Source organism: Roseateles sp. UC29_93, assembly GCF_042695725.1.
Taxonomy (GTDB): Bacteria; Pseudomonadota; Gammaproteobacteria; order Burkholderiales; family Burkholderiaceae_C; genus Roseateles; species Roseateles noduli_A.
The window spans coordinates 1-914,075 of sequence record NZ_CP170545.1; the positions used below are offsets into that span (position 1 = coordinate 1).

Sequence of the window (914,075 nt, forward strand, 5' to 3'; positions counted from 1 at the left end):
TATTAGCCTGACGATGACCTACTTTCACACGGGAATCCGCACTATCATCGGCGCTAGTCGTTTCACAGTCCTGTTTGGGATGGGAAGGGGTGGGACCGACTCGCTATGGTCATCAGGCTTGACTGGTTGGCTTGCTGAGGAACTCAGCAGGCCCAATTCGGTAGAGTCAAATCAGCTTGGTTTGATTGCGTCTTCAGGTTTGAAGAACGGTTTTGATCGGGCATTCCCAGCATGAGCGGGATGCGCGTCGATCTGCGTGACCACTCACCTTGACGTTTTGAGTGTCAAAGTTATAGGGTCAAGCCTCACGGGCAATTAGTACTGGTTAGCTTAACGCATTACTGCGCTTCCACACCCAGCCTATCAACGTCCTGGTCTTGAACGACCCTTCAGGGGCTCTAGGCCCCGGCAGAACTGATCTTCGAGACGAGTTTCCCCGCTTAGATGCTTTCAGCGGTTATCTCTTCCGCACTTAGCTACTCGGCGATGCCACTGGCGTGACAACCGATACACCAGAGGTGCGTCCACTCCGGTCCTCTGGTACTAGGAGCAGGCTCTCTCAATCTTGCAGCGCCCACGGAAGATAGGGACCAAACTGTCTCACGACGTTTTAAACCCAGCTCACGTACCTCTTTAAATGGCGAACAGCCATACCCTTGGGACCGGCTACAGCCCCAGGATGAGATGAGCCGACATCGAGGTGCCAAACACCGCCGTCGATATGAACTCTTGGGCGGTATCAGCCTGTTATCCCCAGAGTACCTTTTATCCGTTGAGCGATGGCCCTTCCATACAGAACCACCGGATCACTTTGTCCTACTTTCGTACCTGCTCGACTTGTCAGTCTCGCAGTCAAGCACGCTTATGCCAATGCACTATCAACACGATTTCCGACCGTATTTAGCGTACCTTCGAACTCCTCCGTTACACTTTGGGAGGAGACCGCCCCAGTCAAACTGCCCACCATACACTGTCCCCAACCCGGATAACGGGCCAAGGTTAGAACCTCAAACACACCAGGGTGGTATTTCAACGTTGGCTCCACCTGATCTAGCGACCAGGTTTCAAAGCCTCCCACCTATCCTACACAGATCTGTTCAAAGTCCAATGTAAAGCTACAGTAAAGGTTCATGGGGTCTTTCCGTCTTTCCGCGGGGAGATTGCATCATCACAAACATTTCAACTTCGCTGAGTCTCTGGAGGAGACAGTGTGGCCATCATTACTCCATTCGTGCAGGTCGGAACTTACCCGACAAGGAATTTCGCTACCTTAGGACCGTTATAGTTACGGCCGCCGTTTACTGGGACTTCAGTCAAGAGCTTGCACCCCATCATTTAATCTTCCAGCACCGGGCAGGAGTCACACCCTATACGTCGACTTTCGTCTTTGCAGAGTGCTGTGTTTTTAATAAACAGTTGCAGCCACCGATTCTCTGCGGCCTCATTGGGCTAACCAAGTAAATGGATCACCTACTAAAGGCACACCTTCTTCCGAAGTTACGGTGTCAATTTGCCGAGTTCCTTCTCCAGAGTTCTCTCAAGCGCCTTAGAATACTCATCTCGCGCACCAGTGTCGGTTTGCGGTACGGTCGTCAATAGCTGAAGCTTAGTGGCTTTTCCTGGAAGCAGGGTATCACTCACTTCGTCTGCAAGCAGACTCGTTATCACCCCTCATCTAAGCCCGGCGGATTTGCCTACCAGGCACGACTACAGGCTTGAACCGGGACATCCAACACCCGGCTGAGCTAACCTTCTCCGTCCCCACATCGCACTATTGATCGGTACAGGAATATTGACCTGTTTCCCATCAGCTACGCATCTCTGCCTCGCCTTAGGGGCCGACTCACCCTACGCCGATGAACGTTGCGTAGGAAACCTTGCGCTTTCGGCGAGGGGGCTTTTCACCCCCTTTAACGCTACTCATGTCAGCATTCGCACTTCTGATACCTCCAGCAGGCCTCACGACCCACCTTCACAGGCGTACAGAACGCTCTCCTACCACGCACAGTAAACTGTGCATCCGCAGCTTCGGTAACTGGCTTAGCCCCGTTACATCTTCCGCGCAGGACGACTCGATCAGTGAGCTATTACGCTTTCTTTAAATGATGGCTGCTTCTAAGCCAACATCCTGACTGTTTTAGCCTTCCCACTTCGTTTCCCACTTAGCCAATTTTAGGGACCTTAGCTGGCGGTCTGGGTTGTTTCCCTCTTGAGTCCGGACGTTAGCACCCGGTGCTCTGTCTCCCAAGCTGTACTCTTCGGTATTCGGAGTTTGCATAGGTTTGGTAAGTCGCCATGACCCCCTAGCCTAAACAGTGCTCTACCCCCGAAGGTAATACTTGAGGCACTACCTAAATAGTTTTCGGAGAGAACCAGCTATCTCCAGGTTTGTTTAGCCTTTCACCCCTATCCACAGCTCATCCGCTAGTTTTGCAACACTAGTCGGTTCGGACCTCCAGCACCTGTTACGGTACCTTCATCCTGGCCATGGATAGATCACCTGGTTTCGGGTCTACACCCAGCGACTAAATCGCCCTATTCGGACTCGATTTCTCTACGGCTACCCTATTCGGTTAACCTCGCCACTGAATGTAAGTCGCTGACCCATTATACAAAAGGTACGCAGTCACCCTTGCGGGCTCCTACTTTTTGTATGCATGCGGTTTCAGGATCTATTTCACTCCCCTCCCGGGGTTCTTTTCGCCTTTCCCTCACGGTACTTGTTCACTATCGGTCGATTACGAGTATTTAGCCTTGGAGGATGGTCCCCCCATATTCAGACAGGATTTCACGTGTCCCGCCCTACTCTATTCGTGCCTAGTTCCACAATCGACATTTCTCATACGGGGCTATCACCCGCTATGGCCGGACTTTCCATTCCGTTCTGATATGCCAACTGCTAAAACACGAGGGCTACTCCGATTTCGCTCGCCACTACTTTCGGAATCTCGGTTGATGTCTTTTCCTCGAGCTACTGAGATGTTTCAGTTCACCCGGTTCGCCTCGCACACCTATGTATTCAGTGTGCGATACCTCTAAACGAGGTGGGTTTCCCCATTCGGAAATCTCCGGATCAAAGCTTATTTGCCAGCTCCCCGAAGCTTATCGCAGGCTATCACGTCCTTCGTCGCCTGTAATCGCCAAGGCATCCACCACATGCACTTAGTCACTTGACCCTATAACTTTGACATCCGCAGATGTCGTCAAGGACAGATGCTCAACAACTTGAGCATTTATTTGAGTATCACGCGTTCGCCGTTCTTCAATTTCTACTCTTTTCAGAGTTGAAGTTTGTTGACGCAATCAAATGTCGCTGGCGGCACGGTGCCGGTCACCCCTTTACGAGTGCCAAGCTTTCCGCCAGCAACGCTGATTCGACTCTACGAATTGTTAAAGAACAACAGCCGACTAAAAAGTCGAGACTGGCAAACCACAACGTCATGCTTGACGCTGTGGTTTGCCACCCTTGTGAAGTGATTGGTGGAGGATGACGGGATCGAACCGACGACCCCCTGCTTGCAAAGCAGGTGCTCTCCCAGCTGAGCTAATCCCCCAAGATCTTGACGATCCTCGTGGTGGGTCTGGCTGGATTCGAACCAGCGACCCCCGCCTTATCAAGACGGTGCTCTAACCGACTGAGCTACAGACCCACGCGTTTCATGCGTGCTCCTGTATCGCGCCAACCGGCAAGGCCAGCTCGCCAGGCTCACGCGTTTTCTCACTCACTGTTGTGTGTCTACAGCCGATAAGTGTGGGCGCGCTGAACTCGCATTTTTCGACTCGACTCTCCCGAGCTGCCTAGGCAACCCGACGGTCTCATCATTCTCTAGAAAGGAGGTGATCCAGCCGCACCTTCCGATACGGCTACCTTGTTACGACTTCACCCCAGTCACGAACCCTGCCGTGGTAATCGCCCCCCTTGCGGTTAGGCTAACTACTTCTGGCAGAACCCGCTCCCATGGTGTGACGGGCGGTGTGTACAAGACCCGGGAACGTATTCACCGCGGCAAGCTGATCCGCGATTACTAGCGATTCCGACTTCACGCAGTCGAGTTGCAGACTGCGATCCGGACTACGACCGGGTTTCTGGGATTAGCTCCCCCTCGCGGGTTGGCAGCCCTCTGTCCCGGCCATTGTATGACGTGTGTAGCCCTACCCATAAGGGCCATGATGACCTGACGTCATCCCCACCTTCCTCCGGTTTGTCACCGGCAGTCTCATTAGAGTGCCCTTTCGTAGCAACTAATGACAAGGGTTGCGCTCGTTGCGGGACTTAACCCAACATCTCACGACACGAGCTGACGACGGCCATGCAGCACCTGTGTCCAGGTTCTCTTTCGAGCACTCCCACATCTCTGCAGGATTCCTGGCATGTCAAGGGTAGGTAAGGTTTTTCGCGTTGCATCGAATTAAACCACATCATCCACCGCTTGTGCGGGTCCCCGTCAATTCCTTTGAGTTTCAACCTTGCGGCCGTACTCCCCAGGCGGTCAACTTCACGCGTTAGCTACGTTACTGAGAAGAAACCCTCCCAACAACCAGTTGACATCGTTTAGGGCGTGGACTACCAGGGTATCTAATCCTGTTTGCTCCCCACGCTTTCGTGCATGAGCGTCAGTACAGGTCCAGGGGATTGCCTTCGCCATCGGTGTTCCTCCGCATATCTACGCATTTCACTGCTACACGCGGAATTCCATCCCCCTCTACCGTACTCTAGCCATGCAGTCACAAATGCAGTTCCCAGGTTGAGCCCGGGATTTCACATCTGTCTTGCATAACCGCCTGCGCACGCTTTACGCCCAGTAATTCCGATTAACGCTTGCACCCTACGTATTACCGCGGCTGCTGGCACGTAGTTAGCCGGTGCTTATTCTTCAGGTACCGTCATGAACCCCCAGTATTAGTAGGAGTCTTTTCTTCCCTGACAAAAGCGGTTTACAACCCGAAGGCCTTCTTCCCGCACGCGGCATGGCTGGATCAGGGTTGCCCCCATTGTCCAAAATTCCCCACTGCTGCCTCCCGTAGGAGTCTGGGCCGTGTCTCAGTCCCAGTGTGGCTGGTCGTCCTCTCAGACCAGCTACAGATCGTCGGCTTGGTAGGCCTTTACCCCACCAACTACCTAATCTGATATCGGCCGCTCCAATTGCGCGAGGTCTTGCGATCCCCCGCTTTCACCCTCAGGTCGTATGCGGTATTAGCTGCTCTTTCGAGCAGTTATCCCCCACAACTGGGCACGTTCCGATATATTACTCACCCGTTCGCCACTCGTCGCCAGGTTGCCCCGCGTTACCGTTCGACTTGCATGTGTAAGGCATGCCGCCAGCGTTCAATCTGAGCCAGGATCAAACTCTACAGTTCGATCTTGAATAAACTCAACGGAATCGAACAAAGACTACTTTCATAGCTTCATTCATATCTTCCGTGAGCATCTAGCGATTTAACCTTCTCAGGTCGCTCGTCCAGACGCCCACGCTTATCGGCTGTAAATTCTTAAAGAACATCGAAGCAGCTTTCGCCTCAGGCTTTCCGCCTTGCTTCGTCGCACCGCTGATTTGTCGTCAGCAGCGCAGAGATGAGACTATAAACGAGTTCGTTTGAACTTGTCAAGCGTCTTTCACGATCATTCTCATGATCTGATCGACACCGCCTCAGCTCCAGAGATCAACGCTCCGCGAAGCGCTGATCTCTGCAAGCAGAGAAAGGAACGCCCGGTCATCCGACCGGGCGTCTCCGGATATTAGCCTGACGATGACCTACTTTCACACGGGAATCCGCACTATCATCGGCGCTGAGTCGTTTCACGGTCCTGTTCGGGATGGGAAGGGGTGGGACCGACTCGCTATGGTCATCAGGCTTGACTGGTTGGCTTGCTGAGGAACTCAGCAGGCCCAATTCGGTAGAGTCAAATCAGCTTGGTTTGATTGCGTCTTCAGGTTTGAAGAACGGTTTTGATCGGGCATTCCCAGCATGAGCGGGATGCGCGTCGATCTGCGTGACCACTCACCTTGACGTTTTGAGTGTCAAAGTTATAGGGTCAAGCCTCACGGGCAATTAGTACTGGTTAGCTTAACGCATTACTGCGCTTCCACACCCAGCCTATCAACGTCCTGGTCTTGAACGACCCTTCAGGGGGCTCTAGGCCCCGGCAAGACTCATCTTGAGACGAGTTTCCCGCTTAGATGCTTTCAGCGGTTATCTCTTCCGCACTTAGCTACTCGGCGATGCCACTGGCGTGACAACCGATACACCAGAGGTGCGTCCACTCCGGTCCTCTCGTACTAGGAGCAGGCTCTCTCAATCTTGCAGCGCCCACGGAAGATAGGGACCAAACTGTCTCACGACGTTTTAAACCCAGCTCACGTACCTCTTTAAATGGCGAACAGCCATACCCTTGGGACCGGCTACAGCCCCAGGATGAGATGAGCCGACATCGAGGTGCCAAACACCGCCGTCGATATGAACTCTTGGGCGGTATCAGCCTGTTATCCCCAGAGTACCTTTTATCCGTTGAGCGATGGCCCTTCCATACAGAACCACCGGATCACTTTGTCCTACTTTCGTACCTGCTCGACTTGTCAGTCTCGCAGTCAAGCACGCTTATGCCAATGCACTATCAACACGATTTCCGACCGTATTTAGCGTACCTTCGAACTCCTCCGTTACACTTTGGGAGGAGACCGCCCCAGTCAAACTGCCCACCATACACTGTCCCCAACCCGGATAACGGGCCAAGGTTAGAACCTCAAACACACCAGGGTGGTATTTCAACGTTGGCTCCACCTGATCTAGCGACCAGGTTTCAAAGCCTCCCACCTATCCTACACAGATCTGTTCAAAGTCCAATGTAAAGCTACAGTAAAGGTTCATGGGGTCTTTCCGTCTTTCCGCGGGGAGATTGCATCATCACAAACATTTCAACTTCGCTGAGTCTCTGGAGGAGACAGTGTGGCCATCATTACTCCATTCGTGCAGGTCGGAACTTACCCGACAAGGAATTTCGCTACCTTAGGACCGTTATAGTTACGGCCGCCGTTTACTGGGACTTCAGTCAAGAGCTTGCACCCCATCATTTAATCTTCCAGCACCGGGCAGGAGTCACACCCTATACGTCGACTTTCGTCTTTGCAGAGTGCTGTGTTTTTAATAAACAGTTGCAGCCACCGATTCTCTGCGGCCTCATTGGGCTAACCAAGTAAATGGATCACCTACTAAAGGCACACCTTCTTCCGAAGTTACGGTGTCAATTTGCCGAGTTCCTTCTCCAGAGTTCTCTCAAGCGCCTTAGAATACTCATCTCGCGCACCAGTGTCGGTTTGCGGTACGGTCGTCAATAGCTGAAGCTTAGTGGCTTTTCCTGGAAGCAGGGTATCACTCACTTCGTCTGCAAGCAGACTCGTTATCACCCCTCATCTAAGCCCGGCGGATTTGCCTACCAGGCACGACTACAGGCTTGAACCGGGACATCCAACACCCGGCTGAGCTAACCTTCTCCGTCCCCACATCGCACTATTGATCGGTACAGGAATATTGACCTGTTTCCCATCAGCTACGCATCTCTGCCTCGCCTTAGGGGCCGACTCACCCTACGCCGATGAACGTTGCGTAGGAAACCTTGCGCTTTCGGCGAGGGGGCTTTTCACCCCCTTTAACGCTACTCATGTCAGCATTCGCACTTCTGATACCTCCAGCAGGCCTCACGACCCACCTTCACAGGCGTACAGAACGCTCTCCTACCACGCACAGTAAACTGTGCATCCGCAGCTTCGGTAACTGGCTTAGCCCCGTTACATCTTCCGCGCAGGACGACTCGATCAGTGAGCTATTACGCTTTCTTTAAATGATGGCTGCTTCTAAGCCAACATCCTGACTGTTTTAGCCTTCCCACTTCGTTTCCCACTTAGCCAATTTTAGGGACCTTAGCTGGCGGTCTGGGTTGTTTCCCTCTTGAGTCCGGACGTTAGCACCCGGTGCTCTGTCTCCCAAGCTGTACTCTTCGGTATTCGGAGTTTGCATAGGTTTGGTAAGTCGCCATGACCCCCTAGCCTAAACAGTGCTCTACCCCGAAGGTAATACTTGAGGCACTACCTAAATAGTTTTCGGAGAGAACCAGCTATCTCCAGGTTTGTTTAGCCTTTCACCCCTATCCACAGCTCATCCGCTAGTTTTGCAACACTAGTCGGTTCGGACCTCCAGCACCTGTTACGGTACCTTCATCCTGGCCATGGATAGATCACCTGGTTTCGGGTCTACACCCAGCGACTAAATCGCCCTATTCGGACTCGATTTCTCTACGGCTACCCTATTCGGTTAACCTCGCCACTGAATGTAAGTCGCTGACCCATTATACAAAAGGTACGCAGTCACCCTTGCGGGCTCCTACTTTTTGTATGCATGCGGTTTCAGGATCTATTTCACTCCCCTCCCGGGGTTCTTTTCGCCTTTCCCTCACGGTACTTGTTCACTATCGGTCGATTACGAGTATTTAGCCTTGGAGGATGGTCCCCCCATATTCAGACAGGATTTCACGTGTCCCGCCCTACTCTATTCGTGCCTAGTTCCACAATCGACATTTCTCATACGGGGCTATCACCCGCTATGGCCGGACTTTCCATTCCGTTCTGATATGCCAACTGCTAAAACACGAGGGCTACTCCGATTTCGCTCGCCACTACTTTCGGAATCTCGGTTGATGTCTTTTCCTCGAGCTACTGAGATGTTTCAGTTCACCCGGTTCGCCTCGCACACCTATGTATTCAGTGTGCGATACCTCTAAACGAGGTGGGTTTCCCCATTCGGAAATCTCCGGATCAAAGCTTATTTGCCAGCTCCCCGAAGCTTATCGCAGGCTATCACGTCCTTCGTCGCCTGTAATCGCCAAGGCATCCACCACATGCACTTAGTCACTTGACCCTATAACTTTGACATCCGCAGATGTCGTCAAGGACAGATGCTCAACAACTTGAGCATTTATTTGAGTATCACGCGTTCGCCGTTCTTCAATTTCTACTCTTTTCAGAGTTGAAGTTTGTTGACGCAATCAAATGTCGCTGGCGGCACGGTGCCGGTCACCCCTTTACGAGTGCCAAGCTTTCCGCCAGCAACGCTGATTCGACTCTACGAATTGTTAAAGAACAACAGCCGACTAAAAAGTCGAGACTGGCAAACCACAACGTCATGCTTGACGCTGTGGTTTGCCACCCTTGTGAAGTGATTGGTGGAGGATGACGGGATCGAACCGACGACCCCCTGCTTGCAAAGCAGGTGCTCTCCCAGCTGAGCTAATCCCCCAAGATCTTGACGATCCTCGTGGTGGGTCTGGCTGGATTCGAACCAGCGACCCCCGCCTTATCAAGACGGTGCTCTAACCGACTGAGCTACAGACCCACGCGTTTCATGCGTGCTCCTGTATCGCGCCAACCGGCAAGGCCAGCTCGCCAGGCTCACGCGTTTTCTCACTCACTGTTGTGTGTCTACAGCCGATAAGTGTGGGCGCGCTGAACTCGCATTTTTCGACTCGACTCTCCCGAGCTGCCTAGGCAACCCGACGGTCTCATCATTCTCTAGAAAGGAGGTGATCCAGCCGCACCTTCCGATACGGCTACCTTGTTACGACTTCACCCCAGTCACGAACCCTGCCGTGGTAATCGCCCCCCTTGCGGTTAGGCTAACTACTTCTGGCAGAACCCGCTCCCATGGTGTGACGGGCGGTGTGTACAAGACCCGGGAACGTATTCACCGCGGCAAGCTGATCCGCGATTACTAGCGATTCCGACTTCACGCAGTCGAGTTGCAGACTGCGATCCGGACTACGACCGGGTTTCTGGGATTAGCTCCCCCTCGCGGGTTGGCAGCCCTCTGTCCCGGCCATTGTATGACGTGTGTAGCCCTACCCATAAGGGCCATGATGACCTGACGTCATCCCCACCTTCCTCCGGTTTGTCACCGGCAGTCTCATTAGAGTGCCCTTTCGTAGCAACTAATGACAAGGGTTGCGCTCGTTGCGGGACTTAACCCAACATCTCACGACACGAGCTGACGACGGCCATGCAGCACCTGTGTCCAGGTTCTCTTTCGAGCACTCCCACATCTCTGCAGGATTCCTGGCATGTCAAGGGTAGGTAAGGTTTTTCGCGTTGCATCGAATTAAACCACATCATCCACCGCTTGTGCGGGTCCCCGTCAATTCCTTTGAGTTTCAACCTTGCGGCCGTACTCCCCAGGCGGTCAACTTCACGCGTTAGCTACGTTACTGAGAAGAAACCCTCCCAACAACCAGTTGACATCGTTTAGGGCGTGGACTACCAGGGTATCTAATCCTGTTTGCTCCCCACGCTTTCGTGCATGAGCGTCAGTACAGGTCCAGGGGATTGCCTTCGCCATCGGTGTTCCTCCGCATATCTACGCATTTCACTGCTACACGCGGAATTCCATCCCCCTCTACCGTACTCTAGCCATGCAGTCACAAATGCAGTTCCCAGGTTGAGCCCGGGGATTTCACATCTGTCTTGCATAACCGCCTGCGCACGCTTTACGCCCAGTAATTCCGATTAACGCTTGCACCCTACGTATTACCGCGGCTGCTGGCACGTAGTTAGCCGGTGCTTATTCTTCAGGTACCGTCATGAACCCCCAGTATTAGTAGGAGTCTTTTCTTCCCTGACAAAAGCGGTTTACAACCCGAAGGCCTTCTTCCCGCACGCGGCATGGCTGGATCAGGGTTGCCCCCATTGTCCAAAATTCCCCACTGCTGCCTCCCGTAGGAGTCTGGGCCGTGTCTCAGTCCCAGTGTGGCTGGTCGTCCTCTCAGACCAGCTACAGATCGTCGGCTTGGTAGGCCTTTACCCCACCAACTACCTAATCTGATATCGGCCGCTCCAATTGCGCGAGGTCTTGCGATCCCCCGCTTTCACCCTCAGGTCGTATGCGGTATTAGCTGCTCTTTCGAGCAGTTATCCCCCACAACTGGGCACGTTCCGATATATTACTCACCCGTTCGCCACTCGTCGCCAGGTTGCCCCGCGTTACCGTTCGACTTGCATGTGTAAGGCATGCCGCCAGCGTTCAATCTGAGCCAGGATCAAACTCTACAGTTCGATCTTGAATAAACTCAACGGAATCGAACAAAGACTACTTTCATAGCTTCATTCATATCTTCCGTGAGCATCTAGCGATTTAACCTTCTCAGGTCGCTCGTCCAGACGCCCACGCTTATCGGCTGTAAATTCTTAAAGAACATCGAAGCAGCTTTCGCCTCAGGCTTTCCGCCTTGCTTCGTCGCACCGCTGATTTGTCGTCAGCAGCGCAGAAGCGAGATTATGAACGATTTCTTTCGAACCCGTCAAGCAGTCAGAGAAATTATTTTCATCAGCGACTGCGAGAATCTCGCCGTCAAATGAAACCCAGGACAAACCCGGTTAGTCATTCGACACCCCCGACAGTTCCTTCAGGGGCCGCTGCAAGACAGATGTCTGTGCAGCGAAGACAGCGACTGTAGCACGCTGATGAAGCGGCTCGCAAGAACTACAAGGGAAAGTTGTTGACAGCTGGCCGCGACTCGCACGGAGTACCGCTAAGCCCTTGTTTCTCCTGGAGGCCCAGCGGCGACACACCAAAGAAAAAGACCCGCCGAGGCGGGTCTTCGATGAAGCATGAGGGCGTCTGGCCGGTCAATCCGCGTCCTGGAACGCCTCGTCACGCTTGTTCTTGATGGACGGCAGCATCACCACCACCACCATCAGCGCCGCGGCGATCAACAGGCCCGCCGACAGCGGCCGGGACAGGAAGGTGCTCCAGTCGCCGCGCGACAGCAGCAGCGCGCGACGCAGGTTCTCTTCCATCATCGGACCGAGGATGAAGCCCAGCAGCAGCGGGGCCGGCTCACAGCTCAGCTTGTAGAAGAGATATCCGACCACCGCGAACGCCGCCGTCATGAACACGTCGAAGTTGTTGTTGTTCAGCGTGTAGGTGCCGATGCAGCAGAACACCACGATCGCCGGGAACAGGAAGCGGTAAGGCACGGTCAGCAGCTTGATCCAGATGCCGATCAACGGCAGGTTCAGGATCACCAGCATCAGGTTGCCGACCCACATGGAGGCGATCAGCCCCCAGAAGAGTTCCGGGTTGCTGGTCATGACCTGCGGACCGGGCTGGATGCCCTTGATCGTCATCGCACCCACCATCAGCGCCATCACCGCGTTGGGCGGGATGCCCAGCGTCAGCATCGGGATGAAGGAGGTCTGCGCGCCGGCGTTGTTGGCCGATTCCGGACCCGCCACGCCCTGGATGGCGCCCTTGCCGAACTTCTCCGGGTGCTTGGAGATCTTCTTCTCCAGCGTATAGGCCGCGAACGATGCCAGCAACGCGCCGCCGCCGGGCAGCACGCCCAGCACCGAGCCCAGGGCCGTGCCGCGCAACACCGCCGGCCAGGCGTCATGGAAGTCCTGCTTGGTCGGCCACAGACCCTTGACGCTCTTGGTGAAGACCTCGCGATGCTCGGCTGGCTGGCCGAGGTTCGCGATGATCTCGCCGAAGCCGAAGATACCCATCGCGATCACGACGAAGTTGATCCCGTCGGTCAACTCTGGAACATCGAATGAGAAGCGCGGCGTCCCCGAGATCACGTCGGTGTTGATCTGGCCGAGCAGCAAGCCCAGCAGGATCATCGAGATCGCCTTGACCAGCGAGCCCGAGGCCAGCACCACGGCGCCGATCAGGCCCAGCACCATCAGCGAGAAGTACTCGGCGGGGCCGAACTTGAAGGCCAGCTCGGTCAGCGGCGGCGCGAACGCCGCGATGATGATCGTGCCGACGCAGCCGGCGAAGAACGAGCCCAGGCCAGCGGCCGCCAGCGCGGCGCCGGCGCGGCCTTGCCGGGCCATCTGGTAGCCGTCGATCGCGGTCACGACCGACGAGGACTCGCCGGGGACGTTGATCAGGATGGCCGTCGTCGAGCCGCCGTACTGCGCGCCGTAATAGATGCCGGCGAGCATGATCAGCGCCGGCGTCGCGTCCAGCGAGTAGATCGACGGCAGCAGCATCGCGATGGTCGCGACCGGGCCCAGGCCCGGCAGCACGCCGATCAGGGTGCCGAGCACCGCCCCGCCGAAGGCATACAGGAGGTTCTCCGGCGTGAACGCCGTGCCGAACCCCATCATCAGGTTGTTGATCAGATCCATGCGTGACTCCTCAGCCGCCCAGGAAGGTTGGCCAGATGGGGATCACCAGATTCAGACCCCAGATGAAGATCGCGTAGCTGCCCGCGGTCAGGACCACGCTGCTGAGCAGCGCATCGCGCCAGCGGAACTCGTCGCTGGCCAGCGAAGCGATCGTGATCAGCAGCGGCAGCGTGATGATCATGCCCAGTCGCGGCAGGGCGAGGCCGAACACGATGATCGCGCCGACGACGATCACCAGAGGCTTCCAGGCGAAGGCGCCGACGGGCTGGCCGCCCTCCGACTCGATCGTCAGTGCCTTGAACAGCACCACCGCCCCCAGCAGCGCGAGCAGCACGCCCAGCCCGAAGGGGAAGTAACCAGGCCCGGGGCGGGCCGAGGAGCCAAAGCTGTAGTTCGTTGCCGAGCCCCACGCGAACGCGACGCCAACGACCACGAACATCAGCCCTGACCAGAAGTCGCGTTGACTCTTGATCTTCATCGAGGGAACCTCTATCGGCTTGAATGGGCGCGATTCTAGGAATCGGGTCCCCATCGAGGTCTGTGGTTATCACGTAAGGGGTGACGCCGCACCTCGCACGGGGCGTATGGCGATCTTCACGCGCCCGCTCGGCACGGGCCTTGCGCGTTGTCTGCGCGGGCTGCCGCCCCCACGAGCCTGGGGGGCGGCAAGCGGATGGATCCGGCTCCGGTCAGCCGGATCCGTTCAGGTCTCCCAGGTGGGCGGTGCTGCGCAGCACCTCATCCATGGTCGTCAGCCCCTCGGCGACCTTCATCGCACCGCCCAGGCGCAGCGGGCGCAGGCCTTCCTGCACCGCCTGCCGGCGCAAGGCTGTCATGTCGGTGTTCGGGTGCAGGTGCTTGCGGATGCTGTCGGTCAGCAGAAGCAGCTCGTACAGCCCGGCACGTCCCCGGAAACCGGTGTTGCGGCAGTCCAGGCAGCCCACGGGCCGGTAAGGCTTGACGCCTCCGTTCAGGCGCCAGGGCTTGAGCATCTCGTTGAGCGAATCGCGCGTGACCTCCGGATCCGGCTCCTTGCAGTTCGGGCACAGCGTGCGCACGAGGCGCTGAGCCAGCACGCCGATCACCGTCGCATCGATCAGGTAGTTGGGCACGCCCAGGTCCACCATGCGGGTGATCGCGGAGGCCGAATCGTTCGTGTGCAGCGTCGAGAACACCAGGTGACCGGTCAGCGAGGCCTGGATCGCCATCTCCGCGGTCTCCAGGTCGCGGATCTCGCCGACCATGATGATGTCCGGGTCCTGCCGCATCAGCGCGCGCAGTCCCTCGGCGAAGTTGAAGTCGATGGTCGGCTGCACCTGCGACTGGTTGAACGAGGGCTCGATCATCTCGATCGGATCCTCGACGGTGCAGACGTTGACCTCGTCGGTGGCCAGGCGCTTGAGCGTCGAGTAGAGCGTCGAGGTCTTGCCGCTGCCGGTCGGACCGGTCACGAGGATGATCCCGTGCGGCCGCGCGGTCAGTCGGTTCCAGCGTTCGGCGTCGTGGGTCGAGAATCCGAGCTGCGCCAGGTCCTTCACGGCGGTGTCGGGATCGAAGATCCGCATCACCATCTTTTCGCCGAAGGCGGTCGGCAGCGTCGACAGACGCATTTCCACCTCCTCGCCGGCCGGATTGCGCGTCTTGATGCGACCGTCGAGCGGGCGGCGCTTCTCGACCACGTCCATGCGTCCCAACAGCTTGATGCGCGCGGTCATCGCCCCCATCACCGTGGGCGGCAACTGGTAGACCGTGTGCAGCACGCCGTCGATGCGGAAGCGGATCACGCCCATCTCGCGGCGCGGCTCCAGGTGGATGTCGCTGGCGCGCTGGTCGAAGGCGTACTGCCAGAGCCAGTCCACGACCTGCACCACGCCCTGGTCGTTGGCGTCGAGCTGGCGGTTGCTGCGACCGAGCTCGACGAGCTGTTCGAAGCTCGCCTGCTGGCTTGCCTCGCCGGATTTCGTCGCCGCGCGCACCGATCGCGCCAACGTGAAGAACTCGGTCGTGAAGCGCGCGATCTCCTGCGGATTGGCCAGGGCCAGCTTCACGCGCTTGCGGGTGTGCGACTCGATCTGCGGAACCCAGCTGGTGTCCTGCGGTTCGGCGACCGCAATGGTCACTTCGGTCAGGCCGACCTGGATCGGCAGGCAGCGACGCGCCTCGGCGTAGCTGGCGGACATCACGTCGGCGACACGGCCGACGTCGACCTTCAGCGGATCGATGCGGACGTAGGGCAGCTTCAGGCGGCCCGCGAGCCATTCGGTCAGCGACTCGGTATCCAGCGATCGGCCATTGGTGATGCGCACGAGCCCGGCCGCGCCGAGCCGGGTCAGCGGATGCTGGGCGCTCTGGCTGGTGCCGAAGCGCGCCTCGGTGCGCTGGACCTGCTCCTGGTCGATCACGCCGTCCTCGGCCAGCCAGTGCAGCAACTGGCGCCAATCGAGCCGCGTGCCGCCGGCCTCGGCGGCCTTGGGCTTGGCGGGTGGGGCCGGCGGCGCCGGGAGGGGTGCGGCCGCCTTCGCTGCGGGAGCGGGAGCGGGCGCAGCGCTCTTGTCGCCGTGAGGCGTCGACGTGTTGTGTTTCATGGTCACTCGTCAGAGTCGACGGCCGCGGCCGCGTGGAGCTGATGGATCACGTTCATCGGCAGCGGCCGCACCAGCTTGAGCCACTTGGTGGCCGGCAGGTCATGGCGAGCCTCGATGTGGGCGGCGCGCTGTTCGAGCACCTCGCGCTCCGGCACCGCCACGCCGCGCCCCGCGACGACGATGGTATTGCCCTCGCGGGTCGGCGTCAGGTGCCAGACCTGGTCGGAGCCGAACACCTTCGCGATCCGCGCCGCGCTGCGCGTGAAGCTGGCGCTGCGGCCGAAGAGGTTGACCGTCATCAGCCCGCCGTCGGCGAGCACACGGTGGCAGTCGGCGTAGAAGGCCTCGTCGTCGAGGACCGGCGCGGCCGCCTCATGGTCGTAGAGGTCGACGTTGAGCACCTGCGCATTGCCCCAGTGGTCCGCGTCGGCCACCCACGCGCCGGCATCCTCGTTGATCACGCGCAGCCGGTCGTCGTCGTCGGGCAGGTGGAACCAGTGCCGGTTGGCGCTGATGACGGTCGGGTTGATCTCGACCGCCGTGGTCTTCATCTTCAACTGCTTGCGACAGAAGCGCGTCAGCGCGCCGGCGCCCAGGCCGAGCTGCACCGCCTGCCCGCTGGTCATCTCGCGGACATCGCGCCAGAGCATCCAGGCCATCATCCGCTGAACGTATTCCAGCTCGAGCTTCTCCGGCTTCTTGAGCCGCATGGCGCCCTGGACCCAGATCGAATCGAGGTGAAGGAAACGCACGCCGTCGAATTCACTCAGCGTCGCTTCCACCCAGTCGGTCCTTCTGCCGCTCTTGTCCTTCTTCGAGTCCCGTTGCTTGCTCACGGCTGTCGTTCCCATGCCGGGTCCGCGGGGCCCGGTCTCGTCATCTGTCGGTCGATGGCCCGGCGAGCTCTCGCCAGGCGCGAAGCTTGGCATCGTAGGGCATCGTGTAGGCCGGGCTGGAGCTGGGGAGCCCCAGCACACGGTAACGGGCTGCAAGAGGTCCGAGCTGCTTCAGCCCGAAGCGCAAGGCCGTGCCCCCGTTGAAGCCGATCGTGCGCAGCGCCGGCAGTTCCTGCAGCAGCCGGCCGAGGTCGCTGGCGAAAGGATTGCGGATGGCGCTGTCGAGGCTGCCTTCACGCTCGGTCTCGGTGATCACGTCCCAGACCGCGACGCGGTGGGCGCGCAATGCGGCGAGGCGCTCGGGGTAACCCATCGCGACGAGGTCGACGCCGAAGACCTCGCCGACCAGCCGCCAGAACTGGTTGCGCGGATGGCCGTAATACTGCTGCGCCTGCAGCGAGGCGACACCGGGAAAGCTCCCCAGCAGCAGCCATTCGGCGTCCGGCGCGTGGACGGGCGCGAGCCCCTGCCAGCGGGCAGGTTCGCGCAGGTCGGGAGCGCCGGGCGTGTCAGCCATTCGCGCGAGCGGCATCCAGCGCGCCCAGGCGCGGCAGCGCGGTGCGCGCATTGCGGCCCGTGATCTCGGCCGCTTCCTCCAGCGTCCAGCCCCGCAGCCCGGCGAGCACCGCGCCGATCCGTGGCAGCTCTCCCGGCTCGTTGCGAGAAGTGGCGCCTGCGGCGCGCTCCTCGGCCGTGCGGTACAGCCAGTGCGGCGGGATGTCCGGCGCATCCGTCTCGAGGACCAGCGCCTCCGCCGGCAGCTCCTCGGCGAGCCGGCGGATCTGCAGCGAACGGTCGAAGGTGAGCGTGCCGCCGAAGCCGAGCTTGAAGCCGAGGTCGATGAAGGCATCGGCCTGCTGCCGGCTGCCGTTGAATGCGTGACCGATGCCGCCGGTCTGCACGCCGATGCGACGCAGTCCACCGAGCAGTTGATCCGCGCTGCGACGCACATGGAGGATCACCGGCAGCCCATGCCGCTTCGCGAGCTTCAGCTGCTCGACGTAGAAATGCTGCTGCGTGGCCGCGTCGAGGTCCTTGACGAAGAAGTCCAGCCCGATCTCGCCGATGCCGACCAGGCGCGGGTCGTCGCGGCACTCGGCCAGCATCCGATCGAGGCGGCCGAGGTCCTCGTCGCGCGCGTGCATCACGTACAACGGGTGGATGCCCAGCGCGTAGCTCACGCCATGCGCATGCGCGAGTGCCCTCACCGACTCGAAGTTACCAGCGACCACCGCCGGGATCACGATCTGCGACACGCCCGCCGCCACGGCGCGCGCGACCACGGCGTCGCGGTCGGCGTCGAACTCCGAGGCGTCGAGGTGGCAGTGCGTGTCAGTCCACATGGCGACACCAGGAAAGGTTGGAAGAGACGCGGACCTTCGCGTCGCTCAGCGGAAGACCACCGTGCGATGGCCGTTGAGCAGCACGCGGTGCTCGGCGTGCCACTGGATCGCGCGGGCGAGCGTCACGCATTCGACGTCGCGGCCGATCGCCACGAGCTGGTCCGGCGTCATCGAGTGGTCGATGCGGGCGACGTCCTGCTCCACGATCGGCCCCTCGTCGAGATCCGAGGTCACGTAGTGCGCGGTCGCGCCGATCAGCTTGACGCCGCGCTCGTGGGCCTGGTGGTACGGACGCGCGCCCTTGAAGCTGGGCAGGAAGCTGTGATGGATGTTGATCGCGCGCCCTTCCAGGAAGCGGCACAACTCCGGCGACAGGATTTGCATGTAGCGCGCCAGCACGACGAGGTCGATCTGCTGCTCCTCGATCAGCTCGCGGAGCTTGCGTTCCTGCGCCTGCTTCTGCTCGTCGCTCGCCTGCAGCAGCGGCAGGTGGTGGAACGGGATGTCGTGCGACGCGGCCAGCTGATAGAAGTCGCGGTGGTTCGACACGATGGCCGGGATCTCGATCGCCAGATGACCGGTCTGCACGCGGAACAGCAGATCGTTCAGACAGTGGCCGAGCTTGGACACCAGCAGCAGCACGCGTGTCTTGCGCTGCGCGTCGACCAGTTCCCAATCCATGGCCAGCCGCGCCGCCAGCGGCGCGAAGGCGTCGCGCAGCGCGGATGCCGGACGGGCCTCGGCGCACTCGAACTCGATGCGCATGAAGAAGCGGCGGTGATCGGCGTCGCCGTGCTGGGCCGAGGTCAGGATGTTGGCGCCCTGCTCGAGCAGGATGCCGGTGACGGCGTGGACGATGCCGGCCTGGTCGGGACAGCTGAGCTTCAGGATGAAGCGGGTGGACGGGGATTCCGAGGAAGGCTTCGAGGCGGTCATGATGACGCGCATCGTAATGCAGTGGTCGTGCCGCACCGGCCCAGGCGCGGGCGGAACGAGCGGCCGCGGCCTCGCGATCGGGCAACCCAGCCTCGGCGGCAACGCCGAGGCGCCAGGTCCTCAGGCCGCGAGCGGCTGCAGCGCGCCGCCGACCAGCCGGCGCTGGTGCTCGCAACGGGCCGCCAGGTCCTGGTCGTGGGTCACCATCACGAAGGCGGTGCCCAGCTCGCGGGCCATCTCGAGCATCAGGTCGAAGACCGTTGCGGCCGTGGAGCGGTCGAGGTTGCCGGTGGGTTCGTCGGCCAGGACGCAGGCCGGGCCCGTGACCAGTGCGCGGGCGATCGCCACGCGCTGACGCTCGCCGCCGGACAGTTCGCCCGGTCGATGCAGCACGCGGGGGCCGAGCCCCACGCGCGTCAGCACCTTCGCGGCCTGTTCGCGCGCCTGCTCCTGCGGGACACGGCGGATGCGCAGCGGCATCGCGACGTTGTCCAGCGCGCTGAATTCCGGCAGCAGGTGGTGGAACTGGTAGATGAACCCGAGGTGCTGGTTGCGCCAGTCGCCGCGGGCCTTCTCGCCGAGCGTGCCGAGGTCGCGTCCCATCAGTTCGACGCGGCCGGCGGACGGCTTGTCCAATCCGCCGAGCAGATGCAGCAGCGTGCTCTTGCCCGACCCCGAGGCGCCGAGCACCGCCAGCGTCTCGCCCGCCTTCACGGTGACGTCGAGGCCGTGGAAGACCTGCACATCGAGCGGTCCTTCGACGAAGCGCTTGCCCAGCCCCTGCCCTTGCAACACCACCTGTCCGGCGGGGATGCGGGCGGCTGCTGGCGTTGCGTTCTTCTTGGCGTCATTCATAACGCAGCGCCTCCGCGGGCTGGACGCGGCTGGCGCGCCAGCTCGGATAGACCGTCGCGACGAATGCCAGGATCAGCGAGGTCACGGTGATGGGCACGATGTCGGACCACTGCGGGTCGCTCGGCATGTGGCTGATGACGTAGATGCTGGCCGGCAGGAAGGTGGTGTGCAGCAGCTTCTCGATGGTGGGAACGATCACGTCCAGGTTGTGCGCGACGACCAGCCCCAGCCCGAGTCCGCCCAAGGTGCCGATCACGCCAGCCAATGCGCCCTGGATCATGAACACGCCCATGATCGAACGCGGGCTGGCGCCCAGCGTGCGCAGGATGGCGATGTCGGCCTGCTTGTCGGTCACCGTCATCACCAGCGTCGACACCAGGTTGAACGCGGCCACCGCGACGATCAGCGTCAGGATGATGCCCATCATCCGCTTCTCGACCTGGACCGCGTCGTACCAGTTGGCGTTGGTGCGGGTCCAGTCGCGGACGTAGATCGCCTGCCCGGCCTGCAGCATCTCGCGCTGCAATTGCGCGCCGACCTGGCGGGCCTGTTGCACGTCGCGCAGCTTCAGCTGAACGCCGCTCGGCGTGCCGGTGCGGAACAGCTTGGCGGCATCGCCCACATGGATGAGCGCGAGGCCACTGTCGTACTCGTAATGCCCGGCCTCGAAGACGCCCACCAGCGTGAACTGCCGCAGCGTCGGCTGCACGCCCAACGGCGTCACCTGCCCCGACGGGATCGCCAGCGTGATCTTGTCGCCGCGCTGCACGCCCAGTTGCCGCGCCAGCTCGATGCCCAGGATGATGTTCCATTGGCCCGGCTGCAGGCGCTCCAGCAGGCCGTCCTTCGCCAGCTTCTCGGCGATCGGCGTCACCGTCGGCTCCAACGCCGGATCGATGCCCCGAACGATCGTGCCGCGCATGTCCGAGCCCCGCGCGATCAGCGCCTGGCCCGACACGAACGGCGCAGCGGCGGCGACCTCGGGATTCTTCTTCGCCTGGTCCGCAACCGCGCGCCAATCAGGAAGACCCTCGCCCGTGTCGCTCAGCAACTCCACGTGCGCAATCACGGACAGCATCCGCTCACGCACCTCCTTCTGGAAGCCGTTCATCACCGACAACACAATGATCAACGCGGCAACGCCCAGCGCAATGCCGAACATCGACACGCCAGAGATGAAGGAAATGAAGCGGTTGCGGCGCCCTCCACGCCCAGCTCGCGTGTAACGCCAGCCGATCTGCAACTCATAGGGCCAATTCATAGGGGGTGGATGCTAACCGCTCGCCCTACCCTCGCCGATTAGGACTGGCTGATGAGCAACGGACTCCGGGGCGGGCCCCAGGCCGTTGGCGCATCTCGCGGGGGGCGCCAACTCGCGCCGCTCACCTGCGGTTCGCTGTGCTCGGACAGACGGCGCCCCAGTCAGTTTTTTGGAGGCTCAATGCGCCAACGGCCTGGGGCCCGCCCCGGAGTCCGCGATGCGTCGAGGCCTGCGGAAGAGGAGCCATGCGGCGTCCTTCTTGCCCCCTCTCCCGCTTGCGGGAGAGGGAGGGGTGAGGGCCAGCGACCGTGGCAGTCAGTGCGCCTCGTCCCAGTTGGCGCCGACGCCAACTTCGGCCAGCAGCGGCACCTTCAGCGCGGCGACGCCGGCCATCAGCGTCGGCACCTCGGACTTCACCCAGTCCAGTTCCTCGTCCGGCACCTCGAAGACCAGTTCGTCGTGCACCTGCATGACGATCTTCGTCTTCTTGCCCTGCTCGTCCAGCGCCTGCTGCACGGCAATCATCGCCAGCTTGATCAAGTCGGCGGCCGTGCCCTGCATCGGCGCGTTGATCGCCTGACGCTCGGCGCCGCTGCGGCGCGGACCATTGCCCGAGTTGATCTCCGGCAGCCACAGACGTCGCCCGAAGACGGTCTCGACATAGCCCTTCTCCTTGGCGAACTGCTTCGTGTCGTCCATGTAGCTCCGCACGCCAGCGAAACGCGTGAAGTAGCGGTCGATGTAGTCCTTCGCCGCCTTCTGCTCGATGCCCAGCGACTGCGCCAGCCCGAACGCGCCCATGCCGTAGATCAGACCGAAGTTGATCGTCTTCGCATAGCGCCGCTGCTCGGGCGTGACGGCATCCAGGCCGCCGCCGAAGACCTCGGCCGCCGTCGCGCGGTGCACGTCCTGCCCTTCCTGGAACGCCTTCAGCAGGCCCGGGTCCTCGCTCATGTGCGCCATGATCCGCAGCTCGATCTGCGAATAGTCCGCCGACACGATGTGATGTCCCGTCGGCGCGATGAAGGCCTCGCGCACGCGGCGACCATCGGCCGTGCGGATGGGGATGTTCTGCAGGTTGGGCTCGTTGCTGGACAGGCGTCCCGTCACCGCCACGGCCTGCGAGTAGGTCGTGTGCACGCGGCCCGTCCGGGCGTTGACCATCAACGGCAGCTTGTCCGTGTAGGTGCTCTTGAGCTTGGACAGCGCGCGGTACTCGAGGATCTTGGCCGGCAGCGGGAAGTCCGCGGACAGCTTCTCGAGCACCTCCTCGTCCGTCGACGGCGCGCCGGTCGCGGTGCGCTTCACCACGGGCAGGCCGAGCCGGTTGAACAGGATCTCGCCGATCTGCTTGGGCGAGCCGATGTTGAACGGCTGCCCCGCGATCTCGTAAGCCGCCTGCTCCGCCGCCACCATGCGCTGACCGAGGTCGGCGCTCTGCGCCTGCAGCCGACCGGCATCGATCAGCACACCGGTGCGCTCGATCCGCGCCAGCAGCGCCGACACCGGCATCTCGATCTGCTCGTAGATGAACTTCAGGCCGGCGTCGGCCTCCAGGCGCGGCATCAGCGTCTGGTGCACGTGCAGGCACATCTCGGAGTCCTCGCAGGAGTACTCCGACGCCTTCGCCACCTCGACCTGCGCGAACGGGATCTGGTGCGCGCCCTTGCCGCACAGGTCCTCGTAGCTCAGGCCCTTGCGGCCCAGCACGCGATCGGCCAGGGCCTCCAGGCCGTGGCTGCGATGCGCCTCCAGCACGTAGCTCTCCAGCATCGTGTCGAAGGCGGTCCCCTGGACCGCGATGCCGTGGTTGGCCAGCACGTGGGTGTCGTACTTGACGTTCTGCGCGACCTTCTTCTTCAGCGGATCCTCGAGCCAGGGCTTGAGCTTCGCGAGCACCTCGTCCATCGGCAGTTGCTCGGGCGCGTCCGGGCCGTCGTGGCGGATCGGGATGTAGGCGGCCTCGCCCGGCTTCACGCTGAAGCTGATGCCGACGATGCGCGCCTGCATCGGATCCAGCGAGTCGGTCTCGGTGTCGAAGGCGGCCAGTTCGGCGGCGTTCAGCTGCTCGATCCAGGCGTCGAGCCGGGACCTGTCGACGATGGTCTCGTAGCGCTTGTCGACGGGGATCGCCGGATGCTGGGCCTCGGCATAGGGATCGGTCGGGCGCGCGGCACCGAGGTCCGCTTCCGGCGCGGCACGCTTGGGCGCCTCGCCGCCGAGCTTGCCTTCGAGGTCGCGCTTCCAGGTCTTAAAGCCGTTGCGCGTGTAGAAGTCCAGCAGGCCGGCTTCGTCGACCGGGTTGAAGGCCAGCGCCTCCAGCGCCGGCCAGCCCGCGACGTGCACGCACAGGTCGCAGTCGACCTTGACCGTCACCAGCTTGCGTCCCATCGGCAGCCAGTCCAGCGCCTTGCGCAGGTTCTCGCCGGCGACGCCCTTGATCTGGTCCGCGTGGGCGATCACGCCGTCCAGCGAGCCGTGCTCGGCGATCCACTTGGCGGCGGTCTTCGGGCCGACCTTCTCGACGCCGGGCACGTTGTCCACCGTGTCGCCCATCAGGGTCAGGTAGTCGATGATGCGATCCGGCGGCACGCCGAACTTGGCCAGCACGCCGGCCTCGTCCAGCTTCTCGTTGCTCATCGTGTTGATCAGCGTGACGTCCGGCGTCACCAGCTGCGCCAGGTCCTTGTCGCCGGTCGAGATCACCACCTGGTGGCCCGCCTGCGCCGCCACCCGCGAGAGCGTGCCGATGCAGTCGTCGGCCTCGACGCCGGGCACCGTCAGGACGGGCCAGCCCAGCAGCTTCACCACCTCGTGGATCGGCTCGATCTGCTCGCGCAGCGCGTCGGGCATCGGCGCGCGCTGGGCCTTGTAGTCGGGGTACCACTCGTCGCGGAAGGTCGGGCCGGACGCATCGAAGACGCAGGCGGCATGTTCGGCGCCGTAGTCGTCGCGCAGCTTCTTCAGCATGGCCACCATGCCGTGGATGGCACCGGTGGGCTGCCCGCCGGGACCGCGCAGGTCGGGCATGGCATGGAACGCGCGGTAGAGGTAGCTGGACCCGTCGACCAGCAGCATCAGAGGTTTGCTCATCCCGACATTGTTGCAGGCGCGCGGCGCCCGGACTGGCAGGAGACCGGGACTTCAATCGGCACTCGCCCGGGGGGCGGGGTTTTCCTGGGGCGAGCCTTAGAATCGGCTCCACCATGAAAACCACCCGCCTCGCCCCTCTGTTCGCCGTCCTGGCCGCCTTCGCGTTCCAGGCTCACGCGGCCGACGCGCCGGCTCCGGTCCCGGCCCCCGCCGAGCCCGCGAAGTTCCGCGACGTGCCCGAGGTGAAGGTCGAACAGCTCGTCAACGAAGACGACAAGGTCCGCATCGAGGAGACCCGGGTGAGGGGCCTGACCCAAAAGGTCGTGGTCAAGAACAAGGACAGCAAGGCGCCCGAGTACGAGATCCTGCTCGGCGACACCGGTCGCGACCTCCCCACCCGCCAGGGCGACGACCGCGGCAACGCGGGCGCGCGGGTCTGGCGCCTCTTCAATTTCTGACCCGTCGAGGCTGATCCGCCGCGGTCGGCCCCCGGTCCGTTCTTTTTCCTTTTCATGGCCGTATTCACCGACGTCTCGACCGAGCAGGCGCAAGCGCTGCTGGACACGCTGGCCCTGGGCGAACTGCAATCGCTCAAGGGGATCACTGCCGGTATCGAGAACACCAACTACTTCGTCACCACGACGCGCGGCGGCGAGCAGCACGAGTACGTGCTGACGATCTTCGAGCGCCTGAGCTTCGAGCAACTGCCGTTCTACCTGGAGCTGATGCGGCACCTCGCGCGCAAGGGCGTGCCGGTGCCCGCGCCGCAGCCCGACGCGCAGGACCGCATCCTGCACACCGTGGCCGGCAAGCCGGCGGCGGTCGTGGACAAGCTGCGTGGCGGGCATCAGCTGGCCCCGGACGTGTTCCATTGCGAGCAGGTCGGCGCCGGGCTCGCCCGGATGCATCTGGCCGGCCAGGACTTCCCGCTGCACCAGGACAACCTGCGCGGCCTGCCGTGGTGGCGTGAGACGGTGCCCGTCGTGCTGCCGCATCTGACGCCCGAACAGGCCGCGCTGCTGAGCGCCGAACTGGCCTTCCAGGAGCAGCTCGCTCCCGGCGCCGCGGCGCTGCCACGCGGCCCCGTCCACGCGGACCTGTTCCGCGACAACGTGATGTTCGACGGCCTGCCCGGGCGCGAGAAGCTCAGCGGCTTCTTCGACTTCTACTTCGCCGGCGTCGACAGCTTCCTGTTCGACCTCTGCGTCTGCCTGAACGACTGGTGCATCGACCTGGACAGCGGCCGCCTCGACGAGCAGCGCGCCGGCGCCTTCGTCAAGACCTACGAGTCGGTGCGCCCGCTCACCGGTGCCGAGCACCGCCTGCTGCCCGGCCTGCTGCGCGCGGCGGCGCTGCGCTTCTGGATCTCGCGGCTGTGGGACTTCCACCTGCCGCGCGAGGCCAGCCTCCTCAAACCCCACGATCCCACCCATTTCGAGCGCGTCCTGCGCGAGCGCATCGCCAGGCCCTGGCATGCGCTGGAGTCCTTGTCATGATCCTGCACCTGCAAACGGTCCCGCCGCGCAACGGCCTGCTCTGGGTGCGCCACGGGCTGAAGGTGCTGCGGCGCAAGCCGATCGCGCTGATCGGGCTGTTCGCCGTGTTCCTGCTGGTCTCGTCGGTGCTGCAGCTGGTGCCGCTGCTGGGTCAACTGGTCGTGCTGGCGGCGCTGCCGCTGGTGTCGCTGTCCTTCATGCTGGCGTCGCACCAGGTGCTGCAGTCGCATACGCCGACGGCCGCCGTCTTCGCGCAGCCGCTGCAGCTGACCAAGGAACGGCGCCGCGACCAGTTGATCCTCGGCCTGCTCTACGCGGTCAGCACGATCGCCGTGATGTTCCTGGCGCACTGGCTGGACGGCGGCGCCCTGGTGCGCGCGGTCGAGCAGGTGGCCGCGGCGGGCAGCGCCGCCAAGCCCGATCAGAAGGCGATCGAGGCCACCATCGCCGATCCCTCGCTGACCACCGGCATCGGCCTGCGGCTGCTGCTGACGGGCCTGATCTCGATCCCGTTCTGGCACGCGCCGGCGCTGATCCACTGGGGCGGCCAGGGCGTGCTGCAGGCCCTCTTCTCCAGCACGCTGGGGGTGTGGCGCAACAAGGGCGCCTTCGCGCTGTCGGGCCTGGTCTGGGTCGGCCTGACCTTCGGCGCGACGATGGTGCTGACCATCGTCGGCATGCTGCTCGGCCTGGCCAACCTGCTGCCCTTCCTGCTCGTGCCGCTGGCGATGATCCTGACGACGGCGTTCTACTGCTCGCTGTACTTCACCTTCATCGACTGCTTCATGTTCGGCGCACCGAAAGACCTGCCCGAGACGCCGGTCACGCCGGCCTGAACACAGGTCTGAACGCAGTCCCGAACCCAGCCCTGAGCGCAGACCTGGACGCAGATCGCCCGACGTCACCTGAAAGCAGGTGCCGGGTCTTGCCTCTGCGCTTGCCTCGGCGCCTGCCCGTCGCATCCCCGGTCATTGCTTCGCCATTCGCACGGACATGCGTCGAAGGAATTGCTAACGGCTTTTTCACGTCACCGTCACTTGCTCTTCGCAGAATCCGCCCGCCTTTCCATTGCAGCGGAGCCTTCACGAATGAGCAAGCAGCACGACATCGTTGCCAGCCAAGACAGCATCAACGAGTACGACGAGGACGCGGTCCTCAATCCGTCCGCCAACCCGCATTTCGATGACATCCTCGCCGCACGTCTGTCGCGGCGCGTCGCCCTCAAGGGCGGCATCACCACGGCGGCGTCCGCGCTCCTGGGCGGCTCGATCCTGAGCGCCTGCGGCAGCAGCGACGATTCGCCCGCGCCGGCCCCCGCGCCCGCCCCGGCGCCGCAGCCGGCCCCGCTGAAGATCGGCTTCACCGCCGTCGCCAAGAACAAGAACGACCTGGTGACCGTGGCCGACGGCTACAACGTCAGCATCCTGCACGCGCTGGGCGACCCGCTGCACTTCGGCGACACGTCCTGGCAGGACGACGGTTCCGAATCGGCCGAGTCCTACAACCGCCGTGTCGGCGACGGTCACGACGGCATGTACTGGTTCGGCCTGAGCGACGCCGGTGCCTTCGACGCCAAGCGCTCGGACCGCGGCCTGCTGGCCGTCAACCACGAGTACGTCGTCGCCCCGTACGGCCTGCACCCCGGCCGGCCGCGCCGCCGGCGCCGCGCGCAACGCCACCGAGGTCGAGAAGGAAATCTACGCCCACGGCATCTCCGTGGTCGAAGTCAAGCGCGACGCCACGGGCACCGGCATGAGCATGGTGCGCGGCTCGCGCTACAACCGCCGCGTGACCTCGGCCACGACGATGGACATCACCGGCCCGGCCAAGGGCAACGTCCAGCTGCAGACGCTGTTCAGCCCGACGGCTGTCCAGACCCGCGGCACCAACAACAACTGCGCCAACGGCTACACCCCGTGGGGCACCTACCTGACCTGCGAGGAGAACTACCTCAACGTGATCAGCCGTGCCGCCGGCGACGACGCGCAGCGCAGCGCCAAGGACGTGGCCAGTCTCAACCGCTACGGCCTGCCGCAGAACCGCAAGAGCCCCTACCTGTGGGAAACGGCCGGCACCGCCGACCTCTTCGCGCGCTGGAACTCGTCGGTCACCGGCGCCGCCGCGACCGCCGACTACCGCAACACGATCAACACCTTCGGCTGGGTGGTCGAGATCGATCCGTTCGCGCCGGACTCCGTCCCCGCCAAGCGCACCGCGCTGGGCCGCTTCAACCATGAAGGCGCCTGGCCCGCCGAGGCCGTCGCCGGCAAGCCGATCGTCATCTACATGGGCGACGACTCGCGCAACGAGTACATCTACAAGTTCGTCTCCAAGGCCAACTGGGATGCGGCCGACGTCGGCAAGGGCATGGCCGCCGGCGCCAAGTACCTGGACGAAGGCACGCTCTACGTGGCCAAGTTCAACGCCGACGGCAGCGGCACCTGGGTCGAGCTGAGCTTCGGCAAGAACGGCCTGGACGCCGCCAACGCGACCTACGCCTTCGCCGACCAGGGCGACGTGCTGATCAACGCGCGCATCGCGGGCGACATCGTCGGCGCCACGAAGATGGATCGTCCGGAGTGGGGTGCGGTGCACCCGACCAACGGCGAGATCTACATGACGCTGACCAACAACAGCAACCGCGTGGCCAACACCGCGACCCCGACCGGCAACCAGCTCAAGCCGGACGCCGCGAACCCGCGCTACTACGAGGATCTCAAGGGCACGACCTCGCAGAAGGGCAACCCCAACGGTCACATCATCCGCTGGAAGGAAGATGCGGCGGACGTCACCAAGCTGACGTGGGATGTCTACCTGTTCGGCGCGCAGGCCGATGCGGCCGCGGACGTCAACCTGTCGGCGCTGGCGGACAGCAACGACTTCTCCAGCCCCGACGGCCTGTACTTCGACAAGCGCGGCATGTTGTGGATCCAGACCGATGACGGCGCCTACACCGACATCACCAACTGCATGATGCTGGCGGCGCTGCCGGGCAAGGTCGGCGACGGCGGCGTGGCCACGGCCGCCGGCGGCACGCAGACCCGCGCGGGCGCCAAGGCGACCTCGGACACCCTGCGCCGCTTCCTGGTCGGCCCGAAGGAGTGCGAGATCACCGGCATCGCCATGACGCCGGACGCCAAGACGCTGTTCTTCAACGTCCAGCACCCGGGCGAGGAAACCACGCCGGACTGGAACGCGAAGACCTTCGGCAGCTACTGGCCGGCCAACCAGGCCGACCCGACGGTGAAGAAGCGTCCGCGTTCCGCGACGGTGGTCATCACCCGCAAGGACGGCGGCGAGATCGGGATCTGATCTAGCGGGCGATGTCCGACGCGAGGGCGGCCTGACGGTCGCTCTCGCCGAGGATCCGACCGAGCAGGCCCTCGATCACGGGCCGCGGCGCCTCGACTGCGAGTTCTTCGGCCACCACTTCCGCCTGTGCGCGCACCAGCTCGCACAGGCGTTTCAATTCCAGCGTGATGCTGCGGGGCGCGATGTCGCAGTCGCGCGCGAAGTCGGCCCAAGCCTGCGCATCAAATGCGCGCGCGTTGTGGGCGCCATGGTCGCCATGGGCGCCACGGGCATCATGGGTGCCGCAGGCGAAGCCATGCGCCGGCGCCACGCGCAACCCCCCGTGATCGACGAAGAACGACAGGTCCTTCGCCCCCGAGCCATCGCTGCCGATGAGCTGGCGGAACATCGTCCAGCGCAGCAGCGCGCGGCTGTCGACCAGCGGCGTGGGGCTGTGCGCCAACAGCGAGAAGAGCTGCGCCAGTGACACCCCATCCCGATCAGCTGGCGGCACGCCGAGCGCCTGACAGGCGCTGATCGCATGCAGGCGCCGCACGCGGCCGTCCTCGAGCCGCTGCCGATCGAAGCGCTCGACCAGCAGCACCGGTTCCGGCACGCGATGCAGCTGCACCGGCGCCACGTCCAGGCCCACGCGCGCGGCGAGTCGCATGCAGAAGAATTCGTTGAAGGGCTGATCGCCCGATCCCTGAGCCTCAGGCGCCGGCTTCAACACGTGCGTCGACGCCATCTGCGGTCCGTCGACGAAGTGCCAGCCGCCGTCCCGCTCGACGTAGACCGCGAGCTTGTCCCGCTCCCCACCGAGCGCGCCCCGCACCTGTCCGTCCCAGACGGCGAAGGGCAGCTCATCGCGATGGCGGAGGCGCTCCGACAGTTCGTCGCGTGCGATCGCCCGTTGCACCGGCCCTGCCGGTCGTTGAAGCCCGTCCGCGATCAGCCGCACCGCGCCGGCCAGATCCCGCCCCATGAGGCGCATCGCGCCGAAGCAGTCGTCGGCGCTCAGTCCCAGCGCGGCGAAGGTCCGCGACCGGGCGTCTCCGGCGGGCAGCAGATGATCGAAGAACGCGAGCACGGCGTCCGCCGTGGACTCGCTGCCCGGTCCGCCGCGCGGCGGCATCGGCAGCGACGGTGCCAGCGGAAAGGCCAGCACTTCCGAGGTCCATCGTTCGAGGTAAGCCAGCGACAGCCTGCGCGGCGACTCCGTCTGCCCCAACGGCGCATCGGCCGCTCTCAGCCAGCCCACTTCATGCTCGTCGAGCCAGACCTCCAGACCGTTCATGCATCGTCATCCAGGTCGGAGAACTTCGAGTCGCGTGCGGTGCGGATCGCGCGTCTGACGACCTCCCGCTGCTGCGACGGCACGGCGAACAGACTCACGCCGAGCGCCCTCGCCGCCTTGAGCACGGTGGACAGGCTGACGCCGCCCTGGCCGGTCTCGATGTTGATCAGCGTCTGGCGCGACATGCCCAGCGCCTCGGCGGCTTCGACCAGCGGCAGCCTCGCCGTGGTGCGCGCGGCGCGGACGGCGGCGCCCAGCGCCAGCGCGTCCTCGACCATCGGGTCGTCGGGGGGATCAATCGGTACAACAGTGCGCATGGAGATTCCAGGATCAAAGACGTATTCGCCGGATCTCCCTCCCGGGCAATCGTGATTCCTGTTTGCTGGAATCTTTATCGCTCACCGCCCATTCTGCGCCTGGAGACACGCCCACCGGCGTGCTCCGTACGATGTCCGCTCAATCGTTCAGGTCTCGTCCCTGAACACCGTTCCGACGGTCACCGCCTCAATCGATCGGCGTGAGCTTGGCGACGCTGAGCGCCAGCCACTTCGTGCCGTGCCGGCCGAAGTTGACCTGCGCGCGCGCGTCCGGTCCCGTGCCTTCCAGCGTGAGCAGCACGCCCTCGCCGAACTTGTTGTGGAACACGCCCTTGCCGACGCGCAGCCCACCGTGTTCGTTGCCGGTCTTCTCGGCCGCTGACTGCTTCATCGCGCTGGGCACCGGCGCCTGCGGGAACGCGGACGGATCGACGCGACCCGCACCCACCATCGACTTCAGCCCCGAGCCGCGCTGCCACGCCTGCTGGTAGTCCCGCGCGAAGCCGGAGCCGAAGCCCTGGTTGCGCGGCGTCAACCACTTCAGCGTCTCCTCGGGCAGCTCCTCCATGAAGCGGCTCTTGATGTTGTAGCGGGTCTGGCCGTGCAGCATCCGCGTCTGGCAGAAGCTGATGTACAGCCGCTGACGCGCGCGCGTGATCGCGACGTACATCAGCCGGCGCTCTTCCTCCAGCCCGTCCGAGTCGGACAGCGAGTTCTCGTGCGGGAACAAACCTTCTTCCATGCCGGTGATGAACACCGCGTCGAACTCCAGGCCCTTGGCCGAGTGCACCGTCATCAGCTGGATCGCGTCCTGGCCGGCCTGCGCCTGGTTGTCGCCGGCTTCCAGCGAGGCATGCGTCAGGAACGCCGCCAGCGGCGACATGATCTCGCCGGTCTCCGCGTCCGGCGTGGCGGGCGCGGCCGGGGCGACCGCCGCCGGCAGCCCGTCCGCGATCGCGCCGGGCGAGTGCTCGTCCACCGGCAGCGCCACCGCGTCCTTGCCGAAGCCCTCCTGCGTCACGAAGGCCTCGGCGGCGTTGACCAGTTCGCCCAGGTTCTCCAGCCGGTCCTCGCCTTCCTTCTCGGCGCGGTAGAACGCCGTCAGGCCGGAGTGTTCGATGATGTGTTCGATGATCTCGCGCAGCGTGAGCCCGGCCGTGGCCTCGCGCATCGCGTCGATCAGGCCGACGAAGCCCGCCAGGCTCGCGCCGCCGCGACCGCCGACCGCGCCGATGCTCTGCACCAGCGAGCGCCCGCTCGGACGCGCCGCGTCCTGCAGCTGCTCGATGGTGCGCGCGCCGATGCCGCGCGCCGGGAAGTTGACGACGCGCAGGAAGCTGGTGTCGTCGTTGGGGTTCTCGATCAGGCGCAGGTAGGCCAGCGCGTGCTTCACCTCGGCGCGCTCGAAGAAGCGCAGGCCGCCGTACACGCGGTACGGGATGCCGGCGTTGAACAGCGCCGATTCGATCACCCGCGACTGCGCGTTGCTGCGGTAGAGCACCGCGATCTCCTTGCGCTCCAGCCCCTGGCGGTGCAGCGCCTGCGCCTCCTCCAGCAGCCATTGCGCCTCGGCGAAATCGCTGCTGGCCTCGTGCACGCGCACCGGCTCGCCGGGACCGGCCTCGGTGCGCAGGTTCTTGCCCAGGCGCCGGCTGTTGTTGCTGATCAGCGCATTGGCCGCGTCCAGGATGTTGCCGAAGCTGCGGTAGTTCTGCTCCAGCTTCACGACCTGGCGCACGCGGTACTCGCGCTCGAAGTCGGCCATGTTGCCCACGCGCGCGCCGCGGAAGGCGTAGATGCTCTGATCGTCGTCGCCGACCGCGAACACGCCCTGCCCGCGCCCGGGCGGCGCGAACATCTTCAGCCACGCGTACTGCAGCTTGTTGGTGTCCTGGAACTCGTCGACCAGCACGTACTGGAAGCGGCGCTGGTAGTGCTCGCGCACGGCCTGGTTGTCGCGCATCAGCTCGAACGAGCGCAGCATCAGCTCGGCGAAGTCGACGACGCCCTCGCGTTCGCACTGGTCCTGGTAGGCCTGGTAGATCTCGACCAGCTTGCGGGTCTGCTCATCGCGCAGGTCGATGTCCTTGGGACGCATGCCGTCCTCTTTCGCGCCGGCGATGTACCAGGAGACCTGCTTGGGAACGAAGCGCTCCTCGTCGAGCTTCATCGCCTTGATGACGCGCTTGACCGCGGACAGCGTGTCGCCCGAGTCCAGGATCTGGAAACCTTGCGGCAAGCCGGCCAGTTTCCAGTGCGCGCGCAGGAAGCGGTTGCACAGGCCGTGGAAGGTCCCGATCCACATGCCGCGCACGTTCACCGGCAGCATCGCGGACAGGCGCGTGACCATCTCCTTGGCGGCCTTGTTGGTGAAGGTCACCGCCAACACCGAGGCCGGCGTCGCATGGCCCTGGCTCATCAGCCAGGCGATGCGCGTCGTCAGCACGCGCGTCTTGCCCGAGCCGGCGCCGGCGAGGATCAGCGCGGGCTCCTGCCCCAGCGTCACCGCGGCGTACTGCTCGGGGTTGAGGTTGTCCAGCAGGCCGCGCGGCGCGCGCGGCGTGAACAGGTCCTCCTGCGGCGGGGTCGGGCGCTCGTCGCCGAAATCCTGGGAATTCATCCAGCCATTCTAGAGAGGCTGGCATCATGCTGCCCTCATGAAGACAGAAAAATCGAAGACCGCGGCGAACACGGCAGGCAGGAACACCCGGGCGGGATCAGAGGTGGCCCTGTGCGCCTGCGGCAGCAAGCTCCCGTATGCATCGTGCTGCGGGGCCCTGCACCGGGCCTTCGCCGAGAGCGGCGCGCTCATCGCGGCGGACGCGCAGGCGCTGATGCGCTCGCGGTACACGGCCTACACGATGGATCTGATCGAGTACCTGCTCGCGACCTGGCATCCGAGCACCCGTCCCGCGTCGCTCGATCGAGGGGAACGGGACCTGAAGTGGTTGGGCCTGGAGGTGCGTCAGCACACGCGCCAGGACGCGGACCACGAGACGGTGGCGTTCATCGCGCGCAGCAAGGTCGGCGGGCGCGCGCACCGCATGCACGAGGTCAGCCGTTTCGTGCGGGAGCACGGGGCGTGGCTGTATGTGGACGGCCAGATCGACTGACCAGCCGCACGGCCGGCGTGCGCCGCACCACCCTGCCCAAGACCAGGACGAACCGGTCCAGGAAGGACCGGTGACCGATGTGAAATTCCTGAGGCATGGCGAACTCCTGCTGGCGACTGTGCGTGCGGACCGAGGGGGATCACGCCACCGACCACCGATGGCGCGGAATGCCTGCTGCGATGATGGACAGTCGACATGACAGGATTTTGGCGAACCACCCTGTGGCTGTCCTCTCCCCCAAACGGGAAAGAGGGCAAAAAGCGCTCCAGGCGTGCGCACACCGTCCCCTTCAGCGATGACACCTGCCCTTCCGCTCCTCCATCTGGACGACCACCTCGCGGTGATCGACAAGCCGGCCGGGCTGCTCGTGCACCGCACCGCGATCGACGCCCATGAAGAGGACGCCGCCCTGCAGCGACTGCGCGATCAGCTGGGTCGGCCTGTCTGGCCGGCGCATCGACTGGACCGCGGCACCTCGGGCGTGCTGGTCTTCGCGCTGAGCGCCGAGGTGGCGAGCCTGCTCGGCCAGGCGCTGGCCGAGCGCCGCACCCGCAAGCGCTACCTGGCGCTCGTGCGCGGCTGGCCCGCCGGCGATGCCGGGGTCATCGACCATCCGCTGGCGCGCGATCCGGAGCTGGCCTCCACGGGCCAGCCGCACCTGGACGCGCACACCGAGTGGTCCTGCCTGCGGCGGCATGAGGTCCCGGTCGCCACCGATCCGCGCTTCGCGACGACGCGGCTCGCCTTGCTCGCCTGCGAGCCGGTGCAGGGACGGCGCCACCAGATCCGCCGGCATCTGAAGCACCTCGCGCATCCGATCGTCGGCGATGCCAACCATGGCAAGGGGCCACTCAACCGCACGCTCGCGGCGCACTTCGGTCGGCAGCGTCTGTGGCTCCACGCGCAGCGGCTGACGCTGACGCATCCGGTCACGGGCGCCGGGCTCGAGCTCGAAGCGCCGCCCGGCCCGGAGTGGGCGCCGTTCCTCTGAACCTCTGATGCGGGAGCCGCCGCGGAACGCGACAGGGCCACCTCAGCCGAAGCGCACCGCGTAGATCGGCGGCAGGTGCCCGGACACCAGCAACCAGCAGTCGCCGGCATCGTCCGTGGCCCACAGGTTGCCGGTCGTGCTGCCCATCAGCAGACGTTGGCCGTCGTCGTGCGCGGCCAGACCGTGGCGGTAGACGAGGTCGTAGCAATGCGCCTGCGGCAGGCCGTTGCGCAGCGTCTCGAAGGTCTTGCCGCCGTCGCGCGTGCGGTTCACCACCAGCGCGCCGTCGACGGGCAGGCGCTTCTCGTCCTTGATGCCGGGCACGAACCACGCCGTGCCGGGATCCCCCGCATGCGCGGCCACCGCGAAGCCGAAGCCCGACAGCGGCGGCTTGATCTCGCCCCAGTTGGCGCCGCCGTCGACCGAGCGCCAGACGCCGTTGTGATGCTGGCACCAGAGCACGTCCGGATCCGCCGTGCTGGCGACGATGCGGTGCGGATCCTGTGTGTTTTCCTCGCCCTGCTGTTCGGGCGGCAGGAAGTCGGCGCGCATGCCCTTGGCGCTGATGTGCCAGGTCGTGCCGCCGTCCTCGCTGCGCCACGCGCCACCGCAGGAGATGCCGAGCAGCAGCCGCTTCGGATCACGCGGATCGACGTTGATCGAATGGATGCCCGGCGCGTCGTAGCCGCCGCCGAACCAGCCCAGCCGCTCGGGCATGTGCCACAGCGTCTCGACGAGCCGCCAGGTCTCGCCCTGGTCGTCGCTGACGAAGAGGCCTCCGGGGATGGTCCCGGCCCACAGCCGCCCGTCGCCGCCGCGCTCCAGGGCCCAGACCTGCTGAAGCTTCCAGGGCGGGCCTTCGGCGCCTTCCGGCTGCTCGGGGAAAGCCGGTGCCGTGAGTTCGCGCCAGGTGATGCCGCCGTCGTCCGACGCCTGCAGCTTGGCCCCGAAGTGCCCGAGATTGAGCGCGGCGAACATCCGTCCGCCGCCCTGTGGCGCGGGCAGCACCATGCTGACGGGGTCCCCCACGAAGCTGTGGCGGCCGATCGACCATCCGCCGTTGGCAGGATCGTTCCGGAGTTCGAAAAGGCCCTTGCGGGTCGCGGCCCAGGCGGTGGTGGTCATCGGTGTCTCCTTGCGATGGCTGGCGTCACCTCTCACGACGTTCGAGCGTCGCCGTTCTCGACACGTCTGCGGCGAGACGGCGCTCAGCCGCCCGACAGCGCCTGCAGCACGTAGACCTTGGACTGTGCCGTCAGCGGGTCGCTGAGCGCCTGGCGATCCCGCGCGCGGTGGCCGTCGATGAACACGGCGACATGTGTCCGCAGGTGCCCCTGCTCATCCAGGATGTAGCCGCGCAGCCGGGGATTGCAGGCGAAGGCGAGCGAAAGCGCCTCCCCTAAAGTTCCGGCGTCGCAGTCCAACTGCGGGGTGTCGACGAAGCGGTGCAACTGCGAGGTGAATTCAAGGTGCGCCATGGGGTGCGATCCTGCGACGAAGCGGTCCGCATGAACAGTGGGACCACCGAGCACGACGAATGGCCTCCCCGCCTTTCGACAGCGCCGCCGGCCTGGCGCGGGCAGAATCGCGGGCCCCTCACGCGGCAAGCTCGCGGCACCCTCGCGCGAATCGCGACCACGGACCCATGACAAACGACACCCGCAACGCCGCCGACTCCGCCCACGCCCGCACCGGCATGCTCTATGCCGCGCTGGCCTACATCGCCTGGGGCCTGTTCCCGCTGTACTTCAAACGGCTGAGCGACGTCGACGCGATCGAGGTCATCGCGCACCGGACGCTGTGGTCGATGGTCTTCGTCGCGCTGCTGCTGACCGGCCTGCGCCGCTGGGCGTGGCTGGGGCCGGTGCTGCGATCGCCAAAGCTGCTGGCGACCTGCGCCCTGTCGGCATTGCTGCTCTCGACCAACTGGCTGGTCTATGTGTGGGCGGTGCAGCAGGGACACGTCGTCGAGGCCAGCCTGGGTTACTTCATCAACCCGCTGGTCAACGTGATGCTGGGCTTCGTGTTCCTGCGCGAACGGCTGCGGCCGGTGCAGTGGCTGGCGATCGGGCTCGCCGCGGCCGGCGTGATCTGGCTGACGGTCACCGCCGGACGGTTGCCGTGGATCGCGCTCGTACTGGCGCTGAGCTTCGGGGTCTACGGGCTGATGCGCAAGACGGCGCAGCTCGGCGCGCTCGAGGGCCTGACACTGGAAACGCTGATCCTCTCGCCCTTTGCCGCGATCGCCTTGGCCTGGTGGACGCACCAGGGCACCAGCGCGTTCGCGACCGGCGACGCCGGCCACATCGCCTGGCTGCTGCTGGCGGGGCCGCTGACCGCCGTGCCGCTGCTGCTGTTCGCCGCCGGCGCGCGCCGCATCACGCTGACGACGCTCGGCCTCGTGCAATACCTGTCCCCGACGATCCAGTTCCTGCTCGGCGTCTGGCTGTATCACGAGCCGCTCGCCGGCGCGCGGCTCGTCGGCTTCGTGCTGATCTGGTCGGCGCTGGCCGTCTACAGCGCGGAGAGCCTCTGGCGCAGCCGGCGGTGATCGTCCCCCAAAGCGACTGACGCCCCTTTCGGGGCGTCAGTTCAGAGGAGCGCGTTGCTCGTCAGTTGCGGATCAGGTGATCGAAGGCGCTGAGCGCGGCCTTCGCACCGTCACCGGCCGCGATGATGATCTGCTTGAACGGCACCGTCGTCGCGTCGCCCGCGGCGAACACGCCCGGCACCGAGGTCTGACCCTTCGCGTCGACGATGATCTCGCCGTGACGCGACAGCTCCACCGTGCCACGCAGCCACTCGGTGTTGGGCACCAGACCGATCTGCACGAACACGCCTTCGACCTCGACGCGCTTGGCTTCGCCGGTGGCGCGGTCGATGTAGTTCAGGCCGTCGAGCTTGCCCGCCGTGCCGGTGAACTCGCTGGTCTGCGCCTGCTTCAGGATGACGACGTTGGGCAGGCTCTCCAGCTTCTTCACCAGCACGGCGTCCGCGCGCAGTTGTTCGCCGAACTCCAGCAGCGTCACATGCGACACGATGCCGGCCAGGTCGATCGCCGCCTCGACGCCGGAGTTGCCGCCGCCGATCACCGCCACGCGCTTGCCCTTGAACAGCGGACCGTCGCAATGCGGGCAGTAGGCCACGCCCTTGTTCTTGTATTCCTGCTCGCCCGGCACGTTGACGTTCCTCCACCGCGCACCGGTCGAGATGATCACCGTCTTGCTCTTGAGCGAACCGCCATTGGCCAGCTTCAGCTCGACCAGCCCGCCCGGCGTGGCCGCCGGAATCAGCTGGTCCGCGCGCTGCAGGTTCATGACGTCGACGCCGTAATCCTTGACGTGCGATTCCAGCGCCATCGAGAACTTCGGACCGTCGGTCGACAGCACGGAGATGTAGTTCTCGATCGCCAGCGTGTCGTTGACCTGGCCGCCGAAACGCTCGGCCGCGATGCCCGTGCGGATGCCCTTGCGAGCGGCATAAACAGCCGCCGCCGCGCCGGCCGGGCCGCCGCCGACGATCAGCACGTCGTACGGGTCCTTGGCCGACAGCTTGGCCGCGTCCTTCTCCGCCGCGCCGGTGTCCAGCTTGGCGGCGATCTCCTCGACCGTCATGCGACCCGAGCCGAATTCCTGGCCGTTCAGGTAGATCGTGGGCACGGCCATGATCTCGCGGGCGTTCACCTCGTCCTGGAACAGCGCGCCGTCCACGACCACCGTCTTGACGCGCGGATTCAGCACCGACATCAGCGACAGCGCCTGCACGACGTCCGGGCAGTTGTGGCAGGTCAGGGACATGTACACCTCGAAGAGGTAGTCCCCGTCCAGGCCCTTGATTTGGTCGATGGTGGACTGCTCCACCTTCGGGGGATGACCGCCCGTCCACAGCAGGGCCAGCACCAGCGAGGTGAACTCATGGCCCAGGGGAATCGCGGCGAAGCGCAGGCTCTGTGCCGTGCCCGTGCGCTTCAGGCTGAACGACGGCTTGCGCGCGTCGTTGCCGTCGAGGTTCAGCGTGATCTTGTCGGACATCGCGGCGATGTCCTGCAGCAGCTGCTTGAGCTCTGCGGAGCTCTCGGAGTCGTTCAACGAGGCTTCGATCTCGAACGGCAGCGTCACCCGCTCCAGGTAGGCCTTGAGCTGCGCCTTCAGGTTGTCGTCCAACATCGTTGCTTCCTTCCAATTTTCTTAAGCGACTTCGAGAACCGGCCTCCCTGTCAGATCAGAGGGGCGGCCGAACACACGCCCGCGGACCGGATCGGTCCACGCGCGGTGCTTTTGCAGTGAGGGGGAGAGGAACGTCCTCATCCGGATCACCGGTCCGGGGGAAGGTCGATCCGGACGGATCGCTGGCTTCCCCCGCCAGGGCGAGATCCTTAGATCTTGCCGACCAGGTCCAGCGACGGGGCGATGGTCTTGTCGCCTTCGTTCCACTTGGCCGGGCAGACCTGGCCCGGGTTCTTGGCGACGTACTGGGCAGCCTTCAGCTTGCGCAGCGTTTCCTTGACGTCGCGGGCGATCGCGTTGTCATGCACTTCCAGGGTCTTGATGACGCCGTCCGGATTGATCACGAAGGTGCCGCGCAGGGCCAGGCCTTCTTCCGGGATGTGCACGCCGAAGGCGTTCGTCAGCGCGTGCGTCGGGTCGCCGACCAGCGGGAACTTGGCCTTGCCGACAGCCGGCGAGGTTTCGTGCCACACCTTGTGCGAGAAGTGCGTGTCGGTCGTGACGATGTAGACCTCGGCGCCCAGCTTCTGGAACTCGCCGTAGTTGTCAGCCGCGTCTTCGACTTCCGTCGGGCAGTTGAAGGTGAAGGCGGCCGGCATGAAGATCAGCACGGACCACTTGCCCTTGAGCGACTCTTCAGTGACCTCGATGAACTTGCCGTTGTGGAACGCTTGGGCCTTGAAGGGTTGGACTTGGGTGTTGATCAGGGACATTGCTTCGTACTCGCTGTCAGGTTGATGGGATGGACGGAATGATAGGGGGCTGAGGCTATCGGCGGGTTTGAATTCCCCAATGCAGCCTATTGCCTATCCCTATTGAGTCAAACTATCAAAAATCGTTTGTGCGATAGCAAAAACTTCATGACTCCGTCACAACCCGCGTGAGCGCGGGCTGTTGCCTGATGTCTCCTGGTGCCGCGTCCGGTGCTTCTCCGCACCTGAAACGTTCACAGCGCTTCAAGCGCGAGCAGTTCCTCGACCGTCTGGCGGCGACGGATCAGGCGGTCCGAACCGCCGTCGACGAGCACCTCGGCGATCAGCGGCCGGCTGTTGTAGTTGCTGGACATGGACGCGCCGTACGCACCCGTGTCGTGGATGACCAGCAAGTCGCCGACCTGCGCTTGTGGCAATTCCCGCGCCAGCACCACGCCCCCTTCGGCCTGCGTGAACACATCGCCCGATTCGCAGAGCGGACCGGCGACCACGGTCTCGCGCGTTGGCCGACGCTGGCCGTCCGCGGGAATCAGGCTCATCGCATGGAAGCTGCCGTACATCGCCGGCCGCATCAGTTCGTTGAAACCGGCGTCGACCAGCAGGAAGTGTTGCCGCCCCTGGGCCTTGACCGCGCGGACCTCGGCGAGCAGCACGCCGGACTCCGCCACCAGATAGCGGCCCGGTTCGATCTCGAGCGCCAGGTCGTGGCCGACCACGCCTTCCGCTTCCTTGCGCGCGGCATCCCACAGGCTGAAGTAGTGGGCGGTATCGATGGACTCGCCGCCCTCCTGGTAGGGGATCGACAGCCCACCGCCGGCCGAGAGCGCGTGCAGGTCCAGGCCCTGCGCCTTCACGATGCGGACCAGGTCGACCATCGCGCCACTGACACGCCCCAGGTGGTCGTAGTCGACGCCAGAGCCGATGTGCATGTGCAGCCCGATCAGCGTCAGCCCGCGGCGCGCGATGACCGCCAGCGCGTCCGTGAGCTGCTCATGCCAGATGCCGTGCTTGCTGTGCTCGCCGCCCGTGTTGGTCTTGTTGCTGTGGCCGTGACCGAAGCCGGGGTTCAGCCGCAGCCACACCGGATGACCGGGCGAGACCTCGCCGAGCTGCTCCAGCATGTCGATCGAGCCGGCGTTCACCGGGACGCGGTGTTCGACGACGGTCTTGAGCGTCTCGCGATCCAGCAGGTCGGCCGTGAACACGATGTCCGAGTGCACCGCGTCCGCACCCTTGCCGACGGTGAAGCCGGCGGCGAAGGCGCGCAGCAGCTCGCCGCGCGACACCGAATCGACCTTCACGCCCTGCTCCCGCATCAATCTGAGGATGTGGGTGTTGGAGCAGGCCTTCTGAGCGAAGCGCACCGTGTCGAACCCGTCCAGCGCCGTGATGCGCTCGCGGATGATGGCGGCGTCGTACACCCACAGCGGGGTGCCGTACTTCGTGGCGAGCGCTTGCAACTGCTGTTCGCGGGCGGGGGTCAGGGCTTGCGGCATGTCAGGAATCCTTCAGACGGATGCAGATTGGAACTGCCGCAAGCATCCCTCCGGCCATCCATTCAATCAAATGCTTTGTTTTGCCTACGGAATTCATTTCTGATATGCACTGATATGCTTCCGCGATGTCCCTGCCGATCACGCATCGCCACATCGAGGTGTTCCGCGCCGTCATGACTGCCGGCAGCGTGACTGGCGCCGCGCAATTGCTGTTCACGTCTCAACCGACCGTCAGTCGGGAGCTGGCGCGGATGGAATCGCTGCTCGGCTACGCCCTGTTCGACCGCGCCCCGGGGCGTGTGCGCCCGACCGCGCGGGCGCTGGCGCTGTTTGACGAAGTCCAGCGTGCCTACCAGGGGCTGGACCAGGTCGTCGCCCGCGCCCAGGCGCTGGGACGCGCCGAGGACGAACGCCTGCGCGTCCTGACGCTGCCGGCACTGGCGCACGCGCTGCTGCCGGACGCGAGCGCCGATTGGCTCGGTCGGCATCCCCAGGCGGAACTGACGCTGACACCGCAGGAGTCACCGCTGCTCGAGGAATGGATGGCGGCCCAGCGCTTCGACATCGGCCTGAGCGAGGTCTCCGTCGCCGTGCCCGGCACGCGCAGCGAGACGCTGGCCGAGCTCGACGAGGTGTGCGTGCTCCCCGCCGGCCATCGACTGCTGGAACGGCAAGTCCTGACCCCGGAGGACTTCGAGGGTGAGCGCTTCGTCAGCCTGTCCGCCGACGATCCCTACCGCCGCCAGTTCGACGCGATCTTCGCGGCCGCCGGCGTGCGGCGGCGTCTGCAAATGGAGACACACAGCGCGATCGCCGTCTGTTCACTGGTTCAGAAAAACCTGGGCATTGCACTCGTGAATCCACTGACGGCGAGGGCCTGCGCCGGCCCCGATCTGCACCTGCGGCCATTCTCGGTGTCGGTACCCTTCCGCATCCAGGCCTTGTGGCCGCTGCACCGCGCCACGCATGCGCTGACGCAGGATTTCATCGACGCGGTGAAACGTGCGCTCGCGCCTGCGATGGCCAGTCAAACTTCCAGCCAAGCCTCCAGCGGGCGGGGCCCGCCGAGCGCACTGCGCGCGCAGGCCGCCGGAAAAGCAAAACGGCGCTGACCGCGAGGCCAGCGCCGTTCCATGAAGCGCGTGTGGCTCAGGCGGCCTTGATCGCCACCGGTGCCGGCGTCGCAGTCGCGGTCGACAGAAAACGCTCGCGGATGGAACGCTCGATGCCGGCGGCGTCCAGGCCGCACTGCGCCATGAGCTTGCCGGGCTCGCCGTGCTCGACATATTCGTCAGGCAGGCCCAGCTGCAGCACGGGCAGCGACAGACCTTCGGCCTGCAGCGCTTCCAGGACCGCGCTGCCGGCGCCGCCCATGACGCAACCGTCCTCGATGGTCACCAGCACATCGTGCGTGCGGGCCAGTTCCTTGACCAGATCGACGTCCAGCGGTTTCACGAAACGCATGTTGGCGACGCTCGCGTCGAGCGCCTCCGCCGCCTTCAGCGCCGGATGCAGCAGCGTGCCGAAGGCCAGGATCGCGATACGCGGCGCGTGCGCCGCGCCGCGACCGCCGGTCGCAGGCAACGACGAGGTGCGGCGCATCTCGCCCTTGCCCCACGGCAGCGCGACCATGTCCTTCCTGATCTCCGCGCCGATGCCCGCGCCGCGCGGATAGCGGACCGTCACCGGGCCGTTGTGCACGTGGCCGGTGTACAGCGCCTGGCGGCACTCGTTCTCATCCGACGGCGTGATCACGCTCATGTTCGGAATGCAACGCGTGAAGGCGATGTCGTAGTTGCCGGCGTGCGTCGCGCCATCGGCGCCGACCAGGCCCGCGCGGTCCAGTGCGAACAGCACCGGCAGGTTTTGCAGCGCCACGTCGTGGACCATCTGGTCGTAGCCGCGCTGCAGGAAGGTCGAATAGATCGCCACCACCGGCCGCAGGCCTTCGCAGGCGAGGCCGCCGGCGAAGGTCACCGCGTGCTGCTCGGCGATGCCGACGTCGTAGTAACGCGTCGGGAAGCGCTTGTGGAACTCGACCATGCCCGAGCCCTCGCGCATCGCCGGCGTGATGCCGACCAGCGTCGGATCGGCCTCGGCCATGTCGCAGAGCCAGTCGCCGAACACCGTCGTGAAGGTCTTCTTCGCCGGGGAGGTCGACGGCTTGATGCCTTCGGCCGGGTTGAACGGCGTCGGACCGTGGTACTTGACCGGGTCCGCCTCCGCCAGCTTGTAGCCCTGGCCCTTGCGCGTGACCAGGTGCAGGAACTGCGGGCCCTTCTTGTCGCGCAGGTTCTCCAGCGTGGGGATCAGCGCGTCCAGGTCATGCCCGTCGATCGGGCCGACGTAGTTGAAGCCGAATTCCTCGAAGATCGTCCCGGGCACGAACATGCCCTTGGTGTGCTCCTCGAAGCGGCGCGCGAACTCGTACAGCGGCGTGTGCTTCAGCACCGACTTCGCGCCCTCGCGCGCGGCGGCGTAGAACTTGCCGCTCATCAGCCGGGTGAAATACTTGTTCAGCGCGCCGACCGGCGGGCTGATCGACATGTCGTTGTCGTTCAGGATCACCAGCACGTCGCCGAGCAGGCCGCCATGCGCGACGCCGGCGTTGTTCAGCGCCTCGAAGGCCATGCCGGCGGTCATCGCGCCGTCGCCGATGATCGCGACCACGCGGCGCGACTCGCCCTTGATCCGGGCCGCCATCGCCATGCCGTGCGCGGCGGAGATCGAGGTGCTCGAATGCGCGGTGCCGAAGGTGTCGTACTCGCTCTCGTCGCGGCGCGGGAAGCCGGAGATGCCGCCCTGCTGGCGCAGCGTCGCCATCGCGTCGCGGCGGCCGGTCAGGATCTTGTGCGGATAGGTCTGGTGACCGACGTCCCACACCAGCCGGTCGCGCGGCGTGTCGTAGACATAGTGCAGCGCGACCGTCATCTCCACGGTGCCCAGGTTCGACGACAGATGGCCGCCCGTCTTGGACACGCTGTTGAGGATGTGCGCGCGGACCTCGTCCGCCAGTTGCGGGAGCTGACCGCGGGACAGCCGGCGCACGTCCGCGGGGCTCTCGATGGTGCCCAGCAGGGTCTGCGCGGCCGTCGCGTTCGGTGGGTTGTCGCTCATGGCGTCGCCTCTCCTTGTTGCCGGATCCTTGCGGGATCCGAGCAGGATCTCAGTTGTCGCGCTCCACCACCTTGTCAGCCAGCAGGCTGAGCCAGGCGGTGTCGGCCAGACCGCTGCCGGAGAGCGCCTGATGCGCCTCGTCCCGCAGGCGGAGCGCGTACGCGCGGGCGGGCTCGAGGCCCAGCACGCTGACGTAGGTCGGCTTGTTGTTGTCCTGATCCTTGCCGGCGGTCTTGCCGAGCACGTCACTGTCCTGCGTCACGTCCAGGATGTCGTCGACGACCTGGAAGGCCAGGCCGATCGCCGCGCCGTAGCGGCTCAGCGACTCCCACGCGGCCGGCGTGATCTCACCGCACGCGGCGCCCATCAGGACGCTGGCCTGCAGCAGCACGCCGGTCTTGCGGCGGTGCATGTCGCGTAACTTGGCTTCGTCCAGCGGCTTGCCGATGCTGGCCAGGTCGATCGCCTGGCCGCCGGCCATGCCGTCGTAACCGCTGGCGCGCGCCAGCAGCCGGCACAGCCTGGCCTGCAGCGCGGGGGCGACGCCCTCGTCCGGCGTCAGCACGTCGAAGGCAAGCGCCTGCATCGCGTCGCCGGCCAGCATCGCCTGCGCCTCGCCGTACTGCACATGCAGCGTGGGCTTGCCGCGGCGCAGGACGTCGTTGTCCATGCAGGGCATGTCGTCATGCGCCAGCGAATACGCGTGGATCAGCTCCACCGCGCACGCCGCGCGCATCGCGGCCTCGCGCTGGCCGCCCGCGGCGTCGGCCGCGGCCAGCACCAGCAGGGGGCGCAAGCGCTTCCCGGCGCCGAGGACGGCATACCGCATCGCATCGCCGAGGCCGGCCGGCGCCGCTTCGGGCACCCAGGCCTCCAGCGCCTGCTCGACGTCCTCGAGCGACTGCTTTACCCAACGTTCGAAAATACCCGCATCCACTTATTCATCTCCCCAAGCCTGCGCGCTCCCACCCTCAATGACCTGTACTTGTTGTTCGACGGCCTGAAGTCGTGCGCGGCAGTATTTGAGCAAGGCGGCTCCCCGCTGGTAACTGGCCAGTAACTGGTCCAGCGGCAGTTGCCCGGCCTCCATGGCCTGCACCAGACGCTCCAACTCCTCGACCGCCAGCTCATAGCTGGCGGGCTCCTGCTCCTGGATCGTGGGCTGCGCCGTCTTGGCGCTGGCGGAAGGCTTGCTCATTTCAAAACGCGAAAAGGCTGATTGTAAGCACCGCCACCACCCTGCCCGCCTTCCGACCGTCGGGGGATGTGAGCGCGCCGCCACAGGCGTCAGCGGGTGTTTCGGGCGCTGGGTGACACCTGACACCCACCCGTTTCCCCTCCAGAGGCGGGCCGGGTACAATCACCGGTTCCTTTGCCCGCTGCTATGCCCTAAAAGGGCCGGCGCGCTTTTCATTCAGTCCCCATACCGGCCCGTCCAATCTGGGGGGCGGCCGTCACGGTTGACATTGGAGTCTTGGAGACCCTCTTGGATCATGTCCGACCTGAGCATCCCTCTCAGCGCGCTTGAACGCAGCACGGCCCCCAGCCACCTCCAGCTGCCCGTCACCTCCTACTTCGACGAGGACCTGTTCCGCCGCGAACAGGAACTGATCTTCCAGCACGGCCCCCGCTACCTCGGTCACGCGCTCGCCGTGCCCGAGGTCGGCGACTATTACGCCCTGCCGCAGGAGGGCGAAGGCCGCGCCATCGTGCGCAGCGCGCAAGGCCTGGAACTGATCTCCAACGTCTGCCGGCATCGCCAGGCGGTGATGCTGCGCGGCCGCGGCAACACGCAGAGCAACATCGTCTGCCCGTTGCACCGCTGGACCTACGACCTCAAGGGCGAACTGGTCGGCGCGCCGCATTTCAAGCAGGACCCTTGCCTGCACCTGAACCGCTACAAGCTGCGCGAGTGGAACGGCCTGCTGTTCGAGGACAACGGCCGCGACATCGCCGCCGACCTGGCGAAGCTGGGCCCGCGCGGCGCGCTGGACTTCAGCGGCTACCAGCTCGACAAGGTCCACGTCCACGAGTGCGACTACAACTGGAAGACCTTCATCGAGGTCTATCTGGAGGACTACCACGTCGGCCCGTTCCACCCGGGCCTGGGCCAGTTCGTCACCTGCGACGACCTGGCGTGGGAATTCGGCCGCGACTACTCGGTGCAGACGGTCGGCGTGAACAAGGCGCTGGCAAAGCCGGGCTCCGAGGTCTACGCCAAGTGGCACGACCAGGTGCTGGGTTTCTCGGGCGGCCAGTCCCCGGACCAGGGCGCCATCTGGCTGACCTACTACCCCAACATCATGGTGGAGTGGTACCCCAACGTGCTGGTGGTGTCGACGCTGTTCCCCAAGGGGCCGCAGAAGACGACCAACATCGTCGAGTTCTACTACCCGGAAGAAGTCGTCGCCTTCGAGCGCGACCTCATCGACGCCCAGCAGGCCGCCTACATGGAGACCTGCATCGAGGACGACGAGATCGCGCTGCGCATGGACGCCGGGCGCAAGGCGCTGATGGAACGCGGCGACAACGAGGTCGGCCCCTACCAGACCCCGATGGAAGACGGCATGAAGCACTTCCACGAGTGGTACCGCGGGCTGATGAAGCGCTGACACCGTGTCGACGGGGCGCTGACGCCCCGTCCCCTTCGCATCGATCCAGGTGCGCACAACGCCCCGCTCTTGCGGGGCGTTCGTTTTTGCGGCTCCGCACAACAGGCCGGACCGGGCTTCGGCGCGAGAATCGCCGGCATGTCTGCACCCCTTCTGATGGTGTTGGCGACACTGCTGTTCGCCACCATGGGTGTCTGCGTCAAGTTGGCTTCGGCCTACTACGGCGCGGGCGAGATCGTCATGTACCGCGGCCTCGTCGGCACGCTGTTCCTGTTCGCGCTGTCGCGGGCGAAGGGGCTGTCGCTGAAGACCAGCGTACCGGCGATGCACTTCTGGCGCAGCCTGTCGGGGGTGATCGCGCTGTCGCTGTGGTTCTTCGCGATCAGCAAGCTGCCGCTCGCCACGGCGATGACGCTGAACTACATGTCCTCGGTGTGGATGGCGCTGTTCCTGATCGGCGGCGCGGTGCTGATGGGCGCGGCCAAGGTCGATCCGCGGCTGATCATCACCGTGCTGCTGGGCTTCGTCGGCGTCGGGCTGGTGCTGCAGCCGGCGATGGAGGACCAGCAGGTCTGGCACGGCCTGGCCGGGCTGGCCTCGGGGATGCTGTCGGCGATGGCCTACCTGCAGGTGACCTCGCTGGGTCGCGCGGGGGGAGCCGGAATTCCGCATCGTCTTCTACTTCTCGATGGGCGGCGTGGTCGCCGGCGCGCTGACGACGATCGTGTCGCACGGCGGCTGGCACGCTCACACCTGGACCGGCGCGGCGCTGCTGCTGGCCGTCGGCGTGCTGGCCACCGCCGCCCAACTGCTGATGACACGCGCCTACGGCACCGGCAAGCCGCTGGTGAACGCATCGCTGCAGTACCTGGGCATCGTGTTCTCGGCGTTGTATGGTGTGCTGATCTTCGGTGACCTGCTGGGCCTGCTCTCGTGGATCGGCATCCTGCTGATCGTCGTCGCGGGCCTGGGGGCGACGCTGCTGCGTGCCCGGAACACGCCGAAGGACGCCCAGCACTCGGTCCAGGAATCTTGAACGGCCATGACGACTCCAGCGACGCCGCACCCGGTTTCTCCCTCGACGTCCCCCGGGTCCGCCCCCGCTGGAACGGGTCTTGACGGCTTGATCACGGTCGAGCAGTTGCAGGCGCTGATGAATTCGTCGGCGCCGCCGCTGATCGTCGATGTCCGCTTCGACCTGGCCGACACCGCGGCGGGCGAGCGCGCCTACGCGGCCGGCCATGTCCCCGGCGCGTTCTATCTGCACCTGGACCGCGACCTCAGCGGTCCGAAGCAGGACGCCTTCGGCGCGTTCCGCGGGCGTCACCCGTTGCCCGAGCGCGAGGCTTTCGCCGCGCGGCTGCGGGATCTCGGCATGACACCGGGCCGGCAGCTGGTCGCCTACGACGCCGCCGACGGTATGTATGCGGCGCGCGTGTGGTGGATGCTGCGCTGGCTCGGCCATGCGCAGGTGGCCGTGCTGGACGGTGGCTTCGCCGCCTGGCAGCAGGCCGGCGCCACGGTGACAACGGACGTCCCCGCCGGCGCACCGGCCGCTTCCGCCGCCTTCGAACCACGCGCGCCGCTCGAGGCGCCGTGGTCCGCGCAGGATCTGCTCGCCGGACTCGGCCGGGTCCGCCTGATCGACGCCCGCGCGGGCGAGCGATTCCGGGGCGAAGTCGAACCGCTGGACACCCAGGCCGGTCACATCCCGGGCGCGACCAACCGGTTTTTCAAGTCCAACCTGACGCCGGAAGGCCGCTTCAAGCCCGCCGCCCAGCTGCGCGAAGAATTCAGCGCGCTGCTCGGTCCGCAGGGCGCGGACGGGACGGTGCACCAATGCGGATCGGGGGTCACCGCCTGCCACAACCTGCTGGCGATGCACCATGCCGGACTCCCGGGCAGCCGGCTCTACCCTGGCTCCTGGAGCGAATGGAGCGCGAACCCGCGCTTCCCCCTGGCAAAGGGCTGACGCGTCCCCTTATTGACAACGCGCATGGTGCGAGCACCATGGGAAGGTCAGACTGCGAAGGCAAGCCCTGACCCCGCCTGTGGTGGGGGTCGGGTCCACTCAGCCCTACCCCGTTCGCTCGAAGGAGGCTCGCCATGTTCCAGCGCATCCTGATTCCCACCGACGGTTCCGACATCACCGCCAAGGCGATCGACACCGCCATCAAGCTGGCAAAGTTCCACGACGCCCGGCTGTTTGCCATCAGCGTCAAGGAGCCCTTCCCCTACAGCGCCGTGTCGGAGATGCAGCCGACGCCGCCGCAGGAGTTCTTCGACGCCCAGGAGCGCATCGCGCAGGAGCGCCTGGCGCAGGTGCTCGCACTGGCGCAGGCGCAGGGCCTGGAGATCGAGGCCCACAGCGTGGAGGCGCTCCACCCCTGGGAAGCCATCATCGAGCACGCCAAGCGCGTCAACGCCGACCTGCTGGTGATGGCCACGCACGGCCGGCGCGGGCTGCAGGCCCTGCTGCTCGGCAGCGAGACGCAGAAGGTGCTGACGCACTGCGCCTTCCCGGTGCTGGTGGTGCACGGCGAAGGCGCGCCGCAGTGATCCGTCCCGGACCTTGACCGGAGCGCCCTCCCGGGCGCCTCCGGCCGGCTTCAGTGGGCGTGTTTGCCGCCCACGACGATCAGCACGAACACGATGCCCACGCCCAGCCACAGCAGCTGCAAGGCGGTGTCCTTCCAGGGCAGCCGACGCTGCAGTTGCGGGATCAGGTCGGCGACCGAGACATAGACGAAGCTGCTCGAAGCGGCCACCAGCAGGTAGGGGAACAGCTGCTGCCAGGGCCCCACGACGTAGTAGCCGACCAGTCCGCCGACCACCGCCGCCATCCCCGACACGGCGTTGAAGAACAAGGCCTTCTTGCGTGTGAAGCCCGCGTTCAGCAGCACGATGTAGTCGCCGACTTCCTGCGGAATCTCGTGGGCGACGATCGCCATCGCGGTGACCCAGCCCAGGTGGTGGTCCGCCAGGAAGGCAGCGGCGATGATGATCCCGTCGCAGAAGTTGTGGATCGAGTCCCCCACCAGCACCGATAACCCACCCCGACCCGCCTGCTCCTGGTCGAAATGGTGATGGTGGTGGTGCCCGTCTCCCTCATGGTGGTGGGTGTGGCGGTACAGCTCGGCCTTCTCCAGCAGGAAGAAGAACATCAGCCCGCCCAGCAGCGCCAGGAACAGGTTGTGCGGATCCGCCCCGCTCTCGAATGCCTCCGGCAGCACGTGCAGCAGCGCGGTCGACAGCAGCACGCCGGTGGACAGACTCACCAGATGCTTGACGATGCGGCTCAGCAGGCCGACCGTCAGCATCGCCGCGATCGTCACGGAGGCGAGACCGCCGGCGAAAGTCACCAGCAGGATGTAGGTCAGGGTCATGGATAAAAAAGGCGCACCACTGGGGGTGCGCCGGTTGGGGTTCTGAAAATTGTCTCAGACTCGTCAAGCCCCCCTGCTTCGGAGGACGTTCAAACCCCGTGCTGCTTGAACCACGCCTGGCAACGTGCCCAGCCGTCCTTGGCGGGCTCGGGCTTGTAGCTGGGGCGGTAGTCGGCGTGGAAGGCGTGGCCGGTGTCCGGGTAGACGACGAACTCGCTCGCCTTGGCCGCGGCACTGCCCTGCTTGAGCGCCTCCTGCATCGCGGCGACCGTCGAGACCGGAATCCCGTTGTCCTGGGCGCCGTACAGGCCCAGCACCGGGGCGTTCAACTGCCCCACGACATCGATCGGATGCTTGGGCGTCATGGCATTCGTCTGGCCCTGCAGGCGGCCGTACCAGGCCACGCCGGCCTTCACCGCCTTGCTGTGCGCTGAATACAGCCACACGATCCGACCGCCCCAGCAGAAGCCGGTGATCGCCAGCTTCGAGGTGTCGCCGCCCTGCTGCTTCGCCCACGCGACCGCCGCGTCCAGGTCGTTCATGACCTGCGCATCAGGCGTGCGCTGGATAATCTCGCTCTGCAGCTTGGCGATGTCGGAATACACGGTCGCGTTGCCCTGCCGCGCGAACAGGTCGGGCGCGATCGCCAGATAGCCCAGCTTCGCGAAGCGGCGCGCGACGTCGGCGATGTGCTCGTGCACGCCGAAGATCTCGCTGATCACCAGCACGACATGGGCGTTCTTCTTGCCCGCCGGCTGGGCGACGTACGCCGGCATCTTGAAGTCGCCGACGGAAATCGACACCGGCCCCGCATCCAGGCCTTGCGTGTCGGTGGTGATCGTCTGCGCGGACACCGGCAGCACCGCGGCCGCGAAACCGCTGCCCACCGCCGTGCCGACGAAGGCCCGCCGGCTGAAGGCCCGGCCCGGCGTCAGCGTGTCGATGTCATCGCGGATCGCGTCGGCCTGTTCAGGGGACAGGCCGGCGGCGCCTTCGGCGCGGGAATCGGAATTCGTCATCTGCGGCTCCTCTGCTGGGATACGTGGTGGACGGAACGCCGGATGCTAGCGCGGGTGCCGTGCGACAGCATGATGAACCGCAGGATGAAAGCACTTCGTTCCCGGCGGGGACGCCAAACACCGCGACAATCGCGACCCATGACGCAAGCGCAAGTTCCCCTGATCCTGGCCGCCATCGACATGGGCTCCAACAGCTTCCGTCTGGAACTCGCCCAGTTGCAGCACGGGCAGTACCGCCGGCTGGACTACCTGAAGGAAACGGTGCGCCTGGGCGCGGGCCTGGATGCGATGAGCATGCTGACCGAGGAGGCCACCGAGCGCGGCCTCGCCTGCCTGCGCCGCTTCGCGGAACGCCTGTCGGGCCTGCCCGGCCGGCAGGTGCGCGCGGTCGCCACGCAGACGCTGCGCGAGGCGCGCAACCGCAACGCCTTCCTCGCGCGGGCGCAGGAGGTGCTGGGCCATCCGATCGAGGTGATCTCCGGCCGCGAGGAGGCCCGTCTCATCTACGCCGGCGTCGCCCGGTTGCAGACGGCCGAGGACCCGCGCCTGGTCATCGACATCGGCGGCCGCTCGACAGAGATGATCCTCGGCCGCGGCCCGCAGCCGGTGAGCACGGAATCCTTCCAGATCGGCAGCGTCAGCCTGTCGATGCGCTTCTTCCCCGAAGGCCGCTTCACGGCCGAAGCCTTCCGCGCCGCGCAGGTCGCCGCGGGCGCGGAGCTCGAGGAAGCCATCACCCAGTTCTCGCGCCAGTCGGCGCAACCGCGCTGGAAGCAGGCGCTGGGATCGTCCGGCACCGTCGGCGCCGTCGCGCAGATCCTGGCCGCCAACGGCGTCAGCCCCGACGGCTCCATCACCCTCGACGGTCTGCGCTGGTGCATCGAGCAGTGCCTGGTCGCCGGCCGCGTCGATGCGCTCAAGCTCGCCGGTCTGAAGGAAGACCGCCGCGCCGTCGTCGGCGGCGGTCTGTGCATCCTGTACACGCTGCTCACCCACTTCGACATCGACCGCCTGCACCCCGCCAGGGGCGCGCTCCGCCAGGGGGTCATCTTCGATCTCGCGGAACGCCTCGATCCGCGTCTGCTCGCCGCCGGCCGCGACATGCGCGAGCAGTCCGTCGCCGAGCTGCAGCGCCGCTTCGCCGTCGATCGCGATCAGGCCGGCCGCGTCCAGTCACTGGCGCAGCGTCTGCACGCGCAGCTGTCGCCGAAGGCCGAGGAAGAGCATCGTCGCGAGCTCTCGTGGGCCGCCGCGCTCCACGAGATCGGCATGATGGTCTCCCATCACGACCACCATCGGCACAGCGCCTATCTGCTGTCGCATGTCGACGCGCCAGGCTTCTCGCAGAACCAGCTGCGGCGCCTCGGCGACCTCGCGCTCGGTCAGCGTGGTGGGTTGCGCAAGTTGGAGGAGCAGTTGCAGGAAGAACCGATGGTCTGGCAGTTGCTCGCGCTCCGCCTCGCCGCCATCAAGTGCCACGCGCGCAGCAACGTCGATCCGGCCGATATCAAGATCCGCCGCGACGGCATGGACGTCACCATCGAGATGCGCAAGGGCTGGGCCGACACCCATCCCCGCGCTCACTTCCTGCTCCGGGAGGAGCTGGAAGCGTGGGCCAAGGTCGGGAAGGTCCAGTTGGCACTGGAAGCCTGACGTCACCGAGCGCGACAGGCATGGCCCGGGCCGGCGCCGGGCGTCGAGCGGGCGCCAACTCGCTTTGCTCACCTGCGGTTCGCGCCGCTCGGACAGACGGCGCCCAAGTCAGTTTTTTTGAAGCTCGACTTCGTCGCCGGCCCGGGCCATGCCTGTCCATCGGGAACGAGGACTTCGTCTGGGGTCAGCTTCGTTTGGCGGCAGCGTCGTCTGGGGGCAGGTCAGAGCTCTTCGCGGTAGAGGCGCATCAGCGCCTGTTGCGCACAGACACTGTTCGGGTTGCCCTCGGTGCCGATGCGTTGTGACGTGCCGTCGGGGCCCAGTTGCCAGGCGTCGAGGGTGTCGTACAGGTAGGGCGTCAGGCCTTCGTCGATCACGCGCTGGCGCAGCTTCGCGTCCGTGATCGGCCACGCCACCTCGATCCGTCTCAGCATGTTGCGCGCCATCCAGTCGGCACTCGACAGGTACAGCGCCTCCTGCTCGTCCTTGCCCCAGCGGAAATAGAAGATCCGCGAGTGCTCCAGGAAACGCCCCACCACCGAGCGCACCAGGATGTTGTCCGTCTCGCCCGGCAGACCCGGCGGCAGCATGCAGGCGCCCCGCACGATCAGGTCGATCTTCGCGCCAGCCTTGCCCGCACGGATCAAGCCATTGATCAGTTCGGCATCGGTCAGCGCGTTGATCTTCAGGACCACACGCGCAGTCTCGCCGCGCCGGGCCGCTTCCTCGACCTGCGTCAGGAGCTCGCACATCGTGCGGTGCAGGTTGAACGGCGCCAGCAGCAACTTCTTCGGCGCCTTGAACTTCGACAAGGACGCCAGCTGGCTGAAGACCAGGTCCATGTCGGCCGTGATCTCCGAGTCGGCGGTCAGATACCCGAGGTCGGTGTAGAAGCGCGCCGTCTTCGGGTTGTAGTTGCCGGTCGACAGATGCCCGTAGCGGCGCAGCTTGCCGCCCTCGCGGCGCGTGATCAGCATCAGCTTCGCATGCGTCTTCAGGCCGACGATGCCGTACACCACCTGCGCGCCGACCGCCTCCAGCCGCTCCGCCCAGTTGATGTTGGCCTCCTCGTCGAAGCGCGCCTTCAGCTCCACGACCGCCAGCACTTCCTTGCCGCGCCGCGCCGCCTCGATCAGCAGGTCCGCCAGCACCGACTGGCTGCCGGTCCGGTAGATCGTCTGCTTGATCGCCAGCACGTCCGGATCCTCGACCGCCTCGCGCAGCAGTTGCACCACCGGATCGAAGCTCTCGAACGGGTGATGCAGCATCACGTCGCCCTTGGTCCGCAGCTTGTCGAAGATCGACTTGCCGCGCGGCAGCCGGCCCTTGGGCCAGCTCGGCTCGTAGGGCTGGAAGCGCAGGTCCTCGGCGTCGGTCTGGTCGATCAGCTCGTTCAGGCGCACGAGGTTGACCGGTCCGTTGACCCGGTACAGCGCCGCCTCCGGCAGGTCGAACTGCTCGAGCAGGAAACGCGACAGTTCCTCGGGGCAGGTGTTGACCACCTCCAGCCGAACGGCGCGTCCGAAGTGCCGCGTCGTCAGGCCGGAGCGCAGCGCGTGGCGCAGGTTGGCGATCTCTTCCTCGTCGACCTCCAGGTCGGAGTCGCGCGTGACGCGGAACTGCGAGAACGCCTCGACATGCCGGCCCGGGAACAGCTCTTCCAGATGCGCGCGGATGACACTGGTCAGCAGCACGAAGCTCTGCTTGCCGCCGCTGATGGCCGTCGGCACCTTGATCACGCGCGGCAGCACGCGCGGCACCTTGACGATGGCGATGCGGTTGTCGCGCCCCAGCGCGTCCTTGCCCGAGAGGCGGGCGATGAAGTGCAGCGATTTGTTGCCGACCTGCGGGAACGGATGCGCCGGGTCCAGGCCCACCGGGACCAGCAGCGGACGCACCTCGCGCTCGAAGAACTTGGCGACCCACGCGCGGATCTCATCGGTGCGGTCGGCGTGGTTCAGGATCTGGATGTTGTGCTCGCGCAGCGCGGGCATGACCTGATCGTTGAAGATCCCGTACTGCTCGTCGATCAGGTCGTGGGCGGCGCGGCCGACACGCTCCACGTCGCGCGGCGTCACCAGCCCGCTGCCGTCGCGCTGCACGTCCAGCATGTCGGCGAAGCGCACCTCGAAGAACTCGTCGAGGTTGCTGGACACGATGCAGATGTAGCGCAGCCGCTCCAGCAGTGGCACGTCGACGCGCTGGGCCTGGGCCAGGACGCGCCGGTTGAACTCGAGGATCGCGTTTTCGCGGTTGAGCAGCGGAACGTCAGGCAAAGTCATGGACTGATTCTATGAAGCTGGTGTGACAGTCAGGTGACCCTCTTTTCGGGCGGGTCACACCCTGTTGCTCCGCGGTGGAGGACGAGGTCCGCCCCCCGTCAGGACGACGGAGCCCCCCTGCCAGGGTCGGGTCGTGTCAGGCCGGCTGGCGCATCGCGGCGGCCAGCGCTTCGGCAGTCCCCTGCTCGGCGATCAGGCGCTGGCGCTCGGCCCAGTCCAGGATCTCGAGGTGGCCGTCCGCATGCTCGACCAGGGCGGTGAGGCTCTCGACCCAGTCGCCGTCGTTGGCGTAGGTGATGCCGTCGATGTCGCGCAGCTCGGCATGGTGGATGTGGCCGCAGACGACGCCCTGCACACCGCGCTTGCGGGCCTCGCGGGCCAGCGCCTGCTCGAACTCGCCGATGAACGAGACCGCGCGCTTGACCTTGAGCTTCAGGTACTTGCTGAGGCTCCAGTACGGCAGGCCCATGCGCGCGCGCAGCGAGTTGAGGTGGCGGTTCAGCTTCAGCGTGAACTCATAGAGCGTGTCGCCCAGATGGGCGAGCCACTTCGCATGCTGGATGACGCCGTCGAACAGGTCGCCGTGCGTGACCCAGAACTTGCGGCCGTCGGCGGTCTCGTGGATCCACTCGTGCGCGACCTCGATGCCGCCGAAGCTGTGCTGCAGGTATTTGCGGGCGAATTCGTCGTGGTTGCCCGGCACGTAGATCACGCGGGTGCCCTTGCGTGCCTTGCGCAGCAGCTTCTGGACGACGTCGTTGTGCTCCTGCGGCCAGTACCAGCTGCGGCGCAGCTGCCAACCGTCGACGATGTCGCCGACGAGGAAGAGCTGCTCGCATTCGACCTCCCTGAGGAAGTCGAGCAGCGCCCGGGCCTGGCAACCCGGCGTGCCCAGGTGCAGATCGGAGATCCACACCGTGCGCACGCGGATCGACCCGCCGTCTTCCGCCTCGGCCCCAGGCGGTTCGTTCGAAACAGCGGCGGCCATGAGGGTGTCGGTCAGCATGGCCCCACAGGTTGCCGACCCTGGATGAAAGCTTGATGACCGGACCGCCGATAATCCCCCGCCATGCACCTGATGATCCCCTTCGCCAGCTCGCTGGACCCTCATTTCGAGGGCGCCCTGCGCGAGCTGGAGCTGCCGAACCTGAGCCGCCTGCTCGGGTTGCTGGCCCCGGTGGAGGATGTCGGCGACGCCGACGAGACTTCCCCGCTCCCCCCGCACGACCTTTTCCTGGCGCGACGCCGCGGCGTCGCCGACGACCATCCACCGATCGCCGCCTGGCGCGTGCGTGCCGCCGGGCAGGATCCCGCCGACGCCGCCTGGGCCCTGCTGACGCCGGCCCATTTCGCCGTCGGCACCGAGGGCGTCACCGCGCTCGGTCCCGAGACGCTCGATCTGGACGAGGCAGAATCCCGCGCCTTCCTCGACGCGCTGTCGACCGTGCTGTTCCCCGCCGCCGAGGGCTGGCGGACCGCCTGGTTGTCCACCGGCGAATGGGCGATCGCCCATGACGAGCTCGACGGCCTGGAAGCGGCCAGCGCGGATCGCGTGCTCAATCGCGGTGTCGAGACCTGGTACCCGCGCGCGCGCCGCCTGCGCACGCTGCTCAACGAGGCGCAGATGCTGCTGCACGATCACCCCCTCAACCAGGCCCGCGAGGAGCGCGGCCTGCGCCCGCTGAACGCCGTCTGGATCGGCGGCGGCGCCCGTGAGCGCGGCAATGCCTTGCCTGCCGGACTCCTCATCGACACGCGCCTGCGCGCGCCGATGCTGACCGGCGACCTGTACGCGTGGAGCGAAGGATGGAAGGCGCTGGACCAGGGCCCGATCGAGCAGGCCTTGAACGCCGCGCGCGCGGGCGAGCCGGTCTCGCTGACCCTGAGCGGCGAGCGCCTGGCCCGCACCTGGAGACGCCAGCCGGCCAGCGGCTGGCAGCGGCTCAAGGAACGATTCGCGGCGCCGAGCGCCGCCGTCGCCACCGCCCTGGAGCATCTGTGAGCAGTCCTCGCATCCTGACCCGCGACGTCCCGCCGGACTCCGCGCACGCGCTGCAGGCGGCCGGTTTCTCGCCGCTGCTGTCGCGTCTCTTCGCGGCACGGGGCGTGCTGTCCCGCGATGAGCTCGACCCCGACCTGAAGCACCTGCTGCCGCCCGAAGGTCCCTTGGGCATGCTCGGCATCGACAAGGCCGCAGTGCTGCTGGCCGACGCGATCTCTGGGGGTGAACACATCTGCATCGTGGCGGACTACGACTGCGACGGCGCCACTGCCTGTGCGGTGATGCTGCGCGGACTGGCGCTGCTCGGCGCGAAGCCGGGCACGGTCAGCTACGTCGTGCCTGACCGTGCGGTCCACGGCTACGGCCTGACCCCGACCATCGTCGAGCTGGCGCTGAAGCACGAGCCGAAGCTGCTCGTGACCGTCGACAACGGCATCGCCAGCCACGCCGGCGTGGCCTTCGCGCGCGCGCTCGGGCTGAAGGTCCTGGTCACCGACCACCACCTTCCCGCGGTCACCGCCGATGGCCAGCCCACCGTGCCCGACGCCGACGCGCTGGTGAATCCCAACCAGCCGGGCTGCCCCTTCCCCGGCAAGAGCCTCGCCGGCGTCGGCGTGGCGTTCTACGTGCTGACGGTGCTGCGGGGCGAGCTGCGCCGCCGCGGCGCCTTCGGCGAGAACGCGCCGCCGCGGCTCGACGGCCTGCTCGACCTGGTCGCGCTGGGCACCGTCGCCGACGTGGTGCGGCTCGACGCCAACAACCGCCGGCTGGTGGCGCAGGGCCTGCGGCGGATGCGCGCCGGCCGCATGCAGCCGGGCGTGCAGGCGCTGTTCACCGCGGCGAGCCGCGACGCGTCACGCGCCAACAGCTTCGACCTCGGCTTCGCGCTCGGCCCGCGCATCAACGCCGCCGGCCGTCTCGACGACATGACGCTGGGCATCACCTGCCTGACGACGGACGACAGCGAGCAGGCCCTGGCCCTCGCGCGCGAACTCGATCGCATCAACCGCGAGCGCCGCGAGATCGAAGCCGGCATGCAGGAGCAGGCGCTCGCGCTGCTCGAACGCCTGATGACGGATCCGCGCCTGAACGGCGCGCCGCCGCCCGCGCTGGCGCTGTTCGACGCCGACTTCCACGAAGGCGTCGTCGGCATCGTGGCCTCGCGGATCAAGGACCGGCTGCATCGCCCGGTCTTCGTCTTCGCTGAGGGCGCGGACGGCCAGCTCAAGGGCTCGGGCCGCTCGATCCCCGGCTTCCATCTGCGCGATGCGCTGGACCTCGTGTCAAAACGCCACCCGGACCTGCTGCGCAAGTTCGGCGGCCACGCGATGGCGGCGGGCTGCACGCTCGCGCCCGGCGGCGTCGAGGCCTTCGCCGCGGCCTTCGAGGACGTCGCGCGCGAATGGCTGGACGAAGCCTCGCTCACCCGCACGCTGCGCACCGACGGCCCGCTGCCGCCGGAGGCCTTCTGCGCCGAAACCGTCCAGGAGCTGGAAGCCCAGGTCTGGGGCCAGGCCTTCGAGGCGCCGCTGTTCTGCGACCGCGTGCAGGTGGTGAACCAGCGCATCGTCGGGGAGCGCCACCTCAAGCTGCGCCTGCGCCAGGGGGCCTGGATCCGCGATGCCATCTGGTTCGGCCACACCGAGCAGTTGCCGGAGCAGGTGACGCTGGCGTATCGCCTGAGCCTCGACGAATTCCAGGGCCAGCAGCGCGTGCAGATGGTCGTGGAGGCGATGGCGGAGTAGATCGGCCGGGGCGCTCAGCCGAGCAACTGCTTGCGCACCCACTCCACGATCGCCGCCGCCGGCATCGCGCCGGACTCCCGGGCGATCTCCTGCCCGTCGAGGAACAGCAGCATCGTGGGAATGCTGCGGATGCCGTAGCGCGCGCTCTGCTGCGGCGCGGCCTCGGTATCGAGCTTGACGAAGCGCACCTCGGGCAACATCGCCGCAGCCTTCTCGAACTGCGGCGTCATCATCCGGCAGGGGCCGCACCACGCCGCCCAGCAGTCGACGACGACCGGCAGTTCAGTGCCCGCGATGAACTTGTCGAACACCTCCGGCGTGAGGTCCACGGCCTCCGGCCGCATCAGCGGCGTGCCGCAGCGTCCGCAATCGGGCGCTTCGCCCAGGCGCTCGCGCGGCACGCGGTTCTTCGCGCCGCACGAGGGGCAGACGACGTGGAGGCTGACGGCGGCGGAGGTGTCCATGGAATCGTTCACTCGCGAAAGGAGACGTGCCCGAGGCGGCCCGCCTGCCGGTGTCGGGCAAACCGCATGCCGGACGGACCGTCTCGCACGCGGGCGCCGCGGTGCGTCTCAACGGACGATCGGGACGTAGATGGGGTCCATGCGCGTCTGGGTCCGGCCGCCGAAGTTCTCGATCTTCGTGCCGGACTGGATCGCCGAACTGAAGGGCGTGTCGCTCATGCCCGGATAGCGCTTGCGGAAGGCGGCCTGGTCGCGCTCGAACTTCTCGGTCAGCGTGACCCGACCACCGGAGATCATGTTGAGGAACTCCCGATCCGCCACGAAGTGGTAGTTGCCCAGGTACACGGCCTTGCCGGGTTCGAGGTCGATGACGACGTCGTTGAGGATGCCCGTCGATCGGACGTGGACGGTGCCGACGTCGATGGCCCATTCCTCGATCACGTAGCGTCCCGCCGGCATCTCGACGGCGAAGAGCGAGCCGCGGGACTTGAAGTCCGGGTCGATCCGCTTCAGATCACGGATCTCGAACGGGTTCACGATCATCGCCGTGCCGTGAGCGATCTTGGTCGAAGGCCCGCCGCCCTCCACGGGCCGCATGCTGAAACCATAGCTGCCCAACGGGCCGGTGTAGGTGATCGACCCCACGAGCACGCCCTTCCCGGACTCCACCTTCGGGACATAGGTTGGCGCGACGTTGCTGGCGGCGCAGCCGGTCAACAGCGCCGCCACGACCGGCAACGCCCACCCGGCGAGCCGGCTCGACGCCCGGCGGCTCTCCCTCTCGTGTGTCATATCCCTCCCGAAATTCGATGTCTGTTCTTCGAACAAGAAGTGGACCATGCCCGGGAGTGCCCGTTCCACCGGTGTTTCCCCAGCGGTGCAGGGAACGCAGAGGGCGATGGGTACGACGATTGCCGCCCTGGGTCCAACGAGAACTCTGTTGAAGGAACGAGATGACTGCCTACAAGGACGACGGGAAGCTTTGGGTGCTGGTGGCCGACGAGGGCGTGGCGCGCCTGCTGAAGCTGCCGGAGGAAGGTGGCGACCTGGAGGACGTCACGACGCTGACCGATGCCGCCGCCCATGCGAACAATGCGGACCTGCGCCGCGACGCCGAAGGCCGGCGCGGCAACAACGTGACCTCGTCGGCGAGCGTCGATGAATCGCATCAGGAGGCGATCAGCTTCGCCGCGCGCGTGGCCAAGACCCTGGACGACGGCTACAACAACGGCGAGGTGACGCAGCTCCGTGTCGTGGCCGCGCCGCGCTTCCTGGGCCTGCTGCGCAAGGCGCTGAGTCCGCAGATCACCAAGCTGATCATCGACGAGACCAACGTCGACGTCGTCCACGAAAGCCTGGGCGCGCTCACGACCCGCCTGTTCCCGGAGCGGGACTTCAGCAAGCAGAAGCCGTGAGGTCCTTCACACCTGACCCCTGCTGTAACTGTTTGTCAAATCGATGACATAGAGGCCACCCAGAATGGGGACACCACGCGGCGCACCGTCCGTCGTGGTGTCCTCCCATGCCGACCACCCATCTGCAACCGCCCGACCCGCTGAGCATCGCCCTGTCCGCCATCATTCGCGATGGCGCGCTGGATATCCACTTCCAGCCCCTGGTCGAGGTCGAGCGCGCGAACATCCTGGGTTACGAAGCGCTGACGCGCGGGCCGGCGGACACGCCGCTGCATTCGCCGCTGGTGCTGTTCGAGACCGCCGCGCGCCTGGGCAGGCTCGTGGAACTGGAGCGGCTGGTCGTGCGCCGCGCGCTGCGCCGATTCAAGGAACTCAAGCTCCCCGGCCAGCTCTTCCTGAACCTCACCGCCGACACGCTGCTCGCCACCAGCGATCGCGGCGCGCTCATCGCCCGCGAGTTCGCGCAACTCGACCTGCCCGCGTCGCGCGTCGTCATCGAACTCACCGAGACGCGGCCCATCCTCGAGCCCGAACGCCTGCAGGACAGCATGCGCAGCCTGCGGGAGCTGGGCTTCGTCGTCGCGCTGGACGACCTGGGCGAGGGCTTCGCGAGCCTGAAGCGCTGGATGGACATCCGGCCGGACTTCGTCAAGATCGACCGCCACTTCATCGACGGCATCGCGCAGGAACCGCTCAAGCAGCAGTTCGTGCGCTCGATCCTCGAGATGGCCGCCAGCTCCGGCTGCACCGTCGTCGCCGAGGGCCTCGAACAGCTCAGCGACCTCACCGTGCTGCGCCGCCTCGGCGTGCCGGTCTGTCAGGGCTACCTGCTCGCGCGTCCGAGCGCCGCGCCGCGCGCCGCGCTGCGGGCCGAGGTGGACGCGCTGCTTGCGCCCGAGCACCGCCGCCGCAACGCCGACTGGATGCGCCTGCCGCCCGACGCGATCACGACCGCCGCGCAGCTGGCCCGCCGCAGCCACACCGTCACGCCCAAGCTCAACTGCCAGACCGTCGCCGACATGTTCCAGCGCGACGAGCAGCTGTTCTCGATGCCGGTGCTGGATGAATCCAACCGCCCGATCGGCATCCTGCGCTCGCTGCAGGTGCTCAAGCGCAGCGCCGAGCGCTACTTCATGGACATCCACGAGAAGCGCTCGTGCACCGCGCTGATGGACCCGCAGCCGCTGATCTTCGACGCGGGCACCTCGCTGCGCGAGATGAGCGACGCGATCTCCAGCCTCGACGACCGGCTGATGGTCGACGGCTTCATCGTCACCCGCAATGGCGAATACTTCGGCACCGGCCGCAGCACCGACCTGCTGAAGGCCGTCTCCGACCTGCAGGTCCACAGCGCGCGTTACGCCAACCCGCTGACGCTGATGCCGGGCAACGTGCCGACCGACCAGCACCTCGACGCGCTGCTGCACGAGGGCCGCGAGTTCGTCGTCGTCGCCTGGGACATCGACCACTTCAAGCCCTTCAACGATGTCTACGGCTACGCCGCCGGCGACGACATCATCAAGCTCTGCGCGCAGATCCTGCAGGACGCCGCCGACCCGGCGCTGGACTTCGTCGGCCACATCGGCGGGGACGACTTCGTGATGGTGCTGGGCTCGCCCGACTGGACCGCCCGCATCACGCGCGTCTGCCGCGAGTTCGATCGCCAGATCCGCCCCTTCTTCTCGGCGGAACACCAGGCGCTGGGCGGCTACGTGACGCTGAACCGCCAGAACCAGGAGTCCTTCAATCCGCTGCCGACGCTGAGCGCCGGCGTGATCCAGGTGCAGCCCGGCGCCTTCGACAGCGTGCGCGCGCTGTCCGCCGCGCTGGCCGAGCCCAAGCACGTCGCCAAGTGCGGCACCGGACCGAGCCGCTACTTCGTCGACCGCCGTCGATCCAGCGCCGGCGCCACGGACATGGCGCCGCTCCTAGAATCGGTGGGGTGAACACCCCTTCCCCCGTTCTGCCGGTTCCGCCGGTTTCCTCCGCCCCCCACCGACGCGCTGCCGGCTTCCGCCGCCGCGCCTTGGCAGATGGCGGTGCATGCCCTGCACGCGCAGACGAACGCGGACCTCCACTGCCACTCGACCGTCTCCGACGGCACGCTGTCGCCGGAAGCGCTGGCCGCGCGCGCCAAGGCCAACGGCGTCGAGCTCTGGGCGCTGACGGACCACGACGAGGTCGGCGGCCAGCAGCGCGCCATGGCGGCGGCGCGGGCGGCGGGGCTGCCCTACCTGACCGGCGTCGAGATCTCCGTGACCTTCGCCGGCAAGGTCGTGCACATCGTGGGGCTGGGCTTCGACCATGAGGATCCACGCATCGTCGCCGGCCTGCGCGCCACGCGCGGCGGCCGCGGCGCGCGGGCGAAGGAGATGTCGGACGATCTGGCCAGGGCCGGCATCCACGGCGCTTATGAAGGCGCGCTCAAGTTCGCCGGCAACCCGGAACTGATTTCCCGCACCCACTTCGCGCGCTTCCTGGTGGAAACCGGCCAGTGCTCGGACGTGCCCGAGGTCTTCCGCCGCTACCTCACCGAAGGCAAGCCCGGCTTCGTGCCGCACCGCTGGGCGGCGCTGCGCGACGCGGTGGGCTGGATCGTCGACGCCGGCGGGCTGGCCGTCATCGCGCACCCGGGCCGCTACGGCTTCACGCCGACCGAGGAGTACGCGCTGATCACCGAATTCATCGCGCACGGCGGCCGCGGCATCGAGGTCGTCACCGGCAGCCACACGTCCGGCGACATGGTCCAGTACACCGACACGGCGCTCGAATTCGACCTGCTCGCGTCGCGCGGCTCCGACTTCCACAGTCCGGAGGAGAGCCGCGTGGACGTCGGCAAACTCGACCAGCACCTCTCCGGCCGCTTGAAACCGGTGTGGGGCGCGCTCGAGCATCGCATCCACTGGCCGGCCTGATCCCCCACTGCTGCGGACCGCCGGGGACCGCTTCGGATCCCCGGGCATCGCGGCAGGGATCACCGGAATCATCCGCCGGCGCAGACCGGCTCCATGATCGGCTCGCACGCCGATTGCCACAGGTGAGGACCATGGCCCAGATCTTCGAAGTCCATCCCGACAACCCGCAGGCCCGATTCCTGCGCCAGGCGGCGCAGATCCTGAGCCAGGGCGGCGTCGGCGCCATCCCGACCGACTCCAGCTACGCGCTGGTCTGCCAGCTCGACGACAAGGCCGCCGCCGAGGCGCTGCGCCGCATCCGCGGCGTCGACGACAAGCACCACATGACGCTGCTGTGCCGCGACCTCAGCGAGCTCGGCAGCTACGCGCGCGTCGACAACAAGCAGTACCGGATGATCAAGACGGCCACGCCGGGGCCGTTCACCTTCATCCTGGAAGCGACCAAGGAAGTGCCGCGCCGGCTTTCGCACCCCTCGCGCCGCACCATCGGCCTGCGCGTGCCGGACCACCGCGTCACGCAGGACCTGCTCGCGCTGATCGGCGGCCCGCTGCTGGCCACCACGCTGATCCCGCCCGGCGAGCATGAGCCGATCAACGACCCCGAAGAGATCACCGCCCGCTACGACAAGCTGATCCAGCTGATCATCGACGCGGGCGCCTGCCCGATGAAGCCGACCACCGTCGTCGACCTCACGGCCGAGCCGCCGGTGCTCGTGCGGCGCGGCTGCGGAGATCCGGCCTGCCTCGGCCTGGAGCTCCAAGAGGCCGAAGCCGACGAGTGAATCGCGAGCGGGTGCTACGCCCGTTCGAGGCACCAAGCAAAACGCCGGCGCGAAGCCGGCGTTTTGCTTGAAGAGGCCCGCGGGCCTCGCGGAGGCTCAGACCGCCGCGGTGATCACGATCTCGATCTTCCACTCGGGCTTGGCCAGCTTGGCCTCGACCGTCGCGCGCGGCGGCGTGTGGCCGGCCGGCACCCAGGCGTCCCAGGCGGCGTTCATGCCGGCCAGGTCCTTGACGTCGGCGATGTACAGCTGCGCGCGCAGGATCTTCGTCTTGTCGCTGCCGGCGCGGGCCAGCAGCTTGTCGATCATGGCCAGCACCTGTTCGGTCTGGCCCTTGACGTCGGCGGTGGCATCCTCCGGCACCTGGCCGGCCAGGTAGACCACGCCGTTGTGGATGGCCATCTCGGAGAGACGCGGGCCGACGTCGAAACGTTCGATGTTGCTCATTTGCTGTGCTGATGGGGCTTGTTGGAATGCTTGTGATCGCTCTTGTGATCGTGCTTGCGCGCGCGCGACTGCTCGTGTCGATGGGACTTGGCGGCGGGCCCGGCGGCCACCGGGGCCGCCTTCTGGCCGAGCTTGCTCTCGGTGCCCGCCATCAGCTTCCTGATGTTGGCGGCGTGGCGCCAGATCAGCAGCAGGCTCATCAGCGCGATGGCCGGCAGCTCGGGACCGACGTCCCAGACCAGCATCTGCAGCAGCGGCGCGCCGATGGCGGCGGACAGCGACGCCAGCGACGAGTAGCGGAACACGGCTGCCATCACGATCCACACGCCGAGCACGGACAGGCCGAGCCACGGGTTGATCGCCAGCAGCACGCCGGCCGCGGTCGCGACGCCCTTGCCGCCGACGAACCTGAAGAAGACCGGCCACAGGTGCCCGATGAAGGCCGCCAGGCCGACCAGCGCGGCGGTGCCCTCCTCCAGGCCGTACGGCTCGCCGAACTTCAGCACCAGCAGGACCGGGACGTAGCCCTTGAGCGCGTCGAAGACCAGCGTCAGGATCGCCGCGGCCTTGTTGCCGGAGCGCAGCACGTTGGTCGCGCCCGGGTTGCCGCTGCCGTAGCTGCGCGGATCGGACAGGCCCATCAACCGGCTGACGATCACCGCGAAGGACAGCGAACCGATCAGATACCCGGCCACGACAGCCAACAAGGGAAACAGGACACTTTGCATGGGGCGCTGTTCTGCCCCGGACTTCAGCGCGCACTCGACCGGACGGGCCTCGAGCAGCTCCGTCAAAACCCGGGGTTCGATGCTGACCAGGTAGCCGCGACGCCCGCCGTTGATCAGGATGCGGGGCAGCGCCAGCACGGTGGACTCGACGAACACCGGCATCGCCTTGCGCGTCCCGAACGGCGAGGTGCCCCCGACGAGGTAGCCGCTGTGGCGCTGGGCGACGTCCGGCTTGCAGGGCTCGACCTTCTTGCAGGGGATCTGCCGGGCGAGCTCCTTCAGGCTGACGGTGCAGTCGCCGTGCATCAGCACGATCAGCGGCTGCGCCTTCTCGTCCTGCATCACCAGCGTCTTGACGACCTCGTGCTCGGGCACGCCGAGCTGCTTGGAGGACTCGCCGGTGCCGCCGTGATCGACGTAGTCGTAGACATGTTCCCCGAACGCGACCTTGTGCTGGCGCAGCATCTGCGTCGCCAGCGTTTCGCTGACATGGGCGGATTTCTTGCTCATGCCGTGATTCTCCGCGCTGCCCGCACCCGATGCTTGTACGAGCTTGCTGCGCCTGCTGACAGCCGATGGCGGCGCGCGCGCTACGCTGCGGCGCACTTCGTGTTCACCGAGCCCCATGACGGACGCCGCCTCGACCTCCAGCTACAACCTCAAGGACCTGATCGGCGCCACCGCGCTGCGATCGCTGGCATCGGTGTTCGCGGAGTCCGCGCCCGGCTTCCAGCGCAAGCGCTTCCTGGCCGTGGCGACCGAGGGGCTCGAGCCGCTGTCGATCATGCAGCGCGTGCACCGCGTGGCCGAGGCGCTCCACGCCGCGCTGCCCGGCAGCTTCGCGGCGAAGCTCGATGCCGTGGTCACCGCGGCGCCGCACACGGGCGGCGCGTTCGTGAACATGGGGCTGTGCGATTTCGTCGCGAGCTACGGCCTGCACGACCCTGCCGCGTCGCTGAAGGCGCTCAAGCGGATGACCGCGCATGGCACCGCCGAATTCGCGATCCGGCCCTTCCTGCGCCAGGACCTGGCCGGCACGCTGAAGACGATGACGCGCTGGACCACCGATCGCGACGAGCACGTCCGCCGCCTGGCCAGCGAGGGCTGCCGCCCGCGCCTGCCGTGGTCGTTCCGGCTCGACGCGCTGGTCGCCGACCCGGCGCCGCTGGCGGCGATCCTGCAAGCGCTGCGCGCCGACGACAGCCTCTACGTGCGGCGCTCCGTCGCCAACAACCTGAACGACATCACCAAGGACCATGCGGACTGGGTCTTCGCCCACGTGGCCGGCTGGGACCTGGCCGACGAGCGCAGCGCGTGGATCGTCAAGCATGCGTTGCGCTCGCGGATCAAGCAGGGCGATGCGCGGGCGTTGAAGCTGATCGGCGCCAGCGAGGGCGCGCTGGCCGTCGTCGAAGGGCTCGCGATCGAGCCCGCACGCGTCGCGATCGGCGGTGAGGTCGAGATCGCCTTCGAACTGCGCTCCACCGCCGACACGACGCAACGCCTGGTCGTCGACTACGCCGTGCACTACGTGAAGAAGAACGGCCGCGCGTCGCCGAAGGTCTTCAAGCTGAAGACCGTGGAGCTCGAAGCGGGCGCGTCGACACCGATCCGCATCCGTCGCGCGCTGCGCAACTTCACGACGCGCACGCACTATGCGGGCACGCACGCGATCGAGGTGATGGTCAACGGCCAGAAGCTGGCCGGCGGCGCGTTCGAGCTGTTGATCGAGTGAACGACGGAGGGGCGCTCACAGCGCCGGCTCGAAGTAGACGCCGCCGAACGTCGGCACATGCCGCGCCGGCCAGTGGATCCGGAACAGGTCGATGGTCTCGATCTGCAGGCGACGCAGGCTGTCCTCGCAGGCCTGCACGATCTGCGCGCCGGTCCACGCGATGGCCGGGCGATCGCCGCGCGAGCGCGCCGCTCCGCCTTTACACCCCGCGCCGTTGCACCGATCAAATTATTGTTTTACAGTAATTTCTTGCCACCCGACGGTAAGATCATGAGCGACGCCCCCTTCCCTGCCAGCCACCAGCGCATCCGCTGGATTGCTCACTGCGTGCGTGCGATGGCTTTGATCGCGATGGCGGTGGTGGTGGGTTTCCAAGCGATGTTCTGGACCAACCGCGGCCTGGTGGAACGCACCGCGCGCTCGGACTGGGGCCTGGACTGCCCCCTGCAGTTCGACGCCGTCGCGCGCGCGTGGGGCCTGGTGGTCAACCTGCCGCAGACGCTGCTGACCTTGTTCGCGCTGCTGTGCCTGTGGCGCCTCTTCGGCGCCTACCTGCGCGGCGAGGTCTTCACCGATGGCGCGACGCGCCACCTGCGGCGCCTGGGTCAGTCGGTGACCACGATGGCCCTGGTCATGCCGCTGACCTTCACGGTCACCATCCTGGCGCTGACGCTCGGCAATCCGCCCGGGCAGCGGATACTGTCCGTGCACCTCGCCAGCGAGCACTACATCATGCTGCTGCTGGGCCTGGTGCTGATCGCGATGGCGATGGTGATGCGCGAGGCCCAGCGCATGGCGCAGGAAAACGCCGAGTTCGTCTGAGCGGACCGGCCCAGGAACCCCGCCCATGCCCATCGTCGTCCGACTCGACGTGATGCTCGCGCAGCGCAAGATGCGCTCGAAGGAGCTCGCCGAGGCCATCGGCATCACCGAGGCCAACCTCTCGCTGCTCAAGTCCGGCAAGGTGCGCGGGGTGCGCTTCGACACGCTGTCGCGGATCTGCGCGGTGCTGCAGTGCCAGCCCGGCCACCTGCTCGCCTGGGAGCCGGGCGACGAGCCCGAGGACGGAGGATCCGATGGCGGCGCGTGAGGCCCGAGATCCTCTCGATCCTCGCGCCCCACGTGGGCGGAAGCGCCGCCTCGGCCCACGCGCGCTCGCGATCGGCGCGGTATTGCTGCTGCACGTCGCGCTGATCGGCTGGCTCCAGCATGCCTGGCACGGGGCCGACGCCCACCGGGAGCAGCGCAGTTCGTCCATCCGCATGGTGACGATCCAGTTGCCGCCGCTGCCGAAGCCGGCGCCGAAGACGACGCTGGTCGCCCGGTCTGCGGATCGTCGGGCAAGGCCTGACCCCGACATGCCGTCCTCTCAGACCGCCCCGTCGACACCGCCGTCAGCGCGTGTCCAGGCGCCACGACCCGAGGTCGACCGCCACGCGGAAGAGCCGCGATCCACCGTGGTGATCGCCGCGCCGGCGCCGGCCTCGGCGGCCTCCGGTGCAACCGGCCGGGACCTGATGTACGGCGCCGCGACGCAGCGCGCGGTCCGCCAGTCGACGCAGGGCCAGCCGCTGCTCGCCGAGCGCGCGGACCACGCCAGCCTCGCGCCCGACAAGATCGATGCGTCGACGAAGCTCGGCAACGAGATGATGAAAGGCGCCAGCGGCGACTGCCTGAAGGGCGAGTTCGCGGGCGGCGGCGCGGGCCTGCTGAGCGCGCCGTTCTGGCTGCTCGCCGAGGCGCGCGGCAAGTGCCGGCGATGAGCGCGGACGCGCGCTCGCGCCACGGCCTGATCGATGACACCCCGATGCGGGACACGCGTCGTCAACCCACACCGGCCGCGCACCGTTCAGCGCAGATCGCGTTTTGCGACACAGGGAGAGAGTCGAAGTGAAGCCCCAGCAGTTCACCCGCGCGGCGCGCCGCGTTCCAGTCGTCGCGATCGCCATCGCCGTGGTGAGCACCCTCGCCGCCTGCGATCCGGTCGCCGCGGCGACCGCCGCCGAGACGTCGGCCGCCGTCGCGGCCGCACCGCCGGCTTCCGGCGCGGTCGCCCTGCCCACGGTGCAGAGCGACATGAAGCGCGGCGCCTCCTTCCCCTACAAGCGGCTCAACGAGCTGCTGTCGAAGTTGCGCACCGAAGGCGAAGGCCTGTTCGTGAGCCGCTTCGTGTTGACCGACGCGAAGGACTCGACCAAGCCGCCGCCGGCCGGCACCAAGCTCGCGCTGATGAGCGACGACGACTACATCCCCATCCCCCCTCGACGACAAGGGCCGCTTCGACCTGCCGACCTTCCCCGAGCAGCAGGCCAAGGACATGGACTTCGGCACCAACGTGCCCAAGGGGGATCTGGGCGTGCGGCTGAGCATCGACCTCGCGACGCCGCCGGAGATGCTGGACATGGCCACGGTGCGGCGCATCGTCGCGGTCGGGCAGCGGCTGCGCACCGAGCTGCTGCCCTGGTACGTGCGCTGGATGTTCCCGCAGATCGACGGCGTCATCGTGTGCAGCGACCAGCCGCAGTGGAACCTCGACTGGACGGAGGGCGGCCAGCACCTGCGCCTGCCGCTGCCCTCCGAGGCCCGGCAGCGCGAGCCCGAGACGCCCAAGGGCAAGCCGTCCCGCGCCTGCACCGTGCTGACCGGCCAGGAGCAATGGCCCGACGCGGCGCTGCTGCAGCCGCAACCGGGCGCCAACACCAAGCTTTACGTGAAGCTGCGCAACACGCGCGCAAGCTGACCGGGCGTGCTCTCTCTCGCGGTCTGGCTGGTGGTTCGTGCGTGAGGCTGCTGGCCCTCACCCCTGCCCTCTCCCGCAAGCGGGAGAGGGGGTCATGCCGGAGCCTCTCGCGACTCCCTCTCCCGCTTGCGGGAGAGGGCGGGGGTGAGGGCCAGCGGCCTAGGCAGTCAACGGATCAGACAACGGATCAGACAACGCGTCCCGTCGCGCGGTCCGCTTCCAGTTGCCGCAGCACGCGGCGCTGCACCTTCCCGGTGGTCGTCATCGGCAACGCGTCGAGGAACTCGATCTCCTTCGGGTACTCGTAGGGCGCGAGCCGCTGCTTGACGAAGTCCTGCAGCTCCGCGACCAACGCGGCCGACGGCTGCCGTCCCGGCGCCAGCACGACGAAGGCCTTCACCAGCGCGCCCCGCTCGGCATCGGGCTTGGGCACGACGGCGGCGTTGGCGACGGCCTCGTGGCGCACGAGGCAATTCTCGATCTCGCCCGGGCCGATGCGATAGCCCGCCACCTTGAACTGGTCGTCGGAGCGCCCCTGGTACCAGAGGTAGCCATCCTCGTCGGCGAGGGCGAGGTCGCCGGTGCGGCACCAGCTGTCCGCCGGATCGCCGGTGAACTTCGCGGCGGTCGCTGCCTCGTTGCGCCAGTAGCCGAGGAAGAAGATCGGATCGGGCACGCCCTGCGCGTCGCGCCGATGCACGGCCACTTCGCCGATCCGCCCGGGCGGACAGACCTGCCCCTCCTCATCGATGACCGCGACGCGGTGGCCCGGATAGGCGCGGCCCATGCTGCCGGGCTTGGCCGGCCACAGCCGCGCGCAGTTGCCGACGACGTAGTTGATCTCGGTCTGCCCGAACATCTCGTTGATCGTCACGCCGAGCTCGCGCTGCCCCCAGTCGAAGACCGCGTCGCCGACGGCTTCGCCCGCGCTCATGACGGCCTGCAGGTGCAGCGTGTAGTGCTCGGCGGGATGCGGCACGGCCTTCATCATCGCCTTCAGCGCGGTCGGGAACAGGAACGTATGGCTGACGCGGTAGTGCTGCATCAGCTCGAAAGCCTTCTCCGGCGAGAAGCGGCCCTGGTAGCCGAGGATGGGCCGGCCGAAGCACAGCGACGGCAGCAGCGCGTCCATCAGGCCGCCGGTCCAGGCCCAGTCGGCGGGGCTCCAGAACACGGCCTCGCTGCGCACGGTCGGATCGTGTGGATCGAAGCCGAACCAGTTCTGGCTCGCGATGAAGCCGGTGAGGTTGCCGAGCAGCGCGCGCTGCGGCAGCAAGGCGCCCTTGGGCGCGCCGGTCGTGCCGCTGGTGTAGATCAGGATCGCGGGGTCCTCGGCCGCGTTGTCGCGCGCGGCGAAGCGCGCGTCCTCGGCCTGCAGGGCGGCCATCCAGCCGGCTTCGCCCTCGTGGGCATCGGACTCGCCGACGACCATCACATGGCGCAGCGCCGGGCACGATGCGCGCACCGAGCGCAGCGCGTCCAGTGCGCCGCCCTCGACGATCGCGACGCAGGCTTCGCTGTCCCTGAGTCGGTACTCGAGCGCATCGGGCCCGAAGAGCATGGACAAGGGCATCGCGACCGCGCCGAGCTGATTGATCGCGATGTGCGCGACGGCGGTCTCGAAGCGTTGCGGCAGCACGAGCGCCACGCGGTCGCCGGCCTCGACGCCCAGGCGCTTCAGCGCGTTGGACAGCCGGTTGGCGGCGCGCTGCAGCTGGCCGAAGGAGTACTGCGCGCGGCAGCCGCTGTCGCTGTCGAAGAAGACGGCGGGCGCATCGGGCGTCTCGCGGGCCCAGCGGCCGGCAGCAGAGCTCGGCGATGGCCAGGCGCTCGGGCACCTGCCAGCGGAAGGCGCCATGGACCAGCGCGTAGGCGTCGGGCGCGGCGCGAGTCGCCGCGCGGGGCACGGTGATGCCGTCGGCCGGGCCGGCGTCCTTGGCGGTCTTGCCGGTCATCGGGTCTCCATCCTGGAACAAGAGCGTGGATGCTAGCGAGCGGGTCCGGGGCGGGCGTCATGGAAAGCCCGTAGCGCCATGTCGGTGCCCGGGAGGATCGCGATGCCCGCGGGAGGTGCATGGGCAAGCGGCGGACGGTCCGCATATCGATATGTGAATCGCGAAGCTGAACGTGGGCGCGCTGCGGAAGCCGCGGGCCGGGACGCCTCCTACACTGGGCCGCATGAGCCTCAAGATCCTGCACAACCACCCCCGCTGCTCCAAGTCGCGCGAGGCGCTCGCGCTGCTGGAGTCCCGTGGCCTTCGGCCCGAGGTCGTCGAGTACCTCGAGACGCCGTTGACGCTGCCCGAGCTGCAGACGCTGCACCGGCAGCTCGGCACGCCGGTACGCGCGATGGTGCGCGACAACGAGGACGACTATCGCGAGCTCAACCTGGCGGACGCTTCGCTGACCGACACACAGCTGCTGCAGGCGGTCGCGGACCGACCGAAGCTGCTGCAGCGGGCAATCGTCGTGCAGGGCGACCGCGCGTTGATCGCGCGTCCGCCGGAGCTGTTGAACGACTGGCTGAAGTGATCGGCAGGGGCTGGATCAGCCCTTGAACCGCGCGAGCGCATCGCCCGTCAGACGGCACAGCCGCCAGTCCGGCATGATCGTCGCGCCCATCTTCTCGTAGAAGCGGATGGCGTTCTCGTTCCAGTCGAGCACGCACCATTCGAAGCGGCCGTAGTCGCGCTCGATCGCGATCTGCGCCAGGCGCGTCAGCATGCGCTTGCCCAGGCCCGCGCCGCGATGCGCGGGCTGCACGTACAGGTCCTCGAGGTACATCCCCGGCTTGCCGAGGAAGGTCGAGAAGTTGGTGAAGGTCAGCGCGAACGCGACGACCGCGCCGCTGTCGTGTTCGGCGACCATGGCCTCGCAGACCGGACGCTCGCCGAAGAGATGCGGGAGCAGCTTCTCGGGCGTCACGTCCATCAGGTGCGACAGGTTCTCGAAGTCGGCGAGCTCGCCGATGAGGCCGACGATGGCGCTCAGGTCGTCGGGCCGCGCGGGGCGGAGGGTGTAGGGGTCGGGTATTGCGGACATGTGGGTATTCTGTATGGATGACGAGAGACTTCCCCTTCTACAACGGTGAACCCGTCGCCCTGCGCCCTGCTCAATGGGCGTGGCTGATGCTGGCCGTGGTGGCGGGCTTCTTGACGCTCTACCTGCCGATCGGCGAGTCCTCGCCGCTCCTGGCCTTCGTCCCGGCCGTCCTCTTCCCCGCCATTCCCTTGCTTGTGCTGCGTGCCGTGGCGGGCCGGCATTGGCGGGCGCTGTTCCAACGCGTGGGCATCAAGGCGATCGCGATCGCGGTGGGGATCGCCCTGCTCAATCTGGTCGTCACGGTCGCCCTGGGCCTGCTGACCACCCGCTTCTTCGGCGTGAGCGCCAATCCCGTCTTCGACGTCCTGGCGCATGAGTCGACCGCGGACCGATGGCTCTTCGCCCTGAGGACCCTGCCTCAACTGCTGGGTGAGGAAGTGCTGACGATGCTGCCCTTCCTCGCGCTGATGACGCTCTTCACGACGCGCGCGGGTTGGTCCAGACGGACCGCGATCGTGGCCGCGTGGTGGATCTCCGCGCTGATCTTCGGCATGGCCCACCTCCCCACCTACCAATGGAACTGGGTGCAGTGCGTGGTGGTCATCGGCTCGGCTCGATTGGTCCTGTCGCTGGCCTACCTGTGGACCCGCAACCTCTGGGTGTCGACGCTGGCGCATGTGCTCAACGACTGGACGCTGTTTGCTGCAGGTCTCCTGCTGCTGGCATCGGGGCACGCATCGGCGTAAGGGCCTTCGACTTCGACTTCGAACACTCGCGGCGCTGAGAGCCTGGCCTGCATCACTGCCCTGGGCCATGTTCGAGCCTTCGGTCGAGTCCTCCGACTCGCCGACGCCGTCGCGGAGGAGGAAGCGGGCGCCATTGTCTCCATGGCGAAAGCGCCCTTCCCCGCGCCGCACTACAGTCGCCGTCCATGAGCACCGACTCCAGTACCGCGCCCTCTTCCGAGTACACCGTCCGCCGCCCGCATCGCAGCGAGTTCATGACGCTGCGCGGCTTGCGCCATCACGTCCTGAGGTGGGGACCTGAACCCGACGGGCAGCGACCGCTGCTCGTGATGGTCCACGGCTGGATGGACGTCGGCGCGTCGTTCCAGTTCATGGTCGACGCGTTCCGCGAGGAGCGCAGCGTCGTCGCCATCGACTGGCGTGGCTTCGGGCTCACCGATGCCAACGGAAGCGATGCGTACTGGTTCCCCGACTACCTCGGCGATCTGGATGCGTTGCTCGATGCCGTCAGTCCTGACGCACCGGTCGACCTGCTCGGCCACAGCATGGGCGGCAACATCGCGATGACCTATGCGGGCGTGCGGCCGCAGCGGCTGCGCAAGCTCGTGAACCTCGAAGGCTTCGGGCTGCCGGACACGACACCCGAGATGGCGCCGGCGCGGCTCGCGAGCTGGCTCGATGAACTCAAGGCGCCGCAGAGCCTGAAGACCTACGACAGTGTCGAGGGTGTGGCGCAGCGGCTGATGAAGACGAATCCGCGGCTCTCCGCCGACAAGGCCGCGTGGCTCGCGCCGCACTGGTCGCGGCAAGGCGACGACGGGCGGTGGCACATCCTCGGCGACCCCGCGCACAAGCGGACCAATCCGGTGCTCTACAAGAAGGCTGAGGCGCTCGCCTGCTGGTCGCGCATCGAGGCGCCCACGCTGTGGGTCGAGGGCAGCGAGACCAAGCTCTCGCAGTGGTGGGGCGACCGCTATCCGCGCGAGGACTTCGAGAGCCGGCTCAGCGTCGTCAAGGATCTGCAGCGCGTCACGCTCCAGCAGGCGGCGCACATGATGCATCACGACCAGCCAGAGGCGCTGGCGCGCGCGGTGCAGGAGTTTCTCGGCTAGTCGTCGCCCATCTCACTGCCACGACCCCGGCCCTCACCCCCTGCCCTCTCCCGCAAGCGGGAGAGGGAGCAAGCGAGGGCGAGGTTCGCGCCTAGTCTTGCGACACCACCGCCGCCTGATACGCCGCGATGAACTCCGGCGGCATCCGCTTCGGGCGGCCGCCGCTGATGTCGATGCACACCAGGTCCCAGCGGCCGCGCATCAGCGTCAGGCCGTCGCTCGCACGGCGCAGCTGGAAGCGGCGCTCCATCGGCGAGCTTGCCGTCCCCCGCCGTCAGCCAGGTGCCCAGCACCAGCGCCTCGCCTTCGAAGGACGGCAGCAGATAGTCGTAGCCGCCGTGGCGGATCGCCATCGCGCGGTCGAGGCGGCGGTAGTCCTCGATGTCCAGCCCCAGCGCCACCGAGTGCGACCACGCGACCTGCTCGCACCACTTCACGTAGACCGCGTTGTTGGTGTGATTCAGGCCGTCGATGTCCGCCGGTTGGGGGCTCACCGCCAACCGATGGGGGGACGGGTAGTCCCAGCCGCTGGACAACGGGTCGACCGGCGCGGGGATCGCTTCGTTCATCTCGCTCATCGGGGGGCGCTCATCTGGGGGTGGGTTCCGTGGGATTTCCGACGCTCGCGCTCGGGGTGCGACAGGTTAGCGTCGCGAGTTAGGCAGAATGCCGCCCTTTTCCGGCGTCGTCCGTCGCCCGTGCGACCCGCGCGCCAGTCGCACATTCCGAACACCGCGCGGCAGGGTCATGCCCTGCCGGCGTCTTCCCCTGTTGTCCCTGCCGTCCCGCTGCCCGTCCCCATGAACATCATCGTCACCGAAGAACTCAAGGCCTACATCGATCCGCTGACCGAGGACGAATACGCCGCGCTCGAGCGCAGCATCCTCGCCGAGGGCTGCCGCGACGCGCTCGTGCTCTGGGGCGACATCCTCGTCGACGGCCACAACCGCCACGGCATCTGCACCAAGCACGGCATCCCCTTCCAGACGGTGCAGAACACCCGCTTCAAGTCGATGGAAGACGTCCACCTGTGGATGATCGACCAGCACCTGGGCCGTCGCAGCGTCTCCGACTTCCAGCGCGGCGTGCTCGCCCTGCGCAAGAAGGAGATCATGGAAGCGCGCCGGCTGGCCGTGCTCAACGACCCGGCCCCGGAGGTCCCCGTCGCCGACGCGACCGCCGCCCCCGTGCCCGACGCCCCGCCGCTGAAAAGCCGCGAAGCGATCGCGCGCGCCGCGCGCATCAGCAGCGCCACCGTGACGCAGATCGAGAAGATCCAGAAGGCCGCCGCGCCCGAACTCGTGGCGGCCGTGAAGTCGGGCGAGGTCTCGATCAGCGCGGCCGCCGTGATCGCCGACCTGCCCGCCGAGGAACAGGCCGCCGCCGCCGCCGGCGGGAAGAAGGAACTGCGCCAGGCCGCCAAGCGCGTGCGCGAGTCCAAGGTCGGCAAGAAGGCCGCGGGCGACGCCGTCGCCGAAGTGGCCGTGGAGCTGCTGGGCGTACCGACGAACGAGGAGGGTGAACTCGAGGCCGATCCGGCCGTCGCGCTGCTGCGCGCGCAGGTCGGCGCGCTGCAGGACGAGAACATCAAGCTGCGCGCGCAAGTCGCGGAACTGCAGGCGCAACTGGCCGCGGCGAAGCAGGACTCTTCGTCGCCCTTCTGACGTTCAGAACCCGGTGATCGGCCCGGCGCGCTCGCGCTCGGGCCGCTTGGCCTCCACCTCATCGAAATACGGTGCCGGGTCTTGCACCCCCGCCTCCGCCTCCCGGCGGTTCATGACGGTCGCATAGATGACGACGATCGCCACGTAGACGATCAACGCCCCCTGCGAGCCCACCCAGAAGCTGAACGGCCAGCCGAAGAAATCGAAGCTGAGCACCCGCGCGAAATACGCGACGCCGAAGGTCACCAGCGCCCACACGACGAGCAGCATGAGCGTCAGCCGCCAATTGCCGCGGCGCACCCGCCGGCGCCGGGCGCGGAAGGTTCCGGACGGGGTGCCGGAGGGGGTTCCGGACGGGTAACCCGCATCGGGGACAGGCGGTTTCGGACGCATCCCGCCATCTTAGGGAGCCCGTTCGCGTCAGCATGAGAAAATACCCGGCTTCGGGCCCCTCGGGGGCTCCACCCTTCGAGCGAATCATGGACATCGAACAAATCAATGCGATCGGCAACACGCTGACCGATCTGCAAGCGCGTACCGACGCGCTAAGGGGGTACCTTTGACTACGACCGCAAAGCACTGCGGTTGAATGAAGTCAACGCCGCCCTGGAGAACCCCAACGTCTGGAACGACCCCAAGCGGGCCCAGGAGCTCGGCAAGGAAAAGCGCACGCTGGAACAGGTCGTCGAGACGATCAACCACCTGACGTCCAACATCGCCGACAACCTCGAGTTGTACGAGATGTCCAAGGACGACAACGACATCGCCGGCATCCAGACCATCGAGGCCGAGTCCGTCAAGCTGACCGAGAAGGTCGAGGAACTCGAGTTCCGCCGGATGTTCAACAACCCGGCCGACCCGCTGAACTGCTTCATCGACATCCAGGCCGGCGCCGGCGGCACCGAGGCCTGCGACTGGGCCGGCATGCTGCTGCGCCAGTACCTGAAGTATTGCGAGCGCAAGGGCTTCAAGGCCGACGTCGAAGAGCAGACCGACGACGAGATCGCCGGCATCAAGAGCGCCACCATCAAGGTGGAAGGCGAGTACGCCTTCGGCCTGCTGCGCTCCGAGTCGGGCGTGCACCGCCTGGTCCGCAAGAGCCCGTTCGACTCCTCGGGCGGCCGCCACACCAGCTTCGCCTCGCTGTTCGTGTATCCGGAAGTGGATGATTCGATCGAGATCGACATCAACCCGTCGGACGTCCGCACCGACACCTACCGCGCGTCCGGCGCGGGCGGTCAGCACATCAACAAGACCGACTCGGCGGTGCGCCTGACCCACATCCCGACCGGCATCGTCGTGCAGTGCCAGGACGGCCGCAGCCAGCACAGCAACCGCGACGTCGCCTGGAAGCGCCTGCGCTCGCGCCTGTACGACCATGAGATGAAGAAGCGCATGGCCGAGCAGCAGAAGCTCGAGGACAGCAAGACCGACGTGGGCTGGGGCCACCAGATCCGCTCGTACGTGCTGGACCAGAGCCGCATCAAGGACCTGCGCACCAACGTCGAGATCTCCAACACCCAGAAGGTGCTGGACGGCGACCTCGACGCGTTCATCACGGCGTCCCTCAAACAGGGCGTCTAAGAAAAACAATGAGACCCATGCCCCGGTGCTCGATCCCCGGCCCGGGGCTTCTTCATTCCTACAAGGAAGTCCGTCATGCGTGAAGGCACCGCCACCCTGATCCGCCGCGCCGATTACGTCGCGCCGATCTTCTGGATCCGCACCGTCGACCTGTGCTTCGACCTCGATCCGGCCAAGACGCTGGTCGCCAGCAAGATGCGCCTGGAACGCAACGCCGCGGTGCCCCACGGCCCCCTGCGCCTGCATGGCGAGGAGCTCAACCTGCTGCGCGTGCTGATCGACGGCGAGAGCGTGTCCTTCCGCCAGGAAGGCCATGAGCTGATCATCGACAACGTGCCCGACGCGGACTTCACGCTCGAGATCCGCAACACCTGCTGCCCGGACAAGAACACGACGCTGTCGGGCCTGTACACCTCCGGCGGCAGCTTCTTCACGCAGTGCGAGGCCGAAGGCTTCCGCCGCATCACCTACTTCCTGGACCGCCCCGACGTGATGGCGGTCTACACGGTGACGATGCGCGCCGACAAGGCCAGATACCCGGTGCTGCTGTCCAACGGCAACCTGATCGAATCGGCCACGCTCGACAACGGTCGCCACCTGGCCAAGTGGCACGATCCGTTTCCCCAAGCCCAGCTACCTCTTCGCGATGGTCGCCGGCGACCTGGTCGCGCGAGAGCAGCGCATCCGCACCCGCGGCGGCAAGGACCACCTGCTGCAGGTCTACGTCCGCCAGGGCGACCTGGAAAAGACCGAGCATGCGATGAACTCGCTGATCGCGTCGGTCGTGTGGGACGAGGCGCGCTTCAACCTGCCGCTGGATCTGGAGCGCTTCATGGTCGTCGGCGTGTCCGACTTCAACATGGGCGCGATGGAGAACAAGGGGTTGAACATCTTCAACACCTCGGCGCTGCTGGCCTCCCCCGCCACGGCGACCGACGCGGACTTCGCCCGCATCGAGTCGATCGTCGCGCACGAGTACTTCCACAACTGGACCGGCAACCGCGTCACCTGCCGCGACTGGTTCCAGCTGTCGCTCAAGGAAGGCCTGACCGTCTTCCGCGACCAGGAATTCAGCCAGGACATGGCCGCCACGCCGAGCGCGCGCGCGGTCTGCCGCATCGAGGACGTGCGCGCGCTGCGCGCCCGCCAGTTCCCCGAGGATGCCGGCGCGATGGCGCACTCGGTGCGTCCCGACGAGTACGTCGAGATCAACAACTTCTACACCGCGACCGTCTACGAGAAGGGCGCGGAAGTCGTCCGCATGTACCAGACGCTGGTCGGCCGCGACGGTTTCGCCAAGGGCATGGCGCTGTATTTCGAGCGGCATGACGGCCAGGCCGTGACCTGCGACGACTTCGCGCAGGCGATCGCGGACGCGAACCCGGGCTCGCCGCTGACGACGCGCCTGGATGCGTTCAAGCGCTGGTACGCGCAGGCCGGCACGCCGCGCCTGCAGGCCCGTGGCGTGTACGACGCCGCCGCGCAGACCTGGACGCTGACGCTGACGCAATCGAGCGCGGCCTCGCAGGGCCAGACGGCCAAGCTGCCGCAGGTGATCCCTGTGTCGCTGGGGCTGCTGTCGCGCGACGGCCAGTCGCTGCCGCTGATGCAGCAAGGCGTGGACGACGTGGTGGGCGGCGCCGCCGGCGCCACCGACACCGAGCGCGTGCTGGTCCTGGACCAGGTCGAGCAGTCCTTCGTCTTCGTCAACGTGCCGTCCGAGCCGGTGCCGTCGCTGCTGCGCGGCTTCTCGGCGCCGGTGGTGCTGGACGACGGCCTGGGCGACGCCGAGCTGCTGGTGCTGCTCAAGCATGACAGCGACGCCTTCAACCGCTGGGAAGCCAGCCAGCGCCTGGCGCTGAACCGCATCCTCGGCGCCGTGCGCTCGGGCCAGCCGCTGGTGCTGGACGCGGCCTACATCGACGCGATGCGCGCGGTGCTGCGTCATCCGGAGCTGGACCCCGCCTTCAAGGCGCTGGCGCTGCAACTGCCCGACGAGGCCTACATCGCCGAGCAGCTCGACGTCGTCGATCCGCAAGCCATCCATGCCGCGGTCGAGGCGGCGCAGACACAGCTGGCGTCGGCACTGCAGGCCGACTGGGCCTGGGCCTTCGACGCGCATCAGGTCACGACCGGCTACAACCCGGACCCGGTGCAGAGCGGCAAGCGCGCGCTGGTGAACCTGTCGCTGGCGATGCTGGTCCTGAACGCGACCCACACCGGCGACGGCGTGTGGCCGGGTCGCGCGTACCAGCGCTTCAAGGACGCGACCAACATGACCGATCGCATGGGCGCGCTGTCCGCGCTGGTGCAGGCGCACGCGGAGCTGGCCGACAGCGCGCTGGCGCGCTTCCACGCCCAGTTCAAGGGCGAGGCGCTGGTCATCGACAAGTGGTTCGCGCTGCAAGGCCGCGCGGCCGAGCGCGACGGCAGGACCTTCGCCAAGGTCAAGCAGCTGATGAAGCACGCCGACTTCACGCTGAAGAACCCGAACCGCGCGCGCAGCCTGATCTTCTCGCTGACGATGTTCAACCCGGCCGCCTTCCACCGCGCCGACGCGGCGGGCTACGTCTTCTGGGCGGAGCAGGTGCTGGCGCTGGACGCGATCAATCCGCAGGTCGCCGGTCGGCTGGCGCGCGTGATGGACCGCTGGACCGCGCTGGCGCAGCCGTACCGCAGCGCCGCCCGCGAGGCCATCGCCCGCGTCGCCGCCAAGCCGGACCTGTCCAACGACGTGCGCGAGATCATCGAGCGCGCGCTGGCCTCGGACACGCAGCATTGATGCCACGCGCGGCGCACTAGATTTGCAACCATCGGAGTCGTTTCATGAGTCAACGCGTCAGCCTGACCCAATACCTCGTCGAGCAGCAGCGGCTGCACGGCCACATCCCCCAGCAGCTGCGGCTGCTGATCGAAGTGGTCGCGCGGGCCTGCAAGCGCATCGCCATCAGCGTCAACAAGGGCGCGCTGGGTGACGTGCTGGGCACGGCCGGGTCCGAGAACGTGCAGGGCGAGGTCCAGAAGAAGCTGGACATCATCGCCAACGAGGTGCTGATCGAAGCCAACGAGTGGGGCGGCCACCTGGCCGCGATGGCCTCGGAGGAGATGGAGAGCATCCACCTGGTGCCCAACCGTTTCCCGCAGGGCGAGTACCTGCTGATGTTCGACCCGCTGGACGGCTCCAGCAACATCGACGTGAACGTGTCGATCGGGACCATCTTCTCGGTGCTGAAGAAGCCCGAGGGCGCCAAGGGCATCAGCGAGGAGGACTTCCACCAGCCCGGCACCGCGCAGGCGGCGGCGGGGTACTGCGTCTACGGACCGCAGACGACGCTGGTGCTGACGGTGGGCGACGGCGTGGCGATGTTCACGCTGGACCGCGAGCAGGGCTCGTGGGTGCTGACCGCCGACGACGTGAAGATCCCCGCGGACACCAAGGAGTTCGCGATCAACATGTCCAACATGCGGCACTGGGACGAGCCGGTGAAGCGCTACATCGACGAGTGCCTGGCCGGCACGACCGGTCCGCGCGGCAAGGACTTCAACATGCGCTGGATCGCGTCGATGGTGGCGGACGTGCACCGCATCCTGACGCGCGGCGGTGTCTTCCTGTACCCGTGGGACAAGCGCGAGCCCAACAAGGCCGGCAAGCTGCGCCTGATGTACGAGGCCAACCCGATGGCCTTCCTCGTCGAGCAGGCGGGCGGCGCGGCCACCAACGGCCGCCAGCGCATCATGGACCTGCAGCCGGGCAAGCTGCACGAGCGCGTCTCGGTCGTGCTCGGCTCGAAGAACGAGGTCGAGCGGGTGACGCAGTACCACCTGGAGGCCGACAAGGCCCAGTGAGCTGACGGATGTGAGACCCCGTCCGACTCACCCCGGACACCTCACGTCCATCACGCGGAACGCAGAACGCAGAAGGCAGAAGGCAGAAGGCAGAAGGCCGCTCGATGAGCGGCCTTCGTGCTTCTGGGCGCCCTCGGGGCTCAGCCCTCAGAACAGGCTGCCTTCGTCGCGCTTGCCGTCGCTGTCGTCGTTGCCGCGATCGGCGGCGGCAGGCTTGTCATCGTTCTTGAGCTCGGCGAACTTCCCGGCCATCGTCGGATTGCCCTTGGTCAGCTTCTTGATCGTCACGTCCTGCGCCTTGTCGTTGGCCAGGCGCAGGTTGCGATCGGTGCCGAGCAGGGCCTCCTTGGTCTTCTGGAGATGGTCGATGGACTTGTCGATCTCGTCGATCGCGGTCTGGAAGCGCCGCGACGCGAGTTCGTAGTTCTTCCCGAACGCCGACTTGAAGCTCTCGAGCTGCGTCTCGAAGTGGGTGATGTCGATGTTCTGCGCCTTGACCAGCGCGAGCTCGGTCTTGTACTTGAGCGAGTTCATCGCCGCGTTGCGCAGCAGCGTGATGATGGGCAGGAAGAACTGCGGCCGCACGACGTACATCTTCGGATAACGATGGAACACGTCGACGATGCCGGTGTTGTAGAGCTCGCTCTCCGGCTCGAGCAGGGACACCAGCACCGCGTACTCGCAGCCCTTCTCGACGCGGTCCTTGTCGAGCTCCTTCAGGAAGTCCTCGTTGCGGTTCTTCGTGGCGGTGCGGTCGTTCTCGTTCTTCATCTCGAACATGATCGAGACGATCTCCGTGCCGGACTCATCGGCATCGCGGAAGATGTAGTCGCCCTTGCTGCCCGAACGCGCGTCGTTGTCCTTCTCGAAGTAGGCGCGCGGGAACGCGGTCGCGCGGATGCGGTTGAACTCGGTCTCGCAATGCAGCTCAAGCGTCTCGCCGACCATCTTGGTCGACAGTCGCGCCTTCATGTCGCGCAGGCGCTCGATGGCGTCGTCGCGGTCCTTGATCTGCGTCTCGTACTTGTCCTTGAGCGCCTTCTCGGCGAGCTGTTTCTCCAGCTCGGCGCGCTCAAGCCCGCTGCGGAGCTGGTCGCGTTCCTTCTCCACCGCGCCGACGGCCTGCGTCATCGCCAGCTGCTGCGTCAGCCCGATCGCATCGAGCTTCGCCTTCAACGCCTGGATCTCGGCGTCCTTCGTCGCGGCGGCCTGCTGCGCCTGCTTCTCCAGCACGGTGAGCGCCTCCGTCACCGCGAGCTTGCGCTGGACTTCACCCGCATCGAGCCGGGCCTTCAGTTCCTGGATCTCGCCGTCCTTGAGCGCGGCGGCCTTCTGCAGCTCGCCGGCGGTCCTGGCCTGCGCCAGCTCCACGGCGTTGCGCTTGTCCTGCTCGGCCAACGCGAGCCGTTCGTGCAGCTGCCTCTCGAAGTCGGTGTCGCGCACCTGCTTGAGGATGTCGGCGTACCCGGCCTCGTCGATCTTGAAGGCCTTGCCGCAGTGCGGGCAGATGATTTCATGCATGGGGACTCCCCTTCTCTTGTTCTTCAAAGACGTCGACGATGGCCCGTGCCGCGGCGGCGGGCGCGCATTGCAGCAGCATATGCGGCGCCTCGATATCAACGATGGTGCATCGAGGGTTCCGGGCGGCAATATCAGTGGCCGCGCTCGCGGCGACAACGCGATCCCGCATTGCCCGCAGACAGAGGATCGGCACGGTGATGCAGGCCGTCGCCGCGGTTGCATCGAAGGATAGAACTTGCCGCGCTCGATGCGCCATCACAGACGGCGTCACGCGGGTCACCGCGCGATGAAGCGCCTCTTTCAGCGCCTCAGTCGCGAAGCGGCCCAGCAGGGGCACGCTCATCACGGACTTTGGCAGCAGGCGCAAGGGCGTCCAACCCGCCACAGGCTTGAAGAGCGCCAGCGCGCGATTCGGATATTGCGCGAACGACGCAGCGAGCACGACACCGCGAAGGCCGGGCGGACATTCCGCCGCCAGCTTCAATGCGACCGGCCCGGAGAACGACTCACCAAGCAGGATGAATGGCTCGTCGCTGGGCAATGCGATGCGCACGTGCGCGAGGAGCTCGTCGTCATCGAGCCAGCGGTCCACGGGATAACGCACGACCACCGGCCGCAGTCGCGACGGCATGGCCTTCAGGAACGGCTCGAACAGATCGCCGGTCCCGTCCATGCCGGGCAGCAGCACCAAGGCGGTCATCGATTCAGAAGAATGTCCGCACGCCGCCGATGACGCGGTAGCTGTCGTCGACCGTGTAGAGCAATGGCCATTTGTCGAAGGTCGTGCATGGATGGCCGACGCCGAACGCGATCATGTCGCCGACCTGCAGCATCAGCGTGCCGCCCTCCCCGCCGGCATCGACGTACGCGTGCTGATCGTTCAGCTTCGTGACCGCCCAGTCGGCGGGTGTCGCCCGCGGCGCGTCATGCAGGCCGCGGCGGTACCACCACAGCGGTTGCGGCAGGCAGGCGTCGTAGCTCAAGTCGCGGCGGCCGGCGGTGCAGATCGCGCGGCCCGGCTCGGGCACCGACTGCACGTAGGCCCAGACCTCGATCGCGTTGCGCAGGCCGGGGCCTTCGCCCCACAGCGCGCCGGCGCGCTGGCGCATGCGGTCCTGCATGCGCTCGTACTGCAGGCTGTCGTGGCTGAGGTAGCAACCGCTGCGCAGCACCACGCGCAAGGCGTGGCCGGTGCCCGCGGCCTCCACCGAGGCCAGCGTCTTCGCCGCCATGTCGAAGAACGCCGAGCCGCCCGCGGTCAGCAGCACCTCGTCCGCGGCGAACCAGCCTTCGGCGCAGCCCAGTCGCGTCAATTCCGCGACCGTCTCGATCATCGTCAGCGCGCCGAGCTCCACGCGCGCCGTGTCCGCGCCGCTGTAGACGCCTTCGAACGCCTCGACGCCGCGCAGCGTGATCGTCGGCGCGGCATCGCGGATGAGGCGGCCCAGCGTGGCGCCCTCCTCCATCGTGCGGACGCCCGTGCGTCCGCCCGGCGTGCCGACTTCCAGCAGCACCTGGAGCGGTCGCTTCAAGCCACGTTCGACCGCGGCGCGGCGCAGCAAGTCCAGGCCCGCGGCGGAATCGACCAGCAGATAGAAATCGACATCAGGGGCGGCTTCCAGCTCGCGGAACACGAGGTCCAGATCCGCCTTGCCGATCAGCTGATTCGCGAGCAGCACGCGCGGCACGCCGAAGCGCCGGTAGGTGCGCACATGCGCTGCCGTAGCGGCCGTCATGCCCCAGGCACCTTCGTCGAACTGGCGTTGGAACAGCTGCGGCGCCATCGTCGTCTTGCCATGCGGCGCGAGGCTGACGCCGGCGCGCGCGGTGAACTCGCGCATCCAGCGCGCGTTGTGCGTCAGCGCGGAGTCCTTCAGGATTGCCGCCGGCAGCGGCAGGTCGCCGTCCAGCAGCGAAAGCCCCAGCGCGCCGAGCCCGCCCAGCGGCACACCCTCAGCGACCGCGGGCAGGCCCTTGAGCGTGCCGGGCAGCGGCTCGGCCTCGAGGGCCGAGAGGGTGAGCGTCACCGGCGCGTGGCCGGGCTGATCGTCGTGGTCGTGTGGGCTCATGGCGCGCCATGTTGCCACCGTCGGCGGGCGCCGGTGGCGCGACGCGCCCGCCGGATGCGGCGCGTCTGGCCCTCCCGGCGGCTGACGCCGGGGATCGCGAGCGGTCGCGCGTGGGCCGCCGCTCAGTTCGCCGAACGCTGCCGGCGACGCTGCCAGAACAGCACGCCGCCCGCGGCGAACGCCAGCGCGAGCGAGTCCGGCTCCGGCACTTCGGCCGCGCGGAACGCGATCGAGTCGACCTTCAGCGCGCTCCAGACATACGGATCCTCGGTCTGCTGCACGCCGAAGAAGATCGACCACAGCCCGCCCTGCGCGAAGGTGTAGGACGAGACATTGCCGCGCAGGTCGACCACCGCTTCCGTGCTCCCGTTGAAGGCGACGAAAAAGGCGTTGTCGACATTCCCGGGAGAGCCCACATTGCCCGAGGCAACTTCACCCAGCCGTTGCGAGACCCAGTCCAGCGTGTCGCCGGCCTCGACGTTGACGTCCTGCGCAATGAAGCCGCCACGCATGTAGCGACCCGCCACGTTCTGCGAGAAGAAGGTCGGCGCACCCGCGCCCGACGGGCTGAACTGCACCGGCAGCGGACAGGCGACGTTCCAGATGTCGGACGCGCAGGTCACGTTCTGGTTCAGCGGCCACGTCGAGATCGCCACGATCAGCGCCGAGTTGTTGCCGGCCAACGCCGGATAGCCGTTGCCGGCGTTGACGATGGCGGTCGAGGATCCGTTGACGTTGGCCCCGGTGGCGTACCACCCGCTCAGGCTGCCGCCCTCGAAGTCGCCGTTCACCACGGCGGCGCCATGCGCCGACAGGGCCGCAGCCGCGCTCAACAGCGCGACGCTCAATGCTCGTTTCATGTCACTCTCCCTTGATCGCGACGCGCGACATGCGCGACATGCGCGACGGCGGGATGCTAGAAAGCCGCTCCGACGGCGGACATCCTCAAGGGTGATGAGACCTGTCCCCCATCGAAGGTGTCGACCCGATGCCCGGGACACCAAAGGTGGGAGTGCCTTGGGACTGAAGTCCCGCCGCATGTGCGCCGCAAAAGAAAAAGCCGCTTGGGAACCCAAGCGGCTTTTCCAGATTGGTGCCGATGAAGAGAGTCGAACTCCCGACCTTCGCATTACGAATGCGCTGCTCTACCAACTGAGCTACATCGGCGCTGTCGCGAACAACAGAGTCTGAGACTATAGCCGAGATTTTCGACGTCGACAACTTCCGCACCCACGTCGCACGCAGGCAACGTCAGCCGCCGATTCATTCCTCGCCCAGATTCGCCTGCACGCGCTTCAGCAACGCGGCGAGCTGCGTCTGCTCGTCCGCGCTCAGACCGGCCAGTGCCTGCACCGACACCTGCCGCGCCTGCCGCTTCAGTTCGCGCTGCACCGTCAGGCCCGCGTCGCTGACCCGCAGCCGCACCTGGCGGCGGTCGACCTCGTCGGTCTGCGCTTCGAGCAGTCCCTTGTCGCGCAAGGTCTTGATCAGCCGCGCCAGTTGCGCCTTGTCCCGCCCGCTGTGCGCCGCCAGGTCGCTCTGCGTCGCATCCGGGTGCCGTTCGAAGAAGAACAGCACCTTGCCTTCCATGTGCGTGATGTCCTGCGGCCCGTCGCGCAGGAAGCGGTACTGCAACGCGCGGTAGCGGTGCATCACCGAATGCACCAGCTCCAGCACGTCGTCGTCCTTGCCCCTCCGGCCAGTGGTGTTAGTTGACATTGTCAATCGTTCCGTCGCAAGATGGATGACATTGTCAACGAAACAGAGACCACCGGCAATGAAGCCCGATCCGCTGAACACCCCCACCGCTTCCTCCACCCTCTCCACCGCTGCGGCGCCAGCCGCCGAGCCCGCCGCGAGCCGCGTCCAGCGCGTGCGTCACGAACTCAAGCGCCGCGAGCTGACCGTGACCGGCGTCGACGACGTGACGCCGAACTTCCGCCGCGTGACGCTGACCGGCGACTCGCTGGCCGACTTCGTCAGCACCTCCTTCGACGACCATGTGAAGCTGATCTTCGCGCCCGACGCCGACGGCACTCCGGTCATGCGCGACTACACGCCGCGCCGCTTCGACAACGCGGCGCGCGAGCTGGTCATCGAGTTCGCCCAGCACGGCGACGGCCCCGCCGCGGCCTGGGCCGCGCAGGCGCAGCCGGGCCACACGCTGACCGTCGGCGGGCCGCGCGGCTCCTTCATCATTCCGACGGACTTCGCCTGGCATCTGCTGGTCGGCGACGAGACCGCCCTCCCCGCCGTCGCGCGCCGCCTCGAGGAACTGCCGTCCGGCGCGCGCGTCGTCGCGCTGCTGAACGTGCCGGAAAACGATCGCCGCCGCTTCGACACCCGCGCCGATCTCGACCTGCGCTGGGTCGACGGGACGACGCACTGCTGGCCGCCGCCCGCGCGCTGACGCTGCCGTCCGGCGAGGGCTACGCCTGGTGCGCCGGCGAAGCCGCGGCGATGGCCGCGGTGCGCCGCATCCTCGTCGACGAGAAGGGTCACGATCGCCATGCGATCCGGGCCTCGGCCTACTGGAAGCGCGGCGCCAGCCATCATCACGAGCATCTGGAGTGAACGGCAGGGGGCCGCGACGCGGGTGGGACGGCGAGGCGGACGACGAGGCGGACGGCGTGCCGCCTCACTTTCGCTTCACACGTGCGTGGCACACTGCCCCGCATGTCTGAAGTCCTGCACGACCCGCGCTGGCGCAACGCCTGGCGCCTCCTCTTCCTGGCGGTGGTGGTCGGCGCGAGCTGGCTCGCGTTCTCACCGCATCCGCCGCCCTCGGCCGACCTGGGCTGGGACAAGGCGAACCACTTCACCGCCTTCGGCACGCTCGCCGTCATCGGCATGCAGTGCTTCGCCGCCGGCCCGCGCCGCCGTTGGATCGTGCTGGCGATGCTGCTCGCCTACGGCGTCCTGATCGAACTCGTCCAATCGCAGATCCCAGGCCGCGACGCCGACGCGCAGGACGTGCTGGCCGACATGATCGGCGCCGTCATCGGCGTCGCCGTGCACGCGCTGATCCTGCGCCTGCTCACGCCCCGGGCGACTCCGGCTCGCTGAACTCCCGGCGCGACATCGCGATCGCGACCGCCTGCGCGCGGTTGTTCGCGCCCAGCTTGCGCAGGATCTTGCGCACGTGGTTCTTGACCGTGAACATGCTGATGCCGAGCTGGATCGCGATCCCTTCATTGCTCAGACCCGCGCGCAGACCCTCGACGATCTGCTGCTCGCGCGGCGTCACCAGCGACCCGGCGCGACGCGGCAAGGCCTGACCCCGCGCCTGCAGCCGCGCGCGTCGCCAGGCCGCGTGCAGCGCCGGCGTCAGCAGCTCCAGGCGGCGCAGGTGGTCGTCCTGCCAGCCCTCGCCCGCGAACAGGAACAGGCTCTGCGGCCGCTCGCCATCCGCGGCCACGCCGTGCAGGGCCAGTTCCCGCAAGCCGGCTTCCAGCAGCGGCTGGAACAGGGCCAGGTCCGATTCCCGCGCGAGGTCGATGTGCAGCGGCCGCCGACCGTCGCCCCAGCGTCGGACCAGGTGCAGCCACAGGCCGTGATCGGCCGATTCGAGCTGCGTGTGCAGCCCGTCGCCGATGGGCTTCAGGTGGAAAAGCTGCGCCGTCAGGCGCGGCGACGGCGGCTGGTCGCCGACGCAGACCATCAGCCGGTGCGGCAGCAGCGGCTGCAGGCGGCTCTGGCTCCAGACGAAGAACTGCGCCGGGGTCGCCGGCTGGCGCGCGCTCCACAGCGCCTCCAGCAGGCGTTCGGCGAGCACGTGGTCCTGCAGCCAGGACAAGGGCAGGCCGTCCCCGTCGACCCCGCCGTGGAGCGGCAGGCCCATGGCCGGCAGCGCCGACGATGATGCCGGCGGCGCCACGGCAGGCGAAGCGGTCGAGGGCAGCAGCGGCGGCAGCGACGAGGAGATCGAGGGCGGCATCATGGGCATGGGCAAAGGCGTGAGCCGGGTCGCCGTCAGCCTGCCCGCGCAGCATGACGCGCCGATGAATCGCATGAATCGCGGCAGCGGCCTGCGCGGGTACCCGATTTGCCCTACCTGACATCGGGTGGCAGTTGAGCCGTCCCGCCGTGGTCTGGCAAGCGGCCCACGCCGGACGCGGACACGGCAAATCGGCTACCGTTGTCGTTCGGGCCTTCCTCCCTCTGGGGCCTGCAGGAGTTGCTTGCATGTCGGATCACGATCTGCCGCTGGTGCGGCGCGATCTCGCGCGCCGTTTCGAAGCGGTCCGGCGCCACACCTTGACGCTGGCCGAGCCGCTGTCCGCCGAGGACCAGGCCGCGCAGTCGATGCCGGACGCGAGTCCGGCCAAATGGCACCAGGCGCACACGAGCTGGTTCTTCGAGGCGCTGCTGCTGCGCCCGCATCTGCCGGACTACCGGCCGCTGGACGAGTCCTTCCACTTCCTCTTCAACTCGTATTACGAAGGCCTCGGGCCGCGTCACCCGCGCCCGCAGCGCGGCCTGCTGACGCGCCCGTCGCTGGACGAGGTGCGCGCCTACCGCCGCCATGTGGACACGCACATCCAGCAGCTGATCGCGCGCTGCAGCGATGCCCAATGGGCCGAGATCGCGCCGACGCTGGAACTGGGCCTGCATCACGAGCAGCAGCACCAGGAACTGCTGTTGACCGATGCGCTGCACCTGCTGTCCTGCCATCCGTGGCGGCCGGCGCTGATCGACGCCACCCCCGCGCCGATCGTGGGCGGCACCAGCGAATGGCTGCGCCATGACGGCGGCCTCGTCGACATCGGCCACGACACGCGCGCCGCCGGCACAGCGTCGACGGGCTTCGCCTTCGACAACGAAGGACCGCGACATCGCGTCTGGCTCGAGCCCTTCGAGATCGCGAGCCGCCTCGTGACCTGCGGCGACTTCCAGCGCTTCATCGACGACGGCGGCTACCGCGAGCCGCGCTGGTGGTTGTCCGACGGCTGGGCCACGGTCCAGCAGCACGGCTGGAGAGCCCCGCTGTACTGGGTGGACGACAACGACAACGACAGCGACAGCGACAACGACGGCGCCGGATCGCGCTGGTCGGTCTTCGGCCTGCACGGACTGCGTCCGATGGATCCCGCCGCGCCGGTGATGCAGCTCAGCTTCTACGAAGCCGCCGCGTATGCGGAATGGGCCGGCGCACGTCTGCCGAGCGAGCCGGAATGGGAAGCCGCCTCGACGCTGCCCGGCATGGCGCAGCTCGACGACCAGGCCTGGCAGTGGACGCGTTCGGCCTATCACCCCTATCCCGGCTTCCGGCCATTGGACGGAGCCGCGTCCGAATACAACGGCAAGTTCATGGTCGGCCAGCTGGTGCTGCGCGGCGGCAGCCTCGCGACGCCGCCCGGCCACACGCGCCGGACCTACCGCAACTTCTTTCCGCCGGCGGCGCGCTGGCAGTTCACCGGGCTGAGACTGGCCCGCGATGCGCGCCCGCGCACGGAGACCCCCGCATGAGCAGTTTCGCCGAGGACCTTCACGCGGCGCTCGCCGGCCCCGAGCACGCGATCTCCCCCAAGTACTTCTACGACGCGCAGGGTTCGGCCCTCTTCGAGCAGATCTGCGAACTGCCAGAGTACTACCCGACGCGCACCGAGCTTGCGCTGCTGAAACGGCATGCCGATGAATTCGCCGCACGCATGGGCCCCGGCGCGCAGTTGATCGAGTACGGCGCCGGCGCGCTCGTGAAGGTGCGCCTGCTGCTGGAACGCGCGGAGCAGCTGCACAGCTTCGTCCCGGTGGACATCTCCGGTCCTCATCTGCTGGCGGCCTGCGAGTCGCTGCAGCGCGAACAGCCGGCGCTGCGCATCCTGCCGGTGGTGGCGGACTTCACCCGCATGCATGTGCTGCCCGATGCGCCGGCGGACGGGCGACGCGTCGGCTTCTTCCCGGGATCCAGCATCGGCAACTTCAACCCGGACGAGGCGCTGGAATTCCTGCGCCTGCTGCGCGAGGAACTCGACGGCGGGGCGCTGCTGATCGGCGTGGACCTGATCAAGGATCCGGCCCGGCTGCATGCGGCCTACAACGACGCGCAAGGCGTGACGGCGCGCTTCAACCTGAACCTGCTGCGCCACGCCCAGCGCGAACTGAAGCTGGAATGCGATCCGAGCGGCTTCGACCACTACGCGTTCTACGACCCGCGCAAGCACCGCATCGAGATGCACCTGATGCCCCGCGGCGAGCAGCACCTGCAGCTGCAAGGGCGCCGCTACACGCTGGTGCCGGGCGAGAGCCTGCACACCGAGAATTCCTACAAGTACAGCGTGGAGACCTTCCAGGCGCTGGCGCGGGAAGCCGGGTTCAAGCCGTCAGCGCATTGGACGGACGATCAGCGCTGGTTCAGCCTGCATTGGCTGGAGGCTTGAAGGCAGAAGGCGGAATCGGTTCGATCCCCTGGGGGATCGGAGGGCGTCTTCGTCCAGACGCGACGGGCCGTCAGGCGTCGTAGCCGTACACGTCCGCGAGCTTCCTCAGCAGCGCGGGCTCGTCCTTCGGCGAGAAGAAGTACGGGAACAGCGTGCGGGAGCGGCTGTCCTCGTCCTCGTTCAGCGATCCGCCGAACTTCTCCACCTTCTTGCGGCCGTAGGCCAGCGACAGGCTCATCAGCACCGCCGGCGCGCCGACGCTGCGGTGCAGCCGCTCTTCACCGTGCGGCTGGAAGTCCAGCATGCGGCGGTAGAAGGCCTTGTGGCGGGGATTGACCTCGATCACCAGGAACTCGGCGCCCCAGTGGTGGGCCGCATGCAGGTAGGCCAGGTGGAACAGGCTGGCCAGCACCAGCTTGGACGGACCATCCGGATCGGCGGCCAGCCGCGTGAATTCGCACAGCTGCCAGCCTTGCTGGCGCATGCCGGCCATCTCGGCCGGGAAACTCTGGTCCGCGGCCAGGTTGCCGCTGTCACGCCGCAACCCCAGCGTGGACACCAGCCGGCCTTCCCAATACGCCCCCAGCGTCACGTCCGCGGAACGGCTGAGCCTGTAACCCCGTGACGCGTACCGGCGCTCCAGCAGCGCGTGGCCGGTGCCTTCCATCAGCGCACGGATCTCGATGCGCCCGAACTCGGTATCGCGGGAAACGAGCTCCACGGAATCGGAGCGGACAAACGACATCTCCGAACCAATGGACTGCAGCGCCTGCAAAGGGCTTGCGGGCGCTTCCATTTCAATGTTCGACATGCGAGATTCGTCGCTCATTCCCAACTCCAGACTGCTTGGTTATCAAAGGCGAGTCTATGGCCCACTCAAAGTAATTACTGCAGGTCGCTACGATAGTTAACAAATGCGACCCTCGTCTTACGGGTCTGTCCCGGGTTCGAGCGCGGGTCAATCCCTTGCCAGGACGAAACCCCGCATTTGAGGGAATTCCGTTACATAGCGGGCACCTACGGGGAATACAGCGCCGGGCCTCGCCAGCGTGTGTATTCATCGAATCCCGAGCCCCGTGGCGAGGCGCCTCCCGGCGCCCCATTTGTTGCAGGTGTAACTGGATGCTTTTCGTTCAAATGCCGAATTCATGGGACAGCCCACCCCCACTTTTTTGCGGAAATCCATACGGCATCTGGGGATATTTGTCGCTTCAGGCGCGATTTGACCGCTGAGCGATCACAAAGTTCGTATCGCGTTGCGTCTTGCTGCCGGTCGTGAGACCAGTCACGAACCGGTCAGGTGCACGGTTGCGCGGCCAGCGCATCCAGACGTTGACGCGCCTCCGCCATCAAGGCCTCGACACGGCCATCGGCCTGCGCTGCGATGGCATCCAGGTCGAACATGGCGGCCAGTTCGATGGGCGAAATTGCCATCGCCGGCAGATCGCCGACGTCGATGGCCGTGCGCAGCAGCTGCTCCAGCGACCCCTCGCCCTGGCGCACCCGGTGGATCAGGTCGCGGATCATCGCGCCCGTGCGCTGACGCCCCAGACGCGGCATCAGCAGATGCTCGAGGCGCTCGCTGGCCACCAGCCCCTGGCGTTCCAGGACATGCGCGCGCATCCGGTCGACGCGGATGACCGGTTCGGCCAGCGCGCGGTTGAGCGCCTGCACCGCCGCATGCGCGCCGCCCATCAGCCCGCTCCACTCGGCCAGCTCGGCCTGATGCTGGCCCAGCCCGCGTTCGTGCTCCGGCGTCATGCAGCTCATCAGCCCGGCGACCCGCTGCGGCGCGCGCTGCACCGCCGCCATCGCCTGCAGCGCCGCGACCGGGTTCTTCTTGTGCGGCATCGACAGGCAGGCGCCGTAGCCCTCGCCCGGCGGTTCGTGGAGTTCGTCGACCTCGGCCTGCGCCATCAGCGCGAAGTCCTGCGCCAGCTTGCCGAGGTTGCCGCAGAGCAGGCCCACCTCCAGGCCGAGTCGCAGCCAGCGGTCGCGCTGCGTGTGCCAGCACATGTCGGGCCGCGGCAGCGAGAGCTCGGCGGCGACGGCGGTCAGCATGTCGTCGGCGCGGTCGCCCATCGCGTCCAGCGTGCCGACGGCACCGCCCAGTTGCAGCAGCAGCGAGGCACAACCCTGCTCACGCAGCCGTTCGGCGCTGCGCAGCAGCGGCATCAACCAGTTCATGAGCTTGTAGCGCAGGCTGATCACCTGCGCCGGCTGCATCATCGTGCGGCCCAGCATCGGCACGGCGGCGTGGCGTTCCGCCAGATCCAGCAACCGGCCGCAGAGCTGCTGCAGGTCGTCATCGACGAGGCGCAGCGCCTCGCGGGTGCGCAGCACCATCGCGGTGTCGACGAGGTCCTGCGCGGACGCGCCGCGATGCACGTAGACCGCGGCGGCGGGGTCGAACAGCGCCACCGTCTCGCGCAGGCGCTGCACGACCGGCAGCGCCAGGTTGCCGCTGTGCGGCGCGGCGGCGATCAGGGCCGGCACGTCGTAGAGCTCGGCCCGGCACAGGCTGGCGATGGCCTGCGCCGCCGGCGCGGGAATCAAGCCCACGCGCGCCGCGGAACGGGCCAGCGCGGCCTCCACATCCATCATCGACTGGACCACCGCGGTCGGCGAGAACACCGATTCCATCGCGGTGGACGACAAAAAAGCCTCGAACAGCATCCAACGTCCTTTAAGGACTTCCGATGCTATCGAGGCTCCCGCGTACGCCGTACTCAAGCAAACCCGCTTGGGGTTTGTCTCAGCCGGTGATCGCCCGCCGAATCGGGCTCAGTTCGCCGGCACGTACATCTGGGCCAGACGGCTCATCAGACGCAGCGACAGGCGATGCATCGTGATGACCTCCAGCAGGCCGTTGCGATGCAGCTCGACGACCTTCGCGTCGGGCAGCTCGGCCAGGGCCTTCTCATTGATGGTCAGGAAGCCGTCCACGTCGAGCTTCTCGCCGCTGGGCAGCTGCGCCTCGAAGCGCATGTCCTGCAGCAGGTCCAGGTCCTGCAGCAGCTCGCAGGCCTGGCGGGTGCGCTCGGCCTCGCGCTCGAAGTCCTCGCAGAACTGCTTGGCGTTGAGCAGCAGATCGGTGGGTTCGCCGTCCGCCTTGAACAGCGGCTCGCCATCGTCACCGGCCTCGGAGAAGGCGCCCGAACCCAGGTCCAGGCACAGCGCCATGTCGGAGGTGCTTTCCTCGATGCGCGCCATGGCGAAGGGCCAGCGCCGGATGTAGGCGGGCACGTAGCGGCCGGTCCACTGGCCGTCCTTGATGAACAGGTTGCTGCCTTGCCTCAGGCCGAACACGGCCAGCGGGGCCACCGCCGGACGCTGGCCGTCGGTCGCCTGCCCGACGCGCACGAACACCACCGGGTATTCGAGGCTGGCGTCGGCGAACTCGGCCACGGCGACGAACAGCGAGTTCAGCTGCGTCACGCGGTCCAGCACCGGGGCGCCGATCTTCATGCGCGTGTTCTTGTGCTGCACCCGGTCCACGGGGACCAGGTTTTCATACATCGGGGGGTTGCTCATTGATTCACTCCATCGTCCGCCAGTCGCGAGACCAGCACCTTGTCCACACGCTTGCCGTCGAGGTCGACCACCTCGAATCTCCACGCGTCCCACTCCGCCACATCGGCCGTGCGCGGCAAGCGCCCCAACAGCAGCATCACCATGCCGGCCAGGGTGTTGTAGCGCCCACGGTCCTCCTCGGGCAGTTCCTTCAGATCCAGGCGGTCCTTCAGCTCGGTGACGGGGATCAGGCCGTCCATCAGCCAGCTGCCGTCCTCGCGCTGGACCGCCCAGGCGTCCTCGCCATCGGACGAGTTGAACTCGCCCGCGATGGCTTCCAGGACGTCGCGCATCGCGACGACGCCCTGCACTTCGCCGTATTCGTCGACGACGAACACGAGCGGGGTTTCCGCGCCGCGCATGTGCGCGAGCAGTTCCATGCCGGACAGCGTCTCGGGCACGAAGACCGGCGGCTCCAGGCCGGTCGACAGGTCCATCGATTCCCCGGCCAGCGAGCGCGCCAGCAGATTCTGCGCGCTGACCGTGCCGACCACGTCGTGCAGCCCGCCCCGGCAGACCGGATAGCGGCTGTAGCCGTGCGCGCGCAGGATCTGCAGCATCTGGTCGGGGCGGTCGCTGATGTCCAGCCACGCGATCTCGGCGCGCGGGATCATCATCGAGCCGATCTGGCGCTCGTCCAGGCGGAACACGTTGCGCACCATCTGGTGCTCGTGTTCCTCGATGACGCCGGCGTCCAGGCCTTCCTCGAGGCTGGCGGCGATCTCCTCTTCCGTCACCGCGCGGTTGGCGCGGCCGCCCATGCCCAGCAGCTTCAGCGTGAACTCGGTGCAGAAGCTCAGCAGCTTGACGAAGGGCCGCGTCACCAGCGACATGATCTCCATCGGCGGCGCGACCAGGCGCGCGACGTTCTCCGGGTACATCTGGCCGAGGCGCTTGGGCACGAGCTCGCCGAAGATGATGGTCACGAAGGTCAGCACCAGCACGACCAGGCCGGTGGCGGTGATGTCGGCGGCGCGGGAGCTCAGCGGGGTGCTGGCGCGCAGCACGTCGGCCAGCGGGCCGGAGAAGGCGGCCTCGCCGACGATGCCGTTGAGCACGCCGATCGAGGTGATGCCGATCTGCACCGTGGACAGGAACTTGGTGGGGTTCTCGTGCAGGTCCATCGCGGCCTGCGCGCCCGCTTCCCCGCTTTCCACCATCACTTGCAAGCGTGCCTTGCGGGAAGCCGTGAGGGCCATCTCCGACATGGCGAACAAACCGTTGAGCAGGATCAGGAAGAGAACTAGGGCGGTATCCATTGACAGCGCGGGACCGGGTACTAACCCCGAGTCGCGCCCAAAACACAAGGTCGGCAAGGTTAGCAGAGCCTGTGTGACATCGGCACCGCAAAATCCCGCTATGCATTACCTCATCGGCGATCTCCAAGGCTGTTGCGACGCGCTGGCGCGTCTCCTGGAAAAGATCGATTTCTCCCGTCCCGCGACCGGCTCTACCTCCTGGGGGACCTCGTCAATCGCGGCCCCGATTCCCTCACGACGCTGCGTCGCCTGCAGTCGCTGGGCGATGCGGCGCAATGCCTGCTCGGCAACCACGACCTGCACCTGCTCGCGACGGCGGCGGGGGTGCGGGCCCCGCACAAAGGGGACACACTGGACGCGATCCTGCAGGCGCCCGACCGCGAGGCGCTGCTGGAGTGGATGCGCCGGCAGCGGCTGGCGATGCGCGCGCAGGGCTGGCTGATGGTGCACGCCGGCGTGGTGCCGCAATGGGACGCGGACCAGACGCTGGCGCTGGCCGACGAGGTGCACGCGCTGCTGCGCGGTCCGGCGCTGGCGGAGTTCCTGCCGCAGATGTACGGCAACGAGCCGGACCGGTGGAAGGACGATCTGACGGGCGCGCCGCGGCTGCGTTTCATCATCAACGTGCTGACGCGGATCCGCTTCTGCAACGCGAAGGGCCGGCTGGACTTCAAGACGAAGGAAGGCCTGGGCACGGCGCCCGAAGGCTTCATGCCCTGGTTCGAGGTGCCGGAGCGCCGCACGGCGGGGCATCCGATCGCGTTCGGGCACTGGTCGACGCTGGGGCTGGTGCAGCGGCCGGACCTGCTGGCGCTGGACACGGGCTGCGTCTGGGGCGGCGCGCTGACGGCCGCGCGCGTGGCCGACGGCCAGGCGCTGGAAATCATCCAGGTGGACTGCGTGCAGGCGAAGAAGCCGGGAGCCGACTGAGCCGCCCGGGCCGCGCATACAATGCGCGCCTTCTTCCAGGAGATGTGGCCGAGTGGTTTAAGGCAGCGGTCTTGAAAACCGCCGAGGGTTCGCGCCCTCCGTGAGTTCGAATCTCACCGTCTCCGCCATCCATGAACGCCCGCACGTCCGCTCGCCCCCCTGCCCTGCTCGCCCTCATCGGCGGCAACGAGGACCGGCTGACGCCGGGTGCCGTGCTGCGCGAACTGATCGCGGCCTGTCATGAAACGCACGCCGTGCGGACGCCGATCCAGGTCGTCGTCCTCAGCACCGCCAGCGGCGAACCGGACCTGCTCTGGTCCCAGTACGAACCGGCCTTCCGTGCGCTCGGCGCGACGCCGCAGTGGCTCGATCCGCGCGATCGCGACGCGGCCGGCGCCGCGGAAACGCTCGATGCCGTGCGAGCGGCCGATCTGCTCTTCATGACCGGCGGCGACCAGGAACGGCTCGTCGACGTGATCATCGACACGCCGCTGCACGCCCTCGTCCGCGAGCGCCACCGCGCCGGCGAGCTCGCCATCGCCGGCACCAGCGCCGGGGCCTCCGCGCTCGGCGCGCACATGCCCGTCGGCGATCTCGACGAGCAGTTCGCCGGTCCGCCGCGGGCCTTGCATCGCGCCCTTGGGCTGATGCCGGCGCTCGTCATCGATCAGCACTTCGCGCAGCGCAAGCGCCATGCGCGGCTGCTGCACCTCGTGTCGCTCGATCCGCGCCGGCTCGGCGTCGGCATCGACGAGGACACCGCCGTGCTCATCCGCCCCGATGTGAGCCTGCGCGTCGTCGGCAGCGGCGCGGCGACGGTCATCGACGCCGCCCGCGCCAGCGATCGACGCGAGTCCGCCGGGATCATCGCGCTGGAGAACCTGGGCTTCCATCTGCTCGCATCGGGCGCGTCGCTGAGCTTCGGCGATCCGACAGTCCCGGCGCATCTGCAGCGCGTGCTGCAGACGATCGCCGCCTCGGCGTCCCTGCGAGACTGACGCGCGACGCTCCGACGGGCGCTTCGCCGATCAGGCGGCGATGTGCGCCGCGAAGCCGGTGAGGCCCGGTGCGACCTCGTCGGCGAGTTCGTGCCCGTCGGGATAGTCCCCGCCGTTCTGCGCGCGGAACGCCACGGGCGCTTCATCGAAGACATGGACCAGACGTGCGCGCCACGCGGCGGCGGCCGCTTCGACCGCCTCAGGCGTCATCCGTCCCGCCCCATGCACCGCATGCGTCTTCAGCACCGACATGCCGGGATAGAACAAGGTGCCATGCGTGATCGGGAACAGCAGCTGATCGATCGGCCCGTTGATCCCGCGCGGCGCGTAGTCCGCGGCCGGTCCTCCGGTCGTCACCGACACCATCGCGCGCCGGCCTTCGAAGCCGCCTTCGCCGTAACGCAGCCGATTGCCCTGGCCGTTGCGGCCGTAGGCCAGGCCGCGCGCCCAGACGCGATCGATCCAGCCCTTCATGATCGCCGGCATGCCGAACCACCACAACGGGAACTGCAGGATCACCAGATCCGCGGCGAGCAGCTTGCGCTGCTCGTCGTCGACGTCGGCCGGCTGGTGCCCCTGCTCGAAGGCGTGGCCGGACTCGCGCACGAAGTCCAGGCGTCCGGTGTCGGCGCGGACGGGAAAGTCCTGCTCGTCGTAGACGGCCTTCCAGCCCATCGCATAGAGGTCGGACTGCAGCACCTCGTGGCCCGCGGCGCGCAGCGTCTGCCCGGCGACGTCGACCAGCGTGCGCGTCAGCGAGGTCGGCTCGGGTTGTGCATGGACGATCAGCACGGTCTTGCGATCGGGGAAGTCGGTGTCAGGGGAACGGGTCATGTCGGGCTCCGGAAATCGAAGTGGATCGGGAATGAACGTCAGTCTGACGATCCCCGAGCCATCCGTGAAATCACGTCTTCTCTGTCCTACCATCGATGGCATGGATACCAGCCGCCTCGACCTGAACCTGCTCGTGACGCTCGAAGCGCTGCTGACCGAGCGCAACGTGACCCGCGCCGCCGCGCGCCTCAGCCTGAGCCAGCCGGCGGTGAGCGCGCAGCTCGCGCGGCTGCGCGACGTCTTCGAGGATCCGCTGCTGCTCCCCGCGCAGCGCGGCATGACGCCGACAGCGAAGGCGCTGTCGCTGCTGGAGCCGCTGCGCCAGGCGCTGGATCAGGTGCGCGGCGTGGCGACTTCGCATCTGAACTTCGACCCGGCCACCGCCGACCTCACGGTCACGATCGCCGCCTCCGACTACCTGCAGGCGAGCGTCCTGCAGCCGCTGGTGCTGCGCCTGCGCCGCGAGGCGCCCAACGTGCGCATCGCCGTCCGGCACATGGATCCGAGCCAGCACGCCGCGCAGATGGCGCGCGGCGATATCGACCTCGGGCTGATGCAGCCCATCGAGGCCGCGCCCAGCCTGCGCATGCGCGCGCTGTTCCACGAGCGCTACGTGCTGATCGCGCGCCGGGGCCACCCGGCCCTGGACGGAAAGGTCGGCGGAAAGCAGAGCGGAAAACAGGCCGGAAAGCCCGGCGGCAAGCTGAGCGCCAAGGCCTTCGCCAAACTCGAGCAGGTCATCGTCTCGCCGGCCGGTGGCGCGTTCTCCACGCCGGTCGACCAGGCCCTGGCCGGACTCGGCCTGAAGCGTCAGGTCGTGCTCTCCGCGGCCTCCTTCCTCTTCGTGCCGGATATCGTCAGCCGCTCCGAGCTCGTGGCCCTGGTGCCCGAGCGTCTGGTCAAGGGCCGCGCGGCCGGCCTGCTGGTGCTCCCACCGCCGCTGCCGATCGACGGCTTCGACATCGCCATGGTCTGGCACGAGCGCAACCAGGGCCATGCCGCCCAGCGATGGCTGCGCGACCAGGTCCACGGCGTGGCCGCCTCTCGCGCAAAACCTGACACCGGCGGCGCCGAGTCGTGAAATCCGTCGCACCGCGGTGGGTACCTCCTGGCGTTTGCCCCCAAGGGCTCGCTCACATCCTGATACGAACATCCGCCCCGCGAGGTGTGAGCGGTCCCGCCACGAGGACCGCCGCCGCGCCCAAGGGAGAACCAGGATGGAACACGTCACCGGACCGACCGGATTCCGAAAGATCTATGCGGGCTGCGACCGCGCCATGCTGCTGATCCTGGCGGTCAGCTGGCTGCTGGCGCTGGGATTGGGCTGGCGCTACGCGCAGATCGGCCTCGCCGCGGGCCTGGGCACGACCCTCCTGGCGGGCGCCGCGCTGATCTACGCCGCCGCGCCCGGCGCCATCCTCACCCGGATGGCATTGACCACCGCGCAGGCGCTGATGGTGATGCTGCACATCCACCTCGGCGGCGGGATGGTGGAGCTGCACTTCGGCGTCTTCGTGACGCTGGCCTACCTGCTGATGTACCGCGACTGGCGCGTGCTCGTGCTCGGCGCGGCGCTCTTCGCGGTGCATCACCTGCTCTTCGACCGGCTGCTGGCCGCGGGCTTCGGCACCTATTGCCTGAGCGAGCCGGATTTCGGACGCATCGTGCTGCACGCCGCCTACGTCGTCGCGCAGACCGGCATCGAGCTGGTCATGGCCGCCCACATGCGCCGCAACACCAAGGAAGGCCTGGAGCTGCACGACCTCGTGCGCGCGCTCGGCAGCCGCGACGACCGCCTCGCGCTGGACGTCGGCCACGTGAAGGCCAGTACGCCGGCGGGCGTCCGCATCAAGGAATCGCTGCAACGGCTCAACGCGGCGATGGCCCGCGTGCGGGACGCCTCGCTGCACATCGGCAGCGCATCGACACAGATCGCCGCCGGCAACACCGACCTGTCGGGTCGCACCGAACAGGCGGCCGCCAGCCTGCAGGAGACGGCCGCCTCCGTGCAGCAGCTGGCCGCCACCGTGCGCCAGACCGCCGACGCGGCGCAGCAGGCCCGCGAGCTGGCGGATCAGGCCATGCGCGTGGCCGACGCCGGCGGTGGCGCCGTGACGCGCGTCGTCTCGACGATGGAGGAGATCCATCGCGCCTCGGGCCGCATCGCCGACATCATCGGCGTCATCGACGGCCTGGCCTTCCAGACCAACATCCTGGCGCTCAACGCGGCCGTCGAGGCAGCGCGCGCCGGCGAGCAGGGCCGCGGCTTCGCCGTCGTGGCGGCGGAGGTCCGCACGCTGGCGCAACGCTCGGCGCAGGCGGCCAGGGAGATCAAGTCGCTGATCGGTGCCTCGACCGAGCAGGTCGGCGCCGGCGCGACGCTGGTGCAGGACGCCGGTCGCACGATGGTCGACATCGTCGGCGCGGTCCAGCGCGTGGCCGCGCTGATCAACGACATCGCCGACGCCGCCAGCGAGCAGCGTCGCGATTTCGGACGCATCGACGCGGCCGTCGCGCAGCTCGACGAGATGACCCAGCGCAACGCGGCGCTGGTCGTCGAGTCCGCCTCGGCGGCCACGACGCTCGACGAGCATGCCAGCCAGCTGACGCGTGTCGTCGGCGCCTTCGACCTCGGCAAGGCGTAGCGAATCAACGACGCGGCGACGTCATCACAACGTACGTCAAACGCATGCATAACGCCTGCTTGACTTGAAGCTGTCAGCAAGCTGTCCAAGCCCCTGCAATGAGTCGTCGCTGCGCAGAAATGCGTACGACACGCGGGGGCCGCGCCGGAACCATGGGCACATCTCGATACCTCCCCGGTGTGCCATGACCCTCAACCGTTCGCTTGCACGAGGCCTGTTCCTCGCCGCGGTGGCCCTGTTCTTCGGACTGGGCGCCCTGCGTTATCCCATCGGCCGCATGGACCATGCCGGTCCCGGCATGTTCCCGCTGATGATCAGCGTCCTGCTGGGCCTGGTGGCGCTGTCCACCATCGTGCGCGGCATCGTCGCCGGCGGCCCCGGCCTCGAGTTCAAGGTCAAGAACATCGGCCTGATCCTGGCCGCGCTGTGCGCGTTCTCGCTGACCTCACGCTTCCTCAACATGTCCGCCGGCATCGTCGTGATGGTCTTCATCGCCACGGCCGCCGGCAGCAGCTACTCCTGGAAGCGCAACGTGGTGATCTCGATCGGCCTGCTGGCCATCGCCTTCGCCTTCCAGAAGTTCCTCGGCCTCAACCTGCCGCTGCTGTAAGGCACCGATCATGGAAATCCTGCACAACCTCGCCTTCGGCTTCGAGCACGCGCTGACCTGGCAGAACCTGATGTTCTGCGCGATCGGCTGCGTCGTCGGCACCCTCGTGGGCCTGCTGCCGGGCCTGGGCCCGCTGGCCACGATCAGCGTGCTGCTGCCGCTGACCTACTCCATCCCCGTCAACGGCGCGCTGATCATGCTCGCCGGCATCTACTACGGCGCGCAGTACGGCGACAGCGTCAGCGCCATCACGATGAAGATCCCGCATGCGAGCTCCATCGTGGCCTGCATCGACGGGTACCAGATGACCTTGAAGGGGAAGACGGGTCTTGCCCTGTTCACCGCGGGCATCTCGAGCTTCATCGGCGGCACCGTCGCCATCATCGTGCTGGCCTGCCTGGCGCCGACGCTGGGCGAGGTGGCCTTCCTGTTCGGCCCGGCCGACTACTGCTCGCTGATGCTGCTGGGCTTCCTCTGCGTGAGCTTCGTGACCACCGGCAGCCTGCTCAACGGGCTGGCGATGTGCCTGATCGGCGTGCTCTTCGGCCAGATCGGCACCGACGTCAACAGCGGCATGGAGCGCTACACCTTCGACATGCCCTTCCTCGCGGAAGGCGTGGGCCTGGTGAGCATCGCGCTGGGCTGCTTCGGCATCGCCGAGATCTCCAAGAACCTGGACGCCAAGAACGAGCGCACGCCCTTCAACGGCAAGATCCACCTGATGCCGACCTGGCCCGAGTTCAAGCGCATCATCCCGAGCGCGCTGCGCGGCAGCGTGGTGGGCTCGATCCTGGGCATCCTGCCCGGCGGCGGCCCGACGATCGCGCAGTTCGCGGCCTACGCCGTCGACAAGAAGGTCAGCAAGTACCGCCACGAGATCGGCGACGGCGCCATCGAGGGCGTGGCCGGCCAGGCCGCGGCCGACGAGGCGGCCGCGCGCACCAGCTTCATCCCGCTGATGAGCATCGGCATCCCGGAGAACCCGGTGATGGCGCTGATGATGGCCGCGTTCATCATCAAGGGCATCCAGCCGGGACCCAACATGATCGCCGGACACCCGGACATCTTCTGGGGCCTGGTCGCCTCGATGTGGGTGGGCAACGTGTTCCTGGTCGTGCTGAACGTGCCGCTGGTGCGCTACTGGCTGTCGGTCTTCAAGATCCCGTACAACGTGCTGTTCCCGTCGATCCTGTTCTTCTGCTGCATCGGCACCTTCAGCGTCAACAACAACCTGGACGACATCTTCGTCACCGCCGCCTTCGGCCTGGCCGGCTACATCTTCATGCGGCTGGACATGGACCCCGCGCCGTTGATGCTGGGCTTCATCCTGGGCCCGATGCTGGAAGAGAACTTCCGCCGCGCGATGCTGATCAGCCGCGGCCACTTCGACGTCTTCGTGCAGCGCCCGATCAGCGCGACGCTGCTGGGGATCATCTCGGTCTTCATCGTGTGGCAGTTCATCGCGTTCATCCTGGCCAACCGCAAGGGCGCCAAGCCGGCCGGCGGTCATGACGACGACGACACCAAGGGCAAGGACGGCGGCGGGGTGACGCCGCAGGTGGCTTGATTCATCCCCATCGGCGCGGCGCTCGCCGCCGCGCTGAGCGCATTCGGGCGCGCTCTTCCACCTTCAGCCGCCGGTCCCACGACCGGCGGCTTTTTTACGGGCGCGGCGGACGGCGGAATGCCGTCAGCGCCACCCCGCCGGCGCGCTCGTCCGAGGCGACCGCCGGCTCCGCGTTGTTGCCCGCGTACTGGCGCGGCGGCGGCAGTCCGCGGTCCTGCTCGTCCAGCGTCTGCAACTCCACGCCGCGTGAATGCAAGGGGTCGGTCCAGAACAGGTAGCTCGGCGCCGTCAGGCTGCCGACGATCAATTCGGTGAGCCAGTCTCCGGCCACCGGCGCGCCGGCACCGAAGGTCGGACCCACCCATCGCGCCATCGTCCGATCGTCCAGCAGCGAGTCGTAGAGCTGGTTGAGGCTCGCGACGAAGCAGCCCCGCGCGGCCATCGTGTCCCAGTGACGCTGCGAGCGCATCGCCTCGGGCAGGCTGGCCTGCCCGGTGCGCATGCGGACCTGCGTGCCGAAGCCATGACGGCAGGCGTGGTGCATCATCAACAGGGTCCAGAGGTCGAGCGCCTCGCCACCCCAGTTGGACAGGCCGCGCAGCGCGATGCCGCCGGGCAGCAACGCGTGCGCGTCCAGATCGAGATCGGGGGCGGCGCTGAACACGCGGCTCACCGCCAGCTGGTTGATCGCATAACCGAGCCCCGCCAGCGCGAGCGAGCTCCGCGTCGGACCGCTGTCGGGTTCGGTGAACATCGGCCAGCGCGCCTGGATGCTGTCGCGCATCAGCGGATAGAGCACCGCTTCCGCGAAGCGCGTGCCGGCGAACAGCATCGTGCCGGTCGAGGCACCGAGCGCGCACGCCTCCGCCGGCAACGCCATCAGCGCGACGCGCGTGGCGCGGGGAGTACCGCGTCGCCTCGCCGCGTGCCTCGTCGCGGATGAACAGCACGGCCTGGCCGACCACCGGGACCGCGAGCGCGCCGCAGGACAGCCAGGTGCGCGCCGCCTCGGACACGCCGTCGCTCAACGCCAGATCCAGCGCGCGGCCGACGGCCTGGCGCGCCATCGTGGGCAGCGCCACCGACGCGAAGTTGCGCGCGCCGCAGTGGGCGAGGTTGATCGCGGCCCGTCCCATCGCCGCGATGAACGCGCGCAGCCGGCCGCTGGGGCAGTCGCGGTCACGCTCCTGGTCGAGCGCCTGGGCCGCGGGCCCGCGCAGGTCCCGTGGCAGGTCCCGCCATTCGCCGTCGCGGACGAAGCGGTCCACCCCCTCGCCCGGCGAGCCTCGCACGACCTGCAGATCGACGCCGCGGACCAGTTGCCGGACCAGCACCGCGGTCTCGTCCACGCCGCGCGGCCCGAGAGCCTCGAGCGCGCCGTCGATCAGGAGCGCCTCCGACGTGGGGGAGCCCGGCGACGGTGGCGATGTCGGCAATGTCTCCGATATCGGCGGACTGCGGGACTGCCGGACGGAAGACGCAGCGGCGCGCGGGGTCGGCAGGATGGGCCGGGTGTCGTCGCCCCAGGAAGAAGCCGACGACGCCGTGGAAGTGAACGAGGCGGAAGGATGCATCGCCCATCAGTCCGGCGGTCAGGGGACGGGTTCTTCCCTCCTTCGGGCGTGGTCGGGCGACCGGAGGCTCCCGGCGGCGATGCAAGGGGGTCAGGCGGTGCCCAGCATCCCCTTCTGCTCGATGAAGGCCACCACCTCGTCCAGCCCGCTGAGGGTCTTGAGGTTGGTCATCACGAAGGGCCGCGTCGGCCGCATCCGCTGGGTGTCGGACCGCATGACCTCGAGATCGGCGCCGACATGCGGCGCGAGGTCGGTCTTGTTGATCACGAACAGGTCGCTCTTCGTGATGCCGGGCCCGCCCTTGCGCGGGATCTTCTCGCCGGCCGCGACGTCGATGACGTAGATCGTCAGGTCGCTCAGCTCCGGGCTGAAGGTCGCGGCGAGGTTGTCGCCGCCGGACTCGATGAACACGACGTCCGCGTCGGGGAACTGGACCAGCATGCGGTCGATCGCCTCGAGGTTGATCGACGCGTCCTCGCGGATCGCGGTATGCGGGCAGCCGCCCGTCTCCACGCCCAGGATGCGCTCGGCGGGCAACGCGCCGCTGATCGTCAGCAGGCGCTGGTCTTCCTTGGTGTAGATGTCGTTGGTGATCGCGACCAGGTCCCACTTGTCGCGCATCGCCTTGCAGAGCATCTCCAGCAGCGTCGTCTTGCCGGAACCCACCGGACCGCCGATGCCCACGCGCAACGGCGGCAGCCGCTTCATGCGGCCGGCGATGTGATGGAGGGCGGAAGCCGCGGTGGTCGAGGGAGAGGTCGTGCTCATGATCGGAACAATCGGGAGTACTGGGTTTCGTGGCGCGCCGCGAGGACGGACAGCATCGGCGCGAACAGCTGCCGCCGCGCGGGCGGCGTGGCGATGGCCTCGGCCACCGCGGCGGGGATCTCGGACGCGAGCCGCGTCAGCACGCGCTGGCCGGCGGTCTGGCCCAGCGGCACCGCCTTGAGGGCGGCCTGGACCTGGTTCTCGGCCCAGCCGAAGGCCTGCGAGAACAAGGCCTGCTCGACCGGGACATCGATCGTCGCCAGCGCGAGCGACATCACGAAGGCATGGGGCATCGGCTGGCCCTCGCCGCACTCGACGAGCAGCGCAAGCTGCCCGGGCGAGGCCATCGGCTGGCCGCGCAGCCAGACCAGCAGCGACTGCCCCATCTGCTCGCTCTGCAGGCGCGCCTCGGCGCCATCGCGCGTCGTGCGCAGCCAACGGGCGATCTCGCGCAGCGCGGGCTCGTCGCCGGCGCGCCAGGCCGTGATGCCCTGCGCGATCGCCGCCAGGTCGCCGCGCGCGAGCAGTCGCAACTGCTGGCTCAGCCATGCACCGGCGCTGACGTCGTCGTGCACGAGGCCGTGTTCGATCGCCGCCTCCAGCACCTCCGAATACGAGAACGCGCCGATCGGCAAGGCCGGCGACGCGAGCCAGGTCAGCCGCAGCTGCGGCGGGACGGGATCGGTGACGGGATCAGTGGTCGTGTCCACAGCCCGGGCCGTGCACGTGCGGGGCCGGAGCGGCCTGGATCGCGATGGTCTTCTTGGCCGCGGGCTTGTGGTCGTGCGCGTGGCCGTGGTCATGCGAATGCTCGTGGCCATGCCCACCGGCCGCGTACGCACCGCCCTCGGGCTCGAAGCCTTCCTCGACCTCGTTCACGATCAGGTGCATCGCACGCAGCATGTCGGCGAGCACGTGATCGGGCTCGATCTTGAGGTGATCCGGCTTCAGCTCGATCTGCACGTGGCGGTTGCCGAGGTGATACGCGGCGCGCACCAGGTCGAAGGGCGAGCCGTGCGCGGTGCAGGCGGTGATGCGCAGCAGCGCCTGCGGCGCCGCGACGACGCGGACCAGCGAGCCGTCCTCCGCCACCAGCACGTCGCCGCCGCGCACCACGGTGCCGCGCGGCAGGAAGACGCCGAGCTCGCGGCCCTGGCTGTCGGCGACCTGGAAGCGGCTCTTCTGGCGCGTGTCCCAGTCGAGCGTCACGGCGGCGGCGCGCTTGAGCAGCACGGGGGCCAGGCCGGCGCCCTGCGCCAGCAGTTTGGAAACTTGGATCATTCAGAACAGGAAGTAGCGCTGCGCCATCGGAAGCACCGAGGCGGGCTCGCAGTGCAGCAGCAGGCCGTCGGCGCGCACCGCATAGGTCTGGGGATCGACCTCCATCCGCGGGGCGTAGGCATTGTGGACCATGTCCTTCTTGCCCACGCCGCGGATGCCCTTCACCGCGACCGCGGTCTTGGCCAGGCCGTAGCGCTGCGGCACGCCGGCGGCGATCGCCGACTGCGACACGAAGCTCAGCGACGCCCGCGCCAGCGAGCCGCCGAAGCTCCCGAACATCGGCCGGTAATGCACCGGCTGCGGCGTCGGGATCGACGCGTTCGGATCGCCCATCGCGGCCATCGCGATCACGCCGCCCTTGAGGATCAGCGACGGCTTCACGCCGAAGAAGGCCGGCTTCCAGATCACCAGGTCGGCCCACTTGCCGACCTCGATGCTGCCGACCTCATGGCTCACGCCGTGCGCGATCGCGGGATTGATCGCCAGCTTGGCGACATAGCGCTTCACGCGGCCGTTGTCGTGGCGCTCGCTGTCGCCGGGCAGCTGGCCGCGCTGCTGCTTCATCTTGTGCGCGGTCTGCCAGCAGCGCAGCACCACCTCGCCCACGCGGCCCATCGCCTGCGAGTCCGAGCTGAACATGCTGATCGCGCCGAGGTCATGCAAGATGTCCTCGGCCGCGATCGTCTCCTTGCGGATGCGGCTCTCGGCGAAGGCCAGGTCCTCCGCGATCGCGGGGTCCAGGTGGTGGCACACCATCAGCATGTCGACGTGCTCGTCGAGCGTGTTGATCGTGTACGGCCGCGTCGGGTTGGTCGAGCTCGGCAGCACGTTGGCCTCGCCGACGACCTTCAGGATGTCCGGCGCATGACCGCCGCCCGCGCCCTCGGTGTGGAAGGTGTGGATCGTGCGGCCCTTGAAGGCGGCCACCGTGTCCTCCACGAAACCGCTTTCGTTGAGCGTGTCCGTGTGGATCGCCACCTGCGTGTCGGTGACCTCGGCCACGTCCAGGCAATTGGAGATCGCGGCCGGCGTCGTGCCCCAGTCCTCGTGCAGCTTCAGGCCGATCGCGCCGGCCTCGATCTGCTCGACCAGCCCTTCGGGTCGGCTCGCGTTGCCCTTGCCGAGAAAGCCGAGGTTCATCGGGAACGCGTCGGCCGCCTGCAGCATGCGTTCGATGTGCCACGGGCCGGGCGTGCAGGTGGTCGCGAAGGTGCCGGTCGCCGGACCGGTGCCGCCACCCAGCATCGTCGTCACGCCGCTGGCCAGCGCTTCCTCGATCTGCTGCGGGCAGATGAAGTGGATGTGCGAATCGATCGCGCCGGCGGTCACGATCGCGCCCTCGCAGGCGATGACCTCGGTGCCGGGGCCGATGATGATGTCCACGCCCGGCTGCGTGTCCGGGTTGCCGGCCTTGCCGATCGCGACGATGCGATGGTCCTTCAGGCCGATGTCCGCCTTCACGATGCCCCAGTGGTCGAGGATCAGCGCATTCGTCAGCACCGTGTCGACGGCGCCCTGCGCGCGCGTGCGCTGCGACTGGGCCATGCCGTCGCGGATCGTCTTGCCGCCGCCGAACTTCACTTCCTCACCGTAGCCGCCGGCGCGCAGGGTCAGGTCTTGCTCGACCTCGATGACCAGCGCCGTGTCGGCCAGCCGGACGCGGTCACCGACGGTCGGGCCGAACATCTCGGCGTAGGCACGTTTGCCGATGCGGGCCATCACAGCGCTCCCTGGATCAGGCCGCGGAATCCCCAGATCTCGCGGCTGCCGGCGTAGTCGACCAGCTCCACGGTGCGCTGCTGGCCGGGTTCGAAGCGCACGGCGGTGCCGGACGCGATGTTCAGGCGCATGCCCCGCGCGGCCTCGCGGTCGAAGACCAGCGCGCCGTTCGTCTCTGCGAAGTGGTAGTGGGAGCCGACCTGGATGGGCCGGTCCGCGCCGTTGACCACGGTCAGCACGAGCGTGCGGCGGCCCGGATTGAGCGCGAGTTCGCCGTCGTCGACCAGCAGCTCGCCGGGCGTCATGCGACCACCATCCGAGCGACCAGACCCAGGCCGAGCAGCGCGATCGCGCCGCCTGCGGCGCGCGACCAGACCGGCGCGAGCGAACGCAGCTTCAGCCCGAGGGCGAGACCGCCCGCATGCAGCAGCGCGGTCGCGAGCACCATGCCGGCGAGCGCGGCGCCGCCCTGCAGCTCGGCGCCGTGCGCCAGGCCGTGGAAGACCGCGAACGCGCCGACCAGCGCGGCCGACATCGTCGCGCCCAGGCGCCAGCGCGCGGCGGCGACCAGACCCAGCACCAGCACCGATGCGGCGACCATCGGCTCAACACCTGGCACCCGCAGTCCTTCGTCGGCCAGCGCGAGACCGACCAACGCGCCCGCCAGCAGCAGGCCCGCGAATGCGAACGGCGCGGCCAGCATGCGACGGCCGGTCTGCGTCAGCGCGCTCCACAGGCCGACGGCGAGCATCGCTGCGAGGTGGTCGAGGCCGGTGAACGGATGGGTGAAGCCTTCGCCGAAGGCGGCGCCGGCGCTCTGCGTGCCGTGGTCGTGCAGGCTGCCGTCGCCGGTGTGAGCGAACACGAAGACGGGGAGCACGGCGGCGACGGTCAAGGCGAGCGCCTGGAGGGCGGTCACGGCGGCGTCGGCGAAGGACGCGGGAAGGAGTCGTGCGGTCATCGCTGTCCTCAAGGGAATCAATGGATCGGGGGATCTGGGATCGGAGATCGGGGATCCGCGATCAGGGGATCGGCTGGTGGACGGTGACGAGCTTGGTGCCGTCGGGGAAGGTGGCCTCGACCTGGATGTCGGGGATCATTTCCGGCACGCCGTCCATGACGTCGTCGCGGGTGAGGAGCTCGCGGCCCTCTTTCATCATCTGGGCGACGGTCTTGCCATCGCGGGCGCCTTCCATCACGGCGGCGCTGAGGAATGCGACGGCTTCCGGATAGTTGAGCTTCAGGCCTCGCGCCTTTCGCCGCTCGGCGAGCAGCGCGGCGGTGAAGATCAGCAGCTTGTCTTTTTCGCGAGGCGTCAATTCCATGGTCTCCCCTCTCTAGCAAGCCCCATGCCGGTGCGGCGAGGCTGGCATGACTCCCTCTCCCGCTTGCGGGAGAGGGCGGGGGGTGAGGGTCAGCGAACTCGGCAGTCAGAGGGCTTCAGCACTTCCCCTGCCGCTGGCCCTCACCCCTACCCTCTCCCGCAGGCGGGAGAGGGGGTAAGAGGGTGGAGGAGCGCCACGCGCGTGGCGACACACCGGGGGTAAGAGGGCGGCGCACCACGAGCGTATCGAAGGCCGAGGGACCGGGGGCCGTTTCCGGAGGTCAAGGAGGGAATTCGACTGCCGGGAGGCAGTTGAAGGAGGGACACGGAGGAAACGGCCCCCGGTTCCTCGGCCGGCGCGCCCGGTCCCGGCATGTTTCGTGCATTTCCCAGGCACCCCGCCCATGGACGCCCCCTCCCTCCTCAGGACGCCCCGCAGCACATCATCAAGCTGCGGCGGGACTACAACGCCTGGGTGGCGAGGGAGACGCTGGAGGACTACGCGCTGCGCTACACGCCGCAGCGTTTCCGTCGCTGGTCGACCTGGCGGGTGGCCAACACGGCTTTCGGTGCGGCGTCCTTCCTGATCCTGGAGGCGGTGGGCGCGACGCTGCTGCTGCATTACGGCTGGACCAATGCCGCGCTGGCGATCCTGGCGACCGGGCTGATCATTTTCCTGGCCGGGCTGCCGATCAGCGTCTATGCGGCGCGGCACGGCGTCGACATGGATCTGCTGACGCGTGGCGCGGGCTTTGGCTACATCGGCTCGACGCTGACCTCGCTGATCTACGCGAGTTTCACCTTCATCTTCTTCGCCCTCGAGGCGGCGGTGATGGCTTATGCGCTGGAGCTGGCGCTGGACATCCCGCCGCAGTGGGGTTACCTGATCTGCGCGGTGGTGGTGATCCCGCTGGTGACGCACGGCATCTCGGCGATCAGCCGGCTGCAGCTGTGGACGCAGCCGTTGTGGCTGGCGCTGCTGGTACTGCCTTTCGCCTGGGTCGGGTGGCTTCATCCTGGTGCATTCGACGGCATCACGACCCAGATTGGGTCGCAGTCGGGCACGGCGGCCTTCGACGTGCACGCCTTCGGTGCGGCGCTGACCGTCGGCGTGGCGCTGATCACCCAGATGGGCGAGCAGGCCGACTACCTGCGCTTCATGCCCCGCCAGACGAAGGAGAACCGCCTGCGCTGGTGGGCCGCGGTGCTGGCCGGCGGGCCGGGCTGGATCGTGCTGGGGGTTCTGAAGATGCTGGGCGGCGCGCTGCTCGCCTACCTGGCCGTCAGCCACGCGGTGCCCGCCGAGCGCGCGGTCGATCCCAACCAGATGTACCTCGCCGCCTACGAGTACGTGTTCCCGCAATACGGCTGGGCGGTCGCGGTGACGGCGCTGTTCGTCGTCGTCTCGCAGCTCAAGATCAACGTCACCAACGCCTACGCGGGCTCGCTGGCGTGGAGCAACTTCTTCTCGCGGCTGACCCACAGCCATCCGGGCCGCGTCGTCTGGGTCGTGTTCAACACGCTCATCGCCTTCATGCTGATGTCGATGAACGTGTTCGAGGCGCTCGGGCATGTGCTCGGCCTCTACGCCAACGTCGCCATCGCATGGATCATGGCCGTCGTCGCGGACCTGGTGATCAACAAGCCGCTGGGTCTCTCGCCGCCGGGCATCGAGTTCAAGCGCGCCCATCTGTACGACGTGAACCCGGTCGGCGTCGGCGCGATGGCGCTGGCGTCGGTGCTGTCGGTGGCGGCGCACCTCGGGATGATGGGCGACCTGGCGCAGGCGTGGTCCGCGGCGATCGCGATGGTGACCGCGCTGGTCACCGCACCCTTGATTGCGTGGGCGACGAAGGGGCGCTACTACCTCGCACGTCCGCTGGCGGAGATCCAGGCCGCTGGGCTCCAGACGGAATCGGCCGAAGGCGTGCGCCGCTGCGTGATCTGCGAACGCGACTACGAAGGCCCGGACATGGCGCACTGCCCGGCCTATCGCGGTCCGATCTGCTCCCTGTGCTGCACGCTGGATGCGCGCTGCGGCGACCTGTGCAAGCCGCAGGCGAGCCTGTCCGCGCAATGGACCGCCGCGCTGCGCCGCGTGCTGCCGCAGCGCAGTTGGCGCTACATCGACACCGGCCTCGGCCACTACCTGCTGCTGATGCTGGTCCTCACGCCGCTGCTGGCCACGCTGTTCGGGCTGCTCTATCACCAGCAGCTGCAGCAGCTGCCGCTCATCGACGCCGCCGCGCAGGACGCGCTCCGCGCCAGCCTGAAGGCAGGCATGCTGAAGGCCTTCTTCGCGCTGCTGCTGGTGGCGGGCACGGTCGCGTGGTGGCTGGTGCTGGCGCATCAGAGCCGGGAAGTCGCGCAGGAAGAATCGAAGCGGCAGACGCAGGCGCTGATGCGCGAGATCGCCTCGCACCGCCGCACCGACGAGGCGCTGCAGGGCGCGCGCTTGCAGGCCGAGCGCGCGCAGGCTGCCGCCGAAGCCGCCAACCAGGCCAAGAGCCGCTACATCAGCACCATCAGCCATGAGCTGCGCACGCCGCTCAACAGCATCCTCGGCTACGCGCAGCTGATGGCGGCGGACGCGTCGCTGCCGCCGCAGCGGCGCCAGGCGGTGCAGGTCATCAAGCGCGGCGGCGAGCACCTGATGCAACTGATCGACGGCACGCTGGACATTGCGCGCATCGAGGCTGGCCGGCTCAGCCTGGAGCCCGCGCCGGTGCGCTTCGACGAGCTGCTGCGCGAGCTGGCCGACATGTTCGAGCCGCAGGCCGCGGCGAAGGGCCTGCGATTCCGCTTCGAGCCCCAGGGCACGCTGCCCGAGTGGGTCCGCGCGGACGAGCAGCGGCTGCGTCAGATCCTGATCAACCTGCTGGGCAACGCCATCAAGTTCACCACCGAGGGCGAGGTCACGCTGCGCGTGCGGCACGGCCGCGAGATGGCGACCCTGGAGATCGCCGACACCGGCCCCGGCATGGACGCAGCGGAACTGGCGCGCATCTTCGAGCCCTTCGCCCGGGGCACGAGCGGCGCCGGCGGCGCGCCGGGCGCGGGGCTGGGCCTGACGATCTCGAAGATGCTGACGGCGCTGATGGGCGGCGAGATGTCGGCGACCAGCGAGCCCGGCCGCGGCTCGACCTTCCGCGTGCGGCTGTTCCTGCCGGAGCTGCACGGCCGCATCTGGGACACGCCGCGCATGCGCCGCGCGGCGAAGGAGCGCCTCGGTCTGGACGGCGTCTCGCCGCGGGTGCTGATCGTCGACAACGAGTCGGACGACCGCCAGCTGCTGACCGAGTTGCTGGAGCCGCTCGGCTTCACGGTGCGCGACGCGTCGAGCGGCCACGATGCGCTGGACCTCGTCGCCGCCGGCTGGGTGCCGGACGCGGTGCTGATGGACCTGGCGATGCCCGGCATCGACGGCTGGGAAACGATCCCGGCGCCTGCGGCGCATGCTGGGCGAGCTCGGCGTGAACGCGCCGGCCGTGGCGGTGGTGTCGGCGAACGCCTTCGAGCGCGGCCAGGACAACGATGCCGGCATCTCCGCGCGCGACTTCATCCTCAAGCCGGTCCGGCACGAGTTGCTGCTGGACTGGCTGACCGAGCAGCTGTCGCTGTCCTGGCGCGTCGGGACCGAACGCGCGACGCCCGATCCGCAGCCGCCCGCCGAGCCGGTCGAGACGCCGCCGGCCGAGCGCCTGACCGGACTGCGCGAGGCGCTGCAGCTCGGCTACTACCGCGGCGTGCTGCAACAGCTCGATGCGATCGAGGCGGTCGATGGCGCATGGCGCCCGTTCTGCGAGGCGCAGCGCGCCTTGGCGCGGCAGTTCCAGTTCGAGGCGATGCTGCGCGGCCTGGCGCGCAGCGAGAACCCCGCGTGAGCGCGGCCATGACGGTGAGCGTGGCCGTGACCGCGACAGATGTTGGACGACCTGCGATGAACTCTTCGCTTCCTTCCGCCGTGGCGGCGCTGCTCGATCAGCAGCAAGGCGATCGTGTCCTGATGGTGGACGACGTGCCCGACAACCTGTCGCTGCTGCATGACGCGCTGGACGAGCACGGCTACACGGTCCTGGCGGCGACCAGCGGCGAGGCCGCGCTTGCCTGCGCGCAGCAGGGCCGGCCGGACATCGTGCTGCTGGACGCGATGATGCCGGGCATGGACGGCTTCGAGGTCGCACGGCGGCTGAAGGCGGACCCCGCGACGGCGCACATCCCGATCATCTTCATGACGGGGCTGACGGAGACGGAACACCTGGTCGCCGCGCTGCAGGCCGGCGGCGTCGACTACGTGACCAAGCCGCTGGACACGCGCGCGGTGCTGGCGCGGATGCAGGTCCACCTGCAGGGCGCGCGGCAGGCGCGGCAGACGCGCCAGGCGCTGGACGCCTTCGGCTACGCGAGCATCGCGGTGCGGGCTTCGTCGGGCCGCTTGCTGTGGCAGACGCCGCTGGCGCGCGAGCTGCTGCAGCTCTACTACGGCACGATCGCGCCGCAGACGCCGGCGCCGGTGCTGGCGTGGCTGCGCAAGACGCTCGACGAAATGGCGGCTCACACGCCCGCCGACGGCATGCCGCCGCAGGAGCCGGCGCGGCTGTGCGCCGAGCTCGGCGCGCGGCGCTTGAGCTTCCGGCTGCATCACTGCATCGGCGGCGAGGACACCCCCGGCGTGGCGGGCGTCGGTGCGGCGGCCGGCGGCGACTGGCTGATCGTGATGCGCGAGGTGTCGGACGTTGCGGTGATCCGCTCGCTGGGCCTGGCCTTCAGCCTCACGGCGCGCGAGGCCGAGGTGCTCTACTGGGTCGTCAAGGGCAAGATCAACCGCGACATCGGCGAGATCCTCGGCGCCAGCCCGGCGACAGTGAAGAAGCACCTGGAGCGCATCCACGCCAAGCTCGGCGTGGAGACCCGCACGGCGGCGGCATCGATGGCGCTCACCAGGGGTGAGGGAGATGCATCCGCAGTGGGAGGTGTGAGGATCCCTAGCCCCCTTCCTTCGCGCGCCGCCGCTGCATGACGCGTACATGAACCAACTGGACGGCACTCGTCGGAGCCATCGCCTGAATCAAGTCGGCGTCGATCGCATCCAGCACGTCGATGCCGAGTTCATGCCACGCGCGTCGGCCCGGAGAACTCCTGGCGAATCGCACGATCTGCTGGATCTTGTGTCCCACGCGCGAGGTGAATTCTTCGTCCCCGGAAGCGAGCAGGAAAAGCGCCGCCTTGACCACTTCGATTGCCCAACGAGCCTGCGTGACGACGTGCGCGCCCTTCATCTGCTCGCTCGCGAAGCCGACCGCGTTCTGCACGCGGGACTCCAGAAGGTCGAAGGGATCCATGACACGGATGTATGAATCCTCGGTCCACTTCACTGTCATCGCATTGCGCTTCACCCGCTGCGTGAATTCGACCGTCTTCTTCGGGGTGCTGGTCGTGTAGAGCTGATGCAGCACATCGATGTTGCCGAAAAGCCCCTTGCGCAAGGGCAGGCGCACCTGGGCAACCAGCGCGGTGAGCGCGGATGCCGGAGGCTTCTGGAAGTGGGCTCCGAGCCGATCCGCCAGTTCACCGGCCTGCTGGGCGGTCCCGAGGAAATCTGCATCGTTGGAGACCGACAACCCTCGCGCAGAGATACCGAATCTGCGCATCCAGAAGTGCAGCGCCTGACCGCCCACGAGCACCATGTCCTCTCCCGCGTTGACAAAGATGCGCTCGATCTGCGCATCGGTCAGCGGTGCCTCATCCTCAGGAAGCTTGGGCGAAGTGGCCATGTTCAGTAAGGCGAATCCAGGATTTCGACCTGCTTGATGCGCTTCGCGGAGAACCATCCCATCGCCATGCCGTGAACCTTCCCGGACCTGACGTTCTCCATGTCCTTCTTCTGCTTGGCGCGCTTCTCAGCCCACATCTGTTCGGCGGGAACGATCTTGCTGCTCAGCCGGCCCTTCGGTCGTCGCTCTTTCGAACCTGCCCCCGATTCGGCCTCCCCACGGAGCACTGAAACCATCTCATCTGTCGACAGTCCGGCGTCCTCAAGCGCTTTTCCCAGCCGCGCCCAGTGCTCGATCTGCTGAGCTGCGGAACGTGTCATGGCCTCGCCCTGCTCCTGGGCGGACTGAAAGAGTTCAGCACTGACGCGGACCGAATTCGATGACATGGGAACTCCTGTGGCAATTTGCCTCAGCCTAGCACTACTCGTCGTTCCTTCCCAGATCCGATGTGGCACGAGCGCCAAAGCCCCTTGCCGAACATTGACAATATCTCGCAACTCATAATGTTGCATGAAATCCAACAGCCAGCTGTCCGACGTCCTCCACGTGCTGCTGCACATGGCCGAGGGCGACGGCCCGTCCACGTCCGAATCGCTCGCCGCCGCGATGCAGACCAACCCGGTCGTGCTGCGCCGCCTGATGGGCGGCCTGCGCGAAGCGGGCTTCGTCGCGTCCGCGAAGGGCCACGGCGGCGGCTGGGTGCTGTCGTGTCCGCTCGACCGCATCACCCTTCGCGACGTGCATGACGCGCTCGGCGGTCCGTCGCTGGTGTCGCTCGGCTTCCGCGAGGAGCACCCGGAGTGCCTCGTCGCCCGCGCCGTCAACGACGCGCTCGGCAACGCCGTGCAGGAGGCCGAAGCGCTCCTGCTGAAGCGGCTCGGCGCGGTGACGCTGGCCACGCTGTCCCGCGACTTCCACCAGCGCATGGTCGAGCTCGGCCATGCGCCCCATCGGCTCGAGGAGCATCACCATGAAGATTGATTTCGCCGTCATCGGCGGCAGCTATGCCGGCATGGCCGCGGCCCTTCAACTGGCGCGGGCGCGTCGCCAGGTGCTCGTTGTCGACGCGGGGAAGCGACGCAACCAGTGCGTCGACGACCACGGCGGCGAGGCGCACGGCTTCCTGACGCAGGACGGGCGCGCGCCCGCTGCGATCGCGGAGGAAGCGCGCCGGCAGTTGCGGCTCTATCCGACCGTGCAGTGGATGTCCGGGCTCGCCGACGACGGACGCGTCGCGCCGGACGGCCGGCTCGAGTTCCGTGTGGGCGACGTCGCGGTCAGCGCCGGGCGGTTGATCCTCGCCACCGGTGTGCGCGACGAACTTCCACCGGTGCCAGGTCTTGTGGAGCGTTGGGGACGCAGCGTCTTCCATTGCCCGTATTGCCACGGCTACGAGCTGGACCAGGGTCGCATCGGCATCATCGCCGCGTCCCCCTTGGCGCAGCACCACGCGATGATGCTGCCGGACTGGGGCGTGCCGACGCTGTTCCTGAACGGCGCCTACGAGCCCAGCGCCGAGCACCTCGATGAATTCGCGCGCCGCGGCACGCGCGTCGAGCCCACGCCCATCACCCGCATCGACGGCTTCGCCGACGTCGTGCTGGAGGACGGCCGGACGCTGACGATGGACGGCCTCTTCACCCAGCCGCGCACGACGCCGTCGAGCACGATCGCCGCGCAGCTCGGCTGCGTCATGGAGGACGGACCGATGGGACCGTTCATCAAGGTCGGCCCGATGCAGGACACCAGTGTGCCCAAGGTCTTCGCCTGCGGCGACGCCGCCCGCGCAGCCGGCAGCGTCACCCTCGCCGTGTCCGATGGCGCGATGGCCGGCTTCGGCGCGCATCGCTCGACGATGTTCTGAAACGACGAAGGCCCCTTGCGGGGCCCTCGTCATTCAAACGCGGCGCTCAACACGCCAACACGCCCTCAAGGCAGCCGGATCCGCTCGCCCTCGCGCGCTTCCCGCGTCTGCTCCCGGCCGCGGCCGACCGTGAAGGTCACGCGCAGCGTCTTCTGCTCACCGTAGGCCGGATCGCGACCGGCCAGGTCGTTGTCGACACGGAGGTCGAGCACGCCGCCGCGGCTGGCGTTGCGGACCCGGTCCGTCACGTCGACCGTGCGGCCGCCGCTGCCGTAGGTGGCGCGCACGATGTTCAGGCGCTGGTCCTGGGACGGACCCTGTCCGCCGGGGTTGTAGCCGCCGGGGTTGGTGGCGCTGCCCGGACGGCCGTCCCAGCCGCCGTTCCAGCCGCCCTGGCCCCAGTCGCCGCGGCCCCAGCCCGTGAACTGGCCGCCGTCGATCCACGCGCCTTCGCGGTAGTCGAAGGTCCTCACCTGGCCGCTGCGGTCGCGGGCATAGATGCGCAGCATCTTCGTGCGGCCCACCGCCGGATCGTCACGGAACAGGTCGTTGGTCACGCGCACCTTCGCGTCGCGACGCGCCAGCTCGCGCAGGCGGGGCGTCACGTCGATGCTCGCTTCAGGCACGCCGTAACGCGCGCCCAGGATCGCGTAGGCGCCATCGTCGTGGCCGCCGCCTTCCCAGTTGCCGTTGCCGCCGCCCTGGCCCCACTCGCCGCCGCGCCAGCCGGTGAAGTCGTTGCCGTCGATGACGCTGCCCTCGCGGAACTCGAAGGTGCGGTTGTCGCCGTTGCGGTTGCGCGCGTAGATGCGCAGCGTCTTCGTCTGGCCGTAGGCCGGATCGTTGCCGAACAGCTCGTTGGTCACGCGCACGCGGTCATCGCGTCGCGCCAGGTCGCGCAGCCGGTCGGTCACGTCCATGTTGCGCTGCGCCGTGCCATAGCGCGCGTTCAGGATCTGCCACTGGCCGTCGTCGCGCGCCGCCCAGGCCGACGTGCCCGTCAGCATCGCCACCAGCAGCATCAGCGCCGCCAGCAGCGCCTTGGCCATCCGGCCCATCGCGCGGTCCGGCCGCGGGGCCGTCATCGTCATTGCAGTCATCGTCATCGCGGTACCTCCTGGTTCTTTCCTGTTGTTCGGAGTTCTTCTTGAGTCCTCGTCCCCGGGGAGGCAAGTGCCTCGCCCGGGGAAGGGGCAGCATGTTGCATCAACGGCGTGACACGATCGCCGGTGCACGCACACTTCTTCGAGGTGTTACGAGCGGTCACCACCACCGAACGTCGAGTCGAACCGTGAGTCAAAGCGCGAGTCGAACCCGGAGTCGAACTTCGAATCGAACCTCGACTCCGGTGCGTCGACCACCGGCGCATACATCACGTCCGAGCGCAGCACGTACTTGGTGCCCGAGGTCACGGGCGCGCCCTCATGCCAGGTGTCGTGGACGAAGACCAGCGCACCGCCGGTCCTGGGCCGCACGGCGAAGTCGCGGAAACCCGTCTCGCCGCCCTCGAAGCCCTCGTTCAGATAGACCAGGAAGCTCAGGCGGCTGACGAGCCCGTCCTCGCGCCACGGACCGTCCTTGTGCATCCGGAAGCGCTGGCCCGCCGTGTACTTGTAGAAGCGCAGTTCCCGGGGCAGGCCCACCGCGCGCGTGCCGTCGAGCTCCGGCAGCGGCAACTGTCGCAATCGTCCCCACAGGCGTTCGACCCAGGCGGCGCTCGCCACCATCGTCCGCTCGTTGTTGCGGATGTGGGCCAGCAGCTGCTGTCCCGCCTCCAGGCGGACCGTCGCGGCGTCGAAGCCGCTCTGCTCCGCCAGCGCGATCACCTCGGTGCATTCCTCGGGGGAGAGGAAACCCGGCACGGTGAAGACGCGGTCGTTGTGGGTCTGGATGTGCATGACCCATTCTCACCGCATGTACGCCATGTGCCGTATATGCCCCGCGTCCCCTCCTTCCTAGCATCCGCTCACTTCCCGAAGTCCTGCGAAGTCCATCCGAAGTCTTCCTTCCTCCACCGGAGCTCCCCATGTCCTCGCATCCGAAATCCTCCCGTCCCCAGCGCCGCCACGCGCTCAAGACCCTGGCCGTCGCCGGCGCGCTGACCGGCCTGAACCTGGCCGCCCTGCCCGCCTTCGCCGCCGACACCATCAAGGTCGGCGTGCTGCACAGCCTGTCGGGCACGATGGCGATCTCGGAGACCGTGCTCAAGGACACCGTCCTGATGGCCATCGACGAGATCAACGCCAAGGGCGGCGTGCTGGGCAAGAAGCTGGAGCCGGTGATCGTCGACCCGGCCTCCAACTGGCCGCTGTTCGCCGAGAAGACCCGCCAGTTGCTGACCCAGGACAAGGTCGCGGTGATCTTCGGCTGCTGGACCTCGGTGTCGCGCAAGTCGGTGCTGCCGGTGGTCGAGGAACTCAACGGCCTGCTCTTCTACCCCGTGCAGTACGAGGGCGAGGAACTCAGCAAGAACGTGTTCTACACGGGCGCGGCGCCCAACCAGCAGGCGATCCCCGCCGTCGACTACCTGATGAGCAAGGACGGCGGCGGCGCCAAGCGCTGGGTGCTGCTGGGCACCGACTACGTCTACCCCCGCACCACCAACAAGATCCTGCGCGCCTACCTGAAGAGCAAGGGCGTGAAGGACTCGGACATCGACGAGAAGTACACCCCCTTCGGCCACAGCGACTACCAGACCATCGTCGCCGACATCAAGAAGTTCTCGGCCGGCGGCAAGACGGCGGTGGTCTCGACGATCAACGGCGATTCCAACGTGCCGTTCTACAAGGAACTGGGCAACGCCGGCCTGAAGGCCAAGGACGTGCCGGTGGTGGCCTTCTCCGTCGGCGAGGAAGAGCTGCGCGGCGTGGACACCAAGCCGCTGGTCGGCCACTTGGCGGCGTGGAACTACTTCATGTCGATCAAGAACCCGACCAACGATGCGTTCATCAAGAAGTGGTCGACCTATGCGAAGGCCAAGAACCTGCCGGGCCACAAGGACAAGCCGCTGACCAACGACCCGATGGAGGCCACCTACATCGGCATCAACATGTGGAAGCAGGCGGTGGAGAAGGCCAAGTCGACGGACACCGACAAGGTGATCGCCGCGATGGCCGGCCAGACCTTCAGCGCGCCGTCGGGCATCACGTCCAAGATGGACGAGAAGAACCACCACCTGCACAAGTCGGTGTTCATCGGCGAGATCCGCGCGGACGGGCAGTTCAACGTGGTGTGGAAGACGCCTGCCCCGGTCAAGGCCAAGCCGTGGAGCCCGTACATCGCGGGCAATGAAGGCAAGCCTGACGAGCCGGCGAAGAAGTGATGCGGCGCGCCCTGCTCCTCGGATGGATCCTGGCGTTGTGCGGCCTCGCGCCCCTGGCGCAGGCGCTGACGCAGCCGCAGGCGATGTCCGTCGCGCAGGGCGAGACCGATGACCGCATCGCCGCGCTCGGCAAGCTCGTCGCGGCACCCGACGCACGCACCGCGGTGCTGCTGCAGGCGCTGTCCGACGAACGCGTGAAGCTCGCTCCCGATCGGCGCGTGCTGATCACGACCGACGCCGGCGTCGTCGACGCCGCGACCGGCGCATCGGTGACGCTGACACCGGACGCGCAAGCCGCGCTCGAGGACGTGATGCTCAACAACCGGCTGCGCGGCGAGCTCGATGGCGCGCTCGCCGGGCTGCGCCTGTCGAGCGCGGACAAGGCCGAACGCCTCGCCGCCGCGAAGGCGCTGATGGAAGCCGGCGGCGACGACGCGCGCGTCGCGCTGCTGGAGACCGCCATCACGAAGGAGCAGGACGCCACCGTCCTCGACGCCTTGAAGCTCGCCCGCGCGGCAGCGCTGGCCGCGAGCCCCGACGCCGCCAAGCGCCTCGCCGCCGCGAAGTTGCTCGGCGAATCGCACAGCCCCGAGACGCGGCTGCTGCTCAACCAACGCCTGTCCGACGAACAGGACCCCGAGGTCAAGCGCGCCTTGCAGCGCTCGCTGCGCGCCGTCGAGGACACCCTCGCCTGGGGCGAACGCCTGGGCGCGCTGTTCACCGGCATCAGCCTGGCCAGCATCCTGCTGCTGGTCGCGCTGGGCCTGGCCATCACCTACGGCCTGATGGGCGTCATCAACATGGCGCACGGCGAGCTGATGATGATCGGCGCCTACGCGACCTACCTGGTGCAGGTCGCCTTCCGCCAATGGCTGCCGGGCTGGTTCGACGCCTACCTCCTCGTCGCGATGCCCGCCGCCTTCCTCGCCTCGGCGCTGGTCGGCGCGGCGCTGGAACGCACCGTGATCCGCTGGCTCTACGGCCGGCCGCTGGAAACGCTGCTCGCCACCTGGGGCCTGAGCCTGGTGCTGATGCAGGCGGTGCGCTCGCTCTTCGGTGCGCAGAACGTCGCGGTGGAAAGCCCGTCGTGGATGGGCGGCTCGCTCGCGCTGCTGCCAGGACTCGCACTGCCGGCGAACCGGCTCGTGATCATCGTCTTCGCGCTCGTGGTGCTCGGCGGCATGTCGCTGCTGATCGCGCGCACGCGGCTCGGCCTGTTCGTCCGCGCCGTCACGCAGAACCGCCCCATCGCCTCCTGCATGGGCGTGCCCACCGCGCGCGTGGACACCTACGCCTTCGCACTCGGCTCGGGCCTCGCGGGCCTGGCCGGCTGCGCGTTGAGCCAGGTCGGCAACGTCGGCCCGGACCTCGGACAGAGCTACATCGTCGACGCCTTCATGGTGGTCGTGCTGGGCGGTGTCGGCCAGCTCGCCGGCACGGTGCTGGCGGCGCTCGGCCTGGGCCTGGCCAACAAGGCGCTCGAAGGCGTCGTCGGCGCGGTGCTGGCCAAGATCGCCGTGCTGCTCTTCATCATCGTCTTCATCCAGAAGCGGCCGCAGGGCCTGTTCGCGGTCAAGGGCCGCGCGCAGGAGTCCTGAATGCGCAGGGATCCCCTCATGACCGCGACCTCTCCCGCTTCCACCCCACCGCCCGCGGTCTCCGACACCGCGGCGTCCGCCATATCGCCAACCGCGCCGACCGCGCCGGCCGCGCCGCAGGCGGCACCCCACGCCGCCCTGCTGCTGCCGCAGCGCCCCGCCCTGCTGAGCGGCGCCGGCTGGGTCGCCGTGCTGGCCGCGTTGACCATCGCCTGCGTGCTGCTGCCGTCGCTGAACCTGCTCGTACCGGCCGGCCATCCGCTGCATGTGGACGGCTACTGGATCAGCCTGCTCGGCAAGTTCTGCTGCTACGCGATGTGCGCGCTGGCGATGGACCTGATCTGGGGTTTCGCCGGCATCCTGTCGCTGGGCCACGGGTTGTACTTCGCGCTCGGCGGCTACGCGATGGGCATGTACCTGATGCGCCAGATCGGCACCGACGGCCAGTACCGCAGCACGCTGCCGGACTTCATGGTCTTCCTCGACTGGAAGGAGCTGCCCTGGCACTGGGCCTTCAGCGACAGCTTCCTGGCCACGATGCTGCTGGTGCTGCTGGTGCCGGGCGGCATCGCCTTCGTCTTCGGCTTCTTCGCGTTCCGCTCGCGCATCAAGGGCGTGTACTTCTCGATCATCACGCAGGCGATGACCTACGCCGCGATGCTGTTCTTCTTCCGCAACGAGAGCGGCTTCGGCGGCAACAACGGCTTCACCGACTTCAAGCGGCTGCTGGGCCTGTCGATCACGACGCCGGGCATGCGGATGACGCTGTTCGTGCTGAGCGCCGTGGCGCTGGTGGGCTGCTACCTCGGCCTGCGCTGGCTGACGCGGGCGAAGTTCGGCCGCGTGCTCAGCGCGGTGCGCGACGCGGAGTCGCGGCTGATGTTCTGCGGCTATTCGCCGCTGCCCTACAAGCTGGCCGCGTGGGTGCTGTCGGCGCTGATCTGCGGTCTGGCCGGCGCGCTGTACGTGCCGCAGGTCGGCATCATCAACCCGGGCGAGATGAGCGTCGCCAACTCCATCGAGATCGCCATCTGGGCCGCGGTCGGCGGACGCGGCACGCTCGTGGGACCGATCGTCGGCGCCTTCGCGGTGAACGGCGCCAAGAGCTGGCTGACGCAGTTCGCGCCGGAGTACTGGCTGTACCTGCTGGGCGCGCTGTTCGTCGCGGTCACGCTGTTCATGCCGGACGGCATCGCGGGGCTGGTCAAGCGCAAGCTCGGGAAGAAGACCGACGGCCGGCCCGTCGACGGTGCCGAGGAGACGACGCCATGAATCCCGACCTGCTCGAACAGGGCGCCGAGCGCCTGCGCGCCGCGAGCGGCCCCGGCTACGGTCGCGTCGTGCTGCCGGGCCAGCTGGACCTGGCGCACGGCCGCATCCTGTACCTGGAAGACGTGTTCGTCAGCTTCGACGGCTTCCGCGCCATCAACGGCCTGTCCATCGACATCGCGCCCGGCGAGCTGCGTTGCATCATCGGCCCGAACGGCGCGGGCAAGACGACGATGATGGACATCATCACCGGCAAGACCCGGCCCGATACCGGCACCGTGTTCTTCGGCGGCACGATCAACCTGCTGCGCCACAGCGAGGCCGAGATCGCGCAGCTCGGCATCGGCCGCAAGTTCCAGCGCCCGACGGTGTTCGAGGCGCTCAGCGTCTACGAGAACCTCGAGCTCGCGCTGCAGGGCTCGCGCGCGCTGCGGGCGTCCTTGTGGGGTGTGCTGAGCGGCGCGCAGAAGGACCGGCTGGCGGAGGTGCTGACGCTGATCCGCTTGCAGGATCAGATGACGCGCCCTGCGGGGCTGCTGAGCCACGGGCAGAAGCAGTGGCTGGAGATCGGCATGCTGCTGGTGCAGGACCCGAAGCTGCTGCTGCTCGACGAGCCCGTGGCCGGCATGACCGACCAGGAGACCGAACGCACGGCGGAGCTGATCCTGACGCTGAAGGGCAAGCACAGCATCATCGTCGTCGAGCACGACATGGGGTTCGTCGACCGCATCGCGGAGAAGGTGACGGTGCTGGCCGAAGGCTCGGTGTTGGCCGAGGGCACGCTCGCTCAAGTGCAAGCCGACGAACGCGTGATCGAGGTGTACCTTGGGAGGTAAGGCCCTCCCCCTACCGGCTTCGCCGGCCCCCTCAAGGGGGCGACCCCGATGGCCCGGCGGAGCCCGTTCCATGGGGTCCGCTGGGTTTTCATCGGCGCGGATCCACCACGACGACAACTTCGAGATGACTTGCCATGCTCACCGCTGAGTCCATTCATCAGTACTACGGCGGTTCGCACATCCTGCGCGACGTGTCGGTGAGCGCCTCGCCGGGGCGGATCACCGTGCTGCTCGGGCGCAACGGCGTGGGCAAGACCAGCCTGCTGAAGAGCCTGATGGGCCTGGTGCCGATCCGCGCGGGCAGCGTCACGCTGGCCGGCGCGGACATCACGCGCGCGACGCCCTACCAGCGCGCGCGTTCGGGCATCGGCTACGTGCCGCAGGGGCGCGAGATCTTTGCGCGGCTGACGGTCGAGGAGAACCTGCGCATGGGTCTGGCGAGCAAGCCGGGCGGCACGCCAATCCCGGAGCACTTGTACGCGCTGTTTCCCGTGTTGAAGCAGATGCTCAAGCGGCGCGGGGGCGACCTGTCCGGCGGCCAGCAACAGCAGCTCGCGATCGCGCGGGCGCTGGCGGCGTCGCCGCGGCTGCTGATCCTGGACGAACCGACCGAGGGCATCCAGCCGAGCATCATCAAGGACATCGGCCGCGTCATCCGGCGCCTGGCCGACGAGGGACTCGACGGCCACCCCGTCGCGATCCTGCTGTGCGAGCAGTACTACGACTTCGCGGCGGAACTCGCCGACGAGTTCCTCGTGCTCGAACGCGGCAGCGTCATCGCGCGCGGGGACAACGCGGACATGCAGACGCCGGAGATCCGAGGCTTGGTGGCGATCTGAGGCCTGCGGGATCCACGGCAGGGGCAGAAATTTTCGAGAAGAGTTTCGAGCGTCCAGGGCAAGACCTGGCACGCGCCACGCCACTAGGGAGGTTCCACCGCCGAGCCTCCCGCCATGACCCTCTTCGACCCCGCCCTCTTCAACACCCTGCCTCGCCTGCAACCCGTCGACCGGTCCCGGGTCGATGACGCGCTGGGTCCGCATCACGGCTTGCTGACACTGTTCGTGCGCGAGCTTCCGCCCCGCGTGGGCGGATCACCGTCCGGCGACATCCAGTTCGCCACCGGCACGAAAGACGCCCTCACGGCGTGGGCGGTGGACGTCGTCGTGGACGCCCTGCCCCGCAAGGGTCTCTCGCTCGCCCAGCTGCAAGGCATGTGGACGTCGATGCTGTCGGGCATGGTCGAGTCGATCCTGACGGCGGTTCGCACCGCCGATTTCTCGGGCATCGCCGACGCCGCGCAGGGGCTGGGCAGCATGCTCCAGCTGGGCCAGGATCCCGGCGAGCCGCCACGCCTGTGCCGCTTCACCTCCGACAACGGCCTCTCGCCCGCCCCGGCCAAGGCGACCGAGGTCGTGCTGCCGCTCTCGGAAGGCCTGCTGCTGAAGCTGCTCGACGTGGCTCTGGCCTCAGCGCGGTCCGCCAGCCCCGCCGGGACCACGATCGGTGTGCGCGCGCGATTGCAGGCGCTGAAGGCGCTGCTCTGCGAGCAGCCGCTCAAGGTCGACATGAGCCACGCGCGCACCCTGTGGCGGACGGAGGCGTCGCGGCAATCGCCCGCGTTCGTGGCGATCCGCGACGTCGTCGCGGCGCAGGAGCGCCTGGTGCGCCGCGGACTGGTGCCCGCGACCCGGTTCGTCTCCCCCGGCCCGACGCCCGCCTCGCCTCGGACGCCGGAAGATCGCGCGCTCATCAGGGCCCTCCAGGCCGGAGGGACGGACCGCCCCGCCGGCCAGGACGCCCAGGACACTCCGGCCCCGTGGAGCGCACGGAGCGTGCCCGAACCCGGCCCCACGCCGTCCGACCGCGAGCGCGGGACCTGGGTGTTCCAGCCCGACCGCCATGGATCCTGGGCAACCCTCCACGTCGATCCGCTGCCGGCGACCGCTTCCGCCGAGGACATCGCCAGGCAGGACCAGCAGTTCCAGCTGCTTCGCGATTTCGTGCTGGTCCGCCTGTTCCAGGAGGGGGTCACGAATAGGCTCGACGTCACGCTCAAGGGCGATGACATCCTGGTCGGCGACCTGCCCGTCGCCACCCGATCCCGCCGCGGCGCATGGATCCCGGACCTCGACGCCATCAAGGAGGCGCGGAGCGTGACGACGGTCATCGAGCGGCCGTCCACACACTCGACGATCGACCAATGGTGGGACGGCAGCGCGTACCGCTTCTTCGAGCCGCGCATCCGTGCGACGGAGGTGCGGCAGCTGCGCCTGTTCCTCCAGATGAGCGCGGACAGCTCGAACCTGGCGCTCGAGCGATACCGCTACCCGGACGAGGCCGTCTGGATCCAGATCGATCGCCACGGCCATCAGCGCATCGTCGGCGGCGAGGCCCTGCTGTCACGCCTCACCCCGGACACGCGGGTGAAGCTCGAGATCGAAGGCCACGACAGCCTGAGCGACACGGGGGCGCTCGAATTCGAACACTACGCCCCCCGCGGCGCTCATCGACCGGGTGAAGACGGCGTTGCGCGAGCTGGGGATCAGCCGGACCGCGAGCCAGGTGACCTTGCGGTCCTGCGCGCTCGTGAGCCGGGCCGCCCCTGGATCGTTCGCCGAGCGCTTCCTGGAGGCCGGCGTCGAGCAAGGCCTGCTGACCGGCGACGCACAGGTGACCGCCTACTCGGAGCTGCTGGGGTTCGTCCTGAACCGATGGGACTGGTGGATGGCGCCGCTGTTGCGTCCGGACGTGCCCCGGGTCACGATGCGCTTCCTCGGCGCCGCCGAGGAACGCCATGCGCCTGGCAAGACCTGGATCTACACGCGCGATCCGTCGACCGGTCGGATCGCGCGCCACGACAAGTACCCGGCCGCGGCCGGTCAGCGACCGGCGGACACGGTCTATCGGGAAGCGTCGGCGATCAGCCTCGAGCGCTGCACCATCCTCGGCGCGGCCGGACGCGTCATCGAGCGCCTGCGTCCCACCGCGCGCCATCACCTGCTGCCCGCGACGCCCGACACCGCCGCTTCGACGCTGAGCTTCTTCGACGAGTCGACCGGCGCGACCGCGGCAATACCGGTCGACGATGCGGCCGAGGCGCGGCTCGTGGACGCCTACCTGCGGCAGCTGTCCATGCTGCTCGACGAGATGCCGGCCGAGACCGCCCGCGCGATGTCCGCGGGACCCGTCGACGCCCAGGCGCCCGACGGCCTCAATGTGGGACTGCTCGCGCTGGCGCTGAGCCAGCTCTCGCGGACCTCACCGGCGGGATCCCCCTACCAGGCGGCCGTCACCTACCTCGGGATGACGCAGGGGGCCGCCTTCCTGGGGGCGGATGCCGCGACGCTGGCGAACATGATCCGCACGACGATGCAGAGCACGGATGCGGCCGTCGTCTCGGGTCTCTCCCAGGCCACGGCACTGCTGACCAAGGGCCTGCGCGGCCTGGGCTCGGTGCTCCAGGCCGGTGTCGTCGGCCTGGACATCAAGAACCTGGTCGACGCGATCGCCTCGGGACGGGCGTCCGCGATCGGCGTCGCGGGCACGCAACTGGGTTTCGACATCGCCGGACTGGGCCTCCTGGGCGCCAGCGCCATCGCGGCCCTGGCCGGCTTCACCCTGCTGTCCACCGGTCTGAGGGAACTGGCCGTGCCGCTCGCGGGCATCGCGATCGGCGTCACCGGCCTGGTGCGAGCCGTCGCCGAAGAGGAGGAGCGGCTCAACTTCAATCTGCAACCCCTGCACGGGATCGACGAGGGGTACGACACGCCGCTCCGGTCGTTGCCCGCCGGCAGCAGCAGCAGCAGCAGCGACGGCAACAGCAATAGCAACAGCGGCGGTGGCAGCGGCGGCGACCGGCAGTTCCTGGCCGTCGCCGGCTGGGCGCCGGTGAACCGCATCGACTTCGTCAAGGGCGAGGTCGGCTTCGACGACGCCACCATCGGGGAGACCTCGGTCCATCTCTCCGGTCTCTACACGTCCGGCGGCCATGCGCATGACTGGAAGATCAACGACGGGTCCGACGCCCAATTCGCCAAGTCGCGCGAAGGGATGGACTTGGATCTGTGGTCCCTGCTGTGGAAGCCGGGACGCGCGATCCGTCCGATGGCCGCGCTCACCGGGGAGCAACGGGATCCGTCCCGCATCCTGGTGCTGGCGACCAGCCCCGCGGTGGACATCGACTTCGAGGTCTATTCCAACAGCCGGGCCGGCGGCGACTTCTCCGTCCTCGGCGATGCGCGGCTGGACCGGATGGAGCGTCGCAGCGGCGGGCAGTTCGTCGGCGACTACGTCACCTCCAGCAGCATGGCCAAGTCCGCCGATGTGTGGCGCTACGCGTACCGGAAGAGCGCGCTCACGGTCGTACTCGACCAGCAGGCGCGACTGCTCGCGCTGCCGGGTCGCGCCGGCCTGGACGACGCGCGCTTCACCTTCAGGAACCACGACGGAGAACCGGATCGCGGCATCCACCCGCTGGACCAGTCGCTGGTGGACTACCGGCTGATCGGCGGCGGGGGTCAAGTCGTGCTGATGCTGCCCGCCGACGGCACGGTCCGCAACCCGGTGACGATCGTCCCGTCCGCGCGACCCGGCGAATCGTGGACCGTGCTGCTCGACGGCGCGTTGAGCGCCGGGGGCAAGGCCTTCGAGTTCCTCGACGGCCATGGCCCGGGCAAGCGTGCGGGTAAGGGCGAGGGCGAGGGCGAGAGCGAGGGCGAGAGCGAGAGTGCCGCCATCGGCTTCAGGCTCAACGGACAGACGATCCGGTTCGAGTCGATGCCACGCACGCCCGTGACCGTGGTCGCCCCCCGGCAGCCCGAACTGGGCGTGTGGCTGGACCTGAGTCGGAAGCGGGCCGCGCTGGTGGTCGATCTCGGTTATGCGCCTTACGACATCGATCCGGCGGCGGAGGTTCGAACCCACCTCGACGCGTTGGGCCATCCACTCCTGGAGGGTGGATTGACGGCGCAAGTCCTGCCACGACGGGACGAGGGGCTGGTGCTGCTGACGGCTCAGACCGACGCGGTCGACGCGCCGATCCCCGGCGATGACGCGCGCTCCACGCCGGGTCTGCCGCAAGACCTGGCACTGGCGGGCGCGGGCCGCCGCGCGCCGCTCGGCGGCTACGTCGATCTCAAGAGCGGTCATGCGGTCCTGCAGGGCGATCAGACGCTCTGGATCCACGACCCCGCGCCCTCGCTCGCTCCCGCTGCTGCTCTCACCGCCACAGGCCGCGGCCGAACGGCGCGTTGGCACCGGACGACGACGGCGAGCGACGACCGAGGCGTGTCATCCGTCAGCGACGCGCCATTCCAGCCTCCGCCGGATCGAGGCGCCTTGCAGCGTGCCGAGCGCAGGACGCTGCTCACCGACCTGAAGCGCTTCACCGCGCAGGCGATGGACGGTGGTCGACCGTGGGTGCCTCTCGGCGACACCCCGGCGCAGTCGCGCGACTTCGTGTTCCGCCTGCGCCGCGCCGGCGTGGACATCGTGATCGACAACGGCGATTCCCCAAGAGGCGTGGACCGGGGCAGCGTCCAGGACCGCTACGACGCCAACGCCGACGCGCTGGCGCTGTTCACGGAGGACCTGCGGCGGCTGATCGAGATCGACGGCTACCTGATGCCGAAGTCGCGCCGGCGCGGAGACGCCACACCGCCCGAGCCCTTCTCCCGCACGCTGATCCAGGGCGACGGGCGCGAGATCGACCTCTCGTCGACGCTGCGCAGGCGGGACATCGACGAGGCCGTGGTCCTGCCCGAGGTCGACGAAGCGCCTCGCCGCCTTCGCCTCGACGAAGAGGCCGGCGCGGACATCCGGTCCGCCTACAACGGCCTGGACCTGCTCGTGTTCGATGCCACCCGGCCAGCTTCTCCCCTGATCCGCATCTGCGACGCCCTGCTCGTCGGGGACCACGCCTCCGGCCACGTGCTGATGCCCGATCCGGCCTTGACGATCTCCCGGCGCATTCCCGGGACGGCAACGGCAACGGCAACGGCAACGGGGGCTGCCGCGATGTCGACGACGGCCCCGATCTCGACGGCACTCGCCTTGCCCACCGAGCGTCTCGACGTCCCGATCCTGACGCTCAGGGATCGTCGTCTGTCGCTGGTGCGGGACGGCGGCGACCTCGTCGCGCGATCGGGCGACGGATGGGACGAGCAACGTCTGCCGTGGTTCTTCGATCCCGACGCGCCGGGCGGCGACGCCGAGGCGTCCCGCACGGACCGCGCGCTGCTGACGCGGATCCGCCAGGACGATGGATCGTGGTCGTTCGGCGAGCTCGTCAACGACAACCTGCTGGACATGGTTGCAGCACAGGAGCACGTCGGCCGCTCGACCGGACGCTCGATCGACTGGTCCATCGCCACCGACGACGACCGGCGCGCCAGGGTGCCCCGGCTGACGATGGACAAGACCGGTCAAGTGACCGCCGCGACCTTCCAGTTGCAGGCGCTCCGCCTGAACGCCTTTATCGCCGGCATGCCGGCGGAGGGACGTCCAGGGACTTCAGACCTGACCCTCCCGCCGGCGCCTCGGGTGTCATCGCCGACGCTGCTCGTGCCTCAGCACGGCTGAGGTCGTCGGAACAGGCGCGGCTGCGGCTGCGGCTGCGGCTGCGGCTGCGGCTGCGGCTGCGGCAGCAGCAGCAGCAGCAGCAGCGGCGGCAGCGTGGGATCAGTCCGCCTGGATCTTGGCGGACGAGATCACCTTGCCCCAGCGCAGGAACTCCGCGTCCGAATGCGCCTGCAGCTGCTGCGGGTTCATGTAATCCGCGGTAGCGCCGAGCTCGGCGGCCTTCTTCTTGAACTCGGGCGTGGCCATGATCTTCTGGATCTCGCTGGTCAAGCGGTCCACCACCGCCTGCGGCGTCTTGACCGGCGCGAACACCGCGAACCACGATCCCGCATCCAGGTTGGGCAGCCCCGCCTGCGCGGCGGTCGGCACATCCGGCAGCGAGGACAGGCGCTCCTTGCCCGTCACCGCGACCGCACGCAGCTTGCCCGCCGCGATGAAGGGCATGAACGGCGGCGGCGTGCCGAAGGTCAGGTCGACCTGGCCGCCCAGCAGATCCTGCAGCGCCGGCCCCGTGCCCTTGTACGGGACGTGGATCATCTGGATGCCGGCCTGCTGCTCCAGCATCACGCCGGTGACGTGCTGCAGCGAGCCGTTGCCCGAGGACGCGAACGACAGCTTGCCGGGGTTCTTCTTCGCATAGGCGATCAGCTCGGCCGTCGTCTTCGCGGGCACGCCCTCGCGCAGCACGATCAGCTGCGGCGCGGTCAGCACGTTGGCCACCGGGCGCAGGTCCTTCAGCTCCCACGCGCCCTTCTGGATGTGCGGCGTGATCACGTGATACCCGGAGTACTGCATCAGGATCGTGTAGCCGTCCGGCTCCGCGCGCTTGGTGGCGACGGCGGCCAGCGCGCCGCTGGCGCCGGAGCGGTTGTCCACCACGACGGTCTGGCCCAGCGCCTTGCCCAGCGGCTCGGCCAGCATGCGCGCGGCGATGTCCGTGGTGCCGCCGGGCGCGGCGCCGACCAGCATCGTGATGGGTTTGTTCGGATAGGCCTGCGCGTGCGCGGCGGTCATCGGTGCCAACGCAGCAGCGGCGATCGCGAGCAGCGCGAAGGCGGGAGCGGCCACGACGAGGCGGCGGCGGATTCGGTTCATGGTCTTGTCTCCCGGAAGCCGCTCGTGGCGGCGTTGTCGTTGGGGGTGAAGCGGAAAAAATTTAGGCGTCGCGGGCCAGCGCGCGTTCGCGGATCGCGTCGAAGTCGCGCGGCCGCGGATGCAGGTCCAGCCGGCGGCCGGCGCTGACGATCTGGCTCGGCACCGCGTGGCCGATCAGTGGCGGCAGGCGCTTGGCCGCGGCGATCAGGCGTTCGAGGTCCACGCCGGTGTCGCAGCCCATGCACTGCAGCGCATGGACGATCTCCTCGGTGCAGACGTTGCCGGTCGCGCCGGGCGCATACGGGCAACCGCCGATGCCGCCGAGCGACGCATCGAAGCGGTCCGCGCCGGCGTCGATCGCCGCGATCACGTTCGCCAGGCCCATGCCGCGCGTGTTGTGGAAGTGCAGCGTGAGCTGGGCCTCGGGCCAGCGCTCGCGGAAGGCGCGCACCAGCGCGACGACCTGCGTCGGATAGGCCATGCCGGTGGTGTCGCACAGCGTCACGCCGCGCGCGCCGAGGTCGTCCAGGAAGTGGCCGCACCAGCCGAGCACGGTGTCGAAGGGCACGTCGCCTTCCATCGGGCAGCCGAACGAGCACGACAGCGACACGTTCACCGCGATGCCGGCCTGGTGCGCCATCGCGGCGACCTCGGCCAGGCCGGCGAAGGACTGCTCGCGCGTCATCCGCAGGTTGGACAGGTTGTGGCTCTCGCTGGCGGACATCACCAGGTTGAGTTCGTCGGCCCGGGCCTCGATCGCGCGTTCGGCGCCGCGGACGTTGGGGACCAGCACCGTGTAGATCACGCCCGGCTTGCGGACGATGCCGGCCATCACCTCGGACGCGTCGGCCAGCACGGGGATCGCCTTCGGGGAGACGAAGGCCGTCACCTCCACCTTGGCCAGGCCGGCGTCGGACAGCGCATCGACCAGCGCGATCTTCTCGGCCGTCGGCACGAAGGTCGTCTCCGCCTGCAGGCCGTCGCGGGTGCCGACGTCCTGCATGAAGATGCGGCGGCCCGCGCCGGTCCAGACATCGGACGGCGCGCGGGCTGCCGCGCCGGTGGCAGCGGAGAAAGCAGCAGAGGAAGGGGAAGAGGAAGCAGTCATCGCGTGGCCTTCAGGAAACGATCTTGCGATCACGGAGCGCGGCGATCTGTTCGGCGGTGAGGCCGATCTCGCGCAGCACCTCGTCGGTGTCGCCGCCCAGGCGCGGCGCGGCGCGGCGCACCGCCCCCGGCGTGCCCATCAGCTTGGGCACGATGCCCGGCACGTCGAGCTCATGGCCGTCGCGCGTCTGCTGTTTGATGATCATGTCGCGGGCGCGGAAGTGCGGGTCCTCGACGATGTCCTTGGCCGTGTACACGCGCCCGGCGGGCACGCTGGCCTCGGCGAGCGGCGCCAGCACGTCGTCGACGCTGCGCGTCGCGGCCCAGGCGCCGATGGCGGCGTCGATCTCATCGACGCGGGCCACGCGGCCGGCGTTGTTAGCCAGCGCCTCGTCGTTGGCGAGGTCCTCGCGGCCGATCACCTGCATCAGCCGCTTGAAGATCGAATCGCCGTTCCCCGCGATCAGCACGACGCCGTCCGCGCAGGGATAGGCATTCGACGGCGCGATGCCGGGCAACGCCGAGCCGGCGGGACCGCGCACGGCGCCGAAGGCGCTGTACTCCGGAACCAGGCTCTCCATCACGTTGAGCACGGCTTCGGTGAGCGCGACGTCGATGACCTGGCCACGTCCGCCGTTGACCTTGCGGTGGTAGAGCGCGGTCAGCACGCCGATCGTGCCGTGCAGCGCGGCGAGCGTGTCGCCGATGGAGATGCCGCAGCGCACGGGCACGCGGCCGGGTTCGCCGGTCAGGTGGCGCAGGCCACCCATCGCTTCGCCGATCACGCCGAAGCCCGGCAGGTCGCGATACGGCCCCGTCTGACCGTAGCCGCTGATGCGCAGCATGATCAGGCCGGGGTTGGTCTTCGCGAGTTCCTCGTAGGACATGCCCCAGCCCTCGAGCGTGCCGGGGCGGAAGTTCTCGATCAGCACATCGGCTTCGGCGATCAGTTGCCGGGCGATGTCCTGGCCGTCCTTCTGACGGAGGTCGAGCGCGATCGAGCGCTTGTTGCGGGACTGGACCTGCCACCACACGGAGGTGCCGTCCTGGATCATGCGCCAGTTGCGCAGCGGGTCGCCGCTGCCGGGCGCCTCGATCTTCACGACGTCGGCGCCGAAGTCGCCGAGCGTCTTGCCGGCGAACGGGCCGGCGATCAGTTGCCCCATCTCGACGATGCGCAACCCGTGCAGGGCCTGCAGACCTTCCATGCTCGATGTCTCCTGTTTATGGAGACGGATTCTGGGAAGGTCCGCCTCCGGTGGGAATGACGGAGTGGCGGCGCCAGCTTTCACGGATCGCGAAAGCGGGGTGGGGTTGCCACTAGGTCAGGTGGGCGGGATCCGACCGGACTCCCTCTCCCGCTTGCGAGAGAGGAAGTAAAAAGCGCGCCGGGCCGCGTTCACAGCGGGCCGCGATCAAAAACACAGATGATCGATGAACACCCGCACATGCCTTGGCAGCGCATCGAGGTCGCGCACGCCGATGAGCAGCGTGCGGTCGGACCAGTCCTCGTCGAGCCCGACGCGCCGCAGGTTCAGCGGCTTGAGCAGCGGCTCGACCGCCACGTCGGGCAGCACGGCGATGCCCATGCCCGCGGCGACCATGCGGCACATCGCGTCGAAGCTGCGCACCTGGATGCGGTTCTTCAGGCGCCGGCCGAGTTTCTCGGTCTCCATCTCCAGGCGCTTCTGCAAGGAGGTCGCCTTCGCCAAGGTGACGAAGTCGTGTTCGACGGCCTGCTCCCACCGCACGGTCTTGCGTTTCGTCAGCGGATGCCCCGCCGGCGCGACCAGCACCAGCCGGTCGTGCCGGTAGTTCAGGACGTGCAGGCCCAGCGCCGGCGTGCGATCCGCGAAGATGCCGAGGTCCGCGCGGCCGTCCAGCACTGCGACCACGATCTCGTGGCTGTCGGCTTCCTCGAGCTCGATCCGGATGCGCGGGTTGTCGCGCACGAAGGCCGACACCTGGGCCGGCAGGAACTGCGTCACCGCCGAGGTGTTGGCCCAAAGCCGCACGACGCCGGTCAGGCCCGACGCGTAGTCGGACAGGTCGGCCGTCATCTGGTCCACGTCGCTGAGGATGCGCTGCGCGTGCTGCTGCAGCGCCAGACCCGCGGCCGTCAGCGTGACGCCGCGCGAATGCCGCTCCAGCAGCGTCGTCCCGAGCGAATGCTCCAGGTCGCTCAGGCGCTTGCTCGCCGCGCCGACCGCCAGCGCGGCCAGCGCCGCCCCCTTGCTGATGCTGCCCGTGCGGGCCACCAGGCTGAAGAGCGACAGCGAGACGAGATCGACGCGATGCAGGTTCATGGCGGACGAAGTATCGGTCCGCGCCGCCGCCGCGAGGGCGACGGCGCGTCGGTTCACCGCCCGACAGTCGCTGCGTCAGGTCGTCTGCGCGGACAGCAGCGCCTGCGGTGACGGCATCCGAGGCACCCCGAAGGATGAGGTCCCGCCGAAGTCGGCCTCCTGGTGCGACGACATCGCCTGCTTGAGCAGGTTGGCCTGGCGCGCGGAGTCGCCGCCATGGGCCCGGTCCGACGCCGCATCCTCCGCACCGTGCGTGCTGTCCCCGTCCTGAGCTTGAGCGTCAGGTGCATCGGGGACGGACGGCTCGTCCGTCTCCGGAGTCGCGACCTCGAACAGGATGTCGGCTCGGACAAATCCCAGCGACCGGGATTCCTCCAGTGAACGCCGCAAGTCGTTCAACGAGTTCTGAAGCTCGGTGTCCCGATAGGAACGGCCCTCCGGCGAGCCCAGTTCGATGCGCTGCCCTGTCGCGACGGCGCGCAGTGCCTGAAGGTGGAGATAGGACGTGTCCAGCACCACACCGGCGCCCGAGGACGCACGCAGCCTGATGTGCTCGGAACGGACCGCATCGAGGAGACGCTTGAGACCTTGGAGGACGACGTAATCCGGTGCCGCCATGGTGGGGGCCTGTTCCCCCTCATCCGGACGGACGAGCCGAGCATGGCGACCGATGAACGCCGGCATCCAGTCGTCGGCGTCGACCACTTGGGCCTGGCCATGATGCAGCAGGCCCAGCCCTCGGGCGAGGCCGAGCGCATTGGCCAATGCCCGCCAGTTCCCGCTTGCCGCCCAGCCCATGGCACCCGCGAGCGCAGTGACGGCGGTGGCGTCCGAAGACCACTCCGGGCCCTGCGTTTCCGAGAGCCACTCGAGAAACCTTGCCGCATAAGCGCGTGCGATCTCATCATCGAAGTTGAGAAGACTCCTCAACCTCCTTGCGTCGCTCATCTGGATCATCGGTGCGGTTCCTTTCAGTCCGCCCCGGACGAGGCCGAGCGCATCCATCCCGAGATGCCGCAACAGCCTGCCCAAGCGCGAGCCAAGCTCGGTTTCCAGCAGGCTGAAGGGCGGATTGACGAGGACGTCCTGCAAGACGACCTCCGGCGACAGATCGCCGAAGAAGCCGTGCAACTGAACCGCACGGTCGACCTGCTCTGCCGTCTGGATGCCGCCGTCATGCAGCGCCTGCGCGTCGTCCTCGCCATAGCCCGCGGCCACCAGACGATGGAACGGGTGGCCGAGCAGACCTTCGCGCCAGGCGGCTTCCAGAGGCTGCTTCGACGAGACACGCAAGGTCTTGCCTCCCACGTCCTGCGACGTCCAGCCGTCTTCCCGACCGACAGGCGGCCTCGACGAAACGATCGCGACATCCAGGATGCCGTCGCGCCTGACCTGCTCCAGGAAAGGGAGCGCGGCCTCGATCAGGCGCCGGTCCAACCGATCCTCGGGCGAGCCGGTCGCGGGCACTTGCAGACGCAGCGGCTGCCTGCCGACGGCTGCGCGCAATGCCGCCAGACGCAGGGGGTGCGGGCCGAGGGCCTGCTCCAGATGCTCGGGCATCTGCTGGGTCGGCTCGGGCGTGTCGCTGGCGACCAGCGCAACCGGCAGTGCGCCGAAGTGCTTGCGCAGCAGGATCGCACGCGTCACGCGCTCCTCCGTCCGGACATTCAGGTCGTACAGTTTCCTCGCATCCTCCGCGTCGAATCCGCCATCCATCAGCACCGGGATCGCCTGACTGACCTTGCCTGAGCGCCAGGCTGCTTCCAGAGCCCCCGCCGATGACAGGTACCAGGTCTTGCCGTCCACCACCTGAGTCGTCCACGGACTGAGCAGATCGACGACGGGCATCGGCGAGGCGATCGCGACGTCGAGGAGATCGAGCTCTCCCGCCTTCTGAAGCGCGGGCAGCCTCGCCTCGATCAGGGCCATGAACGCCTGCTCCCGCGGCGACTCCCCCGGCGGCACATGCAGCCGGAGCTGCTGTCCGCCGACGGCGGCGCGGAGCACGGCCAGATCCAGATATTTCGGTCGGAGGGCTTCAGCCACGTCCGCCTCGTGATGCCCCATCCTCCGAAGCTCGTAGTCCAGCGTATGGAGAAGTCGCTCGTAGGTGAAGAGGACGATGTAAAGCGGCGCATCGAAGGTGACCGTCTGCGCACCGTCTTCCGGCGGAGCCAGCGATGCGAAGCCGCGCAGCGCCTGCGGGTCCCAGGCGGAAGAATCGCCCACCGTCGACTGACCGGCAACGCGCAGTCCGCTCTTGGCGGCAAGCTCGATGGCGTCCTGCAACGCCCGGTTCATGCCGCCCGCCGCCTGGATCAGACGCAGCGCGATCGTGATGTTCGCGGAGGCGTGGACACCCTGGGGATCGGAATCCTGGGCCGCATGCAGCCACGTGCGCACCTTCGACACCAAGGATTGAAGCATGCTCATCTCGATCAACGGATGGCCGTTGTCCGGCAGGAGTCCGTCGATCAGACCGGTGCGCTGGGCTGGCGCGAGACCGTGGCGGACGGCCGCGGAGCTGGCCTGCGGGCGGCGCCTCCACCAGGGTAACGAGCTCAGGTAATGCGCAAGCTTGAGCTGTCCGTCGTCGAAGGGTTGCTGCTCCAGCACGTTCTCGGCGACGAGCTTCCAGGACAGGCCGTCGAAGAGCTTGCGCAAGTCGATCGCACGGGTCACCTGTTCCAGCGTCTGGACGCCGCGCTCGAACAATGCCTTCGCCTCTTCCCCGGTGAAGCCGCCGGCCAGCAGGCGCGGGATGGGCTGGCCGGCCTGAGCCTCGCGGTGCTCGGCGACGAGGTCGACACCCGGCGAGAGGTGCAAGGCCTTCCCGTTCGGCCCCAGCGGCGCCCAGGGCGCCGCCTCGCCCACCGGAGGCATCGACGAAACGAACACCACATCGAGCAGGCCATGGTCCAAGGCAATCTGCAGCCGAGGCAGGGCGTCCTCGATCACGGAACGGAGGGCCGCCTCCTGCTGCGACGTCCCTGGCCGCACCCGCAGGTGGAGCGTCCGATCGAAGGCTGCGGCCTCCAGCGCGGTCAGGTGGAGATACCACGGCGCGGTGACGCGCATGGCCTTCGCCTCTTCGTGGCGCGCCAGAAGCCTGTCGCGCAGCCTGTCCACAAGATGCCTGGCAAACACGGGGCCGAAGGGAATGATCGCCGGATCGGCGGTCGCGTCCTGGTCGCCCTCCTGTTCGTCCACCTGCGCGGACGGATCGCGCCTGGCGTTCAGTGCCGCCTGGATCTGCGCCACGAATTGACGGTGTTCATCGTCCTCGACCGAGCCGGGGTCGAAGAACGGCAACTGGGCATTGAGCCGATCGATGTGCCGGCCGGCGGCGCGGAGGCGGACCACTTCGAGCAGCGTCTCGGAAGACCGCAGACGCTGATCGCTCCAGTGGGACCTCAGCTCGTTCAATATCCTGATCTCCTCCTCACCCAGCGAATCATGACCTTGCACGTCGTCCATGAGGACAGCCAGCGGCAGCGGGCCGAAGTGGCGCCGCAGGTCGATCGCCCGCTTGATCTGCGCCTCCTCACGCAAGCCAAGCAGGAACAAGGACCGGATCTCCTCGTCGCCGAATCCGGCGCCTTGCAGCGCATTGACGGCGGGACGCGGGCTCGCGCCGGCTTCGACGGTGGTGAAGGTGACCTCGCTGAACCAGGCTTCCTTCGGGAATACGCCGCTGACGCCAGTGAGGCGGTAATGGCGGTAGGGAATGCCTTTCGTGTCGATCAGCCCGAACTCGTTCCTGCCGTGCTCCACGCCGCGAATGGTCCACGGCATGGAGACGTCCATCCACGCGCCGTCCTTGCGCCTCGCCTCCACCTTCCACTCGGACAGTGAATTGCGCTGGTCCTGCGAAAGCTCTGGGGACGACGATGATGAAGCGTGCGTCAGCGTCAAGCCTTTCAACGCAATGGGATGTGCAAAGTCGAACTGGATGAACTTCTCGGGATCCACCGAGATGTCCGGCTTCGGCTTGCCTTCCTTCGGCGAAGGATTCGATGTGGCCGGTCGCCACGCGACGACCTCGTCAGCCCCTTCAAAGCCGTCGACGAGGTTCTGAGGCTGGGAGCGGCCGTCCCAGGCGCCCCCGGCTTCATATTCCTCGACAGCGACAAGACCCTTCTTGTACAGGACGACCAGTTCGGGCAATGCGGGAACGATGGGTAGCGAAGGGCCCGGACTGTGAGCGCCCGAGTACGTCAGCCTGCTCCGTATGGCATCCCGCACTCGAATGGCTGCGTCATGCCTGGCGATCAGCTCGTCGGGATGCTCTTTCGGCACGTCCCCGCCCTCACCGACGAGTGCGCCGGGACGGAGGTCGTACGCGACTCCTTTTTGCCACGTGCTCTCGCTGTCCTTCACGCTGAAGTCGTCACCGGCATCGTTGAGCTTGAGGAAGTACTTCGACACATACCGGTAGGCGGTGATGATCGGCTCCCCGAACGCCTCCGAGGCCTCGACGCTGACCAGTCCCGAGCGGTCGGCCGACCCTTCGTAGCGTCGACGGTTCGCATTGCCCAGCGCCACGTCCTGCGGCGACACGCCCGCCTCCCGCAGGCGGGACAAGGCGCCGTGGTGGACGACACCCGCCTGCAGCATGCCTGCCGTCCACTGGTCATCCATGGTGTCCGCGGCGAGCATGGCGAGTGCCAGCTCGTGCACCACGGCAGGCGGACGTCCTTTCAGTGCCAGGACCTTCGCGAGCAATGGCAGCGCGAAAGGTGTCGACGGCTTCTCGCCATCCAGCATGCGGATGAAGTCGTCCAGCGCCTCGAGCGCGTCGTCCCCCGCTGGCTCTGGAAGCGGGCGATGGCCCAGGACTCAAAAGCCTCGAATTGCGCCATGGAGAGATCGCGACGCAGGATCCGCTCGTCGTACGCCCAGGGCGCACGGCGTGAAGCGAGCTGCCTGAGCATCGGCGCCTGGCGATCGGACGGCGTCAGATCGCTCGCCACGTAGTCGTCGATGAAGGCTGCGGGCAGTGACCACGTCCCCTCATCGATCAAGACGGTCAGCAGCGCATGCAATCGCCGCAATTCGTCCGTGGTGCTGCTGCGGATCTGCGTGGCGACGGGCTCCGGCATTCCCCGCGCCTTCAGATAGGCCACGACGTCGACCTGCGGATGGCGGCGGGATCCGTCGGCACGGATCGCGGCGGCAATGTCCGCGACGCCTTTGGAAACGGCGTCGAGCTGCGTCTCGGAGGCGCGGAGATGGGAGACCTCCAGGCCAGCCAGCGTCGACACCTGCCAGGCCGCGGGATCGCGGTGGTAGTCCATCAGCAGGACCGTCGCCGGGTGGTCGCCGGTGCTGCGGCCCTCCTCGCTCGCTCCGTGCCTGCGCCATTCGACGGACTGATGCATCCACACCTTTCGCGGTGCCGCCGAGAGGTCCCAGCGCTCTTTCGGGTCGAACAGGACCAGATGCGCGCCGGGCGCCGTGGCCAGCACGTCCCCTTCCGTGCCGGCAGCCAGATGCACCATGAACCCGCCCTGCATGACAGGCAACGCATAGCGCCTGCCAGCCACCTCCAGCGAGAGGTGGCGCGCGCGCGGCGAGGTCGCGTGGTTGCGGACGGTGACCTTGCCACCGGCCACGTGGATCTCGAGATCTCCGCCCGAACGTGAGAAGCGGACGCCCTCCAGGAATTCGCGTGCGCCGATGTCCTCGATCAACAGGACGTCCTGCGCCGGATCCATCGCGGCGTTGTCGATGACGAGCGATTGCCCGGCGCGGATCCGGTAGGTGTCCGCACCACCGCCGCCCCGCAGGACGGTGTCGTCCGGGAATTGCCGGGCATCGATCCTGTCTTCCTTTTCCGTGCCGTGGCCCGGGATCGAGGCCGGAGCGGGCATCCCGGACGCGGGGCCAGGCTGCGAGCCCTTGTCACCCACGCTGGCGGCCTTGAGCGAGGCACGGACGCGAACCGGCCCATCGGCCGATCGGCCGGGTTCCGGCAGGACCAGGGCGACGGGCGCATGGTTCTTGTCCTTCGCCCACACCATGATGCCGACCGCGCTCGCTGGCGCGGCGACGTTCCGCTGCCCCGACAGCCGCAAGCGCAACGGGGCGAAGTCGGTCTTGGCGTCGGCCGGCGGCGTCTCGACGATGAGCAGGTCGTCACCTTCCGCGCACAGGCGAAGGCGCTCGACGGGAACGTCCAGGGAAAGGTCCATCGGCATCCCCGTCATCGGCATCACGCGGACGTCGCCCCCCCCGGAAGAAAGTTGGAAACGGTTGTACGCCCCGTCGCCGGAGAGCGTCCTTCGGGAGTCGGGAAGCTCCGTGTTGATCACGAGGTGCTTGTCGAGCTCCGTCAACGGAACGGCCTTGTCCCCGATCACCCCGGGATTGATCAGGGAGACGACCGTCCCGACCGCATCGACGAACACCACCGCCGGCGCGGAGACGCCGCGCGACGGCTCGAGCCCGTCGAAGTGGCGCTTCAGCGTCAGCGACTCCTCGCCGATGAGCACGACCAGATCCTGTCCGTCGCGGCGCAAGGACAGCGCCTCGTGCAGCACGTCGATCTTGAGCAGCAGGCTGGAGGTGGCGTCGCCACCCACGTCGACGCTCGCGCCGCTGACCCCGCGCGTCCACACGGCCGCGTCATTGGACGTGACGAAGATCCGGTTGTCGTTGCGGATCAGATAGGTGTTGCGTCCCCCCAGCCCTCGGATCTCCCCGTCCTCGGACGAGATGTCGAAGCGTTCGTCCTTCTCCGAGCCGAAGACTTCGGCCTTCTTCGCATTCCGGATGTTGATCCGATGAACCCCGACGACCCTGCTCGGCTGAAAGACATTGTTGTGGTCGAAATGCACGCGGAAGCCGGGATCCGATCCCGCGGGATCGAACGGAAACTCTGGGGACAGAGGCGGATGGGCGGCCGCTCGCTTGTGGGCGAAGGGCGTGAACTCGATCGTCAGATTGGACTGTCCGGCGTCGATTCGAACCTCGTCGTCACCGCCGCCGCCGAAGATGTCGACTGCGGTCTTCCCATCGATCTGGTAGATCTCGTCCCCCGGACCGCCGTGGACAGATCCATCCCTGACGCCCTCGAGTTCGAACAGTTGGCGGGATCGCTCGTTCCGCGTGTCGATGTTGTACATCTGACGGTGGTAGCGGGGGTAGCTTCTCAACGAGAGCCACGCGGTTCCAGGCTGAAGATCCGCACGCTGGCGATCGCGGACGATCCTGAGCACATCCAGTGCCGACGTGCGCGTCGGCTGCAGCACGTAGCTGTAGTGATCATCTTCCGTGCGGTCCGCAGTCTCATTCCTGAAGGTCGCTGGCCTGGCGCCTGCCTGGATCTTCGGGACGACGAAGCGGTCGTAACCCTGCTTGGACAGCTGTTCGACCCGGAACTCCAGGAGCTCCTGCTGCTGAGCCTCGATCGACCGTTCCAGGCTGACCGCATTCAACCAGGCGCTCTTTTCCTTCTCGGCGCGCATGGTGACTTCGGTCGAGAATCCGAAGGCCTTCGCGAAGAAGGCCAGCGCGATGTCACCGTCGCTGGTCGATGCGCGGAGATGCTGGCCGAACTCGTCGAACCAGAGGACCGCCTGCGTCAGCGCGTTGGCAACGAACATGGCCAACGCCAATGGCGCCGCCACGCTGCCCATGATGCTCGACGCCACGCCGAGCGCGGTGCCGGAGACGGCCGCGGCGCCGCCCGCCACGAAGGTCGCGGTGCCGATCACCGCGCCTGTCACCGCCAGTGCGGCCGAGACGGACGTCATGACGGTGTTGGCGATGAGGCTCTTGCCGGCGTGGCTGTCCCACGCCTGACCGCTTGCGATGAAGTCCTGCCACTGCAGCACGCACGACGCCACGCCCAGACCGGCCATCGCGACATTGGCGACGCCGCCCGCGAGCCCGGCGCTGATCCCGCGGAGCACGCCGGAGCGCGCGACCGGACCCAGCGTGCTCATCGCGCGGCCCGCCATCATCGCGAGCGGGGAGATGACGATGCTCAGGCTCTGCGTGACGCTCAACCCCTTCGTGGTCGGGCTCATCTGATCCCAGTTCGCCAGGATCTGTGAGATGCCCAGGATGGTGTCTATGAAGTCGACCGCGCCGTCCAGCTTGTCGGAGAACGCCGCGACGGATTGACTGCTGGCCGAGGGCCGCTCACGCGCTGCCGTCATGAAGCGCCGGACGCCGTCCGGCGCCGAGTCGACCAGCAGGCGATAGGCCTTGTCGGGAAGCTTGTGCAACGCCCGATCCGCATAGGCGAGCTTCACCAGTTCCCTGCTGTCCATGAACGCCTGAATCCGCCCTGCATCCAGTCGCAGCCCGCTGCCGTCGGCCATCACCACGCCGATCTCCTGGAGACTGGCGAGCGAGTTGCTCCTGTTCAGGCCCTGCATCTTGTTGAAATCGATGCCGTCGTCGTTGATGGCTCGTCGGCCGATCTCCCTGGCGACTTTCTCGATGGGCGTGTCCGCCGCGTGAGAGCCCCTCGGCGGCGCCATGCCCGCCACGTCGTCGATGCGCTGACCGGTCCTTGCCAGCCAGTCGTCGAAGCCCGCGCGCGTCTCCGGCGACAGGCCCCGCAGGATGTCGCCGAGCAGGCTGGTGGGGGCGGCGTCGTCGCCGCGCGCTGCCTTGAGCAGCTCGGCATCGTTCGAGAAGATCCCATCGGCGTCGGGGGCGGTTGCCGCCGTCAACCGGTCCACGATCTCACGGGCCGTTGGCGAGGGCTCGTCGATGAACGCCGATCCTGCGCCGGACTGGTTCTCCCGCGCGCCGATCCATTCGCCCATGGCGCGCAGCCGGTCGGCGATCTCGGCGTCGGGCCGGTCGGTCAGCAGCGTGACCCATTGCTCGAAGAGGTCGGCATCGATCTTGAGGCGAGCCACGGGATCGCCCGGCACATCGGCGATCGCGCGCAGCAGATCTCGCGTCAAAGGCTCGCCGTCGATCTGCGCTCCCAGCGTGGCCAGGAAGTCCATCGGCACCTCGATGCCGTCCACGTGCAGCGTGCGTCCGGCAAGTCCGTCCGCCACAGATTCCCGCGTCCGCGCGTGCCGGTCGTCCAGATGCTCCGCGAGGCGGTTCCACGCCGAGTCCTCATCGTCGGCCTCAGCCCCGGCCCCCGGCCCGCCGTCCGGATACTTGTCGATCCGCTCGATCCGGCCCGTGTCGGGATCCTTCCTGAACATCCACGTCACGCCGCGCGCATGGTTCGTGGCCGCGGCCCCCGGATACCTGACAGTCCTGCGGGACGGCTCCTTCCCTTCGAGCTCGAGCTTGCGGGTCAGCACTTCGCCATACGCCACCATGGTCGCGTCCTTGCGAAGGATGCCCTTGTCGATGGCGGCCGCCATGAAGGCGTCGGCGAAGCTGTCCGCCAGCACCGGCGTCTCGATCGCGCAAGAGACGAGCGTGAGCTTGCCTGCCCTCGACGTCAGCCCGATGTCCTCGATCACCGAGGCCACCCGATCCGCCAGCGCCGTGGCGCCGTAGCCCGACAACTGCTGCGTCCGCGTGGCGTGATCGTGGCTGCCGTGGCCGCTGATCTCGATCTTGACGGGCAGGGCGGCGCCAGCCCGCTCCAGGAGGTCCTTCCCGTACCGGATCACGTGATGGCCGGCCCGATCCACCTGGATCCACACCGTCTCGTCGGGATGGCTGCGGAGGGTCCGATGCGCGCCCTTCCACATGACGAGGTCGTCCTCCATCTGCAGGTGGACGAGCAGCCTGGCCCCTTCGCCGGCGGCGCGCATGTCCGGCAGCGCGCCGTCATCGGCGGGGCGCCACGACGTGGCCGGCTCCAATGCCCTGATCGGCAACTCCCGTGGGTCCAGAATTCCGTGAAGCTCCTGCAGCGCCGGGACGTCCCAGCGCCACTGCCCCTCCTTGCGTTCGGCGAGCACGGACCGCCCCGCCGTCACCCGGTCCTCATGGATCGTCAGTTCGCCGGGCACGCCATTGCGCACCAGGCCAGGCGAGTGGCCGAACTCGGCGACGATGAACTCATCGAGCATCCGCAGGTCGGCGTCCTGCAGCCGTCGGCTTTCCAGGCCGCTCCCGGCATCGGACGGCCTGAACCTCAGCAGCGAATCGGCCTGCGGGCCGTCCTTCATCCCGGGCCAGACGATCCGTATCGTCCCCGCCGCCCGGTCGAGCGTCTGTGTCGCCTGGGGCATGAACCGGGCCAGACGCGCCAACGGGGTCGCCTCGTCCACCTCGACATCGATCGGGGTCTGCAGCGAGGCCATCCTCGCCTGCCGTTGTGGCAGCAGGCTGGCCAGCAGATCGCCGCGATGGACCCGGCTGCCATCAGGATACGAGGTCCATCCCACGCCCGGGGCCGGGGCCGGGGCCGGGGCGTCACTCAGATAGATCGGCGTCTGCAGCAGATGGCTGCGGGCCAGTTGCATCGCCGTGCCGTGCACGACGTCCAGAACGTCCAGTGCCGCGTGGTCATTCGCGTCGTCCGACAGGGACATCCGGATCACGGCGTCCGCATCGACGGCGAACGGGCGTTCGCTCAGCATGACCTCCAGGAGCGCCAGGGTCTGCCGCGCATAGGACCGCCCGACGGGATCGGGCCGGGTCTCGAGGGGGAGCCTGTCCATGGCGCTCACCGCGCTTTGCAAACCGAAGAGCAGGGCCGCGTCATGAAGCGGGACGTCCATCGACGGGTCGAAGCGCTGGAGCAACTGCGACGGCATCCGCGCCCGTTCGACCAGACCCGTCGGGAGGCCGCTCCAGGACAGCTCCGCAACATCCCGGCCAAGGGGATCGCCGATGTCGGACAGCTGGATGTAGGCCGCGCGGAGCTTCTCTGGATCCCGCTGCCAGACGCCGTCGGCGATCAACCTCGCCACAGGGGGCAAGGCGCCGACCGGGATGTCGTCGTCCAGTTGGGAGAACAGCGCTGCCAGGTTGGCCCGCGTGTTCTCGACCACGGCGTCGGGAGCGCCGGCCGTCAGTGTCATGAGGCCGCCCCTGGCTTGAGTCGATGTCAGCGTGGAGAACAGCTCGGAGAGCCTGCCGGCCGCGCCCGGTCGAAGATCCCGGACCTCGGACGGCTCGACGGTCTGGATGGCGGCCAGTCCGTAGGAATCGCCCTCCCCGGCGGGGTACTTGTCGGTCCTGACGATCTCGCCCGTGCCGGGGTTCTTCTTGAAGACCCAGGTCACGTCGGGCGCACGGGTCATCTCGTCCGCGCCCGGATACCGTCGCGTGAACCGGGACCGCGCCTCTTCGCCCGCCTCCAGGTGCATCTTCAAGTGCTCGCTGTACGAGACCAGTACGGCGTCCGGGCGGATCACGCCCTGGCGGATCGCATGATCCAGGAACTCGGCGCCAAAGCTGTGCTGGACCGACGGCGTCTCGAGCGCGCAGGAGACCAGCGTGACCTGTTCGGCCCGGCCCTTCAGCTGGAGCTGGTCGAGCACCTGGGCGACCCTGTCCACCAGCGTCGTGGAGAGATACCCCGACAAGGCCTGCGACCGTGTCGCCAGGTCATGTCGTCCATGGCCTGTGATCTCGATCTTGACGGGGAGATCGGCGGCGGCCTGCCGCAGCAGGCGCTCTCCCCACCGGATCACGTGGTTGCCGGCGCTGTCCACCTGGATCCAGACCATCTCATCCCGATGGCGGACGATGCTCCGACGCGCATAACGGAGCATGACCGGATCGTCCTCCATCTGCAGCAGCACGCGGAGCTTCGAAGCGCCTCCGCGGGGGAGTCTTTCCTTCGGCCAGCGCAGGCCGTGGAGATCGAAGTCCCACGACGACACCGGTTTCGATCGATCCGCCGAACCTCCGCCGTGCCCCACGGCCGACCAATGTTGGCGGAGCGCTTCATGGACCGGCACCCACCCGCCGTCCTTCCGACCGGCAAGCGTGGCGCGGCCGGCGGTCAGCGCGACCCCGTCGAACCTCAAGTCGCCGGGCACGGCGTTCAACGACGACACGGACGAGTCGAAGAACGCGCCGACGAGGAACTCGTCGACGGCACGGATCTCGGCCTCCTGAACGCGCTGGCTGTGCGAGCCGGGCATGGCATCGGCCGCCGCGAACCGCAGCACCGAATCGGCCTGCGGTCCCTCCGGGGTCCTGGGCCAGACGATCGTGATCGTGCCCGCGCCCCGGTCAAGCTGCTGCTTCGCGTCCGGCATGAACGCGAACAGGCGGGACAGCGGATGAACCTCGTCGAAGTCGGCGCTGCCGTTGGTCCGCGCCCGCGTGATCTGCGCTCGACGCCCCGCCAGCAGGTCCGGCAGGAGATCACCGTGATGGACGCGACTGCCGTCCTCATGGCGCGCCCATCCGGCGTCGGATGGCTCCCGCGCGAAATCCGTCAGGTAGACCGGCGCCGGCATGACGCCCTTGCGGGCGAGCTTCATCGACGTGCCGTGCACGATCTCGAGGACGCGCAGTCGCGCGCGATCACCGGCCTCTCCGGACGCGGCCAGGGCATCCAGGTGATCCGCATCGACCGTGAACGGCCGTCCGCTCAACGTGGCCTGCAGCAAGGCCAAGGTCTGTCGTCCCAGCTGAAGACGGACCGGATCGTTCGCGGTCCCGGCGGCCCCCCCGTCCAGCGCGCGCACGCCGGCGTCCACGCTTTCCATGAACGCGAATTCCTCGATCGGGAGTGCCAGGGTCCTGGGGGAGCGCGACAGCAGCGCCGACGGCATCCGCCCTCGATCGATGACACCCATCGGGCGATCGTCGACCTGCCAGTGACGAGGCGCCTGCGGGAAAGGGTCGTACGCACGGGAGAGCGCGACAAACCCGTCGTGCAGCAGGTCCGGGTCCTGTCGCCAGAGGCCGTCGGCGATCAACCGCGCGGCGCGCGGCAGGAGGTCAGCGTCCGCCTGCGGCTGCTCGGCGCCCAGGTCCCCCAGGCGGCGCAGGACCGCCGTCGCGATCGCATCGGGCGTCTCGCCGAGGAGCACGGCCTGGAATCCCTCCATCGCGTCGATCGGCACCTTCTTCAACGTGCCCTTCAGCGTCGAGAACAGCTCGAACAGCTTGCCGGCCTGCCCGGCCTGGGGAATCCCGCGTGCTCGCTCCGGGGCGACGCCGACGTCATCGGCACCATCGAACGACAGGGCCGATCGCCGATGTTCCGGTGAAAGATCATCGACCTCTCCCCGCCCCAGCCCCAGCCCCAGCCCCAGCGCCAAGGTTTGGACCGGCATCGCCGGATACTTGTCCCGGACCGTGATTTCTCCGGTCTCCGCATGCCGCTGATAGATCAGCGTCACATCGGGCGCGCGATGGCGTCTCTCCGCGCCCCTGAACGGCGACGAGGTGCGCCGCCAGTGTCTCTCGGGGACATACATCAAGTGCCTGTAGGCGGTCACGGACGCCGAGGGGGTCACCAGCCCGTCGCCGTAGGCACTGCGAAGAAACGGCTCGGCAAAGCCGGTGTCGGCTGCCAGGGATTCCAGAGCGCAGGAAAACAGGACGACATGATCCGCCGGCCGGTGTATCCCGTACCCGCGCAAGGTGTCCGTGGCCAGTCGCGACAACTCCGTCGGGCCGTGGTTGCCCACGGTGATGGTTCCACCGTCGTTCCACACCCGGAATCCGTGACCGGCGATCATCAGCTTGATGGACGTTTCGGGTCCGACCAGCTGCGCGAGCGCCTCGCCGTGAACGATGCGCGACTCCCCGGAGGGGCCTCGCTGAATCCAGATCGTGAAGGCGGGCGCCTTGTCGGCCAGCGCGTTGCCCAATGCCTGGCTGGCGTCGTCCGCCTGGACCTGAAGGACGATGCGCAACTCGTCCAGGATCCCTGCCGTTCGCGTGACACCCAGCGACTTGCCGGGCAACGACCATTCCGACAGCGCAGGTTCCTCCTCGATCCAGTACGTGCCGAAGGAGGAGATGGCTTCCCGGACTGCCGCTCGATCGAGGCGCCAGCCCTCAGGGGCATGCTCGGCCAGTGTCAGGCGCCCGGCCCTGATGCGTCCGGCCTCCATGACAAGGTGGTCGGGCAGGTTCCAGGTACCGTCGAAGTGAGCGACGGCAAACGCCTCCATCGAACGGAGCGTCTCGTCCTGGCGCCTTCGCGCAGCCTCTCCGTCCTCCGGTTGCCAGGGCTCGAACCGGATGGTCTTGGTATACGGTGCGCGCGCGTCGGTCAGTTCGAGCGTGAGCGTCCCCTTGCCGCGATCCAGGATCTGATCTGCTTCGGAAGAGCGCATCGCAAAGATCTTCCAGGGCTCGCGATCGTCGATGACCGGTGGCTCACGCCGGACCGGCTGGCCAGCGGGTCCGGCGGCACTGGACACCACCGCGCCATCCTTCCAGGACATGATCGCCGGCGGCGCCAACGCGCCCTGCCCGGCTGCCCATTGCACGTCTGGAAAGACCTTCCAGAACGCCTCCAGACGCGCCTGATCACGGGGTGCCGAGGAGCCGGTCAGCGCCTCGATGGTCTCCGCGTTGACCCTGAGCGTGTGTCCGGCCATGGCGGCTCGGAGGACCTCCTCGATCAGGTGGGACAGCTGCCCCCGCACGCCGGGTCCGGCAGCATCGGCCGGAAACTCTCCCGACGATGCCAAGTCACGGATCCGTTCGTTCATGGCCTGTACAGCCTGGAGGAAGAAGGCAGTGACGCTCGACAGCTTCGCACTCTTCGGTTTGTGCGATGAGAACGCGTATTTGACGGATTCAGGATCCACCTTGGCACTCACGTCGGTGCCGCTCAACATCTCATCGGGCAGCAGGTTGACGTACTGTTCGGACGTCGTGCCGATGGCGTACGTCTCCGGATGACTCTTCCCGACAATCTGCCGGATGACGTCGTACGCCCGATAGAGTTGTTCAGGATCAGCTTCCCAGAGCCCTCGCGCGAGCGCCGAAGAAGCCTCTTCCAGCAGCCGCGCATGCGAAGGCCCCGAGCGGGTCACGTCCCGCTTCGGTCCGAGGATCTGCCGGGCTGCCTCCACAAGCTCCGGTGGGCAGAGGGGGATCGTGGTGGACGACGCCTCGGTCGCCCACGACGCCTTCCATCGCTGCGTCAACAGGAGCAAAGCCCCTTCCGCCTCGATGCCGGACGGCCCGTCGTCGTACGGGTTGGTCCGGTGCATGAAGCGCGCCCCGGTATCAGGCAGCCCGTCCCAGTCGTCCTTGAGGACCGGGAGCCGGCGCGCCCCCTCGTCGGCGGCGCCGTCCGTCCGATCGCCCGGCGGCATCGACGGTCCGCCGATCGGTTCAACGTCGGGGGGGAACTTGTCGCGCCGGGTGACCTGCCGCGTGGCCGGATCGAACTCGTACACGAAGGTGCCTTCAGGGGCGTGCGTCTCGTACGGCCCGCCCATGTAGGACTGCAATTCGCGCGATCCGCCCGTCGCCACCCGGAGCGCGTGGGCATAGGCGGTCAGCGTCGTGACGCCGGGGCTGAGCAGGCGCTCGCCGTGCGCCGCACGGAGGAAGCTCGCTGCCGTAATCATGCGGGAGGACCGGGGTGGCAAGGACGCAGGTGTCCAGGGTGATCTGGTCGACCAACCCGGCGGGCAGTCGCAGCTCCCAGAGTGCCTTGCGCACCCGTTGAGCCAGGGCCTTGGGCGAGTAACCGGAGAGCGCGGCCTGCGCCCCGCGCCCCTGCCGGCCGGCGTGACCGACGATCTCCAGCTTGACGGTGCCGTCCTTCGCCAGACGGCCGAGGAGTTCCTCGCCGGACACGACCCGCACACCGTGGGAGCGATTGAGCTGGACGTGGACGGACTCCCCCGGGTGCTTCGCCATCAAGGCCGCGGCGGTGCCCTGCATATCGACCTCCCTGGGCCCGTCCGGCTCCAGCTGCAGGATGAGGCGCAGACGGGGCACGGCTGGGTCTTGAGAAGCACGCCTCGGGGCCACGCGCGACTGCATGTCTGCAAAGGACCCGACGACATCGTGCGAGGCCAGCACGGTGAGGGCCTGGTTGATGGCGGCGGCATCGGCGGACCAGCGTCCCCCTGTCCGGGTGGCGACGACCAGTTTTCCCGCCAGGATCCTGTCTCCGTCCAGTTGCATCTCCGGAGGGAAGACGACCGACGGATCGACGATGTCCGGCGTGAAATGCGCTCGCACGAAGTCGTCGAGCAGCCGGATCTGACGATTCTGATTCGCGCGCGCTTCGGCGGAGGCCTTGTCGGGCAGAGGATCGAATCGCACGATCGACTTGAACGCGCCGATGCCCCCCGTGGCGCCACGTTCAACGACGATGCGCCCCTTGGCGCGATCGAGCCTCTGCGACACGGTCCCCTGATCGGCCCAGAACGCGCGCAGGGGTGCCTTCGGATCGACCGGCGCATCCGGTCTCATCGGCAGCGGCGGCGGCAACGGTGCCGACAACGCGTCCAGGAGGTCCGCGTCGGTGAACATCAGTCGGCTGTCAGGCAGTTCGCGCCACTCCGGGCGGTTGAAGTCGGAGACGAAGCGCGGGGTCTTCGACAGGCCGCGCTTGGCCAGCCGTTGCAGCATCGGGTAGACCGACCGCAGCGCATCGAGCCGGGACCGGTCCGCGTCCGCCGTCGAGGCGGCCATGGCCGTGACAGCGCCAGCGTCGATCATGAACGGCTCGCGCAGGACGGCCGCCCTGAACACCTGCTCCATCACGCGCGCCGACGCCAGCCGCGCGCCATCGATGCCCGGGGCGGTCGCCACGACCTCCAGCGCGTCGGACATGGCAACGAGCCATGCGGCCTTGTCCCGTCTCACCGCGCGTCCGACCTGCAGTGCCGCTCGACCGCGAAGCTCGAGTTCAGGTTCCGCCGCAAACCATCCCGGAGCGTCGCTTCGCAGCATCACGCGATCCCTGAACTTGCCGCGCGTCATCTTGAACGCCGACTCGACCTTCCGGTAAGCGTCGTACAGCTTGCGTGGGTCCACGTCGCGCAGCGCCTCGACGAGGGTTTCGCCCGCCTGGCGGAGCTGCGCTTCCATCTGCACCACGATCGACGGGTCCGACTTCGACCTCGACGTCATGTCGGCCATGGCGGACCGCGTCGCGATCTCCGGCGAAGCCTCCGGCTTCACCTCCGAATCGAGGGTCAGGACATTCCAGAGCGCGGCGACCGAGCGATCGACGGCCGTCGATTCGAGGCCGCCGCCGCTCGCAAACGTCGGAAGCACACGCTCCAGATCCTGCGAGAGCAGGTCGAGCAGACCCTGGTTCGCCCGGGCTTCGAGCCGATGCGGCTCCGTGCCCGCCGCGCGGATCAACGCTTCCGTCTTGCGGCCGAGGTGGCGTCGCATCGGTGGCGTCCACGCCGTCGCGCCTTCCTGCTGGGGAACGGGAGACGGCGCGTCGAGAGCAGCAGCGGACGGAGCGGAGGTGTGCGTTTGGGAAGTCATGAAAGCTGTCGCAGGAAATCTGAACAGCGCCTCAGTGACAACCTCCGTCCCGCGGTTGTCGTGTTCGCCGACGGTTCCCGACGGCGAACCCGGGCATCCGACAACCGGACCTCAGACCGGGCCGCAGACCGGACCACAAGCCGGGCCGCAAGCCGGGCCGCAGACCGGCCCACTACACTGCCGCCCGATGCTCAACCGCATTTCCTTCCGCCAGATGCTGCTGATCGGCTTCCTGTCGATCGCCGGCCTGCTCGCCGCCGCGTCGCTGGGCGGCCTGCTGACGCTCGAGCGGCTGACCGTGCAGAGCCGCGAAGCCGTCGTGCGCGCCGCGCGCATGAGCAGCGAGGTGCAGCAGCTCGGCGATCGCGGCGTCAGCATGGAACGCGCCGCGCGGCAGTACGCCGTCCTGGAGGACCACGTGCTGCGCCAGCGCTTCGAGGAGGACGCCGACGACGCCGAGCGGCTGCTCGGCCTGCTGCGCGCGCAAGGCCTGACCCCCGCGCCGCTGGACGCCTGGAAGACCAAGCTCGACGAGATCCGCGCGCTGATGGACACGCCCCGCGGCGCCAATCCGCGCAAGCGCGAGACCGATCTGATGACGCGCTTCCGCGAGCTCGGCGGCCAGACCGGCGGCCTCGCCGAGGACGTCCGCAAGCACGCCGAGACCAGCAACCGCGTGCTGCAGGACAAGCTCGAGAACGGCCGCGTGCTGCTCGGCCAGCAGGTGCTGGGCGCGATCGGCGTCGCGGCGCTGCTGTCGCTGGTGTTCGGGATCTTCCTGACCCGTCCGCTGCGCCACCTCGCCCGCGCCATCAAGGGCCTGGGCGAGAACCGCCTGGACGACCGCATCGAGATCCGCGGCCCCGCCGACCTGCGCGTGATCGGCCAGCGCCTGGACTGGCTGCGGCTGCGGCTGGCGGAACTCGATGCCGACAAGGCGCGTTTCCTGCGGCACGTCTCGCACGAGCTCAAGACCCCGCTGGCCGCGCTGCGCGAAGGCACGGCGCTGCTGGAGGACGAGGTCGCCGGACCGCTCAACGACAAGCAGAAGGAAGTCGCCCGCATCCTGCGCGACAACACCGCCGTGCTGCAGCGCCAGATCGAGGACCTGCTGCGCTTCAACGCCGCCGCCTTCGAGGCGCGCGACCTCAAGCCACAGCGCACCGAGCTCATGTCCCTGATCCAGGGCACGATCGACCACCAGCGGCTGCAATGGCAGGCACGCGGATTGCACATCGCGCTCAACGGCGGACCGCTCGAGGCGGACGTCGACCCGGCCAAGATCGCGGCCGCCGTCGGCAACCTCCTCTCCAATGCGATACGCTTCGCCCCGCCCGGCGGCCGCGTCGACATCGACCTCGCGCGCCAGGGCGGCCAGCTCACCATCGACCTGCGGGACGACGGACCGGGCGTCGCGCCGGCGGACCAGGCCCGGATCTTCGAGCCCTTCTACCGCGGCGAACGCCAGCCCGACGACGCCCTGAAGGGCACGGGCATCGGCCTGTCCATCGTCACCGAATACATCGCCGCCCACGGTGGTCACATCGACCTGCTGCCCGCCGACCAGGGCGCCCATTTCAGAATCACGCTGCCATGCGCCCACACGCCCCGGTTCCTGAAGTCCACCAACGCCTGACGGCCCGCCCCGCGCCGGCCGGCCCGCGCGGGTGCGCGCCCGTCGCCGTCCGCCTTGCCGCCTGCTTCGCCGTGGGCCTGTCGACGATCGTGGCCGCCGGCTGCGCGCAGCAGCCGCCCCGGACCATCGTCAAGGAAGTGCGCGTGCAGGTGCCGGTGCAGGTGCCCGTCGTCGCGCCCACCGACAACGCGGCGCGCATCGTGCTCAACCTCAACGACCGGCTGCGCCAGATGAGCCCGCTCGAACTCGCGCAGGAAGTCGCCCCGCGCGACGACGGCGCGCTGCCGCCCGGCAACGCCGTGCAGCTCGCGCTCGCGCTGATGTTCAGCCACGCCAACGGCGAGACCTTCCGCGCCCAGACGCTGCTCGACCAGGTCCTGCGCGACGCGCGCCCGGAGGCCGACGAATGGCGCCCCATGGCGCAGTTCCTCGTCGACCGCGTCGCCGAGCAGCGCCGCATGGAAGGCGAGCTCGACAAGACCCGCCTGGCCCGCGACGACCTGCAGCGCCGCCTTGATGAGGCGAACCGCAAGCTCGAGGCGCTGAAGGCGATCGAGCGCAGCCTCGGCGGGCCGCGCTCGGCATTGGACAAGCCATGAGCGCCGCGCAGGGTCGTTCCGAGGGGCTCACATGAGCGGTGGTGCACGACTGCTGATCGTCGACGACGACGCCGACCTGCTCAAGCTGCTGTCGATGCGGCTGGAGGCCGCCGGTTACGACGTCACCGCCGTCGGCAGCGCCGAGGCCGCGCTCGCGCAACTGGACGTGCAGCGGCCCGCGCTGGTGCTCAGCGACGTGCAGCTGCCCGGCATGGACGGCCTGGCGCTGTTCAACACGATCCGCGAACGCCACCCCGCCCTGCCCGTCATCCTGCTGACCGCGCACGGCACGATCCCCGACGCCGTCGCCGCAACCGCGCAGGGCGTCTACACCTACCTGACCAAGCCTTTCGACGGTCGCGCGCTGCTCGACACCATCGCGCAAGCCCTGACCCTCACCGCCGTCCACCAGGACGACAGCCCCGACCAGGCCTGGCGCGAGTCCATCGTCAGCCGCTCCAACGTGATGGCCGAGGTGCTGGCCGAGGCCCGCCTGGTCTCGGCCTCGCAGGCACCGATATTGATCCGAGGCGAGAGCGGCAGCGGCAAGGAACTGCTCGCCCGCGCGATCCACGCGGCCAGCCCGCGCGCGAAGCGGCCCTTCGTCGCCGTCAACTGCGGCGCGATCCCGGAGCCGCTGCTGGAGTCCGAGCTCTTCGGCCACGTGAAGGGCGCTTTCACCGGCGCGCTCGCGAACCACCGCGGCCTGTTCCAGGCCGCCGACGGCGGCACGCTGCTGCTCGACGAGATCGGCGACATGCCGCTGCCGCTGCAGGTCAAGCTGCTGCGCGTGCTGCAGGAACACCAGGTGCGCCCGGTCGGCGCCAGCGCCTCGGTGCCGATCGACGTGCGCATCCTGTCCGCGACCCACCGCGACCTCGAGGCCGCGCTGGCCGAGGGCCAGTTCCGCGAGGACCTCTACTACCGCCTCAACGTCGTCAGCCTGACGCTGCCCACGCTGGACGAGCGCCGCGAGGACATCCCGCTGCTGGCGCAGCACTTCCTGCAGAAGCTCGCGGCCAAGTACGACAAGCGCGTCAACGGCTTCGCCCCCGACGCGCTGAAGGCGCTGACGATGGCCACCTGGCCGGGCAACGTGCGCCAGCTCCACAACGTCGTGGAGCAGGTCAGCGCGCTGGCCACGTCGCCGCTGATCCCGCTCTCGCTGGTGCAGCGCGCGCTGCGCCTGCCCAGCATTGAAGTACTTCCTTACGCCGAGGCGCGACAGCGCTTCGAACGCGAGTACCTGGTGGGCCTGCTCAAGCTCACCGACGGCAATGTCGCCGATGCTGCGCGGCTGGCCGACCGCAACCGGACCGAGTTCTACCGCTTGCTGCAGCGCAACGGACTGGAGCCGTCGATGTTCCGCGCCGATGGGCCTGTCGCCGATTAGCGACAAGAAAATCCCTTTCAAATCAACAACTTGGAAGAAGAGGCGGCAATCCCGTCGCCGCACGGCGACAGAAATTCCCGTGTGCGGCACCGCACAAACGACGCAAGTCGTTGATTCATAACGGAATTCCCATGTGGCACAGGCCTTGCAGTAGGTCAGTCACATGAGAAATATTCACTCCCCCTCCTCTCGGGTCCTCATCCAGGCGGCCAGTGCCCGCCTCCAGGCCGACCAGCGTCGGTGGATGGGGTCGGTTCTCGGGCTCGCGGTCGGCGCGGCGCTGCTGGCGGCCTCCGTCGCGGCGCACGCCTTCGGCTTCGACGAGGTGGCCGAGCGCGCCAAGGCGCTCGCCGCCAAGCCCTACGTCGCGCCGCCGGATGCGCTGCCGGTCGAGTTGAAGAACCTCAACTACGACCAGATGCGCGACATCCGCTTCAAGCCGGCGCGCGCGCTGTGGCGCGAGGAGAAGCTGCCCTTCGAGCTGATGTTCTTCCACCTGGGCCACTACCAGACCCAGGCCGTGCGCATCAACGAGATCGTCGGCGGCCAGGCAAGACCTGTCCCCTTCAAGCGCGAGGACTTCGACTACGGCAAGAACAGCCAGCTGTCGCCGCAGAAGTGGGGCGACGTCGGTTACGCAGGCTTCCGCGCGCATTACGCGCTCAACAACGACAAGTACAAGGACGAGCTGGCCGTCTTCCTCGGCGCGAGCTACTTCCGCGTGCTCGGCGCCAACCAGCATTACGGCCTGTCGGCGCGCGGCCTGGCCATCGACACCGTCGGCGGCAAGGGCGAGGAATTCCCGCGCTTCAGCGAGTTCTGGATCGAGCGCCCCACGGCCGACGCGAAGTCGCTGACCGTGCATGCGCTGATGGACTCGCAGCGCGCCAGCGGCGCCTACACCTTCGTGATCAAGCCGGGCGCCGAGACGGTCGTCGAGACGCGCGCGCGGCTGTTCCTGCGCTCGCCGGTCGCGACGCTGGCGCTGGCGCCGCTGACCAGCATGTACCTGTTCGGCGAGAACCAGCCGCAGAAGGGCGACTTCCGGCCCGAGGTCCACGACAGCGACGGCCTGATGGTCGCCAGCGCGAGCGGCGAATGGATCTGGCGTCCGCTGATCAACCCGAACGGCACGCTGACGACCTCGTTCACGCTGCCGGGCGTGAAGGGCTTCGGCCTGATGCAGCGCGACCGCCGCTTCGCCAGCTATGAGGACACCGAGGCGCGCTACGAGATGCGCCCCTCCGCCTGGGTCGAGCCGACCAGCGACTGGGGTCCGGGCCGCGTGGAGCTGATGTCGCTGCACACGCCCGACGAGACCCACGACAACATCGTCGCCTACTGGGTGCCGGCGAAGCAGCCGGCCCCGGGCCAGCCGCTGGACTACTCGTACCGCCTGCACCTGCAGGGCGAGCAGCAGCAACGCCCGCCCGGCGCCTGGGCCGTGCAGACACGCACCGGCTACAGCTACGCCAAGCTGGACAAGAACGAGCAGCAGTTCATCGTCGACTTCGAAGGCCCGTCGCTCGCCGCGCTGCCCGCCGGCGCCGAGGTCAAGGCCGTCGCCAGCACCAATGGCAACGGCGAGGTCACCGAGGTCAACGCCTATCCGAACCCGGTCACCGGCGGCTGGCGCATGGCCGTCCGCATCAAGCAGCTCCGCCCCGGTCAGTCGACCGAGCTGCGCGGCTTCCTCCAGACAAAGCAACAGGTCCTCACCGAGACCTGGAGCCTGATTCTTCCTCCCCAGTGAAGGAGCACGACATGACCGCATCCCTGCCCACCGGCACCCTGCATCAGGCGGCTTCCGCGCCGGGTCCCGTCGGACCGAGCGCCCCGGCGATCAAGCGCGGCGCGATGGTGCCCCGCGCCTGGGGCCAGCGCACGCCGCCGGTCGAGTCGCTGCCCGCGGCCCAGCCCCCCGAGGCCTGGGAGACCGCCGCGAAGCACCGCCGCAACGCGCTGAAGCTGTCGATCCTCGGCGCCACCGCGCTGGCGACCAGCGTGCTCTGGCGCACCCACAACGGCTGGGCCGCCGACCCCTGGGCCTTCGCGCTGCAATGCGTGCACCTGGCGCTGTTCGCGCTGCTGTTCGCCTGGGTCAGCGCCGGCTGCGTCACCGCGGTGATGGGCTTCTGGGTCATGCTGCGCGGCGACCGTCACGCCATCAGCATCAAGGACGCCGGCAATGACGCGCTCGGCGCCGACGCGCGCACCGCGCTCATCATGCCGATCTGCAACGAGGACGTGACCACCGTCTTCGCCGGCCTGCGCGCCAGCTGCGAGTCGCTCGCGGCCGCCGGCGCGCTGCGCCTGTTCGACGTCTACATCCTGTCCGACAGCAGCGACCCCGAGCGCCGCACGCAGGAGCTGGCCGCCTGGGCCGAGCTGCGCGCGCAGTTCGCCGGCCGCGGCCGCATCCATTACCGCTGGCGCCAGCGCCGGGTGAAGAAGAAGGCCGGCAACGTCGCCGACTTCTGCCGCCGCTGGGGCCGCAACTACCGCTACATGGTGGTGCTGGACGCCGACAGCGTGATGAGCGGCGACTGCCTGCTGGGCCTGGTCCGTCTGATGGAGAAGCACCCGCGCGCCGGCATCCTGCAGGCCGCCAACCAGGTCTGCGGTCACGACACGCCGCACGCCCGCGCACAGCAGTTCGCGAGCCGCGTGACGGGTCGCCTGTTCGCCGCCGGCATGCAGTTCTGGCAGCTGGGCGAGGCCCACTACTGGGGCCACAACGCGATCATCCGCGTCGAGCCCTTCATGAAGCATTGCGCCCTGGCCCCGCTGCGCGGCAAGGACATCATGTCCCACGACTTCGTCGAGGCCGCGCTGATGCGCCGCGCCGGCTACCAGGTGTGGCTGGTGGCGGACCTGCCGGGCAGCTATGAACAACAGCCGCCGCACCTGCTGGCCGAGCTGCAGCGCGACCGCCGCTGGTGCCAGGGCAACATCCAGAACGCCGGACTGATCGCCGAGCCCGGCCTGCACGGCGTGCATCGCGCGATGCTGGTCACCGGCGCGCTGTCCTACCTGGCCGCGCCGCTGTGGCTGCTGTACGTGGGCCTGGGCGTGCTGCTCTGGAACGTCGGCGGCAGCGAGGCCTTCCAGCCCTTCCTGGAAGACGGCTCGCTGGCCCCGGGCGTGGCCGCGCTGTGGTTCGGCACGATCGGCATGCTGGTGCTGCCGCGTCTGCTGTCGGTGGCCGCGCTGATCCTGCGCGGCGAGCAGTCGCAGTACGGCGGCTCGCTGAAGCTGGTGGCGTCCTGCGCCACCGAGGCCGGCATGTCGCTGCTGCAGGCGCCGCTGCGGATGGTCGCCCACTCGATCTTCTGCGTGGTCGCGCTGACGGGGATCTCGCTGGACTGGAAGTCCCCGCCGCGGGCCGCCGAGGATGTGTCCTGGCGCGAAGCGTTCGCCGCCTACGGCCGCATCAGCGCGGTGACGCTGGTCCTCACGGCGCTGATCGGCGCGCTGAGCCCGTCGACGCTGATCTGGATCGCGCCGATCGCCCTGCCGCTGCTGCTGGCCGCGCCGATCACGGTGCTGTCGAGCCGCTCCCGCCTGGGCGAGCGCATGCGCCGCGCCGGCCTGCTGGTGATCCCGGAGGAAAGCCGCACGCCGACGGTGCTGCGCAATGCCTGGGCCTATGGTCGCCAGGAGCGTCATCTCCCCGGCTTCGCCGACCTGCTGGCGAGCCGCCGCCTGACCGCGCTGGCAGCCGAAGCGATGGGGCGCCGCGACGTCGGCCAGGGCACGCGCGCACAGGTCCGTGGGCATCGCATCAGCGAACTGACGGCGCAACCGGGGGCGCTCGACACGATGTCGAATGCCGATCGCATGCGCTTCCTGAGCGAGCCGGGCCACCTGCTGCGCCTGGCGCAGCCGCTGCGCCCCTCGACGTTCACCGAGGTCCGCCCGGACCTGCGACTGGCGGCCTGATCAGAGAAACGCTCCATCGGCCCGGGCACCCGTCGACGAGTCATGGCGGAGGCGCGGCGCCCGGGACCGGTGGTTGCGTTGCGCGTGCGGGAGGCCAAGCGCGGGCACTCCACGGTGCAGGGGGCATCCCTCCGGGAACCCCCAGCACCATTCCGGCCCCAGCAGCGCTCGCGGTGTTCCCGTTTCGACCGCTACGTCGGATCCCGGTCGTAGGTTCTGACCTCCTCCGGCAATCGGACCCAGCCGTGCATGCGGCAGGTATAGACCGAGTCCTGCGGGGGCGGGAACGACGGATCGGCGAAGGCGCCGACGGCGACGCCGACCGAGCCTTCGACACCCTCTTCCGTGTGGAAGACGTTGCTGCCGCAGACCGGGCAGAAGTGGAAGCGGAAACGGGCGCCCTGGTCCCCGGCGCGCACGAACTCGGTGGCGATGCCGACGACCTCGTAGGGCTCGGCGAAAGCCGCCAGCGTCGCGAAGACACTGCCCGTGCGACGCTGGCACGCCAGGCAATGGCAGAGGCCGGTTCCCAACGGCTCTCCCTGCACCACGATCTTCAATTGGCCGCAACTGCACGAAGCGGTACGTGAAGCCATGCGATCACCTCCCTGGAGACCGTCTGTGGAACGGCCATGCTAAGCGCTGCCTTAGTGTGCTGGCTACAACTCTGAGACATCGTTGCCACAACGACATGCATGGGCGTCCCCAGAGTGGGGGATGCGCGCGGGCCGGAGACTTGCCCTGGCATCGCCCCGATGCGGGGCCTACATCGCCCAGAGGCGGGGCGAGGTGCCGTCCAGGCCCCACAAGACCTGACGCCAGGCGGCCCAGCAGCGGCGCAGCAGCAGCGACACCGGCTCGACGACCGGTCCCAGCGCCCGCACCACCAGCACGCCGTCCTGCGCCGCCGTGGCGCCGGCGGTGAGGCGCAGCGGATCGGCCTCGATCAGCGCGCGGACGGCGTCCAGTGCCTGCTCGCGACGTTCGCGTCCGATCGCGGTGCCGGCGGCAAACACCAGGGTGCCCAGGCAACGGTGGCCGGCCAGTCCGAGGTCTCCGTCCATCAGCAAGGCATCGTCCGCATCGAGCAGACCGCGTTCGAGCCAGACGCCCGGGATCTCCAGATGCTGCTGGAAACGTCCTGACGCATACGGCTGCCCCGCGCCGGGCAGGCCAAGCGCGGTGATGTCCCACGCGAACATTTCCGCCGTCGGCGCGAGCGTGAAGCGGGCCTCGTTGAGCGCCTCGCAGCCGGGATAGGCGATCGCCTCGAGCGGCAGCCATTCGAGCCGCGCGTGATCGCCCAGCTGCGCCTGCACGCGCTGCGTCGCGAGCGCGCCCGACGGGCTGCGATAGAAACGCGTCGCGCCCGGCGTGGTCACCAGCGCGTGCGCGCCCTCCCCCACCGTCACGGCGATGTCCAAGGTATCCCCGCCGACCAGGCCGCTGGGCGGATGCACCAGCACGCTGTGGCAGATCCCGTCGCCTTCCGGATAAAGGCTCTTCAGCAGGCGCAGCGGCCCCTCATGGTCATGGCTGACGACGCAGCGGCCGCGCTCGACGCGGTAGTCGGCGCGCAGGCGGGCCAACCACTGCTTGGCGGCCGGATCGTTGGAGGAGGCGGAAGCGGGGGAAGGCGAGGACTCGGGAGGCGCGGTCATGGGCGCGGATGTTAGGGGCATCCGCCCCTCATTTCGGCAGCGTGACCCAGGCGTAGTCCAGCCAGTTGTCGGCGCGGTGAACGGCCTTCACGCCCTGGCGCACCGCCCACGGCGCCGCCTGCCGATGCAGGGGCAGGACGTGGATCTGCTCACGGTACTCCTGCAGCGCGGCCCGGATCAGCTGCTCGCGCTTGGCGGGATCGGCCTCGGTCGAGGACGCGCCCGCGAGTTGATCGAACTTCGGATTCCTCGACCGGCCGTAGTTGTAGTAACCGGCGCCGGACGGCTTGTCGTCGCTGCGGTAGACCGGCGTCAGGATGGTCTCCGCGTCGGTGATCGCGCCGCCCCAGCCCATCAGGTAGAGGCTGGTCTCGTAGCGCTCCAGCTTGGGAAAGTACAGGACGCGCGGCATCGCGTTGACCTTCACCTTCACCTTGATCTGCGCCCACATCGACGCCAGGGCGAGGCAGATGGCCTCGTCGTTGACGTAGCGGTTGTTGGGGCAGTCCAGCGTCACCTCGAAGCCGTCCGCATAACCGGCGTCGGCCATGGCCTTGCGCGCGGTGACGAGGTCGAACGGCAGGCGCGTCTCCAGCGCCGGATCGCCGAAGGCGCCGAGCGGCGACGGCGTCAGCCCGCCGGTGGGCTGCGACAGGCCGTTCATCAGCCGCTTGTGGATGGCGTCGATGTCGATGGCCTGGTACATCGCGCGGCGAACGCGCAGGTCCTGGAAAGGGTTCTTGCCGCTGGGCGAGCGGCCGTACACCAGCGTGTCGCGCGCCTGGTCCATGCCGACGAAGATCAGGCGGTTCTCGAGCCCCTCGATCACCTGCACGCCCGCTGTCGCGCGCAGCCGCGGCACGTCGCGCGGCGCGGGATCGAGCAGCAGGTCGATCTCCCCCGACACCAGCGCGGCGAGCCGCGTCGCGTCGTTCGAGATCGGCGTGAACTGCACCTCCTGCACGTTGCCCTCGAAGCGGCCCCACCAGTTGGGGTTGCGCTTGTAGACGGTGCGGATGCCGGGCTGGCGGCGGACCAGCATGAAGGGGCCGGTGCCGTTCGTGTTGAAGCTGGCGAAGCTCTCCTCGTTGTCCTTGAAGCTGAGCGGCTTCGTCACCTTGTGCTGTTCGCTCCAGGACTTGCTCATGATGAAGAGCAGGTCCAGGTGCTGCAGGAAGATCGGGTTGAAGCGCGGCTGGGTGATCTCGACGGTGAGCTCGTCGATCTTGCGCGCGGTGCCGACCGCGTTGGCGTAGACGGCGACCTGCGAGGTCGGCGCCTTGGCGCGCTGCAGCGAGAAGACGACGTCGTCGGCGGTGAACGCCGAGCCGTCATGGAACCTGACGTTGGGACGCAGCTTGAAGCGCCAGACGAGCGGGCCGACCTGCGTCCACTCGGAGGCAAGACCCGGCACGATGTTGAGCTGGCGGTCGCGGGCGGTGAGCCGCTCGTAGACCTGCGAGTTCATGCCGTTGGTCAGGCTCTCGTTCTGCGAGTGCGGGTCCATCGTCTGGGCGTCGCCCTGGCTGGCCCAGCGCAGCGTCTGCGCGTGGGCCGCCGGCGCGCCGCCGACGGCTCCCCCGACCACGCCGGCGCACAGCGCCAGCAGCATGAGCAGTCGTGTCATCCCGCGCTCCCCGACGTCGTGTGATGTCGGGGAGTGTAGGGAGCACGGGCTCAGCGGGAGGTCGGGGTCTTTCCGGACGGGTCAGGGATTGCCCGCGAGCCCACAGCCCCCGGGCTCGCCTCAGGCCTACGGTTGAGGTCAAGCACGCTGGCGTAGCGCTTTACGACGGCCAGGACGATAAGCCTACGCCGTTCCCGAATTCGGATGTGAACTGGAATTTGGTGCATGCAACTTCTCCGTATGAATGAAGGGAAAGGAATGAATGTTGACGAGAGGGGCCCCTGCTTGCGACCACACGTCGAGCTGCTGTCGGCACCACTGAGCGACCTGTGCAACCGCTCCACAGGGAGATCGGACATCACGGAAGAGAAGTTGCGCTTCCTTGCGATCAATCACGAAGGCATGGGACGGATAGCCGTGCACCAGGTCAGAAACTCCGGACATGGTGATGTTCCGCCCCTTGAGCGCCAATCGCTCGCCGTAGGCGACGGCAATCCCAGTGGCGCGGGACATGGCGGTGAGCATCACGGGATCAATCTGCTGGGCGATAGGATGGAAGGCATCTCCCACAAGTCCTGCAGCCGCCATCGCGGCCACATCTGAGGACATTCCGTATTCCGTCATTTCACGCATCAGGTCTGCGAAGCTCAGCAGTTGGTGAGCCCACAGCATGCCCATCGTGTCGCTGACTTCCAGTGCGGAACCCTGGCGAGCGATCTCATTGACCCGCCGCACCTGCATGTCCAACGGACCTAGTTCGCCACGATCGTCCATGTGCAGCACTGACGCGCCGAGCACAACCAGTGTTCCTGCACTCTTGCAGTAGCGCGAAATCAGCGCCTCGACCCGGTCGTAGTGAAATCCCAGCGCCCGCGCGATACGGAATGCCGCGTGCGGATCGCCGCCAGGCGTTTCCAGAACGACGAGTACCTCGTCGTTCGTTCGTCGTTCTTCGAGCAGCGTGCTCAACTGCTCGTAGCCTTCCATCGTGATCGGTCCCGCATAGGTCACCACGTCGAACGGTGGTGCCAGCGGATCGGATTTCAACGAACTTGCCGGCGCCTCGTCAGCCGGGCTCGCCTCTTTCAACAGGACTGCCATCAGATGCCCTCCAGCGCCATTCATCAGCGCGAGGTCTGCATCTTCGAGCGGACGCGTCAGGCGAACCATTGCCTGAACTAGGAGACTTTCACCTCAAAGATTGAGGAGCGCCACCGCTCTGAGTCAGCGGCAGCCACCAAGACTTGCTGTCATCGCGTGGATCGTCTCTCCCGAGACGATCCCCCGGCCTCACTTCGCCGGCGCCTGCCAGAGCTCGTCGAGCCGCTGGAAGCCCCAGGTGGCCGGATCCTCGCGGCCGACGATGCGGTCCGACGCGTGGTTCGCCGACAGGTCCAGCACCTGCGTCGGGATCGGCATCTGCGACTTCGTCGAATAGAACACCCGCACCCGCGGCGCCGTCAGCGCCGTGGCGTTCTGCTCCAGCACCACCCCCAGGCGGCCCGACTGCAGCTTCACCAGCGTCCCCACCGGATAGATGCCCACGCACTTCACGAAGGCCTGGAACACCCGCGGATCGAAATGCCCCGTCCACTGCGCCATCCGCGCCAGCGACGACGCCGGATCCCACGCGTTCTTGTAGGGCCGGTTCGAGGTGATCGCGTCGTACACGTCGCACACCGCGCCCATGCGCGACAGCAGGCTGATCTGCTCGCCCGCCAGCTTGCCGGGGTAGCCCGTGCCGTCCATCTTCTCGTGATGCCGCAGCGCGACGTCCAGCGCCGCCTCGGGCACCGAGGTGCCTTCCTTGAGCATCTCGAAGCCGCGCGTCGGGTGGTCGCGCATGATCGCGAACTCGGCGTCGGTCAGCGCGCCCGGCTTGTTCAGCACGTTCAGCGGCATCATCATCTTGCCGACGTCATGCAGCAGACCGGCGAGGCCGGCCTCGCGCGTGCGCGGCTCGTCCAGGCCCATCTGCCGCGCCAGCGACACCATCAGCGCGCACACCGCCACCGAGTGCATGTAGGTGTAGTCGTCCTTGGTCTTCAGCCTCGCCAGGCTGATCAGCGCCGACGGATTGCGGACCACCGAGCTCGCGACCTCCTCGACCAGGGGCAGGCATTGCTCGGCGTCGATCGCCTTGCCCAGCCGGGCCTCGCCGAACAGCGTCATCACCGCGCGCTTGGAGCGCTGCATCACCTGCGTGGCGCGCTCGAGCTCCTCGCCCATCGACGCGGGCGCGGTGCTCAACTCGAGTCGCGGCGCCGCGGCAATGACGGCGGGTGCGGCGGGAGGCTCCGTCGCCGCGGGCGCCGCGGACGGGGCGGGCGCGGCAGCGGGCGGAGCCAGGGCCGCCTTCGGCGCCTCGGGGGCGTCGACGTCCAGGCCCTTGGACGCGTCGATCCAGCAGAACGGCACGCCGCTGGCCTTCAGCGCCTTCAGATCCTCGGGATCGGTGAGGACGAATTTCGTCTTCCAGAAAGGGTGCGACAGCCACGACCCTTCCATCCCTTGCAGATACATGCCCAGCTTCACCTGGGCCGTCGGGATCTTCTTCAGCATGACTGGCGTTTTCGTCCAGGGCAACACAGTATGGCGCCCTCCCGGCGCACGCACAGTCAGTACAGGCAATAAAAAACCGCCCTGGCGGGCGGTTGGCTACTGCTCTTCGCTTGCACCGAGGCTGGCTCACAGCCTGCCACGGATCAACGGAACCGCGATTGCGGGACTGTACGGAGTTCGGATGGCAAGCCTGCCAAATATTGCGACAGAAGCTTCAGTTCGGCGTGACTGAATTGCTTCACCTGGCCCGCCATCACCGCGTTGGTGCGCCCGTGATACGGCTTGCCCTCGATCTGATAGGACTTCAGCGCCACGTACAGATAGTCGGCGTGCTGGCCGGCGATCTTGGGGTAGGTGCCGTCGATCGGCTTGCTGAAGTTGGCGCCATGACAGCTCGCGCACGCGCCCTTGTCCAGCAGCTTCTTGACGTCGGCCGGCGCCTCGACCGTCGCGGGCACGGCGTCGACCTTGGCCAGGCCGGCGTAGTACTCGGAGATCTCGGTGATGTCCCGGTCGCCCAACGGCAGCGCGATGCCGCGCATGGTCGGGTGCTTGCGGTCGCCCTTGGCGTACGCCGTCAGCGCATTGGCGATGTACTTGGCGTTCTGGCCCGCGATCATCGGGACCTTGTGCACCTCGGGGAAGGTGGCCTGATAGCCGGGGATGCCATGGCAGCCGATGCACATGGCCACCTTGGCCTGCACCGGGGCCTGGGGGCCAGGTGTTGCCGCGGACGTCGCGGCGGGGGTGGTCGTCGACGGCGCTTGTCCCGGCGCGGGCGACGAAGGGGCGTTGGACTGAGCGGCTACAACAAACGCACTTCCGGCCAGCATCAACGCGAGGGAGATCTGCAGTTGTCTTCTCATGGTCCCGATCTTCTAGGATTTGGGGCGGCGCGATTATAGGGGGGGCCCTATATACTGGTTTTCACCCCTGCGCTAGAGAAGCCCCTCATGAAATTCCAAGGTTCCCAGGACTACGTCGCCACGCCCGACCTGATGCTGGCGGTCAACGCGGCCATCACGCTGACGCGGCCGCTGCTGGTCAAGGGCGAACCGGGCACCGGCAAGACGCTGCTGGCCGAGGAAGTCGCCAAGGCCCTGGGACTGCCGCTGCTGCAGTGGCACGTGAAGAGCACGACCAAGGCGCAGCAGGGCCTGTACGAGTACGACGCGGTCAGCCGGCTGCGCGACAGCCAGCTCGGCGACGACAAGGTGCGCGACATCGCCAACTACATCGTCAAGGGCACGCTGTGGGAGGCTTTCGCGTCGGACACGCCGGTGGCGCTGCTGATCGACGAGATCGACAAGGCCGACATCGAGTTCCCCAACGACCTGCTGCGCGAACTCGACCGCATGGAGTTCTACGTCTACGAGACCCGCGAGTGGGTCCGGGCGAAACACCGGCCGCTGGTGTTCATCACCTCCAACAACGAGAAGGAGCTGCCCGACGCCTTCCTGCGCCGCTGCTTCTTCCACTACATCAAGTTCCCCGAGGCCGACACGATGCAGGCCATCGTCGACGTCCACTTCCCCGGGCTGAAGAAGGACCTGCTGGCCGCCGCGCTGAAGACCTTCTACGACGTGCGCAAGCTGCCGGGGCTGAAGAAGAAGCCCTCCACGTCGGAACTGATCGACTGGCTCAAGCTGCTGCTGGCCGAGGACATCCCGCTGGAGGCGCTGCAGACGCAGGACGACAAGGTCGCGATCCCGCCGCTGGTGGGCGCGCTGCTGAAGAACGAGCAGGACCTGACCCTGTTCGAGAAGCTCGTCTACATGCAGAGCCGCAACCGCTGAGCAGAATCAGCTGAGCAGGATCCGCCGAAGCCGCCGGGCCAGAACAAGAACGGAACAAGGATGAGACAGGCATGAGCCAAGACTTCAACGCCGCCTGGCGCACCGCGCTGGCCGACGCGCTGGGATTCGTCGGCGGCGGCGTGATCGGCCTGCTGGTCGGCCGCTCGCTGGGATGGGAATTCATCGGCGAGCCCGGCTGGGGGCCGACCCAGGTCCTGGGCCTGCTGACCATCCTCGTCGGCATGGGCGGCTGCCGCTGGCTGCTGCGCCGGCTGCTGCTCGGCAACAAGGGCTGAGGCCCGCCCTGCCCTCGCCCATCCTTCACCCTCCCCCTTTTCCTCGCACCGCCGGCCGAGGGTCGGCTCGACTCATGACCGCACCCACCCCCTTCACCGCGCCGGTCACGCTGACCGGCCCGCATGCGCGGCTCGAGCCGTTGTCGCACGATCACCGCGAGGCGCTGGTCGACGCGGTCGCCGACGGCGAACTCTGGAAGCTCTGGTACACCACCGTGCCCGCGCCCGACCGCATGGGCGCGGAGATCGACCGGCGCCTGGGACTGCGCGACGCGGGCTCGATGAACCCCTTCACCGTGTTCGATGCCGACGGCCGCGTCGCCGGCATGACGACCTACATGAACATCGACGCGACCAATCGCCGCGTCGAGATCGGCTCCACCTGGACCCGCGCGTCCAGCCAGCGCAGCGGGCTGAACACGCAGTGCAAGCTGCTGCTGCTGCGGCACGCGTTCGAGACACTGGACTGCATCGCGGTGGAGTTCCGCACCAACCGCCTCAACACGCAGAGCCGCCGCGCGATCGAGCGGCTCGGCGCGCAGCTCGACGGCGTCCTGCGCTCGCACGTGATCATGCCCAGCGGCCTGCCGCGCGACACCGCCGTCTACAGCATCACCGCGGCCGAATGGCCGACCATCCAGACCCACCTGCAGTGGTTACTCGACAAACCCCGGAGCGCCTGATGCCCGCCGTGAAGAAGACCCCCGCGAAGACTCCCGCCAGGAAGCCCCCGATCCGGAAGCCCGCCGCCACGAAGAGCGCATCGAAGAAGAACGCCTCCGCGTTGAAGACCTTCGACGTCGACGCGCTGTGGGCGCTGGCGCGCATCGGCGCGCCGAGCCTGTCGCCGGACGGCGCGCAGGCCGTCGTGCCGGTGACGCGCTACGACATGGAGAAGAACAAGGGGGCGACCGCGCTGTGGCTGCTGTCGACGCTGGGCGGCGAGCCGCGCGTGCTGACCTCCGCCGGCGAGAAGGACGGCCAGCCGCGCTGGAGCCCGACCGGCGAATCCGTCGCCTTCATCGCGCGTCGCGACCAGGAAGGCGACAAGGACGACGCACCGCAGCTCTACGTGATCCCGCCTGATGGCGGCGAGGCCCGCCGCGTGACGAAGCTGCCTTTCGGCGTCGAGTCCTTCAAGTGGTTCCCCGACGGCCAGCGCCTGGCCTTCGTGTCCTGGGTCGACCCGGGCCTGAAGGGCCAGGCCGCGCAGGCCGAGCGCCGCAAGGCCGAGAAGGACCGCAAGGAATCGGCCTACGTGACCGAGGAAGGTTTCTACCGCTTCTGGGACCACTCGCTGCCGATGAACCGCGTGCCACATCTGCACGTGATCGACCTGGCCAGCGGCGAGGTCCGCGACCTGTTCGAGGGCACCGACTTCGAACTCAGCCGCGCCGAGCCCGATGCCGACACCTTCGACATCTCGCCGGACGGCCGCCGCATCGTGTTCAGCTTCGACCCGAACACGCCCAAGACGCTGGAGCACCGCAACGCGCTGGCCGAGATCGACGTCCGCTCGGGCCGCGCGCAGGTGCTGCTGCACGAGCCGGGCTGGGATTTGGTCGCGCCGGTCTACAGCCACGCGGGCCACCACATCGCCTTCATCGCCACCCACCAGGGCCTGAAGCACACGATGCCGCAGCAGCTGGCGGTGCTCGACACGCACGGCAACTGGGCCGTGCTGTCGGAGGACTGGGATCAGGAAGTCGCCGCCCCGCTGCGCTGGGACGAGGACGACCTCGGCGTGCTCTTCTGCGCCGAGGACCAGGGGCGCCGCCATCTCTACCGCTTCGACGTGAAGACGCTGCACGCGTTCCCGCTGTGCGAGGGCGGCCATGTCGGCGCGTTCGCGCTCGAGGCCGGCACGCTGGTCGTCCTGCACGACAGCGCGTCCTTCCCGCCGCAGGTCTCCGTCGTCGATCGCGAGGGCGACGCCGAGGAGCAGGTGCTGCACCGCATCGAATCCTTCAACGACGAGGCGCTCGCCTCATTGCGCTTCGGCGAGGTCGAAGAGCTCTGGTACGAAGGCGCGCTGGGCGAGCTCGTCCAGATGTGGCTCTACCACCCGCCCGGCTTCGACCCGAAGCAGAAGACCAAGGTGCCGCTGATGCAGCTGATCCACGGCGGTCCGCACACCGCCATGGGCGACAGCTGGCACTGGCGCTGGAACCACCAGGCGATGGCATCGCAGGGCTACGTCGTCGCCTGCGTGAATTACCACGGCTCGTCGAGCTTCGGAAACCGCTTCGCCGACTCGATCACCGGGCGTTGGGGCGAGCTGGAACTGCAGGACGTGGAAATCGCGACCGACCTGCTGCTCAAGCAGCCCTGGGCCGATCCGAAGCGGGTGTTCGCCACGGGCGGCAGCTACGGCGGCTACATGGTCGCGTGGATGAACGGCCACGTGCCGGCCGGCCGCTACCAGGCCTACGTCTGCCACGCGGGCTGCTTCGACTGGACGGCGATGTTCGCGAACGACGCCTACCTGTGGCATGCCAAGGAGTTGGGCACGGCGTACTGGAAGGATCCGGCCAAGGTCGCCGCGCAAAGCCCGATCGGCTACGCGCAGCACTTCAACACGCCGACGCTGGTCATCCACGGCCAGCTCGACTACCGCGTCCCCGACGCGCAGGGCCTGGCCTACTACAACACGCTGAAGGCGCAGGGCGTCGACGCCCGGCTCGTCTGGTTCCCCGACGAGAACCATTGGGTCATGAAGCCGCGCAACTCCAGGCTCTGGTACGGCGAGTTCTTCGACTGGCTCAAGCGCCACGACACGACCGGCACGAAGGCGGGCATCAAGGCCGGCGCGAAGTCGGAGGCGAAAGCGAAAGCGGGCGCGGGAGCGAAAGCGGGCGCAAGGAGCGGCTCGAAGAAGCAGCGCGCCTGAGGAGCAGCACCAGCAACGCGAGGCCCGCCGCAGCCATCGCGAGCGTCGAGGGCTCCGGCACCGCCGGCGGCGGCAGCTGCTCGGTACGCGGTGGCAGCACGAACAGCGGCGGCGTCGGCACGGAGAACGGTGGCGGTCCCGCGGGCGGTGGCCCGATCGACACGCGCGGCGGACTCGAGAACGAGCCCGGCGGCGTCTCCGGCACGCCGGTCAAGGGCGTGGGCGGCAATGTCGACAAGGGCGGCGTGTCCGCCGGCACCGGTGTCGGCGCACCGGCGCCCGGCGGATCGAAGAGCAGTTCGCCTTCGCCGGGTGGCGTGGCGCCTCCACCCCCGCCGCCGCCCGGCACGCGGGCGATGCGGCTCACGTTGCGGCACACGGTGGGCACCATCACGCAGGCCGTGCCTTCGCAATAGACCAGCGCACGCTCGCGCTGATCGTCGGACCAGCGATCGCGCGTGACGCTCGCACAAACGCGTCCCCGGCCGAAATGCATGTCGCGGATCTGCGGCTCGTAGCCCGCATTCCCCTCGATGCGATCGCGCGAGATCTCGACGACGTCGTCGTACTCGTGCGCCCGCATCCGCGTCTTGAGGCGCTCACGCACCGCCGGCGCAAGATCGGTGTAGCGGTCGACGGCCGCGGGCACGTCGCCCATGAAGCTGTCGTGGCCCGGACGGTCCCATGAACAGGCGGCAGGCGCGGCGGCCCGCGCCGGCACGTGGGCGAGGAACGCCCCAACCGCAAGCGCGGCAAACAGGTACTGCAGTCGTGACATGGGAGGGCGACGGCCCTGTGGGACCTCGGCAAAGTTGAAGGCGAGCTTCCTTTGGCAAGACCGGGACCCGGGGACAGGTGTTGCGCAAGGCGTACTGCGTATCGCCGAGAGCGTCGCGCGACTGTGGGTGGCGCGACTGCGTGTCGCCAAGCGCGGGCACTCCACGGCGCAGGGGGCATCCCTCCGGGAACCCCCAGCACCATTCCGGCCCCAGCATCGCCCGTTGACTGCGGGCCTGGGTGTGCGAGGTGCTGGCTACACCTCGTCCCAGTCGAGGTCGCCGCAGAGGACGCGCAGGCGGCCATCCTGCCAGTAGGCGACGGATACGGTCACGCACATCCTGGCGCCGTGCAGGCTCAGGTAGGGGCGCGTGGTCTGGATCTCGCCGACCGTCTCGACCGCGCGGCGGAAATAGGGTCGGCGCGCCCAGCGGGCATCACCCGCACGCTCCATCGGCAGGAAACGTGGATCGATCTCCGCCGGGCCCGAGGCGGGCACCGCGCGCGCACCGATCTCCCGGCCGTCGTCGTCCAGCAGGTAGCACATCTGCGCCCCGTCCAGCTTGAGGAAGGGCTGGCAGGCCTCAACCAGCGGACGCCCCTGCTGCATCGTCTGCAGCGCCAGCGCCAGCGCCGTGCGGAACGGCGTCAGCCGGTCCAGGTGATCACGCCGCAGTTGCGCCTGGCGCTCGTTGAACAGGCGCCAGACATCCTCCAGCGCGGACACGCCCTCGCCGTCGCGCAGGAACGGCGCCGGATGGCCGAAGGCGAAACCCTGCACCAGGTCGACGTCCGCATCCATCGCGAGCTGCGCATCCTCGACGGTCTCGATGCCCTCCAGCAGCACCAGCGAACCGCACTCGTGCAGCAGCGCCACCATCTGCGAGAGAACCCTCGCCATGCGCCGCGAGCCGCGCGAGCGCATCAGCAGCGAACGGTCCAGCTTGACGATCTCCGGCCGGATCCGCCAGATGCGATCGAAGTTCGAGTGCCCCACGCCGAAGTCGTCCAGCGCCAGCAGGCAGCCGGTGGCGCGCGCGGCCTCGACCGCCTCCTCGAAGCTGTCGTCGCGCGCCATCACGTCCTCGGTGACCTCGAAGACCAGGCGATGCGTCGGCAGGCCCAGCTGATGCACGACCTCGACCGCGCGCGCCAGCATGCGCACCTGCAGCGCCGCATGCATGAAGACGGCCGGATGGATGTTCAGGAACAGCCAGCAGTCCGGCTGCCGCTGCGCGACGAAGTTGTGCACGTGCAGCAGGCGGCACAGGCGGTCGAGCCAGATCTGCTGCTCGAAGCTGCCGACGCCCTCGAAGGCGGTGACCGGGGTGATGGGACGGCCGCGCTCGTCCTCGACGCGGATCAGGCCCTCGTAGCCGACCGGCCGGCGGTGCGGATAGCTGTAGACCGGCTGGAACGCGCTGGTCAGCCGGTAGTTCTGGAAGCTGCCGACCCAACGGCCGCGCTCCTCGCCGACGGCGCCGTACAGCGCCTGCAGCATGCCTTCGACCTCGGCGTTGTCGTCGCCGCTGCCTGTCCCGTGATCCATTCGCCCGACCCCAACGTTGGAGGCTGCGCGGTTCCGCGACCGCGGAGCCGTGTTTGACGCCGATGCTACGCCTGGGACCCGCCGGCCGGCATGGATAATGCCCTGATGCCCCGGAGTCCAGGGGGAGGCCCATGCTGATCCAGTTCTTCTACACGCTGCGCGCCGCCAAGCTGCCCGTCTCCGTCAAGGAGTACCTGACCCTGCTCGAGGCCATGAAGGCCGGCGTGCTCGACGACACCGACATCGGCGGCAGCGGCCCCACGGTGGACAAGTTCTACGCGCTCGCCCGGACCTCGCTGGTCAAGGACGAGGCGCTGTTCGACAAGTTCGACCGCGCCTTCGCGGCCTACTTCAAGGGCGTCGAGCTGATGGGCGACCTGTTCAAGGCCTTGCCGCAGGAATGGCTGACGAAACAGCTCGAACGCGAGCTGACGCCCGAACAGCTCGCGCAGCTGAAGGCGCTGGACTGGGACGAGCTGATGGACACGCTGCGCCAGCGGCTCGAGGAACAGCAGGAACGCCACGAAGGCGGCAGCCGTTGGATCGGCACCGGCGGCACCAGTCCCTTCGGCAACGGCGGCGTCAATCCGCGCGGCGTCCGCATCGGCGGCCCCGGCGGCCAGCGCAGCGCGGTCAAGGTCTGGGACCAGCGCGCCTACAAGGACTACGACGACAACATCGAGCTGGGCACCCGCAACATCAAGGTCGCGTTGCGCCGGCTGCGCCGCTTCGCGCGCGAGGGGTCGGAGCTGGAGCTCGACCTCGACGACACCATCCACAAGACCGCCGCCAACGCCGGCATGCTCGACATCCGCATGATCCCGGAGCGCCACAACAAGGTGAAGCTGCTGCTGCTGATGGACGTCGGCGGCACGATGGATGAGCACGTGCACCGTGTCGAGGAGCTGTTCTCCGCGGTCAAGAGCGAGTTCAAGCACCTGGAGTTCTTCTACTTCCACAACTGCGTCTACGACTTCGTGTGGAAGAACAACCGGCGCCGCTTCAGCGAGAAGACCTCGACCTGGGACCTGATCCACAAGTACAACCGGGACTACAAGCTCATCTTCGTCGGCGACGCCACGATGAGCCCCTACGAGATCCTCCAGCCCGGCGGCAGCGTCGAGTACAACAACGAGGAAGCCGGCGCCGAATGGCTGCAGCGGCTCACCGCCCATTTCAGCAAGCACGTCTGGATCAACCCCGAACCGGCCGGGGTCTGGCAATACCGCCAGAGCATCTCGCTGATCCAGCAGTTGATGCAGCAACGCATGATGCCGCTCACCATGGGCGGACTCGAACAGGCGATGCGCGTGCTCAACCGATGACGGCGACGACCCTGACGCTTCCGGTGACTCATTGGCTGCGGCGCGCGCTGCCGATCTTCACGATCGGCGCGGCGCTCGCGCTGCTGGGCGGCTGCTCGCTGCTGCCCACCGACCGCAAGGCGCAGCTGAAGGTCGCGGCGACCGAAGAGGCCGATGCCAACAATCCCTACGTGACCAGCACGCGCAAGATCTCGGCCTATGAGCTGACCGTCGAGGCGCCGCCCGAGCTGCGCTCGCTGCTGATGGAGCACCTGGACCTGGCGCGCTTCCGCGACACGCCCGAGGACATGCGCCTGACCGCCGGGGAGTTGCGCCGGCTTGCCGCCGTCGCGCCCGAGCAGGCCACCAAGCTGCTGGAGACCGCCGGCTACTTCAACGCCAAGGTCCGGACCGAGGAAGTGGGCGACCTGTCCGACGGCGTGCGCAACCTGCGGCTGATCGTCGACACCGGCCCGCGCGCGCTGGTCCGCCAGATGGACCTGCGCATCGAGGGCCCGCTGAAGACCGCCACCGAGCGCGGCGACAAGCTCGCGGTGGCCCTCGACCGCACGTTGACGCAGAGCTGGCTGCTGCCGCCGCAGACGGGCTTCAGCCAGGGCGACTGGGCCGCCGCCAAGAACGCGCTGCTGACACGCGCGCGGGCGCAGGGCTATCCGCTGGCCCGGATGACGCACAGCGAGGCCGTCGTGCAGGCCGACGACAACCAGGTCGACATCGCCGTCACGCTGGAGAGCGGGCCGCTGTTCACGCTCGGCGAGCTGACCGTCGAGGGCCTGAACCACCAGCCCGAGGAAAGCGTGCGCCGGCTGGCGGGCTACCAGCTGCACCAGCCCTACAACGAGAAGCTGCTGCTCGACTTCCAGGAGCGGCTGGTGGGCACGCAGCTGTTCGACAGCGCCAGCGTCGAGATCCAGCCCGAGAGCGTCACCCCGGCGCCCGGCGCCGAGACCGTCGAGGTGCCGGTGACCGTGAAGATCCGCGAGGCCGCGCGCCAGCAGGTCACGCTGGGCGTCGGTTACCGGACCGTCGACGGCCCGAGCGCCAACATCGAATACACGCACCGCAAGCCCTTCGGGCTCAACATCCGCGAGCGCAGCAAGCTCGAGCTGTCCCGCGTCCGCCAGGCGCTGGACACGGAAATCAGCTCCCATCCGCAACCCAACATGCAGCGCAGCCTGGCGCTGGTGAAGGTCGAGCGCATCGACGACAACGACCAGGTCAACCTCAACCTCAGCACCCGCTTCGGTTATGCGAAGGAGACGGAGCCCGAGGACCGGCTGACCTACGTCGAGGTCATCCGGTCCTGGGAACACAAGCCGGCGGTTCCGACGACGGTGGCCGGCGCGGTGTCGCTGAACCAGCAGATGACGTGGCGGCGGCTGGACTCGCGCGTGCTGCCGACCAAGGGCTGGAGCGCCACCGCCACGGTCGGCGGCGGCTGGGCCGACAGCTCGGCGGAGAAGAACGGCCCGTTCGCACGGGCGACCGGCAAGGTCTACTGGTACTCGCCGCTGTCGGGGCGCTGGCTGTTCTCGACACGACTCGAAGGCGGCCAGATCCTGGCCAAGGGCAAGCTGGGCCTGCCGGAGGCGCTGCGCTTCCGCACCGGCGGCGACGACAGCGTGCGCGGCTACGGCTACAACGACCTGGGCCCGGTGAACTCCACCGGCGCGCAGACCGGCGGCCGCGTGCTGCTCGAACGGCAGCGTCGAGGTCTCGCACCCGCTCACGCCGCGCATCCCGCAGCTGATGGGCGCCGTGTTCATCGACGCCGGCCAGGCCGCGCAGAACTGGGGCGACTACCACCCCGCCTGGGCCTACGGCACCGGCCTGCGCTATCGCAGCCCGGTCGGCGTGCTGCGCTTCGACTTCGCCAAGGGCAACCTGGTCGACAAGTGGCGCCTGCATTTCAGCGTCGGCATCAACCTGTAATCCGATGAGCGACCCGCGCGACGACCTTCCCACACCCTCGTCTCCGGACGCGGCGCCTTCCGGCGCCCCGGCTCCACGCCGCCGTCGTCGCGGCCGCAACCTGCTGTGGGTGCTGCTCGCGGTGCCGGTACTGATCGGTCTGGCGCTGCTCGCGCTGACCTGGGCGCTGAAGACGGACAGCGGCACCGCCTACGTGCTGGCGAAGGTGCCCGGCCTGTCGCTGCAGAACGCACGCGGCCGGCTGCTGGGCGACTTCGACGTCGACCGCGCCGAGCTCGTGCTGCCCGGCACCGAGGACCGCATCGTCCTTGAGCAACTGCAATGGCGGAACGTTCGGCTGGTCTGGAACCGTTCGCCGCTGCTGTGGGGCGAAGTCCGGGCGGACCGGCTGGCCATCGCGCGCCTGCGGGTGCAGGTCGCGCCGAGCGCGTCGACCGAACCGGCCAAGCCCCCGCTCAGCCTGCTGTCGCCGGTCGCGATCACGATCGCGGACCTGGAGATCGGCGAGGTCTTCGCTCCCGGCCTGGCGCAGCCGCTGCGCGGCCTGCGCGGCAGCGCGGCGTTGGGCGCCGACGGCGGCAGGCAGCATGCGCTGACCGTGAAGTCGCTGGGCTGGCAACAACTGACCCTCGCCGGCGAGGCCCGGATCGCGACGCAGGACGACCTGAAGCTCGCCAGCCGCTGGACGCTGAGCCAGCCGACCGGCGAGCTGCCGTGGACCGCGCCGTTCCAGCTCGACGGCCCGATCGCGGACCTGACGCTGAAGGGCTCGCTCGAGGCGGCGAAGCAGCGTCTGCAGGTGCAGGCCCGGCTGCAGGCGTTCGCGCCCTTCCCCGTCGCGCAGCTGGAGACGCAGGCCAAGGACCTGGACCTCGCCGCGCTGCTGCCCGGCACCGCCGGCGTGCCGCGCACCGGCCTCAGCGGCAAGGTCACGATGACGCCGAACGCGGACAAGTCGCTCAGCGTCAAGGCGGACCTGGACAACAGCGCCGCCGGCCGGCTCGACCAGGATCGCCTGCCGCTGCGTCAACTGCAGCTGGACCTGCTGCTCGATCCGTCGAACTGGACCCGGCTGCGCCTGCCTCGACTGGACGCGCTGCTGACCGGCGGCGGCCGGCTGCAGGCGGTGGGTCAGACCAGCCAGGCCGACGGCAGCGTGCTGACGCTGCGCCTCACCGGCCTGGACAGCCGCCAGATCGACGCGCGTTGGCCGGTGGTCCAGGCGCGCGGTGAGCTCAAGCTCAGCACCAAGGCCAACCTGGTGAAGGCCTCCGCGGACCAGTCGCTGCAGGTCGAAGGCGACCTCACCGGGCAACTCGGCCAAGGCAAGCTGCAGGCGCCGCTCGCGGTCACGCTGGCTGCGGAACTGCGCACGCAGTCGATCGACGTGCAACGCCTGCAGGCGCGCTCGGGCGCCGCCACGCTGAACGCCGCGGGCGAGTTCACGCTGAACGAGGCCCTCGACTTCGCCTCGGGCTGGAAGACCCGCGTGGAAGCCTCCGTGCAGGGCCTGGATCCGCGCCGCCTCAGCCCGGAGCCGCTGCCCGCCGGCGCCGCGCCGCAGGCGATCAACGGCCGCTTGAAGGCCGCGCTCCAGTCGGTGCGCGGCAGCCTGTGGCCGCAAGGCAAGGCCGATCTCGACCTGCAACCCAGCCAGTGGCAAGGCCTGCCCCTCAGCGGCCAGGTCCGCTACAGCCGCAACGGGACCGCCGCGCCGGACCTGCTGGCCGATCTGCGACTGGCCGACGCGACGCTGCAGGCGCGCAGCCGCATCAACGCGGCGGCGCGGCGCGAGCAGGTCGATCTGTCGATCAATGCGAACGCACCCAGGCTCGCCAGCCTGCAGCCGATGCTGCGGGCGCAGTTCCCGCAGGCGACGATCGTCGGCAGCGCGCAGGCGCAGGCGACCGTCGTGCTGATCCAGCCGGGCGCGCGCCAGGCCCAGTACGGCAGCGACGGCAAGTGGCAGTTGCAGGGCTTCGGGCTCTCCGGCGTGCCGGGCCTGCCGGCCAACTCCGGCAGCCGGCCGGCGCTGCAGCTGGACAACGCCTCAGGCCAATGGACGCTGTCCAGCCTCAAGGACGCGAAGCTCGCGTGGACCACGCAGCTCCGCAACCTGCGGCTGCCGCAGCAGAGCATGCGACTCGACGAGCTGCAGCTGGACCTCTCCGGCAGTTGGGCGCAGCACCGCCTGACGCTGACGACGCAGGGCCAGGTGCCGCTGCCGCCGGTGCTGACGCAACCGGCGCCGACCAAGGTGGTCGCGCGGGCACAGGCGGCGAGCGCGAACGGCTCCGCCCTCGCGCAGACGGTGCCGCTGGACCCGCAGGGCGCGCGCGCGCGGATCGCGCTGGACGGCGCGCTGGAAGCCGATCCGCTGCAGGCCTGGCGCCAGGGCGCGGTGTGGAACGCGCGCGGGCTGACGCTCGCGCTGGAAGCCAGCCAGCAGGCCACGCCGCTGCTGAAGGCCGGACCGCTGGCGCTCGCGCTGCGGCTGGACCCGGGACTCGATCCGCGCCAGGCGACGCTCGCGCCGGGGCGGATGGAGCTGCTCGGCGCCGGCCTGCGCTGGGATCGCATGATGTGGCAGAGCGCCAACCAGCCCAACCTGCCCTCGGGCGAGTGGGACGTCCAGGCGGTGATGGAGCCACTGGCCGCCGCACCGGTGCTGAGCAAGCTGCAGCCCGACTTCGGCTGGGGCGGCGACCTGCAGATCGAAGGCCGGTTCAAGTCGCGGCGCGACGCGCGCGGCCTGACGGTGGACGCGATGCTCGAGCGCACCAAGGGCGACCTGACGGTCACCGACGAAGTCAGCACGCAGCGGCTCGCGCTCACCGACCTGCGGCTGGGCGTGATCGCGGACCAGGGCGTGTGGCATCTGGTGCAGGGCGTGGCCGGCGAGAACATGGGCGCTATCGGCGGCGCGGTGACATTCCGGACCGCCAATGCGCACGCGCTGCCGACGCCGGGCGCCAAGCTCGAAGGCGGCATCGAGGCCAAGGTCGACAACATGGGCAACTGGGGCCCGTGGCTGCCGGCGGGCTGGCGCCTGGGCGGCAGCCTGGCCGCGACGCTGAACTTCGGCGGCACGCTGGGCGCGCCGGAAGTCCGCGGCCAGGCCGGCGCGCAGAAGCTGTCGCTACGCAATCCGCTGATGGGCGTGGACATGCAGCAGGGCGAGCTCGCGCTGACGATGAGCGGCCGAGAAGCCAGGCTCGAGAAGTTCACCGCGCGCGCCGGCAACGGCACGGTCAACATGGACGGCACGCTGCGCTTCGGCGCGCAGCCCAGCGCGGAGCTGTCGCTGAAGGCGGACACCTTCGCGCTGCTGCAGCGCGTGGACCGGCGCATCGTCGCCACCGGCGCCGCGCAGCTCAAGGCCAGCGCGCAGCTGCTGGACCTGAAGGGACAGTTCGTCGTCGCCGAGGGGCTGTTCGACTTCTCGCGCGGCGATGCGCCGCAGCTCGACAACGACGTACAGGTCGTGCGCCAGAACGCGCCGCCCAAGGCCGTCGACGGCAGCGGCAAGCCGATGCGGCTCAAGCTCGACCTGGACCTGGACCTCGGACGGCGCCTGCAGCTCAAGGGCTACGGCATCGACACGAAGCTGCGCGGCCTGCTGCACCTCGCGCAGGACGGTCAGCCGCGGCCGGAGATGACCGGCGAGGTCCGCAGCGAAGGCGGCACCTTCAACGCCTACGGCCAGAAGCTGGTCGTCGAGCGCGGCATCTTCAGCTTCGTCGGGCCGCTGGACAACCCGCGGCTGGACGTGCTCGCGATCCGGCCCGACATGGAGAACGAAGCGGTGCGCGTCGGCGTGACGGTCACCGGCACGGCCAGCAGCCCCGCGGATCAAGCTCTATTCCGAGCCCGACATGAGCGAGACCAACAAGCTCTCGTGGCTGGTGCTGGGACGCTCGCCGGACAACCTGGGCCGCAGCGACACCGCGCTGATGCAACGCGCCGCGATGGCGCTGATCAGCGGCGACGGCGAGAGCGCCAGCGACAAGCTGATCCACAACATCGGTCTGGACGAGCTGTCCTTCAGCGGCGAAGGCGACGATGCGCGCGGCACCGTGGTGCGGCTGGGCAAGCAGGTCAGCCGCAACGTCTTCGTCGCCTACGAGCGCGGGCTGAACGCCACCACGGGGTCCTGGCAGGTGATCTACAAGCTCGCTCAGCGCTTCACGCTGCGGGCGCAGGCCAACGAGTACCAGCAGGGCCTGGACGTGATCTGGCAGTGGAAGTGGGAGTAGCGGTCCGATAGCAAGCGCATGGCATGGGCATGGCAGTCGGAACGGCAGCGGGCGTGGTCGCCTGCACGCCAGCCCGGGCTGGCCCACTGAGGCGCGCGGCTTCATGCGAGAATCCGCCGCTTTCGCGGACAGGGCCCCACCGGGGCCGGTTCACGCGGGCTCTCCGTAGTTCAATGGATAGAACGGCCGCCTCCTAAGCGGCAAATACAGGTTCGATTCCTGTCGGAGGGACCAACGCCTGGCGTCGGTCCCGACGCCTTCCGCCGCGCTCCTGCGGCACTAGCGCTTCAGCACGATCGTCACCAGCGCCGACGCGTCCACCACGCCGGTCACCGTGTGCACCACGCCCCCTTCGAGATAGCACAGCTGCCCCGCGCGCAAGGGCTGGCGCTGCTCCGCGCCGTCGCGCTGGACGATCAGCTCGAGTTCGCCTTCCAGGCAATGCAGCGTGATCTCGCCGTCGACCTTGTGCGACGGCAGCGACTTGCCCTTGGGCAGGACGACACGCATCACCTCCAGGCCCTCCGACTTGAACAGTGCGGAAGACGGTGTCGCGGTCAGCGCGGCACCCAGCGGCGCGACATCGATCGGCTGGGCGGGGGCGGCATGCGGCAAGGCCATGGAACTCCTCCTGGTGGGCGGGCGACTGCGGCGCGTCGAGGTCGCACCGCGGCTGGCGTTGCATCGATCATGGCACCGTCCGTGCCCGTTCGCATCCCCGAGGCGGCCGACACCCTGCCGGAAGTCATTCCCCGCGTTCACCCACCGCGTACCCACCGTTTCCACACCGCGCCCGGAATGCGCGCAAGATGCTCGCGATACGCGTAAATGCGGGGTAAACCGGCTTTTCATGCCGGGCCGCTTTTTTGCCTCACGCATATACTGGGAACGCCTTTGTTCCGTCCCGCACAACGGGGACGGACCATGCGGCGCCAAGCAGCCAGGCTGTACTGATTCAAGGTTTTTCATCATGGGCGCCAAACTGAAAGTCGCGGGCTGGGTCGCATTGGGTGCGATGGCCGGTGTCATGACGACGATGCAGCTGCAGGCCAATGCCCGCAGCACCACCAGCCCCCTTCCGCTCGAGGAACTGCAGCAGCTCGCCGCCGTCTTCGGGATCGTGAAGTCCGACTACGTCGAGTCCGTCGACGAGAAGAAGCTGATCAACGACGCCATCTCCGGCATGGTCAGCGGCCTGGACCCCCACTCCCAGTTCTTCGACAAGAAGAGCTTCAAGGAATTCCGCGAGAGCACGTCCGGCAAGTTCGTCGGCGTCGGCATCGAGATCGGCATGGAAGACGGCCTGGTCAAGATCGTCTCGCCGATCGAAGGCAGCCCCGCCTTCCGCGCCGGCCTCAAGAGCGGCGACCTGATCAGCAAGATCGACGACACGGCCGTGCGCGGCCTCACGCTCGATCAAGCGGTCAAGAAGATGCGCGGCGAACCGGCCACCAAGGTCACGCTGTCGATCTACCGCAAGTCGGAAAGCCGCACCTTCCCCGTCACGATCAGCCGCGAGGAAATCCGCGTGCAGAGCGTGCGCGCCAAGCTGGTCGAACCGGGCTACGCCTGGATCCGCGTGAGCCAGTTCCAGGACCGCACCGTCGAGGACTTCAGCCAGAAGCTGGCCGAGCTCTACAAGCAGGACCCCAAGATCAAGGGCGTCGTGCTGGACCTGCGCAATGACCCGGGCGGCCTGCTCGAGGGCGCGGTCGCGATCTCCGCGGCCTTCCTGCCCAAGGGCGTCGAGGTCGTGTCGACCAATGGTCAGCTCGCCGAGTCGAAGGCCAGCTACCGTGCCGATCCGGACTTCTACGCCCGCCGCGGCTCGGGCGATCCGCTGCGCCGCCTGCCGGACGCGATCAAGAACGTGCCGATGGTGGTGCTGGTGAACGAAGGTTCCGCCTCGGCCAGCGAGATCGTCGCCGGCGCGCTGCAGGACCACAAGCGGGCGACCGTGATGGGCCTGCAGACCTTCGGCAAGGGCTCGGTGCAGACCGTGCGCCAGTTGGGCCCGGACACGGCGGTCAAGCTGACCACCGCGCGCTACTACACGCCGAGCGGCCGCTCGATCCAGGCCAAGGGCATCGTGCCGGACATCCCGCTGGACGAGACCGCCGAGGGCAACGTCTTCGCCGAGCTGCGCATGCGCGAGGCCGACCTCGAGAAGCACCTCCACGGCTCGGACGAGAAGACGGAAGAGTCGCGCTCCAAGGAACTGGAGAAGATCCGCGAGGAACGTCGCCAGAAGCTGGAAGCCGACTACGCCAAGCGCGCCGAAGCACCGAAGCCGCTGCCCGAGTTCGGCAGCGCGGAAGACTTCCCGCTGCGCCAGGCGCTGAACCAGCTGCAAGGCAAGCCGGTCGCGGTCTCCAAGGTCGCGCAGGAACGCAAGGCGGAAGCGAAGACCGAATAAGTCTTCCCCAGCCCCAAAGACAAACGCCCGATGCTTGCATCGGGCGTTTTGCTTGGTGGGTACCGATCAACTCGGCGAGGTGCCGTTGCTTTCTTCCGCTTCGGCGTCCGGGGCCTTCGAGTAGCGGGCGAAGGCGTTGGCGGCCCAGAGGCCGACTTCGTAGAGCAGGCACATCGGGATCGCCAGCGCGAGCTGCGAGACGATGTCCGGCGGCGTGATCACCGCCGCGATGACGAAGGCCAGCACGATGAAGTAGCCGCGGAACTGCTTGAGCTGCGGCACCGTGACGATGCCCATGCGCGCCAGCACCACCACCACCACCGGCACCTCGAACGCGGCCCCGAAGGCGATGAACATGTTCATCACGAAGCCCAGGTAGGCCTCGATGTCCGGCGCCGCAGTGATGCTCTTGGGCGCGAAGCTCTGGATGAAGGTGAAGACCTTGCCGAACACGAAGAAGTAGCAGAACGCCACGCCCGCGAAGAACAGCAGCGTGCTCGACACCACCAGCGGCATCACCAGGCGCTTCTCGTGGGAGTACAAGCCCGGCGCGACGAAGGCCCAGACCTGGTACAGCACCACCGGCAAGGCCACCAGGAAGGCCGCCAGCAAGGTGATCTTCAAGGGCACGAGGAACGGCGACAGCACGTTCGTCGCGATCATGGAGCTGCCCTGCGGCAGGTGCGAGACCAGCGGCACCGCGAGCAGGTCGAACAGACCGCCCGGACCGGGCCAGGCGCACAGCACCCCGAAAGCGATGGCGACCGCCACCAGCGCCCGGATCAACCGGTCGCGCAGCTCCATCAGGTGGGACACAAAAGGCTGTTCGGTGCCGGCCAGTTCGTCTTCTTGGGGGCTGCTCATGGGGCTCGGCGGGAGGGACGGAAGCGCGCCACGCGGGCCGCGCCGGATTGGGCGTGGCGACGCACGCCCTGCCGCTGCTTGTACCAGACCGGCGTGGCGCCGCGCTTGAGGCGCCAGTTCTTCTTCGGATGCGCGTAGACAGGGACCTGCCCGCCGTAGCCACCGATCGTGCCGTCCGCGTTCGTCCCGTCCACGGACAGGTCGGACCAGGTGGACTGCAGCGACTGGTTGGCGGCGTCCATCTGCTCCTGCACGCTGGACTGCACGTCGTTGACGGCGGTCTGGAACTGGCCCTTCATCTTCTGGAGTTCCTCCAGTTCGATGGACCGGTTCACCTCCGCCTTCACGTCGGACACGTAACGCTGCGCCTTGCCCAGCAGCGTGCCCACGGTGCGGGCAACGCGCGGCAGGCGCTCAGGGCCGAGCACGACCAGCGCCACGGCGCCGATCAGCACCAGCTTGTCAAAGCCGAAATCGACCATGCGGGCCGCGCTCAGGAGCGCGTCTTGGCGTCGACGTCGACGGTGTTCGGATCAGCCGCCTTGTTGGCGTTGGCCACCTGCTGCGGCGGCGTCTCGGACGAGGTGCCGTCCTTCATGCCGTCCTTGAAGCCCTTGACGGCAGCACCCAGGTCGCCGCCCACGTTGCGCAGCTTCTTGGTGCCGAAGACGGCGATCACGACGACCAGCACGATCAGCCAGTGCCAAATACTCAAACCACCCATGACAATCTCCAGAGTCGGAAGCCGAAATTCTACGGTGCGCGCATGACAGGCATGTCGGCGATCAATGCCCGCCCATGGCCGCATCAGCGGCTTATGGACCTCGTGCTACCCGCTGAGCGAACAGCGAACGTCGCTGTTCGCCACGGTTGCGCTGCGGATTGCTGCAGCGGCGGCCTGTAAATGAGGCCGGCGCTCAGCCTTTCAACCAGGGACGCGGACCGCCGATGGCGTGCATGTGGAGGTGGAACACCTCCTGGCCACCATCCGATCCGGTGTTGATGACGGTCCGGAAACCATTCGTGACGCCGAGTTCCTTCATCAACGTCGGCACCAGCACGGACATCTTGCCGAGCAGCGGCGCGTGCTCGGGTTGCAGGTCGACCATGCTGGCGATGTGCTGCTTGGGAATCAGCAGGAAATGCACCGGCGCCCACGGATGGATGTCGTGGAAGCCGATCAGGTCGTCGTCCTCGTAGACCTTCTTCGCGGGAATCTGGCCCTGGACGATCTTGCAGAAGATGCAGTTGGGGTCGTGGCTCATGGTCGGCGGCGGTCGGAAGCGGTCGAAAAGCGGTCGAAACGGTGAACGGTTGTCAGATCGGCATGGGCCGGCGGTCATTCATGGCCAGCCAGCCGCGCACGATGCGGTAGAGGAACCAGATCGAGATCAGGCACCAGGCGATCCAGCCCGGGATGATGAACAGGAACCACAGCGGGATCGTGACGACGTACAGGATGCCGCACCACAGCACGCTGCGCAGCCGCCAGGAGAAGTGGGTGGCCTGCCAGGTGCCGGCGGCCTCGTCGCGCTTCACCAGGTCGACGATCACCGCGACGATCAGCAGCACGATGCTGGCCTGCACGCCGGGCAGCAGCGCGCCGATCGCGACGACGGCATGCAGCGCGTAGCTGATGATCCCGACGGTGCGCAGGCCTGCTTCGCGCTGCGGGTCGAGGACGACGTCGGGCGGCTGCGGTTCGAACGTTTGGGTCATGCGTTCTCCTTCATGCGTCCCCCGGACGGGGGCTTCGACGGGCGAATTCCTCGAGGCCGGACAGCCCTTCGCGACGGGCCAGCTCGGCCAGTACCTGCTCGGGACGCAGGTCGAAGGCCGCCAGCGCGACGATCGAATGGAACCACAGGTCGGCGACCTCGTAGACCAGCTTGTCCGGCACGCCGTCCTTGGCCGCGAGCACGACCTCGGTCGCTTCCTCGCCGACCTTCTTGAGGATCTGGTCCAGACCCTTGGCGAACAGCTTGGCGACGTAGCTCTTGTCGGGATCGCCCTCGGCGCGGCGTTGGGCGACGACATCGCCCAGATGCGCCAGGACATCGGTCCCGTTCAGCGGAGCCGTTGCCGCAGCAGTCAGCGGTGCGGTCACCGCGGGCGACGGGCTGTCGGGCGGGAACGGCGTGTCTGGCGCGGCGGTCAGGTCAGGCGTATCCATGGCGCTCATGCCTTGTAGATGCTGGCCGGGTCCTTGAGGACCGGCTCGACCGCCGTCCACACGCCGTTCTCCAGCTTCTGGAAGAAGCAGCTGTGGCGGCCGGTGTGGCAGGCGATGCCCGGTTCGTGGCCGTGCTGCGTGACGCTCAGCAGCACGACGTCGTTGTCGCAGTCCAGCCGGATGCCGTGGACCTGCTGCACGTGGCCGGACTCCTCGCCCTTGTGCCACAGCCGCTGGCGCGAGCGGCTCCAGTAGACCGCCTCGCCGACCTCGGCGGTGCGGGCCAGGGCCTCGCGATTCATCCACGCGAACATCAGGATGTCGTTCGAGCCCTGTTCCTGGGCGATGACGGGCACCAGCCCGTCGCGGTCCCACTTGATCTGATCCAGCCAGTCCATCGGGGCAGTGTAGTCCGCGGTCGCCGCGGCGGCAGCGTTCACACCATCGGTCGTGCCTTCAGACGACATGGGTCGCCCCGACGTGGAAACGCTCCGCGGCGAACCACTGCAGCACCGGGATCGTGCCCGGCAGGACCGGTTGCACCTGCACCGGCAGATGCTGCCAGCTCATCGACTGGCCTTCGCGCATCTCGAACTCGCCCTGCCACTCGTACACCTTGCAGAAGTGCAGCCGCACCTTGGCGTGCGGGTACTCCATCAGCTCGATCTTCCACGGCTGCGCCGCGCCGATCGTGATGCCGAGCTCCTCGTGCAGCTCGCGACGCAGGGCCTGCTCGACGGTCTCGCCAGCTTCGAGCTTGCCGCCCGGGAACTCCCAGTAGCCGGCGTAGACCTTGCCCTCGGGGCGCGAGGTCAGCAGGAACTCGGTCTCGCGGCCGTTCGGCTCGCGGCGCACCAGCACGCCGACGGCCACGTCCACCGGCACGCGATCGCTCGCGGCGGAGGGGCTGTGCGGGTTCGCGGATTCGTTCTTTGAAGACATGGACTTGTCAGACATGGTCGAGGCCCTCCGGCGCATCGCCGTCCCGCGCCGAGGCCGAGGCGCCGTCGGCGGCCACGCCCGCAGCCGCCCCCTGCCCCGCCAGATCGCGGGCGAACTGATAGGCAACGCGACCCGAGCGCGATCCGCGTTCCAGCGCCCAGACCAGCGCCGGCTGGCGCGCGGCCTCGATGCGGGCGGCATCCAGGCCGAAATGCGTCAGCCACTGCGCGACGATCGCCAAGTACTCCTGCTGGCTGAAGCTGTAGAAGCTGATCCACAGGCCGAAGCGCTCGGACAGCGAGATCTTCTCCTCCACCGCCTCGCCCGGATGCACCTCGACGTTGCCGTCGCGCTCCGAGTAGGTGGAGGCGAGGTTGTCCTTCATCTGCTCGGGCAGCAGGTGGCGGCGGTTGCTGGTCGCGTAGATCAGCAGGTTGTCGGTGGCCGCGGCGACCGAGCCGTCCAGCATCGACTTCAAGGCCTTGTAGCCGGCCTCGCCTTCGTCGAAGCTGAGGTCGTCGCAGAAGATCACGAAGCGTTCCGGGCGATCGACGACCAGGTCGGCCAGGTCCGGCAGGTCGACCAGGTCGCCCTTGTCGACCTCGATCAGGCGCAGGCCCTGTCCGGCGAATTCGTTGAGGCAGGCCTTGATCAGCGAGCTCTTGCCGGTGCCGCGCGCGCCCGTCAGCAGCACGTTGTTGGCGGGCTGGCCCTGCACGAACTGGCGCGTGTTGCGCAGCAGGCGATCCTTCTGCGGCTCGACCTCCTTGAGGTCGGCGAGCCGGATCGTGGAGAGGTGCTTCACCGGCTCCAGCCGGGCGCTCGCGCCGCGCTTGCGGTAGCGGAAGGCGACCGCGGCGTCCCAGTCGGGCGGCGTCAGGGGCTGGGGCAGCACGGCCTCCAGGCGGTTCAACAGCGCGTCGGCGCGCCGCAGCACAGCTTCAAGGGCGTCGGGAACATTGGCCATAGCCACCGAGTGTAGGCGGCGCCCCGAGCCGTTCAGGGCGGTTGGCATCGCGAAAGCTCAGGCGAGCATTCGCATCGCGGCATCCAACTGTTCGGTGGGAAGCCGCTTGAAGCCGGAACGTGCATAACGCTGCAGCCGGCCGATGATGAAGCTCACCAGCACCGAGGCCTGCGCCTGGGCCTCGACGGTCGGCGTGGTCGATCCCGAGGCTTCCGCGGCGGTGCGCAGTCCCTGCCGCAGCGAGGACTCGACCTTGTCGAAGAACTGGTTCATGCGCGCGACCAGGCGCTCGTTCTCGTAGACCAGCGCGTCGCCGACCATCACGCGGGCCATGCCCGGATTGCGCTCGCCGAACTGCAGCAGCACCGCGACGATGCGCTGGGCCTGCGCCAGGCCGTCGGTCTCACGTTCGGCGATCTGGTTGAGCAGCGAGAAGATGCTGGTCTCGATGAATTCGATGAGGCCCTCGAACATCTGGGCCTTGCTGGCGAAGTGGCGGTAGAGCGCCGCCTCGCTGACCTCCAGCCGCGCCGCGAGCGCGGCGGTGGTCACCCGTTCCGCGCCGGGTTGCTCCAGCATGCTGGCCAGCGTCTGCAGGATCTGCACCCGGCGCTCGCCCGGCTTGAGCCGCTTGCGTGGCAGCTCCGCCGGCTTGGCAGCGGCGGAGTCCGGGGTGTCCGAGGAGCTGGGGTGCATGGAAGGGGCCGAAGTGTGCGGCGATTCTGGCACAGCCGGAACGCCGTCTTGACGTCGATGCCGGACGTCGTACGCCGACTCCCCGAGGACGCCCCGAGGCCGCGCCAAGGCCGCCCAAGGCCGGTTCCCGGCTCATGTCGGGAAGACCGCCCCCCCCTGCGAGGTGGCAGTCCTTGCCCGTTCCGTCGTCGAGCGGTCCCGGCCGGTCCGCGCTCAGTCGCGCAGCCAGCCGAGGCGGCGCGCCTCGTAGATCGCCTCGACCTTGGAGCGCACCTGCAGCTTGCGGTAGGTGCGCTTCACGTAGGTCATGATGGTGTGCGGCGACACGTTCATGAACTGCGCGATCTCGTCGAAGGTGAAGCCCTTGGCGGCCAGGTGCAGCACGCGCGATTCCTGTTCGGACAACGCAACGACCTGTTCGTCGACCAGCGGCATCGGGGCCGAATCGCCGAAGCCGCGCGGATGCGAGCCCGCGCCCTGCGGCGCCAGGCGCAGCAGCAGCCGCCGCGCGATCACCGGCGAGATGGGGCTGCCGCCCGCGCGCAGCGAGCGGAGCTGGCCGGGCAGATCCAGCGCCAGCGAGTCCTTGAGCAGGTAGCCGGTCGCGCCGGCTTCGATGCTCGAGAGCACATGCTGCTCGTCGCCGAAGACGGAGATGACCATCACCTCGCACTCGGGCGCGACGTGGGCCGCATGGCGGATCAGTTCGATCCCGCTGCCGCCGGGCAGGTCGAGGTCGACCAGCAGCACGTCGGGACGCGTCTGGTCGAACATCTTCCGGCCCTGCTGGAGATCGGTGGCCATGCCCACCAGACGGATGTCCGGCGCTTTCTCAAGGGCATGGGCGAACGCTTCGCGGAAACGAAGCTGATCCTCGACGATCAAGACGCTGAAAAGTGACATGCAATCCCTCACGGCCTGTGCAGCCGTTTCGTGGCGCATTCTGGGATGTCGCGTGTTTCAGCGGCAATCCCCAGCTTGCAGTGGTATGACCTTCGACCAAGCCCGGTGGCCAGCGGGTCAGCCAAGGGCAAGCGGCGATCCTGGCGGCCCGGCAGAAACGACCGAGCCCCCTCGTTCGGAGGGGGCTCGGTGCATGGATCCACCCATCAGGGGGGACCGGAACGGCAGCGCGGGCGGCCTCTTGCGAGGCCGGGTGACGCGCAATCGCTCAGTGCGAGCGGATCATCGTGCCGTAGGCCTGCTCGGACAGGATCTCCAGCAGCATCGCATGGGGGACGCGGCCGTCGATGATGTGGACGGCCTTGACGCCGCTGCGGGCAGCGTCCAGCGCGGAGGCGATCTTGGGCAGCATGCCGCCGGACAGCGTGCCGTCGGCGAAGAGCTCGTCGATCTCGCGCGCCGACAGGTCGGTCAGCAGGTTGCCCTGCTTGTCGAGCACGCCGGGGGTGTTGGTCAGCAGCACCAGCTTCTCGGCCTTGAGCACCTCGGCCAGCTTGCCGGCGACGACGTCGGCGTTGATGTTGTAGCTCTCGTTGCTCTCGCCGAAGCCGATCGGGCTGATGACGGGGATGAACTGGTCGTCCTGCAGCGCCTTCACGACGCTGGGGTCGATGGCGACGATGTCGCCGACGGAGCCCACGTCGTGCTCCTTGTTCGGGTCGTCCTTGTCGATCAGCTTGAGCTTCTTGGCGCGGATCATGCCGCCGTCGCGGCCGGTCAGGCCCACGGCCTTGCCGCCGGCGACGTTGATCAGGCCGACGATGTCCTGCTGCACCTCGCCGGCGAGCACCCATTCGACGACGCTCATCGTCTCCTCGTCGGTGACGCGCATGCCCTGGATGAAGTGGCCCTTCTTGCCGAGCTTGTTGAGCGCGTCCTCGATCTGCGGTCCGCCGCCGTGCACCACCACCGGGTTCAGGCCGACCAGCTTGAGCAGCACCACGTCCTCGGCGAAGTCCTGCTGCAGCGCGGGGTCGGTCATCGCGTTGCCGCCGTACTTGATGACGATGGTCTTGCCGTGGTACTTGCGGATGTAGGGCAGCGCCTGGGACAGCAGCTCGGCCTTGTCGCGCGGCGGGATGTGGCTCAGATCGGCGTCGTGGACGGGAGGGGTGTTGCTCATGGTGCTGTCCGGAGGAGGCTGAGGGGATGGGACCAAACGGGCGCCATTCTAGGACCGGCAAAATCGACGCCATGCAAGTGCAGCAATATCTGAAGCTGTCCGCCGGCGTGGCCGTGCTGACCATCGCCCTGAAGACGGCCGCCTGGTGGTGGACCGGCTCGGTGAGCCTGGCCTCGGACGCGCTCGAATCGGGGGTGAACCTGGCGGGGGCGCTCTTCGGTCTGGCGATGGTGACGGTCGCGCGGCGGCCGCCCGACGAGGACCACCCCTTCGGCCATCACAAGGCGGAGTACTTCTCCAGCGCCTTCGAAGGCGCGCTGATCCTGATCGCGGCGCTGGGCATCGGCTGGGCCGCGGTCGAGCGGCTGCGCGCGCCGCAGCCGCTGGAGCAGCTCGGCCTCGGCATGGCGCTGTCGCTGGTCAGCACGGCCATCAACGGGGCGCTGGCGTGGAAGATGCTGCAGGCCTCGCGCGAGCATCGCTCGATCGCGCTCGAGGCCGACGCGCGTCATCTGTTCACCGACGTCTGGACCTCGGTCGGCGTCGTCGCCGGCCTGATCGGCGTGATGCTGACGGGCTGGACCTGGCTCGACCCGCTGCTGGCGATCCTGGTCGCGCTGAACATCCTGCGCGAGGCGGTTCATTTGATGTGGAAGTCCACCGGCGGGCTGATGGACATGGCGCTGGACCCCGAGGATCAGCAGGCGATCGCCGAGGTGCTCGCGCGTTTCGAGGCGCCCGAGCTGCGCTTCGATCACGTCGCGACGCGCGTGGCCGGGCAGCAGCGCCATGTCGATTTCCATCTGCACGTGCCGGCCCGATGGACGCTCGGCGAAGCCGCCGCGCTGCGGGGTCAGGTCGAGCAGGCACTGATGCGCGCCCTGCCCGGCCTGCGCGCCAGCATCCAGCTGCTGCCGATCAATGTCGAGACGCGCTTCGCCGAAATGGCGGCGCGCGAAACCGCCACCTCGGGGGCCACCTCACCCGTCACCTCAACGGCCGCGACCGCGGCCACCCCCCACCAGGAAGGACAAGGATGATCGCGCTGCTGCAACGGGTGAAGGAAGCCCGGGTCGATGTCGGCGACCGCTGCACCGGACAGATCGGCGCGGGCCTGCTGCTGCTGATCTGCGCCGAGCCGCAGGACACCGAGGCGGTGGCGGAGAAACTGCTGCAGAAGATCCTGAAGCTGCGCATCTTCAGCGACGACGCCGGCAAGATGAACCGCAGCGTGCAGGACGTGGGCGGCGGCCTGCTGATCGTTTCGCAGTTCACGCTGGCGGCGGACACCTCGGGCGGCAACCGGCCGAGCTTCACCGGCGCCGCGCCGGCGGAACTCGGTCGCCGGCTCTACGAGCACGCGGTCGCGTTCGCGCGGTCGCAGCATCCGGTGGTGGCAACCGGCGAGTTCGGCGCGGACATGCAGGTCCGGCTGGTCAACGACGGGCCGGTCACGATTCCGATGCGGATGTGATGAGAATGCGGTACTACCACTGCACATCGAAGCAAGGAAACCCACCATGATCAGCTACGTCACCCTGGGCAGCAACGACCGCCGCGCGGCCAAGGCGTTCTATGACGCCGCGCTCGCGCCGCTGGGCCTGAAGCCGGGCTACTCGGACGACGAGATGGTCGGCTACGGCCCCGAGGGCGGCGAGACGCAGCTGTGGGTGGTGCAGCCCTTCAACGGGCTGGACGCGACGCCCGGCAACGGCACGATGCTCGCGCTGGCGGCGTCGACGCGCGCGCAGGTCGACGCGGTCTACGCCGCCGCCATCAGCGGCGGCGGCAAGGACGACGGCCGCCCCGGCCCGCGCGAGAACTACGGGCCGAACTTCTACGCGGCCTACTTCCGCGATCTGGACGGCAACAAGGTGGGCGTGGTGTGCCGGTCGCCGGCGTGACGATGGCCGCCTGAGGAAGTCCTTCCGAACCCGCCAATGCAAAGGCCCGCCTGAGGGCGGGCCTTGAGGGGAAGCGGGTCTCCCCGCTTCGGTGTGGTCGACGATCAGTCGGCCACCAATCCGGCATCATCGGGCCTCAGTCGGCGTACTGGCCGGCCGCCTTGATGACCGGCGTCCACTTGGCGATCTCGTCGGCGACGAACTTCTTGTGCTCGGCCGGGTTCACGCGGTTGTCGGTGACGATGACCGCGCCCAGCGCTTCCTCGCGCTTGTGGAACTCGGGATCCTTCAGCGCCGTCTTCAGCGCCGTGTTGATCTTGTCCAGCACGGCCTTCGGCGTGCCCTTGGGCGCGTACATGCCGTGCCAGATCGTCACGTTGAAGCCCTTCAGGCCGGACTCGTCCAGCGTCGGCAGCTTGGCGAGCGAACCGCCCAGGCGCTTGGACGTCGACACCGCGTAGGCCTTGACCTTGCCGCCGTCGATCTGCGTCGTGGTGTTCGTCGTCTGGTCGCACATCAGGTCGACCTGGCCGCCGATCAGGTCGGTCATCGCCGGGCCCGTGCCCTTGTACGGGACCGTGGTCATGTCGATCTTGACCGAGCTCATGTACAGCAGGCCGCACAGGTGCGACGCGGAACCCAGCCCCGCGTTGGCCAGGTTGATCTTGCCCTTGTTGTCGCCCAGCCACTTGACCAGGTCGGCGTAGTTGGCGGCCGGCAGGTTGGGACGCGAGATCAGCGTCATCGGCACTTCGTTGATCAGGCCCAGGTACTCGAAGTCCTCCAGCGTCTTGTACTGCAGGTTGCGGTACAGGGCCGGCGAGGTCGAGATGCCGATGTGATGCAGCAGCAGCGTGTAGCCATCGGGCGCGGCCTTGGACACCTTGGTGGCGCCCAGCGTGCCGCCGGCGCCGCCGACGTTCTCGATCACGATCGTCGCGTTGAGGGGCTTGCGCAGCGCCTCGGCCAGGTCGCGCGCGACCTTGTCGGTCGGGCCGCCGGCGGCGAACGGGACCACGATGGTCACCGGCTTGTCCGGGTAGTCGGCCCAGGCGGCGCCAACGCTCAGCGCGGCGACGGAAGCGAGCAAGATCTTCTTCATGGTGTCTCTTCCTCGTTGGAAGTGTGGGTGATGGCGCGGATGCTAGGTCTCCCTCCCACATTGCAACTTACGGAAACTACGTAAGCCGGGATCCCCCGAGGCATAGAACCGATGCCATCCCCCCTCCATCTGCGGGAATTCAGTCGAACTTCCGCAAGTCCTCGATGACTTTTCCGTCATTGGGCAGCGCGCCCGCCGCGACGAACACCACCTCGCCGCGCAGCTTGGTCACATCGCGCAGCGCCGCCGCCAGACCGTCGGCAAGACCTGCCAGCGCGCCGCCGTCGGTCTCGACGCGCAAGGTCATCCGGTCCTGCGCCATCTCGCCCTCGACGACCAGCCGCCCGCGCCGCGCCTGCGGGAAACGCCGCAGCACCTCGGCCACCTGCCCGGCGTGCACGAACATGCCGCGCACCTTGGCGCTCTGGTCCGCGCGCCCCATCCAACCCTTGATGCGCACGTTGGTGCGCCCGGTCGAGCAGGTGCCGGGCAGCACCGCCGACAGGTCGCCGGTGCCGAAGCGGATCAGCGGGTAGTCGCGGTTGAGCGTCGTGACGACGACCTCGCCCACCTCCCCGTCGGGCACCGGGTCGCCGGTGCCGGGCCGCACGATCTCGAGGATCACGCCCTCGTCGACGACCAGTCCCTGGCGCGCCGCGGTCTCGTACGCGATCAGCCCGAGGTCCGCGGTGGCGTAGCACTGGAAGCCGGTGACGCCGCGTTCGCCGCACCAGTCGCGCAGCGCGGCCGGAAAGGCCTCGCCGCTGACCAGCGCCTTGCGCACGGACAGGGGCTGGCCCTGCTCCGCCGCCTTGTCCAGCAGGATCTTCAGGAAGCTCGGCGTGCCGACGTAGGCCTGCGGCCGGAGCTCGGCCATCGCCTGCAGCTGCAGCTCGGTGTTGCCGACGCCGCCGGCGAAGACCGTGCAGCCCAGCGCCTCCGCGCCGCCTTCCATCATGGCGCCGGCCGGCGTGAGGTGATAGCTGAACGAGTTGTGGACCAGGTCTCCCGCGCGCAGACCCGCCGCGTGCAGGGCGCGGCCGACGCGCCAGTAATCGCGTCCGTGCCCTTCGGGCTCGTAGATCGAGCCCGGCGACTGGAACACGCGACGCGCGCCGGCATTGCGCTTCAAGCCGCGCCAGCCGATCGTCGAGAAGCCGCCGAAGGGTTCGAACGGCACGCGCTCCGCGTCCGCGCGCACCGCCTGCTGGCGGGCCAGCAGCTCCGACTTGCGCGTCACCGGCAAGCGCGCCAGCGCGACGCGCGTGCGGACCAGGTCCGGCTCGACATCGCCGAGCAGCTCGCCGAATGCATCGGTGTTCTGCCGCGCGTTGGCCACCTGGTGCGGCAGCGCCGCCAGCAGCGCGGCCTCGCGCGCGCCGGGATCGCGCGTCTCCAGCGCGTCGTAGAAATCAGTATCGGCGGCGCCCATCACTCTTCCGCCCATTGCGCCAGGCGACGCTTGAGGTCGTCCTGCAGCTTGCGCACGTCGGCCGCGTTGCGGCAGACGCGCGTCTCCCAGTCGGGGCTGCGCGCCGGCTTCTTCGCCAGCTTCGCGGTGATCTGGCCGTCGCCGGCCGCGAGCTGGAGCACCTCCTGGTTCTCGAAGCTCCAGCCGGTGCCGCGCTCCGTCAGCGCGCGCAGGTCGCGCAGCGCGCGCTTCAACTGCACGAGCGCCTCCTCGGCCTTGAACGGCGGGGGCGCGAAGAAGTCGTTGTCCATGAACTGCTCTCCCATCAATCCTTGAATTCAAGCCAGCCAGCGCTTGCGGCGCTTGTAGCTCTTCACGTCGCGGAAGCTCTTGCGATCGGTGCCGCCCATGCCGAGGTAGAACTCGCGCACGTCCTCGTTGTCGCGCAGGGCCTGGGCCTGGCCGTCCATGACGACGCGGCCGTTCTCGAGGATGTAGCCGTAGTCGGCATAGCGCAGCGCCATGTTGGTGTTCTGCTCGGCCAGGAGGAAGGTCGTGCGCTCCTTCTGGTTGAGGTCGCGCACGATCTCGAAGACCTCCTCGACGATCTGCGGCGCCAGACCCATCGAGGGTTCGTCCAGCAGCACCATCTTCGGATCGGCCATCAAGGCCCGCCCGATCGCGCACATCTGCTGCTCGCCGCCCGAGGTGTAGGCCGCCTGCGAGCTCCGCCGCGTCTTCAACCGCGGGAAGTAGTTGTAGACCTTCTCCAGCGTCTGCGCGACCGCCGCCTTGCCGTCGGTGCGCGTGTACGCGCCGGTGAGCAGGTTCTCCTCGATCGTCAGGTGCGCGAAGCAGTGCCGTCCCTCCATCACCTGCACCACGCCGCGGTGCACGAGGTCCGCCGGCGTGAGCCGCTCGATGCGCTCGCCCCGCAGCTCGATCGACCCCTTGGTGACCTCGCCGCGTTCGCCCGCGAGCAGGTTGGACACCGCGCGCAGCGTCGTGGTCTTGCCGGCGCCGTTGCCGCCGAGCAAGGCCACGATCGCCCCTTCGGGCACGCGCAGCGAGACGCCCTTGAGCACCAGGATCACGTGGTGATAGATGACCTCGATGCCGTTGACGTCGAGCAGCGCGGGCGCCGCCGCCGCAGCCGCGGGCGCTGCGACGGCGGAAGGGATGGAAGTGGCTTGCATGGCGGTGGTGCTCAGGCGGCGTTCAAGCGGGGTTCAAGCGGAACTCAAGCAGCCTTCAACCGCAGCTGCGCGGCTTCAGGTTCTTGTCCTTGGCGTACTTGGCGGCGTACTCCTTGACCAGCGGATCGATGTGGGTCTTGTCCGACTGGTACCAGTCGGACGCAAGGTTCCACTTCGCGCCGTCCCACTGGACGATGCGCGCCCAGTCCGTGCCCATGTGGTTGGCGCAGCTGGTCTGCACCGGGCGCATGACCTCGCCGAAGCCCAGCGCCTTGAGCCGGTCCGCGCTCAGGTTCAGGTTCTCGAAGCCCCAGCGCACCTGCTCCGGCGTCATGACCTTGCCCTTGCCGAATTTCTCCTGCGCGGTGCGGATCGCCTCGACCTGCAGCATCGAGATCATCATCCCCCGCGTGTGCGCGATCGCGCCGATGCCGGTGGCCGGGCCGGTGCCCTGGCCCTTGTCGTAGACGAACTTCTTCAGCTCGTCATGGACCTTGTCCTTGGCCGAACTGTTGTGCAGCGTGATCGCGTTGTAGCCCTTGGCGCCGGCGCCGATGTCCTTGACGTCGTGGTCCGAGCCGGCCCACCAGATTGCATAGATCTTCTCGCGCGGATAACCGCTGGCCTGCGCTTCACGGATGCCTGCGGGCGTCATCACGCCGGCGGACCAGAACAGCACGTAGTCCGGCCGCTGCTGGCGGATCTGCAGCCAGGTCGACTTCTGCTCGACTCCGGGCGGCGTGACCGGGTAGAGCAGCACCTCGAAGCCTTCGGCCGCGGCGCGTTTCTGGATCAGCGGGATCGGCTCCTTGCCGTAGGGGCTGTCGTGATAGACAAGCGCGATCTTCTTGCCCTTGAGCGAGCCCTTCTCCTTCTTCGCGATGTCTTGCAGCATGACGTCCGCGGCGGTCCAGTAGGTCCCGAGCAGCGGGAAATTCCATTCGAAGACGGTGCCGTCGGCGGACTGCGACAGGCCGTACCCCGGCGTCTCGACGACGACCTTGTCGACGAAGGCCTTGTCCGTCACCGCGAAGGTGATGCCCGTCGACTGCGTGTCGAAGCCCGACGCGCCGCCGCCCTTGCCCTTCAGGCGCTCGTAGCACTCGACGCCCTTGGCGGCGTCGTACGCGGTCTCGCATTCCTCGAAGGCGAGCTTGACGCCGTTCACGCCGCCGTCGCGCGCGTTGATCAGCTTCAGATAGTCCTGCTTGCCGTCCGCCCAGGGCATGCCCAGCGGCGCAAACTGCCCGGTGCGATACACCAGCAGCGGGATGAACTGCTCGGTCGCGGCTTGCGCCTGCGCCACGGCGGGCAGCATCGTCGGCAGCGCGGCTGCGACCAGCGTTGCCGCGCCTAGCGCGCCACGCGCGAAGGTCTTCAAGCTCATGGTGTCGTCTCCTGGTGGTGCACTCTGCGGTGCGGTTTGAAATCGGTGGGATTCAAGGCGCCCTCAATGAGGGAACGGCCACAGCCTCAGCTTTTGACGGGCGGTGGACCACAGGCGGGCCAGGCCGTGCGGCTCGACGATGAGGAAGAACACGATCAGCGCGCCGAAGATCATGTGCTCCAGGTGCGAGGCCGCGCCCGTGGACAGCGGCAGCCCCAGCCAATGCGGCACGTGGTTCAGCAGCAGCGGCAGCAGCACGATGAACGCGGCACCGAAGAAGCTGCCCGCGATGGACCCGAGCCCGCCGATGATGATCATGAACAGCAGCTGGAAGGACTTGTCGATGCCGAAGGCCGCCGGCTCCCACGCGCCCAGGTGCACGAAGCCCCACAGCGCGCCGGCCACGCCGACGATGAAGCTGCTGACCGCGAAGGCCGTCAGCTTCGCGTGCACCGGCCGGATGCCGATGACGGCGGCGGCGACGTCCATGTCGCGCATCGCCATCCACTCGCGGCCGATGGCGCCGCGCACCAGGTTCTTGGTCAGGATCCCGCACACGACCACCAGCGACAGGCACAGCAGGTAGCGCTGCGCCGGCGTCTCCAGCGGCAGGCCGAACAGCTGCAGCGTGCCCACGCTCACCGAGCCCGACGACGAGTTGTTCGTCACCCACGGCACGCGGTTGGTGAACCAGTCGATGAAGAACTGCGCCGCCAGCGTCGCGACCGCGAGGTAGAGCCCGCGGATGCGCAGGCTTGGCAGCCCGAACAGCACGCCGCAGACCGTCGCGGCCAAGCCGCCGCCGATCAGCGACAGCAGCAGCGGCATGCCCTCGATGCGCACCTGCAGGTTGTAGGCCGCATAGGCGCCGACAGCCATGAAGGCGCCGGTCCCCAGCGAGATCTGCCCGCAGTAGCCCACGAGCACGTTCAGGCCCAGCGCCGCCAGCGACAGCACGAGGAAGGGGATCAGCACCGCGCGGAAGGTGTAGTCGCTCGCCAGCCAGGGCACGGCGACGAAGGCGATCAACGCCAGAGCGAGCACCGCCCGGCGGTCCTGCGCCACCGGGAACAGCGCCAGGTCCGCGCGGTAGCTGGCCTTGAACTGGCCGTTTTCACGATAGAACACGGTCGTCTCCTTGATCGTTCGTCGAGTACGGACTCAGACGCGATCGATGATCTTGTCGCCGAAGAGACCTTGCGGCCGCACCAGCAGGAAGCTCAGCGCGAGCACGTAGGCGAACCAGTTCTCGATGCCGCCGCCGACGGACGGTCCGAGGTAGATCTCCGACAGCTTCTCGCCGACGCCGATGATCAGCCCGCCGACGATCGCGCCGGGCACCGAGGTCAGGCCGCCGAGGATGACGACCGGGAAGGCCTTCAGCGCCACGAGCGAGATCGAGTACTGCACGCCCAGCTTGCTGCCCCAGATGATCCCGGCCACCAGCGCGACCAAGCCGCCGACGGACCAGACGATCACCCAGATGCGCGACAGCGGGATGCCGATGGACTGCGCGGCCTGGTGGTCGTCGGCGACCGCGCGCAGCGCGCGGCCGGTGCGGGTCTTCTGGAAGAACAGCGACAGCAGGCCCACCAGCGCCGCGGCGATCACGGCCGAGTACAGGTCTTCCTTGTTGAGCAGCAGCCCGCCCGGGAACGTGTCCTCGAGCACGAACAGCGGATCCTTCGGCAGGCCCACATCGATCTTGTAGGTCGAGCTGCCGAAGATCAGCTGGCCGGCGCCGTCGAGGAAGTAGCTGATGCCCAGCGTCGCCATCAGCAGCGTGATCGCCGGCTGGTTGACCAGGCCGCGCAGCGCCAGCCGCTCGACCAGCCAGGCGACGACGACCATGCAGGCCGCGGCCGCCGCCAGCGCCAGCACGTTGGCCAGCAGCAGGCTCTCGAAGCCGAACCACCGCGGGAACCATTCGGCGAAGCGCGCCATCGCCAGCGCCGCGAACAGCACCATCGCGCCCTGCGAGAAGTTGAAGACGCCGGAGGCCTTGAAGATCAGCACGAAGCCCAGCGCGACCAGCGCGTAGAGCATGCCCGCCATCAGGCCGCCGAAGACGGTTTCGAGGAAGAAGCCCATGATCGTTTCCTTTGCCTGCTTCCCGGCGTCACTCGCCCGCGCCGAGGTAGGCGCGGATCACTTCGGGATTGGCGCGCACCTCGTCGGGCGTGCCGTCGCCGATCTTCTTACCGTAGTCGAGCACCACGACACGGTCGCTGATGTCCATGACCACGCCCATGTCGTGCTCGATCAGGACGATGGTCGTGCCGAACTCGTCGTTGACGTCCAGGATGAAGCGGCACATGTCCTGCTTCTCCTCGACGTTCATGCCGGCCATCGGCTCGTCGAGCAGCAGCACCTTGGGCTCCATCGCCAGCGCGCGGCCCAGGTCCACGCGCTTCTGCAGCCCGTAGGACAGGCCGCCGACCGGCGTCTTGCGATGCGCCTGGATCTCGAGGAAATCGATGATGCGCTCGACCTTCTCGCGGTGCTCGATCTCCTCGTGCACCGCCGGCCCGATCCGCAGCGCCTGCCACAGCAGGTGGCGCTTCATGTGCAGGTTGCGGCCGGACATGATGTTGTCCAGCACGCTCATGCCCTTGAACAGCGCCAGGTTCTGGAAGGTGCGCGCGACGCCGCGCTCGGCCATGCGGCGCAGCCGCGTGCGGGGGCTCCACTGGCGCACGTCCTCGCCGCGGTAGCGGATGTCGCCCTGCTGCGGCTGGTAGACGCCGTTGATGCAGTTCAGCATCGAGCTCTTGCCGGCGCCGTTCGGGCCGATGATGGCGCGGATCTCGTGCTCGCGGACGTCGAAGCTGATGTCGTTGAGCGCCTTCACCCCGCCGAAGGACAGCGAGATGTGCTCGACCTCGAGGATCACGTCGCCGATGCGCCGGCCCGGTGCCGGGTCGCCTGCGGAGCGCGGCGATGCCGCGCCTTGCGCCGGCGTCGTCGGGGGCACGGCGTGGCCGGCCTCCTGGAACTGCGCGCCGGACGGGGCCGCGGCTCCGCCGCCCGCTGCATTGACGGTCAGACTGGCGCTCATCAGGCGGCCCTCCGGGTGTGCGGGAAGGTGGTCGCCTCCTCGATGCGCAGGTCGGCGCTGACGCTGCCGCTGCGGCCGTCCTCGAAACGCACCGCCGTCTCGATGAACTGCGAGGTCTTGCCCTCGTAGAGCGCATCGATCAGCACGCGGTACTTGTCGGCGATCGCGCCGCGGCGGACCTTGCGCGTGCGGGTGAGCTCGCCGTCATCCGCGTCCAGCTCCTTGTGCAGCACCAGGAAGCGCGTGATCTGGCTGCCGGCCAGACGCTCGTCCTGGGCGAGGTCGGCGTTGACCTTCTCGACGCAGTCCTTGATCAGGCCGAGCACCTCCGCCTTGCCGGCCAGGTCGGTGTAGCCGGCGTAGGCGAGGTTGCGGCGCTCGGCCCAGTTGCCGACGGCCTCGAAGTCGATGTTGATGAAGGCGCAGACGCGGTCGCGGCCGTCGCCGAAGGCCACCGCCTCCTTCACGAAGGCGAAGAACTTCAGCTTGTTCTCGACGTACTTGGGCGCGAACATGGCGCCGTCATGCGCGCCGCCGCGCAGCCGGCCGACGTCCTTGGCGCGATCGATGATCTTCAGGTGGCCGCCCGCGTCGAGGAAGCCCGCATCGCCGGTGCGATACCAGCCGTCGGCGCCGAGCACCTCGGCCGTCGCCTCCGGGTTCTTGTAGTAGCCCTGGAGCAGGCCCGGCGAACGCACCAGGATCTCGCCGTTGTCCGCGAGCTTGATCTCGACGCCGTCGATGGGCACGCCGACGGTGTCGGACTTGGCTTCATGGTCCGGCTGCAGGCAGACGAAGACGGCGGTCTCGGTCGAGCCGTAGAGCTGCTTCAGGTTGATGCCGATCGAGCGGTAGAAGCTGAAGAGATCGGGGCCGATGGCCTCGCCCGCCGTGTAGGCCACGCGCACCCGCGAGAAGCCCAGCGCGTTGCGCAGCGGACCGTAGATCGCGAGGTCGCCGAGGCGGTACTTGAAGCGCTCCCAGCCGCCGACCGGCTTGCCGTCCATCAGCGCCGGGCCGACGCGGTTCGCCAGCGCCATCGCCTTCGCGAACAGCCAGCGCTTGGGCGCGCCAGCGTCCTCCATGCGGATCATCACGCTGGTGAGCAGGCCCTCGAAAACGCGCGGCGGCGCGAAGTAGTAGGTCGGACCGATCTCCTTGAGGTCGATGCTGACGGTGCTGGCCGACTCGGGGCAGTTGACGACGTAGCCGCAGGCCAGCCACTGCGCGTAGCTGAAGACGTTCTGACCGATCCAGGCGCAGGGCAGATAGGCGAGGACCTCCTCGTCGGCGCCGAGCTTGTCGAAGCGCGCGCCCGCCTGGGCGCGGTCGATCAGCGAGGTGTGCGTGTGCACGACGCCCTTCGGATGGCCGGTGGTGCCGGAGGTGAAGAACATCGCCGCCACGTCGCCGGCGCGGCCCGCGTCGACTTCGCGTTCGAACCAGCCGGGATGCCGCAGCGCATGCGCGCGGCCGTCGTCGCACAGGCCATCGATCGAGGCGAGTCCGTCCGCGGCGTAATGGCGCAGGCCGCGCGGATCGTCGAACCAGATGCGCCGCAGCGCGGGGCATTGATCGCGGATCTCGAGCAGCTTGTCGACCTGCTCCTGGTCCTCGACGACGACGAAGGCGACGTCGGCGTTCTGCAGCGGGTACGCGAATTCGGCGGCGACGGCGTCCTGGTACAGCGGCACCGGAATCGCGCCCAGCGACTGCGCCGCGAGCATCGAGGCATAGAGCCGCGGCCGGTTCTCGCCGATCACGACGAGGTGCTGGCCGCGCGTCATGCCGGCGGCGGCGAAGCCATGCGCGAGGTCGCGCACGAGCGCCGCCAGCGCCGCCCAGTCGAGCGTCTGCCAGATGCCGAGCTCCTTCTCGCGCAGCGCCGGCGCATGGGGGCGCTGGGCGGCGTGAGCGAGCAGCAGGCGGGGGAAGGTCTGTTCCACCGTCGTCTCCTTTGTGCTTCCCCGCTGTCGCCATCTCTGATGGAGGCGCTCTGGCCGCGGGGTTGCGCCGACTGTAGGCCGGCTCTTTGACGTCGTGTTGTCGTTGCGACGACAGTCCTAGGGAGACTTCGGGGGAGCGTTTTCCCGGATCAGGCGGGCGTTCTCTCGATGGCGTCCGCGCGTGCCTGGTGCCCGACGGGCTGTTGCGGCACTGACGCGATGGTCAGGGCCGGGAGTCCGCGACGAGGCCCGAGCCCAGGCCAGGAGAGCCCGAGAAGACGCGGGGCTTCGGCGGTCCGAATGGCGGTGCACAGCCCGCGGAAGTCTCCCTGCAGCTCGGCCAGAGCGTCCGGCTTCTTCAGGTCGACGCGCCAGCGATCGTGGAACGACCTGAGCCGGCGCCCGATGAGCCAGTCGTTGCCTTCCTTGCAGCGCTGTGTGAGTTTGCCGATCAGGTATCCGAACTGGGGGACGTTACCGGGAATGACGATCTCATCCGGACACGGCGACTCCGGTTGGGTCCCGTCGCTGGTCAAGTCCTTGACGGCGATCGACAGCATGCAACGGTTCAGGGACATCAATTCGTCGAGATAGCGCTGGCGCCTCTGCGTGGAAGCGCCGGGATCTTCACTTCGCGACTCCTGCGCCGCCTTCAGCAACACCCCGGCCCGCTCCACGAAGCATCTGAGACCGCAGTGTTCGCTCTTCATGAGACGGTCGACCGTTTCCTTGACCACGATCGAGTGAGCGGCCTGCGCCTTGATCGCGGTCAGGACGTCCTCAGGGGAAGCGAGCAGCTTCGTGGCGTGCCGATCCAGCAGCGCGTCGGTCTGCCTGGTGATGCCATTCAGCTGCGAGCGGACCTCGGCGTGGTACTGGTCCTTGGCAAGCTGGTCCTCGGACGTCCACCGGCTGACCGGGATGGTGGCGCCAACAGCGATTGGAAAAGAAGGCGTCGTCGTTATTGCAGAAAACATCAGGCCACACGTCAAAAAGGTAAGAAGCTGCGCTAGTGAACTGGGTTGTCAAACAGGTTCCTGCTCCGTGTTTCCCCCAGGGCACCGCGTCAGGTTCCTGTCATGCGCCGGCGCGATGAACGGGGGATGGCCCCGACCCCCGACACCGTTGTCCACGCCGCGCCAGGTTCCCCCCTGCATGCGGCCCTGCAGACGCCCCTCTCGGGGGCTGTGCCGACGCAGCCGATCCGCTTGCGCGCGCGGGCCGCGAGCGCGCAGGAGATGAGCGCCATTCCGTGGCTGAAGGCGATCGAACCCGAACTGCGCGAACGCGTCGCCTCCAGCATCCAGGTGGCGGAGGTCGAGGTCGGCGAGCGGATCTGTCGCATCGGGCGCGAGGCCAACTTCTGGTTCGGCGTCATCGACGGACTGCTGAAGATGAGCAACGACGAGGCGGCGGCGCGGCAGGTCACCTTCACCGGCGTGCCGCCGGGCGGCTGGTTCGGCGAGGGCACGCTGCTCAAGCGCGAGGCCTATCGCTACAACATCCAGGCGCTGCGGCGCAGCGTGGTGGCGGGGCTGCCGCTGGAGAGCTTCCACGAACTGCTGGCGACCAGCCTGGCCTTCAACCGCTACGTGCTCAACCAGCTCAACGAGCGGCTGGGCCAGTTCATCGCCGCGCGCGAGATCGACCGCCAGAGCGACCCCGACCTGCGCGTGGCGCGCAACCTGGCGGCGCTGTTCCACCCGCAGCTCTACCCCGGGGTGAACGGACTGCTGCGCATCACGCAGCAGGAACTGGGGCACCTGGTGGGACTCTCGCGCCAGCGCGTCAACGAGGCGCTGCGCCACCTGCAGGAACAGCGCCTCATCGCCGTCGAGTACGGCGGGCTCAGGGTGCTCGATCTGGCGGGGTTGAGGGTGTATCCGCAGCAGTAGCGCGGGGACCCTTGCACGAGCGAGTCTTGATGGCCTTCGCACGTCGGTGGTGGCGGAAGAAGGCGAGTCCGCCAATGCACAGTGCAATGACGATGGCGAATGCACCTGCGCGCGCGAATGCCTCCGGCGGCGTATAGCGATCGAGATTCAATAGCGCGTTGATCCCGAACACCGCGAAGAGAAAGCCGATCAAGCTGAAGCGCCCTCGCTTCGACGCGAACAGTTCAGAGTGCCGGACCGTGAGGTAAGGGACTGGGCCGCTGTTCAGGAAGAACTGGATGATGAAGTTGTCCATGGGGTTGTTTCCATGACTGCCGGCGTGGCTCCCCGCCACGCCGGACGATGAGGGTTTGATCAGTGCTGTTCCATGGAATACCTGATGGGGTTGGGACGGCTGGCGGTATACGCGCCTATCAAGCCGACGGCCAAACCCGTCGATTGCATGGCCACTCCACCAAGGCCACCGAAGAACCCGGCAACGCCGCCAAGAATGGCGGCCGAGGCGATCTGCCCCGCATTGCCTCCGGAAAGATAGGAGCCGGCTCCAGAGACGATGGCGCCGACAACAGCGCCGCCCGGGCCAAACCCGCCTTGGACCTGATCTATTTCCTCCGCAGTGAGCTCCCGCATGCCCGCTTCCAGCAGCACGGTCGCCTCACTGGATGGTGTTTCAAAAGATGGGGACGTAGGGCGTGTCGTCATCGAAGTCTCTCGTTGAATGGAGAAGCGCGGCCGACATGACCGCCTTCGTCCCACGACTGATGTCAATGGGACGACTTCATTGCATCCGCCACTCGGACCTGTCTCTACGACCGAAAGGTGTACAACTTCGTGCAGGTGTCAAACATTCGGGTGGGTCGACCCACCCAAAGGAGTGGGAGGCAACCCGTCGCGGGCGCCGCAGCGCTCTCGCTCACGCCCCGAACGGCGTCGCTTCCGGCGGTTCCGGCGGCAGCGCCGCGTACTGGCCCGCGTTGATCTCGTAGAGCAGGCTCGCGGCCTCGCCGGGACAGTCGGCGACCGAGCCGGTCAAGCGCAGGCCGACACGCTCCAGCGTCTTGCGCGCCGCCGTGTTGCCCGGCGCCAGCAGCGCGTGCACCGACGTCGCATGCAGGCTCTCGAAGGCCAACGTCAGCGCCGCGGTCGCCATCTCCGCCGCATAGCCCCGACCCCAGTGATCGGACAGGAAGTGGAACTCCAGCAGCAGCGCCGGCGCGCCGCAGATGCGACCCCGGCTCAAGCCGCCGAAACCGATCGCGCCCAGCGAGGGCTGCTCCCGCAGCGCCACCGCCCACGGCCCCAGGCCGTCGCGCGTCCACAGCGCGCGCCAAAGCTCCAGCCGCTCCGACGCGGCCGGACCACCCGCGTCGAATCGACGATTCGCGGGATCGGTCAGCAGGTCGCGGAAGGCGCGTGCATCCGCCGCGGCAGGCGGACGCAGGCTCAGCCGGCGGGTCGCGGTGAGCCGCTCGACGGCGGGGATGGAGATGAAGGGCGCAAGCATAGGGTTAACCCGCAAATTATGCGCCCAACCCGGATTTCAAGTGCAGCGTCGACCGGGCGGTCGGTGACAGGCCCGGACTTGCGTCACGAAACGTGACCAAGCGCATGGAACCGCGGAAGCTTCGAGCCCGTCGCGCGCCAATCGCCCACCTTGTGTCCGCATCACAGGGGGATGCCCCTCGCGAGGGCGGTGCCGACAGCCCGCGGACAGGTCGGACAGGCCCCGCTCGCATAGCATTCCCGGCATCCGCGGGTCTCGCGGGGGGACCTCTCCCCCAACGGGTCCCGTCCCTCAGGACGACGCGGCGCCCGGCGCCGCAGGAACGAGAGCCTCGTGATGAAGCTGCTGGTCATCGAAGACAACCCGGACATCGTCGCGAACCTGTTCGCCTACCTCGAGCCGATGGGCTACGCGCTGGACGTGGCCCGCAACGGCCTGGGCGGCCTGGCGCAGGCCGCCGCCGGCTCCTACGACGCGATCGTGCTGGACCTGACCCTGCCCGGCCTGGACGGCCTGGACGTGGCCCGGCGCCTGCGCAAGGACTTCCGCCGCCCCACCCCCATCCTCATGCTGACCGCCCGCGACACGATCGCCGACAAGGTCACCGGCTTCGAGAGCGGCGCCGACGACTACCTCGTCAAGCCCTTCTCCCTGGTCGAGCTGGAGATCCGCCTCAAGGCGCTGATGCGGCGCTCGCATGGCCTGAACCTCAGTTCGGCGGTCAGCTACGCCGACGTCAGCTTCGATCCCGACACGCTCGAAGCCACCCGCGCCGGCAAGCCGCTGCAGTTGACGCCCACCGGCTACAAGCTGCTGTCCGCGCTGCTGCGCGAAGCGCCCAAGCTGGTCCGCCGCGAGGACCTCGAGCGCGAGGTCTGGGGCAACGATCCGCCCGACAGCGACGCGCTGCGCACCCACATCCACGCGCTGCGCGCGGCGCTGGACAAGCCCTTCCCCGTCCCGCTGCTGAAGACCCATCCGGGCATCGGCTACCGGCTGGTGTCGCCCGATGCGGGATGAGCCGCGGCGCGACCCCGGCGATCCACGCGGCCACCCTCGTGGCGAAGCCCGCGCCGGCCGCTCGACGGCCGCGCCGACCACGCTGCGCACGCGCGTGGCCGCCGCCTTCCTGCTGCTGACGCTGCTGGTCTGCGGCGCCTTCGCGGTCGCCGCGGTGCGCATCGCCTCGAGCATCGAGGACCGCCTCGTCGACCAGCGCCTGGACCGCACCGCCGACGAGCTGATCGCCCGCGAGAAGCAGGGCCTGGAAGCCGACCTGCCGCCCAGCGTCACGCTCTACAAGGGCGATGCCATCCCGCAGGCACTGCGCGGCAAGCCGCCGGGCAAGTACACGCTGCCGCAGGAGGACGCCACCTTCACCGCCCTGGTCCGCGACGACCTCGGGACGGTCTTCGTGCTGACCGACCGCGACGAGGATTTCGCCAAGATCGAGGCGGGCGTCTACGGCCTGCTCGGCCTGGCCTTCGTCTGCTGCCTGGGACTGGCGCTGTTCCTGGCGCAACTGACCGCGAGCCGCATCGTCGCCCCGGTCACCGCGCTGGCCCGCGCCGTCGAGACCGACACCGCGCCGCGCGAATATCCGCTGCTGGACTCGACCGACGAACTGGGCGTGCTGTCGCGCGCATTCGCGGCCAAGACCGAGGCGCAGCAGCGCTACCTGGACCGCGAGCGCTGGTTCACCGGCGATGTCAGCCATGAGTTGAGAACGCCGCTGGCTGTGATGCTGGGCGCCGCCGAAATCCTGAAGGCGCGGCTGCACGATCGCGACGACATGGTCGAACTGGCCGAGCGCATCCGGCGCACCGCGGCCGACACCAGCGAGCGCGTCGTCGCGATGCTGCTGCTGTCGCGCGACCCGGCCAGCATCGGCGCGCCGCCGACCGCGCTGCTGCCGCTGCTGCGCCAGGAGATGGAACGCTGCCGGCCGCTGCTCAAGGGCAAGGAGGTCGAGATGACGCTGCATGCCGCGTCCGCCGACGCCGGCCTGGAAGTGCCCGCGCGGCCTGAGCTCGCGGCCATCGCGCTGGGCAACCTCATCCGCAATGCCTGCCAGTTCACCGACCAGGGCCGCGTCGACATCCGGCTCGAGGCCGGCCGCGTGGTCATCGAGGACACCGGCATCGGCATCCCGCCGGCGGTGCGCGACCGGATCTTCGACCGCTTCATGCAGGTCGACCCGGCGGGCGCCGGCAGCGCGGGCCTGGGCCTGGCCATCGTCAAGCGCGTCGCCGAGCACCTGGGCTGGACCGTGAGCCTGGAAGCGCCGGCCCGTGGGGGTACGCGATTCGTACTCGCTTTTCCCACGTCGCCCGCCTCCGCCGAGATGCCGGCCGGCCATCGGGACATTCTCCCGACTTGAGTTGAAACAGCCCTGGACGGGGCTGTCGTCGTCCTATACTGTATGCACATACAGTAATCCCACGCCGGTTCCTCAACCGGCGTTTTTGTCTCTCGACGACGCCCGCCATGCCTGCCCTGTCCGCCCCTCTCGCCCCACTTCCGCCTGCCGTGGCGGAGGCGATCTGGCGCGGCGACGCGCTGGGCCGCGGCACCGACACCGTCTGGCCGAGCGGCTTCGACGCGCTGGACGCCGAGCTGCCCGGGGGCGGCTGGCCAGGGCGCCAGTTGACCGAAGTGCTGCTGCCGCAGTTCTCGCTGGCCGAATGGCGGTTGGCGGGACCGGCGCTCCGACGCGTCGTCGCCGACGGTGCCGCGGTGGCGATGGTCGGACCGCCCAAGCGCCCCCACCTGCCCGGCCTGATGCACCTGGGGCTGGATGAGCGCCACCTCGTCTGGATCGACGCGCGCGCGCCGTCGGAGCGGCTCTGGTGCACCGAACAGCTGATCAAGTCCAACGCCGCCGGCGCGGTGCTGGCCTGGCTGCCGCAAGCCGCGCCCGAGCAGTTGCGGCGGCTGCAGGTGCTGGCGCAGTCGTTCGAAGGACCGGTGTTCCTGTTCCGGCCGCTGGCGGCCCGCCATGACCCGTCGCCGGCGCCGCTGCGGGTGCTGGCGACGATCGATGTCGACTGGGCCCTGGACGTCCAGATCCTCAAGCGCAAAGGCCCCGCCCACGAGACCCCGCTGCGGCTGGCCTCGATCCCCGGCGGGCTCGAGCATGTCCTGACCCCGCGCGTGATGCGGCCCAGCACGATGCGCCCGGTGGCGCCGATGACGGTGCCGGTCGCCGACGTGGCCGAAGCCGTCAACGAGAGGGGCAGCCAGGCACAGGTCATTGCCGGGCCCCTGCTCGAGACGGTGTCCGAATCCCTCCACGAGCCCGTGGCGCTCACCCTGTTCCCGGAGTTCTCCCATGTTGTGGGTCGCACTGATCCTGCCGCCTCGTCCGCCGGCACCGTTTGAGGACCCGTCGACCGCGCCGCCGCCGCATCCCTGGGGGATCTGCGCGGAGACGCAGGCGGGCCTGGCGGTGTGGTGCCTGCAGTTCACGCCGCGCGTGGCGCTGATGGAGGACGCCGTCGTGATGGAGGTCGAGGCCAGCCTGCGGCTGTTCCGCGGCCTGCCCGCGCTGAAGGCGCGCCTGAGCGACGAAGCGCCCGACCTGGGCGCCGTGGGCATCGGCTGGGCGCCGTCGGCCACCGCCGCGCTGGTACTGGCGCGTTGCGGCGTGCTCGACCTCGGCGGGCGGCTGTTGCAGGCGGTGCTGGACCCGTTGCCGCTGCAGGCGCTGAGCGCCGGCGCGGAACACGCGGAACCGTTGAGCCGCGCCGGCATCAACACGCTGGGCCAGTTGCGGGCGCTGCCGCGCGGCGGCATCAGCCGCCGCTTCGGCGCGGCGCTGCTGACGATGCTGGACCAGGCCTACGGACTGCGGCCCGAGGCGCACGCCTGGGTCGCGCTGCCCGAGGACTTCCACGCCCGCGTCGAGCTCCCCTGCCGCGAGGACCACGCGCCCGCGCTGCTGCTGGGCACGCGGCCGCTGCTGATGCGGCTGTGCGGCTGGCTGGCGGCGCGCCATGCGGGCGCCACCGGCGTCACGCTGCACTGGGTGCACGACTCGATGCGCGCCAAGGACGCCGGCGAAGGCGGTTGCCTCACGATCCGCACCGCCGAGCCGATCCGCGAGCTCGAACACTTCTGCCGGCTGATGGCCGAGCATCTGGCCAAGACCCAGTTGCTGGCGCCGGTCGGTGAACTGCGGCTGGAGGCGGTCGGCGTGCAGGCGCTGGTGGAGGACAGCGGCTCGCTGCTGCCCGACGTGGTGCGCACCGGCGAGACGCTGTACCTGACCCTGGAACGCATCGCCGCGCGGCTCGGTCCTGAGCGGGTGCAGCAGCCGGTCCTGGGTGACGATCACCGGCCCGAATGGCAGACGCGCTGGCGAACCTGCGGCGACGGCCGGACGGCCTCCCGCCGCAAGGGTCGGCAGGCGGCGGTGCGCGCGCCGGCCGTGCCGGAGCCCGCCTTCCTGCTCGACCCGCCGCTGCGGCTGGCGGTGCGCGAGCACCGGCCGCACTACCAGGGCCCGTTGACGCTGCTGGTCGGGCCGGATCGCATCGAGGGCGGCTGGTGGGACCGCATCCCCGACACGAAGGCGCACCGCAAGGTCACCCGCGACTACTGGATCGCCGTCAACGAGAACGCCGGCGTGCTGGCCGTCTATCAGGAACGGCTGAGCGGGACGGGCAACGGCGACGACGACAAGTCCGCCGTGCAGGCGTGGTTCCTGCACGGGATGTATGCCTGATCAGGCACCCTCCGTTCGTACAGGCCGCTCACCATGCCCGCCCTCCCTGGCGCCTCGGTCCTTCCCGACTACGCCGAGCTGCGCTGCCTCAGCAACTTCAGCTTCCTGAAGGGCGCGAGTTGGCCCGAGGAACTGGTCGTGCGCGCCAAGGAGCTCGGCTACGCCGCGCTCGCGATCACCGACGAGTGCAGCATGGCCGGCATGGTGCGCGCGCACGTGGCCGCGAAGCAGCACGGCATGAAGCTGCTGGTGGGCAGCCAGTTCCTCATTGAACCCAGCGGCGCCTCAGGGCGCACCTCAGGCGCCTCAGGCGCCTCAGGCGCGTTGGGCACGTCGGGCGCGTTGGGCGAGCAGGATGCGGGGGACGAAGGCCCGTTCACGCTGGTGGTGCTGGCCTGCAGCCTGAACGGCTACGGCAACCTGTGTCAGTTCATCTCGCGGCTGCGGCGCTCGGCCGAGAAGGGCACCTACCACTGCACGCGGGCCGACATCGGCCCGCAGACGCTGGACGACTGCGTCATGATCGCCTGCCCGGACCGACATGCGACGCCGGCGCAATTGCTGTCGATGGCGCGCTGGCTGTTGTCGCGCTTCACCGGGCGTTGCTGGCTGGGCATCGACCAGCCCCAGCACGCCGACGACGAGATCCGCCTGCTGCGCCTGCGCGAGGCCGGCGCGCTGACCGAGATCCCGCTGGTGGCCGTGGGCGACGTCACCATGCACGTGCGCAGCCGCAAGCCGCTGCAGGACGTGCTGACGGCCACACGCCTGGGCAAGCCGCTGACCGAGTGCGGCCAGGCGCTGGACCGCAACGCCGAGCGCCACCTGCGCCACCGCAGCCGCCTCGCGCTCAGCTTCCCGGCCGACCTGCTCGCCGAGACGCTGCGCGTCGTCGAGTGTTGCGAATTCAGCCTCGACGAACTGCGCTACCACTACCCGTCCGAGGTCGTGCCCGACGGCCAGACGCCTGCCAGTCATCTGCGCCGCCTGACCTACGAGGGCGCGGGCCGTCGCTGGCCCGAGGGCGTGCCGGCCGCGGCCAGCGAGCAGATCGAGCGCGAGCTCGCACTGATCGAGGAACTGCGCTACGAGCACTACTTCCTGACGGTGGCCGACATCGTCCAGTTCGCGCGTTCGCAGGGCATCCTGTGCCAGGGCCGCGGCAGCGCGGCGAACTCCATCGTCTGCTACTGCACGCACGTGACCGAGGTCGACCCGGCGCGGATGCAGGTCCTGTTCGAGCGCTTCATCAGCAAGGAACGCAACGAGCCCCCGGACATCGACATCGACTTCGAACACGAGCGCCGCGAGGAGGTCATCCAGTACCTCTACCGCAAGTACACGCGCGAACGCGCGGCGCTGGCGGCGGTGGTGATCTCCTACCGCGTGAAGAGCGCGCTGCGCGACGTCGGCAAGGCACTGGGCTTCGAGCCCGAGGTGCTGGACACGCTGTGCGGCAACCATCAATGGTGGGACGGCCAGACCATCGATGCCGAGCGGCTGCGCGAGTCCGGGCTCGAGGCCGACGACCTCGCAGTGCGCCAACTGGTCGAGATCACGTCGGAGCTGCTGGGCTTCCCGCGACACCTGTCGCAGCACCCGGGCGGCTTCGTGCTGACGCACGGGCCGCTGACGCGCATGGTGCCGGTGGAGAACGCCTCGATGCCGGACCGCACCGTCATCGAGTGGGACAAGGACGACCTCGACGCGGTAGGCTTGCTCAAGGTCGACGTGCTGGGGCTGGGCATGCTCACGGCGATCCGCAAGACGCTGGACTTCGTCGGCAAGCGCGAGCGTTATCCGTTCGAGCTGAAGGACATCCCGGACGGGGACGACGAGACCTACAAAATGATCCAGCGTGCCGAGACCATCGGCGTGTTCCAGATCGAGAGCCGCGCGCAGCGCAGCATGCTGCCGCGGCTGAAACCGAAGGAGTTCTACGACCTGGTCATCGAGGTGGCGATCGTGCGTCCCGGGCCGATCCAGGGCGGCATGGTGCACCCCTACCTGCAGCGACGTCAGGGCTTCGAGGAGGTCGTTTATCCGCAGGGACTGGAGACGGTCCTGAAGCGCACGCTGGGCGTCCCGGTCTTCCAGGAGCAGGTGATGCAGATTGCGATGATCGCGGCCGGATTCTCAGGCGGCGAGGCCGACGAACTGCGACGCTCGATGGCCGCGTGGAAGCGCAAGGGCAACCTGGACAAGTACCGCGCGAAACTGATCGACGGGATGCGGGAACGGAACTATCCGGTGTCTTTTGCCGAGCAGATCTTCGAGCAGGTGAAGGGCTTCTCGGAATACGGCTTCCCGGAGTCGCACGCGGCCTCGTTCGCGCTGCTGGTCTACACGAGCAGCTGGCTGAAGCGGCACCGGTCAGCCGAGTTCCTGGCGGGACTGCTGAACGCGCAACCGCTGGGCTTCTATTCGCCGAGCCAACTGGTGCAGGAGGCCAGACGCAAGGGTGTCGAGGTGCTGCCGCCGGACGTGATGCACAGCGACTGGGACTGCACGCTGGAGCGCGCGGATGGGCGTGTCATCCGCCCGACGCAGCGCGGCGCGGCCGCCGACACGATCGATGCGATGCCACTGGATGAGGACGGCATCGCCGTGGAAGACGATGGCGACCCCTACCTCGACGCAGAGGAAGCGCTCGCGGCCGACGCGGCGCCGGTGAAGGTGCGGCTGGGATTGCGGCTGGTCAAGGGACTGCAGCAGGCCTCGGCGGCGCTGATCTGCCGCGAGCGTCGGAACGGCCCGTTCAACGACGCGGAGGACCTGGCGCGACGCACCGGACTGAACCAGCAGCAGATGACGATGCTGGCGGCGGGCGATGCGTTGACCAGCATCAGCGGCCACCGCCGCCAGCAGATGTGGGATGCGGCCGCGCAGCATGCGCCGCCGCCGCTGCTGGCTTCTGCGCCGGTGCAGGAGGATTTCCTCGCGCTGCCGCAGGCGCCGGAGGGCGAGGAGATCGTCTTCGACTACGCGTCGCTGGGCCTGACGCTGCGCCGCCACCCGCTGTCGCTGCTGCGGCCGCTGCTGCGCGAACAGCGCTGGATGTCGGCCGAGGAACTGAACGAGTTGCCCGACGGCCGACCGGCGCGCGGCTGCGGGATCGTGACGGTCAAGCAGCAGCCGGCGACGGCCAAGGGCACGATCTTCATTTCCCTGGAAGACGAGACCGGCGACATCCAGGTCATCGTCCACCGCGCGCTGTGGCAGCGGCAGCGGCACGTCATGCTGCATTCGCGCCTGATGGCGGTGAAGGGCAAGTGGCAGCGCAGCGGCGACGTGCGCAACCTGATCGCCGGACACCTGCAAGACCTGACCCCGATGCTGGGACGGTTGAGGACGGAGAGCCGGGATTTTCATTGATCCGGCTCCGCCAGCAGCCTCTCACCGGATGGACTGTCCACGGCATTCCCCAACGAAATGAGCTTGCGCATGGCTTGCTTGTCAAACGTCATGAACACTTCACCGCCTGCAAGACGACCTTCGCAAGCAATGGCGCCGTCAGCAAAATCTCCGCCCAGTCAAGCATCGACAGACCTGCGGCGACAGCCAGTCGATCCACCTTGACGGCGGGTTTCTCCACGACGCTACGAATCGCTTCGGCGATGTCCTCGCACGCGAACTTGTAGGATCGTCCCAGCACCCAAGCGAATTCGCAGAGGCATGCGACGGTCACGATGACCAATTGCGCCTCAACGAGGAGTCTTGCAGCGGCACGAGCCTGATCGAGATCATCCAGAACAGCGATCCTCACCAGGACATTCGTGTCCACCGTGATCCTCATTTTTCCCCCGCCCAACCACGTGCGATCGTCTCGCTCATCTCCTCGATGGACACCGGACCGGCGCGGCCCCTCGGCACGTTGGCAAGGATGCCGTAAAGATCGCTGATGTCACCGGAGCGCGGACCGCGCAACACACAGCAACCGTCCAGCAGAAGATCGATTTCGATCTGTTCTCCGGGCTTCACCTTCATCTGTTGCAGGACCAGCGGGTCCAACTGGATGGTCCTCCTTTGCGACACGGTCATCGGCAACAGGTCGATCGTCAAGACGCTCATGACACGCGCTCCTTCGAAATCCGTTCAAGGACTGAAAGCCTAGCTCTGGGCCGCACTGAAAAACCGCCGCTCCCTCTGACTTCCGTCAATGGTGGGAGAGATCGCAGCCCATCCCCCGGATGTAGGTCCCGTCCGACGAACACATGCGACCTTGTGGGGATGCCCGTGGAACGCGGCTTGCGGAAAGATCGACTCAACTGTCCTTCTGCCGACCTCGCCGCCGACCTCGCAGGTCACGCCGGAGAGGCGGCCTCAAGACCATGAAGAAGATCGCCGCCCTTCCCGATGCGATGCCCGTCCCGGCACCGGTCATCTGTTCCCCGTCCTGGGCCCTGCTCGGCATCGAGCCGCTGCGTGCCGCGATGGAATACGCCAGCTGCCGCATGATGGACCGCAGCGGCCATCCGCCCGGTGACGGACACCCCGTCATCGTGTTCCCCGGCCTGGCCGCGGACGCGCAGTCGATCGCGCCGCTGGTGGGCTTCTGCCACGGGCTCGGTTATGCGGCACGCGACTGGGGACGCGGCATCAACACCGGTCCCACCGGCGACATCGACCTGTGGCTCGACACGCTCGCCGCCGACATCGAGGCGCTCGTCGCCGGACAGTCGCAGCCGGTGTCGCTGGTGGGCTGGAGTCTCGGCGGCATCTATGCGCGCGAGATCGCCAAGCGCATCTCGCTGCCGGTGCGCCAGGTCATCACGATCGGCACGCCGATCACCGGCGAGGCGACGCAGACCAACGTCAGCCTGATCTACCGCTGGGTCAACGGCAGGCTGCCGGTGCTCGACGACGACTTCAAGTCGCGCCTCATCGCCGCGCCGCAGGTGCCGACGACCTCGATCTACAGCCGCAGCGACGGCGTCGTCGCGTGGCAGGCCTGCGTGCAGCCGGAGGACCATCCGATGGTCGAGAACGTCGAGGTCGACGGCAGCCATTGCGGCCTGGTCTGGAATCCCGCCGTCCTCAAGGTCGTGGCGGATCGGCTGTCGCATGCGCCTGATACATGGCGTCGATACGGCGAAAGCACCGAGCCCGCAGCCATGACCGCCACTCGGTCGATGAACTGAACACCGACTGATGTCACCCGCTGGACGAACGGAGGGCCGCTGAAGGAAATGGCGAACCGGACCAGGTTGAGCCGGACTCATGGCCCTTCCTCATCAACCGTCCTTGTCCATGTCGTTTCCTCTCCCGACCCTTGAAGCCTTCGTTATCAATCCGCTGAGCGGGGACGTGTTCGTCCAGAGCATGGCGAAGTACGCACCCGCCGAGAAGCTGGCCGCCGAACTTTTCCGACGCCCCATGCCGGACACCTTGAAGGGCAAGGCGGCCTACATCGAGGATTGCGCCCTGTACGTCCAGGACCATACCGAATTGGCCGAGTGCCCACGCTTTGCGCCGAAGCTGGCGACGCGCTTCGATCAACTGCGGACCCAGCTCAAGTCCTGCACCGACGGCCTGCAGACGCTGCGCATGGCGCGGGAAGCAAAGTCCATGGTGGCCTCACTTGTCTTGAGGCTCGCTCCCGCCGGCGACGTCAAGATCAAGCCCTATGGCACCCCGCCGGGCAACATCCCCGAGATGCTGGACTTCCTTGACTACCCTTACAACGTCCAGGCCCGGGCCGTCGATCAGATGCGCCCGGACGCGCTCGACATCATCACTGCGCTGTTCAACCAGTCGTTGGAGCAATCGAGGGAATTCCTGCAAGACAGTGACTTCGGTCCTTCACCCGACGCCCTCATCCTTGCCGCCGAGAACGGCCAGTCTTTCGATTCGGTGCGGCGAAAGATGTTGAATTCGGGGGCGAGCGCCTCTCTCCATAGCGGTCGTCACAACAGTTGTTACGACGTCGAGTATGGTTGATCCGACAGGGGCTCTGGGCACCGCGCTCATCGCCCTGCGGACATCGCGCGACCGCAGGCTTGCGGTCGCGCGGTGATCATCTGATCAACGCGATCAGGATGATGATGGGAATGGGCACGCCCAGGAAAAAGAGCAGCAACGATCGCATGTGAGTTCTCCTTGTCTCAGTCGATGAGGTCGCGCTGCCGGCCGCCGAAGGTGGCCAGCAGGCTCGCGGTGAATGCGCCGATCAGCAGCGCGACAACCATCCACAACGCCGTCGTCAGCGCCGTCTTGCGAGCGGCGTCGGCGGCTTCACGGGCACGGGTCTCCAGGGCTTGCGCCTCGGCGCGAGCCCGCTGCAGCGTCTCGGTGACGCGCCGCTCCGCCTCCGCTTGCGTCAGGCCGGTGCGCTGCGCCACCAGTTGTCCCGCGGCGCGCGTGTCTTCCGGCGACAGCGTCCCCGCCATCGCGCAACGCACGCACGAGCAGACGATTCAACGACGCCGACGACTGCTCCTCCGCATGGACCATCGAGGCATCCGGCCACGCGCGCAGCGTCGCCGGATTGGCCCCGGCGGGCGCCGCGGAGGACGTCGATGCCGTTGTCGGTGCCGTCGCCGCGGGCCGCAGCAGCGTGTCCACGTAGTAGCCGAAATCGCCGCTCCCCAGCGCGGTCCGCGCGGTTCCCGAAGAACTGCCCTTCACGCCGGACTCATCCGCCGCAGTCCCGGCAGCAGCTGTCGCAGCCGCCGCCCCTGTGGCCGCGGTCCCGGCCGCCAACGCCGCGCCCTTCACGCCGATCCCGGCGATCGCGCCGACCGAGGCGGTCAGCACGGCGGCGGTGAACAGCGTGGCCACCGCCCACGACAGCAGGCCATGGGCCGTGTCGCGGAAATGGACCTCGTCCGCGTCGGTATCGCGCCATCGCACGCGCAGCCGGCCGGCGAGATAACCGCCGAGTCCGGACGCCGCCAATTGCGTGAACGCGAGCCAGACGATGCCCGCCACGCCCAGCGTCGCGGCGCTAGCGCCGTCGCCGGCCCAGGGCGACGCGGCGGCCAGTCCCAACCCCGCGCCGAGCAGCAGCAGGATCAACGACAGCGCCGCCGCGGCAGCGGCGCCGGCCAGCACCGCGCCCCATGACACTGCGGAAGTCGACGCGCGGGGCGCGACGATTCCGCCGACATCGGCCTCGCCTGGATACCAGGCCTCATTCTTTGCCACCATGGCAGTCCCCTCGAGTTGTGATGGACAGCTACAGGCAAGGGGCGGGCCTGACGTTTCGTTACCCTCCTCGACACCCACGTCAGCACGTCAGCACGTCAGCACGTCAGCACGTCAGCACTCAGCACATCAGCACATTGGCAGGTCGGCAGCTCAAAAGCAGAAGGTCCGCAGTCCGCGGCCAGCGGTGAGCGGTGAGCGGTGAGCGGTGAGCGGTGAGCGGTCGACAGGTCGGCCCCGCGTAACCCACACGCGTAACCCACACGCGTAACCCACACGCGTAACGCCCGTTACGCCGATGCCGTCACACCGCCGAAGCACCCGGCGCAGAATGCGCCTCCAATGACCCCTCCCGCCGCCTCCCTCGTCGCCGCCGCTCCAGCAGCCGACCTGCCCCTGCATCGCATCCAGCTGCTGCCGCAGGGGCTGCGCATCGACGGACTGCCCGAACTGCGCGGCCGGCTGCTGCCGCGCCTGCTCGCCGCGCTGCTGCAGGCGCACGAGCAAGGACTGGCGCGCATCGACAGCCCGTGCTCGCGCGCCGAGCTGCGCGAGCGCATCGCCGGCATGGCCGAGCTGCACCGCACGCAGGTCTGGCGCGCGCTCGCGCTGCTCGACGACGGACCGCTGGCCGCGCTGATCGAGGCCAGCGCCCGCAGCAGCGGCCCGTTCTGGCTCAACGCCGCGCTGCTGCCGAGCTGCCGCTTCGAGATCGACGGTGAACCCGCCACCGGCGAAGCCCTCGCCCGATGGCTCGGCCAGCAGCGCCCGGTGCGCGCGCCAGCCGCCGCGCCGCTGCTCCCGCTGGCCTACGCCGAGGCGCTCGCCCGCGCCGACTACCTGCTCGACCGCGGCGAGCTCTATCCCGCCCGCCTCGCGTTGCAGCAGGCCGCGCCGCACGTGCCGCCGGGGGGACGACGCCGCCGCCGCCGCACTCGGCCTGCGCCGCGCCCGCATCGCGCGCCGGCTCGGCGACTGGGCCGCGCTGCAGGACGAGCTGCGCGACCTCGGTCAGACGCTCAACAACAGCCGCCTGCCGCGCCTGGAGCGGCGTCAACTGCGCGCCCGCGTCGCGATCCTCGCGGCCTGGCACTGGTTCGGCAGCCTCGGCCAGGCGGCGCCCGCGCTGGAGAAGCTCGACGAGGTCGATCCCGACGTGCTCGCCGCCGACTCCACGCTGCGCTGCGACCACGGCAACCTGCGCGGCATCGTGCTGCGCGACCTCGCGATCGCCCGCGGCGACGCGGCGCTCGCGACGCAGTCGCTGGCCAGCCTCGGCGACGCGCTGCGCAGCGCCTCGCTGGCCGGACTGCCCGACGCGCTCCAGGTCTGCGCCGCCAATCTGTCCAACGCGCTCGGCCGGCTTGTCGAGGCCGACCTGCTGCCCGCCGACGGGCCGGGCATCGAGGACGCGCTGCGCTGGCTGCTGCTCAGCGACGCGCTCTGCGCGCGTTGGCAGCTGGGGCGCAGCTCGCTGCTGAACACCATCTTCCTGCTGCGGCTCGCGGCGCTCGGACACCTGGACTTCGCAGCGCTCCAGCGACTGGCCACCACGCAAGGCCTGCCCCTGCCGGCCACGTCCTTCGGCGACCTCGCGGCGCAGCGCTGGGCCTCCTGCCGGGCGCGGCAGTCGCAGATCCCAGCTGATCAGCGCTGTGCGTTCCTGTTGCTGTGGGCGCGGCATGCGCTGGATGAAGGTGATGCGTTCAGCGCGACCGATCTCGTGCGTCAGGCCAGGCTGCAGGCGCGCAAGCTGCGCGATGAAGGGGCGAGGCGGCGCTATCTCGACGAGGCCGAGGCGTTGATGCCGCAGTCGCGGCAGGCGTGAGGTCCTTGAATACGGCGGGAGGTCGAGCGCGGGCACTCCACGACGTGGGGGGCATCGCCTCCGCGAACCCCCCACATCATTCCGGCCCCGGCAGCACTCGCTGTGATCGGGCCTTGGCGGAACCGGAGGGACGGGAGCGGCGGGCGCAACGGGCGGACCGGGCGCAACGGGCGTAACGTCACTTCGATGCGGTTCGGGGTCGGTGGACTTCGCACACTGGCGGCATCCCTCACAGACCGGAGACCGCCATGTCCTTTCCACGCCTGATGGCGAGCGCCCTGCTCGCCTGCCTCGCCCTCACCGCCTGCCGCGCATCGATCGCGCAGTGGGCGTCCACCGCCTCGGGCGCCGTCGCCACCGTGCCCGCCGATCAGCGCGAGCGCTGGGAAACCCGGCCCGAGCTGCAACGCCACTTCACCGAACTCGGGACGAAGGGCACGCTCGTGCTGCTCGACACCCGCGCGCATCGCTGGATTGCGTCGGACAGTGTCCGCGCCTTCGAAGGCTTCCTGCCGGCGTCGACCTTCAAGATCCCGATGTCGCTGATCGCGCTGGAGACCGGCGCCGCCGTGGACGAGACACAAGCCTTCAAGTGGGACGGCACGAAGCGCCGCATCGAGGACTGGAACCACGACCAGACGCTCGCCTCGGCCTACCAGGTGTCGGCGGTGTGGGTGTTCCAGTCGCTGGCGCGGCAGATCGGCCAGCCGACGGTGCAGCAGTTCGTGCGCGACTTCCGCTACGGCAATGCCGTCGCCGGTCCGATCGGCGACCGCTTCTGGCTCGACGGCGACATGCGCATCTCGTCGGTCGGCCAGATCGAGTTCCTGCGCCGCGTGCATGACCGCGCGCTGCCGCTGTCCGACCGCACCTACGACATCGCGCGCCAGGTGATGTTGCGGGACCAGGGTCCCGGCTGGCGCCTGTACGCCAAGACCGGCTGGGCCGACAGCACCAGGCCGGGCCTCGGCTGGTTCGTCGGTTGGGTGGAGCAGGACCGCGACGCGCGTCCCGTCTACTTCGCCCTGAACATGGACATGACCGATCCCGCCTTCTCCCCGAAACGGGCGGAGATCGTCCATCAGGTCCTGCGCTCGATGGGCGCGCTCGAAGAGCGATGACCGATACTTCCGGATCGTCATAGATCCTGGATTGGACGCCCCGATGAAGACCCGTTCCCTTGCCCGCCTGGCACTTGTTCCCGCCCTGCTGCTGACCGCCGGTCTGGCGCAGGCCCAGGTCGTCGTCGCCGACGCCTGGGTGCGCGCGACGGTGCCGCAGCAGAAGTCGACGGGCGCCTTCATGCAGATCAAGTCGCCGACGGACGTGAAGCTGATCTCGGTCAGCACTCCGGCGGCCGGCGTGGCCGAGGTGCATGAGATGGCGATGGACGGCGACGTGATGCGCATGCGGCCGGTGGCCGCGCTGGCGGTGTCGGCAGGCAAGCCGGTGGAACTGAAGCCCGGCGGTTATCACGTGATGCTGATGGACCTGAAGGGCCCGCTGAAGACTGGCGACGCAGTGCCGCTGACCTTCGTGTTCGAGAGCGCGGACAAGTCCCGCTCGACGGTCACCGTCCAGGCACCGGCAAGGACTGGCCCCGTCGTGTCGCCCGATGCCAAGGACCCGCACGCGGGTCACGGCGACCACAAGCATTGAACGGCTGCCGAGCGGCGCGCTCCTGCGCTCTCCTGGCGCATCAGCGCCTGAGGCCCTCCGCCAGGTGATCCACCAGCGCCTTCAGCCGTTGCGGCAGGAAGCGCTGGCTGGGCATCAGCGCATGCAGCGGCATCGGCCGCCCGACCCAGTCCGGCAGGACCTCAACCAGCGCGCCGCTCGCCAGGCTGTCGCGGATGTCGAGGCAGCTCTTGTAGGTCAGTCCCCGCCCTTCGAGGGCCCACTGATGGGCGATGCCGCCATCGTCCGCCGTGCGGCGCCCCTGCACCGTCACGTCCAGCGGCGCCGCCTGCATCGCGTCGCGTCGCCAGAAGCGCCATTCGCGCTCCAGCCGGTCGCCGATCTTGAAGCGGATGCACTCGTGCTGCGTGAGTTCCCCGGGATGGGACGGCCGGCCGTGCCGCTTCAGGTAGTCCGGCGAGGCCACCAGCAGCCGGCGTCCGTCATGGAGCTTGCGCGCGACCAGCCGTGAGTCGGCCAGTTCGCCATACCGCAGGGCCAGGTCGACTTCGTCGCGCACGACGTCCTGCAGCGCATCGCCCACGTTGAGCTGCAGCTCGACCCCGGGATGCCAGTCGAGGAAATCATCCAGCAGCGGCAGCACGATGCGCCGCGTCAGGTCGCTGGACGCGCTGACGCGGATCCGCCCGCGCAGCGCCGTCGCCCCGCGCCCCTTGGCGGAAGCCTCGTCGCCGCCCTCCGAGACCAGCGCGAGGCCTTCATCGAGCAGCTCGAGCGCGCGCTGCGCGTAGTCCCTCAGCCGTTCGCCGGCGGCGGTCAGCCGCAGCGCCCGGGTGCTGCGCTCGGCGAGCCGCACGCCCAGCCGCGCCTCCAGCTTCTTCAGCATCGCGCTGGCCGCCGCGGGCGTGATGCCCATCTGCCGCGACGCCGCCGTCAGGCTGCCGCCGCGCGCGCATTCGATCAGCAGGCGCAGTTCGGCGGTGTTCTCGATGTCCATGGCGGCTCCCTCCGGCGATCTTCAATCCCGTGTTGAAACTGATAGCGATTCAGCGCTCTTCATTGATTCTGCCGGAAGGCTCACCATTCGTTCCCACAGCCTCCCGCCACCTCCGTCTTTCCCCACCTTTTCCCTTCCATCCGAACCTCCAGGAGTCCCGCCATGAAAGCCGTCGGCTACTTCAAGTCCCTGCCCATCACCGAGGCCGAGTCGCTCATCGACCTCGAACTGCCCACGCCCGCCCCCGGTCAGAAGGACCTGCTGGTCGAGGTCGCCGCCATCGCCGTCAATCCGGTCGACACCAAGATCCGCGTGCGCCGTGCCAGCGCCGACGGCACGACGCCCGTGATCCTCGGCTGGGACGCCGTCGGCACGGTCCGCGCGATCGGACCGGAGGTCACCGGCTTCGCCGTCGGCGATCGCGTCTGGTATGCCGGCGACATCACCCGTCCCGGCAGCAACGCGCAGTTCCAGAGCGTCGACCACCGCATCGCCGCGAAGGCGCCGGCCTCGCTCAGCGACGCCGAAGCCGCCGCGCTGCCGTTGACCGCCATCACCGCCTGGGAGCTGCTGTTCGACCGCCTGCAGGTGCAGCAGCAGCCGGAGCGTCCGGTCAGCCTGCTGGTGACCGGCGCGGCCGGCGGCGTGGGCTCGATCCTGGTCCAGCTGGCGCGCCGGTACGACCACCTGACGGTCATCGGCACCAGTTCCGAGCCGGACGGTGAAGGCGGCAAGTGGCTCCAGGCGCTGGGCGCGCACCACGTGATCAACCATCGCGAACCGATCGCCCCGCAGATCGCCGCGCTGCAGAAGCACGGTGTGCCGCCGCTGCGCTACGTCACCAGCCTCACCCACACGCCGCAGCACTTCCAGGGGCTCGTCGAGGCGCTGGAGCCGCAGGGCAAGCTGGCGATGATCGACGACTTCGGGCCGAACGACCTGGACGTGATGGCGCTCAAGGGCAAGTCGCTGTCGCTGCACTGGGAACTGATGTTCACGCGCAGCATGCATGCGACGCACGACATCGCCGCGCAAGGCCGCCTGCTGAGCGAGGTCGCGGCCCTGGTCGACGCCGGGAAGATCCGCACGACGCTGTCCGACGTCGTCGGCCCGATCACCGCCGAGACCCTCAAGCGCGCTCACGCGCTGCAGGAGAGTCAGCGCCAACGTGGCAAGCTGGTGCTGCAGGGTTGGCCTCTCTGAGCCTCGTGCGCTGTACGGTCTGCGTTGCGCGCATGCCGCACTTCCTGTCACGACTGTGACGTCTTACCGCCCCCGGCCCGCCGGGGCGTTTTCATTCGTGGGGACTTCCGGGAAAACCTCCAGTGCGCGCGCCCTCCGCGCAGGCGATACCTCCGGACTCGGACGCCACCAAGCAGTTCGGGCGACAAAGTCAACGAACGGCCGACCACGGCCACGAAGAACAAGAGGGATCGTCATGAACATCCGCAAGGTCCTGGCCGGCGCCCTGGTCGCCGTGCTGCCGGCCGCATGGCTGTGCGCCGCCGCGCCCGCCGCCGCCGCCACCATCGGGGTCATCCTGCCGGGCAGTTATCCAAGCGCCGAGCAGGCCGAGGAACTCCAGCTCGGCATGACGCTGGCACTCAAGACCTGGCCCGGCGACGCCGCGCCCAAGCTGATCGTCAAGGACAGCGGCTGCGACGCCCGCAAGGCGGACGCCATCTCCCAGGAGTTCATCAAGGCCAAGGTCGACGTGGTGCTGGGCAACTGGTGCGAGATCAACGCCGGCGCGGACGCGCTGCGGGCCGCGGGCATCCCCTTCATCTCCAGCAACGCGGAGCGGATGAAGGCCCAGGACCTGCAGCTGCAGCTGGGCCGCATCGAACTCAATGCCGGCGAGAAGATCGCCGCCGACCTGCGCCGCCAGACCGGCCTGCGGATCAGCGCGCGGACCTCGTGCTGGATGGACTTCGACGCGACGCTGTCCGAGCGCGTCGACGCCGTGCTGTGCCCGGTGCTGACGATCGACCGCGGCCGCTGGGACCAGGTGGCCAACACCTACGGGGCCGCGTTCCGCAAGCCGTTCACGGCCTCGGCCGCGCGCGGTTACGCGGCGATGGAAGTGGCGCTGAACTATCTGCGCCGCGCCAAGGGCATGAAGCCCGCGGCCGCGCTGAAGGAAACCCAGTCGATGGCGACGCTGCTCGGCCCGGTGCCCGCGCTGGACGCCCCTGCGCCGACCACGGCGCTGCAGCTGGTCTTCCGGCACGACCTGCCCAAGCTCAATCCGCAGCAGTCGCAGACCCTGGACAAGCTGGTCAAGACCAAGGGCTGCGGCTGCCCGGGCGGGACGCTGCGCAACGGCTGCCCGCGCGACTCGGGCCCGTGGGGCGAGCTGCCCTTCGTCGTGCGCGGCGGCGGCACGCCCGCGGCCTGCGCGAAGCCGATCGGGGTGCTGGAGCTCTGACCGGGCGCCGCCCACGGCGCGCCCTGCGTGTTCATTCGGGCGCCAGGCTCACGGCGCGCACGGATCACTTCAGCAACAGAGAAGCCAGACGCATCGCGATCTCGATCAGCGTGGGCGGCGAACCGTCCGAGGACGAGGGCCAACCCGACGACGACCAGTCGCGCCCGCCATCACGGCGGCCCTCGCGACGCTCGTTCTCCGCGTCGTAGCGCTTCTCGTACTTGCCCTTCCAGAACAGGCCGTGCTTGCCGCCGGCCGGATCGCGCTGCTCGAAGTTATAGGAGGCCAGCCGCGCGCGGCGCTCGCGCTCGAGCTGCTCGTCGGCCTCCTGTCCATCGTGTTCGAGGGCGTCGAGCAAGGGTCCCAGGTCGTCCATCGACGGCGCGACGACCGTGTGATGGCAACGCCCGCAGCGCGTCTCGCGCGTCGGGTCCATCGGCGCGCCGCAACCGCGGCAGGACCATCCGACCGGCTTGCCGCCGTTGGGCATCAGCAGCGGTTCCGACGGCGAGCGCCTGCGCAGCGCATTCGCCAGGCGCGGCATGTCCACCATCAGCAGCGGGCTCTTGCACCAGGCGCAGTCCTCGCTCTTGCCGTCCGCCGGGCCGCCGCAACTCAGGCACGACAGCGTGCGCTTCTCGGCCTGCAGCGCGTAGCGTTCGCCGGGCAGCAGGGGGCGGACCAGGCCGCGCTCGGCCAGCATGCCGGCCTGGCTGTGCAGATGGCCGCCGCAGCTGCCGCACTCCAGCACCGGGAAGCGCCCGTAGCGCGTGAGGTTGCGAACCTCTTTCAGCGCCTTCGCGCACAGCGGGCAGGCGCGGTCCGGCTGATGCGGCCGGTCGCTTCGGCGCAGGCGATTCAGGTCGCGCAACAGCTGGATCCACGCGGCCGTCGAGAGATGCACCGACTCGCGCGCGTCGAACCAGACCAGGCCGCAAGGCTCGCAATGATCGATGTCGACCGTCGCCGGCGCGTGGTGGCCGGGCAGGCTCACATGGCGCATCGGCGCACGGCATTGCGGACAGTCGATGAACGCGCCCTTGCGCAGCGGCAGCTCCCCCGCCATCGCCAGCGGCGGCAGGGCCGGGGACGGATCAGTCAGCGGCTGGGGCACGGTGTCGGGAAATTCGTCGCCGGGGTGGCGGCCCCGCGACGAGGTCGGCAAAGAGGGCGGCAAGGACATGGCCAATATTCTGGTCCCTGCACCCATCGCCCCGATGGGGGGTTGCGGGTCAGGTCGAAGTCAGCGTGAGGCACGACACGCCGCCTATAGTCCGGTTCTCGGCGAGCGACGGGCCTCAGATCCCTCGCCCCACGACGACAAGGAATGCCCATGGTCAAGAAGCAACAGAAGACGGCCGCGCCCCAGCCCGCGCAAGGCCGCCGCAAGGATGCCGGGTCCGCCTCGCCAGACTCGGCCAAGGCGGCCAAGGCGGTCAAAGCATCCAAGGCCAAGGCGGCCGAAGCGGCGGACACGCCGTTCGCGGAGCAGGTGAAGACCTCGGCGCAGCAGATCTGGTCGGCCGGGCTGGCGGCGTTCGCGAAAGCGCAGGACCAGGGCACCACCACCGTCGGCAAGGCCGAGGCGACGCTCGACGCCACCGCGCGCCGCATGAGCGATCTGGCCGGCGAAGTCGGCTCGCGTGCCGGCCAGCATTGGGACAAGCTGGAATCGATCTTCGAGGATCGCGTGGCGCGCGCGCTCGCACGGCTGGGCGTGCCGGCGGCGGACGACGTCGCGCAGTTGAAGGAACGCATCGAGGCGCTGTCCGCGGAAGTCGCGATGTTGCGTGCCGCGCAGGCCGGCGTGGCGCCCAAGCCGGCGACCAAGCCCAGCCCGAAGCGCCCGGCGACGAAGGCCGCGAAGGCCACGAACGCCACGAAGGGCGGCAAGCGCACCACCTGACCCCGGCGCGCCGCGCTGCGGCGTGCACTGCGTCACGAAACGCATCGCCATCCCCATCGCCCAGGGGGATGGCACCCGCGAGACGGTCTCGAACAATTCGACACAAGCGCAGACGCTCCTGCGCACCTCTTGTCGAACTTCCCGAGCCTGTCCCATGAAGCGCCTCCTCGCCGCCGTCCTCTTCGCCGCCCCGCTGGTCGCCCTGGCGGCCCCGGTGAACCTGATCAACAACGGCAGCTTCGAATCGAACGCGATCGGCAACGGCAGCTACAGCATCGTCGGCAGCACCGCCGGCTGGACCGTCGGCCCGAACGGCCTGGAGATCCGCAACAACGTCGCGGGCAGCGCGTTCAGCGGCGGCAACTACGTCGAGCTCGACACCACCGGCAACAGCTGGATCAGCCAGACGCTGAACACCGTGGCGGGCGCGACCTACACGCTGTCGTTCTCCTACGCCAACCGCCCCGACTTCCGCAGCGCCGCCAGCAACGGCATCGACTGGAGCATCGGCGGCCTGAGCGGCCTGGTCGGCAACAACACGACCACCACCTGGCAGACCCTGACCACCACCTTCACCGGCACCGGCAGCCCGATGACGCTGCGCTTCGCCGCGGCGGGCATCAGCGATTCCTACGGCACCTCGCTGGACAACGTCAGCGTCAGCGCCGTGCCGGAACCGCAGAGCATCGTGCTGCTGCTGGCCGGCCTGGGGATGATGGGCGTCGTCGTGCGCCGCAAGGCCGCCGGCAAGGCCTGACCCCGCCAGGGGCGAGCTGTCATCCAGCATTCGAGTCCTCGACGACTCGTTGGGAGCGCCGTGGGTAGAGACCGCGGACGCGCAAGGAGAAAAGGGCACCCCACGCGGGGTGCCCTTTTCCATTGGCGATGCGGCGTCGCGTCAGCCCAGGTAGCGCGCTTCCAGATGGCGGCGGAAGTGCGCCGGATTCAGCGCCTCGCCGCTGGCGCGCTGCACCAGCTCCGGCGTCTCCCAGCGGCTGCCTTGCGACCACACGCGGGCCTTCAGCCAGTCGAAGACCGGCGTGAGTTCGCCGCGCGTGATCTCCGCATCCAGCGTGGGCCGCTCGCGGCGCATCGTCGCGAACCACTGCGCCGCGTACATCGCGCCCAGCGTGTAGCAGGGGAAGTAGCCGTAGAGCCCGCAGCCCCAGTGCACGTCCTGCATGCAGCCGTCCTTGTAGTTGCCGCGCGTGTCCAGTCCCAGCAGTTCCTGCATCTTGGCGTCCCACAGCGCGGGGATGTCCTCGACCTCGATCTCGCCTTCGATCAGCGGGCGTTCGATCTCGTAGCGCAGGATCACGTGCGCCGGGTAGGTCACCTCGTCGGCGTCCACGCGGATGTAGCCCGGCGCGACACGCGTCATCAGCTTGTGCAGGTTGTCCGCGGCGAATCCCGGCTGCTGGCCGAGATGACGCTCCACCAGCGGCTGCAGCAGTCCGGCGAAGCCGGGATGCGAGGCCAGCTGCATCTCGAAGGACAAGCTCTGGCTCTCGTGCAGGCCCATCGATCGCGCGCCGGCCACCGGCAGGCCGAGCCACTCGCGCGGCAGGTTCTGCTCGTAGCGGCCGTGGCCGGTCTCGTGGATGGTGCCGGTGAGGCTCTGCAGGAAGCCGTCGTCGCGATAACGCGTCGTCATCCGCACGTCCTCCGGCACGCCGCCGCAGAACGGATGGGCGCTCTCGTCGAGGCGACCCGCCTCGAAGTCGAAGCCCAGCAGCTTCATCGCATCCAGGCCCAGCGCGCGTTGCGACGCGGCGGGGAACGGCCCTTGCGGATGGATCACGCTGTCGGTCGCCTGGCGCGCCATCACCTGCCGGATCAGGCCGGGCAGCCACTGGCGCAGATCGCCGAAGACGCGGTCGATGTCGGCCGAACGCATGCCGGGCTCGTAGTGGTCGAGCAGCGCGTCGTAGCGGCTCAGGCCCGAATCATCGGACAGGCATTGCGCCTCTTCCCGCGCGTAGCGGACGACCGGGCGCAGGTTCTCGACGTAGCCGGTCCAGTCATTGGCGGCGCGCTGATGGCGCCACTCATGCTCGCAATGCGAGTTGGCCAGCGAGCGCGCCTCCACGAGCCGCTGCGGCACCGCGTTCGCCGAGCGCCACACGCGGCGCATCTCGCGCAGCGAAGCGCGCTGGAAGTCGTCGAGCGGCTCCTGCGCCGCGTCGTCGAGCAGTTGGCGCAGCGCCGGGTCGGTGCCCAGCTGGTGCAGCAGCCCGCCCATCTCGGCGAGCGATTCGGCGCGGGCTTGCGCGCCACGCGCCGGCATGAAGGCGGACTGGTCCCACGAGGCGATCGCCTGCAGGTGGGATAGACGATGGATGCGCTGGTGGCGCTGGCACAGGGCGTCGTACGCCGGGGTGCTGGGGGTGCTCATGGGGGTCTCCTCTTGGGTCCCGGAATTGTGCCGGGAAGCCCAACCCACCCGCGGCCGACGCGGCTCACTCAAAAATGGCGATGCCGATGGCGGTCATGAGCAGGTAGCGCATGAATTTGCCCACCGCCATGTAGGCCACGCAAGGCCAGAACGGCAGACGCAGCCAGCCCGCGAGGGCGCATAGCGGATCACCGACGATGGGCAGCCAGCTCATCAGGCAGGTCTTGGCGCCGAAGCGACGCAGCCAGCCGAGCACGCGCTGGTCCCGCGGCGTGTGGTGCACGGCGGCTTCGTACGCGCGTTCCGCGCCGTAGCCCATCCACCAGGTGATCGCGCCGCCGATCGTGTTGCCGGCCGTGGCCACGAGGATCGCGGGCCAGAAGAGCTCCGGCTTCGCGTGCACCAGCAGCAGCACGACGGGCTCCGATCCCATCGGCAGCAAGGTCGCCGAGACCAGCGCGATGACGAACACCGCGCCCAGCCCCACCTGCGGGAGAGATAGGGTCTCCAGCATCAGGTGAATCATCTGTTGCAGCCAAGCTTCCATGCGTGGGATTATCTGAAGACCATGTCCTTGCGCCGCCTTGCCGTCTCGTCGTTCGCGTTGATCGGCCTGACCGTCGCCGGGTCGGGGCCCGGCGGGTCGCCGCAGTGGGGTGTCGTCGCGATGGCGCAGACCGCGCCGCCGCAGTCCGCCCCACAGGCAAGCGCGGCGCCCGGGCCGTCGACGTCCCCGCAGACTTCCCCGGCACCGATCGCCGGCTGCCCGATGCTGATCGCGTCCGGCAATCCTCAGTATCCCCCCTACCTCTGGCGCGATCCGACCGACGAGCAGAAGCTGGTGGGGGCCAATGCGGACATGATGCAGTGGTTCGCCGCGGAGATCGGCATCCCGATCGAGACCCGCTACGTCGGGCCGTGGGGCCGCGTGCAGGAGGAGATGCGCGCGGGCCGCATCGACCTGATCGCGGGCGCCTTCTTCACGCTGCCGCGCACCGAATACATGGACTACTTCCACCCCGCGTTCCGCGAGACGCGCAGCGTCATCTGGACGCGGACCGCGGCGCCGGTCGCGTACAAGCGTTGGAGCGACCTCGCGCCCAAGCAGGGCGTGACGGTGATCAACAACAGCTTCGGCGTCGAGTTCGACAACTACGCCCGCCAGTCGCTGAAGATCAGCCAGGTCGCGAGCATCGAGCAGGCGATCCTGATGCTGCAGCGCGGCCGCGCCGACTACATGATCTATGAGGACACGCCGGCCGAGGCCTATGCCGCGCGCAACGGCGGTCCGGCGATCCAGCCGCTGATGCCGGCGATCGCGCGCGAGGGCCTGTACGTGACGCTGTCGCACCGCTCGCGTTGCAACTCGCCGGAGCTCCGGGGCCGCATCGCCCGCGCGGTCTACAAGCTGTCGCAGGACCGCGTGATGAACCGCTTCGTCGAGCAGGGCTTCATGCTCTGGCGCAAGCAGCCGTCGCTCTGACGGGAACTGGGAACGGGCGGGTCGGGGGCGGTATACTTCTGCCTCTTTTTTGTGCAACCGCCCCACTGTTCCCGATGCCCACGCCGCTGCCCGGCCCTCTCACGCTGGGTCCCTACGTCCTGCCGAACCGTCTGTTCGTCGCCCCCATGGCGGGTGTGACCGACCGGCCCTTCCGCGTGCTGTGCAAGAAGCTCGGCGCGGGGTATGCGGTGAGCGAGATGGTGACCTCGCGCAAGGACTTGTGGAACAGCCTGAAGACCTCGCGTCGCGCGAACCATGAGGGCGAGTCGGCGCCGATCTCCGTGCAGATCGCCGGGACGGAGGCGTCGATGATGGCCGAGGCCGCCGCGTACAACGTGGACCGTGGCGCGCAGATCATCGACATCAACATGGGCTGCCCGGCCAAGAAGGTCTGCAACAAGTGGGCCGGTTCGGCGCTGATGCAGGACGAGGCGCTGGCGCTGGAGATCGTCGAGGCGGTGGTGGCCGCGTGCGCGCCGCGCGGCGTGCCGGTCACGCTGAAGATGCGCACCGGCTGGTGCCAGGCGGAGAAGAACGCGGTGGCGCTGGCGCGCGCGGCGGAGTCCGCCGGTATCGCGATGGTCACCGTGCACGGCCGCACGCGCGAGCAGGGCTACAGCGGCCGCGCCGAGTACGACACGATCGCCGCGGTGAAGGCGGCGTTGCGCATCCCGGTCGTCGCCAACGGCGACATCGACACGCCGCTCAAGGCGCGCGAGGTGCTGGCCGCCACCGGCGCGGACGCGATCATGGTCGGCCGCGCGGCGCAGGGCCGCCCGTGGATCTTCGCGGAGATCGCGCACTTCCTGGCCACCGGCGAGGCACTGCCCGCACCGCGCATCGCCGACGCCAAGGGCTGGCTGATCGAGCACCTGCACGACCACTACGCGCTGTATGGTGAACTGACCGGCATGCGCAGCGCGCGCAAGCACATCGGCTGGGCCGTGCGCGCGCTGCCCGGCGGCGAGGACTTCCGCCGCCGCATGAACACCCTCGAGAGTTGCGACGACCAGGTCCGCGCGCTGACGGACTGGCTCGACGCGCTGGCGGACGACCATGACCGGCTGCCCTACCTGCCGGCGAACGACGACAGCCTCGAAGACGACAACACTGACGCAGCCGCCGCCGCGAACGACGAACAACACCAAGACCAAGAAAGAAGGCTGACGGCATGACGCCCAAACCGATCGACTCCTGCATCCGCGAAAACCTGGAGGTCTACTTCCGCGACCTCGGCGGCGAAGTCCCGCACTCGATGCACGAGATGCTGATCCGCCTTGTCGAGAAGCCGCTGCTGGAAGTGGTGATGCAGCACAGCGACGGCAACCAGAGCAAGGCCGCCGAGTGGCTCGGCATCAATAGAAACACGCTGCGCCGCAAGCTCGTCGAACATAAATTGATCTGAGCCCCGCGCGCCGAACCGAATCCCCTTTAGAGAGCTCCCATGGCCCAACTCACCGCCCTGATCTCGGTCTCCGACAAGACCGGCATCGTCGATTTCGCCAAGGCGCTGCACGCGCTGAACGTGCGTCTGCTGTCCACCGGCGGCACCGCCAAGCTGCTGGCCGACGCCGGCCTGCCGGTGACCGAGGTCGCGCAGCACACCGGCTTCCCGGAGATGCTGGACGGCCGCGTGAAGACGCTGCATCCGAAGATCCACGGCGGCCTGCTGGCCCGCCGCGATCTGCCCGAGCACGTCGCCGCGATCCAGCAGCACGGCATCGACACGATCGACATCCTGGCGGTCAACCTGTACCCGTTCGAAGCCACCGTCGCCAAGCCCGGCTGCACGCTGGAGGACGCCATCGAGAACATCGACATCGGCGGTCCGGCGATGGTCCGCAGCGCGGCCAAGAACTGGAAGGACGTGACGGTGCTGACCGACGCGTCGCAGTACGCGCAGGTGCTCGAGGAGCTGAAGGCCGACGGCAAGACCAGCGACAAGACGCGCTTCGCCGCATCGGTGGCCGCCTTCAACCGCATCGCGCAGTACGACGCCGCGATCAGCAACTACCTGAGCGCGCGCCTGGAAGACGGCTCGCTGTCCGAGTACCCGGCGCAGATGAACAGCAGCTTCATCAAGGTGCAGGACCTTCGCTACGGCGAGAACTCGCACCAGACCGCCGCGCTCTACCGCGACCTGCATCCGGCGCCCGGCTCGCTGGTGACCGGCAAGCAGCTGCAGGGCAAGGAGCTGAGCTACAACAACATCGCCGACGCGGACGCCGCGTGGGAATGCGTGAAGAGCTTCGACGCACCGGCCTGCGTGATCATCAAGCACGCGAACCCCTGCGGCGTGGCCGTGGCGGCGAACGCGGCCGAGGCTTACGCGAAGGCCTTCAAGACCGACCCCACCAGCGCCTTCGGCGGCATCATCGCCTTCAACCGCGAGGTGGACCGCGCCGCCGCGGAGCTGGTGTCCAAGCAGTTCGTCGAGGTGCTGATGGCGCCGTCCTTCAGCGCCGAGGCGCGCGAGGTCTTCAAGGGCAAGGTCAACGTGCGCCTGCTCGAGATCGCGCTGCCGCCGGGCGGCGCGCGTCCCTGGGACCAGGGCCGCAACGCGCAGGACGTCAAGCGCGTCGGCTCGGGCCTGCTGGTGCAGACCGCCGACAACCACTTCCTGACGAAGGCCGACCTGAAGGTCGTCACGACGCTGCAGCCGACGGCGCAGCAGCTGGACGACCTGATGTTCGCGTGGACCGTCGCGCAGTACGTGAAGAGCAACGCGATCGTCTTCTGCGGCGGTGGCATGACCCTGGGTGTCGGCGCCGGCCAGATGAGCCGCATCGATTCGGCGCGCATCGCGTCGATCAAGGCGGAGAACGCCGGCCTGCCGCTCACGGGCTCGGCCGTGGCGAGCGACGCGTTCTTCCCGTTCCGCGACGGCCTGGACGTGCTGGCCGATGCGGGCGCCTCCTGCGTGATCCAGCCGGGCGGCTCGATGCGCGACGAGGAAGTCATCGCCGCCGCCAACGAGCGCGGCATCGCGATGGTGTTCACGGGCGTGCGCCACTTCCGTCATTGAGTGCGAGCGCGCCTTCACCGTCGCGTGAAGGCGTCGTCAAACACACATCCGACCCTCGCCCCACGATGGCCCCGCGACGGCCTTGCCGTCGCGCGGGGACAACTGCGGAAAGAAATGTGACATGTTCGCGGCGCTGGCGATCGGGTTTCCCCTGATCCCGGTGCTACCTTGCGCCCCGGCACCGTTCTGGTGCTGTTGTTCAAGAGCAAGCAAACATGAAAAAGATCTCCGCCATTGCCGCCGCCCTCCTGCTGGCCGGCGCCGCCCAAGCCCAAGCACCGAAGCCAGAGCTGTACGGTGAGGTGGGCTACAGCTTCATCACCATCGACGCCGGCGGCACCGACCTGGAGCCGGGCCTGCTGCGCGGCCTCGTGGGCTGGAACGTGCACCCCTACCTGGCCGTCGAAGGCATGCTGGCCACCGGCGTCAAGGACGACAACACCTTTGGCGTCAAGACCAAGGTCTCGAACGCCTACGGCGTGTACCTGAAGCCGAAGTACGACTTCGGCAACGGCTTCGAAGTGTTCGGCCGCCTGGGCTACGTGCACACGAAGATCAAGTCCAGCTTCGGCAACGAGTCCGGTTCCGACAGCGACGGCGACGTGTCGTACGGCGTTGGCGTGAGCTACTCCTTCAACAAGCAGTGGTACGGCGCGCTGGACTACACCAGCTACTACAACAAGGACAGCGTCAAGGCGACCGGCGTGACGCTGGGCGTCGGCTACCGCTTCTGATCGCCGCGATCGCCTCGCGGCGATCCGGACGGGCTCCTCGGAGCCCGCGAGACAAAGCCCGGCTTCGGCCGGGCTTTTGCGTTACAGGGGCGAGTTGCCATCGACCTCCATGCAGATGGCCAGTTGACACGCCGTGATCTCCTGCCCGTCCAGAGCAAGTCGAGACAGCGTCAACGCCGCTGGCTCGCCACTCCGAAGCGCCCGTCGATAGGCGTTGAAAGCTCGGAGGAACCCCGCGGAGTGATCGACGAAGAGCGCCGAGAGAAAGCCGTCCGGGTGCTGGAGATCGATCCCCACCCGTCGGAGCGCGAGTCTGCGAAAGTCCTTCAAGTTCTTGGTCAGGAGATGGACCACGTCTTCTGACTCGCGCGGAACAAGCGCCATGGCGCACGCCGCCACGTGGGCATCCTTCATGGAGCGGACAGCGTGCTTCGCCCCGATGAGTTCTCGCTGAATATCCTCGGCATTCACCTCGGCCTCTGGCAGCGAAAGTCGCATCAAGACCTCGTTCTGGTGAGCATGCGCGAGATCCCTTCGTCGTCCCGAACGCACGAGGGCTCGACTCATCTCCGACAGGATGTCCGCACTCCAGCGGAGCTCGATGAGTCCTTCGTAGTCGAGATGAATGAGCAAAGCCCGTGTGGTCCCACCGAACAGCGTATCTGCGTCGGCAACGACGGGCACGCTGATCGCATCAGTCACAGATCCACGGCCTCATACTCTTCGCCGACCGACTGACCCAGCTGCTGCAGCGCGTCCCACTGCTGGCGCCGGGCACGCTTCTGCCAAGCCAGCAGATCCGACTTCAGCACCCGGCGTTGATTCCCCACCCGTTGGAACAGAGGGATCTCCCCCCGCATCGATCCGGGCCGTCAAGTACGGCCGCGACACTTTCACGAGGTTCGCCGCCTGTTGCGTGGTCAGCACCATGTCTTCACCATCCTTCTTTGTCTTTGAACGTGTTGCAGGGTCAGGTTTTGCTGCGGGTCTGAGCAACTGGGCACCGAGCACCTGCTCGAAGGCCTGCCGGACCAGCTTCTCCTTCGCCGCGGAGAGCGGCACATGCCGCCTGACCGCGTCGACGAGTGGCCCTACGTCGAGAACAAGGCTGGACGAGGAAACCGACTTGATCGTTGCCATGGCTGTGAGCTGAAAGTTTAAGGACACCCGAAATTCTCGCAATACTCGAAATGCGTCAAGTGACTGACGCGGATTAGTCATTGGTCTCTACTCGGGATCGCACGGCCTGGGCGCGGCCGCGGAGCGGGCGTACGCTTGCTCCCATTCAAGAACGACAAGGCGGAGACACCCCATGGACCAAGCCCTGCACGAGCGCCTGCACCTTGTGTTGGAGCAGCAGCGCGCCGCGTTCGATCGCGAGCGGATGCCGACCTGTGCGCAGCGCCGGGACCGTCTGGCGCGGCTGCTGCGGATGAGCGTCGAGCACGCGGAGGCGCTTGCCGACGCGATGTCCCGCGACTTCGGCCACCGCTCGCGGCACGAGAGCCTGCTGGCCGATCTGTTCACCGTGCAGTCAGGCGCCCGGCATGCGATGCGGCATCTCAAGCGCTGGATGGCCGTCAAGCGCGCCCCGACCGCCCTGCACTTCCTGCCCGCCGGCAACCGGCTGATGCCGCAGCCGCTCGGCGTGGTCGGCATCGTCTCGCCGTGGAACTATCCGTACTACCTCGCGATGGCGCCCGCGCTCGCGGCGCTGGCCGCCGGCAATCGCGTGATGATCAAGCCGTCGGAGCTGACGCCGGCCACCTCGGCGCTGATGGCCAGGCTCGTCGCCCAGCACTTCGCGCCCGACGAGATGACCGTCGTCACCGGCGATGCGGAGGTCGGCAAGGCCTTCACGCAACTGCCCTTCGACCATCTGTTCTTCACCGGCTCGACGCCCGTGGGTCGTCTGGTCGCGCAGTCCGCGGCGCAACGCCTGACCCCGGTCACGCTCGAACTCGGCGGCAAGTCGCCGGCGATCGTCGACCGCAGCGCCGACCTCGCCCGCACCGCCGAGCGCATCGCCTTCGGCAAGCTGCTCAACGCCGGACAGACCTGCGTCGCGCCGGATTACGTGCTGGCACCGAAGGAGCTCGTGCAACCGCTGGCCGATGCGATCGTGGCCGCCGTGCGTCGGCTGTATCCCCGCATCGAAGGCAATCCGGACTACACCGCCATCGTCAGTCCGCGCCATCACGCGCGGCTGAAGGGCCTGCTGGAAGACGCGCAAGCCCGCGGCGCGGCGCTGCGACCCACGCACGACGACGCGCCCGCGGACCGTCGCCTCGTCCCGACGCTGCTGCTCGACACCACCCCCGAGATGGCGGTCATGCGCGAGGAGATCTTCGGCCCGCTGCTGCCGATCGTGCCGTACGGTCATCCGTCCGAGGCCATCGCGCACGTCAACGGCGGCGACCGGCCCCTGGCCTTGTACTGGTTCGGCGAGGACAAGGCCGCGCGCGACGACGTGCTCGCCCGCACCCATGCCGGCGGTGTCACGGTCAACGACTGCATCTGGCACCTGGGTCAGGAGGAACAGCCCTTCGGCGGCGTCGGCGCCAGCGGCATGGGCGCGTACCACGGCGTCTGGGGCTTCAACACCTTCAGCAAGCTCAAGCCGGTGTTCCTGCAGTCGCGCTTCGCCGGCACGAAGCTGTTCCATCCGCCGTACGGCGCGACCTTCGACCGCCTGCTCGGCCTGCTGAAGAAGATCGCATGAGCGCGGCGGACGGAAGCGATGCCGACATCCTGATCGTCGGCGGCGGCTCCGCGGGCGCGGTGCTCGCGAGCCGGCTCAGCGAGGATCCCGGCTGTCGCGTGCTGCTGCTCGAAGCGGGAGGCCGGGGCGACAGCTGGGTCACGGCCACGCCCTTCGCCGGGGTGCTGCAGGTCGCCGCGAAGCTCAACAACTGGGGTTTCCAGACCGAGCCGCAGTCCGGCCTGAACGGCCGGCGCGGCTACCAGCCGCGCGGCAAGGCGCTGGGCGGATCGTCCGCCATCAACGCGATGGTCTACACGCGCGGACACCGCAGCGATTACGACGCATGGGCCGCGGCCGGCAACGTCGGCTGGGGCTACGACGACCTGTTGCCCTTCTTCATCCAGGCCGAGCGCAACGAGCGCTTCGGCGCCCCGTGGCACGGGCAGGACGGCCCGTTGCGCGTCGGGGACCTGCGCACCGATTCGCCGATCCACGCGGCGTGGCGGGCGGCGGCGCGGGAGTCGGGCCACGCGGTCCTCGAGGATTTCAACGGCGCCGACCTCGAGGGTCTCGGCGTCTATCAGGTCACGCAGCACGAGGGCGAGCGGTGGAGCGTCGCGCGCGCCTACCTCGAACCGCATCTGGGCCAGCGGCCCAATCTGCGCGTGGAGACCGGCGTGCGCGCGTTGTCGCTGGTGCTCGACGAGCGGCGCGCGGTTGGCGTCGAGGTGCTGCAAGGCGGCCATCGACGTACGTTGCGGGCGAGGCGCGAAGTCATTGTCTGCGCCGGCGCGCTGCAGTCGCCGCAGTTGCTGATGCTGTCGGGCATCGGCGACGGCGCGCAGCTGCAGGCGCACGGCATCGCGGTGCGGCACCACCTGCCCGGCGTCGGTCGCAACCTGCACGACCATCCGGACTTCGTCTTCGGTTATGAGTCCGATTGCCTCGATCTCGCGGGCATCTCCGCGCGCGGCAGCGCCCGCTTCGTCGGACAGCTGCAGCGCTATCGCCGCGAACGGCGCGGACTCGTCACCAGCAACTTCGCCGAGTGCGGCGGCTTCCTGTCGACGCGACCGGGCCTGCCCGCGCCGAACGTGCAACTGCACCTGGTCGTGGCACTGGTCGAGGACCACGCGCGCAAGCTGCGGCTGGGGCATGGGCTGTCGTGTCACGTGTGCCTGCTCAGGCCGCGCAGCCGCGGCGCGCTGACGCTTGCCAGCGCCGATCCGCTGGCCGCGCCGAGGATCGATCCGGCGTTCCTGCAGGACGCCGAGGACGTGCGGGAACTGATCGAGGGCTACAAGCTCACGCGCGATCTGATGCGTGCGCCGTCGATGAAGGCGTTCTGGAAGAACGAGACCTGGAGCGCCGGCGTGGACGCGGACGCCGACATCGAGGCGCTGCTGCGCCGACGCGTCGACACGGTCTACCACCCGGTCGGCTCGTGTCGCATGGGCAACGACGACCTGGCCGTCGTCGACGACCACCTGCGCGTGCGAGGCATCGAGGGCCTGCGCGTCGTGGACGCATCGATCATGCCGAGCGTGGTCAGCGGCAACACGAACGCGCCGGTGGTGGCGATCGCGGAGAAGGCGACACAGTTGATCCGCGCTGAATGAGGAAGCCTCCCTGCGCAGGGCGGGGCGTCAGCCGCTGACCGGGCCGGTCGTGGCCGTCAGATCACCGAGGCGTTGAGCGTGAACTGAAGTGACGTCGTCGGGCTGAGATTGAGGAAGCTGTCGGTCAACTGCACGAGCACGTGCTTGTCGCCATCCGCGCCGAATGCCGAGCCCGGAATCTCTCCGCCGCTCTGCCAGTCCGACCAGTGCTGACCGTTGTCGATGCTGTAGTGGACATACTCTCCGGCCTTGAGCCCTGAGACCAGCACGGTCCCATCCGCAGTGATGCGGTCCGCGTGATACGGACCGGTGTCATTCTTCAGCGTCACGTCCGGCGCGTTGGGCGCAATCGTGTCCGCCCGCACGGTCAGCACGCGGGTCGACGTGTTGCCGGCCTTGTCGGACGCCGTGATCAGCAAGGTGCTCTGTGCCGGCGTGTTGCTGGTCTGTCCCGCGCTGAAGTAGTCCGCGGCCCAACTGGCCCCGCCATCCGCGCCAAAGGCGTAACTGGAGCCGCCAATCCTCACATCGACGACGTCACTGCCGTGGGTCGCCACCGTGACGCCGCTCTGTCCATTGAGTTGCAGGAGCGAGTCGCTCGCGAAGGGGGCATTGGGGGCCGTCACCTCGATCACGGGCGGCGTCGTGTCCAAGGACAGCTGCACCGTGCCCGCCGCCCCGGCATTGCCCGCGGCATCGATCTGCCGGACCTCGACGGTATTGGCACCCTCATCCAGGACACGCGTCGCCAGCTGTGTCCCATGGCCTTCGCGCCAATGCTCGTCACCGTTGACCTTGAACTCCCAGCTCGCACCCGGCTCGAGCCCGTCGACCGAGACATAGCCGCTGGCATTGATCAGGTTGTCCGGCGCCGCGACGCCGCCCTGCCTGTGGACGCTCGCGAGCACGGCGTCCGGTGCGACGCTGTCGACGGTGACCGCCAACGATTCGACGTCGCTCACATTGCCGGCGAGGTCAGTCTGGCGCACGTCGACGGTCTGGTGGCCTTCATGCAGCGCACCGGCCGCCAACGAATCTCCGGTCCCGGCCTTCCAGTCGCCGCCGTCGATCCGGTATTCCCAGGTCGCGGTGTCCTCCAGCCGATGAACCAGCAGGCGGCCCTGTCCGTTGATCGCCGGCAGGCCGGTGCTGGTCGCCAGGTCGGGACGGTCCGGCGCCAGACTGTCGCGCGTGACGGTGATCGAGCTCACGGCGCTGTCGTGGCCGGAGGCGTCCGTCTGCATCAGCGCCACGTCATTGCGACCTTCGACCAGATAGTTCGCCGCCAGCTGCGAGCCGCTGCCGACTTGCCAGTCGCCCTCGCCGTTGATGCGGTACTTCCAGGTCGCGTCGGTCTCGAGGTTGTCGAGGACGACCGATCCCTGAAGTGGCACCAGATCGCCATGGCCACCGTCGAGGTGGGCATGCAGCATGTCCGGCGCATGCAGATCCTGGCGGACCGTCAGTGTCGCGGCGGCGCCCGGGTTGCCGGCCGCATCGACCTGCAGCACGTCGAGCCGGTTCTCGCCATTCGACAGCGCGGTCGCGGGAATGCGCCCGTCCTGCCCTTCGATCCACTCGCCTGGCCCGTTCACGCGGAACTTCCAGCTCGCGCCGGCTTCAATGCCCGAGACGTTGATGAAGTCCTTCGTGTTCAGCAGGTTGGTGCCGCTGCTGGTCTGCAGCACCGGCGCGTCCGGCGGCGTGAGGTCGAGCGTCACGGTCAGATGGCTCAGCGGACCATGCTCGCCGCCGGCGTCGACCTGGAAGGCCTCGACCTTGTTCAGGCCCGCGACGAGCACGCTCCCCGGCACCTGGTCGCCCGTGCCCTGGACCCAGTCGGCCGCGTCGTTCACCCGGTAGAACCAGGTCGCGCCCGGCGCGAGGCCGGAGACGGCGATCGTGCCGTCGTTGGTCAGCCCGTCGTTCGACGCACTGCCTGAACTGCCGTTGTCGTGCGCCAGCGTCAGCGTCGGCGCGAGCACCTCGTCGTGGACCCGCACCGCGAGCGTGGCGACGTCGCCGCGGCGGCCTTGATCGTCGAGCTCCGCGACCATCACCGCGTGCACGCCGCGGTTCAAGGTGGCGGCATCGATGCGGCTGCCCTGGCCGGCGTGCCAGGTGTTGTCCCCGTCGATGCGGTACACCCACGCGCCGCCCGGCGAGGCGAGCGCGACATCGACATGCCCCGCGCCATCGATCGTGTCCTTGCCGGAGCTGGTGGACAGCCGCGGCGCCGCGGGCAGCGGGGCTTCCGGCGGTGCGGGGGGTGCGGGCGGGGGCGGCGGCGGCGTGGGCGCCGACGGCGTGGCGGCGGCCGAGGCGCGGCTGTCGCTGGCATGGCTGTCGCTGCCGTGGCCGCCCGCGCTCGCGACGCCGGCCAGCAGGACCCCGGCGCCGGCGATCATCCACGGCCACACGGCATCGTGGTGGCAATCCTCCTCCGTGCCGTCGCTGTGGACCTCGCGACAGGAGTCCGCCTGGTGCGTCGCCGCGTCCGCGTCCGCGTCGGCGCCCGCCACCTTGGCCGGGTCCTCCGTCGCCGCGGGCGGTGCCTCCGCGGACGCCGTCGAGGCGTCGGTCGAGCCGTCCGCCTCGTTCCCGCCGTCCGACGCCTCCAGCGGAGCGGCCCCGTCGGGCTGGTGGCCTCGGGGCCTGCGGGTGGCGCCGGATGCAGGCGCGCCGGCGGACAGGAACACGGCGGGCAGGGACGCGGCGGGCAGGGCAAGGTCCGCCACCGGCGTCGTGGTGGGCACGGGCGGCATCCCGATCGTGGTCTTGCTGGCTGGGGCAGGAGTGGAGGTCGTCATCGGCGTGCTGCGTAACCGGAAAGGACAGAAGACTCCCAGTGTCTTGTCATACGCCCGCCGGAGACGATGACCGGTTCTTGCAAGATTTCCAACGAAACAGACTTACTTGAGTTGAACCCCTCGTTGAGTGGAGCCATCGTGGCGTGGAACCCTCGTTGAATGGAGTCATCGTCTCCGGTGTCGGCGCGGACGGGTCCCGGGCCGAACGAGACTCCGAGCCGCCCCACCCGCAGTCCGGGATAATCCGTCCCATGGTCCTTGCCGAAATCACCGGCCTGTTCCTGTCCTGGCTGGCGCGCCTGATCACCGGCGCGCAGGGACACTGGAAAGGCTGTCCCCCGACGTCCGAACAACGCATCTACTTCGCCAACCATCAGAGCCACTTCGACTGGGTGCTGATCTGGGCCTCGCTGCCCGGCGAACTCCGCGCCCGCACCCGCCCGATCGCGGCGCGCGACTACTGGACCAGTTCCGCGCTCAAGACCTGGCTCACGAGCGCCGTGTTCAACGCGGTCTACGTGAGCCGCACGCGCGCGACACCCGACGAGGACCCGCTCGAGCCGCTGGTCGACACGCTGCAGGGCGGCGACTCGCTGGTCATCTTCCCGGAGGGCACGCGCTCCAACAAGGGCGCGCCGCAGGCCTTCAAGGCCGGCCTCTACCACCTGTCCGAGCAGTTCCCCGACGTGCAGCTCATCCCCACCTGGATCGACAACGTCCAGCGCGTCATGCCCAAGGGCGAGATCGTGCCGGTGCCCATCCTGTGCACCGTCACCTTCGGCGCGCCGATCCGGATCGAACCCGGCGAGGACAAGCGCGCCTTCCTGGAACGCGCGCGCTCGGCGGTGATGGCGCTGCGTCCCGGAGGATGGAAGGAATGAGGTGGCTCAAGTCATTGAACAGCGGCGAGCAGGTCGCCTTCCTGTTCGTCGTGCTGTTCGGCGCGCTGCTGCTGGTGAGCATCGGCTCGGTGCTGTGGTCGCTGCGCGAGCGCCCCGACGACCAGCAGGAAGCCTGGCAGGCGCGCTGGGCCAGGTTCCGGCACGAGCTCAACATGGTCTGGGTCGGCGCCTGCCTGTTCTGGGCCGCGTGGGTGTCCGGGCCGGTGGGCGCGACGCTGCTGTTCGCCGTGTTCTCGTTCCTGGCCTTCCGCGAGTTCATCACGCTGCTGCACACCCGCCGCGCCGATCATCGCGGGCTGATCATGGCCTTCTTCGTGATCCTGCCGCTGCAGTACGTGCTGGTGGGCACGCGCCACTTCGACCTGTTCTCGGTGCTGATCCCGGTCTACGGTTTCCTGGCGATCCCGGTGGCCAGCGCGCTGGCGGACGATCCGGGGCGCTTCCTGGAGCGCAATTCGAAGATCCAGTGGGGCATCATGGTCTGCGTCTACGGCCTGTCGCACGCGCCGGCGCTGCTGCTGCTCGAGTTCCCGAAGTACGAGGGCCGCGGCGCCTTCCTGCTGTTCTTCCTGGTGGCCGTGGTGGCCTGCGGGCAGATCGCGCAGGCGATCGCGACCAGCCGCTTCCGCGCCAAGCCGGTGGCGCGCCGCATCAGCCGCTCGTTCACGATGAAGGCGTGGTGGATCGGCGCGTTCACGGCGGCGCTCGCGGGTGCGCTGCTCTACTGGATCACGCCGTTCAAGGCGGGCCAGGCGGCGATCGCCGCGTTCGTCGCGGCGGGCTGCGGCAGTTTCGGCGTGTTCGTGATGCAGGCGCTCAAGCGCGACGCGGGCATCAACGCCTGGGGCAACCGCAGCGCGATCACCGGCGCGGTCGGCCTGCTGGACCGCATCGCGGTGATGTGCTTCGCGGCGCCGGTGTTCTTCCATTCGGTGCGGTGGTATTTCCGCGCCGGCACCTGAGACTTGAAGGAGTCGACGGCATGCGCATCCTCGGCATCGACCCCGGCCTGCAGACGACCGGCTTTGGCGTCATCGACGCGGACGGGCCGCGGCTGGCGTACGTGGCCAGCGGCACGATCAAGACCAACGCGCTGCCGACCGGCGACCTGCCGGGCCGGCTGAAGATCCTCTACGACGGCATCCGCGAGGTGGTGTCGCGTTACCAGCCGACCTGCGCGGCGGTGGAGATCATCTTCGTCAACGTGAACCCGCAGTCGACGCTGCTGCTGGGGCAGGCGCGCGGCGCGGCGCTGACGGCGCTGGTGTCGTGCGACCTGCACGTGTCGGAGTACACCGCGGTGCAGATGAAGAAGGCCATCACCGGGCACGGCGGCGCGGCGAAGTCGCAGGTGCAGGCGATGGTGGCGCGGCTGCTGAAGCTGCCCGGCGAACCGGGCAAGGACGCGGCGGATGCGCTGGGCATCGCGATCATGGACGCGCATGCCCGCGTGTCCTTCGAGGCGATGGGCAAGCAGACGACGCTGCAGCGTCGGCAGCACGCGCAGTTCAAGGGCTCGCGGACGTATTGAGCGCGGCGGCCCGGTTCAGGGTTCGTCGTGCCAGTAGTCGAGGTCGCCCTCGCCCACCTTGCGGATGGCCTCGAACGGTTGGGTCGCGTTGGCGGGCACGTGTTCGGCCATGAACTTGTTCGAGTCCGGATAGACGCAGATCTCCGGCTGTTCCATCGTGCTGACGGACAGGTAGCGGATCGGCGCGTCCGAGGTGTTGATGATGTGATGCGGGTACTCGGGCCCCGCGGGGATGAAGATCACGTCGCCGGCCTTGATCGGCAGGCGCTCGCCGGCGACGCGCAGCGTGCCGGTGCCCTCGAGGATGATGAACATCTCCTCCTGCGCGTAGTGCAGGTGGTACGGGCAGGTGGTCTTGCCGGGCTCGACGATGTCGTAGGACGCGCCGAGCTTGCGCGCGGCGGTCCCGCGCGCCAGACGCGCGGAGCGCGCCTCGTACATCGGCTCGCGCTTGAACGAGGTCAGCTCGGCCTCGTGGAAGTTGCGGATCAGCTGGGCGGCTAGCGCCTGGGCGCGGTCGGTCATGCGGGGGTCTCCTGGCAATCCTGACAAACTGAAGTGGCGGGTGCCACGCGTTCCGGTAGTCGCAGACTAGCTTTGAAACCGCTCCCCTACCAATCCATGCCGCAGACCATGGGGACATCGCTGACTAGCATTGATTGCTCCCGACCTTCAGGAGCACCCATGCCTCAACCATTCCAGATCGACGTCAACCACGACCCCGAAGCCGAGGTCTGGATCGCCCACTCATCCAAGGTGCCAGGACTTGCCATCGAGGCCGGCGACCTTGTGACGCTCGACGATCGACTGCAGCAGATCGTCCCCGAACTGCTCGAAGCCAACGGCTGTGCCGCCGGCCCCCAGAAGCGATGGACTTACGTGCTGAGGCTCAGCGCGTGATCATCACGCCGTCGTCGCCGTGCCCGCGCCGTAGCGGTTCGGCTGGCTTGGCTGGACGAGCCAGTAGATCATCACGATCCAGCCGATCAGCGGGATGATGCCGATCAGCTGCCACCAGCCGCTGCGGTCGATGTCGTGCAGCCGGCGCGCCGCGACGGCAAAGGACGGCAGCAGCGTCAGCAGCGAAAAGACCAGGCTCAGCTTGTCCGAGAACACGCTCAGGATCGCCGAGCCCAGCACCAGGAAGAGCACGAACCACCAGTACTCGGACCGGCTCGCGGTGCCGTTGAAGTCCGCGTACTTGCGCAGGCAGGTCTGGATCGAATCGCCGAAATTCATGGCACTCCCTTTTTCTCGTGTGAACATGGACGTCCCCGGATCGGGGACCGCCGGATCGTAAGGGCCTGCCCCCGACGTGGCGATCCCTCCGAGGGTGGAAGAAAGTCAGTTGGAATAAGTGGCCCTCCCACCGTGTTCATGCAATACCCCCCACCTGACTTCAACCCAGGAGACTCCGCATGACGAAGACCCTCAAGCTGACCGCCGCCGCCATCCTGATGGCCGCCACCGGCCTCGCCGCCGCGCAGTCGGCCCCCGCGACCGCCAAGGGCGACGCGCTGGTCGGCCCGAACGAGATGACGCTCTACACCTTCGACAAGGACACCGCCGGCAGCGGCAAGAGCGTGTGCAACGGCGGCTGCGCCACGAACTGGCCGCCGCTGATGGCCCGCGCCGAGGACAAGGCCTCCGGCGACTGGTCCGTCATCACCCGCGACGACGGCTCCAAGCAATGGGCCTACAAGGGCAAGCCGCTGTACTTCTGGGTCAAGGACACCAAGCCGGGCGAACGCAGCGGTGACGGCGTCAACCAGGTCTGGCACGCTGCAAAGCCATAAACGGCCTGGCTCGCAGACCGTCTCGCCCATGCCTCTGGTCCTCGACGAAGCGCTGCCGCTGCTTCCCCGCCTGCGCCGCCATGCGCGGCTGCTGTGCGGCGACCATGCCCGGGCGGACGACCTGCTGCAGGACACGCTGGAACGTGCCGCCCGCAAGGGCGCGCTGTTCCATGCCGAGCCGGGGCCCGCGCGCCAGGATGCGCTGCGCAACTGGCTGCTGACGTTGATGCACCGCCTCTACCTGAACCAGCGGCGCGACGCCCGCGAGGCGATGCACGACTCGCTCGACGAGGACGACACCCCGCAGCCGACGATCGAGGAGCCGCAGCAACGCGTCGCCCTGCGGCTGGACCTCGAACGGGCGCTGGCCGCGCTGCCGGCGGCCTCGCGCGAGATCCTGCTGCTGGTCTGCGTCGAGGAACTGAGCTACCAGGACGCCGCCCGCGTCCTGGACGTGCCGGTGGGCACGGTGATGTCGCGGCTGTCGCGCGCCCGCGACCGGCTGCGCCTGTCGATGGACGGCGCCGCATCGGGCCGCCCGCCGCTGCGGGTGGTGAAATGAGCGCCGCATCATGACGCCCGACGACATCGACTTCGACGAATCCACCCTCCACGCGTACGTGGACGGACAACTGCCGCCCGAACGCGCCGCGCAAGTCGCGGACTGGCTGCTGCGCCATCCGCGCGCCGCGCAGCAGGTGCTCGGCTGGCGCGAACAGCGCGAGTCGCTGAAGGCGCTGCATCGCGACTGGCTCGACGAACCCGTGCCGGCGTCGCTCACGACCGCGCTGCGCCCGCCGGCGGCCAATGCCTCACGCTGGCCGCGCGCCTGGGCGGCGGCACTGCTGCTGGCCCTCGGCCTGGGAGCCGGCGCTGCGGGCGGCTGGGGCGGTCATGCCTGGTGGTACGGCAAGAAGGAAGCCGCCGCGATGGCCGCCGCCGATGCGGCCGCGCGCGCCGCCGGCCGCGATCCTTCAATTCCGGAATACGTCCGCGACGCCGCCATCGCGCATGCCGTCTACCAGCCCGAGAAACGCCATCCGGTCGAGGTCGGCGCCGACCAGGCCGATCACCTGATGCAATGGCTGAGCAAGCGGCTCGGCCAGCCGCTCTACGCGCCGGTCCTGCGCGACTACGGCTGGAAGCTGGTCGGCGGCCGCCTGCTGCCCGCCGGCGACGATGCATCCGTCGGCGCGGCGCTGGCCCGCGCGCAGTTCATGTACGAGAACGAGGCCGGCGAACGCTTCACGCTCTACGTCAGCACCGGTGCGAGTTCACCCGAAGCGCCGGTGGCTTTCCGCCTGATGCGGCGTGTCGAGGCGGGCCAGACCACGCGCAGCCTGTACTGGATCGACGGGAAGCTGGCCTACGCGCTCAGCGGCAGCTTCGACGAGCGGCGCCTGCGCGTGCTCGCCGATCTGGTCCACGCGCGCATCGGCATGATCGCGCGGGCGGCCTCCGCGCCGTGAGGCTCGCCCGGACCATGGCCCTGACCTTCCGGCGGTCAGGACCCGGCGGGCACAATGCGCGGCCATGTCGTCGTCCCTCTCTCGCCTGATCGTCGGCCACATTCGCGGCCACTGGCGGCCCTACGCGGCCAGCGCGCTGATGCTCAGCACCATCGCCGTCCTGACGGTCTGGATCCCGCGGCAGGTGGGCCACGTCGTCGACGCGCTGGTCTCGCACCGCCTCGCCGGCTGGGACCTGATCGGACAACTGGGCCTGCTCGTGCTGGCCGGCCTCGCGATCTATCTGCTGCGTGTCGGCTGGCGCCTGGCGCTGTTCCGCACCGCCTATGAACTCGGCCGTCAGCTGCGCATGCGGCTGTACGCGCAGTTGACGAATCAGGGCCCCGCGTTCTTCCACGCCCAGCGCACCGGCGACCTGATGGCGCTGGCGACCAACGACGTCGACGCCATCGAGATGGCCGCGGGCGAGGCGCTGCTCGCCGCCTTCGACGGCTCGCTGACGCTGATCCTGGTGCTGGGCATGATGACGATCGGCGTCGACTGGCGCCTGGGGCTGGCCGCGCTGGTGCCCTTCCCGTTCATGGCCTACGCGTTCTGGCGCATCTCGACGCGGATCCACGTCGCCTCCTCCGATACGCTGAAGCGTTTCTCCGCGCTGAACCAGCAGGTGCAGGACAGCCTCGCCGGCGTGCGCACCGTGCGCGCGCTCGGCCTCGTGCGCCGCAGTCGCGAGCAGTTCGGCGACCTGGCCCGCGACGCCGGCGACGCCGCCTACCAGGCGCAGCGCTGGGAAGCGATGTTCGAGCCGGCCGTCGGCCTGTCGCTCGGCGCGGCGACGGTGATCGCGCTCGGCGTCGGTGCGTGGCTCGTCGGCACGGACGTCATCAGCATCGGCCAGTTGACCGCGTTCACGATGTACCTCGGCCAGTTGATCTGGCCGATGTTCGCCGCGGGCTGGGTGCTGTCGCTGCTGGAACGCGGACGCGCCGCCTGGTCGCGGCTGCAACCCGTGCTGGATGCACCGGTCAGCCTGGTGAACACCGGGACGAGCGACGTCCCCGCGCACGCCGGCATCACGTGGGAGCACGTGTCCTTCCGCTACCCCGGCATGACGCAGCCGACGCTCGAGGACATCGCGCTGACGCTGCCGCCGGGCCGCACGCTGGGCATCGTCGGCGCGACGGGATCGGGCAAGTCCACGTTGCTGCGTCTGCTGCTCAGGCAGTACGAGCCCGACGCGGGCACCGTGCGCCTGGGCGGCATCCCCGCGCCGCAGATCCGCCTCGAGGCGCTGCGGCGCGCGCTCGCCTGGGTGCCGCAGGAACCCTTCCTGTTCTCGGCCTCGGTCGCGGACAACATCGCCCTCGCGCGCCCGGACGCGACGCGCGAGCAGATCCTGGCCGTGGCTGAACTCGCCGCCGTGCACGACGACATCGCGCGGCTGCCGCTGGGTTACGACACGCTGGTCGGCGAACGTGGGGTCACCTTGTCCGGCGGCCAGCGCCAGCGCATCGCGATCGCGCGGGCGCTGCTGGCCGAGGCGCCGGTGCTGCTGCTGGACGATGCGCTGTCGGCCGTCGACAGCGGCACCGAGACGCAGATCCTCGACCACTGGCGCGAGTTGCGCCAACGGCATCCCGAGCGCAGCCTCGCCGTGGTCAGCCATCGCTTGTCGGCGGTGATGGAGGCCGACGAGATCGTCGTGCTGAAGCAGGGTCGCATCGTCGAGCGCGGCCGTCATGAGGAGCTGCTCACGCTGGGCGGCTGGTATGCCGGCCAGTGGCGCTATCAACAACTGGAGGCCAGCCTTGACGCCGCCTGAGAAGAGCGCGCAGAGCGCTCAGAACGACCACTCGCCGCGCGAAGCGCTGGCGCTGCTGGCGCAGGCCGCCGCGCCGGAGCGCCGCGGCCTGGTGAAGGGACTGGGCTGGCTGGTGGTCGCGGCGTCGCTGGAGGCGATCGGCCCCATCCTCGGCAAGCACTTCATCGATGCGCACGTGCTGACGCGCAACTTCGAGCTCGGCCCGATGGCGCTGCTGCTGGGGGCCATGCTGCTCGCGGGCTGGACCGCCAGCCTGCTGCGTTACGCGCAACTGCGCCGCATGGCCTCAGTCGCGCGGCGCTCGGTGCTGCGCCTGCGCGAGCAGGTCTATGCGCACGTGCTGGCGCAGCCGATGGCCTTCTTCGACCGCAGCATCACCGGCCAGTTGCTGAGCCGGATCACCAACGACACCGACGCGGTCAACAACCTGTACCGGCAGGTGCTGTTCGTGATGCTGGACTCGACCATCGTCGTGGCCGGCGCGCTGGTCGCGATGGCGTGGCTGGACTGGCGGCTGATGCTGATCGTGCTGGCGCTGGTGCCGGCGAGCTCCGGGATCATCTGGCTCTACCAGCGCGCGAGCAGCGGCCCGGTGCAGCGGGCCCGCGCCTTGCGCGCCGAGCTCAACGCGCAGATGGCCGAGAGCATGGCGGGCATGGCGATGCTGCAGTCGGCCGGCGCCGCGCAGCGCTTCGCGGCGCGCTACGAGACTGCCAACCGCGCGCAGCTCGACGCGCGCGTGCAGGAACTGCGCGCCAACGCCTGGCTGCTGCGCCCGGCGCTGGACCTGCTCAACGTGCTGCTGATCGTCACGGTGATCTACGGCTTCGGGCTGCGCGAGCTGTCGGGCCTGGAGGTGGGGCTGCTGTACGCGTTCCTCGCCTACATCGCGCGTGTCGTGGAACCGCTGATCCAGATCACGATGCAGTTCAGCCAGCTGCAGCAGGCGCTGGTGGCCGCGTCGCGCGTGCGCGCGCTGCTGCGCGAGCCCTGCGAGCCCCGGTCGTACCGGCCCGACCTCGTGGTCGGCCCGGGCGCGATCCGCTTCGAGCACCTGCAGTTCGCCTACAAGCCCGAGCAGCCGGTGCTGCGCGACCTGGACCTCGACATCCCGGCCGGCAGCTTCGTCGGCATCGCGGGCCACACGGGCTCGGGCAAGTCGACGCTGCTGGCGCTGCTGCTGCGCTTCTACCAGCCGCAGCAGGGCCGGATCCTGATCGACGGACAGCCGCTCGACCAGTTGCCCGACGAGACCTTCCATGCCGCACTCGGCCTGGTGCCGCAGGAGCCGTACCTGATCGCCGGCAGCGTGCGCGAGAACATCCGCATGGGGCGCGCGATCTCCGACGAGAAGATCGAGGCGGCGGCCCGCGCGTCGCGCGCGCATGAGTTCCTCAGCGCGCTGCCGCAGGGCTACGACAGCCGGCTGGGCGACGGCGGGCTGGCGGTGTCGACGGGGCAGAAGCAGCTGATCGCGCTGGCCCGCGCGCTGGCCGGCGATCCGCGCATCCTGCTGCTGGACGAGGCGACGGCCAACATCGACAGCGCCACGGAAGCGCAGGTCGGCGAGGCGCTGCGCGCGCTGCGCGGCCAGGTCACGGTGATCGCGATCGCGCACCGGCTGTCGACGATCCGCGACGCCGACCAGATCGTGGTGCTGAACCACGGCCACCTCGACGAGCGCGGCACGCACGACGAGCTGATGGCGATCGACGGCGGGATCTATCAGCGGCTGGTGCAGTTGCAGGCGCTGGAGGAGTAATGCTCCCGCCCTGAAAGTGCGAAGGCCGCTCGATGAGCGGCCTTCTTCGTTGGAGGAGGAGCGCGGAGCTCGGCTACACCAGCAGCACCAAACGCTCCAGGATCAGCACCGCGAAGAAGCCGATGCCGGCGATCACGGTCCACTTGATCAGCAGGATCCCGCGCCGGCGCCAGATCGGCTGCTTCGTGCCGATGTAGACGGCGAAGCAGAGCAGACCGGCCGCCAGCAGCAGGGCGAAGACGAGACGGAAGACGAGCACCTTCAGCGATCCTTCGGGCTCACCACGCCGGCGCCAGCTCGGCGAACCCCGCCGGCGCGTCGCGCTCGTCCTCGAAGGTCACGATCTCGTACGCCTCGGCGTCCGACAGCAGTTCGCGCAGCAGCAGGTTGTTCAGCGCGTGTCCGCCCTTGAACGAGGTGTATGCCGCCAGCAGCGGATGCCCCACGACCTGCATGTCGCCGATCGCGTCCAGGATCTTGTGCTTCACGAACTCGTCGTCGTAGCGCAGCCCCTCGGCGTTCAGCACGCGGTAGTCGTCGACCACGATCGCGTTGTCCATGCTGCCGCCCAAGGTCAGCCCGCGCGAACGCATCAGCTCGATGTCCTTGGTCATGCCGAAGGTACGCGCCCGCGCGATCTCGCGCTTGTACTGGCCGCTGCCCATGTCGAAGACATACTGCTGGCCCGTCGCCGACACCGCCGGGTTGTCGAACTCGATCTGGAAGCTCAGCGTGTAGCCGTGGTGCGGCACCAGCTTCGCCCACATCAGGCTTTTGCCCTCGCCCTTGCGCACCTCCACCGGCTTCTTCACCCGCAGGAACTGCTTGGGCGCGTTCTGCAGCTCGATGCCCGCGGACTGCAGCAGGAAGACGTAGCTCGCCGCCGATCCGTCCAGCACCGGGACCTCGTCCGCGTTGATGTCGATCAGCAGGTTGTCCAGCCCCAGGCCCGCGCAGGCCGAGAGCAGATGCTCGATCGTCTGCACCTTGGGCAGCCCCGGATCGCCCTGCGGGCTGATCGTCGTGGCCATGCGCGTGTCGCAGACGCTGTGCGTGTTCACCGGGATGTCGACGGGCTGGGCCAGGTCGACGCGCCGGAACACGATGCCCGTGCCGGGCGCGGCCGGGCGCAGCGTGATCTCCACCTTCTGGCCGCTGTGGATGCCGACCCCGACCGCACGGGTCAGCGATTTGATGGTGCGTTGCTTGATCATGGCCGTATTGTCCCAAAACGGGGTCAACCCTGCTGGGCGCCGGCCTGGATCACGGCCTCATGGTCGGCCCGCGCCACCGGCAGTCTCAACGTCACGACGGTGCCGTGCCCGGGGCTGCTGTCCACGCGCAGCAGTCCGCCCAGCACCTTCGCGCGGCGCTGCAGGCCGCGCAGCCCGCGGCCCTGCGCGATCGACGCCACGTCGAAGCCCTCGCCGTCGTCCTCGACACGGATCTCCACGCGCTTGCCGAGGTCGCGCGTCACCACCCGCACCCGCGACGCTCTCGCATGCTTCAGCGCGTTGGTCAGCGCCTCCTGCATCAGGCGCAGCACGTGCAGCGCGTCGGGCGGTTCCAGCCATTCCAGCGGCGGCAGGTCGTGTACGTCCCATTCCAGCTTGAGCCCGCCGAGCTGCAGCCGCTTGCCCAGGCGGTAGCGCATGGTCGCCAGCAGCGACACGATGTCGTGGCCCACCGGCTCCAGCGAGTCGATCACCAGCCGCAGGTCGTCGACGCATTCGCGCAGCACGGTCACGACCTGATCCTGCGGCATCGAGCCCTGCTCCACCGCCACCATCGCCGACAGCAGCGACGAGCCCAGCCCGTCGTGCATGTCCTGCATGATCCGCTGCCGCTCCAGCAGCAATGCCTGCTGGCGCTCGACCTCGCGCAGCTTGTCGTGCTGCGCGCTCAGTTGCACGCTCTGCTCCTGCAGCCGCTGCGCGAGTTCCCCGTTGGCGCGCTCCACCCCGCGCAGCGCCTCGATGTAGCGGAACTGCACCGCGTACAGGAAGCTCGCCAGGATCACCAGGGTCGCGAACGGCATCAGGTAGATGTGCTCCGGCCACCACCAGCCCGCGAGCAGGCCCAGGTCGTGCACGCCCAGCACGACGCCGATCACCAGCGCGGCGGCCATCACGCGCAACTCGCGCGTGCCCTGGCGCCAGGCCACGCTGGCCACGAAGCCGGTGCCCGCCAGGCCCACGACCGCATTGCAGATGTGCAGCAGCACCAGCGCGTCGAAACCGTTGCCCCACAGCGGCATCGACGCGAGGCTCGACACCAGCACGAAGAGCCCGATGCCGCGCTCGAAACGCGTGAAGCGCTGCCGCGCGAAGCGCAGCGCGAAGAGGAAGGTCAGCAGCATCACCCACGACATCGAGGCGTGCGTGACCCACCAGAACCATTCGAGCGCGTCGCGCGTGCGCGGCAGGTCCAGGTGGTAGTGGAGGTTGCGCACCAGCCACGCCACCGTCGCCAGCGAGAACAGCAGGTAGGACGGGTCCTCGCGCCGCTTCACCCACAGCACGAGTGCGAAGAGCCCCAGCGTCACCAGCGTCAGCCCGGTCGCCTGCGGCACGCCGATCTGCAGCACCCAGCGCCGGTCGTGGCGGGGCTCGAGGTCCTCGCGCGCGCCCAGCCACACGCTGGACACGGAGTAGTAGCCGGCCTGCATCACGGGGACCGCGATGATCACCTCGATCTCGCGGGCCTGCTGGATCTCGGTCAGCGCCGACGGCAGCACCACCCACAGCGGCCGCACCCATTGCTCGCGCGCGCCGGACTGGTTGTCGAAGACCGGCCGCCAGCCGTCGTCGGTCTTCACCAGCACCGCCGCCGCCAGCGCCACCAGGCGCGGCATGTAGAGCGCGACGCTGGTCGGCCAGCGGCCGTTCGGCGCGGCGTAGCGGACGCGGTACCAGCGCATCTGGAAGCGCACGTCGCTCGTGTCCTGGGTCGCTTCGCGCTGCTGCACCTCGGGCAACCGGATCCGCTGCCACGCCGCCGGGTCCTCCGGCGGCAGCAGTCCCCGCGGCAGCGCGCCGTTCGCGCCGTCCATGACACGCAATGAGCGCCACCAGGCCTTCAGCTGATCCTGTGTCCAGTCGCTGGTGGCGACCTCCGCCTCGGTCGCGCGCTGCGCGCCGGCGAGCGGCGCCGCCTCAGGCACCGGCCGCGCCGGTCCGAGCGGCGACGCTTGCAAGACCTGCGCGGGGGGTGCCGCGCCGGTCGCCTGCGCGGGCTGTCCGCCTTGCGCTCGGCCCATTTCGGGCATGAACGCGAACAGCGCCAGCACCAGGCTGGCCAGCAGCGCGATCAACAGCGGTGTCGACGGGCGCGACGCCCACGCCCGCCGCGCACGCGCGGCCGGCAGTGCCGACGTCGTTTTCCCAACCTCACCGTGGACCATGCATTCGCTCTGTCTTGTGATCGCGCGCCAGTGTGCCGAAGTTCACCGAGTGGCACGAGCGTTCATTTGCAACAGACGCCCCGCATCCCTCAAATGCGCGGGCGCGTTCCGTGGCCGCCAGGGCAGTGCTTTGGGATGCACCGCTAGGCGCGAACCGGAGTCATAGCGGTGCTATGACGAGGATTCGCAACGACGCGGGGCGCCCGAAAGCACTGCCCTGGCGGCCACGGGAAGAAAAAAGGCCACGTCCTGGCGGACGTGGCCTTGAAGCTGATGGCGTCGAGAGCGTTCGGTCTCAGTCCGCCTGCTTGCGCAGGAAGGCCGGGATCTCGATCTCGTCCATGCCGTTGGACGACAGGGCCTCGACCTTCGCCGCGGCCGTGCGGCCATGGCGCCAGACGCTCGGCACGCTCATGCCGCCGAAGTCCGTCGCCGACATCGGCGCCGCCGCCGGCGTGCCTTGCGCGGCGGCCGAACCCGGCATCACCACCGGCTGCGTCAGCACCGGCATGTTGTCGGTGCCGGTGCGCAGCTGCGGCTGCTGCACGACGAGCTGCGGCTGCTGGCGCGCCGCGGCGCGCTGGCTCAGGCCGGTCGCGATCACGGTGACGCGCAGCTGGTCGCCCAGCGATTCGTCGTAGGCCGTGCCGTAGATGATGTGCGCGTCTTCAGCGGCGTAGCGCTTGATCGCGGTCATCGCGTTGCGACTCTCGGCCAGCTTGAAGTTGTTGCGGCTGGCCGCGATCAGCACCAGCACGCCGCGCGCGCCGGACAGATCGATGCCTTCCAGCAGCGGGCAGGCCACGGCGCCTTCCGCCGCCTTGGACGCGCGGTCCGGACCGGCCGCGACCGCCGTGCCCATCATCGCCTTGCCCGGCTCGCTCATCACGGTCTTCACGTCTTCGAAGTCGACGTTGACCAGGCCCGGCATGTGGATGATGTCGGAGATGCCGCCGACCGCGTTCTTCAGCACGTCGTTGGCGTGCGCGAAGGCCTGGTCCTGCGTGACGTCGTCGCCCAGCACTTCCAGCAGCTTGTCGTTGAGCACGACGATCAGCGAGTCCACGTTCGCCTCGAGTTCCTGCAGGCCCAGGTCCGCGGCCTTGCCGCGGCGGTTGCCTTCGAACTCGAACGGCTTGGTGACGACGCCCACCGTCAGGATGCCCATTTCCTTGGCCACCCGCGCGATCACGGGCGCCGCGCCGGTGCCGGTCCCGCCGCCCATGCCGGCGGTGATGAACAGCATGTGCGCGCCGGTGATGGATTCGCGGATGCGCGCCTCGGCTTCCTCGGCGGCGGTTTTGCCGACCTCGGGTTTCGCACCGGCGCCCAGGCCGGTATGGCCCAGTTGCAGGAGTTGATCGGCCTTGGAGCGATTCAGGGCTTGGGCATCCGTGTTGGCCACGATGAATTCCACGCCCTGGACACCTTGGCTGATCATGTGCTCGACCGCGTTGCCGCCGCCGCCGCCCACGCCGATCACCTTGATCTGGGTGCCTTGATCAAACTCTTCGATCATCTCGATCGCCATATCAAACCTCCTGTCCATATTGTGCAGTTGCCATCAGCAAAATAGAAGTGGGATCCACCCTTTTTTAGGGGCAAAACCCTCAAACGTCGTAAAGAAAGCGTGAGCCGGTCAGTGCCAGCTTCTTAGAAATTCCCCAGGAACCAGTCCTTGGCGCGACCGAACAAGGTCTTCACGGACCCGCCTGCTGCGCCGCCTTGAATCCCCGTGTGCGCGACAGCCGCGCTTCCTCCAACAATCCCATCACGGTGGCCGAACGGGGATTGGCCACCATGTCGAACAACGCGCCGTTGTAGGTCGGATTTCCCCGGCGCACCGGTTTCAGGAAAATATCCTCGGCCAGTTCCACCATCCCCGGCATCACCGACGAACCGCCCGACAGGACGATTCCGGAGGACAACAGTTCCTCGTAGCCGGATTCCCGGATGACCTGGTGGACGAGGGAGAAGATTTCCTCGACACGAGGTTCGATCACCCCGGCCAAAGCCTGCTTGGAGAGCATCCGGGGTGCCCGGTCGCCCAAACCCGGAACTTCGACCTGATCCGCCGGATCGGCCAGCAATTGCTTGGCCACGCCATGCTCGACCTTGATTTCCTCCGCATCCTTGGTCGGGGTGCGCAGCGCCATCGCGATATCGCTGGTAATCAGGTCGCCGGCGATCGGAATCACCGCGGTATGGCGGATCGAACCGCCGGTAAAAATGGCCACGTCGGTCGTGCCGGCACCGATGTCGACCAGCGCCACGCCCAGGTCGCGCTCGTCGGAAGTCAGTGCCGCCAAACTGGAAGCGCTAGGGTTGAGCACGAGTTGCTCGACTTCCAGCCCGCAGCGACGCACGCACTTGACGATGTTCTCCGCCGCGCTCTGGGCGCCGGTCACGATATGGACCTTGACCTCCAGCCGGCCGCCGCTCATGCCGATCGGTTCTTTCACCTCATGGCCGTCGATCACGAATTCCTGGGGTTCGACCAGCAGCAGGCGCTGGTCGTTCGGAATATTGATGGCCTTGGCGGTTTCCACGACCCGGGCGACATCCACCGGCGTGACTTCCTTGTCCCGCACGATGACCATCCCGGTCGAGTTCTGACCGCGGATATGGCTGCCGGTAATCCCGGTGTAAACCCTCGAGATCCGGCAGTCGGCCATCATTTCGGCCTCTTTCAAGGCCTGCTGGATGGACTGGACGGTGGCGTCGATATTGACCACGACCCCGCGCTTGAGCCCGTGACTGGGCGCGACGCCCAGACCGGCGATGCGCAATTGGCCGTCCCCCATCACCTCGGCCACCACCGCCATGATCTTGGCGGTGCCGATGTCCAACCCGACGACCAAATCCTTGTATTCCTTGGCCATGCCTGTCCTCAATTCTTCTTGGCGCCCTTGGGCGCAGTGGTAACCGTCGTCACGCCCGCGAGCCGGACCGCATATCCGGATTCGTGGCGGAGGTCCGCCGATACCAGCGAGGTGCGGTAGCGGGCGGTGATCTGGGGAATGCTGGCGATGAATTGGCCATACCGGGCGACGACCTCGGCCTCGCTGCCGCGGCCGAGTTCGACGATCGCGCCCTTTTCCAGCGTCGCCTTCCAGGAGCCGCGGCCGGACAAATCCAGCCGGGCGACACCCTCGTCCAGTTTTCCGTGGGTCAGCGGATCGAGTTGCCGCCACATCGCCAGCATCGCGGCCGAGGATTTCGCCGGACCGGCCAGGGTGGGCAGATCCTCGTCCTCGACGTCGCCGAGATTCGCCTCGAAGACCTCGCCGAAACTGTTGACCAGCCGGGTATCGACGACCGCCTCGCTGTCGGCGTCGGCGTTTTCGGCCTTGGTTTCCCAATAGGCGGCGGGGCGGTGTTCCTCGAGCGCGACGACCAGGTGCAGCGGCCAGACGCGGCGCACCGTCGCGTGGCGCACCCAGGGCACCGCCTCGAAGGCGGCGCGCGCCTGCTGCAGGTTCATCGTCAGGAAGTTGCCGCTCAGCCGCGGCAGCGCATTCGCCCGCAGCGACGCGCCGCTGTTGCGACTGACGTCGCCCTCGACCGTGATCGACTTGATCGAGAACGCCGGCTGCCGCGCCAGCCAATGCAGTCCCACGGCCCCCGCGGCCAGCGCCACGACGGCCAGCAGCAGGCCGGCCACGCCGTTCATCACGCGGATGTCCGGCGGCAGCGGGCTGGCGGTGTGGGTGAAGGTGGCGCCCATGGGGGTGGCTGGTGGGGGGTGACCCGGCGTCCGTTCAGGCCTGGCTGTCCAGCCGCGATTGCGACAGGAGGTACAGGCACAGCTTCGGGTAGGAGATGCCGACGGCGGCGGCCGCCTTCGGCACCAGCGAATGGGAGGTCATGCCCGGCGAGGTGTTGATCTCCAGCAGGAACAGCTGGCCGTCGGAGGTGCGCCGCATCACGTCGACGCGACCCCAGCCGCGCGCGCCCAGCGAGCGGTAGGCCGCCAGCACCAGGTCCTGCACGCGGGCCTGCTCGTCGGCCGGCAACTGGCCGACCAGATACTGGGTCGTGTCGGTGAAGTACTTGTTCTGGTAGTCGTAGTTGCCACCCTCGGCGCGGATCTCGATGACCGGCAGCGCGATCGCGTCGGCGCCCTCGCCCAGCACCGGGCAGGTGAGCTCGGCGCCGTCGACGAATTCCTCGCACAGCACTTCGGCGTCGTACTTCGCGGCGAGTTCGACGGCCGCCTGCATGTCCGAGTAGCCCATCACCTTGCTCGCCCCGATGGAGGATCCCTCGTGAGGCGGCTTGACGAAGATGGGCAGGCCCAGTTCATCGGGCACGGTGCGGACGCGCTCGCGCTGCAACTCGCCGCGCTTGAGGCTGACCCAGCGCGGCGTCGACAGCTTGTCGGCCAGCCAGACGCGCTTGGTGGTGATCTTGTCCATCGCGATGGCCGAGGCCATCACGCCGGGAGCCGGTGTACGGGATGCCCATCAGCTCGAGTGCGCCCTGCACCGTGCCGTCTTCGCCGTGGCGACCGTGCAAGGCGATGAAGGCGCGCTGGAAGCCTTCCGTCTTGAGTTCGAGCAGGTTGCGCTGGCCCGGGTCGAAGGCGTGCGCGTCGACGCCTTCCGACTGCAGCGCGGCCAGCACGCCGCTGCCGGACATCAGCGAGACCTCGCGTTCGGCCGAGTCGCCGCCGAAGAGCACGGCGACCTTGCCGAGCGCCTTCGCATCGATGGCATCGATGCCGAGGTGTCGATACAGCGCCGATGGCGCCGAGGCATTGTTGAGGTCGGTGGTCATGCACGGCCTCCCTTCGTCATGAGTTCAACGGTGCGCGCGGGAACGGCGGCGATCGAGCCGGCCCCCATCACGATCACCACATCGCCGGCGCGCGCCTGGTGGGCGATCGCCTGCGGCAGTCCCTGCCAGTCGCCGACGAAACCGGCCGCGGTGCCGCGGTCGGTGACCGCGCGCGCCAGGCTTTCGCCGCTGATGCCGGGCAGCGGGGACTCGCTGGCGGCATAGATCTCGGTCAGCAGCACGCCGTCGGCCTGCGCGAGGACGTCGGCGAATTCTTCGAAGCAATCGCGGGTGCGCGTGTAGCGGTGCGGCTGGAAGGCCAGCACCAGGCGACGGCCCGGATAGGCGCCGCGCGCAGCCTTCAGCACGGCCTGCATCTCGACGGGGTGGTGGCCGTAGTCGTCGATCAGCAGTGCGGTGCCCACGCCCGCCGCGCCGCTGGAGGCCGCATCGGCGCCCTCCCCGGTGGCCAGCACCGGCAGCTCGCCATAGGACTGGAAGCGCCGGCCCACGCCGCCGAAGTTGGCAAGACCTTGCAGCAGCGCCGCGTCGTCGACGCCCAGCTCCATCGCCATCGCGATCACCGACAACGCGTTCAGCACGTTGTGCTGGCCGTTCAGGCGCAGCAGCACCTGCAGCGGCGGCAGCTCGCGGCCCTGGCGGTCGCGGCGCAGCGCGTTGAAGCGCATGCCGCCGCCGGCCTCGGCGCTGACGTCGGTCGCGCGCACGGCATTGCCCGCGTCCAGCCCGTACAGGATCACCGGCCGCGACAGCATCGGCACGATGCTGCGCACGCCCGCGTCGTCGCCGCACAGCACGGCCGCGCCCCAGAACGGCATCCGGTGCAGGAAGTCGACGAAGGCCTGACGCAGACGGGCCATGTCGTGCCCGTAGGTGTCCATGTGGTCGGCGTCGATGTTGGTGACGATCGCCAGCTGCGGCAGCAGGTGCAGGAAGGAGGCGTCGGACTCGTCCGCCTCGACGACCATGTGCAGCCCGCCGCCCAGCGCCGCATTGGCGCCCGCGGCCAGCAGCTGCCCGCCGATCGCGTAGCTCGGATCGAGGCCGGCCTGCTGCATCACCGTCGTCAGCAGCGAGGTGGTCGTCGTCTTGCCGTGCGTGCCGGCGACGGCGATGCCCATGCGCGGGCGCATCAGCTCGGCCAGCATCTGCGCGCGCAGCAGCACCGGGATGCCGTGCTGGTGGGCGGCCATCAGCTCGGGGTTGTCGGCCTTGATCGCGCTGGACTTGACCAGCACCTGCGCCGCGCCGACATGTTCGGCGGCGTGGCCGATCTTCACGTCCACGCCGAGGGAGCGCAGGCGGCGCGTGGTGTCGCTCTCGCCCTGGTCGGAACCGCTGACGCGATAGCCCTGCGCGGCCAGCAGCTCGGCGATGCCGCTCATGCCGGCGCCACCGATGCCGGTGAAGTGGATGCGTTGGATGGCGTGCTTCATGTGCGCACTCCATTGCCGGACTTCGCGTCCCCGCGCATTCACCAGCGCCTCGAGCTCGTCGGCCACGCGCGACGCCGCGCGCGGGCGCGCCAGCGAGCGCGCCTTCGACGCCATCGCCAGCCAGTGCTCGCGCGGCTGCTGGAGCAGGTCGAACAGCGCCTGCGCGCTGAGCTCGCCCTGCGGCAGGTGCGTGCCGGCGCCGTGCTGCGCCATGTATTGCGCGTTGTCGCGCTGGTGCGAGGTCGTGCTGACGACCAGCGGCACCAGGATGCTGGCGACGCCGGCGGCGCACAGCTCGGACACCGTCACCGCGCCGGCGCGGCAGATCACCACGTCGGCCTCGGACAGGCGCTGCGCCATGTCGTTGATGAAGGGCACGACCTCGGCCTGCACGCCGACCTTCGCGTAGGCGGCCTGCACGAGCGGGAAGTTGGCTTCGCCCGTCTGATGCGTGACCAGCGGACGCTGGTGTTCGTCCCACAGCGCGAGCGTCTGCGGCAGCACGTCGTTGATCGCGCGCGCGCCGAGCGAGCCGCCGACCACCAGCACTTTCAGCGGACCGTTGCGATCGGCGAAGCGCAGTTCGGGCGCGGGCAGATCCTCGATCTCGGCGCGGACCGGGTTGCCGGTGACGACGCTCTTCTTCTGCTGCGCGGCGGCAAGGCCGTCGAAGCCGAAGGCGATCTTCTTCGCCACCGGCGCGAGCGCCTTGTTGGACAGCAGCAGCGCCGCGTCGGCATTCACGAGCATCAGCGGACGGCGCATCACCCAGGCCATCAGGCCACCGGGGAAGCAGACATAACCACCCATGCCAAGCACTGCATCGGCCTGGCGCGCGCTGAAGATGTGGGCGCTCTGCCCCAGCGCCTTGAACAGGCGCACGACGCCGAGCAGCGAATGCTTGAGGCCCTTGCCGCGCAGGCCGGCGAAGGACAGCCGGTCCATCGGCAGGCCCGACGGCGGCACGAGCTTGTTCTCCATGCCGGCTTCGGTGCCGAGCCAGGACACGGTCCAACCGCGGCGCTGCATCTCGGCGGCCACGGCCAGTCCAGGAATGACGTGACCGCCCGTACCGGCGGCCATCACGACGAGGTGACGCGTGCTCATGCGCGGCCCCCTCGCATCAGTTGTCTATTCTGGCTGCGCCGAACCCGCAAAGCCTCGCTTCGCGCGGCCGGCTGGCCACGATGTGTCCAGCCGCTCATGCTCGGCCTCCTCGCATGAGTTGGCGGTTTTCAATGTCGATTCGCAAACAGATCGCCAATGCCACGCAGTTGAGGACGGTGGCCGAGCCGCCGTAGCTCATCAACGGCAGCGTCAGGCCCTTGGTCGGGAGCGCGCCGAGGTTGACGCCCATGTTGATGAAGGCCTGGCCGCCCATCCAGATGCCGATGCCCTGCGCGTAGAGACCGGCGAAGACGCGGTCCAGCGCCACCGCCTGACGGCCGATGTGGAACAGCCGGCGCGACAGCCAGAAGAACGCGAAGATCACGATGGCCACGCCGATGAAGCCGAGCTCCTCGCCGATGACGGCGAGCAGGAAGTCGGTGTGGGCCTCGGGCAGGTAATGCAGCTTCTCGAGGCTGGACCCCAGGCCCTGGCCGAAGAACTCGCCGCGCCCGAAGGCGATCAGCGAGTGCGTCAGCTGGTAGGCCTTGCCCTGCGCGTACTTCTCGTCCCACGGGTTCAGGTAGGCGAAGATCCGTTCGCGACGGAAATCGCTGAAGGTGATCATCAGCACGAAAGCGCCGATCAGCACCGCGACGCTGAGGAAGAACATGCGGCCGTTGACGCCGCCCAGGAACAGGATGCCCATCGCGATGGCCGCGATGACCATGAAGGCGCCCATGTCCGGCTCGGCCAGCAGCAGCATGCCGGTGAAGGCCAGCGCGGCGGCCATCGGCCACACGGCGCGGACGAAGTTCTCCTTCACCTCCATCTTGCGGACCATGTAGTTGGCCGCGTACATCGCGATGGCCAGCTTGGCCAGCTCGGACGGCTGGAAGTTCATGACCCCCAGCGGCAGCCAGCGGCGCGCGCCGTTGACGCCCTTGCCGACGTGCGGGATCAGCACGATCATCAGCAGCGCCAGCGCGACGACGAAGATCTTGGGCGCGTGCCGCTCCCAGAAACTCACCGGCACCATGACGGTGATCCAGCCGGCCAGCAGGCCGATCACGATGAACAGGCTCTGACGCACGAAGAAGTGCATCGGCTGGTACTTCGCGAACTTGGGGTTGTCCGGCAGCGCGATCGAGGCCGAATAGACCATCAGCAGGCCCAGCGCCAGCAGCGAGAGCACGACCCAGATCAGCGTCAGGTCGAAGCCGAGCAGCCGCGTGGGCTGGCCGGACGAGGTGGAGACCCAGTCGCGCACCGGCACGTCGACGCTGCCGGCGCCACCGGCGCCCGCGGCCCCCGCGCCCATGCCGCGGCGCGAGGCCAGCGCGCGCATGCGCTCGCTCAGGTGCTCGAAGATCGATGCGGCGCTCATCCGATGAGGCCCTCGTCTTCCGCCAGTTCGCGCACGGTGGCGATGAACACCTCGGCGCGATGGGCGTAGTTGCGGAACATGTCCAGGCTGGCGCAGGCGGGGCTCAGCAGCACGCTGTCGCCCGATTGCGCCTGCGCGAGCGCCCAGTGCGTCGCGGCCTCGAGCGAGTCGTGGCGATGCATCACGACGCCGCTGTCCTGCAGCGCGGCTTCGATCTGCGGCGCGTCGCGGCCGATCAATGCCACCGCGCGGGCGTGCAGCGCGATCGGCGTCGCGAGCGGCGAGAAGTCCTGCCCCTTGCCGTCGCCGCCCAGGATCATCACCAGCTTGGCCGGTGCGCGGTCGGCGCCCAGGCCCATCACGGCGGCGACGGTGGCGCCGACGTTGGTGCCCTTGGAGTCGTCGTAGAAGTCGACGCCCTTGATCGCGGTGACGAACTCGACGCGATGCGGCTCGCCGCGGTACTCGCGCAGGCCGTGCAGCATCGGGGCCAGCGGGCAGTCGATGGACGTGGCGAGCGCCAGCGCCGCCAGCGCATTCGCCGCGTTGTGGCGGCCGCGCACGCGCAGCGCGTCGGCGGGCATCAGGCGCTGGATGATGAGGTCCTCGTCATCGTCCTTGCGGCGCTTCAGGCCCTTCAGCTCTTCTTCCTGCTCGCGGGCCCGGACCAGCCAGGCCATGCCGTTCTCGACGAGCAGGCCGAAATCGCCGGGACGACGCGGCGCGTCCAGACCGAAGCGCACGACGTTGCGCTCCACGACCTTCGCCGGCCGGCCGCGGCCTTGCTTGACGGTGATCGGCGCGGGCACCAGCGCTTCGACCTCGGGGTCGTCGCGGTTGATCACGAGCACGCCGTGCTCGCCGAAGATGCGGCCCTTGGCGCGCGCGTAGGCCGGCATGTCGCCATGCCAGTCCAGGTGGTCCTGCGTGATGTTGAGCACCGCGCCGGCGCTCGGCTCGAAGCCCTTCACGCCGTCCAACTGGAAGCTCGACAGCTCCAGCACCCAGACCTGCGGCAGCACCTCGAACTCGGCGGGCTTGGGCGGCGGCGGCTTGATCGGCAGCGGTTGCTCGTCGAGCAGGTCGGCGACCGTCTCGAGCGCGGTGCGGTCGTCGGTCGGCGCTTCCACCACCGGTTCGTCGACCGGCGCCAGCAGCACATCGGCCGGATCGTCGATGGCGACATCGGCAGCGTCATCGTCGGGCACCACCGCCTCGACAGCCAAGTCGACGATCGCCTCTTCGGCCGCATCGACGTCGGTCGCCGCATCGGCGACTGCTTCGTCCTTCGGCTGCGGCATCGGCTCCTTGTCGAGCGCGTCGCTCAAGGTCCCCAGCAGCGTCGGGCCGATGTTGCCGGCCATCGCGACGCGGCGGCCGGCGCGCTCGACGAGCAGCGCGGTCATGCTGGTCGTCGTCGTCTTGCCGTTCGTGCCGGTGATCGCGAGCACGCCGGGCTCGTAGCGGTACAGCGTCTTGAGCTCCGCCAGCGCCTGCGCGAACAGCTCCAGCTCACCGCGCACGCGCAGGCCGATCTCCTCCGCCCGCGCGAGCAGCGGCTTCAGGCGCGCATCCAGCGGCGACAGGCCGGGGCTCTTCAGCAGCACCCCAGCTGTGGTCGATCGCGCCCAGCAGCTCCGGCGAGAAGTCGCCGTATTCGAAGGCGGCGTCGGGCAGGCGCTCGCGCAGCGCGGGCAGCTGCGGCGGCTGCTCGCGGCTGTCCCAGACCGTGACGCGCGCCCCCAGGCGCGCGGCCCAGGCCGCCATCGCGAGCCCGGAGTCGCCCAGGCCCAGCACGAGCGCGTGCCGGTCCTGGAAGAGCGCCGGGAAGTGGAGGGAGGACATCGTCGTTCCGTTCCCGCTCAGCGCAACTTCAGGCTGGCCAGCCCGACCAGGCACAGCAGCATCGTGATGATCCAGAACCGGATGACGACCTGCGTCTCCTTCCAGCCCGACTTCTCGAAGTGGTGGTGCAGCGGCGCCATCTTGAAGATGCGCCGGCCCTCGCCGTACTTCTTCTTCGTGTACTTGAACCAGGTCACCTGCAGCATCACCGACAGCACCTCGGCGACGAAGACGCCGCCCATGATGCCGAGCACGATCTCCTGGCGCGTGATGACGGCCAGCGTTCCCAGGCCGCCGCCGAGCGCCAGCGCGCCCACGTCGCCCATGAACACCTGCGCCGGATGCGCGTTGAACCACAGGAAGGCCAGCCCTGCGCCCGCGAGCGCGGCGCAGAAGATCAGCAGCTCGCCCGCGCCGGGGATGTAGGGGAACAGCAGGTAGCGGCTGTACACCGACGAGCCGGTCACGTAGGCGAAGACGCCCAGCGCCGAGCCCACCATCACCACCGGCATGATCGCCAGGCCGTCCAGGCCGTCGGTGAAGTTCACCGCGTTGCTGGTGCCCACGATGACGAGGTAGGACAGGCCGATGAAGCCGAACACGCCCAGCGGGTAGCTGATCGACTTGAAGAACGGCAGCATCAGGTCGGCCTTGGGCGGCAGCTCGGTCGAGAAGCCGCTCGTGACCCAGCGGAAGAACAGCTGCACGACGCCGAGGAAGCTGGTCTCCGACACGCTGAAGGCCAGGTAGATCGCCGCGATCAGGCCGATGATGGACTGCCACAGGAACTTCTCGCGGCTGCGCATGCCCTCGGGGTCCTTGTTGACCACCTTGCGATAGTCGTCGACCCAGCCGATCAGGCCGAAGCCCATCGTCACCAGCATCACCACCCAGACGAAGCGGTTGGACCAGTCGAACCACAGCAGCGTCGAGATGCCGATGCCGATCAGCACCAGCACGCCGCCCATCGTCGGCGTGCCGCTCTTGGCCAGATGCTGCTGCACGCCGTACTCGCGGATCGGCTGGCCGATCTTGAGCTCGGTCAGGCGGCGGATCACCCACGGGCCGAAGGCCAGGCCGATCAGCAGCGCCGTCAGCGCCGCCATCACGGCGCGGAAGGTGATGTAGCTGAAGACGCGGAGGAACCCGAGTTCAGAGTAATTGGCCTGCAGCCACTGGGCCAGACTAAGCAGCATGGGGGTCTCCTGGGCCGCCGGACTGCAAGGCGGCCACGATCTGTTCCATCTTCATGAAGCGCGAACCCTTGACGAGGATGTTCTGCACTTGCGGCGCGTCCTTCAGCGCGCCGATCAGCCCGGCGACGGTGTCGAACGCGCGGGCACCCGCGCCGTACGCGGTCGCGGCGTCACGCGCGGCGGCGCCGGCCGTCCACAGCGCGGCCAGGCCCTGGTCGGCCGCGTGCGCGCCGACTTCCTGGTGGAAGGCGGGGCCCTGCTCGCCGACCTCGCCCATGTCGCCGAGGATCAGCCAGGACGCGCCCGGCAGTTCCGCCAGCACGTCGATGGCGGCGCGGACGCTGTCGGGGTTGGCGTTGTAGCTGTCGTCGATCAGCGTGATGCGGCGGCCCTGCCACACCGCCGTCTGCAGCGCCGAGCGGCCTTTCACGGCCTTGAACGATTGCAGACCGTCGCGGATCGCCGCGAGCGGCGCCCCCGCGGCCAGCGTGCAGGCCGCGGCGGCCAGCGCGTTGCGGACGTTGTGCTGGCCGGCCATGGCCAGCGCGACCGGGATCGCGCCGGCGGGCGTGAGGATCTCGATCGCCCAGTGACCCGCACCGCCGGCGATCACGCTCGCATCGGTCGGCGCGACCCACTGCGCGCGGCCCATCACGTCGGCCTGGCCCTGCAGCGCGAAGCTCAGCGTCGCGCGGCCCACGGCCTGCGACTGCCACACCGGCGCGCACGGATCCTCGGCGGGGAACACCGCGACACCGGCCGTGCCCAGCGCGCCGATCACGGCGCCGTTCTCGCGCGCGACCGCCTCGACGGTGTGCATGAACTCCTGGTGCTCGCGCTGCGCGTTGTTGACCAGCGCCACCGTCGGCTGCGTCATCGCGGCCAGCGGGGCGATCTCGCCGGGGTGGTTCATGCCGAGTTCGACCACCGCGGCGCGATGCCAGGCGGCCTCGTTCTGGCGCAGGCGCAGCAGCGTCAGCGGCACGCCGATCTCGTTGTTGAAGTTGCCTTCGGTCGCGAGCATCGCCGCGTCGCCCAGCCAGGCGCGCAGGATGGACGCGATCATCTGCGTCACCGTCGTCTTGCCGTTGCTGCCGGTGACGGCGATCACGGGCAGGTGATGCTGCTCGCGCCAGGCTTGGGAGAGCAGGCCCAGCGCGGCCTTCGCGTCGGGCACCAGCAGGCCTGGCAGGTCGGCCTCGGCCAGACCGCGCTCGGCGATGGCCGCGGCCGCGCCGGAGGCCTTGGCCTGCGCGAGGAAGTCGTTGGCGTCGAAACGCTCGCCGCGCAGCGCGACGAACAGGTCGCCCGCGCGCAGTGAGCGCGTGTCGGTGTGCACGCGCAGCAGCGGCGTGGACGGCTCGCCCACCAGCGTCGCCGCCGGCAGCAGCGGCGACAGCAGTTCGAATGCGCGGCCGAGCGTCATCATCGGCGCGCTCGAGTCGCTCGATGCGCTCAGCGCACTCGATGCACCCGGAGCGGCAGAGCCGGCGTTGATCGGGGTCGTGTCGCTCACAGCCCGGCCCTCTCGATCAGCGCGGCACGCGCCGCCTGCACGTCGGAGAACGCGCGACGTTCGCCGTGGATCTCCTGATAGTCCTCATGCCCCTTGCCGGCCACCAGCACGACGTCCCGCGCGCCCGCCTGATCGACGGCGCGCGTGATCGCCTCGGCACGGTCCGCGATCACTTCGCGCGCGACACCCGCCGGCAGGCCGGCCTCGATGTCGGCGAGGATCTTCAGCGGGTCCTCGGTGCGCGGGTTGTCGCTGGTCAGCACGACGTGCGCGGCCAGACGCGCGGCGATCGCGCCCATCAGCGGGCGCTTCGTCGGATCGCGATCACCACCGCAGCCGAACACGACGCGCAACTCGCCGCCACGCGCGGCGGCCAGCGGCTGCAGCGCGCTCAGCGCCTTCTCCAGCGCATCCGGCGTGTGGGCGTAGTCGACCACCAGCTGCGGCAGCTCACGACCGCTGCCCACGCGCTGCATGCGGCCCGGCACCGGCGTCACCAGCGCGGCGACGCGCGCGATGTCCTCCAGGCCATGGCCCAGCGCTCGCAGACCGGCGATCACGCCGAGCAGGTTGGACACGTTGTAGTCGCCGATCAGGCCGGTCTGCACCGGCACCGTCGCGGCGCCCTCGCGCAGCGTGAAGGCGAGACCGTGCGCGTCGTGACGCAGGTCGATCGCGCTCAGGCGCGCATCGGCCCGGTTGAGCCCGTAGGTCCACACGTCGAGCTGGCCGGCAGCGCTCAACTCGGCGGCGAGCTCGACGCCCTTCGGATCGTCGATGTTGAGCACCGCGGCCTTCAGGCCGTCCCAGTCGAACAGCTTGCGCTTGGCCACCCAGTAGGCGTCCATGCCACCGTGGTAGTCGAGGTGGTCCTGCGTGAAGTTGGTGAGCAGCGCGACCTGGATGGTGGTGCCGCTGAGCCGGTGCTCCTCGATGCCGATCGAGGAGGCCTCGATCGCGCACGCGCCGAAGCCGTCATCGGCCATGCGCTTGAAGGCCTCCTGCAGGCGCACGGGATCGGGCGTCGTGAGGCCGGTGGCTTCGATCGAGGCATTCGTCGTGGCGCCGGGCACCGGCGGCTGGCCGACGCCCAGCGTGCCGATCACGCCGCAGCGCGATCCCAGCAGCGTCAGCGCCTGCGCGATCCACCAGGCGCTGGAGGTCTTGCCGTTCGTGCCGGTGACGGCGAGCACGTTCAGGCGCTTGCTCGGCTCGCCGTAGAACGCCGACGCGATGCGGCCGCAGTTCAGCTTCAGGTCGGGCAGCGACGCGATGCGGGCGTCGGTGAAGCCGTACTCGGCAGCGCCCGCATGCTCGACCAGCGCGGTCGCCGCGCCGGCCGCCAGCGCGCCCGCGACGAACTGCCGCGCGTCCTTCGCATAACCGGGCCACGCGATGAACGCGTCGCCGGCGCCCACGGCGCGGCTGTCCGTGCGCAGCTGGCCGCTCGGGGTCCATTCCTGCAGCCAGCGGGCGGCGGCTTCGGGGGATTTCAGATGCATCAACATGGTTCGTGCCCGCTCAGAAACTCTCGTCGACGGCTTGCAGCCGTTGCTGCGCCACGATCTGCGGCTTCACGTCGAGGTCCGGCGGCTCGCCCAGCAATCTGAGCGTCTGCGCCACGACCTGGCTGAAGACCGGACCCGCGACGGCACCGCCGAAGTACTGGCCGTTCTTCGGCTCGTCGACCATCACCGCAACGATGATGCGCGGCTTGGAAATCGGTGCGATGCCCACGAACCACGAACGGTATTTGTGGCTCGCATAGCCCTTGCCTTCTTGCTTGTGCGCCGTGCCGGACTTGCCGCCGACGCTGTAGCCGGGAACCATCGCCTGCGGCGCCGTGCCGCCCGGGCCGGCCGCCATCTGCAGCATCCCGCGGATGTCCGCGGCGACCTTCGGGCTGAAGACCTTGATGCCGTTCACCGGCTGGTCGGCCGGGCGCCGGGTCATCGTGATGGGGGATGATGTCGCCCTCGCGCGCGAAGACCGTGTAGGCGCGCGCCAGTTGCAGCAGCGACGCGGACAGGCCGTAGCCGTAGCTCATCGTCGCCTGCTCGATCGGACGCCAGCTCTTCCACGGGCGCAGCTTGCCGGTCACCGCGCCGGGGAAGTCGATCTGCGGCCGCTGGCCCAGGCCGATCGCGGTGAACATCTCGTGCATCTCGCGCGGCTGCATCATCAGCGCCATCCGCGCGGCGCCGATGTTGCTGGACTTCTGGATCACCTGCGTCACCGTCAGGTCGCCGTGCGGGTGCGCATCGGTCGGCGACCAGCCGGAGATCACCACGCTGCGCGGACCGGTGCTCAGCAGCGTGTCGGGACGCACCCGGCCGGTCTCCAGCGCCAGCGCGGTCGTGAACGGCTTCATCGTCGAGCCCGGCTCGAAGACGTCGGTCAGCGCGCGATTGCGCAGTTGCTCGCCGGACAGGTTCTGGCGGTGACCCGGGTCGTAGCTCGGGAAGTTGGCCAGCGCCAGCACCTCGCCGGTGTGGGCATCCAGCACGACCACCGAGCCGGCCTTGGCCTTGTTCTCCGCCACCGCGTCGCGCACGCGCTGGTAGGCGAAGAACTGCACCTTCGCGTCGATCGACAGCTCGATGTCCTTGCCGTTGGTCTCGGGCACGCGCTCGCCGATGTCCTCGACGACGCGGCCCAGCCGGTCGCGCACGACCGAGCGCGAACCGTCGCGGCCCTGCAGGTCCTTCTGGAACGCGAGCTCGATGCCTTCCTGGCCCTGCTCCTCGATGTTGGTGAAACCGACGATGTGCGCGGCGGCTTCGCCCTCGGGGTACTGGCGCTTGTATTCGCGGTCCTGGAACACGCCCTTCAGGCCGAGTTCCTTGATCTTGCGGGCGGTCTCGTCGTCGGCCTGGCGGCGCAGGAACACGAAACGGTTGGCCGGGTCGAGGCGCTTGTCGAGCTCCGCGCGCGACATGTCGAGCAGCTTCGCGAGCTGGCGGCGCTTGTCGGGATCGGTGTCGACTTCCTTCGGGAAGGCCCAGATCGACGGCACGGCCACGCTGGCGGCCAGCACCTGGCCGCTGCGGTCGCTGATCTTGCCGCGACTGGCCGGCAGCTCCATCTTGTGGGCGTAGCGGGCTTCGCCCTGGCGCTGGAAGAAGTCCTCGCCGATCAGCTGGATGTAGGCCGCGCGCGCCAGCAGGCCGGTGAACGCCAGGCCCACCAGCGCGACCAGGAACCGCGAGCGCCACGGCGGCGTCTTCGACGCCAGCAGCGGGCTGCTCGAATAGCTGACGCCACGCGTCGAGCCGTTGCGCGCTGCGTTGCGCGAGGCGTTCCGGGCGCTGTTGCCCAGCTTCTTGCGGAGCTTGCCGATCATCGGGCGGCTCCTTGCACTGGAGGCTGCGCACGACCGCGCACACCGCTGGCCTCGATCGCCGGCGCCTCCGGATTGAACGTGATCGCCGGCGAGATCGGACGCATCTTCAGCCGCTCGCGCGCGACCTGCTCGACGCGCAGGTTGGTCGCCTGCGCCTGGCGGTCGGCCATCAGCTTCTGGTAGTCGGCGTCGAGCCGGCGGCCCTCGGTCTGCGCACGGTCGAGCTCGGTGAACAGGCGGCGCGATTCATAGGCGCTGCGCACCATGTAGATGCCGGACACCATCACCGCGGCGATCAGCAGCAGGTTCAGGCGGCCGATCATCGACGGCCCCCCTTCTTGCGCTTGCCAGTGTCCTCGGCGACCGGCGGCGGCAGCGGCGCGTCGGTGCGCTCGGCCACCCGCAGGATCGCGGAGCGCGAGCGCGGGTTGCCGCGCACCTCGTCCTCGCTGGGCTTGACGCGCGCGATGGCGCGCAGCGGTTGCGGCTTGGGTTCGGCGAACGGAGCGCGGCGGTCGAATACTTCCTTGCTGTGTTCAGCGATGAAGTTCTTGACGATGCGGTCTTCCAGCGAATGGAAGCTGATCACCGCCAGCCGGCCGCCCGGCTTGAGCTTGGCCAGCGCGGCCTTCAGCCCCTGCTGCAACTCTTCAAGCTCGGCGTTGACGAATATCCGTAGAGCCTGAAATGTGCGCGTCGAAGGATCCTTGCCCGGCTCGCGGGTTTTGACTGCACCAGCCACGACTTGGGAAAGCTCGGCGGTTGTCCGGACAGGGCGCCCGCCTTCCCGGCGAGCCACAAGCGCCTTTGCAATCGGGAGAGCAAACCGTTCTTCGCCATAGTCGCGGATCACCTGTGCAAGTTGGTCCACCTCCGCGCGGGCGATCAACTCGGCGGCGCTTTCGCCCCGCGTCGTGTCCATGCGCATGTCGAGGGGGCCGTCGAAGCGGAAGCTGAAGCCGCGCTCCGGGTTGTCGATCTGCGGGCTGGAGACGCCCAGGTCCAGCAGGATGCCGTCGACCTGGTCGACGCCCAGCGCGTCGAGTTGCGCGCCCATGTCGGCGAACGCGCTGTGGCAGATGTGGAAACGCGGGTCGTCGACCCGCGTCTGTCCGGACGTTGCGGCCGCGACCGCTTCCGGGTCGCGGTCGATGGCAATCAACCGTCCCTTCTCCCCCAGCCGTGACAGCAGCAGGCGGGAGTGGCCGCCGCGCCCGAAGGTGCCGTCCACATAGATGCCGTCGGGGGTCGTGAAGGCGCCGTCCACCGTCTCGTGCAGCAGCACGGTCGTGTGGGCGAAGGCGGGGGCGGTGGAGGAAGAGGACTGCTCGCTCATGACGGTCAGAAGCTGAAGTCCTGGAGCACGGCCGGCATCTCGGACTGCATCACGGCGGCCTCATGGGCGGCGTAGGCCTGGGCGTCCCAGAGCTCGAAGTGGCTGCCCATGCCGAGGAGCATCGTGTCCTTCTGCAGCCCGGCGGCGGTGCGCAGCTCCGGCGCGATCAGCACGCGGGCGGCGGAATCGATCTCGACATCCTGGGCGTTGCCGAGGAAGACGCGCTTCCAGCCGGCGGCGGACATGGGCAGCGCGGCGACCTTGTCGCGGAACTGTTCCCAGGCGGGACGGGGGAAGACCATCAGGCAGCCTTCGGGGTGCTTGGTCAGCGTGAGCTGGCCGCCGCACAGCGCCTGCAGGACCTCGCGGTGCCGAGCAGGGACGGTCAAGCGCCCCTTGGCGTCCAACGCCAAGGCACTCGCCCCCTGAAACACGACATTCGCCACTTTGCCCCACCGAATTGCACTTTCTCCCACTTTAATGGCGGGCCGCGCCCCGGTCAAGGTAATTTGGCGTTTTTCCCAATCAAATCAATTACTTAGCTCCCATTTTCAAGCCAGTGCGTGAAATAAAAGTCGTTCAAAATGAAGGACTTAACAACTGCAGTGCAAGTGATGGATCAACTCAAATCGACTGTCGTACCCGCCTGAAACCGGGACAGCGACCCTCAGGCGGAGGCACCACTGTGGGGGCCAGCCGCGCTCCCACCCTGCCTCAATGAGCTATCCACCGTCCGACAGTGGCGGAAAAGTGGAGCCATGCAAAAAGCCCGGCCAGGCCGGGCTTTTGGTGGGAGAGCGGTTCGAAACCTAGCGGCCGAGGCTCAGGGGGTCACAACGGATGCGGCGGTCGATGCGGCCGCCGGCTGGCCGGCGCTCGTGGAGACCGGCGAAGCGACGGCTGCGCCCTGCCACCACTGCGGCGTCGGCCCCGGCTGTTCGATCGCCAACGGCGAACCGATCACCGGCGTCACGAGCTCCACGTTGCGCAGCCGCGCCAGGGCGCTGATGCGCTCGAACGGGTCCTGCCAGCGGTGCATCGCCAGGTCGAAGGTGCCGTTGTGGATCGGCAGCAGGCGCTTGCCCTTCAGGTCGACATGCGCCTGCATCGTCTGCTCCGGCTGCATGTGGACGTAGGGCCAGCGCGGGTCGTAGGCGCCGGTTTCCATCAGCGTCAGGTCGAAGGGGCCGAAGCGGTCGCCGATCGCCTTGAAGCCGTCGAAGTAGCCGGTGTCGCCGCTGAAGAACACGCGCAGGTCGTCGTCGATCAGCACCCACGAGGCCCACAGCGTCGAGTTGCGGTCGCTCAGGCTGCGGCCCGAGAAATGCTGCGCGGGGGTCGCGGTCAACTGCACGCCCGCGATCGACGTGCCCTGCCACCAGTCGAACTGCTGCACCTTGGCCGCGGGGACGCCCCAGTCGATGAGGCGCTGCCCCACGCCCAGCGGCGTCACGAAGTGGCGCACCTTGGGCGCCAGCGCGAGCACGGTGTCGTGGTCGAGGTGGTCGTAGTGGTCATGCGACAGGATCACCGCCTCGATCTCCGGCAACTCGTCGAGGGCGATCGGCGGCGCGTGGAAGCGCTTCGGACCCATGAACCAGAACGGCGACGCGCGCTCCGAGAACACCGGATCCGTCAGCCAGAAGCGGCCGCGCAGCTTCAGCAGCACGGTTGAATGACCGAGGCGGAACAGCGTCCGGTCCGGCGCGGCCAGCAACTGGGCCTTGGTCAGCGCCTGCACCTCGATGGGCGTGTCCGGCGCGGTGCCGGCAGGCTTGTGGAACATGAAGTCCCACATGATGCCCATCGTCTTCCAGAAGCCCTGCTCGGGCTCCACCGCGGGGTTGTGGAACTGGCCCTTCGCCCATTGCGGCGACTGCTCGACGGCGGGCTGGGTGCCCTCCGGCGCGGGGGCGGAGACGCCCTTCGAGGGGATGGCGGCGGGCGAGGACATCACGCGGGAAGCGGTCATGGCGAGGGCTCCAACAATCAGGACGGCGGCAACGCTGCTCAGCGCGCTCAAGGAGCGCGGCAACAAGGCGCGGGCGCTGCGGACGACGGGGTGGCGGGGAGACTGAGGGCTCATTTGAAAACTTGCACTACACAGTGTAGTTTTTCAGCAGTCTAGACGCTCAATCCTGAAAAGTAAACTCCCCGGTGTAAGATTGATCCCATGACTTCCGACGCCGCCCGCCCCCTGCCAGCGCCGCTCGCTCCCGAGGAACTCGCCGCCTACGGCGAGGCGGAGCGCATGCGGCTGACCGACCGCAAGCGCCAGGCGATCGTCGACGCGGCCATCGCGGAGTTCCGCGAGCATGGTTTCGAGGTCGCGAACATGGACCGCATCGCGGGCCGCGCGCAGGTGTCCAAGCGCACCGTCTACAACCATTTCAGCGGCAAGGACGCCCTGTTCGACGCGATCCTGGAGCGGCTCTGGGTCGCGACCGAGGCGAAGCTCAAGCTGACCTACCGCGCCGACCGGCCGTTGCGCGAGCAGTTGCTGACGCTGGTCGAGCAGAAGCTCGCGATGAGCGACGACCCGCAGTTCCTGGATCTGGCGCGGGTCCTGATCGCCGAGGCGATCCACGCGCCGCAACGCGCGCGGGAGATGCTGTGCCGGCTCGGCGGCCGAGAGGAAGCGCTGACCGTGTGGATCCGCGCGGCGATGGCGGACGGCCGCCTCAAGGACGGGGATCCGGCCTTCGCCGCGGCGCAGCTGCAGGCCCTGGTCAAGGGCTTCGCCTTCTGGCCGCAGATCACGATGGGACAGCCGCCGCTGGACAAGGCGCAGCAGCGGCAGGTGGCCGATTCGGCGACCGACATGTTCCTGCGCTTCCACGCGGTCGATCCGGCGCGCTGAGCGGCACGCCCGGCATCGCCATCCTGCGCAGGCCGCTGGCCCTCACCCCTTCCCTCTCCCGCAAGCGGGAGAGGGGGTAAGAGCGGCGGGGATCAGAACGTCGTCGACGCCGAGCCGCTCAGGCGGAAGGTGCCGACGACGTCGGCCAGCTTCTGCGCCTGGTCCTTGAGACTTTCCGCGGCAGCCGCCGATTCCTCGACCAGCGACGCGTTCTGCTGCGTCACCTGGTCCAGCTGCGCGACGGCCACGTTCACCTGGCCGATGCCGTGGCTCTGCTCCTGCGCGGTGTGGCTGATCTCGCCGATCATCTGCGCCACACGCTGCACGCTGCCGACGACCTCGTTCATCGTCTCGCCGGCGGAGGACACCTGGCGCGCGCCAGTGTCGACGCGCTCGACACTGGCCGTGATCAGCGTCTTGATCTCCTTGGCCGCGCCGGCCGAACGCTGCGCCAGCGCACGCACCTCGCTCGCCACGACCGCGAAACCGCGGCCCTGCTCGCCCGCACGCGCGGCCTCGACGGCGGCGTTCAGCGCGAGGATGTTGGTCTGGAAGGCGATGCCGTCGATCGTGCCGATGATGTCGCCGATCTGCCGCGAGCTGGTGCTGATGTCCTGCATCGTCGCGACCACCTGGCCCATCGCCTCGCCGCCCTGGCGCGCGACGCGGCTGGCGGTATCAGCCAGTTGCCGCGCCTGGTCGGCGTTGGCGGCACTGTTGGCCACGGTGCTGTTGAGCTCCTCCATCGAGCTCGCCGTCTCCTGCAGGTTGCTGGCCGTTTCCTCGGTACGCTGGCTCAGGTCATGGTTGCCGGCGGCGATCTGGCGCGACGCGACCGCGATCGACTGGCTGGTCTCGCGCACCTGCAGCATCACCTGCTCGATCTTGTGCACGAACTGGTTGAAGCCGCGCGAGATGTCGGCAAGCTCGTCCTCGCCACGCACCTGCAGGCGCTGGCTGAGATCGCCCTCGCCGGCGCCGATGTCGTTCATCGCGCGCTTGATGCCAGCCAGGCCTTTGAGCAACGCACCGACCGCCGCGGCGGCGACCAGTGCCGCCACAATCGTCACGACCAGCATCGTCAAGCCCGCGTTGCGCAGCACGTCGGACAGCGCGGCCAGAGCCTCGTTGCGCTCGGCTGCGGCCACCAGCACCCAGTCCGTGCCGGGCACGTCCACGGCCTTCAGGAAAAAGCGGGCGGCGCCGACCTCGGCCAGCGTCGGCTCGTCGCCATGGGCGGTCGACAGCAACGCGCCGTCGATCGCGGCGGACAGGTCCTTCACCGGCTTCAAGGTCAGTGCCGCGTCCGGGTGCGCAATGACGGTGCCCTGCTTGTCCAGCAGCATCGCAAAACCGCTCGCGGTCGGCTTGATCGACTTCATCGTCGCGACGATGTCGTCCAGCGCCACGTCGGTGCCCACCACGGCCTTGAGTTCGCCGCCCGCGCGCACCGCACTGGCGAAGGTCACGACCAGCTTCTTGCTCGACGCCGCCACGTAGGGCGCGGTGATCACCGTCTGGTCCGTGCCGGACGCCAGCTTGTACCAGCCGCGGCCGGTCGGGTCGTACTCCGCCGGGCGTTGGCGGTCGGGGATGGAGATCATCCGCTTGTCCGCGCCGCCGACGTAGGCCAGATCCAGCCGGCCCGACTGCAAGGCCTGTGTCAGCACGGGGCGCGGGTCCTCGAGCTGCGCGGCCGGTGCCATCGCGGTGACCACGTCCTTCTGCGTCTTCACCCACGCGGCGATGCCGGCGGCATTGGCGGTGGCCAGATCGGTCAGTTGGGCCTGCACCTGGCGGCGCGCATGATCGCGCACGGCCCAGTAGCTGGCGAAGGTGGCGAGCGCGACGGCCGCCACGACGATCAGGATGCTGATGGCGATCAGGCGCGATTTGATGGTCTTCAACACGGTGGGAGTCCGGGGGGGGGGGGAGGAGGCCGGCATTGTGCGGGTAGCGTCACCTCCAACCAAGGGTTTCCACCAAGAAGAAGGCCGAGGCGTGACGGTGGTCACCGCCCCGGCCCAAAGCGGAAACAGTGCTTTCCGCGGCTCAGAAATTGAAGAGACGAACCCTTCGCTGATTCAGTTCGATTCCTTGATCAGACGGCCCGACTGCGCCTGCAGCGGCCGGGCGTTCATCGGGTACAGGTGCGAGAACACCGAGATCTGCTGCGACGACACCTGCACCGGTTGGCGCAGCACCAGCCACAGCACGCCTTCGCTGCAGGGCGGCGTGGTCATCGAGCCCATGTACGAGAAGTAGGCCTGGTCCCGCGGCAGCAACTGGGTGAGGTCGATGGGAACCGGCGCCGTATAGGTATCGCCGCGTTCGAGCGGCAGGTAGTTCCAGACCGTCTGGATCAGCGCCTGGTCCTGGCCGCGCTCCAGCAGCACCGCCACCGTGGCCTGGCGCCCCTCGGCATCCTTGTGGACCAGGTGGGCCACCATGTCGTACTGGCGGCCGTTGATGCGCTCCTCGCTCGGGCGATGGAAGTGGAACTGCTGCAGTTCGTAGCGCCGACCCATGATCGTCAGGGCATTGCCCGCCGCCACATTCACCTGGATCGTGTGGCCGTTGTCGACCACGGAGAAGCTGCTGGGCTTGTAGTCGAACTGGATGCGCTCCTGATCGACCTTGATCGTGTCGCGCAGGTCGATCGGGCTCTGGCGGGTGCCGATCGCGCATTGGCGGAACTCAGGCTGCAGTTGGCCCCATTTGTCGGGCGCGCCTTCGCCGGTGTAGGCCCAGGGGATCGAGGATTTCGCCGCGGAGGCCGCCACCGCGGGCTTGGCGGCGCGCGCGCGCGCGCAGGTCAACCGGGTTGGCGGTTTTCACGTCCACCGCCGCGCCGGCCGGTCTGGTGCTCAGCTTGAGCGCGGCGGCGTCCTCCTTCAGGCGGTCCGCCAGGCGGTCACGCAACTGTTCCCCGGACGCCTCCCCTTTCGGAGCGGGCGCAGGCGCGGGCTCGGCCGCGCGGAGCGCGCCGGGCAGCAGCAGGGACAGGCAGAGGGCCGCCGGCAGCAGGACACCGGATCCGGGACGGTCAGACATGAAAGGGAACTCCGGGAACGACAGAAGGATCGCCCTGTCTATTTCGGAGCCTGGCCGGGCATCTTGAGGGTCGCCCGATGTGCCGATGTGCCGATGTGCCGATGTCCGATGTTCCGATGTCACGCGGGCGGCGCCGCCGCGGACACCTCGCGCTTGACCCAGGTCCAGGCAACCAGCCCGATGCACATCATCGCGGCGGAGGTCACCGCCAGCGCGAGCATCGAGTGCATCACCAGCGGCACCAGCACGCCCGCCACCAGGCCGTTGGCCGCGCTGCCGATGCAGGCCTGCAGCGAGGAAGCCATGCCGCGGCGCTCGGGTGCCTGGTCCAGCACCAGCAGCGTCACCACCGGCACCATCAGCGCCCAGCCGAAGGCGAAGCTGCTGATCAGCGGAAAGGCCCACAGCGGGCTGTGCGGCAGCGTCAGGTTGCAGACGATGTTGGCGACGGACGTGAAGCCCATGATCAGGAAGCCGCGCCGGATCTGCTTGCGCGGCGCGATCTTGCCGGCGAGCCGGCCGCTGAGCCAGGCGCCGCCCATGATCCCGCCGATGCTGAACAGGAAGAAGATGAAGTACTGCGTCGGCGCCAGGCCCAGGTGTTCGCCGAGGAAGACCGGCGCGGCCAGCACGTACAGGAACATGCCGTTGAACGGGATGCCGCTGGTCAGCGCCAGCAGCAGGAAGCGGCGGCTGCCGACGAGCGAGCGGTAGCCCCGCAGCAGCGAGCCGACATGGAAGGGTTGGCGGTGGTCGCGATGCAGGGTCTCCGGCATCAGGCGCCAGGTGATCGCGAACAGCAACGCGCCGACGAAGACCAGGAACCAGAAGATCGCGTGCCAGTCGGCGTGCACGTAGAGGAAGCCGCCGATCATCGGCGCGATCGCCGGCGCGAGGCCGAAGAAGATCGTCACCTGCGACATCACCCGCTGCGCCTCCGACGGCGGGAACATGTCGCGGATGATGGCGCGCGAGACCACCACGCCCGCCCCCGCCGACAGCCCCTGCACTGTGCGCCAGAACACCAGCTGGCCGATGCTGCCGGCCAGCGCGCAGCCCATCGAGGACAGCGCGAAGACCGCCATGCCCCACAGCACGACCGGGCGGCGGCCGAAGCTGTCCGACAGCGCGCCGTGGAACAGGTTCATCACCGCGAAGCCGAGCAGGTAGCCCGACAGCGTCTGCTGCATCTCGATCGGCGTCGCGTCCAGCGCCTGGGCGATGCCGGCGAAGGCCGGGATGTAGGTGTCGATCGAGAACGGCCCCACCGTGGCCAGCGCGGCCAGCAGGATGGCGAGGGCCCAGCGCGGGGCGCGCCACAGTTGGCTGGCTTCGGGGTTCATGCGTGGGTGCGGTGCGAGCGTGCGAGGAAGCCGCCGACGATAACGCCGGCAAGCCGCGGAGCTGGCCGTCATGCAGGCCGGGAACGCCGCTTGCGGGTGAAGCGTGCGCGGGTCGCCCGGGCGTCCCGGGCGATGACCGGCAGTGTAGCGGGGCCCCTACACTGCGGGACTTTTGCGGAACTTCGGGCGGGGAACGTGGTGCCAGGCGTATTGAGCATTGGGGTGGTCGGACTGGGGGTGATGGGTCAGCGGATGCTGGCGCGTCTGGCCGGTCACGCCCGGCTGCGGGTGACCCGCGTCTGGGACGAGAACCCCGAGGTGCTGGCGCAGGCGCTGGCCCACGACCCGCTGCTGCGCGCGGCCACCAGCGCCGAGGCGCTGATCCGCGAGCCGGGCCTGCATGGCCTCTACATCGCGACGCCGCCGGGGCCGCACATCGCCTTGACGGAACAGGCGTTCGACGCGGGCCTCGTGGTGCTGTGCGAGAAGCCGCTGACCACCGATTTCGAGGCCGCGCGCGCCTGCATCGAGCGCATCGAGCGCGAGCGGCAGCGGGCGGCGGTCAATTACTCGCTCGCGTCGTCGACCGGACTGGCGCAGCTGCAGCTGGCCTTCGGCGCCGGATCGCGGCGGCCGATGGGCGCGCTGCACGGCGTGGCCATCGACTTGCGCTTCGCCGCGTGGCCGCGCCCCTGGCAGGCCGGCGCCGGCGCCTGGCTGTCGCAGCGCGCCGAGGGCGGCTTCTCGCGCGAGGTGCTGTCGCATTTCATCTTCGTGCTGCAGCGGGTGCTGGGACCGGCCAAGGTCGTGCGCAGCCAGGTCGAGTACCCGGACGACGGCGTCGGATCCGAGCTCGCGGTGGAGGCGGAACTGGTCGCCGCCGGCGTGCCGGTGACGATCAGCGCCAGCCTTGGCGGCGATCGCGCCGACGACAACCGCATGCTGTGGCGCGCCAGCGAAGGCGAGATCGAGCTGCGCGACTGGTTCGGCGTGACGCAGCAGCGCCAGGGCGAACGCGTCCAGAGCATGGGCGACGCCGAGACGCTGCGCATGAACGGCATGACGGACCAGCTCAGCCACTGGTCGGCGATGCTGGACGGACACTCGCACAGCCTGCCGGGCTTCGCCGAGGCGCTGGCGGTGCAGAGGACCATCGAGGCCGTGCTCGCCGGCCAGCCCTGAGCCCCCCTGCCCCCGGGGTAAACTCGCGCCCGTGAAGCAAGCCAGACCGCCGCTGGTGCGATCGTGGAAACACGGCACTGGAGGAAGGTCCGGACTGCATAGAGCGGCGTAGCAGCTAACGGCTGCCCGGCGAAAGCCGAGGATCAGAGCAACAGAGACGAGTCGAAGCGGGTTCCGCCAATCGGGTGTTCTGTGAGGGAGAGGGCGCAAGCCCTCTCGTCCGTGAGGCGCAAGCATCGCGGACTTGCGCGCAAGCGCAGACCGAGCAGCCACCCGACGCGGGCAAGGCCCGCTTCGGGTGAAACGGGCAATCTCTACGCGCAGCAACACCAAGTAGGCCAGCGTTGATGCGGCTCGCAGAGCTGGCGGGTAGGTGGCACCGAGCCGGGCAGTGATGCCCGGCCCAGATGAATGGCGGTCACGCGGAAAATCGCAAGAGGATCCGCGCACAGAATCCGGCCTATCGGCTTGCTTCACGCTTATGACAACCCTGCAAGCGAACATTGGCTTGCAGAACTTTTCAGGGTCTTTCGCGGATCCGGCCCGGTTGGGCACATCGGTTGCTACCTTCGGGCCATGCAGATCGAACCTCTGGACCCCCACAGCCCCGCCGCGATGTCCCTGCTGGCGCAGTCGGACGCGTACATGGCGGCCCTCTACCCGAGCGAGAGCAACCACCTCGAGGATCCGCACGCGCTGGCCCAGCCGCGGGTGCGTTTCATTGGCGTGTGGCTGGCGGAATGGCTGGCCGGATGCGCGGCGGTGAAGGTGGTCGACGACGCGGAAGTCCCCTACGGCGAGATCAAGCGGGTCTTCGTCCAGCCGCACTTCCGGGGACGCGGAATCTCCAAGGTGTTGATGGAAGAGCTGGAGTCCCACCTCAGGGCGCAAGGCATCGAACTGGCGCGGCTGGAGACCGGCGTGCACCAGCCGGAGGCGCTGAAGCTGTACGAGACGCTGGGCTACGACCGCCGCGCGCCGTTCGGCAACTATGCCGAGGACCCGCTGTCGGTCTTCATGGAAAAGCGCCTGACGGCCAACTGAAGTCGACCGAGCGTTGACCGGGCGTCGACACGCGCGACGCTGTCCCCTGGAGGGGTTCCCCCGTCCCGGGGGACGTCCGGTGAACCGACGCCGCGGTGCCGCCGTACCGTGCGAGGCTGTCCTGGCTCTCGCCGACGCGCCGCCGCCTCATGGCCCCGACCGCCCCTTCCCACGCGCCCCACGCGTCACACGCGTCACACGCGTCTCCCCACGCCGCCGCGCCAAAGCTGGCTTCGATCGAGGCCGCCCGCGCGCTCGCCGCGCTGGCGGTGGTGCTCATGCACGCGACGCACCTGATGCGCGTGCCGCAGTTCACCGGCCATGTCGCGCTGGGCGGCGTGTTCGACTTCGGCTACGTCGGCGTCGACTTCTTCTTCGTCCTGAGCGGCTTCATCATCACCTTCGTCCACCACGCGGAGCTGGGCCGCGGCGCGGCCCGCTGGCCGGGTTACCTGTGGAAGCGCTTCGTGCGCGTGTTCCCGATCTACTGGATGGTGCTGGCCATGACCGCCGGACCCTCGATCCTGTCGAGGCTGCTGGCCGGCCGCACGCCGATCTCGGAGCTGGGCAGCGACGACATCCCCGGCACGCTGCTGCTGTGGATCGGGGCGAAGGAGCCGGAGTACGTCGGCGTCGCCTGGTCGCTGCAGTACGAGGTGATGTTCTATCTGAGCTTCTGCGTGTTGCTGCTGCACCTGCGCGGCGGCCTCGCGCTGTATGGGCTGTGGGCCGCGCTCGTCGTGGCGCAGACCTTCGGCGCGCTGCCGGGCACCCTGCCCTGGAAGCTCGGCGACCCGCATTGCCTGCAGTTCCTGATGGGCGTCGCGACCGGGCTGCTGGCGCGCCGCGCGACGCTGCCGCTGGTCCGGTGGCAGGGGTGGATGGTGGGCGCGATCTTCGTCGCCGCCGTGCTCTACGAACGCCTCGGGCCGCAAGGGGCGCACGCCTTCGGGGGACGCGTCGCGCTGGGGCTCGCCTCGGCGTCGGTGCTGGCCACGCTCGTGGCCATGGAACGGCGCCATGCAGTCCGCGTGCCGGCCGCGCTCGCGCAGCTCGGCGCGGTGTCGTACTCGCTCTACCTCGCCCACTGCCTGCTCATCAACATCGTGCTGGCGCTGCTGGCAAAAGCCGGCGTGTATCGCGCACTGCCGGAAGTGGCGACCTTCTCGATCGCCGTCGTGGCGGCCGTCGTCGGCGGGTGGCTGATCGGGCGATGGCTCGAGCTGCCGGTGGTCGCCTGGCTGCGACGGCGCGCGGCGCCACGCGCGGCGCCGGTCGCGATGACCACCGGCTAGGCCCTACTCCTCGTTGTCGCCGCTGCCGCCGGCCTGCTCGTTGCGCTTCTCGGCCTGCCTCAGCAGCGGGGCCTCGAGCTTGTCCATGCCGTCGATGAAGCTGTCCACCGGCTTCGGCGTGGCCAGGCGCAAGGACGGCGGGGCCAGCGTGGCCATGTAGTTCGGGCCGAGCCAGTACTGCTGCTCGGTGCGCCGTCCCACCGTCAGCACCAGGCCGACAAGGCACATCGCGCCGATGCCCACCGCCACGCGACGCGAGGCGCGCGGCCAGACCACGGTCGCATGCCACCACAGCAGCAACGCGGCCCCCACCGACATGACCACCGTTTCCAGCGCCAGCAGCCGCGGCGCGTTGAACATGTAGGCCACCAGCGGCAGCAGCAGGTCCAGCAGCTGCATGGCGACCGTCGCGACCAGCGCCCGCCACAGATGGGCGCCGAACGCGAACCAGTGCCGGAACAGCTGCGTGATGAGCGCCCAGAGCGCCGACCAGATCAGCGCCACGCCGATCGGCGCGAGCAGCGCGCTCACGGTGTCGACCCAGCTCGCGGAGCCGTCGTTGCCCGCCCAGTTGGAGCCCCACAGCATCAGCGCCCAGAGCGCCAGCATGGCGGGCAGCGCCCACGACGGCCGCGCGTCGCGCTTGACGGGCTCGTCGGCGCGGTTCATCGGCTTCTCGGCCGGCAAGGGATCCAGGACCGTGCGCAGCCGCAGCCGCGTGGTGCCGATCTGCAGCAGGGCCGACGACGGCCACGCCGCGCGGCTGCCCGCCGCGAGCCGGCGTCCGTCGAGCCATCCGCCGTTCTGGCTGGGCAGCAGTTCCAGCACCGGGCCACCCGCGGCAGGCGCGGCCTGCTCGTCCAGGGTCTCGTCGCTGCGCTCGGCGGCCGGTTCGCCGCGGTCCCAGTGCAGCAGCGCGTGGGCGCCGGCCAGGTGCGGATCGGACAGCACGAGGTCGCAATCCGGCGACCGCCCGATGCGCAGCGGCCACGCGCGCACGCGGTGCACTTCCCGGCAATGACCGTCCCGGTCGACGATCTCGATTACCGCGGCGTGGTCCATGCGAATCCTTGCAGATAGTGACGCGTCAGCTTGGTGGCATTCGCGAAGCTGACGCCGCGGGCGTCGAAGCGGCCGAGGGCGCCTTCCGTCGCGGCGTCCACGTTGGTGACCAGCACGGTCAGGTCGAAGAGCCCCTCCAGCTTGCGGTAGGCGCGCAGGCAGGCGACCGCCCGCAAGGGCGGCCCCTCCTTCTGCTGAACGAAGTCCTCGCGGCAGTAGGGCGCGGTGCGGTCGCGATCCGGACCGCCCAGGCGTTCATTGCGGAAGCTCGCCGAATAGATCGCGGAGAAGCGGATCGCGCCGAGCTTGCTGCCGTCGTAGACCTCTTCGGTGACGCCGAAGTAGCCGGTCTGCAGCGACTCGCTGATGAACAGCGCATGCTCCATCCGGCATTGCGTGCGCTGCATCTGCAGGCCCTGCTCGTCGGCGGAGGAGCCGCTCCCCCAGCAGCGCATGTACTCCTCCTGCGGGATCGGGAAGCGATAGCGCGGATGCGTGAGCGTGCGCCACGGCTGCGCGAGGAAGTTGCGCGAGAGCTCGTCCTGGTAGGCCATCAGCTGCTGGCGCAGCTTGGGCCACGCGGCGCCCTTCATCGGCGCGGCGTTGCGGCTGCGCGCGAGCAGCGCGGCCGCGTGCTCCGCCGGGACGAGGAAGCTCATCTGCTGCGCGAAGATCATCGTGGACACGTTGATGCCGACGATCTCGCCGTCCTCGTCGATGACCGGACCGCCGCTCATGCCGGGGTTGATCGAGCCGGAGTAGTAGATCAACGGATCGAAGCTGCGCTCGACCAGGCCGTTGTACGTGCCCTCGACGACGGCGAACGCGACGTCGTGCGGGTTGCCCATCGAGTAGATGCGCTCGCCCTTGGCCAGCGGCTGGTCCGCCTTGCGGAACACCAGCGGCGTGGCCGTCATGCGGGCGATCACGTTCTTGGGATCGCCCTGGGGATCCGGCGCGGCGCCCTTGCGCACGATGCGCAGCAGCGCGAGGTCGCGGCGGGCGTCGAAGTCCAGCAGCTCGATGTCGCCGCCGTCGCCTTCGGGCGTCTGGTACTGCAGGCGGTAGCGCTCCGGCTCCAGCGCGTGCTGGCTGATGACGTGGTAGTTGGTGATGACGTGGCCTTCGGCGCTGACGACAAAACCCGACCCCACCGAGGCCTGGCTGCCGTTGTACAGCGTGCGGACCTGCAGCAGCTGCGAACGGCTGCGGTCATAGAGCCGGCGCGCGCTGGCCGAGACCGGCGCCGACGGCATCGCCTGGCTGGCGGCGATCGAGGGGGCGCTGGGCGGGACGGCCGGGGTGGTCGGCAGGGCCGGTGAATGCGGCACGACGGGCGAGGCCGGCGCCACCGGCGCGGGGCGTGTCTGCGCCGCGGCGGGCAGCCCCAGTGCCGCGCTCAGCAGCAGCAGGACCGCCCCGGCGGCGGCACGCCCAGGGGTGAGAGGTTTTCGCGACAACGCAGGAGACTCCAGGAGAAGAGCAAGGAAGAGCGGACGCCGCATGCTAGCGGCTTTGCCCAGGCCGGCAGCAATCGGGATGCCGGACGGCCTTGCCTGCCGCCCGGGCGGCCAAGCAGGGCGCGGCCGAGGGGCACGGGCCTGCAGGCACTCGTGACTCACTGCTGGGGGCGCTCTCCGGCAGGGGGCTCCTCGGCCGCGGCCGGCTTCTTCGGGCGAGGCTCGCCGGGCCAGGGGCCGAACAGCGGCAGCGGCATGCGCACCGGCGTCACGTCCAGGTAGAGGTTGACCACCGTGTAGTCCTCGGGCCCGAGTTCATCGGTGCTCCAGCCGATGCTGCCCGGTCCCTTGTAGAGCCGGAACAGGAAACCCAGATCCGCCAGCGTATCGCCGGCCCTGGGCGCGGCCTCGAAGCTCAACCCCCGGAACTCGGGCTGCACGCTGTCGATCAGGATGGACATCGCCGTGGAGATCGTCGAGTCGCCCAGCATGTCCGTGTAGAACTGCGGCAGCGTGTAGTAGGGCTTGTAGTCGGGCGCGCCGGGCTCGAGCTTCTGCCCGCGCAGCTTCACCGTCGACGGCGTGACGCCGCGGGTGCGCAGGTTCATCCGGTCGCCGTGGTCGAGGTAGGTCAGCCGGGCGTTCTTCAGGTTGAAGACGCCGAGCCCGCGGTCCGAGGACGCCTCGCTCAGGTCGACCAGCAGCGCGCCCTTGTGGCCGATGATCTCGACCTCGTCGCCGCGGATCACGGCGGCGGAGTTCTCGTCCACGCCGAGTCCGAGCTTGTAGTTCTTGGCCAGCATCAACGGCACCATGCGGCCGAAACGCCCGCGCTTGAGGAAGTGCTGGTCGACGAAGAGCCCGGGCCCGACGAAGCCCAGGCCGCGGTCGATCTGCTTGCCCTCCTCCCACTGGCCCTTGAGGATGCTGATGACGCTGGGCGCGTCGCGGAACATCACCGTGCTCATCACCGCGGCGCCGGCCGAGGTGCCGGCCACGACGCCGCCCTTGCGGTAGACGTCCCAGATGGCGTCGAGCATCGGCGTCGAATGCCCGCCGGGGAAGAGCACGTCGACGATGCGCTCCTGCGAGCCGCCGGTGAAGAAGATGCCCTTGGCGTTGCGCACCTTGGCGATCAGCGCGGCGTCGCGCACGACCTTGTTGAGGTCGACCCACGAGAACTTCGGCGCGACGGGCAGCGCCTCGGCGATGGCGCCGCGGCGCTGCAGCTGCTCGACGACCTGCTTGGCGCTGGCCTCGGGATCCTCGGCCGCGGTGCCGAACACGACGAAGCGCGCGCCGCGTCCGCCGGCCAGCGCGATCAGGCGATTCCAGACCTCGTCGTTGTCGGCCTTCAGCGCGCCGCCGATGGCCATCGCGTGGCCTTTAATGGGGACATCGGACGAGGGGCCAGTCGTTGCCTGGGTCGGCGGCGCGGACGACGGGGCCATGGCAGCGGGAGCGGCCGTGGTAGCAGGAGAGGCTGTGGGAGAGGCGGAGGCCGGCGCGGCCGTCTTCCCGGTCGCCGCCGATCGGGGCGGCGCGGGAGTGGCGGGCGGCGCGGCGAGCGCCGGCAGCACGGTCCACGACAACAGGAGCGCGCCGACGGCGCGGCGCAGCAGACAGCGATCGAACATCGTCAGAGCCTCCCGCCGCGCGGGGGCGGCTTCTCACACCACCATAGCCTCACCCACCCCCCAACGGGTGACCATTGGTCACAGGTCAGTTGCTTCGTCGCGACTGTCGCGGGTCATCACCCTTGTCCGTGACGGTCCGCTCCCTGAGACTGGTCCGACAGAGCCACCCCCATCGGCCCAGGGAGCCCACCATGACCCTCCGCACTTCGCGCGTCAGCCGCGCCACGCATCGCCCGCCGTTCGCGCCCCGCGTCTGCGCGGCTGCGGCACTGATCGCGCTGTGCGGGGTGGCGCACGCGCAGGTGGCGCCGCCGGAGTCGGCCGCATCGGCCCCCTCCGCCCCCCAGAAGCTGCAGCGCGTGCAGATCACCGGCTCCGCGATCAAGCGCATCGCCGACGAGGGCGCGCTGCCCGTGCAGGTCATCAACCGCAGCGACATCGTCAAGGCCGGCGTCACGACGGCGGCCGAGATCATGGCCACCGTCTCCGCGATGAGCAACGCGCTGACCGACGGCGTCAGCATCGGCACCGGCGGCTTCCGTGACCAGATGGGATTCAACTCGGCCAACCTGCGCGGGCTGGGGACCTCCTCGACGCTGGTGCTGCTGAACGGCCGGCGCATGGCCAACTTCGCGTCGCCCGGGGACGACAACGGCGTCGACCTCAACAACATCCCGGCCGCGGCGATCGAGCGCGTCGAGGTGCTGCTCGACGGCGCCTCCGCGATCTACGGCACCGACGCGATCGGCGGCGTCGTCAACTTCATCACCCGCAAGGACTACCAGGGCGTGCAGGTCGACGTCTACGGCGGCAAGACCGGCGAAGGCGGCGCCAGCAAGCGCACCGCATCGATCGCCGCCGGTCATGGCGACCTGGCGCGCGACCGCTTCAACGTGATGGGCGTGCTGGACTTCCAGAAGACCGGCGCGCTGCGGACCTCGCAGCGCGACTTCATCTCGGACCTGCGCATCCCGGAGCGGTTGCCGCATCTGCTGTCGTCGGCGGGCTTCCCCGGCAACATCCGGCTGGGCGGCGATCAATTCGACTACCTTGAGTCGCAGGGCTTCGCGATCAACGGCAAGCCGATCACGTCGCGCAACATCAACCTCAGCGCGCCCAACTGCCAGCCGCCGCACACGCTCTACCTGCCCGCGGGCATCGGCGGCGTGGACGGCTGCACCTACGACTACATGCGCGACCTGGAGCTCTATCCGAAGACCGACAAGGGCAGCTTCCTGGGCCGCGGCGTGTTCAAGGTCGCCGACAACCATGAGGCCTTCGTCGAAGCCTCCTACACGCGCAGCAAGAGCTGGTACGTGGGCACCAGCAACCGCATCGACGCCGACCTGGACGTGTCGATGATCCCGGCGCTGGCCGCGACGGGCCTGGGCGACGCGCTGCCGGACGACCGCCTCATCACCGTGCGCACCCGCATGCTGGAGGCCGGGCCGCGCGCCAGCGAGCTGATCAGCACCGGCAGTCGCGTGGTGGTCGGCATGACGGGCACGGTCGGCGCGTGGGACTACGACTGGGGCTACAACCACAGCGTCAATCGCGTGTCCGATCGCGACGTGCGCGGCTACCTGCCCTACACCGAGACCCTGCAGGCCTACGCCGACGGACTGCTCAACCCCTTCGGTCCGTCGAGCGAGGCCGGCCTCGCCTTCCTGCGGAACAACAACATCAACCAGGAAGTGCGCAGCGCCCGCGGATCGATGGACAGCCTCGACGTCAAGGCCACGCGCAGCCTGATGAAACTCGGCGGTGGCGATCTGGCGCTGGCGCTCGGCGCGGAACTGCGACGCGAGAAGTCCAGCTCGGCCGCCAGCGACCTGCTGATCTCCGACGAGATCCTCGGCGATCCGACGCCGGGCGACGCGCAGTTCACGAACAACTCGCGCAAGGTCTGGGCCGCCTACGGCGAACTGCTGGCGCCCATCACCAAGGAGTGGGAACTCCAGTTCGCGCTGCGGCACGACCATTACCAGAAGGTGGGAGCGACAACCAACCCGAAGGTGGGGCTGCGCTACGCGCCGATGAACAACCTGACCTTCCGGGCGTCGGCCGGCACGGGCTTCCGAGCGCCGTCGATGAATGACCTCTATCGCTCGGTCAAGACCAGCGAGACCGCCACGCTGCCCGACCCGGTGTGCATGCTGGAGAACGACAACGACCTCGGGTTCTGCGCCAACAACTGGGAAACGCGGACCTACTCGAACCCGAACCTGAAGCCGGAGAAGTCGCGTCAGTTCTCGATCGGCCTGCTGACCGATCCGACGCCCGAATGGAGCCTCGGGCTCGACTACTGGCACATCGAGAAGCGCAACCTGATCAGCACGATCGGCGATGACGTGATCCTCGCCAACCTCGACAAGTACGAGCCGCTGGTGCATCGCTACAACGAGAACGAGGGGCTCGCCGGTTGCGACTATGACCCGGATGATTCCGACATCTGCTACATCGAGCTGCACAAGGAAAACCGCGGCAAGCAGAAGGCCTCGGGACTGGACATCACGATGCAGTACCGCTCACCGGCCTCGTCGCTGGGACGCTTCGGGGTGAAGCTGGTCGGGACCTGGACGCTGAGCTCCAAGAAGCAGACCGGCAACGGGGATCCTTACATCAGCAACCTGGGCCGCTTCGTCACCGACGGCGTCGTCCAGCGCTGGCGGCACCGCGTCAACTTCGACTGGTCCCGCGGAGCGTGGAGCGTCAATCTGGCCAACTCGTTCTCCAGCGGCTACGACGACCAGAACTCGGCCATCGATACCAACACCGGGCTGATCGTCGGGAAGAACAAGGTCAAGGCATATTCGCTCTGGGACCTGTCGGGCGGGTGGGACGCCACCTCCGCCCTCACCCTCCGCGCCGGCGTGAAGAACCTGTTCGACAAGGCACCGCCGTTCTCGAACCAGGCTTACTTCTTCATCTCGGGGTATGACCCGAGCTATACCGATCCGAGGGGACGGTTCTTCTACCTGTCGGCGTCGTATCAGTTCAAGTGAGGGCGCCTGCCTGCTGACGTCTGTGCGTTGGCCGCCAGTGCGTGGGCCCCGGAGTCAAGCTCCGGAACCCCACGCACTGCCGTCCCCAACCACCGTCTCACTTCAACGGTTTTGCGACCGAGGACTCAGTCGAGTTCTCGATCAAGCGCTCGGCGTTGCTGCCGAGGACTCAGTCGAGCTTCCAGCTCATGACTTCGCCGCCGCGCAGCGGCTTGAGCTGCGCAGCCTCGCCGAAAGCGACGGACTCGGGGAGCGTCCAGTCGGTCTTGCGCAGCGTGACCTGCGTGGTGTTGCGCGGCAGGCCGTAGAAGTCGGCGCCGTGGAAGCTGGCGAAAGCCTCGAGCTTGTCGAGCGCGCCCGCGGCCTCGAAGGCCTCGGCGTAGAGCTCGATCGCGGACAGCGCGGTGAAGCAGCCGGCGCCGCAGACCGAGTTCTCCTTCATCACCGACGCGTGTGGCGCGCTGTCGGTGCCAAGGAAGAACTTGGCGCTGCCGGACGTCGCGGCCTTGATCAGCGCGAGGCGATGCTCCTCGCGCTTGAGCACCGGCAGGCAGTAGTAGTGCGGACGCAGCCCGCCCATGAAGATCGCATTGCGGTTGTAGAGCAGATGCTGCGGCGTGACGGTCGCGCCAGTGAAGCGGTCGGCGCCGGTCACGTACTGCGCGGCTTCCTTCGTCGTGATGTGCTCGAAGACGACCTTCAGTTCGGGGAAATCCTTGCGCAGCGGCTGCATCACGCGGTCGATGAAGAAGGCCTCGCGGTCGAAGACATCGACGTCGCCGTCGGTCACTTCGCCGTGCACCAGCAGCAGCAGGCCGGCCTTCTGCATGGCCTCGAGCGTCGCGTAGGTCTTGCGGATGTCGGTGACGCCGGCATCGCTGTTGGTCGTGGCGCCTGCCGGATAGAGCTTGAGCGCGACGACACCGGCGGCCTTGGCGGCGGCGATGTCATCCGGCGTGGTGCGGTCGGTCAGATAGAGCGTCATCAGCGGCTCGAAGTCCACGCCGGCGGGCACCGCGGCGAGGATGCGCTGGCGGTACGCGAGGGCCTGCTCGGCCGTCGTGATCGGCGGCTTCAGGTTCGGCATCGCGATCGCGCGCGCGAACTGGCGCGCGGTATACGGGACGACGCTCTGCAAGGCGGCACCGTCGCGCAGGTGCACGTGCCAGTCGTCGGGACGGGTCAGGACAAGGGTTTCGCTCATGGGGCGGGATTGTCTCACCGCCCCAAATGCACGCCCGCCAGCACCATCAGCATGACGATGCCCATACCGCTCAGTCCGCCCACGAACAGGTTCCAGAGACTGCCACGGAGGTGGCGCCATCGACGCGCCGACGCCAGCTCCATATCGATCTCATCCATCTTGGTCTGGAACTCCTGCCGGGTCACCGGCTGTTGAGACCTCGGAAGGGTGTGGTGGTCTTGCATGTTCATTCAGATCTCCTTGGTTGGTGCCAGGCGTTGCCGGGCGGATCTCCCGCACGATGTCATCGCGCCTCGTGCGGCTCGCCGCACAGTCCGGTCGAATCGCGAAGACACCGATTGTCGGGATCCGACCGCCGCTCGTCACTGACCTCAACCAGGGGTCTTCCGCTCATGCATGCCGTGGACGAGTGACAACCCCTCCGCCTTCCGGTGAAGGCCGGAAAGCACGAAGGCCCGCACCTTGCGGGGCGGGCCTTCGTGGCGGTACGCGGGACGCCAGCGGCGTCCGGGATCAGTGCTGCAGGATCTTCGCCAGGAAGTCCTTGGCGCGCGGCGAACGCGCCTCCGGATCGCCGAAGAATTCGTCGCGGGTGCAGTCCTCGATGATCTTGCCGGCGTCCATGAAGATGACGCGATGGCTGACCTTGCGCGCGAAACCCATCTCGTGCGTCACGCACATCATGGTCATGCCCTCGTTGGCCAGCTGGACCATCACGTCCAGCACCTCGCCGACCATCTCCGGGTCCAGCGCCGAGGTCGGCTCGTCGAACAGCATCACGATCGGATCCATCGACAGCGCCCGCGCGATCGCCACGCGCTGCTGCTGACCGCCCGAGAGCTGGCCCGGGAACTTGTCCTTGTGCGCCATCAGGCCCACGCGCTCCAGCATCTTCAGGCCGCGCGTCTTGGCGTCCGCCATGTTGCGGCCCAGCACCTTCACCTGCGCCAGCGTCAGGTTCTCCGTCACCGACAGGTGCGGGAACAGCTCGAAATGCTGGAACACCATGCCCACGCGCGAGCGCAGCTTGGGCAGGTTGGTCTTGGGGTTGGTCAGGCTGGTGCCGTCGACGACGATGTCGCCCGCCTGGATCGGCTCCAGCGCGTTGACGGTCTTGATCAGCGTGGACTTGCCCGACCCCGACGGACCGCACACCACCACCACCTCGCCCTTCTGGATGTTGGTGGAGCAATCGGTCAGCACCTGGAACGGGCCGTACCACTTGGAGACGTTCTTGATTTCGATCATGGAGCGGACCTCAGCGGATGATGGCGATCTTCTTCTGCAGCCGGCGGACCAGCATGGACAGGCTGAAGCAGATCACGAAATAGACAGCGGCCGCGACCAGGTAGGTCTCCATCGGCCGGTTGAAGTTCGAGCCGGCGGACACGAAGCCCTTCAGCAGGTCGTAGGCGCCGATCGCGTAGACCAGCGACGTGTCCTGGAACAGCACGATCGTCTGCGTCAGCAGCACCGGCAGCATGTTGCGGAAGGCCTGCGGCAGCACCACCAGGCTCATGGTCTGGCGGTAGGTCATGCCCATCGCGTACCCCGCGAAGACCTGCCCCTTGGACACCGACTGGATGCCCGCGCGCATGATCTCCGAGTAGTAGGTCGCCTCGAACAGCGTGAAGGTGATCAGCGCCGTCTTCTCCGCGCCCAGCGGACCCGCGATGTACGGGATCAGCAGGAAGAACCACAGGATCACCATCACCAGCGGGATCGAGCGCAGCGTGTCGACGTAGATCGCCGCCGGGCGCTCCAGCCACCACTTGCCCGACAGGCGCATCAGCGCCAGCACCGTGCCCAGCACGATGCCGCCGATCATGGCCGAGACGGTCAGCTGGATCGAGAACCACAGCCCCTTGGACACGAACGAGACCAGGACATCCCAGGTCAGGAACGAGAAATCGAGTTGCGTCATGTCACTTCGCCCCCAGGATGCCGGGCACGCGCACGTACCACTCGATCACCTTGGCCACGCGGTTGATCGCGTAGGCCGAGACGAAATACAGGATGGTCACCGGCAGGAAGATCTGCACGAAGCTCGACTGCTCCGACGCCTGCAGCGAGAACTGCGCCAGGTCGGGAATGCTCACCGCGAAGGCGACCGCCGAGTTCTTGACGATGTTCATGCTCTCGCTGGTCAGCGGCGGGATGACGATGCGGAACGCCATCGGCAGCAGCACGTGGCGATAGGTCTGCGGCAGCGTCAGCCCCAGCGCCTGGCCCGCGTAACGCTGGCCCTTGGGCAGCGTCAGGATGCCGGCCTTGACCTGCTCGGCGATCCGCGCCGAGGTGAACAGCCCGATCGCGATCACCACCAGCACGCTGGGCGGCATGTCCAGCACCGGGAACAGGCGCGGGATCACGTGGTACCAGACGAAGAGCTGGACGATCAGCGGAATGTTCCGGAACAGCTCCGTCCAGGATTCCCCGAACATCGCCAGCTTCCTGTTCGGCACCGTGCGCAGCACGCCGATCAGCGATCCGGCCACCAGCGCGACCAGCAGGCCGGCGACCGAGACGAACATCGTCCACCCCCAGCCGTGGATCATCGCGTCCAGGTAGGTCTCATAACCGGGGCCCCGAAACACTTCGGCGCGGCCTCCCCGGTCACCATGTCTGTGCAGTACAACTGCCAATCCCAGCTCGCCATGGCGTGCTCCATCCATCAAAACGAAAGCCTGTTGCGACAAGGCGCCCCGCGGGGCGCCTTGTACTCAGGCGAGGCCGATCACTTCTTGAGGTATTCCTCGACCGGCTTGTCGTTCGGGTTCGCCCACGCGTCCTTGGTCGCCGCCGTGGCCGGCAGGCCGACCTTGGTGTTGGTCGGCGGGATCGGCTGCGTGAACCACTTGTCGTACAGCTTGGCGATGTCGCCGGACTTCATCAGGCCCTTGATGCTGTCGTCCACGGCCTTCTTGAAGGCCGGGTCGTCCTTGCGGATCATGATGGCGATCGGCTCGACCGACAGCACTTCACCCACGATCTTGAAGCCCGCCGGATTGCGCGACTTGGCGATGTTGCCGGCCAGGATCTGGCCGTCCATCACGAAGGCGTCGGCACGGCCCGACTCCAGCAGCAGGAAGCTGTCGGCGTGGTCCTTGCCCAGCACTTCCTTGAAGTCCACGCCGGTGGCGCGCTCATGCTTGCGCAGCAGCTGGACCGAGGTCGTGCCGGTGGTCGTCGCGACGGTCTTGCCGTTGAGCTGGGCGATCGTGGTGATGCCGGAATCGGCCTTCACGGCGATGCGCACTTCCTCGACGTAGGTCGTGACGGCGAAAGCCACGTCCTTCTGGCGCGTCAGGTTGTTGGTGGTGGAACCGCACTCGATGTCCACGGTGCCGTTCTGCACCAGCGGCACGCGGTTCTGCGAAGTCACCGGCAGGTACTTGATGTCCAGCTTGGCCAGACCCAGCTGCTTCTGGACGTCGGCCAGCACGCGCTGGCAGATCTCGACGTGGTAGCCCACGTACTTGCCATCGCCGAGCGTGTACGACAGCGCGCCCGAGGACTCGCGCACGCCCATGGTCACGCTGCCGGTGTCCTTGATCTTCTTGAGCGTGTCGGCCTGCGCCACGCCAACCAACGCAGCGCCAAGGGCCAGTACCAGCAATGCCTTCTTCATAGATGCTCCTGCTTTGTTCGGATTCAAAAAGCGGATTCGAGGGAGGTTCGAACGGTGGTCCCCCCAACCGGCAGAGCAGACCATGACCGGTCGCTTTGCTGGGTAGGGAGTATCACGCATCTCGACTTGTTGCGTGGCTTACGTATGCAGGTTCCGTGCCTGGTTGAGCTATCGAGGTCAGGGGGCGATTTTCTCGGCATGGGTCAGGAAGTTCCACAGCGCCTGCGCGACCGGCTTGACCCGCCGCGTCGACCCCTGCCGCTCGCGGTACATGCGCAGCTCCATGTTGAGTTCGTACTGGCCGGGCTCGGCCGCCCGTACCAGGCGGCGCGCCTTCACTTCCTTCTTCACCGAGCTCGCCGGGAGGAAGGCCAGCCCGTGGCCCTCGATGGCCATGGCCTTGAGGCTCTCGGCCATGTCGGTCTCGAAGACCGACTCGAAGTCGAGCGGTTGCGCCGCGCCCTTGACGATCAGTTCCACCAATCGCCCGAGGTAGGCGCCCGAGGCGTAACTGAGGAACGGGATCTTCTGCCCCGGGTGTCCGGAAATCCGGAACATCGGCGCGCCGCTTGTGTCAGCTTTCGCATACGCGGCCAGCGTCTCGTGGCCGAGCGAGACCGACTCGTAACGCTCCGGGTCCAGCTGCAGCGGCTGGCTGGGGTGGTGGTAGACGACCAGCAGGTCGCAGTTGCCTTCGCTGAGCTGCAGCGTCGCGTCGTGGACGTTGAGCGCGTTGAGCCGGCACTTCACCTCGCCGAAGCGCTGGCGCAGTTCCATCAGCCAATGGGGGAAGAAGCTGAAGGACAGCGAGTGCGGGACGGCGAACTCGATCATGTCCTGCCCCGCCGACTGATGGCTGCGCAGCATGTTGCGCGTCGCCTGTAGGTTGCCGAGCAGGTCGACGGCCTGGCCGAGCAGCGTCTCGCCGGCGGCGGTGAGCCGCGTCGGATAGGACGAGCGGTCGACCAGATCGACGCCCGCCCAGGCCTCGAGCGCCTGGATGCGGCGCGAGAACGCGGGCTGCGTGACATGCCGCAGTTGGGCCGAGCGGGAGAAGCTGCGCGTCTCCGCCAGGCTCACGAAGTCTTCAAGCCATTTGGTTTCCACGGCGCGGGAGTTTATCCCTGCGGATCCTGTCGGTCCTGCCCGTCCTGCTGAAGGGCCCACATCTGGGCGTAGCGGCCGCGTTGCGCCAGCAGCGCCGCGTGCGTGCCGCGCTCGACGATGAGACCCTGCTCCATCACCAGGATCTCGTGCGCGTCGACCACAGTGGACAGCCGGTGCGCGATGACCAGCACGGTCTTGTCCTGCGCGGCGGCCTCGAGCTCGGCCTGGATGGCGCGCTCGTTGCGCGAGTCCAGTGCCGACGTCGCCTCGTCGAAGATCAGGATGGGCGGGTTCTTCAACAGCGTGCGCGCGATGGCCACGCGCTGCTTCTCGCCGCCGGAGAGCTTCAGGCCGCGCTCGCCGACCATGGTCTGGTAGCCCTGGGGCAGATGGCGGATGAAGTCGTGGATGTGCGCGGACTTCGCGGCGGCCTCGATCTCCTCGGTCGTCGCCTCGGGCCGGCCGTAGGCGATGTTGTAGGCGATCGTGTCGTTGAACAGCACCGTGTCCTGCGGCACGATGCCGATGGCGCGGCGCACGCTGTGCTGCGTGACCTCGGCCAGGGACTGATCGTCGATGGCGATGCGGCCCGACTGCGCGTCGTAGAAGCGGTAGAGCAGCCGCGCCAGCGTGCTCTTGCCCGAACCGCTGGGGCCGACGACCGCGACCTTCTTCCCCGCCGGGATCTCCAGGCTCACGCCCTTGAGGATGGGGCGCTGCGGCTCGTAGGCGAAGTGCACGTCATCGAAACGCACCGCCGCGCCGCTCACGCGCAGCGACTGCGCGCCGGGCGCGTCGGCGATCTCGCGCTCGCGGGCCAGCAGGCCGAACATCTTGTCCAGGTCGGTCAGGCTCTGCTTGATCTCGCGGTAGATCACGCCGAGGAAGTTCAGCGGGATGTAGAGCTGGATCATGAACGCGTTGATCATCACGAGATCGCCCAGGCTCATGCGGCCGTCGACGACGCCCTGTGTCGCGCGCCACAGCATCGCCACCAGCGCGACCGCGATGATCACCTGCTGCCCGCTGTTGAGCAGCGACAGCGTCCGCTGCGACTTCAGCTGCGCGCGGCGCAGGCGCTCGAGGCTCTGGTCGTAGCGCGCGGCCTCGAAGTCCTCGTTGTTGAAGTACTTCACCGTCTCGTAGTTCAGCAGCGAGTCGATCGCCTTGCTGTGCGCGTGCGAATCGAGCTCGTTGAGCAGGCGGCGATACTTGGTGCGCCACTCGGTGACCACGATCGTGAAGCCGATGTAGAACACCAGCGCCGCGCCGGTGATCCAGGCGAAGAGCACGTCGAACTTCACCGCGAGCAGGCTGAGCACGAGCACGACCTCGACCAGCGTCGGGAAGATGCTGTAGAGCGAGTACGAGATCAGCGCATGCACGGCGCGCGTGCCGCGCTCGATGTCGCGGGTCATGCCGCCGGTCTGGCGCTCGAGGTGGAAGCGCAGGCTGAGGTCGTGCAGGTGACGGAACACCTGCAGCGAGATGCTGCGCGAGGCGCCCTCGGTGGCCTTGGCGAAGATCAGCTCGCGGGCCTCGGTGAACAGCGAGGTGCACAGCCGCAGCAGGCCGTAGGCCACCAGCAGCCCGACCGGCACGACCATCAGCGCCTGCGCGCTGCCGGCGGGGATGTCGAGGCTGTCGACGAGCTGCTTGAGCAGCAGCGGCACGCCGACGTTGGCCAGCTTGGCGGCGACCATGAAGGCCAGCGCGATGCCGACGCGCCAGCGGTAGCGCCAGAAGTACGGGAGCAGGCGGGCGATGGTGTGCCAGTCGCCGCGCGCTTCGGGCGCGGCGGTGGACGCGGCGGCGCCTTCGGGCAGCGGCGCGGACGGGGACGGGGCCGAGGGAGTCGGCGTGGTGCCGGCGAGTGTGGAACGGCGCATGGAGAGGGGGCGTGGGCCTGCCGTGGAGTCGGGCATCCGCCCTGGCGAGGGCGGACATGCTGGACGACAATGCCGCTCATTGTCACCGTTTGGCCATCATGAGCGACTCCACCGATCCGAATGCCCCCGCCAGCACCGCCGGCCCCGCCGGCCCCGCCGCGCACCCGTCGGGCGCGCCCCTGCTGTCGCCCGAGACCATCGGCCCGCGCGAGCTCGTGATGCGCGTGATGCCGATGCCGGCGGATGCCAACGGCAATGGCGACATCTTCGGCGGCTGGATCATGGCGCAGGTCGACCTGGCCGGATCGGTGCTGCCGGCGCGCATCTCGCGCGGCCGGATCGCGACGGTGGCGGTGAACCAGTTCATCTTCAAGCAGCCGGTGTCGGTGGGCGACCTGCTGAGCTTCTACGCGCAGGTCACGCGGATCGGACGCACGTCGATCACGGTGCACGTCGAGGTCTTCGCCGAGCGCAACCCGGCCAATCCGCATGTGGTGAAGGTGACCGAGGCCAACCTGACCTACGTCGCGATCGATCGCGACGGCAAGTCGCGCGTCTTCGGCGAAGCGGTCTGATCGCCGCCCGGGCACGACACGCTGCGCCTGGCCCCGTGGCCGTCCTCGTTGCCCGTTGGTGAACGGCGCGGCCCCGCAATGGGGCCGTCCGGCTGGCCTGCGCCCCGTGGTGCGAATGGGCATTCGCGCACCAGGGTTAGTACGTAGATCCCGCAGCATCGAAAAAACCTCGGGTGGGATACTGCCCGGCCAGGGTGCGCAGACACGCCGGTGACGGCGCCTGCGGCCACCCGCAACCGGAGCCGTATCCCATGCTGACCCCCTCCGCTTCCGCCGCGCCGGCCGAGTCCGTGCCGTGGTATCGCCACCTCTACCTGCAAGTCATCATCGCGATCGCGATCGGCATCACGCTCGGCTATTTCGAGCCCGCCTTCGCCGTCAAGCTGCAGCCGCTGGGAGACGCCTTCATCAAGCTGGTGAAGATGATCATCGCGCCGGTGATCTTCCTGACCATCGTGACCGGCATCGCCAGCATGACGCAGCTGAGCGCGGTCGGCCGCGTGTTCGGCAAGGCGATGGTCTATTTCCTGTTCTTCTCCACGCTGGCGCTGATCGTCGGCCTGGTCGTGGCCAACGTCGTGCAGCCGGGCGCCGGCATGAACGTCAACGTGGCGGACCTGGACCAGAAGGAAGTGCACCGCTACGTCGAGAAGACGCACGACCTGACCCTGGTCAGCTTCCTGATGGACGTGATCCCGAAGTCGCTGATCGGCGCGCTGGCGGACGGCAACATCCTGCAGACGCTGTTCGTCGCGGTGCTGTTCGGCATCGCGCTCGCGCTGACGGGCGACCGTGGCAAACCGGTGCTGACCTTCTTCGAGTCGCTGACCGCGCCGGTGTTCCGGATGGTCCACATCCTGATGAAGGCCGCGCCGATCGGCGCGCTGGGCGCGATGGCGTTCACCATCGGCAAGTACGGGCTGGCCTCGCTGCTCAACCTGGGCATGCTGGTGGGCAGCTTCTACCTGACCTCGCTGTTCTTCGTGCTGGTGATCCTGGGCATCGTGGCGCGGCTGTGCGGCTTCTCGATCCTGAAGCTGATCCGCTACCTGAAGGCCGAGCTGCTGCTGGTGCTGGGCACCTCGTCGTCGGAGTCCGCGCTGCCGTCGCTGATGGAGAAGATGGAGAAGGCGGGCTGCAAGAAGACGGTGGTGGGGCTGGTCGTGCCGACGGGCTACTCGTTCAACCTGGACGGGACCAACATCTACATGACGCTGGCGGCGCTGTTCATCGCGCAGGCGACCAACACCGAGCTGACGCTGACCCACCAGATCACGCTGCTGCTGGTGGCGATGCTGAGTTCCAAGGGCGCGGCGGGCGTGACGGGCGCGGGCTTCATCACGCTGGCGGCCACGCTGTCGGTGGTGCCGGAGGTGCCGGTGGCCGGCATGGCGCTGATCCTGGGGGTGGACCGTTTCATGTCGGAATGCCGGTCGCTGACCAACTTCGTCGGCAACGCGGTGGCGACGATCGTCGTGTCGAAGTGGGAGAACGCGCTGGACCACGACGCGCTGGACCTGGCGCTGTCGGGCAAGACCGTCGATCCGGACGATCTGCCGGTGCGCGTGGCCGGACCGGCCGAGACCGCGTGAGCGATCGCGCGGCATGAACGACAACGGGCCTCGCGAGCCCGTTGTTCTTTCTTCTTCGTGCGGTCGGCGTCATGGCGAGGCCCTCACGCGAGGTTTGCTGGCGGTGCGCGCTTGGACGGCGCGGGCCATTGCCGCATCGGCCTCCGCCAGTTCCTCATCGCTGAGCAATGCAGCGCCTACGCCCTCCGGAAGAAACCAACCGAGCACACACTGCTGATCTCGCACAGCCAATTGGATGTGCGTACCCGAGCGGAATTCGGTGCCGTCCAAAATCGGCCGTCCCTGATAGAAGGCGGCACGAACGAGTTGCCAAGACGGATGTCCATCCCGTTCACGCATTTCGTGCCCGATGTTGAACACCGCGCAGTCCAGCCCGCGCAGCAACATGGATTCATCCTCGGCGTCAGCAGGTCGATTGACCGGCATGGGCGTCCGGACAGGTTCTGCGCGACCCTGAGTTCGGCCATGGCGGACTGGTACTCCCGCCGACCGGACAGCGTCGTCATGTCCCAGCATTGAGAGACACAGAGCACCGCGCCAACGACGGCAGGAGAAACAATGGGGCGCGCCGAGTAGAGCTTGGAAGCCTGCTGGCGTGAAGCCTCCGCAAAACCCAACGCACGCTCTGCATCCCCTTCAAAGAAATACACACCGTCCCCAAGCCAGTCATAGCGATTGGCGGATGGCGTGAGTCGCGCGAGTCGCCCCTTCACCAGCCTGTCGCGAACCGTGATATCGCAGCCGTGGAATGCGAGGATCAACTGCCCCTGGTTCATTGATACCTCGGCATCAGGTTCCCCTCGTCGTCGATGATGCCGGCCTTCTTGGCCAGTTCGAACGCCACCTCCGGCGAATGCACCTTCAAACTGTCTTCGCGCGGCAGCCCAAAGGTGCCGACCTTGTGCGCCCAGCTCGGCGGCTCGGTCACTTTCGCCGACGCCTTCGCGACCTGCCCGCAGCGCTCGCACAGACTTTTGCGCTTGGCCGGCTTCGCGCTCTTTCCATTCGACTTCTTGCTCATCAGGACTCGCTCCAATCAACAGAGGAGTGCTCATGATTTCAAGGCGGCGTGATCGCGCCAATCGCACGTTGTCGTGCAGTTGGCGCTCTCGGTGACTCGGTCAAGTGGTGCCAATTGCGCGAATGAGGGTTGTCCGTCGACGGCATCCCGCAGAAAGCAGAAAGCAGAAAGGGCGCCCACGGCGCCCTCTCGTTCAGTGCGGCATCGCCGCGCCCGATCAGAACTTCGAGAAGTCCGGCTGGCGCTTCTGGAAGAAGGCCTGGAAGGCCTCCATCGCCTCGGGGCTGCGCAGGCGCGCGCCGAAGATCTCGGCCTCGGCCTGGATCGTCGCCAGGAGCTCGTCCTTCGACGAACGGCGCATCAGCTGCTTGCTCTCGCGCACGGCGCTAGGGGGCAGCTTGTTGAAACGCTCGGCGATGCGGCGCGCATGCGCCACGACTTCGCCCGCCGGCAGCACCGCGTTGGCGACGCCGCATTCCACCGCCTGCTCGCCGGTGAAGGGATCGCCCAGCAGGATCTTCTCGGCCGCGCGGCGCGGGCCCATCAGGCGCGGCACCAGCAGGCTCGAGCCGAATTCCGGCACCAGGCCCAGGCTCACGAAAGGCATCGCCAGTCGCGCGTCGTCGGCCACGTAGACGAAATCACAGTGCAGCAGCAGCGTCGTGCCGATGCCGATCGCCGCGCCGTTCACCGCCGCCACGATCGGCTTGTCGCAGCCCACCATCGCCCGCATGAACTGGAACACCGGCGCGTCCTCGTCCCGCGGCGGGCTGCCCATGAAGTCCTCGATGTCGTTGCCCGAGGTGAAGATCTGCGGTTGACCCTGGATCAGCACCGCGCGCACGGCGTTGTCGGCGTTGGCCGTGACCAGCGCGTCAGCCATCTCCTGGTACATCGCGCGGGTCAGCGCGTTCTTCTTTTCCGGTCGTGCGATCTCGATGGTCTGCACGCCGTTCACGATGGCGGTCTTGATGCTCATGAAGCACTCTCCTCGTTAGGTCTGCCTTCCGCCTGCTGCCTCATGCAGTCCGGCAACGGATGGTGTTCGGATGAATGGACGCGATCATGCCAGCCACGCGCTCACCTGCGGCCACAGGCTGCGCTCGAATCGATCGCGGAAGAAGCCGAAATGGCCGATGCGACGCTCGCCGATGTCCTTGGGGGCGATGCGGCGCATCTCCGGACGCGCGCCGGCATAGAAGCCGTGCAGCGACTCGGTGTTGCGACGGGACATGAACTCGTCGTCGGTGAAGGCCAGCGAGAGCATCGGCACCGACAGCGACGCGTACTGCGCGCGCAGCGCGTCGCCACCCTCACCCATCATGTACTCGCGGTCCAGGCACCAGCGTCGCCATTGCGCCATCACGCCGCGCGGCAGGTCGCCGACCTTGCGCAGCTTGCGGCCGGGGAAGTAGCCGAAGGTCGGCAGCGTGAGCGGAACGACCACGTACCAGAGCCACCACACGTAGCGGCGCAGGCCGATCGAGTTCTCGCGCCAGTAGCCGCTGCCGCAGCCCACCGTCACGGCGCGAGACACGCGGGAACGGTTGGGCAGCATGCCGAGGATCTGGCCGCCAAGGCTGTGGCCCAGCCAGTGGATCTCGCGTCGGTCGCCGAGCAGTCGGTCGAGGTGCGACAAGGCCGCGGCGGCGTCGCGCTCAGCCCAGGTGTGGATGTCGGCTTCCAGCCCTCGCAAGGACCGCTTCATCGCGTCAGGACGCGAAGCACCCGATGCCGCGATAGTCGAAGCTCAGCACCAGCCAGCCCTGCTCCGCCATCCAGCGCGCGAAGGCCGCGTAGTACCGCTGCTCGACACCCATCGCCGGAGCGATCAGCAAGCCCGCCTTCGCGGTCGCCGCTTCGCCGTAGAGATGGCCTCGCAATTCGAAGCCGTCTTCCGCTCGGAAACTGATCATCGCGATCTCCCCGGTGCTGGTTGGCGTCCTTCTCAGGGCGCCTACCTGCGTCTGGCCAAGCGCGGGCTCTCCACGCAGCAGGGGGCATCCCTCCGGGAACCCCCAGCAGCATTCCGGCCCCAGCGAATCTCTTGGACTCGCGAAGACCGTACTTGAAGACCGAGCGCTTCTTACAGGCGCTCGATGATGCCCGCCGCGCCCTGGCCGGCGCCGACGCACATGGTGACCATGCCGTACTTGCCACCGGTGCGACGCAGACCGTGAATCACGGAAGCCGCACGGATCGCGCCCGTCGCGCCCAGCGGGTGGCCCAGGGCGATCGCGCCGCCGTTGGGGTTCACCTTGGAACGGTCCAGCACGATGCCCTTGCTGTCCAGGTCGTTCAACACCGCCAGCGATTGCGCAGCGAAGGCTTCGTTCAGCTCGATCCAGCCCAGGTCCTCGGCCTTGATGCCGGCCAGCTTCAGCGCCGCCGGAATCGCCTCGATCGGGCCGATGCCCATGATCTCGGGCGGCACACCACCGCACGGCGAAGGAGACGAAACGCGCCAGCGGGGTCAGGCCGAAACGCTTCACGGCCGCTTCCGACGCCACGATCAGCGCGCCCGCACCGTCCGAGGTCTGCGAGCTGTTGCCGGCCGTGACGCTGCCCTTGGCGGCGAACACCGGCTTGAGCTTGGCCAGACCTTCCATCGACGTGTCCTTGCGCGGGCCTTCGTCGGTGTCGACGATGCGGCTCTTGACGATGACCCCGTCACCGTTCAGGTCCGGCTGGCGGTCCTTCAGCTCGAACGGGGTGATCTCGTCCTTGAAGTAGCCGCCTTCGATCGCGGCCAGCGCGCGGCGGTGCGACTCCAGCGAGAACTCGTCCTGCGCCTGGCGCGAGACCTTCCACTTGTCGGCGACCTTCTCGGCCGTCAGACCCATGCCGTAGGCCAGGCCGATGTTCTCGTCGCGTTCGAAGATCGCGGGCGGGAACGAGGGCTTGTTGCCGCCCATCGGGACCATGGACATCGATTCGACGCCGCCGGCGATCATCACTTCGGATTCGCCGATGCGGATGCGGTCCGCCGCCATCGCCAGGGCGGTGATGCCCGAGGCGCAGTAGCGGTTCACCGTCACGCCGCCGACCGTGTTCGGCAGGCCCGACAGCACGGCCGCGACGCGCGCGATGTTCATGCCCTGCTCACCTTCGGGGAAGGAGCAGCCGATGATGGCGTCCTCGATCACCGACGGGTCCAGGCCCGGCACCTGGGCCATGGCGGCCTGGATGACGCGCGACAGCATCTCGTCCGGACGGGTGTTCTTGAAGTAGCCCCGGCCCGACTTGCCGATGGGCAGGCGGGTGGCGGCGCAAATGTAGGCGTCTTGAACTTGCTTGCTCATGATGTGTTCCTTGTGTGCCGCTCGGATCAGTTGCGGACCGGCTTGCCGGTCTGCAGCATGCCCATGATTCGCTCTTGGGTCTTCGGATGCTCGAGCAGGCTGCAGAAGTGCTTGCGCTCCAGCGACATCAGGTATTCCTCGGTCACCAGCGAACCGGCTTCCACTTCACCGCCGCACACCACGTCGGCGATCAGCGAGGCCAGGTGGAAGTCGTGCGCGCTGATGAAGCCGCCGTCACGCATGTTGGCCAGCTGGGCCTTCACGGTGGCGATGCCGGAACGGCCGGCGACCGGGAACTTGGCCTTGAGCGGGGCGCGGTAGCCGGAGTCCGCCATCGCCTTGGCCTGGGCCGTGGCGACGAACAGCAGCTCGTCCTTGTTGGGGACGATGATGTCGCTGTCGAGCAGGTAGCCCAGCTTCTGCGCTTCCAGCGCGGAGGTCGCCACCTTGGCCATCGCGGCGTTGGTGAAGCCGTCCTTCAGGAAGGCGAAGATGTCCGCGTTGGCATTGCCGGCCGAGGCCATTTCCGCGGCGCGGCGCGCGATGTAGGTCAGGCCGCCGCCGCCCGGGATCAGGCCGACGCCCACTTCCACCAGGCCGACATACGACTCCATGTGCGCGACGCGGCGGGCGCAATGCACCGCCAGTTCGCAGCCGCCGCCCAGCGCCAGGCCGCGCATCGCGGCGATGACCGGGACGCTGGCGTAACGCACGCGCAGCATCATGTCCTGCAGCTTCTTCTCTTCCGGAGCGATGCCCTTGGCGCCCTTGGTCATGAAGACCGGCATCAGCGCTTCGAGGTTGGCACCGGCGGAGAACACGTCGTCCGGCGACCAGATGACCAGGCCCTTGTACTTGGCCTCGGCGATCTCGACGGCCTTGAGCAGGCCTTCCGTCACCGTCGGGCTGATCAGGTGCAGCTTGGCGTTGATCGAGGCGATCAGCACTTCGCCGTCCAGCGACCAGACGCGGACTTCCTCGTTCTTGAACTCTTCGGTGCCGGCCTTCAGCGGCTCGACGGCGCCTTCGCCGACCAGCGCTTCGGGGAAGGCCTGGCGCTCATAGACCGGCAGCTTGGCGCGCGGCTTGAACTTGCCTTCGGCGGCGCTCCACGAGCCGTCCTTCGAGTGCACGCCGCCGTTCTCGGCGACCGGGCCTTCGAAGACCCAGGCGGGCAGCGGCGCGCTCGACAGCGTCTTGCCGGCGTCGATGTCGGCCTTGACCCACTCCGCGACCTGCTTCCAGCCGGCGGCTTGCCACAGCTCGAACGGGCCCTGCTGCGAGCCGAAGCCCCAGCGCATGGCGAAGTCGATCTCGCGCGCGGTGTCGGCCACGGTGTCCAGGTGCACGGCCACGTACTGGAACGAGTCGCGCAGGATGGACCACAGGAACTGGGCCTGCGGGTTGCTCGATTCGCGCAGCAGCTTGATGCGGTCGGCGGCCGGCTTCTTCAGCATGCGCGCGACGATCTCCTCGGCCTTGCCGCCGCCGGCGACGTATTCACCGGTGGCGAAGTCCAGGCGCTGGATGTCCTTGCCGACCTTCTTGTAGAAGCCCGCGCCGGCCTTCTGGCCCAGCGCGCCCTTCTCGATCAGGCCCGCCAGCACCTTGGGCGTGGCGTAGGTCGAGTAGAAGGGGTCATCCTTCAGGTTGTCCTGCATCGTCTTGACGACGTGGGCCATCGTGTCCAGGCCCACCACGTCCGCGGTGCGGAAGGTGCCCGACGAGGCGCGACCCAGCTTCTTGCCGGTCAGGTCGTCGACGACGTCGACGGAGAGGCCGAACTTCTCCGCCTCGATCATCGTGGCCATCATGCCGGCGATGCCGACGCGGTTGGCGACGAAGTTGGGCGTGTCGTTGGCGCGCACGACGCCCTTGCCGACCGCCGAGGTCACGAAGCTCTCGAGCTGATCGATGACTTCGGGGTTGGTGGTCGGCGTGTTGATCAGCTCGACGAGGTACATGTACCGCGGCGGGTTGAAGAAGTGGATGCCGCAGAAGCGCGGCTTGATCGATTCCGGCAGGACTTCCGACAGCTTGGTGATCGACAGGCCCGAGGTGTTGGACGCCACGATCGCGTGCGGTGCCACGAAGGGCGCGATCTTCGTGTACAGGTCCAGCTTCCAGTCCATGCGCTCGGCGATGGCCTCGATGATCAGGTCGCAGTCCTTGAGCAGCTCGAGGTGTTCCTCGTAGTTGGCCTGCTGGATCAGCGCGGCGTTCTCGGCCACGCCCAGCGGCGCCGGCTTGAGCTTCTTCAGGCCCTCGACGGCCTTGGTGACGATGCCGTTCTTCGGGCCTTCCTTGGCGGGCAGGTCGAACAGGACGACCGGCACCTTCACGTTGACCAGATGGGCGGCGATCTGCGCGCCCATCACGCCGGCGCCGAGCACGGCCACCTTGCGAACTTGGAATCGACTCATGGTTTCTCCAATGAACATCCCGAGGATGTAGGAATGTGGTTTGTACGGCGCGCTCATGTCGGCGCGTCCATCGATCGCTTTATTCGACGCGGATCCAGGTCTGCGTGCGGCCCAGCATCGGCATGCCGACGAAACCGCGGACCTCCAGCTTCTTGCCTCCGTCGACCGGACGCAAGCGGACGCGATAGACCTTGCCGTTGCCCGGGTCGAGGATGTCGCCGCCGTCCCAGAGCGCGGCGTCGCCGACGTTCTTCTTGACGCCGCGCAGGATCGTCAGCCCGATGATGGGCTGGCCCTTGCGCTCGTCGCTGCATTCGTCGCACTTGGCGTCCTGCTTGCCCGGATCCGTGATCTTCTCGATCTTGCCGGAGAGCACGCCGTTGGTCTCGCTGATGCGGACCGTCGAACGCTCCTGCTTGGTGTCGTCGTCGATGGTCTTCCAGACGCCGACCGGCGTGGTGGCGGTCGCCGCCGGCGCGGAGGCCTGCGCGAGCGCCAGGTTGGCGGACAGTCCGAGGCCCAGGGCGACGGCGGTGGCGAACAGCGGTTTCATCGTGTCTCTCTCCGATCTTTTATTTGGGAACGCAGCGGCGGACGCGCCAGGGGGAACGCGGGCGCCCCGCTCGAGGAGGCGCCCGTGACGCTGTCCTTAGAACAGCGCCTCGTCCATTTCCATCAGCGGGCTCAGACCGGTGCGCGCGGTGCGGATCAGGCTCGCGGTCTCGGGCAGCAGCTTGGCGAAGTAGAAGCGCGCCGTCGCCAGCTTGGCGGTGTAGAACGGATCGCCGCTGTCCTTCTTCTCCAGCGCCAGCTTGGCCATGCGCGCCCACATGTAGGCGAAGGTCAGGTGACCCACGACGCGCAGGTAGTCCACCGCGGCGGCGCCGACTTCATCGGGGTTCTGGAAGGCCTTCATGCCGATCTCGGTGGTCAGCTTGGTGACCTTGTCGCCGATGTCGGCCAGCGGGTTGATGAACTCCTGCATCGCTTCGCTGGTGCCCTCTTCCTCGACGAACGCGGCGATCTTCTTGCCGAACTTCTTCAGCGTCGCGCCGTTGTTGCCCAGGATCTTGCGGCCCAGCAGGTCCAGCGACTGCACGGTGTTCGTGCCTTCGTAGGTCATGTTGATGCGCGAGTCGCGCACGAACTGCTCCATGCCCCACTCGTGGATGTAGCCGTGGCCGCCGAAGACCTGCATGCAGTGCGAGGTGGCGATCCAGGCGTTGTCCGAGATGAAGGCCTTGATGATCGGAGTCAGCAGGGCGACCTCGTCCTCGCAGGCCTTGGCCTCGTCGGCGTCGTCGCTGCTCAGCGCCTTGTCGAGCTGCAGCGCGGTGTAGGCCGACAGCGCGCGGCCGCCTTCGGCGTAGGCGCGCGCGGTCAGCAGCATCTTGCGGACGTCGGGGTGGACGATGATCGGATCGGCCGGCTTGTCCGGCGACTTCGGGCCCGACAGCGCGCGCATCTGGATGCGGTCCTTGGCGTAGACGACGGCGTTCTGGTACGCCACTTCGGTCAGGCCCAGCGACTGGTTGCCGACGCCCAGGCGGGCGGCGTTCATCATCACGAACATCGCCTGCAGGCCCTTGTTGGGCTGGCCGACCAGCGTGCCGACGGCGCCGTCCAGCACGATCTGCGCCGTGGCGTTGCCGTGGATGCCCATCTTGTGTTCCAGGCCGCCGCAGTAGACCGGGTTGCGCTCGCCCAGCGAGCCGTCGGCGTTCACGTTGAACTTCGGCACGATGAACAGCGAGATGCCCTTGGAGCCTTGCGGCGCGTCCGGCAGGCGGGCCAGCACCAGGTGGACGATGTTCTCGGCCAGGTCGTGCTCGCCGGCGGAGATGAAGATCTTCTGGCCGGTGATCTTGTAGGTGCCGTCGGCCTGCGGCTCGGCCTTGGAGCGCAGCAGGCCCAGGTCGGTGCCGCAGTGCGGCTCGGTCAGGCACATCGTGCCGGTCCACTCGCCGGAGGTGAGCTTGGGCAGGTAGGTGGTCTTCTGCTCGGGCGTGCCGTGCGCATGCAGCGCTTCATACGCGCCGTGGCTCAGGCCCGGGTACATGGTCCAGGCCTGGTTGGCCGAGTTCATCATCTCGTACATGAACTGGTTCAGCAGGACCGGCAGGCCCTGGCCGCCGTACTCCGGGTCGCACGACAGCGAGGGCCAGCCGCCCTCGACGTACTGCGCGTAGGCTTCCTTGAAGCCCTTGGGCGCCTTGACCTCGTGCGTGGTCTTGTCCAGCGTGCAGCCTTCCTGGTCGCCCGACAGGTTGATCGGGGTCAGGACTTCCGACGCGAACTTGCCGCCCTCTTCCAGCACCGCGTTGATGGTGTCCTCGTCGACCTCCGCATGCGCGGGCAGCAGCTTCAGCTCGTCGACTGCGTGCAGCAGCTCGTGCAGCACGAACTTCATGTCGCGCAGGGGCGGGTTGTACTGAGGCATGGGGGTCTCTCCTGAGGATTGGTTCTGTGAAAGGATCGAAAGGGACTCGCCCCGCTCAGGCGCGCTTGCGTCCCGAGGCCGCGGCCACGGTCGCGCCGGCGGCGGCGGAGTGAGGAGGTGTCTGCCGCGTCTCGGCATCGGCCTTGCGGCCGGCCGGCGTGGCGAAGCTGCCGAGGATGCGCTCCAGGCCCGTGCGGGCCCGCGCCAGCGCGCCTTCGCTGCGCAGGAAACGCGCATCGTGATGCAGCGACAGGATCAGGCCGTGCATCTCGAAGAGGATCTGGTCCGGATCGGCGTCCGGCACGAGGTGACCGACCTCCTGCGCCAGCAGGATGGCCTTGCGGATCGCGGCGTGCCAGTCGCGCACCATGCCCACCAGCGCGTCGCGCACCAGGCCCGGCCGGTCGTCGAATTCGACGGCGCCGCTGATGTAGATGCAGCCCGAGTCGACTTCGACCGAGGTGCGGTGCACCCAGCGCTCGAACAGCGCGCGCAGGCGCGGCAGGCCGCGCGGCTGGCGGATCGCGGTGTAGAAGACTTCCTCTTCGAACTTGGCGTGGTACTCGCGCACCACGGCGATCTGCAGTTCCTCGCGCGAGCCGAAATGGGCGAAGACGCCGGACTTGCTCATCTTCGTCACATCGGCGAGCGCGCCGATGGACAGCCCCTCCAGCCCCATGTGCGAGGCCAGGCCCAACGCCGCGTCGAGGATCGCGGCACGGGTCTGCGCGCCCTTCTGCAGCGAGCGCGAGCCGCTGCGCGACGAGGCGAGCGGCTTGGCGGCGACAGGCTTGGCGGAGGTGAAGGAGGAGGTGGACACGGTGCCCGGAATAATAAAACGAACGATCGTTCTATTTTGAGCAGTTCCGGGCCGGAAACGCAATCCTTGACCACCCTTTTTTAGTGATGCCGGCCTAAAAAAACAGGCGGCTCGTCCGAGTTCAGCAGCCCGGCATGACCGCATCACGACGATGCGGCCGCGATGACGAAGCCATGCCGAGGGTTTACCCGACCCCGCACGTCCGACTTCTCTGCGACGCTGGCTCACCTGCGGGGCGTGGGAGTCGAAGTGACCTTCGACGACACGCGCCCGCCAAGCGCCGGCATAGACTGGCGCAAACAGGGAGCCACAAGAATGCACCAGCCATCGAATGGCGTGTTCCGGGTTCTGGTGTGCCGGGTGCAATCCCGGCTGTGCGGCCTGCCGCTGGACGCCGTCGAGGAGACCCTGCGGCCGCAGCCGCTGCGGCCACTGGCGTCGCCGGTGGTCCATGTCCAGGGCCTGGCGCGCATCCGCGGCGACTGGCTGCCGGTCGTCGACCTGGCCGGGCTGCTCGGCCTTGAGCCGGCGCCGCCGCGTCGCTACGTGATCGTGCAGGCCGGCGGGCACCGGACCGCGCTCGCGGTGACCGAGGTGCTCGGCCTGCAGGCCCTGCCGGCCGACGAGATCCGCGCCCTACCCCCGCTGCTGCGCGATCGCGCGCATGGCGCCATCGCCGCGCTGGCGGAGCGCGACAACGATCTGATCGCCGTCCTCGACCAGGCGAGACTGCTGCCGGAAGAGGCGCTGTCGGCGCTCCACGACATCGACGGACCGTCGGACGACGGCACGCCCCCGGCTCGAGCGGAGGCCGGTTCATGACGCGCGCCGCGCCGGCCGCCCTCGATCCTCCTCCGCTGCTGTCGCGGCTGCGCGTGTTGCTCGCCGCCCGACTGGGCCTGCATTTCGACGAACGACAGGATGACCGGCTCACCGCGGCGCTCACGCGCGTCGCGGGGCCGGTCAGCCGGAACGCTTCCTCGACCAGATGGAGCTGGCGCCGACGCGCGCCCGGCTCGACGCGCTGGCGGCGGAACTGACCGTCGGCGAAACCTTCTTCTTCCGTCACCCCGAACAATTCGACGCGCTGCGGTGCGACCTGCTGCCCCTGCTGGTGCGGGGCGCGTCGGGCGCCTCGGACAGCGGCGCGCCCGCCCGGCGACTTCGCGCGTTGTCCGCCGGCTGCGCCAGCGGCGAGGAAGCCTACACCCTCGCGATCACCCTCCACCGCGCCGGCCTGCAGGCACAGGGCGTGGACTGGGACGTGCTCGCGGTGGACCTGAACCCGGCCGCGCTGGCCCGCGCCACGGCGGCCCGCTACGGCGAGTGGAGCCTGCGCGCGACGCCGCAGGAACAGCGCGACCTCTGGTTCCGTGGCGTCGATCCGGGCCTGTGGACGCCGCTGCCGGCGATCCGCGAGCGCGTGCGCTTCGCACAGCGTCACCTCGGTCAGCCGGACGCGATGTTCTGGGCCCCCGGCAGCTTCGACATCGTTTTCTGCCGCAACGTGCTGATGTACTTCGAGCCCACCGCGCTGCGCCAGGCGATCCGCAATCTGACCGGCGCGCTGGCACCGGGCGGTGTGCTCTTCCTGGGCCACGCCGAGACGCTGCGCGGCAAGGACGAGGCGCAGGAGGCCGGCCTCGTGCTGAGGCAGGCGCATGGGTGCTTCTTCTACCGGCGCGAGGCGCCCGAGACGACGCCGTCCTGGCCCTTCGCGTGGCCGGCCACGACGCCGGGCCCCGCCGCCACGCCGGTGACGGACACGCAGGGACAGACCGCTGCCGTCGTCACGGTCTCGTCCCGGGACGTCCCGCCCCCGGACGGGGACGCCGACCAGACCCTGCTCGACGAGGCGCTGCAGCTGATCGAAGCCGGCCAGGTAGAGGACGGCCTGCGCGCCTGCGCGCGCCTGCTCATCCCGGAACACCGGCGACGCTGCAGGCCGAAGGCCTGTTCCTGCAAGGATTGGCCATGGAGGAGCGCGGCCAGTTGCCCGCCGCCGAATGGCATCACCAGCGCGCCGCCGCCAAGGACGCCGCCTTCGCGCTGCCGCATCTGCGGCTGGGCCTGCTCGCGCGCCGGCGGGGCGAGATCGTCGCCGCCGGTCGCGAGTTGCGCCGCGCGCTGGAACTGCTCGACCACGAATCGCCCGAGCGGCTGCGCCGCTTCGGCGGCGGTTTCGACCGCGACGACCTGCGGCGCCTGTGCCGCGACGAGATGCAGGAGACCCGCGCATGACGCAAGCGTCCCGCGAACTGCTCGCCGAATGGCGCGAGTCCTTCGACCGCTCGTTCGGCGAGCCCCGCCGCCACGCCGACGAGGAGGCGGTCCTCGACGTGCTGGGCATACGGATTGCCGGCGACCCGTTCGCCCTGAACTTGGCCGACCTGGCCGGACTGACGCCCGCCATGCCCGCCGCCCCGTATCCCGCCGCCGCCCCCGGGCTGCTCGGACTCGCCGGCCATCAGGGTCAGGTCTTGCCGCTGTACGACCTGCAGGCGCTGATCGGCCGCGGCCCCGCGGGCGCCGTGCGCTGGTGGGCGATCGCGCGCGGCGCGCCGCTGGCGCTCGCCTTCGAGGGCTTCGACGGCCAGTGGCGGCTCGCCGCCGGCGACCGGCTGCAGCAGAGCGACGCCGCCGGCACCGGCTGGGCCGTGCGCTGCGGCGGCGCGCTGCGTCCGCTGATCGAGCTGGACGGCCTGATCGCCGCCGTCACGGCCAACGCCGACAGCGGCGCGCCGACCTCCGCGACGACCTTCACGACGACAACAAGCGCCGGCGCCGCCGGCCGATGACAGGGAGACCCGTGCCATGTGGACCTTCGGAAGAAAGCTGTCGGTGGGCTTTGCGCTGTCCTTCGCGCTGCTGCTGCTCATCGGGATCCTGTCCTACCGCGGCGTCGACGTCATGACGCAGACCAGCTACCAGGTGGCCCGCACGCATACGGCGGTGGGTCACATCGGCACGGTGATGAGCCTGATGAAGGACGCGGAGACCGCGCAGCGCGGCTACCTGCTGACCGGCGAGGAGCCCTACCTCGAGCCCTATCGCAGCGCCCTCGCCAACGTGCCCCGGGTGCTGGCGGAACTCAAGCCGATGCTCCGCGACAGCCCCGCGCAGCAGGCCAGGTTCAACCAGGCGGTCACGATGATCGACGGGCTGATGCAGCTGCACAAGGACCGCATCGAGACCCGCCGCACCGGCGGCCTGGACACCGCCTTGAAGACGGTGTCCCTGGGTGAAGGCAAGCGCCGCATGGACGAGCTGCGCGCGGTCGTCGGCCAGATGGAAGAGGAAGAGAACGACGTGCTGCGCGAACGCGCGAAGGAGGTCGAGTCCACCGCCACCACGGTGCGCGCGGCGATCGTCTGGGGCACGGTGGCGGGCGCGCTGCTGGTCCTGATCGCGGCGCTGACGCTGAGCCGCGCGTTGAGCGGGCAGGTCGGCACGGCGGTGAAGCACGTGCAGCGCTCGTCGGCGGAGCTGCAGGCCGCCGCGAACCAGCAGGCCGCCGGCGCGCGCGAGACGGCGACCTCGATGACCGAGATCTCGACCACCATCTCCGAACTGCTGGCGACCTCGCGCCAGATCGCCGACAGCGCGCAGCGCGTCGTCGTCATCGCCGAGCAGACGGCCGGCCTGGCGCGCGGCGGCGACGGCACGCTGCAGTCGGCGCGCGAGAGCATCGCCGCGATGCGGCGGCAGATCGACCTCGTCGTCGACCACATGCTGGACCTGGGCCGCAAGTCGCAGCAGATCGGCGTCGTGCTGGACCTGGTGGGCGAACTGGCCGAGCAGACCAACATCCTGGCGATCAACGCGACCATCGAGGCCACCGTGGCCGGCGACGCCGGCCGGCGCTTCAGCGTCGTGGCGGACGAGATCCGCAAGCTCGCCGACCGCATGACCGCGTCGACCAAGGAGATCCGCCTCCAGATCGACGACGTGCGCGGCGCGGTCAACACCACCGTGATGGCGACCGAGACCGGCTCGAAGGCGGTCGACGCGGGCGCGCGCCAGTTCGACGACGTCGCCGCCAGCTTCGCCAAGATCGCCGGCCAGGTCGTCACGACGACGGACGCGGCCCGCGAGATCGAACTCTCCACCAAGCAGCAGGCCACCGCCGTCGAGCAGCTCAACGTCGCGCTGTCCAACACCGCGCAGGCCTCGCGCGAGACCGAGGCCAGTTCCGGCCAGACCTCGCAGACCGCCACCGAGCTGGCGGAGATGTCGCGCGACCTGCTGCGCCTGGTGCAGTCGCAACCGACCTGACCCGGCGGCAAAGCCTTCAACTCCCCCGTCAACCCGAGACACCGATCGCCGTGGCCAAGGACCCCTACCGCTTCTTCCGCGTCGAAGCCCGTGATCTGCTGCGGCAGATGGGCGAGGCCGTCCTCGCCGCGGAGCAGGCCCCCGCGCACGACCTGCCCCCGCGGCTGCTGCGGCTGGCCCACACGCTCAAGGGCGCCGCGAGCGTCGTGCGTCTGCCCGCGATCGCCGCGCAGGCGCATGCGATCGAGGACCTGCTGACGCCGCTGCGCGACAGCGGCGACGCGCCGGGCCGCGCCGAGCTCGACGCGCTGCTGGCGCTGATCGACGCCGCAGAGGAATCGATCACGGCGCTCGACGCGCCCGCGGCGGGTGCGGGTACGGGCGCGACGGGCAAGGTCGCCGCGGCATCTTCCTCGAAGGTCGAGATGTCCGCCGGGCCGGTCCCGGCGGCACCAGCGCTCGAACGCGTCGATGGTCGCGTCGACGATCCTGTGGACGACCCCGTCGGCGCGTTGCTGACGATCCCCCAGCTGATGCCCGAGGAACTCGACGGCTTGCTCGCCGACATCGCGCGCACGCAGGGCCACCTCGCGCCGCTGGAGCGCGCCGGCATGCTGCTGCGCGAACTGCGCGGCGCCCTGCAAGGCCAGCAGGAGATGCTGGCCGGCCCGCTGGCGCGCATCGAGGACCAGATCGAACGCGGTGCGCGCCAGCTCGCGCGCGAGCTCGTCGCCTTGCGCGACAGCGCCGAGCAGCTGCGTCTGCTGCCGGCGTCACAGCTGTTCGCGCCCTTGCAGCGTGCGACGCGCGACGCCGCGCGCTCCCAGGACAAGCAGGCGCGCCTGACCGGCCACGGCGGCGATGTGAAGCTCGAAGCCGCGCTGCTGAACGCCATCTCCGCCGCGCTGGTGCAGATGGTGCGCAACGCCGTGGCGCACGGCATCGAATCGCCGGCTGAGCGCGTCGCCGCCGGCAAGCCGCCGCAAGGTCGCATCGAGTTGCGCATCGAGCGCCGCGGTCGCGACGTGCTGTTCTGCTGCTCGGACGACGGCGCCGGCCTGGACCTGGACGCCGTGCGGCGCACCGCCGTCGACAAGGGCGTTCCCGGCGCGGCCCATCTCGACGACGCGGCGCTCATCGACCGCCTGCTGCGCGGCGGCCTCAGCACCGCGCGGCGCGTGGACGCGCTGGCCGGCCGCGGCGTCGGCATGGACGTGGTCCGCGACACGGCCGACCGGCTCGGCGGCCGCCTGACGCTGCACAGCCGCCGCGGCGAAGGCACGACGGTCGAGCTCTGCGTGCCGTTGCAACTGGCCGCGCTGCGCGCGATCCGCCTGTGCGCCGGCAGCGTGTCGGCCTGGGTGCCGCTGGAGGCGGTCGAATGCGTGCTGCAGCGCCCGGTACTGACCGGCTCGCACGTGGCCGTGGGCGACGAGCTGCTGCCCCACCTGTCACTGGCCGAGGCGCTGCGCCCCGGCGTCGCGGCCCCCCCGCCGCGTTCCGCGCTGGTGCTGCGCGCCGGCGGGCAACGCGCGGTGCTGGGCGTGGATTCGCTGGACGGCGTCACCAGCGTCGTGCTGCGACCGCCGCCGGCGCTGCTGCCGGCCTCGCCGCTGATCTCCGGCCTGGCGCTGGACGCGGCCCAGCAGCCGGTGCCGGTGCTGGCGCCCGAGGGCCTCATCGCCGCGGCGCGTCAGGCGCGCCCCCGGCCCGTCGCGGCGCCACCGCGCACCGGCACGATCCTGGTCATCGACGACTCGCTGACGACGCGCATGCTGGAACAGAGCATCCTCGAAGCCGCCGGTTATCGCGTGCACATGGCCGCCTCCGCCGAGGACGGCCTGGAAGCCGCGAAGCGCGAGCGTTATGCGCTGATCCTGTGCGACGTGGAGATGCCGGGCATGGACGGATTCGAATTCATGACGCGCATCCGCGCCGACGCGGCGCTGCGCGACATCCCGGCGGTGCTGGTGACCTCGCGCAATGCGCCGGAGGACCTCGCGCGCGGCAAGGCGGTCGGCGCGGACGGCTACATCGTCAAGGGCGAGTTCGCGCAGAACGAGTTCCTGGCGCAGGTCGCGGGGCTGGTCGCGCGCTCGGCCGAGGCCGGCGCGGGCGGCGTGCCGCTGCAGGGAGCCTCGGCATGAGCAGCGGTTCCGGGGCATCGGGCGCATCGGGCGCGGCCGGCGGTGTCGGCGGCATCGGCGGCCTGGGCGGCAGTGCGCCGCCGTCGACGAAGACGCTGCGCGTGCTGGTGGTCGAGGACTCGATCACCGTGCTGGCCCACATCCGCGAGGTCCTGGCCGCGCAGCGCGACATCGAGGTCGTCGGCGAAGCCCACGACGGCGCGCGGGCCGTGGCGCTGTGCCAGCAGCTGCGGCCGGACGTCGTCTCGATGGACATGATGCTGCCCGGCATGGACGGCCAGGCGGCGACCGAGGCCATCATGGCCCACTGCCCGACGCCGATCCTGATCGTCTCGTCGTCGACCAACCGCGGCGAGCTGCTGCGCACCTACGAGGCGCTGGCCGCCGGCGCTGTCGAGGTGCTGGAGAAGCCCAGCGCCGGCCAGCCCGAGGGCGAATGGAGGAGCGCTACGTGACGCTGCTGCGGCTGGTGGCGCGGATCCGCGTCATCACGCATGTGCGGGCACGCATCGGCGGCCGTCCCGCCGCGGGGCTGTCCGCGCTCCCGCCGACGCCGCGCCGTGCGGTGCTGGCCCTGGGCGCGTCCACGGGCGGACCGGGCGCGCTGATGAAGGTGCTGCAGGCGCTGCCCGCGCCGGCGCCGTTGCCGCTGCTGATCGTGATGCACATCAACGCCGTCTTCAGCCGCGGCTTCGCCGAATGGCTGGACGCGCAGACGCCGCACCGCGTGCGCTACGCCCACGGCGGCGAACGCCTGCACGACCTGGCCGGCCAGGTCGTGCTGGCGCCACCGGACGTGCACATGGTCGTGCGCGGAGGACAGATCGAGCTCAGTCACGCACCGCCGCGGCACTCGTGCCGGCCGTCGGTGGACGAGCTCTTCGAATCACTGGCCGCGGAGATCGGCCCGGGCGTCGCGGCGGCGCTGCTGACCGGCATGGGGCGCGACGGGGGCGCAGGGCCTGCTCGCGATCCGGCGCGCGGGCGGCTCGACGCTGGCGCAGGATGAAGCCAGTTCGATGGTCTACGGCATGCCGCGGGAAGCCGCCCAGCTGGGCGCCGCCGAGCGCGTGCTGCCGTTGACCGACATCGGCCCCGCCCTGTTGGGCTTGAGCGGCATGGCCTGGGGAGGGGCCCGCACATGAACAAGAAACCCTCATCGTCGAGGACAGCCTGACGGTCCGCATGGACCTGCGGGAGGCGCTCGAGGACGCCGGCTTCGACTGCGTCGAATGCGCGACGCTGGCGCAGGCCCGGGCCGCCCTGGCCGACGGCATGCCCGCGCTGGTCCTGCTGGACAACCAGCTGCCCGACGGCGACGGCGGCAGCTGGCTGGCCGAACTGCGCGCCACGCCGCAGGGCGGCGCCGACTGCATCGTGCTGATCCTGTCCAACGCCTCGCAGGCCGGCGACCGGCTGCGCGGCATCGCGCACGGCGCGGACGAGTACGTCGGCAAACCCTACGACCGCACCTACGTCGTCGACCGCGCCCGCGAGCTGGTGCGCCAGCGGCAGGCACGCGTGGCGACGCCGGAGCCGCATGTCGCCTCCGTGCTGCTGATCGACGACAGCGAGACCTTCCGCGAGGCACTGGGCGAGGCCCTGGAGCCGCACGGCTACGACATCCACATGGCGGCGCACGGCGAGGAAGGCCTGCGCCAGGCCGCGGCGCTGCGGCCCAATGCGGTGATCGTGGACCAGCACATGCCGGGCATCGACGGCGCCGCGGTGATCCGCCGGCTGCGCCTGGACCCGGCGCTGCGCCACACGCCCTGCCTGCTGCTGACGGCGGACGAAGGCCCGGAGGCGGAACTGCGCGCGCTGGAAGCCGGCGCCGATGCGTTCGCGCGCAAGCAGGACGACGTCGACCTGATCCTGGCGCGCGTCGCCGCGATGCTGCGCAGTGCCAAGTCCAGCCTGCCCGAGCAGGGCGCGAGCCTGCTCGGCCCCAAGCGCCTGCTGCTGGTCGACGACAGCGCGAACGTGCTGGCGGAACTCGGTGCGACGCTCCGCGACGACGGCTACGACGTGATCGCCGCCGGCACCGGCGAGCTGGCGCTGGAGCTGCTCGCCGTGCAGCCGGTGGACGCGGTGCTGCTCGACGTGCAGATGCCGGGCATTGGCGGGCTGGAGACCTGCCGCCGCATCAAGTCCGCGCCGGCCCTGCGCGACATCCCGGTCGTCCTGCTGACGGCCTTCGAAGGGCGCGCGTCGATGCTGGCCGGCCTGGAGGCCGGCGCCGACGATTACGTCGTCAAGGCCAACGGCGAGGTCGAGCTGCTCAAGGCCCGGCTGCGCGCGCAGCTGCGACGCAAGCAGTTCGAGGACGAGGCCCGCCGCGTCCACGCCGAGCTGCACAGCAACGCGTTGGAGGCCGCCGAGGCGCGCGCCGCGCGCGACCTGGCCGACAGCCGCGCGGAGCTGCTGGCCGTGCTGCAGCAGCGCAACGACGCGCTGGAGCAGCTCAATGCCGAGCTCAGCCGCGCCAGCAGCGCCAAGACCGCCTTCCTGTCGACGATGTCGCACGAGCTGCGCACGCCGCTGAACGCGGTGATCGGCTTCGCCCAGCTGATGCGCGACGGCGCGGCCGGTCCGGTCAGCGACCGGCAGTCCGAGTTCTGCAACCACATCCACAACGCGGGGCAGCATCTGCTGTCGCTGGTCAACGACCTGCTGGACATGGCCAAGATCGAGGCCGGCCGGGTCGACCTCGACATCGAGCCGGTGGACCTCGACGAGCTGCTGCGCGACGCGCTGGCGATCGTCCAGGAGCGCGCGCGGCTGAACCGCATCCAGATGGACTTCTTCGGCGTCGGCGGCGGCCAGCGGCTGTGTGTCGACCGTCGCCGTCTGCGGCAGATCATCTACAACCTGCTTTCCAACGCCGCGAAGTTCACGCCCAAGGGCGGCAACATCCGGCTCGAGGCGCGTCGCGTGACGCGGCTGCGCGCGCGCGAGGCGCTGCCGGGCTTCCCGGACGGGCGGCGCTCCGAGCTGCCGGACAACGAGTTCGGCGAGTTCATCCAGATCAGCGTCACCGACAACGGCATCGGCATTCCGCCCGAGGGGCTGGACAAGCTGTTCCAGCCCTTCAACCAGGTCCGCAACGTGCTGACGCACAAGGTCGAAGGCACCGGCCTCGGACTGGCGACGGTGGCGCGCCTGGTGCAGTTGCACGGCGGCGCGGTGGCGGTGAGCAGCGCGCCGGACCAGGGCAGCTGCTTCACCTGCTGGCTGCCATGGCGCGATCCGGTCGTGCCCGACGTCATCCTGCCGGAAGAACCCGGCACGAGCCCGCTGGCGCTGGTCATCGAGCACAACCAACCGGCCGCGGCGCTGATGCAGACGCAGCTGAACGCGGCGGGCTTCCGCGTGCGCCACGTGGCCTCCGCGGAAGCGGCGTTGGAGCTGGCGCCGCAGCTGCGGCCCGACCTGATCACGCTGGAGGTCAACCTGCCGGGCGGGCTGGACGGCTGGGGAGCTGCTGTCGCGCCTGAAGAACCTGCCGGGCTGGGCGCACATCCCGGTCGTGGTGGTGTCGGTGGACGCGGGGCAGGAGGTGGCGCTGTCGCTCGGCGCGTCGGCGGTGCTGCACAAGCCGGTGTCGCGCAAGGCGCTGAGCAAGGAACTGGAGATGCTCGGCTTCAAGCCGACGGCCACGCGCAAGTTCCTGGTGCTGGCGATCAGCGACGCGCCCGGCGACCTGCAGTCGCTCAGCGCGCACCTGTCGCAGCCGGGCTTCTCGGTGCTGCGCGCGACCGGCGGCAAGGAAGGCATCGAGCTGGCGCGGCGTCATGTGCCCGACCTCATCGTGCTGGACCTGCTGATGACGGAGGTCGACGGCATCGGCGTCGTCGAGGCGCTGCAGCGCGATCCGCTCACGGCGGCGATCCCGGTGATCGTCGTCGCGGCCTCGCAGCTGACGAGCCGCGACCGCGAGCTGCTGAACCGCCACGTGCAGCGCGCGACCGCCACCCGCGACCCGGCCGTCGAGGGGGCCGCGCCGACGCCCGCGCCGGGCACGCGCACACCGGCGAACCCGCAGGGACACTTCATGGACGAGGTCAAGCGCGCGATCAGCCGCACGAGCTGGGGCGACCTCGATCCGCTGGACGAATGAACACGAACGAGACGTGCGACGAGGGAGACACGACATCACGATGCAAGCGACCGCGATTCCCATGACCATCGTCCTCGTCGAGGACTCGCTGACCATCCGCCGCCAGTTGCTGCAGCGGCTCGACGCGGTGCCCGGGCTGCGCGTGGTCGGCGAGGCCGCCGACGAGGCCACCGCCCTGACGCTGATCGGCCACCTGCGGCCGGACGCCGTGCTGCTGGACCTGTCGCTCGCCCAGGGCGGTTCCGGCCTGGCGGTGCTGAAGGCGCTGCGCAAGCAGGGCTACGCGGGGCAGGTGCACGTGCTGTCGCACCAGACCGACGCCTACCGCGCGGCGGTGCTGGCGGCGGGTGCGAACGGCTTCTTCGACAAGGCCGAGGAACTCGACGTGATGCTGTGCCAGCTGATCGGTCGGTCAGAGGTGCCCGCGCCCGAGCCACTCTCGCCCGCGGCGCTGCGGGAGCGCCTGGACCAGACGGTGAAGCTCGCGATGCGGGACGGCTCCGAAGTTGTCGTGCACATGATCGCGGGGCCGCCCGCCTCGCTGCCGCCGCTGGCGGCGCAACTGATCGTCGCGCTGGACGGCGCGGACCTGGTCGGCTGGAGCGGTGCGCCAGGCGATGCGCAGCTCTGCGTCGTGCAGATCGACAGCGACGACACGCCCACGCTGCGGGAGCGGCTGGACGCGCTGGCGCCGGAGACGCGGCTGGGACAGGCGCGGCTGCCCGACGATGCGCTCTCGGCGGGCGGGCTGGTGGCCGTCGCGGAGCTCCGGGCGCTGGGGCAATTGCCGTCCTGAGCCGTGACGAGCGTGCGACCGGGGACATGACTCGAACGGGTCAGCGCTTCCGGGTCATTCGCCGACTTGAACCTCGGCCAAAGGGCGCCTAAGTTCGGCGAACAGCTGAAATAACGTCTCGGCGGCACCACCGTGCCCGTCTGGCACTTGAGTTGCCCCCTCCGACTGGATTACTCTCTGTCGCAGGAGGTCAACGACCGTGGACGTTCTGCAGCTGGACATCTCGGGCCGACCGCAGGCCTGGATCTCGTCGAAAGAAGCAGCGGTGCTGTACGCCAGCGACGCGATCGCGTGGACGCTGGGCGCGCCCTTCCACGTCCTGCGCGGCGGGTACCAGCGTCTGACCGGCCTGCAGTCACGGATCGAGCTGCATCCGATCGTGGCAGTGCGCGGCGCGGTCCCGAGCCGCGCCTGGCGCCAGGCGCCGGCGCTCTCCAACTTCAAGCTCTTCGCGCGGGACCGCCATGTCTGCGCGTACTGCGGGCACGTGCTGCACGCCGACCTGCTGACGCGGGAGCACATCCAGCCGGTGTCGCGCAACGGCCGGGACACGTGGATGAACTGCATCACCGCCTGCCGCGCCTGCAACGGCCGCAAGGGCAACCGCACGCCGGAAGAGGCGCACATGTCGCTGCTCTACCTGCCCTACGTGCCCAGCCTGCACGAGGACATGATCCTGCGCGGCCGCCGCATCGTGGCCGACCAGATGGAGTTCCTGCTGGCGAGCGTGCCGAAGTCGTCGCGCTTGTATCTGTCGTAGCGACGCCCACGCAGTGTGATGGCCGCTGTCAGTTCGCCGGCGTCGGCGCCGTGCGCACCACCGCCTTGCGGTTGCCGGCCGCGTCGTAGGTGTAGGTCACCGTCGAGCCGTTGGAGTACCTCACCTTCTCGATGCGACCCAGCGCGTCGTAGCTGTAGCTCTCCGACACCGGCGGCGCGGCCTGGTTCTTCTTGATCGCCGCCAGGATGGCCGGCATCAGCAGATCCAGCAGGTCGTCGTCGTCGGTTGCCTGTTGCGCATGGCTGGGCAGCGCGAACGAGGCCGACAGGCAAAGCGCCACGAGGCGCCGCGCGTTGCGGCGCGAACCCTTGGAAACCGTGGTCATTTCGAATCCTCCCTCTCTTACTTCATGAACCGGACGCCGGAGAACAAGGCCTCCTTGCCGGGCGGGACCCGTCACGACAGTTTCGAGACCTGCCGCGCCGTGGCCCGATCGTGATTCACCAGCGCGGTCAAGGTCTCGAAGCGAATCTCCACCAACCCGAGGCGATCCTCTACGCGGATCGTCTAAGGGTCGCTGAGTTCGCGCGCGGGCGTCACGTCGATCCAGACGGACAGGCGGCCGGACGGCGCCCGACTGAACTTGCCAACCCGAAAGATGAATTGCTCGGCCCGGTAGATCGACTCGGCATGCAGTTGCCTGGGCACCGCGAAAACGTGCGCCTGCTCCTGGCCGCGCAGCGGGTCGAATCCCTCCCGCACATGTAGAGCCCGTCGAGCGGCGCCGCGCTGCTCGCCGCCGACGACAGGCTCGGCAACGCCGCGAGCGCGGTCTTCAATGGCGTGGTCCTCACGTCGACTGGTCACCGTCTCTCATTTCATCAATCTGACGCCCGCCGCCATGAACGGCTGGCCCGGGACCGCGTCGCACATGACATCGTCGAACCGCCGTTCGACTTGGCGCGTGTGATTCACCAGTGCAACCAACGACTTGAATCGGATCGCCACCAGTCCCCGGCGGTCCTCCACGTAGAGCGTGTACGGGTTGGCGTACTCGGGCGGTGGCGTCACCGCGATCTCGGTCGCCCAACGGCCGGAGGCGCCCCGATGAAAAGGGGCCACCCGGATCTCCTGGTCATAGATGTGAGATGTCCCCGGCCGGAGTCGCATGGAAACGGGGAACTCGTGGGTTTGCTCCTCGCCGCGCAGCGGATCCAGCCCTTCGCGAATGCAGGAGAGCCCCTTGGCGAGTCCTTCGCACCCGATGAGTACCGTCGAGATGGTCTCGCTGCCCTGGCCGTCACTGGGCTTGCTATCCCAGAAGGTCTTCTCGATGCGGCCCGTCTGCAGATCAATGACGATCTGACCTTCCGGATCGTGGCAACTGAACTCGTGACGCCCGGTTGGGACGACGACCGCCTCGACACCGGTGCCCAACAGCAGCAGTCCAGCGACAAATCCCCGCTTCAGTAAGAACGGGTACATGACTATCCGCTTCATGGGTTGCCTCCTCGTTCGATCAACCGCACTCCGCTGAACAAGGTGGGTTCCTTCGCGTTCGCCATGCAGTCCACCGTGCCGAAATGGCGTGCAGCCTTGCGGCGGACATTCGCCGGCCCGATCAGTGACTCGAATCGGATACCAACCAAGCCGTGTCGATCCTCGACACGCAGGGTGTAGTGCCCGCTCAGGTTGCGCGAGGGAATGACCTCGATGTCGGTGGCCAGCAGGCCGGATGCATTGCGATGAAATGCCCCCCACACTGAAGGCATAACCCTCTACCTCGTAGTGCTCGCCAGCATGCAGGCGCTTTGGAAACGCGAAGACATGCGTCTGCTCCAGCCCCATCCGCGGATCGATTCCCTCGCGCAGGCAGAACAGAGATGCAGTGCCGCATCGGACAGGCACGGTGAGAAGCCGTTCGAAGCCTTTGCCATCCGAGGGCTGAGCCTCATGAAAGACCTTGCCGATGGCGGCCCCCGCATATGAATTGACGAGCATGCTCCCACGGTCGCCGCAGTTGAAGCGGTACAACCCATCGGCATGGGCCGCCACGCCTATCGACAGCAGCGAACACGCGAGGATGGCGGTCGGTCCAGTGACATGCACGACTGTTTCTCCCTATCGGCAGCTCGGGGTCGTCTACTTCAACATCTGCCGGATGGCGGTGTCAAAGGGTCCGTTATGTGCCTTGTCGTTGTATTGCGGATCAGCGCCCCGGTTCCAACGGTACACATTTGAAGGCCCCCTGGCGTCGTTCGTCAGGTGTATCGCCTCGTGGAGAACAGGTGGGTGGAGTTCCCGTTGAACCCGGACCTAAGGAGACTCTGCAAATCCCGCGCTGATCTGCCGCAAGAGCGTGACGGTTCGGGGAGCATGCTGCACATGAAGCAGCTCGGATTTCGATTCAATCGCTCCACGAAGAAGACGCGCAAGCGCGAGTTTCTTGAGGAGATGGAGCACGTCGTGCCGTGGGGCGTCCTAATGCAGGTCGTGGACCCGTACTACTCGAAGGCCAAGACCGGGCGCCCGTTCCCGGTGGAGACGATGCTTCGGATCCACTATCTGCAGCAGTGCTTCGCCTGCCCGATCCGGCGATGGAGGAAGCGTTGCACGACGTGCCTCCCTTAAGTTCATCTACGGCCTGTAGCGGCCGTTTCGATGCGTGCAGTCCAATGTAAGGGAGTAGTCCACCGCATATGACTCCCCGGTTCGGGCGGTCAGTGGCGGGAGGAGGATTGGTCAGCGCCCGCCGAGGGCCATGACCAGGTCAGCGGATCAGGGGTTCCCGCAGTGGTCGCCTGCCGCGCTCGGACGTGGAACCCGGTCTTGTAAACAACTTGCTTCGGAACTACCACCTGTGGACAACTTCGAAGTCCATCCCCCTGCGCGACCCCCATGGATTCGAGGGTCTACGCGGTGTTGACGCAGGGGGTGTCCATAGCAGGTCCTGCTGGCGAGCGTGCCGAAGTCGTCGCGCTTATATCTGCTCTAGCGCGACCTGCAGCCGATCCTCTCATCGCGCCGCAGTGCCCCGCACGCCTGGGAAGCCCCCTTGCCCGTGTTGCCGTTGCAGTCGTTCGCAAGCGCTTAAGAGCCTCCAAAGCCGACTCCTGTAGAGTCACCCCATGCCCTGTTGCGGGCGGCATGTCCCATGCCGGCGAGGTAAAGACTTGTTGCCTGGTCAACGGATGGTCACAGATGTTCGTTGGCCGGTGCATCGATTTGGAGAACTGAGATGAAGAAGCTGCTGATTGCCACGATGGTGGTGGCCCTGGCCGCCTGCACGACGACGAATCCCGACGTGATCCAGCGCGGCGACGCGCAGCGGCTGTCGCAGGTGCAGGACGCCACGGTGCTGTCCTGGCGGCCGGTGACGGTGGACGGCTCGCAGAGCGGCGTCGGCGCCGTTGCGGGCGCGGTGGCGGGTGGCGTGGCCGGCGGCAGCGTCGGTGGCAGCCGGGAAGGCGTGATCGTCGGTGTGCTGGGCGCGGTGGCTGGCGCGGCGCTGGGCAACGCCGTGGAGCGCAGCACGACGAAGGAACAGGCTGTCGAGATCCTGCTGCAGCTGCGCAACGGCGAACGCCGCGCGATCGTCCAGGCGCAGGGCAACGAGAACTTCGCCTCCGGCGAGCCGGTGATCATCGTCACCACCGGCGGCAAGTCGCGCGTGATGCGCGCGCCGCAGGCGACCCGGACGAACTGAGCGCCGCTCAAGGGAGCGCGTTGCACGCTCATCACGACGAAGGGGCCCCACGGCCCCTTCTTGCGTTTACATATTCACAATCAGCCATTGCCGGTCGCGGCAACCCGCAACGCTGGAAGTTGTTCCAGCAGGTTGACGATGTGCACGTCCACAGCCTCCCATACCAAGTCGACATCGATGTCGCTGGCGCTGTGGGCGATACGATTGCGCATGCCCTTCATGAGCCGCCACGGCACACGCGCGTGTGCCGTCACGAACGGCTCATGCTCCTTCAGGAGCCTCGAGGCGGCTTCTTCCCAACACCAGCACATTGAAAAGCACAGCGTGTTGCGTCTTCTGGTCTGCCAGAAAGTCGGCCTTGCCGAGTCCGGTCACATGGTTGCACGCGAAGCTCGCGGCTTCCTGCATGTGTTCCAAATGGTCGAGCACGCTGAACCTGCTCATACGGGTCGCGCCTCCGCGAGAACCTTGCTGCGATATTTGATCGGCACTTCAGGCGGCGTCAGCAGGCACACGGGAACGCCCAACGCCTCTTCGAGGTCGAGGTAGAGTCCCCCGAGATCGAACAGCGACGCCCCGGGCAGCGCGTCCACCAACAAGTCCAGTTCCTCGTTGTCTTGATCCTTGCCATGCACCACCGAGCCGTACACACGCAGGTTGGTGGTGGGATATCGGGCCACGATCGCACCCAATTGGTCTCGCTTCAGAGCGAGTGCTTCAGAGGGCTTCATTCATGCTCCTTTCGCTGCGGAAAGCTCACCGCAGTCAGAAAAGGATAAGCCCGCTCCGGCGCGCTCAAAACGAGCGGTGTTGCGGAATCACTTCACCCGCTGCTTCTCGAGCTTGCGCGCCAGCGTGCGCCGGTGCATGCCCAGCCGACGCGCGGTTTCCGAGATGTTGAAGTCCGTCGCCGCCAGCGTCTCGTGGATGTGTTCCCACTCCAGCGTCTTGATGGACGTGGTCGCGCGGTCGGTGACCTCGACCTCGGCATCGCCCTGCGCGCGCGAGAACGCGGCCTCGATGTCGTCGGTGTTCGCCGGCTTGGCCAGGTAGTGCCGCGCGCCGAGCTTGATCGCCTCCACCGCCGTCGCGATGCTGGCGTAGCCGGTCAACACCACGATCACCATCTCCGGATCGTGCTCATGCAAGGTCTGCACGCACGCCAGGCCCGAACCGCCGCCCGCGAGCTTCAGGTCGACGACCGCGTACTCCGGCGCTTCCTCCGGTCCGCGGTCGGTCAGCAGCTTCTGCACCTGCTCGGCGCTCGTCGCGCGCAGCACCTGATAACCGCGGCGTTCGAACGAGCGCGACAGCGTCCGCGCGAACGCATCGTCGTCCTCGACGATCAGCAGCAGGCGGTCGGTATCGGTGACCAGGTCATCCGGCGTCATGGGCAGCATTGTCGGGGAGTCCAAGGGGGGCCAGCGCGGACAGGGGCATTCGGATCTCCACCTCGGCGCCGCCGCCCTCCTCCGCCGGCCGGTTGCGCGCTTGCAGCTTCCCGCCCAGCGAGCGGACCACGTTCAACGCGAGGAACAGCCCCAGCCCGCCGCCCGCGCGGCCCTTGCTCGATTGATAGGGCTTGCCGAAGCGCTCCAGCATCTCGGGCAGGAAGCCCGCGCCGCGGTCGCTCACCTGCAGCACCAGCTCGCCGTCCTGGGCAAGCGCGCGCAGCGTCACCGGCCGGCCCGGCGCGGCCTCGAGCGCGTTGTCCAGCACGTTGTCGATCATCTGCTTGAGCCCGACGTCCGACACGATGCGCACCTTCGGCAGGTCCGGCGCCGGCAGGTACGCCAGGCCGTGATGCGGCCGGGTCGCGCGCCAGTGCTCCGTCAGATCGTCGAGGAAGACCTGCAGCGTGGTCACCACCGGCGCCTCGCCGCGCAGCTCGCCCGCCGACATCAGGATCCCGCTGACGATCGCCTTGCAGCGGCGCAGCTGGATCTGCATCTCCTCGATCTCCTCGCGCAGCTCCGGATCGCCGGCGAACGGCGCCATCCGCGACCAGTCGCCCAGGATCACCGAGAGCGTCGCCAGCGGCGTGCCCAGCTCGTGCGCCGCGCCCGAGGCCAGCAGGCCCATGCGGACGATGTGTTCCTCCTCGGCCGCGCGCTGGCGCAGGTCGGCCAGCCGCGCATCGCGCTGGCGCAGGTTGCGCCCGATGCGCTGGATGAAGATCACCAGCAACGCCGCGTTGATCGCGAAGCAGATCAGCAGGCCGCCGATGTAGTGCGGCGGCAGCGCCAGCCCTTCCATGTCCGGCACCAGCAGCGGCAGGTGCCACTGCGTCAGCGCGACGAAGCAGCCGCCCGTCACCGCCACCGTGAACCAGATGTAGCGCGACGGCAGCAGCACCGCGCCCACCGCGATCTGCAGCAGGAACAGGAAGATGAAGGGATTCGTGACGCCTCCGCTGTAGTACAGCTGGCCGCTCAGCACCGCGATGTCGACGAGCAGGCCGGCAAAGAGCTCGGCGTTGCGCACGCTCGGCACCCAGCGCGTGCGCAGCCAGCAGGCGACGTTGAACAGCACCAGGATCGCCAGCAGCGTCAGCATCTCCGGCATCGGCAGCCGGATGTGCAGCGCGAAGTGCACCGACAGCACCGTGCCGAACTGACCCGCCGCTGCCAGCCAGCGCAGCTGCACCAGCTGCTGCAGGTTGTTGCGGCCGGCCTGCAGCGCGCCCTCGCCGGACGAGTCCGCGATGCCCAGCGTCCCGGCCGCGCCGTCCAGGTAGCGGCTGTCGTCGGGGTGGTCGTCGTCCGGATCGGGACGGCTCAGCGGCATGGAGGTCGCCTCAGTCCGCCGTGCGGCGGCGCTCCGCGCGCCACAGCCAGAGGCCCACGCCAGCAAGCATCGCCGCCATGGCGAACCACGTCAGCGCGTACTGCAGGTGGTGGTTGTTGAAGCGCACCACCGTCAGGCCGCCGCGCGGCCACTGGGTCTGGTCGTCCGCCGCGGCGGCGTCGACGAAGTACGGTGCCACCGGCCCCTCGACGACCTTGCGCGCCTTGGCGATCGCGTCGACATCGCGCGAGTACCAGCGGTCCTCCGCCGGCACGTTCCTGCGCAGCAGGCTGCCGCCCGGCTCGCTCAGGCGCAGCAGGCCGATGATGCGGTCCTCGCCCTGCGTCTCCGACGCCGTGCGCGACGCGCGGGTCTTGAATTCCGGCGGCACGAAGCCGCGGTTGACCAGCACCCAGTCGCCGCGCTCGGTGCGCAGCGGCGTCAGCACCCAGTAGCCGGTGCCGAGCTCGGTGCTCGCGCCGACCAGCGTCTCGCGCGAATGGTCGAAGGTGCCGGTGAGCGCGACCTTGCGGTACTCGTCGTCGACCTTGGTGATCGCGTCCCAGCGGTCCGCGCCGGGCGCGCGCTCGGGCGCGGCGGCCAGGCGCTTGTCCAGCCGGGCGATCAGGTCTTCCTTCCACGCCAGCCGCTGCACCTGCCAGACGCCGAGCGCCACGAAGACCGCAAACGAAAGGGCCGCGCCCAGCAGCAGCGCCCAGAAGGCGATGCCGCGGCGCGGCCGCTGCGGTTCCGGAGGGAACGCCGTCATCAGGGCATGTTGCGCATGTCGTGGACCGGCATCATGTTGCTGTTCAGGTGGAACATCACCCAGATCGAGCCGGCCAGCATGATCACCACGACGGCGATCGTGAAGATCAGCGACAGCATGGACCAGCCGCCCTCGACCTTCGAGTTCATGTGCAGGAAATAGACCATGTGGACCACGATCTGCACGACCGCGAAGCCCAGCAGCACGATGCCCATCGCCGCCGACGAGGAGATCGACTTGGTCATCACCAGGAAGAACGGGATCGCCGTCAGGATCAGCGACAGGATGAAGCCGATCAGGTAGCCCTTGACGGTGGCGTGGTAGCCGACGTCCTCGTGGTCATCGTGGCCGTGGCCATGCGCGTCATGACCGTGGTCGTGTTGGTGGTTGTTGCTCACGGCAGCACTCCCATCAGATAAACGAAGGTGAAGACACCGATCCAGATCACGTCCAGGAAGTGCCAGAACATCGACAGGCAGATCAGGCGACGCTTGTTCTCCTTGGTCAGGCCCAGCTTGGAGACCTGGATCATCAGCGTCACCAGCCAGATGCAGCCGAAGGTGACGTGCAGGCCGTGCGTGCCGACCAGCGTGAAGAACGAGGAGAGGAACGCGCTGCGCTGCGGACCCGCGCCTTCGTGGATCAGGTGCGCGAACTCATAGAGTTCCACCGCCAGGAAGCACAGGCCGAGCACGCCGGTGATCGCCAGCCAGGCCAGCGTGCCGGTCTTCTTGTTGCCCAGCATCTTGATCATGGCGAAGCCATAGGTGATCGAAGACAGCAGCAGGAAACCGGTGTTCAGCGCCACCAGCGGCAGGTCGAAGAGGTCGGCGCCCGACGGGCCGGCCGCGTAGCTGCGGCCCAGGACCGCATACGTCGCGAACAGCACCGCGAAGATGAGGCAGTCGCTCATCAGGTAGATCCAGAACCCGAGGAGCGTGCCGTGCTGCGGGTGGTGGTCGCCGTTGTCGTAGAACACCGGCGCGCCGGTGTTGTTCGTCATGGTCGTTGCTTGCATGTTGGAGTTCGCTCGCTGCGCAATCAGGCCTGGGCGGCCAGCACCTTGGTGCGGGCTTCTTCCGTGCGGGCCACTTCATCCGCGGGGATGTAGTAGTCACGCTTGTAGTTGAAGGTATGGACGATCGCCGCAATGACGGTCACCGCGAAGGCGACACCCGCCACCAGCCACATGTGCCAGATCAGGGCGAAGCCGAACAGCGTCGACAGGCCGGCCAGGATCACGCCGGCGCCGGTGTTCTTCGGCATGTGGATCTCCTTGAAGCCGCCGACCGGACGCTGGTGTCCGCGGGTCTTCATGTCGTGCCACGCGTCGTGGTCGTGGACCACCGGCGTGAACGCGAAGTTGTACTGCGGCGGGGGCGACGAGGTCGACCACTCCAGCGTGCGGCCCTGCCACGGATCGCCGTCGAAGTCGCGCAGCTGGTCGCGCTTGAAGTAGCTCACCACCAGCTGGATCAGGAAGCTGCCGATCCCGGCCGCGATCAGCAGCGCGCCGAAGGCGGCGATCTGGAACCAGATCTGGAACGACGGATCGTCGAAGTGGCTCATGCGGCGCGTCACGCCCATCAGGCCGAGCACGTACAGCGGCGTGAAGGCGACGAAGAAGCCGATCTGCCAGAACCAGAACGAGCACTTGCCCCAGAACGGATCCAGCTTGTAGCCGAAGGCCTTCGGGAACCAGAACGAGATGCCCGCCAGCAGGCCGAACAGCACGCCGCCGATGATCACGTTGTGGAAGTGGGCGATCAGGAACAGCGAGTTGTGCAGCACGAAGTCGGCCGGCGGCACCGCCAGCAGCACGCCCGTCATGCCGCCGATCACGAAGGTGACCATGAAGCCGACGGTCCAGTACATCGGGACCTCGAACTTGATGCGGCCGCGGTACATCGTGAACAGCCAGTTGAAGATCTTCGCGCCCGTCGGGATCGAGATGATCATCGTCGTGATGCCGAAGAACGAGTTGACGCTGGCCCCCGACCCCATCGTGAAGAAGTGGTGCAGCCACACCAGGTAGGACAGGATCGTGATCACGACGGTCGCGTAGACCATCGACGCGTAGCCGAACAGCTTCTTCTGGCTGAAGGTCGAGACGACTTCAGAGAAGATGCCGAAGGCCGGCAGCACCAGGATGTAGACCTCGGGGTGGCCCCAGATCCAGATCAGGTTGATGTACATCATGGCGTTGCCGCCAAGATCGGTCGTGAAGAAGTTGGTGCCGACGTAACGGTCCAGCGACAGCAGCGCCAGGGCCGCGGTCAGGATCGGGAACGAGGCCACGATCAGGATGTTCGAGCACAGCGAGGTCCAGGTGAAGACCGGCATCTTCATCATGGTCATGCCCGGCGCGCGCATCTTGATGATGGTCGCGATCAGGTTGATGCCCGAGAGCGTGGTGCCGACCCCCGCGACCTGCAGCGACCAGATGTAGTAGTCCACCCCCACGCCCGGACTGGCGAGCAGCCCCGACAGCGGCGGATAGGCCAGCCAGCCGGTGCGCGCGAATTCGCCGACGAACAGCGAGGCCATGCACAGCACGGCGCCGCCGGTGGTCATCCAGAAGCTGAAGTTGTTCAGGAACGGGAAGGCCACGTCGCGCGCGCCGATCTGCAGCGGCACGACGTAGTTCATGAAGCCCGTGATCAGCGGCATCGCCACGAAGAAGATCATGATCACGCCGTGGGCGGTGAAGACCTGGTCGTAGTGGTGCGGCGGCAGGAAGCCCAACTGGTCGCCGAAGGCGATGGCCTGCTGCGCGCGCATCATGAGCGCGTCGGCGAAGCCGCGCAGCAGCATGACCAGGCCCAGCACGATGTACATGATGCCGATCTTCTTGTGGTCGATGCTGGTCACCCAGTCGCGCCAGAAGGGGCCCCACAGCTTGAACTTCGTCATCAGGGCGAGGACGAAGAGGCCGCCCAGGGCGACCATCGCGAAGGTGCCGATCAGGATCGGCTCGTGCAGCGGAAGCGCCTCCAGGCTGAGGCGCCCGAAGATGAGCTTTTGAACGTCAATCATCTTGGATCTCTGTTGTGCTTGCGATCCCGGCGCGGCTGGTCACAGCGAACGCACCGGGAAGCCGGTCAGTTACGGGTGGCCGAGGCCTGCCATTGCGAGGCGTACTGCCCCGCGTTGTCAGGCGTGCACAGCGCGGCCACGAAGATCCGCTTCTGCTCGTTGCTCCAGGGCTTGCTGGCCAGGCCGTCGATGGCGCCCTTGCCGCCGCCGCCGGCGGCGTCGATGGCCATCATCTGGCCCATGCACATCTTGGAACCGTCGACGCAGCGATTGACGACCGCGTCGAACAGGCCGGGGGCGACGCTCGAGTAGCGGCGCACCGGCTGGCGCTCGGAGGGCTTCTCGAGATCGAGGTACAGCTCCTTGGTCAGCGCGACGCCGTCGGCCTTGTTGCGCTCGACCCAGGCGGCGAACTCGTCGTTGGACAGGCCGTGGAACTTGAAGCGCATGTGCGAGAAGCCGTCGCCGCTGAAGTTGGCGGAGAAGCCGTCGTACACGCCGGGCTTGTTGATCACCGCGTGCAGCTGGCTCTGCATGCCGGGCATCGCGTAGATCATGCCGGCCATGGCGGGCACGTAGAACGCGTTCATCACGGTCGACGAGCTGATCTTGAAGTGGATCGGGCGATCCACCGGCGCCACCAGTTCATTGACGGTCGCCACGCCCTGGTCCGGATAGATGAACAGCCACTTCCAGTCCAGCGCCACGACCTCGACGTTCAGCGGCTCGACACCGGCGGGGATCGCGCGCTGCGCGTCCAGCCGCTCCAGCGGGCGGAAGGGGTCGAGCTTGTGAGTGCTGATCCAGGTCATCGCGCCCAGCGCGATGATGATCAGCAGCGGCGCGCCCCAGATGATCAGTTCCAGACGGGTCGAATGGTCCCACTCCGGCGAGTAGGTCGCCTGGGTGTTGGACGCGCGGTAGCGGAAGGCGAAGACCAGCGTGAGGATGATCACCGGGACGATGATCAGCAGCATCAGCAGCGTCGATGCGACGATGAGCTGCGCCTGCTGGTTCGCGATGTCGCCCGAAGGTTTCATCACGACCATGTTGCAGGCGGTGAGGGGCAGCGCCAGGGCCAGCAGCCCGAGACGGGCCAGTGACCGGATGGGGCCGGCGGGACTTGTTTTTGCAGATGCTTTGAGGTACATGGGACTCAGCAGACCATCAGGCGTAGTTCACGCGGAACCCCCTTCCTCGCCTCGGGTTCCCGTCAGCGGAAACCGGGTGGGGTTTCTTCCGAAGGGAAAGCGATAAAGGGGAAAACGACACTTGTCGACCGTTGCACGCCGGGCGCAGATTTTGCCCGATTGACCAAAGCTAACTATTGGACATTTTGTCCCAGGTAGGAGACGTATGAACAGCAGCACCCTTCCGACAGCCGGGCAACACCTCGCGACCGTGGGGCAGCCGCTGCCGCGAGGCAGCGGGGTGGCGACGAAAGAGGAACAGGACGCGGTCGCCCCAGGCGACATCGCGGTGGGCGTGGTGATCGGACGGGCGTCCGAGTACTTCGACTTCTTCGTCTACGGCATCGCCTCGGTGCTGGTGTTCCCGTCGATCTTCTTCCCGCACATGGAGCGGCTGGAAGGGACGCTGTACGCCTTCGCGCTGCTGGCGCTGGCCTTCGTGGTGCGGCCGATCGGCACGCTGGTGGGCATGGAGATCCAGCGGCGCTTCGGCCGCAGCGTGAAGCTCACGGTGGCGCTGTTCCTGCTGGGGATCTCGACCTGCACGATCGCCGTCCTGCCCGGGTTCAACACCTGGGGCGGCGCGGCCATCGGCCTGCTGGCGCTGTGCCGGATCGGTCAAGGCCTGGCCCTGGGCGGCTCCTGGGACGGCCTGCCCTCGCTGCTGGCGCTGAACGCCCCCGAAGGCCGGCGCGGCTGGTACGCGATGCTGGGGCAGCTCGGCGCGCCGATCGGCTTCCTGATCGCCGCGGCGCTCTACGCCTACCTGTGGAGCAGCCTGGCGACCATCGACTTCCTGAGCTGGGGCTGGCGTTTCCCGTTCTTCGCCGCGTTCGCGATCAACGTCGTGGCGCTGTTCGCACGTCTGCGCCTGGTCGTGACGCACGAGTACGAGAAGAACCTCGAGGAGCATGAGCTCGACCCCTGCGACGTCGACGAGCTGTTCGAGAAGCAGGGCGCCACCCTGTTCATCGGCGCGTTCGCGGCGCTGGCCAGCTATGCGCTGTTCCACATCGTCACGGTGTTCCCGCTGTCGTGGGTGATGCTGTACGGCGACCAGAACGTCACCCAGTTCCTAGTCGTGCAGATCATCGGCGCCCTGCTGGCGGCAGGGGCGATGCCCATCTCCGGGCTGATCGCCGACCGGATCGGCCGGCGCAGCACGCTGGGCATGCTGGCCACGACGATCGGCATCTTCAGCCTGTTCGCCCCGATCCTGCTGGACAGCGGGACCATGGGCCAGAACATCTTCATCCTGGTCGGCTTCGTGCTGCTGGGGCTGTCGTATGGCCAGTCCTCGGGCGCGGTGACGTCCAACTTCCTGCCCCACTTCCGCTACACGGGCGCGGCGCTGACCTCGGACCTGGCCTGGATCATCGGCGCGGCCTTCGCCCCGCTGGTGGCGCTGGGGCTGTCGGCCAAGTTCGGACTGTGGGCGGTCACCGCCTACCTGCTGTCGGGCTCCATCGTCACGCTGGTGGCGCTGCGGACCAACCGCATGCTGACGATGAAAGACAAGGATTGACCCCCGGCGCGTCCGACGCCTTGCGCGCCTGACGCCCAAAGTCGCTACACGGGCTTGACAGCCCGCGACGCGAAAAAGCAACGGCCGATCGAGAGATCGGCCGTTTTCCTTTGTGCCTCGCCCACCGCGCACCGCGCTCGCCCGCCCGAGGCTGGTTTGAAGGACCACAAAAACCCTACTGAATTAGATAGCAAGCTACCTAATTAGAATCGCGGTCATGACGTCCTCGAACTCCAAGCCCCCTCGCACCTTGACGCGCACCGCGCGCGAGACCGCGCTGATGTCGATCGGCATGACGCTGCCCGTGCTGGAGCGGGCGTACCGCGCGAAGGCCAACCTGGCCATGGCCCATGTCGGCCTGTCGCAGGCGCTGGCCTGGCCCCTGGTGATGATCGGTCGCCGCGGCGACGGCCTGCGGCAGGGCGAGCTCGCGACGCTGCTGAGCATCGAAGGCCCGTCGCTGACGCGTTCGGTGGACCAGTTGATCACCGGCGGTTTCATCGAGCGCCACGAGGATCCCGACGACCGTCGCGCCAAGACGCTGCACCTGACGGCCTTGGGCGCGGACGCCTGCGAGCAGATCGAGGACACGCTGCGCGACCTGCGCAACGCGCTCTACGAGGGCATCCCGGACGCCGACATCGAAGCCGCGCTGCGCGTCTTCGCCACGCTGTCCGAGCGCGTCGGCGCGCCGAAGGCGATCGTGCCGCCGCGGCGCAAGTGACGCCGACTTCCGCAGCTCCTCAGTCATGAAGTTCCCCGCCCTTTCCTTGCCATCGCTGCGCATGCCGTCGCTGCCGCCCCTCCTGCGGCCGCGTTTCACCCGCGCCGAGTGGATCTTCTCGCTCAAGGCCTTCGCCGGCGCGATGCTGGCGGTGTGCCTGGCGAGCTGGGCCGGTCAGCCGCACCCCTTCTGGGCCATGATGACGGCGTACATCGTCGCCAACCCCATGGCGGGCGCCGTGCGGTCCAAGGCCGTCTTCCGCTTCTGCGGCACGCTGGTCGGGGGCACGGCGGCAGTGCTGCTGGTCCCGCGATTCGCCCATGCGCCGGAGCTGCTGAGCCTGGCCCTGGCGTTGTGGGTCGCGGGCTGCCTGACCCTGTCGCTGCACGACCGCACGCCGCGCGCCTACGCCTTTATGCTGGCGGGATATACGGCGGCATTGATCGGCTTCCCGTCCGTGGACGCACCGTCCTCGATGTTCGACACCGCCGTCGCCCGTGTCGAGGAAATCGGCCTGGGCGTGCTCTGCGCCACGCTGGTCCACAGCCTGGTCTGGCCCACCAGCCTGGCGACGTCGGTACTCGGGCTGCTGGATCGCACGCTGGGCGACACGCGCGGCTGGCTCACGGACATCGTCTCGCGCCGTGACGGCCGGACCGACCGCCGCCGGGTCGCCGGCGACATCACGCAACTGCGGCTGCTGTCCACGCACATCCCCTTCGACACCAGTCACCTGCGATGGACTGCGGAGGCCGTGCACGCGATGCAGGACCGCGTCGCCGCGTTGACGCCGCTGCTGGGCAGCATCGAGGACCGCCTTCAGGCGCTGGAGGCGCATGGCGGCGTGCCGGAAGACGTGCAGGCGCTGCTGGACCGCCTCGGCCCCTGGCTGGCGCTGTCCGCCGCCGATGCGCAGGCGCAACTGCCGGCGCTGCGCGCGCAACTCGCCGCCTTGACGGGCGACGCGCCGCGCGGACAACTCGCCGACGATCCCTGGGCCCGGCTGCTCCGCCTCGCGCTCGCCGAACGACTGTCCCAATTGCTCGACGGCTGGCTGCACAGCGTGCAACTGAGGGCCGACATCGACCGCGGCCTCGCGGGTGCCGCCGTGCCGTTGCGACCGTCGCCCGCGCCGAGCGGCGCAAAGCTGCACGTGGATCTGGGCATGGCGTTGTGGTCCGGCGCGGCGGCGCTGATCGCGATCCTCGTCTGTTGCGCCTTCTGGATCCTCACCGGATGGTCGTCGGGGTCGGGGGCCGCGCTGATGGCCGCGATCTTCTGCTGTTTCTACGCCTCGATGGACGACCCGGTGCCCGCGATCAATGGCTTCCTCACCTGGACCCTCTGGTCGCTGCCGGTCGGCGCGTTCTTCGTGCTCGTGGTGCTGCCGCTGGTCCAGGACATGTGGACCCTGGCCGTGTTGTGCGCGCCGGTGTTCCTGGTGCTCGGCGCCTTCCTTGGACGTCCGTCGACCGTTGGAGCCGCGCTGCCGTTCCTGTTCGGTGTCATGGGCACCCTGGTGATGCACGACTCGGCGCAGGCCGACCTGACGAGCTTCGTGAACGGAACGCTGGCCCAACTGGCCGGCGTTTTCGTGGCCTCGCGCGTGACACGGCTGATGCGCTCCGTCGGCGCGGACTGGAGCGCCCGCCGCATCCAGCGCGCGACCTGGCGCGAGCTCGACGACCTGGCCCGCCTGCCGCGATCCGCCGGCCGCGCGCAGGCCTACCTGCTGCGCATGCTGGACCGCATCGCGCTGCTCGCCCCGCGCGTGGCGCAGGCGGGCGGCTCGGTGCCGGGCGTCCCGACCGACGATGCGCTGCACGACCTGCGCGTCGGCGCCGACCTCGTGGCGCTCCAAGGCGCGCGGGGCCAGTTGCCGGGCGAGGTGACGCTGCCGCTGCAGCCCTTGCTGACGGCGATCGGCGACTGGCAGCGCGCGCGCATCGCCGGCGACGCCGACGCGATCGCATCGCCACCCGCCCTTCTGCTGGATCGACTGGACACGGCGCTCGCGCGTCTCGTCGAGGTCTATCCCACGTCCCGGTCGCTGCCGGCCGAAGCGATTCCGGCCGCCAGCGCGCTGACAGGCCTGCGTCGCAACCTGTTCCCGCAGGCGCCGGAGCCGCGACTGCCCATCGACGCGATCGTTTCCCCCGAGGGGCCGGATCGATCCGGAGAGGACGGACTTGCCGACGAGATGGAGCCGACCGACGGGAGCGAACCCATCGAAACGACCGACACGACCGACACGACCGCTTCGAGCGGCTCGAGCGGCTCGAGCGATCTGAACAAGGAGAACCCGGCATGACCGGCGCAGTGGATTTCTTCGGGCTCTACCTGCCCTGGCTGATGCCGCTCGCGGCGCTGGCGCTCCTGGCGCTGTCCGCCGTGCGGCGGCTGCTCGCATGGGCCGGCGCATACCGCTGGATCTGGCATCCGGCGCTGTTCGACCTCGCGGTCTACGTGCTGCTGCTGTGGGCCCTGAGCGTCGCCTCGCTGCGCGTGCTGCACGGGCCGGGATGACGACGCTGACAACCTGCCGCCTTCAACGAGCGACCTCTCCGCATGAGCGGTCGACCGATCCACGCATGAACGACTCCGGAAACCTGGACTCCACGACATGAAGCCTTCTTCCTTCCCCCTGCGCCGCGCGATCTCGATGGTGGTCACCCTGGCGGCGGTCGGCGGCGCCCTGTGGGCGGCCGGCAAGCTCTGGGACCGTTACGAGCTCCAGCCCTGGACACGCGACGGCCGCGTGCGCGCCAACGTCGTGCAGATCGCACCCGATGTGTCCGGCCTCGTCACCGCCGTGCCGGTGCAGGACAACCAGCAGGTGGCCGCCGGCGCGCTGCTGTTCGAGGTCGACCGCGCGCGCTACGAGCTGGCGCTGCGGCAATCGCAGGCGCAGCTGTCGGCGCAGAAGGTCGCGCTGGCGCAGGCGCTGCGCGAGGCCGATCGCAACAAGGGACTCGGCACGCTGGTCTCGCAGGAAGCGAGTGAGCAGACCCGCAGCCGCGCCGAGCAGGCGCGCGCCGCCGTCGCACAGGCCGAGGTGGCCGTCGACAGCGCCAAACTCAATCTGGCGCGCGCCGAGATCCGCGCGCCATCCGCCGGCACCATCACCAACTTCGACCTGCGCCAGGGCGCCTATGCGACCGCCGGGCATGCGGTGCTCGCGCTCGTGGATGCGGGCTCGCTCTACGTCGAGGGCTACTTCGAGGAAACCAAGCTGCCGCGCATCCACGTCGGCGACGCCGTCGAGGTCAAGCCGATGGGCGCGAGCCGCGCGCTGACGGGCCGCGTGGAGAGCCTCTCCGCCGGCATCGCCGACCGCGACCGCAGCACCAGCGCCAACCTGCTGCCCAGCGTGAACCCGACCTTCAACTGGGTGCGACTGCCGCAGCGCGTGCCGGTGCGGGTGAAGCTCGATCCGCTGCCGGCGGGTGAGCGGCTCGTCGCCGGTCAGACAGTGACGGTGCAGGTGATCTCCGGCACGACGGCCAAGGGCTCGGCAACGGCAACGGCCGCGGCAACGGCGGGCTCGACAGCAAAGGCGGAGTTGAAGTCATGAGCGTCGTGATAAGACCGCTGCTGGCGGTGATCGCCGCCGCAGCGTTGGCGGCGTGCTCCACCACGCCGAAGGGACCGGACTATCGGGTGCCCGCCGACGCCGTCGTGATGAAGCCGCGCGCATCGGCGCCCTTCCTTGAACAGGCACGCGCCGCGGACGCCGCGAAGATGGCGAGCGCCGATGCCGGCGCGGATCGGGCGGCGGCGACGCCGGTCCCCTTCGACGCGGCCCCGCTGCCACCGCATTGGTGGCGCCTGTTCCAGGACCCCAGGCTCGACGATCTGGTGGAACGTGCCCTCGCGCGCAACACCGACCTGCGGCAGGCGGTCGCGAACCTCGAACGCGTCCAGGCCCTCGAGTCCGAAGTCGCCGGCGGCGAGAAGCCGACCGTCAGCGTCAACGGTGGTCCCAGCTACGGTCACCCGTCCGGCCTGTCGATGCTCAAGAAGGACTACGTGCCGCCCGACACCTACCGCTACAGCGCGGGCGTGGGTCTCTCGTACCAGCTCGACCTGTTCGGCCAGATCCGCCGCGCGATCGAGTCCTCGCATGCGAGCACCGAGGCGGCCTCGGCCGCGCTCGACCTCGTGAAGGTCAACGTGGCGGCGGGCACGGCGCGCGCGTATGCGGAAGCCTGCGCGACGGGCCAGCGGCTCACGTCCGCGCAGCATTCGGTCGATCTGCAGCGCGAGGCGATCGACGTCACCGAGCGCCTGCAGCGCGCCGGCCGTGTCGGCGAGATCGACGCGGCGCGCGCCCGCAGCCAGCTCCAGCAACTGCGGGCGGCGCTGCCGCCGTTGCTGGCTCAGCGGCAGTCGGCGTTGTACCGCCTCGCGACCCTGACCGGCGAACTGCCCGAGGACTTCCCGCGCGAGCTGGCCGGCTGCCATGTCGCGCCGCACGTGGCGGGCACGATCCCGGTTGGCGACGGTGCCGCGCTGCTGCGCCGCCGTCCCGACATCCGGCAGGCCGAGCGCGAACTGCATGCGGCGACGGCGCGCATCGGCGTCGCGATCGCGGACCGTTATCCGAAGATCAGCCTGGGCTTGTCGGCCGGCTCGGCGGGCACGCTCGCGGGCTTCGGCAAGAGCGACACGCTGAGCTGGAGCCTGGGGCCGCTGATCTCGTGGACGCTGCCCAACAACGGCATTGCGGACGCGCGGATCGCTCAGGCTGAAGCCGGCACGCGGCAGGCCGCGGCCCGCTTCGACGGTACCGTGTTGAACGCGCTGCGCGAGACCGAGACAGCCCTCAACCAGTACGCCCGCGAACTGGACCGTCGCGCGGCGCTGCAAGCCTCGCGCGACGAGGCGGCGGTCGTCGCCGGACAGGCGCGGCGCCTCTACCAGGGGGGCAAGGTCGCCTACCTGGACGCGCTCGACGCCGAGCGCGCGCTCGCCGCGAGCGATGCCGCGCTGGCCGCCTCCGAGGCCACGCTGATCGACGAACAGGTGCAGCTGTTCCTCGCGCTGGGCGGCGGTTGGGAGTCGGTCGAGCCCGCGACGCAGGCCGCGCGCTGACAAAAAAAAGGCGGTCCTTCGCGGGACCGCCTTCTTCTGACTTCACCGGCTGCTGGCCTTCACTCCCACCCTCTCCCGCGAGCGGGAGAGGGAGCAAGTGTGAGAGCGCTCGCGCCGCCTCCTCCCCGGCCGCCCCTCAGCGGCCGTGTTCCTTCATCAGGGATAGCTGATCGTCAGCTTGTAGGGCGAGGTCGTGCTCGATCCCGAGTACGACATCACCTTGATGTAGACCGTCTGCGCGGTCGCGCCGTTCTGGTACGTCAGCGACTCCGTGCTGCCGACCGCTTCCGAGCGTGCCAGGCCCGTGCCGGTGGACTTCACCACGTACAGGTCGTAGTCGATGCTCGACGAGGTCGGGCCGGTCATGTCCACGCGCAGGCGCTGGTTGGCGGCGAGCGTGACCTTGAAAAAGTCGATGTCGCTGGCGCTGCCGATGAAGCCGGTCAGCTGGTTGCGGCTGCCGACGGCGTTCGCGGCGGAGATCGTGTTGTTGGGCTCGACCTCATCCGCCGCGTCGACCACGTTGTTGACGGTGAAGCTGACCGGCGTCGAGGTCGTCGTGTTGCCGGCCGCGTCGTAGGCCTTGGCCACGAGGCTGTGCGTGCCGTTGGCCAGCTGCGCCGAGTTGACGGCGATCGAGTACGGCGCCGTCGTGTCGATGTCGCGCAGCGCGCCGTCCAGCCAGAACTCGACCTGCGTCACGCCGACGTTGTCGCTGGCGGTGGCGGAGAACGTGATCGTGCCGGTGGTGCCGTTGACCGCGGCGGTCACCGAGGGCGGCGTGGTGTCGCCGCCGCTGACGCCCTGGTTGACCCAGATCGGCGCGGACCACAGCACCTTGCCGTCGTCCTGCGTGACCTTGGCGTAGTAGAAGTGCTTGCCGTTGGCCGGCGTGACGGTGGCGGTCGGGTTGCTGCTCAGCAGCGTGACCGTGCCGTTGCGGCCGGGCACGCCTTCCCAGATCTCGGTCTGCACGACGGTGCGGCCGTTCGGGTTGTAGAACCCGACGTTCAGCGCCAGCGCGCCCGCGTTGTCGAAGCGCTCGCCCATGATCTTGCCGTTGGCGCTGAAGATCAGTTGCGAGTTCTTGTCCAGCGTCGCGAAGACGCGGCGTGCCTTCAGCGCGTCGACCAGCGCGGCCTTGCTCAGCGGCGTGCCCGTGGGGATCAGCACCGCGGTGCGGTTCGTGTAGGACTTGCCCCAGTTGGCGCAGTGGTTGTCCTGGTTGGTCGCCGGCGCCACGTGGAAGCCGCGCTCCAGCAGCTTCTTCCACGAGCCTTCGTACGAACTGCGCGAGGTCTCGGTCTCGGTCGTGTTGGACGAGAACGCCGAGGTGTTCATCACCTCCGACATCACCATCACCTCGTCGCCGTCGGCGCTGTAGGCCATGTCGGTGCCGCTGATGATGAACTGGCCGCTCGAGTCCGGATGGTTGAACTGGCCGATCAGCCCCTGGGCGCGCATCACCGAGTACAGCGTGGCGTAGTCGTTCTTGGCGATGTAGCGGTCGCCGAAGAGCTCGTTCTGCGCGTTGTATTCCCACGAGAACAGCTCGTTGCTGTTGAAGATGTTCAGGTGGCCGCCGTTGCTGATGACACCCCACTCCATGCCGTACATCGCCAGGAAGCCGGCGTTGGCCGCGGTGTAGTCGGCCGCGATCTGCAGGCCGCGCTGGTAGCGCGCCTTGGCCGCGGTGGCACTGCCGCTGGTGTTGGTGCTGGACGAGCCGTCGTAGTAGTGGTTGTGGTCGGTGTTGGCGAAGATGTCCAGGCCCGCGTCCTTCGCGTACGGGAAGGCCGCGTCGGGACCGAAGGCGCCGCTCTGCGCCGGCTGCGACGAGTTGCAGCTGCCGATGGCGCCGCCGCCGTCGGAGTCGTTGGTCTGGCCGTGGAAGCTGCCGTAGTAGATGGTGTAGGGCCACGAGCCCGCGCCCACCGCCGCCGACTGCGCGCGCACGCGCTGGTCGGCCTCGCCCGCGGCGCCCATCGCCAGCGGACGCAGCGTGCCCATCGCGATCCTGGCCGGCTTGCCGATGGCGAAGTTCCAGCTCTGTTCGACCGCGTGGCCGCCTTCGCCGGCCTGCTGGGCGGCGAGGATCTCGGCGAACTGGGCGTCGCCGCCGCTGCTCTTCAGCGCGACGTCGGCCTTGGCGCTGAGCGCGGTCAGCGTCGCGGTGTAGATGCCGTCCGGCAGGCCGGCGCTGCCCCGCCCGGCCCAGTTCAACGTGACGCTCTTGACGTCGCCGGCGTACTTCTCGACGCCGCTCCAGCGCTTGACGACGGCACCGGCGGGCGAGCGCAGTTCGACGCGATAGGCCAGCAGCGTGCCTGCGGGCGCCCCGACGTAATCGAGGTGGACCGCGAAGTCGCGCGCGCCGGTGGTCTCGGCGCCGGTGAACGGCACGTCGAGCGCGGCGTCGAACTCGTGGTGGTCGGGGTACTTGGCCGAGGGATCGGCGGTCAGCGCGGTCGCGCGGTCATCGGGCGTGGTCGCCTGCTGCTGCGTCTGCGACTTCTCGCCATTGAGGCCGCCGCCGCAGGCGGTCAGCACGACAGCCATTGCGCTCAGCGTGGTGAGGCGCAGCACGGCGCGTCCGGACTGGGGGAACAGGGTGCGGAAGTTCATGGGAGTTCTCCTCGACGGGGTTCAGGCCTGCTTGCGGCGGCGGATGCTCAGGCCCATCGCGCCCAGCGCGACCACGGCCAGCGCGATCGAGGCGGGCTCGGGCACTTCCGGCACGTCGACCTCGGGGATCAGCGAGCCCGCGAACTGGACCATGTCGTAGCGGATGGTCCCGCCGGTGCCGTAATTGCCGCCGGTGCCGGCGTAGGCCTGCGTGCCGGGCGCGAACATGCTGACCAGTTGCACCGCGAAATTGGCGTTGTCGTCCACGCCGGCGATGTCGGAGAAGTTGAAGCCCAGCCCCTTCACGAAGACGCTGTCGCGCAGCATGCGGAAGGTGGTGGCCTCGACCCAGTTCTCGCCGTCGATCGTGTACAGCAGCGCGGTCCAGGCGGACGCGGTGGCGCTGTTGCGCTGGTCGAAGGTCAGGACGATGTCCTGGAATCCGGTGGTGTCGATCGAGAACTGCACGCCGGTCGTGCGGTCGCCCGTGCCCTGGCTCGCGTAGCCGGCGGTGTTGAGCGCCATGCTGCCGCCGGTGGTGTCCGACGAGCCGGACTGGCTGACGAAGGTCGTGGACACGCCCAAGGTGTCCAGGAAGGCACCACCGTGGTCGGTGTAGGTCGGCTTGGTCGAATAGACCGGCTGGTTCTGGGCATTGACCCCGACCTGGTTGAAGCCCCACAGCGCCACGGTGTCGGCCTGGGCCAGACCGGCCCACAGGAGACCTGCGGCGAGCAGGATGGATTTGAATTTCATGGCAACCCCCGGACTGTCGTATCGATGATTCAACGGTTTGCGCAAACGTTTACGGCAACAATTTGTCGGCAAATCATGTGAAGTTGTGCGCTTGACTTCACGCACGTGAAGGAACGGGCGGAGCGTAGGGTCGCTTCGTGACAAGCAGGTTGCGGGGAACCCCGGAGGCGGGAATGCCGCACCCCGCGTTTGAGGGGGAGGACGACGGGCCGGTGCCCGCCCACGGTGCGATGCACCGCGCAGGCCGCGTGATCAGGGTGCATGTCGCACCGCCCTGGACCCGTCACCGCGACGCGCGTAGGACAGCACCCGTCGCACAAGGCGCCTTCGTCCGACGGGTGTCTCCCGCGGGGCCCCGAATACTGTCCGAACCGCCACCCGAGGGGCCGCCGATGACCGTGATCCGCAAGGGCCAGCAGCCCGCGGAGCTGACCCGCGAGCAATTCCATGAGCGCTTCATGCGCCGCTTCCAGGACCCGGCCTACCGCGCCGAGCACGAGGCCATCGCGCGCCTGGAGGTCATCGCCTTCGAGGCGATGAAGGAGGGCCGCAAGTCGCCGATCACCCGTCCGGCGGGCAGCGGCTTCAAGGACCCGTCGTACGAGACCTCGGTCGAGTGGCTGGACGCGCATCAACGGCTCCAGCTGGCGCAGCAGCGCTGGAGCGATCCGGCCACGCGCTCGCGCGTGCTGCTCGTCTGCGGCAGCGACCGCAACGACGGCACCTGCCCGGGGGAGATGTCCAAGACCTGGCGTCTGACCCAGATCGCCAAGGACCAGCTCAGCCGGCACGACGTGATCATCGATGTCCTGGACCTGAGCCTGATCACCTCCGAGTACGGCCGCCAGATCCATCCTTGCAAGGGCTGCGTGTCCACCGCGATGCCGCTCTGCCACTGGCCCTGCAGCTGCTATCCGAATCACGCGCTCGACCAGTCCAGCGACTGGATGAACGAGATCTACGAGCGCTGGGTCTCCGCACACGGTGTGATCCTGTTCACCCCGACCTACTGGTACCAGTCGCCCAGCGCATTGAAGCTGATGATCGACCGCCTGGTCTGCGCGGACGGCGGCAATCCCGATCCGACTTCGACCCATGGCAAGAAAGCCGCGGAAGCCAAGGCGATCGAAGAAAAGGGGTGGGACTATCCCAAGCACCTCGAAGGCCGCGCTTACGGCCTGGTGGTGCACGGCGACGTGGCCGGCGTGGAAGCTCAACGCCGCAACCTCGGCGACTGGCTGGACTGGATGGGCCTGATCGACGCCGGCAGCCTGTCCCGGCTCGACCGCTACATCGGCTACTTCGAGCCCTACTTCAACAGCCACGAGGCGCTCGACCGCGACGAGGCCCTGCAGGACGAGGTCCGACTGGTGGCCAACCTTGTCGGCGACGCGGTCAAGCAGTTGCGGGAGGGAAAGCTGCCCCGTTCCAATCGCAAGGCCGTCCGCCCGAAGTGACGACGGCCTTGCCATTCCGTACGACCTCCCCTCGACCTCATCGACTCAAGGAGCACTCCGATGGCCCATTCCCCCTCCCATTCGACGCATCAACTCCGCCCGGAACTGCCAGCCGACACGCCGCCGTTCCCGACCTCCGATACCGACGTCGATTCCGACGACCTCGACAGCGTCTACGGCCAGCTCGTGAAGGGCGTGGGCCATGAGTTCGTCACCGACGGCAACGTCGACGAACTCGCCCGTCGCGCCGAGCAGGACGGCCATGCCATCCTCGCCACCGAACTCCGGGAGTGGAAGGCGCCCTGCTGACGCCGGCCCGCTGATCTCCGTTCCCCAATGAGCCAGGGCCCCTTTCGGGGCCCTGCTTGCTGGCGCGCGGGGTCAGGCCTTGCCGCCGCTCAGCACTTGATGCCGGCGTGCAGCGCCACGACGCCGCCGGTCAGGTTGTGCACGTCCACATGACCGAAGCCCGCCGTCTTCATCATGGCCTTGAGCTCGGCCTGCGGCGGGTGCATGCGGATCGATTCGGCCAGGTAGCGGTAGCTGTCGGCGTCGCCGGCGATCAGCGAGCCGATGCGGGGCAGGATCTTGAAGGAATACCAGTCGTAGGGCTTGCGCAGCGGCGCCGCGACCTGCGAGAACTCCAGCACCAGCAGCCGGCCGCCTGGGCGCAGCACGCGGTTCATCTCGGCCAGCGCCAGGTCCTTGTGCGTCATGTTGCGCAGGCCGAAGGCCACGCAGACCAGATCGAAGGAGCCGTCCTTGTAGGGCAGCGCCTCGGCGTCGCAGAGGTTGGTGGGCAGCACCATGCCCTCGTCGATCAGACGCTCGCGGCCGGTGCGCAGCATGGCCTCGTTGATGTCGGTGTGCACGACCATGCCGCGCTCGCCGACCTTCTTCGCGAACAGCCGGGCCATGTCACCCGTGCCGCCGGCGATGTCCAGCACCCGGTCGCCCGGCTTCAGGTTGGCCACGGCCAGCGTGTACAGCTTCCAGGCGCGGTGCATCCCCATCGACATCAGGTCGTTCATGACGTCGTAGCGCGCGGCGACCGAGTCGAACACGCCGCGCACGCGCCTGGCCTTGGCGGTTTCGTCGACGGACTCGAAGCCGAAATGGGTGGAGCTCATGGTGGGGTCCTGCTGAATGGAGGCGCGTCGGGGGCAATCGCCGCGCAAGGTCGATCGATCAATGGCTGCCGCAGCTGCCGGCGCCGCCGCCGTGCGAATGGCCGCCCGCGGCCTTCGTCGCCATGGGCGCGTCGCGGTCCAGGCCCGCGGCGGCCAGTTTCTCTTCGTACTCGCGCATCAGGCGGTCCTGGTCACGGCCGAGCTCGTACAGATAGGCCCAGGTGAACAGGCCGCTCTCGTGACCGTCGGAGAAGGTCGGCTTCAGCGCGTAGTGGCCGACCTGCTCGACCGCCACGATGGTCACATCGCGCTTGCCGGTCTGCAGCGTCTCCTGGCCCGGGCCGTGGCCCTGCACTTCCGCCGACGGGCTGCGCACGCGCATCAGCTCGAACGGGATGCGGAAACGCACACCGTCGGTGAAGGCGAGCTCCAGCACCTTGGATTGCTGGTGCACGACGATGTCGGTGGGGAGCGGGGTGGTGGAATCGATGCCGGCCATGATCACGCGATCTCCCCGGCTGACCGGGCACATCGCTGCGAAAAACAAGCGGGCAGTGTACCGGTGCGTGGCCTCGTACGACGGGGGCTGGTCGGGTGGGCGATCGGGGCGCCCGGCCGGCGGGGTGAGCAACGAAAAAAATCCCGCCAGCTTTCACCGGCGGGATTCAACGGGAGCCCCGTTCGGGCCCGAGGCACCCGGCTTACCAAACGAGGAGAGTGGCAAGTCCTGCGGGGCTCCTTACCAGCTCAGGTTCAGCGTGTACGTGCCGCTGGTGCCCGAGTAGTAATAAGCCCGCACGTACACGACGATCGAGGACGATCCGGTGTTCGCGTACGTGAAGCTGTCGGCAGCGCCAGCGCCGTTTTCGCTGAGCTTGAGCTGCGTGCCGCTGCTGTTCTGCAGCTGCAGGTCGAAGTCCTTGCCGCTGGCCGGCGTCAAGGTCGCGCTCAGCGTCTTGCCCGCGGGCAGCGTGACCTTGAAGTAGTCGTTGGTGTCGGAAGTCGACAGGCTGCCCGTCACCTGGACCGGCGCGCTGACGGTCTGCGGCGCGGTGCGGCTGTTGTTGGGCTCGACCTCGGCGATCGTGCCGCCGCCACCGCCGCCGCCGCCGCCCTTGATCGCCGTGATCGCGGCGTTCGCGTCCAGCAGGCCGGAACCGCACTGGCTGCAGGTGCCGGGAAAGCGCGGGCGCTGCTCTTGAGCGCGGCCGTGATCTCGTCCGGCGTGGCGGTGGGCTTGGCGCTGTACATCAGGGCCGCGACACCGGCCACGTGCGGCGTGGCCATCGAGGTGCCCTGGTAGTAGGCGTAGCTGTCCGCGCCCGGCGTGCTGGTGCCGTTGTTCAGCGTCGACAGGATGCCGTTGCTGGCGCTGGAACGGACGTCGCCGCCCGGCGCGGCCAGCGTCACGATCGAGCCGTAGTTCGAGTAGTACGCGCGGGCGCCGTTGCGATCCGTCGCCGCGACCACGACCACGCCCGAGCAGTTCGCCGGGCTGGAGTTCGACGCGTTCTGGTTCTCGTTGCCGGCGGCGACGATGACGCTGGCGCCGCGCGAGCGGGCACCGTTGATCGCCGTCTGCGTCGTGGTGTCGCAGGCGCCGCCACCGCCCAGCGACAGGTTCAGCACCTTGGCCGGCGTCGCGTTGGTCGGCAGGCCGGAGACGCTGCCGCCCGAGGCCCAGGTCATGCCGTCGGCGATGTCGGAGGTGTAGCCGCCGCACTTGCCCAGCACGCGGATCGGCTGGACCTTGGCGTTGTAGGCGATGCCCGCCACGCCCAGGGCATTGTTGGTCTTGGCCGCGATCGTGCCGGCCACGTGCGTGCCGTGCCAGCTGGACGTGGAGGCCGGGTCGCCGGCCTGGCACTCATTGGCGGCGTTGTAGTCGCCGGGGTCGCTCGGGTCGTTGTCACGGCCGTTGCCGTCCACGGAGACCGTGGTGTCCACGATCATGTCGTAGCCCGCGACGATCTGGCCCGACAGGTCCGCATGCGGCCGGTAGCCGGTGTCGATGACCGCGACCACGACGCCGGTGCCGGTCGCCTGGTCCCAGGCCGCCGGTGCGCGGATGCCGCCGACGCTCTCGGACAGGTCCCATTGCGAGCCGTAGCTGCTGTCGTTCGGCACGAACAGCGCGTGCATCTTGCGGTCGGGTTCGACGTATTCGACGTTGGCGTCCTGCGCCTTGATCCGGTCGCCCAGCTCGCGCAGTTCCTGCAGGTTCAGCCGGCGGTCCAGCTTGAACACGTGGGCGCCGGTGCCCATCTGGCGCACCAGCGACAGCCGGGTGCCCAGCGGCGCCGCCAGTTGCTGCAGGCGCTCGGTACGGGCGCCGATGGCATCGCTGGCCACCGATTGCGCCTGGATCGCGGCGCCCAGGCGCCCTTGCACGACGGTGCTGCCGTCCTTGTATTTCACGATCAGACGATCGGTCTGTTCGCTCAGTTGCCGCGGCGCCTTGTCGATGTCCACCGACGACACGCCCGCCTGGGCGGCGCCCATCGTGACGAGACCCACAGCCAGCGCGACGCTGAGCTTGTTCAATCGCAACATGCTTGTCATCTCCAGAGTTCTCGATCGACGCCGGGTTCGCCGACGCCTGCAAAGCCCCGAACGTCTGGCGCGTTGGCACCGCTGGTGGGGCACGCCGATCGGCCCAATCCGATTGGCGTGCGATGCAGTGTAGGAAGACAGTTGGGCGCCAACCGACCTACCTGAAACAGTTAACAGGAAGGAATACCCCTATAACCTATTTGTGTCAAAACGCAGACTTTGATCTGCCAATCGCCCCTTTCTTACAGCTAACGCCCTGATTCGTAATGTTTGCGCGCAGTTTGCGGACCTGCGCGAACGGCGTGCCCGGGGTGTCGGAAGCCATGCGCGGGACGCCTCGGATGGCGGGGGACAGGGGGGTCGATTAGCCTGTGCGGCTTGTCGTTTTCGCCACACATTGGTGACAAATAACCATGCTTCCACTACGCCTGATTGCGGCCGCGGCTGCCTCCACCCTGGCCCTCGCCGCAGCACCGGCGCGCGCGCTGGATGTCGCAAGCTTCTCGCCCGACATCCAGCCTTGCGCCGACTTCTATGACTACGTGAACGGGCCGTGGGTCGCCCGCACCGAGTTGCCGGCCGACCGCACCCGGATCGGCAGCTTCGACGCGCTGCGCGTGGCCAACGACCGGCTGCTGAGCGATGCGCTGGCGGAGCTGCTGGCCAAGCCGGAGCTGCAGAAGTCGCCGGGCTTGAAGCAGGTCGCCGCGTACTACGCCAGCGGCATGGACCGGGCCGCCATCGAGGCGCAGGGCCTGAAGCCGATCAAGCCGTTGCTCGATCGCGTCGCCTCGATGAAGTCGGCGGAGGACCTGCCCTTCGTGCTGGCGCAGTTCGGCCGCGTGGGCATCGCCGCGCCGGTGGGCGCCTCCGTGCGCGCCGACGTCAAGAACACCCGCGTGAATGTGCTGACGCTGGGCCAGTCGGGCCTGGGCCTGCCGGACCGCGACGACTACTTCAAGGACAGCGACATCGCCAAGAAGCTGCGCACGGCCTACCGGCTGTATGCGCAACGGCTGTTGTCGTCGGCAGGGTTCGACGCCACGCCGGCCGCGATCGATGCGCTGATGGCCTTCGAGTCCCAACTGGCCGACGCGACGACGCCGCGCGCGCAGCTGCGCGATCCGCTCAAGGTCTACAACCCGATGACCACGGCCGAACTCGCGGGCAAGGCGCCGGGGCTGGCCTGGGACGGTTATCTGAAGGCGCTCACCCGCAGCGACACGCGGGCCGGCGGCGTCGAACGGCTGATCGTGGCGCAACCCGACTTCCTGGCGCGCGTCGCACAGATGGCCGGGAAGGTCCCGCTCGCCACCTGGCAGACCTACCTCCGGATGCGCGTGCTGGAGAACAGCGCCGCCCGCCTGCCGAAGGCCTTCGCCGAGGCGGATTTCGACTACCGCGGCGCGACCATCTCCGGGCTCGAGCAGCCGATGCCGCGCGACGAGGAAGTCATCCAGCTGATCGGCGGCCGCACCGGCGGCAGCCCGCTGGGCCTGGCGCTGGGCGAGCTGTTCGTGTCCAAGGCCTTCTCGCCCGAGGCGCAGCGCCGCGCGACGCTGCTGATCGGCGACGTCAAGGCCGCGATGAAGACGCGCATCCAGAACCTCGCCTGGATGAATCCCGACACCAAGGTCAAGGCGCTGGAGAAGCTCGAGGCGATGCAGCCCAAGATCGGCGCGCCCGCGTCCTGGCCGAAGTACGAGGGCATGACGCTCGATCCGAAGGACTTCGCCGGCAACCAGCTGCGCGCCGCGGCCTGGTTCCACGGCGAGCAGATCAAGGACCTGGACCGCCCGAGCGACCGCACGCGCTGGACGATGTCGCCGTACATCGTGAACGCGCAGGCGGGCGGCCTCAACGAGATCACCTTCCCCGCCGGCATCCTGCAGCCGCCGTTCTTCGACGCGAAGGCCGACGACGCTGTCAACTACGGCGGCATCGGCATGGTGATCGGGCACGAGATCGTCCACCACTTCGACGACCGCGGCCGGCAGTTCGACAGCATCGGCAGCCTCAACGACTGGTGGACCGCCGCCGACGCCGAGAACTACAAGGCGCGCGCCGACCGCGTCGTGGCGCTCTACGAGAGCTACGAGCCGGTCAAGGGCACGCACATCAACGGGCGGCTCACGCTGGGCGAGAACATCTCCGACATGGCCGGCATGCCGATCGCCTTCGACGCGCTGCAGAACGCGCTGCGCCGCACGGGCAAGACCGACAAGATCGACGGCTTCACCCCCGAGCAGCGCTTCTTCCTGTCCAACGCCATGGTCTGGCGCAACAAGTCGCGCGAAGCGGCGCTGCTGAACCAGCTGCGCACCGACCCGCACTCGCCGGGCAAGTTCCGCGTGCTGGCGCCGATGTCCAACATGCCGGAGTTCGCCAAGGCCTTCAGTTGCAAGGGCGGCGACGCGATGGTGGCAGCGGATCCGATCAAGGTCTGGTGACGCGCCGACCCCGCCGCGGCGACACCGTGCCGCGGCCTCCGGGGCCTGCCCGCCGTGAGGCGCGGCAGGCCCCGTGCCATTCGGGATCCATGCCTTTCGGGAGGGCCGCGCGGAAGTCATGGCCCGAACCCATCACGCCGAGGGTCAGGTCTTGTCATCGCGTCGTCATGCGCTGCGGAGCCGATCGTCATGCATGACTTTCGACCCGATGGATACTGGGGAAAGTCGATTCACGGCTGGTCGGCGATGAGGTGCGTTTCGTCGCGGAATTCCGGCGCTCCGGCCCTCGGCTTCGACGCTTGGTCGCGCGCCGCTTGGTCGAGGCCCTCGTGCTGCCTACGCTGAAAAAAGACCGATCGTTCCGCCACCGTGATGCGGGCCGCGACGGTTCCTCAGCCCACAGGAGCACGACATGCACGCCACCACCCGCCCCGTCCGCCACGCCCCCACGAACTTCCTCCGCGCCGCCGCCCGTCTCACCGCCGGCGCGGTCTTCGCCGTCCTGACCGCGGGCGCCGCGCAGGCGGCGCCCGACGACCTGCAGCGCGTCGAGATCTCCGGCCGCCGCCCCGGCGAGATCCCGCGCACCGACGTGCGCGCCACGTGCCCCGGTGTGGACAAGGCGCTGGGCGACCGCCTGGGCCGGGTCCAGTTCATCGAAGGCAAGGAAGGCCTCTCCACGGTCAGCTTCCGGCTGAACGGCAACGTCATCAGCGAGGTGCAGGACCGCGGCCCCCTCGCCTATCGCACCCCGCTGCGCCGGGCCGTGCGCGCGCTGCAATGCCAGGGCGCGGCGCGCGACACGCTCTACGTGATGCAGGTGTCGTTCCGCAACGAAGACTCGCGCGACGACATGAGCGGCCGCATCGCGCTGCTCGAGATGGCACCGCCGGCGGCAGGATCGACGGGCGGCGCAGCCAGCGGGGCGATGGTCGACGGGCGCTGATCGGGTTGTTCCGGGAGGGGTCTTCCCCGGCGGCTGGCTAGGATGGCCGGCACGACAACCCGGAGACCCCATCCATGCCCGTCCGCTCCACCGATGCCGCGCGCCGTTCCCTGCTGATCACGGGTGCCCTGGGCGCCACCGCCGGCGCCCTCGGCTGGCCCGCCACCGCGCGCGCGCAGACCTGGCCGTCCAAGCCGGTCCGGTGGGTCGTCGCCTACCCGGCGGGCGGCGGCTCCGACTTCCTGGCGCGCCAACTGGCGCCGGTGCTCGGCAAGGCGCTGGGGCAGACGCTGGTCATCGACAACAAGCCCGGCGCGGCGGGGATCATCGGCACCGACAACGCCGCCAAATCGCCGCCTGACGGCTACACCATCCTCACCGGCGACAACGGCGCGATGGTGTTCAACAGCGCGCTCTACAAGAAGCTGCCCTACTCGCCGGCGGACTTCGCGCCGGTCGGCTTCATGGCCCGCTTCCCGCTGCTGCTGGTGGTCAACCCCAACGCCGGCTTCAGCTCGGCGAAGCAGTGGCTCGATACCATCAAGGCCAGACCCGGCAAGTACAGCTATGCCTCGCCCGGCGTCGGCAGCCCGCATCACCTCGCGATGGAGCTGCTGAAGGATCGCACCAACAGCTACATCGTCCATGTGCCTTATCGCGGCACGGCGTTCTCGACGCAGGATCTGATCGCGGGCGTGGTGCCGATGGGCATCCTCGACACCGCCGCCGCCCTGCCGCACCTGCGCGCCGGCAAGCTGAAGGCGCTGGCGGTCCTCGCGCCCAGACGCATTGCCGCGCTGCCCGACGTGCCCAGCTTCGACGAGACCGGCGTCACCGGCGTCGACGTCAGCGCCTGGCAGGGTCTCTTCGTCCCGAAGGGCACGCCCGAAGCGATCGTGGCGAGGCTGGGCGCGGAGCTGGGGAAGGCGCTCACACAGCCGGAACTGAAAGCGAAGCTGGAGGATTTCGGCCTCGAAGTCGCGCCGGGCGACGCCGCCGCGTTGGCACGTTTCATCCAGTCCGAAACCCAGAAGTGGCATGCGCTGATCCGCAGCCGCGGCATCTCGGCGGAGTGAGCCGTTGCGCCGGCCGGGAGAGCCGACCGTCCGGTCGGTCACCTCCTGGGAGGTGATAGCGCTGTCCTCCTCTGAGGGAGACCGGACTCATTACTCCACGTGACCGTGAAATAGCCACGGGTTATCCCTTGAAGGGCGATAAACGAAACGCCCTGACAGGCTGTCATACGCAATACAGTTTGACCTAGCGCAAAGACAAAATGACAACGACGCGCTAGGAGACCTCCACCATCACTCCAGTTCCGCCTCATCGCGGAGCCGTCCGGTCATGAACAACAACAACGCCGTGCGCGCGACGGTGGCCCGTCGCGTCTCCATCTGGTCAAGTGCCGCGATCGCGGTCCTTCTGATCGTCATCTGCGGTGCCCTGTCCTGGGTGCTCACCAATCAGGCGCGGCAGCGCACGCAGGACTACATGTCGGCGGAGGCGACGTCGGTGGCGCGCGTCGCGGATGCCCTGGACCGCACGGCGCGGGATTCGGCGAACCGGCTGTACGACGTGCTGGCCGGCGACTTCGAAGGCGGCACCTTCACGCTCGCGGGCGACGGGGAACTGGCCTTCAACGGCCAGAAGCTCAACGGCAACTTCGACGCGGTCGACCGCTTCACCCGCCGCACCGGCGGCGTGGCGACGATCTTCGCGCGCAAGGGCACGGACGACTTCATCCGCATCACCACCTCGCTGAAGAAGGAAGACGGCTCGCGCGCCGTCGGCACGACGCTGGACCGCGCCGGCGCCGCCTTCGGCAAGCTCTCGGCGGGGGACACGTACGTGGGCCCGGCGACGCTGTTCAAGTTGCCCTACATGACGCGTTACTCGCCGATCAAGGACGCGGACGGCAAGGTCGTCGGCATCCTGTTCATCGGCTTCGACATGCGCGGACTGCAGCAGGAGCTCGTGAAGATGGCCGACGCGGTCAAGCTTTACGACACCGGCGGGCTGTACCTGCTCGATCCGGGCAAGACGCCGGCTGACGCGCTGCTGCGCGCCCACCCGCGCGCCCAGGGCAAGAAGCTGTCCGAAGTGATGCCGGCCGACCAGGCCGAGCAGTACGTCAAGGCGCTCGTCGACGATCAGGACGGCGTGCTGGAGACGGTCCAGGCCGTCTACGGCGAGAACTACAAGGACGCGTTCGCGGTGGCGCGCAAGTCTCAGGCCACCGGCTGGTGGGTGATCGCCGAGGCCTCGCGGGCGCAGGCGCTGGCGGCCCACAACACCACGCTGTGGGTGCTGTGGGGACTGATGCTCGCGACCGTTGTCCTTCTGGGGTTGGGCGTGACCTGGATGCTGGGACGCTGGGTCGGGCAGCCGCTCGCGGACCTGAACGAGGCCGTCGCCGCGGTCGCGGCCGGCGATCTGACCCGCCCGGTGATCGTGCGTCAGCAGGACGACCTTGGCGCCCTGTCCGCGGGCGTCGAGCGCATGCGCCTGCAGCTCTCGCGCACCATCAACGAGGTGCGCCAGGCCAGCGATTCCATCGGCACCGCCTCGGCGGAGGTCGCCGCCGGCAGCCGCGACCTGTCGGCCCGGACCGAGCAATCGGCCAGCCATCTGCAGGAGACCGCCTCCGCGCTGGAAGAGCTCGCCAGCTCCATGAGCCAGACCGCCGCGTCGGCCGCGCAGGCCCATCAGCTCGTCGGCGAGTCCGACCGCGCGGCGCAGCGCGGCGGCAACGTCGTCGCCCAGGTCGTGACCACCATGGACGCGATCTCCGCCGCCAGCCGGCAGATCGGCGACATCATCGGCACCATCGACTCCATCGCGTTCCAGACCAACATCCTGGCGCTCAATGCCGCGGTCGAGGCCGCGCGTGCCGGTGAACAAGGTCGCGGCTTCGCGGTCGTCGCCGCCGAAGTCCGGCACCTCGCCCAGCGCAGCGCGGAAGCCGCCAAGCAGATCAAGGGACTGATCACCACCAGCGGCGAACGCGTGGAATCCGGTGCCAAGCTCGTCGGCGATACCGGCGAAGCCATGCGGGACATCGTCACCAGCGTGAAGCGGGTGACCGACATCATCGGCGAGATCTCCACCGCCTCGCGGGAGCAGTCCCAGGGCGTGACCCGCATCAATGGCGCGGTGGCCCAGCTCGACCAAGGCACGCAGCAGAACGCCGCGCTCGTCGAGGAAAGCACCGCCGCCGCGGAAAGCCTGCGGGAACAGGCGCATCGCCTGGTCGCGCAGGTCGGGCAGTTCCGGGTCTGACACGCACCGCCCCGCCCCAATGCAAAGCCCGCCTTCCGGCGGGCTTTTTCGTTGGCGTCGCGCCGACGTCGCGTCGGCGGCTCAGGTCCTCAGACCAGCACCCGCTCGATGCCCCCGTTGTTGGCCTTGGCCACGTACTCGGGCATCCAGTTCTCCCCGAGGATCTTGCGGGCCATCTCGACGACGATGTAGTCCGCCTCGAGCAGGCCGTTCTGCAGATCGTCGCCGTAGCGGCTGAGCCCTTGCAGGCAGGACGGGCAGCTGGTGAGGATCTTGAGATTCTCCTCCGCGCCGACCTTGCCCGCCGCCCGCAGCTGCGTCTCCGCCTTGCGCAGTTCCTCTTCCTTGCGGAAGCGGACCTGGGTCGACACATCCGGTCGCGTGACACCCAGCGTGCCGCTCTCGCCGCAGCAGCGTTCGCTCTTCATGACTTCGGGGCCGACGAGCGCCTTGACGGTCTTCATCGGATCCTGCAGCTTCATCGGCGAGTGGCAGGGATCGTGATAGAGGTAGGCCTGCTTGGTGTCGAGCTGGATGCCCTTCTCGAGCAGGTACTCGTGGATGTCGATGATGCGGCAGCCGGGGAAGATGTCCTCGAACTTGTAGCCCTGGAGCTGGTCGTAGCAGGTCCCGCAGCTGACCACCACCGTCTTGATGTCGAGGTAGTTCAGCGTGTTGGCCACGCGATGGAACAGCACGCGGTTGTCGGTGATGATCTTCTCGGCCTTGTCGAACTGACCCGACCCGCGCTGCGGGTAGCCGCAGCAGAGGTAGCCCGGCGGCAGCACGGTCTGCACGCCGGCGTGCCAGAGCATGGCCTGCGTCGCCAGGCCGACCTGGCTGAACAGCCGCTCCGAACCGCAACCCGGGAAGTAGAAGACCGCCTCCGCTTCCGCCGAGGTCTTCTGCGGATTGCGGATGATGGGGACGTAGTCCTTGTCCTCGATGTCGAGCAGCGCGCGCGCCGTCTTCTTCGGCAGACCGCCCGGCAGCTTCTTGTTGATGAAGTGGATGACCTGTTCCTTGATCGGCGCGGTCCCCACGGTCGCCGGCGGCGCGCCGGTCTGCTTGCGCGCGACGCGCTTGAGCAGGCTGTGCGCGATGCGCTGCGCCTTGAAGCCGACGCCGACCATCGCCGCCCGGGCGATCTTGATCGTCTCCGGGTTGGTCGCGTTGAGCATCAGCATCGCCGCCGCATTGCCGGGGCGGAAGCTCTTCTTGCCCATCTTGCGCAGCAGGTTGCGCATGTTCATCGTGACGTCGCCGAAGTCGATCTTCACCGGGCACGGGTTCAGGCACTTGTGGCACACCGTGCAGTGGTCGGCGACGTCCTCGAACTCCTCCCAGTGCTTGATCGACACGCCGCGGCGCGTCTGCTCCTCGTACAGGAAGGCCTCGACCAGCAGCGAGGTCGCGAGGATCTTGTTGCGCGGGCTGTAGAGCAGGTTGGCGCGCGGCACGTGGGTCGCGCACACCGGCTTGCACTTGCCGCAGCGCAGGCAGTCCTTGATGGACTCGCTGATCGCGCCGATGTCGCTCTGCTGCATGATCAGCGACTCATGCCCCATCAGCCCGAAGCTGGGCGTGTAGGCATTGGTCAGGTCGGCGAAGGTCGTCTGGCTGCCATGGCCACCGGTCCCCGGGCGCAGCAGCTTGCCCTTGTTGAAGCGCCCTTCCGGATCGATCCGGGCCTTGTAGCCGGCGAAGCCCGCCAGCTCCTCATCGGTGAGGAACTCGAGCTTGGTGATGCCGATGCCGTGCTCGCCGGAGATCACGCCGTCCAGCGAGCGCGCCAGCGTCATGATCCGCGCGACCGCCTCGTGCGCGGTCTGCAGCATCTCGTAGTTGTCCGAGTTCACCGGGATGTTGGTGTGCACGTTGCCGTCGCCGGCATGCATGTGCAGCGCCACCCAGACGCGACCGCGCAGCACTTCCTTGTGGATGCGCTTGCACTCCTCCAGGATCGGCGCGAAGGCGCCGCCCGCGAAGACGTCCTGCAGCGGCTTGAGGATCTGGCGCTTCCAGCTCGCGCGCAGCGTGTAGTCCTGGAGCTGCTCGAAGTAGGAGCGATCGCCTTCACGAGGGACGTCCAGCTCCTGCATCCAGGTGCGCCATTGCAGGCCGGTCTCGTCCAGCAGCGCCAGCGCCTGCGCCACGCGGTCCTCGAGCAGCTCCGCGCTCGGGATCTCGCCGGCGTCATCGCCCTTGCCCAGCGGCAGGTTGCCGTCGGCGAAGAAGGTGCGCAGCGCGTCGATCAGCGCCAGCTTGTTGCGCAGCGACAGCTCGATGTTGATGCGCTCGATGCCCAGCGTGTACTCGCCCATGCGGGGCAGCGGGATCACCACGTCCTCGTTCACCTTGAACGCGTTCGTGTGCTTGGAGATCGCCGCCGTGCGCTTGCGGTCCAGCCAGAACTTCTTGCGCGCATCGGCGCTGACCGCGACGAAGCCTTCGCCCGAACGGCCGTTGGCCAGGCGCACGACCTCGCTGGTGGCGCGCGCGACCTCATCGGCGTCGTCACCGACGATGTCGCCGATGAGCACCATCTTCGGCAGCCCGCCGCGCTTGCTCTTGGTGGCGTAGCCGACCGCCTTCAGGTAGCGGTCGTCCAGATGCTCGAGGCCGGCGAGGATGGCCCCGTTGGGCTTCTTCATCTCGCCGAACATGAAGTCCTTGATGTCGACGATCGATGGCACGCAGTCCTTCGGATTGCCGAAGAACTCCAGGCAGACCGTGCGCACATGCGCCGGCATGCGGTGCACGATCCAGCGCGCGCTGGTGATCAGGCCGTCGCAGCCTTCCTTCTGGATGCCCGGCAGGCCCGCGAGGAACTTGTCGGTGACGTCCTTGCCCAGGCCCTCCTTGCGGAAGGTGCGGCCCGGGATGTCCAGGCGCTCGGTACGCTCCAGCGTCTTGCCGGTCGCGTCGTAGTAGTGGAGGTCGAAGCTCGCGACCTCGACGTCATGGATCTTGCCGAGATTGTGGTTGACGCGCACGACCTCGAGCCACTTCGCATCCGGCGTGACCATGCGCCAGGAGGCGAGGTTGTCCAGCGCCGTGCCCCAGAGCACCGCCTTCTTGCCGCCGGCGTTCATCGCGATGTTGCCGCCGACGCACGAGGCCTCGGCCGAGGTCGGATCGACCGCGAAGACGAAGCCGTGCAGCTCCGCCAGGTCCGACACGCGCTGCGTGACGACGCCGGCCTCGGTCCAGATCGTCGGGATCTCGCGATCCAGGCCCGGCAGGCGCTGCATCTCGACGCCACGCATGGCCTCGAGCTTCTCGGTGTTGATCACCGCGCTGTTCCAGACCAGCGGCACCGCGCCGCCGGTGTAGCCGGTGCCGCCGCCGCGCGGGATGACCGTCAGCCCCAGCTCGAAGCAGCCCGCCACCAGCGCAGCCATCTCGGCCTCGGTGTCCGGGGTCAGCACCACGAAGGGGTACTCGACACGCCAGTCGGTCGCGTCGGTCACGTGCGCGACGCGCGACAGCCCGTCGTACTTGATGTTGTCCTTGGCGGTGGTCTTCGCGAAGACCTTGGTCGCGCGCGTGCGCAGTTCGGCCACCTGCTCGAACTGGTGCGAGAACGCGGCCACCGCCGCCTCCGCCGCGGTCAGCAGCTCGCCGACCCAGGCGTCGCGCTTGGCGTCGTCTTCCGGATGACGGCGGCGCTGCACTTCGCCCAGGCGATGGCGCAACGCGCCGATCAGCGCCTCGCGACGCTTGGGGTTGTCCAGCAGGTCGTCCTGCAGGTACGGATTGCGCTGCACGACCCAGATGTCGCCGAGCACCTCGTACAGCATCCGCGCGGAGCGGCCGGTCTGACGCTCGGTGCGCAGCTGGTCGAGCAGTTGCCATGCACGGGCGCCGAGCAGGCGAAGGACGATTTCGCGATCGGAGAAGGACGTGTAGTTGTACGGAATCTCGCGCAGCCGGGCGGCGGGCGCGTGCGGCTGGTTCAGGTCGCCGGCCATCGCGGGGTCGGCGGGCATCAGCAGATGCGGTGCATTCATGGCGGCCAGGTGCTCGCGCACCGGGGTTGCGGCAGGCCGGCGTCCAGGGGAGCGGACACCGATGCCAGGCTGGAAAGACAGGCGGAGAAGGCAAGGGCCCGCGACCGGACAGCGCCCTGGACTTGTGGTCCCCGCACCCGCTGGACACGGGCATGGAAGCGGCGTTCGCGAATGGCCGCGATCAGCGGCCGGCCCGGTCTGGGCAATGGTGGGAATCCTAACCCACCACCAGAGGGCAATCCCGGGCGAGGGACTCTAAGTTCGCCGGTGTCACAATGTCCGAATAAGCTCGCCGGCCCTCGGCGGACCGTCCACCCGACGACGTCCGCCGCGGACCGCAGAACCACCCTCCCCGAGCATCGGAGACCCATGAAGCACCTCCCGACTTCCCTGTTGGCCACATCGGCCGTCGCGCTGGCCGCGCTGATCGCCCCCGCCGCCGCGTCGGCGCAGACCGAGATCCAGTGGTGGCACTCGATGGGCGGCGCCCTCGGCGACTGGGTCAACGACCTGGCCAAGGACTTCAACGCCAGCCAGAAGGACTACAAGATCGTCCCCACCTACAAGGGCAGCTACGACGAGTCGATGGCCGGCGCCATTGCCGCCTTCCGCGCCGGCAACGCGCCGCACATCCTGCAGGTCTTCGAGGTCGGCACCGCCACGATGATGGCCAGCAAGGGCGCGATCGTGCCGGTGGGTCAGGTGATGCAGCAGGCCGGCGTGAAGTTCGACAACGGCGCCTACGTGCCCGCCGTCGCCGGTTACTACACCGCGCCGAACGGCCAGATGCTGAGCTTCCCGTTCAACAGCTCGACCACCGTCTTCCACTACAACAAGGACGCGTTCAAGGCCGCCGGCCTGGACCCGAACAAGCCGCCGAGCTCCTGGCCCGAGGTCGCCGCCGCCGCCGCCAAGCTCAAGGCCGCCGGCCACAAGTGCCCGTTCACCACGAGCTGGGTCAGCTGGACGCAGCTGGAAAGCTTCTCCGCCTGGCACAACGTCGAGTACGCGACGAAGAACAACGGCTTCGGCGGCCTCGACGCGCGGCTGGCGTTCAACTCGCCGCTGCACGTGCGCCACATCGAGAACCTGGCCAACATGGCCAAGCAGGGCCTGTTCGTCTACAAGGGCCGCGGCAACAGCGCCGACGCGACCTTCTACTCCGGCGAGTGCGCGATGGAGACCGGCTCCTCCGGCCTCTACGCCAACATCAAGAAGAGCGCCAAGTTCGCTTCCGGCATCGCGCCGCTGCCCTACTACCCCGACGTGCCCGGCGCGCCGCAGAACACCGTCATCGGCGGCGCCAGCCTGTGGGTGATGTCCGGCAAGAAGCCGGCCGAATACAAGGGCGTGGCCGCGTTCTTCCAGTACCTGTCCAGGGCCGAGGTCGCGTCCGAGAGCCACAAGCGCACCGGATACCTGCCGGTGACCAAGGCGGCCTACGAGCTGACCGAGCAGAGCGGCTTCTACAAGCAGAACCCGGGCACCGACGTCGCCGTGCAGCAGATGATCCGCAAGACGACGGAGAAGTCGCGCGGCGTGCGCCTGGGCAACTTCGCGCAGATCCGCACCGTCATCGACGAGGAACTGGAGCAGGTCTGGGCCGGCAAGAAGCAGCCCAAGGAAGGCCTGGACGCCGCGGTCAAGCGCGGCAACGAACTGCTGGAACGCTTCCAGAAGGCCAACAAGTCCTGACCCCCGGCTGAGCCGACCGGAGCGCTGTCGCGCTCCGGTCTCCCCGCCCTTTCCGATTCCTCTTTCGACGCCCTCCCCGGATGTCCCAACAGAAACGCGTGGTGTTCCGATCGCGCTGGCTGCCCTGGCTGCTGCTGGCGCCGCAGGCGCTGGTGATCGGCGTGTTCTTCTTCTGGCCCGCGGCGCAGGCGCTGCTGCAGAGCCTGCAGCAGCAGGACGCCTTCGGCCTGTCGACGGAGTGGGTCGGCCTGGCCAACTTCCAGAACCTGATCGAGGACGACAGCTACCTCGCCTCGTTCAAGACGACGGCGGTGTTCTCGCTGCTGGTGGCGGTGATCGGGCTGGCCCTGTCGCTGCTGCTGGCCACGATGGCCAACCGCGTCGTGCGCGGCGCGCCGGTCTACAAGACGCTGCTGATCTGGCCCTACGCGGTCGCGCCGGCGATCGCGGGCGGTGCTGTGGCTGTTCATGTTCGCGCCGTCCATCGGCGTGGTCGCCTACGGCCTGCAGCAGATGGGCATCAACTGGAATCACCTGCTCAATGCCGACCACGCGATGACCCTCGTCGTGATGGCCGCGATCTGGAAGCAGGTCTCCTACAACTTCCTGTTCTTCCTGGCCGGGCTGCAGTCCATCCCGAAGTCGCTGCTGGAGGCCGCCGCGATCGATGGCGCCGGCCCGTGGCGCCGCTTCTGGACGATCACCTTCCCGCTGCTGTCGCCGACCTCGTTCTTCCTGCTGGTGATCAACGTGGTCTACGCCTTCTTCGACACCTTCGGCATCATCGACGCGGCCACCCACGGCGGCCCCGGCAAGGACACCGCGATCCTGGTCTACAAGGTCTACTACGACGGCTTCAAGGCGCTGGACCTCGGCGGCTCCGCCGCGCAGAGCGTCGTGCTGATGGTCATCGTGATCACGCTGACGGTCCTGCAGTTCCGCTTCGTCGAAAAGAAAGTGCAGTACTGACATGGTCGAGCGTCGCCCCGCCCTGACGATGCTGTCGCACCTGATCCTGGTGCTCGGCGTGCTGATCGTCGCCTTCCCGCTGTACATCGCCTTCGTCGCGTCGACGCAGACGGCCGCGGAGATCGTCCAGTCCCCGATGCCGCTGCTGCCGGGATCGCACCTGCTGGACAACTATGCGGCCGCGCTGTTCGGCAACACCGGCGGCGGCTCCAAGGCGCCGGTCGGCCAGATGATGTGGATCAGCTTCGTCTCCGCGATGGTCATCGCGGTGGGCAAGATCGCGATCTCGCTGTTGTCGGCCTTCGCGATCGTCTACTTCCGCTTCCCGGCGCGGAACTTCTTCTTCTGGGCCATCTTCGTCACCTTGATGCTGCCGGTGGAAGTGCGCATCGGCCCGACCTACCAGGTCGTCTCCGACCTGAAGATGCTCAACACCTACGCCGGGCTGACGGTACCGCTGATCGCCTCGGCGACCGCGACCTTCCTGTTCCGGCAGTTCTTCCTGACGATCCCGGACGAGCTCGTCGAAGCCTCGCGCATCGACGGCGCCGGTCCGCTGCGCTTCTTCCGCGACGTGCTGCTGCCCTTGTCGAAGACCAGCATCGCGGCGCTCTTCGTCATCCAGTTCATCTACGGCTGGAACCAGTACCTGTGGCCGCTGCTGGTCACGACCGACGAGCAGATGTACCCGGTCGTCATCGGCATCAAGCGCATGATCAGCGGCGGCGACGCGGCCAACGACTGGAACATCATCATGGCCACCGCGATGCTGGCGATGATCCCGCCGGCGCTGGTCGTGGTGCTGATGCAGCGCTGGTTCGTGAAGGGCCTGGTGGACGCCGAGAAGTAAGCGCCGGGAAGCAATCGGCAACCACCAAGCGCCGACCACCAAGCGCCGACAAGTAAAACGAGAGAAGACTCCGATGGCAAGCATTTCCCTGCGCAACGTCGTCAAGCAATACGGCAGCGGCGCCAAGGCCAACCCCGTGATCCACGGCGTCAACGCCGAGATCCGGGACGGCGAGTTCGTCGTCATCGTCGGTCCGTCGGGCTGCGGCAAGTCCACGCTGCTGCGCATGGTCGCGGGGCTGGAAGAGATCAGCGGCGGCGAGATCGCCATCGGCGAGCGCGTCGTCAACGAGATCGAGCCCGCGGACCGCGACATCGCGATGGTGTTCCAGAACTACGCGCTCTACCCGCACATGAGCGTGTTCGAGAACATGGCCTACGGGCTGAAGATCCGCAAGCTGTCCGAAGCGCAGATCCGCGAGCGCGTCGACAAGGCCGCGCGCATCCTGGAACTCGCGCACCTGCTGCAGCGCAAGCCGCGCGAGCTCTCCGGCGGCCAGCGCCAGCGCGTCGCGATGGGGCGGGCGATCGTGCGCGATCCGCAGGTCTTCCTGTTCGACGAGCCGCTGTCCAACCTCGACGCCAAGCTGCGCGTGCAGACGCGGTTGGAAATCCAGAAGCTGCACCGCGAGCTGGGCGTGACCTCGCTGTTCGTCACGCACGACCAGGTCGAGGCGATGACGCTGGCGCAGCGCATCGTCGTCATGAACGGCGGGCGCATGGAGCAGTTCGGCACGCCCGACGAGGTCTACGGCCGCCCGGCCACGACCTTCGTCGCGAGCTTCATCGGCTCGCCGGCGATGAACCTGCTCAAGGGCCGCGTCGAGGGTCGGCGTTTCGTCATCGGCAACACCGCCCTGCCGCTGCCGCAAGCGGCGCCGCGCGAGGGCGAGCTGATCCTCGGACTGCGTCCCGAGCACGCGCTGCCGCACGATGGGCAGATCGTCGCGGGCGACACCACAGCCTGGCCGCTGAAGGTGGACATGGTCGAGATGCTGGGCGCGGAACGGCTGGTGTACGGCCGTCTCGGCGACGCGGCCTTCACGCAGCGCATCGACGGCACCGACACGCCGCCGCAACCTGGCGCCGAGGTGCTGCTGACGGCGCCGGCCGAGCGGCTGCATTGGTTCGATCCCGCGACGGGGCAGCGCGTCGACTGAGCGCGCGCCTAGCCTGGCGTCGAGCATCCACGATCAGGGAGAACGACATGACCAACCGGACACCGATCCTCGACGACGAGACCAACTGGCCCTGGTCGCTGCCCTTCTGGGTCGCGCATCGCGGCGCGGGCAAGCTGGCGCCGGAGAACACGCTGGCGGCCTTCCGCGAAGGCGCGCGCCACGGCTACCGCGCCTTCGAGTGCGACGTGAAGCTGAGCGCCGACGGCGTTCCGTTCCTGCTGCACGACGCGACGCTGGACCGCACGACGACCTCGCGCGGCCGCGCCGCGGACCGGACCTGGAGCGAGCTGTCCCGGCTCGACGCGGGCCGCTGGCACAGCCGTGCATTCGCGGGCGAACCGCCGGCCAGCCTCGAAGCCATCGCCGCCTTCGTGCGCCGCAACCAGCACGCGCTGAACATCGAGATCAAGCCCACCCCGGGCGACGAGTTCTGCACCGGCGAGGTCGTCGGGGGCGAGGTGCTGCGCCTGTGGGAAGAGACGGCGCCGGACTCGGTGCTGTTCAGCAGCTTCCAGCCGGAGGCGCTGCGCGGTGCGCGCGAGTCCGCGCCGCAGGTGCCGCGCGGTCTGCTGCTCGACAAGCTCGAGGGCGACGGCTGGCTGCAACTGGCGCAGTCGCTGGGCTGCCGCGCCGTCATCACGCATTACGCGCTGATGGATCAGACGCTGGTGGCTCGCCTGCACGAGGCCGAGATGAAGGCGCTGGTCTACACGGTGAACGACGCCGCTGCCGCGCAATGGCTGATCGCCAACGGCGTCGACGGCATCATCACCGACGCGGTCGACCGCTTCAGCCCGACGGCCTGAGCCGCCGATCGCGGAACCTCGGCGGACCTGACCGGACGAGACGCGGCGCCCCGTGCGCGCGGTCGCTTTCAGCGCGAGGGATCGATCAACTCGTTGATCGAGATCATCCCGTAGATGCAGGTATCGCTGAGCTGCCCGGTGACGTTCAGCGCGTCGTCGCGCAACAGCCCTTCGAGCGAGAAGCCGCAGCGCTCGGCGACCGCCCGACTGGCCGCATTGCGCGAATCGGTGCGGATCTCCAGGCGACGTGCACGCAACTGGCCGAAGGCCATGCGCGCCAACGCGATCACTGCCTCAGACACCAGCCCGCGCCCGGTGTGCGACGGGCTGATCCAGTAGCCGAGCTCGTAGCGGCGCACCTTCCATTCCAACGTGTGCAGCCCCGCGCCGCCGATCAGCCGGCCCGCTTGGCCGTCCGGCTCGCGCTCATGCAGGTAGTAGGCGAGGTGCTGCCGCTGCAGGAACTGCGACTGCATGCGCCGCGCGATCGCCTCGGACTGCTCGACGCTGGGCGTCTCGTGCGCCCAGGGCATCCAGGGCTTGAGGTGCTCCTGGGCGTCGAGGACGGCGCGGTTGAGGACGGGCCCAAGGCCCGCCCGCGGTGCCAGGAGCAGGAGACGCGAGGTCTCCAGGCGCTCGGGAACGTCGATGAGGATGGGGTCGTCGGCAGGCATGACTCGCATGATGGAAGGCGGTCCTGTCAGTTGCCGTTGGCCGGCTGCAAGTTCGTGCCGCCCGTCTGACTCGCAGGAGGGACGCCAGGCATCGCCTCGGCCCCCAGCGGGGGCTCCTCATCCTCGACCTTGGGCAGCACCTTCACCGAACGGATGGCCTGGACCTGCCAGGCCAGCGCCGCCAGCAGCAGCGCGCCCACGCCGGCGAAGGCCAGCGCGGCGCGCAGGCTGACGTGCTCGCCGAGCCAGCCGCCGATCAGCGCGCCGGGACCGGCGGGGATCAGGATGAGCCAGCGCATCGTGCTGGTCATGCGGCCCAGCAGCGGCCCGGGCGTCACCGCCTGTCTCAGCGACAGGAAGTTGATGAAGATGAACACCGCGCCGATGCCGAACATGAACAGCGTGAAGGCGAAGGCCGCCACGCCCCAGGCGTTGGCCGGCGCGACGCACAGCGCCGCCCAGCCGACGCCGCACAACGCGAAGCCGCTGACCAGGCAGGGCCCGGGTCCGAGGCGCGCGCTGACGCGGTAGCCGATGGCGCTCGCCAGCACCGTGCCGGCGCCCAGCGCGATGTAGGACAGGCCGACGCTCTGCGCCGACAGCCCGAGCACGCGCGTTGCGAACAGGATCTGCACCACCTGCGCCGCCTGGTTGAACATCTGCCAGCCGCCGACCGCGCAGGCCAGCGCGACCAGCATGGGCTTGCCGCGCACGAAGGCGACGCCGGCCTTCAGGTCGCGCCAGAAATCGGCACCGTCCAGGCGATGCAGGGTCTCATTGACCTTGACGCCGCGCAGGATCGCCGCGGAGGCCACCAGCAGCAGCGCGTCGACCGCCAGCGCCAGCGGCGCGCCGACCAGCTTGATCAGCGCGCCCGCCACACCGGGACCGGCGACTTCCGCGCCCGACGAGGCCAGGGCGTTCTTCGCATGCGCCTCGACCAGCCGGTCCCGGCTCACCACCTGCGTCAGCACGATCTGCGAGGCGCTGCCCGCGATCGTGTACACGGTGCCGAGCAGGAAGCCGACGAAGTACAGCCAGGGCATGCCCAGCCAGCCCAGCCAGTGGGCGATCGGCACGCTGGCCACGGCCACGGCCAGCGTGAGCTCCCCGACGATGTAGACCGGCAACTTGCGCACGCGGTCCAGCCACACACCGGCGGGCAGCGAGAACAGCACGAACGGCACGAGTTCCATCGCCGTCAGCACGCCCATCTGCGTCGGCGACGCATGCAGCAGCACCGCCGCGGTCAGCGGCAGCGCCAGCAGCGTGATCTGCCCGCCCAGCGAGCTGATCAGGATCGACGTCCACAGGCGCCGGTAGACGAGGTTGCGCAGCAGATCGCCGGCGGGGAGCCGGATGAGATCCAGCAGGCGGTCGAGCAGACGGTCGACCCACGTGGTTGTCCTCTTGGGCAACATGATGAAACTCCGGATGCGGGCCGCGCGGGGCGTCGTGCGCCGGGTGCGGACCGGGGCGAGCGGGACGCGTCGGCGTCGCGGTCGCGGAAAGCCAGGGACCTGGGAGTCCGGCCGCAGCGGGCCGGCGGGCATCGTGAAGATGCCTACGGTCGTCGCGCCCAGCCGGCCTGGCCAAGCGCGCGCACCGACGCCAGGGCGTCGTTTCTGGTGCGGTCGAGCAGCTTGGTCATCAGTCGGCTCCGATCGTTGATCGTGGCGTGAGAGCTTCCGGGGAGGAAGAAGGCGTCGATGCTATCAGCGCCGTCATGTCGTCCACAAGTGAGGAAAGGCAGGGGCGTGTCACGCCCCTGCCGCGGACGTCACCAGATGTGCACCTGGATCGTCCCGTCGGGGTCGACGCTGGTGATCTGGAACCGCATGCCTCCCGGCAGCGGGTCCGTGAAGATCTCTCCTGGGCTCAGGGCCGCATCGACACGACTGCTGGAGCTGTTGGTCGTGAGCGGGTGGAGATCCAGGAGCCAGGTCTCACGCGGTTGCGTCGCCGGCGACGAGTTGGCCTGGCGAATGAGCAGACCGTGGACGGTGGTCTCCAGCACCAGGTGGTGGATCGATCCGTTGACGAAATTGTCATAGGGACCGCCACAGGCCACACGGGTCTCCAGCCAGTAGTCCTTGCCGGCCGTGGTCGACGCCATCCGCAATGCGCGCGGCGCACCGTTGTCGGCCGAGCAGTACAGCGGGCGCAGCCGGTAGTAGCCGGGTCCCGTGACCGTCGTCACCTCCGAGGGAAGCACCCAGCCGAAGTCATAGGCGCGTGGCGCGGCGAACAGCCGCGGGTTCGGATCCATGGCGCTGTAGGGATTGCCGAGGGGACCCGGGTCGACCACGCGCCCGGTCGTGCCCATGCCGTCGGTGGAGTCCCCCTGGGTGTCCGCGATGCAATTGCCGGACATCGACACCGGCACGAGCTGAAGCAGCGGATCCGTGCATGTCAAGGCGCGCGCATGGCCGGCGCCGATGTTGTGGCCCAACTCATGGACCAGGGTGCGGATGGTCAACGGCGAGGTGGCCGGCGTCGTGGCCATGTCGAAATACACCACCTTGCGATTCGTGTTGGTCGCACCGACGGTGCCCTGCGTCCCCGTCGCGTTGGCGCATCCAACCGCCACCCTGGGCGTGACGATGTAGGTGGTGTCGTAGGTCGCTGGATCGAATCCCGCGGCGGCGGCGGCGGCCACGGCCGGCGCAGACCAGGTGGCCGTCGCGCAGTCGTCGCCCGTGGGCTCGGGAATGACGACGTTGACGATGTCGCCCAACGGGATCGGCGCCCCCGCAGGGACCAGGGCGTGGTTCGTGATGTTCAGCCGCCCTCCCGAGACCACCCAGTAGAACGAGCGCACACTCGGCGCGGCGCTGGAGAACAGCGCGTTCTGCACGTCCTGGACGGAGCGCTGGGTCGGGCGGGTCGGGGTGGTGACCAGGACCCCGAGGATGGTCCTGTTCGTGGGGACCTGGGCCCAACAAGCCCCACCGCAAGCCCCCAGGCCCAGCGTGGACGCGAGGAGAAACTTCCGGGTGATCAGCTTCATTGCGAACTCCAGTCGTCAGGTAGATGACGCGGCCTCAGTGTTCGCAGACAGACCTAGTTGTTCGTCGAACGAATCGTAAATGTTTGACGTCCCCTCCTCATCGCCCCATGGGTTGAAACCGCCTGTCAGCCCGGCCTCGTTGCTCACCACCCCGCGGCCGCACCGTCGCGCCGCGGATCGCTGGCCGCGACGTAACCCTCCACCGCCGGATCGCCGAGGCGCCAGATGAACTGCCCCGCGCCGAAGTCCTGGTAGCTGTCGCTGATCCCGGCGATCTCGTGGCCGAGCGCCCGCAGTCCCGCGACGGCTTCGGGGTTCATCGTCGACTCGACGTTGATCGACAGCCCCGCGTTGTAGCGCCAGCGCGGCGCGTCGCAAGCGGCCTGCGGATGCTGGCGATGGTCGAGCATCCGCACCAGCGTCTGCAGGTGACCTTGCGGCTGCATGTTGGCGCCCATCACGCCGTAGCTCATCTGCGGCTGGCCGTCCTTCATCAGGAAGGCCGGGATGATCGTGTGGAACGGCCGCTTGCCCGGCGCGACGACGTTGGCATGACCCGCCTCGCGCGTGAAGCCATGACCGCGGTTCTGCAATGACAGGCCGTAGCCCGGGACCACGACGCCCGAGCCGAAGCCGTGATAGTTGCTCTGGATGAAGCTGACCATCATGCCGTTCTCGTCGGCGGCGGTCAGATAGATGGTGCCACCCTTGACCGGATTGCCGGCCTGGAAGTCCTGCGCCCTGTTCCGGTCGATCAGCTTCGCGCGCTCGGCGAGGTAGCCCGGGTCCAGCAGTTCGGCGACCTGGACTTCCATCGTCCGCGCATCGCTGACGTAGCGGTAGGTATCGGCGAAGGCGAGCTTCATCGCCTCGATTTGCAGGTGATGGGAAGCGGCGCTGTCCGCGGGCAGCGACGCGATGTCGAACTGCTTGAGGATGCCCAGCGCGATCAGCGCCGCGATGCCCTGCCCGTTCGGCGGGATCTCGTGCAGCGTGTGGCCGGCATAGTCCGTCGAGATCGTGTCCACCCACTGCGGCGCATAGGCCGCGAAGTCGGCGGCGGTGATCGCGCCGCCGGTCTCGCGCGCGAAAGCCGCGGTGGCCTCGGCGATCTCACCGCGGTAGAAGGCTTCGCCCTTCGTCTGCGCGATCAGGCGTAGCGTGCGCGCGGCCGCGGCGAAACGGAACACCTCCCCCACTTCGGGCGCGCGGCCCTTGGGCAGGAAGGCCTCGGCGAAGCCCGGTTGCGACACGAGGTCCGCGACCTCGGACGCGAGGCGCCACTTGCCCTGCACGATCACCGGCACGGCGTAGCCGCGCTCGGCGATCTCGATCGCCGGCGCCATCAGGTCGGCGAACGGCAGCTTGCCGTAGCGCTCGCTCAACGCGACCCAGCCGCCCACCGCGCCGGGCACCGTCACCGCGTCCCAGCCGCGCAGCGGCAGCGATGCGCCGGCGCCGTGCTTGCGGTCGAAGTACTCGGGCGTCCACGCCTGCGGCGCGATGCCGGAGGCATTCAACCCCTGCAAGGTCTTGCCGTCCCACACGATGGCGAAGGCATCCGAGCCGAGGCCGTTGCTGCAGGGCTCGAGCAGCGTCATGCAGGCCGCGGTCGCGATCGCGGCGTCCACCGCGTTGCCGCCCTGCCCCAGGATGCGCAGACCGGCCTGCGCGGCCTGCGGATGCGAGGTCGACACGACATTGCGCGCGAAGACCGGGCTGCGTTGGCTCGCGTAGCCGAGGGTCCAGTCGAAGGTGGCGTGGGGGGCTGTCATCGGGGTCTCCTGAATGCGTGCGCGGCATCTTGCCCGATGGCTCCCGGGTCCGACAGCGCGCAAGACCTGACCTGTGAAGAACCCGTGCGGATTGCGTAACCCATTGCAAAGCTGCACGGGGCTGTCAACACATCGTGTCGCGGCGTCGTTGTCTGCTCACCTTGTTCAACCCGCTGGAGAAACCAGATGCAAGCCTTCAAGACCATCAAGACCCTGGCCCTGATCCCCGCCCTGCTGATTGCCGGCGCCGCGATGGCCCAAGGCACCGCCACCCCGGCAGCGCCCGCCACGCAAGCGGCTCCGGTGGCGACCGCCGCTCCGGCGTCCGACGCCAAGACCGAGCACAAGGCTGCGAAGCACCACAAGGCCGCCGGCGACAAGACCGCCGCGCACAAGACCAGCCACAAGAAGGCTGAGAAGCCGGCTGAAGGCGCCTCCGCCGCCAAGTAATCGGCGCGGAAGTCGAAGGCGCCTCGCGCGCCTCGACGCCTCAAAAAAAGAAACCGCAGCACCGGGGGACCGGTCTGCGGTTTTTCTTCGTCCGGCGCTGTTGCCGGAAGCGGCTCGATCAGCCGCCGGGCATCAGGACGCTTTCGCGAGCAGAACGCCTTCGATCAGGCGGCCAGTTGCGCGATCGGGATGACGCGCGACGTGCTGGCGCAGGTCACGCCGTGGGCGGCGGCGCAGTGGCGCAGGGCTTCATTGAAGACATCGCGCGCGCAGTCGTGGCAGCTGCCGCAGGCGGAGGCCACCTGCGTCTCGTCCTGGAGCACGTCGAAGTTGTGAACGCCGTCGGCCACGGTGCGGCGGATATCGCGGTCGGAAACTCGATGGCAGAGGCAGACGATCATGGCGGCGGCGAGTCAGGATGAACCTGGGATGGCCGGAATACTAACGCAAACGCGAATCCCTCTCAATTGAGTTGCAGAGTCCCCTCAGCGCGTCGGACAACTGTCGGTGAACAACGACACGGATGACGCCCCCCGTCCTCCAGACGCAGCCTGACCGCCAAGCGGACGAAAAAAAGCCCCGGCGAGCGGGGCTTCGGGGTTCCTGGCGGCGGCTGGGGCCCCGGGATGGGCGGGCTGGCGTTCAGCTGGCGTCGCCCATCTGGCTCTGCAGCCAGTTCTGTTCGCCGATCTGCGCGATCAGCTCGATCTGGGTTTCCAGATGGTCGATGTGCTCTTCGGTGTCGGCGAGGATCTCCTCGAGCACCTCGCGGGAGATGTAGTCACGCACGCTCTCGCAGTAGGCGATGGCTTCCTTCAGCAGCGGATGGCTGCCCATCTCGATCTTCAGGTCGCAATGCTGGGCCTCGACGGCGTTCTCGCCGATGTAGAGCTTGCCCAGGTCCTGCAGGTTGGGCAGGCCTTCCAGCAGCAGGATGCGATCCATCAGCTTGTCGGCGTGCTTCATCTCCTCGATGGACTCGGCGTACTCGTGCTTGGCCAGGCGCTCCAGGCCCCAGCTCTTGTACATCTTGTAGTGCAGGAAGTACTGGTTGATCGCGGTCAGCTCGTTCTTCAGCTGCGCGTTCAAGTACTCGATGACCTTGGCGTCGCCCTTCATGTTCTTCTCCTGGAATTCGGTGGGATTGGGCGCATTGTCCTCATCCCTACGACGAATGGGGACAAGACCCGGCGGCCCCGCTCTGCATGCGAAGTATTCGCAGCCCGTTTCCGTCGGCGCCGCCTCTGAGGAGATGCCGTCCGGACGCGATCCGACAAGAAAAGTCCAATCGTCGCGATTCTTGGTTGCTATTGCGAATCGTTCTCATTAAGATGCGTCGCATGAATGCCCACCACCACCCCCATCTCGAAGCCCTGCAAGCCGTTGCGCTGGACAGCGCACGGGTCGCCGCAGGTTCGCCGCGCGAAGCGGTTCCGTTGGTCCAGCGCCGCCGCATCAGCAGCCAGGCGCTGATGGGCAACGACCGGGAGGTCGAGATCGAACACGCCGGCTCGCTCTACCGGCTGCGTGTGACATCGCTGGGCAAGCTCATCCTGACCAAGTGATCCGCCGGGCGGCGGCCGGCCGAGGACCGGTCCGCCGCTCGCGATCGCTGTCGCGATTTCCCTTTCCGTTTCGCTTTCCCTTCTGAACGCCGGCCGTCCGCGAGGACCGCCCGCCGCACCAGCCCGCGTCGTGCCAGCCCGTGCGAGATCCCAAGAACTACAAGGATTTCGTCACCATGCAATTGCGCCCGACGCCCGTCGCGCTCGCCCTGTCCTTGGCTTTCCCGCTGGCATTCGCCCAGACGACGGCCGCCACGACCCCACCGAACGCCGAGAACCCCCAACAGCTCGGCGAACTGACCGTCTCCGCGACCCGCACCGAACGCTCGGTCGACGCGGTGCCCAACACGGTCACCGTCAAGAACCGCAAGCAGCTTGATCGCCGCGACGCGCGCGACCTGAAGGACCTGCTGTCCGACGAGGTCGACCTCGACGTGAAGGCGATGACCCCGCGCTTCACGGCCGCGGGCGCGTCCACGGGCCGCTCGGGCAATGAAGGCATCAACATCCGCGGCCTGGAGGGCAACCGGGTGCTGATGATGGTCGACGGCATCCGCCTGCCGCAGAGCTTCGCGTTCGGCGCGTTCGCGAGCGGCCGCGCCGACTTCGTCGATCTCAACAGCCTGGCGAGCGTCGAGGTCCTGCGCGGCCCGACGTCCACCTCCTACGGCAGCGACGGCCTGGCCGGCGCGCTGAGCCTGCGCACGCTGTCGCCGGAGGACCTGCTGGTGAACGGCAAGACCTTCGCCGGCTTCGCGCGCCTGGGCGCGCTGAGCGTCGACGACTCCAAACGCGCCAGCGCCGCGGTCGCCTTCGGTGCCGGCGACTGGAGCAGCCTGGTGCAGGCGTCGGTCCAGCGCGGCCACGAGACGAAGAACGAAGGCGACAACGGCGCGGCCAACGCCACCCGCACCAAGCCCAACCCGACCGACGTCGACACCAGCAGCGTGATGGCCAAGCTCGGTTATCGCGTCAACGCGAACCATCGCCTGATGGGCACGCTCGAATACCGCGAGCGCAAGATCGACACCAAGGTGCTGACGGCCGTGACCGCCCCGCCGGCGACCGGCACGCTGCCGTCGACGGCCGTGCTGGCGCTGGACGCGCACGACAAGATGGACCGCACGCGGGTCTCGCTGGAGCACCGCTACGAGGACCTGAACGCGACCTGGCTGCAGCAGGCGACGACGCATGTCTACGCGCAGGACAGCGAGACGCGTCAGTTCTCCTACGAGGACCGCAACACCGCCGCGGACCGCACGCGGCTGGGCACGTACAAGGAACGCGTGATCGGCCTGAGTTCGCAGGCGCAGACGCAGTTGGCCCACCAGCGCCTGAGCTACGGCATCGACGTCAGCCGCAACACGATCGAAGGCGTGCGTGACGGCACGGTCCCGCCGGCTGGCGAGACCTTCCCGAGCAAGCCCTTCCCCGATACGAAGTACACGCTGACCGGCGCCTTCGTGCAGGACGAGATCGAGGCGGGTGACTTCACTCTCATTCCCGCGCTGCGCTTCGAGCACTACAAGCTGTCGCCGAAGCAGGACGGCTACACCGGCCAGATCGTCTCGCTGTCGGACCAGGCGGTGACGCCGCGCATCGGCCTGATCTGGCGCGCCACGCCCGCCGTCCAGCCCTACGTGAACTGGGCGCAGGGCTTCCGCGCGCCGACGCCGGACCAGGTGAACAACGGCTTCGCCAATCCGATCCAGGGCTACCAGAGCATCGGCAATCCCGACCTGAAGGCGGAACACGCCAACAGCTGGGAACTGGGCCTGCGCGGCAAGCTGATGGAGACGTTGCGCTGGCAGCTGAGCGCCTATGACAACCGCTATCGCGACTTCATCTCGCAGGAGATGGTCGGTGGCGCCTTCACGCCCGCGAACCCGGCGATCTTCCAGTACGTCAACCTGAGCCAGGCCCGGATCAAGGGCGTCGAGGCGCGCTTCGTCTGGGACATCTCGTCGACCTTCAACGTGAACGCATCGGTGGCGAAGTCACGCGGCCACAGCATCGAGAACGGCGTCGAGACACCGCTCGACAGCGTGCAGCCGCTGCGCGGAAAGATCGGCGCGCACTACGAGTCCGGTCCGTGGGCCGTCGAGGCCAACTGGCTGCACAGCTCCGGCAAAAAGCCGTCGGACGTCAGCACGGCGACCCAGTACACGCCGAAGAAGTACGACGTGGTCGACCTCGGCGGCGCGTACCGCTTCGACAAGACCTTCTCGATCTCCGCGTACGTCACCAACCTCTTCGACAAGAAGTACTGGCGCTGGGGCGACGTGACCGGCATCAGCGCCGCCACGCCGGCGGCCCTGGCCGTGATCGACAGCTACACCGCCCCCGGCCGCGCCTTCCAGGTGACGCTGCGCGCCGATTTCTGATCAGGAGTCTTCCGCCATGCAAGCCAGCTTCACCGCCCTGCGACAGGCCTTCGCCACCGCGCGCACGGAGCGCAAGGCCCGCCACCGCGACATCGCCAACGACCTGCGCATCTCCGAAGGCGCGCTGCTCGCCGCCCACGCCGGCCCGTTCGCCGACGACGAGTCCCCGCTGCGCGCGCGCCGCCTGCGCGCCGAGTGGCAGGACCTGATCGCCGCGCTCGAGCCGCTGGGGCCGGTGATGGCGCTGACGCGCAACGAGTCCTGCGTCCACGAGAAGGTCGGCGTCTACACCGCCGTCAGCGCGCAGGGACCGCAGCGCCAGGTCGGCCTGGTGCTGGGTGGCGCGATCGACCTGCGCATCTTCTACAGCCACTGGCGCCACGGCTTCGCCGTCGCGGAGCGACTGTCCGACGGCGCGCTGCAGCGCAGCCTGCAGTTCTTCGATGCCGCCGGCCAGGCCATCCACAAGGTCTTCGTGAAGCCGGAGAGCGACCTCGCCGCCTACGAGGCGCTCGTCGAGCGCTTCCTGGCGGAAGACCAGCAACCCGGCTTCGAGCCCTGCGACGCGTGGCAGGACCCGGCGGAGATCGCCGACGAGCGCGTCGATGTCGCGGCCTTCCGCAGCGAGTGGGCGTCGCTGCGCGACACGCACGACTTCTTTGGCCTGCTCAAGCGGCACGGCCTGAGCCGCACGCAGGCGCTGCGGCTGGCCGAGCCGCGCTTCGCGCAGCCGCTGGCGCTGTCCAGCGCGCAGGAGCTGCTGAGCCGCGCCGCGCAGGAGAACGTGTCCATCATGGTCTTCGTCGGCAACCCCGGGATGATCCAGATCCACAGCGGCCCGGTGAACAAGGTCGCGATGATGGGGCCGTGGATCAACGTGCTGGATCCGGGCTTCAACCTGCATCTGCGCGAGGACCACATCGCCTCGGCGTGGCTGGTGCGCAAGCCCACGGTCGACGGGCTGGTGTGCTCGCTGGAGCTGTTCGACGCGCAGGGCCGCACGATCGCGATGCTGTTCGGCGAACGCAAGCCCGGTCAGGCCGAGCGCTGCGACTGGCGCAACCTGCTGGAGAGCCTCATCGAAGGCGCGCCGGCGGAGACCGTGCCGTGCTGAGCCGCCGCCAGATCCTGTCGCTGGCGCCGGTCGCGGCCCTGCTGTCGATCAGCGGCCGCGCGTGGGCCGCGCCGCAGCGCGTCATCGCCGTCGGTGGCGCGTTGACCGAGCTGATCTATGAGCTGGGCGCGCAAGCCGAGCTGGTCGGTGTGGACAGCACCTCGCTGTATCCGGCCGCCGCGACGAAGCTGCCCAACGTCGGCTACGCGCGCACGCTCGCCGCCGAAGGCCTGCTGTCGCTGGCGCCGACGATGGTCGTCGCGACCGAGGAAGCCGGCCCGCCCGCGGTGCTGCGCCAGCTCGAGGCCGCGAAGGTGCCGCTGCACGTGCTGCGCGCGGAGCACCGCTTCGAAGGCGTGCTCGAACGCACCCAGGCGCTCGGCGATCTGCTCGGCCGCCAGCAGCAAGCCGCCGCCTTGTCGCAGAAGCTGCGGGCCGAATGGAGCGCCAGCCGTGCGCAGGTGACGAAGCTGGCCGCCGGCCATCGCGCGCCGCGCGTGCTCTTCGTGCTGTCGAACGCGGCGAACCAGGCGCGCATCGCCGGCGCCGACACGGCGGCGGACGCGATGATCGGCTACGCCGCCGCGACCAATGCGCTCGGCGAGGCCCATGGCTACAAGATGCTCTCGCCGGAGGCCGCGATCGCCGCGGCGCCGGACGTGATCCTCGCGACGACGCAGGGCGTCGAGGCGAGCGGCGGCATCGACGGTCTGCTGAAGTTGCCGGGCCTGGCGCAGACGCCGGCCGGTCAGAACAAACGCGTGGTCGTGATGGAAACGATGGCGCTGCTCGGCTTCGGGCCGCGCACGCCGAAGGCGCTCTCGACCTTGGCCCAGGCCCTGCATGCGCTGGCGGGTACGGGCAAGACGGCGTGAGCGTCCAGCGTCGGACAGAACGACGAACGGCACGGCCAACCACACGACGGACAGCACGATGAGCACGATCGGATCCGCCCTGCCCTCGCGATCTTCGCCGGTGGCCGCGACGTCGGCGCGACACGCGTGGTCGCGCCGCGCGTGGTCGCGTCCGATGTTGCTGGCGGTCGCACTGGTGCTCGCGATCATCGTGGCGGTGCAGCTCGGCGCGGTGCCGATGGCGCCGGCGGACTGGCTCAACGGTCCGTGGAGCGACGCCCCCAAGACCGGCGGCGCGCACGTGCTGTGGCAACTGCGCTTGCCGCGCCTCGGGCTGACGCTCGCGGTCGGCGCGGCGCTCGGCCTGGCCGGCGCGCTCAGCCAGGCGCTCTTCCGCAATCCGATGGCCGAGCCCAGCCTGCTCGGCGTCACCAGCGGCGCCGCCGCGGCGGTGGCGCTCACCCTGACGGTCTTCGCCGGCCTGCACGCCGCGCTGCCCGCGGAGGCACGACTGTGGCTGCTGCCGCTGGTCGGCTTCGGCGGCGCGCTGGCGGTGTGCTTCTCGCTGGACCGGCTCTCGCGCTGGCTGGCGCCGGGCTCGATCGCGGCGCTGCTGCTGTGCGGGCTGGCCTTGCAGGCCATGACCTTTGCGATCGTCGGCCTGTGCAGCTTCATCGCCAACGACGAGCAACTGCGCGCGATCAACTTCTGGACGCTCGGCTCGCTGGCCGGCGCCAACTGGATCATGGCCGCGGTGATGGGCGTCGCGTTGCTGGTGCTCGGCGCGGTGGCGCTTCGCATCGCACCGCGCCTGAACGCGCTCGCGCTTGGCGAGGCGGCGGCCGCCCACGTCGGCATCGATGTCGAACGGCTGCGCTGGTGGTGCATCTCCATGGTCGCCCTCCTGTCGGCGCTGGCGGTCGCCTGGTGCGGGAACATCGGATTCATCGGCCTGATGGCGCCCCACCTGGCCCGGCAACTGGTCGGCGCCGACCAGCGCCAGGTGCTGCCCAACGCGATGCTTGCGGGCGCGCTGCTGCTGGTCGTGGCGGACACCTTCGCGCGGACGCTGGCGGTGCCGGCGGAGATCCCCGTCGGCGTGTTCAGCGCGCTGATCGGCGCGCCCTGGTTCCTCGTCCTGCTGCGCGGCGCGGTGCGCCGCCTGGGGGAGCGCGTGATGGCCTCGCTGCTGACCCTGCAGGACGTGCGCGTGACGCTGGGCAACGCAACGATCGGACCGGTAACGCTGCGCGTCGATCCGGGCGAGCGCATCGCGATCCTCGGCCCGAGCGGCGCCGGCAAGTCGACCCTGCTGCGACTCATCGCGCGCGAAATGCGCCCGGCAGCCGGTGCACTGCATTTCGACGGACGGCCACTCGCTGCCTGGCCGCCTGCCGAGCTCGCGCAACGACGCGCGGTGCTGCCGCAACAACATGGCGTCGCGTTCGGACTGCCCGTCGAGCTGGTCGTCGCCCTGGGCCGCGTCGCGCGTCAGGGCGACGGCCGCCAGGATGCGATCGTGCGCGAGGCGCTGGCGCACGCGCAGGCCGATCACCTCCTCGGTCGCCGCTTCGACACGCTGTCCGGCGGCGAGCAGGCGCGCGTGCAACTGGCACGTGTGTTCGCACAGGCCTGGGATGCGCGCGACGGATTGCTGCTGGTCGACGAACCGGTCGCGGCGCTCGATCCGGGCCTGAGCGTCTCGCTGATGGCGGCGATGTCGGACTTCGCGGCGGAGCGCGGCCATGCGCTCATCGCGGTGCTGCACGACCTCAACCTCGCGATGAATCATGTCGACCGGCTGTGGCTGATGAAGTCCGGCCGGCTGCTGGCCGACTGCGACGCGCTGCCGGCGACGCTGCCGCTGCTGGAGCAGCTCTACGACACGCAGACTGCGACTGCTGCGCGACCAACATGGACTCGCGATCCTGCCGATGCTCGGCGGCGCGGTGGGAGCGCGGGCATGAGTGCCACTGCCCTGCAACTGCACGGCCGGATGCCGCGCTGGAGCGGCTGGGCCATGACCGCCGCAATCCATGCGGCCCTGCTGCTGGCGCTGGCCGGCGCCTTCGCGCCGAAGCGCTCGCCCGCACCGGCGCCGATGACGATCAGCGCGCGACTGGTGCCGTCTCCGACGGCACCGACCGCGACGATCGCGCCGTTGATCCCCATCGAACTGCCGCGCTCGGCGCTGAGCATTCCTCCGATGCCGGACATCCCAGCGCCGCCCGTGCAAATCGAGGCAACGCCGCCGATCGCAGTCGCGCCGACGCCGCTCCGATTCGATCCACCGGCGGCCGCGACGGCCGACCAGGACCCGGCCGCGACCCGGCCCGTCGCAGTCGCCGCGGCCGCCGTGGCCGTTGCCACGACGGCGGTCGTTCCGCCAGCGCCGATGCCCTTGCCCGCGCCGGCCACCGGCGAGTCCCCAGTCCAGATGCCCGCCGACCACCGCGCGTGCAGTGCCCAGCAGACCGCGCGCCACTATCCGGCGATGCTGCGTGACCGCGGCATCCAGGGTCAGGTCGTGCTGCGCGTCAAGGTCGACGCCGACGGCCACGCCGCGGAGGTCGTCGTGGCCGGCGGCAGCGGCTGGCGGCTGCTGGACGAGGCGGCGCGCCGCGTCGCCGAATCCTGTTCCTTCATTCCGGCCCGGCGCGGCGACCAGCGACTGGTCAGCTGGGTCGAGTACCCGGTGCGCTTCGCGCTCCAGGCGTCCCCCTTGCAGTAAGGAGTCCACCCATGTGCGACAAGCCCATCCCCACTTCGCTCCTGAGCCTGCTGGCGCGTCCCGACGCGGGCGCTTCCGACCCGCTGGGCGATTCCCCCGTGCTGGCATCCGCCGCGGGCGCGGTGATGGGAGGTGGCGTCTTCATGCAGGAAGGCGACGCTGTTCCGGCCGCCGTGGCGGGACTGCCACTGGCGCAGGCGCTGGCGCGCGGCGAGGCTTCGCCCTTGTCCCCCTCCTCTTCGTCCTCGTCGTCCTCGTCGTCCGACGACACGCCAGTGCCGCGCGGTTCGCGCCGTCGGCGGCTATGGGAACTGCCGGCGCAGGCGCTGTGCCCGGTGATCGGCGTGTGCCTGCCGATGCCGGTGCTGCGCCGCAAGCTGGGCAAGCTGCTCGGCGGTCAGGCGCTGACCAACGATTACGAGATGCACTGCGGCGCGATCAACGAATGCGCGCGCCGCGGGCCGGTGTCGGAGATGCTGCAGAAGGAGCTGGACCAGCGCTTCTCGATCGCGCTGCGACAGTCCGCGCAGCACAAGACGGCGGAGTCGCTGACACGCTGGTGGAACGCCGCGCAACAGGGCAACGACGTCGGCGGCGCGCTGTGGGGCGCGCTGACGCATGCGCGGTGCGACGCGGCACTGCAGGAGCAGGTGCTGCGCGACATCCACATGCTGCAGCACCAGGTCGGCGCGGCGAACCGCGCGGACCTGCAGCGGCTCGACGAGCTGCAGGACGAGCACGCGATCCTGACGCGCGAACTGGCGCAGGCGCAGTCGCGCAGCACGCGGCTGCTCGCGGAGCGGGCCCGAGAGCTTGAGCTGTCGCAGGCCGAGTGCCTGCGCCTGCGCGGCGAGCTGCTGGCGCGCGACACGCTGGCGGCGGGACTGCGCGACGAACTGCAGCAACTCGAGGAAAGCATCCCCGGCCTGCGCCAACGCCACGAGCAGGCGAAGCAGCTGCAGACGCAGCAGGACCGCATCCACCAGCTGGAGCGCGCGCTGCTGACCTCGCGCCAGCAGGCGGAACGCGAGCAGCGCCGCGCGGACGAACTGCAGCAGGCGCTGGCGATGTCGGAGCGCCAACGGGACCAGCAGCAGACGCCAGCATCGCTGCAAGCCGATTCACAGTCGGGCACTGAAGGCGCGCTGCCGTCGCTGGACGAGCGCTCGGTGCTGTGCGTCGGCGGCCGACCGGCGGTGGTGCCGATCTACCGCCAGTTGATCGAGCGCACCGGCGGACGCTTCCTCCACCACGATGGCGGCGAAGAGGACGCAGTTTCCAAGCTCGACGCGAGCCTGGCGGCGGCGGACCTCGTGATCTGCCAGACCGGCTGCATCAGCCACGACGCGTATTGGCGCGTGAAGGACCACTGCAAGCGGCACAACAAGAAGTGCGTCTACATCGAGTCCCCGAGCGCCAGCGGCATGCGCCGCGCGCTGGGCTCGCTGAGCGGCGGTGACGGCGAGGTCGATATGGCCGGCAGCGCGCCCTTGCCGGCCCGCGAATCCTGAGTCCTTCCGCGGAGTCCGGCGACGGCAGCGGCCGTTTCGCATCGCCGGAAACAACAAGGCTCCGAAGACCGGGGCCTTGCTCCAGCAGCGCGTTCAGCGCACGAGATGCTCGAACACGCCTTCGACCATCGTGGCGAAGGACACATGCGCGTCACCGCACACGGTCGGCACGATCGCCAGAAAGTCCGGCGCCAGCAACTTCTCGGTGAACCTGCGCCGAGTACTGGCGTCCAACATCCACTCGCGAATCTCCTGCCGGAATGTTCCGCGATCCGAGGCAAAGGGATTGCGGTAGTCATGCTCGTGCCAGAAGTCCCAATGGCTCTGCCTGACGAACTGCACGGTGGACATCGGGTCATCGCATTCCAACCAATGCGCCAACAGCGGCTGGATCGCGATTCCTCCGCCATCGAACATCAAGAGCACCTCGAAAGGATCATCCGGCAATACTCGCCCGCGCGGATCGACGACGCCGCCACGGATTGCAAGCGCAAAGTAGGCCGACGCAAAGCGCAACAGGGCCGACTGTTGCGTCACCGTCCAACTGCCGGGTGGACATCCCCCCATGCGATCCAAGGCAATCGCAAGCGAATGACGGATCTCGGCCCCCTCCGCCAGCAGCTCCAACATGCGCGGCACGAAATATCCCACCTCTGCAGGGTTCTGCACCTGACTCTTTGCGGAATCGCCGTACTCAAAAAGATGCTCGACCGTCAGCCGCTTCAACGGCCACTCGTGCAACTGCTTCGCCACTTCTTCCGGCACGCAGCAGACCGTGCAGACATCCAGCGGCAGGGCTGGCCTGCGGAACTCGGCGAAGGCGGCGTATGTTTCCTCCACCGCGGCGCGAAGCATCTGCAAGAGTTCGGCGTGCTCGGTGGCTGTCATTGGATCGTGCTGGGAGAAGGCATCGATTCTGCCTGCCAGCCCGGGTGCATCAGCCAGGACGCCTACTGGCGCGTGAAGGACCACTGCAAGCGGCACAACAAGAAGTGCGTCTACATCGAATCGCCGAGCGCGAGCGGCATGCGCCGGGCGCTGGGCTCTGGGCTCTGGGCTCTGGGCTCTGGGCTCGTTGAGTATCGAAGAGCGAGCGGAAACAGCGGCCCAGCCGCAAGATCAGCAAGGCTGAGTCATCTGCTCGGCCGGCAATACTGAACCGGGGGATAACTGCTTCAGGCTGAAAGCGGAAGTTGGCCCCGCCCACCAGGCAACACTAGGAAGCGCCCGAACGTTCGCCCTTCAAGCGGCAAAGCAGCTCTTCCATAACAGCGCCTTCATCGGGTGGAAGAAGTCCAGCTCGGAGGAGCGATTCCCGCTCTAGTTCGCGCAGCCGCCACTCGAGCTCGCCAACGACAGTCATCAATTCGGCATGGAGCGCGAGGTCGCGATGCTCGGCCAAATCAGCGAAGAGGCCATCGGGATCATCGGTGTCCAAACCGGTGCTGGAAAAGGCAGTTTGGATACGCAGAAGTCGATTCAAACCGGCCTCAAGAACGGCGCGCAGGCCGGGGCTGGAGGCGGAGATCCGGCTTTCGATCCACGGGCGTGATTGCTGGAAGCGTCGCAGCACCGAGGCGATGCTAATCACACGCGGGATTGCCGATTCCAGCGGCACTGGGTCTACCACCGTTGGGGCGGACGAGGTGTCGGATAGGGACGCGGCGGTAATGACTTCGGTGATTTCGCGACTGAATTCTCCGGGGATGAGCTTGGTCGCCACACTGGCTCGTGTCAGCGGAGTCATGCTGCCTTCGATGAGGGCCATGAGCCATTCGGCGGCGGCCAGGATCTGGCCGTTGAGTGGCAAGGCGTCGCCTCGTACACCGCGCGGATAGCCGAACCCGTCCAATCTCTCGTGGTGATGCAGCACCGCGCTCGCGATCTCCCGACCGGCGCCCGGCATGTCGCGAAGCACTCGTTCTGCAACAACGGGATGTGACGCGATATGTCGCCATTCCTGCGGGCCTAGGGGCGCACCAGACCGAAGGTAGGAAGGGTCGATACATCAGCCATGCATCTTCACCATTGCGCAGCATGCATAGGGAAGGCCCTGCCGGGACGGAAGCCCAAAGCTCGAACGAGGGTGACCGATCGAAATGATCGAGGAGTCGCCCCATTTGCTCCGTGGAAAGCACGGGCTCGCGTTGACCATTGAAGTCGAAATAGATCAAAGATGCGCCACAACGTTTGAGTTCAGCCGACCAGCCTACCCGAAAGCTGCTTGGTTGAAGCGACCGCGACAAGAAGTGCGTCCACATCGAGTCCCCGAGCGCGCGCGCCAGCGGCATGCGCCGCGCGCTGGGATCGATGAGCGGTGCCGAGGCCGAAGACACCCGGCGCCTCAAGCCGCGCGGGAACTCTGAGCGACGCGGTCCTCACGCAACGCCGTAGCGCGACGCCGGCTTGCCCGTCTGCGTCGCGGCGAACAACTGGGTGCGAGCGGCGTCGTACGCCTTCAGCAGGCCGTCGTTCTCGACGGAGGGCAGCGTGACCAGCTCGCCCTGGTCCAGCCCGCGCAGCGCTGCGTCCACGCAATCCTCGGCGCTCATGACGGTCTCCTTCGCCAGCGCCTCCAGCGGCACGCCGGAGACCTTCTCCGACCAGATCTCCGTGGCGGTCGACGCGGGCAGGACGGCCTGCACGCGGACCTTCGAATTCGACGCGGCCAGCTCGCCCTGGATCCCGCGCGTGTAGTTCAGCACGTAGCCCTTGGTGCCGCTGTAGATGGCGCTGATCGGCAAGGCATGGAGCGCCAGCACCGAGGCCACGTTGATGATCGTGCCCGCATCGCGCTGCTTGAACAGCGGCAGGACGGCTTGCGTCAGACTGGTCAGCGCGACGATGTTCACCGCGATCTGTTCCGCGGTGCCTTCTGCGGCCGCGCCGACCACCGAGCCCAGTCGCGCCAGGCCGGCGTTGTTCACCAGCACCTCGATGCTGGCGTCTTCGCGCAGCACTGCTTCGACCTTGCGGACGTCGTCCGACTTCGAGAGGTCGGCGACCACGGTCCTCACGGTCACGCCATGCTTGCTGGCGAGATCCTTCGACAGCGCCGCGAGGCGATCCGCCCGGCGGGCGACGATGACGAGGTCATAGCCGCGCGCGGCCAGACGATCGGCGTAGACGGCGCCGATGCCCGACGAGGCACCGGTCACGAGGGCAGTTTTCTTGGAGGAAGCCATGGCGTACTTTCGACAATTCTGTTGAGTGCTCAATGATTTTCATTGAGGGCTCAAATGTACACTTGGCGCTCTGGGGTCTGTCAATGGTTTTGTGCTCAACTTTTTCCGCTGAATGAAGAACACCCGAAGCCGCGCGGCGCCGCGAAGCGAGCCGCAGGACACCGATGAACCGGGCGCATGGGTCCTGCCCGCGTGCAACAACACGTCGTTGCGCCGGGCGGCGCGACGCCTCGGAAGTCTGTATGACGCGGCCCTGGAGCCGCTCGGACTGAAGGCGACCCAGTTGGGCCTGATGGCCGAGATCGAGCGGATCAAGGCCGAGAACGAAGGCCAGGAACCGACGCTTCAGGCGCTGGCGACGAAGCTTGCCATCCAGATCTCCGCGCTGACGCATGCGCTGCGACCGCTGGTGCGTGACGGCCTCATCGAGCTCCAGGTGGACGAGCGCGACAAGCGCGCCAAACGCGCCGTGCTGACACCGGTCGGAACCGCCCAACTGCACGCCGCGCTCGCGAGCTGGGCGGAGGTCAATCAGCGATTCGAGGCGGTGCTAGGGGTGGAGGCGGCCGCGGCCCTGCGCGCAGTGGCGGACCACGTCGCGTCCGACGAATTCATGTCGGCGTTCGAGGCGGATCGCGAGAGCAAGAGCTAGCAAGGACTGACCCTTGCGACGGTGAACCGTCCTGTGGAATTCCATTGGGCGATTCGCTGCTCAGCCATACACCGCGCGCCGCACATCCCGATGCAGCACCTCGTCGAACGGGAACTTCTGGGCGAAGAACACCACCGCGAGCCGGTTCGCCGGGTCGACCCAGAACAGGGTCGACGCCGCGCCACCCCAGGAGAACTCGCCCACCGCGCCGGGCGGCTCGTCGGCCGTGGTCGGCGCGATGCGCACCGAGCCTCCCAGACCGAATCCGAGACCGGGGCTCTTCAGGAAGTGACGTGGCGAGATGGCCGGATCCAGGTGATCGACGAGCATGAGCTTCACGGTCGCCGGGCGCAGCACGCGCACGCCGTCGAGCTCGCCTTCGCCCAGCAGCATGCGCGCGAAGCGCAGGTAGTCGTCGACGGGTCCGATCAGGCCCGCGCCGCCGCTGGCGAAGGTGAAGGGCATGTCCGGCTCTCGCTGGGGCGGACCACCGTCGGGCAGGCGGTAGGTCGCGGCCATCCGGTGCTTCAGCGCTTCGGGCTGCGTCCAGTCCGTCTCCTGCATCCCCAGCGGCCGCAGGATGTGACGGCGGACGTGTGCGTCGAAGGGCTCATCGCCCAACACTTCCACCAGCCGGGCCACGATGTCGGTGGAGGTGCCGTAGTGCCAGGCCGTGCCCGGCTCGTGGCGCAGCGGCAGCGCGGCCACCGCGCGACTGAACGCCGCCAGGTCGGGCGCTGTCTCGAGCGGATTCGCCGCGCGGAAGGCGCGGTCGGCCGGGCCGTCCTCCATCGCGTAAGTGAGGCCCGACGTGTGCCGCAGCACGTCCCGCACGAGGATCGGACGCGCAGCCGGCCGTTCGCCTCGACCATCGTCGGCGTGCACGCGCATGGACTTGAACTCCGGCAGGTAGCGCGCGATCGGATCGTCGAGCCGGAAGCGCCCCGCATCCCACAGACGCATGAGCGCCACCGACGCCACCGGCTTGGTCATCGACCAGATGCGCGCCAGCGTGTCGCGGGCCATCGGCCGACGCGCTTCCACATCAGCGAGACCGAACGCGCCGAAGTAGCGTTCCGCCCCGCCCTGCCAGACCACGGCCGACACGCCCGCGGCGCGGCCATCGGCCACCGCGCCGCGGAGCATCCGCTCGATGCGCCGCGGCGAGAACCCGGACCAGGGCGTGCCGGCGGAACGGGAAGTCCCGCCCGGGCTGGCCGTTGCGGCAACGGCCGCGGCGGGCGCCGCCAGTGCAGCGCCGAGGAGATGGCGACGAGAAGGGGCTTGCGTCATGACCCCATGCTAGAGCCGTACCTGCCTGTAATCTGAAGCGCCGCCTCTTTCGCAGATCATCTGCATCAAGCTCTGGAGTCCCCGTGCCCTACCTGCAGCTGGACGTCAACGACCACTATCCCGCCGCCACCAAGCAGCGCCTGGCCGAGCGCATGAGCCGCACCTACGCCGAGATGATGTCCGTGGACATCCGCCGCATCAGCGTCGCGATCCGCGAACTCGGCGAGGGCGGCGTCTGGCGCATCCCCGACGCGGATGGCCCGCCGGTGCCCGTCTCGCTGATGATGCTGGACATCCGCCAGGGCCGGCCGCCCGAACTGCGCATGGCGCTGGCCAAGGCGCTGTGCGCCCATTGCATCGACATCCTGGGCTTGCACGAGGATCGGCTCAACGTCGAATTCACCCAGCACACCGGCGACGAGATGTACCACCCGACGCTGGGCGGCTTCAGCCCGGACTGGACGCCGGGCGAAGGTTCGCTTCCCTGAACCTTCTTTCGGCTGAACCTTCTTTCGGCTGGCAGCTGCCGCTTGTCGCCACACCCAGCCGCCGTTCTCCCAGTCGCCCAACTGTTACCGCAACCATCATCGTATTGATCACAATGACCGGTCCTGCACGCCTGTTGCCGCATTGACCATGACCCTCGCTTTCGCCCGCCGCGCCCGCCGCCTGATCACCCTCCTGTGCCTTGCGGCCGCCTCGACGGCGCATGCCGACATCGTCATCGGCCAAGTGGCCCCGTTCACCGGCCCCCAGGCGGTCACGGGCAAGGCGATCCGCGCCGGCGCCAAGCTGTGGATCGACGAGGTCAACGCGCGCGGCGGCGTCCGCGGCCAGAAGATCAAGTTCGTCACCCGCGACGACGCCAACAAGCCCGAGGACACCGTCCGGCTGGTCAAGGAACTGATCGCCGCGGACGCGCCCACCGCCCTGATCGGCACCGTCGGCACCTCCAACCTGGAGGCGCTCAAGCAGGACGGCGTGCTCGAGAAGTCCCACGTTGCCATGGTCGGCGCGGTCTCCGGCGCCAACAGCGTGATCACCGCGCGCGGCATGTACCCGGTCAAGGCCAGCTACCGCGAGGAGGTCGACCGCCTCTTCAAGCAGCTCAGCGAGATGGGCCGCACCAAGGTCGCCATCGTCTACCAGGACGACGGCCTGGGACGTGACGCGCTCGCGGGTGCGCAGGCGTCGGCGAAGACCTACGGCCTGTCGCTGGTCGCGCAGTCGGGCTACGCCCGCAACACCACCGAGGTCGGCAAGGCGGTGGCTGACATGATCAAGCAGTCGCCCGACGTGATCTTCCTCGCCGCGACCACCGCGGCCGCCATCGAGTTCACGGACAAGTACCAGAGCGCGGGCGGCCGCGCCGGCCTCTACGGCATGTCCATCATCGACGTGCAGGCGCTGCTGGCCAAGCTCGGCCCGGATCGCGCGCGCGGCTTCGCGTTCTCGCTGGTGCTGCCCACCGACGACCGCGCCGACCGCGAAGTCGTCCGCGACTACCAGCGCCTGCGCGGCAACGCCAAGGACGCGGACCTGTCCTCGCGCTCGCTCGAGGGCTTCATCGCCGCCCGTGCGCTCGTGAAGGCGCTGGAACGCACGCCGGCCGCCGGACCCGCGGCCTTGAGCGAAGCGCTGGAACGCGGCTTCGAGACCGACGTCGGCGGCCATCGCCTGACCTTCGGCAAGGGCCCGACCTCGCGCTACGTGGACTTCGCCGTGCTGGGCGCGGGCGGCAAGCTGGTGCGTTGAGCCCGGCGCCGCGAGGCGCGCCTCAGTAGTGCTCCGCCTCCGCCGGCGGAACGACCCAGCCGTGCTTCCGACTCTCGTAGACCGACACGCCTGGCGCCGGAAAACCCGGATCGGCGAACGCGCCGACCGGGACGGCGATGAAGTCCGGCATCGCCTCCATCTCGTAATAGACCGTCGCACCACAGGTCGGACAGAAGTGGAAGATCGCGCGGGTGCCTTCATCACCGGTGATCGCGTAGGTCGACGAGACGCCCGACGGGGTCACGTCTTGACGACGGAACCTCGCCTGCTGGGCGAAGGGTCCACCCGTCCTGCGCTGGCAGTTCAGGCAGTGGCAGATGGAGATGCGGACCGGCTCGCCCACGACCTGGGCCGTGAGCTGACCGCAACTGCAGGAGGCCAGACGAGATGTCATGGGAAGAGCCCTCGTGAACAGGAGGGCTCATCTTCCCATGCGCTCGATGGGCAAGACCTGCCCCGTGAATACCTCACCCGGCGGGTCGGCGCGCGCGGTGCCCTTTGAACCTGACGGCCAGCCACAGCACTGCCGCAGGCAGCACGGGCATCAAGGCGAACATCAGGAACGATCGCACCAGCCTCAGCGCTTCGGGTATCGCGGCCAGCAGCAGGCCGGACGCGACCGTCAGCAGGCCGGACACCACGGGGAAGACCATCAGCCAGACGAGCCGGTTGCCTTCACCCACGCAGGCCAGGCTCACGATGAACAGCAATGACAGCATGCCGAAGACCGGGCCGAAGAAGCTGAGCCGCAGGAGCATGACGCTCCAGAGCAGGATCAGGACCAGCAGCCCGAAAGTCTTGAGCCAGCGCATCTCGGACCGTTCACGCACCCGCGGGCATGAAGGTGCCGATCAGCGCCATCACGATGAACAGGCTTCCCAGCACGATGGCGATCCAGTTCAGCGCGCCGAAGCGATCGTTGCGGGGCTGGCCCGGCGTGACGGTCTCGTTGACGGCGTTCATCGCGCTTTGCACCGGCATCACGAAGGCCGGAGCGACCATCGCGATCCACCACACCGGATCCGGCGCCTTCCACATGAGCGAAAAGACGATCCAGGCGGCCGCCAGGCCGCCGGCACTGAGCGCGTCTTTCGCACTCACGCCCGCGCCCAGCTGCGAGTCACGCACTCGGCCGAACAGCGACCAGACGAAGAACACCGCGAAGATCGCGCGCATCGCCGGCAGGATGGACGACTTCTCGCGGTCGCGCACCAGCGTCCATTGCTTGTAGAGCCAGTAGACGCCGTAGAGCTGGAGCGTGACGGTGCACATCACCAGCAGCTTGAGCGGCGAGACGGAGAACCACATCGGCTGGCCCAGGGCCTGCTCGGGCGCGACGGCCTCGACGCGGGCCTGGGGCGGCGCGAAACGCGCGGCGATGTCGGACGTGGTGTCGGTCGGCAGCGCCGCGGCCGACTCCGGTTGCTGGGACATGAGATTTCCTCCCTGAAGGCATTGAACAAGACGCCGGGCCGGGGCGCGAGTCTGTGGCTCGCTGCCGCGCCGGCGCGCAGGGCGGCATGATGCCCGCTGCAGGAAATGCCTCAGGTCCCGATCTGCCCTTTCCTTGCCTGGGTGCGTGACGGATTGAGCATCCGCCATCGACCCGTGCGAATCCCCAGCGCCTTCGGCGAACGGCAGCCGCGCATGCGTCACCAGGGCAACACCTGGATACCGGCGCGCCCTCCGACTTGCCACCGCACAACCGCTTGTCACCAACGAAGCGAAGTTCCCAGGGTTTTCCCGAGAGACATACTGAAAGCGCTTTCAGATAGTCATGCCGGAGAGGCGGCGGCGCATCGACGAGCGATCGGCGATGCGCCAGCAGCCCCACGGGCTTACTTGATCTCGGGCGTCGACACCCGGTCCTTGCGGCCGGGCCCCCTGGAGACGCCGCTCCTGTCCTTCGCGCGCGTCTCCTCCATCACCACCACTGGTTCCGAGGAGATCCCATGACACGCTGGATTCGATCGCTCGCCGCGGTCGCGGTCGCCCTGACGGGCGTCGCGGCGCAGGCACAAAACTGGCAACTCGTCTGGCAGGACGAATTCACCAACAGCATCGGCCCGCAATGGCGGTTCGAGACCGGCACCGGCTCGGGCGGCTGGGGCAACAACGAGCTGCAGTACTACCGGCGCGAGAACGCGAGCATCGAGAACGGCCAGCTCGTGATCACCGCCAAGCGCGAAGACTTCGGCGGCATGCGCTACACCTCCGCGCGCATGACGACGCAAGGCCTGGCCACCTTCAAGTACGGCCGCATCGAGGCGCGCATCAAGGCGCCGTCGAGCTCCGGCATGTGGCCCGCGTTCTGGATGCTCGGCAGCAACATCACGTCGGTGGGCTGGCCCGCCTCGGGCGAGATCGACATCATGGAACACGTGAATGCCGACGCCGACATCCACGGCACGATCCACTGGCAGGGTCCGGACGGCGGTCACGCCTCCTACGGCGGCCACACGGCCACCAACGTCGCGGACTATCACGTGTACGCGGTCGAGTGGGACGAGCGCTTCATCCGCTGGTTCGTCGACGGCCGCGAGTTCCACGTCGTGGACATCACCAACAGCGTCAACAGCACGGAGGAATTCCATCGCGACTTCTTCCTGCTGCTGAACCTGGCGGTGGGCGGCAACTGGCCGCAGTGGAACATCGACGAGAGCAGGCTGCCCGCGAAGATGTACGTGGACTACGTGCGCGTCTACAAGAAGGACGGCGGCACGCCGGCGTTCACGACGACGCTGCAGGCGGCCAACTTCGCGCTGCAGTCAGGCATGCAGCTCGAGGCGTCGAGCGAAGGCGGCCAGAACCTCGGCTGGATCGAGACCGGCGACTGGGCCGTGTGGAACCTCAACCTGCCGCAGGGCGGGACCTACACGGTCGAGTACCGCGTCGCCAGCCTGAACGGCGGCGGCAGCCTGCAGCTGGAGATGGCGGGCGGCACGCCGGTGTACGGCGCGGTGAACGTGCCCTCGACCGGCGGATGGCAGAACTGGACGACGGTCTCGCACCGCGTGACGCTGCCGGCCGGCCAGCAGCAGATCGCGGTGAAGGCCAACGGGCCGGGGTGGAACCTGCGGTCGGTGAAGATCACGAAGTCGTGATGCAATGCGGCGGATGTCACTCGTCCGCCGCGTTGCCCCTCCCACTGAAAGCCAGCTCGCGTCGACCTATGCCGGCGCGAACCTCGCCGACGCCTTCGCCATCACGCTGGCGGACGATGCGCCTGACGACGCGATGACGCTGGCCCGCGCGACGCTGGCCGCTCCGCCGTTCTGGTTCCGCGCGCTGCTCGCGATCCGCGATGCCGCGGTGAAGCCGCTCGGGCTGAAGACCTCGGCGGCGATGCGCCAGCACCTCGATGAAATCGGCGTCGAGCACGTCGACATCTTCCGCGTGCTCTCCGCCACGCGCGACGAAGCGATCTTCGGCGAGCAGGACCAGCACCTCGATTTCAAGCTGTCGATCCTGGTCCGCCGCGTCGAGGGATCGACGCATCGCGAAGCGATCGCGACGACGGTCGTGAACTGCCACAACCGGCTCGGGCGGTTCTACCTCGCGCTCATCCTGCCGGGGCACGTGCTGGTCGTGCGCTCGCATCTGGCCGCGGCGGCGCGGCGTTTCGGCGCGACCTCTCAGAAGTCCTCGGAGCCTCCCGGCGGCTGATCGGTCAGAATCGACGGACACTGGACCAGCGGAAGCGGGGACACGATGGACTGGCGATTGAAGGTGGGCCGACAGGCCGTCCTCGCACGGCTGCCTTTCGGTCAGGCGCTGCGCGGCGTCAAACGCAGGCTGCTGGGCTACCGCCCCGATCCGGACAACCTCAGCCAAACGCTGAAGAACTGGTCGCAGATGCGGGCGGCGCTCTCGCACACCGGCGGCTCGATTGAAGGCGCCACGGTGCTGGAGATCGGCACCGGCTGGTTCCCCACGATTCCCATCCTGCAATGTCTGCAAGGCGCCAGGCGCGTCTACATGTCCGACCTCAACGTCCATCTGGACGACGTCAGCTTCGCCGCGACGCTGGACTTCCTGCGCCGGGTCGATCCCGGGGACACACGGCTGCGTGCGATCAAGTCGCGCGCCGACCTGCCGCTGACCTACCTCGCACCGTTCGACGTCAATGCCATCCCCGACGGCTCGATCGACCTGGTGACCTCGCGCACGGTGCTCGAGCACATCCCGCCGGACGTGCTGCTCGATCTGTTCAAGGCTTTGCGCCCGAAGCTCTCCGCGCGGGGCCGCATGGTGCATCTGGTGGACCACTCGGACCACCTGGAACACTCGGACAAGTCGATCAGCAAGATCAACTTCCTGACCTGGCCGGACGGCAAGCACGCGTGGATCAACCGGCTGACGCGCGAAGGCGAGAACCGCCTGCGGCATCACGAATATCCGCCGCTGTTCGCTCAGGCCGGCTACCGCGTCGTGCTGGAGCAGCACAAGGTCCACGAGCCGACCCGGCAGCTGGCGAAGTCGCTGCCGCTGCAGCCGCACTACGCGGCGATGACGCCGGAACAGCTGGCGACGATGTCGTCGCTGTACGTGCTGGAGCCGTGAGCGTCGACGGCCGCGCGACCGCCGATGAATGCCTCGCGCCGCATCAAGCGGCCGGCGCCGCCTTCTCCTGATCGCGCCTGCCGGCGGTGAGCCACAGGATCACCGCGAACACCGCGCCGCCGACGCTGGCGAGGCCGAAGAACAGCATCATCGACTCGTAGCCGGCGGGGTTCTGCGCGCTGGCACCGGCGCGGTCGTTGAGCCAGCCGGCGACGAGATTGGCCCCGGCGATGCCGGCGTTCTGCGCCACCCACATCAGGCCGATGGCCGTGCCGAAGCGCGCAGGCGCGACCAGCTTGCTGGCCAGCGGCCACATCACCGCGGGCACGAGCGAGAAGCTCACGCCGATCAGCGCGGTCGAGATCCACAGGCTGGCCGAGGTGAACGCCATCGTGGCCATCGCGATGGGCAGCAGCACCGCGCCGAAGGCCAGGAACGGCGCGTAGCGGCCGACGCGGTCGCACAGCCAGCCGAAGGTCGGCGTCGCGAAGACGGCGGCGAGGAACACGTAGCTGTTCATCGCGCCCGCCGAGGCCAGGTCCAGGCCGTGCGCGTGCTGGAAGTACTTGATCGAGAAGGTGCTGCGGAACGCGAGGATCACGGAGTACCAGAGCACGCACAGCGTCAGCAGGTACCAATAGGCCTTGCCGAAGTGCAGCAGGTCGCGCCACACGAAGGGCTGCGCCTGCTGTTCGATCTCGCCCTTGGCGGAGGCGGCGACGCGGCGGTCCATCGCCCAGTAGCACAGCGCGGCGGCGAACGAGGCCGCGGCCATCGCGGCGGCGATCATCAGCGGCGGTTGCCAGCCTTGCGCGTAGGCGGCGGGGAACCAGGTCGGCGACATGTCCGAGGAGAACGACCCCAGGCGGCCGATCGACAGCGCCAGTCCCATCGAGAACGCGACGTTGCCGCCGACGAAGTACTGGGCCAGCGCCGCGAGCGTCGCGATGCCGAAGGTCTCGGCGCCGATGCCGAACAGCAGCCGTCCCGCGGCCATGCCGGCGAAGCTCGGGCTGAGCGCGGTGAGCAGCGCGCCGAGGAAACAGATCGCGGCCGTCCACAGCGTCATGCGCGCGGCGCCGAAGCGGTCGACGAGCACGCCGCCGACGAGGATCAGCACGACGTTGGGCAGGCTGTAGATCGCGTTGAGCAGGCCGATCTGCTGGTCGCTGAAGCCGCGCTGGCTCTGCAGCGCATCGGCGACGGGGCCGATGGAATCGTAGACGTAGTAGTTGCCGTACAGCGACGCGGCGATCAGGGCGCACACCAGCCACGCGACGGCGCGGCTCGGGGACTTATCGTTCATGAGGAGAGCCTCGGGGATCTTGTGCGGTCGCGGGGGACCGAAGGGGCGGATTCTCGCCTCCCCCTGGTAACCGCCCGTAAAGCTGCCGTCACGACGCGACATTCCGCGACGCAGCCACCCATCAGTGGGGGCCGGGTTCGCCCGCATTTGGGATAAGGTCCGGCCCGTTCTTGCATTCACAGCCGTTGCGCTCAGGAGATCACCATGGCATTCGCGCGTTCCTTCGCCTCCATCGGCCCTTCTCTGCCCCGCGTGGGCGGCGTGCTCGCCGCTTGCGTCGCCGTGGCGATGCTCGCCGGTTGCGGCAAGCAAGGCGCGACGCTGGGCGACGGCAGCTCGGAGATCACCGGCTCCGCCGGCCCGGCCGGCGCCAACAAGGCCAACCGCGAGTTGATGAAGTGCGACGCGCCGGTCGCAACGTTGTCGCTGATGGAGAACCCCAACGGCTACACGATCAGCGCGCCCAACGGCCTGCCGAATTCGCCACTGCCCCTCGTGCGTCTGCTGGCGCAGCAGAGCGGCTGCTTCCGCGTCGTCGATCGCAACTCGGGCCTCAAGGCCACGATCAAGGAGCAGGAGCTCAAGGACGCCGGCATCCTGCGCCAGCAGGGCAGCACCGTGCACAAGGGCAAGGGCTACGAAGCCCAGTACACGCTGATCCCGAGCCTGACCTTCAGCGAGCAGGACGCGGGCCGCCAGGTCGGCGGCATCCTCGGGATGATCCCGGTGCTCAACAAGTTCGTCGGCGCGGCCGAGCACATCAAGCTCAAGGAAGCGCAGGTCGCGCTGCTGCTGACCGACAACGAAACGACCGAGCAGGTCGCCGCCGCCACGGGCTCGGTGCGCGTCACCGACCTGGGCATGGGCGGGCTCGTGCTGGGCAAGCTCGGCGGCGCCGCGGGCGCGGGCTGGGCCAACAGCAATGAAGGCAAGGTCATCGCCGCCGCGTTCCTCGACGCGCACAACCAGCTCGTCGTCCAGGCCCGCATGCTGCAGGCCAAGGACCTGCCGGATCCGGTGCCGATGAAGAAGGCCGGAGACACCGCCAAGAAGGCCGCAGCCGGCGCATGACCTGACTCTCCGCGCGGCCTGCGGCGGCGCGACCTCGATGGCGACGACCCAGGCGCCATCGAGCGTTCTGCAGCCCCCTCCTCGGGAGAGGTAGTGTGCCCATCGACGCTTACCGCTGATTGCAGCTCTTGCGTCTACCCGTTGGAACCGCTTTCAAGGCACGGGAAGAATCGCCGTCGACTCACAACGAGAGACGAGCATGACCCTTGCTTCCAGCCCGAACTTCGGAAAGCTCCAGGCCGCGCCGACCGCGATCGCGTTGGCCGTCAGCCTGCTGCTGAGCGCCTGCGGCGGCGCCGACTCCCCCGACTCGACCGCCGGCATGGCGGCCTCCGATCGTGCGAGCGCCCAGGCGCAGTCGACGACGTCGGAGACCGCGTTTCCCGTGGGGCAGTACAGCCTGCGCGGCGTTCAATCGGGGATGTGCATCGACATCGAAGGCGCGAGCACGGCCGACGGCGCCAAGACACTGCAGATGCCGTGCAACGGTGCGGCCAGCCAGCGCTTCGACATCAGCGCCGCCGCCGACGGCAGCTACGCCTTCCGGAATGTCCGCAGCGGCAAGAACCTGGACGTCAGCGACATCTCGACCGCCAACGGCGCCCTCATCCAGCAATGGGGCTACGGCGGCGGCGCGAACCAGCGCTTCGCCGTCGCGGCCAAGGGCGATGCGTTCCACATCATCGCGAAGCACACCGGCAAATGCGTGGATGTGAAGGACTTCAGCCTCGTCGCCGGTGGCCGCGTCCAGCAATGGGACTGCGGCAACAACGACAACCAGCGGTGGACGTTCGTGGCGGCCGGCACTCCGGCTCCGGCTCCAGCTCCAGCCCCTGCGCCCGCGCCTTCCCCTGCCCCCGCGCCATCGCCCGCGCCGGCGCCCTCGCCTGCACCAGCCCCGTCCCCCGCACCCGCCCCGTCGCCCGCGCCATCTCCGGCGCCCGCGCCTTCACCAGCTCCTGCTCCTGCCCCTGCGCCGGGACCGGCCCCCGCGCCGGCCCCCGGTCGCGGCGCCAACGTGCCATGGGTCGAGTACCAGGCCGAAGACGGCCAGACCAACGCCCAGATCCTCGGCCCGAGCCGCCAGAAGTGGGACGCGAACCACATCGAGGCTGAAGCCATCGGCCGCAAGGCGGTGCGCCTGAACCGGACCGGCGACTACGTGTCCTTCAAGACCACCGCGGCCGGCAACGGCGTGGTGGTGCGCTACTCGATTCCCGACGCGCCGAACGGCGGCGGCATCGATGCCACGCTGGGCCTCTACGTGAACGGCGTGCGCGTGAAGTCGCTGCCGCTGACCTCGCGCTACAGCTGGTCCTACCAGGGCGGCCTGATCGGCGATCCGATCGTCGACAAGCCGGCCGGCCAGCCGCACACCTTCTTCGACGAAGTGCGCACGCTGCTGCCCGACAACATCCCCCGCCGGCGCGACCGTCATGCTGCGCCGCGACGCGCAGGACACCGCGGGCTTCTACGTGATCGACCTGGTCGACATCGAGCCGGTGCCGCCGGCGCTGACGATGCCGGCGGGCTTCACCTCGGTGACGGCCTTCGGCATCCAGCCGGGTGACGGCAAGGACCATGCGAACGACGTGCTGCGCGCCCTGCGCTCGACCAGCAAGCTGTGGTTCCCGCCGGGCGACTACCTGCTGCAGAAGATCGACGGCGGCAACGTCGGCCTGGACAACCCCGGCATCGAGGTGCGCGGGGCCGGCATGTGGCACACCAACCTGCGCGGTCCGAAGTCGATGTTCTTCTGCTACGGCGCGAGCGCCCGCTGCGTCTTCGGCGACTTCTCCATCCTCGGCGAATCCAAGGCCCGCGCCGAGGAAACCGAAGGCGTGCAGAAGGTCTTCGCCGGCCCGATGGGCGCCAACAGCCTGATCGAGAACGTCTGGATCGAGCACGTGGTGGGCGCGATCTGGGTCGGCAACGATCCCCCGTACCAGACCCAGCCGACGCAGAACCTGACCATCCGCAACTGCCGCATCCGCAACACCTACGCGGACGGGATCAACTTCGACAACGGCACGTCCAACTCGCTGGTGGAAAACTGCCACCTGCGCAACACCGGCGACGACGCGCTGGTGGTGTGGTCCATCAAGTGGACCGACTGGGTGAAGGACAAGACCTGGCAGCTGGGCGACGGCTTCATCTCGCCCGCGGGGAAGAACGCGCCGGACCAGGGCCAGGGCGTCAACAACGTGTTCCGCAACAACACGGTGCAGATGCCGTGGCGCGCCAACTGCTTCGCGGCCTATGGCGGCGCGGGCAACGTGTTCAAGGACAGCGTCTGCGAGGACGTGCTGACCTACCCGGGCATCCTGATCGACAACGAGTTCAGCCCCTACCCGTTCGGACCGGGGACGACGACCTTCAGCAACATCTCGCTGATCCGCGCGGGCGGGCCGATGTTCAACGAGAACACGGGCAACCCGTGGCTGCATGGCGCGCTGAAGTTCTACCTGCGCGAGGGCGACGTGAACGACATCCTGGTGGAGAACGTCGACATCATCGACCCGACCTACTCGGGCATCGAGTTCCGCGGCTTCGGCACGACCTTCGTGCCGCCGGGCGAGAAGTTCCACCCCGACCTGCTGCGCGACGCCGACAACGCGAAGTTCCGCAACGTGAGGTTGAAGAACATCCGGATCACCAACCCGGGTCGATACGGCATCGAGGTGATCGACAACGGCGGTCGCGGCGCGGTCAACTTCGACGGCGTGGTGGTGACCAATCCGGCGCTCGGCGGCCTGAAGCAGGACAACGCGCCGGGGAGCTTCTTCATTCGAGGCAGCGGCAACGCGGGCTGGTGACTCCCTGTCTCACGTTCCTTTCCGCACACGGGGAGAGCAAGAGCGCTGGCGTACTTCCACCGCCGCTGGCCCTCACCCCTGCCCTCTCCCGCAAGCGGGAGTAAGACGGGCTAGGCTTCGAGTCGCAATTGTCCGAATGCGGCGGGCACATGGAAGTTGGCCTTCTCGCTGCCCGTCGGATTCCAGGCGCTGAACTGCCGCGATGCCTTGTTCCCTTCGATGCGGAACAGGTTGATCCGCCAGCCGTCGAGCGACTGCGCGTTGCGCGGCATCGGCACGACGAGTTCGGCGGTCCACATCCGGTGGACCTCATCCACCGACGTGCGCGCCCGGCTCTCGCCGATGAAGCGCTTGCGGCCCTGCCCGCGCACCTCGAGGTCCATCACCAGGCTGTTCGGCGAGACCTCGACCTCGCGATAACGGTCCGTGCCCGCGTCTTGCGGGGCCTGCAGGAAGACCTCGACGACGTCGCGCTCCCACAGCGGCCAGATGTCCGTGGCGGAGACCTCGCGCTCATAGGTCGTCAGCGCGTTGTAGCGGCTGCTGAAGCGCAGGTACAGCGCGCCGTCCGCGTGCAGCAGCTGCACGCGCGTCGACTGCGTGCCGGTCAACGGCCGGCCGCGCCAGTCGTGCGCGAAGAACAGCGCCGGCGCCTCTTCCCACGCCGAGGCCAGCGCGAAGCCATCGCGGCCGATCAGCCGTGACGGCAGTCGCGCTGCGCGTGCGAGCGGGCGCTCGATCGCGGTGCTCAGCACCGCTTCGATCAGCAGGTTCTCCTTGAAGCTCACCTTCAGCGTCGGCCTCGCCGCGTCGACCGAACCGAGCTCTGTGCCGTTCACGTAGTCGCGGATCATCCAGACGCCCGGGCCGAGGCCGCGCAACGTCACCGTGCCGTCGAAGCTGGGCGCGTAGAACGCGTAGTGCATCACCCCGTTCTTCTCGACGACGTGCGTCTCGGGCTTGTCGAACGCGATGTCGTAGAGCTCGCCGCGATAGGCGCCGTCGGACAGGCCCTTCGCGTTGTGTGCGGTGATCCACTTGCGCCAGTGCGTCTCGCGCTGCGGCGTCAGCAGGAAGGAGTCCTTCGGCTTCGGATCCTCGGCCAGGTGAACTTCGTCGACACCACGCCGCCGACGCCCACCGCGGACGCGAAGTCCATGCCGCCGGTCGACAGCTCGACGTGATCGCCGGCATACGCCGACCAGCGCCCCATCTGCGCCTTCAACGCCTTGCCCTTGTGACGCACCTGCCAGCTCGACAGCGGGTCCGACGCCGGCGCCTGGTCGATCCACGGCATGTTGTGGAACGCGTAGCTCGTGCCGCAGGGGCAGACCTCGACCACCGCCTCCGGATTCACCGCATGCGCCGCCTCGAACATCGCGCGGTAGAAGTCCGCCATGTGCTCGTACGAGTGCTCCGGCTTCGCGTGCTGGTGCTTGGGGTTGAAGCAGGGCGCGACGCCGTTCAGGTGCTGGCCATCGACCTTGACGCCGTCGAAGCCCCAGTCCTTGATGATCTTGCGGAACATCGCCGCCGTGCGCTCCTGCGTGCCCTTCGCGCCCGGGCACAGGTAGAGGCAGTTCCACCACGTGATCATCTGCGGCGCGCCGTTCTGGTCGAGCAGCAGCAGATCCGCGTGTTCATGCAGCTCGTCGCTGCCCGGCGCGACCGCCAGCGGCGCGATCCACAGCCGCGCCTTCATGCCGCGCGCATGGATGTCGGCGACCAGCGCCTTCATGTCCTCCTCGCCGCGCGGGAACTTCTTGAGGTCGATGTCGAACCAGTCGCCCGTCTGGCGCTGCCAGCCGTCGTCGAGCACGGCCCACTTCAGGCCGAGCTCCTGCGCCTTCGGCAGCGTGGCGCGCACGCGCTCCAGCGAGAAGTCGCGCCGTAGCCCCACGCGCACCAGACCGCGTCGTGCGCGCTGCGTGGCGGCTCCGGCGCGGCCAGTCCTTGTGCGTTCATGAGTCGCCGATAGCGGTCCAGCGGCACGAAGCAGTCGCCCTCGTGCACCGCGACGAAGGCCAGCGGCAGCGCCAGCGTCTCGCCCGGCGCGAGCGTGCGCGGCTCGTCGCCGCGCAGCGCGATGTCGACCTGCTCGCCGACGGCCTTCACCGGCAGCGAGACCAGGCGCGGCAGCTTGTCCAGGTGGCCGACCGCGACACCCAGGTCGCGCCGCCACACGTCCACCAGCGGCGTGCCGCCGCCGTAGTCGGACGAATCCATGCCGAGGAAGTTGCGCTGCTCGAAGCCGCGCTTGACCGGCTGCATCCAGTCGCGCCGGTCCGTGTGCGTCGAGCCCGAGTAGGTCCACCACCCGCCCGCATGCCGCGGCGCCGCCAGCAGCCGATGCGACGCGACGGTCCAGCCCTGAACCCTCAGCGGCTTGTCGGAGCGGTTGATGAAGGCGACCTCGATCAGCGCGACGCCGGGGTGCTCGTCGAGCAACGTCACCGTCATCGTCTTCTCGACGGCGGCGCCTTCGGCCTTGCCCGTCAGCGTCAGCCGCTGGCCCGCGCCGAACGGCGTGGCACCGCTGCTCGGGACGGCGCTCGTCAGCGCGAAGCGTTCAAGCGTCCGGGTCGTCATCGGAGGTGGCGCGCCGGCCGCTTCCGCGCCGAGCGCCGTGGCTGCTGCGCCAGCCGCGACCGGCTTCAGTTCCGCGACGATGAGCTGCTCACCCGCATCGAAGCCGGTCAGCGCCAGCGGCCGCGCGCCGCCGAGCCGAACGATCCGGCTGCGCATGCGTTCGTCGAATTGCAGCGAGAGCCGCTCATCCTGCAGCCGCACGTGACCGCGTCCGAGGTCGGCCGCGCGCGCCGCCGCGGCCGCCCCTGGCGACGCGGCCGTCGCGGCCAGCGCCAGCGTCGGCGTGATCGTCGCGACCGGGGCCGCCCCCAGCCATTGGAGGAACGCGCGGCGCCCGGTCATTCGAGCCGCCTTCCAGGCGGTGGGATAGCTCCGCTCGGCGTTGAGGTGGTACAGCTTGTCGACGACGACCTTGGGCAGGCCGAGGCCCTTCACCGGCTTCTTGAGATCGGACACCTTGAACGACTCCTCCGTGTTGAAGTAGCGCCAGTGCATGCGCCACACCGGCTCGACTTCCTTGAGCAGCTCGGCCCCCGATTGTTGCGGCGGTTGCGAGACGTCGGTGCCGTACATCAGACGGTCCTGGTACTTGATCATGAAGGCGCGCACCTTCGCGCGGTCCAGCTGGCTCTGGTACTGCAGCTGCCCGATGCGCGCGGCCAGGTCGACCTTGGCCAGCGGGAAGCGGTCCAGGAACGCGGCCAGCTCGTCGACGTTGCGCTCCAGCGAGGCCATGTGCATGCCGACGAACTTCAGCCTCGGATGCGCCGCGACCATGCGGTCGCGCGCGGCCATCTGGTCTTCCCAGCTCGGCATCTCCGGATGCAGCGCCATGTGGTACTGCGGGTGGTGCGCGAAGTACTCGCGGTCGTTGATGACCGTCATCTTGTCCAGCGGCAGCCAGCAGTTGTGCGGCTCGCCCTGGTGACCGAGCATCGTGATGCCCTGGTCCTCGAAATACGTGAACAGCGGCTTGAATCGCGCGTCGTCGATCATGACGAGCCGGCCCTGCTTGTCGCGCAGGCTCATGCCGATGTTCTTCCACACCTTCACGCCGACCGCGCCGGCGCGCAGGCCGGCATCGACGCGCTGTTTCGTCGCATCGAGCCAGCCTGGTTGATCCGAGGTCTCCGACGAGAAACTCACCGCCCACGCCACGTCCGCCGGACGTGCCTTGCGCAGCTCGATCGCCGCCTGCTGCTGCTCGTCCAGCGGCGGGAAGTCCGGGTAGTCGACGTTGATCGTCAGCACCTTGAAGCCGAGCTGGCGCGCGGCGTCGATGAACGCCGGATCGGCGTTGTGCAGGTGCACGTGCGAATCGATCTTCGGGACCTTCGCGAAGTCCGCCATCGTGTAGCGGGCTCCGTCAGCTTCCTTGGACTTCGTTGCCGCCAGGACGCCAGAGGAGGCGACCATCGCGACGGCCGTCAGTGCGGCGCTCAGCAGGACCGGCAGCGCGGCGCGGACGGGAGTTCTCGTCATGTGGGTCATGGGATCACCAACAGTGGAAACAGTGGGAACTGATGAGAGAGACGGTCAGTTGCAGCTGTAGCGGTAGGCGTCGTCCAGATCCAGCGGCAGCACCAGCGTGCGGATCTTCGCGGCGGTCATCTTCGCGCAGAGCTTGTCGCGCGCGCCGTTGGTGTTCTTCTTGTACTTGGACGCGTACTCGGCGTTGAACACGGGCTTGTTCTTGCTCGTGAAGACCGAGTAGCCGCCGCACTCGTCGTACTGGTTGCACTGCTCGTTGACGGCCATGTCGAAGTAGGGCTCCAGCTGGGCCAACTGGTCGACGTCGTTCTTCAGCGCGATCGCCAGACCGCGGCCGTGGGCGGCGTTGGCGAGGTACTTGTTGTAGTCGAGCTGGGTCGCCGCCGTCAGCGGGAAACCGGTCGAGTTGGTGTACCCGTCGACGTTGTCCGGCTCGACGCCGTCGCAGCCCTTCGAGACGGCCAGGTCCAGGCGGCTGAGCATCACCGCGCGCACGTTGGCGGAGCGCGTGTCCAGCCACTTCTCGCCGGCCCAGCCGTCCAGCGCGTTGCCCATGTCGGCGGCGTTGAAGCTGCCGAAGTCGGCGCGCCAGTTCTCCGAGCTGCCGGCGGAGAAGTAGCAGACGACCTTGCGGCCCTGCGCCTTCAACCCGGCGATCGTCTGCGCGGAAGTGTCGAAGAGGTCGATGTCGTACACGGCCACGTTGTAGCCGGTGTTGAGCGTGCCCGTCAGTTGCCACTGCCAGGTCGTGTTGACGCCGGGCTTCCACCACGACTGCGCTTGCGCGCCGGTCGCGGCGGTGAGACCCACCGCAAGCGCGGCGGCGGTGGCGAGGCGGGTGGCCATCGAACGGATCAGCGATCGTTTCATGAGTTCTCCTGGGATGCGGCCGGCAACGCGGCCTGCTTGTTGTGGAACGCCCAACGTCCTCTCAAGAACATCCCGACTCGAATGCGGCGACCGGATGACGCCGACTGGATGGCCCAATCCGACGTCTCCCGTCTGTCCTGCTTGCTTGTCTAGCTCGTGTTCTTTTTTTGATCAGCGCAGCATCAGAACTTGATGCTCGCCCCGATCGTGAACGCCCTGCCCCAGCGGTTGTAGCCCTGCGGCAAGGTGATGTCGCCGTTGCCCAGCGTGTACTCCTGCTTGGCGTCGGTCAGGTTGCGGCCCTCGATGGAGATCCGCAGCCACTTGTTGACTTCGTACGCGGCCTGCGCGGTCAGCCAGGTGATGGCCTTGGCGCGCTCGTTGAAGCCCGGGCCGATCACGTTGATCGCCGACACGAAGTCGTCCGTGTGGTCGGCCGTGGCGCTGATGCTCCACGGACCCTTCTCGTACAGCAGGCCCAGCGACGAGGTCGCCGGCGCGATGCCTTCCAGCGGACGCTTCTCGCCGGCCACCCAGCTGTCGGAGCGGTTGCGCGTGTACTGCGCCCGCACGCCGAAGCCGTTGTCCCACAGGTGCTGGAAGCCGATCTCCATGCCGCGGACCTTGGCCTTGTCGCCGTTGATCGGCTTCATCACGTTGAACAGGTGACCCGGCACGCCGATGTCGACGCCGGTCTCCCAGCTGGTGGTGATCTGGTTCTTGATGTCCTTCTGGAACACCGCGAAGGTCAGCGCCGAGTTGCGCGCGTAGTACCACTCCAGCGAGGCGTCGTACTGCTTGGCGCTGTAAGGCTTCAGGTCGGCGTTGCCGCCGAAGACCTGGGTGAAGTCGCCCCAGGCGACGCTGGCCGTCGTGCTGGTCGGCGCGAGCTGCTCGACCGACGGACGCGCCATCGTCTTCGCGGCGCCCAGGCGCAGCTGCAGCTTGTCGGTGAAGTGCCAGACGAAGTTGGCCGACGGCAGGCCGTAGGTGTACTCGGCGTTCTGGCTGATCTCGGTCGGATCCGCGTAGACGGCGGAGTAGTTGAACGGGCCGTTCTCGGTCAGGCTCTCGATCTTGGCGTCCCAGGCCTTGGCCGTGGTCTTGGTCTTGACCAGGCGCACGCCGATGTCCGCGTTCCACTTCTCGCCGGAAAGGTCCGCCTCGATGAAGAACGAGGTCGTCTTCTCGCGCACGCGGTAGCTCTGCAGCGGGTTCCAGACCGGGCCGGCCTGGCTGAAGTCGTAGGTGCCGCCGTCGGGGCGCGGCTTGCCGTTGTAGGCCTGCAGCGCCGCCAGGTAGTTGGGCACGTCGAAGCCCAGGAAGCTGCGCGGGAAGCTGCCGCTGACGCCGTTCATGAAGTTGGGCGGGGTCAGGTGCTCGTTGAGCACGTTGCCGCCGAGCTGGCCGACGTTGATCGCGTTGGTGCCGGAGTAGTAGTTCTCGCCGCCGTTGATCGCGTTGTCGACCAGGTCGCGGTTCTTGTCGCGCCGCGTGGCCTGCACGCCGAACTGGATCTGGTCGACGTTGAAGCGGTCCACCGACCAGGCGCCGTTCAGTGTCAGGCCGCGGATCTTGTCGTCGATGTTGTCGCCGCTCAGGCCCAGGTAGTGGGTGTTGAAGTCGCTCGGGCCGAAGGCGCCGCTGGCCAGGCCGGAGATCAGATCGCGACCGTCGGCGAAGGTGGTCTTGATGTCGGGCACCTGCGAGCCGGTCAGGTTCACCGTCGTCACGTTGGGCTGGTTCATGCGCAGCACCGTGTAGGTGTCCTGCCCGCCCGAGTGCCGCTTGGAGGTCGACTGGTAGACGTCGCCGTTGAACTTCAGCGTCTCGGTGGCCTTCCACTCGGCGTTGATGCCGTAGACGGCGCTGTCGACGACGCGGTGCGTGGTCAGGTTCAGCAGCTCCGGATTCAGCATCAGGTCCGGGTCGGTGCTGTCCATCGTGAAGCCGGTGACGACGCCGTTCTGGGTCTTGATGTTGGACCAGCGGCCCGGCGAGAACAGCGTGTAGAACGACTGCTGATAGCCGACCTGCGGCGAGTTCAGCCGCGTCTTGATCCCGTCGACGGTGACCTTGAGCGCGTCGCTCGGCCGCCATTCGACCTTGCCTGACAGGGCGGTGCGCTTCTTCTGTTCCTGGATGGTGCCGACGCGGAACTGGCCCGGGCCGATCAGGCCCTCTTCATCGGGGTCCAGCACGCCGTTGCCGTTCGGATCGATGTTGCCGCCCCAGGCGTTGCCAGTCCAGTTGGCGGCCGGGTCGGAGATGGGGTTGCGCGTCCAGCCGCCGTCGTTGCCGGCCGTGTCGGTGCGGACCTTGCGGTCGGCGTAGACCACGCCGAACAGCACGCCCAGCTCCTTGCCGAAGGTGTTGCTGTAGGTGGCCGAGACCTTGCCGCCGTTGAGCTTGGACATCGTGTTGCGGTCGCCTTCGACGCGCAGGATGCCGTGCTGGCCGGGCTGGTCGAAGGGGCTGGCGGAGCGCAGGTTCACCAGGCCGCCGATGGCGCCTTCCATCACCGAGGCCTGCGCGGACTTGACGACGTCGGCGCCGCTGATGATGTCCGAGGGCAGCACGTCGAACGCGAAGTCGCGGCCTTCGCCGTCGGTGGCGAGGATGCGGTTGTTGAAGGTCGTCAGCGTGTATTCGGGGCCCAGGCCGCGGACGCTGACCTTCTGGCCTTCGCCGCCGGCGGTGCGCGAGATCGACACGCCGGTGATGTGGCTCAGCGAGTCGGCGACGTTGTCGTCGGGGAAGCGGCCCAGCTCGGTCGCGCTGATGCTGTCCTGCACGCCCGACGCGCTGCGCTTGAGGTTCAACGAACGCTGCAGGCTGGCGCGGGTGCCGGTGATCTCGACGCGCTCGAGCGTCTGGTCGGCGTCCTTGGCCTTGGCGTCGGCCTTCGATTCAACGGATTGGGTGTTGGCGGGCGCCGAGGCGGCGGCGGCCGCGGGCTGGACCTGCGCCTGGGCCGCGCCCACGGCGGTCAGCGCGGCGATCGCGGCGGCGGCGGCGACGGGCCGCGGCGCAAAACCGGCAATCAGGAGGGAGGACAGGGGAGCTCGCATCTCATGGTTCCTTTGTTGGCTTGTCCGCTGCCAGTCCTGGACCTCGACCGGCTTGCCGCAAGTCTACGTAGTCTTTCGATTAATTTCGCATATCGTTTTTACCGACGTTTATTCTTTCGAATTGATGGCGCACGAAAGAATTCGAGCAAGACAATCACTCCCCTGCACCTCGATAGCGCCTGATTTATCCGGGTTTTCCCGCGAAATACACCGCTTCAGGGCCTGTCACGGTTTCTTCCGTTGTGTTTCCGGTTTCCTTGCCCTATTCTTTCGTTCGAAAGCTTCCGACGATCCACCGAGCCCGTCGAGCCCCCTCCAAGAAAGAAAGCGATCCCATGCAACGACATTGGCTGACCTACGCGCTTGTCACGACCCTGTTCTGGGGCGCGTGGGGGGCGCTGACGGGCTTGTCTTCCGAACGCGGCTTCCCGGACACGCTGGTCTACGTCGTGTGGGCACTGACGATGATCCCGCCGGCCGTGTTCGTGCTGGCCCGCGCCGGCTGGAAGCTGCAGCGCGACCGCCGCGCCGTGATCCAGGGGCTGACCGTCGGCCTGCTGGGCGCGGGCGGGCAGATGCTGCTGTTCCGCGCGGTCGAGTCCGGCCCGGCCTACCTGATCTTCCCGATCGTGTCGCTGTCGCCGGGGGTGACGATCGCGCTGTCCTTCGGACTGCTGCGCGAGCGTACCGGCAAGCTCGGCGTCGCCGGCATCGTGCTGGCGCTGTGCGCACTGCCGCTGTTCGACTACCAGCCCGGCCAGCAGAGCCAGGCGCTGGGACTGTGGTTCGCGCTCGCCGTCGTCGTCATGGCGGCGTGGGGCCTGCAGGCCTATTTCCTGAAGACCGCCAACAACGCCGCCAGCGCGGAGAGCGTCTTCTTCTACATGACCGTCAGCGCGCTGCTGTGCATCCCGGCCGCGCTGTGGATGACGGACTTCTCCAAGCCGATCCCGTGGGGCTGGGACGGCCCCGGCCTGGCCGCCGTGATCCAGGTGCTCAACGCGATCGGCGCGCTCACGCTGGTCTACGCCTTCCGCTACGGCAAGGCGCTGGTCGTCTCGCCGCTGGTCAATGCCGGCGCCCCGCTGCTGACGGCGCTCGCCTCGATGGCGATGAGCGGCGCCACGCCCGGCGGCTTCAAGCTGGCCGGCGTCGCGCTGGCGCTGCTCGCCGCGCTGCTGCTGGCCCTGCAACCCGAAGGCGACAGCAAGGACAGCAAGGCCTGACCCCGGTGTCCCGCCGTCCGCCCCACCCTCATTCGACAGGAAGGATTCCCCTTGAAGCTCATGCTCGATCTCGTGCGGCGCCACAAGCAGTCGGCGCCGGGATCTTCGGCCACTCCGGCCATCGGCACCGCCGCTCCGGCCATTGGCACAGCCGCTCCGGCCATCGGCATTCCCTCGATGTGCTCGGCCCATCCGGTCGTCATCGCCGCGACGCTGCGCGAGTGCGGCGCGCTCGGCCGCCCCGCGCTGATCGAGGCGACCTCCAACCAGGTCAACCAGGACGGCGGCTACACCGGCATGACGCCGGTCGACTTCCGCCGCTTCGTCGAGGCGATCGCCCAGGCCGAGGGCGTCGCCACCGATCTGCTGATCCTCGGCGGCGACCACCTCGGCCCGAACGCCTGGCGCAAGTTGCCGGCCGCGCAGGCGATGGCCAAGGCGGAAGTGATGGTGGCGCAGTACGTCGCGGCCGGCTTCCGCAAGATCCACCTGGATTGCTCGATGTCCTGCGCGGACGATCCGGTGCCGCTGTCCGAGGCCGAGATCGCCGCCCGCGCCGTGCGCCTGTGCCTGGCCGCCGAGGCCGCCTGGCGCGACACGCCCGACCGCGGCGAACCGCCGGTCTACGTCATCGGCACCGAAGTGCCGGTGCCGGGCGGCGCGCACGAGGACCTGGAAGACCTCGCGGTGACGTCGCCGAAGCGGCCGGCGCGACGCTGGCGCTGCACCGCGATGCCTTCGGCAAGGCCGGACTCGATGCGGCCTGGGAACGCGTGATCGCGATGGTCGTGCAGCCGGGCGTCGAGTTCGACCACCACAAGGTCATCGACTACAAGCCCGAGAAGGCGCGCGCGCTGAGCGCGTTCATCGCATCGCAGCCGGGCCTGGTCTTCGAGGCGCACTCGACGGACTACCAGACGCCCGAACGCCTGGCGCAACTCGCGCGCGACCACTTCGCGATCCTGAAGGTCGGCCCGGGCGCGACCTTCGCGCTGCGCGAGACGCTGTGGGCGCTGGCCGCCGTCGAGCGCGAATGGCTCGGCCCGCAGGCCGGCCAGGGCAACCTGATCGACACGGTGCTCGGCGTGATGCGCGCGGAGCCCGGCCATTGGCAGCCGTACTACCAGGATCCCTCGCGCCTGCAGGTCGATCTGGCCTACAGCCTGAGCGACCGCATCCGCTACTACTGGGCGCATCCGAAGGTCCAGACCGCCTGCGCGGCGCTGCTGGACCGGCTGGAACATTCGCCGCCGCCACTGACGCTGCTGAGCCAGTTCCTGCCGCGCCAGTACGACGCGATACGCGACGGCCGCCTGCGCAACCGTCCCGCGGAACTGCTCCGCGACGGCGCCGCGCAGTCGCTGCGGCCCTACCTCGCGGCCTGCGCCGCCTGAAGACCTGACTGCTTGAACGCCCGACCGTCCGGATGCCAGAACGCGTGACCGCCTGAACGCCTGAACCGCTCCGACACCCGGCCCTTTCCCACAGAACAAGACCCGTCACGATGAGCCTGCTCCACTTCGAACCCGCCGAACTCGACCGCCGCGGCGCCACGCACACCGCGCGCGAGATCGCCCAGCAACCGCAAGTCTGGCGCAGCGTGCGTGCGCTGGTGCAGTCGCAACGCGCGGCGATCGACGCCTTACTGCAGCCGCTGCTGGCGCTGCCGGACCTGCGCATCGTGCTGACGGGCGCGGGCAGCTCCGCCTTCATCGGGCAATGCCTGACCCCCGCGCTGCTGCAGCAACTGGGCGCGAAGCCCGGCCTGCGCATCGAGGCGATCGCCACCACTGACATCGTCTCCAACCCCGCGCAATGCCTGCAGCCCGGCGTGCCGACGCTGCTGGTCTCGTTCGCCCGCTCGGGCAACAGCCCAGAGAGCCTGGCGGCGGTGGACCTGGCCGACGCGACCCTCGGCGAGTGCCATCACCTCGCGGTCACCTGCGCGGCCGAAGGCACGCTGGCGCGCCGGCTCGGCGAGCGCGAACGCGCCCACGTGCTGCTGCTGCCCGACGAGACGCATGACCGCGCCTTTGCGATGACCTCGAGCTTCACCGGCATGCTGCTGGCCGCGGCCTGGGCCTTCGGCATGGCGCTGCCGTCGGCCGAGACGCTGGGCGACGCCGCGCGCCAGCTGCTCGCCACCGAGGCCGCCCGCCTGGACGCGCTGAACGCGCAGCCCTTCGAGCGCGTCGTCGTGCTCGGCAGCAACGGCTTGCAGGGCCTGGCGAAGGAAGCGGCGCTGAAGGTGCTGGAGCTGAGCGACGGACGCCTTGTCGCGCTGGCTGATTCGCCGCTGGGTTTCCGCCACGGCCCGAAAACCATCCTGAACGACCGCACGCTGGTGCTGATCGTGCTGTCCAACGACAGCTACACCCGGCGCTACGACCTGGACCTGCTGCGCGAGCTGCGCCGCCAGGGCCGCGGCCGGATCGTCGCGCTGAGCACCTCGGCGTTGAACGCGGAGGACGCGCTGGCCGCGGACGACGTGCTGCTCGACCTGCCGGTCAACGCGCCCGACCTCGCGCTGACGCCGGTGGCGCTGGTCTTCGCGCAATGCCTGGCGCTGCTGGCCTCGCTCAAGCTCGGCATCACGCCGGACAATCCGAGCGCGTCGGGCACCGTGACGCGCGTCGTCAGCGGCGTCATCATCCATCCGCTCGCCGCGGCGGCGCCTTGAGTCGCCCGGCGCCCGCACCACGACTCTCGCAGCGACGCGCCCCACGGCTTGCACCCGTATCGCCCCGACCTCCGACCAGCCCGATGATCCGCTCATGACTCCCGTCACCCACGACGCCACCGACCGCCCGATCTTCCTCGGCATCGACGGGGGCGGCACCAAGACCTCCTTCCTGCTGCTGGACGGCGACGGCCGGCTGCTGGCGCGTCACGTCGGCAGCACCAGCTACTACCTCGAGATCGGCTTCGATGCGCTGCGCGCGCTGCTGCGCGACGGCGTCGCCGAGACGCTGAAGCAGGCCGGCCTGGCGCCGTCGCGGGTGACGTCGACCTTCGCCGGTCTGCCCGCCCACGGCGAGGACAGCGCGCTGCTGGCCGACTTCGACGGTCTGCTGGCCGGCGTGCTGCCGCGCGCGGTCATCGGCAACGACATGGTCTGCAGCTGGGCCGGCTCGCTCGGCGGCGACGACGGCATCAGCCTGGTCGCGGGCACCGGCTCGATCGCCTACGGCGAGTGGCAGGGGCGCGGCGCGCGCTCCGGCGGCTGGGGCGAGGTCTTCGGCGACGAGGGCTCGGCCTACTGGCTCGCGCGCGAAGGCCTCGCGCTCTTCTCGCGCATGGCGGACGGGCGCGCCGCGCCGGGACCGCTGCTCGGCCTGGTGCGGGAGCATTTCCAACTCGCGCACGACCTGGACCTCTGCGCGGCGATCAACGGCGACGCGGCGCGCAGCCGGCTCGCGCAGTTCGCGCGGCTCGTGTCCGCGGCGGCGGCGGACGGCGACGCGCAGGCGATCGCGCTGCTCGGACGCGCCGGCGAGGAGCTCGCCGCGCTCGCGGGCGCCATCGCCCGGCAACTGGCGCTGCCGGCGGACGCGACGGTGCCGGTCTCCTACACCGGCGGCGTCTTCGAGGCCGGCGCCACCGTCACCGATGCGCTGCGGCTGGCGCTCGCGCGCGAGGTCCCGGGCGCCGAGTTGACCGTGCCGCGCTTCGGTCCGGAGATGGGCGCAGCCATGTACGCCGCCCGGCTGGCGGGCGTGCAGCTCCGGCCTGCGACGGCCGCTGGCCCTCACCCCCACCCTCTCCCGCAAGCAGGAGAGGGAGCCTGAGGGTCGGGCCGGGGCTTGCGAACATCGCCGGGATCGATATCATCCGAAAGTTCATCGCTTCCGTTTCCCATGACCACCACCACTACTTCCACCATCGCCGAGAAGCCTGACGCCGCGTTGCTGATCGACGAGCGCCGGCGGCTGATCCGCGAGCAGGTGCAGGCGCAGGGCAAGGTCACGGTGGAAGAGCTGGCCGAGCGCTTCGGCATCTCGGTCGTGACGATCCGCAGCGACCTGAACGCGCTGGCGTCGACGGGCGCGCTGCTGCGCACGCACGGTGGCGCGCTGGCGCATCGCGACACCGAAGAGGTGCCGATCAGCGTCAAGCAGAAGCTGCACCACGAGCAGAAGGTGCGCATTGCCGTCGAGGCGGCCAAGCTGATCCGCGATGGCGAGACCATCCTGCTGGACTCCGGTTCGACGACCGAGGAGATCGCCAAGCAGATCCGCGGCCTGCGGCTGCAGTCGCTGAACGTCATCACCAACGCGCTGAACATCGCGGTGCTGCTGGCGACGGTGCCGGGCGTCAACGTGATCATGCCGGGCGGCCTGCTGCGGCAGAACTCGTATTCCCTGTCCGGACCGCAGGCGGTCACGGCGCTGCAGAGTCTCTACGCGGACCGCCTGTTCCTGGGTGTCGACAGTCTCGACCCTGAGATCGGCCTGATGACGCCCCACCTGCTGGAAGCGCAGCTGAACGCCCAGATGATGAAGATCGCGCGCCAGATCGTGGCGGTCGCGGACGCGTCCAAGCTGATGAAGCGCAACCTCTCGGTGATCGCGCCGGTCGAGCAGATCGACATGCTGATCACGGACAAGGAGGCTGACGAGGCCATCGTCGGCGAACTGCGACGCCGCGGCGTCGAAGTGGTCCTCGCATAACCGCGACCTCCACAACGCCACCGCCGCCGCCGACGTCGCGATCGCTCTTTCCTTACTCCCGCAGTCCTCGGTCGCAAAACCGTGAACGGACGACAGTGATGGGGGACGGCATTGCTTGGGGTTCAGCCGCTTGCCGGCTGCGGCCCCATGCAATGGCGGCCGACGCCCCGCCTGCTGCAGGTAGGCGGTCTCCCCGGACATCATTTCCTGAACTGCGCGCAGGGGTCTTCGCGAGAGGGCGCGGGTGCGCGCTCGACGCGGTCGTAGCCGCCGGCTGTTGCTGCGCTGCCGGGCTCGAGATACGCGATGGCATCGATGTCCGACGCCGGCACCCCGGCCGCCTGCAGGTAGACCGGCACGGCGACATCGCGGCGCACGTGCCCGTTCCCGGCGATCAGCACGACGCGCTTCGCGCCCGACTTCCTCGCATCGAGCATTGCCTGCGCCATCGCCGCGTCACGCGCGCGTTGCGCCTGGACCATGCCGGGCAGCATGGCCTCCGGCATCGCGCCGCAATGGCCGTCCTGGATGTCCTTGCGCAGTGCGTCCTGCTGCGTGCCGTTCCAGACGGTGCGATCGCGCAGCGCGATGAGATCCGCGGGCCAGGCGGCGTCGCCTTCGCGGACGATCTTGCGGACCTGGTCGCGATCGATGTTGCCGCCGCGGACTTCCGCGCCGGATTGCAGCGCGACGTCGAACAGCGGTTGGTGGAGCGGCCAGCGCCAGCCCTTGCGATCGAACTTCGCCGCATCGATGACGGCGTTCACATCGCCCGGAGACGCCTTGCGCGCCTGTGCGACGGCCGCGTCCTCGCCGCGCGAGAACTGCTCGAAGACGACCACCGTCTTCGGCTCCTGCGCGATCAGCCGACGCAGTTGTTCGGCGCGGGCGCGGTGGTGTTCGGGGTTGTCGTGCAGCTCGCCGAGCAGCACGAATTCGGGCTCGACCTGGGAGGACGCCGGCGTCGTCCGCGGCGCCTCGGTGGTGGATGACGCGCACGCCGCGAGCAGGAGAGGAAGAAGCACCGACGCGGCGCCGCGAGAGGCAACGTTCATGGAAGCAGTCCTGGGGGCTGGGAGTGTGAACAGGCCTGGCGACGTCGCCGCGGTGCGCGGAAGGCGCGCTCGCGGCGATGGCTGGGTCGGGCTCGCATTGTCGGGCATCCGCCCCGCGGATACGACGGCCGGCATCACACGAAGCCGGCCACCGTCCCGCTCCCGGAACAGCGCTGGTTCAGAGCACCGCGTTCGCCTGCTCGACCCCCCTGCGGCTGATTCATCAGCACGCCGGGGTTGAGGCCGACAGCGATCCGCAACACGTTCTCGGCCAGGACGTCAGCCGCGATGCGGTCGACGTCGGTCGTGGCCAGGAACCCTGCCGAGATGGCCTGGATCAGCTGCTGCTCCTGCGCGTCGGGCAAGGCCGCTTTCACGGCCAAGCCATTGAATTCAGCCCATTCCCCGGCAAACGGGAGGAACCAGGTCGACTGACTCAGGATCGAACCCGCGTATTCCAGTGCGAGCATCGACGGTTCGATATCGGCCCTCGTCGTGGACAGGGGCAGGTGCTGCGATGCAGTCGTCGTCATGAGAAGTTCTCCTTCGGAAGAATGGCACGTCAGGGCGTGCCGGTACGGAACGCACCGGCCGCGCGCCGGCTTGCGGCGCACGGCGAAGATGCCGCGCCGTAGTCCTCTTCCGCTGGAGATCGGATCGCCGAATCGCTGGATCGCTGGATCGCTGGACCAGCGGATCAGCGGATCGTCGTCATCGAGCGCATCGCCTTGACCGCGCCCTCGCCCATCGACGCGCCGAAGCGCTTGGCGATGCGTTCGGCGACGTTGTCGCGCGGCGTGTAGTCGACGACGTCCTCGGCCTTCACCACCTCGCGGGCGACGTAGTCGAGGTTGCCCGTGCCGTCGGCCAGGCCGAGCTGGATCGCCTGTTCGCCGTTCCAGAACAGGCCGGAGAACATCTCCGGCGTTTCCTTGAGCCGCGTGCCGCGCCCCTCGCGCACGACCGCGATGAACTGCTGGTGGATCTGGTCCAGCATCGCCTGCGCGTAGGCCTGCTGCTTCGGGGTCACCGGCGAGAACGGATCCAGCATCCCCTTGTTCTCGCCCGCCGTCATCAGGCGTCGTTCGACGCCGACCTTCTTCATCACCTCGGTGAAGCCGAAGCCGTCCATCAGCACGCCGATCGAGCCCACCACCGACGCCTTGTCGACGTAGATCTCGTCCGCGCCCGCGGCGATGTAGTACGCGCCGGAGGCGCAGATCTCCTCGACGACCGCGTACACCTTCTTCTTGTGCAGCGCCTTCAGGCGCTTGAGCTCGTCGTTGACGATGCCCGCCTGCACCGGGCTGCCGCCCGGCGAGTTGATGCGCAGCACCACCGCCTGCGACCCCTGGTCCTCGAACGCGGCCTTCAGCGCGGCGTTGATGAGCTCGGCGCTGGCCTCGGTGTCGGGGGCGATCTCGCCGCGCACCTCGACGAGCGCCGTGTGCGGCCCGGTCGTCGCGCCACCATGGTGCTTGGTCGCGAACATCGACCAGATGAACAGCAGCAGCACCGACACCCAGATCAGCCGGAAGAAGGTCTTCCAGCGCCGGTCGCTGCGGCGGTCGCGCAGGTAGTCATGGGCGAACTGCTCGATCACGTGCTCGTAGCGGCCTGGCAGCGGCGAGGCACCGGCCGAGGCCTGCGAGGCGGACGCCGTCGCGGAAGCAGGCGCGGCGGGCGCCGCGGCCTTCAGGATGTCCTCCGGGCGCGCCGTCGCGTCGGGGATCGGGCGCGGCAGGTCGCTGCCGGCGCTGGAGTCGTCGTTGGGGTTCATTCAATCCTCGAAAACGGGTCGCGTGTCGCGGGAGGGATACCAGAAGACCTGGCCGTCGCGCTCGCGCACGTCGAGCTTGGTCAGGCCGAAACGGCCGCACATGCCGGTCACGCAGCGTCCGTCCCTCGGGTGGTACACGGCGCCGTGGATGCTGCAGATGATGTATTCCTTCTTGCTGTCCAGGAACTCGCCCTCCTGCCAGTCCATCTCGGTCGGCACGTGCGCGCAGCGGTTCAGGTAGCCGACGACCTCGCCGTCGAAGCGCAGGACGAACGCCGAGGCGGGCTGGCGGAACTGCAGCACGTCGAAGGTGTGCGCGCGACCGCGTTCCTCCAGCTCGGAGGAGGCGCACAGCGGCACCGGGGGCAGGTCTTGCTCGGGGGTCATTCGGAAGGGGTCCGGGAAGCGGGACAGATCGGAGGGAAATCAGGAAGCAGTCAGGCGTGGGTCAAGCGTTCGTCAGCAGCCAGTCGCGCAGCGTCGGCACATCGTGCGCGACCAGCAGCGGCTCGAAGCCGCGCAGCGATTCGTGCTCATGCGCGCCGTACGTGACCGCCACCGCCGGGCAGCCGGCATTGCGCGCCAGCTGCAGGTCGTGCGTCGTGTCGCCGATCATCAGCGTGCGCTCGGGGTCGGCGCCGAACTCGCGCATCAGCTCCAGCAGCATCTGCGGATTCGGTTTGCCGGCGGTTTCGTCCGCGGTGCGGGTGCCGTCGAACAGCGTCTTCATGTCCACGGCGGCCAGCGCCTCGTCCAGGCCGCGGCGGCTCTTGCCCGTCGCCACGGCCAGCCAATGGTGCCGCGCCTTCAGGTCGCGCAGCAGTTCCGGCACGCCGTCGAACAGCGTCACCTCGTGCGCCGACGCGAAGTAGTGGTGCCGGTAGCGCTGGCCAAGCTCCGGATACCGCGACGGGTCCAGGCCCGGCAACGCGTACTGCAGTGCCTCGATCAGGCCCATGCCGATGACGTAGGCGGCGCGCTCGCGCGACGGCGGCTCCAGGCCGAGGTCCGCCGACGCGGCCTGCATGCAGCGCACGATCAGCGCGGTGGAGTCGAACAGGGTGCCGTCCCAGTCGAAGACGATCAGATCGAAGCGTTGAGGCATGGCAGTCCGCAAGAGGTCGTCAGGGCGCCGGGCGGCGCAGCGCGGCCAGCAGTTTCTCGCACTCCGGCGGCAAGGGCGCCTCCAGGGTCAAGGTCTCGCCGGTCGCCGGGTGCACCACGCGCAGTTGGCGCGCATGCAGGAACATCCGGTCGAAGCGCAACGCGCCGCGGGCCAGCGCGCGGTTGGCCTCGAAGTCGCCGTACTTGGGATCGCCGACGATCGGGTGGCCCTCGTGGGCCAGGTGGACCCGGATCTGGTGCGTGCGACCGGTCTTGATCGTGACGTCGAGCAGGCTGTAGCCGCCGCTGCCGGCGGCCTTGCCACTGTTGCCGCCGCTGTCGCCCGAATACGCTTCGACCACCTTCACCAGGCTGATCGACCGCTTGGCCTGGTCCGCCTGCGGATCCTTGGGATCGGGCACCGCCCTCACCCAGCGCTCGCCGTCGCTGCCGACGAACTTCAGCAGCGGGACGTCCACGACCTTCTTTCCCTTCGCCCACGCACCGGCGACCAGCGCTGCGTAGGTCTTGCCGGTCTCGCGGTCGCGCAACTGGTCCTGCAGGTGCGTCAGCGCGCTGCGCTTCTTGGCGATCATCAGCAGGCCGGAGGTTTCCTTGTCCAGCCGGTGCACCAGCTCCAGGAACTTCGCCTGCGGGCGTGCGCGCCGCAGCTGCTCGATCACGCCGAAGCTCACGCCCGAGCCGCCGTGGACCGCCACGCCGGCGGGCTTGTCGACGACGATCAGGTGCTCGTCCTCGAAGACGACCGGGAACTCGCGGGCGGGAACGGCGGCGGCCTGCTCGGCGGGCTTCTCCGCCAGGCGCACCGGCGGCACGCGTACCACGTCGCCCACGGCCAGCCGCGAGTCGGCGCTGCAGCGGCCCTTGTTGATGCGCACCTCGCCGGACCGGATGATCCGGTAGACCAGCGTCTTGGGCGCGCCCTTGAGTTCGCGGATCAGGAAGTTGTCCAGCCGTTGTCCGGCGGAGCCCTCGTCGACGGTCAGTTGACGGACCTGCGCCGAGGCGACGGGCGTCACCGTCGCCGCAGGCGGCGGCACGGCCGGCGCCGCAGACACGGCCGAAGCGGCCGAAGCGGCCGAAGCGGTTTTGGGGGGCGCGGCCCCCCTCGCGGCACTGCGGGCAGTCCCTGGGGCGGCCTTGCGGGCTTTAGCCCCTATAATGCTGCTTGCCACGTTTCCGTTGTAAGTATTTGATTTTTCTCATTTTACTCGGACGTGCGCGTTCGAGGTCGACGAGAACGTGGCGGTGAGCAGTCATTGTGAGTAGGCTGCTCATCACTTTTGGTGATGCAACGTCAGGTCATCGAGGTCGGGCCCGCTTCCCAAAGCGAGCGGGCAGGCACCGAGGCCGGACGGCAGAGCAACGTCGTCAGAACCATGCCCATGTGGCCGGTCGCATTCCAGGATGTCGGCAGGCGGCGCGGGCAGCACAACAAGGTTTCACGACGTCAGAAGACGGGCGCAAGCCCCGGCGCTGACGTCAGCACCCAGGCTCCGTTTCCGGATGTTTTCTTCGGTCCATTCCACCCCCCGCCGCCTGCGAGCGCGTGTTGGCTTCGTCCACACGCCAGGCTCCGGCCGTGGTCGGGTCGCGCCTCAGTCGGCGCGCTTGAGGACCCAAACAGCCGATCCGGGGCCCGCGGCGCACGCGCCAACGCTGCATCGCTGAACGGTCGAACGAGCCGTTCAATTTGCAGTCCAGGGCGATCCTTTCATTGGTTCTTTCGCGTTTCTCGTGCATCGGTCGAATCGCCCGCCGGTGAATCTCCGGCGGCGGTTCTGAGGTACGCGCGTCAGCGGCAACGCCCTGGCGTGGAGGAGAACTGATGAAACGCATGCTGATCAACGCGACGCAGCAGGAAGAGCGTCGCCTGGCCATCGTCGATGGCCAGAAGCTGTTGGACTTCGAGACCGAGATCGAAGGCCGCGAACAGCGCAAGGGCAACATCTACAAGGCGGTCGTGACGCGCGTCGAGCCGTCGCTGGAGGCCTGCTTCGTCGATTACGGCGAGGACCGCCACGGCTTCCTGCCGTTCAAGGAAATCTCGCGCCAGTACTTCCGCGAAGGCGCCGACGTGCGCTCCGCCAAGATCCAGGACGTGATCAAGGAAGGCCAGGAGCTGCTGGTCCAGGTCGAGAAGGAAGAGCGCGGCAACAAGGGCGCGGCGCTGACGACCTTCGTGTCGCTGGCCGGCCGCTACCTGGTGCTGATGCCCAACAACCCGCGCGGCGGCGGCGTCTCGCGCCGCATCGAGGGCGAGGACCGTGAAGAGCTGAAGGACGCGCTCGACCAGCTCGAGTACCCGAAGGGCATGTCGCTGATCGCCCGCACCGCCGGCATCGGCCGTTCCGCCGCCGAGCTGCAGTGGGACCTGAACTACATGCTCAAGCTCTGGACCGCCATCGACGAAGCGTCGGGCGGCAAGGGCGCCTTCCTGATCTATCAGGAGTCGTCGCTGGTGATCCGCGCGATCCGCGACTACTTCACCGCCGACATCGGCGAGATCCTGATCGACACGGACGACATCTTCGAACAGGCCCACCAGTTCATGTCGCACGTGATGCCGGAGACGGCACACAAGGTCAAGCGCTACCGTGACGACGCGCCGCTGTTCAGCCGCTTCCAGATCGAGCACCAGATCGAGACGGCCTTCAGCCGCACGGTGAACCTGCCGTCGGGCGGCGCCATCGTGATCGACCACACCGAGGCGCTGGTCTCGGTGGACGTGAACTCGGCGCGCGCCACCCGTGGCGGCGACATCGAGGAAACCGCCACCCGCACCAACCTGGAAGCCGCCGACGAGATCGCGCGCCAGATGCGTCTGCGGGACCTGGGCGGCCTGATCGTCGTGGACTTCATCGACATGGAGGAGTCCAAGAACCGCCGCGAGGTCGAACAGCGCCTGCGCGACGCGCTGCGCCAGGATCGCGCCCGCGTGCAGTTCAGCTCGATCAGCAAGTTCGGCCTGCTGGAACTGAGCCGCCAGCGCCTGCGCCCGGCGCTGAGCGAAGGCAGCCACATCACCTGCCCGCGCTGCAACGGCACCGGCCACATCCGCGACACGGAGTCCTCCGCGCTGCAGATCCTGCGCATGGTCCAGGAAGAGTCCATGAAGGACAACACCGCCGCCGTGCACGTGCAGGTGCCGGTGGAAGTGACCTCGTTCCTGCTCAACGAGAAGCGCACCGAGATCACCAAGATCGAACTGAAGCAGCGCGTGACCGTGCTGCTGGTGCCCAACCGTCACCTCGACACGCCGAACTACAAGCTCGAGCGCCTGCGCCACGACGATCCCCGCCTGGAGAACCTGCAGGCGAGCTACACGATGATCGAGGAGCAGCAGGAAGAGGAAAGCATCACCCGCCGCGGCGCCGAGAAGAAGAACAAGCAGGAGCCGCTGATCAAGGGCATCCTGCCGGAGCAGCCGGCCCCGATGCCGGTCGCGCCCGCGCCCAAGGCTGTCGAGCCGGTGGCTGCCGCCCCGGTGGCGGCGCCTGCCGCCGCAGCCGCGCCCGTGGCCGCCGGTGGTGGCTTCTTCGGCTGGATCAAGAGCCTGTTCGGTGGCGAGCCTGCGCCCGCACCGGCGCCGGCCCCCGCAGCCAAGTCGGCCGAGCCCGCCAAGAAGGAACGTGGCGAGCGCGGTGAGCGTGGCGAACGTGGTGGTGATCGCGACCGCAACGGCGGCCGTGGCGGCGATCGCAACCGCCGTGGCGAACGCGGCGAGCGCGGTGAACGCGCCGGCGGTGAACGCGGCGAGCGCGGTGAACAGAAGGCCCGCGACGGCAAGCCGCGCGGCGAAGGCAAGCCGCAGCAGGAAGGTCGCGCCGAGCGTCCGGAACGCGGCGATCGCGCCGAGCGTGGTGAACGCGCCGAGCGCGGCGACCGTGCAGAGCGTGGTGAACGTGGCGGCGACCGTGGCGAGCGCGGCGGTGACCGTCCGCGCCGCAACGAGCGCGCCGACAAGCCGGAACAGGCCGTCGAAGGCGCGCCGCGTCAGGAACGCACCGAACGCGGTGATCGTCCGGAGCGTGGCGACCGTCCGGAGCGCGCCGAGCGCGGTGACCGGGGCGAGCGCGGCGAAGGCCGCCGCCGCCGCGAGGAACGCCCCGCCGACGTGAACCAGGAGCAACTCGCCACGCTGGCCGGCACCGAAGCGGCCAACGTCGAGTCGCCGATCGCGTTCGCCGACACGCAACCGCTGGAGACGCCGCTGGGCGAAGCCGGCGACGAGCGCCAAGGCCGTCGTCGTCGTCGTCGCGGCAACCGTGATCGCGGTGATGGCGTCGAGGGCGCGGAGCAGGTCGAAGGCGCGCTGGTCGAAGGCCAGGCCCCGACCGGCGAGACCTCGTTCGCTGATGGCGCCGAGTCCGCCGCCGCCCCGGTGGTCGAGGGCGACGCCCCGGCCGGCGAGGAAGGCGCGGAAGGCGGCGCGGAAGGCCAGGGCCGCCGTCGTGGCCGTGGTCGCGACCGTTATCGCCGTGACCGCCGCGAAGGCGAAAGTGAAGGCGCGCCGGTCGATGGCGTGAACGCCGCGGGCGACGTCGCTCCGTCGCCGGCAGTCGCCGCGCTGGACGGCATCGTGCTGGATGCCGGCGCCGCGCCGCGTCAGCTGGAACTGGGCGACGAGCCGAAGCAGGCACCGGTGCAAGCGCCGGTGGCCGCTGTCGCGCCGACGCCGGCTCCGGTCCAGGCCCCTGCCCCGGTCGCTGCGCCTGCCATCGCGGCAGCCGCGCCGGCCCCGGCCTCGGTGCCTCGTTTCGAGCTGCCGATGACCGAGCTCAGCGCCGTCGCCGAAGGCGCCGGCCTGGTCTGGGTCAACAGCGACGCCGACAAGATCGCAGCCGCCAAGGCTGCGATGGCTGCCGAGCCGGCCGCCGCGCCGCTGGGCCGCGAGCCCGCGCCGGTGGTGGTGGTCGATGAGGGCCCGCTGGTGCTGGTCGAGACCCGCAAGGATCTCAACCAGATCAAGCTGCCCTTCGAAGCGTAAGGCAACGACGATCGCGCCTGATGGAGGCCGGTTGATCGACTGAAGATCGCGGCGGACACCCACCGGTGTTCGCCGCCAAGCCGCCGAGGCCCTGCCCGGCGGCTTTCCTTTTGGGGCGTCACGAGCGCCTCGCGACATGACGGAGACAGACTCTTGAACACCCCCTCCACCATCGCCGCCCCTGGGGGCGACGCGGCAGGCGCGGCAGACTCGGCGGCGAAGGCCAAGCCGAAGATGCCGCCGCAGATCCCGTACATCATCGCCAACGAGGGCTGCGAGCGCTTCAGCTTCTACGGGATGCGCAACATCCTGACGGTGTTCCTGATGACCAGCCTGCTGCTGGCGATCCCGGAGCCGCTGCGCAAGGGCGAGGCCAAGGAGGTGTTCCACACCTTCGTCATCGGCGTCTACTTCTTCCCGCTGCTGGGCGGCTGGCTGTCGGACCGCTTCTTCGGCAAGTACAACACCATCTTCTGGCTGAGCCTGGTGTACTGCGCCGGCCATGCCTGCCTGGCGATCTTCGAGAACAACCTGCGCGGCTTCTACTTCGGCCTGTTCCTGATCGCGCTGGGCTCGGGCGGCATCAAGCCGCTGGTGAGCTCGTTCATCGGCGACCAGTTCGACAAGAGCAACCGCACGCTGGCGCAGAAGGTCTTCGACGCCTTCTACTGGATCATCAATTTCGGCTCGTTCTTCGCGTCGCTGCTGATGCCGATCTTCCTGGACAAGTTCGGCGCGAGCGTGGCCTTCGGGATCCCGGGCGCGCTGATGTTCCTCGCGACGGTGATCTTCTGGAGCGGCCGCCGCAAGTACACGCACGTCCCGGCCGGCGAGTCGCACCGCGACCCCCACGGCTTCCTGAAGGTCGTGCGCACGGCGCTGCTGTCGCAGGCGCCCGGCCAGGGCCGCGGCGGGCTGTTCGTCGCGGGGCTGGGCGTGGTGCTGGCCATCGGCGCGCTGCTGCTGACGCCCAACCTCGGCTTCGTGATCGCGTTCTGCTCGGCGCTGGTGCTCGTGATGGGCTTCGGCGGTATCGGCGCGTGGATGCAGCTGGAGCGCGCCCGCGCGGTGCACCCGGCCGAGGCCGTCGAAGGCGTGCGCACGGTGCTGCGCCTGCTGGTGCTGTTCGCGCTGGTCACGCCGTTCTGGTCCCTGTTCGACCAGAAGGCCTCGACCTGGGTGCTGCAGGCCGACCAGATGGCCAAGCCCGAGTGGTTCAAGTCCTCGATGATGCAGGCGTTGAATCCAGCGCTGGTCATGATCCTGATCCCGTTCAACAACCTGGTGCTGTATCCGCTGTTGTCGAAGCTGGGCCTGAAGGTCACCGCGCTGCGCCGCATGGGCGCGGGCATCGCCTTCGCGGGCCTCGCCTGGATCGTGGTCGGCGGCCTGCAGCTGTGGATCGACGGCGGCCACGCGGTCGACATCACCTGGCAGGTGCTGCCCTACGCGCTGCTCACGCTGGGCGAGGTGCTGGTGTCGGCGACCGGTCTGGAGTTCGCCTACAGTCAGGCGCCGCTGGCGATGAAGGGCGTGATCACGAGCTTCTGGAACCTGTCGGTGACGATCGGCAACCTGTGGGTGCTGCTGGCCAACTCCAGCGTCAAGGGCGCGGCGGTGACGGCCTACATCCAGTCGACGGGCACCAGCGTCACGGCCTTCCAGATGTTCTTCTTCGCCGGCTTCGCGCTGCTCGCGGCGATGCTCTTCGCGCTGTATGCGCGCGGGTACCGGATGCAGGACAACTACCGGGGCTGACGGTCCACCGCCCCGGCAGATTCACGAAGATTCACGCGGAATCACGCAGACTCAAGCACATCCAGGGAGACACGCACATGGCTCGAATCCTTTCCCTCGTCGCCGCGCTGGCGGTGCAGGCCGCGGTGGCGGTGCCCGCCGCGATGGCGCAGGACAGCGTCAAGCTCAACATGGTGCCGCTGCCGTCGACGCGGCAGCAGGTGGACATCGCCATGGACATGAAGATGAACATGTCCATGCAGCTGCCGCCGAACGCGACCGAGCAGCAGCGCGCGCAGATGGCGCAGATGAAGGCCTCGATGCCCATCACGATGAAGATGGGCATGCGTCAGGATCTGTCGACGACGGCGAAGGGCGCAGACGGTGCCTACACGCTCAACGCCGAGGTCACCACGCTCCAGAGCGAGATGCGCGACGGCACGGGTCAGGCGCGGCCCATGCCGCCGCAGGGCCCGATGCGTTTCAGCGCGCAGCTGAAGGACGACCAGTTCGAGAAGATCGATCTGCAGCTGTCCAACGCCGGGCAGGCGCAGGCGCTGAGCAAGGAGATGCAGGAGAAGATCTTCAACCAGAGCTTCGACTGGATGCGCAAGTTCAACGGCAAGTCGCTGAAGGTCGGCGAGACCCTCGAGATGCCGATCGACATGAACCTGCCAATGGCGTCGTCGAAGGCCGGCAAGCTGCTGGGCCGGTACACGCTGACGTCGGTGAACAAGGGCATCGCGTCGTTCGACGTGGACGTGCGGATGGACATGAGCTTCGCCGCGCCGGCACCGGCGGCCTCGGGCGCGTCGGCGCCGGCGGGTCCGGTGGAGGGCGCGATGACCGGCTCGGGCCGCGGCAAGATGGACCTGCGGCTCGCGGATCGCCTGATGGTGCGCAGCACGATGGCGATGACGATGGGCGTGGACATGGCCGGCCCGCAGGGCAACAAGATGCGCATGGACATGGAGATGTCCATGACCGGCACCGGCAAGGCGCTGCCGCCGGGGGCGAAGAAGCCGGCCGCGCCGGCGAAGCCCGCGACGAAGGGCTGATCGCTCGCTCGTCGTTGATCGGAAGATTCAACGGCACCATGAAGAAGACCGCCCTCGGGCGGTCTTCTTCTTTCTTCGGCAGGTCATGGAAGCAACCGGTACAGGTTGAGCACGATCCCCAGAATTCCAAAACCTCCGCCGATGGTCACGATGGTCCAGCACAAATGGGCGCCGAATCGCCGCTCCATCACCGACAGGATTTCCGTCTTGGCCTTGTCCACATCCTTCTTGGATGCCAGTTCGTCCTTCACGTCCTGAAACCTCGCCTTGATCTCGTCGCCCACGGCATCAGTGGCGGCGTGCGCGTCGCTCTCGGACACGCCGGCACGGCGCAGTGCGATGAACATTTTGATTTGCATAAGCCCTCTCATCTCAAGTTGCACAGCCAGAGCCAGCAATCTACGCATCGCGGCAAGCCCTGGCACTGGCTGGTTCTGAGGCTCTTGGTCGAGATGTGCGACGGATGAGTCGTCGTGATCCTCAACTTGTGGAGGTGGAAGCACTCACGTCCTGGCGCGGCGGCGGACTTCGCGCATGCCGCGCATGGTGGGAATGACCTCGCGCATCACCTGCAGGAACGCGCGCAGCCGGGCGGGCTGGAGTCGGCGCGAGGGATAGACCAGCGAGATCGGCAGCGGCGTCGCGCACCACTCGGGCAGCACGCGCACGAGACGCCCTTCGGCCATGTCGTCGAAGACGGCCCACTGCGACACCAGCGCGAGGCCCAATCCGCGACGTGCCGATTCGATCAGCGCGAAGAGGCTGTCCGTCCCCAGGCGCGGACGGAACGCGATGTGCATCCGCGCCTCGCCGTCCGCGGCGCGCAGATCCACGCCGTCGCGATAGAACGCCAGCAGCGCCAGCCACGGCTGCTCGCCGAGCAGTTCGGCGATCTCCTCCGGCGGCCGCTTGCCCAGGCCCTTGGGCAGCTTCTTCGCGAGCTGCGGCGTCGCCACCAGCACGCGGGGAATCTCGGCCAGTTGCGTGGCGACCAGGTTGGGCTGACTGATCTCGCCGACCAGCAGCGAGCAGTCGACGTTCTCGCGGCTGAAGTCCGGCAACTGGTCCTGCAGCATCCACTCCACCGACACTCTCGGGTGCTTGGTGAGGAAAGCCGCGAGCGGCTCGATCAGCTGACTCTGCCCGAAGGCATGCGGCACGCGCAGCCGAAGGGTGCCGGACAGCTCCCCGCCGCCTTCGAGTTCTTCCGCGAGGGACTGCCAGCCGTCGATCAGGTCCTGCGCCTGCGCGGCGCAGCGTTCGCCCTCCTCCGTCAAGCGGAGCCCGCGCGTGGAGCGCTCGACGAGCCGGGCGCCGAGCAGCGACTCCAGCATCTGCACGCGGCGGCTGACGGTCGGCTGCGTGGTCGCGAGCTGCAGCGCGGCCGCGGAGAAGCTGCCCGCCTCCGCCACGCGGAGAAAGGTCTGCAGCAGTGCGAGGCGGTCCTGGCCGCTGTCCCGGTTGGCGTCGTTCATGGCTCGCTTTATACGCCGTGCGTATGGGCGCTGTGCAAGCCGGACCGGTTCCCGCCAAGGCCTTGAATCCGAAGAATGCGGGTCATCGGGTGCTCACCCACCTCGCCTCCTTCCTCTTCACGCCATCTTGACCCATCCTTCGGGAGTTGCCATGTCCAGCCTTCCCATGCCTTCAAACGCCGCCGCCGCCGCGCCGCGCGATCCCGCCACCCCGTCCGCGCCGCTGATCGTGCTGCTGGCGGCGTCGGCCGGCCTCGGCGCCGCGTCGCTGTACTACAGCCAGCCGATCCTGGCGCCGCTCGCCGAGGACCTGCATGCCTCGACCGCCGGCATCGGCGCGGTGCCGATGCTGACGCAGCTGGGCTACGCGGCCGGCATCCTGCTGCTGACGCCGCTCGGCGACCGCTTCGATCGCCGCAAGGTCATCCTGACCAAGTTCGTGCTGCTGATCGCCACGCTGCTCCTGTGCGGCTTCGCGCCGGGCTTCGCGCCCTTCCTGGTCGCGAGCGCGGTGCTCGGACTGACAGCAACGCTGGCACAGGACGTCGTGCCGATGGCCGCCTCGCTGAGCCCCGCGGAGCATCGCGGCCGCATCGTCGGCCAAGTGATGACGGGACTGCTGCTCGGCATCCTGCTGTCGCGCGTGATGAGCGGCGTGATCGCGCAGGCGCTGGGTTGGCGCTGGGTCTACGGCCTGGCGGCGCTGGCGCTGACGGTCGCGGGCCTGGCCAGCTGGCGCTGGCTGCCGTCCTCGCCACCGGCGATGCGCACGACGTATGGCGCGCTGCTGGGCTCGCTCGGCGGCCTGTGGCGGACGCTGCCGACGCTGCGTCGCGCAGCGATCGCCCAGGCGCTGCTGGCCGTGGCGTTCAGCGCGTTCTGGTCGACGCTGGCGGTGATGCTGCACGAGCGCTTCGGGCTGGGCAGCGCGGTGTCGGGCGCGTTCGGCCTGGCGGGCGCGGCGGGTGCGCTGGCTGCGCCGCTGGCGGGACGCATCGCCGACAAGCGCGGCCCCGGCGTGGTGACCAAGCTGGGCTCGCTGCTGGTGGCGCTCTCCTTCGCCGCGATGTCGGTGACGGCGTGGCTGGACCGCGGCGCGGCGATCGTCGTGCTGGTGGTGCTCGCGATCGTCTTCGACTTCGGCGTGCAGGCCGCGCTGGTCGCCCACCAGACGATCGTCTACGGGCTCGATCCGGCCGCGCGCAGCCGCCTCAACGCACTGCTGTTCACGGGCATGTTCATCGGCATGGCGACCGGCGCGGCGCTGGGCAGCGTGCTGCTCACGCACTGGGGATGGATTGGCGTCACGGGCCTGGCGACGGTGGCGAGCGTCGGCGCCTTGCTGGTGCGGCTCACCGCCGACGAATGACGCCACGCGCGACGGGCACGCTCAGTCGCCCCGCCCGAGGAAGGCCCGGATCGCCGTGATCCGGCCTTCCGCATCGAAGTCCAGCACATCGACGACGAACAGCTCGATGTGCCCGTCGACGAGGATGCGCAATTCGCCGGCCACCGAGCTCCCGCTCTCCAGCACTCGAAGCACCTCGATGTGGATCGAGGCGGCGGACTCGAAGTTCTTGCGCGTCTCCGCGATCGCAGCATGGCGCCCCTTCACCGAGAGATTCCAATCGCGCAGCGCGACGTCCTCCGAGAACATCGCGGCAATGCCGTCGAGGTCCTTGGCGGCGTAGCGGTGGAGGTAGTCGAGGAACGCGGCTTGGAAACTCATGGTGTGGAGGCAACGGTCGGCGGGGTCGCGCAGTATCGCGACCTTCCGCATCAGTCACGATGACGCCTGAAAAGACCCGGGTAGTCCAGGACCAGCAGGTCTTCATCCACCGGCAACTCCGCCTCGAAGCCCGAGCCGTTGAGCGACTCGAAGCGATAGAGCCGCTCGTCGAGCCGCGTATAGGCCTGCGCCTGCGGGCGCACGGTCAGCGCGGTGCCGTCGACCCAGGCCATGCGGAACTCGCGTCGTTCCCCGACGGCCAACGGAACGCGGCGAATCGGAAAGCTGTTGGTGAATGGCGTGGGCCAGATGTCGATGTCGAGGCATCCGTCGAGTTCGGCGAGGACACGCCCCGCACCGTCCTGCCAATGGCCACTGCCGTCGGTCTTCAACTGCATCGCACGGAGGGCACCGCCCTCGTCGTCGATGAGGGACAAGGTCGCTTCGCGCAATCGCCAAGACTCATCCCAGTCCAGCCTATAGGTGAGACGGAACGGTCCGGCCTCTTCATCGACCGCGATCACGACGCCGTCGGCTCGCCCGTCGCAGAGCAGGAGGTGCTCGATGCCGACGCCGGGCTGCGCGTCGTTCCAGAGGGGGATCCAGCAGACGGTGCGGGGCTGCGGCATGTCAGGCCAGCTCCGCCGCATGACACACCACGCACAGCTTGTTCCCATCCGGATCGCGGAAGTAGGCGCCGTAGTAGTGCTCGTGATAGTCGGGCCTCAGACCGGGCGGTCCTTCGCAAGTGCCGCCGTGCGCGAGGGCCGCGGCATGTGCCGCGTCGACCATCGCGCGCGTGTCGGCCATGAACGCGGTCATGTGACCGTTGCCGGCGGCGGGCGCGAGTTCGTCGAATGGCCGGCCGATGAGAAACAGCGGACGCGGCCCGGGCACCGACTGCCATCCCGCCCACGGTCGGCTGTCATCGCGGAAGCGCTGCGGCAGGTTCAGCACGGCCATCAGCGGCGCGTAGAAACCGATGGCGCGATCGAAGTCGGCGACGCCGATGAACACATGCGAGAACATGGCCGCGCCGCACTCACTGCGTCCCGGCCGCGCCAGCCGATCAGGCTGACGCCCAGCGCGACGAAGCACGCGCCGAAGGTCCGGTTCATCAGCTTCACCCGCGTCGGCGACGCCAGCCCGCGTCGCAGCGCCCGCGCGAGCAGCACGTAGAACGCGTGCGCCAGCACCGCGCAGGACGAGAAGGTCACCGTCAGCACGACGAAGTCGCGCAGCGCCGTCTCCGGGTGGTTCATGAACTGCGGGAACAGCGCGGTGAAGAACAGGATGGCCTTGGGATTGGTCAGCGCGACCATGATGCCGCGCAGGAAGAGCGCCTGGCGCGACAGGCCGGCGACCTCCGCCGCGGCGGCATCGCCCGTGGCCATCGACATCCGCGCGCCCTGGCGCCACTGCTTGATGCCCAGCCAGATCAGGTAGCAGGCGCCGAGCAGCTTCACGACCAGGAAGGCCTGGGCCGAGGTGCTCAGCAGGACGCCGAGGCCCGCCGTCGTCGCCGCGGACACGGCCAGCAGCCCGATCGCATTGCCCAGCGATCCGACCATCGCACGCCGCGGCCCGACGCTGAGCGAATTCGAGATCGCCATCAGCACCGCCGGCCCCGGTGTGAACGTGACGAACAGCGCCACACTGACAAAGCCCAACCAGCTGGTCACATCCACACCGATCTCCCAAGCGCACGACACAGAGGAGTCCGATGTTAGCGGGCGCGGCTTCGGGGCTAGGATCGTCCGATCGATCACCCCTGCCCGGGAGTCCCCATGCGATCCGTGTTCCACCTGGCCTATCACGTGCGCGACCTCGACGACGCCCGCGCCTTCTACGGCGGCGTGCTCGGCTGCGAGGAGGGCCGCAGCACCGACGCCTGGGTCGATTTCGATTTCTTCGGCCACCAGATCTCGCTGCACCTCGGCGAGCCGTTCAAGACCGGCAACACGGGCAAGGTCGGGGATCACCTGGTCCCCATGCCGCACCTCGGCGTGATCCTGGCGATGCCGGACTGGCGCGCGCTCGCGGACCGGCTGGAGACGCGCGGCATCGAGTTCGTGCTCAAGCCCAGCATCCGCTTCGCCGGCCAGCCCGGCGAGCAGGCGACGATGTTCTTCCTCGACCCATCGGGGAATCCGATCGAGGTCAAGGGCTTTGCGTCCACGGACGGGATCTTCGCGACCTGATCCGTCCCGGTGACCGACCGCGCGTCCGCCCGCTCACCCGACTGCCCGCGATGAACGAGGCCGTCGCCATCGGCCCGCTGGTACTGCCATGGGCCTTCCTGCACCTGTGCGCGGCGGTGGCCGCGTCGCTGGCCGTCGCGACTTTCCTCAAGCGCAAGCGCGGGCAGGACGCGGGACCGCTGCTGTGGCGCAGCCTGTGGGTTGCCATCGTGTTCGCGCGGCTCGGCTTCCTCTACCAGTACAAGGAGCTGTACGCCGAGCACCCGCTCAGCATCCTCAACCTGCGCGACGGCGGCTGGTCGCCCGAGGTCGGCATCGTCGCGATGTGGATGTACGTGACCTTCAAGTTGAGGAACGCGCCGGCGATGCGGCTCTCGGCGAGCGTGCCGCTGGCGCTGGGCACGGCGATCGTGATCGCGGGGCAGATCCAGCTCGCCATGCGGCCCGCAGCCGAACCGCTGCCGGCCTTGCGCTTCGAGCAGTTGAACGGCGAGGCGATCGATCTCGCCGCGTTGCGCGGGAAGCCCGTGCTGATCAACCTGTGGGCCACCTGGTGCGGGCCGTGCATCCGCGAGATGCCCATGCTCGCGCAGGCGCAGCGTGACCGGCCCGATGTGCGCTTCGTCTTCATCAACCAGGGCGAGGACGCGGCCCATGTCGAGAAATGGCTGAGCCAGCAGCGCCTGACCATGAGCAATGTCGCCATCGACGAACGCCGCTGGGCCAGCGCGGTGTTCAAGCAGGCGGGTTATCCCACCACGCTGCTCTTCGATGCCTCGGGACGACTCATCGGCAAGCGCACCGGCGAGCTGTCGCAGCCAGCGCTGGAGGCGATGTTGACGCAGCTGCGTTGAAGCCGGCCATCTCGCCCTCGCCGCGTAACATCCGACGCGCCCCTGTCCGATCACACGTCATGCAGCTCCGCCCGATCTCCCTCGACAACACCGCCGCGATCGCTCTCGTCGCCCAGCGCATGCGCGACACGCTGATCGAGGTCGAAGGCGAGGCCGCCGGTGGCGCCATGTATTCGATGGACTGGCTGCACGATCGCGTGCGGTGGCATCTCGATGGACGCGCCGCGGAAGTCGTCGTCGCCGAGGACGCGACTGGCGACATCGTCGGCCACACGATCTATCGCATCGAATCCGATGCCGACACGCCCAGCACCGCGCCGTTCGGTCTGATCTCGACGACCTACGTCACGCCGGACGCGCGTCGGCTCGGCGTCGCGCAGCGCCTCCTCGCGCACGCCGAGCGCTGGTTCCGTGAGCGCCAGGTATCGCTCTGCTGCACCTGGACTTCCGAGACCAACAGGCCGCTGATTGAGCTGTACACCCGCAACGGCTACGCCAAAGCCGAGCGCGGCCCCAATCAGCTGACGCAGACGATGATGGTCCGCCTCGCCAAGCCGCTTGCAACCTGAAAGCCTCCACGGCGCTCCCCGCCGGGCACGCACCTTGCCGCCATGTCGGCATGAGCACCACCGCCCCCACCCGCACCGTCCATCTCTACCTCTTCGAGGGCTTCGCCGACTGGGAGGCCGCCTACGCGGTCGCAGGCATCAACACGCCCGAATTCCAGAAGACGCCCGGTGACTGGCAGGTGAAGACCGTCGCCGCCGCCGGCGCCAACTTGGCGCGTTCGATGGGCGGGCTGTCGGTGATGCCCGACATCCGCCTGTCGACGCTGTTCCCCGACGACAGCGAGCTGCTGATCCTTCCCGGCGGCGCGGGCTGGGACAAGGGCGAGCACATGGAAGCGGCGAAGAAGGCCAAGGAGTTCCTCGACGCCGGCAAGCGCGTCGCCGCGATCTGCGGCGCGACGGCGGGCCTCGCGCGGCTCGGCGTGCTGGACGATCGGCAGCACACGAGCAACGCGCTGTCCTACCTGAAGGGCGTCGACGAGTACGCCGGCAGCGACCGCTACGTCGACGAACCCGTCGTGATCGACCGCGGCTTGATCACCGCGGGCGGCATGTCGGCGCTGGACTTCGCCCGCGCGATCTTCGACACGCTCGACATCTACGAGCCCGAGACGCTCGAGGCCTGGTACCAGCTCAACAAGACCGGCCAGTCGGCGTACTTCGCGAAGATGGCGCAGGGCGCGGGCGGACGCTGAGCCCGAGTCTGAGACGAGCCGGCGGGCCGATCGTCCGTCCGGCACCGACGCCCACGGGCGCGGCTCAGGCGCCCTTGGCCGCCGTCACGATCCCCTGCCCCGCCGCCCACGCGCCGATGTCGTCGCGCCGGATCGCCGCGGCCATCAGGCCCGGGAAGGCATCCGGCGTGCACGCGAACGACGGCACGCCCAGCGCCGCCAGCTTGGCTGCGAGCGCACGGTCGTAGGCCGGTGCGCCCTCGTCGCTGAGCGCCAGCAGGGCCACGCACTGCACGCCGCTCTCGACCAGGGACGCCGCGCGGCGCAGCAGCTGCGGCTCGACGCCGCCTTCGTACAGGTCGGAGATCAGCACGAAGATCGTGTTGCGCGGCTCGCGGATCAGCGACTGGCAATAGGCCACCGCGCCGTTGATGTCGGTCCCGCCGCCCAGTTGGACGCCGAACAGCAGATCGACCGGATCGTCGAGCTGCTCGGTCATGTCGACCACCGCCGTGTCGAAGACCACCAGCTTCGTGCTCACCGCCGGCAGCGACGCGAGCACCGCGCCGAAGATGCTCGAGTACACGACCGAGTTGGCCATCGACCCGCTCTGGTCGATGCACAACACCACCTCGCGCTGCGGACGCCGCGCCTTGCGGCCGTAGCCGTGCAGCGTTTCGGGGATCACGGTGCGCAGCCCCGGCTGCCAGTGCCGCAGGTTGGCGCGGATCGTGCGGTGCCAGTCGATCTCCGACAGCCGCGGCCGGCGGTTGCGCTGGCTGCGGTCGAGCGCACCGGTCACCGCCGCCCGCATCGGTTCCTCGAGCCGCTTCATCAACTCGTCGACGACCTGGCGCACGACGCGACGCGCCGTGTCCTTCGTCCCCGCGGGGATCACCCGCGACAGGGCCATCAGGTTCGCCACCAGATGCACGTCCGGCTGCACGCCTTGCAGCATCTCGGGCTGCAGCAGCATGTCGCGCAGATGCAGGCGCTCCAGCGCATCCTTCTGCATGACCTGCACGACCGAGCTGGGGAAGTACTTGCGGATGTCGCCGAGCCAGCGTGCCACGCGCGGCGCGGAGTTTCCACGGCCGCCTCGCCGGTCGTCGCCCAAGCCGCCGCCGTCGCCGTAGAGCGCGCTCAGCGCCTGGTCCATCTCCACCGCGTCGCCGTTCAGGCCGCCGCAGCTGTCCTCGGCTTCGCCGCCGAGCACCAGGCGCCATCGGCGCAGGCGATCCGCATCGGTCGTCGTCGCGGAGCCGGTCACGACGGGCGTCGGGTCCTTCAAGTCGTCAGGCGCGCTCATGCATCCACTCCCAGCATCAGTCGCAGCAACGGCAGGGGCAGCGCCGCGCGCGCTTCGTCCCACTCCGCCGCTGCCACCACAGCGCCGGCACCGCCGCCCTTGCGCGCCGCGCGTTGACCGAGGTCGCGTCGCTCGCCCGCGTCGAAATGCGCGAAGGTGCGACGCACCAGCGGCAGCACGCGGATGAAGTGCTCGTCGTCGAGCCCGCTCAGCCACGCGTCGACCAGCGGCCAGACGCCGTCGTGATGCAGCAGCACGACGGCATTGCGATTGAGGAATCCATCGAGCCACGCAGCGGCCCTGGCCGGTTCCGCCGCGCGCGACAGCTGCAAGGACATCGCCGTGCCGGCGTCGTCCGCCGTGATCAGGCCGTCGTCCAGCAGCAGTCGCGTGCAGAGGCCGCGCAGCAGCGCGTGTGCGCCCTCGCGGCCGGCCAGTTGCGCGATGGCGGCCCGCCACTGCGTCGACGGCTCGGACTGGCGGCCCGGATCGCGCAGCCGCACCGCCGCCTGCGCGCCAAGAAGCCGATCGCGGATCTGTTCCGCCGCGGCCTCGTCCAGCGAGTCGCCCATCAGCGGCAGGCTGATCGCCGCGCGCGTCACGAGGCCGTCGAAGACCTGCCCCACCATCGCCGCATCGGTCTGCCGCACATTGCCGTAGCGGAAGACGTTGGCCAGCGGCGGCAACGCGCCCAGCAACTGGTCGGCATCGCCGGTGACGGCGGCATGGTCCTGCAGCGCGCGGGACGCGATCGTCACCGCCTCCGGCAGGTCGGCCAGCAGCACGCGATCAACCAGCTCGGCCAACGCGGCGAGCGTGGGGCCCTTGCCGGCACTCAGCGCGCTCACCGCACTGCCGGCACCACCGGCGCCGTTGGCGTTTCCGAACGTCGCACCACGCCCGCAGCGCTCGGCCACCGCGGTCGTGGCCGCCCGCGCGACGGACTGTCCCCAGCGGCTCGCCTCGATCACGCGCAGCGCGAACTCCGGCTGCCACTGCAGCGTCCAGATCTCGTGGAAGGTGCCGCGCGAGGACTTGCCCGTGCGCGCGATCTCGCCCCACGGCAGATCGATCAGCCGCAACCGGTGCAGCAGATGGCTGCGCGCGAGGTCGTTGGGCTGGCGCAGGTCGAGGTCCAGCGTCTTCTGCGTCGCCTCGGGCTTCATGCGCAGCGACTTCTGCAGCTGCTCCAGATCGCGCTGCAGCGGTACGGTGGGCACGTCGGACGGCACGCTCCCGAGGCGATCGCCGATGACCAGCTCGTCGCGGATGAAACCGAGCACCGCCTCGTCGCCCAGCGTCATGACGGTGCGCGTCGCCTCGTGCAATTCGTCCAGGCCCGGCGCGGGCCGCTGCCGCAACGCGGCCAGCGTGTCGGCGAGCCGGGCCGCCTCGATCAGATGGGCGGAGGAGCAATCGAGATCACGCTCGCGCATCAGCCGCGCCACGCGTGCCAGCCAGCCGATCGCACGGGGACGGCGCTCGCCGTCGAGTCCGCTGAGCCACAGGTGTTCGTACCAGCCGGGCGAGTGGATGCCGGCGCCGTAGCCGCTTTCGCGCGCGAGGTGCCGGTAGGTCCACGGCACCCAGGTGCTCGTGACCTTGAGCTTGGGCTGGCCCTTGAGCAGCGCCTGGTCGGCCTTCGCGGTGACCTCGGCCCGCAAGCCCCCCAGGTGCCACGCGCCGCAGACGACCGCGATGCGCGCAAAGCCCTCCTTACGCGCCGCGCGGATGCACTGGCGCATGTGGGCCTCGCGCAGTGCCTCGCGATGGGCGTGCGGCGTCCGGGGATCGAGCGTCTCGTCGTCGCCGGACTCGGCGCGCAAGGTCGTCATCGCCTCCGAGATCGCGGCGAACAGGTCCTCGCCGTCGCCGCGCTCCTCGACCATGTGGTTCCACCAGGTCTCGCCATCGGCGTAGCCGGCCGCGCGCGCGAGCCAGTCCAGCGGATCGCCGCGACGCGCCGAGCGTTCGATGGGCTCTTCCGTCGCGGCATCCGCCTGAGCCTCGTCCACATCGGGCGTGTCGGCCGTCGCTTCTTCCCTCGCCTTCTCCAGAGCAAGCGAGACACCGACCGGCAGATCGATGAACCGCACCGGCACGCCGGCGACGCCCGCCCAGCGCAAGGCCTGCCACTCCGGCGAGAAGCTCGCGAACGGGTGATAGACGGCGCGGCCGGATTCCTCCACGCCGTGCGTCAGCAGCGCCACCGGCGGCGCCATCGCGGGGTCGAGCACGGCAGCGACGAGGCCGTCGGCCTCGGGCGGACCCTCGATCAGCACGCAGTCGGGCTTCAGCGCCTCGAACGCGGCGAGCAGGCTGCGCGCGCAGCCGGGGCCGTGATGCCGCACGCCGAAGTAATGGACCGGATCGCTCATGACCGCTCAGGACATCTCGGGAGACTCACCGGCTCAGGACTGCTCGCGGCAGGCGCGGTACAGGTCCTTCCACTCGGTGCGTTCCTTGACGACCGTCTCGAGGTATTCGTTCCAGACGACCTGGTCCTGCACGGGATCCTTGACGACCGCGCCGAGCAGGCCCGACGCGACGTCGCGCGGACGCAGCACGCCGTCGCCGAAGTGCCCGGCCAGCGCCATGCCGCTGTTGATCACGGAGATCGCCTCCGCCGTCGACAGCGTGCCGCTGGGCGACTTCAGCTGTGTCTTGCCGTCCTCGGTGCGGCCGTTGCGCAGCTCGCGGAAGATCTGCACGATGCGCCGCACTTCCTTGAGCGCCGGCGGCTCGGCGGGCAGCTGCAGCGCGACGCCCAGTTCGGCCACGCGCTTGACGACGATGGACACCTCGGCCTCCTCGCTCGCCGGCACCGGCAGCACGACGGTGTTGAAGCGGCGCTTCAGCGCGGCGGACAGCTCGTTGACGCCCTTGTCGCGGTTGTTGGCCGTGGCGATCACGCTGAAGCCGCGCGTGGCCTGCACCTCGGATCCAAGCTCCGGCACCGGCAGCGTCTTCTCCGACAGCACGGTGATCAGGCTGTCCTGCACGTCGGCGGGGATGCGCGTCAGTTCCTCGATGCGCGCGATCTTGCCGGCGCGCATCGCCTTCATCATCGGGCTGGGCACCAGCGCCGCCTCGCTGGGTCCGTTGGCCAGCAGCTGCGCGTAGTTCCAGCCGTAGCGCAGCTGTTCCTCGCCGGTGCCGGCGGTGCCCTGGATCAGCAGCGTCGAATCGCCGCTGACCGCCGCCGACAGGTGCTCCGACACCCACGACTTCGCCGTGCCCGGCACGCCGTACAGCAGCAGCGCACGATCGGTCGCGAGCGTGGCGATGGCGATCTCCATCAGCCGCTCGTCGCCGATGTACTTGGCGCTGACCTCGAAGCCGTTCTCCAGCGTCCCGCCCATCAGGTAGCGCAGGACGGCCCACGGCGACATCGCCCAGTTCTCCGGACGCGTGCGGGTGTCCTGGCGCTTCAGCTCGGCGAGCTCTTCGGCGAACTGGTGCTCCGCATGACGGCGCAGGAGCTGCGAGGCGGCGGAGGTCTCGGTGGAAGTCGTCATGAGGTCCTCGGGATCGAATCGGGTTGGGGAGCGCGCTGGTGGGCGTCAGACAGGGCGTCAGACAGGGCGTTCGGCAGGGGGTTCGGCAGGGCGAGCAAGGCACGGCGCAGCGCGGCCGTCTGCGCGACGGCCTGCAGCTGCTCCGCGTGGGCAGCGGTCTCGTCGGCGGCGCGGATGTCGGCCAGCGACGCGTACGCGGACAGGCTGTCGGCATGAACGACCGCGCCGAAGTCGACCAGCATCGCGCGGACGGCGTAATCGTCCTTCAGCGTGCCGGCGCGGGCGCGCGTCAGCAGTTGTCCGGTCAGCGCGCGCGAGAGCTCGGTGCCGAGCGTCTCTCCGCCGCTTGCCGCCGCGATCAGGGCCGACAGCGGCAAGGAGCCCTGCTGCACATGTCGCAGCCAGTGGCGCTCGCGACGGGCCTGCGGCAGCCAGTTGAGCGCCTGCGCTGTCTGATGCATCTGCAGCGGCACGTTCGCCTGAGCCGCACTGCCGACGGACGCCTGCAAGGCATCGAGGAAGGCTTCGCACCACTCGACCTCGCGCGTCGCGGCCAGTGCGTCGAACCAGCCGCGCATCATCGCTTCGCTCCAATCGGTCTTGGCGGCCCAGCCGAGCAATTCGGCGGGCGTCATCGAGGTCGTCGTGGTCCACCAGCCCAGCGGCACCTGGCGCACCAGTTGATAGAGCCACCAGGCGCGCTCGCCGAGCTTCTCGGTGGACGGACGAGCGACGACCATCTGATCGGACGGCCAGTCGGCGGCCGCGGCTTGCGGTGCGTCGATGACCCAGTGCTGGCGCAGCAGCGCACGCTCGCGGCGCACGAGCGGCGCGAGCCGCTCGATCGCGCGTCGCGGATGCGCGGCGTCGGGCAGGCGCAGCAGCAGATCGAGCGCGACGTCGCGCACCTCGCGGCTGCGGTCGGCGCGCAGCCGATCGAGCAGCGCCTCGTCCCCCATGCCGAGCCCGACCGCCAGTTGCGCCACCAGGTCGGCGCGCTCCTTCGCGGAGAGTTCCGTCAGCGCGGATTCCAGGCGGCTCCGGGCCGCGGTGGCATCGACGGCGCGCTCGCGCGCCAGGAAAGCGCGACGCTGTTCCAGCGTGCCTTCGGTCCAGTGCGTCTCGCCGGGCGCGTCGCCACCGGCGCCGGCGGCGTAGTGCCAGTCCTCGCGCTGCCGGGCCAGCCACAGCCCGCGCTCGCCGAGCACCGGCAGCAGCGGGGCTCGCAAGGCGACCGCGCGGCGTCCAACGTCGAGCGCCAACGGCAACAAGCTCTCGGGCAGGCGCAAGCCTGCCGCGGCCAGATCCATGAACGCCTGCTGCTGAAGGCGCCCGGGCGCCTCGGTCAGGACCCAGCGCAGCAGCGTGTGCAGCGAGCCGGCAGCGCCGTCGACGCGCGCCGGCACGACGCCCAGGCGATCGTCCGCGGCGGCCTCGGGCAACGGCGCGGTCCAGACGCGATCCTGCATGCCGGCCGCCTCGCACGGAGCGATGACGGCCATCGTGCGCAAGACCTGGCCCGCCGGATGGCCGGCGACATCGGCCGCCTGAGCCGCGAGCGCCACGAGCGCGCCGATCTCACCCGGCCATTCGGGCAAGGGTCCCGGCTGTCGATCGGTGCCGACCATCGCGACGGGCAGCAGCGGCGTCCAGGCGCTCATGCGGCGCTCCTCGTCCACGCAGGGCCCATCGCTCCCGACCGCCACGCGGTCAGCGGACGCAGCCCGCGGCCATCCCATTCGCCCATCACCGCGATCGGGTGCCCGCCGGCGACGGCCATCAACGACCACCAGTCGGCATCGCCGACCTGCAGCGGCACGGCGCGGCCGTCAGCGATGAGATGCGGGCCCGCCTCGGACGCGACCGGCGTCGCATGCCCGAGCACGACGGGATGCAGCAGCGCGAAGGGATTTGCGGCCACGCGTTCGGCGACGCGTCGCCATTCGTTCTGCCATTCGTTCTGCCGTTCGTTCTGCCGTTCGTTCTGCCGTTCGTTCTGCCGTTCGTCCCGCCAGACCTCCGAGCCGTCGAGATCCATCGTGCCGGCCGTGCCGGCCGTGCCGATCGTTTCTTTCGGCTCGGGCGGCGGTGAAGCCTCGGCGATCAGCGCTCGCAGCGGCGCACTGCCGGGATAGAAGGCGAGCGTCAGGTCGGCGGCGATGCCGGCCACCCACATGCCGTCGAAACCGCGACCGCCGTGCGTGTGATCGAGCAGCCACGCGCGCCGGCCCGAGCGGTCGCCGCGCAGCCAGACGCGGCGTTCGTTCAGGCGCGCGTCGCGCTCCTCCACGATCACGCCGAGCACGGTCCAACGATCGGTGACGCGTTCCCCGGTGGCGAGAACCTCCGCCTGTTCGATCGGCCAGCCGCAGACCGTGCGCAGGTCGGCCTGAACGGGATCGGGCAACGCCCCGCGACGCGCAATGCCCGCACAGGCGAGCTGCAGCAGCCCGAGTCGGGCGAGCATGCGTTCGGGCCAGTCGGCGCCGACGCGCCAGCCCTCCGCGGCAGCGACGACGCGCTGGCCGAGACCCGGCGCCTGGGCATCCACCATCCGCGCCGCCATCGTGCGCCAGCCGCGGATCGCGGCATCGTCGAGCACGCCGAGGCCGCGACCGATCTGGTCGCCGAGCCAGCGTTGCAGTTCGGCTGCTGCGTCCTCGATGCGGCGCCAGCGTTGGGCCTCTCGCTTGAGTGCGGTGTCGGGATCGGCGAGCGCCGACGTCGCCTGCGCGGGATCGACGCCGTCGGCGATCTGCGCGGCGCGTTCGGCGGCGCGTTCGACGGCCTGCTGGTCGCGTTCTTCCTTCTTCTGCGCGCGCTCGCCGCGGGAGGCGATCCATTCGGCGACCCAGGCGGGTGGCGCGGCAGGGGTGAAGCGGGAGGCGTCCTGCGCCCGCAGCATCAGCAGCGCGAGGCCGTGCTTGCAGGGGAACTTGCGGCTGGGGCAGGAGCAACGGAAGGCGGGGCCGTTGAGGTCGACCTGCGTCTGATACGGCTTGGAGCCGCTGCCCTGGCACTCGCCCCAGACGGCGGCGTCATCGGCGCCGAGCAACGGCCATTTGGCCGGCGAGGTCAGTCCCCGCGCGGCCTTCGCCGATGCCTCGTCCGGCGCCAGCGCCAGCACGCCCTCCATGGTCAGCGACATGCTGGCCCGCTCCCTGGTCGAATCGTTGTGGGTGAGTTGGGGGCGAGTCTAGCTGCAGTGAATGACATCGGCGCCCGCCCACGTCCTCGGGCAGCCCTGCGACCACGGCGACGCCATCTTTGGCACGTAGACTTCCTGCCGAACGAAGAACAGAGAACACAAGCGAGGGAGAACGTGTTGTCGATGAGGAAGCAGATGCGGCGGTGGCTGGGCGCCATGCCAGGGGCGCTGGTACTGGCATTCACGATGGGAACCGGGAGTGCCGCAGAAGCCGCTCCGGAGGTCATTCCGGCCGGTCCGCTGTTGAGCACTGGAGCCATCGCCTATCAGTTCGCGGTCTATCTTCCGGAGAAGGCGTCCGCGCCTCCGATGGAGGCGCTGCGTCAGGCATTGAAGGCCACGGCCGGTGCGCCGACGCTGACGCAGAAGCTCGATGCGCCGCCGAAGATCGCCGTCGTGAGAGCGACGCTCAACGAGAATGTGGCCACGACCTACGCCCCCGCCGAACGTGGAACAGATCCAGCGCTTCGGTCGCGGGTTGAGCAAGGAACAGGCGGTGGCGCTCACCCGATCGCGCACGGCGCTGATCATGGATTTCGCCCATCCGTCGACGCAGCGGATGAGCGCCTATCGAAGCTCGCTGCTGGTTGCCGAGCAGGTGGCGCGCGCGACCGGAGGTGTCCTCTGGGATGAAGAGACCCGCGAGGTCTTCTCCGCCGATGAATGGCGCAAGCGCCGCCTCAACAGTTGGTCGGGTGACCTGCCCGACGTCTCGCAGCAGACCGTCATCCACGCTTACCAGAACGACGACAAGCTCGTACGCGCGATCTCGCTGGGCATGGTCAAGTTCGGTCTCCCCGACGTGGTCGTGGCGCAGTTCCCATGGTCGTCGAACGGCCGCATGGGATGGCTGCTGAATGCGTTCGCGCAGCGCCTGGGCGAAGGCGCGACCATGGGTGCACAGGGTCGTTTCGAGCTCGATCTGCGCGCCATCCGACACGGCGATGTCCGGCAGCGGCTGCTCGATCAGCTGTCGGCCAAGGGCTCGGGCAAAGCCGTGCTGCTGGTGGTTGCCGGCTCCCGCGAACACGGCGATCCGGATAACCGCTTGTTGTCGTTGCGCTTCGATCACGTCTCGGGCAAAGACGAGGGGGCGCGTCAGGATGCCTTTCTGACGGGGCTGTTCGGCTCGGTCGAGGAACCCGTGTCGTGGATCCGGAGCGGAGACGCAGCACTGGCGGCGGCGAGCAACGCGGCAAAGACGAAGCTGCCGGCGTTGCGCGACGCTTTCAACAAGGGGCTGCAACCCGGAGAGTTCATCCAGGTCAAGGCCCCCTTCAGGCGGCCGGAGGGCGGCGTCGAATGGATGTGGGTGGAAGTCATGACCTGGTCCGGCGACGCCATCACCGGCCTGCTGAAGAACGAGCCAGCCGGGATCCCCGCGCTGCACGCGGGGCAGCAGGTGCAGGTCTCCCAGCGCGACCTGTTCGACTACATCCGCCGTTATCCCGACGGCCGACTCGAGGGCAACGAGACCAGCAAGATCATCGAGCGCATGCGCTGAGTCTTTCTCCGGCGCAGCATGTCGCGAGCGACAGTGCCCCGCCGCCGTCAGGGCTGCGTCTTGAACGCCTCGAGCTGCTTGATTCGCAATTGCGCGTGATCGCGCATGCAGCCGAGGTACTGGAGGTTGCGGATCGAACCTTCGGACCACAAGTCGAGCACCGCCTTGCAGTCGGCCTCGCGGAACTTCACCCACAGGCGCTGCGCGGCGACGAGGCTCTCCTTCGGCTTCGCCGGCTTGGCGCCGCCGACCTTGGCCGGTGTCTCCGCCAGCACGCGGCGATAGACGTCATTGAGCTGCTTCTCGACCTGCTGCTGCTCCTGCGCGGCGCAGTCGTTCATGTCCACCGTGCTCACGGCGTTGGCGCAGTCGAGCGCGTGCGCGGACGAGACGGCGGACATCACCAGTGCCGCGAGGGCGAGGCGTCGCGCATTGACGCGGTCGAGACGGAGAACGTTCCTTGTCATGGATGCTCCTTGAGGTCTGGGGGAAGTGCGGCCCGGTAGGCGGAGTAGATTCGCTCAGGATCTTCGTCGGCGGCCACATGAACGACGATCAACTCGTCGAGAGGCGCTATGGGATGACTGGCGCACTGGATGGCGAAGTCGAAGACCTCGCTCAAGGGCTGATCGTCGTGCCAGGTCGTCAACACGAACGAACGCTCCGGCACGTTGTAATCGAACCGTGCGAGGTTGGCCCAATCCACCGCATCATCCCAACTGCTCGCCGCCACGCCCCATGCCATCGCGTAGAGGCATCCTTCGGCCACGAGCCAATCGCTGATGCGATTCTGCTGGGTGGCGGTCACGGAGACTTCAGCCACGATCACCGCGCGGAATGGCGCACGCGCTCCGAGCGCGGGCAGCGCCGCGTCTGGCTCGACGTGGTGGTAGGTTGGCAACCGGGCATCAATCGGAGCATCGCGCATGTATATCGCCGTTTCGCGCCATTTCATTTCTGCCGAGAGGACGATGACCTTCGTCATCGGATTCTCCTTGAGAACGGTGGCGTCGTCGGCTTTACGATCATCGAGCAGTACCGCGGTCTGCAGTTCATCCAGGAGCGGAAGGTCTACTTCGATCCTGTGACCCGCAAGCAGAGGAACGACTACCTGCATCGCGGTTCTGCCTACGCAACGATCCAATGGTGACCATGTCCCTGCCTCAGACCGCCATCGCCATCCTTCTGGCCCTCACCGGTCTTCAGGCTTGCGCCGCGCCCGCGTCTTTCAGTTGCCCCACCGAATGGGCCGCCACGAAGCAGGAAGCTGCAGAGGTACCTGAAGGGTTCACGGCCTCGCGTGAGGTGCCACAGGCGACACACGACCTCGGCGGCTTCCGCATCAACCAAGGTCCCATCGAAGAGCACCAAGGTGCCATCTACGACGACTTGAAGACCCAGCGCGACGCGAAAGGCGGCGTCACGGAAACGCTGATCTGGAACGTCGCCACGCTCGATCGCCCGCTCGCGATCTGCAGCTACACGGGCACCCGGCTCGTTCTGACGCGACCACTTGCCGGCTATGTCCAATGTACGGCCATCATGCGCAAGGAACCCGGCGCCATGATGACCATCCGCTCGGTCAACTGCCGCTGAGCAGCGGGGCCGCGCCCCTCAAGGCAAGCGCGCCAGCGCTTCCAGATACCTCGGCGCCAGCATCAACTCATCCCACGTCAGCGGGGCCGATTGCGGCACCAGCGCCGCGCGGCGGGCTTCGCTGTCGATCGCGGGCGTCCACGTGCCCTTCGCCTGCGCGTCGGTCAGGCCGTCGAGCAACTCGTCGATCGCGCGGCCGCCCTGCTCCAGGCTCTGGTTGCACAGCAGCACCAGGTCGCAGCCCGCGCCCAGCGCCGCGAGCGCCGCCTCCGCGTAACCCACCGGGCGGCCTTCGATCACGCGCGCCGCGGCCATGCCGAGGTCGTCGCTGAACACCGCGCCGGCGAAGCCCAGGCGGTCGCGCAGGATGTCCTGCAGCCAGCGCTGGCTGAAACCCGCCGGCCGGCTGTCCACCTTGCGGTAGATCACGTGCGCCGGCATCACCGCCGACAGGCTCAGGCTCAGCCATTCGAAGGGCCGCACGTCCTCCGCCAGGATCGCCTTCAGCGACCGCGTGTCCACCGGCACGCCCACGTGCGAATCGACGCTCACCGCCCCATGTCCCGGGAAGTGCTTGCCGCAGCTCGCCATCCCCGCCAGTGCCAGGCCTTGCATCAGGCTCTGCGCCAGCAGGCTCACCACGCGCGGATCGCTGTGGAAGCTGCGCGATCCGATCACCGGGCTGATCGACTGCCGGCTCGCGTCCTGATGGTCCAGGTCCAGCACCGGCGCGAAGCTCATGTCGACGCCGCAGGCCCGCAGCTCCAGCGCGAGCACGAGGCCCGTCGCCGTCGCCGCCTGGATCGCGCGCATCGCGTCGTCCATCCACAGCTCGCCGAGCGCGCGCATCGCCGGCAGCGCCGTGAAGCCGTCCGTGCGGAAACGCTGGACGCGACCGCCCTCCTGGTCCACCGCGATCAGCAGATCGGGGCGGATCGCCTTCGCCTCCGCACACAGCGCGGTCAGCTGCGCGCGGTTCTCGAAGTGGCGCGCGAACAGGATCATCCCGCCCGTCAGCGGATGGGCCAGCCGGCGGCGGTCGTCCGCGGTCAGCGTCGTGCCGGCGATGTCCAGGATCACGGGCGAATGAAGATGCTCGGTCATTGACTGTGTCTCTTTCGTTGGTCGCGCGTCATGGCGCTTTCAGCTGTCGTTGTCAGGTTGCGCGTCCGGATCGCGCCTCGGTGCCATCGCGTGTCTCGACGACGACGAACGCCGTCGCATAGTCGGTCTCGTCGCTCACGCTGACGTGCGCGCTCAGCCCCTTGGCCTCGAACCACTCGGCCAGCGCGCCGTGCAGCTGGATGCCCGGCTTGCCGCTGCGCGCCTTGACGATCTCGCAGGCGCGCCACGTCATCGGCATCTGCATGCCCATGCCGATCGCCTTCGAGAACGCCTCCTTGGCCGAGAACCGCGTCGCCAGGTAGGCGATGCCCCGCGCCTCGACCTTGGCGTACCGCTCGCGGAACACCTCGATCTCGTGCGGGCCCAGCACCTTCTCGGCGAAGCGCACGCCGCGCCGTTGGAAGGTCTCCCGGATGCGCCGGATGTCGCAGACGTCCGTGCCGATGCCGTAGATCATCGCGGCCCTTTCATGCGCAGCGCGTGCGCGCTTGGTGCCCGCCGTGTGGGCATAACGTGCGGAAGTGCAATCAGACGTACGCGCGCTGGATGCAGCGCTGGTAGTCGCGCACCGCCTCGGTGTAGCCGAGCTCCAGCGCGTCCGCGATCAGCGCGTGGCCGATCGAGACCTCCGCCACGCCCGGCACCTCGCGCAGGAAGCGCGTCAGGTTGTCGCGGTTCAGGTCATGGCCGGCGTTGATGCCCACCCCTTGCGCCAGCGCCGCGCGCGCCGCGGCGGCGAAGGCCGCGACCACCTCGGCCTCGCGTGGCGTGCCGAAGGCGCTCGCCCACGTCTCGGTATAGAGCTCGATGCGGTCCGCGCCCAGCGCGGCCACGTGCGCCATCGCCTCGGGCAGCGGGTCCATGAACAGGCTCACCCGCACGCCCAGCGACTTGCACTCCGCGATCATCGGACGCAGGCGTTCGGCGTCGGCCGGCAGGTTCCAGCCGTGGTCCGAGGTGAACTGGTCCTCGCTGTCCGGCACGAAGGTCGCCTGATGCGGCCTGAGCTCGCGGATGAAGTCCATCAGGTTCTGCGTCGGGTTGCCCTCGATGTTGTACTCGGCCTGCGGCCAGGCCTTCATCAGCGTGGCGAGCTCGCGCACGTCCTCGGCGCGGATGTGCCGCGCGTCGGGTCGCGGATGCACGGTGATGCCCTGCGCGCCAGCCTCCAGGCACAGCTGCGCCGCGCGCGTCACGCTGGGGATGCCCAGGTGGCGCGTGTTGCGCAGCAGCGCGACCTTGTTGACGTTGACCGACAGCGCGCATCGCGCGTCGTGGCGGCCGGATTCGGGAGCGATCAGCGGATTCATGTGAGCAGCTTCTGGACGTCGAGCAGCACTTGCCGCGTCCGCAATGGACGATGCCCGAGATGATAGTGAAGCAATGCGCGCGACAACGGCTTCAGCGCCGGACCCGCGAGCTCGCAGGCCTGCTGCAGCGCCGCCTGGCTGCCGTGCAGCAGCGCCGCCTGGAGCTGGATGAAGGCCTGTCCCGTCAGCTGTGGCGCGTCGTGTGTCGGCACGATCACGCCGGACTCCGGCACGAGCATGTAGAGCCGCTCCGGATCGAGCGGCGCCTGCGTCGTGGACAGCACGCTCAGGTCGGGCAGCAGGCCGCAGATCGACAGCATCTTCAGCTCGAAGGCCCGCAGCGCCGCGTGCGCATCGTCCACCGATCGCAATTGCGGCAGCAGCGCCGCGTAGGCGTCGAACAGCTCCGGCTGCGCGTCCTGCCGAGGCAGGAACTTCATCAGCAGCTCGTTCACGTAATAGCCGCTGAACAACGCGGCACCGCTGGGCAGCGTCTGCCCCCCGACCCACTCCGCGCCGCGCAGCGACTGGACCTCGGCCGCGCCGTCCTCGTTCATCTTCGACGGTTTGGACAGCGTCACCTGCAGCCGCAGGAAGGGCAGCAGCACCGATCTCAGCTGCGAGTACGGCCGCTTCGCGCCCTTCGCGACCACCGCCAGCCGGCCGTGCTCGCGGCTGAACAGGTCCAGCACGAGGCTGGTCTCGCTCCAGTCGTAATGGTGCAAAACAAAAGCCGCCTGCGTCGCGGGCGGCTTGGTGGCGCGGGTGGCCATGGGCCTCACTCGTAGCCGTAGCTTCTCAAGTGTTCTTCGGAATCGGCCCAGCCGGACCGGACCTTCACCCAGAGCTCGAGGAACACGCGCGCATCCCACAGCTTCTCGAGTTCCTGACGGGTCTCGGAGCCGATGCGCTTCAGACGCTCGCCGCCCTGGCCGATGATCATGCCCTTCTGGGCGTCGCGCTCGACCACGATGGTCGCGGCGATGCGGCGCAGGTTGCCCTCCTCTTCCCAGCGATCGATGATCACTGTCGCTTCGTAGGGCAGTTCGTCGCCGGTCAGGCGGAAGAGCTTCTCGCGGATCATCTCCGCGGCCATGAACTTCTCGCTGCGGTCGGTCAGCGCGTCTTCCTCGTAGAACCATTCCTGGTTCGGCAGGTAGGGCTTGAGGATCTGGAACAGGCGCTGCACGTCCGAGTCCTTCTTCGCCGACAGGGGCACGAACTCGGTGAAGTTGCGGCGCTCCTGCATGCTCTTGAGCCAGGGCATCATCTCGGCGCGGCGCGTCACCGCGTCCAGCTTGTTGGCGACCAGCACGACCGGCTTGTTCTGCGGCAGCAGCGACAGCACCTTCGCGTCGTCCAGGCCGAAACGGCCAGCCTCGACGACGAACAGCACCAGGTCCACGTCCGCCAGCACGCCCTGCACCGTGCGGTTCAGGTTGCGGTTCAGCGCGCTGCTGTGTTTCGTCTGGAAGCCGGGCGTGTCGACGAAGACGAACTGCGCCTCGTCGACGGTGCGCACGCCGGTGATGCGGTGGCGGGTGGTCTGCGCCTTCTTCGAGGTGATCGAGACCTTCTGCCCGACCAGCGCGTTCAGCAGCGTCGACTTGCCGACGTTGGGCCGGCCGACGATCGCGATCAGGCCGCAGCGCAGGTCGCCCTCGTACGGCATCGCGCCGATGCCGCCCTGGACCGGGGACAGCTCGCCGCCTTCATCGTCCTCGTGCTCGTCGTGCACGTCGCCCTCGTCGTCGGGGGCGATGGCGTCATGGTCCAGCGAGGTCTCGGGGTCGTGCGGCGTGGCGGGGTCGTGCGGGGCGTTCAGATCAGGGTCCTCGGAAACAGGGGTATCGGAAAGGGAAGAAGCAGAAACGGAATCGGACGAGGACGTCGATTTCGGCGTCCTCGGAGTGGTCGGTGCGTTCATCGCGGGCTCCGCGTCAGTCGCGCAGGCCGGTGCCGGGCCGATCGCCGGCGAGCAGTTCGTCCAGCACCTGACGGGCGGCCTCCTGCTCGGCGATCCGGCGCGAGCGGCCCTCGCCGCGGCGCGACAGCGTCAGCGCGGCCACTTCGCATTCGACGGTGAAAGTCTGCGCGTGGGCCTGGCCCCGCGTCTCGGCGATGCGGTAGGACGGTACCGGCAGCTTGCGCGCCTGCAGCCATTCCTGCAGTGCCGTCTTCGAATCCTTCGCCCACTGCTCGATGCCGCTCGCGGCGATCGTCTCGCCCAGCAGCCCGCGCACGATCTCGCGCGCGGCCTCGTAGCCGCCGTCCAGGAACGCGGCGCCGATCACGGCCTCCAGCGCGTCCGCCAGGATGGACGGCCGCTGGCCGCCGCCGCCGCGGGCCTCGCCCTCGCTCATCCGCAGCGCTTCCGGCATCTGCAGCAGCAGCGCGAGCCGGTGCAGGCTGTCCTCGCGCACCAGGTGCGCGCGGATGCGGGTCAGGTCGCCCTCGTCGGAACCGGCGAAGCGGTCGAACAGCAGCGAGGACACCGTCAGGTTGAGCACCGCATCGCCCAGGAACTCCAGCCGCTCGTTGTGCTGCTGGCCGAAGCTGCGATGCGTCAGCGCGCGCTGCAGCAGGCCCGGCTGCTTGAAGCGGTAGCCGAGGCGTTGCTGGAGGGCGTCAAGCGCTTGCGGTGTCATGGACGGTGGTCAGGGAAGCGGTGGTCAGTGCGGTCAGTGTGACTCGCCTTTGTACTTGATCACCAGGAACACCGGGCCGAACAAGGGCACTTCCTTGTCGTAGGCGAAGCTGATCTTCACCTTGTCGTCGACCTTGGTGATGATCAGGTCCTTGGGCTCGATGCTGACGATCGAATACTCGATCTGCTTGGTGCGTTCGAACGAATCGCGCGCCGCCGGCACGGTCGACGGACCGTCCTTGGCGATCTTGTCGATCGCTCGCTGGATCGTGTAGTACTCCATCACCGTCGGTACGACGCGCAGCAGGATCACCGACCCGCCGCCGATGATGACCGCCCAGAACAGCAGTCCCAGCAGGCTGATGCCCCGTTGAATCTTCCGTGCCCTCATCACGTATCACTCCGGTGGTTGTTGTTGGAACAGCGTAGTCGATCGTTGGCCGGCAATCCGTGAATCGATGTGTCAGCCGGTGTGTCGGCGGGTCTTACTGGATGCCGCCGATGCGCTTCAGGCTGCCGAAGTTCATCCAGACCACGAAGGCGCGGCCCACGATGTTCTCATCCGGCACGAACCCCCAGAAGCGCGAATCCTGCGAGTTGTCGCGGTTGTCGCCCATCATGAAGTAGTGGCCGGCCGGCACCTTGCAGGTCACGCCTTCCAGCGTGTACTTGCAGTTCTCGTTGTAGGGGAAGTCGTACAGCTTCCCGATGCGTCCCTGCGGCTGCGCGTCCACCAGGATCTGGTGCTCGACCTCGCCCAGCTTCTCGGTATAGCGCGAACGGAAGCGCATCGAGTTCGGATCCTCGTCGAAGAACTCGCCCTGCGCGACCGTCTCGACCTGCTTGCCGTTCACGTACAGCTTCTGGTTCAGGTAGGCGATCTCGTCGCCCGGCAGGCCGACCGCCCGCTTGATGTAGTCGATGCTGGGGTTCTGCGGGTAGCGGAACACGACCACGTCGCCGCGCTTCACGTCGTTGTTGCTGATGATCTTCTTGTTGATCACCGGCAGTCTCACGCCGTAGTGGAACTTGTTCACCAGGATCAGGTCGCCGATCAGCAGCGTCGGCACCATCGAGCCGGACGGGATCTTGAACGGCTCGAACATGAACGAACGCAGCAGGAAGACGATCAGGATCACCGGGAACAGGCCGGCGGTCCAGTCCAGCCACCAGGGCTGGCGCAAGATCTCCTCGCGCGCGCCCTCGACGTCGCCGTCGACGCGTTGGATGCCCTGCGCGGCCAGCGAGGCGCGGCGCTGTTCGTCGTTCTTGGCCAGCCGCTCCGCCGCGCGTTCCCGCGAGGGCTGGAAGTGGAAGCGCTCGGCCAGCCAGTACGCCAGCGTCACCGTGGTCAGGATCAGCAGCAGCAGGGAGAAGTTGCCGTTCCAGTAGCCCTGGTACCAGCCGCCCAGGTAGGCGATCAGGGTCACGTACAGCAACCCGGTCAGTGCGCTCATGGCTTTCATGCGGAGACTTATTCTTCGACTTGGAGGATGGCCAGGAAGGCTTCTTGCGGCACCTCCACCGAACCGATTTGCTTCATGCGCTTCTTGCCGGCCTTCTGCTTCTCCAGCAGCTTGCGCTTGCGGCTGATGTCACCGCCATAGCATTTTGCCAGCACGTTCTTGCGCAAGGCCTTGATGTTCTCGCGCGAGATGATGTTGGCGCCGATGGCCGCCTGGATGGCCACGTCGTACATCTGGCGCGGGATGATCTCGCGCATCTTGGCCGCCACCTGGCGGCCGCGGTACTGGGACTGGGCCCGGTGCACGATCAGCGACAACGCGTCGATGCGGTCGCCGTTGATCAGCATGTCGACCTTCACGACGTCGGACGCGCGGTATTCCTTGAACTCGTAGTCCATCGACGCATAACCGCGCGAGACCGACTTCAGCTTGTCGAAGAAGTCCAGCACGATCTCCGCCAACGGGATCTCGTAGGTCAGCATCACCTGCCGGCCGTGATAGGCCATGTTCAGCTGCACGCCGCGCTTCTGGTTGGCCAGCGTCATCACCGCGCCGACGTACTCCTGCGGCATGTACAGGTGGACCGTCACGATCGGCTCGCGGATCTCGGCGATCTTGCTCTGCTCCGGCATCTTCGAGGGGTTCTCCACCTCGATCACCGTGCCGTCGCCCAGCTGGACCTCGTACACCACGCTGGGCGCGGTCGTGATCAGGTCCTGGTCGAACTCGCGCTCCAGGCGCTCCTGCACGATCTCCATGTGCAGCAGGCCGAGGAAGCCGCAGCGGAAGCCGAAGCCCAGCGCCTGGGAGACTTCCGGCTCGAAGCGCAGCGACGCGTCGTTGAGCTTGAGCTTCTCCAGCGCGTCGCGCAGCTGGTCGTACTCGCTCGCTTCGGTCGGATACAGGCCGGCGAAGACCTGGGGCTGGATCTCCTTGAAACCGGGCAGTGCCTCGGTGGCCGGACCCAGGTTGTTGGGGAGCTTCTTTTCCAGCGTGATGGTGTCGCCCACCTTCGCCGCGGACAGCTCCTTGATGCCGGCGATGATGAAGCCGACCTCGCCCGCGTTGAGCTGATCGCGGTTCTCCGACTTGGGCGTGAACACGCCCAGGTGCTCGGCCGGATAGATGGCGTTCGTCGCCATCATGCGGATGCGTTCGTTCTTCTTCAGCGTGCCGTCCACCACGCGGACCAGCATCACCACGCCGACGTAGTTGTCGAACCAGGAGTCGATGATCATCGCGCGCAGCGGCGCCTCGACCGTGCCCTGGGGCGGCGGCATGCGGGTGATGACCGCCTCCAGGATCTCGTCGATGCCCATGCCGGTCTTGGCCGAGCACGGGATCGCATCGGTGGCGTCGATGCCGATGACTTCCTCGATCTCCGCCTTCGCGCCGTCCGGGTTGGCCGACGGCAGGTCCATCTTGTTGAGCACCGGGACGACTTCGACGCCGAGCTCCAGCGCGGTGTAGCAGTTGGCCACCGTCTGCGCCTCGACGCCCTGGCTGGCGTCGACCACCAGCAGCGCGCCTTCGCACGCCGACAGCGATCTGCTCACTTCATACGAGAAGTCGACGTGGCCCGGGGTGTCGATCAGGTTCAGGTTGTAGACCTGACCGTCGCGCGCCTTGTATTGCAGCGCGGCGGTCTGCGCCTTGATCGTGATGCCGCGCTCGCGCTCGATGTCCATCGAGTCCAGCACCTGCGCTTCCATCTCCCGATCCGACAGCCCGCCGCAGCGTTGGATGATCCGGTCGGCCAACGTGCTCTTGCCGTGGTCGATGTGGGCAATGATGGAGAAATTGCGGATGTGGTTCATGGACTCGGACGGAGACCGCGCGGTTCGTCCGCCACTTCCAGCGACGCTCGAGCGGCGCACGCTGATGCATGCTGAACATGCTGGGGACGGTCGATCGAGGCGGTGATGCAGGGCCCTTCGCGGGACCTGAACGGGACATAAAAAAAAGGCACGTCTAAACGGTGACGCGCCTTCCAACAAAACGTATGGCAACTGCTTGTTGGGCTTTCATTGTAGCCAAAAGCCCCGCCCTGGAAACCGCATGGATGCGAGCTTCTCGCGCGTTGCCCTTCGCCAACAGCGATTTTGTACACAGGTTATCCACAAAACTTGAGGACATCCTGTGGATCGCTGAGCCCATCAAAATGATGCCTTCCGATTCACCGTCGGAACAGCGACAAAGCTGGCCGAACGCGGCTCGATTGTAGCGGAGCCGGGCACCAATACCCCGCCTTGGTCACATCCGTTAGCAAGCACCAACCGACGTCCAGTTGTGCACCGGTTCACCGGCCGCCGGCTGGATTTTCCGTATTGTGGAAAGCCCCATGCCGGCGGTGGGTTGACGGCAACCGCCTCAGCCCTTGCCCGGCTTCAGCACGACGTAGGTGGCGACCTCGCCCCGGCGCACCAGCATCTGGAGCGACTTGCCCTTCTCGAGCTTCGCCAACGCCGCCTGGAACTGCTTGACCGTCTTCACCTCGGCGTTGTTGGCCGAGAGGATGACGTCGCCGGTCTTCAGGCCTGCCCGTGCGGCGGGACCGTCGACGGTGTCGATGCGCAGGCCGCCATCGACCTTGAGCTCCTTGCGCTGCGCGTCGGTCAACTCGCTGACCGTCAGACCCCAGGCCGACGCGCCGGTCGCGGCCGGCGTCTCCGCTTCCGGGGTCGGCGCCGCGCGATCGTCGGGCAACGCATCGAGCGTCGCGCTCAGGTCCTTGTAGGCGCCTCGGCGGAACACCTGCAGCGGCACCTTGGTGCCCGGCTTGGTCGCCGCGGCGAGACGGCGCAGATCGACCGCCTTCTCCACGGTCTTGCCGTCGAACTTCGTGATCACATCGCCGAGCTGGAGGCCGGCCTTCTCGCCAGGGCCCGCCGGCGTGATGCGGCTGATCAACGCGCCTTGCGGCTTGCCCAGGCCGATGGCCTCGGCGACCTCCTTGCTGACGTCGTCCGGATAGACCCCCAGCATGCCGCGCGTCACGCGGCCGCCGGCGCGCAGTTGGTCGGCCACGCGCATCGCCTCGTCGATCGGGATCGCGAACGAGATGCCCATGAACCCGCCCGACTGGCTGTAGATCTGCGAGTTGATGCCCACCACCTCGCCGCGCAGGTTCAACAGCGGACCGCCGGAGTTGCCCGGGTTGATCGCGACGTCGGTCTGGATCAGCGGCAGCAGGTCGCCGGTGTCGCGCGCCTTGGCGCTGACGATGCCGGCCGTCACCGTGTTGTCGAAGCCGAACGGCGAACCGATGGCCATCACCCACTCGCCGACCTTGAGCTTGCCGACGTCGCCCATGCGCAGCATCGGCAGGTTGCTGGCCTCGATCTTGAGCACGGCCACGTCCGTGCGGCGGTCCAGGCCGATCACCTTGGCCTTGAACTCGCGCTTGTCCGTCAGCGTGACCGTCACCTCGTCGGCATCGTCGACGACGTGCGCGTTGGTCATCACGAAGCCGTCCGCGCCGATCACGAAACCGGACCCCAGCCCGCGACGTTGCGGCGCGTCGTCATCATCATCGTCGTCCGGGGTCGGCGCGGGCGCGGGGGCGGCTCCCGGCGGCGTGCGACGCTGCGGCGGCACGGGGATCCCGAAGCGGCGCAGCAGTTCGCGCATCTGCTCGTCGATCTGCGCGTTGGCGACCTTGACCTTCTCCGACGTCCGGATGTTGACGACGGCGGGACCGGCCTGTTCGACCAGGGCGCTGAAGTCCGGCAGCGCACGCGCCAGCTCGGGCGCGGCGACCGGCACCGAACCGGCGACAGGGGCCACCGGCGTCGCGGGCGCGGCGGGCTTGGCCGCCGTCTGCGCGGCCGCGCCGAGCGAGGCGCTCAGGAGGGCGGCACCGGCGAGCGCCAGGGCAAGACGTCGAGGGGAACAGGTGCGGTCGGAATTGAGCATGAACACTCGCAGGTGGCGATGCAAAAACGAAAGGCCCACATCATGCCCGGATTTCAACAAGGACATGGTGTCAGCCTGCAGCGAGGAACAGGTGGAGGCGCAACGGTGCCCATTGCGCTTCGTGCGCGCTGCGCGACAGGGCGATCCAGCGCTCCGGCGGCTTGCGACCCCGAACGCCTTCAGCGTCGATCGCGGCATTCAGCCGCAGCAGCATCCACTGTTCGAGGTCGATGACGACGTCCGGCGTGATGGCAAGCGGCTCTCCCGCGCGTTGCCACCACCATTGCGCGCCGTCCCATCGCAACACGGCCCGTGCCGGTGCGCGGACCGGCAGCGCGGCGCCCGCCAGGCTCGCGAGCACAAGCCCGAGCCACGGCCCGATGCCATCGGCGACGCCCGCGTGAAGCGCCACCGCGACAAGCGCCGCGGCCACGCCGCCGCACAGCGTCGCGCGCTGCACGCGCACCCAGCGCGGATCGTCCGCCAATGAAAAACGCCGGGCAGCGGCCCGGCGTGATGTCGATCGGTCCGGCGTCATGGGTCGCCGTCCTGATCGAGCTTGTGATTGTGCTTGAGCGCTTGAGGCGATCAGCAGCTCAGGCGATCAGACCCGCTTGAAGATCAGCGTCCCGTTCGTGCCGCCGAAACCGAAGTTGTTCTTCGCGGCGTACTCGATCGGCATCTTCCGCGCCTCGTTGGCGCAGTAGTCCAGGTCGCACTCGGGATCCTGGTTGAAGATGTTGATCGTCGGCGGGGCGACCTGATCGTGCAGCGCCTTGACGGTGAAGACGGACTCGATGCCGCCCGCGCCGCCCAGCAGGTGGCCGGTCATCGACTTCGTCGACGACACCACCAGGCCGCTCTTCGCATGCGCGCCGAAGGCCTGCTTGATCGCGTTGGTCTCGTTCGCGTCGCCCAGCGGCGTGGACGTGCCGTGCGCGTTCATGTACTGGATCTGGTCCGCGTTCAGGCCGGCGTTGCGCAGCGCGTTGCGCATCGAGCGCGTCGGGCCGTCCACGTCGGGGGGCGGTCATGTGATACGCGTCCGCGCTCATGCCGAAGCCGACCAGCTCCGCATAGATCTTGGCGCCGCGCTTCTTGGCGTGTTCGTACTCTTCGAGCACCAGCACGCCGGCACCTTCACCCAGCACGAAGCCGTCGCGATCCTTGTCCCAGGGGCGGGACGCGGTCTTGGGGTCGTCGTTGCGGGTGGACAGCGCGCGGGCCGCGGCGAAACCGCCGACACCCAGCGGCGACACCGTCGATTCCGAACCGCCCGCGACCATGACGTCGGCGTCGCCCGCCTCGATCATGCGACCGGCCGTGCCGATGCTGTGCAGACCCGTCGTGCACGCCGTCACGATGGCCAGGTTCGGGCCCTTGAAGCCGCACTGGATCGAGACGTGGCCCGAGATCATGTTGATGATCGAGGCCGGCACGAAGAACGGACTGATGCGGCGCGGGCCGCGATTGGTCAGTTCCGCGTGGGTCTCCTCGATCATCGGCAGACCACCGATGCCCGAGCCGACGAGCACGCCGATGCGCTCCGCCAGTTCCGGGCTCAGCGCGTCGCCGGTGGGCAGACCCGCGTCGCGGACCGCCTGCAGCGAGGCGGCCAGCCCGTAATGGATGAACGTGTCCATGTGCCGGGCTTCCTTCGCGGGGATGTATTCATCCACCTTGAAGTCCTTGACCTCGCCCGCGAAGTGGCAAGACAAGACGCTGGCATCGAAACGGGTGATGGTGTCGATGCCGGACCGACCGGCCACGATGTTGGCCCAGCCCTGCTCGACCGTGTTGCCCACGGGCGAGATCAGGCCGAGTCCGGTGACGACGACGCGACGACGGCTCATGCTGCTTGCTTACGCCTTCTGGTGCTTGACCGCGTAGTCGATGGCCAGCTGCACGGTGGTGATCTTCTCGGCCTCTTCGTCCGGAATCTCGATGCCGAACTCGTCTTCGAGGGCCATCACCAGTTCCACGGTGTCCAGAGAATCAGCGCCCAGATCGGCGACGAAGGCCTTTTCATTGGTCACATCGGCTTCGGGCACGCCGAGCTGCTCGGCGATGATTTTCTTGACACGTGCTTCGATATCGCTCATGACTCCTCCAGGAGGGGGTGGTTTGCTAGAACAACCCGGGATTCTAAGGCCTTAGAGTGGCGCCCCTAGTCGGACCTCCCGAGGCGCGTCTTCCACGATGGATACGGCGCGCGCTCGCACTCTATCAGCCCTACACCGGCCGGGTGAATCCGGTGGGTGGCCCGCCCACTGGGGGCGGCGTCCACCTCAATTCATGTACATGCCGCCGTTGACGTGCAGCTCCACGCCCGTGATGTAGCTGGCCTCCGGGGAAGCCAGGAACGCCACGGCATGGGCGATCTCGGCCGGATCACCCAGGCGGCCGGCCGGGATCTGGGCCAGCAGCGCGGTCTTCTGCGCCTCGGGCAGCACCTCGGTCATGTCCGTGGCGATGAAGCCGGGAGCCACGCAGTTGACGGTGACCGAGCGGCTGCCGAGCTCACGGGCCAGGGCACGCGTCATGCCCGCGACGCCAGCCTTGGCCGCCGCGTAGTTGGCCTGGCCGGCATTGCCGGACGCGCCCACCACCGAGGTGATGTTGATGATGCGGCCGTAGCGCTGCTTCATCATCGGGCGCATCACGGCGCGGCTGGCGCGGAACACGGCCTTCAGGTTCGTGTCCAGGACGGCGTCCCAGTCCTCGTCCTTCATGCGCATGGACAGCATGTCCTTCGTGATGCCGGCGTTGTTGACCAGCACCTGGATGCCGCCGTCCTGCTTGACGATCGAATCGATCAGCGCGTCGACGGCCGCGCCGTCGTTGACGTTCAGGACCGCGCCACGGCCGCCGTGCGCCGCCAGCGCTTCAGTGATGGCCTGGGCGCCGGAGTCGCTGGTCGCGGTGCCGATCACGACGAAGCCCTTCTGGGCCAGCGTCAGCGCGATCGCGCGGCCGATGCCACGGCTGGCGCCGGTCACCAGCGCCACGTGCTTGTTGTCGGGCTTGTTGTCGGACATGGGAAACCTCGGAAGGGATTCGGAAAGAAGAAGACGCCGGCTCAGACCAGCAGCGCCTTGGCTTCGGCCAGCGAAGCCGGGTCCAGCACCGTGGCGCTGACCAGGTCGGCGTCGATGCGCTTGGCCATGCCGGCCAGCACCTTGCCGGGGCCGCATTCGATGACGGTCGTCAGGCCGCGCGCCTTGAGCGCCTGCACGACCTCGACCCAGCGCACCGGACCGAAGGCCTGGCGGAACAGCGCGTCGCGCAGCGCCTGGGCGTCGTCGGTCACGGCGACGTCGATGTTGTTGATCACGGGGAAGGCGGCGGACTGGAACGGCACCGCGGCGAGCTTCTCGCGCAGGCGCTCGGCGGCCGGCTTCATCAGGCTGGAATGGAACGGCGCCGACACCGGCAGCGGCAGCGCGCGCTTCGCGCCGGCGACCTTGAGGGCCTCGTTGGCCTTCTCCACGCCGGCCTTCGAGCCGGCGATCACCGTCTGCTTCGGGTCGTTGAAGTTGACGGCCTCGACGACCTCGCCCGATTCGGCGGCGATCTTCTGGCAGACCTCGCGGACCACGGCGGCGTCCAGGCCCAGGATGGCCGACATGGCGCCGGTCCCCACGGGCACGGCCTCCTGCATCGCCTGGGCGCGGAAGCGCACCAGCGGCAGCGCGTCGGCCAAGCTCAGCGCGCCCGCGGCGACCAGCGCCGTGTACTCGCCCAGCGAGTGGCCGGCGGCGGCGGCGGGGACCAGGCCGGTCTCGGCCATCCAGGCGCGGTAGCAGGCGATGCCGGCGGTCAGCATCACCGGCTGGGTGTTGGTCGTCAGATCCAGCTGTTCCTTCGGACCGTTCTTGATCAATGCGCCGATGTCTTCGCCCAGCGCGGCCGAGGCCTCCGCCAAGGTGCGGACGACTTCCGGATGATCGCCCCAGGCGTCCAGCATGCCGACCGACTGCGAGCCCTGGCCGGGAAAGACGATTGCGAAGTTCTTGCTCATGGTTCGAGTCCGAGACTATCTACGAGGAGGGAGAAGCGCGCGTGACAGCAGCGCGGCACCTCGGGTGCCGCCGTTGCGCGAGCGGATCCGGCCACCACGATCCGGCGCCGGAACGGCTTCGGGAATCAGAAGTCCAGCAGCACCGCGCCCCAGGTGAAGCCGCCGCCGACGCCTTCCAGCATCACCGTGTCGCCGCGCTTGATCTTGCCGGCGCGCACCGCGACGTCGAAAGCCAGCGGAATCGACGCGGCGGACGTGTTGCCGTGCTCGTCGACGGTCGCGATCAGCTTGTCCAGCGGCATCTTCAGCTTCTTGGCCGTGCCCTGCATGATGCGGATGTTGGCCTGGTGCGGAATCAGCCAGTCGATGTCGGCATCGCTGCGTCCGGCCTTGTCGAGGACCGAACGTGCGACCTTCTCCAGCACGCCCACCGCCAGCTTGAACACGGCCTGACCGTCCATCTTCAGCAGCGGATGGCCAAGGACCTGGCCGCCGGACACGGTGCCGGGCGTGCAGAGGATGTCGACATGGCGGCCGTCGGCATGCAGCTCGCTGGCGAGGATGCCAGGCTCGTCGCTGGCACCGACCACCACGGCGCCGGCGCCGTCGCCGAACAGCACGCAGGTCGTGCGGTCCTTGAAGTCGAGGATGCGCGAGAACACCTCGGCACCGACCACCAGCGCCTTCGTCGCGGCGCCGGTCTTGATCATCGAATCGGCCACCGTCAGCGCGTAGACGAAGCCCGAGCACACAGCCTGCACGTCGAAGGCGGCGCAGCCGTGGATGCCGAGCTTCTGCTGCAGCAGGCAGGCGGTCGAGGGGAACACCATGTCCGGCGTGGACGTGGCGACGATGATCAGGTCGATCTCCTCGGCGCGCACGCCGGCGGATTCGAGCGCGGCGAGCGAAGCCGGCAGGGCCAGGTCGCTGGCGGTGACGTGCGGGTCGGCGAAGTGACGGGCGTGGATGCCGGTCCGTTCGACGATCCAGTCATGGGAGGTCTCGATCCCGTCGCGGGCCAGGCGTTCCGCCAGGGCCGAATTGGTGACGCGGTTCGCGGGCAGGTAGCTGCCCGTACCGAGGATGCGGGCGTGGCGCGTGGAAGCAGTGGTCATGCAGCGTGGGCGGCGGCGGCCGCCGTGTCTCCTGCATCGCCGCCCTCCTCATTGGCAGGCACGGGTAGCGCCTGCAGCGTCGCGACGATGCGATCGTGAACCCGGTCTAGGAGCCGGTTGCGGGCCGCATCATACGCCCGGTTCAATGCCTGCTCGAAAGCGAAGGCATCGGCCGAACCGTGGCTCTTGAAGACCAGGCCGCGCAGCCCCAGCAGCGCGGCGCCGTTGAAGCGGCGATGGTCGACGCGGTCCTTGAACCGCTGCAGCACCGGCATCGCCAGCAGCGCGATCGCCTTCGTCCACCAGCTGCGGGTGAACTCCGCCCTGATGAAGCTGGAGATCATGCTGGCCAGGCCTTCGGCCGTCTTCAGCGCCACGTTCCCGACGAAACCGTCGCAGACGACGATGTCCGTCGTGCCCTTGAAGATGTCGTTGCCTTCCACGTTGCCGTGAAAGTTCAACTGGTCATGCGAGGCGGCCTCGCGCAGCAGTTCGCCGGCGCGCTTGATCGTCTCGTTGCCCTTGATCATTTCCTCGCCGATGTTCAGCAGGCCGACCGTCGGGTTCTCCTTGCCATCCACCGCCGACACCAGCGCGCTGCCCATCACCGCGAACTGCAGCAGGTGTTCCGGGCCGCAATCGACGTTGGCACCGAGGTCCAGCACCGTGGTGAAGCCGCCGATCTGGTTGGGCATCACGGTGGCGATGGCCGGGCGATCGATGCCCTCGAGCGTCTTCAGCAGGTACTTGGCGACCGCCATCAGCGCGCCGGTATTGCCCGCCGAGACGCACGCATGCGCCTGCGCGGGGGTGCCGTCCTTGGCCGCCTTGAGCTGCGAGAGCGCCACCCGCATCGACGAATCCTTCTTGCGCCGCAGGGCGACCTCGATGGGATCGTCCATGCTGACGACCTCGCTGGCCGCAACGATCCGGGTGCGGGGCCAGGATTCAGCCGCCTTGAGGGCGTCGGGCAAACCGACCAGCACGAGTTCCGCCTGCGGGTGCGCAGCGAGGAAGGCCTGGCATGCCGGGAGCGTGACGGCGGGGCCATGATCGCCTCCCATGCAGTCCACCGACAGGCGGAGCGGCTCGGCGGAAGGCGATGAGCGGGTGGCGGGAATTGCGGTCATCGAAACCTGAGAAGAACACCGGTCGAAGGTGCGACTGTAGCGACCTCGCAAGAAGCGTGCGCGACAAGGGAACCCTTCCGGAGGAAGGATCGGAAATGCGAAAGCCCGGCAACGCGTGATGCGGAACCGGGCTTGTCTTGTTTGTGCGACCAGGCGGAGGCCTGCGGGAGCCCTCCGGACCGGCTGATCGAATCGATCAGGCGGCGTCGGCCTTGGTCTTCAGCACCTTGCGGCCACGATAGAAGCCGTTGGGGCTGATGTGGTGACGCAGATGCACTTCACCGGTGGTCGGCTCGATCGCGGTGCCCGGGGTGACCAGGGCGTTGTGCGAGCGGTGCATGCCACGCTTCGACGGGGACTTCTTGTTTTGCTGAACGGCCATGATGGATTCTCCTAAAGGCTTCGGCTGGCTGGTGATTCGAGGTTGCTCGGGCTCTCGAGAGAACTCGAGCTGTGCCGCGGATCCGACGGGGATGCTCCCCGACGAGGACGCTCCGCTACCGACGCCTCGGTCCCGGTGCCGCGCGCCCACACGTTGATTCACATGGACGCACTTCTATCCGGGAAAGCCGGAAACTATAGCACAGCACCCGATGAGCTCGCAATTCCGGCGTACCGAAATGCTTCACAGGGGCGCCGCCCAGGCCTCAAGCCTTGCCGCCGGAGCCCTTCTTCAAGGCCGCCAGCGCCGCGAACGGATTCGGCCGCTCCTCCGCCGGCACCTCGTCTTCCTCGACATTCGCGTGCGGCAGCGGCTCCGGGCAAACGTCGTGGCGCGGCACGACCGGCAAGGTCAGCAGCAGCTCGTCCTCGATCAGCTCGCGCAGGTCCAGGTGGCGCGGCAGCGCCAGGACGTCGTCGTCCGAATCCATGTCCATTTCCGCCGCCATGTCCTCGTCCTTGACGAAGCGGAACCAGCGCGACACTGCCAGATCTTCGCGCACCGGCTGAAGGCAGCGCTGGCAGGTCACCGCGACCTGCGCCTCGGCGGTCAGCTCCAGCCACGCCTGCGGCTCGCCGCCTTTGGGTGTGCGCAACTCGCCATGGGTGGACCAGGACACGGGCGGCCATTGGGCCGGGATCGGACTCGGGCGCGGCAGCTTCTGCCAGGCGCGTCAGGCTGGTCGCGGGCCACTCGCCCTCCAGCGTGCCGCCCTCGCGGGCAAAGACTCCGACATCGAGCTTCAAGGGATCGAACGAACGCGGTTTCATGGGGCGCAAGTGTACGAGCGGCCTCCGCCCCGATGGGACAATCCCGGCCCATGACCGCCGCTTCCCCGCCCGCTCGCCCGCTCGTCCTGGGCTCGACCTCCCGCTACCGGCGCGAGTTGCTGGAGCGCCTGCGGCTGCCGTTCGAGACGGCGGCGCCCGACGTCGACGAAACCCCGCGACCAGGCGAAACGCCGGAGGCCCTCGCGCGCCGCCTGGCCATGGCCAAGGCCCGGGCGGTGGCGGCGCGTTTCCCGCAGGCGCTGGTGATCGGCTCGGATCAGGTCGCCGACCTGGACGGACAACCGATCGGCAAGCCGGGCACGCACGAGCGCGCCGTCGAACAGCTGCGCGCGATGCGTGGCCGGACCGTCGTGTTCCAGACGGCGCTGGCCGTGGTCTGTGAGGCGACGGGCTTTGTCGCGGAGGACCTCGCGCCAGTGCGCGTCCGCTTCCGCAACCTGAGCGATGCCGACATCGAGCGCTACCTCCGCGCCGAACAACCGTACGACTGCGCCGGCAGCGCCAAGGCCGAAGGCCTGGGCATCGCGCTGCTCGATGCGATCGACTCCGACGACCCGACCGCGCTGATCGGCCTGCCCCTCATCCGCACCTCGACACTGCTGCGTCGGGGCGGACTGGACGTGCTGAGCCTGCTGCCCTGAACCCGCTTCCTTGAATCAGCTTTTCCGAGAACAACAATGACCCGCGGCCGCCTCTTCCTCGTTCCCAACACCCTCGACTTCGGCATGAACGGCCAGGAGGTCGACCTGCGCGAGGTCCTTCCGGACGCGGTGCTCGTACGCGCCGCCTCGATCACGCACTGGGCTGCCGAGAACGCCAAGACCACGCGCGCCTTCCTGAAGCGTGTTGGTGCGATCCATCCGCTGGCGTTGCCGCTGCAGGAGCAGCACATCGAGGAATTGCCGCGCCCGCCCAAGGGCCGCGGCCCTGCGGCAGGCGCCGCGACGAGCTCGTCCAGCGAGGAGAAACTCTGGCTGGCGCTGCTGGAACCGGCGATGGCCGGTCACGACATCGGCCTGATCTCCGAGGCGGGCATGCCTGCCGTGGCGGATCCGGGCGCGAAGCTGGTCGCAGCAGCCCACGCAGCGAAGGTGCAGGTCGTGCCGCTGACCGGACCGAGCTCGCTGCTGATGGCGCTCGCCGCCAGCGGACTGAACGGCCAGAGCTTCGCCTTCGTCGGTTATCTCCCGCTGGACGCGGCCGAACGCACGGCGCGCATCAAGGCGCTGGACAGCTTCTCGGCGCGCGAGCAGCAGACGCAGCTGATGATCGAGACGCCGTATCGCAACGGCGCGCTGCTGCAGGCGCTGCTGGCGGCGCTGAAGCCGGGCTCGCTGCTGTCGGTCAGTTGCGGACTGAGCCTGAAAGACGCATGGACGCACACGGCCACGGTCGAACAATGGCGTCAAGCGCCGAAGGCGCTGCCGGACAAGGTACCGGCGGTGTTCGCGATCCTCGGCATGCGCTGATCAGAGCTCGCTGATCAGGGCATACCGATCAGAACACGCCGATCAGGATTCGCTGTCGGCCGTGACCGGCGGCCGCTTGGCGCCGAACAGCGCCGCGACCTTCTTCTTCGGCTTGATGTTGGCCGACAGGCCGCCGCGCGGCGCGTTCGCCGGGCCCTTTTCCCAGGCCGGCACATCGCCTCCCTGCGTGGCCTCGTAAGGCTTGTCGAACAGCGGGTCGTACGCCTGGCGCGGCGCACGCGCCGGTGCGTGCGCGTGCGAGCCATGCGATCCGTAGGCCTCGTCTCGCCGATCTTCGCGCTCTCGGCGGAAGTCGCGACGCTCCCCACTGCCCTCGCCTTGCGGGCTTCGTTCCGTCCGCTCGCCTTGCGGCGGGCGTTCGGTGCGCTCGGCGCGCGGGGCACGGTCACCACGCTCGCCGCGATCACCGTCGAAGCGACGGCGTTCGCCCTCGAGCTCGATCGGCTCCAGATCCAGCTTGCGCTTGATGAGCTTCTCGATCTCACCGACCAGGCGCGCATCGCCCTTGGTCACCAGCGTGAAGGCCAGGCCCGATGCGCCCGCGCGGCCGGTACGACCGATGCGATGCACGTAGTCCTCGGCATTGAACGGGACGTCGAAGTTGAAGACAGCCGGCAGGTCGGCGATGTCCAGGCCGCGGGCGGCCACATCGGTTGCGACCAGCAGGTCCACTTCGCCGCGCTTGAACGCGTCCAGCGACTTCAGGCGCTCGTCCTGCGACTTGTCACCGTGCAGGGCAGCGGTCCTCAGGCCGTCGCGCTCGAAGGAGCGCGCCAGGCGTGCCGCGCCGAGCTTGGAGTTCACGAACACGATCGCCTGCCGGATCTCGCGCTGGCGCAGCAACTGCTTGACGGCGGCACGCTTGTCGTCGTCGTCGACGCTGAAGAAGCGCTGCTCGACGGTCGAGGCTGTCGCGTTCGGGCGGGCAACCTCCACCAGCTCCGGATCCTGCAGGTAGCTCTGCGCCAGCCGCTTGATCTCGGGCGAGAACGTCGCCGAGAACAGCAGCGTCTGACGCGCCTTGGGCAGGTAGCTCAGGATGCGTTGCAAATCGGGCAGGAAGCCGATGTCCAGCATCCGGTCGGCCTCGTCGAGCACCACGTACTCGACGTGGTTCAGCACGGCGTTCTTGGCCTCGATGTGGTCGAGCAGGCGGCCGGGCGTGGCGATCAGGACCTCGACGCCACCCTTCAGCTGCAGCGTCTGCGGCTTCATGTCGATGCCGCCGAAGACGCAGGCGACACGCAGCTGCGTGTGCTTGGCGTAGGCCTTGACGTTGTTGGCAACCTGATCGGCGAGTTCGCGGGTCGGGGCCAGCACCAGCGCGCGCACCGGATGACGGGCGGGCGACATCGAGGCGTTCTCGTGCTTGAGCATGCGCTGCAGCAGCGGGATCGAGAACGCGGCGGTCTTGCCGGTGCCGGTCTGCGCGGCGCCCATCACATCGCGGCCGGCGAGGACGATCGGGATCGCCTTGGCCTGGATGGGCGTCATCGTCGCGTAGCCCTGATCGGACACGGCGCGCAACAGCTTGGGGTCCAGCGGCAGCGTGTCGAAAAGAGGGTTTGGCGTCGGGGTGGTTTCTGTCATAAGCGGCGGATTATCCTCCAAGCCCTTGAAAGCCCCGGGAAACCACCGATCCGCGCATGCGGACCGGCGGGGGATCACTGCGTGGAGCGATCAGTGAGCTTGCGCTGGTCGCCGCGGAACACCATCCACTTCGGCGTTCGGAATCTCACGATGCGCCAGTACAGCGCGACGTACGCAACCCCGAACAGCACCATGCACGCGGCGATCATCGGCGTCGAGTCCCAGAACAGCAGCGCCGGCGCCAGCGACGAGAGGCACAGCGTCCAGAGATAGGGCGCCGTCATCGAATTGCGGCGCGTCATCAGGCGCGCGTCGCGTGCGCCAATCGCCCAACGCATCAGGCGGCGGTAGATCAGCGAGTGCAGATGGATGCCGTCCGGATCGCCCGGGCTGGTGTTGCGCAGGAAGCGGCGGCGATAGATGGAGAAGACCGTCTCGAACACCGGATAGATGCACACCATCAGCGCGAACAGCGGCGACACCTGCGGGTGGCGGTGGATCAGCAGGATGGCGATCTCCGCCAGATAGAAGCCCATGAAGTACGCGCCGCCGTCGCCCAGGAAGATCAGGCCGGCGGGGTAGTTCCAGACGAAGAAGCCGAGGATGGCGCCGACGCCCGCGAGCGCCCAGAGCGCGAGTTCGGTGTCGCCGACCTGGTAGGCCACGTAGGCGAGGGTCAGCAGCATCAGGCTGACGCACATCGAGGACAGGCCGTTGAAGCCGTCGATGATGTTGACCGAGTTGGCCACGCCGGCGACGACGAAGATCGTGATGATCACCGCGCCGACCGTGGTCCCGACGATGAAGTCGAGGCCGGGGATGTCGGTGCGCGTGATCATGGCCTGGAGCAGCCAGCAACCCAGGCCAGCGGAGATCGCGGTGGCGATCAGGCGCTCGCGCGGGGAGACCTTCTTGGTGAAGTCCTCGATCAGGCCGGCGGCGAAGGCGGGCAGGCCGCAGATCAGCAGCAGCAGACCGGTCTTCGCCTGCGGATGCTTCAGCACATAGGCCAGCGCGACCATGCCGGCCAGCCCAACGAAGATGCCGAGACCGCCGATGCGTGGCACGGGTCGGGCGTGGAACTTCTGCGGACCGGACAGGTCGTGGTCCGCGGACAGGTGGCCATGCACCGTCGACGAGTGCACCACGTACAGCGTGATCGCCGCCGCCAGCGCGAACGGGATGAGCAAATACAACATGGGCGGCAGTGTAACGAGCGGCTTCCGGCACAAGGCGGTTTTGGCGCAACAGCGCTGCCATAGAATGCGCCGCTGGTCGCTCCGACACCCTGGTCATCAGGTCCGTCGCGGGCGACCACGTTCATCTGAGACGAGATCACGCATGGAACTACGCGCCCAACGCGCCCTTTCGCCGGTGTCGACGACTCGCGCGCGCCCTTCCTTCCACAAGTCCGCGCTGGCGGTGCTGGCGGCTTGCCTGATGGCAGGTCCGGCCTTCGCGCAGATGACGACGAGCGGCAGTCAGACCAATGCAGACCAGGGCACCGATCTGTCCGGCCCTGTCAGGCTGAACTCGACGAATCGCACCGCGCAGGACGCGACTCAGCAGCAACAGCAGCAGGGTCAGGCTTCGCAGAGCCGGGCGCCGAAGTATGTGCCCGGCGAGTTCGAGATCTACGTCAACAAGCTGCTGGGCATCGATCTGTCCGATCCGCAGACGCTGGAGCAGCTGCGGCGCTCCGACGCCGGGTTGGCGGACATCGGCACCGTCACGCAGTCGCAGATGAGCGGCAACGGCAAGGCGTTGACCATCTCGACCGACAACATCGTGCGCCGGCTCGGCGCCGACCTGATGCTGGACGACCGGTCGTCGCGCGGACAGTCATCGGAGATTGACGGCCCGCGTCAGGCGCCAGCGGACTACTTGATCGGCATCGGTGACGAGCTCCAGGTCACCGCCTGGGGCTCGGTGGATGCCGACCTGCGTCTGACGGTGGACCGCGCCGGCCGCATCACCATTCCGCGCGTGGGCCCGGTCCTGGTGGCGGGCGTGCGCAACGGCGACCTGAACGAGGTCATCCGCGCCCGCATCGCGCAGGTGTTCAAGAACTTCCAGGTCAGCACCTCTCTGGGCAAGCTGCGCACCATCCGCATCTACGTCACCGGCTTCACCGCGAAGCCCGGCGCCTATTCGGTCAGCAGCCTCGCCACGATCGTCAACGGCCTGATCCGTGCAGGCGGCCCGTCGGCAGCGGGCAGCTTCCGCCAGATCGAACTGCGCCGCAACGGCCAGGTGGTCGCCAACTTCGACGCCTACGACCTGCTGCTCAAGGGCGACAAGGCCAGCGATCGTGCGTTGCAGGCTGAAGACGTGATCCACATCGGCCCGATCGGTCCGCAGGTCGCGGTGCTGGGCAGCGTGAACAAGCAGTCGATCGTCGAGCTCAAGCCGGGCGAGACGGTGGACGACGTGCTGGCGATGGCTGGCGGCTTCAGTGCCGTGGCGGACCGCTCGCGCGTGTCGATCGAGCAGTTGAGCGACCGCAACGACCGCCGCGTGCGAGAGCTGCAGTTCCCCGCGCAACTCAAGACCTCCGCCGCCAACGGTGACGTGATCCGGGTGTTCAGCAGCGTCAACACGGCGCTGCCACTGGGCAAGCAGTTCAAGCGCGTGATCGTGGAGGGCGAGGTCGCCCGCCCCGGCGAGTATGTGCTGCCGCCCACGAGCACGCTGCAGGACGCTATCGCGGCGGCCGGCGGCTTGACGTCGCAGGCTTATGTGTTCGGCACGGACTTCTCGCGCGAGAGCGTGCGTCAGTCGCAGCAGGAGAACTACGACCGGGCCCTGCGGGACCTGGAGACCGAGTTCACGAAGTACAGCAGCACGCAGCGCGCCACAACGGCCGATGAAGCCGCGGGCAATGCACAGCGAGCCGCTGGCACCGAACGTCTCGTGGCTCGGCTGCGCGCCGTGCGCCCCACCGGCCGCGTGGTGCTGCAGCTCGAGCCCGATGCGCGGCTGCTGCCCACGTTGACTGTGGAGGACGGCGACCGACTGCTGGTTCCGGCAAAGCCCTCGACGGTGGGCGTGTTCGGAAGCGTGTTCAACGCCGGCAGCTTCCTGCTGCAAAGCAGCGCGACGGTCGACGACGTGATGAAGCTGGCCGGCGGCCCGACCCGCGGCGCGGATGCTCGCGGTGCGTTCGTGATCCGAGCCAACGGGACGGTTGTCAGCGCGCGCCAGACGAGCAGTGGCTGGTTTGGCGGCACCAGCCTGGCCAGCCTCCAGGCATTGCCCGGCGACACGGTCTTCGTGCCCGAAGAGATGAACAAGTCGACGTTCATCCAGGACGCCAAGGACTGGACGCAGATCCTGGCCAACTTCGGCCTGGGCATCGCGGCGTTGCAGACGATCAAGAACTGACGCCTGGTTGAGGAGAGACCTTCGTGAGCACCCCACACCTGGCAGCCCTGCCCGCCAGCGCACCCATCGACAACCCGGGCTTCGGACCTGTTGACCTGATCGCAGTTCTCGCGCAGCGATGGAAGCGGCTCATCGGCGGATCCATCGGAGCGGGAGTCGTGATGCTGGGCATCTCGTTCCTGATGAGCCCGACATTCACCGCGCAGACAGTGTTCCTGCCGCCCCAGCCTCAGCAGAGCGCCGCCACGGCGGCCATGGCCTCGCTCGGTGCCCTGGCGGGTATCTCCGGCGGATCCTTGGGCGGCAAGACTTCGGCGGATCAATACATCGCGCTGCTGCGCAGCGTCAATGTCGAGGAACGACTGGTCGAACGGTTCAAGCTGATGGAGCTCTACGAGGCCAAGTACCGGTTCCTTGCGCGTCGCCGGCTGGAGCAGAGCACGACCATCTCGCTTGGCAAGAAGGACGGACTGATCACCATCGAAGTCGACGCCCACGAGCCGCAGTTGGCTGCCGACATCGCCAATCAATACGTCGCCGAGTTGCGTCGGCTGATAGGCGAACTGGCGCTGACGGAAGCACAACAGCGACGGGTCTTTTTCGAGACCGAGCTGAAGCGCACCAACGAGCGCCTGGCGGAGGCCCAGAAAGCGCTGCAGTCGGGCGGCTTCGATGCCAACGCCATGAAGGCCGAGCCGCGGACCGCAGCCGAGGCCTATGCCCGCATCAAGGCCGAGACCACGACGGCAGAAGTACGTCTGCAGACGATGCGTCGCAGCTTGGCTGAAACGTCTTCCGAGGTGCAGCAGCAACTCGCGATGCTGTCGGCCCTGCGCAGCCAATTGGCGCAACTTGAGGGCAGCACGACACGAGCCAACGATTCGGACTACCTCGGTCGCTATCGCGAGTTCAAGTATCAGGAAGCGCTGTTCGAGTTGTATTCCAAGCAATTCGAACTGGCACGCCTCGACGAAAGCCGGGAAGGCAGCGTCATCCAGGTGGTCGACGTGGCAACGCCGCCGGAGTACAAGAGCAAGCCCAAGCGGGCCGCCCTGGCGCTGGGGGCAACGGTCGGCACCTTCATCCTGCTGTCGATCTGGATCCTGGCATCCTGGCTGCGCCGTACGCGGCGCGGCGCGGCCTGACGCGGGCCAGCCGGCAGACTATCCCGTCCCGATAGAACCTATCGCGGCCCGCCATGCGCGGCACGATATCGCTGACAACCTGAAGGACCTCGACGCGCGGCGTCGCGGTCGTTCCACAGTTCGACAACGCATGAACCCGAACGCCAAGATTTTCGTGACCGGTCACCGAGGCATGGTGGGCAGCGCCCTGGTCCGGCAACTGAACGCCCAGGGCTACCTGAACGTCATCACCCGCTCGCGCGACCAGCTCGACCTGCTGGATCAGCGCTCCGTGGCCGGTTTCCTCGCCACCGAGAAGCCGGACTACGTCTTCATCGCCGCCGCCAAGGTCGGTGGAATCCAGGCCAACAATCAATATCGCGCAGACTTCCTGTACCAAAACCTCATGATCGAGGCCAGTCTGATCCATGGCGCGCACCTGGCCGACGTGCAGCGACTGATGTTCCTTGGCTCGAGCTGCATCTACCCGCGCGACTGTGCCCAACCGATCAAGGAGGAATATCTCCTGACCGGACCGCTGGAGTCGACGAACGAGCCCTATGCGATCGCAAAGATCGCTGGCATCAAGCTGGCCGAAAGCTACAACCGTCAGTACGGGCGTCAATACGTCAGCGTGATGCCGACCAACCTCTACGGCCCGAACGACAACTACGATCTCGCCAACAGCCATGTGCTGCCAGCCCTGCTCCGGAAGGCCCACGAGGCCAAGCTCCGCGGCGACAAGGAATACGTCGTCTGGGGATCGGGCACGCCGCGCCGCGAGTTTCTCTACGTCGACGATTTGGCCGAAGCCTGCGTGTTCCTGATGAAACAGGGCTACGCTGGTCCGCTGCTCAATGTCGGCACCGGTGAAGACGTGACGATCCGCGAGCTCGCCGAGTCCGTGATGCGCATCGTCGGCTTCGATGGCCGTATCGTCTTCGACAGCAGCAAACCCGACGGCACGCCACGCAAACTGCTGGATGTCGGCCGGCTGACCGCACTAGGCTGGCGCGCGCGCACAGCGCTTCCCGACGGCATTCGCCAGGCATACGAAAGCGCGCCTTTCCGGGCCTGAACCCCTTTCCGAGATCCATCACATGTCGCAACGAAAAGTCGCCCTCATCACGGGCATCACAGGTCAGGACGGCGCCTATCTGGCAGAACTGCTGCTGGACAAGGGCTATGAAGTCCATGGCATCAAGCGGCGCGCCAGCCTGTTCAACACGGACCGCGTCGATCATCTCTACCAGGACCCGCATGTCGATAACCAGCGGTTCAAGCTGCACTACGGCGACCTGACCGACAGCACCAACCTCATCCGCATCATCCAACAGGTTCAGCCCGACGAGATCTACAACCTGGCCGCGATGAGCCACGTGGCGGTCAGCTTCGAAACGCCGGAGTACACCGCCAACGCCGACGGCATCGGCACGCTGCGCATCCTCGAGGCGATCCGCATCCTGGGCCTGGAGAAGAAGACCAGGTTCTACCAGGCGAGCACATCGGAGCTTTACGGCCTCGTCCAGGAGATTCCGCAGAAGGAAACGACGCCCTTCTATCCGCGAAGCCCCTACGCGGTGGCCAAGCTCTACGCCTACTGGATCACGGTGAACTACCGCGAGGCCTACGGCATGTACGCCTGCAACGGCGTGCTCTTCAACCATGAGAGTCCGCTGCGCGGCGAAACCTTCGTCACCCGCAAGATCACGCGCGCGATCGCTCGCATCGCGCTGGGCCTGCAGGACTGCCTCCACCTGGGAAACATGAGCGCGTTGCGCGATTGGGGCCACGCCAAGGATTACGTCGAGATGCAGTGGTTGATGCTTCAGCAGGATCGACCCGAGGACTTCGTCATCGCCACCGGCGTCCAGTACAGCGTGCGCCAGTTCGTCGAATTCGCCTGCGCCGAGCTAGGGATCGGCATCCATTTCAGCGGCGAAGGCGAGCAGGAGATCGGCACGGTCACGAGCATCGGCGATCCATCTCGCGCGACGTGCCGGGTCGGGGACGTCATCGTCAGGGTCGACCCGCGCTACTACCGTCCGACCGAGGTCGAGACGCTGCTCGGCGATCCGACCAAGGCCAAGGAAAAGCTGGGCTGGACTCCCAAGACCACGCTGCGCGAGCTGGTCGCGGAGATGGTCGAGGCGGACTACCAGTCGGCCAAGCGGGACAGCCTCGTGAAGGCGGCCGGTTTCCAGGCCTACGACTACAACGAATGAGCGCGTGCCGGCGCACGGGACCGTCGCCGGCGTGCAGGACGCATCGATTCTGAGGATCTCTCGATGAAAGCAGTGATTCTGGCCGGAGGCTTGGGCACTCGGCTGAGCGAGGAAACCGCCACGCGGCCCAAGCCCATGGTGGAGATCGGCGGCAAGCCGATCCTTTGGCACATCCTGAAAATGTACTCCCACCATGGCGTGAACGACTTCGTGATCTGCTGCGGATACAAGGGCTACGTCATCAAGGAATACTTCGCCAACTACTTCCTCCACATGTCCGATGTCACCTTCGACATGCGCCACAACCGCATGGAAGTGCATCACAAGCGGGCCGAGCCCTGGAACGTCACGTTGGTGGACACCGGCGACGACTCCATGACCGGCGGACGGTTGCGGCGCGTGGCGGACTACGTCAAGGACGAAGAAGCGTTCTGCTTCACCTACGGCGATGGCGTGGGCGACATCGACATCTCCGCCACCATCGACTTCCACAAGTCGCACGGCAAGGCCGCCACGCTCACGGCCACCTACCCGCCTGGCCGGTTCGGCGCGCTCGACATTCGCCAGCACCAAGTCATGAGCTTCAAAGAGAAGCCCAAGGGCGACGGCGCCATGATCAACGGCGGCTTCTTCGTGCTCTCGCCGTCGGTGCTCGATCACATCACGGGTGACGCGACGACTTGGGAACAAGAGCCACTGAACACGCTGGCCGAGACCGGTCAGTTGATGGCTTACGAGCACACGGGCTTCTGGCAGCCGATGGATACGCTGCGCGACAAGCATCTGCTGGAGTCGCTGTGGGCGTCGGGGCAAGCGCCCTGGAAGATGTGGCCATGAGCACGACGCAGCGGACCTCGCCGACGTTCTGGGCCTGCAAGCGGGTGCTGCTGACGGGGCACACCGGTTTCAAGGGCAGTTGGCTCAGCCTGTGGCTCCAGTCGATGGGTGCCGTGGTGCGCGGCGTGTCGCTGGCCCCGCCGACGCAGCCGGCGATGTTCGATGTCGCACGCGTCGCCGACGGCATGGAGCACCGGAACACCGACATCCGCGATTTCTCGGCGGTGAAGGCGCAGATGGACGAGTTTCGGCCCGAGATCGTCCTGCACATGGCGGCGCAGCCCTTGGTGCGACTGTCCTACCAGCAGCCGGTCGAGACCTACGCCACCAACGTGATGGGCTCGGTTCATGTCCTCGAGGCGGCGCGTCATGTCGGCTCGGTCAAGGCCATCGTCAACGTCACGACGGACAAGTGTTACGAGAACCGTGAATGGGTCTGGGGCTATCGCGAAGACGAGCCCATGGGCGGCCACGACCCTTACTCGAACAGCAAGGGCTGCGTGGAACTGGTCGCCTCAGCCTACCGCAAGTCCTTCCTCCAGGACGCCGGCATCGCCATGGCGACGGCGCGTGCGGGAAATGTCATCGGCGGCGGTGACTGGGCCCTCGACCGCCTGATCCCGGACATCCTCGGCGCACTGCAGTCCGGCAAGCCGGTCCTGATCCGCAACCCGCACGCGATCCGCCCCTGGCAGCACGTGCTGGAACCGCTGTCGGGCTACCTGCTCCTCGCCGAGCGGCTGTACATGCACGGTCAGGCCGATGCGGAAGGCTGGAACTTCGGCCCGCGCGATGACGACGCACGCCCCGTGCAATGGATCGTCGAACGCCTGTGCGACGCCTGGGGAGACGGCGCGACCTGGACGCTCCAGCCCGGCGATCACCCGCACGAGGCCAGCTTCCTGAAGCTGGACATCTCCAAGGCGCGGCAGCGGCTGCAGTGGGCGCCGCGCTGGACGCTCGACACCGCGCTGGCGCGCATCATCGACTGGCACCGCGCGTGGCGCGCGGGTCAGGACATGCGCGCCTGCACACTGGCCCAGATCGAAGCCTTCCAGCGCGCTGACTGAGCCGAATCAGGACCAGCGATGACGCAACGCATCCTTCTCACCGGTGGTAATGGATTCCTGGGCCGCGCGTTCCTGAACTCCGCTGCGCCAGGCATGGAGATCATCGCCCTGGGTGGTCGCAGGCACGCACAGGCCCAAGGCCTCACGGTCGACCTGCGCGACAAGGAGAGCGTGCGCGCGGCGGTGCGGGAGGTCCGCCCGACCCACGTGCTGAATTTCGCCTCGCTGGGGGTGACGCGCGATGAGAGCACCTTGTCGGAGCTCCTCGCCGTCAATGCCGTCGGAGCGCTCCATCTCGTGGATGCGCTGGTCGAAGAAGGCCTGGCCGCCCGGACCTTCCTGTTCGGCACCGCCTACGAATACGCGGACTCGACGCGGCGCCTGGACGAGTCGGCCCCGCTGGATCCCAAGTCGCCCTACGCGATTTCCAAGACCACGCTGTACTACAGCCTGAAGCAGTATGGCGACGCGCTGCCGCTGACCTTCCTGCGCCTGTTCAATATCTTCGGCCCAGGGGAACCAGCCGAGCGGCTCATCCCGTTCATCGCCCGCAAGGCGCGCGCCGGCGAGGAGATCCCCCTGACCGGCGGCGAGCAACTGCGCGACTTCATGTTCGTTCCCGACCTCATCGCCCTGCTGCATCGCCTCGTCGCGACCCCGGCTGTCGAGGGATCGGGACTGCGAACGCTCAACGTCGGGACGGGAGAAGGCATCAGCCTGAAATCGTTCATCGGGTACGCGGCCGCGGCGCTGGAGCGCCTGGGACTGGCGCCGACGCTGAAGTTCGGCGCCCTGCCCTACCGGGCCCAGGATCCGATGCGATGCGTGGCCGACAATGACCGGCTTCGCGCGCTGTTGGGCGACCTGCCCTTTACCGATCTGCAGACCGCCGTCGAGAAGACCGTTCTGGCACTCCATGAGCAATGACCTCTATCAAATCATCGAACGACGCAAGCTGGTCGACGAGCGCGGGTTCTTCCTGAAGACGATGACCGGTCTTGAACCGGACCTGCCCGTGGCATTCGGCGAAATCTATGTGATCCGCGGCGATCAGGGCAAGGCTCGGGCCAATCACTACCATGACATCGCCACGGAGTGGTTCACTCTGCTGGAGGGGCAGGTGAAGCTGAATCTGCGCCACGTCGACACGGGCGAGTCGGCATCGCTGCTGCTGAGCGACGACGCGCCGATGACCGTGCGGATCAACCCGCGGGTGGCGCATTCCCTGATCGGCGTCGACGGGCGTGACTACCTCCTCATGGCTTACACCGATCGGCGCTACGACCCGGTGGACACCGTCGCCCATCCGCCGATCGAGCTGTGAAGCGCCACCGCACGTCGGCGCTCACCCGACGCCTGCCGGGCATCGCCCTCGGAACCGCCTCATGATCGGGCTCCGTCTCCCCGCCTTCCTGAAGCACCGGCCCGCGGCCCGGGCGTTCGGCACCAACGTCGCCTGGCTTTTGGCGGACAAGCTGACGCGGTTCCTGGTGGCCATCTTTGTCAGCGCCTGGGTCGCCCGCTATCTCGGTCCGGAGCGCTATGGCGTGCTGGCCTATGCGATCGCCTTCATCTCGATGTTTCAGGCCGTGTCGCTCCTCGGTCTGGACAACCTGGTCGTGCGCGACATCGCCGCCATGCCGGCTCAAGCGCACCGCGTCCTGGGCACGGCGCTGCGCCTGCGACTCATCGCCGCGGGCACGGCCTACCTCGCGCTGGGCGCCTGGATCGCGCTGTTCCAGAGGGACGACGTGAGCGCCTCGGTCATCGTGCTCCTGGCGGGCCTGGCGATCCTCTTCCAGGTGTCCGACGTGATCGACCTGTGGTTCCAGAGCCGGATCCAGAGCCGTCGCACGGTCGTCGCCAAGATCTCGTCCTACCTGGTGACGGCCGCCGTCAAGGTGCTGCTGATCCAGCTCGGCGCCAGCCTGCCCGCCTTCGCCGCGGCCCACGCGCTGGAAACCGGGCTCGCCGCCCTGGCTTTGAGCCTCGCCTACGCGGGCTACCGGACCGACCGCCGCTGGGAGTGGGACGGCGCCCTGGCGCGTACGTTGCTGGCCCAATCCTGGCCGCTCCTGCTGTCGGGACTGTCGATCCTGCTCTACATGCGGGTCAGCGTCGTGTTCCTGCGCGAATCGGCGGGCAGCGTGGAGGTCGGGCTCTACAGCGTGGCGGCCACGCTGTCGGAGATGTGGTACTTCATCCCAATGGCATTGGCCAGCAGCATCGCGCCCATCGTCTCCCGGCAGCGGGCCGCCGGCGGCGATGGTCATCGCCGGATCCTGCTCAAGGCCTTCGCCGCGATGTGGGCGCTGTCGCTGTCCGTCGTGGCATTGAACACGCTGGGCGCCCGACTCTTCGTCGGCCTGCTCTACGGCCACCAGTACGCGGCGTCCGCGCCGATCCTCATGATCCACGCGCTGACCTTCATCCCGGTCTGCCTTGGCGTCATGCAGAGCGTCTGGCTGATCAACGAGGGCCGCTCCAAGCTCGCCCTTCACCAGGCGCTCAGTGGCGCTGCGACGGCCCTGATCCTCAACCTGGTCCTGACGCCGCGCTACGGCGCGTATGGCGCAGCCGTCGCCACCGTCAGCTCGCAGTTCGTGCAGGCCTTCCTCGTCAACGCCGTGCTGGCGCCCGACCTGTTCCGTCTGCAATGCAGTTCGCTCCGCATCCTGAAGACGCTCCGCTCATGAGTTCCCCGATCACACCGACGCTGAGCATCTGCATTCCGACGCTGAACCGGTGCGCCCTCCTGTGCGCGGCGCTCCGGTCGATCTTCAAGGCCGACTGGGACCGCCAGCGCGTGGAGGTGTGCATTTCCGACAATGCGTCCGAAGAGGACTATGACGCGCTGCACGCACTGCTCGCCGAGGCCCCTCCCGGATTGAGCGTGCGTTATCAGAAGCAACCCCGGCGCCTCTCGATCGACGCCAGCATGTATGCCGTGCGGAACATGGCGACCGGGGCCTACCTCTACTTCCTCGGGGACGACGACCACTTCCTGGACGACGAGCCGCCCCGACTGCTGGCCTTGATCGACCAGGAAGCCCCGGATCTGGCCATCTTCAACGGCGTCCTCATCGATGCCGCGGACCGTGTCGTCGGCAGCCATTTCGAGCTTCCCGCCAGGACCTACGGCGACGTCTTCCAGGCGTTCGACGACCTGCGGGACAAGGGCATGTTCGGTGCCGTCCTGGTGCGCTCGGCCCACTTGCAGGCGGCTCACTTCGAGGCGCTGTTCGGCACCGCGCACGGCTACGGCTGCTACTGGTTCTCGCTGCTGGACGATCGGCATCTGGAAGGTCGGCCGCCGAAGATCATGATCCCGGGTTTTCCTCTGGTCGCCCTGCGCATGGCGGCCAAGAGCTACAACCTGCTGGATGTGTATTACCGGCAGATTCCGTATGAGATCGCCGTGTACCGACGACACCTGCCAGCGGGCCCCGCCCAGCGCGCGAACCTGCGGTTCGAGCGTGCTTTCCATCGCAAGATCGCATCGTTCCGGTTCCTGTTGCCCATGCGTGCCACCGGCATGCCGATCCTGGAGATCCGGAATCTTTACCCGGACTTCCACGACCGTCATGCGCTCAAGCTCGAGTTCTCGGACTGGCTGGTCCGTTCTGGCGCCTACGCGCGGCTGAAGACCGTCTACCGGCTGCTCCGGGGAAAGGGGGCACGTCCGTCATGAGCGTCCTGCGCGTCATCCACTACTCCGGCGACCGGCTCGGCGGAGCGGCGCGTGCCGCCTCGCGCATCCACCAGGCACTTGGTGCCTCGCAGGAGGCGACCTCGCGCATGGTCGTGGCCGACAAGACCAACGACGACGTCACCGTGCGCGGCGCCGATCCCCGGTTGAGTTCCCGGCTGGCTGCTGTGATTTCGCCACGCTCGACGGCCTGCCGCTGCGTCTGGGCGCGGCGCCCGATTCCATGCCGCGGTCGACCGGCTGGTCAGGACGCATCCGGGCCGCGGCGATCAATGCGGAGTCCGCGGACATCGTGCATCTTCACTGGATCTGCGCGGGCTTCCTGTCTGTGGAGACGATCGGCCGGATCCGCAAACCCATCGTCTGGACGCTGCACGACATGTGGGCCTTCTGCGGCGCGGAGCACCTCGCCGAGGACACCGCCACCGCGCGTTGGCGCCAAGGATACGAACCTGCGTTGAAGACCGGCCGCTTCGATGTCGACCGTTGGGCATGGCGGCGCAAGCACGCGCACTGGAAGGCCCCGATGCACATCGTCACGCCCAGCCGGTGGCTGGCGCAATGCGTGGCGGGCAGCGCCTTGATGCAATCATGGCCGGTGTCGGTCATTCCCAATCCCTTGTGCCTGTCCCGATTCAAGCCGATGGACCGGGCTGCCGCGCGCCGGTTGCTCAACCTGCCCGCCGACAAGCCCCTGGTTCTTTTCGGCGCCATCAAGGGCACGCAGCTCGCCTACAAGGGCTGGGACCTCCTTCAGCCGGCGCTGGCCAAGGTCGCCCGGGAACAGCCCGGCGTCGAGGCCGTGCTGTTCGGGCAGAGCGAGCCACCGGATCCCCCCCGTCTCGGCATGCCCCTGCATTGGATGGGGCACGTGTACGACGACTACACGTTGTCGGCGCTCTACAGCGCGGCCGATCTGCTGGTTGTGCCTTCGCGGCAGGAATCCTTCGGGCAGACCGGCTCGGAGGCCCAGGCCTGCGGTTGCCCGGTCGTGGCCTTCGATGCCACGGGCCTTCGTGACGTCGTCGCGCACGGCGACAGCGGACTCCTGGCCCGGCCATTCGACAGCGGCGATCTCGCCGATGCGATGCTGGCGCTGCTGCGCGACGATGCGCGGCGCGCCGCGATGTCCGCGTACGCACGGGCGCGCGCCAAGCGCCTCTGGTCCTACGATACCGTCGCACGCCAATACCTGGACCTTTATCGCGACGCCGCCACGCGGTGAGCGCGCCATTCTGTACAAGCCCAGTCCCATGACCACCGCTACCGACCGCCCGGCACACCAGGCCGTTCTGCCGCCGCCAGCGCCCACCTCCGGCGATCGCCCCCTGATCACGATCGCCACGGTGGTCCGCAACGGCGCCGCGACACTGGAGGCCACGATCCGCAGCGTCGCCGCGCAGACCTTCACCGACATGGAGTACGTGGTGGTCGACGGGGGCTCCACCGACGGCACGTTGGACATCCTGCGCCGCCACGAGGCACACGTCACCACGTGGATCAGCGAGTCCGACAAGGGCATCTACGATGCGATGAACAAGGCCCTCGCGCTCGCGCGCGGGCGCTGGCTGCTGTTCCTCGGCGCCGACGACACATTGACCGCGCCGGACATCCTCGCGAAGGTCGCCGCGATGCTCGACGACGCACGCACGGTCTTCTACGGCGACGTCATCCTGAAGTCCTCGGGCCGCGCCTACTGCGGCGAGATGAGCACCTACCGGCTCATGCAGCAGAACATCTGCCACCAGGCGATCTTCTATCCGGCGGAGATCTTCCGGTCGAAGCCGTACGACCTCGACGCCGGCCTGCTCGCCGATTACAAGTACAACATCGAGCTGTGGGGCGCAGGCGTGCCGTTCACGCACGTGCCTCTCGCCGTCTCCTTGTTCGAGGATGCCGGGGCGTCCAGCCGTCCCGACAAGAAATTCGAGTCGATGCGCCTGGCGCTGATCGACCAGCACCTCGGTTGGCCGCATGGTCTGATCAAACGCGTCCGAAATCTCCTGGTGAAAGTCGGGAATCTGCTCCGCCGATGAGCCCGCTGCTCTACCTCGTCACCATCGCGGACCAGCTCGAGACCTATCTCGCGCTGCTGCTGCTGCTCGCCCCGCTCCACTATTGGCTGGCGCGCAGGCTCGCAGTCAACATCTTCGATCCGCTGTTCCTGGTGATATTGGCCGACTGGTTCGGTTTCACGCTCGTCAGCTTCATGTGGATCAACAGCGACATCCGCGTGGAGCACTTCCAGTACTACGTGGCGTCCCAGGCGGCGCTTTACGCGGCGCTGCTGTACGTCAAGCGGATGAACGCCGGCCTGCGCGCGCCGGCGTTCGACCCGCCATACGCCCTCGTGAACTGGGTGGTTTTCTTCTCGCTGCTGGTGCACTTGTCGGCGACGGCGGTGAAGTGGGGCCTGACTGGCATTCCGCTGTTCAACGCTTCGCGACTGGGCGCCTTCGCGGGTTCGGGGGGGCTCGGGATCATCGAGCGCTTCGAGACCGGCGCCTTCTTCCTGCTGACCTTCTCCGGCCTGCTTCTCTGGACGAAGTTCCGCGCACGCGCGACCTGGACGACCCTGGGCGTCGTCGCCTGGCTGCTGGTGTACATCGCGTTCTCCGGATCCAAGGGCGCGCTGCTCAGCATCCTGCAGGTCTACTTCGTGGTCCGGGTCCTGGTCTCCGACCGGTCGCAGGCCAGCTTCCTGGGCAGTCGGCTCGGGGGCATCGCCTTCGTCACCGCGGCGGTGTTCTCCTTCGCCGTGCTGGCCGTGCAGTCGCAGGGCGACTTCGAGCAGGTGCTGGTGAACCTGGCGTTCCGTCTGGTGAGTTTCGGCGACATCTACATCTACGCCTACGTCGACGACACGATGCGCTACATCAACGGCGACAACCCCGTGATCGGTCTGTTCGGAGGCGCGCTGAGCACGTTCCGCGTGATTCCAGGGGATTGGATCTACAAGAACATGGGCCTGCAGTTCACCGAGATCATCTTCCCCGGACTGGACTATCTGGCCGGCCCGAATCCGCGTCACAACGTCTTCGGCTTCCACTTCTTCGGCTGGTGGGGGGTCGTCTACTCGGGTCTGCTGGGGCTGTCCATGGGGTGGCTCCAGGCCCACCTCTACCAGCGCGCCCATCGCGGATTCTTCGCCGGACTGGTCGCATTCCTGCTTTACTTCTCCCTGGTCAGCGCCAGCGGCGATTTCGACTACGCCCTGTCCACGCTGTCCAGCATCCTGCTCGCGTCCATCCTCGTGCTGATCCCTGCTCACCTGTTCCATCTGGCCGGCCTCCGCGCGCAGCCATCGCGTCACCATGCATCAAGTTGATATCGCGCTGGGCCTGTACAACGGCGCGGCGTATCTGTCCGAGTTCCTCGAGAGCCTTGGCCAGCAAACCTTCCAGGACTGGCGGCTCGTCGTCCGCGACGACGGCTCCACCGACGGATCCCTGGAGATCGTGCGGCTCTGGTGCGAGCGGCATGGCCGGCCGCTGCGGGTCGTCCAAGACACCCTCGGCAATCTTCGAGTGATTGCCAATTTTTCGGCTTGTCTGGCCGCCACCGATGCGCCGTACGCGATGCCTGCGGATCAGGACGATGTCTGGCTGCCTCACAAGATCGAGGACGCCGTCGCCGCGATGCGCAGGATGGAAGCCGAATGCGGCAGCCAGACGCCCATAGCGATCTACTGCGATCTGGAGGTGGTCGATGCCGCGCTGCGCCGCCTGCACCCGTCATTCCTGGAAATGCAGGGGCAGGGCTCTCGCCGCCTCCCCACGCTGCCCCAACTGCTGACGCAGAATGTGGCGCCCGGCTGCTCGATCATCGTCAATCGCTCACTGCTGGCGACCGGACTCCCCATCCCCGCCGACGTCGCGATGCACGACTGGTGGTTGATGTTGCTGGCACGAGCGACCGGACGTGTGGGCCATCTGCGCAGACCGGGCATCGCCTATCGCCAGCATGGAGGCAACCAGGTCGGGGCCAGGCGGGGTGGGCTGATGGACCTGCTGAAGCAAGCTCGTCATGGCCGCCTTGCCTACCAGATGCGCCTTCGGCAAACCCGGACGCAGGCCCAGGCGCTGGCCCAGCGCTTACCTGCAAACCACCCGCAACGTGCGCTTGTGGAAACCTACGCCTCGCTCGACCGAGTGCCAAGACCGCTGCGCCAGATCCGCGCCTGGCGCAAAGGTTTCGACAAGGTCGGTCTGGTGCGCAATGTCGTCTTCTTCCTCCTGATGTGATCCTGGCATGCAATTGACCGCCTCGCTCGTTCTCTACAACAACGCCCGGTCGCTGTTCGAGAAGGCCATCGCGTCGTACCTGGCGGGTACGGACGATGGCGTCCTGCATGTCGTGGACAACTCTCCCGAGCCTCTGCAGAGCACCTGGTTCCAGCATGCGCGATTGCGCTACCTCCACACAGGACGCAACCTCGGGTTTGGTGCCGGGCACAACGTGGCGATCCGACAACTTTCCGACGAGGGCGCGCACCTGCTGCTGAATCCAGACATCGAGTTCGATGCCGATGTGCTGCCCGCGCTGCTGACAGTCCTGGAGGGGTCCCCACGGACGTCGGCCTTGATGCCTCGGGTACTTTATCCCGATGGTGAACCCCAACACCTGTGCAAGCTGCTGCCGTCGCCCGTCGACCTCTTCGCCCGTCGCTTCCTGCCGTCGCGCGCACTACGGGAGCAGTTGAGCAGAGGCTATGAGCTGCGCGACCTTCCCCTGGACCGCCAGAGCGTCGTACCCAGTCTGTCCGGTTGCATGCTGATGATCCGGACGCGCGACCTGCTCGCCATCAATGGCTTCGACGAGCGGTACTTCATGTACATGGAGGACGTTGATCTGGTCCGCCGGCTCGGTGATCGGGGAGAGACCCGCTTCGTGCCGGAAGTCCACGTCACTCACGCCTATGCCAAGGGGTCCTATCGCAACAGGCGCTTGCTGGGATACCACATCGCGTCCGCGATCAAATACTTCAACAAGTGGGGCTGGACACTCGACCGTACGCGAAGGGATCGCAACCGCGCTGCCAAGCGCCAACTGTCGGCTTGATGTCGACCCGGTTGGACGCCACAGTCAGGGTGCAGGCGCGCGCAGCGCGGTGACGAGGTCGAACAGCTGTTCGTTCGAACGAAATGGCGTGAGATCCACCTGACGACCGAAGGTCCCGACAATCAGCGGCACGGCGTCGTCCTCCATGCGGTCGGCGCCCATGCAACGCTGGGCCGAATAGGTACCGTTCGTGCACCACTCGTGAACCCGCAACGGATGGTCCGAAGTGATGACGATACGCGGCGACCCCTCGTCCATACCGGCTGCGCGCGCCTTCAACAGCCGCGCAGACCGCGCGACCATCGCGGCAGCATGCGCAATCCCCGCTGCATAGTGCTCCGCCAACGACGCGTCGGGTCCCGCCGCCGGTGGATGAGGGACTGGCAGGTGTGCGAAGAGAACACCGCCACGGCGCCAGAACGGCGCCTTCCAATAGGACGCCTCCGTGCGGGCAACCAGATCCAGCCAGGGCGTGTTCTGTGCCCGCAGGCAAGCTTCTGCAATCGGCACCTGGAGACGTCGGCCCAACGCACATTCGACGCGCCGAATGTCGCCAAACCCGGATGGCGGTGAGTCACGTCGGCACCAGCGCAGCCCTTTCATCGCGCAATAGGGGTGATAGAAGCCGACGACATCCACATCCGGCCAGCTCACCTCAACGCTCGAGAAATCGAGAAGGTCGAGGCCGCTGCAGATCGCGGCGAGCCCACACGGTCGAGCCTCGGGGAAGGGACGACGCAACCACATGGCAGGAATGACCTTGGCCGTGGCGTCACCGACCGGTGCATTGGCACGGCTTGACACGACGAAGCCTTCTGCCGCCAACGCGCGCATGATCGGTTCCGAAGCCTTGAAGCCCAGTTCATCCAGCAACAGAACCAACAGGGGGCCCCCGGACGGATTGATCGGGACGCCGGCCTTCGATGCGGCAGCCGCCGACAAGCTTCGCGTATCGGGCCACGCAATCGTGTCAGAGCGGACCGAGACCAGGAAGGGTGGGACCGAAACGAAGGCGATGGCCGCCACGGTCAGGGCCAGCGGCCCGCGCGAGGTCGCCCAACGGGACAGTCGGCTACCCCAGCGCCAGTCGCAGAACCAGAGCAGCCACCAGACGCCCGCCGACGCGATGAGCGCCTGGACGAAGTGGGCCAGCTTGGGTCCGTTCCCCGGCACCACCCAGAGCCAGAGCACCACGGCCAGCAGGAAGTGCCGGATGGGCGGGCGCCGGATGCCAGCATCGCCAGCGGCACGGTTCGCGCGCCGCCGCAGTGCCGCGCCCGCCAGGAGGTCACCCGCCACCAAGATCGGAAAGGCCGCCATCCAGGCGAAGTTGTCGACCTGCGCCAGCATGTCGTGATAACGGTCGCGCAGGATGACTTCCACGAGCGCGGACAGCCAGACCACGGCCGTCAGGACAAGCAGCCGGTGCTTCATCGCGGGGACCGGTTCCTGGTCAAGAGGCCCGCCGCAGCAACGTCAGCACGCGTTGCCCGGAGGGCAGTCGCACTTGCTCCTGCTGCACGAAACCGGCGTCCAGGAAGGCTTGGCATTGAACGGTCACCGAGGGGAACGGGTCATCGCGATGCCGCTGCGATCGCATGAGCGCGATCTGGGGATCGGTCGGCTCGATCAGCTCGACCACCAGCGCCTCCCGCGTGCAGGAAGCGGCAAATTCAGCCACCCGCTGCATCGGGATGGACGCGCCGATCACGAGGTGATGCAGCAAGGCCAGCATCAGCGTCATGTCGGCTCCGCCGCGCAGACGTTCCGGCAAGCCGGGGTGTTCCGTGCCGGACCATCCGTAGCCGCCGCGCAGATCATCCATTGGAGCCACGACCCAATGGATGCCGGCGGTGTTCTGCTTCACCCCCGCTTGCACGGCGCCGTGATCGGCGTCGACCGCGATCACACGCGACCCGGTCGCCGCCGCCAGACGCGAGAACTCGCCCGAGTTGCAGCCGAAGTCCAGCACCCACTCGCGGGGCTGCGCGGCAAGCCACTGTGTCAATTGCGTGCGCTTGGCCTCTAGGTCGATGTCGCTGTAGTGGGCGCGTTCCTCGGTGTAGTGGGTCCAGGTTGTGGCGGCGTTGGCGCCCCCGCGTGGATCAACCCCGCGGAGCATCCAAGACAGCGACTGATGCAGCCCTTCGCGGAAGCGTCGAATCGGCGCGAGGTCGGTGTCCGTCGAACGTCGGCCGTCGACTGCCACCGCGACACCGGGAGGCGGGTTGGAAGCACCTGCCATCAGCGGCCAGTAGCGGCCGAAAAGCCGGGCGACCCCCAGCATGTCGCGTGCGACTTCATGCGGAACGCCATCCCGCCACGCCTGGAAGGACTTGCAGGCGCGCAGACCACGCCGCCGCGACAGCAGCAGCGGCAGCACGAAATGGCGCGCGAACTGTCCCGCTGCCCACCAGCGCTTGTCGGTCAGCGGCTCGAAGGACAGCAGGTCGCAGAACACCGGCCGTGCGCCGTCGAAGATGACGTTCCAGGCGGACGCGTCCTTCAGGTCGAAACCCGCCTCGACCGCCTCCCGCTGCAGGCGCAGCGTGAGTTCGGCCGCCTGGAACAGTTGCAGGTCACACCATTCCGGCGGCAGGCTCACGAACGGGACCCGTCGGGCGGACACCGTGCAGTCGTCCAGGAGCTCGAAGTCGACGAGGTCGCCTTGCTCGCGCCAGCGGCGAGCCAGGTCGGAACGCAGGAAATGCGTGGGCGCCAACGGCTCCCGGAGCGCGCGCACCACACGATCCGCCTCCATCACCAGGCGGGCAGCCGGATCCCTCATTTGCGTTTGAAGCGCTCAATCAGGCGTTTCAGCGACGCCAACGGATTGCGCACGAACACGATCAACGCGCCCACCAAGGCGATCAGCCCCTGCCAGATCAGCATGCCGGAGCCGGGGTCCACGTAGGCGTGGGCGCTCAAAGGCGCACACAGGATCAGTGCCACCGCACCGAGATGTCGAACATTCATGCAATCCCCTGGCTTCCCTCTAACGTCTGTGCGTCATTGCTGGCGTGAGGCGTGCATTTTCACATCAATGTCATCGAGACCTGTGCGAGTCCCGACTGGAATTCTCCACCGAGCACCTTTTGCAACAGTTGCCGTGCCTCGGCATCGGAGCGGCTGCAAGGCGCACGGGCGGCGGCGAGCAAAGCGTCCACGCCGGGTCGGGTGGACGGGTCGTCCAGGCGTGCCAGCAGGAGGCGATCGAAGGGCGTCGGCAGGGTCCGGTCGCTGTCGCTGAGGAGTTCCTCGTACAGCTTCTCGCCGGGACGCAGGCCGGTGAACGCCAACTTGACGTCGGCAGCGCCGTGGCCCGACATCCGGATCATCGTCTTGGCGAGATCGACGATCTTCACCGGCTCCCCCATGTCGAGCACGAAGACCTGCCCCGACTCCCCGATCGCGCCGGCCTGCACCACCAGCCGCGCCGCCTCCGGAATCGTCATGAAGTACCGCGTGATCTCCGGATGCGTCACCGTCACCGGCCCGCCCTTGGCGATCTGCTCCTTGAACTTCGGGATCACGCTCCCGCTTGATCCGAGCACGTTCCCGAACCGCACCGCCATGAACTTCGTCGAATGCCCCTGCCCGGCCATATGGCTGATGACCAGCTCCGCCGCGCGTTTGGTCGCCCCCATCACGTTCGTCGGATTCACCGCCTTGTCCGTCGAGATCATCACGAAGCGTTCCGCGCCGGACTCCGCCGCCGCCACGCACGCGTGATACGTCCCCAACGTGTTGTTGCGGAGTGCCGCCCACGCGTTCTCCTCCTCCATCAACGGCACATGCTTGTAAGCCGCCGCATGGAAGACGATCTGCGGCCGGTACTTCCCGAACGTGAAGCGCAGGTGCTCCAGGTCCTTCACATCCCCGATCAGCCGCACCAGCGGGATGTGCGGGAACTTCTCGCTCAGCTCCTGCTCGATCCGATACAGCGCGAACTCGCTCAGCTCATACAGCACGATCTTCGACGGCCCGTACCGCGCCACCTGCCGGCACAGCTCCGACCCGATCGAGCCGCCCGCGCCGGTGATCAGCACCGTCTTGCCACCGATGCATTCGCTGATCCCGCCTTCGTCCAGCTCCACCGGCTCGCGCCCAGAAGGTCCTCCGGCTCGATGTCCCCGCACCTGGTTCACCGCGCGCCCCGCCAGCAGCTCCTGGCTGCTCGGCACCGTCAGCACCGCCAGCCCCGTCTTCCCCGCCAGGTCCAGCGCACGGCGCCGCTCCAGCGTCGTCGCCGCCGGCATCGCCACGATCACGTGCGTGATGCCGTGCATGTCGGCCAGCCGCGTCGCGTCCTCCAGCGTGCCGATCACCGGCACGCCCGCGACGCGCGCACCGCGCTTCTCCGGCGCATCGTCCAGATAACCGACGACCACCCAGCCCTGCTGGTGCTGGATCCCCGCCACCAGCAGCCGCCCGGCATCCCCCGCGCCCATCACCAGCGCGCGGCGCTGCTCCAGCGCGCTGCCGCTGATACGGCTGCGCATGTGCTCGTAGAGCATCCGGTAAGCCATGCGGATCATCGCCAGCACCATCAGCGTGAACACCGGATGCAGCGCCAGCACCGCGCGCGGCACCTTGGTCAGCTGCGCCATCAGCACCGCCACCGCGGCGATCAGACCCGCGGTGACGCACACCGCCGCCAGCCGCTTGACCTCGCCGAAGCCGCTGAAGCGCCACATCCCCTTGGGCACCTGGAACAGCTTCAGCAGCACGCCGTACAGCGCCACGATGCCCAGCATCACCCAGTGGTCGTAGTCGGGCCGGGCTTCGAACCAGCGCTCGAACCCCAGCCGGAACAGATACGTCGCCTGCCACGCGAGCGCCACCGCCACCATGTCCAGCGCAAGCGCCAGCGCCTCGCGGTAGGGGCGGATCCGCGTCAGGAAGGCATCCAGGGACAACCAGTTCATCGCGTGCTCTTCTTCTTGAACGTCTGTCTGTTTGTCTATCGGGCCGGGGTCAGGCCTTGATCGCGCCCAGCGTCGCCAGGATCAGCCGGATGTCGCCGCCCAGGCTGGCATTGCGCACATAGTCCGCCGCCAGCCGCAGCTTCATCGGCATGACCACCTCCACGTACTCGCGCTCGGGATCCTCGGCCTGCGCCAGCAGCTCGCTCTCGTTGCGAAAACTCAGCGAGGCCGGATCCGTGATCCCGGGCCGCACCGACAGCACCAGCGCACGCAACTCCGCCGGGTACATCGCCACGTAGCGCGGCACCTCGGGCCGAGGCCCCACCAGGCTCATCGCGCCGCGCAGCACGTCCCACAGCTGCGGCAGCTCGTCGACCTTGCTCGCGCGCAGCCAGCGGCCGCTGCGCGTGATGCGCGCATCGTCGCCGATCGTGATCTGCGGACCGAGCGTCGGCGCGTCGACGCGCATCGTCCGGAACTTGTGGATGCGGAAACTGCGGCCGAAACGCCCCACCCGCTCCTGCCGGAACATCACCGGCCCGCGCGAATCCAGCTTCACCCACACCGCCACGGCCAGCAGCAGCGGGCTCAGCAGCAGCAGGCCCACGCCGGCGCAGAGGATGTCGAAGAGTCGCTTGGCCATCGGCCGTCCCGTCCCGTTTCCGTTGCCTGAGGCGTCCGCTCAGAAGCCCAGGCTGCGGCGCACCGCGGCGATCACGCGCTCGACCTGCTCGTCGGTCATCGCCGTGTACAGCGGGATCGTCACCGTGCGCTCATAGGCCTTCTGCGATTCGGGGAACATCTCCGGCGTCAGGCCGTAGAGCTCCTGCCAGTACGGGTGCTGGTGCAGCGGCACGTAGTGCACGCTGCAGCCGATGCCCTGATCGAACATGCGCTCGATGAAGAGATCGCGCGACACGTCGGTCGCGTCGGACAGGCGCAGCACGTACAGGTGCCAGCTATGGACGTCCTCGTTGGGCGCCTTCGGCGGCAGGATCAGCGGCAGGTCGGCGAGCGCCTCGAAGTAACGCGCCGCGATCTGCTCGCGCCGCTTCTGGAAGGCCGGCAGCCGCTTGAGCTGGTGCAGCCCCAGCGCCGCGGCGATGTCGGTCAGGTTGTACTTGAAGCCGGGCGCGACGATCTCGTAGTACCAGCTCGGCACCTTGGCGGTGAAGCGGTCGAACGCGTCGCGGTTGATGCCGTGCAGGCGCATCACGCGGGCGCGCTTGGCCAGCTCCGGATCGCGCGTGACGAGCATGCCGCCCTCGCCCGTCGTCATCGTCTTGTTGGCGTAGAAGCTGAACACGGTGGCGTTGCTGCCCATGGTGCCGATCAGCTCCTTCTCCAGCGTCGTGGGCAGCGCGTGCGCGGCGTCCTCGACCACCTTCAGCCCGTGCTTGCGCGCGATGTCCAGCAGCGTCAGCATGTCCACCGCCAGGCCGGCGTAGTGCACCGGGATGATCGCCTTCGTGCGCGGCGTGATCGCGGCCTCGATCTGGTCGATCGCGATGTTCATCGTCGCCGGGTCGATGTCGACCAGCTTCACGTCCGCGCCCAGGTAACGCACCACCTCCGCCGTCGCGGTGAAGGTGTGCGTCGTCGTGATGACCTCGTCGCCGGGGCCGATGCCCAGGGCCTCCAGCGCCAGGTGCAGGCCGGCGGTCGCGGAGTTGACCGCGATGCATTCGATCTGCGGCTCGGCCAGGAATTCGGCGAAGGCCTGCTCGAAGCGCCTGGCCTTCGGGCCGGTCGTGATCCAGCCGCTCTTGAGCGTGTCGACGACCTCGGCGATCTCCTCGTCGCCCAGCTCGGGCAGCGCGAACGGAAGGAACGGGAGCTTGGGCTCGGCCGGGCGCTCTGACGTCGGATCGGACTTCGGATCGTTGGTGCTCATGGTGTCTTGGTGATCAGCGCCAGCACGTGGCTGCGCAGGAAGGGGATCGTGTTGAGGACGCGGTAGGCGCCGGGATGGACGCGACAGGCGGCACGCGCGATCGGCGGGGCCAGCGTGACGCGGCGCACCGCCATCCGGCCCTCGGGGAACAGCGCGCGCACGCGCTTCAGCGGCACGCCCCGGACGTCGGGATTGCGGGGATTGTCGACGATGAGGTCGTACCAGAGCACCGCACCGCCCGGCTTGACCCACCGCCACATCGCCTCGGCGAGCCGGCGCTGCAGGCCGTCGTCCAGGATCGAGGAGAACACCGTCGACTGCAGCACGAGGTCCTGGCTGCCGGCCTCGACGTCCGCCTGCGACGCATCCCCCGCCAGCAGCCGCACCTGATGGGGCAGCGCGGCCCGCGCGGCGTCCAGCCGCTCGGGCAGCAGCTCGATGCCGGTCAGGTGCTGCGGCTGCAGGCCCAGCCGCAGCATGTCCATCAGGTTGCCGCCGGCGCCGCAGCCGACTTCGGCCATCCGCCAGCCGCTCAGCGGCGCGGCCGGATCCGGCAGGGTCGCGCGGTGCGCCGCCAGCAGCCGCAGCATCGCGGCCTGGCGCTCGTGCAGCATCTGCCAGACCTCGGGGCGCAGCAGGCTGTAGCGCTCCAGCCCGGCCAGCCGCTGGTCGCGCCGGGCGTAACGCTGGGCGATGGCCTGGAGTTCTCGGTCCTGGGTCATGTCGTCGTCGGCCGGAGCCGTGGTGAGGACTGCGTTGATCGGGACTGCGGGGACATTGGAGGAAGTGCTCGCCAACTGCGGGGACTACGGGAACTACGGGGACTGCGAACGGCGGGAACGGCGTGGGAGCGAAGCCGCTCAGGACACCGCGTCGATGAAGCGCTGCGCCAGCACGGGATAGGTGTGATTCGCCAGCACGAACTCGCGCCCGCGGCGGCCCATGGCGGCACGTTCCTCGGCCGGCACGGCGGCGAGCTTGAGCAGGCCCTCCGCCACCGCCTTCGGATCCTGCGGCGGCACCGTCAGCCCGGCGCCGGCCTCGGCCACCGGATCGTTGCCCGCCTCCACCGAATGCAGCACCGGCCGCTGCGCCATCATGTAGTCCATCAGCTTGTTGGGCGCGATGCCGAAACGATAGATCGGCGTGCGCTGCCAGCCGATGTAGGCGATGTCGAAGCCCTTCAGCAGCGATGGGATCTGGGCCTTGGGGATGGCCGGGAACATCGCGACGTTCGTGAGGCCTTCGTCGCGCACGCGCGCTTCGAGCTTGTCCCGCAGGTGTCCGCCGCCGACGAGCACGAAGCTCAGTCCGCTGTTGTCCTTCAGCAGCTTCGCCGCGTCCAGCAGCACGTCCAGCGCGTTGGGCTCGCCCATCGACCCCGCATAGCCGACGACGGTGCGCCCCGCCGCCCGCTCGGCGTCGAGGTGCGCCTGGATCGCGGCCTCGAGCGGCTCGCCGTGCTCGGACCATTCATCCAGCGTGATGCCGTTGGGCACGATGTGCAGCTTCTTCAGGTCGAGGCCGTGCGCGGCCATGTGCTGATGCACCTTGGGCAGCATCGACACGACGACGTCGGCATCGCGGTAGGCATCGTTCTCCGCCTTCTGGCAGAGCATCGCGAAGGGATGCCACTTCGACATGCCGGACAGCTCGATCGGGGACAGCGGCCACAGGTCGTGCACCTCGTACACGAGCTTGGCCTGGGCCAGCTTCGCGACGCGGCGCGCGACCCAGATGTCCATCGGGTAGGTGCTGGAGGCGATCACGACGTCCGGCGCGAATTCGCGCGCCAGGATGTCGGCGTCCTTCCAGACCTGGCGGCAGAAGGACCAGATGTTCTTGACCCGGCCCGTGCCGTTGCCCTGGTACTCGGGCGTGTCGTAGAAGAGGTAGTTCACGCCGCTCATCGCCGCCATGCCGGGTTCGGGCTGGGTCGTGCGGACATGCGAGTAGGACGCGCCCAGGATCAGCGCCTGGTGCCCGGTGCGGACCCATTCGCGGGCCAGATAGAACGGGCGGAATTCCATGCCGTGCTTCGGCGAGCCGGCGTAATGGTTGATCAGCAGCAGCTTCATGGGAAGGAAGGGGAAGGCTCAGAAGCGCTTCAGGCGCTCGATGAAGGTCTTGACGGCGGGGCCGAACATCGCGTGCTCGGCGACCCACGCGCGGTTGGCCGCGCCGAGGCGGTCGGCATCGACCGAATGGCCCGCCACGTCGCTCTGCCCGACCATCAGCTGAAGGCGGTCCGCCAGCGTGGCCAGGTCGTCGCCGTCCTTCAGGATCAGGCCGTGACGGCCCAGCAGCCTGACGTTGGGATGCATCGCCGCGTCGATGCTGCCGGTGCCGCCGGTGCCGAGCACCTCGTCGTTGGCGGGCAGGTCGGACAGGATGGGCAGGCACTCGTGCGCCATCGCCTCCAGCACGGAGACGGACACCGAGTCGCTCTGCGGCAGGCTGAGGAACCAGCGCGCCGGCGCATAACGCCGGCCTTGCGAGGTCGCATCGACGCGACCGATGAATTCGACGCGGTCCGCGAGGCCGAGCGACGCGACCTGCGCTTCCATCGCGCCGCGCAGCGAGCCGTCGTTGCCGACGACCAGGCGCGCCTCGGGCTGCTTCACGGCGATCGCGGCGAAGACCTCGATCACGCGATGCGGCCGGTAGATCGGCTCCAGGCCCCTGTTGGTGAAGAAGAGCCAGGGCTGCTTGCGGACGTTCTGCTTGGGCAACTGCTCGAGCCCGAAGGGGAAGGTCATCACCTCGGCGGCGCCCAGCTCGCGCATGCGGGCGCTCATGTGCTCGGAATCGGAGGTCGTGATCGCGCAGGCCTTCAGCACCTGCGTGGTGAGCCAGCGGTAGGCCCAGCCCTGGTCGGGCGTGACGAGGATGTCGCTGCCCCAGGCGGAGCCGGCGATCCTGGCGCGCAGCTTCCAGCCGCGGCGCGCGGCCCAGGCCAGCGTGCCGTGCGAGGTCAGGTAGTGCGCGTGCAGCCAGTCGGCATCGACACGCTTGAGCCAGGCGCCCAGCGCCGGCAGCTGCTTGAGCACGGCGATGTTGCCGCCGGCATGCGCGGGATCGGTGTTCAGCGCGAGGCGGCGGTCCTCGGGGATCAGGAACTGGAACTCCGGCGCAAAGCCGCGCGTGGACGCGGCCCACAGTTCGAGCTCCCGCTGCTGCGACAGCGCGCGCGCCCATTTCAGGAGGTGGGGACTCTCGCCGTCCCCGATCAGGACCAGTCTCATGCAGGCACTCCGTGCAGGGCGGGTCGCGGCGCCGAGCCGCGCACCAGCCACGCCAGATAGATGGCGAAATAGATCGGCAGCAGCACGGCGATGGCGGCGAGCGCCGTCGTCAGCGCGCCGCCGGTGCTGAGCACCAGCGCGACCGGCAGCACGTACAGCGCGTTGCCGACCAGGCTGAAGACCAGCGCGCCGCGCTGGCGGCCGGTGACCATGGGCGTGACCGTCAGCGGCGCGGCGATGAAGTGCGCCGCGACGTAGGGCGCGAGCCAGCGGCCGTACTCCCCGGCGCGGGCCCAGTCGGCGCCGAGCAGCCAGCCGAACAGCGCGGGACCGACGGCGATCAGCACCACCATGCAGGGCAGCGCGACCATCGCCAGCAGCCTGATGCCGCGCAGCAGGCGCGGGCGCAGGTCGACACCGCGCTGCCAGTCGCGGGCGAGCTCGCCGAGCAAGGCCTCGGACAACGCGCCGCCGACCAGCGTCGCCGGCGCTTTCACGAGGCGCACCATCAGCGCGTAGTAGCCCGCCGTGGCGGCATCGGCCCAGGCGGCGATCATCGCCAGCACCAGCGTCTCCTGCGCCGCGTTGACGAAGGCATGGGGGCTGTTGAGCAGCGGGAACTGCTTGTAGCGCCAGGCCAGGCGGCGCAGGTGGCGCCAGTGCCAGGTCTTGCCGGCGCGATCCAGCCGCGTCGCACGGCGCCACCGGGCCCCGCGCCGGAGCAGCCACAGCGGCGCGAGCAGCGCGGCCAGGCTTTGCGACAACACCAGCGCCGCGACGCTCGCGAACCCGCCCAGCGCGGCCGCGGCCTGTGCCGCCGCCATCACGCTCTGCTGCAGCACGCGGGCCTGGGCGATCACGTCGATGCGACCCTGGCGGTTGTTCCAGAGGCTCAGCGCCTGCTGCATGCCGGCCAGCGCGACCACGGGCGCGAGCATCAGCAGCCACGGATCCAACTGATCGAGGGAGACCCAGCGGCCGCCCAGCTTCGCGTGATGCGCCATCAGCAGGTGCCAGCCCGTGGCGCCGACCGCCGTGAGCAGCCCCATGCCCAGCGCGATCCACAGCGCCAGCTGCAACACCAGTGCCGCCTCGCCGTCCCGGCGCGGCAGGACGATGGCGAACTCGTAGCGCGCATTGGCGATGGTCGCCAGGTTCGCGGCCAACGCCACGAACAGCGCCCAGTGGCCGAGCGCCTCCGCGCCGTACCAGCGCGTCAGCAGCGGCGCGATCAGCATCGGGATCGCCTGCGTCAGCATCGAGGCGCCGGCGAGTTGCGCGAAGCGGCGGCGGACCGTCATCGGGCCTTCCCTCCGTGACGTTCCGCGATCGCGCGCACGGCGGCGCGTTGCGACGGGCTCAGCCGCGCATGGCGGCCCAGCGGCAGGTTGAGCACGGTGCGCGCGGCGCGCTCGCCGTTCAGGCACTCGCCCTCGGTGTAGCCGAAGCGGCGGCTGCCGCGCGGATGGACGACGTCGTCGAACCAGGTGCCGCCGACGATGCCCTCGTCCTCCAGCGCCGCGATCGCCGCGTCGCGCGTCGCGGCATCGGGCAGCAGCAGCGGATAGCGCAGCAGCACGGCGCCCGGTGCGCGCACTGGCCACTCCCAGCCCGGCAGATTGGCCAGCAGCGCGTCGTAGTCCTGCGCCTGCATGCGGCGCAGCGCATGGATCTCGTCGAAGCGGCTCGCCTGCATCAGGCCGATCGCCGCACTCAACGGGTGCAGGCCGGCGCGGTAGTCGGGCTGCGTGTCGCCGGCGACTTCGCTGTCGGGTGTCTTCGCGACGACGCCCAGCATCCGCGACGGCGCGCGCAGCAGCGCGATCAGCGCCTGCAGCGCCGGGCGCGGCAGGCTCATCGTCAGGCGGTGCCAGCACAGCGTCAGCAGCTGCTTGAGCACCGTCGACGTCGTCGGCGCATGCAGCGCGGGCATGCGCGCCGCGAAGCGCTCGCGGGACGCGGCGTCGTGGATCACCAGCGCGCCGCCGATGCCGGTGGTCAGCGGCTTCGAGTACTCGAAGCTGAAGAACGCCGCATGACCGAGCGTGCCGACCTCGCGGCCGATCGCGTCGGTGCTGCCCCAGGCGTGGGCGGCGTCCTCGATGAAGACGACGTCGGGGTGCTTGGCCCGCAACGCGTCCAGGCCCTCGGTGACGAGGCCGAAGTTGTGCGGCACGACGACGAGGCGTGTCGCCTCGCCGATGGCATTGGAAATCGCGTCCGGCGTCGGGTTGAAATCGTCCCGCGCGATGTCGACGTAACGCACGGCGAGCCCGAGGTGCATGAACACGTTGGGCACGACGACGCAGGTGTAGCCGGGCAGCAGCACTTCCGAGCCGGGCGGCAGGTCCAGCGACGCGGTGAACGCATGCAGCGCCGCGCGTCCGGTGCCGAAGAGGCGGACCTCGCCGGCCTGCGCCGGATCGAGGCCGAGGCTGCGGGCGAACGCGGCGCGGAAGTCCTCGGCGCTGCGCGCGCCGTGGCGGAGCCAGTGCCAGAGCGCGCCGGGCAGGTCGCGCCAGCGCAGCGCGCCGGCGACGTGACCCTTCACGGGCCGGTCGACGGCGGACGGGCCCCGTCGATCCGGTGGAGCGGCCGGGCCGGCACGCCGCCGTAGACCCAGCCGCTGGGCAGGTGGCCGCGCACCACCGCGTGCGCCGCGACGACGGCGCCGTCGTCGATGAAGCTGCCCGGCAGCACCGTCACGCGGGCGCCGATGAACACGTTGCTGCCGATGCGGATCTCGCCACGCCGGTAGTGGTCGCGGAACAGGCCGGTGGCCGTGACCGCGTTGGACTTGCAGAACAGCATCAGGCCGGGGCCGATGGCGACGTCGTCGCCGATCGACAGGCGCTGGTCGCCGACCAGCAGGTAGCCGCCCGGCGCGATGTGGCTGCGCGCGCCGATCGTGAAGCGGCCTTCCCCGGTGGCGAGGATCTGCACATCGCGGTACAGGATCGATCCCGCGCCCAGCGCGCTGCCGGCGCCACAGCGCACGCGCGCCCCGGGGTGGATCTGCGCGCGGGTGCCGACATCCAGCCCCAGCCACGCCGCGACCCGCGCGCGCATCCGGGCGCGCACCGCATCCAGCGTGTAGCCGATCAGCATCGGGGGGTCAGGTCAGCGCGACCCGCAGCGCGGCGACGACCTGGTCCTGCTGCGCCTCGCTCAGGTCGGCGCTCATCGGCAGGCTCATCACGCGCCGCGCGGCGGACTCGGCGTTGGGCAGTGGCGTCGCGACGCGGCAGCGCTGCTCGTAGGCGGGCTGGCGGTGCAGCGGCTTCGGGTAATGGACCGCCGTCGGGACGCCGGCCTGCTTCAAGGCCTCCGCGATCTCGTCGCGGCGGTCCACCTGCACGGTGAACTGGGCCCACACGCAATCGCGGTCCTCGCGCACCGCCAGTCGTTGCACCGGCAGTCCGGCGATCAGGCGCTGGTAGCGATCGCCGATCGCCAGGCGCTGGGCGATCTCCCAATCGAAGCGCTCCAGCTTGCCCAGCACCACCGCGCATTGCAGCGTGTCCATGCGGCCGCCGACGCCCACCCGCGTATGCGTGTAGCGCTGGCTCTGGCCGTGGACGCGGATCTCGCGCGCGGCCTGCGCCAGCGCGTCGTCGTCGGTGAACAGCGCGCCGCCGTCGCCGTAGCAGCCCAGCGGCTTGCTCGGGAAGAAGCTGGTCGCGCCCCAGGTCGACAGGCCGCAGCTCTTCTTCCCCTTGTAGGAAGCGCCGAAGCTCTGCGCCGCGTCCTCGATCACGGGGATGTTCCCGTGTTTCGCCGCGACCTGATTGATCGCGTCCATGTCGCAGACCTGGCCGTAGAGGCTCACCGGCATGATCGCCTTCGTGCGCGGCGTGATGGCCGCTTCGATCAGCGTCGCGTCGAGGTTGCAGCTGTCAGGCTCGATGTCGACCAGCACCGGCACGCCGCCCAGCAGCACGATGGTCTCGACCGTCGCGGCGAAGGTGAAAGGCGTCGTGATGACTTCGTCGCCGGGCTGCAGGTCCAACGCCATCAGCGCGATCAGCAGCGCCTCGGTGCCGCTGGCCACGGTGATGCAGTGCTTCGTGCCGACGTAGGCGGCCAGCGCGGTCTCCAGTTCCCTGACCTCTGGGCCCATGATGTATTGGCCGTGGTCCAGCACGCGCTGGATGCGCGCGTCGATCGTCGTCTTCAGCGCGGCGTACTGAGCCTTGAGGTCGATGAAGGGCAGGCTCATGGCTGGGAATCCTGGGGCGTCGCGGTGGCTGGGTTCGAAGCGGTGACCAGCGTCAGCGCCTGGCCGTCGAGGTCGTAGAGATCGCCGCTGGCGGGGCAGGCGGCGCGGCCGTGGCCGTCGACGGGCAGGTCGAGCTTCTCGCCGTGGCGGCTCATCCAGCCGATCTGGCGCGCCGGCACGCCGACCATCAGCGCGTACGGCTTCACGTCGCCCTTGACGACGGCGCCGGCGCCGATGAAGGCGTATTCGCCGATCGTCGCGCCGCAGACCACGGTGCAGTTCGCCCCGAGCGTCGCGCCGCGCTTCACCAGCGTACGGCGGTACTCGCTCTTGCGCGGCACTGCGGAGCGCGGGTTGTAGACGTTGGTGAAGACCATGGACGGTCCGCAGAAGACGTCATCCTCCAGCGTCACCGCGTCATAGACCGACACGTTGTTCTGGATCTTCACGTTGCGGCCGATCGTCACGTCGTTGCCGACGTAGACGCCCTGCCCCAGCGAGCAGCCCTGGCCGACGCGCGCGCCGGCGCACACGTGGCTGAAGTGCCAGACCTTGGTGCCGTCGCCGAGCTGCGCGCCGTCGTCGACGACGGCCGAGGCGTGTTGCCAGAAGCTCATATCAGAACACCAGCGGCAGGCCGACGCGCTGGCCGTCGCGCGCGCTGCGATAGCAGGCGATCAGCAGCTCCAGCGAGCGCAGGCCCTCGTAGCCGTCGACCTGTGCCTGCGCCTCGCCGCGCAGCGTCTGGATGACGTTGTCGTAGTACGCGGCGTGGCCGAAGCCGTAGACGCTGGTCGTCTCGTAGCTGGCGTTCTTCACCAGCTCGTCGTCGGGGTGCGGCGTGTCGAAGGTCCAGTGCTCGATCTTGTTCACGGCGGTGCCGCCGATCTTGACCGTGCCCTTCTCGCCGAGGATGGTGATCGAGCCTTCCAGGTTCTGCGGGTAGGTCAGCATCGTCACGTTGATGCTGGCCAGGCCGCCGTGGCGCAGGCGCAGGGCCAGCACGCCGGTGTCCTCGGCCTCGATGTCGCGGGCCAGCGTGGCGGTGTAGGCGTGGACGTTGTCCACCGGTCCCACCAGCCAGTCCAGCAGGTCCACGTAATGGCTGGCCTGGTTCATGAAGGCGCCGCCGTCCATGTCCCAGCGGCCGCGCCAGCGGGCGGCGTCGTAGTAGCTCTGCGGGCGGGTCCAGAACACGTTGACCGTGCTCATGAAGATGCGGCCGAAGCGGCCTTCGTCCAGCGCCTTCTTGACCAGCTGCACGGTCGCGTTCAGGCGGTTCTGCTTGACGACGAACAGCTTCACGCCCGCGTCGCGGCAGGCGCGGACCATGGCCTGGCCTTCCTCGAACTTCGTCGCCATCGGCTTCTCGCTGAGCACGTGGCGGCCAGCCTGTGCGCAGGCGATGGCCTGCTGCGCATGCAGGCCGCTGGGCGTGGACAACACGATCAGGTCGGCGTCGGAGCCTGCGAGCAGCGCGTCCAGCGACGCGAAGCCGCGGTCCGCGGGCAGGCCGGTCTGGGCCAGCGCGGCCTGGACGGCCTCCGGGCGGATATCGCAGACGGCGACCAGCTCCGCACGGCCCTGGTGCCGGGTCAGCGCGTCGACGTGATTCTTGGAAATACGGCCGCAACCGACCAGGGCGACGCGGACCGGGCGGTCCAGGATGGGGGACTGAGACATGGGGCGCGATTTTAAGAGCCTAAAATCGCCCCCTGCCTTTTTTGCAGCCCACGATGAGCCAGCCCCAAGACCCCCAGACCGGCAACGACACGCCGGCGCCCGCCCAAGACGAGAACAAGCTGATCGCCGAACGCCGCGAGAAACTCGCCGCCGTCCGCGAAAAGGCCAAGGCCAAGGGGGTCGCGGCCTTCCCCAACGACTTCAAACCGCAGCACCGCGCGCAGCCGCTGCAGACGCAGTACGGCGAGCTCCCCAACGAGGAGCTCGAGCCGCAGGCCGTCGCGGTGACGGTGGCCGGCCGGATGATGCTCAAGCGCATCATGGGCAAGGCCAGCTTCGCCACGCTGCAGGACGCCACCGGCGCGATCCAGCTGTTCCTGTCCAAGGACGCGCTGGGCGAGGAGGTCTACAACGACTTCAAGCACTTCGACCTGGGCGACATCCTGGGCGCCGAGGGCACGCTCTTCCGCACCCGCACCGGCGAGCTGTCGGTCAAGGTCACGACGCTGCGCCTGCTGACCAAGTCGCTGCGCCCGCTGCCGGACAAGTTCCACGGCATGGCCGACCAGGAGCAGAAGTACCGCCAGCGCTACGCCGACCTGATCTCCGACGGCAAGGCGCGCGACCGCTTCGTGGCGCGCTCCAAGGCCGTGTCCTCAATCCGCTCGTACATGGTCGAGAACGGCTTCCTGGAAGTCGAGACGCCGATGCTGCACCCGATCCCGGGTGGCGCGAACGCCAAGCCGTTCATCACGCACCACAACGCGCTGGACCAGGAGATGTACCTGCGCATCGCGCCGGAGCTCTACCTGAAGCGCCTGGTGGTGGGCGGTTTCGAACGCGTCTTCGAGATCAACCGCAACTTCCGCAACGAGGGGATCAGCGTCCGGCACAACCCCGAGTTCACGATGATGGAGTTCTACGCGGCCTTCTGGACCCACCAGGAGGTCATGAGCTTCACCGAGGAAGTGATCCGCCACGCCGCGCGCGCCGCCACGGGCAGCGCCCAGGTCACCTACGCCGGCAAGCCGGTCGACCTGGAGAAGCCGTTCACGCGCCTCTCCGTGCGTCAGTCGCTGATCGTGCACGCGGGCGTGACCGAAGCCGAGGCTGATGACGCCGACGTGCTGCGCGCCAAGCTCAAGGAACTCGGCGAAGAAGCGCCGAAGCACTGGGGCCTGTCGGCGCTGCAGTTCGGCCTGTTCGAGGCGGCGGTCGAGGAGAAGCTCTGGGAGCCGACCTTCATCGTCGACTATCCGGTCGAGGTGTCGCCGCTGGCGCGTGCCTCGGATGCCGACCCGACCATCACCGAGCGTTTCGAGCTCTTCATCACCGGCCGCGAGTACGCCAACGGCTTCTCCGAGCTGAACGATGCCGAGGACCAGGCGGCGCGTTTCCAGTCGCAGGTCGCCAACAAGGATGCGGGCGACGAGGAGGCGATGTTCTTCGACGCCGACTTCATCCGCGCCCTCGAGTACGGCATGCCTCCGACGGGCGGCTGCGGCATCGGCATCGACCGCCTGATGATGCTGATCACCGACAGCCCCTCGATCCGTGACGTGATCCTGTTCCCCGCGCTGCGTCGCGAGGGTTGATCGAAACGCGCACCACCTGACCCCATTCAACGTGCAGTCAACGACTGCGAGTGGGGCCGGAATGCTGCTGGGGGTTCCCGGAGGGATGCCCCCTGCTGCGTGGAGTGCCCGCGCCTGGCCTCACGAATGAAAAAAGGACACCCGAGGGTGTCCTTTTTCCTTTGCTGGCCCCCCAGGCCGGCCGGTGCGTCCGGCAGTGTCGAGGGGGAAGCGTCGGTCTTACTTGGCCGAGTTGCCTTCGGTCGTCGCGCCCTTCTTGGCGGCGGTCTTGACTGCGGCCTTCTTGGCGGCGATCTGAGCCGAAGTCGGGGCGTTGATGCCGTTCTCGAGCGAGCCGACGCCGGCTTGCTCAGCGCTCAGCGAGGCGATTTCGCCGGAGTCGCGAGCGGCTTGCAGCTCGGCGATGACTTCGGCGCGGGTCTTCTGGGCCGGTTCGGCGGCGAAGGTGGCGCCGGCGGTCAGGAAGGCGGCGGCAATCAGGGTGGTCTTGATCAGGGTGTTCATGGCGGGCTCCTAGCGGTTCGTTGCACCGGACTCCGCACTCCGCGTTGTCCATGGGTTGAACTCTAGGCGCCGCCGCCTAGGGGAAACACTAGGCAAACTGGAAAGATCCGTTCACGGATTGTCAACAATCACCCAAGCGCACACTCAGCGTACAGCGGTTGGGGTCAAGGATTGTTTCAAAAAGAGCCTGCCTAGGCAGGGACCGTGACCGTCCCAGCCCCTCTCCTGGAACGGTCACACCCAGCGTCACTGATGCTTGAACGCCGGCGCCCGCTTCGCCAGGAAGGCCTCCATGCCTTCGCGCTGGTCGTCGGTGCCGAACAGCGCGTGGAAGTAGCGGCGCTCGATCGCGACGCCGTCGGTCAGCGGGCCCTGGTAGGCCAGGTTGACCAGTTCCTTGATCAGCATCGTCGACGGGCCGCTGAAGCCGTTGATCGTCTCCGCCGCCGCCAGCGCCTCGGCCATCAGTTGCTCCGCGGGCACCACGCGCGACACCAGCCCGGCGCGTTCCGCCTCCGCGGCGTCCATCATGCGGGCCGTCAGCAGCATGTCCATCGCCTTGCTCTTGCTGACCGCGCGCGGCAGGCGCTGCGTGCCGCCCGCGCCGGGGATGATGCCCAGCTTGATCTCCGGCTGGCCGAAGCGCGCCGTCTCCGCCGCGATGATGAAGTCGCACATCATCGCCAGCTCGCAGCCGCCGCCGAGGGCAAAACCTGCCACCGCGCCGATCACCGGCTTGCGCACCTGCAGGATGGTCTCCCAGTTCTTCGAGATCAGCCCGCTCTTGAACGCCGACATGAAGGTGTGCGGCGCCATCGTCGGGATGTCCGCGCCCGCCGCGAAGGCACGCTCGCTGCCGGTCAGCACGATGCAGCCGATGCCGTCGTCCGCGTCGAAGGCCAGCAGCGCGCGGCCCAGTTCGTCCATCAACGGGTCGCTCAGCGCGTTCAACTGCTTCGGGCGGTTCAGCCGGATCACGCCGGTCTTGCGGTCGCCGCTGCCGGCGACCTCCAGCAGGAGGTTCTCGAACGTCACGTCGGACAGGGCTGCGATCATGGGATGTCTCCTTGAACTTGAATGGCGGCAACTATAGGGGCGCATGCGGACGCTGACGTCCGCGCGCCCTGACGCTCGGAGGCTCAGGGGCTGCCGGCGGAGGCCGACGGCGCCGGTTGAGCCGGCGCCAGCGCCTGCTTCGGCGCCGCCTTCAGCACCAGGTCGATGTGCGTGCGCGGATCCTTCGGCCGGTTCTGCCAGATCCGCACCCGCACCGGCAGGTACTGCAGCGACGGCGCCAGCCAGAACTCCGCCTGCATGTCGCCGCGGGTGTCTTCCATGTCCATGTCCGAGTCCACGTGCCACGCCGGGATCTGGCCCAGCGGCGTCGCGACGTCCTCCATCCCGCGCACCTTGTAGCGCCACAGGTGCACATTGCGCGGCAGCGCCAGCGGCTGCTGGATCAGCAGATCGCCCTGCGCGGACTGGCGGCCGGTCAGGAAGAGCCAGGTGAACTGGACGAACTGGCTGGCCGCGTCCTGCGTGCCGTCGGGCACCGGCTCGCGGCGGCCGTTGGCCAGACGCACGCCGCCCAGGTCGAAGAGCAGCGTCGACTGGCGGTTCCCGCCCGCGAGGCCGCCGGTCACTTCATCGAAACGCCGCGGCGCCAGGCCCAGCGGCGTGATCTCCCCGTCGCTGCTCATCCGGCGCGACATCAGCGGCGCGATCTTCGGGCCGATCCAGGCCTCGAGGTGGACCTGGTAATGCGAGCCCTCGCGCAGCCATTGCACCCGGGCATCGCCGTGGATGGCGCCGCGGAAATCGCCGCTCAGCTTGTAGTCGAGCTCGGTGGACAACGGCCATTCGATGCCCGGCATCCACTCGCCGACCGCGTCGGAGACCGCCAGCGCCGGCGGCATCGCCAGGGCCTGCAGCTCAGGCGGCGGCTCGCTCGCGGCGGGATCGGGCGGCAGCGGTGCCGGACCGTCGCCGAGCGCCGGCATCGATTCGATGTGACGCTGCGGCGTGCCCGGCGGTCCGTCCTTCGGCGTGGTCGCCGGCGGCGGCGGCGGGGCCGGCGCCAGTTCCCGGATGAAGGCCGCCTGCAGCCGCTCCGGCTCCGGCGTCTCGGGCGCCCACTGGTCGTGGAGCTCGCGGGCGCCGCTCAGCAGCCAGAGGTGGGCGCCGATCACCGCGGCCGTGAGTCCGGCCAGCGCGACGTGATGCCTGCGGATGCCGAGCACCGCATCGCGCCAGCGGCGCGGGTCGACGAGCGGCGCCATGCCGGTCGCCGCGGCGGACAACGCTCGACCGACGGCCCGACCGGCATCCTGGATCTGCCGGATCTCGAGGGCGAGCCGCCGTCTCAGCCACCCAGCCATGCGCGCCGCAGGCTTTGCGCACGCGCGGGCGCCTTCTCGAGCAGGCCCAGGCAGACCGGCCGCGCGGCGCTGTCCTGCATCGGCAGCGTCAGGGCCAGCGTCAGCATCCGCTGGTCGCGCGTCACCAGCAGTTCCAGCCGTTGCGGGTCGATGTGGTTCAGCGTCAGCGGCAGGTCCTCGAGCTTGCGCACGCGCCAGCCGTTGCAGGCGACGATCTCGTCACCCGCGCTCAGCCCGGCGGCCAGGCCGGCGCTGTCGAGCAACACGTTCTTGACCGTCACGATGCCGTCGTTCTCCGACACCCGCAGCCCCAGGCGCTGCGCCAGCGTCGGCTTGTCCAGGCACCAGCGCACGCCGACGCGCTCCAGCAGCTGCGGCAGCGGCAGGTCCTCGGTGCCGTGCACCCAGGTCGACAGCGTCTGCGCGATCGCCTCGCCGCCGAGGTCGACCAGCTTCTGCAGGATCTTCGCCTCGCTGACCGGACCGCCGCCGGTGTCCTTCCACAGACCGCGCATCAGGTCGTCCACCGACTGCGGCTTCTCGCACTTCTCGGCGCCGCGCAGCGACAGGTCCAGCGCCAGCGCCACCAGCGAGCCCTTGGCGTAGTAGCTGACCACCGCGTTGGGCGTGTTCTCGTCCTGGCGGTAGTACTTGGTCCAGGCCTCGAGGCTGGAGCGCGCCACGCTCTGGTGCTTGCGCCCCGGTGCGCCCAGCACCTGCGTGAGGGTGTTGGCGATCAGCTTCAGGTAGCGGGCCTCGTCGATCAGGCCGGCGCGGACCAGGAACAGGTCGTCGTAGTACGAGGTGAAGCCCTCGAAGAACCACAGCAGCTCGGTGTAGTTCTCCTGCTCGTAGTCGTAGCGCTCGAACACGTCCGGACGCAGCCGCTTCACGTTCCAGGTGTGGAAGTACTCGTGGCTGATCAGGCCGAGCAGCTTCACGTAGCCGTCGCTGGTCTCGGACTGCCCCAGGCGCGGCAGGTCGCGCCTCGCGGCGATCAGCGCGGTGCTGGCGCGGTGCTCCAGGCCGCCGTAGCCGTCGTCGGTGCAGTTCAGCAGGAACACGTAGCGCGACATCGGCGGCTTGCTCTTGCCGCAGTGCCAGAAGGCGATCTGCGTCTCGCAGATCTTCTGCGCGTCGCGCAGCAGCCGCTCGCCGTCGAAGATCGGCAGCGCGCCGGACACGACGAACTCGTGCGGCACGCCGCCGGCGACGAATTCGCCGCGCCAGAACGGGCCGAGCTCGAAGGGATGGTCGGCCAGTTCGTCGTAGTCGGCGGCCTCGAACTGCAGCGGCGCGTCCTCGACCGGGGCCATCGCGGTGGCGACCTCCCAGCCCTCGGGCAGGCCGACGAGCTCGACACGATGCGGCAGGTCGTCCTTGCCGTCGCGCGCGCAGGCAGAGGCTGGTCGCGTTGAAGAAGCCGCGCTGCGCGTCCAGGAAGGCGGCGCGCACGGAGGTGTCGAAGGCGTAGACCGGGTAGCTGATGACCAGCGCGCCGCGGCCGGCGCACTCGAACTCCCAGCGGTTCTTCGCCGTCTGGGTGACGAGGACCTCGCGCTGGCCCTGGCGCGCCGTCACGGCGCCGAGGTGGCGGGAGAACTCCCGCACCAGATAGCTGCCCGGGATCCAGACCGGCAGGCTCAAGGCCTGGCACGGTTCGGGCGCCGGCACGGTCAGCGTGACCTCGAAGCGATGCGCATGCGGGTCGGCGACGGCGATGCGGTAATGGATCGTGGGGCGAGCGGTCATGAGGAACAGCCTACCAAGCCTGGCCCATGCGTGGTGCGCGATTGGGCGGTTCTCGTTCAGCGGACCCGGCGAGGGTTCGCCCGGATCGACGCCTGTGCGGGTTCGAAGGGGCTCAGGTCCCCTGGGCGGCGATGAAGCAGCTGAGCGCCGCCACGGCGCTCAGCCGGAAGCGCAGCGTCAGCCACGGCGAGGCGCCCAGCGACGGATACAGCTTGCGGTCGGCGACGTAGCAGGCGATCAGCAGGAAGCCTTCGATCACCAGGCCGGCGTACGGGGGCATCGTCGAGGCGATCCAGGCCAGCAGCGCCGGCACGACGCCCCAGATGAAGGGCGCGGGCGAGGGGACGGCCTGGCGCATGCCCAGGCCCCAATGGATCGCCCCGAGGAAGGTGATGACGATGGCCGCGTAGCGCGACAGGCCGTCGGTGACGTAGGGGTGCGCGTCCTCCCGCACCAGCCAGACCAGCGCCGCGCCGAGCACGAACGGGATCAGGCCGGCGTAACCCAGTCGCGCGGCGATCGGGTTGACGGAGGCCGAGGCGGCGTGCACCGGGGCGGCATGGTGGGGCGTGCGGTCGCTCATGGGGCTCAATCGGGATCAGGCGAAATCAAACGGGATCAGGACTTCTTCTGCGTCTTGTCCGCTTCCTGGATCGCCTGGAAGCGTTGCTCGAGCTGCTGCGGGCTGATCGCGCCCGGGGCGCGGGTGCCGTTCTCGAACAGGATGGCCGGCGTGCCGTTGACGCGGATCTTCTGGCTGAGGGCCAGGTTGCGCTGGATGGCCGAGCTGTCGCATTTCGGGTCGGCCGGGCCGGCCATCGCGCCGTCGATCATCCAGTTGCGCCAGGCGGTGGTGTTGTCCTTGGCGCACCACATGGTGCGCGACTTCTCCGGCGAATCGCCGCCGAGGATGGGGATGACGAAGGTGTAGACGGTGATGTTGTCGACTTCCTGCAGCGACTTCTCGAAGCGCTTGCAGTAGCCGCAGTTCGGGTCGGCGAAGACGGCGATGCGGCGCTTGCCGTCGCCCTTCTTCCAGACGATCGCGTCCTTGAGCGGCAGCGCGGCGAAGTCGATCGCGGTGATCTTGTCGACGCGCTCCTGGGTGAGGTTCTTGCGGTTCTTCAGGTCGAGGATCTCCCCCTCGACGAGGTACTGGCCGGCGGCGTCGGTGTAGCGGATCTCGCTGCCGATGCGGACCTCCCACAGGCCGGCGATGGGGCTGGGGCGGACCTCGTCGATCTTGATCTCCTTGGGCATCACCGCGGCGAGGTTCTTGCGGATGGTGTCCTCGTTGGCCTGGGCCGTGCAGCCGTACAGGCCGAGCGCGGCCAGCGAGGCGACCAGGGCCAGGGTCTTGCGGGAGAAGGTCTTGGACAGCGTGGAGATCATGGGGACTTTCGAGAACTTGCAGGTTGAACGGACAGGACCGTTCAGTGGCCGAGCGCGCGGGCCGTGAGCCATTTCTTGAGCGGGCCGGCGCGATCGACCAGGCGCAGGCCTTCATTGCGGAGCCGGGCGAGCACGGGCGCCTGGCTGGCGAAGCCGCGCAGCAGGCCGTCGGTCAATTCACCCATCGCCCAGGTCGGGGCGATGCGGGCGCGGGCGTAGCGGCGCAGCAGCTTCTCGTCGCCGAGGCTGCGCCAGGATTCGCGGCGGACGATGACGTCGACCAGCGCCTCGACGTCGGCCAGGCCGAGGTTCAGGCCCTGCCCCGCCAGCGGGTGGACGAGGTGGGCGGCGTCGCCGAGCAGCACCCAGCCCGGGCCGCACAGCGCGTCGGCGCGGCACAGCTGCAGCGGCCAGGCCTGGCGCTCGCCGGCCAGCTTCAGCGTGCCGGCGGCTCCGCCGGTGGCTTCCAGCAGGGCGGATTCGAATTCGGCCGGGCCGGCGGCCATCAGACGGCGGGCCTCGTCCTTGGGCAGCGACCAGACCAAGCCGTAGCTGTGGCCGGGCTCGGGGCGGTCGAAAGGCAGCAGCGCCAGGACATCCGGCGATCTGAACCACTGCCAGGCCTGGCCCTGGTGCGGCTTGCTGGCGATCAGCCGGGTGGCGACGCCCATGTGGCCGTAGTCGTGGCGCTCGTAGTGCACGCCGAATTCCTGGGCGGCGCCGGTGTCTCGGCCCTCGCACAGGGCCTGCAGCGTGGCGGGAACCGGTTCGGTCACGCGCTGCACGTGCGGGGCGAAGCGCAGCGCGGCGTCCAGCTGGTCCTCCAGCGCGGCGGCGTCGACGATGTGGGCGAGCTCGCCCGCGCCCTGCTGCCAGGCGCTGAAGTGCAGCTCCGCGCCGGCGCGGTCGCCGTGGATGCGCATGTCGTGCACGGGGGTGCGGGCGTCCTCGGCGAGGCCCTCCCACACGCGCAGCCGGGTGAGCAGCGCGACGGAGGCGGCGTTGAGCGCATAGGCGCGCACGTCCGCGGAGGACGAGGGGGCGGTCGGCCGGGCCAGCAGGGCCACGCGCAGGCCGCGGGCGCCGAGCGCCAGCGCCAGGCTGCGACCGACGCAGCCGTTGCCGCGCACCAGGACGTCGAACTTTTCCATGGACGGCGATTGTAGGCAGGGGCGATGGGGCGGTCCCGGGCGGGCTTCCAGACGGCGCGGACGGGCCGACGGGCGACCGCCACGGCGGCGGAAGCCGCGGTTGACTGAAAATGCCGGTTTCGCCCGCGCGCTGCCGCAGGCCCACACCAGCATTCCCAGCATTTCCCCCGAAAGCCAACCATGAGCCTCAAATGCGGCATCGTGGGCCTGCCCAATGTCGGCAAGTCCACCCTCTTCAACGCGCTGACCAAGGCCGGCATCGCCGCCGAGAACTACCCCTTCTGCACGATCGAGCCGAACGTCGGCATCGTCGAGCTGCCCGATCCGCGCCTGGGGAAGCTGGCGGAGATCGTGAAGCCGGAGCGCATCGTGCCGGCGATCGTCGAGTTCGTGGACATCGCGGGGCTGGTGGCGGGGGCGTCCAAGGGTGAAGGCTTGGGCAACCAGTTCCTGTCGCACATCCGCGAGACCGACGCGATCGTGAACGTGGTGCGCTGCTTCGAGGACCCGAACGTGATCCACGTCAACGGCAAGGTGGACCCGATCTCCGACATCGAGGTGATCCAGACCGAGCTGTGCCTGGCCGACCTGGGGACGGTGGAGAAGAGCCTGCACCGCTACAACAAGGTGGCGCGCGCGGGCGACAAGGAAGCGGCGGCGCTGGTGAAGGTGCTGGAGAAGTGCCAGGTCGCGCTGGACCAGGCCAGGCCGGTGCGGTCGATCGACTTCAGCAAGGAAGAGCTGGTCATCCTGAAGCCGCTGTGCCTGATCACGGCCAAGCCGGCGATGTTCGTGGGCAACGTGGCGGAAGACGGTTTCGAGAACAACCCCTTCCTGGACCGCCTGAAGGAATACGCCGCGGGCCAGAACGCGCCGGTCGTGGCCATCTGCGCGAAGACTGAAGCCGAGCTGTCGGAGATGGAAGACGAGGACCGCGCGATGTTCCTGGCCGAGATGGGCCAGGACGAGCCGGGCCTGAACCGCCTGATCCGCGCGGGCTTCAAGCTGCTGGGTCTGCAGACCTACTTCACGGCGGGCGTGAAGGAAGTGCGGGCGTGGACGATCCACGTCGGCGACACGGCGCCGCAGGCGGCCGGCGTGATCCACACCGACTTCGAGCGCGGCTTCATCCGCGCGCAGACGATCGCCTTCGACGACTTCATCCAGTACAAGGGTGAACAGGCGGCCAAGGACGCCGGCAAGATGCGCGCGGAAGGCAAGGACTACGTCGTCAAGGACGGGGATGTGCTGAACTTCCTGTTCAACGTCTGACCGCCCTTTCGCCGGACCCCAAGACGCCCGCAACTGCGGGCGTCTTTCATTTCACATGCAGCCAATGCGGATCGGCCGCGGAGCACCGCGCTCAGGCGCCCGGTCGCGCCGACCGAAGCCCCACTCCCGCAATCAACGACCCGATCGCCACCAAGCCCGCCCCAGCCCAGAAGATCAGCGGCAGGGGCGCGCTCAGCAGCACCGACGCGAACAGCGCCGACATCAGCGGCGTGCCGTTCGCGGCGAGGCCGAGGACATGGATGTTTCCGCGCAGCACGCCGATGTTCCAGAGCGTGTAGGCGAGCGTCACCGCCGCGCTCGCGAGCGCGACCTGGATGACGATGTGTGTCGTCCAATTCATCGGCGGGCGCTCCGCGTTGAGCATGTGCACGATCCAGAAGCCCGCCGCGCTCAGCGCCATGAAGAACCAGAGCGCGTTCTTGCCTTTGGCCATGTGCTTCGTGCAGGTGCTGTAGAGGGCCCACACGATGGCGCCGATGAAGGCGAGGCCGTAGCTGAGCGGATTCGACGCGGCGTTGTGGAAGAAGCGGCTGAGCGACAGTCCCTCCGGCGGCGAGGACGCCGTGATCACCCCGATGAAGGCGAGCGCCAGTCCGGCGAGCATCAGCGCGTTCGGCCGCTTGCGGTCGGCGATCGCGGAGCACAGCACGGTGAGGCTGGGCCAGAGGTAGTTGACCATGCCGACCTCGATGGCCTCGTGGCGCGTGCGCGCGAACCCGAGCGCCAGCACGAAGCAGAGCTCGTACCCCACGAACAGCGCGGCGCCGAGCCAGAGATAACGACGCGGCAGCTCGCGCAGCGAAGTGCGCGTCGGCAGGAGCAGCAGCGCGGACACGGTGAACAGCACCGCGGGCGCGCCGGTCCGGCCGAGGAATTCGATCGTGCTGCGCGTGACGCCGACGGAGGTGCTCCAGAACAGGATGGCCACGAGGCCCAGCAGCGTGGCGCCCTTCGACAGGTCAGACTTCGACATTCATGCTTTCGTTCAGGGCGACGTTTCTGGCGAATCGTCCGGGAGGCATGCCCACGTGCCGCGTGAACGCCACGCCGAACGGGCCGACGGCGCTGTAGCCGACGCGCTCGGCGATCTCCGCGATCGACAGCTCGCGTTGCCGCAGCCATTGTTTGGCGAGCGCCATGCGCCACGCGAGCAGGTAGGCCATCGGCGCAATGCCCACCGCACGGCTGAAGCGCTCGAAGAAGGCGGAGCGCGACATCGACGCCTCCTTCGCGAGCTCGACGACCGTCCATGGCATCGCGGGCGATTCGTGCATGCGCCGCAGCGCCGACGCCAGCTTCGGATCGGCCAGGCCGCGCACCAGGCCCGGCGTCTGCGCCGTGCTCGCCGTCGAGCGGAAGGCTTCGATGAGGAGCACCTCCAGCAGCCGCGACATCACGATCTCGCGCGCCGGCCGATGGGCGCGGGATTCGTCGCCGACGAGCTGGACCAGCGTCGACAGGCGACTTTCGCCGCGCACGTGGACCCACTGCGGCAGCAGCGACACCAGCAGTTCCGCGTCCGGCGAGCCGAGCACGCAGTTGCCGACGAGCATCCTCATGTCAACCTTCCCGTTCGGATCTCCGATGCGCGCGCCGCCCGGCATCGGCGCGATCGGGGTCGTGACGGGCTCGCCCTCGCGCGGCGGCGGGCGATCCAGGCTCGAGGTCGAGAAGTTGCGCGCGGCCGGAATCAGCACGAAGTCGCCCGGATGGATCGTGATCGTGTCGCTGTGCGACGGCCCGTCGATCGTCACGTGGCACGAACCCTCGAGCGCGACGAAGTAGAACGGACGGCCTGTTTCGCTGCGGCGCACCGCCCAGGGCGCGGAAGCGACGACGAGCTTCGAGAACGGCGCCTGCGGCCGCAACAGGGACACGACTTCGGCCAACGGGTCGACCATCTGGACGATCTCGACAAAGGAATGGACTACGCAGTGTAGTCAGTCCGGATTGCGCCCTCTATCGTGCGGACATCCCCAAGCGAAGGAGTTCCCGATGTCCCGCACTTCCACCGTCCTGATCACCGGCTGCTCGTCCGGCTTCGGCCTCGAGACCGCGCGCTTCTTCCTCGACAAGGGCTGGCGCGTCGTCGCGACGATGCGCACGCCGCGCGAGGACCTGTTGCCGCGCTCCGAGCTGCTGCGCGTGCTGCCGCTCGACGTCACCGATGCCGAGAGCATCCGCCAATGCCTCCGGGATGCCGGTCCGATCGATGCGCTGGTCAACAACGCCGGCGTCGGCCTCCTGTCGCCGCTGGAGGCCGTCGACATGGCCAACGCGCGCGCTCTCTACGAAACCAACGTGCTGGGCACGATCGCGATGACGCAGGCGGTGCTGCCGCAGTTCCGCGAGCGCCGAGCGGGTGTGGTGGTGAACGTCACGTCGAGCGTGACGCTGAAGTCGCTGCCGCTGCTCTCGGTCTACACCGGCAGCAAGGCGGCGGTGAATGCGTTCACCGAGTCGCTCGCGCTGGAGCTCGAGCCTTTCAACATCCGCGCCCGGCTCGTGCTGCCGGGCCGCTCGCCGAGCACGAGCTTCGGCGACAACGCGCGCAAGCTGATGAGCCCCGGCGTGCCGGAGGCCTACGTGGAATTCCGCGATCGCGTCTTCGCCGCGGTCCGCGACGCGTCCACGCCGGTGACCCACGCGCAGGACGTGGCCGAGGCCGTCTGGCGCGCGGTCACGGATCCGCAGGCGCCGATGCGGATTCCGGCGGGGGCGGATGCGGTGGCGTTGGCGACCTCGTTGGCAACGAACTGACGCGAGATCACTTCCCCGCCTGATACACCTTCACGTACTCGACCTCGTACCCGATTGGAAAGATGCCGTCGTCGATCTCCCCGCCGAGGTCGCCGCCGATCGCGAGGTTGAGGATCAGGAACTGCGGCTTGTCGAACGGCCATTGCGCCGTTCCCTTGCCCAGGTTCGGATACGCCGCGTGCACCTGGCCGTCGATGCCGAAACGGATCTCCTTCGGCGTCCAGAGCATCTGGTAGTTGTGGAACTCGCCGCAGGCCGTGGCGAGCTTCCTGCCGTCGCCGACGCCATGCCCGCCGTGGCCCGACGTCGTGTGCACCGTGCTGAACACCCAGTCGGGCTTCTGGCCCATGTGCTCCAGGATGTCGAGCTCCCCCGACGCGGGCCAGTCGCCCTGGCTGCCGAGCATCCAGATCGCCGGCCAGGTGCCCTGCCCGCAAGGCAGCTTCGCGCGGATCTCGAAGTAGCCGTAGGTCCACTCGGCCTTGCCCTTCGTGATCAGGCGCGTCGACGTGTACTTCTGGCCGCCCCAGTCGGGCTGCGACGACAGCGATTCCTTGCGCGCCGTGATCACCAGCCGGCCGTCCTTCAGCGCGGCGTTCTCCGCGCGCGGGCCGGCGTAGTACTGCTTCTCGCGGTTGTGCCAGCCCTGCTTGTTCATGCCGGTGTCGTAGGCCCACTTCGACTCGTCCGGCAACGCGCCCTTGTCGAATTCATCGGACCACACCAGCGTGTACCCCGCCGGCAGTCCGATCGGGCCGGTCGCCGCGCCGCCCTTCCCCGTCGCCGTCGCCGTCTGCGCCTGCGCGAGCGCCGCGCCGCCGTCGATCGCCAGCGCCGCCAGCAAGGGCAAGGCGGCCCAGCGCCGCGTCAGTCGTTGCTTCATGAACGAGGTCTCCGTATTGGTATTCAGCGCTTCGCGCGCCGCTGCAGCAGCTGCTCGGCATCCGCGAGCGCCGCCTTGATCGTCTTCTGTCCGCGCAGCACCTTGTCGAGCTCGGTCTGCACGACCTCCTCCGCGAACTTGGCCTGCTTGTGCACCGGCAGCGCGGTGATGCGCAACGCGTCGTCGCGCCACAGCAGCCGCGCGCGCTGCCCGCCGAGGAAGTCCACCGGCTCGCTGAAGAACGGGTCGTCGTGGACGTCGCGCAGCGCCGGGAAGGCGTCGTAGGACTTGAACGCCTGCAGCTGCTGCTTCGGGTCCAGCGTCATCATCTGGATGAAGCGCCATGCCAGCAGCTTGCGCGACGGCGCGGACTTGCGCGCGATCGCATAGAAGGTGCCGCCATACGGCGCATGCGATCCACCGGGCAGCGACGCCGCGCGCCACAGTCCCTTGGTCTCCGGCGCGACGAACGCGTTGAGCTGCCCCACGAGCCACGCCCCCGACAACTCCGTCGCCAGGCGTCCCTGCTTGAAGCCGGCGCCCCAGTCGTTGGACCACGCCGGCACCTTCGCGTCGAGACCCTTCTGCCGGGCGCGCAGCGACACCTCGAACGCGCGCTCGAAGCGCGGCGAATTCACCAGCACGCGCGACTCGGTGTCGAAGTAGATGCCTTCGCCCGGCTGCAGCCCGTCGGCGATCAGGATGTCCTTGATCTCCTGCACGTTGGCGATCAGGTACACGCCGGTGCGCGCCTTGATGCGCTCGCCCGCGGCGACATAGCTGTCCCAGCTGCGCGTCAGTTCCTCCGGGGGAACGCCTGCGCGCTCGAGGATGTCCTTGCGGTACAGCATCGTGCCGGGCCCGATGTCCGCGGGCATCGCGACCACCGCGCCGCTGCGTGCGATCGCCTGGTCATACGCATACGGCACGATCCGCGGGCGGTAGGCCTCGATGCCGAACGGCGGCTGTCGCAGATCCTCCAGCCCGCCGCCCTGCGCGAATCGACCGACGAAGCTCGACTCCAGCGCCATCACGTCCGGCAGCCCCACCGCCGTCGACAGCGCGGTCGTCATCGCCGTGTGATGGTCGGTGTACTGGCGCATCAGGATGCGCAGCTCCACGTCTGGATGCATGGCCTGCCACGCCGGAATCGCCGCCTTGGCGATCTCGTCCATCAGCGGGAAGGCCGCGATCGTCAGCACCTCGCGCGCCGCCGCCAAGGCGGGAACGACCAGCACGCCCGACCACGCCGGCGCCGTCATCGCCGCGAGCATCCCGCGTCGGGTGAGGCCCTGGCGCACGCGCCCGTCGCGTCCGTTCTTCGCGCTCAAAAGTCGAGCTCCATCGTCATGATCGTGCCTTCACTCAGCGAGCCGCCGGGCGGCGGTCGCAGATAGACGCCGAAGCGCGACGCCTGTCCGGGCCAGCGCTGAGCGCTCAGCGCCGCCATGGCCGTGTCGATGCCGGATTGCGCCTCGCCGGTGTCCGGATCGACGTTGGGCACGACGCAGCGCTCGCAGGCCGCCGCGTGCGTCATGCGGCGCCACCAGCCCTCGCCGTCCCGCCAGACCAACTGCATCAGGTGTTCCTCGATGAACGGCACCAGCGCCTCCTGCATGCCGCGCAGCACGAGGTTGGGCCGCAGCCGCCGCACGTCGACGCGAGCGAGTCCTTCCGCGGCCAGATGCTCGTTGAGCTCGACCACCGATCCCGTGGAAACCGCGTGCAGCGCGTTCGCCGCCGTCGCCGGCGCCGCGTTCCGATCGAGCTTCACGAGCCGGAGGTCGTGGCCGGTGACCTCGCGCAGGAACTGCGCCGCCAGGGCGCCGGCATCCCGACCGCGATGGCTCACCATGCGGTGTTCCTCCGGATGCCAGATCAGGGCATACGTCGCCGCGCCCTCCGCCTCGCGCGACAGCCGCAGCGGCTGCTGTCCCTGCGCGCACAGCAACAGCGCATCAGCCAGCAGCTTGGGCTGCAGCAGCGCCAGCTTCGGGTGCGAACCGAGCCACGCCAGCTCGCCGCGCGCGTCGACGACGATCCACTCGCGGTCGCCGACGATCCGGCCGTCCTCGTCGAAGCGCACATCGGAGACGCGCACCCCGGCGCAGGACTTCACCGGATACACGTACAACGCGTCGACGCAGGCATAGGCCGTGGACGACACCGCCGCGGGATCGCCGTCGATGGCGGCCATGGCGGCGATGACGGAGGTCCGGTCCACGTCGACCTCAGCGCGGCAGCACGTAGGTCGCGATGCAGCGCGGCGGCAGCGCCGCGACGCCCGCCTGGCCGTCGATGCGCAGCGTGAAGCGATGCTCCCGCTCGCTGCGGTTCATCACGACGACGGCGATGCTGCCGTCCTCGTTGACCGCGGCGGTGCATTCGAGGTCCTGGCTGCTCGCCGAACACAGCACGCGGAATGCGCCCGGCTTGATGAAGCGGCTGAAGTGGCCGAGGTAGTCGTACGAGCTCTGCGGCATCAGCCGGTCCTGCTCGCGGTCCGCGAGCATCGGCGCGCTGCACAGGTTGCCGACGTGGTTCGGTCCGCCGGTCTCGTCGAGCAGCAGGTTCCAGTCGATCCAGCCCACCGTCCAGCGGTTCAGGTCGTTGAGGATGCTGCGCCCGTAGCGCTCGCCGGTGTTCCACGAGCCGATGTGCGGTCCGCCTTCCTGGCAGCCTTCGGTGAACAGCAGCTGCTTGTCGGGATAGGCGTCATGCAGCAGGCCGACGTGGTCGAAGTGGTCCTCGACGTACCAGTGGAAGCCGCAGCCCCACACGTACTTCGCGGCCTCGGGATCCGAGTACACGACGTCCGCGCGTTGCACCATCTGGTCGCGGTTGTGGTCCCAGATGACGACCTTGATCCGTTGCAGCCCCGCCGCGTGCAACGCCGGGCCGAGATGGTCGCGGACGAAGTCGCGTTCCTCCTCCGCGGTGTAGACGCACGAGTCCCAGCGCTGCACCGCGTCGGGCTCGTTCTGCACGGACACGCCCCAGACGGGCACCCCTTCGGCCTCATAGGCCTGGATGAACTTCACGTAGCACTGCGCCCAGGCCTTCGCGTACTGCGGCAGCAGCTTGCCGCCGTTGTTCATCTGCCCGTTGGTCTTCATCCACGCCGGAGGACTCCACGGCGACACCAGCAGCTTCATCGGGCCCGGCGCGACCTTCATCGCGGCCTGGATCATCGGCAGCAGCGCGCGGCGGTCGCGGTCGATGTTGAAGTGCGTCAGCGCCTCGTCGCCCGGCACGTCCGCATGCGCGTAGTTGCCCAGCGAGAAGTCGCAGCTGTTCATGTGCACACGGTTGAACGTGTAGCCGTGCCCCGCGTTCGCGTCGAAGTAGGCGCGCAGCAGCGCGTTCGCCTCGGCGGGCGGAAGCTTCTGCCACGTCGTCGCGGCAGCTTCGGTGAACGCGCCGCCGAAGCCCTCGATGCGCTGGAAGCGACGTGCGCTGTTCACCACCAGTTTGGGCATGCCCGCGATCGCGGCATCGGCCATCAGTTGCGCCACCGCCTGCAGCGCCAGCTCGGGCTGCGCCGCCAGGCGCGTCGAGCTCGCCAGGTCCGCGCCTTTTGCGGACAGCGTCCATCGCAGGGACGCACGCGCACCCGCTGAAGTTGTCTCCGTCATCGAACTACCTTTGTTGTCGTGTTCTGAACGGCGCTTGAAAGCGCTTTCATAACCCGAGCATAGAGGCAGTCGGCGTGACGGTCAATTCAGGGATGGCCCGGAGGCCTCACGCGGCCGCTAGCCCTCACCTTCTCCCGCAAGCCCTGACAGCGCGAGTGGTGTCGGTCGTGTCGGTCGCGACGCTGGTCGCGTCCGCGGCGCTCATGCCAGCACGCCCGCGCCGTCGGACGCGGCGCAGACGTGGAACTCCGCGGCGCGGCCATCCGGCGAGCGGTAGCCGCGTTCGACCGCAACGCGGATCTCGTCGACCATCGCGCGCGGTGCGAGTGCGATGACGCAGCCGCCGAAGCCGCCGCCGGTCATGCGCGCACCGCCGTGCTCGCCGATGACGTCCTGCATCAGCGCGGCGAGCGCATCGATCGCGGGGACGGTGATCTCGAAGTCGTCGCGCATGGACTCGTGGGACTCGCGCATCAGGTGGCCGATCGCGGCGAGGTCGCCGCGCGACAGCGCGTCGGCCAGGCCGGCGCAGCGCTGGCTGTCGGAAATGATGTGGCGCGCGCGGCGACGCACCACGGGGTCGAGCTGCCCGCCCAGCCGCGACCACAGCGCGTCGTCGACGTCGCGCAGCGCCTTCACGCCGAGCCCCTTCGCCGCGGCCTCGCATTGCTGCCGGCGCAGGTTGTATTCGCTGTCGACGAGGCCGCGCTGGATCTTCGAATCGACGACCAGCACCGCGATGTCCTCGGGCATCGGGATCGGACGGACCTCCAGGCTGCGGCAGTCGATCAGCAACGCCTGGCCCTTCACACCGAGCGACGAGGACAGCTGGTCCAGCACGCCGCAGCGGCAGCCGGCGTAGACGTTCTCGGCGCGCTGGCCGGCGAGCGCCATCGTCGTCGGCGGCAGCGTCCAGCCGTTGAGCGCGGAGAACGCGTGACCGATCGCCATCTCCAGCGACGCCGACGAGCTCAGCCCCGCGCCCTGCGGCACGTTGCCCGCGATCGACAGCGTCGCGCCGCCGACGGCATGGCCCTGCTCGCGCAGCACCGCGACCATGCCTTGCACGTAGCGCAGCCATTGGGGACTGGCGGAGACGTCCGCCGCGTCGGCGATGCAGAAGCGACCGCGCGCACCCTGGGCATCCCGACCCACAACGCCCACGCTCGCCCCGCCAGGCTCGGCCAACAGGTCGCAGGCGATGACGTCGACGATGTCGTCGTCGCGCCGCGCCGCTGCCACGACCGTGTCGCGGTCGATCGCGCAGGGCATCGCGAAGCCCTCGTTGTAATCGGTGTGCTCGCCGATCAGGTTGACGCGCGCCGGGGCGCGGGTCAGGCGCTCGGGCGACCGGCCGAATGCGCGTTCGAAGCCTTGCACCGCGCGCTCGCGCGGTGTCGCTGGACGGTCCTGGCTCATGCGCCCTCCGCCTGCGCGGCGCGGCGCGCCTGCCGATAGTGCACGGTGTCGCTGACCTCGCGCAGCCGCTGCGCGGCGGTCTCCGGCGTGAGGTCGCGCTGCGCCTCGCCGAGCATTTCGAAGCCGACCATGAACTTGCGCACCGTCGCCGAGCGCAGCAGCGGCGGATAAAAATGTGCGTGCAGTTGCCAGTGGCGGTTGGCGTCGTCGTCCGGCTGTCCGGCGCCGTGCGGCGCGCCGTGCCAGCCCATCGAATACGGGAACGAACACTGGAACAGGTTGTCGTAGCGCGTCGTCAGGCGGCGCAAGGCGACGGCGAGATCGTCCGCCTGCGCCGTCGTCATCGCGTCGAGCCGCAAGGTGGGGGCCTTGGGCAGCAGCAGCGTCTCGAACGGCCACGCGGCCCAGTACGGCACGACGGCGACCCAGTGCCCGGTCTCGACGACCAAGCGCTCGCCCGCGGCCAGCTCATCGCGGACGTAGCGGACCAGCAGCGGTTCGCCGTGCCGGTCGAGGTACTCGCGCTGATGCGCGTCTGCGAGCACGGCCTCGTCGGGCCACTGATCCAGGCCCCAGACCTGTCCATGCGGATGCGGGTTGGAGCAGCCCATCGCCGCGCCCTTGTTCTCGAAGACCTGCACCCAGCGATGGCGCGCGCCCATGTCCGCGGACTGATCCATCCAGGCCCGCACGACGGCGCGCAGTTCAGGCAACTCGAGTTCCGGCAGCGTGCGGGCGTGATCGGGGGAGAAGCACAGCACGCGGCACTCGCCGGCGACCGGTGTCGACTGCAGCAGGTCGGCACCCGCTTCGTCAGGGACAGCAAGGGTCGCCTCGTCCCCCTGCGGCGGCTGCAGCGCCGCGAAGTCGTTCGTGAAGACGAAGGTCCCCGTGTAGTCCGGATTGCGCTGACCGTTCGCCCGGACGTTGCCGGCGCACAGGTAGCAGGTCGGGTCGTGGCTCGGCAGGGGCGCGTCGTCGATCGACTCCTGTGCGCCCTGCCAAGGACGCAACGTGCGGTGTGGCGAGACCAGCACGTGACGGCCGTTCAGCGGATTGCGCCGACGGTGGACGCGGCCAGGCCGGTCGGCCCGCAACGCAACGCCCTCGGGGGACTCAGCGGGGGTGGCGATGTCGGCGACTCGCCCGTCGTGGTGTACCGGGTTCATGTCGGCGATTATCACGAATTTATTTGTTATTAATGGCAGAACTTCACCCGGGTCCCCAGAGCAACAGGGCACATCTCATAAACTCGCCAATTCATTGGGTCCAAAGCGATGGGCCGCAACAAGACAACAGGGAACGCGCGATGGTGGAGGTCTCGGGCAGCCGGGTCTTGACGGTGGAGGGAGACGCGGCGCTGGCCGTCGCCAAGGCCCTCGCCTCGGACACGCGCCAGGCGATGCTGGGCCTGCTCACGCACCAGGTGCTGAACGTGTCGGAGCTGGCGTCGGCGATGAACCTCCCGCATTCGACGGTGAGCTTCAACATCAACCAGCTGCAGGCCGTGGGCCTCGTCTCGGTGGAGGTGGAACCCGGCACGCGCGGTCGGCAGAAGCTCTGCTCCAAGCGCTACGACGAGGTGCGTCTGCGCCTGCCCGGCGCGGCGATCGAGTCGCAGCCCAACGTCATCTCGATCAGCATGCCGATCGGCAGCTACCGTCACGTCGAGGCCAAGCCCACCTGCGGCCTGGTCAGCGAGAGCAAGATCATCGGCATGCTGGACGACTCGCGCTCGTTCTTCGAGCCCGAGCATGTCTACGCGCAGCTGCTGTGGTTCGGCGGCTCGGGCTACGTGGACTACGCCTTCCCCAACAACCTGCCCTACGGCGCGGTGCCCAATCACCTCGAGCTGTCGATGGAGATCTGCTCCGAGGCGCCGCAGTTCAACGAGGACTGGCCCTCCGACATCACGCTCTGGATCAACGACAAGGAGATCGGCACCTGGACCAGCCCCGGCGACTACGGCGGCAAGCCCTCGCTGCTGATGCCGGGCTGGTGGCAGGTCGACCGCACGACGCACGGGCTGCTCAAGCAGTGGAGCGTGGGGGGAGCAGGGCTCGATGATCGACGGCGTCGCGCTGGGCGCGGTGAAGATCGGCGACCTGGATCTGCCGCAGACGAATCACATCAAGGTGCGACTGGGCGTCAAGGACGACGCCCGCAACCGCGGCGGTCTCAACCTGTTCGGCCGCAAGTTCGGCAACTACCCGCAGGACATCGTCATGCGGATCGCGTTCGACTTCCCGCGCGGGCACGGCCCCGATGCGGTCGCCGCGGACGCCTCGGTGTCGTCTCGACCGCCGCGCGAGATGCGCTGAGCGGCTCAGGGTTCACGGCGCTACTGACGCGCTCGCGGCGTCTGACGCGGCCCGTCAGCAACAAGCACACTTGTTATCGACGACACCGCGCTCAGATCGCGATGGCGTCAAGCGTCGTGGCTGTCCGGGTGGTCGGCCACAGCGCCAGGCCACCGGCCAGGCTCCACGCCTGCCCGTGGCCGAGTCGGCGCAACGCCCGCGCCGCCTGCGCGCTGCGGTTGCCGCTGCGGCAGAAGAAGATCACCGGCGTCTGCTCCGGCAGCGCACGCCAGCGCGGCAGTGCGTTGATCAGCGCCGACAGCGGCACCGCCTCGGGCGCGAGTTCGTCGGTGGGGCTCATGCGCGCCTCGTAGGCCTCGCGCACGTCGACCAGCACCGGCTTCGGTCCGACGCCGTCGCCCAACATCGACTGCAGGCTCCCGACGTCGAGTTCGACGCGCTCCGTCGCCCGCGCGCAGTCCACGCGCGCGCCGCAGGCCATCGTCTGGTACTCGGTGGGCGCGAGGTCGCGCTCCAGCACGCCCTTGCCGATCGCGAAAGCCTCAGCGCTCAGGCGCCCCTTCAGCACGCCGTCGAGCAGCGGCTGCGCGCCGCATTCCACGGCAAGCGTCGTCGCAAAGCGGTCGTCGTAGTCGTGTCCGGGCAGCAGCAGGCCGTTCAGGCCGACATTGCGCTCCAGCGTCTTCAACGACGGGCCGAAGGCGGCCGGCGCGCTCTGCTCGAAATCGCTACGGCCCAGCGCGCCCGCCATCACCATGTCGCCGACGAAGGCCGAGATCAGTTCGCCGCCCGCGTGCAGCAGGTAGGCGGTGGAATCTTCCGTATGGCCGGGGATCGCGAGACGCGACAGCCGATGCGCGCCAAGCGCGATCACCTCGTTGCCCTTCGGCCAGCCCAGGGCGTCGACGCGATCGGCCAGCGCTTCCTCGGCGAGCAGGCTCGTCATCGCGTCGCGCAGCGCCTGCGCGGACGAGGCATGGTCGCCATGGCTGTGCGTGTCCAGCACCGCGGCCAAGGTCAGCCCGCGACATCGCATCCACTGCGCCAGCGTGCCGGTGAGTTCGGGCAGCGGGTCGACGACCACGCAGCGGCGGCTCGACACATCGGCGACGACGTAGCAGCAGGCGCCATCGACGGCGAAGCGTGTGAGCAGCTCCGGTGCCTGCGGGGTCTCATTCGGTGCCGGCGTCTGGCAGGTCGCGCGCAGCGACTCGCCACAGGCGCGCAGGCGTCTGCAGGCTTCATCGATGGTCGACTCGGCATCGGCCGCGCCGAAGGACAGACGCACCGCGGCGCCGGCTCGCCACGCCGGCAGGCCCATCGCCTGCAGCACGTAGCTCGGCGCCGCCTTCGCCGCGCCGCAAGCAGAGCCCCCGCTGACGCGCAGGCCGGCGGCGTCGAACAGGTCGAGCAGCAGCTTCGCACTCAGCCCGGGGACCGAGACGTTGAGCGTCGTCGGCAGGCTGATGTCGAACGGCGCGTTGAACACGACGCCGGGGAAGGCCTCGCGCAGCGCGTCGGCCAGGCGTTGGCGACGGTCCAGCAACTGGCCGAGCGACGCAAACACGCCGCCGCCTTCGAGCGCCTCCAGCACCGCACCCAGCGCGGCGATGCCGGCCATGTTCTCGGTGCCGGAGCGCTGCGCGCCCTCCTGCCCGCCGCCGGCCATCAACGGCGTGAACGGGGCGCCCTCGCGGACGTAGAGCATGCCGACGCCCTTGGGCGCGTAGAGCTTGTGGCCGGAGAACGGCGCGTAGTCGATCGCGCGTTCGCCGAGTTGCAGCGGCAGCTTGCCGAGCGCCTGCACGCCGTCCACCAGCCAGAGCGCGCCGGAGCCGCGCAGCGCGTCGGCGATGCCATCGAGGTCGCTGATGACGCCGGTCTCGTTGTTGGCGGCCATCGTGCAGACCAGGCCGGCCGAGGAAGCGTTCGCGCGCAGCCAGGCAAGGTCATGGCGGCCGTCGATGCCGACAGGGATCGCGACGACGTCCAGGTCCAGGCCCAGCAGCGTGTTCCAGTGCCGGAGCGCCTCGGGCACGGCCTTGTGCTCGGTGGCGCCGTAGAGCAGTTGCGGCGGGATGGCCTGGCCGGCCTCGCGCCGTTGTCGCAGCGCGGTCAGCGCGGACAGCACGGCGGTCTGGATGCCCTCGGTCGCACCGCTGGTGAAGACCAGCCGGCCGCCCGGTGCGCCCAGCACGCGCCGCGCGGTGGCGCGGACCGCGTCAAGCCGCGCCCGGGCCTTGAGACCACTGCCGTGGATGCTGCTCGGGTTCCCGAACGCGTCCGCCATCACGGAGAGCGCGGCGTCGCGGGCCTGCGGCAGGACGGGGGTGGTGGCGTTGGCGTCGAGGTAGATTTCCATGGTGGTCGATTGTCAGAATTCACGCTTGGAATCCACGTGCAAAATCCATCTTTCCTTGGCCGATTTCGGCAATTGAATTCCAAGGTTGGCCAACATGACGAAACTGGATTCCATCGACCGAAAGATTCTCGATGTCCTGCAGCGGGACGCGTCCGTGCAGGTGAGTGAGCTGGCGGCGGAGGTCGGGCTGTCGACGACGCCGTGCTGGCGTCGGGTGCAGCGGCTGAAGGAGTCGGGCGTGATCACCCGCAACGTGATGCTGGTGGACCCGAAGAAGGTGAACGTCGGGGTGACGGTGTTCGTGTCGGTGCGGACGAACGTGCACTCGCAGGCCTGGTTCGACCAGTTCCGCGCGGCGATCGAGGCGATCCCGGAGGTCGTCGAGTTCTACCGGATGAGCGGCGACGTGGACTACCTGCTGCGCGTGGTGGTGCCGGACATCGCGGCCTACGACCAGGTCTATCGCCGGCTGATCGCGGGAACGCAGCTGTCGGACGTCAGCTCCAGCTTCGCGATGGAGGAGCTGAAGTTCACGACGGCGTTGCCGTTGTCGTATATCGCGTGACGGCTGGTCCGCTCACCATCTCAGCCAATGTCGCCCAGCGAGCGCTCCCAGCGCCGCCGACATGCCCATCCCGAGCACGTACCAGATCGCGACGAATGGGGCGCCCATCTCGGGGCAGTGCAGCGAGTAGACGCACGCGCCCACCGCGCCCGCAAGCCAGCCTGCCGCCGCCCCGGTCAGCACCGGCCGCGTCGGCGCCAGACCGCGAAGCGCCCACAACAGGCCGACGCCGATCGGCAGCGCCGTCGCCGTCACGTTGAACACGCAGACCCGCCACGTCGTGCCCAGCACCAGCGGCACGCGCGCGGCGGGTTCGGCCATCCACAGCACCACCGCCGCCCAGATCCACAGCAGCGACACCGGCAGCCACACGCCCAGCCACCAGCCGTTCATCCGTGCCCCGGGGTGGCCGAGACGGAACACCACGACCAGGCCGGTCGCGGCCACCGCCAGCGGCATCGCCACCTTCTGCCAGAACACCGCCGTGCCCATCACTTCGGCCAGGTCGGCGCGGATGCCGAAGGCGCCCTGCACCCACGCCAGCGCCAGCGCCACACCCACCAGCAGCGCGACGGCGAAGCGCCGCTCGCCGGTGCGCTTCGGCACCGGGCCGGCATCCTGCGCCAGCAGTCCGATCAGGTCGTCGGTCTTCATGTCATGTCCTTCCACAGTCGCGCCAGCGTCTTCAATCCCCGGTGCACCCCGACCTTCACCGCCGACTCGCTCAGCCCGGTGAGCTGGGCGGTCTCCTGGACCGACAGCCCCTCGACCTTGGTGTGCAGGATCGGCAGGCGCTGGTTGGTCGGCAATCGATCCAGCAGCCGGCTCAGGTCGCGGCGCGAATCGCCGGCCTCGTGGTCGGCGGCCGCGAACACCGCGAGGTCGTCGTCGAGCGGCTCGTTCAGCGCGTCGTGCCGCTCGCGACGACGCCAGAGGTCGACCAGCTTGTAACGCGCGACCGCATGCACCCAGGCCGTCAGCGGCTCGCCGCGGCGGTAGGTCTGACGTTGCGCGTGCACGGCCATCAGCGTCTCCTGCACCAGATCCTCGACCTCGTCCGGCAGCTGCTGCAGTCGCCGCCGGAAGTAGCCGCGCAGCAGCGCCCCCAGGCGCTGGAGGAAGCGGTGGTAAGCCCCCGCATCTCCGTCCAGCCCGGCCAGGAAGAGGTCGTGCAACTCATGTTCTGTCGCGATCACGGGATCTATTCGCGTCATGGGGCCGGAAGGTTACAGGGGGCTCGAAAAAAAGAACCTGGAAATTTCCGGGCGGCGCTGTAACCCCCGGCGCAAATGGCACGAACTAACCCTCGGATGCGACGGACCAATCGGCGCGTTCATCACGCAAACCCACTATCCACCCGCACAAGGAGTGCCCCCATGAAGTCGACCACCCTGAGCCTCGCCCTGGTCACCCTGACCGCCCTGTCCGCCTCCGCCATGGCACAGGACGCCAAGCCTGCCGCCGCGGAGAAGGAACGCTGCTACGGCGTCGCCATGGCCGGCAAGAACGACTGCGCCGCCGGCCCCGGCACCACCTGCGCCGGCACCGCCAAGATGGACTACCAGGCCAACGCGTGGAAGTACGTCCCCGCCGGCACCTGCACGACGATCAAGACCCCCAAGGGCATGGGCTCGCTCTCCGCGATCAAGTCCTGAGCGGCACGCCCTCATGACACACGCGCTGGGCGCCGGCCTGGGCTTCAAACCGGAGTTCGCGGAAGACGCGCTGGCAGCGCGTGATCCGGGACTCTGGTTCGAGGTCCACCCCGAGAACTACCTCGTCGCGGGCGGCCCGCGCCTGGCGCTGCTCGAGACCCTGCGGGCGACACATCCGCTGTCGCTGCATGGGGTGTCGATGTCCCTGGCCGGCACGGCGCCGCCGGATCCCAAGCATCTGAGGCGCTTCGCCGCGTTGGCGGACCGGCTGCAGCCGGCGCTGGTGTCGGAGCATCTGGCGTGGAGCCGCTTCGGCGGGGCGTATGCACCGGACCTGCTGCCGGTGCCGCGCACGACGGAGGCCTTGCGTCATGTCGCGGCGAACCTCTCCCGCATGCAGGACGCGCTGCAGCGCCGTGTCGCCATCGAGAACCCCACGCATTACCTGTCCCTCTCCCACGAATGGGGCGAGGTCGATTTCCTGCATGAACTCGTCCGCCGCACCGGCTGCGGGTTGCTGGTCGACGTGAACAACGTGTTCGTGTCCGCAAGCAACCTCGGCATCGACGCCTCGGCGTGGATCGATGCGGTCGACGGTGATGCAGTGATGGAAATCCACGTCGCCGGGCACCGTGCCGACGCGGACGCCAGCACCGGGCTGTTGATCGACAGCCACGACGCGGCCGTCGCGGCGCCGGTCTGGACGTTGCTGGCGCGATTGACCGCTCGCATCGGTCCCAGACCGACCCTGGTCGAGCGCGACGGCAACCTGCCGCCCTTCGCCGAGTTGATCGCCGAACGCAGACAGGCTCAGTCAGCACTCGACGCGGCAACACGCGCGCCTCATGAGGTGCTCGCATGACGCGCATCGAATCGCGCGCGGAGCCGGCGCTTGAGTCGCTCGCCAGATTTCAGGAAACGTTCTGGCGTGACCTCTGGGCCGCGCCGGAGGACGACACTGCCCGCCCCGCATCGGCGGCCGCTCAGCCCGGCTTCGCCGTCTATCGCAACACCATGTTGAAAGGCTGCGCGGATGCGCTGATCTCGCTCTATCCGGCCGTACACCGGCTGACCGGCGATGCGTGGATGCAGGCGGTGGCACTCGACGCGGTGCGGGCCGACCCGCCAACGGGCGGCGACCTCCAGCACTACGGCGCGCGCTTCCCCGCGTTCCTCGATGTGGCGCTCGCCGGCAGCGAACTGCCCTGGCTTGGCGAGGTCGCGCGCCTGGACCGGCTCTGGAGCGAGAGCCACGTGTCGGCCGATGCGCCGGTACTCGAGGTACCGGCCATCGCAGGACTCGAAGCCGAACGACTCGCCGCGTCGCGGCTGGTGCCGCACCCCGCGGCGCGATGGCGCTGGTGCGCCGGCTGGCCGGCATTCAGCCTCTGGAACGCGGCACGCACCCAAGGCGCCGATCCGAATCCACCGCATTGGCAGGGCCAGGGCGCGCTGCTGACGCGGCCCTCCGGCGCGGTCATCGCGCTCGAGATCGATGCCGCCGATTGCGCCCTGCTCGACGCCTGCGCCGACGGCACACCGCTCGGCGAAGCGCTGGACACCATCCAGGCCCGCCTCCCCGCCTTCGACCCCGGCGCCGCGCTGGGCCGTCTGCTCAATCAAGGCGCCTTCACCGGCGTCATGGAGATCCCGTCATGAACACGATCAACTCCACATCCCGCACCGGACGCGACACCACCTGGTCGCTGGCCACGATCCGCCAGCGCCTGGAGCGCCTCATCTCGCATGACCTCATCGCGCTGGCCTGCCGATTCAGCATCGCGGGCGTGTTCTGGCTGTCCGGCCGCACCAAGGTCGAGGGCTGGTTCACGCTGACCGACACGACCTTCCTGCTGTTCCGCCAGGACTACGCGCTCCCGCTGATCCCGCCGGAATGGGCCGCCTATCTCGCCACGGGCGCGGAGCACCTCCTGCCGATCCTGCTGGTACTGGGGCTGTTCACGCGCCTGGCCGCCCTCGGCGTGCTGGGGATGACGGCGGTGATCCAGACCTTCGTCTATCCGTCGGGCTGGCCGACGCATCTGAGCTGGGCGGCGCCGATGCTGTATCTCCTGGGTCGGGGCCCCGGCCGGTGGTCGCTGGACCACCTATTCAGCCGCGGTATTCAAGCGCGCCCTTGAAACGTCAAGACCGGTCCATATAATCTCCCTGCTAGCACTCGCGATGGTCGAGTGCTAACAAGCCCCGAGGCCCTGGCTGAGGGGCTTACTTCTTGTGATGGACTGGCTTGTGCGCTGAGCGCACGGCGGGTCCTTGAAGCAAGTCTGCATTAGTCAAGGAGATCTGATGAAACTGCGTCCTCTGCACGATCGCGTGATCGTTAAGCGCCTGGAAAACGAAACCAAGACGGCCTCCGGCATCGTCATCCCCGACAACGCCGCCGAGAAGCCCGACCAGGGCGAAGTGCTGGCCGTCGGCCCGGGCAAGCGCAACGACAAGGGTGAATTCATCGCCCTGAACGTCGCCGTCGGCGACCGCGTCCTGTTCGGCAAGTACAGCGGCCAGACCGTCAAGGTCGACGGCGACGAGCTGCTCGTCATGCGCGAGGAAGACCTGTTCGCCGTCATCGCCAAGTAATCGACGACCGCGACAGACCTTCATCCAGATAAAGATTTCGGAGAGATACACATGGCAGCAAAAGACGTTGTCTTCGGCGGCGAGGCCCGTGCCCGCATGGTCGAAGGCGTGAACATCCTGGCCAACGCGGTCAAGGTCACGCTGGGCCCCAAGGGCCGTAACGTGGTGCTGGAGCGCTCGTTCGGCGCCCCCACCGTCACGAAGGACGGTGTCTCGGTCGCCAAGGAGATCGAGCTCAAGGACAAGCTGCAGAACATGGGCGCCCAGATGGTCAAGGAAGTCGCTTCCAAGACCTCGGACAACGCCGGTGACGGCACCACCACCGCCACGGTCCTGGCCCAGGCCATCGTCCGCGAAGGCATGAAGTACGTGGCCGCCGGCATGAACCCGATGGACCTGAAGCGCGGCATCGACAAGGCGGTCACCGCCCTGGTCACGCAGCTGAAGGCGGCCTCCAAGGCCACCACGACCTCCAAGGAAATCGCCCAGGTCGGCACCATCTCCGCCAACTCCGACGCCGACGTCGGCGAGATCATCGCCAAGGCGATGGACAAGGTCGGCAAGGAAGGCGTGATCACCGTCGAAGACGGCAAGAGCCTGGACAACGAGCTCGACATCGTCGAAGGCATGCAGTTCGACCGCGGCTACCTGTCGCCGTACTTCATCAACAACCCGGAAAAGCAGTCGGCGATCCTGGACAACCCGTTCGTCCTGCTCTACGACAAGAAGATCTCCAACATCCGCGACCTGCTGCCGACGCTGGAAGCCGTCGCGAAGTCGGGCCGTCCGCTGCTGATCATTGCCGAAGAAGTCGACGGCGAAGCGCTGGCGACCCTGGTCGTCAACACGATCCGCGGCATCCTGAAGGTCGTCGCCGTGAAGGCCCCGGGCTTCGGCGACCGCCGCAAGGCCATGCTGGAAGACATCGCCATCCTGACCGGCGGCAAGGTGATCGCCGAGGAAGTCGGCATGTCGCTCGAGAAGGTCACGCTGGCTGACCTGGGCCAGGCCAAGCGCGTCGAAGTGGGCAAGGAAAACACCACCGTCATCGACGGCAACGGTGCCGGCGCCGACATCGAAGCGCGCGTCAAGCAGATCCGCGTCCAGATCGAGGAAGCCACCAGCGACTACGACCGCGAGAAGCTGCAGGAACGCGTGGCCAAGCTGGCCGGCGGCGTCGCCGTCATCAAGGTCGGTGCCGCCACCGAAGTCGAGATGAAGGAAAAGAAGGCCCGTGTCGAAGACGCGCTGCACGCCACCCGTGCCGCCGTTGAAGAAGGCATCGTGGCCGGCGGCGGCGTCGCGCTGCTGCGCGCCCGTCAGGCCGCTGGCACGATCAAGGGCGACAACGCCGACCAGGACGCCGGCATCAAGCTGATCCTGAAGGCCATCGAAGCCCCGCTGCGCGAGATCGTCTACAACGCCGGTGAAGAAAGCTCCGTCGTCGTCAACACCGTGCTGGCCGGCTCCGGCAACCACGGCTACAACGCGGCCAACGGCACCTACGGCGACATGATCGAGATGGGCATCCTGGATCCGACCAAGGTGACCCGCACCGCGCTGCAGAACGCCGCGTCCGTGGCCTCGCTGATGCTGACGACCGAGTGCATGGTCGCCGAAGCGCCGAAGGACGAGTCCGCCGGCCCGGCCATGCCTGGCGGCATGGGCGGCATGGGCATGGACATGTGATGTCCGCCTGAGCACGGCGCGCGGTGGTCCCACCGCGCGTCACGCTCGGGACCCACGCTCTCGAAAGGGGTCGCTTCGGCGACCCCTTTTTTCGTTCGTGCAAGATGAGTCGGTTGCGCTTCGATACGACGTAGGCTCGACCATTGCCAATATCCGCTGCAGCATCCGCTCAGCATCATGGTCACCGCCGGCCGCCAGGTCGCGCGGCCATCAGGCTTTCCCCAGGCCGCACGTCCCCGTGCCCCAGGGGATGTCACCTGAATCAGGGGCGACCATAATGCAGCTGACAACTTGTCACAAATGATGGTCCAAGCGTCTTCGCCCTCCCTGCAGTCCCTGCTCGACGACACCCTCGCGCATGTGCCCGCGTTGGCGCACGCGGTCTACAACGGCCTGCAGGATGAGCTCAAGAGCAGGCTCGAACATCACCAGTTGCTGGCCGGATGGTCCAAGCGGCGCGCGAGCTTCGCGTCCGACTTCGAAGGCTCGCTCAACCTCCTGCTGAAGACGGCCCGCGACGGCGGCGATCCGCTGCAGCGGGAGCGCCCCGTCTCACGCGGCGGCGAACTGTCCTTCAGCCTCGTCGATGAGAGCCAGGCCCTGAAGGACGTCGCGATCGCCCACGTGATCACCGCGATCGAAGACCAGTCCCGAGCTGAGCTGCATCAGCTGGGCAACTTCTTCGCCGCGCTGCGCGGCATCGCGCGGCCGTTGAAGAACGACAACCCGTTGCGGGCCGCGCTGTTCGCACAGGCGCTGGCACGCGCCATCGAAGGCGTGGACCTCGACGCCGACGGCCGCTATGCGCTGATGCGCATGGCCGCGCATCCGCTGGCGACCAAGCTGCAGCCGATCTACACCCTGCTCTGCCAGGGCCTGAGACAGGCGCAGTTGAGCGGCATGCTGACCAGCCACGGGTCGGCGCTCAAGGAGTCGGAACTGCGCCTGCGCCAGTTCAAGACCTTGACCGACACGCCGACGCAGAACGCAACGCTGGACCAGGTCGCGATGAAGCTGGACCTGATGAACACGCGCGCCGCCGAGCTCGGATCGGCGCGCGCCGCAGTCCCTGGTTCGCCCACTCCGCCGGCGGGCGCCCTGTCCGCCCCCCCGCCCAAGCTGGGGCCGGGCATCGGCGCGCCGGGCACGGACCTGCTGTCGCGCCTGTATGACCAGATCCTGGCCGACGACAGCCTGCAGCCGCCGCTGAAGGTCCTGATGGGTCGACTGCAGGTCGCGATCGTGCGCCTGTCCAAGACCGATCCCTCGCTGCTGCGTCGCCAGGACCATCCGACCTGGCAGTTGCTGAACCGCCTGGCCGCGCACGGCGCGGGCTTCCAGCGCAGCGACGATGCGGAACTGAAGGCCTTCCTGCAATTCCTGGAACGCGTGATCCAGCCGCTGCTGGACAGCGCGCATCCCTCCGCGTTGCAGTTCCAGCAGGCATTGACCGAGGTCGACACCCACATCCGCGCGCAGGCCGAGGCCCGCGGCCAGCGCAGCGCGGTGGCGCTCGAGCGCCTGGACCGCGAGCAGCGCCGCCAGGAATGGCAACGGATGCTGCGCGACCAGTTGCAGCACCAGCTCGACGATGCCCAGGCGGGCAAGCTGATGCGGCGTTTCCTGCTCGGCCCCTGGGTCGAGGTCATCGCGCAGGCGATGGTCCAGCACGGCCGGGATGCCTCGGAACCGCAGACCTACATCGAGCTCGTGGACGCGCTGCTGCACAGCGTGTCGCCGCAGCCGGACGAGGCGGCGCGCACGCGCCTGCGCGTCCAGTTGCCGGACCTCGTCCGCGCGCTGGACCGCGGCATGGATGCCATCGCGCTGCCGCAGATGCAGCGGCAGACCTTCCTCGACGAGCTGATGCGCCAGCACGGCCGGGTGCTGCGCGGACTGCCGGCCGTGGAGGAGGCCGCCCCGGCCGCCCCGTCGCCGCGACGCCCGGCGCAGACGTCCGAGGAACTGCTGCAGCAACTGCTCGACGAACGCGAGTCGCAACTCCCCTCGCGCTGGGCCTACGAGCGCGTCGACCGCGGCCAGTTGCCGACGGTGCCGGTGGCGCTCTACAGCGAGGAGCACTCGCCCCACGCGCACGCGGCGCTGCAGGACTGGATCGCCGGCGTGCACATCGGCGGCTGGTACCACTTCTTCCACCAGAGCGAGTGGATCACCGCGCAGATCGCGTGGATCAGCGACAGCCGCCAGATGTTCCTGTTCGTCGGCCAGGCGTCGGAGGAGCGCCACTCGGTCACGCGCGGCGCGCTGGAACAGCTGGTCGCCAACGGGCTGATCACGCAGCTGGAAGACGAGCCGCTGCTGCAGCGCGCGATCGGCACGCTGATGCTGGACCTGGACCGCGCCCCGCCCAACGGCAACGATCACTGACGGACACCGTCGGGACGCCGCCGGGGCCTGCCCGCGGGCCAGGTTCGGGTCACAATGCGCCCGCCTCGCGCCGTCGCCGCGAGCTTGTCCCGCAGCCCGATGTCCGCCCTGTCCCGAGATCCCCGCGTCCTTCCCCGCGTTCGTCGCCTTCTGCGCCTGAGTGGCCAGTGCCGCCTGGCGCTGGCGGTCGCCCTGATCGCGCTCGCCGCGCCGGTCGCCGGCCTCGCCCAGACGGTGCCGCCCAACCCCCCGCCCGGGCCGGTGGCGACGCCCGCGGCCGACCAGGCCCAGCGGCCCAAGCTCGGGCTGGTGCTCTCGGGCGGCGCGCGCGCGCGGTCTGGCGCACGTCGGCATCCTGAAGGTGCTCGAACGCGAACGCATCCCCGTCGACATCGTCACCGGCACCTCGATGGGCGCGATCATCGGCGGGCTCTACGCCAGCGGCATGTCGGCCGACGACCTCGACCGCGAGCTGTCGCGGATCGCCTGGGACCGGCTGTTCGCGAGCCGCGTCGACCGCCAGGACCTGTCGCAACGCCGCAAGGAGGAGGACTTCGAGTTCTCCGCGACGATCGAGTTCGGCCTGCGCGACGGCGAGGTCCGCGTCCCCACCGGCACGCTCTCCAGCCGCGGGCTCGAGGCGCTGCTGCGCCGGCTGACGCTGCCGGTGCGCGACGTGCATCAGTTCGACCACCTGCCGACGCCCTTCCGCGCCGTCGCCACCGACATGGAGAACGGCCACGAGCGCATCCTGGCCGAAGGCGACCTCGCGCTGGCGCTGCGCTCCAGCATGAGCGTGCCCGGCGTGTTCGCGCCGGTCGAATGGGAGGACCGCATCCTCGGCGACGGCGGCCTGGTCAACAACCTGCCGGTCGACGTGGCCCGCGAGATGGGCGCGACGCGCCTGATCGCGGTGAACGTCGGCACGCCGGTGGGCGGACGCGACACGCTGAACTCGCTGCTCGGGCTGACCGCGCAGATGATCAACATCCTCACCGAGCAGAACGTGCAGCGCTCCATTGCCAGCATGTCCGCCGGCGAGGACCTGCTGATCACGCCGAAGCTGGGCAAGCTGACGTCGGGCGACTTCGACAAGGTCCGCGACCTGATCCGCGCCGGCGAGGAAGCCGCCGAGGCGATGCTGCCGCAGCTGCGCGCCTACGCCGTCGACGAGCGGACCTACACGGACTGGCAGATCGCGCGCATCGGCACCAAGGCGCCGGGCGTGTTCATCGCCGCGGTGAAGCTGGAAGGCTCCGACAACACCAACCCGGAGCGCTTCCGCAGCCAGCTCGAATCGAAGCCGGGCCAGCCCTTCAACAACGAGACGGCGGAGCGCGACATGCGCTTCCTGTCCTCCAGCGGCGACTACAACCGCGTCGACTATCACGTCGAGCACCGCGCCGAGGGCGAGACGCTGGTCTTCAACATGGAAGACAAGCCCTGGGGGCCGAACTACTTCCGCGTGGGCATGGACCTGTCGACCGACTCGGGCGGCGACAGCTTCTTCAACCTGCGCCTGAGCCACAACCGCCACTGGCTGACCGACAAGGGCACCGAGTGGCGCAACCAGATCACGATCGGCGAGACGCCGCGGCTCTATACCGAGCTGTACCACCCGCTGGGCCTGAAGCTGGGCGTGGCCGACGACTGGTTCGTCAGCGCCTGGGGCGAGGCCAACCAGCGCAAGCAGATCGTCTATGACGACAACGATCCGGACAACGCCAGCCTGGGCCAGGCGCGGCTGGTGCGGCGCGACGCTTCCGTGGGACTGGATGTCGGTCAGCCGTGGGGACGCTGGGGCGAGGTCCGGCTGGGCGTGATCAGCCAGATCCGGCACGCCAAGCCCGACCTGATCACGGTGGCGACGCCCGAGATGGGCAAGCTGCGCTGGACCAGCTACGAGCGCGGCTTCCGGTTCCGGACCGTCGTCGACCAGCTGGACTACGCGAACTTCCCGCAGCACGGCTATCGCTTCACCGTCGAGGCGCAAGGCGGCCGCCAGGACAACCGCAACCTCAGTAGCGGCCGCTTCCTGCGGCTGAACACGGGACGGGAACGTGGTGCGCAGCTTCGGCGGGCACACGGTCAGCCTGTACGCGCGCGCCGTGGCGTCGCAGCAGCCGGACGACACGGGCCTCGGCGGCTACACGCTGGGCGGTTTCCACCAGCTGTCGGGCTACAACCCGAACCAGCTCAGCGGCAACTCGCTGCTGTTCACGCGGGCGACCTACTACCGGCGCCTGAACGACCAGCCCTTCCTCTCGCGCGGGTTCTTCATCGGCGGCACGCTGGAGGCGGGCAACACCTGGCTCTCGCGCCGAGACATCAGCATCAAGGACATGCGCTACGCGAGCAGCATCTTCCTGGGCTCGGACACGGGACTGGGGCCGCTGTACGTGGGCATCGGCTACGCGCCACGCGGCGGGACCGCGTTCTACGTGTTCATCGGCCGGCCTTAAGCCGGCGCCGAGTCGTCTTCCGCGTCGTCGGACGGCTCGTCGTCTTCCTCGTCCTCGCCGTACGGCGCGCGCGGCTCAGCGTGCGCCCAGTCGTAGATCACCTCGGCGACGTCTTCCAGGCCCTGCTTGCTCAGCGCCGAGAACAGCGTGACGCCGATGTCGGAATCCTCCGTCGCCAGCACGCCCAGGTCCTTCTGGACCTGCGCCAGGATGGCGGCGCCTTCCTTGCGGTTGAGCTTGTCGGCCTTGGTCAGCACGACCAGCAGGCTGACCTCGCCCGCGGTGACGCGGTCGGACACGTATTCGAGCAGCTGCTTGTCGAGGTCGGTCAATCCCAGGCGGGAGTCGACCATCAGCACTACGCCCGACAGCTCCTCGCGCTGGCCGAGATAGTCGGCCATGACGCGCTGCCAGCGCAGCTTGGCGTCGCGGGCCACCGCGGCATAACCGTAGCCGGGCAGGTCGGCGAACAGCGCGTTGGGCGCGTCGCGCGGGCCCACCGCGAACAGGTTGATGTGCTGCGTGCGGCCCGGCGTCTTCGACGCGAAGGCCAGGCGCTTCTGCTGGGCCAGCGTGTTGACCGCCGTCGACTTGCCGGCGTTGGAACGACCGACGAAGGCGATCTCCGGCAGGCCGCGCGGGGCCAGGTCTTGCGCGCGCGCCTCGCCCTCGCCGACTTCCTCGCCTGTGGCTTCGGATCCCGGGTCGTCTTCCGGGTCGTCACCCGAGTCGTCATGCGGCGCGCCGACGTCAGCGGCGTCGTCGTCAAGCAACGCCTCGTCGAACTCGGCGGCTTCGGCCTCGGCCAGCGCCGCCTCCGCGCGCGCCAGCGCCTCCCCCGGCAGCACGCCGTCGACCGGCAGGTGCTTGAGCTGGCTGGCCGTGGTCAGGAAGCGCGCGGTGTGCGTCCAGGCCAGCGCGCGCTTGCCCGGGGTCATCGGCTCGGTGCTGGCGGCCTTCTTCACCGGCGGGGGCAGGCCTTGCGCCCTGGCCTTTTCGGCGTTCTTCGCGCGGGCCTTGGCGGCCGCGCGCATACCCGTTTTCCCGGGGCCCTGCTTCTTCTTTGATGCTCCAGCGCGTCCCGCGCCACGGCCTGCGGGTTTCCCTGGGGCCGCAGGGGCGGGTTTCTTGTCGGAATCGGTCATCGGGCTGCGCGGGCTCTAAAGAGGTGCATTGTAAGATCCCGCGGTTGCGCTCACCCAACCCTCAACATTCATGAAGACTGCCGCTTTCTTGTTGTCGAGCATGGTTTTGATGTCCGGCGCCGCCAACGCCAATGAACCCGCTGCGGCGGCCAAGCCCGATCTGACCAAGGGCCAGGCCATCAGTTCGCAAGTCTGTGCCGCCTGCCATACGGCCGACGGTACCCGCGGCAGTCCCGCCAACCCCATCATCGCCGGCCAGCACGCCGACTACCTGGCCAAGCAGCTGCACGAGTTCAAGTCGGGCAAGCGCAAGAACCCGGTGATGTCGGGCATGGCCGCGCCGCTGACGGACGACGACATCCGCAACGTCTCCGCGTTCTACGCCAGCAAGGGCTCCAAGCCCGGCTTCGCGAAGAACAAGGAGCTGATCACCCTGGGCGAGAAGATCTACCGGGGCGGCATCGCGGACAAGCAGGTGCCCGCCTGCGCCGGCTGTCACAGCCCCAACGGCGCCGGCATCCCGGCGCAGTACCCGCGCCTGGGCGGCCAGCACAGCGACTACACCGAGGCCCAGCTGACGGCGTTCCGCGCCGGCGGCCGCCCGAACAGTCCGCAGATGCTGGCCATCGCCGCCAAGATGAGCGACCGCGAGATCAAGGCGGTCTCGGACTACATCGCCGGCCTGCGCTGAGCGATCGCCCGCGGGGCGCACCTTTGGGGAAGGTTCCGACGAACGAGGCCGGTGATCCGATCACCGGCCTTCGCTTTTGCCGGCCCTCGCCCGATTCGTCGCCGGGCGCAACGAGAATGCCGGCCATGACCGAGAAGTCCCCGAGAGTCCCACCAGGCAGACAGCCCAGGCCGCCGCGCGCGTCGCGCTCGACGACGCGATGGAGCTGGTGGCGTCGATGCGCTTCGCCATCGCGCTGCTGACGGTGCTGTGCATCGCCTCCGTGATCGGCACCGTCGTGCAGCAGCGCCAGCCGATGCCCAACTACGTCAACCAGTTCGGACCGTTCTGGTCGGAGCTGTTCGGCAAGTTCGACCTGTACACCGTCTACAGCGCATGGTGGTTCCTGCTGATGCTGGGTTTCCTGGTCGTGTCGACCAGCCTGTGCATTGCGCGCCATACGCCCAAGATCCTGCGCGACCTGAAGACCTACAAGGAGACGATGCGCGAGCAGTCGATCCAGGCCTTCAAGCACAAGGCGCTGGGTTACCTGCACATGAATCCGGAAGCCGCGCTGGGCCAGATCAACGCGTGGCTGAGCGCCGAGGGCTGGAAGGCCCGCGCGCAGGTGCGCAACGGCGGCGTCATGATCGGCGCGCGCAAGGGCTCGGCGCACAAGATCGGCTACCTGGCGGCGCATTCGGCCATCGTGCTGATCTGCCTGGGCGGGCTGTTCGACGGCGATCTGGTCGTGCGCGTCATGATGTGGGCGCAGGGCAAGCAGATCTACCAGGGCGACGACCTCACCCAGGTCACCGACATCAACCGCCTGACGCCGGCCAATCCGAGCTTCCGCGGCAACCTGTACGTCCCCGAGGGCAGCCGCTCGTCGACGGCGCTGATCTCGATGCCCAGCGGCGTCGTGGTGCAGGACCTGCCCTTCGACGTGGAGCTGAAGAAGTTCATCGTCGAGTACTACGCGACCGGCATGCCCAAGCTGTTCGCCAGCGACGTGGTCCTGCACGACCGCCGCGACGGCACGTCGACCAAGGCGACGGTCAAGGTCAACGAGCCCGTGACCTACCGCGGCGTGACGCTCTACCAGAGCAGCTTCGAGGACGGCGGCTCCTCGCTGAAGCTGAAGCTGCGCGCGCTGCAGGCGGCGCACGACACGCCGCTGGACGGCAAGGTCAACGGCACGACGACGCTGACGGCGGACGGCGAGAAGTTCGGGCTCGAATTCACCGGCCTGCGCGTCATCAACGTCGAGAACTTCGCCGACGACGGCAAGGACAAGAACGGCACCGACGTGCGCAAGGTGGACCTGGTCGGGCGGCTGGAACAGCACCTGGGCTCGGGCGCCAACCTCGAGGGCAAGAAGACGCTGCGCAACGTCGGCCCCTCGTTCAGCTACAAGCTGCGCGACGCCAGCGGCCAGGCGCGCGAGTACAACAACTACATGCTGCCGCTGGAGCTGGACGGCCACCGCGTGATCCTGCTCGGCGTGCGCGACACGCTGTCGGACAGCTTCCGCTACCTGCGCATCCCCGTGGACGGCAAGGACAGCATGGAAGGCTGGCTGGCGCTGCGGCGCGGGCTGGCCGATCCGGCGCAGCGGCTGCAGGCGGCCAGGCAGTACGCGCTGGACGCCAGCCCGCCGGACAAGCCGGCGATGCAGGCGCAGCTGGAAGCGACCGCGCTGCGCACGCTGACGCTGTTCGCCGGCGCCGAGGGCCTGAAGGCCGACGCGCCCGCGCAGGGCGCGGCGGTGGGCGGCCTGCCGGCGCTGTCGCAGTTCATCGAGCGCGAGGTGCCCGAGGCCGAACGCGCCCGCGTGTCCGAAGTGCTGCTGCGCATCCTCAACGGCAGCCTGTTCGAGCTCCACAAGCAGGCCGAGGCGCAGCACGGCCGTCCGGCGCCCCAGCCGGGCGAGGCCACGCAGGCCTTCATGACGCAGTCGGTGATGTCGCTGTCGGACGCGATGTTCTACCCGTCGCCGGTCATCATCCAGCTGGACGACTTCCAGCAGGTGCAGGCCAGCGTGTTCCAGGTGACGCGCGCGCCGGGGCAGACCCTGGTCTACCTCGGAGCGGTATTGCTGATCATCGGCGTGTTTGCGATGCTCTACATCAAGGAACGTCGCCTGTGGCTGTGGCTGGAAGCCGCGCCGGGCCGCTCCGAACAGACCCGCGTCCGCATGGCGCTGTCCAGCAACCGCGATACCGCCGACCTGCCCGTCGAATTCGAATCGCTCAAGCAGCGCCTGCTGCATGAGGAGGCCTGACATGAACACCACCACCGCGGACTCGTCCCACCTGCCCTCGCAACTGCCGTCCCAGTTGCCGGGTTCCGGCGAGGCGACCCCGACACGCTCGCTGGTCATCGGCAAGCGCGGCTACTTCCAGGGACGCAACGCCTTCGACTGGATCTTCGCGGCGCTGGTGCTGATCGGCGCCGGCTTCGCGTTCAGCCGCTACAGCGCGTCGATGGATGTCTACGAGAAGGGCATCCTGGCCGGCGCCGCGCCCGCACTGATCGCGCTGGGCTGGTTCTGGCGGCCGCTGCGCCTGCTGTGCCTGATCGTGGGCGCGGCCAGCCTCTTCGCCATCCAGCTCTACCTGCGCCAGACCGACGGCTTCGGCGCCGACCTCGCCGCGGGCGAGAAGGTCTTCTTCCTGAAGTACATGCTGTCCAGCCAGAGCGCGATCCTGTGGATGAGCGTGCTGGTGTGGATGAGCACGCTGTTCTACTGGCTGGGCTTCCTGCAGAAGTCGGGCCACAGCGCGGCGGAGGCGATCGGCACGCGCCTGGCGTGGGGCGCCGTGGGCATGGCGCTGATCGGCACGATGGTGCGCTGGTTCGAGAGCCACCAGATCGCGCCCGACATCGGCCACATCCCGGTCAGCAACCTGTACGAGGTGTTCGTCCTCTTCACCTGGCTGACGACGCTGATGTACCTGTACTACGAGCAGCGTTTCGCGACGCGGGCGCTCGGCGCCTACGTGATGCTGGTGGTGAGCGCGGCGGTCGGTTTCCTGCTCTGGTACACGATGGCGCGTGAAGCGCACGAGATCCAGCCGCTGGTCCCGGCGCTGCAGAGCTGGTGGATGAAGATCCACGTGCCGGCGAACTTCATCGGCTACGGCAGCTTCGCGATGGCCGCGATGGTGGCGCTGGCGACGCTGCTGAAGACGGCGACGCCGCGCGCGCTGGTGATCGGCCTGATCGGCGTGCCGGTGGGGCTGGTGCTGGTGCTGGTGGGCTTCCGCTTCGGCGCGAACGTCTCGCCGGAGATCGCGACCGGCCTGAACGGCTGGGCCGGCAAGATGGCCGGCGTGGCGGTGTTCCTGGCGGCCAGCGTCGCGCTGCGTGGTCCGCTGACGGCGCGGCTGCCGGCGCTGCCGGTGCTGGACGACCTGACCTACAAGTCGATCGCGCTGGGCTTCGCCTTCTTCACGATCGCGACCATCCTGGGCGCGTTCTGGGCGGCGGAAGCCTGGGGCGGCTACTGGAGCTGGGACCCGAAGGAAACCTGGGCGCTGATCGTCTGGCTGAACTACGCGGCCTGGCTGCACATGCGGCTGATCAAGGGCCTGCGCGGCGTGGTGGGCGCGTGGTGGGCGCTGATCGGGCTGCTGGTCACGACCTTCGCGTTCCTGGGGGTGAACATGTTCCTGTCGGGGCTGCACTCATACGGGACGCTGTAAGCGCAGCTGAGCACCCTGCAAGGCGGCGTTGGGCGGAAGGCCCAACGCCGCTTTTCCATTTCGGAGATCCTTTACAGCGCTCCCCGGCTTCGTGCAAAATCATTCGCCGAGATACCCTTGCATGAGTTCGCGATCAAGGGACCTCAAATCTCCAAGATTCGAAGCAAGCTCTCGCAACTCCTGGACAAAGTGAAGGTCATCGCCGGGCTCCTTCAATCCTTCCAAGTTTCGAAGAAGCTCAGTCCCGGTAATCTTTCGAGCAGCCTCGATCCGATAGGCTTCTCGTGTCCTACGCAAGAGAAGCTTATCCGTCAGCCGATTGCGCACGATTCCCGTCGAGGTGAGTTGATGGAAATAACCGTCTGCATCAATCAGCCAGTGATAGCCCCCTTCGCCGGACTTGGTCAGATTGGTCTCGACGATTTTCGAGATGAGATCCAACTTCCCAAACCTTGAGAAATAGTCTTCGTCCGCCACCACAAGGGTTTGCATATAGCGTAGAACAACGGGAAACCGCATGGCCTCAATCCTTACCGCATTCGCAGCCGCTGCCAGAAAACCAGCCTGCAGCAGTGGATGCAGCGCCAGCAGCCGCAGTCTTGACCCAAAGGGGATAGTAGCGTGCCCTTTCTAGCGCTGACATGTGTTCGAAGCGGGAGTTCAACGATTGAGAGACCCCGGTCTGTAGATTTCTGGGATGGTTTGTCACCGCGTGAGGCAGCCCATCTCGTTGTTTGGTCCAAATATGATCGGTGGTCAAGGTTGCGCGCTTAGGAGTCCCTGAAGGGTTTATCGGAACCAGTCCCGATCGTTGCAGCCTGTATCTCATCTGATTCCAATTATTCGTTGATTGCAGTATTTCCTTGATTTCGCTACGAGCCGCATAGCGCATCGTTCCTACCGTCAATCCTTTTACCAGAGCGCCTGCCCCGGTCAGATCCATCAGCGCGAGGCCCGCATTGAAGGCTGCCATGCCGTAGTTTCCACACTTGAATGAATCATACGAATCCAGGGCGGAGCCCACGACTGGAACGAAGTTCGCTGCATCCCGCCAGGAGAATAATCCGTTGGGATCAACCAACGACAGCGGATCAGCAGACACATAGCTGTAAGTGTTGATTCCGCCCTCGAGCCCCAAGGGGTCACTCTGCGCATATCTGCCCGTGGTTCCGTCGTAGTCCCGGAAGTAGTTGTAGCTCAGCCCCGACTCCTTGTCGAAATACTGACCGGGGAAGCGCAGGTTGACGACGAGGTTCTCGAGCGAGTTGGGGATCGTCTCCGCTGCCGTGGTGCCGAAGGGCTCCGCAATCCAGCGCCAGCGGACGTCGCCGGCAGCATTCACGATCACGCGCGGCGTATTGAGGTGGTCCGAGTACGCGTAGTAGACCCGTGGCTCCGTCGTCGTCGAGTTGGTCAACACCGCGATCAGCGTGTTGCCCAGCCACACGAACTCCTGCAACGCACCGCCTGAGCTGTTGTATTCCCCGAGCAGTTGCCCGTTCTGGTCGTAGACGTAGTGCGGGCGGGACGTGCCCGTCACCTTGCGCACGCGCTGTCCGCCGGCGTCGTAGTTGTAGGTCGTCGTGACGCCCGCGCTCGTGAGCGAGGCCAGCCGGTTGTCGAGCCCGTACGTGGTCGTGTAGCCCAGCCCCGTGTCGCTCAGCGTGTTGCCTGCGGCGTCGTAGCCGAAGCTGCGCGTCGGGTTGTCGATGCCGGTGAGCCGGTTGCTCGTCGTCTCCGTGGCATAGCTCCGCGCCGCGCCGTTGAGCGTGACCGCGGTGCGGTTGCCATTGGCGTCGTAGCCGATGTTCCAGGCGTTGGCCGGGGTGACGATGCCTGTCAGCCGGCCGAGCTCGTCATAGCCGAAGCTCTGGTTCATCGCCTGCGCTTCCGCCGTCACCTCGCCGGTCGTCGCGTCCAGGTGCGTGTAGCTGACGATGCGATCCGCTGCGTCGTAGGTGATGTCGCGCACCACCCCGTTCAGCGGATAACGCACGAGCCGACCGTAGGTGTCGAAGACCCGTTCGTAGCTCTTCGTTGCGCTGTTCAGGTGGAACAGCCACGCCCGTGCCGGGCCGAAGGGCTCCCATTGGACCTGGCTGATCAGCGGCTTGGCAGCGCTGCTCGCGTCCTTGGCCAGGCTCAGTCCGGTAGGTTGACCTCGGTCGTAGCTGATCGTCAGCACACGCCCCGACGGGTACGTGATGCTGGTGATGTTGCCGGCGCCGTCGTAGGCGTAGCGCGTGGTGCTGACGACCGTGCTGACCGCCTGGGTCACCGTGGTCACCCGGCCCAGTGCGTCGTAGGCGTACTTGGTCGACCCGCCGGGGAAGCTGGCGGTCGTGAGGCGGCCGATGCCGTTGGTGAAGGTGCCGCCGGTCTCGTCGTAGGTCCAGCCGTAGCTCACGCTGGCCTGGCCCGCCTTGGAATAGACAGCCGTCTTGAGGCGGTCCAGGTTGTCGTAGGTGTAGGTCGCCAGCACGCCGCGGCTGTCGGTGCGAGTCAGCAGGTTGCCAACCGCGTCGAAGGTGCTGTTGGCCGTGCCGGTGTCCGGGCTGACGAGCTGGTTGAGATCACCCAGGCCGTTGCGCTGGTAGCTCGTGATGAGGTTGCGCGGATCGGTGACCTGCTTGAGCTGATCGATGCCGTCGTAGCCGAGCTGCGTCACGCCATTGCGCGCATCCGTGCTCGTCTTGACCCGGTCCAGCGGGTCGTACGCGTTGGTGGTCGCGAAGCCGAAGCCGCTCACGCCCTTGGCCTTGATGACCTTGGTCGGATTGCCCTTGGCGTCGTACTCGTAGTCGGTGACCGGTGCGGGTGACACGGGCGGAGGCGGCAGCGTCGCGGCATGCGCGCCGAACCCGATCAGTCCGATGAGCGCAGCCACGATGGGCGCGACATTGCTCCGGCACTTCAAGTGCCTGCTCATTCCATTCATGGCTTACTCCCTGCCTGTTGTCTGTTGCGCGCGCCCCAGCGCGTCATATGCGCGGCTCATCGTCCGCTTGAGCGTTCCCTGCGGATCCTTGGCGGTTTCCTGCGTGCGGTTGCCATTGGCATCCAGCGCGTAGTCGATCCGATTGCCTCGCGTGTCGGACACGGCCACCAGTCGATGCGCATCGTCGTACTCGTAGTTCACCGCGCTGCCGTCCGGCTGGGACGACTTCTCGAGCAGGCCTGTGGGCCAGTATTCGTAGGTCGTCGTCGCTCCCGCGGTCGTCAACGACGTGAGCCGTTGGCGCGGGTCGTATGTGTAGATCGTCGAGGACGTGTTCGCATCAATCGCCTCGAGTGCGTTGCCGTAGGCGTCGTAGCGCGTGAAGGTCGTGAGATGGCCAGCGGCGTTTTTCGACGACTTCAGATCGCCCTTCGTGTGGTCGGCCGTCGTGTCGGCGTAGTACTCGTTGGTGACGACCACCCGGTTGAGCGGATCGGTCTCCGTCAAGACCTGACCCGTGGCGTTGTAGGTCCACCTCGTCGCACGCGGCGCGACGCCGGACTGCGGCGTCGCATTGAACCCCTGCACCCCGGTTTCATCGGTGGTGGCCTGCTCCACGCGCTTGCACAGCACGACCAGCGGCTTGCCGTCGGGCAGCAGCGCATCGGTCGGCGCGCAGCTTGCCACCGCGTTGCCGTTGAACGGATCCGGCTGGCCGTTGTAGATCAGCGTCGTGATGCGACGCGGCTCCGCGGTCGCCGTGCTGAGTCGCCAGTCGGGATGCCACCGCGAGCTGACCTTGCGAGCACCCGCAGGCAGTGTCGCGTCGGTGACGGCCGCGCAGGCCGTGGCCGTCGTAAAGCCTTCGAAGCGCGACGTCTCCAGATTGCGCGTCGCGTCGTACGCGATGCAGCTGCGGTTGCCGTTGAAGTCATCGCTGCGCGTGACATTGCCGGCAGCATCGAAGGCCGAGTCCGATGTCGATGCGGCGCAACCCGATCCAGCCGGCTGGCTGCGGGAGCCGACCAGCGCGGCCCTCCCCACCGTCGTGCCGGCCCAGGTGGACTCCCGTCCGTCGGGCGCCTTGACGATGGCGTTCGTCGGCTGCACGTTCACCGCCTTGCGGATCACGACGTCCAACTCCGGGTCGTAGTACTCCAAAGGGAGCGGATCAGGCGCCTTCGTCCAGGTGACCGTCCACGGCGGCTCGCTGCCGGTGGCCGAGGAGACCACACGCCCCTGCTCGTCGTAGACATACGAACCCAGACGCTGACCGGCCTCATCCAACCGTCCGGTCATCGCATGCGGGAACGCGGTGTTCTCGTACAGGAACTGGCGCGAGCTCTGGTCCGCGTACGTGATCGACGTCAGGTTGCCGATCGCGTCATAGCCGATGGGCAACGACACGCCGGCCGGATCGACGATGCTGCCGATCGAGGCATAGCGCCCGCCTTGGGCGTCCCGGTAGTTGAAGGAGACTCGCCTTCCCACTTCGTCGACAACGGCGAGCACCAGGTACTTGCTGCTGCCCGTGGCGGCATCCGGCGCATTGGTCACCCCGGAGAAGTCCAGCCGCCGTCCGTCGGCATACGCGATCGACGCGAGGCTGCCGTCCTGGCGGTAGACCTCGATCGCACGGGCGGTCTCGTCGCGATACAGCCAGACCGATCCGTCGGCGGACATCGCCGGCTTGGGATCGCGCTCGGTGGGTTCGTCGTTGTAGCCGTATTGGGGAAAGTTCTTCCATATGCCGGAGCCGCGCTGGAACAGATAGAGCCGGTTCTCCGTGACCATCTGTCGATGCAGATTGCTGGACCAGTACTGGCCGAACGAATGGGCGCCCAGCTCGTCTACTTCGGTGCCTCCGCTCTTCGGCGTACTCCAGTAGTTGGCACTCAGGGAATGGCCACGTCCCCACGAGAACAGCGTCTCCGGCTGTCGCTTCAGCCCCGTCAGCGGCTCGATCGGATTGCTGACCGGACAGCTGCCGATCGGGGATGCAACTACGTCCTTGATGGACTTGCAGCCTGCTGTCGTCCCGTCGATCGACGTCGTGTTGAGCCTGCGGCCGCAGGTCATGAGAAATTCCAGGATGCCCTGGCCCTGGGTGACCGCTGGCGGGTAGATCGGATTCGAGTAGGTGGTCGTGGTCTTGTAGGTGTAGCGGCAGGTCGCTATGCCGTATCGGGTCGGCGACTCCTCTCCGGTGATCGAGCAGGACCCTGGGACCGCCGTCGTGACGCGCGTGCTCTCCGAGTAATACTCCGGTTCCGTCAGCGCGCCCATGGCGAGGCCCCAGAACGAAGCCGCCAGGTCGCCCGGCGTATCGCTGCAATGAGTGCGCAGCGACTGCGCCGGCGTCTGGACCTTGGTCTGGCCGGCGGGGCCAACCGAGGACCACAAGGTCCAGCAGTCCTTGGCCGCCATCGCCGGCAGCGCGAAGAAGCCGAGGCCGAAAGCCATCAGCAGGCAGCGGAAGGCCTTGGCGGCCGAGAAGCTCACGCCCTTCCGCGCGTCATTGCTGGACTTGGCGAGCGTGCTCCGGCACGTCCAGTGCCTCGTGATCCCGTTCATGGCTTATTCCCTCCCCGTCGACTGTTGTGCACGACCCAGCGCGTCGAACGCGCGGCTCATCGTCCGCTTGAGCGTTCCTTGCGGGTCCTTGGCGACCTCGTTGGTCCGGTTGCCGCTCTGGTCGAGCGTGTATTCGATGCGGTTGCCCTGCGTGTCCGAGGCGGCGACAAGTCGATGCGCGTCGTCGTACTCGTAGTTCACCGCGCTGCCGTCCGGCTGGGACGACCTCTTGAGCAGGCCCGTGGGCCAGTAGTCGTAGCCGGCGGTCGCACCCGCAGTCGTCACCGACGTCAGCCGCTGGCGCAGGTCATAGGCGTAAGTCGTCGTGCTCGTGTTGGCATCGACAAGCTCGAGCGGCTTGCCATAGGCGTCGTAGCGCGTGAAGTTCGTGACGTGCCCGGCGGCATTCGTCGACGACTTCAGATCGCCCTTCGTGTGGTCGGCCGTCGTGTCGGCGTAGTACTCGTTGGTGACCACGACGCGGTTGAGCGGGTCAGTCTCTGTCAAGACCTGACCCGTGGCGTTGTAGGTCCAGCTCGTCGCGCGTGCCGGAACTGCCGATTGGAGCGTCGCGTTGAAACCGAGCGCTCCCGTCTCATCGGTCGTCGCCTGCTCGACGCGCTTGCACAGCACGACGATGGGCTTGTTGTCCGGCAGCTTCGCATCGGCCGGCGCGCAGTTGGCCACCGTGTTGCCGTTGAACGGATCCGGTTGGCCGTTGTAGACCAATGTCGTGATACGACGCGGCTCCGCCGTCCTCGTCGCCATGCGCCAATCGGGATGCCAGCGTGAGCTCACCATGCGTGCGCCAGCGGGCAGCAACGCAGGCGTGACCGCGGCACACGCCGCAGCGGTAGAGAGACCCTCGATGCGCGTCAATTCCAGATTGCGAGTGGCGTCATAGGCCATGCAACTTCGATTCCCATTGAAATCGTCGTTCTGGATCACGTTGCCGGCGGCATCGAACTGCGAATTCGAGGTTGCCGCGCCGCATCCGGAGCCCGCCGGCTGGCTCCGGGAACCGACCAGCGCGGAACGTCCGATCACCGTGCCATCCCACAACGACTCCTGCCCGTCGGGCGACGTCACATAGGCCTTCTTGGGCGGGTTCTGCACGTGCTCGCGCACGACGACGTCACGCACCGGGTCGTGGTACTCCGTGGGCTTCGCCACCACGGGAGGGTCCTCCCATCGCACCTTCCATCCATTCAGCGAGCCCGAGCGTGATTCGATGGCCCGTCCCGTTTCGTCATAGCGGTACGTGCCGATCCGGCCTCCCGCTTCGTCCAGCCGGCCCGTCAAGAGGTGGGGTTGGCTCTGCGTTTCGTAAAGGAACTGCTTCGAGGATCCGTCCGCGAAGGTGATGGACGTCAGATTGCCCGAGGCGTCATACGCCAGCGGCATCACCGCACCCGCCGGATCGGTGATGCTCTGGATGCCGGCGTACTTGTCGTCGACCGGCAAGTACTGGAACGAAATCTGCCGGCCGGCTTCGTCTCGGATCGAAGAGACCAAGTACTTACTCTGCATGAACCCCTGGGCCGCCGGATTCAGGACGACGGTGTAGTCGAGGCGGCGCCCATCGATGTAGGCGATCTTGGCCAGCGTGCCGTCGGCGCGGTAGACCTCGATCGCGCGTGCGGATTCGTCGCGATAGTGCCAGTCATCGCTGTACAGGTCCTTCTTCGGCGCAGGATCGCGCTCGCTGACGTCCGTCCCCGCCCCGCTTCGCGGGAACGACTTCCAGAGCCCCAGCCCCCGATCGAACAGGTTCACCGCCGTCGGGCTCCACTCAGTCACCATGTGACGGTGCAGATTGCTGAACCAGTACCGGCCGAATGAATTCGCCGACGCTTCGGCCAGCGTGCCTCGCGGCGGCTGCGGATTGCTCCAGTAGGTGGCACTCAACGTGTGGCCACGGCCCCAACTGAAGAGGTTCTCCGGCTGGCGCTTCAGCCCGCTGAGCGGCTCCACAGGGTTCCCAACGCCACAGCTTGGCGGCGATGGCAGCACTTTGTCCACGATCGGTTTGCAGGTGGACTGCGTCTGGCCGATCGGCGTGGTGTGGAACTTCTCCCCGCAGGTCATCAGGAGCTCGAAGTAGGCGTTACCCTCGATGTACGAGACCTGATTCGGAGGTGCCTTGCGAACATATGTGTGGCGATAGCTGTAGTAGCACTTCGCTTGAGGCCAGCGCAGAGGTCCGTACTCCCCGTTGGCGACGCAGTTGGCCGGAAAAATCTCCGTGGTCTGCGTGTATTCGGAATAGTCCCTGATCTTCTGAGCTTCCGGGACCACAGCCGCATAGGTCGCAGCGGCGACCTCACCGTAGGTGTCACGACAGTCGTGGAACACGCCGCTCGTTGCCGGTGCGCCGGAGTCGAGGAAGTTGGAAACGGGACCTCCCGGCGACCACATGGTCCAGCAGTCCTTGGCCGCCATCGCCGGCAGCGCGAAGAAGCCGAGGCCGAAAGCCATCAGCAGGCAGCGGAGGGCCTTGGCGGCCGAGAAGCGTCTTGTCGTATCGCCCACGCGATCTCTCCCGAAGTGACAGGTCTTGCCATCCAGGAAGCAGCACACAGGCGCGCGCCCGCCCACCTCTTGACCGTCCGGCGGACGTCTGTCGCGTCCGATGCCGTACGGCCTCCTCCCTGCATTGGCCGGCGGCGATTCTGCCAGCGAACGGTTGGCAGGCTTCGTGACACCGCGCGTGCGAGGTTCAATCTGTCCCCAATGCTTGGGCGCCCCGAACCAGGGGGAGACCCGGTGGTCTTAAGCACGCCCTCATGAAAACCTTCAAGCAAACGCGTAAGGTTCGAACCTTCCTTCCCCCGAGGTCCGCCATGCATTTCCACAAGCCCCGCGACGGCCAGCGCATCCCGTCCTCCGAGATCACCTCCCGAGAGGTCTACGACAGCCGCCGCGACTGGTTGAAGTCCGCCGGCGCGCTCGGGCTGACCGGGCTGGGCCTGAGCGGCATATCCGGCGCGGCGAGCGCGCAGACCGCCGGCCCCGGCAAGCTGGCGAAGCTGCCGGGCGTCAAGAGCACGGTGGCCGGCGCGACCGTGATGGAGAAGTTGACGGCCTACAAGGACGTCACCTCGTACAACAACTTCTACGAGTTCGGCACCGACAAGTCCGACCCCGCCGAGAACGCGCACACCCTCAAGCCCCGACCCTGGTCCGTCGTCATCGAGGGCGAGTGCGCCAAGCCGGGCCGCTTCGGCCTGGACGACCTGCTGAAGGTCGCGCCGATGGAGGAACGCGTCTACCGCCTGCGTTGCGTCGAAGGCTGGTCGATGGTGATCCCCTGGGTGGGCTACTCGCTGGCCGAGCTGCTGAAGAAGGCGGAGCCGACGGGCAAGGCGAAGTACGTCGAGTTCACCACGCTGGCCGACAAGGCCCAGATGCCGGGCGTGCGCTCGGGCGTGCTGGACTGGCCCTATGTCGAAGGCCTGCGCCTGGACGAGGCGATGCATCCGCTGACGCTGATGGCCTTCGGCCTCTACGGCGAGGTGCTGCCCAACCAGAACGGCGCGCCGCTGCGCCTGGTGGTGCCGTGGAAGTACGGCTTCAAGTCGGCCAAGTCCATCGTCAAGATCCGCTTCGTCGAGAAGCAGCCGGTGAGCAGCTGGACCAAGGCGGCGCAGCAGGAATACGGCTTCTTCTCCAACGTGAACCCGCAGGTCGACCACCCGCGCTGGAGCCAGGCCTCCGAGCGCCGCATCGGCGAGGACGGCCTCTTCGCCAAGCGTCGCCCGACGCTGATGTTCAACGGCTACGAGGCGCAGGTCGGTCAGCTCTACGCCGGCATGGACCTGAAGAAGAACTACTGACACCGCCGCGTCTCCAATCATGAGTGCCTCGCCCGCCGCGCCGCCCCGGACGCAGCCCGCCCCGCCCACGCCTCGGCGCGCACCTGCGAAACGCCATCCGCTGCTGCACCCGGCGGCGAAGGTCGTGCTGTTCGTGCTGTGCCTGCTGCCGCTGAGCTGGTACGTCTGCGGCGCGATCGCGCAGCCGGATCTGCTCGGCGCGAATCCCGCGGAGACGCTGATCCGTGGCCTGGGCGACTGGACCTTGCGTTTCCTGTGGATCACGCTGGCGGTGACGCCCGTGCGCACCTGGACGAACCAGCCGGCGCTGGCGCGCTTCCGACGGATGCTGGGGCTGTTCACCTTCTTCTACGCGAGCCTGCATCTGCTGGCCTACGGCTGGCTCGACAAGAGCCTGGACCTGGCCGACATCCTGCGCGACATCGCCAAGCGGCCCTTCATCCTGATGGGCTTCGTCGCGTGGCTGCTGCTGGTGCCGCTGGCGGCGACCTCGTTCAACCGGGCGATCAAGGCGCTGGGCGCGGCGCGCTGGCAGATGCTGCACAAGCTCGTCTACGCGATCGCGATCGTCGGGCTGATGCACTTCATCTGGATGCGCGCGGGGAAGAACAACTTCGCCGAGCCCATCGTGTACGGGACGATCCTGGCGGTGCTGCTGGGGTGGCGGGTGTGGAAGCGCGTGAGACGCTGAGCTGAGCTGAGCTGAGCTGAGCTGATCGAGCGGCCGCCAACGCGCCGCTATGCTCGACGCCCATGCTGAGTCTTCATCCCGTCTCCGAGCGTGACCTCGCGGACCTGCGCCGCTTCGAATTCGACAACCGCGCGTTCTTCGAGGCCCACATCAATGCGAGGGCCACGTCGTACTACGCCGACGGTGGCATCGAGTCCGCGATCGCGACCGCGCGTCGCGAGGCTGACGCGGACACAGGCCATCAGTTCCTGATCCGCGGCACCGCGGGCGCGCTGATCGGCCGCATCAACCTGAGCCAGATCAAGCGCAAGCACTATCACTCATGCGAGCTCGGCTACCGCATCGCGGAGAGCGAGAACGGGCAAGGGCCATGCGAAGGAAGCAGTGCGCCTCGTGCTTGAGAAGGCGTTCGGCGAACTGGGCCTGATCCGCGTCGAGGCCAAGGCGCGCGCCGGCAACGCCGGCTCGATCAAGGTCCTGCACCGCAACGGCTTCACCGAGTTCGGGCGCTCGACGCGCAGCTTCCAGCTCCGTGACGAGTGGGAGGACATGGTGTATTTCGAGTGCCGCGCGCCAGGGCGCTAGCAAGGGAAGCGGCTTCAGGCGTCATGGGCGGCGATTGTCTGCCGTCGATACTCGCGCGGTCTTCATCGCCTCATCGCGTTTCATGACTGACCCCGACGAGACCGCCCCTCCAAGAGAAGTCCCCAGCCGCGCGCCCGAGTTGCCACCCGCCATCGCGACCAAACTGGCCGGCTACGACTGGCACCGCAACCTCGTCGGCGAGGCCGGCGCGATCGTGCATCGCCTGCATCGGGCCGATGCACGGGCGCTCTACCTCAAGCACGGTGACGGCGATGCGGCGATCGCCATCGCCGACGAGTTCGCCCGCCTGCAGTGGTTCGCCGAGCGTTGGCCGGTGCCTCGCACCGAGCATTTCGAATGGTCGGACGGCACCGCCTGGTTGCTGACGCACGCCCTCGCCGGTCGCACGGTCTACGAATCGGCTCGACGACGATCCGTCACGCGCCGCAGCGATCGTGACGGCCGTCGGTCGCTTCCTTCGCGGGCTGCACGACCTGCCGGTCCACAACTGCCCATTCAACGCGAATCACCGACTGCAGCTCGACCTCGCCCGGAAGCGCCTCGACGCCGGCCTCATCGATGCCGACGACTTCGACGACGCGCGTCAGGGCTGGACGCCGCAACAGGTGTGGGAGGCGCTCGGTGCGATGCTGCCGCTCTCCGAGGATCCGGTGGTGAGCCACGGCGACTTCTCGCTCGACAACATCCTCATGAACGAGGATGGCGAGGTCGTCGGCGTCATCGACCTGGGCCGCGCAGGCATCGCGGATCGCTACCGCGACCTCGCGATCCTGGCGAACTGCCTCGATGAGTTCGGCCCGACGCTGCGCGACACGCTGTTCAGCGCCTACGGCATCGTCGAGCCGGACCTGCGCAAGCTCGACTTCCACCTGCTGCTCGACGAGTGCTTCTGAGGCCGTTCCTCAGTGGCCTCGTCCGCTTCAGAGGTGCACGCCGCCCGACACCTCGATCCGCTGCCCGGTGACGAAGCGGTTGCCCTCGCTGACCAGCGCGGCGATCGCGCCGGCGACGTCTTCGGCGACGCCGAACCGGCCCAGCGGCGTCAGCGACGCGATGTGCTTCTGCAGCTGCTCGTTCGAGCGCAGCAGGCCGCCGCTGAAGTCGGTCGCCACGGCGCCCGGCGCGATGACATTCACCGTGATGCCGCGCGGTCCCAGCTCGGTCGCCAGGTAGCGCGACAGCACCTCCACCGCCCCCTTCACCGCGCTGTAGATCGCGCGTTCCGGCACGTAGAAGCGCGCGGTGCCGCTGGAGATGTTGACGATCGCCCCGGGATTCGCGATCAGCGGCACCAACTGCTGCGTCAGGAAGAACACACCCTTGAAGTGCACGTCGACCAGTTGGTCGAAGGCCTCGGGCGTCGCCTGCAGCGTCGGCTGCGCCACCTGCACGCCGCCGTTGTTGATCAGGACGTCGAATCGCTCGCGGTGCCAGGTCTTGCCCAGCACGTCGCGGACACCGTCGACGAACGCACCGAAGTCTTGGACGCGAGAGACGTCCAGCGGCAGCGCCACCGCGATGCGCCCGAGCGCACCGATCTCGCGGATGACCTCCTCGGCCTCTTCGCGGTGCGAGCGGTAGGTCACGATCACGTCGAAGCCGTCGCGGGCGAGCCGGAGGGCGGTGGCGCGGCCGATGCCGCGGTTGGCGCCCGTGATCAGGGCGATGCGGGACGTCGTGGTCGGGATGCGGGTCATGTCGGGCTCCTGGTGTGCGGTGAAGAAGAAGCCCGAATGCTGAGCGCTTCGATCCGACAGATAAATCGCTCAATATCGACATCACTGTCCAATTGAATTGCACAATTCGAGGCATTGAGCCCGGAGAGCCCATGGACCGCATCGACGCCATGCACCTGTTCACGCGCATCGTGGACCTCGGCAGCTTCACCGCCGCCGCCGAGGAGCTGGACCTGCCGCGCTCCAACGTGACCTACGCCGTCCAGGCCCTGGAAAAGCGGCTCGGCGCGCGGCTGCTGACGCGTTCGACGCGCCATGTGAGCCCGACACCGGAGGGTCACCTCTACTACGAGCGCTGCCGCCGCGTGCTGGAAGAGGTCGAACAGGCGGAGGCCGTGCTCGGCGAGGCCGCGCAGCAACCGCGTGGCCGGCTGCGCGTCGACCTGCAGGCCGGGCTGGCTGCGGCTTTCGTGTTCCCGCATCTTGGCGGCTTCTGCCGGCGTTATCCCGGCATCGAACTCATCGTCGGCACCGGGGACCGACTGGTCGATCTGGTCCGAGAGGGCGTCGACTGCGTGCTGCGCGGCGGCACGCCGCAGGAGTCGGGACTGGTGGCACGGCGCATCGCGGACCTGCCGTCCATCACCTGCGCCAGCCGCGACTACCTCGCCACGCACGGCGTGCCGACGAGCATCGACGCGTTGCGCCAGCATCAGGCGGTGAACTTCCAGTCCAGCGCCACGGGCCGCGTCGCGCCGTTCGAGTTCCTTGTCGAGGGCCGGACGCAGACGCTCACGCTGCGCGGCCCGGTCTGCGTGACTTCGGCGCCGGCCTACCGCGCCTGCTGCCTGCAGGGATTGGGGCTCATCCAGTGCCCACGCTTCGGCGTCGCGTCGCTGCTGGCGTCGGGCGATCTCGTGGAGCTGCTCCCGGACACCCCGCCTCCGCCAATGCCGGTCTCCGTGATGTTCCCGAAGCAGCGCCAGATGATGCCGCGCGTGCGGGTGTTCATCGACTGGGTGGTGGAACGCGTACAGGAAGGTTTGGCAGCGGAGCCCGGCGCGGCAAGGCCCCCGGCGACCCTGTCCGGCGCCCATCCGGGATAATCGCCGGTTTTCTCCGGCGCCTTGCGGCCATCGCAACGCCCGCCGCCAGCCGCCTGTCCGCCCGCCTTCCCATGTCCCAGACCACGCCCGACCGACTGCCCGCCAGCCTGCCCGCGCTCGTCGACGCCGCCATCATCGGCGGCGGTCCGGCGGGCTGCAGCGCCGCGAGCTGGCTGACGCAGCTGGGCTTGAGCGTCGCGCTGATCGAGCGCGCCCCGCGCCTGTGCGACAGCCTGCCGGCCGCTCGACTACAAGCAGGATTGGCTGCTCGGCGCGCCCGGCGAATCGCTGGCCGAGCTGGGCGAGCGCTACGCCCTCCACGCCACCGCGCAACCCGGCGTGCACACGGTGCTGGGCCAGACCATCAACACCCTCGACTGGCAGGCCGAACAGGGTTGGACGCTCTACCTCGACGGCGCTCCCGCCTTCGCCGCGCAGGCCGGTGAAACCGCCGAGCCCGCCGCTACTGGCGGACTGCGCCCGCTGCGGGCCCGGTCCCTGCTGCTCGCCACCGGCCTGACGCCGCGCCATCCCTCGCCGCTTTATCCAGAGCGTGATCGCCATGACCGCGTGCTCGATGCCATCGAGCTGACCGCCGTCCGCGACCGCTTGACACCGGGCAAGGTGCTGCTGCTGGGCGGCGGCGACAACGCCATCGAGAACGCCCTGTACCTGGCCGGTCGCGGTCATGCGGTCACGCTGTGGTCGCGCTCGGAATGGCGCGCGCAGAGTCACCTGATCCAGCAGCTCGACGGCGCGCCAGGCCTGCGTCGCCGGCCCGCGCAATCCCTGCCGACCGCCGTGACCGCCTCGCCGGACGGCGTGACCGTCACGTCCAAGGCCTACGGCGAAGAGCGCTTCGACCACGTCGCCGTGCTGCTCGGCTACGAACCGGCGCCGTCCGCCTGGCTCCTCGTCGCCGATGCGTTGCAGCGTGCCGGCGTCACCGCGCCGTCGCAGCCGTTCCGCGACGAACCGCGCTTCGGCGTGCTGGGCCTGTTCGTCGCCGGCGACGCCAGCGGCCGCCAGCATCCCTGCGTGCAGACGGCCCTCGGCGACGGCGTCGTCGCGGCCAAGCAGATCGAGTCCTTCCTGCGCCCCCTGCGCGAATCGCAGCCGCCGCCGGCGCTGCGCCGCAACAACCGCCAGGTCATCCACATCAACGGGCTGCGCTTCGGCGCCAACCTCGGCGTGCTCGACTTCGAGCGCGAAGGCCCGCAGCCGATCCTCGTCGACGCCGAGATCAACCTCGGCGCCCAGACCATCGTCTCGCGCGACGCCGACATCGGCCACGTGCTCGACTACCGCCGTGTGCGCACGATCATCATCGACGAGTGCACCGCGGAACACACCGACCTGCTCGAGGCCCTGCTGGGCAAGCTCTGCGTCCGGCTGATGAAGCTGCCCGGCGTGGTGGGCGTGCGCATCAAGGTGACCAAGCTCGAAATCTTCCCCGACTGCCAGGTCGCGATCTCCGCCGAATGCGGCACCTGGTAGACCGCCCCCTACGCGCTGACGCGCGCCCCCTCAGGGGGTGGGCCTGACGGCCCGGCAACGCCGGGTCCGCGGGCCCTGCTTGATTGAAGACATTGAGGACTGAACATGACTGACTCGACCACCGCCATCGAAGGCATTGATCTGGCGGCCGCGGATGCCGCGGCCAAGAAGCACGCGCACGAGATGAACAAGCTCTCGAAGCGCCTGCACCGACAGGTCGGCCAGGCGATCGGCGACTTCAACATGATCGAGGACGGCGACAAGGTCATGGTCTGCGTGTCCGGCGGCAAGGACAGCTACTCGCTGCTGGACATCCTGATCAACCTGCGCGACCGCGCGCCGATCAAGTTCAGCATCGTCGCCGTCAACCTCGACCAGAAGCAGCCCGGCTTCCCCGAGGACATCCTGCCCGCCTACCTGAAGTCGCGCGGCGTGGACTTCCACATCGAGGAGCAGGACACCTACTCCATCGTCAAGCGACTCGTGCCCGAGGGCAAGACGACCTGCTCGCTGTGCTCGCGCCTGCGTCGCGGCATCCTGTACCGCGTGGCGGGCGAGCTCGGCGCGACCAAGATCGCGCTCGGCCACCACCGCGACGACATCGTCACCACGCTGATGCTGAACATGTTCTTCGGCAGCCGCATGAAGGGCATGCCCGCCAAGCTGGTCAGCGACGACGGCAAGAACGTCGTCATCCGACCGCTGGCCTATGTGAAGGAATCCGACCTCGAGCGCTGGGCCGAGCACCGCGAGTTCCCCATCATTCCGTGCAACCTCTGCGGCAGCCAGCCCAACCTGCAGCGCGCCACCGTCAAGGCCATGCTGCAGGACTGGGACAAGCGCTTCCCGGGCCGCGTCGACAACATGTTCACCGCGATGGGCAACATCGTGACCTCGCACATGATGGACCGCGAGCTGTTCCCGTTCCAGACGATCAAGGCCACCGGCGCCCCGGTCGCCGACGGCGACATCGCCTTCGACGAGGACGAGCAGTGCGGCACCCCGGCGCCGGCCACCGGTGTCGTCAATTTCGTCCGTCCAGGGGCCAAGGGGCAAGTCCCGGCCCCCGTCGACGACGCGGGCGAGGCCTACTCGGCCGCCGACGACTGAGGTCGGCCCGGCGCGCTGACGCGTCATGGACGCTCGGAAGCCCGGCCCCGCGCCGGGCTTCGTGCTTTCCAACGAAGAGAAACCCGCCGCTTACCGCCCTGTCACGCAGTTCAAACGCGCGGGTCAACCGGCTCGGGCCACAATCGTTGCACTGTCACGCTCGCATCGACGTCAGATGAGGCGTCCATGGGACGTCACCGGGAGCGGCGCCTGCCCCGATCGACGGCCACGAGCGGTATCCGACTGGAGGTCACCATGTTCACCTTGAATCGTCGAGTCGCCCTGTTGAGCCTGGGCGCCGCAGCCGCACTGTCGCTCGCCGGCTGCGCCGCCCTGAATACCGTGGTCGCGGATGCGCAGACCTTCGGCAGCTGGCCGGCGGGCCGTCAGCCCGGCAGCTTCGCCTTCGAGCGGCTGCCGTCGCAGCAGCGCAATGAAGCCAACCAGGCCTCGCTCGAGGACGCTGCCCGCGGCGCGCTGCTGAAGGCCGGCTTCACCGAATCCGCTGATCCGAAGGCCGCCGACATCGTCGTGTCGCTCGGCGCGCGCGTCACCCGCTCCGGCCCCGCGCCGTGGGACGACCCGCTGTGGTGGCGCTGGAACGGCAGCTACTGGGGCTGGCGCTACGGCCCGGCCTGGCGGCCGTACTACAGCCGCTGGGGCTACTCGTACCCGATGGATCCGATGATGGAGCGCCGCTACGACCGCGAGGTCGCCATGCTGCTGCGCGACCGCAAGACCAACGAGCCGCTGTATGAGGCGCGGGCCTCCAACGACGGCTTGACCGAGGGCGGCAAGGAGCTGTTCGGCGCGCTGTTCGAGGCCTCGATGACCGACTTCCCGCAGACCCGCCCCGAGCCGCACCGCGTGAGCGTGCAGCTGACGCCGTCGAAGTAGGACGGCCTGCGCCCGTGGGCGCCGGCCAGCACCCACAAGTGGCGACAACCGGTCACCGCGACGCCATGAAGTTCGTCGCGGGCGACCCCGATAATCGCGGTCTCTCCAACAGGGAACCGCGATTCTTCTTATGTCGCTGAACATCGTCGTCATGGCCGCGGGCAAGGGCACCCGCATGAAGTCCGGCCTGCCCAAGGTGCTGCACAAGCTGGCCGGCCGCGCGCTGCTCCAGCACGTGCTCGGCAACACCGCCGCGCTGGATGCCGATGCCCGCATCGTCATCACCGGCCACGGCGCCGAACAGGTCGAGGCGGCCGTGGGTGGCGAGGGGTTGCGCTTCGTGCGCCAGGAGCCGCAGCTCGGCACCGGCCACGCGATCCAGCAGACGGTCCCGGCGCTGGTCGCCGGCGGCACCACGCTGATCCTCAGCGGCGACACCCCGCTGATCAGCACGGCGACGACACGTGCGCTGGTCGAGGCCTGCGGCGGCGACAAGCTCGTGCTGCTGACCATCGAATACGCCGACCCGACCGGCTACGGTCGCATCGTCCGGGGCGGCGATGGCGGCGAGCAGATCAAGGCGATCGTCGAGCACAAGGACGCCAGCGACGCGCAGCGTCGCCTGCGCGAGTGCTACACCGGCATCATGGCCGCGCCGACCGAGGCGCTGAAGCGCTGGGTCGGTCAGTTGAACAACAACAACGCGCAGGGCGAGTACTACCTGACCGACATCGTCGCGATGGCGGTGGCGGAGGGCGTCTCCGTCGTCGGCGTGAAGACGCAGGACGAGACCGAGGTGCTGGGCGTCAACAGCCCCTCGCAACTGGCGCAGTTGGAGCGACGCTTCCAACTGGTCCAGGCGGAGACGCTGATGACGGCGGGCGTGCGCCTGGCCGACCCCTCGCGCTTCGACCTGCGCGGCACGCTGAGCTGCGGCAAGGACGTCGAGATCGACGTCAATTGCGTCTTCGAAGGCCACGTGACGCTGGGCGACGGCGTGCGCATCGGCGCCAACTGCGTGATCCGCAACGCCACGATCGGCGCCAACGCCCGCATCCACGAATTCACCCACATCGACGGTGAAGCCGCCGGCGCCAGCGTCGGCGAGGGCGCGCTCATCGGCCCGTTCGCGCGGCTGCGCCCGGGCGCGCAACTGGGCGCCGAGGTCCACATCGGCAACTTCGTCGAGGTGAAGAACTCGACGCTGGCCAAGGGCGCCAAGGCCAACCACCTGGCCTACCTGGGCGATGCCACCGTCGGCGAACGCGTCAACTACGGCGCCGGCAGCATCACGGCCAACTACGACGGCGCCAACAAGCACCGCACGACCATCGGCGCGGACGTGCACGTGGGCTCCAACTGCGTGCTGGTCGCGCCGGTCACGCTGGGCGACGGCGCCACCATCGGCGGCGGCTCGACCATCACGAAGGATGTCGCTCCCGGCCAGCTGGCTGTGGCGCGGGGCCGACAAACGGTGATTTCCGGCTGGAGCCGGCCCAGGAAGGGGAAGTGATTCACCCAAATCAGCGATGAAACGCCGTAAGCTCGGTCTGTTCGTGTCACGAAGTGTGACAAGTTCCCGTGATCCGGCTCCCTAGGCGCTTGCGCCGGCGATGTTCCCCCCGAGCTGTGGGAGGCGCATTTGCCGGTAGCTACCTAGCATTCGTGTCGTTGATTGGTTGAACCGCTGTTCCCCAGCTGAACTCTCATGGCGAACTCCAAGACCGCTTCTCCGCTGCTGCCCCAGGACGACGATCTCATCGCCGTCCCGCCGGCGTCCGCCGCGCTGGACGCGTTGGCGGATCGCTCGGACGATCCGGCCGCGCAGACCGCACGGGCCGAGGCGCTGGAACAGTTGGCGATGTCGCACGCGATGTGCGATCAGGCGGCGGATGCCTGCTTCTACCTGTGCCGCAGCCTGGGGCTGGCTCGCCAGCAACAGTCGCCCGACGCCGCGCCGGATCTGGAACTGCTGTTCCAGCTGCTGGGCGCCCTGGCGGATCTGCCGGGTGAAGTGTCCGCGCTGCCGATGCCGGAAGGCGAAGCCGACGGACTGGGCGTTGCCGAACTCTGTCATCAGCTGAGCGCCGCTCGCGAAATGACAACGGCCGCCTGGAACGAGGCGGCCGAGTTGGATGAGTCGGTGGCGGCGTGCCCGGCCGGTCCGGCGAGGGCTCTGCATTAAGTTCAGCGCTGTCGCTCATGGCCGGCAATGAGCCGGCTGACTCGCGACACCGAAAGTCCCAATTCCCGCGCAAGTTCAGTCATCGACTGACCGCCTTCGGTATGCGCGCGGTACAGCGCCTCTTCCCGACTGGCGCTGGCCTTGAGCCAATCGCCCCAGCGTCGTGGGCGCGGCGTGCGTGGCGGGTGCTCGCTCAGCCGCACGGTGCGCTGAACGAAGGCCGCGTCGCCCAGGAAGATCTGGTGCCGCAACTGGCCCCAGATGTCGAGGTCGGGCTCGGCCTCCACGATCGCCTGATAACGCTGCGCCGCCTTGCGGCGGTCGGCCGCGTTCTGCGGCACACGCCCCAGGACGTTCGTCCATAGCCCATCGATCTCGAGCCAGTCCGGCGCGGTCACCAGCCCGGCGTGTGCCTGCAGGCTGCTCCAGCGCCAGGCCGTCGGCGACGACGCCAACCCGGACCGCCGCCCGATCAGCTCCACGTAGCGGCAGGCATCCAGCAACAGATGCTCGCGATCCACCAGCACCGCCTTGAACCGCCCTTGGAAGACGTGTCCGAACTGCCCATGCCGCCGGTTGTGCGCCTGGGTGTACACGCCGTTCAGATGGCGCATCAGTCGGGAGAGATTCGCCTGCCGGGTGAATAGCAGCAACTCGTAGTGCTCACGACCCAGCCCGTAGGCGAGCACCTGGGCGTCGAATCGGTCCGCCGCCTGCTCGATGAGCCCGAGCAGCGTCTGACGATCCTCGTCGTCGGCGAAGACGGGCGCGTCGGCACGTGTGGCCACGTGATAGACGGCGCCGGGAATTCGATGCGAAGAGGCCTGGCCATGCCCAATAACTAGGCGATGACCGCACAAAAGACAAGCGCCCGGGCCGGGATTCGAGCTCGCGCGCAAGACTTGACCCCTGATCACGGGGCCTGAGGGCGTGCTGCACTGCGGGACGCGCGCCTCGTGGAGGCCTTCCGATAGCCGGAGCGCTATCGGGGGTCAGGACTCAACAGCAAAACCTGGAACCCGGAATCGCTGCCTATGCATGGATCCCGTGGCGCCGATTCAGCTCTTGCCGAGGGACTCCAGCACCTTCATCACGGCGTCCTCGCCCATGTTGCGCGCGTCGGCGAGTTCGCCGCCCTTGGTCGTGCCCAGCACCTGGCCGTCGGCACCGAGCACCGCGACGGTCGGGATGCCCTTCTTCAGTGTCACGCCCATCTGGTTGGCGACGTCGACGTTCTTGTCGAAGCGACCGACGTTGACCTTGACCGTCACGAAGCGCTTGTCGACGGCGGTGCCGAGGTGGCCGTCACCGAAGCCCTTGTTCAGCGCCAGGCAGTCCTTGCACCAGTTGGCGCCGTAGACCACCAGCACCTGCTTGCCGTCCTTCGCGGCGCGGGCGACGGCCTTGTTGATGTCGGCGCGGGCGTCGGCCTGCTCGTCATAGGGACCAGGTCCCGAGACGGCGTCGGCGGCGTGAACCGAGGTCACGGACACCGCGGCGAGCGCGGCGGCGAACAGCAAGGAGGCGGTGCGGCGTTTCATGACGCCGGAGTTTGCCACCGGCGGCAAGACCGTGGCGGCCGTGAGGGCCCAGAAACCGCCGCGAATGGACCGAAAGCCCGATGGCTTGCGGTACAAAGGCGGGCTTCGCACAAATCATCACTTTCAGGGAACGGACTCTTCCGCCATGGCCTCCAGCCTGCTTGCACTGCTCGACGACATCACCACGGTCCTGGACGACGTGGCCCTGCTCTCCAAGATGGCCGCCAAGAAGACGTCCGGCGTGCTCGGCGACGACCTGGCGCTCAATGCGCAGCAGGTCACCGGCGTCAGCGCCGATCGTGAACTGCCGGTGGTCTGGGGCGTCTTCAAGGGCTCGATGCTCAACAAGGCCATCCTGGTCCCGGCCGCGCTGGCGATCAGCGCCTGGGCGCCCTGGCTGGTCACGCCGCTGCTGATGATCGGCGGCGCCTACCTCTGCTTCGAAGGCGTCGAGAAGCTCGCCCACAAGTGGCTGCACACCGCCGAGGACGACGCCCACGAGGCGGCGCTGTCCGAGGCGGTCAAGAACCCGGCCATCGACCTCGCCGCGCTGGAGCGCGACAAGGTCAAGGGCGCGATCCGCACCGACTTCATCCTGTCCGCCGAGATCATCGCGATCACGCTCGGCACGGTCGCGGACGCAACGTTCACGACGCGGCTGCTGGTGCTGTCCGGGATCGCCATCGTGATGACGATCGGCGTCTACGGCCTGGTCGCCGGCATCGTGAAGCTGGACGACGCCGGCCTGTGGCTGAGCCGCAAGGCCGCCGCCTGGCAGCAGGCGCTGGGCCGCGGCCTGCTGTGGCTGGCGCCATGGCTGATGAAGGCGCTGTCGGTGGCGGGCACGGCGGCGATGTTCCTGGTCGGCGGCGGCATCCTGACGCATGGCGCGCCCTTCCTGCACCACGCGATCCAGCACGTCGTCGAAGGCTTGGGCGTGAGCGGCTTCGCGCGCACGATCGTCGAGGTGCTGGGCGACGCCATCGCCGGCATCCTGGCCGGCATCGTCATCGTGGCGGTGGTCACCGGTTTCCAGCGCCTGCGTCATCGCCGAGAATGACGCCCATGAAGACGCATCACATCGAAGTCCAGAAGTTCAAGGCCGCCACGAATTCGACCACCAGCGGCCTGGTGACCTTCAAGCTGGACGCCCTCGTCAAGGAACGCGAGCCGGTCGACGGCATCGAACCCAGCACCCTGCTCGTCATGACCGAGGCCAACGCCCGCGTGCTGATGGCGCTGCTCAAGACGCAGCTGACCGACATGGACGGCCGCAAGCCCAAGAGCCGTCACGGCCGCCACGGCTGACCTCGCCGCCCGTTCGCCGCCCCCTCGCCACTTCTCGCCGCCCCTCGCCCGACTCTCCAGGATCCGACATGGACTTTCCGCAGTACCAGCCCGACAAGGCGCTCTACACCCCGCTGACCGACGACGAGCTGTCGGACCTGGACGACTTCCTGTCCGAGCTGGACAACGACGCCGCGATGAACATCGAGGCGCTGGACGGCTACCTCAGCGCGCAGCTGCTGAGCCCGCTGCCGCTGAGCGCCAAGCCCGGCGCCGAATGGATGAGCCCGGTGTGGGGCGGCGGCGATCCTTTCCCGAGCGGCAAGCAGCGCAAGAAGATCGCCCTGCTGCTGCTGCGCCACGTGCACAGCCTGTCGGTGCAGTGGACGTCCAAGCAGGACGAATGGGAGCCGATCTTCAGCGTCGCCGAGGAAGGCGAACAGCAGCTGGTGGACGCCGAGGACTGGTGCACCGGCTTCATGATCGGCGTCGACCAGGATGGCGAGGCCTGGACGCCGCTGTTCGACCACGTCAAGACGGCCGCGGCGCTGGCGCCGATCGCGCTGCTGGGCGGCGACGAGAGCCAGCTCAGCGCCGAGGACCAGGAAAAGCTCACCGACCTGCACTGGCGCGACGCGCTCAGCCGCGAGGTGCCGGAAGGCGTGCTGACGCTGTGGACGCTGCGCACGCAGGCCGAGTGAGCGCCTGATCGCCCGAACGCCAGCGCACCTGAACGCAAGAGCACCTGCCCTCCTGCCCGGTCCACCGGCCGGGCGCTCTTTTCCCCTTTCGCCGCCGATTCCGATGAAGCGCAACTTCCCGTTCGCGGTGCTGGCCACCGCCGCCTTGCTGACGATCGCCGGCTGCGGCACCAACGTCGTCAATCCGGTCACCGGCCGCACCGAACGCAGCGCGATGAGCCCGCAGCAGGAAGTCGCGACGGGCCGTCAGGCGCATCAGGACGTGCTCAAGGAGTATTCGGTCGTCGACGACCCGAAGCTGCAGGCCTACGTCACCGCGTTGGGCAACAAGCTGGCGGCGCAGTCGCACCGGGCGGAACTCGAGTGGCACTTCACCGTCCTCGACAGTCCGGAGGTCAACGCCTTCGCGCTGCCGGGCGGCTATGTCTACGTCACGCGGGGCATCCTCGCGTACATGGAGAACGAGGCCGACCTCGCCGGCGTCATGGGGCACGAGATCGGCCACGTCACCGCGCGGCACGGCGCGCAGCGCGCGACGCGCCAGCAGAACGCCGGCATCGGCGTGCTGGCGGCGACGGTGCTCGGCGCGGTGCTCGAATCGCGCGGCGTCAGCGGCGCCACGGACATCGCGGGTCAGGTCTCGCAGAACGCCGCGGCGGGCTACGTCGCGTCGTACAGCCGCGAACAGGAACTGCAGGCCGACCAACTCGGCGCCGAGTACCTCGCGCGCAACCGCTACGACCCCAAGCACATGGTCGACGTGATCCAGGTCCTGAAGGACCAGGAACAGTTCGCGGCCGACCAGGCCAAGGCACAAGGCAAGCAGCCGCAGAGCGGCAACAGCTGGCTGGCCTCGCACCCGAGCAACGAGCAGCGCCTGCAGCGCATCCGCGACGAGGCGGCGCAGCTGACCGGCGACCAGCCGGTCGACGAGAACCGCGCGGCCTTCCTGCAGGCGATCGACGGCATGGTCTTCGGCGACAGCCCGTCGCAAGGGCTGGTGCGTGGACAGCAGTTCCTGCATCCGACGCTCGACATCGCGTTGACCCGCGCCCACGGGCTGGGCGCTGCAGAACGGCAGCGAGACGCTGACGGTGATGAGTCCGCAGCGCGATGCGGCGCTGATCCTGCAGCGGGTGCCGGAGAAGGCCGGCACGGTGCACGACGACATCCTGCGCCGCTGGGGCGCGGAGCAAGGCCGCACCGACGCGAAGACGATCAACGGCCTGAAGGCCACGCACTTCAGCGGCGTGCGCAAGAACGCGCAGGGCCAGCGCGGCAATGCCGAGATCACGCTGATCACGAGCGCCAAGGGCGCGGTGTACGCGCTGGTCTATGCGTCGAAGGACGGCCAGTCCTTGCAGGTGCGGCGAGCCGCGCTCACGCAGGCGGAGGAGAGCTTCCGCGCGCTGACCGCCGATGACAAGAAGTTGGCCAGGCCCTGGAAGGTTGCACTGCGGCCCTACCCGGCCGGCGGCTTCGCCGAGATGGCGAAGACCTCGGTGATCAGCGAGGCGCAGTTGAAGCTGCTCAACGGCCGCTACGGCGGTGAAGCGCTGCCGAAGGTCGGCGAACGCGTGAAGACGGTCATCGCAGCACCCTGAGCCCAAGAAACGACAAGCCCCGCAGTCCTCGGTAGCAAAACCGATGAAGTGCGGGGCTGATGGGGGACGGCAGGTCGCAGGGTTTTGGCGCTGGCCGCCAAGGCCCTGCGACCTGGCGGCCAACGCCCCGCCCTCTGCAGGTAGGCGTCGACCCGCCGCCCGCTACGGCATCACTTCTGCTGCGCCGCCCCCCAGGTTCCGCAACCAGAACTGCTCGTACTTCCGATGCCAGCCCACGGCCTTCACCGCGCCGCCGAGTGCGTGCTCGCCGTCCGGATCCAGGAAGAGTTCCACGAGTCCTTCCTTGCCTGATTCCAGCAGCGCGCGGTACACGTTGACGGTGTCCTGGTAGAGGACGTTGGGGTCCTGCATCCCGTGCACCAGCAGCAGCGGTTTCTTGAGGTTCTTGGCCAGCGGCAGCAGCGAGTATTTGCGCAGCACGGGCTTGGTCCGATCGACCTTGCCGATGGTGCGTCCGCTGTACCAGCTGTTGTAGTTCTCCCATTCGGTCGGGCCTGCGCCCGCGATGCCGGCCGCGAACAGGTCGGGCTTCGTGTACATCGTGTACTGGGTCTGGAAGCCGCCGAAGCTCCAGCCGTTCAGGCCGATGCGCGCGCCGTCGACGCCCAGGTTGGCCTTCATGTAGGCGGCCAGGTCCTCGAGGTCTTCGGTCTGCGGCGCGCCCGGCTTCTCCCAGTTGGCGTCGGCGAACTTCTCGCCGTAGTTGGAGTGGCCGCGCGGGTCCACCGTCACCGTGACGTAGCCGTGCTTGGCGGCCATGTACATCGCGAAGACGTAGCCGGTCGGCTGGAAGCTGTCGGTCTCGACCGAATGGCGGTCGTTGAGCGGGCCGCCGTAGGTGTAGACGATCGCCGCGCGCTTGTCGCTTGGTGCCCAGCCCAGCGGCTTGAAGACGTAGGCGGGGATGGTGTCGCCATGGCGGTTCTTGAAGCTGAAGCGCTCCGGCCGCAGCACGTCGACCTGCGCCCAGGCGGGATCGTGGCTCTGCGTGAGCAGCTTGCCCGCTTCCGCGCCGGCTGCAGGCGCCTGGCCCTTCAGCAGCTTGAGTTCCGGACGCTCGGCCCAGTTGCCGGCCACCGCCGCGGCCCACTGGCCGTTGCGCGCCACGACCGCGTTGCGGTGGTAGTCCGGCGAGCGGCCCAGCGCCGTCATGCGGCCGTCCTTCAGGTCGACGCGCCAGACGTTCATCGCCGCGTAGTCGTCCTTGTTGGCCACGACGAACATCGTCTTCGCATCCGGCGTGAAGCCGAGCACCTGGAAGGCCTCGAACTCGCCGGTCAGCAGCGGCTTCACCGAGCGGTCCGCGCCGGCCGCCAGGCTCATCGCGTAGGGCTGGCGCCAGCCGTTGTCCGCCAGGATCAGCACCAGCTGCTTCGAGTCCGGCGTGAACGACGGCGTCATCACGTTGACCAGCTCGTGGTGGATCGGCGCGCGGCGCTCCAGCACCATCTCCGGCTTCGCGTCGCCCGGCTTGCCGAGGTAGACGCGGAACTGGTCCTTCTCGCGCTCGAAGGTCGTGAACGCGTAGAAGCTGCCGTCGCGGGCCCACACGACCGGCGAGATCTCGAACCAGCTGTCGCCGCCCGGATGCGTGAACACCGGCTGCGGCTGGCGTTCCGGCGCGGCGCCGGGTGTCGGCACCTTGCGCACGTAGATCGCCATCGAGGGCACGCCACGCTTGTCGTCGGAGACCTCGCGGTCGACCTTCTTCGCGGTCGCCCAACGGTCGTTGAAGTTCATGATCTCGACCTGCCGGCCCGGCTTGGGCAGCGGCTTGCCGTCGGCGCCGACCAGCGGCGCATTGGCGACCAGCGCCATCCAGCGGCCGTCCTCGCTCATCGCGGTCTGAGCGATCTTGAACTTGCGGTCCTCGTCGTCGGGGTTGAACAGCTCGCGGTTGATCACCTCGATGCCGGCCGTGGCCAGACGCACGCGCAGCACGCGGGTCTCGTCCTGGACGATCAGGAACTGGTCGTCCGGCGCATAGGCCACCGGCTTGAGCGTGCGACCGGTCGCGAGCAGCGGCTCGGCGCGCTCGCTGCCGGCCTTCCAGCGCAGCAGCTGGCCGCGGTAGGCCAGGACGAGTTCCTCGCCCTTGGACGCCCACACGAACTGCGCCACGCCGGGGTACAGGTCCTCGGGCTTGAGCTTCTCGCGCTCGCGCTTCTTCTTCAACTCGTCGCGGAGCTCCCACAGCGCCATGTCCTTGGGATCCTTGGCCGGCTTCTTCGCCTCGGGCGCAGAAGCGCCGGAGGCGGGTGCGGCGGCCGCGACCGCGGCGTCGCCCCACGCGGCCTTCTCGGCGGCCTTGCGGGCCTCGTCGCGGGCCTTGCGCTCGGCCAGCTCGACCTTCAGCTCCTCGATGGCCTTGCGCTCCCATTGCTCAAGGTCGACCGCCTCGCCGCGCAGGTAGGCGGCCTGCGCCTCCTCGCGCGCCTGGCGCTCGGCCAGTTCGTCGCGCTTCTGCTTGAGCTTCTTCGCGTAGCGGTCCAGGTTCTCGGGGGTCTCCACCGCCGCCATCAACGTCGGCGACGTCAGGCGCAGCGTCTTGCCCGTCTGCGTGTCATGCACGTACAGGTCACTGCCGGGTTCCCCGAACGGGTTCCACAGGTAAGCGACGTAACGGCCGCTCGCGCTGAACTTCGCGTCCTTGGCGGACTCGCCGCGATAGGGCTCGGCGCGGAACAGCTGTTCCAGCGTCAGCGGCCGGTTGGTCACGGCCACGGGCGCGGCCGAGGATGCCGGGGTGGTCTGTGCCAGCGAGCCTTCGCTCGCGCCCAGTCCCGTGGCCAGGGTCGCCAGCACCAGGGAAGTCAGGATCCATTGCTTCAATCGTTGCTCCACGCCCCGCGGGTTCGGCAGGGACGCGGGATTCTAGGGACGCCCTCAACAACTGCTTACCGCTGCGATGTCCACCGCATCCGTCAAGCGCGCGTTAACTGTCCATACTTTCCCTAGGCAGGCCCTTTCCGGACGCTTTGCCCATGACCTCCGGCAGGGGGCTGGTCGCAAGACGAACGGAAAGCACCAAAGAGAGGCATTCGATGAAGCACCTGATTCAACGCATCCTCGGCGCCGTGGCGCTGACGGCTGGCGCGCTGGCCGCGCCGGTGGCCTTCGCGGGCGACGTGGGCGTGTCCATCAGCGTCGGGCAGCCCGGCTTCTACGGCCGGATCGACGTGGGCAACGTCCGTCCCGACGTGGTGTACGCGCAGCCGATGATGATCGAGCGCGTCTACGCGCCCGCCCCGCCGCTCTACCTGCGCGTGCCGCCGGGGCATTACCGCTCCTGGGCGCGCCATTGCGGCTACTACCGGGGCCTGCGGCCGGCAGGTGTATTTCGTGCGGGAGGACTGGTACTCCCGCGCCTATGCGCCGGCGTATTACGGCCGCCCGCATGTGCATCCGATGCCGGTGTACGCGCCACCCCCGCCGCGGTGGGATCCGCCGCGCCGCGACCATTGGGACGGCCGCCGCGACTGGCACGACCATCGTGACGACCGCCGCGGCTGGGAAGGTCGTCGCTGGGACGAGCGCCGGGATGACCATCGCGGTGGCGACCGCGGCGGCTGGGATCGTGGAGACCGGGGCGATCGAGGTGATCGGGGCGACCACGGTCACGGCCACGGACGGCATCGCGACTGACAGACGGGCCGCGGGGCCTCGCGTATAGTGGTCGGCTTACACACCAGCAAGGTGTGATTCACAGCGCCGACGTATGTTCGCAAAAGTCCTCGCCGCTCTCGGTCTGCTGACCTGCGTGTTCCTCGCGATCGACATGGCCTTGCCGCGCCGGCATCAACTGGCCTGGCGTGGCTGGTTGAAGCGGACCGCCCTCCGCATGAACGGGTTCAGCCTGCGTGGTCGCTTCAATTCCCGCGACCGTCGCCGCGCGGCGCACGATGCGGCACTCGACGCCATCGCCCGCGCGAAGCACCGCTCGGGCACCTGGGACGGCAACGTCTATCACGGCGACGACTTCGAGCAGCGGCAGCGGCGCAAGCCGCATTGATGACGGCGCTGCGACACCGCCCTTGACCTTCACGAAAACGGCCTCTCACGAGGCCGTTTTCCATGGCGCGCATGGCGCGCCGCAAGAGGCCACTCAGCGCCGCGCCAGCACCGGCTCCAGCGCCTTCCCGGTGTGCGTCCCCTGCGCCACCAGCGTCTCCGGCCGGCCTTGCGAGACCACGAGCCCGCCCGCCGAGCCGCCTTCCGGCCCGAGGTCCAGCACCCAGTCCGCCTCCGCGATCACGTCGAGGTCGTGCTCGATGACGACCACGCTGTGCCCGCCGTCCACCAGCCGGTGCAGCACGCGGATGAGCTTCTCGACGTCCGCCATGTGCAGCCCCACCGTCGGCTCGTCCAGCACGTACAAGGTGTGCGGCGCCTTCTGGCCGCGGCGCGTGACGTCGTCGCGCACCTTCACCAGCTCGGACACCAGCTTGATCCGCTGCGCCTCGCCGCCCGACAGCGTCGGGCTCGGCTGCCCCAGCGTCAGGTAGCCCAGTCCCACGTCCTGCAGCAGCTTCAGCGGATGCGAGATCGAGGTCATCGCGGCGAAGAACTCCACCGCCTCGTCGATCTCCATCTGCAGCACCTCGCCGATGCTCCTGCCGCGCCAGCTCACCGCCAGCGTCTCCGGGTTGAAGCGCTGTCCGTGGCACTGGTCGCAGAGCACCTTCACATCCGGCAGGAAGCTCATGGCGATCGTGCGCATGCCCTGACCCTCGCAGCCCGGGCAACGGCCCTCGCCGGTGTTGAAGCTGAAGCGGGCCGGCGCGTAGCCGCGCGCCTTCGCTTCCAGCGTCTCGGCGAACAGCTTGCGGATCGCATCCCAGAAGCCGATGTAGGTCGCCGGGCAACTGCGCGGCGTCTTGCCGATCGGCGTCTGGTCGACTTCGAGCACCCGGTCCACCTGCGCGTGCCCCTCGATCGCGTCGCAGCCGATCCACTTCGACGGCGCCCGACGCAGCGGCACGGCCGCGGCCATGTTGGCCAGCAGCACGTCCCGCGCCAGCGTGGACTTGCCCGACCCCGACACCCCCGTGATCGCCACCAGTCGATGCAGCGGCACGTCGACCGTCACGCCACGCAGGTTGTGCAGCGATGCGTTCAGCACCGTCAGCTTCGGCGCCTCGGTCTCCATGACGCGGCGCTCCTTCAGCGGGTGCACCAGCGGTCTCGACAGGAAGCGGCCCGTGAGCGAATCCGGGTTCTTCGCGATCTGCTCCGCCGTGCCTTCGGCGATCACGCGACCGCCGCGCTTGCCCGCGCCCGGTCCGATGTCGATGATGTGGTCGGCGCGCCGGATCGTGTCCTCGTCGTGCTCGACGACCACCAGCGTGTTGCCCTTGTCGCCCAGCGTCGCCAGCGCCTTCAGCAGGATCTGGTTGTCGCGCGGATGCAGACCGATGGTCGGCTCGTCCAGCACGTAGCAGACGCCCTGCAGGTTGCTGCCGAGCTGCGCCGCCAGCCGGATGCGCTGCGCCTCGCCGCCCGACAGGGTCGGTGCCGCGCGGTCCAGCGTCAGGTAGCCGAGTCCCACTTCCTCCAGGAACTCCAGACGGCCCTTGATCTCGACGACCACGTCGCGCGCGATCTCCGCGTCGCGGCCGGTCAGCACCAGGCCGGCGATCCACTCGCGGGCGTCCTTCACGCTCCACGACGCGACCGTGCCGATCGTCTCGTGCTCGAAGCTCACCGCGCGCGCCACCGGGTTCAGCCGCGCGCCGTGGCAATCGGGACACGGCGCATCGCTCAGGTCCTCGATCTCGGCTTCTTCCGCGGGGAAGCTCTGCTCGCGGCCGCGGTTGTCCTTGTCCTGCTGCGTGTCGTCGAGCGCCTTGCGCTGCTCGCGCGTCAGCGCCAGGCCCGTGCCGACGCAGGTCGTGCACCAGCCGTGCTTGGAGTTGTAGCTGAACAGCCGCGGATCGAGTTCCGGATAGCTGGTGCCGCACTGCGGGCACGCCCGCTTGGTGGAGAACACGCGCAGCTCGCCGATGCCGCGCGTCGGCTTCCCGCTGCGCAGCGCCTCGTGCAGGCCGTCCAGGGGCGACAGCACATGCACCACGCCCTTGCCGTGATCCAGCGCCTTGGCCAGCAGCTCGCGCAACTCGGCCTCGGTCTCCGGCGTGATCGTCATGTCGCCGACCGGCAGCTCGATGCTGTGCTCCTTGAAGCGGTCCAGGCGCGGCCACGGGCTGGTCGGCAGGAATTCACCGTCCACGCGCAGGTGCGTGTGGCCGCGCTGCTTCGCCCATTTCGCGAGGTCGGTATAGACGCCCTTGCGGTTGACCACCAGCGGCGCGAGCAGTCCGATGTGCACGCCCTTGTAGTCGCGCAGCAGCTGCGCGGCGATGGCCTCGACGCTCTGCGGTTTCACCGGCGTGCCGTCGTTCGCGCAATGCTGGACGCCCAGCTTCACGTAGAGCAGCCGCAGGAAGTGCCAGACCTCGGTCGTCGTCGCGACCGTGCTCTTGCGCCCGCCGCGGGACAGGCGCTGCTCGATGGCGACGGTCGGCGGGATGCCCCACACCGCGTCGACCTCGGGCCGGCCCGCCGGCTGCACGATCGAGCGCGCATAGGCGTTCAGCGATTCCAGGTAGCGGCGCTGTCCCTCGTTGAACAGGATGTCGAAGGCCAGCGTGCTCTTGCCCGATCCCGACACGCCGGTCACGACGTTGAACTTGCCGCGCGGGATGCTGACGTCGACCGACTTGAGGTTGTGCTCGCGCGCGTTGACGATGCGGATCACCTCGTCTTCCTGGCGGCGCCGGCGCAGCAGCGACTGCAGCGGCTGGCCTTCCGAGACCTTGACCGGCGCGCGGTCCATCTCCAGCGCGTACTCGCGCAGGGCCTTCGCGGTGTGCGAGGTCGGATGGTCCTTGAGATGCTCGGGCGTGCCCGTCGCGACGACCAGCCCGCCGTCCTCGCCGCCCTCGGGGCCGAGGTCGATCACCCAGTCCGACGCGCGGATCACGTCGAGGTTGTGCTCGATCAGGATCAGCGAGTGCCCCGCCGACAGCAGCTTGCGCATCGCGCGCATCAGCTTGGCGATGTCGTCGAAATGCAGGCCTGTCGTCGGCTCGTCGAACAGGAACAGCGTGCCCTTGGTCGCCGTCGCCTGGCGCGGCTTGGACGCCGCCTCGGCCAGGTAGCCGGCGAGCTTGAGCCGCTGCGCCTCGCCGCCCGACAGCGTCGGCACCGGCTGCCCCAGCGTCAGGTAGTCGAGCCCGACGTCCGACAGCGGCTGCAGCTTGTTGAGCACCTCGCGGTCGACGCTGAAGACGTTGAGCGCCTCGGCCACCGTCAGCTCCAGCACGTCCGACACGCTCAACTGCCGGCCGGCGCGCTCGAGCTTGACCTCGAGCAGCTCGGCGCGGAAGCGCTTGCCGTCGCAATCGGGGCAGCGCAGGTAGACGTCGGACAGGAACTGCATCTCGACGTGCTCGAAGCCCGAGCCGCCGCAGGTCGGGCAGCGGCCGTCGCCCGCATTGAAGCTGAACATGCCCGCGCCGTAGCTGCGCTCCCTGGCCATCGGCGTATCGGCGAAGCGCTTGCGGATCTCGTCGAAGACACCGACGTAGCTCGCCGGGTTCGAGCGCGCCGTCTTGCCGATCGGCGACTGGTCGACGAAGACCGCGTCGGCCAGCCAGTCCGCGCCCCAGCAGCCGGTCGTGCTGGCCGGGCGTCTCGGTGGCCTGGCCGAACCAGCGCGCCAGCGCCGGATACAGCACGTCCTGCATCAGCGTGCTCTTGCCCGAGCCCGACACGCCGGTCACGGTGACCATGCGCTGCAGCGGGAACTCGACGCTGACGTTCTTGAGGTTGTGCTCGCGCGCGCCTTCGAGGATCAGGCGCGGCGTGCTCTCCTCGACGACGCGCTTGAGGCCCATGCCCACGTGCTTGCGCGCGCCCAGGTAGGCGCCGGTCAGCGTATCGGCCGAACGGATCTGCGCGGGCGTGCCGTCGAAGACGATCTGCCCGCCCTGCTGGCCCGGCCCCGGGCCCATGTCGATGAGCCGGTCCGCCGCCAGCATCACGGCCGGGTCGTGCTCGACCACGACCAGCGTGTTGCCCGCGTCGCGCAGCCGCTGCATCGCCTCGACGATGCGGTTCATGTCGCGCGGGTGCAGGCCGATGCTGGGCTCGTCCAGCACGAACAGCGTGTTGACCAGCGAGGTGCCGAGCGCCGTCGTCAGGTTGATCCGCTGCACCTCGCCGCCGGACAGCGTGCGGCTCTGCCGGTCCAGCGTCAGGTAGCCGATGCCGACGTCGACGAGGTACTTGAGCCGGTTGCGGATCTCGTCGAGCAGCAGCTTGAGCGCCTCGTCGAGCAGCGAGCCCGGCAGCTGCAGCTCGTCCATGAAGCGTCTGAGCCGATGGATCGGCAGCTGCATCAGGTCATGGACGGACAGGCCCGGCAGCGCCTCGAGCTGGACGCGGTTCCACTTCACGCCCTCGGGCATGAAACGCAGGTCGGGCGGGAGCGCCGCGTCGGCCAGCGCCTTCGAGCCGACGCGCCACAGCAGCGCCTCGGTCTTGAGCCGCGCGCCGCGGCAGGTCGGGCACTCGGTGTAGCTGCGGTACTTCGACAGCAGCACCCGGATGTGCATCTTGTAGGCCTTGCTCTCCAGGTACTCGAAGAAGCGGTTCACGCCGTACCACTGCTTGTTCCAGTTGCCGTTCCAGTTCGGGCTGCCGCCGATGACCCAGTCGCGCTGGGCCTGCGTCATCTGGTTCCAGGCGGTGTCGCGCGGGATGCCCGCATCGCCGGCGTACTTCAGCATGTCGTCCTGGCTTTCCTTCCAGGCCGGCGTCTGCATCGGCTTGATCGCGCCGCCGCGCAGCGTCTTGCGCTCGTCGGGGATGACCAGGCCCAGGTCCACGCCGATCACCCGGCCGAAGCCGCGGCAGGTCTCGCACGCGCCCATCGCCGAGTTGAACGAGAACAGCGCCGGCTGCGGATCGGCGTAGCGGATGTCGCTCTCCGGGCAATGCAGGCCGGTCGAGTAGCGCCACAGCGTCGGCTCGACGCCCTCCACCGCGCTGAGCACATGGACCGTCAGGCGGCCGCTGCCGCGCTTGAGCGCCAGCTCGATCGCCTCCATCGCCCGCGCCTGCTCGACGCCCTGGATGCGGAAGCGGTCGGCCACGACGTCCAGCACCTTGCGCCCGTTGACGACGCGTTCGGACTGCACGCGCGTGAATCCGGAGGCGGACAGCCACTGCTCGACCTCGCCTGCGCTGACCGACTCGGGCAGCTCGACCGGGAAGGTCAGCACCAGGCGCGGGTCGTCGCCCACCGTCCGCGCCAGCAGTTCGGCATAGATCGTCTGCGGCGAGTCATGGCGGACCGGCAGCGCGGTCTCGCGGTCGAACAGGTCCGCGCCGCGCGCGAACAGCAGCTTCAGGTGGTCGTTGAGCTCCGTCATCGTGCCGACGGTGGAGCGGCTGGTGCGGACCGGGTTGGTCTGGTCGATCGCGATGGCGGGCGGCACGCCCTCCACCTTGTCGACCGCCGGCCGGTCCATGCGGTCCAGGAACTGGCGCGCGTAGGCGGAGAAGGTCTCGACGTAGCGGCGCTGGCCCTCGGCATACAGCGTGTCGAAGACCAGGCTGGACTTGCCCGACCCGCTGGGCCCGGTCACCACCGTCAATTCCCCTGTGCGGATGTCCAGGTCGAGGTTCTTGAGGTTGTGCTGGCGGGCGCCCCGGATGCGGATATCGGAATCGGACATGTGGTGTGGGCCTTGGAGCCTCGGAACAGGCAGTGGGCGATGATTCTAGGGAGCGGAGGTGCCACGAAGTGGCAGCAGCGGCCAAGCCGGCGCGCCTGACGACCGTGACGACATGGTGGTAAGCAAATGCAAGCAGGCAACCGCTCAGCAAGCCTTCCCCTACCTCTTGTCAAGGCCTCCGAATGATGACTTCCGCACACTTGCTAGTCTCCGGGGGCTGCGGCGACGATGGACCCCGTCGTCGCCGAGCAACACCGGTCCCCGGTTCCACCCGAACGGCGGACGACATACCTAGGGATTACCCGCATCCCGATCGGATCGCGGGCGACAAGCGACATGGACAGAAACGACGGCCATTCCACTCACGAGATCCCCGAGACCACGCTGGTCTTGATGACCTCGGACGCGTCCGCGAAGCCCTCGCCCCCGTCGTCGATGGCCGACGCCTCCGTGTCCGGCCAGCGTCCGGCGCCCGGCGAGCCCTTCGTGCTGCTGGTCGAGGACAACCCGATCAACCAGGTCGTCGCGCTGGAATTCCTGGCGCTGATGGGACTGAAGACGCAACTCGCGCGCAACGGCCAGGAAGCGCTGGACCTGTGCGAACAGGCGGCGCCGAGCCTCGTGCTGATGGACATCCAGATGCCGGGCATGGACGGCCTGGAATGCGCGCGCCGGCTGCGGGAGCAGCAGGCGCAGGGACGGCTGCCCCGCTTCCCGATCCTGGCGCTGACGGCGCACGCGCTGGACAGCGACGTCGCGGACAGCCTGAAGGCCGGCATGGACGAGCACCTGACCAAGCCGCTCGACTTCCTGACGCTGCGCCGCCGGCTGGCGCGCTGGCTGGATCTGCCGCAGCTCAACGACTGACCCCCGCGAGGGATCCCTCCCACGAGGGACGAGGCGTCGCCACAACGAGGGAACGCTCGTTATTTCGAGGGTCTTTGATCGCGCGCAAAGCTGGCAGGAATCCCCCGTCGTAGCACTGGCATTGAACGGCGCGTGCGTGCTCCACTTTCGATCCGCACCCGATGTCCGGGTGTGACGTCAGGAGTTGCGCATGTACCCGATTCCCTCCTACCACCCCTCCGAGATCATCCAGGCACAGATCCATCTGGCGGCACTTGAGGATCGCAAGACCGACGCCGAGATCCTGTCGAAGGCAGCACAGCTGTACTTCAGGATCCGACAGCAGGTGCGATCAGGACGCGTCATCGGCCTGGTCGATCCAGAGCGAAAGGATCTGCTGGCCGAAGAGATCGTGGAGATCTGATGCCCGTGAGCGACAGCAATATTGCGGAGCCCATCTTCAGGGCGTCGATAGAGCCGCCAGAGCCCCCCGCCGACGGCAAGGTCCGGCGACTCAAGGACCTCACCCTTTTCTTCGTCAGCACCTTCATTCTCTTGACCCTGGTCGGCTTCAGCGTGTTCGTGCTGACCGACGCCTGCGTGGCCGAGGAAGAGCGAAAGTGGGCCACGTCAACGCTGACGATGGCCTTCGGCGGGGTGCTGGGTTGGCTCATCAAGCGATGAGTCCGCCCATGCACCACGCTCACCCGATTTCGAGAAACCGCTGCACGATCGCGAAGTGCTCCGGCACGTTCAGCGCGGGCGCATGGCCGCAGCCAGGGATCGTCACCACCTCCGCCCGCGGACCGCGCACGCGCATCGCCTCGGCCGTCTCCGGCAGCAGAAGATCCGAGGTCTCGCCGCGCAGGCACAGCACCGGCAGGCTCAGCGAGTCCCATTCGGTCCAGCGCTTGTAATCGTCCGGATGGACGAAGAACTGGCGCACCATCGCCGGGGTCGTAATGCGGCGTCACGCGCCCGTCGGGCAGCCGCCGCACCGAGGTCTCCGTCAACCGGCGCCACTGCGCGTCGCTCATCCAGCCGTAGGGCTGATAGATCTGGCGGAAGTACTGTTCCAACTCGGACACCGTGTCGAACGCCGACGGCGCCCCCGCATAGCTGCGGATGCGCTGGATCGCCGGTTCCGCGAGCTCCGGCCCGATGTCGTTGAGCACCAGCCGCCGGATGCGCCCGCGCAAGGATGTCGCCGCCGCCAGCAACCCGATCGCGCCGCCCATCGAGGTGCCGATCCAGTGAAGCTCCTTCAGCCCCAGTTGATCGACGAGCGCCACCGCCAGCTTCACATAGAACGCGAGGCAGTACTCGTTGTCCGGATCCGGACTCCATTGCGACAACCCTCTTCCGAGGGTGTCCGGGCACACCACGAAGTAGCGACCTGCCCCCGCCAGGTGGGAGGCCAGTTCGTCCATGTCGCGCCCGGTGCGGGCCAGGCCATGCCACGCGATCACCGGCTCGCCGGCCGGATCGCCCCAGGCCTGGTAATGGATCTCGCGGCCTTCGCAGCGCAGGTAGTTCGACGTCGACTTCAAGTTCCCCTCCCCGCCTGCCGCAGACGCCCGACCAGTCCGTTCGGGAAGTGGTACACGGCCAGCACGAACAGCACGCCCAGCCACAGCAGCCAGCGCTCCGGCGCGATCAGCTGCGACAACACCGGCACGCCTTCCACCGCCGACGCGCCGATGCGCATCAGGTCCTGCAGGTAGCTCTGCGCGAGCACGAACAGCGCGCTGCCGATCACCGCGCCGTAGATCGTGCCCATGCCGCCGATCACGACGATCAGCAGGATGTCCAGCATGATCTCGAAGGATAGCGAGGTGTCCGGCCCGTTGTAGCGCAGCCAGATCGCCAGCAAGGCGCCCGCGAGGGTCGCGAAGACCGCCGCCAGCAGCGTCGACAGCGTGCGGTAGGTCACCAGGCGGTAGCCGATCGCCTCGGCGCGGAAGTCGTTGTCGCGAATGGCCTGCAGCACGCGCCCGAACGGGGAATTGACGATGCGCAGCAACGCGAGCACCAGCACGACGGTCACGACGAACAGCAGGTAGTAGCTCAGCAGCCGGCCGTCGACGGAGACGCCGAGCACGGGCTCCTCGAGAAATTCGGTCGACGGCGACAGCAGCTCGGGCAGCCGGAAGTTCAGACCGTCCTCGCCGCCGGTGAAGTCGGACAGTTGCGAGGCCAATCCCTGGAAAGCCGCCGCGACGGCCAGCGTGATCATGGCGAAGAAGATCGCCTTCACACGCAGCGAGAACAGACCGATGACCAGCGCGAGCAGCAGCGACAGCACCAGCGCGCCGCCGATGCCGACGACGAGCGCGGCGAAGCCCGGTTCCATCCGGGAGCTCGCGATGGCGACGCCGTAGGCGCCGATGCCGAAGAACATCGTGTGCGCGAAGCTGACGATGCCGGTGTAGCCGAGCAGCAGGTCGTAGCTGCCGACGAGCACGATGAACACGAGGATCTTGGCCGCCACGTTGAGCGCCCGGGTGCCGGGGAACACGAACGGCGCCAGCGCGAGTCCGAGCACGGTCAGCAGCAGCAGCGCCGCCAGCACGCGGCTGCGCGGCAGGTCATGCGACAGCAGGGATCGGATCAGGGTCATCAAGGATCGCTCCGTTCAACGGCGTCCGACCGGATAGAGGCCCTGCGGCCGCCACAGCAGCACGGCGACCATCAGGCCGATGTTGGAGAACAGGGCCGCCTTCGGCGCAAGGAAGCCGCAGTAGTTGGCCATCAATCCGACCAGCACCGCGCCCACGAAACACCCCAGCGTCGAGCCCAGCCCGCCGATGATGATCACGATGAAGATCAGCGTGTTGACCTGCGCGCCGATCTGCGGGACCACGCTCTGCTGGTAGAGCCCCCACAGCACGCCGCCCAGCCCCGCGAGGCCCGAGCCGGCGACGAACACGGCCACGAACAGACGTCGGATCCGATAACCCAGGCTCTCGACCATCTCCCGGTCCTGGACGCCGGCGCGGATCAGCAGGCCCAGCTTGGTCCGGTTGAGCAGCCAAAGCAGTCCCGCGAAGACCACCAGGCCCACGACGACGGCCAGCAGCCGGAACTTCTCGACCGCCACGTCGCCGAGCACGAGCGCGCCCCGCAGCGACTCCGGCGGCTGCAGCGGGATCATCTGCGCGCCCCAGACCAGCTTGATGAGCTCCTCGCCGATGATCATGCCGCCCATCGTGATCAGGATCTGCTTGAGGTGCATGCCGTAGACGGGCCGCACCAGCACGCGCTCGAAGACCAGGCCCAGCGCCGCGGCGCTGACGATGCCGGCCAAGGCCGCCACGGCGACCGCGATCAGGTTGGCCGCCAGCGACGGACTCGCCACGAATCCGCCGTAGGTGTTCATCGCGCCCATCACCGTCGTCGCGACGAAGGCGCCGAGCGCGATGAACACGCCGTGGCCGAAGTTCAGCACGTCCATCAGGCCGAAGATCAGCGTCAGGCCCGAAGCGATGACGAAGACGATCAGCCCCATCGCGAGGCCGGCGATGGTCAGCGTCGCCCAGCTCGACATCGAGCCGATCAGCGGCAGCGCCGCCAGCGCCAGTCCGACGATCAGCAGCAGCGGGATCGCGTCGAAACGTGCCTGGGGCACCGGAGAGGTATCGTTCATTGATGTGCCGCCAGCGAAAGGCCGAGCAGCCGCTGCTGCAGCGCCTCATCGGCCGCCAGGTCGGCCATGCGGCCCGCATGCACGACGCGGCCGTCGTCCATGACCGCGACGCCGTCACCCAGCGCCTGGGCGACCATGAAGTTCTGCTCCACCAGCAGCACGGTCGTCCGTGCGCCGTCGCGGCCCCGCTGGATCTCCCGCAGCGCCTCGATGAGGTTGCGGATGATCGCCGGCGCCAGCCCCTTGGTGGGCTCGTCGATCAGCAGCAGCCGGCGCGGCTCGACCATCGCGCGCGCGATCGCCAGCATCTGCTTCTGCCCGCCGCTCAGCTTGCCGGCGGGATACAGCCAGAACTTGCGCAGCGCGGGGAACAGCCCGAACAGCCAGTCCAGCCGCGTGGTGTCGAGGTCGTCGAGCGAGCGGGCGCCGCGTGCCGCCAGCAGCAGGTTCTCGCGGACCGTCAGGTCGCCGAAGATGCCCATGTTCTCCGGGACGTAGGCGATGTCCAGGCGCGCGATCTCCGGCGTCGGAACGGCCTGGATCTCGCGGTCGTCGAGCAGCACGCGACCTGCGCTCGCGCGCCAGAGCCCCATCACCGTGCGCAGTGTCGTGGTCTTGCCCGCGCCGTTTCGGCCCAGCAGCATCGTCACTTCGCCTTCGGCGACGGCCAGGTCGACGCCGTGCAGGATGTGATACGCCCCGATGTGCGTATGCACGCCGTCGAGGCACAGCAGCGTCCTTCTCAACGGCGCGCCCGCCGATGCGACCACGTTCATGCGGCCTCCGGCATCGCCAGTCCCAGGTAGGCGCTCTGCACCACCGGCGAGGCGATCACCGCCTCGGGTTCGCCGTCCGCGACCAGTTGCCCGTTGTGCAGCACGACGATGCGGTCGGCCAGTTCCCGCACCACGTCCATCTTGTGCTCCACGAGCAGGATCGTGTGCGTCCCCTCCGCCTTCAGCGCGCGGATCAGGTCGAGGATCACCGGCACCTCGTCGACGCTCATGCCCGCGGTCGGTTCGTCGAACAGATAGACCTTGGGCTTGAGCGCCATCAGCATCGCGACCTCCAGCTTGCGCTGGTCGCCGTGCGGCAGGCTCGCGGCCGGCGCGTCGACGCGATGCCCGAGCCGCACGCGCTCGACGATCGCGCGCGCCTCGTCGAGCAGCTCGCGATGGTTCAGCCACACGGAGAACATCCGCAGGCCCTCCCCGCGCCGCGATTGCACGGCGAGGCGCACGTTCTCGAGCACGCTCAGCGTCGGGAACAGCTGCGTCAGCTGGAAGGCGCGCCCCAGTCCGCGCCGCGTGCGCAGCGGCGCGGCCAGGCGCGTCAGGTCCTCGCCGTCGAGCAGCACCCGACCCGCGCTCGCGCCAAGCTGCCCCGAGATCAGGTTGAAGTAGGTCGTCTTGCCGGCACCGTTCGGCCCGACGATGGCGGTCAGCGTGCCCGGGCGGAAGGCGCAGCTGACACGATCCACCGCCGTGTGGCCGCCGAACCGGATGGTGAGGTCATGGGTCTCGAGCATGCGTGCGGAAAGCTTCCAGGCGCGATCGCCGCCCTCAGGGGCAGGTGCCGATCACGTAGTAGTTGGGGCCGGTCTGCTTCAGCGTCGTCGTGATGAAGACGTTCCACAGGCCCATGTTCTGGTTGGAGCCGTTGGCCAGGGCATATCCGCCACTCTGATGGGCGCGCCCCGCCGTCGTGTGGGCATAGTTGGTCGCGGTGAAGCAGGTGGCCGCGGCGCCGGTCGTGGTCCCGCTGACCGGGGCGGAAGCGGCGCCCTCGATGCCTCCGCCGTCGACCGCACGCACGGTCCAGCTGTAGGTGGTCGCAGGAGACAGGCCGGTGTCGCCGTAGCTGGTGCCGGTCACGGCCGACGCGTTGACCTTGGTGCCGTTGCGGTAGACGTTGTAGCCCGACGCGCCGGTGACGGCGGCCCAGCCGATCGTCATCGTGGTGTTGGTCGCACCGGTGGCCGTCACCGACGCCGGCGCCGGCAGCGTGCCGGGCGTGCCGCCGCCGCCCGAGGACACCTGGTCCACCATGGCCTTGATCGCCGCGATCTGCGTGCCGGCCTTCTGCGCGAAGTTCGAGCCGTACCAGCCGACCCAGTCCCAGCAACCGTTCGGGTTGGGCAGCAGGCCGCTGGCCGAGGTCGATCGCGAGGTGTTGTCGACCTTGGTCTGCGGGAACAGCACGACGATGTTGTTGGTGTCGGCCCAGCGCGAGAAGCCGGTGTTCCTCACGAACTTGTCGCCGATGGTTGCGTAGTTCTGCTGGCAGCCGTGCAGCGCGACGTGCAGCTTGCAGACCTGGCCGGCCGCGCAGTTGGCCGGCACGTAGGCCCAGCCGGTCGCCGCGAGGCCGGGGTTGGTGCTGAACGCGGTCTGGTCGAACTCGATGTAGTTGGCCGCGGCGGGGCTGTTGTTGCGCGCGCTCAGCGTGCCGTAGAGCTTGGTGAGCACGGCCTTCGCGCCGTCGTAGCCGCAGTTGGCGATGTAGGGCGACGCACTGGTGCCGCAGCTGTTGTTGCCGGTGGCGTCGAAGTCGGTGGGCAGCACATGGGCGGTACCGCTGCGCTGGACGTACTCGAGGTTGGCCGCCGTGACGCCGTTGTTGAGGTACTGCGTCTGCACCGCGTTCATCGGATTGGGACCGACCGTGGTGTCGCTCGTGCCGACGAACAGGTAGACCTTCTGCGAGGCGACGTTGCTCTTGGCGTCGATCGCCGTGCCGCTCCAGTTGTTGAGGTCGGCCTGCATCGTGTTCAGCGCGGACGACGAGATCGTCGCGTTGTACATGCAGGCGGTGTAGTTGCTGTGGCCGGCGCACATGTACGGCCCGCCGGCGAAGACGCCGACGCCCTTGAACGTCGATGAATGCGCGTAACCGAGCTGGTTGGCCATGAAGCCGCCCGAGGACAGGCCTGACACGGTGATCTGGGTCTTGTCGATGTTGAGCGAGGGCAGCGGCACGGCGGCGTGACCGACGCCCGCCGACAGGAACGACGCGGCCACCACGGCGGTGGGAACGAGAAAGCGGACAGCGGAACTTCTGACAACGGATGACTTCATCGGAAACCTCCTGGATGTCGACGGACCTTCAACGCTGGATGCTGGTCGCTCAGCGCTCAGCGCTTGTTGCGAATCGGAATGTTCATCTCCTCCGGCTTGATCTCGCGCACCAGCTCGGGCACGCCCCAGGCGAAGGCCGGATCCACCTTGATCCTGAAGTGGTACATCGACTGCATCGCCTGGTGGTCCTCGGGCCGGAAGGTCATGCGGCCCTTGGGTGTCTCGAAGCTCATGCCCTCCATGGCCTTGATGAGCTTGTTGGTCGCCGTGTCGCCCCCGGTCTTCTTGAGCGCCTCGACGACCGCGATCGCCGCGCTCATGCCGCCGGCGGTGAAGAAATCAGGCGGCGTCTTGAACTGCTTGTAATGGTTGGCGACCAGCCATTCATTGACCGGGTTCTTCGGGATGCCGAAGTAGTAGTAGGTCGCGCCTTCCATGCCGGGCAACGCCTTGTACGCGGCCATCGCGGGCAGGATGTTGCCGCCGGTGGCGATCTCGATGCCGTAGCGCTTGAGGTCGAGATCGGCGATCTTGAACGGGTTCCCCGCGCCGGCCCAGATGATGAAAATCACCTTGCGGCCGGGCTGGTCCTTGAGCCGGTCGATGAGCCGCTGCGCACCGGCGGTGAAGTCGGTCGTGGTGGTCGGCAGGTATTCCTCATGGACCAGCTTGGCCTTCTTGATCGCATCCTTGAAGGCCTTCACGCCGTCACGGCCGAAGGCATAGTCCTGCGCCAGCGTCGCGATCACGGTGCCCGGCTTGTCGAGCGCCACCGCGTTGGAGATCGCATCCTGCGAGCTGTTGCGGCCGGTCCGGAAGATGTATTTGTTCCACTTGTCGCCGGTGATCGAGTCGGCGACCGCGGGCTCGACCAGCAGGATCTTCTTGTGCTCCTCGGCCACCGGCAGCAATGCAAGCGCGACGCCGGACGAGGACGGGCCGACGGCGATGTCGGCCTTGTCGTCCCCGTAGGCCGCGGCCAGCAGGCTCTTGCCCACGTCGGGCTTGCCCTGGTCGTCCTTCTCGATGACGACGAGCTTGCGGCCCGCCACCGTCATCGTGCCGCCGGTCGCGTAGTCCAGGCCCATCAGGAAACCGGTCTGCGTCTGCTTGCCGTAGGCCTCGAGGGGGCCGGTGCGGCTGTAGACATGGGCGATGCGGATTTCCTTGCCTTGCGCAAACGCCGCGGTGGTCGCGCCGAAAGCGGCGGACAGCGCCAAGACCGCACCGGTCGCGGCGCGGATGAAGCCATGGGTCATGGAACTTGTCTCCTGTTGGGGCGGATCGGTCGTGCGCCGGTCTCGAGGAGCCTCCTTCGCAAGGTCCATGCCGACGTCGGTCGGCCAGGCGCGGGCGCTCCACGACTCAGGGGGCATCCCTCCGGGAACCCCCAGAGTCATTCCGGCCCCAACGAGGCTCGCTGACCTCGCGCCTATCCGTGAGACCGGTGGGATCGGCTCCCGGAATGACAACGCCGCTGTCCGGGTTCCAGACAGCGGCGTGCGGTGGCGATCAGAACCTTGTCCGGAAATCGGGCAGTGTCCGGAGTCCAGACAGCAGCGCCGTTCGGCGCGCCGTTGGGTAGGCGTCAGGTGCGGAAGGTCGCCACGTGTTCGTTGAGCAGCCTGGCCTGCTGCTGCAGCGATTCGGCGGCGGCAGCGGTCTCTTCAACCAATGCCGCGTTCTGTTGCGTCATGTCGTCCAGGTGCTTCACGGCCTGGTTGATCTGGGCCAGTCCGTCGGACTGGCCCGCGCTGGACTGGCTGATCTCGGCGACCGTGCCGCTGACCTGCTGCACCGACTGCAGGATCTGACCCATCGCTTCGCCGGCGCGACCCACCTGGGCGCCGCCCGCGTCGACGCGCGAGACCGAGTCGTTGATCAGCGCCTTGATCTCCTTGGCCGCGTTGGCGCTGCGCTGCGCGAGCGCGCGCACTTCCGAAGCCACGACCGCGAAACCTCGACCCTGCTCGCCCGCGCGGGCCGCCTCGACGGCCGCGTTCAGGGCGAGGATGTTGGTCTGGAAGGCCACGCCGTCGATGACGGAGATGATGTCGGCGATCTTGCGGCTGGCGCCGGCGATGCCGTCCATGGTCTGCACCACTTCGCCCATCACGTCGGCGCCGAGCTTGGCGCGATCGGCCGCACCGATGGCCAGCTGATTGGTCTGGTGCGCGGCCTGCGCAGAGTGCGTGACCTGTTGCGTCAGCTCATGCATCGACGCCGCCGTCTGCTGCAGGCTGGAGGCCGCCTGCTCGCTGCGCTGCGACAGGTCCTGGCTGCCCATCGCGACCTCGCGCGACGCATGCTGGATGGAGTCCGTGGCGTCGCGGATGGCGCGCACCAGATCGCTGAGTCGGCCCTGCATCGCGGCGACCTGCGTCAGCACCTGGCCGATCTCGTCGTTGCCCACATCCTCCCGACCCATCACCTGCGTGCGCAGATCGCCGTTGGCGACGGCCTCGACGACCTCGCGCATCTGGTTGAGCCGGCGCTTGAGGCCGCGCGCGAACCATTCGACCGCGACCAGCGCGGCGATGCCCACGGCGATCACCAGCGCCAGCGCGACCGTCGCGTCGCGACGGGCGATGCCGGACACGTCGTCGATGTAGACGCCGGAGCCGATCACCCAGCCCCAGGGCTTGAAGCCGGCGACGTAGGAACGCTTCGGTTCCGGATCCTTGGCACCGGGCTTGGGCCACAGGTAGTCGACGAAGCCGCTGCCCTGCGCCTTGACCGTGTCGACGAATGCGACGAACAGCTTCAGGCCGTTCGGGTCCTTGTTGCCGGACAGGTCCTTGTCGTTGAGCTCCGGCTTGATCGGATGCATGACCATCTTGGGCGTCATGTCGTTGATCCAGATGTACTCGTTGCCGGAGTAACGGATCTTGCCGATCTCGGCGGCGGCCTGCTTCTTCGCGTCGGCCTCGGTGAGGCCGCCGGCGCCGATGCGGTCGAAGTGGCGCTTGGCGATCTGCTCGGCGTTCTTCACCTGCTCGACCGTCGTGATCATCTTGACGTCCAGCAGGCTCATCGCGGAGCGGTGGCTGAGCCACATCACGAGGACGACGAAACCGACCACCGCAGCCAGCACCGCCACGCGCAGCTTGGTGGCCATCGTCCAGGCCCGAGGGGGCGTCCCCTTCGAGGTCGTCCGGGCGCCGGAGGGCGCGTCCGCATGCAAGCCGGTCGCAGTCGTGGTGAGCGTGTTCATGAAGTCTCCTGGGCGGGCCGGTCCATCCGGTCCTCGTCGTCTGCCCTGGTCTCGAATATGCGCATGTCGCACGGTGTGCGGCAAGCCCCTCGAACCCTCGATGAAGCCCTTGAACACAGGCCAAACGTGACGATGTGACGTCGCGTCCTCCCTCCATTCAGGGGTCGTGCGCTGCCGTACGCGTCAGGCTGAGGCGAGCTCGGGGTATTTCGCCAGCTTCTCGTAGAGCGTGGCGCGGGAGATCGCCAGCAGCCTCGCCGCGGCGACGCGGTTGCCATTGGTGCTCCTCAAGGCCTGCGCGATGGCGGCGCGCTCCAGCTCGGCCTTGCGGGCGGGCAGGGTCTCCGGGGGACCGAGCCCACGTTGCGAAGGCCGGTGCCCCTCCTCGCTCCCACTTCTCCTCACGCTCGAAAGGTCGCTCGGAGGGGCACCGGCCTCCGCAACGTCCGCATCGCTCGTGGTGATCGCGGTGGGCGCGGTGGCGGTGGTCGGGGTCGCCGTCTCGTGGAGTCCGAAATGCCTCGGGAGCAATTCGTCCTCGTCGCTCATCAGGAAGGCCTGTTCCAGCGCGTTGCGCAACTCGCGCACGTTGCCGGGCCAGGTCTTGCCTTCGAGCGCCCGGAGCGCCGCGGCGCTCAAGGTCTTCGGCGCCAGGCCGCTGCGCCGCGTGATGTCCGCCAGCAGGACCTCGACCAGCGTCTCGATGTCCCCGCACCGCTCGCGCAGCGCGGGCAGGCGGATCGGCAGGACGTTGAGCCGGTAGAAGAGATCGGCGCGGAACTCGCCGCGCTGCACCATCGCCCCGAGGTCGCGGCTGGTCGCCGCGATCACGCGGACGTCGACCTTCACGACCTCGTTGCTGCCCAGCGGCTCCAGCTCCTGCTCCTGCAGCACGCGCAGCAACTTGGCCTGCAGCGCCGGGGGCATGTCGCCGATCTCGTCGAGGAAGAGCGTGCCGCCGTCGGCCAGCCTGAACTTGCCGTCGCGCCCCTTGCGATCGGCGCCGGTGTAGGCGCCGGGCGCGACGCCGAAGAACTCCGCCTCCAGCAGCGTCTCCGGCACCGCGGCGATGTTCACCGACACGAGCGGCTTCGCCGCGCGCCGGGAGGCCGCGTGGATGGCGTGCGCAAGCAGCTCCTTGCCGGTGCCCGTCTCGCCGAGCAGCAGCACCGTCGCCTCGGTCTGCGCGACGCGGCGCGCATGGCGCTTGACCTCGACCGCGGCCGCGCTCGATCCGACGAAGTCGACGATGCGGTGCTTGGCGCGGCGGTTGCGGGACTGCTCGGCGGCGAGCTGTCGTCGCGTGTCGTCGAGCTCCGCTTGCAGGCACGCGAACTTGTTCATCAGCGGCTGCATCGTCGTCTCGGGATGGTCCAGCAGGACCATGCCCATCGCGCCGATGACGTCGCCGCCCGGCCCGCGCAGCGGCAGCCGGCTGACGAGGAAGGTGCCCGCCTTGTTGGTCAGCAGGTCCACGAGGATGGGCTGGCCGGTGTCGATGACCTGCGCCATCAGGGTGTTGGGGACGACTTCCTCGACGCGGCGGCCGACGAACTCGGATTCGTCGCGGAAGCCGAGCGCGGGCAGGAAGCGCTTGTAGCCCTCGCTGATCCAGACGACGCGGTGCTCGCGGTTGACCACCATCGCGCCCTGCGCGGTGCTGGCCAGCACGTCGAACATCGACTGCGCCGCCAGCCGCAGCACCGCTTCGGCATCCTGGGGAATGTCGTTCATGGCTTGTCTCCTGGACGTTCGTCCTGGCCTTTGTCCCGGGCGCCTCGGGGGCGGCCCGCGGGTGTCCGGGTCGGGCTGCCGCCGCGCGGCGCCGCCTCGGATCTGATGCGGACCAATGTAGCAGCCGCCTCGCCGGTGCGAGGGCCGTCCCGGGAGGCGAACGCCCTGGGGAATCCCCGAGGCGGTCGTCGAGCCGCACAGGAGGCGATCCGGCTATAAACCGCCCTCATGGCCATCGTGGATTCCTGGACTTCGGCGCGGGCGGCAAGGCAGGTGCTGTCGTTGGCGCACAAGCTGCTGTCGGAACGCGGGCAGGCGAACAGCCTGGGCCTGGCCCATGACCTGATCGGCCGCATGGGGGCGCTGCCCGTGGACGCCTGGCCGGCGGTCTTCGACAGGCTGGCCGCCGATTTCAATCCCGTGCCGGACGCGGTGCTGCGCGCCGCGCAGGCCTATGCCGACGCGCCCGGCACCGAGACGCTGCGTCAGCTGACCGACGTCAGCGAGCCGCCGCGGCAGGAACTGTTCCGCCGCCTGAACCGCGCGCCCGGCGGCACGGGCACGCTGGTCCGCATGCGGCGCCGGCTGCTGGAGGGCCTGTCCTCGCACCCGGACTGGCGCATGGTGGACGCCGACCTGCTGCACCTGCTGTCCTCATGGTTCAACCCGGGCTTCCTGGAGATGCGACAGGTCGACTGGCACTCGCCGGCGCACCTGCTGGAGCAGATCATCCGCCACGAGGCCGTGCACGCGATCGACGGCTGGGACGACCTGCGGCGACGCCTGCTGCCGGACCGGCGGCTGTTCGCGTTCTTCCATCCGCAGCTGCCGAACGAGCCGCTGATCTTCGTGGAGATCGCGCTGCTGCCCGACATGCCGGACGCGATCGCGCCGCTGATCGGCAAGCGCAGCGAACCGATGCCGCCGAACAGTTTCAAGGCCGCCGTCTTCTATTCGATCAGCAACTGCGAGCCGGGGCTGCGCGGCGTGTCGCTGGGCAACTTCCTGATCAAGCGCGTGGCCGAGCATCTGAGGCAGGAGCTGCCGCGGCTCAAGCAGTTCTGCACGCTGTCGCCGATCCCGGGCTTCGCGGCCTGGCTGCAGGCGATCCGGGCGACGGACGACGAGTCCGCCGCCCTCTCCGCGCTTTCCGGCCTGAAGCCGGCGCAACGCGCGCGCACCGCGGAAGCGCTCGCACGATTGAAGCACCACACACCGGCCGAGCTCGCCAGCCCGGGAGCCCTCGACGACGAGGCCCTGCAGGCCGACCTGCGCCGCCTGGCCGCCGTCTACCTCATCGCCCAGACGCCGCTGCCCGGCGGCGACCCGGTCGCGCGGTTCCACCTCGACAACGGCGCCCGCCTGGAGCGACTCAATCCCGGCGGCGACCGCTCGGCCAAAGGACTGAAACAGTCGCACGGGATGATGGTCAATTACCTCTACGACCTCGACCGCATCGAGCAACACCACGAAGCCTTCACCCAGGGAGAGATCGCGACGGCGCGCGCCGTGGGCGGTCTGCTCTGACCCTTCCGCATCCTCTTTCCGCAACCCTTGCCTACCGACACCGTGGCCCGCAGAGGCCCACAGGACCCACAGGAGACACGCATGACCCAGAGTTCCACGACCCGCCGCCGCCTGCTGGGCGCCGCCGCCCTGGCTTCCCTGTCCGCCGCGGGCGCGGGCATCGCGCCGTCGGCATTCGCGCAGGCCGCCTGGCCGAGCCGGCCGGTGGTCATCGTCGTGCCCTTCCCGGCCGGCGGCGGCACCGACGCCTTCGCGCGGCCGCTGACCGCCGTGCTGACCAAGCAGACCGGCAAGCAGTTCATCATCGACAACAAGGGCGGCGCCGGCGGCACCGTGGGGGCGACGATCGCGTCCAAGGCCGCGCCGGACGGCTACACCTTCTTCATGGGCGCGGTGCATCACGCGATCGCGCCAGCGATGTACCCGAAGCTCGACTACAAGCTCGAGGAGGACTTCATCCCCGTCGCCCTGGTCTCCAGCGTGCCGCAAGTCATCGTGATCAATCCGCAGAAGGTGCCCGTCACCGACGTGAAGGGCCTGCTGGAGCTGCTCAAGAAGAACCCCGGCAAGCTGAACTACGGCTCGGCGGGCAACGGCACCTCGCACCACCTGGCGGGCGAGCTCTTCAAGCTGCAGACGCAGACCTTCATCACCCACATCCCCTACCGCGGCGCCGGCCCGGCGCTGCAGGACCTGATGGCGGGCCAGGTGGACCTGATGTTCGACGGCCTGGGCTCGTCCGCCGCACACATCCGCGGCGGCCGCATCAAGGCGCTGGCGGTGGCCTCCTCCAAGCGCGCGCCGGGTTTCCCGGACATCCCGAGCGCCGTGGAAGCCGGCATCCCGCAGTACCAGGTCGCCACCTGGTACGGCCTGTGGGCCCCCGAGGGCACGCCGAAGGAAGTGATCGCCGCGATGCAGGCCGAACTCCGCAAGGCCTACGCGACGGAGGAACTGAAGAACATCTGGACCGGCCTGGGCACCGACATGCCGACGCTCTACGGCGACGCGTTCGGCAAGTTCGTGCACGGCGAGGTCCTGCGCTGGGCCGACGTGGTCAAGCGCAGCGGTGCGAAACTGGATTGATCCTCGATCCGATAGCGATTGCCTGAACCCCGGCCTGCGACTCCCGACATGAACGCTCCCCAGAAAGCCACCGCGAACGTCAACCTGTTCGCCGCGCTGCGCGCGAATTTCTCCGACGACCTGGACGCCTGCGCGATCGAGCTGGCCGACGGCCCCGACGCCGGCCAGCGCTACAGCTGGCGCGACATCGACCGCGCCACGGCGATGATCGCCAACCTGCTGGACTCGCTGGACCTGCCCGCGGGCAGCCGCGTCGCGGTGCAGACGGAGAAGAGCGTCGAGGCGCTGCTGCTGTACCTCGCGGTGCTGCGCGCCGGCTACGTCTACCTGCCGCTGAACACGGCCTACCAGGCCGCCGAGCTCGAGTACTTCATCGGCAACGCGGAGCCGGCGGTGGTCGTCTGCGCGGGGAAGAATTTCGGCTGGATCAGCAAGCTGGCGTTCCAGGCCAAGGTCCCGTGGGTGTTCACGCTGAACGAGGACCGCAGCGGCACGCTGCTGGATCGCGCGGTGCAGATGCCCGACACGCACCAGGTGGCCGAGAAGAAGGCCGATGACCTGGCCGCGATCCTCTACACGAGCGGCACGACCGGTCGCAGCAAGGGCGCGATGCTGAGCCACGGCAACCTGCTGTCCAACGCCGAGGTGCTCAAGCACTACTGGGGCTGGAAGGCGGACGACGTGCTGATCCACACGCTGCCGATCTTCCACGTGCACGGGCTGTTCGTCGCGTCGCACGGGGCGCTGCTGGCCGGGGCGAAGATGCTGTGGTTCAACCGCTTCGATCCGCGCGGCGTGATCGCGCGGCTGCCCGACGCGACGCTGTTCATGGGCGTGCCGACGCTGTACGTGCGGCTGCTCGAGCAGGCGACGCTGACGAAGGACGCGTGCGCGCGGATGCGGCTGTTCATCAGCGGTTCCGCGCCGCTGCTGATCGAGACCTTCCACGAATGGCAGCGCCGCACCGGGTTCACGATCCTGGAGCGCTACGGCATGAGCGAGACGGTCATGCTGACGTCGAACCCGTACAAGGCCGAGGACGGCGAGCGCCGCGGCGGCACGGTCGGTTATCCGCTGCCGGGCGTGGGCCTGCGCGTCGTCGACGACGCGGGCGCGCCCTGCCCCAGCACCGGCGACGGCGAGATCGGCCACCTCCAGGTGAGCGGGCCCAGCGTGTTCGCCGGCTACTGGCGCATGCCGGAGAAGACGAAGGAGGAGTTCACCGCCGACGGCTGGTTCAAGACCGGCGACGTGGGCCGGCGCGACGACCGCGGCTACGTGACGATCGTGGGGCGGAGCAAGGACCTGATCATCACCGGCGGCTACAACGTGTACCCGGCGGAGATCGAGGGCTGGCTCAACGAGCTGCCCGGCGTGGCGGAGTCGGCCGTGGTCGGCGTGCCGCATCCGGACTTCGGCGAGGGCGTGATCGCCGTGGTGGTGCCGCGATCCGGCGCCGCGCTGGACGGCGCGACGCTGGTCGCGGCGCTGAAGGACCGCATCGCCGGCTTCAAGGTGCCGAAGCGGGTCTTCGTCGAGACCGAGCTGCCGCGCAACGCGATGGGCAAGGTGCAGAAGAACCTGTTGCGCGAGCGGCATCGGGGGCTGTTCGGCTGAGCATCGCCGACAATCCGTCGTCATGAGCACGCCGACGCCGCTCCCCGCCGACACGGTCAACACCCTCAACACCGCCTGCCCGCGTTGCGGCGGCGGCTTCCATTGCGGCGTGGACGACGGCTGGTGCGCCTGCTTCGGCACGCGGCTGGGTGAGGGCCTCAAGCGCGAACTCGCCGCCCGCTGGCCCGACCAGTGCCTGTGCCTGCGCTGCCTGACCGAGCTGGCCCGCGACGATCCGGACAGCCACGTGCCGGACCCGCCGAAAAACCCGCCCGAGCCCCCGTTGTTGGGCGTTTGAAGGCACACGCGGGACGACCACAATCCGACCGATGGCCGCCTCCCCATTCAGCCAGTCCGTCGCGGAGCGTCTCCAGGTGAGACGCCTGGTGGTCTTCGGCCCGTTCCTGGCGCTGGGGCTGGTGCTGCTCGTGCTGTGGGCGCTGGTGCTGTGGTTCGCGCTGCTCTATCCGAAATCGCTGGTCGAGGACCTGCAGGAAGACCTGCACAGCATCGCCCTCAACGCGGCGCAGGACACCGAGCAGCTGCTGCGCGAAACCGAAGGCAGCCTGCGCACGCTGGACCTGCTGCTGCTCACGCGCAGGAACGAACGCCAGGACCTGGACGCCACCGTGTCGCTGCTGGCCGATTCGCTGCGCGACAACTCGCGCGGGATCACCGACGTGATGCTGGCCAGCGCCGACGGCCGCCTGTGGCGCATCCCGTCGGTGACCGGCGAACCCTATGCCGACCTCGGTGCGAAGAGCTTCCTGTCCGAACTGGGCCGCCCCGGCGGACCGAGCATCATCCTCGGCACGCCGATCCGGCTGCGGCCGGGCGCCCACTTCGTCCTGCCGATGGCCACGCGCCTGAGCGCGCCGACCGGCGCCTTCACCGCGACGGTGGGCTTCATCGACCTCGACGTGCTGCTGCGCATCTACCGCACGCGGTCGATGCGCTCGGGCATGGCCGTGCTGCTGGAACGCGACGACGGTGTCGCCATGGCCCGCTGGCCCGAAGTCCCGGGCCTGGTCGGCACCAACATGCGACAGGTCCCCGGCGGCGAGGTACTGCCGCCGAGCCCGCCGGCCAGCGGCCAGTTCATGGTGACGAAAAGCCCGGCCGACGGGCGCGATCGCATCGTTTCCTACCGCGTGCTGCAGGACTACCCGCTGCGTCTGTTCGTGTCCTTCGAGCGCGACCGCATCCTCGCCGGCTACCTGCAGCAGCGGCGCGCGGTGCTGGGCTTCTCGCTGGTGGTCACGGCGATCGCCGTCGGCCTGATGGCCTGGTTCACGCGGCTGCAGCAGCGCACCCGGCTGCGCGAGGCCGAACGCGAAGCCACCGCCGACGCCTCGCCGATGGGCCTGTTCCGCTGTGATCTCCAGGGCCGCACCGTGTATGCCAACGAGACCTACCTCCGCCTGATGGAGGTCGACCGCAAGGACCTGGCCTGGGGCTGGCTGGACCGTCTCTCCCCATCGGAGCGCGAATTGACGCGCGAGCAATGGGCCGCACTGGTCGCCGTGGGGGGAACCGGTCGACCGCGTGCGGCAGTTGACGCGCCGCGACGGCTCGGAACTGATGGTGCGTCTGCGGATGCGGCCGATGCGCCTGGGCGGGCGCATCGTCGCGCACGCCGGGACGATCGCCGACATCACGCCCGAGCTCGCCGCCCGACGCGAGCGCGAGCGCAGCCAGGCCGTCATGAGCGCGATGGCGCAGAGCGTCAACGTCATGATGCTGGCCGTCGACACCGATGAACGCGTGCTGTTCTGCAACAAGGCCTTCGAGCGCCGCTTCGACATCCCGGAAAAGTCCTGGCAGGGCCGCCACGCGGCGGACGTCTTCGACGACCTGTATCCGGCCGTGCATCCGCTGATCCAACGCGCCTTCGAGGGCGAGACCAGCGTCGTCGAGATGCGCGACGACGACGGCGTCAGCCGCCCGATGCCGCTGGACGGCGACGACCGCGGCGAGACGCGCTACGTCGAGCTCACCTACGCACCGCTGCTCAACGACGACGGCGCGATCATCGGCGCCTACGGCGTCGCGCGCGACGTCACCGACGTCAAGCAGGAACAGATGCGGCTGCTGCGGGCCTCCAACACGGACCCGCTCACCGGGCTGCTCAACCGCGCCGGCTTCGCGTCGCAGGTCAACGCCGCGCTCGGGCGCGCGACGGACCGCGACGAACTGGTGGCGCTGCTGTACCTCGACCTGGACCGCTTCAAGCCCGTCAACGACGAGTACGGACATCCCGTCGGCGACGCGCTGCTGAAGGCCGTCTCCGGCAGGCTGCGCCACGCGCTGCGGCCGCAGGACCTCGTGGCCCGCGTCGGCGGCGACGAGTTCGCCGTGTTCCTCACCCATGTCGCGAAACCGGTGGACGCGCAGGTCGTCGCCGACAAGCTGGTGCATGCGCTGACGATGCCGTTCCGCATCGGTGCGCTGGAACTCCACATCGGCACCAGCGTCGGGTTCTGCGTCCAGTGGGCGCGGCAGGCCGACATCGACGATCTCGTCACACAGGCGGATGAGCAGCTCTACCGCGCGAAGCGGGCGGGGCGGGGGAGATCGAGCGGGAGCCTCTGCGCGGAGCGCAAGCCTGCGTCGGCTGCGGTGGGTGCGGCGGGCGCCGTGGGCGCGGCAGGTGCAGCGGGCGGGGCAGCCGACTCCGGCTTGCCAAGCGCGGGCTCTCCACGGGGCATGGGGGATCCCTCCAGGACCCCCAAGCCCCATTCCGGCCCCACGGAGATCAGCTGACGTCGGAACGATCCGGGATCGGCGGACGTCGTTGCAGGGGCGGGATCAGCCGCAGTTGCCGAAGTCGCCGGGGTCGCGGCCGTCCAGCGACGCGGTCGGCGTCGATGCGCCGTGCTTCAGGCGCATCAGCGTCATCTGCAGGACCTTGGCGTCGGCGCTGGCCCGATGACGACGCAGTTGCGCCTCGGCACGGACCTCCTGCTGGACCGCGTTCCAGCGCTGGGCCTCGTCTTCGCTGAGCAGGCGGCGCAGGTCCTCGATCCGGAAACGCGGCAGGCGACCGACGCTGTCGAAGAGCTTGCTCATCCACGGGTAGTCATGGCCCCAGCTGTCGGAGTAGACCGTCTGGCCCGCCAAGCGCTTGTTGAGCTCGTCGGCGACCCAGTCACGCGGGCGGCCGTGACGCAGCAGCAATTCGCGCGAGATGCCGTGCAGCGCCTCGGCCTGCTCATCCCAATGCTCCCACTCCGGCGCCGGCTGGATCAGCGAGCAGAACGGCAGGCCGCCCGCTTCGACGAATCCGATCTCGATCGGGTAGCTGCCGCGCCCGAAACCGGACGCCTCCAGGTCGAGGATGGTCGGCGCAAGGACCGGCGAGGCGACGGGCAGGACGGCAACGGTCATGGGCGCCAGTATGCAAGCGCCGGGCCAGCCGCGGGAGCCGCCCCTCCTCAGATCAGGGGACGGCGGGCGTCGCCGAGTGCAGGGCCGCCGGAGCCGCGGGAGCGGCGGCAGGTGACGTCGAGACCTTGGGCGCCTGGCCCGCCGCATCACCGTCGCCGCTGTCGCCCCGGTCCCGTCCCTGGCGTCGCTGCAGTTCGTGCCAGCCGTCCAGGCCGCCGTCCAGCGCCAGCACGCGCGGATGACCGCGCTTCATGAGCTCATGCGCGCCCTGGATGGCGGAGACCTCGTTCGGGCAGTTGCAGTAGAGGACCAGCAGGCGGTCGTCGGGCAACTGCTCGGCGTATTCCGGCAGGCGGGTCAGCGGGATGTTGAGCGCGCCCGGCAGCGTGCGCGGATCAGCGGCTCGGCCGGGATCGCTGCGGACATCGATGAAGAGCGGCGCCATGTCCTGCTCGCAGAGCGCGGCGGCGTCCTCGACGCTGATGCGCTCGACCTCGCCCTGCAGCTTCGCCATCTGGCGGCGACGCCGCCAGCGGTTGCCGATCAGGAGCGCCAGCACCGCGACGATCGCCGCGACCGCCAGCAGGCCGGCGTTGGAGAGGAAGTCCAGCACGTCCTGGATCTGGTCGCTGAAGATCAGTCCGAGCCCGAGGAAACACGCCGTCCAGACCAGTCCGGCGACGGCGTCATAGGCGATGAAACGGCGCCAGCCCATGCCGAGCGCACCGGCCATCGGCGCCGCGACGACGGAGATGCCGGGCAGGAACTTCGCGGCCAGCAGCGAGCTGCCGCCCCAGCGCGCGATGAGGCTCTCGCTCTGGCGGACGCAGACGTCGGGGGACAGCGAGACGCGGCACAGCAGCCGCAACACCCGGTGGCCGTAGCTGCGGCCGGCGATGAACCAGATGGCGTCGCCCAGGACGTTGGCCAGCACCGCCGCCACGACGAGCGACACCGCCGACAGGCGCCCCGCCGCGGCCAGTCCGCCCGCGACCACCAGCAGCGGCGCCGCCGGCACCGGCGCACCGATGCGCGCGGCCAGCGTCACGAGGAAGACGAGCAGGAAGTCGTGTTGGATCAGCAGGTCGATCAGGGCGCGCATGCGGCGCATTGTCGCGGCTGCCGAGGTCACCCGTCGGCGGTGGGGCGATTCTTCCCGCCGTTCAGGACACCAGCCGGGGCGCCTTGGGCCGGGCGACGAAGGCGAACTGCACCCACTTCGTCTCCTCGAGCTGCCGTCCGAAGAGCCGGAAGGCCAGCCGGCGCTTGAGCGACGGGGTGTACCACTGCTCGTTGATGCCCTGGACGCTGACGACCTCGTAGCCGCATTCGTCGAACATGCGCTGCGCACTGGTGCGGGTGAAGAAGCGCAGGTGCGTCCGGTCACGGACGCCGCAGGGCTCGTAGCGGAAGTCGCGGTCGTGGACGAGCGGCCAGATCGTGTCCAGGTGCAGCAGGTTGGGCAGCGAGGCCAGCACCACGCCGCCCGGTGCGAGCAGCGGCGCGGCCAGGTTCAGCGCGGCCCAGGGATCGGGCATGTGCTCGAGCACGTCGTTGAAGACGATGGCGTCGAAATGGGCTTCGGGCAGCGGCAGCATCGGATCGAAGAAGCCTTGCATCACCCGGTCCAGATGGGCACCGGCGCGTTCCGCGGCCCCCGCGTCGGGCTCGACGCCCCAGACCTCGGTGCCGGGGCGGGTCTGCTTGACGGCCTCTCCGAAGGCGCCGGTGTTGCAGCCGACGTCCAGCACGCGCCGGCAGTCCTGCGGGAGGAAGGCCAGCATCTCGCGGCGCGCGGCGTGCGGATAGTCGAATCGGGCCAGGGGACTGGCGGAACGGAGAGCCGGCATGGATACCTCCTCGGCGCCCGCCACGAGCACCGCGGCGGTGCGCGAAGCATAGTCAGGAGCGCCCCCCCTCGACATCCTTCTCTTACGGGACAGGGAAGTCCCGACGGCCCGGCTTCAGCGCATCGCCACCGGCGCCCAGAAGATGTAGTCCGCCTGGTAGTCGACGACCTGCTTCTGCCCGACCCCTGCGGCATCGCAGGCGGTCTGCGGCGCGACGCCGCCCTTGGTGGCCACGCGCTGGATGTGGCTCACACCCTGCATGGCGCCCATGCCGACGGCGGGATTGGCCTTCACCAGCTGCAGCGGGATGCTGCCCGGGGACGCCGGCGCCACCGCGACCTGCGTGCCGGTGACCTTGGAACCGTCGCGGGCTTCCCAGGTGGCGGGCGGGCCGTAGTACTTGCCGACCACGGTGCTGCGCCGATCGCTCAGGGTCGCGTCCGGGCCGACGAACACCCACTCGAACTGCCCGGCCATGTCCTTCTTCGCGCGGCATTCATAGGTGATCTTGCCGACGCCGACGGTCTCCATCGACACCTTGTGCCCCTCAGGCACCTGCACGGCGGCGGGCAGGCCGGCCTGGGAGAACGCCGGGGCGTTCGAGCCCGACGGGCCGGACATGGCGCAGGCGCCCAGCAGGGCGACGGGCGCCAGCAGGACGAAGACGGACGTCGGGGACTTCGCGCGGGGGGACAAGGTGGTCATCGCAGCTCCTCAGGGTTGGCGGCAAGGCCGGAAGGCCTCACTGGAACGCTGTACGCAAACGCCGTCTTAACGGATTCGTTTTCCGCGAAAAAGGTTCGCGCACGGTCTGCGCTACGATCAGCCGATAGACCGTGAGCCTGTCATCCCGAAGTCTTCGCTTCGTCTCTCCTGTCGGAAGCCGTGCAAGTCCTCGCCTTGATTGCTTGGCGAATCTGTTCGAACCGCATGTCGCGGGGCGATTTCGGAGGAGGAGCACCATGCCTGTCCACAAACCCTCGACGAGCTCCGTGCTTCGTTGCGGCAGAGTGTCGACGCGCTCCAGCGGCGTCAGGCCGAATGAGATCCCGGAGAAGCTGATCGACCGTCTGGTCGATCTGGACTGGCTGGAATGGCATGGCGGCGGCCTTCGATTGACCACCACCGGGACCAACGTCCACCGGCAGGAGCTCGCCCGGATTCGCGCAATGGCGGAAACGTCAGGCTCATCGATCACCCCCAACCTATCGGAGGCCGATATCGCTACCCCCAACTACTCATACGAAAACGCCAACGCGAGCTGGCCAAGAAAAAGAAGAAGGAAGAAAAGGCCCATCGCAAGGCCAGCGGTGCAGGCTCGGACGCACCGGCGGATGAACCGAACGCCCAAGGCGCACCGGCCGGAGGCAACGCTCCGGCGGACGACAAGCCGCAAGGCCAGGCATAACGCCTGGCAGACCGCCAGGCATAAAACGCCAGGCACAACGCCTGGCAAAGCGCCTGGCACCGCCTCAGGCGTGACGCCCGCCAGTGCGCCAGGCCCCGAGCCTGGCGTCAGGTCGGGAAGGGGCAGTCAGCCGCACTGCCCCACGAACCCGCACGCGGTGCAGAACTCGCACCCGTCGCGGTGGATGAGCGTGGCGTTGCCACACTCGGGACACTTCTTGCCGGCCATCGCGATGATGCCGCCGGCCTCCGAGGCGGTGCGCGCCGCCCCCGTGGCAGTTCCCGTGCCCCTGGCCGGCGCCTGCTGCATCAGCCCCATGTCGACGAGCGGATAACCGTGCTCGTCCAGCACCCCCAGCATCGCGTAGCGGTGGATGACCAGGCGCGCGACATACGCGACCGTCGACGGCCACACCTGCTGCCGTCTTTCCCCCGACAGCGTCGGCACCGGCGCCATGAAGTGGCCCAGCGGCTCGCCCACGTTGAGCAGCTTGCGCAGCTTCATGCCGATCCAGCCCGGATCGAGCACGCGCATGTCCAGTGACAGCAGCCGCGCCAGTCCATCGAGCGCCTTCGGGTAATTGCCCGAGAACCCCATCGCGCAGGGCCGTGTGACGCTGCCCCCGTCGGGCGTGGGCAGGCTCACCTCCTTGAGCGTCAGCGTGAACAGCTCGCCGGTCGCGGGGTTGTCGACGTCGACCGCCCAGGCGAGCGTCCCGGCCGTGCCGGTGCGCGGCTCCTCGCGCGAGAACATCGCGTCCAGCACCGGCGTCGGACCGCCTTCCTGCAAGGCCCCGAGCTGCTCGCAGCGCCAGCGGATCACCGCCGCCGTCGCCGCGACGACGCCCGGGAACAGCCGCGGCTCGCCGAGCGGCGGCATCGGCATCTCGAACGCGCGCTCCTCGGCGACGGTCGCCAGCGCGTCGAGCTTCAGGCGCAGCCAGGCCGCGTCATTGGCGCGCAGGTCCATCGACAGCGTCTTCGCCAGCGCGCCGAGGCCGCGCGGCTGCTCCGCGCCGTTGACCCAGACCTCGAACGGCAACGTGCGGCCGAAGAGGCCCGCATCCGGCCCCTCCGCCGGCAGCTCGCCGACGAAGAGCGCGAAGTCGCCATGCGGATGGCGGATCATGGTCGACCACGCCGGATTGCCGCCCGGCATCTCGGGCCGGCTCGGCCAGCGCAGCGACGCAAGCACCGGCTTGGGCAGGCGCTCGACGCGCAAGCGCTGGTTGGGGCCGATGTCGGCCTTGAGCGGCTCCGGCTGGGCGATCGGCTCGACGCTGAGCACCGCGCCGAGCACGCTGTTCGGGCGATAGGTCGCGAGGCCCTTCAGCCCGCTCTTCCAGGCCAGGCGATAGAGATCCTGGAAGTCGGCGTAGGGATAGTCCGCCGGCACATTGACGGTCTTGGAAATCGAGGTGTCGACGTAGGGCGCGACGGCCGCGACCATCGCCTCGTGGTCCGACGCCTGCAGCTCGAGCGCGGTGACGAAGGCGTCGGTCAGCGGCGCGTCGGCGCCGAACAGGTGGCGGTAGAGCCGCCAGGCATGGTCCTCGACGGCGTACTCCTTGAAGGAGTTGTCGGGCATGCGCTTCCTGCGGGTGTAGCTCCACGAGAACGCGGGCTCGATGCCGTTGCTGGCGTTGTCGGCGAAGGCCAGCGAGATCGTGCCGGTCGGCGCGATCGACAGCAGGTGCGAGTTGCGCAGGCCCTGCGCGCGGATCTTGTCCTTCAGCCACGGCGGCAGCCGCGACGCGAAGTTGCCGCCCGACAGGTAGAGATCGGCGTTGAAGAGCGGGAACGCGCCGCGCTCGATGGCGAGGTCGGCGGACGCCTCATAGGCGGCGTCGCGCATGATCTCGCTGATGCGGCGCGCCATCGCGCGGGCGGGCTCGCCGTCGTAGCGCAGGCCGAGCATCACCAGCGTGTCGCCCAGGCCCGTGAAGCCGAGCCCCACGCGCCGCTTGTTGGCGGCCTCGCGCGCCTGCTGCGGCAACGGCCACGGGGTCACGTCCAGCACGTTGTCGAGCATGCGGGTGGCGGTCTTGCAGATGTCGGCGAACTCGGCCTCGTCGAACGAGGCCTTCGCCACGAACGCGTCCTTGACGAATACCGTCAAGTCGATCGAGCCGAGGCAGCAGCAGCCGTAGGAAGGGAGCGGTTGCTCCGCGCAAGGATTCGTCGCGCTGATCGACTCGCAGTAATGCAGGTTGTTGTCCGCATTGATCCGGTTCAGGAACAGCACCCCCGGCTCCGCGTGGTCGTAGGTGGACCGCATGACCTGGTCCCACAGCTTGCGGGCCCGCAGGCGGCGGTAGACCCACACGCCGTCCGCCCGCTGCGTCGCGCCGGCCGCGCGCTGCTTGTCGCCCGGCGCCGCCTTGTGCACGAGCTCGATGTCCGCGTCCGCCTCCACCGCCTCCATGAACGCGTCCGTCACGCCCACCGAGATGTTGAAGTTCTTCAGGTCGCCCTGGTCCTTGGCGTGGATGAACTCCTCGATGTCCGGGTGGTCGCAGCGCAGCACGCCCATCTGCGCGCCGCGCCGCGAGCCGGCCGATTCCACCGTCTCGCAGCTGCGGTCGAACACCCGCATGTAGCTCACCGGCCCCGACGCGCTCGACTGCGTCGACTTCACGTACGCGCCCTTGGGTCGGATCCGGGAGAAGTCGTACCCGACGCCGCCCCCGCGCCGCATCGTCTCGGCCGCCTCGGTCAAGGCGGTGTAGATGCCGGGATGACCGTCCTCCTCCTCCGCGATCGCGTCGCCCACCGGCTGCACGAAGCAGTTGATCAAGGTCGCCGACAGCGCCGTCCCCGCCGCCGAGGCGATCCGCCCCGCCGGCACGAAACCGCGCCGCTGCGCCGCCAGGAACTTCGCCTCCCAGTGCGCGCGCTGCTCCGGCGACTCCGCCACCGCCAGCGCCCGCGCCACGCGCGCCCGCACCTCCTCGAGATTGCGTTCGCCGTCCTTCGCGTATTTCTCCAGCAGGACCTCGGCGCTGATGTCCTGCGGCGGGAGCGTCTCGGCGGTCGCCTGCAACGGCAGTTGCGACGAGGCCGCGGACGCGGTGGAAGGAACGGACGGGGGCACGGTCTGCTGGGTCATGCGGGGGTCTCCATCAGCGTCAACACAAGGGTCCCGGACCATCCTAGTCCCGCCTTGCCCAGCGTCCTGTCCCTCATCCACGAATGCGTCATGGCCTCGACGCGTGATCGTCATCCGCTCCGCCTGCCGCACCGATCCTTCAGCCGTCGCGATCACCACATCCGCTCGTCACCAAGCAGTGGTCCACGTGTCCACCGGTAAGCACGCACTTGCGGCGCGCACACCATTTGATGCGACTGCAACGACGTTTCCCCGGGTTGGCCCCATAGTTTGGTCGGATAGCGGACGCTATTCTTTTCGGTTATGACTCCCGATAAGGTCTTGCGGTCCAGCCCCAACACGTTGGGCGATCTGGAACAAGGCTGCGCCGATGCCCGCCGTCTGATCCTGGACGGCCAACTCGACGCAGCGCGCTCTCGTCTGGACGAGCTGCGCAAGATACACGGCGACAACCACGCGCCGGTGCAGGAAACCTTCAGCGCCCTGGCCGAGGCGCATGGCGACTTCAACGTCGCCCTCGCCCACTTCAAGCGCTTCCATCTGCTGGCCATCGAGTCCGGCGCGTCCTCGCCGCTGGCTTCGCGCGATCAGTTGCTCGCGCGGCTCGTCGAGCGCCAGCAGCAGAACTCCCCGGACATGGCCTGGTGCCTGGTGGCGCTGGGCGCGGCGCGCGCGCCCGCCGGCGCGCTGCCGCACATGCTGCGCCAGCAGTGCCGCGCACAGGACGTGCTCGCGCTCGGGCAGGGCGAGGCCATGCTCATGCTGCTGCACGACGTCGACCTGCCCACCGGCCGCAAGGTCTGCGAGCGCTTCCGCGCGGTGTGGATGCAGCAGCAACCGGCGGCCGGTCCGCTCAGCATGGGCCTCACGGCCTGGCGTGGTCCCGGCGATACCGGCAGCGGCCTGCTCGGCCGTGCCGAGCAGGCGCTCGCGCGCAGCCAGCGCGAAGGCGCGCCGCTGCGCACCGGCTGAACGCCGGCCGAGCTCCGGCGACCGCCACCGGCCGCCTTCCGACCTCAGAACGGATTGATCGACTTCTCGCGCCGGTAGTGGACGTAGCCGACGCTCGCCCCCGCGCGCAGTCCCACGCCCAGCCGGATCGGCGCCAGCGTGATGCCGTTGGCGCGCTGGTAGTTCACGCCCGCGCCGCCGATGTAGTACAGGCTGCCGTCCACGCCGGGGAAGCGGCGATAGATCGCGCTGGCCTTCGGCAGCTTGTAGACCAGCGTGAAGACTTTCGACGCATTGCCGCCGACGTCGAACCCCACCGACGGCCCCGCCCAGTAGACCTTGCCACCGCCGCCGCGCTTCATGATCAGTTGGCCATCGCCGTAGCGCAGGCCGACCGTCACCGCGCCGCTGGCTTCCTGGCCCTTGATGTAGGCGTTCGGGCGCCCTTGGTCCTTGAAGGCCTTCTCGATCACCTTGGCCAGGCCTTCGGTCGTTTCGCCGAAAAACTCGGTCGCCTCATGCAGGACCGAGTCCTGGTCGTAGGTGTCATCCTCGTTGTCGGCGGCCAGCGCCGGCAGCACGGCCAATCCAGGCGGCAACACCAGCCCCGCGGCGGCATAGCGGCCCAGCCGACCCAGCGCGTCGCGGCGCGTGCGCAGCGACGGCGCCTCGCTGAGATCGATCAGCCCCTCGGTGGGGATGTCATGACGGTCCATGTGAATCTCCGGGTAAGTCTGAATGGCGTCGGGTGATGGCGTCGCCCGCGCCGGGTCGGGTGGGATGGCAAAGGAAGTGCCCGCCCTCCGAACGGATGGATGCTACCCGCCGCCGTGACAAACGGTGTGCGCAGTGCCGCGGCGCGCCGATACACTCCCCTTCACGCCGTCGAGAGGGAACCGGTTTCCAGAACAAGGAGCGGCGATGCATGCAAAACGCAGTCGTGACAAGAGTGCATCAAGGAGGACATGCAGTGAGCAGTGATCTGCCCCGTCTGGCGCGAGCGCTGGAGTACCTGGACATGGCGTCGGCGCTTTACGTGGGCGGCGGCGCGGACCATTCCGCGCAGCTGCTGGCCGCCGCCGGCGAGCGCCTGCTGGGCGACCTCGCGCGGCTGATCCAGTCCCCGAGCACGGCTATGAGGTCCAGCAGCTGCTGGGCCGGCTGACCCAGGCGCATGTCCCGTCGCAGGTGCCGGAGGTGGCCGGCCACAACCAGCCGCGTCAGCTCCAGGCGATGCTGTCCCGCGCGGAGACGCCTGAATCGACCGAACTCCGCCAGGCCACGTCCGCGCTGCTGCGCGCCTCGTGGTACCTGCTGGAGACGATGGGCCTGGAACCGCTCGCGCCCTCGCGCCTGCACCAGGCGATCGAGAAGAGCACGATCTACGCCGAGCTCTGACCGCCGGCACACCCGGAAGACACCATGAGCGCCGCCGAACGCCGTCACTTCTCCCGCATCGCGTTCGCCGGTCCGGCGCAACTGGTGACGGTCGATCAACGCCTGCCGGTGCAGGTGCTGGACCTGTCGCTCAAGGGCGCGTTGCTGTTGCTGCCGCCCGGCTCGGACGTCGAGCCCGGCGCGCTGTGCCTGCTGGACCTGCCGCTGGCGCCGCACGACGGCCGCATCACGATGGCGGCCCAGCTCGCGCACGTGGAGGGCGATCGCGCCGGGCTGCTCTGCCTGGGCATCGACATCGAGAGCATCACCCACCTGCGCCGCGTCATCGAGCTCAACCTCGGCGACGCGACGCTGGCCGAGCGCGACCTCAAGGCGCTGGTCGCGTCCTGAGCGGCAAGCGGCACTTCGCCGGCCGCTGGACCTCACGCCCGCCCGCTCCCGCGAGCAAGTCCGGGTCGCCCGCGATTCACCCGCCGATCACCCGGCGATGAACTTCCTCAGCACCGCGAAGGCCGCGACCGGGTCGTCCCGCCACGCGCCGTGCCCGACACCCGGGAAACGCGCCAGCTGACGCCACTGCGCGGGCAGCGCGTCGTGGATCTCCAGCGCGTCCTCGAGCGGGCAGACCGGGTCGTCCTCGCCCACCATCACCAGCACCGGGCACAACGCCTTCTCCAGCCCCTTGAGGAGCCCGAGGTCCTGCTTCTCCCCGCTGACGAAGTGCAGCAGGATGTCCAGGTTCAACAGCGTGCGGCCGCCCGCCTCCGGATCGGCCGCGGGCTGCGTGTTGTAGAGATGGCGCACGCCGGCCCAGTAGGCCTCGAAGGTCTCGCGCGTCGGACGGCTCCAGAAGGCCTCGGCCAGGGCGCGGGCCTCGGGGCCGCCGCGCCGTTCGAAGGCATCGAGCTTGCGCGCCAGCCCCATGTGGTGCGAGGTGCTGGACAGGATCACCTTCGAGGCGTGCCCCGGGTGCCGCGCGATGTAGCGCTGCGCGACGAAACCGCCGAAGGACTGGCCCAGCACGATCGGCTTCTCGATGCCCAGCGCATCGCACAGGCGGACGATGTCGTCGGCCCACATGTCCAGCGTCCACTCGGACGACGGACGCGGATCGCTGCGGCCATGGCCCCGATGGTCGTAGTAGACGATCTGCGCGAGGTCCGCCAGCTGGCTGAACGCCGGCTTGAACGCCGCATGATCGAAACCCGGCCCGCCATGCATGCAGATCAGCGTCGGCTTCTCCCGCATCCGTGCCCCGTCCGGCACCAGGCCGGGTCCCTCGACGTCCACGAACAGGCGGACGCCATTGCCGATATGGATCTTCATGGGCGGCGAGTATGCCGCGTCCGTGCAGCGCCCGTGCCGCGTCCGCCCCACGGATGCCGGACTCGTCCGACCCTGGACGGCTTCGTCGCACGCCCGCTGGCGGCTCTCGCGACCGGCGGCCAGAATCCCGCCCATGTCCGATGCGTCCTCCGTCCCGCCCGCAGGTGAACCGTCCGAGCCCCGCCGCTCGGCGCGGGACGCGGCGTTGCAGCTGTTCAACCTGCGCATGATCGCGGCGTGCTTCTATTTCTGCCTCGCGATGGCGGGCTCGCGATCGCTCACCTGGATGACGCAGGACGACGGCATCGCCGACTGGCTGATGGAGTGGCTGCGCTTCACCCGGCAGACGCTGCTGACCGCGCTCAGCGTGCTGGCCGCGCTGGCGCTGGCCGAGGCCCTGCTCACCCGCTGGCGGACCCGGTGGCCGGTCGGCTTTCGCGCCGTCGCCATCACCGCGGGCGCCACCGTCGGCACGCTGCTGCGCTACAAGGTCGCCAATCTGGGTGCTCCCGATGCGCCGCTGCATTGGGACTGGGTGTTGTCCACCTCGCTGCTGTGGCTGGTGCTGGGCGGCTTCTTTGCCGCGCTGCTGCACGGCGTGCGCGAGGAGCGCAGCGCCCAGGCCCGCCTCGCCGAACTGGCCCGGCAGCACGACCGGCTGCAGGCCCAGCAGATGGAGGCCCAGTTCTCCGCGTTGAATGCGCAGATCGAGCCGCACTTCCTGTTCAACACGCTGGCCAACGTGAAGCGTCTCTACGAGACCGCGCCCGAACGCGGCCGCGACATGATGGGCAGCCTGATCGCCTACCTGCGGGCCGCCCTGCCCAGCATGCGCCAGGGCATGTCCACGCTCGGCCAGGAGCTCGAGCTCGCCCGCAGCTACCTCACCATCCTGCAGATGCGCATGGGCGAGCGGCTGCGCTTCGACATCGAGGCCGATGCGGCGCTCTTCGCCACGCCGCTGCCGCCGATGGTGCTGCCGACGCTGGTGGAGAACGCCATCAAGCACGGCCTGTCCCCGCTGCCCGAAGGCGGCCGCATCGACATCTCCGCACGGCGCGACGCCGGCGGCCAGGGCCTGGTCCTGGAGGTGCGCGACACCGGCCAGGGCTTCGCCGCCAGCGGCGGCAGCGGCGTGGGCCTGGCCAACACCCGGGCGCGACTGACGGCGATGTACGGCCGCGAGGCCTGCCTGGAGCTGGAGGCGGCGGCGCCGCGCGGCGTGGTCGCGCGGGTGCGCGTGCCGCTGGGCGGCGCGTCGCCGCTGTCGCACCCGGCGCAAGCGGCACAGGCGAACGCCGCGGCCACGGCCGGGGCCGCCCCATGAGCGCGGCCGCCTGGCTGCCCCACGTCTGGCGGTCGTGGCGCTCGCTGCGCCGCGAGGAACTGTCGTGGTTCCTGCTGATGGGCATCTTCTTCGGCCTGCTGGACGTGTCCTCGATCTTCTACGTGATGGACAACCCGCGCTGGCCGGCGGCGCTGATCAACCAGATGGCGACGCCGCTGCTGGTGGCGCTGGCGCTGCTGCTGACCTGGCTGCCCGCGGCGCGCAGCGCGCTGGACGACCGCTGGCGCATCGCGCGACTGGGCGCCGCGGTGGTGATCGGCGCGCTGCTGGCCAAGCTGCTCTACAGCCAGCTGATGCCGCTGCTGCACCTGCCCTCGATCGCCGAACTGGCGCGCGAACGCAAGGGCGAGGGGCCGTACCTGCCGATCCGCTCGCTCAACTTCATCGGCGAGAGCCTTTCCATCTGCGTGAACGCCGGGCTGTCCGTGGCCTGGATCGAGATGGTCATGCGGCGTCGCCACACCCGCGCCCGGCTGGAGGCGCTGCTGCGCGAGCAGAGCGCGATGCAGCGCGACGCGGTCGCCGCGCGGCTGGCCGCGCTGCAGGCGCAGGTGGAGCCGCAGTTCCTGTTCGACACGCTGGTCGACATCGAACGCGCCTACGGACGCGCCGACCATGAGGCGCCCGATCAGATGGAGCGCCTGATCCGCCACCTGCGCGTGGCCCTGCCCCGGTTGCGCGATCGCGGCGTGACGCTGGCCTCCGAGGCGGCGCTGCTGGACAGCTACCTCGCCGTGGTCGCGGGGCGCCATCGCCGGCTGCTGCCCTTGTCGACCGAGTGGTCCGCGTGGCTCGCCACGCGGCCGTTGCCGCCGATGCTGCTGCTGCCGCTGGCGCAGCTGATGCTGCGCGACACCACGCGGCTGCCCTCGCAGGCCCGGCTGAGCGCACAGGAAGCGCCCGGCGGCGGCCTGCGGCTGCGACTATCCTTCGACCGCGGCGGGCTGGGCGGCGAGGAAGCCGCGCTGCACGCGCTCGGCGAACGGCTGGAGCGCCTCGAACGCGCCCCCGGCACGCCGCCGCCGCGGCTGCAGTGCCGCAGCAATGCCGACGACACCGAATTCACGCTGGAGCTGCCCGCATGACCCCGCACCCGACCGCCGTCGTCGCCGAGGACGAGGCCACGCTGCGCCATGAACTCGTCGAGCGCCTCTCGCAGCTCTGGCCGGAACTGGACATCCTCGGCGAGGCCGCCGACGGCGTGCAGGCGCTGCGCCTGCTGCACGAGGTCAAGCCCGACGTGCTGTTCCTCGACATCGAGATGCCCGGCGCGACCGGCCTGGACGTGGCGCGCCAGGTGCAAGGCCGCTCGCACGTCGTGTTCGTCACCGCCTACGACCAGTACGCCGTCGCCGCCTTCGACGAGGGCGCGGTGGACTACCTGCTCAAGCCGCTCGAGCCGGCACGCCTGTTCACCGCGATCCAGCGCATCAAGCAGCGCCTGGCGGGTCCGCCCGCCGACCTCAGCGCGGTGCTGAGCCAGCTCGGCGCGCAGGCAGGCGCGACCACGAAGCGGCAGTACCTGCGCTGGATCAACGCGTCGGTCGGGCAGACGCTGAAGCTGATCACCGTCGACGAGGTGCTGTACTTCCAATCCGACAGCAAATACACCCGGGTCGCCACGCGCCAGGGCGAGGCGCTGATCCGCAAGCCGCTCAAGGAACTGGTCGAGGAACTCGATCCGCAGCAGTTCTGGCAGATCCACCGCTCCACGCTGGTCAACGCGGCGGCGGTCGCCGGCGTGTCGCGCGACTTCCGCGGCCGCATGCAGGTCAAGCTCAAGGAGAGCGAGGACGCCCTGATCGTCGCGGAGAGCTACACCCATCTGTTCCGGCAGATGTGATGGCCACGCCGCTGTCGCGTACATGACCGCGAGGGCACACGACGACTCCCACAATCGTCCACAAACGACGGGAGACAGCCATGGCCATCGACGCCGCCGCGGACACCACCGCCACCGAACACACGCACACCCGCATCTGCCCGCTCTGCGAGGCCTGCTGCGGGCTCGAGATCCGCACCCGCCAATCCGCCGAGGGCACGTCCATCGTGTCCATTCGCGGCAATGACGCGGACCCGTTCAGCCACGGCTACATCTGCCCCAAGGGCTTCGCGCTGAAGGACCTGCACGAGGATCCTGACCGCCTGCGCCAGCCGATGCGCCGCCGCGCGGACCGCTCGGGCTTCGACCCGATCGGCTGGGATGAAGCCTTCGAGGAGATCGCGCAGCGCCTGCCGCCGCTGCGCGCGCAGTTCGGCGCCGACTCGGTCGCGCTGACGATCGGCAATCCGGCCTCGCACAAGATCGGCCTGTTCAGCTACTTCCCCCACCTGGCGCGCGCGCTGGGCACGCGCAACCTGTTCTCGGCCTCGACGCTGGACCAGATGCCCAAGCAGCTCGCCTGCGGGCTGATGTACGGCCACTGGCTCAGCGTCCCGGTGCCGGACCTGCCGCGCACCGACCTGTTCATCTGCCTCGGCGCGAATCCGATGGTCAGCAACGGCAGCCTGTGGACCAGCCCCGACTACCGCGGCAAGGCCAAGGCGATGCGCGCGCGCGGCGGGCGGATCATCGTCATCGACCCGCGCCGCACGGAGACCGCGCAGGCCGCCGACGAGCACCTTGCGATCCGCCCCGGCGGAGACGTCTTCCTGCTGCTCGGCCTGCTGCACACGGTGTTCGAGGAAGGACTCGTGACCCTGGGCCGGATGGCCGATCACGTCGAGGGCCTGGACGCGCTGCGCGCCGCCGTCGCCGACTTCCCGCCTGAACGCGGCGCCGCGCACTGCGGCATCTCCGCGGACGCGCAACGGCGGCTCGCGCGCGAGTTCGCCACGACGCCCAAGGCCGTCCTCTACGGCCGCTTCGGCACCTGCACGCAGCGCTTCGGCTCATTGAACAGCTGGCTGATCGACGCGCTCAACATCGTCACCGGCCACTTCGACACCGAAGGCGGGCTGATGTTCCCCAAGGCCGCAGCCTTCGCCGCCAACACGATGGGCCGGCCGGGCCAGGGCAAGGGCGTCGCGACCGGCCGCCGCCAGAGCCGCGTCGCCAAGGCGCCCGAGGTGATGGGCGAGTTCCCGATCAGTTGCCTCGCGCAAGAGATCGAGACGCCCGGCGATGGACAGGTCCACGCACTGATCACCGTGGCCTGCAACCCGGTGCTCTCGTCGCCGAACGGCGCACGGCTCGCGCGCGCGCTCGAAAGCCTGGACTTCATGGTCAGCCTGGATCCGTACATCAACGAGACCAGCCGTCATGCCGACCTGGTGCTGCCGCCGCCCTCGCCGCTGGAGGACTGGCACTACGACATGGTGTTCGCGCAGCTGTCCTGGCGCAATCACGCGCGCTGGTCCGGCCCGGTGATGCCTGCCGATACAGACACACGCGACAACGGGAGCGCACCCTCCGAGGCGCCCCGCGCCGAGTGGCAGACGCTCCTGCGACTGGCCGCGATCGCCGCGGGCCAGCCGGCCGACGCGGACCTGCAAGCCTTCGACGACGCGGCGCTTCGAGCCGAACTCAAGCGCCAGGCGGGCGACCACGCCGACACGATCTTCGCGATGCTGGACGGCGGCGCGGGTCCAGCGCGGTGGCTTGACCTGGGCCTTCGCTCTGGCCCGTACGGCGACGGCTTCGGCGCGAAGCCGGATGGACTCACGCTCGAGCGCGTGCGCGCCGCGCCGCATGGCATCGACCTCGGCGAACTGCAGCCGCGAATCCCCGAAGTCCTGCGCACGGCTTCGGGCCGCATCGAGCTGGCCCCGGCCGCGCTGCTGGCGGACCTCGTCCACGCGGATGCCGCCCTGCGCCATCCGACCGGCGACGAGCTGCTGCTGATCGGCCGCCGCGAGACCCGCAGCAACAACAGCTGGATGCACAACCTGCCGGTATTGGCGAAGGGGCGGGACCGCTGCACGCTGCTGGTCCACCCCGACGACGCCGCCCGCGCCGGTCTGGCGGACGGCCAGTCCGCGCGCCTGAGCAACGCACGCGGCAGCCTGATCGCGCCGATCACGCTCAGCGCGGACATGCGACCGGGCGTCGTGAGCCTGCCGCATGGCTGGGGCCACGACCTCACCGGCAGCCGGCTCTCGGTCGCGGCCCTGCACCCGGGCGTGAACATGAATCTGCTGCTGGACGACGAGGCCCGGGACCCGGGTCTCGGGCACCTCGGTGCTCAGCGGGATTCCAGTGCGCCTGAGCGCGGCGGCGTCGTGAGCAGACTGTCCGGCACACCGGCCGCCGGTGTCGCCGGGAAGCGTCCCGCCAACACGCCGCTGACCAGTTCGAGGTGGTGCATCACCTCCCACTGCTTGCTCAGCGCCCGCGTCGGCACGATGCCGTCGATGAGGCCGGTGAGGTAACGCCGCACGGCCTCCGTGGGACCGAAGCTGACGTCGGTCCGGTCCAGCGCTGCATGGAAGGCCTGCAGCGCCTGGCGGGAAGCGGGCATCCGCGCCGCCCTCCTCGGGACCGAGTCGCCCGCCCATGAAGTGCTCGATCCAGAACTCGCCGGAGGCGGGCGCGGTGCGCAGGCAGCTGAGCCGGAAGGCCGCGAGCCGCGACGGCAGCTCCGGCGCTTCCGGGCGCGACGGCAGCGTCGTGTAGTCCGAGAACCCGGCCAGCCCGTCACTGCGGAAGGTCAGCGCGCGATCGGTGAACAGGTGCCGCTCGCTGACGCGCAGCTCCGGGTTCTCCGGCAGCCGGCGGTCTTCCACCCAGACGCATCCGGCGGCGCCCACCGCGCGCGCGCGCCGCCGACGTGGGTTCGATGTCCTTGAAGAACACCATCCGCACCTGCGCGCCGCCGAGCAGCGCCATCATGTCCGGCAGCGGCGGCGCATCCGGCCCGACGACGATGCCCAGCGGCCGCGATCCGAACAGCTGCACGAAGCGCCGCATCACGGCCGGCGTCAGGGACGGGCCGAGCATCAGGGTCGGATGGATCCATTGCCGCTGCGGCAACGACGTGAACAGCTGACGGCCCCATTCCAAGGATTGCGCCGGCGGCAGCAGTTCGAAATCCTGCCGCACGGGATTGACCACCAGCCAGACCTGGAGCCGGTGCGTCTCGCAGGCCTCGAGCGTATGACGCACCGAGGTGGCCGCCTGGCGCACCGGCTCCAGCACTGGCTGCACCCCGGCCTTCCGACCCGAGCAGCGGCGCGAGGTGCCGCAAGGCCAGCACCTCCTTCTGTTTGCCATGGAGATAGGGAAAGTACATCGACTCGGCCTCCGATTTGCCTGTTGAGGGAGGCGCGATGATGGGGAGCACTGACCGATCCGTCAGCAGCGAATGCCTTCATGTGTGAGGCAAGTCAAAGGACTCGCAAAAATGCTCGAAAGCGACGAGTCGAGATCGCACCGCCCACGGAGGTCGCGACACTGATGCGCCCCTTTTTCCGGGGAGGCGTCGCGGACATGAAAAGGGACCGCGTGTGCGGTCCCTGCGAGGAGAGATAACGGTCGGCGGATCGCGCCGCCGGTCCCGTTCAAGCAGCGCTGTTCAAGCGCGGCCGTTCAAGGATTGCTCTTGGGCTTGGCCTGCTGCGCCTGACCCATCGCGGCCAGCTCGGCCTCGCTGATGATCTCCATCGCGCGCACGACCTTCTGCACGCCGCGCACACCGCGCGCGATGTCGGTCACGCGGGTCGCTTCGCGCTCGGTCACGCGGCCCATGATGTACACGTTGCCGCGTTCGACCACCACGTAGAACGCGTTCGAGATCAGATCTTTCGCATCGACCAGGCTGGCCTTGACCTTGGCCGCGATGGCGACGTCGTTGGCGCGGCTGGACAGCGAACTCAGCATGCCGACACCGACCTCGTTGAGCACGCTGCTGACGTTCTCGACGCCCTGCGCGATGCGCTCGACGGCGGCCTTGTCCTCGTCGTTGCGGGTCTCGCCGGTCAGCAGCACCATGCGGTTGTAGCTGTTGACGCTGATGTGCACGCGGTCGCCGAGCTGCTCGCGGATGCGGTTGGAGGTCTTGAGCTCGATGCCCTGGTCCTCGAGCTGCGTGCCGGAGGTGCGGCGGTCGGTCGCCACGAGGGCGCCGCTCACCGCGGCGCCGCCGACGATGAGCGGGACGCACGCGGTCTGCAGCAGGGCGGCGCCGAGCGCGGCGGCAAGCATCAGGCGGCGGTTCCAACGGGTCTGGGTCGTCATGCGGAGGTCCTTGGAAATGTCGGAGAGGTCGGAGGGGGTCGTCGGCATCGCCGTCGGGTTCAGGATCGGGGTCGAGTGCCGGATCGACGTCCGCATCATTCGCCCGCGCCGAGGAGTTGCAGGTCGATCGCGTCGCTGAGGCAGTGGGAGAGCAGACGGTGCGCCTCCGCCACCCGCGCGAAGCGGCTGTGCGGCACGCGCAGCTGCACGTCGGTGTCGAGCAGCGTGCCGCGCCACTCGTCGTCCTGCGTGCCGCTGAGCACGATCACGCTCATCTCCTGGTTGTGCGCCACCTGCAGCAGCGCGGCGGCGGCGCCGCTGGCCTGCGCCTCGAACAGCAGCAGCAGATCGCCCGGATGGCCGAAGGTCTGGATCTGACGCATCAACGCCGACGCCGGATCGGCATACCCCCTGCGCCTGCGCGTCCAGCGCCATCGCGGCCAGGCCGGGCCGTTCCTGCTCGAAGCGGCCGGACAGCAGCGAGGCCATGTAGGTCGCGTCCGCGGCCGAGATGCCCAGGCCCGCGCTCAGCACGCGGCCGCCACCCGTCAGCGCGTCCACCATCATCTGCGCCGCGACCGCCAGCGGGCGCGACAGGCCCTCGGCGATCTGGTACAGCAGGTCCGCGCTTTCGAAGAATTGTTGTTGTATGCGTTGTTCCAACATAGGTGCGGGGATGATAAAGGCGGACGGCGGTGCCACCGGCGCCGGCGCGACCGTCATCAATCGGGCGCCCAGCCGTCCCGCGACCACGGCGATGCCGCGTCGAACGCGCCGCGCAGCCATTCGATGCGGTCGCCGTCGATCGCGACGACATCGAACCGGCACGGCGGCACGACGCGCTGCGTGCGAAGGAAACATTCCGCCGCGAAGATCACACGCCGTTGCTTGGCCCGGGTCACGCTGGCCGCCGCGCCGCCGTGCGCATCGCTCTCGCGGGCGCGGACCTCGACGAACACCAGCGTGCCGTCGCGATCGCGCAGGATCAGGTCGACCTCGCCGCCGCGCGCCGACGGGCCGCGCGCCACCCGATAATTGCGCGCCACCAGCCGCAGACCCTGCCGCCGCAGATGGTCGAGGGCGCGCTGCTCGGCCTCGGCACCGCGCGCCTGCTTGTCCACGGCGTCCGTGGCGCCCGTGCTTCCCCTGGAGAATTTCTTGAACATGTCGACGTCCCCGTCCGCTTCGCTGATCGCCGCCGCTTCCGCCGCGGCCGGTCATCAGCAACACCCGGGCGGCACGCTCTACGTCGTCGCGACCCCGATCGGCAACCTCGCCGACCTGAGCCTGCGCGCGATCCACGTGCTGGGCCTGGTCGACGCGGTCGCCTGCGAGGACACGCGCGTCAGCGCTCAGTTGCTGCGCTGGCTCGGTTTGCACAAGCCGCTGGTGGCCCTGCACCAGCACAACGAGCAGCAGGCGGCCGAAGGCCTCGTCGCGCGGCTGCTGGCCGGGGAGCGCATCGCCTACGTCAGCGACGCGGGCACGCCGGCGATCTCGGACCCGGGCGCGGTGCTGGTCGCCGCGGCGGCGAAGGCCGGCGTGCGCGTCATGCCGCTGCCCGGCGCCAGCAGCGCCGCGGCGGCGCTCAGCGTCGCCGGGGACGCGCGGGCGCAGGGCTTCCGCTTCGTGGGTTTCCTGCCGACCAAGGCCGCCGAGCGCCGCACCGCGCTGCAGGCGTTGACCGGCGCGCCGCACAGCCAGGTGCTGTTCGAGGCGCCGCATCGCATCCAGGAGCTGATCGCGCTGCTGGCTGAGCTCGCGCCCGAGCAGACGCTGACGGTGTGCCGCGAGGTCACCAAGCAGTTCGAAACCATCCATACTGCGCCGTGCGCGACGCTGCCCGCGTGGCTGGCCGAGGACAAGCAGCGCGAGCGCGGCGAGTTCGTGCTGGTGCTGCATGCGGCGCCGGCGGCGTCCGCCACCGATGGTCTGCCCGACGAGGCGCTGCGCACGCTGCGCGTGCTCGTGCGCGACCTGCCGCTGAAGCAGGCCGCGGCGCTCGCCGCCGAGCTGACGGGCGAGTCGCGCAAGGCGCTGTATCAGCAGGCGCTCGAATGGAAGCAGGACGCTGCGGGCGACGATGAAGAGGACGCCGACGAGGCACCCTGAATTCATCTTCCTGCGCAGACCCCGGCCCTCGCCCCACCCTCTCCCGCAAGCGGGAGAGGGGGTAGGGAGGGTGCCGACGGGGCCGGTCTGAATCACTTGCCGGCGGTCTTGTTGTTGTGCTTGGCGCGGCGGATGTCGGCACTGGCGACGTCCTGCTTGCGCTGAAGCTGGCGGCGTTCCTTGGCGGTGACCACGCCGTCGGACTTGGCCTTCGCCTCGGCGTTGTTCACGCGGGCCTGTTCCTTCTCCAGATGCTGGGTTTCCTTGGCGGTCAGCTGACCGGAAGCGGCACCATTGGCGATGCGCTGCTGCTGGTTCGCTTCGCGCTGGTCGACGCGCGGTGTCGCGGTCGCGGCGGGAGCGGCGGTCTGGGCAAACGCCGTGACGGCCATCAGGCTGGAGACGAGGGCGATCGACAGGGACATGCGCTTCATCGAGGTTCTCCTTGGGAGGTTGGCTGCGGTTTTCGTTGCCGCTGCGGAGACAACGAGGGTCCTGTCGGAAACGGTGACCGGGTCACCGTAAAGATCGGTGAAGCGATTGCTACCGGCGGTCACCATCCCTCCGGGAGGGTCGGCTGCGCCCGCCCCCGGGCGGGCGTCACGGGCGATGCCTACAATCAGCCGATGATTTCGCGCGAACCCACCCTCGCCCGCCTGGTCACCGCCCGTGCCCAGCTGCTCGAACCCTTCGGCCTGACCGATGCGTCGCTCTCGCAGGCGCTGCGCCTGATCACGGAGCACCGTGTCGACGACGCCGACCTCTACTTCCAGACCACCCGCGCGGAGGGCTGGAGCCTGGAGGAAGGCATCGTCAAGAGCGGCAGCTTCTCGATCGACCAGGGCGTGGGCGTGCGCGCCGTCGCCGGCGAGAAGACGGCGTTCGCGTACTCCGACGACATCTCCGAGGCCGCATTGCTCGACGCCGCCCGCACCGTGCGCGCCATCGCCACGGCCGGCCAGAGCCGCCGCGTGAAGGTGCCCAGCGAGCCGATCGTCTCCGGCAGCCGCGCGCTCTATGGCGACGCCGACCCGATCGCCAGCCTGGACAGCGCGCAGAAGGTCGCGCTGCTGGAGCGCACCGAGCGCCTGGCCCGCGCCAAGGACCCGCGCATCGCGCAGGTGATGGCCGGCCTGGCCGCCGAGCACGAGGTCGTGCTGATCGCCCGCGCCGACGGCACGCTGGCCGCTGACGTGCGGCCGCTGGTGCGCCTGTCCGTCACCGTCATCGCCGAGAGCAACGGCCGCCGCGAAGTGGGTTCCGGCGGCGGCGGCGGGCGTTTCGGCCTGGCCTACTTCACCGACGAGATGATCGCGTCCTACGTCGAGCAGGCGGTGAGCGCGGCGCTGACCAACCTCGAATCGCGCCCGGCCCCGGCCGGCGAGATGACCGTCGTCCTCGGCCCGGGCTGGCCCGGCGTGCTGCTGCACGAGGCCGTCGGCCACGGCCTGGAAGGCGACTTCAACCGCAAGGGCTCTTCCACCTTCTCGGGCCGCATCGGCGAACGCGTCGCCGCCAAGGGCGTGACGGTGCTGGACGACGGCACCATCCCCGACCGCCGCGGCTCGCTCAACGTCGACGACGAGGGCTGCGCCTCGCAGCGCAACGTGCTGATCGAGGACGGCATCCTCAAGGGCTACATCCAGGACGCGATGAACGCCCGCCTGATGAAGGTCGCCCCGACCGGCAACGGCCGCCGCGAGAGCTACGCCCACATGCCGATGCCGCGCATGACCAACACCTACATGCTGGGCGGCGACAAGGATCCGAAGGAGATCATCGCCAGCATCGACAAGGGCCTGTACGCGACCAACTTCGGCGGCGGCCAGGTGGACATCACCTCGGGCAAGTTCGTGTTCTCCGCCAGCGAGGCCTTCTGGGTCGAGAACGGCAAGATCCAGTACCCGGTCAAGGGCGCGACCATCATCGGCAACGGCCCGGACGCGCTGACGCGCGTGAGCATGATCGGCAACGACATGCAGCTGGACACCGGCGTCGGCGTCTGCGGCAAGGAAGGCCAGAGCGTGCCGGTGGGCGTCGGCCAGCCGACGCTGCGCATCGACGGCCTGACCGTCGGCGGCACGGCCTGACCCCGCTGACCCCGTTGACCCAGGAATTCACGAAGGGTGGCTTGCCCGATGTCGTCGTGCGACACGGGCGGCTGTCACCCCGCGGCGCTTGACGCGCCGCATTGAGCACAGGCACTATTGGCCCCATGCGTTCCGCACCCAAGTTTTACTTTGCTTATTTTTGGTTCTCGCACCGCCCCGGCGGAGGAGAGGCGAACGCATAAGCAGAGCGCCAAAGAATCCTCAAGAAACCGCCGGGCCCACAGCCCGGCGGTTTTTTTCGGCCGGGCGAAGTGACTACCCAGCAGCAGCCCGTCCACCACGAGAAAGCGTGATTCCCATGAATGCCAAGTCGACCAGTCCTTATCCCAGCGCCACCCAGGCGGAGCGCTGGTATTCGCCGCAGGACAAGACCTCCCAGACCGACGACGAACGCATCCTGGACATCACGCCCTTGCCGCCTCCTGAACACCTCATCCGCTTCTTCCCGATCCGTGGCACGGCCATGGAGCAGCTCGTCGTCGGCACGCGCCAGCGCATCCGCGACATCATGCAGCGCCGGGACGACCGCCTGCTCGTGATCATCGGGCCGTGCTCGATCCACGACCCGGCCGCGGCGCTCGACTACGCCAAGCGCCTGGTGACGCTGCGCGAGCAGCACGCCGACACGCTGGAGATCGTGATGCGCGTCTACTTTGAGAAGCCGCGCACGACGGTGGGCTGGAAGGGCCTGATCAACGATCCCTACCTCGACGAGAGCTACCGCATCGACGAGGGCCTGCGCATCGCGCGCCAGCTGCTGCTGGAGATCAACCGGCTGGGCATGCCGGCGGGCTCGGAGTTCCTGGACGTGATCTCGCCGCAGTACATCGGCGACCTGATCAGCTGGGGCGCGATCGGCGCGCGCACCACCGAGAGCCAGGTGCACCGCGAGCTGGCCTCGGGACTGTCGGCGCCGATCGGCTTCAAGAACGGCACCGACGGCAACATCAAGATCGCCACCGATGCGATCCAGGCGGCGGCGCGGCCGCACCACTTCCTGTCGGTGCACAAGAACGGCCAGGTCGCGATCGTCGAGACCAAGGGCAACCGCGACTGCCACGTGATCCTGCGCGGCGGCAAGGCGCCGAACTACGACACCCAGAGCGTCGCGGCGGCCTGCGCGGACCTGGCGACCTCGAAGCTCGACACGCGGCTGATGGTCGACTGCTCGCACGCCAACAGCAGCAAGAACCATGAACGCCAGCTGGATGTCGCGCGCGACATCGCCGCGCAGATCCGCGCCGGCGGCACCAGCATCTTCGGCGTGATGGTCGAGAGCCACCTGAAGGGCGGCGCGCAGAAGTTCAGCCCCGGCAAGGACGATCCGTCCAAGCTGGAGTACGGCAAGAGCATCACCGACGCCTGCCTGGCATGGGACGACTCGATCGAGGTGCTGGACGTGCTCAGCGCGGCGGTCCGTGCCGCGCGCACGGAGACCGTCGCACGCTGATCGCGGCGAGCGGCGTCACCCCGACACGCTCACCACGACCAGCGCTGGTTCTCGCCGCCGTTGCAGCGGTAGATGATGACGGCCGTGCCCGGACGGGCGCGGCCGTTCTCGATGTCGAGGCACTTGCCGGAGTCCGCGCTGCGGAGCTCGCTGCCGCGCGTGCGCCAGCGCTGGTTGGCGCCGCCGTTGCACTCGTAGGCCATGACCCGGGCGCCGTCCGAAGTGTTGCCGTTGGCGACGTCCAGGCACAGGCCCGACACGCGCAGTTCGCCGTTGCGGTTCCACTCGAAGCGCTGGTTCCCGCCGCCGTTGCAGTCGTAGACGATGAGGTTGTGGCCGGGACGCGCGCCGCCCTCGATGTCGAGACAGAGCCCGCCCTTGCCGCGGATCTGGCGACTGTTCCAGCCGGAGTCGCCGTGCCAGTCGCCGTCCCGGTCCTTGTCCTTGTCCTTGTCCTTGCTGGCCAGCAGCGCGATGCCGGCGATCACCGCCGCGGCGGCCACGGCCGCGCCGACGTTGCTCGAGTTGTCCGAGCTGCCGCTGTCACCCGTGCCGCCCGCCGCCACCGTGACCTTGAACCGGCCGCCGCAGCCGCCGTCGACCCACATCTCCTTGCTGGTCAGGTCGAAGCCCCAGGTCCGGCCGAAGCGGCAACCGCCGGCGGTCTGCTGCAGGAGCTCCACATCGGTCGCGCCGTCCGGCAGCCGGTGGCTCTGATAGCCGCCCCGCGAGTTCAGCTCGATCGTCTGTTCGGCGGCTCGCGCCGGCGCACCGCCCAGCACCAGTCCCGCCGCGACCGGCGCCGCGATGACGTGTCGCATCCAGCGCACGCGCTGATCCTGCCGACCTGGTTGGCCCATCGTGTCCTCCCCCACGTTGTTCGATCCGCGCGCCAATCGCACACGGCGTCAGGCGATGCTAAAGCGGGTCAGGCGGTGACGTCCAGCACGCGCGGCGTCCCGCCGGCGCGGTCGACATGGCTGACAAGCATCGGCCCGAGCTCGACCTGCACCCGCAGGTCGGGGAAGTTGGCGGCCGTGTAGGTGCCGTGGGAGTACGGCGGCGTCTCGATACGGCTGACCGGCGGCGCCTCCTGGCCGAGCGGATGACGGCCGTAGGTGACGTCGGCGCTGTTCTGCGCGTACATCTCCTGGAGCGGCCCGTCCGTCCCGATGAACGGGGACAGGCGCAGCACCACGGACGGCGGCGGGCCGTCCAGCATCTCCTGCTGGACTTTCGCGCGGTACTGCTGCAGCGGACTGACGTCGAACGGCGAGGTCCTGAGCGACGTCGCCTGCACTTCCGAAAACTTCAAATCGCCTCGACGGCCACCGCGCCTTCCAGCCGGTTGCCGCCCTCCCTCATGCTGATCGGTTCGTATCAAGGCGACCGTCCGGGGGTGGGCGCTTCAATCAGCGCTCAAGTCCGCGGTCGTCCAGGCCGAAATTGTCCGGGCCGCGCGTGACCGGAACGGGCCTCGCCACCCTCGTGCCGACCGTCAATCGCCCCGGGCGCCGGACTTCGTCGCGCCGATGCCGCAGTCCTGTTCGGACAGCGGTTCCCGACGCGATCGCCGGACCGCAAGACCTGACCCGCACTTGAAAAGCGTTCGATGCGCGCGCATCTTGGAAGTCTTGCAGCGAAGCGCCGATGCGCTCACCGCCATGACCCTGCTGTTGCTCGCGCTGATCGCGGCGCTGATCTGCTTCTGGCTGATGAGCCATTCCTGGCGGCAGGCACGCCGCCGCGCCGCGCTGCGCGCGAAGGCCTTTCCCGCCGTGTGGCGCGCCATCCTGCGCCGCAACGTGCCGCAGGTCGCGCGGCTGCCGGCGGACCTGCAACTGAAGCTCAAGCGCCAGATGCAGGTCTTCCTCGCGGAGAAGTCCTTCATCGGCTGCGCCGGCCAGGTCATCACCGACGAGGTCCGCGTGACCATCGCCGCGCTGGCCACGCTGCCGCTGCTCGGCCGCAGCCGCGGCTACTACCCGAAGCTGCATACGGTGCTGGTCTATCCCGGCGCCTTCATCGTCGACCGGGTGCGGCATCAAGGCCCGCTGCAGATGCAGGACCGCCAGGTGCTGAGCGGCGAATCCTGGGGCGAGGGTCAGGTCGTGCTGTCCTGGGACGACGTGCTGCGGGACGCCGCGCATCCGGAGCGCGGCCACAACGTCGCGGTGCACGAATTCGCGCACCAGCTCGATCAGGTCAAGGGCCTGGCCAACGGCGCGCCGTGGCTGGGGAACCGGGCGCGGCAGGCGCGCTGGGCGGTGGTCATGCAGCAGAGCTTCGACCTGCTGCGGGTGCGGCTCGTCGCGGGCGAGCCCGATCCGCTGGGCGACTACGCGGCCACCGAACCGGCGGAATTCTTCGCCGTCGCGAGCGAGCGCTTCTTCGGGCAGCCGTGGGCGCTGGCCCAGGCGCATCCGGCGCTGTATGCGGAGCTGCGCCGGTATTACGAGGTGGATCCTATGCTCTGGTCCTGAGCAAGGACCTCGGAGATCGTCGAAGGGCCGGGGACGGCCTCAGAAGCTCTCAGAAAACCTCAGAAGCCCATCTCCGCCAGCAGCGCGTCGACGTCGTCCTGCTGCAGCGCCTTGTCGGGCGTCTGCACGCCGGCGAGCTGCTCTTCCACGGCCGCTTGCGGGGCTGCCTGTTCCTGCGCGGCAAGCAGCTGCTGCAGCGGCTCCTCGGCGGGGCGCAGCATGTTCAGCACCTTGTTGATCACCTGGCCGGACAGGTCCTGGAAGTCCTGGGCCATCATGATCTCGGTCTGCAGGCCCTTCACGCGGTCCGCGAACCCGGCGGCGCCGGCCGCATAGGCCGCGCACAGCCGCATCATCGCGCGGGCGCGTTCGACACTCAGGTCCGGCGCGGCGGCCAGACGCTGCAGCGACTCCGACAACTCGTGACCCTGTCGCGCCACCGCCTGCGCGTCCTCCTGCGCCGACTCGACGATCCCCAGCACCTTGTTGGCCGCCTGGTCGGTCATGCGCTTGACGTAGTCCAGGCGCTCGCAGGCATCCGGCAACTCGTGCGACAACTTCTGCAGCGCCTGATGCGCGGCGGCCGTGAGAGGGGTAGCGGATTGGGACATGGTGATCGAGCTCGCGAAGGTGGTCGCAGGGTCGGCGGGTGGGTTTGCGCGATGTGCGCACAGCGCTGTTTGCGGCGCTTCAGAAGCGCTCGGACGGCGCTCTTTTCAAGTGCGGAAATCTTAGTTCTGCAACTGCTGTAACCAACGGAAAGGGTCGCGGGCGCCCGTGCATTTTTGGTGGGGAGCCCCGCATTTAAGCAGTTGACCCACGCCGTCGCCTGTAGCCTTCATCCCGTCCGTCTTCGGTCCGCCCTTGCTGGTGTCTGTCTTTGGCAAAGCGATCCGTTTCATGAACATGGCCACCACCCGTCCTTCGCCCGGCTTGAATCGCACCAACGCGCGGTCTGGTTCGACGTCCACGTCGCGTTCGCCGTCGAGCGCCTCGCGCGACGACGGACGCAGCTTCGCTGCGGCGCCTCGTGCGCAGGCCGCGCAGCCGGCGCCGCCGTCCGCCTTGCGCGACGTCAGCGACATCGTCGTCGGCGTGGCGCTGATGCTGGGCGTGCTGTTCGCGTTGCTGATGCTGACGCTGTACACCCGGGATTCGATGGTCGTCGGCAAGGCGCTGCAGGAGCAGGGTCAGGCGCGCGGCACCATGATCTGCAAGGACGGGAAGGTCGCCCGCGGCGACGGCTCGCTGCCGGACCGCATCGTCGAGGACGGCGTCTTCGTCTGCACCGACTGGCGCACGCTGCAGGCGATCGAGCAGGAAGAGGCCGAGCGCGGGATGCGCAAGTACTGACCCCCAGGGGGCGCAGTCGTCAGGACCAGAGGTCCAGCGGCGGCTCGTGCGTCATGCCGCGCAGCAGGTCGCTGCGCGAGAGGAAGCCGATCAGGTGGCCGTTGTCGTCGCCCACCGGCAGGCCGGGCAGGCCCAGGTCGAGCATCAATTGCGCCGCCTCGCGCAAGGGCGTGTCGGATTGGGCGACCGGCACCGGCGTCCACATCACGTCGTCCACCGGCGCGGCCAACCGCCGCGCGATGACCATGATCTCGGCCATCTCCTCGAGATCCTCCGCCAGACCGCGCGTCAGATCGCCGCGCGACACCAGGCCGCGCACCTCGCCCTGGTCGCCGAGCACCGGCGCCTGCGCGACGCCGGCGCGCGACATCGCCCGCATCGCCTGACGCAGCGACGAGCCCGACATCACGCTGATCAACTTGCGGCTCATCAGCTGATGCACCTGCGTCAACGGCACCCGCGTGGTGTCGCCAGCGTAGGCGGCCAACGCCTCGTGCGCCATGTAGGCCGAGGGGCCGAATCCCGGCGTACCGCCGACACCGCCGCCGCCCTGCCCGACGCCGGCCAGCACCACCGTCGACGGCGTCAGGTCGCCCTGGCGAGCAATCGGCGCCACCGCGCGCGTGCGCGCCACCGCCTGCACCGGAGCCAGGTCGCGAACCTGCTCCAGGCCGCCGGTGAGGATCTTTCCGGAGGTGCCGTAGACGGAGAACATGGCGTCAGGATCTCACGTCGAAAACGCGATGCCCATTGAGGAGAACGCGCACTGCGGGGGTCGCCCTCCTGCGAGACGCCAGGCGCGGGCACTCCACGACGCAGGGGGCATCCCTCCGGGAACCCCCAGCGTCATTCCGGCCCCACTGCCAGTCTTTGACTGCACGTTGAACGGTCGATGGTGATCGGCGGCGACGCTCACGGGACCGGGTAGGCGGTCTCGTACTTCACCTCGCGCAGCACCACGTTGCTGCGCACGCTCGCGACGCCCGGAACGCGGAAGACCTTGCTCTGCAGGAACTGGTCGTAGGCCTTCATGTCCGGCGCGACAATCTTGATCACGTAGTCCGCCTCGCCGGTGATCGCCTGGCATTCGACGATCTCCGGGCTGCCCGCCACCATCGCCTCGAACGCATCCACCGCGCCTTCCGTGTGCCGCACCAGGCTGACATTCGCCAGGACGCAGATCGACAGGCCCAGTTGCTCCCGGTCCACGAGCGCCACGTGACGCCGGATCACGCCCCGCTCCTCGAGCTCCTTGACGCGGCGCCACACCGGCGTCGCCGAGAGGCCGACCTTCTCCGCCAGCTGCTGTGTGCTCTGGCGCGCGTCGGCCTGCAGCGCCTCGAGGATCAAGCGGGTCGCTCGATCGAAACGTTCGTTCTCCATATCGGCACTTTCTGAGAATGATCTGGTCGATCCGTGCCACCGCTCTAGTAAACGGAGCAAGAAAGTGCGCATTGTCTGGGGAAAGAATCCCTCCATTCATTCTTCTGACCATCCGAGCCGACCGGCACCCCGCCCGGCCGGCTCGCCCCATTGGGGAGACAAGCCATGACCGAAGCCAGTCTTGCCGCCGCGCCGGCCCTGCGCCCCTACCAGCTGTCCGACAACCTGGCCGCCAGCGCCGGGCCGGTGTTCCTGACCGGCACGCAGGCGCTGGTGCGCCTGCTGCTGATGCAGAAGGCCCAGGATGAACGCCAGGGCCTGAAGACCGCCGGCTTCGTCAGCGGCTACCGCGGCAGCCCACTGGGCATGGTCGACCAGCAGCTGTGGAAGGCGAAGAAGTTCCTCGACAAGGCCGCCGTCAACTTCCTGCCCGCGATCAACGAGGACCTCGCCGCCACCGCCTGCCTGGGCGTGCAGCGCGTGGCGCTCGATCCGAAGCGCACCGTCGATGGCGTCTTCGCGATGTGGTACGGGAAGGGGCCCGGCGTGGACCGCTCCGGCGACGCGCTCAAGCACGGCAACGTCTACGGCACCGCGAAGCAGGGCGGCGTGCTAGTCGTCTGCGGCGACGACCACGGCTGCGTGTCCTCGTCGACGCCGCATCAGAGCGACCTCGCGCTGCAGGCCTGGTCGATGCCGCTGGTGCATCCGGGCAACGTCGCCGAGTACCTCGAGTTCGGCCTCTACGGCTGGGCGCTGTCGCGCTTCTCCGGCGCCTGGGTCGGCTTCAAGGCGATCTCGGAAGTCGTCGAGTCGGGCATGACGGTCGACCTCGACGCGGTGCCGATGGACTTCGAGCTGCCCGTCGACCACACGCCGCCGACGAACCTGCACATCCGTTCCGTCGACCTGCCGTCGCTGGAGCTGGAATCGCGCCTCGCGCACAAGATCGATGCGGTGCTGGCCTTCGCCAAGGTCAACTCGATCGACAAGCACATCGTCGTCAGCCCGCGCGCCTCGCTGGGCATCGTCACCGTCGGCAAGGCGCATTACGACTTCATGGAAGTGCTGCGCCGCCTGGACCTCGACCCCAACGCGCTGGCCGCCGCCGGTGTGCGGGTCTACAAGGTCGGCCTCGTGTACCCGCTGGAGCCGACGCGCATCCGCGAGTTCGCGCAGGGCCTGACCGACATGCTGGTCATCGAGGAGAAGGCGCCCGTCGTCGAGCGCCAGATCAAGGAACTGCTGTACCACCTGCCCGACGCGCAGCGTCCGCGCGTGGTCGGCAAGTCCGATGAACACGGGGCCGCCGTGCTGAGCGCGCTCGGTGAGCTGCGGCCCTCGCGCATCATGCCGACGGTGGCCGACTGGCTCGCGCGACTGAACCCGGCGCTGGACCGGCGCCATCTGGTCGTCGACTTCCTGACGCCCTGCCTGCTGTCCAACAGCGCCGACGCGGTGCGCCGCCAGCCCTACTTCTGCTCGGGCTGCCCGCACAACACGTCGACCAAGCTGCCGGAAGGTTCGCGCGCGCTGGCCGGCATCGGCTGCCACTTCATGGCGAGCTGGATGGAGCGCGGCACCTCGGGCCTGATCCAGATGGGCGCCGAGGGCGTCGACTGGGCCGCGCATTCGCGCTTCACGACCGAGAAGCATGTCTTCCAGAACCTGGGCGACGGCACCTACTACCACTCGGGCTACCTGGCGATCCGGCAGGCCATCGCGGCCAAGGCCAACATCACCTACAAGATCCTCTACAACGACGCGGTCGCGATGACCGGCGGCCAGCCGGTCGACGGCCAGACCTCGGTCCCGCAGATCGCGCGCCAGGTCGAGGCCGAGGGCGTCAAGCGCCTGGTCGTGGTCTCCGACGACATCGACAAGTACGAGGGCCACCACGGCCTCTTCCCCGCGGGCACGACCTTCCATGACCGGTCCGAGCTGGACGCCGTGCAGCGCGAGCTGCGCGAGATCGCCGGCGTCACCGTGTTGATCTACGACCAGACCTGCGCCGCCGAGAAGCGCCGCCGCCGCAAGAAGGGCGAGTTCCCCGACCCGGACAAGCGCATCTTCATCAATGAGTCCGTCTGCGAGGGCTGCGGGGATTGCGGGCAGGCGAGCAACTGCCTGTCGGTCGTGCCGGTCGAGACCGACTTCGGCCGCAAGCGCGTGATCGAACAGAGCAGCTGCAACAAGGACTTCAGCTGCGTGAACGGCTTCTGCCCGAGCTTCGTGTCGGTGCACGGCGCCAAGCTGAAGAAGCGCGCCGGCGCGGCCTTCGGGCCGGCGGACCTGGCGCGCGAGATCGCCGCGATCCAGCCGCCCGCGCCCTGGGCGTGGACGGGACCCTTCGACATGCTGGTCACCGGCGTCGGCGGCACCGGCGTCGTGACGGTGGGCGCGCTGGTCACGATGGCCGCGCACCTGGAAGGCAAGCAGAGCTCGGTGCTGGACTTCATGGGCTTCGCGCAGAAGGGCGGCGCGGTGCTGTCCTTCGTGCGCGTCGCGCCGACGCAGGACCTGCTCAACCAGGTCCGCATCGACACGCAGCAGGCCGACGTGCTGCTGGCCTGCGACATGGTCGTCGGCGCAAGCGCCGACGCGCTGGCCACGATCAAGGCCGGCCGCACGGTGATCCTGGCCAACACGCATGAACTGCCGACCGCCGCCTTCGTCCGCAACCCGGACGCGAGCCTGCAGGCGGACGCGCTGATCGCCAAGATGCGCCACGCCGTCGGCGAGGGCCAGGACCTGCTCGCCAGCATCGACGCGCAGGACATCGCCAAGCGCCTGATGGGCGACACGATGCCCAGCAACATCATCATGCTGGGCGCCTGCTGGCAGCGTGGCCTGGTGCCGGTGTCCTTCGAGGCGCTGATGCGCGCGATCGAGCTCAACGGCGTCGCGGTCGAGAACAACAAGACCGCCTTCGCGCTGGGTCGCCTCGCGATCGCCGCGCCGGAGGCGCTGCGCCGCCTGGCCGGCGAGCAGAGCGGCTCCGCCGTGCAGTGGTTCAACTTCGACCAGCTCGACGACAAGGACGGCCAGCCGGGTCTGGTCTCGCGCCGCAAGGCCTTCCTGACCGACTACCAGGATGCCGCCTACGCGTCGCGCTACGAGGCGCTGGTGCAGCGCGTGCGCGCCGCCGAGTCCGCGCTCGGCGACGCCGGCAAGGGCCTGCGCCTGACCAAGGCCGTCGCGCGCTACTACGCCAAGCTGCTCGCCATCAAGGACGAGTACGAGGTCGCGCGCCTGTACACCGACGGCAAGTTCGAGGCCGCGCTGAAGGCGCAGTTCGAGGATTGGGATCACCTGAGCTTCCACATGGCGCCGCCGCTGCTGTCCAAGCCGGGCGCCGACGGCCGCGCGAAGAAGATCGAGCTCGGCTCATGGACCTTCAAGGCGCTGAAGACGCTGGCGAAGTTCAAGGGCCTGCGCGGCGGCATGCTCGACATCTTCGGCAAGACCGAAGAGCGCCGCATCGAGCGCCAGCTGGTGCGCGACTACGAAGCGCTCGTCGACGACCTGCTCGCGCACCTGACCGCCGCGAAGCTCGACGTCGCCATCAAGCTCGCGCGCCTGCCCGAAGGCATCCGCGGCTACGGCCACGTGAAGCTGGCGAACGTCGTCACCGTGCGCGCGCAGTGGAAGGATCTGCTCGACCGCTTCCATGGTCGCGCGGTGGAGGCGCCCATTGCCGTCGTACCGCTGACGAAGACCCCCGAACGTGTGAAGGGCGTGGCCGAACTCTGAGGACGGGCAAGCTACAACTGTGAAGTAGCGCAAAGGCCACTGGACACGGCCGACACGGCGGCGGCATGCTTGTCGCATGTCACGCTCGAACTCCGCGCTCCGTCGTCGCTCGCTGCTGCTGGGCGCAACAGCCTCCGCCGCGCTCGCCGCGTGCGGCGGCCTGCCCTCCACGCCCGACATGCCGATGGACGCGTCCCAGCGCCTGCGCGCGGCCAACCGCGTCGGCTGGGGCGCGACGCAATCGCAGCTGGGCGAGATCGACCGTCTCGGTCGGGGTCGTTATGTCGAACGCCAGCTCAAGGCTGATCCGAAGGCGCCGATGCCCGGGGCTGTCCAGGCCCGCATCGACGCGATGGGCATCAGCCAGGGCGATCTGCCGTCGCGCGCGTGTGGGCGGCCGAATCCTTCCGGCGCAACGGCGACAACAAGGTCGCGACGGAAGAGGAACGCGTCGCCGCGCGCAAGGCCTACCAGGACGCGCAAGGCCAGGCCGCGCGCGAGACCGGCGAACGCCAGCTGCTGCGCGAGCTCTACGCGGAACAGCAGCTGCTCGAACAGCTGTCGTGGTTCTGGTTCAACCACTTCAACGTGCACCAGGGCAAGCGCGACATCCGGCTGCTGCTCGCCGATTACCAGGACCGTGCGCTGCGACCGCACGCGCTGGGATCGTTCCGGACGATGCTGGGCGCGGTCGCGCGGCATCCGGCGATGCTGCGCTACCTGGACAACGACCAGAACGCCGTGCGCGCGATCAACGAAAACTACGCGCGCGAGCTGCTGGAGCTCCACACCCTGGGCGTCGACGGCGGCTACACGCAGCGCGACGTGCAGGAGCTGGCGCGTGTGCTGACCGGTTTCGGCGTGCGGGTCGATCCCGAGCCGGCCGAAGGTCGCGCCACGTTTCGAAGCGCTCTACCAACGCGACGGACTCTTCGAATTCCACCCGGCCCGGCACGACTTCGGCGACAAGCAGTTGCTGGGCCGCACCATCAAGGGCCGCGGGGCCGATGAACTCGACGAAGTCCTCGACCTGCTGGTGGCACAGCCGGCGACGGCGCGTTTCGTCTGCGGCAAGCTGTCGGTGTTCTTCCTCGGCGAGCAGCCGCCGCGCGAGGTGGTCGACGCGATGTCCGCGGCCTTCCTGAGAACGAAGGGCAACCTGCCCGCCACACTGCGCCCGATGCTCTACGCGCCGCAGTTCGCCTCGGCGGACGCACCGCGTTTCAAGGACCCGCACGTCTACCTGCTCTCGAGCCTGCGCGCCGGCTTCGAGCAGCGTGAGCTGCAGAACGCGCAGCCGCTGCAGAACTGGCTGCGGCGATTGGGCCAGGGCCTCTACGACAAGCAGACGCCGGACGGTTATCCGCTGACGGCGGATGCCTGGAACAGCCCGGGGCAGATGACACTGCGGTTCGAGGTCGCGCGCCAGATCGGCGGCGGTGCGGCCGCGCTGTATCGACCCGAGGGTACGAACACGCCGGTGCCGCTGCCCGACCTGCAGCCGCTGCGCGCGCGCATCGAGCCGACGCTCGCGCCGGCGACGCGCACCGCGCTGGCGCAGACCACCTCCCCGCAGCAATGGCTGACGCTGTTGCTCTCCAGTCCCGACTTCATGTATCGCTGACCATGGACCGACGACACCTGCTCCGAACGCTTGCGGCCGGATCCCTGACGATCTCGCACGCCCGCCTCTTCGCCACGGGCGCCACCAGCACCGCAGGCCAGGGTCTGGAGAAGCCGGTGACGCCGGTGCCCCTTGGAGCGAATGCCGAGCGTGAGGAGGCGATTGAGCGGAGAGGGGCACCGGCGTCACCGGCTTCGGGCGGTGTCGGACGGCCCCGCTTCCTGCTCGTCTTCCTGCGCGGCGGCTACGACGCCACCCACCTGCTGATCCCCACGAGCAGCAGCTTCTACTACGAGCAAAGACCGCGCATCGCCATCGCCAGACCCTCGCCGACCGACGCTGCCTCCGCGCTGCCGCTCAACGCCGACTGGGGGCTGCACCCTGCCCTGCGCGCGAGCCTGTTCCCGCTGGTGCAGGCGGGCCAGGCGCGCTTCCTCCCGTTCGCCGGCACGGAGGATCTGTCGCGCAGCCATTTCGAGACGCAGGACAGCATCGAGCTGGGCCAGCCGGTGGGCGGTTCGCGCGACTACAACTCGGGCTTCCTGAACCGCCTGGCGGCGGAGCTCGACGCGCAGCAGGCGCTGTCGTTCACGGACCAGTTGCCGATCGCGTTCCGCGGCCCGGTGCGCATCGCCAACGCCGGCCTCCGTGAGACCGCGCGTCCCGCCGTCGACGCGAAGAACCGCGCGCTGATCGCCAGCATGTACCAGGGCCAGAGCCTGGGCGCGTCCGTGGAGGAAGGGCTCGCGCTGCGCGAGGAACTCGCGCGCGACCTGTCGCCGGACCGGATGAAGACGATGACCGACGCCGCCGGTCGCAATGCGATTCCCGCCAAGGGCTTCGAGCTGGAGGCGCGCCGCATCGCGACGCTGATGCGCGGACGCTTCAGCCTGGGTTTCATCGATGTCGGCGGCTGGGACACGCACGTCAACCAGGGCGGCGCAACCGGGCAACTGGCCAATCGTTTCGAGGAGCTCGGCCGCGGCCTCGCGGCCATCGCGGATGAACTGGGGCCGGATTCTCTGGCGGCAGACCACGGTCATGGTGATCAGCGAATTCGGCCGCACCTTCCGCGAGAACGGCAACCGCGGCACCGACCACGGTCACGGCAGCGTGTACTGGCTGCTGGGCGGCGGCCTCGCGACCGGTGGTCCGGTGGCCGGCGACCAGATCGCGCTGACGGCGACCTCGCTGTTCCAGAACCGCGACTACCCCGTGCTCAACGACTACCGCGCCGTGCTGGGCGGGCTGTGGCAACGCCAGTTCGGGCTGTCCAGCGACGCCCTGGCCCGTGTCTTCCCAAGTGTCCGCCCCAAGGACCTTCGCCTGATCTGACACGGCTTCGCCCAAAGCCCCCAGGCCTTGCAAGCGCTTGCAGGCGAAGGCTTGCAGATGAGATCAATTCTCATCTAGGATCGTCCTCAAACGAGAAGACTCCTGCGGGTTCCGACCCCGCGCGACCAATGCAACTTGCAGAGAGGTTGCGCCGCGATGCGATCGGCATCGTTTCGCGGCTCGACCTCTCTTTTCTTTTTGCGTCGGGAGCCGGCCTTGCCGGACTTCACTTCCCGTTCCCGCCACAGCAAGCGTTCCTGCCAGCCCGTGTCCGCCGGCCCGACCGGTTCACGCCTTGATCGTCAGGAGTCGCCATGCCCTTGCTTCCCTCCCGCATGCCCGCGCCCGAAGGCGCTTCCCTGCCCGCTTCCGGCCCCGGCCTCCCTCCCGCGGGGGAGTCGCGGGCCGCCCCGATGGCGGTCGACGGGGGATGCGCCGCCGCCGATCATCCGGGCGTGGAGTGCCTGCGCTGGATGGCGCTGAAGATCACCTGCGGCCTCGCCCCCGACGAGCCGGCCCTGCTGCGGCGGCACCAGCTGGCGCTGGAGCAACTGGTCGACGCCGGCGTCCTCGCGCCGATCCCCGCTCACGAACAGGCCCTCCGGCTGCTGTACGGCGCCGCTCACAACTCGCTGCTACCCTGGCATTGGCGATGTGCCTGCCTGGATCAGCTCAACCGTCCGCTCGCGGCGTTGCACCGGTTGGCCGACGCCCAGGGCGACGCCGCCCTCGTCGCGCGCCTGCAGCGCTTCCATTGGCGCCTGAGCCGCAGCCCCCTTCAGGAATGACCAGGAAAGAAAAATTCCCATGAGCAAGGCCACCCGCATCGAACGCGATTCCATGGGCGAAGTCGCCGTGCCCGTCGACGCGCTGTACGGCGCGCAGACGCAGCGCGCGATCGAGAACTTCGCCATCAGCCGCCAGCCCATGCCCGAGCGCTTCGTGCGCGCGCTGGTGCTGCAGAAGGCGGCCGCGGCGCGCGCCAACATCGCGCTCGAGCAGGTGCCGGCCGACATCGGCCAGGCGATCGATCGCGCCGCGACGCAGCTGCTGCAGGACCCGGCGCTGATGAGCCACTTCCCGGTGGAGATCTTCCAGACCGGGTCGGGCACCAGCTCGAACATGAACGCCAACGAAGTGATCGCCACCGTGGCCACGCGCCTGATCGGCAGCGGCGCGGCGAATCCGGTGACGGTCAATCCGAACGACCACGTCAACGCGGGCCAGAGCAGCAACGACTCGATCCCGACGGTGCTGCACATCAGCGCCGCGCAGGCGCTGCAGGGCGAGCTGCTGCCGGCGCTGGACCTGCTGGTGCAGACGCTGCAGGAGAAGATCCAGAGCGTCGGCCATCACGTGAAGACCGGCCGCACCCACCTGATGGACGCGATGCCGCTGCGCCTGGGCCAGGAGCTCGGCGGCTGGTGCGCGCAGATCGAGGCGCGCCGCGCGCAGCTGCGCGCGCTGCTGCCGTCGGTGTGCGAGCTCGCGCAGGGCGGCACCGCGGTGGGCACGGGCATCAACGCGCATCCGGACTTCGCGCAGCGCTTTGCCGAGGAGCTGTCCACGCTGACCGGCCTGAGCTTCCGCCCCGCGCCGGACTTCTTCGCCGCGCTGTCGGCGCAGGACACGGCGGTGGCGCTGTCGGGCGCGCTGAAGGGCCTGGCGGTCTCGCTCATGAAGATCGCCAACGACCTGCGCTGGATGAACTCCGGCCCGCTCGCCGGCCTGGCGGAGATCGAGCTGCACGCGCTGCAGCCGGGCTCGTCGATCATGCCGGGCAAGGTCAATCCGGTGATCCCGGAAGCGGTGACGATGGTCTGCGCGCAGGTCATCGGCCATGACGCGGCGATCACGATCGCGGGTCAGTCGGGCAACTTCCAGCTCAACGTGATGCTGCCGCTGATCGCGACCAACCTGCTGGACAGCCTGGCGCTGCTTTCGGCGGCCACCAAGGCGCTGGCGGAACAGGCGATCCGAGACTTCAAGGTCAACACCGACGGGCTGCAGCACGCGCTGGCGCGCAACCCGATCCTGGTCACCGCGCTGAACCGCGAGATCGGCTACCTGAAGGCCGCCGCGATCGCCAAGCGCGCGTATGCGGAGAAGCGGCCCATCCTCGACGTCGCCGAGGAGATGACCGACTTCGACCGCGCCACGCTCCAGCAGATGCTGGATCCCGCAAAGCTGACCGATGGCGGACTCTGACGCGATCCCCCGCGACGACCGCGCGCTGGCGCGCCGGCATCGGCTGCGCCAGGGCTTCGGCTTCGCGATCCTGCTGATCGGGGCGGTCCTGCTGCTGCTGCAGGGCTGGACCTGGATCAGACCGGGCGGCGGCATCGGCCACGGCTCGGTGATCATGATGGCGCTGCAGGCGGGCCTGCTGGCCGCCGCGGCAACGGCCTTCGGCACGCTGCCCGCGCTGGGCACGCGCAGCCTGTCCGCGCGCGGGCAGGACGCCCTGATGGGATTCGGCGCCGGCGTGATGCTGGCGGCCTGTTCGTTCTCCCTGATCATTCCCGGCCTCGAGGCCGCGCGCGCGCATTCGACGCCGACCGGCGCCGCCACGCAGGTCGCGCTGGCGGTGCTGCTGGGCGCGTGGGCGCTGATGGCGCTGGACCGCTGGCTGCCGCACGAGCACTTCATCAAGGGCCGCGAGGGCATGGACCCGACGCGGCTGCGGCGCACGACGCTGTTCGTGATCGCGGTCACGCTGCACAACCTGCCGGAGGGCCTCGCGATCGGCGTGGCCTTCGCGGCCAACGATCCGGTCGCGGCGGCCAGCCTGAGCCTGGCCATCGCGATCCAGGACCTGCCGGAGGGCTTCGTCATCGCGGTGGCGCTGATGACGGTGGGTTACTCGCGGCGCAAGGCGCTGCTGCTGGGCGCGGCGTCGGGGCTGGTCGAACCGGTCGGCGCGGTGCTGGGTGCCTGGGTCGTTTCCGCCTGGCCGCTGTTACTGCCGTGGGGACTGGGCTTCGCGGCGGGCGCGATGCTCTTCGTCATCAGCCACGAGATCATTCCCGAGTCGCACCGCAAAGGCCACGAGCGCTGGGCGACGCAGGGGCTGATGCTCGGCTTCGCGCTGATGATGGTGCTGGACACGGCGCTGGGCTGAGCGTCCGGCGCCTGGCCTCCGGCATCCGTAACGCGCCCCTTCCGCCTGGTTTACAACTCGCCGCGTTCAATCGGCAGCCTTTCACGCGGCCCCCGCTCGCGCACGGGACCGGGCGCCCACAAGCCCCGCACGTCCCTTCACCATCGGTGTTCTGCTTTCTTGCCTGCAGGACCCGAGCCGTGATGAAGAAGTTTTTCGCCGCGCTTGCCGCGCTCGCCGCCGCCCTCCCCGTCTTCTCGACGACCGCGCACGCCGCCGGCCTGACGCCGCTGGAACAGCGCTGGATCGCGGGCATGTCGCCGGTCCTGCAACACGCGAAGACCTCGGGCATGCCGGTCGACATCGTCGTGCAGCCGCAGGACGCGCCGGAGGCGGCGCCGCTCGCACTGGGCTTCAAGGATGGCCGCTGCAAGCTGGTGCTCAGCCTGCGCGGCAACCCCGAGGGCGAAGCGACGACGCAGCGCCTGCCGGCGGGCCTGGAGGACAGCGCCCTCGAACTGATGGCGGCGCATGAACTCGGCCATTGCCGCCGCTACCTGGATGGCGCGTGGTTCAACCTGCCGGTGGGTTTCTCGGCCACGCCGGTGCCCGACGGCCTGAGTCCGGACCTGCAGCGCGCCTACCTGTCGATGAAATCCGTGCGCCGCGAGGAAGGCTACGGCGACCTCGTCGCACTGGGCTGGACCGCGCAGCGTCACCCCGACCAGTACGCCGCGTTGCACGCTTGGCTGATGCAGGAACGCAGCCGCGACCTGCTGCCGGGCAGCCACCACGACACGCTCGCGTGGCTCAAGCTGGCCCGTGATGCGAAGGCGCTGGGAAGCGCGCCGTCGATGTTCGAGGCGGCCGCGCCGCTCTGGGCGCAGGCGCTCGACAGCGACGAGTGATCGACGGCCCCTGCGGGCCGTGATCGTCAGCGTGAGGTCGCCGCTTCGGAACCCGACGCATTCCCAGGCGCCTTGCCCGGCTTCAGGTTCTCCTCCAGGAACGCCTCCAGCGCCATGAAGAACTCGAGGCGATGGCTGTTGCGGCTCAGGGAGTGATCGCCGCCATCCTGCTCGATGTAGCGGACCCTCTTCCCGGCGCGGCGCAGCGCCTTGGCCATGTCCTCGCTCTGCGACACCGGCACCACCCGGTCGTCCGTGCCGTGGACCAGCAGCACCGGCGCCTGGATGCGATCGGCCTGCAGCGCGGGCGACGTGGCCCGCAACTGCGCGCGGTCCCCCCAGTAGCGGCCAATCTGCCGTTCCACCGCCTGCTGTCCGCCCGCATAACGCGACTCGTAGGCGATCAGGTCCTGCAGGTCCGCGACGCCCGCGAAGCTCACGCCGCAGCGATACAGCGACGGCGTCTTCACCAGTCCCATCAGCGCCGCATAACCGCCGTAGCTGCCGCCCACGATGCAGACCCGCGCCGGGTCGGCCACGCCCTGTTCCACCGCCCACTCGACGGCGTCGGTCAGGTCGTCCTGCATCTCCAGTCCCCAGCGGCGCAGGCCGGCCATCGCGAATGCGCGCCCCTGCCCGTCCGAGCCGCGGAAATTGACCTGCAGCACCGCGTAGCGCCGGTTGGCCAGGAACTCGGTCCAGGTGTCGAAGTCGACATCGTCGCGCCCCTGCGGACCGCCGTGCGGCATCAGGATCAGCGGCAGCGGTCCGCCGGCGTGGCCCTTGGGCAGGGTCAGGAAGGCGTCCATCTCCAGCCCGTCGCGCGCCCGGATGTGCGCCGCGCGCTTGCCGGCGAGCGCTTCCTCCGGCAGGTCCGGATAGGTCTCGCCGAGCAGCGACAGCCGCCCGGTGCCGCGGTCGCCGAGGTAGTACTGCCCCGGCATGCCATTGCCGCTGCTGTAGAGCAGGTAGCGCTGCTCGTCGGCGCTGATCTCCAGCAGCCGGTTGACGCGCTTCGGCAGCGCCAGATCGATCGCCTGCACCTGCTTGCGCCACTCGTCCGACCAGAGCTCCGCCCGGGAGACGTCGCCGTCGTCGTTGCCGGCGTTGCGCAGGCCCAGGGCCTCGCCGGTCCTGGGCGAATGGATCAGCTGGCCGACGATGTCGTACTTCGCGTCCGACAGTAGCAGCCGGCGCGGCAGGTCCGGCTGGTCCAGCCGGACCGCGAAGACCGCGTCCCGGCCCTGGTGCTCGGCCAACACGAAGAGCTCCTGCTCATCGAGGCCGAAGCCGAGCGGCCACACGGCCGGCTCGTCCCGCGTGAAGCGCCACAGCGTGCGCCAGTCCCGCCGGACGGCGCGCGGGCGATGATCTCGTAGAGGCCGGCGTCCTCGCGGATGCCCACGCGCACGCGGTGCCGCGCGTCCGCGATCCACGTCCTCACGTCGCGCTCGGGGCCCTGCACCAACGTGCGCGCGCCCGTGGCGACATCCACCTGGAAGACCGCCGCCGACAGCGTCCCCGGCGGCGGCATTTCCAGCAGCACGTGTTTCCCGTCGGCGGGCATCCAGTCGATCACGCGATCCTGGAACTGCGAGGTCTTCACCGCGCCGGTCATGCTGCCCGACTGGGGCTCGGCCTTGGTCAGGTTGAAGACCTTGGAGCCGTCCGTGCGGATCGACACCAGCCGCGACTCCGTCGTCTCGACGAGGTCGCGCTGCGCGGCGAAGCGCACGCTGGCCAGCACGTGGTCCTGGCCGACCCAGCGGGCCCAGTTGAAGCGGAAGGTCTTGTTGTCGGTCGCGGCCAGCACCTTGGACGCGCCGCCGGCCACCTCGATCCGCGTCAGCGCGGTGCCGTCGCCGTGGTTGATCAGGGCCACCACCTGCCGGCCGTCCGGCGACAGCGAGAGTCCCGACAGCATCGGCACGCCGAAGGCTTCCAGCGGCAGGCGCGGCGGTGCCGCCACGACCGCAGCGGACGCTGCGGTCGTGGCGGCGCTGCTCGGCGCCGGCTCCCCGGCGGCCATGACCGCCATGACCGTCGATGAGCACGCCACCGTCAGCGTCAGCAGGGCGGCCACGCGAAGGCCCGCTCGCAGGCGGGCCGCAATCTTCCTGGACATCATGAGCACCACGCCTCCCAACGCGGAGGGAGGCGCGACGCGCGCCCCCGGCGGGCGCGAGTCTACAAGGCGCTCAGCGCAGGTTGAAGGTCTTCAAGGTCGTCAGCGGCTGCGCGCTGGCGGACTGCGCCAGCACCACCAGCACCCCCTCGCGGGTCAGGCCGAGCCAGCCTCCGTTCGGCGTGCGCCAGGCCACCTGACGCGTCGCGAGGTCCAGCGCCAGCGTCTGCTTGTCGGTGGACACGAACAGATGACTGTCGGTCAGCACCATCTGGCGCTGCCAGTAGCCGTCCGTCGATTCCATCGGCCAGGACCACAGCAGGGCGCCGTCGCTCAGCTGGCGGGCCTCCACCGCCTTCGTCTGCTGGTTGGACGCATAGACGATGCCGTGTGCCGTCACCGGGTGATCCATGAACTGGCCGGCGACATCCCAGCGCTGCGCGCCGGTGGCGCGGTCCACCACGGTCAGATGGTTGTCGACGACCTCGCCCGGTGCCATCTCGCGATGGCTCAGCAGCACGGCGCTCACGCCGTCGTCAGGCAGCACCGGCGCCTGGAAGGTGGCGAACTGGGTGAACTTCTGGTCTTCGCGCGTGGGGACGGGCTGCTCGGCGAGGATGCCGCCGTCGCTCAGCCGGAGCACGCGGTAGATGCCGCCCGCATTGATGTACACGAGGCCCGCCGTCGCGTCGACCGTCGGTCCCCATCCGATGTAGTTGACGTTGGCCACCCGGTCGGAGAGCACCGTGCTCCAGACCTGGCTCAGGTCCGCCGTGTTGAACGCGGTCACGTGGTTGACCTCGGGATCGACCGGCAGCAGCAGGCGATCGCCCGCCACCGTCCAGCCCGGATCGATCGTGGCGTAGGCCTGGCTGGTGTGATCGCCCAGGAGATCGCCGCTGGTGGTCGACGTCATCATCACCCGGCTGCGCCGCGTGCTCCAGAACAGCCGGTCGCCCGCGACCATCGCCTGCGTCGGCGCCATCGGCAGCGTCGCCGACCACAGGTCCTTGCCGTCCTGCAGGCCGATCACGGACGCGTTCGTCGTGGCCGCGCTGTCGGCCCGCAGCGTGGGCACCGCAATGCGACCCTGTCCCAGGCCCAGCGCCTCGCCCGGGATCGTCCCGCCGTACAACCACCGTGCCCAGCGCGCGCTGAACTTCGCCGGATCGAGCGTCAGCGGCGCATAGCCCGTGCGGGCCGAGGTCCCGCCGTAGCCGGCCCAGTCCGACTGGCCCGGGATCGCCGCCGGCAGCGTCGTCAGCGTGGGGGCGCCGCCGGTGCCGATCTCCAGCCGGTAACGCACCTTGTTCGGCACGTAGTTGGTGAGGATCTCGAAGAGCACGACGTTGATCTCGATCGTGCCGGTGTAGACGCCCGGCTGCAGCTGCGTCACGAAACCGACGCTGAGCTGCACGTCGCCGCTGGGCAGCACGTCGCGGTACACATGGTCCACGACACGGAGCGTCGCGTTGTTGTCCGGCACCTCGTTCCAGAGCGGTCGGACCGTGTTGATCCCGTCATGCCGCTTGGAGGCATAGATCTTGACGTCCGGGCACGAGGCGCCCGGCTCCGCGGGCTTGCAATCGGCCGTGTTCTGGCTGAGCGAATACGGGACCTTGGTCTCGTCCAGCAGGTTCCCGATCGCTTTCTCGACTGCGCCGCCGCAGCCGGACAGCATCACCGAGACCATCAGCGCCACGATTGGCGCGCACAGGTTTCCCAGGGCGGGCAGGCGCCGCCGCATCGTCGACAACATGAATCTCTCCCTGATCGAAGGCGGCGCCCGATGCCCTCGTCGAGGGTCAGGTCTTGTCGCCAGCGCGCCGGAATCTACGTCCCCCGTCGCTCCCAGGCAAGCCAGTCCGAAGGGGGATCGGGAAAACGCCAAGATCCCTGCGGACGAAACCGCCCCCCTCCAAGAAGTTCGGCGATATGCACACGCGTTCGCAGGCAAGTCGCCACATTCAACGCTTTCATAACGTTTTGCTCACAGGTCGAACGCTACGCTGGCAACTTTTCCACTGAGTGCTGCCGTTCCAGCCCTGCCCCGAGAGTCCTCATGTCCCTACACACCCGCGTCCTGCTCGCCGCCCTGTCGGCCGGTCTCCTGTCGTCCACCTTGCCCGCCGCCGCGGCGTCGCACTGGGAATACACCGGCGACAAGGGCGCCGCGCATTGGGGCGAAATCGATCCGTCATTCGCCGCCTGCGCCTCGGGCCATGAGCAGAGTCCGATCAACATCGTCAAGACGGTGAAGGCGGCGCTGCCCGCCCTCGCCTTCCATTACGGCAACGCCGCGCCGACGATCTGGAACAACGGCCACACGGTGCAGGTGAACCTGCCGGCCGGCAACACGCTGGAGGTCGGCGGGCAGAGCTACGAACTGCTGCAGTTCCACTTCCACACGCCGAGCGAGGAGCACATCCAGGGCAAGTCCCTGCCGATGGTGGCGCACTTCGTGCACAGGAACGCGGCGGGCGAACTCGGCGTGGTGGCGGTGCTGATCCGCGCGGGACGCTCGAATGCGGCGTGGGACTCGGTGTTCCAGCACCTGCCGCGCGTGGGCGAGAAGATCACCGTGGATGAGTGGTCGCTGGACCTGGGCGCCCTGCTGCCGAAGTCGCTGGGTTACTACGACTTCGCCGGCTCGCTGACCACGCCGCCCTGTTCGGAGGGTGTGCGCTGGATGGTGCTGAAGGAACCGGTGACGCTGTCGTCGCGCCAGATCGCCGCGTTCCGCCAGTTGGTCGGCCGGAATGCGCGGCCGGTGCAGGCGCTGAACGCGCGGGTGGTCCAGGAAAGCGAGTGAGCCGGCGCGCGGCGCCGCACGCACGACGAGGGCGCGAGCGCGGGCCGGCTCGCCGGCCGGCTCAGCCGAGCGCGCGTCCGATCAGGATCTTCTGCACCTCGGACGTGCCTTCGTAGATCTGCGTCACGCGGACGTCGCGGTAGATGCGCTCGACCGGGAAGTCGCTGACGTAGCCGTAGCCACCGTGGACCTGGATCGCGGCGGAGCAGACGCGTTCCGCCATCTCGCTGGCGAAGAGCTTGGCCATCGCGGCCTCCTTCAGGCAGGGCTGGCCAGCGTCCTTCAGCGCGGCGGCGTGCCAGATCAGCTGGCGCGCGGCCTCGATCTGCGTGGCCATGTCGGCGAGCTTGTGCTGCATGGCCTGGTGCTCGAAGATCGGCACGCCGAAGGCGACGCGCTCCTTGCTGTAGCGCAGCGCCGCCTCGAAGGCCGCGCGCGCCATGCCCACCGACTGCGACGCGATGCCGATGCGGCCGCCTTCCAGCCCCGACAGCGCGATCTTCAGCCCCTGCCCTTCCTCGCCGATCCGGTTGGCGGCGGGCACGCGGCAGTTCTCGAACAGGATCTGCGCCGTGTCGCTGGCGTGCTGGCCCATCTTGTCCTCGATGCGCGCCACGATGTAGCCGGGCGTGTTCGTGGGAACGAGGAAGGCCGAGATGCCCTTCTTCCCCGCGGCCTTGTCGGTCACCGCCATCACGATGGCGACGTCGCCGTTCTTGCCGCTGGTGATGAACTGCTTGACGCCGTTGAGGACGTACTCGCCGCCATCCAGCACGGCGGTCGTCTTCAGGCCGCCGGCCTCGGAGCCCACATGCGGCTCGGTCAGGCAGAACGCGCCCAGCATGTCGCCGCGCGCCAGCGGCTTGAGGAAGCGCTGCTTCTGGTCCTCGTTGCCGAAGGCCATCAGGATGCTGCACACCGGGCAGTTGTTGACGCTCACCACGGTGGAGGTCGCGCCGTCCCCGGCGCCGATCTCTTCCAGGATGATCGCCAGCGCCAGGTAGTCCAGGCCCGCGCCGTCGTACTCGGTCGGCACGGCCACGCCGTAGCAGCCCAGCGCGGCCAGGCCCTTGAGCTCCTCGGCGGGGAATTGGTGGGACTTGTCCCACGCGGCCGCCTTCGGTGCGATCTGGTCTTGCACGTAGGCGCGGACGGCGTCCTGCACGGCGCGGTGGTCTTCGGAAAGCAGCATGGTCAGCTCTTGGTCGGAGAGGGATCGGGGGTGGATCCCGTGACGGTGGCGGCGCTCGTGGCGCCGGGGGGAATGCGGTAGCGGAGCGTGTCCTGGTTCGACACCGTCGACCAGGGGCGCGCGACGATGTGGTCGCCGTCGACGGCGAGGCGCTCGCGCAGGCGGGCGTCCATGGGTTGCCGGGCCAGCCAGGCGGGGCGCTTCGCGGGTTCGACAGCTCCAGCCGACAGCGCGAGGCGGGCGGCTTCGTTCAGCAGCATCAGGGAGGCCTGCTTGCGGGCGTAGTGCGGATAGCTCGACGCGCTGACCGAGACCAGCATCCCGCCGATCGAGTTGCGCCACGGCACGCCGAGCACCCACTGCGAGGCCAGATCCGGCTGCCAGTCAAGCAGCGTCAGCGGGCCTTCACCGGCTTTCCGCCGCGCTTCTTCCCACTGCGCATCCATCAGGTGCTGCGTCGCGTGGGGCATCGTCCAGAACTGGGGCTCGCAGCGCAAGGTCGTGGTCGACGGCGCGGCATGGGGATTCACGCCCTCGTCGATGCAGGCGATCTCACGGATGGACTCCCGACCGAACTGGGACTCGCTCCGGATCCAGATGGACGCGTCGAGCGCCTGCGCCGGAAGCGGCCGCAGCACCGCGTGCAGATCGGAGCCTGCCTTTGGATGACGTGCGGCCAGATCGGTGATGACGCGCCAGTGGATCCGCGCCATCGCGCCGGAGACACCGATGCCGATCAACGTGCGCGTGCCCGCGAGCATCGCGCCGGACAAGGCCTCGGCCTGCCTGGCGAAGCCCAGCATCGCGGCGGTGTCGCCCGACTCACCCGCGAGAGCGGCGCGCACCTCGAGCCAGCGCAGGCAATTCACCGTCGAGTGCCACTGCAGCCCGGTCGCGCGACGCGAGTAACTGTCGCCGGCCGTCTTGAGTTCCGCGCGCGGCGTGATCATCGGTTCTTCGAGGGTCACGCCCGCACGGGCCACGCCTTCGCAGCGACGGCCGATGTCGGCGTGAGCGTCGATCAGCGCACGCAACCCCGTGGCTTCGCGCGTCCAGACGGCCACGCAATCCTGTGTCTGCGCGTCGCATTGCCACGCGTCGGTGGCCGGACTGCGCTCCGCGGTCGAGGGCCACTGCCGCGGCGCAGGTGGCTCGCGCAGATCGATCTCGCCAGCGTCGATCACGGCCCAGCGCTTGACGCCTTCCGCGTGCGGATCGTCGCTCGCGGCCGTCAGGCCGATCAACGCAAAGAACGCGTTGCGCTCAGGCGGCAGCGTCGGCGCCGGCACGCGCAGCGCCTCCGGCACCGGACGCGGCGCGTCATCGACCAGCCGGTTGTTGAACGCCGCCCAGGCCGCCGCGAGCGTGACCACGCCCAGCAGGCAGCCGCCCAGGATCTTCAGCGTCACGCGAGCCCACCGCTTCATCGTTCTCTCCCTGAATCTTGATCTGTGGTCAGCGAGTATCGGACGACCGCAGCCCTCGCCCCTGCCCTCCCCCGCAAGCGGGAGAGGGAGGACGAGCGCGTCACCAGGGCAGCGGGCTGCCGTCGTAGTTGAAGAACGCGCCGTTGTCGCCCGGCTTCAGTCCGTCGAGCACGCCGCGCAGGCTGGATGCGCTGGTGGCGACGTCGATGTCGGCCTCCTGCCCGCCCATGTCGGTCTTGACCCAGCCCGGGTGCAGGCTGACGCAGATCGCGCGGCCGTCGAGCGTCAGCGCGACGTCCTTCATCACCGAGTTCACCGCCGCCTTCGACGCGCGGTAGACCCAGCCCGCCGAATTCGCGCGCAGCGTCAGCGATCCCATCCGCGAGGACAGGATGCCGATGCGCGCGTCCGGCGCCAGCGCGTCCAGCAGCTGCGGCAGCACGCGCATCGGGCCCAGCACGTTGGTGTGCATGACGGCGTCGAAGTCCGCCTGGCTCGGCGGCTGCAGGCCGATGGTCTTCGGGCCGTAGAGGCCGGCCACGTACATGACGCGGTTGAACTGGTAGCCGTCGAGCTGCCAGGCCAGGCCGGCGATGCTGACCACGTCGGACACCTCGAGCTTGATCGCCGTCGCGCCGAGCGCGCGCAGCTTCTCCAGGCTGGCGTCGTCTCGCGCCGTCGCGACGACGGTGTCGCCGCGCTCGCGGTGCTGCTTCACGAGCTCGAGGCCGATGCCCCGCGAGGCGCCGATGATGAGGACTTGCGTCATCCGGTCCGTCCTCAGATCAGCTCGACGCCGACGGCGGTCGCTTCACCGCCGCCGATGCACAGCGCCGCGACGCCGCGCTTCAGGCCGCGATGCTTCAGCGCGCCCAGCAGCGTCACCAGGATGCGGGCACCCGACGCGCCGATCGGATGACCCAGCGCCACGGCGCCGCCGTTGACGTTGACGATCTCGTGCGGCAGCTTGAACTCGGCCATCGCGGCCATCGTCACCGCAGCGAAGGCCTCGTTGACTTCCCACAGGTCGACGCTCTTCGCGTCCCACTGGTTCTTGGCCAGCAGCTTCTGGATCGCGCCGACCGGCGCGGTCGTGAACCACTCCGGCGCGTTCGCATGCACCGCGGTGCCGACGATGCGTGCCACCGGCTTCACGCCCAGCTTGTTGGCGGTCGACTCGCGCATCAGCACCATCGCGGCGGCGCCGTCGGAGATCGACGACGAGGTCGCGGCCGTGATCGAGCCGTCCTTCTTGAACGCCGGCTTCAGCGTCGGGATCTTGTCGAGCTTGGCCTTGAAGGGCTGCTCGTCGCGCGAGATCACCGTGTCGCCGCCCTTGCCGGCGATCGTCACCGGCGCGATCTCCCACGCGAAGCTGCCGTCCTCGTTGGCGCGCTTGGAGCGCTCCGTCGACGCGATGGCGAACTGGTCCTGCGCCTCGCGCGTGAAGGCGTACTTGTCGACGCACTGCTCGGCGAAGACGCCCATGGCCTTGCCGCGCTCGTAGGCATCTTCCAGGCCGTCCAGCGCCATGTGGTCGTACATCTGCGCGGCGCCGTACTTCACGCCCTTGCGCGCGAACATCAGGTGCGGCGCGTTGGTCATGGATTCCATGCCGCCGGCGATCAGGATGTCGGCGCTTTCGGCCTTCAGCGTGTCGTGCGCGAACATGGTCGCGCGCATGCCGGCGCCGCACATCTTGGACAGCGTCACCGCGCCGACCGACTGCGGCAGGCCCGCCTTCAGCACGGCCTGGCGCGCCGGGGCCTGGCCCTGGCCGGCCATCAGGCAGTTGCCGAGGAAGGCTTCCTCGATCGAATCGGTCGGGATGCCGGCGCGCTCGACGGCCGCCTTGATGGCGACGGCGCCCAGCTCCCACGCGGCCAGGCCGGCGAAGTCGCCCAGCAGGCCGCCGATCGGCGTGCGGGCGGCGGAAACGATGACGATGGAATCGGACATGGGGGTCTCCTTCAAAGAAATCAGGGAATGCGCCGGCAACGATGGAGGCGAGGGGCGCGGTCGGTGATCAGTGGATCGGAAGCTCGCGGTCCTGCGACTCCGGCACCCTCAGGGCCGGGGCGACGTCGCGGACGTGGAAGCGCTTGTGCGGGTCGTACGGGAACACGTCCTCGACGTGCCCCGCCAGGATGCGTTCCTTGTGGGTCTGCCAGAACGCGGGATCGAGCAGGTCGGCGTGGTGCGCCATGAAGACGTCGCGCACGCCCGGATGGCCGAGCAGGAAAGGCCCGAAGGTCTCGGGGAACACGTCGTGCTTGTTCACCGTGTACCAGACCTCGCCCGACATTTCGTCTTCCTCGTTGCGGGCCTCGGGCACCTTGCGGAAGTTGCAGTCGGTCAGGTATTCGATCTCGTCGTAGTCGTAGAACACGACCTTGCCGTGGCGCGTCACGCCGAAGTTCTTCCACAGCATGTCGCCCGGGAAGATGTTGGCCGCCACCAGGTCCTTGATCGCGTTGCCGTACTCGACCACCGCATGCGCCAGCTGCGCCGGCGACGCCTCCTGCAGGTAGATGTTGAGCGGCACCATGCGGCGCTCGATGTAGAGGTGCTTGAGGACCAGGTCGTCGCCGGTCTCCTCCAGCAGCGAGGGGCAGAAGTGCTTCAGTTCCGCCACCAGCTCGTCCTCGAAGCGGTTGCGCGGGAAGGCGACGCGCGTGTACTCCAGCGTGTCGGCCATGCGCCCGACGCGGTCGTGCTGCTTCACCAGCAGGTACTTGGACTGGATCTGCTCGCGCGTCGTGTCCTTCTGCGGCGGGTAGAAGTCCTTGATGACCTTGAAGACGAAGGGATACGACGGCAGGTCGAAGACCAGCATCACCATGCCCTTGATGCCGGGCGCGATGCGGAACTTGTCGCTGCTGTGGCGCAGGTGGTTGAGGAAGTCCCGGTAGAAGAGGTTCTTGCCCTGCTTCTGCAAACCGAGCGTCGCGTAGATCTCCGAGCGCGGCTTGCGCGGCATCAGCGAGCGCAGGAACTGCACGTAGGCGCTGGGCACTTCCATGTCGACGAGGAAGTAGGCCCGCGCGAAGCTGAACAGCATCTGCAGCTCGTCCTCGCCGAACAGCGCGGCGTCGATGTAGAGCCGACGCTCGCCCGAGGGATCGGTCGTGCCGTCGGCCGACTCCTTGTGCAGGATGGGCAGCGCGAACGGCGTCTCGGTGAAGCCGTTGATGATCTTGCCGACGATGTAGGCGCCCTTGTTGCGGAAGAACAGCGAGGACAGCACCTGCACCTGGAAGTTGGTCCGCCAGCGGAAGGCGCCGAGCTCCTGGCCGGCGGCCTTCAGCACCAGGTCGATGTCGCGGCCGAGGTCCTCGAACTCCAGCGCCAGCTGGAAGTTGAAGACGATGCGCATGAAGGTCTCGCGCAGCGTGTCCTGCGAGGGGTAGTAGCAGCGGTAGGTCGGCTGCGCGGCCGGTTCCTCGTTCTCGATGAACTCGGTGGAGATCGCCGGCCGGACGAAGATGAACTCGTTGTGGAAGTAGCTGTGGTGGAGGATGCGCGTCGTGACCGAATTGAAGAAGGTCTCGGCGAGCTCCGGCCGCAGGTGCTTGGTCAGCAGGCCGATGTAGTGCAGCTTGACCTGCTGCCAGACCTCGCTGGGCAGCTCGCTGGTGCGGAAGCGTTGTTCCAGCTCGATGACGGCCTCGTCGACACGCAGGTCGTAGAACTCGATGCGCTCGCGCTGCGCGCGCTGCTGGCCGTGCCAGTCGGCCTGCTCGAAGCGCTGCTTGGCGGTCGCGGACGCGGCGCGGAACAGGCGGTAGTGCTTGTCGAAGCCCGCGAGCATCGCCTGGGCGATCTCGAACGCGCGCGGATCGTTGAGCTCGTGGGGGAACATGGCGTCTTGCTCCGTCCCGATCGTGTCCGTTGTATCCGCGCGGAGGCCGTCCGGGCTCAGCGGCCCATGGCCGCCTCGTAGCGGCGGTGCAATGCCTCGAGGGCGCTGCGGTAGGCGGGACCGACGTCCTCGGCCTTCCCGACGGTGATGCTCAGGTCCTTCAGCAGGCCGTTGTGCAGGCCGTAGACCCAGCCATGCACGGCGACCGACTGCCCGCGCGCCCAGGCGTCCTGGACCACGGTGGTCTGGCAGGCGTTGCGGGCCTGCTCCAGCACATTGAGCTCGCACAGCGCATTGGCGCGCTGGTCGGCGGCCACCTGGTCCAGCCATTCCTGGTGGTGGTTGCGCACGTCCTGGACGTGACGCAGCCAGTTGTCCACCAGGCCGACCCGCAGGTCCTCCAGCGCCGCGCGCACGCCGCCGCAGTTGCTGTGGCCGACGATGATGATGTGCTGGACCTTCAGCTGGTCCACGGCGAACTGCATGACCGACAGGCAGTTCAGGTCCGAATGGACCACGACGTTCGCGACGTTGCGGTGGACGAAGAGCTCGCCCGGCAGCAGGTCCACCAGCTCATTGGCCGGGACCCGGCTGTCCGCGCAGCCGATCCACAGGTATTGCGGCGTCTGCTGCTTCAGCAAGCGCGAGAAGAAGCCGGGCGACTGTTCTTCAGTCGCGGTGGCCCAGCGCTTGTTGTTGTCCAGCAGGTCTTGCAGTTCGTTCGTACTCATGACCAGCATTGTCGCGTCACATGGCGTGACAGTAGCGAATGCGGCTTTCCAACCAAGCGGCACCCATGGAACTGGCTCTGCCAGGCCATCGGGTGCGCCCCCTCGGGGGGCCGGCGAAGCCGGTAGGGGGGGTCACATTGTCTCGGCGAAGAGCTCGCGGCCGATCAGCATGCGCCGGATCTCGGACGTGCCCGCGCCGATTTCGTAGAGCTTCGCGTCACGCCAGAGGCGGCCCAGCGGGTACTCGTTGATGTAGCCGTTGCCGCCGAAGATCTGGATGCCTTCGCCGGCCATCCAGGTGGCCTTCTCGGCGCACCAGAGGATGACGGACGCGCAGTCCTTGCGCACCTGGCGGACATGGGCGCCATCGAGGGCGTCCAGGTTCTTGCCCACGGTGTAGCAGAACGCGCGGGCGGCCTGCAGCACGGTGTACATGTCGGCGACCTTGCCCTGGATCAGCTGGAACTCGCCGATCGACTGGCCGAACTGCTTGCGGTCGTGGATGTAGGGGACGACGTTGTCCATCACCGCCTGCATGATGCCGATCGGACCGGCGGCCAGCACGGCGCGTTCGTAGTCCAGGCCCGACATCAGCACCTTGGTGCCGCCGCCGACCTGACCCAGCACGTTCTCGGCCGGGACCTCGACGTCCTGGAACACCAGCTCGCCGGTGTGGCTGCCGCGCATGCCGAGCTTGTCCAGCTTCTGCGCGATCGAGAAGCCCTTCATGCCCTTCTCGATCAGGAAAGCGGTCATGCCGCGGGCGCCGAGCTCCGGCTCGGTCTTGGCATAGACGACCAGCGTGTCCGCGTCGGGACCGTTGGTGATCCACATCTTGTTGCCGTTGAGGACGTAGTAGCCGCCCTTGTCCTCCGCGCGGAGCTTCATCGACACGACGTCGGAGCCGGCGCCGGGTTCGCTCATCGCCAACGCGCCGACGTGTTCGCCGGAGATCAGCTTGGGCAGGTACCTCTGCTTCTGGGCCTCGGTGCCGTTGCGCTTGATCTGGTTGACGCACAGGTTGCTGTGGGCGCCGTAGCTCAGGCCGACCGAGGCGCTGGCGCGGCTGATCTCCTCCATCGCCACCATGTGGGCGAGGTAGCCCATCGCGGCGCCGCCGTACTCCTCGGGCACGGTGATGCCCAGGACGCCGACGTCGCCCATCTTGCGCCACAGGTCCATCGGGAACTGGTCGCTGCGATCGATCTCCGCGGCGCGGGGGGCGATCTCGGCTTGCGCGAACTCGCGCACTGCGTCGCGCAGGGCGTCGATGTCCTCGCCGAGGTGGAAGTTCAGACCGGGCAGGCTCATGGGTTTGTCTCCTCGACCGCCTCCGCGGACGCCTCTCCGGGCGGCCGCTGGGCTGTTCGTCTTACGTTTACGTAAACGTCAATTGTAGGGCAGGACTCCCCGCCGGCAAGCTTCGCAGAAATGCGTAAGTAGCGTCCCGCCCTCCGCAGTCGGGCTCGGTGGATCGGGCCTCGGGAAGCCGGGCCGCCCCCGGCGATTTAGCGGAGCCTGCCGAGCGTATGAGCCGGGGGCGGCCCGGCTTCCCGAGGCTGCGCTCGGTAGACGTCAGAGGAAGCGTTCGAGCAACTTGCGCGAATGCCGATCCAGCGCAAACCGGTCCGGCACCAGGAAGTGCAGCCCGTGGGAGCTGGCGATCAGCAGCCGCCCTTCCCCGATGCGCCGGATGTCTTCCTCGCTCTTGAGGATGAACCCGGTCGTGCCGCGGTCCGTCTCGACGGTCCATTGGGACGGCGTCGAGAAGGTCGAGACGTCCAGCAGCTTCAGCACCGTCGGCGTCATCTCGCGATGCGCGAGTTCATCCTGGAGCAGCTCGCGCTGGACCTGCGGCAGATCGGCGATCCGGTCGATCCAGGCGATCTCATGCCCGTCGGTGCCGACCAGCGACAGGCCCTCATCGGGCGCGCTCAGCGGGTGGGCCCGCACGGGCGTGACGTTGTCGTGGGTCTGGCCCGCGGCGTCGACCAGCATCAGCCGGCCGTAGGCATTGCGCGCCAGGGTCTGGATGTTGTTCATGAAGGCACCTCGGCGCGATCAGGCCTGCGTGGCCGTGTGGACATTGACGTTGGGCGCGACGACAACCACGTTGTCCTGCTCCTCCGCATCGACGCGGCGGGCCTGCGCTTCCCACAGGCGCCAGTAGGCGCCCTGCTTGGCGATGAGCTCGTCGTGCGGCCCGACCTCGACGATCTCGCCGCGGTCCATGACCACCAGCCGGTCGGCCTTGCGCAGCGTCGACAGCCGGTGGGCGATCGCGATCGTCGTGCGGCCGCGCACCAGGTTGTCCAACGCCTTCTGGATCTCCTTCTCCGTCTCCGTGTCCACGGCCGAAGTGGCCTCGTCCATGATCAGGATGCGCGGGTCGATCAGCAGCGCGCGCGCGATCGAGATCCGCTGGCGCTCGCCGCCGGACAAGCCCTGCCCCCGCTCGCCGACCAGCGAGTCGTAGCCCTGCGGCAGCCGCAGGATGAATTCATGCGCATGCGCGGCGCGGGCCGCGGCGACGATCTCGTCGCGCGTCGCCTCCGGCTTGCCGTAGGCGATGTTCTCCGCGATCGTGCCGAAGAACAGGAAGGGTTCCTGCAGCACCAGCCCGATGTGACGGCGGAAGTCCGACAGCCTGAAGCGCCGCAGGTCGACGCCGTCGAGCTTGATCGCCCCCTCGGTCACGTCGTAGAAGCGGCAGATCAGGTTGACCATCGTGCTCTTGCCCGAGCCGCTGTGCCCGACCAGACCGATCATCTCGCCCGGCTTGATCACCAGGTTGAGGTCGCGGATCACCGTCCGGTTGCCGTAGCGGAAGCCGATGTCCTGCAGCGACAGCTCGCCCTCGACCTTGTCCAGCACCACCGGCTGCGTCGGCTCCGGCACGTTGGAATGGTGATCGAGGATGTCGAAGATCCGCTTCGCGCCCGAGGCCGCCTTCTGCGTCACCGACACGATCCGGCTCATCGAATCCAGCCGCCCGTAGAAGCGCCCGATGTAGGCCAGGAAGGCGGTCAAGGTCCCGACGGTGATCTGCGCGTGCGCGATCAGCCAGATGCCGAAGGCCCAGACGACCAGCAGGCCGATCTCGGTCAGCAGCGAGACGCTGGGCGTGAACAGGCTCCAGGTCTTGTTCAGCCGGTCGTTGACGACCAGGTTGTGCTTGTTGGCGTTGCGGAAGCGCTCGGCCTCGCGGCGTTCCTGGGCGAAGGCCTTGACCACGCGGATGCCGGGGATGGTGTCCGCCAGCACCGAGGTCACCTCGCCCCAGACGCGGTCGATCTTCTCGAAACCGGTGCGCAGCTTGTCCCGCACCAGGTGGATCAGCCACGCGATGAAGGGCAGCGGCACCAGCGTGGCCAGCGCCAGCCACGGGTTCGTGTGGAACAGGATCACCGTGATCATCGCCAGCATCAGGCAGTCGGTGATGAAGTCCAGCGCGTGCAGCGACAGGAACACGCTGATCCGGTCCGTCTCCGAGCCGATGCGGCTCATCAGGTCGCCGGTGCGCTTGGAGCCGAAGTACTCCAGCGACAGCCCCAGCAGGTGGTCGAAGGTCGCCGTGCGCAGATCCGCGGCGATGCGCTCGGACACCAGCGCCAGGATGTAGGTCTTGGCCCAGCCCAGGATCCAGGACACGATCGCCGCCCCGAACAGCCCGCCCAGGTACATGACCACCAGGCTGGTGTCGATCTGCTTGCCTTGCTGGAACGGGATCAGGACGTCGTCCATCAGCGGCATCGCCAGGTAGGGCGCCACCAGCGTCGCCCCGGTCGCGCCCAGCATCAGCAGGAAGCCCAGCAACAGCTGACCCCGGTAAGGACCGGCGAAGCGCCACAGCCGCAGCAGCACCCAGGTCGACGGCGGCGTGTGCAGCTCGCGGGCGCAGGAGGGGCACTCCTCGCTGTCCTCCGGCAGGACGGCCTGGCAGCTCGGGCAGAGCTCGGGCTCCTCGTCCAGGCGGGCCTCGACCTCGTCGCGGCGGTTGAACGCGTCCTGGAAGCGCTGGGCCTGCAGGTTGGCCTTCATCGTGAAGCGCCACTGCGCCAGCCGGCCGTCGGTGTCGACCAGCTCCAGCGTGCCCAGCCCGGCGTGGTCGGACAGCACCAGCCGCAGGTCCGGCGTCAGCGGCCACTCCCGCAAGACCGGGGCGCCGGGGTCATCCTCGGACGCTTCCAGGGACAGCAGCCGTTGATCCGTGAGTCGCAGACCGCCCGCCGAGAAGCGCAAACGCCCGTCCAGGTCAACCTCGAGCGAGGCCCGGACGTTCTCGCCACGCCGCAGGCGTGTTTCGAAAGCCTCGGCGGCCGGAACGCCGCCGGCACCGGCCGACGCGACAGGATGTGAATGCTGCATTTGTGATTCTTCTGGCGATCCGCGAAACAGGAGATTCTCGGGAGATTTCCCCGGGACATTTCTGCCACCGCCCCCCAACGGGGCAAGACCCGGACCAGCCGGGTCGTGGCATGTTTCGCACAATTTTCGCTTAAGCGCACAATTGTGCTTCGCATCATTGTCCGGTGGTCCGCCGGACAGCCCCCTTCCACGTTTCCACCCCTCATGAGCCGACACGACGACATCAAGCTCCTGCGCATCAACTACCTGCGCGGCCCCAACATGTGGACCTACCGCCCGGTGCTGGAAACCTGGCTGGACCTGGGTGGCCTGGAAGAACACCCCTCCCACCTGATCCCCGGCTTCACCGAACGCCTGTGCAAGCGCCTGCCGGCGCTGGAAGAGCACCACTGCGGCGTCGGCGAGCGCGGCGGTTTCCTGCAGCGCCTGACCGAGGGCACCTGGATGGGCCATGTGCTGGAGCACATCGTCATCGAGCTGCTCAACCTGGCCGGCATGCCGACCGGCTTCGGCCAGACGCGCTCCACCTCGCGCCACGGCGTGTACCGCATGGTGTTCCGCGCCCGCGACGAGCAGGTCGCCCGCTGCGCGCTGGAGCAGGGCCACGCGCTGCTGATGGCGACGATCAACGGCGACGATTTCGACGTCGACGCCGCCGTCGCGGCGATCCGCGACAAGCTCGACGACTGCTACCTCGGCCCGTCGACTGCCGCCATCGTGGCCGCGGCGACCGACCGCCGCATCCCCCACATCCGCCTGAACGACGGCAACCTGGTGCAGCTCGGCTACGGCGCGCGCCAGCGCCGCATCTGGACGGCCGAGACCGACATGACCAGCGCGATCGCCGAAGGCATCGCGCGCGACAAGGACCTGACCAAGGAACTGCTGAAGTCGGTCGGCGTGCCGGTCCCCGCGGGCCAGGCCGTCAAGACCGCGGCCGAGGCCTGGGACGTCGCCCAGGACCTGGGCCTGCCGGTCGTCGTCAAGCCGTCGGACGGCAACCACGGCCGCGGCGTCACGCTGGACCTGCGCCACGAGGCCGACGTCGAGGCCGCCTTCCACGTCGCCGACAAGGAAGGCTCGGAAGTGCTGGTCGAACGCTACATCCCCGGGATGGAGCACCGGCTGCTGGTCGTCGGCGGCCAGGTCGTCGCGGCCGCCCGCGGCGAGGAAGCCTGGGTCACCGGCGACGGCACGCACACCGTCATCGAGCTGATCGACCTGCAGATCAACACCGACCCGCGCCGCGGGACGACCGAGGACTTCCCCCTCAACCGCATCGACATCACCGGCGACCCGGTCGTGCTGCTGGACCTGCAGCGCCAGGGCCTGACCGGCGACGGCGTGCCCGAAGCCGGCCAGCGCGTGCTGATCCAGCGCAACGGCAACGTCGCGATCGACTGCACCGCGCAGATCCATCCGGAAGTGGCGCACGCGGTGTCGCTGGCCGTGCGCACCGTCGGCCTGGACATCGCCGGCGTCGACCTGGTCTGCAGCGACATCTCGAAGCCGCTGTCCGAGACCGGCGGCGCCATCGTCGAGGTCAACGCCGGCCCCGGCCTGCTGATGCACCTGAAGCCCGCCGAGGGCATGCCCCAGCCGGTGGGCCAGGCCATCATCGACCACCTGTTCGCCGAGGACGAAAGCGGCCGCATTCCCATCGTGGGCGTGGCCGGTTCGCGCGGCACGGCGCAGATCGCGCGCCTGGTCGGCTGGCTGCTGCACCTGAACGGCCGCCACGTCGGCCTGGCCTGCGGCGCCGGCCTGTTCCTGGGCACCCGCCGCGTCGAGCGCAAGCCCAGCGCGACCTGGGCCGCCAGCCACCGCCTGCTGATGAACCGCGCCGTCGACGCCATCGTGGTCGAGAACGGCGCCGGCACCATCCTCGGTGACGGCCTGGCCTACGACCGCTGCCAGGTCGGTGTCGTGACCGACATGGGCCGCGTGCCGCAGCTCGACGACCACGACATCCAGACCGAGGACCAGCTCTTCAAGGTGTTGCGCACCCAGGTCGACGTCGTGCTGTCCGACGGCGTCGCCGTGCTGAACGCCGACGAGCCCAAAGTGGCCGAGATGGCCGAGCTCTCCGACGGCGAGGTGATCCTCTACGCGCTGGACGCCGGCAATGCCGCGCTGACGGAGCACCGCGCCCAGGAAGGCCGCGGCGTGTTCCTGCGCGGCGGCGCCGCGATGCTGGCGCAAGGCACGTCCGAGACCTCCGGCGCCAACGTCGAATCGCTGCAGGCCCGCTTCCGCGCGGTCGGCCAGGAAATCGCGACCGACGCGGTGCTGGCCGCCGTCGCGACCGGCTGGGCCATGGGCATCTCGCCCGAGCTGATTTCGGCCGGCCTGGACACCTTCGTGCCGGACCTGCCGCAGTAATCACGGCCCGGCGCGAACCACCGCCCCAGTCCCGCCCCTTTCAAAGAACAGTCGAACCCGAAAGACGACAGATGGAAGTCTCCCCGCACCCGCGCCCTCCGCGGCCCCAACATGTGGAGCCGCCACACCGCCATCGAGGCGGTCGTGCATTGCAGCGATTCGGAACGCACCATCGCCGACATGGCCGGCTTCGAGGCCCGCCTGCGCGAACGCTTCCCCGGCATCGGCCCGCTGCGGCCGGCCAGCGCCGCCAAGACGCCGATCACCCTGGCCCACGTGCTGGAACAGGCCGCCCTGGCGCTGCAGGCGCAGGCCGGCTGCCCGGTGACCTACAGCCACACGCACACCACGTCGGAAGCCGGCACCTACCAGGTCGTCGTCGAGTACAGCGAGGAAGACGTCGGCCGCGCCGCCTTCGACAAGGCCGTCGAGCTGATCAACGCCGCGCAGTCGGGCGCCGCCTTCGATGCCGACGCCGCCGTCAAGGCGCTGCGCGAGACGGACGAGGACATCCGCCTCGGCCCCTCGACCGGCTCCATCGTCGACGCCGCCTGCAAGCGCGGCATTCCGTTCCGCCGCCTGACGCAGGGCTCGCTGGTGCAGTTGGGCTGGGGCGTGAAGCAGCGCCGTATCTGGGCCGCCGAGGTCGACGCGACCAGCGCCGTCTCTGAATCGATCGCGCAGGACAAGGACCTGTCCAAGCGCCTGCTGCAGTCGGCCGGCGTGCCGGTGCCCATCGGCGCGCCGGTGGAGACCGTCGACGAGGCCTGGGAACTGGCGCTGGAGATCGGCCTGCCGGTCGTGGTCAAGCCGCTGGACGGCAACCAGGGCAAGGGCGTGACGGTGAACGTCGCGTCGCGCGAGCACATGGAGATCGCCTACAAGGCCGCGGACGAGATCGGCACGGTGATGGTCGAGAAGTTCCTGCCCGGCAGCGACTACCGGCTGCTGGTCGTCGGCGACAAGCTGGTGGCGGCGGCCCGCCGCGATCCGCCCAACGTCATCGGCGACGGCGTGCACACGGTGCGCCAGCTGGTCGACAAGGTCAACGAAGATCCGCGCCGCAGCGACGGCCACGCCACCTCCCTGACCAAGATCCGCCTGGACGACATCGCGATCGCGCGCCTGGACCTGCAAGGCCTGACCCCGGAGTCCGTGCCGGACAAGGGTCGCCGCGTGATCCTGCGCAACAACGCCAACCTGTCCACCGGCGGCACCGCGACCGACGTGACCGACGACGTGCATCCGGAAGTCGCGGCCCGCGCGATCGCGGCGGCGACGGTCGTCGGCCTGCACGTCTGCGGCGTCGACGTCGTGGCCGAGAGCGTGCTCAAGCCGCTCGAGGAACAGAGCGGCGGCATCGTCGAGGTCAATGCCGCGCCGGGCCTGCGCATGCACCTGAGCCCGTCCTACGGCAAGGGCCGCGACGTCGGCGAGGCCATCATCTCCAGCATCTACGGCGGCAACCGCGGCGCCGCGAGCGAGGACGGCCGCATCCCCATCGTCGCGGTGACCGGCACCAACGGCAAGACGACGACGTCGCGCCTGGTGGCGCACATGTTCGCGACGCAGGGCCTGCGCGTGGGCATGACCAACACCGACGGCGTCTACGTCGACGGCCGCCAGACCGACAGCGGCGACTGCTCCGGGCCGAAGAGCGCGCGCAACGTGCTGATGCATCCGGACGTCGAGGCGGCGGTCTTCGAGACCGCGCGCGGCGGCGTGCTGCGCGAGGGCCTGGGCTTCGACCGCTGCCAGGTGGCGGTGGTGACCAACCTCGGCGAGGGCGACCACCTCGGCATGAACTTCCTCAACACCGTCGAGGAACTGGCGCTGGTCAAGCGCGTGATCGTGCAGAATGTGGCGCCCAACGGCTACGCGGTGCTCAACGCCGCGGACCCGGTCGTGGCGAAGATGGCCGACGTCTGCCCGGGCCAGGTGATCTTCTTCGCGAGCGACCGCCATCACCCGCTGATGGCGACGCACCGCGCGCAGGGCAAACGCTGCGTCTACGTCGACGGCGACGCGCTGGTCGCGGCGCAGGGCGCGTGGCGCGAATCGATCCCGCTGCGCGACATCCCCTTCACCCGCGGCGGCGCGATCCCGTTCCAGAACGAGAACGCGATGGCCTCGGTCGCGGCGGCCTGGGGCGTGGGCCTGGACTGGGACACGATCCGGCGCGGGCTGGCGAGCTTCATGAGCGACCCGGACAGCGTGCCGGGCCGCTTCAACGTGATGGACTATCGCGGCGCGACGGTCATCGCCGACTACGGCCACAACGGCGACGCGATGCGCGCGCTGGTGCAGGCGGTGCAGGCGCTGCCGGCGAACAAGCGCTCGGTGGTGATCTCCGGCGCCGGCGACCGCCGCGACGAGGACATCCGCATCCAGACGCAGATCCTGGGCGAGGCCTTCGACGAGGCCATCCTGTTCCAGGACGCCTGCCAGCGCGGCCGCGAGGACGGTGAAGTCCTGGCGCTGCTGCAGCAGGGCCTGAAGGGCGCGACGCGGACCAAGCACATCGAGGAGATCCGCGGCGAGTTCGTCGCGATCGACCGCGCGCTGGCGCGCCTGCAGCCGGGCGACCTGTGCCTCGTGCTGGTCGACCAGGTCGAAGAGGCCCTGGCCCATCTGAACCAGCGCGTCCGGGAAGCCTGATGGCGGCCGGTCGCTGGCGTCACTGGCCGGCGCACTGGTGGAACGGCCTCAGCGTCGCCCTCGGGGTGATGCTGGTGCAGGTGATCGTGTCGCACGCGGCTCCGGCCGAGCTGTCGCACATCGCCTCGCAGCTGGCGATGGCCTGCGCCATCTGCGCCAGCCTGGCCGATCTGCCGGGCAGCGTCCGGCGCAACCGCAACCGCGTGCTCACCGCCGGCGGCATGACGCTGCTGGCCGTGGGACTGGTCGCGGTGCTCCATCCGTATCACGTCGCGATGGGCGCGCTCGTCGCGGTGCTCGCGTTCGGCAGCGCCATGCTGCTGAGCTGGGGGCCGCGCGCGGGCCCCGTGTCCTTCGCGCCCATCCTGGCGATGGTGTTCGCGCTCGCGTGGCCGCCGCAGCCGCTGCCCATCGTGCTGGCGAGCGGCGCGGCGGGCATTGCGCTCTACCTCGTGTGGAGCGTGATCTCCAGCGCGGTGTTGCATTGGCGTTTCCACCGGCTCGCGCTGGCCGAGGCGCTGCACGGCCTGGCGCAGTTGCTGAGCGCGCGCGCCGAGCTGCTCGGCAGCGGCGGCGCGGCGCACGCGATGCGCGACTGGCTCGGCAACGAAGCCCAACTCGCGGAACTGCTGCAGACGGCGCGCGACCAGGTCTTCCCACGCGCGAAGACCGATCCGCGCAGCGCGGCGGTCCTGCTGCACATCGTCGAGCTGCGCGACCTGATGCTGGCGAGCCGGCTGGATCTGGAGCTCCTGGGCGAGGATCCTGTCGGACAGCAGATGCGCACCGCGCTGGTCAGCCGGCTGCGGGCTCTGGCCGTGCTGCTGGACGAGTACCGCGACGCGCTGCTCGACGAGCGGGCGCCGGCGATGAACACCGTGCGTCCGACGCGCTGGCCCGATCTGCCGCCGCAGGATCCGCGCAGACGGCTACAGCTCGTGCTGCAGGACCGGCTGTCCCACCTGGACGGCGAGGTGCTGGCGATGGGCCGCGCGCTCGACGCCTCCCTGCCCTTGCCGCCGCTGCCGCTGGACGCCGGCGAATTGCGGAACTTCGTGACGCCGGTCGGCTGGCCGATGGGCTTGCTGAAGGCGCAGCTGCACCTCGACTCGCCGGTGATGCGCCACGCGCTGCGCAGCACGCTGGCGCTGTCGGCCGCCTACTTCATCGCCCTGGCGCTGCCCTGGGCCTCGCACCCGCACTGGCTGGTGCTGTCGGTCGCGGTGGTGCTGCGCGGCAGCCTCGACCAGACGCTGGAACGGCGCAACATGCGGGTGCTCGGCACGGCGATCGGCTGCGGGCTGATGCTGGCGCTGTCGCTGATCCCGAACCAGACCCTGTGGATCGTCGTGCTGCAGATCGCCGTCGGCATCGCGCATGCGTTCGTCACCCGCCGCTACCTGATCACGGCGATCGCGGCCACGATGATGGCGCTGCTGCAATCGCACCTGGCGGATCCGACGCATGGGATCGCGATCTCGGAGCGGCTCGCGGACACGGTGCTCGGCGCGATCCTGGCCTGGGCCTTCAGCTATGTGCTGCCGGCCTGGGAACGGCGCAACCTGCCGCGCGCGCTCAAGCGGGCGCGCGGCGCGCTGCAGCAGTACGCCATGCAGGCGATGACCGCGGCGATGACGCCGGCCGGTGCGCTCACGCAGCGGATGGCGCGGCGTCAGGCCTACGACGCGCTCGCGGCGCTGTCGGCGGCCCTGACGCGCAGCGCCGCCGAACCGCGCCGCGTGCGCCCGCCGCTGCAGGAGCTGAACATGGTGCTCGACCACGGCTACCGGCTGATGGCCCACCTGTCGATGATGCGGCAGAGCCTGATGCGGCGCGCGAAGGATCTGGACGCCGATTTCCTGGCGGAGATGCCGGAGGCGGCCAAGCGCCTGCAGCGGGCGCTTGCCGGTCAGGAGCCGGTGCCGCACGCGGTGCAGGCCTTGCAGGACTGGAGCCTGCTGCCCGACGTCGGGCCGCTGGAAGACCTGCGGCCGTGGATGCGGCGCCGCTTGCAGGTGAGCCTGGACGACGCTGCCCGGGCGGGCGAGGCCGCCGATGCGGCCTTCGCCGCGATGGCCGCGCCGCCGGAGCCGGACGTGACGCTATCGCGCTTGCAGTGACGTCCCCCCTCTTGCTCCCTCTCCCGCTTGCGGGAGAGGGTCGGGGGTGAGGGCCAGCGGCGGTGGCAGTACTGACGCCTTGTCGGTCTTCGCTCAGCCCAGCTTGATCTCGATCTTGCGCGGTTGCGCATGCGCGGCCTTGGGGATGCGCACGCGCAGCACGCCGTTGCTCAGCTCGGCGCCGATCTGCTCGGCGTCCAGCTCCTTGCTCAGCGTGAACGCACGGCGATAGAACTGGCGCGACACCTCGACGTGGCCGGCCTTCAGGCCATCCGGCAGATCGAGTTGCATCTCCGCTTCGATGATCAGGCGGTCCTTGTCGACGCGCAGCTGGAGCTGCTCGCGGGGCACGCCCGGCAGGTCGGCGAAGAGGGTCAGGCCTCGCGCGTCCTCGATCACATCGACGGCGGGCTGGATCGCATAGTCATCTCGACGGCGCGCGCTCTGCGCGGCGGTCGACGCGTTGGTCTTCACTTGCTCGGCCGCGTCGGCGGCGGGGGTCTGGACGGCAGTGGTCATGGTGTTCTTTCGTCTCGCGTTCGGTTCGTGTCGGGTCGGTGGACGGCGGGGTCCGGAACTCAATGGATGTCGATGCGGCGCGGCTGCGGCGCGGGACGGCGCTTGACGCTGACGCGCAGCACGCCGTCCTTGTAGGAGGCCGAGACCTGTTCCGGATCGATGTCGTCCGGCAGGCTGACCACGCGGCGGAACTTGCCGGCGAAGCGCTCGCGCTGATGGACGACGGTCTTGTCGGCGGCCTTGGCGGGCGCGGCGGTCCCGCCTTCAGCGGCGGCGGCAGCGGCAGTCGCGGCGGTGCCGTCGGTATTCGCGGCCGGCGAGACCGCGCGCTCGCCGGACAGGCTCAGCACGCCGCGATCCAAATCGACGCCGATGGTGGCCGGATCCAGGCCCGGGGCGAAGGCGTAGACCTCCACCGCTTCCGGCGACAGGCCGACGTTCAGCGCGGGATAGCCGCCGCGCGGGGTGCTGCGGCCGGCGGTGGATTCGAACAGGCCGCTCATCTCGCGCTGGAAGCGGTCGAGGTCGTTGAACAGCTCACGGGCAAACAGTTGACGGTACATGCGGGGCTCCTTGGCTTCCTGCGGGTGGATCGCGGCGGAACGTGTCCGCCATGACTCCCAAGCTAGGTGCGCCAAGCCGCGCTTCAAGATCTTGAAATTGGGGGTGGCCCGTCCCCATATGCCGCGCCCGTTGCGCGAGCCGAGTCCACGTTCACCGGATCCGCAGCACTTCCTGCTCCGTCACCGCCGACGCCTTGTTCCCCCAGCTCTGCCGGATCACCGTCGCGACGGCGGCCATCTCGGCCTCGGTGAGCACCTGCCGCAGCGGCGGCATGCCGTACGGACGCGGATGCCCCGGCGTCGTCGGCGCGTAGCCGCCGTCGGCCAGCATCTGCAGCACGTTCTGCGGCGCGTCCAGCGTCACCGCGCGGTTGCCGGCGAGCGGCGGATAGGCCGGCTCGTCGGCGATCCGCCGTCCCTGCCCCTGGTCGCCGTGGCAGTCGGCGCAATGCTTGGCGTACACCTGACGACCGAGGTCCATCTGCGCCGGCGGCGCCGGCTTGAACTCGGCGGCCGGCGACCCCTCGCGCGGCAGGCCTCGCAGGTAGACGCTCATCGCCTGCACATCGGCATCGGTCAGGTGCTGGAGGCTCTCCGCGACCACGTCCGCCATCGGCCCGAGCGCCGCGCCCTTCGGCGACCAGCCGGATCGCAGCCAGGAGCGCAGCTCGGCCTCGGACCAGTCCTGCACCCCCCGCCGCCTGCGGATCGGCCAGCGAGGGCGCGATCCAGCCCTGCACGCCCACCCAGCCGCCGCGCAGCCCCGCAGCGTCGCGCAGCGCGCCAAGACGATTGCGCGGCGCGTGGCACTCGGCGCAATGGCCCACCGCCTGGACGAGGTAGCGGCCTCGTTCCAGCGCCGCCTGACCGGCGACCTCCTGCGCCACCGCGCGATTGACGCGCGGGTCGTCGTGCGAGGGCGCATCACCGGGCGTGAAGTACATCAGCCGCCACACCGCCAGCGCGGACTGCCAGCGGTACGGCCACCCGAGTTGATGCGTCGGCGCCGTCTGCGTCACCGCCGGCTGCTGACGCAGCCACGCGAAGATCGCATCGGCGTCCTCGCGCGTCATCGCCGTGTAGCTGGTGTACGGGAAGGCCGGATAGAGCAGCCGCCCATCGCGGCTGCGGCCATGGTGCATCGCGCGCCAGAAGTCGTCGGCGGTCCAGCGGCCGAGGCCCGTCTCGGGATCGGGCGTCAGGTTGCTGCTGAACAGCGTCCCGAACGGCGTGCCGAGCGGCAGCCCGCCGGCCAGCGGCGCGCCGCCGCGCGGGCTGTGGCAGCCGGCGCAGTTGGCGATGCGGGCCAGGTAGGCGCCTCGGGCGATCAGCGCGGGATTGGTGTCCTCGGCGCCGGACTGGACGGGACGGCCTGAGAGCCAGAGCTCCCGGCCCCACGCGCCGGCGAGCAGCAACAGCGCCATCAGCGGCACCGCGATCACGACGCCGATCAGCAGTCGGACGAAGGTCCTCATCGGCGCCGAGCCGGAGGCGTCCGTGGCGTTCGCTTCCCCGCTCATGGCGCGAGCCCTCCGCATGGGACCGGCAAGGGCGTCGTCGACGGCGGCTCCGGATGCGCCCCCGCGGGCTTCGCGGCGAGCCAGCTCGCGACGACGGCGATGTCGTCGGTCGACAGCGCCTTGGCCACATCGGCCATGCAGTCGGGCGCATGCGCGCGGCGCAGTCCGCTGCGCCACGCGCCGAGCTGCCCGACCAGGTAGTCGCGCGGCAGTCCGAGCAGCCCCGGGACCGCCGGCTCGCGCCCCGCCATCGACGGTCCGTGACACGCCGTGCAGGCCGGCACCTTGCGCGCGGGATCGCCCTGCGTGATCAGCCGCTCCGCGCGCGCCTGCTGTTCCGGGTCCAGGCCCGAGGGTCCCGGCGCCGGATACGGCACGTCGAGCGCGGCGAAGTAGCCGGCGATCTCGCGCAGGTAGTCGTCGCTCATGTTGCGCAGCAGGCCGGCCATCAGCGCGTGATGGCGGCGGCCGTCGCGGAAGCTCTGCAGCTGGTTGTAGAGGTAGCCGGACGGCTTGCCCGCGAGCCGCGGGAAGTAGCCCTGCGTCGTCGCCCGACCCTGCGCGCCGTGGCACAAGGTGCAGGCCTGGACGCGCTCGGCGATGTCGTTGGTCAGCGGGCGCAGCGGTCGCGCGCCGGGATCGGACGGCGGCAAGGAAACCCCCTGCGCGAACGCCGCGGACATGTCGGAGACGAGAGAGACGGCGGAGAGTCCCAGGCCCAGCACAGCGGCGATGAGGAGACCCGGGGGGCATCGGGAGATCTTCATCCGGCCATCATCGCCGATCCCCGCCCTGAACGCCGCCGTGCGCGCCGCGGGATCGACGCCGTCAGCGCCGCCGTCAGCGCCGCAGATCGGGGCCGGGCCATCGCAAGGCCGCCCAGCCGTCCCGACCCTGGTGCTTGGCCTGGTACAGCGCGCGGTCCGCGAGCGCGATCAGGTCCGCCGCCGGCACCTCGCCGTCGGCGACGCTGGCGATGCCGATGCTGGCGGTGATCGCGATGCCCGCCGGCCGCGCGGCCCGCACCGCCTCGACGATCTTGGCCGCGACCTGCTCGGCCTCCTCGGGCCGGTTCAGGCCCTCGAGCACGGCGACGAACTCGTCGCCCGCGATCCGCGCCACCTGATCGCTGCCCCGCACGGCACGCCGCAGCACGGTCGCGAAGTCGCGCAGCACCGTGTCGCCGACGCCGTGGCCGTGGGTGTCGTTGATCGACTTGAAGCGGTCGACGTCGAGGAACAGCAGCGCCAGCACCCGACCCTCGCGCATGTGACGCCGCTGCCGCGCCAGCGCACCCTCCAGCGCCTGGTCGAATTCGCGCCGGTTCGGCAAGCCCGTGAGCGCGTCCGAACTGGCCAGCCGCGCGAGCTGCGCCTCCGCCTGCTTCATCACGGTGATGTCGATGGACAGCGTGAAGATGCCCGACACGCGCCCGTCGGGCCCGACGTCCGGCACGTAGATCGAGCGCAGGTGCCGCTGCTTGCCGAGCATCGTCGCCGTGATCTCGAACTCCACGCGCTCGCCGCCCAGCGCCAGCGCGAGTTGGGCGCTGCGCTGGCCGGTGCTCTCGAGGCCGAAGACCTCATCGATGTGCAGGCCCGTCACGGCCTGGGGATCGAGGCCGAACCAGCTCCGCATCGTCTCGTTGGTGTAGCGCAGCCGACGCTCCGCGTCGATGTAGGTGATGAAGACCGGCAGGTTGTCGGTGATCGCCTTCATCCGGCGCTCGCTGGCGGCGACCCTGGCCTCGGCGCGCTTGCGCTCGGTGATGTCCATCGAGCACGCATAGAAGCCCTCGATGCGGCCGCTGGCCAGCTCGGGCACGAAGCTCTGGTGGAAGTGCAGCGTCTCGCCGTCGATGACCTGCTCGGCGTCGAAGGCCACGGACTCCCCCTGCAGCACGCGGTCGACGAAGGGCCGCATCTGCGCGGCGTTCTCGATGCCGCGCACCTCTTCCAGCGTCTTGCCGACAAGGCTGTCGGGGTCGCTGTGGAAGACGCGGCCGACCTCCGCGTTGGCGAAACGCAGATGGCCCGTCCCGTCGTAGTGGCTGATCAGCGCGGGCACGTTGTCCGCGATGCCGCGCAGGCGCTGCTGGGTGCGCAGCAGGTCGCGCGACCGCAGCAGGACCTGCGAGGTCGCCATCACCGAGAACAGCGCCAGCATCGCCAGTCCGGCCAGCATCAGCAGCTCGGTCTGGCCGGCCTCGCGCGACAGGCGCTCGCTGATCGTGGCGCGTTCGGCGCGCAGTGACGAGGTCAGCTCGCCCAGTAGATCGCGCAACTCGTCCATGTGGTGGAGGCCCTGGTCGCCGAGCACCAGCTCCAGCGCCTCCTCGGGACGACCGGAATCGTGCAGACGGATCGTCTGGTTCATCTCGCTCATCTTGAGCTGGACCAGCTCCCGGATGCGGGCGAGCCGGGGCGCGTGGGCGGGGTCGTCGTCGCGCGCGAACAGGTCGTCCACGCGGCGGTCGAGACTGCGGATCGCATCGCGGTAGGGCTGCAGATAGCCGGCGCGCTGGGTCAGCAGGTAGCCGCGCTGGCCGGTCTCGGCGTTGAGCAGATCCTCCATCAGCAGCGTCATCGCCGGCACGACGGTGTTGATGCGGTCGGCGCGGCGCAGGTCGCCCAGCGTCGCGCGGGCGCGCCAGGCCAGCAGCGCCACGATCACCGCCATCGCGAGCAGCGCCAGCATCAGCAGGCCCACGCCGCGACCGAGGCTGGTGCGGTGGGTCGGCTCGGCGGAAGAACGCATGCAACGGCTCGGGCGGTTCGGTCTCGAGGACCGGAAGGATGACGCGAAGGCAACGCGCCGACAGCGGTGACGCGCGACAGTGCGCGATCCAACGCGAACTCGACGCGCATTCGACCGGTCGTGGCGGCGGCGAGGGCCGGTGGGCCATTCGGGCGATTATGGGGATGGCCGTGCGATTGCCGTCAAGCTGGCATCGGCCCCGGTGGTCCGGCGGCGCACGCATGCGACAGTCCGGGGATGTCCGCCATCCCACTCCTGCGCCGGCCCGAGCCGCACGGCCACGCGAAGGTCAGCTTCGTCGAGCTGTTTTTCGACCTTGTCTTCGTCTTCGCCGTCACACAGTTGTCGCACACGCTGATCGGCCACTTCGCGCACGACGGCGTCACGCTGCGCGGGGCGCTGCAGACCGGTTTCCTGATGGCGGCGGTGTGGTGGGTGTGGATCTTCACCTCGTGGGTCACCAACTGGCTGGACCCGGAACGCCTGCCCGTCCGGATCTGCCTGTTCGCGATGATGCTGGGCGGGCTGCTGATGTCGGTCTCGCTGCCGCAGGCTTTCGGTGAACGTGCGTTGATGTTCGCGGCCTCGTTCACCGCGATCCAGGTCGGGCGGACGCTGTTCTTCCTCTGGGCGGCGCGCGGGGCCGATGCGGTCCTCGTGCGCAATTTCCAGCGCATCGGCGCGTGGCTGCTCGTGTCGGCCGTGCTGTGGATCGCCGGTGCGCTGGACGCCACGCTGCGGGTGCCGCTGTGGGTGGCGGCGCTGGCGATCGAGGTCGTCGGTCCCTCGGCCGGTTTCTTCGTGCCGGGCCTGGGGCGCTCGACGACGGCGGACTGGACGATCTCCGGCGGTCACCTGGCCGAGCGCTGCGCGCTCTTCGTGATCATCGCGCTGGGCGAGTCACTGCTGGTCACGGGCGCGACCTTCGCGGCGGAGCCGCTGACGACGATGAGCCTGCTGGCCTTCCTGGTGTCCTTTGCCGGCAGCATCGCGCTGTGGTGGCTGTACTTCGACACCACCAACGACTTCGCGACCGGCCGCATCGCCCACAGCGACGATCCGGGGCGGCTGGCGCGGCTGGCCTACACCTACATCCACCTGCCGATCGTGGCGGGGATCATCGTCAACGCGGCGGCGGACGAGTTCGTCCTGGCGCATCCGGACGGCCACACCGATCTGAAGACGGCGCTGTGCCTGCTCGGCGGCGTGGCGATCTACGTGATCGGCGTGGGGCTGTTCAAGCGCGCGGTGGTCGGCCGCTGGCCGTGGTCGCACGGCGTGGCGGTGATCGTGCTGGCGGCGGCGGGGCCGTTCGTGCCCGCCTGGCCGCCGGTGGCGACCAGCGCCTTCGCCTGCGCGGTGCTGGTGGCGCTCGCGGCGTGGGAGCGGCACTCGCGAGCGCAGTGTCTCGTTCCCGACAGCGGGAATGCGGACGACGCGCCTAGCATCGGCGAATGAGCGCGCCCTCCTCCACCGCCCCTTCCGAAGCCTCCGCCGCCTTTGCGGCGGAGTTCACCGTCGAGCCGCATCCGGCCGACGCCCTGTTCCCCGCGGCGACGCGACGGCTGACCGTCGAGACCGAGCCCGGCGTACGCATCCATGCGCGCGTGTGCGGCGAAGGCCCGCCGCTGCTGCTGATCCACGGACATCCGCAGACGCTGGTGATCTGGCACCGCGTGCTGCCGGTGCTGGCGGCGCGCTTCACCGTCGTGATGCCGGATCTGCGCGGGTACGGCGATTCCTCGAAGCCCACTAGCGATGCGGACCATGGCAACTACAGCAAGCGCCGCATGGCGCAGGACCTGGTCGCCGTGATGTCGGCGCTGGGCCATGCACGCTTCCGGGTGCTGGCCCATGACCGGGGCGCGCGCGTCGCGCACCGCATGGCGGCGGATCAGCCGGCGGCGGTCGAGCGACTCGCCCTGCTGGACATCGCGCCGACCTTGGCGATGTACGAGCAGACGACCGAGGCGTTCGCGAGAGCGTACTGGCACTGGTTCTTCCTGATCCAGCCGGCGCCGATGCCGGAGCGGCTCATCGAGGCCGATCCTGCCGCCTACGCACTGGACGTGATGGGCCGGCGGCACGCGGGCCTGTCGGCCTTCGACCCGCGCGCGTTCGCCGAGTACCAGCGCGCGCTGGCGCTGCCGGGCGCCGCGCATGGCATGTGCGAGGACTACCGCGCCGCAGCGGGCATCGACCTCGACCACGACCGCGCGGACCGCGACGCCGGCGCGAAGCTGTCGATGCCGCTGCGCATCTACTGGGGCGCGCAGGGCGTGGTCGCGAAGTGCTTCGACCCGCTGAAGGAATGGCGACGCGTCGCGGCGGATGTCGACGGCGGTCCTCTGCCTTGCGGTCACTACATCCCGGAGGAAGCGCCGGACGAATTGCTCGCGGCGGTGATGCCGTTCCTCACCGAGGGGCTTTGAGAGTCGACAGCGACCGGCCCGTTAGGCTGCACGCTTGGCAGCTTCTGATGTGGACGGAGTGACGGGATGAACAAGCTGGTCGCCCTCGGGCAGTTTCTGGGCGGAGCGGTCCTGTGGATCGCGGCGGTGGTGGCGGGCTACAACGCGCTCAAGCCGCTGATCGGCGCCGAGGAAGGCGCAGGCGCGCCGGCCGGTGCCGGCGGCGCGTTCGTGATCGTGCTGCTGCTCGCGGGCGTGGGAACGTGGCTCATGCGCGCCGGCTGGCGCCGCTTGCGGGCGCGGGCGGGTGGGCATTGCTGAGCGTCTCACGACTCTCTCCGGCCGCGTTGCTCATGCGCAGCTAGGCGGCCTGCTTCTGCATGTCAGCGACGAGTTCCGGTCGTGACGAGTGGGCGAACGACTCGCGCTTCAATGTCAGTGCGTCGATCATGGCTTGATTGGTCAGCAGGAAGTTGTCCAGCAAGGTGTACCAGTTCAGCACGAAACGCTTCATGCGCCGTTCGTCGCTGACCAGACCGGGCAATCCCTTCGCAACCTGCCCTTCCATCCGGCTCCGAATCTCCGTATCCGCCTCGGAGATCTTGCGCCCGATCAGGATGAGTTCGAAGTGCATCACTTCGCTGCCAAATTCCGCGTGCTTCTTGATCAGCTGTGCGTAGCCATCCAGTTGCTGGAGGTGCTTGTAGTTGAGCGCGATGCCTGGACGCTTGATCTCCACCACGATGCAACGATAGATCTTCCGGCCCATCGAGTCGTGGTGTGGGACTTTGCGGGCGAGAAACAAGTCCGCCTGCTTCCTCGCGCCATCGATGGCTGAGGGATCAGTCGCATCCAGGTCGTCCAATCCAACGTCGTCGATCCCCCTCACCGCATCGCGCAGCGATTTGGCGATCTTGGTGAACGAGTCCTCCTCGGCGCCAAGCGTCTCGTAGGAGCTGCCGAACAACCAGGTGTTGGCTTCGATGATGCCCTGCAAGTCCGGCGTCTCGAGCGTCTCCAGGTAATGGTCGTTCATCAGCGTCCGCAGCTTGTCGGCCACCTCGTGCCTGCGGCGGAGAACTTCGATCGCTGACACGACGCTTTGCAGCGACACGCTCTTGAGCTGCTTGGCGAGCAGCTTCGTCGAGACGTCGTCAAGCTCCAGCACGCTGTTGAGCACCTCGAAGATCGCATCGTTCTCGTTGGAGACCGCCAGTTTGTCGAGGAGACGAACGATGATCTTCTTCTAGTTCCTCTTGAGCGATGTCAACGCCGTCGGATCGGCCGTGTAGATGGCGCGCAAGATGCCCTTGGTGTTTTCGAGCCGCCAATGCTTGTAGTCCTCGTGCAGCCCTTCGTACGCCGGGAAGACACCGTCGGCAACGTAGCTCTCGATCTCGCGATCGAATCGCTCACGCAGGAACTTTTCATAGACGGACTTGGTGATCCTGTTGAGTTCACGCGCCACCTTGCGCCATGTCTCCGATTCGTAGCCCGCCGCGTCTGGGTTCGCCAGATCACCTCCGCTCGGCTTGAAGTCATCAGCCCACTTTGAGCCGATGTAGATGCTGGTGTGAAAATTCCCCTTGTGGTTGAACGGGCTCAACCTCTTGTCCACCGTCTTGCCTGAGGAGTTCAAGAGGTAGACAAAGGACTTCTCGGAGCCTGGTTTCTGGTCCCAGCGAAGGACCGACACGTCGAAGTCGTGGCCGTCGATGGAGAACTTGCGCTGCGTGAGGTCATGCGACGGCACGGCCACCTCCGTCCCATTGAGTCGGAGCCTTTTCGCTGGGTGGAGAGCAAGGAACCAACCGAACTCGATGGAAAGCAGCTTGTGAAATTCATCGGTGGTCGGTAGCGAGGCATGCAGGTTGAACAGTTCCGCGACGGTGCCGGTCTTGTCCACGTCCATCCCTGCGGGCAAAGCGGTCTGCTCTACTGGCTGGCCTTCATAGTTCGTGAGCGTCGCGCCGTGCACCTCGATCCGCGCAGGCCCAGACCCTGCGGCATTCGTCCACCAGACAGCTCGTTCGGCGAGCCTGTGGAAGGACAGTCGGCCGCGGCCATGCAAGCCATGGGTCGTCACGTCCTCCTTCTTGCTGGAGTCGTTGAAACGGCCAAACGTCTCGGCATGCGACGCAAGCTCGATGCCTTCCCCGTCATCGGACACCTCCACTCGCGTCGCGCCGCCCATCGGCCCCTCGTCGACCAGAACGCCGACATTGGTCGCCTTGGCGTCGAAGCCATTCCAAGCCAGCTCGGCGATCGCGCGCCACGGATCGATCGTCCGAAAGTGCTTCTTGATCCCCTCCCCGTTGATCTCCGTCTTTCCTGAGATTTGTCGAGTCGTCATGGCCACGGCCGTCTTTGGTGTTTGGTCCCAAATGGTGGCAGTGGCGCTGACGCCGGGCCATGGCCTCTAGTGACGGAGAAGCTATCCCGACCTACGGCAAAAGGCCATGGCAGTGACAGGAACTGCTGTGAGTCATGGGAGATGGGCGCGCATCCCTGCTCGCCCAAAGGGACACGGGCAACGTCCGTAACCGGCAGGAGCCGGCGGGGCGTTCGTGATCGCGCTGCGGCTCGCGGATATCGGTGCGTAGCTCATGCGCGCCGGCTGGCGACGGCTGCGGGCGCGGGCGGGCGGGCGGGCATTACTGAGCGGCTGTCGGCTCATACCGCCACAGCCATCGGGCGGATCTCGCGTTTGATGATTCGACCCGCAGCCTTCTCGGCCAGCCGCAGGTCATACGCGGATTGAAGATTCAACCAGCCCTGCGCGTCGCTGCCGAAGTATCGTTCCAGCCGCAACGCCGTGTCGGGAGACACCGAGCGTTGCCCGCCGACGATCTCGCGCAGCCGCGAGTACGGCACGTGCAGGGCCTTCGACAACGCGTGGACGTTGATGCCCATGGGCTTGATGTAGTCCTCGAGGAGGATTTCGCCGGGGTGGATCGGGCGCATTCCGTTCCTGAACATTGCTTACCTCGTTCGTCTTTGCTCGACGTGATCACTGTCGATGTGTAGCCTGGTCTGGTTCGACATCGCTCAATGCGGATCCTCGATCTTGACGTCGAACGGGCCTTCCGTACCCCATTTGAACGTCAACCGCCATTGGTCATTGATTCTGACGTGCCAAGCGCCGCCGTACCACTTCATGTCATTGCCCGGCGGCAGCCGCATGAACTCTACAGCCGGCGCCGCATCGAGTTGTGCCAACCGCCGTTCCGCAGACGCCTTCACATTCACGAAGCGCGTCGTACGCCCCATGGTGAAAAGTCGCTCGGTTTCCCGACACGCGAAGGACTGGATCGACATCCATGCAAGGTATCGATCGAACCTAAGCCGCTCAACGAGGTGAGTTTGCAGAAGTGCTTCGGGAGACGCCTGGTTTTTGTCATCGCACTAGCGGACTCGTTGCAAAAGCTTGGGGGCATCGCTCCGAGCAACCGGGTGGTCGCGGAGGCACGTTTTGAATGATCCTTGGTCGATAGTTGTCGCTATGCGTCAACTTCTTCCCTCAATTCATTCACGCTCGAGCTTCGCCGTCACGACTCACCTGGCGATGGTCGGATAGAGATCGTCCATCCACACGACCTCGTCCGCATAAGACTGGAGGTCGGTCGACAGATTGGCCTGCAGGCCACTGACCCAGATTTCCTTCTTGAGATCCGACTTGACGTAGGAGATCGCCTCTTCAAAGTCGCCGTCGCCCGCCGACAGGATCAGCCGGTCATAGACGTTCTGCACCGCGAGCTTGATCAGCAGCGTGGCGATGGCGACGTCCACGCCCTTCTGCACTTCACGGTCGAACTGCACGCCGCAATCCGGGCATTGAAGATGCAGGTTCTTCATCTCGTACAGCTGGACCCGAATCTTCGGACCGCGCGGCGGCGCCGCCTTGAGCCATGTGTGAAACGCGTTCTGCTGGTCCGTCGCCAGGTCGCGCGTGGAGTTCAGGTAGTAGCTCTCGTAGATCGGACCACCGTTGCGCTGGACAAGCTCGTTCTTGAGCTTGAGGTAATCGAACGGACGGCCGCGACCCACGTTGAACAGGTAGGCGCCGTCGATGATCCAGACCGTTTTCATGCTTCCTTTCGGTTGCGGAGATTCTAGGCAGGGTCGCGCGCCGCATCCCTTCAAGCCCGAGCAGGCCACGAACGAAAAAAAGGGCGTGCACTCCTGCACGCCCAAAGGGGCACCGGTAAAGGTCCGGTCGCGTTTGAAAGGGGCCGGGTCTTGCCCGGCCGGGGCTCAGGCTGGCGTCGTCCAGCCGCCACCCAGGGCGCGGACGAGTCCGACCGTCGCCTGGTACTGCGCGGCCTGCACCTGCAGCGCCGCGCGGCGGTTGCGCAGCTCGCTGCGGCGCGCGTCGAGCAGGTCGAGCTGGCTGACCAGCCCATTGCGGTAGCGCGAGTCCGACAGCGCCGTCGCGCGCGTCGACGACTGCACCGCCTGGCCCTGCACTTCCGCCTGCTGCGACAAGGTCTGCAGACCGACCAGCGAGTCCTCGACCTCGCGCAGCGCCTGCAGCAGTTGCTGGCGGTAGCTGGCCATCGCAAGGTCCAGGCCCGCCTTCGCCGACTCCACGCCCGCCTTGCGGCGGCCGCCGTCGAAGATCGGCAGCGACAGCAGCGCATCGACCGACCACGCGCGCGCCGACCAGCGGAAGACGTCGCTCAGCTCCGGCGACGCGTAGCCGCCATTGGCCGTCAGCGACAGGCTCGGGAACCACGCGGCCTGCGCCACGCCCACCCGCGACTGTGCCGCCAGCAGGCTGCGCTGCGACGCGGCCACGTCAGGGCGACGCGCCAGCACCGTGCTCGGCAGACCCGAGGGGATCGACGGCAGCGGGGCGAGCGCCGTGTCTTCCGCCACCTTGAAGCCCGAAGCCGGCTCGCCCAGCAGCACCGACAGCGCGTTCTCCAGCTCGGCACGGCGGCGGTCGAGGCTGATCGCCTCGGCCTCGGTCGCGGCGACTTCCGTCTGCACGCGCGCCAGGTCCAGTTCGGCGACGTCGCCGGCTTGATAGCGACGTTGCGTCAGCGCCAGGGTCTCGCGGTAGGCCGCGACCGTGTCGCGCACCAGGCGACGTTCCTGATCGGCGAAGCGCAGCGCCAGGTAGGTCTGCGCCACGTCCGCCTGCACCATCAGCCGCGTGGACTGCAGCAGCGCTTCACGCGATTGCGCGTCCAGCGAAGCCGCGCGGGTGGCTTCCGAGAGACGACCGGACAGGTCGACTTCCCAGCTCGCCGCCAGACCGGCGTTGTAGACCGTCGTGGCGGCCGGGCCTTGGCCCGCCACCGTACCGCGGCGCGGCGCCGGCGCTGGCGCCGACCTGCGGCAGGCGATCCGCATTCGTGCTGCGCAGCAGCGCCCGCGCCTGCGCCAGTCGCGCCGCAGCGCCTTGCAGATCGTTGTTGTTGACCAGCGAGCGGCGGATCAGATCGTTCAGCGTCGCATCGCCGAATGCGAGCCACCAGTCGCCGCGCGGCTCGGCATCGGCCGGCGGGGCCACCGCCCAGCGCGCCTCGCCGACCGTCGCGGTCGCCTGCGACTTGAAGGCCGTCGGCGTCGCCGGCAGGCGCGATTCGTCGATCGGCGGCGGTGTCGCGCAACCGGCCAGCACCAGGGCCGCCAGCAGCGTCGTCATCATCAGTTTGGTTTTCATGGCATCGAATCCTTTTACTCGTGCTCGTGGCGCGGCGCGGCGGGATGCGGACGGGCATTGCCGCCCGGGCCGAAGTCATGGCCCGCGCCCTGCTCGGGCTGCACGAAGGCCTCGACGTCATGCGGCACCTCGCCGTGCTGCTTGAGCGGCTTGTTGCCGGTCAGGCGACGCACCACCACGTAGAACACCGGCGTCAGGAACAGGCCGAAGGCCGTCACGCCGATCATCCCGGCGAACACCGCCACGCCCATCGCGTTGCGCATCTCGGCGCCCGCGCCCGTGGCCAGCACCAGCGGCAGCACGCCCATCACGAACGCCATCGACGTCATCAGGATCGGACGCAGACGCAGCCGGCTCGCCTCGATGGCCGCCTGCAGCGGCGTCCTGCCGGCGAATTCAAGCTCGCGGGCGAACTCCACGATCAGGATCGCGTTCTTCGCCGACAAGCCCACCAGCACGATCAACCCGATCTGCGTGAAGACGTTGTTGTCCCCGTGGCTGAGCCACACGCCGGTCATCGCGGCCATCAGCCCCATCGGCACGATCAGGATGATCGCCACCGGCAGCGACAGGCTCTCGTACTGCGCGGCCAGCACCAGGAACACCAGCAGGATGGCCAGCGGGAAGACCCACACGCCGGAGTTGCCGGCCAGGATCTCCTGGTAGGTCAGCTCGGTCCACTCGTAGCTGATGCCCGGGGGCAGCGTCTCCGCGGCAATGCGCTCGACCGCGTCCTGCGCCTGGCCGGTCGAATAACCCGGTGCGGCGCCGCCGTTGATGTCGGCCGACAGGAAACCGTTGTAGCGCATCGCGCGTTCCGGACCGAAGCTCGGCTGGACCTTCATCAGCGCCGACAGCGGCACCATCTCGCCCGAGGCCGAACGCACCTTCAGCAGGCCCACGTCCTCGGCACGGGCGCGGTAGGCGGCGTCCGCCTGCACGCGGACCGTGTAGGTGCGGCCGAACTTGTTGAAGTCGTTGACGTACAGCGAGCCCAGGTAGATCTGCATCGTGTCGAACACGTCCGTCACCGCCACGCCCAGCTGGCGCGCCTTGGTGCGGTCGAGGTCGGCGTACAGCTGCGGCACGTTCACCTGGTAGCTGCTGAACAGACCCGCCAGTTCCGGCGCCTTCTGGGCCTTGGCCATGAAGGCCTTGACCGCCTGGTCGAGCGCCTCGTAGCCAAGGCCGCCGCGGTCTTCCAACTGGAACTTGAAGCCGCCGGTCGTGCCCAGGCCTTGCACCGGCGGGGGCGGGAACATCACGACGAAGGCGTCCTGGAGCTGACCGAAGTCGGCGTTCATCTTGGCCGCGATCTCGCCGGCCGACAGGCCCTTGCCGGTGCGCTCGTCGAAGGACTTCAAGGACGCGAACACGATGCCCGAGTTCGAGCTGTTGGTGAAGCCGTTGATCGACAGACCCGGGAACGAGATGGCGTGCTCGACGCCGGGGGTCTTCATCGCGATCTCGCTCATGCGGCGGATCACGTCTTCGGTGCGGTCCAGCGTGGCGCCGTCGGGCAGCTGCGCGAAGCCGATCAGGTACTGCTTGTCCTGCCCCGGCACGAAGCCGCTCGGCACCGCCTTGAACAGCCCCACGGTCAAGCCCAGCAGGCCGGCGTAGATGAGCAGCATGATCACCTTGCGGGAGATCGCCTTGGTCACGCCGCCGCTGTAGGCCTTGGCGCCGCGGTTGAACAGCTTGTTGAAACCGCCGAAGAAGCGGCCCAGCACCTTGTCCATCGCGCGGGTCAGCCAGTCCTTGGGCGCATCGTGGCCCTTGAGCAGCATCGCGGCCAGCGCGGGCGACAGCGTCAGCGAGTTGACCGCCGAGATCACCGTCGACATCGCGATCGTCAGCGCGAACTGCTTGTAGAACTGGCCCGTCAGGCCGGTGATGAAGGCCAGCGGCACGAACACCGCGACCAGCACCAGCGCGATCGCGATGATGGGGCCGGACACTTCGCGCATCGCGCGGTAGGTCGCTTCACGCGGACTCAGGCCCGCCTCGATGTTGCGTTCGACGTTCTCGACGACCACGATCGCGTCGTCCACCACGATGCCGATCGCCAGCACGAGGCCGAACAGCGACAGCGCGTTGATCGAGAAACCGAAGAGATGCATCACCGCGAAGGTGCCGATGATGGACACCGGCACCGCCAGCAGCGGGATGATGGACGCGCGCCAGGTCTGCAGGAACAGGATCACGACCAGCACGACCAGCGCCACCGCTTCGAGCAGCGTGTGGACCACCGACTCGATGGACGCCCGCACGAACTGCGTCGGGTCGTAGACGATGGAGTAGTCCACGCCTTCGGGCATGGCCTTCTTCAGCTCGGCCATCGTGGCGCGGACGTTGTTCGAGATCTCGATCGCGTTCGAGCCCGGGGCCTGGAAGATCGGGATCGCCACCGCGGACTTGTTGTCCAGCAGCGAGCGCAGCGCGTATTCCGCGGCGCCCAGCTCGATGCGGCCCAGGTCGCGCAGACGCGTCACCTGGCCGTTGGCGCCGGACTTGACGATGATGTCGCCGAATTCCTGCTCGTTGTTCAGACGGCCTTGCGCGTTGATCGGCAGCTGCAGGTCGATGCCCTGCAGGCCCGGCGAAGCGCCGACGACACCGGCGGCCGCCTGCACGTTCTGCTCGCGGATCGCCTGGACGACGTCGCTGGCCGACAGGCCATGTTCGGCGACCTTCTGCGGGTCCAGCCAGATGCGCATCGAGTAGTCCCCCGAGCCGAACAGCTGCACCTGACCCACGCCCTGGATCCGCGCCAGGCGGTCCTTGACGTTCAGCACCGCGTAGTTGCGGAGGTAGGTCATGTCGTAGCGGTCGTTGGGCGACAGCAAGTGCACGACCATGGTCAGGTCGGGGCTGCTCTTGACCGTCGTCAGGCCGAGTCGGCGGACCTCCTCGGGCAGGCGCGGCTCGGCTTGTGAGACGCGGTTCTGCACCAGCTGCTGGGCCTTGTCCGGGTCGGTGCCCAGCTTGAAGGTGACCGTCAGCGTCATGAGGCCGTCGGTGGTCGCCTGGCTGCCCATGTAGAGCATGCCTTCGACGCCGTTGATCGATTCCTCGAGCGGCGTGGCCACGGCTTCCGCGATGACCTTGGGGTTCGCGCCGGGGTACTGCGCGCGCACCACCACTTGCGGCGGCACGACTTCGGGGTATTCCGAGATCGGCAGCACGCGCACGGCGAGCAGCCCGGAGACGAAGATCAGCACCGACAGCACGCCCGCGAAGATCGGGCGGTCGATGAAGAATTTGGAGAGATTCATGTCAGTCTTTCAAGTCGACTGGATAAAACGGCAAAGGGTCCCCCGCGGGGCGGCGTCGCGCCGCCCCGAAGGCTGTCCGGAGCCCCAGGGGGACGGGTCTTGCCCGTCCCTTCGGGTTCAGGTCAGGTCTTGTCCGCCTTGGGGGCGCCGTCCTTGGCTTGGATTTCTGCCTTGGCGTTCATCGGGACGATGGTCGGGGCGACCAGCGCGCCAGGACGCACGCGTTGCAGGCCGTTGACGACCACGCGCTCGTTGGCCTTCAGGCCCGACGTCACGACACGCAGGCCGTCGACGTTGGCGCCCAGCAGCACCTCGCGGTAGCTCAGCGTGTTGTCCGCGCCGACCACCATCACGAAGCGCTTGTTCTGGTCGGTGCCGACCGCGCGCTCGTTGACGAGCACGGCCGCGCTCTTCTTGGCCTGGCCCAGGCGGATGCGTGCGAACTGGCCCGGGATCAGCGCGCCGTCCTTGTTGTCCAGCACCGCGCGCACGCGCACCGTGCCGCTGCGGGCGTCGACCTGGTTGTCGATCAGCTGCAGCTTGCCGTTGAAGGGCGTGTCGGCGGTGGCCGCGGTGCCGATCTGCACGGGGATGCTCGACAGGTCACCGGCGGCGATCTTGGCGTTGCCGTGCAGCTCGTTCAGCGCACGGGCGACGGTGCCCTCGTCGGCGTCGAAGCTCGCGTAGATCGGGCTGACCGAGACCAGCGTCGTCAGCACCGGCGCGCCGGGACCGGCGGCCACGAGGTTGCCCTGCGTGACTTCCAGCTTGCCGACACGGCCGGCCACCGGCGCGCGAACCTGCGTGTAGCCGAGGTTCAGCTTGGCCGACTGCAGCGCGGCCTGCGCAGCGCGCAGGTTGGCGTTGGCTTCATTGGAGGCGTTGCTGCGCTCGTCGAGCTCGCGCTGCGCGATGGCGCGCTCGCTCCACAGGCGGGTGGAGCGCTCCAGCTCGCCCTTCGAGTACGTCACGCGGGCCTGCGCGGCCAGCACCTGCGCCTCGGCGCGATCGACCTCGGCCTGGTAGGGCGCGGGATCGATGGTGATCAGCAGGTCGCCGGACTTCACCAGCGCCCCTTCCCGGAAATGCACCGACTGCACGGCACCGGAGACGCGGGCGCGGACATCCACGCGCTCGACAGCCTCCAGGCGGCCCGAGAACTCGTCCCACGCGGCCACTTCCTGGCTCGCGACGGTGGCGACGGAGACGGGAATCGCCTGCGGCGCGCCCGACGGTTGATTCGCGACCGCCTGCTGGCTGTGCAGGCCGACGACGAGGGCCCCGACGACCGCGGCGACGGCGGTGAGCGAGGTGGCAAAGATCTTCTTGTTCATGGTGGGTGCTCCGGTGACGGGGGTAGACGTTGGGAGTTCTTTGAGGGCTCTTGGGGTCAGGCGGGTTGCAGCCGGGGTTTGCCGGCCGGTGGGATCAGGGACAGGAAATCGGCCAGCTTCTGGCGCAGGGCGCTCGCCCACGGCAGCTGGAGGGCGGACAGCGAGGGCAGCTTCATCAGGCTGCAGGGCCAGCCGCTGGGGCCGGCGATCAGCGCCTGCTGCACGTCGACGCCGGCGCGCTTCATCGCGCGGGCATAGGCCAGCGCCTCGTCGCGCATCGGGTCGTCGTCGGCGCTGACGACCAGCGCCGGCACCAGGCCCGCGAGGCGGCCGGTGTTGGCCGGCGCGGCGTAGGGATGGTCGCCGTCCTCGCATTCGCCGAGGTAGGCGCGCCAGCCGTGCATCCATCGGCATTCGCCGTAACCGGCGTCGGCCTGGCGCAGCGAGGCGGTGCCCATGCACGGGTTGAGCATCGGCCCGATGAGGATCTGGCCGGAGAGCTTGCGGTGGCCCTGGTCGCGCGCCATCAGCGCCAGCGCGGCGGCGAGGTTGCCGCCCGCCTCTTCACCGGCGACGACCAGCGGCGCGCCCTTGCCCGAGAGCCGGGTCCGCGCCTTGTGCAGGCCCGCCAGCAACGCATCCAGCGTCTTCAGCGCGGTCGGGAACACGTATTCCTGGCCGGTCGGGTAGTCCACGTCGACGACCACGGCGCCCGCGTCCGCCAGCAGCCGCGAGACCAGTTCGCCGCTGTCCAGGCCCCCCTCGGTGAAGGCGCCGCCGTGCAGGTGCATGACGACCGGCGCATCCTTGCGGCGAGCCGCGCCCTTGTACACGCGCACCGGCACCACGCCGTCGCCGGCGGGCAGGAGGTCGTCGTGGCAGGAGGTCAGCGGCAGCGCATCCATGGCAGGGCCAAAGGCCTGCTCCGCGTGGGGGCAGGCCGGTTCATGTTGCAATGCAGCGAAATTTAGACAATGGACGCCGTCCGATAAACAGCCCGGGACGCGCATCAGCGTTTCATCGACGAAACAATCGATCGGGCACGATGGCGACCTCGCGCGCGCGCAGACGCGCCGTGGTGTCGATAGCAGTGGCGGCGAGCAGCCGCAGCAGTCAGGGTGAGAAGGGGTCACGGATGGACAAGCTCAATGCCATGCAAGCTTTCGCGCGCGTCGTGGAAGCCGGGACGTTCACGCGGGCGGCGGAATCGCTGGACCTGCCCAAGACCGCGGTGACGCGGTTGATCCAGTCGCTGGAGGACCACCTCAAGGTCAAGCTGCTGAACCGCACGACGCGGCGCGTCAGCGTGACGCCGGACGGCGCCGCGTATTACGAGCGGGTGACGCGGCTGCTGTCGGACATCGAGGAGCTCGAGGGCTCCGTGTCGCATGCGCGCGCGGCGCCGAAGGGGCGGATCCGCGTGGACGTGGCCTCGTCCGTGGCGCGCCTGCTGCTGATTCCCGCACTTCCGGAGTTCTATGCAAGACATCCGGACATTCAGATCGACCTCGGCGTGTCGGACCGGCCGGTGGACCTGATCGGCGACAACGTCGACTGCGTCGTGCGCGGCGGCGAGATCACCGACCAGTCACTCGTCGCGCGCCGCATCGGCGACTGGGGCTACGGCTGCTGCGCGTCGCCGGCCTACATCCAGCAGCATGGGCTGCCGCAGCATCCGCTGGACCTGGAGTCGGACCAGCATCACGTGGTCAGCTATTTCTCGACGCGCACCGGCAAGCGTTTCCCGTTCGACTACAGCAAGAACGGCCAGCGCTACGAGATCTATGGCCACTACAAGGTCTCGGTCAACGACGGCAACGCGTACATGACGGCGGGCCTGACGGGGCTGGGCGTGATCCAGGCGCCGTACTTCATGATCAAGCCGCACATCGACTCGGGCGAGCTGGTGCCCTTCCTCTGCGACTGGGAATCGGATCCGCTGCCGCTGTACGTCGTGTACCCGCCGAACCGGCACCTGAGCACCAAGCTGCGGGTGTTCGTCGACTGGATCGCGGAGCTGTTCGAGCGCCATTCGCAATGGCAGAAGCAGCTGGTCGCGAGCTGCGAGGCCAAGCGCACCGAATCGGACGCGGAATACATCCCGCTGCAGGCGAATGCGTCGAAGCAGGCGGTGCTGAGCGCGGCTTGAGGGTCGCGGTCGAGGCGTGAGTCTTCACGCCGGCCCGACGCCGCTTGAGCGGCGTCACGGCTCGCGCCCATAATCGCCGCCGACCTCCGGTCGCCGCCAAGCCTTCGGAAGCGTTCGCGCCTCCGGCTGCGGGGATTCCCCGCGGCGCTTTCCACAGTCAGTCATCCGGCGCCGATACTCAGCCGCGCTGCCGCGCGGAGCTGTATCGGTCGAGACCGGCCAGTTGGCGGCGCCTCCGGGGGTCACCTGTTGCCCCCGTCGCCGCGATCGCGGCGGCGACAAGGACCGCCTCGCCACCGATGACCGCTGCCGCGCCGTTGACCTATCCCCGCTGGATCGCGCTGGCGCTCGCCCGCGCGCTGCAGGCGGACGACGAGTCGCCGCGCGCCCGCGAGGCCGACGCGCTGCAGGCGCGCGCCGAGCAATGCCTGGGCGCTGAAGCGCGGCCCTGGTTGAAACCGCTGTGCGTCGCGCTCGCGCGATGGACGACGCCGGTGTGGCGGTCGCACTCGGTCGGCAGCCTCGCCGACGCGCTGCTGGAGATCGGGGCCTTCCATGAAGGCTTCGATCTCGAACGTTTCCCTCGACCGATCGTGCGCCGCCTGCTGCTGCGACCCTCGCGGATGCGGCCGCTGCCCTTCGCGCTGGCGCAGCTGGTGCTGCCGGACTGGCCGACGGAGGCCCACCTCGCCACATGGCTGGGACTGACGCTGGACGAGCTCGACCACTTCGCCGGTCCCGCGCGTCACTACCGCGAGGCGGTCGCCACGCCTCAGCGACCGCATGTGGTGCCGACACCGCACTACCGCTGCCTGCTCGTTCCGAAGCGCCGCGGCGGCCTGCGCCTGATCGAAGCACCGCTGCCGCGCCTGAAGGCCGTCCAACGCCGTCTGCTCGACGGCCTGTTGAACACGCTGCCGTGTCACGAGGCTGCCCACGGATTCGTGCCGGGCCGCAATGTCGCGACGAATGCGGCGGTCCACGTCGGGCAGGACTTCGTCATCCGCTTCGACCTGCGCGACTTCTTTCCCAGCATCGGACGCGCACGGATCGCGGCCACGTTCCGGACGCTGGGCTTCTCCGACGCCGTCGTCGAGCGGCTGACGACGCTCTGCACCGCGCGCACGCCGGCGCCGGTTCGAGAGCGCCTGCGCGAGGACGGATCGATCGACTTCGACGGCGCGAAGCGGCTCGCCTCGCCGCATCTGCCGCAAGGGGCGCCGACGTCGCCCGCCCTCGCGAATCTGTGTGCGTTCCCGCTCGACCTGCGACTCGACGGGCTCGCTCATCGCTTCGGCGCGCGTTACTCGCGGTACGCGGACGACCTGGTGTTCTCGGGCCCTGCCACGCTGCGCCGGGACCAGCGTGAGTTCCGCGCCTGGGTCCAGGCGATCGTCGAAGACGAGGGCTTCCGACTGCGCCGCGACAAGACGCGTGCGATGCCCTCGGGCGGCCGGCAGCAGGTGACCGGCGTCGTCGTCAATGCGAAGCCGAACCTCGCGCGCGAGGACTTCGATCGCTTGAAGGCCGAGCTGCATCGGCTGGGCGCGCTTGCCGCCGTCGACCCGGCGCTCCGCTCGCCGTTGATGGGGCGACTCGCGTGGGCCAGACAGTTCCTCGCGCCGACACGCGTCGACAAGCTGCAGCGGATGTTCGACGCGATCGCGTTCGAGTCAGCCCGCTGACCTCACTCGCTGCTCAATGCGGCGCCGCGCTCCGTCAGCAACTGCGTGAGCAGGCTGCGATGGCAGCGCAGCGGGTTGTCGCAATAGCAGCCCATCGACAGATTGGACGAGTGCGACAGTGCCGCCAGCGTGTCCAGCATCTGCGACGGCGCGGATTCGCTCATCTCCTTGCGATACGCACGAGCGAAGGCGTTCCACTGCTTGTCGTCCTCGGCGGCCCGACCTTGGGCCATCAGCTCCACACTGGGCGACAGCAGCGGCAGCCAGCTGTCGTAGTAGTCCAGACGCCCGTAGTCCTCCTTGCGGACCCCGCGCGGAGGGCGGCGAACGGTGCCAAGACGAGGGCCTTCATCAGGCAGACGCGGTGTGACGCCGAGTTGGACGATGCGGATGGTCATGGCGATGCGAATCCAGGCTGGCGAGGGACGGCCAGGTCCACGGGAGGATATGCCAGCGGCGACACCCACCCCGCCGTGGTGAACGCGGTGTCGCTCGAGTACCTGGGGCAGCCGTGCTGCCTGATCATCACCCCGGAGCTGGACGCCGCGACGGGACCGTCGATGGGCTGGGGCGGCGTCGGCGGGACAAACGGCCAGGCAAGCGGCAAGGCAAGCGGCGCGGGCGGCTCGCCCGCGCCGGCGCGCTCACTTCACGCTGACGAAGATCGGGTTCGAGTAGAACCACAGGTTGCCGTAGTTGCGGTCGTTGATCTGGTCGTGGCGCGTGGCGTTGTCGGTCGTGTTCACCGGCTGGTCGGCGAGCGGCTCGCCGCCGGCGCTCAGGCCGGGCACGTCCTCGGCCAGATTGGTGCCGCGCAGTCGGAGGTACTGGTTCCTGCCGGCCACCAGCGTGGTCGTGATGCTGTAGTAGCCGTCGGTGCCCAAGGTCCAGTCGGCGCTGGTGAAGCGCTTCAGGACACGGGTCGAGGCGTTCGTCGCCACGTCGTAGGCCGGCGTTCCGGGCGTGGCCTTGCCACCGACGTCACCGACGATCAGGTCGACGTGATGCACCTTCGGCACCATGTTGCCGAGGTTGCCGCTGTTGACCGGCCGTTGATAGTTGTTCACCGGCGGGCTCTTGAAGCGGATCGTGACCGTGACGGTCTGTCCCGTGCCGGCGACGAGTTCCTGCCCCATGGCCGCCTTGCCCCCACCGGCGGCGGCGGTGAAGTCCAGCGCCTGGATCAGGTCGCCGAACACGCCGAAGCTGCGTCCCGCGCGCAGGCTGCTCAGCAGACCGGCAACGCCGGTGCTGCCCTCGGGCTGCCACACATGGTTCTTCGCGTACTCGCCCGGGTAGTACCCGCTGCTGTTGCCGGCGGCATCGATCTCGAAATGAGAATCGGAGTCCGCGACGTTCCAGATGCGCCGGCCCTCGCCGAGCAGCGCATCCCACACACCGCCGAGCTGCGCGACGACATAGTCGGTGCCGCCGTACGTGCGGTTGGGCTTGTTCGCGTCCACGTAAGCCGAGGTGTATCCCCCGCGGTTGGGCTCCATCTGGTTGCCCACCATGCCTTCGATCGCGAAGACGATCTTCGGCGCCAGGTCGTTCATCTGCCGGAAGTCGGCGATCGTGTACTTGCCGGGATTGCGCGACGGGTGGTTGATGACGGCGTAGCTCGTGTCGGGGTAGTTGTCCTTCAGCCAGGCGATGCCCTCGAGCGCGTCGGCGGCGGTGGTGTTGGCGCGCTGGCTGTACTTGGCTTTCCAGCGGGTCACGTCTTCCGCCTTGAACAGCGACTCGTCGCCGGTGGTGAAGACGTACTGGAACTCCTTCGTGGCGCTGACGGAGGTGCCCAACGTCGAACCCCCTTCGAAGATGCCGACACCGATGTGGTCATGGGTGGGCGTGTCCCACTCGAAACCGGAGAAGATCAGCTTCTTGTCGTAGCTGCCGGAGGCCTGCAGCGCCTTGATGCGAGGCATCTCGTACGACTCCATGCCGTAGGCGAAGGCCACGGGGGCCGGCAGGAGCTTGGCGTCGTTGTCGTACTTGGAGGAGCGCAGATGATTGCTGACCGCCATCCAGTCCAGCCCGTAGGTGGTGAAGGCCTTGCCCAGCACGAAGTCCAGCGTCTGCGTCGTCCGCGAGTCGTCCGATTGAACGGTGTGCACATGCAGGTCACCGGTCGTCCAGGCGCCGGGCTCAAGCTCGCTGCCGCTGTCGCTGCCGCCGCAGGCGGTCAGGGTCAAGGTCAAGCCGAGGGTCAGGAAGCCCGCCCAGGGTGCAGCAGAGAAATGACGGCCATGAGCGGCCTGGAAGTCGATGCGATCAGTGTTCACGGGGAAGCGCGGCCAAGGGCAGGCAGAGTGATGGAGGACACCTGCGAGTGTGTCGACGCGCGGTGACGACCCCATGACCGGCGTCTGACGATTTCCCGTGTTGCGGTTGCCCGTGCCCGGTAAACCGCACGTGCCCCGGCGGGAGGTCAGGACGCCGGCATCGACCTCGGCACGCTGAGCCGCACCCGCAGCCCCTGCCCCGTCGTCGCGTCGAGCAGCTCCAGCATCCCGCGGTGCCGCTGCGCGATGTCCACCGCGATCGCCAGGCCCAGGCCGCTGCCCGTCCCCTTGGACTCGCTGCCGCGCTCGAAGCGGCGCAGTGCGCGGTCGCGGTCCTGCGGCGGGATGCCGGGACCGTTGTCCTCGACCTCCATGCGGGCCCAGTCGCCGTCGCTGCCGGTCCGCACCGTGATGCGCGGATTCGGCCCGGCGTAGTTCAGGCTGTTGTGCAGCACGTTGGCCAGCAGCTCCCGCAGCAGGAAGCTCTGGCCCAGCGTCGGCGCGCTCTCGAGCTCGAACTCGAGGTCCGCGCCCGCCTGCAACGCGCGCGGCACCCGAGTCCTCCGCCACCTGCGCGGCGATGTCGCGCAGGTCCAGCGGCTGCTCGCGGCCGCCAGGCTCGGCCTCGGCGCGCGCGATCGACAGCATCTGCGTCGCCAGGCGCGCGCTGCGGTCCACCGAGCCCTGCAGCCGCTTCAGCACCGGCTCCATCTGCGGATCGTGCGGCTCCAGCAGCGCCAGGTCGATCTCGGTCCGCAGCGACGTCAGCGGCGTGCGCAGCTGATGCGCCGCATTCGCCAGGAAGTCCTGCTGCGCCGACGACGCCCGCCGCAGCCGCTCGAAGAGCCGGTTGAACGCCGCGATCAGCGGCTTCAGTTCGCCCGGCACGTCGTGCTGCAGCGGCTCCAGGCGCGCGAGGTCGCGCTGCTCCAGCTCCGCGCTCAGCTGCGACAGCGGTCTGAGGCCCCGGTAGGTCGCCCACCAGCCGGCGCCCGCCAGCAACACCGCCATGCCGCCGATCAGCAGGCCCACGACCACCAGCAGCTGCTGCTGCAGCGCGTCGCGCTTGTTCAGCGTCTCGGCGACCAGGATCTGGCAGACATGCCGATCGCCGCAGGTGGCGCCGAGCGCCGCCGCGCGCAGCGATTCGCCGTCCAGCGTCGCCAGCGTGAAGAACCATTCGTTGGGCTGGCGCTTGGGCAGCTTCAGCCGCGCGAGCTGCGCGTCGCCGAGCAGCACCTCGCCCGCCGGATCAAGCACCAGGTAGTAGACGCGGTCGGTCCGGTCGAAGCGCAGCGCGCGATCGGTCGGGCCCGAGACGTCGACGACGACCTGCCCGTCCCGCTCCCTCAGCAGGCTGGCCACGGCGAGCGCGGTGTCGCCCAGCGCCTGGTCGAGCCAGGAGATCGCCGTGTCGTGCATGACGCGGTACAGCATGAAGCCGGCCGCGGGCACCGCGACCAGCACGGGGAACATCAGCCAGATCAGCAGCCGCTGCTTGAGGCTGAAGGTGCGGCCGCCGCCGGATCGGGGGCTTCCCGAGGGCCGGCTTCCGGTGGGGGGCGCCACCTGGCGGGGACGACTCGGTCATGCCGCGGGGGTCAGGCCTTGGCCGCCGGCGCGGGCGGCATCTCTTCCAGCAGATAACCCAGGCCGCGCACGGTGCGCAGCTGCAGGCCGGCAGGCTCGATCTTGGCGCGCAGGCGCGAGACGCAGACCTCGATCGCGTTGTCGCTGACGCCCTGCTCCCAGCCGTTGCTGGCCGAGGCGATCTGCTCCTTCGCCACCACCTTGCCGGCACGCGCCAGCAGGAAACCCAGCACGTCCCACTCGCGGGCGGAGAGCGCGAGCGGCTCCTCGGCGATGTAGGCGCGGCGCGCCTCCAGGTCCATCCGCAGCGACGAGAGCCGCAGCTCGTTGCCGGTGCGGGCCTGGCTGCGGCGCACCAGCGCACGGGCCCGGGCGATCAGCTCGCTCAGCGCGAAGGGCTTGACCAGGTAGTCGTCGGCGCCGCCCTCCAGGCCGCGCACGCGGTCCTCGACGGCGTCGCGCGCCGTCAGCAGCAGCACCGGCGTCGTGCTGCCCTGGGCGCGCACGCGCCGCAGCGTCTCGAAACCGTCGATGCCGGCCAGGCCGATGTCCAGGATGAGCAGGTCGTAACGGTCTTCGCGCAGCGACAGCGGCACGGGCTCGCCGCGGGCGCTCACGTCCACGACCCGAGGACTGCGAGCGCAGGGCCCGGGCGGTGGACTCCGCCAGGAACTCATCGTCTTCGACCAGGAGGATTCGCATGGAGCGGCAGCATAAGCCTAGAGCCTTGCGGCGGCCAATCGACCACCTGTCAGAAACCTGAGGGCAACGGCACTGACAGCTTGCGGACAGGTTGGCGTCAAGTCCGCAACAGCGACCTTGGACAGACTGCCGCTCATGCCGAACACCGCCCCCCTCGACGGTCCTTCCCGACCGGATCCGCGCCCCGCCGTGCTGCTCCTGCACGGCCTGTGCGCCAACCCGCTGGAGATGATGCCGCTGGCCCGCGCCCTGCGCGACGCCGGCTACGTCGTGGAAGCGCCCGCGCTGGACGGCTACGGCGTCGTGCCCCCGGCCGCCGGCGCGCCGGCGGTCGACCAACCCGCACGTCGTCCGGTTCCGCCCTTCGAGGCCTGGGTCGACCTGGCCGCCGCGCACTTCGACGCGCTGGCCGCGAAGCACAGCCGCGTGGCCGTCGGCGGCCTGTCGATGGGCGCCGTGCTGGCGCTGGCCCTGGCGCTGAAGCGACCGGCGGCCGCCTTGATGCTGCTGTCCACCAGCCTGCACTTCGACGGCTGGAACGTCTCGCCGTGGCGCCGCCTGCTGCCGCTGGCCTACGTGCCGCCGCTGCGCCAGTGGCTGTCCTTCCGCGAGACGCCGCCCTACGGCATCAAGAACGAGCGGCTGCGCGAGTGGGTCGCCCAGGCGATGAATTCGAGCCACGTCTCCGCGGCCGGCGCGGACCGGCTGCCGGCCGCGTCCCTGTACCAGGCTTCGCGAATGATCCGCCTCGTGCGCCGCCGGCTGGGCGAGATCGACGCGCCCGCCGTCGTCCTGCATGCGAGCGAGGACGACGTCAGCGGGCCCCGCTCGGTGCTGGACCTGCAGCGCCACCTGGGCACGACGCCCGAGGTGCATTGGTTCCATCACAGCTATCACATGTTGACATTGGACAACGAACGCGGTGCCGTCACCCAGGCGGCGCGCCAGTTCCTGCAGCGGATGGTGCCGGTCGAGGCACTACCCGAACACCCTGCTTCTTTTGACCACGACCGAGGACCACCGCCATGAGCAACACGCTTGATCAACTTCGTCAACTGGCCTGCCACGAGCTGGGCATGACCGACGACGGACTGAAGGACGACGTCACCTTCGCCGAACTGGGGCTGGACTCGCTGATGCTGGTCGACTTCATGTTCGCGGTGGAGGATAAGTTCCACATCGAGATCGACCACGACACCGCGATGAAGCAGCCGACGATCGTCGGCCTGGCCGCGATCGTGGACGCGCAGCTGGCCGCCAAGGCCGCCGGCACGCCCGCGGCCGTCGCCGCCTGAGCGCCGGTGCCGGCATGAGCCCGGAAGCGGTATGGATCACCGGCATCGGCGCCTGCAGCGCGCTCGGCCCGGACGCGGACTCGCTGGCGGAGGCGCTGGCGCAGGGGCGGTCGGGGATCACGCTGCAGCCGGGAGAACCGACGCGCGGCGTGGCGCCGTTCGCGGCGGCGGCGGTGACGCAGCCGCTGGGGCAGGACATGCCGCCGGCGCAGCGCAACCTGCACGACCGGCACAGCCTGATGGCGCTGCACGCGGCGCGAGAGGCCTGGACGCAGTCCGGCCTGCCGGCGACGTCGGCGACGCCGGAGAGGGCGGCGGTGGCCTGGGGCACGGGCCTGGGCGGGTCGAACGCGCTGCAGCAGTCGTACGCCGAGCACCTGACGAAGGAGACGCCGCGCATCCATCCGTACACGGTGGTGCGGGTGATGAGCAACTCGGCCGCGTCGCACCTGGCGATGAAGTACGGGCTGAAGGCGGCGATGCTGACGATCTCCAACGCCTGCGCCTCGTCGGCGCAGGCGATCGGCGAGGCGCTGATGCTGCTGCGCCAGGGCCGCGCGGATGTGGCGCTGGTGGGGGGCTCGGAGGCGATGCTGAACCCGGGCTCGGTGGCCGCGTGGCAGGCGATGGGCGTGATGGCGCCGGCGGATCCGGAGGATCCGTCGCGCAGTTGCCGGCCGTTCGACGATGCGCGCAAGGGCCTGGTGCTGGGCGAGGGCGCGGCGGCGCTGGTGCTGGAGACGGCGAGCCACGCCCGCGCACGCGGCGCGTCGGCGCTTGCCGTGCTGGCCGGCTACGGGCATAGCGTCGACGCGGTCCACCTGTCGCGGCCCGACGCCGACGGCCAGGAGCGCGCGCTGCGCGCCGCGCTGGCCGATGCGGGGATCGAGGCCTCGCAGGTCGGTTACGTGAATGCGCACGGCACGGCGACGGACGTCGGCGACACGGTCGAGGCCGAGTCGCTGGCACGCGTCTTCGGCGTGCGCGGCGTGCCGGTCAGCGCGACCAAGGCGCTGCACGGCCACCTGATCGGTGCCGGCGGTGCGCTGGAACTGGTCGCCTGCGTCCAGGCGATGCGTCGCGGTCAGCTCCCGCCGAGCGCGCACGTCAGCACGAGCGTGCTCGAGGAAGTCGCCGACGTGATCCGCGAACCGCGAGCCTTCGATCCGTCGAAGGCCATGGTCAGTAACTCGTTCGCGTTCGGTGGCAGCAACGTGTCACTGGTGATCCGGGCGGCCTGAACCGCCTTTCAACTCAAACCGCTCCAGCATCGTCGCCAGCTCCGCCGCGGAGCGCAGGCCGAGCTTCGTGAATGCTCTCGCGCGGTGGACCTCCACCGTGCGGATCGCGATGCCCAGTTCGTCGGCGACCTGCTTGTTGAGCTTGCCGGCCGCCACCAGCACCGCGACCTCGCGTTCGCGGTCGGTCAGGCTGGCGAGCTTGCCGGCCACGTCCGCGTGGACGCGGGACTCGCGCCAGCGATGGATGTCCGTCGCGATCGCGCGCTGCACCTTGTTGACCAGCGCCTGGTCGTTGAACGGCTTCTCGACGAAGTCGAGCGCGCCCTTCTGCATCGCGTCCACCGCCATCGGAATGTCGCCGTGACCGCTCAGGAAGATCACCGGCAGCGGCACGCCGCGCGCGATCAGCTCATCGTGCACCTGAAGGCCGGACAGCGGCTCCATCCGGACGTCCAGCACGATGCAGCCGTGCGGCTCGATCGCGCGATCGAGCGCCTCGAACAACGCCGGGCCGCTCGCATGCGGCTCCACCCGCAACCCGTGCGTGCGCATCAGGAAGGCCAGCGCGTCGCGCACCGCCGCCTCGTCGTCCACCAGGTGGACCGTCGCCTGTGGGTCGCTCATCGCGCGCCCTCCTTGTGTTGTCCGATGCCGCGGTCAATGTCAGCGCCAACACCCATGCCGGCGCCGCTGCCGTCGGCGATCTCGCTGCCGTCGCACGCGCCCTGCCCCGGGCACAGCGGCAGCGTGAAGCTGATCCTCGCGCCGCCGAGCGCGCTCGCGCCGGCTTCCATGCCGCCGTGGTGCGCCTCGATCACCGAACGGCAGATCGCCAATCCCATGCCCATGCCCTCGGACTTCGTCGAATAGAACGCGGTCGTCAGTTGATCGATGCCGCGCCCCTGGAGACCGGGGCCGTTGTCGTCGACATCGACCCGCACGAAGCGCTCGCCGACGCGCTGCGCGGCGATGCGCACCTGCGCGCCCGGCCGGCCGTGCAACTCGTCGAGCGCATTGCGGACCAGGTTGATCAGCACCTGCTCGATCAGCACCGCGTCGGCCTGCACGTCCGGCAGACCGGGCGGCATCGTCACATCGATGAGCACGCCGCGCAGGTCGCGCTTGAGCAGCGCCAGCACCCGCGCCGCGAGGTCCGGCACCGCGCAGCGCTCCGGCTGCGGCGCGCGCCTGGTCACGAAGGCACGGATGCGCTGCACGATGCGCCCCGCCTCCTGCGCCTGCTCGCCGAGCCGTCGCAGCGCCTCCAGCACGATCTCGTCGGCCTGGCCGGCGCGCTCCAGCGAGCGCAAGGCCCCGGCGTTGTAGCCGGCGATCGCCGCCAGCGGCTGGTTCAGCTGATGCGCCAGCGCCGATGCCACCTCGCCCAGCGTGCTCAGCCGCGCCTGATGCGCGAGCGCCTCGGTGCGACGCCGGTCGCGCTCTTCCGTCTGCTTGCGCGCGCTGATGTCGACGATCGACCCCATCCAGCCGATCTGCACGCCGTTCGCGTCCACCAGCGGCGCCTCGAAGATCATCACGTCCAGCACGTGGCCCTCGCGGTGCATCCAGCGCGCCTCGTAGCCCTCGCGAGGCGCGCCGCCGGCCATGTTGCGCTGGTGGCGGCGCAGGCTGTCTTCCATCTCGTCGGGCAGCCAGTACGGCATCGGCGGCAGGCTGCCGAGCAGCTCCTCGGCGCTGTAGCCCACCAGATCGCAGAACGCGCGGTTCAGATGCGTCACCCGGCCATCCAGATCGCGACCGCGCAGGCCCACCGTCAACGAATCCTCGACCGCGCGGCGCCACGCCGCTTCGGTGCGCGCCTCGCCTTCGGCGCGCCGCACCTCGCGCATCTGCCGGCGCAGCATCCCGCTGGCCAGCGCCGACAGCAGCAGGAACACGCCCATCAACCCCGCCGCCAGCGTGTACCACCACGGGCGATGCGGCACGCGGGGTGTTGAGCTCGAGCCAGGTCTCGCGCATCGCCGGATCGACGCTGACGCGGTAGCTCTGCGTGTCGGGCAGCGCGAGCGCGTCGCCCGTCTGCGCGAGCCGCTGCCCGAGTCCATCGACCAGCCGCACGTCGTATTTCTGCGAGAGCCACCACGGCAGCGTCTGCCGCAGCAGCGCGCTCGGCGCGAAGCGCACGACCAGCCGGCCGCCCTGCGGCCGCGGCGAGCTCCAGTGCGCGGTCAGGCCGCCTTCGTCCAGGCTCACGCCACTGCGCTCCCTCGACGGCGCCACCGCCTGCGGCATCTGCTGCGGCACATGCGCGATGACGCGGTTGTTGCCGTCCAGCACCGTGACGCTGACCCACAGCCGCCTCAGGCCTTCGGCGACCGCGCGATGGTTCAGCAGCATGTGGTCGTCGACGTTGCCCGGCAGCTGCTGCGCGAGCCGGTCCACCGCCGCGTGCTCCGCATTGAGCCAGTCGGAGATGCGCGCCTCCAGCGACAGCGAATCGGCGATCAGCGTGAGCCGTTCCTCCTCCAGGTCGCGCATGTCGCTCAGGCGCAGCCACACGCCGACCGACGCGGCGAAGGCCACCGCCAGCAGCAGCGGCAGGGCCCAGCTCGCGCGTTTGAACAGCTGGAGGAGACGTCGGGACACGGCCATGGCGGCAGTCTAGGCGCTGCGCAGAGCGCACGCCGGGCCCTGTGCGCTGCGTGTTTCCCCAATGTGGAAGTCCACAACTGGCGGCGCGGGGACCGGATTTCCACAATCCGCCACATTCCGCGACAGGTCGTCACTGCGCCTTCGTCACTGCACCTGGTCGGCGGATTCCGAAGAACACCAGGAGACCGCATGTCCGCCAATTTCCCCCGCCGCCTGCTGCTGTCGGCCGCCCTCGCCACCGTCGGCCTGTGTACCGGCCTCGGCACCGCCGCGACCGCCTTCGCCCAGGCGCCGATCGTGATCAAGCTGAGCCACGTCGTCGCCCCCGACACCCCCAAGGGCAAGGGCGCGCAGCGCTTCAAGGAACTCGCCGAGGAGCGCAGCAAGGGCCGGCTGAAGGTCGAGGTCTACCCCAACAGCCAGCTCTACAAGGACAAGGAAGAGCTCGAGGCGCTGCAGCTGGGTTCGGTCCAGATGCTGGCCCCGTCGCTGGCCAAGTTCGGCCCGCTGGGCGTCAAGGAGTTCGAGGTCTTCGACCTGCCCTTCCTGTTCAAGGACGACGCGTCGTTCCGCAACACGACCAACACGCTGGGCATGGAGCTGTTCAAGAAGCTCGAGCCCAAGGGCATCAAGGGCCTGGCCTTCTGGGACAACGGCTTCCACATCATGAGCGCCAACAAGCCGCTGCACCATGTGGCGGACTTCAAGGGCCTGAAGATGCGCATCCAGTCCTCCAAGGTGCTGGACGCGCAGATGCGCGCGCTGGGCGCGATCCCGCAGGTGATGGCCTTCTCCGAGCTGTACCAGGCGCTGCAGTCCGGCGTGGTCGACGGCACCGAAGGCGTGCCGTCCAACTTCTACACCCAGAAGACCTACGAGGTGCAGAAGCACACGACGATCAGCAACCACGGCCATCTGGCCTATGCGCTGATCATCAACAAGAAGTTCTACGACGGCCTGCCGGCCGACCTGAAGGCCGTGGTCGACAGCAGCGTCAAGGACGCGACCACCTACGCCAACGCGATCGCGCAGACCGAGAACCAGCAGGCCTTCGAGAAGATCAAGGCCAGCGGCAAGACGACCATCTACACGCTGACGCCGGCGGAAGTGAACGAGTGGAAGCTGGCGTTGATGCCGGTCCACAAGGAGATGGAGTCGCGCGTGGGCAAGGCCACCGTCGAGGCCGCCTACAAAGCCGCCGGTTTCGTCCCCCCGACGAAGTAAGGCCCACCCCCTACCGGCTCACGCCGGCCCCCTCAAGGGGGCGAGCCCAGGAGCCTGGCGGAGCCAGTTCTCCGGGCTCCGCTTGATCGGTCCGCCCGCCTGCGGCGGCGTCCAGTGCCGCGCCCCTGCCTAGGGCGGCGCGGCTTTTCTTTGTCTGAAGGAGATCGCCATGTCCCTGAGATGGTTGGATCGATTGGAGGAGACGCTCATTGCGTTCCTCATGGGCGCCGCGACGCTGGTGATCGCGATGGCCGTGCTGCACCGCTTCCTGGCCGGCGTGCCGGCGGTGCAGGACTTCGTCATCCGCATCGACGTGAGCTGGGCGCAGGAGCTGTGCATCTACATGTTCGTGTGGATGGCCAAGTTCGGCGCGGCCTACGGCGTTCGCGCCGGACGCACGTCGGGGTCGACGTGGTGGTGCGCAAGCTCAAGCCCGGGCACGCGAAGTACCTCGTGATCTTCAGTCTGCTGGCCGGCGCGCTCTTTACCGCGACAGTGGGCACGCTGGGGCGCGACCTTCGTGTGGGAGAACGGCGCGCACTACGCCTTCACGCACGCGCTGGGCATCGAGAACCCCGACCTCTTCGAAGGCCCGACCTCGCCCGACCTGGAGATCCCGACCTGGATCGCCTACTCCTGCGTGCCGCTGGGGTCCTACCTGATGTGCTTCCGCTTCCTGCAGGTGTGCTGGACCTTCATCCGCACCGGTGAAGCGCCGCATGCGGACCACGGCCACGTCGAAGGCATCGAGGACGACGTCGCCGCGGTGGGCTCGGCCAAGACGGCCGAGGAAGCTTCGAAGGGAGACCGCGCATGAACACGCTGATCATCTTCTCGCTGCTGGTGGTGCTGATGCTCACCGGCATGCCGATCTCGATCTCGCTGGGCCTGACGGTCCTGACCTACCTCTTCACGATGACGAACGTGCCGATCGAATCGGTCGCGCTCAAGCTGTTCACCGGCATCGAGAAGTTCGAGATCATGGCCGTCCCGTTCTTCATCCTGGCGGGCAACTTCCTGACGCACGGCGGGGTGGCGCGGCGGATCATCCACTTCGCCACGACCATGATCGGCCACTGGTACGGCGGGCTCGGCCTGGCCGGCGTGCTGGCCTGCGCGATGTTCGCGGCGATCTCGGGCTCGTCGGTGGCGACCGTCGTCGCGGTCGGCTCCATCATCCTGCCGGCGATGACCAAGCAGGGCTACCCGAAGCAGTTCGGGGCCGGGGTGATCACGACGTCCGGCGCGCTGGGCATCCTCTTCCCGCCGTCGATCAACCTGGTGATGTTCTCGATCGCCACCGCCGGCATGTCGGCCACGGGCCCGCACGGCGAGGTCGTCGGCACCGCGTCCGTCGGCCAGCTGTTCATGGCCGGCGTCGTGCCGGGCGTGTGCCTGTCGATCCTGCTGGGCATCACCACCTGGTACCGCGCCAAGAAGTACGACTACCCGCGCATGGTCAAGGCCACCTGGGGTGAACGCTTCAAGGCCTTCCGCGACAGCTTCTGGGGCCTGATGCTGATCGTCGTCGTCATCGGCGGCATCTACAGCGGCAAGTTCACGCCGACCGAGGCCGCCGCCGTGGCCGCCGTCTACGCCTTCATCATCTCGGTCTTCGTCTACAAGGACATGGGCCTGAAGGACGTGCCCAAGGTGCTGCTCAAGGCCGCGGCGATGAGTTCGATGCTGCTGTACATCATCACCAACGCGGTGCTGTTCAGCTTCCTGATGGCGTCGGAGCAGATCCCGCAGACGATGGCCGCGTGGATGTCGGCGCAGGGCTTCGGTCTGTTCGTCTTCCTGCTGCTGGTCAACCTGATCCTGCTGGGCGCGGGCAACTTCATGGACCCCGCCGCGATCGTGCTGATCATGGCGCCCATCCTCTTCCCGGTGGCGGCCAAGCTGGGCGTCGATCCGGTGCACCTGGGCATCCTGATGGCGGTGAACATGGAGGTCGGCCTCTGCCACCCGCCGGTGGGATTGAACCTCTACGTGGCCTCGGGGATCACGAAGATGGGGATCACCGAACTCACCGTCGCCGTGTGGCCATGGCTGCTCACGATGCTGGGCTTCCTGATGGTGGTCACCTACTGGCCGACGCTGTCGCTGGCGCTGCCGAGGGCCTTGGGTCTGGTCGGCTGACGGCGACGCCGTTCCCTCTCGAAGCCCCGCCGGCGCGCAAGCGCGGCGGGGCTTTTCTCATGGCGCGATACCTGCTCTCGAGGGCCCTCGCCTCCCCCGCAAGAGGTAGGCGTGTGGCGTGCCTTCCGCCGGATTCCGCAACACGGGTAACGGTCGATGTCAGAGGGGCGGGATCGATTGACGCGCCCAGTAGCGGACCACTTTAATGCGCTGCCCTGACGCACGACCTGCGCGTCGGGACCGAACACGCCGGCCTCAGCGCCGAGAGGATTCCGCATGGCGCTCGCTCCCCGTCCCACCACCGCTGAATGGCTCCGCCGGTCCGCCGTCAGATCGACCCGGGCCGCGTTGGCCGTTGCCCTGCTCGCGGCCTTGAGCGCCTGCGGCGGCGGGAACGGTGATGAAGCCAAACCGCAGACCAATCCACCGGTGTCCACGGAGCCGGGAACCGGCGGCGGCGCCGGCACTGGAACTGGCGGGACGGGCACTGGCGGCGGCACGGGCGGAGACCCCACCGCCGAAATCCCGCCGCCCCCGTCCACGCCGATGTTGCCGACCACGCCGGTGGACCCTGAACCTGCGCCGCCCGCACCGCCGCCGCAGACCACGCCGACCGCGCCAGCACCTTCTCCCGCTCCCTCGCCTTCGCCGGCCCCCCGCGCCGGCGCCTGCGCCGCCGACCTCGGGGGGCCCGACCGCCACGACCCCGCTGAGCCTGCCGCTGGAACTGCTGGGCCCCGGCCTGCCCAGCGCGCCGACGGTGGCGACGGCGAACCTGACGCTCGACGTGAATGGCGTCGGCGCCGCCACCGAGCTGTGGCTGCGTTGCCATCGCTGCGGCTTCTTCGGTCCGCCCGAGTACGAGGCCACGACCGAGACGCCCGCCAAGGTCAAGGCGAGCCTGCGCATCCTCGGCGGCACCACGGCAGCGAACGCGAGCGCGATACCCTGGGTCGACATCACCGACGCCACGATGACGCTCGCCGACGCCGAGCGCGTGCAGGGCGGCCTGCAGCGCGGCGGCGGCCTCTACACCGCCCGCATGAAGCTGACGCTGGACGCGGCCACCCGCGCGCGTTTGATCAGCGGCGTGAACCTCGTGCAGTTCCGCTTCAACGGCAGCGACGGCGAGTCGAACGGCTACCGCATCATCGACCTGCAGTTCCGCAACGCGCAGGGGCAGAGCCTGGCGACCAACGCTGTGGCGCGTGCCGACATCAACGCCGAGAAGGTGGCCGGCCGCACGCTGACGGCCGACGTCGCCGCCGGCGAGAAGCTGTGGAAGGCGGAGAACCGCCTGATGAAGTCCACCCTGGTGAACCACCAGCTCCGCGCGGCATGCGCCTCCTGCCACGCGTCGGACGGCCGCGACCTGCAGTACTTCAACTACTCCAACAACGCGATCGTCCAGCGCTCGCGCTTCCACGGCCTGAGCGAAGCCGAAGGCGGCCAGATCGCCGCCTACCTGCGCTACGCGCTGCGCGAGATGCCGCATGTGGCGCAGGCCGCGCCGTGGAATCCACCCTATCAGCCGGGGCCAGGTCTTGACAGCAGGCCGGTCACGGAGTGGTCCGCGGGCGCCGGACTGGATGCCGTCCTCGACTCGCCGACGGACGCGGTCAAGGCGCTGTTCGGCAAGCCGCTCGACGGCTCGGCGCTTGCGCTGACGCAGGCCGACGTGGACAAGGTGATGGACGCCGACGCGACGCTCAACACGCGCGAGATCCCGCTGCCGATCCAGTTCCCGGACTGGAACTCCTACCTGCCGGCGATGCATCCGCTGGACATCTGGCCGACCGGCGCCAACGCGGCGGGGTCGTTCGAGAAGGGCGCGACCTTCACCGCCGACAACCGGCGCCTCGATCCGCTGGCCACCTCGAAAAAGATCGCCGCCTGGTTCGAGTCCCACCGCTCCGGCACCTTCGGCGACTGGAGCCACCTGACCCCGCAGCAGCGCAACGAGATCCAGTCGATGCTCCAGCCCTCCGGCTTCGAGCTCTACGCCTTCCTCGGCGGCGGCCGCGGCAACCACATCGCGGCCACGGGCCAGTACGGCGCGCAGGTCGGCGCGGCGCAGCTGCTGAAGTCCGCCTCCTCCGCCCGCATCGCCGCGGAGCCCGCCGCCTTCACGACCAACGCCTTCATCGAGCGGGTGGTCGGCAACGCGCTGCAGTGGAACCTCGTCCAGCAATGGGAATGGGCGCAGCGCTACGGGTTGGAAGGCGACCAGCGCTGGTTCATCGGCAACTACGACGCGACCGCCAAGACCTGGGCCGGCCGGGGCGAGAAACGCGGTTGGCCGTTCAACACCGTCAGCGCCTTCTTCCTGGCGCCGCACATGGTCTACCAGCAGGACACCGACGCCACCGGCAAGATCACCCGCGAGTGGCTGCTGGCCTGGGAGACCGGCAACAAGCTCGGCTCCTACACGCGGACCAACGCCTGGTACCAGATGCAGGTCACGCTCAACCCCGGCGCGCAGAGCGACTGGGTGAACTTCTCGGTGGACTGGCCCTATCTGACCGGCTTCGACTCGCTGCTGTCGCAGACGCTGGGCGACGCGACGCCCGCGCAGTCCACGGCCGCGCTGATGAGCGACATCCGCCTGCTGCAGGCGCGTATCAAGTCGGCGCAGTTCGTCAACAACAGCATCCCGTTGTGGGTGCCCACGGACACGCGCTCGATCATCAACAACCGCGGACGCTTCAGCAAGGCGGCGGTGGTCAAGCACCTGAACCCGATCAACTTCATGGAGGCCGTCTCCACGCAGGCGACGCAGACCTCGCCGTTCCGTCGCCTCGACAAACTGCAGGCCGGTCTCACGCTGAAGCTGCTCAACGGCGCGTTCAAACAGTTCAACCAGCTCTACACGGTCACCGATCCAGCGATCTGGCGCCGCTGCGACCCGAACAACATGGACCTCGGCGAAGCCGAACCCACGGCCGGCTTCGGGTTCTGCCTCGACAAGACCAGGCAGCCGCTGACGCTCAAGTCACCCGGCGTCTACGTCATGGCGTCCACGGACTACCGCAGCACGGCCGAGCAGAAGCTGCAGTACGCGGTCTGGAAGGCGGGCACGCTCGGCGCTGACCCGGACCGCGTCAAGACGCTGAACGACTGGCTGCTGCGCGCCTGGCCGTGAGGCCGGCGCCCGCCGCGTCGGGACGGCAACCGGACGGTTGCCGATCGATGTTCAGACGCCGCCGCGATAGCTGCCCGGGTCGGCCGAAAGGCCGGCCTTGACGCCGCGCGACAGTTCGTCGGCGTAGACCTCGTCGCGACCCGCGGCGATCGCGTCCAGCACCTGCTTCGCGACGTCGAGCGGATCGGCCTTCGGCGCGTCGAGGCGGGCGGTCATGTCCGTGTCCATGAAGCCCACGTGCAGCGCGACGACCGACGTGCCCTGCTCCTTCAGCTCCAGGCGCAGGCCGTTGGTCACCGACCAGGTCGCCGCCTTCGACACGCTGTAGGTGGCGGCGCCCGTGAGGTTGAGCCAGCTCAGCACCGACAGCACATTCACCACCGCGCCGCCGCCCTGCGCCTTCAGCACGGGCGCGAAGGCGCGCGTCAGTTCCAGGGGACCGACGACGTTGGTCTCGAACTCGTCGCGCAGCGCCGCCAGCGCGTTGTCGCCCAGCAGCGGCGAGCCGCGCGAGATGCCTGCGTTGTTGATCAGCAGCGTGACGTCGCCGGCGGCTCGCACGGCGGCCTCGATCTGGTCCGGCTTCGTCACGTCCAGCTTCACCGGCACGACGCCGGGCAGATCGATCGACGACGGATCCCGCGCGGCGGCGTAGATCTTCTTCACGCCGGCGGCCTGCAGCGCCTTGACGAAACTCTTGCCCAGACCGCGATTGGCGCCGGTGACGAAGGCGACGGTGTTCTTGAAGTCCATGATGAATCCTTGGCGAATGGCGAATGGCGAATGGGGAACGGGGAAACGAAGGGATGAGCGGCGCTGTCGGGTGGGAGGACGCCGGGATCAGACGCGCTCGAGCACCGTGGCGATGCCCTGCCCACCGCCGATGCACTGCGTGGCGACGGCGTAACGACCGCCGGTGCGCTGCAGCAGCGCGGCCGCCTTGCCGGTGATGCGCGCGCCGGTGGCGCCGAGCGGATGCCCGATGGCCAGGCCGCCGCCGTCGAGGTTCACGCGTTCCGGGTCCAGGCCCAGGTCGCGGATGCAGGCCAGCGCCTGCGAGGAGAAGGCCTCGTTGAGCTCGACGACATCGATCTGGTCGACGCTCAGCCCGGCGCGCTTGAGCGCCAGTTGCGTCGCGGGCACGGGACCGATCCCCATCACCGCCGGATCGACGCCGACGCTGGCGAAGCTGACGACGCGCGCCAGCGGCGCGATGCCATGGCGACGGGCGAAGTCCTCGGTGCAGACCAGCACGACCGACGCGCCATCGGTCAGCGGCGACGAGGTGCCCGCCGTGACCACGCCGTCCGGTCGGAACACCGGCTTCAACGAGGCGAGCGCCTCCAGCGTCGTGCCGGGACGGATGCAGCCATCCTCCTCGACCGCCTCGCCGGCGGCATTGACCACCGGCACGATCTCCTCGCGCAGCAGGCCATCGGCACGGGCCGCGGCCGCCTTGCGATGGGAGGCCAGCGCGAACGCCTCCTGATCCGCGCGGCTCACCTCCCAGCGCTGGGCGACGTTTTCGGCCGTATCGCCCATGGAGATGTACGCGTCGGTGTCGGCCTGCAACGCCGGATGCGGCGAGAAATTGAAGCCGCCCTGCGGCACGAAGGTCATCGACTCGACGCCGACGCAGAGGTAGGCCTCGCCGATGCCGGCCTCCAGGTTCGCGGCGGCGATGTGCACCGCCTGCATCGACGAGCCGCAGAAGCGGTTCACCGTCATGCCCGGCACGCTGTGCGGCAGGCCCGCCAGCAGGCCCACGATGCGCGCCAGGTTGTTGCCCTGCGCGGCCTCCGGATAGGCGCAGCCGAGGATCACGTCCTCGATCTCGGCGCCGGCCACGCCGGTGCGCGCCAGCAGCCCGCGCACGGCCTGCGCGGCCAGGTCGTCGGGCCGCGTCTGGGCCAGCGCCCCCTTCTTCGCGAAATGGAATGGCGTACGGGCGTAGGCGGCGATCAGCGCTTTCATTCACGTCTCCTTGAGAATTTCAATGTCGCTCGACATGAATAATGTAATGTCGACCGTCATCGAAACGCAGCGGGGTACTGGTCTTGCCCCTGGTGGCGAAGGGGATGTAGGCACGCGCCTCCCCGGATCCCCCATGTCCACGGGGGAAAGTCCCGACTCCGACTTCAGCCGTGCTTCAGCCCCGCCGCGCACTGTGAGGATTCGCGGGCTGGAGGTTGGAGGACGACATGGCGCACTCGTCGCGCAGGACTTGGCGGACCCTCGTCGGTGTGGCTACTGCCGTTGGCATCGTGAGTGCCGCGGGCATCGCCACGGCGGCACCGGAAGCGGAGCCGGCGGCCTCGGCGCCGCCGCCGACTCCGGTATCGACATCGGCGTCCGACGCCGCCACCTCAGCCGAGCGCGCCCGTCAGCCGCTCGCGTTGCAGGCCTCGCTCGCGGCGCTGCGGACCCGGCTCCGAGCCAGCGCCACCGGTGCGCCCGAGGGCGCCAGGTCCAACGTGATGCTGAACCGGAGCCTCGACATCCAGGTCATTGAACTGCCGCGCGAGGGCGCGCCCATCGGTCCTCCGCCCAAGCGCGCGCATCACGCGCTGAGCATCGGCATGGAGGGCCCGAAGCAGATGTTGCGGGGGCTTGGACTGGATGCCACCGAGTGCGCCGCGCGCTTCCGCATGCCGTCGAAGCTGAGCCGCAAGGGTGACGGATCGGCGCAGATCGACGTCACCGCCCAATTGGGCATGGGCTGCAAGTTCTGAAGTCCTCGGTATCACCCCCCGGAAGTCCTCGGTAGCAAAACCGGGGAAGTACGGTGATGTCTGGGGACGGCATTGCTGGGGGTTCAGGCGCTTGCCGCCTGGGCCCCCTGCAATGGCGGCCAACGCCCCGGCAGCCGCAGGTGGGCGGTCACCCGAACGCCCGAACGCCCCTACGCGTACAACGTCGCGCGACCTTCCCGGACGAAGCCTGCGAGCCGCAGCCCACAGGACTGCGCCGTCCTGATTGCCAGGTGCGTCGGCGCGCTCACGGCGGCCAGCATTGGCATGCCGGCGATGGCGGCCTTCTGGACCATCTCGAAGCTGGCTCGGCTGGTGACTGCGGCGAAGCCTTGCGACGCGTCGATGCTGGCTTTGGCCATCGCGCCGATCAGCTTGTCGAGCGCGTTGTGGCGGCCGACGTCTTCGCGCACGAGGACGACTTCGCCATCCGGGCGGCACCAGGCCGCCGCGTGGATGCCCCCGGTGCGTTGTTGCAGCGGCTGTGCCGCGGCCAGCTCGCGCATCGCGCGCGACAGCGCCGGCACGAGGGCCGAGGCGTCGCCAAGGGCGGCAGGCAGCGGCGGCACCGGCCGATCCGGCACGCGGAAGACCTGATCGAGGTTGTCGGTGCCGCAGAGCCCGCACCCGGTGCGGCCGGCCATGCTGCGGCGGCGTTCCTTGAGCAGCGCTTCGCAGCGCGCCGTGACGCGCAGCTGCAGCGCGACGCCGTTGGGCCGCGTCCGCACTTCCACGTCGAGCAGGTCGGCCGGCGAAGCCAGCAATCCTTCGGTCAGCGAGAAGCCGAGCGCGAAATCCTCGAGATCCAGCGGCGTCGCCAACATCACCGCGTGCGACAGGCCGTTGTACTCAAGCGCGATCGGGGCTTCCTCGGCGACGAACTCCTCGTCCGCCGCGCGCGTGGCGCCGAGGCGCTCGGGCCGCACCGCGATCAACGCGGACGGCAGCGGCGCGTCGTCATCGTCGGGCAGCGCGCAGACGTCGCTCATGGCGCCGGATCCGTGGGAGCGTCGCCGCGACCCGCGGGCGTCATGCGGGCGATCCAGCGGCCGTCCTCGTCCACGTGCAAGCGCACCCAGCCGGGTCCCTGTGCGTCGCCGACGCGCGCATCGCTCATCAACGTGTAGAGCCGCAGCAGCACGCTGACGCGCAGTCCCGTGCGCTTGGCCAGTCGCGGCAGCGAGACGCCGTTGCCGGCATCCAGCTCCGCCAGCGTTTCCAGCGCGAAACGCGCCTGCGCGGCCATGTCGCCGTCGTCCTCGCTCCCGTCCTCGACCTGGTGGTCCGGACCGTCGTGGACGTCAGCGGCGGGCGCGTCGGCGCGGTTCATCGCCGATGCCTCAGGCGTGCGCCCCGGCCACCGACCGCGCCTGGTCCTGCGGCAGCGGCGCGTCCTGCTCGCGCAGCGTCAGCACCACCGGGATGGACTTCGACGTCGGCGTGCCCGCGCCGATGGACACGCTACTCAGCGGCACCAGCGCGTTGGTCTCCGGGAAGTAGCTGGCCAGGCAGCCGCGCGGGATGTCGTACTCGATGAGCACGAACTTCTCGGCGCGACGCGTGTCGCCGTCGCTGTAGACGCTGGTGATGTCGACCCACTGGCCGGCCTTCATGCCGATGGCCTTCAGGTCTTCCCGGTTGATGAACACCACGCGACGATGGCCCCAGACACCGCGGTAGCGATCGTCCATGCCGTAGATCGTCGTGTTGTACTGGTCGTGCGAGCGCACCGTCGCCAGATTGAAGACCACCGTCTTCTCATCGCGCATCCGCGCGCGCGCCTGGTGCAGCGGCGTGTCCGTCGGCAACTGGTAGGTGATGAAGTTGGCCTTGCCGGTCGGCGTGTTCCAGACGCGTTCCGACGCGGTGTTGCGCAGGCGGAAGCCGCCCGGCGTCTTGATCTTCTCGTTGAAGCCCTTGAAGTCGTCGAAGACCTCTTCGATCTTGTCGCGGATGCGCGAGTAGTCCTCCACCAGCCACATCCACGGCGTCTTCGAGCGCCCCTTCAGCGTCGCGGCGGCCAGGCGCGCCACGATCATCGGCTCGGACAGCAGGTGCTCCGAGGCCGGCGCGTTCATGCCGCTGGAGATGTGGACCATGCTCATCGAGTCTTCCACCGTCACGCCCTGCGGGCCGGTGGCCTGCATGTCGATCTCGGTGCGGCCCAGGCAGGGCAGCACCAGCGCCTCCTTGCCGTGGATCGTGTGGCTGCGGTTGAACTTGGTCGTCACGTGGACAGTCAGGTCGGTGGCGCGCAGCGCCTTCCACGTCGCGATCGTGTCCGGCGTCGCCGCGGCGAAGTTGCCGCCCAGCGCGAAGAACACCTTGCCCTTGCCGTCGAGCATCGCCTGGATGGCCTCGACGGTGCCGTAGCCGTTCTCGCGCGGCGGCTCGAAGCCGAACACCTGGCCCAGGCGGTCCAGCAGCGCCTTGGGCGGCTTCTCGTAGATGCCCATCGTGCGGTCGCCCTGCACGTTGGAGTGGCCGCGCACCGGGCAGGCGCCCGCGCCTTCGCGGCCCAGGTTGCCGCGCAGCATCAGCAGCGCCGCGATGTGCTGGATGGTCGCGACCGAATGCTGGTGCTGCGTGATGCCCATGCCCCAGCAGATGATCACGCGCTTGGCCTGCGCATACAGGTCGCCGGCGGCGCAGAGCTGCTCCTGCGACAGACCGGATTCGGCCTCCAGCGCTTCCCAGCTTTCGGCGCGGATGCTGGCCTCGAATTCCTCGATGCCGTTGGTGTGCTCGGCGATGAAGCCCAGGTCCAGCACGCGCTCGCCGCCGGCGGCGACCGCCGCGTCGTCGAGCTCGAAGACGCGCTTGCACAGCGCCTTCATGACGGCCATGTCGCCGCCGATGCGCAGCTGGAAGTAGTTGGTCGAGATGGGCGTGCTGCCCAGCGTCGCCATCTCCATCTTGTCCTGCGGATCGGCGAAGCGCTCCAGGCCGCGCTCGCGCAGCGGGTTGAAGCTGACGATCTTGCAGCCGCGCTTGGACGCCTCGCGCAGTTCGCCCAGCATGCGCGGGTGGTTCGTGCCGGGGTTCTGGCCGAAGATGAAGATCGCGTCCGCCTGCTCGAAGTCGTGCAGCGTCACGGTGCCCTTGCCGATGCCGATCGTCGGCTTCAGGCCCTGGCCGCTGGGCTCGTGGCACATGTTCGAGCAGTCGGGGAAGTTGTTGGTGCCGAACTCGCGCACGAACAGCTGATAGAGGAACGCGGCCTCGTTGCTGGCGCGTCCCGAGGTGTAGAACATCGCCTCGTTGGGGCTGCTCAGCGCGTTCAGGCGCGCGGCGATCAGCTCGAAGGCGTCGTCCCAGGCGATCGGCGTGTAGCGGTCCGTGGCGCGGTCGTAGACCAGCGGCTCGGTGATGCGGCCGAGGTTCTCGAGGTCGTAGTCGGGACCACTCGGCCAGTTCGCTGACGGTGTGTCCGCCCAGCACGGTGGCCGTCGCGCGATGCGCGGTCGCCTCGGCGGCGATCGCCTTGGCGCCGTTCTCGCAGAACTCGAAGGTCGAGCGGTGGTCCCGGTCGGGCCACGCACAGCCGGGGCAGTCGAAGCCGTCCGGCTGGTTGGCCGACAGCAGCGTCTTGGCGCCCTTCATCGCGACGCCCTGCTGCTGCAGGTGCTTCGCAACACTTCTCAGCGCGCCCCAGCCGCCCGCCGGGCCCTTGTAGAAGTGAATCTTCTGGTCGCTCATCGAGTCCTCCGGAATCGTTGTTCCCCTGTCCGCCCCTCGCCCAACGCGAGGTCTTGAAGACAGAGTCGCCCCGTGGTCGTCGTGGACGGCCGCCGGGGCGAGGGTCATGCTAGCCGGTCAGGCGCTCGCGCGCCGCCGGCGGGGTTTGAGCGTCGGCTCAGCTGAAGAACTTCGACGCGCTCAGCAGCGTGCGATAGATGCCCCAGGCCAGCGGGATGCCCACGGCCAGCCAGGCCAGCGCGACCAGCGCGGTCGGCGTGGCGCGGCCGGCGCCCGGGCCGCTGCCCACTTCGGCGGCGGCGGCCTTCTCGTGCGCCAGCTTCTTCTCGACGGCCAGTTCGGCATCGGTCATGAAGTGCTTGTCGGCGACCGGACGGATGGCCAGGTTGGCCAGCAGGCCGATGACCAGCATGCCCACCAGGATGTACATCGTCTGGTTGTAGACCTGCTCGCGCGGGATGCCCAGGCCCAGTTGGTAGTCGCGCATGTAGTTCACGACGATCGGGCCGAGGATGCCGGCGGTGGCCCACGCGGTCAGCAGGCGGCCGTGGATCGCGCCCACCATCTGCGTGCCGAAGAGGTCGCCCAGGTAGGCCGGCACGGTGGCGAAGCCGCCGCCGTACATCGACAGGATGATGCAGACCGCGCCCACGAAGGCCAGCTTGTGACCCGCGGCCGCGCTGCTCGGCAGGCTGGCGTACAGCAGGCCGCCCAGCACGAAGAACACGGTGTAGGTGAGCTTGCGGCCCAGCTTGTCCGACAGCGACGCCCACACGAAGCGGCCGCCGATGTTGAACAGGCTCAGCAGGGCGGTGAAGCCGCCGGCGATCGCGGCGATCGCGGCCAGCTGCGTCTTGTCGAGCTCGGCGAACTTGGCTTCCACGCCGATCAGCGAGCCGCCGAAGATCTCCTGCAGCATCGGGCTGGCCATGCCGATCACGCCGATGCCGGCGGACACGTTCATGCACAACACGATCCACACCAGCCAGAACTGCGGGATGCCCCACACCTTCTTCACGTGCACGTGGCGCTGCGTGATCATGGTGTTGGCGGCCTGCGCCGCCGGCGGGGTCCAGCCCGCGGGCTTCCAGCCGGTGGGCGGCACGCGGTAACCCAGCGCGCCGGCGACCATGAACAGGAAGTACACGACGGCCATGATGACGAAGGTCTGCATCACGCCCGCGTCGGTCGGGGTGGCGAAGTTCTTCATCAGCTCGACGGCCAGCGGCGAACCGATCATCGCGCCGCCGCCGAAGCCCATGATGGCCATGCCGGTCGCCATGCCGCGGCGGTCCGGGAACCACTTGATCAGCGTCGACACGGGCGAGATGTAGCCCAGGCCCAGGCCGATGCCGCCGATCACGCCGGAGCCCAGGATCATCATCCAGAACTGGTGGGTGTGGATGCCGATCGCGGAGATCAGCATGCCGCCGCACCAGCACACGGCCGAGACCAGGCCGGCCTTGCGGGGACCGGCGCGTTCGAGCCAGCCGCCCCAGATCGCGGCGGCGCAGCCCAGGAACACGAAGAACAGCGTGTACATCCAGCCCAGCGTCGCGACGCTCCAGTCGCACTGGGTGGTGAACAGCTGGGCGAAGAAGCCCACGTCCTTGCCGCACGCGGCGCCGGTGCCGGCGGTCTGCAGCATCTTGGAGAGCGGCAGCCAGAACACCGAGAAGCCGTAGGCCATCCCGATGCACAGGTGGATGGCGAGCGCGCTCGGCGGCACCAGCCAGCGGTTGAAACCGGGAGCGGCGATGGTGCGCTCCTTGTCCAGCCAGCTCGAGCCGGCGGATCCGCCGCCCTGGTCGGTCAGCACAGTAGACATGGGTCCTCCTCAAACAATGAAAAGGCGGCCGCGACGCGGCCCGCTGAACACGAACGGCGCCGAACCCTCAAACGGCGCCGATCGACCGCGTCCCGTGTTCCGACGTCCCCGTCCCTTTCGGCATCAAGAAACCGTTAGGGGAACGGTATCTGGTGACACGCTGAAAAAGTTGGGGCAGAACGCTCGCGGCGGGCGCGATCTTGACGCATGTCAGTGACATCCTTTGACAACCACACCTCGTAAGCGGACATCTATCGCACGAAACCGACAGCCGGCGCCTGTGAAACGCCCGGCGGTAACCGAATGTGCCCTGGGGAATTTGGGCGATTGACGCACAACACCCCCTGGAGCGGGTGTCCACCCCAGGAGGTCCGGGCGATGCCCGGCACCAGGGGGGATTGTTGAGGTCCCCACAACGGTGCGTTGCGCTGCGCGTCATTTATGCGATCGGGGTGAATGCCTATTGTTCGGAGGTTTCCTGTCTCCGAAGGCGTCCATCAGCGCCTTCTTCGCCGGACCGCCCTTCACGGGTCGTCCGGTTTTTCTTTGGGCGTCCGGCAGCGCGGGGATCGCCGTTTGCCCCGATGAACACGCGGATGTATCGGGGTGCAACTTGCCGTTTGTCCTACAAATCCTCGCGCCATCAGACGACGTCGGACGCCCCGACGACCGTCCAAAGTAGGTCCTAACCGATCTCCACCGATCGGCCCCTCAAGCCCAAAGGAGAGACCACATGAACGCGACCAAATCCCTCGTCACCGGTGCCGTTGCCCTGACCGCCTTCGCCAGCGTGCTGGGCCTGGCCTATGCGCAGGTCGAGAACTCGACCGAGTCCACCCCGACGCAAGCGACGCAGGAACAGTACCCCGCCACGCAGACCGAGCAGCAGGCGCCTGCCGACCAGAGCATGACGCCGGCCGACCAGTCGAACGCGGCCACCACGCAGCAGAACCAGACCACGCCTGAGGCGCAGTCGCAGCAGACCCAGCCCTCGTCCACGGACCAGTGGCAGAACCAGCAACCGGCCACGCAAGACCCGCTGCCGGCCGAGCCGACCAGCGCCGGCACGCCGGCTCCCCGCGCCGACCGCAACTGATCGGTGGGTTCGCACCGCCGCCACGCCCGGACCTGAGCTCTCCTGAAAGCCCCCCATGCTGCGCGCCTCCAGCGGGTACTTCTTCAGCGATCCGCCGCCACCGAAGCCGTTCCGGCCGGTTGCGGGCTGGATCCCGGAGCACCTGCGGGAACGCGCGGGATGGGCGGCACAGGGACTGGCGCTGGGCCTGGCCGGCGCGCTGCTGGCCTGGCCGGCGGCCACCTTCCTCATGAAGCAGCTGCGGCCGGCTCCGCCCGTCGTGGCCCGTCACACCACTTCCGCACCGGTCCAGCCGGTCGTCCACGCTCCCGCGCCAGTGTTGCGGACCGGCAAGGCCGACTTCGGCAAGACCAAGGTTTCCAAGCAGGCCCGCCAGCTCGCCCAATGGGTGATGGCGGGCTGGGATCACAACGGACGACCGTTCGCGATCCTCGACAAGCGCCAGGCCCAGGTGCTGGTGTTCAACCCCGACGGCAAGCTCCAGGCGACCACGCCGGTGCTGCTGGGTTACGCCGCCGGTGACGACAGCGTCGCGGGCATCGGCCTGCGGCCCATCGCCGAGGTGCGTCCCAGCGAACGCACCACACCGGCCGGACGCTTCGTCGCGCAACCCGGCAAGAACGCCGGGCACGAGGACGTGCTCTGGGTCGACTACGAGGCCGCCGTGTCCATGCACCGCGTGCGCCCGATCAATCCCGCGGAACGTCGCCTGGAGCGTCTGGCCTCGCCCACGCCCAAGGACAACCGCATCAGCTTCGGCTGCATCAACATGCCGGTGAAATTCTTCGAGCAGACGCTGTGGCCGACGTTCGGCAAGCAAGGGGGCATCGTGTACGTGCTGCCCGAAAAGAAGGCGATGGAACAGGTCTTCGCGGAACAGATGCGCCGCGCCAAGGCCGGACCGTCCACATGACGCGCGGTCGATGACCGCCCCGTCTTTGCGGTCGAGGACCGCTTCCTCCCACGCCTGCAGCCGATCAGCGCTCGCGCTGGCGGTCGCCATCGCGCTCGCCGCCGGCGTCGCCACGCCCACGCAGGCCCAGGTGAGTCGCGCGACCGTGCGCGGCCTCGTGACCGCGCCGGCCGGCGTGCCGCCCGGCGGGCTGTCGATCACCGCCACCAACAGCGCCAACGGCGCCCGCTACCGGACCAGCACACGGGTAGACGGGCGTTATGCACTGATCGGGCTGGCGCCGGGCGAGTACGTCGTCAGCGTCGCCGCCGCCGACGGCGCGCCGATCAAGACCGAACGTATCACGCTGTCCGTCGGCGAGAGCGCGTCGCTCGACCTCGGCGCCGCGCCCGCGCCGAACACGCCGGACGCGATCCAGCTCGGCACGGTCACCGTCGAGGGCAACGCGAGCCGGCAGGGCGTCAAGGACTCGCAGCTCGGCACCGTCGTGTCGCAGCGCATGATCGAAGCGCTGCCGCAGAACACGCGCAACTTCCTCAGTGCGGCGGACCTAGCGCCGGGCGTCGCGTTCTCGACCGATTCCAGCGGCCTGAGCCGCGTGCAATCGGGCGCGCAGGACTTCGACCACCTGAACGTCTTCATCGACGGCGTGGGCCAGAAGAACAACATCCTGCGCGGGGGCGTCAGCGGCCAGTCGGACACGCGCGGCAATCCGTTCCCGCAATCGGCGATCGCCGAGTACAAGGTGCTGACGCAGAACTACAAGGCCGAGTTCGACCAGGTCAGCAGCGCGGCGATCACGGCAGTGACGAAGTCCGGCACCAACGAATTCCACGGCGAGATCTACGGCGACCGCACCGGCACCAACTGGCGGGCGAAGAACTCGCTGGAGAAGGAGCGCGAGGCCCAGGGCATCGCGCGCCCGTCGTCCGAGAAGTACGAGTACGGCGGCAGCGTCGGCGGTCCGATCGTCAAGGACAAGCTGCATTTCTTCGTCGCCTACGACGCCAAGCGGATCGAGGACTCGCGCCAGATCGCGGGCCAGAACTTCGAGAAGCTGCCCAATGCCGGCATCGTGCCGGAGCTGCTGGCGCGACGCGGCAGCCAGGTCGATCCGTTCCACGAGGACCTGTTCTTCGGCAAGCTCGACGCGCAGCTCAACGACGAGCATCGCCTGACCCTCAGCGCGCGGCTGCGGCGCGAGACCGACCGCATCGCCGAGGACCGCAACCTCTCCCTGCCCGGCAACGACAAGGAGCGCCGCAACGACGAGACGCGCATCGACCTGAAGCACGAGTGGTCCCGCGACGACTGGCTCAGCGAGGCGCGCATCGGCTACGAGGACTACCTCTGGAATCCGAAGTCGGCGTCCGAGACGGCGCTGGTCCGCTACAAGGTGTCCACGGCATCGCCGCAAGTGCTGACGGCCTCGCAGGACGTGATCCTGGACGGCGGCTCGCCGGACGCGCAGCGGCGCAAGCAGCGCGGCACCTTCGTCTCCGAGGAGTTGACCTACACCGGCATCGACGGCCACGTGATCAAGGGCGGCGTGAAGCTCAAGGACATGCGCTACGACCTCAGCGGCACGGCCAACTCGGTCGACGGCGTCGACGTGCTGATCGACAACGTCACCGGACTGCCCTACTGGGACGGCACGAACTGCACCGGCACCAACGTCTCCAACAACGGCAGCACCAGCGACCAGTGCAACATCCGGCGCGCGGCGGCGCCGTCCGTGGCCAGCTTCAAGAACAAGCAGTGGGGGCTGTACCTGCAGGACGACTGGAGCCTCACGTCCAAGCTGGAGCTCAACCTCGGCGTCCGCTGGGACTACGAGGACAACATGCTCAACAACGCTTATGCGACACCGGCCGACCGCATCGCGGCGCTGATGGCGCCGGACGTGACGCGTTACGGCATCGTCCCGCCGACGGGCCAGACCTATGCGCAGTCGCTGGCCAAAGGCGGCATCGACGTGTCGCAGTACATCAGCAGCGGCAATTCCCGCAAGGCGTTCAAGAACGCGATCGCGCCACGCGTGGGGTTCTCCTACGACATCTTCGGCAACCGGAACACGGTGGTCTTCGGCGGCTACGGCCGCAGCTACGACCGCACGATGGCGAATCACGCGCTCGACGAGCTGCAGAAGAACCAGTCGCCCGGCGGCGAGATCTGGCTGATCCGCAACGATCTGAAGATGCCGTACGCGGACCAGTTCAGCATCGGGCTGCGACAGGCGCTCACGAAGACCTGGAACGGCGAGATCGCGCTCAGCCGCGTCGAGGCGAAGAACCAGTTCGTCTGGTTCAGCGGCAACCGCGACGCCAACGGCGGTTTCGCGCAGCAGTCGGCGATCGACCCGCTGTGGGGCGGGCCGGACGGCTACGGGCAGGTGGTGCTGGGCGACTCGATCGGCCGCACGCGCACCGACTCCGTGTTCGTGAAGGCGGAGAAGCCGTACTCAGAATCATCGGGTTGGACGGCGACGCTGGCCTACACCTACAGCGATGCGAAGACGACCAACCTCCAGTGGAGCAACGACACCTTCGATTGGACCTACGGCCGCGCGGGTCGCGGCTGGAATCCGAGCACGCTGGTGGACAGGCACCGCCTGGTCGGCGCGTTCATGACGGACAAGCTGCTGCCGTGGGGACTGACCTTCTCCGCCAAGGGCACGTATGCGAGCGGCTTCCCGCGCCGCATGACGAATTGCATCGGCGGCACGCCGCAGTGCTTCCTCGTCGAAGGCGACTCGCCGAGCTTCCGTCAGGTCGACATCAGCATCGGCAAGGCCTTCAAGTACGGCATCCATCAGGTCGCGCTGCGGCTGGACGTGCTGAACGTGCTCGGCGCCGACAACTACGGCGGCTTCGACGACTGGATTGGCAGTGCGCCGCAGCCGGGGGCGACGCCCAACCGGCTTGGCGGCGACAACCTCAACCTCGACAAGCCCAACAACATCCGCGGCGACAACCGCGCGATGCGGGTGGTGTTGAACTACAAGTTCTGAGGATTGCGTTCCGATCAGCGCAGCGGCCGGAACGCCGCGCGCAGTTCCTCGGCGAAGAGCTGCGGCTCTTCCCACGCCGCGAAGTGGCCGCCCTTCTTCACCTCGTTGAAGTAGCTCAGCTTCGGATACGCCTTCTGCGCCCAGGACTTCGGCGCCTGGTAGATCTCGCCGGGGAACACGGTGACCGCGACGGGCACCTTGATCTCCCGCGTGCGCTGCTCGACGACGTTGAAGTTGTTGTTGTTGTTCTCCCAGTACAGCTGCGAGCCCGAGGTCCCGGTGTTGGTCAGCCAGTACAGCGTGATGTCGTCGAGCATCTCGTCCCTCGACAGCGAACGCTCCGGCACACCGCCGCTGAAGGTCCAGTCGGCGAACTTGTCGTAGATCCACGCGGCCTGGCCGGACGGCGAGTCCGACAGGCTGTAGCCCAGCGTCTGAGGGCGCGTGACCATCATCCCGGCGTAGCCGCCGCCGCGCGTGTACAGGCGGTTCATCGATTCGTAGGCGGCCTTCTCCTTCGCGGAGAGGCTGGCCGGCGCGGGCTTGCCGCTCTTGATCGAGGCGGCGATGTCCGCGGGCACGGTGGCCGGCATGTTCACGTGGATGCCCAGCAGCCCTTGCGGCGCCAGACGGCCCTGCGCCTGCGCGACGACCGAGCCCCAGTCACCGCCCTGCGACACGTACTGCGTGTAGCCCAGGCGCTTCATCAGCACGTCCCACGCACGCGCCATGCGCTCGGGGCCCCAGCCGGTGCCGGTCGGCTTGCCGGAGAAGCCGTAGCCCGGCATCGACGGGATGACGATGTCGAAGGCGTCCGAGGCCTGGCCGCCGTGCGCGGTCGGGTCGGTCAGCGGATCGATGATCTTCAGCTGCTCGAAGACCGAGCCCGGCCAGCCATGCGTGACGATGAGCGGCAAGGCGCCGGGATGCTTCGAGCGGACGTGGATGAAGTGGATGTCCAGCCCGTCGATGCGGGTGACGAATTGTGGATAGGCATTCAACTTGGCCTCGGCCTTGCGCCAGTCGTAACCCGTGCCCCAGTAATGCACCAGGTCCTGGAAGCCCGCGAGCTGCACGCCTTGCGAGCGGTCGTCGACCGTCTCGCGATCGGGGAAACGCGTCGCCGCGATGCGCTGGCGCAGGTCGGCCAGCGCCGCCTCGGGAATGGCGGCCTGGAAGGGGCGGATGGTGGTGTCTTCGGCGGCATCGCGCGGCGCGGAGACAGCGGTCGGCGCCTGGGTCTGCGCGCTGCTGGCGACGGGGAACAGGGCGAGGCTGAAGGCGCTCGCGATGGCGGCAGCGGTCGCGGTGACAGCCAGGAGGTGGTGCTTGGCGTTCATGGGACTCCGTGGAGAAGATTCGGCGAGCCGGGATTCGGCACGGGACGAATTTCAGCGGTCGCTGGTATCTCCGACGTGTCCTCGAGCGGGCCTTTTCGTCAGGTCGCGTATGCGGGTCGGCCGCAGATACACACGCATACGATTCACTCGCATGCGACCCACATGCACCCCGCCGAAATGACGTTCCGATCGGGGCATGGCGAATGGATGACGCTCGTCGCGCGGCGTATGCTGGGCCGCTTCGCAACTCCGTGGTCCGGCGCCATGACGACTGCCCTGCTCATCATCGATCTGCAACGCGCGCTCTGCGTCGGCGAATACGCCTGCCACGACGTCGACGCCGTGATCGGTCGCATCAACGGCCTGATCGCACAGGCGCGTGACAGCGGCACGCCCGTGGTCTTCGTCCAGCACGAGGAAGAGGGTTACGAGCCGCTGCGCCACGGCAGCGAGGGCTGGCAGATCGACGATCGCCTGCACGTGCGGCCCGACGACCGACGCGTGTTCAAGACCTCGCCGGACTCGTTCCACAAGACCGATCTGGACGCGGTGCTGAAGGGCTTGGGCGTGACGCACCTGGTCGTCTGTGGCGCGCAGAGCGACTTCTGCGTCGACACGTCGACGCGCCGGGCGCTGAGCGCGGGCTACGACGTCACGCTGGTCGAGGACGGCCACACGACGATCGCCTACGGCGACCTCACGGCGCCGCAGATCATCGACCATCACACGCTGATCCTGCGTAACCTCAACAGCTTCGGACCGACGATGGAGGCGAAGAAGGCTGCGGAGATTTCCTTCTCGCCGGCATCCCGCGCCTAGCAGGCGTCGGCCAGGCTGAGTTCCAGCCGCTTTCCCAGTGCCCGCAGGGCCACCGCGATCGTGTCGATCTTCGTCGGGTGCTTGAGATCGGTCAGGCGATTCACCTCCTGCGGCCGAACGTTCATCAATCGCGCGAGGTCGATGCTCCGCGTGCCTTGCGAGAGCATCTCGTTCAGCAGAAGCACCTTGGCACCAATGCTCGGCGGCAAGTCGATCAAGACCTGCCCCCGCTTCAACCTCGACGGCTGCGGCACCGGGCGCCTGTCCTCGAAGTAGAAGTCCATGGCAGTGGCCAACGCGTCCGCGCCCATGTCGAGCGCGTCCTCGTAAGTGTCCCCGCAGGTGATGGCTTCGGGGATGTCGGGGAAGGTGACCATGAAGCCGGGGCCGTCCGGCGTGATTCGGGCGGGGAAGCTCAACACCATCATTACCTCACTTGGTTTTCAAACCGAGCTGCCGAAGGATCGCCTGCATCGTTCCGGTCTGAAGATCAGAAGCGCGCTTGTGACGATTTCTCCCCCATCAGAACGACAACGCCCCTATCGTGGGGGCGTCCGTGAGATTCGCGGAGATCCGTCGGTGATCAGTCAAAAACGCTCGACGAGAGTAAACAAAAATGTTTATCTTCGCAATGACTTGGAGGCGGCGAGTTCCGACAAGGTCATGTCGCACTGATCCACCGTCCCGATGCAGTCGAGCCCGCGGGACTCGACCTCGTTCATCAGGCTCAGCCATGCGTTCAGGCCTTCGAGCGTGACCTTCGTGCGCGAGGTCCGGCTCCAGCCTCGCTCGGCGAGCTGGCCCAGGTAGATCCACGTCTGCCGGCGCGACAGCCCCGACAGCTGCCCGATGCACGCCTGCGATACCGGCAGCGCCAGGCTGTTGCCCACCGTGCCCGCCCGCTGCGAACTGCTCAGCGCGGCCGCCAGGGTCGCCAGCACGCTGATCAGCCGCTGGAAGCCGTTGCCGGCCAGCCGCATCGTGATCTGGTCCTGCAACCGCGACGCGGTCGCCGCATACAGCTCGCCCGTCGCCGCGTCGCGCTCCGGCGCGTTCGCGTCCTTCATGCGCGGCATCGGGATGTGGATCGTCGTCACGTCGACCAGCGCCGTCACGTCGTAACGCGCCGCCAGCTTGCCCAGCGGCGAGTCCGCCCCGATCACGTCGCCCAGCCACAGCGCCGCCACGGCCACGCGCGTGTCCGCCGCGACCTTCGCCGCAAGGAACGCCGCCCCGCCGCTGATCGCGATCCACTCGGCCAGCGGCGTGCCGGCCTCGATGATCTTCTGGCCGCGCCGATACGTCCGGATCTGGCCGTCGGCCAGCCAGTCGTCGCTCGTCGTGTCCGGTGCGCCGTCGTGCGGCGGCGTCCGCGTCCCTCTCGTGCTCATGATGTGTTCTGCATAAGGTCCGCCGGACAAGGCTCCGCCCTCCGCTGCTCATGCGGAACTGTCGCGAAAGCCATTGCGGCGAATCGTGGGTTATAGAAGCGGACCGCGGACACCGATCGGTGGATAAGCCCCGTGGCGCCGGCCCGGTTTGCGGGTTGACCGCGCGGCGGTCAGCGCGGTTGACCGCGCAGCGGTCGGCGGATCACCAGATGGACAGACTCCTTGCCAGCACGCGCTGGAGCCAGCTGCGCGACGAGGCTTCCGACACGTCGCCCTGCGCGACGCTCTCCAGGCTCGCGTTCACCACGTCCCGCGACGACACGAGGTTGCCCGGGCGGATGTCGCGCGGATTCACGATCCCCGAGAAACGCAGCGTGTTCACGCCCTGGTTCAGGCCCACGTTGCGTTCGCCCGCGACCAGCAGGTTGCCGTTGGGCAGCACGTTGATGACGCTCACCGCCACCGTCGTGACGAAGCTGTTGTCCGTCTCCGTCGTGCCCGAGCCCTTGAACGAATCGCTGCCCGCGGCCGTCGCGTCGATGTTGAGCAGCCGCTCCACCGCGCCGATCTTGCTCTGGCCGCCCGGCCCGCGCACCGCCAGCTTGTTGTCGCGGTTCGTGTCGGTCGTCTGCTTCTGGCTGGCCTTCAGCGTCTCCTGGATGTCCACCTTCATCGTGTCGCCGATCGCGCTTGGGCGCTTGTCGCCCGAGAACAGCGAGGTCGGCGACATGCCCGGCTGGTAGATCGCGCCGTTGTTGGGCCGCTCGATGTACATCGGCGCCTGCGGCGGCGTGACCATCATCGGACCGGCCACCGTCTGCGACGTGCCGGCACACCCGCCCAGCGCGCCAAAGGCGGCGAACGCGAGGATCGCCAGCGCCGGCGCCGTGGTGCGAGCAACCGCTGGAGCAACCGCCGGAGCCATCGCCGACGCGGTCGCGCGGCGGAATTCATTCGTCGACATCACATCCCTCTCCCTCAGCTCTGGAAGCCGGTGATCAGCGCCTTCACGACGGGCGCGATCTTGTTGCGCGTCCCGGCCCAACGGGCCAGGCCGAAGTTCTCCTCGGCGACGTAGCTGCTGCTCGACAGCAAGGTCCCGTCCGCCCGGTGCAGGCTCAGCGACGCGGCGCTGAGGTTGGCGCGATAACCGCTGGCCATCGGCGGCACGCCCCATTCGATCGTCGCGACGTAGCGCAGCCACACGCCGCATTGCTGCAGGCCGGTGCCGGGCTCGTACACGCGGCTGTCCACGCCCTGCCCCTTCAGTTCCGCCTGCATCGCCGGGACCAGGTCCTCCAGCGGCGCATTGCGGTTGAACTCGATGCACAGCGTGCGCACCGGCGCGTCGCCGTGATGGACGGTATTGCTGGCCTTGGCCGGCGCGGCGGTCGCGAGGGCCGTCGACGTCGCGGTGCCGGCGCCCTTGAGCAGTTCCCAGGCGGGCACCGGACTCAGCGCGCTGCAACCCCCGAGGCCCGTCAGCGCAATGAGCGCGAGGCCGGCAAGGGGTCGGACGAAGCGGCGCGACGACGGTTCCGGTCGAATGCGCATGACCCGACCCTCACACCAGTTCATCGAGCACGGCGCCGCCGCCGAGCGCGGCCATCACGCCGTAACCGACGACATTGCCGAGCACGTTGCCGACGCCGCCGGCGACATCGCCGACCGTGTCGGTGACGACATCGGCGACCGTCTCGACGGCATCCACCGCGTCGTTCGCCAGCGCCTGCAGGCCCTTGGCGCTGATGGTCGCCGTCACGCCGAGCAGGGGCCCGAGCGTCACGCTGGGGCCGCCGCCTCGCGACGATCCCGACGAGCCGCCCGACGCGGCGGTGCGGCCGCTCTCGTGCGAGCCGTCGGAGGACGTCGCCAGGGCGACCAGGCTGGACAGGAGGGGCACGCTGCTCAAGGGAGGCTCCCGGCGACGATCAGCCGCGCGCGGCCAGCGAGGCCGTGTCGAGCGACAGCGTGGCGGGAGCGGCGGTCGACGTGGCGGCAGCAGCCGGTGCGACCGCCATCGGTGCTGTCGCCGCGGAAGCCGGCGCACCCGCCTTCGCGTCATTCAGCATCTTCGTGAAATCGGGCGCGCCGGACTTGGCGCCCTTGGCCGGGCCTGCGGACGCCGGGGCGCCGACGTGGGCTGCGGGCGACGGGGAAGCGTTGGGCTTGACGTGCATGGCGAAGCGCTCTCGTTCGTTGGGGTGAACGGATTCTTCGCCGCGGCCACCTCCCGGCATGCCGCAATGAGCGCGACGAACTCAGCGGTCGTCGCGGACTCGGTGAACTGCGTCACCGAGGGAGATCAACTGGGAGGTGTCTTCGCCGCTTTGCCGGCTCAAGTCCGCGCGAGAGCGGCACCGACCTGGGCGATCAGCGCGCCGGGTGGGCGAAAAGGGTCAGGTCACGCGCCCCGGCTTTGATGCGCCATCGCCTCGGTCCATTCGTCCCAGGTGGACTCGGTGACCTCCAGGCCTTCCAGCGCAGGCGGTTCTTCGATGGGCCAGCCGGACGGGCTGAAGGGGATGCGCCGCTGCAGCAACACCTCGGTCTGCCGCAGGATGCGCTGCATGGCCGAAGTGAAGGGGTGGCCGGGTTCTCCGGCGGGTGGCGCGAAGCGTTGTCGCATGGTCCTCTCCTGACGAGTTCCCACTATCAGCGGGGGTCGGCCCAAGTGCCATCCCACCATAGGGTGGACTCGGGGGGATGCCGGAGGGGGTGTGACGAAAAGGCAGTGGGGACGGCCAGGCGGTCGGCCGGCCCGAGGAGCCCATCAACGGCGCGTGAAGCGGCTTCGCCACCTCATCAGATCGATCATTTCGATCTGATGGAACTGATCGGAACTGATCGGAATTGATCGTCAGCGCGGGCCGTCAGATCACCTGCCGGAGCAGCGCATACAGCGCGATCGCGCCGGAGAGCACCGCGCAGGCGGTCTTCATCGAACGGTTGGCCACGAAGGCGCCGATCAGGCTGCTGACCAGGATGGCGGCGAGGAGGTAGTTGGTTTTCATGGGCCGCGATTGTGGCGGCGCGCTGGCAGGTGTCCGGCGAGCGCCGCGGCGCGGATCAGACAGTCGCCCGATCGGGGCGGTTGATCTCGACGGTGACGTGAACAAGTTCCTCGTGGACGGACAGCAGCCGGCGCACCTCGTCCGGCCGTGCCTCGGGGCTGTCGGTGACCAGCGAGACGATGCAGGCGTACTGCGCGCGACCGACGCGCCAGACGTGCAGGTCGGCGATCGCCGCCGGCCACGGCGCGGCGGCGATGACCTCGCGGATCTCGTCGACGACCGGCGCGTCCATCTCGGCGTCCAGCAGCACGCGGCCGGTGTCGCGCAGCAGCCCGCGCGCCCAGACCGCCACCAGCACCGCGCCCGCGATGCCCATCACCGGATCGAGCCAGTCCGCGCCCCACAACCGGCCGCCCAGCAGGGCCACGATCGCCAGCACCGAGGTCGCCGCGTCGGCCAGCACATGCATGTAGGCGGCGCGGAGGTTGAGGTCGTCATGGCCCTGCCCCGGCGCGTGGTCGTGCGGCTCGCCGTGCCCATGCCCGTGTCCGTGTCCGTGTCCGTGTCCGTGTCCGTGCGCATGACCGTGGTCGTGCCCGTGATGGTGGTGCTCGCCGCGCAGCAGCCAGGCGCAGGCAAGGTTCACCGCCAGGCCGACCGCCGCGACCGCGATCGCCTCGTCGTAGTGGATGGGCGTCGGCGCGATCAGCCGCTCGACCGATTGCCACAGCATCAACCCCGCGACGCCGACCAGCAGCAGCGCGCTGCTGTAGCCGCCGAGGATCTCGATCTTCCAGGTGCCGAAGGCGAAGCGCCCGTCCCTGGCCCAGCGCCGCGCGGCGCCGTAGGCCAGCAGCGACACGCCCAACGCCACCGCGTGCGAGCTCATGTGCCAGCCGTCGGCCAGCAGCGCCATCGAGTTGAAGACGTAGCCGCCGGCGATCTCCGCGACCATCATCAGGACCGTCAGCAGCACCGCCCAGCGCGTGTTGCGGGCGGCAAGCGGATTGCCCTCGTCGAAGACATGCGTGTGTTGCCAGGGCGTGGTGGACATCGACGGAGACATGATGGCGGCGGCGAAGTGGACGGCGGGTGGAGGCGCGAGCGCCGCAGTATCCCCTTCGCGCCGCGCCTCCGGCGCCAGAGTCCCCGCGCCGGGACGGTCATCGGGCGGGGGTAGACTCCGCCGCAGCTTTTCAATCACGACAACGGGATCCTGGGTGGACACAGAGGAGCGACAACCCTTGCGGGTGGTGGTGCTCGGCGGATCGGCGGGCAGCATCGATGCGCTCGGCACCGTGCTCGGTGCGCTACCGAACGAACCGGGTTTTGCGGTGCTGGTCATCACGCACCTGGACCCCAACGAGGAGACCCGGCTGCCCGAGGTCCTGCGCGACCGCAGCACGCTCCCGGTGGAGCGCCTCGAGCACTTCACCAAGGTCGAGCACGGCCGCGTCTTCGTGATGCCGGAGAACGTCGGCGTCATGGCGCTGGACGGCCATTTCCGCCTCACCCGCCGCACGCCCGGGCTGCACCTGCCGATCGACGCCTTCCTGGCCTCGCTGGCGCAGGACCCCGACCTGGACGGCGCGGTCGTCATCCTGTCGGGCACCGGCCAGGACGGTGCGGCCGGCATCGTCGACCTGAAGGCCACCGGCGGCTTCGTGCTCGCGCAGGCGCCCAACACCGCGGCGCACGACGGCATGCCGATCGCCGCGATCGACACCGGCCTGGTCGACGAGGTCCTGCCCCGGAGGACATCCCCGCGGCGCTGATGCGCCGCTTCGGCCAGCCGCACCACGAAAGCGACCTGCCCGGCTCCGCCGGCGTCGCGCAGGACGTCGACGCGCTGGAGACCGCGCTGGCGATCGTCCAGCAGAAGGCCGGCGTCAACCTCGGCTACGTCAAGGACGTCAACCTGCGCCGCCGCTTCCTGCGGCGCGTGCTGCTGCAGAAGGACCGCGACGTCGGCGCCTACCTGCAGTTCCTGCGCACCGACCCCTACGAGGCCGCCGCGCTGCGCGACGACGTGCTGATCGGCGTGACCGCGTTCTTCCGCGACGCGGAGTTCGTCAACGTGCTGCGCCAGGTCGTGCTGCCCAAGCTGCTGGCGCTGCGTCACGACCCGATCCGCATCTGGGTGCCCGCCTGCTCGACCGGCGAGGAGGTCTACACGATCGCCATGCTGCTCAAGGAGGCGATGATCTCCGAGGGCATCCACCGCCGCGTGCAGATCTTCGGCACCGACCTGAACGAGGCCTCAATCGAGACCGCCCGCGGCGGCCGCTATACCGCCGCCGCGCTGGAGAACGTGCCGCAGCCCTTCCGCGACACCGCCTTCGTGCTGAGCTCCGGCGGCTACCTCGTGGCCAAGGACCTGCGCGAGATGTGCGTCTTCGCGCGGCACAACCTGCTCACGCATGCGCCGTTCTCCGGCATGGGCCTGATCAGTTGCCGCAACATGCTGATCTATTTGCGCAAGGAGGCGCAGCAGCATGTCTTCGAGGTGCTGCACTACGCCTGCCGCAACGACGGCTTCATGCTGCTGGGCCGGGCCGAGGCGGCCTCGGTCGCCGACGGCTTCGAGCACGCCGGCGCGCCGCACCTGTACCGCAAGCTGCCGAACTCGCGCCGCCACCGGCCGCTGTTCCCGATCGATGCGCTGCGGCCCTGGGCCAGCGACGGCAACGCGCCGCGCGTGCCGCAGGCGCCGCCGCCGGACCTGGTCAGCGAGGCCGCCAACCGTGTCGCCCTCGCGCGCTACGTGCCGCCGGGCTTCGTCGTCAGCCAGGGCGGCGACGTGGTGCAGTTCCGCGGCGACGTCTCCGCCTTCATCGCACCGGCCAGCGGCGAGGCCACGCTCGCGCTGCCGCGCCTGCTGGACGCGTCGCTCGACGTGCCCGTGCGCACGGCGCTGGTCGAGGCCAAGCGCACCGGGCAGCCGGTCCGGCGCGAGCGCGTCGCCTTCAACGATCGCCGCTACGTGCTCGAGGTCCTGCCGCTCGAAGCGGGAGAGGCGTCGCAGCATTTCCTGGTCACCTTGGCGCCCCAGCCGGACGAGCCCGCCGCCGAGACCACGTCGGCGCTGTCCACGCCGCCGTTCTCGCCCAGCGGCGCCCGTGCGCGCGTCGACGAGCTCGAGCGCACCGTGACGACGCTGTCCGACGAACTCGAGGCGACCCAGGCGCAGCTGCGCACGCTGGTCGTCGAATTCGAATCGGCCAACGAGGAACTGCGCACCGCCAACGAGGAGATGCTCAGCACCAACGAGGAATTGCAGAGCGCCAACGAGGAGCTGCAGAGCGCGAAGCAGGAGCTCGAATCGGCCAACCAGGAGCTGCTCTCGCTGAACGAGGAACTCAAGTCGCGCAACGACGAGCTGGATCTCGCCAACGACGATCTGAGCAACCTCGTCGAGGGCATCCCGCTGCCGGTCGTGGTGCTGGACCGCCAGCTGCGGCTGCGGCATGCCTCGCCGCAGGTGGCGCAGCTGTTCGGGCTCGATCCCGCGGCGCTGGGCCAGGCGATCGGGCAGCCGGTCGTCAACGTCACCTCGCGCTTCGCCGTCGGCCAGCTGGAGCAGCTGGTGCAGGCGGCCGTGCAAGGCCTGGCACCGGTCGAACACGAACACCAGGACACCGAGGGCCGCTGGTGGTTGATCAACGTGCGGGCCTACCGCACCGCCGACGAGCGCATCGACGGCGCGGTGATCGCCTTCCAGGACATCCACGAACTGCGCTGCGCGCTGGAATCGGCGCAGCATGCGCGCGACGACGCGGAGCGCGCCAACACGGCCAAGGACGACTTCCTCGGCATGGTCTCGCACGAACTGCGCGCGCCGCTGAACGTGATCTCCGGCTGGGCCTCGGTGCTGAAGCAGTCGCAGGAACGCGGCACGCTCGGCGAGGCGACCGCGACACGCGCGATCGCCACCATCCTCAAGCATTGCCAGGCGCAGGCGCAGTTGATCGACGACCTGCTCGACGTGTCGCGCATCGCGTCCGGCCACCTGACGCTGGAGATGCGCCCGCTCGACCTCTCGGCCTGCGTGCGCGCGGTCGTCGACGGGCTGCAGCCGGCCGCCGAGGTCAAGGGCCTGACGCTGAGCGGCACCGGCCTGCAGCAGCCGCATCGCATCCAGGGCGACCAGCGCCGGATGCAGCAGATCGTGGCCAACCTCGTCGGCAACGCGTTGAAATTCACGCCGCGCGACGGACGGATCACCGTGTCGCTGAGCCGCATCGGGCCGACGATCGAGCTGGCCGTCGTCGACACGGGCATAGGCGTCGCGGTCGAACTGCTGCCCCGGCTGTTCGACCGCTTCACGCAGGCCGACATCAGCCGCACGCGCGAGTACGGCGGCCTCGGCCTGGGACTGTCCATCGTGCGCCACCTGGTGCTGGCGCACGGCGGCACGGTGACGGCGCACAGCGACGGCGAAGGCCGCGGCACACGTCTGACGGTGCGCTTCCCGGCGGTGGAGCTGGTCTCGGACACGCCCGAGACGACGCCGCGCGAGAGCGTCGACGCCGATCTCGGCGGCCTGCGCGTGCTGCTGGTCGACGACGATCCGCATGCGCTGGACGCGCTGCGGCATCTGCTGGAGCTGGCCGGCGCCGAGGTGCGCGCGGCGGGCTCGGTCGAGCAGGGATGGGAGCAGGTCGCGGCGGCGTCCGAGCATCCGCCGCACGTGCTGATCAGCGACGTGGCCATGCCCGGCGCGGACGGGTATTCGCTGGTGCGCCGGCTGCGGGCGCGGGAGCGTGCGCTCGGCACCGCGTCGCCGCTGTTTGCCGTGGCGCTGACGGGCTTGGCCACGCTGCAGGATCGCGACGCGGCCATCGCCGCGGGCTTCGACGACCACCTGGCCAAGCCGGTGGACGTGGACCTGCTCATCGAGAAGGTGCTGCTCGCGCGCCCGCGCTGATCGCGGCCGTCGCGAAGGCGCCGCGGCGGATCAGTCCGCCGCCTGCATGACCGCCGGCAGGTCGATGGTCCGGCGGCGAGCCCGCTTGACGTCGTACATGCGCTGGTCGGCCAGGTGCAGCGCCTGCTCGACGCTGAGCCCCGCCGGGTCGAGCGCCACGACGCCGACGCTGGCGCCCGCGTACTGCAGCGCGTGGCCGTCGAGGTCGAAGCGGCCCACGCTCGCGAGCGCGGCGCGCTGCTCCAGCGTGCGCGCGGCCTGCGCCGGCTCGCCGCGATCCACGAGCGGTCCTTGCGAACGCGGCAGGCCGCCCAGGCTCACGCCGGGACCGACGACGATGAATTCGTCCCCGCCCACCCGCGCCAGCATGTCGGAGCCGCGCAGCTCCAGCGACAGGCGCTGGGCGATCTCGCGCAGGAACAGGTCGCCGCGATGGTGGCCGAGCTGGTCGTTGACCGACTTGAAGCCGTCCAGGTCGATGCATCCCAGCAGCACGCAGGTGCCGTCGCGGGTGGCGCGCTGCAGCTCGCGCTGCAGTTCGTCGAACAGCGCGCGGCGGTTCGGCAGTCCGGTCAGCACATCGGTCAGGGCGTAGGTCGCCAGCTGCTCGTTGGCCGCGCGCAGGTCGGCCACCAGCCGCTCACGCTGCAGGAACTGGCTCACCAGCGACGAGAACAGCCGCAGCAGCGACTGCGCCTCGGGACCGATCGTGCGACGGTCCGCGCTGGCCGCGCACAGCGTGCCGAGCAGCTCGCCGCCGTCGTCACGGATCGGCGCGCTCACGTAAGTCTGGATGCCGAGCTGGCGCGCGGCGTCGGAGTCGCCCCAGCACGCCGCCACGTCGCTCGTGGCCATGCGGCCGGCGTCGAGCGCGCGCTTGCACAAGGTGTCCGACCAGGGGACGGTGAGCCCCTCCGGGATGGTCATCGTGCCGGCGTTGCGGGCCAGCAGCACGTGCTGCTCACCGGCACGCAGGTCGATCGTGGTGAGGTAGGTCGACTCCAGGCCGGTGACCGTGCCCAGCATGTCCAGCAGCGGGCGGGTCAGCTGTTCCAGGTTGCGGGCGACGGGGACGGTCGACGTCAGGCGGGCGAGCAGGGCATCCAGATCGGCGGTCGAAATCAGGACTGAAGTCGTGGATGTTGTCACAACTGCGAAGCACCGCCGGACGCCGTCCGTCATGACACGGGTGCCGTCCGCCGGATCGCGGACGCGTCCTTCATGACCGCGACATAGTGCCGCTCCGCCGGGCGTGGGAATTGCCGCTTTCGCAACATCGCAGACCAGGGGAGAACCCGCATGCAACGCGACGGACAGTACCGCGGCGTCACTTACCGCGTCGAATCGACACCCGCCCCCGGCGGGGCCTTCGTTGGCCACTACCAACTGCTGGATACCGGCCGGCGTCGGAGCGACGCGCCCGATCCCGGCCTGGCGGATCAAGGCCTGCCCAATGCCGCGGCAGCCAACGACGCCTTCGGAGACAGGCTCGAGGCCGGGGACGATCGGACGAACTCCGCCTCAGGCGTGGACGACGTCGTCCACCCGGCGACCGACTCCGCCTGGGCGACCGAGAACGAGGCGCTCAACTACGCCACCGAGGCGGCCTGCCATGCGATCGAAATCATCCAGCTCGGGCGGCCGCAGGCTCAAGGACGAGGGAGCTCGTCGAGCAGGAGGCGGACGGACTCGCTGGGGCAGTAGGGGAGACCGCCCGACGCCGTCAGGCCTGGCGCGGGCACTCCACGACGCAGGGGGCATCCCTCCGGGAACCCCCAGCGTCATTCCGGCCCCACCCGCACTCGCTGACCGCGGGCCTTGGGACTTTCTGACTGCGAGAGATGGACCGGTCAGGCTTCACCCAGGGCGCGCGCGACCAGCTCCACCTGCTCCAGCTGGTGGATCGTGTGGGAAGAGGTGGCGCCAGAGCCGTTCGCACGGCGCGCCACGCAGCGCAGCTGCACATGCTGCGGCAAGACCGCATCCATCTGCTCGCGGATGAAGCTCCACGCGCCCTGCTGACGATGCTCCTCCTGCACCCAGGTGATCTCGACGAGCGCCGGATAGCGCGCGAACAGCGCCGTCAGTTCATCGGCGGGGAACGGATAGAACTGTTCGACTCGGGCCAGCGCCAGGTCCGCGCGCGCCACCGACCGACGGCCACGATCCAGGTCGTAGTGCACCTTGCCGCTGCACAGCAGCAGGCGCTCGACCTGCTCGGCGCGCTCGACCGTCGCATCGTCGATGACCGGCTGGAAGCTGCCGCCCGTCAGGTCCGCGATCTCCGCGTGCGACGCCTTCTCGTGATACAGCGTGCCCTTGGGCGACATCACGATCAGCGGCTTGCGCAGCGTGTCGAACGCCTGTCGGCGCAGCAGGTGGAACCATTGCGCGGCCGTCGACGGACAGGCCACGCGCAGGTTGTCCTCGCCGCACAGCTGCAGGAAGCGGCTCAGGTAGCCGCTCGAGTGATCGGGCCCGATGCCCTCGTTGCCGTGCGGCAGCAGGATGGCCAGCGAGGAGGTGTCGCCCCACTTCTCCTCGCCCGAGCTGATGTACTGGTCGACGAAGACCTGCGCGCCGTTGACGAAGTCGCCGAACTGCGCCTCCCACACGGTCAGCGTGCGCGTCGCCCCGACGCTGTAGCCGTACTCGAAACCGAGCACCGCCTCCTCGGACAGCGGTGAGTTGAAGATGTCGAAGCGCCCCCGCGACGGGTCGCCCGGACCCGCGCCTGGCCGTTCGCCATGCCCCGCGCCGTGTGCGTCGCCATGACCGTTGCCGTGACCCTTGTTGGCACCGATCTGTCTCAGCGGCACGAACTCTGTCGGAGCGCCCTCGCCCACTGCCCCCGTCAGCATGGTCGTCTGCGAGGTCCACACCGCCTGCCGATGCAGGAAGGTGCCGCGCCGCACGTCCATGCCGGAGATGCGCACGTTGAGGCCGCCTTGCAAGATCGTCGCGTAGGCGAGGTTCTCGGCGAAGCACCAGTCCGCGCGCAGCGGCGGCTCGGTGAGCCCCGCCATCCGGCGCCAGTGGTCCGTCAGCGTGCGCACCATCGCGTGCGGCTCGAAGCCGTCGGGCAGCCGCGTCATCGGATCGACCAGCGCCTGCAGCCCGGCCAGGTCCAAGCGGGGCACCTCGCCCGGGCGGCGCAGCGGGGACGGCGATTCGTCCTGCGCCGGGATCAACGGATCGGAGAACGCCTGGTGCGCGCGCACGCGGCTGTGCGTGACGTGCGAGGCCATGTCGGTGTCCGGCGGCAGGACGCAGTCGGCGCGCAGCGCGGCGGCGTAGCGCTCGACGATCGTCGGATGCGTCTGCGTCAGCGCGTGGATGCGCGGCCGCGTCAGCGACGGGACGTCGCTCTCCGAGTGGCCGAGGCGGCGGTAGCCGATCAGGTCGATGACGATGTCGGAGCCGAAACGCGCCCGCCAGGCCAGCGCGATCGCCGCGGCACGCAGGGCCTGCTCGGGCTCGTCGGCGTTCACGCGCAGGACCGGCGCGTCGACCATGCGCGTGACGTCGGTGCAGTACTGCGCCGGCCAGGCGCTCATCGGGTTGGGCTCAGTGAAGCCGACCTGGTTGTTGATGATCACGTGCACCGTGCCGCCGACGGTGTAGCCCGGCTTGCCGCCCAGCATCAGCGTCTCCATCACGACGCCCTGCCCCGCGAAGGCCGCGTCGCCGTGCAGCATCAGCGGCAGCACGAGCCGGCGGCCGTCCTGGTCCGCGCGCTCGCGGCCGAGCGCGTCCTGGCACGCACGGGCCAGGCCCGTGAGCACCGGATGCACGCTCTGCAGATGCGACGGGTTGTGCGCGAGCGTCAGCGTCAGCCGGCCCTGCGGCGTGTCGAGCTCGCGTTTGCCGCCGAGGTGGTAGATGAGATCGGTGTGCAGCTCGGGATGCGGCGACTTCGGGTCGAAGAAGTCCAGCACGCGCGCCGGCGGGAAGCCCATCAGGTTGACCAGCACGTTGACGCGGCCCCGATGCGGCATGCCGAGGAAGATGCGCCGCACGCCGTGGCCCGCGGCCTCCTCGCAGAGCGCGTCCAGCAACGGGATCAGCGTCTCGTTGCCTTCCAGGGAGAAACGCTTCGCGTGCGGGAAGGCCTGCGCGACGTGCTCCTCCCAGCCCTGCGCGCGGATCAGCCGGTCCAGCAGCGCCAGGCGCTCCGCGGCGCCGCCCGCCCCCGGGGGCGCGGACTCCATCGCGTGATGGAGCCAGTCGCGCCGCGACGCGTCGCGCACCGCGCTGGCATCGAGCGCCAGTCCGCCGCAGTAGATCGCCTTCAGCGTGCGGTCGAGATCGCCGACGGTGCGGGCGTTCCACAGCGGCGTGCCGGCCGGCGACAGCCAGTCGCCGGGCTGCAGCCCGAAGCGCTGCGGGTCGAGCAGCGACGGATCGGCGGGGCGCGAAACGCCCAGCGGATCCAGTCGCGCACTGCGATGACCGTCGCGACGATGCGCGTCGATGAAGGCGAGCACCTCGGGCCGCCAGCGCGCGCCGGAGGGGTCGGGCGAAGCTGACGTCGGCGCTGCCGCGCCCGGCTGGATCCTGTCGTTCATGAGTCGCTCCCTGGTGATGCGACGGATACAAACGCGGCGATGACAGTGCCGCGGACGAAAACGGCGATGTGGGCGATGACGGCGTCGCAGGCGGTTCTGCGCCGCCTGTCGACCTGGGCCGCGCTACAACACGAAAGCCCGCACCGCGTTGTTCAGATGCGTGGCCTCGTCCTGCAGCGCCTTGGCCGAGGCGGTGCTCTGCTCGACCATCGCGGCGTTCTTCTGCGTGGTGTCGTCCATCTGCATGATGGCCGCATTGACCTGCTCGATGCCCATGCTCTGCTCGCGACTGGAGGCGCTGATCTCGGCGACGACGCCGCTGACCTGCCGGATGCCCGAGACGACCTGGGTCATCGTTTCGCCGGCCTGTTCGACCAGCCGGCCGCCGGCCCCGACCTGCTCGGTCGATTCGACGATCAGCGACTTGATCTCCTTGGCCGCGCTGGCCGAGCGCTGCGCCAGCGCCCGCACCTCCGAGGCCACCACGGCGAAACCGCGGCCGTGCTCGCCGGCACGCGCCGCCTCGACGGCCGCGTTCAGCGCCAGGATGTTGGTCTGGAAGGCGATGCCGTCGATCGTGCCGATGATCTCGCCGATGCGATGCGAGGACGCGGAGATGGCGCTCATCGTCGCGACCACCTCGCCGACCGCCTTGCCGCCGGCGCTGGCGACCTCCGACGCCGTCGCGGCGCGGGCATTGGCCTGGTCGGCGTTGTCGGCGCTCATGCGGATCGCCGCGGTCAGCTGTTCCATCGCGGAGGCGGTCTGCTGCAGCGCGCTGGCCTGCGCCTCGGTGCGCGCCGAGAGATCGGCGTTGCCCTGCGCAACCTCCTTCGCCGCGGCGGAGATGGTGTCGGCGCCCTGCCGGACCTCCGAGACGATGCGATGCAGGCTGCGCACCATGTGCTGCAGCGCGCCGATCAGCCGGCCGATCTCGTCCGTGCTCTGCGGCATCGGACGCAGCGTGAGGTCGCCCTTGGCGACGTCCTCGGCCAGCTGGATGGCCCCGTGGATGCGGTGCGTGATCGAGCGCGTGATGCTGATCGCCGTCAGCACGCCCAGCACCACCGCGACCGCGGCGACCAGCGTCATCCACAGCTTGGAACGCCGCGCATCCTCCTTGGCCTTGACCACGTCGTCGGCCATGGCCTTGGTCTGGTAGTCGACCATCTTGTCGATCAACGCGTAGTAGCGCACCTGCGACTGCGCCATGTCGCCCTGGTAGATGGCCATGGCCTGGTCGCGCTCGCCGGCGGCGATCAGGTCGAAGAGCTTGCGTACCGCGGTACCGTAGACCTTCCGGGCCTCCGACTGCTCGGCGAAGATGGCCTTCGCCTCGTCGGTGTTGAGCATCTTCTCGAACTTCGCGAAGTTCTCGGTGTTGGCCGCGCGCACGGCGGCGTAATCGTCCATGTAGCGCTTGGCCTGGGCGGGATCGGTGGCCATCAGCAGGCGCCCGATCACGATCACGCCCTGGTCGCCGACATTCTTGATGTCGTCGCTCAGGGCGATCTGCCCATAGCGGTCCTCGACCACCCGGTCCATCGTCCCGCTGGTGCGGTTGAGCACCGAGACGGCGACGGCCAGCACCAAAAGCAGCAAGGCAATGACAACGGCAAATGCGGCGGCCAGCCGCGTGCCGATATTGAAGTTGGACAACGTTGGCATGTTTTTTCTCCCTGAAAGCCGACGGTCGAACCAAATCGGGGCAAAACACAGTCCGCCCCCGATGGACGCGGTGCGCGCCCCGCGTCAGGCATGACTCCCCGTGGCCCCGATTTGGGAAGCACCGCCAGGCGCAAACCGCAGCCATAGCCCAGCTATGGCGAGGATTTGCAACAACGCGGTGCGCCCAAAGCGGGGCCACGGGGAGTCATGCCTGCTCTGCGAAAGTGGCGATGTATTGGCAGGCGACGCGATCAGCGTGCTCGACGGCCTCGTCGGCGGACGGGAATTCGTCGTCCAGCTCGTGCCAGGCGGTGACGCCGGGGCGGCCGTCCTCCTCGCCCTTGACGACGAATCGCCCTCGCCAGGGACCGGAGCCCGGCCCGTGGGTATCGAGGACGTAGGTACGGCCCTTGTGCTGGCGGACGGTCTGTGAGGTCGTCATGGTCGGCAACGGTCGGACGGACGCTGGAGTGCCGCGTCGACGGGCGCGAAGGGGACGCGCTCGGACGCGGGTGTCGCGGAGCCCGTGTTGTACACCTCCGCCCGCTTCACGGGAATGAAATCCTTGCGAGCGTCCCCGCTCGTCCCGGAGCCGGGCATGCCGGCCCCCCCGGGAGCGAATTCCGAGCGGCGAGGAGGAGATTGAGCGGACGGGGGGGCCGGCATGCCCGGCGACCGCTCGGTCAACGCACCTGATTGCGTCCTTCGCGCTTGGCGACGTAAAGCGCCTCGTCGGCTTGCGCGATGAGGCTCTGCAGCGTGCATTCGTCGCTGGGCACGCAGGCGGAGACGCCGAGGCTGACGGTGACGACCGGGCCAGCCGGCGAGTTCGGATGCGGCATCGCGAGCGACTCGATGCCGGAACGGACGGACTCCGCCACCTTGAGCGCGGCGTCGCGGTCGGCGCCGGGCAGCAGCACGACGAATTCCTCGCCGCCGTAGCGGGCCGCCAGGTCGCCGGCGCGCCCGATCGACGCGCCCAGCACCGCGCCCACGGCGCCCAGGCACTCGTCGCCCTTCAGGTGGCCCATCTGGTCGTTGTAGCGCTTGAACGCGTCGACGTCGGCGATCACCAGCGCCAGCGAGCTGCCGGTGCGACGCGCGCGGCGCCACTCCTCGTCGGCCGCCTCGTTGAAGCGCCGGCGGTTGGGCAGGCCCGTCACCGCGTCGAGGAAGGAGAGCTGCTTCAGATGCTCGTTGGCCTGCCGGAGTTCCTCCGTGCGTTGGGCCACCAGGCGTTCCATCTCGATGTGGCGGGCGCGCAGCTGGCGCATCCGGAACATCACGGCGCCGGCGAAGAAGCCGATCGCCCCGACGGCAACGAGCAGGTGGAACCAGCCGGTCTCATGGAAGCGCGGCCGCACGGTGACCGGCAGCGGCGTGTCCGATTCGCGCCAGCGCTGACCGTCACCGGACACCGCCAGGCGCAGCTTGTACTGACCGTGGGACAGCGCGGGGAAGGTCAGCTCGCGGTCGTTGCCGACATCGGTCCAGCCGCGCGACAGCCCCTCCATCCAGAAGCGGAAGCGCACGCGATCGGCCTCGCGCAGCGTCGACGCGGCCAGGCTGACCGACAGCGCCACCGGCCCCGGCGGGAGCGCCAGCGGCTGGCCGTCGAGCGCGAGCGTTTCGCCGTCGACCTTGATCTGCTCGATGCGCACCGTCGGCGGCTCGCCGCCGCCGGGCAGGCGCTCGGGATCGACCACCACCAGGCCCGCCGACGAGGGCAGCCAGACGCGGCCGCGGGCGTCGACGGCACCGGCCGCCTGCAGGTTGCCGGCGAAGCTGGTGGCGCGCAGCGTGTCGCCCGGCCCGAAGCCGACCGAGCGCACCTGCTTGAGCCGGCCCTCGAGAAAGGCGTCGAGGTCGTCGCGGGCGACGCGGTAGAAGCCGCGGTTGCAGGTGATCCAGAAATGCCCCGCGCGGTCTTCGAGGAAGACCTGCGACAGTCCGTCCCACAGCCCGTCCGCCGGCTTGATCGCGCCGATGCGGCCGTCCTTCAGGCGGTTGATGCCTTCGCCGTTCGTGCCGATCCAGAGTTCGCCGCGCGCGTCCTCCTTGAGCGCCATGATCCAGTCGGACAGCAGGCCGTCGGCCGTCGTGAACTGGCGCGCCTGGCCGTCGCGCCAGCGCACCAGCCCCTGGCCGGTGGTGCCGAACCAGAGCGTGCCCGCGCGGTCCTGCAGGATCGCCGCGACGCCTTCCTTGGGCAGGCCGGGCGCGGTGACGACGTCGAAGCCATGGCCGTTGAAACGCGCCAGCGCCGAGCGCGTGCCGACCCACAGCGTGCCGGCGCGATCTTCGAAGATCGAGCGCACCTCGATCCCGGGCAGGCCGCTGTCGGCGCCGAAGGTGTCGATGTGGCCATCGGGTCGACGGCGCGCGATGCCCGCGGTGTAGGTGCCGATCCAGAGGGTGCCGTCGCGCGCCTCGTGCAGCGTCGAGACCTCGTCGGTCGGCAGGCCGTCGGCCTGGCGCACCGTCGTGATGCGGCCGTCCTTCATCCGGTTGAGTCCGCCGCCGGAGGTCGCGGCCCAGACCGCGCCGTCGCGCGCGGCAAGCACCGAGCGGACGTTGTCATGGCTGAGGCCCTCCGGCGTGCCGAGCACGGTGAAGGCGCGGTTGCGCAGCCGGTTCAGGCCGTCGACCCAGGTGCCCACCCAGATGCTGCCTTCGCGGTCGGCCATCAGCGACCAGATCTGGCCGCCGGCCAGGCCGCTGCCCGGACCGCTGCCGCTGGAGATCGTGCTGAAGCGCCCCTCGCGGAAACGGCTGACGCCCGCGCCCCAGCTGCCGACCCACAGGTCGCCGCGGGCGTCGCGGGCCAGCGCGGTCAGGTGATCGCTGGGCAGGCCGTCGGCGGTCGTGTAGACGCGCATCGCCGATGGGTCGAGACCCGGCATGCGCACGAGTCCGCCGCCCGCCGTCGCCGCCCAGATGCCGCCAGCCGGATCGGCGATCACGAAGCGCACCTGCGCATGCGGGAAACCGCCCGCCGGATCGAAGACCTTGAACTTGCCGTCCGGTGTCATCGCGAACAGGCCGGCACCGGTGGTGCCGATCCAGAGCGTGCCGGCCGCGTCGAACACGGCGCTGCGCAGCCGCGCGGCGGGCAACCCGTCCGCGGTGCCGAAGACCTTGACCGCGCCGTCCTGCCAGCGGACCAGTCCGCCGTCGCCGGCCGCCCAGATCGCGCCGGTCTTGTCCTCGACCAGCGACCAGATCCGGCGGCCGCCCGCCTGCGCCTTGGTGACGGCCGGCGAGAAGCGGCCGTGCTCATAGACGGTCACGCCGTTGGGATGGCCGATCCACAGCCGGCCGCGCCGATCCTCCAGCAGCGCGAACACCGGCTGCGAAGCAACGTCGGGCGCCCGCGCGGCGTCGAAGCTCACGAACCGCTTGCCGTCGAAACGCGCCAGGCCGCCACCGGTGCCGATCCACAGGCCGCCGTCGCGGGACTGGAGCAGCGCCTGGACGGTGTTGAGCGGCAGCCCCTGTTCGGTCTGCCAGAGATCGATCTTGTACTGGCTGACGGCACGGACCGGATCGGACAGGTCGCCGATGGCGCTGAGGTCGGGCACCGGCGCGGACGCTGGCGTCCTTGCCGCTGCCGCTGCCGGTGCGGCGGTGGATGCGGCCCGTACAGCCGGCACCGCCTTCGTCACCACGGGCGCTGACGCGTGTGCCGACGCCGCGGTCGCCGCCATGCCCCCCGGTGCCGCCGTCGCCACGCAGAACGCGGCGAGCAGCCACGCCGCCCCGCGAAGACGCATCGGCATCCCGGGCAAGGGATCGTCGGAGGAGAGGGAGGGCGACCGGTCGAAAGTCATAGGCGAGGACGGCGATTGTGACCGGTCCTGACGCAGCATCCGGGCTGCCGTACGGGAGACGGGGGCGGATCGCATGAAGGCGCGTCGGGTCATCGATCACCGCGCCGCGGCGATGCGGTCCCAGGACAAGCCGAACTTCAGCAGGTACTTGCGCAAGCGGTCGGCGTCGTTGACGACGCTGCGCGCCTGCCGGCTGGCATGGAAGAGCTGCCGTCCTGCCTCCGACAGGGACGACGCCGCCGCGCACACACGCAGCACGGCCGCGAGCTGGAGGCGATCGAAAAGGTCCATCGCCTCCAGGGCCGGCGCGTCGAGGAGCGCCGCGAGCAGCGACTCGCCCACCCGTCGCCGGCGCCCGCGTTGCCCGGGCCGGCGGTCTCGCGTTCCCACAGCCACTCGAGCCGCGCGATCTCGGCCTCGACCAGCGGCAAGCCGATGCGACCGCCCTCCGCCAGCGTCACCAGCCGCATCACCGAGGCCGACAGGTCGCGGAAGTTGCCGCTCCACGGCGCCCGCGGCGATTGCGCGAAGCCGAGGTAACGCGCCTTCGCCTCGGCGTTGAAGCGCACCGCGCGGCCGCTTTCGCGCCCGACCTGCTGCACCAGGTGATCGACGTTGGGCTCGATGTCCTCGGGCCGATCGCGCAGCCCGGGCAGGCTGTAGGTCCAGAGGTTGATCCGCGCGAACAGGTCGTCGCGGAAGCGCCCTGCGGCGACCTCGGCGCGCAGGTCGCGGTTGGTGCCGACGATCAGTTGGAAGTCGCTGGCGACCTCGCGGTCCGCGCCCACGGGCAGGAAGCGCTTCTCCTCGATCGCCTTGAGCAGCATGGCCTGCTCGTCCAGGCCCAGTTCGCCGATCTCGTCCAGGAACAGCAAGCCGCCGTCGGCCGTGCGCAGCAGCCCGGCCCGATCGGCCATCGCGCCGGTGAACGAGCCCTTCTTGTGCCCGAACAGCGTCGACGCCGCGCCGTCGCCGCGCAGCGTCGCGCAGTTGACCTCGACGAAGGCGCCGGCCAGCTGGTGGCGCGTCTGCTTCAGCTCGTACATGCGGCGCGCGAGGAAGGACTTGCCCGCGCCGGTCGGCCCGGCCAGCAGGATGGGCGCGCGGGAGTGCACGGCCACGCGCTCGATCTCTTCGATCAGCGCGTTGAAGCGGCGGTTGCGCGTGGCGATGCCGCTCTTCAGGAAGGCGACCGCGTCATGCTGCTCGGCCCGGAAGCGCTGCGCGATGCCGTCGTAGCGCGACAGGTCCAGGTCGATCAGCGTCATCGAGCCCGGGTCGCCCGCGCGCTGCTTGCGCGGCGGGGAGGTCTGCAGCAGCACGCCCGGGATGAAGCGCGCCTCCACCATCAGGAACATGCAGATCTGCGCGACGTGCGTGCCGGTGGTGATGTGCGCCCAGTACTGCTCGTGCGCGGGATCGAAGCGGTAGCCGCGCACCCAGTCGTAGAGCGTCGCGTAGACCTCGCCGAAGTCCCACGGATCCTCGTGCGGCATCGGGACGAGGTGGACCTCGGTCTCCGGCGAGACCGTGGCGATGTCGGTCCGCAGCAGCTGCGCCAGGGTCAGGTGTTGCGGCGCATGGAACAGCTCCAGCCGATGCACGACCACGTCCGGCTGCGACACCAGCGAGATCGTCGGCCGCCACTTCTCCCAGCGGCCCGCGCCCTGGCCGCCGTCCAGCTGCGATCCGAGGTAGCCGATCACCACGTTCTTCTTCGACATGGCCGCAGTTTATCCGCAGCGCCCTGACCATCTATCTTTTTCGCTAGTTATCTAGCCAATCATCCAGTCCCGGCAAGGACGCCGGATGAATGGAAGGGGGCGAACTTCCAGGTTAGAAAAGAATTTTTCCCTTGTGAATCAACGGGTTGATCGACTGCAGCCGAGACCAGGCAAGACCTGGCACGGACGTTGCAATGAAGAAGGCAAGACAACACGGCGAAGCAGCAGAACGGCAACGCCGAACAACATCCGACAGGGAGGACCACATGGTCAACACGCAACTCTTCAAGACGACGCCCGGCAAGCTGGCGCCCGCCGCGGACGCGGTGAACCAGTCCGGCGCCCGTGCCTACGGCTACAAGACCCGGCACCACCTGGCGCAACTGGCGGCCACGGGCTGCATGACGTCGACCTTCCACGCCGACGCGGCATCCCAGCTGGAGGACGCATTGGCGCTGGCACAGGACGTCGACACCGCCTTCCTGGCCAAGACTGCGGTCTACGCCCGTCAGGCCGGCCACATGAAGGACATGCCGGCGCTGCTGGCGGCCGTGCTGGCGCAACGCGACATCGCGCTGCTGCAGCCCGTGTTCGGCCGCGTGATCGACAACGGCAAGATGCTGCGCAACTTCGTTCAGATCCTGCGATCGGGTGAGACCGGCCGCAAGTCGCTGGGATCGCGCCCGAAGAAGCTGGTCCAGCAATGGCTGGTGACCGCGAGCGAACAGCGCCTGCTGCAGGCGTCCATCGGGAACGAGCCGACGCTGGCCGACGTGGTCCGCATGGTCCACCCGAAGCCGGCCGAAGCCTGGCGCGCGGCGTGGTTCGCGTGGCTGATCGGCCGTCCGTACGATGAAGCGGCGCTGCCGCCCGCGACCTTGGCTTACGAGCGCTTCAAGCGCGCGCTGCTGTCCGGCACGACGGCGGGCGCGACGGCGGACGATCTGCCGCCGGTGCCCTTCCAGATGCTGACGGCGCTGCCGCTGAACGACTCGCACTGGGCGCGCATCGCGGCGCAAGGCTCGTGGCAGATGGTGCGCCAGAACCTGAACGCGTTCGCACGCCATGGCGTGTTCGACCAGCCCGGCATGACCGCGCAACTGGCGGCGCTGCTGCGCGATCCGCAGGCCGTCGCCTCGGCTCGCGTGCTGCCATACCAGCTGATGACGGCGTTCAACGCGGCGTCGGACGTGCCGGCGGAGATCCGTGACGCGCTGCAGGACGCGATGGACGCCGCGCTGGTCAACGTGCCGGCGATCGAGGGCCGCGTCGTGGTCTGCCCGGACGTGTCGGGGTCGATGTCCTCGTCGGTGACCGGCTGGCGCGGTTCGGCGACCTCGGCGGTGCGATGCATCGACGTGGCCGCCCTGGTGGCTGCGGCGCTGGTCCGCAAGAACCCGCGTTGCCGCGTGATGCCGTTCGAGCAGCGCGTCGTGCCGGTCAAGCTGAATCCCCGCGATTCGGTGATGACCAACGCGGCGAAGCTGGCGGCGGTCGGCGGTGGCGGGACCTCGGTCAGCGCGCCGCTGCGTCAGCTCAATGAGGAACGCGCACAGGTGGATCTGGTCGTGATCGTGTCCGACAACGAGTCATGGATCGACGCGCGCCGTCACGGCGCGACCGAGACCATGACACAGTGGGAGGCGATCAAGGTCCGATGCCCGACGGCGAAGCTGGTGTGCATCGACATCCAGCCCGGCGCCTCGACGCAGGCGGTGGAGCGCAAGGACGTGATGAACGTCGGCGGCTTCTCGGATGCGGTGTTCCGCATGGTCGGCGATTTCGCCGCCGGCGCGACCGAGGTCGGCCACTGGGTCCGCGAGATCGAGCGCGTGGCGCTCGATCCGCAGTGAATGATTGAATGAAGGCCGTCGACGGCACCGGATGCGGTTGCCGCGGCGAGCGATGAATGCCGGTGGAACTACAGCATTGTCACTGCCCAGGTCGCGGGTTCGAATCCCGCCGGTCTCCCCCGGGAGGCCGTAGCTCAGCGGTAGAGCAGGAACACGTTTCACCACCCCTTGTCATCGCTCACCGCGGCAACTGCCCGGTCGAGTCCCAGCACCGTGTTTTTGCGATGAATGCTGGCAGGACTACAGGTAGAGCACCCGTCCCCTCGGGGACGCGGACGTCGCGGGTCCGAATCCCGCCCGGCGCAAGCCGGTAGCTCAGGAAACGTCTTGCCGATCCCTTGTCATCGCGCTTTTGAATGGAACGAGTCATGAAGAACTACAACGAGATGGAAGTCGCCGGCGGCGTGCCGGTGAAGATGTGGACGCAGGGCGTGCCCGTGGAGGACGAAGCCCGCAAGCAGCTGATGAATGCGGCGAAGCTGCCGGTCGTGTTCAAGCACATCGCGGCGATGCCCGACGTGCACCTGGGCATCGGCGCGACGGTGGGCTCGGTGATCCCGACGCTGAAGGCGATCATCCCGGCCGCGGTCGGGGTCGACATCGGCTGCGGGATGATGGCCTGCAAGACCACGCTGCGCGCCGAGGACCTGCCCGACAACCTGGGCCCGCTGCGTTCCGCGATCGAGGCCGCCGTGCCGCACGGCCGCACGCCCAAGGGCCGCGACGTCGGCGCGTGGGAGAACCCGCCCGAGATGGTCGACGCGGCCTGGGCGGAACTCCAGCCCGACTTCGCCGAGATCTGCCGCGACTACCCGAAGCTGAAGAACACCAACAACCACAAGCACCTGGGCACGCTCGGGACGGGCAACCACTTCATCGAGGTCTGCCTGGATGAAGTGGGTTTCGTGTGGTTCATGCTGCACTCGGGTTCGCGCGGCGTGGGCAACGCGATCGGCACCATGTTCATCGAACTGGCGAAGAAGGACGCGATGCAGCACCAGGCCAACCTGCCTGACACGAACCTCGCCTACTTCGAGGAAGGCGCGAAGTACTTCGGCGACTACGTCCGCGCGGTGGGCTGGGCGCAGAAGTTCGCGGAGACCAACCGCGAGGTGATGATGCGCCGCGTGATCGGGGCCGCCAAGAAGGTCATCGGCAAGAAGTTCGAGAGCCACATCGAGGCGGTCAACTGCCACCACAACTACGTGCAGAAGGAGACCCATTTCGGCCAGGACGTGTTCGTGACCCGCAAGGGCGCGGTGAGCGCGAAGAAGGGCCAGATGGGGATCATCCCCGGCAGCATGGGCGCGCGCAGCTACATCGTGCGCGGCAAGGGCAACCCGGAGAGCTTCGAGAGCTGCTCGCACGGGGCAGGACGCACGATGAGCCGCACGGAAGCCAAGCGCCGCTTCACGCTGATGGACCAGCGCGCCGCGACCGAAGGCGTCGAGTGCCGCAAGGACAAGGACGTCATCGACGAGATCCCGATGGCCTACAAGGACATCGACGCGGTCATGGCGGCCCAGCAGGACCTGGTGGAGGTGGTGCACACGCTCAAGCAGGTGGTGTGCGTGAAGGGATGAGGCACGCGAGACCGGCCTGATGGTCGGCGAGGGACGGCGCGCGCTTCCGGGCGCGCGCCCGTTCAAGGGAGAGAACAATGGACTGGAAGAGTTGGTATGTGACGATGAGGGGCGCACCCGTGTCCGCCTGGACTGCGGCCCAGTGGACGACCCACCTCGAGTCGCCCAGCGGCTACGAGCGCGAGGAAGCGATCCAGGCGCTGATGCGGCTGCGCGTCCACGCGACGCTGCCGACGCTGCTGCGCCGGATCAACGACTGGGTGCCGCAGGTGCGCGAAGCCGCGCGCGTCGCAGTGAGGGCATTCCTGGTTGAAGAAGCCATTCCCGCGTGGTCGCAGGCCATGCCGGTGATGATCGACCTGCTGCGCGGCCGTCGTGCCGATCACGGTCCGTTGCTGGAGGAGATCGCCGCGTTCCTGACCGATCCGGCGCGCCTGCCGGTGCTCGCGGCGGCGCAACCGCACATGCATCCTCTGGTCCGGCGCTGGCTGGACCTGGGGGAGTGGCGCGTGGCCTCCGAAGCGCAACGCGCTGCGATGCTGTCGGCACGACTCGGCGGGGCGGACATCGTGACTGCGCGCTGGGCGTTGGAGCGGGTCGAGGAACTCGTCAGCACCACGGCGCGTCCGGCGCTCTGGCTCACAGGCTGCGGCCACGTGGCCGGCCCGGTGCGCGCGCACGCGCTGCGCCGGCTCTGCGAGGCTGCGCCCGAAGCCGGCACGGCGATGGCGCTGCAACTGGCACTCGACCCGCGCGCCGGCGTTCGCGAAGTCGCCCTCGCGCAGCTGCGCAAGGCGCAGCTGACGGACCCGATCCGCCAGCGGGCGCAATTGCAGCTGGAAACGCCGGCCAGTGCGCCTCATCACGGCGTGCCCGCGCTGCTGTTTCTCGCCCAGATCGACCCCGCGGACGCGACGGCACGTTGCGCGCGCTTGATGGCGATGCGCGGCAATGAACGCCCTCGTGCCGCCCTGCGCGCGGTCGCGCTGCAGCACCTGATCGCCGGAAGCGACGGCGACACCCAGCAGCATTGGCTGAGGCAGGCGATCGGCGACGCTTCCAGCCGGGCGCAACGCGTGGCGGTGAACGCGGTGTCGCTCGGCGCCAGTCCGCCGACGCCACGGGAGCTCTGGCCGCTGGTGTTCGAACACCAGGACGTGGGCGCCCTCCGGCGCGGGCTGCGCGTGCTCGAATACTGGGGCGTCTGGACGCAGTTGCATGAACTGCTGGGACTGGCGCGGTTGCCACTGCCGGAAGGGGGCGAAGAGGAACTCGTTGCCGCCTTGAGTCGATGGGAGGTCAGCACTCGCCGCGGCGTGACGGCGCCCGGCGACCCGCAGGCCTCGCAGCTGCGAGACCTGTGGCGAACCGGGGCTGTCAACCTGCCGGCGTCGATCCAGGCCCGACTCAGGTATGCGTTGACCGTCAGCGGCCTCCTGGCCGCGGACTGAAGGCGCCATCGCGAAGCAGCAGACCGGTCGGCACACCGACACACGGACTGACTGGGCGACAGACCCGGCGTCCGACATGACAACAAGCGCGAGAACACGCGCGACAACGACGAGAGGCGCGCCCCTCGCATGGATTGCGGGGGCGCGAGAAGATGAAGACCACGGAGAAGATGATCGAGCTCGACGGCTCGCACGGCGAAGGCGGCGGGCAGATCCTGCGCACGGCACTGGCGCTGGCCATGTGCACGGGCACGCCGCTGCGCATCGAGCGCATCCGCGCGAAGCGCCCAAGCCGGGGCTGATGCGCCAGCACCTGACCTGCGTGCTCGCCGCGCAGGAGGTATGCGGTGCGACGGTGGTGGGTGCGGAACTCGGCTCGCAGACGCTGGAGTTCCGTCCCGGCCAGGTGCACGCCGGTGACTACCGTTTCGCGGTGGGCACGGCCGGCAGCTGCACGCTGGTGCTGCAGACCGTGCTGCCGCCGCTGATGCTGGCGGACGCGCCCAGCCGCCTGCACCTGTCCGGCGGCACGCACAACCCGATGGCGCCGCCCTTCCATTTCCTGCAGCGCAGCTTCGCGCCGCTGATGCGTCGCGCAGGGGCGAAGCTGGACCTGACGCTGCGCCGTCACGGCTTCTATCCTGCCGGCGGCGGCGAGATCGAGGCCGTGATCACGCCGGCCGACGGCGGCCTGCGCCCGTTCGACCTGCTCGAGCGCGGCGATCCTGTGGAGGCGTTCGCGGAAGCGGTGGCGCCGGCGCTGCCGCGCGGCGTGGCCGAGCGCGAACTCGAGGCCCTCGAACGCCTGACCAACTGGGACACGCATCAACTGCGCATCGGCACGGCACGTCAGAACGAAGGCCCCGGGAACGCGTTGATGACGACGCTCGCGTACGAGCACCTGACCGAGGTGTTCATCGCCTTCGGCGAGCGCGGGCTGTCGGCGGAAGAAGTCGCACGGAAGGTCTTCACGGAGATGCGCGCCTATGAGGTCTCCGCCGGCGCGGCGGGCCCGCATCTGGCGGATCAGCTGGCGCTGCCGCTCGCACTGGCGGTGGCCGGTTCAGGCCGCCCGGCCGCGTACACGTGCACCGAGTTGACGGAACACAGCCGCACCAACTTCGGCGTCATCGGGCGCTTCCTGGACGTGCGCTTCGACGCGCACCTGGAGGTCTCGCGGGCCGGCAACGCGTGGCGTGTCGACATCCTGCCTGGCGCGGCGTGACCGCTGGGCAGCCGGGCTCGATCGCGCGATGAAACCACGATGAAACGCGGCGCCCGCGCGCCGCGTCACAATCCCGCACCGCGCGCCCTTCGGGGCGCGTTCCCCATTCCAGAACGCGCACGCACCGCCATGAGCCACGTCCTTCCGCTGCAGCAGCACCTCCCGACCGCCAGCCCACTCGCCTATGGCTGCATGGGCCTGGGCGGCCACTGGGACGACTCCCCGTGGACCGACGCCCATGTCGACCATGCGCAGGCGGCCGTCGAGGCCGCGCTCGACATCGGCGTGACGCTGTTCGACCATGCCGACATCTACACCCGCGGCAAGGCCGAGTCGGTCTTCGGCGAACTGTTCCGCCGCCAGCCCTCGCTGCGCGACCGCATCGTGCTGCAGAGCAAGTGCGGCATCCGCTTCGCCGACGACCAGGGCCCAGGCCGCTACGACCTGTCCGGCGGCTACATCGTCGAGGCGGTCGAGGCCAGCCTGAAGCGCCTCGGGACCGAGCGCCTGGACATCCTGCTGCTGCATCGCCCGGATCCGCTGATGCAACCCGAGGAGATCGCCGAGGCCTTCCAGCGCCTGCGCGCGGCGGGCAAGGTGGGCCACTTCGGCGTGTCCAACATGAACGTGGGCCAGATGGCGTGGCTCGGCCACGCGCTGGATCAGCCGCTGGTCGTGAACCAGCTGGAACTCGGCCTCGGCCACCTGGAACCGCTGGACGCCGGCACCTGCTTCAACGACCGCCAGGCCGCAGTCCGTCCCGGCGCGCTGGCCTGGACCGGCACGCTGGAACACTGCCAGCAGCACGGCATCCAGCTCCAGGCCTGGGCCGCGCTGGCCCGCGGCCGCTTCAGCGGCGAGACCGCGCAGGACCCCGCCGATGAGGCCGCGCGCGCGCTCGTCCACAAGCTGGCGCAGCAGCACGGCGTCAGCACGGAAGGCATCCTGCTCGCGTGGCTGATGAAGCACCCGGCACGCATCCAGCCCGTCATCGGATCGGCCAACCCCGATCGCATCCGCGCCTGCGGCGATGCGCTCCGTGTTCAGCTCAGCCGCAATGAGTGGTACGCGCTGTACGTGGCAGCGCGTGGGGCACCGTTGCCTTGACTGCCTAGGCTGCGGCGTTGGCCGCGAGGTCGCAGGGCCTTGGCGGCAAGCGCCAAAACCCTGCGACCTCCCGTCCCCAACCAGTACCGTCCTTCAACGGTTTTGCGACCGAGGACTTCGAGGGAGCAGCGGCTGAGCGTCGCTGAGCGTCAGAACGCGGCGCTGAGCTCTGCAACGAGCGCGGCCGCGCCGATCTCACGCACCGCGGCGAAGTTCTGACCCGACCACAGCGGCGAGAAGTCGCCGCTGCCCTGCGCTTCGGCCTTCGCCCGCAACGGCGCAATGCTGGAGGTTGCCAGCGGGAATTGCGGGGCCGCGTCGTTCAGCGGACCGACCTCGCGCATGTAGCGGTTCACGATGCCGCGCGCCGGACGACCGGTGAAGAGATTCGTCACCGCCGTGTGGTGATTCGCCGGATCGCGCAGCGCCGCCCGATGCGGCGCGCTCGTCGTCGCTTCCTCGCACAGCAGGAAGGCCGTGCCCAGTTGCACCGCCGACGCGCCCAGCGCCAGCGCCGCGCGGATGCCGCGCACGTCCGCAATGCCCCCGGCCGCGATGACCGGTACCTTCACCGCACGCACGATCTGCGGCAGCAGTGCCATCGTGCCGGGCTGGCGCGTCAGGTCGTCGCTGAGGAAATGGCCCCGATGTCCGCCCGCTTCCCAGCCCTGGGCAATCACACCGTCGGCGCCATGTTCATCCAGCCACCGGGCCTCGTCGACCGTGGTCGCACTGCCCAGCACGAGGCTGCCCCACCCCTTCACGCGGGCGATGAGTTCCGGCGACGGCAGTCCGAAATGGAAACTCACGACCGGTGGCTTGAACGGCTCGACAAGGTCGGCGATCTCCGCAGTGAAGGGGGCGCGTCCGGGGCCGGCCTTAATCTGCGCCGGGTCGATGCCAAACTCGGCGTAGTACGGACCGAGGCGGTCGCGCCAGCGGGCCTCGCGGACCTCGTCCGGCGTCGGCGATGTGTGGGCGAAGAAGTTGACGTTGAACGGCTTGTCCGTGCCGTCGCGCAGCGCCTGCAACTCCTTCTGCAGCGCCTCCGGTGTCAGCATCGCCGCGGGCAGCGAGCCCAGTCCGCCCGCGTTGCTCACCGCGAGCGCGAGCCGCGCATCCTGCACGCCGGCCATCGGCGCCTGGATCAGCGGCAGCCGGGTGCCGAGGAAGAACGGAGCGAAGGGCGCACTGGAGGTAGGCATGGCGACAGATCCTGGACTCGACAAGACGAGCCGTGATGATCGCCCAAGGCCAAAGGCCCTGTCAGGACTGATCCATCTCGAAGGGCGGAATGCGACGGCCGTCGTCCTGCGCCGTGGCGCCCGCCAACGATCCCGCGGCGGATTACTTGCAGCTGAAGCTCTTGGCGTTGACTTCCTTGACGTTGCCGGCGCCACAGGTGGTGGTGGCCTGCTCGCTCATCTTGCGGACGTCTTCCATGCGCTGGGTGGTGGCCTCGGCGGTGTTGGGCGCGATCACGCAGCCGGTGGACAGGACGGCGGCGGCACCGCCGAGCAGCAGCGCCATCAGACGGACGGCGGGGATGGAGCGGATGGTCATGATGAAGTTCCCTCGAAGGTTGATGTCGAGGCGGAGTCTAGGCAGCCGCGCCTGCGCCGGACGCCTCTCCGACAGACCGCGCTCCCGCCGGGACGAAGTGCACGACGGCGCGACACGCCGGGGAACCGGTGCGGTCCACCGGCGACCCATCGTCATGCGACCGATGTCCCCAGGATCAGTGGCCGTGCGCATCGCGCCCGGATATCCCCGATTCACACGCGCTTGACGTAGCCCGGCTACGCTTCATGTCTCGTCCTGCGGTCCAGCAGGACGATCCAGGAGTTGCCGTGACTGACCTTCGATCGATCCAGCGCCCTGCGACCGCGGTGCGCGCCGCGATCGCCGCGGTCCTGTGCGCCCTGCTGGGCGCCTGCGTGTCGGATTCCACCGGCCGCAAGCCGGAAATGACTGCTTACGAAACCACCCAGCACGACCGCTGCGTCGCCCTGCTGCGCCCGATGCTGCACGGCCAGCCGGTGCGCTCGACGGCGGTCGAACGTGGCCCCCAAGGCCTGGACTACGTCTGGGTGAACGCCGAGGTCCATGACGACGAGGACGACCTGGACCGCCGCCTGGCCAAGGGCACGAGCTTCGGCGGCCATTGCCAGTTCGAGGCCGGCGGACAGGGCGTGCACCTGCATGTCTATGCGCTGGACGACGACGCCGCGCCGATGCCGGCGGGCGATTACCGCTTCGTGGCCGGCCCGCGCGATGTGGTCGTGAGCGCCGGCAGGCACTGACGGCCCCCCACGCGGCCGGCATCGCGGTTCGGCGGATACTTCCCCCTCCCTCGACTCGCGGGAGCATCCTTGGCTGCCCCCTCCGACCCGCCCGTTTCCGCCGATCTCCCCGCGTTGCCGCCCTTCCTGTCCGGTGGCGGCACGGTCGCGCCCTTGATCGCCGCCTTCGATTGGGGCAAGACCGCACTGGGGCCGCTGGACACCTGGCCCGATCACGTCCGCCATGCGACGGCGCTGATGCTGCGCTCGCGCACGCCGATCGTGATGCTCTGGGGCGAACCCGGCGTGATGATCTACAACGATGCCTACGGCGTGTTCGCCGGCGCGCGGCATCCCCAATTGCTCGGCAGCAACGTGCGCGAGGGCTGGCCCGAGGTGGCCGATTTCAACGACCACGTCATGCGCGTCGGCCTGGCCGGCGGCACGCTGAACTACGAGGACCAGGAACTCGTCCTGCATCGCCACGGTCGCGCGGAGAGCGCCTGGATGAACCTGGACTACTCGCCGCTGCTGGATGACGAGGGGCGGCCGGCCGGGGTGATGGCGATCGTCGTCGAGACCACGGGCAAGGTGATGGCCGAGCGCCGCGTCCACGGCGAGCGCCAGCGGCTGGCCCAGCTTTTCGAGCAGGCGCCGAGCTTCATGGCCGTGCTGGCCGGTCCCGAGCATCGGTTCGAGAGCATCAACCCGGCCTACCAGCGGCTGATCGGCGACCGCGAGGTGATCGGCCGCAGCGTCGCGGAGGCGCTCCCCGACGCGGCCGCGCAGGGCTACGTGACGCTGCTGGACGCGGTCTACGCCACCGGCCGCGCCTACACGGCGCAAAGCGCGCTGTTCACCGCCGATACGCCCGACGGTCAGACACGCGAGCACTTCCTGGATTTCGTCTACCAGCCGATCCGCGATGAGCGCGGCGCGGTCACGCACATCTTCGTCGAAGGCTTCGACGTCACCGCGCGCCTGCGCGGCGAGCAGCGCGGCGCGGCGCTCGCCGGGCTGAGCGAACGGCTGCGCGAGGTCGGATCGCCGGCCGACATCGGCTTCGCCTCGGCGCAGATGCTGGGGATGATGCTGACCGCGTCGCGGGCCGGGTACTGCACCGTCGATCACGAGACGGAGACCGTCCGCATCGAACGCGACTGGCGGCGCGGCGGCTTCGACAGCCTGGCCGGCCTGCGCCGCTTCCGCGACTACGGCAGCTTCGTGGAGCAGCTCAAGCGCGACGAGGTCGTCGAGATCGCCGACGTCCGCGACGATCCGCGCACGCGCGACCATCGCGCGTCGTTCGACGCCATGCGGGTGCGATCCATCGTGAACGTCCCGGTGCTGGAACAGGGCAGGCTCGTGGCGCTGCTCTTCGTGCATGACGAGGCGCCGCGCGCCTGGAGCGCCGACGACGTGTCGCTGATCCGCGAGGTGGCCAACCGCACGCGCGTCGCGGTGGAGCGCGCGCGCAGCCAGGCGATCGCGCAGGACCGCGAGGAGCGGCTGCTGCGCTCGGACCGGCGCAAGGACGAGTTCCTCGCGACGCTGGCGCATGAGCTGCGCAACCCGCTGGCGCCGATCCGCAACGCGGTGCACCTGCTCGAGGCGGCCGACCGCGAGGGCCGCTTCACCGGCATCCGCGAGCTGCTCGAACGCCAGGTCAATCACATGGTGCGGCTGGTCGACGATCTGCTGGAGGTCTCGCGCATCAGCCGCGGACTGATCACGCTGCGGCACGAGCCGGTGAGCCTGGGCGCCGTGATCGACGCGGCGGTCGAGAGCAGCCGCCCGCTGATCGACCGCGAGGGACATCGCCTGACCCTGCGCTTCGACGGTCCGCCGCCGTGGGTGCAAGGCGACCTGGTGCGGCTCACGCAACTGCTGGTGAACCTGCTGAACAACGCGGCGCGCTACACCGACCCCGGCGGTCGCATCGATGTGCATGTCGCGCGCGACGGCGCCGACGCCGTCCTGACCGTCACGGACAACGGCATCGGCATCGCGCCGGAACAACTGCCGCAGCTGTTCGAGCTGTTCTCGCAGCTAGATCGCTCGCACAGCCGATCGCAGGGCGGGCTCGGCATCGGGCTGAGCCTGTCGCAGACGCTCGCGCGCCTGCACGGCGGCCAGTTGACCGCGACGAGCGACGGCCCGGGACAGGGCAGCAGTTTCCAGTTGCGGCTGCCGGAGATCCCCGCCGCGGCGGCGGGCGCTCCGGCGGCGTCGGACAGCGATGCGCCGCTGACCGCCAGGCTGCTGCTGGTCGACGACAACCGCGACGCCGCCGACACCACCGCGGAACTGCTGCGGCTGATGGGCGCGGAGGTGGCGGTCGCGTACGACGGCGCGTCGGCGCTGAAGGCCGTCCGCGCGCTGCGACCCGACGCGGTCCTGCTGGACATCGGCATGCCCGACATGGACGGCCACGAGGTGGCGCGCCGGCTGCGCGCGATGGGCGAGGACATCGGCCATCCGCGTCTGATCGCGTTGACCGGCTGGGGACAGGAACAGGACCGCGAGAAGACACGCGAGGCCGGCTTCGACGACCACATGGTCAAGCCGGTCGACGTCGACGTGCTGAGGGCGACCCTGAGGGCCGCGCGGCGGCCGACGATGAACTGAATGGATTGAATCGACGGGACGGACCGACCATGCTGCTGCGCATCCACCACGCCGCGATCATCTGCGCCGATTACGAGCGCTCGCGACGTTTCTACACGGAGGTCCTGGGCCTGCGCGTGATCGCGGAGACCTACCGCGAGGCGCGGCGCTCGTACAAGCTGGACCTCGCGCTGCCGGACGGCGCGCAGATCGAACTCTTCAGCTTTCCCGACGCACCGCCGCGGCCCTCGTACCCGGAGGCGCAGGGACTGCGCCACCTGGCCTTCGAGGTCGACGACGTCGAGCAAGGCAAGCGCGACCTCGAGGCCAAGGGCATCGTCGTCGAGCCGGTGCGCGTCGACGAGCTGACGGGCCGGCGCTTCACCTTCTTCGCCGATCCCGACGGGTTGCCGCTGGAGCTCTACGAGCGCTGACGCCCCCCTCACCCGGGCGGGTGTGCGCGGGTCGGGACGGCGCGCGGGCTGCGGCATGATGCGCGCCTGGGAGGAATGGCCATGCCATCGACACACGCGGCCTGGAGGGAGCTCTCGACGGCCGGCACGCTCACGCGGGGCGGATTCTGGCTGCGCCACGGCACGCTGGTGCCGCTCGCGCTGTGGATCGCGATCGCGGTCGCGGACACGCCGCTCGGATGGGTCGCCGCACTCGCGACGACCGTCCTGCTGATCTCGATCTGGGGCCGGCGCCTGCACGACCGCGGGCGCTCCGCCTGGTGGCTGCTGCTCGCGGCCCTGCCGGTGCTCGGGCCGCTGCTCCTGTGCGTCGAATGCGGCCTGCGCCGCTCCGTCCCCGAGGGCCGCCGCTTCGATGCGCAGCGTCCCGCCGATTACCTCACCGTCGCCCCTTGAGCATGTCTTCCCATCACATCGTCAATGACGTGACCGGATTGAATCCGGTGCGTGTCATGGCCATCGTCGCGCCGGAGTCCGTCGAGGACGTGCAGGAAGCGCTGCGGCGCACCACCGGTCCGGTGTCCGTCGGCGGCGGCCGCTTCAGCATGGGCGGCCAGACGGCCAGTCCGGGCAGCCTGCACATCGACATGCGGTCCATGAACCGCGTGGTCGCGTTCTCGCCGACGGCGCGCACGATCCGCGTCCAGGCCGGCACACGCTGGTGCGACATCCAACGCTTCATCGATCCGCACGGACTGTCGGTGAAGATCATGCAGACCTACGCCAACTTCACCGTCGGCGGCGCGCTCAGCGTCAACTGCCACGGACGGTATGTCGGCCTCGGTCCGCTGGTGCTGTCGGTACGCGCGATCCGCGTCGCGCTCCACGACGGCAGCGTCGTCGAGGCCACGCGCGAGTCCCACGCGGACATCTTCCGCGGCGCCATCGGCGGCTACGGGGCGCTGGGCGTGATCGTCGAGGTTGAACTCGACCTCGACACCAACCAGAAGGTGGAGCGCCACGACGCGGTCATGCCGCTGGCGGACTACTGGAGCTACTTCAAGGACCAGGTGCGCGGCAACCCGGCCGCGGTGTTCCACAACGCGGACCTCTACGGCCCCCACTACCGCACGCTGCGCGCGGTCACCTGGAAGGAGACCGACAAGCCGGCCACCGTCCCCGACCGCCTGCAGCCGCTGCGGCGCGCCTATCCGCTGCACCGCTACTTCCTGTGGTCCATGTCGGAGACCCCCTTCGGCAAGGAACGCCGCGAGAAGCTGATCGATCCGCTGCTCTACCTGCGCGGCAAGGTGCACTGGCGCAATTACGAGGCCGGCTACGACGTGGCCGAGCTGGAGCCCCCGACGCGGATGCACCGCACCTATGTGCTGCAGGAGTACTTCGTGCCGGTGGAGCGGCTGACGGACTTCGTGCCGAAGATGGCCGAGATCCTGCGGCGCCACCGGGTGAACGCGCTCAACATCTCGATCCGGCATGCGATGCCGGATCCGGACACCTTGCTGGCCTGGGCGCCGACGGAGACCTTCGCCTTCGTGCTGTATCACAAGCAGCGCACCCGCGAGAACGCGCGCCGCCGCGTCGCCGTGTGGACGCGCGAGCTGATCGACGCGGTCCTGTCGGTGGGCGGGGCCTACTACCTGCCCTACCAGCCACACGCGACGCACGAGCAGTTCCACCGCGCCTATCCCGGCGCGCGCGAGCTCTTCGCGCTGAAGCAACGCCTGGACCCGCAGCATCGTTTCACCAACGCGCTGTGGGACAAGTACTGCCCGGGCGCGTCGTGCATGTCGGATGCTGCGCATGCACCGCCCAGCTCGCCCGCTTCGGGCGCCGAAGGCAGCACCGAGTTCCACCGCGTGTTCGGCGACACGCGCCTGTCGGACGCTTTCTACCTGTTCCTGCAGAACGTCTTCCACACCGCGCCGGAGGATCGCTTCCACCACCTGATCGCGGACGCTGTCGCGCGTCATGCCGATGAGGAAAGCATCTACCGCGACATCCAGCGCCGCCTGCCGTCGATCAAGCCCGCGGCGGCGGAACTGCGCTACGCGCTGCCGGCGCTGTTCAAGCAGAAGGCGGAGATGACGCGGCAGACGCTGGCGGTGCTGACGGAGCGCGAGTTCGACGGTTACCTGGAGATCGGTTCCAAGGCGCGTTATCACGCCGGGCTGGCGAGGGCGCTGCGACTGCGCGGCGAGCTCGTGTTCGTCGAAGAGAAACCTCAGGGCCTCTCGCCCGTCGACATCGTCGAGCGCGGCCGGATCGCGCGGCCCGGGCGGCACGTCACGCTCGACGACTACGCGCCGCTGTCCGACGCCATCGCCTCCGGCAGCATCGGCCTGGTGACCTGCTACATCGGGTTGCATCACATGACGCCGGAGACGCTCGGCCCCTTCCTGCGGTCGGTTCATCGCGTGATGCGCCCCGGCGGCGCGTTCATCGTGCGCGATCACGACGTGCGGGATCCCGACCTCGGCGCACTGGTGTCGCTGGCTCACACGGTCTTCAACGCAGGTCTGGGGCGAGACCTGGGAAAGCAACGTCGCCGAGCGTCGTCACTTCGCCTCGGGCCAGGACTGGGTGGATCGCCTGCGCGACGCCGGGTTCGAGGACAGCGGCCATCGCGTGTTGCAAGCCAACGACCCGACGATGAACACGTTGTTCTGCTTCATCAAGCCGGCGGAGGTCGCATGAACACACGGTCGACACGACACTCGCCATCGCCCTCAAGCGCGCGCGGCTGGTTCACCGGAGCCCGGGTCACCCTGTCGATGCTGGCCATCGGGATCACGGTGGCCTTCGGCGGAGCCGGCATCGTCGGCGCCGCCGAGCCGATGGCGCCCCGTGCGTCGCAGATCGCCGCGGCCGTGCCGGAGACGCCGGTCGAGGATCGACGGACGCCCGACCAGACCTTCCTCACCTTCCCCGAGTGGTACCTGGTGCACAGCCCGGCGGAGTACGCCGCGTGGCTGCACCGCAGCGATGCGCCGAGCCGTTTCCCGCTGTTCGCGCACATCGGGCAGTTCTGGCAGTCGTACGGCGCGATCAATCGCGAGATCGAGCGCTATCCGTTCAACGGCGGCTACCACCTGATGGTGATGGTCATCGGCGTCAGCACGACGGTCGAGTACGCGCTCAAGGGCGCCTACGAGCGCACCATCGGCCGCATCGCCGAGGGCTTGCGCGGCACGGGCGGTCCGGTGGACGAGGAGCGTTTCGCGGCGCGGTACGCGCAGGACTACGTCGACTTCATCCGCATCGACCCCTGGTACAAGTTCGACTTCGCCTCGCAGCTGAAGGCGCTGTGGCGCGACGTGCCGATGACCGGTCCGAACATGGCGCGCAAATGGGAGCGCCGTTATCTGCTCACGACCGAGCTGCTCGTCAAGGAAGGGTATGCGCGACTGATCAAGCTGGGCACGCAGACGATCTACGACGCGCCGAAACCGGTGACCGCCGTGTGGCTGAGCCACGCGCCCGACGATGCAGCCGAGCGCGCCGCGCATCCGGACTTCATCGTCCCGCCGATGTCGGCGCCCCCCGTCCTCCTCGGCGCTGGGACCGATCTACGCGACGATCCCGCGCTACGAGGGCTTCACCACCTACAGCCGATGGCTCGCCCGGCAGGACGTGGACTTCCTCAGCGTCGCCGGCAACACCGGCGAGATCGTGGTCAGCGAACTGGTCCCGCAAGCCTGGCGGCCGACCGGCACGCGGCTGCTCTTCGAGCAGCCCATCCTCACGCGACCGGGCACCAAACGCGCGGTCGTCGCGGTGCCGATCGCGCGTCTCGCCGACGAGCTCAGGCGGGCCGACCGAGCCGGCGACGACATCGAGCACATCTACGACTTCTGACGCCTCCGACGGCGAGCTGCGCCGGCATCACCCGATGCGCTGCCGCATCGTGGCGACCGGCGATCGGCGATCAGCCGTCGCCGTCGCCGCGGCGATCAGTTCAACCGGTAGTTCAGACGCAGCCAGGTGATGGTGCCCTCGGGGCGGTTGCGCACCGAGAACTCCTTCATCACCTTGAAGTCGACGCCCCATTCGCCGCTCTCGGCCAGGTAGGCGATCAGCGGGCCGGCCGACAGCGCCTGCACCTTGTTGGCGCCGGCATCGCCGCCGCGATCGGCGGTGAACTGCTTGAGCACGTAGCCCTGCACGCCCACCTTCCACTGGTCGTTCAGCTGGTAGGTGCCCGACCAGTCCGCATGCAGGTACTGGCCGGAACGCACGCCCGTGTCGTCGTTGCGCGTGTTGAAGGAGTAGGTCGCGCGCAGGCCGACGGCCAGGCCGTTCTCCCACACGCGCGAGGCCACCAGCAGCGGCTTGAACGTCCAGAACTTGCCGGCGCCCGGATTGACCGGACGGTCCGCGTCGTACGAGCCCATCGGCGGGTTGAACGCGACGCCCAGCGCGACGCGCGATTCATCCTGCTGCCAGTCGATGTAGGCGGCCAGTTCCGGATCGGCCAGACCGCTGCGCTTGCCCGACAGCGCGCCGCCGGCGGCAGCCAGCTGCTGGTTGATCTGCGCTACCGCGGTCGGCGGCAGACCGGCGGGGAGCACGGTGCTCAGCGTGAAGTCGTTGGTCTGCTTGACCAGCGGGAACGCGGCGGAGAAGCCCAGGCGGCCGTCCATCACGATCTTCTCGGTGACCCAGGTGATGCGCGGGACGAAGACATCCGCCTTGATCGAGCCGTTCACCGTCAGCGGCAGCGTGCCGACACCGGGGATGGTCAGCGAGCGCGTCGGCGTGTTGCCGTCGGCGTCGCGCAGCTTGTCGGCCTCGTAATGCTGGTACCAGGTCTGCAGGTAGACGCCGGGGAACTGCGGCGTCGAGATCTCATAGGACGGCGCGCCGAGCAGCGCGCGCACCTGGCTGTTCTCGGTGGCGTGCGCGGTGCCGGTGACGGCGACCAGCGAAACGAAGGCGGCGGCGAGCGCGGACGGGCGCGCGCGGAGAAGGTCGATGGACACGGGGATCCCTCCGGGGAGTTCTGGATTTTCGAATCGGGGCGCATCGTGCCAGCGGAACAGGCCGGGGCTTGTGCCATTCGTCACATCGGGCATCGGATTAGAGGCACGGCCCCAGTTTCCGGGGCTGACGCGCCACACCCCGCCGCGCTTTAATCCGGTCCGCAACGCGCCCGCGATCGCCGTCACCATCGGCCTGAACTCGCGACGCCCCGAGCCACGACCTCACTTGCCACCGCATCGGCCGGCTCGCGGTTCCCTCTCACAACATGACGCGTCACGCCTCGAGGAGACAATCCATGCACCGTTCCGCCCTTGTCCGTCCCAGCCTTGTCCGTTCCTTCCGGAACACCCTGTTCATCGGCCTGGCCGCGATGTCCTCGTTCGCCTTCGCGGCGGAGGTGGAAGTCGAGGGCTTCAAGTTCCAGGACACCGCGCTGCTGCACAACCAGACGCTGCAGCTGAACGGCGCCGCGACATCGAGCATCCTGTCGACGCGCTCGACGGCGGTGGCCTTCTATCTGCCGAAGAAGCAGACGACGATGGAAGCCGCGGTCGCCGAGAAGGGCGCCAAGCGCATCACCTTCTACATGATGCGCGACGTGTCCTCGCGCGACCTGGCCAACGCGATGCTGGACCGGATCCGCCAGAACGCGGCCGAGGAGTTCTCGAAGAACATCATCCAGACCTCGCAGCTGGGCGTCGTCTTCGGCAACCGCGCGAAGCTGCTCAAGGGCGATCTGGTCACGATCGACTACGACCCCGCGAAGCAGACGACGGAGTTCAGCGTCAACGGCCAGAAGGTCGGCGACACGATCCAGGGCGAGAGCTTCTTCCCGATGATGATGAAGGTCTGGATCGGCCCGAAGGTTCGCGGCAGCACGCGCGACGGCCTGCTGGGCATCGCGCCGGCGAAGTGATCGCGGGGCTCAGCGGCCCAGTTGCTTCAACGCGGCCTGCAGGCCGGTGACGCCGCCGACGCGCTGGTCGTTGATGAACACCTGCGGCATCTGGCGCACGGACGGGCCGCACTTCTCGTAGAAGGCCAGGCGCTCGGCCTCGTCGTCGATCAGGATCTCCTGATACTCGATCCCGCGGGACTTGAGCAGACTCTTCGCCGTGTCGCATTGCGGGCAGGCGGACTTCGAATAGACGACGATCTTCAGTTCCATGGGGCACGAGTGTATGCGTGGCCTCCGGAGAATGCCGACCAGGGGTCTCCCTGAGTTCCGGGGCGTCGGGGCCCGCATCGCCGGCGCTTAAGCTCCGCCCCCATGGACGCCCTGATCACCGCCGCCGCCCGCTTCCTCGCCGCCGGGGATGCGTTGAGCGCGCTGCAGCGGGTGGCCCTGCGCGACGATCCGCCGGCGCTTGCGCTGCGAGGCATCGCGATGGCGCAGCTCGGCGAGCATCCACGCGCCCGCGAGCTGCTGCGTCAGGCCGCCAAGGCCTTCGGGCCGAAAGAGGCTGTCGCCCGCGCGCGCTGTGTCGTGGCGGAGGCCGAGGTCGCGCTGGCGATGCGCGATCTCGGGGATCCGACGCGCCCGCTGCTGCAGGCCGCCGCGACGCTCGACGCGCACGACGACCGCGCCAACGCCTTGCAGGCCCGCCTGATCGCCGCGCGCCGCCTGCTGCTGCTCGGCCGGCTCGACGACGCCACCCAGGCGCTGCCGGCCGCGGATCTGAGCGGCCTTCCCCGATGCTGACGGCCATGGCGGCGCTCGCGGCGGCGGAACTCGCGATGCGCTCGTTGCGCAGCCGGGACGCGCTGCGGGCGGTCGAACTCGCCCTCGTGGCCGCTCGACGGTCCGGCGTCCCGGCGCTGATCACGGAGGCCGTCGAGCTGCGTGCCGCGCTCGACCAGCCGGTCGCCCGCCGCATCGATGCGGGCGAAGCTCGGGCGTTGACACTCGACGAGGTCGAGGACCTGCTCCGATCGCCGGCCCTGGTGGTCGATGCCTGCCGCCGCGCGATCCGCGGCACGGGCCTGGCCATCGATCTTGCCCGGCGGCCGATGCTGTTCACGCTCGCTCGCGTGCTGGCCGAAGCCTGGCCCGGCGACGTCGGGCGGGAGACGCTGATCCTGCGGGCCTTCCGGACGAAGCATCCGGACGAGACGCATCGCGCGCGACTGCGCGTCGAGCTCGGCCGGCTGCGCGCGCTGGTGGCCCCGGTCGCCCGCATCGAGGCGACGCCGGCGGGCTTCGCGCTTCGCCTGGACGGCGCCAGCGCCGTCGATGTCACCGTCGGCGGCCTCGCGGACAAGCGTTCGGAAAATCGCTCCGCCGTGGTCCTCGTCCCCCCGATCGAAGGCGAGCTCGCGTCCTTGCAGGCCCTGCTGGCCGATGGCGCGCCGTGGTCGACCTCGGCGCTGGCCTTGGCGCTCGGCGCGAGCCAGCGGACCGTGCAGCGCGCGCTGGCGGAACTCGAAGCCGCGGGGCGCGTGCGCGCGCTCGGCCAGGCCCGCGCGAAGCGCTGGCTGGCGCCGCCGATGACGGGAATCGCGACGATCTTGTTACTCCCCGCTCTGCCGCCCGCTGGATAGATTGAGGTCCATGCGGCGACGGTTTCGCCGTACAGGAGAACACGATGACCACGACGACTGCGCCCACCCACACCGCTTGCGATCCTCATGCCGAGGCGTGCATGGCGTCCAACGCGCACCTGCCCGCGGCCCATGAAGCCGAGGTCATGCGCGAGTTCGGCCCCTACCCCGGCGCGCCCGCCGTGCATGGCGTGAGCCACGACGGCGACCGCGTCTGGGCCGCGACGGCGCTGGGCCTGCTGGCGATCGATCCGGCCACCGGCGAGGTCCAGCGCACGCTGCCCTGCGCGGCGGATGCCGGGACGGCATTCGACGGGCGCCACCTCTACCAGATCGCTGATTCGCGGATCCAGAAGATCGACCCGGGAGAACGGCCGCGTCGTCGGGTCCATCCCCGCGCCGTCGGGTCAAGGGAGCGACTCCGGGCTCACCTGGGCGGAGGGCAGCCTGTGGGTCGGCCAGTACCGTGATCGCAGGATCGTGCAGATCGACCCCGAGACCGGCGCGGTACGGCGCACGATCGAGTCCAACCGCTTCGTCACCGGCGTGACCTGGGTGGACGGCGAGCTGTGGCACGGCACCTGGGAAGGCGACGAGAGCGAATTGCGCCGCGTGGACCCGGTGGACGGCGCCGTGATCGAGCGCCTGGCCATGCCGGCGAACATCGGCGTCAGCGGGTTGGAGTCGGACGGTGCCGGACTGTTCTATTGCGGCGGCGGCAACAGCGGGAAGCTGCGCGCCGTGCGGCGACCGGCGCGCAGCTGAGACACGCGCGGCTTCAGTCGGTCGCTCGAGCGCTCCGTCGCACCGCCTGCGGCGGCACGCCGAAATGCCGGACGTAGACCTCGCGGAGGTGGCGTCGATCACGGAAGCCGGACTCGCGCGCGACGACGTCGAGCGAATGCCGGCTCTGCTCGATCATCAGTCGCGCCGCCTCGAGCCGCAGCCCTTCGACGGCCTTGGCTGGCGGCATCCCGGTCTCCGCCGTGAACACGCGGCTGAACTGGCGCGGGCTGAGGGCGGCCACCTCGGCCAGTTCCTCGACCGACAGCGTCTTCGCCAGATTGGAGCGCGCATAGCTCAGCGCGTGCTGGATGCGGTCCGACTTGGGCGCGAGGTCCAGCATCTCCGAATGCTGGGACTGCCCGCCGCTGCGGCGCTGCTGCATCACCAGCTTGTGCGCGACGGAGCGCGCGAGCTCGTCGCCGAGGTCCTTCTCGACCATCGCCAGCGCCAGGTCCAGTCCCGCCGTCATGCCGGCCGAGGTCCACACCGGGCCGTCGACGATGAAGATGCGGTCACTGTCGACGTCGATGTCGGGATGGCGCTCCTGCATGGCCCGCGCGAAGTGCCAGTGCGTCGTGGCACGCCGGCCGTCCAGCAGCCCGGCCTCCGCGAGCACGAAGGCCCCCGTGCAGACCGCGGCGATGCGGCGCGCGTGACGATCCGCGCGCTGGAGGAAGCGCAGCACCTCCTCGGGCGGCCCCACCTCGATGGGATCCGACACGCCGGCCACGATCCAGGTGTCCGCGCGCGTCGCCGAAGTCAACGGCCGCGTCGACACGGTCACGCCCATCGATGAGCGCACCTCGCCACCGCCTGGCGAATAGCAGGCCATCTCGTAGAACGGGGGGCCGGCCACGAGGTTGGCGTACTCGAACACGGCCTGCGTGCCCAGCGCCAACAGCTGGAAGCCTTCGTTGAGGACATAACCGATGCGATGCATGGCACGAATCATACCCTTCTACGTCATTTACGCCATGCGACCTGATTCCTACCATGGACGTACTTTCAGCCAATACCGGCTTTAGGCTTTCATCGAAGGAGTCCTCCATGACCACGTCCCCCGCCACCCGCCCGGGCACCGCCCTCATCACCGGCGCGTCCACCGGCATCGGCGCCGTGTACGCCGACCGTCTCGCGCAGCGCGGCTATGAGCTGATCCTCGTCGCCCGCCAGCGTGACCGTCTGAGCGCGCTCGCCGACGCCCTGACGACGAAGTACGGTCGGGCCGTCGAGGTCCTCGATGCCGATCTGGGAGATGCGGTGCAGCGCCGGCGCGTCGAAGACAAGCTGCGCGAGGACGCGAGCATCACGCTGCTCGTCAACAACGCCGGGATCGGCACGCACACGCCGCTGCTGGAGAGCGACGTCGACCGCATGACGCAGATGGTGGAGCTCAACGTCACGGCGCTGACGCGGCTGACCTACGCAGCGGTCCCGGGCTTCGTGGCGCGCGGCCAGGGCGCGGTGATCAACATCGCCAGCATCGCGGCGATCGCGCCGGAGATCTTGAACGGCGTCTACGGCGGCAGCAAGGCCTTCGTGGTGGCGTTCAGCCAGTCGCTGCAGCATGAACTCGGTGCCAAGGGCCTGCGCGTGCAGGCGGTGCTGCCTGGCGCGACGGCCACGGACTTCTGGGCCATCGGCGGCCGGCCGGTGGAGCACCTGCCGCAGGAGATCGTGATGAGCGCCGAGGACATGGTCGACGCCTCGCTGGTCGGCTTCGACCGCGGCGAGCTGATCACGATCCCGGCGCTGCACGACGAGTCGCAATGGCAGGCCTACGAGGGCGCGCGCCAGGCGATGTTCGGCGGCCTGTCGACCAGCGTGCCGGCGCCGCGTTACGCGAAGGTCTGAACCTGTCTTGCTCCCTCTCCCGCTTGCGGGAGAGGGTGGGGGGTGAGGGGCAGCGGCGGTAAAAGTACTGAAGCCTTCCAACGCTCTCCCGCGCTTACGGGAGTGGTGGTGCTGCGCGTACTGCGAGGCGCCGATTACCGAGGCTTGCCCAGGTCCATCACCCAGTACTTGCTGTACGTGTTGGCCGACGAAGCCGCCGGCCGGCAGGCGACGCCGACGTCGACGAAGTTCGCCGACATCAGGTTGGCGCAATGGCCCGCGCTGTTGCGCCACGAGTTCATGACCGACTCGACGGTCTGCTGTCCGGCGGCGATGTTCTCGCCGGCGGCGGCCCAGGCGTAGCCCGCGTTGGTGATGCGGGTGGAGAAGCTGCGTCCGTCCTGGCTGTCGTGGCTGAAGTAGTTCTTCGTCGCCATGTCCAGCGCGTGGGCGTCCGCGGCCGCGGTCAGCTTGTCGTTCCAGACCACCGGCCCCACGGCGGGGAAGTTCCCCGAGGTCCCGCAGCTCGCGCCCGACGCGCGCAGCGCGTTGATGCGGGTGAGCAGGTCCTGCTTGAAATTGGGCAGGTCGCAGGTGCCGGCGACGAGGGGAGGATCCGTCGGCCCCGGGCCGGTCGGGTTCGTGGGATTGGTCGGGTTGGTGGGCGTCGTGACGGGATCGGGGGCCGGCGCATCGCTGCCGCCACCACCGCACGCACCCAGACCCAACGCCAGGAGGGCGGCAACGATCATCGAAGTGGGGAACTGCCGGTGGCCCGGCTTCTTGGAAGGGACGTCCATCCCACCATCTTAGGAAACGATTGGAAAGAATTCTGGAACCAAACGTTCCAAAGGGTCAGCGGGCGAGGCCGCCGAGCCCGAGGTGTAGCCGATTTGCCTACACCGTAGCCAGATTGCCTACAGCCGCCCACCCGGGAAGCTGGGGCCGCCGACCCTCCCGGGTGGGCGGCCCCGCGTCCGCTCAGATCAGGTCGTAGCGGTCCAGGTTCATCACCCGGGTCCAGGCCTTGACGAAGTCATTGACCAGCACCTTCTCGCCGTCCTTGGACGCGTAGACCTCGGCCAGCGCGCGCAGTTGCGAGTTCGAACCGAACACCAGGTCCGCCGTCGTGGCGGTCCACTTCGCGGCGCCGGACGTGCGGTCCCGGCCCTCGAGCACGCCGTCGTCGCTCGTCGACTTCTGCCAACGCGTCCGCATGTCCAGCAGGTTGACGAAGAAGTCGTTGCTCAGGGTCCCGGGCCGCGTCGTGAGGACGCCGTGCTTCGTGTGGCCGACGTTGGTGTCCAGCACCCGCATGCCGCCGACCAGCGCCGTCAGTTCCGGCGCGCTCAGCGACAGCAGCTGGGCCTTGTCGATCAGCAGCTCCGCCGTGTGCTTGACCAGGTCCTTGCGCACGTAGTTCCGGAAGCCGTCGGCGGCGGGCTCCAGGTAGGCCATGGATTCGACGTCGGTCTGGTCCTGCGACGCATCGGTGCGGCCCGCCGTGAAGGGCACGACGACGTCATGCCCGCCCTGCTTCGCCGCCGCCTCGATGCCGGCGGAGCCGCCCAGCACGATCAGGTCGGCCAGCGAGATCTTCTTGCCGCCGGCCGCGGACGCGTTGAACTCCTTGCGCACCGTTTCCAGCTTGCTCAAGACCTTCTCGAGCTCGCTGGGCTGGTTCACCAGCCATTCCTTCTGCGGGGCGAGGCGGATCCGCGCGCCGTTGGCGCCGCCGCGCTTGTCACCGCTGCGGAAGGTCGCGGCCGAGGCCCACGCCGTCGACACCAGTTGCTGCACGGTCAGGCCGCTGGCCAGCAGCTTGGCCTTGAGGGCGGTGACGTCCTGGTCGTCGACCAGCGGATGATCGACCTTGGGGACCGGGTCTTGCCAGATCAATTCTTCCTTCGGCACCAGCTTGCCAAGGTAGCGCGACAGCGGGCCCATGTCGCGGTGCGTCAGCTTGTACCAGGCGCGCGCGAACGCATCGGCCAGCTCGGCCGGGTTGTCCTTGTAGCGGCGGGAGATCTTCTCGTAGGCCGGGTCGACGCGCAGCGCGAGGTCGGCCGTCGTCATCATCGGCGCATGCTTGCGGTTCTTGTCGTGCGCGTCGGGCACCGTGCCCGCACCCGCGCCGCCCTTGGGCGTCCATTGGTGCGCGCCGGCGGGGCTCTTGGTCAGTTCCCACTCGAAGCCGAACAGCGTTTCGAAGAAGCTGTTGTCCCACTTCGTCGGCGTCGGCGTCCAGGCGCCCTCGATGCCGCTGGTGATCGTATAGACGCCCATGCCTTCGCCGAGCTTGTTCTTCCAGCCCAGGCCCTGGTCCTCGACGTCCCCGCCCTCGGGCATCGCGCCGACGTGGTGGACCTCGCCCGCCCCGTGCGCCTTGCCGAAGGTGTGACCGCCGGCGACCAGCGCGACGGTCTCCTCGTCGTTCATCGCCATGCGCTTGAAGGTCTCGCGGATGTCGCGCGCCGACGCGGCCGGATCGGGATTGCCGTTCGGGGCCTTCCGGGTTCACGTAGATGAGGCCCATCTGCACGGCCGCCAGCGGGTTCGCGAGGTCGCGATCGCCCGCATAGCGTTCATCGCCGAGCCACGTGGTCTCGGGGCCCCAGAAGACGTCGGTCTCGGGTTCCCAGACGTCGGTGCGCCCGCCGGCGAAGCCGAAGGTCTTGAAGCCCATCGATTCCAGCGCGACGTTGCCCGCCAGGATCATCAGGTCGGCCCAGGACAGCTTGCGGCCGTACTTCTGCTTGATCGGCCAGAGCAGGCGGCGGGCCTTGTCGAGGTTGCCGTTGTCGGGCCAGCTGTTGAGCGGCGCGAAGCGCTGGGCGCCGGTGCCGGCGCCGCCGCGGCCGTCCTGCACGCGGTAGGTGCCGGCGGAGTGCCAGGCCATGCGGATGAAGAACGGCCCGTAGTGGCCGTAATCGGCGGGCCACCAGTCCTGGGAGTCCGTCATCAGCGCGGTCAGGTCCTTGACGACGGCGTCGAGGTCGAGGGTCTGGAACTCATGCGCGTACTTGAAGTCCTCGCCCATCGGATTCGTCTTGGACGAGTGCAGCGACAGGATGGAGAGGTTGAGCTGTTCGGGCCACCAGTCCCGGTTGCCTTTGGTGCCTGCCACCGCATGGTGGTGGGTTCCGCCCGAGAACGGGCACTTCGATTCGCCTGACATGTCTTCCTCCTGAGTTGAACCTTGGGGATCAGTCCGCTAGTCCGCCTGCAGCGTGCGAGCGCGGTCGAGTCTAGAACTCGCTCAGTGAGAGCGGCAACAGTCCGGGTCAATCGGAGCGATAGTTTTTTTGACCGGTGCCACAATCCACTCCTTTCATCCCTTGGAGCCCCTCGTGGACAGTGCCCCCAGTCCCATCGCGACGCGAGCCGGAACGGCCGTCGCACGACTGACGCGCTGACCCGGCTCCGGTGGCGCGCAGCGTCGCGCCGACCTTCTTCTCCTGTCGCATCGATCGCCTTTCCGAGGCAACCGTCGCCAATGCGCGACGACTCACCCGATCCGATCCATCTTGAACCGCGCCGTCATCACACCTCAACGGGTGTGAGGGACAGTGCGCGCAGGAGTCTTTCCATGCCCTTCTTCCTGCTGGCCCTGCTGGCCGGCCTGCTGCTGCCTGCCCCCACCTTCGCCGCGGGCGGACACCACGCCGTCGACGACGCCGCGATCGTCGAATCCGGCCAGTGCAATCTCGAACTCTGGGCCGAGCGCTCGAACCTCGACCGCCGCCAGCTTCAACACGCCGGCCTCGGCTGCAACCTGCTCGGCGCCGAAGCCGAACTCAACGTCGACCGCGAGACCGCCCGGTCGGCCTCCTCGCTCCACCTGCATGGCGTGCAGCTCAAATGGGCGACCGGACTGACGCCGCAACTGGCGATCGGCCTGGTCACGGCGCTGGGGTGGCAAGACCAGACCCCGCGCTCGCAACAATCCTTGCTGGTGCCGCTGACCTGGACGCCGCGCGAGGACCTGGCCTTCCATGTGAACGTGGGACGCACCCTGCGCAAGGGCGCGGACGATCTCACCCAACGCGGCATCGCCGCCGAGTGGCAGATGACGCCGGACTGGCAGGCGCTGGCCGAGCACTTCCACGATGGCCAGCGCCCGCTGACGCGACTCGGCCTGCGCCGCACGCTTAACGACCGGCTGACGCTGGACCTGAGCTTCGCGCGGACCACCGCCACGGCGCATGCGCCGAAGGAAGGCTGGTGGACAGTCGGCGCGAACTGGACCTTCGGCCAGTGAGCATTCGCTCCGCGCATGAGTAAAGTCGCTGGTCGAGTAAGGCCATTGGGCAGACTCTGCCCGTCGTCAATCTGGAGGACAAGAATGTCGCTCCCCCCTGCCGGACGCCCCCGACGGCTGGATTGACGACGAGAATCGCCCGGCCTGTCCGATCGTCCACGAGGGCGACGGCACTTTCAACCTTGGAGCCCACCATGTCTCTGCGCATCAACGACATCGCCCCGAACTTCACCGCCAAGACCACGCAGGGGGAGATCGATTTCCACAGCTGGATCGGCGACAGCTGGGCCGTCCTGTTCTCGCATCCGAAGGACTTCACGCCGGTGTGCACGACCGAACTGGGCTACATGGCCAAGATCGAGCCCGAGTTCACCAAGCGCAACGCCAAGCTGATCGGCCTGTCGATCGACCCGGTCGAGAACCACGCGAAGTGGGCCGCGGACATCGAGGAGACACAGGGCGCCGCGGTGAACTACCCGATGATCGGCGACACCGACCTGGCGGTGGCCAAGCTCTACAACATGCTGCCGGCCGAGGAGCCGGGCACGTCGGAAGGCCGCACGGCGGCGACGAACGCGACGGTGCGTTCGGTGTTCATCGTCGGTCCGGACAAGAAGATCAAGCTGACGCTGACCTACCCGATGACGACGGGCCGCAACTTCGACGAGATCCTGCGCGTGCTGGACTCCATCCAGCTGACCGCCAAGCACCGCGTCGCGACGCCGGTGAACTGGAAACAGGGCGACGACGTGATCATCGCGGGCTCGGTGTCCGACGACGAAGCCAAGACGATCTACCCGGAAGGCTGGAAGGCGCCGAAGCCTTACCTGCGCATCGTCAAGCAACCGAAGTGATCGAGCGCGTCCTGCGCGCGTGCCTGCGCGCATGACCCGACCCCCGATGCACCGCAAGGCCGACGTTCCCTCCGATGGGGGGCGTCGGCCTTTCTGCTTCCTGCGTCGATAACATCCACGGCGTCAATGCGGCGGACGACCGCATCGCAGGGAGTCAGGAAGATGAATCACCCACGCCGCTGGATCGTGGCGAGCGGGCTGCTGCTGACCGGCGCAGCGATTGCCGTGCAGCTCTGGCCCGAATCGCCGAAGGCCGTGCAGGCCGCGACGGCCACCCCGCCCACCGTTGCTCAGCCGCCGGCCTCCGTACCGCAGCGCGCCTCCGAGCCCGACGCCGCGAAGCCCGAGAAGGCGGCGCCAGCCCCCACCCCGGCTCCAGCCGCGGCGAGCGGCGCCACAGCCAGGACAGACCCGGCATTCAAGCCGCCCGAGATGCAGGACTTCGGCCAGATCGTGCTGATCGGCATGCACGGCGGAACGCCGAAGCAGGCCGGCGAGGCCGCGTTCGTGCTGCAGACCTGTCTGGAGACCTCGTTGTACGACCTGCCGGGCGACGCCAGGAGATCGGGACTGCCGGATGCGCAGCGCAACGGCAGGATCGCCGCCGCCGAGTGGCTCGAAGCCCAATGCAAGTCGATCACACCGGAGATGCAGGCACAGCGCGGCGCCCTCGCGGCGCGCGCGGTGGAGGCGGGCGTGAGCGGCGTGTCGTTGATCTACGGCCGTTCCGTCGACTACCGTCCGCCCGAGCCGATGCGGGATCGGCTGCTGGACGCGATGAAGACCGATTTCCGCGATGGCGCCCGCCACCTCCCCGATGAACTTGGCTTCAACGGCATGAAGTTGGGCATGTCCAAGACGGAAGCGCGCGCCTACCTCCTGGTGGCCATCTCCGAATCGCCGGAAGAGATCCGGCGGATACGCGAGACGATCTTCCAGGAAGGCCCGTTCCGCGACATGTCCGAGGAGGAGATCCGCGAGGCCGAAACGCTCGCGGAGCGCCTCAAGCAGGAACGCAAACCACCGAAGCGACGGACTGGATGAGCGCCTTGAACGAACGTCCGAAGGCCCATGGACGCAGAGCCCTCCTCGCGGGCGGCGTGCTGCTCATGATCGGCGTCGCGGCGGCCACCACCTACTTCCGGGCCGATCCCTCGTCGGCGGAGCAGGTGTCCTCTGACATGCCGGCGGCGATCACACCGGGCACGCCGGGACGATCGGCCAGCGAGGCCGCGCTCCCGCAGGCGGCGGCGCCGCCAAGCGCCCCCGCCGCGTTCAGGCGCGGCCAGCGCCGGCAAGGCATCCTTTGCCGTCCCGACACCGGGTATCGGCGCCTCCGCCGCGATGCGGGACTACGGCCAGATCGTGATCGCGGCCGTCAACGGCGGCACGCCGAAGCAGCTCGGCGCAGCGGTCAAGCTCATGTCGATGTGCCGCTTCAATCCGGAGCTCCTGCAGATCATGGAGAAGATGAAGTCGGAAGGCCGTTTCTTCGGCGATACGGACGGCACCGCGATGCGGCATTTCAACGAGCAGGGTCGGAAGTGCCAATCCATTCCCCCGGATCTCATGGCTCGCGAAAAGGAGATTGCCGAACGGGCCTTGCTCGGTGGCGCGCGAGGGGTTGCCATCATCTATGCCGGCCTCGTCGACTTCGATCCGCCGTCATCGATACGACGTCCCTTGGGCGAGGCCTTGCGAGCCGACTTCCTCGAGGGCGATGACATTGCGCCGCTGCAACTCGCGAAACATGCCGACCTGTTTGAACTCACCCGCATCGAGACACGCGCCTACGAGATCGCGTTCGAAGCCCAGAAACACCGGATGAAGGATTCCTGGAATCCCGACGGATTCGCCAAGCCCGTGCCCGCGCTCACCGCAGACGAACAGCGCCAGGCCGAAGTGCTCGCGCAAACTTGGCTGCAGAGCGTCAAGAAGCCGAAGATGCCCTGGGAATGAGGTAGCGCAACGTCAACGACCCCGACATGAGCTTCACGGCCCCGATCGCAAGGACCCGCGGTTCGTGTTCTCGAACCGAGTCGCAGACGCGCGCCGCAGACGCGCTCGCCCGCTGTCCTCAGGCCTTCACGTCGAAGTAGCCCGCCTCGTCGAGATCCTGCGCCAGCGTCGGATGCTTCGGCGCCCAGCCGAGCGCCTCGCGCGTGGCGATGCTGGTCGCCGCGAGGTTCAGCCCGGCGAACTTCGTGAACCAACCGAAGTACGCCTGGGCCTCGTCCTGCGAGAGGCTCACCACCGGCACGCCCAGACGCCCGCCGATCGCGGTCGCGATGTCCTTGAATGCGAGCCGCTCTTCCGCGATCGCATGCCAGCGCGCACCTGCGCGGGGCGCTTCGATCGCGCGCCGGAACACCACCGCCGCATCGCGGCGATGCACGGCGCTCCACGCGTTCTGGCCATCGCCGATGTAGGCCGACCGGCCCGTGCGCCGCGCGAGGTCGATGAGGATCGGCACGAAGCCGTGATCGCCCGCGCCGTGCACCGTCGGCGAGAGACGCACCGTGGCGGCGTTGACGCCGCGCGCCGCGAGCGCCAGGGCGGTCGGCTCGGACGCGCGCGGGTAGCCGTCGGACACGGGCAGGCACGGATCCCCTTCGTGACCCAGTCGCCCCGACACCGCCATCGCCAGCCCCGACGTCACCAGCAGCGGACGCTGCGATCCGACCAGTGCCTCGCCGAGCGCCTCGATGGCGACGCTGTCGCGCCGGCAGTTCTCGGCGAAGCGGGAGAAGTCGTGATCGAACGCGGTGTGGATGACGGCGTCGGTCGACGCCGCGCCCGAGCGCAGGCTGTCCAGATCGTCGATCGTGCCGCGATGCACGTCGGCGCCGGCTCGGACCAGCGCCTCCGCGGACGCCTCCGACCGCGCCAGCCCGAGCACCTGATGGCCGGCCTCGATCAATTCATCGACCACCGCCGACCCGACGAAGCCCGTGGCTCCAGTGACGAAAACGCGCATGAGAGAAACCCTCGAAAGTTGATGCCACGCATCGTCAACGCAGAATCCATCCCGGTGTAGTAGTGACCTTATCCAGGTATGGCGGCTAACAGGATGAACAGCGTCTTTCCCCTTCCCTCCGTGTTTCGTCCCGAGTCCCCCGAGCCTTCCGAGCCTCGCGCGGACATGCCCTCGCCGTTGCCCGCGGCTGCCGCGCAGATCCACATGCACGCGCCGAAGGACAACCCGCTCGGCGCCTACCTGCGCGATCGCCGCGAGCGACTCGACCCCGCCGCGCTCGGCCTGCCGATGACGCGTCGGCGCACGCCGGGCCTGCGCCGCGAGGAGGTGGCCCAACGCGCCCCACGTGAGCCCGACCTGGTACACGTGGTTGGAGCAGGGGCGTGGCGGTGCGCCGTCGGAGGTCGTGCTCGAGCGCATCGCCACCGCGCTGCTGCTGACGGACGTCGAGCGCGAGCACCTCTTCCTGCTCGCCTTCGGACGCGCGCCCGAGATCCGCGCGCCTGAGGCCGCCGGCGTCACGCCGCGGCTGCAGCGCGTGCTGGACGCGCTCACGCTGAGCCCGGCGATCGTGAAGACGCCGCTGTGGGACGTCGTCGGTTGGAATCGCGCGGCAAGCGCCGTGCTCACCGACTACAGCACGCTGCCGCCGGAGCAGCGCAACATCGTGAAGCTGATCTTCTGCAACCCGCGCGTGCGGGCGGCGCAGGACGATTGGGAAAGCGTCGCGCGTTTCGTGGTGGCGGCGTTCCGCGCGGACTCCGCGCGAGTCGGCGACACGGCCAGGGTCGAGGCCCTGGTGCGCGAAGTCAGCGCGCGCAGCCCCGAGTTCGAGAAGTTCTGGCGCGAGCACGACGTGAAGGCCTTCGGCGAGGGCGTGAAGCGGCTGCGGCATCCGACCGTCGGGCTGATCGCCTTCGAGTACTCGGCGTTCTCCGTCGATCAGCGGCCCGACCTCGGCATGGTGGTCTACCAGCCGGCGACGCGCGAGGACGAAGACAGCGTGCGCCGGCTGTTGAATCTCCAGGAACTTGCGTCGACCTGAGGATCCGCGAATCGCGGCGGTTCACCGCATCACGGGATCACCAAGGCATCACGGCAGAAACAGCGCCTTCTCTTCTTCGAACACCTGTTGCAGGTGATCTGCCACCGTGCGGATCGCCCGGTCCTTCCGGTCCTGCCCGCGGATCAGCAGCCACATCTCCCGCGGATCGCGCACCGGCGCCAGCGCGCACGCACGCAGCCCGGGCACCTGCCGCCCGATGTAATGCGGCAGCACCGCCAGGCCCGCGCCGGTCCTTGCCGCGATGGCCTGCGACATGTGGTTGTTGGCGCGGAACGCGACCCTGGCGCGCGGGAAGCGCTGCGCCAGCCAGGTCGCGTCGGGCATATCGGCGTTCTCCTCGTCGAAGCCGACGAACACCGGCGCCGCGCCGGCCTCCGCCGCCTCGCAGACCGACGGCGTGCCGTAGAAGCCGAAGCCCATCGTGCCCAGCGGCTTCGCGATGAAGTCGCCGTCGCGCGGCCGCGTGAGGCGCACCGCGATGTCCGCCTGGTGCCGGTCGAGGCTCACCGCCCGCAGGTCCGTCGCGAGATCGACATCCAGCCCTGGATGCAGCACCGCGAGCCGCGCCAGCCGGTCGATCAGGAAACCCTGCGACAGCGCCGGCGGCGCGTTCACCCGCACCAGTCCGCGCACCGCGCCGTCGCCTCCGTTTCCGCCACCGCCTTCGCGCGCGAGCGACTGGGCCGCGGACTCCATGTCGCTCGCCGCCGCCAACGCGCGCCGCCCCGCCGCCGTCAGCACGTAGCCGTCGGGCCGACGATCGACAAGCTTCTCGCCGAGGCTGTCCTCCAGCGCCTGGATGCGCCGCGAGATCGTCGCGTGATTGACCGTCAGCGCCCGCGCCGCCGCCGACAGGCTGCCGTGGCGGCCCAGCGCGAGGAACACGCGCAGGTCCTCCCAGTCGACGCCCCCACGGATTCCTGTGCGTTTTTGATCAGCCATTGAGACAGGATAGCGGCTACCGCGCGGAAGGCCCGGCTCCTAACCTTCTGTCCAACGCCGAACGATCTCCGACCGCCACGGCGTCCCGACCCACCCGGATCCTCCGGATCCCGCATGAACAGGAGCCTTTCCATGTCCACCGTTTCCAGCACCACCGCACAGAAGGTCGCCATCGTCACCGGCGCCTCGCAAGGCATCGGCGCCGCGCTCGTCGCCGCCTATCGCGCACAGGGCTACGCCGTCGTCGCCAACTCGCGCCACATCCAGCAGGGCGACGACGCCGGCGTGGTCGCCGTGCCCGGCCACATCGGCGACCGCCTCGTCGCGCAACGCGTCGTGCAGACCGCGCTCGACCGCTTCGGCCGCATCGACACGCTGATCAACAACGCCGGCGTCTTCATCGCCAAGCCGTTCGTCGAGTACACGCCGCAGGACTTCCAGGACGCGATCGCCGTCAACGTCGCGGGCTTCTTCCACGTCACGCAGCTGGCGCTGCCGCAGATGCTGCAGCAGAAGAGCGGCCACGTCGTGACGATCACGACCACGCTGGTCGACCAGCCGATCGCCGCGGTGCCTACCGGCCTGGCCGGCCTGACCAAGGGCGGGCTGGACGCGGTGACGCGTTCGCTGGCGATCGAATACGCCAAGACCGGCGTCCGCGTGAACGCGGTCCGTCCCGGCGTGATCAAGACGCCGATGCACGCGCCGGAGACGCACGACTTCCTGGCCGCGCTGCACCCGATGGGCCGCATGGGCGAGATCAGCGACATCGTCGACGCGGTGCTGTATCTGGAGCGCGCCGGCTTCGTCACCGGCGAGTTGCTCAACGTCGACGGCGGCCAGCACGCCGGCCGCTGAGCCTCTCCCGTCCCCGACCGATCCCCACGAGCCGAGCCCGGCTCGGCAGACCAAGGAGCCCACCATGCCCTACGTCAACATCAAGGTGACCCGCGAGGGCACCGCCCCCGGCGCCAGCGCCACCACGCCCGAGCAGAAGGCGGCCCTGATCCAGGGTGTCAGCGATCTGCTGTTCGAGGTGATGGGCAAGCCCCATCACATGACCTTCGTCGTCATCGACGAGGTCGAGCTCGACAACTGGGGCGTCGGCGGCCTGCCGACCGCGGAGTTCCGCCGCCGGCAGGCCGGGACGCCGGGCTAGGGAGGCCCAGGAGACCGGTTCCCTTCACGGTGCGTGTCGAGCGGCGTCATCCGCCCTTGATCCTCACCGTGAACGTGAGCTTGTAGGTGCCGCCGTCGCCGCTGAAGTTCAGCGGCGTGAGCGGCGTTTCCGTCGTCACCGTCGGCACGACGAAGCTGTGCCAGCCGAGGTACTCGTCGTTGGACAGGGAACTGGACACGATGCTCGACAGCTTGGGACCGACGACCGACCGCAACTGGGCCGGCGTCAGATTGCTCCAGCCGCTCTGGCCGAAGTTGTTCCAGATGGTCTGCATCATCAACTGCAGCACCCCGCCGCCGCCCAGGTCCGCATCCCAGTCCTCCTCGAGCATGAACACGAAGACGAAGGCGCCGCCGGCTTCCGATTCGTCGATGATGCGCCGCGTGTTGTCGACCGAGCCGACATTGAAGTCGTCGTCCCAATCGGAATCGCGCACGCGGTGCAGCTTGCCGCCGGGCACGTTGCGGTGCGCCATGAAGACCAGCACATAGGGCGAGTCGTCGCCGCCCTCGCTGGTGTCGTCGACGCACTTGAGCTGGGTGAGCATCAACTGGCGTGTGGGCATGGGCACCTCCTGCGAATCTCGCATTGCGGCCACCGCCCGGAATCGAGCCGTGAAGAAGCCGTGAGCCAGACTAGGCAGACCCTCGCCGGCGGCCCATCCCTAGGACCTCCCGGAACCCCTAGGTTGGCACCCCTAGGTTGATACCCCTGGCTGGGCACGGCCGCGCGCGGCCCGGCGCCTCACGCGCCGGACCTGCCCCGGTCACGGCGCGCGGTCACAGCACCGCGTAGCGTCCCGGCTTGTGGTTGACGGCGATGAAGAGATTCATCACCACCGCGGCGAGCACCGAGTACGCGACCCGCTCCGGATCCACGACCGTGAGCGCGAGCAGCACGATCGCGCAGTCCATCGCCATCTGCACCTTGCCGGCGCGCCAGCCCTTGGCCTTCTGCAGGTAGAGCGACACGATGGTGGCGCCGCCGAGGCTGGCGCGATGCCGCGCCAGGAACAGGCAGCCCGAGCCCAGCAGCGCCCCGCCGAGGATCGCGGCGTAGGCCGGATGGATGCGGTCGATGGCGAAGAGCTTGGGCGAGAACTCGGTCAGCACCGACAGCAAGGCGATCGAGATGAAGGTCTTCACCGTGAATTCGCGCCCCATGCGCGTCCACGCGAACCAGTAGAACGGCAGGTTGATCAGGAAGAACAGCTTGCCCAGGCTGACGCCGGTCGCGTAGTGCAGCACGAAGGCCGCGCCCGCGGTGCCGCCGGTCAGCAGCCCGACCTGCGCGAACAGGATCAGCGCCAGCGACACGAACAGCGTCCCGGTGAAGATCGCCTGCGCGTCCTCGAAGGCCGTGTGGGAGCGGATCGCCAGGTCGGCGAGCGGCTCGGCGATCGCGGGGGAAGGCGGCGGTGTGGTGTCGTCAGGTGTGGCGCTCATCCCGGGCACGAAGCAGAAAGCGTGCCCAGGAGTGTCGCAGCACCGGCGTGCGGCGTCAGCGCGAATCCTTATGAACTTCGCGCCGCCGCATGCCTCGACGCTCAGCGGCCCTGCGCCTTCAACCGTGCGTCCAGCCGCGAGAACACGCGCCGCGCGTTGCCCTCGTAGACGAGGTGGCGTTCCTCGTCGTTGAGGTGGGGCGTGGCGGCGATGTAGCGCTTGGTGTCGTCGAAGTAGTGCCCGGTCTCCGGATCGATGCCGCGCACCGCGCCGATCATCTCGGACGCGAACAGCACGTTCTTCACCGGGATCACGGCCGTCAGCAGGTCGATGCCCGGCTGGTGATAGACGCAGGTGTCGAAGAAGATGTTGTTCAGCAGATGCTCGTCGAGCAAAGGCTTCTTGAGCTCCTGCGCCAGCCCGCGGAAGCGTCCCCAGTGGTACGGCACCGCGCCGCCGCCGTGCGGGATCAGGAACTTCAGCGTCGGGAAGTCCTTGAACAGGTCGCCGGTCAGGCACTGCATGAAGGCCGTCGTGTCCGCGTTCAGGTAATGCGCGCCGGTGGTGTGGAAACACGCGTTGCAGCTGGTGCTGACGTGGACCATCGCGGGGATGTCCAGCTCGACCATCTTCTCGTAGAGCGGGTACCAGTGGCGGTCGGTCAGCGGCGGGCTCGTCCAATGGCCGCCGGACGGATCGGGGTTCAGGTTGATGCCGACGAAGCCGTAGTCCTTGACGCACTTCTCGAGTTCCGGGATGCAGCTCGCCGGATCGACGCCCGGGCTCTGCGGCAGCATCGCCGCGCCGACGAAGTGCTCGGGGAAGAGCTCGGCGACGCGCGCGCAGAGCTCGTTGCAGATCGCCGCCCAGGTGGCGGAGGTCTGGAAGTCGCCGATGTGATGCGCCATGAAGCTGGCGCGTGGGCTGAAGATCGTCAGGTCGGAGCCGCGCTCCTTCATCTTCTTCAGCTGATTGGTCTCGATGGACTCGCGCAGCTCGTCGTCGGAGATCTTCAGGTCGCTGGCCTTCGGCGCCCGCGACGGGTCCTTCAGGCCGGCGATCTGCAGGTCGCGCCAGGCGCCGAGCGCGGCGGGAGCGGTGGTGTAGTGACCGTGGACGTCGATGATCATGGGGCTCTCTGGTTCGCTGGGAACGACCGCGGCATGGCGTTGCCCTGCCGGGCCGACTGCGGTGCATTGTGGAGAGCCCCGCCACGTCGTCCAAGTTATGGCCTGGACTAGCTGCTATTCAGTTCCGGCATGGCGGTGGCAAAGCTGAAGCGCTTCTTGCTCCCTCTCCCGCTTGCGGGAGAGGGTGGGGGTGAGGGCCAGCGGCGGTGGAAGTACTCAAGCGCGACCGTGTGTGATGACGTAGGCCGCGCGGTGCAGGTGCGCCATGAAGTGCCGCACCGCCGGCTTCACGGCCGCATCGTTGCGCGCCATCGCGCCGAGCGTCAGGCGCAGCGGCGCTTCCTTCACGGGCACCACCTGCAGGAACTGCGCGGCGAACGGATGCCCCGCGATCTGCCGCGGCAGCAGGCCGACGCAGTTGCCGCTCGCGATCACGGACAGCAGCCCCAGCGTCGAATTGACCACCGCCCCGGCGGGCGGCGGCGGCAGGCCGTGGGTCTCGAAGAGCGTGCGCGCCAGCCCCGTCGCTTCGGTCGCACCGGTGTAGACCCAGCGCGCTTCGGCCAGATCGGCGAGCTGCTTCGATCGCGCCAGCGCATTGCCCTTGCGCACCACGACCACCATGTCGATCGGCATCAGCGATTCGACCGCGCATTCGCCGCGCGGCAGCTGATCGGGCAAGGGGCCGAGCGCGATGTCCACCTCGCCCTTGCGCACGCGCGTGAGCTGCGCGATGTAGAGCTCCTCCACGATGCGCAGCTGGATGTCGGGGAACTCGGCGCCGAAGGTGCGCAGCGCCTCCGGCACCAGCAGCATCACCGCCAGCGGCACCGCGCCGATGGTCAGCGAACCCGTCATGCGGCCGCTCAGCTGCTGGATCTGATCGCGGGCATGGGAGAGCTCGCGGTCCGCGGCCAGCGCGCGCTCGTACAGGACCATGCCCTGCGCCGTCGCCAGCACGCCGGTCGTCGAGCGCAGCAGCAGCGTCGTCTCCAGCTCGCGTTCGAGCTCCCGGACCATCTTCGTCAGCGCCGGCTGCGACACCCCGATGCGACGCGCCGCCGATCGCAGGCTGCCTTCCTCCACCGCGGCGACGATCGCCCGCAAGTTCGTGAGCTTCATGCGCCGGGATGATAACGGTGGGTTATCGCGCCACGCTTCGCGGCATCTGCCAGATGCCGGCAGCGATTCCTAGACTCCGCCCCGCATCGACTTGATCCGGATCAAGACCGATGGCCGAGAACACCGATGAAGCCGCGACAAAGCGGCGATGCGCGCGCTGAGACAGGGAACCCATCCCCTTCCCCACAGCAACGACAGGAGACAAGCGTGACACAACCTAGGGTTATCACCAGGGCACTCGGGCTGATGCTCGCCGCGACCCTTGGCGGGCTGGGCGGCTGCAACGGCAGCGAGGCCTCGCCCGCGGACACGACCACGCCGCCGGCGTCGGTCGAACTGGCCGTCGTCAAGCCGACCGTCACCTGCGCCAGCCTGAGTTCGACCAACCTCGTCGACATCGGCGGCGTCGGCAGCACCATCACCTCCGCGACGGAAGGCAGCATCGCGATCAACGGCAAGGACACGAAGTTCTGTACCGTCGAGGGCACGCTCGCGCCGGCCGTCGGCTTCCGCGTGCGGCTGCCGTTGGAGACCTGGACGCAGCGCACGCTGGACATCGGCTGCGGCGGCCTCTGCGGCTCGATCAGCGCGGCGGTCGATCCCGGCCAGGCCTACGGCTGCCCGCTGGTGCAGTCGGGCGGCTTCGTGCTCGCCTCGACCAACATGGGCCATACGAACGCCGAAGCCACCTGGTCGCTGGATGCGCAGCGCCGCGTGGACTTCGCCTACCGCGCCGTCCACATCACCAATCTCGCCGCGAAGAAGCTGACCCTGGCCTTCTACGGCCAGGCGCAGAAGTACGCCTACTTCGTGGGCTGCTCCGACGGCGGGCGCGAAGGGCTGATGGCCGCGCAGCGTTATCCGACGGACTACAACGGCATCGTCGTCGGCGCGCCGGCCTTCCTGTTCCAGACGCAGAACTCGCTGCTGCACGGCTGGGGATCTCGGGCCAACCGCGACAACGGCCTGACCACCGGCAACATCGTGATGTACCCGGCCAAGGCGGCGGTGCTGCACAAGGCGGTCGTCGCCGCCTGCGACGCACAGGACGGGCAGACCGACGGCCTGCTGAGCGATCCGCGCCTGTGCAGCTATGACCCGGCGGCCCTCCAGTGCGCGGACGGCGCGACCGACACCAGCGCCTGCCTGACCGCGACCGAAGTGGCGTCGGCCCGCAAGTTCTACGCCGGACCGCGCGACGCCTCGACCAACCGGCGCGTGCTGGTGGGAACCTCGCAATACGGTTCGGAGCTGAACTGGTCCGGCGTCTTCGTGCCGGCCAACGACACGCCGACGACGCGCCTCGGGAGCGACAACTTCGTCAACGGCGCCCGTTCCGTGATCTTCACCGACGCGACGCCGCCGACGATCGACGAGCTCGACTTCAGTGAGGCCTTCTACGCCAAGCTGCGGCCCCGCCATCCGCTCAACGACGCGACCAACCCGGACCTCACCGCGTTCAAGGCCGCCGGCGGCAAGCTGATCCTGTGGCACGGCTGGGCGGATCAGCACATCTCGCCCCTCGGCACGATCGCGTACTACGAGGCCATGCAGAAGGTGCTCGGCCAATCGACGATGGACGCATTCATGCGCATGTACCTGGTGCCAGGTGTTGCGCACTGCGGCAGCGGCGAAGGCCACGACAAGATGGACCTGGTCACCGCCGCGGTGAACTGGGTCGAGAAGGGCACCGCCCCCGACGGCATCACGACGAACCGCACCGACGCCGCCGGCGCCGTGACCGCGTCGCGCCCCGTGTACCCGTACCCCGCGCTGGCCAAGCTCAACAGCGGCGCCGACGCGACGCAGGCCGGGAACTACACCAAGGGTCCGGCGCTCTACACCTCGCAGGTCCCCGACTGGGCCGGCAGCGAGTTCTTCAATCCCTACGCGGCCGCGCCCCTCTGACCGTCCGGTCGCGCGCCACGTCCCCGCTCGGAAGTTCCATGGCCCGGATCATCGGCGGCATCGCCGCCTCCCACACCCCGACGATCGGTTTTGCGTTCGACCGCGACAAGCGCTCCGACCCGGCCTGGGCGCCGATCTTCGACGCCTTCGCGCCGGTCCAGGACTGGCTCGCGGCCCGCAAACCCGACGTGCTGCTGATGGTCTACAACGACCATGTCACCTCGTTCTTTTTCGACCACTACTCGGCGTTCTCGCTGGGGGTCGGAGAGCGCTGGGCCGTGGCCGACGAGGGCGGCGGCGCGCGCGACCTGCCGCCGGTGGACGGGCATCCCGGACTGGCGGCGCACATCGGCCAGTCGCTGATGGCGGACGAGTTCGACATGTCCTTCTTCCAGGACAAGGCGCTCGACCACGGCTGCTTCTCGCCGCTGTCGGTGATGTGCCCGCACGAGCCGGCGTGGCCGGTGAAGCTGGTGCCGCTGCAGATGGGCGTGCTGCAGTTTCCGATTCCGAGCGCGCGACGCTGCTACCGGCTCGGCCAGGCGCTGCGCCGCGCGATCGAGAGCTACCCCGAGGACCTGCGCGTCGCGATCGTCGCGACCGGCGGCCTGTCGCACCAGGTGCACGGCGAGCGCGCGGGCTTCAACAACCCCGCGTGGGACGCCCGGTTCCTGGACCTGCTCGAACAGGACCCCGAGGCGCTCGCCGACATGACCCACGCCGAGTACGCGACGCTGGGCGGCTTCGAGGGCTCGGAAGTGATCATGTGGCTGGTGATGCGCGGCGCGCTCGCCGCGCAGGTGACCTGCCTGCATCGCGCGTACACGCTGCCGTCGATGACCGGCATCGCGACGGCGATCTTCGAGCCGGCGCAACAGGCACAGCGGGCGCTGCCCGAGGCGATGCTCGACCGGCATCGTACGCACATGGCGCGGCAGCTCGACGGCGTCGGCGCCCTGCCCGGCACCTATCCGTTCACGCTCGAACGCAGCGTCAAGGCCTACCGCCTCAACCGCTTCCTGCATGCGCTGGTCGACCCCGCCGTGCGCCGCGACTTCCTCGCCGACGAGGATGCGGCGTTCGAGCGCTCCTCGCTCAGCAACGAGGAACGCGACCTCGTGCGCCGCCGTGACTGGATCGGGCTGATCCGGCACGGCGTCATCTTCTTCCTGCTCGAAAAGCTGGGCGCCGTGATCGGCGTCTCCAACCTGCACATCTACGCCGCGATGCGCGGCGAGACGCTCGACGCGTTCCAGGCGACCCGCAACGCACGGGTCCTCTATTCGGTCGCATCCACTTCCCCCAACCAAAGAGACGAGGAGACATCGTGAAGACAACAAGAACACTTTCCGCGGCGACCCTGATGACCGCGGGCGCGCTGTGCGGCCTGGCGCACGCGCCGGTCCAGGCGCAGTCGCAGAGCTCGACCAACGTGCAGATCTACGGACTGCTCGACGTGCCGGTCGAGTACCTGAACAAGGTCGGCGCCAGTGGCGCCAGCCTCACGCGCATGCCGGGCCTGAGCGGCGGCTATGCACCGTCCCGACTGGGATTCCGCGGCACCGAGGATCTTGGCGACGGGCTCAAGGCCGTGTTCACGCTGGAGATGGGCATCGGCGCCGACAGCGGCACGCTCAACCAGGGCGGGCGCGCATGGGGCCGTCAGGCCTACGTCGGCTTGCAAGGCGGCTGGGGAACGATCAGCCTCGGGCGCCAGTACTCGATGCTGTTCTGGTCGCAGACCGATGCGGACATCCTCGGCCCGGCGATGTTCGGCTCCGGCTCGCTGGACAGCTACCTGCCGAATGCGCGCGTGGACAACGCGATCGCCTATCGCGGCCAGTTCAGCGGCTTCACCGTCGGCGCGACCTGGAGCCCCGGCCGCGACGCGGTCAACGCAGGTCCGAGCCCGTCGGGCACCAACTGCGCCGGCGAGAACGCCGCCGACAAGAACGCCTGCCGGCAGTGGTCGGCCATGGTCAAGTACGACACGACGGTGTGGGGCGCCTCAGCCGCGATCGACGAGATCCGCGGCGGCGCCGGCGCCTTCGCGGGTCTGACGAGCAGCGCGATGAAGGACCGCCGCAGCACGGTGGCGGGCTGGTTCAAGACCGGCGACTGGAAGCTCGCGGCGGGGCTGATCGCCCGCCGCAACGACGCCAGCGCCACGACGCCGAAGAGCAACCTCTGGTACGCCGGCGCGACCTGGTCACTGACCCCGAGCTGGGGACTCGACGCGCAGGTGTTCAAGCTGGACTACAAGAACAGCGCCAACGCGGCGACCTTGTGGGCCGTGCGCGGCACCTACTTCCTGTCCAAGCGCACGTCGGTCTACGCGACGGCGGGCCGCATCGACAACGACGGCACGCTCGCGCTGGGCGTCAGCAACGCGGCCGCGGCGGCGGGCAGCACGCCGGCGGCGGGCGGCTCGCAGACGGGGCTGGGCATGGGCATCCGCCACGCCTTCTGAGGTCGATGGGAGACACGTGGTGAATACGACTTCGACAGTGGACGTTCGCGCGTTCATCGATGGACGCGGGATGTCCTCGCGCCAGTGGCTGACGCTGGCCCTGTGCTTCCTGGTGGTGGCGGCGGACGGCATGGACGTGGCGATCATGGGCTTCCTGGCGCCCTCGATCCTGCAGGAGTGGGGCATCTCGAAAGCCGCCTTCGGCATGGTGATGAGCGCCGCGCCGATCGGTCTGGTGTTCGGCGCGCTCTTCGCCGGGCCGACCTCCGATCGGATCGGCCGCAAGAAGGTGCTGGTGATCTCGGTGCTGGTCTTCGCGATCTTCACGCTGCTGGCCTCCCGCGCGCAGGGGTTGACGGAGCTGGTCGTGCTGCGCTTCCTCACCGGCATCGGCCTGGGCGCGGCGATGCCCAACACGACGACGCTGCTGTCGGAGTACGTGCCGGAGCGTTCCCGCTCGCTGATGGTGACGCTGATGTTCACCGGCTTCAACCTGGGCTCGGCGCTGGTCGGCTTCGTGGCGGCCGGGATGATCCCGCACTGGGGATGGCGCTCGGTGCTGGCCGTCGGCGGCGCGCTGCCGCTCGTGCTGGTGCCGCTGCTGATGGCCTGGCTGCCGGAGTCGTGCCGATTCATGGCGGTGCGCGGCGTCGCGGGCACGCGCATCGCGGCGACGCTCGGCCGCGTCTGCGGCGAGCGCTTCGCGGCGCACACGCAGTTCGTCTCCAAGGAGCCCGAGGTGGCGGCCCGCACGCCGGTGCGGCTGCTGTTCTCGGCGGGCTACGGACGTCAGACGCTGGCGCTGTGGACCACCTACTTCATGGGCCTGCTCGTGATCTACCTGCTGACCGGCTGGCTGCCGACGCTGTTCAAGGAACAGGGCTTGAGCATCTCGCAGGCGGCGATGGTGACGGCGATGTTCCAGATCGGCGGCACGGCGGGCGGTGTCGTGGTCGGCTGGCTGATGGACCGGATGGGACCGACGCGGGTGATCAGCATCGCCTACGCGGGCGGCGCGCTGAGCGTGCTGCTGCTGGCGGCGATGGGGGCCGGCGTGAACGGCCTGGGGCTGCTGTCCGCGCTGGTGGGCTTCTGCATGAGCGGCGCGCAGACGGGGCTCAACGCCTACGCGCCGTCGTGCTATCCGACGATGGCGCGCGCGACCGGCGTGAGCTGGATGCTCGGCGTGGGTCGCTTCGGCAGCATCCTGGGATCGATGATCGGCGGCGTGCTGCTGGGACTGGGGTGGAGCTTCGCGGGGATCCTCGCGCTGCTGGCGGTGCCGGCGGTGCTGGCCGCGGTGGCGGTGCGGGGCAGTGTGCGGCGCGAAACGGCGTGAGCATCGCGGATGCGCTTGTGGGACGACTACACACTGCACGACGCTCGAGTCGTGGAGGTCGACACGGACGTCCCAGGACAAAGGCTCTCGCTCGTGCTGAACGGTTGGGATCAACCGTTGCAGCATCCGATGCGCTACGCGATGACGTTCATCGGCATCACTGCGGGCGGTACCCTGCCTGAAGGCGTCTCCATCGAAGCGCTGAAGGATCTCGGCTACGTCGAGATGGAGGCTCTCGATGTCGGCGTCGAGTTCCGCATGCTCTTCGTGTCGGGCATCGAATGGACCATTCGGTGCCAGGATGTCGCTGTCGAAACGATGACGCCTACGCGATGAATTCCTCCGCGCTCTCACCTCCGCGCCTTACCCTGGTGATGCTGATTGCTGCGCATCCGATCGCGGCTCACGCGCATGGCGATGCCCAGCTGTTGACGTTCGTCATGGCCGCGGGGATGGTCGCCGGCATGCTGTCCGGGTGCTTGGCGGCTCTGGTGCGCCGGATCTCACGCGTGCCATGGCCGCTGTGGTTCCTGGTATATCTGGCGATCGGCGCATTGGCTGCTGCCCTCGCTGTCCAGGACATCGGCGGCGCGACCTTGTTCTTGGCCTTTGGAGGTCTTGGCGGTGTGCTGCCGTTCGTGGCCGCCTTCTACCTCGTGAAGGCGGTGTGCGACGCCACATGCAGACGGCTGAAGGCGCGCTCGCGAGCGCGCCGCGACTCGCGCGCATGAAGGCCAGATTCGCTCACGCCTTGAACGTCACCCACGGCCTGAGCTTCGCGACGCCTTCGATGAGCCCCGCGCTCGTCTGCGCATCGATGACGGGCCCGATCGGCTTGTAGGCCTCGGGCGCTTCCTCGATGCGGCGTTCCTCGCGCAGCGTCACGCATTGCCAGTCCGCGTCGCCGCGGTCGACGGTCTGCAGACGCCGCGTCTCCTGACGGCGCATGCGTCGGCCTGCACCGTGGCTGCACGACCAGAGCCAGTCCGGGTGACCGAGCCCACGAGCGACATACGAGCCGTCGCCCATCGAGCCCGGGATCAGCGCGAGCTGCCCGTCATGCGCCGGCGTCGATCCCTTGCGATGGATGTTCAGGCCGTGCTCGGCGAGCACGACGTTGTGGGGCACGTCCACGACCAGCCGCGAGCTGTCCGCACCAAACAGATCGGCCAGTTCCCGCCGCACCATCTCCGCCAGCACGACCCGGTTGGCCCACGCGTATCGGGCCGCGACGCCCATGGCTTCGAGGTACTCGCCGGCCAGCGGGCCCTCGAGGGCATAGAGCTTGCTCTCCGGATGACGCACGCCGACGGGCCACGCGTCGCGAGCGCGATCCATCCAACGGGCGCCGACGTGGAAGCCCATGTCGCGCGAGCCGCTGTGGATCATGACGACGACGTCGCCCGCGCGCAGACCGTGCTCATACGCCGCGTGCCGATCGAGGATGCGCTCGACGACCTGGAGCTCGACGAAGTGGTTGCCGCCGCCTGGCGTGCCGAGACAAGGATCCCGGAAGCGATCGCGCCCATCAACGAACGCATGGGGCGCGTGGCGCGAGTGCCCGCCAAGCCGGTCGAGTCCGACGCAGCGATCGACCTCCGCCACGAGCCGGTCGCGGTCGACGCCGGCCCACAGACCTTCCGGCGCGATGCGATCGAGGAAGGCCAGTGGCCCGTCGTCGAACAGCGCCTTGAAGGCCAGCGTCGGCGTCGGGACGTTGCGGGCGTTCTCGAGCAGCACGGCCTTCAGTCGCGCGATGAGCGCGGACTGGCGAGGCGCCGCCTGCGCGAGCGAGAGCCCGGTCGTCACCAGCCGCATGCCGCAGTTGATGTCGGTGCCGATGGCGGCGGGGATGACGACGTCTTCCGGCGTCGCGACCACGGCGCCGACCGGCGCGATCGACCCGGGATGGAAGTCGGGCGTCGCGCACGCGGCGCAGACGGCGGCATCGCCGCCGGGCGTCTTCACCGAGGCGAAGGCGAGCAGTTGCTTGACGGCCTTTTCCTCGAGCGGCAACGCGGCCGGCAGCAGGATGGTGGCTTGTGCGCTGTCGTTGCGGACGGTGTAGATGCCGTCCTCGAAACGCAGGTCGATCTGCGAGCGCGCGAAGGCTCGCTGGAGTCGAAGGGAGTGAGACATGGTGCTGTGCTCTCCGGGGCCGGAAGGCGCCCGAGGCCTGGAAGCCCAGGCGAAAAGGGACAACCGCCGGCGAGAAGCCGCGGCTGAGGACCTTTTCTGCAGCAGCAGTCAGAAAAGAGGGCGCGAGTCTAGCCGTCGACCGCGAGGCCCGCAAGGCCCGCGCGAGCGTTTGCGTTAAAGTCCCGCGCCCATCGCCCGCAGCGTTCCGCTCGGCGCGAAGCGGGTTCAAGCAGGTTGTTCAGGGTCGAAGGGAAGCAGTTGTGGACGTGCAGGACACCGATGTCGTGATCATTGGCGCGGGCGCCGCGGGGCTGATGTGCGCCGCGCTGGCGGGCCAGCGCGGCCGCCGCGTGCTGCTGGTGGACCACGCCAACAAGGCCGGCAAGAAGATCCTCATGTCGGGAGGAGGCAACTGCAACTTCACCAACCTGTACACCGAGCCGGCCAACTTCCTCTCGGAGAACAAGCACTTCTGCAAGTCGGCGCTGGCGCGCTACACGCAGTGGGACTTCATCGCGCTGGTCAACAAGCATCAGATCCCGCACCACGAGAAGAAGCTCGGCCAGCTGTTCTGCGACAACAAGTCCATCGACATCCTGCGCATGCTGCTCGCCGAATGCGCCGAGGTCGGCGTCACGCCGATGCTCGACACCACCGTCGAGACGATCGAGAAGACCGAGTCGGGTTACGCGCTCACGACCACCGCGGGGCCGATGCGCTGCCAGTCGCTGGTGATCGCCACCGGCGGACTGTCGATTCCGACGATGGGCGCGACCGGCTTCGGCTATCAGGTCGCGAAGCAGTTCGGCCACACGCTGCTGCCGACACGCGCCGGGCTGGTGCCGTTCACGATCACGGACCAGCTCAAGGACCTGTGCAACGAACTCAGCGGGACCTCGGTCGACTGCCTGGTCAGCTGCAACGGCAAGAGCTTCCGCGAGAACATCCTGTTCACGCACCGCGGCCTCAGCGGGCCGGCGATCCTGCAGATCTCGTCGTACTGGCTGCCGGGTCAGGCGGTGGAGATCAACCTGCTGCCCGACCTCGACGTGCCCGGCTGGCTCGCGCAGCAGCGCAACGATCGGCCCAATGCGGAACTCAAGACGCTGCTGGCGGAGCTGTTCACGAAGAAGATGGCCACGCTGATCGGCGAGCAGTGGTTCGTGTCCAAGCCGATCAAGCAGTACACGCACGCGGAGCTGGAGCAGATCGCCCAGCGCCTGTCCGCGTGGCAGGTCATCCCTGCGGGCACCGAGGGCTACCGCACGGCGGAGGTCACGCTAGGCGGCGTCGACACCAAGGAGGTGTCCTCCAAGACGATGGAATCGCTGAAGTCGCCGGGGCTGTACTTCATCGGCGAGGTGCTCGACGTCACCGGCCATCTGGGAGGTTTCAACTTCCAGTGGGCGTGGGCGTCGGCAAATGCGGCGGCGCAGTTCGTGTGAGCGGCTGGTCCGTCGATGGAGGCCAGAAAGACAGACGGCCCCCGAAGGGGCCGCCGCGATGCGGGGTTCTCTATCGCGGAGACCGCGAACTCCCATTCCAGCTGGGACCCGATGACTCGGGCGGCACTACCTTTTTCACCCCACCACAATGTAGATCTTTAGCCTCGAACTTTAGAGTCCTGCGCGGTTTGCCGCAATGACCTCCATAGGCACCGCTCTTGTCAGTCTCTCGAATACATTCTTCGGTCACCTGAGGCGATTGATTCACTTATTGAAGGTCGCGAACTCACGACGAACGCTGCAGGTTCTGCTTGACCTGCGGAACCCTTGATCACGCGCAAGATCGCTGGAGTCCTTCATCGGAAACATGACCGGCCCGTCATCACCAGGGCCGCCAAGTCATGTGCAGTTCAACGCTGGAGGGCGAGCCGCGCCCTGTTCGAGAAGACTCTCCCGTCACCGAAATTCCGATTGCCGATCACCTCGATGTTGTTCGTGCTCATCATCGGTTCAGGAATGTCATGCGCGATGGACAGGCGTGGGACCTGTCGCATCTGGCCCCCTTTGCATTCCGGGTAGATCCGGGACTCGGATTCGAAGTGACCGTGGTCGTTGCCTTCTCGTGTCACTGTTTCACACGATCGATCGCGCGCGACGGACGACGACGCGGCGAGATTCCCCACACAGAACTATTCGATGACGGACGCGAGGTGCGCGTACTGTGCGAGCGGAGGTATGAGCTCTCGAAGCGACATCTTCCGGAACTCATTCGGGAGCTACGCAAGCGAACAATTCGGATCGCTCGCGACAACCCTCAGAATTTCGTCACCACGGAGCAGATCGAAGGTCCCGATACGCCAGAGCGACAGTACGTCGTCTTTTTTGAAGTCACGCGCGACAGCAAGCGCAAGGGTCGATTGCTTTTGCAGGTCCAGTCCGCTTATGCCGTGGATGTCTCCGCGCATGAACGGTTCCGTCCGCGACGCCGAGTTGCGTTCTTCAACCTGCTCAAGACCACCAGTCTTCGGCGGAAGATTTCCGGCTGAAAGTTCGAGGCAGAAAGACAGACGGCCCCCGAAGGGGCCGCCGCGATGCGGGGTTCTCTATCGCATTGCTGCGAATGACCAGTTCAACTGGAACCCGATGACTCGGGTGGCGCTGCCCATCACACCCCGCCTAGGCAGATCTTGAGCTTCGCAGTTTATCGACCCCCATGCGTCCCCGCAAGATTTCCACATGACAACCGTCAAGGTGCCACGTGTTGCGTTGTCACACGGCCCGGCGAAGATGTCCGGCTTTCACGCATCGAGGCTCGCCATGCGAACGACCGCCCTGCTGCTCGCCATCTGCGCGTTCTGCGCGACGTCCGCCCACGCGCAAACGCCCGCACCCTCAACACCCGGCCCCTCGCTCAAGGCCTCCGCCTGCGTCGAAACCGACCGCATGATGGACTGGCGCGAGATCACCTGCACGCTCCCCGCCGGCGCAGCGCCCAAGCGCTTCAGCTTCCGCGCGATGTTCACCGGCGGGCATGACGACACCTCGGCCAGCATCGCGCCGGAGCTCGACGGCCAGCCGTTCGCGTGCGACGCGGGCAGCAAGCTCAGCCTGTTCGGCGAGGACGGCGACGTCAGCGTGTTCTGCCAGTTCGACCGATCGGCCCTCCCCGCCGCCGCCGCGCGGCTCAAGGTGCTGATCAAGTGGAGCCACGCCGAGTTCGCCGACTACGAGTTCAGCAGCGAGTGACCCTGTTCCGCTCGCCGGGGAGTGACGAATAGCCGGTTACCCTGCCTCCCGTTCCAATCGACGCATCGTCGACCAGGGAGAGCACATGACGAAGACGACCCGATCCACCGGCGCGCTGCCCCTCCGGCGCCGGACCTTGATCGCTGCCGGCGTGGCCGGCTGGATGACCACCGCGCCGGCCCTCAATGTCGCCGCTGCAGCGACTGCGACCGCGACAGCCTCTTTCGGCGCGGCCGATTTCGACGCCTGGGCCGAGCGCATCGCCGCCGCCCGCATGAAGCGGCTGCCCGAACATGCCACCCGCATGCAGTACTTCGAGGGCCCGACGCAGGACCGGCTCGACGGCCAGTGGAACGACCTCTCGCGCGCCTCCGAGCTGGCCGACATCGCCCGCGACCGGCAGGCGCTGGCGGAGCTCGCCCGCTTCCCGCGCGAGGCGTTGACGCCGACGCAGCGTACCTCCGCCGCGCTCATGGCGTGGACGATGCAGCAGGACGTGGCCGGCGCGGCGTTCCTCGATCATCACTACGTCTTCGAGCACATGGACGGCGTGCACGTCGGCCCGATCACCTTCCTCGTGCAGGAACACCCGATGCGCCACGCGCGCGACGTGCGCAGCTACCTGACGCGGATGGCGGGCCTGGCCGCGCTGATGGACCAGGGCATCGTCCGCGCCCGCGCGTCGCAGGCCAAGGGCGTGCTGATGCCGCGCTTCATCACGGCGACGACGATCGGCCAGATCGAGCAGTTCGTGGCCGCGCCCCCCGCGGCCAATCCGCTGGTGATCTCGCTGACCGAGCGCATGGCCGGCCTGGCCGACATGAGCGACGACGCCCGCAAGCGCGCTCGCGCGCAGGCCGAGGCCATCATCGCGAAGTCGGTCGTCCCGGCGTGGAAGCGCGGCCTGACGCTGATGCGCGCGCAACTGCCGCTGACCACCGACGATGCCGGCGTCTGGCGGCTGCCCGACGGCGACAAGTTCTATGCCGCCCGCCTGCGCGAGAACACGACGACCGCACTCACGCCGGCCGAGATCCACGCGATCGGCCTGAAGCAGGTCGCCCGCATCGAAGGCGAGATGGACGGCCTGCTGCGGCAGCTCGGCTACGCGGACGGCTCGATCGAGCAGCGCTATCGCAAGATGGACGCCGACCGCCAGCCCAAGGACGCCGCGCCGCAGGGCCAGCTGCTGGACCGCTACACCACCTACCTGCGCGACGCCGAGGCGCGCGCCCGCCTGATCTTCGACGTGATGCCGAAGGCGCCCGTCGAGGTCCGCCGCGAGCCCGCGCTGACCGAGCCCACCGCCGCCGCGCACTACACGACGCCAGCGCCGGACGGCTCGCAGCCGGGCGTGTTCTGGGCGCCGCTCGCGGGACCGACCTACGAGATCGCCGACATGCGGACGCTGGTCCACCACGAAGCGATCCCGGGACACCACTTCCAGCTCGCGATCCAGATGGAGGCGAAGGACCTGCCCTACTTCCGTCGCCGCGCCGCATTCACGGCGGGCTCGGCCTACGTGGAGGGCTGGGCGCTCTACTCGGAGCAGCTGGCCGTCGAGAACGGCTGGTACGAGGGCGACCCGGTCGGACACCTCGGCCAGCTCTACGGCGCGCTGTTCCGCGCGCGGCGCCTGGTCGTCGACACCGGCCTGCATGCGATGAAGTGGACCCGCCAGCAGGCGATCGACTACGGCATCACGCCGCAGGAGGTCGACCGCTACGTCACGTGGCCAGGGCAGGCCTGCGCGTACATGCTGGGCCGTCTGCGCATCGAGGCGCTGCGCGAGAAGGCCCGCCAACAGTTGGGCGACCGCTTCGAGATCAAGCAGTTCCACAACGTCGTGCTGCTGACCGGCGACGTGCCGTTGACGGTGCTGGAACAGGTGGTCGACGCATGGGTCGACAGTCGCCGCAGCGCGGGCTCGGGGTCGGCCAACGCGGCGCCCTGAGCGATCACGCCCGCCCCGTCGCCAGGGGTGCGTGGCGGGCCATCAAGGTCTCGATCCAGTCCATGAACACGCGCAGCTTCGCGCTGACGTGGCGGTTGGGGGGATAGGCAAGGTACATCGGCATGGGGTCCATCGCCCAGTCGGTGAGCAGCGGCACGAGCTCGCCGCGTGCCGCGTGCGGATCGGCCATGTAGCGCGGCAACCAGAGCACGCCCATGCCGGCGAGCCCCGCCGCCAGGTAGGCGTTGCCGTCGTCGGCGGCCACCACGTAGCGACCGCGCACCTCGACGACCTCGTCGCCGCGCCGCATCTCCATCGATCCCACCGTGCCCTTGCTGGCCCGCAGGAACCCGACGATGCGGTGGTGGGGTTCCTCGATCTCGCGCGGATGCGCGGGCGTCCCCGCGACCGACAGGTAGCCGGGCGATGCGAAGACGCCCAGCTGCAGATCGCCGACCCGTCGCGCGATCAACGACGGCACGGTGACCTCGCCGCCGCGCAGCACGGCATCGACGTTGTCGCCGATCACATCGACGATGCGGTCGCTGACGCCCATGTCGAGCTGGATCTCCGGATGGCGCGCGTGGAAGTCCGGCAGCGCCGGCATCAGCACCATGCGCGCGAACGGGGTCGGCACGTCGACGCGCAGCCGGCCGCGCGGCGAGCTGGTCGCGTCGGACAAGGCCGTGTCCGCGTCATCGAGCTCGGCCAGCACGCGCACCACGCGCTCGTAGTACGCGGCGCCGTCGGGCGTCACGCGGACCTGCCGCGTCGTGCGATGCAGCAGCTTCACGCGCAGCCGCGCTTCCAGCTGCTGCACCAGCTGCGTCACGGTGGTCTTGCTCATGTGCAGCGTCTGGGCTGCCTTGGTGAAGCTGCCCGCCTCCACCACGCGGGCGAAGGCCTGCAGCGCGTCGAATCGGTCCATGTCGCCGGTTGGTCTGGTGTTGCCGAGCGGTCATTGTGCGGCTTGCCTGCCCGACGGCCAGCGCTTCCACCACGCGATGCGCGTCACGCCTCGGGCGACGGCTGCGTGGTCGCCTTCGTCCTGTTGCACATGCCGGGTGTGACCGACGAGGCCTTCGAGAACGACGCGGTGCATGTGGCGCGCGATCTGGGGACGCTCAAGGCGTTGGTGGAGAAGCGGAAGACTTGATCGGCCCCGTGGTCGACTGTTCCTAGGTCGAGCCTCGCACCAGGCGTCGCGTGAGCCGCTTCCGGCACCGGCCCGGATGGCGGCGACGGGCCGCCGGCGTTAGATTCATGCATCCAGTGCCCGGAGACCACCGCCATGCGTCCATCCCTCGCTGCCACCATCGGTGTGCTGATCGCCATCTCGCTGTCGCCGCTCGGATCCTTGCCGGCGCGCGCCGAGGACGCCCAGCTGGAACGTCTGAACTGGCTCGCCGGCTGCTGGGCCGCGGAGAAGGGCGAGCCCGGCTCCGTCGAGCACTGGCTGCCGCTGGCCGGCGGCACGATGCTGGGCATCGGCCGCACGGTGAAGAACGGCCGCACCGTCGAGCACGAGTTCCTGCAGATCCGGCTGAACGCCGACGGCAAGGTCGTCTACGTCGCGCTGCCGTCGCGGCAGAAGGAAGCCACCTTCGTCGCGACGTCGATCGGCGATCGCGCGGTCACCTTCGAGAACCCCGAGCACGACTTCCCGCAGCGCATCCTCTACAAGGCCGTCGGCGAGACGGGCCTCGCCGCGCGCATCGAAGGGCAGCGCAACGGCGCCACGCGGGGCATCGACTTCCCGATGAAGCGCGTGGCCTGCGACGCAGCGAAGTCACCGTGAGGCGGAAGGAGCCCCCGTCATGGACCGATTCACCGGCGGCTGTCTCTGCGGCGATGTCCGCCTCGTCGCGACCGGCCGTCCCTACCGGGTCGGCCTGTGCCACTGCCTCGACTGCCGCAAGCATCACGGCGCGCTCTTCGGCGCCTCCGCGATCTTTGCGCAGGACGCGGTCACGGTCACCGGCGAGACCCGCAATTTCCGTGGCCGACACTTCTGCCCCCGCTGCGGATCGTCGGTGTACTCCCGGACCGGCGACGAGGTCGAAGTGCATCTCGGCGCGCTCGACGCGCCGAACCAGCTGACGCCGACCTACGAGCTCTGGACCGTCCGGCGCGAGGCCTGGCTGCCGCCCTTCCCGCTCACCCGTCACCACGAGCGCGACCGCGATTCGGAGAGCCGTTCCGAGGACCCTTGAACTCACGCGCCCGGGGCATCCTCCCGCATGGAGGATTCAACCCACCATCGATCGCCCAAAACCCCATCCAGCAGGCGCCGCGCCCGCACCGGGGACGGAGGGCGCTCGTGAACATCGAAACACAGCCGCGCCCACGGCTCGTGGGATCGTCTGCGTGGCGGCCACCTCGCCGCTGACGCGCGGGCTGGACGTGCGCCTGCTGCAGCTGGCGCTCTCCGACGCCGGCGAGCCGGTGAAGGCCGACGGCGTGTTCGGCGACCAGTCCGCGAAGTCGCTGGCACGGGTCCAGTCGGCCCGTGGGAAAACGGCCAGCGGCGCCGCCGATCCGGCGCTGGTCGTGGAACTAATGCAGCCGGTCTTCGGCTGAAGGCACTGCAGGCGCCGCTGGCGCTGGAGGCAACGCCGAGGCCGGCGCTCGCGGCGATGGCGGCGGAACTCCCCGTTCCGGGCCTCCGGCCAGATGCCTGCCCGGGCGGACATCGCAAACACTCATGAAGCCGATCCGGGATCCGTGCTTCAATCGGGCACTGCCACACGCGCCCCCAGCCCTCGAATGCTCATGGACCTGCCGCTCGAATCGAAGAGCGGAACGCTCGCCGACCAGTTCCTCCGCAGCACTTTCGTGCAAGGCCGCGCTTCCATCGACTATCAGCTCTACGTCCCACCGGGTGACAGCGCCGAACCACGCCCGTTGCTGGTGATGCTGCACGGGTGCGGACAGGACCCCGGACGACTTCGCCGTCGGCACGCGCATGAACGAGATGGCGCGTCGCAACGGCTGGCTGGTGCTGTACCCGGCGCAGTCGGCGCAGGCCAATCCGCAAGGCTGCTGGAACTGGTTCAAGTCCAATCACCAGGAGCGCGGACGCGGCGAGCCCGCCCTGATCGCCGCCCTGACACAGGAGGTCATGGCCCGCCACAGCGTCGACGCGAAGCGCGTCTACATCGCGGGCCTCTCGGCCGGCGGCGCGATGGCCGTCATCCTCGGGCGCGCCTATCCCGAACTCTTCGCCGCCGTCGGCGTGCATTCCGGCCTGCCGCATGGCGCCGTCGACGACGCCAGCGGCGCGATGGCGATGATGCGCAGCGGACAGCCCACGCGCCTGCCCGCGGACGGCGTGACGGCCGAGGCGACGGGCAACGCCGATCGCCCCACGCCGACCATCGTCTTCCACGGCACGCGCGACATGACCGTCCACCCGCTCAACGGCGAGCAGGTCTACGCCGATGCCACGTCCGGCGTGGCCGGCGTCCAGCGCGTCGAGAACGGCCGTGAAGGCACGCGCGCCTACACCCGTCGCACGCACGTGACGCCACAGGGGCGCGTGCACGCCGAACTCTGGCTGATCGAGGGCGGCGGACACGGCTGGTCCGGCGGCGACCAGAGCGGCTCCTACACCGACTGGCTGGGCCCCGACGCGAGCGACCAGATGCTGTGTTTCTTCATGGCACACCCGCTGGGCGACAATCGTGCATGACCCGCACCGATCCCACCGGCGCCGCAGCCGCGGCACCTGCTGCCTTGCAGCCGCCGGCGGCGCCTAGCGCCACTTCCTTCGACAGCCTGCCCTTGCCGCCCGCGATGCGGGCGAATCTGCAGCAGCTCGGCTACCTCTCGATGACGCCCATCCAGGCCGCCAGCCTGCCGCTCGCGCTGGCCGGCAAGGATCTGATCGCGCAGGCGAAGACGGGCAGCGGCAAGACCGCCGCGTTCTCGCTGCCGCTGCTGACCAACCTGAATCCGCGCCGCTTCGCCGTGCAGGCGCTGGTGCTGTGCCCGACGCGCGAGCTCGCCGAACAGGTGACGCAGGAGATCCGCCGCCTGGCGCGCGCCGAGGACAACATCAAGATCCTGACGCTGTGCGGCGGCGCGCCGATCCGCAACCAGCTCGCGAGCCTGTCGCACGGCGCGCACATCGTCGTCGGCACGCCGGGACGCATCCTGGACCACCTGCAGCGCGAGACGCTCACGCTGGAGGCGCTGAACACGCTGGTGCTCGACGAGGCCGATCGCATGCTCGACATGGGCTTCGCCGAGGACATCGCGCAGGTGATCGCGAACTGCCCGAAGACGCGCCAGACGCTGCTGTTCTCCGCCACCTACCCGGACGGCGTGAAGTCCATCGCGACGCGCTTCATGCGCGCGCCGCAGGAAGTGACGCTCACCGAGAAGCACGCCGCCGGCAAGATCCGCCAGCGCTTCTACGAGGTGAAGGAGAACGAGCGCCTGCATGCCGTCGGCCTGCTGCTCAACCACTTCCGCCCGGCCAGCACGCTGGCCTTCTGCAACACCAAGCAGCAGTGCCGCGACCTTGTCGCCGTGCTGCAGGCCGAGGGCATCGTCGCGCTGGAACTGCACGGCGACCTCGACCAGCGCGACCGCGATCAGGTGCTGGTGCAATTCGCCAACCGCAGCTGCAGCGTCCTCGTGGCGACGGACGTGGCGGCGCGCGGACTGGACATCGCGCAGCTGGAAGCGGTCATCAACGTCGACATCACACCTGACCCCGAAGTCCACGTGCATCGCGTCGGCCGCACCGGCCGCGCGGACGAGGCGGGCTGGGCGTTCAGCCTGGCCAGCCTCGACGAGATGGGGCGCGTCGGCCGCATCGACCAGATGCAGGGCAGCGTCACGCCGTGGCATCCGCTGACCGAGCTCACCACCGAGCCCGGCGCCGAGCCGCTGCATCCGCCGATGGTCACGCTGCAGATCCTGGGCGGCCGCAAGGAGAAGATCCGTCCGGGCGACGTGCTGGGCGCGCTGACCAAGGACCTCGGATTCGACGGCGCGCAGATCGGCAAGATCAACGTCAACGAGTTCTCGACCTACGTCGCCGTCGAGCGCGGCATCGCCGACCAGGCGCTGCGCAAGCTCAACGCCGGCAAGGTGAAGGGCAAGTCGGTGAAGGTGCGCCTGCTGTGAGCACGGAGAACACCTTCGCCGCGCTGGGCCTGTCGCCGCGCCTCGTGCGCGCCGCCGATGAGCTCGGCTTTGAAGTGCCCACACCGATCCAGGCGGCCGCGATGCCGCCGATCATCGAAGGCCGAGACCTGCTGGGCTCGGCGGCGACGGGCTCCGGCAAGACGGCGGCCTTCGTCTTCCCGATGCTGCATCGCATCGATGCCCGCGTCCGGCCCGCGCTGCGTCGCACGCAGGCGCTGGTGCTGGTGCCCACGCGCGAACTCGCCGCCCAGGTCGGCGAGACGGTGATCCAGGTCGGACGTTTCCTCGACGAGCCGCTGAAGGTCTCGGTGCTGTACGGCGGCGTGTCGATCAATCCGCAGATGATGGCGCTGCGTGGCGGCGCGGACATCGTCGTCGCGACGCCGGGCCGGCTGCTGGACATCGTCGAGAAGAATGCGCTCAAGCTCTCCGACGTGGAGTGCCTGGTGCTGGACGAGGCCGATCGGCTGCTCGACGCCGGCTTCGCCGACGAGCTGGCGCGAGTGCTGGCGCTGCTGCCGAAGCGTCGACAGAACCTGCTGTTCTCCGCCACCTTCCCGGCGGCGGTGCAGACGCTGGCGGACCAGCTGCTGCACGACCCGGTGCGCATCGAGGTCAGCGGCGAGCCGGCCACCGAAGGCCAGATCGAGGAACACGCGGTCGAGGTCGACGCCGCGAAGCGCACGCCGCTGCTGCGTCACATGATCGAGCAGGGCGAGTGGTCGCGCGTGCTCGTCTTCGTCGCGACGCGCTACGCCTGCGATCACGTGGCCGACAAGCTGCGCCGGAACGGCCTGGAGGCCGCGGCCTTCCACGGCGATGCGAGCCAAGGGGCGCGCACGCGCACGCTGGCGGACTTCAAGGCCGGTCGGATCCGGGTGCTCGTCGCCACCGACCTCGGCGCACGCGGCATCGACATCGCGCGGCTGCCGGTGGTGGTGAACTACGACCTGCCACGCGCCGCGGACGACTACACGCACCGCATCGGCCGCACCGCGCGCGCCGGCGCGAGCGGACTCGCGGTGAGCTTCATCAGCGCGGCCACCGAGGCGCACTTCCGCCTGATCGAGAAGCGCCAGGGCCGGCGCGTCGAGCGCGAGCGGATCGCCGGCTTCGAGCCGACCGAGATCGCCACGCCCGAGGCCGCCACCGGCGGCGTCAAGGGCAGGCGGCCGAGCAAGAAGGACAAGCTGCGCGCAGCGGCGGCGGCCGCGGGCAAGTGACGGTCGAGCCTCCTGGACGGAGGCTCGCTCAAGCGTCGACGATGACTTCGAAGCCTCCGAAGATCATGCGCTGGCCGTCGAAGGGCATGTCCTTCGGGTCATGGTTCATGCGCGGGTCTTCCATCGACTTCTTCATCCCTTCGTCGCGCGCCTGGCGCGACGGCCAGACGATCCACGAGAACACCACCGTCTCGTCCGGCTTGCGCTGCACGGCCATCGGGAACGAGGTCACCTTGCCCTCGGGCACGTCGTCGCCCCAGCACTCGACGACCTTGAGCGCGCCGTGGTCCTTGAACACCGCCGAGGCGTCCTGCGCCAGTTGGCGATAGGCCTCGCGCTTGGCGGTCGGCACGGCGATCACGAATCCATCCACGTAGTCCATTGCGGTTCTCCGGTTGTTGGCGCGGCTCGATGCCGCTCCCTTGCACGACGAATGGCGATGAGCGGGATCGACAGGATAGGGGGAGCTGGCCACACGCCTTGTCACCATGATCCGGGTTTTCCCGCTGCGCCAGATCGTCCAGATTTCGGAAAGTGGTATCCAAGCGGTGGCAATAAAACTGGAATCTTCTAATACCAGTGAAGATCCACCGACGACGCAATCCGCCGACTGGCCTCAACATCGAGGCCTCCGGCGGCTTTGGTGCGGGCTCGGGACCCGCTTCGGTCTTACCTTGGAACCACTGCCATGACCGTCTCTGTCCGACGCCCCTCCTCTGCCACGTCCGCCCCGCTGCGGCTGATCGTCGCCCTCGGCGCCGCCGCGCTCACCCTGCAGGCGGTCGCGCAGACCGCCGCGGCCTGGAAGCCCGATACCTACTACACCGCCGGCACCGTCGTCAGCTACAACGGCCAGCTCTACCGGGCCACCGTCAACCAGACCGACTACGCCAGCACCGGCTGGAACCCGACCAACGCATCGCTGTGGACCTTGGTCGGCCCCGCGAGCGGTCCGGCACCTTCGCCCGCTCCGTCGCCGGCGCCCACGCCGAGCCCGGCGCCCAGTCCTGCGCCCGCTCCCACGCCGGCCCCGTCCCCCGCCCCTGCGCCGCAGGGTGCATGGAATGCGGCAACGGCCTATTCGGGCGGCGCGATCGTCAGCTACCAAGGCGTGATCTACCGCGCCAACTGGTGGACGCAGGGCGACAACCCCGCGACGCGCAACGGCCCTGTCGGCACGGGTCAGCCATGGACGATCTACAGCGGCACCACGCCGCCCGCCCCCTCACCGGCGCCGACGCCCGCGCCCTCTCCTGCACCGACGCCGGCACCCGGTCCCGCGCCCACGCCGGCCCCGTCGCCCGGCCCGGCGCCCGCGCCCGGCAAGCACCAGCTGATCGGCTACTGGCACAACTTCACCAACCCCGCCGGACCGACCTTCCCGATCAGCGAGGTCTCCGCCGACTACGACGTGATCGTCGTCGCCTTCGCGGACGATGCGGGCAACGGCAGCATCGCCTTCAACCTCGACCCGAGCGCCGGCGGCGAGGCGCGCTTCATCGCGGACGTGGCGGCCGCGCGGTCCAAGGGCAAGAAGGTCGTGTTGTCCTTCGGCGGCCAGAACGGCACGGTGACGCTCAACAACGCGGCGCAGGTGACCAACTTCGTCAACAGCGTCGAGGCCATCATGCGGCGCTACGGTTTCGACGGCATCGACATCGACCTGGAGAGCGGCGCCGGCGTCACCTCGGGCGCGCCGGTGCAGGCCAACCTGGTCAGCGCGGTCAAGCAGCTGAAGGCGCGCATCGGCAGCGGCTTCTACCTGTCGATGGCGCCGGAGCATCCGTACGTCCAGGGCGGCTACGTCGCCTACAGCGGCATCTGGGGCGCCTACCTGCCCATCATCGACGGCCTGCGCGACGAGCTGAACGTGCTCCACGTCCAGTACTACAACAACGGCGCCGTCTACACGCCGTACGCGACGCAGGGCCTGGCCGAGGGCAGCGCCGACATGCTGGTGGCCACCAGCCGGATGCTGATCGAGGGATTCACGACCAACAACGGCACCGGGCCGTTCGTGTTCCGCGGGCTGCGGCCGGACCAGGTCGCGTTCGGGTTGCCGTCGGGTCCGTCGTCGGCCAACAGCGGCCAGGCGAGCGTCGCGACGATCACGGCGGCGCTCAACTGCCTGACGAAGCTGTCGCAATGCGGCGCGATCAAGCCGCCGCAGGCCTATCCGACGCTGCGCGGCGTGATGACGTGGTCGATCAACTGGGACCGCCACGACGGGCAGAGCTTCTCGCGCGGCGTGAGGTCGTCGCTCAACGCGCTGCCCTGAGCGCGGTCGACAGGAACGGGGCCGACCGGGAGGTCGGCCCTTCCGCCGCGTGGCTCAGTCCGGCCTTGCCATGACGAACTTGTCGCCGAGCTCGAAATAGTCGCCCGGTCCGCCGCCTCGCAGGATCGGCCCCGCGGCGGCGGTGTCGAACACCCCGTCCTTCAACAGGGCCGGCGAGATGTGCATCAGCAAGACCTGACCCAGGATCATCCAGGTGTCCACGGGCTCAGCGTCCATGGAGTTCAGCTGGATGATCTGCGACACCTTGCATTCGAAGGCGACGGGGCTCTCTCCGACGCGTGGCGGCCCCACCTTCACGGACGCGACCTCAGTCAGTTTCCCCAGCTCGAATTCATTGACGCCGCGAGGGACCCGCGCACACGTCGCGTTCATGGCCTCGGCCAACTCGCGCGTGGCGAGATTCCAGACGAACTCGCCGGTCTCCTCGATGTTGCGCAACGAGTCCTTCCGGCCAATGCTGGAGAAGCCAATGATCGGCGGCGTGTAGTTCAACGCCGTGAAGAAGCTGTACGGCGCCAGATTCACGACGCCGGCCTTGCTCTTCGTGGACATCCACCCGATGGGTCGAGGTCCGACGATGGCATTGAACGGATTGTGGGGAAGGTTCGGCGCGGTGGGGTCGTAGGTGTGCATGCGGTGAATGGACGGCGTTCGGACGGATGTCGATGGTCCATTCTGGCAAGGGCGATGTCGCGGGTCTGTGAAGACCGATGCGACCCGGGAGCGCAACGAGGGCAAGAGACGTTCGGGCGGTCGGTTCAGGCTGGGCGCGGACCGGACTCAATCCACACCGATTCGCCCGGGTGGTGGTCCTCAATGACCCAGAGCGCCCGCTGGATGCTTCCCGCATCGACCAGTGCGTATTCAAGGCGGGTGACCTGCCTCGGAGGGCTCGAGCCGAACTCCTCCTGTGATATCGCGTCGCACGCACACCAAACACTGTCGTCGGGCAGCAATCTGAGCAGCACCTGCTGGAGACCAGATTTCGTTAGCGCGAGGAACACCATACATGTGGAAAGAGTGAAGCGCGCAGTATGTCCGCTTCCGCTGCGTTGCCACCGCCGCTCTAGGCTGAACCGAGTCGTTCGCGGTACCGTGCATGAACGACTGCTACTGCTAACACCGGTCACCGAAGCAAACTTTGAAAGCGGTCAAAAACACTGAAGATGAATCCGCAGTCCGATCGCAAAATCACTCTTGGCGACTGGAATAGGATGTCGTGCGGCATTGGCTCGGTCGCAGCAAGATGTCAGAAGGTGCCGTTGAACACCAGATTCCACTGCCGGTTGGACTCCTGGACATTGTTGCGGGCCTGTGCGCTGAGCGCCGCCGCAGCGTGGCTGCAGGCGTACTCGATGGCCGTCACCAGCGCCTGCCGCTGAGCCTGCGTATCCGTGGCCGTGATTTGCCCGGCGATGCCACAAGGATCCTGTAGGTAGCCACACACACCGCGCGACAGAACGGCAAAAAAGTCGTGCAGGCACTGACCATACATCTTCGCGCCGACACAGACGCCTGAAGCGGCCAACACCATGTCAGCGTAGAAGCTGCGGATTGGAAGCGAGCCGGCGCGCGCGTGCTTCCACGCTTTGACCAACTGCGAGACCTTGCGCAACTTGTTCCCGCTGGCCAACTGCGCCGCTGCGAAAAACCGGTCATGAATCTGCGGGCTCGTCTCGAACCACCCACCAGCGCCATCAGGGATGAGGTAAACGGGGCGCTGGCTCCCCTTGTCGAAACGCGAAAAAACTGCCGGCACGACGTCCAGGCTCTGGCGGGTGCTGCCGAAGGCCAGGGTTGCGGCCAAGCCATCCTTGCGGATCGCCGAAGTGGTGAATCGGCCGCGCAGCTCGGCCAGCACGTTCTGGATGACGGTGTCCGACGACACCAGCTTTCCGCCCCAGAGCACCTCCTCCTTGCGCAGCACCACCATGACGTCCAGATCGCTGTGGCGCCTGATGGCGGTGCCGCGGCAGTGGCTGCCGATGTTCTGAACTGCCGAGACGGCGAACGCCTTCTCCAGGCGTGCTCGCACCGAGGCGCAGTGCAACTTCGCGGCCGAGAGTTCGGAGTCCAGCGGCTGGATGCGGCTCGCCAGCGCAAGCATGTTGAACTGAGGGGGGCGAAGCGCTTGCATGCGGCGGCCGTCTTCAGGCCGTAACCGTGTGGTTCTTGAGGTAGTCGCCCACGAGGTGCTGAGCGCCTGCGTTCATCTGGGCTTCCAGGTCGTTGCGACGGTAGCGGTACAGGAAATCGAACACAAGCGGGCTGGACACACGGTGGCTGAAAATGGCGTCCTGCAGCTCGCGCGAACGTTCTGCGGCCGCGCCCTCGTCCATACCCGCCGCAGCGCTCTTCCACAGCTTTTCGGATTCGGCCTTCAGGCGCACCAGCGTGTCGATGGTATCGCCCTGCCGGTACTTCTCACGCAGCGCCCAGGTGATGATGGGCATGGCCGGCACCAAGACGGTCAAGATCAGCGCCTCCAGCTTGAGATCCATCGCCAGGCTCCATAGGCTCAGCAGCACGATCACCAAAGCCAGCCCCCACGACAGCACGGCGCCGTACGTCTTTCTCACACTGCTGTCGTACAGCAGGTTCTCGCGCTGGCAAAGGATGCGGCCAACCGGCAACGGCACCTGCTCAACGGCCACCGGGTACCAGTCCCGCAGCCGGCGCTCGCCTTCCTCGTCAAAGGACTTCTCCGACAGCGCGAACACCTCTTCGTGGTCGACGTTGCCGCCAACCAGGAAATCGTTCGGGGGCATGTCCAGCACCGCGCAGTCGAACTCCTCCTGGAGTTTGGCCGCGCACTTCATGCGCGCCTTGTGCCAGCGGTCGAGCACCAGGATCTCGCACAGTCCAATGAACAGCGCGACGAGGGTGATGAAGGCCTTCGCGGCCGGAAACCAGATTGCCGCAGCCAAGCTCAACGCTGGCAGCGAAAGCGTGACCAGCACGATGGTGCCCTGGATCCGCTTTGCCCTGGAATAGATGCGACTCCGAGCACGCAGCAAGGACAGCATCTTCGACTGGTTCTGAGTTTCGATGATCGTGTTCAAGGCATCTCCGGTCTTCAGATTTTGACTTTACCGGCCCGCGCCCAGCGCCTGGACTTGGGCTGAGGGTGCTCGCCGCCGCCGGCCCAAACATCCGTCGCCAACCACTCCTCGAAGTAGTCGAGCCACTCTGCCGCCCACGGCAGGTAGGTTTCGCTGAGCTTCATGTGCGCAGACCACTCATGGGTCTTGGGCAGCCACAAGCACAGCTTGGTGCCGCGCCCCTCGTGCGGGTAGACGTGGGGCAGCGGCCTCGCGCCGGCCAGGGCGCGCGGGCTCGGATCCAGCACCAGCAACTCGGGCGGGCGCGCGACCGCCAGCTTCAGCAAACAGCGATACATGCGCGACAGAGGCGTCGGCGCCACGTTGAACTCGAAACGCAGTTCGCGCCCGCCGATCAGCCGCAGTGAGGATCCTGGCCACGCCAACGACTGCAATTCCGCGTACCGCCTCGCGAGCGACGGCAATGGCCGAGACGGGATCATGCGTGGGCCCCGCCGAAATAGGTGTGCGCACGGGCCGGCGCCACGATGGACGATCCACCGCCGACGATGAAGGCGGCCTTGCCCGCCGAGCGTAGGTCTTCACGCCGCTGCGCGGTGTGGGCCAGCACAGCCTGGCCGGCTCGCGCGCCGAAGGCCGACTCGACGACCTTCGCAACGGTGTCCGCGCCTTGCCCGGCCTCGATGGTCTTCAGCAGATCGGCTAAGTCGCTACGAAGCCTCTCGTGCCACTGACGGAACGCCTGTTGGCGCGGGCTGGTGTTCATCGAGGCGGCCAGGTTGTCGGCCAGCGCGCAGGGGTTGTCCAGAAACCAAAACTCGCCGCCGCCTGCCTGCGCCTGTCGCTCGAACAGGAAGGGGATGAGCTCGACGATGTCCAGGAACAGGTCCAGGGGCCCCTCGTGCACCTTGGGCGCCAGGATCGCATACGCCTTGGCGATCAGGCTGGTGAGGAACACCGAGGTGGGTGCCAAACGACTTGCGTTGGGAACATCGGCGAATGCGTGATTGCGGTGGACCTTGGCGAGCTGCACGAAGCGACTCAGCAAACGGCCCAGCACGTCCTGGGCATCCGGCAGCGGCTCGACATCGGCCCTGCGTACGGAGTCCAGCGCGTACGACAGCGCTTCGACCACGCGGAACGTCGGCGTCACTTTGGCGATCTCGTCGAAGCCCAGGCAATACCCCTTGGGGTTCGTCGCCAGATAGTGCTTTAGCTCGCGGTCCGGGATGCGGCCATGGTGCTCGCCGAAGGCCGGCGTATGCATCGGATCGTCGATCACGGGCGCAAAGTCGGCGCACATGCCGCCGGCGTAGGTGAGCGTCACGCAGCGCTCCCACTTCTTGATCGACAGGCCGTGGCGGTCAGCGTAGCGACCCAGGGCGGCGAAGAGGTGCTGCAACAGCAGCGACGGGCCGGTCTCGCCACCGTAGCGGACCACGGCGCCGCGCGACAGGCGAGCCACCAGATCGATGTCAAACCCCTCGCGGTTGGCATCCAACGGACGAACGATGGTGCCCATCTGGCGGGAGCCATGGGCGTGGACGTGCGTCAGCGTCCCGGCGAACTCGGGGCACTCGGTCAGATACTCGCCAGTGGCTACGTAGGCGCGCTCAAGCTCGGCCAACTGAGTGGCCGTGGGCTCGAAGGTCTTGGCGATCGCCTCCGTGAGGTAGGTGAACCGCGCCGAAGCGTCGGTCGTCACTTGGCGGGTGGTGGCACGGTTGAGGTCGGGAGCGTTCATCGGGATGATCGTCAAGCCGGGTTCGGCAGGCGGTAGTAGTTCATGCCACCAGTCTGCGATTTCTTGCGATCAGGTTGGGACATACTTGGTGCGGCTGTCCTGACCGGCCTGGGGCGTGGCGCCCACTTCCTGACCGACAGCCAAGATCTCCGAACCGAGGCTCGGGGATGGTTCAGAAATCTGAACCATCGGCCTGCAAAGACCGGCATAAGGCATGCGATGCTCATGGCGGTCACCAGCCCCGCCTCGATACACGCCATGTACCGCATCGCCATCATTGAAGACGTTGCCATCGAAAGCGAACGGCTGAAGGCGCTGATCTGCGAGTCTTTCGAAGCTGAGGTGCTCCAGGCCTTCACCAAGACCGAGGCCGAGGAGCTGCTTGGCCGGGAGACGTTGGATCTGGTAATCATGGACATCGAACTCGGCGCTGGTCCGAGGAATCGCTATGCCGGGTTGGGTCTGCTGAGCGACATGCGCGACAAGCCCTGGCCCACCATCGTGGTCTCCGGCATGCCCGAGGGCAACCTTCGCAATCTGGCCCTGACGTTGCACGCTTATGAATTCGTGGCCAAGCCCGTCGACGACCAGGACTTCGTCCACAAGGTCGAGCATGCCCTGAACTGGGATCGCGGCGACCCGGGTAAGGACCTGTTCGGCGCAGAGGGCTGGCCCAAGGGGCTGGAACCTGACCCCGACAAAAAGAACAAACTACGCTGGAACGGCAAGCAGGTGAAGCTCACGATGACGGAGCTCAGCATCATCCAGTGCCTCATCGAGCAGCCTGGCGCCGTGGTGGGCTACAAGCGCCTGCTGCCCAACTTGAGCTCGACCGCGAACGTCAAGGCGCTGGCCACCCACGTGTCCGGGGCGCGCCGCGCGTTCCGTGAGGTCGACCCCGAGTTCAATCACATCGCCAATGAGCCTGGCAAGGGCTATGTCTGGAAGAATGAGTCCTAGCCGGTGGGGTCGCTGGGCACGGCGGTGGGATTTTTCGCTGCGCACCGTGGCGATGATCGCCGTCCTAATGCTGCTGATCGGCTTCGCCGTCGACGACCTGGTGACGACCGCCCGGGAAAAGGACCAGCGCGTGCAGGAGTCGGAACTACGCGGCCAGTTGGCCCAGTTTCTGCTCAGCATCCGTGAGCCCGATGGGTCCAGCCTGCTAGAGAACCCTGAGGAGTTTTCCCAAGCCAAGCGCCCGCTGCAGATCAACACGCTGCGCCGCAGTTTTTTCAGCTATCTCCTGCACACGGGCAACGCCAAGACCTTCAAGGCGTCGGAAGTCAACTGGGAGGGCCCGAGGGCCTGCCAGGTCGAATTCCCTGCGGTGAGACAACAGGGTGTGCCCATACCTGCCCTGCAGGCCTGTTTTGCGGCGGTGCCCAATGACCCCTCGGGTCGGTTCGTCTACTTCTCACTCAGGTATCCGTCGGCCAAGATCCATCAGCACAGATTTGGTCGGCCGCTGGGCGATGTCAATCGCGTGATTCTCACTTTTGCCGGCGCCCGGGAGACTCGATTCACCCTGACGTTCCAGCCGCCGCCACTGGCGCGGGCCAGATACCCGTCGCAGCTGAGCCGGTTCGACGGTGTGCACGAGTTGGCGGCCTTCCAGAATGACGACGGCGGCAGGCCCATCCGACTGATCAGTGGCCAGGCGTTCGAGAGCGTCGTCCACGACGAGGGCAGTGTTGCCAAGGGCTTCGTCCCCCTGGTTGGCCGGATCGACTCGGCCATCTTGCAACCGACTGCAGCGGATGTGGCGACCTGGCCATCGCAGCAGCTCAAGGGGATGAAGGTCGGCGTGAAGGTGTACGAAGTGGATAAGGCCAGCGACGAGACCTATGTCGCCTATGACGTCGCGGCGGGCCGCCCCGGCACGCCGCTGGTCTCGCTGTCACAGGCATACCTGGCCGCGGTGCCCTCGCGCGCGCTGCTCGAAGTCACTGCGCTGACGGCGGATCGGACCAAGCGCATCGTGTGGCGATCCGACACTGCCGAGAGCGCCGAGTCCCCCCGGCTTCAAGGCCGGTTTCAGCGCTTCGCCGACTGGCTGGCCGAGAAGGCGCTCTCGCGGCCGCGCTTTGATACCGCGTCGCTGAGTGCCAAGCAACCCTTGTACGTTGCCGGCCTCGTCGACGCGACCGCGTCGTTGAGAAAAACGCCGGTCGCACTGCCAGACCTGGCCACCCGAGCGTTCGCGTGGATGTCGTTGGCGCTGCTGCTGATCACCGTGCTGGCAGGCCACTGGGCGTTTTACATGATCCGGCTGCTGCGGTTACGGGGCGCAGCCTATTCAATGGCAGTGCGCCCGCGTGGTGGGGGGCAGCCTCAAGCCCTTTGCCACCCAGAAAGACGAGATCGGCACGCTGGGCCGCGTCTTTCATGCGCTACTGGAGAAGAACCGGCTGCGAAACACGCACGTTCTTCGCCGGCACCGGCTGGAAGACAGCCGCCGAACCGAAGGTCTGCGGCTGGCCGAGGCCCACGTGCAGGCCCGTCAGGCGATTCTCGACGCCATCGGCCACGAGATCCGGTCACCACTGGCATCGCTGCTTACCCGCACCAAGGACAGCCCAGAGGTGCAGAAGGATCTGTCCCGGGTGCGCAGGGCCGTGGACGCGCTCTATGAAGCCACGTCCGTCGAAGATGGCCTGCGCAACGGAGAGATCGTCATAAGCACACACGATGTCGCCGAATTCGCGGGTCGCTTGGCGGCTAATCTGCGGGACGATGGACAGCCCGTGATCTACGTTGGCCCGACACACGACGTGCTGGCAGACATCGACACCATCCAGCTTGAGCAGATCCTAGACAACCTGATCGAGAACGCCGAGCGCTACCGCAGGCCAGGCACGGACATCGAACTGCAACTGGTGTCCAGCGACGCGGCGTTGACGCTGACCGTGTTCAACCAGGGAGCGCCGATTCCAGATGCCGACCTCGACCGGATTTTTGATCTCGGCGTGTCGGGCAGCGATCAAGCGGGCAACAGCGGACTGGGCTTGTTCGCCTCGCGCATCTACGGCCTGGCCATGCGCCTCACGCTTCACGCCGAAAACCGCTCGAATGGCGTGGCCCTGATTTTGGGGTTTCCGGCCCAGCCGGCTTCGTCGAGTAGAGGAATCCAGCTTCATGGTCGGCGCGCATCGGACAGCTGACTCTTGTGCGTCTCGCTGTCGACGTTGCCAGCGACTGCTTGATGACGGTCAGCGTGAGTTCGCCCCGTAGCGACGGCGGACTGCACCCGCTGCACAGCCGTCGACCTATTCAGGATGGAGGCGCTTTTTCGCCGCGCCCCCTGAGGGACGACGCTCAACCCGTTGCGGACATTGCCGGCGCCAGAATCAGCGCCACAAAGCAATCGTCGAAATAGGCTTATCCGATGACGTCGCCGCCTTCGTCGACGCGAATGGATGCACCGGAGTGGAAAGTCTCGCGTCTGTCGAACTCGCCAGTGGCAATGAGGTCTCGCTCCTTGACGCTCCAGCACTCGCCCGTCGAATAGATGTGTACGGCGTAGCCGACAAGCGTGCCGTCGTCTTCGACCGACTTACCCAACACCGCTGCAAGCTGGCCATTGATCTCGGCAAGCTCCCCGTCGGTGGACGAGATGCATACCTTTTCGTAGAACTCAAATAGCGTTGCGCGCTGCGCCATCTATCGCGTCCCTCAGCTGTGGCACGTCATGCATCCTCAGGGTACCGGAAAGCAGCCATCGCGTTCGGGTGCAACCGGCCTGCAATCGCGCGGGATGGCGCCACGGCAGCATGGATTGCATGCGGCTACGACTGCGAAGAAGCGGCGGAGCTGCTCGACAACTGGCCATTGTCACCACCATCGGAGTGAGGCGGAGCGGCGGAAAGCATCGGCCCGCCATCGGTCGGCAGGCATGAATAATCCGCCCCATGACATCCCCAAGCGGCCTCGCCGCCTTCCTGCTTGCCGCCGCATCGATCGCGCCACTTTCCGCACTCGCTGAAACGCCGCTGGTGGAGGCCCAATCGCGGGTGGCACTGGCGTCACTCCAAGGTGGCGTGACCAAGACCCTCAACGCCGGGCGCATCGATCCTGCCGTGGCCGCCTGCGTGCAGGCACTGCCTCCGGCGTCCTTCCATGGCGTCATCCGCCAGTTGGTGGAGAACGCGTTCGAACCGGGCTGGGACCGCATGGTGGACACCTTCCTGGAATCCCCGGTGGAACAGAAGCACGCCAAGCGGGCCTGGCTGCGGGCCTATCGCAACCTGCAGCTTCCGCTGCCGGAGCCGATGCCGGAATTCGATGCGGAGGACAAGCAGCAGCTGGAGATGTTCTCCAGCCTGACCGATGTGCAGCGCTACCTGAAGGAAGACTTCCTGGCCGGTCCCGACGCCTCGCCGGCGATCTCGCGCCGGGTGCGAGACCTGGTGCAAGGCTGCGCGGCGTCGGTCAACGCGGCGAGCCGCGCATCGGCATCACCTGGCACTGCGGCGTCGGGTGTCTTGCCCGCCGGCTCGCCGACGACCGAGAGCCGTGATGCCTCGATGGCCGCCGTCGCCACGGCCAACGACATCGTCCGGCGCATCGGCCAGGAGTGCCTGAACCTGTTGAATCGGCCGGAATCGCCCAAGGATCTGGTCGTGGCCTGGCAGAAGCGCAATCAGGTCTTCGTGAATGCCGCGGCGAAGTACGAGGCCGCACGCATGGCCGAAGCCCGTGCGCAAGGCGGCAAGCCGCAGGCGGACCAGGTGTGGCAGCAGATGACCAGCGCGGTGCGCGGCAACGCGCAGGCCGCCGTGCGCTCGATGCTGGACAAACCGGATCGGACGGCCGCCTGCCAGCGGGCCATGGACGTGGTCGAAGCCGGCGGCTTCGACATCAGGCCGGAGCTGCCGATGTACGGAGAGATTCAATCGCTGGTCGCCTGGGCGGCGGGGCGTCCTTGAGACGCGGCCGGCATGCCCGGCGCCATGACGCCAGTCCGCTGGTGGCAGTCGCGGCGGAATCTTCGGAACTGGATGGGCAACGATGAGACGTCTTCATCCGGCCTGCTCGTCGCGCTGGCCATCATGGCAACCGCGTCCCATGCCTCCCAACCGTTCAATGGCAGACATGACGTCCCATTCGTCGCGCCACCGCCACCGCCGCCACCCCCTCGGGCCACCCGGCCGTTGCTCCTGCTGCTCAAGCGGGTCTGCGACCTGGGCTTGATCTTCGAGCCGGTGATCCTGGCGGACTACCTGCCCTTCGCTCTTCGTACCTCTTTCTACGAGGACCCGGTCGTGCTCCGTGCCGACAAAGCTCCCACGCCGCTGGGCATGACAGCGACCTACGAGCGCAAGCTCTGGGAGGCGCAGCCGTCCATCACGTTGGCCTGGCCCGCCAGCCCGCTCGTCAGCATTCCGAGTTACGACGTCTACGCGGCCATCGGCATGCCGGACGACGTCGAAGCGTTCGGCGCCCGAGACAGCGGCGGCGGACGCTTCGAGATCTACGAGCAGATCTGCAAGTCGAACAGCCGATTGCTGGTGGTCTTCGGACGCGACAGCGACGACGACACTGGTTGCTCGAACACGCGCGCTACGGCTGCAGAGGCTGGAAGCCTTCGGTCAGCACAAGCGTGCCCTCGGTCGAGGCGAGGCGAAGCTTCTTCACCTCGGTGTACTCCGGCGAGAAGTAGAAGCTCTCGACGGCCGCCAGGCTGGGGAACTCGACGACGACCATGACCGTCTGCGGACTCCCTTCGACCCGTCGAGCATTCGCATTGAAGACGATCGGCTTGCCCTTGTATTTGAGCGAGATCGGGCGGACGGCGTCCCGGTATTTCTGAAACATGGCCTGGTCACGGATGGTGAAGTTGGCGATCAGATACCCGGGCACCGTGCTGCTCGCAGCCGCCGGCGCAGCGGCGGCCTTGACGTCCTGGGCATGCCCGACGGACGTGGCGAACGCGATGGCGAGCCCGATGACGGTACCGGCAATGGGGCGATTCATGAAGTTCCCTTTGGTGGCAAGTCGCTGACACCCTCGCCGGGCGAAGCGGTTCTTTGCAAGCGATGTGGTCGCCCGGTGTCAGACCGCGCAGCCCGCGACGGCCTCGGTCTTGATGATTGACGTTTGATGATGCACAGCGAGCCCGGCGGCCGCGGCAAGGCCCCCCGGGTCTGCGCGACGGTGACGAGCACCACGGGCAGGCCTTCGGGCTGCCAGCCCAACGCAGTGTGCAAGACCAGGGTGTCGCGATCTTTCATGGCGCCCGCACCCATCAAGACTCAGGCCAGCTTGAACGGCAGATCGCGCACCGGCTTGCCGGTGATCCGTGCGATGGCGTTGGCAAACGCCGGTGCCAGCGGCGGCAGACCGGGTTCACCCATGCCGGTGGGCGGCTCCGCGCTAGGCACGATATGCACCGCGAACTGCGGCATGTCGGTGATGCGCGGGACGGCGAAATCACCGAAGTTGCTCTGCTCGACGACACCGTCCTTCAGCGTGATGGCCGCGCCCGGCAGGCACATCGACAGGCCCATGAGCGCGGCACCTTGCACCTGCGCCTCCACGCTGCGCGGATTGACCGCGAGGTTGCAGTGCACACCGGAGGTGACCCGGTGCAGCACCGGCTTGCCGTCCTGGACAGAGGCCTCCACCACGTACGCGACGACCGAGTCGAAGGACTCGTGCACGGCCACGCCCCAGGCGCGGCCAGCGGGGAGCTGCTTCTTGCCGTATCCGCTCTTGTCCACGGCCAACTGCAGCGCGGCACGGTGACGCGGATGCTTGTCTCCAAACAGGCGCATGCGGTAGGCCACCGGGTCTTGCTTCGTGGCGCGGGCGATGTCGTCGAGCAGGGTCTCCATCACGTAGGCGGTGTGCGTCGAGCCCACGCTGCGCCACCACAGCACCGGCACGTTCACCTTCGGGTGGTGCACGGTCAAGCGCATCGGCACGTCGTACGGTTTGCGCATGCCTTCGGTGGCCGATGCGTCGACGCCATCCTTCACCTGGAACTGCTCGAACACCGTACCCGCGAGAATGGACTGCCCGACGATGACGTGGTCCCAGGCCAGCACGTTGCCGCGTTCGTCAAAGCCGATGCGTGCCCGATGCACGTGCAGTGGGCGGTAGTAGCCGCCCTTGATGTCGTCCTCGCGGCTCCACAGCGTGCGAATCGGGACGCCCAGCCCAGCGGCTCGGGCGGCCCTGGCCACGGCGCAAGCTTCGACGACATAGTCACTCGATCCCACGAAGCGCCGGCCGAAGCCGCCGCCTGCCGTCTGCACATGCATCGTCACCTGCTCGGGCTTGAGGCCGAGCACACCCGCGGCGGCACTGGCGTCCAGGCCGGGGGATTGCGTGCCGACCCAGAGTTCAGCTCGATCGTCCGACAGCTTCACCGTGCAGTTCAGCGGCTCCATCGGCGCATGCGCGAGGTAGGGGAAAACGAACTCGGCTTCGAGTCGTTGCGGTGCTGTCGCCAACGGTGCCATGTCGGCATCGAACGCACGGGGGCCGGGTTGGCCGGCCAGGTCACGGAACTCGGCCAACAGACGTTCGCTGTCCACCTTCTCGACGCTCGAGGTGTTCCATTGCAGCTTGAGCGCGTCCCGGCCCTGCTTGGCGGGCCAGTAGCCGTCGGCGACCACGGCCACACCTTCGCCGCCTCGGTCCCCCGGTATGCGCAGTACGGCCTTCACGCCCTTGATGGCGCGCGCCGCGCTGTCATCGACCGACGTGAGTCGGGCGCCGAATACCGGCGGACGCGCCACCACCGCTGTCAGCTGACCGGGCAGACGCATGTCGATGCCGAAGTCCTGCCGCCCGCTGCTCTTGGCACGCGCGTCAAGACGCGTGGTGGGTTTGCCGATGATGCGGAAGTCTTTGGGGTCCTTCAGCGTGACCTTCTCAGGCACTGGCAAGGCCATGGCGTCCTGGGCGAGCTCACCGTAACCCGCCTTGCGGCCCGCTGGACCCAGCACCATGCCCGCTCGCGTACGCAGCGTGCTCATGTCGACATTCCAGCGCGCCGCTGCAGCCGACAACAACATGGCGCGGGAGCGCGCGCCGAGTTCGCGGTATTGCGTGAAGCTGTTCTTGATCGAGTGCGATCCACCGGTGAGGTGGATGCCGAACATCGGGTCGAGGTAGGCCGCGTCGCCTGAACCGTTGCGACTGCGCACCATGCGCCAGTCGGCATCGAGTTCCTCGGCCAGGATCATCGGCAAGCCGGTCTGCACACCCTGACCGAACTCCAGCCGGTTGATGGTCACGGTGACCTCGCCGTTAGGCGCGATCTGCACGAAGGCCGACGGCTGCTGCGTCGGCTTCAGACCGCTGGCTGGCTGGCCGTCAGCCTGCGCTGCAGCCGGCTGCGAAAAGGCGCCCAACGCGAAGCCGGCACCGCCGGCACCGGCCAGCTTGAGGAAGCTGCGGCGTGGCAACCCGTTGGCGTCGCCGGCCTGGTCCCGGCCCAACAGGTGCTGCAGAGCACGCGGCATTTCAAGGGCGTCGATGTTGCGCAACATGATGACTCCTTCAGCCCAGGGTCTTGGCAGCGTCGGCCACTGCGACACGGATGCGGGCGTAGGTGCCACAACGGCAGATGTTGCCCGCCATGGCGGCGTCGATCTCTGTTGCCGAGGGCTGCTTGCCCTTGGGCAGCAACTTGAGGAAGGCGGTGGCGCTCATGATCTGACCGCTTTGGCAATAGCCGCACTGGGCCACGTCGTGCTTGACCCAGGCCGCATGCACGGCGGCACCGACACGATCGCTGCCGTCGGTGGTGGCCTCGATGGTGGTGATCCTCTTGCCTTCAGCCGCGGAGATCGGTGTGATGCACGAGCGGATGGCCTGGCCGTCCAGGTGAACGGTGCAGGCACCACACAGTGCCGCGCCGCAGCCGAACTTGGTGCCGGTCATGCCCAGCGTGTCGCGCAGGGTCCAGAGGATCGGGGTGGACGGATCGGTATCGACCGTGTGATCGCGGCCGTTGACGATGAGTGTGGTCATGCTGTTCTGACACCCTGGAAGTGGATTGGCGAGGCTGGCTCCATGCGAGTTGGAGCGCGGTCACGTCGAGGTGTCGACGTATTCCATGAACATCTTGTTCATACGACCGCCGCGCACCTTGATCCTTGAGAAGGCAGCTTCCAGTTCCGCAAGATCGGCAGGGCTCAGCCGAACCTGCAGGGCCCCGAGGTTCTCGTCGAGATGATCCAGGCGGCGTGTGCCCGGTATAGGCACGATCCAAGGCTTCTGCGCCATCAGCCACGCGAGCGCGACCTGCGCGGAGGTCGCGTTCCTCGTCTGGCCGAATTGCTGCAACACATCGACAACCGCCTTGTTTGCGGCCAGGTTCTCGGGCGAGAAGCGTTCGAACCCGGAGCGGAGGTCGGTCTCAGGATCGAGCTTCGTGTGCGGGCTGATCTTGCCGCTCAGATAACCCATTCCCAGCGGTCCCCAAGGCACGAAACCGATGCCCAGTTCCTCGCAGGTATTCAGCACGCCATTGCGCTCGACATCCCGCTCCATGAAGGAGTACTCGGTCTGGACGGCAGCCAGCGGCTGAATGGCATGCGCCCTTCGGATCGTCTTGGCGCTCGGCTCGGACAGGCCGAAGTGCAGAACCTTCCCGTCTTTGATCAGGTCCTTGATGGCACCGGCCACCTCTTCGATGGGCACCTTGGGATCGACCCGATGCTGGTAGTAAAGATCGATGCGGTCGGTTCTGAGACGTTTGAGCGTGGCTTCGACGACCTTCTTGATGTGTTCAGGTCGGCTGGTGACGCCGCCGGTGCCGCCTTCGATGTCGAAGCCGAACTTGCTGGCGATGACGATCTGATCGCGAAACGGCGCGAGCGCTTCTCCGACCAGGTCTTCGTTTGTGTAAGGGCCGTAGACCTCTGCGGTGTCAAAGAATGTGACCCCCTTGTCATGTGCAGCGCGGATGAGATCAATACCCTGCCTCCGGTCTGCGGGCGGTCCGTAATTGGCGCTGATGCTCATGCACCGGAGCCCAACGCCGAAACTTCCAAAGCACCGAGTTTTCGCGTCTGCATGTTGTTGCTTCGTTTCAAGCTGCGTTGGGGCGGGCCGGAAGCGGCGGCCCACGACGTCTGCGCCGTGGCAAGGCTGGTCGCGGCGAGGGCAGCGCCGGTCAAGAAGCTACGGCGACCCTGGCCAGTCAAACTTGTTTCCTGCTCATTCGTATTCATCACGTGGGGCGTCGCATGGACGTGGGAAATGGCTTGACCTCGAATGTGGGCGGACCGTCTGAAAAGAAAAAGGTCCCCCCGCTTACGACCCTCTGAAGAGTCTCTTCAAGATGCCATCCCCGACGAGCTCCTTGCGCTCTCGTCAGCCAGGAGCTCTGCCCTCGGTGGTGGTATTGACCGGGCGAGGGGCTACCGCGTTGACGGAAATCATGCGTCCCGCCAGTTCCTTCGCCAGGACATTGGCATAGATCTCCTGCGCGGCCTTGGTTGCCCCATACGGCCCTGTGGTGGGCAATCTCGCGTGTGCGACGGTGGAAGACAACGTGATGATGCGACCGTTGTTTCGAACTCGCCGGGCGGCTTCTCGCATCGTGTAGAACCCGCCGACCGCGTGGGCGCGCTGTCACGGCGCGCCATGGTCCAGCATGGCGGTGCCGCTGGCACCACGCTGCGCTTGGCCGACCTCGAAGTGGACCTGCTCGCCCGCCGTGCCAGGCGCGGGGAACAGCGTCTGGATCTCACCGGCAAGGGGTTCGCCCTGCTGCTGGTCCTGCTGCGTCGACGTGGTCAGATCCTCACGCGCACCACGATTGCGGAACAAGTGTGGGACATGCGGTTCGATTCGCAGACCAACGTGGTGGAGGTCGCGATCCGGCGCCTGCGCAGCAAGCTCGACGACCCCTTCGAGCTCAAGTTGCTGCACACCGAACGTGGCATGGGATACGTTCTGGAGGACCGTTCTTGATCGCCGGCACTGACACCATACGCAATCGCCTGACCTGGAAGCTGTCGGCCCTGATGTTGTTTCTCTCCCGCAGCGACCGGGGTGCCCAGGCGCGGCGCGGGGACCCGGTAAGTCTGCGTACGCTGGCTGAAAAGGTGGTCGAGTTTCATCAGTTCAGCCTGGAAGAAGCGGGGCTCCGCGGTGCATCGTCGTCCGATCAAGGCGCGTGGCGACCGACGTACTCGATCAGCGCCTTCAGCTTTGAGGGCTGCTCGTGCCTGCTGGGGTAGTACAGGTAGAACGCCGGGAAGGTGGGTGAGAACTCCGTCAGTACAGGCTTCAAGCGTTTGGCACGGATGTAGGGCAACGCCAGTTGCTCGAAGGTGTATGCCAATCCGACGCCTTCGAGTGCGAGATCCAGGCTGAACGTCGTGTCGGTGATGATGATGTTGCCGCCGACCTCGTAGTCCACCAGGCGGTCGTCCACGTCGAACTCCCACTTGTAGATGGCGCCCGTGGCGGCGAAGCGCAGCCGGATGCAGTTGTGACGCACGAGGTCGTCCGGATGCCTGGGGGCAGGCACGCGCTTCAGGTACTCGGGGGTAGCAACCACCATGACCTTCATGGCCCCGCCGATAGGGACGGCGATCATGTCGCGATGCACGCTCTCGCCGAAGCGGATGCCTGCGTCGAAGCCTTTCTCGACAATGTCGACAAAGCCTTCATCGTTGGTCAGTTCGAGTTGGACATGCGGATTCTCCTGAAGGAAACCCGCCAACAGGGGACGCAGGACCAGCGCGGCGGAGACCCTCGCCGCATTCAGGCGCAGGGTGCCGGACGGCTTCCCCTGAAGGACCTTCAGTTCGTCCCCCGCCTCGACCACTTGGCCGAGCGCCGGCCCGACGCGCGCCAGATAGGCCTGGCCCGCCTCCGTGAGGCTGACGCTTCGCGTGGTCCTATTCAACAGACGCACGCCCAGACGCTTCTCCAACTGCCGTATGGCCTGGCTCAACGCGGAGGGCGAAACAGCGAGGTCCGCGGCTGCTGCCGTGAAGCTGCCGTGTGCTGAAACCTTCCAGAAAGCGATCAGTCCGTCGAGTTGATTCAGCTTCATACCTTGAAGCTTAACTTCACAGGGCTTGTGCCATTACCCTATTTTTCTTTCTTCCGCTGATTCCTACAGTCGCCGACATCAAGTCATCGCAAGGAACAGTCATGAGCAAGGTCTGGTTCATCACAGGCGCGGGCAGCGGCATCGGTGCCGGCGCCGTCAAGGCTGCGCTGGCGGCGGGTCACCGCGTCGTCGCGACCGGCAGGAATGTGGAGAAGGTCAGGAATGCCCTGCACGGCTCAGCGGCTGACAGGCTGGAGGTGCTCCCGCTGGACGTCACGGACGCCGCGCAGGTCTTGACCGCCGTCGAGCAGGCGGTGACGCGCTTCGGCCGGATCGACGTGGTACTGAACAACGCGGGTTACAGCCTCGTCGGCAACTTCGAGGAGCTGACGACGCAGGACATGGAGCGCCAGTTCGCCACCAACTTCTGGGGCGTGAGCCATGTGATGCGCGCCGCGCTGCCGGTGATGCGCGAGCAGCGCTCCGGCCACATCATCAACATCAGTTCCGTGGCCGGCGTGGTCGGGATGAAGCACTGCAGCGCCTATGGCGCCAGCAAGTTCGCCCTCGAAGGCCTTTCGCAGGCGGTTGCCGACGAAGTCGAGAAGTTCGGCATCCAAGTCACCGTCGTCGAACCGGGTTTCTTCCGCACGGACCTGCTGTCCGCAGCGAATGTCCACTGGCCAAGCCATCGCATCGACGACTACGCCGCAGTCGAAGTGAGCGCGCAGGAAATGTGGTCTCCCTATGCAGGTCAGCAGCCAGGTGACCCTGACAAGCTCGGCCAGGTCCTGGTTCAGCTCGTCGGCATGGCGCAGCCCCCGCGCTTGTTCGTGGCCGGCGCAGACGCCATCGACATGATTGCGCCAGCGGTGCAAGCGCGGCTGGACGCCGTGTATGCGCTCAAGGAGCTGTCCTCGTCCACCGCCGGCAGCTTCTGATCCCGGCGTTCTCCGACTTCAACACAAGACGCGCAATGCCTGGATCGTTCGACAGCTACAAGCTGAAGGGGATCACTCTTCCAGAGGCAGATGGTTTCGTGCGCAACGGTCAACTCGACCTGGTGATGCTCGCTAAGACAACGCCGGCAACCGGATTTCCGTCAGCACCCACGACGCGAATCCCCGTCGCTGGAAGACCAGCCCGGTCCGGCGATCCTCGGCCTGTCCCGCGCGACGCGCGTAAAGGATGAAGGTGTCCACGCCGGGGCGTTCCGTCGTCCAGATGGGTTCGCGCTTCGAGGGCGCCTTGCTGCCGTCGGGCTCACCCTCCTCGTCGACGGGCGTGTCGCCAGGCGTCTTCGCGCGCGACTCCCGGCGGGGCATCAGCTTGCCTTCCTGCATGATCCGCATGACGGCCTCCGGGCGCACGAACGCCTCCACCATCCGATCGACCATCGCCGTCGCGAACAAGGAGCCCAGCGCCGCGCCGGCCTTGGCGATGTCGCTGCCAGATTCGGACCGCTCGGTCGCGCGGGCGCCGATGGCCGCCGACAACTGGCCCTTCAGGTTCTCACGCAGCAGCGGATAGTCGACGCGTTCGTTGAACGCCGTCGCATCGCCGGCCTTCGCGGCATTCCGCATCTGGTGGATGGCCAGCCACGGCGACCAGTACCAGTAGGCGGCGAGCGCCAGGACTGCCGCGATCAGCGCGGCCTTCGAAAACTTCCGTGCGGTGGGGGTCATCCCTTGCCTTGCGTTTGATGCACCGGGGACCAGTGTAGAAAACTCAAGGCAGGGAGGCGTCGCAGGATCAGTAATCGATCCCCACCCGGATCCCGAAGGTCCGCGGATCGTTCCAGTAGCCGCGCACGAAACCGCCGCCGTCCTGCGCGGCGTTCTTCGTCATCTTGTTGGTCGCGTTCAGCACGTAGACCTCCGCATGCCAGTCCTTGGGCGCCTGCAGCCGCAGGCTCGCATCGACCTTGGCAAAGGCCTTCTGCCCGTCGGAGATGTGCGCGTTGTCCAGGTTGCGCAGCGTGAAGTACATCTTGTCCTGCCACTTCACGTTGACCCACGGCGTCAGCTCCCAACCCTCGCCGAAGCGGAAGCTCTGCGAGAAGTTGATGCCGAAGCTGTACTTCGGCGACAGCGGCAGGTGGTTGCCGGTGATGTCGTAGATCTGCCGGCCGGCGTTCTCGCGGATCGGACCGGTGTAGGGGTCAGGACATGCCGGTGCGCCCATCTCGGCGCGCGTGCCGCAGTTCCAGCTGTCGCTGAAGGACGGGTAGTCCTTCATCCTGCTGTTGATGTAGCTGAAGAAGGCGCCGAGCCGCGCACCCGCCCACGGCTTGTAGTCGACCTCCAGCTCCAGCCCGGGGATGTCGACGACACCGACGTTCACCGTCTGCCACTTGGTGACGATGTCGCAGGTCGGGTTCTCGTCGGGGCACGGCCCCACCTGCTTCACCCTCGAGGCGAAGAAGTCGCCCGTCACCTGCATGTCCTTGTAGCGGCTGTAGAAGAAGGTCGCCGACAGGCTCAGCCGCTTGTCCAGCATCAGGCCCTTGTAGCCGAGCTCGAAGTTGGTGACGGTCTCCGGCTTGTAGGGGAAGAAGGTGTACTGCGGGCCCGCCGGTCCGTCGACGCATTCCTTGCCGCCGCACCTGTCGTCCTTGTCGCCGAAGCCGCCCGCCTTGTAGCCCGACGACAGCGAGGTGTAGACCATGTCCAGCGGCGTCAGCTGCTTGCGCAGGCCGAGGCGGTAGGTGAACTTCTTCCAGCTCTCGCTGTGGTCGTTGCCCGCGGGCTCGCCCCACAGGCCGTACGCGCCGGGACCGGCGAAGGGCCCCATCTGCTCGGTCAGGTCGCGGCCGTTGTGCGGGCGGAAGCCCGGCGTGCCGGGCGTGCCCGGATCGAAGAGGCCGTTGTAGTACGCCGGCGTCGAGCCGTCCCAGCCGCCGTAGACGCGCCCGCCCTTGTCGGTCTTCTTGTCGAAGCTGATGCGGCCGCCCACCGTCGCCGTCCAGGTCGGCATGAAGGTCCAGTCGGCCTGCGCGAACAGCGCCTTCGCGTCGATCTGGCGATCGGGCTGCTGGTAGTACTGGCTGGTCGGGAAGCCGTAGGGCGCGGTGATCAGTTGCTCCTGCGCATAGTCGATCGCGTTCTTCTCGTGCATCCAGAACAGGCCGGTGACGAGCTGCACGTTGTCGGTGTGATGCTTGAACTGCAGCTCGTGCACCTGCGACTTGTACGTGGAGCCCAGCGTCAGCGAGGTCTCGTCACGGAGCGGCCAGGTGCCCCAGTCACCGTCCGGTCCGACCGGCCAGGTCGCCGTGACCTGGCGCGACAGCGGGTAGTAGCCGCCGTCGTCGTCCGACTGCTGCGAGCGCTTCTGCGTGGCGTAGGCGAAGCCGTACTCGATGCTCGACTGGTCGTTGAGCCGCCAGTTCAGGTTGGAGCGCACGGTGTCGATGGACATGTCCGTCTTGCCCGGCACGTTGACCTTCACGTCCCACTTGCCGCCGGGGCAGGCGAAGTCGGTGCCCGCGGCCATGTCGCAGTCCTTCATCGCGATCTCGCCGGCGCCCTTGTTCTGGAACTTCTCGTAGGCGACCAGCCATTCGAGGTCGCTGGAGAGCTTCACGCGGCCGGCGATGCGGGCCGCCCACTCGTCGCGGTTGTAGTAGTACTTGCTGCGCGGCACCTTGACGTTGCGGCGCTGGTCGACGTCGGGGATGCCGTCGGCGACGAAGCCGTGCTCGGGCATGTCGATGTCGGTGAAGTCCTGCTGCTGGTTGATCCAGCCGTCGCGCTTGATCTTGCTGACGGTGGCACGCAGCGCGATCGTGTCGTTGACGGCGATGTTCTGCACCAGGTTGAGCTGGCGCTTGCGGTAGTTCCCGAGGTCCAGCTCCGCCGTGCCGTAGGTCGCGCCGAACTCGGGCTTGGCCGGGATGATGTTGATGCTGCCGCCGGTGGAGTTGCGCCCGAACAGCGTGCCCTGCGGGCCGCGCAGCACTTCCACCTGTTCCAGGTCGAACATCAGCGCCAGCGCGCCCTGCGGCCGCGGCGAGTACAGGCCGCCCACGTGCAGGCCCACGGCCGGATCGCCGACCTCGGTGAAGTTGGTCGAGCCCACGCCGCGGATGTTGATCTGCACGCCCGAATCGGCGCCCTGCGAGATCTGCAGGTTCGGCACCTTGCCGGAGAGGCCGCGCACGTCGTGGATGCCTTCGCGGGTCAGGGCGTCCTGGGAGAGCGCCGTCACCGCCACGGGCGTCTGCAGCAGGCTGGATTTCACGCGCGTGGCGTTGACGGTGATCACCGGCAGCTCGTTCTTCTCCTTGTCCTTGATCTCGCGGCTGTCCGCCTTGCTCTCGGCTTTGCTGTCAGCCGTCGCCTCGGCGGACGGGGACGTCTGCGCCTGCGCGAAGGCCGTGGCGGCCAGCAGGCTCACGGCGGCGGCCGTGGCGGTGGTGGGGAATGCCGCGCGGACTGCGGCTCGGAGTGCAGGGCGGAAGGCGGGACGGAAGGCGGGGCGGAAGGCGGCTCGATCGGGTCTCATCACTGGGATCTCCATGGGTCTGGCAGGCAGCCGCCGCCCCGGCGACGGGGCCGTGACGCGGGCTGGAGGGGGGCAGAGGGAGGAAGCGGCAGGCGGCGTCAGCGTTCGGGGCTGGGCTTGAACCGGGACAGCAGGCGGGACAGCGGAACGACGTCGTTGGTCACGAGCGGCCGCGCCCAGGCGCTCACCCCCAGGATGTAGAGGAGCGTGAGGAAAACAGTGGACATCGCGGCGCGCAGGCCGATGGCGTCGCCGAGCCCGCCGACCAGCAGCGGCACGACCGCGCCGCCGAGGATGCCGGTGCAGAGCACGCCGGAGAACGCGCCATGGTGGTGGGGCACCGAGTTCAGGCCCAGCGAGAACACCACCGAGAACATCACGGACAGGAAGAAGCCCGAGACCGGGAAGGCGATCTGCGCGACGTGGGCGGAGCCGAAGAGCGCGAGCGCCACGCTGCCGATGGCCAGCATCGTGAAGCCGGCCAGCACGACGCGCGAGTCGAGCAGCTTCAGCAGGCCGAGGCCCAGCAAACACCCCAGCGACATCAGCCCCCAGAAGCCCGCGACCGCGTCGGCGCCGTCGGTGGTGGCGGACACGCCGTGATAGGTCGAGAGGAACTGCGACATCCAGTTGGCCAGCGTCTGCTCGGTGCCGACGTAGGCCATGATGCCGAGGAAGAAGAGGCGGACATCGCGCCGCGCGAGCAGCTCGCGGTAGGCGGCCCAGCCGCCGGCGCGTTCATCGTCCTTGAGCTGGACCTCGGGCAGCGGCAGCGTCTGGTTCGCGACGATCAGCGCGATGAAGCCGACGACGAAGATCCAGTAGAACGGCACCCACGCGAGGCCCTTGGCGGCATCCGGACGCTCCATCAGCAGCTGGAAAGCCATCGGGCTCAGGAACGAGGCCAGGCCGAAGACGAGTTGCCCCATCACCGAGAAGAAGGCGAAGTGGGACTCGCCGCCGGCCGTGCGCATCAGCGGATTGATCACGACCTGCAGCAGCGCCATGCCGAGGCCGATCACGAAGAGCCCGCCGATCGCGGTCGCATAGCTCGGCCACAGCGCGATCGCCAGCGATCCGCCCGCGTTCAGCACGAAGGCCGCGAGGAGGGTGAAGCGCGAGCCGCGGCGCTCCACCAGCAGACCGCCCGGGATCGACACCAGCCCGTAGGCGAGGAAGAACGAGAACGGCAGGAAGCCCGCCAGGCCCAGGCTCAGGTGGAAGTCCTGGATGATGATCGGCATCAAGGGCCCGATCAGGTTGGTGACGAAAGGAGATCACGAACCAGATGACCAGGATGTAGCCGACGATCAGCGCGCGGTGCTTCATGGCGGGTTCTCAGGCGGGAACTTGGGAGGGAACGCAGCCGGCGAACTCGCCGGCGCGGATGGTCGTGCGCGGGAAGCGCGACAGGATGGCCCCGGCGGTGCGGCAGCCCGCGGCCAGGCCCTCGGCGACGTCGCCGCCCCGCAGGCGCGCGGCGAGGTAGCCGGCGTTGAAGGCGTCGCCGGCGCCGATGGTGTCGAAGATGTCGGCGGGCTCGGTGATGCGCTGCACGCGCTGGCCGCCCTCGACACCCAGCGCGCCGCGGGCGCCGACCTTGACGATCAGGCTCGCGCCGGGCTTCAGCGCGCGGCCGATCAAGGTGAGCGCTTCATCGAGGTCCCCGGTGCCGGCGATGCTCTGCGCCTCGAGCTCGTTGATGAGCAGGTGATCGCAGTGCGGCAGCCAGGTCATCACCTCCTCCCGGTCCCAGCCTTCGGGCGGCCAGCCGGTGTCCAGCGCGACGCGGTAGCCGCGGCGTGCGGCCTCGGCCATCAGGCCGGCGTAGCGGGGGCGCAGGCCGGTGAGCAGGAAGGGCGCGGTGAACAGCGCGATCGCCGGCGCCGTCTCCGGCATCTCCGGCGTCTCCGTCGGCTGCAGGTGCCCGAGCACATGCTCGGCCGACAGGCGCTGCAGGTGACCGTGCGTGGTGAAGAAGTTGCGCTCGCCGCAGGTGTGCATCAGGCCGACCGAGACGGTGGTCCCGATGTCGCAGATCTCCAGGCTGGTCTCGATGCCGGCGAGCTGCTCCGCCAGCCAGTGACCGAAGTGGTCGTTGCCGACGGCGGAGATCAGGTGCGCGCGCTGTCCGATGTGACGCGCGGCCAGTGCGGCATTGGCGCCGGAGCCGCCGGGGCGCAGCTCGCTGCGCGGCATCAGGAGTTCGGTCCCGACTTGCGGCCACCCGGTCAGGCTGCCCAGCACGAGGTCCACGCCGACGTCGCCGACGATGCTGAGCGGGGGATGCGAAAGAGGTCGTGCCGTGTCCATGGGCGCGACTGTAGGAGCACTCAGAACACAGCGTCAATAATTAAATCCATTGGATTTAAGTAATCAAGGGAATCCCCCAAGGGGCTTTACCCTGTCCCTACCCTCGCTTGGGCATCGGTGCCCGGTGCCCCAGCAGTTCGGCCACGTCGGCCTCGCCGCGGCGGTCCTGCTGCAAGGTCTCCAGCCGCGGCGACAGCATCTCGTAGATCGGCAGCACGGCGGCGCCGAGGATGGAACTGTCGTCTTGCCGGTCCGACAGCAGCAGGCGGTTCTCCGGCGTCGCGACGCCGCCGCGCACCGAGCGGTGCCAGGGCTGCGCCAGGCCGACCAGATGCTCCACCAGCACCTTGGGCGCCGAGCCGCCGATGACGATCGAGTGCGGGTCCAGCATGTTCTCGATCATGCAGACCGCGTCGCGCAGCCGGTCCGCGGCCTGGCGGCACCACTGGTGCAGCGCCTTGTCCTTCGGATCCTTCAGCCGCTTGGCCAGATCGAGCGTCCAGACGTCGTGGTCCGACACCTTCAGCGCCTCCGCCAGCGAGTGCATGGAGACGTAGCGCTCCAGGCAGCCGCGGTTGCCGCAATAGCACGGCGTGCCGCCCGGCACGATGGGCACGTGGCCGATCTCGGTGGCATTGCCGTTCGAACCGGGATACGCGGCGCGGCCGATCACCAGTGCGCCGCCCAGGCCCAAGCCCAGGTGCAGATAGAAGAAGTTGTCCAGGTTGCGGGCGACGCCGAAGAGCGTCTCGCCCAGCGCGCCGGCCACGCTGTCGATCCGGTAGAAGACGGAGAGGCCGGTGACCTCGCCGAGTTCGTCCAGCACGGACAGGTCGTTCCACCCCTCCAGCGCCGTCGGGCCGACGAAGCTGATGTCGGTGTGACCCAACGGCCCCGGCAGCGCGACACCGATGCCCCAGAGCGGCTCGGTCGATTCGCGCCGCAACTGCGCGACCAGCTGCAGCATCGCGGCCAGCATCTGGCGGCGATCGCTGGTGTCCATGTCCACCTCGCAGCGGCTGCGGATGTCGCCGACCAGGTTCACCAGCGCGGCCGACGCGCGGCCCGGCTCCAGGCTGATCCCGATCGCGTTGCCCGCCTGCGGGTTGAGCTCGAACGCGATCGGCGGCTGGCCGCGCGACTTGTCGACCTTCTGCCGCCTCGAGACGATCAGGCCGATGGCCTCCAGGTCGTTGGTGATGTTGGCCACCGTCTGGGGGCTCAGCGACACCATGTCGGCGATGTCCTTGCGCGACGCCGCGCCGTGCTGCCGGATGAAGTCCAGCACGACACGGCGGTTGTAGGGCGCGCTCGACTGTTGGGTGGCACCTCGACTGGTGGTTCTCATGCTGGCGGGTGGTCCTTCGGGTATCCCCCATTCTGACCCAGCTTCACGACGGCGGCAGGCGCCCGGCCGACAAATGAATTTACACATCCAGTGGTTTTATTTATTGCGCACAAGAAATGTTCCGCCTACATTCGCCGCCCATGGGCTGCAACGACCCACGCCCCCGAGCGCAGGACCGGCTTGGCGAGAGTGGTGGGCAGCAGTCCTCGGGATCCCTTGTCCCGTGGCGCAGGCCACGCCCCCCTACCCCCGTGTTTTCGGAGGCAACCACCATGCAATCTCGTTCCCCCAGCGTCCGCCGCATCGGCGTGCAAGCGGCGCTCACCGTTCTGGCTCTCGTCTGCGGCGCGTCGGCGGCTGTCGCAGCCGGCAAGCCCAAGGCAGCGGCTCAGACGAACGGCCAACCCAGCGTCTACGTGCAGGACGGCTGGGTCTACACCAACACCTTCACGGCCACCGGCCAGCCGCTGGTGACGGCCACCCAGGCGGCCGCGGCGGCGGGCGTCATCCCCGTCGGCGATTCGCGCGTCTACGGCAAGGTCTTCGACAAGGGCCGCAAGCTGACGGTCAACCAGTGGCAGGCCGTGCTCAGCATGGACGCCTATCCGGAGAACGGCACCACCAACTATCAAGACCCGGAACCCTGGCGCTATTGCGAGGTCGATTACGAAGCCTCCGAAGGCATCTCCGACTACCGCGGCGACACGCTCGGCCCGGTGGGCGTGACGACGGTCGGCGACTTCCCGGACTACTTCAAGAACGCCTACGCGCCCTATGTGCTGGGCAAGACCGGCGCGACCAACACGGACATGAAGAACTGGGGCGTCCAGGTCACCGGCATCGCGGCCGCGGACATGAAGGCGGACGACTCGCGCCTGGATCCGTATCCGAACCTGGCCCGGTCCAACTCGAAGAAGCGGGCGGCGCTGACCAAGATCTGCCAGGCGCTGCAGTCGGACTTCGACAACCGCCAGGACAAGTACGTGATCAGCCATTACGCCCACATCGACAGCGACAAGCTGCTGCCGGTGCTGGACGCGCTGAAGAAGCTGGGCTTCACCAGCTTCGGCCAGTACAACCTGGTCGGCCTGGCCTTCCAGGTGCAGGTGAACACGGGATCCATCGGCAGCATCTCGGCGTTCTCCTCGGTGAAGTCGGCCGGCAACTGCGGCAGCATGTCCAACGAGACCTGCTTCGCCACCTACCTGACGGACCAGTACATCCGCTGGCTGAAGTCCTCGAGCCTGGGCGACGATGCGGGCAACTGCTGGCGCGCCAGCATGGCGCTGGACATCTACAAGCAGGATCCGACGATGGGCAACGTCAACGTGGTGACCAGCATCATCAACAGCAAGTACCCGAACAACTCGGGCAAGTGCCCGACCTCGGGCGTGAAGTGGTCCAAGAACATGGCCTGGAACTGATCCGATGAAGACCGACGCCACCGCACGCATGGTGTTTCTCCCCCGACGCTCCGCGCTCGCGGTGGCCGCGGTCTTCGCGGTCACCGCGGTCCTCGGGACCGCGGCCTCGGCCGTCCACGCGGCAACGGACGAACGCAAGACGACGGTCTCCGTCGCCTTGCCGACCGATCCGCTGCTGGTGCAGCTGAACCAGGTCGCCCTGGAGCGGACCGGCCCCAAGCGCGCGATCGTCGAGTCAACCGGCGTGGCGCAGGCGGGCCGCTACCGCGTACTCTCCGGCGGCAAGACCGTCGCCGAGGGCGAGCTCAAGCCGCTGCCGGATTTCTCCGCCTGGGGCGCGGGCAGGCGCTACTTCGAGGCGGACTTCTCCGCCGTGCAGACGCCAGGCGTCTACCGCATCGAGGCGACGCTCGACGGCAAGCGCGTGACGTCCGCGCCGGTGCGGGTGCGCGATCAGGCGCTGTTCTCGATCACCGCGGACAAGCTGCTCGACTACTTCCACCGCAGCCGCCACACCGGCAAGGGCGACCGTCGCATCCGCATCTTCGAGACCGATCGCTTCGTCGACGTCCGCGGCGGATGGAAGGATGCCGGCGGCGATACCGGCAAGTACCTGTCGCACCTCGGCTACGCGAATTTCTTCAACCCGCAGCAGACGTCGATGGCGGCCTGGGCGCTGGCCTACACGGCGGATTCGTCGGCGGACCTGTACCGCCGCGCGGGGCTGCTCAAGCGCGCGCAGGACGAAGCCTTCTGGGGCGCGGACTACCTGCACCGCATCCTCGATGCCGAGGGCTATTTCTACACGACGGTCTTCGACAAATGGGGCGCGGCAGGCGCCGAGCGCATGGTCGTCGGCTACGAAGGCGATGACGGGCGCTACACCAAGCTCTACCGCTCGGCCTACCGCGCCGGCGGCGGCATGGCGATCGCCGCGCTGGCGCGGGCCTCGCTGCTGGCCAGGCAGTCGGGCCGCCACGGCGACTTCGACGGGAAGACCTACCTCGCCGACGCGGTGAAGGCCTTCGACCATCTGCAGCAGTTCAACGCGCAGTACACCGCCAACGGCGTCGAGAACATCATCGACGACTACACCGCGCTGATGGCCGCGGTGGAGTTGTTCAACGCGACGAAGGAAGCGCGCTTCCTCGACGCGGCACCGCGCGCGCGCCGACAGCCTGATGCGGCGCCAGGCGGCCGACGGCAGTTTCATCAGCGATGGCGGCACACGGCCCTACTACCACGCGGTCGAAGCCGGCCTGCCGGCGCTGAGCCTGGGCCACTACCTCGACATCGAGACCGACGACGCACGGCGCACCCGCGCCGCCGCGACGATCAAGGCCGCGTTGCAGCACGAGGTCGACATCACGCGGCGCGTGTCCAACCCCTTCGGCTACGCGCGGCAGTCGTTCCAGTTCACCAAGGACGGCAAGGCGGAAGGCCCGGTGCTGGAAGGCTTCTTCATCCCGCACAGGAACGAGACCGGCTACTGGTGGCAAGGCGAGAGCGCGCGGCTGCTGTCGCTGAGCACCGCGATGGCGGTGGCCGGCCACAAGGCCTCACCCGCCCTGCCCGCCGACTGGGCCGCCTTCGCACAGGACCAGGTCGACTGGACGCTGGGGCGGAACCCCTACGGCATCTCGATGCTCTACGGCTTCGGCAAGCGCAACCCGCCGACGGTGGCGTCGAGCGCGGGCGACATGTTCGCCGGCGGCATCTCCAACGGCATCACCGGCGCGGTCGGCAGCGATACGGGAGAAGGCATCGCCTTCGGCCCCGGTCCCGACGACGAGCAATGGCGCTGGGTGGAGCAGTGGCTTCCGCATACGACGTGGATGCTGCTGGCGGCGACATCGATGGCGCGCCCGCCTGGCTCGCCCTAGGTCTCCAGGTCCTTCCTGGCCCTCCGCACTCCGCGCTCCTCAGCCCGCGATCCTCAGCCCGCGATGGCCGACGCGCGACGAGCCGTCGCCATCGGCCTTCTCCGTGCTAACCCCAGCGGCCCTGCTCGCGAGCGAATCAGGCGACGGCGCTAACATCCGCCGATGGGCACGGAACAGCAGTACATCGACGCGATCGGCCGCATGGCCGTCGTGCCGACCATCCTCGACGCCATGGCGCGTCTCACCGGGATGCGTTTCACCGCCGTCGCCCGCGTGACCGACACCACCTGGACGGCGTGCGCCGTACGCGACGAGATCGCCTTCGGGCTCAAGCCCGGGGACGAACTCCAGCTCGTCACGACGATCTGCAATGAGATCCGGCAGCACGGACGCCCCGTCATCTTCGGCAGCGCCAGCACGGACGACCGCTTCCGCGAGCACCCGACGCCCCGGATGTACGGCTTCGAGAGCTATGTCTCGATCCCGATCTTCCGCGCCGACGATTCGTTCTTCGGCACGCTCTGCGCCATCGACCCGCGGCCGGCCAAGCTCGACGATCCCGTGCTGCATCAGACGCTGGAGCTGTTCGCCAAGCTCATCGGCACGCAGCTCGACGCGCAGGACCTGGACGAGCAGCGCCGGACGGCCCTCGCGGCCGCCGCCGATGCCCGCGAACTGCTCGAATGGGAGAACCAGCGCATCACCGCGCTGTTGAGCGAACGCGACCAGGTGGAACGCGTCATCACGCGCGAGCTGAACGACACGCGGCGGCTCCGGGACGTCGCCGCGCGGCTGATCGGCACCGATGGCGGCTCGGCCCTGTATGGCGAGATCCTCGAAGCGGCCATCGAGATCCTCGACGGCGATGCCGGCACCATCCAGCTGCTGGACGAGCGCTCCCAGACCTTGAGCTTCCTGGCCACCCGCGGCTTTCCTCCGGCGATGGTGGCGCACTTCGCCGAGGTCGATGCGTCGTCGGGCTCGCCGTGCGGCATCGCGCTGGCGACCGGCGCGCGGTCCTTCGTGCGCTTCGACGATCCGACCTTGCCGGACCCGGATGGCTCCAACCGGCTGCATCTGTCGGCCGGCGTGCGAAGCGCCCAATCCACGCCCCTCGTCAGCCGGGCGGGTCGTCCGATCGGCATGTTCTCCACGCACTGGAGCGAGCCGCGCGAGCTCAACGAACGCGAGCTCCGTTTCCTCGACCTGCTGGGCCGTCAGGCCGCCGACCTCATCGAGCGCAACCAGGTGCAGGAAGCCCTGCTGGCGAGCGAGCGCGAGCTGCGCGAGGAAGCCCGCCGCAAGGACGAGTTCATCGCCGTGCTGGCGCACGAGCTGCGCAATCCGCTGGCGCCGATCCGCAGCGGCATCGAGGTGCTCAAGCGCGCCAACGGCGACGCCCGGCTGATCGATCGCGTCCGGCCGATGATGGAGCGGCAGATCGTCCAGGTGGTCCACCTCATCGACGACCTGCTGGACGTCTCGCGGATCCGGTCCGGCAAGGTGCAGCTCAAGCGCGAATGGGTGAGCCTGCGATCGCTGGTGGAGAGCGCGCTCGAGGCGCATCGCGGCCAGATCACGGCAGGCGGCATCGAGCTGCTGGTGGAGCTGGACGATCCGGAACGCCAGCTCGACGTCGATCCGACGCGGCTGTCGCAGGTCATCTCGAACGTGCTCCACAACGCGGTGAAGTTCACCGCCGCCGGCGGCCGGATCGCGATCCGCGCCAGCTTGCAGCCGGCCGCGTCCGGACCCGACATGGAGCAGGTGCTCCGCATCCAGGACTCCGGGGTCGGCATCGCCGCGGAGATGCTGCCCAACATCTTCGACCTGTTCACGCAGGCGCGTTCGGACAGCTCGCGCCATGGCGGGATGGGGATCGGGCTCGCGCTGTCGCGCAGCCTGATGGAACTGCACGGCGGTGCCATCGAGGCCAGCAGCTCGGGCGCCGGCCACGGCAGCGAATTCGTCATCCGTCTGCCCGTGAGTACGCCCGCCGCGCCGCCGCCCGCGCCTGGAAGCGACGACGACGACCTCGACCTGGCCGGCCTCCGCGTGCTGGTGGTCGACGACAACCAGGATGCCGCCGACGGCGTCGCGATGCTGCTGACGATGAGCGGGGGCGAGGTCCGCGTGGCCTACGACGCCACCCGCATCGTGGACGACGTGCGGGCGTTCGATCCGGGGCTGGTGCTGCTGGACATCGGCCTGCCGGGCGTCGACGGCTATCAGGCCTGCCGGCACGTCCGCGAGGAGATCGGCCCCGCCGTGCACATCGTGGCCCTGACCGGCTGGGGGCAGGAAGAGGACCAGCGCCGCGCGAAGGCCGCTGGCTTCGATGCGCACCTCACCAAACCCGTGGACCTGGCAAGCCTGGCGCTGATTGCCGCGAGGGCCTCGAAGGCATCGAGCGCTTCGAGTGCCTCCAACACGGCGCTCAGAGCAGACTGACCGCCGGCAGCGTCAGCAGCGAGGTCTCGCGCATGATGCTCACGAAGTCGCCCAGGTAGGGCTTGCTGGCCAGCGAGGTGGTGCTCACCGCATAGAGCCGGCCGGTCAGGCCCGCCTCGCCGATGCGCTGCTGCGCGACGTAGCCGCGGGCGAGGTAGCTCTCGACGGCCCACAGCGGCAGCGCGGCCAGCCCGCGGCCGCTGGCCACCAGTTGCAGCATCGCGACCGTCAGCTCGCTGGTGCGACGCGGCGGCGTCACGCCGGCGGGCTTCAGCACGCGGCGCACGAGGTCCAGCATCTCGTCCGGCACCGGGTAGGTGATCAGCGTGTGGTCGGCGAAGTCCGCCGCCTCCAGCCACGGCTTGCCGAGCAAGACATGACCCTTGGGCAGCAGGGCGACGATCTCGAACTCGAAGAGCGGGTGCACGACCACCGCCGCCTCGTCCGCATCCACCTCCGACACGATGGCCACTTCCGCGCGGTCCTGATGCAGCAGCCCCACGGGATCCGCGTGGAAGCCGGACACGATGTCCAGTTCCACCTCCGGCCAGCGGCTGCGGAAGGCGTCCATCGCCGGCATCAGCCAGTCGAAGCAGGTGTGGCACTCCACCGCGATCCGCAGCTGGCCCGCGGCACCGGCGGCCAGGCGGCGCAGGTCGCGGTCGGCCTCCTCCACCTGCGGCAGCACCAGTTCGGCCAGACGCAGCAGGCGTTGGCCTGCCACGCTGAACTGCACGGGCTGGCTCTTGCGCTCGAACAGCACCGCCTCGTAGTGGTCCTCCAGCCCCTTGAGCTGGTGCGACAGCGCCGACTGCGTGAGGTTGAGCAACTGCGCCGCGCGCGACACGTTCCCGGCCTCCCGCACCGCCAGCAGCGTGCGGAGGTGTCTCAGTTCCAAGGGCAGGTTCATGAATTAAATTGTTGATCGACTAAAAAACGTTTCGTTTGAATCATAACGAGCGAGCCGGGATCATCCGCATCGAGATTCACCCCGGACGCTTCAGATGATCAGGATTCATGACCCCATGCGATGGCTCGGCCAGGCGCCAACGGCGCCTGCGTCTCGCGCGGCCGTGTGGCGGGCGCAGCAGGCCAAGGGGCGGGACTTCGTGACGGTGGGCGCACGGCCTGGCGTCGATGCGGTGACGCAGATGCTGTCGCTGGTCGGCGCCCCCTCCGCGGAGTTCGACAGCGCCACGACCTTCCAGCTGGACGCCGGCGCGCTGCTGGCGGAGATCGATGAAGCCATCGCCCTCCCCGCCAGCCCCTGCGTGGCCCTGCTCGGGCCGGTGAGTCTGCTGTTCCTCGGGACGAACGGGGAAGACGCATTCGACCGCCTCGGCCTGCTGGACCGACTGCTCCCCGTCTATGAAGCGCTGCTGACGAAGCTCGCGGCGCGTGGCGTGACCTGGGTGCAGATCGATGAACCTATGCTCGCCGAAACGCTTCAGCCGGCGTGGCAGGACGCGCTGCGACGCGCCTACGCGCGGCTGCTCGGCGTCGATCAGCACCTGATGCTCACGACGGGCGCCGCGCTGCTGCCGGGCAACCTGGCACTCGCCTGCGAACTGCCAGTGGCCGGCCTGCACATCAACGCGCCGATCGATTCCGATGAGTTGAAGGAAGCGGCACTGCGACTGCCGCGCGAGCGGGAGCTGTCGGTGCGGGTCGACGGCCCGGACCACGGCGGCACGCAAGCCTTGGCGTCGCTGCGGGCCTTGCGTCAGCTGCGCGGCGGCCGGGTCTGGCTGGCCGGTGAGCTGGAGTGGAACGCCCGCGAGGGAGCCGGCGCCCCCGATGAACTGGTCGCCTTGCAACGCGCGCTGTGGCGGGACGATGCGGCGCTGGCGCTCACGGCGTCGTCAGCAGCTGCTGCACGCTCGAGAAGTCCAGGCCTCCCCGCCCAGCGCGGCTGTTGAGCGCATAGAGATTGCGCGCGAGCTCACCGAGCGGCACGGCCGCGCCGACCTGCAGCGCGGCCTCGACCGCCAGGCCGAGGTCCTTGAGCATCAGGTCGCTGCCGAAACCGCCGCTGTAGCCGCGCGACGCGGGCGCATCGGGCTTCACGCCGGGCCAGGGGTTGCAGACCTCGGTGGCCCAACTGCGCCCGGTGCTGACGGCCATCATCGCGGACAGCGCCTGCGGATCCAGGCCGTGGGACACGCCGAGCGCCAGCGCCTCGCCGGTCACCGCCATGATCACGCCGAGCGCCATGTTGTTGCACAGCTTGGCCACCTGGCCGGCGCCGGAGGCGCCCATGTGGAAGATGTTCCGCCCCATCGCTGCGAGCACCGGCCGGGCGCGCTCCAACGCGGCCGCCTCTCCGCCGACGATGAAGGTCAGCGTGCCCGCCGCCGCACCCGCGGTGCCGCCGGACACCGGCGCATCGATCATGCCCAGGCCACGCGCCCGCGCGGCTTCGGCGACGCGCTGCGCGCTCGCCGGCGCGATGGTGCTGCAGTCGATGACCAAGGCGCCGGTGGCGATGCGGGCGATCAGGCCGTCATCGCCGAGGAACAGCGACTCGACATGCTTGCTGGCCGGCAGCATCGAGATGACCACCGACGCGCCCTCCACGGCCGCGGCCGCCGAGGGGGCGACGGTGACACCCGCTGCGCGCGCGGCGGTCAGGGCGGCTTCGCTCAGATCGAAAGCCGCGACCGGGTAGCCATTCTTCACGAGGTTCGCCGCCATCGGCCCGCCCATGTGGCCGAGGCCGATGAAGGCGATGCGTTCAGCAGTCGTCGCGTTGCTCATGGTCTTGTCTCCTTTGTCGTTGAATGACCGGATCGTTCAGCGCAGATCGGCGAGCGGGTGGGGGCCGGTGAAGCGCGGCGCGAGCAGCGCGTCCAGTTGCGCCTCGCCACCGTCGTCCTGCGAGCTACCTTGCCAACGCGGCGTCTTGTCCTTGTCGATCAGCAGCGCGCGCACGCCTTCGGCGAAGTCGGGGAACACGCAGCAGCCGACCGAGGCCTGGTACTCCAGCCGGAACACTTCCCGCCAACGACGCTTGCCGCAGGCGGCGCTGCAAGGCGATGGCCAGCGCGGCGGATGTCGGAGATCCTTTCTGGAACGTCGCCCCGGCGGTCGCCAGCCACGCGTCGCCATCACAGGCGAGCGAGCGCAGTCGCGGCGCGATCGTCGCCAGCGTGTCGTGCGGACCGATCAACGCATCGATGCGATCGCGATGCGGCGCCAGCTGGCTCGGCGCCAGCTCAGCGGCAGGCAGCGCGCGCAGCAGGTCGTCAAGCCGTTCGGCATCGGCTGCGCGTTCACCGTCCCAGCGCGCATGCGCGATGGCTTCGAGCAACGCGCCATGGTCCTCCGCACGCGCGGCGCGATCGGCCAGACCGGCCCACAACGCATCCGCCGCATTGAGCGGCGCCCCGGTGAGCGCGAGGAACAGGCCCGTGCGCCCCGGCAGCCGCGAGAGGAACCAACTTCCTCCCACATCCGGATAGAGGCCCAGCGTGATCTCCGGCATCGCCAACCTGCTGCGCGGCGTCACCACGCGATGCGACGCGCCCGCCATCAGGCCGATGCCGCCGCCCATGACGATGCCGTGTCCCCAGACCAGCAGCGGCTTCGGATAGCGATGGATCGTGTGGTCGAGGCGGTACTCGCGCTCGAAGAACTCGGCGGCATCGCGCGGCACCTTGCCGGGTACGGTCGCGCGCATCGCGCGGTAGAGGCTCACCACGTCGCCGCCGGCGCAGAAGGCCTTCTCGCTGTTGCCGTCCAGGATCACGCCCGCCACCTGCGGGTCGTCGGCCCACGCGTTCAACTGCGCCTGGAGCTGGTCGACCATGGGCAAGGTCAGCGCGTTGAGGCTGGCCGGGGCGTTCAGCGTCGCGTGGCCGAAGCGATGGCCCGACGCGGTCACCACCGTGCGGAACAGCACCGGGGCTTCATTCTGAAAATCAGTCATCGGACTTCCTCAAGCGTTGCGCCACTGCGGGCTGCGCTTGCCGAGAAAGGCCTGCACGCCTTCGCGCTGGTCGTCGGTCTCGAAGAGTCCGATGAAGGCCTCGCGCTCGGCCGCGAGTTGCGATTGCGGCGGCGCGGTGCGCGCGCCCTGGATCAGTCGCTTGCACGCGGTCACGCTGGTGGGGCTCTGCGCCTGCACGCGTTCGGCCCACTGGAGTGCCTTCGCGAGCGCGCCGCCTTTCGGCGCGAGCTCGTCCACCAGGCCGATGCGCAGCGCGGTCTCCGCGTCGACGCGCTCGCCCAGCAGCACCATGCGCTTGGCCCAGCTTTCGCCGACGGTCCAGCTCAGCCATTGGGTGCCGCCGGCGCAGGGCAGCAGGCCGACGGTCGCCTCGGGCAGCGCCATCACCGCATGCGATTCCGCGATCCGCAGATCGCAGGCCAACGCGCACTCCAGGCCGCCGCCCATCGCGTAGCCGTTGATCGCCGCGATGCTGACGCCGCGGAATGCGGACAGCGCTTCAAAGGCCTCGCCGAAGCGGCGCGCCATGGTCGCGGCGACGGCCTTGTCGCCGTCGGCGAACAGCTTCAGGTCGGCGCCCGCGCTGAAGAACTTCTCGCCGTCGCCGGTGATGACCAGCGCGTAGACCTCGCGGTCGCGGTTGAGGTCGCCGACCAGCCGCGTCAGCGCGGCGAGGCTGTCCGCCGTCCACGTATGAGCGGGAGGATTCGTCAGCGTGACGATGGCCGCGTGGCCGCGGCGCTCCAGGCGCAGGCCGGCGTAGGCGGCGTTGATGTCGAGGGATTCAGTCATCGTGGTCTCCGGTTTCGGGTTGTCTGTTCTGCTTCAGCGGATCGCTTCCGGCGCCTGGTCCTGCAACATCCGGCGCGCGACGATGACGCGCATGATTTCGTTGGTGCCTTCAAGGATCTGATGCACGCGCGCATCGCGCAGGTAGCGCTCCAGCGGGTACTCGCGGATGTAGCCGTAGCCGCCGTGGATCTGGAGCGCCTCGTTGCAGACGCTGAAGCCGATGTCGGTGGCCAGGCGCTTGGCCATCGCGCAGTACACCTGCGCATCGGGCGACTTCGCATCGAGCTTGGCAGCGGCGAGCCGGACCATCTGCCGCGCGGACACGAGCTCCGTCGCCATGTCGGCGAGCTTGAACTGCAGCACCTGCATGTCCGCGAGCGCGCGGCCGAACTGGTGTCGCTCGTGCATGTAGCGCTGCGCCGCGGCCAGCGCGCCCTGAGCCGCGCCGACCGAGCAGGTCGCGATGTTGATGCGGCCGCCGTCCAGCCCCTGCATCGCGATGCGGAAACCCTGCCCTTCCTCGCCCAGCAGATGCGCCGCCGGCACGCGCACGCCGTCGAACGCGATGGCGCGGGTGGGCTGGCTGTTCCAGCCCATCTTCTCTTCCTTGCGGCCGTACTGGATCCCGGGCGAATCGCCTTCCACCAGGAACGCGGAAATGCCATCCGCACCCGCACCGCCGGTGCGCGCCATCACGACCAGCACGTCGGTCGCGCCGGCGCCGGAGATGAAGGCCTTGTTGCCGTCGATCACGTAGGCATCGCCATCGCGGCGCGCGGTCGTGCGCAGCGACGCCGCGTCGGAGCCCGAGCCCGGTTCGGTCAGGCAGTACGACGCGAGCTTCACGCCGCTGCACAACGCGGGACCGAATCGGCGCGCGATCGCTTCCGCCGCATACGTGCTCACCATCCACGCCGCCATGTTGTGGATGCTGAGGAAGGCCGTCGTCGATGGGCAGGCGGCGGCCAGTTCCTCCAGCACGATCGTCGCGTCCAGCCGCGGCAGCCCGAGTCCGCCGCTGGCCACCGGCGCATACAACCCGCAGAAGCCGAGTTCGCCCGCATGGCGCAGCGTGTCGCGCGGGAAGAAAGACTGCGCGTCCCAGCCGGCTGCATGCGGTGCCATCTCGTCGCGGGCGAAGTCGCGCGCCGCCTGCTGGAAGGCGCGTTGCTGCTCGTCGAGCTCGAAGTCCATCAGGCGCTCACCGGCTCACTTGAGGCTGATCGTCGTGTTGACGCCGCCGGTGGAGGCGTCGTCGAACCAGCGCGCGGTGACGGTCTTCGTCTGCGTGTAGAAGATGACGACCTGCTTGCCGTAAGGACCCAGGTCGCCCAGCTTGGACGCGCGCGATCCGGTGAACGAGAACAGCGGCACCGGCACGGGGATGGGCACGTTGATGCCGACCTGGCCGATGTCGATCTCGTCCTCGAAGCGGCGCGCCGCCGCGCCCGACTGCGTGAACACCGCCGTGCCGTTGCCGTTCGGATTCGCGTTGATCATCGCGATGGCGTCGTCGAGCGTCGCGGCTTCGGCGACGCACAGCACCGGGCCGAAGACCTCCTGCTCGTAGATCGTCATGCCGGGCTTCACGCCGCTGAAGATCGTCGGGCCGACGAAGTTGCCTTCCTTCAACTGGCCGCTGAGCGGCGGCAGGCGGCCGTCGAGCGCCAGCGTCGCGCCGTCCTCGATGCCACGGGCGATGAGGCTTTCCACCCGATCACGCGCCGCGCAGGAGATCAGCGGCCCGACATCGGTCGTCGCCGAATCACCGGCGCCGACGCTCAGCCCCTGGGCCTTGGCGATCAGATCCGGCAGCCACTCGCGCGCGGCGCCGACCAGCACGGCGACCGACACCGCCATGCACCGCTGCCCCGCCGCGCCGAAGGCGGCGCCCACCAGCGCGTTGAGCGTCTGCTCCTTGTGCGCATCGGGCAGCACGACCGCGTGGTTCTTCGCGCCCATCATGCATTGCACGCGCTTGCCGGCCTTCGTCGCGCGGTCGTGGACCAGCGTGCCGACGCGCGTCGACCCGACGAAGGAGATGGCCCGGATGTCGGCGTGATCGCACAGCGCGTTGACGACGTCCTCGCCGCCATGCACGACGTTGAGCACGCCCTTGGGAATGCCGGCCTCGAGCGCCAGTTCCACGAGCCGCATCGTCACCATCGGGTCCTGCTCGGACGGCTTCAGCACGAAGGTGTTGCCGCAGGCGATCGCCATCGGGAACATCCACAGCGGGATCATCGCGGGGAAGTTGAACGGCGTGATGCCGGCGCACACGCCCAGCGGCTGCAGCAGGGTGTAGGTGTCGACACCGCCGGCGACGTTGTGGGCACGCTCGCCCATCTGCAGCGAGCCGATGTTGGCCGCGTGCTCGACGACCTCCAGCCCGCGGAACACGTCGCCTTCGGCATCGGCGAGGGTCTTGCCCTGCTCGGCGGTCAGCGTCGCGGCCAGCGATTTGATGTTGTCGCGGATCAGTTGCTGGTACTTCAGGAAGATGCGCGCGCGCTGCCCGATGGGCACCTTGCGCCAGGTCTTGAACGCGTCCTGCGCGGCGGCGATGGCGGCCTCGACTTCATCGGGCGTGGCCATCGGCACGCGGGCCAGGCGTTGCTGCGTCGCGGGGTTGATCACGTCGCGCCACTCGGTGCTGCGCGACTGGACGAATTCGCCGTTGATCAACAACGGAATACGGGGCAAGTCTTCGCGGCTCATGCACGGTCTCCAAGCGTTCGATGCCATCGTGGCGACCGGTTCTGCGGCGCACTCGACGGTGGGTTGAATTTCACAGAGAATCTATCCACACACTTTGCAAGACGCCAGTTCTTCCTCTTGTGATGCGGTGACCAGGCAAAACACTCCACACGAATTCTGTGAAATCAGCGAATGCTGTGAAACGCATGGCCAGCCCCACCGGTACCCCGTCGAGTTCGTCCCGCAAGCTGTTCATCGGGCCGCGGATCCGCCGCCTGCGCGAGCAGCTGCAGTGGAATCAGGCCGAGCTGGCGAGCCGTCTGGCGCTGTCGCTCAGCTACGTGTCGCAGATCGAGACCAACCAGCGGCCGGTCACGGCGAGCGTGCTGATCAAGCTCGCGGAGGTCTTCGGCGGCGGCATCGGCCAGTTCTCGGAGGAGCAGGACCAGCAGCTGCTCGCGGACCTGGACGCGGCGCTGCGCGACCGCTCGTTGACCACGACGGCGATGGCGCCGGCACAGGTCGCGCGGCTGGTGGAACAGGCCCCGGAGCTGGCGGAGTCCTACGTCGCGCTGCATCAGCGCTACCTGCGGCTGCAGGACGAGCACTCGCAGATGATCGATCGCTTCTACGGCGAGCAGGGTCGCGAGGCGGCGGGCGCGCCGCCCTCGTTCCGCGGCGAGCCGCTGCCGCACGAGGCCGTCCGCGATCACCTGAATCGCCGCAACAACCATCTCGACGACCTGGACCTGCGCGGCGAGCAGCTGGCGGAATCGCTCGGCCTGGTCCCTGGCCATCGCGCGCAGCCGCTGCGCGAGCTGCTGCTGCAACGCCACGGGATCAAGACCGAAGTGGCCGACGACCCGCAGACGCGGGAAGAGATGTCCGACGCCTTCCTGCGTCACTACGACGCGCGTCGACGGCTGCTGCGCATGCCGCGTTTCCTCAGCGATGCGCAGCAGGCGTTCCAGCTCGCCACGCAGTACGCGTTGATCGCCGAGGCCGATGCCATCGAGGCGGAACTCGGCGCCGGCGCCTTCGTCGACGAAGCGACGCGCGCGCTGGCCCGGCAGGGGTTCGCCCACTACTTCGCCGGCGCGACGCTGCTGCCGTATGGCGAGTTCCTCACCGCGGCGCGCAACGCGCGCTACGACGTCGAGCTGCTGCAACAGCGATTCCAGGTCAGCGTGGAGACGATCTGCCATCGCCTCTCGACGCTGCAGCGCAACGGCAACCGCGGCGTGCCGTTCTACTTCGTGCGTGTGGACCAGGCGGGCAACATCTCCAAGCGGCAGAGCGCGACGAGCTTCCACTTCGCGCGACACGGCGGCGCGTGCCCGCTGTGGCACGTGCACGAGGCCTTCGCGCAGCCGGGTCGCTTCCTCACGCAGATCGCGGAAATGCCGGACGGCAGCCGCTTCTTCGGCATCGCGCGGACCATCGAGCGACACGGCGGCGGCGGTTACCTGGCGCGGCGCAAGCTGTTTGCGATCGGGCTCGGCTGCGACATCTCGCATGCACGGGAGCTGGTCTACGCCGAGGGCTTGAACTTCGACGAGAGCACGGTGTCCAAGCAGGCCATCCCCATCGGCCCCGGCTGCCGCGTCTGCCCGCGCGAGCACTGCGTCCAGCGCGCATTCCCGCCCGCCGGCAAGGCACTGGTGGCGGACAGCGACAGCGAGTCGCTGGTGTCGTATCGCTTCACCGGCTGAGATCGATTCCATGAACCTCTAAGACACGATGCACCTCCCATGAAGTTCGCATGCTCCTGCGGTCACGTCATCGTCGACCAGACCGACTTCCTGCCCTACAAGGCCTACCTGATTGCCGACCAGGATTGGGAAGACCATTGCGACAGCTTCGAGGTAGCGTGGGAGTCCCGCCGAATGCTGGATCGCACGTGCTATCAATGCGAGCAGTGTGGCCGGCTATGGATAGATGACGCGGGCGGTCAACTGCAGAGCTTCATGCCGGAAAGTCCGGCAGGACATCGCATCCTGCGATCCTCGCTCGGCAAGGCCTGGCGTTCTCCGATGGCGGGGAGTTGGACGGACAGACCTTTTGGTGACGCTCCCAGGGGCACGCTGTGGTGCGATGCGGCTCCTGCATTCCACCAGGGCTTCGACGACTGGGGAGAACTCGAGCGCGCCTACCACGCGCTGCTGTCCCAGCTGATTCATCAGGATCTCGTGAGATCCGCGTTCCTGTCGAAGAACGGGGAGATGCTCCACCGGTGGTCGTTGGAGAAGACACCGACGTCGGCAGACGGTTCGGCTCCCGGGAGCTGGTGGCAACGTTGGTGGAAGTCCCGGCAGCGCTGATACTCCGCGCATGCCCTCCTACGCTTGGTCCTGCCTGTCCTGCGGCCGCTCGAACGCGCCCGCATGCGAGCGCTGCAGCGAATGCGCTTGCCCGGCAACGCCGCGGTCGAGCGAGATCGAAGAAGCTCGCCGCCATTACACGCAGCGCGGCGGCACGCTCGAGAACGACGCCAGAATGGCGGCGATGCGGGACCTTGACACCTTCGATGTGCTGATCAGACTGCCACTCCTGGTCTTGCTGGGTCATCGATCTCGGCGATGAGAACGCTCGTCGGCTGACGCCCGTCGCTGAGATGCGGACACGGCGCTGGTGGCGGCCGGCGACCACGCGTCGCTGGTGTCGTATCGCTTTACGGGTTGAAGAATTCCACATCGCCCCCTGCCCTTCGCGACAGGCGCCTAATGGGGCTCACGATCAAGGCTGGAGTGGACGATGAAGCGCAGTACCAAACCCCACCCGGACAAGCGACCACGACCCGGCGCCGAACGCGGTCTGCCCACCGCGGAGCGGGCGGAGCTGCAGCGGCAAGGCGCCAAGGCCGCGGCCCGCGGCGACGGGTCTTCCGGAAATCCGATGGACGAGACGTCCAACCTGCCCACCAGCACCGGGGAATGCTCCGACCTGTGGAAGGAACGCAAGGACGCGTGGCAGAGCGGCCACGAGGCCCAGTCGAGGACCGACGACAAGGCCGCCACCGAGCGCGGCGACACCTACCGCACGAAGGACGATCACTGAACGGCCCCGCACCAGGCCGGGCCTCAGGGCCCGCATGTTCTCTCCGCGTTTCCTCGTTATCGGCCCGGATTACCGGGCGACCTCGTCGCGCGGGTCCGACCTCAGCACCGCGAAAAGATGGCGCTGGCGCATGACGCCAAGCGACGCTGTCTTTACGTCGAGCGGAACACGTCATGGCCTCGAACTTGCCTCCAGTCGTTGAGCCGGTCTCTCGGCACAACGAAGGTCTCACCATGAACAGCAGTACCTCGCCTGGCGGCACGCAAGCCCCGAAAACGTCGCGTCCCGAGAACGAAGACGACGACCCGGTCGGGGACAACCGCCCCGTGGGGGAGTCGACCGGCGCCGACGTCCCTGACGACACGGAAGAGGACGCGTCGAACTCCGGTGCCGTTCGCACCGGCAACGACAAGGCGGAACCGACCCGGCAGTCGTCCGATGTTGAAGAGATCAAGCCCCCCGAAGAATTGCCCGAGGGCAGCGACGTGCCACCCAGCGATCGCCTCAACGACCATCACCCGGAGGAATTCCCGTCGCGCCGCTCCGGGCGCCAGCCCTCCCCCGACAGCAAGCTGCCGCAGTCCAGTCGCGGCTGAAGGCAGACCCGCTGCTCATGAACGGTGGCGCGCGGGCCGACGCGCCATGAGGACGTCGGCCGGGACACGGGGCGCGCATGCACAATCCGCTGCCAAATGCGCGGATTGCCCAACCCCTTCGTTCGACGCGTCCAACGGCTCCTGGTCGCAGGATTGCTGGTCCCACTGCTGACGCTCGCGGCGGCGAGTCCGGAGCCGCCTCCGCCCACAGCGTCGGGGACTGCCACGGTCAGCGCCGTCGCCGCGCCCGACATCCTGACGCGCGCCGACGAGGACCTGCAACGCGTCGATCGCGCCAAACGGCTGCTCCAGGCGCCGGACCCGTCCGAACGGCTCGCCCGCGAGCTCGACGACATCGCGCGCCCGGTCAATGCCAAGCTCAACGCCGCCGCGGGCAGCGCCTTGCGCACGCTGACGGTCATGCGCCTCGAGAGCCTGGCGCGACATTGGGACTTCGACGAACGCCGCTTCGCTCGATGGGAAGTGCGCTCCACCCGGGCGCTGGCACCGTACGCGGACACCGCGGTCCAGTTGGCCCAGCGTCGCGCCGCGTGGTCGGCCACGCGCGCGGCGGGCCTGCTCGACGGACTTCCCCCGGCGCTCTCGGCACGCGTGGACACGATGCTCGCGCAGTTCGATGCGTCTGAAGCGTCCCCTGAGCATCGTGTTGGCGAAGCAGTTCGACCTGACGCAGCGCGCGAGCGAGTTGAAGGCCCGCATCAACGCGGGTCACGACGAGGTCGACGCGGCCATCGATGAGATCGACCGCCAGTTGTTGCGGACGGACGTGCCGCCGCTGTGGAGCGAGTTCTGGCCCGGCACCGGCACGGCGGGAGCGATCGCCGCGATGGAACGCGGCTTCGAGATCGAGCGCCAGTTCGCGGTGGACTATCACGCGGCGGACGGCGGGAACCAGCAGGCGCTGCGCATGATCCAGATCCTGCTGCTGCCGCTCATCCTGTGGCTGGCCGTGCGCAGCCGGCGCGCGCCCGATGACAGCGAGCCGAGCCACGTGACGCGCGCCCTGCGTCGCCCCGTCTCGTCGTGGTTGCTGCTGGCGATGCTGGGCGTGCTGGTGCTGGAGCCTGACGCGCCCCTGCTCGTCCAGGAACTCGCCCTGGTGCTGGCGCTCACCCCCGTGTTGCGCCTGCTGCCGTCCGGCACGGTGCGCGCGCTGGGCGTCTGGCCCTACGTCGCGGTGGCGCTCTACATCGTCGACCGCCTGGGCGTGGCCGTGCCGGCCGACGTCGGCCTGTACCGGCTCTACACGCTGGGCGTGAGCGTCCTGGCCATGGGACTCACGGTGTGGCTGCTCCGCCGCGCGCCTGCCGACCGTGCCACCGACGAGAGCCGTCTCCGGACGGCGGTCCGCCGGATCAGCTGGGTCGTGCTGGCCGTGCTCACGGTCTCTGTCGCGTCCAACATCGGCGGGAACATCTCCCTGGCGGAAACCTTGACCAGCGGCGTGATCGACAGCGGCTACATGGCCCTGCTGCTCTACGCGGGCGTGGCGGCGGTGCGCGGCATCCTGCACGCGCTCGGACGGCAGCCCGAGCTGGCGCAGCGCAAGCTCGTCCGGCAGCACGGACCGACGCTGGAGGTGATGGCCACCCGGCTGCTGGTGCTCGCCGCGTGGCTGGGCTGGCTCCTCTACAGCGCGGACCGGTTCCGCGTGCTCCGGCCCCTGCGCGCCGTCGGCGCCGACGTGCTCGATCTCGGCGTCGACGTGGAGAGGTCTCGATCCACCTGGGCGACGTCCTGGTGTTCTTCCTGTCCACCTGGCTGGCCCTGTGGGTGGCCCGCGCGGTCCGTCGACTGCTGCGCGACGAGCTGCCCCACCATGCGGCCCTGCCGCGGGGTGTCGGCAACAGCATCGCCTCGTTGAGCTATTACGGCGTCCTGCTGCTCGGCCTGCTGGTGGCCTTGTCGGCCGCGGGCTTCAAGGTCAGCCAGCTCGCCCTGGTGTTTGGCGCGTTGGGCGTAGGCATTGGATTCGGACTGCAAGGCGTCGTCAACAACTTCGTCTCCGGCCTGGTGCTGATGTTCGAGCGTCCGATCCAGCCGGGGGACATGGTCGACGCCGCGGGCACCTCGGGCACCGTGCGCGAGATCGGTCTGCGCGCCACCATCCTGCGCACCTTCGACGGCGCCGACGTGGTGGTGCCCAACGGCCTGCTGCTGAGCGGGAACCTGACGAACTGGACCATGTTCGACCGCAGCCGCCGCATCGAGATCGCGGTGAACGTCGCCTACGGCTCGGACCCGGCGCAGGTGCTGGCGGTGCTGGGCGCGGCGGCGCGCGAGACACCTGGCGTGGCCGAGCATCCACACCCCGTGGTGCTGATGACCAGCTATGCGGACAGCTCGCTCAACTTCGTGGTGCGCGTCTGGACGCAGGACGTCGGCGGATGGACGGCGCTGCGCGGCGAACTGCTCGCGCGCGTGCTCGCAGCGCTCCAGCAGGCGGGCATCAGCATTCCGTATCCGCAGATGGATGTGCATCTGCGCAGACCCTGAGGCGAAGCGCCTTCCGGCGCCCCTGCGACCCCTCTGCATGTCTCCCATCCGGGCGAGGCCGCCCCGCCCCGCCGGTGGTATGTTGCGCGCTCCGCACCACCGGCACCCGACATGCAAGCACCCGGCCTTCGTCTGCTTCGATCCATCGTCCGTGCCGGTCTCGCGTTGCTGCTGCCGCTCCTCCTCCCGGCCGCCGCCATGGCCGCGATGGCAGCCCAGGCGCCGACGCCGGAGCGCATACCCCTCGCCGAGCTGCTGAAGCATCCGCCGCTGGACCAGCTCCACCACACCTCGTGGGGTCCGCGGGAAGGACTGGTCGGGCCGGTCTACAGCCTGGCGCAGACCACCGACGGCTACCTGTGGCTGGGCACCGATCGCGGCCTGCTGCGCTTCGACGGCGTCCGCTTCGAGACCTTCGAGTCCCTCGCCGGCGAGAAGCTCCCCGAGCGGTCCGTGCTCTCGCTGCAGGCCACCCCGGACAACGGCCTGTGGATCGGCTTCATGCGCGGCGGCCTCGCCCACGTCCGCAACGGCCACGTCCTGCTGCAGGAGCCGATGCGCCCCGGCGGCTTCGAAGGCGCCACGCGCGGCTTCGCACAGGAGAAGGATGGCACCGTCTGGGTGGCCAGCACGCGCGGCCTGTTCAAGAGAACCGGCGACCGCTGGCAACGGATGGGGAAGGCAGAGGGCTATCCCGAGCCCTCCCCCGATCTCATCACCTGGAACGTGCATCTGGACGGCGACGGCAACCTGTGGGTGAACAACACCCGCGGCCTGCTGGTGAAAGCGGCGGGGCAGTCCCATTTCTCCCGGGTCGAGACGCCGGGGGCCACCCCCAATTACCTGGCAGTGGATCCGACCGGACGGATCTGGGCGGTCATCAAGATGGAGCCGTTCCAGATGCGCTACTTCAGACTGCCGCGTCCCCAGGTGCCCGGCGACGTCTTCGGCACCGGCCACCCCGTCGCCGCGAGCACCTACATGCCCATGTTCGACCGGGACGGCTACTTCTGGTCCGGTGCACGCGACGGGGTGACACGCGAACGCTTCCCGGGCGAGGAGCCCGCCGTCGGCCGGGACCTCTCGCCCGAAGCCTTGGCCCCGCCGCCCACGCCTTTCCTCCCGCTGGTGCCCGCATCGGCCGCCCCGGCCACCACGGCCGCCTCGGCAGCCGTGGCAATCACCACCGCGACCGGCGGCATGCAGGCCTACACCTTCGGCCTCCCGGCCATCCAGCGACTGACGCCGAACCAGCGCCTGAGCGGCGAGCAGGTGATGCGGCTGCTGCAGGACCGGGAGGGTTCGATCTGGATCGCCACGAACGGCGGGCTCGACCGCCTGCGGCCCACGCGGGTCTCCCTGTTCCAGTTCCCGGTTCCCATGTCCACGCTGGCGATGGCCATGGGGCCGCGCGGGGGACCTCTGGTTCACGTCACGCGCCGCCATCTTCCATCTGCCGCCGGCGGGCGGCGAGCAGGAGCTGCGGCAGTACGCCGTGCCCAATTCGACCATCACCCGGGTGTTCGTCGACCATGCCGACACCGTCTGGGTGGGCGAGATCAGAGGCCTCTCCCGCCTGGATCCCGGCGGGCCGTCCGCTGTCGTCCGCACCCCGGACGTTCCGAACTGGAAGGGCACGATCAAGGATCTGGCCGAAGACCGATCGGGCACGATCTGGGTCGCCTCCCAGTTCAGCGGGCTGCTGCGCCGCTTCAGCGATGGACGGTGGGAGTGGTTGTCCGGGAACAAGGGATTCCCGCCGGGCTCGCTGGCCTCCAGCATCACCGTGGATCCGCGCGGACGCGTCTGGATCGGCTACGTCGACGGTCAGGTCCTGCGCGTCGACGAAGGCGACCGGCTCACCCGCTTCGCCGACAAGGACGGGCTGCGCGTCGGCGGCGTGCTGGCGATCACCGCGGGCAAGGGACATGTCTGGATCGGCGGCGACCGCGGCGTGCAGCGTCTGGACGACGACGGTCGCTTCCACGACCTGCGCAGCGGCTCGGCGGACGCGCTCAACAGCGTGAGCGGCATCGTCGAGACCCCCGAGGGCGAGCTCTGGCTCAACGGCGCGGCCGGCATCACCCGCATCGCGGCGGCCGACCTGCGGCGGGCGATGGAGGCGCCGGGCTTCCAGGTGCCGTTGACGCAGTTGGACACGCAAGACGGGCTGACCGGTCGGGCGGAGACCAACTGGCCGCTGCGCACGGCGCTGCAGACGCCCGATGGCCGGCTGTGGTTCGCCATGACCAACGGCGTGGTCACCGTGGATCCCCGCCCGGCTCACCCGCAGCGCCGCCCCCGCGCCACTCGCCATCCAGCGCGTGCTGGTCAACGGCGCGCCGTTGCCACCGCAAGCGGGTGGCCGCGTGCAGGCCGTCGCGGGGACCAGGGACCTGCAGGTCGACTACACCTCGCTGTCGCTGGCGATGCCCGAGCGCGCGAACTTCAAGTATCGGCTGCGCGGCCTGGAAACGACCTGGCACGAGGCCGGCTCGCGCCGCCAGGCGTTCTACACGAACCTGGGCCCGGGCAGCTACACCTTCGAAGTCCAGGGCACCAACGAGGACGGCGTCTGGAGCACCGAGCCCGCGTCGCTGTCCATCGAGATCCCGCCCACGTTCCTGCAGTCCACGGGCTTCCGCGCCCTGTGCGCGCTGCTGGCCGTGGGTCTGGTCGCGCTCGTCGTGCGCATGCGCCTGCGCCAGATCGAAGCGCGGGCGCGTGAGCGCTACCGCGCCCGGCTCGACGAACGCACCCGCATCGCGCAGGACCTGCACGACACGCTGCTGCAGGGCTTCCAGGGGCTGCTGCTGCGCTTCCAGCGCGTGGCGTGGGGCATCCCCGACGATTCGCCGGCGCGTGCGGAGATGGAGCGCGTGCTGGACCAGGCCGATGCCGTCGTCATCGAAGGTCGCAACCGGGTCACCGACCTGCGCCTGCCGCCGCCCGACGTCGGCACGCTGGAGCAGACGCTGGAAGCGCTGGGCCGGGACCTCTCCGGTTTCCATGACGCAGCGTTCCGCTCCGACGTCGAGGGCACGCCGCGGCTGCTGGACGCGTGCGTGCACGCGGAGCTGGCGCTTGTGGGCCGGGAGGGGCTGTTCAACGCGTTCCAGCATGCGAAGGCGACGGGCATCACGCTCACCATCGCGTACACCGATGCTGCTTTCACGATCAGGATCGCCGACGACGGCGTCGGCGTGCCTACCGCGACGCAGGTCGACGGCCACAGGCCGGGTCACTGGGGACTGAGCGGCATGCGCGAGCGCGTGACCCGCATCGGCGGCAGTTTCGAGCTGCGCAGCGCGCCGGGCGCCGGGACCGAAGTGCTGCTGAGCATCCCTGCCGCACTGGCCTATCGCCAGCGCGACAAGCAGGCGCGCCTCCCGGCGCTTCGGCGGTGGCTGCGCGAGCTGCTGGGTCGCGCGCTGCCCACGCGTGCGCCGGGTTGAGGGCAGGTGGAGGGCAGGTTGAAGCCGGGTCACGCCCGGGTCACGCTCAGGTCACGCCCGGATCGGGATCACGCGAGGACCTGGCTCACTTCAGGAACTCGACGAGCGCACCCATCGTGTCGTCCGGGGACTCTTCCATGATCCAGTGGCCGGCCCCCTTCACGATGCGGCCGTCGACCGATTCCGCGACCAGACGTCCCTGCGCGATCAGGAATTCGCCCGAGGCCTTCTCGCCGGTGAGCACGAGCATCGGCATCTTCAGCTTCGTCTTCGACATCGCCTCGAAGTCCTTGGCGTCCTGCTCGAAGGCCTTGAAGTAGCCGAAGCCGGCGTGCATGCCGCCCGGCTGCCCATAAGCCGCCGCGTAGAACTTGCGATCGGCTTCGGGGATGGACTTGGTCTTGTCCGCGGCGAAGTCGTTCCAGAAGTGCTCGAAGTAGATGCGCTCGCGGCCGGCGACCAGCTTCTCGGGGACCTCCCCGTAGAAGTGGAAGTGCCACAGGTCGCGCAGCAGCCAGACCTTGGTCCAGTCGCCGACGCCCGGCAGGAAGGCATCCAGCAGCGCGATCTTCTCGACCTCGTCCGGGTACTGCGCCGCATACGCGTAGGCGACCATCAGGCCGATGTCGTGGCCGACGATCTTCACCTTCCTGTAGCCCAGCTGTTGCGTCAGCGCGTGGATGTCCTGGGCCAGCAGCTTTTTCTCGCCGGGGCGGTCCGGCTTGCCGGAGCCGCCGGCACCGCGCAGGTCCACCGCGATCACCGGGCCGTCGGTCGCCAGGCGCGGCATCAGCGGGCGCCACATGCGGCTGGTCTGCGCGTAGCCGTGCAGCAGCACGATGGGCGTGGCGTCGCCGGAACCGGCCGTCAGGTAATGCAGCTTCACGCCGTTCACGGTGGCGTCGCGTTCGACGATGGTGCCGGGTCTTGCCGACGCCGAGGGCGTCGAGGGCATCGAAGAGCCCTTCGACTGGGCCATCGCCGGGGAGGCGGGATGAGGGCGCCGACGGCGCTGAGCGCCGCGCCCCCTGCCAGGATCAGGGCCGCGACGGCGCGGCGGGTGGTGCTCGATGTCATGAGGGATTCCTTCAGGCGGGGCAAGGGTTGCCGGGTTGGGAGTGGGTCACCTGCGCCGAAGTGGCGGAGGTGACGGCGATGTTCGCCAGGGTCCTCGCGCGCCGCCATGCCGCATAGGCTCCCGCTCGCCTCCCTCTTTCGTACAGGGTAGGCGGCCCGGGACCTGGCTTCCACACGCAGTCACCGATACCGGTCGGCCTCTCCCGGAGGAGAGATCCCCGTCCTCACGCGGCCGGGCAGAGTGCCTGCGGAGAGGACATGCGCCATGACGACGACACCGCTGAAGAACGACCGGCCGATCCGCGTGATGACGGTCGACGATCACCCGATGCTGCGCGAGGGCCTGGCCGGGGCGATCGGGCTGCAGCCGGACATGCGCCTGGTGGCCGAGGCACAGGACGGCGCCGAAGCGTTGGAAGCCTTCCGCCGACACCTGCCGGACGTGACGCTGATGGACGTCCGGATGCGGACGATGGACGGCCTCGCCGCGCTGAAGGCGATCCGCGACGAGTTCCCCGCGGCGCGCGTCGTGATGCTCAGCAGCTTCGGTGCGCCCACGCAGCTGCTCGAGGCCGCGCAGGCCGGCGCGGCGGGGTATCTGCTGAAGGAGACGCTGCGCAAGGATCTGCTGGACACGATCCCGCGCGGTGCATGCCGGCGGGAGACGCTTTCCGTCGGCGCTGGCCATTCAGCTCGCCGAGCATGTGGCCGATCAGCACCTGACCGGCCGCGAGACGACGGTGCTGAAGCTGGTGGCCGAAGGCCGCTCGAACAAGCGGATCGGCGGCCAGCTGGACATCGCCGAGGGCACGGTGAAGGCGCACATGAAGAGCATCCTCGGCAAGCTCGCCGCGAGCGACCGCACGCATGCGGTCACGATCGCGGTGAGGCGCGGGATCATCGATCTCTGATCCCTCACGCGGCTCGGCCTCAAGGATGACCGTGGCGGGCCATGACCTTCTACGCGCCGGTCTGCGCAGAAGAAGATGTCCAGGATGAAACCCCTCACCTCGACCTCGACATCGACATCGACATCGCCATCGCCATCGACATCCACCTCGACGGGCGTGCCTGAGATCGGCGCGCTCGATCCCTCGGTCGCCGCCCGGGCATGGGCGCACGGCTGGTCGATTTCCCGCGGCACGCCAGCGCCGGTCGAACGCACCGGCTACTTCCAGATCCTTGTCGGCAAGCCCGAGCAGCTCACCCGCTACGTCTTTCCTCGCTTCGATCCCGACGTCCTTCGACGGCTTGTCGCCACCGAAGGAGGGCCTGGCATCTGGCTGAAGGTCTGCGCGCCGTCTCAGGACGTGTCGCCCCTGCTCTCCGACGACTGGACCGTTCACGCCCCTGAATTCCTGATGAGCGTCCCCCTCGCGGCGGGCACGGCGCCGGTCATCGCGGGCTACCGCGTTCAGACCGAACGAGCGGGCGCCCTGGTGCTGGCGAAGATCGTTGCCGATTCCGGAGAGCTGGCCGCGAGCGGCCAGGCCGCCATCGACGGCGGCTTCGCGACCTTCGATCAGATTGTCACGTCGGAGGCTCACCGAAGGAAGGGGCTGGGTCGGCTCGTCATGGCCGCGTTGTCCAACGCGGCGCTCGATCTCGGCGCCAGGCACGGCGTGCTCGTCGCCACCGAAGCAGGCGCCGCGCTCTACCAGGCGCTCGGCTGGGCCATGGTCTCGCCGGTCACGGCCGCGTCGATCACGGTCGCGTCGAGTTCCGCCGCCGCTCCCGCAGCATGAACAGGTAAAGCCCTTCGACCTTCTCGCGCGCCCACGGCGTCTTGCGCAGGAACTTCAGGCTGGACTTGACGCTCGGCTCGAAGGCGAAGCAGCGCAGCGGGATGCGCTCGTCGAGGCCGTCCCAGCCGTACTCGGCGGCCAGCTCGGTCACGATGGTTTCCAGCGTCAGGCCGTGCAACGGGTTGCGCGGTTGCTCTTGCGGCGGCGGGGCGGACTCGGTCATGAATGGATTGTCGCCGGTCGCGCCGGGCCATGGCCGCGCCGCGGCGGTCGACGCGAAGCGCGCCCCGGCACGCTTCGGCGCTGCCGCCCGCGTGGTACCTTCATCGCCATGAGCACGAATTCTCCCGACGAAGAACGCCCCATCATTCAAGAGCCGCGCACGTGGCAGGACGAGCGCTGGACCGCGCAAGTGATCAAGAACGAGGACGACGAAGGCTGGGCTGTCGCCATGACCCTGATCGGCGAGTCCGAGCCTGCGCTGGTCGGCCCCTGGACCATGGGCCGCGACAAGAAGAACCCGAAGCCGCTCGATGCGGCCGCCTTCCACACGCTGGTGAAGACGGCGTCCGAGGTGCTGCGCCGTCACGAGCAGCAGCTGCACGCCCGGCTGCACAAGAGCGTCAAGCTGGACACGGACAACGGCCGCATCCAGGTGCTGCTCGACATCGTTCCCGACGAGGACAACCCGTACGCGACGCTGACCGCGCTGAACGACGACGGCGAGCAGCTCGCGCAGGTGCGCGTGGCGGCCGGCTTCAAGTTCAATGAGGCGAGTGCTGCGGCCTGGGTCGAGAACGACTTCCTGAAGCCCTGAGGGCAAGACCCGGCCCCGAAGGCGGGCGTGAGGCTGCTGGCCCTCACCCCTGCCCTCTCCCGCAAGCGGGAGAGGGCGTGAGAAGGGCGCCGGCGTGGCTCGCTCTCCCGCTTGTGGAAGAGCGAAATTCAGACCGACTGCCGCAGGGTCCTCGCCGCCGCGACCATGTTGGTCAGCGCCGGGATCACCTCCGCCCACTGACGGGTCTTGAGCCCGCAGTCCGGATTCACCCAGAGGCGCTCCGCGGGGATGCGCTCCGCCGCCTTGCGCATCAGCTGCACGATGTGCTCCTGCGTCGGGATGTTGGGCGAGTGGATGTCGTAGACGCCCGGGCCGATCTCGTTCGGGTACTTGAAGTCGTCGAACGCATCGAGCAGCTCCATGTCCGAGCGCGAGGTCTCGATCGTGATCACGTCCGCGTCCATGTCGGCGATGGACGCGATGATGTCGTTGAACTCCGAGTAGCACATGTGCGTGTGGATCTGCGTCTCGTCCGCCACGCCGTTGGCGGTGATGCGGAAGGACTCGACGGCCCAGTCCAGGTACTCGCTCCACTGCGACTTGCGCAGCGGCAGGCCTTCGCGCAGCGCGGCCTCGTCGATCTGGATCACGCGCACGCCGGCCCGCTCCAGGTCCAGCACCTCCTGCCGGATCGCCAGCGCGAGCTGCTTGCACGACACCGAACGCGGTTGGTCGTCCCGGACGAAGGACCAGTTCAGGATGGTCACCGGACCGGTCAGCATGCCCTTCATCGGCTTGTCGGTCAGCGATTGCGCGTAGCGGGTCCACTCGACCGTCATCGCCTTCGGGCGGCTGATGTCGCCGAACAGCACCGGCGGCTTCACGCAGCGCGAGCCGTAGCTCTGCACCCAGCCGAACTGCGTGAACACATAGCCCTCGAGCTGCTCGCCGAAGTACTCGACCATGTCGTTGCGCTCGGCCTCGCCGTGCACGAACACGTCCAGCCCCAACGCTTCCTGCTCGTTGACGCTGCGCTCGATCTCCGCGCGCATCGCCTCCTGGTAGCCGGCCTCGTCGAGGCGGCCGGCCTTGTACTCGCTGCGCGCGTGGCGGATCTCGCCGGTCTGCGGGAACGAGCCGATGGTCGTCGTCGGGAAGGCCGGCAGCTTCAGCAGCGCGGCCTGCTTCGCGGCACGTTGCGCGTAGGCGGTCTGGCGTTGACCGAGCCTGGCATCGATCGCGGCGACCGCGGTCTTCACGGCGGGGTTGTTGACGCGCGGCGAGCGGCGGCGCGCTTCGACGGCGTTGCGGTTGGCATCGAGCTCGGCCTGCACCGAAGCGCGGCCGCCCTTGAGCGCGCGACCGAGCAGGTCCAGCTCCGCCAGCTTCTGCAGCGCGAAGGCGAGCCAGGACTTCACTTCGGCATCGAGCTTCTGCTCGCTCGCGAGGTCCACCGGCACGTGCAGCAGCGAGCACGACGGCGCGATCCACATGCGCTCGCCGAGCGTCGCGGCGACCGGCTCCAGCCAGTCGAGCACGGCATGGAGATCGCTCTTCCAGATGTTGCGGCCGTTGATCACGCCCAGCGACACCACGCGGTCCGCGGGCAGCGCCGCCGTCAGCGCGGAGACTTCGTCGCGCGCATTGATGGCGTCCAGGTGGACGCCCTGCACCGGCAGTCCTGCGGTCAGCGCCAGGTTGTCCTTGAGCTGGCCGAAGTAGGTGGCCAGCAGCAACTTCACGCCTGACCCCGCCAGCGCCGCGTAGGCCGTCTTGAACGCCTGCGCCCAACCGGCTTCGAGGTCGGTGACGAGGATCGGTTCGTCGATCTGCACCCACGCCACGCCTTGCGCGGCGAGCGTCTTCAGCAGCTCCGCGTAGACCGGCAACAGCTTGGGCAGCAGCGCGAGGCGGTCGGAGTCGTCCTTCGCCTTGCCCAGCGCCAGATAGGTCATCGGCCCGACGATCACCGGCTTGGCCTTCACGCCTTTCACCCTCGCCTCGAACAGCTGCGCCAGCAGGCGCGAGGCGTCGAGCTTGAAGGTCGTGGACGCATCGAACTCCGGCACGATGAAGTGGTAGTTGGTGTCGAACCACTTGGTCATCTCGCCGGCGGCGACACCGCCGCAGCAGTGCGCGTGCGCCTCGGCGCTTTCGGCGGAGCGGCCGCGGGCGACGCGGAAGTAGTTGTCCAGCGTGTCGCCGTGGAAGTCGCGCACGCGCTGCGGCAGGTTGCCGAGCGTGAAGCTCATGTCCAGCACCTGGTCGTAGAACGAGAAGTCGCCGACAGGCACCAGGTCCAGCGCCTGCTGGTCGGCCCAGTGCTTCGCACGCAGCTGGGCGCCCAGGGCGAGGAGTTCATCGCGCGTGGACTGGCCCTTCCAGTAGGCCTCCTGGCCGAACTTCAGTTCGCGCCTGGCGCCGATACGGGGAAAGCCGAGGTTGTGGATCGTGGTCATGGCGAGGCTCCCTCCCGGGAGATCAACTGCTGAAAGGTCCCGAAGCGTAGGGACCGTTCTCCATGACGTAAAACGATATTAATTCAAGAAGACGTGAATGGGATTCATCGGCCTACGGAGCCCGCCAGGCTCGGTCCTCTTTCCCCCTCTCCCGCTTGCGGGAGAGGGTGGGGGTGAGGGCTGAGGGCCGTCGAAGTACTCAGGTGTACTTCTTCTCCAACGCATCCCACTCCGGCTTGCCCACCAGGCGCTGGCGCTCGGCGAAGGGCACGACCAGGTTGGGATCCTCATCGATGCGGCGCTGCGTCTTGAGCACGCCCAGCGCCTTCTGCATCCCGGCCACTGCGCCTTGCAGCGCGGCATTGGCATACAGCACGACGCCATAGCCCATCTGCTGCAGCTCGCTCGCATCGGTGATCGGGGTCTTGCCGCCGATGACCATGTTCATCAGCTGCGGCGTCGACAGGCGCTGCGGCAGCGCGCGGATCTCCTCCGCCTTGGTGACCGCCTCGACGAAGAGGATGTCGGCGCCCGCCTCGGCGAAGCGCTGCGCGCGCTCGATCGCGGCCTCGAAGCCCTGCGTGGCGCAGGCGTCGGTGCGGGCCATGATCAGGAAGTCCGGGTCACGACGCGCATCCACCGCCGCCTTGATCTTGCTCACCGCTTCCTCGGTCGAGATGACCTCCTTGCCGCTGAAGTGGCCGCAGCGCTTGGGCGCGACCTGGTCCTCGAGCTGGATGCAATCCGCGCCGGCGCGTTCCAGCACGCGCACGGTGTGGCGCACGTTCAGCGCGTTGCCGAAGCCGGTGTCGGCGTCGACGATCAGCGGCAGGTTCACCGCGTCGCGGATGCGCGCGGTGTGGTCGGCGATCTCGGACAGGCCCATGAAGCCCTGGTCCGGCAGGCCGAACCACATGTTGGTCACGCCGGCGCCGGTCACGTAGATCGCCTCGAAGCCGAGGTCCTCGATCACCTTGGCCGACAGCGCGTTGAAGGCGCCCGGCACCAGCACGCCACGGCGTTCGTTCACCAGCGCGCGCAGCGTCTTGCGGGTCGATGTCATGTCAGTTCTCTTTGATTGTCTGGATTCGTTGAATGCCGATGGCGACGTCGATGCCGACGATTACAGCGCCTCGGCGGGCACGCGCACGGTGCCCTCCATCAGGATGCGGGCGCTGCGGCTCATCACCGCCTGCGTCACGCGCCATGGGCCGCCCGGGCCGCCTTCCTGGACCGCTTCCGCGCCGACGCGCAGCGTGCCCGACGGATGGCCGAAGCGCACCGCCGGCAGCGCCTTGCCGCCCGCGGCCTCGCACACCAGCGTGCCGGGGATGGCGGCCGCGGTGCCGATGGCCACCGCCGCCGTGCCCATCATCGCGTGGTGCAGCTTGCCCATGGACATCGCGCGCACCAGCACGTCGATGCTGCCGGCCTCGACGGTCTTGCCGCTCGACGAGCGGTAGGTCGACGGCGGCGCGACGAAGGCCAGCTTCGGCGTGTGCTGCCGGGTCTTCGCCTCGTCCAGCGTCTTGATCAGGCCCATGTGCAGCGCGGCGTGCGCGCGGATCGCCTCCAGCCGCTTCAGCGCCGCGGCGTCGCCGTTGATCGCGTCCTGCAGCTCGGTGCCCGAGTAGCCCAGATCCTTCGCATCGACGAAGACCGCCGGGATGCCCGCGTTGATCAGCGTCGCGCGCAGTTGGCCGCCGGGGACGAGGTCCTCGGGCATCGTCAGCACGTCGACGACGTTCCCGGTCGGGAACAGCGCGCCGCCGGCATCGTCGCCATCGGCGTCGTCATTGCCCGGATCGAGGAAGGCCAGTTCGACCTCCGCGGCTGGGAAGGTCACGCCGTCGAGCTCGAAGTCGCCGCTCTCCTGCACCTGGCCGTCGCGCATCGGCACCTTGGCGACGATGGTCTTGCCGATGTTGGCCTGCCAGATGCGCACGGTGGCGATCCCGTCGCGCGGCAGCGTCGAGGCGTCGATGAACCCCGCCTGGATCGCGAACGGACCGACCGCTGCGGACAGGTTGCCGCAGTTGCCGGACCAGTCGACCAGCGCGGTGTCGATCGCCACCTGTCCGAACAGGTAGTCGACGTCATGACCGGGCCGCGTGCTGCGCGAAATGATCACCGTCTTGCTGGTGCTCGACGTGGCGCCGCCCATGCCGTCGATCTGCTTGCCGTAGGGATCGGGACTGCCGATGACGCGCATCAGCAGCCGGTCGCGCGCGGCACCGGGCACGCGCGCGGCCTCGGGCAGGTCGTCCAGGCGGAAGAACACGCCCTTGCTGGTACCGCCCCGCAGGTAGGTCGCGGGGATCTTCACTTGAGGGAGAAAGCTCATTGTTGTGTCCGTCGTTGTTGCGGGCCTGAGCGGCGCTCAGGCCGCTTCGGCCGCCGCCAGGAAGTCCTGCGCGAAACGCTGGAGCACGCCGCCGGCCTGGTAGACCTCGACCTCCTCGGCGGTGTCGAGGCGGCAGCGCACCGGCACTTCGATGCGCTCGCCGTTGCGGCGATGGACGATGACCGTCAGCGTCGCGCGCGGCGACAGCGCGCCCGACACGTCGTAGGTCTCCGAGCCGTCCAGGCCGAGCGTCAACCGCGTCGTTCCGGCGAGGAACTCCAGCGGCAGCACGCCCATGCCGATCAGGTTGGTGCGGTGGATGCGCTCGAAGCCTTCGGCCACGATCGCTTCCACACCGGCCAGGCGCACGCCCTTGGCCGCCCAGTCACGCGACGAGCCCTGCCCGTAGTCCGCGCCGGCGATGATGATCAGCGGCTGGCGGCGGTCCATGTAGGTCTCGATGGCTTCCCACATGCGCACGACCTGACCCTCCGGCTCGATCCGCGCCAGCGAGCCGGCGATCACGTTGCCATCGGCATCGCGGACCATCTCGTTCTTCAGCGTCGGATTGGCGAAGGTGGCGCGCTGCGCGGTCAGGTGGTCGCCGCGGTGGGTGGCGTAGGAGTTGAAGTCCTCCTCCGGCAGGCCCATCTTGGCGAGGTACTCGCCGGCGGCCGAGTCCAGCATGATCGCGTTGGACGGCGACAGGTGGTCGGTGGTGATGTTGTCCGGCAGCACCGCCAGCGCGCGCATGCCGCGCAGCGTGCGTTCGCCGGCCAGCGCGCCTTCCCAGTAGGGCGGGCGGCGGATGTAGGTCGACTGCGCGCGCCAGTCATACAGCGGCTCGGTCTTGGTGGTCGACGCCGCGGTGATCGCGAACATCGGCTCGTAGACCTTGCGGAACTGCTCCGGCTTCACGCTGCTGCGGACCAGCGCGTCGATCTCGTCGTCCTCGGGCCAGAGGTCCTTCAGGCGGATCTCGCGGCCCTCGACAACGCCGAGCACGTCGCGTTCGATGTCGAAGCGGATCGTGCCCGCGATCGCGTAGGCGACCACCAGCGGCGGCGAGGCCAGGAAGGCCTGCTTGGCGCGCGGGTGGATGCGGCCGTCGAAGTTGCGGTTGCCCGAGAGCACGGCGGTGGCGTAGAGGTCGCGCTCGACGATCTCGCGATCGATGGCGGGATCCAGCGCGCCGGACATGCCGTTGCACGAGGTGCAGGCATAGGCGACGACGCCGAAGCCCAGCGCCTCCAGGTCGCCGAGCAGGCCGGCTTCCTCGAGGTAGAGCGTGACCGCGCGCGAGCCGGGCGCGAGCGAGGTCTTCACCCACGGCTTGCGCGTCAGGCCCAGGCGACGCGCATTGCGCGCGAGCAGCGCCGCGGCGATGACGTTGCGCGGGTTGCTCGTGTTCGTGCAGCTGGTGATGGCCGCGATGATCACGGCGCCGTCGGGCATGCGGCCCGGCTCTTCGGTCCACGGGCCGGCGATGCCGCGCTCGGTCAGCGCGGAGGTCGGCAGGCGGCGGTGCGGATTCGACGGGCCGGCCATGTTGCGCACGACGCTGGCCAGGTCGAACTTCAGCACGCGCGGGTAGACGACGCCGGACAGCGTGTTGCCCTCCCCTGACCACAGGCCGGCGGCCTTCGCGTAGGTCTCAACGAGCTGGACCTGCGACTCCTCGCGCCCGGTCAGGCGCAGGTAGGTGAGCGTCTGCTCGTCGATCGCGAACAGCGCGGCGGTGGCGCCGTATTCGGGCGCCATGTTGGAGATCGTGGCGCGGTCGCCGAGCGTGAGGCTGGAGACGCCTTCGCCGTAGAACTCCAGATAAGCGCCGACGACCTTCTCCTTGCGCAGGAACTCGGTCAGCGCGAGCACCAGGTCTGTCGCGGTGATGCCGGGCTGGCGATGGCCGCTGAGCTCGACGCCGACGATGTCGGGCAGCCGCATCCACGAGGCGCGGCCGAGCATCACGTTCTCCGCTTCCAGCCCGCCGACGCCGACGGCGATCACGCCGAGCGCGTCGACGTGGGGCGTGTGGCTGTCGGTGCCGACGCAGGTATCGGGATAGGCCACGCCGCGATCGACGTGCACGACGGGCGACATCCGCTCCAGATTGATCTGATGCATGATCCCGTTCCCCGGCGGGATCACGTCGACGTTGCGGAACGCCGTGCGGCACCACTCGATGAAGTGGAAGCGATCCTCGTTGCGACGGTCCTCGATCGCGCGGTTCTTCTCGAACGCCTGCGGGTCATAGCCGCCGCACTCGACGGCCAGCGAGTGGTCGACGATCAACTGCACCGGCACGACCGGGTTCACCTTCGCGGGATCGCCGCCCTGATCGGCGATCGCGTCGCGCAGGCCGGCCAGGTCCACGAGCGCGGTCTGGCCCAGGATGTCGTGGCAGACCACGCGCGCCGGGTACCAGGGGAAGTCGCGATCGGCCTTGCCGTCGGCGAGCTGCAGCAGGCTCTCGTCCAGCGTGGCGGGATCGCAGCGGCGCACCAGGTTCTCGGCGTGGACGCGGGCGGTGTAGGACATCCGTTCCCACGCGCCGGGGCGCAGCGCCTCGACGGCGGCGCGCGCGTCGAACCAGTCGAGCGCGGTGCCGGCCAGCGGCTTGCGCCAGGTCTCGTTGAGCGGGATTGCGGAGGCGATGGTGGATGCGGGCGTCGTGGCTGGCATTTCTGAAACTTCTCTCATGCGGTCATCGCGGTCGACGGGGAGCTCCGGTCCTCAGGGGCGCTGGGCCAGCGGGACGAAGACCTGGTCTTCCGGGCCGGTGTAGACGGCGCTGGGGCGGATGATCTTGTTGTCCTGGCGTTGCTCGATCACGTGGGCGGACCAGCCGCTGGTGCGGGCGATGACGAACAGCGGGGTGAACATGGCGGTGGGCACGCCCATCATGTGATAGCTGACGGCGCTGAACCAGTCCAGGTTGGGGAACATCTTCTTGGCGTCCCACATCGTCTTCTCGAGGCGTTCGGCGATGTCGAACATCTTGGTCGAGCCGGCGTCCTTGGACAGCTGGTGGGCGACCTTCTTGATGACCTCGTTGCGGGGATCGCTGACGGTGTAGACGGGGTGGCCGAAGCCGATGACGACTTCCTTGGCCTCGACGCGGCGGCGGATGTCGGCCTCGGCCTCGTCGGGCGTGTCGTAGCGCTTCTGGATCTCGAAGGCGACCTCGTTGGCGCCGCCGTGCTTCGGACCGCGCAGGGCGCCGATGGCGCCGGCGATGGCCGAGTGCATGTCGGAGCCGGTGCCCGCGATGACGCGGGCGGTGAAGGTGGAGGCGTTGAACTCGTGCTCCGCGTAGAGGATCAGCGAGGTGTGCATCGCGCGTTCCCAACCCTTGGACGGCGGCATGCCGTGGAGCAGGTGCAGGAAGTGGGCGCCGATGGAGTCGTCGTCGGTTTCGACCTCGATGGAGCGGCCGTTGTGGCTGTAGTGGTACCAGTACAGCAGCATGGAGCCGAAGGAGGCCATCAGCTTGTCGGCGATGTCGCGGGCGCCGGGCAGGTTGTGGTCGTCCTTCTCGGGGAGCGAGCAGCCGAGGGCGGAGACGCCGGTGCGCATCACGTCCATCGGATGGGCGTTGGCGGGGAGGGTTTCGAGCGCGTCCATCACGGCGGCGGGCAGGCCGCGGAGCGACTTCAGCTTGGCCTTGTAGCCGCGCAGCTCGGCGGCATTGGGGAGCTTGCCGTGGACGAGCAGATGGGCGATCTCTTCGAACTCGCAGCGTTCGGCGAGTTCGAGGATGTCGTAGCCGCGGTAGTGCAGGTCGTTGCCGGTGCGGCCGACGGTGCACAGGGCGGTGGTGCCGGCGGCGACGCCGGACAGGGCGACGGACTTCTTGGGCTTGAAGGCGGGGGCGGCTGCCGCGTTCGCGGTCGTGGTGTCGCTCATGGGGATGTCTCCTGGAGATGGAATCTGGGAAGGGATTCGGAAAGGCGGATGGCTCAGAGGTCCGATGCAGACGAGGTTAGCGGCTGCGGCTCGGACGGCGTGCGAGGGGTGATTCGGCAAGGCTTGCCGCCGTCGACGGCGACCATCTCGAAGGTGGCGCGGAGGACGTCGGAAGGGGCCGCATTGTCGATGCGGGCGTGGACCTCGACGGTCATCGAGGTGCCGCCGACGCGGGAGACGCGGGAGTGGATGTGGAGGACGGAGCCTACCGGGACGGGGGCGAGGAACTGCACGTCCTTCACGGCCACCATGACGATGTCCTGGTGGCAGAAGCGCGCGGCGACCATGTGGGCGTTCTGGCCGAGCCAGGACAAGGCCTCAGGGCCGAACAGGGTGCCGTAGTGGTTCGCGTGACGCGGCAGCACCAGCTCGCTGCGAAGCATCTCCGTCGAAGAAGCGCTCGACAGCGCGGAAGGCCAGTCCATTGCAAGTTGTGAAATGGGGAAGTTCACAATGTTCGCAGCGGATGGGCCGACGGGCAACGATGAAGTTGCGATAGGTTGCGAAGGGAAGCGCGGGCGTTTGCGAAGGTTGTGAAATTACGCCGATGCCTGCCCCGCAGATATTCCGCCTACGGGTGGGCTTCTCACGGATAGAGCACGTGGGGCGGACGCCCTTCCATGTGGCGCTTTTTGTCGTCAAGTCCAGCCGTATCAAGTCCGTAGGTGCGCAGCAGCCACCGAGTTTGGCCCCCGAAGTCTCCTCCCGGTTCACCGCGCCCGTGAAGGCCCATGCGATTGCTGACGACGAGCACATCGCCTGGCTTGACGACCACCTCTTGCGAAACGCTGTTGCAAGCAATCGCGAAGTTGTCCGACGCCCGCTGGGCGAGCACCGCCTCAGGCTCGGTCGGCATTACGTTTTTATGGCTATAGCGGACGTGAGTGCTGCCATCAACGTCCGTCAACCGCCCGCAGAAGGGCCGTCATTGCTCACGATGTGGCTTCACAACGATTTGCCCATCCGCGCCCTCTTAGATTCCAGTCACGCCGCGGGTCACGGCCCCGCCACATTCTTTGAGCATCCGAATGCTCAACGGGCCACTGTGAGAACCTTCTCCTTGTCGCCATCGTCTGCGTGACGCCATTCGCCGTGGCGAACGGGGCGCAGGTCTTGCGGCGTTGTCCCGCCGAACTCTGGCATTACCTCGCTGATCGAGCATTTAAATGCTTTCAGACGGCCGCACTCATCAGTGCGCTGTCGCCCCCTTCCCCATCACCAAATCCGGCAACCCTGTCGCGATGCTCGGGAAGATGCAGATCAACAGCACCGCCAGCAGCATCAGGACAACGAACGGCAGCACGCCCCAGATGATGTCCCGCAAGTCGATATCCGGCGCGATGTTCTTGATCACGAAGATGTTCAGCCCCACCGGCGGGTGAATCAACCCCGTCTCCATCACGATCGTCATCAGGATCCCGAACCAGATCAGATCAAACCCCGCTGCCTTCAGCGGCGGCAGGATGATGGGCGCCGTCATCAGGATGATGCTCACCGGCGGCAGGAAGAAGCCCAGCAGGATGACCATCAGCAGCACTGCCGCCAGCAGCACCCACTTGGACAGGTGCATGCCGACGATCCACTCCGCCACCGCCTGGCTGATGTGCAGGTAGCTGATCACGTAGGAGAACAGCAGCGACATGCCGATGATGAACATCAGCATGGTCGACTCCTTCAAGGTCGACGTGAGGATGGGCGCCACGTCCCGCGGCCGCCACACACCGTAGATCACCGCGATCAGACCCAGCGCCAGCAGCGCACCCAGACCCGCCGTCTCCGACGGCGTCGCGAAGCCGCCGTACAGCGCCACCATGACGCCGATCAGCAGGAGCACGAAGGGCACGACGCGCGGCAGCATCTCGAACTTCTGACGCGTGGTGAAGGTCTCCTTCGACAGCAGCGCTGAGGCTGCCCCCGTGCGATTGAATTCGGCCTCGGCCAGCGCGTACTCCTTGCGGTAGCGCAGCGCCGCGTAGACGGCGAACAGCACCACCAGCAGGATGCCCGGCGCGATGCCTGCGAGGAACAGCCGGCCCAGCGACTGCTCCGCCGCCACCGCGTACAGGATCATCGTGATCGACGGCGGCAGCAGGATGCCCAAGGTGCCGCCCGCCGCGATGATGCCGGCCGCGAAGCCGGGCGAGTAGCCACGCTTGCGCATCTCCGGGATGCCGGCGCTGCCGATGGCCGAGCAGGTCGCCGGGCTGGAGCCGGCCATGGCCGCGAACAGCGCGCAGGCGAAGACGTTGGCGATGCCCAGCCCGCCGGGGATGCGCCCCATCCAGACGTGCATCGCCGCGTACAGGTCCTGCCCCGCCCGGGACTTGCCGATGGCCGCCCCCTTCAGAATGAAGAGCGGAATGGAGAGCAGCGTGATGCTGGCCATCTCCTCGTAGACGTTCTGCGTGACCGTGTCCAGCGCGGACGCCGGCATGAAAAGGGCCATGAACAGCACCGCCACGCTGCCGAGCGCGAACGCGATCGGCGCGCCCGAGAACATGAACAGCAGCGTGACGATCCCGAACAGCGAGCCGAGGACGAGCATGCTCATGCGCCCACTCCCGAGTTGTTTGCCGAGTTGTTTTTCTTGAAGAGTGCGTTGATGCGGGCGGTCAGTTGAACGAGCAGTTGCAGGCTCAGCAGCGTCATGCCCAGGGCCATCAGGCCGTAGGGGATCCACAGCGGCGGCGCCCAGGACGACGAGGTCGTCTGCCCCTCGACCCAGGCCTCGTGGAACAGCGTCCACGACTTCCACGCGAAGAAGGCGCAGAACGCCGTGCACATCAGGTCCACCAGCGCCAGGCGCAGGCGGTTGACCGACCGCGGCAGGAGTCCGGCCATCGCCTCGATGCCCACGTGCCCGCGCAAGGACTGGACGAAGGCACCGCAGAGGAAGGTCGCACCGACCAGGCAGAAGACCGCCGCCTCGTCCTGCCAGTCCGTGGACGCCTTCATCACGTAGCGCGAGACGACGCTGTAGGTCAGCACGAGCGAAGCCACCAGCAGCGCCAGCATGCCCAGCACGACCACGCCCTGGTTGATGACGTGCAGCAGCCGCGCGAGCGGCAGCAGGACCGCCGGCGTGTCGGGGTCGATGCCGGCCACCGCCGGCTTCAGTTCAAAGCCGTGGCTCATCGCGATCTCACAGCAGCTTCTGGGCGGCCTTGAGGATGCCGGCGCAGGACTCGTTCTTCTCGGCGAAGTCCTTCCACGCGGTGTCGCGCGCGATGGCCTGCCACTTCTTCAGCGTCGCCTCGTCCATGTCGTAGACCTTGGCGCCGGCCTTCGCATAGATCGCGGCCGCGGCCTTGTCATCGGCCTTCGCGGCATCGCGGGCGAAGACTTCCATCTCGGCGCCGACGCCCATGACGATGTCCTGCTGCGCCTTGGGCAGCTTGTTGAAGACCTCCTTGGAGATCATCAGCGGCTCCAGCATGAACCAGTAGGTGCGCTCGCGGCCCGAGGTCAGGTGCTTGGCGATCTCCTCCAGCTTGAAGGAGATGAAGCTGGTGGACGAGGTCATCGCCGCGTCCATCGCGCCGGTCTGCATGGCCGCGTAGATCTCGTTGGACGGCAGCGTGATGACCGACGCGCCGGCCTGCTTCAGCATCATGTCCATCTCGCGGCTGCCGCCGCGCACCTTCAGGCCCTTGGCATCGTCCGGCGTCACCAGCGGACGCGCGCGGCTGGCCACGCCACCCGCCTGCCAGACCCAGCTGACGATCATCACGCCCTTGTCGTCCAGCACCTTGGACAGCAGCTTGCCGACCTCCGCCGTCTTCCAGGCCGCGCCCTGCTCGTAGCTGGGCACCAGCGCCGGCATCAGCCCGGCATTGGTCTCGGCGACCTCGCCGCCGGCATAGGACAGCGGCACCAGGCTCATGTCCAGCGCGCCCTTGCGCAGGGCCGAGAACTGGGCGTTGGTCTTCATCAGCGACGAGCCCGGATAGACCGCCGCCTTGAGCGCACCGCCCGAGCGTTTCTCCACCTCGGCGGCGAAGCGACGGCACAGCCGGTCGCGGAAGTCGCCTTCGGTCAGCGTGCCGCTGGGGAACTGGTGGGAGATCTTCAGCGCGCTCGCTTGCGCGTGCGCGGTGGGCAGCCAGACGGCTGCGGCAGTGCCGGCGGCGGCACCCATCAACTGGCGTCGAGTCAGGGTCATGCTTGTCTCCAGGTCCGCCATGGGTGGCGGTATGCGGGCGGAGTGTCAAAGCCGCTCCCGACCCGATCAATCAACCTGGCGTTGCGACCTTTACCTCCGACGGAAGGATCGCGGGCTAACCCTGAGGCCCTGACGGCCCCCCACCCAGAGAGGAAGCTTCACCTGCCAACTGCCGACAAGGTCGAGCGCACGTCTCGCTTGACCTTGCCACAGTGACAAGGTTCAGCATCCTCGCAAGCTCGTTCGCGGCCATCTCGGTGCCGGCGACGAGCTTTCTGCCCGATGAGAAGGAGAGCCCCTTGAAGCCATCACCTCTGTTGACGCTGGCCGCGTTGATCGCCGCCACCTCTGTCGCTGTCGCCCACGGCAACGAAGACCACGCCACGCCCCGCAAGTTCGATCCCGCCCAGGTGGAGGTCACCGACTTCGGCCAGGAGGGCAATCCGCAGCGGGTCACGCGCACCATCCAGGTCGACATGGCCGACACCATGCGCTTCACGCCGGCGAGTCTCACCGTCAAGCGCGGCGAGACCGTCCGGTTCGTGGTCCGCAACGGGGGTCAGGTGTTGCACGAGATGGTCCTCGGCACCCGCCAGGCCCTGGCCGAGCACGCTGCGCTGATGCGCAGGTTCCCGGGCATGGAGCACGCCGACGCCAACATGGCTCACGTCAAACCCGGCACGGCCGGCGAGATCGTCTGGCAGTTCACCCAGGCCGGCGAGTTCCAGTTCGCGTGCCTCCTGCCGGGTCACTTCGAAGCGGGCATGGTCGGCCAGTTGGTCGTGAAATGAGCAGACACGGCTCAGCGGACGAGGAACTCCTCGTCCACCCAGCGACGGAGCAGCGTGCCCAGTTCGGCCGCGACGTTCAGTTCAGGTTGGGCCTCGGCCAGGTCCGCACACGTTTCGGCGAAGCTGCGACCCGAGGCCAGCGCATCCAGCGCCTGAGCCTCGAGCGGCCCCAGGCTTCTGAAGTGCGGTGAATGGCCGCGCCGCCAGATCAGCAGGTCCAGCGGCGCGGTCAGCGGCTGCGCGGCCGGCGGCGTCTCGTCGCCGTCGAGCGCCTGCCACAGCGCCAACGTGTTGAAAGACTGCTTCAGGCGCGCGTAGCTGGGCGGCAGCTGGAGTCGCAGGTCGGCCCAGTCCTCGGACGCCAGCGACGCCAGGTCGGCCATCGTGAGCGTCGGCGCATCGGCGGCATCGAAGGCGCTGCGCAGCGACCAGTCCAACGCGGCCAGTTCGGCGATCTCTCCGTCATCCGGCCATCGTTGCCGGAGCCAGTCGGCGAAGTCCGCGCCATACCAGCGCAGACTGAAGTGCTGCGAGCCGTGGACCTCGACGAAGGCCAGCGCCTCGCGCTCGAACCAGTCGTCGCCGAGGTATCGCAGCGTATGCCCGTGGCTGTCCGCCAGCGTGTCGTGCAGCCGCGCGCGATAGGCATGGTGATAGATGGACAGGCGTCGCTCCGCGGCGATGCCGGGACCACGACGCAGCTGGTTGTCGATCTGGCTGGGTTGCCCGATGAGGTAGGCCTGCAGCGACTGCTGCAGGTCCAGGAGCTGAAGAGGCCGATGGGGCTGAAGGGGGTGAAGGGGCTGCTCGATGGCGTTCATGCGGCCTTCCTTCCGGCGTCGCCGGGCCAGGTGGTCGCGGTGATCACGCGGGCCTGATCGAGTTCCTCCAGCAGTTCCGACAGCGGCGGAATGTGGTCGTCCCGTTCGATCATCGTCGCCACCGGGCCGAAGCGTCGGAGCGCCTCGGCGTACAGCTGCCAGACCGGCTCGGCCACCGGCTGGTCGTGCGTGTCGATCAGATGGTCGCCGTGGTCGCTGTGGCCGGCGACGTGGATCTGCTGCACGCGATCGGCGGGCAACGCATCGAGGTAGGCGAGCGCATCGAATCCGTGGTTCACGGCGCTCACATGGATGTTGTTCACATCGACCAGCAGCAGGCAGTCGGCCCGTCGCGCGACCTCGGCCACGAACTGCGCCTCGGTCAGGCTGGAGTCCGCGTAGTCGAGATAACTGGAGACGTTCTCGACCACCAGCCGGCGGCCCAGCGCTTCCTGCGCCTGACCGATGTTGCGCACCACCACCCGCAGCGCCTCGTCCGTGTAGGGCAAGGGCAGCAGGTCGTGCAGATGGCGACCGTGAACGCCGGTCCAGCACAGGTGATCGGAGACCCAGAGCGGCTCGACGCGACGGGCCAGCGACGCCAGCTGCCGCAAGTAGTCCGCATCCAGACCCGCCACGGCACCCAGGTTCATCGAGACCCCATGCATCACCATCGGAACCTTCGCGCGGATGCCGTCCAGCATAGCCAGGGGCTTGCCGCCGGGCACGAGGTAGTTCTCCGAGATCACCTCCAGCCAGTCGACCGGCTGGGGCCGCTCGAGGAACTCTCGATAGTGCGTGCTGCGCAGCCCCAGGCCGAAGCCCGGGCTCGGCTGCGCGACGCGCGATGCGGGGCCGGGCCTCATGGGCTTACTTCGCGGCCAGATCGCCGATCGTGCCGCCTGCGCTCAGGCACGACGCCGCGCTCATGCCCTTGAAGCTGTGACCCTTGCAGGCGTTCTGGCCCTTGCAGGCGTTCTCCGTGGTCTTGCAGTCCGCGTTGCCCTTGCACTCGTGCACGCCGTAGCAATGCACCTTGTCGCTGGCGGCCACGGCCAGGCCGCTGCTGCCCTGGGGGGCGGGCGCCGCCTGGACGGACAGGGCGAACAGGGCGGCGGCGGCGGCCAGGGCGGCGGATTGGGTCTTGCTGATCATGGGGTGCACTCCGTAAGAAGGTTCAGGTGGATGAAGCGGAGCGCTCCTGCGCGTTCCGTACCCTTCTATTCGGAGTAGCCGCCGCTGAGGTTACAGCGCCCGGAGAATTTTCTTCGCCGCGCCGTCCCCACGACCGATCGCCGTCGACCGTGGCCGCTGAAGCCGGTCGACATCCAGGCGTCGCAGGCCCAATGACAAAGCCGCCCGAAGGCGGCTTTGCGACTGACCTCTGTCGAAGGGAACGCCCCGGAGAGTTCCGAGGCGACCCATTCACACGTTCACTTCAACGTATAGCTCTGCTGCGCCGTGTCATACGCGCCGTTGCGCGCCGGGTCCCAGTACGTGAAGTTGAAGCGCACGATGTCGCCCTTCTTCAGACCTGACACCGTGTACGCATTCCCGCTGCCTTCCTTGAGCATGCGCACGTTCAACTGGCCACCGCCGTTGACCGTGTAATGCACGTCGGCCCAGGTGCCCGTCGCCTGCGAGAACTTCACCGTGGTCGCCGTCGGCTGCGTGATGCCGTCGGGCGTGGTGGGCGTGGTCGGCGTCGTCGGGTCTGTCGGCGTCGTCGTTCCCGTATCCCAGTACACGTCGTCGATCGCGAACTGGAACGCCTGCGTCGGCAGCTTGGTGTTGTCGCCCGAGAACATGAAGATGTCCGCGATCGACTGCAGCGCGACCTTCGGTCCGATCAGCGTCGAGATCGGCACCGTCGCCGTCGCCCATTCCCCATTGCGCACCAGGCCGAAGGCCGTCGTGTTCGCCGGGAAGTTCACCCAGTTCTGGTTGGTGTAGGTATCACCGATGCCGATGTTGAACGACACGTTCGCCGGGATCTTGATCTTGAACTTCAGATTCCCATTGCGGTAGTTCGTCAGGTCGCGCAACTGACGCGCCTGGATGCCGCCGCCGAACCACTGCCCCGGCGTGTTGTAGCTCCACGCGATGACGTTGGTGCCCTCGGCCGGCTGGATGTTGCCCGCGCCGGTCGACGCGCCGTTCCACAGGAAGATGTCGGACGTGGTGCCCGCCACCAGCTTGTTGCTGATCGTCGTGTTGTCGGTGAACACGCCGAACTTGCCCGCCGCTTCCGGCACGGTCTGGTTGCCCAGCTTCACCTCGCCCTTGCCGTCGAGCTCGTACACGCGGACGTAGTCCACGTACATCGTGCCCGGCAGCGGCGCCGTCACCTGCGAGGGATTCGCCGCGTCGGTGAAGTTGCCGCCCACCGCCAGGTTCAGCAGGATGTAGTACGGCGCGCGCAAGGCCTCGGTGTTCACCGGCAGCGGTTGGTCGTACATGTCGTGCTCGCCGTCGTTGTCGACGACGGTGAACCGCATCTGGCTTTCCGTCCAATAGAAGCGGTACTTGACGAAGCGGTTCGCGAACGACGTCGTCGGCTTGTACCAATTCTTCGTCTGCCACGCCGTCGACGCCGCACACGATTCATTGCCCGGCACACACGCGGCTTCCGCGAAGGTGATCACGTTGGCGCCGACGAAGTAGTCCGGCCCCGGCGCGCCCGCGGCGGCCCAGGCCGACGACTTGTGGCCCAGCTCGGCGATGTCGATCTCGCCCTTGCGCGGCCATGCCTGCGGGCTGGTGCCCAGCAGCCACGCCGCCGGCCACAGACCCGTCTGCAGCTGCGGGGTCGCCATGCGGATCTCGATCATTCCGTACTTGACCTGCACCTTGTTGAAGGAATCGATCTTCCCCGAGGTGAACTCATTGCTGCCGACGGTCTGCCGCAGCGCCCGGATCGCCAGCGCCCGCGTGCCGACTTCAAACGGCACGTCGGCGATGGAGAGGTTGTTCGGGCTGTAGTACTCGAGCTCCGCATTGCCGTAGCCGCAGAGATTGATCTGGCAGCCATTGCCGTCGTACGCCGTCCAGAGCCCGGTGTTCAACGAAGCGCCATTGAATTCCTCGGACCACAACAGGCGACCGATGGTCGGGTTGGTCACGCTGGCGTCGGCCTGCGCGGCGGCAGTGACCAACAAGCCCAAGGCGGTAGCGCGCAGGATCCCCTGCGCGTCGAAGCGGTTCTGCAATCCCATTCATGTCTCCAAGAGGTGTCGATGGTGTGCGGGAGGGCACCGATCGGCACGGTCCGGCCAGCGCTCTGCGACGCTGGTCCGGGTCCGCGACTTTTCTCCTGCGCCAACCATCCTAGGCAAGAAATGCGGATTCTGAAAGCGCTTTCATAAAATTGGGGTTTTGGATTGCAACGGCTTGAAAGTGCCCGTCGAGCGCAGCGCCCCGCATCCCGCCTCTGCCAGAGGTCCGAAATGATCGGGGGCGCGCGCTCGCCGGCTGCCTCGGTCGTCGACGGACGTCACGCCGCCGATCAGATCTCCTTCAGCAGCGTGTCCGCGATGCGCAGGCTCAAGGCCGCGCCGGTCAGCGTCGGGTTCATGCACGAGGCCGACGGCATCACGCCCGTCCCCGCGATGAAGAAGTTGGGATGGTCGTGCGTGCGGCAGTCGCGGTCCACCACCGAATCCTTCGGATCGTCGCCCATCAGCGTCGTGCCCATGATGTGCTGGCGGTCCTGATGCTTGGTGTCCACCTTCAGGACGTCCGCTTCCATCAGCTTGGCCATGCGCTCCAGGTCCTTGACCGCGAAGTCGCGGCCCGCGTTCCAGTAGTCGTTGACGCTGTAGTAGATCTCCGGCACCGGGATGCCGATGGCGTCCTTGTGCGTCTTGCTCGGGACGATGCGGTTCTGCGGCTGCGCCTCGGTCTCGAAGTCCACCGCCACGTTCAGCGAGCGTGCCGAGCGCTTGCGGATCTCCTCGTCCAGCTTGGCGCCCATCACGCCCTTGGCCAGCAGCTCCGACGCGATCTGCTGCGTCGTCACCGTGTTGCGGAACTTGGTCTTGTAGCTGGGGATGTCCTTGCGGAACGGTCCGTCACGGTAGTTCAGATAGACCAGCAACTCCGTCGGGCCCTGCCCCGGCCACACGTCCTCGTTCATCATGATGTTCATGCTGATGCCGGTGTGGCCCATCAGGTTGCGGCCCACCTGGTCGGAGGAATTGGCGATGCCGTTGGGGTACTTCTCCGAGGTCGACATCAGCAGCAGCTTCGGCCCTTCGATCGCGTAGGCGGCCAGCACGAAGTGACGCGCCGTCAGTGCGTGCGAGCTGCCGTCCGGCTTCTTGTAATGGACGCGCGTGATCTTGCCGTCGGGGCCTGCCTCGATGCGATAGGCCACCGCGTTGTCGAGCAGCTTCGCGCCCGCGCGTTCCGCGACGTCGATGTGCATGGAGCCGTCGTACTTCGCGCCGATCGGGCAGACCGGGTTGCAGTTGTTGTTGCCCGCGCAGACCGGCCGGTTGCCGTAGGGACGCGACGCGCGGCCGTGCGGCTCGATCACCGGGTGGTAGCCGCCGGGCTTGAGCATCTCCGCCACCCGCTTCATGAAGTAGGGCTCGTTGAGCGGCTTCATCGGGAACGGCTGCGAGCGCGGCGGACTGGCCTCGCCGCCGTGGCCGCTCTCGTCCTGGCCGTCGACGCCGGACACGCCCAGCTCCGCTTCCGCCTGGCAGTAGTAGGGCTCGAGCTCGTCGTAGCCGATGGGCCAGTCGCGGCCGCGGCCATAGAGCGTCTTGAGCTTGAAGTCGTTCGGGATCATCCGCCACAGCGCGGAGCCGAAGTGCCAGGTCGTGCCCCCGACCACGCGCAGGTACTTGGTCGGATAGGAGACCGGCCCGGTCTGGCGCAGGTAGTCGCCATAGGTCGACGGGATGTGCGGCGGATTCGGGAACGGGGACCCCGCGCCCTGCAGCTTCATGTTGGCCAGCGAGAGCTTCACCGGCGAGTTGCGGAAGGTCTCCACGATGTCGGCGCGGCGCACGCGCGGACCGGCTTCGAGAATGATGACGGACTTGCCCGCCTTGGCGACGCGGCTGGCGATCAGCCCGCCCATCACTCCGGACCCGATGACGATCAGGTCGGCGTCGTACTGTGTGCTCATGCGGTCTTGCGTTCGTTGGTGGCGGCCGGGGTCACAGGCGGGGTCACGCCCGGCTTGTCGCCCCAGGAGTCGGGGCCGGCGCCGTAGGTCGGCACCACGAGGACGTCCTGGGTCGGGCGGTACATCAGCGCCTCGGCGTAGCTGATCAGCTCGGCGTCGGCGTCCTGGCCGACGATGCCCAGGTACCAGGCGGAGACGATGCGCGTGGTCAGCGCGCGCAGCGTGTCCTGGAGCTCCGGCGCGTCGAGCAGTTGCTCGACGCTCGCGGCCTGGCTCGTCGACATCACCGCGAGGAGCGACCGGGCGCTGTCGTCGAACTGCGGATCGCGCCTGGCCAGCGCCGCCTGGTAGCGGCCGGCCAGCGTCGCGTCGAGCGGCTTTCCGCCGGTCAGGAAGACGGAGAGCCGCAGGAAGTCGGGGGCCGGCAGCGCGGCGGGCGCCGCGCCGGCGGCGAGGCCATCGCGCGCGGCCAGCAGGCCCGCGCCGCCCAGGGCCAGCGCGGTGCCGGCCAGCGAGGCCATTTCCAGCAGGCTGCGCCGCGAGAGTGACCGGTTCAGCGCCGACGAGGGATCGTGTTCATGGGTCATGGAGGACTCCGTTCAAAAGGCGCCGCGCAGTCGCCGGGCGCGTTGCACACGGCGTCGGCGACGCAGCACGAGGACGATCAGCACCAGCAGCACCAGCACGCCGCCCGGCACCATGAAGGGCTGCGCCTTCGCGAGGAAAGGCTTGGGGCCGCCGGCGCGGGCGACACGGACGTCCTCGACACCGACCTTCACCGCAGCATTGCCGTAGCGGCTCAGCACGTAGTTGGCGAGGTCGGCGATCTCCTGATCGCCGAGCCGATCGGTGAAGGACGCGGCATCGCCGAAGGCCGGCATGAAATGCGGCTTGCCGGCGACGGTGCGGTCCACGCCGTGCAGGATGGTGGCGATGAGGTTGTCGGCGCGATCGCCGCCCGTGGCGCTGTTGTGGAACAGCGAGGGGTACTCGCCGTTCGAGGTCCCGGTTCCGTTCTCCTGATGACAGTGCGCGCAGCTGGCGCTGAAGACCCGCCAGCCGGGATCGACCTGCTGGAGACCGCGCAGCGCGACTTCATCGCGGGACGCCTCGCCGAACGCGTGGCGCGCCTTGCCGACCGCCTGCGCGGCGGCGCCGGCCACTGCCGGCGTCTGCTTCAGATAGGCCACGATGGCGCGCAGGTCCGATTCGGGCAGGTGCTGCAGGCTGTGCTCGATCGCCTCGGCCATCGGGCCGGCCGCTTGCGCCTTGCCGTGGACCTGACCGGTCCGCAGGTACTGCACCAGCTCGTCCTCGCTCCATCCGCCGATGCCGTGCACCGGGTCCGAGGTGATGTTCGGCGCGAACCAGGGGCCGACGTTGGCGCCGGACAGGAAGGGCTTGCCCAGTTCCTCGGCCATCAGCGTGTTGCGCGGCGTGTGACAGGTGCTGCAGTGCGCGAGCGCGTTGGCCAGATAGGCGCCGCGATTCACCGGCTCCGACTTCGCGGGGTCAGGTGTGAAGCGCTCATCCTTCAGGAACAGCGCGTTCCACACCGCCATCGAGGCCCGCACGCTGAACGGGAACGGCAGCTCTGTCTCGGCCACCGGCTGGTCCACCGGCTTCACCTCGTGCATGAAGTACGCGTAGAGCGCGGCGGTGTCGGCATCGGACAGCTGCGTGTACGCGGTGTAGGGCATCGCCGGGTAGAGATGGCCGCCGTCGCGACGCACGCCCTGACGCAGCGCGCGCTGGAACTCGAGCAGCGTGTACCCGCCGATGCCGTGCGTCGTCGACGGCGTGATGTTGGTCGCCACGATGGCGCCCATCGGCGACTCGATCCGATAGCCGCCGGCGAAGGGCGCGCCGCCCTTGGGCGTGGTGTGGCAGGCCGCGCAATCGGCCGCGATGGCCAGTTGCCTGCCGCGCGCAATGAGCGCCGCGTCGACCGCCGGCTGCTCCGCCAGCGCCAACCCCGGGCAGGCGCACAAGGCCAGCATCGAGAGCGAGAGCGCCGCTGCGCCACGCGGTATCCACCTCGTGAAATTCATCCGTTCGACCCCTGTCCGTTGTTCGTGCGGGGGCGAGCGATGCCTCATCGATGCCCCATGTCTACAGGATTGGTACCGGTACCAATTCAGATCGACGGATTTTGCATACGAATGAGTTCACCAAAGCGAAGAGCACGAGCGGCAGTCGCACCGGCGAGTCGGCACGAGCCTCTGCTCGCACGGATTTTCCATTTCGGGGCGCGTCGTTCCAGGCCCGTGCCAGAACGGTGCCAGGTCGTGCCTCGCGGGAGCATCGTGTCGATGACGACGCCCGCCAGGCTAGGTCAGCCGATCCAGGCGCCACGCCGCCGGTGTCGATCCGGTCACCTTGCGGAACACCCGACCGAAGTGCACGGCATCGGCAAAGCCCGTGGCCTCGGCCACGTGGTCCAGCGACCGGGAGGTGTTCATCAACAGATCCTTCGCCCGCTCGATCCGTGCGCGCAACTGCCATTGGTAGGGGCCACGCCCGTCGACGCCTTGAAGGCGCGGCTGTAGTGCGACTGGGACAGGTCCGCCAACGCCGACAGGGTCGCCAGATCCACTCGCGCCGGGAGTTGCGAATCCAGGAACATGATCGCGTCCCTCAGCTGCCTCGGAGACAGGCCCGCCGCCGGCCTGTCGGCGGTCCTGGGCGGCTCCAGCAGCCGAGCCGCGATCGCCGCGATCAGCGAGTCCCCGTACAGCTGCGCGCCAGGATCGGGATCCTGCACAGCCTCGGCCAGCAGCTTCGCCAGCGACCACACCCGGTCATCGGTGAAGCGCAGTCTCGGGACGTCGAGCAGACCTGTGCCTGACGGGATCTGCAGACGCTCGCACAAGGTCGGCATGTCGAAGCTGAGGCTGACATCCTTGACGAAACGCGCATCCGCCGTGTACCCCCAGAGCTCGATGTCCGCCGGCGCGAAGTGCATGTGACGCGGCCTGTAGTCGACCGGACACGGGGTGTTCGCGCTCAAGCGAGGCTCGCAACGGCCGCGGCCGACTTCCTCCAGGATCACGCCGAGCCGGGTCTCGGGTCCGTGCCGCATCTGATGCAAGACCCGACCCCCGCAGGTGAACTCCGTCACCTCCACCAGGACCCCGCTCCAGCGGCGGCCTGAGGTCTCCCGTTTCAACAGATTTTCGGGAAGCTCAGGAGGGCTCGTCATGGAAACGATGTTCGCATTCCCCTACGTGGTACGGTAGCCCCGCTGCGCGTGCAGCTGTGTTGCCAGAACAGGAACGCGACGTGGATATCGACGAGCTGAAGACCTTCGTTGAAGTGGCGGACGCGGGAGGCATCTCCTCCGCCGCGCTCCGGCTGGGGGTCGCCAAATCCATCGTGAGCCGGCGTCTCGCGCGGCTGGAAGCCGACCTCGGCGTGCAGCTGCTGGCGCGCACGACGCGGGGCGCGGCGCTCACGGAAGCCGGGATGACCTTCCGGGACTACGCCGCCCGGATCTGCGCGGAGCTCGACATCGCGCGGGAGACGGTCCTGCCGGCCGGCGACCTGCGCGGGCGCCTGCGCGTCGCCGCGCCGCTGTCCTTCGGTCCGACGCACTTCGCCGCCGTGCTGGCGGAGATGGCGCGCCGTCACCCGCAGCTGCACCTCCAGACCTGCTACAGCGACCACTTCGTCGATCTCGTCACGCAAGGCTTCGACTGCGCGATCCGGGTCGGCTACCTGCCCGACTCGAACCTCGTCGCCGCGCGCGTCGGCGAGATCCACGCGAAGCTGGTGGCCAGCCCCGCCTACATCGCGGCGCACGGCGCCCCCGAGACCCCCGCGGAGCTCCTGGCGCATGAGGCGCTGATGCAGGGCACCGAGAGCTGGCAGCTGATGGATGGCGACGAGGTCATCACGGTGCGTCCGCAAGGGCGCTTCAAGGCGGACAACGGGTCGGCGCTGGTGGCCGCGGCCGTCGCGGGGTTGGGCATCGGCTATCTGCCCGATGGCCTCACCCACAGCCATCGGGCGTCCGGCGCCCTGGTGCCCGTCATGACCCGCCATCCCGTCCGGACGGCGGGCGCCTATGTCGTGCGTCCACCCGGCCCGCACCCCTCACGGAAGATCCGCGTGCTGATCGAGTTGCTGCGCGAGTACTTCGACCAGACACCGAATCTCGTGGCGGCGTAGGGATCGCCTGCCCGGTGGTCGCCTACTCGCCGCTCGCCTTGCCGCTGAACACCGGGATCGATCCAAGGATGACATGCGCGGGGCCGGTCGTCGGCACGCATCCATTCAAGGCCGCCGAAGCCGATGTGCCCGGTGCCATCCGCCGGATCATCGAAGCGCAGATCGCCGTCCACGATTCATGGGGTTCTCCTCCGAGGCATGACCTGACCCTCAGCCGGCGATCTTGGGGATGTTGGACCCCTTGGTCGCCGACTCCAGCAGCTGGACTTCCCCGGCGTAGGCGATGCCGCTGGCGCCGCCATGGTCGCGGACGACTTCCGTCAGCGCGACGGCAGTCTCCACGCGCGCCCAGTCGCGCTGCCATTCGGAGATCACCGCCATCCAGGTGATGGGCACGGCGCCCGCCTGCACCAGCCGGCGCACGGCCATGTCGTGGGACTCCGCCGACACGCCGCCGGAGGCATCGGTGACGACGAACACGTCGTAGCCTTCACCCAACGCCTGGATGGCCGGCATCGCCAGGCAGATCTCCGTCCACAGCGCCGCGAGGATCAGCTGCTTGCGGCCGCTCTTCTTCACGATGTCGGTGACCGCCGGATCCTCCCAGGTGTTGATGAAGGTGCGGTTGATCGGCTTCTGGTCGGGGAACACGTCCTGCAATCCCTTGATCAGGTAGCCGCCGCGCTCCTCGATCACCGTGGTCAGATGGTCGGCACGTCGAAGACCTTCGCGCCCTTCGCGAGCCCGATGACGTTGTTCGTGATCATCGTCGGCTCGTGGCTGTGGAGGTTCGCGAACTGGTAGGGCTGATGGTCGATCAGGACAACGATGCTGTCTTCGGGACGAAGCAATGCGGGAAGACCGGTCTTGGGCATGGGTAGTTCCTTGAATGATCCGGCGCTCACGCGCCGTCGGTGGGATTGAGCAGGCTCCGCCGCGGCGATGCGCGGCGGGGGGTCGCCTGCGGGTGAGAAGGGATGTTGCCGACGCCGCCGCGAGAGGTCACTGTCCGATCTTGCGCAAGACAGTCGGAATCGATCGCCGACGAGTACCGCCCCTCGTCGATCAGGTCGCGGCGCATGGCTTGGATGACGGCCTGCACGAGCAGGCGCGGACCGACCGCCCCCGTCCGGAGGGGCACGGTGGTGCCGCCGACGTCGCAGGCCGGCAGGGTCGGAGAGAGGGCCGCAGCGATGCCGGCCCGCATGAGCGGATGGCGATGCACGACGACGACATCCGCGAACGCATGGTCTCGCGGGGTCTGTCGCGGGACCGGCGGGGGGTTGTCGATAGGGATGGTCATCAGAGTGTCTTCATCGATGCGCGGATGGCTGACGGATGCCGCCCTGACGGGTTCAGAACCGGTACTGCGCACTGAGGCTGAGGAAGCTCAGCACCTTGCCGGCGCCGGTCTCGCGCAGGAACGCGCAGGCCGAGCGCCACTGCGCGCGCGCTCACCCCGCCTGACCGCCACCACCGCCCCCGCGCATTGACGGGTGCGGCGCCCCTCATCGAGCTTGGTAGTAGCCGCCGAAGTACTTGATCGGTGACCAGGCGGGTAAGACCTCGGGCAGCACCGGCGACAGCGATTGGTAGTCCTGCGCGCCGTACACCACCCGGCCATCCATGACGGTCAGGACCGAGCCGACGGACTTGATCTGGGACTCCGCGACGGTGAAGTAGTCCTTGTCCAGCAGCACGAAGTCGGCGAGGTAGCCCGGGGCGATCATGCCCACCTCCGCGTCGGCGTGCATGAACCACGCGGCATTGCGGGTAAACAGCCTCAGCGCTTCGACGCGCGACAGCCGGTTGTCCTTGGCGAGCACCTCGGTGCCGGCGATCGACTTGCCCGACACCATCCAGCTGATGCCGACCCACGGATTGAACGAGGCCGCGCGGAAGGCGTCGGTGGTCATGGCCAGGGGGATGCCGCTGTCGACCAGCTCGCGCAGGCGCGGCGTGAGCAGTGCCTTCTCGCGGCCGTGGGTCTTGATGAAGCCGTCGCCGTGCAGCGCCATCTTGGTGTCAAGTGCGATGCCGCCGCCCAGCGCCTTCACGCGGGCGATGTTGGCGGGACTGATGGTTTCGGCGTGTTCGAGGCTCCACCGCAGGCCGTCGAGCGGCGTCTTCTCATTGAGCTTCTCGAGCGCATCGAGGAAGGGCGTGATGTTCTCGTCGTAGCTGATGTGCTCGCGGAAAGGGATGCGACGCTGGACCAGCTTGGCGATGTCGCGCTCCACCAGTTCGTGCCACTTTTCCGGCGGGATGACGATCGCGGGGCGGTCGAAATTCTCGTGGTCGTGCACCTCCGCCGACAGCAGCTCGCCGGCGCCGCGATAGACGTGACCGTGCGCCAGTTGCGGGTGCAGGTTCTGCCCGGGACTGATGGGCGCCGTCTTCGTGATCGCCGTGATCTGCGCGTCCACCACGTTGCCGTCGAACTGGATGTCCACGAAGGGCATGCGGATGTTGAGGCGGTTGTCGCGGGCGAGGACGTCCACGGTGCGCTGCGCCTTGGGATAGCCGCGGAAGCCCGTGCCCGCGTCGACGATGGACGTGATCCCGACGCGGTTGAGGCTGTGGACCGTCTGGATCAGCGAGCTCAGTTCCTCCTCCGCGCTGAGCTGGGGAACCATGGCCTCGATGGCGATGAACATGAAGGTGTTGCCATGGACCACGCCGGTGTACCGGCCCTGCTCGTCCTTCTCCAGCACGGTGTCCGGCAGCTTGGGGAACTTGTCGGTGCCCACGCCGAGGGCGTCCATCGCCTGCTGGTTCAGGTAGGCGCGGTTGTAGGCGTACTGCACGATGAGCGGGCGGTTGGGGACGGCCTGCCGGATCTCCTCGATGGTGGGGAAGCGCTTCTCCTCGAACTGGTAGGGAGACCAGCCGCCGATCACCTTCACCCACTGCCCCTCCGGGGTCCGCCTGGCCTGCTCGCTCAGCATCGCCAGGGCGCGACGCAGCGTCGGCACGCCGTCCCAACGCAGGGTGTAGTTGTAGCCACCCTCGTTGAGCACGTGGGTGTGCGCGTCGATGAGGCCCGGGATGAGCCGCCGGCCGCGGGAGTCGATGAGTCGCGTGCCGGCGCTCTTCAAGGCCAGCACCTCGGCTTCGGAGCCGACCGCGTAGATGCGCCCGCTCTTGACGGCCAGGGCGGAGGCCGCGGGTTGCGCGGCATTGCCAGTGAAGATCTTGGCGTTGTGCACGATCAGGTCCGCGCCTGTCGCCTCCTGCCTGACCTGTGCATGGACGTGGGTCAAGGCGATCATCACCAGACCTGCGATCAGTCGCTTCAGCTTCACTGTCATTTCCCTCTCGATGGATATGAAAGAACGCCGCTGTTCCGATCTCGTTCCACGAGCCGGACACCGCATGCGTCGAATGACGGAAATGGTGCCGAGGCGGTACCGCGCCGTCACTGATCGTTCCTGCTGCCGGCAGCACGATCCGCTCATGGGGACTGGCGTTCCGCCGGAGGGCCCCGTTGATCCGGGCGAGTGCGGATAGGACATTCCCGGACGTGGCACGGCGACGCAAGCACAGGTCGCAATCGTGCAAGCGCGGCTATGGCCGGCGAGCACCTCGCTGACTACCGTTGCCGCGGGGTGTGAGGCGCGACCCCTTCGCGTCGCCCCGAGCGAAAGAGCAACTCATGCGACATCTCTCCGACAAGGCCGATCGGCTCGCCTTGGTCCTGGGCATCCTCGCCGTGCTGTCCACGCAGGCGCAGGCCGGCAAGCTCCTGCTGTCCGGCGGCGCGTACGACGACGCCAACACCGATCTCTTCGTCAACGGCCTTCGCAAGGCCACGGGTCGCGATCCCAACTTCACGCCCAACATCAACAGCACCAGCAACTGCGGCACCGACTGGACCACTACGGTCTGTCCCCGCATCGCCGTCATCACGGCCGCCAAGGACAGCTACGCGACCGGGCTGGACGCGTTCCAGAACGACATCCCGGCGTCCGGGTCCTCGCCGCTCAAGCGCGGCTACTACAACCTGTTCCAGACCCACGGCTTCTCGCCGAAGTTCATCACCGCGCACGTCGACAACTACGGCGTGCACAGCAGCGCCGCGACGCCTCAGGGGCAGGCCAACATCGCGCTGATCCAGCAGGCGGACGCCGTGTGGTTCGCCGGCGGGGACCAGGCCAAGATCATCCGGAGCTTCCTGACCGACACCGGGGCCGACTCGGGCCTGGCCGCCGCGTTGCGATCCCGGTGGAGCAACGGCAACGGCAACATCGTCATCGCCGGGGACTCGGCGGGCAACCATGCGCTCAACGCCACCATGCACGCGTCCGGCGTCAGCTACGGCTACCTCTACTTCGGCGCCGAACTGCAGGACAAGCCGGTGACGCAATGGCAAAGCCTCATGGACACGCGCGACGGCGCGACCGCGTTGCGCGCGCTGGAGAACGGCGCCACGATGAAGGCACTCGGCTTCCTGCCCTCCGGCCTCCTGAGCGACACCCACTTCGATTCGCGCTCCGGGCGACTCGGACGCCTGGCCGCCGCGCTGCGCGATCTGAGCGTGCAGCAAGGATTCGGCGTGGACGAGAACACCGGCGTGCTCGTCGACACGGCCGCGCAGACCGCGACGGTCTATGGCGCCAGTTCGCTCATCGTGATCGACACCGCCGCCGCCAGCGTGCAGGCGGGCACGTACTACAAGGTCAACGGCCTGCGCGTCAGCCTGCTCACCGCCGGTGACCGCTACAACTACGCCAGCAAGAGCGTGACCAGCACCAAGGCGGCCATCGGCAGTCCGTACTACTCGAGCTACTTCGACGCCACCGACGTCTTCGCGGCGCTGCAGACCTCCAAGTCGCTGACGCGGCTCGTGGACCAGTCGCCGACGACCAACATCGGCACGGCGCCCGTGCCCTCGTACAGCTCCGGACCGAATTACCCGTCGGGATCCCCCGCCATCAAGCTGCGCTTCACGCGTGACGCCTCGACCAAGGGCTATTACGGCAGCGGCCGCTACACGGTGGACAAGGCCAAGGTCGACATCTACTGAAGCGCCGCCGGTGCGCGCAGAGGCCTTGGACCAGGCCCCTGCGTGCGCAGGTCGCCAGCGCGGGTCGTCAGCGCGGGTCGTCAGCGCAGGTCTTCAGCGCAGGTCGCCAGCGCAGGTCGCGCGGCCGACGCTCAGCGCTGCCAGGTCGGTCCGGCGTCGTCGATCTTGACGTGCGCACCGGGCTGGAAGCCGGCCGCCAGCAGCGCTTCCTGGGCGACGCGCGCGGCGGGGCCGATCTGGCCGATGCACGCGCGCGACGCGTCGTCCATCAGCGAGGCGTACAGCGGCAACGCCGGCAGCAGGTCCGCGAAGTCCCTTCGCCACTGGGGACCGACGCCCGGGGTGTCGCCCTGCTCCGGCAGGAAACGGGCGCCCAGTCCTTGCCAGAACGGCGACAGCCCCCGCGCATCACGATGGCCCTGCAGATCCACGGACAGGCGGCCCTGCCCCTCGCGGGCCTGCACGATGCTCTTGAGCAGAAGGGCGAGCTTGAGCGCGCCCTCCTGCGCTCCCGGGTCGACGGCCAGATCGGTGATCTCGGCGGCGTCGCACAGGTCATTGCCCAACAGCAGGATCTGCTGCGGATTGAAGAGGTCCAGTTCCTCGCTCAGATGCACGAGCCTGCCCACGCGGAAATGGAATCGCAGCGCCTTGCTGGCCCTCACCGTGTCAGCGGGAGCGCCGGCATCGGCGGATAGGGCGGACAGGGCGGGCACCAGCCGGGCGCAGGCCTGCACGCGGTCGTCCTGCATCAGCAGGAACAGCGACTGTCCGGTCGTCAACGACGTCGGGACCGGCTCGCCGAGTTGATTCACCCACCCCGCCATCGTGTCGCGCCATGAGGCCGCCAGCACGCCCGGCGCATCGACGCGTTCAACCCTCATGGCAGCTCTCCTGCGAAGCGTCGGCGAGTTGCAGCGGCGCGATGTCGACCTGATCGCCTGCCGCGAGTCCCAGGCGGTGCATCGCGTCCGCGCCCAGGCTCGCCCCTGCGCCCTCGCCGTCCAACTGGCCCAGCGTCGCGCGGAAAGCCTGCCGGTCGCCGGCGGCCATCAGGTACCAGGCCCCCGACAACGAAGAGGAAGAGGAGGAGGAAGAAGACGCGGAGGAAGACGCGGCGCCATGGACCGCAAGCGGCGCGCGGCCGTCCAGCGCCGGCGCAGTCAAGGTCTGCGCGGAACGCACCGTCTGCAGCTGGTCCAGGTGGGCAGCGACCGTCGGTCCCGCGTCGAACACATCGACGTAGGTGTCGGTCTCGAAGCCCTCGCGGAACAGGATCTGGAACGGCAGCTCGCCCACGGGATGCAACTGGCCGATGCTCATCTGCGCCACCGGCGGCAGCAGGCCGACGTAGACGGGCGTGCGCGGCATGAGGTCGGCGATGAGGGATTTGCTGCGACCTTCGCTCACGCGTTCCGCCTCGGGATAACTCATCTTGAAGAAGCGCTCGCCGACCGCCGACCAGAACGGCGAGTGCCCGTGTTCATCGGACACGCCGGGCATCTCCGCGGCGATGCGCGAGCCCGCGAAGCGATCGGCGAAGCGGCGGATGAACAGCAGCCGCGCGCGCGACAGCAGCTCGGGCGCGACCGTGGTCTCGAACTCGGGCTCGATGTAGAACGAGGTGAGCAGCGTCGATCCGGTGAGGTCATGGCACAGGTGCAGCGTGTGCATGCGCCGGGTCACGCGCAGACCGCGGGACGCATGGACCATGAACTCGTTGCGGTAGCTGTAGAAGCGCTCATGGAAACCGGCGCTGGCGGCGATGCCGCTGCAGCCGATGACGCGCCCCTGGTGTTCCAGCAGGAAGAGATAGGACTCCTCGCCGCTGGCGACGTCCTCGGACTGGAAGGACTGCTCGGCGTGCTCCAGGCGACGGCGCAGCTTGACGGGGTCCTGGGGCAGCGAGCCGATGCCGTGGACGCTGGACGCGGCGATGCGCTCCAGCGCCGGCAGGTCGGCGCACGAGGCCGGACGCAGCAGGAGATCGTGTGGGTTCAAGCGCCCTCTCCTCGATCGTGGGGGCAAGAGGGATTCTCACCGGGTGAAGAAACGGAGGCCGTCGGCAGCGGGTCGTCGACGGCCGGGGGGGCGGTGGCCGCGGTGACCGCGGTGGCTGCGGCGGGTGCGATGGCTGCGGCGAGTGCGGCGAGTGCGGCGAGTGCGGTGGGTGCGGCGGGTGCGATGGCCAAGGTGGCGCCCGGCGCGCGTTCGTCGCGAGGCGTGCGGCCGAATCGCGCCTTGTAGGCGTTCGAGAAGTGCGGCCCCGACGAGAAGCCGCAGCTCAGCCCCACCTGCAGGATGGATTGCCCGCTCTGCAGCAGCAGGCGCCGCGCGCGCTGCAACCGGAGCTCCAGGTAATGCCTGGACGGCAGCGTGTCGAGGTGGCGCTTGAAGAGCCGCTCGAGCTGACGGCGGGACACGCCGCACAGACGGGCGACGTCTTCGGTCGGCAGCGGTTCGCCCAGGTTGGCCTCCATCAGCGCGAGCGCGTCGCGCAGCTTGGGGCTGGCCGTCTGGCTCAGGCGTCCCGGCTTGGGTTGCGGCTCCGCCGCGGCCCGGCCGCGTTCCAGTCCGAGCAGCGGCGCGAGGTCCGGCAACAGGTGCTCGCCATGCCGTGCTCCCAGCCACGCCACCAACGCATCCACGAGCGCGGCGCCGCTCGTGGCGGTGAGGATGCCGCCCGCCCGTTCCGCTGACGGGCCTGTTGTACGGGGCTGTTGACGGACCTGCGGACAGCCCCGCTGACGACCCCGCCCATGGTCCCGCCGTCAGGGCGCCCGCGGCGCTCGCCCAGAGCTGCGTGGTCCACAGCACGGCGGGGAACTCGGCCTGCAGCGCATCGGCGCTGCTCCACGGGCACGCCGCGCGCCGCCCGTCGAGCAGCCCGGCCTGCGCCATCAGGCTGATCGCGCTGCCGCTCGCGCACAGCGCGCAGCCCGTGCCCGCCAGCTCGCGCAAGGCGATGACGAGGCGCTGGGTATCGCCCTGGTCCAGGTCGGCCCCATCGAAGCCGATGTCGACATGCGCGTCCTGCCCCACGACCACGACCAGGCCCCAGGGCTGGTGCGTGCGCAGTGGCTCCGAGCCCGCGCGCAGCCCGGCGCTGCCCGCCACCAGACCGCCCGTCAACGACAGCACGCGCGGGCCGAGCAGATACGGCTGGTCGAGCAGATCGGCCGCGGCCTGCAAGGTCGACAGCGCGGCGCCCAGCGCCAGCGCCGAGAACCCGGGCAGCACCAGGGCGGCGGTCGGCGCGTAGCGGGAGTCACTCATGAGCGCGCGGGAGCATGACGCCACTGTAGCGTCGGCGCGCGCCGGCCGTCCGGGCGCGCTCGGCTGCGGACATCACCACCCCACCCACTGCGGCGCCAGGCTCGGAATCGCCAGCATCGTCAACGCGAGCGCGACGAAGATCAGCTGCAAGGGCAGCATCCATCGGACCCATCGCCCGAAGGGGATGCGCGCAAGGCTCAGCACCCCGACGGTGATGCCGGAGGTCGGGATGATGGGCGTCGTGAGCTCGCCGAACTGGAACGCCAGGATCGCGCTCTGTCGGCTGACCTGCACCAGGTCGCTCAGGGGCGCCATGACCGGCATCGTCAGCGCGGCCTGTCCCGTGCCGCTGTGGATGAAGAAGTTGATGACCGTCTGGATGCCGAACATCTTGTGCAGCGAGAAGACCGCGTGCTCCGAGGCGACCCCAGGGCGCGAGGCCGTGCAGCATCGCGTCGATGATCTGCGCGTCGCGCATGAGCACCACCGTGCCCTTGGCCAGCGCGATGACCAGCGCAGTCCCCGCCAGGTCCTTCGCGCCGGTCAGGAAGTGGCGCACCCATTCGTCCTGCCCCATGCGGGCGATGAGCCCCACGACGATGGCCATGGCCAGGAAGACGGCGGCGATCTCCTCGATGTACCAGCCGAAGCGCACGACGCCCACGATCATCGCGACCAGCGTGGCCGCGAAGCTCAGCAGCACCAGGCGCTGCGCCGGCTGGATGCCCGGGAAGGACGCGATCGCCTGCAGGTCCAGCGCGGCGCGCTTGTCCTGGTCGTCGGCGAAGCAGGGACTCGTCTCAGGCCGCTGGCGGATCCTGCGCGCGTACAGCATCAGGAAAGCGATGGTCACGCCGGTGAACACGACCCAGCACACGAAGCGGTAGCCCAGCCCCGAGAACAGCGGGACGCCCGCCAGACCTTGCGCGACGCCCACGTTGAACGGATTGAGGAAGGCCGTCGCGAAGCCCACCTGCGAGCCCACGAACGGGATCGCCACGCCGATGAAGGTGTCGTAGCGCAGCGCCAGCGCCAGCGGCACGAAGATCAGCACGAAGGGAATCGCCTCCTCGGCCATGCCGAAGGTCGCGCCGCCCAGCGAGAACATCGTGACGAACCCGGGGATGAGCATCGCCCGCACGAAGGCGGAGTCCTGATGCGCCCGGGCCACCGCCTTGATCAGCGCGTCGATCGCCTGCGTGGCCTGCAGCACCGAGAAGGCGCCGCCGACGATGAGCACGAAGCCGATGATCAGGCCGGCTTCGACGAAACCCTTGATCGGCGCCATCAGCACGGCGGCCACGCCTTGCGGCTGGCTGGCCACCGCCTGATAACTCGTCGGGTCGATGACCGGCTTGCCGTCCACCAGCACCGTCGCGTACTTGCCGCCGGGGACGAACCAGGTGGCCACCGCGATCAGGACCAGCAGCGCGAAGATCAGGACGAACGTGTTGGGCAGCTTGCGGGACGTCATGGGGGGCTCAGAGGGAGAGCAGCTTGCCGCTGCGGTACGGCGTGGGACCGGCGATCTTGGCCAGGCGCATGCCCCGCGTGACCCAGCGCCGGGAGAGGCGCGCGAACAGCGTGCCGCCGACCTCCGCGATCACCGGCACGCGGGCGCTGGACGCGGGATCGACGATGTCGGCGACGCAGTCGCCGACATTCACGCGGTCCCCGATGGCGCGGTGGAACACCAGGATCCCGCTGTCCGGCGCGACCATCGGCTGCACGCCTTCGAGCGGCGTCGCCTCGCAGCGCGCCGCGGGCATCGCGGGGGGTTGACCCAGCACGTGGCCGGTGTCCTGCAGGAACTCCACCAGCGCGCTGGCGTCCTGGATCGCCAGCGCGTCGTCCACGTCGGTCTCGCCGCGGAGTTCGACCGTGGCGGCGAAGCAGCCCGGGGGGATGGGATGCGCGGCGCCGAAGCGCTCCGCCAGTTCCCACCAGTGGCGCGACAGCGATTCGTCGAAGGGATCGTCGCCCGAGCAGACGCAGAGCAGCAGCGCCTCGGCGCGCAATCGCCGGGCCAGCAGGCCGGCGGTGTCCGCCTGCGACGAGCCCGCGTAGACATGCATCGCGGCCTGGTGGTCGCAGTGCAGGTCCAGCACGATGTCGGCGTCGATCGCCAGGGTCTGGAGCAGCAGCTTCAGCGACTCCGCTTCCGACTGCGCCTGGTGCTCGTCGAGCGCCTGCCGGGCGGACTCGCGGATGAGGCTGAGATTGGTGGCGGCGTCGCCGGTCAACAGCCCCTCGACGCGCGCCGCGATGCGCTCGGTCAGATGCTGGAACTGCCGGTTGAAGTTGACGCCCGAGGCCATGTCGAACCGGCCGTGATGCGCGCCTTGCAGCGATTGCGAGAGGCCGATCGGATTGGCCATGGGCACAAGCACGATCTCGCCGAGGAGGGCGCCCGCGTCGTCCAGCTCCTCCAGCAGCGTGCGCAGGTGATGGGCCACCAGCATCGCGGGCACTTCGTCCGCATGCAGCGAGGCCTGCAGGTAGACCTTGCGGCCGGTGAGGCGCCGCCCGAAGTGCAGGCTGCACAGAGCGCGGCGCGTGCCTTGCGAGGCGCCAGGCAATTCGTGTTGACGGACCTCCATGCTCAAGGCCTCGTCGTGGCGCCGACGGCAGGCGCGCCGTCCGTCGTCGCGGCCGGCAACGCCCGATACAGCGGCGACGCGACCCGTACCGGACGCACGTCCAGATGCACGTTCACGACGGTGTAGTCCTCGCCGCCGAAGGCGCCGGTGAACCAGCCCACCGTGTCCGGCCCCTTGTACAGGCGGAACTCGAAGCCGAGCGGCTCGCCGCGGTCTGCCTTCGCGACCGCGACCGCACCCGCACCCGCACCCGCACCCGCACCCGCGCTCGTGCTCGTGCTCGTGCTCGTGCTCGCGTCGAGTCGGGCGGCCAAGCCTCGCAACTCCTTCGCCGGGCTGTCCAGCAACTGCGCCATGGCCTGCGCGATCGTGTTGTCGCCCAGGATGTCGGGATAGAAGGGCTCGGTTTTGAAGTACGGCTTGAAGTCTGACGCCGCCGGATCCAGGACGCTGCTGCCGCGCTTCTGGGCCGACGCGGTCACCGCGCCCGTCCTGAGGTCGATCCGGTCGCCACGTTCCAGGTAGGTGAGGCGCGCGTTCTCGACGTTGAACGCGGGCAGGCGCGCGTCCGTCTTCGCGTCGCGCAGATCGACGAAGAGCGCGCCGCGCGCGCCGATCACCTCGGCCTGGTGGGCGGTGATGACGGCGGCACTGTTCTCCTCGACGCCCAGGCCCGAGCGATAGCCCTTGGCCAGCATCAGCGGCAGCATGCGTCCGATGCGACCGCGCTTGAGGAAGTGCTGGTCGATGAAGAGGTCCTCGCCGACGAAGCCCAGGCCCCGGTCGATCTCGACGCCGTCGCGCAACTGCCCGTGCATCACCTGCAGGACGTCCTGCGCGTCGCGGAACATCACCCGGCTCATGATCGCCGCGCCGGCGCTGGTGCCGGCGATCACGCCGCCGTGGCGGTAGACATCCCAGATGGCATCGAGCATCGGCGTGGGGCGACCCTTCGGCTGCAGGGTGTCGACGATCAGTTCCTGCGCGCCGCCGGAGAAGAAGATGCCGCGGGCGCCACGCACCTTCGCCAGCAGCGCCGGATCACGCAGGGCCGATTGCAGCGCGTCGGGCGACAGCTTGGGCGTGACGGGAATGGCCTGCGCGTCGGCGCCACGTTGGCGCAGCGCATCCACGATCTGCGCGGCGGACCGCTCCGGGTTGGCGGCCGCGGTGGCGAAGACGACGAACCGGGCCTGGCGCCCGCCGGCTTCATCGACGATGCGTTGCCACACGGCGTCGTTGTCGAACTTAAGCGCGCCGCCGATGACGATCGCGGTCTGCGCCTGCGTGGCGATGGAGGACACGACCAGCGACGCGCCGACGGCGGCGCGCCGGCCGAGGCGGACGAGGCGGGATGAACTGCGGGACATGTGCATGCCGCCATGGTGCGGGCCGGTCGAGCGGATCGCGACAGGGTTGCACCTCAGAGGTGCCCTGCATGCAAGCCAGTGTCGCAATGCTGCAAGGTGTTGGGGCCTGCGAGGCGCGGCCGCGTGGCACGGCTTGCGGCGAAGCGACGCGGTCTTGCATCGGCGCGACCGCCCCGCCAAAACCCCATGTCGACCGGTGGACACCGACTTCTAGAGTGCGCCGCAAGGACGGCCTGGCGCCGACCTGAGCTCCCCCAACTCTTCGAGGCCCCTCATGGTCACCACACAGGTTTCGCGCCCGCACGCCATCGCCCACGCCGCCGCCCTGCTGCTCCTCATCACCACTGCCGCTGCCCACGCGCAGGAGGCCGGCAGCCAGACCCTGGAGCGCGTGGAGATCACCGGCTCCAGCATCAAGCGCCTGGCGGGCGAGACCGCCCTGCCCGTGCAGACGATCAAGCGCGAGGACATCGCCAAGACCGGCGCCACCACCGCCGCCGAGCTGATGCGCAACATCAGCGGCAACGCCGCGGGCCTGACCGACGGCGCCAGCATCAGCGACAACAACGGCGGCCAGCGCGGCTTCAACGGCGCGAACCTGCGGGGCATCGGCGTGTCCAGCACGCTGGTGCTGCTCAACGGCCGGCGCCTGGCCAACTTCGCCTCGCCCGGCGACAGCGCCGGCGTGGACCTGAACAACATCCCCGCGGGCGCCATCGAGCGCGTGGAGATCCTCAAGGACGGCGCCTCCGCCATCTACGGCACCGATGCGATCGGCGGCGTCATCAACTTCATCACCCGCAAGGACTACCGCGGCGTGGACCTCAACGCCTATGCGTCGGGCACGCAGGAGGGCGGCGCGGGCAAGCGCGCGGCCTCGGTGGCCGCCGGCTACGGCGACCTGGGCGAGCAGGGCTTCAACGTCTTCGGCGTGCTGGACGTGCAGAAGCTCGACGCCCTGCGCTCCACGCAGCGGGACTTCCTCAAGGAGCGGCCGCTGTCCGAGCTGCTGCCGTACTACATGTCCAGCCGCCCCTATCCGGCCAACCTGCGCCTGTCGGGCTCCGCGTCGACGCGCGCCGCGCAACTCGCGGCCATCAACGCCGCCGGCTACACGATCGGCGGCCAGCCCTTCACCGATCGCACGGTCAACCTCTTCGCGCCGGACTGCCAACCTCCCGCGAGTGTCTTCACGCCCGGCACCCAGACCTGCGGCTACGACTACATGGCCGACACCGAGATCTATCCCGACGCGAGCAAGACCAGCTTCCTCGGCCGCGGCGTGCTCAAGATCACCGATCGCAGCCAGGCCTTCCTGGAGGTACTCCGCAGCCGCGCCGAGACGACCTACGTGCTGTCGCCCAACCCGACCAACTTCACCGGCGTGAGCGTGGCCGCGCTCAACAGGAACCTGCCGCGCCCGATCAACTACAGCGGCACGGTGGAGGTGCGGATGCGGGCCACCGAACTGGGCAACCGCTCCAACGAAGTCACCAGCGACGCCGAACGCTATGTGGCCGGCCTCACCGGCAGCTTCGGCAACGACTGGGACTACTCGCTCGCCGCGAGCTATGCGAAGAACAAGTCGCAGGACAAGTACGTCAACGGCTACTTCCTCTTCGACCAGCTCGATGCCGGCGTGAAGTCCGGAGACATCAATCCCTTCGGTCCGTCGTCGGCCGCGGGCAAGGCGCTGATCGAGTCGATCCGCGTCAACGACGTGGCGCGCAGGTCCAGCGGCACGACGCAGGGCGTGGACGCCAAGCTGACGGGCTCGCTGATGGAGCTGGCCGGCGGCTCGCTCGGCATCGCGGTGGGCGCCGAGCTGCGACGTGAAGGCCAGAAGTTCACGCCGTCCGCGCTGCTGGTGTCCAACAACATCGGCGGCGACCGCGACGGCTCGCTGGATCCGGGCGTGCCGGACACCTCGCTCAAGGCCACGAGCAACAGCCGCAACATCGCGTCGGCGTACACGGAGCTCAGCGCGCCGTTGCTCAAGGAACTCGAGGTCCAGGCCGCCGTGCGCTTCGACCACTACCAGGGCGTGGGCAGCACCACCAATCCCAAGCTCGGCGTGCGTTACCAGCCCAGCCGCCAGCTGCTGCTGCGCGCCTCGGCCGGGACCGGTTTCCGCGCGCCGTCGTTCAGCGAGCTCTACCGGCCCACGAGCTACGGGTCCAGCCCGGCCTTCATCTACGACAAGGTGCTCGACAGCTTCGACCAATGGGCCACCCGCAAGGAAGCCAACCCCAACCTGAAGCCGGAGCGCTCGCAGCAGTTCTCGGCCGGCATCGTCGTCGAGCCGGCGCGCGACGTGAGCGTGAGCCTGGACTACTGGCTGATCAAGAAGCGCGACGTCATCAGCGACCTCTACGAGAAGACGATCCTCGAGAACCCCGATCGCTACGCGCAATACATCGAGCGCAACGAATTCGACGAGCCCACCATCGTGCTTCGCAAGGAGAACCAGGGCCGGCTCAAGACCTCCGGCCTGGACCTGGAGGCCACCCTGCGCAGCAGCCCGAGCGCCTGGGGTCGCTTCGGCCTGAACCTCAGCGGCACCTACATCCTGGCGTACAAGCGCCAGTTCGGCCCGCTGGAGCCGTATGTCAGCAACGTCGGCCGCTTCCTCAACGACCAGGTCATCCAGCGCTGGCGCCATCGCGCCTCGGTGGACTGGGAGTTCGGCGACTTCAACGTGACGCTGGGCAACACGTTCTACTCGAGCTACCAGGACGACAGCTACCTGCCGGACACGGCGCCGCGCCGCGTCAAGGCGTACTCGCTGTGGGATGTGTCGGGCGCCTGGAAGGTCAACAAGATGCTGCGCGTGCGCGCCGGCATCCAGAACCTGGCCGACACGGCGCCGCCCTTCTCCAACCAGAGCTACTACTTCCTGTCGACCTACGACCCGACCTACACGGATCCGCGCGGGCGCACCTTCTACGCGAGCGTGAACCTGTCGTTCAAGTAGAGCGACGGCCGGGTGAAGTCCGGGCGAGGACCTGGTGAGGTCCGGGCGAGTTTCCGGTGAGGTCCCTGTGATCTGAAACGGCGCGGCGCACGTACAGACGATCCATCCACAGGGCTTCACCGGCGTGGCGGTCAACCACCGTGCACGCCCGTCGCGTATGTCGTCGCTTCCCTCCCCGACCGCCGGACCTCTCTCCCTCGGCTGGCGTCACCGCGTGCGACGGCTGGCCGTCGCCGCCTGCCTGGCCCCCGCGATGGTCCTGCTGCCGCTGGGTCCGGCACCGGGCAGGCCGGGATGAGCACGATGAGGGGTGCCGTGCGTTCCCTCATCGTCGTGCTCGGCGATCAGCTCGATGCGCAGTCCTCCGCGTTCGACGACTTCGACCCGCGCGTCGACAAGGTGTGGATGGCGGAAGTCCGCGAAGAGTCAACGCACGTGTGGTCCAGTCGGATCCGCATTGCGCTGTTTCTCGCGGCCATGCGTCATCACGCCGATGTCCTGCGCCGGCTGGGTCGGGACGTCGACTACGTGAGGCTGGACGACGCCGGAAACACCGGGAGTCTCGGCACCGAGTTGTCACGCGCGCTGCAGCGCTGGCAGCCGCTTCGCGTGCTGATGACCGCGCCGGGCGACTGGCGCGTGCTGAAGGCGCTCCGTGGCGCTGCCGCGCAGTCGGGTGGGACGATCGAGCTGCGGGACGACCGCCACTTCTTCTGCGCCGTGCGGGAGTTTTCGGCCTTTGCCGGCGATCGGCGGAGCCTGCGGATGGAGACCTTCTACCGGCACATGCGGCGCCGGCACGGCGTCCTGATGGCCGGCGAGGAACCCGCCGGCGACCGCTGGAACTTCGACGCGGAGAACCAGCAGCCCTTCCCGCGCGGCGGACCGGGCTTCGTGCCGGAGCGGGTGGGCTTCGCGCCCGACGCCGTGACGCGGGAGGTGATCGCGCTTGTGGCGCGGGAATTCCCCGATCACCCCGGATCGCTGGAAGACTTCGACTGGGCCGTGACGCGGGAGCAGGCGCTGCAGACGCTGGACCGCTTCATCGCGGAGCGTCTGCCGGAGTTCGGCCGTTGGCAGGATGCCCTGTGGCCGGACACGCCCTGGCTGTGGCATGCGCAGCTGTCGGCCGCCATGAACCTGAAACTGATCGGCCCGCGGGAGGTGGTATCGCGCGTCGAGCAGGCCTGGCGCGCGGGCCAGGTGCCGCTGGCCAGCGCAGAGGGCTTCATCCGACAGGTGCTGGGCTGGCGGGAGTACGTGCGTGGTCTGTACTGGACCCGCATGCCGGCGCTGGCGCAGGCCAATGCGCTGGATGCCGACGAGCCGCTGCCGCCCTTCTTCTGGACCGGGGAGACGGACCTGGTCTGCCTGGCGGATGCGCTGCGGCAGACGCTGACGCTGGGCTACGCCCATCACATCCAGCGGCTGATGGTCACCGGGCTGTTCGCACTGCTGCTGGGCGTGCGGCCGGATCGGGTGCACGAGTGGTACCTCGCCGTCTATGTGGATGCGGTGGAGTGGGTCGAGCTGCCCAACACGCTGGGCATGAGCCAGTTCGCCGATGGCGGCTCGATGACCAGCAAGCCCTACATCGCCAGCGGCAAGTACATCGAGCGCATGAGCAGCGGTCAGTATTGCGCGCGCTGCCCCTATCGACCGGAACTCAAGGTCGGTCCTCGGGCCTGCCCGTTCACCACGCTCTACTGGGATTTCATGCGCCAGCACCGGGCGCGATTCGCTCGCCATCCACGACTCGGTGCTCAGATCCGACAGCTCGATCGCCTCTCTGAAGCGGACATGCACGCGATCAGCGCGCAGGCGCGACAGCTGCGCGAGCGCTTCGCCGCTGACATGACCCAGGAAGAAAAATGAATCTTTCCATCCGGCCCGCCTGGAGGCACCTCCTGATCGGCATCGTCCAGTTCTGCCTCTTTCAGGGAGCGTGGTTCGCATGCGTGTACGGCGCGGCGCAGGCGCAGGCTGGGTGGGGTGTCCTGGCCGTGGCCGCCGTGGTGCTCGTCAGCTGGCGCATGAGCGACCGGCCCGTTGCGGATATCACCCTGACAGCGCAGGCGGTCCTGATGGGCCTGGCCTGGGATACCTGGATGCTCAGAGGCGGCTGGGTGCTGTACGCGTCGCCGGGACCGCTTGAAGGCTGGGCGCCGGTCTGGATCCTCGCGCTGTGGGCGCTGTTCGCGACGCTGCTTCGTGGGCCGCTGTCCTGGCTGCATGGACGGCCGCTCCTTGCCGCCGCCCTGGGCGCCGTGGGCGGCCCGCTGTCCTATCTCGCGGCGGTGCGGCTGGGCGCCGGGAGCTTTCCGGCGCCCGGGCCGGCGCTGGCGGTTCTGGCTGCGGGATGGGGCGTCATGACGCCGGTGCTGACCGAGTCCGCGAGATGGTTCTCCAGGGCGCCCGAGCCATCGCGGGCGCCATCGCCCAGGTAACCACGTCGCGATCGGCGCAAGCTCCGGGGTGACGCCTGTCCGATGGCGCATACTCCTCAAAGATCAGGGCGAAGCGAGTCATTTCCGCCACCACCCGCTGCGACCGGCGCGACGCCGCAGCCCGCCAGGGCCATCGACATGCGTGGTTTCCTCCTGAACAACCGCGATGAGCTCATCCAACGATGCAAGGACAAGGTCGCCCTGCGGCCATCGCGCGGCGCCACGCGCGAGCAACTTGCACATGGCGTGCCGCTCTTCCTCGATCAACTGACGCGCACGCTCGAAGCGGAAGGTGACGGTGACGCCGCGGGCGGGCTGCGGATCTCCGGCCCGCCAGGCGGCGATGCCACCGCGCTGTCCGAGATGGGCGTCTCGGCGACTGTCCACGGCGGCGAGTTGCTCGGACTCGGCTACACGGTCGACCAGGTCGTCCATGACTATGGGGATCTCTGCCAGGCGATCACCGACCTTGCCGTCGAGCGCGACGCCCCGTTTTCCGTCGACGAGTTCCGGACCCTCAACCGCTGCCTGGACAACGCCATCGCCGACGCCGTGACCGAGTTCGCTGCCCAGCGCGAGCTTGAACTGGCCCGGCGGCAGTCCGCGGAAGAGAACGAGCGCCTTGGCTTCCTCGCGCACGAACTGCGGAACCATCTTCACATCGCCAAGCTCGCGTTCGCGGCCTTGGACTCCGGAAGGCTTCCGGTCGGAGGCTCGACCGGCGCGGTGCTCAAACGCAGTCTCGGCTCGCTGGAGAGCTTGATCGACCGCTCACTCGCCACCATCCGCGATGCGGCGGCGGCATCCTCACAGCCGCGCGTCTTCTCCCTCGCGAAATTCCTGGCCGACGCCGGACGCGTGGCGGAGCTCTACGCGGCAGACACCGGCTGCGCACTCCGGATCGCGGACGTCGACCCGCATCTCGCGATCAGAGGCAATCGCGAACTTCTCTCCGCGGCGCTCGGAAACCTGTTGCAGAACGCCTTCAAGTTCACCCATCCCTGCAGCGAAGTCTCGCTGCAGGTCCGCACCTCCGACACCTGGATCCTGGTGGACGTCGAGGACCGTTGCGGTGGCCTTCCGGTCGGGGGCGCGGAGACGATGTTCGAGCCGTTCAAGCAGGGCTTCGACGACCAGCGAGGGCTCGGACTGGGGTTGTCGATCGCCAGGCGCAGCGTCGAGGCGGACGGCGGACGATTGACGGTCCAGGACATGCCTGGAAAGGGCTGCGTCTTCACCCTTGCAGTACCGCTGCACCGGCTGGAATAACGCAGCACGGCGCACGGGCCTCACGAAGGTGGAGACGGACGAGACCGCCTTCGGTCGCGTGGGGCGTCGCAATGCGCGGGCTCCGGGAGTCTCACTTGCCAGAGCGCGCGAACGCGAAACAAGTCGATGGCGCATGGCATGAACCGCGAGAGAGACAATCGCGCGCCGTCAAGACAAGGCCGGAGCACTGTGATGCCGTTCAGGGAGGTCGTTCAGGAAATCGCGAGCACCGCACAGCGCCGTGCCGCGCTGACGCTTTCCGTGGCGCTTCTGGTGGGCATCGCGTCGGTCCTCCCCTACGCCTCCGAGCCGCTTGTCCCGCTGCCCCACATCAGCGGCATGTATGGCGCGGCGGCGGCGATGATCAACCTGGCCACGTTCTGGCTCCTCATCTCCGCGCCCAGCCAGCCTCGATCGCATTCGGTCATCGCTGCCGCGTACCTCTACGCCGGGCTGATGGCGGTGCTGCATGTACTGACCTTCCCCGGAGCCGTGCTTCCCGACAGGCCCTTGCTCGGTTCACCGCACGCGGTCAGCTGGCTGTTCATCACGTGGCGCGCGGGGTTTGCGTGCTTCGTCATCTGGGCGGCGCTGTCCGCGATGCAACCGAGCAAGGAGCCCCGGACGTTCACCTACTGGCCGCCCCTGGTCGCCACGGCGGCGGCGGTCATGGGCGGCTTTGCCTCCCAATGGACCGATGCCGCGGCCACCCTCGACCAAGGGGGGCGGCAGTTCTTCAGCCTGTTCAGCGTCTACGGCTCCTACAGCGCGGCGGTCCTGGCAGTCCTGGCCATCGTCCTCATCGGGCTCCGCGGGCTCCATCGGCGTTCCATCTTCATCTGGCTGGTCGTCGTGCTCACCGCGGAGGCTGGCGGCGTATGGCTGAGCACCCACAGCGGTTCGCGATACACCTTGGCGTGGTACTCGGTCCGCGTCGAAGGCCTGATCGCGAGTTCGATCGTCCTGGTCTTGCTGGCCCATCATTTCCGCCGCGTCCAGCGCGGCCTCGCGGACACGGTGGAGAAACTGCTCCGACGCACGGAGGAACTTCAAGCCGCCGTGCATCAACGGGAGCGGGCGGAGCAGAAGCTCGCCCAGGCGGAGAAGCTGAGGATGGTCGGTCAACTGGGCGCGGGTCTCGCGCACGACCTCAACAACATCCTGCAGGTGGTCACCGGGCGCCTGAGCATCCTGCAACGCCGTGTCGGCGCCGCCGCCGATGCCGATGTGGCGGTGATCAGGCGCAGCGTCACCAAGGCGGAGGCGCTCACGCGCCAGCTCTCCTTGTTGTCGGCCCGTCGGGCGCTGGTGGCTCGCCCTCTGGACACGAAAGTCGAACTCGAGCGTATCGCGGACAACGTTCAGCAACTGCTCGACGCCCGGCACACGGTTGAACTGCGCGCCGCGCCGAATCTGGGGCGGGTCGCCGTGGACGGCCTGGAACTGGAGATCGCGCTGACCAACCTGGTGACCAATGCGAGAGATGCGATGCCCGCGGGCGGCGTGATCCGGATGTCGGCGGAGGCGGGGGAAGACCAGCGGCTCGGCGCTGTCTGCGTCCTGCGCGTGGCCGACGACGGCGAGGGCATGACCGCTGAGGTCATCGAGAGAATCTTCGAGCCCTTCTTCACGACGAAACCGCAGGGCAAAGGCAGCGGGCTGGGCATGCCGCAGGTCGCGGCCTTCATCGAAGCCTCGGGCGGCGCGATCCGCGTGGACAGCGTCCCCGGTGCGGGCACCACCATCTGCCTGATGATTCCCTCGCGGCCAGTGGAAGACGCCGCGGAAGCGAATGTGCCCGAGGGGGACACGGTCGTCACGGCCGGCCGGGTGATCCTGCTGGTCGACGACAACCACGACGTCAGGGAAGCCACACAGCAGCTGCTGGAGTCCAGCGGATTCGTGGTGAAGGCGGTGGACAGCGGGGAGGAGGCTTTGCAGCTGCTCAGCCGCGGATTCGATCCCGACATCCTGGTGAGCGACATCGTGATGCCTCAAGGCATGAACGGGGTCAAGCTGGTCCGCGAGGTGCGTCGCGTGCGCCCCAGGATCAGGCCGGTGCTGGTGACGGGGCACAGCGACGTCGCACAGGTGGCGACGGATGAGGGGTTTCCGGTGATTGCGAAGCCGTATGACTTGCCGACGTTGTTGCAGGCGTTGTGTTGAGCTGAGGCGGCGGGGGCCACCTTCTTCATCCAGTTGAGGACTCTGCCGCCTCATCAATCGCGTCTAGGCGAAGCGTCCTTTATGCAACTACGGATCAAGCAAGGAGGCTTCAGGATCCTGAAGCCTCCTTGATTTCCTGTGCCAGTCAGAAGTAGAGGTCAGGGAATCGCTTTATACGGTACTCGACTGGCGGCACGCGACCCAGCGCTTCATGTGGTCGATGGTGGTTGTAGCGCTGAAGCCAATCGGCAGTCATGGCTCGCACCTCGGCCAACGAGTCGAAGACGTAGCAGTCCAGCACCTCGGTTCGGTAGGTCTTGTTGAAGCGCTCGGCATAGGCGTTCTGGGTAGGCTGGCCGGGTTGGATGTGACGTAGCTCGATGCCCTTGGCGGCGGCCCAGTCGCATAACGCCTTGGCGATGAACTCGGGCCCGTTGTCCAGCCGGATCGACAACGGCGCGCCGCCCACCTCGACCAGTTCGCTCAAGGCCCGGATCACGCGCGCTGCCGGCAGGCTCGTGTCGACCTCGATGCGCAGCGCTTCGCGGTTGAACTCGTCGATGACGTTGAACGTCCTGAAGCGCCATCCCAACCAGAGCACATCGCTCCAGTGCTGATTGGGTTCGCGCGAGCGGTCCAAGGGCCGCTTGATGCGCGCGGGCAATCGCTTCTTGCCGCGCCTGGGCAGATTGAGCTTGAGGTCGCAGTACACGCGCCACATCACGGTCTTGCCCCAGGGCTTACCTTGGTGGCGAGCACTGTCGTAGATCAGGCCGAAGCCATGGCGCGGGTTGACCGCAACGTGCTGTTCAAGGAACTCGATCACCCCGGAATCGTCGCGAGCCACATCGAGGCTGAGTTTGGCTTCCGGCCCGACATCATCAACGGTGACACGAGCGCGTCGTCGTCCCACGTTGCGAGCCGCCAGAAGCGCATCAAAGCGTTCCAGGATGCTCCGGGCTTCGGCGTGCTGGTGCTGTCGCCGGTGGCCGTTGGATTTGGGGTGAACATCCAGGCTGCGAATCACGTAGTGCACTACACGCGAACCTGGAACCCAGCGAAGGAAGACCAAGCCACCGACCGGGCATACCGCATCGGCCAGAAGAAGCCGGTCTACGTGTACTACCCGGTGGTGAACGCGAGCGACTTCACAACGTTCGATGTGAAGCTGGACCAGCTGCTTGCGTACAAGCGGGGGCTGGCTGAGGACATCCTGAATGGCTCGGGCGATGTGATGCCCGGAGATTTCACAGTCACGGACGTCATCCCGATGACAGATGTGGATGGTTTCGACACCAGCATCACCCTCGACATGGCGCTGCGCATGCCGTGGAACTACTTTGAGTGCCTCGTGGGTGCGCTGTGGTCAAAGAAGGGCTATGCCTGCTACCGGACACCCGGCACCGCAGACAACGGCGTGGACGTCGTCGCGCTGAAGGCAAGCAAGGGCCAGTTGGTTCAAGCGAAGACAAGCGGCACTGACGGCGCGTCGTTGGGATGGGATGCAGTGAAGGATGTTGTCGGTGGCGAGGCTTTCTACAGGCGTCGCCATCCCGGCGTGACGTTCGAAAAGGTATGCATTACGAACCAGTTCTTCAATCGGCTAGCCCATGAGAACGCAGAGCTGAACGGTGTACGGCTGCTCGACCAAAGCCATCTCGCGGACATGCTTAGAGAGCACCACGTCTCGATGTTGGACGTCGAGCGAATTGGATTTGAAGGCGGACGAGGAGTCCCTCGACGCGGTCTACGCTGCGCGCGCACGAGATGTCATGCAAGCGTTTGAGCCTCACTACTGCGGTCAGTCGCAGGTCCACAGGATTTTTTGCGAACTTGCGCAGGGGCTTGCACGTATCGACGAGCTTGAGGAGCGCTCTGAGCGGACACATGACGCGATTGAGTTGATATCCCAAGCCCGCCGGACTTACCGAGAGGAGCTCAAAGGCACGGGCAGACCCTACAACGACAACGCATACAACCTGCCGAAAGCCGAGTTCCTCGCCTACTTGGAGCAGTACGACCATGCTAAGCAGGGTTTGCTGAGGGAGCGTTATGACCGGCTCTGGCTCCATTACAAGCTGACCGACGCAATTCAGCTGGGACAAGCGAAGGCCGGGCCCGCGAGGGATGACGCTCGATGCTTCGCCGAGGAAATTGAGCCGCTTGCTCATGAGTATCTGGCGCTGCGCGGCGTTGAGTCAAAGACGCTGGAGTGGCTTCTGATGTGTCTTTCAGCCCGTTGGTGCTGACGCTGCTCGACCGGCAGATAAAAGAGGTTCATCGCTGATCTCCGGGGAACGCTGCCCGGATCTTGAGGAAGAAGTAGTCCTCATCGCGGAAGCCGTAGGCCATGCGTTTGATGACTTTGATCTTGTTGTTGATGCCCTCGACAAGGTTGGTTCCCAAAGGCCATCGGCAGTGAGAGAGGATGCTTGGCAGATAGCCTTTGAGGTTGCGGGCGAATGCCTTGAGCGGCTCGATACGGCTTCGCATGGCCCGGTCGTACCACTGCTTCCAGAATCGCTCGGCGTAGCCGCTGTGCCGGTAGTCCCACAGCGTTTTGAGGTCGTCCTTTATCACGTAGACGGTGAAGAGCGCCTTGTTGGCTTTGAGCAGGTCGCGCAAGCGCACGAGGTCCTGGGCGCGCGTGACGTTGCTCAGGTTGCGCGCCAGCAGCCACCGAGCGCCTTTGAACAGCTTGCGCGCGGCCTTGTCGCCGCGTAGCCGGTTGGCCTGATCGACACGGACCCGGTCGATGACCTGGCGACCGTACTTGGCCACGACGTGGAACAGGTCGTAGACGATCTTGGCGCTGGGACACTGGGCTCGGACTTCCTCGGCGTACCCCGCATTTCATGTCCATGGCCACCGCCTGCAGGCCGGCCCTGCCGGCGGCAACAGCTCGAAGAATGGACGGATGTCGGCGCGCCCGCGCACCAGGCCCACCCAGAGCACCTGCTTGCGGTACGGCTCGACGATCACAGTCGCGTAGCGGTGGCTCTTGTGGATCGCGAACTCGTCAATCGCGACGCGTACAGCTTGAAGATCGACTGGACCGAGTTCGCGCTCCAAGTGGTGCTTGTCGATGCGTTTGACCGTCGTCCACGCCAGCCCGTAGAACTGCGCCAGGTGGCGCACCGACATCAACTTGCACAGCCGAGCCGCGCTGTTGGCCAGACGCATCGTCACCCGGGCGTAGGGCTCCAACCAGGACAGTTTCTCCAGCTTGGGGCCGCATCGCGGACAAAGCAAACGCATTCGCGGAACGACCAGTTCCACTGGAACACCGAAGATCGGCAGGTCTCATACTCGTCGCTCCTGCACATCGTGGACCGCCGCGACCGTCTCGCCGCAGCCGCTGCAACAGCGCCTCGCCCGCCTCGTGGCTTGAAGGTAGATGATGCACCAGACCACACCAGACCGGTGGACCTCCTCGTCACGCTCGACCCAGTAGCCTTCCCACGCGCCAAGGCGAGAAATACACCGGGATGCGGCCATGGCTGCCCCCTGCGAAAGTGAGTCTCGACAACTTCAACTTAGCAGGTGTGGCACCTGGCCGCGTCTCGTTCTTCCCGCACATCGGCGAAGAACCTTTTAATTTGCCTCCGCAATTGCGCGGAAAACCGTCGCCCCCTCACTCCACCGTCACGCTCTTCGCCAGGTTCCGCGGCTTGTCCACGTCCGTGCCGCGTGCGCAGGCCGTGTGATACGCCAGCAGTTGCAGCGGCACCGTGTGCAGGATCGGGCTGAGCGCACCGTAGTGCTCCGGCATGCGGATGACGTGGAGCCCCGGCTCGCTGTCGATCCTCGTATCGCCGTCGGCGAACACGAACAACTCTCCGCCGCGCGCCCGCACTTCCTGCATGTTGCTCTTGAGCTTTTCCAGCAGCGTGTCGTTCGGCGCCACGGTCACGACGGGCATCTGCGCCGTCACCAGCGCCAGCGGGCCATGCTTCAGCTCACCCGCCGGATAGGCCTCGGCGTGGATGTAGCTGATCTCCTTCAGCTTCAACGCGCCTTCGAGGGCGATCGGATAGTGCAGCCCGCGGCCGAGGAACAGTGCGTTCTCCTTGCGCGCGAACTCCTCGCTCCATGCGATGACCTGCGGCTCCAGCGCCAGCACCGCCTGCACCGCCACCGGCAGGTGGCGCAGCGCCTTCAGGTGCTCCTGTTCCTGCTCTTCCGTGAGGTGCCCGCGCGTCTGCGCCAGCGCCAGCGTCAGCAGGAACAAGCCCACCAGCTGCGTCGTGAACGCCTTCGTCGACGCCACGCCGATCTCCGCGCCCGCGCGCGTGATGTAGGCCAGCGAGCACTCCCGCACCATCGCGCTCGTCGACACGTTGCACACCGTCAGCGTGTGCACCATCCCCAGCGAGCGCGCATGCTTCAGCGCCGCCAGCGTGTCCGCCGTCTCGCCGCTCTGGCTGATCGTCACCACCAGGGTCCGCGGGTTCGGCACGCTGTCGCGATACCGGTACTCGCTCGCGATCTCCACGCTGGTCGGGATCTTCGCGATGCTCTCCAGCCAGTACTTCGCCGTCGAGCCCGCGTAGAAACTGGTCCCGCACGCCAGGATCAGCACCGAGTCGATCTCCTTGAACACCCGGAACGCGCCGTCGCCGAACAGCTCCGGGCTGATGCCCGTCACCGCGTCCAGCGTGTTGGCGATCGCCACCGGCTGCTCGAAGATCTCCTTCTGCATGTAGTGCCGGTACGGGCCCAGCTCCGCCGCGCCGCTGTGCGCCTGCACGGTCTTCACCTCGCGCTCGACGTTGACGAAGCGCCCCGTCGTCGCGTCCTTGTTGCTGATCCAGTAGCGGCCCAGCTGCAGGTCGACCACGTCGCCCTCTTCCAGGTAGACGATCTGGTCCGTCACGCCCGCCAGCGCCATCGCGTCCGAGGCCAGGAAATTCGCCCCCGCGTATTCGTCCTTGCCCACGCCCAGCACCAGCGGCGAGCCCTCGCGCGCACCGATCACGCGGTGCGGCTCGTCCTTGTGGAACACCGCGATCGCGAACGCGCCGCGCAGCTGCGCCACCGCCGTCTGCACCGCTTCCAGCAGGTCGCCGTGGTAATGGAAATCGACCAGGTGCGCGATGACCTCGGTGTCGGTCTGGCTGTGGAAGACGTAGCCGCGCGACTTCAGCTCGGCGCGCAGTTCATCGTGGTTCTCGATGATGCCGTTGTGCACCAGCGCCACGCGGCCCGGCTGCAGGTGCGCCTCGGCGCCCGGGCCGTGCGAGAAGTGCGGATGCGCGTTGTGCATCGCCGGCGCGCCGTGTGTCGCCCAGCGCGTGTGCGCAATGCCGGTGCCGGCCGCGACGCCGTCGTGCGCCGCCACCTCCTGCAGCTCCGCCACCCGCGAGGTGCTGCGCGCGCGGCGCAGTTGACCGTCCTGGTGGACCGCCACCCCGCACGAGTCGTACCCGCGGTATTCGAGCCGCTTCAGGCCCTCGATCAGGATGGGAACGATGTCCTTCTGGCTAACCGCGCCGACGATGCCGCACATGATGTGTCTCCCCGGATGTCCGGATGAATTTGCGAATGGCGGAATGCTAGGCATCACGGCGAGGTGGATGCTTTCAACATTCAACGATTAGTGAAAGAATCCATCGCTTCGCCCACTGCTTGGCGAATTCTTTCATTCTCGAACAAATGATGGAATCTTCTCTCACACTCGACGCCATCGACTTGCGGGTGCTGGACCTGCTCCAGCAGGACGCCTCGCTGTCCAACCAGGCGTTGGCCGAGCGCGCCCATGTGTCGCCCGCGACCTGCCTGCGCCGCGTAAGGCGACTGATCGAGTCCGGCGTCATCGAGAAGCAGGTGGCCATCCTGTCGCCGGACAAGCTCGGCGCGGGCCTGTCGGCGCTGGTCGAGATCACGCTCGACCGGCAGGGCGCCGAGCACCTCGACGCCTTCGAGGCCATCGCCGTCGCGGCGCCCGAGGTCCAGCAATGCTGGCGCGTGGCGCCGGGGCCGGACTTCGTGCTGGTGCTGCAGGTGCCGGACATGCCGGCGTATCACGCGCTGGTGCAAAGGCTGTTCACGCAGCAGGCCAACGTCCGCAACGTGAAGGCCTTCTTCAGCGTCAAGCGCGCGAAGTTCGAGCCGCGCCTGGCCCTCCCGGCGGCGCGGCCCTGATCAGCGCTTGAGGATCAGCAGGCCCTTGAGGTATTCGCCTTCGGGGAAGTAGATCGTCTGCGGATGGTCCGGCGTCGCGCCGACGCGATCGAGGATCAGGCCGTCCGCGCCCGCATCGATGCCGGCGCCGGCGACGATCTTGTGGAACAGCTCCGGCCCCACGCCGCCCGAGCATGAGAACGTGAACAGCAGGCCGCCCGGCTTCAGCAGCATCAGGCCGAGGCGGTTGATGTCCTTGTACGCCCGCGCGGCGCGCTCCGCATGCGCGGCGGTCGGCGCGAACTTCGGCGGATCGAGCACGATCGCGTCGAAGCTGCGACCCTGCTTGAGCATGTCGCGCAGCGTGTGGTTGACGTCGGCGTCCAGCGCCGTGTGATGCGCCGGGTCGAAGCCGTTGAGCGCGACGTGCGCCGTGGCGCGCGCCAGCGCCGGGCCGGACGAGTCGACGCTGATGACGTCTGTCGCGCCGCCTGCAAGCGCGGCGACCGAGAAGCCGCCGGTGTAGCTGAAGCAGTTCAGCACCGACCGGCAGCCGTAGTGCTTCACGGCCTCGCCGAACTTCCGGCGGTTGTCGCGCTGGTCGAGGTAGTAGCCGGTCTTGTGGCCCTCGGCCACGTCGAGGCTCAGCTTCCAGCGGTTCTCCGAGATGACGAGCTCGGTCGCGCCCTCGCCGCGCAGCCAACCGGTGACGGGCTCCATGCCTTCGAGCGTGCGCACGTTCGCGTCGGAGCGTTCGTACAGGCGCGTGAGGCCCGTCTGCGCGAGCAGCAGGTCGGCGATCGTCTGCTTCCAGCGCTCCGTGCCGGCGGAAAGGAACTGCGCGCTGAGCGTGTCGCCGTAGCGGTCCACGATCAGGCCGGGCAGGCCGTCGGCCTCGCCATGGATGAGGCGCACCGCATCCGAGTCGATCGGCATGCGCGCCCGCAGCGCGAGCGCCGCGGCGATCCGCCGCTCGAAGAAAGCCGCGTCGATGCGCTCCTTCTCATCGAAGCTCCAGGCGCGCACGCGGATCAGCGACTCCGGGCTGAACGAGGCCCAGCAGAGGAAGCTGCCGTCGGCGGCTTCCACGCGCACGGTCTCGCCGGCGTCGGCCTTGCCCCTCGCGATCGAGCCCTCGAAGACCCAGGGATGGCGGCGAAGGAGCGAGCGGTCCTTGCCCTCGCGGAGACGGATGGATTTCATGAGACGACTCTCTTCGATCGCGTACAGCCCCGATGAACACGGGGCAAACCCCGTTTTATCGGATCTTTATCGCGAAGGCGATAATTTATCGGTCTGGCCGATAAAACTTGATAATTCGATTGCGCCCGACAACGATCAGCGCTGCGCCGCCGGCCCCAGCGTCCCGAACGCCCAGCCGACATTCAGGCTGACCATCGGGGTGCTCTGCTTCTCGCCGCCGAGCGCCTTCCACTGGCCCACGCCGACCTTCACGCGCAGGCGGTCGCGCCCGGCGCCTTCCCACTGCGCCCACATCTCGCCTTGCGACACCGCGCCGCCGCCGACCGCCACGCCGCCGCCGCCGGCCGCGCCGACCAGCGCCTCCGCGCCGACGCGCACGCCGTTCCACTTCGGCGACTGCGCGCCCAGACCGAACATGCCGTACGAGAACGCGCCCGCCTTGCCCAGCGCCGCGCTGCCCGCGTGCGCCACGCCGTACCACGGCCCGCCGAAGTCGCGCGTCATGCCGATGCCCAGGCCGGTCACGTTGTCCTTCGAGCCGTCCTTGAACTTGAACTCCTTGAAGTACGGCATGCTCAGGTACAGCGCCTGCGCGCGCACCGTGCCCGACTCCAGCGGCGGCGTGTTCAGGATGCGCGAGACCTTCTCCAGCGGCAGCGCCAGCGAACCGCGCACCTGGAGGGACTCAGTAGTTCCCCCACGGCGCCTTCATGTAGCCCGCATCGAGCCGCAGCGTCGGACCCCACGGCGTGATCCAGCGCAGCGTCGGACCGACGCGCACCAGCCAGCCGTTGCCCGTGTCCATGTCGCCGCCGCCGCCCAGGCCGAACGATAACTGGCCGCCGATGCGCAGCCGCTCGCTGCCGATGCCCCAGTCCTGGCCGGCGTTCGCGAGGATCTCCATGTAGCCGTCGTGTCCGCCGGACGCGGCGCCCGAGGCCTCCAGGCCCCACCACGACGAGCCGTCGCCGAAGTACTGCCGCAGGTCGCCGCCGGCCTTGCCCTTGCGGCCCGTCAGCGGCACGCCGCCGCGCGTGCGGCTGCCGGTGCGCGGCTTCTCGACGCCGGCGCTCAGCGCGATCTCGTCGAAGCCCATGCCCGTGCGATCGCCCGCGCGTCCCGGCGATCCAGAATCGCTCGGATTGAAGCTCAGGAACCGATCCATCCGCCCGATGGTGAACGCGACGCCGGTGTCCTTGATGTTGCCGTTGCCGTTCGGGAAAGTGATGTGCGACACGCCCACGCCGGCATACCAGTTGCCGAACTCGCCGCGCAGCGACAACTCCGGCCGCAGCATCAGCCCGCCGCCGGCGCGCACCTTGTCCGAGCTCACGCCGCCGCCCGCGCCCGCGTACAGGCTCGCCGCGAGGTGCACCTCCGGCGTGATGCGGAAGCGCCGCTGCACGTTGAAGCCGACCGTGAACAGGCCGCCGAATTCGCCCTTCGCCGCGCCGTACGCGGCCGGGCCGAGGCCCCAGTCCTCGTTGACCGCCACCATGTAATGCGCGCCCAGGAAGGCCGTCTTCTGCCCCGTGGGCATCTTGACCGGCGACCAGTTCAGCTCGAAGGCGGCGGGTCGGCTGTCGGTGGCCGTGATGACCGGCGATGGCGCCGGACCCTGTGCCTGCGCTTGCGCCTGGGCCTGCACATGGGCCGCGAGCAGTGCCGAGCACAGCAGCAGCGGACGGGACGGGAACGGGGCGTTCGAAGCGTTCAGGACGGAGCGGAGCATCGTTGTCGATCGGTTATTTCTTGCGGGCGCGCGGGTGCGCCGCGTCGTAGACCTTGGCCAGGTGCTGGAAGTCCAGCCGGGTGTAGATCTGCGTGGTGCTGATGTTGGCGTGGCCCAGCAGTTCCTGGACCGCGCGCAGGTCGCCGCTGCTCTGCAGCAGGTGCGACGCGAACGAGTGGCGCAGCATGTGCGGATGGACGTGCGTGGGCATGCCCGCCGCCAGCGCGCGCTGCTTGAGACGCTTGCGGATCTGGTCGGCGCTGAGCCGGCCGCCGCGCGGACCGACCAGCAGCGCCGGCTCGTCCGCCGCGGCCCAGTGGCCGCGCAGCGCGATCCAGGCCTTCAGCGCCGTCACCGACGGACCGCCCAGCGGCACGGCGCGGCGCTTCGAGCCCTTGCCGAGCACCTGCGCCTCGGCATCCTCGAGCACGATCCAGCCGGCCGACGACGCCTGGTGGCGCAGGTCCAGGCCCACCAGTTCGGACACGCGCAGACCGCTGCCGTAGAGCAGCTCGACAAGGCAGCGTTCCAGCGCCTCGGCGACCGGATCGGCCGCGTCCTGATGGTGTTCCGAGAGCCGCACCGCGTCGTCGACGCCGAGCGCCTTCGGCAGCGGCCGGCCCTGCTTGGGCGCGTGCAGGTCGGCGATCGGGTTCGCGTCGACCAGACCGTTCTGACCCAGCCAGCGGTACCAGCCGCGCCACGCGGACAGGATCAGCGCCAGCGTGCGCGGCTTGAGCTTCTGCGTGTGCAGCTTGGCGAGGAAACGCCGCGCCTGATGCGCGGACAGGCGCAGCAGGTCCAGGTCCTCGACCGAGGCGAGCCCGGTCAGCCGCTGCAACGCGTCCGTGTAGAGCGTCAGCGTGCGCTCCGCCAGGCGGCGCTGCACGCGCAGGTGTTCCAGGTAGCGCCGTTGCTCGTCAGTCAGGCTGAGCGGCGACATGAGGAGCCACAGGGGATGCGACGTGCGGGTCGGCGTCCAGCAGGCGGGAGAGCGCGGCGCTCGCGATCTCGCCGACGCGGGCCAGGAACTCGGTGCCCATCTCGGCCGTGTAGCGCGTCGGATCCGGCGATCCCAGCACCAGCAGCCCGAACGGCTGCGCCGGAGCGCCCGTCGTCAGCGGCACCAGCGCCAGCGAGGCCACGTCGTCCTCGAGCCAGCGCGCCGCCTCGAAGCCCGAATTGATGCCGCAGTACGGCTGGTTCAGGCTGCCCACGAAGGTCTTCACGTCCGGGTTGACCTCGGCCGCGAACGGCGCCAGCGCATGGCCGGCGTCGACGTTCCACAGCCGCAGGCCGGCCTGCGGAATCAGGAACTGGTGGCGCAGCTCGCGCAGCAGCACTTCCGGCAGCTGCCGGTCGTCGCGCGTCAGCATCAGCGCCAGCGTCCAGCGGTGCAGCCGGTCGGCGATGGCGACGTTCTCCTGCCCGTTGCGGATCATCTCGATGATCTTGTTTTCCAGGCCGCGGATCTTGTCGCGCAGCAGCTCCGCCTGGCGCTCCTGCAGCGAGACCGCGCGCTGGCCGTGCGGATGCGAGATCCGGACGTTGGCCAGCAGTTCGGCGTGACGTTCGAAGAACGCCGGGTCATTCGCCAGGTAGTCGGCGATGTCTTGTTCGGTGATGCCTTCGATGCCGCTCACAGTTCGATTTCTCCTTCAAAGACCGTCTGCGCCGGCCCTGTCATGTAGACCGGGGCGGACAGCCCCGGGCCGCCCGGCGTCATGCCGGCCCATTCGATGCGCAGGTCGCCGCCGCGCGTGTGCACCTCGACCGCGGCGTCCAGCCAGCCCAGCCGGATGCCCGCCACCACCGCCGCGCACGCGCCGGTGCCGCAGGCCAGCGTCTCGCCGGCGCCGCGCTCGAACACGCGCAGCTTCACTTCGCCGCGGCTGACGATCTGCAGGAACCCGGCGTTGACACGGCGCGGGAACGATTCATGGTGCTCGACCAGCGGCCCGACGATCCCCACCGGCGCGTGATCGACGTCGTCGACCCGCTGCACCGCGTGCGGATTGCCCATCGACAGCACGGCGACATCCGCCGTGATGCCGTCACCCAGGTCGAGCGGCCAGCGCTCGAAGCCGTTCTCGTGACGCGGCGCCGATTCCTTCGGATCGAACGGGATCCGCGGCAGGTCGAAGACCGGCGCGCCCATGTCGACCGTGACACGGCCGTCGTCCTGCAGGCGCAGCTCGAGCAGCGCGTTGATCGTCTGCACGCGGATGGTCCGCTTGTCCGTGAGGCCCTTGTCGACGACGTAGCGCACGAAGCAGCGCGCGCCGTTGCCGCACTGCTCCACCTCGGAACCGTCCGAATTGAAGATGCGGTAGCCGAAGTCCACGTCCGGCGACTTGGACGCCTCGATCACCAGGATCTGGTCGCAGCCCACGCCGAAACGGCGATCGCCGACACGCCGCAGCTGTTCGCTCGTCAGCGGCATCGGATGGCGCGTGGCGTCCAGCACGACGAAGTCGTTGCCGGCGCCCTGCATCTTGGTGAAGCGCAGTTTCATGGAAGCGGATTATCGGGAATACAGCGACGGCTCGCCGGGCGGTCTCGTCTTGAATCGCTTGTGGACCCAGAAATACTGGGCCGGGTGCTCGCGGATCCGGTCCTCGAGCCAGCGGTGGAAGTGGTTCGCGTCGGCCTCCATGTCGCCGCTGGGATAGCCCGCCAGCGGTTCATGCGCATGGATGACGATGCCCTCGCCCTTGGGCAGCATCGTGACGATCACCGGCTGCACCACCATCTTCATCGTCTGCGCGATCTTGGCCGGCGCCAGCAGCGTGTTGGCCGGCACGCCGAAGAACGGGATGAAGGCCGAGTCCTTCGGGCCGAAGTCCATGTCGGGCAGGTTCAGGAAGGAGTAGCCGTCGCGGATCGCCCGCAGCACGCTGCGCACGCCCTCGTGGCGGTCGACCAGCTTGGTCGTGCCGAAGCGCGAACGTGCCCGGCGCAACGCCTCGTCGAACAGCGCGTTGCTCTGGCGCTGGTAGATGCTGGCGCCAGGTCTTGCCTGGTTGAGCATCAGCGCCGGACCGATCCAGTCCAGGCCCACGAAGTGCGGCATCAGCCACATCACCGGGCGGTCGACCTGCTCGGAGAGCTTGATGTTGCCCTCGATGCGCATCAGCCGCAGCAGGCGCCGGTCCGAGGCGTACCAGAGCAGCCCCCGCTCCAGCAGGCTGCGGCCCAGCCAGCCGAAATGCTCGCGCACCAGGGCTTCGCGTTCGGCCAGCGGCTTGTCCGGAAAACACAGCTCGACGTTGCGCAGCGCGACGCGCCGGCGCGACCCGGCCACGCGATGCAGGACCCCGCCCAGCCCCCATCCGAGGGCCGCCAACCAGCGCAGCGGCAGCCAGTGCAGCAGCCACAGGAGCGCGATCAGCGCATATGTACCCAGTTTTCCCATCCACCCATCCGTGGGCCCTGCCGGGCCTTGGTCTTTCCTATAATGCCGCCCCAGTCGCCGAGTTAATCTGGACAACTTGCGGGGCGACTCATAAATCCCGCTAAAGCGTTCGCCGCCTGACTCCCGTCTCGGCAACGCCAGAAGGCAGTGCCCGAAGACTGAATCACAGGAGTTTAAATTGGCGAGCGATTTCCTCTTCACCTCGGAATCCGTGTCCGAAGGCCACCCCGACAAGGTGGCGGACCAGATCTCCGACGCGATCCTCGACGCGATCCTGGCGCAGGACCCGCGCTCGCGCGTGGCGGCCGAGACCCTCTGCAACACCGGCCTGGTGGTGCTGGCCGGCGAGATCACGACCAACGCCCATGTCGACTACATCCAGGTCGCCCGCGACACGATCAAGCGCATCGGCTACGACAACACCGAGTACGGCATCGACTACAAGGGTTGCGCCGTGCTCGTCGCCTACGACAAGCAGAGCAACGACATCGCCCAGGGCGTCGACCAGGCCTCCGACGACCACCTGAACACCGGCGCCGGCGACCAGGGCCTGATGTTCGGCTACGCCTGCGATGAAACGCCGGAGCTGATGCCCGCGCCGATCTACTACGCGCACCGGCTGGTCGAGCGCCAGGCGCAGCTGCGTAAGGACGGCCGCCTGCCCTTCCTGCGTCCGGACGCGAAGAGCCAGGTGACGATGCGCTACGTCGACGGCAAGCCGCACAGCATCGACACCGTCGTGCTGTCCACGCAGCATGCGCCGGAGATGTCGCTCGGCGACAAGATGAAGCCCGAGTTCTACGAGGCCGTCATCGAGGAGATCATCAAGCCGGTGCTGCCCAAGGAATGGCTGCAGGACACGAAGTACCTGGTCAACCCGACCGGCCGCTTCGTCATCGGCGGCCCGCAGGGCGACTGCGGCCTGACCGGCCGCAAGATCATCGTCGACACCTACGGCGGCGCGTGCCCGCACGGCGGTGGCGCGTTCTCGGGCAAGGATCCGACCAAGGTGGACCGTTCGGCGGCCTACGCGGCCCGCTACGTGGCGAAGAACATCGTCGCCGCCGGCCTGGCCAAGCAGTGCCAGATCCAGGTCGCGTACGCCATCGGCGTCGCGCGTCCGATGAACGTCACGGTGTACACCGAAGGCACCGGCGTCCTGCCCGACGAGCAGATCGCCGCGCTGGTCAACGAGCACTTCGACCTGCGTCCCAAGGGCATCATCCAGATGCTGGATCTGCTGCGTCCGATCTACGGCAAGACGGCGGCGTACGGTCACTTCGGGCGTGAAGAGCCGGAGTTCAGTTGGGAGCGGACGGACAAAGCGAAGGCGCTGCGAGCAGCGGCCGGGCTGTAAGCCCGGAACTTGCGCAGCAAGTTCTTCGCTTTGGGGCGACGCTCATATCCGCGGCAGCGGATGTGAGCGTCGACCACAAACCCCCTCCCCCGAACCGGTCATTTGCCGCACACGCGGAAACTTGATCCCCCGACTCAGGGCCGCCTTGCGCGGCCCTTGTCGTTTCATGAAGGCGGGCATCGCGGCAGAATGACCGCATGCACGCCATGCCGACCTCGCCGTCCCCGCTGACCATCCTGATCGTCGACGACCAGAGTGCCACCCGCGTGGCGCTGACCGCGGAACTGGACCGCGCCGGTCACCGCGTGCTGGAGGCCGACAGCGCCGAGTGGGCGCTGGAGCTGTTCCGCCGCTACCGGCCCGACCTGGTGCTGCTCGACGTCGAGATGCCCGGCCACGACGGCTACTGGACCTGCCGCGAGATGCGCGCCGCCGAGCCTGGCGGCTGGACGCCGATCATCTTCCTCAGCCAGTTCAACCAGGACGAGGACGTCTGGAAGGGCATCGAATCCGGCGGCGACGACTACCTGGTGAAGCCCGCCTCCGCGATGATCCTGCACGCCAAGCTGCGCGCGATGCAGCGCCTGGCGCAGATGCGCGCGCGGCTGGTGCAGATGTCCGAGGAACTGCGCGCGGCCAACGCGCAGCTGGAGGAGCTCTCCAGCGTCGACGCCATGACCGGCCTGATGAACCGGCGCGCACTGGACGCACGGCTGCAGCAGGAACTGGACCTCGCCCGCCGCGACGGCAAGCCGCTGACGCTGATGCTCTGCGACGTCGACCACTTCAAGCGCTACAACGACGCGGCCGGCCACGTCGCCGGCGACGCCTGCCTGCGCCGCATCGGCCAGCTGCTGAAGGAAACCTGCCGCCGCCCGAGCGACTGCGCCGGACGCTACGGCGGCGAGGAGTTCGCGCTGGTCCTGCCCAACACGCCGCGCTCCGGCGCGATGACCTACGCCCGCGCGCTGATGCGCACGGTGGAACTGGCCGCGATCCCGCATCCGGATTCGCCGACCGGCGCGACGATCACGCTCTCCGGCGGGATCACCACCTGCCTGCCCGACGACAGCACCAGCGCCGAGGGCCTGATCATCCGCGCCGACGACGCCCTCTACAACGCCAAGTCCACCGGCCGCAACCGCTTCTTCAGCTACGAGATGCAGATGGACACGGCGGAACAGCGCCGCCAGGCCGCGCCGGCGACCGCCGCGCCGACCGCACCCGGCGTGCCGCCGTCGTCCCCGACTTGAGGCATACCCGAACTGCCTTCGGCGGGACCGGCCCCGCATAATCGGCTCCGGCACATCTTGTTGCCGCCTGTCGACGATGCCCGGCCATGGACGCTTCCGCCTCGCTGCCGCCTGCCTCGCTCCCTCCGCTGCGCATCCTGGTCGTGGATGACCAGGCCAGCACGCGTGGGTTCCTCTGCAGGCAGCTGCAGGCGATCGGACATCACACGCTGGAGGCGGACGGCGGCGACAGCGCCCTGGCCCGCTTCGACGGCGACCATCCCGACCTGGTGCTGCTCGACGTCGAGATGCCCGACCACGACGGCTACTGGGTCGCCAGCCAGATGCGCGCGCACGAGAACGGCGGCTGGACGCCGATCATCTTCCTCTCCAGCCGCGACCGCGACCAGGACCTCTGGCAGGGCATCGAGTCGGGCGGCGACGACTACCTCGTCAAACCCGTCTCCAACACCGTGCTGCAGGCCAAGCTGCGCGCGATGCAGCGGCTGCGGCGGATGCAGACGCGGTTGCAGCAGGTGTCGGACGATCTCCGGCACAGCAATGAACGGCTGGAGAAGCTTTCCGGCGAGGATCCGCTGACACGGCTGATGAACCGCCGCGCGTTCGACGCGCGGCTGGCCCAGGAGATCGCCTGCGCGCGGCGCGACCAGCAGCCGCTGACGCTGGTGCTGTGCGACATCGACCACTTCAAGCGCTACAACGACAGCTACGGGCACCTGGCCGGCGACGCCTGCCTGCAGCGCGTCGCGCGGCTGCTGCAGGAGACCTGCCGCCGTCCTCGCGACTGCGCGGCCCGCTATGGCGGCGAGGAGTTCGCGCTGATCCTGCCGGGCACGCCGCGCTCCGGCGCGATGACCTTCGCGCGGGCGGTGATGCGCACGCTGCGCAACTGCAACATGCGCCACCCGGATTCGGTCGAGCCCCACGTCACGCTGTCCGGCGGCATCACCACCTGCGTGCCGGACGCGGACACCTCCGTCGAAGGCCTGCTGCGGCGCTCCGACGACGCGCTCTACACGGCGAAGTCGCGCGGCCGCAACCGCTTCTTCAGCTTCGAGATGCAGATGGACACCGTCGAGCAGGCGCCGAGCGGCTTCGCGCCGCTGTGAGGCGCATCCGCTCCCGTCCTTCCGCCGCCGCTGGCCCTCACCCCGGCACTCGACGACTCCCTGCTGACACATCCGGTGTCGTGCCGAGGGTACCGTCAGGGCTTTCGATGACCCCTGCTTCCGAATGCCCGTGATCGACCATGACGCGCTGCGGCGTCACGCCATCGCCCGCACCTTCTTCAAGCCGACGACGCTGCTGCGCGCGATCCAGCGCCTGGGCTTCGTGCAGGCCGACCCGATCCGCGCCCCGGCGCGGGCACAGGACCTGATCCTGATGCACCGGGGTCAAGGACTACCGCGCCGGTCAGCTGGAAGCGCGCTACGCGAAGCTGGCCGTCGAGGAGGACGCCCTCGTCAACTACGGCTTCCTGCCGCGCGAGATGCTGTCGCTGCTCCATCCGCGCACCCCGAAGCGCGCCTGGGACGAGGCGATGACCGCCCGCGCCGCCGAGGTCCTCGAGTTCATCCGCGCGCGCGGCCGCACGCATCCGCAGCATGTGCAGCAGGCGTTCAGCCATGGACGCGTCGAGGGCTACTGGGGCGGCGAGCTCAACGCCAGCACGCACCTGCTCGACGGCATGCATTACCGCGGCCTGCTGCGCGTGGCGCGGCGCGACTCCGGCACGCGGGTCTACGAGGTGATCGAGCACCTGCCCCAGGACGACAGCCCCGAGGCCCGCCACGCGCGGGCGGCGCGGCTGCTCGACATGATCGTGGCGCTCTACGCGCCGCTGCCCTCGCCCAGCCTCGGCTACCTGACCTCGCTGCTGGGCTACGGCGCACCGCACCTGAACGTCGAGGCGCGCCACGTGCTGAAGGAAGCCAAGGCGCGCTGGGGCCACGCGAAGATCGACGGCGAGGTCTGGTACTGGCCCGCCGACGAGCATCCGGCGTCACGCGCGCACAAGGTCGAGCCGGACCGGCTGCGTTTCCTCGCGCCGTTCGACCCGCTGGTGTGGGACCGCCGCCGCTTCGAGCGGCTGTGGGGCTGGGCCTACCGCTTCGAGGCCTACACGCCGCCGGCCAAGCGCACGATGGGCCACTACGCGCTGCCGATGCTCTGGGGCGACCGGATGATCGGCTGGGCCAACCTGAAGGTCGAGGCCGGGACGCTGGTCCCGGACCTCGGCTTCATCGACAAGCGGCCGCGTGATGCGGCCTTCCGCGCCGCGCTGGACGAGGCGTACTACGAGATGGCCGTGTTCCTCGGACTCGAGGAATGACAGCGATCACGCGTTGACCAGCGCCATCGACACCTCGGGGTACCTTTCGCCGGCGACGGGGAACGCGTCGAGCAGCTCGTGCAGTTCCTCGCGCAGCACGTCGTTGAGCCGCAGGCGCGCGGCCATCGCGTTTTCCTCCAGCCGTGCGATCGAGCGGGTGCCGGGGATCGGCACGATGTCCGGACCGCGGTCCAGCAGCCAGGCGAGCGCCAGTTGCGCCGGCGCCAGGCCGTGGTCGCGGGCCAGCGCGACGATCGCATCGGCCAGCGCGAGGTTCTGCGCCAGGTGGCCGTCCTGGAAGCGCGGATTGACCCGCCGCCAGTCGTTGGCCGCCAGTTGATCGGCGCTGCGGATCGCGCCGGTCAGGAAGCCGCGCCCCAGCGGGCTGTACGGCACGAGCGCGATGCCGAGCTCACGGCAGGTCGGCAGCACCTCGGCCTCGACATCGCGGGTCCACAGCGAGTACTCGGACTGCACCGCCGCGATCGGATGCACCCGGTGGGCGCGGCGGATCGTCTCCGCGGAGGCTTCCGACAGCCCGATGTGCCGCACCTTGCCCGCGCGCACCAGTTCGGCCATCGCGCCGACGGTCTCCTCGATCGGCACGGACTTGTCGACGCGGTGCAGGTAGTACAGGTCGATGTGGTTCACGCCGAGCCGGCGCAGGCTCGCATCGCACGACGCGTGGACATGGGCCGGCTTGCCGTTGACGCCGGCCGAGAGGCCGTCGGCGTTGCGGACGATGCCGAACTTGGTGGCGAGCACCACCTCGCGGCGGCGGTTGGCGAGCAGCCCCGACAGCAGACGCTCGTTGGCGCCGTTGCCGTAGATGTCGGAGGTGTCGAGGAAGTTCATCCCGAGGTCCAGCGCGCGGTGCAGGACGGCCATCGACGTGGCCTCGTCGGCGGGGCCGTAGAAATCGGACATCCCCATGCAGCCGAGCCCGAGCGCGGAGACCTCCGGCCCGTGCGCGCCGAGCCGGCGGCGCGGCAACTGGGGCAGGTTGTTGAGCGGTTCCCTGGACATGATGGTCATGGCGGCACTCCTTCGAAGGCAAGGTGACGGCGGCGATCGGACGACCGCCGCGATGACCGAGAGCTTAGGAATCCGCCCCCCTCCGGAACCAGCGCAATGCTCGCCCGTCCTTGCCCAATCCTCCGGAACCCCGTCCGGCGCCCTCGCGGGCGCTGGCGGCGCGCGCGACGGACTTGCACAATCCGATGCATGGTCGCACCCACTCCGATTCCCCTCGCCGACGGCTTCCCCGACGCGCTGCAGGCCCTGCGCGCGCAGATGGTGGATCTGACGCTCCGGCACATCGACGGCGAAGGCTCCCGCCCGACCGCCATTCCCTGCCTGCACCTGATCAAGGCCAGCTGCAGCATGCCCAAGACCGCGCCGGCCTTCTACGAGCCCGGCCTGGCCATCGTGCTGCAGGGGCGCAAGAAGGTGGAGCTCGGCACCGAGACGCTGTACTACGACCCGCTGCACTTCCTGCTGGTGTCGATGCCGATGCTGCCCAAGGGCGGTGTCATCGAGGCGACGCCGGACAAGCCCTACCTGTGCGTGCGCATCGACTGCTCGACCGCGACGCTGGCGGAGCTGATGCTCGAGGTCGGCCCGGCGAGCACCGATGCGTCGCCGTCGGCGCAGTCGGGGCTGAACGTCGCGCCGGTGTCGGAATCGCTGCTGAGCGCCGCCCTGCGGCTGATGCAGCTGCTGGACAACCCGTCGGACCAGCGCGTCATGGCGCCGCTGCTGCAGCGGGAGATCTTCTATCGCGTGCTGACCGGCCCGCTCGGTCCGCGGCTGCGCGCGCTGGCTCAGCAGGACAGCGCGACGCGCCGCCTGTCGCGCGCGATCGACGAGCTGAACCGCCGCTTCAGCGAAGCCATCAGCATCGACGAGCTGGCCGCGGTGGCGCACATGAGCGCCTCGACCTTGCATCAGCGCTTCAAGCAGCTGACGAGCATGTCGCCGATGCAGTACCAGAAGCAGCTGCGGCTGCAGCACGCCCGGCGGCTGATGCTCGGGGAAGGGCTGGACGCGGCGGCGGCGGCGCATCAGGTCGGCTATGAGAGCGCCTCGCAGTTCAGCCGCGAATACCGTCGCCTCTTCGGCACGCCGCCGCGCGCCGACATCGAGCAGTTGCTGCGCGCAGGATGAGCCCGCTCATGCAGGACACCGAGGCGCTGAGCGCGATGCTGTCGCGCCATGCGCCGCGTGAGGGCGTCTGGCCGACGGCCCTGCCCCGGCTGTGGATCATCCGGCTCGACGCGCCGGGCGGCGAACTCGCGCACGCGGTTCAGCCGGCCTCGCTGTGCCTGATCTCGCAGGGCGCGAAGGAGGTGCGGCTCGGCGAGGAGCGCTACGTCTACGACGCCGCGCGCTTCATGGTGTTCACGACCGACCTGCCGGTCAGCGGCCGCGTGACCGAGGCGACCCCGGAGCGCCCCTACCTCTGCCTGCGCCTGGACTTCGATCCGGAGGAAGTGGCGGAGCTGGTCGCACGGAGCGGTCCGCCTCGGGCGCCCGCCGCGTCAGGAGCACCTGTGGCAACAGTGGCGCCGGTCGCATCGACGGGCAACGCCGAGGGCGATGACCTCGGCCGCGGCCTCTTCGTCAGCGCGGTCACGGCGGAGATGCGCGACGCATCGGCGCGCCTGATGCGGCTGCTCGATCATCCGGAGGACCAGGCCGCGCTCGCGGCCATGGCGATGCGCGAGCTGGTCTACCGCGTGCTGCGCAGCGAGCAGGGCGAGCGCCTGGCGCAGGTCGCGCGCGCCGACAGCCAGACGCAGCGCGTGCACCGCGCGATCCGCTGGCTGAAGGCGCATTACGCGCAACCGCTGCGCATCGAGTCGCTGGCCAAGGAGGCGCACATGAGCGCGTCGTCGCTGCACCACCATTTCCGCGCGCTGACGTCGATGAGTCCCTTGCAGTACCAGAAGCAGCTGCGACTGCAGGAGGCCCGCCGGCTGCTGATCGCCGAGGGCCTGGAAGTCGCGCGTGCCGGCCATGCGGTCGGGTACGAGAGCCCGTCGCAATTCAGCCGCGAGTACAGCCGCCTTTACGGTGCGCCGCCGTCACGCGACGCAGCGAAGCGGCGCGACACGCCGGCCTCGCGGTTCACGGCCTGAGCGCCGCCGCGATCCGGTTGGCGCCCCGGTCGGCGCCCCATGCCCCCCGGGCCGGACGCCCTCACTTGCTGAAGCAGTTCCCCACCATCGCTGGCGCGTCCTTGAGACGATCGTCGGTCGGGTTGATGGCGGCGACGCGGTTCTCGTAGACCCGCGTGCACTTGCTGCCCTGGCGGATCACCTTGGAGCCCGAGCCGCTCGTCGACACGCTCGACACGATGGGCAGGGTGCCGGCGGCGTCCGCGATCGCGGACTCGACGGTGCGCGGCGCGCTGTGGGAGCGATCGTCGTTGCGGATCTGATCGGCCATGCGCACGCGCGCATCGGAGGCGGCACCGGCTTTCGGCAGCGCGAGGTTGAGCGTCGTGCGCCCGTTGCCGAGGGGCGCTGACGCCCCCCGAGGCCGGCAGTGCCGGTGCCGCCACCGTCTGGATCGACGTCGACGGCGGCGCGGCGGTGATCGTCACCTCGGGCGGCGCCACGAGGATCGGCGCCTGCAACCGCGGAACATCGAGCTGACGTCGCTCGAGTTCTGGTCGAGCCGCGGGCGGTGTCTCGCGGCTCTTCGGGAGCGGCAGCAGCCGCACCTCGGTCAGCCGGGGGCCCTCGGACGTCCTGCGCCCTCGCCAACCGTGGTCCATCCACAGCATCGACAGGAAGGCGGCCTGCACCAGCAGCGCCGCAGCCAGCCCGACCCATCGCCGCCTGCCTGCGGGACGCTGCCAATGCGACGCCGTCATGCGGGCGCGCCTCCTCGATCCATCGCGCCCTCCCCGGCCGGCCTGTCCTGGGGCGCGATGGTAGCCGCGCCCCGTGACCGTTGCCGGAGGCCCGCCCGAGACGGTCGGTCAGACGCCGTCGCGATCCAGCGAGGCCGACAGCCCCGCGTGGGCCTCGACCTCCGCCATCCGCTGGCCGAAGGTCTCGCGCGCCATGCCGAGCGCGTCGGAGCCCGCCACGAAATGCAGCGGCGGCGTCGGCATCGCGGCCAGTTCGACGAAGGCCCGCCCCAGCTTCGCCGGATCACCGGGTTGCTGGTGGTTGTAGGCCTCGTAGGTCGACAGCGGCGGCGTGGGCAGCGTCGCGTAATCCGCGATGGACTGCGTGCCGTAGCGGACCGAACTGGCATCCAGGAAATCGGTGCGGAAGAAGCCCGGCTCGACGACCGTCACGCGGATGTTGAAGCCGGCGAGCTCGGGCGCCAGCGACGCGGTGAAGCCGTCGACGGCGAACTTCGTCGCGCAATACACCGCCGCGCCATCGAAGCCGCGGAAGCCGCCGACCGACGCGATGTTCAGGATGTGCCCGTCGCGCTGACGACGCATCACCGGCAACACCGCGCGGGTGACATGCATCAGGCCGAAGACGTTGGTGGCGAACTGGCGCTCGATGTCGGCGGCGCTGATTTCCTCGAACAGGCCGAGCTGGCCGTAGCCGGCGTTGTTGACCAGCACGTCGATGCGGCCGAAGCGGGCAACGGCCTGCTCGACCGCGTGGACAGCATCGGCCTCGCGGCTGACGTCCAGCGGGAGGCACAGCACGGCCTGGCCGTGATCCGCATATGCCGTCTTCAGCGCGTCGACGTTGCGGCCGGTGGCGACGACACGGTCGCCGGCGGCCAGCGCCGCCTGGGCGATCTCGCGGCCGAAACCGCGGTTGGCGCCGGTGATGAACCAGATCTTGCTCATGGAGTTCCGTCCTTCAGGGGGTTCGGGCCAGCGGCATGAGGTGCCGGGGCCGGTGTTGGGGGGACGGATGAATCGTAGGAACGGGGCGGCGATCGCCCATGCCGATTCCGGCGCACCGCTTGCACGATCCGCCAAAGTACCGTTCCGGCGCCGCCGCAACACCCGGGGATGCGCGCCAACGCCCCTTGTGTTATATTCCCCGACTTGACTCGCACAAGACCACCCTCTTCAGGTCTTCTTCTGCAGCCCCTCCGGTCCCTCCCAAGGACCCTTCTGCGAGCGGCTCGCACCAGCATCACCCCCCGGTTCGTGCGCTTGAGCGTTTCTGGCTTCGGTCTGCCTGTTCGCCATTCGGCTGATTGGCATCAGAAGCCACTTTCCGTGCCTCTTCTGTTCGTATCATCGAATCGGAGTGACACACCTTCCCACACCGCGCCAAGACGGTTGCTTATTGCGATTGCCTGTCAAGGCGCACACCTCAAAATAACGATGCAGAACAAACGCATTGAGGTGGGGCGATTCCTTGTCTCACCGATGACCAAACCCCATGCCGACGGCGGATTCGCCGCGGCCGTCTCGATCCAGTCGGGACGCGGCATGGCCAGCATTGATCGTGTCATGCGATTCGTGCCGACCTTCGAGACCCGCCGCGCCGCGTTGCGCTACGCGGAGACCGAAGGCACCGCCTGGGCGCGCAGCCACTGAGCCGCGCGCCGCTGATTCCCGAGGCGAGGGCCTGCGGCAGACCGCGGCTGGCGCCCTTTTCATTTTCAAGAATGGAGCAAGCCATATGGCCAAGGAAGAACTGATCGAGATGCAGGGTGTCGTCAACGAAATCCTGCCGGACTCGCGCTTTCGCGTGACGCTGGAAAACGGCCATCAGGTCATCGCCTACACGGGCGGCAAGATGCGCAAGCATCACATCCGCATCCTGGCCGGCGATGCCGTCTCCCTGGAAATGTCGCCGTACGACCTGACCAAGGGCCGGATCACCTTCCGTCACCTGCAGCGTTCGAACCACTCGGGCCCGCCGCCGGTCCGTCGCTGACGCGCCTTGCCGCGGGAGGCCCCGGGCCCCCCGCGCGAGAATCGCCAGCCATGACCGACGTCCAGTCCGACTCCGCCGCCGTTCCGGCCTCGCTCGAGGCCGGCGACGATCCGATGCCCGTGCCGCCGCCGCAGCCGGACATCGATGCGTGCTGCGGCAACGGCTGCGACCCGTGCATCTTCGACCTGTACGATCTGGCGATGGACGCGTACCGGCAGGCCCTGCGTGCCTGGAAGTCGCGCCATCCCGAGGCGTCCTGAACGTCGAAGTCCTGACGATTCTCCGAACCCCACCCGAAGGGCCGCCTCGCGCGGCCCTTTCCTTTTGGCGAGCCCGCCGCCCCCTCCACGGGGTGCTTTCCTTTCGTGACGTTTTCGGGGACATCCCCCGGTTCAGAACTGAGGCTCGATGGCCGACATCAAGGACAGGCGCCGCACTTGCCACAGCGGCGCGGTGCTCCCGCCCTCCGGAGGTCCAGATGTTCATGACCGGCCAGAACCGCTTCCATGTCGCGCATTCCGACGCGCAGGCCAATCTACGCTTCGCGCTGGCGCGGTTGAGCACCGATTGGCGGGGCCTCGATCCATTCGGACTCGAGATCCTGCTGCGCCACCTGCTGATGGCGGAGCACCGCTGCATGCCGCATCCCAGCGTGCTTCGGGAGCGTCCGACCAATCGGTGGCTGCTGCCGCGGCTGCGCCGCCGGCGGATCGAGGTGGCGGAGCGTCTGGTCGCCCTCGGGGGCCGGGTCAGCCATGCGGCGCTGGCCCGGGTACTGCCGCGCGGGCATGACTGGCCGGGCGTCTCCGCGCTGGTCGGCCGTCATGCCTGGGACCCGGTCGAGGGCCGCCAGCCGCGTCCCCACCGCCCGGTTGCCGATGAGCCGGCCTACCCGCGCGTCGACAGCAGCGCCCGGGCCACTTCCGCGAAGCCGTCGCCGCGCTCGGTCGCGGTGACATAAGCGGGCGGGTGGTCCAGCATCGGCAGGAAACGCGCGATGTTGGCGACGCCCACCGACAGCGGCATGCGTTCGAACATCAATTGATCGTTCGTCGAGTCGCCCACATACACCCACTCGGCGGGATCGAAGTCCAGGCCCGTCAGCCGCTTCACCGCCCACTGCGCCGCGGTCCACTTGCTGTGATCGCCGATCCAGCCGTTGACGTGGATCGAACTGACCGTCGCCACCAGCCCATGCGCGCGCATCCGGTCGCAGACGGCGGCGATCGCGTCGTCGTCGAGCGTCGTGAACTCGCTGTGGTCGACGGCGATGTCGGTCAGCCGGCCGGCGCTGTCGCGCGCGAGCACGGCGCCGGGCACGGTCGCCACGATCTCCCGCGCGCACGCCTGCAGTCGCGCGAAGTTCGCCAATCGTGTCGCGTCGTCCTGGGCAAATTCGGTCGCGAGCGCCGCCCCTTCGCGATGCAGCAGCACCCCACCGTTCTCCGCGACGATCCCCCGCAGGGGCCAGGCCATCGCGAACGGTTCGCTCCAGCCGGCCGGGCGCCCCGTGATCGCAATGACCGGGACGCCGGCCGCGTACAGCCGGTGCAGCGCATCCAGTGCCGCCGGCGCGATGGCGCCATCCGCCGTCAGGGTGTCGTCGATGTCCGTCAGCACCCCGCGCAGGGGGAGCCAGGCCGCGCGGGGGCAGTCGCTGAGCGGGGGGATCGTTCGCATGGGGGGCGATTGTGGCCCCGAGCGCAACGCTGTCATCGAGCCGCGGCCGGAACTTGACTACAATCGCGCCCTGTTCCGAGGAGCGTTGCGACCTCCCATCCCATCGAGGCCAGGCTCGGAACCGCCGCGCGGCGACACGTCCGCGGCAATGGCAACCGCGCTCACCCGTCGACCCTTCGTTGGCCGGGTGAGGACCGAGCGGCAAATGCCCTCTCCGCATCTCCCCGCGTCCTGATCGTTGGTGTCGACGGCCCTTCTTCGCAGGAGTCCGCATGAACGCCCAACTGAAGCCGCTGGCCCAAGACCAGTACCTGATCAAAGACCTGTCGCTGGCCGCGTGGGGCCGCAAGGAGATCAAGATCGCCGAGAGCGAGATGCCCGCGCTGATGGCCATCCGCGAGGAATACGCCGCCGCGCAGCCGCTCAAGGGCGCGCGCATCACCGGCTCGCTGCACATGACGATCCAGACCGCCGTGCTGGTCGAGACGCTGCAGGCACTGGGCGCGGAAGTCCGCTGGGCCTCGTGCAACATCTTCTCGACGCAGGACCACGCCGCCGCCGCGCTGGTCGCCGTCGGCACGCCCGTCTTCGCCTACAAGGGCGAGACGCTGGAGGACTATTGGGACTACACGCACCGCATCTTCGACTTCGGCGCCAAGGGCACGCCGGGCGAAGGCCCGAACATGATCCTGGACGACGGCGGCGACGCGACGCTGCTGATGCACCTGGGCCAGAAGGCCGAGAAGGACCTGTCCGTGCTGGCCAACCCGGGCAGCGAGGAAGAGCGCATCCTGTTCGCCGCGATCAAGAAGAAGGTCGCCGAGGACGCCACCTGGTACACCCGCAAGAGCGCGGAGATCATCGGCGTCACGGAAGAGACGACCACGGGCGTGCACCGCCTGAAGGAAATGTCGGCCAAGGGCACGCTGCTGTTCCGCGCGATCAACGTCAACGACTCGGTCACCAAGAGCAAGTTCGACAACCTGTACGGCTGCCGCGAATCGCTGGTGGACGGCATCAAGCGCGCCACCGACGTGATGATCGCCGGCAAGATCGCCGTGATCGCCGGTTATGGCGACGTGGGCAAGGGCTCGGCCCAGGCGATGCGCGCGCTGTCGGCGCAGGTGTGGGTCACCGAGATCGACCCGATCTGCGCGCTGCAGGCCGCGATGGAGGGCTTCCGCGTCGTGACGATGGAATACGCCGCCGACAAGGCCGACATCTTCGTCACCACGACCGGCAACAAGGGCGTGATCCGCCATGAGCACATGGCCGCGATGAAGCACAACGCCATCGTCTGCAACATCGGCCACTTCGACAACGAGATCGACATCGCCTCGATCGAGAAGTACGAGTGGGAAGAGATCAAGCCGCAGGTCGACCACGTGATCTTCCCCGACGGCAAGCGGATCATCCTGCTGGCCAAGGGCCGTCTGGTGAACCTGGGCTGCGGTACGGGCCACCCGAGCTACGTGATGTCGTCCAGCTTCGCCAACCAGACGATCGCCCAGATCGAGCTGTTCGCGCACAAGGACGCCTACGCCGTCGGCCAGGTCTACGTGCTGCCCAAGCACCTGGACGAGCACGTCGCCCGTCTGCAGCTGAAGACGCTGAACGCGCAGTTGAGCGAGCTGACGGACGAGCAGGCCGCCTACATCGGCGTGTCGAAGTCGGGCCCGTACAAGCCCGACACCTATCGCTATTGATCCACTGACCCTAGCCTGACCCGAGACCCGACCCATGCGTGCTGACCAGCTGCTTCTCTCCCTTGGCCTGGCGCCCACGCGCTCGGCCGCCCAGCGGCTGATCGACGCGCGTGCGGTCGAGTGGGAAGGACCCAAGGGCTGGACTGTCGTGCGCAAGTGCGGCGAGGACCTGCCCGAGACCACCCCCCTGCGCGTGACGGACGACGCCGAGCTGCGTTACGTCTCGCGCGGCGGGCTCAAGCTCGAAGGTGCGCTGGCCAAGGTCGGTGTGTCGGTGGCAGGCCTCTCGGCGCTGGACATGGGCCAGAGCGCGGGCGGTTTCACCGACGTGCTGCTCAAGGCCGGCGCGGCGCACGTGACCGGCATCGATGTCGGCCACAGCCAGCTGCATGAGACCTTGAAGGCGGACCCGCGCGTCACGGCCCATGAAGGCATGCACGTGAAGGACTACGTCCCCGAGGCGCCCTTCGATCTGGTCGTGGGC

The 914,075-nt window shown here is 68.5% G+C and carries 763 protein-coding genes, 7 tRNA genes, 6 rRNA genes, 1 other RNA gene, 55 pseudogenes and 1 riboswitch (1 of these 833 running past the window's edge); of the genes and pseudogenes, 371 read left to right on the plus strand and 461 right to left on the minus strand.

Features of this window, described 5'->3' with window-relative positions; all coding sequences use genetic code 11:
* Positions 1-5 precede the first annotated feature (5 nt).
* The 20 genes from rrf (ACFJIX_RS00005) to polA form a co-directional block, all read right to left on the minus strand.
* Positions 6-117: ribosomal RNA gene (rrf, locus tag ACFJIX_RS00005) — 5S ribosomal RNA — on the minus strand.
* A 177-nt stretch (positions 118-294) separates the two neighbouring features.
* A 23S ribosomal RNA gene (locus tag ACFJIX_RS00010) occupies positions 295-3,176 on the minus strand.
* A 302-nt stretch (positions 3,177-3,478) separates the two neighbouring features.
* A tRNA-Ala gene (locus tag ACFJIX_RS00015) sits at positions 3,479-3,554 on the minus strand.
* A gap of 19 nt (positions 3,555-3,573) precedes the next feature.
* Positions 3,574-3,650: transfer RNA gene (locus ACFJIX_RS00020), tRNA-Ile, on the minus strand.
* 180 nt (positions 3,651-3,830) lie between these two features.
* A 16S ribosomal RNA gene (locus ACFJIX_RS00025) occupies positions 3,831-5,358 on the minus strand.
* A gap of 382 nt (positions 5,359-5,740) precedes the next feature.
* Positions 5,741-5,853: ribosomal RNA gene (rrf, locus tag ACFJIX_RS00030) — 5S ribosomal RNA — on the minus strand.
* A gap of 177 nt (positions 5,854-6,030) precedes the next feature.
* A 23S ribosomal RNA gene (locus ACFJIX_RS00035) occupies positions 6,031-8,910 on the minus strand.
* Between the two features lie 302 nt (positions 8,911-9,212).
* A tRNA-Ala gene (locus ACFJIX_RS00040) sits at positions 9,213-9,288 on the minus strand.
* Positions 9,289-9,307: 19 nt separating this feature from the next.
* Positions 9,308-9,384 (minus strand) — tRNA-Ile (locus tag ACFJIX_RS00045).
* A 180-nt stretch (positions 9,385-9,564) separates the two neighbouring features.
* Positions 9,565-11,093: ribosomal RNA gene (locus ACFJIX_RS00050) — 16S ribosomal RNA — on the minus strand.
* The 16S, 23S and 5S rRNA genes sit together here with 4 tRNA genes alongside, the layout of an rRNA operon.
* A 573-nt stretch (positions 11,094-11,666) precedes the next feature.
* Positions 11,667-13,175, minus strand: a complete 1,509-nt coding sequence (locus tag ACFJIX_RS00055; RefSeq protein WP_377156822.1) for a tripartite tricarboxylate transporter permease — start codon at positions 13,173-13,175, stop codon at positions 11,667-11,669.
* Positions 13,176-13,185: 10 nt separating this feature from the next.
* Positions 13,186-13,653 (minus strand): tripartite tricarboxylate transporter TctB family protein, encoded by a 468-nt coding sequence (locus ACFJIX_RS00060; protein WP_377156824.1) that lies wholly within the window; start codon positions 13,651-13,653, stop codon positions 13,186-13,188.
* A 211-nt stretch (positions 13,654-13,864) separates the two neighbouring features.
* Positions 13,865-15,760, minus strand: a complete 1,896-nt coding sequence (locus tag ACFJIX_RS00065; RefSeq protein WP_377156827.1) for a GspE/PulE family protein — start codon at positions 15,758-15,760, stop codon at positions 13,865-13,867.
* Between the two features lie 2 nt (positions 15,761-15,762).
* Complete coding sequence (locus ACFJIX_RS00070) at positions 15,763-16,596, minus strand: spermidine synthase (RefSeq protein WP_377156829.1); 834 nt, start codon at positions 16,594-16,596, stop codon at positions 15,763-15,765.
* A gap of 40 nt (positions 16,597-16,636) precedes the next feature.
* Complete coding sequence (locus ACFJIX_RS00075) at positions 16,637-17,173, minus strand: DNA-deoxyinosine glycosylase (protein ID WP_377156830.1); 537 nt, start codon at positions 17,171-17,173, stop codon at positions 16,637-16,639.
* On the minus strand, positions 17,166-17,999 hold the full coding sequence (locus tag ACFJIX_RS00080; RefSeq protein WP_377156831.1) for a TatD family hydrolase: 834 nt from the start codon (positions 17,997-17,999) through the stop codon (positions 17,166-17,168). The genes ACFJIX_RS00075 and ACFJIX_RS00080 overlap by 8 nt, the downstream gene beginning before the upstream one ends.
* A 45-nt stretch (positions 18,000-18,044) precedes the next feature.
* Entirely contained in the window at positions 18,045-18,935 is an 891-nt protein-coding gene (gene purU / locus ACFJIX_RS00085) for a formyltetrahydrofolate deformylase (protein WP_377156833.1), read from the minus strand.
* A gap of 120 nt (positions 18,936-19,055) precedes the next feature.
* Positions 19,056-19,790 carry an ABC transporter ATP-binding protein gene (locus ACFJIX_RS00090; RefSeq protein ID WP_377156834.1) on the minus strand — a complete coding sequence of 245 codons (735 nt, stop codon included), beginning with the start codon at positions 19,788-19,790 and terminating at the stop codon, positions 19,056-19,058.
* Positions 19,783-21,051 carry a lipoprotein-releasing ABC transporter permease subunit gene (locus tag ACFJIX_RS00095; protein ID WP_377156836.1) on the minus strand — a complete coding sequence of 423 codons (1,269 nt, stop codon included), beginning with the start codon at positions 21,049-21,051 and terminating at the stop codon, positions 19,783-19,785. Before ACFJIX_RS00095 ends, ACFJIX_RS00090 begins: the two co-directional genes overlap by 8 nt.
* Positions 21,052-21,366: 315 nt before the next feature.
* Positions 21,367-24,144 carry a DNA polymerase I gene (gene polA / locus ACFJIX_RS00100; protein WP_377156838.1) on the minus strand — a complete coding sequence of 926 codons (2,778 nt, stop codon included), beginning with the start codon at positions 24,142-24,144 and terminating at the stop codon, positions 21,367-21,369.
* Between the two features lie 113 nt (positions 24,145-24,257).
* Here polA and ACFJIX_RS00105 point away from each other — a divergent pair, with 113 nt between their 5' ends.
* The 5 genes and pseudogenes from ACFJIX_RS00105 (at position 24,258) to ACFJIX_RS00125 (ending at position 28,952) form a co-directional block, all read left to right on the plus strand.
* Positions 24,258-24,602, plus strand: a complete 345-nt coding sequence (locus tag ACFJIX_RS00105) for a hypothetical protein (protein ID WP_377156840.1) — start codon at positions 24,258-24,260, stop codon at positions 24,600-24,602.
* Positions 24,603-24,656: 54 nt separating this feature from the next.
* The gene (locus tag ACFJIX_RS00110) at positions 24,657-25,640 is read left to right on the plus strand and encodes a homoserine kinase (protein WP_377156841.1); all 984 of its coding nucleotides are present in this window, start codon (positions 24,657-24,659) and stop codon (positions 25,638-25,640) included.
* Entirely contained in the window at positions 25,637-26,476 is an 840-nt protein-coding gene (locus ACFJIX_RS00115) for a BPSS1780 family membrane protein (RefSeq protein ID WP_377156843.1), read from the plus strand. The genes ACFJIX_RS00110 and ACFJIX_RS00115 overlap by 4 nt, the downstream gene beginning before the upstream one ends.
* 252 nt (positions 26,477-26,728) lie before the next feature.
* A pseudogene (locus tag ACFJIX_RS00120) lies at positions 26,729-27,214 on the plus strand (alkaline phosphatase PhoX); the annotation flags it as partial.
* Complete coding sequence (locus ACFJIX_RS00125; protein ID WP_377156845.1) at positions 27,201-28,952, plus strand: PhoX family protein; 1,752 nt, start codon at positions 27,201-27,203, stop codon at positions 28,950-28,952. The pseudogene ACFJIX_RS00120 and the gene ACFJIX_RS00125, both read left to right, overlap by 14 nt.
* 1 nt (position 28,953) lies before the next feature.
* Here ACFJIX_RS00125 and ACFJIX_RS00130 read toward each other — a convergent pair whose 3' ends face one another.
* From ACFJIX_RS00130 to ACFJIX_RS00140, 3 genes are all read right to left on the minus strand, one after another.
* Positions 28,954-30,228 (minus strand): HipA domain-containing protein, encoded by a 1,275-nt coding sequence (locus ACFJIX_RS00130; protein ID WP_377156846.1) that lies wholly within the window; start codon positions 30,226-30,228, stop codon positions 28,954-28,956.
* Complete coding sequence (locus ACFJIX_RS00135) at positions 30,225-30,545, minus strand: helix-turn-helix transcriptional regulator (RefSeq protein ID WP_377156847.1); 321 nt, start codon at positions 30,543-30,545, stop codon at positions 30,225-30,227. Before ACFJIX_RS00135 ends, ACFJIX_RS00130 begins: the two co-directional genes overlap by 4 nt.
* A gap of 187 nt (positions 30,546-30,732) precedes the next feature.
* Positions 30,733-33,165 carry a UvrD-helicase domain-containing protein gene (locus tag ACFJIX_RS00140; RefSeq protein ID WP_377156849.1) on the minus strand — a complete coding sequence of 811 codons (2,433 nt, stop codon included), beginning with the start codon at positions 33,163-33,165 and terminating at the stop codon, positions 30,733-30,735.
* A gap of 37 nt (positions 33,166-33,202) precedes the next feature.
* Here ACFJIX_RS00140 and ACFJIX_RS00145 point away from each other — a divergent pair, with 37 nt between their 5' ends.
* Positions 33,203-33,658, plus strand: a complete 456-nt coding sequence (locus ACFJIX_RS00145) for a YchJ family protein (RefSeq protein WP_377156851.1) — start codon at positions 33,203-33,205, stop codon at positions 33,656-33,658.
* A gap of 295 nt (positions 33,659-33,953) precedes the next feature.
* Entirely contained in the window at positions 33,954-34,649 is a 696-nt protein-coding gene (locus tag ACFJIX_RS00150) for a pseudouridine synthase (protein WP_377156853.1), read from the plus strand.
* A gap of 42 nt (positions 34,650-34,691) precedes the next feature.
* Here the strand turns inward: ACFJIX_RS00150 and ACFJIX_RS00155 are convergent, their stop codons facing one another.
* Positions 34,692-35,774: a WD40/YVTN/BNR-like repeat-containing protein gene (locus tag ACFJIX_RS00155; RefSeq protein WP_377156854.1), complete on the minus strand. Its 1,083-nt coding sequence runs from the start codon at positions 35,772-35,774 to the stop codon at positions 34,692-34,694.
* Positions 35,775-35,857: 83 nt separating this feature from the next.
* On the minus strand, positions 35,858-36,127 hold the full coding sequence (locus ACFJIX_RS00160) for a MoaD/ThiS family protein (RefSeq protein WP_377156855.1): 270 nt from the start codon (positions 36,125-36,127) through the stop codon (positions 35,858-35,860).
* 167 nt (positions 36,128-36,294) lie between these two features.
* Between ACFJIX_RS00160 and rarD the strand changes: the two genes are divergently transcribed.
* The gene (gene rarD, locus ACFJIX_RS00165) at positions 36,295-37,200 is read left to right on the plus strand and encodes an EamA family transporter RarD (RefSeq protein WP_377156856.1); all 906 of its coding nucleotides are present in this window, start codon (positions 36,295-36,297) and stop codon (positions 37,198-37,200) included.
* Positions 37,201-37,261: 61 nt separating this feature from the next.
* Here the strand turns inward: rarD and ahpF are convergent, their stop codons facing one another.
* The 3 genes from ahpF to lysA form a co-directional block, all read right to left on the minus strand.
* Positions 37,262-38,815: an alkyl hydroperoxide reductase subunit F gene (gene ahpF, locus ACFJIX_RS00170; RefSeq protein WP_377156857.1), complete on the minus strand. Its 1,554-nt coding sequence runs from the start codon at positions 38,813-38,815 to the stop codon at positions 37,262-37,264.
* A 209-nt stretch (positions 38,816-39,024) separates the two neighbouring features.
* Positions 39,025-39,588 (minus strand): alkyl hydroperoxide reductase subunit C, encoded by a 564-nt coding sequence (gene ahpC, locus ACFJIX_RS00175; RefSeq protein WP_067283909.1) that lies wholly within the window; start codon positions 39,586-39,588, stop codon positions 39,025-39,027.
* Positions 39,589-39,821: 233 nt separating this feature from the next.
* A complete protein-coding gene (lysA, locus tag ACFJIX_RS00180) occupies positions 39,822-41,084 on the minus strand; it encodes a diaminopimelate decarboxylase (protein WP_377156860.1) in 1,263 nt (420 codons plus the stop codon).
* Between the two features lie 125 nt (positions 41,085-41,209).
* Between lysA and ACFJIX_RS00185 the strand changes: the two genes are divergently transcribed.
* On the plus strand, positions 41,210-42,196 hold the full coding sequence (locus tag ACFJIX_RS00185; protein ID WP_377156862.1) for a LysR family transcriptional regulator: 987 nt from the start codon (positions 41,210-41,212) through the stop codon (positions 42,194-42,196).
* A gap of 37 nt (positions 42,197-42,233) precedes the next feature.
* Here the strand turns inward: ACFJIX_RS00185 and dxs are convergent, their stop codons facing one another.
* From dxs to ACFJIX_RS00200, 3 genes are read right to left on the minus strand one after another with little or no spacing between them, the layout of a single operon-like run.
* Positions 42,234-44,201, minus strand: coding sequence for a 1-deoxy-D-xylulose-5-phosphate synthase (gene dxs, locus ACFJIX_RS00190; protein ID WP_377156863.1), 1,968 nt, complete (start codon positions 44,199-44,201; stop codon positions 42,234-42,236).
* A 49-nt stretch (positions 44,202-44,250) separates the two neighbouring features.
* Positions 44,251-45,138, minus strand: a complete 888-nt coding sequence (locus ACFJIX_RS00195) for a polyprenyl synthetase family protein (protein WP_377156865.1) — start codon at positions 45,136-45,138, stop codon at positions 44,251-44,253.
* On the minus strand, positions 45,139-45,399 hold the full coding sequence (locus ACFJIX_RS00200) for an exodeoxyribonuclease VII small subunit (protein WP_377156866.1): 261 nt from the start codon (positions 45,397-45,399) through the stop codon (positions 45,139-45,141).
* A gap of 295 nt (positions 45,400-45,694) precedes the next feature.
* Between ACFJIX_RS00200 and ACFJIX_RS00205 the strand changes: the two genes are divergently transcribed.
* The 4 genes and pseudogenes from ACFJIX_RS00205 (at position 45,695) to ACFJIX_RS00220 (ending at position 49,372) form a co-directional block, all read left to right on the plus strand.
* Complete coding sequence (locus ACFJIX_RS00205; protein WP_377156867.1) at positions 45,695-46,813, plus strand: aromatic ring-hydroxylating dioxygenase subunit alpha; 1,119 nt, start codon at positions 45,695-45,697, stop codon at positions 46,811-46,813.
* A gap of 138 nt (positions 46,814-46,951) precedes the next feature.
* Positions 46,952-47,849: pseudogene (locus tag ACFJIX_RS00210) on the plus strand (DMT family transporter).
* An 87-nt stretch (positions 47,850-47,936) separates the two neighbouring features.
* Positions 47,937-48,785, plus strand: a complete 849-nt coding sequence (locus tag ACFJIX_RS00215; protein ID WP_377156868.1) for a sulfurtransferase — start codon at positions 47,937-47,939, stop codon at positions 48,783-48,785.
* A gap of 134 nt (positions 48,786-48,919) precedes the next feature.
* Complete coding sequence (locus ACFJIX_RS00220) at positions 48,920-49,372, plus strand: universal stress protein (protein WP_377156870.1); 453 nt, start codon at positions 48,920-48,922, stop codon at positions 49,370-49,372.
* Between the two features lie 50 nt (positions 49,373-49,422).
* On the opposite strand, the gene ACFJIX_RS00225 is transcribed toward ACFJIX_RS00220, so the two are convergent.
* Both ACFJIX_RS00225 and ACFJIX_RS00230 read right to left on the minus strand, forming a co-directional pair.
* Positions 49,423-50,199 carry a ZIP family metal transporter gene (locus ACFJIX_RS00225; RefSeq protein ID WP_377156871.1) on the minus strand — a complete coding sequence of 259 codons (777 nt, stop codon included), beginning with the start codon at positions 50,197-50,199 and terminating at the stop codon, positions 49,423-49,425.
* 89 nt (positions 50,200-50,288) lie between these two features.
* Positions 50,289-51,218 (minus strand): dienelactone hydrolase family protein, encoded by a 930-nt coding sequence (locus ACFJIX_RS00230; RefSeq protein ID WP_377156873.1) that lies wholly within the window; start codon positions 51,216-51,218, stop codon positions 50,289-50,291.
* A gap of 138 nt (positions 51,219-51,356) precedes the next feature.
* On the opposite strand from ACFJIX_RS00230, the gene ACFJIX_RS00235 reads away from it, so the two are divergent.
* Positions 51,357-52,871, plus strand: coding sequence for an exopolyphosphatase (locus tag ACFJIX_RS00235; protein WP_377156874.1), 1,515 nt, complete (start codon positions 51,357-51,359; stop codon positions 52,869-52,871).
* A gap of 221 nt (positions 52,872-53,092) precedes the next feature.
* Here the strand turns inward: ACFJIX_RS00235 and ppk1 are convergent, their stop codons facing one another.
* Positions 53,093-55,153: a polyphosphate kinase 1 gene (ppk1, locus tag ACFJIX_RS00240; RefSeq protein ID WP_377156875.1), complete on the minus strand. Its 2,061-nt coding sequence runs from the start codon at positions 55,151-55,153 to the stop codon at positions 53,093-53,095.
* Positions 55,154-55,289: 136 nt separating this feature from the next.
* Positions 55,290-56,141, minus strand: a complete 852-nt coding sequence (locus ACFJIX_RS00245; protein ID WP_377161506.1) for a UDP-2,3-diacylglucosamine diphosphatase — start codon at positions 56,139-56,141, stop codon at positions 55,290-55,292.
* Between the two features lie 81 nt (positions 56,142-56,222).
* On the opposite strand from ACFJIX_RS00245, the gene ACFJIX_RS00250 reads away from it, so the two are divergent.
* On the plus strand, positions 56,223-57,155 hold the full coding sequence (locus ACFJIX_RS00250; protein WP_377156876.1) for a hypothetical protein: 933 nt from the start codon (positions 56,223-56,225) through the stop codon (positions 57,153-57,155).
* On the plus strand, positions 57,152-58,900 hold the full coding sequence (gene recJ / locus ACFJIX_RS00255; protein ID WP_377156877.1) for a single-stranded-DNA-specific exonuclease RecJ: 1,749 nt from the start codon (positions 57,152-57,154) through the stop codon (positions 58,898-58,900). The genes ACFJIX_RS00250 and recJ overlap by 4 nt, the downstream gene beginning before the upstream one ends.
* Before the next feature lie 14 nt (positions 58,901-58,914).
* On the opposite strand, the gene trxC is transcribed toward recJ, so the two are convergent.
* Positions 58,915-59,364, minus strand: coding sequence for a thioredoxin TrxC (gene trxC / locus ACFJIX_RS00260; RefSeq protein ID WP_377156879.1), 450 nt, complete (start codon positions 59,362-59,364; stop codon positions 58,915-58,917).
* Between the two features lie 108 nt (positions 59,365-59,472).
* Positions 59,473-60,156 carry a hypothetical protein gene (locus ACFJIX_RS00265; RefSeq protein WP_377156880.1) on the minus strand — a complete coding sequence of 228 codons (684 nt, stop codon included), beginning with the start codon at positions 60,154-60,156 and terminating at the stop codon, positions 59,473-59,475.
* A gap of 161 nt (positions 60,157-60,317) precedes the next feature.
* Between ACFJIX_RS00265 and ACFJIX_RS00270 the strand changes: the two genes are divergently transcribed.
* The 4 genes from ACFJIX_RS00270 to ACFJIX_RS00285 all read left to right on the plus strand — a co-directional run bounded on the left by ACFJIX_RS00270 (position 60,318) and on the right by ACFJIX_RS00285 (position 64,476).
* Positions 60,318-60,779, plus strand: coding sequence for a host attachment protein (locus ACFJIX_RS00270; protein ID WP_377156882.1), 462 nt, complete (start codon positions 60,318-60,320; stop codon positions 60,777-60,779).
* Between the two features lie 107 nt (positions 60,780-60,886).
* Complete coding sequence (locus ACFJIX_RS00275; RefSeq protein WP_377156883.1) at positions 60,887-62,725, plus strand: bifunctional diguanylate cyclase/phosphodiesterase; 1,839 nt, start codon at positions 60,887-60,889, stop codon at positions 62,723-62,725.
* A gap of 87 nt (positions 62,726-62,812) precedes the next feature.
* The gene (locus ACFJIX_RS00280) at positions 62,813-63,694 is read left to right on the plus strand and encodes a 3',5'-nucleoside bisphosphate phosphatase (protein ID WP_377156885.1); all 882 of its coding nucleotides are present in this window, start codon (positions 62,813-62,815) and stop codon (positions 63,692-63,694) included.
* A 131-nt stretch (positions 63,695-63,825) separates the two neighbouring features.
* The gene (locus tag ACFJIX_RS00285) at positions 63,826-64,476 is read left to right on the plus strand and encodes an L-threonylcarbamoyladenylate synthase (RefSeq protein ID WP_377156886.1); all 651 of its coding nucleotides are present in this window, start codon (positions 63,826-63,828) and stop codon (positions 64,474-64,476) included.
* Positions 64,477-64,572: 96 nt separating this feature from the next.
* Here the strand turns inward: ACFJIX_RS00285 and ACFJIX_RS00290 are convergent, their stop codons facing one another.
* The 3 genes and pseudogenes from ACFJIX_RS00290 to ACFJIX_RS00300 all read right to left on the minus strand — a co-directional run.
* On the minus strand, positions 64,573-64,923 hold the full coding sequence (locus ACFJIX_RS00290) for a RidA family protein (RefSeq protein ID WP_377156888.1): 351 nt from the start codon (positions 64,921-64,923) through the stop codon (positions 64,573-64,575).
* Positions 64,920-65,651 (minus strand): glycerol-3-phosphate 1-O-acyltransferase PlsY, encoded by a 732-nt coding sequence (gene plsY, locus ACFJIX_RS00295; protein ID WP_377161508.1) that lies wholly within the window; start codon positions 65,649-65,651, stop codon positions 64,920-64,922. The genes ACFJIX_RS00290 and plsY overlap by 4 nt, the downstream gene beginning before the upstream one ends.
* Before the next feature lie 27 nt (positions 65,652-65,678).
* Positions 65,679-66,161 (minus strand): annotated as a pseudogene (locus ACFJIX_RS00300) (aminoacyl-tRNA deacylase); the annotation flags it as partial.
* Positions 66,162-66,276: 115 nt separating this feature from the next.
* Here ACFJIX_RS00300 and ACFJIX_RS00305 point away from each other — a divergent pair.
* On the plus strand, positions 66,277-67,386 hold the full coding sequence (locus ACFJIX_RS00305; RefSeq protein ID WP_377156889.1) for a DNA alkylation repair protein: 1,110 nt from the start codon (positions 66,277-66,279) through the stop codon (positions 67,384-67,386).
* A 15-nt stretch (positions 67,387-67,401) separates the two neighbouring features.
* On the opposite strand, the gene ACFJIX_RS00310 is transcribed toward ACFJIX_RS00305, so the two are convergent.
* Positions 67,402-67,524 (minus strand): hypothetical protein, encoded by a 123-nt coding sequence (locus ACFJIX_RS00310; protein ID WP_377156890.1) that lies wholly within the window; start codon positions 67,522-67,524, stop codon positions 67,402-67,404.
* Between the two features lie 132 nt (positions 67,525-67,656).
* Here ACFJIX_RS00310 and ACFJIX_RS00315 point away from each other — a divergent pair, with 132 nt between their 5' ends.
* The 4 genes from ACFJIX_RS00315 (at position 67,657) to ACFJIX_RS00330 (ending at position 70,126) form a co-directional block, all read left to right on the plus strand.
* A complete protein-coding gene (locus ACFJIX_RS00315; RefSeq protein ID WP_377156892.1) occupies positions 67,657-68,208 on the plus strand; it encodes a DUF2975 domain-containing protein in 552 nt (183 codons plus the stop codon).
* Positions 68,209-68,233: 25 nt separating this feature from the next.
* On the plus strand, positions 68,234-68,476 hold the full coding sequence (locus tag ACFJIX_RS00320; protein WP_377156893.1) for a helix-turn-helix domain-containing protein: 243 nt from the start codon (positions 68,234-68,236) through the stop codon (positions 68,474-68,476).
* A gap of 82 nt (positions 68,477-68,558) precedes the next feature.
* The gene (locus tag ACFJIX_RS00325) at positions 68,559-69,149 is read left to right on the plus strand and encodes a hypothetical protein (protein WP_377156894.1); all 591 of its coding nucleotides are present in this window, start codon (positions 68,559-68,561) and stop codon (positions 69,147-69,149) included.
* 554 nt (positions 69,150-69,703) lie between these two features.
* A complete protein-coding gene (locus ACFJIX_RS00330; protein WP_377156895.1) occupies positions 69,704-70,126 on the plus strand; it encodes a hypothetical protein in 423 nt (140 codons plus the stop codon).
* Positions 70,127-70,313: 187 nt separating this feature from the next.
* On the opposite strand, the pseudogene ACFJIX_RS00335 reads toward ACFJIX_RS00330, so the two are convergent.
* A pseudogene (locus ACFJIX_RS00335) lies at positions 70,314-72,081 on the minus strand (acyl-CoA synthetase).
* Positions 72,082-72,304: 223 nt separating this feature from the next.
* Here ACFJIX_RS00335 and arsC point away from each other — a divergent pair.
* On the plus strand, positions 72,305-72,658 hold the full coding sequence (gene arsC / locus ACFJIX_RS00340; protein WP_377156896.1) for an arsenate reductase (glutaredoxin): 354 nt from the start codon (positions 72,305-72,307) through the stop codon (positions 72,656-72,658).
* Between the two features lie 15 nt (positions 72,659-72,673).
* Here arsC and ACFJIX_RS00345 read toward each other — a convergent pair whose 3' ends face one another.
* Complete coding sequence (locus tag ACFJIX_RS00345) at positions 72,674-73,168, minus strand: GNAT family N-acetyltransferase (protein ID WP_377156898.1); 495 nt, start codon at positions 73,166-73,168, stop codon at positions 72,674-72,676.
* 17 nt (positions 73,169-73,185) lie between these two features.
* Between ACFJIX_RS00345 and ACFJIX_RS00350 the strand changes: the two genes are divergently transcribed.
* Together ACFJIX_RS00350 and ACFJIX_RS00355 are read left to right on the plus strand one after the other, a co-directional pair.
* Positions 73,186-73,914 (plus strand): CPBP family intramembrane glutamic endopeptidase, encoded by a 729-nt coding sequence (locus tag ACFJIX_RS00350; RefSeq protein ID WP_377156900.1) that lies wholly within the window; start codon positions 73,186-73,188, stop codon positions 73,912-73,914.
* A gap of 185 nt (positions 73,915-74,099) precedes the next feature.
* On the plus strand, positions 74,100-75,026 hold the full coding sequence (locus tag ACFJIX_RS00355; RefSeq protein WP_377156901.1) for an alpha/beta fold hydrolase: 927 nt from the start codon (positions 74,100-74,102) through the stop codon (positions 75,024-75,026).
* Here ACFJIX_RS00355 and ACFJIX_RS00360 read toward each other — a convergent pair.
* Positions 75,023-75,604: an acyl-CoA thioesterase gene (locus ACFJIX_RS00360; RefSeq protein WP_377156902.1), complete on the minus strand. Its 582-nt coding sequence runs from the start codon at positions 75,602-75,604 to the stop codon at positions 75,023-75,025. The two genes, ACFJIX_RS00355 and ACFJIX_RS00360, sit on opposite strands and share 4 nt — an antisense overlap.
* Before the next feature lie 222 nt (positions 75,605-75,826).
* On the opposite strand from ACFJIX_RS00360, the gene ACFJIX_RS00365 reads away from it, so the two are divergent.
* Complete coding sequence (locus tag ACFJIX_RS00365; RefSeq protein WP_377156904.1) at positions 75,827-76,690, plus strand: plasmid replication/partition related protein; 864 nt, start codon at positions 75,827-75,829, stop codon at positions 76,688-76,690.
* A gap of 3 nt (positions 76,691-76,693) precedes the next feature.
* Here ACFJIX_RS00365 and ACFJIX_RS00370 read toward each other — a convergent pair whose 3' ends face one another.
* Positions 76,694-77,083 carry a DUF4212 domain-containing protein gene (locus tag ACFJIX_RS00370; protein WP_377156905.1) on the minus strand — a complete coding sequence of 130 codons (390 nt, stop codon included), beginning with the start codon at positions 77,081-77,083 and terminating at the stop codon, positions 76,694-76,696.
* Between the two features lie 86 nt (positions 77,084-77,169).
* Between ACFJIX_RS00370 and prfB the strand changes: the two genes are divergently transcribed.
* The 3 genes and pseudogenes from prfB (at position 77,170) to ACFJIX_RS00385 (ending at position 82,120) form a co-directional block, all read left to right on the plus strand.
* A protein-coding gene (gene prfB / locus ACFJIX_RS00375; protein ID WP_377156907.1) for a peptide chain release factor 2 occupies positions 77,170-78,274 on the plus strand; the annotation gives its coding sequence in 2 pieces (ribosomal slippage) (positions 77,170-77,250 and positions 77,252-78,274; 1,104 coding nt in all).
* A 75-nt stretch (positions 78,275-78,349) separates the two neighbouring features.
* Positions 78,350-81,056 (plus strand): annotated as a pseudogene (gene pepN / locus ACFJIX_RS00380) (aminopeptidase N).
* A 44-nt stretch (positions 81,057-81,100) separates the two neighbouring features.
* Positions 81,101-82,120: a class 1 fructose-bisphosphatase gene (locus ACFJIX_RS00385; protein WP_377156909.1), complete on the plus strand. Its 1,020-nt coding sequence runs from the start codon at positions 81,101-81,103 to the stop codon at positions 82,118-82,120.
* 147 nt (positions 82,121-82,267) lie between these two features.
* Here ACFJIX_RS00385 and ACFJIX_RS00390 read toward each other — a convergent pair whose 3' ends face one another.
* The 6 genes from ACFJIX_RS00390 to ACFJIX_RS00415 form a co-directional block, all read right to left on the minus strand.
* The gene (locus tag ACFJIX_RS00390) at positions 82,268-83,641 is read right to left on the minus strand and encodes a DUF2130 domain-containing protein (RefSeq protein ID WP_377156910.1); all 1,374 of its coding nucleotides are present in this window, start codon (positions 83,639-83,641) and stop codon (positions 82,268-82,270) included.
* A complete protein-coding gene (locus ACFJIX_RS00395; protein WP_377156912.1) occupies positions 83,634-84,341 on the minus strand; it encodes an alpha/beta fold hydrolase in 708 nt (235 codons plus the stop codon). Before ACFJIX_RS00395 ends, ACFJIX_RS00390 begins: the two co-directional genes overlap by 8 nt.
* Before the next feature lie 4 nt (positions 84,342-84,345).
* Positions 84,346-85,710, minus strand: a complete 1,365-nt coding sequence (locus ACFJIX_RS00400) for an alanine racemase (RefSeq protein WP_377156914.1) — start codon at positions 85,708-85,710, stop codon at positions 84,346-84,348.
* A 122-nt stretch (positions 85,711-85,832) separates the two neighbouring features.
* Positions 85,833-86,570, minus strand: coding sequence for a hypothetical protein (locus ACFJIX_RS00405; protein ID WP_377156916.1), 738 nt, complete (start codon positions 86,568-86,570; stop codon positions 85,833-85,835).
* Positions 86,571-86,801: 231 nt separating this feature from the next.
* Positions 86,802-86,877: transfer RNA gene (locus tag ACFJIX_RS00410), tRNA-Thr, on the minus strand.
* A 96-nt stretch (positions 86,878-86,973) separates the two neighbouring features.
* The gene (locus tag ACFJIX_RS00415) at positions 86,974-87,429 is read right to left on the minus strand and encodes a MarR family winged helix-turn-helix transcriptional regulator (protein ID WP_377156917.1); all 456 of its coding nucleotides are present in this window, start codon (positions 87,427-87,429) and stop codon (positions 86,974-86,976) included.
* Between the two features lie 154 nt (positions 87,430-87,583).
* Here ACFJIX_RS00415 and ACFJIX_RS00420 point away from each other — a divergent pair.
* Positions 87,584-88,284 (plus strand): annotated as a pseudogene (locus ACFJIX_RS00420) (siderophore-interacting protein).
* 102 nt (positions 88,285-88,386) lie between these two features.
* Positions 88,387-88,776, plus strand: a complete 390-nt coding sequence (locus tag ACFJIX_RS00425; protein WP_377156919.1) for a VanZ family protein — start codon at positions 88,387-88,389, stop codon at positions 88,774-88,776.
* Here the strand turns inward: ACFJIX_RS00425 and ACFJIX_RS00430 are convergent.
* Entirely contained in the window at positions 88,748-89,551 is an 804-nt protein-coding gene (locus tag ACFJIX_RS00430) for a LuxR C-terminal-related transcriptional regulator (protein WP_377156921.1), read from the minus strand. The genes ACFJIX_RS00425 and ACFJIX_RS00430 overlap by 29 nt on opposite strands.
* Here ACFJIX_RS00430 and ACFJIX_RS00435 point away from each other — a divergent pair.
* The 3 genes from ACFJIX_RS00435 to egtD all read left to right on the plus strand — a co-directional run bounded on the left by ACFJIX_RS00435 (position 89,550) and on the right by egtD (position 92,090).
* On the plus strand, positions 89,550-89,768 hold the full coding sequence (locus ACFJIX_RS00435; protein WP_377156923.1) for a hypothetical protein: 219 nt from the start codon (positions 89,550-89,552) through the stop codon (positions 89,766-89,768). The two genes, ACFJIX_RS00430 and ACFJIX_RS00435, sit on opposite strands and share 2 nt — an antisense overlap.
* Before the next feature lie 127 nt (positions 89,769-89,895).
* Complete coding sequence (gene egtB, locus ACFJIX_RS00440) at positions 89,896-91,179, plus strand: ergothioneine biosynthesis protein EgtB (RefSeq protein ID WP_377156924.1); 1,284 nt, start codon at positions 89,896-89,898, stop codon at positions 91,177-91,179.
* A complete protein-coding gene (gene egtD / locus ACFJIX_RS00445) occupies positions 91,176-92,090 on the plus strand; it encodes an L-histidine N(alpha)-methyltransferase (protein WP_377156925.1) in 915 nt (304 codons plus the stop codon). The genes egtB and egtD overlap by 4 nt, the downstream gene beginning before the upstream one ends.
* A 70-nt stretch (positions 92,091-92,160) precedes the next feature.
* On the opposite strand, the gene ACFJIX_RS00450 is transcribed toward egtD, so the two are convergent.
* The 4 genes from ACFJIX_RS00450 to ACFJIX_RS00465 form a co-directional block, all read right to left on the minus strand.
* Complete coding sequence (locus ACFJIX_RS00450) at positions 92,161-92,811, minus strand: hypothetical protein (protein WP_377156927.1); 651 nt, start codon at positions 92,809-92,811, stop codon at positions 92,161-92,163.
* 575 nt (positions 92,812-93,386) lie between these two features.
* Positions 93,387-94,766 carry a lyase family protein gene (locus tag ACFJIX_RS00455; protein WP_377156928.1) on the minus strand — a complete coding sequence of 460 codons (1,380 nt, stop codon included), beginning with the start codon at positions 94,764-94,766 and terminating at the stop codon, positions 93,387-93,389.
* A gap of 108 nt (positions 94,767-94,874) precedes the next feature.
* Positions 94,875-95,624, minus strand: coding sequence for a SapC family protein (locus ACFJIX_RS00460; RefSeq protein WP_377156930.1), 750 nt, complete (start codon positions 95,622-95,624; stop codon positions 94,875-94,877).
* A complete protein-coding gene (locus ACFJIX_RS00465) occupies positions 95,621-96,922 on the minus strand; it encodes a hemolysin family protein (RefSeq protein ID WP_377156932.1) in 1,302 nt (433 codons plus the stop codon). The genes ACFJIX_RS00460 and ACFJIX_RS00465 overlap by 4 nt, the downstream gene beginning before the upstream one ends.
* Positions 96,923-97,022: 100 nt before the next feature.
* On the opposite strand from ACFJIX_RS00465, the pseudogene ACFJIX_RS00470 reads away from it, so the two are divergent.
* The 3 genes and pseudogenes from ACFJIX_RS00470 to ACFJIX_RS00480 all read left to right on the plus strand — a co-directional run bounded on the left by ACFJIX_RS00470 (position 97,023) and on the right by ACFJIX_RS00480 (position 98,850).
* Positions 97,023-97,852, plus strand: a pseudogene (locus ACFJIX_RS00470) (symmetrical bis(5'-nucleosyl)-tetraphosphatase).
* 38 nt (positions 97,853-97,890) lie between these two features.
* Positions 97,891-97,980 (plus strand) — tRNA-Ser (locus ACFJIX_RS00475).
* Between the two features lie 3 nt (positions 97,981-97,983).
* Positions 97,984-98,850, plus strand: coding sequence for a cyanophycinase (locus ACFJIX_RS00480; RefSeq protein WP_377156933.1), 867 nt, complete (start codon positions 97,984-97,986; stop codon positions 98,848-98,850).
* Between the two features lie 30 nt (positions 98,851-98,880).
* On the opposite strand, the gene ACFJIX_RS00485 is transcribed toward ACFJIX_RS00480, so the two are convergent.
* Positions 98,881-99,684 (minus strand): NAD(P)H-dependent oxidoreductase, encoded by an 804-nt coding sequence (locus ACFJIX_RS00485; RefSeq protein ID WP_377156934.1) that lies wholly within the window; start codon positions 99,682-99,684, stop codon positions 98,881-98,883.
* 100 nt (positions 99,685-99,784) lie between these two features.
* Here ACFJIX_RS00485 and ACFJIX_RS00490 point away from each other — a divergent pair, with 100 nt between their 5' ends.
* The 4 genes from ACFJIX_RS00490 to ACFJIX_RS00505 all read left to right on the plus strand — a co-directional run bounded on the left by ACFJIX_RS00490 (position 99,785) and on the right by ACFJIX_RS00505 (position 104,506).
* Entirely contained in the window at positions 99,785-100,765 is a 981-nt protein-coding gene (locus tag ACFJIX_RS00490; RefSeq protein WP_377156935.1) for a LysR family transcriptional regulator, read from the plus strand.
* 136 nt (positions 100,766-100,901) lie between these two features.
* The gene (locus ACFJIX_RS00495) at positions 100,902-102,329 is read left to right on the plus strand and encodes a methyl-accepting chemotaxis protein (RefSeq protein WP_377156937.1); all 1,428 of its coding nucleotides are present in this window, start codon (positions 100,902-100,904) and stop codon (positions 102,327-102,329) included.
* Between the two features lie 184 nt (positions 102,330-102,513).
* Positions 102,514-102,939 (plus strand): tripartite tricarboxylate transporter TctB family protein, encoded by a 426-nt coding sequence (locus tag ACFJIX_RS00500; protein ID WP_377156939.1) that lies wholly within the window; start codon positions 102,514-102,516, stop codon positions 102,937-102,939.
* A 10-nt stretch (positions 102,940-102,949) separates the two neighbouring features.
* Positions 102,950-104,506, plus strand: a complete 1,557-nt coding sequence (locus tag ACFJIX_RS00505) for a tripartite tricarboxylate transporter permease (RefSeq protein WP_377156941.1) — start codon at positions 102,950-102,952, stop codon at positions 104,504-104,506.
* Between the two features lie 94 nt (positions 104,507-104,600).
* Here ACFJIX_RS00505 and ACFJIX_RS00510 read toward each other — a convergent pair whose 3' ends face one another.
* The 8 genes from ACFJIX_RS00510 to ACFJIX_RS00545 all read right to left on the minus strand — a co-directional run bounded on the left by ACFJIX_RS00510 (position 104,601) and on the right by ACFJIX_RS00545 (position 111,173).
* The gene (locus ACFJIX_RS00510) at positions 104,601-105,386 is read right to left on the minus strand and encodes a hypothetical protein (RefSeq protein WP_377156943.1); all 786 of its coding nucleotides are present in this window, start codon (positions 105,384-105,386) and stop codon (positions 104,601-104,603) included.
* 784 nt (positions 105,387-106,170) lie between these two features.
* Positions 106,171-106,848: an urease accessory protein UreG gene (ureG, locus tag ACFJIX_RS00515; protein WP_377156945.1), complete on the minus strand. Its 678-nt coding sequence runs from the start codon at positions 106,846-106,848 to the stop codon at positions 106,171-106,173.
* Complete coding sequence (locus ACFJIX_RS00520; RefSeq protein ID WP_377156947.1) at positions 106,845-107,558, minus strand: urease accessory protein UreF; 714 nt, start codon at positions 107,556-107,558, stop codon at positions 106,845-106,847. The genes ureG and ACFJIX_RS00520 overlap by 4 nt, the downstream gene beginning before the upstream one ends.
* Positions 107,542-108,129 (minus strand): urease accessory protein UreE, encoded by a 588-nt coding sequence (ureE, locus tag ACFJIX_RS00525; protein WP_377156949.1) that lies wholly within the window; start codon positions 108,127-108,129, stop codon positions 107,542-107,544. Before ureE ends, ACFJIX_RS00520 begins: the two co-directional genes overlap by 17 nt.
* Complete coding sequence (gene ureC, locus ACFJIX_RS00530) at positions 108,130-109,848, minus strand: urease subunit alpha (protein ID WP_377156950.1); 1,719 nt, start codon at positions 109,846-109,848, stop codon at positions 108,130-108,132.
* Positions 109,848-110,153, minus strand: a complete 306-nt coding sequence (locus ACFJIX_RS00535) for an urease subunit beta (RefSeq protein WP_297528887.1) — start codon at positions 110,151-110,153, stop codon at positions 109,848-109,850. The genes ureC and ACFJIX_RS00535 overlap by 1 nt, the downstream gene beginning before the upstream one ends.
* A complete protein-coding gene (locus ACFJIX_RS00540) occupies positions 110,150-110,809 on the minus strand; it encodes a HupE/UreJ family protein (RefSeq protein WP_377156951.1) in 660 nt (219 codons plus the stop codon). The genes ACFJIX_RS00535 and ACFJIX_RS00540 overlap by 4 nt, the downstream gene beginning before the upstream one ends.
* Before the next feature lie 61 nt (positions 110,810-110,870).
* The gene (locus ACFJIX_RS00545; RefSeq protein WP_067283776.1) at positions 110,871-111,173 is read right to left on the minus strand and encodes an urease subunit gamma; all 303 of its coding nucleotides are present in this window, start codon (positions 111,171-111,173) and stop codon (positions 110,871-110,873) included.
* Positions 111,174-111,545: 372 nt separating this feature from the next.
* Between ACFJIX_RS00545 and ACFJIX_RS00550 the strand changes: the two are divergent.
* Positions 111,546-115,056, plus strand: a pseudogene (locus ACFJIX_RS00550) (ATP-binding protein).
* Positions 115,057-115,184: 128 nt separating this feature from the next.
* Positions 115,185-116,192: pseudogene (locus ACFJIX_RS00555) on the plus strand (response regulator); the annotation flags it as partial.
* On the opposite strand, the gene ACFJIX_RS00560 reads toward ACFJIX_RS00555, so the two are convergent.
* Together ACFJIX_RS00560 and ACFJIX_RS00565 are read right to left on the minus strand one after the other, a co-directional pair.
* Positions 116,158-116,946 carry a hypothetical protein gene (locus tag ACFJIX_RS00560; protein ID WP_377156952.1) on the minus strand — a complete coding sequence of 263 codons (789 nt, stop codon included), beginning with the start codon at positions 116,944-116,946 and terminating at the stop codon, positions 116,158-116,160. The pseudogene ACFJIX_RS00555 and the gene ACFJIX_RS00560 sit on opposite strands and share 35 nt — an antisense overlap.
* A 2-nt stretch (positions 116,947-116,948) precedes the next feature.
* Entirely contained in the window at positions 116,949-117,332 is a 384-nt protein-coding gene (locus ACFJIX_RS00565; protein WP_377156953.1) for a hypothetical protein, read from the minus strand.
* Between the two features lie 124 nt (positions 117,333-117,456).
* Here ACFJIX_RS00565 and ACFJIX_RS00570 point away from each other — a divergent pair, with 124 nt between their 5' ends.
* Both ACFJIX_RS00570 and ACFJIX_RS00575 read left to right on the plus strand, forming a co-directional pair.
* The gene (locus tag ACFJIX_RS00570) at positions 117,457-117,927 is read left to right on the plus strand and encodes an Rrf2 family transcriptional regulator (RefSeq protein ID WP_377156955.1); all 471 of its coding nucleotides are present in this window, start codon (positions 117,457-117,459) and stop codon (positions 117,925-117,927) included.
* Positions 117,917-118,810 carry an NAD(P)/FAD-dependent oxidoreductase gene (locus tag ACFJIX_RS00575; RefSeq protein ID WP_377156956.1) on the plus strand — a complete coding sequence of 298 codons (894 nt, stop codon included), beginning with the start codon at positions 117,917-117,919 and terminating at the stop codon, positions 118,808-118,810. Before ACFJIX_RS00570 ends, ACFJIX_RS00575 begins: the two co-directional genes overlap by 11 nt.
* Before the next feature lie 65 nt (positions 118,811-118,875).
* Here the strand turns inward: ACFJIX_RS00575 and ACFJIX_RS00580 are convergent, their stop codons facing one another.
* Positions 118,876-119,916, minus strand: a complete 1,041-nt coding sequence (locus ACFJIX_RS00580) for a hypothetical protein (protein WP_377156957.1) — start codon at positions 119,914-119,916, stop codon at positions 118,876-118,878.
* Positions 119,917-120,063: 147 nt separating this feature from the next.
* Complete coding sequence (locus ACFJIX_RS00585; RefSeq protein WP_377156959.1) at positions 120,064-120,708, minus strand: prolyl hydroxylase family protein; 645 nt, start codon at positions 120,706-120,708, stop codon at positions 120,064-120,066.
* Between the two features lie 128 nt (positions 120,709-120,836).
* On the opposite strand from ACFJIX_RS00585, the gene urtA reads away from it, so the two are divergent.
* From urtA to urtE, 5 genes are all read left to right on the plus strand, one after another.
* The gene (gene urtA, locus ACFJIX_RS00590; RefSeq protein ID WP_377156961.1) at positions 120,837-122,132 is read left to right on the plus strand and encodes an urea ABC transporter substrate-binding protein; all 1,296 of its coding nucleotides are present in this window, start codon (positions 120,837-120,839) and stop codon (positions 122,130-122,132) included.
* A complete protein-coding gene (gene urtB, locus ACFJIX_RS00595) occupies positions 122,132-123,730 on the plus strand; it encodes an urea ABC transporter permease subunit UrtB (protein WP_377156963.1) in 1,599 nt (532 codons plus the stop codon). The genes urtA and urtB overlap by 1 nt, the downstream gene beginning before the upstream one ends.
* Before the next feature lie 18 nt (positions 123,731-123,748).
* Positions 123,749-125,002, plus strand: a complete 1,254-nt coding sequence (gene urtC / locus ACFJIX_RS00600; RefSeq protein WP_377156965.1) for an urea ABC transporter permease subunit UrtC — start codon at positions 123,749-123,751, stop codon at positions 125,000-125,002.
* Positions 124,999-125,835 (plus strand): urea ABC transporter ATP-binding protein UrtD, encoded by an 837-nt coding sequence (urtD, locus tag ACFJIX_RS00605; RefSeq protein WP_377156967.1) that lies wholly within the window; start codon positions 124,999-125,001, stop codon positions 125,833-125,835. Before urtC ends, urtD begins: the two co-directional genes overlap by 4 nt.
* 134 nt (positions 125,836-125,969) lie before the next feature.
* Positions 125,970-126,674, plus strand: coding sequence for an urea ABC transporter ATP-binding subunit UrtE (gene urtE / locus ACFJIX_RS00610; RefSeq protein ID WP_377156968.1), 705 nt, complete (start codon positions 125,970-125,972; stop codon positions 126,672-126,674).
* A gap of 630 nt (positions 126,675-127,304) precedes the next feature.
* Here urtE and ACFJIX_RS00615 read toward each other — a convergent pair.
* Positions 127,305-128,207 carry a hypothetical protein gene (locus ACFJIX_RS00615; protein WP_377156970.1) on the minus strand — a complete coding sequence of 301 codons (903 nt, stop codon included), beginning with the start codon at positions 128,205-128,207 and terminating at the stop codon, positions 127,305-127,307.
* Positions 128,208-128,352: 145 nt separating this feature from the next.
* Between ACFJIX_RS00615 and ACFJIX_RS00620 the strand changes: the two genes are divergently transcribed.
* Positions 128,353-132,417: a TcdA/TcdB pore-forming domain-containing protein gene (locus ACFJIX_RS00620; protein WP_377156971.1), complete on the plus strand. Its 4,065-nt coding sequence runs from the start codon at positions 128,353-128,355 to the stop codon at positions 132,415-132,417.
* Positions 132,418-132,516: 99 nt separating this feature from the next.
* Here ACFJIX_RS00620 and ACFJIX_RS00625 read toward each other — a convergent pair whose 3' ends face one another.
* The 7 genes from ACFJIX_RS00625 to ACFJIX_RS00655 form a co-directional block, all read right to left on the minus strand.
* Positions 132,517-133,512 (minus strand): Bug family tripartite tricarboxylate transporter substrate binding protein, encoded by a 996-nt coding sequence (locus ACFJIX_RS00625; RefSeq protein ID WP_377156972.1) that lies wholly within the window; start codon positions 133,510-133,512, stop codon positions 132,517-132,519.
* 61 nt (positions 133,513-133,573) lie between these two features.
* Positions 133,574-134,515 (minus strand): hydroxymethylglutaryl-CoA lyase, encoded by a 942-nt coding sequence (locus tag ACFJIX_RS00630; protein ID WP_377161510.1) that lies wholly within the window; start codon positions 134,513-134,515, stop codon positions 133,574-133,576.
* A gap of 115 nt (positions 134,516-134,630) precedes the next feature.
* On the minus strand, positions 134,631-135,827 hold the full coding sequence (locus ACFJIX_RS00635; RefSeq protein WP_377156973.1) for a CaiB/BaiF CoA transferase family protein: 1,197 nt from the start codon (positions 135,825-135,827) through the stop codon (positions 134,631-134,633).
* A 207-nt stretch (positions 135,828-136,034) separates the two neighbouring features.
* Positions 136,035-136,925, minus strand: a complete 891-nt coding sequence (locus ACFJIX_RS00640) for a LysR substrate-binding domain-containing protein (RefSeq protein ID WP_377156974.1) — start codon at positions 136,923-136,925, stop codon at positions 136,035-136,037.
* Between the two features lie 75 nt (positions 136,926-137,000).
* Positions 137,001-141,692 (minus strand): hypothetical protein, encoded by a 4,692-nt coding sequence (locus ACFJIX_RS00645; RefSeq protein ID WP_377156976.1) that lies wholly within the window; start codon positions 141,690-141,692, stop codon positions 137,001-137,003.
* The gene (locus tag ACFJIX_RS00650; RefSeq protein ID WP_377161513.1) at positions 141,626-152,236 is read right to left on the minus strand and encodes a C80 family cysteine peptidase; all 10,611 of its coding nucleotides are present in this window, start codon (positions 152,234-152,236) and stop codon (positions 141,626-141,628) included. The genes ACFJIX_RS00645 and ACFJIX_RS00650 overlap by 67 nt, the downstream gene beginning before the upstream one ends.
* Positions 152,205-154,157, minus strand: coding sequence for a C80 family cysteine peptidase (locus tag ACFJIX_RS00655; RefSeq protein WP_377156977.1), 1,953 nt, complete (start codon positions 154,155-154,157; stop codon positions 152,205-152,207). Before ACFJIX_RS00655 ends, ACFJIX_RS00650 begins: the two co-directional genes overlap by 32 nt.
* Positions 154,158-154,443: 286 nt before the next feature.
* Between ACFJIX_RS00655 and ACFJIX_RS00660 the strand changes: the two genes are divergently transcribed.
* The 5 genes from ACFJIX_RS00660 to mdoH all read left to right on the plus strand — a co-directional run bounded on the left by ACFJIX_RS00660 (position 154,444) and on the right by mdoH (position 161,826).
* On the plus strand, positions 154,444-155,892 hold the full coding sequence (locus ACFJIX_RS00660; protein ID WP_377156979.1) for an ATP-binding protein: 1,449 nt from the start codon (positions 154,444-154,446) through the stop codon (positions 155,890-155,892).
* Complete coding sequence (locus ACFJIX_RS00665) at positions 155,850-156,491, plus strand: hypothetical protein (protein WP_377156981.1); 642 nt, start codon at positions 155,850-155,852, stop codon at positions 156,489-156,491. Before ACFJIX_RS00660 ends, ACFJIX_RS00665 begins: the two co-directional genes overlap by 43 nt.
* 31 nt (positions 156,492-156,522) lie before the next feature.
* Positions 156,523-157,884, plus strand: coding sequence for a sigma 54-interacting transcriptional regulator (locus tag ACFJIX_RS00670; RefSeq protein WP_377156983.1), 1,362 nt, complete (start codon positions 156,523-156,525; stop codon positions 157,882-157,884).
* A gap of 244 nt (positions 157,885-158,128) precedes the next feature.
* The gene (locus tag ACFJIX_RS00675) at positions 158,129-159,637 is read left to right on the plus strand and encodes a glucan biosynthesis protein G (RefSeq protein ID WP_377156985.1); all 1,509 of its coding nucleotides are present in this window, start codon (positions 158,129-158,131) and stop codon (positions 159,635-159,637) included.
* 11 nt (positions 159,638-159,648) lie between these two features.
* Positions 159,649-161,826, plus strand: coding sequence for a glucans biosynthesis glucosyltransferase MdoH (mdoH, locus tag ACFJIX_RS00680; RefSeq protein ID WP_377156987.1), 2,178 nt, complete (start codon positions 159,649-159,651; stop codon positions 161,824-161,826).
* Between the two features lie 191 nt (positions 161,827-162,017).
* Here mdoH and ACFJIX_RS00685 read toward each other — a convergent pair whose 3' ends face one another.
* The 6 genes from ACFJIX_RS00685 to ACFJIX_RS00710 all read right to left on the minus strand — a co-directional run bounded on the left by ACFJIX_RS00685 (position 162,018) and on the right by ACFJIX_RS00710 (position 168,380).
* Positions 162,018-162,422, minus strand: coding sequence for a GFA family protein (locus ACFJIX_RS00685; protein ID WP_377156989.1), 405 nt, complete (start codon positions 162,420-162,422; stop codon positions 162,018-162,020).
* Between the two features lie 168 nt (positions 162,423-162,590).
* Positions 162,591-163,487, minus strand: coding sequence for an urease accessory protein UreD (locus ACFJIX_RS00690; protein ID WP_377156991.1), 897 nt, complete (start codon positions 163,485-163,487; stop codon positions 162,591-162,593).
* Positions 163,488-163,515: 28 nt separating this feature from the next.
* Positions 163,516-165,114 (minus strand): ABC transporter substrate-binding protein, encoded by a 1,599-nt coding sequence (locus tag ACFJIX_RS00695; RefSeq protein ID WP_377156992.1) that lies wholly within the window; start codon positions 165,112-165,114, stop codon positions 163,516-163,518.
* A 183-nt stretch (positions 165,115-165,297) separates the two neighbouring features.
* Positions 165,298-166,215 carry a hypothetical protein gene (locus ACFJIX_RS00700; protein ID WP_377156994.1) on the minus strand — a complete coding sequence of 306 codons (918 nt, stop codon included), beginning with the start codon at positions 166,213-166,215 and terminating at the stop codon, positions 165,298-165,300.
* A gap of 189 nt (positions 166,216-166,404) precedes the next feature.
* Positions 166,405-167,676 carry an HD-GYP domain-containing protein gene (locus ACFJIX_RS00705; RefSeq protein ID WP_377156995.1) on the minus strand — a complete coding sequence of 424 codons (1,272 nt, stop codon included), beginning with the start codon at positions 167,674-167,676 and terminating at the stop codon, positions 166,405-166,407.
* Positions 167,677-167,819: 143 nt separating this feature from the next.
* Positions 167,820-168,380 (minus strand): c-type cytochrome, encoded by a 561-nt coding sequence (locus ACFJIX_RS00710; RefSeq protein ID WP_377156997.1) that lies wholly within the window; start codon positions 168,378-168,380, stop codon positions 167,820-167,822.
* Between the two features lie 249 nt (positions 168,381-168,629).
* On the opposite strand from ACFJIX_RS00710, the gene ACFJIX_RS00715 reads away from it, so the two are divergent.
* From ACFJIX_RS00715 to ACFJIX_RS00730, 4 genes are all read left to right on the plus strand, one after another.
* Positions 168,630-169,472, plus strand: coding sequence for a MoxR family ATPase (locus ACFJIX_RS00715; protein WP_088406056.1), 843 nt, complete (start codon positions 168,630-168,632; stop codon positions 169,470-169,472).
* Between the two features lie 71 nt (positions 169,473-169,543).
* The gene (locus ACFJIX_RS00720; RefSeq protein WP_377156998.1) at positions 169,544-169,768 is read left to right on the plus strand and encodes a hypothetical protein; all 225 of its coding nucleotides are present in this window, start codon (positions 169,544-169,546) and stop codon (positions 169,766-169,768) included.
* A 74-nt stretch (positions 169,769-169,842) separates the two neighbouring features.
* Positions 169,843-170,451, plus strand: a complete 609-nt coding sequence (locus ACFJIX_RS00725; RefSeq protein ID WP_377156999.1) for a GNAT family N-acetyltransferase — start codon at positions 169,843-169,845, stop codon at positions 170,449-170,451.
* Positions 170,451-172,658 carry a prolyl oligopeptidase family serine peptidase gene (locus tag ACFJIX_RS00730; RefSeq protein WP_377157000.1) on the plus strand — a complete coding sequence of 736 codons (2,208 nt, stop codon included), beginning with the start codon at positions 170,451-170,453 and terminating at the stop codon, positions 172,656-172,658. Before ACFJIX_RS00725 ends, ACFJIX_RS00730 begins: the two co-directional genes overlap by 1 nt.
* On the opposite strand, the gene ACFJIX_RS00735 is transcribed toward ACFJIX_RS00730, so the two are convergent.
* The gene (locus tag ACFJIX_RS00735; RefSeq protein ID WP_377157002.1) at positions 172,567-173,436 is read right to left on the minus strand and encodes an MHFG family PEP-CTERM protein; all 870 of its coding nucleotides are present in this window, start codon (positions 173,434-173,436) and stop codon (positions 172,567-172,569) included. The genes ACFJIX_RS00730 and ACFJIX_RS00735 overlap by 92 nt on opposite strands.
* 255 nt (positions 173,437-173,691) lie before the next feature.
* Positions 173,692-174,984, minus strand: a complete 1,293-nt coding sequence (locus ACFJIX_RS00740; RefSeq protein ID WP_377157003.1) for an EAL domain-containing protein — start codon at positions 174,982-174,984, stop codon at positions 173,692-173,694.
* A 131-nt stretch (positions 174,985-175,115) separates the two neighbouring features.
* Here ACFJIX_RS00740 and ACFJIX_RS00745 point away from each other — a divergent pair, with 131 nt between their 5' ends.
* From ACFJIX_RS00745 to ACFJIX_RS00770, 6 genes and pseudogenes are all read left to right on the plus strand, one after another.
* A complete protein-coding gene (locus tag ACFJIX_RS00745; RefSeq protein ID WP_377157005.1) occupies positions 175,116-176,309 on the plus strand; it encodes a VWA domain-containing protein in 1,194 nt (397 codons plus the stop codon).
* 665 nt (positions 176,310-176,974) lie between these two features.
* Positions 176,975-177,991, plus strand: a pseudogene (locus ACFJIX_RS00750) (autotransporter assembly complex family protein); the annotation flags it as partial.
* Positions 177,992-178,058: 67 nt separating this feature from the next.
* Positions 178,059-178,241: a BamA/TamA family outer membrane protein gene (locus ACFJIX_RS00755; protein ID WP_377161515.1), complete on the plus strand. Its 183-nt coding sequence runs from the start codon at positions 178,059-178,061 to the stop codon at positions 178,239-178,241.
* A 3,193-nt stretch (positions 178,242-181,434) separates the two neighbouring features.
* Positions 181,435-182,070, plus strand: a pseudogene (locus ACFJIX_RS00760) (translocation/assembly module TamB domain-containing protein); the annotation flags it as partial.
* 46 nt (positions 182,071-182,116) lie between these two features.
* Complete coding sequence (locus ACFJIX_RS00765; RefSeq protein WP_377161517.1) at positions 182,117-182,497, plus strand: translocation/assembly module TamB domain-containing protein; 381 nt, start codon at positions 182,117-182,119, stop codon at positions 182,495-182,497.
* Positions 182,498-182,656: 159 nt separating this feature from the next.
* A tRNA-Arg gene (locus ACFJIX_RS00770) sits at positions 182,657-182,731 on the plus strand.
* 45 nt (positions 182,732-182,776) lie between these two features.
* Here ACFJIX_RS00770 and ACFJIX_RS00775 read toward each other — a convergent pair.
* Positions 182,777-183,118, minus strand: a complete 342-nt coding sequence (locus tag ACFJIX_RS00775) for a cupin domain-containing protein (protein WP_377157006.1) — start codon at positions 183,116-183,118, stop codon at positions 182,777-182,779.
* A gap of 349 nt (positions 183,119-183,467) precedes the next feature.
* Here ACFJIX_RS00775 and ACFJIX_RS00780 point away from each other — a divergent pair, with 349 nt between their 5' ends.
* Positions 183,468-184,913, plus strand: a complete 1,446-nt coding sequence (locus tag ACFJIX_RS00780) for a S41 family peptidase (RefSeq protein ID WP_377157007.1) — start codon at positions 183,468-183,470, stop codon at positions 184,911-184,913.
* 66 nt (positions 184,914-184,979) lie between these two features.
* Here ACFJIX_RS00780 and tatC read toward each other — a convergent pair whose 3' ends face one another.
* The 13 genes and pseudogenes from tatC to argB form a co-directional block, all read right to left on the minus strand.
* The gene (gene tatC, locus ACFJIX_RS00785; protein WP_377157009.1) at positions 184,980-185,777 is read right to left on the minus strand and encodes a twin-arginine translocase subunit TatC; all 798 of its coding nucleotides are present in this window, start codon (positions 185,775-185,777) and stop codon (positions 184,980-184,982) included.
* Positions 185,774-185,923, minus strand: a pseudogene (gene tatB / locus ACFJIX_RS00790) (twin-arginine translocase subunit TatB); the annotation flags it as partial. The gene tatC and the pseudogene tatB (ACFJIX_RS00790), both read right to left, overlap by 4 nt.
* A gap of 143 nt (positions 185,924-186,066) precedes the next feature.
* Positions 186,067-186,259: pseudogene (gene tatB / locus ACFJIX_RS00795) on the minus strand (Sec-independent protein translocase protein TatB); the annotation flags it as partial.
* Positions 186,260-186,270: 11 nt separating this feature from the next.
* Positions 186,271-186,501 carry a Sec-independent protein translocase subunit TatA gene (gene tatA / locus ACFJIX_RS00800; RefSeq protein WP_377157010.1) on the minus strand — a complete coding sequence of 77 codons (231 nt, stop codon included), beginning with the start codon at positions 186,499-186,501 and terminating at the stop codon, positions 186,271-186,273.
* A gap of 193 nt (positions 186,502-186,694) precedes the next feature.
* A complete protein-coding gene (locus ACFJIX_RS00805) occupies positions 186,695-187,042 on the minus strand; it encodes a histidine triad nucleotide-binding protein (RefSeq protein ID WP_377157012.1) in 348 nt (115 codons plus the stop codon).
* Positions 187,043-187,094: 52 nt separating this feature from the next.
* Positions 187,095-187,496, minus strand: a complete 402-nt coding sequence (locus ACFJIX_RS00810; RefSeq protein WP_377157015.1) for a DUF4870 family protein — start codon at positions 187,494-187,496, stop codon at positions 187,095-187,097.
* Positions 187,497-187,506: 10 nt separating this feature from the next.
* Positions 187,507-187,872, minus strand: coding sequence for a phosphoribosyl-ATP diphosphatase (locus ACFJIX_RS00815; protein WP_377161519.1), 366 nt, complete (start codon positions 187,870-187,872; stop codon positions 187,507-187,509).
* Positions 187,873-187,955: 83 nt separating this feature from the next.
* Positions 187,956-188,348: a phosphoribosyl-AMP cyclohydrolase gene (hisI, locus tag ACFJIX_RS00820; protein WP_377157018.1), complete on the minus strand. Its 393-nt coding sequence runs from the start codon at positions 188,346-188,348 to the stop codon at positions 187,956-187,958.
* Between the two features lie 58 nt (positions 188,349-188,406).
* A complete protein-coding gene (locus ACFJIX_RS00825; protein WP_377161521.1) occupies positions 188,407-188,892 on the minus strand; it encodes an NUDIX domain-containing protein in 486 nt (161 codons plus the stop codon).
* 7 nt (positions 188,893-188,899) lie between these two features.
* Complete coding sequence (locus tag ACFJIX_RS00830) at positions 188,900-189,859, minus strand: ATP-binding protein (protein ID WP_377157020.1); 960 nt, start codon at positions 189,857-189,859, stop codon at positions 188,900-188,902.
* 57 nt (positions 189,860-189,916) lie between these two features.
* On the minus strand, positions 189,917-190,555 hold the full coding sequence (slmA, locus tag ACFJIX_RS00835; protein WP_297525826.1) for a nucleoid occlusion factor SlmA: 639 nt from the start codon (positions 190,553-190,555) through the stop codon (positions 189,917-189,919).
* A 213-nt stretch (positions 190,556-190,768) separates the two neighbouring features.
* Positions 190,769-191,458, minus strand: a complete 690-nt coding sequence (locus ACFJIX_RS00840; RefSeq protein ID WP_377157023.1) for a response regulator — start codon at positions 191,456-191,458, stop codon at positions 190,769-190,771.
* 268 nt (positions 191,459-191,726) lie between these two features.
* Positions 191,727-192,641: an acetylglutamate kinase gene (gene argB / locus ACFJIX_RS00845; RefSeq protein WP_377157025.1), complete on the minus strand. Its 915-nt coding sequence runs from the start codon at positions 192,639-192,641 to the stop codon at positions 191,727-191,729.
* A gap of 71 nt (positions 192,642-192,712) precedes the next feature.
* Between argB and ACFJIX_RS00850 the strand changes: the two genes are divergently transcribed.
* Genes ACFJIX_RS00850 through ACFJIX_RS00860 form a run of 3 tightly spaced genes read left to right on the plus strand, consistent with a single transcriptional unit; the run spans position 192,713 to position 194,545 of the window.
* Positions 192,713-193,681, plus strand: a complete 969-nt coding sequence (locus tag ACFJIX_RS00850) for a cation diffusion facilitator family transporter (protein ID WP_377157027.1) — start codon at positions 192,713-192,715, stop codon at positions 193,679-193,681.
* Positions 193,678-194,115 (plus strand): D-aminoacyl-tRNA deacylase, encoded by a 438-nt coding sequence (dtd, locus tag ACFJIX_RS00855; protein WP_377157029.1) that lies wholly within the window; start codon positions 193,678-193,680, stop codon positions 194,113-194,115. Before ACFJIX_RS00850 ends, dtd begins: the two co-directional genes overlap by 4 nt.
* A gap of 46 nt (positions 194,116-194,161) precedes the next feature.
* Positions 194,162-194,545, plus strand: coding sequence for a VOC family protein (locus tag ACFJIX_RS00860; RefSeq protein WP_377157031.1), 384 nt, complete (start codon positions 194,162-194,164; stop codon positions 194,543-194,545).
* Between the two features lie 136 nt (positions 194,546-194,681).
* On the opposite strand, the gene ACFJIX_RS00865 is transcribed toward ACFJIX_RS00860, so the two are convergent.
* The 10 genes from ACFJIX_RS00865 to ACFJIX_RS00910 all read right to left on the minus strand — a co-directional run bounded on the left by ACFJIX_RS00865 (position 194,682) and on the right by ACFJIX_RS00910 (position 205,622).
* Positions 194,682-195,647 carry a tripartite tricarboxylate transporter substrate-binding protein gene (locus ACFJIX_RS00865; RefSeq protein WP_377157032.1) on the minus strand — a complete coding sequence of 322 codons (966 nt, stop codon included), beginning with the start codon at positions 195,645-195,647 and terminating at the stop codon, positions 194,682-194,684.
* A 139-nt stretch (positions 195,648-195,786) separates the two neighbouring features.
* Positions 195,787-197,079 (minus strand): phenylacetate--CoA ligase family protein, encoded by a 1,293-nt coding sequence (locus tag ACFJIX_RS00870; RefSeq protein WP_377157034.1) that lies wholly within the window; start codon positions 197,077-197,079, stop codon positions 195,787-195,789.
* Positions 197,079-197,369, minus strand: a complete 291-nt coding sequence (locus tag ACFJIX_RS00875; protein WP_377157036.1) for a hypothetical protein — start codon at positions 197,367-197,369, stop codon at positions 197,079-197,081. The genes ACFJIX_RS00870 and ACFJIX_RS00875 overlap by 1 nt, the downstream gene beginning before the upstream one ends.
* A gap of 27 nt (positions 197,370-197,396) precedes the next feature.
* Entirely contained in the window at positions 197,397-198,254 is an 858-nt protein-coding gene (locus ACFJIX_RS00880; protein WP_377157037.1) for an ABC transporter ATP-binding protein, read from the minus strand.
* A 55-nt stretch (positions 198,255-198,309) separates the two neighbouring features.
* Positions 198,310-199,572, minus strand: a complete 1,263-nt coding sequence (locus ACFJIX_RS00885; protein ID WP_377161523.1) for an ABC transporter substrate-binding protein — start codon at positions 199,570-199,572, stop codon at positions 198,310-198,312.
* A 132-nt stretch (positions 199,573-199,704) separates the two neighbouring features.
* Positions 199,705-200,769, minus strand: a complete 1,065-nt coding sequence (locus ACFJIX_RS00890) for a branched-chain amino acid ABC transporter permease (protein ID WP_377157038.1) — start codon at positions 200,767-200,769, stop codon at positions 199,705-199,707.
* A gap of 33 nt (positions 200,770-200,802) precedes the next feature.
* Entirely contained in the window at positions 200,803-201,732 is a 930-nt protein-coding gene (locus ACFJIX_RS00895) for a branched-chain amino acid ABC transporter permease (protein WP_377157040.1), read from the minus strand.
* Positions 201,733-201,760: 28 nt separating this feature from the next.
* Entirely contained in the window at positions 201,761-202,699 is a 939-nt protein-coding gene (locus ACFJIX_RS00900) for an ABC transporter ATP-binding protein (RefSeq protein ID WP_377157041.1), read from the minus strand.
* The gene (locus ACFJIX_RS00905) at positions 202,699-204,645 is read right to left on the minus strand and encodes an AMP-dependent synthetase/ligase (RefSeq protein WP_377157042.1); all 1,947 of its coding nucleotides are present in this window, start codon (positions 204,643-204,645) and stop codon (positions 202,699-202,701) included. Before ACFJIX_RS00905 ends, ACFJIX_RS00900 begins: the two co-directional genes overlap by 1 nt.
* A 149-nt stretch (positions 204,646-204,794) precedes the next feature.
* Entirely contained in the window at positions 204,795-205,622 is an 828-nt protein-coding gene (locus tag ACFJIX_RS00910; RefSeq protein WP_377157044.1) for a hypothetical protein, read from the minus strand.
* A 261-nt stretch (positions 205,623-205,883) separates the two neighbouring features.
* Here ACFJIX_RS00910 and ACFJIX_RS00915 point away from each other — a divergent pair, with 261 nt between their 5' ends.
* Entirely contained in the window at positions 205,884-206,540 is a 657-nt protein-coding gene (locus ACFJIX_RS00915; protein ID WP_377161525.1) for a Crp/Fnr family transcriptional regulator, read from the plus strand.
* Here ACFJIX_RS00915 and ACFJIX_RS00920 read toward each other — a convergent pair.
* The 3 genes from ACFJIX_RS00920 to ACFJIX_RS00930 all read right to left on the minus strand — a co-directional run bounded on the left by ACFJIX_RS00920 (position 206,494) and on the right by ACFJIX_RS00930 (position 208,044).
* Positions 206,494-206,835 (minus strand): hypothetical protein, encoded by a 342-nt coding sequence (locus tag ACFJIX_RS00920; protein ID WP_377157046.1) that lies wholly within the window; start codon positions 206,833-206,835, stop codon positions 206,494-206,496. The two genes, ACFJIX_RS00915 and ACFJIX_RS00920, sit on opposite strands and share 47 nt — an antisense overlap.
* A gap of 59 nt (positions 206,836-206,894) precedes the next feature.
* Complete coding sequence (locus tag ACFJIX_RS00925; protein ID WP_377157048.1) at positions 206,895-207,242, minus strand: class IIb bacteriocin, lactobin A/cerein 7B family; 348 nt, start codon at positions 207,240-207,242, stop codon at positions 206,895-206,897.
* Positions 207,243-207,453: 211 nt separating this feature from the next.
* Positions 207,454-208,044: a GNAT family N-acetyltransferase gene (locus ACFJIX_RS00930; protein ID WP_377157050.1), complete on the minus strand. Its 591-nt coding sequence runs from the start codon at positions 208,042-208,044 to the stop codon at positions 207,454-207,456.
* A 336-nt stretch (positions 208,045-208,380) separates the two neighbouring features.
* On the opposite strand from ACFJIX_RS00930, the gene ACFJIX_RS00935 reads away from it, so the two are divergent.
* The 5 genes from ACFJIX_RS00935 to ACFJIX_RS00955 all read left to right on the plus strand — a co-directional run bounded on the left by ACFJIX_RS00935 (position 208,381) and on the right by ACFJIX_RS00955 (position 216,145).
* A complete protein-coding gene (locus tag ACFJIX_RS00935; RefSeq protein WP_088406092.1) occupies positions 208,381-209,064 on the plus strand; it encodes a response regulator transcription factor in 684 nt (227 codons plus the stop codon).
* Positions 209,054-210,424 carry a sensor histidine kinase gene (locus ACFJIX_RS00940; RefSeq protein ID WP_377157052.1) on the plus strand — a complete coding sequence of 457 codons (1,371 nt, stop codon included), beginning with the start codon at positions 209,054-209,056 and terminating at the stop codon, positions 210,422-210,424. The genes ACFJIX_RS00935 and ACFJIX_RS00940 overlap by 11 nt, the downstream gene beginning before the upstream one ends.
* 107 nt (positions 210,425-210,531) lie before the next feature.
* Complete coding sequence (gene imuA, locus ACFJIX_RS00945; protein WP_377157053.1) at positions 210,532-211,425, plus strand: translesion DNA synthesis-associated protein ImuA; 894 nt, start codon at positions 210,532-210,534, stop codon at positions 211,423-211,425.
* The gene (locus tag ACFJIX_RS00950) at positions 211,376-212,770 is read left to right on the plus strand and encodes a Y-family DNA polymerase (RefSeq protein WP_377157055.1); all 1,395 of its coding nucleotides are present in this window, start codon (positions 211,376-211,378) and stop codon (positions 212,768-212,770) included. Before imuA ends, ACFJIX_RS00950 begins: the two co-directional genes overlap by 50 nt.
* 33 nt (positions 212,771-212,803) lie before the next feature.
* On the plus strand, positions 212,804-216,145 hold the full coding sequence (locus ACFJIX_RS00955; protein ID WP_377157057.1) for an error-prone DNA polymerase: 3,342 nt from the start codon (positions 212,804-212,806) through the stop codon (positions 216,143-216,145).
* An 88-nt stretch (positions 216,146-216,233) separates the two neighbouring features.
* Here ACFJIX_RS00955 and ACFJIX_RS00960 read toward each other — a convergent pair whose 3' ends face one another.
* Positions 216,234-216,554 (minus strand): hypothetical protein, encoded by a 321-nt coding sequence (locus ACFJIX_RS00960; RefSeq protein WP_377157059.1) that lies wholly within the window; start codon positions 216,552-216,554, stop codon positions 216,234-216,236.
* An 8-nt stretch (positions 216,555-216,562) separates the two neighbouring features.
* Positions 216,563-216,841: a hypothetical protein gene (locus ACFJIX_RS00965; protein ID WP_331614967.1), complete on the minus strand. Its 279-nt coding sequence runs from the start codon at positions 216,839-216,841 to the stop codon at positions 216,563-216,565.
* Positions 216,842-217,101: 260 nt separating this feature from the next.
* On the opposite strand from ACFJIX_RS00965, the gene ACFJIX_RS00970 reads away from it, so the two are divergent.
* Positions 217,102-217,911, plus strand: coding sequence for an esterase/lipase family protein (locus ACFJIX_RS00970; RefSeq protein ID WP_377157061.1), 810 nt, complete (start codon positions 217,102-217,104; stop codon positions 217,909-217,911).
* Between the two features lie 109 nt (positions 217,912-218,020).
* Complete coding sequence (locus ACFJIX_RS00975; RefSeq protein WP_377157062.1) at positions 218,021-218,710, plus strand: hypothetical protein; 690 nt, start codon at positions 218,021-218,023, stop codon at positions 218,708-218,710.
* 294 nt (positions 218,711-219,004) lie between these two features.
* Here ACFJIX_RS00975 and ACFJIX_RS00980 read toward each other — a convergent pair whose 3' ends face one another.
* Positions 219,005-219,919 carry a hypothetical protein gene (locus ACFJIX_RS00980; RefSeq protein WP_377157064.1) on the minus strand — a complete coding sequence of 305 codons (915 nt, stop codon included), beginning with the start codon at positions 219,917-219,919 and terminating at the stop codon, positions 219,005-219,007.
* A gap of 715 nt (positions 219,920-220,634) precedes the next feature.
* Between ACFJIX_RS00980 and ACFJIX_RS00985 the strand changes: the two genes are divergently transcribed.
* The 3 genes from ACFJIX_RS00985 (at position 220,635) to ACFJIX_RS00995 (ending at position 223,403) form a co-directional block, all read left to right on the plus strand.
* Complete coding sequence (locus ACFJIX_RS00985) at positions 220,635-221,744, plus strand: hypothetical protein (protein ID WP_377157065.1); 1,110 nt, start codon at positions 220,635-220,637, stop codon at positions 221,742-221,744.
* Between the two features lie 248 nt (positions 221,745-221,992).
* Positions 221,993-222,865: a class D beta-lactamase gene (gene blaOXA, locus ACFJIX_RS00990; RefSeq protein ID WP_377157066.1), complete on the plus strand. Its 873-nt coding sequence runs from the start codon at positions 221,993-221,995 to the stop codon at positions 222,863-222,865.
* 43 nt (positions 222,866-222,908) lie between these two features.
* Positions 222,909-223,403, plus strand: coding sequence for a copper chaperone PCu(A)C (locus tag ACFJIX_RS00995; protein WP_377157067.1), 495 nt, complete (start codon positions 222,909-222,911; stop codon positions 223,401-223,403).
* A 40-nt stretch (positions 223,404-223,443) separates the two neighbouring features.
* Here the strand turns inward: ACFJIX_RS00995 and ACFJIX_RS01000 are convergent, their stop codons facing one another.
* Positions 223,444-224,379, minus strand: a complete 936-nt coding sequence (locus tag ACFJIX_RS01000; RefSeq protein ID WP_377157069.1) for a LysR substrate-binding domain-containing protein — start codon at positions 224,377-224,379, stop codon at positions 223,444-223,446.
* Between the two features lie 162 nt (positions 224,380-224,541).
* On the opposite strand from ACFJIX_RS01000, the gene ACFJIX_RS01005 reads away from it, so the two are divergent.
* Together ACFJIX_RS01005 and ACFJIX_RS01010 are read left to right on the plus strand one after the other, a co-directional pair.
* Positions 224,542-225,582: a zinc-binding alcohol dehydrogenase family protein gene (locus ACFJIX_RS01005; protein WP_377157071.1), complete on the plus strand. Its 1,041-nt coding sequence runs from the start codon at positions 224,542-224,544 to the stop codon at positions 225,580-225,582.
* Between the two features lie 235 nt (positions 225,583-225,817).
* Positions 225,818-226,807: a hypothetical protein gene (locus ACFJIX_RS01010; RefSeq protein WP_377157072.1), complete on the plus strand. Its 990-nt coding sequence runs from the start codon at positions 225,818-225,820 to the stop codon at positions 226,805-226,807.
* A 64-nt stretch (positions 226,808-226,871) separates the two neighbouring features.
* On the opposite strand, the gene ACFJIX_RS01015 is transcribed toward ACFJIX_RS01010, so the two are convergent.
* Positions 226,872-227,990: a hypothetical protein gene (locus ACFJIX_RS01015; RefSeq protein WP_377157073.1), complete on the minus strand. Its 1,119-nt coding sequence runs from the start codon at positions 227,988-227,990 to the stop codon at positions 226,872-226,874.
* 150 nt (positions 227,991-228,140) lie between these two features.
* Between ACFJIX_RS01015 and ACFJIX_RS01020 the strand changes: the two genes are divergently transcribed.
* Both ACFJIX_RS01020 and ACFJIX_RS01025 read left to right on the plus strand, forming a co-directional pair.
* On the plus strand, positions 228,141-228,713 hold the full coding sequence (locus tag ACFJIX_RS01020; protein ID WP_377157075.1) for a phasin family protein: 573 nt from the start codon (positions 228,141-228,143) through the stop codon (positions 228,711-228,713).
* Positions 228,714-228,867: 154 nt separating this feature from the next.
* Complete coding sequence (locus ACFJIX_RS01025; protein ID WP_377157078.1) at positions 228,868-229,470, plus strand: DUF642 domain-containing protein; 603 nt, start codon at positions 228,868-228,870, stop codon at positions 229,468-229,470.
* 141 nt (positions 229,471-229,611) lie between these two features.
* Here the strand turns inward: ACFJIX_RS01025 and ACFJIX_RS01030 are convergent, their stop codons facing one another.
* Positions 229,612-231,108: a carboxypeptidase M32 gene (locus tag ACFJIX_RS01030; RefSeq protein WP_377157079.1), complete on the minus strand. Its 1,497-nt coding sequence runs from the start codon at positions 231,106-231,108 to the stop codon at positions 229,612-229,614.
* Positions 231,109-231,172: 64 nt separating this feature from the next.
* The gene (locus tag ACFJIX_RS01035) at positions 231,173-231,655 is read right to left on the minus strand and encodes a YqaA family protein (RefSeq protein ID WP_377157080.1); all 483 of its coding nucleotides are present in this window, start codon (positions 231,653-231,655) and stop codon (positions 231,173-231,175) included.
* A 21-nt stretch (positions 231,656-231,676) separates the two neighbouring features.
* On the opposite strand from ACFJIX_RS01035, the gene ACFJIX_RS01040 reads away from it, so the two are divergent.
* The 5 genes from ACFJIX_RS01040 (at position 231,677) to ACFJIX_RS01060 (ending at position 236,371) form a co-directional block, all read left to right on the plus strand.
* Entirely contained in the window at positions 231,677-232,591 is a 915-nt protein-coding gene (locus ACFJIX_RS01040) for a substrate-binding periplasmic protein (RefSeq protein ID WP_377157082.1), read from the plus strand.
* Between the two features lie 74 nt (positions 232,592-232,665).
* Complete coding sequence (dusB, locus tag ACFJIX_RS01045) at positions 232,666-233,787, plus strand: tRNA dihydrouridine synthase DusB (RefSeq protein ID WP_377157084.1); 1,122 nt, start codon at positions 232,666-232,668, stop codon at positions 233,785-233,787.
* The gene (locus ACFJIX_RS01050) at positions 233,784-234,017 is read left to right on the plus strand and encodes a helix-turn-helix domain-containing protein (protein WP_088406111.1); all 234 of its coding nucleotides are present in this window, start codon (positions 233,784-233,786) and stop codon (positions 234,015-234,017) included. The genes dusB and ACFJIX_RS01050 overlap by 4 nt, the downstream gene beginning before the upstream one ends.
* A 39-nt stretch (positions 234,018-234,056) precedes the next feature.
* Positions 234,057-235,637 carry a bifunctional phosphoribosylaminoimidazolecarboxamide formyltransferase/IMP cyclohydrolase gene (gene purH / locus ACFJIX_RS01055; protein WP_377157086.1) on the plus strand — a complete coding sequence of 527 codons (1,581 nt, stop codon included), beginning with the start codon at positions 234,057-234,059 and terminating at the stop codon, positions 235,635-235,637.
* A gap of 215 nt (positions 235,638-235,852) precedes the next feature.
* Complete coding sequence (locus tag ACFJIX_RS01060; protein WP_377157087.1) at positions 235,853-236,371, plus strand: porin family protein; 519 nt, start codon at positions 235,853-235,855, stop codon at positions 236,369-236,371.
* An 81-nt stretch (positions 236,372-236,452) separates the two neighbouring features.
* Here ACFJIX_RS01060 and ACFJIX_RS01065 read toward each other — a convergent pair whose 3' ends face one another.
* Together ACFJIX_RS01065 and ACFJIX_RS01070 are read right to left on the minus strand one after the other, a co-directional pair.
* Positions 236,453-237,073, minus strand: coding sequence for a PIN domain-containing protein (locus tag ACFJIX_RS01065; protein WP_377157089.1), 621 nt, complete (start codon positions 237,071-237,073; stop codon positions 236,453-236,455).
* Entirely contained in the window at positions 237,070-237,201 is a 132-nt protein-coding gene (locus ACFJIX_RS01070; RefSeq protein ID WP_377157090.1) for a hypothetical protein, read from the minus strand. The genes ACFJIX_RS01065 and ACFJIX_RS01070 overlap by 4 nt, the downstream gene beginning before the upstream one ends.
* A gap of 482 nt (positions 237,202-237,683) precedes the next feature.
* On the opposite strand from ACFJIX_RS01070, the gene ACFJIX_RS01075 reads away from it, so the two are divergent.
* Together ACFJIX_RS01075 and ACFJIX_RS01080 are read left to right on the plus strand one after the other, a co-directional pair.
* Positions 237,684-239,093, plus strand: coding sequence for a coniferyl aldehyde dehydrogenase (locus ACFJIX_RS01075; RefSeq protein WP_377157091.1), 1,410 nt, complete (start codon positions 237,684-237,686; stop codon positions 239,091-239,093).
* Positions 239,090-240,694 (plus strand): GMC family oxidoreductase, encoded by a 1,605-nt coding sequence (locus ACFJIX_RS01080; protein ID WP_377157093.1) that lies wholly within the window; start codon positions 239,090-239,092, stop codon positions 240,692-240,694. The genes ACFJIX_RS01075 and ACFJIX_RS01080 overlap by 4 nt, the downstream gene beginning before the upstream one ends.
* Before the next feature lie 56 nt (positions 240,695-240,750).
* Here ACFJIX_RS01080 and ACFJIX_RS01085 read toward each other — a convergent pair whose 3' ends face one another.
* Entirely contained in the window at positions 240,751-243,504 is a 2,754-nt protein-coding gene (locus tag ACFJIX_RS01085) for a hypothetical protein (protein ID WP_377157095.1), read from the minus strand.
* Positions 243,505-243,755: 251 nt separating this feature from the next.
* Here ACFJIX_RS01085 and ACFJIX_RS01090 point away from each other — a divergent pair, with 251 nt between their 5' ends.
* The 3 genes from ACFJIX_RS01090 to ruvC are packed head-to-tail and all read left to right on the plus strand — an operon-like array spanning position 243,756 to position 245,937.
* Positions 243,756-244,385: a lysophospholipid acyltransferase family protein gene (locus ACFJIX_RS01090; RefSeq protein WP_377157097.1), complete on the plus strand. Its 630-nt coding sequence runs from the start codon at positions 243,756-243,758 to the stop codon at positions 244,383-244,385.
* The gene (locus ACFJIX_RS01095) at positions 244,382-245,368 is read left to right on the plus strand and encodes a phosphatidate cytidylyltransferase (RefSeq protein ID WP_377157099.1); all 987 of its coding nucleotides are present in this window, start codon (positions 244,382-244,384) and stop codon (positions 245,366-245,368) included. Before ACFJIX_RS01090 ends, ACFJIX_RS01095 begins: the two co-directional genes overlap by 4 nt.
* Before the next feature lie 20 nt (positions 245,369-245,388).
* The gene (gene ruvC, locus ACFJIX_RS01100; protein WP_331616849.1) at positions 245,389-245,937 is read left to right on the plus strand and encodes a crossover junction endodeoxyribonuclease RuvC; all 549 of its coding nucleotides are present in this window, start codon (positions 245,389-245,391) and stop codon (positions 245,935-245,937) included.
* A 15-nt stretch (positions 245,938-245,952) separates the two neighbouring features.
* Here the strand turns inward: ruvC and ACFJIX_RS01105 are convergent, their stop codons facing one another.
* Complete coding sequence (locus ACFJIX_RS01105; RefSeq protein WP_377157101.1) at positions 245,953-246,462, minus strand: cupin domain-containing protein; 510 nt, start codon at positions 246,460-246,462, stop codon at positions 245,953-245,955.
* A gap of 159 nt (positions 246,463-246,621) precedes the next feature.
* Here ACFJIX_RS01105 and ACFJIX_RS01110 point away from each other — a divergent pair, with 159 nt between their 5' ends.
* A complete protein-coding gene (locus ACFJIX_RS01110) occupies positions 246,622-246,837 on the plus strand; it encodes a DUF1902 domain-containing protein (RefSeq protein ID WP_377157103.1) in 216 nt (71 codons plus the stop codon).
* 3 nt (positions 246,838-246,840) lie between these two features.
* Here ACFJIX_RS01110 and ACFJIX_RS01115 read toward each other — a convergent pair whose 3' ends face one another.
* The gene (locus tag ACFJIX_RS01115; RefSeq protein WP_377157105.1) at positions 246,841-247,176 is read right to left on the minus strand and encodes a DUF805 domain-containing protein; all 336 of its coding nucleotides are present in this window, start codon (positions 247,174-247,176) and stop codon (positions 246,841-246,843) included.
* A gap of 179 nt (positions 247,177-247,355) precedes the next feature.
* Here ACFJIX_RS01115 and ACFJIX_RS01120 point away from each other — a divergent pair, with 179 nt between their 5' ends.
* The 5 genes from ACFJIX_RS01120 (at position 247,356) to ACFJIX_RS01140 (ending at position 252,786) form a co-directional block, all read left to right on the plus strand.
* Positions 247,356-247,733: a hypothetical protein gene (locus tag ACFJIX_RS01120; RefSeq protein WP_377157107.1), complete on the plus strand. Its 378-nt coding sequence runs from the start codon at positions 247,356-247,358 to the stop codon at positions 247,731-247,733.
* 28 nt (positions 247,734-247,761) lie between these two features.
* Entirely contained in the window at positions 247,762-248,295 is a 534-nt protein-coding gene (locus tag ACFJIX_RS01125) for an RNA polymerase sigma factor (RefSeq protein WP_377157109.1), read from the plus strand.
* 10 nt (positions 248,296-248,305) lie between these two features.
* Positions 248,306-249,202 (plus strand): anti-sigma factor family protein, encoded by an 897-nt coding sequence (locus ACFJIX_RS01130; RefSeq protein ID WP_377157111.1) that lies wholly within the window; start codon positions 248,306-248,308, stop codon positions 249,200-249,202.
* A 64-nt stretch (positions 249,203-249,266) separates the two neighbouring features.
* On the plus strand, positions 249,267-251,024 hold the full coding sequence (locus ACFJIX_RS01135; RefSeq protein WP_377157112.1) for an ABC transporter ATP-binding protein: 1,758 nt from the start codon (positions 249,267-249,269) through the stop codon (positions 251,022-251,024).
* Positions 251,011-252,786 (plus strand): ABC transporter ATP-binding protein, encoded by a 1,776-nt coding sequence (locus ACFJIX_RS01140; RefSeq protein WP_377157114.1) that lies wholly within the window; start codon positions 251,011-251,013, stop codon positions 252,784-252,786. Before ACFJIX_RS01135 ends, ACFJIX_RS01140 begins: the two co-directional genes overlap by 14 nt.
* A 73-nt stretch (positions 252,787-252,859) precedes the next feature.
* Here ACFJIX_RS01140 and ACFJIX_RS01145 read toward each other — a convergent pair whose 3' ends face one another.
* From ACFJIX_RS01145 to ACFJIX_RS01240, 20 genes and pseudogenes are all read right to left on the minus strand, one after another.
* Positions 252,860-253,045 carry a hypothetical protein gene (locus tag ACFJIX_RS01145; RefSeq protein ID WP_377157116.1) on the minus strand — a complete coding sequence of 62 codons (186 nt, stop codon included), beginning with the start codon at positions 253,043-253,045 and terminating at the stop codon, positions 252,860-252,862.
* A gap of 19 nt (positions 253,046-253,064) precedes the next feature.
* Positions 253,065-254,000 (minus strand): UDP-3-O-acyl-N-acetylglucosamine deacetylase, encoded by a 936-nt coding sequence (gene lpxC, locus ACFJIX_RS01150; RefSeq protein ID WP_377157118.1) that lies wholly within the window; start codon positions 253,998-254,000, stop codon positions 253,065-253,067.
* Between the two features lie 23 nt (positions 254,001-254,023).
* Positions 254,024-256,189 carry an ATP-binding protein gene (locus ACFJIX_RS01155; protein ID WP_377157120.1) on the minus strand — a complete coding sequence of 722 codons (2,166 nt, stop codon included), beginning with the start codon at positions 256,187-256,189 and terminating at the stop codon, positions 254,024-254,026.
* A gap of 295 nt (positions 256,190-256,484) precedes the next feature.
* The gene (ftsZ, locus tag ACFJIX_RS01160; RefSeq protein WP_377157122.1) at positions 256,485-257,720 is read right to left on the minus strand and encodes a cell division protein FtsZ; all 1,236 of its coding nucleotides are present in this window, start codon (positions 257,718-257,720) and stop codon (positions 256,485-256,487) included.
* A gap of 122 nt (positions 257,721-257,842) precedes the next feature.
* Positions 257,843-259,071: pseudogene (gene ftsA, locus ACFJIX_RS01165) on the minus strand (cell division protein FtsA).
* A gap of 8 nt (positions 259,072-259,079) precedes the next feature.
* Positions 259,080-259,862: a cell division protein FtsQ/DivIB gene (locus tag ACFJIX_RS01170; RefSeq protein ID WP_377161527.1), complete on the minus strand. Its 783-nt coding sequence runs from the start codon at positions 259,860-259,862 to the stop codon at positions 259,080-259,082.
* Positions 259,863-259,950: 88 nt separating this feature from the next.
* A pseudogene (locus ACFJIX_RS01175) lies at positions 259,951-260,911 on the minus strand (D-alanine--D-alanine ligase).
* Positions 260,912-260,964: 53 nt separating this feature from the next.
* A complete protein-coding gene (gene murC / locus ACFJIX_RS01180; protein ID WP_377161529.1) occupies positions 260,965-262,425 on the minus strand; it encodes a UDP-N-acetylmuramate--L-alanine ligase in 1,461 nt (486 codons plus the stop codon).
* A gap of 66 nt (positions 262,426-262,491) precedes the next feature.
* Positions 262,492-263,532 (minus strand): annotated as a pseudogene (murG, locus tag ACFJIX_RS01185) (undecaprenyldiphospho-muramoylpentapeptide beta-N-acetylglucosaminyltransferase); the annotation flags it as partial.
* A gap of 94 nt (positions 263,533-263,626) precedes the next feature.
* Entirely contained in the window at positions 263,627-264,853 is a 1,227-nt protein-coding gene (ftsW, locus tag ACFJIX_RS01190) for a putative lipid II flippase FtsW (protein ID WP_377161531.1), read from the minus strand.
* A 62-nt stretch (positions 264,854-264,915) separates the two neighbouring features.
* Entirely contained in the window at positions 264,916-266,484 is a 1,569-nt protein-coding gene (gene murD, locus ACFJIX_RS01195; RefSeq protein ID WP_377161533.1) for a UDP-N-acetylmuramoyl-L-alanine--D-glutamate ligase, read from the minus strand.
* Positions 266,432-266,764, minus strand: a complete 333-nt coding sequence (locus ACFJIX_RS01200) for a hypothetical protein (protein ID WP_377157123.1) — start codon at positions 266,762-266,764, stop codon at positions 266,432-266,434. The genes murD and ACFJIX_RS01200 overlap by 53 nt, the downstream gene beginning before the upstream one ends.
* A gap of 17 nt (positions 266,765-266,781) precedes the next feature.
* A complete protein-coding gene (mraY, locus tag ACFJIX_RS01205; protein ID WP_377157126.1) occupies positions 266,782-267,960 on the minus strand; it encodes a phospho-N-acetylmuramoyl-pentapeptide-transferase in 1,179 nt (392 codons plus the stop codon).
* Positions 267,950-269,386: a UDP-N-acetylmuramoyl-tripeptide--D-alanyl-D-alanine ligase gene (murF, locus tag ACFJIX_RS01210; protein ID WP_377161535.1), complete on the minus strand. Its 1,437-nt coding sequence runs from the start codon at positions 269,384-269,386 to the stop codon at positions 267,950-267,952. Before murF ends, mraY begins: the two co-directional genes overlap by 11 nt.
* Positions 269,387-269,472: 86 nt before the next feature.
* Complete coding sequence (locus ACFJIX_RS01215) at positions 269,473-270,984, minus strand: UDP-N-acetylmuramoyl-L-alanyl-D-glutamate--2,6-diaminopimelate ligase (RefSeq protein ID WP_377157128.1); 1,512 nt, start codon at positions 270,982-270,984, stop codon at positions 269,473-269,475.
* Positions 270,985-270,997: 13 nt separating this feature from the next.
* Positions 270,998-272,819: pseudogene (locus ACFJIX_RS01220) on the minus strand (peptidoglycan D,D-transpeptidase FtsI family protein).
* Positions 272,816-273,142, minus strand: a complete 327-nt coding sequence (gene ftsL / locus ACFJIX_RS01225; RefSeq protein WP_377157130.1) for a cell division protein FtsL — start codon at positions 273,140-273,142, stop codon at positions 272,816-272,818. The pseudogene ACFJIX_RS01220 and the gene ftsL overlap by 4 nt, the downstream one beginning before the upstream one ends.
* Positions 273,139-274,155 (minus strand): 16S rRNA (cytosine(1402)-N(4))-methyltransferase RsmH, encoded by a 1,017-nt coding sequence (rsmH, locus tag ACFJIX_RS01230; RefSeq protein WP_377157131.1) that lies wholly within the window; start codon positions 274,153-274,155, stop codon positions 273,139-273,141. Before rsmH ends, ftsL begins: the two co-directional genes overlap by 4 nt.
* A 5-nt stretch (positions 274,156-274,160) precedes the next feature.
* The gene (gene mraZ, locus ACFJIX_RS01235; RefSeq protein ID WP_331614200.1) at positions 274,161-274,589 is read right to left on the minus strand and encodes a division/cell wall cluster transcriptional repressor MraZ; all 429 of its coding nucleotides are present in this window, start codon (positions 274,587-274,589) and stop codon (positions 274,161-274,163) included.
* A gap of 389 nt (positions 274,590-274,978) precedes the next feature.
* Complete coding sequence (locus ACFJIX_RS01240; RefSeq protein WP_377161537.1) at positions 274,979-276,109, minus strand: MBL fold metallo-hydrolase; 1,131 nt, start codon at positions 276,107-276,109, stop codon at positions 274,979-274,981.
* A 297-nt stretch (positions 276,110-276,406) separates the two neighbouring features.
* Here ACFJIX_RS01240 and ACFJIX_RS01245 point away from each other — a divergent pair, with 297 nt between their 5' ends.
* Complete coding sequence (locus ACFJIX_RS01245) at positions 276,407-277,015, plus strand: TetR/AcrR family transcriptional regulator (RefSeq protein ID WP_377161539.1); 609 nt, start codon at positions 276,407-276,409, stop codon at positions 277,013-277,015.
* Positions 277,016-277,107: 92 nt separating this feature from the next.
* On the opposite strand, the gene ACFJIX_RS01250 is transcribed toward ACFJIX_RS01245, so the two are convergent.
* The 4 genes from ACFJIX_RS01250 to ACFJIX_RS01265 form a co-directional block, all read right to left on the minus strand.
* Entirely contained in the window at positions 277,108-278,925 is a 1,818-nt protein-coding gene (locus ACFJIX_RS01250) for a methyl-accepting chemotaxis protein (RefSeq protein WP_377157133.1), read from the minus strand.
* 174 nt (positions 278,926-279,099) lie between these two features.
* The gene (locus ACFJIX_RS01255; protein WP_377157135.1) at positions 279,100-279,798 is read right to left on the minus strand and encodes a carbonic anhydrase; all 699 of its coding nucleotides are present in this window, start codon (positions 279,796-279,798) and stop codon (positions 279,100-279,102) included.
* On the minus strand, positions 279,713-280,069 hold the full coding sequence (locus tag ACFJIX_RS01260; protein ID WP_377157136.1) for a hypothetical protein: 357 nt from the start codon (positions 280,067-280,069) through the stop codon (positions 279,713-279,715). Before ACFJIX_RS01260 ends, ACFJIX_RS01255 begins: the two co-directional genes overlap by 86 nt.
* 119 nt (positions 280,070-280,188) lie before the next feature.
* Positions 280,189-281,412 (minus strand): multidrug effflux MFS transporter, encoded by a 1,224-nt coding sequence (locus ACFJIX_RS01265; protein WP_377157138.1) that lies wholly within the window; start codon positions 281,410-281,412, stop codon positions 280,189-280,191.
* A gap of 222 nt (positions 281,413-281,634) precedes the next feature.
* Between ACFJIX_RS01265 and ACFJIX_RS01270 the strand changes: the two genes are divergently transcribed.
* The 4 genes from ACFJIX_RS01270 (at position 281,635) to ACFJIX_RS01285 (ending at position 284,933) form a co-directional block, all read left to right on the plus strand.
* On the plus strand, positions 281,635-282,594 hold the full coding sequence (locus ACFJIX_RS01270) for a Gfo/Idh/MocA family protein (protein ID WP_377157139.1): 960 nt from the start codon (positions 281,635-281,637) through the stop codon (positions 282,592-282,594).
* Positions 282,595-282,627: 33 nt separating this feature from the next.
* An RNA gene (rnpB, locus tag ACFJIX_RS01275) (RNase P RNA component class A) lies at positions 282,628-283,073 on the plus strand.
* 97 nt (positions 283,074-283,170) lie between these two features.
* Positions 283,171-283,638, plus strand: a complete 468-nt coding sequence (locus ACFJIX_RS01280) for a GNAT family N-acetyltransferase (RefSeq protein WP_377157141.1) — start codon at positions 283,171-283,173, stop codon at positions 283,636-283,638.
* A 149-nt stretch (positions 283,639-283,787) separates the two neighbouring features.
* Positions 283,788-284,933, plus strand: a complete 1,146-nt coding sequence (locus ACFJIX_RS01285; protein WP_377157143.1) for an acyltransferase family protein — start codon at positions 283,788-283,790, stop codon at positions 284,931-284,933.
* A 3-nt stretch (positions 284,934-284,936) separates the two neighbouring features.
* On the opposite strand, the gene ACFJIX_RS01290 is transcribed toward ACFJIX_RS01285, so the two are convergent.
* The 3 genes from ACFJIX_RS01290 to ACFJIX_RS01300 all read right to left on the minus strand — a co-directional run bounded on the left by ACFJIX_RS01290 (position 284,937) and on the right by ACFJIX_RS01300 (position 288,831).
* Entirely contained in the window at positions 284,937-285,995 is a 1,059-nt protein-coding gene (locus ACFJIX_RS01290) for an FHA domain-containing protein (protein WP_377157144.1), read from the minus strand.
* A complete protein-coding gene (locus tag ACFJIX_RS01295; RefSeq protein ID WP_377157145.1) occupies positions 285,977-287,455 on the minus strand; it encodes a trypsin-like peptidase domain-containing protein in 1,479 nt (492 codons plus the stop codon). The genes ACFJIX_RS01290 and ACFJIX_RS01295 overlap by 19 nt, the downstream gene beginning before the upstream one ends.
* Positions 287,456-287,613: 158 nt before the next feature.
* Positions 287,614-288,831, minus strand: coding sequence for a cyanophycinase (locus ACFJIX_RS01300; RefSeq protein WP_377157147.1), 1,218 nt, complete (start codon positions 288,829-288,831; stop codon positions 287,614-287,616).
* Between the two features lie 452 nt (positions 288,832-289,283).
* Here ACFJIX_RS01300 and ACFJIX_RS01305 point away from each other — a divergent pair, with 452 nt between their 5' ends.
* Positions 289,284-292,097 (plus strand): TonB-dependent receptor, encoded by a 2,814-nt coding sequence (locus ACFJIX_RS01305; protein WP_377157149.1) that lies wholly within the window; start codon positions 289,284-289,286, stop codon positions 292,095-292,097.
* 169 nt (positions 292,098-292,266) lie between these two features.
* On the opposite strand, the gene pyrC is transcribed toward ACFJIX_RS01305, so the two are convergent.
* The 8 genes and pseudogenes from pyrC to ACFJIX_RS01345 all read right to left on the minus strand — a co-directional run bounded on the left by pyrC (position 292,267) and on the right by ACFJIX_RS01345 (position 299,928).
* The gene (gene pyrC / locus ACFJIX_RS01310) at positions 292,267-293,301 is read right to left on the minus strand and encodes a dihydroorotase (RefSeq protein WP_377157151.1); all 1,035 of its coding nucleotides are present in this window, start codon (positions 293,299-293,301) and stop codon (positions 292,267-292,269) included.
* A 14-nt stretch (positions 293,302-293,315) separates the two neighbouring features.
* Positions 293,316-293,531, minus strand: a complete 216-nt coding sequence (locus ACFJIX_RS01315; RefSeq protein ID WP_377157152.1) for a hypothetical protein — start codon at positions 293,529-293,531, stop codon at positions 293,316-293,318.
* A gap of 283 nt (positions 293,532-293,814) precedes the next feature.
* Positions 293,815-294,549, minus strand: a complete 735-nt coding sequence (locus ACFJIX_RS01320) for an amino acid ABC transporter ATP-binding protein (RefSeq protein ID WP_377157155.1) — start codon at positions 294,547-294,549, stop codon at positions 293,815-293,817.
* A gap of 10 nt (positions 294,550-294,559) precedes the next feature.
* On the minus strand, positions 294,560-295,225 hold the full coding sequence (locus tag ACFJIX_RS01325) for an amino acid ABC transporter permease (RefSeq protein WP_377157157.1): 666 nt from the start codon (positions 295,223-295,225) through the stop codon (positions 294,560-294,562).
* A 1-nt stretch (position 295,226) separates the two neighbouring features.
* Positions 295,227-295,960 (minus strand): annotated as a pseudogene (locus ACFJIX_RS01330) (amino acid ABC transporter permease).
* A 78-nt stretch (positions 295,961-296,038) separates the two neighbouring features.
* Positions 296,039-296,932 (minus strand): amino acid ABC transporter substrate-binding protein, encoded by an 894-nt coding sequence (locus ACFJIX_RS01335; RefSeq protein ID WP_377157159.1) that lies wholly within the window; start codon positions 296,930-296,932, stop codon positions 296,039-296,041.
* Positions 296,933-297,109: 177 nt separating this feature from the next.
* Positions 297,110-298,039, minus strand: coding sequence for a LysR substrate-binding domain-containing protein (locus tag ACFJIX_RS01340; RefSeq protein WP_377157161.1), 930 nt, complete (start codon positions 298,037-298,039; stop codon positions 297,110-297,112).
* Positions 298,040-298,050: 11 nt separating this feature from the next.
* Complete coding sequence (locus tag ACFJIX_RS01345) at positions 298,051-299,928, minus strand: ABCB family ABC transporter ATP-binding protein/permease (protein ID WP_377157162.1); 1,878 nt, start codon at positions 299,926-299,928, stop codon at positions 298,051-298,053.
* Positions 299,929-300,026: 98 nt separating this feature from the next.
* Between ACFJIX_RS01345 and ACFJIX_RS01350 the strand changes: the two genes are divergently transcribed.
* Together ACFJIX_RS01350 and ACFJIX_RS01355 are read left to right on the plus strand one after the other, a co-directional pair.
* Positions 300,027-300,503: an acyl-CoA thioesterase gene (locus ACFJIX_RS01350; protein WP_377157163.1), complete on the plus strand. Its 477-nt coding sequence runs from the start codon at positions 300,027-300,029 to the stop codon at positions 300,501-300,503.
* A 251-nt stretch (positions 300,504-300,754) separates the two neighbouring features.
* Complete coding sequence (locus ACFJIX_RS01355) at positions 300,755-302,095, plus strand: dicarboxylate/amino acid:cation symporter (protein WP_377157165.1); 1,341 nt, start codon at positions 300,755-300,757, stop codon at positions 302,093-302,095.
* 69 nt (positions 302,096-302,164) lie between these two features.
* On the opposite strand, the gene ACFJIX_RS01360 is transcribed toward ACFJIX_RS01355, so the two are convergent.
* From ACFJIX_RS01360 to ACFJIX_RS01405, 10 genes and pseudogenes are all read right to left on the minus strand, one after another.
* A complete protein-coding gene (locus ACFJIX_RS01360) occupies positions 302,165-302,521 on the minus strand; it encodes a hypothetical protein (RefSeq protein ID WP_377157167.1) in 357 nt (118 codons plus the stop codon).
* A gap of 346 nt (positions 302,522-302,867) precedes the next feature.
* Positions 302,868-303,116 (minus strand): hypothetical protein, encoded by a 249-nt coding sequence (locus ACFJIX_RS01365; protein ID WP_377157169.1) that lies wholly within the window; start codon positions 303,114-303,116, stop codon positions 302,868-302,870.
* A gap of 217 nt (positions 303,117-303,333) precedes the next feature.
* The gene (locus ACFJIX_RS01370) at positions 303,334-304,095 is read right to left on the minus strand and encodes an enoyl-CoA hydratase (RefSeq protein ID WP_297524543.1); all 762 of its coding nucleotides are present in this window, start codon (positions 304,093-304,095) and stop codon (positions 303,334-303,336) included.
* Between the two features lie 84 nt (positions 304,096-304,179).
* On the minus strand, positions 304,180-304,824 hold the full coding sequence (locus ACFJIX_RS01375) for an alpha/beta fold hydrolase (RefSeq protein WP_377157170.1): 645 nt from the start codon (positions 304,822-304,824) through the stop codon (positions 304,180-304,182).
* Between the two features lie 4 nt (positions 304,825-304,828).
* A complete protein-coding gene (locus ACFJIX_RS01380; RefSeq protein ID WP_377157171.1) occupies positions 304,829-305,032 on the minus strand; it encodes a hypothetical protein in 204 nt (67 codons plus the stop codon).
* 170 nt (positions 305,033-305,202) lie between these two features.
* A pseudogene (locus ACFJIX_RS01385) lies at positions 305,203-306,418 on the minus strand (acetyl-CoA C-acyltransferase).
* Between the two features lie 26 nt (positions 306,419-306,444).
* Positions 306,445-308,841, minus strand: coding sequence for a 3-hydroxyacyl-CoA dehydrogenase/enoyl-CoA hydratase family protein (locus ACFJIX_RS01390; protein ID WP_377157172.1), 2,397 nt, complete (start codon positions 308,839-308,841; stop codon positions 306,445-306,447).
* Positions 308,842-308,920: 79 nt separating this feature from the next.
* Complete coding sequence (locus ACFJIX_RS01395) at positions 308,921-309,394, minus strand: DUF2147 domain-containing protein (protein ID WP_377157173.1); 474 nt, start codon at positions 309,392-309,394, stop codon at positions 308,921-308,923.
* A gap of 96 nt (positions 309,395-309,490) precedes the next feature.
* On the minus strand, positions 309,491-311,281 hold the full coding sequence (locus ACFJIX_RS01400) for an acyl-CoA dehydrogenase C-terminal domain-containing protein (protein ID WP_377157175.1): 1,791 nt from the start codon (positions 311,279-311,281) through the stop codon (positions 309,491-309,493).
* A 55-nt stretch (positions 311,282-311,336) separates the two neighbouring features.
* Complete coding sequence (locus tag ACFJIX_RS01405; RefSeq protein ID WP_377157177.1) at positions 311,337-312,101, minus strand: TetR/AcrR family transcriptional regulator; 765 nt, start codon at positions 312,099-312,101, stop codon at positions 311,337-311,339.
* 315 nt (positions 312,102-312,416) lie between these two features.
* Between ACFJIX_RS01405 and ACFJIX_RS01410 the strand changes: the two genes are divergently transcribed.
* The 14 genes and pseudogenes from ACFJIX_RS01410 to ACFJIX_RS01475 all read left to right on the plus strand — a co-directional run bounded on the left by ACFJIX_RS01410 (position 312,417) and on the right by ACFJIX_RS01475 (position 324,199).
* The gene (locus ACFJIX_RS01410) at positions 312,417-312,923 is read left to right on the plus strand and encodes a chemotaxis protein CheW (RefSeq protein WP_377157179.1); all 507 of its coding nucleotides are present in this window, start codon (positions 312,417-312,419) and stop codon (positions 312,921-312,923) included.
* Positions 312,920-313,141 (plus strand): hypothetical protein, encoded by a 222-nt coding sequence (locus ACFJIX_RS01415; RefSeq protein WP_377157181.1) that lies wholly within the window; start codon positions 312,920-312,922, stop codon positions 313,139-313,141. Before ACFJIX_RS01410 ends, ACFJIX_RS01415 begins: the two co-directional genes overlap by 4 nt.
* Positions 313,090-313,719, plus strand: a pseudogene (locus ACFJIX_RS01420) (CheR family methyltransferase); the annotation flags it as partial. The gene ACFJIX_RS01415 and the pseudogene ACFJIX_RS01420, both read left to right, overlap by 52 nt.
* Positions 313,720-314,075: 356 nt before the next feature.
* The gene (locus ACFJIX_RS01425; protein WP_377157182.1) at positions 314,076-314,342 is read left to right on the plus strand and encodes a hypothetical protein; all 267 of its coding nucleotides are present in this window, start codon (positions 314,076-314,078) and stop codon (positions 314,340-314,342) included.
* A complete protein-coding gene (locus tag ACFJIX_RS01430; protein ID WP_377157185.1) occupies positions 314,339-314,899 on the plus strand; it encodes a chemotaxis protein CheW in 561 nt (186 codons plus the stop codon). Before ACFJIX_RS01425 ends, ACFJIX_RS01430 begins: the two co-directional genes overlap by 4 nt.
* Before the next feature lie 16 nt (positions 314,900-314,915).
* Positions 314,916-316,376, plus strand: coding sequence for a CHASE3 domain-containing protein (locus tag ACFJIX_RS01435; protein WP_377157187.1), 1,461 nt, complete (start codon positions 314,916-314,918; stop codon positions 316,374-316,376).
* 50 nt (positions 316,377-316,426) lie between these two features.
* Entirely contained in the window at positions 316,427-318,523 is a 2,097-nt protein-coding gene (locus ACFJIX_RS01440; protein WP_377157189.1) for a response regulator, read from the plus strand.
* On the plus strand, positions 318,520-318,978 hold the full coding sequence (locus tag ACFJIX_RS01445; RefSeq protein ID WP_377157191.1) for a response regulator: 459 nt from the start codon (positions 318,520-318,522) through the stop codon (positions 318,976-318,978). The genes ACFJIX_RS01440 and ACFJIX_RS01445 overlap by 4 nt, the downstream gene beginning before the upstream one ends.
* Positions 318,960-319,532: a CheB methylesterase domain-containing protein gene (locus ACFJIX_RS01450; RefSeq protein WP_377157193.1), complete on the plus strand. Its 573-nt coding sequence runs from the start codon at positions 318,960-318,962 to the stop codon at positions 319,530-319,532. The genes ACFJIX_RS01445 and ACFJIX_RS01450 overlap by 19 nt, the downstream gene beginning before the upstream one ends.
* Positions 319,519-319,668 carry a chemotaxis protein CheB gene (locus ACFJIX_RS01455; RefSeq protein ID WP_377161541.1) on the plus strand — a complete coding sequence of 50 codons (150 nt, stop codon included), beginning with the start codon at positions 319,519-319,521 and terminating at the stop codon, positions 319,666-319,668. Before ACFJIX_RS01450 ends, ACFJIX_RS01455 begins: the two co-directional genes overlap by 14 nt.
* Positions 319,669-319,681: 13 nt before the next feature.
* Positions 319,682-321,754: pseudogene (locus ACFJIX_RS01460) on the plus strand (response regulator); the annotation flags it as partial.
* 403 nt (positions 321,755-322,157) lie between these two features.
* A complete protein-coding gene (locus ACFJIX_RS01465; protein WP_377161543.1) occupies positions 322,158-322,643 on the plus strand; it encodes a two-component system response regulator in 486 nt (161 codons plus the stop codon).
* Positions 322,644-322,704: 61 nt separating this feature from the next.
* Positions 322,705-323,439, plus strand: coding sequence for a response regulator transcription factor (locus tag ACFJIX_RS01470; protein ID WP_377157195.1), 735 nt, complete (start codon positions 322,705-322,707; stop codon positions 323,437-323,439).
* Between the two features lie 199 nt (positions 323,440-323,638).
* Complete coding sequence (locus tag ACFJIX_RS01475; RefSeq protein WP_377157196.1) at positions 323,639-324,199, plus strand: HNH endonuclease; 561 nt, start codon at positions 323,639-323,641, stop codon at positions 324,197-324,199.
* 28 nt (positions 324,200-324,227) lie between these two features.
* On the opposite strand, the gene ACFJIX_RS01480 is transcribed toward ACFJIX_RS01475, so the two are convergent.
* The 4 genes from ACFJIX_RS01480 to ACFJIX_RS01495 form a co-directional block, all read right to left on the minus strand.
* Positions 324,228-324,545 carry an RHS repeat domain-containing protein gene (locus ACFJIX_RS01480; RefSeq protein ID WP_377157198.1) on the minus strand — a complete coding sequence of 106 codons (318 nt, stop codon included), beginning with the start codon at positions 324,543-324,545 and terminating at the stop codon, positions 324,228-324,230.
* A gap of 182 nt (positions 324,546-324,727) precedes the next feature.
* A complete protein-coding gene (locus ACFJIX_RS01485) occupies positions 324,728-325,027 on the minus strand; it encodes a hypothetical protein (RefSeq protein ID WP_377157199.1) in 300 nt (99 codons plus the stop codon).
* Between the two features lie 6 nt (positions 325,028-325,033).
* Positions 325,034-325,660: a hypothetical protein gene (locus tag ACFJIX_RS01490; RefSeq protein ID WP_377157200.1), complete on the minus strand. Its 627-nt coding sequence runs from the start codon at positions 325,658-325,660 to the stop codon at positions 325,034-325,036.
* Positions 325,657-325,932, minus strand: coding sequence for a hypothetical protein (locus tag ACFJIX_RS01495; protein ID WP_377157202.1), 276 nt, complete (start codon positions 325,930-325,932; stop codon positions 325,657-325,659). Before ACFJIX_RS01495 ends, ACFJIX_RS01490 begins: the two co-directional genes overlap by 4 nt.
* Before the next feature lie 613 nt (positions 325,933-326,545).
* Here ACFJIX_RS01495 and ACFJIX_RS01500 point away from each other — a divergent pair.
* Together ACFJIX_RS01500 and ACFJIX_RS01505 are read left to right on the plus strand one after the other, a co-directional pair.
* Positions 326,546-326,784: pseudogene (locus tag ACFJIX_RS01500) on the plus strand (transposase); the annotation flags it as partial.
* Positions 326,785-327,398: 614 nt separating this feature from the next.
* Positions 327,399-327,866 carry a glycine zipper 2TM domain-containing protein gene (locus ACFJIX_RS01505; RefSeq protein WP_377157203.1) on the plus strand — a complete coding sequence of 156 codons (468 nt, stop codon included), beginning with the start codon at positions 327,399-327,401 and terminating at the stop codon, positions 327,864-327,866.
* Between the two features lie 80 nt (positions 327,867-327,946).
* Here the strand turns inward: ACFJIX_RS01505 and ACFJIX_RS01510 are convergent, their stop codons facing one another.
* The 10 genes from ACFJIX_RS01510 to cyoA all read right to left on the minus strand — a co-directional run bounded on the left by ACFJIX_RS01510 (position 327,947) and on the right by cyoA (position 335,609).
* On the minus strand, positions 327,947-328,120 hold the full coding sequence (locus tag ACFJIX_RS01510; protein WP_377157204.1) for a DUF86 domain-containing protein: 174 nt from the start codon (positions 328,118-328,120) through the stop codon (positions 327,947-327,949).
* 7 nt (positions 328,121-328,127) lie between these two features.
* Entirely contained in the window at positions 328,128-328,310 is a 183-nt protein-coding gene (locus ACFJIX_RS01515) for a DUF86 domain-containing protein (RefSeq protein WP_377157205.1), read from the minus strand.
* A complete protein-coding gene (locus ACFJIX_RS01520; protein ID WP_377157206.1) occupies positions 328,307-328,597 on the minus strand; it encodes a nucleotidyltransferase family protein in 291 nt (96 codons plus the stop codon). The genes ACFJIX_RS01515 and ACFJIX_RS01520 overlap by 4 nt, the downstream gene beginning before the upstream one ends.
* An 87-nt stretch (positions 328,598-328,684) precedes the next feature.
* Positions 328,685-329,257 carry a response regulator transcription factor gene (locus ACFJIX_RS01525; protein ID WP_377157207.1) on the minus strand — a complete coding sequence of 191 codons (573 nt, stop codon included), beginning with the start codon at positions 329,255-329,257 and terminating at the stop codon, positions 328,685-328,687.
* Positions 329,244-330,653, minus strand: a complete 1,410-nt coding sequence (locus ACFJIX_RS01530; RefSeq protein ID WP_377157208.1) for an ATP-binding protein — start codon at positions 330,651-330,653, stop codon at positions 329,244-329,246. The genes ACFJIX_RS01525 and ACFJIX_RS01530 overlap by 14 nt, the downstream gene beginning before the upstream one ends.
* 10 nt (positions 330,654-330,663) lie before the next feature.
* On the minus strand, positions 330,664-331,422 hold the full coding sequence (locus tag ACFJIX_RS01535) for an SURF1 family protein (RefSeq protein WP_377157209.1): 759 nt from the start codon (positions 331,420-331,422) through the stop codon (positions 330,664-330,666).
* Complete coding sequence (cyoD, locus tag ACFJIX_RS01540) at positions 331,422-331,820, minus strand: cytochrome o ubiquinol oxidase subunit IV (protein ID WP_377157211.1); 399 nt, start codon at positions 331,818-331,820, stop codon at positions 331,422-331,424. The genes ACFJIX_RS01535 and cyoD overlap by 1 nt, the downstream gene beginning before the upstream one ends.
* The gene (cyoC, locus tag ACFJIX_RS01545; RefSeq protein WP_377157213.1) at positions 331,817-332,425 is read right to left on the minus strand and encodes a cytochrome o ubiquinol oxidase subunit III; all 609 of its coding nucleotides are present in this window, start codon (positions 332,423-332,425) and stop codon (positions 331,817-331,819) included. Before cyoC ends, cyoD begins: the two co-directional genes overlap by 4 nt.
* A gap of 38 nt (positions 332,426-332,463) precedes the next feature.
* Positions 332,464-334,458: a cytochrome o ubiquinol oxidase subunit I gene (gene cyoB / locus ACFJIX_RS01550; protein WP_377157215.1), complete on the minus strand. Its 1,995-nt coding sequence runs from the start codon at positions 334,456-334,458 to the stop codon at positions 332,464-332,466.
* Positions 334,459-334,523: 65 nt separating this feature from the next.
* Positions 334,524-335,609 (minus strand): ubiquinol oxidase subunit II, encoded by a 1,086-nt coding sequence (cyoA, locus tag ACFJIX_RS01555; RefSeq protein WP_377157217.1) that lies wholly within the window; start codon positions 335,607-335,609, stop codon positions 334,524-334,526.
* A 205-nt stretch (positions 335,610-335,814) separates the two neighbouring features.
* On the opposite strand from cyoA, the gene ACFJIX_RS01560 reads away from it, so the two are divergent.
* The 6 genes from ACFJIX_RS01560 to ACFJIX_RS01585 all read left to right on the plus strand — a co-directional run bounded on the left by ACFJIX_RS01560 (position 335,815) and on the right by ACFJIX_RS01585 (position 342,991).
* Positions 335,815-337,173: an MFS transporter gene (locus ACFJIX_RS01560; RefSeq protein ID WP_377157218.1), complete on the plus strand. Its 1,359-nt coding sequence runs from the start codon at positions 335,815-335,817 to the stop codon at positions 337,171-337,173.
* Between the two features lie 217 nt (positions 337,174-337,390).
* Positions 337,391-337,897: a MarR family winged helix-turn-helix transcriptional regulator gene (locus ACFJIX_RS01565; RefSeq protein ID WP_377157219.1), complete on the plus strand. Its 507-nt coding sequence runs from the start codon at positions 337,391-337,393 to the stop codon at positions 337,895-337,897.
* Between the two features lie 25 nt (positions 337,898-337,922).
* On the plus strand, positions 337,923-340,208 hold the full coding sequence (locus tag ACFJIX_RS01570; protein ID WP_377157220.1) for an FUSC family protein: 2,286 nt from the start codon (positions 337,923-337,925) through the stop codon (positions 340,206-340,208).
* A complete protein-coding gene (locus ACFJIX_RS01575; protein WP_377157221.1) occupies positions 340,205-340,423 on the plus strand; it encodes a DUF1656 domain-containing protein in 219 nt (72 codons plus the stop codon). The genes ACFJIX_RS01570 and ACFJIX_RS01575 overlap by 4 nt, the downstream gene beginning before the upstream one ends.
* Before the next feature lie 97 nt (positions 340,424-340,520).
* Positions 340,521-341,471 carry an efflux RND transporter periplasmic adaptor subunit gene (locus ACFJIX_RS01580; RefSeq protein WP_377157223.1) on the plus strand — a complete coding sequence of 317 codons (951 nt, stop codon included), beginning with the start codon at positions 340,521-340,523 and terminating at the stop codon, positions 341,469-341,471.
* Positions 341,468-342,991, plus strand: a complete 1,524-nt coding sequence (locus tag ACFJIX_RS01585) for a TolC family protein (protein WP_377157225.1) — start codon at positions 341,468-341,470, stop codon at positions 342,989-342,991. The genes ACFJIX_RS01580 and ACFJIX_RS01585 overlap by 4 nt, the downstream gene beginning before the upstream one ends.
* 156 nt (positions 342,992-343,147) lie before the next feature.
* Here ACFJIX_RS01585 and ACFJIX_RS01590 read toward each other — a convergent pair whose 3' ends face one another.
* Entirely contained in the window at positions 343,148-345,616 is a 2,469-nt protein-coding gene (locus tag ACFJIX_RS01590; protein WP_377157227.1) for a CehA/McbA family metallohydrolase, read from the minus strand.
* Between the two features lie 21 nt (positions 345,617-345,637).
* Complete coding sequence (locus ACFJIX_RS01595; protein WP_377157228.1) at positions 345,638-346,372, minus strand: PEP-CTERM sorting domain-containing protein; 735 nt, start codon at positions 346,370-346,372, stop codon at positions 345,638-345,640.
* A 392-nt stretch (positions 346,373-346,764) separates the two neighbouring features.
* Between ACFJIX_RS01595 and ACFJIX_RS01600 the strand changes: the two genes are divergently transcribed.
* A complete protein-coding gene (locus ACFJIX_RS01600; RefSeq protein WP_377157231.1) occupies positions 346,765-347,829 on the plus strand; it encodes a flavodoxin family protein in 1,065 nt (354 codons plus the stop codon).
* A gap of 60 nt (positions 347,830-347,889) precedes the next feature.
* Positions 347,890-348,138, plus strand: a complete 249-nt coding sequence (locus tag ACFJIX_RS01605) for a hypothetical protein (RefSeq protein ID WP_377157233.1) — start codon at positions 347,890-347,892, stop codon at positions 348,136-348,138.
* A gap of 89 nt (positions 348,139-348,227) precedes the next feature.
* Here the strand turns inward: ACFJIX_RS01605 and ubiE are convergent, their stop codons facing one another.
* The 4 genes from ubiE to ACFJIX_RS01625 form a co-directional block, all read right to left on the minus strand.
* Complete coding sequence (gene ubiE, locus ACFJIX_RS01610) at positions 348,228-348,959, minus strand: bifunctional demethylmenaquinone methyltransferase/2-methoxy-6-polyprenyl-1,4-benzoquinol methylase UbiE (RefSeq protein ID WP_377157234.1); 732 nt, start codon at positions 348,957-348,959, stop codon at positions 348,228-348,230.
* 58 nt (positions 348,960-349,017) lie between these two features.
* Complete coding sequence (locus ACFJIX_RS01615) at positions 349,018-349,458, minus strand: gamma-butyrobetaine hydroxylase-like domain-containing protein (protein ID WP_377161545.1); 441 nt, start codon at positions 349,456-349,458, stop codon at positions 349,018-349,020.
* Positions 349,459-349,698: 240 nt separating this feature from the next.
* On the minus strand, positions 349,699-349,980 hold the full coding sequence (locus tag ACFJIX_RS01620) for a pre-peptidase C-terminal domain-containing protein (protein ID WP_377157237.1): 282 nt from the start codon (positions 349,978-349,980) through the stop codon (positions 349,699-349,701).
* Complete coding sequence (locus ACFJIX_RS01625) at positions 349,977-351,512, minus strand: S8 family peptidase (RefSeq protein WP_377157238.1); 1,536 nt, start codon at positions 351,510-351,512, stop codon at positions 349,977-349,979. The genes ACFJIX_RS01620 and ACFJIX_RS01625 overlap by 4 nt, the downstream gene beginning before the upstream one ends.
* A 413-nt stretch (positions 351,513-351,925) precedes the next feature.
* Here ACFJIX_RS01625 and ACFJIX_RS01630 point away from each other — a divergent pair, with 413 nt between their 5' ends.
* The 4 genes from ACFJIX_RS01630 (at position 351,926) to ACFJIX_RS01645 (ending at position 358,187) form a co-directional block, all read left to right on the plus strand.
* Positions 351,926-353,962 (plus strand): M13 family metallopeptidase, encoded by a 2,037-nt coding sequence (locus ACFJIX_RS01630; RefSeq protein ID WP_377157240.1) that lies wholly within the window; start codon positions 351,926-351,928, stop codon positions 353,960-353,962.
* Between the two features lie 412 nt (positions 353,963-354,374).
* The gene (locus ACFJIX_RS01635; RefSeq protein ID WP_377157241.1) at positions 354,375-354,908 is read left to right on the plus strand and encodes a hypothetical protein; all 534 of its coding nucleotides are present in this window, start codon (positions 354,375-354,377) and stop codon (positions 354,906-354,908) included.
* 74 nt (positions 354,909-354,982) lie between these two features.
* Entirely contained in the window at positions 354,983-355,984 is a 1,002-nt protein-coding gene (locus tag ACFJIX_RS01640; RefSeq protein WP_377157243.1) for a Bug family tripartite tricarboxylate transporter substrate binding protein, read from the plus strand.
* A gap of 268 nt (positions 355,985-356,252) precedes the next feature.
* Positions 356,253-358,187, plus strand: coding sequence for a Cache 3/Cache 2 fusion domain-containing protein (locus ACFJIX_RS01645; protein ID WP_377157246.1), 1,935 nt, complete (start codon positions 356,253-356,255; stop codon positions 358,185-358,187).
* An 89-nt stretch (positions 358,188-358,276) separates the two neighbouring features.
* Here ACFJIX_RS01645 and ACFJIX_RS01650 read toward each other — a convergent pair whose 3' ends face one another.
* The gene (locus tag ACFJIX_RS01650; RefSeq protein ID WP_377157248.1) at positions 358,277-362,200 is read right to left on the minus strand and encodes a DUF3683 domain-containing protein; all 3,924 of its coding nucleotides are present in this window, start codon (positions 362,198-362,200) and stop codon (positions 358,277-358,279) included.
* Positions 362,201-362,569: 369 nt separating this feature from the next.
* Here ACFJIX_RS01650 and ugpB point away from each other — a divergent pair, with 369 nt between their 5' ends.
* From ugpB to ugpQ, 5 genes and pseudogenes are all read left to right on the plus strand, one after another.
* Positions 362,570-363,895, plus strand: coding sequence for a sn-glycerol-3-phosphate ABC transporter substrate-binding protein UgpB (gene ugpB / locus ACFJIX_RS01655; RefSeq protein WP_377157250.1), 1,326 nt, complete (start codon positions 362,570-362,572; stop codon positions 363,893-363,895).
* Between the two features lie 80 nt (positions 363,896-363,975).
* A pseudogene (gene ugpA / locus ACFJIX_RS01660) lies at positions 363,976-364,864 on the plus strand (sn-glycerol-3-phosphate ABC transporter permease UgpA).
* 1 nt (position 364,865) lies between these two features.
* Positions 364,866-365,714: a sn-glycerol-3-phosphate ABC transporter permease UgpE gene (gene ugpE / locus ACFJIX_RS01665; protein ID WP_377157252.1), complete on the plus strand. Its 849-nt coding sequence runs from the start codon at positions 364,866-364,868 to the stop codon at positions 365,712-365,714.
* Between the two features lie 73 nt (positions 365,715-365,787).
* Positions 365,788-366,873 carry a sn-glycerol-3-phosphate import ATP-binding protein UgpC gene (locus tag ACFJIX_RS01670; protein ID WP_377157254.1) on the plus strand — a complete coding sequence of 362 codons (1,086 nt, stop codon included), beginning with the start codon at positions 365,788-365,790 and terminating at the stop codon, positions 366,871-366,873.
* A 47-nt stretch (positions 366,874-366,920) separates the two neighbouring features.
* Complete coding sequence (ugpQ, locus tag ACFJIX_RS01675) at positions 366,921-367,700, plus strand: glycerophosphodiester phosphodiesterase (protein ID WP_377157256.1); 780 nt, start codon at positions 366,921-366,923, stop codon at positions 367,698-367,700.
* Between the two features lie 68 nt (positions 367,701-367,768).
* On the opposite strand, the gene ACFJIX_RS01680 is transcribed toward ugpQ, so the two are convergent.
* The 4 genes from ACFJIX_RS01680 to ACFJIX_RS01695 all read right to left on the minus strand — a co-directional run bounded on the left by ACFJIX_RS01680 (position 367,769) and on the right by ACFJIX_RS01695 (position 373,159).
* Positions 367,769-368,383: a GNAT family N-acetyltransferase gene (locus ACFJIX_RS01680; RefSeq protein ID WP_377157258.1), complete on the minus strand. Its 615-nt coding sequence runs from the start codon at positions 368,381-368,383 to the stop codon at positions 367,769-367,771.
* A 17-nt stretch (positions 368,384-368,400) separates the two neighbouring features.
* Entirely contained in the window at positions 368,401-369,795 is a 1,395-nt protein-coding gene (locus tag ACFJIX_RS01685) for an MFS transporter (protein ID WP_377157260.1), read from the minus strand.
* A gap of 359 nt (positions 369,796-370,154) precedes the next feature.
* Positions 370,155-371,384, minus strand: a complete 1,230-nt coding sequence (locus ACFJIX_RS01690) for a hypothetical protein (RefSeq protein ID WP_377157262.1) — start codon at positions 371,382-371,384, stop codon at positions 370,155-370,157.
* 143 nt (positions 371,385-371,527) lie between these two features.
* A complete protein-coding gene (locus ACFJIX_RS01695; protein WP_377157264.1) occupies positions 371,528-373,159 on the minus strand; it encodes a gamma-glutamyltransferase family protein in 1,632 nt (543 codons plus the stop codon).
* 186 nt (positions 373,160-373,345) lie between these two features.
* Here ACFJIX_RS01695 and ACFJIX_RS01700 point away from each other — a divergent pair, with 186 nt between their 5' ends.
* A complete protein-coding gene (locus tag ACFJIX_RS01700; RefSeq protein WP_377157266.1) occupies positions 373,346-373,609 on the plus strand; it encodes a hypothetical protein in 264 nt (87 codons plus the stop codon).
* Between the two features lie 164 nt (positions 373,610-373,773).
* Here the strand turns inward: ACFJIX_RS01700 and ACFJIX_RS01705 are convergent, their stop codons facing one another.
* Together ACFJIX_RS01705 and bfr are read right to left on the minus strand one after the other, a co-directional pair.
* A complete protein-coding gene (locus ACFJIX_RS01705; RefSeq protein ID WP_377157268.1) occupies positions 373,774-374,010 on the minus strand; it encodes a bacterioferritin-associated ferredoxin in 237 nt (78 codons plus the stop codon).
* A 241-nt stretch (positions 374,011-374,251) separates the two neighbouring features.
* Positions 374,252-374,728 carry a bacterioferritin gene (gene bfr, locus ACFJIX_RS01710; RefSeq protein WP_377157270.1) on the minus strand — a complete coding sequence of 159 codons (477 nt, stop codon included), beginning with the start codon at positions 374,726-374,728 and terminating at the stop codon, positions 374,252-374,254.
* Positions 374,729-374,949: 221 nt separating this feature from the next.
* Between bfr and hemP the strand changes: the two genes are divergently transcribed.
* The 6 genes from hemP to ACFJIX_RS01740 all read left to right on the plus strand — a co-directional run bounded on the left by hemP (position 374,950) and on the right by ACFJIX_RS01740 (position 383,768).
* Positions 374,950-375,174: a hemin uptake protein HemP gene (gene hemP, locus ACFJIX_RS01715; protein ID WP_067277199.1), complete on the plus strand. Its 225-nt coding sequence runs from the start codon at positions 374,950-374,952 to the stop codon at positions 375,172-375,174.
* Between the two features lie 176 nt (positions 375,175-375,350).
* The gene (locus tag ACFJIX_RS01720; RefSeq protein WP_377157273.1) at positions 375,351-377,558 is read left to right on the plus strand and encodes a TonB-dependent hemoglobin/transferrin/lactoferrin family receptor; all 2,208 of its coding nucleotides are present in this window, start codon (positions 375,351-375,353) and stop codon (positions 377,556-377,558) included.
* A 16-nt stretch (positions 377,559-377,574) separates the two neighbouring features.
* Positions 377,575-378,672, plus strand: coding sequence for a hemin-degrading factor (locus ACFJIX_RS01725; RefSeq protein ID WP_377157275.1), 1,098 nt, complete (start codon positions 377,575-377,577; stop codon positions 378,670-378,672).
* On the plus strand, positions 378,666-379,547 hold the full coding sequence (locus ACFJIX_RS01730; protein ID WP_377157277.1) for a hemin ABC transporter substrate-binding protein: 882 nt from the start codon (positions 378,666-378,668) through the stop codon (positions 379,545-379,547). Before ACFJIX_RS01725 ends, ACFJIX_RS01730 begins: the two co-directional genes overlap by 7 nt.
* A gap of 58 nt (positions 379,548-379,605) precedes the next feature.
* Positions 379,606-382,257, plus strand: a complete 2,652-nt coding sequence (locus ACFJIX_RS01735) for an iron chelate uptake ABC transporter family permease subunit (protein WP_377157278.1) — start codon at positions 379,606-379,608, stop codon at positions 382,255-382,257.
* Positions 382,258-382,268: 11 nt separating this feature from the next.
* Positions 382,269-383,768, plus strand: coding sequence for a DUF2325 domain-containing protein (locus tag ACFJIX_RS01740; protein WP_377157280.1), 1,500 nt, complete (start codon positions 382,269-382,271; stop codon positions 383,766-383,768).
* 93 nt (positions 383,769-383,861) lie between these two features.
* Here the strand turns inward: ACFJIX_RS01740 and ACFJIX_RS01745 are convergent, their stop codons facing one another.
* The 3 genes from ACFJIX_RS01745 to ACFJIX_RS01755 all read right to left on the minus strand — a co-directional run bounded on the left by ACFJIX_RS01745 (position 383,862) and on the right by ACFJIX_RS01755 (position 386,953).
* Positions 383,862-384,656, minus strand: a complete 795-nt coding sequence (locus tag ACFJIX_RS01745) for a hypothetical protein (protein WP_377157282.1) — start codon at positions 384,654-384,656, stop codon at positions 383,862-383,864.
* A gap of 328 nt (positions 384,657-384,984) precedes the next feature.
* Positions 384,985-385,773, minus strand: coding sequence for an HD-GYP domain-containing protein (locus tag ACFJIX_RS01750; protein WP_377161547.1), 789 nt, complete (start codon positions 385,771-385,773; stop codon positions 384,985-384,987).
* Between the two features lie 373 nt (positions 385,774-386,146).
* Positions 386,147-386,953 carry an SDR family NAD(P)-dependent oxidoreductase gene (locus ACFJIX_RS01755; protein WP_377157284.1) on the minus strand — a complete coding sequence of 269 codons (807 nt, stop codon included), beginning with the start codon at positions 386,951-386,953 and terminating at the stop codon, positions 386,147-386,149.
* Between the two features lie 112 nt (positions 386,954-387,065).
* Here ACFJIX_RS01755 and ACFJIX_RS01760 point away from each other — a divergent pair, with 112 nt between their 5' ends.
* A complete protein-coding gene (locus ACFJIX_RS01760) occupies positions 387,066-387,605 on the plus strand; it encodes a MarR family winged helix-turn-helix transcriptional regulator (protein WP_377157285.1) in 540 nt (179 codons plus the stop codon).
* A 60-nt stretch (positions 387,606-387,665) separates the two neighbouring features.
* On the opposite strand, the gene ACFJIX_RS01765 is transcribed toward ACFJIX_RS01760, so the two are convergent.
* Positions 387,666-388,898 carry a serine hydrolase domain-containing protein gene (locus ACFJIX_RS01765; protein ID WP_377157286.1) on the minus strand — a complete coding sequence of 411 codons (1,233 nt, stop codon included), beginning with the start codon at positions 388,896-388,898 and terminating at the stop codon, positions 387,666-387,668.
* An 83-nt stretch (positions 388,899-388,981) separates the two neighbouring features.
* Between ACFJIX_RS01765 and ACFJIX_RS01770 the strand changes: the two genes are divergently transcribed.
* Together ACFJIX_RS01770 and ACFJIX_RS01775 are read left to right on the plus strand one after the other, a co-directional pair.
* Positions 388,982-389,386: a 4-oxalocrotonate tautomerase family protein gene (locus tag ACFJIX_RS01770; RefSeq protein ID WP_377157288.1), complete on the plus strand. Its 405-nt coding sequence runs from the start codon at positions 388,982-388,984 to the stop codon at positions 389,384-389,386.
* A gap of 148 nt (positions 389,387-389,534) precedes the next feature.
* Positions 389,535-390,653: an ABC transporter substrate-binding protein gene (locus ACFJIX_RS01775; protein WP_377157290.1), complete on the plus strand. Its 1,119-nt coding sequence runs from the start codon at positions 389,535-389,537 to the stop codon at positions 390,651-390,653.
* A 22-nt stretch (positions 390,654-390,675) separates the two neighbouring features.
* Here the strand turns inward: ACFJIX_RS01775 and ACFJIX_RS01780 are convergent, their stop codons facing one another.
* The 3 genes from ACFJIX_RS01780 to ACFJIX_RS01790 form a co-directional block, all read right to left on the minus strand.
* Entirely contained in the window at positions 390,676-391,068 is a 393-nt protein-coding gene (locus ACFJIX_RS01780) for a GFA family protein (protein ID WP_377157292.1), read from the minus strand.
* A gap of 73 nt (positions 391,069-391,141) precedes the next feature.
* Positions 391,142-391,504 carry a hypothetical protein gene (locus ACFJIX_RS01785; protein ID WP_377157293.1) on the minus strand — a complete coding sequence of 121 codons (363 nt, stop codon included), beginning with the start codon at positions 391,502-391,504 and terminating at the stop codon, positions 391,142-391,144.
* Positions 391,497-392,108, minus strand: a complete 612-nt coding sequence (locus tag ACFJIX_RS01790) for a hypothetical protein (RefSeq protein WP_377157295.1) — start codon at positions 392,106-392,108, stop codon at positions 391,497-391,499. Before ACFJIX_RS01790 ends, ACFJIX_RS01785 begins: the two co-directional genes overlap by 8 nt.
* Before the next feature lie 518 nt (positions 392,109-392,626).
* Here ACFJIX_RS01790 and ACFJIX_RS01795 point away from each other — a divergent pair.
* Genes ACFJIX_RS01795 through ACFJIX_RS01805 form a run of 3 tightly spaced genes read left to right on the plus strand, consistent with a single transcriptional unit; the run spans position 392,627 to position 395,237 of the window.
* Positions 392,627-393,778 (plus strand): carbohydrate-binding protein, encoded by a 1,152-nt coding sequence (locus tag ACFJIX_RS01795; protein ID WP_377157297.1) that lies wholly within the window; start codon positions 392,627-392,629, stop codon positions 393,776-393,778.
* Between the two features lie 13 nt (positions 393,779-393,791).
* Positions 393,792-394,340, plus strand: coding sequence for a DUF2867 domain-containing protein (locus ACFJIX_RS01800; RefSeq protein WP_377157302.1), 549 nt, complete (start codon positions 393,792-393,794; stop codon positions 394,338-394,340).
* Between the two features lie 45 nt (positions 394,341-394,385).
* Complete coding sequence (locus ACFJIX_RS01805; RefSeq protein ID WP_377157303.1) at positions 394,386-395,237, plus strand: class I SAM-dependent methyltransferase; 852 nt, start codon at positions 394,386-394,388, stop codon at positions 395,235-395,237.
* Positions 395,238-395,280: 43 nt separating this feature from the next.
* Here ACFJIX_RS01805 and ACFJIX_RS01810 read toward each other — a convergent pair whose 3' ends face one another.
* Positions 395,281-396,543 carry an MFS transporter gene (locus tag ACFJIX_RS01810; protein WP_377157305.1) on the minus strand — a complete coding sequence of 421 codons (1,263 nt, stop codon included), beginning with the start codon at positions 396,541-396,543 and terminating at the stop codon, positions 395,281-395,283.
* Positions 396,544-396,747: 204 nt separating this feature from the next.
* On the opposite strand from ACFJIX_RS01810, the gene ACFJIX_RS01815 reads away from it, so the two are divergent.
* The 3 genes from ACFJIX_RS01815 (at position 396,748) to ACFJIX_RS01825 (ending at position 400,430) form a co-directional block, all read left to right on the plus strand.
* Positions 396,748-397,614, plus strand: a complete 867-nt coding sequence (locus tag ACFJIX_RS01815; protein ID WP_377157307.1) for a CsgG/HfaB family protein — start codon at positions 396,748-396,750, stop codon at positions 397,612-397,614.
* Between the two features lie 199 nt (positions 397,615-397,813).
* A complete protein-coding gene (locus tag ACFJIX_RS01820) occupies positions 397,814-399,184 on the plus strand; it encodes an RICIN domain-containing protein (RefSeq protein ID WP_377157309.1) in 1,371 nt (456 codons plus the stop codon).
* The gene (locus ACFJIX_RS01825; RefSeq protein WP_377161549.1) at positions 399,135-400,430 is read left to right on the plus strand and encodes a right-handed parallel beta-helix repeat-containing protein; all 1,296 of its coding nucleotides are present in this window, start codon (positions 399,135-399,137) and stop codon (positions 400,428-400,430) included. Before ACFJIX_RS01820 ends, ACFJIX_RS01825 begins: the two co-directional genes overlap by 50 nt.
* Positions 400,431-401,496: 1,066 nt before the next feature.
* Here ACFJIX_RS01825 and ACFJIX_RS01830 read toward each other — a convergent pair.
* The 4 genes from ACFJIX_RS01830 to ACFJIX_RS01845 all read right to left on the minus strand — a co-directional run bounded on the left by ACFJIX_RS01830 (position 401,497) and on the right by ACFJIX_RS01845 (position 408,451).
* Positions 401,497-402,297 carry a glycoside hydrolase family 36 protein gene (locus ACFJIX_RS01830; protein ID WP_377157311.1) on the minus strand — a complete coding sequence of 267 codons (801 nt, stop codon included), beginning with the start codon at positions 402,295-402,297 and terminating at the stop codon, positions 401,497-401,499.
* A complete protein-coding gene (locus ACFJIX_RS01835) occupies positions 402,258-404,501 on the minus strand; it encodes an amidohydrolase family protein (protein WP_377157313.1) in 2,244 nt (747 codons plus the stop codon). Before ACFJIX_RS01835 ends, ACFJIX_RS01830 begins: the two co-directional genes overlap by 40 nt.
* Before the next feature lie 54 nt (positions 404,502-404,555).
* A complete protein-coding gene (locus tag ACFJIX_RS01840) occupies positions 404,556-405,380 on the minus strand; it encodes an endo alpha-1,4 polygalactosaminidase (protein ID WP_377157316.1) in 825 nt (274 codons plus the stop codon).
* A 182-nt stretch (positions 405,381-405,562) separates the two neighbouring features.
* A complete protein-coding gene (locus tag ACFJIX_RS01845; protein ID WP_377157318.1) occupies positions 405,563-408,451 on the minus strand; it encodes a TonB-dependent receptor in 2,889 nt (962 codons plus the stop codon).
* 335 nt (positions 408,452-408,786) lie between these two features.
* Here ACFJIX_RS01845 and ACFJIX_RS01850 point away from each other — a divergent pair, with 335 nt between their 5' ends.
* The 5 genes and pseudogenes from ACFJIX_RS01850 (at position 408,787) to ACFJIX_RS01870 (ending at position 414,347) form a co-directional block, all read left to right on the plus strand.
* Positions 408,787-409,677: an EamA family transporter gene (locus ACFJIX_RS01850; protein WP_377157320.1), complete on the plus strand. Its 891-nt coding sequence runs from the start codon at positions 408,787-408,789 to the stop codon at positions 409,675-409,677.
* Between the two features lie 177 nt (positions 409,678-409,854).
* Positions 409,855-411,071 (plus strand): annotated as a pseudogene (locus ACFJIX_RS01855) (D-tagatose-bisphosphate aldolase, class II, non-catalytic subunit).
* Between the two features lie 110 nt (positions 411,072-411,181).
* Positions 411,182-412,357 (plus strand): SIS domain-containing protein, encoded by a 1,176-nt coding sequence (locus ACFJIX_RS01860; RefSeq protein ID WP_377157322.1) that lies wholly within the window; start codon positions 411,182-411,184, stop codon positions 412,355-412,357.
* 94 nt (positions 412,358-412,451) lie between these two features.
* Complete coding sequence (locus ACFJIX_RS01865) at positions 412,452-413,465, plus strand: BadF/BadG/BcrA/BcrD ATPase family protein (RefSeq protein ID WP_377157324.1); 1,014 nt, start codon at positions 412,452-412,454, stop codon at positions 413,463-413,465.
* A gap of 69 nt (positions 413,466-413,534) precedes the next feature.
* Positions 413,535-414,347, plus strand: coding sequence for a DeoR/GlpR family DNA-binding transcription regulator (locus tag ACFJIX_RS01870; protein ID WP_377157326.1), 813 nt, complete (start codon positions 413,535-413,537; stop codon positions 414,345-414,347).
* A gap of 200 nt (positions 414,348-414,547) precedes the next feature.
* Here ACFJIX_RS01870 and ACFJIX_RS01875 read toward each other — a convergent pair whose 3' ends face one another.
* The 6 genes from ACFJIX_RS01875 to ACFJIX_RS01900 form a co-directional block, all read right to left on the minus strand.
* A complete protein-coding gene (locus ACFJIX_RS01875) occupies positions 414,548-415,402 on the minus strand; it encodes a ChaN family lipoprotein (RefSeq protein ID WP_377157328.1) in 855 nt (284 codons plus the stop codon).
* Between the two features lie 134 nt (positions 415,403-415,536).
* Positions 415,537-415,935 (minus strand): hypothetical protein, encoded by a 399-nt coding sequence (locus ACFJIX_RS01880; protein WP_377157330.1) that lies wholly within the window; start codon positions 415,933-415,935, stop codon positions 415,537-415,539.
* Between the two features lie 164 nt (positions 415,936-416,099).
* Positions 416,100-417,182 (minus strand): S49 family peptidase, encoded by a 1,083-nt coding sequence (locus tag ACFJIX_RS01885; RefSeq protein ID WP_377157332.1) that lies wholly within the window; start codon positions 417,180-417,182, stop codon positions 416,100-416,102.
* A complete protein-coding gene (locus ACFJIX_RS01890; RefSeq protein ID WP_377157334.1) occupies positions 417,183-417,569 on the minus strand; it encodes a Rieske (2Fe-2S) protein in 387 nt (128 codons plus the stop codon).
* A gap of 61 nt (positions 417,570-417,630) precedes the next feature.
* Positions 417,631-418,287 (minus strand): HAD family hydrolase, encoded by a 657-nt coding sequence (locus ACFJIX_RS01895; protein ID WP_377157335.1) that lies wholly within the window; start codon positions 418,285-418,287, stop codon positions 417,631-417,633.
* Between the two features lie 19 nt (positions 418,288-418,306).
* Positions 418,307-419,347, minus strand: coding sequence for an RluA family pseudouridine synthase (locus ACFJIX_RS01900; protein WP_377161551.1), 1,041 nt, complete (start codon positions 419,345-419,347; stop codon positions 418,307-418,309).
* A gap of 788 nt (positions 419,348-420,135) precedes the next feature.
* Between ACFJIX_RS01900 and ACFJIX_RS01905 the strand changes: the two genes are divergently transcribed.
* The 3 genes from ACFJIX_RS01905 (at position 420,136) to ACFJIX_RS01915 (ending at position 426,092) form a co-directional block, all read left to right on the plus strand.
* Positions 420,136-423,297, plus strand: a complete 3,162-nt coding sequence (locus tag ACFJIX_RS01905) for an Rne/Rng family ribonuclease (RefSeq protein ID WP_377157337.1) — start codon at positions 420,136-420,138, stop codon at positions 423,295-423,297.
* A gap of 234 nt (positions 423,298-423,531) precedes the next feature.
* Positions 423,532-425,055 carry an oligopeptide:H+ symporter gene (locus tag ACFJIX_RS01910; protein ID WP_377161553.1) on the plus strand — a complete coding sequence of 508 codons (1,524 nt, stop codon included), beginning with the start codon at positions 423,532-423,534 and terminating at the stop codon, positions 425,053-425,055.
* A gap of 77 nt (positions 425,056-425,132) precedes the next feature.
* Positions 425,133-426,092, plus strand: a complete 960-nt coding sequence (locus ACFJIX_RS01915) for a hypothetical protein (protein ID WP_377157339.1) — start codon at positions 425,133-425,135, stop codon at positions 426,090-426,092.
* Positions 426,093-426,175: 83 nt separating this feature from the next.
* On the opposite strand, the gene ACFJIX_RS01920 is transcribed toward ACFJIX_RS01915, so the two are convergent.
* Entirely contained in the window at positions 426,176-426,439 is a 264-nt protein-coding gene (locus ACFJIX_RS01920) for a hypothetical protein (protein WP_377157340.1), read from the minus strand.
* A 156-nt stretch (positions 426,440-426,595) separates the two neighbouring features.
* Positions 426,596-427,567 carry a LysR family transcriptional regulator gene (locus ACFJIX_RS01925; protein WP_377157342.1) on the minus strand — a complete coding sequence of 324 codons (972 nt, stop codon included), beginning with the start codon at positions 427,565-427,567 and terminating at the stop codon, positions 426,596-426,598.
* 151 nt (positions 427,568-427,718) lie between these two features.
* Between ACFJIX_RS01925 and ACFJIX_RS01930 the strand changes: the two genes are divergently transcribed.
* Positions 427,719-428,936 carry an MFS transporter gene (locus ACFJIX_RS01930; protein ID WP_377157344.1) on the plus strand — a complete coding sequence of 406 codons (1,218 nt, stop codon included), beginning with the start codon at positions 427,719-427,721 and terminating at the stop codon, positions 428,934-428,936.
* Positions 428,937-428,957: 21 nt separating this feature from the next.
* On the opposite strand, the gene ACFJIX_RS01935 is transcribed toward ACFJIX_RS01930, so the two are convergent.
* Genes ACFJIX_RS01935 through ACFJIX_RS01950 form a run of 4 tightly spaced genes read right to left on the minus strand, consistent with a single transcriptional unit; the run spans position 428,958 to position 430,984 of the window.
* Positions 428,958-429,296 carry a nuclear transport factor 2 family protein gene (locus ACFJIX_RS01935; protein ID WP_377157345.1) on the minus strand — a complete coding sequence of 113 codons (339 nt, stop codon included), beginning with the start codon at positions 429,294-429,296 and terminating at the stop codon, positions 428,958-428,960.
* 50 nt (positions 429,297-429,346) lie between these two features.
* Complete coding sequence (locus ACFJIX_RS01940; RefSeq protein ID WP_377157347.1) at positions 429,347-429,925, minus strand: putative glycolipid-binding domain-containing protein; 579 nt, start codon at positions 429,923-429,925, stop codon at positions 429,347-429,349.
* A 1-nt stretch (position 429,926) separates the two neighbouring features.
* Positions 429,927-430,325: a VOC family protein gene (locus ACFJIX_RS01945; RefSeq protein ID WP_377157349.1), complete on the minus strand. Its 399-nt coding sequence runs from the start codon at positions 430,323-430,325 to the stop codon at positions 429,927-429,929.
* Positions 430,259-430,984 carry a LysE family translocator gene (locus ACFJIX_RS01950; protein ID WP_377157351.1) on the minus strand — a complete coding sequence of 242 codons (726 nt, stop codon included), beginning with the start codon at positions 430,982-430,984 and terminating at the stop codon, positions 430,259-430,261. The genes ACFJIX_RS01945 and ACFJIX_RS01950 overlap by 67 nt, the downstream gene beginning before the upstream one ends.
* 99 nt (positions 430,985-431,083) lie before the next feature.
* Between ACFJIX_RS01950 and ACFJIX_RS01955 the strand changes: the two genes are divergently transcribed.
* From ACFJIX_RS01955 to ACFJIX_RS01970, 4 genes are read left to right on the plus strand one after another with little or no spacing between them, the layout of a single operon-like run.
* The gene (locus tag ACFJIX_RS01955) at positions 431,084-431,497 is read left to right on the plus strand and encodes a VOC family protein (protein WP_377157353.1); all 414 of its coding nucleotides are present in this window, start codon (positions 431,084-431,086) and stop codon (positions 431,495-431,497) included.
* A gap of 50 nt (positions 431,498-431,547) precedes the next feature.
* Positions 431,548-432,351 carry a redoxin family protein gene (locus tag ACFJIX_RS01960; protein WP_377157355.1) on the plus strand — a complete coding sequence of 268 codons (804 nt, stop codon included), beginning with the start codon at positions 431,548-431,550 and terminating at the stop codon, positions 432,349-432,351.
* A complete protein-coding gene (locus ACFJIX_RS01965; RefSeq protein ID WP_377157357.1) occupies positions 432,348-432,920 on the plus strand; it encodes a GNAT family N-acetyltransferase in 573 nt (190 codons plus the stop codon). The genes ACFJIX_RS01960 and ACFJIX_RS01965 overlap by 4 nt, the downstream gene beginning before the upstream one ends.
* A 50-nt stretch (positions 432,921-432,970) precedes the next feature.
* Positions 432,971-433,615 carry a DJ-1/PfpI family protein gene (locus ACFJIX_RS01970; RefSeq protein WP_377157358.1) on the plus strand — a complete coding sequence of 215 codons (645 nt, stop codon included), beginning with the start codon at positions 432,971-432,973 and terminating at the stop codon, positions 433,613-433,615.
* Between the two features lie 64 nt (positions 433,616-433,679).
* Here the strand turns inward: ACFJIX_RS01970 and ACFJIX_RS01975 are convergent, their stop codons facing one another.
* The 5 genes from ACFJIX_RS01975 to ACFJIX_RS01995 are packed head-to-tail and all read right to left on the minus strand — an operon-like array spanning position 433,680 to position 441,569.
* Positions 433,680-434,903, minus strand: a complete 1,224-nt coding sequence (locus tag ACFJIX_RS01975) for a VWA domain-containing protein (RefSeq protein ID WP_377157360.1) — start codon at positions 434,901-434,903, stop codon at positions 433,680-433,682.
* A complete protein-coding gene (locus tag ACFJIX_RS01980) occupies positions 434,900-437,281 on the minus strand; it encodes a DUF5682 family protein (protein ID WP_377157361.1) in 2,382 nt (793 codons plus the stop codon). Before ACFJIX_RS01980 ends, ACFJIX_RS01975 begins: the two co-directional genes overlap by 4 nt.
* 33 nt (positions 437,282-437,314) lie before the next feature.
* Positions 437,315-438,421, minus strand: coding sequence for an AAA family ATPase (locus tag ACFJIX_RS01985; RefSeq protein ID WP_377157362.1), 1,107 nt, complete (start codon positions 438,419-438,421; stop codon positions 437,315-437,317).
* Entirely contained in the window at positions 438,418-440,082 is a 1,665-nt protein-coding gene (locus ACFJIX_RS01990; protein ID WP_377157363.1) for a DUF5691 domain-containing protein, read from the minus strand. Before ACFJIX_RS01990 ends, ACFJIX_RS01985 begins: the two co-directional genes overlap by 4 nt.
* On the minus strand, positions 440,079-441,569 hold the full coding sequence (locus ACFJIX_RS01995) for an SWIM zinc finger family protein (RefSeq protein ID WP_377157365.1): 1,491 nt from the start codon (positions 441,567-441,569) through the stop codon (positions 440,079-440,081). Before ACFJIX_RS01995 ends, ACFJIX_RS01990 begins: the two co-directional genes overlap by 4 nt.
* A gap of 508 nt (positions 441,570-442,077) precedes the next feature.
* Here ACFJIX_RS01995 and ACFJIX_RS02000 point away from each other — a divergent pair.
* Complete coding sequence (locus ACFJIX_RS02000; RefSeq protein WP_377157366.1) at positions 442,078-443,133, plus strand: DUF2314 domain-containing protein; 1,056 nt, start codon at positions 442,078-442,080, stop codon at positions 443,131-443,133.
* Positions 443,134-443,180: 47 nt separating this feature from the next.
* Here ACFJIX_RS02000 and ACFJIX_RS02005 read toward each other — a convergent pair whose 3' ends face one another.
* Together ACFJIX_RS02005 and ACFJIX_RS02010 are read right to left on the minus strand one after the other, a co-directional pair.
* Positions 443,181-443,600: a lysozyme inhibitor LprI family protein gene (locus ACFJIX_RS02005; RefSeq protein WP_377157368.1), complete on the minus strand. Its 420-nt coding sequence runs from the start codon at positions 443,598-443,600 to the stop codon at positions 443,181-443,183.
* Positions 443,597-444,250: a hypothetical protein gene (locus ACFJIX_RS02010; RefSeq protein WP_377157369.1), complete on the minus strand. Its 654-nt coding sequence runs from the start codon at positions 444,248-444,250 to the stop codon at positions 443,597-443,599. The genes ACFJIX_RS02005 and ACFJIX_RS02010 overlap by 4 nt, the downstream gene beginning before the upstream one ends.
* Before the next feature lie 35 nt (positions 444,251-444,285).
* Between ACFJIX_RS02010 and ACFJIX_RS02015 the strand changes: the two genes are divergently transcribed.
* A complete protein-coding gene (locus ACFJIX_RS02015) occupies positions 444,286-444,729 on the plus strand; it encodes an STY0301 family protein (protein ID WP_377157370.1) in 444 nt (147 codons plus the stop codon).
* An 18-nt stretch (positions 444,730-444,747) separates the two neighbouring features.
* Here ACFJIX_RS02015 and nagZ read toward each other — a convergent pair whose 3' ends face one another.
* The 19 genes and pseudogenes from nagZ to ACFJIX_RS02110 all read right to left on the minus strand — a co-directional run bounded on the left by nagZ (position 444,748) and on the right by ACFJIX_RS02110 (position 462,519).
* Positions 444,748-445,833: a beta-N-acetylhexosaminidase gene (gene nagZ / locus ACFJIX_RS02020; RefSeq protein ID WP_377157372.1), complete on the minus strand. Its 1,086-nt coding sequence runs from the start codon at positions 445,831-445,833 to the stop codon at positions 444,748-444,750.
* Positions 445,834-445,885: 52 nt separating this feature from the next.
* Positions 445,886-446,311 carry a holo-ACP synthase gene (gene acpS, locus ACFJIX_RS02025; protein ID WP_377157374.1) on the minus strand — a complete coding sequence of 142 codons (426 nt, stop codon included), beginning with the start codon at positions 446,309-446,311 and terminating at the stop codon, positions 445,886-445,888.
* Between the two features lie 70 nt (positions 446,312-446,381).
* Positions 446,382-447,164, minus strand: a complete 783-nt coding sequence (locus tag ACFJIX_RS02030; protein ID WP_377157376.1) for a pyridoxine 5'-phosphate synthase — start codon at positions 447,162-447,164, stop codon at positions 446,382-446,384.
* A complete protein-coding gene (gene recO / locus ACFJIX_RS02035) occupies positions 447,161-447,937 on the minus strand; it encodes a DNA repair protein RecO (protein WP_377157379.1) in 777 nt (258 codons plus the stop codon). Before recO ends, ACFJIX_RS02030 begins: the two co-directional genes overlap by 4 nt.
* Positions 447,938-447,942: 5 nt before the next feature.
* On the minus strand, positions 447,943-448,836 hold the full coding sequence (gene era / locus ACFJIX_RS02040) for a GTPase Era (RefSeq protein ID WP_377161555.1): 894 nt from the start codon (positions 448,834-448,836) through the stop codon (positions 447,943-447,945).
* Positions 448,837-449,104: 268 nt separating this feature from the next.
* Positions 449,105-449,812 (minus strand): ribonuclease III, encoded by a 708-nt coding sequence (gene rnc / locus ACFJIX_RS02045; RefSeq protein ID WP_377157381.1) that lies wholly within the window; start codon positions 449,810-449,812, stop codon positions 449,105-449,107.
* Between the two features lie 33 nt (positions 449,813-449,845).
* Positions 449,846-450,202: a DUF4845 domain-containing protein gene (locus tag ACFJIX_RS02050; protein WP_377157383.1), complete on the minus strand. Its 357-nt coding sequence runs from the start codon at positions 450,200-450,202 to the stop codon at positions 449,846-449,848.
* Positions 450,203-450,296: 94 nt separating this feature from the next.
* A complete protein-coding gene (gene lepB, locus ACFJIX_RS02055) occupies positions 450,297-451,268 on the minus strand; it encodes a signal peptidase I (RefSeq protein ID WP_377157385.1) in 972 nt (323 codons plus the stop codon).
* A 17-nt stretch (positions 451,269-451,285) separates the two neighbouring features.
* Complete coding sequence (gene lepA / locus ACFJIX_RS02060; RefSeq protein ID WP_377157387.1) at positions 451,286-453,094, minus strand: translation elongation factor 4; 1,809 nt, start codon at positions 453,092-453,094, stop codon at positions 451,286-451,288.
* 553 nt (positions 453,095-453,647) lie between these two features.
* Positions 453,648-455,192 (minus strand): DegQ family serine endoprotease, encoded by a 1,545-nt coding sequence (locus tag ACFJIX_RS02065; RefSeq protein WP_377157390.1) that lies wholly within the window; start codon positions 455,190-455,192, stop codon positions 453,648-453,650.
* A 70-nt stretch (positions 455,193-455,262) separates the two neighbouring features.
* The gene (locus ACFJIX_RS02070) at positions 455,263-455,730 is read right to left on the minus strand and encodes a hypothetical protein (protein ID WP_377157391.1); all 468 of its coding nucleotides are present in this window, start codon (positions 455,728-455,730) and stop codon (positions 455,263-455,265) included.
* A gap of 66 nt (positions 455,731-455,796) precedes the next feature.
* Positions 455,797-457,045 (minus strand): annotated as a pseudogene (fabF, locus tag ACFJIX_RS02075) (beta-ketoacyl-ACP synthase II).
* A gap of 9 nt (positions 457,046-457,054) precedes the next feature.
* The gene (gene acpP, locus ACFJIX_RS02080) at positions 457,055-457,294 is read right to left on the minus strand and encodes an acyl carrier protein (protein ID WP_058936430.1); all 240 of its coding nucleotides are present in this window, start codon (positions 457,292-457,294) and stop codon (positions 457,055-457,057) included.
* Between the two features lie 186 nt (positions 457,295-457,480).
* Complete coding sequence (fabG, locus tag ACFJIX_RS02085) at positions 457,481-458,230, minus strand: 3-oxoacyl-ACP reductase FabG (RefSeq protein ID WP_377157394.1); 750 nt, start codon at positions 458,228-458,230, stop codon at positions 457,481-457,483.
* A gap of 41 nt (positions 458,231-458,271) precedes the next feature.
* Positions 458,272-459,213, minus strand: a complete 942-nt coding sequence (gene fabD / locus ACFJIX_RS02090) for an ACP S-malonyltransferase (RefSeq protein ID WP_377157396.1) — start codon at positions 459,211-459,213, stop codon at positions 458,272-458,274.
* A gap of 125 nt (positions 459,214-459,338) precedes the next feature.
* Positions 459,339-460,328 carry a beta-ketoacyl-ACP synthase III gene (locus tag ACFJIX_RS02095; protein WP_377157399.1) on the minus strand — a complete coding sequence of 330 codons (990 nt, stop codon included), beginning with the start codon at positions 460,326-460,328 and terminating at the stop codon, positions 459,339-459,341.
* Positions 460,325-461,458 carry a phosphate acyltransferase PlsX gene (plsX, locus tag ACFJIX_RS02100; protein ID WP_377157401.1) on the minus strand — a complete coding sequence of 378 codons (1,134 nt, stop codon included), beginning with the start codon at positions 461,456-461,458 and terminating at the stop codon, positions 460,325-460,327. The genes ACFJIX_RS02095 and plsX overlap by 4 nt, the downstream gene beginning before the upstream one ends.
* Before the next feature lie 196 nt (positions 461,459-461,654).
* On the minus strand, positions 461,655-461,840 hold the full coding sequence (gene rpmF / locus ACFJIX_RS02105) for a 50S ribosomal protein L32 (protein WP_067065736.1): 186 nt from the start codon (positions 461,838-461,840) through the stop codon (positions 461,655-461,657).
* Between the two features lie 265 nt (positions 461,841-462,105).
* A complete protein-coding gene (locus tag ACFJIX_RS02110; protein WP_377157403.1) occupies positions 462,106-462,519 on the minus strand; it encodes a YceD family protein in 414 nt (137 codons plus the stop codon).
* Positions 462,520-462,720: 201 nt separating this feature from the next.
* On the opposite strand from ACFJIX_RS02110, the gene ACFJIX_RS02115 reads away from it, so the two are divergent.
* Positions 462,721-463,332, plus strand: a complete 612-nt coding sequence (locus ACFJIX_RS02115) for a Maf family nucleotide pyrophosphatase (RefSeq protein ID WP_377157405.1) — start codon at positions 462,721-462,723, stop codon at positions 463,330-463,332.
* 36 nt (positions 463,333-463,368) lie between these two features.
* Entirely contained in the window at positions 463,369-464,160 is a 792-nt protein-coding gene (locus tag ACFJIX_RS02120; RefSeq protein ID WP_377157407.1) for an SAM-dependent methyltransferase, read from the plus strand.
* Between the two features lie 42 nt (positions 464,161-464,202).
* Here ACFJIX_RS02120 and ACFJIX_RS02125 read toward each other — a convergent pair whose 3' ends face one another.
* Together ACFJIX_RS02125 and ACFJIX_RS02130 are read right to left on the minus strand one after the other, a co-directional pair.
* Positions 464,203-465,771 carry a DEAD/DEAH box helicase gene (locus ACFJIX_RS02125; protein ID WP_377157409.1) on the minus strand — a complete coding sequence of 523 codons (1,569 nt, stop codon included), beginning with the start codon at positions 465,769-465,771 and terminating at the stop codon, positions 464,203-464,205.
* A gap of 74 nt (positions 465,772-465,845) precedes the next feature.
* Positions 465,846-466,970: a glycosyltransferase gene (locus ACFJIX_RS02130; protein WP_377157411.1), complete on the minus strand. Its 1,125-nt coding sequence runs from the start codon at positions 466,968-466,970 to the stop codon at positions 465,846-465,848.
* On the opposite strand from ACFJIX_RS02130, the gene ACFJIX_RS02135 reads away from it, so the two are divergent.
* The 15 genes from ACFJIX_RS02135 (at position 466,954) to ACFJIX_RS02205 (ending at position 483,181) form a co-directional block, all read left to right on the plus strand.
* Positions 466,954-469,155: an SLBB domain-containing protein gene (locus ACFJIX_RS02135; RefSeq protein ID WP_377157412.1), complete on the plus strand. Its 2,202-nt coding sequence runs from the start codon at positions 466,954-466,956 to the stop codon at positions 469,153-469,155. The two genes, ACFJIX_RS02130 and ACFJIX_RS02135, sit on opposite strands and share 17 nt — an antisense overlap.
* A 23-nt stretch (positions 469,156-469,178) precedes the next feature.
* Positions 469,179-470,300, plus strand: a complete 1,122-nt coding sequence (locus tag ACFJIX_RS02140) for a Wzz/FepE/Etk N-terminal domain-containing protein (RefSeq protein WP_377157414.1) — start codon at positions 469,179-469,181, stop codon at positions 470,298-470,300.
* 130 nt (positions 470,301-470,430) lie between these two features.
* Complete coding sequence (locus ACFJIX_RS02145; RefSeq protein WP_377157416.1) at positions 470,431-471,357, plus strand: GDP-L-fucose synthase family protein; 927 nt, start codon at positions 470,431-470,433, stop codon at positions 471,355-471,357.
* A 22-nt stretch (positions 471,358-471,379) separates the two neighbouring features.
* Complete coding sequence (gene gmd / locus ACFJIX_RS02150; protein WP_377157418.1) at positions 471,380-472,504, plus strand: GDP-mannose 4,6-dehydratase; 1,125 nt, start codon at positions 471,380-471,382, stop codon at positions 472,502-472,504.
* Positions 472,505-472,567: 63 nt separating this feature from the next.
* Positions 472,568-473,341: a glucose-1-phosphate cytidylyltransferase gene (gene rfbF, locus ACFJIX_RS02155; RefSeq protein WP_377157420.1), complete on the plus strand. Its 774-nt coding sequence runs from the start codon at positions 472,568-472,570 to the stop codon at positions 473,339-473,341.
* On the plus strand, positions 473,338-474,411 hold the full coding sequence (gene rfbG / locus ACFJIX_RS02160) for a CDP-glucose 4,6-dehydratase (RefSeq protein WP_377157422.1): 1,074 nt from the start codon (positions 473,338-473,340) through the stop codon (positions 474,409-474,411). The genes rfbF and rfbG overlap by 4 nt, the downstream gene beginning before the upstream one ends.
* A gap of 18 nt (positions 474,412-474,429) precedes the next feature.
* Positions 474,430-475,338 (plus strand): NAD-dependent epimerase/dehydratase family protein, encoded by a 909-nt coding sequence (locus tag ACFJIX_RS02165; RefSeq protein WP_377157424.1) that lies wholly within the window; start codon positions 474,430-474,432, stop codon positions 475,336-475,338.
* A complete protein-coding gene (locus ACFJIX_RS02170) occupies positions 475,328-475,735 on the plus strand; it encodes a hypothetical protein (RefSeq protein ID WP_377157426.1) in 408 nt (135 codons plus the stop codon). The genes ACFJIX_RS02165 and ACFJIX_RS02170 overlap by 11 nt, the downstream gene beginning before the upstream one ends.
* A 61-nt stretch (positions 475,736-475,796) precedes the next feature.
* Positions 475,797-477,107 (plus strand): flippase, encoded by a 1,311-nt coding sequence (locus tag ACFJIX_RS02175; protein ID WP_377157428.1) that lies wholly within the window; start codon positions 475,797-475,799, stop codon positions 477,105-477,107.
* A complete protein-coding gene (locus ACFJIX_RS02180; protein ID WP_377157429.1) occupies positions 477,104-478,102 on the plus strand; it encodes a glycosyltransferase family 2 protein in 999 nt (332 codons plus the stop codon). The genes ACFJIX_RS02175 and ACFJIX_RS02180 overlap by 4 nt, the downstream gene beginning before the upstream one ends.
* 220 nt (positions 478,103-478,322) lie before the next feature.
* Positions 478,323-479,345, plus strand: a complete 1,023-nt coding sequence (locus ACFJIX_RS02185) for a glycosyltransferase (protein WP_377161557.1) — start codon at positions 478,323-478,325, stop codon at positions 479,343-479,345.
* 28 nt (positions 479,346-479,373) lie between these two features.
* Positions 479,374-480,156: a glycosyltransferase family 2 protein gene (locus tag ACFJIX_RS02190; protein WP_377157432.1), complete on the plus strand. Its 783-nt coding sequence runs from the start codon at positions 479,374-479,376 to the stop codon at positions 480,154-480,156.
* Complete coding sequence (locus tag ACFJIX_RS02195) at positions 480,153-481,448, plus strand: hypothetical protein (protein ID WP_377157434.1); 1,296 nt, start codon at positions 480,153-480,155, stop codon at positions 481,446-481,448. The genes ACFJIX_RS02190 and ACFJIX_RS02195 overlap by 4 nt, the downstream gene beginning before the upstream one ends.
* Complete coding sequence (locus ACFJIX_RS02200; RefSeq protein WP_377157435.1) at positions 481,435-482,364, plus strand: glycosyltransferase family 2 protein; 930 nt, start codon at positions 481,435-481,437, stop codon at positions 482,362-482,364. The genes ACFJIX_RS02195 and ACFJIX_RS02200 overlap by 14 nt, the downstream gene beginning before the upstream one ends.
* 7 nt (positions 482,365-482,371) lie before the next feature.
* Complete coding sequence (locus tag ACFJIX_RS02205; protein WP_377157437.1) at positions 482,372-483,181, plus strand: glycosyltransferase; 810 nt, start codon at positions 482,372-482,374, stop codon at positions 483,179-483,181.
* A gap of 24 nt (positions 483,182-483,205) precedes the next feature.
* On the opposite strand, the gene ACFJIX_RS02210 is transcribed toward ACFJIX_RS02205, so the two are convergent.
* The 15 genes from ACFJIX_RS02210 to ACFJIX_RS02280 all read right to left on the minus strand — a co-directional run bounded on the left by ACFJIX_RS02210 (position 483,206) and on the right by ACFJIX_RS02280 (position 499,150).
* Positions 483,206-484,615 (minus strand): hypothetical protein, encoded by a 1,410-nt coding sequence (locus ACFJIX_RS02210; RefSeq protein WP_377157439.1) that lies wholly within the window; start codon positions 484,613-484,615, stop codon positions 483,206-483,208.
* Positions 484,616-484,634: 19 nt separating this feature from the next.
* A complete protein-coding gene (locus ACFJIX_RS02215) occupies positions 484,635-485,969 on the minus strand; it encodes a class I SAM-dependent methyltransferase (protein ID WP_377157441.1) in 1,335 nt (444 codons plus the stop codon).
* Positions 485,966-486,133, minus strand: coding sequence for a hypothetical protein (locus ACFJIX_RS02220; RefSeq protein ID WP_377157443.1), 168 nt, complete (start codon positions 486,131-486,133; stop codon positions 485,966-485,968). Before ACFJIX_RS02220 ends, ACFJIX_RS02215 begins: the two co-directional genes overlap by 4 nt.
* 83 nt (positions 486,134-486,216) lie before the next feature.
* Entirely contained in the window at positions 486,217-488,109 is a 1,893-nt protein-coding gene (locus tag ACFJIX_RS02225; RefSeq protein WP_377157445.1) for a polysaccharide biosynthesis protein, read from the minus strand.
* Positions 488,110-488,158: 49 nt separating this feature from the next.
* On the minus strand, positions 488,159-488,752 hold the full coding sequence (locus tag ACFJIX_RS02230) for a sugar transferase (RefSeq protein ID WP_377157447.1): 594 nt from the start codon (positions 488,750-488,752) through the stop codon (positions 488,159-488,161).
* A gap of 39 nt (positions 488,753-488,791) precedes the next feature.
* A complete protein-coding gene (locus tag ACFJIX_RS02235) occupies positions 488,792-490,003 on the minus strand; it encodes a DegT/DnrJ/EryC1/StrS family aminotransferase (RefSeq protein WP_377157448.1) in 1,212 nt (403 codons plus the stop codon).
* A complete protein-coding gene (locus tag ACFJIX_RS02240; protein WP_377157450.1) occupies positions 490,000-490,725 on the minus strand; it encodes a class I SAM-dependent methyltransferase in 726 nt (241 codons plus the stop codon). The genes ACFJIX_RS02235 and ACFJIX_RS02240 overlap by 4 nt, the downstream gene beginning before the upstream one ends.
* Before the next feature lie 138 nt (positions 490,726-490,863).
* Complete coding sequence (locus ACFJIX_RS02245) at positions 490,864-492,081, minus strand: glycosyltransferase family 4 protein (protein WP_377157451.1); 1,218 nt, start codon at positions 492,079-492,081, stop codon at positions 490,864-490,866.
* A gap of 18 nt (positions 492,082-492,099) precedes the next feature.
* Positions 492,100-493,248: a glycosyltransferase family 4 protein gene (locus tag ACFJIX_RS02250; RefSeq protein WP_377157453.1), complete on the minus strand. Its 1,149-nt coding sequence runs from the start codon at positions 493,246-493,248 to the stop codon at positions 492,100-492,102.
* Positions 493,245-494,549 (minus strand): lipopolysaccharide biosynthesis protein, encoded by a 1,305-nt coding sequence (locus ACFJIX_RS02255; RefSeq protein WP_377157455.1) that lies wholly within the window; start codon positions 494,547-494,549, stop codon positions 493,245-493,247. The genes ACFJIX_RS02250 and ACFJIX_RS02255 overlap by 4 nt, the downstream gene beginning before the upstream one ends.
* Positions 494,546-495,799 carry a DegT/DnrJ/EryC1/StrS family aminotransferase gene (locus ACFJIX_RS02260; protein ID WP_377157457.1) on the minus strand — a complete coding sequence of 418 codons (1,254 nt, stop codon included), beginning with the start codon at positions 495,797-495,799 and terminating at the stop codon, positions 494,546-494,548. The genes ACFJIX_RS02255 and ACFJIX_RS02260 overlap by 4 nt, the downstream gene beginning before the upstream one ends.
* The gene (locus ACFJIX_RS02265; protein ID WP_377157459.1) at positions 495,796-496,356 is read right to left on the minus strand and encodes an acyltransferase; all 561 of its coding nucleotides are present in this window, start codon (positions 496,354-496,356) and stop codon (positions 495,796-495,798) included. The genes ACFJIX_RS02260 and ACFJIX_RS02265 overlap by 4 nt, the downstream gene beginning before the upstream one ends.
* A gap of 7 nt (positions 496,357-496,363) precedes the next feature.
* The gene (locus ACFJIX_RS02270) at positions 496,364-497,461 is read right to left on the minus strand and encodes a DegT/DnrJ/EryC1/StrS family aminotransferase (RefSeq protein ID WP_377161559.1); all 1,098 of its coding nucleotides are present in this window, start codon (positions 497,459-497,461) and stop codon (positions 496,364-496,366) included.
* 2 nt (positions 497,462-497,463) lie between these two features.
* Complete coding sequence (locus tag ACFJIX_RS02275) at positions 497,464-498,084, minus strand: acyltransferase (RefSeq protein WP_377157461.1); 621 nt, start codon at positions 498,082-498,084, stop codon at positions 497,464-497,466.
* A 1-nt stretch (position 498,085) separates the two neighbouring features.
* Entirely contained in the window at positions 498,086-499,150 is a 1,065-nt protein-coding gene (locus ACFJIX_RS02280) for a Gfo/Idh/MocA family protein (RefSeq protein ID WP_377157463.1), read from the minus strand.
* 53 nt (positions 499,151-499,203) lie between these two features.
* Here ACFJIX_RS02280 and lysS point away from each other — a divergent pair, with 53 nt between their 5' ends.
* A complete protein-coding gene (gene lysS, locus ACFJIX_RS02285) occupies positions 499,204-500,745 on the plus strand; it encodes a lysine--tRNA ligase (protein ID WP_377157465.1) in 1,542 nt (513 codons plus the stop codon).
* 219 nt (positions 500,746-500,964) lie between these two features.
* On the opposite strand, the gene ACFJIX_RS02290 is transcribed toward lysS, so the two are convergent.
* From ACFJIX_RS02290 to ACFJIX_RS02325, 8 genes and pseudogenes are all read right to left on the minus strand, one after another.
* A complete protein-coding gene (locus ACFJIX_RS02290) occupies positions 500,965-501,249 on the minus strand; it encodes a DUF4148 domain-containing protein (protein WP_377157467.1) in 285 nt (94 codons plus the stop codon).
* Between the two features lie 246 nt (positions 501,250-501,495).
* On the minus strand, positions 501,496-502,284 hold the full coding sequence (locus ACFJIX_RS02295; protein ID WP_377161561.1) for an enoyl-CoA hydratase: 789 nt from the start codon (positions 502,282-502,284) through the stop codon (positions 501,496-501,498).
* A gap of 104 nt (positions 502,285-502,388) precedes the next feature.
* A complete protein-coding gene (locus ACFJIX_RS02300) occupies positions 502,389-503,627 on the minus strand; it encodes a DUF3108 domain-containing protein (RefSeq protein WP_377157469.1) in 1,239 nt (412 codons plus the stop codon).
* Positions 503,612-505,000 (minus strand): M61 family metallopeptidase, encoded by a 1,389-nt coding sequence (locus tag ACFJIX_RS02305; RefSeq protein WP_377161563.1) that lies wholly within the window; start codon positions 504,998-505,000, stop codon positions 503,612-503,614. Before ACFJIX_RS02305 ends, ACFJIX_RS02300 begins: the two co-directional genes overlap by 16 nt.
* A 70-nt stretch (positions 505,001-505,070) precedes the next feature.
* Positions 505,071-505,379, minus strand: a pseudogene (locus ACFJIX_RS02310) (peptidase M61); the annotation flags it as partial.
* Positions 505,380-505,491: 112 nt separating this feature from the next.
* Positions 505,492-505,962, minus strand: coding sequence for a DUF3429 domain-containing protein (locus ACFJIX_RS02315; protein WP_377157471.1), 471 nt, complete (start codon positions 505,960-505,962; stop codon positions 505,492-505,494).
* Between the two features lie 35 nt (positions 505,963-505,997).
* Positions 505,998-506,771 carry a DsbC family protein gene (locus tag ACFJIX_RS02320; RefSeq protein WP_377157473.1) on the minus strand — a complete coding sequence of 258 codons (774 nt, stop codon included), beginning with the start codon at positions 506,769-506,771 and terminating at the stop codon, positions 505,998-506,000.
* A 41-nt stretch (positions 506,772-506,812) separates the two neighbouring features.
* A complete protein-coding gene (locus ACFJIX_RS02325) occupies positions 506,813-507,922 on the minus strand; it encodes an FAD-dependent monooxygenase (protein ID WP_377157475.1) in 1,110 nt (369 codons plus the stop codon).
* Between the two features lie 180 nt (positions 507,923-508,102).
* Here ACFJIX_RS02325 and ychF point away from each other — a divergent pair, with 180 nt between their 5' ends.
* Positions 508,103-509,194 carry a redox-regulated ATPase YchF gene (gene ychF, locus ACFJIX_RS02330; RefSeq protein ID WP_377157477.1) on the plus strand — a complete coding sequence of 364 codons (1,092 nt, stop codon included), beginning with the start codon at positions 508,103-508,105 and terminating at the stop codon, positions 509,192-509,194.
* A 91-nt stretch (positions 509,195-509,285) separates the two neighbouring features.
* Here the strand turns inward: ychF and yddG are convergent, their stop codons facing one another.
* Both yddG and ACFJIX_RS02340 read right to left on the minus strand, forming a co-directional pair.
* The gene (gene yddG / locus ACFJIX_RS02335; RefSeq protein WP_377157479.1) at positions 509,286-510,188 is read right to left on the minus strand and encodes an aromatic amino acid DMT transporter YddG; all 903 of its coding nucleotides are present in this window, start codon (positions 510,186-510,188) and stop codon (positions 509,286-509,288) included.
* Positions 510,175-511,116, minus strand: coding sequence for an AraC family transcriptional regulator (locus tag ACFJIX_RS02340; RefSeq protein ID WP_377157481.1), 942 nt, complete (start codon positions 511,114-511,116; stop codon positions 510,175-510,177). Before ACFJIX_RS02340 ends, yddG begins: the two co-directional genes overlap by 14 nt.
* A 94-nt stretch (positions 511,117-511,210) precedes the next feature.
* Between ACFJIX_RS02340 and ACFJIX_RS02345 the strand changes: the two genes are divergently transcribed.
* On the plus strand, positions 511,211-511,975 hold the full coding sequence (locus tag ACFJIX_RS02345; RefSeq protein WP_377157483.1) for an SDR family oxidoreductase: 765 nt from the start codon (positions 511,211-511,213) through the stop codon (positions 511,973-511,975).
* A 7-nt stretch (positions 511,976-511,982) separates the two neighbouring features.
* Here the strand turns inward: ACFJIX_RS02345 and ACFJIX_RS02350 are convergent, their stop codons facing one another.
* The 6 genes from ACFJIX_RS02350 to ACFJIX_RS02375 form a co-directional block, all read right to left on the minus strand.
* Positions 511,983-512,858 carry a family 16 glycosylhydrolase gene (locus ACFJIX_RS02350; protein ID WP_377157485.1) on the minus strand — a complete coding sequence of 292 codons (876 nt, stop codon included), beginning with the start codon at positions 512,856-512,858 and terminating at the stop codon, positions 511,983-511,985.
* 23 nt (positions 512,859-512,881) lie between these two features.
* Positions 512,882-514,189: an ABC transporter substrate-binding protein gene (locus ACFJIX_RS02355; protein ID WP_377157487.1), complete on the minus strand. Its 1,308-nt coding sequence runs from the start codon at positions 514,187-514,189 to the stop codon at positions 512,882-512,884.
* Positions 514,186-515,082: an MOSC domain-containing protein gene (locus ACFJIX_RS02360; protein WP_377157489.1), complete on the minus strand. Its 897-nt coding sequence runs from the start codon at positions 515,080-515,082 to the stop codon at positions 514,186-514,188. The genes ACFJIX_RS02355 and ACFJIX_RS02360 overlap by 4 nt, the downstream gene beginning before the upstream one ends.
* Positions 515,083-515,089: 7 nt before the next feature.
* Positions 515,090-516,493: a glycoside hydrolase family 30 beta sandwich domain-containing protein gene (locus ACFJIX_RS02365; RefSeq protein WP_377157490.1), complete on the minus strand. Its 1,404-nt coding sequence runs from the start codon at positions 516,491-516,493 to the stop codon at positions 515,090-515,092.
* A 201-nt stretch (positions 516,494-516,694) separates the two neighbouring features.
* Positions 516,695-517,912 (minus strand): galactokinase, encoded by a 1,218-nt coding sequence (gene galK, locus ACFJIX_RS02370; protein ID WP_377157491.1) that lies wholly within the window; start codon positions 517,910-517,912, stop codon positions 516,695-516,697.
* The gene (locus ACFJIX_RS02375) at positions 517,909-519,081 is read right to left on the minus strand and encodes a UDP-glucose--hexose-1-phosphate uridylyltransferase (RefSeq protein WP_377157493.1); all 1,173 of its coding nucleotides are present in this window, start codon (positions 519,079-519,081) and stop codon (positions 517,909-517,911) included. The genes galK and ACFJIX_RS02375 overlap by 4 nt, the downstream gene beginning before the upstream one ends.
* 140 nt (positions 519,082-519,221) lie before the next feature.
* On the opposite strand from ACFJIX_RS02375, the pseudogene ACFJIX_RS02380 reads away from it, so the two are divergent.
* Positions 519,222-519,428: pseudogene (locus tag ACFJIX_RS02380) on the plus strand (helix-turn-helix domain-containing protein); the annotation flags it as partial.
* A gap of 896 nt (positions 519,429-520,324) precedes the next feature.
* Here ACFJIX_RS02380 and ACFJIX_RS02385 read toward each other — a convergent pair.
* Positions 520,325-522,595 carry an aminotransferase class V-fold PLP-dependent enzyme gene (locus ACFJIX_RS02385; protein ID WP_377157494.1) on the minus strand — a complete coding sequence of 757 codons (2,271 nt, stop codon included), beginning with the start codon at positions 522,593-522,595 and terminating at the stop codon, positions 520,325-520,327.
* Between the two features lie 103 nt (positions 522,596-522,698).
* Here ACFJIX_RS02385 and ACFJIX_RS02390 point away from each other — a divergent pair, with 103 nt between their 5' ends.
* Positions 522,699-523,160, plus strand: a complete 462-nt coding sequence (locus ACFJIX_RS02390) for an Lrp/AsnC family transcriptional regulator (RefSeq protein ID WP_067283033.1) — start codon at positions 522,699-522,701, stop codon at positions 523,158-523,160.
* A gap of 12 nt (positions 523,161-523,172) precedes the next feature.
* On the opposite strand, the gene ACFJIX_RS02395 is transcribed toward ACFJIX_RS02390, so the two are convergent.
* Together ACFJIX_RS02395 and ACFJIX_RS02400 are read right to left on the minus strand one after the other, a co-directional pair.
* The gene (locus ACFJIX_RS02395) at positions 523,173-523,814 is read right to left on the minus strand and encodes an NrsF family protein (RefSeq protein ID WP_377157496.1); all 642 of its coding nucleotides are present in this window, start codon (positions 523,812-523,814) and stop codon (positions 523,173-523,175) included.
* Positions 523,811-524,356 carry a sigma-70 family RNA polymerase sigma factor gene (locus ACFJIX_RS02400; protein ID WP_377157498.1) on the minus strand — a complete coding sequence of 182 codons (546 nt, stop codon included), beginning with the start codon at positions 524,354-524,356 and terminating at the stop codon, positions 523,811-523,813. Before ACFJIX_RS02400 ends, ACFJIX_RS02395 begins: the two co-directional genes overlap by 4 nt.
* A 180-nt stretch (positions 524,357-524,536) precedes the next feature.
* Here ACFJIX_RS02400 and ACFJIX_RS02405 point away from each other — a divergent pair, with 180 nt between their 5' ends.
* The 8 genes and pseudogenes from ACFJIX_RS02405 to ACFJIX_RS02440 form a co-directional block, all read left to right on the plus strand.
* Complete coding sequence (locus tag ACFJIX_RS02405; protein ID WP_377157499.1) at positions 524,537-524,815, plus strand: DUF2282 domain-containing protein; 279 nt, start codon at positions 524,537-524,539, stop codon at positions 524,813-524,815.
* Between the two features lie 13 nt (positions 524,816-524,828).
* The gene (locus ACFJIX_RS02410; protein WP_377157501.1) at positions 524,829-525,677 is read left to right on the plus strand and encodes a DUF692 domain-containing protein; all 849 of its coding nucleotides are present in this window, start codon (positions 524,829-524,831) and stop codon (positions 525,675-525,677) included.
* Positions 525,674-526,474 carry a DNA-binding domain-containing protein gene (locus ACFJIX_RS02415; protein WP_377157502.1) on the plus strand — a complete coding sequence of 267 codons (801 nt, stop codon included), beginning with the start codon at positions 525,674-525,676 and terminating at the stop codon, positions 526,472-526,474. Before ACFJIX_RS02410 ends, ACFJIX_RS02415 begins: the two co-directional genes overlap by 4 nt.
* A complete protein-coding gene (locus tag ACFJIX_RS02420) occupies positions 526,471-526,956 on the plus strand; it encodes a DoxX family protein (RefSeq protein ID WP_377157503.1) in 486 nt (161 codons plus the stop codon). Before ACFJIX_RS02415 ends, ACFJIX_RS02420 begins: the two co-directional genes overlap by 4 nt.
* Before the next feature lie 166 nt (positions 526,957-527,122).
* Positions 527,123-527,413 carry a co-chaperone GroES gene (groES, locus tag ACFJIX_RS02425; RefSeq protein ID WP_297524612.1) on the plus strand — a complete coding sequence of 97 codons (291 nt, stop codon included), beginning with the start codon at positions 527,123-527,125 and terminating at the stop codon, positions 527,411-527,413.
* Between the two features lie 51 nt (positions 527,414-527,464).
* Positions 527,465-529,102 (plus strand): chaperonin GroEL, encoded by a 1,638-nt coding sequence (gene groL, locus ACFJIX_RS02430; RefSeq protein ID WP_377157505.1) that lies wholly within the window; start codon positions 527,465-527,467, stop codon positions 529,100-529,102.
* A 291-nt stretch (positions 529,103-529,393) separates the two neighbouring features.
* On the plus strand, positions 529,394-531,490 hold the full coding sequence (locus ACFJIX_RS02435; RefSeq protein ID WP_377157506.1) for a DUF1631 family protein: 2,097 nt from the start codon (positions 529,394-529,396) through the stop codon (positions 531,488-531,490).
* Between the two features lie 361 nt (positions 531,491-531,851).
* Positions 531,852-532,859: pseudogene (locus ACFJIX_RS02440) on the plus strand (patatin-like phospholipase family protein); the annotation flags it as partial.
* Between the two features lie 1,089 nt (positions 532,860-533,948).
* Here the strand turns inward: ACFJIX_RS02440 and yihA are convergent.
* Positions 533,949-534,599, minus strand: a complete 651-nt coding sequence (yihA, locus tag ACFJIX_RS02445; RefSeq protein ID WP_377161566.1) for a ribosome biogenesis GTP-binding protein YihA/YsxC — start codon at positions 534,597-534,599, stop codon at positions 533,949-533,951.
* 598 nt (positions 534,600-535,197) lie between these two features.
* Here yihA and ACFJIX_RS02450 point away from each other — a divergent pair.
* From ACFJIX_RS02450 to ccsB, 3 genes are all read left to right on the plus strand, one after another.
* The gene (locus tag ACFJIX_RS02450; protein ID WP_377157507.1) at positions 535,198-535,788 is read left to right on the plus strand and encodes a c-type cytochrome; all 591 of its coding nucleotides are present in this window, start codon (positions 535,198-535,200) and stop codon (positions 535,786-535,788) included.
* 76 nt (positions 535,789-535,864) lie between these two features.
* Positions 535,865-538,051 carry a cytochrome c biogenesis protein ResB gene (locus ACFJIX_RS02455; protein WP_377157508.1) on the plus strand — a complete coding sequence of 729 codons (2,187 nt, stop codon included), beginning with the start codon at positions 535,865-535,867 and terminating at the stop codon, positions 538,049-538,051.
* Position 538,052: 1 nt separating this feature from the next.
* Positions 538,053-539,474 carry a c-type cytochrome biogenesis protein CcsB gene (gene ccsB, locus ACFJIX_RS02460; protein WP_377157509.1) on the plus strand — a complete coding sequence of 474 codons (1,422 nt, stop codon included), beginning with the start codon at positions 538,053-538,055 and terminating at the stop codon, positions 539,472-539,474.
* Positions 539,475-539,573: 99 nt separating this feature from the next.
* Here ccsB and ACFJIX_RS02465 read toward each other — a convergent pair whose 3' ends face one another.
* The 4 genes from ACFJIX_RS02465 to ACFJIX_RS02480 are packed head-to-tail and all read right to left on the minus strand — an operon-like array spanning position 539,574 to position 547,428.
* Entirely contained in the window at positions 539,574-539,993 is a 420-nt protein-coding gene (locus ACFJIX_RS02465) for a hypothetical protein (RefSeq protein ID WP_377157511.1), read from the minus strand.
* Positions 539,994-539,997: 4 nt separating this feature from the next.
* Complete coding sequence (locus ACFJIX_RS02470; protein ID WP_377157512.1) at positions 539,998-542,412, minus strand: RHS repeat domain-containing protein; 2,415 nt, start codon at positions 542,410-542,412, stop codon at positions 539,998-540,000.
* A gap of 3 nt (positions 542,413-542,415) precedes the next feature.
* Positions 542,416-544,986 (minus strand): RHS repeat domain-containing protein, encoded by a 2,571-nt coding sequence (locus tag ACFJIX_RS02475; protein WP_377157514.1) that lies wholly within the window; start codon positions 544,984-544,986, stop codon positions 542,416-542,418.
* A 3-nt stretch (positions 544,987-544,989) separates the two neighbouring features.
* A complete protein-coding gene (locus ACFJIX_RS02480) occupies positions 544,990-547,428 on the minus strand; it encodes an RHS repeat domain-containing protein (protein WP_377157515.1) in 2,439 nt (812 codons plus the stop codon).
* 401 nt (positions 547,429-547,829) lie between these two features.
* Here ACFJIX_RS02480 and msrP point away from each other — a divergent pair, with 401 nt between their 5' ends.
* The 5 genes from msrP to ACFJIX_RS02505 all read left to right on the plus strand — a co-directional run bounded on the left by msrP (position 547,830) and on the right by ACFJIX_RS02505 (position 551,012).
* A complete protein-coding gene (gene msrP / locus ACFJIX_RS02485; RefSeq protein ID WP_377157516.1) occupies positions 547,830-548,822 on the plus strand; it encodes a protein-methionine-sulfoxide reductase catalytic subunit MsrP in 993 nt (330 codons plus the stop codon).
* A gap of 19 nt (positions 548,823-548,841) precedes the next feature.
* Positions 548,842-549,513, plus strand: a complete 672-nt coding sequence (locus ACFJIX_RS02490; protein WP_377157517.1) for a sulfite oxidase heme-binding subunit YedZ — start codon at positions 548,842-548,844, stop codon at positions 549,511-549,513.
* Between the two features lie 62 nt (positions 549,514-549,575).
* On the plus strand, positions 549,576-549,914 hold the full coding sequence (locus ACFJIX_RS02495) for a GNAT family N-acetyltransferase (RefSeq protein ID WP_377157518.1): 339 nt from the start codon (positions 549,576-549,578) through the stop codon (positions 549,912-549,914).
* The gene (locus tag ACFJIX_RS02500; protein WP_377157519.1) at positions 549,907-550,098 is read left to right on the plus strand and encodes a GNAT family N-acetyltransferase; all 192 of its coding nucleotides are present in this window, start codon (positions 549,907-549,909) and stop codon (positions 550,096-550,098) included. Before ACFJIX_RS02495 ends, ACFJIX_RS02500 begins: the two co-directional genes overlap by 8 nt.
* 455 nt (positions 550,099-550,553) lie before the next feature.
* Complete coding sequence (locus tag ACFJIX_RS02505) at positions 550,554-551,012, plus strand: aminoglycoside 3'-phosphotransferase (RefSeq protein WP_377157520.1); 459 nt, start codon at positions 550,554-550,556, stop codon at positions 551,010-551,012.
* 27 nt (positions 551,013-551,039) lie between these two features.
* Here the strand turns inward: ACFJIX_RS02505 and ACFJIX_RS02510 are convergent, their stop codons facing one another.
* Positions 551,040-551,816 carry an SDR family NAD(P)-dependent oxidoreductase gene (locus ACFJIX_RS02510; RefSeq protein ID WP_377157521.1) on the minus strand — a complete coding sequence of 259 codons (777 nt, stop codon included), beginning with the start codon at positions 551,814-551,816 and terminating at the stop codon, positions 551,040-551,042.
* 131 nt (positions 551,817-551,947) lie between these two features.
* Between ACFJIX_RS02510 and ACFJIX_RS02515 the strand changes: the two genes are divergently transcribed.
* The 8 genes and pseudogenes from ACFJIX_RS02515 to ACFJIX_RS02550 all read left to right on the plus strand — a co-directional run bounded on the left by ACFJIX_RS02515 (position 551,948) and on the right by ACFJIX_RS02550 (position 558,590).
* Positions 551,948-552,901 carry a LysR substrate-binding domain-containing protein gene (locus ACFJIX_RS02515; RefSeq protein WP_377157522.1) on the plus strand — a complete coding sequence of 318 codons (954 nt, stop codon included), beginning with the start codon at positions 551,948-551,950 and terminating at the stop codon, positions 552,899-552,901.
* Between the two features lie 71 nt (positions 552,902-552,972).
* Complete coding sequence (locus ACFJIX_RS02520) at positions 552,973-553,347, plus strand: FAD-dependent oxidoreductase (RefSeq protein ID WP_377157523.1); 375 nt, start codon at positions 552,973-552,975, stop codon at positions 553,345-553,347.
* A pseudogene (locus tag ACFJIX_RS02525) lies at positions 553,250-553,945 on the plus strand (FAD-dependent oxidoreductase); the annotation flags it as partial. The gene ACFJIX_RS02520 and the pseudogene ACFJIX_RS02525, both read left to right, overlap by 98 nt.
* A gap of 84 nt (positions 553,946-554,029) precedes the next feature.
* Entirely contained in the window at positions 554,030-554,398 is a 369-nt protein-coding gene (locus tag ACFJIX_RS02530) for a dihydroneopterin aldolase (protein ID WP_377161568.1), read from the plus strand.
* A 105-nt stretch (positions 554,399-554,503) separates the two neighbouring features.
* The gene (ttcA, locus tag ACFJIX_RS02535; protein ID WP_377157524.1) at positions 554,504-555,508 is read left to right on the plus strand and encodes a tRNA 2-thiocytidine(32) synthetase TtcA; all 1,005 of its coding nucleotides are present in this window, start codon (positions 554,504-554,506) and stop codon (positions 555,506-555,508) included.
* Between the two features lie 255 nt (positions 555,509-555,763).
* Entirely contained in the window at positions 555,764-556,405 is a 642-nt protein-coding gene (locus ACFJIX_RS02540) for a DUF4136 domain-containing protein (RefSeq protein ID WP_377157526.1), read from the plus strand.
* Between the two features lie 130 nt (positions 556,406-556,535).
* Positions 556,536-557,918, plus strand: coding sequence for a bifunctional UDP-N-acetylglucosamine diphosphorylase/glucosamine-1-phosphate N-acetyltransferase GlmU (glmU, locus tag ACFJIX_RS02545; protein ID WP_377157527.1), 1,383 nt, complete (start codon positions 556,536-556,538; stop codon positions 557,916-557,918).
* A gap of 195 nt (positions 557,919-558,113) precedes the next feature.
* The gene (locus ACFJIX_RS02550; RefSeq protein ID WP_377157529.1) at positions 558,114-558,590 is read left to right on the plus strand and encodes a hypothetical protein; all 477 of its coding nucleotides are present in this window, start codon (positions 558,114-558,116) and stop codon (positions 558,588-558,590) included.
* 2 nt (positions 558,591-558,592) lie between these two features.
* Here ACFJIX_RS02550 and ACFJIX_RS02555 read toward each other — a convergent pair whose 3' ends face one another.
* Positions 558,593-559,378, minus strand: a complete 786-nt coding sequence (locus tag ACFJIX_RS02555) for a transposase (RefSeq protein WP_377157531.1) — start codon at positions 559,376-559,378, stop codon at positions 558,593-558,595.
* Positions 559,379-559,648: 270 nt separating this feature from the next.
* On the minus strand, positions 559,649-560,131 hold the full coding sequence (locus tag ACFJIX_RS02560) for a thioredoxin family protein (RefSeq protein ID WP_377157532.1): 483 nt from the start codon (positions 560,129-560,131) through the stop codon (positions 559,649-559,651).
* 145 nt (positions 560,132-560,276) lie between these two features.
* Here ACFJIX_RS02560 and ACFJIX_RS02565 point away from each other — a divergent pair, with 145 nt between their 5' ends.
* From ACFJIX_RS02565 to ACFJIX_RS02585, 5 genes are all read left to right on the plus strand, one after another.
* Positions 560,277-561,191 carry a DUF808 domain-containing protein gene (locus ACFJIX_RS02565; protein ID WP_377157535.1) on the plus strand — a complete coding sequence of 305 codons (915 nt, stop codon included), beginning with the start codon at positions 560,277-560,279 and terminating at the stop codon, positions 561,189-561,191.
* 5 nt (positions 561,192-561,196) lie between these two features.
* Positions 561,197-561,439 carry a hypothetical protein gene (locus ACFJIX_RS02570; RefSeq protein ID WP_377157536.1) on the plus strand — a complete coding sequence of 81 codons (243 nt, stop codon included), beginning with the start codon at positions 561,197-561,199 and terminating at the stop codon, positions 561,437-561,439.
* A gap of 68 nt (positions 561,440-561,507) precedes the next feature.
* The gene (locus tag ACFJIX_RS02575) at positions 561,508-562,119 is read left to right on the plus strand and encodes a UPF0149 family protein (protein WP_377157538.1); all 612 of its coding nucleotides are present in this window, start codon (positions 561,508-561,510) and stop codon (positions 562,117-562,119) included.
* A 103-nt stretch (positions 562,120-562,222) separates the two neighbouring features.
* Complete coding sequence (locus ACFJIX_RS02580) at positions 562,223-563,542, plus strand: M48 family metalloprotease (protein WP_377157541.1); 1,320 nt, start codon at positions 562,223-562,225, stop codon at positions 563,540-563,542.
* Positions 563,543-563,549: 7 nt separating this feature from the next.
* Positions 563,550-563,723 carry a hypothetical protein gene (locus ACFJIX_RS02585; protein ID WP_377157543.1) on the plus strand — a complete coding sequence of 58 codons (174 nt, stop codon included), beginning with the start codon at positions 563,550-563,552 and terminating at the stop codon, positions 563,721-563,723.
* Between the two features lie 162 nt (positions 563,724-563,885).
* Here ACFJIX_RS02585 and ACFJIX_RS02590 read toward each other — a convergent pair whose 3' ends face one another.
* On the minus strand, positions 563,886-566,576 hold the full coding sequence (locus tag ACFJIX_RS02590; protein ID WP_377157544.1) for a prolyl oligopeptidase family serine peptidase: 2,691 nt from the start codon (positions 566,574-566,576) through the stop codon (positions 563,886-563,888).
* Positions 566,577-566,788: 212 nt separating this feature from the next.
* Here ACFJIX_RS02590 and ACFJIX_RS02595 point away from each other — a divergent pair, with 212 nt between their 5' ends.
* Together ACFJIX_RS02595 and ACFJIX_RS02600 are read left to right on the plus strand one after the other, a co-directional pair.
* Positions 566,789-567,241: a hypothetical protein gene (locus ACFJIX_RS02595; protein ID WP_377157545.1), complete on the plus strand. Its 453-nt coding sequence runs from the start codon at positions 566,789-566,791 to the stop codon at positions 567,239-567,241.
* Positions 567,242-567,462: 221 nt separating this feature from the next.
* On the plus strand, positions 567,463-567,756 hold the full coding sequence (locus ACFJIX_RS02600; protein ID WP_377157546.1) for a hypothetical protein: 294 nt from the start codon (positions 567,463-567,465) through the stop codon (positions 567,754-567,756).
* 93 nt (positions 567,757-567,849) lie between these two features.
* Here the strand turns inward: ACFJIX_RS02600 and uvrA are convergent.
* Positions 567,850-573,487 (minus strand): annotated as a pseudogene (gene uvrA, locus ACFJIX_RS02605) (excinuclease ABC subunit UvrA).
* Positions 573,488-573,823: 336 nt separating this feature from the next.
* Between uvrA and ACFJIX_RS02610 the strand changes: the two are divergent.
* From ACFJIX_RS02610 to ACFJIX_RS02620, 3 genes are all read left to right on the plus strand, one after another.
* A complete protein-coding gene (locus ACFJIX_RS02610; RefSeq protein ID WP_377157548.1) occupies positions 573,824-574,354 on the plus strand; it encodes a response regulator in 531 nt (176 codons plus the stop codon).
* Positions 574,355-574,544: 190 nt separating this feature from the next.
* Positions 574,545-574,757 (plus strand): hypothetical protein, encoded by a 213-nt coding sequence (locus ACFJIX_RS02615; RefSeq protein WP_377157550.1) that lies wholly within the window; start codon positions 574,545-574,547, stop codon positions 574,755-574,757.
* Positions 574,758-574,762: 5 nt separating this feature from the next.
* Positions 574,763-575,017: a hypothetical protein gene (locus ACFJIX_RS02620; protein ID WP_377157551.1), complete on the plus strand. Its 255-nt coding sequence runs from the start codon at positions 574,763-574,765 to the stop codon at positions 575,015-575,017.
* A 19-nt stretch (positions 575,018-575,036) separates the two neighbouring features.
* Here the strand turns inward: ACFJIX_RS02620 and ACFJIX_RS02625 are convergent.
* The 9 genes and pseudogenes from ACFJIX_RS02625 to ACFJIX_RS02665 all read right to left on the minus strand — a co-directional run bounded on the left by ACFJIX_RS02625 (position 575,037) and on the right by ACFJIX_RS02665 (position 586,004).
* A pseudogene (locus ACFJIX_RS02625) lies at positions 575,037-575,883 on the minus strand (alpha/beta fold hydrolase).
* Positions 575,880-576,947 carry a branched-chain amino acid ABC transporter permease gene (locus ACFJIX_RS02630; protein ID WP_377161570.1) on the minus strand — a complete coding sequence of 356 codons (1,068 nt, stop codon included), beginning with the start codon at positions 576,945-576,947 and terminating at the stop codon, positions 575,880-575,882. The pseudogene ACFJIX_RS02625 and the gene ACFJIX_RS02630 overlap by 4 nt, the downstream one beginning before the upstream one ends.
* A gap of 21 nt (positions 576,948-576,968) precedes the next feature.
* The gene (locus tag ACFJIX_RS02635; protein WP_377157553.1) at positions 576,969-577,979 is read right to left on the minus strand and encodes a branched-chain amino acid ABC transporter permease; all 1,011 of its coding nucleotides are present in this window, start codon (positions 577,977-577,979) and stop codon (positions 576,969-576,971) included.
* Positions 577,976-578,755, minus strand: coding sequence for an ABC transporter ATP-binding protein (locus ACFJIX_RS02640; RefSeq protein ID WP_377157555.1), 780 nt, complete (start codon positions 578,753-578,755; stop codon positions 577,976-577,978). The genes ACFJIX_RS02635 and ACFJIX_RS02640 overlap by 4 nt, the downstream gene beginning before the upstream one ends.
* Positions 578,752-579,507: an ABC transporter ATP-binding protein gene (locus ACFJIX_RS02645; RefSeq protein WP_377157557.1), complete on the minus strand. Its 756-nt coding sequence runs from the start codon at positions 579,505-579,507 to the stop codon at positions 578,752-578,754. Before ACFJIX_RS02645 ends, ACFJIX_RS02640 begins: the two co-directional genes overlap by 4 nt.
* 34 nt (positions 579,508-579,541) lie before the next feature.
* On the minus strand, positions 579,542-581,056 hold the full coding sequence (locus ACFJIX_RS02650) for a fibronectin type III domain-containing protein (protein WP_377157558.1): 1,515 nt from the start codon (positions 581,054-581,056) through the stop codon (positions 579,542-579,544).
* A gap of 56 nt (positions 581,057-581,112) precedes the next feature.
* On the minus strand, positions 581,113-582,315 hold the full coding sequence (locus ACFJIX_RS02655) for a substrate-binding domain-containing protein (RefSeq protein WP_377157560.1): 1,203 nt from the start codon (positions 582,313-582,315) through the stop codon (positions 581,113-581,115).
* A 329-nt stretch (positions 582,316-582,644) separates the two neighbouring features.
* Positions 582,645-584,270 carry a methyl-accepting chemotaxis protein gene (locus ACFJIX_RS02660; RefSeq protein WP_377157561.1) on the minus strand — a complete coding sequence of 542 codons (1,626 nt, stop codon included), beginning with the start codon at positions 584,268-584,270 and terminating at the stop codon, positions 582,645-582,647.
* A 183-nt stretch (positions 584,271-584,453) separates the two neighbouring features.
* Complete coding sequence (locus tag ACFJIX_RS02665; RefSeq protein ID WP_377157562.1) at positions 584,454-586,004, minus strand: sigma-54 interaction domain-containing protein; 1,551 nt, start codon at positions 586,002-586,004, stop codon at positions 584,454-584,456.
* Positions 586,005-586,232: 228 nt separating this feature from the next.
* Here ACFJIX_RS02665 and ACFJIX_RS02670 point away from each other — a divergent pair, with 228 nt between their 5' ends.
* The 6 genes from ACFJIX_RS02670 to ACFJIX_RS02695 all read left to right on the plus strand — a co-directional run bounded on the left by ACFJIX_RS02670 (position 586,233) and on the right by ACFJIX_RS02695 (position 592,997).
* Positions 586,233-587,531 carry a malonyl-CoA decarboxylase domain-containing protein gene (locus ACFJIX_RS02670; RefSeq protein WP_377157564.1) on the plus strand — a complete coding sequence of 433 codons (1,299 nt, stop codon included), beginning with the start codon at positions 586,233-586,235 and terminating at the stop codon, positions 587,529-587,531.
* An 81-nt stretch (positions 587,532-587,612) separates the two neighbouring features.
* Positions 587,613-588,617 (plus strand): Bug family tripartite tricarboxylate transporter substrate binding protein, encoded by a 1,005-nt coding sequence (locus ACFJIX_RS02675; RefSeq protein WP_377157566.1) that lies wholly within the window; start codon positions 587,613-587,615, stop codon positions 588,615-588,617.
* A 48-nt stretch (positions 588,618-588,665) separates the two neighbouring features.
* Positions 588,666-590,234 carry a malonyl-CoA synthase gene (locus ACFJIX_RS02680; RefSeq protein ID WP_377157567.1) on the plus strand — a complete coding sequence of 523 codons (1,569 nt, stop codon included), beginning with the start codon at positions 588,666-588,668 and terminating at the stop codon, positions 590,232-590,234.
* A 22-nt stretch (positions 590,235-590,256) separates the two neighbouring features.
* Positions 590,257-590,532, plus strand: a complete 276-nt coding sequence (locus ACFJIX_RS02685; RefSeq protein WP_377157569.1) for a cysteine-rich CWC family protein — start codon at positions 590,257-590,259, stop codon at positions 590,530-590,532.
* Between the two features lie 31 nt (positions 590,533-590,563).
* Complete coding sequence (locus ACFJIX_RS02690) at positions 590,564-591,994, plus strand: PAS domain-containing protein (protein WP_377157570.1); 1,431 nt, start codon at positions 590,564-590,566, stop codon at positions 591,992-591,994.
* The gene (locus ACFJIX_RS02695) at positions 591,939-592,997 is read left to right on the plus strand and encodes a diguanylate cyclase domain-containing protein (protein WP_377157571.1); all 1,059 of its coding nucleotides are present in this window, start codon (positions 591,939-591,941) and stop codon (positions 592,995-592,997) included. The genes ACFJIX_RS02690 and ACFJIX_RS02695 overlap by 56 nt, the downstream gene beginning before the upstream one ends.
* A 45-nt stretch (positions 592,998-593,042) precedes the next feature.
* Here the strand turns inward: ACFJIX_RS02695 and ACFJIX_RS02700 are convergent, their stop codons facing one another.
* The 5 genes from ACFJIX_RS02700 to ACFJIX_RS02720 form a co-directional block, all read right to left on the minus strand.
* Positions 593,043-593,621: a hypothetical protein gene (locus ACFJIX_RS02700; RefSeq protein WP_377157573.1), complete on the minus strand. Its 579-nt coding sequence runs from the start codon at positions 593,619-593,621 to the stop codon at positions 593,043-593,045.
* A 52-nt stretch (positions 593,622-593,673) separates the two neighbouring features.
* Complete coding sequence (locus tag ACFJIX_RS02705; protein ID WP_377157574.1) at positions 593,674-594,723, minus strand: VTT domain-containing protein; 1,050 nt, start codon at positions 594,721-594,723, stop codon at positions 593,674-593,676.
* Positions 594,724-594,784: 61 nt separating this feature from the next.
* On the minus strand, positions 594,785-595,471 hold the full coding sequence (locus tag ACFJIX_RS02710) for a class I SAM-dependent methyltransferase (protein WP_377157575.1): 687 nt from the start codon (positions 595,469-595,471) through the stop codon (positions 594,785-594,787).
* 114 nt (positions 595,472-595,585) lie between these two features.
* A complete protein-coding gene (locus tag ACFJIX_RS02715; protein ID WP_377157576.1) occupies positions 595,586-596,176 on the minus strand; it encodes a DUF3455 domain-containing protein in 591 nt (196 codons plus the stop codon).
* An 829-nt stretch (positions 596,177-597,005) separates the two neighbouring features.
* Complete coding sequence (locus ACFJIX_RS02720; protein ID WP_377157578.1) at positions 597,006-599,987, minus strand: adenosylcobalamin-dependent ribonucleoside-diphosphate reductase; 2,982 nt, start codon at positions 599,985-599,987, stop codon at positions 597,006-597,008.
* A gap of 321 nt (positions 599,988-600,308) precedes the next feature.
* Here ACFJIX_RS02720 and ACFJIX_RS02725 point away from each other — a divergent pair, with 321 nt between their 5' ends.
* Positions 600,309-600,959, plus strand: a complete 651-nt coding sequence (locus tag ACFJIX_RS02725; protein ID WP_377157580.1) for a hypothetical protein — start codon at positions 600,309-600,311, stop codon at positions 600,957-600,959.
* 44 nt (positions 600,960-601,003) lie between these two features.
* Here ACFJIX_RS02725 and ACFJIX_RS02730 read toward each other — a convergent pair whose 3' ends face one another.
* A complete protein-coding gene (locus tag ACFJIX_RS02730; RefSeq protein WP_377157582.1) occupies positions 601,004-601,654 on the minus strand; it encodes a DUF1134 domain-containing protein in 651 nt (216 codons plus the stop codon).
* Positions 601,655-601,908: 254 nt separating this feature from the next.
* On the opposite strand from ACFJIX_RS02730, the gene ACFJIX_RS02735 reads away from it, so the two are divergent.
* From ACFJIX_RS02735 to ACFJIX_RS02745, 3 genes are read left to right on the plus strand one after another with little or no spacing between them, the layout of a single operon-like run.
* Positions 601,909-602,103: a hypothetical protein gene (locus ACFJIX_RS02735; RefSeq protein ID WP_377157584.1), complete on the plus strand. Its 195-nt coding sequence runs from the start codon at positions 601,909-601,911 to the stop codon at positions 602,101-602,103.
* A gap of 32 nt (positions 602,104-602,135) precedes the next feature.
* Entirely contained in the window at positions 602,136-602,336 is a 201-nt protein-coding gene (locus ACFJIX_RS02740) for a hypothetical protein (RefSeq protein WP_377157586.1), read from the plus strand.
* A 24-nt stretch (positions 602,337-602,360) separates the two neighbouring features.
* Positions 602,361-602,726: a PilZ domain-containing protein gene (locus ACFJIX_RS02745; RefSeq protein ID WP_377157587.1), complete on the plus strand. Its 366-nt coding sequence runs from the start codon at positions 602,361-602,363 to the stop codon at positions 602,724-602,726.
* A gap of 87 nt (positions 602,727-602,813) precedes the next feature.
* On the opposite strand, the gene ACFJIX_RS02750 is transcribed toward ACFJIX_RS02745, so the two are convergent.
* Positions 602,814-603,662 (minus strand): alpha/beta fold hydrolase, encoded by an 849-nt coding sequence (locus ACFJIX_RS02750; protein ID WP_377157588.1) that lies wholly within the window; start codon positions 603,660-603,662, stop codon positions 602,814-602,816.
* A gap of 133 nt (positions 603,663-603,795) precedes the next feature.
* On the opposite strand from ACFJIX_RS02750, the gene ACFJIX_RS02755 reads away from it, so the two are divergent.
* From ACFJIX_RS02755 to ACFJIX_RS02770, 4 genes are all read left to right on the plus strand, one after another.
* Complete coding sequence (locus ACFJIX_RS02755; protein WP_377157591.1) at positions 603,796-604,989, plus strand: sensor histidine kinase; 1,194 nt, start codon at positions 603,796-603,798, stop codon at positions 604,987-604,989.
* The gene (locus ACFJIX_RS02760; RefSeq protein ID WP_377157593.1) at positions 604,986-606,095 is read left to right on the plus strand and encodes a histidine kinase; all 1,110 of its coding nucleotides are present in this window, start codon (positions 604,986-604,988) and stop codon (positions 606,093-606,095) included. Before ACFJIX_RS02755 ends, ACFJIX_RS02760 begins: the two co-directional genes overlap by 4 nt.
* Positions 606,092-606,853: a LytR/AlgR family response regulator transcription factor gene (locus ACFJIX_RS02765; protein ID WP_377157594.1), complete on the plus strand. Its 762-nt coding sequence runs from the start codon at positions 606,092-606,094 to the stop codon at positions 606,851-606,853. The genes ACFJIX_RS02760 and ACFJIX_RS02765 overlap by 4 nt, the downstream gene beginning before the upstream one ends.
* 80 nt (positions 606,854-606,933) lie before the next feature.
* Positions 606,934-609,381 carry a molybdopterin-dependent oxidoreductase gene (locus tag ACFJIX_RS02770; protein ID WP_377157595.1) on the plus strand — a complete coding sequence of 816 codons (2,448 nt, stop codon included), beginning with the start codon at positions 606,934-606,936 and terminating at the stop codon, positions 609,379-609,381.
* Positions 609,382-609,646: 265 nt separating this feature from the next.
* Here ACFJIX_RS02770 and ACFJIX_RS02775 read toward each other — a convergent pair whose 3' ends face one another.
* The 5 genes and pseudogenes from ACFJIX_RS02775 to ACFJIX_RS02795 form a co-directional block, all read right to left on the minus strand.
* A complete protein-coding gene (locus tag ACFJIX_RS02775; RefSeq protein ID WP_377157596.1) occupies positions 609,647-610,156 on the minus strand; it encodes a hypothetical protein in 510 nt (169 codons plus the stop codon).
* A 381-nt stretch (positions 610,157-610,537) separates the two neighbouring features.
* Positions 610,538-611,185, minus strand: coding sequence for a BON domain-containing protein (locus ACFJIX_RS02780; protein WP_377161572.1), 648 nt, complete (start codon positions 611,183-611,185; stop codon positions 610,538-610,540).
* A gap of 95 nt (positions 611,186-611,280) precedes the next feature.
* The gene (locus ACFJIX_RS02785) at positions 611,281-611,568 is read right to left on the minus strand and encodes a hypothetical protein (RefSeq protein WP_377162140.1); all 288 of its coding nucleotides are present in this window, start codon (positions 611,566-611,568) and stop codon (positions 611,281-611,283) included.
* Positions 611,569-611,659: 91 nt separating this feature from the next.
* Positions 611,660-611,971 (minus strand): annotated as a pseudogene (locus ACFJIX_RS02790) (hypothetical protein); the annotation flags it as partial.
* Positions 611,908-612,351, minus strand: a complete 444-nt coding sequence (locus ACFJIX_RS02795) for a YraN family protein (RefSeq protein WP_377157597.1) — start codon at positions 612,349-612,351, stop codon at positions 611,908-611,910. The pseudogene ACFJIX_RS02790 and the gene ACFJIX_RS02795, both read right to left, overlap by 64 nt.
* Here ACFJIX_RS02795 and rsmI point away from each other — a divergent pair.
* Complete coding sequence (gene rsmI, locus ACFJIX_RS02800) at positions 612,350-613,297, plus strand: 16S rRNA (cytidine(1402)-2'-O)-methyltransferase (protein WP_377157599.1); 948 nt, start codon at positions 612,350-612,352, stop codon at positions 613,295-613,297. The two genes, ACFJIX_RS02795 and rsmI, sit on opposite strands and share 2 nt — an antisense overlap.
* A 92-nt stretch (positions 613,298-613,389) precedes the next feature.
* Here the strand turns inward: rsmI and ACFJIX_RS02805 are convergent, their stop codons facing one another.
* On the minus strand, positions 613,390-613,731 hold the full coding sequence (locus tag ACFJIX_RS02805; RefSeq protein ID WP_377157600.1) for a hypothetical protein: 342 nt from the start codon (positions 613,729-613,731) through the stop codon (positions 613,390-613,392).
* 192 nt (positions 613,732-613,923) lie between these two features.
* Here ACFJIX_RS02805 and tldD point away from each other — a divergent pair, with 192 nt between their 5' ends.
* Positions 613,924-615,387: a metalloprotease TldD gene (gene tldD, locus ACFJIX_RS02810; RefSeq protein ID WP_377157601.1), complete on the plus strand. Its 1,464-nt coding sequence runs from the start codon at positions 613,924-613,926 to the stop codon at positions 615,385-615,387.
* Between the two features lie 319 nt (positions 615,388-615,706).
* A complete protein-coding gene (locus ACFJIX_RS02815) occupies positions 615,707-616,858 on the plus strand; it encodes a 3-deoxy-7-phosphoheptulonate synthase (protein WP_377157603.1) in 1,152 nt (383 codons plus the stop codon).
* 29 nt (positions 616,859-616,887) lie between these two features.
* On the opposite strand, the gene ACFJIX_RS02820 is transcribed toward ACFJIX_RS02815, so the two are convergent.
* Positions 616,888-617,718, minus strand: coding sequence for a lectin (locus ACFJIX_RS02820; protein ID WP_377157605.1), 831 nt, complete (start codon positions 617,716-617,718; stop codon positions 616,888-616,890).
* A gap of 68 nt (positions 617,719-617,786) precedes the next feature.
* Positions 617,787-618,173 (minus strand): hypothetical protein, encoded by a 387-nt coding sequence (locus ACFJIX_RS02825; protein ID WP_377157607.1) that lies wholly within the window; start codon positions 618,171-618,173, stop codon positions 617,787-617,789.
* A gap of 349 nt (positions 618,174-618,522) precedes the next feature.
* Here ACFJIX_RS02825 and ACFJIX_RS02830 point away from each other — a divergent pair, with 349 nt between their 5' ends.
* Positions 618,523-619,341, plus strand: coding sequence for a zinc-dependent peptidase (locus ACFJIX_RS02830; RefSeq protein ID WP_377157609.1), 819 nt, complete (start codon positions 618,523-618,525; stop codon positions 619,339-619,341).
* 59 nt (positions 619,342-619,400) lie between these two features.
* Here ACFJIX_RS02830 and ACFJIX_RS02835 read toward each other — a convergent pair whose 3' ends face one another.
* The gene (locus tag ACFJIX_RS02835; protein ID WP_377157611.1) at positions 619,401-619,952 is read right to left on the minus strand and encodes a protein phosphatase CheZ; all 552 of its coding nucleotides are present in this window, start codon (positions 619,950-619,952) and stop codon (positions 619,401-619,403) included.
* A 289-nt stretch (positions 619,953-620,241) separates the two neighbouring features.
* Between ACFJIX_RS02835 and ACFJIX_RS02840 the strand changes: the two genes are divergently transcribed.
* Positions 620,242-620,694: a hypothetical protein gene (locus ACFJIX_RS02840; protein WP_377157612.1), complete on the plus strand. Its 453-nt coding sequence runs from the start codon at positions 620,242-620,244 to the stop codon at positions 620,692-620,694.
* 19 nt (positions 620,695-620,713) lie between these two features.
* On the opposite strand, the gene ACFJIX_RS02845 is transcribed toward ACFJIX_RS02840, so the two are convergent.
* Positions 620,714-621,409, minus strand: coding sequence for an HPP family protein (locus ACFJIX_RS02845; protein WP_377157613.1), 696 nt, complete (start codon positions 621,407-621,409; stop codon positions 620,714-620,716).
* A gap of 197 nt (positions 621,410-621,606) precedes the next feature.
* Entirely contained in the window at positions 621,607-622,077 is a 471-nt protein-coding gene (locus ACFJIX_RS02850; RefSeq protein WP_377157615.1) for an Lrp/AsnC family transcriptional regulator, read from the minus strand.
* Positions 622,078-622,242: 165 nt separating this feature from the next.
* Here ACFJIX_RS02850 and ACFJIX_RS02855 point away from each other — a divergent pair, with 165 nt between their 5' ends.
* From ACFJIX_RS02855 to ACFJIX_RS02890, 8 genes and pseudogenes are all read left to right on the plus strand, one after another.
* Positions 622,243-625,830 (plus strand): indolepyruvate ferredoxin oxidoreductase family protein, encoded by a 3,588-nt coding sequence (locus ACFJIX_RS02855; RefSeq protein ID WP_377157617.1) that lies wholly within the window; start codon positions 622,243-622,245, stop codon positions 625,828-625,830.
* A gap of 387 nt (positions 625,831-626,217) precedes the next feature.
* A complete protein-coding gene (locus ACFJIX_RS02860) occupies positions 626,218-626,841 on the plus strand; it encodes a DUF1800 family protein (RefSeq protein ID WP_377157618.1) in 624 nt (207 codons plus the stop codon).
* Positions 626,804-627,454, plus strand: coding sequence for a DUF1800 family protein (locus ACFJIX_RS02865; RefSeq protein WP_377157620.1), 651 nt, complete (start codon positions 626,804-626,806; stop codon positions 627,452-627,454). Before ACFJIX_RS02860 ends, ACFJIX_RS02865 begins: the two co-directional genes overlap by 38 nt.
* 2 nt (positions 627,455-627,456) lie before the next feature.
* Positions 627,457-628,789, plus strand: a pseudogene (locus ACFJIX_RS02870) (DUF1501 domain-containing protein).
* 314 nt (positions 628,790-629,103) lie between these two features.
* Positions 629,104-629,577: a hypothetical protein gene (locus tag ACFJIX_RS02875; protein WP_377157622.1), complete on the plus strand. Its 474-nt coding sequence runs from the start codon at positions 629,104-629,106 to the stop codon at positions 629,575-629,577.
* Positions 629,578-629,596: 19 nt separating this feature from the next.
* Positions 629,597-630,997, plus strand: a complete 1,401-nt coding sequence (locus ACFJIX_RS02880; protein WP_377157624.1) for a class II fumarate hydratase — start codon at positions 629,597-629,599, stop codon at positions 630,995-630,997.
* Positions 630,984-631,910, plus strand: coding sequence for a ZIP family metal transporter (locus ACFJIX_RS02885; RefSeq protein WP_377157625.1), 927 nt, complete (start codon positions 630,984-630,986; stop codon positions 631,908-631,910). Before ACFJIX_RS02880 ends, ACFJIX_RS02885 begins: the two co-directional genes overlap by 14 nt.
* 182 nt (positions 631,911-632,092) lie before the next feature.
* The gene (locus ACFJIX_RS02890) at positions 632,093-632,797 is read left to right on the plus strand and encodes a hypothetical protein (RefSeq protein ID WP_377157627.1); all 705 of its coding nucleotides are present in this window, start codon (positions 632,093-632,095) and stop codon (positions 632,795-632,797) included.
* Positions 632,798-632,823: 26 nt separating this feature from the next.
* Here ACFJIX_RS02890 and ACFJIX_RS02895 read toward each other — a convergent pair whose 3' ends face one another.
* The 3 genes from ACFJIX_RS02895 to ACFJIX_RS02905 all read right to left on the minus strand — a co-directional run bounded on the left by ACFJIX_RS02895 (position 632,824) and on the right by ACFJIX_RS02905 (position 636,681).
* Entirely contained in the window at positions 632,824-633,741 is a 918-nt protein-coding gene (locus ACFJIX_RS02895) for an alpha/beta hydrolase family protein (protein ID WP_377161574.1), read from the minus strand.
* 203 nt (positions 633,742-633,944) lie between these two features.
* Positions 633,945-634,925, minus strand: coding sequence for a hypothetical protein (locus ACFJIX_RS02900; RefSeq protein WP_377157629.1), 981 nt, complete (start codon positions 634,923-634,925; stop codon positions 633,945-633,947).
* Between the two features lie 70 nt (positions 634,926-634,995).
* Positions 634,996-636,681 carry a PQQ-binding-like beta-propeller repeat protein gene (locus tag ACFJIX_RS02905; RefSeq protein ID WP_377157631.1) on the minus strand — a complete coding sequence of 562 codons (1,686 nt, stop codon included), beginning with the start codon at positions 636,679-636,681 and terminating at the stop codon, positions 634,996-634,998.
* A 303-nt stretch (positions 636,682-636,984) separates the two neighbouring features.
* Here ACFJIX_RS02905 and ACFJIX_RS02910 point away from each other — a divergent pair, with 303 nt between their 5' ends.
* On the plus strand, positions 636,985-637,734 hold the full coding sequence (locus ACFJIX_RS02910) for a carbonic anhydrase (protein WP_377157632.1): 750 nt from the start codon (positions 636,985-636,987) through the stop codon (positions 637,732-637,734).
* Positions 637,735-637,795: 61 nt separating this feature from the next.
* Here ACFJIX_RS02910 and ACFJIX_RS02915 read toward each other — a convergent pair whose 3' ends face one another.
* From ACFJIX_RS02915 to ACFJIX_RS02955, 9 genes are all read right to left on the minus strand, one after another.
* Positions 637,796-638,926, minus strand: a complete 1,131-nt coding sequence (locus ACFJIX_RS02915; protein ID WP_377157633.1) for an acyl-CoA dehydrogenase family protein — start codon at positions 638,924-638,926, stop codon at positions 637,796-637,798.
* A 2-nt stretch (positions 638,927-638,928) separates the two neighbouring features.
* On the minus strand, positions 638,929-640,353 hold the full coding sequence (locus ACFJIX_RS02920; protein ID WP_377157634.1) for a hypothetical protein: 1,425 nt from the start codon (positions 640,351-640,353) through the stop codon (positions 638,929-638,931).
* 100 nt (positions 640,354-640,453) lie between these two features.
* Positions 640,454-641,122, minus strand: coding sequence for an SDR family oxidoreductase (locus ACFJIX_RS02925; protein WP_377157635.1), 669 nt, complete (start codon positions 641,120-641,122; stop codon positions 640,454-640,456).
* Between the two features lie 11 nt (positions 641,123-641,133).
* A complete protein-coding gene (locus ACFJIX_RS02930) occupies positions 641,134-642,312 on the minus strand; it encodes an acetyl-CoA C-acyltransferase (RefSeq protein ID WP_377157637.1) in 1,179 nt (392 codons plus the stop codon).
* Positions 642,313-642,379: 67 nt separating this feature from the next.
* Positions 642,380-644,215 (minus strand): bifunctional isocitrate dehydrogenase kinase/phosphatase, encoded by a 1,836-nt coding sequence (gene aceK / locus ACFJIX_RS02935; protein ID WP_377157638.1) that lies wholly within the window; start codon positions 644,213-644,215, stop codon positions 642,380-642,382.
* Positions 644,216-644,271: 56 nt separating this feature from the next.
* Entirely contained in the window at positions 644,272-644,946 is a 675-nt protein-coding gene (gene can / locus ACFJIX_RS02940) for a carbonate dehydratase (RefSeq protein ID WP_377157639.1), read from the minus strand.
* Between the two features lie 132 nt (positions 644,947-645,078).
* Positions 645,079-646,257, minus strand: coding sequence for an isovaleryl-CoA dehydrogenase (locus ACFJIX_RS02945; RefSeq protein WP_377157640.1), 1,179 nt, complete (start codon positions 646,255-646,257; stop codon positions 645,079-645,081).
* Between the two features lie 264 nt (positions 646,258-646,521).
* Entirely contained in the window at positions 646,522-646,989 is a 468-nt protein-coding gene (locus ACFJIX_RS02950) for a DUF1854 domain-containing protein (RefSeq protein ID WP_377157641.1), read from the minus strand.
* Positions 646,990-647,007: 18 nt separating this feature from the next.
* The gene (locus tag ACFJIX_RS02955; protein ID WP_377157642.1) at positions 647,008-649,314 is read right to left on the minus strand and encodes an ABC transporter ATP-binding protein; all 2,307 of its coding nucleotides are present in this window, start codon (positions 649,312-649,314) and stop codon (positions 647,008-647,010) included.
* Between the two features lie 204 nt (positions 649,315-649,518).
* Between ACFJIX_RS02955 and cphA (ACFJIX_RS02960) the strand changes: the two genes are divergently transcribed.
* The 3 genes and pseudogenes from cphA (ACFJIX_RS02960) (at position 649,519) to ACFJIX_RS02970 (ending at position 656,474) form a co-directional block, all read left to right on the plus strand.
* Positions 649,519-651,696 carry a cyanophycin synthetase gene (gene cphA, locus ACFJIX_RS02960; RefSeq protein WP_377157644.1) on the plus strand — a complete coding sequence of 726 codons (2,178 nt, stop codon included), beginning with the start codon at positions 649,519-649,521 and terminating at the stop codon, positions 651,694-651,696.
* 84 nt (positions 651,697-651,780) lie between these two features.
* Positions 651,781-654,354 (plus strand): annotated as a pseudogene (gene cphA, locus ACFJIX_RS02965) (cyanophycin synthetase); the annotation flags it as partial.
* Positions 654,354-656,474 (plus strand): FUSC family protein, encoded by a 2,121-nt coding sequence (locus ACFJIX_RS02970; protein ID WP_377157646.1) that lies wholly within the window; start codon positions 654,354-654,356, stop codon positions 656,472-656,474. The pseudogene cphA (ACFJIX_RS02965) and the gene ACFJIX_RS02970, both read left to right, overlap by 1 nt.
* Before the next feature lie 93 nt (positions 656,475-656,567).
* Here the strand turns inward: ACFJIX_RS02970 and ACFJIX_RS02975 are convergent, their stop codons facing one another.
* From ACFJIX_RS02975 to ACFJIX_RS03000, 6 genes and pseudogenes are all read right to left on the minus strand, one after another.
* Positions 656,568-656,993, minus strand: coding sequence for an Hsp20/alpha crystallin family protein (locus tag ACFJIX_RS02975; RefSeq protein WP_377157647.1), 426 nt, complete (start codon positions 656,991-656,993; stop codon positions 656,568-656,570).
* Between the two features lie 59 nt (positions 656,994-657,052).
* Positions 657,053-657,556: an Hsp20/alpha crystallin family protein gene (locus ACFJIX_RS02980; protein WP_377157649.1), complete on the minus strand. Its 504-nt coding sequence runs from the start codon at positions 657,554-657,556 to the stop codon at positions 657,053-657,055.
* Positions 657,557-657,707: 151 nt separating this feature from the next.
* Positions 657,708-658,247 carry a c-type cytochrome gene (locus ACFJIX_RS02985; RefSeq protein WP_377157650.1) on the minus strand — a complete coding sequence of 180 codons (540 nt, stop codon included), beginning with the start codon at positions 658,245-658,247 and terminating at the stop codon, positions 657,708-657,710.
* Positions 658,248-658,644: 397 nt separating this feature from the next.
* Positions 658,645-659,094: pseudogene (locus tag ACFJIX_RS02990) on the minus strand (hypothetical protein); the annotation flags it as partial.
* Entirely contained in the window at positions 659,073-659,843 is a 771-nt protein-coding gene (locus ACFJIX_RS02995; protein ID WP_377157652.1) for a c-type cytochrome, read from the minus strand. The gene ACFJIX_RS02995 and the pseudogene ACFJIX_RS02990, both read right to left, overlap by 22 nt.
* A gap of 73 nt (positions 659,844-659,916) precedes the next feature.
* Entirely contained in the window at positions 659,917-661,833 is a 1,917-nt protein-coding gene (locus ACFJIX_RS03000) for a diguanylate cyclase domain-containing protein (protein ID WP_377157654.1), read from the minus strand.
* 237 nt (positions 661,834-662,070) lie between these two features.
* On the opposite strand from ACFJIX_RS03000, the gene ACFJIX_RS03005 reads away from it, so the two are divergent.
* The 3 genes from ACFJIX_RS03005 (at position 662,071) to ACFJIX_RS03015 (ending at position 664,565) form a co-directional block, all read left to right on the plus strand.
* Positions 662,071-663,291 (plus strand): low temperature requirement protein A, encoded by a 1,221-nt coding sequence (locus tag ACFJIX_RS03005; protein WP_377157656.1) that lies wholly within the window; start codon positions 662,071-662,073, stop codon positions 663,289-663,291.
* Positions 663,288-664,265: an alpha/beta fold hydrolase gene (locus ACFJIX_RS03010; protein WP_377157658.1), complete on the plus strand. Its 978-nt coding sequence runs from the start codon at positions 663,288-663,290 to the stop codon at positions 664,263-664,265. The genes ACFJIX_RS03005 and ACFJIX_RS03010 overlap by 4 nt, the downstream gene beginning before the upstream one ends.
* Positions 664,266-664,331: 66 nt before the next feature.
* Complete coding sequence (locus ACFJIX_RS03015; protein WP_377157660.1) at positions 664,332-664,565, plus strand: hypothetical protein; 234 nt, start codon at positions 664,332-664,334, stop codon at positions 664,563-664,565.
* Positions 664,566-664,605: 40 nt separating this feature from the next.
* Here ACFJIX_RS03015 and ACFJIX_RS03020 read toward each other — a convergent pair whose 3' ends face one another.
* From ACFJIX_RS03020 to ACFJIX_RS03060, 9 genes and pseudogenes are all read right to left on the minus strand, one after another.
* On the minus strand, positions 664,606-665,424 hold the full coding sequence (locus tag ACFJIX_RS03020) for a hypothetical protein (RefSeq protein WP_377157662.1): 819 nt from the start codon (positions 665,422-665,424) through the stop codon (positions 664,606-664,608).
* A gap of 66 nt (positions 665,425-665,490) precedes the next feature.
* A complete protein-coding gene (locus ACFJIX_RS03025; RefSeq protein ID WP_377161576.1) occupies positions 665,491-666,597 on the minus strand; it encodes an ATP-binding protein in 1,107 nt (368 codons plus the stop codon).
* Between the two features lie 320 nt (positions 666,598-666,917).
* The gene (locus ACFJIX_RS03030) at positions 666,918-667,208 is read right to left on the minus strand and encodes a HigA family addiction module antitoxin (protein ID WP_377157664.1); all 291 of its coding nucleotides are present in this window, start codon (positions 667,206-667,208) and stop codon (positions 666,918-666,920) included.
* Between the two features lie 84 nt (positions 667,209-667,292).
* Positions 667,293-667,562, minus strand: coding sequence for a type II toxin-antitoxin system RelE/ParE family toxin (locus tag ACFJIX_RS03035; RefSeq protein WP_377157665.1), 270 nt, complete (start codon positions 667,560-667,562; stop codon positions 667,293-667,295).
* Positions 667,563-667,799: 237 nt separating this feature from the next.
* Positions 667,800-668,333, minus strand: coding sequence for an NYN domain-containing protein (locus tag ACFJIX_RS03040; RefSeq protein WP_377157666.1), 534 nt, complete (start codon positions 668,331-668,333; stop codon positions 667,800-667,802).
* A gap of 165 nt (positions 668,334-668,498) precedes the next feature.
* Positions 668,499-669,915 (minus strand): annotated as a pseudogene (locus tag ACFJIX_RS03045) (efflux transporter outer membrane subunit).
* Positions 669,916-669,929: 14 nt separating this feature from the next.
* The gene (locus ACFJIX_RS03050) at positions 669,930-673,193 is read right to left on the minus strand and encodes an efflux RND transporter permease subunit (protein WP_377157667.1); all 3,264 of its coding nucleotides are present in this window, start codon (positions 673,191-673,193) and stop codon (positions 669,930-669,932) included.
* 122 nt (positions 673,194-673,315) lie between these two features.
* Positions 673,316-674,527, minus strand: a complete 1,212-nt coding sequence (locus tag ACFJIX_RS03055; RefSeq protein WP_377157669.1) for an efflux RND transporter periplasmic adaptor subunit — start codon at positions 674,525-674,527, stop codon at positions 673,316-673,318.
* Positions 674,528-674,583: 56 nt separating this feature from the next.
* A complete protein-coding gene (locus ACFJIX_RS03060; protein WP_377157670.1) occupies positions 674,584-675,432 on the minus strand; it encodes an alpha/beta hydrolase fold domain-containing protein in 849 nt (282 codons plus the stop codon).
* Between the two features lie 248 nt (positions 675,433-675,680).
* Here ACFJIX_RS03060 and ACFJIX_RS03065 point away from each other — a divergent pair, with 248 nt between their 5' ends.
* Together ACFJIX_RS03065 and ACFJIX_RS03070 are read left to right on the plus strand one after the other, a co-directional pair.
* Positions 675,681-676,676, plus strand: a complete 996-nt coding sequence (locus tag ACFJIX_RS03065) for a LysR family transcriptional regulator (protein WP_377157672.1) — start codon at positions 675,681-675,683, stop codon at positions 676,674-676,676.
* Between the two features lie 299 nt (positions 676,677-676,975).
* Entirely contained in the window at positions 676,976-678,361 is a 1,386-nt protein-coding gene (locus tag ACFJIX_RS03070; RefSeq protein ID WP_377157673.1) for a reverse transcriptase family protein, read from the plus strand.
* 2 nt (positions 678,362-678,363) lie between these two features.
* Here ACFJIX_RS03070 and ACFJIX_RS03075 read toward each other — a convergent pair whose 3' ends face one another.
* From ACFJIX_RS03075 to ACFJIX_RS03090, 4 genes and pseudogenes are all read right to left on the minus strand, one after another.
* The gene (locus ACFJIX_RS03075; RefSeq protein WP_377157674.1) at positions 678,364-678,759 is read right to left on the minus strand and encodes a DUF488 domain-containing protein; all 396 of its coding nucleotides are present in this window, start codon (positions 678,757-678,759) and stop codon (positions 678,364-678,366) included.
* A 2,033-nt stretch (positions 678,760-680,792) separates the two neighbouring features.
* Positions 680,793-681,200 (minus strand): sensor histidine kinase, encoded by a 408-nt coding sequence (locus ACFJIX_RS03080; protein ID WP_377161578.1) that lies wholly within the window; start codon positions 681,198-681,200, stop codon positions 680,793-680,795.
* A gap of 76 nt (positions 681,201-681,276) precedes the next feature.
* Positions 681,277-682,122 (minus strand): annotated as a pseudogene (locus ACFJIX_RS03085) (sensor histidine kinase N-terminal domain-containing protein); the annotation flags it as partial.
* A 125-nt stretch (positions 682,123-682,247) separates the two neighbouring features.
* A complete protein-coding gene (locus ACFJIX_RS03090) occupies positions 682,248-682,853 on the minus strand; it encodes a response regulator (RefSeq protein WP_377157675.1) in 606 nt (201 codons plus the stop codon).
* A 220-nt stretch (positions 682,854-683,073) separates the two neighbouring features.
* Between ACFJIX_RS03090 and ACFJIX_RS03095 the strand changes: the two genes are divergently transcribed.
* The 3 genes from ACFJIX_RS03095 to ACFJIX_RS03105 are packed head-to-tail and all read left to right on the plus strand — an operon-like array spanning position 683,074 to position 685,474.
* Positions 683,074-683,967: an alpha/beta hydrolase gene (locus ACFJIX_RS03095; RefSeq protein ID WP_377157677.1), complete on the plus strand. Its 894-nt coding sequence runs from the start codon at positions 683,074-683,076 to the stop codon at positions 683,965-683,967.
* Positions 683,964-684,233: an acyl carrier protein gene (locus tag ACFJIX_RS03100; RefSeq protein ID WP_377157679.1), complete on the plus strand. Its 270-nt coding sequence runs from the start codon at positions 683,964-683,966 to the stop codon at positions 684,231-684,233. Before ACFJIX_RS03095 ends, ACFJIX_RS03100 begins: the two co-directional genes overlap by 4 nt.
* A 14-nt stretch (positions 684,234-684,247) precedes the next feature.
* On the plus strand, positions 684,248-685,474 hold the full coding sequence (locus ACFJIX_RS03105; RefSeq protein ID WP_377157681.1) for a beta-ketoacyl-[acyl-carrier-protein] synthase family protein: 1,227 nt from the start codon (positions 684,248-684,250) through the stop codon (positions 685,472-685,474).
* On the opposite strand, the gene ACFJIX_RS03110 is transcribed toward ACFJIX_RS03105, so the two are convergent.
* Positions 685,451-686,098, minus strand: coding sequence for a response regulator transcription factor (locus ACFJIX_RS03110; protein WP_377157682.1), 648 nt, complete (start codon positions 686,096-686,098; stop codon positions 685,451-685,453). The genes ACFJIX_RS03105 and ACFJIX_RS03110 overlap by 24 nt on opposite strands.
* Positions 686,095-687,420 (minus strand): sensor histidine kinase, encoded by a 1,326-nt coding sequence (locus ACFJIX_RS03115; RefSeq protein WP_377157684.1) that lies wholly within the window; start codon positions 687,418-687,420, stop codon positions 686,095-686,097. The genes ACFJIX_RS03110 and ACFJIX_RS03115 overlap by 4 nt, the downstream gene beginning before the upstream one ends.
* Before the next feature lie 856 nt (positions 687,421-688,276).
* Here ACFJIX_RS03115 and ACFJIX_RS03120 point away from each other — a divergent pair.
* From ACFJIX_RS03120 to ACFJIX_RS03135, 4 genes and pseudogenes are all read left to right on the plus strand, one after another.
* Complete coding sequence (locus ACFJIX_RS03120) at positions 688,277-689,311, plus strand: TRAP transporter substrate-binding protein (RefSeq protein ID WP_377157686.1); 1,035 nt, start codon at positions 688,277-688,279, stop codon at positions 689,309-689,311.
* Between the two features lie 175 nt (positions 689,312-689,486).
* Positions 689,487-690,128, plus strand: a pseudogene (locus ACFJIX_RS03125) (TRAP transporter small permease).
* Positions 690,125-691,453, plus strand: coding sequence for a TRAP transporter large permease (locus tag ACFJIX_RS03130; RefSeq protein ID WP_088404913.1), 1,329 nt, complete (start codon positions 690,125-690,127; stop codon positions 691,451-691,453). The pseudogene ACFJIX_RS03125 and the gene ACFJIX_RS03130 overlap by 4 nt, the downstream one beginning before the upstream one ends.
* Before the next feature lie 760 nt (positions 691,454-692,213).
* Entirely contained in the window at positions 692,214-694,595 is a 2,382-nt protein-coding gene (locus ACFJIX_RS03135; protein ID WP_377157687.1) for a hypothetical protein, read from the plus strand.
* 51 nt (positions 694,596-694,646) lie between these two features.
* Here ACFJIX_RS03135 and ACFJIX_RS03140 read toward each other — a convergent pair whose 3' ends face one another.
* Both ACFJIX_RS03140 and ACFJIX_RS03145 read right to left on the minus strand, forming a co-directional pair.
* On the minus strand, positions 694,647-695,348 hold the full coding sequence (locus ACFJIX_RS03140) for an SDR family oxidoreductase (RefSeq protein WP_377157689.1): 702 nt from the start codon (positions 695,346-695,348) through the stop codon (positions 694,647-694,649).
* Between the two features lie 87 nt (positions 695,349-695,435).
* Complete coding sequence (locus tag ACFJIX_RS03145) at positions 695,436-696,569, minus strand: thiolase family protein (RefSeq protein ID WP_377157691.1); 1,134 nt, start codon at positions 696,567-696,569, stop codon at positions 695,436-695,438.
* 227 nt (positions 696,570-696,796) lie between these two features.
* Here ACFJIX_RS03145 and ACFJIX_RS03150 point away from each other — a divergent pair, with 227 nt between their 5' ends.
* Positions 696,797-697,327, plus strand: a complete 531-nt coding sequence (locus tag ACFJIX_RS03150; protein WP_377157693.1) for a hypothetical protein — start codon at positions 696,797-696,799, stop codon at positions 697,325-697,327.
* 170 nt (positions 697,328-697,497) lie between these two features.
* Here the strand turns inward: ACFJIX_RS03150 and fdhD are convergent, their stop codons facing one another.
* From fdhD to ACFJIX_RS03170, 4 genes and pseudogenes are all read right to left on the minus strand, one after another.
* Positions 697,498-698,334 (minus strand): formate dehydrogenase accessory sulfurtransferase FdhD, encoded by an 837-nt coding sequence (fdhD, locus tag ACFJIX_RS03155; protein WP_377157695.1) that lies wholly within the window; start codon positions 698,332-698,334, stop codon positions 697,498-697,500.
* Entirely contained in the window at positions 698,331-698,675 is a 345-nt protein-coding gene (locus ACFJIX_RS03160) for a hypothetical protein (RefSeq protein ID WP_377157696.1), read from the minus strand. Before ACFJIX_RS03160 ends, fdhD begins: the two co-directional genes overlap by 4 nt.
* 10 nt (positions 698,676-698,685) lie before the next feature.
* Positions 698,686-701,044 (minus strand): annotated as a pseudogene (locus ACFJIX_RS03165) (FdhF/YdeP family oxidoreductase).
* A 157-nt stretch (positions 701,045-701,201) separates the two neighbouring features.
* Positions 701,202-702,872 (minus strand): OFA family MFS transporter, encoded by a 1,671-nt coding sequence (locus tag ACFJIX_RS03170; RefSeq protein WP_377157698.1) that lies wholly within the window; start codon positions 702,870-702,872, stop codon positions 701,202-701,204.
* 733 nt (positions 702,873-703,605) lie between these two features.
* On the opposite strand from ACFJIX_RS03170, the gene ACFJIX_RS03175 reads away from it, so the two are divergent.
* The 3 genes from ACFJIX_RS03175 to ACFJIX_RS03185 are packed head-to-tail and all read left to right on the plus strand — an operon-like array spanning position 703,606 to position 707,891.
* Complete coding sequence (locus ACFJIX_RS03175; protein WP_377157700.1) at positions 703,606-703,968, plus strand: hypothetical protein; 363 nt, start codon at positions 703,606-703,608, stop codon at positions 703,966-703,968.
* Positions 703,969-704,023: 55 nt separating this feature from the next.
* Positions 704,024-704,881 (plus strand): hypothetical protein, encoded by an 858-nt coding sequence (locus ACFJIX_RS03180; protein ID WP_377157702.1) that lies wholly within the window; start codon positions 704,024-704,026, stop codon positions 704,879-704,881.
* Positions 704,882-704,891: 10 nt separating this feature from the next.
* A complete protein-coding gene (locus tag ACFJIX_RS03185) occupies positions 704,892-707,891 on the plus strand; it encodes a TonB-dependent receptor domain-containing protein (protein WP_377157703.1) in 3,000 nt (999 codons plus the stop codon).
* A 14-nt stretch (positions 707,892-707,905) separates the two neighbouring features.
* Here the strand turns inward: ACFJIX_RS03185 and ACFJIX_RS03190 are convergent, their stop codons facing one another.
* The gene (locus tag ACFJIX_RS03190; protein ID WP_377157704.1) at positions 707,906-709,231 is read right to left on the minus strand and encodes an epoxide hydrolase family protein; all 1,326 of its coding nucleotides are present in this window, start codon (positions 709,229-709,231) and stop codon (positions 707,906-707,908) included.
* A gap of 264 nt (positions 709,232-709,495) precedes the next feature.
* Here ACFJIX_RS03190 and ACFJIX_RS03195 point away from each other — a divergent pair, with 264 nt between their 5' ends.
* A complete protein-coding gene (locus ACFJIX_RS03195) occupies positions 709,496-710,050 on the plus strand; it encodes a cysteine hydrolase family protein (RefSeq protein WP_377157706.1) in 555 nt (184 codons plus the stop codon).
* Here ACFJIX_RS03195 and ACFJIX_RS03200 read toward each other — a convergent pair.
* From ACFJIX_RS03200 to dmeF, 9 genes are all read right to left on the minus strand, one after another.
* On the minus strand, positions 710,047-710,472 hold the full coding sequence (locus ACFJIX_RS03200) for a type II toxin-antitoxin system HicB family antitoxin (protein WP_377161580.1): 426 nt from the start codon (positions 710,470-710,472) through the stop codon (positions 710,047-710,049). The two genes, ACFJIX_RS03195 and ACFJIX_RS03200, sit on opposite strands and share 4 nt — an antisense overlap.
* Positions 710,473-710,670: 198 nt before the next feature.
* Positions 710,671-711,441: a Crp/Fnr family transcriptional regulator gene (locus tag ACFJIX_RS03205; protein ID WP_377157708.1), complete on the minus strand. Its 771-nt coding sequence runs from the start codon at positions 711,439-711,441 to the stop codon at positions 710,671-710,673.
* Positions 711,442-711,643: 202 nt separating this feature from the next.
* Positions 711,644-712,405 carry a flagellar basal body L-ring protein FlgH gene (locus ACFJIX_RS03210; protein WP_377157709.1) on the minus strand — a complete coding sequence of 254 codons (762 nt, stop codon included), beginning with the start codon at positions 712,403-712,405 and terminating at the stop codon, positions 711,644-711,646.
* Between the two features lie 14 nt (positions 712,406-712,419).
* Entirely contained in the window at positions 712,420-712,995 is a 576-nt protein-coding gene (locus ACFJIX_RS03215; RefSeq protein ID WP_377157711.1) for a cell division protein FtsI, read from the minus strand.
* Positions 712,996-713,005: 10 nt separating this feature from the next.
* Positions 713,006-713,353 (minus strand): hypothetical protein, encoded by a 348-nt coding sequence (locus ACFJIX_RS03220; protein ID WP_377157712.1) that lies wholly within the window; start codon positions 713,351-713,353, stop codon positions 713,006-713,008.
* Positions 713,354-713,372: 19 nt separating this feature from the next.
* The gene (locus ACFJIX_RS03225; protein WP_377157713.1) at positions 713,373-713,621 is read right to left on the minus strand and encodes a hypothetical protein; all 249 of its coding nucleotides are present in this window, start codon (positions 713,619-713,621) and stop codon (positions 713,373-713,375) included.
* Positions 713,622-713,845: 224 nt separating this feature from the next.
* Positions 713,846-714,070 (minus strand): hypothetical protein, encoded by a 225-nt coding sequence (locus tag ACFJIX_RS03230; RefSeq protein WP_377157715.1) that lies wholly within the window; start codon positions 714,068-714,070, stop codon positions 713,846-713,848.
* A gap of 244 nt (positions 714,071-714,314) precedes the next feature.
* On the minus strand, positions 714,315-714,455 hold the full coding sequence (locus ACFJIX_RS03235) for a hypothetical protein (RefSeq protein ID WP_377157717.1): 141 nt from the start codon (positions 714,453-714,455) through the stop codon (positions 714,315-714,317).
* A 55-nt stretch (positions 714,456-714,510) separates the two neighbouring features.
* Positions 714,511-715,521, minus strand: a complete 1,011-nt coding sequence (dmeF, locus tag ACFJIX_RS03240; RefSeq protein WP_377157719.1) for a CDF family Co(II)/Ni(II) efflux transporter DmeF — start codon at positions 715,519-715,521, stop codon at positions 714,511-714,513.
* A gap of 154 nt (positions 715,522-715,675) precedes the next feature.
* On the opposite strand from dmeF, the gene ACFJIX_RS03245 reads away from it, so the two are divergent.
* A complete protein-coding gene (locus ACFJIX_RS03245) occupies positions 715,676-716,230 on the plus strand; it encodes a chemotaxis protein CheB (RefSeq protein ID WP_377157722.1) in 555 nt (184 codons plus the stop codon).
* A complete protein-coding gene (locus tag ACFJIX_RS03250) occupies positions 716,230-719,382 on the plus strand; it encodes a CheR family methyltransferase (protein ID WP_377157724.1) in 3,153 nt (1,050 codons plus the stop codon). Before ACFJIX_RS03245 ends, ACFJIX_RS03250 begins: the two co-directional genes overlap by 1 nt.
* A 30-nt stretch (positions 719,383-719,412) precedes the next feature.
* On the opposite strand, the gene ACFJIX_RS03255 is transcribed toward ACFJIX_RS03250, so the two are convergent.
* Positions 719,413-720,489 (minus strand): GGDEF domain-containing protein, encoded by a 1,077-nt coding sequence (locus tag ACFJIX_RS03255; RefSeq protein WP_377161582.1) that lies wholly within the window; start codon positions 720,487-720,489, stop codon positions 719,413-719,415.
* 192 nt (positions 720,490-720,681) lie between these two features.
* On the opposite strand from ACFJIX_RS03255, the gene ACFJIX_RS03260 reads away from it, so the two are divergent.
* Complete coding sequence (locus tag ACFJIX_RS03260) at positions 720,682-721,086, plus strand: hypothetical protein (RefSeq protein ID WP_377157725.1); 405 nt, start codon at positions 720,682-720,684, stop codon at positions 721,084-721,086.
* Between the two features lie 146 nt (positions 721,087-721,232).
* Here ACFJIX_RS03260 and ACFJIX_RS03265 read toward each other — a convergent pair whose 3' ends face one another.
* From ACFJIX_RS03265 to rtcR, 5 genes and pseudogenes are all read right to left on the minus strand, one after another.
* Entirely contained in the window at positions 721,233-723,950 is a 2,718-nt protein-coding gene (locus ACFJIX_RS03265; RefSeq protein ID WP_377157726.1) for a thiamine pyrophosphate-dependent enzyme, read from the minus strand.
* Between the two features lie 123 nt (positions 723,951-724,073).
* Positions 724,074-725,618 (minus strand): methyl-accepting chemotaxis protein, encoded by a 1,545-nt coding sequence (locus ACFJIX_RS03270; protein ID WP_377157728.1) that lies wholly within the window; start codon positions 725,616-725,618, stop codon positions 724,074-724,076.
* Positions 725,619-725,823: 205 nt separating this feature from the next.
* Positions 725,824-726,060, minus strand: coding sequence for a hypothetical protein (locus tag ACFJIX_RS03275; RefSeq protein WP_377157730.1), 237 nt, complete (start codon positions 726,058-726,060; stop codon positions 725,824-725,826).
* A 241-nt stretch (positions 726,061-726,301) separates the two neighbouring features.
* Positions 726,302-729,397, minus strand: a complete 3,096-nt coding sequence (locus tag ACFJIX_RS03280) for a two-component regulator propeller domain-containing protein (RefSeq protein WP_377157732.1) — start codon at positions 729,395-729,397, stop codon at positions 726,302-726,304.
* Between the two features lie 147 nt (positions 729,398-729,544).
* Positions 729,545-731,172: pseudogene (gene rtcR / locus ACFJIX_RS03285) on the minus strand (RNA repair transcriptional activator RtcR).
* Positions 731,173-731,438: 266 nt separating this feature from the next.
* Between rtcR and ACFJIX_RS03290 the strand changes: the two are divergent.
* From ACFJIX_RS03290 to ACFJIX_RS03310, 5 genes and pseudogenes are all read left to right on the plus strand, one after another.
* Positions 731,439-733,025 carry an RNA-binding protein gene (locus tag ACFJIX_RS03290; RefSeq protein WP_377157733.1) on the plus strand — a complete coding sequence of 529 codons (1,587 nt, stop codon included), beginning with the start codon at positions 731,439-731,441 and terminating at the stop codon, positions 733,023-733,025.
* 368 nt (positions 733,026-733,393) lie between these two features.
* Positions 733,394-734,608, plus strand: a complete 1,215-nt coding sequence (locus ACFJIX_RS03295; RefSeq protein WP_377157734.1) for an RtcB family protein — start codon at positions 733,394-733,396, stop codon at positions 734,606-734,608.
* A gap of 119 nt (positions 734,609-734,727) precedes the next feature.
* On the plus strand, positions 734,728-736,059 hold the full coding sequence (locus ACFJIX_RS03300) for a hypothetical protein (protein WP_377157735.1): 1,332 nt from the start codon (positions 734,728-734,730) through the stop codon (positions 736,057-736,059).
* Positions 736,060-736,229: 170 nt separating this feature from the next.
* Positions 736,230-737,284: pseudogene (gene rtcA, locus ACFJIX_RS03305) on the plus strand (RNA 3'-terminal phosphate cyclase).
* 129 nt (positions 737,285-737,413) lie between these two features.
* Entirely contained in the window at positions 737,414-738,391 is a 978-nt protein-coding gene (locus ACFJIX_RS03310) for an aldo/keto reductase family oxidoreductase (protein ID WP_377157736.1), read from the plus strand.
* Positions 738,392-738,540: 149 nt separating this feature from the next.
* Here ACFJIX_RS03310 and ACFJIX_RS03315 read toward each other — a convergent pair whose 3' ends face one another.
* Both ACFJIX_RS03315 and ACFJIX_RS03320 read right to left on the minus strand, forming a co-directional pair.
* Positions 738,541-739,596: an NAD(P)H-dependent flavin oxidoreductase gene (locus ACFJIX_RS03315; RefSeq protein ID WP_377157737.1), complete on the minus strand. Its 1,056-nt coding sequence runs from the start codon at positions 739,594-739,596 to the stop codon at positions 738,541-738,543.
* A gap of 142 nt (positions 739,597-739,738) precedes the next feature.
* The gene (locus tag ACFJIX_RS03320; RefSeq protein WP_377157739.1) at positions 739,739-739,954 is read right to left on the minus strand and encodes a hypothetical protein; all 216 of its coding nucleotides are present in this window, start codon (positions 739,952-739,954) and stop codon (positions 739,739-739,741) included.
* Positions 739,955-740,241: 287 nt separating this feature from the next.
* Between ACFJIX_RS03320 and ACFJIX_RS03325 the strand changes: the two genes are divergently transcribed.
* The 5 genes and pseudogenes from ACFJIX_RS03325 to ACFJIX_RS03345 form a co-directional block, all read left to right on the plus strand.
* Positions 740,242-740,694 carry a hypothetical protein gene (locus ACFJIX_RS03325; RefSeq protein ID WP_377157740.1) on the plus strand — a complete coding sequence of 151 codons (453 nt, stop codon included), beginning with the start codon at positions 740,242-740,244 and terminating at the stop codon, positions 740,692-740,694.
* Between the two features lie 69 nt (positions 740,695-740,763).
* The gene (locus ACFJIX_RS03330) at positions 740,764-743,301 is read left to right on the plus strand and encodes an ATP-binding protein (RefSeq protein WP_377157741.1); all 2,538 of its coding nucleotides are present in this window, start codon (positions 740,764-740,766) and stop codon (positions 743,299-743,301) included.
* A gap of 29 nt (positions 743,302-743,330) precedes the next feature.
* Positions 743,331-743,714: a VOC family protein gene (locus tag ACFJIX_RS03335; RefSeq protein WP_377157742.1), complete on the plus strand. Its 384-nt coding sequence runs from the start codon at positions 743,331-743,333 to the stop codon at positions 743,712-743,714.
* A gap of 81 nt (positions 743,715-743,795) precedes the next feature.
* Positions 743,796-744,149 carry a DUF805 domain-containing protein gene (locus tag ACFJIX_RS03340; RefSeq protein WP_377157743.1) on the plus strand — a complete coding sequence of 118 codons (354 nt, stop codon included), beginning with the start codon at positions 743,796-743,798 and terminating at the stop codon, positions 744,147-744,149.
* Positions 744,150-744,205: 56 nt separating this feature from the next.
* Positions 744,206-744,541, plus strand: a pseudogene (locus ACFJIX_RS03345) (FAD-dependent oxidoreductase); the annotation flags it as partial.
* A 3,123-nt stretch (positions 744,542-747,664) separates the two neighbouring features.
* Here the strand turns inward: ACFJIX_RS03345 and ACFJIX_RS03350 are convergent.
* On the minus strand, positions 747,665-748,882 hold the full coding sequence (locus tag ACFJIX_RS03350; RefSeq protein WP_377161584.1) for a transporter: 1,218 nt from the start codon (positions 748,880-748,882) through the stop codon (positions 747,665-747,667).
* Positions 748,883-748,989: 107 nt separating this feature from the next.
* Between ACFJIX_RS03350 and ACFJIX_RS03355 the strand changes: the two genes are divergently transcribed.
* On the plus strand, positions 748,990-749,610 hold the full coding sequence (locus ACFJIX_RS03355) for a chalcone isomerase family protein (protein ID WP_377157744.1): 621 nt from the start codon (positions 748,990-748,992) through the stop codon (positions 749,608-749,610).
* A 9-nt stretch (positions 749,611-749,619) separates the two neighbouring features.
* Here the strand turns inward: ACFJIX_RS03355 and ACFJIX_RS03360 are convergent, their stop codons facing one another.
* Positions 749,620-749,862, minus strand: coding sequence for a glutaredoxin family protein (locus ACFJIX_RS03360; RefSeq protein WP_377157746.1), 243 nt, complete (start codon positions 749,860-749,862; stop codon positions 749,620-749,622).
* 102 nt (positions 749,863-749,964) lie between these two features.
* Here ACFJIX_RS03360 and ACFJIX_RS03365 point away from each other — a divergent pair.
* Positions 749,965-751,235, plus strand: a pseudogene (locus ACFJIX_RS03365) (helix-turn-helix domain-containing protein).
* A 101-nt stretch (positions 751,236-751,336) separates the two neighbouring features.
* Positions 751,337-752,000, plus strand: a pseudogene (locus ACFJIX_RS03370) (hypothetical protein).
* A gap of 13 nt (positions 752,001-752,013) precedes the next feature.
* Here ACFJIX_RS03370 and ACFJIX_RS03375 read toward each other — a convergent pair.
* Complete coding sequence (locus ACFJIX_RS03375; protein ID WP_377157747.1) at positions 752,014-752,961, minus strand: GlxA family transcriptional regulator; 948 nt, start codon at positions 752,959-752,961, stop codon at positions 752,014-752,016.
* A 107-nt stretch (positions 752,962-753,068) separates the two neighbouring features.
* Here ACFJIX_RS03375 and ACFJIX_RS03380 point away from each other — a divergent pair, with 107 nt between their 5' ends.
* Positions 753,069-753,875 carry an SDR family NAD(P)-dependent oxidoreductase gene (locus ACFJIX_RS03380; protein ID WP_377157748.1) on the plus strand — a complete coding sequence of 269 codons (807 nt, stop codon included), beginning with the start codon at positions 753,069-753,071 and terminating at the stop codon, positions 753,873-753,875.
* 134 nt (positions 753,876-754,009) lie between these two features.
* Here ACFJIX_RS03380 and ACFJIX_RS03385 read toward each other — a convergent pair whose 3' ends face one another.
* On the minus strand, positions 754,010-754,654 hold the full coding sequence (locus ACFJIX_RS03385) for a CAP domain-containing protein (RefSeq protein ID WP_377157750.1): 645 nt from the start codon (positions 754,652-754,654) through the stop codon (positions 754,010-754,012).
* Positions 754,655-754,835: 181 nt separating this feature from the next.
* Positions 754,836-757,032, minus strand: a pseudogene (gene katG / locus ACFJIX_RS03390) (catalase/peroxidase HPI).
* A gap of 411 nt (positions 757,033-757,443) precedes the next feature.
* On the opposite strand from katG, the gene ACFJIX_RS03395 reads away from it, so the two are divergent.
* The 4 genes from ACFJIX_RS03395 (at position 757,444) to ACFJIX_RS03410 (ending at position 760,928) form a co-directional block, all read left to right on the plus strand.
* The gene (locus ACFJIX_RS03395; protein ID WP_377157752.1) at positions 757,444-758,115 is read left to right on the plus strand and encodes a hypothetical protein; all 672 of its coding nucleotides are present in this window, start codon (positions 757,444-757,446) and stop codon (positions 758,113-758,115) included.
* Between the two features lie 194 nt (positions 758,116-758,309).
* Positions 758,310-758,969, plus strand: coding sequence for a peroxiredoxin (locus tag ACFJIX_RS03400; protein ID WP_377157753.1), 660 nt, complete (start codon positions 758,310-758,312; stop codon positions 758,967-758,969).
* Positions 758,970-759,131: 162 nt separating this feature from the next.
* Positions 759,132-760,013 (plus strand): hypothetical protein, encoded by an 882-nt coding sequence (locus ACFJIX_RS03405; protein WP_377157755.1) that lies wholly within the window; start codon positions 759,132-759,134, stop codon positions 760,011-760,013.
* Positions 760,014-760,313: 300 nt separating this feature from the next.
* Positions 760,314-760,928, plus strand: coding sequence for a hypothetical protein (locus ACFJIX_RS03410; protein WP_377157757.1), 615 nt, complete (start codon positions 760,314-760,316; stop codon positions 760,926-760,928).
* Positions 760,929-761,046: 118 nt separating this feature from the next.
* Here ACFJIX_RS03410 and ACFJIX_RS03415 read toward each other — a convergent pair whose 3' ends face one another.
* Entirely contained in the window at positions 761,047-761,946 is a 900-nt protein-coding gene (locus ACFJIX_RS03415; RefSeq protein ID WP_377157759.1) for an SDR family oxidoreductase, read from the minus strand.
* A gap of 204 nt (positions 761,947-762,150) precedes the next feature.
* Between ACFJIX_RS03415 and ACFJIX_RS03420 the strand changes: the two are divergent.
* Positions 762,151-762,991, plus strand: a pseudogene (locus ACFJIX_RS03420) (helix-turn-helix transcriptional regulator).
* 48 nt (positions 762,992-763,039) lie between these two features.
* On the opposite strand, the gene ACFJIX_RS03425 reads toward ACFJIX_RS03420, so the two are convergent.
* On the minus strand, positions 763,040-763,954 hold the full coding sequence (locus ACFJIX_RS03425; RefSeq protein ID WP_377157761.1) for a LysR family transcriptional regulator: 915 nt from the start codon (positions 763,952-763,954) through the stop codon (positions 763,040-763,042).
* A 132-nt stretch (positions 763,955-764,086) separates the two neighbouring features.
* Here ACFJIX_RS03425 and ACFJIX_RS03430 point away from each other — a divergent pair, with 132 nt between their 5' ends.
* Together ACFJIX_RS03430 and ACFJIX_RS03435 are read left to right on the plus strand one after the other, a co-directional pair.
* Positions 764,087-764,812: an SDR family NAD(P)-dependent oxidoreductase gene (locus tag ACFJIX_RS03430; protein ID WP_377157762.1), complete on the plus strand. Its 726-nt coding sequence runs from the start codon at positions 764,087-764,089 to the stop codon at positions 764,810-764,812.
* Positions 764,813-764,876: 64 nt separating this feature from the next.
* Positions 764,877-765,113 carry a 4-oxalocrotonate tautomerase family protein gene (locus ACFJIX_RS03435; RefSeq protein ID WP_377157763.1) on the plus strand — a complete coding sequence of 79 codons (237 nt, stop codon included), beginning with the start codon at positions 764,877-764,879 and terminating at the stop codon, positions 765,111-765,113.
* 46 nt (positions 765,114-765,159) lie between these two features.
* Here the strand turns inward: ACFJIX_RS03435 and ACFJIX_RS03440 are convergent, their stop codons facing one another.
* The 4 genes from ACFJIX_RS03440 to ACFJIX_RS03455 form a co-directional block, all read right to left on the minus strand.
* The gene (locus ACFJIX_RS03440; RefSeq protein WP_377157765.1) at positions 765,160-765,699 is read right to left on the minus strand and encodes a hypothetical protein; all 540 of its coding nucleotides are present in this window, start codon (positions 765,697-765,699) and stop codon (positions 765,160-765,162) included.
* A gap of 214 nt (positions 765,700-765,913) precedes the next feature.
* Positions 765,914-766,579, minus strand: a complete 666-nt coding sequence (locus tag ACFJIX_RS03445) for a YitT family protein (RefSeq protein ID WP_377157767.1) — start codon at positions 766,577-766,579, stop codon at positions 765,914-765,916.
* Between the two features lie 101 nt (positions 766,580-766,680).
* On the minus strand, positions 766,681-767,709 hold the full coding sequence (locus ACFJIX_RS03450; protein ID WP_377157769.1) for an amidohydrolase family protein: 1,029 nt from the start codon (positions 767,707-767,709) through the stop codon (positions 766,681-766,683).
* Positions 767,710-767,925: 216 nt separating this feature from the next.
* Positions 767,926-768,831, minus strand: a complete 906-nt coding sequence (locus ACFJIX_RS03455; protein WP_377157771.1) for a LysR family transcriptional regulator — start codon at positions 768,829-768,831, stop codon at positions 767,926-767,928.
* A gap of 207 nt (positions 768,832-769,038) precedes the next feature.
* Here ACFJIX_RS03455 and ACFJIX_RS03460 point away from each other — a divergent pair, with 207 nt between their 5' ends.
* The 6 genes from ACFJIX_RS03460 to ACFJIX_RS03485 are packed head-to-tail and all read left to right on the plus strand — an operon-like array spanning position 769,039 to position 775,279.
* Positions 769,039-770,739, plus strand: coding sequence for a tannase/feruloyl esterase family alpha/beta hydrolase (locus tag ACFJIX_RS03460; RefSeq protein ID WP_377157772.1), 1,701 nt, complete (start codon positions 769,039-769,041; stop codon positions 770,737-770,739).
* Between the two features lie 38 nt (positions 770,740-770,777).
* Positions 770,778-772,070 carry a gallate dioxygenase gene (locus ACFJIX_RS03465; RefSeq protein WP_377157773.1) on the plus strand — a complete coding sequence of 431 codons (1,293 nt, stop codon included), beginning with the start codon at positions 770,778-770,780 and terminating at the stop codon, positions 772,068-772,070.
* 32 nt (positions 772,071-772,102) lie between these two features.
* Positions 772,103-773,209, plus strand: a complete 1,107-nt coding sequence (locus tag ACFJIX_RS03470) for a porin (protein ID WP_377161586.1) — start codon at positions 772,103-772,105, stop codon at positions 773,207-773,209.
* A gap of 19 nt (positions 773,210-773,228) precedes the next feature.
* Positions 773,229-774,548: an MFS transporter gene (locus ACFJIX_RS03475; protein ID WP_377157775.1), complete on the plus strand. Its 1,320-nt coding sequence runs from the start codon at positions 773,229-773,231 to the stop codon at positions 774,546-774,548.
* A gap of 15 nt (positions 774,549-774,563) precedes the next feature.
* Positions 774,564-774,884 carry a hypothetical protein gene (locus ACFJIX_RS03480; protein ID WP_377157776.1) on the plus strand — a complete coding sequence of 107 codons (321 nt, stop codon included), beginning with the start codon at positions 774,564-774,566 and terminating at the stop codon, positions 774,882-774,884.
* Positions 774,881-775,279, plus strand: coding sequence for a hypothetical protein (locus ACFJIX_RS03485; protein ID WP_377157777.1), 399 nt, complete (start codon positions 774,881-774,883; stop codon positions 775,277-775,279). The genes ACFJIX_RS03480 and ACFJIX_RS03485 overlap by 4 nt, the downstream gene beginning before the upstream one ends.
* A 13-nt stretch (positions 775,280-775,292) precedes the next feature.
* Here ACFJIX_RS03485 and ACFJIX_RS03490 read toward each other — a convergent pair whose 3' ends face one another.
* The gene (locus tag ACFJIX_RS03490; protein ID WP_377157779.1) at positions 775,293-776,687 is read right to left on the minus strand and encodes an RtcB family protein; all 1,395 of its coding nucleotides are present in this window, start codon (positions 776,685-776,687) and stop codon (positions 775,293-775,295) included.
* A 266-nt stretch (positions 776,688-776,953) separates the two neighbouring features.
* Between ACFJIX_RS03490 and ACFJIX_RS03495 the strand changes: the two genes are divergently transcribed.
* From ACFJIX_RS03495 to ACFJIX_RS03510, 4 genes are all read left to right on the plus strand, one after another.
* A complete protein-coding gene (locus tag ACFJIX_RS03495; RefSeq protein ID WP_377157780.1) occupies positions 776,954-778,132 on the plus strand; it encodes an NAD(P)/FAD-dependent oxidoreductase in 1,179 nt (392 codons plus the stop codon).
* Between the two features lie 401 nt (positions 778,133-778,533).
* Positions 778,534-779,178 carry a hypothetical protein gene (locus tag ACFJIX_RS03500; protein WP_377157782.1) on the plus strand — a complete coding sequence of 215 codons (645 nt, stop codon included), beginning with the start codon at positions 778,534-778,536 and terminating at the stop codon, positions 779,176-779,178.
* 271 nt (positions 779,179-779,449) lie between these two features.
* Positions 779,450-779,878 (plus strand): hypothetical protein, encoded by a 429-nt coding sequence (locus ACFJIX_RS03505; RefSeq protein WP_377157784.1) that lies wholly within the window; start codon positions 779,450-779,452, stop codon positions 779,876-779,878.
* Between the two features lie 85 nt (positions 779,879-779,963).
* Positions 779,964-781,832 carry a DUF885 domain-containing protein gene (locus ACFJIX_RS03510; protein WP_377157785.1) on the plus strand — a complete coding sequence of 623 codons (1,869 nt, stop codon included), beginning with the start codon at positions 779,964-779,966 and terminating at the stop codon, positions 781,830-781,832.
* A 4-nt stretch (positions 781,833-781,836) separates the two neighbouring features.
* On the opposite strand, the gene ACFJIX_RS03515 is transcribed toward ACFJIX_RS03510, so the two are convergent.
* Entirely contained in the window at positions 781,837-782,760 is a 924-nt protein-coding gene (locus ACFJIX_RS03515; protein ID WP_377157786.1) for a LysR substrate-binding domain-containing protein, read from the minus strand.
* 105 nt (positions 782,761-782,865) lie between these two features.
* Between ACFJIX_RS03515 and ACFJIX_RS03520 the strand changes: the two genes are divergently transcribed.
* The 7 genes and pseudogenes from ACFJIX_RS03520 to ACFJIX_RS03550 all read left to right on the plus strand — a co-directional run bounded on the left by ACFJIX_RS03520 (position 782,866) and on the right by ACFJIX_RS03550 (position 788,212).
* On the plus strand, positions 782,866-782,988 hold the full coding sequence (locus ACFJIX_RS03520) for a hypothetical protein (RefSeq protein ID WP_377157787.1): 123 nt from the start codon (positions 782,866-782,868) through the stop codon (positions 782,986-782,988).
* A 135-nt stretch (positions 782,989-783,123) separates the two neighbouring features.
* The gene (locus tag ACFJIX_RS03525) at positions 783,124-783,630 is read left to right on the plus strand and encodes a DUF6265 family protein (protein WP_377157789.1); all 507 of its coding nucleotides are present in this window, start codon (positions 783,124-783,126) and stop codon (positions 783,628-783,630) included.
* 19 nt (positions 783,631-783,649) lie between these two features.
* The gene (locus ACFJIX_RS03530) at positions 783,650-784,045 is read left to right on the plus strand and encodes a GFA family protein (RefSeq protein WP_377157791.1); all 396 of its coding nucleotides are present in this window, start codon (positions 783,650-783,652) and stop codon (positions 784,043-784,045) included.
* Positions 784,046-784,199: 154 nt separating this feature from the next.
* On the plus strand, positions 784,200-784,412 hold the full coding sequence (locus tag ACFJIX_RS03535; RefSeq protein ID WP_377157793.1) for a peptidoglycan-binding protein: 213 nt from the start codon (positions 784,200-784,202) through the stop codon (positions 784,410-784,412).
* Between the two features lie 355 nt (positions 784,413-784,767).
* Positions 784,768-785,523 (plus strand): annotated as a pseudogene (locus ACFJIX_RS03540) (alpha/beta hydrolase family esterase); the annotation flags it as partial.
* Positions 785,524-785,627: 104 nt separating this feature from the next.
* Positions 785,628-786,968 carry an ATP-dependent RNA helicase DbpA gene (gene dbpA, locus ACFJIX_RS03545; RefSeq protein ID WP_377161588.1) on the plus strand — a complete coding sequence of 447 codons (1,341 nt, stop codon included), beginning with the start codon at positions 785,628-785,630 and terminating at the stop codon, positions 786,966-786,968.
* The gene (locus tag ACFJIX_RS03550) at positions 786,965-788,212 is read left to right on the plus strand and encodes a DEAD/DEAH box helicase (protein ID WP_377157795.1); all 1,248 of its coding nucleotides are present in this window, start codon (positions 786,965-786,967) and stop codon (positions 788,210-788,212) included. Before dbpA ends, ACFJIX_RS03550 begins: the two co-directional genes overlap by 4 nt.
* A 28-nt stretch (positions 788,213-788,240) precedes the next feature.
* Here ACFJIX_RS03550 and ACFJIX_RS03555 read toward each other — a convergent pair whose 3' ends face one another.
* On the minus strand, positions 788,241-788,594 hold the full coding sequence (locus tag ACFJIX_RS03555) for a DUF1428 domain-containing protein (protein WP_377157797.1): 354 nt from the start codon (positions 788,592-788,594) through the stop codon (positions 788,241-788,243).
* Between the two features lie 306 nt (positions 788,595-788,900).
* Here ACFJIX_RS03555 and ACFJIX_RS03560 point away from each other — a divergent pair, with 306 nt between their 5' ends.
* A complete protein-coding gene (locus ACFJIX_RS03560) occupies positions 788,901-790,490 on the plus strand; it encodes a chitinase (protein ID WP_377157799.1) in 1,590 nt (529 codons plus the stop codon).
* Positions 790,491-790,544: 54 nt separating this feature from the next.
* Here the strand turns inward: ACFJIX_RS03560 and ACFJIX_RS03565 are convergent, their stop codons facing one another.
* The 5 genes from ACFJIX_RS03565 to ACFJIX_RS03585 form a co-directional block, all read right to left on the minus strand.
* Positions 790,545-791,144 carry a flavin reductase family protein gene (locus tag ACFJIX_RS03565; RefSeq protein ID WP_377157801.1) on the minus strand — a complete coding sequence of 200 codons (600 nt, stop codon included), beginning with the start codon at positions 791,142-791,144 and terminating at the stop codon, positions 790,545-790,547.
* A gap of 616 nt (positions 791,145-791,760) precedes the next feature.
* On the minus strand, positions 791,761-792,648 hold the full coding sequence (locus ACFJIX_RS03570) for a nucleotidyltransferase (protein ID WP_377157802.1): 888 nt from the start codon (positions 792,646-792,648) through the stop codon (positions 791,761-791,763).
* Between the two features lie 13 nt (positions 792,649-792,661).
* The gene (locus tag ACFJIX_RS03575; RefSeq protein ID WP_377157804.1) at positions 792,662-793,573 is read right to left on the minus strand and encodes an S-4TM family putative pore-forming effector; all 912 of its coding nucleotides are present in this window, start codon (positions 793,571-793,573) and stop codon (positions 792,662-792,664) included.
* Positions 793,574-793,587: 14 nt separating this feature from the next.
* Positions 793,588-794,007, minus strand: coding sequence for a hypothetical protein (locus ACFJIX_RS03580; RefSeq protein ID WP_377157806.1), 420 nt, complete (start codon positions 794,005-794,007; stop codon positions 793,588-793,590).
* A gap of 44 nt (positions 794,008-794,051) precedes the next feature.
* Positions 794,052-795,332, minus strand: a complete 1,281-nt coding sequence (locus tag ACFJIX_RS03585) for a nucleotidyltransferase (RefSeq protein WP_377157808.1) — start codon at positions 795,330-795,332, stop codon at positions 794,052-794,054.
* A gap of 243 nt (positions 795,333-795,575) precedes the next feature.
* On the opposite strand from ACFJIX_RS03585, the gene ACFJIX_RS03590 reads away from it, so the two are divergent.
* From ACFJIX_RS03590 to ACFJIX_RS03600, 3 genes are read left to right on the plus strand one after another with little or no spacing between them, the layout of a single operon-like run.
* A complete protein-coding gene (locus tag ACFJIX_RS03590) occupies positions 795,576-796,277 on the plus strand; it encodes a response regulator transcription factor (protein ID WP_377157809.1) in 702 nt (233 codons plus the stop codon).
* 46 nt (positions 796,278-796,323) lie between these two features.
* On the plus strand, positions 796,324-797,952 hold the full coding sequence (locus ACFJIX_RS03595; protein ID WP_377157810.1) for a hypothetical protein: 1,629 nt from the start codon (positions 796,324-796,326) through the stop codon (positions 797,950-797,952).
* Positions 797,903-798,481 (plus strand): sensor histidine kinase, encoded by a 579-nt coding sequence (locus tag ACFJIX_RS03600; RefSeq protein WP_377157811.1) that lies wholly within the window; start codon positions 797,903-797,905, stop codon positions 798,479-798,481. Before ACFJIX_RS03595 ends, ACFJIX_RS03600 begins: the two co-directional genes overlap by 50 nt.
* 217 nt (positions 798,482-798,698) lie before the next feature.
* On the opposite strand, the gene ACFJIX_RS03605 is transcribed toward ACFJIX_RS03600, so the two are convergent.
* Positions 798,699-798,980, minus strand: coding sequence for a hypothetical protein (locus ACFJIX_RS03605; protein WP_377157812.1), 282 nt, complete (start codon positions 798,978-798,980; stop codon positions 798,699-798,701).
* A 248-nt stretch (positions 798,981-799,228) separates the two neighbouring features.
* Here ACFJIX_RS03605 and ACFJIX_RS03610 point away from each other — a divergent pair, with 248 nt between their 5' ends.
* Positions 799,229-800,245, plus strand: a complete 1,017-nt coding sequence (locus ACFJIX_RS03610) for a hypothetical protein (protein ID WP_377157814.1) — start codon at positions 799,229-799,231, stop codon at positions 800,243-800,245.
* A 634-nt stretch (positions 800,246-800,879) separates the two neighbouring features.
* Here ACFJIX_RS03610 and ACFJIX_RS03615 read toward each other — a convergent pair.
* The 5 genes and pseudogenes from ACFJIX_RS03615 to ACFJIX_RS03635 all read right to left on the minus strand — a co-directional run.
* Positions 800,880-801,293 (minus strand): DUF1330 domain-containing protein, encoded by a 414-nt coding sequence (locus ACFJIX_RS03615; protein ID WP_377157815.1) that lies wholly within the window; start codon positions 801,291-801,293, stop codon positions 800,880-800,882.
* A gap of 278 nt (positions 801,294-801,571) precedes the next feature.
* Positions 801,572-803,818 (minus strand): molybdopterin cofactor-binding domain-containing protein, encoded by a 2,247-nt coding sequence (locus tag ACFJIX_RS03620; protein WP_377157817.1) that lies wholly within the window; start codon positions 803,816-803,818, stop codon positions 801,572-801,574.
* 10 nt (positions 803,819-803,828) lie between these two features.
* Positions 803,829-804,302: a (2Fe-2S)-binding protein gene (locus ACFJIX_RS03625; RefSeq protein ID WP_377157818.1), complete on the minus strand. Its 474-nt coding sequence runs from the start codon at positions 804,300-804,302 to the stop codon at positions 803,829-803,831.
* 60 nt (positions 804,303-804,362) lie between these two features.
* The gene (locus ACFJIX_RS03630) at positions 804,363-805,298 is read right to left on the minus strand and encodes an aldo/keto reductase (RefSeq protein WP_377157819.1); all 936 of its coding nucleotides are present in this window, start codon (positions 805,296-805,298) and stop codon (positions 804,363-804,365) included.
* A gap of 351 nt (positions 805,299-805,649) precedes the next feature.
* A pseudogene (locus ACFJIX_RS03635) lies at positions 805,650-805,880 on the minus strand (SDR family oxidoreductase); the annotation flags it as partial.
* 15 nt (positions 805,881-805,895) lie between these two features.
* Between ACFJIX_RS03635 and ACFJIX_RS03640 the strand changes: the two are divergent.
* Positions 805,896-806,252 (plus strand): annotated as a pseudogene (locus ACFJIX_RS03640) (winged helix-turn-helix domain-containing protein); the annotation flags it as partial.
* A 196-nt stretch (positions 806,253-806,448) separates the two neighbouring features.
* Here ACFJIX_RS03640 and ACFJIX_RS03645 read toward each other — a convergent pair.
* The gene (locus ACFJIX_RS03645) at positions 806,449-807,345 is read right to left on the minus strand and encodes a LysR family transcriptional regulator (protein ID WP_377157820.1); all 897 of its coding nucleotides are present in this window, start codon (positions 807,343-807,345) and stop codon (positions 806,449-806,451) included.
* A gap of 101 nt (positions 807,346-807,446) precedes the next feature.
* On the opposite strand from ACFJIX_RS03645, the gene ACFJIX_RS03650 reads away from it, so the two are divergent.
* Entirely contained in the window at positions 807,447-808,286 is an 840-nt protein-coding gene (locus ACFJIX_RS03650) for an SDR family NAD(P)-dependent oxidoreductase (protein WP_377157821.1), read from the plus strand.
* 132 nt (positions 808,287-808,418) lie between these two features.
* On the opposite strand, the gene ACFJIX_RS03655 is transcribed toward ACFJIX_RS03650, so the two are convergent.
* From ACFJIX_RS03655 to ACFJIX_RS03675, 5 genes are all read right to left on the minus strand, one after another.
* Positions 808,419-809,030, minus strand: a complete 612-nt coding sequence (locus ACFJIX_RS03655) for a DUF2939 domain-containing protein (protein WP_377157822.1) — start codon at positions 809,028-809,030, stop codon at positions 808,419-808,421.
* 67 nt (positions 809,031-809,097) lie between these two features.
* The gene (locus tag ACFJIX_RS03660) at positions 809,098-811,851 is read right to left on the minus strand and encodes a TonB-dependent receptor (RefSeq protein ID WP_377157823.1); all 2,754 of its coding nucleotides are present in this window, start codon (positions 811,849-811,851) and stop codon (positions 809,098-809,100) included.
* A 98-nt stretch (positions 811,852-811,949) separates the two neighbouring features.
* Positions 811,950-813,110, minus strand: a complete 1,161-nt coding sequence (locus ACFJIX_RS03665) for an MFS transporter (protein WP_377161590.1) — start codon at positions 813,108-813,110, stop codon at positions 811,950-811,952.
* 79 nt (positions 813,111-813,189) lie between these two features.
* Positions 813,190-814,164, minus strand: coding sequence for a carbohydrate kinase family protein (locus ACFJIX_RS03670; protein ID WP_377157825.1), 975 nt, complete (start codon positions 814,162-814,164; stop codon positions 813,190-813,192).
* Between the two features lie 97 nt (positions 814,165-814,261).
* Positions 814,262-815,512 (minus strand): ROK family protein, encoded by a 1,251-nt coding sequence (locus ACFJIX_RS03675; protein ID WP_377157826.1) that lies wholly within the window; start codon positions 815,510-815,512, stop codon positions 814,262-814,264.
* A gap of 272 nt (positions 815,513-815,784) precedes the next feature.
* On the opposite strand from ACFJIX_RS03675, the gene ACFJIX_RS03680 reads away from it, so the two are divergent.
* The 4 genes and pseudogenes from ACFJIX_RS03680 to ACFJIX_RS03695 all read left to right on the plus strand — a co-directional run bounded on the left by ACFJIX_RS03680 (position 815,785) and on the right by ACFJIX_RS03695 (position 821,270).
* Positions 815,785-816,936 carry a hypothetical protein gene (locus ACFJIX_RS03680; RefSeq protein WP_377157827.1) on the plus strand — a complete coding sequence of 384 codons (1,152 nt, stop codon included), beginning with the start codon at positions 815,785-815,787 and terminating at the stop codon, positions 816,934-816,936.
* A gap of 28 nt (positions 816,937-816,964) precedes the next feature.
* Positions 816,965-818,053: pseudogene (locus ACFJIX_RS03685) on the plus strand (cellulase N-terminal Ig-like domain-containing protein); the annotation flags it as partial.
* A 64-nt stretch (positions 818,054-818,117) separates the two neighbouring features.
* Positions 818,118-818,819, plus strand: coding sequence for a glycoside hydrolase family 9 protein (locus ACFJIX_RS03690; protein WP_377157828.1), 702 nt, complete (start codon positions 818,118-818,120; stop codon positions 818,817-818,819).
* 162 nt (positions 818,820-818,981) lie between these two features.
* Entirely contained in the window at positions 818,982-821,270 is a 2,289-nt protein-coding gene (locus ACFJIX_RS03695) for a GAF domain-containing protein (RefSeq protein ID WP_377157830.1), read from the plus strand.
* Here the strand turns inward: ACFJIX_RS03695 and ACFJIX_RS03700 are convergent.
* Positions 821,257-822,180, minus strand: coding sequence for a LysR substrate-binding domain-containing protein (locus tag ACFJIX_RS03700; RefSeq protein WP_377157831.1), 924 nt, complete (start codon positions 822,178-822,180; stop codon positions 821,257-821,259). The two genes, ACFJIX_RS03695 and ACFJIX_RS03700, sit on opposite strands and share 14 nt — an antisense overlap.
* Positions 822,181-822,295: 115 nt before the next feature.
* Between ACFJIX_RS03700 and ACFJIX_RS03705 the strand changes: the two genes are divergently transcribed.
* On the plus strand, positions 822,296-823,189 hold the full coding sequence (locus ACFJIX_RS03705; RefSeq protein WP_377157832.1) for a hypothetical protein: 894 nt from the start codon (positions 822,296-822,298) through the stop codon (positions 823,187-823,189).
* On the opposite strand, the gene mmsB is transcribed toward ACFJIX_RS03705, so the two are convergent.
* Genes mmsB through ACFJIX_RS03735 form a run of 6 tightly spaced genes read right to left on the minus strand, consistent with a single transcriptional unit; the run spans position 823,122 to position 828,729 of the window.
* Positions 823,122-824,027 (minus strand): 3-hydroxyisobutyrate dehydrogenase, encoded by a 906-nt coding sequence (gene mmsB, locus ACFJIX_RS03710; RefSeq protein WP_377157834.1) that lies wholly within the window; start codon positions 824,025-824,027, stop codon positions 823,122-823,124. The genes ACFJIX_RS03705 and mmsB overlap by 68 nt on opposite strands.
* A gap of 36 nt (positions 824,028-824,063) precedes the next feature.
* Complete coding sequence (locus ACFJIX_RS03715; protein ID WP_377157836.1) at positions 824,064-824,225, minus strand: enoyl-CoA hydratase/isomerase family protein; 162 nt, start codon at positions 824,223-824,225, stop codon at positions 824,064-824,066.
* Complete coding sequence (locus tag ACFJIX_RS03720) at positions 824,152-825,198, minus strand: enoyl-CoA hydratase/isomerase family protein (RefSeq protein WP_377157837.1); 1,047 nt, start codon at positions 825,196-825,198, stop codon at positions 824,152-824,154. Before ACFJIX_RS03720 ends, ACFJIX_RS03715 begins: the two co-directional genes overlap by 74 nt.
* A 9-nt stretch (positions 825,199-825,207) precedes the next feature.
* Positions 825,208-826,011, minus strand: a complete 804-nt coding sequence (locus ACFJIX_RS03725) for an enoyl-CoA hydratase (RefSeq protein ID WP_377157839.1) — start codon at positions 826,009-826,011, stop codon at positions 825,208-825,210.
* 33 nt (positions 826,012-826,044) lie between these two features.
* Positions 826,045-827,205 (minus strand): acyl-CoA dehydrogenase family protein, encoded by a 1,161-nt coding sequence (locus tag ACFJIX_RS03730; protein WP_377157840.1) that lies wholly within the window; start codon positions 827,203-827,205, stop codon positions 826,045-826,047.
* Positions 827,206-827,220: 15 nt separating this feature from the next.
* Positions 827,221-828,729, minus strand: coding sequence for a CoA-acylating methylmalonate-semialdehyde dehydrogenase (locus tag ACFJIX_RS03735; RefSeq protein ID WP_377157842.1), 1,509 nt, complete (start codon positions 828,727-828,729; stop codon positions 827,221-827,223).
* A 185-nt stretch (positions 828,730-828,914) separates the two neighbouring features.
* On the opposite strand from ACFJIX_RS03735, the gene ACFJIX_RS03740 reads away from it, so the two are divergent.
* The 8 genes and pseudogenes from ACFJIX_RS03740 to ACFJIX_RS03775 form a co-directional block, all read left to right on the plus strand.
* Positions 828,915-830,420, plus strand: a complete 1,506-nt coding sequence (locus ACFJIX_RS03740) for a short-chain fatty acyl-CoA regulator family protein (protein WP_377157844.1) — start codon at positions 828,915-828,917, stop codon at positions 830,418-830,420.
* Between the two features lie 39 nt (positions 830,421-830,459).
* The gene (locus ACFJIX_RS03745; RefSeq protein ID WP_377157845.1) at positions 830,460-831,029 is read left to right on the plus strand and encodes a hypothetical protein; all 570 of its coding nucleotides are present in this window, start codon (positions 830,460-830,462) and stop codon (positions 831,027-831,029) included.
* 433 nt (positions 831,030-831,462) lie between these two features.
* The gene (locus ACFJIX_RS03750) at positions 831,463-831,765 is read left to right on the plus strand and encodes a CrpP-related protein (RefSeq protein WP_377157847.1); all 303 of its coding nucleotides are present in this window, start codon (positions 831,463-831,465) and stop codon (positions 831,763-831,765) included.
* A gap of 233 nt (positions 831,766-831,998) precedes the next feature.
* Entirely contained in the window at positions 831,999-832,361 is a 363-nt protein-coding gene (locus tag ACFJIX_RS03755; protein WP_377157849.1) for a hypothetical protein, read from the plus strand.
* Positions 832,362-832,514: 153 nt separating this feature from the next.
* The gene (locus ACFJIX_RS03760) at positions 832,515-833,120 is read left to right on the plus strand and encodes a hypothetical protein (protein WP_377157851.1); all 606 of its coding nucleotides are present in this window, start codon (positions 832,515-832,517) and stop codon (positions 833,118-833,120) included.
* Positions 833,029-834,246, plus strand: coding sequence for a hypothetical protein (locus ACFJIX_RS03765; protein ID WP_377157852.1), 1,218 nt, complete (start codon positions 833,029-833,031; stop codon positions 834,244-834,246). The genes ACFJIX_RS03760 and ACFJIX_RS03765 overlap by 92 nt, the downstream gene beginning before the upstream one ends.
* Positions 834,132-834,878, plus strand: a complete 747-nt coding sequence (locus ACFJIX_RS03770; RefSeq protein ID WP_377161592.1) for a mechanosensitive ion channel family protein — start codon at positions 834,132-834,134, stop codon at positions 834,876-834,878. The genes ACFJIX_RS03765 and ACFJIX_RS03770 overlap by 115 nt, the downstream gene beginning before the upstream one ends.
* Before the next feature lie 207 nt (positions 834,879-835,085).
* A pseudogene (locus ACFJIX_RS03775) lies at positions 835,086-836,198 on the plus strand (two-component regulator propeller domain-containing protein); the annotation flags it as partial.
* 112 nt (positions 836,199-836,310) lie between these two features.
* Here the strand turns inward: ACFJIX_RS03775 and ACFJIX_RS03780 are convergent.
* Positions 836,311-836,865, minus strand: coding sequence for a hypothetical protein (locus ACFJIX_RS03780; RefSeq protein ID WP_377157854.1), 555 nt, complete (start codon positions 836,863-836,865; stop codon positions 836,311-836,313).
* Positions 836,866-837,202: 337 nt separating this feature from the next.
* Between ACFJIX_RS03780 and ACFJIX_RS03785 the strand changes: the two genes are divergently transcribed.
* Complete coding sequence (locus ACFJIX_RS03785; RefSeq protein ID WP_377157855.1) at positions 837,203-838,333, plus strand: triple tyrosine motif-containing protein; 1,131 nt, start codon at positions 837,203-837,205, stop codon at positions 838,331-838,333.
* 85 nt (positions 838,334-838,418) lie between these two features.
* On the opposite strand, the gene ACFJIX_RS03790 is transcribed toward ACFJIX_RS03785, so the two are convergent.
* A complete protein-coding gene (locus tag ACFJIX_RS03790) occupies positions 838,419-839,288 on the minus strand; it encodes an alpha/beta fold hydrolase (RefSeq protein WP_377157857.1) in 870 nt (289 codons plus the stop codon).
* 450 nt (positions 839,289-839,738) lie between these two features.
* Between ACFJIX_RS03790 and ACFJIX_RS03795 the strand changes: the two are divergent.
* From ACFJIX_RS03795 to ACFJIX_RS03810, 4 genes and pseudogenes are all read left to right on the plus strand, one after another.
* Positions 839,739-839,990: pseudogene (locus ACFJIX_RS03795) on the plus strand (response regulator transcription factor); the annotation flags it as partial.
* A gap of 67 nt (positions 839,991-840,057) precedes the next feature.
* Positions 840,058-840,321: a response regulator transcription factor gene (locus tag ACFJIX_RS03800; RefSeq protein ID WP_377157859.1), complete on the plus strand. Its 264-nt coding sequence runs from the start codon at positions 840,058-840,060 to the stop codon at positions 840,319-840,321.
* 41 nt (positions 840,322-840,362) lie between these two features.
* Positions 840,363-840,485, plus strand: coding sequence for a hypothetical protein (locus ACFJIX_RS03805; protein WP_377157861.1), 123 nt, complete (start codon positions 840,363-840,365; stop codon positions 840,483-840,485).
* Positions 840,478-841,155 (plus strand): GNAT family N-acetyltransferase, encoded by a 678-nt coding sequence (locus tag ACFJIX_RS03810; RefSeq protein ID WP_377157862.1) that lies wholly within the window; start codon positions 840,478-840,480, stop codon positions 841,153-841,155. Before ACFJIX_RS03805 ends, ACFJIX_RS03810 begins: the two co-directional genes overlap by 8 nt.
* Here ACFJIX_RS03810 and ACFJIX_RS03815 read toward each other — a convergent pair.
* Positions 841,115-841,378, minus strand: coding sequence for a VF530 family DNA-binding protein (locus ACFJIX_RS03815; protein ID WP_377157863.1), 264 nt, complete (start codon positions 841,376-841,378; stop codon positions 841,115-841,117). The two genes, ACFJIX_RS03810 and ACFJIX_RS03815, sit on opposite strands and share 41 nt — an antisense overlap.
* A 108-nt stretch (positions 841,379-841,486) precedes the next feature.
* Between ACFJIX_RS03815 and ACFJIX_RS03820 the strand changes: the two genes are divergently transcribed.
* The gene (locus tag ACFJIX_RS03820) at positions 841,487-841,972 is read left to right on the plus strand and encodes a hypothetical protein (protein ID WP_377157865.1); all 486 of its coding nucleotides are present in this window, start codon (positions 841,487-841,489) and stop codon (positions 841,970-841,972) included.
* A gap of 128 nt (positions 841,973-842,100) precedes the next feature.
* Here ACFJIX_RS03820 and metE read toward each other — a convergent pair whose 3' ends face one another.
* The 10 genes from metE to dctP form a co-directional block, all read right to left on the minus strand.
* Entirely contained in the window at positions 842,101-844,392 is a 2,292-nt protein-coding gene (metE, locus tag ACFJIX_RS03825; protein ID WP_377157866.1) for a 5-methyltetrahydropteroyltriglutamate--homocysteine S-methyltransferase, read from the minus strand.
* A 199-nt stretch (positions 844,393-844,591) separates the two neighbouring features.
* Positions 844,592-845,455 (minus strand): oxaloacetate decarboxylase, encoded by an 864-nt coding sequence (locus ACFJIX_RS03830; protein ID WP_377157869.1) that lies wholly within the window; start codon positions 845,453-845,455, stop codon positions 844,592-844,594.
* A 60-nt stretch (positions 845,456-845,515) separates the two neighbouring features.
* Positions 845,516-846,736 carry a 2-methylaconitate cis-trans isomerase PrpF gene (gene prpF / locus ACFJIX_RS03835; protein WP_377157871.1) on the minus strand — a complete coding sequence of 407 codons (1,221 nt, stop codon included), beginning with the start codon at positions 846,734-846,736 and terminating at the stop codon, positions 845,516-845,518.
* A gap of 36 nt (positions 846,737-846,772) precedes the next feature.
* The gene (gene acnD, locus ACFJIX_RS03840) at positions 846,773-849,421 is read right to left on the minus strand and encodes a Fe/S-dependent 2-methylisocitrate dehydratase AcnD (RefSeq protein ID WP_377157873.1); all 2,649 of its coding nucleotides are present in this window, start codon (positions 849,419-849,421) and stop codon (positions 846,773-846,775) included.
* 51 nt (positions 849,422-849,472) lie between these two features.
* Positions 849,473-850,645 carry a 2-methylcitrate synthase gene (prpC, locus tag ACFJIX_RS03845; protein ID WP_377157874.1) on the minus strand — a complete coding sequence of 391 codons (1,173 nt, stop codon included), beginning with the start codon at positions 850,643-850,645 and terminating at the stop codon, positions 849,473-849,475.
* A gap of 53 nt (positions 850,646-850,698) precedes the next feature.
* Positions 850,699-851,130: an acyl-CoA thioesterase gene (locus ACFJIX_RS03850; protein WP_377157876.1), complete on the minus strand. Its 432-nt coding sequence runs from the start codon at positions 851,128-851,130 to the stop codon at positions 850,699-850,701.
* Positions 851,131-851,291: 161 nt separating this feature from the next.
* Positions 851,292-851,561: a hypothetical protein gene (locus ACFJIX_RS03855; RefSeq protein ID WP_377157877.1), complete on the minus strand. Its 270-nt coding sequence runs from the start codon at positions 851,559-851,561 to the stop codon at positions 851,292-851,294.
* Positions 851,562-851,894: 333 nt separating this feature from the next.
* Positions 851,895-853,256: a TRAP transporter large permease gene (locus tag ACFJIX_RS03860; protein ID WP_377157878.1), complete on the minus strand. Its 1,362-nt coding sequence runs from the start codon at positions 853,254-853,256 to the stop codon at positions 851,895-851,897.
* Positions 853,253-853,840: a TRAP transporter small permease gene (locus tag ACFJIX_RS03865; protein WP_377157880.1), complete on the minus strand. Its 588-nt coding sequence runs from the start codon at positions 853,838-853,840 to the stop codon at positions 853,253-853,255. The genes ACFJIX_RS03860 and ACFJIX_RS03865 overlap by 4 nt, the downstream gene beginning before the upstream one ends.
* 7 nt (positions 853,841-853,847) lie before the next feature.
* Positions 853,848-854,867 carry a TRAP transporter substrate-binding protein DctP gene (dctP, locus tag ACFJIX_RS03870; RefSeq protein ID WP_377157882.1) on the minus strand — a complete coding sequence of 340 codons (1,020 nt, stop codon included), beginning with the start codon at positions 854,865-854,867 and terminating at the stop codon, positions 853,848-853,850.
* A 299-nt stretch (positions 854,868-855,166) separates the two neighbouring features.
* Between dctP and ACFJIX_RS03875 the strand changes: the two genes are divergently transcribed.
* Positions 855,167-855,658, plus strand: coding sequence for a plastocyanin/azurin family copper-binding protein (locus ACFJIX_RS03875; RefSeq protein WP_377157884.1), 492 nt, complete (start codon positions 855,167-855,169; stop codon positions 855,656-855,658).
* A gap of 11 nt (positions 855,659-855,669) precedes the next feature.
* Here ACFJIX_RS03875 and ACFJIX_RS03880 read toward each other — a convergent pair whose 3' ends face one another.
* From ACFJIX_RS03880 to ACFJIX_RS03920, 9 genes are all read right to left on the minus strand, one after another.
* On the minus strand, positions 855,670-856,479 hold the full coding sequence (locus tag ACFJIX_RS03880) for a DUF2063 domain-containing protein (protein ID WP_377157886.1): 810 nt from the start codon (positions 856,477-856,479) through the stop codon (positions 855,670-855,672).
* Positions 856,476-857,345: a DUF692 domain-containing protein gene (locus tag ACFJIX_RS03885; RefSeq protein WP_377157888.1), complete on the minus strand. Its 870-nt coding sequence runs from the start codon at positions 857,343-857,345 to the stop codon at positions 856,476-856,478. Before ACFJIX_RS03885 ends, ACFJIX_RS03880 begins: the two co-directional genes overlap by 4 nt.
* Positions 857,346-857,349: 4 nt before the next feature.
* Entirely contained in the window at positions 857,350-857,634 is a 285-nt protein-coding gene (locus tag ACFJIX_RS03890; protein WP_377157890.1) for a hypothetical protein, read from the minus strand.
* Positions 857,635-857,912: 278 nt separating this feature from the next.
* A complete protein-coding gene (locus tag ACFJIX_RS03895; RefSeq protein ID WP_377157891.1) occupies positions 857,913-859,694 on the minus strand; it encodes a family 16 glycosylhydrolase in 1,782 nt (593 codons plus the stop codon).
* 290 nt (positions 859,695-859,984) lie between these two features.
* On the minus strand, positions 859,985-861,616 hold the full coding sequence (locus ACFJIX_RS03900; RefSeq protein ID WP_377157893.1) for a GMC family oxidoreductase: 1,632 nt from the start codon (positions 861,614-861,616) through the stop codon (positions 859,985-859,987).
* The gene (locus tag ACFJIX_RS03905) at positions 861,613-862,203 is read right to left on the minus strand and encodes a sugar dehydrogenase complex small subunit (RefSeq protein WP_377157894.1); all 591 of its coding nucleotides are present in this window, start codon (positions 862,201-862,203) and stop codon (positions 861,613-861,615) included. The genes ACFJIX_RS03900 and ACFJIX_RS03905 overlap by 4 nt, the downstream gene beginning before the upstream one ends.
* Before the next feature lie 12 nt (positions 862,204-862,215).
* Positions 862,216-863,667: a c-type cytochrome gene (locus ACFJIX_RS03910; RefSeq protein WP_377157896.1), complete on the minus strand. Its 1,452-nt coding sequence runs from the start codon at positions 863,665-863,667 to the stop codon at positions 862,216-862,218.
* Between the two features lie 279 nt (positions 863,668-863,946).
* Complete coding sequence (locus ACFJIX_RS03915) at positions 863,947-864,114, minus strand: helix-turn-helix domain-containing protein (RefSeq protein ID WP_377157898.1); 168 nt, start codon at positions 864,112-864,114, stop codon at positions 863,947-863,949.
* Positions 864,078-864,626 (minus strand): hypothetical protein, encoded by a 549-nt coding sequence (locus ACFJIX_RS03920; RefSeq protein ID WP_377157900.1) that lies wholly within the window; start codon positions 864,624-864,626, stop codon positions 864,078-864,080. Before ACFJIX_RS03920 ends, ACFJIX_RS03915 begins: the two co-directional genes overlap by 37 nt.
* A 272-nt stretch (positions 864,627-864,898) precedes the next feature.
* Between ACFJIX_RS03920 and ACFJIX_RS03925 the strand changes: the two genes are divergently transcribed.
* Positions 864,899-865,786, plus strand: a complete 888-nt coding sequence (locus ACFJIX_RS03925; RefSeq protein ID WP_377157902.1) for a LysR family transcriptional regulator — start codon at positions 864,899-864,901, stop codon at positions 865,784-865,786.
* Positions 865,787-865,996: 210 nt separating this feature from the next.
* Here the strand turns inward: ACFJIX_RS03925 and ACFJIX_RS03930 are convergent, their stop codons facing one another.
* The 4 genes from ACFJIX_RS03930 to ACFJIX_RS03945 form a co-directional block, all read right to left on the minus strand.
* Positions 865,997-866,482, minus strand: a complete 486-nt coding sequence (locus ACFJIX_RS03930; protein ID WP_377157904.1) for an isochorismatase family protein — start codon at positions 866,480-866,482, stop codon at positions 865,997-865,999.
* A 5-nt stretch (positions 866,483-866,487) separates the two neighbouring features.
* A complete protein-coding gene (locus ACFJIX_RS03935) occupies positions 866,488-866,661 on the minus strand; it encodes a hypothetical protein (protein ID WP_377157906.1) in 174 nt (57 codons plus the stop codon).
* Between the two features lie 26 nt (positions 866,662-866,687).
* Positions 866,688-867,089 (minus strand): hypothetical protein, encoded by a 402-nt coding sequence (locus tag ACFJIX_RS03940; RefSeq protein ID WP_377157908.1) that lies wholly within the window; start codon positions 867,087-867,089, stop codon positions 866,688-866,690.
* A gap of 205 nt (positions 867,090-867,294) precedes the next feature.
* Positions 867,295-869,097, minus strand: coding sequence for an amidohydrolase (locus ACFJIX_RS03945; protein ID WP_377157910.1), 1,803 nt, complete (start codon positions 869,095-869,097; stop codon positions 867,295-867,297).
* Positions 869,098-869,441: 344 nt separating this feature from the next.
* Between ACFJIX_RS03945 and ACFJIX_RS03950 the strand changes: the two genes are divergently transcribed.
* Positions 869,442-870,812 (plus strand): cyanophycinase, encoded by a 1,371-nt coding sequence (locus tag ACFJIX_RS03950; protein ID WP_377157912.1) that lies wholly within the window; start codon positions 869,442-869,444, stop codon positions 870,810-870,812.
* A 131-nt stretch (positions 870,813-870,943) separates the two neighbouring features.
* On the opposite strand, the gene ACFJIX_RS03955 is transcribed toward ACFJIX_RS03950, so the two are convergent.
* The 3 genes from ACFJIX_RS03955 to ACFJIX_RS03965 are packed head-to-tail and all read right to left on the minus strand — an operon-like array spanning position 870,944 to position 873,460.
* Complete coding sequence (locus tag ACFJIX_RS03955; protein ID WP_377157913.1) at positions 870,944-871,696, minus strand: arginine N-succinyltransferase; 753 nt, start codon at positions 871,694-871,696, stop codon at positions 870,944-870,946.
* On the minus strand, positions 871,686-872,813 hold the full coding sequence (locus tag ACFJIX_RS03960; protein ID WP_377157915.1) for an arginine N-succinyltransferase: 1,128 nt from the start codon (positions 872,811-872,813) through the stop codon (positions 871,686-871,688). The genes ACFJIX_RS03955 and ACFJIX_RS03960 overlap by 11 nt, the downstream gene beginning before the upstream one ends.
* Positions 872,810-873,460, minus strand: a complete 651-nt coding sequence (locus ACFJIX_RS03965) for a helix-turn-helix domain-containing protein (RefSeq protein ID WP_377157917.1) — start codon at positions 873,458-873,460, stop codon at positions 872,810-872,812. Before ACFJIX_RS03965 ends, ACFJIX_RS03960 begins: the two co-directional genes overlap by 4 nt.
* Positions 873,461-873,836: 376 nt before the next feature.
* On the opposite strand from ACFJIX_RS03965, the gene ACFJIX_RS03970 reads away from it, so the two are divergent.
* Positions 873,837-874,106, plus strand: a complete 270-nt coding sequence (locus ACFJIX_RS03970; protein WP_377157918.1) for a hypothetical protein — start codon at positions 873,837-873,839, stop codon at positions 874,104-874,106.
* Positions 874,107-874,160: 54 nt separating this feature from the next.
* On the opposite strand, the gene ACFJIX_RS03975 is transcribed toward ACFJIX_RS03970, so the two are convergent.
* From ACFJIX_RS03975 to ACFJIX_RS03990, 4 genes and pseudogenes are all read right to left on the minus strand, one after another.
* Positions 874,161-874,478 (minus strand): hypothetical protein, encoded by a 318-nt coding sequence (locus ACFJIX_RS03975; protein ID WP_377161594.1) that lies wholly within the window; start codon positions 874,476-874,478, stop codon positions 874,161-874,163.
* Between the two features lie 106 nt (positions 874,479-874,584).
* Positions 874,585-875,562 (minus strand): annotated as a pseudogene (locus tag ACFJIX_RS03980) (YfcC family protein); the annotation flags it as partial.
* Between the two features lie 7 nt (positions 875,563-875,569).
* Entirely contained in the window at positions 875,570-876,688 is a 1,119-nt protein-coding gene (locus tag ACFJIX_RS03985; RefSeq protein WP_377157920.1) for a succinylglutamate desuccinylase/aspartoacylase family protein, read from the minus strand.
* A 2-nt stretch (positions 876,689-876,690) separates the two neighbouring features.
* Complete coding sequence (locus ACFJIX_RS03990) at positions 876,691-878,058, minus strand: cyanophycinase (protein ID WP_377157921.1); 1,368 nt, start codon at positions 878,056-878,058, stop codon at positions 876,691-876,693.
* Positions 878,059-878,332: 274 nt separating this feature from the next.
* Between ACFJIX_RS03990 and ACFJIX_RS03995 the strand changes: the two genes are divergently transcribed.
* The 5 genes from ACFJIX_RS03995 to ACFJIX_RS04015 all read left to right on the plus strand — a co-directional run bounded on the left by ACFJIX_RS03995 (position 878,333) and on the right by ACFJIX_RS04015 (position 886,914).
* On the plus strand, positions 878,333-881,032 hold the full coding sequence (locus ACFJIX_RS03995; RefSeq protein ID WP_377157923.1) for a TonB-dependent receptor: 2,700 nt from the start codon (positions 878,333-878,335) through the stop codon (positions 881,030-881,032).
* A 303-nt stretch (positions 881,033-881,335) separates the two neighbouring features.
* Positions 881,336-882,907 (plus strand): cryptochrome/photolyase family protein, encoded by a 1,572-nt coding sequence (locus ACFJIX_RS04000; RefSeq protein ID WP_377161596.1) that lies wholly within the window; start codon positions 881,336-881,338, stop codon positions 882,905-882,907.
* Positions 882,904-883,479, plus strand: a complete 576-nt coding sequence (locus ACFJIX_RS04005) for a DUF2878 domain-containing protein (protein ID WP_377157925.1) — start codon at positions 882,904-882,906, stop codon at positions 883,477-883,479. The genes ACFJIX_RS04000 and ACFJIX_RS04005 overlap by 4 nt, the downstream gene beginning before the upstream one ends.
* Positions 883,480-883,725: 246 nt before the next feature.
* Entirely contained in the window at positions 883,726-884,748 is a 1,023-nt protein-coding gene (locus ACFJIX_RS04010; protein ID WP_377157927.1) for a sensor histidine kinase, read from the plus strand.
* 192 nt (positions 884,749-884,940) lie between these two features.
* Positions 884,941-886,914 (plus strand): ATP-binding protein, encoded by a 1,974-nt coding sequence (locus ACFJIX_RS04015; RefSeq protein ID WP_377157929.1) that lies wholly within the window; start codon positions 884,941-884,943, stop codon positions 886,912-886,914.
* A gap of 145 nt (positions 886,915-887,059) precedes the next feature.
* Here the strand turns inward: ACFJIX_RS04015 and ACFJIX_RS04020 are convergent, their stop codons facing one another.
* Positions 887,060-887,761, minus strand: coding sequence for an integrase core domain-containing protein (locus tag ACFJIX_RS04020; protein ID WP_377157931.1), 702 nt, complete (start codon positions 887,759-887,761; stop codon positions 887,060-887,062).
* On the opposite strand from ACFJIX_RS04020, the gene ACFJIX_RS04025 reads away from it, so the two are divergent.
* Together ACFJIX_RS04025 and ACFJIX_RS04030 are read left to right on the plus strand one after the other, a co-directional pair.
* The gene (locus tag ACFJIX_RS04025) at positions 887,717-888,700 is read left to right on the plus strand and encodes a restriction endonuclease (protein WP_377157933.1); all 984 of its coding nucleotides are present in this window, start codon (positions 887,717-887,719) and stop codon (positions 888,698-888,700) included. The genes ACFJIX_RS04020 and ACFJIX_RS04025 overlap by 45 nt on opposite strands.
* Entirely contained in the window at positions 888,687-889,163 is a 477-nt protein-coding gene (locus ACFJIX_RS04030; RefSeq protein ID WP_377157935.1) for a hypothetical protein, read from the plus strand. The genes ACFJIX_RS04025 and ACFJIX_RS04030 overlap by 14 nt, the downstream gene beginning before the upstream one ends.
* Positions 889,164-889,191: 28 nt before the next feature.
* Here ACFJIX_RS04030 and ACFJIX_RS04035 read toward each other — a convergent pair.
* Both ACFJIX_RS04035 and glmS read right to left on the minus strand, forming a co-directional pair.
* Positions 889,192-890,172, minus strand: a pseudogene (locus ACFJIX_RS04035) (ISL3 family transposase).
* A 376-nt stretch (positions 890,173-890,548) separates the two neighbouring features.
* Positions 890,549-892,423 (minus strand): glutamine--fructose-6-phosphate transaminase (isomerizing), encoded by a 1,875-nt coding sequence (gene glmS, locus ACFJIX_RS04040; protein WP_377157937.1) that lies wholly within the window; start codon positions 892,421-892,423, stop codon positions 890,549-890,551.
* Between the two features lie 149 nt (positions 892,424-892,572).
* On the opposite strand from glmS, the gene ACFJIX_RS04045 reads away from it, so the two are divergent.
* A complete protein-coding gene (locus tag ACFJIX_RS04045; RefSeq protein WP_377157939.1) occupies positions 892,573-893,058 on the plus strand; it encodes an Lrp/AsnC family transcriptional regulator in 486 nt (161 codons plus the stop codon).
* Here ACFJIX_RS04045 and ACFJIX_RS04050 read toward each other — a convergent pair whose 3' ends face one another.
* The 7 genes from ACFJIX_RS04050 to ACFJIX_RS04080 form a co-directional block, all read right to left on the minus strand.
* Positions 893,059-894,240, minus strand: coding sequence for a class I SAM-dependent rRNA methyltransferase (locus tag ACFJIX_RS04050; RefSeq protein WP_377157940.1), 1,182 nt, complete (start codon positions 894,238-894,240; stop codon positions 893,059-893,061). It lies immediately after the preceding gene.
* Positions 894,241-894,375: 135 nt separating this feature from the next.
* Positions 894,376-894,915: a hypothetical protein gene (locus ACFJIX_RS04055; RefSeq protein ID WP_377157942.1), complete on the minus strand. Its 540-nt coding sequence runs from the start codon at positions 894,913-894,915 to the stop codon at positions 894,376-894,378.
* 10 nt (positions 894,916-894,925) lie between these two features.
* Positions 894,926-895,972, minus strand: a complete 1,047-nt coding sequence (locus tag ACFJIX_RS04060) for a hypothetical protein (RefSeq protein WP_377157944.1) — start codon at positions 895,970-895,972, stop codon at positions 894,926-894,928.
* Between the two features lie 13 nt (positions 895,973-895,985).
* Entirely contained in the window at positions 895,986-896,915 is a 930-nt protein-coding gene (locus tag ACFJIX_RS04065) for a tyrosine recombinase XerC (protein WP_377157946.1), read from the minus strand.
* Positions 896,893-897,615 carry a DUF484 family protein gene (locus ACFJIX_RS04070; protein ID WP_377157947.1) on the minus strand — a complete coding sequence of 241 codons (723 nt, stop codon included), beginning with the start codon at positions 897,613-897,615 and terminating at the stop codon, positions 896,893-896,895. The genes ACFJIX_RS04065 and ACFJIX_RS04070 overlap by 23 nt, the downstream gene beginning before the upstream one ends.
* Entirely contained in the window at positions 897,612-898,487 is an 876-nt protein-coding gene (gene dapF, locus ACFJIX_RS04075) for a diaminopimelate epimerase (RefSeq protein ID WP_377157948.1), read from the minus strand. The genes ACFJIX_RS04070 and dapF overlap by 4 nt, the downstream gene beginning before the upstream one ends.
* 9 nt (positions 898,488-898,496) lie before the next feature.
* Positions 898,497-899,387, minus strand: a complete 891-nt coding sequence (locus ACFJIX_RS04080) for a lipid A biosynthesis acyltransferase (RefSeq protein ID WP_377157949.1) — start codon at positions 899,385-899,387, stop codon at positions 898,497-898,499.
* A gap of 178 nt (positions 899,388-899,565) precedes the next feature.
* Here ACFJIX_RS04080 and metK point away from each other — a divergent pair, with 178 nt between their 5' ends.
* From metK to ACFJIX_RS04100, 4 genes and pseudogenes are all read left to right on the plus strand, one after another.
* Positions 899,566-900,744 carry a methionine adenosyltransferase gene (gene metK, locus ACFJIX_RS04085; RefSeq protein ID WP_377157951.1) on the plus strand — a complete coding sequence of 393 codons (1,179 nt, stop codon included), beginning with the start codon at positions 899,566-899,568 and terminating at the stop codon, positions 900,742-900,744.
* A 197-nt stretch (positions 900,745-900,941) separates the two neighbouring features.
* Positions 900,942-901,997, plus strand: a complete 1,056-nt coding sequence (locus ACFJIX_RS04090) for a diguanylate cyclase domain-containing protein (RefSeq protein WP_377157953.1) — start codon at positions 900,942-900,944, stop codon at positions 901,995-901,997.
* A gap of 86 nt (positions 901,998-902,083) precedes the next feature.
* Positions 902,084-903,106, plus strand: coding sequence for a diguanylate cyclase (locus ACFJIX_RS04095; protein WP_377157955.1), 1,023 nt, complete (start codon positions 902,084-902,086; stop codon positions 903,104-903,106).
* Positions 903,107-903,269: 163 nt separating this feature from the next.
* Positions 903,270-904,329 (plus strand): annotated as a pseudogene (locus ACFJIX_RS04100) (DNA glycosylase AlkZ-like family protein).
* 6 nt (positions 904,330-904,335) lie between these two features.
* Here ACFJIX_RS04100 and ACFJIX_RS04105 read toward each other — a convergent pair.
* Positions 904,336-905,364, minus strand: coding sequence for an aldo/keto reductase (locus tag ACFJIX_RS04105; protein ID WP_377157956.1), 1,029 nt, complete (start codon positions 905,362-905,364; stop codon positions 904,336-904,338).
* Positions 905,365-905,553: 189 nt separating this feature from the next.
* Here ACFJIX_RS04105 and ACFJIX_RS04110 point away from each other — a divergent pair, with 189 nt between their 5' ends.
* Both ACFJIX_RS04110 and ACFJIX_RS04115 read left to right on the plus strand, forming a co-directional pair.
* Positions 905,554-906,495 (plus strand): AraC family transcriptional regulator, encoded by a 942-nt coding sequence (locus ACFJIX_RS04110; protein WP_297531928.1) that lies wholly within the window; start codon positions 905,554-905,556, stop codon positions 906,493-906,495.
* 8 nt (positions 906,496-906,503) lie between these two features.
* Positions 906,504-907,469, plus strand: a complete 966-nt coding sequence (locus ACFJIX_RS04115; protein ID WP_377157958.1) for an AraC family transcriptional regulator N-terminal domain-containing protein — start codon at positions 906,504-906,506, stop codon at positions 907,467-907,469.
* A 61-nt stretch (positions 907,470-907,530) separates the two neighbouring features.
* Here ACFJIX_RS04115 and ACFJIX_RS04120 read toward each other — a convergent pair whose 3' ends face one another.
* Positions 907,531-907,779, minus strand: coding sequence for a hypothetical protein (locus tag ACFJIX_RS04120; RefSeq protein ID WP_377157960.1), 249 nt, complete (start codon positions 907,777-907,779; stop codon positions 907,531-907,533).
* 538 nt (positions 907,780-908,317) lie between these two features.
* Positions 908,318-909,157: an oxidoreductase gene (locus tag ACFJIX_RS04125; protein WP_377157962.1), complete on the minus strand. Its 840-nt coding sequence runs from the start codon at positions 909,155-909,157 to the stop codon at positions 908,318-908,320.
* Between the two features lie 534 nt (positions 909,158-909,691).
* Between ACFJIX_RS04125 and ACFJIX_RS04130 the strand changes: the two genes are divergently transcribed.
* The 4 genes from ACFJIX_RS04130 (at position 909,692) to ACFJIX_RS04145 (ending at position 911,166) form a co-directional block, all read left to right on the plus strand.
* Complete coding sequence (locus ACFJIX_RS04130) at positions 909,692-909,862, plus strand: hypothetical protein (RefSeq protein WP_197507081.1); 171 nt, start codon at positions 909,692-909,694, stop codon at positions 909,860-909,862.
* 85 nt (positions 909,863-909,947) lie between these two features.
* Entirely contained in the window at positions 909,948-910,205 is a 258-nt protein-coding gene (gene infA, locus ACFJIX_RS04135; RefSeq protein WP_067278543.1) for a translation initiation factor IF-1, read from the plus strand.
* A gap of 50 nt (positions 910,206-910,255) precedes the next feature.
* Positions 910,256-910,465: an oxidoreductase-like domain-containing protein gene (locus ACFJIX_RS04140; RefSeq protein WP_377157965.1), complete on the plus strand. Its 210-nt coding sequence runs from the start codon at positions 910,256-910,258 to the stop codon at positions 910,463-910,465.
* A 218-nt stretch (positions 910,466-910,683) separates the two neighbouring features.
* Positions 910,684-911,166 (plus strand): hypothetical protein, encoded by a 483-nt coding sequence (locus ACFJIX_RS04145; RefSeq protein WP_377157966.1) that lies wholly within the window; start codon positions 910,684-910,686, stop codon positions 911,164-911,166.
* Here the strand turns inward: ACFJIX_RS04145 and ACFJIX_RS04150 are convergent.
* Positions 911,094-911,885 carry an HAD family hydrolase gene (locus tag ACFJIX_RS04150; protein WP_377157967.1) on the minus strand — a complete coding sequence of 264 codons (792 nt, stop codon included), beginning with the start codon at positions 911,883-911,885 and terminating at the stop codon, positions 911,094-911,096. The two genes, ACFJIX_RS04145 and ACFJIX_RS04150, sit on opposite strands and share 73 nt — an antisense overlap.
* A gap of 71 nt (positions 911,886-911,956) precedes the next feature.
* Positions 911,957-912,055, plus strand: a riboswitch (S-adenosyl-L-homocysteine riboswitch).
* Positions 912,056-912,157: 102 nt separating this feature from the next.
* Here ACFJIX_RS04150 and ahcY point away from each other — a divergent pair.
* Together ahcY and ACFJIX_RS04160 are read left to right on the plus strand one after the other, a co-directional pair.
* Complete coding sequence (gene ahcY / locus ACFJIX_RS04155) at positions 912,158-913,591, plus strand: adenosylhomocysteinase (RefSeq protein ID WP_377157968.1); 1,434 nt, start codon at positions 912,158-912,160, stop codon at positions 913,589-913,591.
* 34 nt (positions 913,592-913,625) lie between these two features.
* Positions 913,626-914,075, plus strand: partial view of a TlyA family RNA methyltransferase gene (locus tag ACFJIX_RS04160; RefSeq protein WP_377157970.1) — the 5' portion only. The gene runs 282 nt beyond the window's last position; only the first 450 of its 732 coding nucleotides appear in the window; its start codon is at positions 913,626-913,628; its stop codon lies off the right edge, out of view.

Bases quoted from the DNA above. Each gene is read 5' to 3' on its own strand.
- ACFJIX_RS00055 (WP_377156822.1), bottom strand. From the start codon at position 13,175: ATGGATCTGATCAACAACCTGATGATGGGGTTCGGCACGGCGTTCACG.
- ACFJIX_RS00060 (WP_377156824.1), bottom strand. From the start codon at position 13,653: ATGAAGATCAAGAGTCAACGCGACTTCTGGTCAGGGCTGATGTTCGTG.
- ACFJIX_RS00065 (WP_377156827.1), bottom strand. From the start codon at position 15,760: ATGAAACACAACACGTCGACGCCTCACGGCGACAAGAGCGCTGCGCCC.
- ACFJIX_RS00075 (WP_377156830.1), bottom strand. From the start codon at position 17,173: ATGGCTGACACGCCCGGCGCTCCCGACCTGCGCGAACCTGCCCGCTGG.
- ACFJIX_RS00080 (WP_377156831.1), bottom strand. From the start codon at position 17,999: ATGTGGACTGACACGCACTGCCACCTCGACGCCTCGGAGTTCGACGCC.
- purU (WP_377156833.1), bottom strand. From the start codon at position 18,935: ATGACCGCCTCGAAGCCTTCCTCGGAATCCCCGTCCACCCGCTTCATC.
- ACFJIX_RS00090 (WP_377156834.1), bottom strand. From the start codon at position 19,790: ATGAATGACGCCAAGAAGAACGCAACGCCAGCAGCCGCCCGCATCCCC.
- ACFJIX_RS00095 (WP_377156836.1), bottom strand. From the start codon at position 21,051: ATGAATTGGCCCTATGAGTTGCAGATCGGCTGGCGTTACACGCGAGCT.
- polA (WP_377156838.1), bottom strand. From the start codon at position 24,144: ATGAGCAAACCTCTGATGCTGCTGGTCGACGGGTCCAGCTACCTCTAC.
- ACFJIX_RS00105 (WP_377156840.1), top strand. From the start codon at position 24,258: ATGAAAACCACCCGCCTCGCCCCTCTGTTCGCCGTCCTGGCCGCCTTC.
- ACFJIX_RS00110 (WP_377156841.1), top strand. From the start codon at position 24,657: ATGGCCGTATTCACCGACGTCTCGACCGAGCAGGCGCAAGCGCTGCTG.
- ACFJIX_RS00115 (WP_377156843.1), top strand. From the start codon at position 25,637: ATGATCCTGCACCTGCAAACGGTCCCGCCGCGCAACGGCCTGCTCTGG.
- ACFJIX_RS00130 (WP_377156846.1), bottom strand. From the start codon at position 30,228: ATGAACGGTCTGGAGGTCTGGCTCGACGAGCATGAAGTGGGCTGGCTG.
- ACFJIX_RS00135 (WP_377156847.1), bottom strand. From the start codon at position 30,545: ATGCGCACTGTTGTACCGATTGATCCCCCCGACGACCCGATGGTCGAG.
- ACFJIX_RS00140 (WP_377156849.1), bottom strand. From the start codon at position 33,165: ATGAATTCCCAGGATTTCGGCGACGAGCGCCCGACCCCGCCGCAGGAG.
- ACFJIX_RS00145 (WP_377156851.1), top strand. From the start codon at position 33,203: ATGAAGACAGAAAAATCGAAGACCGCGGCGAACACGGCAGGCAGGAAC.
- ACFJIX_RS00150 (WP_377156853.1), top strand. From the start codon at position 33,954: ATGACACCTGCCCTTCCGCTCCTCCATCTGGACGACCACCTCGCGGTG.
- ACFJIX_RS00155 (WP_377156854.1), bottom strand. From the start codon at position 35,774: ATGACCACCACCGCCTGGGCCGCGACCCGCAAGGGCCTTTTCGAACTC.
- ACFJIX_RS00160 (WP_377156855.1), bottom strand. From the start codon at position 36,127: ATGGCGCACCTTGAATTCACCTCGCAGTTGCACCGCTTCGTCGACACC.
- rarD (WP_377156856.1), top strand. From the start codon at position 36,295: ATGACAAACGACACCCGCAACGCCGCCGACTCCGCCCACGCCCGCACC.
- ahpF (WP_377156857.1), bottom strand. From the start codon at position 38,815: ATGTTGGACGACAACCTGAAGGCGCAGCTCAAGGCCTACCTGGAGCGG.
- ahpC (WP_067283909.1), bottom strand. From the start codon at position 39,588: ATGTCCCTGATCAACACCCAAGTCCAACCCTTCAAGGCCCAAGCGTTC.
- lysA (WP_377156860.1), bottom strand. From the start codon at position 41,084: ATGCCGCAAGCCCTGACCCCCGCCCGCGAACAGCAGTTGCAAGCGCTC.
- ACFJIX_RS00185 (WP_377156862.1), top strand. From the start codon at position 41,210: ATGTCCCTGCCGATCACGCATCGCCACATCGAGGTGTTCCGCGCCGTC.
- dxs (WP_377156863.1), bottom strand. From the start codon at position 44,201: ATGAGCGACAACCCACCGAACGCGACGGCCGCGCAGACCCTGCTGGGC.
- ACFJIX_RS00200 (WP_377156866.1), bottom strand. From the start codon at position 45,399: ATGAGCAAGCCTTCCGCCAGCGCCAAGACGGCGCAGCCCACGATCCAG.
- ACFJIX_RS00205 (WP_377156867.1), top strand. From the start codon at position 45,695: ATGTCCGACCTGAGCATCCCTCTCAGCGCGCTTGAACGCAGCACGGCC.
- ACFJIX_RS00220 (WP_377156870.1), top strand. From the start codon at position 48,920: ATGTTCCAGCGCATCCTGATTCCCACCGACGGTTCCGACATCACCGCC.
- ACFJIX_RS00225 (WP_377156871.1), bottom strand. From the start codon at position 50,199: ATGACCCTGACCTACATCCTGCTGGTGACTTTCGCCGGCGGTCTCGCC.
- ACFJIX_RS00230 (WP_377156873.1), bottom strand. From the start codon at position 51,218: ATGACGAATTCCGATTCCCGCGCCGAAGGCGCCGCCGGCCTGTCCCCT.
- ACFJIX_RS00235 (WP_377156874.1), top strand. From the start codon at position 51,357: ATGACGCAAGCGCAAGTTCCCCTGATCCTGGCCGCCATCGACATGGGC.
- ppk1 (WP_377156875.1), bottom strand. From the start codon at position 55,153: ATGACTTTGCCTGACGTTCCGCTGCTCAACCGCGAAAACGCGATCCTC.
- ACFJIX_RS00245 (WP_377161506.1), bottom strand. From the start codon at position 56,141: ATGGCCGCCGCTGTTTCGAACGAACCGCCTGGGGCCGAGGCGGAAGAC.
- ACFJIX_RS00250 (WP_377156876.1), top strand. From the start codon at position 56,223: ATGCACCTGATGATCCCCTTCGCCAGCTCGCTGGACCCTCATTTCGAG.
- trxC (WP_377156879.1), bottom strand. From the start codon at position 59,364: ATGGACACCTCCGCCGCCGTCAGCCTCCACGTCGTCTGCCCCTCGTGC.
- ACFJIX_RS00265 (WP_377156880.1), bottom strand. From the start codon at position 60,156: ATGACACACGAGAGGGAGAGCCGCCGGGCGTCGAGCCGGCTCGCCGGG.
- ACFJIX_RS00270 (WP_377156882.1), top strand. From the start codon at position 60,318: ATGACTGCCTACAAGGACGACGGGAAGCTTTGGGTGCTGGTGGCCGAC.
- ACFJIX_RS00275 (WP_377156883.1), top strand. From the start codon at position 60,887: ATGCCGACCACCCATCTGCAACCGCCCGACCCGCTGAGCATCGCCCTG.
- ACFJIX_RS00280 (WP_377156885.1), top strand. From the start codon at position 62,813: ATGGCGGTGCATGCCCTGCACGCGCAGACGAACGCGGACCTCCACTGC.
- ACFJIX_RS00285 (WP_377156886.1), top strand. From the start codon at position 63,826: ATGGCCCAGATCTTCGAAGTCCATCCCGACAACCCGCAGGCCCGATTC.
- ACFJIX_RS00290 (WP_377156888.1), bottom strand. From the start codon at position 64,923: ATGAGCAACATCGAACGTTTCGACGTCGGCCCGCGTCTCTCCGAGATG.
- plsY (WP_377161508.1), bottom strand. From the start codon at position 65,651: ATGCAAAGTGTCCTGTTTCCCTTGTTGGCTGTCGTGGCCGGGTATCTG.
- ACFJIX_RS00305 (WP_377156889.1), top strand. From the start codon at position 66,277: ATGACGGACGCCGCCTCGACCTCCAGCTACAACCTCAAGGACCTGATC.
- ACFJIX_RS00315 (WP_377156892.1), top strand. From the start codon at position 67,657: ATGAGCGACGCCCCCTTCCCTGCCAGCCACCAGCGCATCCGCTGGATT.
- ACFJIX_RS00320 (WP_377156893.1), top strand. From the start codon at position 68,234: ATGCCCATCGTCGTCCGACTCGACGTGATGCTCGCGCAGCGCAAGATG.
- ACFJIX_RS00330 (WP_377156895.1), top strand. From the start codon at position 69,704: ATGGACTTCGGCACCAACGTGCCCAAGGGGGATCTGGGCGTGCGGCTG.
- arsC (WP_377156896.1), top strand. From the start codon at position 72,305: ATGAGCCTCAAGATCCTGCACAACCACCCCCGCTGCTCCAAGTCGCGC.
- ACFJIX_RS00345 (WP_377156898.1), bottom strand. From the start codon at position 73,168: ATGTCCGCAATACCCGACCCCTACACCCTCCGCCCCGCGCGGCCCGAC.
- ACFJIX_RS00350 (WP_377156900.1), top strand. From the start codon at position 73,186: ATGACGAGAGACTTCCCCTTCTACAACGGTGAACCCGTCGCCCTGCGC.
- ACFJIX_RS00355 (WP_377156901.1), top strand. From the start codon at position 74,100: ATGAGCACCGACTCCAGTACCGCGCCCTCTTCCGAGTACACCGTCCGC.
- ACFJIX_RS00360 (WP_377156902.1), bottom strand. From the start codon at position 75,604: ATGAGCGAGATGAACGAAGCGATCCCCGCGCCGGTCGACCCGTTGTCC.
- ACFJIX_RS00365 (WP_377156904.1), top strand. From the start codon at position 75,827: ATGAACATCATCGTCACCGAAGAACTCAAGGCCTACATCGATCCGCTG.
- ACFJIX_RS00370 (WP_377156905.1), bottom strand. From the start codon at position 77,083: ATGCGTCCGAAACCGCCTGTCCCCGATGCGGGTTACCCGTCCGGAACC.
- ACFJIX_RS00385 (WP_377156909.1), top strand. From the start codon at position 81,101: ATGAGTCAACGCGTCAGCCTGACCCAATACCTCGTCGAGCAGCAGCGG.
- ACFJIX_RS00390 (WP_377156910.1), bottom strand. From the start codon at position 83,641: ATGCATGAAATCATCTGCCCGCACTGCGGCAAGGCCTTCAAGATCGAC.
- ACFJIX_RS00395 (WP_377156912.1), bottom strand. From the start codon at position 84,341: ATGACCGCCTTGGTGCTGCTGCCCGGCATGGACGGGACCGGCGATCTG.
- ACFJIX_RS00400 (WP_377156914.1), bottom strand. From the start codon at position 85,710: ATGAGCCCACACGACCACGACGATCAGCCCGGCCACGCGCCGGTGACG.
- ACFJIX_RS00405 (WP_377156916.1), bottom strand. From the start codon at position 86,570: ATGAAACGAGCATTGAGCGTCGCGCTGTTGAGCGCGGCTGCGGCCCTG.
- ACFJIX_RS00415 (WP_377156917.1), bottom strand. From the start codon at position 87,429: ATGTCAACTAACACCACTGGCCGGAGGGGCAAGGACGACGACGTGCTG.
- ACFJIX_RS00425 (WP_377156919.1), top strand. From the start codon at position 88,387: ATGTCTGAAGTCCTGCACGACCCGCGCTGGCGCAACGCCTGGCGCCTC.
- ACFJIX_RS00435 (WP_377156923.1), top strand. From the start codon at position 89,550: ATGGCCGGCAGCGCCGACGATGATGCCGGCGGCGCCACGGCAGGCGAA.
- ACFJIX_RS00430 (WP_377156921.1), bottom strand. From the start codon at position 89,551: ATGGGCCTGCCGCTCCACGGCGGGGTCGACGGGGACGGCCTGCCCTTG.
- egtB (WP_377156924.1), top strand. From the start codon at position 89,896: ATGTCGGATCACGATCTGCCGCTGGTGCGGCGCGATCTCGCGCGCCGT.
- egtD (WP_377156925.1), top strand. From the start codon at position 91,176: ATGAGCAGTTTCGCCGAGGACCTTCACGCGGCGCTCGCCGGCCCCGAG.
- ACFJIX_RS00455 (WP_377156928.1), bottom strand. From the start codon at position 94,766: ATGCTGTTCGAGGCTTTTTTGTCGTCCACCGCGATGGAATCGGTGTTC.
- ACFJIX_RS00460 (WP_377156930.1), bottom strand. From the start codon at position 95,624: ATGAGCAACCCCCCGATGTATGAAAACCTGGTCCCCGTGGACCGGGTG.
- ACFJIX_RS00465 (WP_377156932.1), bottom strand. From the start codon at position 96,922: ATGGATACCGCCCTAGTTCTCTTCCTGATCCTGCTCAACGGTTTGTTC.
- ACFJIX_RS00480 (WP_377156933.1), top strand. From the start codon at position 97,984: ATGAACGCCCGCACGTCCGCTCGCCCCCCTGCCCTGCTCGCCCTCATC.
- ACFJIX_RS00485 (WP_377156934.1), bottom strand. From the start codon at position 99,684: ATGACCCGTTCCCCTGACACCGACTTCCCCGATCGCAAGACCGTGCTG.
- ACFJIX_RS00490 (WP_377156935.1), top strand. From the start codon at position 99,785: ATGGATACCAGCCGCCTCGACCTGAACCTGCTCGTGACGCTCGAAGCG.
- ACFJIX_RS00495 (WP_377156937.1), top strand. From the start codon at position 100,902: ATGGAACACGTCACCGGACCGACCGGATTCCGAAAGATCTATGCGGGC.
- ACFJIX_RS00500 (WP_377156939.1), top strand. From the start codon at position 102,514: ATGACCCTCAACCGTTCGCTTGCACGAGGCCTGTTCCTCGCCGCGGTG.
- ACFJIX_RS00505 (WP_377156941.1), top strand. From the start codon at position 102,950: ATGGAAATCCTGCACAACCTCGCCTTCGGCTTCGAGCACGCGCTGACC.
- ACFJIX_RS00510 (WP_377156943.1), bottom strand. From the start codon at position 105,386: ATGGCGTTGCCGGCGGAGGCGTGCGCGCTCGGTGCCTCGACCGGCACG.
- ureG (WP_377156945.1), bottom strand. From the start codon at position 106,848: ATGAGCACGACCTCTCCCTCGACCACCGCGGCTTCCGCCCTCCATCAC.
- ureE (WP_377156949.1), bottom strand. From the start codon at position 108,129: ATGATCCAAGTTTCCAAACTGCTGGCGCAGGGCGCCGGCCTGGCCCCC.
- ureC (WP_377156950.1), bottom strand. From the start codon at position 109,848: ATGGCCCGCATCGGCAAACGTGCCTACGCCGAGATGTTCGGCCCGACC.
- ACFJIX_RS00535 (WP_297528887.1), bottom strand. From the start codon at position 110,153: ATGACGCCCGGCGAGCTGCTGGTCGACGACGGCGAACTCGCGCTCAAT.
- ACFJIX_RS00540 (WP_377156951.1), bottom strand. From the start codon at position 110,809: ATGACCGCACGACTCCTTCCCGCGTCCTTCGCCGACGCCGCCGTGACC.
- ACFJIX_RS00545 (WP_067283776.1), bottom strand. From the start codon at position 111,173: ATGGAATTGACGCCTCGCGAAAAAGACAAGCTGCTGATCTTCACCGCC.
- ACFJIX_RS00560 (WP_377156952.1), bottom strand. From the start codon at position 116,946: ATGGCCACTTCGCCCAAGCTTCCTGAGGATGAGGCACCGCTGACCGAT.
- ACFJIX_RS00565 (WP_377156953.1), bottom strand. From the start codon at position 117,332: ATGTCATCGAATTCGGTCCGCGTCAGTGCTGAACTCTTTCAGTCCGCC.
- ACFJIX_RS00570 (WP_377156955.1), top strand. From the start codon at position 117,457: ATGAAATCCAACAGCCAGCTGTCCGACGTCCTCCACGTGCTGCTGCAC.
- ACFJIX_RS00575 (WP_377156956.1), top strand. From the start codon at position 117,917: ATGAAGATTGATTTCGCCGTCATCGGCGGCAGCTATGCCGGCATGGCC.
- ACFJIX_RS00580 (WP_377156957.1), bottom strand. From the start codon at position 119,916: ATGACGATGACTGCAATGACGATGACGGCCCCGCGGCCGGACCGCGCG.
- ACFJIX_RS00585 (WP_377156959.1), bottom strand. From the start codon at position 120,708: ATGCACATCCAGACCCACAACGACCGCGTCTTCACCGTGCCGGGTTTC.
- urtA (WP_377156961.1), top strand. From the start codon at position 120,837: ATGTCCTCGCATCCGAAATCCTCCCGTCCCCAGCGCCGCCACGCGCTC.
- urtB (WP_377156963.1), top strand. From the start codon at position 122,132: ATGCGGCGCGCCCTGCTCCTCGGATGGATCCTGGCGTTGTGCGGCCTC.
- urtC (WP_377156965.1), top strand. From the start codon at position 123,749: ATGACCGCGACCTCTCCCGCTTCCACCCCACCGCCCGCGGTCTCCGAC.
- urtD (WP_377156967.1), top strand. From the start codon at position 124,999: ATGAATCCCGACCTGCTCGAACAGGGCGCCGAGCGCCTGCGCGCCGCG.
- urtE (WP_377156968.1), top strand. From the start codon at position 125,970: ATGCTCACCGCTGAGTCCATTCATCAGTACTACGGCGGTTCGCACATC.
- ACFJIX_RS00615 (WP_377156970.1), bottom strand. From the start codon at position 128,207: ATGGCCGTGGCGATCGATCTGGATCCAGACGGCCTCGTCCGGGTAGCG.
- ACFJIX_RS00625 (WP_377156972.1), bottom strand. From the start codon at position 133,512: ATGAACCGAATCCGCCGCCGCCTCGTCGTGGCCGCTCCCGCCTTCGCG.
- ACFJIX_RS00630 (WP_377161510.1), bottom strand. From the start codon at position 134,515: ATGCAGGACGTCGGCACCCGCGACGGCCTGCAGGCGGAGACGACCTTC.
- ACFJIX_RS00635 (WP_377156973.1), bottom strand. From the start codon at position 135,827: ATGGAAGGTCTGCAGGCCCTGCACGGGTTGCGCATCGTCGAGATGGGG.
- ACFJIX_RS00640 (WP_377156974.1), bottom strand. From the start codon at position 136,925: ATGAACCTGCATCGCGTCGATCTCGTCTCGCTGTCGCTCTTCAGCCTG.
- ACFJIX_RS00645 (WP_377156976.1), bottom strand. From the start codon at position 141,692: ATGCTGGATGGCGAGAAGCCGTCGACACCTTTCGCGCTGCCATTGCTC.
- ACFJIX_RS00650 (WP_377161513.1), bottom strand. From the start codon at position 152,236: ATGGGCGGGCCGTACGAGACGCACGCCCCTGAAGGCACCTTCGTGTAC.
- ACFJIX_RS00655 (WP_377156977.1), bottom strand. From the start codon at position 154,157: ATGCGACGCCACCTCGGCCGCAAGACGGAAGCGTTGATCCGCGCGGCG.
- ACFJIX_RS00660 (WP_377156979.1), top strand. From the start codon at position 154,444: ATGCTCAACCGCATTTCCTTCCGCCAGATGCTGCTGATCGGCTTCCTG.
- ACFJIX_RS00665 (WP_377156981.1), top strand. From the start codon at position 155,850: ATGCGCCCACACGCCCCGGTTCCTGAAGTCCACCAACGCCTGACGGCC.
- ACFJIX_RS00670 (WP_377156983.1), top strand. From the start codon at position 156,523: ATGAGCGGTGGTGCACGACTGCTGATCGTCGACGACGACGCCGACCTG.
- ACFJIX_RS00675 (WP_377156985.1), top strand. From the start codon at position 158,129: ATGGGGTCGGTTCTCGGGCTCGCGGTCGGCGCGGCGCTGCTGGCGGCC.
- mdoH (WP_377156987.1), top strand. From the start codon at position 159,649: ATGACCGCATCCCTGCCCACCGGCACCCTGCATCAGGCGGCTTCCGCG.
- ACFJIX_RS00685 (WP_377156989.1), bottom strand. From the start codon at position 162,422: ATGGCTTCACGTACCGCTTCGTGCAGTTGCGGCCAATTGAAGATCGTG.
- ACFJIX_RS00690 (WP_377156991.1), bottom strand. From the start codon at position 163,487: ATGACCGCGCCTCCCGAGTCCTCGCCTTCCCCCGCTTCCGCCTCCTCC.
- ACFJIX_RS00695 (WP_377156992.1), bottom strand. From the start codon at position 165,114: ATGACACGACTGCTCATGCTGCTGGCGCTGTGCGCCGGCGTGGTCGGG.
- ACFJIX_RS00700 (WP_377156994.1), bottom strand. From the start codon at position 166,215: ATGGCAGTCCTGTTGAAAGAGGCGAGCCCGGCTGACGAGGCGCCGGCA.
- ACFJIX_RS00705 (WP_377156995.1), bottom strand. From the start codon at position 167,676: ATGCTGAAGAAGATCCCGACGGCCCAGGTGAAGCTGGGCATGTATCTG.
- ACFJIX_RS00715 (WP_088406056.1), top strand. From the start codon at position 168,630: ATGAAATTCCAAGGTTCCCAGGACTACGTCGCCACGCCCGACCTGATG.
- ACFJIX_RS00720 (WP_377156998.1), top strand. From the start codon at position 169,544: ATGAGCCAAGACTTCAACGCCGCCTGGCGCACCGCGCTGGCCGACGCG.
- ACFJIX_RS00725 (WP_377156999.1), top strand. From the start codon at position 169,843: ATGACCGCACCCACCCCCTTCACCGCGCCGGTCACGCTGACCGGCCCG.
- ACFJIX_RS00730 (WP_377157000.1), top strand. From the start codon at position 170,451: ATGCCCGCCGTGAAGAAGACCCCCGCGAAGACTCCCGCCAGGAAGCCC.
- ACFJIX_RS00735 (WP_377157002.1), bottom strand. From the start codon at position 173,436: ATGTCACGACTGCAGTACCTGTTTGCCGCGCTTGCGGTTGGGGCGTTC.
- ACFJIX_RS00740 (WP_377157003.1), bottom strand. From the start codon at position 174,984: ATGGATCACGGGACAGGCAGCGGCGACGACAACGCCGAGGTCGAAGGC.
- ACFJIX_RS00745 (WP_377157005.1), top strand. From the start codon at position 175,116: ATGCTGATCCAGTTCTTCTACACGCTGCGCGCCGCCAAGCTGCCCGTC.
- ACFJIX_RS00755 (WP_377161515.1), top strand. From the start codon at position 178,059: ATGGGCGCCGTGTTCATCGACGCCGGCCAGGCCGCGCAGAACTGGGGC.
- ACFJIX_RS00765 (WP_377161517.1), top strand. From the start codon at position 182,117: ATGAGCGAGACCAACAAGCTCTCGTGGCTGGTGCTGGGACGCTCGCCG.
- ACFJIX_RS00775 (WP_377157006.1), bottom strand. From the start codon at position 183,118: ATGGCCTTGCCGCATGCCGCCCCCGCCCAGCCGATCGATGTCGCGCCG.
- ACFJIX_RS00780 (WP_377157007.1), top strand. From the start codon at position 183,468: ATGGGCGCCAAACTGAAAGTCGCGGGCTGGGTCGCATTGGGTGCGATG.
- tatC (WP_377157009.1), bottom strand. From the start codon at position 185,777: ATGAGCAGCCCCCAAGAAGACGAACTGGCCGGCACCGAACAGCCTTTT.
- tatA (WP_377157010.1), bottom strand. From the start codon at position 186,501: ATGGGTGGTTTGAGTATTTGGCACTGGCTGATCGTGCTGGTCGTCGTG.
- ACFJIX_RS00805 (WP_377157012.1), bottom strand. From the start codon at position 187,042: ATGAGCCACGACCCCAACTGCATCTTCTGCAAGATCGTCCAGGGCCAG.
- ACFJIX_RS00810 (WP_377157015.1), bottom strand. From the start codon at position 187,496: ATGACCCAAACGTTCGAACCGCAGCCGCCCGACGTCGTCCTCGACCCG.
- hisI (WP_377157018.1), bottom strand. From the start codon at position 188,348: ATGGACTGGCTGGATCAGATCAAGTGGGACCGCGACGGGCTGGTGCCC.
- ACFJIX_RS00825 (WP_377161521.1), bottom strand. From the start codon at position 188,892: ATGTCTTCAAAGAACGAATCCGCGAACCCGCACAGCCCCTCCGCCGCG.
- ACFJIX_RS00830 (WP_377157020.1), bottom strand. From the start codon at position 189,859: ATGGCCAATGTTCCCGACGCCCTTGAAGCTGTGCTGCGGCGCGCCGAC.
- slmA (WP_297525826.1), bottom strand. From the start codon at position 190,555: ATGCACCCCAGCTCCTCGGACACCCCGGACTCCGCCGCTGCCAAGCCG.
- ACFJIX_RS00840 (WP_377157023.1), bottom strand. From the start codon at position 191,458: ATGTCACTTTTCAGCGTCTTGATCGTCGAGGATCAGCTTCGTTTCCGC.
- argB (WP_377157025.1), bottom strand. From the start codon at position 192,641: ATGAGCAACACCCCTCCCGTCCACGACGCCGATCTGAGCCACATCCCG.
- ACFJIX_RS00850 (WP_377157027.1), top strand. From the start codon at position 192,713: ATGCAAGTGCAGCAATATCTGAAGCTGTCCGCCGGCGTGGCCGTGCTG.
- dtd (WP_377157029.1), top strand. From the start codon at position 193,678: ATGATCGCGCTGCTGCAACGGGTGAAGGAAGCCCGGGTCGATGTCGGC.
- ACFJIX_RS00860 (WP_377157031.1), top strand. From the start codon at position 194,162: ATGATCAGCTACGTCACCCTGGGCAGCAACGACCGCCGCGCGGCCAAG.
- ACFJIX_RS00865 (WP_377157032.1), bottom strand. From the start codon at position 195,647: ATGAAGAAGATCTTGCTCGCTTCCGTCGCCGCGCTGAGCGTTGGCGCC.
- ACFJIX_RS00870 (WP_377157034.1), bottom strand. From the start codon at position 197,079: ATGGGCGCCGCCGATACTGATTTCTACGACGCGCTGGAGACGCGCGAT.
- ACFJIX_RS00875 (WP_377157036.1), bottom strand. From the start codon at position 197,369: ATGGACAACGACTTCTTCGCGCCCCCGCCGTTCAAGGCCGAGGAGGCG.
- ACFJIX_RS00880 (WP_377157037.1), bottom strand. From the start codon at position 198,254: ATGCAAGCCACTTCCATCCCTTCCGCCGTCGCAGCGCCCGCGGCTGCG.
- ACFJIX_RS00885 (WP_377161523.1), bottom strand. From the start codon at position 199,572: ATGCTGCCCGCCGTGGCGCAGGCGCAAGCCGCGACCGAGCAGTTCATC.
- ACFJIX_RS00895 (WP_377157040.1), bottom strand. From the start codon at position 201,732: ATGGGCTTCTTCCTCGAAACCGTCTTCGGCGGCCTGATGGCGGGCATG.
- ACFJIX_RS00900 (WP_377157041.1), bottom strand. From the start codon at position 202,699: ATGAGCGCCAGTCTGACCGTCAATGCAGCGGGCGGCGGAGCCGCGGCC.
- ACFJIX_RS00910 (WP_377157044.1), bottom strand. From the start codon at position 205,622: ATGTTTTCTGCAATAACGACGACGCCTTCTTTTCCAATCGCTGTTGGC.
- ACFJIX_RS00915 (WP_377161525.1), top strand. From the start codon at position 205,884: ATGAGCGCCATTCCGTGGCTGAAGGCGATCGAACCCGAACTGCGCGAA.
- ACFJIX_RS00920 (WP_377157046.1), bottom strand. From the start codon at position 206,835: ATGGACAACTTCATCATCCAGTTCTTCCTGAACAGCGGCCCAGTCCCT.
- ACFJIX_RS00925 (WP_377157048.1), bottom strand. From the start codon at position 207,242: ATGACGACACGCCCTACGTCCCCATCTTTTGAAACACCATCCAGTGAG.
- ACFJIX_RS00930 (WP_377157050.1), bottom strand. From the start codon at position 208,044: ATGCTTGCGCCCTTCATCTCCATCCCCGCCGTCGAGCGGCTCACCGCG.
- ACFJIX_RS00935 (WP_088406092.1), top strand. From the start codon at position 208,381: ATGAAGCTGCTGGTCATCGAAGACAACCCGGACATCGTCGCGAACCTG.
- ACFJIX_RS00940 (WP_377157052.1), top strand. From the start codon at position 209,054: ATGCGGGATGAGCCGCGGCGCGACCCCGGCGATCCACGCGGCCACCCT.
- imuA (WP_377157053.1), top strand. From the start codon at position 210,532: ATGCCTGCCCTGTCCGCCCCTCTCGCCCCACTTCCGCCTGCCGTGGCG.
- ACFJIX_RS00950 (WP_377157055.1), top strand. From the start codon at position 211,376: ATGTTGTGGGTCGCACTGATCCTGCCGCCTCGTCCGCCGGCACCGTTT.
- ACFJIX_RS00955 (WP_377157057.1), top strand. From the start codon at position 212,804: ATGCCCGCCCTCCCTGGCGCCTCGGTCCTTCCCGACTACGCCGAGCTG.
- ACFJIX_RS00965 (WP_331614967.1), bottom strand. From the start codon at position 216,841: ATGAGCGTCTTGACGATCGACCTGTTGCCGATGACCGTGTCGCAAAGG.
- ACFJIX_RS00970 (WP_377157061.1), top strand. From the start codon at position 217,102: ATGAAGAAGATCGCCGCCCTTCCCGATGCGATGCCCGTCCCGGCACCG.
- ACFJIX_RS00975 (WP_377157062.1), top strand. From the start codon at position 218,021: ATGTCGTTTCCTCTCCCGACCCTTGAAGCCTTCGTTATCAATCCGCTG.
- ACFJIX_RS00980 (WP_377157064.1), bottom strand. From the start codon at position 219,919: ATGGTGGCAAAGAATGAGGCCTGGTATCCAGGCGAGGCCGATGTCGGC.
- blaOXA (WP_377157066.1), top strand. From the start codon at position 221,993: ATGTCCTTTCCACGCCTGATGGCGAGCGCCCTGCTCGCCTGCCTCGCC.
- ACFJIX_RS00995 (WP_377157067.1), top strand. From the start codon at position 222,909: ATGAAGACCCGTTCCCTTGCCCGCCTGGCACTTGTTCCCGCCCTGCTG.
- ACFJIX_RS01000 (WP_377157069.1), bottom strand. From the start codon at position 224,379: ATGGACATCGAGAACACCGCCGAACTGCGCCTGCTGATCGAATGCGCG.
- ACFJIX_RS01005 (WP_377157071.1), top strand. From the start codon at position 224,542: ATGAAAGCCGTCGGCTACTTCAAGTCCCTGCCCATCACCGAGGCCGAG.
- ACFJIX_RS01010 (WP_377157072.1), top strand. From the start codon at position 225,818: ATGAACATCCGCAAGGTCCTGGCCGGCGCCCTGGTCGCCGTGCTGCCG.
- ACFJIX_RS01015 (WP_377157073.1), bottom strand. From the start codon at position 227,990: ATGTCCTTGCCGCCCTCTTTGCCGACCTCGTCGCGGGGCCGCCACCCC.
- ACFJIX_RS01020 (WP_377157075.1), top strand. From the start codon at position 228,141: ATGGTCAAGAAGCAACAGAAGACGGCCGCGCCCCAGCCCGCGCAAGGC.
- ACFJIX_RS01025 (WP_377157078.1), top strand. From the start codon at position 228,868: ATGAAGCGCCTCCTCGCCGCCGTCCTCTTCGCCGCCCCGCTGGTCGCC.
- ACFJIX_RS01030 (WP_377157079.1), bottom strand. From the start codon at position 231,108: ATGAGCACCCCCAGCACCCCGGCGTACGACGCCCTGTGCCAGCGCCAC.
- ACFJIX_RS01035 (WP_377157080.1), bottom strand. From the start codon at position 231,655: ATGGAAGCTTGGCTGCAACAGATGATTCACCTGATGCTGGAGACCCTA.
- ACFJIX_RS01040 (WP_377157082.1), top strand. From the start codon at position 231,677: ATGTCCTTGCGCCGCCTTGCCGTCTCGTCGTTCGCGTTGATCGGCCTG.
- dusB (WP_377157084.1), top strand. From the start codon at position 232,666: ATGCCCACGCCGCTGCCCGGCCCTCTCACGCTGGGTCCCTACGTCCTG.
- ACFJIX_RS01050 (WP_088406111.1), top strand. From the start codon at position 233,784: ATGACGCCCAAACCGATCGACTCCTGCATCCGCGAAAACCTGGAGGTC.
- purH (WP_377157086.1), top strand. From the start codon at position 234,057: ATGGCCCAACTCACCGCCCTGATCTCGGTCTCCGACAAGACCGGCATC.
- ACFJIX_RS01060 (WP_377157087.1), top strand. From the start codon at position 235,853: ATGAAAAAGATCTCCGCCATTGCCGCCGCCCTCCTGCTGGCCGGCGCC.
- ACFJIX_RS01075 (WP_377157091.1), top strand. From the start codon at position 237,684: ATGGACCAAGCCCTGCACGAGCGCCTGCACCTTGTGTTGGAGCAGCAG.
- ACFJIX_RS01080 (WP_377157093.1), top strand. From the start codon at position 239,090: ATGAGCGCGGCGGACGGAAGCGATGCCGACATCCTGATCGTCGGCGGC.
- ACFJIX_RS01085 (WP_377157095.1), bottom strand. From the start codon at position 243,504: ATGACGACCTCCACTCCTGCCCCAGCCAGCAAGACCACGATCGGGATG.
- ACFJIX_RS01090 (WP_377157097.1), top strand. From the start codon at position 243,756: ATGGTCCTTGCCGAAATCACCGGCCTGTTCCTGTCCTGGCTGGCGCGC.
- ACFJIX_RS01095 (WP_377157099.1), top strand. From the start codon at position 244,382: ATGAGGTGGCTCAAGTCATTGAACAGCGGCGAGCAGGTCGCCTTCCTG.
- ruvC (WP_331616849.1), top strand. From the start codon at position 245,389: ATGCGCATCCTCGGCATCGACCCCGGCCTGCAGACGACCGGCTTTGGC.
- ACFJIX_RS01105 (WP_377157101.1), bottom strand. From the start codon at position 246,462: ATGACCGACCGCGCCCAGGCGCTAGCCGCCCAGCTGATCCGCAACTTC.
- ACFJIX_RS01110 (WP_377157103.1), top strand. From the start codon at position 246,622: ATGCCTCAACCATTCCAGATCGACGTCAACCACGACCCCGAAGCCGAG.
- ACFJIX_RS01115 (WP_377157105.1), bottom strand. From the start codon at position 247,176: ATGAATTTCGGCGATTCGATCCAGACCTGCCTGCGCAAGTACGCGGAC.
- ACFJIX_RS01120 (WP_377157107.1), top strand. From the start codon at position 247,356: ATGACGAAGACCCTCAAGCTGACCGCCGCCGCCATCCTGATGGCCGCC.
- ACFJIX_RS01125 (WP_377157109.1), top strand. From the start codon at position 247,762: ATGCCTCTGGTCCTCGACGAAGCGCTGCCGCTGCTTCCCCGCCTGCGC.
- ACFJIX_RS01130 (WP_377157111.1), top strand. From the start codon at position 248,306: ATGACGCCCGACGACATCGACTTCGACGAATCCACCCTCCACGCGTAC.
- ACFJIX_RS01135 (WP_377157112.1), top strand. From the start codon at position 249,267: ATGTCGTCGTCCCTCTCTCGCCTGATCGTCGGCCACATTCGCGGCCAC.
- lpxC (WP_377157118.1), bottom strand. From the start codon at position 254,000: ATGATCAAGCAACGCACCATCAAATCGCTGACCCGTGCGGTCGGGGTC.
- ACFJIX_RS01155 (WP_377157120.1), bottom strand. From the start codon at position 256,189: ATGGTCCACGGTGAGGTTGGGAAAACGACGTCGGCACTGCCGGCCGCG.
- ftsZ (WP_377157122.1), bottom strand. From the start codon at position 257,720: ATGGCGATCGAGATGATCGAAGAGTTTGATCAAGGCACCCAGATCAAG.
- ACFJIX_RS01170 (WP_377161527.1), bottom strand. From the start codon at position 259,862: ATGAACGGCGTGGCCGGCCTGCTGCTGGCCGTCGTGGCGCTGGCCGCG.
- murC (WP_377161529.1), bottom strand. From the start codon at position 262,425: ATGAAGCACGCCATCCAACGCATCCACTTCACCGGCATCGGTGGCGCC.
- ftsW (WP_377161531.1), bottom strand. From the start codon at position 264,853: ATGGGCGCGGGGGCCGCGGGCGCCGGTGGCGCCGGCAGCGTCGACGTG.
- ACFJIX_RS01200 (WP_377157123.1), bottom strand. From the start codon at position 266,764: ATGTCCTCCCTCCACTTCCCGGCGCTCTTCCAGGACCGGCACGCGCTC.
- mraY (WP_377157126.1), bottom strand. From the start codon at position 267,960: ATGCTGCTTAGTCTGGCCCAGTGGCTGCAGGCCAATTACTCTGAACTC.
- murF (WP_377161535.1), bottom strand. From the start codon at position 269,386: ATGACGCTCGGCCGCGCATTCGAACTGCTGTCGCCGCTGCTGCCGGCG.
- ACFJIX_RS01215 (WP_377157128.1), bottom strand. From the start codon at position 270,984: ATGTTGATGCATCTGAAATCCCCCGAAGCCGCCGCCCGCTGGCTGCAG.
- ftsL (WP_377157130.1), bottom strand. From the start codon at position 273,142: ATGATCGGCCGCCTGAACCTGCTGCTGATCGCCGCGGTGATGGTGTCC.
- rsmH (WP_377157131.1), bottom strand. From the start codon at position 274,155: ATGAGCGAGCAGTCCTCTTCCTCCACCGCCCCCGCCTTCGCCCACACG.
- ACFJIX_RS01240 (WP_377161537.1), bottom strand. From the start codon at position 276,109: ATGTCCTCGCCCGCCGCCATCCCCTCGAAGGGCGTCTCCGCCCCCGCG.
- ACFJIX_RS01245 (WP_377161539.1), top strand. From the start codon at position 276,407: ATGCGGCTGACCGACCGCAAGCGCCAGGCGATCGTCGACGCGGCCATC.
- ACFJIX_RS01260 (WP_377157136.1), bottom strand. From the start codon at position 280,069: ATGTCTGACCGTCCCGGATCCGGTGTCCTGCTGCCGGCGGCCCTCTGC.
- ACFJIX_RS01265 (WP_377157138.1), bottom strand. From the start codon at position 281,412: ATGAACCCCGAAGCCAGCCAACTGTGGCGCGCCCCGCGCTGGGCCCTC.
- ACFJIX_RS01280 (WP_377157141.1), top strand. From the start codon at position 283,171: ATGCAGATCGAACCTCTGGACCCCCACAGCCCCGCCGCGATGTCCCTG.
- ACFJIX_RS01285 (WP_377157143.1), top strand. From the start codon at position 283,788: ATGGCCCCGACCGCCCCTTCCCACGCGCCCCACGCGTCACACGCGTCA.
- ACFJIX_RS01290 (WP_377157144.1), bottom strand. From the start codon at position 285,995: ATGGACCACGCCGCGGTAATCGAGATCGTCGACCGGGACGGTCATTGC.
- ACFJIX_RS01300 (WP_377157147.1), bottom strand. From the start codon at position 288,831: ATGGCCATCGGCGGCGCGCTGAAGGCCGACAACGACGAGGTCTGGAAT.
- ACFJIX_RS01305 (WP_377157149.1), top strand. From the start codon at position 289,284: ATGACCCTCCGCACTTCGCGCGTCAGCCGCGCCACGCATCGCCCGCCG.
- pyrC (WP_377157151.1), bottom strand. From the start codon at position 293,301: ATGAGCGAAACCCTTGTCCTGACCCGTCCCGACGACTGGCACGTGCAC.
- ACFJIX_RS01315 (WP_377157152.1), bottom strand. From the start codon at position 293,531: ATGAACATGCAAGACCACCACACCCTTCCGAGGTCTCAACAGCCGGTG.
- ACFJIX_RS01320 (WP_377157155.1), bottom strand. From the start codon at position 294,549: ATGATCGAAATCAAGAACGTCTCCAAGTGGTACGGCCCGTTCCAGGTG.
- ACFJIX_RS01325 (WP_377157157.1), bottom strand. From the start codon at position 295,225: ATGACGCAACTCGATTTCTCGTTCCTGACCTGGGATGTCCTGGTCTCG.
- ACFJIX_RS01335 (WP_377157159.1), bottom strand. From the start codon at position 296,932: ATGAAGAAGGCATTGCTGGTACTGGCCCTTGGCGCTGCGTTGGTTGGC.
- ACFJIX_RS01345 (WP_377157162.1), bottom strand. From the start codon at position 299,928: ATGCGCCGTTCCACACTCGCCGGCACCACGCCGACTCCCTCGGCCCCG.
- ACFJIX_RS01350 (WP_377157163.1), top strand. From the start codon at position 300,027: ATGAGCGACTCCACCGATCCGAATGCCCCCGCCAGCACCGCCGGCCCC.
- ACFJIX_RS01355 (WP_377157165.1), top strand. From the start codon at position 300,755: ATGCTGACCCCCTCCGCTTCCGCCGCGCCGGCCGAGTCCGTGCCGTGG.
- ACFJIX_RS01360 (WP_377157167.1), bottom strand. From the start codon at position 302,521: ATGCCGGTCAATCGACCTGCTGACGCCGAGGATGAATCCATGTTGCTG.
- ACFJIX_RS01365 (WP_377157169.1), bottom strand. From the start codon at position 303,116: ATGAGCAAGAAGTCGAATGGAAAGAGCGCGAAGCCGGCCAAGCGCAAA.
- ACFJIX_RS01370 (WP_297524543.1), bottom strand. From the start codon at position 304,095: ATGAGCATCAAGACCGCCATCGTGAACGGCGTGCAGACCATCGAGATC.
- ACFJIX_RS01375 (WP_377157170.1), bottom strand. From the start codon at position 304,824: ATGAAGCGGTCCTTGCGAGGGCTGGAAGCCGACATCCACACCTGGGCT.
- ACFJIX_RS01380 (WP_377157171.1), bottom strand. From the start codon at position 305,032: ATGATCAGTTTCCGAGCGGAAGACGGCTTCGAATTGCGAGGCCATCTC.
- ACFJIX_RS01390 (WP_377157172.1), bottom strand. From the start codon at position 308,841: ATGAGTCGATTCCAAGTTCGCAAGGTGGCCGTGCTCGGCGCCGGCGTG.
- ACFJIX_RS01395 (WP_377157173.1), bottom strand. From the start codon at position 309,394: ATGAAACCGCTGTTCGCCACCGCCGTCGCCCTGGGCCTCGGACTGTCC.
- ACFJIX_RS01400 (WP_377157175.1), bottom strand. From the start codon at position 311,281: ATGCCTCAGTACAACCCGCCCCTGCGCGACATGAAGTTCGTGCTGCAC.
- ACFJIX_RS01410 (WP_377157179.1), top strand. From the start codon at position 312,417: ATGCACCAGCCATCGAATGGCGTGTTCCGGGTTCTGGTGTGCCGGGTG.
- ACFJIX_RS01415 (WP_377157181.1), top strand. From the start codon at position 312,920: ATGACGCGCGCCGCGCCGGCCGCCCTCGATCCTCCTCCGCTGCTGTCG.
- ACFJIX_RS01425 (WP_377157182.1), top strand. From the start codon at position 314,076: ATGGAGGAGCGCGGCCAGTTGCCCGCCGCCGAATGGCATCACCAGCGC.
- ACFJIX_RS01430 (WP_377157185.1), top strand. From the start codon at position 314,339: ATGACGCAAGCGTCCCGCGAACTGCTCGCCGAATGGCGCGAGTCCTTC.
- ACFJIX_RS01435 (WP_377157187.1), top strand. From the start codon at position 314,916: ATGTGGACCTTCGGAAGAAAGCTGTCGGTGGGCTTTGCGCTGTCCTTC.
- ACFJIX_RS01445 (WP_377157191.1), top strand. From the start codon at position 318,520: ATGAGCAGCGGTTCCGGGGCATCGGGCGCATCGGGCGCGGCCGGCGGT.
- ACFJIX_RS01450 (WP_377157193.1), top strand. From the start codon at position 318,960: ATGGAGGAGCGCTACGTGACGCTGCTGCGGCTGGTGGCGCGGATCCGC.
- ACFJIX_RS01465 (WP_377161543.1), top strand. From the start codon at position 322,158: ATGCTCGGCTTCAAGCCGACGGCCACGCGCAAGTTCCTGGTGCTGGCG.
- ACFJIX_RS01470 (WP_377157195.1), top strand. From the start codon at position 322,705: ATGACCATCGTCCTCGTCGAGGACTCGCTGACCATCCGCCGCCAGTTG.
- ACFJIX_RS01480 (WP_377157198.1), bottom strand. From the start codon at position 324,545: ATGACCACGGTTTCCAAGGGTTCGCGCCGCAACGCGCGGCGCCTCGTG.
- ACFJIX_RS01490 (WP_377157200.1), bottom strand. From the start codon at position 325,660: ATGAAGCGGATAGTCATGTACCCGTTCTTACTGAAGCGGGGATTTGTC.
- ACFJIX_RS01495 (WP_377157202.1), bottom strand. From the start codon at position 325,932: ATGCCTTCAGTGTGGGGGGCATTTCATCGCAATGCATCCGGCCTGCTG.
- ACFJIX_RS01505 (WP_377157203.1), top strand. From the start codon at position 327,399: ATGAAGAAGCTGCTGATTGCCACGATGGTGGTGGCCCTGGCCGCCTGC.
- ACFJIX_RS01515 (WP_377157205.1), bottom strand. From the start codon at position 328,310: ATGAGCAGGTTCAGCGTGCTCGACCATTTGGAACACATGCAGGAAGCC.
- ACFJIX_RS01520 (WP_377157206.1), bottom strand. From the start codon at position 328,597: ATGAAGCCCTCTGAAGCACTCGCTCTGAAGCGAGACCAATTGGGTGCG.
- ACFJIX_RS01525 (WP_377157207.1), bottom strand. From the start codon at position 329,257: ATGACGCCGGATGACCTGGTCACCGATACCGACCGCCTGCTGCTGATC.
- ACFJIX_RS01530 (WP_377157208.1), bottom strand. From the start codon at position 330,653: ATGCCGCTGAGCCGTCCCGATCCGGACGACGACCACCCCGACGACAGC.
- ACFJIX_RS01535 (WP_377157209.1), bottom strand. From the start codon at position 331,422: ATGACGGCGTTCCCTCCGGAACCGCAGCGGCCGCGCCGCGGCATCGCC.
- cyoC (WP_377157213.1), bottom strand. From the start codon at position 332,425: ATGACGAACAACACCGGCGCGCCGGTGTTCTACGACAACGGCGACCAC.
- cyoB (WP_377157215.1), bottom strand. From the start codon at position 334,458: ATGATTGACGTTCAAAAGCTCATCTTCGGGCGCCTCAGCCTGGAGGCG.
- cyoA (WP_377157217.1), bottom strand. From the start codon at position 335,609: ATGTACCTCAAAGCATCTGCAAAAACAAGTCCCGCCGGCCCCATCCGG.
- ACFJIX_RS01560 (WP_377157218.1), top strand. From the start codon at position 335,815: ATGAACAGCAGCACCCTTCCGACAGCCGGGCAACACCTCGCGACCGTG.
- ACFJIX_RS01565 (WP_377157219.1), top strand. From the start codon at position 337,391: ATGACGTCCTCGAACTCCAAGCCCCCTCGCACCTTGACGCGCACCGCG.
- ACFJIX_RS01570 (WP_377157220.1), top strand. From the start codon at position 337,923: ATGAAGTTCCCCGCCCTTTCCTTGCCATCGCTGCGCATGCCGTCGCTG.
- ACFJIX_RS01575 (WP_377157221.1), top strand. From the start codon at position 340,205: ATGACCGGCGCAGTGGATTTCTTCGGGCTCTACCTGCCCTGGCTGATG.
- ACFJIX_RS01580 (WP_377157223.1), top strand. From the start codon at position 340,521: ATGAAGCCTTCTTCCTTCCCCCTGCGCCGCGCGATCTCGATGGTGGTC.
- ACFJIX_RS01585 (WP_377157225.1), top strand. From the start codon at position 341,468: ATGAGCGTCGTGATAAGACCGCTGCTGGCGGTGATCGCCGCCGCAGCG.
- ACFJIX_RS01590 (WP_377157227.1), bottom strand. From the start codon at position 345,616: ATGAACTTCCGCACCCTGTTCCCCCAGTCCGGACGCGCCGTGCTGCGC.
- ACFJIX_RS01595 (WP_377157228.1), bottom strand. From the start codon at position 346,372: ATGAAATTCAAATCCATCCTGCTCGCCGCAGGTCTCCTGTGGGCCGGT.
- ACFJIX_RS01600 (WP_377157231.1), top strand. From the start codon at position 346,765: ATGACCGTGATCCGCAAGGGCCAGCAGCCCGCGGAGCTGACCCGCGAG.
- ACFJIX_RS01605 (WP_377157233.1), top strand. From the start codon at position 347,890: ATGGCCCATTCCCCCTCCCATTCGACGCATCAACTCCGCCCGGAACTG.
- ubiE (WP_377157234.1), bottom strand. From the start codon at position 348,959: ATGAGCTCCACCCATTTCGGCTTCGAGTCCGTCGACGAAACCGCCAAG.
- ACFJIX_RS01615 (WP_377161545.1), bottom strand. From the start codon at position 349,458: ATGGCCGGCATCGATTCCACCACCCCGCTCCCCACCGACATCGTCGTG.
- ACFJIX_RS01625 (WP_377157238.1), bottom strand. From the start codon at position 351,512: ATGTTGCGATTGAACAAGCTCAGCGTCGCGCTGGCTGTGGGTCTCGTC.
- ACFJIX_RS01630 (WP_377157240.1), top strand. From the start codon at position 351,926: ATGCTTCCACTACGCCTGATTGCGGCCGCGGCTGCCTCCACCCTGGCC.
- ACFJIX_RS01635 (WP_377157241.1), top strand. From the start codon at position 354,375: ATGCACGCCACCACCCGCCCCGTCCGCCACGCCCCCACGAACTTCCTC.
- ACFJIX_RS01640 (WP_377157243.1), top strand. From the start codon at position 354,983: ATGCCCGTCCGCTCCACCGATGCCGCGCGCCGTTCCCTGCTGATCACG.
- ACFJIX_RS01645 (WP_377157246.1), top strand. From the start codon at position 356,253: ATGAACAACAACAACGCCGTGCGCGCGACGGTGGCCCGTCGCGTCTCC.
- ACFJIX_RS01650 (WP_377157248.1), bottom strand. From the start codon at position 362,200: ATGAATGCACCGCATCTGCTGATGCCCGCCGACCCCGCGATGGCCGGC.
- ugpB (WP_377157250.1), top strand. From the start codon at position 362,570: ATGAAGCACCTCCCGACTTCCCTGTTGGCCACATCGGCCGTCGCGCTG.
- ugpE (WP_377157252.1), top strand. From the start codon at position 364,866: ATGGTCGAGCGTCGCCCCGCCCTGACGATGCTGTCGCACCTGATCCTG.
- ACFJIX_RS01670 (WP_377157254.1), top strand. From the start codon at position 365,788: ATGGCAAGCATTTCCCTGCGCAACGTCGTCAAGCAATACGGCAGCGGC.
- ugpQ (WP_377157256.1), top strand. From the start codon at position 366,921: ATGACCAACCGGACACCGATCCTCGACGACGAGACCAACTGGCCCTGG.
- ACFJIX_RS01680 (WP_377157258.1), bottom strand. From the start codon at position 368,383: ATGCGAGTCATGCCTGCCGACGACCCCATCCTCATCGACGTTCCCGAG.
- ACFJIX_RS01685 (WP_377157260.1), bottom strand. From the start codon at position 369,795: ATGTTGCCCAAGAGGACAACCACGTGGGTCGACCGTCTGCTCGACCGC.
- ACFJIX_RS01690 (WP_377157262.1), bottom strand. From the start codon at position 371,384: ATGAAGCTGATCACCCGGAAGTTTCTCCTCGCGTCCACGCTGGGCCTG.
- ACFJIX_RS01695 (WP_377157264.1), bottom strand. From the start codon at position 373,159: ATGACAGCCCCCCACGCCACCTTCGACTGGACCCTCGGCTACGCGAGC.
- ACFJIX_RS01700 (WP_377157266.1), top strand. From the start codon at position 373,346: ATGCAAGCCTTCAAGACCATCAAGACCCTGGCCCTGATCCCCGCCCTG.
- ACFJIX_RS01705 (WP_377157268.1), bottom strand. From the start codon at position 374,010: ATGATCGTCTGCCTCTGCCATCGAGTTTCCGACCGCGATATCCGCCGC.
- bfr (WP_377157270.1), bottom strand. From the start codon at position 374,728: ATGAAGGGCGACGCCAAGGTCATCGAGTACTTGAACGCGCAGCTGAAG.
- hemP (WP_067277199.1), top strand. From the start codon at position 374,950: ATGAATGCCCACCACCACCCCCATCTCGAAGCCCTGCAAGCCGTTGCG.
- ACFJIX_RS01720 (WP_377157273.1), top strand. From the start codon at position 375,351: ATGCAATTGCGCCCGACGCCCGTCGCGCTCGCCCTGTCCTTGGCTTTC.
- ACFJIX_RS01725 (WP_377157275.1), top strand. From the start codon at position 377,575: ATGCAAGCCAGCTTCACCGCCCTGCGACAGGCCTTCGCCACCGCGCGC.
- ACFJIX_RS01735 (WP_377157278.1), top strand. From the start codon at position 379,606: ATGAGCACGATCGGATCCGCCCTGCCCTCGCGATCTTCGCCGGTGGCC.
- ACFJIX_RS01740 (WP_377157280.1), top strand. From the start codon at position 382,269: ATGTGCGACAAGCCCATCCCCACTTCGCTCCTGAGCCTGCTGGCGCGT.
- ACFJIX_RS01745 (WP_377157282.1), bottom strand. From the start codon at position 384,656: ATGACAGCCACCGAGCACGCCGAACTCTTGCAGATGCTTCGCGCCGCG.
- ACFJIX_RS01755 (WP_377157284.1), bottom strand. From the start codon at position 386,953: ATGGCTTCCTCCAAGAAAACTGCCCTCGTGACCGGTGCCTCGTCGGGC.
- ACFJIX_RS01760 (WP_377157285.1), top strand. From the start codon at position 387,066: ATGAAGAACACCCGAAGCCGCGCGGCGCCGCGAAGCGAGCCGCAGGAC.
- ACFJIX_RS01765 (WP_377157286.1), bottom strand. From the start codon at position 388,898: ATGACGCAAGCCCCTTCTCGTCGCCATCTCCTCGGCGCTGCACTGGCG.
- ACFJIX_RS01775 (WP_377157290.1), top strand. From the start codon at position 389,535: ATGACCCTCGCTTTCGCCCGCCGCGCCCGCCGCCTGATCACCCTCCTG.
- ACFJIX_RS01780 (WP_377157292.1), bottom strand. From the start codon at position 391,068: ATGACATCTCGTCTGGCCTCCTGCAGTTGCGGTCAGCTCACGGCCCAG.
- ACFJIX_RS01790 (WP_377157295.1), bottom strand. From the start codon at position 392,108: ATGTCCCAGCAACCGGAGTCGGCCGCGGCGCTGCCGACCGACACCACG.
- ACFJIX_RS01795 (WP_377157297.1), top strand. From the start codon at position 392,627: ATGACACGCTGGATTCGATCGCTCGCCGCGGTCGCGGTCGCCCTGACG.
- ACFJIX_RS01800 (WP_377157302.1), top strand. From the start codon at position 393,792: ATGTCACTCGTCCGCCGCGTTGCCCCTCCCACTGAAAGCCAGCTCGCG.
- ACFJIX_RS01805 (WP_377157303.1), top strand. From the start codon at position 394,386: ATGGACTGGCGATTGAAGGTGGGCCGACAGGCCGTCCTCGCACGGCTG.
- ACFJIX_RS01810 (WP_377157305.1), bottom strand. From the start codon at position 396,543: ATGAACGATAAGTCCCCGAGCCGCGCCGTCGCGTGGCTGGTGTGCGCC.
- ACFJIX_RS01815 (WP_377157307.1), top strand. From the start codon at position 396,748: ATGGCATTCGCGCGTTCCTTCGCCTCCATCGGCCCTTCTCTGCCCCGC.
- ACFJIX_RS01820 (WP_377157309.1), top strand. From the start codon at position 397,814: ATGACCCTTGCTTCCAGCCCGAACTTCGGAAAGCTCCAGGCCGCGCCG.
- ACFJIX_RS01825 (WP_377161549.1), top strand. From the start codon at position 399,135: ATGCCGGCGGGCTTCACCTCGGTGACGGCCTTCGGCATCCAGCCGGGT.
- ACFJIX_RS01835 (WP_377157313.1), bottom strand. From the start codon at position 404,501: ATGACGAGAACTCCCGTCCGCGCCGCGCTGCCGGTCCTGCTGAGCGCC.
- ACFJIX_RS01840 (WP_377157316.1), bottom strand. From the start codon at position 405,380: ATGAAACGATCGCTGATCCGTTCGATGGCCACCCGCCTCGCCACCGCC.
- ACFJIX_RS01845 (WP_377157318.1), bottom strand. From the start codon at position 408,451: ATGCGAGCTCCCCTGTCCTCCCTCCTGATTGCCGGTTTTGCGCCGCGG.
- ACFJIX_RS01850 (WP_377157320.1), top strand. From the start codon at position 408,787: ATGCAACGACATTGGCTGACCTACGCGCTTGTCACGACCCTGTTCTGG.
- ACFJIX_RS01860 (WP_377157322.1), top strand. From the start codon at position 411,182: ATGAGCCTGCTCCACTTCGAACCCGCCGAACTCGACCGCCGCGGCGCC.
- ACFJIX_RS01865 (WP_377157324.1), top strand. From the start codon at position 412,452: ATGACTCCCGTCACCCACGACGCCACCGACCGCCCGATCTTCCTCGGC.
- ACFJIX_RS01870 (WP_377157326.1), top strand. From the start codon at position 413,535: ATGACCACCACCACTACTTCCACCATCGCCGAGAAGCCTGACGCCGCG.
- ACFJIX_RS01875 (WP_377157328.1), bottom strand. From the start codon at position 415,402: ATGAACGTTGCCTCTCGCGGCGCCGCGTCGGTGCTTCTTCCTCTCCTG.
- ACFJIX_RS01880 (WP_377157330.1), bottom strand. From the start codon at position 415,935: ATGACGACGACTGCATCGCAGCACCTGCCCCTGTCCACGACGAGGGCC.
- ACFJIX_RS01885 (WP_377157332.1), bottom strand. From the start codon at position 417,182: ATGAACCCCAACGACGACTCCAGCGCCGGCAGCGACCTGCCGCGCCCG.
- ACFJIX_RS01890 (WP_377157334.1), bottom strand. From the start codon at position 417,569: ATGACCCCCGAGCAAGACCTGCCCCCGGTGCCGCTGTGCGCCTCCTCC.
- ACFJIX_RS01895 (WP_377157335.1), bottom strand. From the start codon at position 418,287: ATGCCTCAACGCTTCGATCTGATCGTCTTCGACTGGGACGGCACCCTG.
- ACFJIX_RS01905 (WP_377157337.1), top strand. From the start codon at position 420,136: ATGAAACGCATGCTGATCAACGCGACGCAGCAGGAAGAGCGTCGCCTG.
- ACFJIX_RS01910 (WP_377161553.1), top strand. From the start codon at position 423,532: ATGCCGCCGCAGATCCCGTACATCATCGCCAACGAGGGCTGCGAGCGC.
- ACFJIX_RS01915 (WP_377157339.1), top strand. From the start codon at position 425,133: ATGGCTCGAATCCTTTCCCTCGTCGCCGCGCTGGCGGTGCAGGCCGCG.
- ACFJIX_RS01920 (WP_377157340.1), bottom strand. From the start codon at position 426,439: ATGTTCATCGCACTGCGCCGTGCCGGCGTGTCCGAGAGCGACGCGCAC.
- ACFJIX_RS01925 (WP_377157342.1), bottom strand. From the start codon at position 427,567: ATGAACGACGCCAACCGGGACAGCGGCCAGGACCGCCTCGCACTGCTG.
- ACFJIX_RS01930 (WP_377157344.1), top strand. From the start codon at position 427,719: ATGTCCAGCCTTCCCATGCCTTCAAACGCCGCCGCCGCCGCGCCGCGC.
- ACFJIX_RS01935 (WP_377157345.1), bottom strand. From the start codon at position 429,296: ATGAGTTTCCAAGCCGCGTTCCTCGACTACCTCCACCGCTACGCCGCC.
- ACFJIX_RS01940 (WP_377157347.1), bottom strand. From the start codon at position 429,925: ATGCCGCAGCCCCGCACCGTCTGCTGGATCCCCCTCTGGAACGACGCG.
- ACFJIX_RS01945 (WP_377157349.1), bottom strand. From the start codon at position 430,325: ATGTTCTCGCATGTGTTCATCGGCGTCGCCGACTTCGATCGCGCCATC.
- ACFJIX_RS01955 (WP_377157353.1), top strand. From the start codon at position 431,084: ATGCGATCCGTGTTCCACCTGGCCTATCACGTGCGCGACCTCGACGAC.
- ACFJIX_RS01960 (WP_377157355.1), top strand. From the start codon at position 431,548: ATGAACGAGGCCGTCGCCATCGGCCCGCTGGTACTGCCATGGGCCTTC.
- ACFJIX_RS01970 (WP_377157358.1), top strand. From the start codon at position 432,971: ATGAGCACCACCGCCCCCACCCGCACCGTCCATCTCTACCTCTTCGAG.
- ACFJIX_RS01975 (WP_377157360.1), bottom strand. From the start codon at position 434,903: ATGAGCGCGCCTGACGACTTGAAGGACCCGACGCCCGTCGTGACCGGC.
- ACFJIX_RS01980 (WP_377157361.1), bottom strand. From the start codon at position 437,281: ATGAGCGATCCGGTCCATTACTTCGGCGTGCGGCATCACGGCCCCGGC.
- ACFJIX_RS01985 (WP_377157362.1), bottom strand. From the start codon at position 438,421: ATGACGACTTCCACCGAGACCTCCGCCGCCTCGCAGCTCCTGCGCCGT.
- ACFJIX_RS01990 (WP_377157363.1), bottom strand. From the start codon at position 440,082: ATGAGCGCCTGGACGCCGCTGCTGCCCGTCGCGATGGTCGGCACCGAT.
- ACFJIX_RS01995 (WP_377157365.1), bottom strand. From the start codon at position 441,569: ATGTCGCTGACCATGGAGGGCGTGCTGGCGCTGGCGCCGGACGAGGCA.
- ACFJIX_RS02005 (WP_377157368.1), bottom strand. From the start codon at position 443,600: ATGACAAGGAACGTTCTCCGTCTCGACCGCGTCAATGCGCGACGCCTC.
- ACFJIX_RS02010 (WP_377157369.1), bottom strand. From the start codon at position 444,250: ATGCAGGTAGTCGTTCCTCTGCTTGCGGGTCACAGGATCGAAGTAGAC.
- ACFJIX_RS02015 (WP_377157370.1), top strand. From the start codon at position 444,286: ATGTCCCTGCCTCAGACCGCCATCGCCATCCTTCTGGCCCTCACCGGT.
- nagZ (WP_377157372.1), bottom strand. From the start codon at position 445,833: ATGACCGAGCATCTTCATTCGCCCGTGATCCTGGACATCGCCGGCACG.
- acpS (WP_377157374.1), bottom strand. From the start codon at position 446,311: ATGATCTACGGCATCGGCACGGACGTCTGCGACATCCGGCGCATCCGG.
- ACFJIX_RS02030 (WP_377157376.1), bottom strand. From the start codon at position 447,164: ATGAATCCGCTGATCGCTCCCGAATCCGGCCGCCACGACGCGCGATGC.
- recO (WP_377157379.1), bottom strand. From the start codon at position 447,937: ATGGCCACCCGCGCCACCAAGCCGCCCGCGACGCAGGCGGCTTTTGTT.
- era (WP_377161555.1), bottom strand. From the start codon at position 448,836: ATGCCGTACGAGGGCGACCTGCGCTGCGGCCTGATCGCGATCGTCGGC.
- rnc (WP_377157381.1), bottom strand. From the start codon at position 449,812: ATGACACCGCAAGCGCTTGACGCCCTCCAGCAACGCCTCGGCTACCGC.
- ACFJIX_RS02050 (WP_377157383.1), bottom strand. From the start codon at position 450,202: ATGAGGGCACGGAAGATTCAACGGGGCATCAGCCTGCTGGGACTGCTG.
- lepB (WP_377157385.1), bottom strand. From the start codon at position 451,268: ATGAGCGCACTGACCGGGTTGCTGTACGTGACCCTGATCGCCTACCTG.
- lepA (WP_377157387.1), bottom strand. From the start codon at position 453,094: ATGAACCACATCCGCAATTTCTCCATCATTGCCCACATCGACCACGGC.
- ACFJIX_RS02065 (WP_377157390.1), bottom strand. From the start codon at position 455,192: ATGCTCAATTCCGACCGCACCTGTTCCCCTCGACGTCTTGCCCTGGCG.
- ACFJIX_RS02070 (WP_377157391.1), bottom strand. From the start codon at position 455,730: ATGACGCCGGACCGATCGACATCACGCCGGGCCGCTGCCCGGCGTTTT.
- acpP (WP_058936430.1), bottom strand. From the start codon at position 457,294: ATGAGCGATATCGAAGCACGTGTCAAGAAAATCATCGCCGAGCAGCTC.
- fabG (WP_377157394.1), bottom strand. From the start codon at position 458,230: ATGTCCGACAACAAGCCCGACAACAAGCACGTGGCGCTGGTGACCGGC.
- fabD (WP_377157396.1), bottom strand. From the start codon at position 459,213: ATGAGCAAGAACTTCGCAATCGTCTTTCCCGGCCAGGGCTCGCAGTCG.
- ACFJIX_RS02095 (WP_377157399.1), bottom strand. From the start codon at position 460,328: ATGACCACTGCTTCCACGCGCCACGCCCGCATCCTCGGTACGGGCAGC.
- plsX (WP_377157401.1), bottom strand. From the start codon at position 461,458: ATGACCGCAATTCCCGCCACCCGCTCATCGCCTTCCGCCGAGCCGCTC.
- rpmF (WP_067065736.1), bottom strand. From the start codon at position 461,840: ATGGCCGTTCAGCAAAACAAGAAGTCCCCGTCGAAGCGTGGCATGCAC.
- ACFJIX_RS02115 (WP_377157405.1), top strand. From the start codon at position 462,721: ATGACCGCCGCTTCCCCGCCCGCTCGCCCGCTCGTCCTGGGCTCGACC.
- ACFJIX_RS02120 (WP_377157407.1), top strand. From the start codon at position 463,369: ATGACCCGCGGCCGCCTCTTCCTCGTTCCCAACACCCTCGACTTCGGC.
- ACFJIX_RS02125 (WP_377157409.1), bottom strand. From the start codon at position 465,771: ATGACAGAAACCACCCCGACGCCAAACCCTCTTTTCGACACGCTGCCG.
- ACFJIX_RS02135 (WP_377157412.1), top strand. From the start codon at position 466,954: ATGAGCAAATACAACATGGGCGGCAGTGTAACGAGCGGCTTCCGGCAC.
- ACFJIX_RS02130 (WP_377157411.1), bottom strand. From the start codon at position 466,970: ATGTTGTATTTGCTCATCCCGTTCGCGCTGGCGGCGGCGATCACGCTG.
- ACFJIX_RS02145 (WP_377157416.1), top strand. From the start codon at position 470,431: ATGAACCCGAACGCCAAGATTTTCGTGACCGGTCACCGAGGCATGGTG.
- gmd (WP_377157418.1), top strand. From the start codon at position 471,380: ATGTCGCAACGAAAAGTCGCCCTCATCACGGGCATCACAGGTCAGGAC.
- rfbF (WP_377157420.1), top strand. From the start codon at position 472,568: ATGAAAGCAGTGATTCTGGCCGGAGGCTTGGGCACTCGGCTGAGCGAG.
- rfbG (WP_377157422.1), top strand. From the start codon at position 473,338: ATGAGCACGACGCAGCGGACCTCGCCGACGTTCTGGGCCTGCAAGCGG.
- ACFJIX_RS02165 (WP_377157424.1), top strand. From the start codon at position 474,430: ATGACGCAACGCATCCTTCTCACCGGTGGTAATGGATTCCTGGGCCGC.
- ACFJIX_RS02170 (WP_377157426.1), top strand. From the start codon at position 475,328: ATGAGCAATGACCTCTATCAAATCATCGAACGACGCAAGCTGGTCGAC.
- ACFJIX_RS02175 (WP_377157428.1), top strand. From the start codon at position 475,797: ATGATCGGGCTCCGTCTCCCCGCCTTCCTGAAGCACCGGCCCGCGGCC.
- ACFJIX_RS02180 (WP_377157429.1), top strand. From the start codon at position 477,104: ATGAGTTCCCCGATCACACCGACGCTGAGCATCTGCATTCCGACGCTG.
- ACFJIX_RS02190 (WP_377157432.1), top strand. From the start codon at position 479,374: ATGACCACCGCTACCGACCGCCCGGCACACCAGGCCGTTCTGCCGCCG.
- ACFJIX_RS02195 (WP_377157434.1), top strand. From the start codon at position 480,153: ATGAGCCCGCTGCTCTACCTCGTCACCATCGCGGACCAGCTCGAGACC.
- ACFJIX_RS02200 (WP_377157435.1), top strand. From the start codon at position 481,435: ATGCATCAAGTTGATATCGCGCTGGGCCTGTACAACGGCGCGGCGTAT.
- ACFJIX_RS02205 (WP_377157437.1), top strand. From the start codon at position 482,372: ATGCAATTGACCGCCTCGCTCGTTCTCTACAACAACGCCCGGTCGCTG.
- ACFJIX_RS02210 (WP_377157439.1), bottom strand. From the start codon at position 484,615: ATGAAGCACCGGCTGCTTGTCCTGACGGCCGTGGTCTGGCTGTCCGCG.
- ACFJIX_RS02215 (WP_377157441.1), bottom strand. From the start codon at position 485,969: ATGAGGGATCCGGCTGCCCGCCTGGTGATGGAGGCGGATCGTGTGGTG.
- ACFJIX_RS02225 (WP_377157445.1), bottom strand. From the start codon at position 488,109: ATGAACTGGTTGTCCCTGGATGCCTTCCTGACGCGGATCCGCCCCTAC.
- ACFJIX_RS02230 (WP_377157447.1), bottom strand. From the start codon at position 488,752: ATGGCCAAGCGACTCTTCGACATCCTCTGCGCCGGCGTGGGCCTGCTG.
- ACFJIX_RS02235 (WP_377157448.1), bottom strand. From the start codon at position 490,003: ATGAGCACCAACGATCCGAAGTCCGATCCGACGTCAGAGCGCCCGGCC.
- ACFJIX_RS02240 (WP_377157450.1), bottom strand. From the start codon at position 490,725: ATGACCCAGGACCGAGAACTCCAGGCCATCGCCCAGCGTTACGCCCGG.
- ACFJIX_RS02245 (WP_377157451.1), bottom strand. From the start codon at position 492,081: ATGAAGCTGCTGCTGATCAACCATTACGCCGGCTCGCCGAAGCACGGC.
- ACFJIX_RS02250 (WP_377157453.1), bottom strand. From the start codon at position 493,248: ATGAGACTGGTCCTGATCGGGGACGGCGAGAGTCCCCACCTCCTGAAA.
- ACFJIX_RS02255 (WP_377157455.1), bottom strand. From the start codon at position 494,549: ATGACGGTCCGCCGCCGCTTCGCGCAACTCGCCGGCGCCTCGATGCTG.
- ACFJIX_RS02265 (WP_377157459.1), bottom strand. From the start codon at position 496,356: ATGCTGATCGGCTACACGCTGGATGCGGTGCGCGCCCGGATGCGCGCG.
- ACFJIX_RS02275 (WP_377157461.1), bottom strand. From the start codon at position 498,084: ATGAGCTTCTGGCAACACGCCTCGGCCGTCGTCGACGACGGCGCGCAG.
- ACFJIX_RS02280 (WP_377157463.1), bottom strand. From the start codon at position 499,150: ATGTCTCAGTCCCCCATCCTGGACCGCCCGGTCCGCGTCGCCCTGGTC.
- lysS (WP_377157465.1), top strand. From the start codon at position 499,204: ATGAGCCAGCCCCAAGACCCCCAGACCGGCAACGACACGCCGGCGCCC.
- ACFJIX_RS02290 (WP_377157467.1), bottom strand. From the start codon at position 501,249: ATGAACACCCTGATCAAGACCACCCTGATTGCCGCCGCCTTCCTGACC.
- ACFJIX_RS02300 (WP_377157469.1), bottom strand. From the start codon at position 503,627: ATGGCTGGGTGGCTGAGACGGCGGCTCGCCCTCGAGATCCGGCAGATC.
- ACFJIX_RS02315 (WP_377157471.1), bottom strand. From the start codon at position 505,962: ATGAGCGACCGCACGCCCCACCATGCCGCCCCGGTGCACGCCGCCTCG.
- ACFJIX_RS02320 (WP_377157473.1), bottom strand. From the start codon at position 506,771: ATGATCTCCACGCTGTCCAAGACCTTCTCCCGCAAGACCCTGGCCCTG.
- ACFJIX_RS02325 (WP_377157475.1), bottom strand. From the start codon at position 507,922: ATGGAAAAGTTCGACGTCCTGGTGCGCGGCAACGGCTGCGTCGGTCGC.
- ychF (WP_377157477.1), top strand. From the start codon at position 508,103: ATGAGCCTCAAATGCGGCATCGTGGGCCTGCCCAATGTCGGCAAGTCC.
- yddG (WP_377157479.1), bottom strand. From the start codon at position 510,188: ATGTCGAAGTCTGACCTGTCGAAGGGCGCCACGCTGCTGGGCCTCGTG.
- ACFJIX_RS02340 (WP_377157481.1), bottom strand. From the start codon at position 511,116: ATGGTCGACCCGTTGGCCGAAGTCGTGTCCCTGTTGCGGCCGCAGGCG.
- ACFJIX_RS02345 (WP_377157483.1), top strand. From the start codon at position 511,211: ATGTCCCGCACTTCCACCGTCCTGATCACCGGCTGCTCGTCCGGCTTC.
- ACFJIX_RS02350 (WP_377157485.1), bottom strand. From the start codon at position 512,858: ATGAAGCAACGACTGACGCGGCGCTGGGCCGCCTTGCCCTTGCTGGCG.
- ACFJIX_RS02365 (WP_377157490.1), bottom strand. From the start codon at position 516,493: ATGACGGAGACAACTTCAGCGGGTGCGCGTGCGTCCCTGCGATGGACG.
- galK (WP_377157491.1), bottom strand. From the start codon at position 517,912: ATGAGCCAGGACCGTCCAGCGACACCGCGCGAGCGCGCGGTGCAAGGC.
- ACFJIX_RS02375 (WP_377157493.1), bottom strand. From the start codon at position 519,081: ATGAACCCGGTACACCACGACGGGCGAGTCGCCGACATCGCCACCCCC.
- ACFJIX_RS02385 (WP_377157494.1), bottom strand. From the start codon at position 522,595: ATGGAAATCTACCTCGACGCCAACGCCACCACCCCCGTCCTGCCGCAG.
- ACFJIX_RS02395 (WP_377157496.1), bottom strand. From the start codon at position 523,814: ATGAAGACCGACGACCTGATCGGACTGCTGGCGCAGGATGCCGGCCCG.
- ACFJIX_RS02405 (WP_377157499.1), top strand. From the start codon at position 524,537: ATGAAGTCGACCACCCTGAGCCTCGCCCTGGTCACCCTGACCGCCCTG.
- ACFJIX_RS02410 (WP_377157501.1), top strand. From the start codon at position 524,829: ATGACACACGCGCTGGGCGCCGGCCTGGGCTTCAAACCGGAGTTCGCG.
- ACFJIX_RS02415 (WP_377157502.1), top strand. From the start codon at position 525,674: ATGACGCGCATCGAATCGCGCGCGGAGCCGGCGCTTGAGTCGCTCGCC.
- ACFJIX_RS02420 (WP_377157503.1), top strand. From the start codon at position 526,471: ATGAACACGATCAACTCCACATCCCGCACCGGACGCGACACCACCTGG.
- groES (WP_297524612.1), top strand. From the start codon at position 527,123: ATGAAACTGCGTCCTCTGCACGATCGCGTGATCGTTAAGCGCCTGGAA.
- groL (WP_377157505.1), top strand. From the start codon at position 527,465: ATGGCAGCAAAAGACGTTGTCTTCGGCGGCGAGGCCCGTGCCCGCATG.
- ACFJIX_RS02450 (WP_377157507.1), top strand. From the start codon at position 535,198: ATGGTTTTGATGTCCGGCGCCGCCAACGCCAATGAACCCGCTGCGGCG.
- ccsB (WP_377157509.1), top strand. From the start codon at position 538,053: ATGAACACCACCACCGCGGACTCGTCCCACCTGCCCTCGCAACTGCCG.
- ACFJIX_RS02465 (WP_377157511.1), bottom strand. From the start codon at position 539,993: ATGCGGTTTCCCGTTGTTCTACGCTATATGCAAACCCTTGTGGTGGCG.
- ACFJIX_RS02470 (WP_377157512.1), bottom strand. From the start codon at position 542,412: ATGAATGGAATGAGCAGGCACTTGAAGTGCCGGAGCAATGTCGCGCCC.
- ACFJIX_RS02475 (WP_377157514.1), bottom strand. From the start codon at position 544,986: ATGAACGGGATCACGAGGCACTGGACGTGCCGGAGCACGCTCGCCAAG.
- ACFJIX_RS02480 (WP_377157515.1), bottom strand. From the start codon at position 547,428: ATGGCGGCCAAGGACTGCTGGACCATGTGGTCGCCGGGAGGTCCCGTT.
- msrP (WP_377157516.1), top strand. From the start codon at position 547,830: ATGCATTTCCACAAGCCCCGCGACGGCCAGCGCATCCCGTCCTCCGAG.
- ACFJIX_RS02490 (WP_377157517.1), top strand. From the start codon at position 548,842: ATGAGTGCCTCGCCCGCCGCGCCGCCCCGGACGCAGCCCGCCCCGCCC.
- ACFJIX_RS02495 (WP_377157518.1), top strand. From the start codon at position 549,576: ATGCTGAGTCTTCATCCCGTCTCCGAGCGTGACCTCGCGGACCTGCGC.
- ACFJIX_RS02510 (WP_377157521.1), bottom strand. From the start codon at position 551,816: ATGACCCGCATCCCGACCACGACGTCCCGCATCGCCCTGATCACGGGC.
- ACFJIX_RS02515 (WP_377157522.1), top strand. From the start codon at position 551,948: ATGGACCGCATCGACGCCATGCACCTGTTCACGCGCATCGTGGACCTC.
- ACFJIX_RS02520 (WP_377157523.1), top strand. From the start codon at position 552,973: ATGTCCCAGACCACGCCCGACCGACTGCCCGCCAGCCTGCCCGCGCTC.
- ttcA (WP_377157524.1), top strand. From the start codon at position 554,504: ATGACTGACTCGACCACCGCCATCGAAGGCATTGATCTGGCGGCCGCG.
- ACFJIX_RS02540 (WP_377157526.1), top strand. From the start codon at position 555,764: ATGTTCACCTTGAATCGTCGAGTCGCCCTGTTGAGCCTGGGCGCCGCA.
- glmU (WP_377157527.1), top strand. From the start codon at position 556,536: ATGTCGCTGAACATCGTCGTCATGGCCGCGGGCAAGGGCACCCGCATG.
- ACFJIX_RS02550 (WP_377157529.1), top strand. From the start codon at position 558,114: ATGGCGAACTCCAAGACCGCTTCTCCGCTGCTGCCCCAGGACGACGAT.
- ACFJIX_RS02560 (WP_377157532.1), bottom strand. From the start codon at position 560,131: ATGAAACGCCGCACCGCCTCCTTGCTGTTCGCCGCCGCGCTCGCCGCG.
- ACFJIX_RS02565 (WP_377157535.1), top strand. From the start codon at position 560,277: ATGGCCTCCAGCCTGCTTGCACTGCTCGACGACATCACCACGGTCCTG.
- ACFJIX_RS02570 (WP_377157536.1), top strand. From the start codon at position 561,197: ATGAAGACGCATCACATCGAAGTCCAGAAGTTCAAGGCCGCCACGAAT.
- ACFJIX_RS02575 (WP_377157538.1), top strand. From the start codon at position 561,508: ATGGACTTTCCGCAGTACCAGCCCGACAAGGCGCTCTACACCCCGCTG.
- ACFJIX_RS02580 (WP_377157541.1), top strand. From the start codon at position 562,223: ATGAAGCGCAACTTCCCGTTCGCGGTGCTGGCCACCGCCGCCTTGCTG.
- ACFJIX_RS02595 (WP_377157545.1), top strand. From the start codon at position 566,789: ATGAAGCACCTGATTCAACGCATCCTCGGCGCCGTGGCGCTGACGGCT.
- ACFJIX_RS02600 (WP_377157546.1), top strand. From the start codon at position 567,463: ATGTTCGCAAAAGTCCTCGCCGCTCTCGGTCTGCTGACCTGCGTGTTC.
- ACFJIX_RS02610 (WP_377157548.1), top strand. From the start codon at position 573,824: ATGGACAGAAACGACGGCCATTCCACTCACGAGATCCCCGAGACCACG.
- ACFJIX_RS02615 (WP_377157550.1), top strand. From the start codon at position 574,545: ATGTACCCGATTCCCTCCTACCACCCCTCCGAGATCATCCAGGCACAG.
- ACFJIX_RS02635 (WP_377157553.1), bottom strand. From the start codon at position 577,979: ATGAACGATACCTCTCCGGTGCCCCAGGCACGTTTCGACGCGATCCCG.
- ACFJIX_RS02640 (WP_377157555.1), bottom strand. From the start codon at position 578,755: ATGAACGTGGTCGCATCGGCGGGCGCGCCGTTGAGAAGGACGCTGCTG.
- ACFJIX_RS02645 (WP_377157557.1), bottom strand. From the start codon at position 579,507: ATGCTCGAGACCCATGACCTCACCATCCGGTTCGGCGGCCACACGGCG.
- ACFJIX_RS02650 (WP_377157558.1), bottom strand. From the start codon at position 581,056: ATGAAGTCATCCGTTGTCAGAAGTTCCGCTGTCCGCTTTCTCGTTCCC.
- ACFJIX_RS02655 (WP_377157560.1), bottom strand. From the start codon at position 582,315: ATGACCCATGGCTTCATCCGCGCCGCGACCGGTGCGGTCTTGGCGCTG.
- ACFJIX_RS02660 (WP_377157561.1), bottom strand. From the start codon at position 584,270: ATGAACACGCTCACCACGACTGCGACCGGCTTGCATGCGGACGCGCCC.
- ACFJIX_RS02665 (WP_377157562.1), bottom strand. From the start codon at position 586,004: ATGAACGACATTCCCCAGGATGCCGAAGCGGTGCTGCGGCTGGCGGCG.
- ACFJIX_RS02670 (WP_377157564.1), top strand. From the start codon at position 586,233: ATGGCCATCGTGGATTCCTGGACTTCGGCGCGGGCGGCAAGGCAGGTG.
- ACFJIX_RS02675 (WP_377157566.1), top strand. From the start codon at position 587,613: ATGACCCAGAGTTCCACGACCCGCCGCCGCCTGCTGGGCGCCGCCGCC.
- ACFJIX_RS02680 (WP_377157567.1), top strand. From the start codon at position 588,666: ATGAACGCTCCCCAGAAAGCCACCGCGAACGTCAACCTGTTCGCCGCG.
- ACFJIX_RS02685 (WP_377157569.1), top strand. From the start codon at position 590,257: ATGAGCACGCCGACGCCGCTCCCCGCCGACACGGTCAACACCCTCAAC.
- ACFJIX_RS02690 (WP_377157570.1), top strand. From the start codon at position 590,564: ATGGCCGCCTCCCCATTCAGCCAGTCCGTCGCGGAGCGTCTCCAGGTG.
- ACFJIX_RS02695 (WP_377157571.1), top strand. From the start codon at position 591,939: ATGAGCGCGATGGCGCAGAGCGTCAACGTCATGATGCTGGCCGTCGAC.
- ACFJIX_RS02700 (WP_377157573.1), bottom strand. From the start codon at position 593,621: ATGACCGTTGCCGTCCTGCCCGTCGCCTCGCCGGTCCTTGCGCCGACC.
- ACFJIX_RS02705 (WP_377157574.1), bottom strand. From the start codon at position 594,723: ATGCGCGCCCTGATCGACCTGCTGATCCAACACGACTTCCTGCTCGTC.
- ACFJIX_RS02710 (WP_377157575.1), bottom strand. From the start codon at position 595,471: ATGCCGGCTCTCCGTTCCGCCAGTCCCCTGGCCCGATTCGACTATCCG.
- ACFJIX_RS02715 (WP_377157576.1), bottom strand. From the start codon at position 596,176: ATGACCACCTTGTCCCCCCGCGCGAAGTCCCCGACGTCCGTCTTCGTC.
- ACFJIX_RS02720 (WP_377157578.1), bottom strand. From the start codon at position 599,987: ATGACCCAGCAGACCGTGCCCCCGTCCGTTCCTTCCACCGCGTCCGCG.
- ACFJIX_RS02730 (WP_377157582.1), bottom strand. From the start codon at position 601,654: ATGGACCGTCATGACATCCCCACCGAGGGGCTGATCGATCTCAGCGAG.
- ACFJIX_RS02745 (WP_377157587.1), top strand. From the start codon at position 602,361: ATGAGCGCCGCCGAACGCCGTCACTTCTCCCGCATCGCGTTCGCCGGT.
- ACFJIX_RS02750 (WP_377157588.1), bottom strand. From the start codon at position 603,662: ATGAAGATCCATATCGGCAATGGCGTCCGCCTGTTCGTGGACGTCGAG.
- ACFJIX_RS02755 (WP_377157591.1), top strand. From the start codon at position 603,796: ATGTCCGATGCGTCCTCCGTCCCGCCCGCAGGTGAACCGTCCGAGCCC.
- ACFJIX_RS02760 (WP_377157593.1), top strand. From the start codon at position 604,986: ATGAGCGCGGCCGCCTGGCTGCCCCACGTCTGGCGGTCGTGGCGCTCG.
- ACFJIX_RS02765 (WP_377157594.1), top strand. From the start codon at position 606,092: ATGACCCCGCACCCGACCGCCGTCGTCGCCGAGGACGAGGCCACGCTG.
- ACFJIX_RS02770 (WP_377157595.1), top strand. From the start codon at position 606,934: ATGGCCATCGACGCCGCCGCGGACACCACCGCCACCGAACACACGCAC.
- ACFJIX_RS02780 (WP_377161572.1), bottom strand. From the start codon at position 611,185: ATGACGACCCAGACCCGTTGGAACCGCCGCCTGATGCTTGCCGCCGCG.
- ACFJIX_RS02785 (WP_377162140.1), bottom strand. From the start codon at position 611,568: ATGCGTCAGATCCAGACCTTCGGCCATCCGGGCGATCTGCTGCTGCTG.
- rsmI (WP_377157599.1), top strand. From the start codon at position 612,350: ATGTCGACGTCCCCGTCCGCTTCGCTGATCGCCGCCGCTTCCGCCGCG.
- ACFJIX_RS02795 (WP_377157597.1), bottom strand. From the start codon at position 612,351: ATGTTCAAGAAATTCTCCAGGGGAAGCACGGGCGCCACGGACGCCGTG.
- ACFJIX_RS02805 (WP_377157600.1), bottom strand. From the start codon at position 613,731: ATGAAGCGCATGTCCCTGTCGATCGCCCTCGTCTCCAGCCTGATGGCC.
- tldD (WP_377157601.1), top strand. From the start codon at position 613,924: ATGATTTCGCGCGAACCCACCCTCGCCCGCCTGGTCACCGCCCGTGCC.
- ACFJIX_RS02815 (WP_377157603.1), top strand. From the start codon at position 615,707: ATGAATGCCAAGTCGACCAGTCCTTATCCCAGCGCCACCCAGGCGGAG.
- ACFJIX_RS02820 (WP_377157605.1), bottom strand. From the start codon at position 617,718: ATGGGCCAACCAGGTCGGCAGGATCAGCGCGTGCGCTGGATGCGACAC.
- ACFJIX_RS02830 (WP_377157609.1), top strand. From the start codon at position 618,523: ATGACCCTGCTGTTGCTCGCGCTGATCGCGGCGCTGATCTGCTTCTGG.
- ACFJIX_RS02835 (WP_377157611.1), bottom strand. From the start codon at position 619,952: ATGTCCCAATCCGCTACCCCTCTCACGGCCGCCGCGCATCAGGCGCTG.
- ACFJIX_RS02840 (WP_377157612.1), top strand. From the start codon at position 620,242: ATGAACATGGCCACCACCCGTCCTTCGCCCGGCTTGAATCGCACCAAC.
- ACFJIX_RS02845 (WP_377157613.1), bottom strand. From the start codon at position 621,409: ATGTTCTCCGTCTACGGCACCTCCGGAAAGATCCTCACCGGCGGCCTG.
- ACFJIX_RS02850 (WP_377157615.1), bottom strand. From the start codon at position 622,077: ATGGAGAACGAACGTTTCGATCGAGCGACCCGCTTGATCCTCGAGGCG.
- ACFJIX_RS02855 (WP_377157617.1), top strand. From the start codon at position 622,243: ATGACCGAAGCCAGTCTTGCCGCCGCGCCGGCCCTGCGCCCCTACCAG.
- ACFJIX_RS02875 (WP_377157622.1), top strand. From the start codon at position 629,104: ATGCCCTTGCTTCCCTCCCGCATGCCCGCGCCCGAAGGCGCTTCCCTG.
- ACFJIX_RS02880 (WP_377157624.1), top strand. From the start codon at position 629,597: ATGAGCAAGGCCACCCGCATCGAACGCGATTCCATGGGCGAAGTCGCC.
- ACFJIX_RS02885 (WP_377157625.1), top strand. From the start codon at position 630,984: ATGGCGGACTCTGACGCGATCCCCCGCGACGACCGCGCGCTGGCGCGC.
- ACFJIX_RS02890 (WP_377157627.1), top strand. From the start codon at position 632,093: ATGAAGAAGTTTTTCGCCGCGCTTGCCGCGCTCGCCGCCGCCCTCCCC.
- ACFJIX_RS02895 (WP_377161574.1), bottom strand. From the start codon at position 633,741: ATGCCGGGGCAGTACTACCTCGGCGACCGCGGCACCGGGCGGCTGTCG.
- ACFJIX_RS02900 (WP_377157629.1), bottom strand. From the start codon at position 634,925: ATGATGTCCAGGAAGATTGCGGCCCGCCTGCGAGCGGGCCTTCGCGTG.
- ACFJIX_RS02905 (WP_377157631.1), bottom strand. From the start codon at position 636,681: ATGTTGTCGACGATGCGGCGGCGCCTGCCCGCCCTGGGAAACCTGTGC.
- ACFJIX_RS02910 (WP_377157632.1), top strand. From the start codon at position 636,985: ATGTCCCTACACACCCGCGTCCTGCTCGCCGCCCTGTCGGCCGGTCTC.
- ACFJIX_RS02915 (WP_377157633.1), bottom strand. From the start codon at position 638,926: ATGCTGCTTTCCGAAGACCACCGCGCCGTGCAGGACGCCGTCCGCGCC.
- ACFJIX_RS02920 (WP_377157634.1), bottom strand. From the start codon at position 640,353: ATGAAGCGGTGGGCTCGCGTGACGCTGAAGATCCTGGGCGGCTGCCTG.
- ACFJIX_RS02925 (WP_377157635.1), bottom strand. From the start codon at position 641,122: ATGACGCAAGTCCTCATCATCGGCGCCTCGCGGGGCATCGGCCTCGAG.
- ACFJIX_RS02930 (WP_377157637.1), bottom strand. From the start codon at position 642,312: ATGTCCGATTCCATCGTCATCGTTTCCGCCGCCCGCACGCCGATCGGC.
- aceK (WP_377157638.1), bottom strand. From the start codon at position 644,215: ATGTTCCCCCACGAGCTCAACGATCCGCGCGCGTTCGAGATCGCCCAG.
- can (WP_377157639.1), bottom strand. From the start codon at position 644,946: ATGAGTACGAACGAACTGCAAGACCTGCTGGACAACAACAAGCGCTGG.
- ACFJIX_RS02945 (WP_377157640.1), bottom strand. From the start codon at position 646,257: ATGAGCCTGCCCGGTCTGAACTTCCACCTCGGCGAGGACATCGACGCC.
- ACFJIX_RS02950 (WP_377157641.1), bottom strand. From the start codon at position 646,989: ATGAACAACATCCAGACCCTGGCGCGCAATGCCTACGGCCGGCTGATG.
- ACFJIX_RS02955 (WP_377157642.1), bottom strand. From the start codon at position 649,314: ATGCAGCATTCACATCCTGTCGCGTCGGCCGGTGCCGGCGGCGTTCCG.
- cphA (WP_377157644.1), top strand. From the start codon at position 649,519: ATGAGCCGACACGACGACATCAAGCTCCTGCGCATCAACTACCTGCGC.
- ACFJIX_RS02970 (WP_377157646.1), top strand. From the start codon at position 654,354: ATGGCGGCCGGTCGCTGGCGTCACTGGCCGGCGCACTGGTGGAACGGC.
- ACFJIX_RS02975 (WP_377157647.1), bottom strand. From the start codon at position 656,993: ATGACCACTGCCGTCCAGACCCCCGCCGCCGACGCGGCCGAGCAAGTG.
- ACFJIX_RS02980 (WP_377157649.1), bottom strand. From the start codon at position 657,556: ATGTACCGTCAACTGTTTGCCCGTGAGCTGTTCAACGACCTCGACCGC.
- ACFJIX_RS02995 (WP_377157652.1), bottom strand. From the start codon at position 659,843: ATGAAGATCTCCCGATGCCCCCCGGGTCTCCTCATCGCCGCTGTGCTG.
- ACFJIX_RS03000 (WP_377157654.1), bottom strand. From the start codon at position 661,833: ATGCGTTCTTCCGCCGAGCCGACCCACCGCACCAGCCTCGGTCGCGGC.
- ACFJIX_RS03005 (WP_377157656.1), top strand. From the start codon at position 662,071: ATGTCCGCCATCCCACTCCTGCGCCGGCCCGAGCCGCACGGCCACGCG.
- ACFJIX_RS03010 (WP_377157658.1), top strand. From the start codon at position 663,288: ATGAGCGCGCCCTCCTCCACCGCCCCTTCCGAAGCCTCCGCCGCCTTT.
- ACFJIX_RS03015 (WP_377157660.1), top strand. From the start codon at position 664,332: ATGAACAAGCTGGTCGCCCTCGGGCAGTTTCTGGGCGGAGCGGTCCTG.
- ACFJIX_RS03025 (WP_377161576.1), bottom strand. From the start codon at position 666,597: ATGACGACTCGACAAATCTCAGGAAAGACGGAGATCAACGGGGAGGGG.
- ACFJIX_RS03030 (WP_377157664.1), bottom strand. From the start codon at position 667,208: ATGCGCCCGATCCACCCCGGCGAAATCCTCCTCGAGGACTACATCAAG.
- ACFJIX_RS03035 (WP_377157665.1), bottom strand. From the start codon at position 667,562: ATGTCGATCCAGTCCTTCGCGTGTCGGGAAACCGAGCGACTTTTCACC.
- ACFJIX_RS03040 (WP_377157666.1), bottom strand. From the start codon at position 668,333: ATGAAAACGGTCTGGATCATCGACGGCGCCTACCTGTTCAACGTGGGT.
- ACFJIX_RS03050 (WP_377157667.1), bottom strand. From the start codon at position 673,193: ATGAATCTCTCCAAATTCTTCATCGACCGCCCGATCTTCGCGGGCGTG.
- ACFJIX_RS03055 (WP_377157669.1), bottom strand. From the start codon at position 674,527: ATGAACAAGAAGATCTTTGCCACCTCGCTCACCGCCGTCGCCGCGGTC.
- ACFJIX_RS03060 (WP_377157670.1), bottom strand. From the start codon at position 675,432: ATGGATGCGCTGCCGCTGACCTCCTGCCACGACGACCTCCTGCCCGCC.
- ACFJIX_RS03065 (WP_377157672.1), top strand. From the start codon at position 675,681: ATGCAAGCTTTCGCGCGCGTCGTGGAAGCCGGGACGTTCACGCGGGCG.
- ACFJIX_RS03070 (WP_377157673.1), top strand. From the start codon at position 676,976: ATGACCGCTGCCGCGCCGTTGACCTATCCCCGCTGGATCGCGCTGGCG.
- ACFJIX_RS03075 (WP_377157674.1), bottom strand. From the start codon at position 678,759: ATGACCATCCGCATCGTCCAACTCGGCGTCACACCGCGTCTGCCTGAT.
- ACFJIX_RS03095 (WP_377157677.1), top strand. From the start codon at position 683,074: ATGCCGAACACCGCCCCCCTCGACGGTCCTTCCCGACCGGATCCGCGC.
- ACFJIX_RS03100 (WP_377157679.1), top strand. From the start codon at position 683,964: ATGAGCAACACGCTTGATCAACTTCGTCAACTGGCCTGCCACGAGCTG.
- ACFJIX_RS03105 (WP_377157681.1), top strand. From the start codon at position 684,248: ATGAGCCCGGAAGCGGTATGGATCACCGGCATCGGCGCCTGCAGCGCG.
- ACFJIX_RS03110 (WP_377157682.1), bottom strand. From the start codon at position 686,098: ATGAGCGACCCACAGGCGACGGTCCACCTGGTGGACGACGAGGCGGCG.
- ACFJIX_RS03120 (WP_377157686.1), top strand. From the start codon at position 688,277: ATGTCCGCCAATTTCCCCCGCCGCCTGCTGCTGTCGGCCGCCCTCGCC.
- ACFJIX_RS03130 (WP_088404913.1), top strand. From the start codon at position 690,125: ATGAACACGCTGATCATCTTCTCGCTGCTGGTGGTGCTGATGCTCACC.
- ACFJIX_RS03140 (WP_377157689.1), bottom strand. From the start codon at position 695,348: ATGGACTTCAAGAACACCGTCGCCTTCGTCACCGGCGCCAATCGCGGT.
- ACFJIX_RS03145 (WP_377157691.1), bottom strand. From the start codon at position 696,569: ATGAAAGCGCTGATCGCCGCCTACGCCCGTACGCCATTCCATTTCGCG.
- ACFJIX_RS03150 (WP_377157693.1), top strand. From the start codon at position 696,797: ATGGCGCACTCGTCGCGCAGGACTTGGCGGACCCTCGTCGGTGTGGCT.
- fdhD (WP_377157695.1), bottom strand. From the start codon at position 698,334: ATGAGCGACGTCTGCGCGCTGCCCGACGATGACGACGCGCCGCTGCCG.
- ACFJIX_RS03160 (WP_377157696.1), bottom strand. From the start codon at position 698,675: ATGAACCGCGCCGACGCGCCCGCCGCTGACGTCCACGACGGTCCGGAC.
- ACFJIX_RS03170 (WP_377157698.1), bottom strand. From the start codon at position 702,872: ATGTCTACTGTGCTGACCGACCAGGGCGGCGGATCCGCCGGCTCGAGC.
- ACFJIX_RS03175 (WP_377157700.1), top strand. From the start codon at position 703,606: ATGAACGCGACCAAATCCCTCGTCACCGGTGCCGTTGCCCTGACCGCC.
- ACFJIX_RS03180 (WP_377157702.1), top strand. From the start codon at position 704,024: ATGCTGCGCGCCTCCAGCGGGTACTTCTTCAGCGATCCGCCGCCACCG.
- ACFJIX_RS03185 (WP_377157703.1), top strand. From the start codon at position 704,892: ATGACCGCCCCGTCTTTGCGGTCGAGGACCGCTTCCTCCCACGCCTGC.
- ACFJIX_RS03190 (WP_377157704.1), bottom strand. From the start codon at position 709,231: ATGAACGCCAAGCACCACCTCCTGGCTGTCACCGCGACCGCTGCCGCC.
- ACFJIX_RS03195 (WP_377157706.1), top strand. From the start codon at position 709,496: ATGACGACTGCCCTGCTCATCATCGATCTGCAACGCGCGCTCTGCGTC.
- ACFJIX_RS03205 (WP_377157708.1), bottom strand. From the start codon at position 711,441: ATGAGCACGAGAGGGACGCGGACGCCGCCGCACGACGGCGCACCGGAC.
- ACFJIX_RS03210 (WP_377157709.1), bottom strand. From the start codon at position 712,405: ATGTCGACGAATGAATTCCGCCGCGCGACCGCGTCGGCGATGGCTCCG.
- ACFJIX_RS03215 (WP_377157711.1), bottom strand. From the start codon at position 712,995: ATGCGCATTCGACCGGAACCGTCGTCGCGCCGCTTCGTCCGACCCCTT.
- ACFJIX_RS03225 (WP_377157713.1), bottom strand. From the start codon at position 713,621: ATGCACGTCAAGCCCAACGCTTCCCCGTCGCCCGCAGCCCACGTCGGC.
- ACFJIX_RS03230 (WP_377157715.1), bottom strand. From the start codon at position 714,070: ATGCGACAACGCTTCGCGCCACCCGCCGGAGAACCCGGCCACCCCTTC.
- ACFJIX_RS03235 (WP_377157717.1), bottom strand. From the start codon at position 714,455: ATGAAAACCAACTACCTCCTCGCCGCCATCCTGGTCAGCAGCCTGATC.
- dmeF (WP_377157719.1), bottom strand. From the start codon at position 715,521: ATGTCTCCGTCGATGTCCACCACGCCCTGGCAACACACGCATGTCTTC.
- ACFJIX_RS03250 (WP_377157724.1), top strand. From the start codon at position 716,230: ATGCGCCGCTTCGGCCAGCCGCACCACGAAAGCGACCTGCCCGGCTCC.
- ACFJIX_RS03260 (WP_377157725.1), top strand. From the start codon at position 720,682: ATGCAACGCGACGGACAGTACCGCGGCGTCACTTACCGCGTCGAATCG.
- ACFJIX_RS03265 (WP_377157726.1), bottom strand. From the start codon at position 723,950: ATGAACGACAGGATCCAGCCGGGCGCGGCAGCGCCGACGTCAGCTTCG.
- ACFJIX_RS03270 (WP_377157728.1), bottom strand. From the start codon at position 725,618: ATGCCAACGTTGTCCAACTTCAATATCGGCACGCGGCTGGCCGCCGCA.
- ACFJIX_RS03275 (WP_377157730.1), bottom strand. From the start codon at position 726,060: ATGACGACCTCACAGACCGTCCGCCAGCACAAGGGCCGTACCTACGTC.
- ACFJIX_RS03280 (WP_377157732.1), bottom strand. From the start codon at position 729,397: ATGCCGATGCGTCTTCGCGGGGCGGCGTGGCTGCTCGCCGCGTTCTGC.
- ACFJIX_RS03290 (WP_377157733.1), top strand. From the start codon at position 731,439: ATGGTCAACACGCAACTCTTCAAGACGACGCCCGGCAAGCTGGCGCCC.
- ACFJIX_RS03295 (WP_377157734.1), top strand. From the start codon at position 733,394: ATGAAGAACTACAACGAGATGGAAGTCGCCGGCGGCGTGCCGGTGAAG.
- ACFJIX_RS03310 (WP_377157736.1), top strand. From the start codon at position 737,414: ATGAGCCACGTCCTTCCGCTGCAGCAGCACCTCCCGACCGCCAGCCCA.
- ACFJIX_RS03315 (WP_377157737.1), bottom strand. From the start codon at position 739,596: ATGCCTACCTCCAGTGCGCCCTTCGCTCCGTTCTTCCTCGGCACCCGG.
- ACFJIX_RS03320 (WP_377157739.1), bottom strand. From the start codon at position 739,954: ATGACCATCCGCTCCATCCCCGCCGTCCGTCTGATGGCGCTGCTGCTC.
- ACFJIX_RS03335 (WP_377157742.1), top strand. From the start codon at position 743,331: ATGCTGCTGCGCATCCACCACGCCGCGATCATCTGCGCCGATTACGAG.
- ACFJIX_RS03340 (WP_377157743.1), top strand. From the start codon at position 743,796: ATGCCATCGACACACGCGGCCTGGAGGGAGCTCTCGACGGCCGGCACG.
- ACFJIX_RS03350 (WP_377161584.1), bottom strand. From the start codon at position 748,882: ATGGTGACGGCGATCGCGGGCGCGTTGCGGACCGGATTAAAGCGCGGC.
- ACFJIX_RS03355 (WP_377157744.1), top strand. From the start codon at position 748,990: ATGCACCGTTCCGCCCTTGTCCGTCCCAGCCTTGTCCGTTCCTTCCGG.
- ACFJIX_RS03360 (WP_377157746.1), bottom strand. From the start codon at position 749,862: ATGGAACTGAAGATCGTCGTCTATTCGAAGTCCGCCTGCCCGCAATGC.
- ACFJIX_RS03375 (WP_377157747.1), bottom strand. From the start codon at position 752,961: ATGCATCGCATCGGTTATGTCCTCAACGAAGGCTTCCAGCTGTTGGCG.
- ACFJIX_RS03380 (WP_377157748.1), top strand. From the start codon at position 753,069: ATGACCACGTCCCCCGCCACCCGCCCGGGCACCGCCCTCATCACCGGC.
- ACFJIX_RS03385 (WP_377157750.1), bottom strand. From the start codon at position 754,654: ATGGACGTCCCTTCCAAGAAGCCGGGCCACCGGCAGTTCCCCACTTCG.
- ACFJIX_RS03395 (WP_377157752.1), top strand. From the start codon at position 757,444: ATGCCCTTCTTCCTGCTGGCCCTGCTGGCCGGCCTGCTGCTGCCTGCC.
- ACFJIX_RS03400 (WP_377157753.1), top strand. From the start codon at position 758,310: ATGTCTCTGCGCATCAACGACATCGCCCCGAACTTCACCGCCAAGACC.
- ACFJIX_RS03405 (WP_377157755.1), top strand. From the start codon at position 759,132: ATGAATCACCCACGCCGCTGGATCGTGGCGAGCGGGCTGCTGCTGACC.
- ACFJIX_RS03410 (WP_377157757.1), top strand. From the start codon at position 760,314: ATGCGGGACTACGGCCAGATCGTGATCGCGGCCGTCAACGGCGGCACG.
- ACFJIX_RS03415 (WP_377157759.1), bottom strand. From the start codon at position 761,946: ATGCGCGTTTTCGTCACTGGAGCCACGGGCTTCGTCGGGTCGGCGGTG.
- ACFJIX_RS03425 (WP_377157761.1), bottom strand. From the start codon at position 763,954: ATGGCTGATCAAAAACGCACAGGAATCCGTGGGGGCGTCGACTGGGAG.
- ACFJIX_RS03430 (WP_377157762.1), top strand. From the start codon at position 764,087: ATGTCCACCGTTTCCAGCACCACCGCACAGAAGGTCGCCATCGTCACC.
- ACFJIX_RS03435 (WP_377157763.1), top strand. From the start codon at position 764,877: ATGCCCTACGTCAACATCAAGGTGACCCGCGAGGGCACCGCCCCCGGC.
- ACFJIX_RS03440 (WP_377157765.1), bottom strand. From the start codon at position 765,699: ATGCCCACACGCCAGTTGATGCTCACCCAGCTCAAGTGCGTCGACGAC.
- ACFJIX_RS03445 (WP_377157767.1), bottom strand. From the start codon at position 766,579: ATGAGCGCCACACCTGACGACACCACACCGCCGCCTTCCCCCGCGATC.
- ACFJIX_RS03450 (WP_377157769.1), bottom strand. From the start codon at position 767,709: ATGATCATCGACGTCCACGGTCACTACACCACCGCTCCCGCCGCGCTC.
- ACFJIX_RS03455 (WP_377157771.1), bottom strand. From the start codon at position 768,831: ATGAAGCTCACGAACTTGCGGGCGATCGTCGCCGCGGTGGAGGAAGGC.
- ACFJIX_RS03465 (WP_377157773.1), top strand. From the start codon at position 770,778: ATGGCCCGGATCATCGGCGGCATCGCCGCCTCCCACACCCCGACGATC.
- ACFJIX_RS03470 (WP_377161586.1), top strand. From the start codon at position 772,103: ATGACCGCGGGCGCGCTGTGCGGCCTGGCGCACGCGCCGGTCCAGGCG.
- ACFJIX_RS03485 (WP_377157777.1), top strand. From the start codon at position 774,881: ATGAATTCCTCCGCGCTCTCACCTCCGCGCCTTACCCTGGTGATGCTG.
- ACFJIX_RS03490 (WP_377157779.1), bottom strand. From the start codon at position 776,687: ATGTCTCACTCCCTTCGACTCCAGCGAGCCTTCGCGCGCTCGCAGATC.
- ACFJIX_RS03500 (WP_377157782.1), top strand. From the start codon at position 778,534: ATGTGCAGTTCAACGCTGGAGGGCGAGCCGCGCCCTGTTCGAGAAGAC.
- ACFJIX_RS03505 (WP_377157784.1), top strand. From the start codon at position 779,450: ATGCGAACGACCGCCCTGCTGCTCGCCATCTGCGCGTTCTGCGCGACG.
- ACFJIX_RS03510 (WP_377157785.1), top strand. From the start codon at position 779,964: ATGACGAAGACGACCCGATCCACCGGCGCGCTGCCCCTCCGGCGCCGG.
- ACFJIX_RS03515 (WP_377157786.1), bottom strand. From the start codon at position 782,760: ATGGACCGATTCGACGCGCTGCAGGCCTTCGCCCGCGTGGTGGAGGCG.
- ACFJIX_RS03525 (WP_377157789.1), top strand. From the start codon at position 783,124: ATGCGTCCATCCCTCGCTGCCACCATCGGTGTGCTGATCGCCATCTCG.
- ACFJIX_RS03530 (WP_377157791.1), top strand. From the start codon at position 783,650: ATGGACCGATTCACCGGCGGCTGTCTCTGCGGCGATGTCCGCCTCGTC.
- dbpA (WP_377161588.1), top strand. From the start codon at position 785,628: ATGCGGGCGAATCTGCAGCAGCTCGGCTACCTCTCGATGACGCCCATC.
- ACFJIX_RS03555 (WP_377157797.1), bottom strand. From the start codon at position 788,594: ATGGACTACGTGGATGGATTCGTGATCGCCGTGCCGACCGCCAAGCGC.
- ACFJIX_RS03560 (WP_377157799.1), top strand. From the start codon at position 788,901: ATGACCGTCTCTGTCCGACGCCCCTCCTCTGCCACGTCCGCCCCGCTG.
- ACFJIX_RS03565 (WP_377157801.1), bottom strand. From the start codon at position 791,144: ATGCACACCTACGACCCCACCGCGCCGAACCTTCCCCACAATCCGTTC.
- ACFJIX_RS03570 (WP_377157802.1), bottom strand. From the start codon at position 792,648: ATGCAAGCGCTTCGCCCCCCTCAGTTCAACATGCTTGCGCTGGCGAGC.
- ACFJIX_RS03590 (WP_377157809.1), top strand. From the start codon at position 795,576: ATGTACCGCATCGCCATCATTGAAGACGTTGCCATCGAAAGCGAACGG.
- ACFJIX_RS03605 (WP_377157812.1), bottom strand. From the start codon at position 798,980: ATGGCGCAGCGCGCAACGCTATTTGAGTTCTACGAAAAGGTATGCATC.
- ACFJIX_RS03610 (WP_377157814.1), top strand. From the start codon at position 799,229: ATGACATCCCCAAGCGGCCTCGCCGCCTTCCTGCTTGCCGCCGCATCG.
- ACFJIX_RS03615 (WP_377157815.1), bottom strand. From the start codon at position 801,293: ATGAATCGCCCCATTGCCGGTACCGTCATCGGGCTCGCCATCGCGTTC.
- ACFJIX_RS03620 (WP_377157817.1), bottom strand. From the start codon at position 803,818: ATGTTGCGCAACATCGACGCCCTTGAAATGCCGCGTGCTCTGCAGCAC.
- ACFJIX_RS03625 (WP_377157818.1), bottom strand. From the start codon at position 804,302: ATGACCACACTCATCGTCAACGGCCGCGATCACACGGTCGATACCGAT.
- ACFJIX_RS03630 (WP_377157819.1), bottom strand. From the start codon at position 805,298: ATGAGCATCAGCGCCAATTACGGACCGCCCGCAGACCGGAGGCAGGGT.
- ACFJIX_RS03645 (WP_377157820.1), bottom strand. From the start codon at position 807,345: ATGAAGCTGAATCAACTCGACGGACTGATCGCTTTCTGGAAGGTTTCA.
- ACFJIX_RS03650 (WP_377157821.1), top strand. From the start codon at position 807,447: ATGAGCAAGGTCTGGTTCATCACAGGCGCGGGCAGCGGCATCGGTGCC.
- ACFJIX_RS03655 (WP_377157822.1), bottom strand. From the start codon at position 809,030: ATGACCCCCACCGCACGGAAGTTTTCGAAGGCCGCGCTGATCGCGGCA.
- ACFJIX_RS03660 (WP_377157823.1), bottom strand. From the start codon at position 811,851: ATGAGACCCGATCGAGCCGCCTTCCGCCCCGCCTTCCGTCCCGCCTTC.
- ACFJIX_RS03670 (WP_377157825.1), bottom strand. From the start codon at position 814,164: ATGGACACGGCACGACCTCTTTCGCATCCCCCGCTCAGCATCGTCGGC.
- ACFJIX_RS03675 (WP_377157826.1), bottom strand. From the start codon at position 815,512: ATGAGAACCACCAGTCGAGGTGCCACCCAACAGTCGAGCGCGCCCTAC.
- ACFJIX_RS03680 (WP_377157827.1), top strand. From the start codon at position 815,785: ATGCAATCTCGTTCCCCCAGCGTCCGCCGCATCGGCGTGCAAGCGGCG.
- ACFJIX_RS03690 (WP_377157828.1), top strand. From the start codon at position 818,118: ATGCGGCGCCAGGCGGCCGACGGCAGTTTCATCAGCGATGGCGGCACA.
- ACFJIX_RS03695 (WP_377157830.1), top strand. From the start codon at position 818,982: ATGGGCACGGAACAGCAGTACATCGACGCGATCGGCCGCATGGCCGTC.
- ACFJIX_RS03700 (WP_377157831.1), bottom strand. From the start codon at position 822,180: ATGAACCTGCCCTTGGAACTGAGACACCTCCGCACGCTGCTGGCGGTG.
- ACFJIX_RS03705 (WP_377157832.1), top strand. From the start codon at position 822,296: ATGCGATGGCTCGGCCAGGCGCCAACGGCGCCTGCGTCTCGCGCGGCC.
- mmsB (WP_377157834.1), bottom strand. From the start codon at position 824,027: ATGAGCAACGCGACGACTGCTGAACGCATCGCCTTCATCGGCCTCGGC.
- ACFJIX_RS03720 (WP_377157837.1), bottom strand. From the start codon at position 825,198: ATGACTGATTTTCAGAATGAAGCCCCGGTGCTGTTCCGCACGGTGGTG.
- ACFJIX_RS03725 (WP_377157839.1), bottom strand. From the start codon at position 826,011: ATGACTGAATCCCTCGACATCAACGCCGCCTACGCCGGCCTGCGCCTG.
- ACFJIX_RS03730 (WP_377157840.1), bottom strand. From the start codon at position 827,205: ATGGACTTCGAGCTCGACGAGCAGCAACGCGCCTTCCAGCAGGCGGCG.
- ACFJIX_RS03735 (WP_377157842.1), bottom strand. From the start codon at position 828,729: ATGAGCCGCGAAGACTTGCCCCGTATTCCGTTGTTGATCAACGGCGAA.
- ACFJIX_RS03740 (WP_377157844.1), top strand. From the start codon at position 828,915: ATGGCCAGCCCCACCGGTACCCCGTCGAGTTCGTCCCGCAAGCTGTTC.
- ACFJIX_RS03745 (WP_377157845.1), top strand. From the start codon at position 830,460: ATGAAGTTCGCATGCTCCTGCGGTCACGTCATCGTCGACCAGACCGAC.
- ACFJIX_RS03750 (WP_377157847.1), top strand. From the start codon at position 831,463: ATGAAGCGCAGTACCAAACCCCACCCGGACAAGCGACCACGACCCGGC.
- ACFJIX_RS03755 (WP_377157849.1), top strand. From the start codon at position 831,999: ATGAACAGCAGTACCTCGCCTGGCGGCACGCAAGCCCCGAAAACGTCG.
- ACFJIX_RS03790 (WP_377157857.1), bottom strand. From the start codon at position 839,288: ATGCCCTCGACGCCCTCGGCGTCGGCAAGACCCGGCACCATCGTCGAA.
- ACFJIX_RS03805 (WP_377157861.1), top strand. From the start codon at position 840,363: ATGACCTTCTACGCGCCGGTCTGCGCAGAAGAAGATGTCCAGGATGAA.
- ACFJIX_RS03815 (WP_377157863.1), bottom strand. From the start codon at position 841,378: ATGACCGAGTCCGCCCCGCCGCCGCAAGAGCAACCGCGCAACCCGTTG.
- ACFJIX_RS03820 (WP_377157865.1), top strand. From the start codon at position 841,487: ATGAGCACGAATTCTCCCGACGAAGAACGCCCCATCATTCAAGAGCCG.
- metE (WP_377157866.1), bottom strand. From the start codon at position 844,392: ATGACCACGATCCACAACCTCGGCTTTCCCCGTATCGGCGCCAGGCGC.
- ACFJIX_RS03830 (WP_377157869.1), bottom strand. From the start codon at position 845,455: ATGACATCGACCCGCAAGACGCTGCGCGCGCTGGTGAACGAACGCCGT.
- prpF (WP_377157871.1), bottom strand. From the start codon at position 846,736: ATGAGCTTTCTCCCTCAAGTGAAGATCCCCGCGACCTACCTGCGGGGC.
- acnD (WP_377157873.1), bottom strand. From the start codon at position 849,421: ATGCCAGCCACGACGCCCGCATCCACCATCGCCTCCGCAATCCCGCTC.
- prpC (WP_377157874.1), bottom strand. From the start codon at position 850,645: ATGAGCGACACCACGACCGCGAACGCGGCAGCCGCCCCCGCCTTCAAG.
- ACFJIX_RS03850 (WP_377157876.1), bottom strand. From the start codon at position 851,130: ATGGACTGGCCTTCCGCGCTGTCGAGCGCTTCTTCGACGGAGATGCTT.
- ACFJIX_RS03855 (WP_377157877.1), bottom strand. From the start codon at position 851,561: ATGCCGACCGAGCCTGAGGCGGTGCTCGCCCAGCGGGCGTCGGACAAC.
- ACFJIX_RS03860 (WP_377157878.1), bottom strand. From the start codon at position 853,256: ATGAGCATGCTCGTCCTCGGCTCGCTGTTCGGGATCGTCACGCTGCTG.
- ACFJIX_RS03865 (WP_377157880.1), bottom strand. From the start codon at position 853,840: ATGAGCCACGGCTTTGAACTGAAGCCGGCGGTGGCCGGCATCGACCCC.
- dctP (WP_377157882.1), bottom strand. From the start codon at position 854,867: ATGACCCTGACTCGACGCCAGTTGATGGGTGCCGCCGCCGGCACTGCC.
- ACFJIX_RS03880 (WP_377157886.1), bottom strand. From the start codon at position 856,479: ATGAACGCCATCGAGCAGCCCCTTCACCCCCTTCAGCCCCATCGGCCT.
- ACFJIX_RS03885 (WP_377157888.1), bottom strand. From the start codon at position 857,345: ATGAGGCCCGGCCCCGCATCGCGCGTCGCGCAGCCGAGCCCGGGCTTC.
- ACFJIX_RS03890 (WP_377157890.1), bottom strand. From the start codon at position 857,634: ATGATCAGCAAGACCCAATCCGCCGCCCTGGCCGCCGCCGCCGCCCTG.
- ACFJIX_RS03895 (WP_377157891.1), bottom strand. From the start codon at position 859,694: ATGGGATTGCAGAACCGCTTCGACGCGCAGGGGATCCTGCGCGCTACC.
- ACFJIX_RS03900 (WP_377157893.1), bottom strand. From the start codon at position 861,616: ATGAGCACACAGTACGACGCCGACCTGATCGTCATCGGGTCCGGAGTG.
- ACFJIX_RS03905 (WP_377157894.1), bottom strand. From the start codon at position 862,203: ATGACCCATGAACACGATCCCTCGTCGGCGCTGAACCGGTCACTCTCG.
- ACFJIX_RS03910 (WP_377157896.1), bottom strand. From the start codon at position 863,667: ATGAATTTCACGAGGTGGATACCGCGTGGCGCAGCGGCGCTCTCGCTC.
- ACFJIX_RS03935 (WP_377157906.1), bottom strand. From the start codon at position 866,661: ATGCCCAAGACCGGTCTTCCCGCATTGCTTCGTCCCGAAGACAGCATC.
- ACFJIX_RS03940 (WP_377157908.1), bottom strand. From the start codon at position 867,089: ATGACCATCCCTATCGACAACCCCCCGCCGGTCCCGCGACAGACCCCG.
- ACFJIX_RS03945 (WP_377157910.1), bottom strand. From the start codon at position 869,097: ATGACAGTGAAGCTGAAGCGACTGATCGCAGGTCTGGTGATGATCGCC.
- ACFJIX_RS03950 (WP_377157912.1), top strand. From the start codon at position 869,442: ATGCGACATCTCTCCGACAAGGCCGATCGGCTCGCCTTGGTCCTGGGC.
- ACFJIX_RS03955 (WP_377157913.1), bottom strand. From the start codon at position 871,696: ATGAGGGTTGAACGCGTCGATGCGCCGGGCGTGCTGGCGGCCTCATGG.
- ACFJIX_RS03970 (WP_377157918.1), top strand. From the start codon at position 873,837: ATGCGCGTCCTGCCCCACGACCACGACCAGGCCCCAGGGCTGGTGCGT.
- ACFJIX_RS03975 (WP_377161594.1), bottom strand. From the start codon at position 874,478: ATGTTCGGCATCCAGACGGTCATCAACTTCTTCATCCACAGCGGCACG.
- ACFJIX_RS03985 (WP_377157920.1), bottom strand. From the start codon at position 876,688: ATGGAGGTCCGTCAACACGAATTGCCTGGCGCCTCGCAAGGCACGCGC.
- ACFJIX_RS03990 (WP_377157921.1), bottom strand. From the start codon at position 878,058: ATGTCCCGCAGTTCATCCCGCCTCGTCCGCCTCGGCCGGCGCGCCGCC.
- ACFJIX_RS03995 (WP_377157923.1), top strand. From the start codon at position 878,333: ATGGTCACCACACAGGTTTCGCGCCCGCACGCCATCGCCCACGCCGCC.
- ACFJIX_RS04000 (WP_377161596.1), top strand. From the start codon at position 881,336: ATGAGGGGTGCCGTGCGTTCCCTCATCGTCGTGCTCGGCGATCAGCTC.
- ACFJIX_RS04005 (WP_377157925.1), top strand. From the start codon at position 882,904: ATGAATCTTTCCATCCGGCCCGCCTGGAGGCACCTCCTGATCGGCATC.
- ACFJIX_RS04015 (WP_377157929.1), top strand. From the start codon at position 884,941: ATGCCGTTCAGGGAGGTCGTTCAGGAAATCGCGAGCACCGCACAGCGC.
- ACFJIX_RS04030 (WP_377157935.1), top strand. From the start codon at position 888,687: ATGCAAGCGTTTGAGCCTCACTACTGCGGTCAGTCGCAGGTCCACAGG.
- glmS (WP_377157937.1), bottom strand. From the start codon at position 892,423: ATGTGCGGCATCGTCGGCGCGGTTAGCCAGAAGGACATCGTTCCCATC.
- ACFJIX_RS04045 (WP_377157939.1), top strand. From the start codon at position 892,573: ATGGAATCTTCTCTCACACTCGACGCCATCGACTTGCGGGTGCTGGAC.
- ACFJIX_RS04050 (WP_377157940.1), bottom strand. From the start codon at position 894,240: ATGAAATCCATCCGTCTCCGCGAGGGCAAGGACCGCTCGCTCCTTCGC.
- ACFJIX_RS04060 (WP_377157944.1), bottom strand. From the start codon at position 895,972: ATGCTCCGCTCCGTCCTGAACGCTTCGAACGCCCCGTTCCCGTCCCGT.
- ACFJIX_RS04065 (WP_377157946.1), bottom strand. From the start codon at position 896,915: ATGTCGCCGCTCAGCCTGACTGACGAGCAACGGCGCTACCTGGAACAC.
- dapF (WP_377157948.1), bottom strand. From the start codon at position 898,487: ATGAAACTGCGCTTCACCAAGATGCAGGGCGCCGGCAACGACTTCGTC.
- ACFJIX_RS04080 (WP_377157949.1), bottom strand. From the start codon at position 899,387: ATGGGAAAACTGGGTACATATGCGCTGATCGCGCTCCTGTGGCTGCTG.
- ACFJIX_RS04090 (WP_377157953.1), top strand. From the start codon at position 900,942: ATGCACGCCATGCCGACCTCGCCGTCCCCGCTGACCATCCTGATCGTC.
- ACFJIX_RS04095 (WP_377157955.1), top strand. From the start codon at position 902,084: ATGGACGCTTCCGCCTCGCTGCCGCCTGCCTCGCTCCCTCCGCTGCGC.
- ACFJIX_RS04105 (WP_377157956.1), bottom strand. From the start codon at position 905,364: ATGACCATCATGTCCAGGGAACCGCTCAACAACCTGCCCCAGTTGCCG.
- ACFJIX_RS04110 (WP_297531928.1), top strand. From the start codon at position 905,554: ATGGTCGCACCCACTCCGATTCCCCTCGCCGACGGCTTCCCCGACGCG.
- ACFJIX_RS04115 (WP_377157958.1), top strand. From the start codon at position 906,504: ATGCAGGACACCGAGGCGCTGAGCGCGATGCTGTCGCGCCATGCGCCG.
- ACFJIX_RS04120 (WP_377157960.1), bottom strand. From the start codon at position 907,779: ATGGCCGATCAGATCCGCAACGACGATCGCTCCCACAGCGCGCCGCGC.
- ACFJIX_RS04125 (WP_377157962.1), bottom strand. From the start codon at position 909,157: ATGAGCAAGATCTGGTTCATCACCGGCGCCAACCGCGGTTTCGGCCGC.
- ACFJIX_RS04130 (WP_197507081.1), top strand. From the start codon at position 909,692: ATGACCAAACCCCATGCCGACGGCGGATTCGCCGCGGCCGTCTCGATC.
- infA (WP_067278543.1), top strand. From the start codon at position 909,948: ATGGCCAAGGAAGAACTGATCGAGATGCAGGGTGTCGTCAACGAAATC.
- ACFJIX_RS04140 (WP_377157965.1), top strand. From the start codon at position 910,256: ATGACCGACGTCCAGTCCGACTCCGCCGCCGTTCCGGCCTCGCTCGAG.
- ACFJIX_RS04145 (WP_377157966.1), top strand. From the start codon at position 910,684: ATGTTCATGACCGGCCAGAACCGCTTCCATGTCGCGCATTCCGACGCG.
- ACFJIX_RS04150 (WP_377157967.1), bottom strand. From the start codon at position 911,885: ATGCGAACGATCCCCCCGCTCAGCGACTGCCCCCGCGCGGCCTGGCTC.
- ahcY (WP_377157968.1), top strand. From the start codon at position 912,158: ATGAACGCCCAACTGAAGCCGCTGGCCCAAGACCAGTACCTGATCAAA.